Source organism: Streptococcus sp. Marseille-P7375 (genome assembly GCF_902460365.1).
Classification (GTDB): domain Bacteria; phylum Bacillota; class Bacilli; order Lactobacillales; family Streptococcaceae; genus Streptococcus; species Streptococcus cristatus_I.
In genome coordinates this window covers 1-922,746 of record NZ_CABPTR010000001.1, presented here as the reverse complement: position 1 = coordinate 922,746, position 922,746 = coordinate 1, and the positions used below count along the sequence as shown (strand labels likewise).

The following is a 922,746-nucleotide window of genomic DNA, read 5'->3' as shown; positions in this document are numbered from 1 at the left end:
ATCTTTTTAAATTATTTCCATAAATATCCTTTAGGATTCTTTAGCTAATGGAGTAAAACTTCTCTTTTTCTTTTTCATCTCGTAAATATTTGAAAAAGTATACTAATCGTGTTAAAATATAGGGAGTAATCTTGGAATTGAGGTAATAAAGTGGCTTTTGGAGATAACGGACAACGTAAAAAAACTGGATTTGAAAAATTGACAATGCTGGTCGTGGTAATCATGTTACTTGTAACGATTGGTGCAATTTTTGCACAAGCTATTGGCGTAATCTTCTAATCCTAAACGCTGCAAGGCGTTTTTTTAGAGTAAAAAAGAAGCGAGAATTTATATGAGTATGTTTTTAGATACAGCCAAGATTCAGGTCAAGGCTGGCAAAGGCGGCGATGGCATGGTAGCCTTTCGTCGAGAAAAATATGTACCCAATGGCGGACCTTGGGGCGGCGATGGCGGTCGTGGCGGCGATGTGATTTTTGTCGTGGACGAAGGACTGCGCACCTTGATGGATTTCCGTTACAACCGTCATTTCAAGGCTCAATCAGGTGAAAAAGGAATGACCAAGGGAATGCATGGTCGAGGAGCGGAGGATTTGATTGTCCGTGTGCCGCAGGGGACGACCGTTCGTGATGCTGAAACTGGCAAGGTCATTACGGATTTGATTGAACACGGTCAACAATTCATCGTAGCGCATGGCGGTCGTGGTGGTCGTGGGAATATTCGCTTTGCTACACCTAAAAATCCTGCTCCGGAAATTTCTGAAAATGGGGAGCCTGGTCAGGAAAGAGAACTACTGCTGGAGCTAAAAGTGCTGGCCGATGTTGGTTTGGTTGGTTTTCCTTCGGTTGGGAAATCAACCCTACTAAGTGTGATTACATCAGCTAAGCCGAAAATCGGAGCCTATCATTTTACTACGATTGTCCCTAATCTGGGCATGGTTCGGACTCAGTCTGGGGAATCTTTTGCTGTAGCCGATCTGCCAGGGTTGATCGAAGGAGCCAGTCAGGGAGTGGGCCTAGGTACCCAGTTTCTTCGTCATATCGAGCGGACACGGGTCATTTTGCACGTTATTGATATGTCTGCCAGTGAGAGACGCGATCCTTATGAGGATTACCTTGCAATCAATAAAGAGCTGGAATCCTATAATTTGCGCTTGATGGAACGGCCACAGATCATTGTAGCCAACAAGATGGATATGCCTGATAGTTCAGAAAATTTGAAAGAATTCAAGAAAAAACTGGCTGCCAATTATGACGAATTTGAAGAGTTGCCGCAGATTTTCCCTATTTCTAGCCTGACCAAGCAGGGACTTGCCACGCTCTTGGATGCGACAGCTGAGCTGCTAGATAAGACACCTGAGTTTCTTCTTTATGAAGAATCCGATATGGAAGACGAGGCTTATTATGGCTTTGATGAAGAAGCACCAGCCTTCGAAATCTCCCGTGATGATGATGCTACATGGGTACTTTCAGGTGATAAACTAGAAAAACTCTTTACAATGACCAACTTTGACCGCGATGAGTCCATCATGAAATTCTCTCGTCAGTTGCGCGGTATGGGCGTTGACGAAGCGCTTCGGGCGCGTGGTGCCAAGGACGGAGATTTGGTGCGCATCGGTAAGTTTGAGTTTGAATTTGTTGACTAAGGAGATATGTAATGGGTGATAAACCAATATCTTTTCGAGACGAAAATGGCAACTTTGTCTCAGCAGCAGATGTTTGGAATGCAAAAAAGCTGGAAGAACTCTTTAACCGGCTAAATCCGAATCGCAAACTTCGCCTTGAGCGAGAAAAATTGAAAGAAAATCAATAATTGAAACCAATCCTTTGAGATGAAGGAATGAGTGACAGTAGTCATGCTGCCTCATTCTACATTTCGAAGGATTTTTTATTGGAAAAAATAAAAAAGCCAAATCCGATTTCTCGGAAATGGCTTTGTATCAACATTTGTTTTAATGTCAATACGGTTCTTATTTGAGACCGTATTTTTTGTTGAAACGATCCACACGTCCATCTGCTTGAGTGAACTTTTGACGTCCAGTGTAGAATGGGTGTGAGTCTGATGAAATTTCTACACGGATCAATGGGTAAGTTTCCCCTTCGAATTCAACTGTTTCGTTTGAACGCTTAGTTGAACCACTAAGGAACTGGTAGCCGGTAGAAGTGTCCATGAAGACAACTGGGCGGTATTCTGGGTGAATGTCTTTTCTCATTTTAAAAATTCCTTTCTGCCATGGTCTCTTTGCGAGCCATAGATTCGTTACTTTGATAGTTTATCAAATTCTAACTAATTTGACAAGTCTTTTGGGTGATTTTCTTACTTTTTTGCTCTTTCTTTTAATTTTTGATAAATTAAGTCAACCTCATCTTTGGAATAAGCATTAGCACCGCTGGCAAGTGGATGGCCGCCGCCATTGTGTTGCTTGGCAATTTCATTGATTGGAGTAAATTTACTGCGCATCCGCACGCGATAATGGCCGTCAGGTTGTTCGACAAAGATGGCCCACATCTGGACATCTTCGATCCGTCCGGGGGCAGCTACAATAGCTGAAGTATCAGCATCTGTCAGATGATTTTCTTTCAATAATTGCTGAGATAGGATAACGCGCGCAGCACCATTCTCATCAATTTCTAGATTATCGTAAACATAACCTTGCAGTTTGGCCACTTGATGCGTGATGGAGTCCATTTTTCGAGAAAGCTCTGAAAAATTAAAAGCGTATTGGCGAAGTTTGCCAGCTACCTCAAATGTGCGTGCAGTAGTCGCTGGATAGAGGAAGCGCCCGGTATCCCCAACAATGCCAGCATAGAGAAGTTTAGCGATATAGTCATTTGCTTCTAAGTGATTCTCGAAAGCAAAAAGAGCGATAATTTCGCTTGTACTACTAGCATCTGTATCAACCAGCAGCAAATCTCCGTAGGCATCATCGTTGGGATGATGGTCGATTTTAATCAAAAAGTCGCCCATGCTATAGCGCTGATCATCAATGCGGGGAGTGTTGGCTGTATCGCACACGATTACCAAGGCCTGCTCATAGTCCGCATCTGTCACCTCATCCATCTTTGCTAGCCAAGTAAGACTAGGCTCGTCGTAACCTGTTACTTTGATGGATTTTTCAGGAAAGTTGAGCTGGAGAAGTTTTTGTAAGCCGACTTGACTGCCAATTGCATCTGGGTCGGGGCGCATGTGGCGGTGGATGATAATTTTATCGTATTCCTTAATTTTTTTCAGAATTTTACTATAGATACTCATTGTAAACCTCTTAAACTTTCTCTAGTTATTGTAGCACAAGAATTTTTATTTTTAAAATAAAAAAGATGTGTTATAATGAATGAAGATTATAATTTGGAGGGAACTATGACCTTAGCGAAAATTGTATTTGCCAGTATGACTGGAAACACCGAGGAAATTGCCGATATTGTGGCGGATAAGCTAAGAGAACTAGATGTAGAAGTTGAAGTGGACGAGTGTACCACTGTCGATGCAGAAGATTTCTTGGAAGCGGATATTACGATTGTAGCGACCTATACCTACGGTGACGGTGAGCTACCTGATGAAATGATGGACTTCTACGAAGACTTATCTGGATTGGACTTGTCTGGCAAGGTCTATGGGGTAGTCGGTTCAGGCGATACTTTTTATGATGAATTCTGCAAGGCTGTTGATGACTTTGATGCTGTTTTTGCGGCTACAGGAGCAGTGAAAGGTTCAGAATGTGTCAAAGTAGATCTTTCTGCAGAAGAAGATGACATTGAGCGCTTGGAAGCATTTGCGGAAGAGTTGGTAAGTAAAGTTTAAAATGACAAAATGGAAAACGGCTGTGGCCGTTTTTCTTTTGTTAAAGTATTATTTTCTGACAATTCTCATGATTAGGAGTATAATATAGGTAAGCGTTATCCCTTAGATAAAGGAGGAGTTCCTATGAAAGAACGCGACTATGCCTTTGGCTTCCATGATGATGTCAAGCCACTCTTTTCAACTGGTAAGGGTCTGACTGAAGAAGTTGTTCGAGAAATCTCAGAAATAAAAAATGAGCCCCAGTGGATGTTGGACTATCGTCTGCGCTCTTTGGAACTTTTTCATAAGTTACCCATGCCCGACTTTGGACCAGATTTATCTGGTATCCGCTTTGATGATATTATCTACTATCAGAAACTAAGCGGAGATCGGGCTCGCAGTTGGGATGAAGTCCCAGAGGAGATTAAGAAAACCTTTGATCGCCTGGGAATTCCAGAAGCTGAGAAGCAGTTTCTATCTGGAGCTGTTGCACAGTATGAATCGGAAGTGGTTTATTATAATATGAAGGAAGAGTTTGCCAAGCTGGGGATTATCTTCACCGATACGGATACGGCTGTCCAGGAATATCCGGACTTGGTCAAGCAGTATTTTGGTACTGTGATTTCAAATGCTGAGCATAAATTTTCTGCGCTTAATAGTGCGGTTTGGTCCGGCGGAACTTTTATCTATGTGCCCAAGAACGTCCAGTGCCAAGTCCCTGTTCAGACCTATTTCCGTATTAACGGAGAAAATGCCGGTCAGTTTGAGCGCTCCTTGATGATTATCGAGGAGGGCGGCTCTATCCAGTACATCGAGGGCTGTACAGCACCGACTTATACGACTAATAGTCTTCATGCTGCAAATGTTGAGATCATTGTCAAAAAGGATGCCTTTTTCCGCTATACGACCATTCAAAACTGGTCGGACAATGTGTATAACCTCGTAACGGAGCGGGGGATTGTTGAAGAAGGCGGCACCTTAGAGTGGATTGATGGGAACTTAGGCAGCAAAGTCAATATGAAATACCCCTGCAGTATTCTCAACGGCCGAAATGCCAGAACCTCTGTCCTCTCTATGTCCTTTGCCAACTATGGCCAGCACTTGGATGCGGGTTGCAAGGTCTTTCATAATGCGCCCAAGACTTCCAGTACCTTGATTTCTAAATCAGTTGCCAAGGATGGTGGTAAGACCGACTATCGTGGTCAGGTTCGCTTTGGTAAGAATAGTGCTGGTTCCAAATCTCATATTGAGTGCGATACCATTCTGATGGATGGTGAGTCCAGTTCTGACACTATTCCTTTTAATGAAATCCATAATTCAAATGTCGCGCTAGAGCATGAAGCCAAGGTTTCCAAAGTATCTGAGGACCAGCTCTACTACCTGATGAGTCGAGGAATCAGCGAAGAAGAAGCCACAGCTATGATTATCAACGGATTTATGGAACCCATTACCAAAGAACTACCAATGGAATATGCCGTTGAACTCAACCAACTCATCAACATGAGTATGGAAGGCTCAGTTGGTTAAAAATGTCCAGGGGACCTTTTTAATCTGCGGATAAAAACTCGCCTTTGCGAGTTTTCTTTTAATTTAAGGTCCAGTGGCCCTTTTTTATTTAGGATAAAACTAGAACATTTTACTATTTTTTGATATGATAGATAGAATATGAGGAGGAATGAGATGACGTTAGAAGAAATCAGACAGGAAATTGACCAAGTAGATGACGCACTCGTTGCCTTACTAGAGCAGCGTATGAATCTGGTTGGCCAAGTTGTGGCTTTTAAACAATCGAATGGGAAGGCCGTCGCAGATCCTAAGCGAGAAGAAAGGATCTTTGCTAGAGTTGCGAGCAAGATTGAAAATAAGGACTATCAAGAAACGATTCTTGCGACCTTTGCGGACATCCTAAAGCATTCACGTGCTTTTCAGGAGAAGCAAATAAGATGAGTGAAGTAAAAAATTCTTTAGCAATCTTCTTGGGAGCTATGCTAGGCGGTTTACTTCGTTATCAATGCTCATCCTTTTTCACATTTACGGGATATTTCCCTCTTGCAACACTTTTAGTCAACTATCTAGGAACTTTCTTGCTCATCTATTTAGTTAAAGGCTATCTCAGTCGCAAGCAAGTTTCTAAGCGTTTGTTATTGGCTTTGTCGACGGGATTTTGTGGCGGCTTGACGACTTTTTCTAGTCTTCTATTAGATTCGCTCAAATTGCTGGATTTGGGTCGTTATCCAGAATTGCTCCTATATCTTGCCTTGAGTATCGGCGGCAGCCTTTGCATTGCCTTATGGGCTGGAAGGAAGGTGACCGCATGATTTGGGTTTTGCTCATTGCTTGCGGTCTAGGAGCTCTCGTCCGTTACTTTTTTTCTAAGGTTAATAGCAGAGCTACTTTGCCAATAGGCACCTTGATGGCTAATGTACTGGGAACCTTTTTGATTGGATATTTTTATAATCATATCCAAGATAAACAGCTGTATAGCATTCTGGCAACAGGCTTCTGTGGCGGTTTAACAACTCTTTCCACGTTTAATGCTGAATTAGCAGAGCTGTTCTCAGATAGGAAGAAGTTTAGTCTCTATTTAATGCTGACCTACTTTATAGGATTTTTAGCCATTCTTTTAGGAATTTTTATCTAAAAATCTTTACTTTTGCTAGAATTTTGATATAATATATTTTGTGCATAAATGGATGCACTAAAAAAAGGCTAATCCGCTGTCGTCTAGAACTACAAGATTAGCAAGATAGGAGAAAAAATGAATCCATTAATTCAAAGCTTGACTGAAGGTCAACTTCGCTCAGATATCCCTGCATTCCGTCCTGGTGACACTGTCCGCGTTCACGCGAAAGTTGTCGAAGGAACTCGCGAACGTATCCAGATCTTTGAAGGTGTCGTTATCGCTCGTAAAGGTGCTGGTATCTCAGAAAACTACACAGTTCGTAAAATCTCTAACGGTGTAGGTGTTGAACGTACTTTCCCAATCCACACTCCACGTGTTGACAAGATTGAAGTCGTTCGTTACGGTAAAGTTCGTCGTGCTAAATTGTACTACCTTCGTGCATTGCAAGGTAAGGCAGCGCGTATCAAAGAAATCCGTCGTTAATATCAGAAATGACTCTGTCACTTGGCAGAGTTTTTCTCTAGTCCCCTTAGTTCAATGGATATAACAACTCCCTCCTAAGGAGTAGTTGCTGGTTCGATTCCGGCAGGGGACATAAATATTAAAACTACGTTCAAATGAACGTAGTTTTTTTAGTGAATTTGTTGAAAACGCTTTGAATTTCGTTGCCTTTTTATAGAAATAAGAGTAAAATATAGTTATTATAGTAAATAAAAAGCACCGAATCGGTGCGCACTTTTTCAAGTTGTGTACGGACAAAAGCCTTATTTTAACTTGCTGTGTTGTTTCGAATGGTTCCAAAACGTAGGCCAATGCAGCTTCTGCAAACTTCTTGTTTTAGAGCTGTGTTGTTTCGAATGGTTCCAAAACATGAAGTTGTCCACAACATGGTCATTATCTGTTTTAGAGCTGTGTTGTTTCGAATGGTTCCAAAACTATTTCTCATAACTATTTCATCAAGACCCAGTTTTAGAGCTGTGTTGTTTCGAATGGTTCCAAAATCGCTCCAAAAAGCCTTACATAGTCCAATAAATCCGATTCTTGAAAGGAGAGTCGGATTTTAATTTTATTCGACTTCGATTTTTGTGCTATAACTTTTTTGTAATATCTGCTTGTATTTTCTTGATATTCTGCTATAATGGTAAAATATTTATTTAGGAGGAAGAGAATGAGCTATATTTTGGAAATTTTACCTAGTCTTCTAAGTGGAGCAGCAACTACCTTGCAAGTGTTTGCTTTGGTCTTGGTTTTTTCGATTCCTTTGGGAATTATGCTGGCTTTTTCGATGCAAATTCGCTTGAAGCCCCTGCAATGGCTGCTTCATATTTATATTTGGATTATGCGTGGGACGCCGCTTTTATTGCAGTTAATCTTTATTTACTATGTGTTGCCAAGTATAGGGGTTCGGCTGGATCGGATTCCTGCAGCAATTATTGCCTTCACATTAAATTATGCGGCTTATTTTGCGGAGATCTTCCGCGGAGGCATTTCTTCCATTCCGACTGGACAGTACGAAGCTGCGAAGGTTTTAAAATTCACTCCTGTTCAGACGATTCGCCTGATTATTTTGCCGCAAGTCGTAAAAATTGTGCTACCTAGTGTCTTTAATGAAGTTATGACTTTGGTGAAAGACACCTCTTTGGTTTATGCTTTAGGCATTTCAGATTTGATTTTGGCCAGTCGTACAGCGGCCAACCGAGATGCCAGTCTGGCACCGATGTTTGTTGCAGGCTTGATTTACTTACTCTTAATCGGTTTGGCCACCTTGATTGCTAAGCAGGTCGAAAAGAAATTTAGTTATTATAAGTAGGTGCTATTATGTTAGAATTACGAAATATTAGTAAAAAATTTGGTGATAAGCAGATTCTAAAGGATTTTAATTTGATTGTGCCTGAAAAGCAAGTATTGGCCATTGTTGGACCATCGGGCGGAGGGAAGACGACCCTTCTGCGAATGCTGGCAGGCTTGGAGACAATTGATTCGGGACAAGTGATTTATAATGGAGAGATTTTGGATGTCGCAGAGCTTGAAAAGCGCAATCTTCTAGGCTTCGTCTTTCAAGATTTTCAGCTCTTTCCTCATTTATCTGTCTTGGAAAACTTGACCTTATCACCAATATATACAATGAACATTTCCAAAGAAGAAGCTGAAGAGAAGGCGCAGGCCTTATTGGCCCGCTTAGGCTTGTCCGAGCATGCCAAGGCCTATCCTTATTCGCTGTCAGGCGGGCAAAAACAGCGGGTCGCTTTGGCTCGTGCTATGATGATCAACCCAGAAATTATAGGCTATGATGAGCCGACTTCTGCCTTGGACCCTGCCTTACGCTTGGAAGTAGAAAAACTCATCCTCCAAAATCGGGAAATGGGGATGACACAGATTGTAGTCACACATGATTTGCAGTTTGCGGAAAACATTGCGGATTCTATTCTCAAAGTCACACCAAAATAAGGGAGGCCCAGATGAAACTAAAGAATATTCTTTTGGCCTGTTTGACCTTGATCCTAACTTTTCTGCTCGGTGCTTGTAGTTCCAATGTCAGCGATCCCAGCTTGGATAACTGGAGCAAGTATGAGGAGAAAAAACAGATTACAATTGGTTTTGATAATACCTTTGTCCCTATGGGATTTGAGTAAAAAGATGGCACTTATGCAGGCTTTGACATTGATTTGGCCAATGCTGTTTTTGAGGAATATGGAATTAAGGTGAAATGGCAGCCGATTGATTGGGATATGAAGGAAACAGAGTTGACCAACGGCACGATTGACCTTATATGGAATGGCTACTCCGCGACGGATGAGAGAAGGGAAAAGGTGCAATTTACCATTCCTTATATGAAAAATGAGCAGGTTTTGGTCAGCAAAAAGTCCTCTCATATTTCACAGGCCAGTGATATGGCAGGAAAAGTATTGGGTGCACAAGCAGGATCTTCTGGCTACGTAGCTTTTGAAAGCAGTCCTGAAATTTTGAAAACCATTGTCAAAAATCATACAGCGACCCAGTACCAAAGCTTCAACGAGGCGTTGATTGACTTGCAAAACGATCGGATTGATGGTCTCTTGATTGACCGTGTTTATGCCAATTATTATCTGACAGAAGAAGGCATTTTAGATCAATATTCAGTTTTTTCAGTTGGATTTGAGAGCGAGGACTTTGCGGTCGGGGCTAGAAAGGCGGACCGTACTTTAGTTGAAAAAGTAAATACTGCTTTTGGAAAATTATACCAAGAGGGAAAATTCCAGAAAATCGCTGAAAAGTGGTTTGGAGAGGATATTGCGACAGACCAAGTGAAAGCATATAAAAACAACTAGCAGAAAACTAGTTGTTTTTTCGTGTTTCTTGGTGAAAGATATTTTGCCAGACTTCGTGGCGGCGCCAGAGGCTAGTATGGATGACATCGCCGATTTGATAGCGAATCAGCTTGGTCTTTTGGCTGACGGATGTAATTTCTAAATTTTTGATGGGAGAAGTTTGGGCTCTCTCTAGTTGAAATTCCTCTTTGTTTAGCTGGCGACCGTCTTGGGAAATGTAGACAAAATCGGAAGATAAGAGTGCCTCCAATTGACTGCCTTGGTCGACTAATTGCTCACGCATCAGGAGTTTTTGATAGACATTATCCAGAATCTCATCTTCAGGAATAGGGGCTGGCTCAATATGAATATCAATGTCGAAGACGCCGAAGCGTTCTTTAAGCATGTCCTCCACCTGATCAGCTATTTCATGGCTTTCAAAGACGGAGAGGTCAGGGTTCATTTCCAGTATAATATCCAGATAGATATTGCTACCATAGGTCCGGCCACGCTGGGACTTGACGCGTGTGATTTTGGGAATTTGCAGAATGGCACGCTTGTAATCGTCTAAAAGATCTTGATCAAAGCCGTCTGATAGGCTGAAGGAGGATTCCATGAAAATATCATAGGCCGTTTTCAGAATGAAAAAAGTAATAATGATGGCTGCTAGCCTATCAACGATGGGAAACTTCAGGGAGCTGGCAATAATAGCAACCGATGTGCCCAGAGAAGTGATGGCGTCCGAGAGATTGTCCTTGGCAGCCGCATCCAGAGCTTTGGATTTTACCCTTTTGGCTAGGTTTTTATTGTAAAGATAAACGCCAAACATGATGATGGCTGATACAATCCCGACGATGGCTCCCACAGGATCAATCAAGGTTTCTTCCTTGTTAATGATTTTTTGAGCCGTATCAATGAGGACATTGAAACCGACAAAAAACATGATGAAAGAAGTAATTAAGCTGGCCAGATCTTCAATCTTCCAATGGCCAAAGCGGTGGTCCTTATCTGCTGGTTTTCGTGCCATACGAAGGCCGATTAAAACTGCTAGATTGGCAACGATATCGGAGACGTTGTTGAAACCATCCGCCGTCAAACTTGAGGATGTCAGTGCCGCACCTGCAATGATTTTTGTAACGGATAGGCCTATGTAGGTGGCAATTGCTAGGAGGGCGCCTCGTTCGGCAAGTTTGAGATTGTCACTTGGATGATTGTTCATGGCTGCTCCTTTCTAGACTACTATTATAGCTTTTTCACACTCGAATTTCAATTGAAGACAGTTGCCTTTTCGATAACAAATTCACTCGAATTTTGATATAATGGAAGCATTGATTTTCAGTTTGATGTTATATTGAAAGGATAGAAGATGAATCCCTTATTAAACGGTATGAATGACCGTCAGGCCGAAGCGGTCCAGACGACAGAAGGCCCCTTGTTGATTATGGCAGGGGCTGGTTCAGGAAAGACTCGTGTCTTGACCCACCGCATCGCCTATTTGATTGATGAAAAGATGGTCAATCCTTGGAATATCCTAGCCATTACCTTTACCAATAAGGCGGCGCGGGAGATGAAAGAACGAGCAGCAGCGCTCAATCCAGCCACCCAAGATTGCTTAATCGCCACCTTCCACTCCATGTGTGTACGTATCCTGCGGCGAGAAGCAGATCATATCGGCTACAATCGCAACTTCACCATCGTTGATCCAGGCGAGCAGCGGACCCTGATGAAGCGGATTCTCAAAAATCTCAATCTGGATCCTAAAAAGTGGAATGAGCGCGCCATTCTAGGGACCATTTCCAATGCCAAGAATGACCTGATTGATGAGGTGGCCTATACAAATATGGCTGGTGATATGTACACAGAGATTGTAGCTAAGTGCTACACGGCCTACCAAAAGGAATTGCGCCAGTCTGAGGCCATGGATTTTGACGATTTGATCATGCTGACTTTGCGCCTTTTTGACCAAAATCCTGATGTCCTGACCTACTACCAACAACGTTACCAGTACATCCATGTGGACGAGTATCAAGATACCAACCACGCCCAGTACCAGCTGGTCAAGCTCTTAGCTTCTCGCTTTAAGAATATCTGTGTGGTCGGAGATGCTGACCAGTCTATCTATGGCTGGCGGGGAGCCGATATGCAGAATATCCTAGACTTTGAAAAGGATTATCCAGAAGCCAAAGTTGTTTTGCTTGAAGAAAACTATCGCTCTACTAAAACCATCCTTCAGGCGGCTAATGAAGTGATCCGAAACAATCGCAAACGTCGTCCTAAAAATCTCTGGACTCAGAATGAAGACGGTGAGGAAATAGTCTACTATCGGGCTAATGACGAGCAGGACGAGGCTCTCTTTGTCGCCCGAACTATTGATCGGCTGAGCCGAGAAGGCTACAGTCATAAGGATTTTGCGGTCCTTTACCGGACCAATGCCCAGTCACGGACGGTGGAGGAAGCCCTGCTCAAAGCCAATATTCCCTACACCATGGTTGGGGGTACCAAGTTCTACAGCCGTAAGGAAATCCGCGATGTCATTTCTTATCTCAACCTCATCGCCAATCCTAGCGACAATATCAGCTATGAGCGCGTGGTCAATGAGCCCAAGCGGGGTGTCGGTCCAGGAACGGTAGACAAGATTCGGGATTTTGCGGCTAGTCAAGAAATCTCTTTGCTGGAGGCGTCAGCTAATATCATGCTGTCACCGGTCAAGGGCAAGGCGGCTCAGGCAGTTTATGAGTTTGCCAATCTGATACTCGATTTGCGGGATCGTTTGGATGACTATAGTGTGACTGAATTAGTAGAGCTTGTTCTGAAAAAGACAGGTTACTCAGCAGCTTTGGCAGCTCAGGCAACCTTGGAGAGCCAAGCTCGGATTGAAAATATCGAAGAATTCCTATCTGTAACCAAGAGCTTTGATGAAAATCCAGACAATCCAGCTGATGAGACGGGACTTGATAAGCTCAGCCGATTTCTTAATGACTTGGCCTTGATTGCAGACACAGACGATGGAGAGCAGGAGAGTTCTGAAGTGACTTTGATGACCCTTCACGCAGCCAAGGGATTGGAATTTCCAGTCGTCTTTCTGGTTGGTATGGAGGAAAATGTCTTTCCTCTGAGCCGGGCATCTGAAGATGAGGATGAGCTGGAAGAGGAGCGGCGTCTGGCCTATGTCGGTATCACCCGAGCAGAGAAGATTCTCTATCTGACCAATGCCAATTCCCGTCTGCTTTATGGTCGTACCAACTACAATCAGCCGACTCGCTTCTTGAGAGAAATCAGTTCAGACTTGCTAAACTATCAGGGACTGGCTCGACCAGCCAACAGCTCCTTTAAGGTTAGTTATACCAACAGCGATACTAGCAAATTCGGTCAGGGCATGAGTCTGGCCCAGGCTCTACAAGAGCGGAAACGTCAGGCAGCACCAAGTTCGATTTCTACAGGCAGCCTGCCTTTTGGCAAGAGCGGTCAGAACCAGCTATCTAAGCCGGAAGTTGCTTGGGCTATTGGAGATATTGCCCACCACAAGAAATGGGGCGATGGGACTGTTCTGGCAGTCTCTGGTAGCGGAAACAGTCAAGAGCTCAAGATTAATTTCCCAGAAGTTGGTCTGAAGAAAGTGCTGGCCAGCATAGCACCGATTGAGAAAAAATCATGATGAGGCGGTCGATTGAAGCCTGGATCTACCATCCAGAGGAACGAGAAATCTTGCTCTTGAAAGTTGAGGATGAGACAGTTTCCTTTTGGCAGCCCATTACTGGTGGGATTGAGAGTGGTGAGAGTCCAGAAGAAGCCTGTCTTCGTGAAATAAAGGAAGAGACCGGCTTGCTCTTAGATTGTTCAAATCTGACTAGTCTTGGAGATTTTACGGTAAAGATTGATGAAAATCTGACCATCCACAAAAATCTTTTTCTAGTTCTAACTGAACAGAAGGCAATCCAGATTTCTGATGAGCATGTGGGAGCTCAGTGGGTAGCTTTAGACAAAGTTTCGTCACAGCTGTACTGGCCCAGCAATCAGGCGACTTTTGAGATTATATCTGAGAAGCTATAAGATATAGCTTCTCTTTATTTCTTTTGATAAGGAAATTCTATTAGTCAAGCGAGGCGTTTAGTGGTAGACTTATCACATAACTATAGTGAGGTGACCTTATGACACGTGAATTTAAATTTGAAACTCTGCAGCTTCATGCTGGACAAATAGTGGACCCGACAACTAAGTCGCGGGCTCTGCCTATTTACCAGACAACTTCCTACGTGTTTGACGATACTCAGGAGGGAGAAGATCTTTTTGCCCTGCGTAAACCGGGTAATATCTACACTCGGATTACCAATCCGACCCTGTCTGCTTTTGAGGAGCGCATTGCGGCTTTGGAAGGTGGAGTCGGAGCTCTAGCAACAGCTTCTGGTATGGCAGCTGTTACCTACACCATTCTAGCTTTGGCCCATGCTGGCGACCACGTAGTAGCAGCCTCTACCATCTACGGTGGTACCTTTAATCTGCTCAAAGAAACCCTGCCTCGCTATGGCATTACCACGACTTTTGTTGATATTGAAAATCTGGCTGAAGTAGAAGCAGCCATTCAGGACAATACCAAGTTGGTTCTGATTGAGAGCTTGGGCAATCCGCTGATTAATATCCCTGACTTTGATGCTTTGGCCGAGCTGGTTCATGCCCATAAAATTCCGCTGATTTCCGACAATACCTTTGCCACGCCTTATCTGATCAATGTCTTTTCTCATGGAGTGGACATCGCGGTACATTCTGCGACCAAGTTTATCGGCGGTCACGGAACCAGCATCGGTGGTGTGATTGTGGACAGCGGTTGTTTTGACTGGGAAGCTTCTGGCAAGTTTCCGCAGTTTGTTGATCCGGACCCAAGCTATCATGATATCAGTTATACGCGCGATGTCGGAGCAGCAGCTTTTGTCACCGCCGTCCGGACTCAGCTCTTGCGCGATACGGGCGCAGCCATGTCTCCCTTCAATGCCTTTCTCTTCCTGCAGGGGTTGGAAACTCTCTCTTTGCGTGTAGAGCGCCATGTGTCCAATGCTGAGAAGATTGTGGAATTCTTAGCAGGGCATCCTAAGGTCGAGCAGGTCAATTATCCCAAGCTTGCTGAGAGTCCATATCATGCTTTGGCAGAAAAATATTTCCCTAAAGGCGTAGGCTCTATCTTCACCTTTAATGTCAAAGGCGGAGAGAAAGAAGCTCGTAAGGTTATTGACAGCCTAGAGATTTTCTCTGACTTGGCCAATGTAGCAGATGCTAAGTCCTTGGTCGTCCATCCAGCCACGACAACTCATGGTCAGATGTCACCAGATGCTCAGCTGGCAGCAGGCATTACACCAAATCAAATCCGTCTCTCTATCGGCTTGGAAAATGTGGATGACTTGATTGAAGATTTGAGAATAGCTTTGGAAACTATCTAACAAATAATAGCTATGATTTAGAATATTTAGAAATTGAATTTTTAAATATTCTAATTTTTTTTTGAACATAATGAATTTTTGTGAGATAATGTCAGTATATTTTAATTAGTTAAGGTTAATTTAAATGAGACATAAAATTTTAGTTACAGGTGGGGCAGGTTTTATAGGTACTCATACTGTTATTGAACTAGTTAATGCTGGTCATGAAGTAGTAGTAGTTGATAATTTAATCAATAGCAACAAAAAAAGCATTGAAATTGTTGAAAAAATTGTTGGGCAAAACATTCCATTTTATATAGCAGATGTCTGTGATGAGGAAAAGTTGCTCGAAATTTTTATGAAAGAGAAACCTACAGGAGTTATTCATTTTGCTGCATTAAAGGCGGTAGGAGAGTCTATGGAAATACCTCTTGCATATTATAAGAATAATATCACAGGTGTTTTAACGCTTTTAAAAGTGATGGAAGAGGTTAATTGTAAAAATATTATTTTTAGTTCTTCAGCGACGGTGTATGGGGACCCTCACACAGTTCCAATTTTAGAAGATTTTCCACTTTCAGTTACAAACCCATATGGCCGAACAAAATTAATGACAGAAGAAATTTTGACAGATATTTATAAAGCCGATATGAGTTGGAATGTGGTGATTCTTCGTTATTTTAACCCTATTGGTGCACATGAAAGCGGAGATTTAGGGGAAAATCCGAATGGAATCCCGAATAATCTTCTTCCTTATGTAACTCAGGTTGCAGTAGGGAAACTGCCATCAGTACGAGTATTCGGCAATGACTATCCTACAGTTGATGGGACAGGGGTTAGAGATTATATTCATGTTGTAGATTTGGCAAGAGGGCATGTTGCTGCGCTTCAGAAGCTAGAGGGAAAGGCTGGACTAAATATTTATAATCTCGGGACAGGAAAAGGCTATTCTGTTCTAGAAATTATAAAAAATATGGAAAAAGCAGTTGGAAAGAAAATTCCGTATGAGATTACAGAACGGCGTGCAGGAGATATAGCTTCTTGTTATGCAGATTCCAAAAAAGCTAAAGATGAACTAGGATGGGAAGCCAAGTTTGATATTGAGCGAATGTGCCAAGACGCTTGGCGTTGGCAGAGTAAGCATCCGAATGGTTTTGATGATTAGGGGGGTTCAAGTGAAAATCTAGTTTCTTCTATATTGATAGATAAATGCGAACAAATTCTCGAAATTAGTGTATACTAATCTGAGTTTGTTCGTATTTTTGTCTTATTTAGGATTATAAAGTTAGATATAAAGAAATCTTAGTCTTTGAATATTCTAAATTGGTTTATGATTGAGCCTACTATAATCATTTACACAGTAGAAAATGAGGCATATATATTGTATAATAGGTGTAAACTATTTTAAGGAGAGATCAAATCAGTGAAATCTTCAGATTTATTAATTATTATTCCGGCCTATAATGAAGAAGCATCAATTGTTAGTGTTGTAGATAATATTATTCAAAATTATTCTCAGTATGACTATGTTATTATTAATGACGGTTCGAAAGATCAAACATCAGCAATTTCTCATGCTAAAGGCTATAATATTGTTGATTTACCAGTAAATTTGGGGTTGGCAGGCGCTTTTCAGACGGGACTTCGATATGCTTATGAAAAAGGATATAAAAAAGCAGTGCAGTTTGATGCCGATGGCCAACACTTACCTGAATATATATCTATTTTAGAAGAAATGATTGATTCGGGATATGAAATGGTGATTGGTTCTCGTTTTGTTACAGAAAAACGAGAAAATTCTCTCAGAATGTTAGGGAATACATTGATTAGTGGAGCAATTAAATTAACAACAGGCAAAACGATTAATGATCCTACATCAGGGATGCGGATGTTTTCTGAGAATTTGATTAAAGAATTTGCACTTAATATCAATTATGGACCAGAACCAGATACAGTTTCCTACTTAATTCGTCATGGGGTAAAGGTCGCAGAAGCTCAGGTACGGATGGAAGAACGTCAAGCAGGTGAAAGTTATCTGACGCTTTCGCGTTCTATTCAGTATATGACACATATGTTTGCATCTATTTTGATTATCCAAAACTTTAGAAAGAGAGGTTAAAATTATGACAATTTGGTTTCAAGTTGTATTAACTATTGTATCTATTTTGACATGTGGTTTCATTTTACGTAGTATTAGAAAATCCCAAGTTCAAATTAATGATGCCTTATTTTGGATATTTTTCTCAATAGTTTTATTAGTTTTCAGTATTTTTCCAAAATTAGCAGAAAAAATTGCAAATGCCTTAGGAATAGTTTCAGCCGTTAACTTTATCTTTTTATTCATTATTTTTTTATTGTTGATTAATCAGTTTCAATTAACTTTAAAGTTATCAAAGCTGGATACAAAATTTAAAAATCTAGTACAGATAATTGCATTGAGGAACAAAGATGAAGATACGAACTAATCCCTCGGATAAAGAAATATATTTTTGGAATTTGTTGGGAAATTTAGCAGCATCTGGGGTATCTGTATTATATCTTTTAATTATCACAAGATTGAGTTCTGCTAAAGTAGCAGATCAATTTAGCTTGGCTAATTCCATCGGAACACTGTGGATAGTTATCGGTTTATTTCAAGTTCGGAATTATCAAGGCACGGATGTAAAGCAGCGGCATAGTTTTATAGGTTATTTTCAGACGCGTATCCTCACAATTACGATAATGATACTTACCTTGTTTCCATATTTATATATAATTGGTGAAGGCCGTTATTCATTAGAGACTCTTCTATTGACCTTTCTTATGATTCTTTATCGCATGTGGGATGCAGTATCAGATCTATTTCAAGGATTGTTTCAGCAAAGAGAGCGTATGGACATTGCTGGAAAAACAATGTTTATTCGATATTCTACGAGTGTTCTAGTATTACTAATAACATTACTACTATCTGAGTCTGTTGTGCTTGCTTTGCTTTCTTTAGTTATGTGGAATGGGCTACTCATTTTTTTCTACGAGATGCGTTTTGTAGCTTATTTCGAAAAAATTCAAGTCCGAGAATTGTTGTCTACTCGCTATAAAAAAGATATAAAGGATATATTGTTAGCCTGTTGGCCGCTATTTGTAAATGGATTTATTTTGTTATATATATTAAATGAGCCTAAAATAATCATTGAAAAAGGTCTTAATCAGGGCTTTTTACAAACTGGAATGCAACGTGATTTTAATATTCTGTTTATGCCTGTGTTCTTTATGAGTCTTATTATTTTAATTGTTAGACCCCTTATTACAAAATTAGCCATTTTATGGAATAAAAAAGAATATAAAGAATTCTCATTAATTATAAAAAGATTATTAGGATTTCTATCTTTAGGCGGTTTGTTTGTCACATTTATAGCTTATTTATTCGGTGTGCCTGCACTTAGTTTAATATTTGGTGTGGATTTGAACAAGTATGTACTTCCTTTTACTATTCTGATATTCTCGGGAGTTTTATATGCTTTAGCAATTGTTTTTGAGAATATTTTAACGATTATACGGAAACAGCATCTTTTAGTTGGCCTGTATATTGTTCTTTTGATACTTACTAAATTGATCACAGAACCATTTATTTATCAAAAAGGTATGCTTGGTGCCGCGATTAGTTTTTTTATTGTTATGTTAGTTTATTTATTTGGAATTGCAAGCATTTATTTTTTAGCAAGTAGAGATAAAGGAAGTAAAAATGAAATATGATTTAACGGTGATCATTCCTGTTTATAACACTGGAAAATATTTGAGAAGGTGTTTAGATAGTATTGTCCATCAGGAGGAAATAGAAAAGTGTTCATTGCGAGTACTCTGTATCAATGATGGTAGTACCGATAATTCAGAAAATATTATTAGAGAATATGTTGAAAAATATACATTTATTGAATTGTTTTCAAAAGAGAACGGGGGAGTATCAGATGCTAGAAACTATGGCATTGAACAGACAAAATATAGTGACTACATAGCATTTATTGATCCAGATGATAGTATCTATAAAAGCTATTTAAAGGAGTTTATGCTTGCCAAAGGAAAGGATGTTATTTATTTTGATATTGATCTGTTTGATAATGCTGAAAAAACAATAAAACATTTAAAAGTTAATCCTTTCTATGATTCTACCGCTACTACAAATAATATTCGTCTTTTTATGCTTACTAAGCATGCATCGTGGACTAGAATTTACAAAAGCTCACTTATAGAATCGTATCGTTTTCCAAAGGGAAAGATTTATGAAGACATCGCTCTTATGCCTTTTGTTACTTCAAAATGTTCGGATGTTTCATATATACAAAAATATTTATATAAATATACAGTGAATACTTCTAATTCCATCATGAATTCAAGTAAGTCTAATATTTTTGATATTTATGATGCCTTAGAATATCTTTTCTCTTTATTTGGTGATGAATTTGAAATGTATAGAGAAGAATTACAATATCTAGCCTTGGAGCATTTATGTGTAGGGCATACTTATCGGTTATTAAAATACCCTAAGGCAACGAAACAAGATTTTAAAGACATCATTTTATTTATGGAAAAATATTTTGGAAAAAATTGGGAAAGAAATAAATACATTAAACAAGGAATTCAAAAAGTAAATATAAATTCTGCATTAGCATATGTGGTTCCATTATTTTTGAAAATTTTGAAATATAGATGTTTCAGTTTATTACTGGTTATGAAACATAAAGTCAGTTAAATATAAAAGGATGAGTGGATATATGTTTGATGGATATTTTAAACACTTCCTTCATTTTGCACAACAATATTGCTTAGCAATAACTGTTAATGTAAAAAAAAGATGGAAATATTTGTTGCTATTATGGCTCATGGTTTTAGCTATATATGTTTATCTAGGTGGCTCGATTATTTTTATACCTAAAACATTATTAATCATAACGGGGCTAATTGGCAGTTTAGCTGTTTGTGTAGATGGGAAAATACATAATAAAGTATGTACAATGATTATCTTGATGGGAAGCATCTTTGCTTTCATAACTCCAGTTTTGGACGCTCCAGATGAGAATGCTCACTATTCGCGGGCTTTGTATATATCTGAGGGACATCTTTATTTACCTAGTAAACCAAAGGAATTTCAGGTTTCTAAAGATGTGGTTATAGCGGATAAAGTTATGAAAACACCTCTAATAAAATCGGGATTAGATAAGGTACGAACATCATCAGATAAAGCCTATTATCCGCAATTTGTTGCAACGAATGCTTCCTCTTTTGTTCCATACTTACCGCAAGTAGTAGGTATTTTAATAGCAAAAATTCTGGGACTAAGTGTATTTGCATCTATACTCTTGGGAAGACTCTCTAACTTAATTGTGTATTCATTATTGGTGAGATTGGCTATAAAAAAATCTAACGGAAAAGAATTATTATTCTCTACAATTGCCATGATACCGATGGCGGTTTATTTAGCTTCGTCTTTTAGTACTGATGGAATGGCGAATGGTTTAACTTTCTTACTGTTGGGAACATTTTGTAGTTTGGTAGGTCAGAATAAAGTGGATATGAAAGATATTTGTATTTTTGCATCTCTATGTTTATTAATGGCAACTATAAAACTTCCTTATGTTTTGCTTGTTGGTTTATTATTATTCATTCCTAAAAATAAATTTAAAAGCCGTCACACATACTTGTATATAATTACTGCAATCGTTTTTGTTGCAATAATTAGTTTCCTATGGTTACGTTTATCTAGTGGAATTAATATAACTCAGGTAAATGATGTTGCGAATCCAGTTGAAAAATTAAAGTACACTTTCGCCCACTTAAAAACATTTTCGCTATTTTCTTTCAAAGAGCTAATTAATTTAATTCCAAATTTACTCCCGTCCCTATTTACATTTGGTTGGTTAAGTTATGGTTTAGGAAATCTTATGTGGTTTTATCTTCCTTTTATTGCTTGTATCATATTTATGATTCCGCAATATAATCCATTACCTACTTTTAGTAAGTTTGGAACATTGTTAGTAGGTTTCGGTATAACATTAGGAATTTTGATGACAGCCTATCTGATGTGGGGAAAAGTAACGGAAATGAGTTTTAATGGCATTCAAGGACGATATTTTATTGGAGTCATACTTTCAATGGGATTAGCACTAAATGTTTCGCACTTCTATGTTCCTGCACCTGTCGTCTTGACTAATGAGGAAGAAGAGAGGAGGGATAGTCTCGTATTATTTATTGCGTTGTTATTTATTATTATGTCAATAGTATTGACAATTTTAGAATATTATGGTGTCAAAGCCTAGTTAAGGAGTTATAAATGAAGAAAGTTTATATTTTTATTGCTGTATTGCTATCTATGGTGTTTATAAACGTTTTGTCAGTAAGTGCAAACGATGGTGGAGTAGAAATGTATAGAATGTATAATCCAAATAGTGGAGAACATTTTTATACAGCAAGTTGGGATGAAAAAGAGATGTTAGTAGGTGTAGGGTGGCACTACGAGGGAATCGGTTGGATTGCTCCTCTGGAAGGTCAAGATGTTTACAGAATGTACAATCCAAATGCGGGTGATCATCACTATACTCTGAATGCAAATGAACGAGATTTCTTAATACGAGCTGGTTGGAGATATGAAGGAGTTTCATGGAAATCTTCAGGTCAGCATCCGTTGTATAGATTATATAATCCTAATGCAAAAGCTGGTAGTCATCATTATACTTTATCTGAAGGAGAGAAGGACTATTTGGTTCAAGTGGGATGGCGTTATGAAGGGATAAGTTGGAATGCTATCGGGCTGGGCAAACCAGTTTCTCATTCATCTAATAACTCTTCTGTAGAAAATCACTCAGGTACAATATCTGAAAGTGGAATTTATCCTAATTGTGAAGCTGCTAGGAGAGCAGGAGTTACCCCTATTTATCGTGGGCAACCGGGTTATAGTAGCAAGTTAGATAAAGATGGAGATGGAGTAGCGTGCGAAAAATGAGATAATCTATTGTCTATGTGTATAGGAAAGGAATAATATGACAATTTCGGTGATTGTTCCGTGTTTTAATGAAGAAGAGTCTATTCCTTTGTTTCATGAAGCTATGAAAGCGGTGAAATATCAAATCCGTGACCAGTTCGAATATATTTTTGTCAATGACGGATCGACAGATCAAACCTTGGCTGTTTTGCGTGAGCTCAGCAGTCGCTGTCCAGATGTGCACTATCTGTCCTTTTCTCGTAATTTCGGAAAAGAAGCGGCCCTCTATGCTGGTTTGCAAGAGGCGAGCGGGGATTTTGTGACGGTCATGGATGTGGATTTGCAGGATCCGCCCGAGCTCCTGATTGAGATGAAAGCCATGCTGGACTCGAATCCTGAGCTGGACTGTGTGGGGACTCGTCGCACTACTCGAGAGGGCGAGCCGCCAATCCGAAGCTTTTTCGCCAATTTGTTCTATAAGCTGATTAACAAGATTAGTCAGGTAGAGATGGTAGATGGTGCGCGGGACTTCCGCCTGATGCGCCGCCCAATGGTAGACGCTATTCTGGAAGTTTCAGAGTACAATCGCTTCTCCAAGGGGATTTTTGCCTGGGTGGGCTTCAATACCGAATACTTGGCATACAAAAATGTTGAACGAGTGGCTGGCAAGACCTCTTGGAATTTCTGGTCTCTTTTCAACTATTCTCTGGAAGGTATTGTCAATTTCTCTGATGCGCCGCTCAACATCGCCTTTTTAGGAGGTATCCTGTCTTGGATTTTAGCCTTCATCCTGATGGTAGTAATTATTATCCGTACCTTGGTTTTTGGTGACCCGACATCGGGCTGGCCGTCCCTTATGACCGTCATTCTCCTTATTGGAGGCTTCCAGCTGCTAACCATCGGTATATTGGGCAAGTACATAGGCAAAATCTTCATGGAAACCAAGAAACGCCCGATTTATGTGATTAAGGAGAAGAGTAAGTAAAGAAGCAGATTTTTTCTGCTTTTTTTGATATAATAAAATCATCGAATTTTTATGATCTGAAAGGACAAACAAATGATTTTAATCACAGGTGCGAATGGACAGCTGGGAACAGAGCTCCGCTATCTTTTGGATGAGCGCAATGAAGAGTATGTGGCTGTTGATGTAGCTGAAATGGATATTACCAATGCCCAAATGGTGGACAAGGTCTTTGCGGAAGTCAAGCCAAGCTTGGTCTATCACTGCGCAGCCTATACTGCAGTTGATGCAGCTGAAGATGAAGGTAAAGAGCTGGACTATGCCATCAATGTGACCGGTACTGAAAATGTCGTAAAAGCAGCAGAAGCACATGGAGCGACCTTGGTCTACATCTCAACAGACTATGTCTTTGACGGCCAAAAGCCTGTCGGTGAGGAGTGGGAAGTAGATGATCGGCCAGATCCACAGACGGAGTATGGCCGTACCAAGCGCATGGGTGAAGAGCTGGTTGAAAAATATTCTAGCCGTTTCTACATTATCCGTACTGCTTGGGTCTTTGGTAACTACGGCAAAAACTTTGTCTTTACCATGCAAAATCTTGCTAAGACACATAAAACTCTGACAGTAGTCAATGACCAACATGGCCGTCCAACTTGGACTCGTACGCTGGCTGAATTTATGACCTATCTGGCTGAAAATCAAAAGGAATTTGGTTATTACCATCTGTCTAATGATGCGGCTGAGGACACCACTTGGTATGACTTTGCAGTGGAAATTCTCAAAGATACGGATGTGGAAGTCCAGCCGGTGGATTCTAGCAAGTTCCCAGCTAAGGCTAAGCGACCTTTCAACTCAACTATGAGCCTGGCCAAGGCCAAGGATACAGGCTTTGTCATTCCAACTTGGCAGGATGCTTTGAAAGAGTTTTACAAGCAGGAAGTGAGAAAATAAGGCGTTGATAGACTAGTTCGCTATGAACTAGTCTATTTTATGGGTTAAACAACTTAATGAACCTTGTTGAAAGTTCCACAAATCACCAAGAAAATGATATAATAGACTAGATTGTAAATCTTTGAATTGAGGAAAAGCATGAGACATGTCTTCATCATCGGGAGTCGAGGACTTCCTGCTAAATATGGCGGATTTGAAACCTTTGTTGAAAAATTAGTAGAAAATAAGGTTTCTTCCAAAATCCAGTATCATGTAGCTTGTTTGTCGGATGATGAAGCTTTTCATCATTTTGATTACAAGGGAGTGGATTGCTTCACCATTAAGGCTCCTAAATTAGGGCCGGCTCGGGTGATTGCCTATGATATGATGGCCATCAATTATTCTTTAAAGCTAGTGCAAGAGCAGCAGATTGAGCGTCCAATTTTTTATATTTTGGGTAATACGATCGGAGCCTTTGTGGCGCCTTTTGCACATAAAATTCATAAAGCAGGCGGGACTTTCTTTATTAATCCAGATGGTCTGGAATGGAAGCGGGCCAAGTGGCCTAAGCCAGTTCAAGCCTATCTTAAATATTCTGAGAAGGTGATGACCAAGCATGCTGATCTGGTCATTGCGGACAACCAAGGTATTGAAAGTTATATAAAAGAATTCTATCCTTGGTCCAAGACGGCTTTCATTTCTTATGGGACAGATCTCCAGCTATCTTCTCTTGACTCTCAGGATGCTTGCGTGCGTGATTTTTTTGAGAAATGGCAGAGCAGAGAAAAGGAATATTATTTGATTGTTGGACGTTTTGTGCCAGAAAACAACTACGAGACCATCATTCGGGAATTTATGAAATCCAAAACCCAATATGACTTGCTGATTATTTGCAATCATGAGGGAAATCCTTATTATGAAGAGCTTAAGCAAAAAACGGGTTTTGATAAGGATTCTCGGATTAAGTTTGTCGGGACTGTTTATAATCAAGAATTGCTCAAATACATCCGCAATCAAGCCTTTGCCTACTTGCATGGCCACGAAGTCGGTGGAACTAATCCTGGGCTTCTGGAAGCTCTGGCTCAGACTGATGCCAATTTGGTTTTGGACGTGGACTTCAACCATCAAGTAGCCCAAGAAACAGCTTTTTATTGGCAAAAAGAAGAGGGGCAGTTGGCCCAGCTGATTGACAAAGTGGATGGTCAGCTTGATTTTTCTGAGCTAGGTCAGGCAGCCAAAGAAAATATGAAAGAAAACTACACCTGGGAAAAAATTGTAGGTGAATACGAGGAGCTATTTTTATCATGAAAGTGACTATTCTTCTGTCTACCTATAATGGAGAGCAGTTTCTGGCAGAACAGATTGAAAGTATTCAAGCCCAAACCTATAGGGATTGGCAGCTCTTGATTCGAGATGACGGATCTAGTGATGGAACGCGAGCGATTATTGAGGATTTTTGCCGTCAGGATGACCGAATTTTCTTTATCAATCCGGAAGAAGTTCAAAATTTGGGTGTCATTAAGAGTTTTCATAGCTTGCTTAAGTATCAGGATTCGGATGTTTACTTTTTTAGCGATCAGGATGATGTCTGGTTGCCGGATAAGTTGGCGATTCAGTTGGCGGCATCAGAAAACTATGATGATTCCGTACCTTTGTTGGTTTATATGGATTTAAAAGTGGTGGATCAGGAGCTAAATGTTGTTCATGAAAGTATGATTCGAACGCAGTCTGATCATGCCAATACAAAATTGATTCAGGAACTGACGGAAAATACGGTGACAGGTGGCGTTTCGATGATCAACCGCGCTCTGGCTGATTTGTGGACAGGGCAGGAGGAGCATGAACTGCTCATGCACGATTGGTATCTGGGCTTGTTGGCTTCGGCTTTTGGGCAACTCGTTTATCTGGATCAGCCAGGTGAGCTCTATCGCCAGCATTCGAATAATGTATTGGGAGCTCGAACCTTACGCAAGCGGATGAAGAACTGGATTCATCCTAGCCGTCTATTTGCTAAATATTGGAAATTGATAAAAGACAGTCAGACTCAGGCTCGCAACCTTCTCAGCCAGCCTCTGACAACTGAAAATAGAGAAATTATTGAAAATTTTGTGACAATCATGGAAGCCCCTTTTGTAGAGCGACTGCGACGGATTCGAAAGTATGGCTACAGAAAAAATCGTGCCTTTCATACTTTGGTTTTCACGACGCTCATTCTCACAAAATTTGCTTATAAGGAGTAATATGCATGCTAGATTATTTTAGCCAAAAAAACTGGATTCTCTTGAGAGAGATGATTAAAACAGATTTTAAATTACGTTATCAAGGCTCTCTTATTGGCCACTTATGGTCTATTTTGAAACCTCTACTACTATTTACGGTCATGTATTTAGTTTTTGTACGTTTTTTACGTTTCGATGATGGTACCCCTCATTACGCAGTATCGCTTCTCTTAGGAATGGTGACGTGGAACTTTTTCTCAGAAGCAACTAATATGGGCATGATGTCTATTGTGTCTAGAGGGGACTTGTTACGAAAGTTGAATTTCTCTAAGTCGATTATTGTCTATTCTGCTATTGCAGGTGCGGCAATAAACTATGCAATTAATCTATTGGTGGTTTTTGTTTTTGCGTTGATTAATGGTGTCTCATTTAGTTTTGGATGGTTAGTCATCATTCCTTTGTTTTTAGAGCTGGTTTTAATGTCGGCTGGTTTTGCCTTTATGCTCTCTACTCTCTTTGTAAAATATCGCGATATTGGTCCAATTTGGGAAGTAGTGCTGCAGGCAGGCTTATATGCGACACCAATCATTTATTCACTGACTTTTATTCTTCAGAGAGGACAAGTTACTTTTGCAAAATTAATGATGCTAAATCCAATTGCACAAATTATTCAAGATTTACGCCACTTTGCAATTTATTCAGGGAGCATGCGAGGATGGGATTTGATTGAAAATCCATGGATTGCTCTGATTCCTTATTTGTTGCCAGTAGTGATATTTGGACTTGGATATTATATCTTTAATAAAAATGCTAAGAGATTTGCGGAGATTCTATAATGTCAAATAATATTGCAGTAAAAGTTGACCATGTCAGTAAGTTTTTTAAACTGCCAACAGAGTCAACACAAAGTTTAAGAACAAGCCTAGTTAACCGATTTCGAGGAATCAAAGGTTACAAAGAACAACATGTCCTAAAGGATATTTCCTTTGAAGTGGAAAAGGGAGATTTTTTTGGAATTGTCGGCCGTAATGGTTCAGGAAAATCAACCCTTTTGAAAATCATTTCAGAGATTTATATTCCCGAAAAGGGAACAGTGACCATTGATGGCAAGTTGGTTTCCTTTATCGAGCTAGGTGTCGGCTTCAATCCAGAGCTAACCGGCCGCGAAAATGTCTATATGAATGGTGCCATGCTGGGCTTCTCAACTGAAGAAGTAGATGCCATGTATGATGACATTGTTGAATTTGCTGAGCTGGGTGAATTTATGAATCAAAAACTCAAAAATTATTCTAGCGGGATGCAGGTTCGCTTGGCTTTCTCTGTGGCAATCAAGGCTCAAGGGGACATTCTGATTTTGGATGAGGTTCTGGCTGTGGGGGACGAAGCCTTTCAGCGCAAGTGTAATGATTATTTCTTAGAAAGAAAGAATTCTGGGAAAACAACTATTCTGGTTACCCATGATATGGGAGCTGTCAAGAAATATTGTAATAAGGCTATTTTAATTGAAGATGGCTACATTAAAGCCAAAGGTGAGCCTAGAGATGTTGCCAATCAATATAGCTTTGACAATACAGAACAAGTAATCACTTCAGATCAACCGGGAATTGAAAGAAGTGGTTCAGTTGTTGAAAATTTGAAGTTATCACTATTGTCTTCTAAAAGAGCTGCACCAAATGAACCAATTTCATTTGATTTGACGTATACCTTACTAGAAGCTGTGCCGACTTATATTGCTATCTCATTTACAGATATTGATCGTAATATTTGGATTTATAATGATAATACGATGGATAATTTAACAAGTGGCAAGGGTGATGTTAAGGTAAACTATCAGTGTTCACTAGCAGGACTAAACGATATTAAGTTAAAACTTGAAATTACTGTGAGGGATGAGAATAATCAAGTTTTAGCCTTTCTTCCGACTGATGAGATTCCAGTTATTGTTCTAAATAGGGACGATATTGATGAAGATGATGAGTCAGCTAAAGATTCTGCAACTGGTATTATTCAAAGAAATGGGAAGTGGAGTTTTTCTTAAGAGAAAAAGGGAAGTTTGAATGAAAGTATCGATTATTTGTACCAATTATAATAAGGGGGATTGGGTACGAGAGGCTATAGATAGCTTTCTCAATCAGAAAACAAATTTTGATTTCGAGATTATTATCATTGATGATGCTTCAACAGATCATTCGTATGAGATTATTCAAGAATATCAAAATAAGTTTCCTGAAAAAGTTAGAACTTCTCGTAATGAAGTGAACCTTGGCATTACTAAAACTTGGAAAAAAATTTGCCGAGAAGCTAAAGGTCAATATATCGCAAGATGTGATAGTGATGATTTTTGGATTGACCCATTAAAACTTCAAAAGCAAGTTGATTTGTTGGATGCTTCAATTGATTCACTTTGGTCAAATACTGAATTTGATATGGTAGACTTAGACGGGAATCTTATCCAAAAAAATGCCTTTGCTAATAAGGCGCTTCCTTTGATTGATTCCTATGAAGAGATGCTTGTTATGAAAGGTATGACGATGGCTTCAACCTGGTTGGTTGATACCGCACTTATGCAAGATGTATCTGCTCAAATTAGCGATACAGCCGCAGACGATACATTTGAGTTACAACTTGAATTATTCAAACGCACTAAAATTTCTTTTTTGAGTGATTCTACCACTGTGTATCGTATGAATTTAGGGTCCGATTCAAAACCTATGGCATTGGAGACTGCTGAAAAGCGGTTCACAGGTATCTTGGATTCTCAAATTAAATATCTCAACAAGTATCCAGATCAGGATATTCAAAGAATCTCACACTTAGCGCTTGTTAAGGATCGTGATTTGGATGTCTTAGTTTTTAAAAAAGATCGTCAGATAGAAGACTTAGATTTAAGACTGAATCAGGTGTCGCGAATTTCTCATGACCAAAATGAGTATATTGAAGTTTTGAAGAAAGAGAGTCAAGAGTTTCAAAATGAGTTGAATCGTTTACAGATTTTATATCATGACTTACAAAACCAATATAACAGTGTTGTTACTTCGAGAAGATGGACAATACCAACTAAAATTATTAATTTCTTTAGGAGAAGTAAATGAAACGTCTATTGCTTTATGTTCATTTTAATAAATATGATCATATTAGTCGGCATGTATTTTATCAACTTGAACATATGAGACCATTGTTTGATAAATTAGTTTTTATTTCAAATAGTCGTCTTAGTGAAAGTGAAGTACAAAAACTTCGTGATAAACACCTGATTGATGATTTTATCCAACGTGAGAATAAAGGTTACGATTTTGCTGCTTGGCATGATGGTATGAAATTTGTTGGATTTGATAACTTGAAACAGTATGATTCTGTCACTGTTATGAATGACACTTGTTTTGGTCCACTCTGGGACATGGCACCGATCTATGATAACTATGAATCAAACCCAAATGTAGATTTTTGGGGTATGACTAATCATCAAGGAATTAAAGCCGGTGATATTTATATTCATGAACATTTGCAATCTTACTTTATTTCATTTAAAAAACACTTAGTTGAATCTAGTGTTTTCCAAAAGTTCTGGAAATCAGTTGAGAGTTTCGAAGATGTTCAAAAGGTAATTGATAATTATGAAACTCTTTATACCAAGAAATTCATGGATGCTGGATTTAACTATGAATCTATTCTCAATACGATTCCATTAAATGACAAGTTTTTCCATAGCAATTTCACTATTCATTATCCCCATGTTTTGCTTGATGCAGGAGTGCCGTTCATCAAGGTTAAAACATTTGATTTAACTCAGCATCTAGCTCCTTATTTGCTTAAGGAAATCGAGAAAAGAACGAACTATCCAGTAGAATTTATCTTATCTCACATGTCAGATATGAGTTTACCAACTCCACCTTATTTACTTGATCGCAAAGTTATTGAGGAAAGTTCACAGACATATTCAGACACTAAAAAAATTGCTGTACATCTTCATACCTACTATGTTGACTTACTAGAAGACTTTTTAAAGCAATTTGAAAATTTCCACTTTACTTATGACCTCTTCCTAACTACGGATTCAGAAAAGAAAAAATTAGAAATTGAAGCTGTTTTATTAAAACGTAATCAACCAGGGAAGATATATATTACTGGAAACAAAGGTCGAGATATTATCCCAATGCTGAAATTGCGGGAAGAATTGAGTACCTATGATTATATCGGGCATTTCCATACTAAAAAATCTCCAGAATATCCATATTGGGTAGGAGATTCATGGAGAAATGAGCTATTTGATATGTTACTAAAACCGGCTGATTTAATTATGGCTAAGTTGGAAAATGATGATCGTTTGGGATTAGTAATTGCAGATATCCCGACTTTTTTCCGATATACTAAGATTGTGGATCCCTGGAATGAAAATAAATTTGCTGACGATATGAATATTCTTTGGGAGAGAATGAACATTAATCGTTCTATTGACTTTAATAAATTAAATACCTTTATTATGAGTTATGGAACATTCATTTGGTTCAAGTATGATGCCTTGAAACCACTCTTTGATTTAAATCTACAAGATGGGGATATTCCTTCGGAGCCTCTTCCGCAACATACTATTTTACATTCTATCGAGAGAATTCTTGTTTATTTAGCTTGGTCACAAAGGTTTGACTATGCTATTTCTAAAAATGATATTTATATCACACCATTTGTAGATAACACTGTTTTAAATATCCGTCCAGATACTTTACCTAATACTTATATTAATTTTGATAATATCGGGGGGATCAAAGGCGCCTTAAAATATATTTATCGAGGGCCAGGTAGTGCGATAAAGTATATTATAAAAAAAATATTAATAAAGATAAATGGGACAAGAAATAGTTTATCAGATAAAGAGGGAAGAAGTTAGTTGAAAAAAGAACTGAAATTTTTAGGTGACTATTATGAACAGATTTGTTTTATTTTAATTAGTTGTTTAATCTTAGATGTGACAGCTGTTAATATTAATGTCTCCACAGCTTTTAGAATATTTACTATCAATTCCCCGTTCCAAATTTTTGCAATGATTATTAGTGGAATTGCATGCTGGTTGCTAGGACGCTATATTTCAAAATTTCTACGAAAAGAAACATTTATCGCTATTGTAGTTGTCTTTTTTATTTACATACTATTTTCTTATCTGTTAGAAATCACAAGAAACTTGAATGATTTTTCTTATAAAATATGGGATATTGACAAGAATCATTTATGGCAAACTAATAGTTTATATTTAATAATTCCCATACTAGTTTTTGGAATTATTAACAAATATATTCTGAAAAAAGGTAAGCAGGAACCATTTAAAACTTTTAATATTAATTACCAGAACTTAAGTTTTATGGAGACCTTAGTTGTTTCCCAGTTATTTATTATAATGTGTTTAACAGATTCTAAATTGCCAGCGGTAATGGATAAACTTTCATTATTTTTAGAATTTACGAATACAAATAGTGAGCAATATATTTTTCGATTAATTGGTTTTGTTATCTACATTGTGCTAGTCTCTACAATTCCAAGCTTCGTACTTGTGAAGGGTATGAGAGATGTTATTAACAATCGTTCTAGTTTTTCAGTAGCATTTACATTTAGTGCACTTTTTGCGCTTATCTTCAATTACACAATTCAGGATAGTCTCAAGGCTGATGTAATCATATTAGATGTACGCTTATTTACAGGAGCAACACTTTTTCAGATTATTATCTTTTTTGCTTTATTTTTATTAATTTATTTAATTTGTAATAGTTTTTTATTCCCGACAATCATTTGTATATTTTTGGGAGTTGTTACAACTATTGCAAATAGTTTGAAATTTCAATTTAGGCAGGAGCCAATTCTTCCTAGTGACTTAGCTTGGTTGAAGACACCGAGAACCTTGCTAAGCTATGCAGATGGACATTATGGAATGTATATTTTACTTAGCGTTTCTATAGTAACAATATTCTATCTTGCTGTTAGAAAATATATTTTACCAAATAAATTAATCCAGAATTTCAAACATAGACTAGCTTTAATTTTACTAATCTGCAGTTTTTTTGCTACAGTTACAGGAATCTTTTCGTCTAAAAAAGATGGAAGAATTGCAGAAAATATCCCTGTGATTTCTATTTTGAATAATTACCATGATCTAACTTGGTATGGCAATACGATTAATTCTCAATTACGATCATTGTCATTCGTATGGTTCTCGCAGATGTCAGAAACTGTGATGACACAGCCGAATGGTTATAGTCAGTCTAAGATTCGTTCTTTGGAAGAAAAGTATAGACAATTAGCAGATTCAATAAATACTACTAGATCAAACCTAATAAGCGAACAAACTGTAGTTTATGTTTTGAGTGAAAGTTTTTCTGATCCTGAAAGGCTTTCAGGTATATCAATTACTACAACTCCGATACCAAATATTCGTGATATCAAATCACGAACGACAAGTGGTTTGATGCAATCAGACGGTTATGGTGGCGGAACTGCGAATATGGAGTTTCAAACAATTTCAGGACTTCCATACTATAATCTTTCACCAAGTATATCGGTTCTCTATACAGAAATTGTTCCTAGAATGAATGCATTTCCTGCAATTAGTGATCAATTTGAATCGAAGAATCGTATTGCCATACATTTAGCTGCTCCAACGAATTACTCTAGAGATATTATTTATAAGACATTAGGATATGATAAATTTATTTCTTTAGGAACTAGTGGATTATCTGTTTATAGACAAGGAGAGAATTATAGCGATGCTTCTACTTATCAACTAGTGATAGATAACTTAAAGAAAGAGCAAAATCAGTTTTTTTCAGTCATAACAATGCAGAATCATGCACCCTGGTCAGAAAGCGAGCCCTCAAATCTTATGGCACAAGGGGAGGGCTTTACAGCCAATGAAAATAACAAGTTAATAAACTATACTCGCTTGCTCTACCACACAGACAATGCGACCAAGGAGTTTCTAGATAAGCTTTCTAAAATTGATAAAAAGATAACAGTAGTCTTTTACGGTGATCACTTGCCAGGTCTGTACCCTCAGTCAGCTTTTAAGGATCATCCCGAAAATCAATATCTGACCGATTACTTTATCTGGAGCAATTATGAGACACCTAAGTTGAACTATCCTTTGGTCAATTCTAGTGATTTTTCAGCCTTGCTACTTGAGCAGACCAATTCGAAAGTATCTCCTTACTACGCTTTATTGACGGAGGTTCTCCATAAAGCCAGTGTGGACAAGAAAGCACTGGATTCATCAGCTCAGGAAATTGCAGATGATTTGAAATTGATCGAGTATGATATGGTTGGTGGGAAAGGATATCTTTCGAAGGATTTCTTTGCTGTACCAGCAAAATAAAAAATAGAATAGGTTTACCAATTCTATTTTTTATTATTTTATGCTAAACTAGTAGTAAGGGGGTGAAGATATGATAAAGATTTTTGGGAAAGTACGCTATCATTGGCAACCAGAAATGTCAGTGTTAGTGATTTATTGGTCTTTGTCAGTCATTCCGATTTTTATAGGACTGGCCTTGATGTACGAAAGCTCCAGTGTTCCGACTCTTGTCCTCTTTTCATTCTTTTTGTTTATGGTCTTACTGGCTATCGGTGTGCATAGATATTTTACGATTTATGATGACGGTATTTTGCGTATTATTACGGCAAATCCTTTCACGCCAATCAAGATTGATATTTCAACGATTGAGAAGCTAGAAGTTACAAAAACGTCTATCACCCTTCATTTTACAGGGAAGAGTCGTAGCAGGACCTTCTGTATGCGGAAGTGGCCAAAAAAATATTTTGTCAACGCCCTAGCTTTAAATGAGCATTTTAAAGGCGAAGTGGAATTAGTAGACAATCTGACTCTTCTAGATTATTTCGAGGTCTACTATGGTGACCAGGCCAATAAACATTAGTCTTTTAGCAGAGCTCGGGTTGGACAGTTTTTAATAGCCTCGAGAATCTCAGGCTGACTCTCAACCTCTTTCTCTAAGAGCTGGTCGTCTTGATAAAATTTGACAATGCCATTATCATGATAATCAAAGAGATCTGAGTAGGTCTGGCAGAGTCCGCAAGCAATGCAACGTTCGGGAATGAGTGTAACTTTCATACTCATATTGTAATAAGATTTTTAGAAAAACTCAAGGAGGAAGTCATGGAAAAAGAACCATGGGAAGCAGATGTATATGATAATGGAGCAGAGAAATTGAATCGCAGAAAGAAAAGTCAGGCGAGTCGAGTTGATCGCTGGCTGACCATATTAGCGGCTATTTTTCTAGTGATGGTCATTGCTATGGCACTCTTTTTCGCCTATCTATCTACTGGTGGAAGTAATAAAAAGACTGTTATGGATGGATTTTATGGCACTTCTAATGCAGCTGCATCTTCAAGTAGCAGCGCGGAACAACCAGCTCCATCAGAACAACCAAGTGAATCAGAAGAAAAGCCAACTCAGTCTTCAGAAGGTACCTTGACTGTTCAGCCTGGTGAAGGAGAGGCTGCGATTGCAGCGCGTGCAGGTATCTCTATTGCAAAATTGGAGCAATTGAATCCGTCGCACATGTCTACTGGTTCTTGGTATGCCAACCCAGGTGATATTGTTAAGATTCAGTAGGAGCGGGTTATGAAACAGATTCAGATTGCGATTGATGGACCTGCGTCAAGTGGAAAATCCACTGTTGCAAAGATTATTGCCAAAGATTTTAATTATACCTATTTGGATACGGGTGCCATGTACCGTGCAGCCACTTACCTAGCTTTACAAAATCATTTGACTGAAAGTGATGCAGATGAGATTGTAGCTTTGCTCGAGACTTATTCGATTAGTTTTGGTCGTTCTGAGAATGGTGAGCAGTTAGTGTTTGTAGGAGATGTCGATGTTACTCATCCGATTCGAGAAAATGAAGTAACCAATAATGCGTCGTGGGTATCAGCTATTCCAGAAGTGCGTGAAAAATTGGTTCATTTGCAGCAGTTGATTGCCGCACAAGGCGGTATCGTCATGGATGGCCGTGATATTGGGACAGTAGTCTTGCCAGATGCAGAATTGAAAATTTTTCTAGTTGCTTCAGTTGAGGAAAGAGCAGAACGCCGTTACAAAGAGAATCTCGAAAAGGGGATTCCAGCTGATTTGGAAACTCTCAAAAAGGAAATAGCGGAGCGGGACTACAAGGATAGTCATCGCGAAGTATCACCTTTGAAACCAGCGGCTGACTCCATTCATTTTGATACGACTGGCATTGGAATTGCTGAAGTTGTCAAATTTATTGAAGAAAAAGCGAAGAAAATTATTGACAAATAAAAAGAAACTTGGTATGATAGTAGAGTTGAGAAAAGCAGAAGTGAGAACTTCTCGCCTTGCGACTAACGTTGTCTGGCTCTACAGGATTCAGTTTCAGTGATGAAATACTATCATGTAGTGCGGGTTTGCGTTAGCAGGTCCGCACTTGTTTTTCTCGAAAAATAAAAAAAGAGGTGAAAACCATAGCAAAACAAGACTTATTCATCAATGATGAAATTCGTGTGCGTGAAGTTCGGTTGATCGGTCTTGACGGCGAACAATTAGGTATTAAACCGCTTAGCGAAGCGCAATCTCTTGCGGATGAAGCAAATGTCGATTTAGTCCTGATTCAGCCACAAGCTAAACCACCTGTTGCGAAAATTATGGACTATGGTAAGTTCAAGTTTGAGTATCAGAAAAAGCAGAAAGAACAACGTAAAAAACAAAGCGTTGTCACTGTGAAAGAAGTACGTCTCAGTCCTACCATTGATAAAGGGGACTTTGATACAAAACTTCGTAACGCACGCAAGTTCCTTGAAAAAGGAAATAAAGTTAAGGTATCCATTCGCTTTAAAGGCCGGATGATTACCCACAAAGAAATCGGGGCTAAGGTCTTGGCAGACTTTGCTGAAGCAACTCAAGATGTTGCAATCATTGAGCAAAAGCCTAAGATGGATGGACGTCAAATGTTCATGCAAATGGCACCGATTAGTGACAAAAAATAAACTGTCAAAAAGTTAGAAAAAGGAGATTTTATCATGCCAAAACAAAAAACACACCGCGCATCAGCTAAACGTTTCAAACGTACAGGTTCTGGTGGCTTGAAGCGTTTCCGTGCTTACACTTCTCACCGTTTCCACGGAAAAACTAAGAAACAACGTCGTCATCTTCGTAAAGCATCTATGGTGCATGCAGGAGATTTCAAACGTATCAAAGCAATGCTTACAGGTCTTAAATAAGAGATTTTGTAACAATTATCTAGGAAATATTGGAGGAAATAAAACATGGCACGTGTTAAAGGTGGCGTTGTATCACGCAAACGTCGTAAACGTATTTTAAAATTAGCTAAAGGTTACTATGGAGCAAAACATATCTTGTTCCGTACTGCAAAAGAGCAAGTAATGAACTCTTACTACTATGCATACCGTGACCGTCGTCAGAAAAAACGTGACTTCCGTAAATTGTGGATCACTCGTATCAATGCGGCAGCTCGTTTGAACGGACTTTCATACTCACAATTGATGCATGGTTTGAAATTGGCTGAGATCGAAGTAAACCGTAAAATGCTTGCTGACTTAGCTGTTAACGATGCAGCAGCTTTCACAGCTCTTGCAGATGCAGCTAAGGCTAAACTTGCTAAATAAGAATACAAAAAGTTGAAACATTGTTTCAACTTTTTTCTTGTCAGGATGACAATCGCCAAGTGTTTTAGTATAATATAGTGAGAATGGATGGAGGACTGAATAATGATGTCAAATCGGTTAGCTTGGGATGAATACTTTGCAGCACAGGCACTTTTGATTGCCAATCGTTCGACCTGTAAGCGCGCCAAGGTCGGTGCGGTCTTAGTCAAGGATAATAAGGTCATATCGACCGGCTACAATGGCTCTGTTTCAGGAACAGAGCACTGTATTGATCATGAGTGTTTGGTCATCGATGGTCATTGCGTGCGAACTTTGCATGCAGAGGTCAATGCTATCTTGCAGGGAGCTGAGAGGGGTGTTCCTAAGGGATTTACGGCTTATGTGACTCATTTTCCTTGTTTAAACTGTACCAAGCAACTGCTTCAGGTTGGCTGCAAGCGCGTGGTCTACATCAACCAATATCGGATAGATGATTATGCTCAGTACCTTTACAAGGAAAAAGAAGTGGAACTGGTGCATTTGCCACTGGATGATGTCAAGAAGGCCATTGCTCAGACGGAGTTGGTATAGTTTGCTTGAAATGTTTAGCACTAATAATCCGCTTAGATCGAATAAATCTAAATGATAAAGTTATAGTTTTGAACTATAGCTTTTCTTTTGAAAATGATTCAGCATAATTCTAAAAATCATGATATAATGGAGAGGTTATATAGTCCCGATAAGATGGTAGGAAACTTCTATCAGTACTTTGTAACTCGCAAACAATGACGGCTCCAAAGTCACTCGTCATTCAATGGTTGCCGCTATATTGCGGTCACCCTATGCGCCTTACTAGCTTCAGAAATAAAAAGGTATCGTTTTTATTTCTTTTGCGTTGTAACTCGTGGGCGAGATGATTTTAAATCATTTTGGAGTTTGTTTACTTGTTTAATATTTTTTAAGGGGGGACATTTCTATGTCAGAACGTAAACTTTTCACGTCTGAATCTGTATCGGAGGGACATCCCGATAAGATTGCAGACCAAATTTCCGATGCTATTTTGGATGCTATTTTGGCTCAGGATCCAGAGGCTCATGTTGCAGCTGAAACCGCTGTTTATACAGGCTCCGTCCATGTTTTTGGAGAAATTTCCACTACAGCCTATGTAGATATCAATCGGGTGGTTCGTGATACCATCGCAGAGATTGGCTACACCAATACAGAGTATGGCTTTTCTGCAGAGACAGTTGGTGTCCATCCATCTTTGGTGGAGCAGTCACCAGATATTGCTCAAGGGGTCAATGAAGCATTTGAGGTTCGAGGAAATGCTCAAAAGGATCCGCTGGATTTGATTGGGGCTGGTGACCAAGGTCTCATGTTTGGCTTTGCTGTGGATGAAACACCAGAGCTCATGCCATTGCCTATTTCTCTCAGTCACAAACTGGTGCGTCGTTTGGCAGAACTGCGCAAATCAGGTGAATTATCTTATCTGCGACCAGATGCCAAGTCTCAGGTTACGGTCGAATACGATGAAAATGATCGCCCAATTCGTGTAGATACGGTAGTTATTTCTACCCAGCATGATCCTGAAGTCAGCAATGAACAGATTCATCAGGATGTTATCCAAAAGGTCATTGCTCAAGTGATTCCAAGCGAATATTTGGATGGTCAGACCAAGGTCTTTATCAATCCTACTGGCCGCTTTGTTATCGGTGGCCCGCAAGGGGACTCTGGCTTGACAGGACGTAAGATTATTGTGGATACCTATGGTGGCTATTCTCGCCACGGCGGTGGTGCCTTCTCTGGTAAGGATGCAACTAAGGTCGATCGCTCTGCGTCTTACGCGGCTCGTTATATCGCTAAAAATATCGTAGCTGCTGGTTTGGCTAAAAAAGTAGAAGTGCAGTTGGCCTATGCCATTGGGGTTGCTCAGCCCGTTTCAGTCCGCATTGATACTTTTGGAACAGGCGTAGTTTCTGAAAGCAGACTTCAGAATGCTGTCCGCCAAATCTTTGATTTGCGTCCGGCAGGTATTATCCAAATGTTGGATTTGAAACGCCCAATCTATCGCCAAACAGCTGCTTATGGCCATATGGGTCGGACAGACATCGATCTTCCTTGGGAACGCACAGACAAGGTAGCTGCGCTCCAAGCAGCTTTGCAATAAAATAGTAGCTCTCAGTTTAAACTGAGGGCTTTTTTGTCTAGGAAAATAGACAGAACTATGATATAATAAAGAGTAATACCGTGAAAGAGCTAAATTTTAAAACATGAAAAAAATTGTAATTAATGGTGGTCGCCCTTTAAAAGGAGAGGTGACTATTAATGGTGCCAAAAATAGTGTTGTGGCCCTTATCCCAGCTATTATTTTAGCTGATAATGTTGTTACTTTAGATGGTGTACCGGCGATTTCGGATGTTGATAGCCTCATCGAAATCATGGAAATCATGGGAGCGACTGTCAAGCGGTCTGGCGATTGCTTGGAGGTTGATCCTAGAAACATCAAGAATATGCCGATGCCATCTGGTAAAATCAATAGTCTACGGGCTTCTTATTATTTTTATGGAAGTTTGCTAGGGCGTTTTGGAGAAGCGACAGTTGGGCTTCCTGGAGGCTGTGACCTTGGTCCTCGTCCGATTGATCTCCATCTCAAGGCTTTTGAAGCGATGGGCGCTCACATGACCATGGAAGGCAATTATATGAAATTGTCAACGGGCGGCAAACGCTTGGCTGGAGCTAGTATTTACATGGATACCGTTAGTGTCGGTGCCACGATAAATACGATGTTGGCAGCAGTTAAGGCTGAGGGGCGTACGGTGATTGAAAATGCGGCACGTGAGCCAGAAATCATCGATGTAGCTACGCTGCTTAACAATATGGGAGCTCATATTCGTGGGGCTGGGACTGATATTATCACGATTGAAGGTGTAGATAGCCTTCATGGAACGCGCCATCAAGTGATTCCGGATCGGATTGAAGCTGGGACCTATATTTCTTTGGCGGCAGCAATTGGACAAGGTGTCCAGATCAATAATGTCCTTTATGAACATTTGGAAAGTTTCATTGCTAAGCTAGAAGAAATGGGTGTGCGTATGACCATTTCAGAAGACAGCATCTTTGTAGAAGGGCAGAAGGAATTAAAAGCTATTAACATCAAGACTTCGCCTTATCCTGGCTTTGCTACGGATTTGCAGCAGCCAATCACTCCGCTTTTGCTGACAGCTCATGGCCATGGAAAAATCGTTGATACCATCTATGAGAAACGGGTCAACCATGTCGCTGAATTGGCAAAAATGACTGGTAAAATCTCAACCGCTAGCAATCAAATCGTCTATGAAGGACCAAATCAGCTGCAAGGTGCTTCTGTGAAAGCAACGGATTTGCGTGCGGGTGCAGCCTTGGTGATTGCTGGTCTGATGGCTCAGGGCCGAACAGAGATTACCAATATTGAATTTATTTTACGCGGTTATTCCAATATTATTGAAAAATTAAGAAGTCTGGGTGCGGACATCCAGCTCATCGAAGAATAAGCGTTTATCGCTTATTTTTTATAGGGGAAGCCTATGAATTTGTGGACACAGTTAGCAGCTTTTTCTTTTATTGAAACGGAGCATTCATTTTTACGCCCGATTCTTTTTGGAGATGCAGAATCCCTTTATAAAATTGCTTCCAATCCGGATAATACCGAGTTTATTTTTCCGACTGAAAGTAGCTTGCAAGAAAGTGAATATGTTATCGCCAATTATTTTATGAAAAATCCCTTGGGAATCTGGGCAATTTGTGATAAGGAAACGAATGAAATGATTGGTTCCATTAAATTTGAAAAAATGGACGAAATAAAAAAAGAAGCTGAACTAGGATATTTTTTGAGGAAAGACTACTGGGGACAGGGCTTGATGACCGAAGTTGTCTGTGAATTGGTTTTTCTTTCCTTTACGAAATTCGATTTTAAGCGTCTGACTATCATTACGCATGAAGAGAATATTGCTAGTCAGAAAGTTGCACTGAAAGCTGGTTTTAAGCTCTTCCGTCAGTTTAAGGGGAGCGACCGCTATACGAGAAAGATGAGAGATTACACCGAATATCGCTACGAAAAAGGAGATTTCAATGAGTAAACACCAGGAAATTTTGGCTTATCTTGAAAATCTTCCAATTGGCAAGCGAGTCAGTGTTCGGAGTATTTCAAATTACTTGGGGGTCAGCGACGGAACTGCCTACCGAGCGATCAAGGAAGCTGAAAATAGAGGAATTGTCGAAACCAGACCCAGAAGTGGGACTATCCGCGTGAAGTCAAAAAAAGTCGTCTTAGAACATCTGACCTACAAGGAAATTGCGGATATTACTGGTTCAGAGGTTCTTGCCGGTGAAAAAGGACTGGAAAAAGAATTTAACAAGTTCTCCATCGGAGCTATGACCGAGCAAAATATTCTACGCTACTTAAACGAAGGCGGTCTTCTTATTGTCGGGGATCGGACGCAGATTCAGATTTTGGCTCTTGAAAATGAGAATGCCGTGCTAGTAACGGGAGGATTTGAAGTTGATCCAGAGGTTTTAAAACTGGCCAATCGTATTGAAATTCCCGTCCTAAGAACCAAGCACGATACCTATACCGTGGCGACCATGATTAACCGTGCCCTATCCAATATCCAGATTAAAACTGATATTTTGACGGTAGAACAGGTTTATAGAGCTAGTCACGAATATGGTTTCTTGCATGACACAGATACCGTTCGTGACTATCTGGACTTGGTTCGTCGTAATCGCACTAGTCGTTTTCCAGTCGTTAATCAGCATCAAATGCTGGTTGGTGTCGTGACGATGCGGGATGCGGGAGATAAATCACCTTTGACTACCTTGGATAAGGTTATGACCCGAAAAATCTTCATGACTGGTCTTTCAGCAAATATTGCCAATGTCAGTCAGCGCATGATTGCAGAGGATTTTGAGATGATTCCGGTAGTGCGTGGCAATCAGACTCTCCTTGGAGTGATTACACGTCGGGATATTATGGAAAAAATGAGCCGCTCACAGATTTCCAGTCTACCGACCTTCAGTGAGCAGGTGGGCCAGAAGCTTCATCGCCAAGAGGATATTTTTTCTTTCACTGTCGAGCCTTTCATGCTGGAGCAAAATAGAGTCTTGGCTAATGGCGTCCTGACGGAAATTATCACTCGGATTACGCAGCAGTTGATGACGACGAATAGTCAGAGCTTAATCGTCGATCAGATGATGATTCATTTCTTTCAGGCTGTTCAGATAGATGATGTCCTGCAGATTCGGCCACGTATTATTCATCAGACGCGGCGGACAGCAGTGATTGACTATGATATCTACTTAGATTCGCTCATCGTTGCCAAAGCAACGATTACTGTAAAAATTACTTAGTAAAGAGGTTAATAATGATTACTATAAAATCACAACGTGAAATTGATTTAATGGACAAGAGTGGAGATTTCTTAGCTTCTGTTCATATCGGCTTGAGAGATTTGATCAAGCCAGGTATTGACATGTGGGACATCGAAGAATATGTCCGCAAGCGCTGTAAAGAAGCTAATGCCTTGCCCCTTCAGATTGGCGTAGAGGGCAGTATCATGGATTATCCTTATGCGACTTGTTGTTCTCTTAATGACGAGGTGGCTCACGCCTTTCCTCGCCATCAAAAATTGGTAGAAGGCGATATCATCTGTGTGGACATGGTTGTTGGCTTAGTCGACAAGGCTGAGCTGGATGTATCTAAGCTGGACTTTAACAACGTAGAGCAGATGAAGCAATATACAGAAAGCTTCCGTGGCGGTGTCGCAGACTCTTGCTGGGCTTATGCTGTTGGACAGATTAGTCCAGAAGCGCAGCAGCTCATGGCTGTGACTAAGGAATGTCTCTACCGAGGAATTGCAGCCGCACAAGTTGGCAATCGTATCGGAGACATTGGTGCAGCCATTCAAGAATACGCTGAGAGTCATGGATACGGAGTAGTTCGTGATTTGGTTGGTCACGGGGTTGGTCCAACCATGCATGAGGAGCCAATGGTGCCGCATTACGGCCGTGCGGGACGTGGCCTGCGTTTGCGGGAGGGAATGGTTCTGACTGTCGAGCCCATGATCAATACAGGTACTTGGGAAATTGACACAGACTTTGAGACCGGTTGGGCGCATAAAACCCTAGATGGCGGTCTTTCTTGCCAATATGAGCATCAATTTGTCATTACCAAAGATGGTCCTGTGATTCTAACCAGCCAGGGCGAAGAAGGGACTTATTAAGTAGAGGGCTGGGCTTGTCCCAGTCTTTTTGAATAGGAGAGAGATGTGACAGGATTCATCAAAAAGATAAGAGAAAATGAATTTCTCAGAGCGTTTTTCCATTTTTATCAGGCGTCGGAGGCAGATATTACCAGTATTGCTGTGGCCTATTATTTTCTGATTTCGATTTTTCCCTTGCTATTGATTGCGGCAAATATTCTGCCCTATTTTCAAATTCGGCCAGATGAGCTCTTGGTTGCGCTGAAAGACTTACTGCCAGAGTCATTGTATCTGACGATCGCCAAGGTTGTCCGCGATGTGCTAACCAAGCCTTCGACAGGTTTGCTGAGTATTTCTATCCTATCTGCCCTGTGGACTTTTTCCCAGAGTATGACTTTTCTGCAAAAGGCTTTTAATAAATGCTATGGTACGAAGCAAGGGCGGGGTCTTATCTGGGAGCGGATCTTTGCTTTTATCATGAGTCTAGGCTTGCAAGTCTTGCTAGGCTTGTCGCTTGTTTTGACCATATTCGGTCGAATGCTGGTTGGGATTCTTTATAATTTCTGGCACTTTGACCGTGGTCTCTACCAGCAGTTGCTGACCATGACAGAGCCTACGATTTATCTGATGCTCTTTCTTTCGCTGATTCTGCTTTATTTTTCTTTACCCAATGTGAAGATTCCCAAAATCCGCTATGTGCTACCAGGTGCGACCTTGGTTCTGGTTATTATTTATAGTCTCATGAACCTTTTTACTGTTTATATCGAAGCTTACCTAGATCGCTTTTTAGATGTGCGTTTTGTCGGCTCAGTGGTGGTTGTGATTATCATGTTTTGGTTTATCCTGATTGCCAAGGTGCTTATCGTCGGTGCTGTCCTCAATGCGAGCATCCAAAGTCGCTTCGTATCGCACTTTGAAAGCCGTAGTGGTGAGCTTATTCTGAGATTTGATGAAGAAGGAAAAGCGGATAAGGATACAGATGTATAATAGGTGAAATATGAAACAAACAATTTTTAATGCCTCGTTAGAGGAAAGTATGAATTTAGTGACAGATCAGTATATCAAAACTTCATTTGAGGATTTCAATGAAAAAGGTTATGAGGGAAAGCTTTTAGGAATTATTACAATGCAATTTATCCTATTCCTAATCTTTCTTTTTAGTATTTGGGTTGATTCTCAAAATCTGCAGTTTTTATTTATGAAAGTAGGCCTTATAAATGGTGCGTTTTTTGGATTAGGATTTGTAGGGTTTGTTGGTTATATAATTGATCTAACCAAAATAAAAAATCAGTCAATCCTATCCTATTATTACTTTAATAAATGGGTTAATTTTATGATTTTTCTTCTTGGTTTGCAGTGTATAGTAATAGGTATAGCTGGAGCAGGAACGATAATAGGAATGATTTTATCTGGCGCATTATATACGGTTGCTTTTATTTTGTACTTTATTAGACTATTTCAAAATTTTCAGAAGAATACGCTCGAAATTTTGTATCAAGAGTCTACTTACTCAAATAGAGGAGCGGATTTTCTCGATCGTTTTGTTGTATTTGCAAAAAGGTACGGAGGGCTTATCCTGTTCCTAATAGTCATTTTCCGTATCTTTTTCCCAAACTCGGATCTTATTCAGCAAAATGGTACCCTTCATTCAATTTTTATAGCCATTAATCCAATATTATTTGTCCCCTTCCTTTACTTTCTGTATGTTTTAAGTGTGAACAATTCTCAAGGCTACTATCTCAAAAAATATTTGGAAGATTACCGCCAGTTATCTGACTACTCCATCGAAGAGTGGTATGGGAAAGAGTCGAAAAGATACAAAGAATCGTTGGATCAGGAAGTTTAGTCAATGCTGGCTTACCCACTCGATTTTTATGGTGATGGTAGCCCATTTTACAATGGAACCTGAATCAAATAGGAGAAAATAAATGGATAAGATACAAAAAGATATTAATGATGCACTAGAAACAACGCGACGATGGAATATATTAGTAATGATTTTCGTAATACCATTATTTCTTGGTCTATGTATACTTGCTCCATGGCTTGCGATTGGTTTAGGAACATATATGAGTAAGAATAGTATAACTTTTTTGCAGCCACTTACTGAGTTAGAGTATCAACTAATTATCCCAGAAAAGGTTTTTGGTATTTTATTTTTAGTTTATTGGGCGATGTATATGATTATTTATATCATTTCAAAAAGAAATAGAATTTATGCTTATATACTCAATTTACTCGTCTTATTCACTCTTATTCATTTAAGCATTTTTGGACTATGTTTAGGCTTGCAATTCTTTGTTCCTTTTTTAATCATTCGGATTATTTATTGGCTAGCTTATTCTGTAGCAGTTATCTATATTTTTTATAGTCTCATAACAAAGTCATATACTAGAGTTTTTGATATTGACAAGGAGAAAATAAAGAAATATACAAATGTTATCTTGGCTTTATGGTTTATAAATTTTATTGCGGGTATCCTTATTTCAGGGTTTAAAAATTTACTTGCTCATTTACTTTTGGCTTTATTACCCATCGCTCCAATATTTCTCATTATTATCTTAATATCATTGAGTAAATCAACATTCTCTACATTATTTAATCTTAATGAAGTCAATAAAAATCAAGAGAAATACCGTGAAGAGTATGGCTATACTATCGAAGAGTGGTATGGAAAGAAGTCAAAAATGTATAAGCAATATGTTAAGAAAAAACGAGGCATTAGTAAATAAATATCTATCCGAAAATTTCCACCTGATTTGACTCCAGGTGGTTTTTCTATGCTCTTCTCAAGCTGATTTGATATTGTAGTATTACATGATGTGAGTAATAAGGCCACACTAATGGATTTTAAAGGTGAAGATTACACTCTAGAGAATTTAGCTAGTGATTGTACTGACCTTTATCAAAACATATCAAGAGATTACTTAACAAGCAGTCAGCTAACCTTCCCAGCATCTATTTCTAACAGAAAGTGAGGCTAAGACTTTTTCCTAGCCTCTTTTTTGATGGTCTGGATAAGGGAAAGGCGGAAGAGTTCTGTGCGGAGGTTTAGTTCTATATAGAATTTTTCTAAGATAAGTATTTTTAAACATTTTTATTGCATTTGCAACAAAAATCTGTTATACTATCTTCAGAAGGAGGAGGTATGTCAATTTTACGTGAGATTGGAATAATTGCTCGGGCTTTGGATTCCATTGCTAATATTGAGTTTCGTGACATAGATTTGGCGCGGGGGCAGTATCTCTATCTGGTGCGGATTGCGGAGAATCCTGGGATTATCCAGGAGGAGCTGTCAGACTTGCTCAAGGTGGATCGCTCAACGGTAGCTCGTTCAGTCAAGAAGCTTGAAAGCAAAGGCTTACTGGAACAGCGGCCAGCTGCCAATAACCGCAAGAACAAGGAATGGTTTGTCACCGAAAAGGGGGCGGCCCTCTATCCTCTTATCTTAGCGGAAAACGAATATTCGGAACAGGTGGCGTTGGAAAAATTTTCAGAAACTGAGCGAAAAGAGTTAGAAAAGTTGCTGGTTCGCGTCCGAGAGAATATTACAAAGGATTGGGAGCTGGTCAAAAAAGGTCAGAAAAGAAATTATTGAGGTAGAACATGAAAATTACAGTTGAAAATGAATTTTGGGCTTTGTTTCCAGAAGCGCAGATTAGTGTCTTAGTGGTCAAGGGGCTGGATAATAGAGTTGATGAAAGTAAGGACCCATATTTCAAATCCCTGCTGGATAAGGGCGCAAAGCGAGCAGCAGACTTTATTCCAGATGAGAATTTCACTCAGAATGATGTTATTCAGGAGTGGCGGCAGGCTTTCAGCCAATTTAAGACCAAAAAAGGAGCGCGTTCCTCTATCGAAGCCCTACTCAAGCGGGTCAGTCAAGGACGGGAATTCAACCCCATCAATCCCTTAGTAGATATTTATAATAGTGTTTCCCTCTCTTATGCGGTTCCATGTGGCGGAGAGGATTTGGACAAGATTATCGGTGGTCTTTATTTGGGTAAGGCTAAGGGTGGCGAAGCATTCTTTCCACTGGGAGCTGAGACTGATGCACCAGCTTTGGCAGAAGAAATCATCTACTATGATGAAGAGGGAGCGGTCTGCCGTTGCCTTAACTGGCGAGAAGCGCAGCGGACCATGCTGACGGAAGATACCAAGTATGCCATTTTGGTTATCGAGGCCATCAACGAAGAGCAGGCGGCGCGTGCTCAAGCAGCTATGACTGAACTCCAGACTCTGATTGAGGACTATTTTGGTGTCAAGGGTGATATTACCCACTTGACAGCTGAAAATCCCAGTTTGGAAGTCTAAAAATAAAAACAAATCTGGATCAGAATTATCTGGTCCAGATTTGTTTTTATAGGAGAAATAAGCCGAGCTATTTTTATTTTGCCTTGTTTTTAAAGACAAAAATTTTGCTGAAGACATAGTTGAGAACGATAATCAGCACTTGAGCTATCAGAGTTTCAATGGTGTTGACCATCTTAATATCGTTGTGGACGAATTGACCAATAATCTGCGGGAAGCTAGTGACAAAGATAAAGGTTAGCAGCAAATTCAAGGCCATAGTTGCCAGTCGGGCTGTGAAAAATTTGACCAATCGTAGTGGCCAGCCTTTTCTTTTCTGCTTGAAAACGATGGTATCGTTGGTCACAAAGGCAAAGAGAATACCTAAAATATCACCGATTATCGTAGCCAGTAATTCGTTTCCTGTCAATTCATAGCAGAGCATCCGACTGACAACGGAGACAAGAGTGGTTGCCACACCAAAGAAAAGATAGGATAGAACCTCATTGTCAAAGAATTTTTTAATCAAAGTTTTCATAAGCATAGTCTATCACATTTCTAGGATTTATGCTATACTAGTGAAGTTGTCGATTTTGAGGAGATAATTTTCCCGTCTGACGCAACCCTTGGCGCTTAGCTTCTTTCGCCAAGCATATTACACGCGCTCATGCGCTAAAGGAGAAAACATGAAACAAGAAAACTTATCAGTCCGTGATTTGATTCAGATTGCCATTGTTGCTGCTATTTATGTAGCCCTTACGATTACGCCCCCTTTAAATGCTATCAGCTATGGTGCTTACCAGTTCAGAATTTCTGAAATGATGAACTTTATGGCCTTTTATAATCGTAAATACATCATGGGAGTGACCATCGGCTGTATGATTGCCAATCTCTATAGCTTTGGAATCATTGACGTCTTTGTCGGCGGTTGGTCAACTTTAGTCTTCCTATCACTAGGTGTCTATCTTTTCAGTCGTTATAAGAATCAATACCTGATCAAAGATTTGCTTCGTTTGGATCATTTCTATTTTGCTATTTTCTTCTCTATTTCGATGGTGACAATCGCTGCAGAGTTACATCTCTTGCAAGGCTTGCCATTCTTCCTGACTTGGTTCACAACGGCTATTGGAGAATTTGCTTCCTTGATAGTTGGAGCTATCCTTATTAACCAGATTGCAAAAAGGATTGATTTAACAAAATAAGACAGCAGAGAGCGGAATTTCTGCTCTTTTTCTGTCCTCTTTTTTAGTGAGAATTCGGGACAAATAGAGGAAGATTTTGTGTATTTGTGATAAAATAGAAGTATGAAAGAAAGAATGTCAGAATTAGTCAAATTGCTTAACCGATACGCTCATGAGTATTATACGGCAGATAGGCCAAGTGTATCGGACAGTGAGTATGACAGACTCTATCGTGAGTTAGTGGAGTTAGAAGAAAAGTACCCAACTGATATCCTACCTGATAGCCCGACCCATCGGGTGGGTGGGAAGATTTTAGAAGGATTTGAAAAATATCCACACCGGTATCCTCTCTTTAGTTTGCAGGATGCTTTTTCACGTGAAGAATTAATGGCTTTTGACCAGCGGATTCGCAAGGAATTTCCTCAGGTTTCCTATATTTGTGAGCTCAAGATTGACGGGCTTTCTATTTCCCTGACTTATGAAAAGGGAATCTTGGTAGCAGGAGCGACTCGGGGAGATGGTTCTGTTGGTGAAAATATCACTGAAAACCTCAAGCGGGTCAAGGATATTCCCCTGACCTTGAAAGAACCGCTAGACATTACGGTTCGCGGAGAGTGCTACATGCCCAAGGCTTCCTTTGATGCGGTCAATCAGCTGCGGCAGGAGAACGGTGAGCCTGAGTTTGCCAATCCTCGAAATGCGGCAGCAGGAACCTTACGCCAGTTGGATACAGCAGTTGTGGCCAAGCGTAATCTAGCAACCTTCCTCTACCAAGAAGCCAGTCCGACTGAGGCTGGCAGCCAAGAAGCAGTTTTGAACAAGCTAGCTTCTTTGGACTTCTCAGTTAATCCGATTCATTTTCTAGCAAATTCTATCGATGCCGTTTGGGAGTTTATCGAAAAGATTGCCAAAGAGAGGGACAGTCTGCCTTATGAGATCGACGGTATTGTCATCAAGGTCAATGACTTGGCGGTGCAAGAGGAGCTTGGCTTTACTGTCAAGGCACCTAAGTGGGCCATCGCCTATAAGTTTCCAGCTGAGGAAAAGGTAGCACAGCTTTTGTCTGTTGACTGGACAGTCGGTCGGACAGGAGTTGTGACTCCGACAGCCAATCTGACGCCAGTGCAGCTAGCGGGAACGACTGTCAGCCGAGCAACTTTGCACAATGTGGACTATATTGCAGAGAAGGATATTCGTCAGAAAGACACCGTTATCGTCTATAAGGCAGGAGATATTATTCCTGCTGTATTGCGAGTGGTGGAGTCCAAGCGGGTCTCAGAGGAGGCTTTGAAAATACCAAGTCACTGTCCGAGCTGTGAGAGTGAGCTGGTGCATTTCGAGGACGAAGTGGCTCTGCGCTGCATCAATCCCCTCTGTCCAGCCCAGATCAAGGAAGGCTTGATTCACTTTGCCAGCCGGGATGCTATGAATATTACTGGCCTTGGTCCAGCAGTGGTCGAAAAGGTCTTTGATAAGAACTTGGTCAAGGATGTGGCTGGAATTTATCGACTTTCTGTAGAAGATTTGCTGACCTTGGACGGCTTTAAGGAAAAATCAGCGAATAAATTGTATAATGCCATTCAAGCTTCTAAGGAAAATTCAGCAGAGAAATTGCTCTTTGGTCTGGGAATCCGTCACGTGGGAAGCAAGGCTAGTCGGATTTTGATGGAGAAATTCCACGATATGATCAAGTTGTCACAGGCCAGTCAAGAGGAAATATCTTCCATTGACAGCTTGGGGACAGTTATCGCTCAGAGTCTGCATTCTTACTTTGAGCAGGAAGGCAGTCAGCTTCTGCTGCAAGAATTACAAGAAGCTGGCGTTAACCTAGACTATCTGGGGGAGAAAGTGGCAGCCGATGCCGCTCTCGCTGGCAAAACAGTCGTATTGACCGGAAAATTACAAAAATTAACACGGAATCAAGCTAAAGAAAAATTGCTGAGCTTGGGCGCAAATGTTGCTGGAAGTGTGTCTAAAAAGACAGATTTGGTGGTGGCAGGTAGCGATGCCGGCAGCAAATTGACCAAAGCTCAAGAACTTGGGATCGAGATTCGAGATGAGGACTGGCTAGATAGCTTATGAGGCTGAGTATGGAACATAAAATAAAAAAAGCAAGATTAATTTATAACCCAACTTCTGGGCAGGAAATTATCAAAAAAAATATTGCCGAAGTCTTGGATGTCTTGGAAGATGTTGGCTATGAGACCAGTGCCTATCAGACGACTCCAGAGCCTTTCTCTGCTCAGCGAGAAGCTGAAAGAGCAGCAAGAGCAGGTTTTGATTTAGTTATAGCAGCTGGTGGAGATGGGACCATCAATGAAGTAGTGAATGGGGTTGCGGGCCTAGATGTGCGCCCCAAGCTGGCTTTCATTCCAACTGGTACGACCAATGATTATGCGCGTGCCTTGAAAATTCCCATGGGAGATCCAGTGGCTGCAGCTCGAATTATCGAGAAAAATCAGACGATTCAGATGGATATCGGTCGGGCTTATGGCAGCAAATACTTTATCAACATTGCGGCGGCGGGTACGCTGACAGAGCTGACTTACAGTGTCCCTAGTGAAGTCAAGACCCGTCTAGGCTATCTGGCTTATGTAGCCGAAGGAGCCAAAATGCTGCCACGCTCCAAATCCCGTAAGGTACGGATTGAGCATGACCATGGTGTTTTTGAGGGCAAGATTTCGCTTGTCTTTGCAGCCTTGACCAATTCTATCGGAGGCTTTGAAAAACTAGCGCCAGATACCAAACTGGACGATGGAAATTTCACCTTGATTCTTGTAAAAACGGCTAAGTTGTTTGATATGCTTAGTCTCATCATACAAGCAATTAATGGTGGCCAACATGTGACGGATGCTAATGTTGAATATCTGAAAACCAGCAAATTGAAGCTAAAAGTATTGGATAAAAAAGCACCCTTTATGTTGAATCTGGACGGTGAGTACGGAGGAGATACACCAGTAGAATTGGAAGTTTTGCACAATCATCTGGAGTTTTTCGCCAATATAGATGAAATCGATGAGAGCGCTCTTTCCTTAGAAAAATTAGAATGAAGAGATAAATGAAAATGATAGACTATAAAGTCATTGTTCATTACCACAATCCCAAGGGAGATTACTTTTCTTATGATTTGTGGCAGTGGCAGACGGATCAGTGGGGAAAAGAAGCACCTTTTTCTAAACTAGATTATTTTGGTATCCAGGGAGAACTATCTTTTGAAAGTTGGGAACCTCTCAGTCAGGCTCATGTGATTGTCAAGCGTTCAGACTGGTCCAGCCAATCTTGCGACTACCACATTGATTTATTGCCAGTTCATTTGCCCACAGAGGTTTGGTTGATTGAAGGAGATCATCAGGTCTACTATTCCTTGCAAGCGGCGACGACGAGCCACCAATATTCGCGGCGACGTCCCCATAATTTCGATGTGGCTATGCGGTCGGATTATTTTGACGAATGCTGGGGCTACCAAGGTTGGCTTGGGCATCGTCTGCAGGGGCAAGTAAATGAGTTTAAAGTTTGGGCTCCGACAGCCAAAAAGGTTGAATTGCTAGTCTATGGAACTTCCGATAATCAAGCAGCTGTTTATAAAGAATTCCCTATGGAAAAGGGCGAAATTTACTCGCACGATCATGCTAAAAATACAATCGGAGTTTGGTCGGTGGAAGTGCCAGAAGATTTAGCTGGCAAGGCCTACCAGTATCATGTTCATTTTGAAAACCAGCATTTTTTGACGCGCGATCCTTATACAATCGCTACCAGTCCAGATGGCAAGCGCTCAGCTATTGTTGCCGAACAGGACAAGACTGTTGCTGGTTTTAAGGTATGTCAAGGCAAGGAGGCAACCTGGCGTTTAGATAACCCAAATCAGGCGGTCATCTATGAGATGCATATCCGAGATATTAGCAAATCGCCTAGTTCAGGGGTCGCAGAGCATTTGCGAGGGACTTTTTTAGGTGCTTGTCAACGTGGCACTAGAAATAGTCAGGGAGACCAGACTACTTTTGATTACATTCGCAATCTAGGTATCAATGTCGTGCAGCTCCAGCCGGTTTCTGACCGCCATAAGGACTATGATGAAAATGGCCAAGTTACCTATAACTGGGGCTATGATCCACAGAACTACAATGCACCAGAAACCAGTTTTTCTTCTAATCCAGATGATCCAGGTCAGGCCATTAGAGATTTGAAAACCATGATTCAGGCTTACCACGATGCAGGGATTTCTGTGACCTTGGATGTGGTTTACAATCATATTTATTCGACCTTTGACTCAGCCTTTCAGTCAACGGTTCCCGATTATTACTACCGAATGAATCCAAACGGTTCTTTCCAAAATGGTACAGGTGTCGGCAGTGAGACGGCCAGTGAGCATGAAATGTTCCGCAAATTCATGATTGATTCCCTTCGTTATTGGGTAGAAGAATTCAATGTGGATGGCTTCCGTTTTGATCTGATGGGAATCCATGATGTCACCACCATGAATATCATCCGAGAAGAAATGGATAAAATTGATCCACGGATTTTGCTTTATGGTGAAGGTTGGGATATGGGAACAGGCCTGATGCCAGAGGACAAGGCTAAGAAAGACAATGCTTATCAACTGCCGCGAATTGGCTTTTTCAATGATACCCAGCGCGATGCGATAAAGGGTGCTGAAGTCTACGGTGGTCTGAAAGCTGGTTATGTGAGCGGACAAGCGACTGAAGATATCATAGCCAAAGCCATTCTGGGCAGCAGTGAGTTAGGCTCCTATTTGACACCAACTCAGGTTCTGAATTATGTGGAGGCGCATGATAATTTCAACCTGCATGATTTGCTGGTTGACTTGCACCCAGATGATGATGAGGTCACTCGGACCAAAAGAATTGAGCTGGCAACAGCTATGAACTTGCTCATGCAGGGAATGGCATTTATGGAATTGGGCCAAGAATTTTCCCGCACAAAACTAGTAGGAACAGGCGAAGAGGGCCAAGTCCTGCCTAGCGACCGTGACAGAGCCATGAATAGCTATAATGCTCCCGATGCTGTCAACCAAGTGAATTGGGAATTGATTAGCCAACATCAGGAGAGTATTGACTATATCAAGCAGATCATTCACTTAAAGACAAGTCAGAAGGAAATTTCTTATCAAACCTATGAAGAGATTTACAAACATGTCTTTGTAAGAGAAGCCTTTGCTGGCAGTGGTATCGTCATTTTTGAGATTAAAGATGAAAAACATTATGAAATCATTTTTAATGCAAGTGGCCTGCCCTATTACCTTGAGAATGCGGATCATCTACGTTTATTGATCGGAAATAGTCGTCATAAGAGACCCTTCTATGTGGAGAATCTGACCGCTTCCGTTTTTGAAGTGATTGCATAATATGAATAAAAATAAGAAAAGATTGAAGACGGCTTTGCAGCTTAAGTCTTCAATTTTTTTGTGCTTCAAAAATAAAAACTCTCCCCAAAACATTTTCAATGTTTTAGGAAGAGTTGAGTAGCCTCATAGATTAGGGACTGGCACTTGAACTGGAGGAGCTAGAAGAGCTGGAGGACTCTCCGCTAGTTCCCTATTCGCTGCTAGTGCTAGAGTGAAATTGTTCTGGGTGAAGTGCTCGATAACTTGGTGAATTAAAGAGATCCACAGAGGATACACCGCCACGTTTTGAATAAAGGCTAGTTGATTGGTCGCCTTTTTCTTTCTCAATGGCCTTGAGGGCTTTCAACGAGTTGATGTAGTTGTAATCATCAGGATTGACTTTTCCTAGGTTATTGCCCGTGTAAAAGCGGAATAGGTCCCCTGTCTGAATAGCATCGCTCATCTTCAGCTGTGTATTTGCGGCTGTTCGGATAGCTTCTAGTTCAGCTGTTGTTGACTCGTCTGGCAGAGTGATCTCCTCCCCAGTTTGTGTGTTGTAAATGCGGCCGCTATAACTTGTGTATTTTGGTGTTACAAAGTTATTGGTTGAGCGGAAAGCCACGATTTGCTGGTGCTGAGATGAGAGGAGGTCTTGCCCGACTTGAAGGTAATTTTTAGAGTCAATTCCCAATAAATGCTCCAAGGTTGGCAGCATATCGATTTGTCCGCCAAAGGTATCAATGATTTTTCCCTTTTCCATTCCAGGTATCACGACCATGTATGGCACTCTCTGTAACATAGCGTTGTCATAACTAGACCAAGTCTCAGAGTTTTTATTGATCAAAGGTGCCAGAGCTGGATTACGAGAATTAGAAATTCCATAGTGGTCGCCGTAGAGGACGATAATTGAATTTTCATAGAGTCCAGATTCTTTCAGGTAGTCAAAGAAGGCTTTGACAGCGGAGTCGAGGTAGTTTGCTGTTGCAAAATAGCCATTGATGGTTTCGTCTTTGGTATCTGCCAGTGGGAAACCAATCTCATCGCCAATCAAGCTGGTCGTATAAGGATAGTGATTAGAGACGGTGATGTATTTGGCATAGAAAGGCTGCTGTAAATGTTCCAGATATTTGATGGAATCTTTGAACATAATTTTATCGTTCAAGCCATACTGGAAGGAGTTGGTCTCGTCTTGCTTGGTAAAGTAGGACGCATCGAAGAAATAATTATAGCCCCATTGTTTGTAGGCGGTGTTGCGGTTCCAGAAACTACCTGTATTTCCATGGAAAACAGCAGATGTGTAGTCTCCATTTTTTGATAGAATAAAAGGTGCTGCTTGCTGGGTATTGGTACCGCCGTAGTTTACCATGAAGGAGCCTTGGTTAAGACCAAAGAGACCTGTTTCAATCATGGTCTCAGCATCGGAAGTCTTTCCAGCCTTGACCTGGTTAAAGATGTTTGAAAAGGCTAAAGTAGAGTTGGAGTGGTAAAGGGAGTTAAGGAAAGGCGTAACTTCGTATTCCTTGCCCTCCATCTGTAGTTTATAATCAATCAGAAACTGCTGGAAGCTCTCTAGATGGACATAGATAACATTGCGACCTTTGGCAATGCCGTAGTATTCAGAGTTTGGCTCAGCATAATGGGATTGGATATATTGTTGAACGGGTTCTAGATCCTTGGCAGAGGCTTTGGAACGCTCTTTATTAGCAGCATAGGTTTGATTGGCACTGTAGCCCAGGAAGGCAGGAAGACCAAGGGCGCGAACGACATAGTAATTTGAAAATCCGCGTGTCAGGAGCTCAGGACGATCAATTTCTGCTAGGAAAAGATTGGCCGAAAAGAGCATCGCTGATAGGGACGTTACAGCAAAGCTGGCGCGGAAATTAAACCTACGATGATCCAAGCGGATATACTTTTTATAAAAAAGCCAGCCCAGAATTGGAAAATCAATGATATAGATAGCATCCCAAGGGCGGAAGAGTTCCATGGCTGCGGCTCCGAGCCCTGCAGACACCTTGCTAGAGGCCAACATGGTATTGACTGTCACAAAGTCGGTAAACTCACGGTAGTAGATGGAGTTTGAGACCAACCAGACAAAGAGCATGATGTAGATAGCCGTGCTGACACAATAAAAAAGCTTAGTCGGCTTGATATAAAGGGCAAGTCCAATCAGTAAAAGTCCAATTGGGAAAGGGTTAATCAGAGCCAGAAAAATTTGATAGGCTCCTTGAATATCTAAATTAAAATCAACGGTATAAGCCCACATGGTTTTTAACCAATAAATCGTGAGCAAGCTCAAGACGAAACCGAGCCTTGTACTCATAAAATTGAGTAAATTCTTGGTTATTTTTTTCACAGAAAGATACTTCCTTGTCTTATTTCCTAAAAATTCTCTTCTTCTAAGTATATCACAATTTTTCAAGTTGAGGAAAAATTGTGGTGATTTAGTGCTTAGTTTATTTTATTTATAAAGTAATTTAGAATAAGGGCAATTATTTCCTAGCTTCAAGATTGTTCGTAAACATACCTAAGGTTAAACAGGCTTTGCACCATGATAGATAGTGGAAAGTAGAAGTAGGGGAGCTTGCTTGAAAGTCCGCCTGATAAAACAAATATTTAATATATAAAATGTTGAAAATTTCTTCTACTAAAACAAGATTATGTGAAAATAATAAATATGCTTTGAGAATTTTCACAATATTTGGTATAATAATGCTTATGAAGAAACTTACTGTTAATAAACAGACAGAGGAAAAGTTGAGAAAAGGGATTTTAGTTCTAGATAAGAATGATTTTCCAACTCTTTCATTCACCGATCAATGTGTGGAATTGCATAGTCAGCAGGGGAAGTTCTTGGGAACAGCTTATCTCTCCTTACAAAATAAGGGACTTGGCTGGCTGATTTCCTATGCTAAGGTAGAGCTGAACTCAGCTTTCTTTCAGCATTTGTTTGAAAAAGCTAAAGACAAGCGTTTCTATTACCGTCATGCGGAGGATACGACAGCCTATCGCCTGTTTAACCAAGAAGGTGACGGTTTTGGCGGTTTTACGGTTGACATCTACGAGAACTATGCCGTTTTCTCTTGGTACAATTCCTTTGTTTTTTCAATCAAGGACCAGATAGTGGCTGCTTTCCAGCAGGTCTTTCCTGAGGTCACTGGAGCTTACGAGAAGATTCGCTTCAAGGGCTTGGACTATGAGTCTGCCCATCTCTACGGAGCAGAAGCGCCAGCCTATTTTACGGTTTTGGAGAATGGCGTGCGCTATCAAGTCTTCATGAATGATGGCCTGATGACTGGGATTTTTCTGGACCAGCACGAGGTGCGGGGGAGTTTGGTTGACGGCTTAGCTAGCGGAAAAAGTCTGCTCAATATGTTTTCTTATACAGCAGCTTTCTCGGTGGCAGCTGCTATGGGCGGTGCCAGTCAAACAACTTCGGTGGATTTGGCCAAACGTAGCCGCGAGCTTTCCCAAGCGCATTTTGAAGCCAATGGTTTGGATTTAGAGCCGCATCGTTTCGTGGTCATGGATGTTTTTGATTATTTCAAATACGCCAAGCGTCACGAGTTGAAATATGATGTGATTGTCCTTGATCCGCCGAGCTTTGCTCGCAATAAAAAGCAGACCTTCTCTGTTGCGAAAGATTATCATCGTTTGGTGGCTCAGGCCTTGGAAATCTTGAGTCCAAAAGGAACATTGATTCTTTCGACCAACGCAGCTAATGTTTCTAAAAGTAAGTTTAAAAAAGAAATTGAAAAAGGATTTGCAGGAGTTCCTCATCGCTATCTAGCGGAATATGGCCTACCAGCAGACTTTGTATACAATAAGAAAGATGAGAATAGTAACTACCTCAAGGTATTTACAATTAAGGTGGACAAATGAAATTAGTCGTTTCAATCATGCCCAGAAGTTTAGAAGAGGCTAAAGCAATTGATGTGAGTCGTTATGATGATGCTGACATTATCGAATGGCGCGCGGACTTTTTGCCGAAAGAGAGCATTCTCAACGTTGCTCCTGCTATTTTCGAGAAATTTGCTGGCCGTGAATTGCTCTTCACGCTGCGAAGTCGCGGAGAAGGTGGCGAAATTGATCTGTCAGATGATGAATATGTTGCTCTTATCAAGGAAGTAACCAATTTTTATTCGCCAGACTATGTTGATTTTGAATACTATTCGCATAAAGATAAATTTGAAGAAATGCTCGAGTTTCCTAATTTAGTTCTCAGTTATCATAATTTCGAGGAAACACCTGAAAATATGATGGAAATTTTGTCAGAATTGACAAGTTTGGCACCAAAAGTGGTCAAAGTTTCTGTTATGGCGCATAATGAGCAGGATGTCTTGGATCTGATGAACTATACTCGTGGATTTAAGATTTTGAACCCTGAACAAGAGTATGTGACGATTTCTATGGGAAAAGTCGGAAAGATTTCTCGCTTAGCCGCGGATTTGACGGGTTCGAGCTGGTCTTTTGCCAGTGTTGAACAGCCGAGTGCACCAGGTCAGGTTTCCCTAGCAAACATGAAGGTTGTGCGGGAGATTTTAAATGAAAATTGATGGCCATACTCGTCTAGCAGCAGTGGTTGCTAAGCCGATTAAGCATAGCATTTCACCATTTATTCATAATACAGCCTTTGAGAAGACTGCTGTCAATGGTGTCTACCTTGCTTTGGAAATTGGAGCAGAGGATTTAGAGGCGACCGTTGCTAATATCCGAAGGTATAATATGTTTGGGATAAATTTGTCAATGCCCTACAAGCAGGAAGTCATCCAATATCTTGATGAATTGGCTCCCAGCGCTCGTCTTATCGGGGCTGTGAATACAGTGGTGAATAAAAATGGTACATTGATAGGATATAATACGGATGGCAAGGGATTTTTTAAGAGCTTGCCGTCTTTTGCTATTCAGGGCAAAAAAATGACCATTTTAGGTGCTGGAGGAGCCGCGACAGCTATTATCGCTCAAGCTGCTTTGGATCAGGCAGAAGAAATCTTTGTCTTTACTCGGCAGTCTTCTTATGATAAGACTGTCAGCAAGATGGCAGTTATCAGCCGCCAGACTGAGAGTAGGATTCATGTATTGAATTTAGAAGACTTGGCTATCTTGCAGGATAAAATCAACCAGTCAGACCTTTTGGTCAATGGAACAAGTGTGGGTATGGATGGAAAAACTTTGCCATTAGCTGAAAGTATTCAGCTGCCGAGCCAGATTTTAGTCGCGGATGTGATTTATAAACCTTTTGAAACACCTTTTTTAAAGTGGGCTCGAAGTCAGAAAGTAGTGGCAGTGAATGGTCTGGGTATGTTGCTTTATCAGGCCGCAGAAGCTTTTGAGCTTTGGACAGGACAACCCATGCCTTCTCAGGAAATTTGGCAGCAGCTGGAAGCTCTGTATAAATAGTTACTCGTACTCAACTGCTCTATGGTTGGATCAGGAAAAACAAGGAGGCGCTTATGAAATTGAATGTAAATCTCCCCCATCATCCCTATGATATTCTCATCGAAAAAGGAGCCTTATCTCAGGCTGGAAACTGGCTGAGTCAGCTTTGGCAGCCTCAGAAAGTGGTCATCATCACGGACAATAGAGTCGCTCGACTCTATGCGGAAAAGGTCAAGCTGAGCTTAGAAGCAGCTGGGTTTGAGACTTTTGTCTTTGACTTTTTGGAGGGCGAAGCCAGCAAGAACTTAAAGACGGTCAACAAAGCCTATGAGTTTTTGGTCAAGGTTGGTCTGACCCGTAGTGATGGTATCGTGGCCTTGGGTGGCGGCGTTGTTGGTGATTTGGTAGGGTTTGTTGCTTCGACCTACATGCGGGGGATTCATTTCGTTCAGATTCCGACCAGTCTGACAGCTCAAGTGGACTCTTCTATCGGTGGTAAGACAGGTGTCAATACGCCTTGGGCCAAGAATATGGTTGGCACTTTTACTCAGCCTGATGGTGTCCTGATTGACCCTGAAGTCTTGCAGACCTTGGGCCAGCGGGAACTGATCGAAGGTATGGGCGAAGTGGTCAAGTACGGCTTGATTGAGGATAAGGAACTCTGGGATGAGCTGTCAGAAATGGATGGCAGCCCAGAGTCGATTTTGGAGCATGCGGAGAGTATCATCTACCATTCCTGCGATGTCAAGCGTAAGATTGTGGTCGAGGACGAGCTGGATAATGGCGTCCGCCTCTATCTGAATTTCGGCCATACCATTGGGCACGCTATTGAAGCGACAGCGGGCTATGGAAAAGTCATGCACGGTGAAGCTGTGGCGATTGGCATGGTACAGATTTCTCGTGTCGCTGAGAAGAAAGGCCTTATGCCAGCCGGAATCACAGAAGACATCATCCGTATGTGTCATAAGTTTGGCTTGCCGGTGGATTACCAGCCATGGAATGAGGCTGCTCTCTATCAGGCTTTGACCCATGATAAGAAGGCTAGAGGGAATTCTATTAAACTAGTACTGGTTCCTGAGTTGGGTTCGGCTAGTATTCACCAGATTCCGTTGGAAGAGATGAAAGAATTTCTGAAGAAATAAGTGCCAGATGGAGTTTAAGACGATTGGACAGTTTGGATAAAAATAGACAGGGTATCCATATCTTTCCATCCCAGAAATAGGAGAAAATGTATGAGATACTTAACAGCAGGAGAATCCCACGGACCACGCCTGACAGCTATTATTGAGGGTGTGCCAGCTGGTCTTCCTCTGACCGCTGACTATATCAATGCTGAGCTCAAGCGCCGTCAGGGTGGGTATGGCCGTGGAGCCCGTATGAAGATTGAAAGCGACCAAGTCGAGATTACGTCTGGAGTTCGGCATGGCTTGACCATGGGCGGTCCGATTACCCTCAATGTCACAAATCTCGATCATCAGAAATGGCTGGAGATTATGAGTGCGGCGGATGTAGATGAAAAGAAAAAAGGGCTGCGCAAGATTACCAAACCACGCCCTGGCCATGCGGACTTGGTCGGAGGTATGAAATACCGTTTTGACGATTTGCGAAATTCCCTTGAGCGCTCTTCAGCCCGCGAAACGACCATGCGTGTAGCAGTCGGAGCGGTAGCCAAGCGCTTGCTGGAAGAAATCGGTGTAGAGGTAGCCAGCCATATCGTGACCTTTGGTGGCATTGATATTGATGTGCCGGATGACCTGACTGTAGCAGAAATCAAGGAAAGAGCTGCCCAGTCAGAGGTTTCCATTGTCAGTCCCGATCGCGAAGAAGAGATCAAGGCCTATATTGATCAGATTAAGAAAGACGGGGATACCATCGGTGGTGTCATTGAGACGGTTGTTGGCGGTGTGCCGGTCGGTCTGGGCTCCTATGTTCAATGGGATAAGAAGCTGGATGCCAAGATTGCTCAGGGAGTCGTGTCCATCAATGCCTTCAAGGGAGTTGAGTTTGGTGTGGGCTTTGAAGCAGGCCGTCTCAAGGGCAGTCAAGTCATGGATGAAATCCTTTGGTCTGAGGAAGATGGCTTCACTCGCAGGACTAATAATCTAGGCGGCTTTGAGGGGGGGATGACCAATGGTCAGCCAATCGTGGTGCGCGGTGTTATGAAGCCCATTCCCACTCTATACAAGCCACTTATGAGCGTGGATATTGAGACCCACGAGCCTTATAAGGCGACAGTGGAGCGGAGCGATCCTACGGCTCTGCCAGCGGCGGGTGTTGTCATGGAAAGCGTGGTGGCAACAGTTTTAGCTACCGAAGTTCTGGAGAAGTTCTCTTCGGACAATCTGGAAGAACTAAAGGATGCGGTAGCCCGCCACCGGGAATTTGTTAAGAACTTTTAGAAGTAAGGAGAGGGTATGGAGAGAAAAACGGTCTATATCGCTGGTCTGGGATTGATTGGAGCATCTTTGGCTTTGGGCATCAGGCGCGCTCATCCTGAGATTGAGATTCTTGGCTATAATCGCAGCGAAGAATCGCGCAGAGTCGCCTTGGAACGTGGAATGGTAGACCGAGTGACGGCTGATTTTGCCGCCTTTGCTCCATTGGCTGATGTGATTATTCTGGCTGTGCCTATCAAGCAAACCATAGCATTTATCAAGGATCTAGCGGAGCTGAACCTGAAGGAAAATGTTATCATCTCAGATGCTGGCTCAACCAAGGCTGAGATTGTGGCAGCTGCAGAAAATTATTTGCAACATAAGCCCGTCCGCTTTGTCGGTGCTCATCCCATGGCTGGAAGTCACAAGACCGGAGCCAAGGCAGCCCATGTCACCCTCTTTGAAAATGCCTATTATATCTTCACCCCCTCTAATCTGACTAAGCCAGGTACTCTTGAGGAAATGCAAGATTTGCTGAGTGGTCTTCATGCCCGCTTTATTCAGGTAGATCCTGTAGAGCACGACCGAGTGACCAGTCAAATCAGTCATTTTCCGCATATCCTAGCCTCCAGTCTGATGGAGCAAGCGGCAGCTTATAGCCAAGAGCATGAGCTGACCCAGTCTTTTGCAGCCGGTGGTTTTCGAGATATGACGCGGATTGCGGAGAGTGAGCCGGGTATGTGGACCTCTATCCTCTTGACCAATCCTGAAGCTATCTTGGAGCGGCTGGAAGATTTTAAAGATCAGTTAGACAAGGTGGCCGCAGCGATTGAGGCTAAGGATGAGTCAGCAATCTGGGAATTTTTTGACCGAGGACGGCAAAGCCGCAAACAAATGGAAATTCATAAGCGTGCAGGTGTGGACAGCTTTTATGACCTCTTTATTGAAGTTCCTGACGAAGAAGATGCGATATTGGGTATTTTGGAGCTTCTGCGCGGAATTTCGGTCGTCAATATTCGTATCAACGAGGAAAATCGAGAAGATACCCACGGTATTCTGCAAATCACCTTTAAAAATCGCCAAGATTTGGAAAAATCTGCTAAAATAGTAAAAGAAAATACGGATTACCAAGTGTCCGTAGATTAATATAGAATGGAGAACTCTATGTCAAATATTTATGATTTAGCCAATGAACTCAGCCGTGGACTTCGCGAAATGCCAGAGTACAAAGCTGTGGTAGAAAGCAAGCAGGCTATCAATGCGGATAGTGAAGCCAAGGCTATTTTTGATGACTACCTAGCTTTCCAGAAAGAGCTGCAGCAACTGGCTCAAACAGGTCAAATGCCGACTCCAGACATTCAAGAAAAGATGCAGAGTTTTGGAGATAAAATCCAAGGCAATGATTTATTATCAGCCTTCTTTAACAAGCAACAACAGCTCTCTATTTACTTGTCTGATATTGAACGGATTATTTTTGAACCAATTCAGGAACTATTCTAATAGAAGAAGTTATAAAATTAGATGAAACCAAGAAGCCAGATCGGGCTTTCTTGGTTTTTTTATGCTTTAGAAGGGCTATTAAGGATGAAAATGAGTATTTTTAATTCAAGAAAGAGGTAGAAAACTTATAAAATCAGATTATAGCAACAATTAAAATATATTGACTCTGTTTTCTATTTACTATTGCCCCAAAGGCTGATATACTAATCAAAAAGCGCTTACAAGAAAATTTGAAAGGAACTGGTATGACTTTAGAAACAAGAAAGTTTGCGATTCAAGATTCATATGGCGACCGATTTCAACATTGCTGGGGCTGCGGCCCTAAGAATGATCTAGGCCTGCATTTAAAGACTTATCCTAGCTTAGATGGGAAGGAATGTGTCACTAGAATACGACCAGAATCTCACTATACTGGTGGTGTGCCGGCCAATCTTTTTGGTGGCATGATTGCTATGATTTTTGATTGCCATGGAACGGCTTCAGCGGCTTGGTTTGCCCATCAAGAAAAAGGCTTGGACTTGACTCAAGATACAGTCATTGGACGCTTTATCACAGCCCGCTTAGAAGTTGATTACCAGAGCCCGACGCCTATTGATCAGGAAATCATCGTCACTTCGCAGCTTGAGGAGTTGGGAGCAAGGAAAGCTATTATCGTGATGGAGATGTCAGTAGCAGGACAGCCAAGAGCCAAGGCTAGAATGGTAGCAGTTGCAGTGAAAGATCATATGTAGTCAAATTCCCTTGGTGCATTATATCAAGGGAATTTTAGTATCTTTGGAGTAATTTTATCTTGATTTTTGCAATTAGGACATTATTTTGGTATAATAGTTAGTTGTCTTGGGGTCGTTACGGATTCGACAGGCATTATGCGGCACATTTTGCGACTCATCTAGCGGATGTAAAACGCCAGTTAAATATAACTGCAAAAAATAACAATTCTTACGCTTTAGCTGCCTAAAAACCAGCCAGCGTGACCTGATTCGGATTGCTTGTGTCTGATGACCGGTCTTATTATGAGCAAGCTACGGTAAAATCAAGTCTAGGGATTTTACAAGAGATTGATAGACTCGCTTAGCTTGGGCTTGAGCCATGTGTCAAAGCTGAGTTAATTGAAGACATGGCCTATGGTCGTAGACAAATGTGTTGGCAGGTGTTTGGACGTGGGTTCGACTCCCACCGGCTCCATAGGGATATGTAAATGAGGTTTTTGATGATATGAGTTTTTTTGGAAAAATCTTAGGGACAAGTCAAGACAGTCATCTACCCATTGAGGAAGTTTCTGCTGATTTAGAGAATCTTCCGAATGAATGGGGCTCTTTTTCGACTATGATTGACGAGCGAATGGCTAGTATCCGTCTAAATTTAGCCTTGGATTCTGTCGCTCCCTATCCATCTTATACTTATGCACTACGTTTGAAAATCGCTATTTTGAATGTTGATCCAGAAACAGGGTTTCCAGATTATGACGAATTTTCTAATTTGAACCTCATCGAAGATCGTCTTTCAGAAGCGATGAAGCGCATTGCGGCTATCTATGTCGGAGTAGTCATCACAGATGGTCATATAGAGTTTTATTACTATTTGAAAGATAGAGAGCGGCACATGCCGATTATTGCTCAAGTAATGGAGCAATTTTCGAAATATCAATATAGTTCAGCTACTCTGGTGGATCCTGAATGGAAACAATACTTTGACTTCTTGTATCCAAATGAATATGAGTACCAATCTATCTTAAACCAGCGTATCTGGTATCGCTTAGAAAAAGACGGGGATGACCACAGTCAACTAAGGGAAATGACTCATAAGTTTAGTTTTGAGACTTACGATGATCGTGTTTCCTTTATGGGGGATGCCTCTGCTCTTGATTATGATATTTCTTCTAGGAAAAAAGAAGAAGGCGATCCTCGACCTTACAAACTAGAAATATCCCGATTTGATACCACAGAGCTCCCTAGCATCAACCAACATGTTTGGGAATTAATAGAAATTTCGAAAAAATATAACGGAAAGTATAGCGGCTGGAGCTGCAATGTGGTATAATGGATAAAGTTTTGAGAAAGCAGGTCTTTCTCTTTTATGGAAGATTACTCAAGAGGCTTAAGAGGCTGTGTTGGAAACGCAGTAGGCGTGTAAAAGCGTGCGTGGGTTCGAATCCCATGTCTTCCGTTGTATTTCAAGAAGCGCCTAAAGGCGTTTTTTTGATAGCAGGACGAAGAACGACAATCACTTTGTTTAATGCTAGACTCCGAGAATATAGAAGTAAGGATAGTATGCAAGCAATCAGATGGATTCGTTTCCATCTTTTTTATTTGAGAAAAACCTTGAAATTTTTCTGAAAAAGAGTAAACTGTACATAGAAAGTTTTGGAGGTTCTGAATGAAGTTATATGTCCAGTTGATGATTATTTTCTCGATTTCCATCATTGGAGAGGGGATATCAAGTGTCTTCCATCTTCCCATTCCAGGTAGTATTATCGGCTTAATCTTGCTATTTCTTGCTTTGCAGTTTAAGTTATTGAGACTCCGCCATGTCAGTATGGTCGGCAACTTCCTGTTAGCCAATATGACCATTCTTTTTCTGCCGCCGGCAGTTGGTATTATGGATAAATTTCATGTGATTGCTCCTTATCTACTGCCAATTATTCTGATTATCCTTGGTGCCATTGTTTTAAATGTGATCGTCATTGCCCTTGTCGTACAGTTCATCAAGCAGCATTTTGAAGGCGATTATGAGGAAGGAGGGATGGATCATGTCTAATCTTTGGAGCAATCCGCTATTTGGCCTCGCCTTGTCCATTTTGGCCTACCTCATTGGGATGCTGATTTTCCGTAGATTTCCTCATCCTCTGACAACGCCTCTCCTTTTAGCAGCGATTTTGGTCATTGCTTTCTTGGAATTAACGGGAATTTCCTATAAGGACTACTATGTCGGTGGGGCTTATTTGAACAATTTAATCGTACCGTCTACGGTTGCTTTAGGAATTCCGCTTTATAAAACCTTCCACCTGATGAAACACCATGCTCGCAGTATCCTACTAGGCACCTTTGTCGCTGTAGTGGTCAATACGACTTTCACGGCTCTGCTTGCGAAATTCTTTGGGATGGACTTCTTTTTAGCGATTTCCCTATTCCCAAAATCTGTCACAACAGCGATGGCAGTAGGAATTACTGATAAAATGCAGGGCTTGACAACTGTTACCTTGGTGGTTGTTGTAGCGACAGGTATTTTGACAAGTGTCATGGGACCGACTATTCTTAAACTGCTAAAAATTAAGGATCCAGTAGCGGTTGGCTTGGCCTTAGGTGGCACGGGGCATGCAGTTGGTACCGGAACGGCTTTCAAATATGGACATGTTGCTGGAGCTATGGCAGGTCTTGCAATCGGAGTGACAGGGATCATGTATGTAATTGTCAGTCCAATCGTCGCAGCCATTATCTTAAAATAAAAAAACATGAAGCAGTATTTCTGAGAAATATTGCTTCATGTTTTTCATTTATCTTAGTTGATAGCTGCTAGGAGGGCATCTGCTTGAGCAGAAAGCTCAGCAAGCTTGTCTTCTGAAAGGACTAATTGGCCAGTTCCCCAAGCTTCTGGGTTGATACCGACACCAGTAAATTGATCAACCACATTCATACGAATGAATGGAAGGAGGCTACGGTAGTGCTTGAAGACCTCATCAGGTGAAGTGCCGTTAGCAACAGATGAAACAGTTACCACTTTGGCGTTGAGAGCAGAAGGACCGCTAGGGTCTGACAGATCAAGTGCGCGTGAAGTCCAGTCGAGCAAGTTTTTCACAACGCCTGGGATGGCCCAGTTGTAGACAGGTGAGAAGATCCAGATAGCATCAGCTGCAAGGATTTCTTCACGAACCTTGGCAACAGCAGCTGGAGCTGGACTTTCGATATCTTGGTTAAAGAATGGTACATCCTTGTAGTCCAGATAGGAAACCTCAGCTTTACCAGCCAGAGCCTTTTCTGCTTGAGCTGCCAACTGATGATTGAATGAACCTTGACGAAGTGAGCCAACAATAAATAGTACTTTAGACATAAATGTGTCCTCCATTTTATCTTTATTTAAGAGGTGTCCCTCTTGTTACTAACTATGTTACAACAATTGTCACTAATTAGCAATAATTTAGCTCAGCCTTTTGAAAGTTTTTAAAATCCGCACCAAATCTTCCTTGTCTTTTTGGGAGAGGAATGCAGTCATATGGCGGATATTGGCGATGTGCTCTGGCAAGACAGCCTCGATCTTTTTCTGGCCTTGGTCGGTTAGTTGGATGAGAAAGGAGCGGCGGTCATTGGGATCGCAGCTGCGACTTATCCAGCCATCTCTTTCCATGTTTTTGATAACGACCGTCATATTTCCCGATGTAGCCAGCATGCTGTCAATCAAATCTTGAATCCGCAGTTCTCCTTTACTATATAAGGTTTCCAAAACGGAAAATTGGGTTGGCGTCAAATTATGCTTTTTAAAAATTTGAGCTTCGAGATTACGAATGGTGCGCTCCGCCTTATGGAGAACGATAATTGTCTTGAGGTCAAGTAGAGTATCCTTGTCTAGGTTTTCAGTTATTTTCATAGCAACATTTTATCAATAAGTAGTAATAAATGCAAATGTAATAAAAGTCCTAGAAAAATCAGGCTATTTGTAGTATAATGATTCAGTGAAACATAAAATTAAAGAAAGGGCTAAATTTCCTATAAGGCACTATGCCATTGGGCTTTTCCTCGTCCTCACGGCGCTTGTTTTTTCATTTTTTACGATATTGCACCTTGCTATCGAGCCTTGGCAGTCAGCCAAGGAAGGTTCTCAACAAATCGCTAAGAAATATGCAGATTTGGAAAGTCTGACGAGCTTTGCGATTTACAATGGCGAAGAGTCCTACTATAGCTTGATTGGGAAAACTAGTAAAAAAGAGGAAGAAGCTGTTCTGATTTCAAAAAATTCCAACAAGATCCATGTCTATCGCTTGCAAGATGGGATGAGTCAGGCAGAGGCAGAGCAGCTGGCCAAGGAAAATGGAGCGATCTCTATTGATAAGACTACTTTTGGTTATTTAGACGGTCAGCCTGTTTGGGAAATTAAGTCTGGAAGCACTTATTACAATATCGGATTTGAAAGCAAGACATTGCTCAGCAAGGAGGGGCTATGAAATTATCCAATCGTGTTTTAAATATGGAAGAAAGTGTGACTCTGGCGGCGGCAGCCAGAGCGAAAGCTTTGAAGGCGGAAGGCAGGGATATCCTTTCTTTGACCTTGGGAGAGCCAGATTTTCCGACGCCTAAGAATATTCAGAAAGCAGCGATGGCAGCGATTGAAGATGGCAGAGCTAGTTTTTATACGGTAACAAGTGGTCTGCCTGAGCTAAAAGCAGCGGTTGTAGACTATTTCGCCAAGTACTATGGCTATGAGATTCAGTCTAATCAAGTGATAGTGGCAACAGGTGCTAAGTTTTCTCTTTACACCTTCTTTATGAGCGTGATTGATCCTGGAGATGAAGTCATTATTCCGACGCCTTATTGGGTCAGCTATGCCGACCAGATCTTGATGGCCGAAGGAAAGCCTGTTTTTGTTCAAGCAACAGAGGAAAATAACTTTAAGGTGACGGTGGCCCAGTTGGAGGCTGCCCGTACTGAGAAGACCAAGGTCTTGGTTCTGAACTCGCCATCCAATCCGACTGGTATGATTTATACAGCAGAAGAGCTGCTGGCTATCGGGAACTGGGCTGTTGAGCATGATATCCTGATCTTAGCCGATGATATTTATGGCCGCTTGGTCTATAATGGCAATAAATTCACGCCGATTTCTAGTCTGTCAGAGGAAATTCGTAAGCAAACAGTCGTCATCAACGGTGTTTCCAAGAGCTACTCTATGACGGGCTGGCGGATTGGCTATGCTGTAGGTGAGCCTGAGATTATCTCAGCGATGAGCAAGGTTGCAGGGCAAACGACTTCTAATCCGACAGCGGTGGCGCAATATGCAGCCATTGAAGCCTTGACAGGTAGTCAGGATACGGTCGAAAATATGAGATTGGCCTTTGAAGAACGCCTGAATATTATTTATCCTTTGCTGGCTCAAGTGCCTGGCTTTGAAGTTGTCAAACCTCAGGGAGCCTTCTACCTCTTCCCAAATGTTAAAAAAGCGATGGAAATGAAAGGCTATACAGATGTGACGGCCTTTACCACAGCGATTTTAGAAGAAGTAGGAGTTGCTTTGGTGACAGGGGATGGATTTGGTGCGCCAGAAAATGTCCGCCTCAGCTATGCGACTGACATGGATACACTAAAAGAAGCGGTTCAACGCCTCAAGGATTTCATGGAGAAGTAAGAATGATTGATCATTTTGAGATTAAAGTAAAGGATTTAGAAATTTCAAAAGACTTTTATACAAGCTTTCTTGCTCCTCTTGGCTACGAATTAGATTTTAGAACTGACTCTCTACTCAGTTTTGTTGCCCCCAATAGTCCTCATCCTGGTGGAGATTTTTGGCTAGGAAAGGGAGAGCAGTCTCCTATTCACTTTGCTTTTTTTGCAGAAAACCACGAGCAGGTTAGAGCTTGCTACGAGGCGGGTTTGAAGGCAGGTGGAAAAGATAATGGTGCACCTGATTATCGGAGTGATCATCTACCTTACTATGCAGCCTTTGTCCTAGACCCAGATGGAAATAATGTCGAAGTAGTCTGCCACAAAGAATAAAAAATAGAAAAGAGAAAAAAACGTGTCGAAGAAAAATGTAACAATTATTGATGTAAAAAATCATGTTGGTGAAGAAGTAACGATTGGTGCTTGGGTGGCCAACAAGTCAGGAAAAGGGAAAATCGCTTTCTTGCAGTTGCGTGATGGTTCTGCCTTTTTCCAAGGTGTAGCTTTCAAGCCTAACTTTATTGAGAAATTTGGCGAAGAAGTAGGACTTGAGAAGTTTGATACGATCAAACGCTTGAGCCAAGAAACATCTGTCTATGTGACAGGGATCGTCAAAGAAGACGAGCGTTCAAAATTTGGCTACGAGCTTGACATTACTGACATCGAAGTCATCGGCGAGTCAAATGACTATCCAATCACGCCAAAAGAACACGGAACAGACTTCCTCATGGACAACCGTCACTTGTGGCTACGTTCTCGTAAGCAAGTTGCCATGATGCAGATCCGTAATGCCATCATCTATGCTACCTATGAATTCTTTGACAAGAATGGCTTTATCAAGTTTGACAGCCCGATCTTGTCAGGAAATGCAGCAGAGGATTCGACTGAGCTCTTTGAAACAGACTACTTCGGAACTCCAGCATACTTGAGCCAATCTGGTCAGCTGTACCTTGAAGCAGGAGCCATGGCATTGGGCCGTGTTTATGACTTTGGTCCTGTATTCCGTGCAGAAAAATCAAAAACTCGCCGTCATTTGACAGAGTTCTGGATGATGGATGCGGAGTATAATTTTGTTACTCACGATGAGTCACTCGACTTGCAGGAAGCTTATGTCAAAGCCTTGATTCAAGGTGTTCTTGACCGTGCTCCTCAAGCTTTGGAAACATTGGAACGTGATGTAGAACTCTTGAAGCGCTACGTTGCTGAGCCATTCAAGCGCGTTACCTATGATGAAGCGATTGACCTCTTGCAAGCCCATGAAAATGATGAAGATGCAGATTATGAGCATTTGGAACATGGTGATGACTTCGGTTCACCGCATGAAACATGGATTTCAAACCACTTTGGTGTACCAACTTTTGTGGTGAACTACCCAGCAGCTATCAAGGCTTTCTACATGAAGCCTGTTCCTGGAAATCCAGACCGTGTCCTTTGTGCAGACTTGCTTGCACCAGAAGGCTATGGCGAAATCATCGGTGGTTCTATGCGTGAGGAGGACTACGATGCCCTCGTTGCTAAAATGAATGACCTTGGTATGGATACGACAGAATATGAATTCTACCTGGATCTTCGTAAGTATGGATCTGTTCCACACGGTGGATTTGGTATCGGTATCGAGCGTATGGTTACCTTTGTAGCAGGTACCAAGCATATCCGTGAAGCTATTCCATTCCCACGTATGTTGCACCGTATTAAACCGTAAAACGAATTAAACGCCCATGTGGCGTTTTTTCAACAATGAACTATGAAATAATCCAAATATAGAATTTTAGAGAAAGAAGAGGTAGGAGTCATGTAAACAGCGGATTAACAAGTGATAAAGGATAGAAATGAAAAAACACTTGTTAAAGGAGAAAATATGTTTAAAAGAAGTTATCGGAAAAATATCGGTCTTATGGCCGGAGTTGAATTTTTTGCCTTTCTAGGCATTACTAGTTTTTGGATTTTATTTCTAAGTCAAAACGGCATGTCACTTTGGCAGATTGGGCTTTTGGAAAGTATCTTTCACGCTACCAGCGTCATTTGTGAAATTCCGTCTGGGATGTTGGCAGATCGATTTTCTTATAAGACCAATCTTTATCTGAGCCGAATAGCCGGGATTGTCTCTTCGATTCTTATGTTGGCGGGGCAGGGGAACTTTTGGGTTTATGCACTGGCTATGATGATCAGTGCTTGGTCCTATAATTTTGATTCGGGGACAAGCGCAGCTATGGTCTATGATTCGTCCGTAGAGGCGGGACTCAAGGAACGTTATCTGTCCATCTCCAGTTTCATGTCTGGAGTGGCTGAAGCGACCCGGTCTTTGGGAACGGTCTGGGCTGGATTTTTTGTCCATGGGCAGTTGCATCTGACCTACTATATCATGATTGGCACCTCTGTCATCGTTCTTTTCTTGACTTGGATGCTGAAGGAGCCAAGTGTCAAAGCAGAGAAAGCGGAATGCCTGACCATGAAAAAGATTATCTGGGCTGTCAAAGAGGAGTTGCAGAGAAATCCCAGCCTTTTCATCTGGATGATTCTGTCCCAAATCATCGGAACACTGATGTGCATGTTTTATTTTTACTACCAAAATCAATTGCCTGACTTAAAAGATTGGCAGATTTCGGCGGTCATGCTAATTGGTAGTGTCTTGAATATCTTGGCAGTCTATCTGGCCAGCAAGGTTGGAAAGAAGTATTCTGCCTTGAAACTCTTTCCTTCAGTAGTTCTTCTAACTGGAGCAAGCTACCTGCTGTCCTACTTTGGAACGCCGATCATTTATATTTTGGTTTATCTAATCAGCAACGCCTTGTATGCTCTTTTCCAGCCGATTTTTGACAATGATTTACAAAAGCAGCTGCCAAGTGAAGTACGGGCGACCATGCTTAGTGTCTATTCTATGATGTTCAGCCTGAGTATGATTGTCATCTTCCCTGTGACAGGCTGGTTGATTGATAATCTTGGCTTCGACTGGACTTTTATAGCTTTGGGTGGCTTCTTATTAACCGTAACGCCACTTTTGCATATAGGTTTAAAGAAAATAAGCCAGAGCTTACAAGAAGTCTAATATTAATGTTCTCTTTCTGCTGGTCAGAAGGAGAATATTTTTTACCCTTTGAAAATTATGGTAAAATAAATACAGTTTAATGGAGAAGTAGACAGTATGAAAGATTTATTGAAATATTTCAAGGGCTATATTAGGGAGTCTTTGCTGGGGCCCTTGTTCAAGCTTTTGGAAGCCAGTTTTGAACTCTTAGTTCCGATTTTGATTGCGGGGATTGTGGATGAGACCATTCCTAGACACGACAGCTCCCATCTCTACTGGATGGTTTTTCTTTTGATGGGCTTGGCTGCGCTGGGCGTGGTGGTAGCAGTGATAGCCCAGTATTATTCGTCAAAGGCGGCAGTGGGCTTTACTCGTCAGATGACAAGAGACCTCTATCAAAAAATCCTGCGCTTGCCCAAGGCTAGTCGGGATGAGTTGACGACTTCTAGCTTGGTTACTCGGCTGACGAGTGACACCTATCAGATTCAGACGGGCATCAATCAATTTCTTCGTCTCTTTCTGCGGGCGCCCATCATTGTTTTTGGCTCTATCATCATGGCCTTTACTATCAGTCCGGTCATTACCTTGTGGTTCTTGCTCATGGTGGCAATTTTAACGGCTATTATCGTTTTCATGTCTCGTCTCATGAATCCTCTCTATGCTAAGATTCGCCAGCTGACTGACCAGTTGGTCAATTTGACTCGTGAGCAGCTACAGGGCATGCGGGTTATAAGAGCTTTCGGTCAGACCCAGTGCGAGGTACAGACCTTTCGAAATCGTAACGAGCTCTATAAAACCTGGCAAATTAGGACGGGAGCTCTGGCTAGTCTGATTAGCCCTCTGACCTTTCTTACGGTCAATGCTACCCTGATTGCTGTTATTTGGCAGGGAAATGCTTTTATCGGCAAGGGCTTACTGACTCAGGGGATGCTAGTGGCCTTGGTCAATTATTTATTGCAGATTTTGGTGGAATTGCTCAAGCTGGCTATGCTGGTCAACTCACTCAATCAAAGCTATATCAGTGCGGGGCGCATCAGTCAAGTCTTCGAGCAAACAGAAGAAGATGTCCTGCAGGAATTAGTGCAGGAAACAGCTCTGCTAGATCAAGCCATTAAAGTCCAGCAGGTTAGTTTTTCTTATCCAAATGCAGCTAGTCCAGCCTTGACTGGTCTGACTTTTGATTTGAAAAGAGGTCAGACTTTAGGTGTTATTGGCGGAACAGGCTCAGGTAAGTCTACTCTGGTTCAGCTGCTGGCTCATCTCTATCCTGTGGCTGCTGGTCAGTTGACCATCTTTTCCCAAGGACGCAGTCCTAAAAATCTCAGCGAATGGCGGTCTTGGATTAGTCTGGTGCCTCAGAAGGCGGAGCTTTTTCAAGGAACTGTTCGCTCCAATCTGACTTTAGGACTGTCAACCAAGCCAACAGATGCGGACTTGTGGCAGGCTTTGGAGATTGCTCAAGCGGCGGACTTTGTCTCTCAGAAGGAAGGTGGCTTGGATGCGACTGTAGAGGCTTTTGGCCGAAATTTTTCTGGCGGTCAGCGTCAGCGTTTAACCATTGCCAGAGCTGTCTTGCGGAGGGCCACTTTCTTGGTTTTAGATGATGCGACTTCAGCTCTGGACTATCTGACAGAGGCTAGACTCTTGCAGGCTATTAAGAATGAATTGACAGAGACCAGTCTAGTATTGATCTCTCAGCGGACCAATAGCTTGCGCTCAGCGGATCAAATTTTAGTGCTGGATAAGGGAGAACAGGTGGCTCTTGGCCGCCATGAGGAACTCTTAGTCAGCTCTGCCATTTACCGAGAAATCCATCACTCACAGCATAGTCAAGGAGAGGAGGACAAGCATGAAGCATAAGAAATCATCTAGCAGCTTGAGGCGTTTGAGTCGAGATTTGCTGCAGGCGCGCTGGCTCTTTCTCCTAGCTAGTCTGGGAACGGTGGCTCAAGTGGCTCTGACTGTTCTTCTTCCAGTTTTAATTGGAAATGCGATTGATAGCGTTCTTCTTCCTCAAGCGGACCAACATTTGATGCCGATTTTGGGCCAGATGTCGTTGGTTATCTTAGCCAATACGCTGATTCAGTGGCTCAATCCCTTGCTCTATAATCAGCTGGTTTATCGCTATAGCCAGCAGCTCCGACAGGGTGTTATCAAGAAAGTTCATTATTTGCCTTTGGCTTATCTGGACCGGCAGGGAACTGGCGACTTGGTTAGTCGGGTGACGACGGACTTGGAGCAGCTCAGCAATGGCCTGCTTATGGTTTTTAATCAATTTTTTGTGGGTTTGCTAACCATCTTAGTCACTATCATTAGCATGGCCAGATTGGACTTTTTCCTCCTGCTTTTGGTCTTGCTTTTGACGCCCCTTTCTCTCTTCTTAGCTCGCTTTATTGCTAGAAAGAGTTTTAGCTTTTTCCAACGTCAGACGCAGGCTAGGGGAGCGCAGACCCAGCTGATTGAGGAAAGTCTGACCCAGGAAAGTCTGATACAGGCTTTTAATGCTCAGGAGCAGTTTGATACAGCTTTTACTCGCAGTAATCAAATCTATGCAGACTATTCGCAGGCGGCCATTTTCTATTCTTCAACGGTCAATCCTTCGACTCGTTTTATCAATGCCCTGATCTATGCTTTGATTGTAGGCTTTGGGGCTGTCCGAATCATTCAGGGAACAGGCTTTACGGTTGGGCAACTGGTAACCTTTCTCAACTATGTCAACCAGTACACCAAGCCTTTCAATGATATATCGTCAGTCATGTCGGAATTGCAGAGCGCTTTGGCTTGCGCGGAGCGGATTTACAGCATTTTAGACCAAGAGGAAATAGCAGAGTCTGGTCAGGAAATCCTCCAGTCGGAAGATGTCAAAGGACAGATTAGCTTTGAGCATGTGGCTTTTGGCTATGAGCCTGGAAAAGAGTTGATTCAGGATTTGAATATAAGGATTCCAGCAGCTAGCAAGGTCGCAATTGTCGGGCCAACTGGTGCGGGCAAGTCTACTTTAATCAATCTCCTCATGCGCTTTTACAATGTTGATAGTGGCCTTATTTCTTTAGACGGTACTCCCATCACGCATTACACCAGAGCCTCTTATCGTCAGCAGTTCGGTATGGTACTGCAAGAGACTTGGCTCAAGACGGCGACCATTCATGACAACATAGCTTTTGGCCGGCCAGATGCCAGCCGAGAAGAGGTTATTGCAGCTGCCAAGGCGGCCAATGCTCATTTCTTTATCCAGCAGCTGCCTCAGGGGTACGACACCTACCTAGCGGATGCTGGGGACTCTCTTTCTCAAGGTCAGCGGCAGCTCTTGACCATTGCCCGTGTCTTCCTTTCCGTTCCAAAAATCCTAATCTTGGACGAGGCGACTTCCTCCATTGATACCCGGACAGAAGTCTTGATTCAGGAGGCTTTCAGCAAGCTCATGGTGGGTCGTACTAGCTTCATCATTGCCCATCGCCTGTCCACTATTCAAAATGCTGACATCATCCTCGTCATGGTAGATGGTGATATCGTCGAGCATGGTAATCACCAGGAGCTCATGGATGCCAGAGGTGTTTATTACCAAATGCAGACAGCGCAGGAGTAGAAGGAAGAGCTTTATTTAAGTTCATAGATTGATACTAAACAAAACGAAAAGAGTTGGAAATTCCAACTCTTTTTGCTTATAGTTCAACTTCCTCCAACCCTGTCTCTGTCAGTTTATAAATCTTCTGGCAGACTTCTTTGAGAAAGATGCGGTCGTGGGAAACAGCGATGATAGCGCCGGGATAGGTCGTCAATAGCTGGCGAACTTGAGGCTGAGAGGTGGGAGAGAAGTTGCGGGTTGGCTCGTCCAGAAGGAGGACATTGGGACGGTCTAAGACTAGTTTGAGCAGGAGGAGCTTGGCTTTTTGACCTCCGGAAAGCTGCCCAATCGGGTGGCGGGCCTCGTCGCGCGTGAACTGGAGACTAGCTAGATGGGTCAGAATTTTCTCCTCCTGAGCCTTGTCGCCAGAGGGAGCCAGAAAGACCAAAGGAGAGCTTTCGTCATCCAGCAAGTCGCCATAATGCTGGGGCATGTAGCCCACTCGCATGTCTGTCCGCCCACGCAGTATCTTCCATATTTCCTTCAGCAGAGTAGATTTGCCTGCACCATTAGCACCAATCAGTCCGATTTTTTCCTGGCCACAGACCTCCAGAGTCAGGTTCTTCGCCAGTTGTCGTCCGTCTACTTCCAGTTTTATGCCTTCTAATTTTAGGATTCTTTTGGTCAATGGCAGAGCTTCTATGTCTGAGAAGTGAAGGCTGATAGCATCTTCCTGTGTTGGGATTTCGGTCATTTCAGCGCCTACCTTTTCAAATCGTTTGCCCTGTGAGAGGACGTTTTTCATCTTCTTGGCTAATAGTCGGCCTTGGACATCATTTTTGGTATTTCTCAAGGCATTCTCAACATTTTGTTTAACCCGTCGGTGTTTTTCCATAGTCTTGGCATGTTCTTCCCGCTCTTTCCGTGCCAATTGACCTTGTTTTTCAAAAGCCTCCTGACGCTGATGGCGGTAATTTTCATAGTTCAGACTCTTGACGCTGGTTCTGGCCTCCTGTTTCTTTTTGATTCGCTCCAGATGAGCAATCTTGGTCGCAGCTTGAGCGAGAAAGTGCTCGTCGTGAGAGACGAAAAGGACAGTTTGCTGGCTATGGCTGATAAAGTTTTCCAGCCAAGTCAGAGTTTCAAGATCGAGGTCATTGGAGGGCTCGTCAAGAAAGAGAATATCCCAATCACTGGCTAGTTTCTTGATGAGCTGAACTTTAAGTTTTTCTCCTCCAGATAGGCTAGAGAGCTGCTGCTGACTGGCAAAACGCTGGCTGTCAAAGTTGAGCTCTCCAGCATAGCGATAGAGCTTGGCATAGTCCAGCTCTGTCTCAAAATCAGCAAAGAAATAGTCATTGAGCGTCAGTTGGGCATCCTCTGAAGGCAACTGCTGGGGCAGGTAGACAGCAGCAGTATAGGACTTGTCAATCTGTCCGCTGTAGCTGACATAGGAGCTGACCAGTCGCTCGTCTAGCAAGAGCTTGAGTAGGGTGGACTTACCATTGCCCTCCTCACCGATAATAGCGACCTTGTCTCCTTGATTGACAGTCAGTGACAAATCTTTGACTAACTCCTTCAGGTCTTTTAGGTGGGTAATGGTTAGATTTCTTATTTGCAGCATAGATGTCTCCTTCGTTTTATAATACAAAATACAGCCCTGCTTTATTTAGCAGAGCCGTTGAGATTGCACAAAGAAGACACAGGAGTGTCCAAATAGGGTCATTCGTTTGTAGGTTTCCAGCTGGAACTGTCATAGGAGCGACAGGATTAATCTAAAGATAAGCAAATAGATGCTTGAAAGCACAAAAAATGAACATCCCGCGGATATGCAGAAACATGACAAAATCTACTAAATAAAGTTTCCTTTAAAAAATAGACTTAATTTTTCATGTCTCCGTGTACCTCCGAAATCATTCTACCCTTAGTCTAGCAAAAAGGGCAGCATAAGTCAATAAAAATCCTGAAAGATTACTTTCAGGATTCGTCATATTTATACGTTGAGCACCTTGTCCAAGAAGTCCTTGAGGCGTGGATGCTGAGGGTTGTCGAAGATTTGGTCTGGTTTGCCGTCTTCTAGGAATTCACCGTCAGCAGTGAAGATGACGCGATTAGCAACCTGACGAGCAAAGCCCATTTCATGAGTCACGATCAGCATGGTCATGCCCTGCTGAGCCAGATCTTTCATAACGTTGAGAACGTCACCAACCATTTCAGGGTCAAGGGCAGAAGTCGGTTCGTCAAAGAGCATGATATCTGGGTTCATAGCCAATCCTCGAGCGATCGCTACCCGCTGCTTTTGTCCTCCTGACAGGCTGTCTGGTTTGGCATCGGCCTTGTCTGCCAGCCCAACCTTCTCCAAGAGCTCCATACCAAGCTTGTCTGCATCAGCTTGGCTCATTCGCTTATGCTCAACTGGTGCAAAGGTGATATTTTGCAGGACAGTCATGTGTGGGAAGAGGTTGAAGTGCTGGAAGACCATTCCGATATCTTCACGAACATGGTCCACATTGGTAGCCTTGTCTGTCAAATCATAACCGTTGACAGTAATGGTCCCACTAGTTACTTCTTCAAGCAGGTTTAGGCTGCGTAGGAAAGTTGATTTACCTGATCCAGAAGGACCGATGATACAAACAACATCTCCCTCATAAAACTTAGCACTAATCCCTTTTAGGACTTCATTCTCACCATAGTATTTATGTAAATCATTAACATCAATTTTTAATTTAGCCATTAGTGAATCCTCTTTTCTAAGCGTTTAGCCAATCTTGTTAAGAGTGTGATGATGACCAAGTAAAGCACTGCTAGGATAGCATACATCTTGAAGCTCTGATAGTTACGGGCAATGATGATTTTACCTGTTTGGAAGAGCTCAACAAGTCCGATAGCTGATACGATAGTTGTATCCTTGAGAGCGATGACGAACTGGTTGACAAAGTTTGGTAGCATGATTTTGGTTGCTTGAGGCAGGATAATCTTGCGCATGGTCTTTCCATACGAGATCCCCAGACTTCGGCTAGCTTCCATCTGTCCGACTGGAACGGCTTGAATCCCTCCGCGAACAATCTCAGCGATATATGCACCAGCATTGAGTGACAGAGCAATTGTTCCTGCAACGAAGTCGTTGATCGGACTTTGCTGACCAGTCATAGATTCAATGAGGTTTGGAATTCCCCAGAAGATGAAGGCAGCCAGAATCATAAGTGGAATACCACGAATAACGTCAACAAAAATTTCTGAAATGATGCGAAGCGCTTTGATAGGGCTGACGCTGAACATCCCAAAGATAATCCCGATCACCATGGCAATCGCAAAGGAGATCAGTGCTAAAGCAATGGTAATTCCAAGGCCGCTCAAAAGTTGTTTGTAGTTGTTTTGGAGAAGTCCCCAGATAGTTGTTTCATCAACGGTTGTGGAATTATCCTTCTCAGCTGAGAGATATTTATCAAGGATTTCTTGATATTTACCATTCGCTTTTAGATTAGCCAAACCATTATTGAACATCTCGATGAGTTCAGGGTTGGTGCCTGCTTTTACTGCAAAAGCAACTTCACCACTAGGGGTTCCCTCGATTGGTGTTTTCATTTTTTTGCCTTGATTGATGGCATATTTGACAACTGGCTCATCGTCCATAATAGCAGCGACAGAGCCAGAGTTCAGACTATCATACATCGAAGAACCGTCTGAAAAAGTTTTGATTTTGTAACCGTATTTGCTTTGATTTTCGACGAGGAAGGTTTGAGAGGCCGTACCGTTCTTGACTCCGACGGTCTTTCCTTTCAAGTCTTCATAGGAGCTAATAGTGCTTGATTCTGTCACCGCAAGGATAGAGTTAGCAGTGTAGTATGGTTCAGAGAAATTAAAGGTTTCTTTGCGGGCCTCTGTCACAGACATCCCCGCAATCATTCCGTCAGCTTGTCCAGATTGAACAGCATTGATGGCAGCGTCAAAACCAGGGTTAGAGATTTCCAGTGTAAAACCTTGGTCTTCGGCAATGGCTTTGATCAAGTCCATGTCAATACCAGTATATTGGTTGCTATCATTTTGGAAAACGAAAGGAGCAAAAGATGAGTCGCTGGCAATCGTATATTTAGCTTTGACTGGAGTGGCTTTTTGTCCAGATTTGGTTGTCGTCTCTGGTACTGCTGAGTTGGTTGAAGTGCCAGAAGCGGCAGTCCACTTGGTGATGATGTCCTTCAAGGTACCATCTTTTTTCATCTGAGTTAATGCTTCGTTAAACTCAGTCACCAGATATTCGTATTTGCTGCCTTTTTTGACACCAAATGCGAAGCTACCAACGGCCTCACCTTTCATTGAGATTTTCAAATCTTGTCCTTGGCTGATTGCGTACTCGATAACAGGTTGGTCATCCATAGCTGCATCAACGGCTCCAGCTGTTAGGCTGTTATACATAAGGTCGCCTGTATCAAATGTTTTGATAGTAAAGCCGTATTTGTCCTTGATCTTTTCAAGGAAACGTTGTGCGGCTGTACCATTTTTGACTCCGACTGTCTTTCCTTTAAGTTGATCGTAAGATTTTACTGTATTAGCCTTGGTCGTTGCGATGACAACTTTTGTGTCATAATATGTATCAGACATGGTAAAGACTTTTTCGCGTTCAGCAGTCTTGGTCATACCTGCCATAATGGCATCGGCCTGTCCTGCTTGAACGGCATTGACAGCAGCGTCAAAGCCAGGGAAGGACATTTCATATGCCCAGCCTTTGATTTCAGCAACTTTATTGATAATATCTACATCAATCCCTTTATAGGTTTGATCGGAATCTTTAAATTCAAATGGGGCATAAGCCGTGTCAGATACGATTTTGATGGTATCTGCATGAGTAGTTGTCCCTAGTGCAAAGATAGGGAATAACACTAGCAGAAAAGCTATGATTTTTTTCTTCATATTTTCTCTCCTTTAGTTGAATATTTTTTGATTATATCAGAAAAATTTAAGAAAGGCAAATATTTTCTGTTTTGATGTTATATTTTCTGACATAACGATAAATGTTGCCTCTTATACTATTATGATAAAATTTGTTATAATAAATAAATGATGAAAGGAGATTTCTATGTTTAAATCACGCATGTTAGATAATGTGAAGCTGTCGCGCTACATTCCTCCTATTTGGTTAGCAGTTCTGATCTCCATTGGCTTTATCCACGTAGGAGAAATCTTTGCAGGGATCATCATTGGAACTGTGCTTGCCATGGTAAATCCGATAGATGACAGGGCTACACTTATGGAAGTGTTCGGGCATTATTATATCTTTTTTCAGCTAGGTAGTTTTTTCTTTATGGCCTTACTTGTTTTTCTGTGGGTCAAGTTTCGAGAAAAGAGAGCTTTCTCCAGCCTGGGTTTCTTTAAGGAAGGATGGCTGAAAGAACTGGGCAGAGGCTTCCTGATTGGAGCCGTTCAGTTTTCACTGGTTGTTGTCTTGCTCTTGGTAACGGGGACAGGCGGTCTGAAATTTGGTCAGGTGAATTTGCAGTCTTTGATTTTTGTCCTAGCTATCATTCCTTTCTGGATTCTCCAAGGTGGGACAGAAGAGCTAGTGACGCGTGGTTGGCTCTTTCCAGCAGTTAGCGCTAAGTCAAATATCTTCATTGGTATCTTGATTTCTAGTGCTCTATTCGGGGCTCTGCACCTCTTTAACCCTGGTGTGACCGTTCTTTCTATTGTCAATATCATACTAAACGGTATCTTTGCTTGTTTCCTTATGCTCAAGTATGACAATATGTGGGTACTGGCTGGTATGCACGGCGCTTGGAATTTTGTGCAAGGAAATATCTATGGTATTCAGGTCAGTGGCCAAGGAGCATCTACCTCAATCTTGAACTATAGCTCACAATCTTCTGTGGATTTGCTGTCCGGCGGAGCCTTTGGAGCTGAAGGATCTATCTTTGCCACTATCGTTCTGATTGGCTGTACTGCCTATCTTTACTGGTCGCTCAAAAAAGAAAATCGCTTGCCTCAGGCATTGATGTTTAAGAAATAAAGACATCGCTCAGCTTAGCTGGGCGATTTTTGATGCGAATGAATGATCAGAATGCAAGACTAGCCGTTCTTAGAGATGTAGCTACTAAATCAGAGCCAAAGACAGAGAAAATGAAGCAAATATGGTAAAATGATAGAAGCACAATTTGAGGAATAAAAGATGATTAACAGAATTACAGATAATAAATTTGAATTGGTTTCCAAGTATGAGCCTTCAGGAGATCAGCCCCAGGCTATCGAGCAGCTGGTGGATAATATAGAGGGGGGCGAGAAAGCCCAGATTCTCATGGGAGCGACTGGTACTGGTAAGACCTATACCATGAGTCAGGTTATCGCTCAGGTCAACAAGCCAACTCTGGTTATTGCCCATAATAAAACACTGGCTGGCCAGCTTTATGGTGAGTTCAAGGAGTTCTTCCCCAATAACGCAGTAGAATACTTCGTTTCCTACTATGATTACTACCAACCAGAGGCTTATGTGCCTTCCAGCGATACTTATATCGAAAAAGATAGCTCGGTCAATGACGAGATTGATAAGCTTCGTCACTCAGCGACATCGGCTCTCTTGGAGCGCAATGACGTAATTGTCGTGGCTTCGGTCTCGTGTATCTATGGTCTGGGATCGCCTAAGGAATACTCCGATAGTGTGGTTAGCCTGCGTCCTGGACTAGAGATTTCCCGCGATAAGTTGCTCAATGATCTGGTAGATATCCAGTTTGAGCGCAATGATATTGATTTTCAGCGTGGGAAATTCCGCGTTCGTGGTGATGTGGTGGAGATTTTCCCAGCTTCTCGTGATGAGCATGCCTTTCGGGTGGAGTTTTTCGGAGATGAGATTGACCGGATTCGTGAGGTTGAAGCCTTGACAGGTCGAGTCTTGGGCGAGGTGGACCATTTGGCCGTCTTCCCAGCCACTCACTTCGTGACCAATGAAGACCACATGGAAGTAGCCATTGCCAAAATTCAGGCTGAGCTGGAGGAGCAGCTTGCTACCTTTGAGAAGGAAGGCAAACTGCTGGAAGCTCAGCGCTTGAAGCAACGTACGGAGTATGATATCGAAATGCTGCGCGAGATGGGCTATACAAATGGCGTTGAGAACTATTCCCGCCATATGGATGGTCGGAGCGAAGGAGAGCCGCCTTATACCCTTCTGGACTTTTTCCCTGATGATTTCTTGATTATGATTGATGAGAGTCACATGACCATGGGACAGATTCGAGGCATGTATAATGGTGACCGCTCTCGTAAGGAGATGCTGGTTAATTATGGCTTCCGCCTGCCATCTGCCTTGGACAACCGCCCGTTGCGTCGGGAGGAGTTTGAAAGCCATGTTCACCAGATTGTCTATGTATCGGCTACGCCGGGCGACTATGAGAAAGAGCAGACGGATACGGTTATTGAGCAGATTATCCGGCCGACAGGGCTTCTGGATCCAGAAGTGGAAGTCCGTCCAACCATGGGGCAGATTGATGATCTTTTGGGTGAAATCAATGCCCGTGTTGAAAAGAATGAGCGGACCTTTATCACAACCCTGACCAAGAAGATGGCGGAAGACTTGACGGACTACTTCAAGGAAATGGGTGTCAAGGTCAAATACATGCACTCAGATATCAAGACCTTGGAACGGACCGAGATTATCCGAGATTTGCGCTTGGGTGTCTTTGACGTTTTGGTCGGGATTAATCTATTACGCGAGGGAATTGACGTACCTGAGGTTAGTCTGGTAGCAATTCTTGATGCAGACAAGGAAGGTTTCCTCCGCAACGAACGTGGCCTTATCCAGACTATTGGACGGGCAGCCCGAAACAGTGAGGGGCATGTGATTATGTATGCCGACACTATGACCCAGTCCATGCAGCGAGCTATCGATGAAACTGCCCGCCGTCGGGCAATCCAGATGGCTTATAATGAAAAACACGGCATTGTACCTCAGACTATCAAGAAAGAAATCCGCGATCTAATCAGTGTGACCAAGGCTGCCCTGCCAGACAAGGAAGAAACAGTCGAAATCGAAAGCCTCAATAAGCAAGAGCGCAAGGAGATGATTAAGAAACTAGAAGGACAGATGCAAGAAGCTGCCGGACTCCTCGACTTCGAACTAGCCGCGCAGATTCGCGATATGATTCTGGAAATAAAGGCGATGGATTGAGGGATATCAAGGAGAAAAACAAATGGTCATCACTATCAAAACAATGGAAACAGCTGAGGAGATAGAAGGGAAATCCAGAGTTCATTGGCAGACATGGCGAGAAGCTTATGATGAGATTTTGCCTGCGGAATTTCAAGAGCAAATGACCTTGGATAAGTGCCGATTTTATAGTCAAAAGTATCCTGAAAATACCTTGATCGCCTTGGATGATGCTAAAGTGGTCGGTTTTGTTAGCTACGGTGATTTTCGAGATCCAGCTACGATAGCGGGTGAAATTATCGCTTTGTATGTCTTAAAAGATTATTATGGCAAGGGTGTAGGACATCAGCTCATGCAGGCTGCATTTGCCGCCTTGGATAGTTATCCAGAGATTTTACTATGGGTGTTAGAAGATAACAAACGTGCCATCGCTTTCTATGGAAAAATGGGTTTTGTTTTTGACGGCGAGGAAAAGATCATTGACCTGGGAAAAGCCGTGAGAGAAAAAAGGATGATTTATATCAGAAACTCGAACAGTTAGCTTGAAAACAATAGATATATTTGTAAGGAGCACATATGCGTTATGCACTTTTACTCCGCGGCATCAATGTCGGCGGGAAAAACAAGGTCGTTATGGCTGATTTGAAGAAAGATTTGGCTGGGTTGGATTTTGAAAATCCAGTTTCCTACATCAACAGCGGAAATCTTTTCTTTGATAGCGAGGAGCAGGAGGAGAGGATTCGGGAGATCTTGTCGGCTTATTTCAGTCAGTCTTACAATTTTCCTTTGCCTTTTGTCCTTGTCAGCTCTGCCATGCTTCAAAAAGAAATAGCCAATCTTCCTACTTGGTGGCAGGATGAAACTGCCTTTCGGCGCGATGTTCTCTTTTATCTGCCAGAGGTAGACAGGGAGAGTGTTCAAGAGCTGGCAGGCAGTTGGGCGAATGACAAGGAGCAGCTGCATTTTGGGCAGACGGCTTTCTTTTATAGCAATGCTGACCAAGCGGACTATCTCAAGTCCAACTACCATAAAAAACTGCTCAAATCTAGTTTTTACAAGCAACTGACCATTCGAAATGGCAAGACTTTCCAGAAGATTGTGGAGTTGGTTGGAAATGGGTGAGCTACATTTGGAAGATACAAGGGAAGAAAAAGCGAAGCGCTGGAAGTTTTCTAAAGTTATTTGGCTAGTGCTCTATATCTTGTTGTTTATCTTTGTCTTGCTGCATTCTAGCTTGAGTCCGTTTGGCTTGGCCTTTACGCCCCTGCTGTGGAACAATTGGCTTTTTCTTCTATCAGTGGTCGTATTTTGTCACTTATGGTTTCTCTTCTTGAAAAAGAGAGAGTTTCGCTGGTTCCATCTCATCTGGGGGATCCTGAGTGTACCTCTTGCATTGTTTATATGGTTTGCAATTTTCTTTCATTTCTCTATAGCCAAATCAGAAAATTCTGTCCCGATCAATATGGATTACGGGATAGAGGGGAATGAAGTTATTTTACGAAAAGGCTTTTTATTTGGGGAATATGATGAATACCATGATTTAGTCAATACCTATATCATGAAAACCAAGGTCAATCGTGTTCGCTATATTGATTGATGCAGGTCTTGTCAATGAATCTAGCTCAAAAGCCCGTTCAAACAAGCTAGTAGAGGGAGGTATATGGATGTGAATAAAAATAGGAATGAGTGGATGTGGCTGGATAAAGTGAATATATGGCTCAAGCGCCATGGTTTTCTAGCTTGGTTATTGGATTTCTCCGTCCTTATTCTTTTTGCAATGATTACGGGCATCCTAGTTTTTCAAATCCCCTTCCTCCCTACATATTTAAAGGGTAATTATGTTTTTCCTTTGTTTATAAATATTCTTGTTTTACTGTACTATGCCTATAGTTCTATCCTACGTGAAAATAGTGCAAGGAGGGTCACTTCTTTGAAAGACTTAGTCAAACCTCTCCTTTATATAAATCCTATGGCTCTTTTGTTTCATTACTTTGGAGTGAAGAGCCGCCGTCATAGAACTATTTTATTACCATTGCCTACTTTGGATCATCGCTATGTCTGGTTTCCAATTGCTACTTATCTTACTTTCTTTCTGATAGCAGTGATCATCATGATTGCAAGCAAAGGAAGTAAGAAAAAATAGAAAAGCCGCTTTATGTATTAAAGTGGCTTTTGTGCTTGTTCTGATAAATCTAAGGGCATAAAGGCAGCCATGACACGGCCGATGACCTTGGGTTCTTCTTGATGCGGGATAAATTTATCGCTGTATTTTTTATTGAGAGAGATGAGGCGGATGCCAGTTGGATCGTTGAAAACTCTTTTCAAAATGGTTTGACCGTCGTAATCAATGGCATAGATAGCACCTGCAAATTCAAAGTGTGTATTCTTGATGAGTGCCACAGAACCTTGCGGATACTTGGGTTCCAGCGAATCTGTCCGAATCCAGAGGGCAATATCATAGTCAAGCTCTTTGTCTAACCAGACGATGTCAGCTTGTTCGGGCTTGTTTAAGAAAGTCTGGAAGCTTTCATAGACCTTGTAAGGAAAATAATCATCTTTTAATCTTTCCTCAGTCGTTTGATTTTCCAGCTCTTTTTTAGCAAAGTCTGTCACAGCTTGCTTGCGGCTTTGGTCTAGAGATTGGAAAATATCCGTGAACTCTAGCGAAAATGGTGTAGGGCTATGAACAGATAAATAGCGAGGATCCAGTTCTTGAACATCCATATCAAAGAAGTCTGCAATTTTTTGCATATTGTCTAGGACAGGCAGGGAATTTCCTTTGATATAGCCAGTAAGAGTGCTGGCTGGGATTCCTGTTCCTCGGGAAAGTTCAATTTGTTTGATTTGCTTTTGCTTCAATAAAGTTTTGATTTTTTTAGAAATGAGCCGCATTGCCTCCTTATCCTGGGGGCTAGCGACACCGCGTCCTCTGGCCATGATATTCACTCCTTTTCTTTCTTCTATTTTAACGAATTAAATCGAAAAAGTAAAGAGCTGAATACGGATATTCAGCTCAAAAGGAGAGGATTAAATTTCGTAGCCCATCAAGAGGCCGCCTTCTTCTGCGTAAAAGCTGCAAAGTCCAGAAGTTGGCAGGAATGAAATGTCGGCAGCTGGGAATTTTTCCTTGATAACTTCCGAAAATTGCTGGCAAAATTTCTCGTTATTGCGATGCGCAATGATAATGCGGCCGCCCTTATATCCAGCTTTCAGAACTTCATCGACAGCAGCAGTCAGAGCTTTTTTAGCGCCTCTAGCTTTTTGGAGAAGCTCCAGAGTACCAGTATCGCTGGCTTCGCCCACCATACGAATATTGAGGAGACCGACAACCGCACCGATTAGCTTGCTGAGTCGGCCGTTTTTGACCAGATTATCTACCTTAGCCAGTACAAAGAGAAGCTTCGTATTTTCTTGGTAGTGGGTAATGGCTTCCACGACTTGCTCGAAAGAAAGCCCTTCTTTGATGAGGTCGTTCAATTTTTTGACGATCAGATCGACCTCGCCACCAGCCGAAAGACTGTCAATAATATGGATATTTGCTGTTGGATGTTCTTCTAAGAAGAGTTTTTTGGCTAATTGGGCGCTATTGTGGCTACCAGAAAGAGAGCCTGTAATCGTCACGACAAAGATATTTTCAGCCCCTTCAAAGCTTTTAAGGTAGTCATCAGGGCTTGGGCAGGCCGATTTTGAAGCACTTGAAGTAGCATATATTTTTTCCATCATGTCATCAATATTGAGATGAGCGTTATCTACAAAAATCTCATGATCAATCTGAATGGTCAGCGGCACACTCTCAAACCTTGTCTGGTTGGCCAGATCTGTGATCTCACGGTAGTCACAGCCAGAATCGGCAACAATTTTCCAAGTCATTTAGTTTCTCCTGCTCTATCAGTTCTCTACATTGACAAAAAACATGTCTTTTCTTACAATTATAACATGAAGATGCTTTGATATAAAGCCTTAATTCTCAGCTGATACAGGAAGAAAGAAATTGTTATGGCGGAAAAGAAAATATCAGAAAAATCCCTTGCAAATTTAAAAACTTATAATCAAGAATCTAATCGAATCACAAAGGAATCCTTGGAAATTTCTCTAATGCAACTGTTAGAGAAGAAAGATTTGAAAAAGATTACCATCTCTGAATTAGTCGAGCGAGCTGGGGTTTCGCGCGCAGCCTTTTATCGGAACTATAGCTCTAAAGAAGAAATTCTAGAGGGTATTTTCAAAAATACGGTTCAGGGAATTGTCGACAAGCTGGAGCAGTTTAATTTCAAGACAGAAATGTACCAGATTTGGCTTTTTCTTTTTAAGGAAGCCAAGAAGGAAGCGCGTGTTATTAGTCTGGCTATTGACTATAATTTTGAAAAGTTGCTGACGCAGGCGGTCTTTGATTTCCTTGAAAAGCGTAGCAAAGGTGGGAAGAAGACAGCCAATTCCTATATGAATTCATTCTGGAGTTCTGCGGTTGTTTCGGTGCTTTCCAAATGGATCAAAGAAGGCATGAAGGTTCCAGCTGAAAAGATTGCTGCATTGGGCATGCCCCTTTTCCCACAGAAAAAGAAAAAATAAGAGTTTATACAAATGTTTGGCACCAATACATCAGACTGAAATAATAGATCGTAAAAACTTACCTAACAAGTAAGTTTTTACTTAGTGCTTCTTGGACCATTTAAGACTTCTCAGCTACCATTTAGGATTTGGGAGTCATTTGCGATGCTACCTGTGCTATGCTAGAGCAAAGGAGGTAGACAAATGGCTACTATCATAATTAAAGACGGCAGCACCCTTCGAAAGCTGGATCTTTCAACAATTTACTATGTCCAGTCCCATCCTCAAAAGCCGCACATTGTTCTCATCGTGACTGGACAAGGCAACCACAACCTTAGGGCTTCTCTGGCTGAGCTGGCTAAGCTCTATCCTGATGAGCTGGTTCACTGTAATCGTCAAACACTGGTCAATTTAGCCAAGGTTCAAGGATTTGACAGGGAGAGTAAAAGTTTGTTTTTTGAGCAGTCTGACTTAGGAGATATTGTCTGCTCAAGGCGTCATTTAACCAGTCTCATCAAGCGCTGGTCTCAGGAAGGAAGAAAATAAGATGAAAATTTTTGTATTAGAAGACGATCTTAAGCAACAAGCTTATATGGAGTCAACCATTCAGGGGATTCTGGAAAAGAACGGCTGGGAATGCCATTTTTTAGAAATCTATGGTAAGCCGGACATGCTGATTGATGCAGTAAGGGAACGGGGGAGTCATCAGATTTTCTTTTTGGATATTGAAATTAAGCAAGAGACACAGAAGGGACTAGAGGTAGCCGGAAAGATTCGCAAGTTGGATCCCTATGCTCTGATTGTATTTGTGACGACTCACTCAGAATTTATGCCCTTGACTTTTCGTTATCAGGTATCAGCTTTTGACTTTATTGACAAAGGTTTGCCTGAGGAGGATTTTATCAAGCAGATTGAGCAGGACTTGGCCTATCTTTACGAGAGAAAGGACAGCTTTCAAGCTGAGGAAACTTTTCTCTTTGAGAATTCCAAGTCGGATTTTCAGGTGCCTTTTAATGAAATCTATTATTTTGAGACATCAGAAGTGCCTCATAGACTAGTTCTCTATACCAAGAAAGAACGCATCGAATTTTACGGTCAGCTTTCTGAGATTACAAAGCAGGACAAGCGTCTCTATCGCTGCCATCGCTCTTATGTGGTCAATCCAGCGAATATCTCTCAGTTGGATAAGATAGAAAACATAGCCTATTTTCCTAATGGCGCTAGTTGCTATGTATCACGCCTCAAGATGAAAGGATTACGGACAGCTTTAAGGCAGTAGGGAAGTAATATGATAGAAGTGGGAGAGGAATTATGCCAAGAATAATACAAGTTGTTTTACTTGTTTTCGAAATGATAGCTCTGTCTTTCTTATTTTCACGTATCAGTGGAGTTAAGTTGACATGGATTAAGTACGTCTTAATACCTTTTATTTATATATTTTTTAATATTCTACTTTTTGTTTTATTTAGTGAAACTTTTTTAACTTACTTAGATCTTCCAGTTTATTTTTTAACTTTTTCTTTATTATTAACTAGACAGAATTCTATTCCTATAACGTTATCTATCTTTTATGGTCTTTTCCCAGTTGTTCTTTGGAATCTTCTATATCGTATATTAACTTTTTTTGTTATTCCTATTTTCGGTTTGGAATATAACCAACTAATAAATGAAGAACAGCTTATTTTAAATATTACGGCTTTTGTAGCTAGTTTACTATCGTTATGGATCCCAAGTTTACTACATTATAAATTTAAGCGGTTAAGAGAATTTAGATTAAATGAGGCTGATAAACACCTAGTCATTTTCCTTAATATATCCATGATTTTTTATATTGTATTTGTACAATTTTTCTCTTATTTAGAAATAACTCATAATGCAGTTAATTTGCCATATAGAAAATTAATTGTGATAGTTTATATCATTCTCTTTCTCAGTTCGATAAATATCCTAGACCGTAATTTGCGAGAGCGAATTCAACAGCAGTTAAGTGAACAAAGAGAGTTGCAGTTGAGAAATATGTCCGATTACAGTCAGCATATCGAAGAACTTTATAATGAGTTGCGAAGTTTCCGGCATGATTACATCAATATTTTAAGGAGTCTGAAGTTGGGAATTGATACGCATGATTTACCAGCCATCGAGCAGATTTATAACCAAGTCCTTAAAGACTCAGGTCAAGCGCTCAACCAATCTAAATATGATTTGGGTCGTCTGTCCAATATCCACAATGATGCTCTCAAGAGCGTCTTGTCAGCAAAATTTCTAGAAGCTCAGAGCAAGGGAATAGAAATTGGCTTGGAAGTTCCGCAGGAAATCAAACCTCAAGGAATGGAGTTGCTTGATTTTATCACGATTGTTTCCATATTGGCTGATAATGCTATGGAAGCAGCAGTGGAGACTAGTCCTCCAGTGGTTTCTTTTGCCTTTTTGGAGCAGGAAGGTAGGCAGATTTTTATTGTTGAGAATACAATAAAAGAGTTTTCTATCCATTCCGATACTATTTTTAAAAAGGGCTTTAGCACTAAAGGAGAAAATAGAGGGCTTGGTCTCTCCAATGTTCAAAATATTATCAGCCACTATCCCAATGTTTCTCTGAGAACCACTAGTCATGATCACTCTTTTAGACAAGAGTTGGAGATAAAATGAATTTATTAGATTGCGAATGATTAGATTTGCCACTTGATTTAACTCAATGAGAGTAACAAGAACTGTTTATGAGTAAAAAAAGACAATTTAAGATTTTTTATGCCACACCTGTTTAAAAGTGCTATAATTAATATAGGGTTTAAGAATACGAAGGCACTAAGAGAAATGCCTTGTTTAGAGACAAATATAATTTAAATTCAAACTGTTGTCTGGTTTTTTGTTATTTAATTGTGAGGAGTGACAAGAAATGAAGAAATTATATAGCAATACATATCTAATGCGATTTTTAACTGCCCAGCTTCCTAGTCTGGCTCTATTCATTATGATTTTAAGCAACCAGGTCTTAAGAAAGCTCGTAAAGCATCACAATTCTCAAAACGTTAATCAATACGATTATATCAACGTTTCAAAGCACTTTGCAAAGATTTTGCAAAGTGCTTTTTTGTCGATTTTTGAGCTAGAATAGCTTTGTGATAACCTTCTGATAACCTCTTCAAAATTTTAAAAATCATAATTCTATTTTGCTTTATTGAGATAATCTGCAAATTTGTCAATAGAGTTTTTCTCACCAGTTTTTGTGGTGTGAGTATAGACATCTAATGTCATCTGACTGCTTGCATGACCGAGACGTTTTGATGTATTAGAAGGATCGATTCCAATTTCAGACATAAGTGTTGCATGTGTATGTCTAAACCCATGTGGGCTAATTGGTTTTAATTTATGCTTTTTAATAATTCGATTCAGTACGTTATTAATGTAATCAGCATGCAAAGGTTCAATTTTGTCATTACTTGATATGTAAGAGAACATATATTCGTTACTAATATTCAGCTTTGTAAGAGGAAAGTGAGATTGTTCTTTCAGATAGAAATTTCTCCATTGCTTAATAATATCGATTGTCTTATCATCAAGATAGATTGTACGAACTGAAGATTCATTCTTTGTGCTCTTTTCAATCGCTTTACCGTCAATTCTTCCTAGACTTTTATCTATGTTCAATAGATTGCTGTCAAAGTTAATATCAGCCCATTTTAAAGCATATAACTCCCCTTTTCGTAGTCCACTAAATGCAAGCAGTCTAAATAAAGCAAAATGTTTAAATGGCTCAGTTTCTTTCACTATATCAAGGAAATGATGTAATTCCTCCAGAGACCAAAAATTATCTAATCTAGTTTTTTTGATTTTAGGCATGATAACATTCTTCATTGGATTTCGATCAATGTAGTTCATGTTGATTGCAAAATCAAAAATTTTTGAGGTATAGGATTTTATCTGTTTGATATTTTTGAAAGTCTGAGATTTTTGTGTAATAAAGTTTTGACAGTCTAAAGGACTGATTTGGTCAATAAATTTATCGCCAAATATTGGTAGAATATGTATTCGATAGATATTCTTAGTTTGGGAAGAAGTTGTTTCTTCAACGGTACCAACATAGGCCTTAAACCATTCTTGATAAAGTTCTTTATAAGTGACTTTGGGGTTAGGTTTGTCGGTATTTACTGTGGGGGCAACGACACCAGCTTCTAAACGAGCTTCGTACAATTTTGCCTCTTTTTTGGTTTTGAACCCTCTCTTTAAGTGCCTTTTTTTCTTTCCATAAGCATCTAAGCCAATGTAAAAGCTGACATAGTATAGGATTCCTTTTTTTGTTTTGTATTTGTGTATAGACATTTTTTCTCCGTATCTAAGTTTTCGGAGCTTATGTAGTTGAGAAATGAGTGTCTATCTATTTTTTCTATCTTCTTGGCGGATAGCGTATTCGTCTGTTTTAATCCAGCTCTGCCAAACTTTAGAATCTTTATTTTGGTGATTCATATAGTCTATAAACTCAGACATAAAACGTTTATTTTTCTCAGCTAGGTATTCTGAGAATATATGACGAAATTCATCTGAAAAACTATCATCAAGTGGTAGTGTTAATGCCCTTTCGCCAAATTCGATACTTTTCTTTAACTTCTCCATATCGCTTTTAAAAGGTGTCACAGAACCAATTTTAGATGTTTTGAAACTATCTGTAACAATTTTAAGATTTGATGGAGCGTGTGGGTTGCTATCAAGTCCCATAATGTAAGCGACGGAAACATTAAAGTATTTTGCCAATTTTTCAGCATTATCTTTTTTAGGTTTGCGGATTCCTTGATTGTATCCAGAAAGTGTAGGATAGGCTATATTTGTAGCTTCGCTAATTTCTGTCAATTTTTTTCCGCTATTTTCTATCAGTTTAGTAATATGATTCGTCATAAGAACCTCCTTTTTATCATTATAACACATTTTATTCTTTTTGAATAAAAAAGCTTGACAAAAATTCAAAAAGGATATATAATTCAAAATGAATAACAAATTAAATGGTTTCGGAGCTTATTTAATTTAGAAATGAGGTGTTAATTTATGTCGGAAACTACTTTAGTTGTCCAGCTTCCTAAAGAATTAGAGAAGCAATTACGTGCTCACTATGATGAGATGATTTCAAATGCTGTAGTAAGAGTATTTGAAGATAAAGAACTTTATAAACCCATGGTTCGTATGTCAGGTTTGTCTAGGTGGTTAGATGTATCTACGACAACAATCCAAAAATGGACGAAAGAAGGAATGCCAACCATGGTGATTGATGGAGTGACTTTATACGATAAAAGAGCAGTAACACGATGGTTGAAGCAATATGAAAGATAGGTACTAGTATGAATGGTGTTCAGTGGATCAAGATAACAACAGATATATTTGATGATGAAAAAATTCAGCTAATAGAATCAATGCCAGAAGGAGATACTCTTATTGTAATATGGTTTAAAATTCTGGTGCTTGCAGGAAAGCAAAATAATAGTGGCATATTAAGTCTAGGGAACAAGGTTTATTATACAGAAGAGATGCTTTCAACAGTGTTTAGACGAAAGGCTACATCTGTAAAATTAGCTCTCAGTATGTTTGAAGAATTTGGCATGATAGAAATCATAGATGGCGCTATTACCATTCCAAAATGGGAGAAACATCAGAATATAGATGGACTAGAAAAGATTAGGAAACAAACTAGGGAACGTGTTGCTCGTCATAGACAAAAACAAAAAGCACTAATTACAGGCGAGCCACAACTCGTTTTAGACTGTAACGTTACAGTAACGGATGAAAATGATAATGTAACGCAAGAGATTAAGAACAAGAGTAAGAATAAGAAAGAGATTGAGAATATACTGGATAATAGTTCTAGAAAGCCTGAAACTTATATTCCACCCAAATATTATTCTTTGTTAGAATCCATTTCTTATAAGTACAATGATAGATTTTTGTATCCTAACAATTACACTTTAACACATGCTCAGAAGATGAAGATAGGCGAGTATTTGGCTAGTGGGTATGTAACTAGTGATGAAGTTATTAGCATGATTGAACGGATTCCTGAGGATGCGACTTCTCCTTTAGCGTATTTATTTAAGTCTATGGAGAATTTAAAGCAGGAACGTATGCTGGAGTGCAAAGCTATTGCCCATGAAAATGCCCGAAAGAAGTATATGATAAATGAGTAGATATAGGACTGTTCTAAAGAAATGTTATATCACTGAAGAGCAGAATGAAATAGTGAATAACTTGATTGAAATGACAAATCATCTAAATTTTTCTTCTTATGCTAGGAAAATGTTGTTTAAGAGTTCGCCTATTTATCTTCAATTTGATTTTGAATCTTATCATGACTTTATATTTCAAGTTAGAAGAATTATCAATAACTTACGTCAGTTAGAAAGAATAGCAGAACAAAGTGAAGATTTGGATAATGTAAGGATATTTCACTACTGTGTTGAGTTGATGATAGAATATGAAAAGAAGACAAGTAAACAAGTGAAAGAACTTGTAAAACGACTAAATAAGAAAACGAGGTGATAGGACCATGAGAATAAAATCTGTGTTGAAACAGGTGTTTTTGACGGAAGAAGAAAATAAAAAATTAAATGATTGTATGAGGAAGGAAAATATTCGTAATTTTTCTGAGTTTGCTAGACAAAAATTAATACGAACAGATTTGAACATCCAAAAAGTCTCTTTTGAAGGTTTAGTTCCTTTAACAGAAGAGTTGGAACAAGTCGGAAAGAATATCAATTCTATAGCCCGTCTTGCAACTGTAGTTGGGAGAATAAGCTATGAAAACAAAATGGATATGTCTATTTTGATGCAAAAAATAGTTGATGTGATGGAGGAAAAAGATGTTTATTTTCAAAAGTAATATGGATAAGGATTTTGATCAGATATGCGAATACATATTGAAATTAAAGCGAGCAGAATTATTTCTTCATGGAATTAAACAACAAGATAAGACGAAGGCTCGTTTGTATTATGCGATGCTAGAATACTATGATGCTAACCATAAAAAAGAAAGACATATGAGAATTTTAAAATAAGGAAACGCTGTTAAATTTTGCAGCGTTTTTTATATATCTTCCTAAAATATTTGTACACACAAAGTACAGCTAAAGTGATTTTTTTGATTATTTTATCGAGAAGGAAAGATTTATCATAATATGACTTTGCGAGCTCAGAGTCTGTATACACACACTTCTAAAATCACCCCCAAAATTTGTATACACACAGTGTATGTACTTTTTGGGTGATTTGAATTTTGGGGAATCCCCAAACCCCTGGTGAATTATACGAGCAAAAAAATTTGGGAGTAAGTTTTAGAAAGAACTATTCTACAGTATTTAAAATATGACTTTAAGTAAATTTTTTATTATGTGACTATTAGCCTGTCTCACTCCGCTAGGTGCGAGACAAAAAAATACCCGCTATGCGGGTGTGTACTGACCCCAAAAAGTTAGACAGAAAAAATCTAACTTTTGGGGTCAGTACAAAAGCGTTTTTATTGTATAAAGAATATCAAATAGTTTGAGGGTTTTACTTGTCGCTGTATTTCTTCACTATCCTTTTTGTAATACTCCTGCTTTGTTCTTGAAATATCTACAGTGAATACGTCATCCTTGAAGGTATAATTCTCTTTTCGTTTTATGATATTAGAGCCAGTCAGTTCGATTGTTGAACTGTCTTTATCAATTGTAAAGGTGTCGGCCTCTCCTTTGTTGCTATTTCCTTTGTTACCTGAAATGGTAAAGGCAACTTCATTTCTACTCTCGTTTATTCAACGGTATTCGCCATCTAAAGAATTGCTTGATTGGTTAGAACATGCAATTAATAAAATTGTAGATAGAGACACTAAAAGTAATGTGATAAATCTTTTCATTTACATACTTTTTATTTCTATATTATATTAAAGAAACATTACATAAGTAAGACAGTAATTTTTTAGGTTGATCTATTTCTTTCGGGAAAATCATTATTTTTCGGAAAGTTAGTAAATGTTTTTTATCAAATACTTTATCATCAAATTGTTCAGCTAGTATAGTTGCTGAGTGATAAAGTTCCTTTGCTTTATTTTTATCATTTTCAAAATAAAGATAGCTCTTAGCTTCAAATACTGAAATTCCAGGTTTATAGACTTGCAACATTGTTACTGATAAAATTTCATTCATCTTTTTTACTAGAGATATCATATGCTTATAGTCATTACGAACAACATAAACACCCGCTATGGCACAAAGAACTGATAGTAGCTCTACATTATACATTTCATCACTAACTAATTGCTGTTTCAACAACTTAATCCGAAAATCATCTAATGCTCTCTTCTATAAATCAAGTCTTGACATTGCATAGCAAAATAATCAATTAATAGTAAATCATTGAATGTGTAAACTTGCTTTAGTGTTACTTGCTTAAAATAATCATCAAAAATATCTTCAGCGAAACTACCTGTCCCTGTTCTTATCAAGCCTAATATTCTTTCAATCAAGTCTAGACTCAGCAACTCTTCTTCAGGAAGGATGTCACCGTAACAATTATAAACTTCCTCAATTAAAGTTAGTTTTTCCGTAATACGCTTGGAATCTCCATATACTATACTGGAGACTTCATGATACGGTACTTTATCTTAAAGTATTCCTCAGGAAGAGCTAGTTCTTTATTTTCAAGAAAAGTATCTATCGGAACTTCTAATCGCTTAGATAAATATTGTAACTTAGTAATTGTTGGCAAGGATTGCCCAAGCTCAGTACGCATCAGCTGTTTGATTATTAAGTCAGCTTCTGTCCACAGATCTCTTCTCTCGTCAATTTGTGACGTTCACGTTCCTGTCTTACTCTATGACCAATTTCAGTTTTAATATCTGTTGTCATTCTTACCTCTTAACCACAATCCATAAATTAACAATAATTCTTTTTCAAATCCGTCATATTATTTTCCAAAACTTGGATGTCTTGGCTGACTTTGAGAATGACAATGCTGCCTTGAATACTGGAGATGACTTGACGGGCCTGCAACTGCGACCGTTCTTCTGACCAGTCAGCATGCAGGTCTTGCAAGAGGCTGGCTAACTTCTCTGTCCACTGGGTCATAAAATCATTGAGAGGACAGCGGAAGTTCTCATCTTCTGTGGACAATTCCACAATCAGATTACCAATTGGGCAACCATAAAAGACTGTCTGACTTTCATGAAATTGACAAACCCAGTCAATCATATCCGAAAACTTGTCACTGTAAGACTTGTCTGCTTCAAAAATATCTTCAAAAAGCTCTTTTCGCCACTTTGCTAAAATATCTTGAATGACCGTCAAACCAATTTCCTTCTTAGATTTGAAATAATAATAAAGCTGCCCCTTGCCAACATCAGCCACCTCCATGATGTCACTGATGGAGGTGGCATCATAACCCTTCTGATAAATCAATTCCTCAGCACTTTGTAAAATACGCTCTTTAACGCTCATCTGCTCACCTCTCTTTTTTCCTATTATAGCAGATTCAGAGTCTGAGACCAAACAATTGAAACCACCTCCTTTTGCCACTGTTTTATCATTAAAATTTTTGTTCTGAGCAAATTGATTTACAAATTCGATTTTAGATGTTATTATAATTGTACCGAACGGTCAGTATATAACTGAAACTACCATTTGGAAAATCGTCCTATTTCGATAGGCAAAATTGTTACTAACAGTCTAAATTCCTATAGGCTGTTAATCAAATCATATTAGGAGGAACCTCATGTTCAATAAGAAAAATGTCGCATTTGTTATCACAGACCCACAAGTTGAATTCCTAAAACATCCTGGTAAAGGATTCGGAGCAACTAAAGACGTTCTTGAAAAAGTTAATACTATTGAAAATCTGACAAAGCTTTTCGCTTTTGCTAAAGAGCGTGGCTACAAGCGTTTTATCTCACCGCACTACTTCTATCCACACGATCACAAGTGGCAATTTAAAGCTGCTGGTGAAACGATGATGATTGAAAACGAAATGTTTTGGCGTGATAACCAGTATTCGGCAATTCCAGAAGGCTCTGGAGCAGATATGATTGAAGAGATTAAACCATTTTTGGATGAAGATACTATTGTTGTCAACGGACATAAAATCTTTGGCCCAGAAAGCAACGACCTTAACCTTCAACTCCGCAAAAATGGTATCGACACCGTCATCTTGGCTGGTATGAATGCTAATCTCTGCGTGGATTCACACATGCGTGAACTCATAGAATTAGGCTACAATGTCATTGTTGTTAACGATGCTGTCGGTGCTCCAGGTGAAGAAGCCTACCAAGCTGCCCTGACAAACTACGGCTACATTGCCAACCAAGTTTTGACAACTGAGGAAGTTATCGCTCAACTTTAGTATAAAACTTTGGCATAAAGAAAGGACTTCAAATAGATAAAAAAAGAGAGTTTTACTCTCTTTTTTTACTTTTGACTTGTATCCAAGAATGGTTATCGATTGCTCGATCTTTTTAGAGACATTAATATTAGAAAAAGAAAGGAAAAAACGCCATGTCTTTATTAAAGTGATATATGAGAAAATACAGTTCGAAAAATAAATGAAGTTGTAAAGTATGACAAATGTAATACAGGAAAAAGATGAGCATATTTTAGATCTCAAAGGTCAGATAGATGATGACAAGAAGCAGATTAATCAACTGCATACGATTATCTTAGCGACTCAAAAAGATAATCAATTGCTGATGGAGCAGAAGACTAAGAGATGGTGGAAGTTCTGGAAGTGAGGATTTGGTTTTGATAAATTTGGGTCTTCGGAATATATAGTGGAATTACTTTCTTAATAGTTTAAAAACAACTGGTGTTTAAATCGGATTTTCTGGTGGGATGTTAGGATAATCAATAGTATTATATAAAAGTATCAATCACATACGAGTGATACTTTGGGAAAAAAATAAAATAGTCCAATTTACTTGACCGTGTACTATGGTACATGGTTTATAATATTCAGGGGGTGAAATAAGATGATTTATCGCATTAGTGAGTTTGCAGATAAATGTGGAGTTAATAAAGAAACGATCAGATATTACGAGCGAAAAAATTTATTACAAGAACCTCACCGAACGGAAGCTGGTTATCGGATATATTCATATGATGACGTTAAGCGTGTTGGGTTTATTAAACGAATACAGGAACTTGGTTTCTCTTTAAGCGAGATTTATAAATTACTTGGTGTTGTAGATAAAGATGAAGTTCGTTGTCAAGATATGTTCGAATTTGTTTCTAAAAAACAAAAGGAAGTGCAAAAACAAATAGAGGATTTAAAACGAATTGAAACTATGTTAGACGACTTAAAACAACGATGTCCAGATGAAAAGCAATTACATTCGTGTCCAATAATAGAAACATTAACATGAGAGATTAATTAACGAAAGGAGCTTTTTTATGAATAAATTTAAGGTAAACATTTCAGGAATGACTTGTACGGGTTGTGAAAAACACGTAGAATCAGCACTTGAAAAGATAGGTGCTAAAAATATTGAGTCTAGTTATCGTCGTGGTGAAGCAGTATTTGAACTGTCCGATGATATTGAGGTTGAAAGTGCAATAAAGGCGATTGCTGACGCAAATTATCACCCGGGCGAAGCAGAAGAAATACAAGTGCAATCGGAAAAAAGGACAGATGTAAGTTTAAATGATGAAGGTAACTATGATTATGATTACATCATCATCGGTTCTGGTGGAGCTGCCTTTTCATCTGCCATTGAAGCCGTTACTTTGAACGCAAAAGTGGCTATGATTGAGCGTGGAACGGTGGGTGGAACTTGCGTTAATGTCGGATGCGTTCCTTCTAAGACCTTATTAAGAGCAGGGGAAATCAATCATCTAGCAAAAAATAATCCATTTGTGGGATTACACACTTCGGCTTCAAATGTTGATTTAGCGCCATTAGTAAAACAAAAGAATGATTTAGTAACCGAGATGCGAAATGAAAAATATGTGAATTTAATTGATGATTATGGTTTTGAATTAATAAAAGGTGAAGCAAAATTCGTAAATGAAAATACAGTTGAAGTAAATGGCAATCAAATCACAGCCAAAAGATTTTTAATAGCTACAGGTGCTTCTTCAACTGCACCTAATATTCCCGGATTAGATGAAGTAGATTATTTAACAAGCACTAGCTTATTGGAATTAAAGAAGGTTCCAAATCGTCTTACCGTAATTGGTTCAGGATATATCGGCATGGAATTAGGACAACTATTTCATAACCTCGGGTCAGAAGTCACTTTGATTCAAAGAAGCGAGCGTCTATTAAAAGAATACGATCCTGAAATTTCAGAAGCCATTACTAAGGCCTTAACAGAACAGGGAATTAATTTAGTAACAGGTGCAACCTATGAACGAGTTGAGCAAGATGGAGACATTAAAAAAGTTCATGTTGAGATAAATGGTAAAAAGCGAATTATTGAAGCAGAACAATTGCTAATTGCCACTGGAAGAAAACCAAATACAGAATCATTAAACTTACATGCAGCAGGCGTTGAAGTTGGTTTCCGTGGTGAAATTGTCATTGATGATTATCTTAAAACGACCAATTCCCGAATTTATTCAGCTGGAGATGTCACTCTCGGTCCTCAATTTGTTTATGTAGCTGCTTATGAAGGTGGACTTGCTGCTCGTAATGCAATCGGAGGACTAAATCAAAAGGTCAATTTAGAAGTGGTTCCAGGCGTTACGTTTACTTCTCCATCGATTGCAACGGTTGGTTTAACGGAGCAACAGGCAAAAGAAAAAGGATATGAAGTGAAAACATCGGTATTGCCGTTGGATGCTGTTCCAAGAGCGCTCGTTAATCGGGAAACAACAGGTGTTTTCAAATTAGTGGCAGACGCGAAAACATTGAAAGTGTTAGGGGCGCATGTAGTGGCAGAAAACGCAGGAGACGTAATTTATGCAGCAACATTAGCTGTGAAATTCGGTTTAACTGTTGGAGATCTGAGAGAAACGATGGCTCCATATCTAACAATGGCAGAAGGATTGAAGCTGGCTGTCCTAACTTTTGATAAAGATGTTTCGAAATTATCTTGCTGTGCAGGCTAAGGGAACTTTTTTACAACTCCCTATTCAAGTGAACCAGCTAATGCTTTAAGGGATTTTCTAAGTGCATTTGTGGTCACAAAAATAATTTAACACTGATGATTTCGACATTACAGACAACTTAGGTGTCGATTTTTCCACACTTATTAAGAATTTGGAGAAGGGTGATTTATAAGCCCTTTTCCACCATAAAATCCGAATACCCTAAATTTAAAAGAACAGAAGAAAAATGCCCAGGTGTTTATTAAACGTTGGGAAAATCGTAGACGGGAAGAAAACTTGGTTAAAAGAAAGTGAAACAGTAGCAAGATTATTTGAGATGTATGAAGAGTTAACAAAATAGACCTCAATGAGGTCTATTTTTTGTATAATCGACTTCGATTTGCGGGATTTTATACAAAAACTCTGCATTTTTGATGCTGACATGATGATTCTGAGAGCTTTTCAGTTTTTTTCGTGAGCAACTGATCATCTAGACTCTTAGAGCCCCAAGGACTTACGAGAAACCCTTAATCAAACTTTCCAAAAAAGATTAATTTTTCGGAAAGTTGATTTATAGTCTCTTTTAAATATAAAATTAAAAAGATGTGCAGGTTGTAATTAACTTGTGCATTTTTTTGTTTAAGGTGAATTCAAAGTATCCTAATATACCATATAGCTGAGAAATAAATCAAAATAGGGAAAAGAAGATATTGACAGAATTCCAGGGTTTGGTATAACAGTCAACTAGATAGTTACAATGATCAACAGGAGATATTCCTGAAGGTGTAATGTAAGATATTAGTGAAAAGATCGGAGAACATACATGGAATATAGTAAACTAGGCTGGGAAGAAGTTAGTAAGTTTGAGGAAATAAAAGGTTATGGACAACATATTTGGCGACATCATGAGAAATATTTTTTTGTTACAGATGAATGGGGAATAGTTGAACAGAGGGTAGTCTATGAATTACTATATAGAACTATTTCAATCACCCTACCAAGTTTTTCTGAGTTACTTGAAAAGTCTAACTTAATTTGACAATTTAGGCAATAAAGAAATTCTAGACAAGCTTTTGAGCTATTCAGAAGACTTGAAACACCACTATCATCTCTATCAGCTCTTACTTTTTCACTTTCAGAATAAGGAACCAGAAAAATTTTTCGGACTCATTGAGGACAATCTAAAGCAGATTCATCCTCTTTTTCAGACTGTCTTTAAAACCTTTCTAAAGGACAAAGAGAAAATCGTCAACGCCCTTCAACTACCCTATTCCAACGCCAAATTGGAAGCAACCAATAATCTCATCAAACTTATCAAGCGCAATGCCTTTGGTTTTCGGAACTTTGAAAACTTCAAGAAGCGAATTTTCATCGCTCTGAATATCAAAAAAGAAAGGACGAAATGTGTCCTTTCTCGAGCTTAGCTTTTCTTCAACCCACTACAGTTGACAAAGAGCCGTAGATTTTAGGTATTTACCTTGTCTACTTAAGAGGTATCATATCATCGAGATAAAGGTGATTTGTTTGTTCCTAAGAATTAGGTTTTAGGTTTGACTTGTGGTAACTTCTGGAAAAAGCTTGTCTAGGATTTTTGGAGTGATAGCTTGTCCAGGACCTTCAGCACAGTAGGTGTGAATATACATAGAGGGATTGAAGTTGAGCTCGATACAAGTGCAATGAGGTTTTTCCTTGCTAGCAGGCTGAGTTCTATCTGGAATGATGAGGTCAACCCCGCAAGCCCAGGCCCCCATGCTAGTTGCCATAGCTGCTGCCAATTCTTGGTAAGAGGAATCTATTGTCTCAGTGACATCAATAGAGTCACCACCCGTAGAGATGTTGGAGTTACGGCGGAGATTGACCTTTTTCCCTTCTGGGAGAATATCATCAGGTGCATAACCTTGCTGAGTCAACATCAATTGTTCGATGTCTCCTAGCTTAATGATTTCCAGAGGTGAGCGGTGGTCACGGCCTCGCAATGGATTGGCATTTTTCTGAGCGACTAATTCACGAATGGTGTGTTTGCCATCACCGACAACATTAGCAGCGACACGAAGGAGGACAGCCTCACAACGCCCGTCCAGAATGAAGAAACGGTATTCGGTTCCTGGGATAAATTCTTCAACAAGAACAGCTGTATCTTCTGCAAAGGCAATCTCGAGAGCTTTCTTATAGTTATCAAGGCTGGCAGGCTCTTGGAAAATGGAAATGCCCAGACCGAAGTTGGTTGATTTTGGTTTAACCACAATTTGTTTGCCCTTGATAAGAGGATAGTAGGCTAGACCTTGTTCTAGACTGGTAAATTCGTCGCCGGCAGGGACAGGGAAGCCAGCATCAGCCAGGATTTTTTTGGTCACGGTTTTATTAGCCATGGCAAGAGGAACTACATAGTTGTCTTTTGAGGTCATGTTACCATTTTTGACGTACTCAACATGATCTTTATGCCAGAGTTTAAGGAATTGATCCTGCTCATCTAGGATTTCAAAATGAAGCCCTTTTTGAATGGCATCAAAGAGCAGCATCTGGGTAGAAAGTTCCATCTCCTCATAACCCTTAAGGGCATAGTGGGCAGTCCAGTCGTAATCATGATAGGCAAGCGCCTTGTCAAGGGCAAAGTCAGAAAGGGACTTGTCTTTGATATGAGGAAGAAGTTGAGCAGCTAGTGTCTGACTGGAATCTGAAAAGGCATCTTTAACTTGTTTGACCAGACCTCGATGATAGTCACCAAGCCCAAAATGTTGCACCAGTTGGTCTAGAGCTGTCGTAATGTTCTGAGTTTCAGCTTCAGAAGGTAGAGGTTCTAAAGGATGAGAGAGGGCAATTTTTTCATTCAGCGCGTGACCTTGAGCCAGAGCCTGATCAACATTTTCAGGGGTATCCAGCCAGAGGAAGGCTAGAAGGAGTAGGTGTACGGTATCCATGGTAGTTTGGCTAATACCGATACGCTCAAAGGGGTTGAGGTCGAAGTTACGGAATTCTAGGTAGGTGATTCCCTTGTCAAGGAAGGAGCGATTAACCTTTTGTCCACGGAAACGAACAGCCGAGTAAAATTCCTTTTCCGCAATCAAATCACCTTGTTCGATATAGTTTTCGATGGCAGAGACATAGTCTTCTAGGCTTGCAAAAGATACTTGTATTTCTTCCTTATTGACATAACCATGGTCGCTGTTTCGGAAGGAACGCACGAGTTCTGGCACTTCTTGGTCGAAGAAGCCTTGCTCAGCAACAGGTGCAGCACCAAAGAGATAGGTAATCACCCAACGATAGCGCAAATAGTTCTGAGCCAGCTTGAGATAGAGGGCGTTTTTGAAAGCAATTATATCAATCTGGTCACTTTCTTGGAATAGGGCTTCAACCAAATCTTTCCCTAGTTCCATATTATAGTGGATACCTGAGATAGCTTGTAGTTTAGTTCCGTATTTTTCGGCTAGGTAGTTACGATAATGGCGTTCAAATTCATTTTCCAGTTGGGCAACTTGGATTTCTTGGGCGTTGATACGAGGAGGCATGGACAAGGGCCAGAGAAGTTCATCTTTACTGATGGAACGTCCAGCTACATCGGTAATGGCTCCAAGAAATCGACGAGCCTCAGTGGTAGATTTAGCAACTGGTGTGATGAGTTCCATCTGAAACTCACAAAAATCTGTTTGAATATAAGGGTGGAAACTTCGAGCTCCTAGGCAGGAAGGGTGAGGCGTATGTGCTAATTTTCCCTGTCTATCGACACGAAGACTTTCGCGTTCAATTCCAAAGTTAGCTTGAAGGATAGGGCTAGTAGGCTCCAGCTTTTGAAGCAGTTGATTTATAGTCATAGAGTCACCTTTTCATCTAATGTAAGTAATAGTATATTATAATAGGGCAAAGAAAACAATTTTCCGCTACGGTTAAGGGGAATTTTCGAATGTTTTAGATAAGAATTCTTAAAACCAGTTGCTTTTTAGCTCTATTATATGCAAAAATTGTAAAATACCCACCGATTTTTATGTAAAATGTTATTTCTCTTGCAATTTAAATCAAATTAGCCTATACTAATGACGTATATATGAGAACGAAAGAATCCCTAGGGTCGGCACTGCACCCATAAAATGAGACACAAGAAAACACTCCTGTTGTGGTAAACTAGAAACAGGGGTGTTTTGTTATGGTCAAAAAGCATATTCAGTAGAAACTAAGCTAGCCTGTATCGAAATGAAGAAGGCAGGCAAATCAAATAAAGTTATCATGGATACCCTCAGCATCAAAAATGCTAGTCAGGCCAAGACCTGGTAGCGATGGTATCAGAATGATGAATTGTACCGTTTCCACCAACCCGTGGGGAAACAATATACTTATGGTAATGGGATGAAACAGTTATCTGAAGTGGAACAGTTACGATTGCAGGTAGAATTACTAAAAAAGTATCAGAGCTTGATAAGAGAATCGACAAAGTAAGTCTTATCAAGCTAGTAGAAGAGTATAAGAAAACGTTCCCTGTATCTATTATTTTAGAATGTTTCGGCGTCAAACGCTCCACCTTTTATCGCTGGAAACAGGAGTGTAAGAATTCTCAGAAAAGAGGCGAAATAGCAGATAAAATCGAACAACTCTGTATAGAAAATCACTTTATTTACGGCTATCGAACCATCACTCGCTTACTAAAGAAAGTTTATAACCTCGTCGTTAATCGCAAGAAGGTCTATCGTATCATGAAGGAAAAGGGCTACCTTTGCCGTGCCCGTCCCAAGAAGGAACCTAAATTAGGGAAGCCTTACCATGTAACAGACAATAAGCTGGATCGTGATTTTCAAGCAGACAAGCCTATGGAGAAGCTTGTCACAGATATTACTTATTTATACTTAGGTAAATGTAAGCTATACTTGTCCTCCATCATGGATCTTTATAATCGTGAGATTGTGGCTTATACCATCTCAGATTGTCAGGATACGGACTTTGTGTTGGACACGCTCCATCAATTGGAATTACCTCAAGGAGCGATCTTACACAGTGATCAGGGATCGGTTTACACCTCAAAAGCTTACTATCAGGCTTGTGTAGAAAAAGGCATCACCCGCTCCATGTCCCGTAAGGGAACACCAGCAGATAATGCCTGTATCGAATGGTTTCATTCCGTCCTAAAGTCTGAAACCTTCTATCTCCATAAGTGAAGAAACATAACTGGAGATAGTATAACAGATATTGTCAAAAATTACATCATATTTTATAATGAAACTAGAATTCAACAAAAATTGAATGACCAGTCCCCTGTAGAGTACAGAGAATTGGTCGTAGAAGGGGTCCAGCAACCGAAGGGCGCTAGCCTTCAAATTTTCCTCCCAAAATGTGTCCAAAATATTGATAGAATTCCAGTTTTTGATAAGTCCGTTTAAAAAGACGAATCATCTTCTATTATATATTATTTTCTAAGTCAAAAATGATATAATAAAATGCAGAAACGGTTATATGAGGACTTTGTCAAGATTTTTTGGAAAATCCAGATGTTGTTTTTTTCTCTACCTATTTTTCTAAAACTGGGGAAAATCTGATATAATAAGCTTTGTAGGTGTATTATATTAATACTTACAGAACCGAACTATTCCCCTATTTAAGAAATATTGATTCAAATTTTATGAAATCAATCAGTAAATATCGTTCATAAAAACCTTGATATTACGCTATTTTTAGTCCAACTGAAACTCATACTTTCCAAACCAGGTCTTAAGAAAGCTCGTAAAGCATCACAATTCTCAAAACGTTAAGAACCAGCTACAATACAGCATTTACAACACTTCATGGTTCACACCATTACTTTTTAAGATTGCGATAAGCAATCTCTCCAACAGCCATTGGAATGACATTTGAAGTGTTGACATAAATTTGAGTTGTGCCTGTCTCACTATGTGTTAGAGCCTCAGAAATAGCTTCAATAGATGTTCCAGCCGTTGCCCCTGTATGTCGTAATTTATGAGGTGTAGCGTGTGCTAACTCTTTGTGACGTTTTCGAATGCTTTTCATTTTGTTATTTAGGTAATCAGAGTGGAGAGGTTTGTTTATGTTTTCCTTTGTATCTATATAGGTAAAGACAAATTGTTCTGGATTGCTGATGATACCGAACTGTGCTAGTTCGTATTTTTGTTGTTTTTTCCAAGAGGTATGAAGTTGAAGTAAGTCATTAAAAATAGAGAAAATAGGATAGCAAAAACTCTATTTGCGGAGAAAATGAAGCAAATATTTCCATAATAAAACGCATAATATCAAGGATTGAATGAACAACCTTGATATTATGCGTTTTTCTGATTTTAAAGCCTGATTGCTCAGTCTCTTTATAGTCTGTTTGATTATTAAATCGTTATTAAAATTCAATGGAGATTCGTCATTATGAGTAATAATAGTTCTTCCAGAAGTTATAGATTCCACTTTATCCCATTAGATAGTGTGTTCTAAATTCACTATATCTTGTTAGGTTTTAGGGAGAATCATTGATAACAGACTGTTGCAAATCTAGTTAGCTATATGATTTATACTTATTTACTTTTCTAGTAACCAATCTATGATATTTTTTTTCTCAATTCCGTTGTAATTTGCTGTTGGCTGAATTGTATCCATTGTTAATAGATATTTTGGGAATTGATCTTTAATGGCTTCTAGTGGTCTAAGTTCTCTTTCTAGTGTTTCTGGAGCAAGTGTTGTTTCACTGACCTGATAATAAGCGTAGTGACCAAGATCAGTTACAACAACAAAATCAACCTCATATTTATCTAAATTACCAACATATACTTGTGAATATCTACGTCTCAATTCCAAATAAACAATATTTTCCAAGATATGACCAATATCTTCTTTGTGGTCTGGCAATAAGAGGTGTCGTAAACCTAAATCAACGGGATAATATTTTTCTAAGCGTTGTAATAATGCTCTGCCTTTTACATCAAAACGTGGAACGGAATAAAAAAGTAAACTGTCTGTCAAAGTCGTCAAATAATTTTCCAAAGTATTGTGGGATATTGAAACATTTTGGCTGACAAGGGTATTGCGAATCTTATTTGTTGATATTAAGCTACCTGTACTACTGAGAAGGGTTCGTACAATGCGCTCAATAATAGTAGGATTTGGATTTCCCAATCTAGTGACAATATCATTTAACAGTATTGAGTTATATATTCCTCTGAGATAATCAATTTTTTCAGCGTAAGATGATGTTTGCAATAAGTAAGGGAAAGCACTAAAGAGATAATTGTTAAAAATTTCTGTTGTATTCAGATTCTCTGAGAGAGATTGACCTGATAGGTATTCTTCAAATGACAAAGGAAGAACCTCTATCTCAACATACCGACCAGTCAAGTTTGTAGCTAATTGGCTACTCATAAAGTAGGCGTTTGATCCAGTCAAATAGAGGTCAACATTTGGCAAGATGAATAGACTATCTGCTACCAGTTCAAATTTTTCAACATGTTGAATTTCATCTAAAAAGATATAGTATGTTTTTTCCTCAACTAATCTTTCTTTTATATAAGCGAATAATGTTTGAAAATCTCGCAGGTCATAATAACTCAGATCTTCAAAATTGATGGATATGATTTGATCCTCGTCTACTCCAGTTGCTAGTAACTCCTCTTTATAGAGTTGAAAGAGAACAGATTTACCAGCTCGTCTAACTCCACTCACAACTTTGATGATTGGCCGATCACGATGTCTTCTTAAAAAGTCTAAATAATGTGGTCTTTTAATATAGTTCATAATAGTTACCTCAAAGATAGTATAATATAAATAGTAATTATTTTCAAATATTTAGAAATAATCTGCTATTTGTTTTGTTATTTTTAAATATCTAGAAATAATATCTTCAGAATAGAAAAAGAAATTGTCCAGGAATGAAGAAACTGTACATTTGTTGTTAAACTGTACATCATCTTTGTGATACAGTAGTTCGTCTTTCTTAATTACATAAGCTCCGAAAACTAAAAAAGTGATAACCCTTTGATAACCTCTCGATTTTTAAAAGGGTTATATATGTAAGGATTGAGGATTTATCTCTCAAAAGAACTTGAGTTTAGTGATAATTTACCATAAATATCATGATGTAGAAAAAACCAGGTCTTAAGAAAGCTCGTAAAGCATCACAATTATCAAAACGTTAATCAACACGCTTATATCAACGTTTACAGACATTTAAGAAATTTCTCTTGGATGTCTTTTTTTGTCTAGCTAAATTTTACAAATTGGGCAATTTAGGTTACTCAATAATATAAAAAAGATAAAAATTTAAAGTTCGAATTTTAATTTTAAAAAAAGTAATTATTATTGAATATCTGTTCAAACATTTTTTCTTTTCTAAGGTTAATATAAGTATATATACTTTAAAAAAGGAAGTCAAACATCTTGCTCATAGATTTTTGCATTTTTAAAAAATACATTTTGTCATATAATAATGTGGAAAATTGACGGATTCCTTAAATAATCATATAATATGAATATGTAAACCCTTACATACTATTCTACTTATACTTGATAAAATGCAAGTTCTTGAGGATCTATAAATATATAGACACTCTTCTATTTATAAAGTGAAATAAAGAATCACGGAGAAAGTTTATGGATATTAAAGAGACATTCAACCAGCTAGACAATACAAAATTTAATGATTTCAATAATCGCCTTGAAGGTTTTGAGAAACTTTTTAAAGACAAATATTATTTTACCCATCCCGAAGATTTTAGCTCAATCTTTAGCATTTTGGTAAAGTATGGAAAAAGTACAAGTAAATATATTTTATCGAAAGGAGAGATATATGAGTGAAATAGTTATTAATGCTCAGAATTTATCTAAAAATTTTTATAATTTTGATTCAAGACTCCCATTTATCAAGAGATTTTTGAAACGTAATCAAATAACGATTCGAGCTGTTCAAGATATTAGTTTTACGATTAAGAGAGGGAGTATAGTTGGCTTTATTGGGAGTAATGGAGCTGGTAAATCCACAACGATTAAAATGTTGACTGGGACTCTTTATCCTAGTTCCGGAAAATTAGAAGTGAATGGAGAAATTCCATTTAAAAGAAGTATAAATTTTAGAAAAAAAATTTCAATAGTAGTAGGAAATAAATTACAGTTATTTCAAGATGTTTCGGCTATGGATTATTTTCAATTGATTGGTACTTTATATGAGGTAGAACCGGCGATTTTACAAGAACGAATTCAGGAATTAAGCAATTTGTTGAATGTAAAAGATCAGCTTTACCAGCAGGTCCGGACCCTCTCTCTTGGACAAAAAATGAAAATGGAGTTTATCGCGGCATCTTTAACAAGTCCGGAAATATTATTTTTAGACGAGCCTACTATAGGGTTAGATATACAGTCTAAAAAAGATATCAGAACATTTTTAAAGAAAATGAATGAAGAATGTCATACTACTATTATTTTAACGAGTCATGATATGGATGATATTTCGTCTGTTTGTGACGAATTAATCGTCATTGACAAAGGAAAAATTATTTTGCAGGAGTCAATGGATGTTATTTTATCTAAATTTTCTGATTTTAAATATTTAAAGATAAAAATGACATTAGATTTGGTACCAGAGTTATGCTCTGTTAAAGGAGTAGTAGTCATTTCTCAAACAAAATCGGAATGTATACTAAAAATACCTAGAGATTTTGTCTTTGAGACATTAGAATCAATCAATAAGCTTGTAGATATAGAAGATTTTGAAATATCAAATCTTTCTTTAGAAGAAATTATTTTACAAAACTATTTTACAAAAAAGGAGCACAATTGAAAAAAGAAATGTCTATTATTCTGATATCATTTCGATCTATTTTGAACTATAAATCAAGTGTACTATTGTTAATGTTACAGGCAAGTATACAAATTATGATATCAGTATTTTTATGGACGTATATATATCAGAGTAACCAGATAAATATAGCAGGATATGATTTTACCTCAATGGTTCAATACTATTTGGGGACTATAATTTTTTCATATTTTGTTTTTTATCCAGTTGATTGGGAAATCAATGACGATGTTCATTCAGGAAATTTTTTTAGCATATTAATAAAACCTGTTACTTTTTATAAGTATTATTTTTGTAAAATGCTTGGAGATAGGCTTGCTCATTTATTATTTATCATCATTCCTGTCATTTTATTCTCCAGTGTTTATTACAAGAATGAGTTATTAACCATTGAAATTCTTATTTTAGGAAGTATTGCAATTATTCTATCTATGGTTCTATGGTTTTTAATATCATGTTGTGTAGGTATGCTTTCTTTTTGGTTAGAAAATATATTTTTTGTCCTTACTGTTAAAGAAATAGTAATTCAGTTTTTATCAGGAATATTATTGCCTTTAAGTTTTTTTTCAAATAATTTTCGTCTGTTTTTAGATGTATTACCTTTTAAATACTTAGTATATGAACCGCTTCAGATGTTTAGTAATGATACATATAAATTAATAGACTATTTGAGAATTATTTGTATTCAATTGATTTGGTGCATCATTTTTTATATTATATCAAGATTCATATTGAGAAAAGGAGTGGAGCACTTCTCAAATGTGGGAGGATAAAATGTTTAGAATAAAAGTAATTTTTAGGCTACTTCATTTTGGTTTTAAATCTGATATGAATTTTCATTTTGACTTCTTTTGTGGTCTATTTTCGTCGATACTGTGGATTGGTTTACCTATTGTATTTTTTAGATTGATTTTCTTAAACATAGACTCTTTTAATGGTTGGGACTATTATCAAATTTTATTTTTGGTAGGTTCCTACACTATTGTAGATGGAGTTATGATGGGATTGTTAATTAGAAGTATGGGAATTTTAGAATCAGATATTTTGAGTGGTAACTTGGATCAAATTTTATTGAGGCCGTTTGATACTCAGTTGTTCTATATTTTTAGATCATTTAATTTAGTTCAATTCGTGAATACTTTTTTTGGTCTTGCGATCATTTTTATAAGTTATGGAAATTTAAATGTACATTTAAATTCATTAAAAATATTATTTTATATCCTTTCTTTAATGTGTGGTTGTATTATATATTATTCAATTTGGTTTCTAATAACGATTAGTTCATTTTGGTTCCCAACTAAATTTTCAAAAGTAGATGTATTTTTGAATTATATTGGAATTTCTAAGTATCCATATAATATATTTACAGGTATTAACAGATTGATCACTATGTTATTTGTTCCCAATTTATTAATTGCCAATCCTGCAGTATTAATATTTTTAGGGAAAGATACATTGAACCTATTTTTCTATCAAATAGTTTTTACAGTTTTTTTGATTATTATCAGTCGTACAATTTTTAGAAAAGGATTGAAAAAATATGAAAGTGCAGGAAGATAAACAATGTTGTTCAGTTATATGTTTGACTAAAGGAAGTGATTCGCTGTACTTTGTTTTGTGGTCATTGAAACATCAGATAATTATAAACTATAATTTAAAGAATAGTATTATTAACTTATAGGTGCTAAGAAAAAATTTAAAGAAATTCCCTCATTCAATCAAACTTATTCATATTTTTTAAAATAAGAAAATAGTTGGATTTTGATGATGGTTGATATAAAGCTAAACTGAAAGTACCTGAAATCCAACTGTGTCAAACCAGGTTTTTAAAGCATCGCTTCTAGTCCAGATTTGTTTTTATTTTATACTTGTGAGCAATCTTGTATTAAATCTTTATTTTATGAACCAAATAAAAAAAGAAAGTAGTTCCGACATCTTATCAAACCAAATTTTCTTTACTATTTTGACTTTGGCTCTGTTTATATTTAGTTCTTACAGACTGATAACGATTAGTGATGACTTTCAAAAATTAATTGCTCTGATATCCACTATTTTATTATTTATCTTACTTATTCTACTTATTTGGGGAATAAAATATGCCAAGGTAGCTAGTAGAAAACATAAAACAAATTAAATTTGCTAAAATTGAGCGGTATATCGCTATACTCTCTCTGTCTTACTTTTTCGTGATGTTTTCTAAGAATATTTCTTATAGCATTTTTTCAAGAAGACGATATGGAATATCCTGCTGGTCAATTCTTTCTTATGCTCTTTGTAATTTTATAGTTTTGACTTTATTTTTTCAGTAAAACCAGCATTTGCTCCCAGTAAGTGCTGTGTTTTTTTCTTCAAATGACCATTTAGGATGAAATACAGACTGTTTATGATTTTCGGCTTGTTATTTGAAGAAAGTGCGCTATAATCTAAGCAGGTTAAGATTGACTTTACAAATGGTTGAAGTCTGTTAAGACAAAAAACTTTTAATCAAAAATTTATGTTATAATAACAGTATAATAATGTTTGTGATTTTTGGAAAAAGGTGATTTGCTATCTCTAATGGCACTTTTTGGAATGGAGGGCATCTATGAAGTTAGAAATGATAGGCATTAGCAAGAGCTATGGCTCTAAGTCTGTTCTTAAAGATATTTCCTGTGAATTTACTGAGGGAGTTTATGGTTTGCTTGGGGCAAATGGTACAGGTAAGACGACCTTGATGAATATCATTTGTGATCTCATAAAGCCGAGCCAAGGAAGGATAAAGTTTGACGGCGCCTCGCATGTAGAAGAGTATATCCAGTATCTCGGATTCTTGCCTCAAGATTTTTCTTATTATCATAACTTTACTGGGCTCGATTTCCTTTTATATATGGCCGCTCTTAAGGGAATGACAAAGAAACAAGCCAGAGTAGAGAGTGATAAGTTTTTGAAGCTTACTGGTTTATATGATGTTCGGAAAAAGAAGATTGCTTCCTATTCGGGTGGTATGAAGCAAAGACTCGGTATTGCGCAGGCACTTCTCAACAATCCCAAAATATTGATTTTAGATGAGCCGACTGTGGGACTGGATCCCAAGGAAAGGGTGAAATTCAGAAATATTATCAGTGAGCTATCGGCTAATAAAATCATCCTCTTATCTACTCATATCGTATCGGACGTAGAAGCGATAGCCAAGGAAATCCTAATCTTAAAAGATGGAAATTTTGTGGAAAGAGGTAGTGCTAAGGAACTTCTTTCACTTATCGAGGGGCAAGTTTGGGAATTTCGTGTTTCCGAACGTGAGTGGCAGCGTTTTGCAAAGGATTATGTAATTGTGAATGAGCGGATAGAACCAGGCGGTATCGTCTTGCGGGTTATTAGCGATGATAGTCCTTTCGAAGGGGCGCAACGGATAGTGCCAAGTCTGGAAGATTTGTATATTTATTACTTTAGAGAGGAGGTAAATGTATGATAGCATTAGTTCCTTTTGAATTGAAAAAATTATTAAAAAAGAAGTCAGTTTTAGGTGCAGTACTGGCTATTATGTTGGTTTTAGCTGGATTGTTTTATGCAAATTTTTTTAATGATGGACAGATTAGCGGATCTTCAGCTGATCGAATACATGGAAGACAAGCAGTTGTGATCAAACAAAAGATTGCTGAAGAGCATACTGGTTATTTATCTGATGAGTTAATGGACAAAATCGTTAATGACTATGCAGCCAATATGCCCTATTTCAAACAGAATGATTTGTATGATATGTTTTCCTGGTATGCTATTGATCGTCTCGTCTCAAATTCTCAAGAAATTTTAACAGATACCTATAAATCTGATAATGTCTTACATTATGATCAGATCAGTCTCAAGTCACAAGAAGAGCTGCAATCCTATTTTCCTTTAAAAACCTTAAAGTTAGGAAATTTTGCTCCTTGGCATAAGTTGTTTAATACCTTAAATGCTGCTTTTAGTTTAATGGTGGTATTTGTGATCTATATTTGCTGCTCTGTTTTCTCAGGTGACCGAGCAAGAAAGATGGATTCATTACTTTTGACAACTAAATATGGTCGCAATCAGTTAACGATTGCAAAAATCTTATCTGTTTTTGGGATTGCTACTGTAACATTTGTCCTTATTAATAGCCTTGTTTTGCTGGTGTTTGGGACTTATTTCGGTTGGAGTGGTTGGGATACCAGTGTCCAGATGAATTTGGAATGGATTTCGACTATTTATAATATTTTGCAATTTCCTGTCCAGATGAACCTCTTAGAATTGTTGATTCGCCTTATTCTATTCCAGTTTGTTGGTTTACTCTTTATTCTTGGGGTGATGGTTCTCATATCTAGTTTGACAAAGTCGCCGCTGGCAACATTTGCAAGTTCTGTAGGAATGTTCTTAGCTCCAGACTTTTTGATGAATATTTTCAGAGATGGTTTGATAAATAAGATACTAACTATTTTTTCAATTTCAACGGATGGAACGGAAGGAATCTTATTGAAACTTTCCAATAGCAAAGGATTTTTCTTCAATGATTTTACTGCAAATAGTGTCAGCGTAATCATTATCCGGCTCTCTCTCATGCTCCTCTGCTGTCTGATGACTTATCGGATCATTCGAAAAAGAGGACTTTAAACTAACTGTTGTCTATTTTAGAAAAGCAGTTCCGCTTTTCTGATGGAATATACAAGGAAAAAAGAGGTCACTAATATGGAAAAAAATTGTTTTATAAAATTTCTCTGCTTATATCTTTTGTGTTAACGGCAGGAGGTCTATTATTAACACTCTGTAATTATTTATTTTTTAATTATCCGTTTTTAAACCAAACTACGGTAGGTCTAATTGTCTCGTTTTTAATTGTTTTGCTTATATTTTTTAGTTCTCATCATAGAAATAAGAATTGATTTTTTGATTACTTGAGAATAAAAAGAAAAACTGCTAAAGGCATTCTTTGCAATTATCTTTTAAGGGAGTTGATTTTATGACTAATACTAGGCGAGCAGTAGTTGCTACGAGCTTAGGTTTCATCTTATTGTTAGCAGTGGGGATTCTACTGCGGATTCGCTTTGGGAGAATGGTCTTTTTGTTAAGTCTATTCTGTTATGCGGAAGCATTTATCATCTGGTACGCGAAAAGTAAGTCTAAGTCGCAGATCAGTGGCAGTCGGAGTATTGAACTCTTTTGTCTCTATATCAAGCAGTTGAAAATCTTTTATGTCACAATTTTGTGTCTTTCGATTCCTTTCGTTTCCCTGTCTTCTGATCCCACTTATAATTTGTTTTTTGTGTTTGGCTTGTTAGTATTCTTGCTCTTAAGCAATTATATCTTTAGCTCTCATGGCATTCGGCCATCTAAGAATAAGAGTAATGTAAAAGATTAATTGTTTTATCTTCAGCAGTTATCCTGATTGCTGTTTTCTACAAAAGAAAAGAGGCTGGGACAAAAGTCCTAGCCTCTCAATTGTCTTTGGAATGTCGAGCAAGACGCAGTGGTTGAGTGGACTCTACTACGCTGATTTCATCAGCTTTTACAGCCCTACTCAACTGTGCGGAGGTGGAACAACGAAATCGAATTCTAACGAATTACCGATTTCTGTCCCACTCTCTTTTGTAAAATGTGCACGCTTAGTGTGCTACACGTTTACGAGCGGCTTTCTTACGATTTTCTTCGATGAAAGCTGCTTTTTGTTCCTCAGGTTCGATGACTTTTTTCTTAAAGGCATAGACTGCACCAGCAAGAGCAGCAACAGTACCTGCTACACCTGTAAGAACGCCTTTTCCAAATCCTTTAGCCATGTGATTTCTCCTTTTCTGAACTTTTATTATTTATGTTATAATTAATAGTAACGAAAAATCAAAATTTTTTCAAGGAAAAAAGATGAAAACCAAAATAATTGTGATAGTGGGGCCGACGGCGGTCGGAAAAACGGCTCTGAGTATCGAGGTAGCCAAGCGCTTCAATGGCCAAATCATCAGCGGTGATAGCCAGCAGGTTTATCGTAGCTTGGATATTGGCACGGCTAAGATTCGTCCTGAGGAGCAGGAGGGCATTCCCCACCATCTGCTGGATGTGCGGGAGGTCGGCGAGAGTTATTCGGCCTATGATTTTGTGACCGAAGCGGCTCAGGCCATTCGTGAGATAGAGTCTCAAGGTCAGCTTCCCATCATTTGCGGTGGTACGGGGCTCTATATCCAGAGCTTGCTCGAGGGCTATCATCTGGGCGGATCTGTCCCTCACGAGGAGATTCTGGCCTATCGCGCGCAGCTGGAAACTTGGTCAGATGAGACTTTGTTTGGGAAGATAGCAGAACTGGGTATCGAGATTCCTCAGATAAATCGACGCAGAGCTATGAGAGCGCTGGAGATTGCTCAGTTAGGCGGTCAACTAGAAAACAATCAACCAGACTATGAAGCCCTGCTGATTTGCCTAGATGATGAACGAGAAAAACTTTATAAGCGAATCAATCTACGAGTGGATATGATGGTGGAAGACGGACTTTTAGAAGAAGCTCGCTGGCTGTTTGAGAAAGCTCCGACCAGTCAAGCCAGCAAGGGGATTGGCTACAAGGAACTTTTCCCCTACTTTGAAGGTCAGATAAGCCTAGAGGAAGCGGTGGACAAGCTCAAGCAGAACACCCGCCGTTTCGCCAAACGGCAACTGACCTGGTTTCGCAACCGGATGTCTGTGACCTTTTATCAGGTGGGAAATCCAGACTACAAAGAGCAGGTTATTGAAGACATCAAGAATTTTTTGGACAAATAGCTGGCTGACCAAGTCTTAGTAAGGATATGAAATGATAGAAACAGAGAAAAAAACAGAGCGTGTCTTTTTGGTCGGTGTGGAACTACCAGACACGGAGAATTTTGACCTATCCATGGAGGAATTGCAAAGTCTAGCTAAGACTGCAGGAGCTGAGGTAGTGGGTTCCTATAGCCAGAAGCGGGAAAAGTATGATAGCAAGACCTTTGTCGGATCTGGCAAGTTAGAAGAAATCCGGCAGATGGTTGATGCCGAAGAGATTTCGACCGTCATTGTCAATAACCGTCTGACACCTCGCCAAAATGTCAATCTGGAGGAAAGCTTGGGAGTCAAGGTCATTGACCGTATGCAGCTGATTTTGGATATTTTTGCCATGAGGGCTAGGAGTCATGAGGGCAAGCTGCAAGTGCATCTGGCCCAGCTCAAATACCTGCTGCCTCGCTTGGTTGGGCAGGGTATTATGCTTAGCCGTCAGGCAGGTGGCATTGGCTCTCGTGGGCCTGGTGAGAGCCAGCTGGAGCTCAATCGACGCAGTGTCCGCAATCAGATTCATGATATTGAGCGCCAGCTCAAGGCTGTCGAGAAAAATCGGGCTACCGTTCGTGAAAAACGGCTGGAATCCAGTATTTTCAAAATCGGTCTCATCGGTTATACCAATGCTGGAAAATCTACGATCATGAACTGCTTGACCAGCAAGAGCCAGTATGAGGCAGACGAACTCTTTGCGACGCTGGATGCTACGACCAAGAACATCAACCTCAGTGGCCAGCTCAATGTCACGCTGACGGACACGGTTGGCTTCATTCAGGATTTGCCGACAGAGCTGGTATCCAGCTTTAAATCCACTCTGGAAGAGAGTAAAAATGTCGATTTGCTAGTCCATGTTATTGACGCCAGCGACCCTCATCATGAGGAGCACGAAAAGACTGTCCTCGACATCATGAAGGAGCTGGATATGCTGGATATTCCCCGGCTGACTCTCTATAACAAAGCAGACAAGGCAGAGGATTTCACCCCGACCCTGACTCCTTATTCTTTGATTTCGGCTAAGGCGGACAATAGCAGAGCTCTTTTGCAGCAAGTCCTGCTGGAGCGGATGAAAGAGTTATTTTTGCCTTTTACCATCAAGGTAGCTCCAGCTAAGGCCTACAAGATTCATGATTTAGAGAAAGTCGCAATTATCGGACATCGAGAATACATAGACGATGTCGAAGCTATTTCAGGCTGGATTGCCGAGAAAAACAAATGGAAACTGGAAGAATTTTATGACTGATTATATAGATTTGGCCCTCAAATACGGCGGTTTTACTAGCCTAGATAGGGTCTACTTAGAGCAATTATTGGCTGGCCTGACAGAGGAGCAGAAGCGTAGCTTTATCACACCGCCGCCCAGCGTTATCAATGCTTACTTCGCTGAGCTTTATCAAAAGAAAAGTCCGGAAGCCGCAACAGCCTATTTTCTAGAAATTACGCAAGCGCTGGACTTGTGGAATCCTGAGCCCAACTTTCTAGAAACTAAACCTTTTGTCCGACTCAATCTTTCTGGCAAGTCCTATGGATTTTGCTATGAGAGCGAGAAAGTCGGCTTGGTATTCCCTGAAAAGCCAGAGCCGGTAACAGCTGACCTGCTCTTTGAAATCGCGCAAGTCTTTCCACAGTACTTGGTCTACGAAGAAGATGAGAGAATAAAAATGGTACCTCTCAAAGCTGAGTCTCAAGTTGTGGACAGTCAGGCGCTGACTGCTTTGACTGATTGGCAGCAGCTGGCGGATGGCAGCCAGAGAGTTCTGGGCTACAATCAAGATGAAGTCAGTCAGCTGGCTCAGTCCTATGCTGGCAGAAAATACTATCACTCGCAGAATCGCTCTGCCATGATTTATATCATTTAGAAAGAAAAACATGCAATTACAATTTTTAGGAACTGGAGCCGGTCAGCCGTCCAAGGCTCGCAATGTGTCTAGTCTTGTCCTCAAGCTTTTGGAGGAAATCAATGAGGTCTGGATGTTTGACTGCGGTGAAGGCACCCAGAATCAAATCTTGGAAACTACCATCAAACCTCGTAAGATTTCAAAGATTTTCATCACGCACCTGCACGGCGACCACATTTTCGGTTTGCCGGGTTTCCTCTCTAGCCGAGCTTTTCAGGCTAATGAAGAGCAGACGGATTTGGAAATTTATGGACCAGTCGGTATCAAAAGCTTTGTGATGACAAGCTTGCGCGTGTCTGGTTCTCGCCTGCCTTATCGGATTGATTTTCATGAGTTTGATGAAAACAGTCTGGGTAAGATTCTGGAGACGGACAAGTTCACTGTTTATGCGGATAAGCTAGATCATACGATTTTCTGCGTGGGTTATCGGGTGATGCAGAAAGATCTGGAAGGAACGCTGGATGCGGACAAGCTGCGTGAGGCGGGCGTTCCTTTTGGTCCTCTCTTTGGAAAAGTCAAGAATGGTCAGGACATCGTCCTAGAAGATGGTACCAAAATCATCGCAGCCGATTATATCTCAGCTCCTCGTCCGGGTAAGACCATTACCATTTTGGGTGACACTAGAAAGACTGACTCAAGTGTTCGCTTGGCTGTGGCAGCAGATGTGCTGGTTCATGAAGCGACCTATGGCAAGGGAGATGAAAAGATGGCCCGCAAGCATGGTCATTCTACCAATATGCAGGCTGCGGAAGTGGCTAAGGAAGCCGGTGTCAAACACCTCCTGCTCAATCATGTCAGCGCTCGCTTCTTATCGAAAGACATTAGCCAAATGCGTCGTGATGCCAGTGCTGTCTTTGAAAATGTCCATGTAGTCAAGGACCTGGAAGAAGTTGAGTTATAATTTTTCATTTTTAGGACAGTTTCGTTGAGAGGAAAATAGGATGGCAGTTGAAAATCGTTTATTCGATAAAGCTGATTGGTATTTTGAGGATGCATTAACCAACTATCTTTATAGCTACCAATTACAAAATGAGGAATTGACACAAGATGATTACCGAGAGATTCATCGTTAGGCTGCGAATCATATTGGCTTTTTCGTTACTTGGCTCATCCAGTATGATGCAAAGGAAATGATGAGTCCTGATGAAGAAACATCACTCTAGAGTGTCAAAGACGAGCAAACTTTGGGAGTCGATTATGTTCTAGACTGGTGTGATGGAAAATTGGGAACAATGGATGTCAAAAAGGACTTTCAGGCTTTTGTGAACAATTATTATGAACATCAGTACATGAAGGATTATTCCGAATTTGTAGTCAATGACTTGTACGACCTACCTTTGGAATTTTTAGGTAGCTGGGAGGATTATCATCTTTTTGCTCCGGTCATTGATCAAGCTTATGCTGACTATTTAGCTGGAAAAAGATTTCATTAAATTAACAACACGAAAGGCAGAACAATGCGCACCATCATCATCACAGGGGCCAGCGGTGGGCTGGCTCAGGAAATGGTTCGGCTCTTGCCCCATGACCGACTGATTTTGGTCGGACGGAGCAAGGCTAAGCTGGAAAAACTATATGGAGAAAAAGAAAATCTTGATCTAGTAGAGCTGGATATCACAGATAGCTCAGCTTTGGAAAGCTTTGCTGAGCGGATTGACAACCAATACGGCCAAGTCGATGTCCTAGTTAATAACGCTGGCTATGGAATTTTTGAAGAATTTGACAAAATCAGCTCAAATGATATCGAGGCCATGTTTGAGGTCAATACCTTTGCCCTGATGAACCTGTCCCGTATCTTTGGGGCTCGCATGAAGCGGGCAGGCCGAGGCCATATCGTTAATATCGTTAGTATGGCCGGTCTCATTGCCAGTAGCAAGTCTAGTCTTTACTCAGCAACCAAGTTTGCTGCTATAGGTTTTTCCAACGCCCTGCGTTTGGAGCTTCTGCCTTTTGGAGTCTATGTTACGACAGTTAATCCAGGGCCTATCAAAACAGCATTTTTCGATCAGGCAGATCCTGGTGGTTCCTATGTGAAAGCAGTGGACAAATATATGCTTGAGCCTGACTTCGTAGCAGGCAAAATTGTCAAATCTTTTGGCAAAAAGAAGCGGGAAATGAATTTACCTGGGATTCTCAATCTTGCCCACAAGCTCTATACCCTTTTTCCAAGAATTGCTGACAAGATGGCAGCCAATATGTTTAACTATAAGTGAGGTTTTATGACAGCTAATCTACAAGCCTACAAAGCTCATCTGCAAGCGCCTTGGGGTAAGCTTCAGTATGATATTGTTTTTGCCTTTCTTGAGTCGCTGAAGAGCCAGAAAATTCTTGATTTTGGTAGCGGTTTTGGACTTGTGGCTGATTTTTTAGCAGAAAAGAACCAAGTGACCGCCATCGAGCCGAACTCAGAAATGATTGCTGAGCGCAAGCAGGACTTTTATTATGAGCAATTGCAAGGCAGCTTGGACCTTCTGCAAAAATTGTCAGACCAGTCTTTTGATGTCATCATCTGCCATAATGTTTTAGAGTATGTGTCTGAGCCAGCTCTTTATTTTGCAGAATTTTCCCGTCTCTTAAAAAAGGACGGCAAAATTTCTCTGGTTAAGCATCACGAGGTCGGGCGTATTATGCATACGGTGGTTTTTGAAAATGACCCAGAGAAGGCTCAGCAGCTTTTGGCGGGTCAGGAATATCAAACCCACAGTATGGGAGCTGCAAGGATCTATCAGGTTCAGGAAGTGATTTCAGATTTGCCATTAGAAGTTGAGGATTATCAAGGAGTACGGATTTTTTACGGCTTACAGGCTAATGAATATAAAACTGCCCCTGACTGGGCTGAAAAGATGCTTGAAATGGAGCTAGCAGTCTGCAACCAATCTCCTTACCGGGATATCGCTGCCTTTCAGCATGTTTGGCTGAGCAAGCACTAAATCTATCTATTAAGCACATCTTCCTAGGGAGAGTATTTATGGCAGAAAGAAATGTAAGAGAGTCAGAGCAGCCGGTCAACTATGCCATGCTCAGTTTATTTCAGTATCTGGCTTCAATTTTGGTAATTTTGGTGCATTGTCAGCGACTTTTTGAAAATGAAGTCTTACATTTTACTCAGAAAAGCATGTTTGGTCGCATGGCAGTGCCCTTTTTTCTGATTTCATCAGCTTTTATGCTAAAATCCAGCTTGGCTAAGAAGCAGGATATGAAGCTGTACGTTAAACGTATTTTGAAGCAGTATCTTTTGTGGAGCGGGATTTATGTTCCTTATGCTTTGGCCTATTTTTGGACCTTGCCAGTTCAAAAACATTACGCTCCATTAGCCTTATTGGCTGGGCTTTTGTATATCGGCTTATGTTATCAACTTTGGTACATTCCCGCCTTTCTCTTGGGCCTTTTACTTGTTCACTATGTTTATAGAAAATGGGGTGCTAGAAAGACGGGGATTTTTTTGCTCCTGCTTTATGTAATGGGCTCGATCGAGACATACTACGCTTATTTCTCAAATAGCTGGTTTACCCAGTCATTTGATGTCTATGCTAAAGTTTTCTTCACCACCCGAAACGGTATTTTCTATACTCCCATTTTTATTTATTTGGGCTATCTTCTTTATGATTATCAGCAGTCTAGCATTTTTAGGAAAGATTATGGGAAAAAGCTATTTTTATCCGGTCTTCTATTGTTGCTAGATGGGTGGATTGTTTTTATCCATCAGGGGATTGACAAAAACTTCTTCTTGGCTTTGCCTCTCTTTGCTTTATTTCTGGTGAATTGGATTTTGCGTACAAGAATTGGTCAAAACTGGCATCTGTATCACCTTAAAGAATTGAGCGTTTTATATTTCTTTTTGCATCCGATTTTTATAGAATCCTCTTTTTATCTGCTCCAGAAGACCGATTTTGCCAAATGGCAGCAGGGAAGAATTGTCTTTTTGCTAACCTTGCTCTTGACCCATCTAAGTGCAGAAGTCATTTTATTAGCTCGGAAGCGCTTGTTCTTGAAGCAAAGACTGACAAAGGGAATGGGATGACGAATGAGAGCTAGTAAGTCGGATCTGCCGATCGGAGAAGCCCTAGCTGGTAAGCAAAAATCCAGTAAAATTGCCCTTGCTCAAATTTTAATCGAGTGAGGAAGTAAAACATAAAGTGATGGAACAGAAGAAATATTCCGTGTCTTTTTCTTCTGTTCTGTCGCTTTTTCATGTTATAATATTCAGACAAGATTGAACGGAGAAAGTGTTTCACTCATCATGATTAGCTCAAAATACGACTGGCAGTTTGCCACAAATTTTACAGACGAAAAATTTTTAAAAAAGGCTAAGAAAGCTGGGCTAGAACCCGCAGCTGCCAGTCTTCTTTATCAAAGAGGTGTGCAGACTGAAGAGGCCTTACAGAAATTTTTGGAGCCTAGTTTAGACCAGCTTCACGACCCTTATGATCTGCATGATATGGAGCGGGCAGTGGAGCGCATTCGTGCAGCGATTGAGAATTATGAGCAGATTCTGATCTATGGTGATTATGACGCTGATGGCATGACCTCGGCATCTATTGTCAAGGAAGCCTTGGAGCAGCTGGGGGCTGAGTGTCAGGTCTATCTGCCCAATCGCTTTACGGACGGCTATGGTCCTAATAGCAGTGTTTACAAGTATTTTATTGAAAATCAAGGCATCTCGCTCATTATTACAGTGGATAATGGAGTGGCGGGCCTTGAAGCTATCGAACTGGCCCAGTCTCTGGGCGTAGATGTCATCGTGACGGATCACCACTCTATGCCTGAGGAGCTGCCAAACGCCTATGCAATCGTCCATCCGGAACATAGCGGAGCGGATTACCCTTTCAAGCATCTAGCTGGTTGTGGGGTGGCTTTTAAGCTGGCAACAGCCTTGCTGGAAGAAGTCCAAGTCGAACTTTTGGACTTAGTAGCCATTGGCACCATTGCCGATATGGTCAGTCTGACGGGGGAGAATCGGAACTTGGTCAAATACGGCCTTTCCGTCCTCAAAAACACCCAGCGGGTGGGTCTTCAGGAACTCTTTAAAATCGCTGGTATTCAGCCAGATGAATTGGACGAAGAAACGGTTGGCTTCCAGCTTGCCCCCCGACTCAATGCACTGGGACGGCTGGATGATCCAAATCCAGCAGTTGAGCTTTTGACAGGCTTTGACGATGAAGAAGCTCGTGACATTGCGCTCATGATCAACCAGAAAAATGACGAGCGCAAGGAAATCGTCCAGCAGATTTATGACGAAGCCAAAACCATGCTGGACGCTAGCAGACCAGTGCAGGTGCTAGCCAAGGAAGGTTGGAACCCTGGTGTGCTAGGAATTGTCGCTGGGCGCTTGCTGGAAGAGCTGCACCAGCCAGTCATAGTGCTTAATATCGAGGATGGCATCGCTAAGGGCAGCGCTCGCAGTATTGAAGCGGTCAATATTTTTGAGGCCTTGGACAGCCACCGTGATCTCTTTGTAGCTTTTGGCGGCCATGCTGGAGCAGCTGGAATGACTCTCGAAGCAGACAAGCTGGCGGAGCTTGCTGATATCCTGACAGCCTACATCTTAGACAATGATTTGGATTTGACTGGCAAAACAGCCCTGTATTTAGATGAGGAGCTACATCTGCCAGAACTGACCCTTGATACACTCAAAAGCTTCGAAAAACTGGCGCCTTTTGGTATGGACAATAAGAAGCCGCTTTTTTACCTCAAGGATTTTAAAGTGGACAATGCTCGGACTATGGGGGCTGGCAATGGCCATCTCAAGCTGAAAATTTCTCAGAAAGATGCATCTTTTGAAGTAGTAGCTTTTGGGCAAGGAAACCTGGCAACAGAGTTTGCCCAAACCAAGAATCTGGAGCTAGCTGTCAGCCTCTCTGTCAATAAATGGAACGGCCAGACCAGTCTCCAGCTTATGCTGGTAGATGCCCGTGTGGACGGCATTCAGCTTTTCAATATTCGTGGCAAAAATGCGACACTGCCTGACAAAGTTCCAGTCTTGCGTTTTACAGAGGAGTTGCCAGATTTGACAAATAGCAGAGCAGTTGTGGTTTATGACCTGCCCGATGACTTGCAGGTCTTGAAGAAGATTCTTCAGTCTCAAGATTTCGAAGCGATTTACTTTAAGAATGAGATTACCAAACCTTACTATCTGACCGGTTATGGTACTCGTGAGCAATTTGCTAAACTCTACAAGACCATCTACCAGTTCCCTGAGTTTGACGTTCGCTATAAACTTAAAGAGTTGGCGGCTTACCTGAAAATCGACCCGATTCTCTTGGTCAAAATGATTCAGATTTTTGAAGAGCTGGGCTTTGTCAGCATCACCGAAGGCGTCATGACGGTCAATAAGGAAGCTGAAAAGAAAGAAATTGATAGCAGTCACATTTACCAAGACCTCAAGCGTCTAGTCAAAGAGCAAGAACTCATGGCACTGGGCACTGTGCAGGAGATTTATGATTATTTGATGGACAAATAAGGGAAAACCCTCTATTTTCTAAACATTTCATATCTAAAAAAATTTGAAAGACTGATAGAGCCTTTTTAAATAAAACATGGTATAATAGAGAGTAAAAAATTTTTTGAAAGAAAGAATATTATGAATTTAAAAGATTATATTGCAACTATTGAAAACTACCCAACGGAAGGGATTCTCTTCCGCGATATCAGCCCTTTGATGGCTGATGGGAATGCCTATAGCTACGCTGTACGTGAAATTGTACAGTATGCGACTGACAAGGAAATCGACATGATCGTCGGTCCAGAAGCGCGTGGCTTTATCGTAGGCTGTCCAGTTGCCTTTGAATTAGGAGTTGGTTTTGCTCCTGTCCGTAAGCCAGGAAAGCTTCCACGTGAAGTTATCTCAGCAGACTATGAAAAAGAGTATGGTGTAGATACTTTGACCATGCATGCGGATGCAATCAAACCTGGTCAACGCGTTCTGATTGTCGATGACCTTCTTGCGACTGGTGGAACTGTTAAGGCAACCATTGAGATGATTGAGCGCCTTGGCGGAGTTGTTGCTGGTTGTGCCTTCCTCATCGAGTTGGATGAGCTCAAAGGTCGCGAAGCAATCGGCGATTATGACTACAAAGTATTGATGCACTACTAAAGATATAGCTTATTACTATATCTAGTTAGAGAAAAAGTATAATTGAAACTATATCTCCTTTGAGTATAATAGGTATATTAAACAAAAGGAGATATTTTTATGCCTATCAAGATTGATAAGAAGCTTCCCGCAGTTGAAATTTTAAGCTCTGAGAATATCTTTGTCATGGATGATGACCGGGCAGATCATCAGGATATCCGCCCCTTGAATATCTTGATACTCAATCTTATGCCCCAGAAAATGGTGACGGAAACTCAGATTTTACGTCATTTGGCCAACACGCCCTTGCAGCTGACCATTGAGTTTCTTTATATGACTTCTCATACGTCAAAGACTACTCAAGTGGAACATATGCGGACCTTTTACAAGACTTTTGATGAGGTCAAACATCGTTTCTTTGATGGCTTGATTATCACAGGAGCGCCAGTAGAGCATCTGCCCTTTGAGGCAGTAGACTATTGGGAGGAATTCCAGCAGGTGATTGAATGGTCCAAGACTCATGTCTTTTCGACTTTACATATCTGTTGGGGAGCACAGGCTGGCCTTTATGCCCGCTATGGCGTAGATAAGCACCAGATGGAAGAGAAACTTTCGGGTGTTTACGAGCAGTCGGCTCCAAGCAATAATCTACTTTTTAGAGGTTTTGATGATGAATTTATCACGCCTCATTCAAGGCATACTGAGGTACTGAAAGAAGATATTCTGAATCTGACCAATCTAGAAATTCTCTCTGAGGGAGAAAAGACTGGCTTGTCTGTTTTGGCGAGCCGAGACTTGCGAGAGGTGTATAGCTTCGGTCATATGGAGTACGACCGTGATACCCTTGCCAAGGAGTATTTCCGTGACTTGGAAGCGGGCAAGGATCCTCATATTCCTGAGAATTACTTCAAGAATGATGATGTAAATACGACTCCTTGTCTGCGCTGGAGTTTGGCGGCAGCTCTCTTTTTCAGTAATTGGGTCAATTATGCAGTCTATCAAGAAACGCCATTTGATTGGCAAAGTCCAGAGAATGATGCATCCTTCTTTGCTTATTTATAAAGAGGTACTATGACTTATTTAGCAGCTTACAAAAATGGCAACTTGGTTCTTCCAAGTGCCCTCTTTTTGCATTTTAAAGACATTTTTGATTCCAGTGATGATTTTTTGGTCTGGCAGTTTTTCTATCTGCAAAATACCACCTCATTGGAGGAGTTTGCGCCTAGTCAGATTGCGGAGCATATTGGCAAGACCTTGTCCGAGGTCAATCGTTCCATGTCCCATCTGACGGAAAAAGGCTTGCTCCAGTACAGAACCATCGAACTGAATGGGGAAATTGAAGCGATTTTTGATGCTTCGCCAGCCTTAGAAAAGCTAGACGAGATTCTAGGCACTTCCAGTCCTACAGGGGCAAGGCCAGCGTCTGATGGCAATCTTCTCAAGGAACTGGTTGAAACCTTCCAGCAAGAGCTGGGTCGTCTTTTGACTCCATTTGAAATTGAGGATTTGACCAAGACCATTAAGGACGATCAAACCAATCCAGACCTGGTCAAGGCTGCTTTACGCGAAGCGGTTTTCAATGGCAAGACCAATTGGAAATATATTCAGGCTATCTTGCGTAATTGGCGGCGGGAAGGCATTACAACCCAAGCTCAGGTAGAAGCCAAACGGGCGGAGCGTGAAGCAAGTAATCCACAGAATGTAACGGTTTCGGATGATTTCCTCAAGGCCATGAATTTGTGGAAGGACTGAATTTACTAGATTAACAGTGGCCTGTTAGATACGACAGGCCCTTGGTTTTATAAAAAAAGGAGAAAAGTATGACCTATCAATTACCAAAAGTCTGGTCCGCTGCGGACAGCGACCAAGGAAAATTTTCAGGTATCAATCAGCCTACTGCGGGCGCGCGTTTTGAACAAAACCTTCCTGTCGGTAAAGAGCCCTTTCAGCTTTATTCACTTGGGACTCCAAATGGCGTTAAGGTGACGATTATGCTAGAGGAACTGCTGGCAGCAGGGGTGACAGAGGCGGCCTATAACCTCTATAAGATCAGCATCATGGATGGCGACCAGTTTGGCTCAGATTTTGTGAAAATCAATCCCAACTCTAAGATTCCGGCCTTGTTAGATCAGTCAGCTGATAAGCCTATTCGTGTCTTCGAGTCAGCCAATATCCTACTTTATCTAGCAGAGAAGTTCGGAAAGCTGATTCCGTCAGACTTGGCTGGTCGAACTGAGGTGCTCAACTGGCTCTTCTGGCAGACAGGTGCGGCGCCTTTCTTGGGTGGCGGATTTGGTCATTTCTTTAACTATGCTCCAGAAAAGCTAGAATACCCGATCAACCGCTTTACGATGGAAGCCAAGCGACAGCTGGATTTACTGGACAAAGAATTAGCCAAGAAAGCTTATATCGCTGGAGATGACTACAGTATTGCTGATATTGCTATCTGGTCTTGGTATGGTCAGTTGGTGCAAGATAAGATCTATACTGGAGCAGCGGAGTTCTTGGATGTTGCATCTTACAAACATCTAGTTGCCTGGGCGGAGAAGATTGCGGCTCGTCCGGCAGTCCAGCGTGGTTTAGCTGCCGAGTATCAAGAAATCAAATAAAAAGTGACAAGTGGCGAAACAGAATCAGTTTATTAACAGGCTGATTTTTCCTCCGCTGCTTTTTTTATACCCTTAAAAATGATATACTGAATAGAAGAATGTATAGAAAAGAGTAAGCAATGCAAAAAAAGACGATTTCCCAACGCTTGGAGCGAGTGGCTGCTTTTGTACCAAATGGAGCAAAGCTGCTGGATGTCGGGAGCGATCATGCCTATCTGCCTATTTACCTGATTCAGGAGGGACGGATTGAGAAGGCTTTGGCCGGAGAAGTGGTAGAGGGGCCTTTTCGGTCTGCCCAGAAAAATGTGGCAGAGCATGGGCTGACGGAGCAGATTGAGGTTCGCTTGGCCAATGGTTTGGCGGCTTTTGAAGCGGAAGATCAGATTGACACCATCGTCATCGCTGGCATGGGTGGTCGCTTGATTTCAGAGATTTTGGAAAATGGCAGAGCTAAGCTTGCGTCTATTTCCTACTTGATTTTGCAGCCCAATAACCGAGAGGATGAGCTCCGCAGCTGGCTGGTATCCAACGGCTTTCGTTTGCTGGCTGAGGATATCTTAGAAGAGGCTGGAAAGTTTTATGAAATCCTAGTGGCAGAAGCCGGCCAGCAAACATTGACAGAGCAAGAAAACCGCTTTGGTCCTTTCCTGTTAGAGCAGCAATCGCTAGTTTTTCGGAAAAAATGGCAGAAAGAACTGAAGAAATTCGAAGAAGCTCTAGCCCACATCCCAGAAAAGAATGAGCTAGAACGCTCTGCTATGTCCCAAAAAATCGAAAGTATCAAGGAGGTACTCCATGTTAGCAAGTGAAATCATCGCCCGTTATGAAGCCTATTGCCCGCAAGAACTGTCCATGGAGGGCGACATTTCAGGCCTGCAAATCGGTACTTTGGACAAAGAAGTGGACAAGGTTCTAGTGGCACTGGATATTCGCGAGCAGACGGTGGCGGAGGTTATTGAGGCTGGTGCTGGACTGATTATCGTTAAGCATGCGCCTATTTTTCGCCCGCTCAAGGACCTAGTGGCGGATAAGGCGCAAAATCAAATGATTTTAGACCTCATCAAGCATGATATTGCTGTCTATGTCAGCCATACCAATATTGATGTTGTAGAGGACGGGCTCAATGACTGGTTCTGCCAGTTTTTAGAGATTGAGGAGACAAGTTTTCTCAGTCAGACGGGGCCAGAACATGGTATTGGCCGCGTGGGGAAGATTGCTCCTCAGACCTTTGGGGACTTTGCGTCTAAGGTCAAGGAAACTTTTGGCCTAGATAGTTTGCGTCTGGTCGCTTATGAAGAAGCGGATCTCGAACGCGTGATTGAGCGTGTGGCTATCTGTGGCGGCAGCGGTCAGTCCTTTTATCCGGAGGCTATTGCCAAGGGAGCGCAGGTCTACATAACTGGTGATATTTACTATCACACTGCTCAGGAAATGCTGACAGAAGGGCTTTTGGCGCTGGATCCTGGACACCATATCGAGGTTCTTTTTACGGAAAAATTGAAAGAAAAGCTTGATACTTGGAAGGCAGAAGAAGGATGGGAGATTGAGATTCTGGCTAGTCAGGCTTCGACCAATCCTTTCCGACATATTTGAGAGGGAGCGACATGAAAAAAGTAGCAGTGATTGGAGCTGGGATTGTTGGCTCAACAGCCGCTTACTATCTGTCCAAATACCCAGATGTGGAAGTGACTGTCTTTGATGACGGCAAGGGGCAGGCAACCAAGGCAGCAGCTGGTATTATCAGTCCTTGGTTTTCCAAGCGTCGCAATAAGGCTTGGTACAGGATGGCGCGTCTGGGCGCTGATTTTTATCAGCACTTGATTGAGGATTTGAAAGCGGCTGGAATCCAGACAGACTTTTACCAACAGACAGGTGTTTATATGCTGAAAAAGGATGAAAGCAAGCTGCAGGAACTTTATGATTTAGCTGCTAATCGTCGGGAAGAGTCGCCCTTAATAGGGGACTTGAGTCTTCTCAGCCGTCAGGAAGCTCAGGAGAAATTTCCAGACTTGCAAGGCTTTGAGCGGCTTCTCTATGCTTCCGGCGGGGCTCGTGTGGAGGGAGCACTCTTGACGGAGACGCTTCTGAAAGCTAGCAAGGCTGAGTTGGTTGAGAAAAAGGTAAGTCTGGCAGTAGATGGGGAGCAAGTTCTTGTGGACGGACGCAGCTTTAACTGTGTTATCTTAGCTGTGGGGGCTTGGCTGGGAGAAATCTTGCAGCCGCTAGGCTATGTGACAGATGTTCGGCCGCAAAAGGGACAGCTACGTGATTTTAAGCTGGCTGAAAAGACAGATGACTACCCTGTTATGATGCCTGAGGGCGAGCTGGATATCATTCCTTTTCTAGCAGGTAAGGTCAGCGTCGGTGCTAGCCATGAAAATGATCAGGGCTTTGATTTGACGGTCGATAAGATGGTGCTGGATCAGTTGCAGCAAGAAGCGGAAACTTATTTGCCAAGGCTGTCTAAAGCGGAGATTTTAGGCGAGCGCGTGGGAACGCGGGCATATACCAGCGACTTTTCTCCTTTCTTTGGCGCTGTGCCAGACTTGCCGCATGTTTACGCTGCCAGTGGATTAGGTTCTTCTGGTCTGACAACTGGCCCACTCATCGGACGCCAATTAGCTCAGATAGCTTTAGGAGAAGCAGGACTGCTAGATCAATCTGACTATCCTATTGGACGGTACGTGGAGAAGAAGATACTTAAGGAAAACAAATGATTATAATATTCCTCATTTTACTTTTACTAGTAATATCAATATCAATTTCAATCCCACTTATTCTATTTACTAGACACAAAAGTCGTTCTCAACATCCTCTTATTGCTCAAAATAATGGAGGAAATCAGGAACTAGCAAAGAATACAAAAAAGAAAATAGGCTTTGGTGTTTTGGGCTGTTTCCTATCTAGTGTGGCGATCGTTTTTCTCATGGCTCTTGTCTCTATGTTTCTGAATTTCATAGATATATGGGGAGTTTTTGTACGAGTGCCGAAATATGAAATGGTACAAGCTGTTCAGCGCTCTTATGAGAAGAGCGGTTTTGAAGGAACGGTCAGAGTTTTAGATGCTAATAAAAACTATACCTCTTTTGCTGGTTATTTAATCAGTGCTGAGTATTCTGAGGAAATTGAGGGGAAAACGGTTAAGATCGGTGACCGAATTGAGTATTACACCTCTCGGGATGAGAAATATGGAAAAACGGATATTGACCTACAGCTTGAAAAGGGAGATGCGATTTATCAAGTTTTTCCTAGTATCGCTTATACGGGACTTGAGCTGAGTCCGGGTTTTAGTGAAACTTTACAGACTGTAAAAGATAGCTTTACAAGGGCGGATAAGAAGAAACTATATCTAGAATCCCTTGATTTTATGATAGATAAGGATGCGCCACATATTGATGTATACGAGGCTCTTATAAAAAAGAATCGGGCAGAAGGCCAGCCTTTGCAGGGCTTATATCCAATTCCTATTTCTGACATGTTGGAAAAAGAGGCTCTTGCCATTGAAATGAAGGTAATTTTGAACGTGGAGCAAGATGATGGATCTATCATTAGTATTGGCCAAGACCAGAAGAATGATGATAAAATCAAGCAGATTTTACAAGAGCAGCTAGATTTCACGAAGCTACCGAATGCACGCTATCTTATGGTCATTAGTGTCGGGAAACATAGTAAGTCTTCTGGATTTGGTAAATACGAGGTCATTGTTCAAAATCATCAGATCGTTCGATTTTCTATCCAAAATAAACACTATTAGCTTGGAATAAATTTTTTAGGAGCTTGTTTTCATTACAGCTTGTTGTTGTGCAAGCGTCATGATTGCGCTTTTCTTAAAGTTACTAGTTCCATGTGGAGAAGGTTTGATATGACAGAAACTATTTTGAATTGGGTCAATGTTTGTGTAAAAAAAGATGATGAAATTTTACTGCTTAATCGCCAGCATGATAACTTTAAAGGGTGGATACAACCAGGCGGGAAGGTGGAGTTTCCAGAATCTTTTTTCGAAGCTGCAAGGCGCGAATTAAAAGAAGAAACGGGGCTGACTGCTCTAAACTTGGAATTGAAGGGAATTTCAGGTTTCACTAATCCGAGTAAAAAAGAACGGTATGTGTATTACGATTTTCTTTGTACTGCCTTTAAGGGGCAAGTCAGGGGAAACGATCATGAAGGGGAGCCAAAATGGTGGAAGATTTCGGAACTTGAACAAATAGATATGCAGGACGACATACGTGAACGTTTGCCTCTCTACTGGCGGAAAGGCTCTTTCGAGCGGATTCATTACTGGAATGAGGAAAAACACTGTATCGGCGAAACCAAGACGATTTTGTATGATTGATTTCAGAGGATAAGGAGAAGTTATGGACTGGTTACGATCGCAGCCTCTGGTTATGCAGGCATTCTTGGCTAGGCTTTTTACATGGGGATGTACCATTGTGGGCTCGGCTGTTGTATTTTTCTTTAAAAAGGTCAGTCGTAAGTTGCTGGATATTATGATGGGCTTTGCGGCAGGAGCTATGATTTTCGTGGTGGTAGAGGAGCTGATACCGGATTCGCAGACCAATGGCAATACTGATCTGGCGACTTTAGGTCTCATGGTGGGCTTTGTTCTCATGATGGTCTTAGATGTGGCTTTGGGTTGATATCGACTTGGAATCAAAGAGCGGAAGAAAGCGGAATTTCCGCTCTTTTTCTTTTATTTAAGAGTAGTGAAAAGGATGACATCCGCTTTCAAAAATGGTAGAATAAGGAGAACACATTAAGAGAGGAAACTCATATGAAAGGTATTATTCTTGCAGGTGGTTCTGGTACACGTTTGTATCCATTGACCCGCGCTGCGTCAAAACAGCTCATGCCGGTTTATGACAAACCCATGATTTATTATCCACTGTCAACTCTTATGCTGGCTGGTATCAAGGACATCTTGATTATCTCCACTCCGACGGATCTGCCTCGTTTTGAGGATTTGCTGGGTGATGGCTCTGAGTTTGGCATCAAGCTCTCTTATGCTGAGCAGCCAAGTCCGGACGGGCTGGCACAAGCCTTTATCATTGGGGCTGATTTCGTTGGAGATGACCGCGTGGCGCTGATTCTTGGGGATAATATTTACCATGGACCAGGTCTGAGTAAAATGCTCCAAAATGCTGCTGCTAAGGAAAAAGGAGCAACTGTTTTTGGCTACCATGTCAAGGACCCAGAACGTTTTGGTGTTGTAGAATTTGATGAAGATATGAATGCTATCTCCATCGAAGAAAAACCAGAACAGCCGCGCTCTAACTATGCAGTGACAGGACTCTATTTCTACGATAACGATGTCGTAGAAATTGCCAAGAACATCAAACCAAGCCCTCGCGGGGAGTTAGAAATTACAGATGTTAACAAGGCTTACTTGGATCGTGGTGACTTGTCTGTTGAGCTTATGGGACGTGGTTTTGCCTGGTTGGATACAGGAACTCACGAAAGTCTCTTAGAAGCAGCACAATATATTGAAACGGTTCAGCGTATGCAGAACGTGCAAGTGGCAAATCTGGAAGAAATTGCCTACCGCATGGGTTATATCACTAAAGAGCAAGTGCATGAATTGGCGCAGCCGTTGAAGAAGAATGAATACGGACAATACTTGCTCCGTTTGATTGGAGAAGCATAAGAAGATGACAGAACAATTTTTTGATAAGGAATTAGCAGCGCGTGAGGTTCCCGGAATTCCTGGAATGTTAGAATTTGATATTCCTGTTCGCGGGGACAACCGAGGCTGGTTTAAGGAAAATTTCCAAAAGGAAAAAATGCTGCCGCTAGGCTTCCCTGAAAGCTTCTTTGCAGAAGGAAAACTACAAAATAATGTCAGCTTTTCTCGTAAAAATGTCCTGCGTGGCCTTCATGCTGAGCCTTGGGACAAGTACATCTCAGTTGCAGATGACGGCAAGGTGCTGGGATCTTGGGTAGACCTGCGTGAAGGTGAGACCTTTGGCAATACCTACCAGACAGTAATTGATGCCAGCAAGGGGATTTTTGTGCCACGTGGCGTCGCCAACGGTTTCCAAGTCCTTTCTGACACGGTTTCCTATAGCTATCTTGTGAATGACTATTGGGCTTTGGAACTCAAACCTAAGTATGCCTTTGTCAACTATGCAGACCCAGCTTTAGGCATCCAGTGGGAAAATCTAGAAGCAGCAGAAGTCTCAGAAGCAGACAAGAACCATCCATTACTCAAGGATGTCAAACCTTTAAGAAAAGAAGATTTGTAAAAAAGAATTCTTTTCTGATTCATTAATTGATACTGAAATATATGATTTAGCCAGCTCTAATCCGAGCGAAGCGAATTAAAGAAATGATTGCCGCTGTGGTGTAAGTCATGTAACAAATTGTTTAGTTTGTTACATGACAGGGGATTTTTGAGACATTAGGCTCAAAAATAAGCAATGAAACCGGAGGTTTGCTTGCGTCCCCACCACTTAAGGCAATTATAAAAAAGTTTAAGGAATAAAAATGACTGAATATAAAAAAATTATCGTGACAGGTGGAGCTGGTTTTATCGGTTCTAACTTTGTCCACTATGTTTACAATAACTTTCCAGATGTTCATGTGACAGTGCTGGACAAGCTGACTTACGCGGGTAATCGCGCCAATATTGAAGAAATTTTAGGCGACCGCGTTGAGTTGGTTGTTGGAGATATTGCTGATGCAGCCTTGGTAGATAAGTTGGCAGCTGAAGCTGATGCTATCGTTCACTATGCGGCAGAAAGCCACAATGATAACTCGCTCAATGACCCGAGTCCATTTATCCATACCAACTTCATCGGAACTTACACACTCTTGGAAGCTGCTCGTAAATACGACATTCGTTTCCACCATGTGTCAACTGACGAAGTCTATGGGGACCTGCCTCTGCGTGAAGATTTACCAGGTCATGGAGAAGGTCCAGGTGAGAAATTTACGGCTGAAACCAAGTACAATCCAAGTTCGCCTTATTCATCAACCAAGGCAGCTTCAGATTTGATTGTCAAAGCTTGGGTGCGCTCTTTTGGTGTCAAAGCGACGATTTCTAACTGTTCAAACAACTATGGTCCTTACCAGCACATCGAGAAGTTCATTCCGCGCCAAATCACCAATATCCTGAGTGGTATCAAACCAAAACTTTACGGTGAAGGTAAAAACGTACGTGACTGGATTCATACCAATGACCATTCATCAGGCGTTTGGACGATTCTGACTAAGGGTCAAATCGGTGAAACTTACTTGATTGGTGCTGATGGTGAGAAGAATAATAAGGAAGTGCTGGAGCTGATTCTCAAGGAAATGGGACAGCCGGCTGATGCTTATGACCATGTGACAGACCGTGCAGGCCACGACCTCCGCTATGCTATTGATGCTAGCAAGCTCCGCGATGAGCTAGGTTGGAAGCCAGAGTTTACCAACTTTGAAGCGGGTCTCAAAGAGACCATCAAGTGGTACACAGACAATCAAGACTGGTGGAAATCAGAAAAAGAAGCAGTCGAAGCTAACTATGCTAAGACGCAACAAGTGATTAAGTAAGAATAGAATATTTATGCTAAGCCCTGTTATACAGGCGATATGAGACGAAGAGACTGGGATTATTTGTCCCAGCCTTTTTCATAGGATTGTTAGTCTTTTAATCTCTTTGTTACAGAAAATGATGTAAAAATAGTGTAAAATGGGATAAATCCTTTCTGTGTTTTCAGCTAAGGAGATTTCTCAAAGTAAAGGAAGACAGATATGAAATTGATCAAAAGATTGGTGGGAATTGTCTTGGTGCTGTTGCTTGCAGCAGTGCTATTTCTGGTTCCTTCTTCTATCAATCCGAATGAACAACTAAAAAATGTTCAAGCGAATACTTCGTGGGAAAGTATGATTGAGCCGACTTTGAACAATGCTAATGCAACAGCTCAGGGAGTCAGCACTGAGGTCTCTCTCAATAGTGTCCAGCTTAATCAGCTTCTCAAGTCTTCGCTGACTGATAGCGAGAATCAGGAGCTGCTGAACAGTGCTTACAGCATTGAAGGCAATAAGCTGCGCATCCAGTATCCGGTTAAGCTGTTTTTTATTGATAGTAAGCTAGATCTAGAGGTAGATGTGACGGTGAAGGGGAGTGCCTTATACATCACAATCGATGATGCTAAGCTAGGCATCCTTCCTATCCCTAAATCTTGGGTGACTGGCATGCTGAAGCAGCAACTGCAGACCTCTAATTCGACTATCACGACGGAGGGAGATAGTTTCCTTCTACCTCTGCCACAGAGTCCGTTCAGCATTGACAAAATCAGCCTGCAGAATGGAGTTGCTAAAATCCAGATCAGTATGGTTTATGGAATTCAATGATTTTGAAATCTAATTCATAACAAATTTCTAGATTGAAGAAAAGACCTATTTTAGGTGACGTTCTTCAATCTTTTTATATTTAAGAAATTAATTGAACAGAGCATGATGAAAATACCATATTTTATAACTTTGTAGGTAGTAATTAGGAATATTAAAAAATTCAGACAATTCTTCGGAATTATGCTAAAATGAAGAAAAGGAGGGAAAACGATGAAATTTTACTCAATAGATCCAAATGTTGATGTGGTTGAAACTCCGGTCGAAGAGCAAGGACGTCTCATCCGACATTTGCACCTTGCTAAAGGAAAACAAATCCCTGAACATAGCGCAGATGCTCTTGTTACAGTTGTCTGTCTAGAAGGGAAGGTGGATTTTACTGCCTTGGGAGAAACTGTACAATTGATACCGGGAAGTTTTCTGACAATGGAGCCTAATGAACTTCATAGTTTATATGGTGTGGAAGAGAGCCATGTTTTAGTGATTCAGCAGTTGCTTTATCCGTGATCTACTCGAACAGAAGCTCTTTCAACATTAACTCAAGGAATTTTTCTATTTCTTGAGTTTTTTTATTCTATTTTCCAAGGGGGCTTTGTCGCTAATTTTATGCTATAATAAATACTATGCAAACTAAACCAACTTCTGCCTATGTGCATATTCCTTTTTGTACTCAGATTTGTTATTATTGCGATTTTTCCAAGGTTTTTATCAAAAATCAGCCGGTAGATAGTTATCTGGAGCATTTGATTGAGGAGTATGATTCTTACGACATCAAAAAGCTCCGTACCCTCTATATCGGTGGTGGGACTCCGACGGCTCTATCAGCACCTCAGTTGGCTTTTTTGCTGGAAAAGCTGACGGACAAGCTGGACTTGTCTTATCTTGAGGAGCTGACCATTGAAGCCAATCCTGGAGATTTGGATGAGGAGAAGATTGCTGTACTTAAAGACTCGCCTGTCAATCGGGTTTCTCTGGGTGTACAGACTTTCAACGACCGCATGCTCAAGCAGATTGGCCGCAGTCACTTGGAAAAGGACATCTATGAGAACATTGCCAATCTCAAAAAAGCAGGTTTTGACAATATCTCGATTGACCTGATTTATGCCCTGCCCAAGCAGACCATGGAGGATGTGAAAACCAATGTAGCCAAGGCCATTGCCTTGGACATTCCTCACATGAGTTTGTACAGCTTGATTTTGGAGAATCATACGGTCTTCATGAATCGGATGAGGAGAGGGAAGTTGCCTCTGCCCAAGGAAGACTTGGAAGCGGAAATGTTTGAATACATTATAGCTGAGTTGGAAAAGGCAGGCTTTGAGCATTACGAGATTTCTAACTTTTCCAAGCCAGGCTTTGAGAGCCGTCACAACCTCATGTACTGGGACAATGCGGAGTATTATGGTATCGGTGCGGGAGCGTCTGGCTATGTCGATGGTGTTCGCTATAAAAACCACGGTCCCATTCGTCATTATCTGCAGGCGGTGGAAGCGGGCAATGCTCGTGTGCAAGAAGAGGTGCTGACGCTGCATGAAAAGATGGAAGAAGAGATGTTTCTGGGGCTTCGAAAGAAGTCGGGTGTTTCTAAAAAACGTTTTGAGGAAAAATTCGGTCTTTCCTTTGAAGACCAGTACGGTGCTGTCGTGTCTGAGCTAACTGAGCAGGGTTTGCTAGTGCCAGACAAAGACATCGTACGCATGACTAAAAAAGGCCTCTTTTTGGGCGATACAGTTGCTGAGAAATTTATATTGGAGTAAATCATGGGCTTAACTTATCAAATGAAAATGAAAATTCCTTTTGATATGGCTGATATGAATGGCCATATCAAGCTGCCAGATGTTATCCTGCTGTCCTTACAGGTGTCGGGCATGCAGTCGATTGAGCTTGGCGTCAGTGACAAGGACATATTGGAGCAGTACAATCTGGTCTGGATTATCACGGACTATGATATTGATGTGGTTCGTCTGCCTCGTTTCGCAGAGGAGATTACCATTGAGACAGAGGCCCTGACTTACAATCGACTCTTTTGCTACCGTCGCTTCACGATTTTTGATGAAGCGGGCGAGGCTATTATCCAGATGATGGCGACTTTTGTCCTTATGGATCGGGATAGCCGCAAGGTTCATGCCGTTGAACCGGAGATTGTAGCACCATATCAATCAGAGTTTTCCAAGAAATTGCTGCGTGGCCCCAAGTATCCAGCTTTGGAAAATTCTATCAGCAAGGACTACCATGTGCGCTTTTACGACTTGGATATGAACGGGCATGTCAACAATAGCAAGTATCTGGACTGGATCTTTGAGGTCATGGGCGCAGACTTTCTTACCCGGCATATTCCTCAGAAAATTAACCTGAAGTATGTTAAGGAAGTTCGACCAGGCGGCATGATTGCTTCTAGCTATGAACTAGATGGCCTGCAGAGTAATCACCAGATTTCCAGTGACGGTGAAGTCAATGCCCAGGCTATGATCACTTGGCAAGAGATAAAAGAGATTAGAAAGTAATGTATGACTTATAAAGGATATTTGATTGATTTAGACGGGACGATTTATAAGGGAAAGAGCCGAATTCCTGCTGGCGAAGCCTTTGTGCATGAGCTACAGAAGCGCAAGATTCCCTATCTTTTCGTGACCAATAACACCACGCGTACGCCAGAAATGGTTCAAACCATGCTAGCTGAGAATTTCAATATTGAGACGCCACTTGAAACCATTTACACAGCGACTCTGGCTACTATTGACTACATGCAGGAGAAAAATCTGGGCAAGAAAGTCTACGTTATTGGTGATGTCGGACTGAAACATGCCATTGAAGAAGCTGGATATATAGAGGACGCAGAAAATCCAGACTATGTAGTAGTGGGGCTGGACTGGGAAGTGGACTATGAGAAGCTGACAGTAGCGACTTTGGCTATTCAAAAGGGTGCCCACTTTATCGGGACCAACCCTGATCTCAATATTCCGACCGAGCGAGGTCTGCAGCCGGGAGCGGGTGCTATTAACGCCCTCTTGGAAGCAGCTACTCGGGTTAAGCCGACCTTTATCGGCAAGCCCAATGCCATCATCATGGAAAAAGCGATAGAGCATTTAGGGCTGGCGCGTGAGGACGTGGTCATGGTCGGAGATAACTACCTGACAGATATTCGAGCGGGAATTGATAATGGCATTCCGACTCTCTTGGTTACGACAGGCTTTACCCTGCCAGAAGAGGTGCCCAGTCTGCCTATCCAACCGACACATGTCTTGTCCAGTCTAGCGGAGTGGGACTTTGATGCGTGATAAGTTAAGATTTTCAGCCAGCGTTTTGTGCTTGCTGGCAGCAGCTATCTTGCTGACTATTTATCTGGCTTGGCTGTTTTATCCGCTGGAAATTTCCTATTTCGCTTTGCCCGATAAGGTTCATTTGAAAGCAGAGACCATCCAGTTTAATTTCAACATTTTGCTGAATTACTTGACCAATCCTTTTAGTCAGAAGTTGGCGATGCCTGATTTTCACTCGTCGGCAGCCGGCCTGCATCATTTTCAGGCAGTCAAGTATCTCTTCCACTTGGCGCAGGCTGTCTTTCTGCTAACCTTTCCGTCTTTGATTTTCTTTATCAAAAAAGTGGTCAAAAAAGAAGTTCTAGCTCTTTATCAAAGAAATTTGTTTATCTTGAGCGTATTGCCCTTTGTCATGATTTGCTTGGCTGGTTTGATTGGTTTTAACAATTTTTTTACGCTCTTTCATCAAGTGCTTTTTGTGGGAGATAATACATGGTTGTTTGATCCAGCCAAGGATCCAGTCATCTGGATTTTGCCAGAAGAATTTTTCATGCACGCCTTTATTCTTTTTGCTCTTCTTTATGAAGGAATCTTTTTAAGTTTGTATTTTTTAAGTAGAAAGACTCGTAGCTAATAATAACAAAGGAGATTTTATGAATACGTTACCTGAGCCTTTAAATCCCAAGAAAGATCTGGGGAGATTTTCAGCAAGCTGCTTCACTTATTCTATCGTGATGCTAGTGGTTGTAATACTTTATACTGTCTTTTCCTATTTCTTTGTTCTTTTTCAGCAGGGCTTTGATATAGGTAAGACTGAGGAATTTGTGAAAAGTTTTATGGATAAAGATGGCGGTTCCTACATTATCGCTTCTTGTGTGGGAGTGCTTATTTTCACGATTTTCAGGGGCAAGCAGCTTTTCACGCGAGATTTGCGCAAGAAAAGTAAGAAAATGACTCCTAAGGTCTTCTTCTTCATGATTTGCTTCTTGTTTTTCTCTCAGCTGTTTAGTACTGTGACAAGTCAAATCATGAATGCTATTTTGTCTCTCTTTGGTTTGGATCTTTCTGAGATTTTATCACAGGATTTTAGCTCTCATTCCATCACCATGTTTATCTATACCACCATCATGGCACCGATTACGGAGGAGATTATTTTTCGGGGAGCAGGCTTGCGGGCTTTGGAAAAACACGGAAAAGTTTTTGCCATTGTCATGACGGCTCTTCTTTTCGGACTGTTTCATGAAAATCTCTATCAGGTGTATTTTGCAGCTCTGATTGGTCTGGGATTTGGTTACATCGCTTTTGAATATTCTATTTTCTGGGTGATCTTCTTCCATATTTTCAATAATTTGGTCATCGCAGAGGGGCTTGATTTCCTGACCAACTATATTCCAGAAAGTATCGTGAATCTCATAAATTATGGATTGATGACTGCAGGAACAACCGTAGTATTGATTGTACTTATCCTAAATAGGTCAAAAATTAAAGCTTATATTGCTGAAAATAGATCTCAGCCGGGAACATATAAGCAAGCTCTTAAATCAGTTTGGTTCTGGGTATTTTCAATCTTATGTGTGCTTGCTGCCTTTTTACCGATCCTTCTTGTCTATATCACTACAAGATAATAAAGGAATTGAGAGTGGGACAGAAACCGGTAATTCGTTAGAATTCGATTTCGTCGTCCCACCTCCGCACAGTTGAGTAGGGCTGTAAAAGCTGATGAAATCAGCGTAGTAGAGTCCACTCAACCACTGCGTCTTGCTCGACAATCCAAAGACAATTGAGAGGCTAGGACTTTTCTCCCAGCCTCTTCTATATTCAAACAAATGATTTGTTTTGATAGAAAATGATAGAAAATGCTTGACTTTGGAATTTAATCTTGTATAATAGAACTGTAATCGATTGCAGAGGAGGTATTCTATGCTGAAGTCGAAAAGAAAGCAGCTGATTCTCGAGAAAGTTATGAAAGATAAATTTGTTTCTTTAGAGTATCTAGTAAAAGCTTTAGACACTTCAGAATCAACTGTTAGAAGAGATTTAGATGAGCTTGAAAGTGAGCGGAAGTTGAGGCGTGTACATGGTGGTGCAGAGAGTCTTCACTTTTTGCAGGAGGAAGAAAGCAATCAAGAAAAATCTATCAAAAACATTCAAGAAAAAACCAGGATCGCTCAAAAAGCAGCCAGCTTGATTCAAGAATACGATGTCATTTTTATTGATGCAGGGACGACCAATGAACTCTTAGTCAATGAATTGCATGATCCAAGCGTGACGGTGGTGACCAACTCTATCCATCATGCGACTAAGCTGGTGGAGCGTAATATTCCCACTGTGATCATTGGTGGTGTCGTGAAACGGTCGACAGATGCTAGTATTGGTGGTGTAGCTCTAAATCAAATCGGACAGCTGAATTTTGACAAGGCTTTTATCGGAATGAATGGAATTGACGATGGATTTTTCACGACTCCGGACATGGAAGAAGGAGCAGTGAAACGCGCTATTCTCGAAAATGCTAAGAGAACTTATGTTTTGGCTGATGCTTCAAAGTTGGGTAATACATCTTTTTCAAAAGTGGCACCAATATCGCGCGCAAGGCTTATTACAAACCAAACTGAATCTGAAGTGATTCAAAAGATTAAAGAAAAAACGGAGGTAATAGAAGCATGATTTATACAGTCACACTCAATCCATCCATTGACTATATCGTTCGCTTGGACCAGGTTCAAGTCGGTAGTATCAATCGTATGGACAGTGATGATAAGTTTGCTGGTGGGAAAGGAATCAATGTCAGTCGTGTCTTGAAACGTTTGGATATTCCAAATACAGCGACTGGATTTATCGGTGGCTTTACTGGTAAATTTATCACAGATACTTTGGCAGAAGAAGAAATCGAAACTCGTTTTGTCCAAGTGGCGGAAGATACGCGTATCAATGTTAAAATCAAAGCAGACCAAGAAACAGAAATCAATGGAACGGGTCCAAATGTTGAACCAGCTCAGCTAGAAGAATTGAAAGCTATTTTATCTAGTTTGACAGCAGAAGATACGGTTGTATTTGCGGGTTCAAGTGCTAAGAACTTGGGAAATGTCATCTACAAGGAGCTGATTGCCTTGACGCGTCAGACTGGTGCGCAAGTGGTTTGTGACTTTGAAGGACAGACCTTGATTGATAGTTTGGACTACCAGCCACTTTTGGTCAAACCAAATAATCATGAACTTGGAGCTATCTTTGGAGTGAAACTGGAAAGCCTAGACGAAATCGAGAAATATGCTCGGGAATTGCTGACTAAAGGTGCTCAAAACGTCATTATCTCTATGGCTGGCGACGGTGCCCTTCTTGTCACATCTGAAGGAGCATACTTCGCCAAACCTATCAAGGGAACTGTGAAAAATTCAGTGGGAGCTGGTGACTCTATGGTTGCTGGATTTACCGGTGAATTTTTCAAATCAAAAGATGCAGTAGAAGCCTTCAAATGGGGAGTGGCTTGCGGAACGGCAACTACCTTCTCGGATGACTTGGCAACAGCGGAATTTATTAAAGAAACATATGAAAAAGTTGAGGTAGAAAAACGATGAAAATTCAAGACCTATTGAGAAAAGATGTCATGTTGCTGGATTTGCAAGCAACTGAAAAAACAGCTGTCATCGAAGAGATGATTAAAAGTTTGGTCGATCACGGTTATGTGACGGATTTTGAAACATTTAAGGAAGGAATCTTAGCGCGTGAAGCTCTAACTTCCACTGGTTTGGGTGACGGAATTGCTATGCCTCACAGCAAGAACTCTGCTGTCAAAGAAGCAACGGTTCTCTTTGCTAAGTCAAACAAGGGTGTTGACTATGAAAGTTTGGATGGTCAACCAACCGATCTCTTCTTCATGATTGCAGCTCCAGAAGGTGCTAACGATACTCACTTGGCTGCCTTGGCAGAATTGTCTCAATACTTGATGAAAGACGGTTTTGCTGACAAATTGCGTAAAGTATCTTCGCCAGATGAAGTTATTGCTCTCTTTGACCAAGCTTCAGAAAAAGCAGAAGAGCCTGCAACTGTTGCTCCTGCCAACGAATCTGGCGACTTCCTCGTAGCCGTTACAGCTTGTACGACAGGAATCGCCCACACTTATATGGCTCAAGAAGCCCTTCAAAAAGTGGCTGCTGAAATGGGTGTCGGCATCAAGGTTGAAACCAATGGTGCCAGCGGTGTTGGCAACAAACTGACAGCAGAAGACATCAAGAAAGCGAAAGCAGTCATCATCGCAGCAGACAAGGCTGTTGAAATGGATCGTTTTGATGGCAAACCTTTAATCAGCCGCCCAGTTGCAGACGGTATCCGCAAGACTGAAGAACTCATCAATTTAGCTCTTTCTGGCAATGCTGAAGTTTATAAGGCTGCTAATGGTGGCGCTGCAGTAGCTAGCAGCAATGAAAAACTGAGTCTAGGCGGAGCATTTTACAAGCATTTGATGAGCGGTGTTTCCCAAATGTTGCCATTCGTTATTGGTGGCGGGATTATGATTGCCATTGCCTTCTTGCTGGATCAGATCTTAGGCGTGCCAAAGGATCAGCTTTCTAATCTGGGAAGCTATCATGAGATTGCAGCTCAATTTAAGGCAATTGGTGGTGCAGCCTTTGGCTTCATGTTGCCAGTATTGGCTGGTTATATCGCTTACTCAATCGCTGAAAAACCAGGTTTGGTTTCTGGCTTCGTAGCCGGTGCAATTGCTAGCAGCGGTGCATCATTTGGTGGTGTTGCCTATGCTGCAGGTGGTGAGAAGACACTCTCTCTAGCGGGTGTATCATCTGGTTTCCTTGGAGCTCTGGTCGGTGGTTTCTTAGCTGGTGGTGTGATTTTAGTCCTTCGCAAATTACTTGCAGCTCTGCCTCGCTCACTTGAAGGTATTCGCTCCATCTTACTCTTGCCACTTCTTGGTGTTCTTGTGACTGGCTTCCTTATGCTGGCAGTCAATATCCCTATGTCAGCAATCAATACAGCCCTCAACGATTTCCTTGCTAGTCTGAGCGGAAGCTCTGCGGTTCTTCTCGGTCTCTTAGTTGGTGGTATGATGGCTGTCGATATGGGTGGACCAGTCAACAAAGCAGCTTATGTATTTGGTACAAGTACGCTGGCAAGTACTGTTTCAACTGGTGGTTCTCCAGTCATGGCAGCGGTTATGGCAGCCGGTATGGTTCCACCGCTTGCGGTATTTGTTGCAACTCTACTTTTCAAAGATAAATTTACTACTGAAGAACGTGATTCTGGCTTGACAAATATCGTCATGGGACTTTCTTTCATCACAGAAGGTGCGATTCCATTTGGAGCTGCTGACCCAGCCCGTGCAATTCCAAGTTTTATCGTCGGTTCAGCTCTTACAGGTGCACTTGTCGGTCTATCTGGTATCAAACTCATGGCTCCTCACGGAGGAATCTTCGTCATCGGTTTGACTAACAACCCAATCCTTTACCTTGTCTATGTCTTGATTGGTGCAGTTGTCAGCGGTATTCTTTTCGGATATTTGCGTAAACCACTTGAAAAATAAAACATATGCGAAAGAATCTTGATGGTTTGTCAAGGTTCTTTTTGCCATAATTTGAATAGATGGGATAAGATCATGAAAACATATACAGATAAGTTAGTTGTGAATATGAAAGCAGAAGTTGCTTGGGAAGCATTGAAAATGATGGATAAATGGCTTCCTAATTTATCAACAAACCAAGCCATTTACTTTGAAGGCGGAGAAGACTTTTTCTACGAAGGAAGAAAATACGATATTGTGACAAAAGAAGGAATAAAAATATCTTGCGAAATAAGCGAGGTCAATGAGGAAGCCTTTTTGATTGAGATACATGCGAGACACTCTCTCTTGCATTCGATTTTAAATTGTCAAGTGATTCCTTTGACTTCTTCTACCTGCCAATTGGTAAGAACACAATCTTATCCGGGCTTTGTTGGATTTTTATTTAATCTATTCTTTAAGCGTAGAGAAGCAGGCGAGACGAGCGAGTATTTGGAAGTATGGAAAAATTACGCCCAGAATCAGTTTCAGACTTTGTGAGAATTCGTCACCATCTCCTAGTGAATAAAGTTATGAATATAATTATCGCTAGAAAGATACATCAAATTATGTTATAATGGACTATCGTATATTTTTAGGAGAATAGTAATGGAATTACAACGTGAACAAGAATTTGTCAGCCAGTATCATTTTGATGCACGCAATTTTGAATGGGAAAAAGAAAATGGAACACCTGAAACAAAAGTTGACGTGAATTTTCAGCTGATTGAAAGAAATGAAGAAAAGAATTCAACATCCATGATTGTGATTTTGACTTTCATGATTGTGTTTGATCGTTTTGTGATTAGTGGAACGATTACGCAGACAAATCATATTCAAGGACGTTTGGTGCAGGAACCTAGTGAGTTTGAGCATGAAGAAGTGGAAGAATTGGCGCGTCCTTGCTTGACTATGCTCAATCGCTTGACGTATGAAGTGACTGAAATTGCGCTAGATTTACCAGGTATTAATTTGGAGTTCTAATGATGAAATTAGCGGTTATAACGGATTCGTCCGCTTTTTTACCGGATAGCCTTCGTGGAAATGACCATCTTTTTGTGCTTGATATTCCAGTAGTGATTGCTGGAGAGACTTATGTGGAAGGAAAAAATCTGACGGCCAGTGAGTTTTATGAGAAAATGGCTGCTGCAGATGAATTGCCAAAGACAAGTCAGCCTAGTGTGGCAGAATTGGAGGAGACGTTGACGCGTCTTGCCAGTGAGGATTACACGCATGTACTAGGGCTCTTTTTATCCAGTGGAATTTCAGGATTTTATCAAAATATCCAGTATCTCAAGGACGAGTTTCCTGATTTGAAAATCGCCTTTCCTGATTCAAAAATCACCAGTGCTCCGCTGGGGCTCATGGTTAAAAATGCTTTGACTTGGGCTGCTGAGGGGCAGGATTTTGAAGAGATTTTGATTAAGATTCAACGACAAATCGATGGAACCAGCGCCTTTATCATGGTTGATGACCTCAATCATCTGGTTAAGGGGGGTCGCTTGTCCAATGGCGCAGCTATTTTGGGAAATCTCCTAAGTATCAAGCCGATTCTGTATTTTAACAATGCAGGTGTCATCGAAGTCTTTGAAAAGATTCGGACAGAAAAGAAAGCGATTAAGAGATTGATTGAAGTGGTGGAGGAAAAAACTGCCTCTGCTTCTTATCAGATCATAGTGATTCATGGGAATGCTGAAGAGAAGGCGGAAAGCTTACGCCAGCAGCTGATAGAGGCTGGCATAGCGGACGATATTTCTCTTGCTACCTTCGGTAGTGTAATTGGAACTCACTTGGGCGAGGGTAGTGTCGCTTTGGCCTACATTCCGCTGGTCTAGAGTTTGCCAGAGCGGTTAGTCAAGAATAGAGAGAGGTTCTAGATGAGTATAAAAGTCATTATTGCTGGTTTCAAGGGAAAGATGGGACAAGCAGCCTATAAAATGGTAACAGAAGATCCTGAGTTGGTATTGGCCGGTCTACTAGATCCCTTTACAGATGAAAAGGAAGTAGCGGGAGTTCCAGTTTTCAATACTAAAGAAGAACTTGCCGGTCTTCAGGCAGATGTCTGGATTGACTTTACGACTCCCAAAGTGGCTTATGAAAATACTCGCTTTGCCCTTGAGAATGGATTTGCTCCAGTGGTCGGAACGACAGGTTTTACGCCTGAGCAGATTGAAGAATTGACTGAACTATCGCGTCAAAAGAATCTTGGCGGTTTGATTGCCCCGAATTTTGCTCTGGGGGCTGTTTTGCTTATGCAATTTGCAGCCCAAGCAGCCAAGTATTTTCCAGATGTGGAGATTATCGAGCTGCATCATGACAACAAAAAAGATGCACCGAGTGGCACGGCTATCAAAACAGCTGAATTAATCAGTCAAGTTCGGATGAGTAAGCAGCAGGGAGCGGCCGACGAAGAAGAATCGTTGGCTGGCGCCCGTGGAGCTGCCTATGACGGCATGCGGATTCACTCAGTGCGTTTGCCGGGCTTAGTGGCCCATCAGGAAGTTATCTTTGGTAGTCAAGGAGAAGGGCTGACTTTGCGGCATGACTCCTATGACCGGGTTTCCTTTATGACTGGGGTAAATCTGGGTATCAAAGAGGTAGTGAAGCGCTCTGAATTGGTCTATGGATTGGAACATTTACTATGAGATTAGAGAAGATGCCTTCTGAGTTTCAGGAGGCTTTGCCAGTATTAGAGAAGATTAAAGAGGCTGGTTTTGAGGCTTATTTTGTCGGTGGTTCTGTACGAGATGCTCTGCTGAATCGGCCGATTCACGATGTAGATATTGCCAGCTCGGCCTATCCCGAGGAAATCAAAACAATCTTTCCTCGGACGGTTGATGTCGGCATTGAGCATGGAACGGTTCTGGTCTTGGAAGGCCAGGGGGAATACGAGATAACGACCTTTCGGACTGAGGATGTCTATGTGGACTACCGCAGGCCTAGTCAGGTCTCTTTTGTGCGCTCTTTGGAAGAAGACTTGAAGCGCAGGGATTTTACAATCAATGCTCTTGCTTTAAACCAAGAGGGCGAGATTGTAGACCTTTTTGATGGTTTGGCAGATATGAAAAATCGTACTCTGCGGGCAGTTGGAGTGGCTGCAGAGCGGTTCAATGAAGATGCTCTCCGCATCATGCGGGGCTTCCGTTTTCAGGCTGGTTTAGACTTTGATTTGGAAGACTTGACTTTTCAGGCTATGGCAGATTGCGCGCCGCTTCTAGAGAAAATATCGGTAGAGCGGATTTTTATCGAGTTTGACAAGCTCCTAATGGCACCTTTCTGGCGAAAAGGTCTGGAGAGCCTGATCAAAGCTGCTGCCTACGACTTTCTTCCTGATATGAAAGATTCAGCAGAGGCTTTGCAGGAACTACTAGACGGTTTAGAAGAAGATTTTCAATTTTCTAGTTCCGAGCAGGCTTGGGCAGCACTTTTACTGGCTTTAAAGGTAAAAGATGTTCGGAAGTTCTTGAAGCATTGGAAAACGTCCAATGATTTTCAAAAGCGAGTGAACCAGTTGGTAGCTGTTTATGAGATTCGGCAGGAACGGAGCCTCTCTAAGCGCGATTGCTATCAGTATGATTTGGGTTTGATTCTGCAAGCTGAAAGTTTGAGACAGGCAGCAGGCTTGCCAGTTGAGTTTGAGGCTATTGAAGCGACACATGCTGCTCTGACCATTCATGACAAACATGAGATTGTGATGACGGGCAGTCATTTGATCCGAGATTATGGCTTTAAACCAGGGCCAGAATTGGGACAAATCCTGACTAAAATTGAATGGGCCATTGTCGACGGAGAATTGGCAAATAGCAAGGAAGAAATTATGAACTTTATTAAGGAGCAAGTTGGATGAGTGACTTTATCGTTGAAAAGCTGACCAAGTCTGTCGGGGATAAGACAGTCTTTCAAGAGATTTCTTTTATCATTCACGACTTGGATCGGATTGGACTGATTGGGGTCAATGGGACAGGAAAAACCACTCTTTTGGATGTCTTGTCTGGCAAGTCAGGCTTTGATGGTGATGTATATCCCTTTTCAGCAAAATCTGACTATAAAATCTCCTATTTGACTCAGGAACCAGACTTCGATGAAGAGAAGACGGTCTTGGATACTGTTTTGTCCAGTGATTTGCGAGAAATGCAGCTCATTCGGGAATATGAACTGCTCATGGCAGCTTATGATGAAGCCAAGCAAGCTCGTCTGGACAAGGTCATGACAGAAATGGATTCGCTGCATGCTTGGGAGATTGAAAGTCAGGTAAAAACCGTCCTATCCAAGCTTGGTATCTCGGATTTGGCAGCAAAAATCAGCCAGCTTTCTGGTGGTTTACGCCGGCGGGTGCAGTTGGCGCAGGTCCTACTTTCAGAAGCGGACTTGCTGTTGTTGGATGAGCCGACCAACCATCTGGATATTGATACGATTGAGTGGCTGACAAATTTCCTGAAAAATTCAAAGAAGACAGTCCTCTTTATTACTCATGACCGCTATTTTTTGGATAATATTTCCACGCGGATTTTTGAATTGGACGGCGGGAGCTTGATTGAGTATCAGGGCAACTATCAGGATTATGTCCGACTCAAGGCTGAGCAAGATGAGCGCGATGCTGCCCTGCTACACAAGAAACAGCAGCTTTACAAGCAGGAGTTATCTTGGATGCGCCGTCAGCCTCAGGCGCGGGCGACCAAGCAGCAGGCACGTATCAATCGTTTCCATGACCTTAAAAGTGATTTGGCTGGTCAGACTAATCAGACAGACTTAGAGATGAACTTTGAAACCAGCCGTATTGGAAAGAAGGTTATTGAGTTTCAGGATGTGGATTTTGCATACGGAGACAAGCAGATTTTGTCGCATTTCAATCTCTTGCTGCAAAACAAAGATCGACTGGGCATTGTCGGAGATAATGGAGTGGGCAAGTCTACTTTGCTTAACCTAATTGCTGGTCAGTTGGAGCCTCAATCTGGTCAGGTCATAATCGGCGAGACAGTCCGAGTGGCTTATTTTTCTCAGCAGATTGAAGGGCTGGATGAGTCTAAGCGGGTCATCAATTACTTGCAGGAAGTGGCGGAAGAAGTTAAGAGTGGTAGCGGGACGACATCCATTGCTGAGATCTTGGAGCAATTTCTCTTCCCTCGCTCAAGCCACGGCACTTTGATTGAGAAGTTGTCTGGTGGAGAAAAGAAGCGGCTTTACTTGCTCAAGCTTTTACTAGAAAAGCCCAATGTCCTGCTTCTGGACGAGCCGACCAATGATTTGGATATCGCAACCTTGACAGTTCTAGAAAATTTCCTGCAGGGCTTTGCAGGGCCGGTGATCACAGTTAGCCACGATCGGTATTTCCTCGATAAGGTAGCCAGCAAGATTTTAGCTTTTGAGAATGGCGAGGTCAGAGAGTTCTTTGGCAACTACACGGACTATCTGGATGAGAAGGCTTTTAGACAATCCAGCGCAGCTATTTCCCAAAAGAAAGAAAAGGAAAAGCCCGTCAAGGCGCGGGAGCAGAAGAAGCGGATGAGCTACTTTGAAAAGCAAGAGTGGGAGACCATCGAGGCGGATATCGAGAAGCTGGAAGCACGCATCGCCACCATTGAGACGGAGATGGAGCAGAACGGTTCGGACTTTACCAAGTTATCGGAACTTCAGAAGGAGCTGGATGACAAGAATGAGCAGCTTCTTGAAAAGTATGAGCGCTATGAGTATCTGAGTGAGTTGGAGTAGGACAGTACGTAGTACATTAGTTGTGGATACAAGTTTGTGAGGGAGAATGATGGAAATACAGATTTATAGCAAGCCCAGTCAGGAAATCAAGGATCAGCTCTTTGAGCTGGTTCAAAACTGCCACGTTACAGATGGGACTTATCGTCTTCCTTATCTGGATAATGCCTATAATTTTGATGGGAATATACCAGCCTTTTTTCTGGCCAATCTAGATCACCAAATGGTCGGTTTTTTATCGGTTTATGCGGATGAGCCGGGTCAAGCAGAGGTATCTGTCTACGTATTACCTGAATATCGCAGACAGGGCATAGCGAGCGCTCTTTTACAGGAATTTTCCAAAATTGCAGAGAAATACGATTTATCTCAAATCGAATACATCAGCGAAGTCAAGTTTTTAACAGACCATCCGACCTTTGCTGAGAAGTTTGACTATGATTTGAAAGAAACGGAAATCTGGCTGGAGCAGGCAGCGGGGACTTTCCCTGAAGAAGAAAAAGAAGTCGTGGAAGTTTTACTGGGTAGAAAGGAAATGGTTGCGGAGATTGCAGCGTTTCAGTCGCAGATTTTTGAAATGCCGATGGATACTACACTTCACTATGCCAGTCAAGCGCTGGAGAGCCCAGATAGCCTGCTCTATGTCCTGAAAAAAGATGGTCAAATCGTGGCGTCCTGCTCGGTGGATACAAGTTTTGGTAGCGATTATCTGTTTGCCTTAGCTGTGGATCAGACCTTTCAAGGACAGGGCTTAGGGAGTCACCTAGTCAGGTCTATCCTGAATGACCTTGCTAGCCGAAATGGACAAGTCTGCCAAATTGTAGTAGAAGCTCAAAATACAGGTGCCCTGAGGCTATATGAAAGATTGGGCTTTAAACGAAAATCGGAAACAGTTTATTTAAAGAGAAAATAAAAAGATTAACCTCAGAGTAAAGGGCTATGGAGGTCAGGAGATCTGTTTATGATAAAGAGAAAAGAGCCGCTCTTAGTACAGGCTGGCTTGGTGCTAGGCTTACTAGCCTTGGGAAATTTAGTCGGTGATGTCAGTCAGTTCCTACGTTATCTTTTAGCAAGTCTGGCATTCTTGTTTTTCCTTCATCTAATGGTGGGAATGCTGACGCATACCAAGCAAGTCAAAGAGCAACTAGGGCAAGCACTAGTGGCCTCGGTCTTCCCGACTTTTTTCATGCAGGGAATGGTGGCTTCTACCTATCTAGCGAGCTGGACTTTTTTGGGAAATTTTGCCCGAATTAGTGCGCAAGTGCTGTGGTGGCTAAGCTTTGGCGGGTTGGTTTTCTTGATGGTCTATTATATCCTGACCTTTGTCTTCCCTTTCAAGTGGGAGAATGTTTTTCCTGCTTGGACGGTCTTATTTGTCGGGATTGGTGTCGCTCCTCTGACAATTGCAATTCCTCAGCAGTTAGCTTTGGGCCAGCTGGTCTTTTGGTATGGCCTTTTAGCGACACTCTTGGTCTTGCCAATCGTCCTTTATAAGACCTATAAAATCGGCTTAGCAGAGAATGTTCGCCCGAATACAACAACGATTTGTGCGCCTATTTCCTTGATGACAGCGGCTTATATGGCTAGTTTTGCTCAGCCAAATCCTGTCTTGTTGAGCTTACTCTTAATTTCAGGTCAATGCTTTTATGCCTTTATTTTGTGGCAACTGCCTCGATTGATCAATCGGCCTTTTTCAGCAGGATTTTCGGCCTTTACTTTCCCTTTGGTTATTTCAGCTGTGTCCTTGAAGCAATCTTTAAATATATTAAATTTCGGTCTAGCTGGGCAAATTCTGCTTGCTTTTGAAGTCTTAATAGCCCTGCTCGTCGTTCTTTATGTTACCTTCTTGTATGCAAAGGATATTTTGGGCAAATGAGGAAGATTTCAGAGATGTATTTCCAAGAGGAAAGTCACTGCCTTCCTTTGAGGAAGGCTGATTTTGTGGTATAATTAAGAGTATTTGTAAAAGGAAAAAGATATGAATATTCAACAATTGCGTTATGTAGTGGCCATTGCCAACAGCGGAACCTTCCGTGAAGCAGCAGAAAAGATGTATGTCAGCCAGCCCAGTCTATCTATCGCGGTGCGAGATTTGGAAAAGGAGCTAGGATTTAAGATTTTCCGCCGGACGAGTAGCGGAACCTTTCTGACTCGGCGGGGCATGGAATTTTACGAGAGAGCTCAGGAATTGGTCAAAGGATTTGATGTTTTTCAAAATCAGTATGCTAATCCTGAAGAGGAAAAGGATGAATTTTCCATTGCCAGTCAGCATTATGACTTTTTGCCACCTTTGATAACAGAGTTTTCTCAGCGCTATCCTGACTACAAGAATTTCCGGATTTTCGAGTCGACAACCGTGCAGATTTTGGATGAAGTAGCCCAAGGCCACAGTGAGATTGGGATTATTTATCTCAATAATCAGAATACTAAGGGTATCATGCAGCGGGTGGAGAAGCTCGGCTTGGAGGTTATTAAGCTAATTCCTTTCCAGACCCACATTTATCTGCGGGAAGATCATCCTCTGACTCAAAAGGAGGAACTGGTTATGGAGGATTTGGCTACCTTGCCAACCGTTCGCTTCACACAGGAAAAGGATGAGTACCTCTATTATTCTGAGAATTTTGTCGATACCAGCGCTAGCTCCCAGATGTTTAATGTGACGGATCGAGCTACGCTGAATGGGATTTTGGAGCGGACGGATGCTTATGCGACTGGATCTGGCTTTTTGGATAGCAACAGTGTAAATGGCATCACTGTCATCAAACTACGAGACAATTTAGACAATCACATGGTTTATGTCAAGAGGGAAGATGTAGAGCTGAGTCAGGTCGGAGAAGCCTTTGTAGCTGTTATGAAAGAATATTTTGCACAGAAAAGAGAAGTATGAAACGAAAGATTACCATTCCTTTTTTAGTTGTTCTTTTGATTGCTCTTGATCAAGCGGTCAAGTATTATATTGTTTCCAATTTTTCTTTGGGGCAGGTCAGAAAGTTTATTCCTAAGATTGTCAGTTTGACCTACTTGCGAAATACTGGTGCAGCCTTTTCTATCTTGGAAAATCAGCAGTGGTTTTTCGCTCTGATAACTTGTATCGTGATTGGAGTTGCCGTTTGGTATTTGATTAAAAATATCCAAGCTTCTAAGTGGATGCTGACGGGACTCATTCTAATTATTGCTGGTGGCTTGGGCAATTTCATTGATCGGATCCAGCAAGGATTTGTAGTGGATATGTTCCAGCTAGATTTTGTCAATTTTGCTATTTTTAACGTAGCGGATATGTACCTGACTGTTGGAGTAGCGATTTTATTACTGGTGATGTTGAAGGAAGAAACAAATGGAATTGAAAATTGATGCAGTAGCCGCAGGCCTGCGTTTGGATAAGGCAGTGGCGGACCTGACTGAGCTATCCCGTGGTTTAGCCAATGAACAGATAAAAAATGGCCAGATTTTGGTTAATGGAGAGGCAAAAAAAGCCAAGTATGCTGTCAAAGAGGGCGATGTCATTTCCTATGAAGTACCTGAGCCAGAGGTAGTTGAGTATGTGGCAGAGGATCTTCCGATAGAAATCGTCTATCAGGATGAAGATGTGGCTGTCGTCAACAAGCCACAAGGTATGGTGGTTCATCCTTCAGCTGGCCATACCAGCGGTACTCTGGTTAATGCTCTCATGTATCACATCAAAGACTTGTCTGGCATCAACGGAGTTCTCCGACCGGGAATTGTCCATCGGATTGATAAGGACACTTCTGGCCTTTTGATGATTGCCAAGAATGACCAGGCCCATCTGGCACTTGCAGAAGAGCTCAAGGATAAGAAATCCCTGCGTAAATATTGGGCGATTGTCCATGGCAATCTGCCTAATGATCGAGGAGTGATTGAGGCGCCTATTGGACGTAGTGAAAAAGACCGCAAGAAGCAGGCGGTTACAGCCAAGGGGAAACCCGCTCTGACACGTTTCCAAGTCTTGGAACGTTTTGGGGACTATACCTTGGTTGAGCTGCAGCTGGAGACGGGGCGGACGCATCAAATCCGTGTTCACATGGCTTATATCGGCCATCCAGTCGCTGGAGATGAGGTTTATGGACCACGTAAGACCCTGAAGGGCCATGGTCAATTTTTGCACGCACGAACACTGGGCTTCACCCATCCTCGGACTGGTGAAGTGCTGGAATTTACAGCTGAAGCGCCAGCTATTTTCCTAGAAACTCTTGAAAAACTCAGAAAAGTCCATGACTAATCGTCTCCGTATTTATGAGACTTTAGATAAATGGAAAATTAAGTCGACTGTCTTGGTTACAGTCGTTTTTATTTTCGAAAAATCATGATATAATAAATAGAATACCCTAAAAGGAAGAGAAAAATGAAGTTAGAAGATTTGAAAAAACGTCAGGAGAAGATCCGTAATTTCTCCATCATTGCCCACATTGACCATGGGAAATCAACCTTGGCTGACCGGATTTTGGAGGCGACTGAGACGGTTTCCAGCCGGGAAATGCAGGCCCAACTCTTGGACAGCATGGACTTGGAGCGGGAGCGCGGCATCACCATTAAGCTTAATGCTATCGAGCTCAATTATACTGCTAATGACGGAGAAACCTATATCTTCCACTTGATTGATACACCAGGACACGTGGACTTTACCTATGAGGTGTCACGGTCATTGGCGGCCTGTGAAGGCGCCATTCTGGTTGTGGATGCTGCTCAGGGGATTGAAGCTCAGACTCTTGCTAATGTTTATCTAGCGCTGGACAATGACTTGGAAATCCTGCCAGTTATCAATAAGATTGACCTGCCAGCTGCGGATCCAGAGCGGGTGCGGGCAGAGATTGAAGATGTGATTGGTTTGGATGCTAGCGAAGCCGTATTGGCTTCTGCCAAGGCTGGTATCGGAATTGAAGAAATTTTAGAGCAGATTGTGGAAAAAGTTCCAGCTCCGACTGGAAATGTTGAAGCACCGCTCAAAGCCTTGATTTTTGACTCGGTCTATGATGCCTATCGTGGGGTAATTTTGCAAGTACGGGTGATGGACGGCGTGGTTAAGCCAGGCGATACCATTCAGCTCATGAGCAATGGTAAGACCTTTGATGTAACTGAGGTCGGCATCTTTACACCTAAGGCCGTTGGACGTGATTTCTTAGCGACAGGGGATGTTGGTTATATTGCAGCTTCTATCAAGACGGTACAGGATACTCGGGTCGGAGATACAGTGACCTTGGCGAACAATCCAGCATCTGAGCCCCTGGACGGCTACAAGCAGATGAATCCGATGGTATTTGCGGGTCTCTATCCGATTGAGTCCAATAAATACAATGACCTGCGTGAGGCGCTTGAAAAGCTCCAGCTAAACGATGCTAGTCTGCAGTTTGAACCAGAAACATCTCAGGCATTGGGATTTGGATTCCGCTGTGGATTCCTTGGACTTCTTCATATGGATGTCATTCAGGAGCGCTTGGAGCGGGAATTCAATATTGACTTGATTATGACGGCTCCGTCTGTTATCTATAAGGTTAATCTGACAGATGGTGAAGCTATTGATGTCTCTAATCCGAGTGAGTTTCCGGATCCGACCAAGATTGACTCCATTGAGGAGCCTTATGTCAAGGCGCAGATTATGGTGCCGCAGGAATTTGTCGGAGCGGTGATGGAGTTGGCTCAGCGCAAGCGTGGTGACTTTGTGACCATGGACTATATCGACGATAATCGAGTCAATGTTATCTATCAGATCCCACTTGCTGAAATCGTCTTTGACTTCTTTGATAAGCTCAAGTCCTCTACTCGTGGCTATGCTAGTTTTGACTACGAAATCTCTGAGTATCGCTCGTCCAAGCTGGTTAAGATGGATATTCTCCTCAATGGCGACAAGGTTGATGCCCTTAGCTTTATCGTTCACAAGGAATTTGCTTATGAGCGCGGTAAGCTGATTGTTGATAAGCTCAAGAAAATCATTCCTCGTCAACAATTTGAAGTACCCATTCAGGCTGCTATCGGTCATAAGATTGTGGCTCGTACTGATATCAAGGCTCTTCGTAAAAACGTACTTGCCAAGTGTTATGGTGGTGACGTTTCTCGGAAGCGCAAACTTCTAGAAAAACAAAAAGCCGGTAAAAAACGAATGAAAGCTATCGGATCTGTCGAAGTCCCACAAGAGGCCTTCCTCAGCGTCCTGAGTATGGATGAGGAATAAAGTCCGGTGGACTTTAATCGCCTGATTCCTGGAGTATAAAGGCGAAGGAAATTTCAGTCGATATTATTAACCCGAGCTAGGAAATAGGAGAGAGGTAAATCTTGGATAAACCGATTATTTTGATAATAGATACATGTTTCTTTTTTGGCCTTACAAATTTAGTCTTATACCTATTCTATCGACGGGAGAAGAATATTCAGAAAAAATGTACTGCTAAAATTTCAGGTATAGTGGTTGATTATGATAACCGTAATGAAATGGTTATCCCTTTGCCTATTGTAGAATATCTCGTGAATGGGGAAACATACAGAAAAAAATTTGAATATGCTTATTATGTAGAAACTCCTAGGAAGAAAGAGCAAAAAGATGTCTTTGACAGGAAATATATTCTTAGCGCTGGAAAGAATCTACAGTTAAGAGAAATATTCCCAAAAGGCTCAGCCATGACGGTTTATTATAATCCTGAAAAGCCTGAAAAAGCCTTTGTAGAACGTTATGCAGGCCTTGATAGAATCTTTAGGTTGCTAATAATAATCTTTTCCATTATTGGTTTTGTTTTAATTGCGGTAATACTAGGAATTTCTTTATTGAAATAATAGCTACTTGAAATTTTTTGATGAAATAAAAATTGCTCTGTTGGTATCAGGAAGAGAGGCTTACTTACTCCACTATCTTCCCTTTTCTCCCCCCCACAGTAAAGATTTTTAGTAATCTAAAAAATGTGGTAGAATATAAATATCATTCAATCTACCCTGTAAAAGGAGTTTCGCCATGAAAAAGAAGTACTTTCTGCTCTCCCTGACTATCTTAGCCGGTCTGTCTCTGGCTTCTTGTGGTCTTATTAAAAATTATGGTAATCGGAAATCGTCTACTTCTAGTAGTACAACTAGTCAAGTTTCTCAAAAAGATAGCAGCAAATCTGATAAAGCTAGTGACAAAGATGTTTCTACTACGACTGAGACTAAACGCATTGGCTCGGCTGATTACGGCTATATCGATATTCCAAGTAATTGGATCAAGTTCACCGACTTAGATGGTGGCGACAGCGTTCAGTTCACAGATGGCTCAGCTTATAATATCGTTACCATGAATGGCTATACTAGAGAAAAAGCTCATGTCCAAGATGGGGAAACTTTCAATGCTGAGTTAATTGCCCAGCGACTGGCCTATAGTTGGAATGATAATAAAGATGTAGAAAAAATGTGGGGAGCAAAATCCGCTGTTTCTGGCAATGAAGCTTTCCAACTGAATGTAATTATGAAATCAGGGCAGTTAGTTGTTTCTTGGGTTTTCCAAAAAGACGACAAGGTCTATTTAATCTCTTTTGAAGGCGACCGAGAAACTTTGGCTTCTGTTATTTCCTACATAGAAGAAACATGGAGCCTTGATGAAAAAAGGGCCAACTAACAATCTTTAAAACAAAGTAAATGAGAGTGGGACAGAAATCGGTAATTCGTTAGAATTCGATTTCGTCGTCTCACCTCCGCACAGTTGAGTAGGGCTGTAAAAACTGATGAAATCAGCGTAGTAGAGCCCACTCAACCACTGCGTCTTGCTCGATAATCCAAAGACAATTGAGAGGCTAGGACTTTTGTCCTAGTCTCATTTTTTTGAGATTTATGATATAATGCTAACGAAAATCAACTGATTAGAAAGTAGTTTATGACCCAAGAAATCGACCTTGAAAAGTACCATCAGTTAGCTCTGCAAAAGCAGAAAGAGCATCGAAAATTTTTAGCCAGTCTCAAGAAAAAGCCACCAAAAAACCTCGATAAGATTGCCCAGCAGATTCATGATGAGGTCTTTGAGGAGATTGACTGTACAGCCTGTGCCAATTGCTGCAAGACTTTAGGACCAGACTTTAAGGAAGCCGATATTGTCCGTATTGCCAAGTATTTCAAGATGAAGCTGCCGGCTTTTGAAGAGGAATTTCTGCAGGTGGACGAAGACGGTGACAAGATCTTCAAGGCCATGCCTTGTCCTTTTTTAGGTGGAGACAATCTCTGCTCGATCTACGATGTTCGTCCCAAGGCCTGCCGCGAGTTTCCCCATACAGACCGCAAGAAGATTCATCAGATTAATCATCTGACAATCAAAAATACACTGACCTGTCCAGCGGCCTATCTCTTTGTGGAGAAGTTACGGGATAGGTTGTAGAAATCCCCTAAATCTTGTACAAAAATTCTAGGGTGGAAGTATCTGAGATCTGTTAGACTATAGTCAAGAGGTGAAAAAGAATATGATGCATCAATTCAATCGAACCATGGAATATCTGGAAAGTAAGTTGGACGCAGAAGTGGATTTGCAGAAATTCCAGCAGCTATCAGGCTATTCTTATGCTCTCTTTAGTAGGCTCTTTTCCATCCTAGCAGATATGACTTTAGCAGAATACTTGCGCAATCGCAGGCTGTCAGAAGCTGTGACGGACTTGCGGGAAAGCTCTGAGAAAGTCATTGACATAGCGATGAAATACGGCTATGAGTCTGCGGATGCCTTCAGCGCAGCCTTTAAGAAATTCCATGGTGCAACCCCCTCAGAAGTTCGAAATGGAAAACCTTATCGGGTCTTTCCTAGACTTCAATTATCCTTAAAGATTACAGGAGGAAAGAATATGGATATCAAGATTCAAAAGAAACCTGCTTTTACCGTGGCAGGCGTCCTATTGGAAGCTATTGACAATAGCCAGTGCCCGTCTGTATGGGAGCAGCTCTATGCCAATCACAGCTTTGAAAGCCTGGAAAGTCTGGGCAGTGGCCAATCCTTTGGCATCTGCTCGGATGTCAAAGAAGGCGAAATCATCAACTATATGGCCGCTTATGATGTCGCGGATAAAGCGAAAGCAGAAGCCCTAGGCCTTTCTATCAAGGAAATCCCAGCAGCTGAATATGCAATCGTACCAGTCAAGGGGGCTATACCTGCCAGCATCCACCATGCTTGGAAATATGTCTTGGAAGTCTTCTTCCCAGAAACAGGTTATCGCCACTCAGGAGCACCAGACTTTGAAGTTTACACCGAGGGAGACATGTCCTCGCCAGACTATCAAATGGAACTCTGGATACCTGTGGTGAAATAGATTAGAAATCAGCCGTTCATTTTTGAGCGGTTGATTTTTTGTGCATTGTGGTATAATGTCCACATTTTACTTAGCAGTCCTAATTTTATATATAGATTGAGTCTCAGATCGCTCTTTTAAATATCAGCAATACATATAACTTTGAATAACTCGCTTCAACTCATTGTTTTATGAGTAATTTAAAAAATATATTTTTCGATGATTGTTTCATGCCTAATTAGGTAAATTAGCCATTCTTCGCGCGGTCGTATTTATATTTTCATCGTTTGAGGGAAGATCTTACCGTTTGCAAATTGATGCTTAAGTCGATATATTCTTCCTTCTCAAATATTTTCTAAATCATTTAATCTTTTTAAAGATAAGAACCGCTTTCTAATTAATCAAAGACTACTTTAAATTTTTCAACTCTTGATAACATGAGAAAACCTCCGTAAAATGATTCAATTTATTATAGCAAAAATAGACAATCTATAGAGTTAGGATTAAATGAAATTGACATTTGAAAGCGCTAAATGTATAATTTTTGTTAAACAAGAAAGAATGAGGTAACGATATGAATAAAACAGAATTACTGTTACAAAGACTAGATGAGATTGGTCAGTCTCTAAAAGATTCGAACCAAGCACTAGCTTTGCTGGCACTTGGTTCTTGCGGAGCAGAAAGAGAACGATTGGATCAGTACTCAGATTTAGACTTCTTTGTTATTGTAAAAGATGGCTACAAGCAGGCCTATATCCGGGACCTAACCTGGTTAAGTAAGCTAGAACCAATTGCATTTCACTACCAAAATACAGTGGACGGACATAAAGTTCTATTTGAAGATGATGTTTTTTGTGAATTTGCTGTCTTTGAAGCTCATGAACTAGTAAACATTCCCTTCGCTGAAGGCAAGATTATCTGGAAGGAGGTCGGTTTTGATGGAACAATCTGCCAGCCACAAAGATTGCCATCAAAAGAAAATAGAGACCGTGAATGGCTGTTGGGAGAAATTTTATGTAATCTATATATAGGACTAGGTCGTTATCAACGAGGCGAAAAATTGGCTGCTTATGATTTCATCCAAAACAGATCTGTCAAGCTCTGGACTGAACTAATCAATTTGGAAAAAACTTCTAAATCTAATTTTATAGATATTTTTAACAGCAACAGACGATTTGAAAAAGGTTATCCAAATGATGCCAAACAATTACCCTACTTTTTGCAAGGTTACGAACGAATTTCTGAATCTGCTCAGGCACTCCTAGAATATCTTGACAAACACTATCCTCTTAACACATTTATAAAAGAAAAAATTCGTAATTTATTATAAAAGAGACTTTCCAAAAAATAATCTAAATCCCAAAAGTTAGGTATCTTTGTCAACTATAATGGATTAATGAAATTTTAAAACCTGTAGAAGGTAATTGACGTCCTCTCCTTTCTTATGTTCAGAGTGAGAAAGATTTATTTCTTAAAGTTACCAAAGTTATCAAATCCAAAGGTATTGTATTTGATTGGTTTAATCAGAGCCTAAAAAGCGCCTTTGAGGTTACTTTTTTAGTTGAGCTTAGCGTTTACTTTAGCTATTGGACTGCTGGGTACAGTCTGGGTACAGTATGATATAATAAATCTACTACAATTGCAGAAAGGATTTCGATTTTGTCATACAAATTTCTACTTTTCGACCTTGATCATACGTTGCTGGATTTTGATACGGCAGAAGACATCGCGCTGACGCATTTTTTGGAGGAGCAGGGCGTAACGGAGATCCAGACCTACAAAGACTATTATATTCCCATGAACAAGGGGCTTTGGCGGGATTTGGAGCAGGGGAAAATCACCAAGCCAGAGCTGGTCAATACGCGCTTTTCTCGTCTTTTTGCTCATTTTGGCATTGAGAAAGATGGCGCCGAGTTAGCCCTTCTCTATCAGCAGCACATTGCTCAGCAAGGACAAACCTACGCTGGTGCTAGCGAGCTTTTGGACAGTCTGACAGCAGCTGATTATGAGATTTACGGAGCGACCAATGGTATCACAGCTATTCAGACCGGTCGCATGGCTCATTCTGATATTGTGCCCTATTTTAATCACATTTTCATTTCGGAAAAGATGGGAACTCAGAAGCCTGAGGCTTTGTTTTATGAAAAAATAGCAGAGCAGATACCGGATTTTGATCTGTCTCAGGCTTTGATGATTGGGGACTCCTTGACAGCAGATATTGCAGGAGCTAATAATGCAGGCATGGACTCTCTCTGGTACAATCCTAAGAAGCTGATTAACAATAGCAGTGCGCAGCCGACTTATACGGTATCTTCTTATGAAGAAATTAAAAAATTACTGCTTTGAAAAAAATTTGTAAGTCTGTCAAGAAAAAAACTTGACACCTGTTTTTAATCTGCTATAATAGAACATGTGCTAAATAGCTCAGCTATTTCACCGAAATAAAAAATAAGAAAAGAGAAATTTTAAAAATGGCAGTAAAAATCCGTTTGACTCGTATGGGTTCTAAGAAAAAACCTTTCTACCGTATCAACGTTGCAGACTCACGTTCACCACGTGACGGACGTTTCATCGAAACAGTTGGAACTTACAACCCACTTGTTGAAGAAAACCAAGTGACTTTGAAAGAAGATCGCGTTCTTGCATGGTTGGCTGATGGAGCTCAACCTTCAGATACAGTTCGCAACATCCTTTCAAAAGCAGGTGTTTTGAAGAAATTCCACGATTCAAAATACTCTAAATAATAGAAGTGCAGGTTGATATATGGACACGATTGAAAATCTCATTATTGCGATAGTGAAACCTTTGATTTCACAGCCAGATGCCTTAACTATCAAGATTGAAGATACGCCTGAGTTTTTAGAGTATCATCTTGATCTTGATCCAAGCGATGTTGGACGTGTGATCGGTCGTAAAGGTCGTACTATCTCCGCTATAAGGACGATTGTTTACTCTGTCCCAACCGAGTACAAAAAAGTTCGCATCGTCATTGATGAGAAATAAGAAGCAGCGGGGCCATGTGTCCCGTTTTTCTATGGCCCTTAATGAAACAAGCCGTTAGGCGCAGTTGAATTTAGGGCCATTGATGCAGTTCGAGCTCCGCGAGAACTACGTTCCTTATTATCCTTAATAAAACAAGCCGTTAGGCGTAGTTGAATTTAGGGCCATTGATGCAGTTCGAGCTTCGCGAGAACTACATTCCTTATTATCCTTAATGAAACAAGCCGTTAGGCGCAGTTGAATTTAGGGCCATTGATGCAGATCTAGTTCCGCGAGAACTACATTCCTTATTATCCTTAATGAAACAAGCCGTTAGGTGTAGTTGAATTTAGGGCCATTGATGCAGTTCAAGCTTCGCGAGAACTAGGTACTTCATTTAAGATAAAAACGAAATGCAGGGGCGAGTTTAGAGAAATTCGAAACCGGAGGACATATGAAGTCAGAAGATTATGCTTGGAACGCTCATGAGCGCAAGTCTTATGAGAATGATCAAGTGATTTTACCGAGCCCTTATAAGCTAAAAATTCTGGATGATAGTGAGAAGAGATTTGAATTGGAGCTTGTTTTGGAGGAATTTCCTCAGGGGCAACTGGCTCGATGGGCTATGAAAATGGCGTCAAGCTTTATAGCCCTGATTGATGCGGAAGATGAGTCTGAAAAGCAGAAGATTTTGACTCAGGTAAGAGAGGTTTTTCAGGCTCGACTTGATAGGAGGGCATCTGCCTATGAACTAAGGCAGGCTGGTTTCTTGGCTAACAAACTGTCGCAGCAAGCCCAATCACAAATCGGTAAATATGCTGCGCGTGTCTTTGCCCAAGCAATCGCAACAGGCCACATGCGGGGCCATGCTATTGTCGCAGCGGATTATGCCATCAAAGTCAGAAACTTGCAGAGTCCAGATGATATGCAGCAGGCTGTCAAGGAAAGAGAAAGACAGATAGAGGTGGCCTCTGCTTTTATTAGATCAGGAAAGGAAACTTTATGAAGCATTTATTTTCACGTTTGTCACCAGCGCAAAAGATTATCTTGTCTTTTATTCTGGTGATATTCTGTGGCTCCTTGCTACTCAGTCTGCCTTGGGTGCAGACGGCTAGTTCCCAAGCGGGCTATCTGGATCATCTTTTTACAGCTGTCTCGATGGTCTGTGTGACAGGGCTTTTTACACGATCGGTTGTGGATACATACAATGTCTGGGGACAGCTCCTTTGTATGCTGCTGATTCAGATTGGTGGTTTGGGAATCCTGACTTTTATCGGATTTTTCACCATGGAAAGTCGGAAGAAGCTCAGCCTCAAGGATCGCCGCATTCTGCGGGATAGTTTTAGTTATGGGCACAATCGTACCTTGGGTCAATTTGTCCGCTCGATTTTTATCACGACTTTTACTATTGAAGGACTGGGCGCTCTCCTTCTTATGATTCGCTTCATTCCTAAGTTTGGCTTGGGAAAAGGGATTTTTAATTCTATCTTTTTAGCTGTTTCTGCATTTTGTAATGCAGGATTTGATAATTTTGGCAATGATAGCCTACTAGGCTTGCAGACAGATGTTTTGGTCAATATCACCTTGGCTCTCCTCATTATTACTGGAGGACTTGGCTTTATGGTCTGGTTTGACTTGGCGACTAAATTGGGAGGAAAACAGAAGGGGCTTCACTTTCATACCAAGGTAGTCTTGCTGCTGACTGCTGGTCTCCTCGTCTTTGGGACGGTCACGAGTCTCTGGACGGAGTATAATAATCCTGGAACGATTGGCAATCTTTCCTTTGGTGATAAGCTACTGGTCAGCTTTTTCCAGACAGTCAGCATGAGGACAGCTGGCTTTGCTTCCATCGATTATACGGCTGCTCGTCCAGTAACCCTATTTATCTATCTGCTCCAGATGTTTTTAGGAGGGGCTCCGGGTGGTACAGCGGGCGGTCTGAAAATTACCACCTTCTTAGTTCTTTTGCTTTTCGCTCGTAAGGAGATTTTGAGCTTGCCACATACCAATCTTGGTCGGAGAACGCTGGCTCCTCAACTAGTGCAGAAGGCTTTTGGTGTGACAGTGATTTTTCAGCTGACATTTCTGCTTGGTCTTTTGGCTCTTGGGCTAGTGACCGATAGCAGTCATCGTTTTATTTACCTGATATTTGAGACTGTGTCGGCACTGGCTACAGTTGGTGTGACAGCCAATATCACTACCAGCCTCAATACAGCTGGTATGGTTGTGATTATGTTGCTGATGTTTATTGGACGGGTGGGGCCGCTGACTCTTATGGTCAGTCTTAACCATTATCAACCGAAGAAGGCGACTACCTTGCACTACAGCAAGGCGGACATTATGATTGGATAGGAGAAAAGAAATGGCAAATCAAACAGTTGGAATTCTCGGCTTGGGGATTTTTGGACAGAGTATCATTGAGGCCTTGATTTCTCAGGATGTAGAAATCATTGCAATTGATAATCACGAAGAGACAATCAATCAGTATGAAGACATGATTGCCGTCGGTGTGATCGGGGACATTACTGATATGGAACTTTTGGAGGCGGCAGACGTTGGTTCCTGTGATACGGTCGTCGTGGCGACTGGAGAAAGTCTGGAATCCAGTGTTCTAGCGGTCATGCACTGTAAGGCATTGGGCGTTAAAAATGTCATTGCCAAAGTCAAGGATGAAGTAACCCAGCAGGTACTGGAAAAGGTGGGAGCTGATTTGGTTATCCTGCCTGAAGTGGAGGCTGGTATTTCATTGGCTAAGACCATTCTCTTTAACCATTCGATTGAGGTTTTCCAGCTGGATGACGATGTAGTGGTGGCTGAGTTTGAGTTGCCTGCTAGCTGGGTCGGGAAAATGGTCCGTGAAGTAGATGCTCGTAGGCTGTATCATCTCAATATTATCGGCTACCGTCTGACAAAAGATCAGCCTTTGGAAAGCCAGTTTACTCCAGACTTTGTCTGGCCAGCAGGCGTCAGCATTATGGCTGTGACTGATAACCAGCATTTGGATAATTTACGTGAAATAGTGAAGTAGCAGCTGGGAGTCCAATCGGGACCAACTGTCGGTAGTTCTTAGGAACTCGGCACCTTACCATCATTTCATAAAAAATAGATACATAAGAGCTCTTTTAGGGCTCTTTTTTGAAACCAGTTGTAAAATTTGTTATACTATCACTAGAAAAGGAGTGATTTTATGAGCTTAACTAGCCAGATCATTACAGCAGATTTTCCAGATTTGGATAAGGTAGAAGCCTTGAATAATGAAGCTTTCCCAGAAGAGGAAAGGATACCGCTCAGTGAATTTTTACGATATGAGGAACAGGAAGATGCTAATTTTTTCGCCTTTTATCATGAAAAGGAGTTTGTTGGTTTTGCCTTTGCCATTTCCAACGCGCAAGCCTTTTATGTTAGTTTCTTTGCGATTATGCCTCACCTGCGCAGCCATGGCTATGGCGGTGAAATCATTGAAAAGCTGGTCAATTTCTATCAGCGAACCATGATTTTAGAAATCGAGCGTCTAGATGAGCCATGTGACAATCTTGAACAGCGTCAAGCTCGCTGGGATTTTTATCAGAGCAAGGGCTTCCGGTCAGCCAATGCCTTTCTGGAATATGAGGATCTTAGCTTTGAAATTCTGTATCGAGGGGATTCTTTTGACGAAGAAGCCTATCGGGACATTTTCCACCGACTTCAGGAAGAGAATTATTTTGACTTTGAAATCAAACATAGACGTTTCAGCGATTATTAAAAGGATGTTCTCTGGAGCTCAATGGCGATTTGGAGCAATAAAAGATTGCTTTGTTTTTACTAAATGGAGGTTAAAATGAGACTCTGGCATCAAGCATTGATTCCCAATCTTCCCCGTCCGCAGCTGCTTGGCCAGCATCGGGAATGCTGCGCCCTTCGTGGTAATGGCTGGGGCAAGAAACATGCGACCGTTGACTATGTTTTTACCTACTCTCCTTACTTGCTTTATCGCTACCATGAGCTGATTATGGAGGAGATGAGCAAGCGAGGTTATCGTGTGTCCCCAGAGTGGCTGGAGCGGGACTATCGTGGCAAGACTTGTCCGGCTTATGTGCATCTGGAAGAAGTGGCTCTGGCGAGTCCTATTTACGCCGAGCATGATGCGGCTTACTATGAGGAATGCCTGCAAAATCTCAAAGAAAAAGGCATTGACTTATAAGCTTTTCCGCTGTCTGAGCCAGCGGCCTGCCTTGAGAAAAAGCCAGCAAAATGATACAATAAAACGAATAGTAAAAAGATTAACTGGAGTAAAAATGAATTATTTTAATGTTGGTAAAATCGTCAATACCCAAGGTTTGCAAGGCGAGATGCGGGTTTTGTCAGTGACAGATTTTGCGGAAGAGCGTTTTAAAAAAGGCAATAAACTGGCCCTTTTCGATAAGAAAGACCAGTTTGTCATGAATGTGGAGATTGCCAGCCACCGCAAGGCCAAGAATTTTGATATTATCAAGTTTAAGGGTATGTATCATATCAATGACATCGAGAAATTTCGTGACTTTAGTCTGAAAGTAGCCGAAGAAGACTTGGCTGATTTGGAAGATGGGGAATTTTACTACCATGAGATTATCGGCCTTGAAGTCTATGAAAATGATCTTCTGCTAGGTACGATTAAGGAGATTCTCCAGCCAGGAGCCAATGATGTCTGGGTGGTCAAACGTAAGGGCAAGCGCGACTTGCTGCTACCTTACATTCCGCCAGTGGTGCTAGGCATTAACATCGAGAAAGGTCGGGTTGATGTAGAGATACCGGAAGGACTGGACGATGAAGATTGATATTTTGACTCTCTTTCCGGAGATGTTTGCGCCCTTGGAGCACTCGATTGTTGGCAAGGCGCGAGAAAAAGGCCTCTTGGAAATCAATTATCACAATTTCCGAGAAAATGCGGAAAAATCCCGGCATGTGGATGACGAGCCTTATGGTGGCGGTCAGGGCATGCTGCTGCGGGCTCAGCCAATTTTTGATGCCTATGATGCCATTGAAAAGAAGCAGCCGCGCGTGATTTTGCTGGATCCTGCTGGGCGAACCTTTGATCAAGCATATGCTGAGGAGCTGGCTCAGGAAGAGGAATTGATCTTCATCTGCGGTCACTATGAGGGGTATGATGAGCGGATCAAGACCTTGGTGACGGACGAGATTTCGCTGGGTGATTATGTCCTGACCGGAGGAGAATTGGCGGCTATGACCATGATTGATGCGACAGTTCGCCTGATTCCAGAGGTTATTGGCAAGGAAGTCAGTCACACGGATGACAGCTTTTCGTCTGGACTCTTGGAGTATCCTCAGTACACTCGTCCTTATGACTATCGGGGCATGGTTGTTCCAGAAGTACTCATGAGTGGACACCACGAAAATATCCGCAAGTGGCGTCTTTATGAAAGTCTGAAAAAAACCTATGAGCGTCGTCCGGATTTGCTGGAAAACTATGAATGTACAGCTGAAGAAGCCAAAATGTTGGAAGAAATTCGAGCCAATAGTAGGGATAGTGAACACTAGTCCTTTCTATAAAATAGCAAAAATTAGATATCGATTTCTCAAAGCCACATTTGTGGCTTTTTTATTTGGATGAATAGTTGGAAAATTTTTGAAAAAATTCAAACTTCCTTCTTGACAGAAAAAATAAAAAGGAGTATTATCTTAACTAGTTAATAAACCAGTTAACAAAAGAAGCTATTTTTTAAAGCAATTCTTAGCAAAGAATGTTTTGAAAATAGTTATTTCTTTGAATGATTGCTAAACTGGTTAAGGAGTTGAAATGAAAATCAAAAAAGTTTTGATAGCTTTAAGTCTAGTCTTGCTGGGGCTTGGCCTTGCCGCTTGTAGTAAAAAGGAAGCAAGCGGTGCTGGCAGCAAACGCGGGCTTAATATTGTCACGAGTTTTTACCCGATTTATTCGATGGTCAAAGAAGTCTCAGGAGATTTGAATGATGTACGGATGATTCAGTCGGGTGCAGGAATTCATGAATTTGAGCCGTCAGCCAGTGATGTAGCGGCTATTTATGAAGCAGATGTCTTTGTGTACCATTCTCGGACTTTGGAGTCTTGGGCCGGTAGTCTGGATCCTAGCATACAAAAGTCCAAAGTAGAGGTCGTAGAAGCCAGCAACGGGATGCAGTTGGACAAGGTGGCCGGCCTAGAAGAAGTGTCTGCTGAGGAAGGGATTGATGAAAAGACCCTCTATGATCCACATACTTGGCTAGATCCTGAAAAAGTGGCAGAAGAAGCGCAGCTCATTGCTCAAGAGTTGTCCAAGCTAGATAGTAAAAATGCGGATACCTATCAGAAAAATGCTCAAAAATTTGCAGAGAAGGCAAAGGCCCTGAGCCAAAAATATCAAGGAGTCTTTAACGGTCTAGATGAAAAAACTTTCGTGACCCAGCATACAGCTTTCTCTTATCTAGCCAAGCGTTTCGGTCTCAAGCAACTAGGGATTTCAGGGATTTCGCCAGACCAAGAGCCTAGTCCAAGGCAGTTGACCGAGATACAAGACTTTATCAAGACCTATAAAGTCAAGACGATTTTTGTCGAGAGCAATGCTTCTTCTAAGTTGGCTGAAACCTTAAAGAAGGCGACAGGAGTCAACCTAAAGGTGCTAAATCCTCTCGAAGTAGATCCTGAAAATGATAAGACCTATCTTGAAAATTTAGAAGATAATTTAGAAATTTTAGCCAAAGAATTAAAACATTGAGGTGGTATATGAAAAAGAAATATATTATTAGTTCAGTTGCGGTACTAGCTACACTAGGTGTGTGCGGTTATGCGATCATGCAGTATCAAGCAGATAAGCCACAAGAACAAGCAACAAATCGAGTGGCTTATGTAGAAAAGAAATCTACAAATAAGCAGGACAATAAATCTCAAAAAGCCGAGAAATTGACACCTGAGCAAATTCAGGCCAAAGAAGGCATTACTGCTGAGCAAATCGTTGTCAAGATTACGGACCAAGGCTATGTGACTTCACATGGTGATCACTATCATTACTATAATGGCAAGGTTCCCTTTAATGCAATTCTGAGTGAAGAGTTGATTATGCGGGATCCAAATTATCAATTGCAAGAATCAGATATTGTCAACCAAGTGAAAGATGGCTATATTATCAAGGTTGCAGGAAAATATTATCTCTATCTGACCAATGCCAAAGAAACTAGCAATGTTCGTTCAGTTGATGAAATCGCACGGCAAAGACAAATTCATCCTAGCAAGGAAGAAGGCGAAGGCGGTTCAGAAGCTAAATCGACCCAAACTGTTAGCAGAAAAACGCAAGACTTCAGTCGTCCAAGTGCCGCTTATGCTGCAGGAAAGAGGACCTATCAAGCAGAAGGCACTGCATCGAGTCGGAGCAATGGCGCCTATACAACAGATGACGGCTATGTTTTCAGTCCATCTGATGTGATTTCGGATACAGGAGATGGCTTCCTTGTGCCACATGGCGGTCATATACATTATATTCCTAAAAGTGATCTGTCGCCAGGTGAATTAGCGGCTGCCCAAGCCTACTGGGATTCCTTGCAGCGAGGCAAGCAAGCAGCTAGTCCAGCTGAAAATCCTAATACAGGAGGAGAGGCTTCTGCTCCTACAGGTAAGGCATCAGAAAATCAACATGCAGGAACTGTGACTAAGCCAGCGCATCAAGCTGACAAGGGACAGACTGCTAAGCCAGCTCAAGCGTCCAAACCTGCCCAATCAGATGCTGGGCACGGAGTTAAACCATCTGAAAAAGCAGAAGATGCACCATCAAGTTACCAAACCTTACTTGAGAAACTCTATCGTACTCCAAAAGAAAAACGCTATGTTGAAAAAGATGGTCTTGTCTTTGATCCAAGTAAAATTGTTAGACGGACCGCAGAAGGAGTGGCCATTCCACACGGAAATCACTACCACTTTATCCCTTACAACAAACTGTCTGCCCTAGAAGAAGAAATAGCTCGGAACATTCCTGTTGCTGGTCAGAAGACTTATCCTAAGGCTACTGTAAGTACACCAAGCCAGCCTAGTCAACCAGCAAATCCAAGTCAGCCAGCCAAACCAGCTGATAAAGATGAGCACGATCATGGTTTCCATGCTGAACATGTCATCTCAAAAGATGAGGAAGGTTACGTTGTCCAACACGGCGGGCATGCACATTATTTCTTCAAAAAAGATTTGACCAAAGATCAGATTGCAGCAGCAGAAGCGAACCTGGCTAAGCACAAAGATTCAAGTCAATCCAGTCAAGTCAGCACAGAATATGACCGTTTTTCTCGTGACGCAAGTGACGAAGAGAAAATCGCTTATATTTCCAAGACTTATGGCGTACCGCGTGAAGCAATTAAGATTTCAAAAGGCTTCTTTGTCTTTAATAATCCGGATCAAGACTACGATCCGACCCATATCCACCCCTATGCTGTTCGAAAAGAGCATGTTCGGATTCCTCTAGAAACTGGAAATCCAGAGCTGGACTTCCTAAACGAGCTTTATACAACAGCCCTGCGTTCAGGTCTGTCTCCATACAGTATTCAGGTTGAAAATGGTCAGTTTGTCATTCCGCATGGAGATCACAACCACTACATCCGTGTCCAATCCAAAGGATTGAATCTAGGCTTGAAGAATAAAATTCCAGCCTTGCAATCAGCTTATCAAGCAGGAGCTTATGATCAAAAGGCCGTTCTTGAAAAGGTGGATGCCCTCTTAGAAGCTAGCCGAACCATTTATGCTAAAGACTTGCTTATGCAACGTCGAATCGAGCTAGCCCTCGGTAATTTTGTAGAAACCATGAAGCAATTGCCAAGCAACTCAACAGAGGGATATTTGGCCAGCTTAGATCAATTTGATAAGCACTACATTCATGTTGATGAAAAAGCGAAAACGGAAGAGCTGACCGAAGTTGATAAAAAATATCAAGAATTGGTTGACAAGATCAAACGTTTGGAAACGGATAGCTACAATGTGAATAAAACCAGCTTGCTCAGTGAATTGCAGACGGCTAAGGTAGAAAAAAATGAAGCTAAGATGGCTGAGATTGAGCAGCTATTGGCAAGTCTGCAAGATTATCAAGACCGGACAGGAGTGACCTCCGTCGAGTATCTCAAAGCTTTCTATCTTGCGGTTGATGATGCTCGTTTGCAGCCAGAACTTCGGAAGAAAGTTGCTGATTTGACACTCAAGCTTTATAAATCTCAGGCCTTTATTGAAGCGGTAGACCTGAAAGCTCTTTTCTTGGAACTCTATCAAACCAAGCTCGAAGTTGATAAGGCTCTGGCAAGTGGCGAGGCAGCTTCAGCCAAGGATAAAACGGTTCTGGATACCGAAAAGCTGGACGATCACAGTTATAAGACGGCTATCTATGGTTTCTTAAAAGAATTGTACGGAGAATTTGCACCGCAGCCTACAGAGGAAATCTCAGAAGAAACTCTCCAAGCTCTCTTCCAAAAAGGTCAAGAACTTTTGGAAAAAGTAACGGATTCGACTCTGCAAGAAAATTATCAAAAGCAACTCGCAGCACTTCGAACTGATTTGCAAGAAGCACGCAAAGATAGAGAAACAATCTTAGCAGAAACGAAAACGCTCTTGGCTCAAATCGTTGAAACCTTAAAAGAACAGCAAGCATCTGCAGCGCTCAAGGATAAAGAGACCTATCTTAAAATTTACAATTTGCTGATGTCCGCCCACAAGATGCTTGAGGAACAACAGGGGACAGATGAGCAATTTGCCAAGGTAGATGCTCTATTGGATAAATTATCTGATCCTAATGAGGACAAAGCAGCTCTGCTAACCGAAACAGAAGCGTTCTTTAATCAGCTTCAAGCCAACAAGCAAGCTCCTACTGAGGCTAAAACTGAGACGGAGGCTAGTCCGGCTGAGGAGACTAAGGAAGAAAAAACTAGTGAGTCTCCTGAAGAATCAGTGGAAGAGTCAAGCTCATCAGCCACTCCTGAAGTAGAAAAATCAAATTCAGCAGCTCCTTCAGAAAAAGAGGCTGAAAGTCAAGTGACACCAGCAGAAAATAAGCAGTAAAGATTTTTTCGAAATAAATGGAATAAGGAGCGGAAGAAGCTAGAAAACGCTTTAAATCCGCTCTATTTCCACTTTATTAGGATGAAGCGTTCGATTTTTGTCATAGAATTGTAATAAAATTTCTATTTAAATGATATGGTTTTGACTGGTTTAACCAGTCATTTTATGTTAGTATTATAGCGTAGGACTAAAATATGAAATGATACATGTGCTATTAGAAGGAGATGTCTATGGACAAGAAAATTGGTAAATCCGTTGTAGCAACTGGCATTGCAGCGACAACGATTATTTCTGGTGCGCTTAGCCATCAGGTAAAAGCGGATGAACTCGTTGAGTCAACGGCTACGAAACCAAAGGCAACAGCAGTTACCGAGAAACCAATTACGACAGCGGATGTAGCAGAAGCAAAGGAAAAAGCAGATGCTGCCAAGAAAAATGTAAATCAGCAACAAGAGCAAACTAAGAAAGCTGAAGCAGACCTTGAAGGAGCCAAAACTGCAGTTTCAGAGGCTCAAGAGAAAGTAGCTACAGCTACTGAAAATGAAAAAGCAGCAACTGAAGAAAACATTTCTCAAGCAGAGACCAGTGTTAAAAAAGCTGAAGAAGAAGTAACAGCAAAATCAGAAACTGTCAAAGAAGCAGAAACTGCAGTTCAGGAAGCAAGTCAAGCAGTTAAAGACCAAGAAAATACAATTGCTGGTCAACAATCATTGGTGGATGTGGCAGAATCTGAACTAAACAAAGCCAAAGAACCAGTTCATGCAGAAACTGCAGCTGTGGAAACTGCTAAAAATCAGGAAAATCAAGCTCAGACAGCTGTGGAGCATGCTAAAAATGAACTAGCAAAAGCAGAACAAGCAGCAAATGCTGCGCCACAAAATCAAGCAGAAATCCAAAACAAAATCAATCAAACTCAGGCTAAGTTAGAGCAGACTAAGCAATTGATTGCTGCAACAAATACAGAGTTGGTGCATGAACAGAAAAATGCAAGTACAGCACCGGTTGATTTACGGAATACGACCTATTCGCAATTCTTAGAGAATCTTCGAGATAATTCGAACAACGAAGCTGTAAGAAATGCTGCAGCTGATGCTTTAGCTCTTTACAAACGTGGTCAGAATGAATTCAACATCACGGTTGGTTCAGATCCATCTAGCCCAGCCAGCTTGGAAAATAACTTGCAGGCTTTGGAATTGGTTAAGGCTATCAATGCTTACCGTCGTAATGCGGGTCTCCCAGAGCTTTTGGTGGATCCATATGCTAATGTTGCCAGCCAAATTCAGACCTTGTACTTTGAGAAGGCTAACTGGCACATGGGCAAGCTGATCGGCAATGAAAACGTGGCCATCAGCTTCAATCCTCAAGGTGCGGTTAATTTCTGGCATAGTGAAAAAGCCTTGTATCAAAAGATTGCTGCTCAATACGGCCTGCCAACTGATGAAAGACAACTGGATGCCAATGCCATTTATATGAAGGTAGGGCCTAACGTCTTTGCGCAAATCGGTCACTATGTCCAAATGATGGATAACAAGGCCAATGCTATTTCTGCTGCTTATGACACTCATCCAAATCAGTTTGGAACTCCATACGGAACTTCAGAAGTTGGATTCCATAATGTTCGGAATTTCAATCAAAGAGTTAATAATGGCACATTGCTAACTGTTGAGGCGATGGAGAAACTTCTTCGCAGCGGCGGCAGTCGTGGGGCTGCTTCAAGTGCCAATGTGACAGCCTTGAAGAATCGCTTGGCAGAGTTACAAGCGCAAAAGGTTAGTCAAGAGTCTAGCCTGAATCTTTTAAACAATCAGTTGACAGATTCATACAAGGCACAGAAAGATCGTGCGGCTGCTGTTGTAAAAGCTAAACAGAATCTTGAAGCTGCTGAGAAAGCCTTAGCTCTGACTCAACAAAACTTGTCAGATAAAAAAGCTGCTTTGAAGTCAGCAACAGCAAGAATCGCGTCTGCCCTTTCTCCATATCAGGCTAAATTGCAAAAAGCTCAGGCAACCTTAGTAGAGGCTAAGAATCAGCTCGCAGCTTTGAAGACGGCTGAGGAGAACAAGAATAAGGCCTTAGAAGCAGCCAAAGCTGAATTGGTCGCTGCTCAAAATCGTGTAGCAGCGGCTCAGAAGAAAGTTGTAGATCTGAAAACAGCTCCACAACAATTGGAAAAAGCTAAGCAAGACTTGGTTACAGCAGAGGCTGACCTGAAGGCTAAACAAGCTGTTGCTGAGACTGAGAATGCAAAATTAATGGATTTGCAAACAGTCTACAATGAGTTGCTAGCAAATTACAATTATTTGCTAGACCTTCTTCCAAAAGAAGAGCGTCAAGCCCTAGTATCTGCCACTACAACTACCTATCAAGCAAATGGTGGACTTAATTTTGCTGCAGCAGGTGCAGGTAATCAAACGGTTCTGACTTCGAATGCAAATTCAGCTTCTCAAGATGAGAAGGATGCATCGGTTGAAACATTGGCTAACGTAGCTACTCAAGCTCAGCCAAAAACTGATAATAATACTAATGCTCCAGCGACTCCTAAAGCTTCGCCTAACCAGTCAGTTGTCCTTCCTAATACAGGAACGGAAGCGGAGCAATTAGCCTTCCTTGGAATGACTCTGGGTGCAGCTCTTCTCGCAGGTGCAGTGAAACATCGCCGCAGAAAAACTTTATAGTATATAATAGTGAAGTGAGTGTTACATCTCACTTCATTTTTTATTGGCTAATTAGTTTGATTGAATCAAATTTAGGAAGAAAAGTTTTTGATACTCAAATAATTCTTAAATTTGGTTAGAAAACATTCCTTTTATCTGCTTTTCAAGGGATATCATGTTATAATAGCAGAGGATTTTATACAAAAAGAGGAACTTATGACTAAAAAAGCTATTCTAATGATGACCTTTGGATCGCCAGAGGGCTATACTTTTGAGGATATTGCAGAATTTTTCACGAATATCCGTCGTGGCGTGCGGCCTACTGATCAGGAGATTCAGCACCTTCATGATAATTATCAGCGTATTGGTGGCAGTCCCCTGCAACGCATCACGCGGGCAGAAGTTGAGCTGGTGAAAGAAGCTTTAAAGGGAGAGTATGCTGTCTATTTTGCTAATAAATTTTCCCGCCCCTTTATTCCAGATGTTATTAAGCAGATGGAGGATGACGGGATTGAGGAATGTATCTGCTTGATTTTAGAACCGCATTATTCTTTTTATTCTGTTATGGGGTATGAAAAATTTATTACGAGCCAGACAATTAAATTCCATATTATCAAAGAATGGTATCAGGCTGAGGACTTGCTTGGCTTTTGGGAGGAAGAAATCAGGAAAATCTTGCAAACAAAAGTCAAAGATGAAAGTTTTAAGGTCATTTTCTCAGCTCACAGTGTGCCAGTTTTAGCACTTGATTTTGAAGATCCATATATTGATCAGATTATTGAAAACTCACAGTTGATTGCACATCGGCTGGGCCTTGCTCCATCTGACTATACCAATACTTGGCAGAGCGAAAGCGATATTGGCTTGCCGTGGATCAAGCCAGATGTTTTAGAATATCTCCGAGATCAAACGAACCATCCGCAACATTATATCTTTGTCCCAATTAGTTTCATCAGCGAACATATCGAGGTACTGTTTGATAATGATGTGGAGTGTCAGGAATTGTGCCAAGAACTCGGTGTGGTTTATCATCGTCCACCAATGCCTAACACAGACTCCCGTTTGATTGATGCATTATTAGCAACTATTCGTCAGCATGAAACAGAAGAGCTTCGATACATGCATCCAGAAGAAACAACCTTTGACGAATTGGCCCCTTCAGAAGAAAGTAATCAAATCTTAAGCGAAACAGAAGAACTTCAGATGCCTGAATTTGTCAAAAAGTTAATAGAGAAAAAGGGCAGAGAAAATGTCAAAATGCCTTATTTCATAAAGAAAATGTTAGAAAAAAGGGCGCAAGAATCAAAGTAAGTCTAGCCTAGAAATAAACATTTGTAACAGTGCATGTTCTAGGAAATGAAAAATTTCTATTGAAAAGATAGGGTTTTGGGAAAATATGTCTACAAACAAGCTAATTCAATCCAAGCTGGAACTGTTGCCGACCAGTCCCGGCTGTTACATTCACAAGGACAAAAACGGTACCATTATCTATGTCGGCAAGGCTAAAAATCTGCGTAATCGGGTCCGTTCTTATTTCCGTGGCAGCCACGATACCAAGACGGAGGCTCTGGTTTCCGAGATTGAGGATTTTGAGTTTATCGTTACGGAGTCTAATATCGAGGCCTTGCTCCTAGAAATAAATCTAATCAAGGAAAATAAGCCCAAGTACAATATCATGCTCAAGGACGATAAGTCCTATCCTTTTATTAAGATTACCAACGAGATTTATCCTCGTCTGATTATCACGCGCCAAGTCAAAAAGGATGGCGGTCTTTATTTTGGGCCTTATCCGGATGTCGGTGCAGCCAATGAAATCAAGCGCCTGCTCGATCGCATTTTTACGTTCAAAAAATGTACTAATCCACCTGCGAAAGCCTGCTTTTATTATCACTTAGGGCAATGTGAAGCCCATACGATTTGCAAGCGGGATAGCCAGTATTTCAAGAATATGGCTCAGGAAGTGTCGGATTTTCTCAAGGGACAGGACGATAAGATTATCGATGAGCTCCGTGAGAAGATGAATAAAACAGCTGCAGCCATGGAGTTTGAGCGAGCGGCCGAATACCGTGACCTGATTCAGGCGATTGGAACACTTCGGACCAAGCAGAGGGTCATGGCTAAAGATTTGCAGAATCGTGATGTCTTTGGCTATTATGTGGACAAGGGCTGGATGTGTGTGCAGGTCTTCTTTGTGCGCCAAGGTAAGCTGATTGAGCGTGATGTCAATCTTTTCCCCTATTACAATGATCCCGACGAAGATTTCCTGACCTATATTGGCCAGTTTTACCAAGAAAAGTCCCACCTCAAGCCCAATGAAATCTTGATTCCAGCAGACATTGATGAAGAAGCTGTCCGGGCCGTGGTGGATACCAAAGTAGTCAAGCCTCAGCGAGGCGAGAAGAAACAGCTGGTTAATCTAGCTATTAAGAATGCTCGGGTCAGCCTCCAGCAGAAATTTGATCTTTTGGAGAAATCTGTTGAGAAAACGCAGGGCGCTATCGAAAATCTAGGGAAGCTCCTTAACATTCCGACGCCCGTTCGGATTGAGTCTTTCGATAACTCTAACATCATGGGGACCAGTCCTGTATCGGCTATGGTGGTCTTTGTCAATGGTAAGCCTAGCAAGAAGGATTACCGCAAATACAAGATCAAGACCGTGGTAGGGCCGGACGACTACGCCAGTATGCGAGAGGTTATCAAGCGCCGCTATAGTCGGGTGATACGTGACGGGCTGACGCCACCAGATCTGATTGTCATTGACGGTGGACAAGGTCAAGTCAATATTGCTAAAGAAGTTATCCAGAACCAGTTGGGGCTTGATATTCCTATCGCTGGACTTCAAAAAAATGACAAGCACCAGACCCATGAATTGCTCTTTGGAGATCCTCTTCGAGTTGTAGAACTGTCCCGTAATTCTCAGGAATTTTTCCTCCTCCAGCGCATTCAAGATGAAGTACACCGCTTTGCCATTACCTTCCACCGCCAGCTCCGGTCTAAGAATTCCTTCTCATCGCAACTCGATGGCATCGAAGGCTTGGGACCAAAACGCAAGCAAAATCTCATGAAGCATTTCAAATCTCTGACCAAGATTAAAGAAGCCAGTGTCGATGAAATCGTCGAAGTGGGCGTACCGCGAGCGGTGGCAGAAGCTGTGCAGGCAAAACTCAATCAAATAGAGCCATCCCGACCCTTGTTAGAAGTTGCGGAACCGATTGTAGGCATAGATTGAAAGAAAAATTTATCTGATTTTAGAGAGATTCAGATACAGCTTTCAAATACTGAATGATATTGCTCAACCAGATTGATGGAGGATATTGTTGGTGCCAGTAGTGAAAAGAGGTAGATATGTTAAGAATTTTCCCATTTAAAACCGATGGTGTCATAACTGAAATAGAACAATTGGAGAAAAATTATTCTATTTCCTTGCCTGAAAAATATAAAGAATTTTTATTAAAGTATAATGGCGGAGATACGATTGATACAAGATTTAAAATTGAGAAAATTCGTTCAGATATCCACTCGTTTTATGGTTTCTCATTGGCTAACCATTTTAGTAATTTTAACTATCTAGTCGAAAAAGGCTTTTTAGAAGATTTTATTGAAAATCATTATCTACCCATAGCTAAAGATAGTTTTGGTAATAATATTTTACTTGGTGTCGGTGCTAGTAATTATAATAAAATAGGATTTTATGATCATGAAAAGCAAACGTATATTTCATTTACTATCGATTTTGCTGAATTTCTAAAAAAAACAAAAAGTCCTGTTGTTCATATTCCATCCATTGAGGAACGAATGAAAGAAATGGAAGAAATTGGAAGTTCTGTTGTAGTTGATGATGAGTTAAAAGCTTTATGGCAAGAAGAAATCGATGAATTTGTAGGCCGAGAGCAAGTGATTGTTAGGTTGTAATGCTATTTTATACTGGCTTTTTTGGTCTTTGACTTTCTGACTTGCCTCTGCTCTTGCGAAAGATGGGCAAGATGGTTTCCAAAATCAAGTACCTTAAGTAAAATAGCTCTTCAAATGGAATATATGCAACAAAGATTACAAGCCAGAAATTAAAAAGAAGAGGAAAATAAGATGAGCTTAATGATCCGTGCACTAGGTCATACCAGTGATGAGGATATAAAAGATTTGGAAGAGAAATACAACCTAACTCTTCCAGAAGATTATAAAAACTTTTTGAAAGAAAACAATGGTGGACACTGTCCTTCCTATGAGTTTGAAAATTCTATTGAGATACAGAACATCAATGAAGAAATTAATATTGATGTTTTATATGGGATTAAGACTGGCGTAAAAAACTTTGATATAGAAGATTGGACTGATGAATACTTGGATGATCTTTTTTCTAATTCAATCATTATAGGTGATTCCTTGCAACATGGTTTTCTAGTTTTCTGGTTGAGTGGTGATGAGGATGAAGGTATTTATTACTATGATGATACATATAATCTAGAAGCTTCAAGTGATGAAAATAATGCCTATTTTCTAGCTCGCACTTTTACCGAATTTCTAGAATTAGTCCAAAATTAATGGTAAAATGGGAGGGATTAGAATGTGAGAATGTGTAGTCCCTCTTTTATTTAGTACTTATTTTTAAAAAATAGTGGATTGATTGAATTGAAACTTTACAGGATAGTAAAAAATTTGGAGTTAGAAATGTTAAGAATATTTCCTTACGATACAGAAGGTGTAGATCAGGCTATAGCGGATTTTGAAGGTAAGTTTACAATTAAGCTCCCAGAAAAATATAAAGAATTTCTGATTAAATACAATGGCGGGAATAGCTTGCAAACTAGTTTTAGTATAAATCGTAAAACTTCAGACATACGAGCATTTTATGGTTTTAATAAAGCGAGTCAATACAATAATTTCCAATATTTGATTGAGAGTGGTTTTTTAGAAGAGTTTTTAGAAAGAGGCTTCATTCCCATAGCCAAGGATAGTTTTGGGAATTCTATTCTTCTTGGTGTTATAGAAAAAAATTTCAATCAGCTAGCTTTTTTTGATCATGAAGGCCAGCTTGTGCGGCCTTTAGAAATCAATTTTGAAGACTGGGTGGCTAAACTTAAAAGCAAAAAGAAAAAGATTCGCACGATTGAAGAAAGAATCGCCGATATGAGAGCCGTAGGCAGCAAAAAAGAAATTACTCCTAGATTAAAGGAAATCTGGCAAGAAGAAATTGATAAGTATGCTGGTCGTGAGCAAGTGATTGTTAAGTTGTAGTCTTATTTTGTTTCATGTGATAACCTGACGTTATCACATTTTTATTTTTTGGAGAGTTTCTGTTATACTAGATTTGTTCATCATTGACTTTCTAAGTTACTTTCCTGAAGGAACAGGCTCTGTAATCTATCTCAGTCAAAGATGGATAATTTATCGGAACGTATTTCTAACATGAAAGAAGAATAAAATGACAATTGAGAAAGAGTTAAATAAAATAGCAGAAAGCATTTCATTGATTCAAACGAGTCAAGCTGAGGTGCCGTTTTCAGAAGATGTTCTAGAAGATTTCACAGACTATTTAAGGGACTACATTCCAAATCATGTAGGTTGGATACAAAAGGGAAATGAAAAGCTGGTTCAGTCTCTTACAAAAGACAATCAGTTGGACAGAGAAGCAATTTCACAGATGATAATAGGTCTACGCAATCTATCTTTGGATTTTGAGGAATTATGTGACATATTGCTTAAACTTTCCGATGAAATAGATAGAAATAGCTGAAATTCAAGTATACTGGCTATTCAAGAACAAAAAAGGAGAAAAAATGTTAAGAATTTTTCCATTTGATAAAACAGGTGTTTCAGAGGCAGTGGCTCAATTTGAAGAAAATCATGACATTTTGTTGCCGGAAGAATATAGAACCTTTTTAATAAACTATAATGGTGGAAATACCTTACAGACAAGCTTTAAAATAAAGAAAGAGAGTTCTGATATTCGAGCCTTTTATGGCTTTGAAAATGCTGATTACGAATACAATTTCCAGTATTTCCTTGACCATGATTTTCTATCCGAGCATATTCAAGCTGGCTACCTACCGATTGCAGAGGATAGTTTTGGTAATTATATTCTGTTGGGAATTTCTAAACAAAATTATAATCTCATAGCATTTTTTGATCATGAAAAACAGAAGATTATTCCCTTCAATCTTTCGTTTAAAGAATTTCTGGCCACTATAAAAAGTAAGGTATGTAAGATTAAATCTATTGACGAAAGAATTCAAAAAATGAAAGAGGTAAATAGTCCAGTCATTGTTGATGATGAATTGATAGCAATCTGGCAAGAAGAAATCGATAGGTATGCTGGTCGTGACCAAGTGATTGTTAAGCTATAGTCTTATTTCGTTTAATGTGATAACCTGATGTTATCACATTTTCATTTTTCCTAGAGTTTTTGTTATACTAGTTTTATTGAACATTGATTTTTAACAACCTGCCTATTTTGCGAGAGGAAGATATTGTTTTGAAGTCAAATACTTTCCTGAATAGAATGAACTAAAGGACACTTATGAAACAATTATTGCAAGAATTAACAAGCGTTTATTCAAAGTTAAATTCCCATTATAATGAGCATTTAATAAATCCAGAAAAGATATCGGATGTTTGTGATGACATTCGTGAAGATTTCCAAGAAGACTTCGATAATCTTGCCAGAGGGATTGCTAGAATGGAAAATTTAGACTTAGAATCAATACATGATACTGCTAATCAAGCCTATCTAAATGGGATGTATGATATCTATTCTTCATTGCTAAATATTGAAAATTATGTAGCCGATTTAAGGGAGATTCACATTCAAATTTCAAAGAAGATTAGAGAAATCAATGGCGAAATTGTTGATGAAGATGTGATTGGCAGAAAGCAAGAAAATAGGTTTACTCGGTGAATGGATAGATTTTAAAAAGGAGCAGCCATGCATAAATTTATTGCTAAAATAAAGTCAGATAATAGCGATACGAGATTTTTGAAAATAATTAGAGATTTCAGTCATGAACCAATCGGAGCAATCAAGGAAAAAATGACTCATCATATGCCTGTGCTTGAAACAGAATATCTGAATTTAGAGCGCCTAAAGAGCTTTAAAAAGACAGTAGAAGAGATAACCGAATTGGGCGGGGAGCTTCAATTATTTCTTGATGATGAAAAGGTAACCATGCAATTTTTGAGTCATGTCATTGAGTCACAAGAAGATACCAAAAATCAAATTGAGGAAGACGATTTCTATATGCTCGATGATGCGAAGTAATGGTTCCGACTTTCCAATATAGAAATAATGCGGAATTGTTCCCTCTCAGTCAAGATTGTGGTCTTTGAAGATAGAAGTAGATGATAAATATATAAGGAAAGTAGAAAGTGAAAGAAGTACTAGAAAATTTGCATCAGGTATGCTCAACACTTAATGATAAATTTAATGGAAAACTGCTGGATCAGGAGAAGTTAGATGATTTTCTGGAGGACATTCGTGATGACTGGGATTCAAGTTTCGAACAGTTAAAAGGTGGTCTTCAGATCTTGGAAAGTCAGGTTGAATCAATTGAATCTTCAAGAAACAGGGTCTATACAAAAGGGATTCTTGAAATTTTTTGGGGACTGAGACGACTAGAGGTTTTATTGGATGATGCGGATGACTTGCTGGTAGCCTTGAATAAGAAATTGATGTTTGAAAGCGGAGAAATATACGAGGAAGAATTCCTGGATGATGGAATCCTAAATGTTAAATATCTGGATGAAGATAATGACTCAGATTGAATCACTTTTCTCGCATAACTACAGATGGGGTGACCGAGTGAATAAAGGAGTGCTTAATGGAAGATATTTATAGAGGAGCGAATGGTGTCAATAATCTACGCAAAGATCAAAATGTCAGATAATATCTTACAGGCATGTAAAATAATTAGGAAACATAACACTTTGCCAATTGGTGAAATCAAGACAAGAATAGAGAGAAATGAGACTTTGTTAGAAAGTGATTATCTGGATCTAGACCAGTTAATAGTGATGCAAGAAATTCTCGCTAGTCTCATAGATTTAGGTGCAGAAATTAACTTGTACAAAGGACAAGCTGAAGTGGATATGGGATTTCTAAATAATACCATTGAAACCTATAAAAATATTGCGATTGACAGAGAAAAACTAGATGGACTAATGCTCGATAGTGAGGGATAAAAGCTATAAGTTCTAGCATCAGTAGCATTTTTAGAATGAACCTAGAATTTTTAATAGCACAATTTCAGGATTTCAGTATAAATAGAGGTGAGAATATGGAGACTGAAAATACAGTATCAATTTGGGTTGGAAATTTTGCAAGTAGGGAAGAGCTAGATACCTATATCGACTTAAGGTATGATGATGACGGAGAAATCGTCAGTTCCAAGTTTTATGATGCTTTTCAAATTGATATCGATGATATTGACGAATACCTAATCGAAAAAGAATATCTTGATTCAAGATTTTTAAATGTATATGAACATCTAATCGGAGCCTCATATGCAGATGTTGTCATAGATAATTTAAAGAAGATTGAAGATGACTTAGCCATACCTGAAAGCAATTCCATTATTTTGCTTTACAATTATAAATATTGTGGACAAGTCAAAGAACAGCCCAATATCAAATTTATTGCGACAGTCAATTATAGATAGGTAGAGGAAAATGAATGAGCTAGTAACGAGGTATATCAACTTTTGTGAGAACTTAAATCAGAACTTCAATGGAAATCTTTTAAGTGATGAGAAATTAGATGATTTAAAAAGCTGTGAAAAAGCTATAAATGAATGCTTGAATCAATTAAATAGCGGGCTTGGCTTGTTAGAAAAAAAGAAAAATGAAATTTCATCATCTCAAGATCCCTCTTATACATCTGGATTTGTAGATATCTTTTTAGCTCTAGACGGTCTGGAGGATGCATTTTCTGAAATAAAACACCTTTCAATAGCAATGAATAAACACTTTATGTATGAAAGTGGAGAAATATCCGAGGAAGAATTCCTGGATAATGGTATTTTAAATGTAGAAATAGTGGATACAGGAGATGAAAAATGAAGCTAGATGCTAGAATTAAACAGGCTTTACTAGAAATCAACTTTGTAGAGAGATATGAAGCATTGTCCCATACATTTGGTAGGAGTAGAACTCCTAAAGAAGAAGCTTTGGATTATTATGACGGTGATTTTTTGATGGGAATAATCAATTCCTTAGGTTATGAAGTGAAATTTAGCAAAAAAGAGTATTTTTTCTCGCTAAAAAAGGAAAAAAATGGTCAATATGAATTCGGCTTTAAATTTTCTTTGGAATATGGAATGGTAGAACTCATCTGGGATTTAAAAGATTCAAACCAAAATGTCTTGCTAGGGACTAATTTGTTTACCATTATAAGATTGCTAACTTCAGCTGACAATAAGATAATGGATCCCATTGTTTCTGACTACGTTGATTTTCGATACGTCATGAAAGTCGCTTTTGAAATGTACGAGGATTTCAAACAGGCCTTTTTGAAGGCCAATGCAGGAGATGAAGAATGAAGCTAGATGCTAGAGTTGAAAAAGCCTTAATAGAAATCAATTTCGTAGAACGATATGAAAATATTTCTAAAAAATACAATAGGGAGAGAACTTCAAAAGGCCAAGAATTGGATTACTTTGACGGTGATTTTCTGATGGAAATTGTGGAATTATTAGGCTACAAAGCTCAATATGATAAACGAGAGCGTTTTTTCCATATTGATTTGGAGGAAATCGGAAATTTTCGTTTTGGCTTTCATTTTGCTCTTGAGTATGGTCGATTAGAATTGATTTGGGTTGTTTATGAAGGAGATAAAGTTGTCCTTGGTTCTCCTTGGACTAGGTATCCTAGGTTGATGATTGCGCGTGATTATATTATCAAACAGCCCATTATTTCCGACTATGTAGATTTTCGTGACGTCATGAAAATCGCCTTTGAAATGTATGAGGATTTCAAGCAAGCCTTTTTGAAAGCAGCTGCAGGGGATGAAGAATGAAGCTAGACACTAGAATTAAACAGGCCTTAATAGAAATTAACTTTGTAGAGAGATATGAAAAATTATCAGCGTATTATAGTCAGAAAAGAACCCCAAAGGGTCAAGAGCTTGATCATTTTGACGGTGATTTTCTGATGGAAATTGTTGAATTATTAGGCTACAAAGTTCAGTATGATAAGCGAGAACGCTTTTTCCATATTAAACTGGAGGAAATCGGACCTTTTCGCTTTGGCTTTCATTTTGCCTTTGAACGCGGTCGATTGGAATTGATCTGGGTCATCTATGAGGGAAATAAAGCCATTATGGGCAGCCCCTTTGCATCTTACGCTAAATGGTTAATCTCAAGAGATTATATTATACTGAAGCCTGTAATTTCCAGTTATGATGAATTTGAAAAGGTCATGAAAATCGCTTTCGAAATGTATGAGGACTTCAAACAAGCATTTTTGAAGGCTGCTGCAGGAGATGAAGAATGAAGCTAGATACTAGAGTTGAACAAGCTTTACTAGAAATCAACTTTGTAGAGAGATATGAAAAATTATCGACATATTATAGCCAGAAAAGAACTCCGAAAGGTCAAGAATTAGATTATTTTGATGGTGATTTTCTGATGGAGATCGTGGAATTATTAGGTTACAAAGCTCAATATGATAAACGAGAACGTTTTTTCCATATTGACTTGGAGGAAATCGGAAATTTTCGCTTCGGCTTCCATTTTGCTTTTGAACGCGGTCGATTGGAATTGATTTGGGTCATCTATGAGGGAAATAAAGCCATCATGGGTAGCCCCTTTGCATCTTATGCCAAATGGCTAATCTCAAGAGACTATATCATTTTGGATCCCGTAATTTCTGATTACGTTGATTATAGAGACGTCATGAAAATCGCCTTTGAAATGTATGAGGATTTTAAGCAAGCATTTTTGAAGGCTGATGAAGGAGATGAAGAATGAAATTAGATACTAGCTTGATGCAAATCAATTTTCTAGAGCTATGATAGCTTTTGCAGCGTCCTAGGTTCAGAAAGGAATCAAAATGGAATTTACTCTTAACCCCCCTCTTTTGCAATTTATGCAAAAATTAACGGAACTGCTAGAAACATATATAGGCAACTCGGATTATAAGGAATATGTGCGTGAAACGTTAGACATTGCGGGCCGATTTATTGATAGGCTTAGTGAGTCCGCCCCAGACTTGCTGTATGGTAGACTGGAAAATTTAGACGAGGAAGACATCTTAACCTATTCGGAGCTGGATAAAAGTACCGATTCAGCTGTGTGGATATGTATTGATTCTTTCCTTGCGTTAGTAGTTTATCAGTCATACAAAGCCGTTGGACAGCGGTACTTGCCCCAAACTATAGAGTGTGTGGATGAAGATACGCTCGAAGATTATTTTATTCATTATAAGCAACTGGTTAAAAGGTATAGTGACATTGCAAGGAGAACGAAATGGCTTGAGGAGGAAGCCTATGTCTCAGCCCCCTCTGTTATCCCTTACTTAGAATTTTTATTTGAGGAGTAACTGCGAGAATATGAATAGCAATCAACTTTATCTCATGCTGGTCTACTCAGAAGTCATCCTAAGTCATATGGAAACAGAATATAAGCCACAAATTCGAGTTGCCTTGGACGCTTGCTGGAGTTATTTGGAAAATAAAAACCAAACGGGCAAGGAGCTTTATAGTCTGCTAGATGATGGAACGGATTTTAAGGGAATTTTCATCTACATGCAATTAGACGAGAATGAGGATAATATTCCATCGTGGGACAATCTTAGCTATGTAATCGGTGCAACTGCTAGGGAAGCCTACCTACTGGACAATCAGCAGCAACTGCCTTCTCCTTTGGAAAATATTGATTCAAGCTTAGTAGACTTATTTATTGAAAATTTAAAAGAAATCAATATGAATTTTTATAATTATCTTGAAGAAATTAAGGGCTTTGTGAAGAATAATTGTCCTCCTTCAAAAAATACTGCCTTGCAAACATTGGAAAGCTTAGGATTATATCAGGAGGGAGTTGAGGTTTTAAATGGATAATCGACAAATTCAGCCAATAGCTGATATTTTGTACGCTGAAAGCAATGCTAAAGCTGTGGCGTGCCTTAAGCAGCTTCAAACTGAAGATGAGCTGTTTGTCTTGCTGGACAATTTTAACTGGAATAATGGATTTGAAGTGCCAAAAGCAGTGCTTAACCATTCCAAGTGTAGTCTTTCAGTCGCTTTATTAGCTTTTTATCGTGCAGATGGCATCAGGTATTTACTTGAGGGAGAGGCAGCTTTTGAAAATCCGCTATCAGAGGAGTGGGAAGGTTTTGTAAAAGATGTCTATACTAAAATTCTTGGAGAACAATTTCCAAGTGGGACCATCTCTTTTCAGCCCGAAATAACGAAGGTTCAAAAATTTAAACTAAAAAAATTAAAACCAGAAATTGATGAAGTATTTCTTGAAGGTATTTCGGGCAAAGATTTGAATGTAGTCATCTAATGAAATAAATGACAGAACCATCCAAAGGACTAGGGATGGTTTTTACGTTTTTTGAGATATTTTGTTATACTAGATTCAAACTTAGCAATCGTTGATGAAGGAGTAAGGATGAAACATAGAATTGCGATTCTATCTGATATACATGGGAATATCACGGCCTTGAAGGCTGTTCTGTCAGATGCTAAAAGACAGGAAGCGACAGAGTATTGGCTTTTGGGGGACATTTTTCTCCCTGGTCCTGGAGAAAATGATTTGCTAGCCTTGTTAAAAGGCCTTCCTATCACAGTGACTGTCCGCGGAAACTGGGATGATTGTGTCCTAGAGGCCTTAGATGGTCAATATGGATTAGAAGACCCAGAGGAAGTCCAGCTCTTGCGTATGACGCAGTATTTGATGGAGCGAATGGATCCTGATCAGATCACTTGGCTGCGGAGTCTGCCTATGGTTGCGAAGAAAGAAATTGATGGCCTGCGTTTTTCGCTCTCGCATAATTTGCCTGCCAAAAACTATGGGAGTGACCTACTGGTTGACAATGATACGGACAAATTTGACCAGCTACTGGATGAGGAGACAGATGTGGCAGTTTACGGTCATGTCCACAAGCAGTTGCTTCGCTATGGTAGCCAAGGGCAACAAATTATCAATCCCGGTTCGATTGGCATGCCCTATTTTGATTGGCTGGCATTGAAAAATCACCGTGCCCAGTATGCCTTGTTAGAAGTTGAAGAAGGGGAACTGGTAAATATCCAATTCCGAAAAGTCGCCTATGATTACGAGGCAGAGTTAGAATTAGCCCAAGATAAAGAGCTTCCTTTCATCGAAATGTATGAAGAATTACGACGTGAAGATAATTACCAAGGGCACAACCGAGAACTATTGGCTGACTTGAATGATAAGTATGGTTACGTAGAGGATGTTAGGCAATTTTTTCAGATAAGTGAACCAAAAGAAAATAAAAGTTGAAGAGAGATAGCATTGAGTTTTGAAGGAAGGGCTTAGATGTTTGAGAAGATTAAATTAGATCCTTTGAACCAGTTTTATCCAGTGAATCTAGATAAGATTAGGGATAGTGAATCAAAGCTGGGCATTCAAATCCCTGAGATCCTACAAGAATTTTATGCAGAAGTCGGATATGGCTTTCTAAAAAGCAAGGTGGATAATATAAACCGTTTCATGGATCCAGAGTCAGTATTAGACTTTAGATTGAGGCAACATGATTTTGACTTTTATCCAGATATTGAAATCTACAAGCAATTTGAGGATGATAAATTAGTTTTCTTTGAAGGCAATGAAGTAGCGCTTCTATCTATCGGATTTGCTGCTGAAAATGAGGGGAAAATCTATTATTATGATAAGGAAATTGCTCCTAATCTAGTAGAGCTTCTAGACAGGCTTATGGAAGATGACACCTTCTATTATGACTTGATATAGCTGGATTTTTTTGGCTAACAGAAATAAATACCGATTTTTATAATCGTGTTAAAGAAGTCGAACGCTTTATCAATAGTAACCAACTAGCTTCAAAAGCTAAAAGAATTAGATAGGATGATGACGATGACACAATTTGAAGATAAATTTATGGAAGTTCAGGCTAGTATGATTTCACTAGCAATGGAATATGTCCAAGATCAGGCAGATAAAATATACATTTATGCAATAGCAGATAGTTTATATAGTTTTAATTTGTTTTATGAAATAAAAGGGAACGTTGTACATAAACACTTGGTAAATAATTTCTTACCAGATGATTCTCAAGTTGATATCAGTCTACAATCAATCTTACTGAGAGAAGGTATCAAGGATGTAGAAAACATGATTAGAATTTGCCAAGAATACGGTCGTGAACATCCAACTGAAATGTGGTTAATTTATGATGCTCAGAAAAATAGTCTTGACAGTCGTTATAGCTATGAAGGCCGTTATGACAAGGATGAAGAGTTGCTTCCAAATCTAGAGTTTGAAAAATGGTTTGAGGAAGTACAAGGCCAATAACTGTTTTCGACAACGAAATTACATTAAATTGATGAAGCAGCGCAAAAAGACTGCATAGAAGGTAAGAAAGATTTTTGCGTTCACTTAGTTGACGAACTTGGAGAATAAAGAAAACAATGAAATTGAATCATCAAATTTTCGGCAGCATAGAATTTAATAATGGCTGGACAAGATCTATGCCTATAACGATTTTCGGTAAGCAGCATGTTTTAGAGATAAATATTGATGCAGATGAAGACGCAGAATTTGAAGTCAACCAAGAAAAAGCCTATACATTTTTTCAAGAGCATTTAGATGAAATTGTAACAGAGGTTAATGCTGCTATTTTATCGTACTATAATCGTGAAATATCAAATATTGTTTCCAGTTTTACAAATTTAGCTGAAAAACAATCTTTTTTAAATAAAATTGGAGATGATCAGCAAATTTATTCTCTGTTACAGCCTAAGCAAATCATGTTTCCTCTAACCTTTGATGAAAGTGTTGAAGAATTTGGTTTTTTATGTGATTGTGATTGGGATAAAGAAAATGGCATAGGAATAAAATTTACCAATGGCCTTTTGTCTGAAATTGGCTATCAAGATATACTTCTATAAGTATATAATTCATAAATCTGTCTATTTTTTATCAAATGCTTTCAGCTTCAACCGTCCTATGTAAAGATTTTAGAAAAATCCAAAGTTTAATAGGAGCTAGAGCTGTTTAGAGGATTGGAAGAAAGGAAATCAAGTACGAATATGAAGTGGTTAAATTATAAGGGAATTTCTAAGGATATCATAAAAAGTGTGGAGCATAGATTGCAGATTACTCTACCAGATGATTATAAGCAAATTGTCTTGAAATATGATGGTGGTTATCCTAATCCCAATCATTTTAAGGTAGACGGAAAGCTAGAAATTTTCAATAATTTAATCAGCCTAGATGAAAATGAAGACAATAATATATATGAAATTCTTGAAGATCTACAAGATCGACTCGGCGACCAATTGATTCCCTTTGCGGAAGATGGTTTTGGAAATGTATTATGTTTTGATTATTCAGCTGATAAAAGCATCGTTTTTTGGAATCATGAAAAGAATTACGATGATTTTAAAGAAGCGACCTTTGTTTGTTCCAGTTTTTCTAGTATAATTGAGACCCTTTTTTAAGAAATATAGACTTTCTATGTGCTCCTTCTTAGTAAATGATATCAACGCGCCAATAGTGAGATTTTAAGGATGATGGGAAAAGGATTGGATTGATACCATAGATGAGTAGATACATGCTCTAGCTAGGAAGATGGAACTAGGACAATTACCAACCACCTATCTAAATGAACGCTTAACTGCTTAAACAAGGAGTATATATGTTAAATGGTTTTACAAGAGTGGCAGCCATGCCTCAAGAAGTAATTGAAAAGTACAGGGATCAAATTCCGTCAGAACTGGTTCAAATCTGGGAGGAAGACGGTCTGGGGACCTTTTTAGACGGTTATCTGAAGGTGATTAATCCAGATGATTATCTTGAACTAGTTCAGGAGACCTATTTCAGAGGGGACATTTCCATTCCCATTTTTGCGACAGCTTTTGGGGATATTATTGTTTGCGAAGAAAAACAATATTTAAGAATGGTCAAATATAAAGATGGTTCTTTTGATATTTTTTTAGAAGATTTATCGTTTTTTATCAAGTTCTTACCTGATGAAAGTTTTACAGATGATTATTTTGACTTACCGCTTTATTATGCAGCGGTAGAGAGATACGGCTCGCTTGATTACACACAGTGCTTTGGTTTTGTGCCACTTTTGGCTTTAGGTGGATTTAAAGATGTGAAACACTTAGATAAGGTAAAAATGTACGAACATATTTTACTGATTACTCAATTAATCGGTCCAATCGGAGATTAAAGTAGTCATAGTTTCGATCAGTTAATAGATGATCGCTTGAAATATTTGGAGTATTTTCCCTATGATTTGTTGGTGCAGGGAGATTAAGCTAAGAAAAGGAGTTAATACATGATAAGAGATAAACACAAAGATCAAGCGTATTTTGAAAAATGGATAGCTTTTGTTCAAAAACGATTAGAGAAGAATATTAAGATAACGGATGAGATTGCGGAGGAGTATTTGTTGTTCCATTATCAAGATTTGGTTTTGAATAATGAAGAACTAGTGAAACTTTCCTATTCTATAGGTGCTTCGAAAGAGGAAATTTTCCCCTATTATCAAGGAATTCTTTCTAATTTGAAGCTCATTGCCTCAGAGGGAGTTCCATTTGACTTGGCGGTTAACATCTTTGCCTTGGGCGTTCTTTATAGTGAGCGCAAGGAAGAGTTTCTGGATGATTTGAAGGCTATTTATGAGCAGATGGATCACACAGATGGCTTGATTGAGTACTACATGGTTTATCTATTCCATGATAAGATAGTACCTTTTCATTCGATTTTAGAATATCAAAATATGATTGAGGATACTTATGAGAGTGTAGCCAAAGCGCAGGGGTTCTGGTATTATAGTCATTCTGATGAACCTTGGTATGGAACACATAAGTATGAAAATAGAGGTTATGATGGATACTGGAGTTTTGACACCGCCGCAACCTGCAAGATCAAAGGAATCTATGACGAGCGTTTGAAGGATTTAGAGTATTTTCCCTATGATTTGTTGGTGCAGGGAGAATAGAAAACGAAGCTTTTTATCTGAAAGAATAGCTTGGTTCTAGAAAGGGGATAAAGATGAAGATCCATTCAGATGTGATAAATGAATTAATAAGTATAGACTTTTTGAAGGAAGAAAGAGAAACAAGTCTACCGATTACTCAGTTAAAGTCTGTAAAAGAAGCGGAGAAGAATATTAATAGTTTAAAATGGGAGAATTTTGTCTTAGATAAACGTGGAGATTTTACTGTTTATCTTTTTAAAAATCATAGTGACATTTATAAGCACTGGAATGAACTGGCAAATAATGCAAAAGAGGAAATCATTCCTCAAATTGAAAAAAGTTTAGATAGACTAATTGCGGATAGTAAACTTCTTGCATCAATGAAGAGTCAGATTGAATTTGATATCATTGGCTTGGCCATCTACTTGACCATCAAAAAAGAGCTTTCCCAAGCTGAGTCAACATTTTTCGATGATTTGTATGCTTTATACCAACAGGCTACATTCCTTGTGGTTTTGCCAAGGGATGCTATAAGGTTTTATAAGGATAGTTTCTTTCATAGAAGATAAAATGTTCAAGAATGAAATGAATCTTTTGAGAGAAAAAAGATATAAAAGTGAGGATTTTTAGGAATATGTGGAGTCCTTAGAAATGAGCGAACAATACTTACCAATAAGAGATAGTTTAGGTTATCAGAATGTCAAGCAAGTTTTGGAGAAAATTTTTTCGATTGATCTTGATACGATTGCGATTAATGAAGGAGAAGATGAAAATTTTAATTTTCCGTTCGTGTATAACGGTTATCATATGACGATAGGTATTTCATCAACAGGTAAAAATACGCAATTGGAAGCAGGAGAGGGTGGATTATTTAACATTTGGTTTACTCAAACTGATGAAGAGAAATTTTCAGTCACCTTTTTATCCAAGCTTATTGATGATAAGAGTATAAGAAGAGTGTATGGTGGTAATAAAGATTCTATTGAACATACTTTGAATATACTGAAAGATTTTCTAAACTCAGACAAAGCGGAAGTTTTATTGAAAATATAAAAGGAATGTAACGATGACACAATTTGAAGATAAATTTATGGAAGTTCAGGCTAGCATGATTGCATTAGCTATGGAATATGTCCAAAATCAGGCAGAGAAAGTATATATTTATTGCATTTCGGAGGAAGCATTGCAATCGTATAAAGTTTTTTATAAGATTAATGGCATTGTAATTGAAATGGACAAAGTTAATGAAGTTGCGACAAAAAAAATAGATGATTCCGATAATATGGCATTCCCTCTATTGGGATATGGAGCTGAAGATATACAAAAATTGATTGATGTTTGTAAAGAATATGACCGCGAACACCCAACTGAAATGTGGCTGATTTATGACGCTCAGAAAAACAGCCTTGACAGTCGCTATAGCTATGAAGGTCGTTATGACAAGGACGAAGAATTGCTTCCACGTTTAGAGTTTGAAAAATGGTTTGAGGAAGTAAAAAGCAAGCAATTGTAGGAGAATAAGATGACACAATTTGAAGATAAATTTATGAAAATCCAGATTGACATGGTTTCATTGGCAATGGAATATGTCCAAAATCAAGCAGATAAAATTTTTATTTATTGCGTTGCGGATGGTTTCTATAGCTTTGATGTATTTTTTAAAACTAATAATCATTATCTGGATAGAGATGAGATTGCGAGTTACCTTCCTAATGAAATAGATAGTTCAGATGAAATTCAGTTTAGTCTATTAACAATAGGGGCACAAGATATAGAAAGAATGGTTAAGCTGTGCCAAGAATACAATCGTGAACACCCAACTGAAATGTGGCTGATTTATGATGCTCAGACAAATAGTCTTGACAGTCGCTATAGCTATGAAGGGCGTTATGACAAGGATGAAGAATTGCTTCCACGTCTAGAGTTTGAAAAATGGTTTGAGGAAGTGAAGAAAAGCACTCAAGCTTAATGCTTACGACAATCTCAAGCTGAATGATAGAAAAGCAGAGGCAAAATGCTTTCCATGCGACCAAGTGTGTGATGGGGCTGTTTTGAAAAGTAAAACAAAAAGAAAGTTGAAGACAGATGGGGCTGAATTTTGACAAGCATAAAGAACATTTGGAGAAGGATATTCGTGCAGAGCTCCAGAAAAAATTTGGAACTGCTTTTGAAATAGAAGGAATTTATGATATTGTCTTGAGTTCATATTGTCCGACTTTTCTCTTTAAAATCAATCTAGAAAATTATAAAGAAAAATTGGATATTTTAGTAGACGGCAGCGATTTACACTTGAAGTGGGGTGAAAAGCCTACATACGGGATACAATACAAGTATCTGCCAGAAACCTTGGAGGAAGGATTGGGAAGAATAAAAACCTACCTAGATCAGCCAGAACAGATTTTTCTGGAACCTCTTACTCCCGAAAATGATTATCTGAAGATACGAGCTATTGAAGCGATGATTGAAAATATTTTCGATGGGAAAACGAAAACGGATAAGTGGGAGAAACCTGTCGAAAAGGGCGAAGATTATCGAGTCATTATTACAAGTATATTACCTAGCTACAGAGCTTCTTTTACTCTGGAGCTGCTAGAACAAGATTTCATTGTGAGAGATATTGTCCCCCTAGATGCTGGTGTAGGAAGTCAAGAATTGCTACTTGATTGTCCAGTCCAGTTAAATTCTTCTAATTTATCCTCTTTTCTGAGCAAGTGTAAGACTTATTTAAAAGAACATTTAGAAAAAGACAAAACTGGCATGAGTCTTTCTGTGGCTTCTATGTCTGATTTAGAGCTGATTTTAAAGGCTCCTCTAAGTCTGGATACGGTTGATACAAAGGTTTTAGAAATACAGAAGATTATAGAAGAGCTGTTTTTAGGTAAGATTGAATTTGACAAAACGACAAAGGAAATGGAAGGCGACTACCTTTATAGGGCCTATTTCTTTGTAAGATCTAGATTTTATCGAGTTTCTTTCATGATTACGTTGATTGGACAGCACTTTTACATCATGGTGTCACTTCCAGATCATCCAGAACTGAGAGAGAAATGGCCCTTACGCGGGTATCCCTACAAACTAACCAAAGAAAATCTGAGGCTAATCTTAAAAGAAGTGGTGGCGTATGGTCTAAAACATAAGCCACAGACTGAAAATGAGGTGGTTCAGGAGATTCAAGCAAGTCAAGAAGTAACTGAACCTACAGCAAAAATTCAGACTCAAGAGAGAGAAGCTAAAGACGGTGGCAAAGAGCAGGCAGATAAACGGGCTTACTTAGGATTGAGAAAGCTCTGGAAACTGCAGGTCTTTATTTTCTTTATCTTGATGATTATAGCTTTTGGCTTAGAGGTTTATATGGCTAGGTCAAGCTATAAAGCCTTCAAAATGAGGATTCAGTTTAGTTGGGTATCTATGCATAGTTTTTCGTTTCTCTTTCTTACCATTTTTGGTTTTTTGACACTCTATCCCAATGGGATGAAGATAAATGAATTTTTGCATCAGTATCCTCGTTGGAAAGGTTTCCCAACCAAAGGAGTCCCTCTTCCAGAAAAAGAGACTTTGTGGACGATATTTGTCTTGTTGCTGGTTCTACTGTTTGGAGCTATTGATTATTCTGTGCGGAAACCTGAACCAAAAGTTGAAATTCCTAAGATAGATCAAAATTTAAACAAAGTTTTTGAGCAAGAAAGAAGCTCTAGTTACAGTGATTTAATAAAGGGCTTGAGAGATTCAAGTAGCCAGAATGGAGAAAACGAAACTCCTACAAGGGAATAATCTTATCAAGTGGCAAGGACAGACAGCTTTACTTGATAGAGAATGAAAAAATCCTTTGTGAAAAACCTCTGCAAGCTCTTTCAATTTGTGGTAAAATAAGAGTAACAGAAATTAGAAAAGGAAATCAATTATGAAATTTCTTGAATTAAACAAAAAGCGTCATGCGACTAAGCATTTCAATGATAAATCGGTAGATCCTAGAGATGTCCGCACAGCTATTGAGATTGCGACCTTGGCGCCGAGCGCTCACAATAGTCAGCCTTGGAAGTTCGTGGTGGTGCGTGAGCGAAATGCAGCTCTAGTGGGCATTGCTTTTGGCTCTAACCAAGATCAAATCAAGGAAGCTCCAGTGACAATTGCCCTCTTTACAGATACAGATTTGGCTAAGCGGGCGCGCAAGATCGCGCGTGTCGCTGGGGTAAAAAATTTTTCTGATGAGCAGCTGCAATTTTACATGCAGAATTTACCAGCTGAGTTTGCTCGCTACAATGACCAGCAAAAGAGTGATTACTTGGCCCTTAACGCTGGCTTGGTAGCTATGAACCTTGTTTTAGCCTTGACTGACCAAGGGATTGGCTCCAATATCATCTTAGGATTTGATAAATCAAAAGTCAACCAAGTTTTGGAGATTGATGAGCGCTTCCGTCCGGAACTCTTAATTACTGTTGGTTATACAGACGACAAGTTAGAGCCTAGCTATCGATTACCAGTTGACGAGATTATCGAAAAGCGTTAATAAAGAAAAAAACAGAAATCGCGATTTAATTCAGATATTTTAAATCGAAGTGTTTTATAGAGGTGAGAAAATGACAATTGATTTTAAAGCAGAAGTTGAAAAACGTAGGGAAGCTCTGTTGGCGGACTTGTTCAGCCTTTTAGAAATTAATTCAGAGCGGGATGATTCAAAGGCGGACAAGGAGCATCCTTTTGGACCGGGTCCTGTAAAGGCCTTGCATAAGTTCTTGGAAATTGCTGAACGTGATGGTTACCCGACTCAAAATGTGGATAATTATGCTGGTCACTTTACTTTTGGTCAAGGAGAAGAAGAGCTGGGAATCTTTGCCCATATGGATGTGGTGCCTGCTGGAAGCGGTTGGGACACAGATCCTTATACGCCGACGATTAAGGATGGCCGTCTATATGCCCGTGGTTCTAGTGATGACAAGGGACCAACTATGGCATGTTACTACGGCTTGAAAATCATCAAAGACTTGGGCTTGCCGGTTTCTAAGCGCGTGCGCTTTGTGGTGGGGACAGATGAAGAGTCTGGTTGGAAAGACATGGAGTATTACTTTGCTCATGTAGGCCTGCCTGAGCCTGATTTCGGCTTCTCGCCAGATGCTGAGTTTCCGATTATCAATGGTGAAAAAGGAAATATCACAGAGTACCTGCATTTTGCTGGTGAAAATGCTGGCGCAGCACGCCTGCATAGCTTTACTGGTGGCTTGCGGGAGAACATGGTACCTGAGTCTGGGACAGCCATCGTATCAGGTCAATTACCAAATCTAGTTGATAAATTGGAGCAGTTCGCTAAGGAAAATGGGCTAGACTTTACTTATGAAGAACTAGCTGGTGGCCAAGTCACTGTGACCATTATCGGTAAGTCTGCTCATGGTGCTTCTCCTCAGTCTGGTGTCAATGGTGCAACTTATTTAGCCAAATTCCTAACACAATTTGACTTTGCGGGTCCTGCTAAGGATTATCTAGATGTGGCTGGAAATATTCTTCTAAATGACCATGAGGGTAAGAACTTGAAGATTGCTCATGTGGATGAGAAGATGGGAGCTCTGTCAATGAATGCTGGCGTTTTCCGTTTTGACGAAAACAAGGCTGACAATACAATTGCCCTCAATATTCGCTATCCGAAGGGAACCAGTCCAGAAGCTATTCAGAATGTTTTAGAGCAGTTGCCAGTTACCAAAGTGACCTTGTCTGAGCATGGTCATACTCCTCACTATGTGCCGATGGAAGATCCGCTGGTACAGACCTTGCTGGCTGTTTATGAAAAACAAACTGGACTGAAAGGTCATGAGCAAGTTATCGGTGGTGGTACCTTTGGACGCCTCTTGAAACGTGGTGTTGCTTATGGCGCGATGTTCCCAGACTATATCGATACTATGCACCAAGCCAATGAATTTATCGATGTGGAAGATCTCTTTCGCGCGGCTGCAATTTATGCGGAAGCTATCTACGAATTGATCAAATAAAATAAGAACTCATTTGGCTATGCCAGGTGAGTTTCTTTTCAAGGAAGGAAATATGATGCGGACAATAGAAGATATTACCAAGGCCATTATAGCTGACCCACAGAATAAAGCTTTCACAGAACAGGGAATCAAGCCACTTTTTGCAGCGCCTAAGAATGCTCGGATTAATATTGTCGGTCAAGCGCCGGGACTGAAAACCCAGCAGGCAGGGCTTTACTGGAAGGACAAGAGTGGTGATCGCTTGAGAGAATGGTTGGGTGTTGATGAGGAAACTTTCTATCAGTCTGGCTATTTTGCGGTTCTGCCCATGGATTTTTATTTTCCGGGACATGGCAAGTCTGGAGATTTACCGCCTCGTAAGGGCTTTGCGGACAAATGGCATCAGCCGATTTTAGAGCTCCTACCAGATATTGAGTTGACTATCTTGATTGGTCAGTATGCACAGAAATATTATCTGCATCAAAAAGGTACGGTCAAGCTGACCGAGACGGTCCAGCATTATCAAGACTACCTACCCGACTTTTTTCCCTTGGTTCATCCATCGCCCCGCAACCAAATTTGGATGGCGAAAAATCCTTGGTTTGAGGCAGAAGTAGTGCCAGAATTGCAAGTATTGGTACAAAAGATTATTCATCAATAAAGGAGGAAAACTATGGATGCTTATCAACAAGTAGCTAACAAGTTGCAAGAGTTGGGGATCCCCTTTGATGTGGTGGAGCACCCACCTGCATTTACGACAGAGCAAGCCGACTCCTATATCGAAGGAATCGAGGGCGTTCGGACTAAGACCATGTTTTTGACCAACAAGAAGAAAACTCAATATTATCTTCTGATTATGGATGACCAAAAGAGTCTAGATATGGACTTGTTTAAAGACTTGGTCTCAGCCAACCGCATTCGTATGGCTTCGTCGGATTCTCTTTTTGAAAAAATGCAGCTGCCACCAGGAACGGTATCGCCTTTTGGTTTGTTAAATAATGAAGAAAAAGATATTCAAGTTTATTTTGATAAGGACATTGTATCAGAGGATATCATGACTTTTCATCCCAATACCAATGAAAAGACGATTTTTGTCGCAACCCAAGATCTTTTTAAGTTCTTGACTCATCTTGGTTATGATTATCAAATTTTGGAACTTTGATTTCTGGAAAAACTGTGGGTTTTCTTGACCTCACAGTTTTTTTGGCTCCAAAAATTAGAGAAAGGCCAAGAATTTTTCTCAAATAGTAAAAGAAGGCTGGCAATGAAAAAAGCCTGAGTGACATTCAGGCTTTCTTGGATAGATTGGATAAGGGGCACTCTTTCAGATGTTCCTAGTTGGATGCTTGAGTGCTGGACTCTGTTGTTGTATGCTGGTCTTGGCTTGTCGAACTGCTGTCAGTGGAAGTAGTTGTATGGCTCGTATTCGCTTCTGCGCTTGAGGAGCTTGATGATGTTTCGGTCTCAGTAGCAGCAGAAGTTTCTGTTGGAGTCGAGCTAACAGATGCAGACTCTTTTTCTACCTCTTTGATGATGGTAGTAGTTGTTGTCGAGTTGCCTGTATCAGTTTTTGATTTTGAGTCATTGTTGTCCATAAGGTTCATGATGGTAAAGCAAGCAATGACGATTGAGAGAAGACTGGCAATTGTAGCAATAGTCTTTTGTAGGGCAGAAAAGCCAGTTTTGATATGCTGACTAGCTGGTTTTCGATTTGAAGTGCTGTTATTTTTTTCTTTGCGAGAATAGTTTTCCATGTAAAAGTCGCTCCTTTTCGTTCTTAATTTATTATACGTCTTTTATTTAGAAAAGTCTTCCAAAAATCTGAATTTTTTAAATGAAAACGCACACAAAAGAATGAAGAACAACAGCTCTAAAAGGCGGAGAGATAAGCCTCTTAGAGCTGTTTGTTTTATCAAAATGTTAGAGCTACTTTGGAGTTGTTTCAGAGTTAAGGGCAGTTTGGGCTACAGCTAGCCGAGCTGCTGGGACTCGATAAGGGGAGCAGGAGACATAAGTGACTCCGATTTCTTGTAAGAAAGGAATGGAAGTTGGATCACCACCAACTTCGCCACAAACTCCGATGGACAAGGTTGGATCTACTTGGCGAGCTTTTTCAATCGCCAATTTCATCAATTGACCGACACCTTCCTGGTCAAGGCTTTGGAAGGGATCCTGGGTGAGCAACTTTTTCTCTTTATAATCATTGAGGAATTTTCCGATATCGTCTCTTGAAAAACCAAAAGTCATCTGGGTTAAGTCATTGGTTCCAAAGCTGAAGAAGTCCGCTTCCTGAGCCAACTGATCAGCAATGAAGCAGGCTCTCGGAAGTTCGATCATGGTACCAATGTCATATGGGAATGGAGGGCATTGATACTTTTTGAAAATCGATTCGATATGCTTGATGAGCAGCTCTTTGAGATAGACAAGCTCTGATTTCGCAGTAATCAACGGAATCATAATTTTAGGATGAACTGGATTTCCTTCTTGCTGCAGTCGAATGGCGCTGCTAAAGATAGCTTCTATTTGCATCTTATAGATATCCGGCAAGGTGATTCCTAGACGACAGCCGCGATGGCCAAGCATAGGATTTGTTTCTTGCAATTGCGTGATTTTTCTTTCTAGTTGACTAGCTTTTTTATTGAGTTTTTCAGCCAGCAGGGCAATTTCCAGCTGGTCTTTAGGGAGAAATTCGTGCATTGGAGGATCCAATAGGCGGACAATCATAGGCTTTTCGCCAACAGTCTGGAACATCTGATAGAAGTCTTCTGCTTGGTAATCAAGGAGATGGGCAAGTGCTTCCCGTCTTTCTATTTCATTTTCGGCCAGAATTAATTTCCTCATTTGCAGGATTCTTTCCTCACCGAAAAACATATGCTCGGTTCGTGCTAGTCCAATGCCTTGCGCTTCGAAGCTAATAGCGGTTTGCAAATCTTGGATTGTTTCTGCATTGGCGCGGACTGTAAGTTTAGCTACTTCATCAGCCCAAGTCAGCAAGAGCTGCAGATCCTGATCATTTTCTACAGAGACAGTCGGGATTTGCCCCATATAAAGAAAACCAGTCCGACCATCTACGGATAGAATATCTCCTTCATTGAGCAAGATATCTCCGCACTGGATGGTCTTGCTGTCCTCTTGGACAAGTAGATCTCCACATCCTGCTACACAGCAGGTTCCCATTCCTCGGGCGACAACTGCCGCGTGTGAGGTCATTCCACCTTGGCTAGTGACGATTGCTTGGCTGACAATCATTCCTTCTATGTCTTCGGGAGAAGTTTCTTGGCGGACTAGCACAACTTTTTCACCAGCTTCATGTAGTTCTTTGGCTCGCTTGGCAGTAAAGACAATTTTTCCTGTTGCAGCACCGGGACTGGCTGGCAATCCTTGCGCTAAAATTGTCGCTTGCTGGAGCTTATTTTCATCAAAGACTGGGTGAATCAGCTGATTGATATGAGTCGGGCTAATCCGACGAATGGCCTCGCACTTGTCTATCTTGCCTTCTTCTACTAATTGCAGAGCGATTTTCAAAGCAGCCTTGACTGTTCGCTTACCATTACGGGTTTGCAGGATATAGAGCTTGCCCTTTTCGATTGTAAATTCGATATCCTGCATATCTTTGTAGTGATCTTCAAGTATGTGGGCATATTCTTGAAAAGCAGCATAGGCTTCTGGCATCTTTTCTTGCAGATGTTGAATGGGCTCGGGCGTGCGAATACCGGCCACGACATCCTCTCCTTGGGCATTTAAAAGAAATTCGCCAAAGAGTCCCTTTTGACCTGTTGCTGGATTTCGAGTGAAGACGACTCCAGTTCCGCTTTCTTGATCAAAGTTGCCAAAGACCATGACTTGAATATTAACGGCGGTTCCTAAATCTTCTGGAATCTGATTGAGCTTGCGATAGACTTGGGCGCGTGGGTTATTCCAAGAGCGGAAAACGGCTTTAATAGCAGCGAAGAGTTGTTCCTTAGGATTTTGAGGAAAAGTCTGATAATGCTCGCGATACAGTTGCTTGTACTGATCAATGAGAGCTTGGTGCTCTTCCAAACTAAAGTCGTTGGCAATCTTACCAGCATTCTTCTCAAAATAGGAGAGCAACTGATCGAAGTCCTCTTTTGGAATTTGGAAAACGACATCTGCATACATCTGGAGCAGCCTGCGATAGCAGTTGTATGCAAAAGCCATATTGGTTTTGGAAGCCAAAGTTTGGGTTCGTAGGTCATTTAATCCTAAGTTTAAAATCGTATCCATCATACCAGGCATAGAAAACTTGGCGCCGCTGCGAACAGAGACTAGCAGTTGCTCCTCTTCATTTCCTGAGAAGCATTGGCCGTTTTTTTGCTCCAGTTCAGAAATAGCCTGCAAAACATTCTCTCTTAATGTTTCTTCAAAAAAGGAGGGCTTATTTAAAAAATGCATACAGGCTTCCGTCGTAATGGTGAATCCTGGCGGAACTGGTAATCCTAAATTGGTCATTTCAGCTAAATTAGCACCTTTGCCACCCAAAAGAGCATTTTGCTCGGCTCGTCCTTCCTCAAAGGAATAAATCCATTTCGTCATATCTTACCTCCAAATAGACAAAAATGTGTCATATATATCTTGTTTATATTCTAATATACATCACATATATTTGTCAATGGAAAAGATCGTTATATTTCATTGATATAAGATAAAAATATGATATAATATGACAGAAAAAGATGAAAAATAGAGTATTATATCTCTAAAAAGGAGACATATTGTATTGGAATTATCAGCACGTCAAAAGCAGATTGTTGACATTGTCAAGAAAGAGCAGCCCGTCAGCGGGGAAAAGATTTCGGAACTGATGGAGATTTCTAGAGCAACTTTACGCTCAGACCTGTCCTTTTTGACGCTGGTTGGCATTTTAAAAGCGACGCCAAAGGTTGGCTATACTTATTCAGGGAATGATTTAGAAACCTTGTTTTTCTTTGATACTTTTCGCAAGAAAGCGGAAGATATTATGGTTTCTCCCGTTTTGGTGTCTCAAGACACTTTCATTCAGGATGCAGTGATAAGGCTCTTTATGTATGACGCGGATGTTCTTTATGTCATTGATGAAAAGAAGCTACTCTTAGGAATTGTCTCGCGAAAGGATTTGCTACGAGCGGCTTTATCCAGTAGTATCGGAACAACGCCTATTGCAGTTTGTATGACGCGGATGCCTCATCTTAGAACCTGCCATAAGGATATGAATATACTAGAGGTGGCCGCTCTTTTGCAGGATTTTGCCATTGACTCCATGCCGGTGGTAGAGAAAGATAATGAGCGCAAGATTTTAGGAACGGTGACCAAGACAGCCCTGCTAGACTATATCATTCAGGAAGCGCGCCAAGCGGAAGTAAAGAGACAGGAGTAGTGACAATGAAGAAAGAAATTATTGTATATAGCATTTCGGATTCTTTAGGAGGAACCTCGCAGCGACTCTTGTCAGCTGTAAGTGCGCAGTATCCAGATTTGACATTTAATAATAGCTACCGTTTTCCTTTTATAGACAAGGAGCAAGAATTGCTGGAAATTTTGCAAGATGCTTTAAAAGATGATGCCTTGGTCATCAGTACCTTGGTAAATGGAGAATTAGCTAGACTAGCTAGAGAATTTAGCCAAAACCACAAGCTAGCCTACATTGATCTCATGCACCCTTTCTTTGAAATCATAGGAGAAAAGACTGGGATTAGCCCGATTGAGATACCAGGAACCTTGCACCGTTTGGATACGGAATATTTTAATAAAATATCAGCGATTGAGTTTGCTGTAAAGCATGATGATGGCAAATCTCCGCAGGGATTTTTGGAGTCGGATCTAGTTCTACTGGGAGTTTCACGGACTTCAAAAACTCCTCTCAGCATTTTTTTGGCCAATAAGGGCTACAAAGTTTCCAATTTACCTTTGATTCCAGAAGTTCCGCTTCCTCAAGTTTTAGACAAGGTGGACAAGCGTAGGATCATCGGTCTGGTCTGTGAGCCAGAAAAATTAGTCAAAATTCGTAGCAACCGCCTCAATTCGCTGGGGCTGTCCCACTCGACCAGTTACACAGATTTGGAGAAGATTTATCAGGAATTAGACTATTCCAAAGAAGTCTTTAGAAAATATCAAACGGAGGTCATCAATATTACGGATAAATCAATTGAAGAGACAGCCTTCTTGATTGAAGATTATTTAAAAAAATTAGATATGATTGGCGAGGCGAAGTAATCGTGTTCAGGGCCGGTTCCTAAATTTATCAGGTAGGGACTGCGCCCTTGTCTTGTCCCTAGGCTCGTTTCGTGTTACAATAGGAGTATTGATTTTTACTGATAAATACAGAGGAAAAAGATGATTTATTTAGATAATTCAGCGACAACCAAGCCTTATCCAGAGGCGCTGGCCACCTACACAGAAGTGGCTTCTAAAATCTGGGGCAATCCTTCTAGCCTGCATAGTTTGGGCAGCCAGGCTACCCGTCTCTTAGAAGCCTCTCGTCGGCAAATAGCAGAGCTTTTAGGCAAGTCTTCATCGGAGATTTTTTTTACGTCTGGAGGAACAGAAGGGGACAACTGGGTGCTTAAAGGAGTTGCTTTTGAAAAAGTTCCCTTTGGAAAACACATCATCGTATCCAACATTGAACATCCTGCGGTTAAAGAATCAGCCCTCTGGTTGCAGAGTCAGGGATTTGAAGTCGATTTTGCTCCAGTTGATAAGGCAGGTTTTGTTGAGGTAGACAAGCTAGCGGAGCTGATTCGACCAGACACCACTCTGGTTTCGGTCATGGCTGTCAATAATGAAATCGGCAGCATTCAGCCTATTCAGAAAATATCTGAACTGCTAGCAGACAAACCGACTATTTCCTTTCATGTGGATGCTGTACAGGCTGTTACGAAGATTCCAACAGCTGCTTATCTGACGGACCGTGTGGACTTTGCGACTTTCTCCAGTCACAAATTTCACGGTGTCCGAGGCGTAGGATTTGTCTATATCAAGTCTGGCAAGAAAATCAGTCCTCTCTTGACTGGTGGTGGCCAGGAGTCGGACAAGCGCTCCACAACAGAAAATTTAGCTGGCATTGCAGCGACGGCAAAGGCTCTGAGGCTGTCTATGGAAAAGCAAGAAGTATTTGCCCAGCGGACGGTTCAGATGAAGAAGATTATCCTTGAAGAACTGCAGAAGTATCCAGATGTGCTGGTCTTCTCAGGCTTGGAAGATTTTGCGCCCCATATCCTGACCTTTGGTATCAAGGGAGTGCGGGGTGAAGTCGTCGTCCATGCGTTTGAAGACTACGAGATTTACATATCGACTACCAGCGCTTGCTCTTCCAAGGCTGGAAAGCCAGCAGGTACGCTGATTGCTATGGGAGTCGAAAAATCTCTAGCTCAAACCGCTGTCCGTATCAGTTTGGATCTTGATAATGATATGAGCCAGATGGAGCAGTTTTTGACAACTTTTAAAATTATTTACGAAAAAACCAGAAAAGTAAGGTAAACAATGCAATATTCAGAAATTATGGTGCGCTACGGCGAGCTTTCTACCAAGGGCAAGAACCGCATGCGCTTTATCAACAAACTCAAACGAAATATCCAGGCTGTTTTGTCAGTCTATCCGCAGGTCCATGTCAAGGCTGACCGTGACCGGACCCATGTCTATCTGCACGGAACAGACTATCAGCCTGTCGCTGAGTCACTCAAGCAGATTTTTGGGATTCAGAATTTTTCGCCATCTTATAAAATCGAAAAGTCTGTACCAGCCCTAATCGAAGCTGTCCAAACCATCATGAAGGAAGTTTATCAAGAAGGTATGACTTTTAAGATTTCCAGCAAGCGCAGTGACCACAGCTTTGAATTGGATAGCCGCGAGCTCAATCAGACATTGGGGGATGCTGTTTTTGAGGCCATTCCAAATGTTCAGGTCAAGATGAAAGCGCCAGATATTGACCTGCGTGTCGAAATTCGTGAAGAAGCGGCTTATATCTCTTATGAGACGATTCGTGGTGCTGGGGGACTACCAGTCGGCACTTCAGGAAAAGGCATGCTTATGCTGTCTGGTGGGATTGACTCACCGGTGGCTGGCTATCTGGCTCTCAAGCGCGGTGTGGATATCGAGGCGGTTCACTTTGCTAGTCCGCCTTACACTAGCCCAGGTGCTTTGAAAAAAGCTCAGGATTTGACTAGGAAGTTGACTAAGTTTGGCGGCAACATCCAGTTTATCGAAGTGCCTTTTACTGAGATTCAAGAGGAAATCAAGGCTAAGGCTCCAGAAGCATATCTGATGACACTGACTCGTCGCTTTATGATGCGGATTACAGACCGGATTCGAGAGGAGCGGGGCGGTCAAGTCATTATCAATGGAGAAAGTCTAGGTCAGGTGGCCAGTCAAACTATCGAGAGTATGCAGGCTATTAATGCCGTGACCAATACACCGGTTATCCGTCCTGTTGTGACTATGGATAAGCTGGAAATCATCGATATTGCAGAAAAAATCGATACTTTCCAAATCTCTATCCAGCCATTTGAAGACTGCTGTACTATTTTTGCTCCAGATCGGCCTAAAACAAATCCGAAAATTAAAAACGTAGAGCAGTATGAAGCTCGCCTAGACGTTGAAGGATTGGTAGAACGTGCCGTTGCAGGCATCATGATTACAGAAATCAGACCACAAGCAGAGACTGATGAAGTTGATGAGCTGATTGAGGACTTGTTATAAGAGTTTAAGGAGTATCTTTCTGCTAAAAGAATCTGGAAGCTATTTTCATTGATACTGAAGATAAAAGGGGATATTTATGAACGAGTGGGATTACTTCTTGAGTGGGCTCATGCGAGCATTGTCTTGGAAAGATGGACAAGATAATGCTTTGCTGTTTGGAATACCCAATTGGACTTATTTTATTGGTCTCTTAGTTCATTTCCAGATTTTCCTAAGCTTGTATGCTCTCTTATTTTGGGGATATCATAAAGATATTAAGGAAGCTGGCTCTGTCAAGAAGGCCATGAGAAATAAATGGAATACCATACGTCAAAGCCAAAAAAGTACGGGCAGAGCTATTTTTGTCACAATAATTGGCGTTCTTCTTATGCTTTTTATCTTTCCTGCTTATGAAGGCTATCGAATGACCAATGGTATTTGGCGCTATCATTATTTTACTAATCAGATAACCGAGCTAAAAACGGCTTTAGTGACTGGTGTTGATACCGAGATCGGGGGAAGTAAGTCTACCTATTCTCGTATTACCTTTACTATTAACGTTGATGGAAAAGAGCGAGAGGTCAATGTTTCAGATAGTAATAAAAGTCTTGCCAGATCAGCAAAAAAACATTTGAAGCCTCCGAAAGCTATTGAGGTTTATGTCAATCAAGAAGGGCAGATTGTATATTTTAAATAAATGGAAGTACAGAATGAGGCTATTTAGTGGAAAATCCGTTTTCATTAAATAAAATTACTTGCAAAAGGTTAGTAGAAGTGCTATACTAAGAATGTTGACTATGCACGGCCTGTGCAACCGCTCGAACATCGTTGCTCACATAGTGAGTATAAAGTGGTTCGTCCCACGATGCTAGGCGAGTCTTCACAAAAATACGGGGAAACCCCAATAAATCATAGGAGGTGCATAATGAGCACATACGCAATCATTAAAACTGGCGGAAAACAAGTTAAAGTTGAAGTTGGTCAAGCTATCTACGTTGAAAAATTGGATGTTGAAGCTGGTCAAGAAGTGACATTTAACGAAGTTGTTCTTGTTGGTGGTGATAAAACTGTTGTCGGAACTCCACTTGTTTCTGGAGCTACTGTAGTTGGAACTGTTGAAAAACAAGGAAAACAAAAGAAAGTCGTTACTTTCAAGTACAAACCTAAAAAAGGTAGCCACCGCAAACAAGGTCACCGTCAACCTTACACTAAAGTTGTCATCAACGCAATCAACGCTTAATTTACAGGAGAACACATGATACAGGCAGTCTTTGAGAAAGCCGAAGATGGCGAGCTGAGGAGTGCGGAAATTACTGGACACGCCGGAAGTGGCGAATACGGCTTTGATGTCGTGTGTGCATCGGTTTCTACGCTTGCCATAAATTTCATCAATTCAATTGAAAAATTTGCAGGCTATGAACCAATCCTAGAATTAAACGAAGAAGAAGGCGGATATTTACGAGTAGAAATCCCTATGGATATTCCGCCGCATCAGAGAGAAATGACTCAGCTTTTCTTTGAATCATTTTTCTTGGGAATGGCAAACTTATCGGAGAACTCTTCTGAGTTCGTCCAAACCAGAGTTATCACAGAAAACTAACACGGAGGAAAAACACTATGTTAAAAATGAATCTTGCAAGCTTGCAACTTTTCGCCCACAAAAAAGGTGGAGGTTCAACGTCAAACGGACGTGATTCACAAGCAAAACGTCTTGGAGCTAAAGCAGCTGACGGACAAACTGTAACTGGAGGATCTATCCTTTACCGTCAACGCGGTACACACATCTACCCAGGTGTTAACGTTGGCCGCGGTGGAGACGATACATTGTTCGCAAAAGTTGAAGGCGTAGTACGCTTTGAACGCAAAGGTCGCGATAAGAAACAAGTATCAGTTTACCCAATTGCGAAATAATTCATTATTGATAAAAATCCCCGTCTCAAGATAGGGATTTTTATTTTTGGAGAAAATGAAATCGTTTCCTTGACATTTTCCATTCTTAATGTTTTAATATAGGCTACAGGGATGTAAAGGAGAATATATGTTTCATTTTTTTACAAGAATAGACAGCATTTCGACGGATGAATTGGAGAAGCGGTTGAAGTCTAATATCCAACTAATTGATGTACGGATGCCGACTGAATTTCGTAGAGGGCATATCAAAGAGGCGAAGAATGTTCCTTTAAGTCAAATCGGTCAGTTCTCACCAGCTAATAAGGAGACGATTTACGTTATTTGTCACTCAGGCATGCGGAGCAAGCTTGCGGCTAAAAAGCTGAAGAAAAAGGGCTATGATGTCGTTAATGTGCGCGGCGGTATGAGCGCTTGGACAGGGAAAATATCCAAGTAGAATCTATTAAGCTAATCTTGCCTCCTAGCTAGCAATTTACTTTGAAGAAAATGGTAAGAGTGATGCTCTAGAAATAAAGCAAAATTAGCTTCAGCTATATGGCTTCTTTCTGTCAGAGTTTATATTGGAATACCTTGTATATAATTATTAAAACCAGAAGGAGTAGAAAAATGAAAACTATATCAGCAGCTGACTTAGAAAAGCAGTATCAATCTGAAAAATTGGCTATCGTAGATGTGCGCGAAAGGCATGAATTTCAAGCGGGTCATATCCCAAATGCTGGAAATCTTCCGCTCAGTGAGTTGGAAACTGGCTATAAAAAGCTGGATCCTGACTACAAATACTATGTCATTTGCCAAGGAGGTGCACGTTCAGCGACTGCTTGCCAATTTCTTGCCATGCAGGGCTTCGATGTGACCAACGTATCAGGTGGCATGAACGCTTGGTCTGGAGAGACGGAATAAAAGATAAAAAGGATTCAAGTCGTTGCTTGAATCCTTTTTTCCTCTTCTTCTTATTTTCGATTTACCAGAAAATGAATAGCTTTCTCTATTCTTTCCCTTTGCTTTTTCGGATCATCAGATGGATTTTCTAGGCAATCCGTTAAATTCTCAGTAATAACCATCTCAATAACACGGTCAACGCTGGAGCGGACGGCTAATAACTGTGTGAGAATATCTGAACATTCCCTGTCCTCTTCAATCATTTGTTGAATGCCTCTTAACTGTCCCTCGGAGCGCTTGAGGCGGGTAATATAATTAGAATTCACGGTGATTTCCTCGTTTGTTTACATTGAGTTTATTATATGCTTAATCTGTATATTTGCCAATTGGACTGGTTGGAGGTAGTTTTCAGAAATTTTCCATAATTACTCTCTGATTCCTCTATTTACTTTTTAACAGAATTCTGGTATAATAGCTTATGTTATAAAATATAACATAGAAATTGAACTAAGAGAATACTAAATAAAATAAGGGCCTATCTTTGTTTCAGATTCTCTTATTCTGAGACTTCTCTCATTTTTGGAGGTGTATTTATGAAAGTATCAAAAATGCTTTTAGCTACTGGGGTGGTACTCAGTGCAGGAGTACTCTTGTCAGCTTGTGGCAAATCTTCATCCAGCACAACCACATATTCTTATGTTTATGCCAGCGATCCAGATAGCTTGAACTACCTGACCACTAACCGTGCAACTACATCAGACGTTATTACAAACCTTGTGGATGGTCTTTTGGAAAATGATGAATATGGAAATCTAGTTCCTTCTCTTGCAGAATCATGGACAGTTTCTCAAGATGGCTTGACTTACACATATAAGCTTCGTAAGGATGCTAAGTGGTTCAATGTTGATGGCGAAGAAGTTGCAAGTGTGAAAGCTCAAGACTTTGTGACTGGACTTAAATATGTGGCTGACCAGAAGTCTGAGGCCCTTTACCTGATTCAGGACTCGATTAGCGGCTTGGATGCCTATGTCAAAGGCGACGAAAAAGACTTCTCCAAAGTTGGAGTAAAGGCAGTGGATGATTATACGGTTCAATATACACTGACACGCTCAGAGCCTTATTGGAACTCTAAAACGACGAATAATATCTTGTTCCCTGTCAATGAAGAATTTTTGAAGTCTAAAGGAAAAGATTTTGGTTCTGTTGATCCATCAAGTATTCTTTACAACGGTCCTTTCCTTTTGAAATCTTTGACTTCTAAATCGTCTATGGAATTTGTTAAAAATCCAAATTATTACGATAAAGACAAGGTCAGTCTAGAACATGTTAAATTAACCTACTATGATGGATCAGACCAAGAATCTTTAATTCGCAACTTCAGTGATGGTGCTTATAGTGGTGCCCGTCTCTATCCGAATACTTCAGGATTTGCGGCAGTTAAGAAGAAATATGAGGACAATATCCTTTATAGCCCACAGGATGCGACCTCATATTACTTTAATTTCAACTTCAACCGTCAATCATACAATCACACTTCCAAAACAAGTGATGATCAAAAGAATGCAACAAAAGAAGCGGTTTTAAATAAGGACTTCCGTCAGGCCGTCAATTTTGCCCTTGACCGGACTTCTTATGGTGCGCAAAGTAATGGTAAAGATGGAGCTACCAAGCTGTTGAGAAATACGCTTGTTCCTCCAACATTTGTTCAAATTGGCGATCAAACTTTTGGCCAAGTTGTTGCTTCTAAATTAGTGAATTATGGTACAGAATGGGCGAATATCGATCTGACAGATGCTCAAGATGCTTATTATAATCCAGAAAAAGCCAAGGCAAGATTTGCCAAGGCTAAGGAAGCTTTAGAGTCTAAGGGAGTTCAATTCCCAATCCATTTAGACCTTCCTGTAGACCAGGCTGACAAGGTGGGCATCCAATGGGCAAGTTCAGTAAAACAATCAATTGAATCAACCTTGGGTGCAGAAAATGTAGTGATTGACCTGCAGAAGATTAGTGTGGATGATTTGAACAACATCACCTATTTTGCAAATACTGCGGCTCAAAAGGACTATGACTTCTATACAGGGGGCTGGTCAGCTGACTATCAAGACCCATCTACCTACTTAGATACTCTAAATGTAAATAATGGCGCTAGCTTGCAAAACTTTGGCTTTGATCCAGGCCAAGATATGGACAAGATGAAAGAGCTGGGCTTGGATACTTATACTAAGATGTTAGAAGAGGCAAATGCTGAAACAACAGATGTGAAAGTTCGCTATGAAAAATATGCGGATGCACAAGCTTGGTTGCTTGATAGTGGAATTATCATGCCGACTATTTCAGGAGGCGGTAGTCCTTCTGTAAGTAAGTCCAAACCTTTCAGTCGTGCCTATTCACTCGTTGGAATCAAGGGATCTCCCTTCAACTTTAAATATACAAAACTCAGAAGTGAAATTGTAACGAGCAAAGAATATGAAGAAGCTAAGAAGAAATGGCAAGAAAAAACGTTGGAATCTAACAAAAAAGCCCAAGAAGAACTAGCGGATCATATTGAAAAGAAATAAGAGATTAAAAGATTAACTTTCTTTGAGAGTTAATCTTTTTGATTTGACATAGATTAGAAATTTTGTAAAAGGAGCCATTTAGACTTGTTTTTTTGTGAAAAATTGGTTATAATAAATAAGTTGCCACCCTTAGTGTAATGGATATCACGTAAGATTCCGGTTCTTGAGATGGGAGTTCGATTCTCTCAGGGTGGATGACTGAAGCTTGGACTCGAGAGAGTCCTTTTTTGTTTTCTAAGAGAGGAGACAGCTATGGTGGTGAAGTTAATCGCTCATACCTTGATTGAGAAAGACGGAAAGTATTTGCTGATCAAACGCTCAAAAATAAAGCGTGGGCTTCCTAATGTTTATCCATCTTATTGGGATATTCCTGGCGGAAGCGTAGAAGAGAACGAACTACCTAGAGAAGCAGCTCTACGCGAGGCTATAGAAGAGGTTAATCAAAAGATTCGGATTGATAAGATTATCCATGAAGATAGTCAGTTTGACACAAGTAAAAATACTGTTTTTACACGCTTGGTTTATGAGGCTAGGATTATAGATCAGTGCGATATCCTATTGGATCCAGAAGAGCATACAGACTTTATTTGGCTTTCTTCTTTGGAGGACTTAGAGGGAGAGCTGATTGTTCCTTATTTAATTGATATTTTTTCTGATAGATTCCACATAAAACAACAAAAAAACATCCCCTTTTATCAGGAGATGTTTTTTCTGATTAGTTTTTAGATGCTTCTTGGAATTCTGGATTCTTCCATGCTTCATCAATGATAGCTTGCAATTCTTTAGCAGATGCTTGCATTTTTTGAGTTTCTGCATCGTTCAATGGGATATTTACTGGACGAACGATACCGTGTGCACCAACAACTGCTGGTTGACCGATGAAGACATCTTTCACACCGTATTGGCCTTCTTGGAAGACTGAAAGTGGAAGTACAGCATTTTCATCGTCAAGGATAGCTTTTGTGATACGAGCAAGAGCTACAGCAATACCGTAGTATGTAGCGCCTTTCTTGTTGATGATTGTGTAAGCAGCATCACGAACGCCTTCGAACAATTCGATCAATTCAGACTCTTGAACATTTTGAGTATCTTTAAGGAATTCTTCAAGGTTTACACCTGCGATGTTTGCATGTGACCAAACAGCGAATTCTGAATCGCCATGCTCACCCATGATGTAGGCGTGAACTGAACGAGCATCAACATCCAATTTTTCAGCAAGTGCTTGACGGAAACGAGCTGAGTCAAGTGAAGTACCTGAACCGATAACGCGTTCTTTAGGGAAGCCTGAGAATTTCCAAGTTGAATAAGTCAAAACGTCAACTGGGTTAGCAGCAACAAGGAAGATACCATCGAAACCTGATTCAACAACTTGTGTTACGATTGATTTGTTGATGGCAAGGTTCTTACCAACGAGGTCAAGACGAGTTTCACCTGGTTTTTGAGGTGCACCCGCAGTGATAACAACAAGGTCAGCGTCCGCACAGTCAGAGTATTGAGCTGCGTAGATCTTTTTAGGTGAAGTGAAGGCAAGGGCGTGGCTAAGGTCAAGCGCATCACCTACAGCTTTTTCGTGTAATTGTGGAATTTCGATAATTCCAAGCTCTTGTGCAATTCCTTGGTTAACAAGCGCGAAAGCGTAAGATGAACCTACGGCACCGTCACCAACAAGGATGACTTTTTTATGTTGTTTAGTAGCAGTCATTTCTAAACATCTCCTTATTATTTTTGGGGTTTTCCCCATACAATTACATTCTACCACTTTTGATACAGTTTGTCACGGCTCACCGTGGTATTTTGACCCCTAAAAGGCTATGTAAACGTTTTTATATTCGGTTTTAAATACTGAAAATATAGCTAAAATGTGGTATAATGAGATAGTGATTTAATATTGAAATGAGGCATTTTTTAATGCAAGATAGAAACTTAGTAGATGTCAATTTGACCAGCGAAATGAAGACCAGTTTCATCGATTATGCAATGAGTGTTATCGTGGCTCGGGCTCTTCCAGATGTTCGCGATGGTCTTAAGCCGGTTCATCGCCGGATTCTTTATGGCATGAATGAGCTAGGCGTTACGCCTGATAAGCCTCACAAGAAATCAGCTCGTATCACAGGGGATGTCATGGGTAAGTATCACCCACATGGTGACTCTTCTATTTATGAAGCGATGGTGCGGATGGCTCAATGGTGGAGCTATCGCTACATGCTGGTAGACGGCCATGGAAACTTCGGTTCGATGGACGGAGACGGTGCCGCTGCCCAGCGTTATACAGAAGCACGTATGAGCAAGATTGCTCTGGAGATGCTTCGTGATATTAATAAAAACACTGTTGACTATATTGACAACTATGATGCCAGCGAGAGAGAGCCGATGGTTCTTCCTGCTCGCTTCCCTAACTTGCTCGTCAATGGAGCGACAGGGATTGCCGTTGGGATGGCGACTAATATCCCACCTCATAATCTTGGTGAGTCTATTGATGCTGTTAAGCTGGTTATGGACAATCCAGAAGCAACGACTCGTGACATCATGGAAGTCCTGCCTGGACCAGATTTTCCAACAGGTGCACTGGTTATGGGTAAGTCTGGTATTCACCGGGCTTATGAAACAGGGAAGGGTTCAATTGTTCTTCGTTCTCGCACTGAAATCGAAGAGATGAAAAATGGCCGAGAGCGAATTGTCGTAACCGAGTTTCCATACATGGTTAATAAGACTAAGGTCCATGAGCACATCGTTCGTCTGGTGCAGGAAAAACGCATTGACGGTATCACAGCTGTTCGTGATGAGTCCAACCGTGAAGGGGTCCGTTTTGTCATTGAGGTTCGTCGTGATGCCTCTGCTCATGTCATTCTAAATAACCTTTTCAAGTTGACTCAGATGCAGACCAATTTCAGCTTCAATATGCTGGCTATTCAAAATGGAGTGCCGAAGATTCTGTCTCTGCGTGAGATTTTGTTGGCCTACATTGAGCACCAAAAGGAAGTGGTGACTCGACGGACAGCCTTCGATAAAGAAAAGGCGGAAGCTCGAGCACACATCTTAGCTGGTTTGCTGATTGCGCTGGATCATATTGATGAAGTGATCCGCATTATCCGTAATAGCGAGACGGATGCAGAAGCTCAGGCTGAATTGATGGCTAAGTTTGAACTTTCTGAGCGCCAGAGTCAGGCTATCCTTGACATGCGTCTGCGTCGTCTGACTGGTTTGGAACGAGATAAGATTCAGTCAGAGTATGACGAACTGATTGCTTTGATTGCGGACTTGGCTGATATCTTGGCTAAGCCAGAGCGCGTTGTCGCAATTATCAAGGAAGAGCTAGATGAGGTCAAACGTAAATTTGCTGATGACCGCCGAACTGAGCTGATGGTGGGAGAAGTTCTTTCTCTTGAAGATGAAGATTTGATCGAGGAAGCGGATGTTTTGATTACCTTGTCTAATAAAGGCTATATTAAACGTCTGAATCAGGCAGAATTCACTGCTCAGAAACGTGGTGGCCGAGGTGTTCAAGGAACTGGTGTCAAAGATGATGACTTCGTCAAAGAGCTGGTTTCAACAAGTACCCACGATAGACTGCTCTTCTTTACTAACAAAGGCCGAGTTTATCGTCTCAAAGGATATGAAATCCCTGAGTATGGCCGTACAGCTAAGGGCTTGCCAGTGGTCAATCTCTTGAAACTGGATGAAGGAGAGACCATTCAGACCATTATTAATGTCCAGCAAGACAGTAGCGATCATTCCTATCTCTTCTTTACGACCCGTCTAGGTGTGGTTAAACGAACCAGCGTGACAGAATTTGCTAATATCCGTCAGAACGGTCTCAAGGCCCTGAATTTGAAAGATGAAGACGAGCTTATCAATGTCTTTCTGACGGACGGTGCTGCAGACGTTATCATTGGTACTAAGTTTGGTTATTCTGTCCGCTTCAATGAGACAGCTGTCCGAAGCATGAGCCGTATAGCGACTGGTGTTCGTGGGGTCAATCTGCGTGACGGCGACCAAGTCGTTGGAGCAGGTGTGATTACTGAGGGTGACGAAGTGCTTGTCATCACCGAAAAAGGCTATGGTAAGCGAACTCTTGCTAGTGAGTATCCAACCAAGGGCCGTGGTGGTAAAGGGATTAAAACAGTCAATATCACAGATAAAAATGGACCTCTGGCAGGTTTGATGACTGTTACTGGCGAAGAAGATTTGATGATCATCACTAATACAGGCGTCATCATTCGGACCAGTGTGGCTAATATTTCTCAGACAGGCCGCTCAACTATGGGAGTGAAGGTTATGCGTCTGGACCAAAATGCTCAGATTGTCACCTTTACAACGGTTGCGCCTGATGAAAAAGACGATGAGGAAGAAGTAGAATAAGAGGAGGATGAATGTGAAGAAATCTAAGAAGAAATTCAAGCTCAGAAATTTCATCATTAACTGTGCAGTTTTGCTTTTATTTCTAGTTGCCCTAGCTCTGATTTTCAACTCGTCTATCCGAAATATGATCATGGTTTGGCACACAAATCAATACCAGGTTAGCAAAGTTTCTAAGGAAGAAATCAAGCAAAATAAGGCAGTCGAGTCGACTTTTGAGTTTAGCGAAGTCCAATCTCTTTCGACAGAAGCGGTGATCAATGCTCAGTGGCAGGCTCAAAAACTACCAGTTATCGGTGGCATTTCGATTCCTGAAGTGTCGATGAATCTGCCAATTTTCAAAGGTTTGGATAATGTTGGACTCTACTATGGTGCTGGCACTATGAAAGAAGATCAACAGATGGGACAAGGAAATTATGCCTTGGCCAGCCACCATGTCTTTGGAATTACTGGAGCTAGTGATATGCTCTTTTCGCCTCTAGATCGTGCCAAAATAGGGATGAAAATCTATATCACGGATAAGGATAAGATCTATACCTATACGATTTCTAGTATAGAAAGTGTCGCGCCAGAGCGCGTGGATGTCATCAATGACACAGAGGGAGTTGCTGAAATCACTTTAGTTACATGTGAGGATGCGGCAGCAACCAGTCGAACCATTGTTAAAGGAACGCTTGAAAGTACGATTGATTATGACAAGGCACCAAAAGATATTTTAGATGCTTTCAGTCGATCTTATAATCAAATGCAGCTATAATAAGAAATATTGTAAAACGAAGTAACAAGAGTTACTTCGTTTTTTGGTTGAAGATATCTATAATAATACTTGAAAGACAAAATTTAAGGAGAGAGCGAGTAAGCACTTTATTCATGGGAAAATTATCAAAGGAAAATTATCAAACTAACTGTCTTATATATCAAGATGAGACGGGTTTCGATTGTGTTAGTAAAATTGGTTCATGCTCGTATCCAAGGGGCTATCGTTCTCATGTAGCCGGTCAGCATATTCGTAAGTTTCGCTATTATTATGGAATTGTGGATATCCAAACCTTGAATATCTCTGAAAATATAGAATTTACCTCCATTCCACCTTAGATACCTGAATGAACCCTATTGAGCAAGTCTGGGTTGAGATTTTAAAACGTGGGTTTAAGAAAGAAGTATATAGAAAATTGAATGAGAACATTAATAAATTCAAGAGAGTATTTAAATCTCATCTTCTTGTCAACTTAAATTGATTGTATGTAGAGAATGGACTTCAGCCATTCTTGATTATTTTGAGTATGATTTCAAACTTAATTTTAAAATTTAAGCAATTTATATTAAAAAGACCGTTTCTACGGTCTTAGCTTGTAATTGATTATAATTAAAAATGAACATCTACTCTTTAATTTCAGAAAACTCAGCGTCAATTATTTCGCTGTCATTTAAGCTATCTTTGAATTCTGGATTTAACTCATCTTCAATACCAAGATCTAGTTTATATTCTCCCTTTAACATTTTTTCAAATGTGTCAGCAAGTCTTGTTCCCATCGGCTTAAATGTAAAGTAAGTAATTCCTCCTGAAGCTAATCCTCCTAGAATTGGAACTGTCTTTGTAATTATAGAACCAACTGATTTTTTTGTAATGTTTACGCCAATAATTGTTCCGACTTTTTTCACAAGAGGATACCAAGCTGTTTTAGTTAATGCTTGTTTAGCTACCATTTTCCCAAGATTCTTTCCTGCTGTCTTAGAAACATTTGCAATCAATGCAGTTGCTCCACTTGCACCGAACATTATTCCAAGGTAAGAGATGATTCGTATTTGTACTTCTTCAGGTAATTCCTTATAGTTTCCTTTATATAAGTCGTCTTCTCCAAATAAATAAGCAATTTGTTGAGCTAAATTTAGAGCAAAGCCCATATATTGAACAATATCTGCTCCACCAGCAACTACAGCAGTAACTGGATTTGAAGGTAATCCAGCAACAAAAGAAGTGAAAGAGGTTTTGGCGGTGCTATCTTTGATTATTTTTTCAGCCCTTTTTCTCAATGCCTCTGGTGTGAAAACTATTTGAGGACCATGTTCCAAAATACTATCAAGGTATCTACTATCTTTAAATTGATTACGAAGGAATTCTTCTCTATCTACCTTCACGACTGGAAGTTGGCTAGCCGCATTGATTGTCTGTATAACTACAGAATAAGCATCATTTTGCTTCATAAAAATTCTCCTTTTAAATAGTATCTATATTATATATATATAATGTCAAGTATTTTGTTCTGATTTATTATTGAGTTTCTTTAATAATTTTGTACAGAAAATTGTTGCCTTTTCAATATTTAGTAATTAAGAATAAAATAACCTAAATAAGTGAGCTACCTCAATTGATAAATATATTATCAAACGTTTGGTATGTAGTTCATTTATTTAGGTTCTTTTTTTTACTTAATAGCGAATTAATAAGTAAGGAGGTTGATATGTATCGTATTTCATTGCAGGATGACATAAGTATGATGCCGCGTGAACGGCTGATAAGAGAAGGAGCGGATAAACTTAGTAATCAGGAATTGCTATCTATATTTTTGCGAACAGGCAGCAAAAAAGAAACTGTTTTTCAAGTTTCTCAAAGGATATTATCATCGATTTCTAGTTTGAATGATTTGAAATATTTGACTTTACAGGAATTACAGACAATTTCAGGAATTGGCCCTGTGAAGGCTGTTGAGTTGCAGGCCATTATTGAGCTTGGCTGTCGTATCAACAAAGCTGAAGTGCTGGAGAGGGAGCAAATTCTTGGCAGTCAAAAACTAGCTCGCAAAATGCAGGTCGAATTGGGAGATAAAAAGCAGGAATGTTTGGTTGCTATTTATCTCAATAGTCAAAACCAGATCATCCATCAGCAGACAATCTTTGTAGGAACGGTAACTAGAAGTATGGCTGAACCGCGCGAGATTTTGCATTATGCTCTCAAACACTTGGCGACATCTATTATACTTGTGCACAATCATCCTTCTGGAGTGACTTTACCAAGTAAGAATGACGATGAGGTCACCAAACACATGAAAGAAGCTTGTGAGCTAATGGGGTTGGTTCTTTTAGATCATTTAATTGTTTCCAAAAATAATTATTATAGCTATCGTGAAAAAACGGATTTGATCTAAAGTTTGTTAACCACATAATCAAACAAGGCTAAATCCCCCGTTCTTGTGGGAAATAGAAATTCTGGATGCCACTGCACACCAAGAAATGGACTTCCATCAGTCGAGGTAACAGCCTCAATGACCTTATCCCGAGGATCGTAGGCTATAACTTCTAGATGTTTCGCTAGATCCTTGATACTTTGGTGATGGAATGAGTTGATTTGGCAAGTAGGTCCGTATAATTCATGGAGGATGGAGCCATTTTTAGTGACCATAGTCTGTGTAGTGTATTGAGCAGTGCTATCTTGCCAGTGATTCTCGATGTCTTGGTGAAGTGTGCCACCCATAGCAACATTGTAAAGCTGAGTACCACGACAGACGCCAAAAATAGGCTTGTTTTGCTTCCGTGCTTCTCGGATGAGAGATAGTTCAAATAGATCCCTTTGAAGCAGATAATCATCACTTTCGATAGTCTGTTCTTCTCCGTAGAAATGAGGCTGGACATTTTGTCCACCGGTAAGGATCAGTTTATCGATCATAGTGATATAGGTGTGAGCTAAGGCTTCATCACCAATTGGTAAGATAATTGGGATTCCTCCAACTTTATTGACTCCCTCGATAAAGCCAGTTGAAGTATAACTGATATGGATAAATTGATCGTTGGGAATATCCCTTTGGTTTCCTGTTATACCGATAATCGGTTTTTTCATAAAGTGTCTGTTTCCTTTCTTACCTTACTCATCATCTTTTCTCATAAAGTAGAGTAAGGTTTGGAGTTCGCTGGTTAGGTCCACATATTGCACAACCACATCTTTGGGGACAGATAGGTGCACTGGGGAGAAGCAAAGAATTCCCTTGATACCAGCATCAACCAAGACGGATGCGACTTCTTGTGCCTTAACGCTCGGCACTGTCAGAATGGCTGTCTTTACGTTTCCTTCCTGGACCTTTTCTTTAATTTGAGAAATTCCATAAATAGGAATTCCATCATTTGTGGTGGTTCCGACGTCAGAATAATCATCTGTATCAAAGGCCATTACAATCTTCATTTTATTCCGTTCATGAAAGCGGTAGTGTAAAAGGGCACGGCCCATATTTCCGACACCAACAATCATGACATTTGTAATAGAGTTGTCATTGAGAAGATTGGCAAAGAAATTCATTAGTTTCTTGACATCGTAGCCAAAACCTCTACGACCTAACTCACCGAAGTAAGAAAAGTCACGCCGAACAGTCGCAGAGTCGATTCCAATCGCCTCTGCGATTTGTTTTGAATTGGCCTTTTCAATATTTTCTGCATTAAATCGTTTGAAAATCCGGTAGTAGAGGGAGAGCCGTTTAGCAGTAGCACGTGGAATAGAATTGCTTTTTTCAGTTTTCACAAAATCACGACCTTTCTATCTTCTATTCTATAGAAAGCTTGTGAAAAAATCAACTAATTTGATGAACAAAATATTATTATACTAATAAAGATAGATAAAATAATAGAAATAAGCAAAATTCTTAGAATTTCGCTTATTGGGGTGTTTTTTCAAAAATATCTCTTTCAACTAAACTATCCATCAGGAAATAGAATTTTTGCTGAATAATATGGTGTTTTTCTGATTTGAAGATATTAACCAATCTTAAACCAGACTTGTCCGTAATATTGATTTTAACTCCGCTTAGATCTTTATTGATGATAATCTTAAGCAAGAATCCATCGCCACTATTAGGGACAGCTTCAAGTAAGCGAGAAAGCTCGTAATTACCAACTTTTGTTTCAGCAAATGTATTGTCCCGCAAGGTAAATTTCTTAACATTTGGATGGAGTGAGTAGGTGAAGTCGCAGTTTGCTAAGCTAACAGATGTTTGAAAAGCCATCTTATCCTCCTAGTATTTCTTTTAGTTTTTGACTGAATAGTTTGATTTCTTGGATGCTAGTTTGGTCTGATACACTGATACGAATGGATTCTTTTAGGCGCTCAGAGTTTGGGCCATATAAGGCTTGAAGGACATGACTGGGCTGAACAGCACCAGCTGTACAAGCAGAGCCAGTCGAGATTGAAAAGCCATTAAGATCCATTTGAAGCAAGATAAGATCATTCTTTTGGTTTGGAAATCCAATATTGACAACATAAGGCAGGCTAGGCTGACTTTCGTTTAGGTAATAGTCTATATCCGCTAGGTTGTTCAGTAAAGTATCTTTTAACTGCTGGGCATGCTCAAGATTTTCCTCTAAGTGGGCAACATTTTCAGAAAGGGCAGTTGCCATTCCGACAATGGAAACGAGGTTTTCTGTACCCGCTCGATGCTTGTTTTCTTGATCGCCGCCATGCATGAAATTATCAAAATCCATCTGGTCAGCATAGAGAAATCCAACCCCTTTCGGACCGTGGAATTTATGAGCTGATGCACTCAGGAAATTGATTCCCCATTCTTCAGGATAGATGGGGAGCTTGCCGACGGCTTGGACCGCATCAACGTGAAAGGCAGCAGGATGATCCTTTAGTAATTCACCAATTTCTTGAATCGGCAAAATATAGCCTGTTTCATTGTTGACAGCCATGACTGAGACAAGGATAGTATCTGATCTGAGAGCATTCTTGATATCTTCCGTTCGGATTTGCCCATCTACTGGCTGAATAATAGTGACTTCAAAACCAAAGTGCTCCACCAAGTATTCAACGGGCTCTAAAACAGCATGGTGTTCAATGGCCGTAGTGATAATATGCTTGCCTTGATTCTGATGGCGCAGGGCATAGCCCTTAATAGCAGTGTTATTGCTTTCAGTACCACCTGAGGTTAAGAGGATATTTTTGCTTTGTGTGTGTAGAACTTTAGCAATATCTTCGCGAGCTTGTCGGAGCAGTTTTTTAGCTTCTCGCCCGTGGCTGTGGGTACTGGATGGATTACCGAAGACTGTCATTGCCTGAGTCATAGACTCAATTGCAGCAGGTGACAAGGCAGTCGTAGCAGCATTATCTAAATAAATCATAAATTTATCCCTTATTTCTTTTGAAAAGCAAAAAGTGGGCTGACTGGTTTTCTTTCTTGAATACGCACGATAGCATCACCAATCAACTCGCTGGCTGTGATATAGTGAACATTCTTCGGAGTCTTTTCTTTGGTATCAACAGAGTCAGTCACCAAGATTTCTCGGATAGGAACACTGTCTAGTACGTCTGCAGCTTCATCTGCAAATAAACCATGACTTGAGACAGCATAGATCTCGACAGCACCTTCACGTTCAACGATTTTAGCAGCTTCTGAGAAGGTACGACCGGTATTCAAGATATCGTCAATCAAAATAGCTTTTTTACCTTCAACTTCACCGATGATATAGCCTTCAGAGCGTCCTGCTTCATCTTCACCGTAGTCGATGATGGCGATTGGAGCATCGAGATATTCTGCCAAGCTACGAGCGCGTTTCACGCCAGAATTTTTCGGGCTAACGACGACAACATCCTCGCCAGTTAATCCCATATTGCAATAATGTTCGGCAAACAATGGAATGGTGAAGAGATTGTCAACAGGAATATCAAAGAATCCTTGTACTTGGACAGCGTGAAGGTCAAGTGAGATGACTCTATCTACGCCAGCTCCAACGAGCATGTTGGCCACGAGTTTTGCAGTGATTGGCTCGCGAGGAGCGGCCGTCCGATCTTGGCGGGCATAACCAAAATAGGGCATAACCACAGTTACGGTATTGGCACTTGCTCGTTTACAGGCATCAACCATAATCAATAATTCCATCAAGTGATTATTGACTGGGAAGCTGGTAGACTGGATGATATAGATATCATAGCCACGAACACTCTCCTCGATGTTGATCTGAATCTCGCCATCAGAAAATTGGCGGGAAGAAAGCTTGCCTAAAGGTACTCCGGCAGCTTCAGCAATCTTCTCAGCAATTGAGTGATTGGAATTGAGGGAGAAAAGCTTCATATTTTTTTTGTCTGACATTAGAATGACCATCCTCTTTTTGTCTCTTTAGATTTATAAATATTATTTTACCAAAAAAATGAGATTATTTCAGCATTTTTACAAGTTTTCGGCAAATCTGGCAATCTTACTTTTACCAGGCTTGTATTGGATTTGATTTTCGTTTAAAAAGTCTTTGAACTTTTGCTCCCCCTCTTCAATATCATTGATTTCTAATTCTAGTTCGAAATCTTTTTTGCCAAAGTAACGGCTTTCGTCTAAGGCAAAAAGTCCGAGTGCATCTTGTTTTTCGTATCGAATATTTTCAAGGGTTCCAAGTATTGTTAGTTTGTCAACTGGGATTCCTTTTTCTTGGAGTTTATCTAAGATTTCTCCCTGAGGAAATTGCAAATTTTCTGTAATTTCCTTAAATTCATCTTCGGACAAGGCTTGGTTGTATTCGAAATTTCCAAGTTTTTGAGGAATTTTTAGAGTAAACTCAGCAGCGTCAGGAGTGGTTCGGACTCGCAGAGCCATACGAGCTTCACGAAGAGCAAAGTCAGCCGAATCAATATAATAGTTGACTTGGAAAATTGGCTGGACATGATCAAATAAGGTCAGAAGTCGTTTATGTTCGTCTTCTGTTAGCATTGTTTTGTATTCAATTTCTAAATGGTTCATTTTTAAATCCTTTTCTTTATTTGAAAGCGATTTTATGTTATAATAACAACTGTGTTTATTTTATACAAAAAACGAATAGATGACAAGGTATGTATATGACAATAGATTGGGAAGATTTTCTGGATCCATATATTCAGGCGGTTGGTGAGTTGAAAATAAAGCTTCGTGGCATTCGCAAACAGTATCGCAAACAGCAACGCCATTCACCGATCGAGTTTGTAACCGGTCGCGTAAAACATATTGAAAGCATCAAGGAAAAAATGGAACTTCGCGGGATTACTGAGGAAAACTTAGCCCAAGAGATGCAGGATATTGCTGGTTTGCGTGTCATGGTTCAATTTGTAGACGATGTGGATGAAGTTTTAGAAGTTTTGCGAAATCGGACCGATATGCGTATCGTTCAGGAGCGTGATTACATCAAGAACAAGAAAGACAGTGGTTACCGTAGCTACCATGCCATTGTTGAATATCCAGTAGATACGATTAATGGAAATAAAGTTATCTTAGCAGAGATTCAGATTCGTACCTTGTCCATGAACTTTTGGGCAACGATTGAGCACTCTTTAAACTATAAGTATAAAGGAGAATTTCCAGAGGAGATCAAGAAACGCTTGGAGATAACGGCCAATCTGGCCTACCAGCTAGACGAAGAGATGGGAGCCATTCGTGATGCCATCCAAGAAGCACAGGCGCTCTTTGATCCTCTGCACCGTAAGCTAAATGACGGTGTTGGAAATAGTGACGATACAGATGAAGAATACAGGTAAAAAAATTGCGATTATCCGCAATCGCAAAAGGCAGAGTGAGGAAGTATTTCAAGCTCTGATGCAAAAATTGCGGAAAGCAGGCTTTATCCTGACACCCAAAAATCCAGATATCGTGATTTCTGTCGGTGGTGATGGGATGCTGCTATCAGCCTTTCACAAGTATGAAGAGCAGCTGGATAAGGTGCGCTTTGTCGGTGTCCATACCGGACATTTGGGTTTTTATACAGATTACCGAGACTTTGAAATCGATAAATTAGTGGAAAATCTGAAATTAGACACAGGTGCCAAGGTCTCTTATCCGATTTTAAATGTCAAGCTGACCTTTGAAAATGGGGAAACTCGGACGATTCGTGCGCTCAATGAAGCAACGATTAAACGTTCCGACAGAACCATGGTAGTTGATGTGGTCATCAATAATGTCCATTTTGAGCGTTTTAGAGGCGATGGGATTTCTGTCTCAACGCCTACTGGAAGCACAGCCTACAATAAATCATTGGGAGGAGCTGTTCTACATCCAACGATTGAAGCCTTGCAGATGACAGAGATTGCTAGCCTCAACAATCGTGTTTATCGTACTTTAGGTTCCTCAGTTATCGTTCCTAAAAAAGATAAGATTGAGCTCTTACCGACTCGTAATGATTACTATACCATAGCGGTCGATAATCAAACGTTTTCTTATAAAAATATTGTCCGTATTGAGTACCAAATCGATAATCATAAGATTAACTTTGTAGCTTCGCCTAGCCATACCAGCTTTTGGAATCGCGTGAGAGACTCCTTTATCGAGGAGTGCCAAGAATGAGATTTGAATTTATTGCTGATGAGCATGTCAAAGTCAAAACATTTTTGAAAAAGCATGAAATTTCGAAAGGGCTTTTGGCCAAAGTGAAGTTTGCAGGGGGGAATATTCTTGTCAATAATCAGCCTCAAAACGCTATTTACTTGCTGGATATTGGCGATAAGGTGACAGTAGATATCCCTTCTGAGAAAGGTTTTGAAAGCCTAGAAGCTGTGGATCGTGATTTATCGATCGTGTATGAAGATGAGCACTTTCTAGTTTTAGATAAACCTGCCGGAGTAGCTAGTATTCCTAGTGTCAACCATTCGAATACGATGGCAAACTTTGTCAAGGCTTACTATATTCGGCAAGATTATGAAAATCAGCAGGTTCACATTGTGACGAGATTGGATCGCGATACTAGTGGACTCATGCTCTTTGCAAAACATGGCTATGCTCATGCAAGACTGGATAAGCAACTGCAGAAAAAAATGATTGAAAAGCGCTATTACGCACTCGTTCAGGGGAGCGGTGAGCTTAAACCGGAGGGAGATATAATTGCGCCAATCGGGCGCGATCCTGACAGCATTATTACTAGATGTGTGACAAAGGATGGCAAGTATGCCCATACCAGCTACAAGGTTGTGGAGCAGTTTGGCGATATCTATCTGGTAGATATTCGCTTGCACACTGGACGAACCCATCAAATTCGTGTGCACTTCGCCCATCTTGGATTTCCTCTCCTTGGAGATGATCTCTATGGCGGGACTTTGGAAGCGGGAATTACACGTCAGGCCTTGCATTGCCACTCTTTATCTTTTTATAATCCATTTTTGGAAAAGCAGCTCCAATTGGAATCCCAGTTGCCGATTGATTTCCAAAATACTATTACATCGTTAACAAAAAATATTTAAATTTTAAAGGAGAAACTCATGGAAGTTTTTGAAAGTCTAAGAGACTCAGTTGTTGGGAAAAATGTTCGTATTGTATTGCCGGAAGGGCAAGAACCGCGTATCCTTCAAGCAGTTAAACGCATAGTCAAAGAATCCGAAGTTACACCAGTTCTTTTGGGAGATCCAGATAAAATCCGTATTTACTTGGAGATCGAAAATATTACGGAAGGCTATGAAGTCATAGATCCTAAAAATTATGACAGATTGGAAGAGATGGTGGCGGCTCTTGTAGAGCGTCGTAAGGGCAAAGTCAGTGAAGAAGAAGCTCTTGAGCTTTTAAAAACAGACGTTAACTATTTTGGGGTGATGCTGGTTTACCTCGGTATTGTAGATGGTATGGTTTCTGGCTCTATCCACTCTACAGCTGCTACAGTCCGTCCAGCCTTGCAAATCATTAAAACACGGCCAAATGTAACAAGAACTTCAGGTGCCTTCCTCATGGTGCGTGGTTCAGAACGTTATCTTTTCAGTGACTGTGCCATTAACATCAATCCTGACTCAGAAGCCTTGGCAGAAATCGCGATTAACTCAGCAGTGACAGCCAAAATGTTTGGCATTGATCCTAAGATTGCTATGCTGAGCTATTCAACTAAAGGTTCTGGCTTTGGAGAAAGCGTTGATAAAGTGGTACAAGCGACTAAGTTGGTCCATGACTTGCGCCCAGACTTGGAAGTTGACGGGGAATTGCAATTTGATGCTGCATTTGTACCAAGCACAGCAGCCTTGAAAGCTCCAGGAAGCAAGGTTGCAGGTAAAGCGACTGTTTTTGTCTTCCCAAGCATTGAAGCAGGAAATATCGGCTATAAAATGGCAGAGCGTTTAGGCGGATTTTCAGCTGTCGGTCCAGTTCTTCAAGGATTGAACAAGCCAGTAAATGACCTTTCACGCGGATGTAATTCAGATGACGTTTATAACTTAACACTGATTACAGCTGCACAAAGTGTTGACCAATAAAATAACTAAAAAAGATGAATTATTCATCTTTTTTAGTCTGTTTAAGTATGAGAGAAATGGTAGATTTAAAAAAATTTGGAATTGAAATGTGGGAAGAGGAAAAGATTGCCTCTTTTCGCGAGAAATTATTAACTTGGTATGATGCAAACAAACGTGACCTGCCATGGCGCAGAACAAACAATCCTTATCATATCTGGGTTTCTGAAATTATGCTGCAACAGACTCGGGTGGATACTGTGATTCCTTACTATGAGCGCTTTCTTGACTGGTTTCCGACTGTTGCCGACTTAGCGCAAGCGCCAGAGGAGAGACTGCTCAAAGCTTGGGAAGGGTTGGGCTATTATTCGCGGGTGCGAAATATGCAAAAGGCAGCCCAGCAGATAATGACGGATTTTGCAGGAAAATTTCCTGATAGCTATGAAGGAATTGCTAGCCTCAAAGGGATTGGGCCTTATACGGCTGGTGCCATTGCTAGTATTGCCTTTGGACTAGCTGAGCCTGCGGTAGATGGCAATGTCATGCGGGTGCTGAGTCGATTATTTGAAGTGGATTTAGATATTGGTCAACCAAGCAATCGCAAGGTCTTTCAGGCTATGATGGAGATTTTGATTGATCCAGACAGACCCGGAGATTTCAATCAGGCGTTGATGGATTTGGGATCGGATATTGAAGCTCCTGTTAATCCCCATCCAGAAGACAGTCCTGTAAAGGATTTCAGCGCAGCTTATTTGCACGGAACAATGGATAAATACCCGATTAAAGCACCGAAAAAGAAGCCGGTTCCAGTTTATCTGCAAGGCTTGATTATCGAAAATGAGCAAGGACAATTCTTGCTTGAAAAGAATGAGGCTGCTGGCTTGTTATCTGGTTTTTGGCATTTTCCCTTGATTGAAGTCGAGGAATTTCAAACTGAAAATCAGATCTCTCTATTTGAAGTGGCTGAAAATCATCCCAGTCTGGACTTGTCTCCTCAAGAAAGCTTTGAGCAGGATTATGATTTGATTGTCGATTGGAAGCAACAGTCCTTTCCGAAGGTGCAGCATGTTTTCAGTCATCGCAAGTGGCATATCCGGCTAGCTTATGGACGAGTCAAAGATAGTCAGCACGAAGCTGAGGGAGAAGTCTTGTGGCTACATCCAGAGAAATTTGAGAAGTACCCTGTTGCCAAGCCCCAGCAGAAGATGTGGGAGGCATTTAATAAATGAACGTTTATTTCAATTTAGAGCATAGGTTTATGAAGAAAGAATAGGATTATGTAACTTATATGGATTATAGACCAGATTATTCAGATAAAAATTTTATAGGAGCTCGTAGTATATTTGCTAGTATTCTCTATTTTATATTAGCATGTTTCAATTATTTTTTGGCTTTTGCATATTTTGCTTTTATTCGCGAATTATATTCTAATCATGCAAAAATCAGTTCTATCTTAATTTGTTGTTTTATTTGTTACAATTTATTTTTCTTAATTCGTGAGTTAAATTTTAAAATCCTTCATTGGTGTGGCTATCATGCCTTACCTGAGTTAGTCAAGTTCGGGAGCGGACGCTATTCCTTTCACTTGCCTGTCTTCGAAAGACATACCGAAAACTATAAAGTTTATTACAGTAACAGATCAAAGAAACATCAATTTCTCTTCTTTGTGAGCTATATTTTATATGTGAATTTAATTTTAGGAGTTCTTTTGCTCTTCTCATGTGTATACTGGGCTATGTTTATTGAAAGTTCCTCGAAATTTCAAGATTGGCACGCTTTTCTATTTATTTTTTCACTAATCATCCTGTATCTCTGTATTGAAGCTTTATTTAAAAAATATAAACATTGGTTTAAAAATTATTTTAAACTAGATGATAGAATAGTAGAACACGGCTTTCCAATATATACTTTGAAAGAAAAATAAAAGACAAACAATATAGTTTGTCTTTTTTGTTTTTAAAATAACTTATAGTCCTTCTCGCTCTGTAAGGCGTGAGACAAATAAACTACCCTTTAAATGGGAACTTGTGCTTAAATCCCAGCAAAAGCTTTAATTTCATCTGCAGTCATAGAAGAATCACAACGAACAGATACTTGGCCGTCTTGAACATGAACAAAACCAGGAACCGTCGGAATGCTGTATTCAGAGCGGAAGGCTTGCAGTTTCTCTAATTCGCTGGCTTCTTCGCTGTTAATGAAGTAGATATGGGCTTTAGTTTCAGCCACAACACCAGCCAATGTTCCAGCAAATTTACGGCAGTAAGGGCAAGTTTTGCGACCAACAAAGAAAGTTGCGGTCTCTTTGTCAGCAATCGCTTGACGAGCTCGGTCAACAGTTGTGACTTCTAGGTCTTTAATATTTTGAGCAAATTGTTCCATAAATGATCCTCATTTCTTTTGATAAAACTAGTATGCCATAAAGTTTCTAAAATTGCTTAGATTTGATACGAAAAAAAGATGAGATTGGTTCGTCTCATCTTTTATAATTGCTTATTTTACAAAAGCATTGATTTCCGCTTCAATATTTGCAATCTTAGCTTGAGAATCCTCATTGCTATCACCGACAACGGCAATGTAGAACTTGATTTTTGGCTCTGTACCTGAAGGGCGGACAGCAATCCATGAACCATCAGCCAAGGTGTATTTCAAGACGTCGCTTGGAGGAGTTGTCAAGTTTGTAACAGTACCATCTGCAGCAGTAGCAGTTTGAGCCTTAAAGTCTTCTACGACAGTAATAGCTGTTTGGTTCCATTCTTTTGGAGCATTATTACGGAACTTAGCCATGATAGCCTTGATTTGTTCTGCACCATCGACACCAGAAAGAGTAACAGAGATAGTCTTTTCAGCGTAGTAGCCGTATTCTTTGTAGATTTCTTCGATACCGTCAGCTAGAGTCAAACCACGTGAGCGGTAGTAGGCAGCAAGCTCAGCAACGACAAGAACGGCTTGGATAGCGTCTTTATCACGTACGAATGGTTTAATCAAGTAACCGAAGCTTTCTTCAAATCCCATCATGTAGGTGTGGTTGTGCTTTTCTTCGAATTCTTGAATCTTTTCAGCGATAAATTTGAAACCAGTCAAGACATTGAACATGGTTGCGCCATAGCTTTCAGCAATCTTAGTCACTAAGTCAGTAGAAACGATAGACTTACAGAGAGCTGCGTTAGCTGGCAGAGTTCCTGCACTCTTGTGAGCCTCTAAGATGTACTTAGCCATGATAGCCCCGATTTGGTTACCTGAAAGGTTGAGGTAGCTTCCGTCTTTTTGAAGAACTTCCACACCGACACGGTCAGCATCTGGGTCAGTTGCGACCAGGACATCTGCACCAACTTTACGGCCTAATTCCTCAGCTAAAGCAAAGGCTGCTTGGCTTTCAGGGTTTGGAGACTTAACAGTAGAGAAGTCTGGATCAGCTACAGCTTGAGCTTCAACGACTTGCACAGAGTCAAATCCTGCTTGAGCCAAAGCGCGACGAGCCAGCATTTCACCAGTACCGTGAAGAGGAGTATAGACAATCTTCATGTCCTTGCCGTATTCATCAATCAGTTTTTGGTTGATATTGACATCTTTAACTTCTTTGAGGTATTCAGCATCAACAGTATCGCCAATCACTTCAATCAAGCCAGAAGCTTTTTCAGCTTCAACATCAGCAACTTCAATAGCAAAAGGATTTTCAATCGCACGGATATAGTCGGTCAATGCATCTGCATCATGTGGAGGCATTTGTCCGCCATCTTCACCATAGACCTTGTAGCCGTTAAATGGAGCAGGGTTGTGGCTGGCTGTAATCATAATACCAGCAAAAGTTCCTAAGTGACGTACCGCAAATGAAAGTTCTGGAGTTGGGCGCAGGCTTTCAAAGACATAAGACTTGATGCCGTGCTTAGCCAAAACTGCAGCAGATTCAAAGGAAAATTCTGGTGAGAAATGACGAGAGTCGTAAGCGATCGCAACACCGCGTTTTTTGAACTCATCTCCTTTTTCTTCAATCAAGCGAGCCAAACCCTCAGTTGCCTGACGGACCACATAGATATTGATACGGTTGGTACCAGCGCCAATTAAACCACGCATACCAGCAGTACCAAACTCAAGATTGGTGTAAAAGGCATCTTCCTTAGTTTTTTCGTCCATACCTTCTAACTCTTTCCGAAGATAGTCAGGAAGTTCAGCGAAATCAAGCCATTTTTTGAAGTTTTCTTGATAGGTCATAGATGGAGTCTCCTTTATATTTAAAATAGAAAATCGCCGCGTCTTTAAGGATAAGCCGCAAGATTTTCTTGTTTGTTTAATCGCTTTCATTGTAACATATTTTCATAATTTTTGAAAGTGCTGACCTAAAAAATAATGAAATCCTTTGAAAAAGTGAACAAAAATAGAGTAAAAAAATAATCACTTAAGTGATTATTTTTTTAGTTTTTCAAGTGCTGGAACGATTGCAACTGTAAGGATAGCAGAAATAACCATTTCTGAAATTGCATTAGCTGAAAAAATCAATGCAAGCATGGCTTTGATATCTCCATTGTAAACAGATGAAAATAGAATGAAAATTCCTCCGAGAACGAAGATGGTGTTAGTCATTGAGCCCACGGCACCAGCTAAAACTAAACCTGGCTTGTTTTTCATCCATTTGTAAACAAAATACGGAGTGATTCCAATTAGAATACGTGGAACCATAGCAATTATCAATGAATTGATACTACCGTTTTCTACAAAAGGACTGAAGAGGTAGCTAGTTGGTAGCAGGACAACGGTGTTGGTCACCACACTGATTACCCCCATCAGAGCGCCAAGAACAGCTCCAATTCGCGGTCCATAGATAATGCTAGCAATAATGACTGGAATATGAATAATGGTTGGTTTAATCGGAACCGGTAGTAGGTTGAAAATAACAGAGCTCAGCAGATGGAGCACTAACATAATAGCAAAAAAGATAGCAATTTGCGCGATACTAGACTGTTTTCTCATTTAGAATTTCCTTTACTTTTTCTATAATAGTATTGACATCAGCTAGAGCGCCAGTCCCATGATCTCCGCAAGCTAGAATAGCTTCACGCGGTTCGATAATCTCCCAGCCAAATTTTTTTAATCTTTCCAAATTGTGCTGAGTCAGTGGATTTTCATACATCTTGGTATTCATGGCTGGCGCGATGGCTTTTTTGACATGAGATGGGAGAGCAAGAGCTGTAGCGGTTACCATATTGTCTGCCAGACCATTAGCCAGTTTGGCGATGGTATTGGCTGTAGCAGGAGCGACTAAGAAAAGATTTGTTTCTTTGCCGATTTCAATATGGTTGACCTTGTCTGGCCTCGGCTCGTCCATAAGGTCAAGGGAAACAGGATTCTTTGATAAAACCTGTAAGGTCAGCGGGGTGATAAAGTGACTGGCAGCTTCCGTCATGAGAACAGATACACCATAGCCTAGCTTACCCAGCTGGCTCGTAATATCTGCTGCCTTATAGGCTGAAATACTGCCTGTAACAGCAAGAGTAACATGGGTCATGAACTGTCTCCTTTCTGGATATGGCTTAACAATTGTTCAGCAATTTCTTCCTTGGAGAAAGCTTCTGTGACAGTGTCTGCTCCTAGGAGATAGGCGTGGTGTTGCCCGCTAGAAATTTCAGTCAAATCGTTGGCTACAATTAATTCAGCTTGATTTTTTTCATGGCTGGCTCTAGCAGTAGCCAGTAACTCTTCTTTAGAAACGCCAACTAAGAGCTTGAAGCCAATCAATCGAATATTGGGATTCCATTCCTTGACCTTGCTGATAATTTTAGGATTTTTCTTGAGGAAAAGTACCTGATAGTCATCAGCAGATGAAATCTTACTTTCAGAATTACTTTTTTCCAGAAACTCTGTCAAATCTGAACTGGCAAGAACCTCCTCAAATCCTGCCATATACACTGGTTTATAGTCAGAAACAGCCATCGAATGAATGAGTACATCATGAGCTGGCACCAGCTCTTCCATAGCTGTCAGGAGCTGTTCCGTATCTTCAATGATCTTAATCGTTAGGTTTTCATGCAGGTCAGGTTTGACAGCTTTTGGCGTTGTCAGCAGAGTCACCGAAGCACCCTCTACCAAACAATGCTCTGCTATCGTTTTTCCAAGTTGACCCGTCGAATGATTAGTGATAGAGCGGACTTGGTCGATTTTTTCACTCGTTCCGCCAGAGGTAATCAATATATTCATAGCTTTATTCTACAAGAAAAAATGAATTTAGTAAAATAAAATTAACTTAAGGTTCAATTTAGTCAAACTTATTTTTTTACTAGAAAAGATGCATCATGCAAAAATATTTAAAGTAATTACCGAACATTATGTTGCTATTGGAGTTTAAATGTGCAGTTTTGTATCATATTTGTTATAATAGTTTTATCAAATTAGAGGAGTTCCTTAATGAAAACAGATATCGAAATTGCTCAGAGTGTTGAATTACAGCCCATTGTGGATGTGGTAAAAAAGATTGGCATTGATTATGACGATTTGGAGCTGTACGGAAAGTACAAGGCCAAACTCAGTTTTGACAAAATTCGTGAGGTAGCGAAAAATCCTGTCGGTAAGCTGATCTTGGTAACAGCAATCAATCCAACGCCAGCAGGAGAAGGTAAGTCTACCATTACCATTGGATTAGCTGATGCACTCAACAAAATTGGCAAGAAAACGATGATTGCCATTCGCGAACCGTCCTTGGGACCAGTGATGGGGATCAAAGGAGGAGCAGCTGGTGGCGGTCACGCGCAAGTCCTACCGATGGAAGATATTAACTTACATTTTACTGGTGACATGCACGCCATTACGACTGCTAATAATGCTCTGTCTGCTCTCATTGACAATCATCTGCATCAGGGAAATGCTCTGGGAATTGATCAACGTCGCATTATCTGGAAACGGGTGGTTGACCTGAATGACCGGGCCCTTCGCCATGTAACGATTGGATTAGGAAGTCCAGTTAACGGTATTCCACGCGAAGATGGTTTTGATATCACGGTTGCTTCTGAAATCATGGCGATTCTTTGCTTGGCAACAGATATTGAAGATTTGAAAAATCGCTTGGCAAACATTGTTATCGGTTATCGTTATGACCGCACACCAGTCTATGTTCGTGACCTTGAGGTAGAAGGAGCCTTGGCATTAGTCTTGAAAGATGCGATTAAGCCAAATCTGGTACAGACTATTTACGGAACACCAGCCTTTGTCCACGGTGGACCGTTTGCCAATATCGCCCACGGCTGTAACTCTGTTTTGGCGACTAGCACAGCGCTGCGCTTGGCTGATTATACAGTGACTGAAGCTGGCTTCGGTGCAGACCTTGGCGCTGAGAAATTCCTCGATATCAAGACTCCGAACTTACCAACTTCTCCAGATGCAGTGGTAATTGTTGCAACACTTCGTGCTCTTAAGATGAATGGTGGCGTTGCTAAGGATGCACTTACAGAAGAAAATGTAGAAGCAGTTCGCGCAGGTTTTGCTAACTTGAAACGCCACGTTGAAAATATCCGTAAGTTCGGTATTCCAGCGGTCGTAGCCATCAATGAATTTGTCTCTGATACAGAAGCTGAAATTGCGACTCTTAAGGAATTCTGTGCAGAAATCGGGGTACCAGTTGAGCTTGCCAGTGTCTGGGCTGATGGCGCTGAAGGCGGTGTGGCTCTAGCTGAAACTGTAGTCAAAACCATTGACGAAAAACCAGCACACTACACTCGTCTTTATGACAATGATTCAACTATCGAAGAGAAGATCGAGAAAATTGTCACTGAAATCTATCGCGGTTCAAAAGTAAACTTTGAGAAAAAAGCGCAGACTCAGATTCGTGAAATTGTCAAGAATGGCTGGGACAAGATGCCAATCTGTATGGCTAAAACTCAGTACAGTTTTTCTGACAATCCAAATGCACTTGGAGCACCCGAAAACTTTGAAATTACCATTCGTGAATTGGTACCAAAACTTGGGGCAGGCTTTATCGTGGCTTTGACAGGAGATGTCATGACCATGCCAGGTCTACCAAAACGCCCTGCTGCACTCAATATGGATGTGGCGGCAGACGGTACAGCGATTGGTTTGTTCTAATTGAATTTAAGATATAAGAAGAGGTTGGGCTAAATAGCGCTGGGCCTCTCTTTTTTAGACTTAAATTCCAGATATTTTGATATAATAAAGCCATATTCCCATCACCTAGTTTTTGCTCATAGGAGGATGAACATTGAAAAAAAGAAGTCTCAAACAGGAATTAATTTATCTGGCCTCAGGGGAATCGATAAGTGTTGTATTATTTTGCATCGTGTATGCCCTGTATACGAAACCAGAGACCCGATTTGCCACATCTAGTGCGGTCCTTTATTTCCCACTGTTAATTCTTAATCTGATATTGGTTCAAGGTTCCATCTATTGGCTTAACTGTTTGAAACGAATCCAAAAGAAGAAGGCCTTGGAAACTCAACTACTTGCACCTCTTTATAAAGGATTAAAAGTGCTAGATTTTATGATGCTGCTTGCATATATACCGATTTGGATCTGGTCTTTTAGAGTGAGTAGTAGCAGTAATATCATTATTGGAGTTTTACTTTGGTTGTTTTCCATCATTGAATTTGTAAATTATTTTTACTATCGCCTGTCTTACTATGCAATGGATGGCCTAGGACTGCAAGTGATGAGGCCTCTCAAGTTATTATTGACGGGAAAAGCAGCCAAATCACAAATTGCAAAAGAAATTTCCTTATACGAAAAAAATATGGAGCATAAATAATGAAAAAGAAATACCTATTAATATCTCTTTTGAGTATTGGTCTTTTGACCTTGACAGGTTGTCAGGCCGTTGAAAATTGGTTCAAAAATGCCAAGGAGGAATGGCTGGGGCTGGAGATGACGGTTCGCACCTATGATGAGAATTCCCAACTCATAGACCAGATGTCAGGGAAGTCCTTATCCATCTCGCGTAACGAGGAGTTTGATTCAGTTGATGCGGAAGGGAATTCCAAAGAAGACTCATCTGTGCTCAAAATAACCTTGGGTAAGTATGAGATTGATCATGTGGGTTCTTCCTTGATTGCAGAAGAAAAAGGCTTGAAAGATGTCTTTGCTCAATATCAAAAGACTGCAGATGTTGAGGAGAATAGCCATTCTGCCCCTGTTCTAAATCGCATGATTTCAGCCTTTAAAAACGACTTTAACGGCAAGAAGAAGGTCATTCTGATTCGCTCTCAAAATGGCACTCCACTGGCAGCTTATGCTGGGGATCGTGTCTCTCTTGATAAATCTGATGCTCCCAAAACCTCTGAGTTGCTGATTGACGGCAAGCGCCTCGTGATTTACCGCTGTGACTACACTATTTACGACCGTGAATTGCTGGAGTAAGCTATGAATGTAGAGGAATTGGTAAAAGAGTTAAAAGCGGTAGCTAGCCCTGACGATGCGGCGGCTATGAAAGCCTATATGAAAAATAAATTTGAGTTTCTAGGAGTCAAGACTCCAGCTAGACGGAAGCTCGCAAAGACTTTTTTTAAACAACAGACAGACTCCGTCATTGATTGGGTTTTTATAAATGAATCTTGGGACAATCCCTATCGAGAATTGCAGTATGCCGCGCTAGATTATCTGGAAATTCGCAAGAAACTATTGACACCATCTGACTTGCCACGTTTGAAGAAACTAGCTCAAACTAAGTCTTGGTGGGATACCATTGACTTTTTGGACCGCTTGGTCGGATCTATCATTGCCCGATTTCCAGAAACAAAAGAGATTATTTTATCATGGAGTTGCGATAAAGATTTTTGGTTGCGGCGATTAGCCATTGATCATCAGCTATTGCGAAAAGAAGAAACAGACACGGAGCTGTTGGAGAAAATTTTAGTAAATAATCTTGGTCAAACAGAATTCTTTATTAACAAGGCCATCGGCTGGGCGCTGAGAGACTATTCAAAAACCAATCCAGACTGGGTCAGAGATTTTATTGAGCGGCATCAGACAGAAATGGCTGCGCTTAGTATCCGAGAGGGGAGTAAGTATTTATGAAAGATATTTATTTAAAATATCTGTAAGAGAAGGATTACTTAGTTTGGCTGGAAGGATTTTCAAATAGACTACCATCCCAATCACCATTTGATGATGGACTTTTAGATATGACAATTTGTACAGAAAGTTGGTTTTCGGATTTGGTGGCTAAACACCGCGATTTTCTAGAGAAAGACCAGCAGTATATTTGGGGAATTTATGATGCAAAAAGAGGAAAACATGTAGGTATGGCTAATTTATTTGTGCTAGCTAGAGATGATTTTCAATGGGCAGAAATAGGTTATACGATACATAATCAATTTTGGCGTCAGGGCTACGCCAGAGCTATGCTAGAAGAACTCAAGAAAGTCAGTTGCGAACTAGGATTTCATCGTTTAGAAGCACATGTTGATCTACAGAATATCCCTTCGCAAAAATTACTAGAACAAGCTGATTTCTATCTTGAAGGAGTACGGAAACAATTCCAAAAAGAAGGCCAAGAGTGGAAATATAGGCAAGTTTTTGTTTATACTTTAGAGTAAATACCTTGACAAAACGGAAAAAAATAAGGTAAACTATATTTCGTGCGATGAGTCGATATGCAGTTTTTCTGCAAATTGAAGCATGGGAGGTCATAACGCAGGAGCGGACCTTGATCAGTTGTGTGAACCTGCTGATCACACGAAAGTGCCCTTATCCCCAGTCTACGGATTGGGGATTTTCTATTGCTCTTGACGAAGTTAAGTCTTAGAGCAATGGATGCAGTTTTGTTCGTGAGAACAAAATCTGTAAACCTTGAAACTTATCTTATAGAGGCAAGACAGTTAGTCGCAGCCGAGCTTAGAGGCATTGATACTGAGACGATTAGCGTCGTGAGTGCTATTGTTCTTGATGAAACAACTTCGTAGAAGGCAGTTGAATCTTAGAGCAGTGGATGCAGTTTTGTCCGTATGGACAAAATCTGTAAACCTTGGTAGTTCTCTTAGAGAGGCAAGACCGCTGGTCGAAGCTGATCTTAGAGAGATTGATATTGAGAAGAACAGCATCGTGAGCGGCTGAGTATTGTAACAAAATAAGTCCATAATTCTTTAGAAATATTTGCATTTTTCCTTAAAAATAGTATAATACTAGAATATACAAAATTTTTAGAAAATTCAGAGGTGGATTGTATGGGATATACAGTTGCTGTAGTCGGCGCGACAGGTGCTGTTGGCGCTCAAATGATTAAAATGCTGGAAGAATCAACACTTCCAATTGATAAGATCCGTTATTTGGCTTCTGCTCGTTCAGCTGGTAAGGTTCTTCAGTTCAAAGGACAAGATGTCACCATCGAAGAAACAACAGAAATTGCCTTTGAAGGCGTAGACATCGCTCTTTTCTCAGCTGGTGGCTCTACTTCAGCAAAATATGCTCCATATGCAGTCAAAGCTGGTGCAGTCGTAGTAGACAATACTTCATATTTCCGCCAAAATCCTGATGTGCCTCTGGTTGTTCCAGAAGTAAACGCTCATGCACTAGATCAGCATAAAGGGATTATCGCCTGCCCTAACTGTTCAACAATCCAAATGATGGTGGCTCTTGAGCCTGTCCGTCAGCAATGGGGCTTGGACCGTATCATTGTTTCAACTTACCAGGCAGTCTCTGGTGCTGGTATGGGAGCCATTCTCGAAACGCAACGTGAACTTCGTGAAGTGTTGAATGATGGTGTTGCCCCACGTGATTTGCATGCGGAAATCTTGCCTTCAGGTGGTGATAAGAAACATTATCCTATCGCCTTTAACGCTCTTCCACAAATCGATGTCTTCACTGACAATGATTACACATACGAAGAGATGAAGATGACTAAGGAAACTAAGAAAATCATGGAAGATGACAGCATTGCAGTATCTGCCACCTGTGTACGTATTCCAGTCCTGTCAGCTCACTCTGAGTCTGTTTACATCGAAACGAAAGAAGTGGCTCCGATTGAAGAAGTCAAAGCAGCCATTGCAGCTTTCCCAGGTGCCGTTCTTGAGGATGATGTAGCTCACCAAATCTATCCTCAAGCAATTAACGCAGTTGGTTCACGCGATACTTTTGTAGGTCGTATTCGTAAAGACTTGGATGCAGAAAAAGGAATCCATATGTGGGTCGTTTCAGACAACCTTCTTAAAGGAGCGGCATGGAATTCTGTCCAAATCGCTGAAACTCTTCATGAGCGTGGCTTGGTTCGTCCAACAGAAGAAGTCGTTTTTGAATTAAAATAAGCTGTCTAAAAATACGTGACAGGTCGAGGATTGAATATCTGTCATTCAATCCTCTTTTCATACAAAGGGAGGTAAGTCTATGGCATACGCAGATTTGAAGAATTGTAAAATCATCACAGCTTTCATTACGCCTTTTCATGAAGATGGCTCCATCAATTTTGAGGCCATTCCAGATTTGATTGAGCACCTTTTGGCTCATCATACAGATGGGATTTTGCTAGCTGGAACGACTGCAGAGAGTCCAACCCTGACCCACGATGAAGAATTGGAGCTTTTTGCGGCTGTTCAAAATGTTGTCAAGGGGCGCGTTCCTTTGATAGCTGGTGTCGGTACCAACGAAACGCGCGACTCCATTGAATTTGTCAAAGAAGTAGATGCCTTTGGTGGTTTTGCGGCTGGTTTGGCTATTGTTCCCTATTACAATAAACCGTCTCAAGAAGGCATGTATCAGCACTTTAAAGCCATTGCGGATGCTTCAAACCTGCCGATCATTATCTACAATATCCCAGGACGGGTAGTGGTTGAAATGACGCCTGAGACCATGTTAAGACTGGCAGAACACCCAAATATTATCGGTGTGAAGGAATGTACGAGTCTGGCGAATATGGCTTATTTGATCGAACATCGTCCAGAGGAATTTCTGATTTATACCGGTGAGGATGGCGATGCCTTTCATGCTATGAATCTGGGGGCTGATGGGGTTATTTCTGTTGCTTCTCACACAAACGGTGATGAAATGTTTGAAATGCTGGATGCTATTGAACACAATGACATCAAAAAAGCAGCAGCTATCCAACGGAAGTTCATCCCTAAGGTCAATGCCCTGTTCTCTTATCCAAGTCCAGCACCAGTCAAGGCTGTACTTAATTACATGGGCTTTGCAGCTGGTCCAACCCGCTTACCGCTCGTTCCAGCTCCTGAGGAAGATGCTAAGCGAATTATTAAGGTCGTAGTTGATGGCGACTATGAAGCGACTAAAGAGACTGTTAAAGGGGTCTTGAGACCAGATTATTGATCGGCAAATTTGCTTTAGATTTTATATAGAGTAAGTAAGGTGTGATGAAATAATATGACAGAAAAGCATAGTCAACGAATCGAGGAGTATAAGGCAAAGCGTAGTCTGGAAAAGCTTGAGGGGAAGAGAGTTTACGACAAGCCAATTATTCGAACTGGTGATAAGGCAAGTTTTTATGGTGCAGGTCTAATTTTGTTAGGGTTTGGTTTGGGGGCTCTTTATCTACTTCTTAACCTTATAACAGACTGGGATTTAAAACTTTTCTCTCTTATCTGGGAAACACTTGCTGGATTAGGGATTGTTGTCAGTCTTTTCAGGGCTTTTAAAATTGGTCGGTTAGAGTTACATACTGTGTCAATGATAGCAGACAAAGAGAAGAATTTTGACATTAAAAGGGCTTTCAATCTGTATAATGTCATCGACAAACCGACAAAGAAAGTTTTACTTCAATACGATAGTGAGGATGATAGTTTAATTTCTCTAAACGCTGGGGGTGATTTATTAGTTGAGCTCCTAAGGAAAGTTGAGGAAGAGAAATTGCCTTTTAATAAGATTAACAAAACTCTGAAATTAGAAGAAGTATCTGAAAATCATTGGAAAATGCAATATCGTTACAAGAAACAAGACATTGTATTAGAGTAAAGTGATATATAGTATATGTATTATTAGCTTGAACTAAAAGGACTAATATTTATAGTTCTCTGAAATTATTTTCAAAAGGATTGCAGTTGATGGCGCCTCGAAAGTTAGATAGAATTCTAAGAACAGAGGTTCGGTTCATTTCTGCAGTCCTTTTTCTAAATGTTTCATTCTTTTTGAAAAAAATAAGAAAAAATTGTATAATGATAGGGTAAGTTATCTCTTGAGAGGTGATGATAATGCAGGTTCGTAAGGCAAGCAAGGCTGATTGGCAACTAATCCAAAAAATATGTAGAGAAACTTGGTTGACTACCTATAAAAATATTTATTCTTCTTCCTACATAGAGCGAGTCTTTGACATTTTCTATAGCCAAGAACGTTTGCTGAAGGACTTGACTGAACTTTCTCCTGAATGGAATGGTTATTGGCTGGCAGAAATGAATGGGCAGGTGCTTGGTTGTATTGGTGGTGGAATGAGTGAGGACGGCAGAGCCAATGTTTATGTTCTCTACGTCTTGCCGCAGGCTCAACGTTTGGGAATCGGCCATGCATTACTGGAGATCTTGACAAGTTACCAAAAATCACAATATCAGGCTAGAGAGCAAGCCGTTACAGTAACTGAAGGAAATGTTATCGGTCTTCCATTTTATGAAAAAGAAGGTTTTGTCTTTGAGTTTTCCACTGAAAATTGGATTGATAGCAGTCAAGCCAGAGATTTACACTATATCAGAAATATATAAATAAAGGAGTATCTTATGAAAGTTATTAAACGCAGTGGGGAAGTCGTTGACTTTGACCCAGATAAAATCTATCAAGCGGTATTAAAAGCAGCTCAAACTGTTTATGTCTTGACAGACGACCTCCGTCAAAATCTAGCCTTGGTCACAAAAAAAGTCGTGTTAGATTTGGAAGAAGCCAAGGTTGAGCGTGCCACTATCAGTATGATTCAGTCTATGGTTGAAAACCGTCTCTTGGGAGCAGGCTATATCACTATTGCTGAGCATTATATTTCCTACCGCTTGCAGCGTGATTTGGAACGCAGTGGTTACGGTGACCATATCGCTGTCCATCTGCATTTTGAGCAAATCCGATAATAATGCTGAAAAGCCCAGATGGGCTTTTTCTTTTTCAAAACTCAATATAAAAATTCAGTTCAAAGTAGATTTCTCTTCAAAAATTGTAACCGTATTCAAAGATTTTTTCCTAGTTTTTAGTAGAAAAAGACCTTTCAAAGCCAGTTAAATCAATATGTATAATCTGGACTTATGCTCTTCTTAATCTTTCTTAAGTAGACACTAGGACATATTAGATATAAAATGAAAGCGTCAACAAATACTGAGCTATAAAAATGAAAGCGCTCTTATACAAATAAAAACTATACAAAAGGAGTCAATAAAATGGCAACTAAAGAAGAAATTTTACGTGAACTATACCCTGAGGATCTTTTCCACTATGCCGATGGCTTGACATTGGGAGAAGCGGAAGTATTACAAGAAACTCGTCGTTTGATTGAAAAGCATCTTCGTCCAGTCATTAATGAATATTGGGAAGCGCCTGATTTCCCATTTGAAGAATTCTATGCAGTTGCTAAAGGCGCTCAAATCATGAACAACCCTAAATTGTTCGAAGGTCGCGAAGGCAACTACAAACCATCAGAACTTTACATCGCATTCTTGTATTTGGAATTAGGCCGTTTCGATGCGTCTATAGCGACTTTCTTCACAGTTCATGGTGGACTTTGCTACAACACAGTCTTGCTTGGTGGTGACGAGCGTCAACAAAAAGAATTCCTTCCTAAATTAGCTGCATTTGACTGGCAAGGATGTTTCGCTTTGACTGAGCCGTTGTCAGGTTCTGACATTGCTGGAGGTCTTGCGACAACAGCTGAGCGTGTTGGCGATAAATGGATTTTGAACGGAGAAAAACGTTGGATCGGTGGATCAGATACAGCTGATGTGGTTCCAGTATTTGCTCGCGACGTTGAAGATGGAAAAGTGAAATGTTTCATCGTTCGTAAAGGTGCTCCTGGATATCATGCAGAACCAATCCCTCACAAGACCGCCCTTAGATGCGTACGTAATGGTCACATTACTATGAAGAATGTGGAAGTTCCAGATTCAGACCGTTTGGTAAACATCAATGGATTTGGCGATGTAGCTCGCATCTTGACATTCACTCGTGCTGACGTTGCTCACATTGCAACTGCTATCACTTGTGGTTCATACGTAGCAGCTCTTAAATATGCTAAAGATCGTCAACAATTCAAACGTCCAATTGCTGCATTCCAAATCGTACAAGAAAAATTGGCTAGAATGCAAGCTAACGCAGTGGCAGTACTTTCATATTCAGCTCGTATTGCAGAAATGCAAGAAGCAGGTAACGAATTGATGCTGAACTCTGCACTTGCTAAGATGCACAACTCATTAGTAATGCGTGAAACAGTTGCACTTGCTCGTGAAACATGTGGTGGTAACGGAATCACTCTTGAAACTGATGTAGCTCGCTTCTTTGCAGATGCTGAAGCAATCTACACATATGAAGGTTCTCATGAAGTGAATGCTTTGATTGTAGGCCGTGAAATCACTGGTATTGGAGCATTTGTATAATAATGAATTTGGAACGATTGCTCAGCATTTGCTAGTAATCGTTCCGATTCTTTCTTTTTGAAGTTTATATTTTGATAGTAAATAGGAGAAAAAAATGAGTATTTCAAAAGTGATGATCATCGGATCAGGTCAAATGGGAAGCGGTATTGCACAAGTCTTTGCTCAATCAGGTTTCACAGTTTATCTCAATGATATCAAGGAAGAGTTTGTTAAAAGAGGGCTGGATGGTATTACTAAGCAATTGTCTCGTTCTGTTGAAAAAGGTCGTTTGTCAGAAGAAGATAAAAACAGCATTTTGGCAAATCTGATTCCTTCTACATCTTATGAAGATGCTAAACATGTTCAATTGGTTATTGAAGCGGCTACTGAAAATCGCGACATCAAATTGAGCATTTTTAAACAGTTGGATGAGTTGACTGATCCTCAAACTATTTTGGCTTCAAACACTTCATCTCTATCTATTACTGATATTGCAGCTGCGACAGTTCATCAAGAACGCGTTATTGGTATGCACTTCTTCAACCCAGCACCAGTTATGAAATTGGTTGAAGTTATTCGTGCGCTTCAAACATCAGATGAAGTTGTGAAAGCTGTTCGTGAATTGACTGAAAAAATCGGTAAAACAGCTGTAGACGTGAAAGATTCTTATGGTTTTGTTGTGAACCGCGTCTTGATTCCAATGATCAATGAGGCTATTTTCATCTTAGGTGAAGGTGTTGCTTCAGCTGAAGAAATTGACGAAGCAATGAAACTAGGTGCTAATCACCCAATTGGCCCATTGGCATTGGCTGACTTGATCGGTCTTGATGTCTGCTTGGCTATCATGGGAGTGTTAAACAATGGATTTGGAGATCCTAAGTATCGTCCTGCTCCACTTCTGAAGAAGATGGTTGAAGCTGGTAAGCTTGGTCGTAAGACTAAAGAAGGATTCTTTAAATATTAAGATATAAGGAGCAAGAAATGAAAGAAGCAGTTATTGTAGCAGCAGTCCGCACACCTTTGGGTTCTTTTGGTGGAACTTTAAAAAATGTTTCGGCTGTTGATCTAGGTAGTTTGGTTATTAAAAGTGCTATTGAACGAGCAAATTTGAAACCAGAACAAGTTGATGAAGTTATCATGGGTAACGTTCTGGGTGCAGGTCTTGGTCAAAACGTAGCTCGTCAAATGAGTGTTAACGCAGGTGTCCCAGTAGCTTCTCCAGCTTTTACTATTAACAAAGTTTGTGGCTCTGGTTTGAAAGCAGTTCAATTGGCGGCTCAAGCTGTATTGTGTGGAGATGCTGATATCGTTGTAGCCGGTGGGGCTGAAAACATGAGCCAAGCTCCTTATGTCCTTCAAAACCAACGTTGGGGCGCCCGTATGGGAGACTCTCAAGTAGTAGACACTATGCTCCGCGATGGCTTGACAGATGCCTTTGAATCCTTCCATATGGGAATTACAGCTGAAAACGTTGCTGAACAATATGGCATTACACGTGAAGACCAAGATAACTTTGCTGTGCAATCTCAAAAACGTGCAGTTGCAGCTATCGAAGCTGGTCGTTTCAAAGAAGAAATTGTTCCTGTTGAAATTCCGCAACGTAAGGGTGATCCTATCGTATTTGATACAGATGAATTCCCAAGAAAAGATGCTTCTCTTGAAGGATTGGGAAAATTGCGTCCAGTGTTCAAGAAAGATGGTACTGTGACTGCTGGTAATGCCTCAGGTATTAACGACGGTGCGGCAGCAGTAGTTGTTATGAGTGCTGATAAGGCTAAAGAATTGGGCGTTCCAGTTTTGGCAACGATCAAATCTTACGCAAGCGCTGGACTAGATCCAAAAATTATGGGTTGTGGCCCGATTTACGCATCTCGCAAAGCCCTTGAAAAAGGCGGATTTACAGTGGAAGATTTAGATTTGGTTGAATCCAATGAAGCATTTGCAGCGCAAGCATGTGCCGTTGGTAAAGAACTGAATCTTGATCCTGAAAAAGTCAATGTAAATGGTGGTGCGATTGCTCTTGGTCACCCAATCGGTGCTTCAGGCTGCCGTATTTTGGTAACACTTTTGCACGAAATGCAAAAACGTGATGTTAAACGTGGCCTTGCTACCCTTTGTATCGGTGGCGGTATGGGTACAGCGGTCATCGTAGAACGCTAGAATCTAGTTCATTTTTGAAGTTTTCCATTTGCTTCTGCTATATAAACAAGTCCTATCGATGAGCTGTTTTTTGCAAGCAAGCCTTGATAGGGCTTGTTTTATTTTTCGAAAAATTAATTTGAATATCAAAACTATAAGCTTAGCTTATCGATGTATAAATGATGATTAAGTAGACGAAGTGTGAGAAATGGTATATCATAAGAATGTAAGCTCTTACATTTGTAGTTTAAGTATTTGTTGACAGCATACTTAGTCATTCAATTTTATAAGTAGGAGCATAAAAATGAGTAAAACTGTTTTATTAGAAGTTAAAAATGGGATTGGATATATCACTATCAACCGTCCTGAAGCTTTGAACGCCTTGAGTTCTCAAGTTTTGGCTGATTTGAATGAAGTTCTTGATCAAGTTGAGAAAAGCGAGGAAATTCGCGTTGTCATCGTAACTGGAGCAGGAGAAAAAGCATTCGTCGCCGGAGCAGACATCAAGGAAATGGATTTGATGTCACCTATTCAAGCCTTTGAATACATGACATTTGCAAATGATACATTTACTCGCCTTTCAGATTTACGCCAACCAACGATTGCAGTCCTCAATGGTTATGCACTCGGTGGTGGTATGGAGCTAGCACTTTCAACAGATATCCGTATTGGATTTGAAAAAACAGTGGTTGGCTTCCCAGAAGTTGGCTTGGGTATTATTCCAGGATTTGCTGGTACTCAACGGATGTCTCGCTTGATTGGAACTAGCCGTGCCAAAGAACTTATCTTCACTGCTCGTACAGTGAAAGGTCAAGAAGCCTATGACTTAGGTATTCTTAACAAACTGGTTCCTGCTGAAGAATTGTTGTCTTCAGCTGAAGAATTAGCCGCAGCCATCATGAAGAATGCACCGTTAGCTGTTGAAAAAGCAAAACATGTCATTCAAGTTGGTGCGGAACTTCCTCTTAAAAATGCAATCCGTCTGGAAACAGAAGCAGAAGCCTTGCTCTTCTCTACAGAAGACAAACTAGAAGGAATGCGTGCTTTTGTTGAAAAACGCAAAGCTGTTTTCAATCGTAAGTAAAAGAGGAGGTATCAGCATGAAATCAGTTGTATCATTATCAGACGCTATTTCTAAGGTCAAATCGGGTGATATCGTTGGAATTTCTGGATTCCTCGGTGTCGGTGAACCTTTTGAATTGATTGAAGAATTAGTAAAACAAAACCAGCAAGACTTGACTTTGGTATCGGTGGTAACATCTCATCCTGGTAAAGAAGTTGGGGTTGGACGACTTTGTGAAAATCACCAAGTGAAAAAATATATTGCAGCCCACATAGGAACATCTGCAGCAGCTCAACGTGAGTATTTTGAAAAGACGATGGAAGTCGAATTTACACCGATGGGAACTGTTGTCGAGCGTCTCCATGCAGCTGGAGCTGGCTTAGGAGCTGTCTTGACCCCGACAGGAGTCGGAACAATCTTAGAAAAAGATTATGAAAAAGTAGAGCGTAATGGCCGTGAATACTTGGTCTATGATCCACTTAAAATTGATGTTGCCTTAATCAAAGCGACTAAAGCTGACAAATACGGCAACTTGTATATCGATGGCACTACGAAAAACATTTCCTTGCAATTAGCACTCGCAGCAGATACTGTTATCGTTGAAGCGAATGAAATTGTTGAAGCTGGCGAAATTCATCCGAATGATATTTATGTTCCGGGCATCCTTGTTGACTATGTCGTCCAAAGCTTGACTCCAGAAGAACACCATAAGATGATGGGTGATCTTTGGACAGAGACTAAAAAATTGGCGGGGGTGAACTAATATGAAAGCAAAAGAAATTATTGCAAGACGTGTTGCACAAGAATTTAAAGATGGAGATGTTGTCAATCTAGGATTTGGTATTCCAAACGCATCTGCTGACTATATTCCTGAGGGAGTAAACGTTATTCTTCAGGCTGAAAATGGAGCGCTTCGCTTTGGTGAAACACCAACGAAAGATACTTACAATCCAAACCTGGCAAACTCTGGTGGAGCGCCAATCACTCTCTTGCCTGGAGCAGCATTATTTGACTTACAGACTTCCTTCGCGATCATCCGTGGTGGACACGTTGATGCGACCGTGCTAGGAGCTTTGGAAGTCAGTCAAGATGGTAGTATTGCTAACTGGATTATTCCAGGTAAGTTTGCCCCAGGAATGGGTGGAGCGATGGACTTGTTGGTTGGAGCGAAGCGTGTTATCGGTGCAATCCAGCATACTACTGCTGATGGCCAATCTAAACTTCTGCCAGAGTGTACTTTGCCACTTTCTGCCAAAGGAGTTCTTGATTTAGTCATTACAGAGTTGGCTGTCTTTGGTTTCCAAGATGGTAAGTTCCTCTTGAAAGAGCTTGCTCCCGGCGTTACCCTAGAGGAAGTTCTTGAAAAGACAGCAGGAGAAGTAATTGTTTCAGAAGACTTGAAAACGATGTCAATCTAATAAGGTTAGTAAGCAATTAATCTCCTCTTTCTCTGAAAGTGTGTTACTATGTGTTTATAACAACTTGAGCGATGATTAGTTTTTAATCAGAATACTAGCAACTGGTCATCATGGTTTCGAGGGCCAGTTGTTGTTTTATTTATGGCAAATTACCTCGTGAAATTTGAAAGATGGGAGACGAAAAGTGGATATAATTCAAATGACTTACTTTATCAATATCGTCGAATGTGGATGCAATCTTTCTATCGCAGCTAAGAAAATTCATATCAGCCAGTCAGCCTTGAGTCAGTTTGTCACAAATTTTGAATCAACGGAAGGAGTCCAGCTCTTCAATCGCAGAAATGGAAGATTAGAGAGTCTGACGGAAGCTGGTGGTAAGATTTACCGCTTTGCCACAGAGATTGTCAACCGGCATGAAGAGATGCAATCAATGATTCATATGGAAGCTCTTAAACAAAAAGGTACCTTTAACTTGGGCATTCCGTCATTGATTTTACGTGTATATTTTTCTAGTATTTTACCAAAGTTTTTACAGGACAATCCGCAAGTCAACATTCAGGTTACTGAGGATGGAAGTAATGAATTACGTCAAAAGCTGGTTGCGGGGGATCTGAATTTTGCAGTACTAATCGAACCTACCAATCTGGATCCTAAAAAATATGAACAGTATATCATTCAAGTTGATGAATACGTGGCCTATATGGACAAGAATCATCCCTTGGCAAACAAAGAATTGTTGAAATGGAAAGATATAGCTCAGTACGGTTTAGCAACCTTTAATAAATCATTTACAACCTACGATTTAATCACTGAAAAATTAAAGAGTAAAAAGATAAAAGCAAATTTTGCCTATTTATCATCGACATGGGATTTCTTGATAGAGTCAACTTATCAAAACGATATGATTGCACTGTTACCTCGTCCTTTAGAGTATTTTGTCGATAAGAATAAATTCAAGGTTGTGCGCTTTAAGGATCCGGTGCCTTTCAATATTTGGTTCTGCCGGCCTTATAAAGCAAGCTACAATGAGGTAGAAGCATACGTATATGAAGAGCTTTTAAAAGGTTATTATCAGCCTCTTTCTGAGCCACATCCATAGGGGGGAGAATTGATGATGAAGTCCAGTACCAAAACAGCAGCATTGAGTTCATATGTAAATACAGCCATTAGAGACTACATGAAAAATCATGATGAGTCAGTCGACTTTCCTCAGGAGATTTGGGAAGTAATGACGACGGATTTGGATATTTTTTCACCGATTTTGTCAGAAGGCGATCAGGCTTTGGCTTCTGATTTTATCAGCTCTATTCGAATGATTTCGAATGAATTTCCAGCTCTTTCAACTATATTGCTGACCCAAGGTTGTTATGGTGTTTATCCTATTTTGAAATTTGGTACGGGGCAACAGAAAGAGCGTTATCTGGATAAGTTGGTAAAGGGAACTTGTAAAGCAGGTCTTGGATTTTCTGAGTCTAAGCATCTAAATAGTTTGGCAGATTTGGAGACCTATGCGATCAAGACAGAGACAGGTTGGCAACTTTCGGGAGAAAAAGCCAAAGTGTCAAATAGCAGCATTGCGGACATTCTCTTGGTCTTAGCCAAAGTAAAGGAGGATGGAAAGCCTGATTCTTACGGCTTCTTCATTGTGGAGACGAATGCCTCGGGTGTGCTCATTGGTGAGCAGATAGAAAAGCAAGGTTTACTAGGACTTCCACTAAGTTCTGTTACCTTAGATAATGTACACCTGCCGGAAACTGCCTTATTAGGCGGAGTCTTGGCTGGAAATGAGCAATTTAATGATATCATAAAGAATATGCAACTTGGCTTGAGTGCGGTTGCTTTAGGAGTTGCCGAAGGTGCTTTTCATAAGGGTCTTGAGTTTGCACGTGTAAAAAGAGGATTCGGCAAGCGACTGATGGATGTTGAGTTGCATCAGTACAAGTTCGCAGATCTGTACAATAAAATTTGTGCTGCAGATGCTTATTTCTCATCCTATCCTAATCAAATAGAAGAAGATTCCAAGTTTGTTGCACGGATAAAGCTATATATGACTAAGGTAGCGCTAGAGGTTACAGATGAAATTCTCCGTCTTATCGGGCCTCTACAAAAATTTGATCATGTGAATATCAAACGCTATTTTAAAGATGCTGAAATTATTGAGAATTATGGACGGTCAGGAAACTCGATCAGAAAAGAAATCGCAGAGAGATGGTTAAAGGAGTAAAAGATGACAGAACTCAAATTACAAGAGTATCAGTTTGGGGAAATGAAGCTGACTTGGTTGCGTGGAGCGGATAAGCTCACAGATGCAGGCACCTTGTTTGGCCCGGTACCAAAGGTTGTTTGGTCACGTTATTATCCAACAACAGACGAAAATATGATGGCTGAACTAACAGATCCGATTTTGATTCAATACAAGGGGCAGAATTATTTAATTGATGCAAGTTTTGATACGGCTAAGCTTTCTGATAAACAACGTCGCAATCTCGGTATTCTTTCTGAGAGCCGTGTTGAAGAAAGCTTGGCACTCTTGGGATTAAAGCCAGAAGATATTTCCCATATTTTAATGACGCACATGCACCATGATCACTCTGGCGGTCTGACTAGATTAGATGAGAACAATCAGCTTGTTTCAAAATTCCCAAATGCAAAGATTTTTGTAAATGAGATAGAATGGTACGAAATGCGAAATCCCAATAGTCGGACAAGGGGAACTTATCTGAAGGAAAATTGGGAGCCAATCCAAGATCAGGTTGAAACCTTTACCGAATATCTGAATGTCATTCCAGAAATTCAAATGGTTCATACAGGCGGTCACAGTAACGGTCACAGCATCATCTTACTGAAACAGGGCGAGGAAACCATGATTCATATGGCTGATTTGGTGCTGACTCATGCTCATCGGAAACCTCTGTGGGTTGCTGCAGTAGATGATTATCCGATGCGCTCAATTGTTGCCAAAGACAAATGGCTCAAAGAAGCTTTTGAAAACCATTATAAGTTTTTCTTTTACCATGATCAATTTTTCGCAGTTGCTGAGTTTGATCAGACTGGCGAGGAATTTGTTGATTATGTGACTAGGATTCGTGAACCGCGAGTTCCATTCACAGATAAGCAGGATCGCAAACCGTCATTTTTATAAGAATAGAGAATCGCTTCTGACAGTTTGAGGGAGCGATTTTACTATTTTATTCTCTATTTTTTTGGTATAATGAGATACTAGAATATTGTAAGAAAGAGGTTTTTAATGGCAACGATTCAATGGTTTCCGGGGCACATGTCCAAGGCTCGGAGACAGGTTCAAGAAAGTATTAAATTTGTAGATTTTGTGACGATTTTGGTGGATGCGAGGTTGCCCTTGTCCAGTCAAAATCCCATGCTGACCAAAATTGTTGGAGATAAGCCTAAGTTGTTGATTTTAAATAAGGCAGACTTAGCGGATCCAAACTTAACCAAGGAATGGCAGGCCTATTTTGAAAGTCAGGGAATCAAAACCTTGGCCATTAACTCTAAGGAGCAATCTGCAGTCAAAAAAGTGACCGAAGCAGCTAAGAAATTGATGGCTGATAAGCTCGCTCGCCAGCGAGAAAGAGGAATTCAAATCGAGACTCTGCGGACCATGATTATTGGGATTCCCAATGCTGGAAAGTCAACGCTTATGAACCGACTGGCTGGTAAGAAAATCGCGATAGTCGGCAATAAACCAGGGGTCACCAAAGGTCAGCAGTGGCTCAAGTCCAATAAGGATTTGGAAATTCTAGATACACCGGGGATTCTTTGGCCAAAATTTGAAGATGAAATGGTGGCTTTGAAACTCGCTTTGACGGGTGCTATCAAGGATAATTTGCTGCCTATGGATGAGGTCACGATTTTCGGACTCAATTATTTCAAAGAGCATTATCCCAAGGCATTGCAGGAGCGCTTTAAGCAGTTGGATTTAGAGCTGGAAGCGCCAGACATGATTATGGATATGACCCAGAAATTGGGCTTTAGAGAGGACTACGATCGTTTTTACAGTCTCTTTGTCAAGGAAGTGCGTGATGGTCGCTTAGGTCGCTATACACTGGATACATTGGAGGAATTGGATGGCCACGATTAAGGTAATCCAAGAGAAGTTGGCTCAAGTATCTGACTTGCAGGATCCGCTTTTTCAAGCTTTAAAGCAGGATGAGCGGAGCGGTGTTCAAAAACTACTACTCAAGCGCCAAAAAGAAATTCAGGCAGAGCTAGATGAAGACTTACGCCTAGAGTACATGCTGCGCTATGAAAAAGAACTCTATAGTCAAGGATTTCAGGCGATTGCTGGCATTGATGAGGTCGGACGAGGTCCCTTAGCTGGTCCAGTAGTCGCGGCAGCAGTCATTCTGCCTCCTAACTGCAAAATAAAAGGGCTGAATGACAGTAAAAAGATTCCTAAGAAAAAGCATGAGGAAATTTATCAAGCGGTGCTAGATCGGGCTTTAGCTGTTGGCTTAGGCATTATGGACAATCAAACGATTGACCGAGTCAATATCTATGAAGCGACCAAGCTAGCTATGACAGAAGCGGTAGCTCAGCTCAAGATAAAGCCGGATTACCTTTTGATTGACGCGATGAAGTTAGACTTGCCCTTGCCCCAGCAGTCCATTATCAAGGGTGATGCGAATTCCCTATCCATCGCTGCAGCTTCTATCGTAGCCAAGGTGACGAGGGACAAGATGATGGCGGAATTTGATCAGATTTATCCGGGCTATGACTTTGCCCAAAATGCCGGCTATGGCACCAAGCTACATCTGGAAGGACTGGAAAAATATGGTGTCACATCAATTCACCGCAGAAGCTTTGAACCGATCAAATCTATGATAAATTTATAAGAAATCCTAATCGTTATGAGGAGACAAGTGTGACTAGCGAATACCAAAAAATGATTGCAGGAGAGAACTACAGCCCTCAAGATCCTGAATTGAGAGCATTGGCTGCTCGCTCGCGAGATTTTCAGTATCGTTTTAACCAAGAACGAGATGTTGAAAAACGCAGTGCTATTGCCAAGGAGTGGTTTGGCAGTACAGGGGAGAATCTGTGGTTGCATCCAGATTTGGTCTGTGATTATGGAGTTAACATTCACTTGGGGGAGAATTTTTATTCCAACTGGAATTTGACCATGCTGGATGTCTGTCCTATTACCATTGGAAAGAATGCCATGCTGGGGCCCAATTGCCAGTTTCTGACGCCGTTGCATCCGCTTGACCCAGTGGAAAGAAATTCCGGTATTGAATACGGGGCGCCGATTAAGATTGGTGACAATTTCTGGGCTGGTGGTGGCGTAACGATTCTGCCAGGCGTGACGCTAGGAGATAATGTCGTAGTTGGAGCTGGTGCAGTGGTGACTAAATCATTCGGCGATAATGTAGTCTTAGCCGGCAATCCTGCTAAGATTATTAAGGAAATTCCTGTTCATGAAGAATAGAAGAACTCAACTATTTTCTCAAGCATTAATCGAATAAGAAACAAGGAACTGTATTGCAGTTCTTTTTTTGAACTTTTTACGAATAAGAAAGTGAGGTGATAAAAATGAATAATTTTGAAATTTATAAAATGAAAAAAGCTGGCTTAACCAATCAACAGGTCTTAAATATCTTGAGATATGCAGAAAATAAAGAGGGAGAGCTATCTTTGCGAGACAAGGCCGTCGTCTCTGAGTGTCGCAATCCCGCACTCTTTATGGAAAAATACAAGCGACTTGATTTACCAGCCTTGAAAGAAGAATTTGAACGTTTTCCGTCCTTTTCAATCTTGGATGATGTGTATCCTTGGGATCTATGCGAGATTTACGATGCACCGACTTTGCTATTTTATCAAGGAAATCTAAACTTGCTAGAAATGCCCAAGATAGCGGTTGTTGGCAGTCGAGACAGCAGTAAGCAGGGCAATGCTGCTGTGCAGAAAATCATCAAGGAGTTGAATAATGAACTGGTTATCGTCAGCGGACTGGCACGCGGAATTGATACCGTGGCCCACATGGCTGCCCTGCAAAATGGTGGCCAAACTATTGCTGTCATTGGGACGGGGGTAGATGTTTTCTATCCCAAGGCCAATCAAAAGCTGCAGGCTTATATTGGCATAAATCATTTATTGCTGACGGAGTATGGGCCAGGTGAGCAACCCTTGAAATTCCATTTTCCAGAGCGAAATCGCATCATAGCTGGCCTTTGTCGTGGCGTTATCGTGGCAGAAGCCAAGATGCGCTCAGGCAGTCTGATTACTTGTGAGCGGGCAATGGAAGAGGGGCGGGATGTTTTTGCTATTCCAGGGTCTATTTTGGATGGAAAATCTGACGGTTGTCATCATTTGATTCAAGAGGGCGCAAAGTGCATCACATCAGGCTCTGACGTACTATCTGAGTTCCAATTCTAAAACAAGTTTTCCTATAGAGAATGTTGTGAGTTGACATCTATCAAAAAATAGTTTACACTCTATGAGATTTATTTCTTATAGAAGGTGTCTAATTTGGTAACAAAAACAAAGAAAAAGTCTACGACCAAGAAAAATCTTGTCATCGTAGAGTCGCCTGCTAAGGCAAAAACAATAGAAAAATATCTGGGGCGAAACTATAAGGTTCTGGCCAGTGTAGGGCATATTCGTGACCTGAAAAAGTCCACCATGTCCATCGATTTTGAGAACAACTACGAGCCACAGTACATCAATATTCGTGGTAAAGGTCCTTTGATTAATGACCTGAAAAAGGAAGCTAAGAAAGCCAAGCAAGTCTTTCTGGCAAGTGACCCGGACCGCGAAGGAGAAGCTATTTCTTGGCATCTGGCCCACATTCTTAATCTGGATGAGAAAGAGAAAAACCGCGTCGTCTTCAATGAAATCACCAAGGATGCGGTCAAGAACGCTTTTAAAGAGCCGCGTCAGATTGATATGGATTTGGTAAATGCCCAGCAAGCTCGTCGGGTCCTGGACCGTTTGGTTGGTTATTCCATTTCTCCAATTCTTTGGAAGAAAGTCAAAAAAGGCCTGTCAGCTGGTCGGGTGCAGTCTGTTGCTCTCAAGCTGATTATCGATCGGGAAAATGAAATCAATGCCTTCAAACCAGAAGAATACTGGACAATTGACGGAACCTTCAAGAAAGGGACTCGTCAGTTCCAGGCAAGCTTCTATGGCATGAATGGCAAGAAGATGAAGCTGACCAACAACGAGGATGTCAAAGAAGTCTTGTCTCATCTTAAGGGTGATGACTTTACTGTCGACAGCGTCGAAAAGAAAGAGCGTCGACGCAATGCTCCGCTGCCCTACACGACTTCCTCTATGCAGCAGGATGCCGCTAATAAGATTAATTTCCGGACTCGTAAGACCATGATGGTAGCTCAGCAGCTCTATGAAGGTATTAATATCGGCTCTGGCGTGCAAGGTCTGATTACGTATATGCGTACCGACTCGACTCGGATCAGCCCAGTAGCGCAGAATGAGGCGGCTAGCTTTATTACGGATAAATTTGGTGCGAAATATTCTAAACATGGCAGTAAGGTGAAAAATGCTTCAGGAGCTCAAGATGCCCACGAGGCCATTCGTCCTTCCAGTGTTTTCAATACACCAGAAAGCATTGCAAAATATCTGGATAAGGATCAGCTTAAGCTATATACGCTAATCTGGAATCGCTTTGTAGCCAGCCAAATGACAGCAGCGGTCTTTGATACAATGAATGTTAAGCTGGGGCAAAATGGTGTCCAATTTGCTGCCAACGGCAGTCAGGTTAAGTTTGATGGATATCTGGCTATCTATAATGACTCTGACAAGAATAAAATGCTGCCGGACATGGAAAAGGGTGATACCGTCAAACGTGTCAATACCAATCCGGAACAGCACTTTACCCAGCCGCCAGCTCGCTATTCTGAAGCGACTCTCATCAAAACTTTGGAAGAAAATGGTGTTGGTCGTCCATCCACCTATGCACCGACCATTGAGACCATTCAGAAACGTTATTATGTCAAATTGGTTTCCAAGCGCTTTGAGCCGACAGAATTGGGTGAAATAGTCAATGCGCTAATTGTCGAATTCTTCCCAGGCATCGTAAATGTGAAATTTACAGCCGAAATGGAAGCAAAACTGGATGATGTAGAAGTCGGAAAAGAACAGTGGCAGAAGATCATTGACGAGTTTTACAAGCCTTTTGAAAAGGAAGTCGCTAAAGCTGAGTCTGAAATGGAAAAAATCCAAATCAAGGATGAGCCAGCCGGTTTTGATTGTGAGGTCTGTGGCAGTCCCATGGTCATCAAGTTGGGTCGATTTGGCAAGTTCTATGCCTGCAGCAATTTCCCAGACTGTCGTCATACCCAAGCTATTGTCAAGGAAATCGGCGTGACTTGCCCACAGTGCCAAAAAGGTCAAGTTATCGAGCGTAAGACTAAGCGAAATCGCATTTTCTATGGCTGTGATCGTTATCCAGACTGTGATTTCACATCTTGGGACAAGCCGGTCGGACGTAACTGTCCAAAATGCGGCCACTATCTAGTTGAAAAGAAAGTACGTGGTGGCGGTAAGCAGGTGGTCTGCAGCAATGGAGATTATCAAGAAGAAAAAGTGAAATAGTTAGTTCAGTAAATTTTTTATAAAAGGTAGGTACCTTTATGACAGATAAATTTGCAGAATTTCTAAAAATCGCGTCTCAACTGAACAAGATGGGAATCGTTCCACTGCTGATGGGTTCTCTAGGTCTGGAGCAGGTTACTGGTCAGGACTGGCAGGCGCGTGATATCGACATTCATGTTCATGGTGATGAGCGTGGCTGGGAAGCGCCAGATGAAGAGCGTATTTACGATATGGATAAGATTGAACCAATGATGGACCGCTTGGGCTATCGTTTAGTCGATTTGCACGAGCATGAATTTCAAAAAGAAGATTTGTCTATTGAATTTGGGGTCATGGAAACCTTAGAGGCATTTTCAGGTGTGCCGTTAGAGAAGCTGACTCGAAAAGAAGATGAAGGTGTCAAGTTTTTGCTGCCAACTGCAGAGCAATTTTTAGCTATCTACCGAGCTTCTTCACAAGATTCTTACCGAAATGAAAATAACAATCATAAGGATTTTGCTAAGATTGCTTATTTGGAAAAAACGATAGAATGAGAGACATTCAGGAATTCTCCTGTCTGTCTTTTTTACTGTCTTTTTGTTATAATGGTCAGAGTGAAAATCTAGAAATATCCAAGGGAGAGTATCATGTCATCATTCTATATTAATGTTATCGGAGCTGGTCTTGCTGGTAGTGAAGCGGCTTATCAGATTGCTAAGCGTGGAATTCCCGTCAAACTTTATGAAATGCGAGGTGTCAAGTCGACGCCTCAACACAAAACTTCGGACTTTGCAGAATTGGTCTGCTCTAACTCTCTAAGAGGAGATGCCTTGACCAATGCAGTTGGCCTGCTCAAGGAAGAAATGCGGCGGTTGGACTCAGTCATCTTAAAGTCAGCAGAAGCGACTCGAGTGCCGGCTGGTGGCGCTCTAGCGGTTGATAGAGAAGGCTTTTCTCAGATGGTGACTGAGCTAGTATCCAATCATCCACTGATTGAAGTCATTCGTGAAGAAATCACCGAAATTCCAGAAGATGCCATTACAGTCATTGCGACAGGTCCGCTGACTAGCGATGCTTTGGCAGAAAAAATCCACGCGCTCAACGGTGGCAACGGCTTTTATTTCTACGATGCGGCAGCGCCAATCATCGATGTCAATACCATCGATATGACCAAGGTCTATCTCAAATCCCGCTATGACAAGGGCGAAGCGGCCTATCTCAACGCTCCTATGACCAAGCAAGAATTTATGGATTTCCATGAGGCTTTGGTCAATGCGGAGGAAGCACCGCTTAATTCCTTTGAGAAGGAAAAATACTTTGAAGGCTGCATGCCTATTGAAGTTATGGCTAAGCGAGGCATTAAAACCATGCTTTATGGACCGATGAAGCCGGTTGGCTTGGAATACCCAGATGATTACCAAGGTCCTCGGGATGGTGAATATAAGACTCCATACGCTGTGGTGCAGCTTCGTCAGGACAATGCAGCGGGCAGTCTTTACAATATTGTCGGTTTCCAAACTCATCTCAAATGGGGCGAGCAAAAGCGGGTCTTTCAAATGATTCCTGGCCTTGAAAATGCAGAATTTGTCCGCTACGGTGTCATGCATCGCAACTCTTATATGGACTCTCCAAATCTGCTAGAGCAGACTTTCCGCTCTAAGAAACAGCCCAATCTTTTCTTTGCTGGTCAAATGACAGGCGTTGAAGGCTATGTCGAATCAGCAGCTTCTGGTCTAGTTGCTGGTATCAATGCAGCTCGACTCTTCAAGGGAGAAGAAGCACTTGTTTTTCCAGAAACAACAGCAATCGGCAGTCTGCCGCATTATATCACTCATGCTGATAGCAAGCACTTCCAACCGATGAATGTCAATTTCGGTATTATCAAAGAGCTAGATGGCCCTCGGATTCGTGATAAGAAAGAGCGTTATGAGAAGATTGCTGAGCGTGCTTTGCAGGATTTACAGCCTTATTTGGATAAATAATCTATTTTCTATCATTATCTAATAAAAATCATTAAAAAGTTAGGAAATTCCTAACTTTTTTGCTTAATTTGTGATATAATAAATAAAAATTTTGAAAATAGAAAGTTTTCTGAAAATGAATAAATCCTATTTCTATCTTGATATGAAAACTCATGAGTTGGTGGTTCCTTACACCAAACAAAAGCGGCGCGTGCGAGTGCTGCTCCCTAAAAATTATGAACAAGATACTAAAAAGACCTATCCTGTCGTCTATTTTCACGATGGACAAAATGTCCTCTATAGCAAGGAGTCTTTCAGTGGGCATTCTTGGAAAGTGATTCCGACAATCAAGCGTAATCCCGATATTGAAAAAATGATAGTTGTGGCTATTGACAATGATGGACCGCGACGGATGGATGAGTATTCCGCTTGGAAGTTTCAGGAGTCTAATATTCCTGGTGTCCAGTTTGGCGGCAAGGGCACAGAGTACGCAGAGTTTGTCATGGACGTCGTCAAACCTTTTATTGACGAAAACTATCGTACTAAGCCTGACCGCCAGCATACAGCTATGATTGGTTCTTCATTGGGGGGTAATATTACCCAATTTATCGGCATTGAATATCAAGATCAGGTCGGCTGTCTAGGTGTTTTTTCATCGGCCAACTGGCTCCACCAAGAAGCTTTTGACCGCTACATAGAGCGTCAGAAGTTACATCCAGACCAGCGAGTTTTCATCTATGTTGGAACAGAGGAAGCTGATGATACAGATAAGACTCTCATGGCAGGCAATATCAAGCAAGCCTATATTGATTCTTCGCTCAGTTATTACCGCCAGCTGATCGCTGCTGGTGTGGAGCTGGACAATCTGCACATCAAAATCCAATCTGGAGCGATTCACAATGAAGTGGATTGGGCGGAAAATCTACCTGACTGTTTCCGCTTTATCAGTGAAAAGTGGTAGAAAAAGAAGCTAAAAGGAGAAAACAAATGCATGTAGAATTTTTAAGTCATTGGAGCGGTCATTTGAACCGTGAAATGTATGTCAATCGTTACGGTCATGCTGGTATTCCAGTGGTAGTATTTGCCTCGTCAGGCGGTTCTCACAATGAATATGCTGATTTTGGCATGATTGAGGCCTGCTCTTGGTTCATCGAGACAGGGAAGGTGCAATTTTTTACCTTGAGCAGCGTAGATAGCGAAAGCTGGCTGGCGGACTGGAAACATCCCCATGACCGCGCTGAAATGCACCGTGCTTATGAGCGTTATGTTATTGAAGAGGCGATTCCTTTTATCAAACACAAGACAGGCTGGTTTGATCCAATGATGACGACAGGCTGCTCTATGGGCGCTTATCATGCAGTCAATTTCTTCCTCCAACATCCAGATGTTTTCAATAAAGTAATCGCCCTCAGTGGTGTCTATGATGCACGTTTCTTTGTTGGTGACAATTTGAACGACGAAGTCATTTATCAAAACTCACCAGCTGACTATATCTGGAATCAAAATGATGGTTGGTTTATTGACCGCTATCGACAGGCTGATATTATTGTTTGTACCGGTTTGGGCGACTGGGAGCAGGATGGCCTTCCTTCATTTTACACACTGAAAGAAGCCTGCGAGCACAAAAATATTCCAGCTTGGTTTGCTGAATGGGGTCACGATGTGTCTCATGATTGGATTTGGTGGCGCAAGCAGATGCCTTATTTCTTGAGCCAGTTAAATCTCTAAAATGTTAAGTAGAAAGGAAGTCTTACTATGAATTATATTGTTATTTCACCTTATTATCCAGAAAATTTCCAGCAGTTTACGATTGAGCTGGCTAACAAAGGTATTACAGTGCTTGGTATCGGACAGGAGCCTTATGAGCAGTTAGGCCTAGGTCTTCAGCATGCCTTGACTGAGTATTTTCGTGTCGACAATTTGGAAAATCTGGATGAAGTTAAACGTGCGGTAGCTTTCCTTTTCTACAAACATGGACCGATTGACCGCATTGAATCCCATAATGAATACTGGCTGGAGCAAGATGCCCAGTTGCGGGAACAATTTAACGTTTTTGGAGCCAAGCCAAATGACCTGAAAAAGACCAAATTTAAGTCTGAAATGAAGAAGCTCTTCAAGAAAGCTGGTGTGCCAGTCGTTCCAGGTCAGGTTGTCAAAAAACTATCGGATGTGGATCAGGCTGTCAAAAAAATCGGTCTGCCTCTGATTGCCAAGCCAGATAATGGAGTGGGAGCAGCAGCCACGTTTAAGATTGAGACAGCTGCGGATGTCGAGCATTTTAAAGAAGAATGGGATCAGGAGATTATCTATTTCTTTGAAAAATTTGTAACTTCTAGCGAGATATGTACGTTTGATGGTCTGATTGATTCCGAAGGAAATATAGTCTTTTCAACCACTTTTGACTACGCCTACACACCGCTAGACCTCATGCTTTATAAAATGGATAATTCTTACTATGTCCTCAAGGAGATGGATCCAAAACTTCGTGCTTATGGCGAGGCCATCGTCCAAGCATTTGGCATGAAAGAGCGCTTTTTCCATATCGAATTTTTCCGCAAAGACGATGATTACATAGCTATCGAATACAATAATCGTCCAGCAGGTGGTTTCACCATCGATGTTTATAATTATGCTCATTCGATTGATCTCTATCGTGGATACGCGAATATTGTTTCGGGTGAGCCTTTCCCTGAATCAGACATGGAGCCGTTATTCTGCTTGGCAACGTCCCGTCGCGCAAGCTCACATTATGCCTATTCAGAGGCGGAGTTGTTAGAGAAGTATCGGGATAACTTTAAAGTCAAAAAAGATATGCCAGCGGCCTTTGCTGAGTTGCAAGGAGACTACCTCTACATACTGACCACTCCAAGTCGGGAACAGATGGAAGAGATGATTGCGGACTTTGGAAAGAAAGCAGAATGATCTTTTATAGTAAATAGTTTCCTTACAGCGGTGAACATCCACTCAGCATATATAATAGTGTTGCGGAAATAGAATGAAAATCTAGTTTTGAATCTATTGAACCATTCAAAAAATCTAAGAATGATAGTTTGTGAAATATTTATTTTTGTTTTATCAATCAGCCTATCCATGCGATATGCTGATTTTTCTTTGTGAAAAAATTTGAGCAAAAACTTTGACAGTGCTTACAATATTCGTTAGAATAGAAGGGAAATAAATAATGCTTATACCCTGTATCATTCGGAATGATAGGACAGCTAGAGCGCTTGGAATATTCATGTGTCCTAGTTCAACTTAAACAGTTGCAGCTGCCCGTACGTACGATTGAATGGGGTTTTAGAAAGGCAAAGAAATGGCAACTTTAGATAAATCTCTCTTATTAGAGATGTTTCGTAAGATGGAAGAAATCCGTCGTATGGACTTAAAAATTGCACAACTTGTAAAAAAAGGGAAAGTTCCAGGCATGACTCACTTTTCAGTGGGTGAGGAAGCGGCCAACGTTGGTGCAATGTTAGCTTTGAATCCGGATGATTTAATCACTTCTAATCACCGTGGACATGGTCAAGCCATTGCCAAAGGCATTGACCTAAATGGTATGATGGCCGAGATCCTTGGTAAGTACAATGGTACTTGTAAAGGGAAAGGCGGCTCTATGCATATTGCCGATCTGGATGCTGGGAACCTTGGTGCTAATGGTATCGTAGGTGGCGGTATGGGAATCGCTGTTGGTGCGGCTCTTACTCAGCAAATGCAGAAGACTGGCAAGATTGTCGTCTGCTTCTTTGGTGACGGTGCGACCAACGAAGGCGTTTTCCACGAAGCAGTGAACATGGCTTCTATCTGGAACCTTCCAGTTATTTTCTACTGCATTAACAATGGTTATGGAATCTCTGCGGATATCAAGAAAATGACCAATGTGGAACACATCCACGAGCGCAGCGCAGCATATGGAATCCCAGGCATGTTCATCGAAGATGGAAATAATGTTCTGGATGTCTATGAAGGCTTCCAAAAGGCTGTCGAGCATGTTCGTAGTGGTAAAGGACCAGTCTTGATCGAAAGTGTAACCTATCGCTGGCTTGGCCACTCGTCTTCTGATCCGGGTAAATACCGTACTCGTGAAGAAGTAGACGAATGGAAGAAAAAAGATCCAATTGAAAATCTTCGAAACTACTTGCTGGAAAACAAGATTGCAAGCGAGGAGGAGCTAGAAGCTATCCAAGCTAGTGTCAAAGAAGCAGTAGAAGCATCTGTCAAGTTTGCAGAAGAGAGCCCATTCCCACCACTTGAATCCGCATTTGAAGATATTTACGCAGACTAAAGAGAGGAGAAAAAAGAAAATGGAAACTAAAACTATGTCATTTCGTGACACCATTATCCTCGCTATGTCTGAGGAAATGCGTCGCGATGAAAATGTACTCTTGATGGGAGAGGATGTCGGAGTCTTTGGTGGAGATTTCGGAACATCTGTTGGTATGCTGGAAGAATTTGGACCTGAGCGTGTACGCGACTGTCCGATTTCAGAAGCAGCGATTTCTGGAGCAGCAGCAGGAGCAGCCATGACAGGACTTCGCCCGATTGTTGATATGACCTTCATGGACTTCGCTGTAATTGCTATGGATAATATCGTCAACCAAGCGGCTAAAACACGTTATATGTTTGGTGGTAAAGGGCAAGTTCCGATGACCATTCGATGTGCGGCTGGTAATGGAGTAGGTTCTGCAGCTCAGCACTCACAATCTCTAGAGTCTTGGTTTACGCATATTCCAGGGCTTAAGGTGGTAGCTCCGGGCACGCCTGCCGATATGAAAGGCCTCCTCAAAGCTTCCATCCGAGACAATAACCCAGTTATTATCCTGGAATATAAGTCTGAATTTAACCAAAAAGGTGAAGTACCAGTCGATCCTGAGTATGTTATTCCGCTTGGGGTTGGTGAAATCAAACGTGAAGGAACGGATGTAACAGTCGTTACTTACGGAAAAATGCTGCGTCGTGTGGTTCAAGCTGCTGAAGAATTAGCTGAAGAAGGAATTTCAGTTGAAATTGTGGACCCACGTACGCTTGTTCCTCTTGATAAAGATATCATCATTAATTCAGTGAAGAAGACTGGTAAGGTGGTGCTTGTCAACGATGCCCACAAAACAAGTGGTTATATCGGAGAGATTTCAGCGATTATTTCTGAATCAGAAGCATTTGATTATCTAGACGCACCAATCCGCCGTTGTGCTGGAGAAGATGTACCAATGCCATATGCACAAAACTTGGAAAATGCAATGATTCCGACTGTTGAAAGCATCAAAGACGCTATTCGGAAGACATATCATAAAGAATAAGGTATAATAAAGAAAAGGCTTTCTCATAGATTAGATTACATAGATTATTTTATGTAATCTAATCTTGTGTAGAGGTCCTAATAAGTACTTTTAATATTTATATTTAGTGTGGGCTAAGAGCTCAGAAAAAAGATAATTTACCTTGGTTTCATCGAAGCCAGTGTCGATTTCCTATTTTTCAATCGCTTTTAACGCCCTTTGTATCATGTAATTGAATTTGGACGGAGGTCTGCGAAAAAAAGATAGATTTCCTTGTGTTCATCGAACACATCGTCAATCTCCTATTTTTTCCTTGCCCTCTTCGTCCTTAATATCTTAGTATAGAATTGGAGAGGTCATGGCTGATGACAAGCTAAGAGCGACTCCTGCGGCTAGAAAGTTAGCGGATGATCTAGGGATCAACCTCTACGACGTTTCTGGCTCAGGTGCAAACGGTCGTGTCCACAAAGAAGACGTGGAAACTTATAAAGACACAAATGTGGTTCGCATTTCGCCACTTGCAAAACGAATTGCCCTCGAACATAATATTGCTTGGCAGGAAATCCAAGGAACAGGTCATCGTGGTAAGATTATGAAGAAGGATGTTTTGGCCTTCCTTCCTGAAAATATCGAAAACGACACCATCAAGTCTCCTGCTCAAATCGAAAAAGTGGAAGAAGTTCCAGACAATATCACTCCTTATGGTGAAATTGAGCGTATTCCAATGACACCAATGCGTAAGGTTATCGCCCAACGTATGGTTGAATCCTACCTAACTGCGCCAACCTTCACGCTCAACTACGATGTCGATATGTCTGAGATGCTGGCTCTTCGTAAGAAAGTTCTTGAGCCAATCATGGAAGCAACTGGCAAGAAAATTACGGTTACAGACTTGCTTTCTCTCGCTGTTGTGAGAACATTGATGAAACACCCTTACATCAACGCTTCGTTGACCGAAGACGGCAAGACCATTATCACTCACAACTATGTCAACCTTGCTATGGCTGTGGGAATGGATAATGGCTTGATGACACCTGTTGTTTACAATGCTGAAAAAATGAGCTTGTCAGAGTTAGTTGTAGCCTTTAAGGATGTGATTGGCCGTACCTTGGATGGCAAATTGGCTCCAAGTGAACTGCAAAATTCAACCTTCACAATCAGTAACTTGGGAATGTTTGGTGTTCAGTCCTTCGGTCCTATCATTAACCAACCTAACTCAGCAATCCTCGGGGTTAGCTCAACAGTTGAGAAACCTGTAGCTGTAAATGGCGAGATTGTGATTCGTCCAATCATGAGTTTAGGATTAACCATTGACCACCGTGTCGTAGATGGGATGGCTGGTGCTAAGTTTATGAAAGACTTGAAAGCCTTGATTGAGAACCCAATCTCAATGTTGGTTTAAAAAATACAGTATTTATTTTTAGAGATATAGATAAAGGAAGTAAGACATGGCCTTAGAAGTAATTATGCCAAAAGCCGGCGTGGATATGACAGAAGGACAAATCGTCCAATGGAATAAAAAAGTCGGAGAATTTGTAAAAGAAGGAGAAATCCTTTTGGAAATCATGACCGACAAAGTCAGCATGGAATTGGAAGCCGAAGAAGATGGATACTTGATTGCCATCCTCAAAGGAGATGGTGAAACTGTCCCTGTAACGGAAGTCATTGGCTACCTTGGTGAAGAAGGGGAGAACATCCCAACAGCTGGAGCGGCTGCTCCAGAAGCTAGCCCAGCGCCTGCAGTTAGTGCCTCAAACGATGACGGCAAGAGCGATGATGCCTTTGATATCGTTGTGATTGGTGGAGGTCCTGCTGGATATGTAGCAGCCATTAAAGCTGCCCAACTCGGTGGTAAGGTTGCCCTTGTTGAGAAATCTGAACTCGGTGGAACGTGCTTGAACCGTGGCTGTATCCCAACTAAGACCTACCTTCACAACGCTGAAATCATCGAAAACATCGGTCATGCAGCAAACCGTGGTATCGTGATCGAAAATCCTAACTTCACCGTTGATATGGATAAACTCCTTGAAACCAAGTCTAAGGTTGTCAATACCTTGGTAGGTGGTGTTGCTGGTCTCCTTCGTAGCTACGGAGTTGCTGTTCATAAGGGAATTGGTACAATCACTAAAGACAAGAATGTCTTGGTTAATGGTTCAGAATTGCTTGAAACTAAGAAAATTATCCTTGCTGGTGGTTCAAAAGTCAGCAAGATCAACGTTCCTGGCATGGAATCTCCACTTGTGATGACCAGTGATGACATTCTTGAAATGAACGAAGTTCCAGAAAGCCTCGTAATCATTGGTGGTGGCGTTGTCGGTATCGAACTCGGTCAAGCCTTCATGACATTTGGTTCAAAAGTGACTGTTATCGAAATGATGGATCGTATTGTACCAGCTATGGATGCTGAAGTTTCCAAGAATCTTCGCTTGATTCTTGAGCGTAAAGGAATGACCATCTTGACAGGTACTAAACTGCAAGAAATCATCGAAGAAAATGGTCAACTTCGTATCAAGGTTGAAGGAAAAGACGATATCATCGCAAGCAAAGCTCTTCTTTCAATCGGTCGTGTTCCAGATCTTGAAGGAATTGGCGATGTTGAGTTTGAATTGGATCGTGGACGTATCAAGGTCAACGAATACATGGAAACTTCTGTTCCAGGCATCTACGCACCAGGTGATATCAACGGTACCAAGATGTTAGCCCACGCAGCCTTCCGTATGGGTGAAGTTGCAGCTGAAAATGCCCTCAAAGGAAATCATGCTGTTGCCAAATTGAACTTGACTCCAGCAGCTATCTACACTCTTCCTGAAGTAGCAGCAGTAGGTCTCACAGAAGAACAAGCTCGTGAAAAATACGATGTAGCCATTGGTAAATTCAATTTTGCAGCTAACGGTCGTGCCATTGCATCTGATGCTGCTCAAGGTTTTGTAAAAGTCATCGCTGATAAGAAATACGGAGAAATCCTTGGGGTGCACATCATTGGTCCTTCAGCTGCAGAATTGATCAACGAGGCATCAAGCATTATCGAAATGGAAATTACTGTTGAAGAAATGCTCAAGACCATCCACGGACACCCAACCTACTCTGAAGTGATGTACGAAGCATTTGCAGATGTTTTAGGAATGGCCATCCATTCACCTAAGAAAAAATAAAACGAATATAGACTAGACTGGAAGATTATTTCCAGTCTCTATCGTATAAAGGGATATCATGAAATATATTATCAATCATTCAAACGACACTGCATTTAATATCGCCTTGGAAGAATATGCCTTTAAACACCTTTTGGATGAGGACCAAATCTTCCTACTTTGGATCAATAAACCATCTATCATTGTCGGGCGTCATCAAAATACTATTGAGGAAATTAATCGCGACTATGTCCGAGAACATGGTATTGAAGTAGTTCGCCGTATCAGTGGTGGTGGAGCTGTTTACCACGATTTAAACAACCTCAACTACACGATCATCTCAAAAGAAGATGAAAACAAGGCCTTTGACTTCAAGAGCTTCTCAACTCCAGTAATCAATACCTTGGCTCAACTCGGTGTGAAAGCTGAGTTCACAGGCCGTAACGACCTTGAGATTGATGGCAAGAAATTCTGTGGAAATGCCCAAGCTTATATCAACGGCCGTATCATGCACCACGGTTGCTTGCTCTTTGACGTTGATTTGTCAGTCCTTGCTAACGCACTCAAGGTTTCAAAGGATAAGTTTGAATCAAAAGGCGTAAAATCCGTCCGTGCTCGTGTCACCAATATTATCAATGAATTACCAGAAAAAATCACTGTTGAAGAATTCCGTGATTTACTACTGGAATACATGAAAAAAGAGTATCCAGAAATGGCTGAATACGTCTTTTCAGAAGAAGAATTGACCGAAATCAATCGCATCAAGGATACTAAATTTGGTACGTGGGACTGGAACTACGGCAAATCACCTGAATTTAACGTTCGTCGAGGAACAAAATTCACTAGTGGTAAGGTTGAAGTTTTTGCCAATGTCATTGAATCAAAAATTCAAGACATTAAGATTTACGGTGACTTCTTTGGTATCGAAGATGTTGCAGCGGTAGAAGATGTTCTTCGTGGAGTGAAATACGAACGTGAAGATGTCCTTAAGGCGCTAGAAACTATTGATATTACACGCTACTTTGCTGGCATTAGCCGTGAAGAAATCGCTGAAGCAGTAGTGGGATAAAGACATGAGAGATTCGCTTTTGCGGATCTCTTTTTTGAACTCAGTTTTACCTATAAATAGTTTCTAATATATTGCTTTTATGGTATTATATAGATGGATAAAGTCATTTGAAAAGCTTGAAGTATCTCTCTTCAATCTCTCTTTAGAAAGTGTGATCTTATGAAACGAGTCTTTATTATCTTTTCTAATCTTTGTGTCACCAGCTTTCTTCTTTGGATTGCCTTTATTTCACCAAATACGGTCATCCACCGAAGTCTCCCTGTGGTAGGAGTTCTTAAGCAAGAAAGAACTGTCACCTATGAGGAGCTTTCGGCCAACTTAGATCAGTTAGCAAGGGAAAGCAATAGTGTAATTGCTCGCCAGATTCAACAAACGGATTCGCAAGGTCAGGTCAAGTTCTCCTATGATATCTACGGAGAGGGAGAGCTTCCAAAGGGCATCAAAAAAGCAGAGAAAGAACTCGCTTCAAAGGAGAGTTTACTTACCAATTACTATATCCTATCAGGGAAGTTACCACTCGAAAAGTTGGATCAAAAACTACACGAACTTGGTTTCTCAAAGACTTTCATGAATAAGCCTAATCTCTTGCAGAATTTTATGGCATTTTTTGGTTCCGGTTCCCAATCCTTAGCCTTGGTTATTTTTATTCTTAGCTTTAGTGCATTGGCCATTATTCAAAAAACACTTGAATTGAGGAGTGCAGGGATTCGTTATATTGCAGGGATGAGACGGTACCAACTCTTTGGACGTTCTCTCATGGAAGACAGCAGAGAGCTGCTTTTAGGATGTATTGGAGCCAGTGCCTTAGGATCCATTTTGATTTATTGCTTACAATTAACCCCTTTTGCCTATTCCTTCATTATTTCAAGTAGTATCATTTATAATACGCTCTTGCTCATCGTATCTGCTCTCCTGTCCTTTATATTTGCATTCAGCATCCAGACGGTGCACTTGGTTAGCCTTTTAAAAGGGAAAATTCCAGTAAAAAGGATTTTAGTTTTTCTCTTTACCTGTCAATTTCTCGCTGTTGCTCTCATTGGCCTTGCTATCCATCGGGTCAGTATCTATGGTTCTGTCTGGCAGACTTACCAAGAGGGGAAAGTGGCTTGGTCTAAAGAGACGAATTGGGTTCAAATTGGTGTAAATCGGGAGGATTTTTCACAGAATACAAACAAAGAGACGCAAATTGAGAACAGAGCAAAATAGTCTAAGTTGATCGAGTCCGGCATCGAAAAAGGTGGTCTCTTGGTCTATCATCAGCTCGTATCTTTTAATTCAAAAGGCTTCATGAACGATCCTAGAACAGGGAGAAATCTTTCAATCACAGATTACGATCCTCTTGCCAATACTCTGTATGTCACTCCAAATTATCTCGATATCCAAAGGATCTCAGTTTCCCCTGAGGAAAAAGAGCGCTTGAATCACTTGCAAGCTGGAGAATTTGGACTCTTGCTCCCTGAAAAGTTGAAAGGTCAAGAAGAGGAGTTGGAAAAACGCTATGAAGATTATCTGACTCCTAGAGATGATCAAGGAAAGAGCCAGTTGCCCATGAAAGCACGGGTGATCTATCTTCCTAACAACCAAAAACGCTTTATTTATAACAATACACCTATGAACTATCAGCAATTCTTGACCGATCCGATTTTGGTTGTTGTTCGACCTAAAAGCTTTGGTGGCTACGACAATCCTTATTTCCCTCAACTCAATTCTTATCTGTATTTTGATGGACTCGAAAAAAGCAAGAAGCTAGTAGCTGAGCATGGGCTCGAAAAAAATGTGAGTCAATACGACTATGCAGCAGCTGTCTATCAGCAGATGATGCAATCCATTCAATTAGAGAACCTCATGGCCATTGCTGGCGGTATCTTCGGAATGGCGACCTCCATTCTACTCTTTAACACCATGAATTTCCTCTATTTTGAAGAGTTTAGAAGACCGATATTCCTGAAGAAGATTGCGGGTATGGACTTTTTGAAAATTCACCGAAGCATGCTCATATCAGAGATTGTCATGCTGCTATTAGGTAGTGTCCTGATTTTCTTTCTCACACAGGAATGGTGGATCGCTCTTGTCGCGCTCTTATTATTTGCGACCAATGCATGGCTGATTCTCCTTTACAGGTCGCATAAAGAAGAGCATTTCTTGCCCATTATTCTGAAAGGAGCCTAATATGATCAAAATAGAACACCTGACAAAATCATTTGGAGAACGGACTGTCTTTCAGGATATCAATCTGCAATTTGCAGCAGGGAAGGTCTATGCCCTAATCGGAAATAGCGGTTGCGGCAAAACAACCCTACTCAATATTCTGGCTAAGCTAGAACCTTATGATAAGGGAAGCATCAGCTATCGAGGGCAGGAGCTTAAGCAAATCAAATCTCATCACTTTTTCAAAAATGAATTAGGCTATCTCTTTCAAAATTTTGGTCTTCTTGAAAACGAGACCGTAGCTGCCAATTTAGAACTTGGATTGATCGGTCAAAAATGGACCAAACAAGAGAAGAAGCAGCGAGAAGAAGTCTTAGAAAAGGTCGGATTGGATTATCTTGCACTCGATCAAAAAATCTATGAATTATCAGGCGGAGAAGCGCAACGTGTCGCCTTGGCCAAAGTTATCCTCAAGGACCCTCCCTTGATTTTGGCAGATGAATTGACTGCAGCACTCGATCCAGAAACTTCGGAAGAAATTATGAACTTACTGTTATCATTGAAAAAGCCCGACCGTTTTATGATTATTGCAACGCATAACCCAACGATTTGGGAAAAGGCCGATGAAGTGATGCGGTTAAATACTATTTAAGTTAAGTAAAAATGCTCTATGAACAAAACATCATAGAGCATTTACTGTTGCATGTGTCATAATTTTAGTTCTGTAAACTAGAGCTTATCCAGAGCATTCTTTTGCTCATCATTGACAATATGGGTATAGAGGTCAGTGACTTGTGTACTGGCGTGACCTAGCTGGTGACTGACGAGAACTTGAGATTTGGTTGCATCGTATAAACGTGTAGCAAGCGTGTGGCGGAGTTTGTGAGGTGTCACTCGCACCTTGAAGTCCTCGGAATACTTGGCCACCATTTTTTCGACACTGGAAGCATCGATTCGATTAGGAGTGCCGCGGTATTCAGTCAAAAAGAAGGCTAGATCTGTCTTTTCGGCCTTGTATCGCTTACTCCGAATGCTCAAATACTCTTCTAAATAGGGCTTGGCAAAAGCAGCGACATTGACAGAGTCCCTTTTCCCACCCTTCCTTGTCACTTCAATGACCATCATTTTGAGATTGATGTCTTTCAGGTCAAGATTGACAGCTTCAGACAGACGAACACCAGAGGCTAACAGCAAGGCAATGATGGCTAAATCTCGTTCTTTGTTCTTGTTGAAGGAGGATAGCGCACGGTTAGAGAGCTTCTTGGGGTATTCCCTATCAATATACTGGAGAAATTCCTCCGTCTCATCCCCTAAAAAGAGCTTCTGTTTAATATTCTCAGCACGAGCAGCCAGAGTTTCTTTTTTCTTCTTAGTAGCAACCTTCTTCATCACATTTCGATAGAAGTAGGGCTCACCCTGCTCGTTTTCCACTTCCTCAGTCAAATATTTATAGAGGCTGGACAAAGCCGAAAGAGTCCGATTGATGGTTGTCTGGGAAACACCGTTTTGGGTCGTATTAGCATTGAGGAGCGGCCGCTCCCGTAAGTATAGAATGAAGGATTCCATATCTTTCTTAGTCATATTTTCCAAGACAGAGAGAGGGATCTCAGCAATCTCTGAAGCGTCAGAAATATCGGAGTCTAAAACCCAGCGAAAAAATCGATCGTATTCTTTGAGATATTCATACAAGGTCGTAAAGCTATAAGGTACCGCCAGCTTGGATTGGTAGTATTCTAGAACGTACCAGGGCATGGTAGCCTTGAGCTTATCGATTCTTTCCAATAAGATTTCGCGTTTCATTCCATCTTCCTCGTGATTTTTCTATAAAAGAAGTATAGCATATCTAGCTATATTTTTCAAGAAAATTATAGTTTTTCGGAAATATGTCAGAGGGATATCTACGGAATAACGACTAGTTATTAGACCTTTTCTTATTTAGAACCACAAAAAAACAAGTTTAAAACGACTTGTTTTTTTGTTTTAATTTTTTCCTTTTGAAGAATTAGACGCACCATCCATGAGAACAAGATCCATTTTATTGTACAATCCCTTAAAATCATAGAATAGCTTTTCTAAGTCGATCTCATTTTCTTCAATAAGATACTCATCGATTAATTTTTTATATTTTGTAAGGGTGCGACCTGTAATACCTTCCCCCGACTTTTCCAAAATCTTTTTGACTATATCACTAAGCTTATGAAGTTCAGGACAATGATGGTTTAATGTTAAATCATGTAGTGGGGTTTTATGATCTATTGTGACTTCTCTAATGCGTGAAGCTTTCATTTCTTGTTTCCCTGACTTGGTGTCAGTATACAAGAAATGACGCAAGCCGTCTTTTGTTGTAAGAATAATCTCATTTTTTTCAGTAAGTTCTAATTGCTCTACATCTCTATGCCTTATATTTATATTCTCATCTTTTATAAGATACTGAATGTTATCTATTTGTGTATCCAGAAAGTCTTCATAAGTTTTTCCAAATTCCTTTCTGAATAATGTATTAATAACTCCTAAAGGTAGTACTAAGTGTTTATACACACGATCCTGAGTTGTAAGTCGTTTTTTAAAAATACTTTTGAGATCTTTATTTGAGTAAACAACTTGATAACGGAGCTGTTGTTTATCTTTACATTTTTTAAGATCTTTATCAGACATATTTCGATCAAAAACATATCCTTGACTTTCCATGAAAATTAAGAATTTTCTAAACCCTGAAATAGAGTTTCTGACTGTTTTATTTTTACTTTGTTTAGCTAGCAACGCTTCATAATAGATAACAACATTGTTGTAGTCGTCGTCTGTTGTTTTCTGACTTTTCTTAAAATTATGCGTTTTCACAACTTCCTTTCCATTAGGAATCTGTTCTTCTAAGAGATAGGCAAAAGCTTTACGAATATAATCGGCATAACTGTTAGCAGAATTTTTAGTAAGGGTATCTTCTTCTATTGACCATATTTTAAATTCACAAATTAGTTCTTCTAAGGAATAATATTTTGTTTCTTTTACCATTTATAAATTCTCCTTGAGTACATAAACAATTATCAATAACTTAATTGTTTAGCAGTATTGTATCACAGATAAAATAAAAGTAAACCTTTTTTAGTAAACTTTTTGCTATTGGTTCAGAGACATTGTCTGAACTTTTGGATTGCTCAATAGATTGGTAATTTATTTTATTCATATCTGCATCGATACCAACGTAATTTAAATTATGTTACATATAATACAAATTTATTCCAACAAAAACTCCCTAATTAAATCAATGACTTGATCATTTTGCGGCAGTGCTGAATGATGGGCAGCCTTACCTGTCACGATAGCCTCTCTGTATGAAGCAATTCTGCCTTTGTAAATCAGACGCCCAGCTTCTACACTGCTTCTATGGACAATGCCATCGCCATCTCGGAAAAATATTCCTAAAATCGATAAATGCTGCAGCTTCTTAGGTAGTTTTTCCTGATTGGCTACAAAGTCATCTAACATTGGGACTCGATGATTAAGATTTTTCTTGTTTAGATTATAAGGACTGCCAATAGTCAGGAGCTTTTCCATCTCCAACCCAGAATGGTTTGCCAGATATTGCTGCAGGAAAGCTGTGTATACTAGGCCTCCGTTAGAATGTCCCAGCCCTTTAAAGCTAGTAAAAGAGTACTTATCTCGTAAAACAGTTATGGCAGCGTTGAACATAGCAGCCTGGTTCTTGATATTTTTGTAACCATCGCGATTATTCTGAAAACCAACCACAAAAATGGGATTTCTATCCTTGCGCTTCAAATGCCCTCGGTAAGTTATATGCCCGTCATTCCAGACTTTAATACGAATTAAACTATGATGCGGATGCTGATTGCAGTTGAGCTTTTTAACCATTCGATTAAAACGGTTCTCTGTCGCCGAACTACCTGGGATCATGATGATTGGCTGAATATCAACTTTGCTCAAGGGCAGATGGCTGATGGGGTGGGAAGTGAGTTTCGCTTGTATGTCGTTATAAAGCCGAATCAGATACTTAATAAACTTTTTCATTTCTTTTTTCCTAAGTGTACAAAACAAGTTACATAAAATAAATTATGTAACTTGTTTGCGATTACTTCCGTTTTTTCTTGTTTTTCTTCATTTGCTTGGCCATTTTATTCATGCTGCGGCGCATGAGGAATTCTCCTGCTTTACCTTTGAGGCCACCGCCAAAAAGTTGACTCATATCTGGCATACCTGCTCCGCCTAAAGCAGATAAATCAGGCATACCGCCTTGGCCCATCATGCCTTCTAAAGCTGACATATCCGGCATGCCACCCGGCATATTTTTAGGCAGATTGTTAGGATTGAGCCCCATCTGTTTCATCATTTTGTTCATATCTCCAGATAAGACGCCCTGCATCATCTGTTTGGCTTGGTTAAAGTCTTTGATAAACTTATTGACTTCGACAAAGCTATTACCAGAACCAGCTGCAATCCGACGACGACGGCTTGGGTTAAGCAGGTCTGGATTTTCCCGCTCGGCTGGTGTCATAGAGGATACGATGGCACGTTTACGGGCAATTTCTTTTTCATCTACTTTGATGTTTTTAAGAGCAGGATTATTGGCCATACCTGGCAGCATCTTGAGCAATTCTTCCATAGGACCCATGTTCTGCACTTGGTCCAGCTGGTCGATGAAATCGTTGAAATCAAAGGTGTTTTCTCGCATTTTTTCAGCCATTTCAAGAGATTTCTTCTCATCGTACTCTTGAGCGGCCTTTTCAATCAGGGTCAGCATATCCCCCATACCGAGGATACGGCCAGACATACGGTCTGGGTGGAAGGTTTCGATATCAGTAATCTTTTCACCGGTACCAGTGAACTTGATTGGTTTGCCAGTAATCTGACGGACTGACAGAGCTGCACCACCACGGGTATCCCCATCAATCTTGGTCAGGATAACCCCGGTCACTTCGAGTTGATTGTTAAATTCACGGGCTACATTTGCTGCTTCCTGACCGATCATAGCATCGACAACCAGCAGAATTTCATTTGGCTGTGCTAAAGCCTTGACATCAGCCAGCTCCTGCATGAGTTTCTCGTCAATTTGTAGGCGACCAGCCGTATCAATCAAGACATAGTCATTGTGATTAGCCTTGGCTTGCTCTAAACCTTGACGGACAATCTCTACTGCTGGAAACTCAGTACCCAAGGCAAAGACTGGCACATCAATCTGTTGCCCTAGTGTTTTCAGCTGATCAATAGCCGCTGGACGGTAAATGTCCGCCGCAATCATCAAAGGACGAGCATTTTCTTCTTTCTTGAGTTTATTGGCCAATTTACCTGCAAAGGTTGTTTTACCAGCCCCTTGCAAACCGACCATCATAATAACAGTCGGAATCTTTGGTGACTTGATAATCTCGGCAGTATCAGAACCCAGAATGGCTGTTAGCTCTTCATCTACGATTTTGATGATTTGTTGAGCTGGATTGAGCGTGTCAATAACTTCGTGTCCAATAGCTCGCTCACGAATCTTTTTAATAAAGTCTTTAACAACAGGCAGGGCAACGTCAGCCTCCAAAAGAGCAAGACGGATCTCCTTGGTCGCTTCCTGAATATCACTCTCAGAAATTTTTCCCTTTCTGCGTAGGTTTTTAAAGACATTCTGTAAGCGTTCAGTTAAATTTTCAAAAGCCATAAATGTTTCTCCTCTTAATTATCAAATGATGGAAATAGACTGTTTTCTATCCGTTTTATTCTCGGTTATCAATGCTGGACAAAACCGCAAGCTGCTCCTGCAAATAGGGATCATCAGGGTATTTCTCCATAATCTGATCGAAAATCTGACTTCGGACGATATAGTCAGAGTACATGTGCAGTTTCATTTCGTAGTCTTCCAGAATTTTCTCCGTCCGCTTGATATTGTCATAGACAGCTTGGCGGCTCACATTAAACTCCTCGGCAATCTCAGCAAGGCTGTAGTCATCCGCATAGTAGAGCTCAATATAGTTCATCTGCTTGTCGGTCAGCAAAGCCGCATAAAACTCAAACAGAGCGTTCATTCGATTTGTTTTTTCAATTTCCATAAAGAATATTATATCAAATAATCCATTTAAACTCCACTCTTTCGGTAGGTTTGAAAATGGAGAATTATAAAAAAACTGCCGATTGACAGTTTTTATAACGTAATTTAAATTATGTAATTATTTGTTTTCCAAATAAAATTCAAAGCGTTCGCCGACATACTGGCTTTTTACGTACTCAAAGGCCGTTCCATCATCAAAATAAGAAACTTGTGTCAAGCCTAAAATGGCATGACCACGGGGGATTCCTAGGTATTTAGCGATTTTCTCCTTGGCCAAACGGGCGTAAATGGTCTGTTGGGACTTGCCAATTTTATAGCCGTGCTCTTGTAGAGTTTGAAAGAAATGACTAGTCACTTCTTCTTTTTTGAAATTCTTTATAAATTTCTCTGGAATTGAGGCAACTTCATAGACCACGGGGATATCGTCAGCGTAGCGAACCCGTTCCATGCGGATGATGTTCTCCGTCTTATGGATGCCCAACTTCTCGACTTCTCGCTCGCTAGGCAGGGTCCGACGGTAGGAAATCAGCTGGCTGGACGGTATTTTTCCTTGAGACTTCATAATTTCTGTAAAGCTAGTGGTACCACGCATCTTTTCTTGCACGCGTGTGCTAGCGACATAAGTCCCGCTACCGACTCGACGCTCTAGCACTCCTTCCTCCACCAGAAGCGTAATAGCTTGGCGCAGGGTCATTCTGCTGACCTCGAAAGTTTCAGCAAGATCACGTTCACTTGGTAAACGCTCGCCAATCTCCCAAATACCTTCGTCAATATCTTTTTTTATTTGATCATGTATTTTCACATAAGCAGGTAACATCAATAGCCCTCTTTTCTGATTTTAAGCAGCTTTTTTATACATTTATTGTATTATCAATTAGTTTAAAAGTCAAACTAAATATCAATCAATGTAGGGAAATCCTATTTGTTTATCATTTTTTAGAACAGATGTTTTAATTTCTCAGTTATTTTACTTGCAGCTGGCTTTATTACCTTGGAAAAATTCGATTTTTGTGATAGAATGAGGGGAAAAGATTACTTCTTTTAAGAAAGGGAAAAGATGACAACTATAACTGAATTGCAAGATGTTGAAAAAATCATCGTGCTTGATTACGGCAGCCAGTACAACCAGCTGATTTCGCGTCGTATCCGTGAAATTGGTGTATTTTCTGAACTCAAGAGCCACAATATCACAGCGGATGAAGTCCGTGCTATCCGTCCTGTTGGGATTATCCTTTCAGGTGGGCCTAACTCAGTTTATGAAGAAGGTTCATTTGATATTGATCCAGAAATCTTTGAGTTGGGGATTCCAATTTTGGGAATCTGCTATGGTATGCAACTTTTAACTCATAAACTTGGAGGAAAAGTTGTTCCTGCAGGTGATGCTGGTAACCGAGAGTATGGCCAATCACCACTTACTCATACCACTTCTGCCCTCTTTGAAGGGACTCCTGAAGAACAGATTGTTTTGATGAGCCACGGTGATGCGGTGACAGAGATTCCTGCAGACTTTGTTCGTACGGGCACTTCTGCTGACTGTCCTTTTGCATCTATTGAAAATTCTGACAAGAAAATCTACGGAATCCAGTTCCACCCTGAGGTTCGTCATTCTGAGTACGGTTACGATATTTTGCGCAATTTCGCTCTCAATATCTGTGGTGCTAAGGGCGACTGGTCTATGGATAATTTCATCGAGATGCAGATTCAAAAAATCCGTGAAACAGTCGGTGACAAACGTGTCCTGCTCGGCCTATCAGGTGGTGTTGACTCTTCTGTCGTAGGTGTCCTCTTGCAGAAAGCTATCGGCGATCAATTGATCTGTATCTTTGTAGATCATGGTCTTTTGCGTAAAGGCGAAGCTGATCAAGTTATGGAGATGTTGGGTGGCAAGTTTGGTCTTAATATCGTTAAAGCGGACGCAGCGAAGCGTTTCCTTGACAAACTTGCTGGTGTATCTGATCCAGAGCAAAAACGTAAAATCATCGGAAACGAGTTTGTCTACGTCTTTGACGATGAAGCCAGCAAACTGAAAGATGTGAAATTCTTGGCTCAAGGAACGCTCTATACAGACGTTATCGAATCTGGTACCGATACTGCTCAGACCATCAAGTCTCACCATAACGTTGGCGGACTGCCAGAAGATATGCAGTTTGAGCTGATTGAACCACTGAATACACTCTATAAGGATGAAGTGCGCGCTTTGGGTACAGAGCTTGGTATGCCTGATGAAATTGTCTGGCGTCAGCCATTCCCAGGTCCTGGCCTTGCTATCCGTGTCATGGGTGAAATCACAGAGGAGAAATTGGAAACCGTCCGCGAATCAGACGCTATTCTCCGCGAAGAAATCGCCAAGGCTGGTCTTGACCGCGATATCTGGCAATACTTCACTGTCAACACTGGCGTTCGTTCAGTAGGTGTCATGGGCGATGGCCGGACTTACGACTACACGATTGCCATTCGTGCTATCACTTCTATCGATGGGATGACAGCTGACTTTGCCAAGATTCCTTGGGATGTTCTGCAAAAAATCTCTGTTCGTATCGTCAATGAAGTTGATCATGTTAACCGTATCGTCTACGATATTACCAGCAAACCACCTGCAACCGTTGAGTGGGAATAAGTATACCTCTGTCCTAACCTTTTTTCAATTGATTTTATAAGGATTTATCAATAAGTTACCCCACTTATCGCAACTTTTAGTTAACTTATTCCCTGCCTCTCTCCCTGCTTTTAACCCCCAACGCTAACCTTTGTGCGTTGGGGGTTATTTGTTTATTTTTTCTTTATACTTTGATTTCCTTTAAACTTCACCTTACTTTCTATACTATGCTTAATAGTAATGTCATCCTCTATAGCCTGTGCTACACTTTCGTCATTTCTAGACCATAGGTGAGCGTAATGTTTTAGCGTTATCTCAGGACTTGAGTGTCCCAATCTTCTAGAAATCACTAAGACATCAATGTTATGCTCATTAATGAGATAGCTTGCATGACTATGCCTTAGCCCCTTTGCCTGTATTGGGTGGACACCACTAATATCGGCATGGCGTTTGATAATTCTATTAATTGTTGAACGGTGTAGCGGTGTTTTTGAATAACTGAGGATGAAAGGAGCTATGTGCTGTTTTTCCTGTCTCTGTCTCCATTTCGTCAACAGTTGGACAGTTGTATCATCTAAAGAGATAATACGTTGACTACTTATGGTCTTCGTATAGTTCTTTACTTCATATTCTGCTCTTCCTCTTCTCTCCAAAGTACCGTGTATCCGCAACTTTTTATTTTCTAAGTCTATATCCGTCCACTTTAGTGCTAACCCTTCAGAAACTCTTATTCCAGTCATGTAGTATAACCAAACTGCAATAAAAGACATGTGTTCATAGAGGTCATCAATATAGAAGCTTGTCAGTACCTTTTCAAATTCTTCCTTAGTCCAATAAGCTACAGTTACTCTTCCTTTAGAAATTGCATCCGTTTGTTTGGATACATTCACCTCAAGGTATTGTATCTTGACTGCATAATCCAAAGTTTTTCTAAATGCTCCATAAATCATGGAAGAGTAGTTTTGAGAATATTGGTCATGAGTCAAGAGATAGACTCTAAATTTCTCGCAGTCTGTTAGCGTGATGTCCCGTAGCCTAATTTTTCCAAACCTCTGAACTAGCAATTTTAATGCAGGCTGTTTAGAAATCCATGTCCCTCTTTCAACACTTTTCTCATACATTGGCAAATAGTGTTCTTCCATAAATCGTTCATAGGTTATATCATAATCGCTGTAATTTTTCACTTTATGATATTCTAATTTGATTTTGGTAACTTCCTCGTAAGCTTCTTTGGCTGTACGAAACGGATTCCCTTTTTTCGATTTAGAAGATTTTTTCTGAATTCGTTTTCCAGTTATCCTATCTACGCCTAATTCAACACTGTAGTAGTAGAACCCGGTTTTATCATTTTTGAATACACAAGGATATTTTGTCTTACTCATTATAACTCACCTCTCTATTTTAATTCCTATTATTTTTTCTACAGCGTAGGCTGGAACAATACCGCAACGTTTATTTAGATAAAATTCATATCCATTTTCAACGAGCCAGCATTTAGCTTGTCTAATGATATTTTTGGCTGTATGCTGTTTATACCCCAATTTAATGAGCGCAGTGTAATCTATTGTCTCCATTATTAATACCCCTTTATTATCTCTGCCTCTATTGCAAAATTTCTCCAGTGAATTGGTAACTCTAAGCAATACATTGCGATTTTATGATTTTCATAGGTTACATATTTTACATTTCGCCTCTTATCCGCTATCCATTTATTCTGACTTATTAACAGTTGGATAGCTTTTTCAACATTAGAAATAGAGAATTCTTTTTTTAACATCTTGACGAACTCCTCTCTGAAGAAATAGACTCTATACATTCCTTTCTGAGCTTTAATCATTCCTATTTTCTTTCCTCCTGTCGAGTATCCATCCTTGATGTTAAATAGTCCAGCGTGAGATAAAGTATAATCCACTATCTTATCATATAAATCAGAAGGGATTTCACCTCTTTTATCTAAGGTTTCTATCTCTGTCTTTACTAAAAACTCGCAAACTCTCTTTTTGTCGATATCTATGTCTAGCAGTTCCTTAACCAGAATTGCAGAACTATAAATAACGGCATATAGTGTGCATATTCGTGTCTTAAAGTTACTTTCTGGAAGTTTCTCTAGTAGTTCAGTATAGGCTATTTGATACACTTTTTTTATGTATCCAGTTCCCTGTTCATGTTTAAAAATTTTTTCCATGAATGCATCACTGGCCACTCCATAGTGCTGAGAACACCTTAGTTTGATATTATCAGCAATGGCTCCATTTTTTGTCCAAGCTTCCTCAGAAGAAAGTTCTATATATCTCATATGCAATCCCTGATTTGAATTAAGGTAGCTTGCCATAGGCACCTCCGAGGTTGTAGCGATTACAGTATTGAACCGTAGCTGTTCAGATAGCGTAGAAGAGGAACTCAGCCGTAAACGACTTCGACCTTGTCCAATTTGATACAATAGTTCCGATAGATCTGTACTTCTTGAAGCTGATAACTCGTCAATTGTAGTCACTACTCCTCTGTTTTCATTCAAAATGGCAAGTAAAGCATTCTGAGTAGCACTGAATGAATACATGTTATTTACTGGACTAGAGTAAATACTATTAATTAGATGCAGAGCTGTTGTCTTCCCGCTCGTTGATTGCCCGTAGAAATTGACGATTAAACTTCCAATATCAGGTTTATCAGTGATTGCTAGGTATCCTAGTACGATTGAACTGAAACCCACACATAATGCAATCTCCATATTGCTATCAAGTACATTATCAAGGACCATTTGTCTCCATTCTTCAAATGTTCCTCGTGACGACAAATTAAAGAGAGAGTTATCTACTAGTATACTTACTTCTGTATCTCCGTAATTTCTATCCAACCTGAAAGTTAATGTGTCTGAATCGTTTGTTTTCCACCCTACATATGAATGTATGTTCTGAATAGGGACTGTTTTTATCTGATAATTCAAATATTCAATTATTTTTTGTGGCGCCGATGCCAACATAATTCCATATTTTGTCAAATCAGATATTTTATAAGGTGATAGAATACTAGCTGATATTTTCTGAGTACCCTTCCTATCTTGATTGAGATACTGTAATTCATATTGAAAGTGGTTTGTGTCAATATTGAAGAAGCTATTAGAAATAAAGAATGGAGTGGATGATATGATTTCATTCTTTTTATCAGATAATTTATATATACCAGATTTACTAACTTCGTAATCTCCAAAGTTGTATTTCTTCCCATTTATTAGATCCTCTAGTGTTGATATCTCTTTCCTACTTGTCGAAGATTCTTTTAATAAGAATTCCTCGGGGCATGGATATTTAGATATGAAATCATTAATAGTTTTACTTGAGCAACTAGCATGGAGACACTTAAACCTACATCTTCCATATTTGGTTATGGTGAAACATGCTCCACTATCAGTATTTGAATGCTCTTTCATTGGGCAAGTTTTGAATGGATATAATTTAGTGCCATGTTCATCTTCTTTATATGAATGAAACTCTAAATTATAATGTTTTAGCCATTCTTCTCCTTTTGCTAGGATATACGGATTCACATCACTCACTTCGTTTTTTTGCTTGACAGATTCATCTGCATAATTTACAATTGCTGTCTGTAACTGCGTAATGAGTGAGTTTAGATTTTCTTCTTTCAAACCAGTTACTTTCTCAATTGGTACATATAGAAGTCTGCTTTGACGGTATGGTCGCTCAGGAGTATTTACCCCTTTACAGTTCAATGTACCATATAATCGAGTTATTCGACTTGGATTGAAAACTGTGACATCAATTTTAGCCTGCTGATTGGAAAATTTCTTATCTAGCAAGCCTAAGATTTCTTTGATTTTACCTTTTGTTGTATTGGCTGGCAGAAAGTCTAAAGGTACTAGGAAATGGATACCATTTCCTGAATCAGCAATAATTACTCTGTCTTTGTTTAATATCTCATAGGTAATGAACCAGTCTAGTATGTCATCAGCCAACGAAACTGCAGATTGTTTTTCTGCTTCTGTAGCACAAGTCCCACTTGGACGCTCAGGGTCAATATCTATTAGCATAAAGCGGTAGGCAGAGACGTCGCTATCTTTTATCGCATGCTTGCCTAATTCACAATCATTGCTAATCCTGTTAAATGTGGTATAGTAAGCATATTCAGCATTGTTAGACACATGGGTAGCTACATCAAGACACTCAATTTGAGACACTAAGTTTTTAGTTGCTTGTTTCCCTAAGGAGCGTAAATTGATTTTCTGAATCCCATAATCCTTTAAAACAGCTAGTGTTTGATCTACCTCAGAAACAATAGTTTCAGTAGAAATCTTGTTTTGAGACATTTGAGACACTAAGTTATTTATATAGTTATTACTCATAGTAATACCCCTCATAATTTTCTTGTATTATTTCTTTTGCAAAAGATTATAGCCAAAAAGATTAACCATAAGACTGTGAACTAAAAAATACGAGACCGTACCTTAGTACAGAAAAGACCATGGTTCGCTAGTCTTATTAGTTACTCATTGACTATGGCATTATTATAAGGTGTATTAAACAAAAAGTAACCCCCACTCGCTGACGATTGGGGTTGACATTTTCGGTGGTTTATGATAAGGACCTATTCAGGAGAGAAGGGAAGTGGGAACGGAGATAAAACTCTATCAGATACCACGTCTTTTAAAGACAATAGGATTGAAGGATTAATATAGTGATAGTGCTTGTTTTCTAGTTCGAATTTTTGATACTCTTCTAAATCTCTTGATGAAGTAAAGAGGTAAATTAGAGCCCGATCAATAGAAATGTCATCATTTCTTATTTGATTTCTGAGAATTGAATCGTTATGTTTTTCATTCACTAACTCTGGTGAGACTGTTAATGCAAATAAGCTCAATATTATTCGCTTAGTCCTTTGAATTTCTTCGGAGCCCATATCTTTAATATAATCAAAAAAACGATTATCATTTAATACTATTTGTTGTTCAATAGCAAGCTCTGCACTTAGTTCTTTCTTAAACTTATCTTTAACAGGAAGTTCTGACTCAGTTATTGTCTTTAAATAATAATCTTTATATTTATGATAGGTCTTTATTAAGTTGTCAAAATAATCCTTTGACGATTTCGATTTTTGTTGTATATCAATTAAATTATCTAACCCAAAAAGAAGTATAGAAAATAGAAAATCATCTTTTATGATACTTTCCCATGTTTGTTCACTAAATTGTTCTTTTTCATAGATCAGCTTACGACCAAAAATATAATAAAAATCATCCAACAAATCATTCAAGTGAAAAAATGAAGATAACATGTAGACGAGGTATCCGATACATCTATCAGGAACTTCCTTCCTACTAATACGTACTTTAAATTTTGCGAATTTATTTACATGTTTAGGTGTAATCTGTTTTTTTTCCCTGATTCTTATAGAAATCAAACCAGTTTAGCACTTCTTCGTAATGAGTCGTAAATTCCCGTGAAAAAGATAAAATTACAACACTGGAAAGAAGGCGGTTTCGAATAGCAGTAATTTTATTATCAGAATTATTGTTATCAATAACCACTCTTCTCGTATTCGTCTGTTCATTGAAACTCTTATGTACATAAAAAAGATTATCTATAATATCTTGAAATGTTATATTCATCGTTTAGATACCTCTTAAAAATTGTAATTAGTTATATTATAATTATAACAAAATTTTGATTAAGAAAAATAGTTTAGCATCTTAAAATCCAACTTTTTCTTACCTTACTAGCTAATGGATGGAAATTTATTTCTTGGTGCCTGTCTGTCAAATATCTTATCTTTTGATTTAGTTGATTATCTTCTAATATTTGATTAATTTTATACAATCTTTTAGCAACTTGTTTATTTTTAAAAGGTAACGAACCGCAAGCAAATATTACCTCACTAGAATTTTTCACACATTCTACTATATGGTAATCATTATCAACATTAGTTGCTTTCAAATAGTTCTTCTTATCAATATTGTATTTAGAAAATAAGTTAACACTATAGAATCCACCATATCCTAACTTATAGACATTTTGAGTGATCAACATCATGGTCATATCATCTCCGACTAAGTTGCTAGAACTAGGATATAAAGTTAGGACTGTAACCATAGGTTTATCATTCCATTGTTTGCTAAGAACGTATCGATGCTGTTTATTACTTGACTCCACAATTTCAATTTTGATGTTAACGCTTAAATGTTTTTTTGCCATTATATGCCTTCTTTTTCTCATTTCTATCTTGCTGAAATTCATTAAGGTATGAGGTTGCTACCAATTATAATAATATCTAGTACATTTCTTTGCCAAAACATACTTACTTCTCCTAATCTATAATATATACTTGTAATTCTATTATTGACTAATAATCCAGTTATAATCGGTATATCCTTTTTTTTGCGATTTCTATCCCGTAACGATCAATCAATTTAATCATGTACTGAAGATTAGAAATGTTTATCCCAAATTGATTTGAAAAGCCGTCTAAAGCTCTCTCCTTGCTTTCTCAATTCATATATTTGAACTTTGTTTTCATAACTTAATTTCATAAAAATAACACCCCAAAAGTTAGATTTTTTCTGTCTAACCTTTGGGGTGCAGTTCACTTTTCAAAAAGAGGACTGTGTCTTTTTATTGTTAGAATTATGTACTGCTATTTCTGATTAATAAAATCGAAGAATATACTCCAATCTTTCGGTAATTGCTCTCCATATTTCTCTTTTCTATAGTATAGATAGTTCGCCTTACGTCCAATTAAGAAACAAAAAACTAGAGCAACTAGGACTCCAACAAGGGGAAAGAAATAAATGACAGAAACTATTAACACTAGTTGCCACATACCTTTTGTAAGTAACCAAATTGGTGTGAACAAAAATGCCAACCAATTAAACTTTCCTTGATATTCTTCATTACTTCTTTCTATAGCAGAAAATTCATTTTGATAGTATTCGGAGTATGATCCATATGAGAAACTTCCCATAGTAGAGCCAAATGATTCTCTACTTCTTGCTCTACTATTAACTCTCATACCGCTAACTCTTACACCACATGAAGTACAAATTTCTTGTTCAGCTTTGGTTGGAGCTCCACAATTTTGACAATAATTATGACCATTTAATGGATTAATACCACAAGTCATACATATCTCAGCTTTCTCATTAACTTTATTTCCACAACTTTTGCAGAAAGCTTTAGAGCTTTCTGCACTGTTGTAACCATTTGATGCATTCCTTTGTTCAAGATTGACTCCGCATGCTAAACAAACAACTTGTTCTGGATTTGTATTTACTCCACAGTTATGACAGTGAGCATTGCCGCTCTGTGGATTTACTCCACAGTTTAAACAAAATTCTGCATTTTGATTTACTTCTTTTCCGCATGTTCTACAATACATTTATTAATCTCCTTAACTTATTTAATGTGATTTTTTTCTTGTGCAACTCTATTAATATGTCTAACTGAATAGCCATATTTTTTTGCAATTTCTCCTGAATTATTTCCGTTAAATTCTGCACACACTATTCTCTGTAATCCCTCCTTTGATAATAACCTCATGGGGAAATTAATATATGCTCCTCTATAATGGGTGTACAAAAGCATAGCATTTTCTTTTCCTATCAATGTAGCTAACTCCATATAAATCTTATTCCAATCACTAGGTTGTGTTTGTTCTAACGCCATTATTAATATTCTCCTCTACAATAAATTTAACTATCCTTTTCAGGACAAATCAACTGTCAAATGACCTAGACAAAATCAGAGAACCAGTCTGGACTTCACAATTCGGAAGCATTCTGTCATTTAAGCCTTTTCCGGATAATATATACCGTCTGTCTAGAGATCCCGTTTTCCTTGGCAATTTGTGTAACTGGAAGGTGTTCTTCAAGCATTCGTTTAACATTGTGATAGATTAATCTGTCTTTAGCATTTTTAGCGTGTTCATGATACTGTATAGGACGCCCTTTATAAACACCACGCTGCTTAGCTAACTTAATACCTTGGCTCTGTCTTTCTAAGATTTTTTCACGTTCATTTTGCGCTATATAACCTAACAATGATAGAAACATATCAAACATAGCAGTGTCCAGTGTATTGTTTCCTGTATTAAAATTTAAAAAAGGCGCATCAATTATAGTTAGCTTGATGCACCTTTGTTGTAATTGTCTCACAATCTCTTTTATATCTTGATAGTCTCTACCTAATCTATCGAGAGAAGATACTATAATTTCATCTCCTTCCCTTGCAAACTTTAACAGAGCTTTTAGTTCTTTACGGTTCATATCTTTACCGCTTACTTTTTCACTGAATACCTTATTAACGCCCTCTTGTTTCATCATTTCAATCTGCCTAGCTAGGTTTTGATCTTTAGTTGATGCTCTAATGTATCCTATTTTCATCGCTTACCTCTTTTTTTGTCATGTATTTTTTACAACGCAGATAAATAACTCATCCTACTTGTCATAGTCAATTATAGATACACCTATTTTAGACAGATTACTTTTTTCTCTTTAACTCATTCGAAACAGATTTAGCTACTAAAGCTATTACTTCTAAAACTAAGATTAAACCAAACATTTTACTTACCTTTCTTTAAGAAATTTATACTCTAACAACTGGCGCTCCTTTGCCACTCCCAGTAAACTTCCTATTTGAGGAGAATCTAGTAAACTTATGAAGTAAATATATACTGTATCATACATGTAGATATCTACTTTGACTATGTTTCCTTCAAAGACTTTTTGATACTCACTAGGAAGTAGTTCTTCATCTAATTCTATATAGTCGAAAACATTGCTCTCGTAACTGATATTGTCAAATTCAATGTTCTCTTCAACATGCTTAGATAGATAATCTATCGCTATTAATTTTTGATTCATGAAGCACTTGTCCTCTTTTAAAATTCCCTGCCAAATTCCCTGCTATACTCTGCATTACTTATTAGTAAATCAACCACACGGAACGTCTTTATAATTATCGAGTGGGAATAAGAAATACGCAAAAACCAGCTAGAATCTAGCTGGTTTTTAGTTACATTTTTAAAGACAGTCTTATTGACCTAGTAACCCCTTAAAGAAATTGACGATTGCATTCCAGATATTGCTGAAGAAATTACCGCCATCTTCAAGAAGTCCGTTTGCATCAAAGTTAAGATTGATATTATTGAAGGTATCACCAGCCTTTGAGACAATGCTGTTTTTCAAGTCGGTGAGCGTCTTTGTGAAATCAGAATTTGTGATGACCCCGCTATTTGAAAGATTGACAGCAAAGTTAATAATCAGATTGATTTGGTCAGCTGTGACGGAACTGCTAAGACCGTAGTTTTTCAGTGTTTCTTCAACGATTTTACGGACATCAGCTTCTGTCAAATTGCTATTATTCTTTTTAGCATTAGCAACTGCTGTTTTTATATCTGTCAAAGCCACATTCAATTTATCAGCATCGTAACCTTCCTTGCCCTGGTTCTCGGTGTTGATATTTGAAAGTGCGGATAATTCTTCCTGAGCCAGATCTTTATTTTCTTGAGGAACGCTCGCTCCATTTTCCTCCAGTGAGTAATAGATACCAGCCAGGGCGCTTTCTCCAGTTACAGGGATAGGTGCTGCTACTGTGATTTCTGCATGCTGTACGCCCAAGGTGACTGCCGCATTGCGATACATATCCTCTGTAACCTTGGTGATGTTTTGCGGCGTAACAATCTTAACTTGAAGTGGCTTCTTGTTGCCCAACTTCTTAATCTTAACAGAAGAATATAGCTGCAAACTAGGATCATTTGCCACATTCATAATTTTTGAATAGACATCAGGTGTCATTGTTTTCAAAGGTTTAGAATCGCTCGATGCATTGTAGCCTAAGAGCTGAAGCGTTTGCTCTTTTTGACTATCATCCAAGGAATAGCCCAAGACATACTCAGGCTGAACATAGGTTTCGTCAATGACTTTTTGAACGTTTGTGTCAGCAGTTACTGTGGATACGGTAAAGAGCGTAGCTAGAAAAGCTCCTGCCGTTAGTAATGTTTTCTTAAATTTCATTTTACTCCTCAATCTATCTCTAAACAATAAGGTTTTAGAGAAGTTTCGATTATAATCAGCGGATTGCGCTGTCATACTAAATTAGGAAAGGAAAACTTTCCATAGAACAAAATAGTATAAAATGCTTAAAGTTTTCTTATAGACAAAGAATAGCCTGCATTTCTTAAAATTATTTGCCCCAAAGAAAGTCAATCAATAATCTATCTACTTCTGGATTTTCATGCAGCTGGCTATGCTGAGCCAGGGGGCCAGTCACTCGTTTTTCCTGATAGGACTTTGCATTGTCAATTACAAGATACTTGAGACTACGAGAAGAAACGTTTAAGACGGAACCATCTGATTGATTTTTAAAATCTCCATAGATATTAAGCACATCCACTTGATCTTGCGGATAAATTTCGCGCAAGCCCAGAAGTTTTTGATAGCTATCACTCATGGCGCTAGGTTGCCCTGTTTTGGAATCTAGAATGGTCAAATTATCTGGTAGATCCATGCCCTCCAAACCATTGACATGATTGGCAATATTTACCTGCTTTTGTAACTGTGGAAGTTCTTCATTTTGAGCGTGCTCCAATAGGTAAAATAAAATAGACATATTTCCCATAGAATGTGCAACAAAATTCATCTTTTTAAAGCCATATCTTGCTTGCAACTCTCTGACAACTGCTGCCGCATACTCTCCATCCTGAGCATAGTCGGCATTTCGATTGTCTTTGAACTCAACCATGACAATTGGATTAACAGCATTTTTCGGAATATCACCTTTAAGAGTTACTTGAGCATGACTGTCAACTGTGGCTGTGATGATGGTTTGAGTAACTCCAGCTTGTCTGGCGGCCTCTACCATATGCTTTTCAGCATTAGCACTTGAGCCATAACCATGGAAAAATAAGGTCGGAGTCCTTGACTGAATATAGTCACTACTATTTAATTCTTTGGTTTGCCGATTGTAGATTAGAAATAAGCTAACAAGAGCAATGAACAGAAAAGATGATAGTGCTATGATAGACCGCTTTTCCATTTTCCACCTCCTATCTTGTATGGATTAGTATTATAACATATATAATAACCTTAAACAACTAAAGAAGACAGTGTTCTATTTAAAAAGAATTCAAAGGAACCTAATTTGTATTAAATCGGATATGTTTTGTTTTTATTCGTATTAACTTGAATAAAAAATCATCGCACCGAGAACTATCATGTTATTCAATTTTATCGTCATACCTTCTCTTATAAAGCTTTTTAGCTTTTTGCGTGTACCGTCTGATGAAGTCAGTTTTAGCTTCTGTGTAAGCATCACGATTGTACTCATACTTTTTCCATAAGATTAATTTTAACTGCTCGTAGTCTTTAGCGACAGCTGGATGATCTTTCAGATAGTCTCGGAAATAGAGTTCATCATGGTCTCCATAGTAGCGCAAATGCAAGTGAAAAATACGCTCCGCAAAACCTTGCAGTGTATAGCCCTTGTTAAAAGACATGCGACCTTCTGACTCTGACATAAGCAGGTAGCCATGCTCTAGCAATTCTCTCTTGATGCTCCCCATATCTTCACTTCGAGGAACTTCTAAAAGAAGGTCTATAATCGGCTTAGCCCATATCCCCTCAATAGATGTGGAACCAATATGATGCATCTTATACAATTGATTTTCTGGCAAAAGATTTACTATTCTTCTGCTTTCCTCTACATACCAAGCTGCCCAATCCTTATTGTGCTCCTCTAAGAAAATCGGGAACAACTGCCATAATTCTTCTAAAGACATATCTTCTAGGGCCTTTGCCATGTGACTTCTCCTTACCTTGTATCAAATGAGAATTAGAGTAAAGACCGGGAATCCTATCCCAGTCTCAGTTTTTATTACCAATAAAGCAAGCCATAAGTCAGTAAAACGCTGATCATGCTAAATAGTGAGCCAATCAAATAGTATTCTGCAAAGGATTGGCTTTCAGAAATTTTATTATAGCGAGCGATAGATTTGGCCGTGAAGACCAATCCAATCGCTGTAAACTGCCCAAAAATAAGGGAAAGCCCCATAATCAATCGTTCCAAAATCCCAATCATAGCACCAGCCCCCGCAATAGTCTCCCCGCTGTCTTCTCCTGCCTGGTACTTGCTGAAGAAGAGTTTAAAGAGAATATTGACCGGCTTACCAGTAAGGGCGAAGAAAAAGAGAGCCTGCAACATGAGGTAACGTTCAGACAGCCAATTAGGAGCTGGAATTTGCTGCTGCCCTAAGAGAAAATAAAGAGCAAAAATACTAATTAAATGCAAGATCTGATCCAGTATAAAGGCAAACTTTTGAGCATGCTGCTGGACAATCAATGAATTCAGCCTATTCTTTAAGAAGTCAATAAGCACATGACTGAGCCAGACCAAGCTGAAATATAGCAGATACTTAGGTAGGACTAGCCCTAAGAGCAACAAGGGCAAGAGAACAATTCCCAAGTGGAGAATCAAAAAATTTAACCGCCGGCTTTTTAGGTCGGCCATTTTCTGACTTTGAAGCTGAAAATCAGCTAGCACATGGGCCAGCAAAGTCAATACAAGAATCGGATTCTGCATGAAAAATTCTGAAAATCCCATAAAATTTGTCATTCTTCAGCCTCCTTTGCTGCCTGTAGAATCATTCTCATAGCTAAACGGCGATTTCTTAGATAAACCTTTAAACCAGACGACTTGAGCCGCTTACTAAGCGCACTGGGACTAATCTGCAGCAGCTCTGCTATTTCCCCGTGAGAAAAATTCTCATCATAGATGTATTCTGTGAGCATCCGCTCGAGCACCTCTCTCTGGCTAGCATTCCACTTGCTCTGGATAAAGGACGCAGCCGCCAGCACCGTATTGACCGCCTGACTGAGCTCTTCATCTCCTAAGGATACAGCTATGCGACTGCTGCCATAATCATTTTTTTCGTGGACTGCGTTAATAGCTGCGCGTGCCCTCCAGTAGGCTGGACCGTCCGCACCAATACTCTGCTCTCGATTGATGTCCGTCACAATCTCCCCCAGACCAAGCCCAAAGCGAATCGGGTGAGGAAAGCCTAAGGCAATCTGATCAATGAGCCGCATGATCTCAGGATTAGGCCGCAGCAAAGCCTGAAACTCGTCTCCAGTCGTTACTGTAAAAGGCGACACCAGATAATCTCGATAATCCTGATTTAGCACCGCCATCAATTCCTGCAACTCTTGCTGCGCCTGCTTGCGGTTTTTTAGCTGTTTGGACTCAATCAAATCTCCAATAAGAGCAATATAAAGCATAGCTGATCAAACCTCCTTTAAGTCCATTATAAAGGAAAAATTTTAAAATGTCTATTACAACGGAAAATTTTAGAAATATCCATTAGAACAGAAAGACTATTTTTTATTTTTAGGTGCTGGCAAGGCAGGATAGGCAGCTTCAATCAAATTACAGAGAAAGGCAGCATCTTCTACTTCTTTTATATGAAGCATTGACTTTGCACCGGGATAAGGAGTTTCATAGACTAGATTCTCTAAGAGAGTCAGAGCAGGCTGGACTGACTTGAGCAGCAAGCGATTGTCATAAATCCCGCCAAATAAGCGACCTCGATAATAGAGCAAATATTCCCCCATCATCTTGCGAAAGCTAATTTCTTGGCCTAAGCCCTGCAGCTGCTTCAGAATAAAATCCAAATATTCTTGACTAGATGCCATCGGAACACCTCCATGAATTGATACTTTATTATACCAAAAATGGGTGAAGATTTCCTGACCAAGAGATTAACTCATCTCCTTCAATCCGTAGTCTGTCTATCCTCGGGTAAGCAAAAAAGCTAGACCTAACAAGTCTAACTCTTTTACTTCTTATTTTTTTAAAAGTCCTTCCTTGACCAGATAATCACGCGCAACAGCTTCGGCTTTTTTTCCTTCAATGCCAACTTGATAATTCATCTGACTCATCTGGCTTTCCGTAATTTTACCAGCCAGCTTATTGAGAACACCTTCCAATTCAGGGTGTTTTTCTAGCAATTCAGCCTTCAGGAGAGGCGCCCCTTGATAAGGAGGGAAAAGATGTTTATCGTCTTCTAAAATCTGAAGTTGATAGCGCTCAATTTCAGGGTCAGTTGAATAGACTTCCATAATCTGAATATCACCTGATTGAATCGCATCATAGCGAAGGGCTGGCTCCATAGTTGATACATTGAGATTTAGTCCATAGACAGACTGCAAGCCCTTATTCCCATCCTCACGGTCGTTAAATTCCAAGGTAAACCCTGCCTTAAGCTTATCTTGGACTGCTTTAAGATCAGAGATGGTTTTAAGATTGTATTCTTTGGCGACACTCTTAGGTACTGCGATGGCATATGTATTTTGATAAGCCATGTGATTGAGCAAGACTAGATTGTCCTGTTTCTTAATGCCATCACGCGCCACTTCAAAGACTTCTTCAGCATCATTGCTGACCTTTGGAGCAGGTTGCAAGAGGGTTCCAGTAATCGTACCGGTAAACTCAGGATAGATATCAATATCACCTTTTTTCAGTGCTTGATAAAGGAAGTCAGTCTTACCAAAGTTTGGTTTGACTGTCACAGTCATATCCGTATTTTCCTCGATGAGTAGTTTATACATATTCATGAGAATTTCTGGTTCTGGACCCAATTTCCCAGCAATAACCAGATTATCCTTGCTTTGTTTTGGTAGCAAGCTTGGCATGTAAGAAGCGCCTAGTCCGAGGATTAAGACCGTAAAAGCTGTAAATACCGTCCGAAGCTTGGCCTTTTCCATCCATTTAAGAAGACTGTTGAAAAGAATTGCCAAAACTGCAGATGAAATTGCTCCAATCAAGATCAGACTAGCATTGCGACGGTCAATTCCTAGAAGGATAAAAGAACCTAGTCCACCAGCTCCGACAAGGGCTGCCAGAGTTGCTGTTCCGATAATCATTACCGTTGCCGTCCGAACTCCTGACACGATGACGGGCATTGCTAGAGGCAGTTCAAACTTTTTGAGTCGCTCCCACTTGGTCATCCCAAAGGCGATTCCAGCTTCCTCTAAACTAGGATCAATCCCATTCAAAGCCGTGACAGTATTTTCTAAAATCGGGAAAATAGCGTAAATCACCAGAGCAGTCAGTGCCGGCAGTGTGCCAATCCCCATGAGGGGGATAAAAAGTCCCAGCAAGGCCATTGAAGGAATGGTTTGAAAGATTCCTGCAATTTGCAGTACCCAATTAGCTGCTTTTTTGTGACTATTGAGATAAATAGCGAGTGGAATGGTCAGGAAGATGGCCACTAGTAAGGTCAGAAGAGACAGCTGGAGGTGCTGACCAAGGGCTGCTACCCAATCACCAAAGCGCTCTTGAAAGGTAGAAATTAAATTAGCCATGTTGAACACCTCCAAATAAATCTGCTACGAAGCTGGTTGCAGGTGCAGATAAGATTTCCTCAGGTGTTGCCACTTGACAAATCTCCCCGTCCTGCAAAACAGCAATCCGATTCCCCAACTTTAAAGCCTCGTCCGTATCATGGGTTACAAAGATTGTTGTCATCCCAAACTGGTCATGGATACTCTTGGTCAAGCTCTGCAATTGCTTACGCGAGATAGCATCAAGAGCTGAAAAAGGTTCATCCATCAGCAGGATTTTGGGTTGGGCGATAATTGCACGGACAATGCCCACCCGCTGCTGCTCACCACCAGACAGCTCACTCGGCATACGCTGAGCATAGTCTTCAGCAGGCAAGCCTACTAGCTCCAGCAATTCATCAGTCTTCTGCTGAATATCTGCTTTGCTCCATCCTTTCATCTCAGGAATGAGAGCAATATTTTCAGCCACAGTTAGGTTTGGGAAGAGGGCAATCGCCTGTAAGACATAGCCTGTAGAAAGGCGCAGCTCACGCTCATCATAGTCTTTGATGCGCTTGCCATCCATGTAAATATTTCCATCAGTTGGTTCCAAGAGACGGTTAATCATCTTAATCATGGTCGTCTTACCTGACCCAGATGGCCCAACTAAAACCATGAACTCCCCATTCTCAATCCTTAAATTGACATCTCTCAAGACATCTTTTTCTGTATAGCGTAGCGCTACATTTTTATATTCAATCATTTCTTCTCCTTATTTATTACGATAACCTTGCCAAAAGACTGGCTACTTTCCAGATAAGCATGAGCGTCCTGGATTTGTTCAATAGAAAATACTTTTTCAGGTCGCACATCCACCTGATACCGCTCTACAAAGTCCACCAAAGCTTGAAGCTTGTCTTGAGACACATTACCAGAAGCAAAGGTAGTCAAGTAGAGATTGCGGTAAAGCATTTCAATAGGGTCAAAGTCTGGAATAGTCCACTGACCGCCCAGCAAGCCACAAGAACAGATCATAACACCATCTGCCATACGAGCAAATGTATCGAGAATAGCACTCGGACCGACAAGATCCAAGACCTTGTCAAACTGCTCTTCTGTTTGCAAAACGCCATCCTTATCCAAAATCACCTGGTCAAATCCTGCCTCTTTTAGTTGCTCTTCCTTGCCCAGACTACGGCTACTTCCCGCTAAATAGACATTTGGAAATTGCCCCTTGAGAAGTTTTGCAAAAGCAATCCCAACACCACTAGTCGCAGCCCGAACCAGAACTCGGTCTCCCTCCTCAATCTTGAGATTGAGATAAGAGCCAAATGCCGTGTAGTAGGTTTCAGGCAGAGCGATTAAACTTTCCAAAGCAAGCTCTGTCCTCACAGGATAAACCTGTTCATCTGGTAGCAAAACATACTCAGCATAACCACCATCAAAAGCACGCCCCATTTCTCCCATGATGGAGATGACCTGCTGCCCGATCTGCAAATCGGGACGATTGGTTTCCTCTACAATTCCCACACATTCAATTCCTAAAATCCGTGGAAATTGAACGGAGGGCGATAGTCCTTGACGAGTAAAAATCTCACTATGGTTGATTCCAAATCCTTGTACCTTGACCAAGGTCCAACCTTCTTTAACAGTCGGTTTTGGAACTTCCACAACCTGCAGAACTTCTGGTCCTCCAGCTTCCTTGACAAGCACAGCTTTCATCTTAGTATCTCCTTTTAAAACTTCCCTCTATTGGTCAAGTCTTCTACCTTAGGCATGACTTCTTTGTTGTCCCAATGCTCCACGATACGTCCATTCTCATCAGAACGGAAAGTATCTGTCGTCACCCATTGCGCTTCCCCGCCATTGAGAAATTGATGGACATGGACAAAGACTAGATTACCATCCTCAATGGTGCGAACAATTTTCATCTCACGCTTGGGATGGCGTTCAAAGAAATTTGCAAAGAAAGTCGCAAACCCTTCTTTGCCATCTGGCACACCTGTCGAGTGTTGAATGTAGGTATCCCCTACAGACTGAGCCTCAGCCTCAGCAACACACCCATCTTGAATGGCATGAATGTATAAATCTTGTGCATTTTCAACTTGTTTTGACATGATTTATGCCTCATTTGCTTTCTCTTTCAGATTGGCTAAAATACGTTCCTGATAATTTTCAAACTGGCGAATTTCTTCCTCTAAGAAGCCTTTATAAAAAATAGCATCCAGTTTTTGACTGACACGATGACCAATTTCTTTCTGTGCCCAACCTTGCTCTGTCAACTTGACATATTTTTTTCGCTTGTCTAAACCACACTGACTAAAGGTCACCAAATCCTGCTCTTCCAACTTTTTCAGCATAGTTGTCAGCGTATTATTGGCCAATCCCGTCACCAGTGCAATATCTGTCGCCGTAGCGCAACCCGTTTCGCTATTCCATAAAACGGTGAGAATCTTCCCCTGCTCACTGCGATAAAGGGCTTCAGGATCCTGACTCAGTAACTTTTGAAAAATCCTCCCATTCAACAAACGAATATGGTGGGCAACTAAATGACTATCTTTCATACTTCCTCCCAATCTATTTCTATATCGATATTTTTTAATAATTGTAACACCAATCATTACACTTGTCAAGAATCTTATTCTATTTCGAAATAATTTAAAATTGGATAAAGATCTTTAAACTCAAAGTTCAAAACAAAAAGCCCAGTGTAAAGAGGAAATCCCTCTCCCACACTGAGCTTATTTTTATCTTAGTAATATTCACCCTGACGGTAATCCCATGAGTTAAAGGTATCAGACAGGTGCATCATGATTTTGTCGATGTCCAAGCCTTTGCGGATGACCACTGGTGCTGGTGAGATGGAACGTTGCCCACCTTGTTCTGGAATCAGTTTTCCATCCTTGTCCACCATAGAGACCATAACACCTTGCTCGTAGCGAGTTTCAATGGTCTTATCTGGCTGGATAGAGGCTACATAGTCATCTGCTTCAATGACGAGGTCAACAGCGTTTTCGATGCGCTCGCCAATTCCTTCGACCTTGCCGCGGTTTCCTTTACCGGATGGGTTGGCTGAGGATGCATAAACCATCTTGCCTTCTTCCCAAAGCTTAGCTGCCAGCTGCTCGCCCGCCTTACCGAACTTAATAACAAAACAGCTCGTGCCACGAACATCTGTCATCAGCTCTTCCCGACCGTCGCCATAGGCTTTGAGCTTTTCAAAAGCTTCTGGCTTCCATGGAAGGATACAACCCAAGAGGATGTCTTCATCCCAATGCTTTTGATAAAAAGCTTCAATTTCCGGATTTAGCTGCGCCAAAGCACGAAGCTCATCCATACTGCCACAGAGGACAACACCTGGCTTATTACGGTTACGAGCCTTAGCTTCGAACTTACGCTCCAAGCCTGCCTTATCGCTAGTCATAATGATGTAACCCACCTTTGTCGGGCAAACGATACAGCCGCCATCGCCTTTCAGGATGTCATAACCTTCTTGTGAAAGAGTTCCGTTCCATTGAATGTGTTTTGTCATAAGTTTCTTCCTTTTCTATTAAATTAAGATTTATTTTACCATATATTTTTATAGGAGACAAGATGTTTTCAGAATTTTCTTAATATATCGAAAACAATTTTACTGCCAATAAGAGGGACGATTTTTTTCATATTCTGCAATCAAATCCTCATACTGCAGGGTAATACCGATGTCATCCAGACCGTTGAGGAGCTTGTGCTTCCATTCTCCATCGATGTCAAAGGAGAATTCTCCCACCGGTGAAAAAATCTTCTGCTGCTCCAAATCCACCGTCACTTCATCCGTCGGCTTCAGATTAGCCAAAGCTTGCCGGACTTCGAGCGGCTGAACGATAGGCAACATTCCGTTATTCAGCTCGTTATTGTAATGAATATCCCCGAAAGATCCGGCAATAACTACCTTAAAGCCATAGTCAGCCAAGGCCCAGGCAGCGTGCTCCCGAGAGGAACCAGCCCCGAAATTATCCCCTGAAATTAGAATAGTTGCCTTGCGGTACTCCGGTCTATTAAAGACGAAATCAGGATCTTCGGTGTACTGATTGTCCAGATAGCGCCATGCGTACATGAGGTACTTACCAAAGCCTTTTTTATCAATCAACTTGAGAAACTGCTTGGGTAAAATTTGGTCTGTATCGATATTATCGTTCATGAGGGGAACCGTTGTCCCCGTATAGATTGTAAATTTTTCCATAAAACTTCCTTACCTTACTGGACCTCCGGTAGCTGGCGGACGTCTACGAAGTGCCCGGCAATAGCTGCCGCTGCGGCCATAGCAGGACTGCAAAGATGGGTTTTAGCGCCAAATCCCTGACGATCCTCAAAGTTCCGATTGCTGGTTGAGGCACAGTGGACTCCGTCTGGCACCTTGTCTGGATTCATTCCCAGACACATGGAGCAACCCGGATCGCGCCACTCAAAGCCTGCATCCACGAAAATTTTATCCAGTCCCATCTTTTCAGCAGCCCGCTTGACCGGACGAGAGCCTGGCACGACGATAGCTGTTAGATTGGGAGCGATATGCTTACCAGCGACAAACTTAGCTGCCAGCTGCAAATCGCTGAGCCTGGCATTGGTGCAGGATCCGATAAAGATATAACCTAGGTCAATATCTTCTGCTTTCTTACCCGGTGAGAGGTCCATGTAATTGTAGGCCCGCTCGTCGTTCATATCGCGAATTTCAGGGAAAGCCGAGCCGAACTCTACTCCCATAGAAGGATTGGTTCCCCAAGTCACCATAGGTGCCAACTGGGAAACATCCATCTCAATGACCTTATCATAGACAGCATCAGGATCACTGACCAGAGTCTTCCAATCAGCCACTGCCGCCTCAAAGTTCTTAGGTGCTCCCGGCCGACCTTGAACGTAATCATAGGTCTTCTGGTCCGGATTCATAATGCCCATCTTAGAGCCAAACTCAATGGACATATTGCAGATGGTCATGCGCTCTTCCATGGTCAAATGATCAATCGCATCACCAGCATACTCGACCACATAGCCAACACCGGCAGCTACACCGTATTTGGCAATCAGAGCGAGGATGAAGTCCTTGGAATAAACACCTTTAGGTGGCACTCCGGTAAATTTGACCAGCATTTTCTTAGGCTTGACTTGCCAAATGGTCTGCGTTGCAAAGACGTGCTCTACCTCTGAAGTACCGATTCCAAAAGCGATAGCTCCAAAAGCTCCGTGAGTGGCCGTGTGACTGTCACCGCAGACGATAAATTTCCCTGGCTGCGTCTTGCCCGTTTCGGGTCCAACCATATGGACAATCCCCTGCAGTTCTGATCCGTGAGCCGCATGCTCGATGCCAAAATCCTTGACATTTTCAGAAAGCTTATCAATCTGAGCCTTGGAAATCACATCCCGGATATCATAGATATTGACCGTAGGAACATTATGGTCAAAAGTTCCAAAGGTCAAGTCCGGCCGTCTAACTTTGCGCCCTGCATCTCGAAGGCCTTGAAAAGCCTGAGGGCTGGTTACTTCATGAATATAATGCTGATCCACATACATAAGCTGGGGTTGACCTTCTTGGCCTGTTATTACGTGTCTTTCCCAAATCTTATCAAAAATTGATTTTCCAGCCATACTAGCTTCTCCATATGTAATATAAAATTCCGATTTCCACTATAATTCCGCAAATCCAAGCCAACCAGAAATACCATTTTCTGGTCTTGTGATGAAAGAGGCGACCACCTAATAAAGCGCCCAAACCTCCGGTTACTAATGCTGACAAGAGCAAGGTCTTCTCTGGAATGCGGTAGTGATTTTTCTTAGCCTTTCGCTTATCCCAACCATAAAGCAGGAAAACGATAAGGTTCCATAGCAGGCAAATACCCGTTAATATCCATTTCATAAGTTATTGATAATGGCCTCCGTCATTTGAGTTGTTGTCGCCTGACCGCCCAGATCTCGCGTTAAAATCCCTTGAGCCAAGGTCTTTTCAACCGCTGCTTCAATCGCTTCTGCAGCTTCTAGCTCGGCAAAACTATCCCGCAGCATCATGGCTACAGAAAGGATCATGCTGATAGGATTGGCAATGCCCTGCCCTGCAATATCTGGAGCCGAACCATGGATAGGCTCGTAAAGACTTGGCCCAGCAGTCGAATGACTGGCTGATGGCATAACTCCCAGCGTCCCTGACAAGACACTGGACTCGTCTGATAGAATATCCCCAAAGAGATTTTCTGTTACTACAACATCAAACTTAGCAGGATTGGTAATCATGAGCATAGCAGCGCTGTCCACCAGTTGGTGCTCCAAGGTCACATCTGGATAATCCTTGGCCACCTCATCTGCTACTCTACGCCAGAGTTTGGATGTCGCTAGCACATTTTGCTTGTCAATACTGGTCACGCGCTTTCTGCGACCACGCGCAATGTCAAAGGCCTTACGGACAATCCGCTCTACCTCTTCATAGCTGTAGTCGTTAATATCACGCGCGGTTCTATTCTCCAAAATATGCTCACCAAAGTAAATCCCACCCGTCAGCTCGCGCACGACCACGAAATCCACACCAGCAATTCGCTCCGCCTTCAAAGGCGACAAATGCTTAAGAGCATCGAAAATCTTAACTGGGCGGATATTGGCATAAAGTTCAAGCTCCTTGCGCAGAGCGAGCAAGCCTTGCTCTGGTCGAACTGGGGCATTATCATACTGGGGACTGCCGATAGCTGCTAGGAGAATAGCATCCGCCTCCTTAGCCACTTCTAGAGTTGACTGAGGCAGAGGATGACCTTCTGCATCAATACCAGCACCCCCAAAAGCTTTCTCCGTGATATGATAAGTAAAACCGAACTTGTCCGCAACAGCAGCAAGTACTTGGAGACCAGCCTCCATGATTTCTGGGCCGATACCGTCACCCGCCAGAGCTACAATTTCTTTTGTCATAGTCGCTTCCTTCTAATTATTTGCAGGCAGATCGCGGTAAGATACCTGATGGCCGATTTCACCAGCATTTTCCTTTTGCACAAAGGTATTGGCATGGACATAGGCAATGGCGCTGGCCTTAAGAACATCGAAATCAATACCAGAAGAGTTGAAAATCGTATCAGTATCGGTGTTTTCAACCGCTACCAAAACACGAGCCTGAGAGTCAATCCCGTCCGTCACGGCCTCAATATTATAGGCCAAAAGTTGAACTGACTGGTTAAAGAATTGGTCAATGGCATTAAAGATGGCTTCAACACTTCCCTTTCCTTCTGCTACACAGTTGACCGTTTCGCCGTCGCCATTAACCAACTGCACATCTGCTGTGATGGTATGATCGTCATTGGTCGTCAACTGCAGATCATTAAAGTGGAAGCCTTCTGGATTTTCAACTGTCGTTCCAGCAATCAGAGCCCGAATGTCAGCGTCCGTGACTTCGTTTTTCTTATCCGCCAAGACCTTAAACTTAGCAAAGAGCTCATTAATTTCAGATTCTTCAAAGTCCAGAGACAGTTCTTTGAGCTTTTCAACAAAGGCGTGGCGACCAGACAGCTTGCCGAGCGGCAGTGAATTGCTCTTGACTCCAACTAGCTCTGGTGTGATAATTTCATAGGTCAGTGGATTCTTAAGAACACCATCCTGATGGATACCAGATTCATGAGAGAAGGCATTGCCACCAACAACCGCCTTGTTCTTAGGCACTGGAATACCTGAGAAACGGGACACCAACTCAGAAGTGTTGATGGTTTCATTAAGGACAATATCTGTTTCAACTTGATAATAATCCTTGCGAATTTCCAAAGCAACTGCTACTTCTTCCAGTGCAGCATTACCAGCACGCTCGCCAATACCATTGATTGTGCCTTCCACCCGTCTAGCTCCGTATTTGACTGCGGACAGGCTGTTGGCTACCGCCATTCCCAAATCATCGTGACAGTGAGGACTATAGATAATCTCACGATCTGTTTGGACATTGTCAATCAGATGCTTAAAGATATTGCCAAACTCTTCCGGCGTGGTAAAGCCCACTGTGTCAGGAATGTTAATGTAGCTAGCCCCCGCATCAACTGCTGTCTGAACAACTTGGAGCAGAAAATCCAGCTCGGTTCGTGTTGCGTCCTCAGGTGAAAACTCGACAATCTCAAACTTGGAGCGAGCATAGGAAACGTGCTCCTTAATGGCTTCTAAAATCTCTTCCTTGGACTTTTTCAGCTTGAACTCTCTGTGTATGGGACTGGTCGCAATGAAAACGTGAATCTGCGGATGTTTGGCATCCTTGAGTGCCTCGTAGCAAGCATCGATGTCAGACTTAACCGAACGCGCCAAGCCAGTGACAGAAGCTTTAGTAATGACTTTAGCAATCTCTTGCACTGCCGCAAATGAATCTGGACTAGCAGCTGGGAAACCAGCTTCAATAGCAGAAATTCCCCATTTTTCTAGTTGCTTAGCAATGGCAACCTTTTCCTTAATAGAAAAATTCACTCCCGGTGTCTGCTCACCATCCCGAAGGCTGGTATCAAGAAACTCAACTTTTTGCATAGACTTTCCTCTTTCTTTATCGTTTAAAATAGCTATAAAAATCAATGAGAGATACAACAATGAAATGAACTTTTAGTTCGCTTTTCTCAGTATATCCTAGCAAAGATTTTCGTGAAGAATAAAATAAAAACATCTCGCTGGAAGCCAAGCGAGATGTTGATTTACTCCCGCTTGGTAAGCCAAACAGGACTAATGCTTTCGCACTAGCCCGAGTAACGCAACAACAAAGCAAAGTTTGAAAATTGAGTTGACTTCATGTTTGACTGACTCCTTTTGAAATGTTATTGATTAGTATTTTAGCACAGTATCATTCGGCTGTCAACAGATAATTCGATATTTTCAGAAAATTTTTAATATGCTGGATTATTTTGTGGCCTTATTACTATAAATGCGAGAAAGAAAAAGAAGCAGACCAGCTCCTCCTTCTTCTAGTATTATATTGATTATAAAGTTAAACTTTACATTCTTACCCATTAGAAGAGAATCATACGCGGCAAATCTCTATAATACTTATAAAATTTTTTAAATTACGTTTACTCAAAAAACTAATCTGCCAATCTTATACCATTTCTGATCCCCATGCTTTCCAAATCAACTTTTCCATCTTTGATTTCTATATTACTTTTCTTTTTCTAATACTTTCAAATATTTAGTTTTTTTAAATTGCCCAGATAGGAGCAAGAGCAAGAAACAATACCATGTCACAATCGTCAAAAATAAAAGTAGGAAACTACCAAATAGAAGATAAAACCAAGAGAAAAGAGCTGAAATCAAGGCAAAGAGGAAAATGAGAGCATAGGTTTTAAGACCGTTGGATTTTTGGGTGGCAAAATAGTCTATAGGCATCTCATAAGGCACTACTTCAACTACTGATTTCTCCCTTCTATTTTTAAACTGGTAAATAGCCAGTAAAAGCATGAATATGAAAGAAAAAAGTAAAGGGAAGAAACCTCGTACAGTCAGATTCTCCGTTAATACATACAAGCCATAAGAAAAACCAGCACTTGGTAGAAAAATCATTGGAAAAGGCACACTTTTCCCTACAAAAAGCTCATTTCGCTTAATATCATAAAACACAGTCCTTTTGACATTTCCTTGGTCTGCTCCAAATTCGATAAAATCAGACAACTTCCTAGTAACTGCCAATGCTGACTTGGATTCTTCATGCACTTCATCTTCAATGACCTCCAACTGACTAAAAGCGTTCAGTCTCCACGAATCTTCCTTAGGCAGATGTGGTATTTTCCCTTCAAGATGTTCTTGAATAAATTGCTGGAATTGACGGTTCTTCCGCTTACTTCCAATTAACTTCAGCGTTACTTTTTGACTGCTGCCATTTTGGGTCAACGCTTCCCCTACAATAAATAAAGGCCATTCATAACTGCCACGATAAGCGTGTCTATTCTTTCCGAAGTAAAATGTCACTGAAGAAAGTGGAAAGCGATAGCATTTGAAATTTCGGAAAACAAGCAAGTATTTGCCATCAAGCCGTATTTTTCCCATAGAAGCAAAGGCCATCCAACCTACTGTGAGCAATAGAGAAACTGATACTAAGAAATAGAAAAGATTTGCTGACCGATTATCTTCTAGGAAAATATTAAAAAAACTGGTCACCACCATTAAACTAAATAGACTAAGTAGTCCCAGTGCTGATCTTTTATAGATAACTATCGATGGCTTTTTTATCAATTCGCATCCTCCTCTCATTCCTCTTCCTTAAAAATCACTTTCCCCTGTTCATACTTCCGTACAGCTAAGAGCCAGCGGATAGGGTTGTTTTGGAACAGAGAAATCACGACCACAGCTGGAAGCACCCCTGCCAATGGTGAAAATAATAATGAAAGATCGAACCACCCATGTTCATAATAAGGAATAAGCATTCCTGGTATTCCAAACATACCTACAATCCCCACACAAAATAGAAGAATCAATATAATAAACAAGAAAAAGGAAATTTTACCAAATGTGGCTTTCTTATCGGAAAAACCTTCCCAAATTAAGCTGCTATTCACTGCAGCTTTAAATTGTTCCTCGTTTGCCAAAACTGTGGATCGAACATTTTTATACAAGGCCTTTTCCAACATATAAGTACTGCCAACAAAAACTAAAAATATGGCTAGTAAAATGACTGGAATCATCTTCTCATTTAGTCTAAATGGACTAGTAATGGAAAAAATAGCAACCCCTGTACCTCCACCAAATAATTCAAAAAACAACATCAAAGGTATAATGGCCTTATTGGTCTCCCTAGCCCCTTCCGTATTTAATAATACACTCTTATCGGCTACCAGAGCCTCTTTTGTTCGTGTGTTATAGTAGACAGCCTCATCGCCGCTCTGTCCAATAAAAATTATTTTTCTCATATTCAATCACCAATTCCACACCAGTTGCTATGATCAAAATCCTATTTTTCATTATTTTCTTCTTCTATTTTTATTATATATTGACAGTTTTCACTATAGCTTAGATCACCTGCTAACAGCGTAGACATTAGTAATATAAGACTATGAAACATCAGAAAGACTAAAGTTCCCCAATTTAAAATGAAAAAGCTAAACAAAAGGATTAGGAGGTTGAGAATCAGAACGCCCTTAAACTGCTTTTTCATCCAAGGAGCCAATTTAGCTATTCTTATTTTTCCCTTCTCTTTTTTGTAAAGACTAAAATCAAATTTCTTTTCTAAAGACCGAGATGATAAAAAATGGATTAGATTTGCAAGTATTACTGCTAGTATAAAAGCAAGAAACCAATAAATCCATCTTTCAGTAAATGAAAAGCGAGGTGAATTAAGGTAAGCATATAAGCTGTCACTAGTTCGCATCCGCCCTGCCCATACTGAAACAGCTAAAAATATCGGTGCTGGAATTAGAAGGGTCTCCAACCAATGTTTTTTACGCATTCGGATTTCCCAAAATTGCGTCTCTGTCAATCGGTAAAGCGTTCGATTGCTAAACCAATTCAGATAAGGTAAAAAATAACCCCACAATGTCGGTAGCTTATCCAATAGAAAGAATTCCTTACCATCCTCCAATAATATATAACGAAAATTTACATGATGCGCTCGCATAATTAGCTCCTCAAAAGTTTTTTATACCGCTCCCTTAGCCATTTTTTATTCTTATCCAATAATTACTTATCGGTCGCATGAAAAACATATTCCCTATAAATAACCAAAATGTCAAAAATATTAACAATCCAATATGACCAATATAATTATCCATTATGTTCGTTAAAAAAGCAGCAATAATCATTACTGTAAACAACACCGACATAATATACGCAAAAATACTAAAAAGTAATTCTTTAACAAAGCGAGGATAAACGTATATCTTATGATAGCCCCTATTTTTTAATCCACTAGGGACTTCATAAGCCACTGTAAGCCATAAACGCAAACCAAAAACCAATAATACAATTAGAATAGCCAAAAAATTGCTAATTCTACTTGAATCAAATTTCAAAAATTGATTGATATCAAATACTCTCGATAGAAGCATGGCACCTACGCCAGTTCCTAAGCTATAGCCAAGACCATGTTTTTCAAAAGCCTCTTTTAACCGAACAGTCTTCTCCTCTGATTGGGACAATAGCTCATATTCTTCCTTACTCATCTCATAACATCTATGAGGCACAAAGTAAATCAACAAGGGCAAGAAGTAGACAATCAAAAAAGGGCGTTCTACATCCAGAAGATAATAGTCATCCTCTGTTTTTAGTATGCGATATCGAAGATTTCTTTTAGCCAAGGGCTCCATTTCAGCCTTTTTGAACATTTATATAATACCTTTTTAATAATTTACTAATCAGGCTTCTTCTTTCCTAAGCCACTTCGTCTTTATCTTCGTACATACTGAACCAAGCGGAACATCATGAAGGCAAATAGAATTCCTGCAACGATCCAAATGGTTCGCAAGGCGTAAAATTGGAGCAGGTAGGTCGAAATAATGGCTCCGATGACAAAGCTTCCTAATAAAGCAACAAAGAAAATACCCTCTTTCAAGTATGGTTTTTCCTGCGTTCGCACAAAATTTCCAAAAGCCACCATCGTTTTCTTGATATTTCCTGTCATAAAGGAATTATTGTAGACTATGCCATCTACTTCGCCAAAAGCTGTCGCAACGACTCCCATACAGAAAGCAATCGGAGGAACGATCAGCATATTAGGCACGGTACTTGGCATAAAGCCTACCAGAGTACAGATGAGCACCATTGGTGAAATGCTACTTACTCGCCATATTGACTGCTCAAAAAAGGGGCGGAAAACTGTTATCAGAAAAATTCCCAGCATAAAAGCCAGCATGGTAGCCAGTTTGACTTCAATCTCTCCAGTCTTGTGATGAATCAGCTCAACGGACAAAAAGACGACGTTTCCTGTCTGGCCAGCAACCAATGTACCCCCGCGTTCCATAAAAGTGTAAGCATCCACAAAACCTGCGCAAAAGGTCAGCAAACAGGCAAAAAACTTTGATCGAGAATGGAATTCCCTTTTGACGAACTTTCTCATAATTTACCCAAAAAGTCCAGTGTAACACCAGACTTCCTTTCTATCCTTCTCTAGCTTCCTCCAAAATCTTTTCAATCTTGGTGGTAATCAAATCAATCGCAACTTTATTAGAAGCGCCCTCTGGAATGATGACATCCGCATAGCGCTTGGTCGGCTCGATAAACTGATGGTACATAGGCTTTACGACACCCAGATACTGCTCAATGACACTATCCAAACTGCGTCCACGTTCTTCCATATCCCGCTTAATCCGACGAATGATCCGCACATCATCATCAGTATCGACGAAAATCTTGATGTCCATCAAATCGCGGAGGCGTTGATCTTCCAAGACCAAAATTCCCTCTACAATGAAGACATCCTGCGGTTCCTGACGATAGGTTTTATTGCTGCGTGTGTGCTCCGTATAATCATAGGTCGGGATGTCCACTGGACGGCCAGCCAAAAGCTCCTTGATCTGCTCAATCATGAGGTCTGTATCAAAAGCAAAAGGATGGTCATAGTTGGTCTTAACCCGCTCCTCAAAAGTCAAATGAGACTGATCCTTGTAGTATGAATCATGCTCAATCATGGAAATCTTTTCATTAGGAAAATGATCTAAAATAGCCCGAGATACACTGGTTTTTCCCCCACCAGATCCACCTGTAACACCGATAATAATAGGTCTGTTTTGCATTGTTTTCTCCATTACTTGTTATCTTATCTATTTTACCTTAATTCATGATATAATGAAAGGGTGAATCAAGAAAAATTAAGGAAAATCATTTTAAAGGAGAAAGTATGTTACAACTCGGAATCATCGGTACGGGATCCATTTCCCATGAGTTTATCAAGGCAGCCCAACTGAGTGGTGAATATCAGTTAACCGCTGTTTACTCGCGCACCTTGAGTTCTGCGGAGCGTTTTGCGCAAACTTATCAAAACATCGCACTCTACACCGATATGGTTGAATTCTTATCTGCCGACCTAGATGTAATTTATATCGCCAGTCCCAATAGCCTCCATTTCAACCATGCCAAGGTAGCCATTTTGGCTCGAAAACATGTTATCGTTGAAAAGCCAGCTGTATCAAGGCCTGAAGAATGGCAAGAATTAGTCAAGCTGGCAGCTGAGCATCAGGTTTATATCTTTGAGGCAGCCAGAAACTACCACGAAGCAGCTTTTACAGTCATTCAGAACTTTCTAAAGGACAAGAAAATCTGGGGAGCTAATTTCACCTATGCTAAATATTCCTCAAAGATGGAAGCCCTGCTGAGTGGACAAGAACCCAATGTTTTTTCTGCTAAATTCTCAGGCGGTGCTCTAATGGATCTGGGAATTTATACGCTTTATGCAGCTGTCCGACTGTTTGGTGCCCCACAAAGCGTCTGCTATACAGCTCAACAACTGCCAAATAGCGTTGACCTCAACGGTTCAGGCAGTCTGATTTATCCTGATTTTCAGGTTCGTATCCAAGCTGGAAAAAACATTCATAGCCAGCTGCCAGCTGAAATCTACACGGACCAAGGCACTCTGACCTTAGATGGTATCGAGTTTATCCACTCTGCCATTTTCCAAAAGCTGACTGGAGAGACGGAAAGTCTAGCTATCCACCAAGCAGAGCATCAAATGCTGGAAGAGGCTCAGGCTTTTGCTCGTGTGCTTAAAGGCGGCCAAGAAGAGCTTTATAGCGACTACCTGCAGGCTGCTACTGCTGTGCATGAGTGTCTGTTTGCCATGAGAAAAGATGCTGGCATTAGATTTGAGGTTGATCATGATTAAAGAAACATTTCCAACAGTCTGGCAGGAACAGCTAAATCAGCTCGGTTTTGCTGAACTGACTGCCATCCAAGAAAAAATATTCCAGCCTATTTCTCAGGGAGAGTCGGTGCTAGGCATCAGTCTGACCGGTACGGGCAAGACATTGGCCTATCTCTTTCCTAGCTTATTGAAATTAAAGCCTAAAAAAGCGCAGCAACTTTTGATTTTAGCTCCAAATACAGAGCTGGCGGGACAGATTTTTGATGTTTGTAAATCTTGGGCAGAGCCTTTGGACTTGAGCAGTCAACTCCTCCTCTCTGGTAATAGCCAGAAAAGGCAGATTGAGCGGCTCAAGAAAGGGCCTGAGATACTGATTGGTACACCGGGTCGGATTTTTGAGCTGATCAAGCTCAAGAAAATCAAGATGATGAATGTTGACACTATTATCCTAGATGAATTTGATCAACTTCTCAGTGATTCCCAGTATGCGTTTGTTGATAAGATTCTGCATTATGCACCGCGTGACCACCAGCTGATTTACATGAGTGCTACAGCTAAGTTCGACCAAGAGAAGATCGCCGAAAATACTCTACGCATCAGCATTGACGACCAGACTTTGGACAATATCCAGCACTTCTATATGCAGGTGGAGAAACGTGACAAGGTCGAACTCTTGCGCAAACTATCCAATGTAGAAGAATTTCGTGGGCTAATCTTTTTCAACAGCTTGTCAGATTTGGGCAGCGCCGAAGAAAAGCTTCAGTACCGAGGAGCTAGTGCAGTCTCCCTTGCCAGCGATGTCAATGTAAAATTCCGCAAGGTCATTCTTGAGAAATTTAAAGATTACGATATCACACTCTTACTAGCGACTGACATAGTTGCGCGTGGCATTGATATTGATTCCCTAGAGTGCGTAGTCAACTACGAAGTGCCACGCGATCTGGAAACTTATACTCATCGTTCTGGCCGAACAGGTCGCATGGGTAAGGAAGGCTATGTCATCACCTTCATCAGCCACCCAGAAGAACTAAAAACTCTCAAAAAATATGCCTCTGTCCGCGAAATCATCTTGAAAAAACAAGAACTGTATGTGTGTCCTTAAGCGAGAATTACGGTAATCAATATTCTTATTTGATGATGGCAAAGCAAAAAGCATTGGAAATATTAAATTTCCAATGCTTTTTTTAATTTCTGCTGTAATAAATCTGATGTGGTTGAAGCTGATTTTCTAATAGTTCATCAACTGTCACCAAAGTATAGCCGTTGTTCTTCAGATAGTCAAGAACGCTTGGCAGAGCATCGATGGACGTCTGATGGATATCGTGCATGAGGATAATAGATCCCGGCTGGGTCTTCACGATCTCCTGCATAATAGCCTTTGTATTACGTGTTTTCCAATCGAGACTGTCCACGCTCCACATAATAAAGGACTGATCTACAGCATTTTGAACCGTAGAGTTGATGGCTCCGTAAGGCGGTCTTGTGATCAAAGGTCGGATACCAGTCGCCTTATAAATGGCTTCCTGAGTGTCTAAGATTTCCTTTTTGGATTGATTCAGAGGTAATTTGGTCAAATCTGTATGGCTCCATGTATGGATGCCGAGCTGATGGCCTTCATCAAGGACACGTTTAGCCAGTTCTGGATTGGCAGCAACATTTTGCCCCACCATAAAGAAGGTCGCTTTAGCATTGTAGCGTTTCAGAATTTCCAAGGCCTGAGGAGTCGTTTTACTGTCAGGACCGTCATCAAAGGTCAGGGCAACCATTTTCTCATGCCGCTTGGTTTCATACTGCTGGTAAGCTTCCAAATCAGCTCCCTGCAAATATTCTGGACGGATTAGGTCATAAAAACTAGACAGAGGCACTGTCACGCTCGACACACCGTTGATTTCTTTGGGCAGACGAATGGAAAATAAACTATCCTCGTAATGAAAATTCCACTGGCTCAGTTCTATTTCTCGGAGGTCATTTAAAGCTGCTGTTTGCTGACTTTCCTCCACCTGTCTAAAGGTTAGCTGACTGGTCAACTCCTTCAGGAAAATTTCCTTAGCAGCTTCTGGATTTTGAAACAGCTTGTCCAAAGTCACCGCTGCACCTTCTTGATTGATATAAGTTGAGGCTACCTCTCTTGCCTCCTCAGACTTGATGTCTCTTTTTGAGATGCTGTAATCTTTTCGCTGAATGACTACTTCCTTGGTATTGGCCAGACTAGTTGACTTTTCTTCTGTATAGTAAAAGGTCAAAGCAGTCAAGTTTTCCTTCTGCTTTTTGTCATCTGAAATGCTCTGACTGTCCTGCAACATTTTATCTTTGACACTTTGAAGAGGCTGCCCATTCATCAGAGGATAAAAAGCTGCCACATAATGGCTGCCAATCCTACCAGACTGCTTTTCGGCATTGCCAGCATGATCTTGCTCTTCCTTGGCAATCACTTCTGTAATCTTTTTCTGGAATTCCTGCTCCTGAAACATTTCATAGATTCGTAGTCCGCCAAAAATAAGAAGTCCTAAAAGAAGCAGATTCAGAAGACTGAGAATTAGTCTATATTTTCGTCTACGCTTCCTTTTATGTTGTCTTTTCATCTATTATCCCCTAAGCTATTGTCCTAAAATAATTTTAATGTTAAAAAACTTGTATCTTACAAGTGCTAAAATACAAGTTTCTCCTATTTTTAAAGACTTTTTTCTCGAATCACTTCGACCTTGTAGCCATCAGGATCTTTGATGAAATAATAATTTGGTGGATTTCCAGGCAGCCCTTTTGGCTCAGTCACTTCATAGCCCTTAGCAGCATGCTCAGCGTGCAAACCTTCCAAATCAGGCGTGCTAAGAGCAATATGAGCAAAGCCATCACCGATTACATAAGGTCCGTGGTCATAATTATAAGTCAATTCAAGCTCATAATCATCGCCATCCAAACCAAGATAAACAATGGTAAAAGCATGCTCTGGAAAGTCCTTGCGGCGCAATTCCTTAAAACCAAACGCGTCTTCATAAAAGGCAATCGAAGCCTCTAAATTTTCCACTCGTAAACAAGTATGCAACATTTTTGATGTCATAGTTGTACCTCTTTCATCTCTTTCTTTTATTATACCGCAAAAGCAGTCAAATTTGAAATAATATGAAAAATTTTTCAGCTTTTGCTGATTCGTTTTCTAATATCTGACCTAAGGGGAACTTTGATTTCAAAAATAGTTCCACGCGGTTTGTTGTCTTTGACTGTGATGGTTCCTTTTAAGGCGTCCACGATTTGTTTCGCCAAGGATAGGCCTAGTCCAAATCCACCTTTTTGACGAGTCCGTGCCTTGTCCACCCGATAAAAACGATCGAAGACTTTTTTCTTGTCATCGCCCGCAATCCCTGGACCATTGTCAGAAATCCGCAAGGTCAAGCTCCGATCATTGGCGGAAGCCACGAAATAGATCTCTCCATCTTCTTCAGTGTATTTGATAGCATTATCAAAAAGGATGGTCATAACCTGCTTGAGCAAGACCTTGTCTGTCGTGATTGATTTTGAAACCAGATTTTTGAAATCAAAGACCTTGTCGCTTTCCTCCGCAATAATAGCATAGTTAGAGAAAGCTGTCGTGAAGAAGTCTGGGGTGACTTCACCGTATTCTGGCTTGATACCGTCATCGCGCCGAGCTAGGTTAAGTAAGTTGGTCGTCAACAGACGCATATTTCGCACTTCCTCTAAACTAGATGCGATGCTCTCACTAGACTCCATAATCGTGGCCTCAGGCTTACGGAAGAGAGATTCCAGACGATTTTGCAGCACGGCCAAGGGCGTTCTCAATTCATGGCTGGCATTCTCAACAAAGGACTTCTGCTTCTGCATGCTGTCCAAGAGAGGCTTGACACTCATCCGCGCCAGATAGATACTGGCAATCAAAGAAATACCCCAGAAGCTAATCATGACAATGGCAATCAGCTTTTCATGCTTTTCGCTAGTCTGCTCCAGCTGGCTGATACTGGTCATGACAACTGCGTATTTGACATTTTCAATTTCATCATTTGGATCAATATCAAACATATAGGCCCGATAACTCTCGACCTGTCCATAGCTATTGGTCAGCTGAATTTGCTTGATTTGATTAAGAAAGCGTTTATTAAATTTAATCGCATCAAAGTTCAAAAAGCTATTTTTTGCAGATACATTCTGATAATCATCATTCAAAAGAATGGCTGAGGTATTGGCACTGACATTGACCCTGCCCGGTTCCTCAATCTTGATATCATGAGCTTGCACAGACTCTGAATCTTTGTGCTCTGAATCCTTGTTCTCTGGCTCTTGGTATTGCCGGCCCGTCGTCCGATAGGCTAGATTGGCTACCCAGGCGGGATTTTGACTGAGACTTTTGAGATTATCGTCAACGGTCGTGTAAAGGCTGGAGCGCATGACTTGGATAATAATGAGCGTCATGGCCGAGAAAATCAGGGTGAATACACCAAAATAGCGAATGAAATAAGAAAAATCATCCGCATATAAGGCTTTTTTGAGTTTATTCAGCATTCTTTAAAATGTAACCGACACTGCGAAGGGTTTGAAGATTATTCGCAAAAGCCGTTCCTTTCAATTTTTTCCGAATCTTAGATACATAGACTTCCACCACAGAAATCGTCGTATCGCTGTCAAAGCCCCACAAACGATCGAAGATCTGAGTCTTGGGCAAAATAACATTCTGATTCTGAAGGAAGTAGACCAACAAATCAAACTCTTTACCCAGTAGCTCGACTTCTTTTCCATCTACCAAGGTCGAATTGGTCGAAAGATTAACCGTCACATCGCCATAGGAAAGGGTATTTTCATTGAACTTACCAGAACGTTTGAGCAAGGCCTGAATCCGCATTTTCAGCTCTTCCAGATAAAATGGCTTGGTCAGGTAATCGTCAGCACCGAGTTCAAAACCATGGCCTTTATCATCGATACTTTCCTTGGCAGTCATGATGAGGACAGGAGTGCTCACCCCTTTTTCACGCAATTCTTTGAGTACTTGGAAGCCGTCCTTTTCAGGAAGCATCAAGTCCAGTAGAATCAGGTCATACACGCCGCTTTCTGCTTCGTATAAACCTTCTTCGCCATCAAAGACCTGCATAACATCTGCAAAATCATCTAAAAAATCAAATACTGAATTTGACAGACCGAGGTCATCCTCCACTAATAGAATCTTAATCATCCTGTTCCTCCCTTTCTAGAAAAAGCTTATGCTGTGTAGTTTAAATAAAGACATGGCAAACACTTCTCATTCTATCTTCACTTATCTTTTTCTATTATATCATGACTTGTCGAAAATGCTTTAAGAATTTGTTGTTTTCGAGTTATTTTCGCTATTCTTACCATCTTTTGTTGTGCCGTCAGCGTTTGATGGCTTCTTTTTTGATTGATTTCCTTCTTGGTGTCCTCCTGGTTGACCATTTCCTTGTGGTGGCTGACCTCCACCTCCAGGACCGCCTTGACCATCTTGACCGTTTTGTCCCCCCATCCGTGGTGGCATACCATTTTCATTTCCCTGCCCCTGACCTTGAGGAGGTTGAGCACCTTGACCTGGCATCCTGCCATCTAGCTTGTTTTGCTGAGGCATAGTGGCTTGAACTGAGCCCTGCTGCGGACTTTTCTGTGTCAAGGCACCAATTCCATAGCCACCAATTGCTCCGACAGCTAAGGAGGCACTGGCTACTGCTGTCATCCACCATTTTGTACTCTTTTTAATTACAATCATTTTTTCCATATCCATTTAAAGTTTTCCTCTTTCTAAATTTTGTATTTCATGGATTTTAACACTATGAAGCAATATAAATGTTGATTACACAAGTTCACATCTTTTCATGTGCTAGAGTTATTATAGGGAGTTTTGCTTAAACGGGACTGAATTTTTTCTTAAAGAAGACTGAAATTATGGGATTCTAAACAACAAAAAAGACCAGATGTTATAATCTGATCTTTTCATGAGGCTAAACTGATGCCTTGATTGCATTTTCCACCGCTGCTTTTTCACGAGCAATCAAGTCAACACGCGCTGCTATTTCTTTGATTCCCATGCTGATGTTACGGCTGATAGCCATATCATCCAACTGCGGTTCAAAGAAGGCCTTGTATTCTGCTAGTCTTTCTGCTGTTTTGAAGGCATTAGCTGGATAAATAACAAATTTATCAAAGCTCATGTCGCCACCCAAAGCCGCTTTAATCCAATCCCAATTCTCACGCGCCCAAGTCCAAGAAGTAGCTTGAGTAAATTGGTGATTCAAGAGAGGGAAATACCAACTCATGGCCAAATCTTGTGGTTTTACAATATCTTTATTCTTCAAAGATTCCAAGATACGAGCAAGTGTCTCTGCGTCCTTAGTGTAAGCCAAAGCAGATGCCAGTTGGCGTTTGAAGCTACCGTCAACTGTTGAAACATAATCATTCAAGTATTGGTCGGCCAATTCTTTGCTCTCAAAATGCTTGATTTGGTTGATGAGAATATGCAAGCGAATAGCTGCAGGCAATTTCTCTAAATCATCTTCATGAGTAGCAAAAATGCGACTTGCTTCTTGACTTGCTGCTTGATCGTCAGCTGCAATCAGACTGCCTACAACAATCTGACGAACCAACTCATCTTCATCACTTTCGCCTTCTTTTGCTTCAAAGCCAAGGCGATCAAAGTTGAATTTGCTAAGTTTAACTACCAATTCATGATAGGCTTTCTCGCACTCGCTTCCTTCGTCCACAAACAGCTTGAGACCATTCAGAACGGCTTTGACTCCTGAGACAACCAAATAAGAGGTTTCTTCTGTTAGTTTTTCAATAACTGGAACCAAATCAGCAAATGAAATGCTGCCTGCTTCAGCCAAAAGACGGCGCTCTTGCACCACTTGAAGCTTGCTGGTGCTATCCAAATCTGTAATAGTATCTAAAATCTGCTCAAGCAAGACACCTTGATAGTCCGTGATATAGTGGGCTGTATTTTCAGTATTAAAGCGCAGAGCACCTTGATTTTGAGCAGCCAAGGCAGAGTAATTTGGAATTTCTAGTGTTTCTGTTTCCAGCGTATCTGGCAAACCTTTCCAGTTGCTATTTAAAGGCAAGACCCAAGTGCGTTTCTTATCTTCGTGCTCCCCGATAAAGAATTGTTTTTGAGAGAGTTTCAAGGTATCGTTTTCTACTGTAGCTGTCAAGACAGGGTAGCCTGGCTGTTCCAACCAAGAATCCATAAAGGCTGCTACATCGCGACCAGAAGCAGCTCCCAAGGCATTCCACAGATCACGACCGATGGTATTCCCATACTGGTGTTTAGCAAAGTAAGCATTCAATCCTTTAGCAAAGGCCTCATCACCCAACCAACGACGAAGCATGTGCATAAGGCGGCTTCCCTTAGCGTAAACGATAGCTGGATCAAACAAAGTATTGATTTCGTCAGGGTGCTTCACTTCCACATGGACCGACTGAACCCCGTCTGTCGCATCCCGCTTAAGCGCCAAAGGCACACCTGTTGTTTGGAAATTCTCAAAGATATTCCAGCTTGGTTCAATCGCATTGACACAGACATATTCCATCATGTTGGCAAAGCTTTCGTTGAGCCAAAGGTCATCCCACCACTTCATAGTGACCAAGTTTCCAAACCATTGGTGAGCCAACTCATGAGCAACGACAAGTGCTACATCTTGACGGCTGGATACCGTAGAATTTTCATCTACTAAGAGATAAATCTCACGGTAGGTCACCAGACCCCAGTTTTCCATAGCACCAGATGAAAAGTCCGGCAGGGCAACATGCAGCGACTGAGGAATCGGATATTTGACACCGTAATATTCTTCGTAAAATTCAATAGAGCGAACCGCAATGTCCAAAGCAAATTCTAAGTTGCTAGCTGGGTGAGCCTTGGTTGCATAAACACCGACCAAAGTGCCGTTTTTAGTTCTAGCAGTAATGCCTTGCATATCGCCTGCAGCAAAAGCCAAGAGATAGGAAGACATACGTGGAGTCGTTTCAAACTTCCAAATGCCAGTCGCTTTCCGGTTTTCAACGTCGATTTCAGGCATATTAGACAAGGCAAGTTCTCCTTCTGCTTGGTCAAATTTCAATGCCAAATCAAAAGTTGCCTTAGCTTCTGGCTCATCTACACTTGGAAAGGCTTCGCGGGCAAAATGGCTCTCAAACTGCGTGGAAATGATCTCTTTTTTCACTCCATCCACAGTATAGTAAGATGGGTAAATCCCCGTCATATTGTCTGTAATCTTACCTGTATAGGTCAAGGTCACTTCCACAGGACCTGCTGATGCCAATTCAACATAAAGAGCTTCATTATCATTGTCAAGAGTGAAGGGACGAGCTTGTCCAGCCACTTCTACGGCCTCAATCGTCAAATCCTTTTGGTGTAAGGAAATTTTCTCAGCTTTAGCTTCACCGGTAATGGTAACTTTCCCTGAGAAAGTCTTATCCGCACGATTTAAATCCAAAAAGAGATCATAGTGCTCTGGAACAAAAGTATCAATAAAATGTGCAACTGCTTGCATGTTTTTCTCCTCATCTAATTGAAGGGGCTGGTAATAAACCAACCTCCATTCAAGATTCATCTCTTACTATTCTACCATATTTAGTGACTTTATACTCATTCCAACTGACCCAAAATTGATTTTTACTTTCAAACATAAAGTAATCATTTTAAAGCCATCCTGTCATTAGCTTTTCTCCTCCTCAAAGCAAAAAAGACAAGCTTAGCCTGTCTCTTTAACATTTATTATAATTCGATAATTTTACCCGTTTCAAAGTAAACTACCCATTCGCAGATGTTTTTGGCATAATCGCCGATACGTTCTAAGAAAGAAATAACCTGGAAGTAATCACGGCCTGTAACGATGGCTTCAGGATTTTTCTTGATTTCTTCCGTAGCCAGGTCACGAATGCTATCAAAATAATGGTTGATTTTTTCATCCATAGCTGCTACTTCATAGGCCTGATCTACAGAACCATTCAGGTAGAGATCAAGGGCAGCTTCAACGAAATTTTTCACATCGCGGCCCATCTTTTTAATTTCGTCCTCGACAGCTGGAATACGCTGTTCCCCCTTCATACGAATAGCCGCTTTTGCAATGGATACTGCATGGTCTCCCATACGCTCTAAGTCTGAAACAGCCTTGAGAACGGTCAAGACGGTACGAAGGTCTTGAGAAACAGGTTGTTGGAGGGCAATCATTTCAAATGATTTCTTTTCCAATTTCACTTCATATTCATTTACTTCTGCATCATCTTCGATGACTTCCTTTGCCAAGTCACGGTCATGTGTGACAAAAGCACGCACCGTGCGGTTAATTTGCGAGAGCACTTCTTGTCCCATTGCGTAGAACTGATTGTGCAATTTCTCCAAATCTTCTTCAAATTGAGATCGTAACATCATTCAACTCCTTATCCAAATTTTCCTGTAATATAATCTTCTGTTTCCTTATTTTGTGGGTTGAGGAACATCTCCTTAGTATCATTAAACTCCATCAAATCGCCACCCAAGAAGAAGCCTGTTTTATCCGAAAGCCGAGAAGCCTGCTGCATGGAGCGCGTCACCAAAAGCATGGTATAGGTGTCTTTAAGTCCATAGAGAGTTTCCTCAATTTTACCCGCAGAGATTGGATCTAGCGCTGACGTTGGCTCATCCAAGAGGATAATTTTCGGACTGGTAGCCAAAACGCGTGCTACACAAATCCGCTGCTGTTGACCACCAGAGAGACCAATAGCGGAATCATGTAAACGGTCTTTCACTTCGTTCCAGATAGAAGCCCCAATCAAGGATCGCTCTACCGCTTCATCTAAAACCTGTTTATCCTTGACACCGTTGATGCGCAGTCCATAGACAACATTTTCATAAATGGTCATGGGGAACGGATTAGGTTGCTGGAACACCATGCCAATCTCTTTGCGCAACTCCACCGTATCTGTCCGAGGACTGTAGATATTGTGGCCGTTATAGATGACTGTGCCTGTCGTAGTGACTTCTGGATTCAAATCTCCCATACGGTTGATAGCCTTGAGCAAGGTAGATTTCCCTGAACCTGACGGTCCAATCAAGGCAGTGATTTCATTAGGCATAAAGTCCAAGGAGACACTATTGAGTGCTTTCTTTTTATTATAATAAACCGACAAGTCCTTGACTTGCAAAATAGGTTCTGTCATAAATTCATTCCTTTAGTTTCTTCACCTCTAACCAAAATGACCAGAAACATAGTCATTGGTCGACTGCAGTTTGGCATTTTGGAAGATATTGGCGGTCTTGTCGTACTCAATCAAATCTCCCAGGTAAAAGAAGCCGGTGTAGTCACTGGCCCGGGCAGCCTGCTGCATATTGTGAGTCACGATGATGATCGTATAGTCCTTTTTGAGCTCAAACATGGTTTCTTCTAGCTGCATGGTCGCAATCGGATCCAGCGCAGAAGCCGGCTCGTCCATAAGCAAGATATCTGGCTTGACCGAAATAGCTCGGGCAATACAGAGCCGTTGCTGCTGGCCGCCTGACAAGGTCAAGGCTGATTTATGAAGATCATCCTTTACTTGGTCCCAAAGCGCGGCTTGCTTGAGCGAAGTTTCAACAAGCTCATCCAAAATCTTTTTATCTTTTACACCAGCACGTTCATGGGCAAAGGTAATGTTGCGATAAATAGACTTAGCAAATGGATTAGGCCGTTGAAAGACCATGCCGATGTGCTTACGCATCTCGTAAACGTTGATATCAGGACGATTGACGTCTATTCCTTGGTAAAGAATTTGCCCTGTTACTTTGGCAATATCAATCGTGTCATTCATACGGTTGAGGCTGCGAAGATAGGTCGATTTCCCTGAGCCAGACGGACCAATCAAAGCTGTGATTTTATTCTTTTCAAACTGCATATCAATGCCCTTGATTGATTCCTTTTTACCGTAGTAAACATGCAAATCCTTGGTCGAAAGGGCTACCTTTTCTTCAGGAAAAGTAATGATATGTTTTTCATTCCAATTATATTCTGTCATTTCTTCTCCTTTAAGCAGAGGTTAATTTCTTGTGCAAGTAGGAACCGAGTTTGCGGGCTCCAAAGTTGAAAATTAAGATAAAAATCAGAAGCACCGCTGCTGATCCTGCTGACACCACATTGCCATCAGGAATGGTTCCTTCACTATTGACCTTCCAGATATGGACAGCAAGTGTCTCCGCCTGCCGAAAAATCGAAATCGGGCTGGTAATGCTGAAAATGTTCCAGTTAGACCAATCCAGAGCCGGCGCAGATTGCCCCGCAGTATAGATCAAGGCAGCTGCTTCACCAAAAATCCGACCAGAAGCAAGGACAATCCCTGTCACAATCCCTGGCAGAGCCTCTGGAATGACCACATGAAGCACTGTTTCCCAGCGGGAAATTCCGAGAGCCAATCCTGCTTCACGTTGTGTATGGTGAACGTGACGTAAGCTGTCTTCGACATTGCGAGTCATCTGAGGCAGATTGAAGACAGTCAGCGCCAAGGCACCAGAGATGATAGAAAAGCCATATTCAAACTGGACAACAAAGATCAAATAGCCAAAGAGTCCGACTACCACGGATGGCAGCGAGGACAGGATTTCAATACAGGTACGGACAAAGTTGGTCACTGGTCCCTTCTTAGCATACTCTGACAGATAAACCCCAGCCCCCATAGAGAGAGGAACAGAGATAATCAAAGTAATCACCAATAGGAAGAAGGAATTGTAGAGCTGAATCCCAATACCACCGCCAGCCTGATAGGAAGAAGATTTTCCAGTCAGGAAAGACCAAGAAATGTGCGGTAATCCTCTTACCAGAATATAAAGAATCAGAGAGGCAAGGATAGCAACAATGATACCAGCTATCGTGTAGAGGATACCAGTCGCCAATTTATCTAATTTCTTAGCGTGCATAGTTTTTCTTACCTCTTTCTTTTGTAATCAGTTTAATGACACTGTTAAAGGCCAGGCTCATCATCAAGAGCACCAGAGCCAGAGACCAGAGAACGTTATTGTCCACTGTTCCCATAACCGTGTTTCCGATTCCCATAGTCAAAACGGAAGTCAATGTAGCTGCCGGTGTTGTCAAAGAGGTTGGAATCACCGCAGAGTTACCGACAACCATTTGAATGGCCAAGGCTTCACCGAAGGCACGTGCCATTCCAAAGACCACAGCTGTAAAGATACCAGAGCGAGCAGCCTTGAGAGTCACCCGCCAAATAGTTTGCCAGCGCGTAGCCCCCATAGCCAGACTCGCTTCACGGTAGTGGCGTGGTACAGCACGTAGACTGTCCGTCGTCATAAAGGTAACGGTCGGCAAAATCATGACAAAAAGTACGAAAATACCAGACAAAATCCCAAATCCGGTACCGCCAAAAACAGTCCGAACAAAGGGAACCACAACCTGCAAGCCGATAAATCCGTACACAACAGACGGAATCCCAACCAAGAGTTCGATCGCAGGCTGAAGAATCTTGGCTCCTTTAGGCGACACTTCAGTCATAAAGACAGCCGCTCCAATAGCAAAGGGAGTTGCGATGAGGGCTGATAAAATCGTTACAATAAAGGAACCCAAGATCATGGGCAGAGCACCGAATTCCTTACCTGACGGATTCCAAGTGGAGCCAAATAAAAATTCAAACACATTGACTCCGTTGACAAAGAAGGTCGACAGCCCTTTTTGTGCTACGAAGATTAAAATCATGGCTACAATCAGAACGATTAAAGCCAGACAAGCAAAGGTGATATATTTCCCAAATTTTTCCAGACGAGAGTTTTTCGAAGGGGATAGTAATTTTTTTGCTAATTCTTCATTTCTCATTTGCTATCTCCTTTTAATGTCGTAACATTTCCATCAGCATCCTTGCTGACCTGCATTTCTTTGATGGAAATATAGCCCATTCCTGAGACGATTCCATCTTGAACTTCATCTGACAGCATGTAGTCCAGAAACTCTGCTGCCAAGCCCTTAGGTTGACCAAGTGTGTACATGTGTTCATAAGACCAGAGGGGCCAAGCATTGGTCGCAACATTCTTAGCCGTAGGCTCGTAGCCATTGAGCTTCAAAGTCTTGACAGAATCATCCACATAAGCAAAGGCCAGATAAGAAATGGCTCCCGGTGTTTGAGAAACAATGGACTTAACCATCCCATTTGAATCCTGCTCCTGACTTTGAACGGCTGATTTACCATTCATGATGACACTGTCAAACGTAGCTCGAGAACCAGAGCTTGCCGCACGGTTGATGATGGAAATCTCTAGATTTTTCCCACCCAGCTGCTTCCAGTTGGTCACTTCACCAGTAAAAATCTTCTGCAGCTGCTCCGCCGTTAAATTATCGACAGATACTTCTTTATTGACAATCACGGCAATTCCAGCAACTGCTACTTTGTGGTCAACAAGGGCTGAAGCGTCAATCCCTTCTTTTTCCTCAGCAAACACATCTGAGTTGCCAATTTCAACCGCACCAGACTGAACCTGAGACAAGCCCGTACCTGATCCGCCACCTTGAACATTGACCGTTTTTCCAATATTGGCCGAACCAAACTCATCCGCTGCTGCTTCAACGAGCGGCTGAAGGGCTGTCGAACCAACGGCAGTCATGGACTCTCCTCGGTCAATCCAGCTGGAGCAAGCAGAGAGGCTAACCGCAACTAGAACTAGAACCGCTGACAAAATCAGCTTATATTTTTTCTTTACCATTTTTCTCCTCGAAATCTTGAGAATAATAGTGGGCTGTCTATCGTAAGAATCTGAAAATCCCACTATATCCACTATAACATAGAAAGAGGGCTTTGCCTAGTCTTTTGAACGAAAGCGAAGCCCCTTTGGGAAATAATTTTTTAAGGTATTTCCAGTAACTTTTGCAAACCCCAGACCGTTGCCTTGGGCAAGCACTTGATACCAGCCATTTGGATAGTTTTGTGAGAGTTGAACCGTCTCGCCTGCTACATATTTGCTAAATGCCTCATCATCAATCTCAAGGACTGAGACAACTTCACTAGGCCTCAAAGCTAGGCCTAAGGCAAAGCTCGGTTCAAAGCGATTTTTCTTAAATTCTCCCAGATGCAGGCCATTGCGAGCAATTTTCAGTTTGGAGATATCTGGCAGTCCAGCTGGCAGCAGATATAGATTGTCCCCAAAAGTATCTAAATGTCCCTCTAGCTCAATTTTCAGATGCTTTTTCTGGAAATCTTGCCAGAGTTTTCTCTGCTCTGCTGTCAATTTATTTTTGGTCGCCTTGATTTTTTTAGCAGACTGACTGCCTGTAAAACGAAATTTGGCTACAAATTGCCCTTCACCTTTGAAATGGTGGGGATACATACGAGCTGTCTCTGGGAAATCAATCCCTGCTACCATGCCATTGATTTTTGGTATTTCCAGCAATTCCAAAGGAAAATTTTCTGAAAGCCAAGCGACAATTTCTTCATTTTCTTCTGGTGCCCAAGTGCAGGTCGAATAGACCAGCTGACCGCCTGTCGCCAACATCTTGACAGCGTCCTCTAGAATTTCTCGCTGGAGACGCGCACACTGGGCAGGATATTCCGGACTCCAATACTGAGTAGCATCTGGCTGCTTGCGGAACATCCCTTCGCCAGAGCAAGGAGCATCCAGAACAATGAGATCAAAATAGCCCTGAAAGACCTTAGCCAATCGATCCGCAGATTCATTGGTGACAAGGACATTTCGCGCTCCAAAACGCTCAATATTTTCCACCAAAATTTTACTGCGTTTGGCATTGATTTCGTTAGAAACCAGCACACCTGTATTATCTAGATAAGAGAGTATATGAGTAGATTTTCCTCCTGGTGCGGCGGCCAAGTCCAGAACTTTCATGCCCTTTTGCGGTGCTGCAACTTGGGCAACCATTTGTGCTGCCGGCTCCTGAGAATAAACCAGCCCCGTGACATGTTCTACCGACCTACCAGACACTTTTCCATAATGTCCCCAGTCTGTATTTGGAATCGCATCTGCAAATTTTTTCTGATTTTCTTTTAAAGGATTGCTGCGAAAGGCTGAAATCGGATCTTGATCAAAAGTCGCAAAAAAAGCCTCTGCTTCCTGTCCCAAGAGCTTTTCATACTTTTCCTTAAAACCTGCTGGAAAGTCCATACTAGCCTTTTCCCTTTCGTAAATACTCTTGTAATTCGTCTAACTTACACTTTGGTGCAATCATAATCGGCTCCTGAGTCTGAAAATTCGGCTGTTCGCCATCAAGAGTCTGAATGACGAAGCCTAGTTTGTCAGCCATCACATAGGCCGCCGCATAGTCCCAAGGCCAATTATAAGAGAAATAGGCAACTAAACCACCAGCCAAGGTCTTAGCAAAACTAATCCCAGCACTGCCATAGACACGCACTCCCAAGCAATCACGAGCCAAGTCAGCTAGTCCCCAGTGATTATGCTCCAGCATACTAGCATTTGAAGCCATAAGATATTGCTGCAGGGGCTTGTCGATAAAAGCAGTCAACTTTCTGTCATTGCAGTACACATCAAAAGCCCCGCCTCCGTGAAAAAGCTGGTCTCTTGTCACATCGTAGATCAATCCGAACTTGCCCTGCCCATTTTCGAAATAAGCTAACATAATAGCAAAATCAGCCCGCTGGGTAATGAAATTATTGGTGCCATCAATGGGATCAATCACCCAGACATTACCATCCGCAATGTCGTGTCGCAGGTCATTTTCCTCAGCCAAAATCGCGTCGTCAGGATACTGAGCTAAAATTTTCCCAACCAAGTCATCCTGGATGAAGCGGTCCATTTGAGTCACCAAGTCAGTCGGGCTGCTCTTTTGTACGACATCCAAGTCATCATAGAGATGGTCTCTTAAAAAAGCACCTGCCTGATAAACTATTTCTTTCGCAAAATGAAATTTATTTTCCAAGAGAAATCATTCCTTTCCCTTTCCTTTTTGCCTCCTGAACAGCCCGATAAAGAGAATAGCCACTGACCGTCTCAAACTCACGGCCGAGTCGCTTCTCTTCTCCCTTGCTGGGAACAACTTTCTTGAAGACTGCATAAGACTGGAGCAGTTTCTCCGCTTGAATCTTCTGTTCATAGGCTTGCTCTACATCATTAAAAAAAGAAAGCACTGAAGCAAGCTCTTCAGTGCTCCACGATAAGTCTAGTGGGTAACTATAATTTTTTTCCATATTTTAAATATCAGCACGCATAGTTGCGGCTCTCAGTTCTTCTTTCCGATATCCTCTAGGCAAGAAAGCACGGATTTCATCTTCATTGAAGCCGATTTGCATTCGTTTACCATCGAGGATAATTGGGCGACGCAAAAGACTAGGATTTTCCTCAATCAGCTTAATGAGCGTTGAAATCGATAAATCCTCTACATCTAAATCTAGTTTTTGAAAAATTTTTGAGCGGGTTGAGATGATGTCATCAGTGCCATTTTCTGTCAATGAAAGAATGTGTTGCAATTCTGGAGCAGACAGAGGGCTCGTCATGATATTATGCTCCGTAAATGGAACTTCATGACCAATCAACCAAGCACGCGCCTTGCGACAGGAAGTGCAGCTAGGCGATAAAAATAATGTAATCATGCTGTTCTCTTCTTATTTTTATATAGTAACTAACTCTATTATACTAAATTTTATCTCTCTTGACTAGATGTTTTTAAGAATCAGCTTGAAATACTAAGAAAAATATCAAGAACTGACATTTATTCCGAACGTTCCCAATTTCTTGCCACTTCTTCATCACTCTTTAATTGAGCAACCAGTTCTTCAATACCATCAAATTTGACCATATCACGAATCTTATCCAGCCAGATAATCCGAATCGTATCGCCATAGATTTCCTCCGCAAAGTCAAATAGATTGGCTTCAAAACGAAGCTCATCTCCTTCAAAGGTCACATTTTTGCCAACGCTAGCCATGCCTCGATAAAACTTGCCATTGTGCTCAACATCTACCACATAGACACCATCTGCTGGCAAAATCACGCGATCCAATGGTGCTAGATTGGCCGTTGGATAGCCAATGGTACGCCCTCTAGCATTGCCATGAACCACAATGCCACGAGTAGAGAGAGGATAGCCTAATAGCTGATGCGCCTTGGCAACATCACCATTTTGAATGGTCTCTCTAATCCGAGTAGAAGAGATTTTTTCCTCATCTTGATTGACCGATGAGACGATGACAATCCGACCATCGAAATAGTCTGCAAGTTCCTCTGCCTTTCTCTTGTCAGATCCAAAATGGTAATCAAAACCTGCCACAACTGCCTTTGCTTTAAGCGCAGAAACGTACTTATCAAAAAATTCTCGGGCTGTATTTTTAGAAAAATGACTAGTAAAGTCAATCAAGTAAAGGTAGTCCACACCCAAATTTTCTAAGTGAGCGGCGCGTTCCTCTGGATGATTTAAATGCAGCATCAAGTCTGGCTGATAGCGGACAAAAGCCAATTTAGGCGACTCAGGAAAGGTCAGTACCGCAATCTTCAGCCCTTGCTCATCCGCTATCTTCCTAGCTTCCTTAAAAAGTGTCTGATGTCCCTTATGCAGGCCGTCAAAATAGCCCAGAACCAAGACTGTATCTTCTTCCTGGTTTATCTCTAATTCATTATTTATTCGTCTTATTTTCATCATTTTTCTATTTTACTATGTATCCGCTTTTTTTACAACAAATTAAATCCCATGAAAAGAACTTCTATCACTCCAAGAAAACACCTTGCTATCTCTAACAAAGTGTCTCTGTAAATATTTGAAACTCCACTGATTACTGGCGATCATCATAGCCATTTGGATGACTGGAATGCCATTTCCAAGCAGTTTCGATAATGGTTTCGATATTGTCAAATTTCGGCTGCCAGCCCAGAACATTTCTTGCCTTCTCAGAGGAAGCAATCAGCGTATCCGGATCCCCCAGGCGCCGCTCCGCTATTTCCAAAGGAATAGGATGTCCGGTCACCTTTCGGGCCGCTTCTACAATCTGCAGGTTGGAAAAACCAGTCGAAGAGCCAAGGTTAAAGGCATCTGAAGGATGTCCAGCACGCAGATGCTCAACAGCCAGAATATGGGCTTCAGCCAAGTCAAAAGGATGGACATAGTCTCGGACATTGGTGCCGTCCGGAGTATCGTAATCGTCTCCAAAGACGGCAATCTTCTCACGTTTGCCCTGAGCCACCTGAAGCACGATCGGTAGGAGATGAGTTTCTGGTCCGTGGTCCTCACCAATCGAGCCGTCGGGCTTGGCACCCGCCACATTGAAATAACGCAGAGCTACAAACTTGATGCCATAGGCCTGGTCTGCCCAGCGCATAATGGTCTCCATCATAAGCTTGCTCTCACCATAAGGATTGATCGGCTTTTGCGGAGTCGTTTCCAGAATCGGCACTTCCTCAGGAATACCATAAGTCGCCGCAGTCGAAGAAAAGACAATGTTTTTAACGCCGCATTCCTGCATGACCTCCAAAAGAGAAACCATGCCGGCTGTGTTATTATCAAAATACTTGAGCGGATCAACCATAGACTCTGCGACCAGTGAAAAGGCAGCAAAGTGAATAACTGCATCGATGGATGGATGTTTGGCAAAAACGCCACGCATAAAGTCCTTGTCTGCCAAATCCCCCTCATAAAAGACTGCCTGAGGATGAACCGCTGCGCGATGACCAGTCACCAAATTATCAACGACGACTACCTCTTCCTTGCCTGCTGCTACCAAACGGTCTACCATGTGCGAGCCGATATAGCCAGCTCCGCCTAATACTAAAATTGCCATGTTTCTCTCTTTCTTGTCTTGATTTTTATTCAACTATTCTATCAAAAATAGGGACAAATGAAAACTCTCCTGCAATTATTCCTCTTTCAAACCAACAGATTGGACAAAACGCATGAAAGCTGACTGCCCCTCCTCTGTTCGCTTGTAAACTCCCGCGTCTTCCAACACACGGCTGAAAATTTGTCCAACCGATGCCTGAACGACTCCTTCCACCGTCTCAGCGCTAACATTCGGATTCTGGTCTTTGAGTTGCTTGGCCCACTCCTGATGATAGGCAGCAACCTGACAGTCTTCTCCCAGCAAGAAAAGTTTCACCTGCTTGAGTTCTTCCTTGAGCCGAGGCGGCAGAATAGCCAGCCCCATAACCTCAATCAGACCGATATTTTCTTTCTTAATATGCTGCACATCCCTATGAGGATGATAAATGCCGTCTGGATGTTCTGGGGAAGTTTGATTGTCCCGCAAGACCAAGTCTAGCTCAAAACGTCCATCTTTCCTGCGGGCAATCGGTGTGATAGTATGATGCGGCTCACCCTCAGACTCTGCCAACACCTGCACACTGGGATCAGAATAAGTCCGCCAAGCTTGCAAAATCTTGCCAGCCAACTCAATCAAGTGTTCCTTCTTCTCAGATTTCAGACGAATGACAGACATAGGCCACTTGACAATACCTGCTTCCACCTCTTCAAATCCGCTAAAAGTAAAGCTGCAATCCAGCTCTGCCATTTCCATAGGAAAAGTATGCCGTCCACCCTGATAGTGGTCGTGGGTCAGGATGGAGCCACCGACAATAGGCAGGTCGGCGTTAGATCCTGCAAAATAGCCTGGAAAAGTCTCGACGATGTCCAGCAGACGCTCAAAGGTCAGACGGCTGATAGCCATAGGAAGGTGCTGGCTGTGCAGAAAGATGCAATGCTCATTAAAGTAGGCATAGGGCGAATACTGGAAGCCCCATTCCTGTCCGGCCAAATCGAATCGAATAATCCGATGGTTAGCGCGGGCAGGGTGATCCAAGCGGCCTTGGTAGCCTTCATTTTCCATGCAGAGCTGGCAGGCTGGATAATGGCTGTTCTTAGCCTTTTTAGCTGCCGCAATTTCCTTGGGATCCTTTTCTGGCTTAGAGAGATTGATGGTGATTTCCAAATCTCCGTATTCAGTTGGCGCTTTGAAAGCAATGTTTTTAGCAATGGCCTTGAGTTTGATGTAGTCGTTCTTTTTACTAAGCTGGTAAAAATCAGCCACAGCTTGCTCGGGATTGGAAGCATAGGTCGTCCAGAAATCCCGATTGAGCTGACTAGGGGCTGGTGTGATGAAGTTCATAAGCTCAGCACCAAGGATTTCACGCGCAGTCTGACTATCCTCAATCGTCTCTAATCTAACTGCCTCCTCAACCAGCTGGTCCTTGAGGTCAATCAAGTCATCCAACTCAGTCTCAGCTTCTAAAACACCATCTCCCACTCGTGCCAAAACACGATTGGTCAGGTAGATTCGATCCATTTCCTCAAATGAACTTTCAGAAATGACTTCTGTGATAAATGCATCTAGAACTCCCTGACTCATTGATTCTCCTTCTTACATTCTAAATAGTCTCTGACAGCGTCTAAATCCTGAAAAACTTGTTCTGTTTTATTTAAGAAAGACTGCGCTGGTATTTTTAAGTCTGGAATACAAATGATTGGTATCCCAGCCCTATACGCTGCTTCAATCCCTGCTTCACTATCCTCTAGTACTAAGCAATTCTCTGGTAAAACGTTCAAATCTCTACAGGCCTTTAAAAATATATCAGGGTAAGGTTTGCTTCTCTTTACATCTTTTGCAAAAACTAGATGGTCAAATAGGGACAGTATACCATTGCTATCCAAGATCATTCTCGCTCGAGATTCAACACTTGAAGTTGCTAAGGCGATTGGAATACCCTCTCTTTGCAAAAAAGCAAGCAAATTTTTAGCACCTTTTTTTAAATTTACACCTTTGGCTAATATTCGAGCTTCCAGTTCATAAACTTTTTCCAAGGTTTGGTCAAAGTTCCAAGGTAAATCATAGGTATCCAAAAATCGTTGAACATTCTCCTCTTCCCTATGTCCACTGTATTCTCTAGAATATGTTTCTTCTGTGAAAGGAATTCCAAAATCTTTAAGCAATTCTTGATAAACTTTTAGAGAAATGATCTCAGTATCAGCTAATAAGCCATCTAAATCAAATATTACAGCGTCCATTTACTTCTCTCCTAGTCTAAAACGCGAGTGCCACCTGCAACTTCAGCGATATAGAAGCTAGGGGCGTAACCGACGACTTCTTGATACTTGCGGCCGACATTTTCTTTGAAAGTTTCCACCGCATCCTTACCAACTAAAGCAATGGCACAGCCACCGAAGCCAGCTCCAGTCATACGAGCCCCCAGAACACCTTTTTGCTCCCAGGCTGTGTGAACCAAGGTATCCAGCTCTAGACCAGTCACTTCATAGTCATGTTCTAAAGAAATATGAGACGCATTCATGAGACGGCCAAACTTTTCAAGATTGCCTGCTTGCAAAGCTGCCCGCGCTTGCAAAGTACGTTGATTTTCTAAAACAGCATGGCGAGCCCGTTTGAGACGATTTTCGTCCTCTATCAGATAGCTATACTCATCAAAGGCCCACTCGTCCAACTCACCCAAGGTAGCGATAGACAGCTTGCAGTTCAGTTCTTCAACAGCTTTTTCACACTCCGCCCGACGCTCATTGTACTTAGAATCCGCCAACTCACGACGCTTGTTGGTATTCATAATCACTACGACATTGTCCTTGAGATCAAGCGGTACCAAATCATACTCAAGAGTATTGGTGTCTAAGTAAATAGCTCGCTGGTCAGCACCCATTCCGATAGCAAACTGGTCCATAATGCCAGAATTAACCCCGATAAATTCATTCTCAGTTAATTTACCAATTTTCACTAGATCCAGACGTTCTAACTGCAAGTCAAAGAGTTTCTCAGCAATGACACCCGTCAAAAGCTCTAGCGATGCAGAAGAAGACAAGCCCGAGCCGTTGGGAATATTTCCATAAACATAGACATCCATGCCTCGGTCAATCTTATGGCCTGCCTCCTGCATAAAATGCAGGACTCCTTTCGGATAGTTGGTCCAGTTATGCTCAGGCTCAAAGTGCAGGTTTTCCAGCGGCACTTCAATAATCCCTTTTTCTTCAAAATTTCCTGAGAAGAATCTCAAGAGCTGATCGTCCCGCTTACGAGCCGCTCCATAAGTTCCTAGAGAAATGGCTGCAGGAAAGACATGGCCGCCGTTATAGTCCGTATGCTCGCCGATCAGATTGATCCGACCGGGTGAAAAGAAAGTGTGGTCCGCCTCTACTCCAAAAACTTTGGCAAAATCTGCGCGGACTTGCTCCGCTGAAATTACATTTGTCATAAACTAAACTCCTTTAAAATGAATAATCGATATTGTAATCGTTTTCTTGATTTTATTATAACTGTTTCCGAGTAAAACTTCAATAATTTTAGTAAAATTTTACTAATTTCATAGATATTTTTTGTAAAAATCCAAACAGTAATCTGTCTGGATTATTTTATAAGGAGCAATAGATTAGAAAATATTGTCTTCAGTCTCAACATCAAAGTAATGCGCCTTGTTTAGGTCGAAGCCAAGTTTAATACTGCTTCCGGTATTCATATGATCGCGTGCATCAACTTTGGCAACAAACTCACTGCCACCAACCGCACAGTAGAGGTGAGACTCCGCTCCAAGCAACTCAGAAACAGAAATCTTCGCAGTTAGAACCGACTCAGGGAAGGTTTCCAGAAAGGCTGGTTCCATGTTGATATCTTCCGGACGAATACCCAGAATAACTTTCTTGCCTTGATAGCCTTTTTCTTTGAGCCCCTTAAGGCTGCCTTCTGGTACCTTGAGGCTAAAGTCACCGTTCAGTCCGACCAGACGATCGCCTTCTACAGTTACTTCGAAGAAGTTCATCGCTGGGCTACCAATGAAGCCAGCAACAAACTTATTTGCCGGATGTTTGTAGACTTCCTGCGGCGTACCAATCTGCTCCACCCGTCCAATCGTTCCAGTCCCAGCAGGGTTCTTGGTCGCTGACATGATAACGATACGATCCGCCAAGGTCATAGCTTCAGTCTGGTCGTGGGTAACATAGATAGTTGTTGCACCGATACGGCGGTGAATCTTGGCAATCTCCGCCCGCATAGAAACACGCAGCTTCGCATCCAAGTTAGACAAAGGCTCATCCATAAGGAAAACCTTTGCATCCCGAACAATAGCGCGTCCCATTGCTACCCGCTGACGCTGACCACCAGATAGATCAGCTGGCTTACGTTGCAAGAATTCCTTCAAGCCTAGGATTTCTGCTGCTTCGTTGACCCGTTTTTCAATATCTTCCTTGCTGTACTTGCGCAGCTTGAGGCCAAAAGCCATGTTGTCGTAGACAGTCATGTGCGGATAAAGGGCATAGTTCTGGAAGACCATGGCGATGTCCCGGTCTTTTGGAGCTACATCATTGACCACCGTACCGTCAATAGAGGCAGTTCCTTCAGTGATATCTTCAAGACCCGCAATCATACGCAGCGTAGTTGATTTTCCGCAACCGGACGGACCGACAAAGACGATAAATTCCTTGTCCTTAATATCAAGATTGAAGTCTTCCACTGAGTAGTGGTCGCTGTTGGGATATTTTTTATAGATATTTTTCAGATTTAATTCTACCATTCTTCTTCTCTTCTCTTTTCTTATCTCTATTCAAAAGTGATAGCTTGGCCATTTTCACTAGCGCTATATGTCAATTCTTTGAGGTTAATAACTACTTGAGCAGTGACTGACTTATCTGCATTGCTACGGACAATCCGGAGGCTATTTTCATCCAATAGATTCACTTCAATAATGCCATCTAGGTCAAAGGCAGCAGACTGGTTGCGGTAACTGAAAAGCTTGAGCAAGGCTTGCACAACTGGACGCTTGACTTCTTCAGCAATCTCCTCATTACTGTAATAATGACGGTTGATATTGCGGCCTTCCTTAGTGTTTTCTAGCAGTTCAAGGTCATTTTTCCCAGCTAAGAAACCAACATAATAGACCTGTGGAATCCCTGGAGCAAAAGCCTGAATCAGACGGCTAATGAAGTACTTCTTGTCGTCATCGCCCAAGGCTGAGTAGTAAGTCGAGTTAATCTGGTAAATGTCCAGATTATTGTACTCAGCTGAGGAATACTTACGCTTGACATTAGCCCCAACCTTATATAGTTCATTGGTTGCAAAGTCAATTTCCTCATCAGTCAAAATATCCTTAACATCAACGACCCCAATACCATCGTGGGTGTCCAGTGTTGTGAATTGCTTCATAGGACTCATTTCAAGCCACTTGACTAGACGCTCTGCTTTGCCACTGTATAGAGAATAAAGAGTTACCATCGGCAGTGCAAAATCATAAACAAAGTAGCCATGCTCTGCAATCTTGAACTGGATAGAATAATGCTCATGAATTTCTGGTAAAATATCCGTCCCAAACTCAGCCGCTTGCTGCTGGACTTTTTCTAATAGATCCCAGATTTCTGGCTCAACAAAGAAATCATTGGTATCTAACTTTTTGACTGCATAGGCAAATGCATCTAAACGAATCAGATCACAGCCATGCTCTGACAGTTGACGCAATGTTTTTTTGATGAAATCATTAGTTACCTGACTGCGAACATCTAGATCAATCTGCTCTTCACCAAAGGTGTTCCACAAATACTCGGTGCTTCCATCTGCAAAGACGATTTCCTGCTTAGGTGCCCGATCCTTACGCTTATAAATCAAATCAACATCAGCTTGCGTCGGACGATTTTCTGGCCAAAACTTATCCCAGCTGAGAAAGAGGTCACGATACTCACTCTGATCCTTCTTTTCCTGAAAATCCTTATAATACTTGGACTGGCGTGAGATGTGGTTGATCATAAAGTCAAACATGAGATAATATTTCTCGCCCAGCTTTTCTACATCTTCCCAGTCACCAAAGGCTGGATCAACCTCTTCATAGTCTACTGGGGCAAACCCCCGGTCACCAGTTGATGGGAAGAAAGGAAGCAAATGCACTCCTCCAACCGCATCCCCAAAATGCTTTTCTAAATTGTCATATAAATCTTTTAAATTCTCCCCCAGGCTGTCTGAGTAAGTAATCAGCATGGTCTTATTTTGAATAGCCATAGTTTTCTCCTCTAAAATCTTGTCTTATATACTCTTTCCCGTGCGCTGAATAGAACACGCCCTAAGCTCTGTGCGAAAAAGATGAATCTTCCACAGCCGTTACTAATTCAGTAGTTTACAGATGTGGTTGCCTTTGCATGCACTGTGAGCTTTTTACGGTCTTTGTATCTTGAGCTTACTTCACTGCCCCATTGCTCATTCCAGCAATAATATTGCGCTGGAAGATGAGATAGACGATAGTAATGGTAATAATCCCAACAACATAAGAAGCAAAGCTCGGTCCATAATCATTAAAGTATTGACCTGTGTAGTTATATTGGAAGAGTGGCAGAGTCCACATCTTGGAGTCTTTATTGAGTACCAAGAGAGGAAGCATGAAATCATTCCAGAACCAGAGGGCATTGATAATCATGGTTGTCGCATGCATGGGTTTCATCATAGGAAAGATAATCCTGAAATAGGTTGTAAACTTTCCAGCACCGTCAATTTCTGCTGCTTCATCCAGACTGTCTGGAATGGAAATCTTAATGTAGCCTACATAGAGAAAGAGAGTCTGTGGAACAGCGTAAGCCAGATAGAGGATAATTAATCCCCAAGTGTTAGCTAGTCCTAGCTTACTCATCATAACTGTAATAGGAATCATGATAACTTGAAAAGGAACGAAAATCCCTAAAATCAAAAGCGTATACATAATACCAAAAGCTTTTCTCTTAGACATATTACGAGCGATAGAGTAAGCAGCCATGGGAATAAAAATCATGACAACAGCCAAAGATAGAACCGTGATTACGATTGAATTCCAATAGTAGCCTCCGATACCATCAGCCAAAAGGCGTTGGAAATTTTCTAAGGTCGGTTGAGTCGGAAATCCGAAAAAATTATTAACGATGTCTTTGGTAGACTTAAAGGAACTGAATATCGTTGCTAAGAGTGGAATTAAAATGATAATAGATCCCAGTGTTAGCAAGATATATTTACTAAAATTAGCTTTTCTTTCTGCATTTTTCATCGGGCTTCTCCTCTTAGATTTCAAATTTCTTAGATACTCTCAACTGGACAATAGAAATAACCGCAATCAAGAGAAACAAGATAACAGCAATGGCATTGGCATAACCAAATTGATTGCTCTTAAAGGCATAGTTGTATACCAGAAGTCCTAGAGAGGTGGTCGCATTATTCGGACCGCCACCTGTCATGGCAAAGACCTGGTCAAATGCTGTCAAACCACCTTATAGAGCCAAGATAAAGACCATGGAAACGCTTGGTAGGAGATAAGGAAGTTCCACCTTCCAAAAGATTTGTTTGCTGCTAGCTCCATCAATTCGAGCTGCTTCTGTAATCTCAGTCGGGATAGACTGAAGACCAGCTAAGAAGATGATAATAGGCATGGCTACCCCTTGCCAAAGCAAGACGAAGATTGCTGCAAAGATTGCACCGCCATTTGTTCCTAGAAGGCTGGTTTTAAGAAATTCAATTTCTAAGGCATTCCCTAAAGCTGGCAATCCGTAGTTGAAAAGTTGCTTAAAGATAAGAGCCACGGTCAATCCAGATAGAACAGCAGGGAAGAAAAACCAAGCTCGGAAGAAAGTTTTCCCCTTTATCTTCGAGTTGAGAGCTCGTGCTATCCAGATCCCCAGCATAATCTCACCAACAACCATACAAATAGTAATGATCAATGTAAATCCTATCGCGTTCATAAACTTAGGATCGCTCATGAGGAGCATAAAGTTATTGAGTCCGACAAACTTATAATTATAGGTCAAGCCAGTCCAGTTTGTCAGGCTGTAGAAGGCACCTTGAAACATGGGCACATAGAAGAATACAGCCTGTAGTACAAGGGGAACAAGGACAAAGAGCCAACCCCAATATTTCTCAATCAATTTTTTCATAGTAGATCTACTCCTACTCTACGTCTGCTTTCATCGGATTGAAGAAGGCATTTAGTGCTTTCGTCATATCCTCTTTGTTTCCAGTTGTAATATAGTTCCCAGTCAAGGTATAAAAATCACTTTCACTGGTCCAGTCTTGAGCTAGCCAAACGAGATGTCGGTCTGTAAATGCTAATTCAGCAAGACCAGCTAGCGGTGCATCTGAACCTGCTTCCTTGACACCTTCAATAGCTGTTGGTGAGCCGTCCACATCATAATATTTCTGCATAACTTCTGGACGTGACATATATTCAACAAAAGCATTGGCTTCTTTCTTGTGCTTACTACTTGATGAGATAGACCAAGCTAGGTCTCCTGCTCCAATGGTCAAGCTTTGTCCTTTTTGCTTTCCAGGGAAAGAGAACGTTCCAACATTAAACTTAGGATCTTGCGCATTGATTGCTGTGATAGCCCAAGAGCCATTTGGAGTCATCAGGGCATCGCCTCTAGCAAAGGCACCGACAACATCAGTATAGCCTGCTCCCTGCCAGTTGGTCTGCATGGCACCTTTTTTGCGGAATAAATCTAACAACCTGAAATCATCTTTAAGCACTGAATCTGAAGACTTGATGGCATTTGGCTTGGAAAAACGTAGGTAATCATTCGCTTCCTTACCGCCACCTGTAGAAGTGGCAAGAGCCAACTGATGATAACCATTCAAGGTCCAAGTATCTGCTCCTGCAATGGCAAAAGGCGTTTCCCCTTTTGCTATAATCGTATCAACTAATTCCTCAAATTCCTCCCAAGTCTCTGGAACTTTCAATCCCAGTTCTTTAAATTTATCCTTGTTGTAATAGATACCATAAGCATTAGCAGTATAAGGGATATTGTAAATCTTTCCATCTATCGCATATTTATCTGCATAATGATTCTTAACTCGCTTGAGATAATCTTTATTAGATAAATCTTCAAAGTACCCAGCTTTAGCCCATTCTTGCAATTCAATAGACTGGGGATAGATATTGACAACATCAGGAACATCTCCAGCCAGAACTCGAGTTTTGAGTACTTCCCCAGCGTTAGGGACATTCACCACTTTCACATGCACATTCGGATTTTCTTTTTCAAAGTCTTTTGCAATCTCACGAAGGGTATCAACCATTTCACCCTTCTGATTGAAATACTCAATCGTTACCTTACCATCTGTTGACTCCCCTTGGCTGCTGCAAGCTGACAGCCCCAAAATGGACAGTCCTGTAATAGCAGCTAAGCTCATCTTTTTATACCATTTCATGCTCTAGCCTCCTTATTTTTTAATAAAATGCAACTGTCTGCTAAGATAATCTCCTTGCGGAAGATTCATAGTGATACCAGCATACATGAGTTCTGCACCTGAGTAAACTGCGCCATTTTCCTGCAGCTCATAAAGTCCTTCTTCCTCTAAGTCTTTTAGTTTCAAGGTTGTTTCCATCGTTTCCACAACTGATAAGACTCGGACATAGGTTACAATCGTTTGATTTCCATAGTTAAATTGAACTGCTGCTTCATTGGAGCCAACATCTGGATTGATTAGCCTATACTGACGCCCTAACTGGACCACTGGCCGTAATTCTTTATACAACTTCACCTGGTCAGCAATCGCAGCTTTCTCTTCATCTGATAGACTAGTCAAATCAAGCTCATACCCCAGATTTCCCATCATAGCCACATGACCACGTGTTGCTAGTGGAGTAATTCGTCCCATCTGATGATTAGGCACTGCCGACACATGGGCACCCATTGAAATAGTCGGATAAAGATAAGAAGACCCATATTGGATTGGCAAACGAGCTATGGCATCGGTATTGTCACTAGCCCAGACTTGAGGGAAATACCTCATCATACCAAGATCATTTCGTCCACCACCACCTGAGCAGGACTCAAATAAAATGTTCTCATATTTCTCTGTCAAATATTTTACAATTTCATAAAGCCCCAAGATATACTCATGCGACTGCATTTTGGTCGCCAGATAGTTAGTGCCATTCCCAAGATTGGTAATATTACGATTCATATCCCATTTTATGTAGTCAATATCATGCTGACTTAACAGCTGATCCAGTGTTTCTTTGATATAGGCTACCACATCTGGATTAGCATAATCCAATACGAGTTGATTGCGAGAGTAGGTATGATCCCGATCAGGTACTTGAATAGCCCAGTCTGGATGTGCCCTATACAGCTGGCTGTCTACGGAAATCATTTCTGGCTCAACCCATAAACCAAATTGCAATCCTCTGCTATGAACTTCTGCTATGAGCTCTGTCAAACTGCCACCTAGCTTATCTTCATTGACAAACCAGTCGCCCAGAGCCCGATTGTCATCAAAACGGTTGCCAAACCAGCCATCATCAAGAACAAAGAGCTCAATACCAACTTTCTTCGCTTCATCTGCTAACTCTAGCAACTTCTCTTTTTTGAAATCAAAGTAAGTTGCTTCCCAGTTATTGATTAAAATTGGCCGCTCTCGCTTCGCAAAAGCTTTAGGAATGATATGCTCTTGAACAAAAGCTTGGCTCTCATGACTAAGACCAGTCAAACCATGAGCCGAATAATTCAACAGAGCAACAGGACTATAGAAAGTCTGCCCTGCTTCCAGTTTCCAAGCAAAGTTATCTTCATTGATACCGATACCTAGCCGAACTTCATTCAACTGATTTTGCTGAATCCAAGCTTCAAAGTTTCCGCTATAAAGGAGCTGAATTGCCCAAACTTGACCAGCCTCTTCCGTCGTTTCACTATCACAAAGGATAAGGCTTGGAGTCTGCGCGTGACCAGAAGCTCCTCGGTTAGAAGCTATTTTGAAAATTCCTTGTTCTAACTTGTGACGACGAACTGTTTTCTCCCTAGCATAAGCTCCCTGTAAACTAATCACATCATAAGTCCCTGCTGGCAAATCTGCCATTAAGCTCAAGTTCTTATGTATGATTGTTGTCTCTCTACCGATATTTTCCAGCTTAGTAAAGGTTGCAATAGTATTGCTATCTTCAAAAGCTGTGTAATAGAGAGTGAGGCGTAAGTGAGCTACTGCATCCTCTAAAATAAAGGCCAGTGTTTCTGCATCTTCTGTACTGTGAGGGCTAGGAAGTCCTGGAACTTCCAAACCTCCCTTAATCAGCTGACTCTCAACAAACCTAAAATCTGTTACTTCATTATTAGCATGTTGGACTTGCAGAGAAGGTTGCCGAAAGTCTCCTAAACCATGCTGACCCAAAACCTGCCGCTGGGTATCTAAGCTAAAACTCCGCTCATTCGACCTCGGATTACCAGAAAAAGCATGATCTCGCTCAAATACTGTATTGGAAAAATGATAGGATTCGATTTTTCTGCCTAAGTGTTTAAGCAAAAGGTAGCCATCCCTTTCCTCAATGATAAGACTGGAATTTTTTGTATTGATGTAGAATAGATGCTTGTCTATTTTGATTGTCATTTTTGAACCTCCATATTTACTAATATTTTACCTTTTGAAATCGCTTCCTAAAATAGAATTATGTTAGGGAAATATGGTAAAATGTTAGGTAACAATAAAAATTACAATATTATTTCTAAAGTATGGAGATGTAAAAAGTATGCTTATATTTTCAGAATACCAGACGGGAACAATTGATTTATTATTAGACTTTTACGGCTATGAGGATTGCCAGCCAAACTATTCTTTCGGGCCTGCTATTCGTGACGGATTCGTCCTTCATTTTATTACAAAAGGCAAAGGAGTCTTTCACTATAAAGGGGAACAAATTTTCCTGAAAGCTGGAGATTTATTCCTACTAAAACCAAACGAACTAACTTACTATAAGGCAGATTCTGAAGATCCTTGGTCCTATTATTGGCTCGGAATTAGTGGAACAAAGGTTTCAGATTATTTTAACTTATCAGAAATTGGCAAAACAGGTTTTCTAAGAAATTCAAGTACTACTCCTACTGATAGTTTAGGAAAGTTTATTATAGATATTATTCAAGAGGCTGAACATTCCCAATCTACCATGCTAAGCCATTTACAACTTCTCGCCATGCTCTATGAACTACTATTTGAATTGGGGAAGCTCGCACTAAACCAACAGCTCCTAAAACAACAAAATTCCACTTATCAGTTGTATTTAGATACTAAACATATTCTAGAAACTCGCTATCCGCTTGAACAACTGAGCATCCAAGGTATTGCTAATGAACTAAATGTCAATCGCAGCTATTTGACAACCATTTTTAAAGAATACAATGGACTCTCTCCCAAAGAGTATCTGCATTATATACGTATGCATCGAGGAAAACAACTTCTAGAAACTACTACTCAACCAATTAAATTTATTGCCTATTCGGTTGGTTTTTCTGATCCGCTTTATTTTTCGAAAACTTTCAAAAAATATTTCAACTGTTCACCAAGCCAAATACGAAATATTTACTAAATTCCTCTTTGTTATTTACTTGTTTTTGAGGTATAATAGCCCATATAAGACAATAGGAGAAAAAAATGGCTACGATTAAGGATATTGCCCAAGCTGCTGGAGTCTCTCCCGCTACAGTTTCTCGCGTACTCAACTACGACCCAGCCATGTCGGTCAGTGATGGCACTCGTAAAAAGATTTTTGATATCGCCGAGCAGCTGAACTATAAAAAATCAAGAAAAAGTAAGCCAAGCAAGACTCAGGCCTACCGTATCGGGCTCATTGAATGGTACACTGAGCATGAAGAGCTCGATGACCTTTACTACTACTCCATTCGTTTGGGTATTGAAAAAAAAGCCCAAGAATTGGGCTATGAGATTCTCAGAGTCTTTCAAAATGATTCTCTTGAGCAATTGAAAGACATTGATGGCTTGATTGCCATCGGTAAATTCAGCCCAGCTCAAATCCAGCAGCTGGAGCAGTACAGCAACCACTTAGTTTTTGTCGACAGTGATACGCTTAATGCAGGCCACAGCTGTGTGACGGTTGATTTTGAGAATGCTGTACAGAAGGTTCTTGAGCACTTCATGAACGCTGGTTTTGACCAGATTGGCATGATTACTGGCCAAGAAAGAACTTCTGACCAGGCTAGCCTCATCAGCGATCCTCGCCTAGCAAGCTTTCAGCAATATCTATCTGCCAAAGGAATCTTTCAAGCTGACTTGGTTAAGGTAGGCAGCTTTTCTTCGGAATCAGGCTATCAAATGATGTCAGAAATTATCAATAAACACAAAGACCAGCTCCCGCCCGCCTTCTTCATCTCTAGCGATGCTTTGGCTATCGGTGCCTTGCGGGCTCTGCAAGAACACGGAATCCAAGTTCCCCAAGATGTCAGCATTATTTCATTTAATGATACGTCTATTGCTAAGTACATCTATCCCAGTCTCAGTACGGTCACCGTTTTTACAGAAGAAATGGGCAAGCAGGCTCTGCACATTCTGAATCAAATTTTAACATCCGAAGAGGACTCCATTCCCTATATGGTCAAACTTTCTACCAAGCTGACCATTCGAGAAAGCAGTATTTAACAGAGAAAGAACGAATGAAAACCTACGAACAATTATTTACCATTCTCAGCCAAGCTGACGATTATGCCAATGGAGAAAGTCTGGCCCAGACATTGGGTATTTCCAGAACTTCCATTTGGAAGGCCATTCAGCGCTTGGAAAGAGAAGGAATCCAGATTGATTCCGTTAAAAATCGGGGCTATAAGCTCAAAGCGGGGGATTTACTAATCCCAGAAATCATTGAAAAAGAGGCACCCATCAAAGTTTCCTTCAACCCCAACTGTCAATCTACTCAAATAGATGCCAAAGCAGGTCTGGAAGCGAGCGGCGAAGCAAATACCCTTTATCTAGCTGCCGCTCAATCCGCTGGTCGCGGTCGCTTCGGCCGAAACTTTTTCTCTCCAAAACAAGGCGGCTTTTACATGTCCCTCCATCTCAAGCCCAACCTATCTTTTGATCAAATCCCTGCCTATACCCTCCTGACAGCTGGAGCCATCTATCAGGCTGTAAAAAATCTAACCCTGATAGACATAGATATCAAGTGGGTCAACGATATTTACTACAAGGATAAAAAAATCGCAGGCATTTTAACCGAGGCCATTACTTCAGTCGAGACAGACTTAGTCACAGATATTATTATCGGGGTCGGGTTTAATTTTTGCGTTAATGATTTTCCAGAAGAATTGCAATCTAAGGCTGGATCACTCTTTACAGAGCGAGCTCCTATCAGCAGAAATGAGCTGATTGCTGAAATCTGGAGATGTTTCTACGAAAGCGATCCCCAAGACCTGCTCTATCTTTACAAAAAGCACTCTCTAGTCCTCGGTCGCCAAGTGAGCTTCCAGCAAAATAATCAAACCTATAAGGGAATTGCTAGCGATATCTCGGACAGTGGCCAACTTCTAGTCCAGTTGGAGAACGGCCAAAATATCTGGCTCAACAGCGGGGAAATTTCACTAACTAGCTGGTAGTTTGTACAAAATTACATTCAAAAAGCACTTGATGTTCCATTCAAGCGCTTTTCTGTATAGTCTTTCTTCCAGTGTGATGTCGCTATTTAATCCCTAATGCAATTCGAGCATAACGACTCATCTTTTCCACTGTCCAAGCGGGATACCAAACCAATTTGACTTCTGTCTTAGTAACCTCTGGAACATCTGACATGGCGTCATAAATCTGGTCAGTCAGAAGATCCGCCAGAGGGCATCCCATAGTGGTCAAGGTCATATCGATTTCCGTTTCCCCATTGGTCTCGTCAAAACGGATTTCATAGATTAAACCTAGATTGACAATATCAATCCCCAGCTCTGGGTCAATGACCTGCTCCAAGCTCTCCAAAATACGCGTTTTAATCTTTTCAACTTCTTCAGGGCTGTATTTTTTTTCTGACATGCATATCCTCCTTATAGATATAGCAGAAATTTCAAGTTAGCTCGAGGGGACCTTTGTTTTCAGCAAGGATCGCCGACTTGACACTTCCTACTGAAAGATTTCTGCCCCTTCTTGCTTTTCAGTTCTTAATCTTCGATAAAGTCTCTGAGTGGTTTACTGCGGCTTGGGTGGCGAAGTTTACGCAGTGCCTTGGCTTCAATCTGGCGAATCCGCTCACGGGTGACATTGAAAACCTTGCCGACATCTTCCAGCGTCCGCATTTTTCCATCGTCCAGACCAAAGCGCAGACGCAAGACGTTTTCCTCACGATCTGTCAAAGTATCCAAGACCTCATCCAACTGCTCACGAAGAACGACACGAGTTGTGTAATCAACTGGATTTTCAATCACTTCGTCTTCGATAAAGTCTCCCAGATGGCTGTCATCTTCCTCACCGATTGGCGTCTCTAGAGAAACCGGCTCTTGAGCAATCTTGAGAATCTCACGAACCTTGTCAGGTGTCATATCCATCCGCTCAGCGATTTGCTCAGGCGTAGGATCTTGACCTAATTCCTGCAATAGATTACGTTGCTCACGGACTAGCTTGTTAATGGTTTCCACCATATGGACCGGAATCCGAATAGTCCGAGCTTGGTCAGCAATCGCACGGGTAATAGCCTGACGAATCCACCAAGTCGCATAAGTTGAAAACTTAAATCCTTTGGTGTAGTCAAACTTATCAACAGCCTTCATCAGTCCCATGTTTCCTTCTTGAATCAAGTCAAGGAACTGCATACCACGGCCGACATAGCGCTTGGCAATGGAAACAACCAGACGAAGATTGGCCTCAGCCAGACGCTGCTTGGCTTCCAAGTCTCCCTGCTCTACCAAAATCGCCAGCTCTTGTTCTTCTTCATTGCTAAGAAGCGGCACAACCCCGATTTCTTTCAGATACATGCGGACTGGGTCATTGACCTTGGCTGAATTGCTACCCAAGAGCTCTTCATCGGTCAGTTCTACTTCTTCCTCTTCAGTATTCAAGACACGCGCGCTGGGATTTCCTTCCTTATCCGTGATAGAAATGCCCGCATCCTGAATGCGTTGCAGCAAATCCTCAATCCCATCAGCGTCCAAAGTGAAAGGAATGACCAGCTGGTCATTGATTTCATCGTCTGTCGCTACACCTGTCTGCTTGTGATTGCGGATGAATTCTGCAATTTGAACGTCTAATGTTGTTACTTCTTTTTGTTTTGTAGCCATACCTACTCCATTCTTCTTTTTTGTGCGATTAAGCGCTCCACTTCTAATATAGCGGCATTCTCATCTCCAGTATGCAAAGCTTCTCGAATCTTTTTGCTAATCAGCTGATTATTCTTACGAAGCAATTCACGTTCCCTAGTCAACTCAACTTCTGCTAACTCTCCGTCTTCCATCTCCTCTGGCAAATCTTCCTCCAACATCCGATACCAAAGTTGCTGGACTCTTTCCGGTAAGCTGGATAAATCCTGCGAAGTCACTTCACCATTGGCCAGTAAAAGCTCGTATAACTCCTGCAGTTCCGCCGTATCAAAGGCAAAATCTGTACGAAGCCGATAGCTATTTAAAACCAGCGGATTGTGTACCATACGATAAAGGATATGGATTTCTGCTTTTATCAACCGTGAAAGCTGTTTAGACAGTGGAAGATCTACCAGTACAGGTCTTCTTAGAGATTCCGACTGCTGTCCGCTTCGGCTACTTCGCTCAGCCAAACGACTGTTGTTAACCGTATTCTCTACCTGCTGGTAATCAAAATCTGGCAGCAACTCAGCCAACATATAAATATAGGAATTCTGAGCTGTAATAGACTGCGTTTGAGCAATGATTGGCGCCATTCGCTCCACGAATTCAATCTGAGCCTGCAAATTTTCAATATTATCCGGCTTGAGATAGCGTAAAAGGAACTCTACATCACTAATTCGCGTTTTAGTCAGAAATTGTCGCAATTCCTCGGCAGAATTTTTAGCAATAAATTCGTCTGGATCCATATTGTCAGGAAAGGACACAATCTCTACCGACATATCCCGCAGCTCTTCTAAAGCCTTGGCTATCGCAGCCTGACCAGCCCTGTCTCCATCATAAGTCAGAATGATTTTCTTGCAATACTTACGCAGGTGCTGGACATGCTCAGGCGTCAGAGCTGTTCCCATAGATGCGACTGCATTTTCAACTCCAGCCCGATAAGCCGCGATCACGTCCATAAAGCCTTCCATCAGATAAACTTCATGGCTCTTCTTGATAACCGGCTTGGCCTTATCCAGATGATAAAGCTCATAGCTTTTATTAAAAATAGGGGTGCTGCGACTATTCTTATACTTGGCAGTCTGTGAAACAGCCTCCGAATCTTGCCAGATTCGACCAGAAAAGGCGACAACCTGCCCCTTGTCATTGGTCAAGGGAAACATAATCCGGTTCTGAAAAGCATCATAGACCAGATTATTCTCTGCCAGATTAAAAAGACCCGAGTTCATGATAGTGAACTCATCAAACTTACCAGCCATACTCTTATGAAGATAGTTGCCTTCATTAGGAGCCAAGCCGATTTGAAAATGCTTAATGACCTCATCTGTCAGCCCACGATTGTAGAGATAAGCGCGTGCTTCTTCTCCTATTTTGGTCGTCATCAGAACCGCATGGTAAAACTTCGCTGCCTCTGTATGAATATCGTAGAGCGCCTGATGCGGATGAGCCTGTCTCGGTCGATCTGCGCCAGCTCTCTCCATCCCTAAGGAAATGCCCGCTCTGTCTGCGACAATCTGAACAGCATCCATGAAGGATACGCCTCGGTAGTCCTCAATAAACTTGAAAACATCCCCCGACTTGCCACAGCCAAAACAGTGATAAAACTGCTTGTTCTCTACAACGTTGAAAGAGGGCGTCTTTTCGCCATGAAAGGGACAAAGTCCCAGAAAGTTTCTGCCAGCCTTGGTTAAGGCTACCGTTTCTCCTATGACATCGACGATATTGACACTATTTTTTATTTCAGAAATCATTTCTTTATCCAATAGACAATACCTCCAATTCATCACAGAATATCACTCTATATTTTATAATAATTTGACGCAAATGTAAAACATTTGATAGGCAAATGACTTGAAATAATTGCTTCTTTAAGCTATAATATAATATCAAATATTAAATTATTTTTTGAAAGGAAAAGAAAATGTTAAAGGATCTTAAAGAATTTTTGCTACGCGGTAACGTGATTGACTTAGCAGTCGGGGTTATCATTGCGAATGCTTTCGGAGCAATCGTTAACTCATTGATTACTGACGTTATCACTCCCCTCTTCCTCAACCCAATTTTGAAAGCTGCACAATTAGAGCAAATTTCTCAATTGAAATGGAACGGAGTAGCTTATGGTAACTTCTTGAGCGCTGTGATCAACTTCTTGGTAGTCGGTACTGTTCTCTTCTTCATCGTTAAGTCTGCTGAAAAAGCACAAAGCCTTGCTAAAAAGAACGAAGAAGCTGCTGAAGAAACACCAGCTGGACCAACAGAACTTGAAGTTCTACAAGAAATCAAGAGCTTGCTTGAAAAACAAAACTAATATCAAAACAGAGGCTGGGACAAAAGTCCTAGCCTCTCAATTGTCTTTGGATTGTCGAGCAAGACGCAGTGGTTGAGTGGGCTCTACTACGCTGATTTCATCAGCTTTTACAGCCCTACTCAACTGTGCGGAGGTGGGACGACGAAATCGAATTCTAACGAATTACCGATTTCTGTCCCACTCTCTGTTTTATTATACGCTTTCCATCCAAAAGAAAAAAACAGCCAAATCGACTGTTTTCTCATTCTAGTTATTAGAATTTTTTACGTTTACGAGCTGCTTCTGATTTGCGTTTGCGTTTTACAGAAGGTTTTTCATAGAATTCACGTTTGCGTGTTTCTTGAAGAGTACCAGCTTTAGTAACCGCACGTTTGAAACGACGAAGAGCATCGTCAAGAGATTCATTCTTACGTACTACTGTTTTTGACATTTTTTTCACTCCCTTCAAGTCCAAGATCTATTCTATTCTACACGCAAAATGGATAAATGTCAAGAAAAAAACTGCCATAGTATGTGTCTGGATTTTTGAGATTTCAAAAAAACATATTGAAGATGAGTAGAATAAAATAAGGCTAAACAATTTTACTTGCTCAGCCTTGACATCTACTAAAATTTCTGATAGTATTAATCTTACTGATAAACAAGCCCAAATTGTTTATCTTTATGAGAGGTACGTTGCTGCGTGCCTCTTTTTAACTATAAGAGTATTATACATCAATCACTCTTAAAAGTCAAGAAATTAAGCTGTTTTTAAGCTTTTTTTCTAATTATTTTTTTACTTTTTTATTAAGAAATCGATCCCGTTCTCTATGCCTATGACCCTTCCATGAAGCATCAACCATCAGACCTAGACTCCGAGGAACTTTATTCATTTTTTCTTTTATCTTTGCACCGCTCATTCCTTCTGAGCGGTATTTTTCATACTCTTTTCTCCAATTCCCGAAAAACAGATCTCTTATCTGCTTATCTGATAACAATATGATATGCGACATCGTATCCGCATGTTCAATAGACCAATACATTCCTCGATTTTTCATTCGATAGCTAATTTTCCGGTGCTGACTCTCCATAATCCCTAAGCTGTCTATTTCTATATTTCTTTGTTTAGGGCTTTGAGTGTATTGAAAATTTAGTAAGATCCTTTTCTTAAAACTTATAAAACTTTCAAACTTCTTCTCATCCTGGGTATTCAAAACTAGTGCTTCTAGAGTATCAAGAGCACTTTTAAGCATTTTTTTACTGCTATTCTTTATTGCTTCCAAAAAACAATCATAAAGCTCACTTGAATAAGAATAAACTGACTTTTTTATTTCCATATTCAAATGAAATCGATCCCAAAAATGCTCATGATTCTTTATTTTTAATCCTTTTGCTATTTCTTGGAAAATATAAGGTGTATAGCCATGTCCCATATCCGAATTTGTCACCAGCAAAGTGTCTTGATTAATTTCAAAATGATTATAAATATAATCAATAACTTTCTCTCTAGCAATTCGATTATTTTGAGATACAATTTCAACCTTATTTTTTAATATAGTCCTTTTACCTTTTCGTTCAGATCCGGTGTGAATGACAAAATGCGCTATGTCTTTGTTTCTTCGTTCTTTTTCTTGCTCAGTGACCTTTAGCCATAAGCCATCTCCTTCAAGATAAATGACAGGTACCTCGATTTTTTTAAGCATCTTGCCCTCTTTGTAAAATCGATAATCTTCCTTTTCCGCTAAAAGCTCATCCGAAAATTTAATAGCTTTTAAGACGGTGTCTTTTGTGATATAAATCTGGTACATCAGCTCAATCACTTCCACAACTTTCCGGTAGGGCATCATCGTAGCAAGTCTCGTAATTTGATAAAGTAACTCTTTTGAGTAAGCAGCTCGCTTCTCTAATCCCAGCTTTTCATCCACTGGAATTCGACACTTCCCTTTTTTATACCACCTTTTTCTAGCAAAAGTGACTTGGCCAAAAGTGAAGGTCACTGTTCTTTCAGCATAATTTACAAACTTATATCCTCTAGCACGCATAATCGGAGAGATATAGTTGTCATAATCACTTACAAATTTATGAAAGCCTTCTAAGTTTTTCTCTTTAAATTTCTCAACAAAATCTCTTTCATCAATAATCTTCGTATCCAAACTAAAAATACTCCTGGACTAAAATAATCATACTAAGAAATTATAATTATTTTGGTCCAAGAGTTCAAATTTTCTATTTCAGAGTAAAATAAAAGCCTGGTATAAAACCAGACTCAAGGTGGTTGTTAGGGTTATCACCTCACAACTAGTATAGCATATTTTGCAATAAAAAGAATGAAGATTCTTTTGCGATTATAGTTATATTTATAACTATATTTATAAATATAAACCTTTCTCTTCTTTCAGATGGCTATTTTGAGGCTGATCTTCTTCTGACTTTTGCTTAAACTGAGCTAATTTCTCTGAGAATTTATCTGACTTTTTTATAAAGTCACCAGCTTTCTCATCATTGATAGCCCCTTCAAATCCTTTATTTTTGAGATAATTCGTATAAAAATGCTGCTCCGATTGAAAATAATCAAATAACGGCTGTCTGTTGTCTTGAACCTGAAACGCTTCAAGTGCTGAATAGTAAGTTGCCTTATTAAGATCGTCTACAATTAGGGGTGTAAGACCTTCTTTCAAACACTGTTTATACAAAAGCAACCGACCAATTCGACCATTGCCATCTGCGAAAGGATGGATTCTTTCAAACTGTGCATGAAAGCTTGTTAAGTAATTCAAATCTTTCTGTTCTTTTAAGTCATAACCAGTCAGCAAAGAAAGCATCTCATCTTCAGTTTGTTCGACAGAAGCTGTCGCAATTTTTCCCACCTCATTTTGTAAAACTTTATAACGACCAACTGGAGCTATCGGGTTATGCTCAGAACTTGTTCCACTTTTTAGAATCCGATGCAGTGCTTTAATATAGTCCTCTGTCAGCGGCTCGTTAACGGTATCTAAGATATAATCAAAGCACTTGAAATGATTATTCATTTCTACCAGATCATCAATTTTGATTCCTTTAGCATCAATATTTGCGATCGTCTTTGTCTCATAAATTAAGCTAGTTTGTTCTTCTGTCAGACGACTCCCTTCGATTCGGTTAGAATTATAAGCAAAGCGTTTCTGTGTGATGTCATAAATACCACCATGTACTTTTCCTTCTCTCTCTGCCAAGAGTCTCGTGATTAAATCCATAATTTCTCCTTATCACAATCAGATATAATTATATTTATAAGTATAATTATATCTGATTTTTTGATTATAAACTCTCCAACCATTTATCAAGATAATCTGAAGCCGACTTTGCACCAGCTGCTTTAGCCACTTTATCCAGTTTCTCTCGATTGCTAGGTTTCAGAGTGAATTGAAACTGCTTCTTGCGCTCAAAGCTTTCAAACTCAACCGCAACTCCATTTGGAGTCCGATCAGGTTGGCTGCTCGCTTCAATGATCTGTGATATTTCTTTTTCCTTAGGGGTAAATGCCATAACGATCTCCTTCTAATTATATTTATAATTGTATTTGTGTTTATAAATATAATTATATTGTATCATAAATTTTTGAAAAAGTCTGCTCCAGCTCAGTGAAAAACTTTTTGTGTTTTTGATAAAGCTCAGGATTGTCCTCCATATCTGCAATAGAGATTTTATCAATCGTGGAATGATTGAATAACTCTTTTGCTGGTACAATCCCTAGAAGGTTATCTGTTCCCTTTTCTTTAGCTTCAAGTCCCAGGGCTTCCAGTAATTCTCTTGATGATCCATAGTTTGGTCGGATCATATTTGCTAAGAAATATAACTCAGCAGTAATGTATGATTCTCTTGTACGATAGTCAATCACATCCTTTCTGAATGCTTCTAACCGAGTTGATAGATTGAATTTGGCATTATAACCAAACTCTGAAGGAGTCAAGGGACTAATAATAGCGTGACTGACCGCAACAGCATTTTTAGTAGCTGTCGCAAAGTCTGGCCTACAATCAATCAAGATATAGTCAAACTGATCCAAGTTCTTCTTTTCGTAGTTATCCTCTAGCCAAAGATAAAGTAACATATTTTTCTTATCGCTGTTCTCCAGATCTCGTTCCACTGAGTCCAGCTGAACTGAACCTGGAATTAGACAGATATTTTCCTTGACTTGCTTAATATCCACATCGCCTCCTTTAAAAGCATTGGCAATTGTATTCTTGCTCTCGTACATATTGTAACACTGAGTCAAATTACACTGATGATCTAGATCAATCAAAAGCACTTTATGACCTTTCTTGGAAAGCCATTCAGCATAATTAAAAGTTAAAGTTGTTTTCCCAACACCGCCCTTAATAGCGGCAAATGTAATAATTTTCATTTGATATCCTCCTGAAACTGATACTCAACAATCTTATTTTTCGAGCTTTCAATCAAAGCTATTTTTTTCCACTCATTTTTAGTATGTTTTACTTTCCATAGCGGAATAAATCCAAATAACAATAACCTACCGACATAGAGCGTATTGTCTTAGGTACCTTCTAGCCAATGATATAACAGGTCACTTTTAACGTTAGCTACAATCTCACAAGAAATACATTCAGTAGGCGAGAAATATTCTGCAATAAGTAAACTTAAAATTCTATACCATAGTTCTTCATAATTTTCAAAGACATATTTCCAAAAATAGTCGCCTTTTAGACGATCTCCTATCCAGCCCCAAAATCGTATTTTCTTTTCCATAAGTCGAACCTCGATTGCCATTGTGCGACTTTTTGAAAATTCAAAAACGATTCTGTTCTCATTACCTTTCTCTAGGCTACCATCAAAATAAACAATCCCTAATAATTTCAAGGATTCCTTAAGATTCCCCTCTTTGGCTACATTCTCAACTTGGTTTTGAAAACCATAAACGTCAGAAATATCCATCGTCTTCCTCCTGTTTTTCTATACTTCTATTATACCACTATAATTATATTTGTAAATATGTTTATAATTATATTTATATTTATTTTTTTCACAATGAAGTTTCTCTATCCTTACGCTGCTCCACATTTTTCTCAATGTCTTGATGTAGCTTACAATCTTTTGTAATTGCTTCTACTCGTTGATACAAAGCCTGGCGTTCAAAGGTAGCCTCTTTAACAAGTTTATCAATCTCAGCTTTGCGAGTGCTAGGATCTACTCTCAAGTCTTTCAGAATAGAAACAGCTAGTTTCACTTCCTGAGGATTGCTTGATTCCAATGCAAGAAATGCAGACTGAATTTTATTAAGCTCACCCAAGCGTTGATCTAATTTATCAAGCAAGTTATCTACTTCTTCTAGTTCTTCTTCAAAACGATTTAACAATTCATCAAATTGCTGTCCTTCTGTCACTCCATGAGCAGATAGATAATTATATTCACGAACAAGCTGATCCAAACTGGAGATTTTCGGATTTTTCCGGACAATCATTTCTCCGTTATCATACGACAACTGAGAAGCGACTGTTTCTCCCTTCATGTAACGATTCTTATCAGCGTGTTCAGGATTAACAAAATAGTAGAAGTCATTTTTTCTGATAAAAATTTCATAAGAGCCATCTTCTGCTTTTTCAATCTGATGAGCTGGAATAAGAATGGTTCCCTTATTTCTAATCCCAAATTCCATTTCAAGATAGATCCCATTTTTTGTTTCTTCTAACACCTGCCATTCTTCAACTGTGATTTTCATTTCAAAATCATCTTCTCGCTCCGCCACCATCTTTTCATATTCAGATTTTATTTCATCGACAGAGAAAGTCACTTCGTTAGTAAGAACTCTCTCAGAGATTTTATCCAAAGAATAATTTCCTTTTTTTGACAAAGTACGATCACGGACATTTCTAGTTTGATCTCGATCAGCCAACCGGTACTTTACTTCTTTGCCTGTCGTATCAAGAGTAAGATCTAAAGCCTGGGCTTTGAGTTTAAAATCCTCAAGGGAAGTTGATTGTTGCAAAAGAAAATCCAATCGAGATTTAATCTCATAACGAAAAGAATTTTTCTTTCGATAAGCATGATAGGATTTTCGATTAGTCCACAATCGCTCTTTTAAAATTTTAGCTCCAGCAAGATCTGCATACTTGTTTGAAATATTGAATAAGCTTCTAGCAGTATTTTTCTGCCAGCGAAATTTATTTAAGGTTACAGAATTAGTAGAATTGAAAATGATGTGGTTATGAATATGACCTTTGTCCATGTGGGTCGCTATGACAAATTCATGTTGACCGCCAGTCAATTCTAAAATTGTTTTCCGGCCAATCTCATGAATTTCTTGTGGACTCAAATCGTCTTCAGGAGAAAATGATTGGATGATATGATGAGCCAAGACACGATTCGGATTTTGAATATCGGATAATTCTTTTGTCCCCATTCGCTGAGCCGCATTCTTTTTTGTCAAAAGAAATTCTTCTGTCGCTGTTCTAGCATCTGTGATGCCATAAGTAGAAACAAGCTGCTTGACCACCCGTCCATCTTTGACGACTGCTGGAAATTCTAGATGATCATCTTGTTCTAAGAGACTCGTTTTCGATGGATTCTCAATATAGCGTAAAGCATTAGTTAGACTTTTTGTATCGGTCAGTTCAACTGTCTTGGCTTCATCCTCAATATATTTTGTCGAGCGGCCCAAGGAAGCCACTCCTTTTATCTGCAGGACTTTTGTTACAACCATCGCTCTTGTTCCTTTGTTTGATTTTCCTGTTTTTGGATAAATTGATTGACTGTATCTTTCAAATATTTTTGTAGTTCAAGAATCTGACTCAACTCATTTAGACTAACCTGGTCATCTTCGTTTACCTTTTTTGCAATCTGATTGACATTGACTCCAATCCGATTTATTTCCTTACGTAGCTCTCTCAATTCTTCAAAATTTAAGATTTTGACCTCGCCCATAATCAACATAATTCGGGCAAAGGAATTAAAATTCGTCATTCCAGATTCTAAAACTTTGGTCGAAATAAACCGAGCCTCTTCTTCTGTCAATCGGATTTTTTTCTGGATCATCCGTTTTCGTTTCTCTTCACTTTTCAAAAATAGCCACCTCCGTTCTGGCATTTTTCGCTTGAGGCCCTCGGTCCCTTTTCTTCTGGCAAGATTAGCACTTGGGTACCCAAATGCTGTTTTTAAAAAGGTCAGAGATGGTCAGCTTCTAAAACTGACCATTCTTGACTTTTTAAATTTTTGGGGAAATCCCCAATCCCCTAATCCCTGCAGGCAGGAATTTTTTCTATCACGAGGGAAAAGTTTGATTAAACTTTTAGATATTCCAACAGAAGATCTAGTGTATCAACGAGTTTCATTTTAAGCATTTCATCTCTTAGTTGTTCGAATCTTTCATCACTCATTCCCTCAATTTCTTGAAGTGCAACTAGATATATTTTTACTTCCTCTAGTTCATAGTTTGATTTGATCCGCATATCTCTACGAACAATGTAGATACATTCTTTGCGAGAAATGTGCTGGTTCACCTCATCAATTTTTGGTGAATCTGTCTCGCTATTCTCAAAGAATATATCCATCAAAATATCAAAGGTTTCTTGTTTTAGATTTTCAATCATCTTCCGTTTCTCCTTTTTTGTTTTTCTTCCGACGAATCAGCGCCTCCATTAGCGAGGGCTGCTCAGGGACTTTTTTTCCTCCACCTGCTTTACAGCCTCGACCTTTTGATTACTCAGCTTCTCAGATTGTTCTTTTGCCTGCTGGAGTTTATCTGCAAATTTATCTTTTACAACTGTTTTATTTTTCACCAATTCCAACTTTGCATCCATTCGATCAATCAAACTTTTTGCTTCTTTTTGGACAACCTGCAGTTGCTCTACCATATCTTCGAAGCCATTTTTATCTTTAGACCAAATGGCCAAATATCCAAAACTGTAGCTCCTAGTATCAAAACCAAAATGACTGGCTACAACATAGGCGACACTCTCCGCTTGCAATTCTTGCTTGCGGTATTGGTCATCACCATATTGTGCATTGGTTCCTTTGTGTAAATCGGCATGAGCCATTTCATGGAAAATTGTTTTTAGAATATGCTCTTCCCCCTTCAATTTTTTTGAAATGACAATTCGGTTTTCGTTTGGAGAGTAATAGCCACGAGTATTCTCTCTTTTAATTTCTTCAAAACTGATGGGAACCTGATTATCCATAGAAACAGCTTTAGCAGCTCGATACAAATCTTCATAATCTTTGACACTTCCGGTCAATTCATGAATGGCTTTTGGTAATTCTTTTCCTTCTGTTTGGGAAACATCAAAGACATTTCCTAATTTAAAGCGAGTAACAGTGATCTCCTTCTGATCCATTTCATTTTCAGATGGTGAAAAATTCAACTCTTTTTGATTTTCAGGAATTTTTGTTTTCACTTGATAAGGCACCCAAATTTTCAGAGCTTTAGCTCCCTTTTTGACCGTTCTATCAAAATCAGTTTTCCATTTATTGAAACTCGCAACTTGAGTCACATTTGAATTTTGCATCTTAAGCAAATGAATATTATTGAGTGAGTAATTGTGAAACTTGCTCATCGTATCTAAGAAAGATTTAAACTGATCTGAATCCAGATAGTTCTTCATTCCTTCTTTCAAGTGTTCAGCTAGAGCCTTTGTATCTTTTTCTGCAACCATTTGAGATATGCTTCGTTCCGAATTTTTAGTGGCGACAGCTTCTGTAATAATAGCTCCAGCTGCTACCTCAGCATCTATTCGCCTTTCTCGCTCTTCTTGCTTTTTATGAAGATTAGAAGCAGCATTATAAGGATCTGTCCCCTGCAGCATCTCATCAGAATTTGAAATGCCATCTCCGTCCAAGTCTCGATCCATCTCATCCTTCCGATTATGCTGGTGAATTTTTTCTTCAGAGCTTGGAAGAGTTCGTTCAGGGTTATCTTGAATCATTTCCTCTTTAGAATTTGTTTCTTCAAATTCTCGTCTTTGTAAATTTTCCATCATTTCCTTGCCGCCATCAGCAATCAGCGCTTCATTGATTGATAGCTGCTCTATGTGCCCATCCCGTTCTCGGTAAACACCAAGAATAGGGATTCTATCCACTGTCTCCAGTTCTTTGACCAGCTTTGTCCTGGACTGAAAGACTGACACTGGGATATAATTATCCTCTTCCAGCTCTTTAAACAGCAAAATAATATCTTTATCATCAGACTTGATGAGGCTGTCAAAACGGCCATTATAACGCCGAAGATCAGTTAAATCATCAAAATAGAAGGATGTGCTTTCTGTTGCGACTGAAAGATCTGATAACACTTTGAGCTTGTCAAAAGCTGCATCATTGTTGGCCAAAAGAATATTATCAAAGCGTCCGTTTCCTTCTGCAAAGTCACGCAAGGTTTTTTCCGGTGTCTGCCCTGGTCCGATGGGCTTAATCCCTGTTAAGTGCATGAAGTGTTTTTCTTCAAAATTCACTTGAACAGTCTTATCAGGAGTGACATAATAAACCTTAGAATTAGCCAATTCATCCAAATAATACTGCGCTGCATTCTGTATAGTTTGACTACGAATTGGACGATTCAATTTAGCTAATTCATGCGAGGAAATAGAATGATAGTGGCCATCATTAGTTGACTGAAACTCTTCATTTATGCTAAAATATAATAAATGAGAGGATAACGTAGGGCGACTGGTAACAGAGCGTTCAAAGGTACCAACTTCTGGTACGGGTGTGGGACTGCCTTCAGCCTTGGGCTGTAAAGACCCCTGACTACCATTGGTCCTCTCATTTTTTTGATACTCTGAATTCACATTTTGCTCTTGAGACTTCCCAAGAGCTTTTTCTATGCTCTGATTTTCTTCCAGTGCTCTACTAGAATCTCCAAGAGGATTGGAAGGTTTTTCAAAGGTTACTGTTTTATCTGAATCAATAACCATCTGTTTTTTAGGCTCTACTGAAAAGCTGATATTATCCCAGTTCTGCTTCAGCCATTCCGCATCTTCTGGAGATAGATTGCTAGTATCTGGAGTCAAGGATGATTTTTGAGTCTCATTCTCACGTTTCTCCTGATTGGACAACAACTTGTTTACTACCTCTTTTTCTTCATCCGTATTAGGGCGATATTTAGGAGATAGTTCAAATCTCCCTTCCTCCGTCAATTCTAAAGCAACTCGACGTAGCCCTTTTACGAAGTAGATATTTGGCTGCTTAGCCCACCGCTTGACCTCTCCAGAATCAATTAGAGCCTGTGTTTCCGGTTGAATCACTAATCTATCAACTTTATCTTGAATAGCTTCTAGGCGTTCTGATTTATACTCAGCCCTAGCTTCGTGTACTTCCGACATACTATTTCCCCTTTCTTTCTCTTGATCGATGATTCTTGTATATTCCTGATGGACTTCTTCCTTTGTCAGTTGCTTAGCTGAGACAAAGGCTTTTACATCATCTGCAGTTAGCTCTTGCGCTTTTGCGAGAGCTATTTCTTTTGAAAAATAGCCCTTGTAATGCCAGGACTCTTCGTCTGCGCTGTAAACATGCACCAGCTCATTAGGAGATTCATTGCCTCGCTTCAGGAAATCATTCCAATCCTCCTTTTCCTGATCAGCCTGTAGGATTGGAGGAATGGCAATTTGGACTGGAATCCCTTTTTCCTGCAGGCGAGTAATAAAATTCTGCCCTGCAGCATCATTATCTACAGCCAGCGTAATCATATCCTGATGCTGGCCGTCTTTGAAATAATCCGTTGTGTTGACGACAGTTTCTAGAGCTTTTCCAGTATTCTGATCTACTTGGTAGGCTTTACCGTTCATCTCCGCATATAGCTCCATAAAGCGCCTACTAATAATCCCTTCTTTAACACCATCCATAGCAACTAGTCGGACATCTTGAAGCTTATCTTTATGAAGTTCATAGTAGCTCATTAGATCAATTGGAGCTTCCGCAAAGACCAAACGCTCAGGTTTCCCAATATCCACTGAAAAGCCCAGTTGCCCGTCTGAGTTTCTCATAATTTGTTTCAGACGGCCACGTTCCGGATAATGAACCCGGTTTTCCACCACTCCCTGAAGACTAGCTCCAGCTAAAAAGCCCGTGTTATCCTTATACTTAAAGACAATCACGGGCTCAAAATAATCTCCCTTTTTCCGAGTAGCTTCCGTCATGCTACCCTGACTTAAAAAGAAATCAATCGTATCATCTGAAAGACCTCTCTGGTCCCTCAGATAGCTTCTGGAAGCCTTGAAATCTGGATGCTCATATCTTTCTAAGCTATAGCGAAAAGGCTCTTTGGGACCTATCTGAGCAGCCAAATCCACCTTCTTAAATTCTCCTGTTTCCAAGAAGTGCATCGCTTCCTTGTAAGTAACCCCCTGGATAGTTTGAACTAGCTGAATGACATCCCCAAATTCTGATCGAGAATTCCAATGAAAGTCATTCTTCCTTACATCGATGACAAATGAATCGTGTTCTTTCCATGTATAGCTATAGTTCCCCGTGCGCTTTAACTCCATTCCCAGCTGTTCCGCAACAGAAAGGATAGATAGATTTTTAGCCGCTTCTTTCGTTAATGGCATCTGTTACCTCCTTACAATGAAAATTCTGCCACTTCTTTTTCCTCTGCTAAGTCCTGAGTTTGGTTAAGTTGTTTCTCAACTTCTCCTGCTTCTACGAAACGCTCTAAATCAGAAATAAGGTGCTGAACTTGTTTGAGTTTATCTTGGATTAACAAGTTATCATCAATGTGATAGACAGCTTCCTGCTGGCCATTGAAGCCCTTCTCCAGATCAATATCCTCAAATCGGATAACAACTAATTCTGTTAAACTCCCCTTATACCAAGCCCCTATTTCATTTTCAAGATAGAACCGAACTTCTTCTCGATCTTCAGCCTTTGTATCTCGCAAATAAGCTAGATCCCAGCTTTCACCTTGCGAATAGCCATTTACCTTTTGAATGATTATTTCCTGATTCTTGGCACCTAAAACCTGGTTAATATCATCTAATCGAGGTTCTAAAATATCCCGAGCCAGAGATACAGCTTCTGACCGATAGTCGAATAATTCGTATCGTTCCCTATCTTCTACATAGTTCATAACAAAGTCTGAATAGCTAGGGAAATGTTCCTGAAAAAGAGGTGACGTCGATCCATAAACATAGGCTTGATTCAACGTTTCAAACTGTGCGCTATGGTAAAAAGATGAATCGAGTTGGGCTTCCTGATTCAACATTTCCTTGATACCTTCTGAAAATTGTATCGGATCAGATTCTGGCCAAGTTCGTTTAGAATAGTTGATCACTTCTTCATAAAGAATGGTGTCAATATCCGGATTATTCATTTCAAACAAAGCCTCCACAATCTGGCCGTATTCCGGAAGGGCAGAGCGATAATCAGTAATCAAACCATCCTTGCGAACCTCCCATTCTTCAACCTGAGCATTTTCAGGAGTCCGTAATAATAATGCCTCCTCAGCATCCAGGTCAAGACCAATAACTTGGTCACCATTTGGCAGCCGGTCTGTTTCCAATTCCTGAATTTTGGCATCCAGCCTATCATGCACCTGCACCAGATCTTGTTTCAAGTGAAACAGCTCTTCTGCATTAGCTTTTAACTCCTCAAAATATTCCCTGGAGATCTCTACTGGTCGAACCAATAAATCCTTCTCCCGTTGCTCTCTAGGGTAGGAAAATAAGTAGGGAGCAACTTCTTTGAAGTCCTGGTAATTCATCCGTTTTATGGATTCAGTAACAAGCATATTTTGAACATCAACTATAGCTGTCTGAGGTGTAATCCAGTCAGTTAATGCCAGTTCTTTTACTGCTTCTGATAATGGATAAGAAGGAATATGTTCTAAAATCCCTTCAAAATAGCCAACGCCTCGTGCAGTTTCTTCCTCAACTTCACGCTTCATTCGTTTGAATTGTTTTTGTGGCAATGTATTCATTCTATTTCCTTTCCTTTCTTTCCATTATCTGGGCCGTAAAAGGTATCTACGATCCCTGCGGAACGTAAAGCAGATTCCAATGCAGATCTCGCTAGCTCAGAAGCTGCAATACCTCTTACCTTCAATTCCCATAACTCTTCTTCTTTTTCCTTAATTAAATTATCCATCCAAACATTATCTTGCACAAGCTCATCTCGCCGTTGCTTGAGTTCTTCTAAATTCATATTTTATCCTTTCCATCAAAAAAACAGCTCTGTTTTTAGAACTGTTTTATACCTGATATTTACTATTTATTGAAAAGTCTTTGCCAGAACGAACGTCTTCGTAAAGACTTTGTCTCTTTTTGCGCTGCATCTCTCTGTCTCCGCAGATGTCGCGATTCACTTGTTAGACGTTGATTTTCAGAGATAATCTCTCCTTTTTCTTGTTTCAGTTTTTGATTATCATTTTCCAGCTTCTGATTATCCTTTTCTAACTTCTTGTAATACTCCTCCTCTTCGTGATACTTTCTCAAGCGTGTTTCGGCTTGCTTGATTTCTTTTCTCAGCTGGTTGACTTTCTCAGCTTTTTGATCGAAGTTCTCTTCCAACTTTTTAATTTTTGCCTGCAATTCCTGGCACTGTTCCTCGTAAGTTTTCAAAGTTTGGTACTTCCTTTCATTATCATCTAAAAAGACAAATGCTTCTAAATGGTATTTATCAAAATTCCCATACAGTTTATATTTTCTTTCCTGATAAACTTCCCTCACTTTATCTGCAACCCTTTTAACCTGTTCAGGTGATGTAAATTCTTTAGGTACATAAATCTCAGTAGACTTAGGGAAATGAGCTTTGGCTTCAAACAAGGGAATGCCTTCTTTAGCTAATTTTATCCGTTTAACAGGTTCTGGTCTACTCGTTTTATAAAATTCAATACCTAGTTGACCATTTAAACGGTAGTATTCAGAATAAGGATAAGTCTCATCGATATCAATCAAGAGCTTTAGAATAACAAAGTCTTCATCTTCAAATACGATCCGTTTCATCAGAGAAATAGCTTTAGGAAAAATATAAGCCGTATGATTGCCATATTTAATCTGAAATTTCTCAATCGTCCTAAAAGCTTCGATAAAAGCATTCAGCTCAGAGGAATATTCAAAGCTACCTTTTTGATTTGCCAATGGACTCTCTTCGCCTGGATAGTAACTAAAGAATGGTTGCCCTTTATTATTTTTACCATTATTGGGATTAACTTTCAGATCTGTTTCCAAATCAAAAAGAGTCGCTTGTGCTTTCGGTGTCGTGACAATCTGTGCACGTCCTTTTAGTTCAAGTGCTTGAAAAGCATTCACAATCTCTTCTTCTCCGTTTGCCTTGCGCCATACCGCATAAAACTTTGAAACAGCCATACCATCCCTCCTTCAATATTCTCCATTTATTATACCATAAGAATATTAAGATATCCTTTCTTTCCTAACCTACTTTAAGAGGAGCAACCATCACTTCCTCAATCCCAAGGCGGATCACATTCTCTTCCCCAACCTGGTCTTTCCACTCATCAATATCACTCAGATAGCGCTTGTAGCGATACCAGTTTTCATCGTCTGGGCCATTACTTAAGAGATAGGCTCTCGGATGCGTATCCAGGTTAAATTTTTGATCCCTAAAAACATTTTGTTTGGATAGGAAGAGTAGAGCTTCCGTTGTTCCAATTGTGGCAACCTCATGCGGCGTCAACAATTCCCGACCAATTTTAGAGTTCTGCTTGGAACTGCTGCCATTTCTTCCCCTGCTCTCGCTATAGTTCTGATCATTCAAGGTCTGCTTACCAGATCGTTCAGATAAATACTTGAGCGTATCTAAGTCATTAGACCCCAAATAGAGAATAGCTCCACAGTTATTGATAATCGTTTTCGTATTCTCTTTACCGTACAACACTTCGATCTGACTTTGAGACTGAACCATCATTTTAATAGAGATTTCCCGTGACCGAATAACAGAGATGATGGGTGGTAAGTTAGGAATCTTCCCAATCTGGCCAAACTCATCCGCCCATACCTGGACATGTAATAAGTCTTTCTTAGTCTTTGTTGGATGCTCACCTAACAAGATGGCATCTGCAGTCTTCATCATCACATCAAAGAGTGTACTAAATAGCAACGCTGACAAGAACTGATAGGCTGGATCGACTTCTGGAATATGAATGAAAACAGCAGTCTTTTCTATATTCCATTTTTCAATCTCCAGCGTGTCTTTTTCAATAATCTTTCTCAGCTGTTCATGATCAAATACCGAGAAAGTGGTCGCAAAAATAGCATAGACGGAAGCCCGTGTCTGGCCGTCAAAGTTTTTATTAAATAAAGCCCATTGTCTGCTGGCATAATTCCCCGGACATCTTTTTTCCAAATCTTCAAACATCAATTCAACCGGACTCTCTGCATCCGGATGATTCCGTCTCAACTCTCGAATCATATCCGTTACCTGACCTAGGTTTGGCATATAGTGATCGAGCTGACTATCAAAATAGAGATAACCGATTAAAGAACGCATCAGAAGCTTATTAGCCGCCGGCCAGAAAGGATCGCTTTCATGACCATTTCTGTTTAGCGACTCTGTAATGGCCTCTGATACTCGGTCTATATCCATTTCATTATGGATATATTTGAATACATTAAAGCCGTCTGAATTCAGGAAAGTAATCAAATCAAAGATTTTTATCTTATATCCTTTTTCCACCAGAGATTTCCCAGTCTCGTGAATGAGAAGTCCCTTGGTATCTGTCGTCACAAAGCTAGAGTTTGCTTGTAAAATATTCGGCTTAACAGCACTTCGAGTCTTTGAATCCCCCGTACCTCCATAACCCAAGACATTCTTATTAATCTGATTTTCATAGCTCAATCGGCTATTAAATAGTCCCATCTGGCTATTCTGTGTAAAGATCATATTCTTTTCAGGCTCTGCGTCTCGGAAGCGCAGCAATTCATCTTTCGTCGCAAAACGTGCCGACCCATGCTCCTCCCCATACCTGTACGTACCTGTATCCGATACTCTCAAATACAGAAGAAAAGCAATCAAAAAACCGCCTAGACCAGCCAACAAAGAAGCTGGAGTGAATTGAAAATCAAACCAGGCTTTATCTCCTAAATGATCGCTCATCCAGTTAATCTTTCCCAATCCAAATATATCCTTTACTGGATCTGTAGCTGGAGCTAATAGCCAAAGCTTAAAGAGCCAATGAAAAAGATAGAATAAGCCAAATCCTAATAACAAATACGGTCTAAATCGCCGTTTCTTTTTTTCTGTAATCACTTCACTTTTCCTCCAATATGGGGTTCAATGTTTTCTGGAAGGACAAATTCCTTAGTATGAATCTTCACCTGCAGAGAACGAATTTTCTCTTGTTCCACCGCTTTAAAATGCTTCATTTTCTCTTCAAATGAGCTGGTTTTTCCGTTTTTAAGGTTCCGCTCATTGAATCCTTTAGGATCTCTTGTGATGCCTTCTAGGACATCCTTAAAGGCTTGCTCTACAACCCCCTTATCTTTAGCGTTGAAAGCGAGAGTTGTCTTACCGTCCGGGTGGGTATAAAAAGAAAAGCCAATCCCGTATTGGCCGAGTTCTTTCCGAACCGCCTCGAGATTGACTTCATTTTGTAGTAATTGCTGGACTTCTTTGGTATCTGCTGTTGCCATGAATTTATTCCAGTCTGCCTCACCGGTAAAGTGGGTGTTTTCACCTTTGAACTGGTAGATCTCCACTGCTTTAGAGCATACCAGGAAGAGACCCTTTAAAAGCACCTCTCCTGTCACAAGAGTTGCCCGTCCTAGCTGGGCCACCACTTGTTCTTGTTCCATTTTAGCTCACCTCATCAATTTTGAAATAAAGATCCTTCAATTTAGCAGCTTGTTCTTCCTTAGCAAGAATCTGTTGCTGCAGTTCATTGATCCTATTTTGACACGCTACAATCTCCTCATTAGCATCCTTGATATAGTTTTCATTAGACTGGATCTGCTGTTTGATTGATTGCTTATAGGCGATCGTCTGTACTTCAAAACTATCGACAACCTCAGAAGTGAGATCAACTGCAGTAACATGAGAAACTTCATAATTTGGCTCAAATGAGTGTTTTTCTTCTTTTCTATCAAGAATTTCTGATACTTCTTCTTGAGCAGGCTTTTTAACAACTGGAACGATTTCTTGTTCAGGTACTGATTCAGAAACTTCAGCCTGTCCTTGTAGATGTTCCTCCTCTTCAGCATCCAATCGACTGAAAAGTTCCGTAGTCCATTCAGAGGGAGTTTCTGAATCTTCACTTTTCGTTTCAGGCTTTCCAAGTTCCGAATTGCCTGTCACCAACTTGGCAATCCGATCACGTTCAAGATCCGCTTCTTGTGCTGTTACATTATTATCATCCTCTGGATCTAAGTATTGCTTAGACTTAGAGGACTTGTTTTTATGCCTCGCCAAAAAATCAAGTAGCCCTTTCTTTTTCTTCCTATCACTTGTGCCAAAATTTTCCAGCAACTGATCAATGATCTCAACAAACGGCATATCTAGGGTAAGTTCCTGTAAGATTTCACCTTCTGTAGTAAGAGAATAGAGCTGATAACTTCCATTGATTCTATTGCTCTTCATCCGCTCATTGATGATTTCAAGTTTAGAAAGAAGATCATCTCGATTCTCAAAGTCTTCTTCTTGCTTAGTCAGTTGATTGATAATTTTATACATGATTTTCTCCTTGATTAGTTGATTGTACTGGAAGGATTAGTTCCTTCATTTCCTGATAGGATAAGCCGCTTTCTTCTGACAGAGCAACGAATAGCTGAGCTTCTACATCCTTTTCCTGAGCTAGACAGCTCTTTATTTTATTTTCCGCTTCTTCTTTTTGTTGCTGTGCTTTGGCTTTATCTTTTCTGATTTTGTCAAGCTTATTTTCTAGCTGAGTTATTTTCTTATTCATCTAATTCTCCTTATTGACTACTGGACGAACTTGTTTTCTCAGAAAAGGTAACTTGAGTGGAGCTAGAACTGCTAGTATCTGTATAGGTTCCAATCCCCTGCCCCCTGGCTTCAGTCAATACGATTGACTCAATATTATTGATTAAAAGCTTCCCGTCTTGTTCTACATAGGTCAGCCGAATAGTGACTTTAGTTGTTCCGGTAAGCCCTTTAGAATCTCGGTTATCTTTTTCCGTTAAAGTTGTACTAGTGTACTGTACTTGAGCCAAAGCCACCTTGTGCTCGACATCAATATAGATAGAGGCAGATTCGAAAGCCTGATCGACGACATAGCCTTTATATGTCTGATTGACGGGCTTATCTTCTTCTTGGACTGCCTCCTGATACATTGAATCAGTCATAAAAGGCTTATATCGTGGACGGTTCTCTTCCAAATCCTTTTTAGTGTAGTAAGCGATTAGAAAATCTTTGACTTGTTTTTCAGAAAGAGAAGCTTGCTTCTGCTCCTTTTCTTTTTTATGTTGTTTTATCTGTTCCTGCTTCTGGCCATTATGGGTGAAATTCTGCTGCACCTGTGCAACAGAATAGCCCACTAAAATACAGAAAACGGCACAGGCTCCTATAAGGATGACCTTTGATATTTTGATTAACTTTTGATTATACATTCTTTTCCTTTCTTATTTTGGCGTAACGAAATAGATCCCTGATTGTGGTGTTAAGGTACGCCAATTCATAACATATAAACCACCATAGTTCATTTCTGAAACAAGGTAGCTACCATCGCTATTGACATATTCACAAAATGATACATGCCCATAGATTGGAGAAGCCCCTGCTACACCTGGCATAAAGACAACTGCAGAACCTGGCTTAGGGGTCGTTGAAATTTCATATCCTTGTGCTCGACCACTATCAACCCATTGGTTAGAATTACCAAGATAAGGATATAGTTGAACCCCAATCTGTGCGAAGCGATTATAGACGTACCATGTGCAGTTTCCTAGTGCATACGCATTGCCTGGATAACCTTGACCTGGTAAAATTGCTTGGTCAGAAGGTAGCCCATGAGGAAGTTTATCCTTATATTCTGCTGGGACTTGTTTACTAGAAACTCCTGTAGAACCTCCCTTATTTTTCAAGAAATTCAGCCATTGCCGTGCAGCAGACTGCCTTTCTAAGAGCTTGTTTCCTGGAACACCTAACCATGAACTCAAAAAGTCCTCTGTGAGGGCTTCTACAGAACCAGTCGAAGTAACAACTCTTCTAAATGCTGCTCTTCTTGTTGGATCATCACCTTCCAGCAAGAACTTGGTTTGAACCTCTGCAGACCAAATATCTCCATTCATAGCCTTGGCAAAGTTCCATAATGCCAGGGCACGTGGCCCTGTAAATTGACCGATCCCAATCCCGATATAGTGCAAACCATTGACCAGGTAGCCTCCTTCATTTAGAGGCAAAGTCGGGTACATTGCCTGAAAAGCTCCCCAGTTGCCAACCAGATTTTCAGCTGTTGGCTCTTTTGCCACCTTATCAAATTGGTTATTCGTCAAGTAATCCGTTTCATAGCGTTTAAAAGTGATGGAGCTTTCAATATCAAAGCCTCCCATCACGGCTGCAATACCTTCATCAGTTGCCTCAGGTATATTCTTTTTGATCAAATCCGCAAAGGCTCTAGCACGCTTCCCTTTGTCTCCAGATGTTTCAATATCACTAACAACCGACGTTGCTTGCGTATATTCTACATGCTGGAAGTAAAATCCGACATTGACATAAGTCCAGCTCTTCTTCACCTTTCCGTCTTTATCTTTCTGGTTAGCTCGATCAGGTTCTAGTTTTTGGTAGTAGACGGTTTGATTGCCTTTAGGAGATACTTTCCCAATAATATTACCAGTCTTGACTTGATCTCCTGTTTTATAACGAATCGTGTCTACATCCTTATACAGAAACTTGGAATCCTGATCGCTGATTTCTACATCGTTTCCCTTGACTTCCACTTTCCCATCTAAGACGGCAAGTAAGGTTTGTCCACCAGTTGCTTGCAAAACAGATCCATTAAAGACTTCCGTTTTATTTTTGTACCCAAAGCGCTCAATAATCTGAATAGGATTCTGTGCTTCAGGTTGATCATCCTTATAAAACGGATTCTCCAGTTCTTGGAGCAACATATATTTTCCGCTATCTCTTGCAATTTCTAAGAGTTGTTTATATTCTTCTAGCTCGTCCTTATTCAGTTTATAAAGATTATTCTTGGTATAAAGCTCTTCCATTGTTTTAAGATTGTCTTTATCTCCATTCAAATCCTTCCATAAGGCATCCAAATATGTTTTTCCTAGAGTGTTTTTCGAAAAATATTTATTGCCGTCTATCTGCAGCTTATCCGTAATCTCGTCATACTTATAATTCAGGTACAAGAGTGGATCGTCAATTTTTGTCCAATAATCAACCTTATCATTGGACTTTTCTCTGTCCAGCTTTGTAAAATACAGCCAGGTATCATTCATATCGAATTCATCCTGACGAGTGATGCCTGAACTTCCAATACCAAGTATGGCCAGAAACAAAAGCAGAGCAAAAGCAATCAAATAGGCCTTTAAGCTAAAGGGATTCTTAACGATTGCTTTAATTGGTTTAGAGCCTACACGATAGGCTTTCCTAGCCTTCCTTGCAGCTTTACCAGTTTTAGAACCAGCTAAGCGTTTCTTGTAAGCCTGAATACGACGAGCCAGCATGCCTTCCCAGGAAAATTCTTTTGGAGTACGAGTAAAGCCTCTCCCCCTCGTCTTATTGTAGAGTCTGTTTCCGAGACTATAGCTAGACTTAACTGTTTCTTGTACAAGCTTGTTGCTGTATTTACCAATCGTTTTAACTCGCCTGCTCTGAATCTGGATATCCTGGTACTGATGTTTAGCTCGTGCTATATCTGAGAGTGTATCATCCTGATGCGCTGCAGAGCTGGCTTGTTGACTAGCAGTACGTTCTACAGCCTGTTTAGCAGCTCGGAAAAGCTTCTTTTTCCGAGAACCACCATTAGCTTCTTGAGCAGCTTTAAAGGTTTTCTTAAAAGCTTTTTTCTCTAGCTTTGCCTGAGCCAGTTCTTGCTTGAGAAAATCCTGCTTCTTGGCATCCTCTGGACTAAGCGTCTTTCCTTCTTTGCCAAGCTCTTTTCCTTGTCTCTGGACATTCCTGTACTCTTTTTGGATTTTCTTGACCTTAGCCTTAGAAGCTCGGAATTGACTTCGACTTTTTTTTAGCAACTGGCGCTTAGAGCGGGTCTGAGATTGAAGATTGCTCATCTGCTTTTCGCTTTCTTTTGTCACAGTTCGATAATTCTTTCGGACTGTTTCCAGCTTCTGATCCAACCTACGACCGATTGTCTTTGGTCTGCCTTTTTCCTGATCCATAATCAGCCTCCTAAGCGTCCGTTGCGACTAAATCATAAAGTTTCGTATTCTTAGGAATTGGATTTTCAAAAGGAACAACAACTGGTCCTGCTACGATCAAACCAGTACCTTTAGCTTTTGGCCGAGCTAGATAGCGAATCTGTTTATCTGTCAGATTGACAATCTCCTTTAAGATAGCTAAATCCTGAGGCTTTTGCTTAAGCAAAATCATGAACTCACTGTTAGAGAGCAACTTCCGACCTTCTTCAACAGCAGCCAGCGTTTCCACGTTCTGAGTAATACCAGTTGGAATCGCACCGTATTTCCGAATCCGTGAATACAATGTAGTAAAGAAATCTGCTTGTGCCTTGTTTTTAAATAGAATCTGCATCTCATCAAAGTAAACCCATGTGGTACATTTCCCTTGATTTTCAACAATCTGATTCCAGATATAATCCTGAATGACCATCAAGGCGAATGGCTTTAGTTTATGTGACAACTTCTTCAAGTTAAAGATAACAAAGCGATGATTCAAATCCACATTAGTATGATGTGCAAAAATGTCTTGCGAACCATTCGTATAAGTTTCAACTGCCAAAGCCAAGTCCTGAGCTTCTTCCTCTGGTTGCTCCTTCAAGACCTGGTGCCACTCTTTTAAAGTTGGAGTGAAATCCTCTGTCATGTACCGCTCATAAGTCAGACCAGTTACCCGGTCAATAATCCCAATCTGGGCATCTGTCACTTCAGATAGAATGGATTCGAACAAACCCATTAACAAATTTGCCTTGTCGCCAATCGGATCATCATCTTCCTCAGCCAGCCGATCCAGATCCGGCAAATCCAAGAGATTGATATGAGTTTTAGATCCAATCGAAATATCCACCATCTGAGCGCCGAAAGCTCGTCCAATATCCGAGTATTCATCTTCTGGGTCTACGATGATGACTCGATCATCCGGATATTTTAACAAGGTTGGAATGACTTCTCCACCTTTGATTGTTGTGGATTTACCAGATCCAGAAGAACCTAATACAACACCAGAACCCGTGTTCAGATCACGTTTTCGATCCAGTGTAATGATATTGTTTGATAACTGATTTTGACCATAATAACGAGCCAGTGGACTATCGGACTTCAAGTCTACGTTAGTAAAGGGTACCTGAGTCGCAATGTTAGCCGTAGTCATTTTCCGCATGAAGTTTTTCTTCACGTTCAGGAAGCACTCGCCAATAGGCAAAATCGTATTCAAAGCCTCTTCCTGGTAATAATAGAGATCTTCAAACTCCACACCAAGTTTCCGGCCAGCTCGTTTGATCTTCTGCTCGTTACGTTCCAGCTCTTCTAAGCTATCTGCCTTGAAGTAAACTGCAATCAAGCCAGAGAAGATTTTCTGATCGTACTCAGTGATTTCATCTCTCCATTTCTTGGTAGCTTCAGAGATTTCTCGGTCAACTCCAGCTACCACCGCATCGTCAAAGATACCGGATTGAGCAGCTTTCCGCTTAGAGCGGAGTTTCCCAATTTCTGCATCTGTTTCCGCATCATCAATCTTGCCTAATATCTCTACGTTCTCGTAGGGTTCTGCATGGATAGTAATAGCTAATTCCAACCCCAGTGTCGTCAAATCACGAATTAGACGATCACTCATCCAATTTGGATAACGCTGCGCATAGAGTACTTTGACCCAACGGTCATCCATCATCATTCGTTTTTCCTGAAATTCAATTCTGTGCGGAGCGACAAAAGACTTACTTGATAAACCTGATAGAGCAATTTCTTTGTAGTCAAAATTGACATACGGATTATCTCGTAATAGTTCAGAAAAGACTTTCAGTCGATCTAGTCCGTCCATCTCTCCAAAACTAATATCCGACTCTTGAAACTGTGTCCCCAAAGCTACCCCAATATCTTGCAGCAAGAGCTGAGCTTGCTTACGATCATCTGCATTCGTTGAAATGGTCACATACTTATGCACCTCAAAATTATTTGCGTGCGTCGTAAACCGTTCCTTGATCATATCGTTCAGCTCTTCACGATACTCGTTAAAGTTATCGTCCGTTTCTTCAAACAAGATATTTTGTAAGGAATTGTCAGACACTCGGCGGTTAATGACTAAGAGTTGATAGTTACTGCCTTCATCCAATAAATTAAGAGCATCCATCGTTGTATCGATGATGCCTTCTTTTTCATCTTGTTGAGCTGTCGAGTAGGAGGCATCTCCCAGCTTAAAGCTGCGAGAATACTTCTCACGTGCAATGTGCATCAGTCCATCTTCATGCAGCGTAGTATAATTGAGCGTATTTTGCGTAGTCGGTTTCATTTGACGGCGTAAACGTTCAATTTTTTTCTTTTCTGCGATTTCTAGTTTTTCTCTTTTGCTTTTGAATAAACTCATCTTTTGTATAAATTCCTACCTTTCCAAAGTTAGTTTCGTAGTTTCGAGTCTGAATTCGGAAAAAGAAATTGATTTTTTCTTTAATCCGCATCCGCTTGGTCATTCCCATACCGTACATTGCCCCAGGAACCACAAATATAGCATCCCAAAGATATATGTACCAATCAGGTAAACCAAGAAAATATATAGCAACTGTTCCTGCGACAGCTATTGCTAAACACAAATAGAAGACCATCATTCTAGCGGTTAGACCGAATAGAATTGGTCTATCTTCTGTTTCAAATTCTCTTAAAAATTCTGAGCCAATTTTTTTCAACTATTTTCCTTTCCATCAAAAAAACAGTCCTTTTTAGAACTGTTAGTGCTATGCAATTCATTTATCAAAATCCTTCGCAATCATAGCTACAGCATTTACATAGCCAACATGTCCTACACGCCTAAAAGCTGCTTAGCTTTTCGGCCAGTCCCAACCATGACAAAGATATAGATCACTGCCTTAGCAATCGAAGCAAAAGCTGTCCCCCAAGTATCACTATCTGCAGTTGTTACTTTAAGAAGATCTGTTGCCACAATCGAATCATATACGACTGAAACAACGATTAGAATAACTCCAATAAAGGCAGATGCTGCAAAATACTTCAGGAAGTTAATCGTTATCGATCGTAAGGAATCCATCATAAAGAATGAGACCAGTAACGGCGCAAGAGCTTTGAGCTGGTAGAGATCTAAATATCGCAAGAATACAATGATCCCAAGCACAATATTGGCTACCTTACCAGCAATAAATCCAACAAATCCTATAATTTGTTTTTCAAACCATCCTTTTCCACCTGAAATATTAGAATCAATAGTTGTTTTGACTGTAGGTGATACATGGGCGATCACCTTAACTACAATATTAAGCAATTCTAAGATAGCATCACAAATCTGAGAAGAGGCTGAGATTAAGATAAAGGCAAATAGATATTTCATCAGTGCCTCTAACCAAATTTTTTGAGTAAGAGAACCACCTCTTGTCTTGACCATTTGAGACCAGGAAGCCATTTCAAACCAGAAAAAAAGACCTAAAAGGATATACCCAATAGGTCGGACAGCATCGGCCATTGCGGTTACAGCCTGATTGGTACCAGAACTATAACTGGAAAGAGAACTAGTTAGCTCTCTAATATCTAAATTCATAGGCTACTCCTAAAATTTAATCTGAGATAACGCTGCAACAATGGCAGCTGCAATCCCTGCAGAAGCAACGGCCAAGAATGTCCCATTCGTCATGGAATCGGATCCGTCGTCTTGACGCTGCTTGTCTTTGTTCTTTCTTCCTTGAACAAAGTCGACTGCACCATTCCAGATCCAAATAAGACCTGTAATTGTTCCGACTGTACCTAGACCAGTAATAATTTTTGTAATAATATCCATTTCTATTTTACCTCTTTAATTTCAATTTTTTAAAACAAAAAGCACTGCAGAAATTCTACAGTGCTTAGCACAATTCTTTTCTATTTTTACAGTTAATCAAATTCCTCACGATAAATCGTCCGAGCAGTGGCCACTATAAGAGTGAGTACAATCATAATTGGAACCTCAATTTGTGGATATGGAAAGAAACTAGCTGCCCCTTTAGGAGCTTCAAATATCTGTCCAGCAGTCATCCATGGCTCAGTAGACCAACCCATAATATTAGGATAGTACCAACCAAGAACTCCAGCTAAAAATTTTTCGCTAGATTCTTTAAACAGATAGTGAATACCACCTAATAACGCAAGTAATACAAGTGTCACACATATCTTTGCGATAATCCAGAAAATAAACATTCCGATAGCAGATTTCACAACATTGATACACCAAAGAACCAAGTAGAAGGGAGCCGTAAATATTCTAATGATGGCTACCCACAACCAAGAAAAATCACTCCCAAATTTCATTATGCTTCTCCTTCACGATTTACCGTTATTGTACCATAAAAATAGTTTAATTTAAAGGGGCTTAAAGCTTTCTAAGCCTCTTTTTTCTTGCGTTTGCCATAGACTAAGCCTGCAGCACCAGCCATTGCCAAACCAGCCAGCAGCAATTCTGAAGAAGCGTGATCTCCTGTCTCCGGCAATGTAGCAACTGAATCCACTTTCTGAACTTCTTGAATTGGAGTTTTTGGCTCAGGTTTTGGTTGTGGTTTAGGATCTGGCTTCGGCTCAGGTTTAGGCTCAGGTTTAGGATCTGGCTTCGGTTCAGGCTTCGGTTCAGGTTTTGGCACCTGGTTAACTACAGTTGGTGTTTCATACAACTGACCAAAGTCAATTTGATAAGCTGTATTCTTATACTCACCACCTTTTTCCGCAAACTCTTTCTTGATCTTCATTGGAACACGTAAGGTAATGACCTTTCCAGTCTTAACATAGGATTCAAAGAAAGCTTCCGGATCATCTGCGCTAAAGACTTGAATGGCTCCCTTTGGCTCCTTATTTTTAGCATTGAAAGCTTCTCGAACAGATTCTGGCGCTTCTTTTAAGTTTGAGTAGATCTTCGATGAAAGACCCTTAACTTCTTTTCCGTCCTCATCTAGCATCTGAATACCAGACTGATCAATATCCAAGGCCTCCTCTGGGTAGTCATCTACCCCAAAGAAACCTTTTTTGATAAAGGCCTTATCTGGCTCAATTCCCTTATATTTAGAATAGTCCAGCTTCACTTCATAGTAGTTGACAGTATCTGGAGTCAAGGTCTTGCCATTGATCACCACACCAGCCTTATCCTTATTAACCTTGTCTGGTTTTGGAATAGAAACATGGTTCTTCACGATATTCGAATAGTAACCATTTCCGAACTGGATCTGATGCACTTGGTTTTTGTACTCACCAGTAAAGCCAGCCTTGTTTTTCATAGGAGTATGGAAGTAAAGATCCATCCCTTTCTGAACATAAGCCTGATAGAATTCTTCTGGCTTCTCAGCTACCCACATATAGAAAGCTCCTGTTGGAGAAATCCCAGAATCTTCCACCATCTTCTTCAGAGAACCAGTCAAAGAATCTTTAGAAAGCACATGGTACATCTTGAGTCCATTGACTTCCTTGCCTTCGGCATCCCGAACTTTGAATTGGCTTTCCAGTGGATTTACCGCCTCGTCCGGATAATCCTCAATGAAACCAAAGCCACGTTGAATCGCTTCCTTAGCTGACTGATCTCCCTTGTATGGAAGGTTAGTCATTTTAGAGACATAGTGATTGGTTGCTTCAGGAGCCATAGCCTTTCCATCTACGATTTTACCTTCGGCATTATAGTTATGCTTTTCAGGTTGAATTGCGGTACGGTTTGGATCCTCAGGGGTATTTGGCTTAGTCGGATCTGGATTCTTCGGATCGTTTGGATTATTAGGGTCTGGATTCTTTTTCCCTGGAGTTGAGATTTTCACGATATTACTCTTGCGAGTATAACCGCCCTTATCCTTGCCGCCATTTACTACCAGCTCAAAGCCATTCACGTAATCCGCTGCATCGTTTTGCGGACGTCCCCAGTAAACGAATGGGGCGATCTTATAAGCCTTGCTTAGATCACCATTAACCGCCTTCAGCAGAGATTCTGTTGCTTTAAGCGTCAATTTATTGTTTTGATAAAAAGCAATATCCCAATTTGGATTGTCCTTCTTGATCAGATCGACTTCAGGTTTAAAGCCACTTGGAGTCGGATCAACTGCCATCAGACTAGTCGTCTGAGGGCGGCCAGCAGGAAGTGCTTCTACATTGAGAATCCATTTATTCAGACTATTTTTAGCCACATATTTCCCATCAACATCCACACCATCCGCATTCTGGACAGATTTTTTAATCTGTGGTTGAGCTGACAACTTGTAGTCGTTGTAATGTACCGTTGGTGGCTGTGGCTTTCCTGGAACCTTTTCTTCTGGTTTAGGTTGTGGCTTAGGAGGCAAAGCAACCGTCTGCAAACTCAACTCAGAAGGTTTTGGAGTTTCCGGAGTAAATGGCTTCAGTGGTTTAACCTTATTTGGGCTTGGAGGAGTAACTGAAGGCGCTGCCAGTTCACTTGTTACTGTGAACCAGATTGATGGAGTCCATCTTCCTTCACCTTTTCTATCTCCAAGTTTATCCCAACTCGTAATTCGCAAGGTATATTCAGGGTTAGCTCCTTTCAAAGCAAGCGCACCAGACACATACCAAAAATAAGGGCTATTTTTATCATCAAGAATATTATGTTTGTTCAATCCAAAATGATTCCCATTTGAATTATCCTTCTCATTAGAATAAACATAACCATTATGATGTTTTACAATAGAAGAGCCAGAAATCGGAATGAAGCGAGCAGAATCTGAAGGTTTGAGCGCCTCAACATGATTTTTATAGGAATTTAAGCTTGACAAAGCTAGTAACCCCTTTGCCTGACCAGAAGAATTTTGGTTATCTTCAAAAACTATCTGCTTACCATTTTCATCATAAAAACGTGGTTTTACAGAAAGATTCAAATCATAATCCTGGTTACTGTCCTTATGCAAAGTTGCGACTTCAATTCCATAAGTAGGATTCTGATGAATACCGTACACAACATCTGACTTGATATTTCCAGAATCAGAAAGAACGGTCAAATCTAGCTCCATCCGAGAAATCGGTTTACCCTTAAAAGTGGAATTTTGCAAACCAGAGTATGTCACTGTTACAGTTTGACCGACTTTAGCTGTCACAGCACCAAGTTTTGAACCTTTACCAGCATAGTTGAAAGTTCCCTTTGTTTCATAGAACTCAAACTCAGAGGAGTAGCGGTCAGATTTCTGACTTAAATCATGAGACACCCCAGGAAAAGAGTAATAAGTAACATACTCTTGTAACTGATCCCCTAGCCCCATAGTTCGAGTGATATCCTTAAAAGACTCACCCAAACCTTGAGCACTGATATAATTCGTTACTCCTTTAACATCAACTTTGGCATTTGGCTCGTTTTTATAAACAAGAGCTTGAGTTGCAACTTCTGAAAGCCAGCCATCTTTCGTCTTGTTTTTCTCAGCTTCAGCTAATTCCTTTTCATAGCGTTTCTGGTCATCTATGATTTTTTTATTTTCCGCTGCAATCACTTTGTTTTCCGCATCCACTTTATCTTTTGCTTCCTGGTTGCGTTCGGCAAGTTCCTGGGCATCCTTCTTCGCCTTAGCAGCATGGTCTGCAACAGCTTGTTGATTTGCATTTTGGACAGCGGCCACGGCCTGCTTATATTGATCATAAGAAGCCTTGGAATTTGGATCTACCGTAATGTTTTTCGTTGTTTCGGTGATTTTAGCATCTGGGAATTCCTTCTTCACCGCTTCCTTGCTCTTCTTTAACTCTTCCTGAGTCTTTTCAGCTGCATCATTCGCTTGCTCATAGGCAGCCTGAAGTGCTTGGTTCTCAGCTCTGATTACCTTATTGTTAGCAATAGCTGTATCAGCTACCTGTTTTTGTTCCTTTTTTTGACTCACATAGGCGGAAGTCGTTTGCTCAATTTGTTTCTGTTGTTCATTTTGAGCTGCCGCAATTTCAGATTGAGCTTGCTGAGTCGCTTCAAGATTCGTTGTTACCCCTTTGTCCACCGTGGCATCTTTTACCACATTGACACCTTCTGCTTGAGCTTTAGCTACTGCCCCCTCAAGAGTTTCTGTGTTGTTAGATAAAGAAACAGAGCCGTCTGCTTGATTTGCTTGCTTGATAGCAGCTTGATTTTCAGCTGTTGGCGCTGGCTGAGTATCTTTCAAGTTAGAAGCGGTGTTGGCGGCTACTGGTGTTGCATCCGTCGCCTCATCCGCCTGCGCAATCTGAGCCGTTCCCATCAGGGCTGCTAGGCCAAGAATCACACCACAGGTTCCCCAACGTTTTGTTTTTCTGATAGACCCGAAGGCCTTTGTATCAAGATTTGATTTCATTCATTCTCCTTTTCTATTTTGCAATGGAAGAGGCCTTCACTGCACTTGTTTTAGGCAATGTCTTAGGCTCTTCTTTCTTCGGTTCATCTGGTTTTTCTTCTGGTTTCTTTGGATCAGTAGGCTTCTCTTTTTCTTTATAGATAAACTTGAGTGTCTGTTTATCAGAAGAAACCTTTCCTTCCAATTTTTCTGGAACTGCCTTCAAGACATAGGTCGTATCTTTAACAGTAAGTTCTGTCTCAATATCAGAAGTAAATGTCCAATCTTTACCTACGAGGGCACCAGATTTAGAAACAATATCAGACTTCTTAACTTCCTCACCTTTTTCATTGACGAAGATAGCTTTGACTTCCTCTCCCTTTTCATGAGCCAAGTAAGTCAGCAAAAGGTCATTTTCTGCAAACTTCCCTTTCTCTTCGCCTTCTTTAAGAGTAACCTCAAATCCATCAACAGTTGGAGGCTTAATTTCATAAACATCTCCTGAGAATCCCTTAGTCACAAGAATATCCTGATCAATCTGTTCATTCGTTAAAGCATTCAGAACTTTGAATTTTAAAGAATAAACCTTTTTATCACCTGGCTTTTTCTCATAGACATAGTGCAGTGTCACCGTATCTTTTGTGACTTTACCAGCCTCTGCTTCTGGTTTTCCAGTGAGAATATAAGTATCTCCGTCTACCGTCAGCTCCTTCTGAGCCTCAGGAGCTTGCCAATCATTGCCAATTTCCTTTCCCGCTTCGGAAATTGTGACATTACTTTTTCCAGGGATATCTTTCCCATCTACTGTTCGGAAATCGGCTGTAACAGCTCCACCCTCATTTTTGAGAGAGTCCATTTTCTTAGCTGCTTCTTTCCCATCCAGTGAGACAGAAGCAGTGACTGTGCCTACACCAGTAAAATTGTATGAAATTTCATAGTCCCCATCAGGTAGTTTTTCTGTAAACTCAATTTTACCGTCTTTAATCGGTAAATCCTTACTTACATTTTTACCTTTCAAAGAAGCCTTTATGACTTCGATCCCTGCACCACCAATAGTAATCTTAGCTGTTTGATCTTCTCCTTTGGTTACTTTCACCTTTTCAGTGGCAGTTTCCATAAACTGCTTCAGCACTTCTGCATCCACAACCTTTGGATCTTTCCCTGTGGCATCATAAATATTCGGATGCCCAAGTTTTTTCATTTGGTTAATAGATTCAAGACTGTTAGTGTCTTTATCTGTAACCTTATTACGATTTACCACCGTCATAAAGGTTTTCGCCCTACCTTTAGCCCAGTTGGCAAAAGTAGGATCCATTTCCTCACGACCTTCGCCCCAGCCATCTGTGTATTGAATGACGCTGATGGTGTCTGTAGGTTTGGTAAGTTTAGTAACAATGTCTTCAAACGGAACTTTTGTTCCTGGAGTATCAGTCTTATAACCAAGCTCTCCAAAGGCTTTGGCTATAGCAATGTAATAATCTCCCTCTTTTTGGAAAGGAGACCCTTTCTCTGAAGGATGCTTGATTGCCATTAGCTTGTCGATCAATCCGAGAGCCTGCTCTTTAGTCAAAAGCAAAGATGATACACCATAATTATTTTGTAAAGTATTGTCATCATTTACACCAACAGCTACATAGCTATCAGTGAAATTCACTGCATACGTTTGCAGAATATGTTTACTCTGAGGATTAGTATTCGCCTCAATGATTTTTCGGCTCTGCAACAAAGAAGCTTTCAGCTTTCCAGCATACGACACAGACGTATCATAGATATGCGTCGTTGTCAATGGTTCGATTTCGTTTGTTTTGCTAGTATTTGTAGGCGCTTGAGCTTTAAAATTCAGCTCGTTGCTCCCTGTTTTATCTACTCCATTTTCTACTGTATTCTCAGTAGTTTTTATTTCTGGAGTAAATTCCTTTTGTTTGGGATCCGTAGCATCTGGATTAGGATTTTTGATCTTAGGAGCGTCTTTCTTGACTTTCTCGATTTCGATTTTAGTCTTTTCCAAATCCTTGAATTTATCAGACTTATTTAGCTCTGGCTTTCGATCATCAGACTTCGAGGATTCGGTACTCTTCTGATCACTTTATGCGGTCACAGCTGACTTATCCGAAGAATTATTTTTAGATTCATCTGCTTTAACCATTCCCAAACCAACTGTCGCAATTACAATTAGTCCTAGTGCTACAGAGCATAGATTTTTACCATACTTTCTATAGCTGAATGTATTTTTCATAGTGTCACCTTTCTATTGATTAAATTCTAGTTTTAGCATCTTTCGACATATCATTAAGGAGCTCTTGCTCTAAAGCATACAATTTTCATTTCTTCCTCTTTCCAATTAAAAATTTCAATCGCTTTTCCATCTTTATCTGATCCTGATACTTGTCCGCTTTAACAAACACACCATCAGACTTTTTCAATAAATTCTTTAAAAACAATCTGACACCTCCAATTAAAAAGCCACCAAGAAACCTTGATGACTTTAGCCAAATTAATTTACTTCAGATTTTCGTTTGATTCGCAACAAAGTTAAAAGTGAAATAGTTACTACACCAAACAGCCCAAGGCTTGAAAGTTCTTCACCTGTTTTAGGCAAGCCAGTTGATCCAGACACAGCAGGAGCTTGATAAACCGGATTAGTAACTTTCGTTGTCTGATTATTTGCTTGTCTTTGCACATACTTCACAATCTTGCCATTTTGAACCACTGCAACCGGATTTCCTCCAGCTTGCTCAATACGTGCCTTTTGGGCAGCTAGTTTTTCTTGATGCTCCGCTTCTAGCTTTGCCTCCAGATATGTACGATAAGCAGATACCAACTCTTTGTGAGCTGCAACTACTTTGCTTTGAACTGCTTTTGCACCTTCTAGTTTGGCTTGTGCTACTTCAAGCGCTGATTTCTTTTCATTCAGTACTTCTTGAGCACTCGCAAGGGCTGTTTTTGCCTTTTCTAAAATTTCAGGTGCATTCTGCAAGATTTCTACCCGTTCTTTTGATGCTTTCAAGTCCTTTTGAGCTTTTTCAAGTGCTTTTTGATGATTAGTAACGACTTCTTTCGTTCTAACAAGCTCAGCTTGTTTCCTTGCCAATACTGTTTTTTCAGCCATTAGAGCTTCATTCAATGTTTCCCGTTCAGCTTGTTTTTCGGCCAACTTTTCTTTTGCTGCCTCAAGTAATTTCCGTTTAGTCTGAACATCCGCATTCAGTTGAGCCAACGCTGCTTGAGCATTCTTATTTTCTGAGTCAGCTTTTGCCAGTTCTACTTCTGCCTGAGCTAATTTTAATTCCGCTTCAGGTGTTTTTAAGGCTGTGTTTTGAATAGCATCACGCTGAGCCGCTGCTTTTTCAGCAGAAGATTTTGCCTCTTCGTAGGTTGTCTGGGCTTGTGCCTTTTTAGCTTGTGTTGCCTCATTAGCACCCTTTGCAGCAGTAAAGCTTGTCTGTGCTTGTGCTAGAGACTTTTGAGCAGCTTTAATTTGATCCTCGATGCTAGGCACGTTGTTCTTAGTGTCAACTTTAACATCCTGATGCAGACGATTTTTCAGCAAATCAATCGTTTTGGCATCGGTACCCACATAGTGCATAGCCACTAACCCACGATCTAGCTTCCGGGTTGCTACACCGATATACTGCAACACTACTGACTCACGATCCAGACCTGCAAAGTTTAGGGCATGACCCCAATCAGCATGCTTATCGTAAAACATCATCATAACCAGATGATTGTAAGCTTGTTGTTTCATATCAGCTAGTGTCACTTCATCACTTGTGCTTTGATACCCAATATTCTCCGAGAGCAAGCCTTGGTTCCCTTGAACCAGTCCGACTTCTTTAGCGGCAGTATTTAAAGCATCCTGATCATGTCCGTATTGATTAGTAGACAGCTGAGTCGCTTTCTGAGCAACCTTTTGCATATCTCGATTGACCAGGACTGGAATATCATCCGTCCCCATCAACCGACGGAAATCATTGATCAGTTGTGCATTAAATGCAGCCAATGCTTCTTGAATCTCAGATGATAAATTATTGACATCGGGAATCATCACCTTCTTATCAGCTTCGCTTGGTTTAAATGGAGAAGCTGGATTGCTATAATAAGTCTTACCGCCATCAGGCGAGCTAAAGCCAGCAGCAATCATGCCTTTCTTGGCGATTTCTTGCAGTTTATTTGAGTTTCCTTCTGTGGGATTGTTGAAATAAGCTTTTAAAGCTTCAGCATATCCATCAGGATAGGTGATAGAGCCGGTTTTCAAGCTATCCAGCAGACTTTGAGCCTTGGATAGCTTCTCTTTAGCAGCTTGATACTGAGCTTCGGTTTGATCCGCCTGTGCAGTTACCTGAGCTAATGTCTGTTCTTTCGTCAGCTTATCTGCTTCTGTAGCTCTCACCTCGCTTTCAGCCCGTTTCAATTCGGAAGCACGTCGAGCATCAGCTTTTTTAGCAACCGTTAATTCTGTTTGAGCCTGTGAAACCGCCTCTTTGCTGGCTTCTAAGTTGTTTTTGGCAGTTTCTGCTTTGGCAACAACGTCTGCAACTCCTGTTCCGTCAAGAATAGCCTGCTTTTCAGCTACGACCTGCTCTGCAGCTGTCACTTCTTCCTCTTTATCGGCCAGCTTGCTTGTAGCTTCGGTAACTTTCGCTTCCTGATCAGTCACGCTTTCTTCAGCTTGCTTTTGTGTAGCTTTCGCAGCTTTCAAATCATCTTGAGCTTGCTTCTGAGCACCCTCTTTTGCAGCTACACTAGCTTTTGCCTGCTGGATATTTTCAGGAGTAGCTTCCCTAACGGCTTCCTCTGCCTGAGTAACCGCTTCTTTGATTTCCTTGACTGTGTTTTCAGCAGAAGTCACCTCTGCCTGAGCTGCATTTGTGATTCCCTCTTGGAATTTAACAACTGAGTCCGCCTTATCAACTTGCGCTTGTGAGATAGCCACATCAGTAGCAGTTACTTCGGAATGTTTTTCAACTGCCTTCTGTTCACTACCTGATATTGGCTCTAAAGGTTTCACCTCTTCCGCAAGGGCTTGATTAGCTACACTAACAGCTCCTGTTAAAATTGCACCAGCTAACACGACTTTCTTAACTTCATTGATGATTTCCATTTTGTTCTCCTTTTTGATAATTACTTAAAATATTGCTTGTGTGAATAGTCTTCTAGTTCTCTTGAAATATCACCGGACACTCGCATCAATGCAAAAGTCACATAGACCAGAATAACCGATACTAGAAGAATAACTGAAAATATTAGTTGGACAATACTCATTTCTTCTCCTTTTCATAACATCACCTATCTGCTTTCAGCAACAAAGAAAGATTTCCTTGCTCCCTAAAACAGATAGATGAGGACTCTATCTGTTAAGTTTTAACGATAGGTCGATGATAGCCTTTACCAGTTAGCTGCAAGATTGTCTTATTTCCCTGTTTGATTCGTCTAGCAACTAAAACATCACCACGTTTGATTGTGCGTATTTCTCTGTATATTTTCGAGTATTCCGCAACCATTTCAACTGGTTGAAGTTTTCCTGCCACATAACCTTTTTTAGGAATTAAACCATGCTTACTGGTTAACTTAACTTCTTCACCACTTACGAGGCGTGCAGTTGCATCGCCTTGCAAACCTAGTCGTCTTAAGTCAGTGAGTGTGACCTCACTAGTTGATTTTATTTGATCCATCTTGTCCTCCTTTATTTGAATCAAAGGCTGATCTACAGCCATGCCGAGTTGATGCCGTAGCATCTCTACTGTGTTTTTTACGCACGATTTATAGTTTAGGAATCGCAAACTCTTTCGTCTTACGGGACAAGTCAACCGTGACTTTACATGATGCAGTCAGCACTAGATATACTTTCTAGCTACACACCGCCCCTATTCTTCTTTTTATGCCTAGACTGCGCTAATCGGGACAGTGGTTGTATTCAATTTTCAAAGAACATAAGCAGTTTAACGACTTGCTGAGGTCGATAACTAAAACTAACTATCGGCTTAATAATTTTTCCAAAATTGCAAATAACAGCAACAAGAATAGAGAAGTTAGAATAAAGCAATCAAAGCGATCATATCTCTCTTGATTTTTATCATTTCTTGTCTTCTCCTCTTCAGCAGCGTTTTTTACATTGTCTCTTTCCAGTATGTTCCTGCTTTTCATATCAAATGTCCCTTACGATCTTTTCGCTTTTTCAAACAACTTCTAAACTAGGAACAAAGCCTTATACCAAATGCTTTCTAGTATTGCTATTATAGACAGCCACTAGGCCATTATAGACGTATTCAGCAACCATTTCAGATGAATGCGCAAAGCGCATGTTCTCTAGAGCATACTTGTAACGCTCCTCAAATGCCAGCATGATGACACTAATTACTGTTTCTGAGTAGTCATCTTCCAAAAGCTGAGCATAGATCAAATCACAGATATAATCTTTATCATACTTGGTAGCTTTATCAACTTTACGAGATAAACCGTCTTTATTTTTATTCTCAGAATTTTCAGCAGCTTTCTCCTCGTCCTCCTCTAAAATAAGTAATTCAGTCTCATTATTATTAGTATCACTGTATTCAGTATCGTTAGGGGCTAAATTTGACACCAGCCCCGTGTCAATCTGACACCCCCCCGGTGTTTTTTTGACACCCCCCTGGTCTAAATTTGACACCCCCCTAGTGTCAGATTTGGAACTTGTTGATTTATCAACGTTTCTAGAAGTTGCATCATCTTGTAGCAGGCCAAGATAAATCCGGTTGGCAAGATTTCCTGATTTACTGGTAGATTGTTGAATTTCATGAATTAAACCATATTCTGCAAGTTGCTTCTTAATTCTTAAAAGGGTAGATTTTGAACAGTTCAGAATTTTCATCAAGTTAGGGTTAGAATAAACCAGATAGATATTCCCATCTTCATCAATCCAGTTATTCTTAAAAGAAAGGTCTAATCTGTCTTTAAGCATGGCATAAGCGACTTTTGCATCTAACCTCATATCCTCATAGATAGGGTTTTCAAACAAGACTTTTGGTAACGCATAAAATCGCTCTGATGTTTGATAGTGGCTGGCACTAATAAACTGAATTTGGCTCATCAATTACACCTCTTTCAGTCTAAAGTCACCATTTGAATTAAATCCAATCAATCCAAAAGCTTCCAATTCTTTAATACTAGCAACTGTTTCTTTGCGTGATAATCCATTCTCTCGCATCAAGAACTGAATTATTACTTCTCTGGTTCTCTTTTCTTGTCTACTCATATAAGACCTCATTTCTTAATTTAATTTGGGTATGTATAGATTAACATTCAGAAACTCAAATCATTTTTGTCATAAAATCTATTCATCTTTTTTGCAATAGCATGAAGAATTGTGTTGTATTATTCAATCTCTAGGGATAAACAAAATCTTTGCGTTAAAGCGACAAATCATTTCCGATTCATGCCTGAAGCAATTCTTCAGACATCAATTTTGTTTCTTTTGCATGTTTTAGACCAACAATATAGGCCTCACAATCAACATCAACTTTGACGTTAATGGTTCTACTCTTTAAACTTCCCATTCGACGACGTTGCTCTTCCAAGACTTCTGCTGGAACCTGCACCATCAGGGAGAATTCCTCCGATGATTGAGATTGCTCTTTGAAACGTTGGTCAATACCTTCTAAAAATCCAAGCAAATAAGACTTTTTATAATTTTTCCAATACGCTCTAGGAACGGTAGGGAGAAGCCGTTTTAATCTATACTTTAAATATAAGATTGCCCCTTCATACACTTTACTGCAAAGTTCAGCATCAGAATGATAACCGAAGAATATCATTTGAGTGACCCCCTCTTTTCGATACCGCCTCCTAATCGTTTGACATCTGAAATTCGGCCCTAAAATAGCCGCTAATTTTTCTTGCCACCAAGGGAGCCTATATTCCCTTGTGCCTAATGTCTCGCCTATATTGTTTTTAGGTTTAGCAGCTGCAAGGTCTCTCATAGATAGATTGTGCTTGACCATTAGCTTTTGAGCCATAAGAAGAGCAGTCTGCCCTTCCTCATCATTTGGGGCATCATAAGATAACTCTAAAAGATTTTGTATTTTATCGATAATTTTACTATCCATATCAATCCTCAGTTCTATACTTTCTCGGCAAGCAGCTAGCGTAATGTTCTGATTCATTCACCGCTGCATTGTGAAAAATCATGTTGTTAGCAATAATCTCTTGCCATTTAGGTATTTCATCACGATAAATACGATCAAGTCCATAAAATTTTCTTGCAATGAATCGAACTGCTCCAATGTGGTCGCCTAAACCAACTACACACAACACATCATGTTCTATATCATAGACCCAGTGGCTTTTTAGATTTGCCAATGTTTCCCAAGCAAATTCTGTATCTCTTTCAAGAAAGTCATGACCTGGTCTATAGTAAACTTTCGTCTGATAAGGTTCATCATTAAATCCATAAAAACAATGACTACACAGTGTCCTATTTTTATCCATCCACCAGCACACGCCACAAACATCATCAAGGCATGGCGTAATCCAATTACAACCACACCTCCTACAAATACCAGTTTCCATTCCTTGAACCTTCCTACACATAACTCATCAGCTCTGGATTAAACTCTAGAGTCAACCACAAGGCTTCATCCTGAGTCAATTGACTAGATTGGCCCCAAGTTCTATCTCTTGCTGTTCTGGAGTATGAATAAGTGCCATGTTTATTTCTAGGCTTTAGTTGATGAATGACATCATCTTTTGTAACCTCCCAGATAACACTAGAAGGTTTATAATAATAGCCATTTCCAAGCCAAACTCTATCAAGGTAATCATAAGGAGACACGTTCACATCAGAATTTTCTTCAGGAATACAATCTACTATATCTTCGCTCTTATCAAGATCTATAACATCAAAAATTTCTAACGTATCAATATCCATAACAATTTCAATATTATCTGACACATGTACCTCCTAAAATACAAAAAAGGTTGATGAATTACTCATCAACCTTTTGTTTATTATGTACCTCAAAACTCTAGACACTTACACTGCCATAAACTTATATTATCTTCACTTTCTTTTTTAAAAGCAACAAATTGTTAGAATGAACATCATAATAGCAAAAAGAAATTTATTTTAAGTCTGTTCAGAAACGACTTCTCTTTCTTCACCATTTACAATTACGGCTTGGGAATTGTTTATTAGCATTAAACTGAACTGATTTTTATAGGTTTCAAAGGTCTTTTTGCTACTATCAGTAAAAGGCTCCTCACCATAATGTGGAAGGATGTAAAAATCCACTTCATCCAATCCTGCTGTATCAGATAACTCTGTCGCTACGGTCTTATCGTCCATGAGTTTATTGTAGTCAATATCCTTAGCTGTAATGATAGCCCCTGCTGATTCTCCCACATAGACCAACCCATCTCTTATTTGTTCTTTGATAAGAGATAGGAGTTGTTTTTTCTTTAATTCTTGTAATAAATAAAATGTATTCCCGCCAGAGATATAAAGAATTTTGCTTTGGAAAATCTTTGCCTGTGCAGTTTCTCGATCACAAGAAGCAATATCTAGAACCTCTATCTCAAATCCTAAATCTCTGAATGTTTGCTGAGCCTCATCAATATAGGCAGTATAGTCCTCTTTGTTCCCAGCGGTAGGAATAAATAAAACCTTATTTTCTAGATTCTTTTCCTTTGCATAATCTCTAAAAAGCTTTTTGACACCAGCAAAGTATGAACATAAAAATAATTGTTTCATGATTGTGCCTCCATTAATGTTTGACAATTTTATAAAGGATCCACGATCCCTTTCTTTGACTAGTTACGAGCTCAAAGCCTACTGATAACAAAAATCGTCTAAATGCTTCTTCGCTTTGGACCTCTGGTAAAAAGTAAGACAACTTGTTATATTCACAAGCCAGTAAGAGCATCCCATCTGATTTGAGTATCCTTCGAAGCTCTATAAAAGAAGCATCTAGGTCTTGCCAATGAAAATGCGTTTGAAAAGCTGTAATCAAATCAAAACTTTCATCAGAAAATCCTGTCTCCCTAACGTCTCTTCGTTCAAAATTTAGATTGACCATCCCTATCTGTTTGGCTTGAGCTATTGCAATGTCTGAAATATCGATTCCAGTTATAGTACTTTGCGGAAAGGTTTCTTTCAGTAGGATGGTTGAACGGCCGTTCCCAACTCCTACATCTAAGATTACAGGGTAAAATGTCCTATCCAGATGACGAATTGCCCATACAAACATGGGGATATAGGCTCGATTCCACAATTTCATCATTCGTTTTCCTAGAAAGCCCGAAGGATTCTTTGATTGCTGAATCAAAGAATGAAACATGAGTAATAAAAGTATGATAGAAATGATGATTATTATATGAAGCACTCTTCAATCCTCCACTTCTGGATAACTACATTATAGCATTTTAGAGAGATTACAGCTATATTGATCAACAAAACACTTGCATCCCAAAAGATAACTTTTGGGATGCAAGTCATTCAAAACGACTGTCTTTTACCTTACAAGGTTTTTCGTTTTTTGGCTTCTTTCGAGAAGGAAATATTCTTAATCTTCTCATAGCGTAAGAAGCGTTGAATGAGGTGCTGGTCGCTTACATCTGGTTTCAAATCAACCACGTAGTCCAACTTGATAAACTTATTGTCAACTGACTGGACCGAGGTCAACTCAAAACTTTTGCAGGCTGTTTCAAAGATTGCTTCAAAATTGACCTCAATTTATGAGTTAAAGACTAGATTATACCAAAAATAAAGATAAAAAAATTCTACCAATCGCTGCTTCTATCAAGAAATCTTGATTGGTAGAATCTTTTATCTAATCGTCATCATCGTCGTCGTCATCGTCTTTTTCATCATCACGATCTTTATCCTTACTCTTTGAGGAGCTAGTTTGAGCAGGAGGTTGGACAGGTGCTGTACTAGTGTTTGTATTTGAATTTGTCACAGTATTGGTCGCAGGAGGCGGCGCGCTAACACTTCCCGTATGACCTGCATTCCCATTCCCACTTCCACTATCAGCTGGAGTCGCTGCAGAAGACGAAGATGGCGGAACTTCTTTTTCAACTGTCACTGTCTTTTCGACAATTGTATGCTGCTTGGATTGGACGACTTTTCCAGTCTTGGCATTGACAAGCATCTCATGCGCCGTCTGTCCATGTGAAAAGAGAATCTTATAATTGCCTTTCTCACGTGAAATCTTCACATCCTTAACGTCCTTTTCAGCCAAAGATAGTTCTTTCAAAACTGTTTCTAAAGCCTGACGCTGACTAAGTCCTTCCGCTTTTTTAGACTCTAAGACAAGTTTACTATCTTGTGCGACTGGATTTTCTAAGGCAAAGACCGAGCTAGTCAAGAGCAAAAGTAGAGGAACTGCTACTACGAAGGAAGCAGACAGAAACTTTTTCGGCAGGCGGCTGTCCATGATACCAATAATCCGTCGCTTAAGATTAAACTTATCCGAGTAAAAACAAGTTGTCAAAGCAATCGGAGTCTTCTTACTACGGTCAATCATCGTCAGAATGATCTCACCATAAAAAGTGCGATATGCTGTGTCTTTTCTACTCAAAACATCGTAGTCGCAGTACATTTCTCCTGCTTCCTGAGTTTCCCGACAAGCAAAACGAACCACTGGATTAAACCAATGCAGGCTCTTGGCAAGAATCGCGAAAAGATTAATCAAGACATCATAGTGCTGATAATGGGTCAACTCATGCTGGAAAATCAGCTGCAGCTCCTCCTCCGTATAGTCCAGCTCCGGTAGCACAATCAAAACATCCCTGAAACCGAGCAACATTGGACTCTGTGTCATAGGATAGTGGAGCAGACGAATCTTGCTTTTAACGCCCATCCTTTCTTTGATCAAATGCAACTGGAACAAAGTCTCTTCATCCTCAACATCTGTCCCCCAACGTTGCAACATCTTTTTGAAACGGATATAAGAATAGGCATATTTGCCTAGATTAAATGCACAACCAAGCAGCCAAATGGTAAAGAATATTTCAAACCAAGGTAGACCTAGAAAAGTCTCCCAGAGATTTACCTGGCTAGCTTTTTCAGCTACTTGAGAAACAGCCTGCCCTCCACTTGTCTGGCCAGCTCTAACAGCTGTCTGAACAGTCGCCCCAGTACTCAGCCGAATCAAACCAGAGCCAAATTGAGGACGGATTGGGAATAGAAAGCTCAGCAAAATTAAAAACCAGATAAAATACTTGACCTTGACTGAAATCTTGCTCTTAAGGATTGCAAAAAGAAGGCTCAAAAACAGAACCAAGATCGAGGTTGAGAAACTGGTTAAGAGGAAAGACAAAAGGAACTGTTTCATGGATACTACCTCATCTTACTCTTTCTGATTCAGTAAATTACGCAACTCATCCAGTTCATTTTCTGAAAAGGAATTGGATGAAAAGAGAGTCTTGACAAAGCCTCCCATGGAATGTCCGCTGTAGCGCTTCAAAAAGTCTGACGTCTCTACTTCTAAATATTCCTCTTCCGAAATTAAGGCCGTATACTGCCTTTCACGTCCCTTGCGAACACTTTCTAAAAAGCCCTTTTCCGTCAAGCGAGCTAAGACTGTCAATAAGGTTTGAGGCTTCCAATGGTTATCTTCACCCAGCTTTTCCATGATTTGGGCAGAGGTCGTTGGATTTGGCAGGTGCCAAATAATCTTTAAGATGGCAAATTCACCATCTGGTAAACGTTTAATTGAATGATTCATTGTATTTCCATACTTTCTAAAGTTTTCTTCTAGTTTTATTCTACACATGTCTAATAAAAAAGTCAATCATTATGTAAAAAAGAGCTGGAAATCGCTATTTCCGCTCCTTTTTAGAAAAATAAACTCAGCAAAGTCAACATTGCCAAACCACCCTGCTTGAACAAAATTTTCGGATCGCTAGTCACTGCACCGTAAGCAGCTACCAAGATGATATAAACCATAAAAATCCCCAGCCAAACTGGACTAGGCTGCACAAAAGCCGCAATCAAGACCAAAACAGCTATCAGCCCGTTGTAAACTCCTTGGTTTTTGAAAAGTGTATTGACCGACTGCTGCTCCAACTCCTCTTGAGGCATACCAAAGACCCGTGCTGTCGTAGCTGAGGTCGTTGCGATGGTCTCTAGGTACATAATATAGAAAAATTCCAAGGCAACCAAGCTTGCCAAAATCAGTGTAAAAACAGACATTTTCTTCTCCTTATAGTAATTTATGATGAAAAAAAGTATAACATATAGCAAGAAAAAGCGCTAAAATTTAGTTCCAATAAAATGGACAAAGTGTATTAAAATGTTTTATGATACTTTTTTAAAATAGGCGTAGCAAAACTCAGCATTTTCTGATTAGATGTGATACAATCTTTTTGAAAAATGGAGGTAAATTATGTTAACCTATGATTTAATTGTCATCGGCTTTGGTAAGGCCGGTAAAACATTGGCGGCCAAAATGGCGGCCCAAGGAAAAAAAGTTGCTTTGATTGAGCGAAGCAAGGCTATGTACGGGGGAACCTGTATCAATATCGCCTGCATCCCAACCAAGACCCTGCTTGTTGCAGCTGAAAAAGGTCTGGCTTTTGACCAAGTTATGGCTGAAAAGAATGCTGTGACCAGCCGTCTCAACGGGAAGAACTACGCAGCAGTCAGTGGCGCTGGTGTCGACATCATTGATGCGGAAGCTCATTTCCTTTCCAATAAGGTCATCGAAATCACAGCTGGCGATGAGAAAGAGGAACTGACTGCTGAGACTATTGTCATCAATACTGGTGCTGTTTCCAATGTCCTGCCGATTCCAGGACTGACTGAGACCGAGCATGTCTATGACTCAACTGGCATCCAAAATCTGAAAGAACTTCCTAAACGCTTGGGAGTTCTGGGTGGCGGTAACATCGGCCTAGAGTTTGCTGGGCTCTACAACAAATTGGGCAGCCAGGTGACTGTGCTAGATGCTGCTCCTGTCTTTCTCCCTCGAGTAGAGCCTTCTATCGCTGCTCTAGCTAAGCAATACATGGAAGAAGACGGAATCCAACTCCTGCAAAATGTACGTACCACACAGGTTAAAAATGATGGTGCTGAAGTTGTCGTTGTGACAGAGGATGGAGAATTCCGCTTTGATGCCCTGCTCTATGCTACTGGCCGCAAGCCTAATGTTGAAGCACTACAGTTGGAAAATACTGACATTGAGCTGACAGAGCGCGGAGCTATCAAGGTTGATAAACACTTGGAAACATCTGTACCCGGCGTTTTTGCAGCGGGCGATGTCAATGGCGGTCTGCAGTTCACTTATATCTCACTGGATGACTTCCGCATCCTTTATAGCTATCTGGCTGGCGACGGCAGCTACACACTGGAAGACCGTAAGAACGTACCTACCAGCATGTTCATCACACCGCCTTTAGCTCAAATCGGATTGACTGAAAAGGAAGCCCTAGAGCAAGGACTGCCGATTGCAGTTAAGGAGATTCCAGTCGCAGCAATGCCTCGTGGTCATGTCAATGCTGACTTGCGTGGTGCTTTCAAGGCTGTTGTCAACACTGAGACCAAGGAAATCGTCGGAGCGACTATCTTCGCAGCTGGGGCTCAGGAAATTATCAATATCCTGACTGTAGTCATGGATAATAAGATTCCTTACACCTACTTGAGCAAGCAAATCTTCACTCACCCGACTTTGGCTGAAAACCTCAATGATTTATTTGCTATTTAATGTTAAGCCCCTGATGGGGCTTTTACAATCCCTACAAAAATTCAACTACATTTCAACCTCTTTTTGTGGTACAATAATGCTAGTTTATTTTAAAAAGATTGAGGAAAATTATGTCTGAACTGTATGATATTACGATTGTCGGCGGCGGTCCAGTTGGCCTATTCGCTGCATTTTACGCTCACTTGCGCCAAGCCAAGGTTAAAATCATTGATTCCCTGCCTCAGCTGGGTGGTCAGCCAGCCATTCTCTATCCAGAGAAGAAGATTCTGGATGTGCCGGGCTTTACTAATTTGACTGGCGAAGAGTTGACTCAGCGTCTGATTGAGCAGCTGGAGACTTTCCAGACTGAAATCTGCCTCAACGAAACGGTTCTGGATATCGTTAAATCTGATGATGGCTTCATCATCACGACTTCTCAAGCCCAGCATCAGACCAAAACCATTATCATCGCCATGGGAGGTGGCGCCTTCAAACCGAGAGCTTTGGAGCTAGATGATGCTGAAGCCTACAGCAACCTCCACTATCACGTTTCAAACATCAGCCAGTACGCTGGTAAAAAAGTTGTTGTTCTTGGAGGCGGTGACTCGGCTGTTGACTGGGCACTAGCTTTTGAAAAAATCGCAGAAACCAGCCTGATTCACCGTCGGGATAACTTCCGGGCTTTAGAGCATAGTGTGGAAGAACTCAAGGCTTCTAGTGTTGAGATTAAGACACCATTTGTACCTAGTCGATTGGTCGGTGAAAATGGCAAGATTACCCACTTGGAAATCAGCCAAGTCAAAGGAGAGGATAGTCAGCTTTTGCCTCTGGATCATCTCTTTGTCAACTACGGTTTTAAATCCTCTGTCGGTAATCTCAAAGATTGGGGCTTGGAGCTCAACCGTCACAAGATTTTGGTCAATAGCAAGCAAGAAACTTCCGTGCTAGGAATCTATGCAGCCGGCGACTGCTGCAGCTACGAGGGGAAGATTGACCTGATTGCAACTGGGCTGGGTGAGGCACCTACTGCTGTCAACAATGCTATTAACCATATCTATCCTGAGCAAAAAGTCCAACCCAAACATTCTACAAGCCTATAAAAAAACAGCTGCCGAGCTTAAGCTCAGCAGCTTTTATAATTCATCTGCGATTTTATTGATTTTTCTCAAGCGATGATTGACACCGCTCTTAGTTAGAGGCCGGCTCAAACTATCAGCTAGCTGCTGGATGGAGTAGTCCGGATGCTGGATACGAAGTTGAGCCACCTCCTGTAGGTCTACAGGTAAACTCTCAATGCCGATATTATCGCTGATTTTGGCAATATTGTTGATGGTTTTCATACTGGCTGTGACCGTACGAGCGATGTTCGCTGTCTCCGCATTATTGGCACGATTGAGGTCGTTGCGCGCTTCCCGCATGAGCTTAAGAGACTCGAACTCAGCCATGGCCTCCATAGCACCGATGACAATGAGAAAATCCATAATATCCTCAGCCCGCTGCAGATAGGTGACAGCTCCCTTCTTGCGCTCAATGGTCTTGGCATCCAGCAGAAAACGCTGCATCAAGGCAGCTAAATCCTCAGCATGATCCAGATAAACGGACAGAATTTCCAGCTGGTACTTACCTGAGTCTGGCTCTCGCATGCTACCATTTGAGAGGAAGGCTCCCCGTAGGTAGGCTCGGCTGGCTTCGTCATCTGATAAAATGGCCTGGTCAATCCCTGCCTCAATACCAAAAAAGGAGTCAGCCAAGTGCAGGTCAGAAAGGATTTCTTCCACTTTCTGATCCAGAAATACTGTATAAACGCGATTCTTGCGCAGATTAGTCTTCTGATGATGGCGGATTTCTGACTTGACCTGATAAAGGTCCGACAGCAGCTCATAGAGATGGCGAGCAATCTTAGCATTTTCTGTTGAAATGGATAAGGTAAGGCCGGTCGAAGAAATTCCCAAACTACCAGCCATCTTAATGATGGCAGCCAACTCGTTTTTGTCTTTTACAGATAAGCTTAAAAGCTCTTCTTTTACTTTTACTGTAAAGCTCATTTGCGCACCTGTATAATCTTCATCAATTCATCAACAAGTAACTCTCCGTCATGGAAAGCCCCGCCATTTTCCAAACGAAGGAAATTCGATGAAATAACACGCGGAACTTGCTCCTGCAGCCCTCGAAAATTATGCTCAACCTGAACCAGATATTCATCAAATTTATTGCTGTTCATATACTCACGCGGAACTGGCTCGATATTGACCAAGACGGTATCAATGAACTTTTTGCCCAGATGACGATGCAATACTTGAACGTGGTCGCTATCTGAAAAGTGCTCGGTTTCGCCGCGCTGGGTCATAATGTTGCAGACATAGGCTACTTCTGCTTTAGTATCTAAAATGGCTTGGCCAATTTCTTCGATTACGAGGTTTGGCAAGATGGAGGTAAAGAGAGAACCCGGTCCCAGCACCACCATATCGCTATCCAAAATACTCTGGACTACCTTTCTACTCGCAACAGGCTTTTCATCATCATAGGTATTGGTCACATAGACCCGCTCTATCATGCCAGCCTTACTGGCCAGATTACTCTCACCGACAACTTCCGTTCCATCTGTAAACACAGCATGCAGAGTCAGTGGTGTGTCGCTCGAAGGGTAGATTTTACCTGTCGTATGGAAAAACTTAGTCAGAAGCTGCATAGCGTTATAAGTAGAGCCCTGCATTTCGGAAATGCCAGCAATAATCAGATTCCCCAAGGGATGACCTGCTAGAACGCCGTCTCCTTTGGCAAAGCGATACTGGAAGACCTTCTCATAAAACTTTGGCATATCAGACATAGCCACCAAAACATTTCGCAAGTCACCCGGCGGCGTCAGCTGCTGGATGTTTTTCCGCAGCTCACCAGAACTACCGCCATCATCTGCAACTGTGACAATAGCTGTGATCTCTACATCCTTTTTCCGCAGGCTGTTTAAAATAACTGAAATTCCTGTACCGCCGCCGATAACTGTGATTCTTGGTTTTCTCATGAGCGGTTCACCGTTTCCTTCCGACGATTTTTGTCGCGATGACTGGCATTGACTGGCCAATTTTTCGCTAAATCATCAGCCAAACGCTGTGCAAAGGCTACACTACGGTGTTGTCCGCCCGTGCAGCCAACTGCGATAGTCAGCACAGACTTTCCTTCCTTTTGATAGCCGGGCAAAATCGGCTCAATCAAGCCCAGCAGATGCTTGTAAAATTCTTCTGACTCCGCATGGTTCATGACATAGTCAAATACATCCTTATCCAATCCTGTCTGATTGCGCAGCTCAGGTTTATAGTAGGGATTAGGCAGAAAACGCACATCAAAAACCAAGTCTGCATCCAGAGGCAAACCATATTTAAAACCAAAACTCATAACCTCTATGCGGAAACTGTGCAGATCAGCCTGATTTGAAAATTGTTCAGAGATGGTCTTTCTTAGCTCCCGTGGTGTCAGTTCCGTCGTATCTACAACATTTTGACTGAGATTTTTCAGAGGGGCTAAGAGTTCACGCTCCAGTTTGATACCATCTAAAATTCGCCCGTCAGCTGCCAAAGGGTGACTGCGTCTAGTTTCCTTATAGCGAGCCACCAACTCCTTGTCAGCCGCATCTAAAAATAAAATTTTAAAATCGATTTCCGTGCTTCTTTCTAGCTCATCCAAAATATCCTGAATCTCCAAAAAGAAGGAGCGACTCCGCATATCAACAACCAGAGCCAACTTATCATTGTCCTTTGTCCCTTCGACCAACTGCAAAAACTTTGGTACTAGGGTCGGCGGCATGTTATCAATGGTAAAATAGCCCAAATCCTCAAAAGACTGGATAGCGACAGTCTTTCCGGCACCGCTCATTCCTGTCACAATCACTAATTGAATCTTGTGTTCAGCCATTCTTTCTCCCTTCGTCTAACATTTTATTACTAAAAAAGGACGGGAAACTTCTCCCGGTCCCAATCATTTATTCTACAATCTCAGCAATGACTTCGATTTCGATTTTTACATCACGAGGCAAGCGAGCCACTTCTACTGCCGAACGAGCTGGAAACTCGCTCTTAAAAGCTGTTTTGTAGACTTCATTAAATGGCACAAAATCATTGATATCACTTAGGAAGCAGGTTGCCTTGATCACATGGTCGAAATCTGTTCCAGCCGCTTCCAAAATGGCTCCTACATTTTTTAAAACTTGCTGGGTCTGCTCTTCAATCGTTGCACCTACAATTTCTCCTGTCTCTGGTGATAAAGGAATCTGACCACTTGCAAATAAAAGGTTGCCTACGATTTTTCCTTGAACATATGGTCCGATTGCTGCCGGTGCTTTATCTGTTTGTACTATTTTTGCCATTGTATTCTCCTCATTTCTTTTATCTTACTTATTATATCATAAAGTCAAAAGCCTGACTATTCTTGTCCTCCTTCCCATTGACTTTTAGGAAATTTTTCTTTATGATAGTAAATGCATAATTCAAAACACTTGTTTTGGACTGGTTCGCAAACTTCCCAGTATAAAAAACTAAGTACCCTTATATTCTAAAGTAATGTAATTGCGCATAGTTTTTTTCTGGTGTCCTGCCACTTTGGCAGAACTAACTGAGAGGTTGAGACTGAGGTTTCAGCCTTATTTTATTTCTCAAAAGGAGGACCTATGAAAAGAAAAGTCATTATTGACTGCGACCCCGGCATAGACGACAGCCTAGCCCTACTCTATGCCCTGCAACACCCTGACTTAGAGGTCGTCGCTTTGACCATAGTCGCTGGAAATGTCCCACTGGAACTTGGTCTTGAAAATGCCTTTAAAATCCTAGAAAGGCTCAATCGGCTAGATATTCCAGTCTATGCAGGAGCCGATAAGCCCTTGGTTCGTGACTTCGTCTCCGCTCAGGATACCCACGGCATGGATGGATTGGGGGAAAGCGGAATAGCAAGAAGCAGTTCCACCCAAGCCCAGCAACAAGCAGCTTATGACTATCTGGCAGACTATTTCCAGAAAAATAAAGATACTTCTATCATTGCACTGGGGCCTTTGACCAATATTGCCTTGGCTCTTAGGAAAAATTCTAACCTTGGGCAACATCTAGACCGATTTGTCAGTATGGGCGGCAGCTACAAATCGCACGGCAACTGTTCACCCGTAGCGGAGTACAACTACTGGTGCGATCCGCATGCAGCCCAAGAAACCTACGAAAAACTTGGAAGAAAGATTGAAATGGTCGGTCTAGATGTCACGCGAAAGATTGTCTTGACGCCTAATCTCTTGGAATATATGCGTTTTATCAACCCTGAAGTCGCTGACTTTATCGGAAAAATCACGCGTTTTTACTGGGATTTTCATTGGGAGTATGAACATATTATCGGCTGTGTCATCAACGATCCATTAGCCGTTGCCTATTTTCTGCATAAGGACCTTTGTCAAGGATTTGACTCCTTCGTCGATCTCGCAACGGAAGGCATTGCCATGGGACAAACGCTGGTTGATGCCTATCATTTTTATGGTAAGCAAGCCAATGCTAAGGTGCTGACCCAAGTAAACACCCACCTCTTCTTTCAGGATTTTCTCTCCGTGATACTCAACACTTCAAAGGAAATCATCTACCAAGATCTAGAAACTTTAAATTTAGGATAAGATTATGAAAAAAATAACACCATTTACCATTACATTTACAGCTATCTGCATCGCTCTAAACTATATCGGTGCCAACATCGCCCTTTTTCTAAAACTTCCTGTTTATTTGGATACTTTTGGAACGATATTAGCCAGCCTCATTTTAGGACCTATTTTCGGAGTAGGAACTGCGATTGCCAGTGCTCTTATTAGCGCCTTTACAACAGACATTTCTGCTATTTATTTCTCTCCAGTAGCCATTCTTTTGGCTCTTCTTGTCTCGGTCTTTTTCACTTCTGATTCAAAACCAAGACTAAACCTCCTCTGGAAAACGGTTCTAGTCTCTCTGCCAGCTACTGCTTTGGCCTCTCTGATAACCGTCATTGTCTTCAAAGGGATCACTCCGAGCGGCTCTAGTATTATCGTTCAAGGTTTACACGGTTTAGGCCTAGATCTGATCACCAGCACCATCATCGTCCAAGCGCTAACCGACTATGCAGACCGCCTCATCGTTATTGGGGTCAGCCTCGTCTTCATCCCACAACTCAAAAAAGTCATCCCAAGAATCTTTGCAAAATCCAGCAATGCATAAATCAAAAGAACTACTCAGAAACCATGATTTCGAGTAGTTCTTTTGATTTTAACATTTGTTTTTTTATAAGTTTTTAAGGTTAAGTTTAAGTTTAAAAAAGGAGTAGGCAGACTCTTCTTGAGTCCAAGCCTACTCACAAGCTACAATCTGAGATTAATTGCGTCCCTTGAGAACAGCCTCAATGATTGCCATTCTGACAAAGACGCCATTTGTCATTTGTTCTACAATTCGAGATTTTGGAGCCTCAACCAAATGGTCTGCAATTTCTACATCGCGATTGACAGGCGCTGGGTGCATCAGGATTGCAGTATCCTTCATACGATCGTAGCGCTCTTGCGTCAAACCGTGGAGTTTATGATAATTTTCCTTAGAGAAAATGGAGTTGTAGTCATGTCGTTCGTGCTGTACGCGCAGGAACATCATGACATCCACTTGGTCAATAACTTCGTCAATCGTTACGAACTTACCATAGTCAGCAAATTCCGCACTTCTCCACTCATCTGGACCAGCAAAGAAAAGCTCAGCACCGAGACGTTTCAAGATTTGCATATTAGACTTGGCTACACGTGAGTGATCAAGGTCACCAGCGATAGCTACTTTCAAACCATCAAAATGACCGAATTCTTGGTAAATTGTCATCAAGTCAAGTAAACTTTGGCTTGGGTGCTGACCAGAACCATCACCACCATTTACGATAGAAGTTGTAATCGTTGGGCTTTCGATCAATTCTTTATAGTAGTCCACCTCAGGGTGACGGATGACACAGACATCTACACCGAGAGCTGACATAGTCAAAATCGTGTCGTACAAGGTTTCTCCCTTGTTAACTGAGCTTGTCTTGACATCAAAGTCAAGCAGGTCGCATCCAAGTTTTAATTCTGCTACTTCAAAAGCCTTGTGAGTCCGAGTTGAAGATTCAAAGAAGAGATTTGCAACGATATGCTGCTCATCATAATGAACCTTTGCGCCGTTTTTAAATTCAATCCCGCGCTTGATCAAAGCCATTACTTCTTCGTTCGTAAGGTGTTCCATAGATACAAGATTTTTAAGTGCGATTTGATTTGATGACATGATGTTATACTCCTTTTTTATTAAAAACTTTGGACAAATGTAGCAATCTCGTCAGCCTAATTTTTAGGTTCTGGCAGGATGAGGTAGAGGGCAATTCCGAGAACAGTTGACAAGGCAACTCCTGAAACTTGCAGACCTGATAGTTGCAGGGTCAGACCACCGATACCAGATACCAGAACGACACTGGCAATCAGCAGGTTCTTTTTGTTGTCAAAATTGGTTTGGGCTTCAATCAGAATTTTCAAACCGCTGGAAGCAATTACCCCGAAGAGGGCGATGGAAATGCCACCCAAAACTGGACTTGGAATTGATTGGAGCAGGGCGGATACTTTCCCGACAAAGCTCATGACAATAGCCAATACAGCAGCACCAGCAATCACATAAACACTGTAAATTTTATTGAGCGCCATCACCCCGATATTTTCACCGTAGCTGGTCACTGGCGGAGCACCAAAGATACCCGCGATAACCTGAGCCAGACCATCTCCAGCTAAAGTCTTATCCAAACCAGGCTCTTTAAAGAAATCTTTGCCTGTCAAGCTATTCAGAACCATAACATGCCCAAAGTGCTCTGTCATCGTTACAAAGGCGATCGGCGCCATTGTTAGGATTGCACTTGGATACAATTTAAAATCATAATCTATAAACGGAAGATTCATTGGCGGAACGTGGAACCAAGAAGCTTTTGTCACGTTAGCAAAAGAGATAATCTCCTGACCTGTCACCGCTCCGACAATCAGAGCGAAGATATAGCCAACAATCAAGCCCAGCAGAACTGGAATAATACCAACGATTTTCTTACCGTAGATGTTAAAGAGAATGACACAGAGAAGAGTTACCATCCCGATAGCAAAGTAGGTGATATCGTAAACCTTCTGGTCTCCAACAGTCTTATACATCACATCGCCAACAGCTGTACCCGCTAGACTCAGACCAATCACCATGATGATAGGCCCTACCACTACCGGTGGCAAAATCTTATCAATCCAGGCGTTACCTGCGAATTTCACGATGAGGGCCACGATAAAATAGACCAGACCACCCGTGATAGCACCTTGCGCAACCGCAGCAATCCCATCTGTCTTCATTAAGATTTGCATGGCAGCGATATAAGCAAAGCTGGAGCCCATATAAGCAGGGATTTTGTACTTGGTCACTGTCAAGTGGGCCAGCGTTCCCAAACCACTTGAAAACAGGGCTACTGCTGGGTCAATTCCCACCAGAATCGGAACCAACACTGTCGCCCCAAACATAGCGAATAAATGTTGGAATGAAAGTCCTAAGAGTAAGCCAGGTTTTGGCATATCATGGACATCGTATTTAACTTCTTGACTCATCTTGTCTCCTCCTCTACAATCAGAACTCGGTCGTGACCATCTTTTTCAGTCATTTCAACAATAATCTCTTCAAGGTGGCTCGTTGGAATATTTTTGCCAACATAGTCTGCCCGAATCGGCAACTCACGGTGCCCGCGGTCCACTAGAACGGCGAGGCTGACGCGTGATGGCCGCCCATTGCTGACAAGATTATCAATGGCTGCGCGGATAGTTCGGCCTGTATAAAGCACATCGTCGACGATAATCACTTCGCGATCAGTAATATCAACTGGAATTACTGTCGTGTCTTCCTTGACCTTGATATCGTCTCGGAAGGGCTTTGTATCCACTTCGCAAATTGGAATTTCTATTTTCTCTAGCTGAGCCAGTCGTTGCTGGATCCGCTTGGCAATGAAAACCCCTCTGGTCTTAATGCCTGCCAAAACGATTTGGCTTAAATCCTTGTTGCGCTCGATGATTTCATAGGTGATTCGCGTGATGGCACGATTCATGGTGATCTCATCGACAACTTCCTTTGTCTTCATCTAAACTAAACCTCCTAAAAACATTAAAAAAGCCTCCTTTTGCAAGGAGACCTCAGAAAATAGAGACAGGCTGAAACAAGACGCACTTGTCACACTCCACCCATCATTTTTACTTTGCTCCTTGCCTATCTCTCTGGATAGAATTAAAGGACTATTTAATTGTTTATAACTATACCACAATTTCAATTCCATTTCAAGAAAAAAATGAACTTTTTTCACGATAAATTGCTAATCCATTTCAACAAAATAAAAAACAGAGAACATCTGTTTTCTATTCCTATTATAAGACTCTAAGTTTTCTTCTTTGAAAATGAGATAGATTTGATTCCGTAAAAAATAAAACCAAAGACCAGATAGGCCACAAAGATAATCAAGCACATCTTGATAACATAAGGCCAACCGTGCTTATAGACATTCAGGAAAAAGTAGGGAAAGGGTTTATCCTTGGCATTCGGAATATCAATTTTCAAGAAAAAACCGTTAATAAGGGCAAAAATCATGTAAATCAGCGGAACACTTGTCCAAGAAATGGGATCAAACCAACGATACTGCCGAGTTTTATCAAATACAAGAGTATCAAAGAAAAACATGAGAGGCACAATGTAATGGCAAAGGAAATTTTCCAGCCGATAAAAATCTGTCGCAATCGGAGCTAGGAGCAAGTGATAGACCACGCAGGTAATCATGATACACATGGTTACACCGCCCTTCACGCGCAACAGCTTGGAACTCTCCCAGTTATTGTCCGTCCACATTCTAAAAATGAGATAAGCGGTAAATAACAGAACCAGAAGATTAGACAAGACAGTGTAGTACATCAGCATTCCCACGCCAAGTTTAGCAATTTCCAGATAGACCCCTACAAAAGCCAAAACCAAAAGAAGAAGGCGATAAGCAAGAATTATTTTTTTATTCATAGCGCTTCTCAGATTTTCTTGACAAATTCTGACTTAAGCTTCATAGCACCAAATCCATCAATCTTACAGTCAATATTGTGGTCACCTTCGACAATGCGGATATTTTTCACGCGCGTTCCTTGTTTGAGATCCTTGGGAGCACCTTTGACTTTCAAATCCTTGATTAAGGTAACTGTGTCGCCATCAGCCAACTGGTTTCCGTTCGCATCAATGGCTACTGGACCAGCTTCTCCTGCTGCAACTTCTGCAGGATCCCATTCATAGGCACATTCTGGACAAACCAAGAGGACACCATCTTCATAAACGTATTCTGAGTTACATTTTGGGCAATTTGGTAAATTATTCATTAAATCATTTCTCCTTATAAGTGGGCAGGCATTCAGAAAAAAATAAGAACCGAATGACAGCCATATTTTACCGTCTTATTATACGATATTTTATCTTATTTGACAAATGGGCAAAGAAAATCACTTGTTTTTAAAAAACTTTCTTGACTTTTGTGACAAAACAATGTACTATTCTAGTGTATATACAGTAACTAAAAGGAGTTTATTATGAAACCAACATCCAAAAATCAGTTTATGACACTGACCGCTTTCTTGACTGCCCTAGCCATCGTTATTCCGCTGGTTATGCCGATTAAGATTGTTATTCCGCCTGCTTCCTTCACTTTAGCTAGCCACGTTGCAATCTTTCTAGCCATGTTCATCTCACCACTCATGACAGTGATTGTCGTCCTCGGCTCTACCATCGGATTTTTCATGTCCGGTCTTCCCTTCATCATTACCCTGAGAGCCCTGTCTCACCTACTCTTCGGGACTATCGGCGCTCTTTACCTGCAAAAGCATCCTGGCATATTGGACAATCAGAAAACGACCTGGATCTTTAATTTCGTGCTGGCCTTGATTCATGCCTTTGGTGAGGTAGTGGTCTGCATTCTCTTTTATACGACAACTGCCTATCCGGCGAATGCCTTCTATATCCTCTTCGGCTTAGTGGGATTTGGAACAATCGTTCACAGTATGGTGGACTTTGTCATCGCCAAATTTGTCTATCAGGCTCTGAAAAAGATGCGCTAAACCTTGAATCTTCTAGAGATTTGATTTACAATGAAGATATGACAAAAAAACGAAGAAATGATGTATTAGAGCTTTTAAAAGAAGCTCGGCAACCTTTAAACGGACAATTTTTGGCGGAACAATTTCATGTCACTCGCCAGATTATCGTTCAGGATATTGCTCTGCTGCGGGCTGATGGTGCTCCGATTATCAGTACCAATAGGGGCTATCTCTATAAAGAAAGCAATGAACCCGCTCATTTTCACCGCCTTTTTAAACTCAAACACAAGGCGGACGATATCGAAGCCGAACTTTTGGCTATCGTTGATAATGGCGGACGGGTGCAAAATATCATGATTGAGCATCCTGTCTATGGGGAAATCCAGACCTATTTGAAATTGACTTGCCGTCGCGATGTGCAGCAATTTTTAGAGCAAGTCTCAGAGAGCGATTTTCGTGCCTTATCCGAGCTAACAAATGGAGTTCACTACCATCTAATCGAGGCAGATTCTCAGCAAGACCTAGACTATATTGAGGAAGCCTTAGCTGCACTGGGCTTTCTGCAAGAATAAGCACGAGGCAAATATTCTAGATTGAACCAGTTTTGAAGGGAATTCAAGGCTGGTTTTTATATTTTGAATGAACAAGAAATTTTGCCAGCTTCCTAGAAATAAGATAAGATAAGAGAAAGAAATCTGTAGGGGGACAGAATGGTAGCAAAAACAAAATATCAAGTCATCATGGATAAAATTATTAGGGACATTGACAAGGGAAGGCTTAGTACGGGGCAAAAGATTCCCTCCGTCCGCAAGCTGGCAGACCGCTACCATTGCAGCAAGGATACTGCTCAGAAGGCTCTGATTGAACTTCGTTATCAGAAGTACATCTATGCTGTGCCTAAGAGTGGCTACTATGTCTTGGAAAATGACCAAAACAAAAAGGAAGATATTGAGCTGGCTGTGACAGACGACCGCCATCAAGCCTATGAAGACTTCCGCCTTTGTGTCAATGAAACGCTGATTGGTCGAGAAAACTATCTTTTTAACTACTACTCCCAGCAAGAAGGGCTGGAGGATCTGCGACAGTCAGTCCAGCGCTTACTCTTGGACTCCGCAGTCTACACTTCTGCAGATAATCTGATTCTGACTTCCGGTACCCAACAAGCCCTTTATATTCTCTCTCAGATTGACTTCCCCAATGGTAAAGACACCATTCTGGTGGAGCAGCCTACCTATCATCGTATCAATGATTTACTGCTAAATCAGACACTACCTTATGAGACCATAAAGCGTAAACCGACTGGGATTGACCTGAAAGAATTGGAGCGGATTTTTCAAACAAGGCAAATCAAGTTTTTCTATACGATTCCCCGTTTCCACTATCCACTAGGACATTCCTACAGCCGTCAGGAAAAGGAAGAAATCCTTTCCCTCGCTGAGCGTTATGATGTCTATATCGTTGAAGACGACTATCTGGCCGACTTTGATAGTAAGCGAGAACTGCCGTTTTACTATCTAGATGAAAGCCAGCATGTCCTCTATATCAAGTCTTTTTCCACCAGCCTTTTTCCCGCCCTGCGCATTACAGCTTTGGCTCTGCCACCTCAGATTCGAGAAACCTTTCTTTCCTATAAAAAAGCGGTTGATTACGACAGCAACCTCATCATGCAAAAGGCTCTTTCCCTCTACATTGACAATCTGATGTTTGAAAAGAATCGTCTGGCATTATTGAACCAACTGGAAGTTGAAAAGAATAAGGCACAATTCCTCTTGGACGACCTTCATTTCCCTCTACCCCACCAGTTGACAACAGATGGCGTGATTTTTGACCTCCAATCCCTCCCCTCAGTCAGCTCCCTCAAACATAGCAAGCTTCCGCTGGACTTTTTTGAAAGTAGCTACATTCAGACCTGCCCCTACCACTATGCTAAGCTACGGTTTGATGATTTAAAGGAAAATCTGGAAAAATTGAAAGACTATCTAAAAAAGTTGTAGGCTTATTGTCCTACAACTTTTATTTGAATTTCTCCTTGTTTATCAGGCATCCATCATCCCAGCCTGCAGGCGATACATTTTCTTATAGGTCCCATTTTGTGCTAGAAGCTCTTCGTGGCTACCAGACTCAATAATGCGCCCTTTATCTAAAACGTAGATGCAATTGGCATCCTGAATCGTGGACAGCCGATGGGCGATGGCAATAGTGGTTCGACCCTGCCGCATTTTCCGAAGGGAATGCTGGATCAGCTCTTCGGTTTCCGAATCGATATTGGCAGTGGCCTCGTCTAAAATCAAGATTTTAGGCTTGGTTGCAATGGTTCTGGCAAAAGCCAAAAGCTGTCGTTGCCCACTAGAGAAGGTGGAGCCGCGCTCAGTAACCGGACTATCATATCCCTGAGCCAATTGGCTGATAAAGTCATGGGCATCAACAAAGCGAGCTGCTTCTTCGACCTCTGCTTGTGACAGACTCTCCTGATACATGCGGATATTGGAGGAAATGGTGCCGTGGTAGAGAAAGGGATCCTGCAAGACAAGACCGATATTGCGGCGTAACTCTGCTTGACTATAGTCTCTGATGTCTCTGCCATCGATACGAATCTTGCCTTTTTCAAATTCATAAAAGCGCAGGAAAAGATTGATAATAGAAGATTTTCCCGAACCCGTTGATCCGACAAAGGCAATTGTCTCGCCTTGCTTGACACTAAAGGAAATATCCTTTAGAATCTCCCGCTTTCCGTCATAGGAGAAGGTCACGTGCTGAAAGTCAATATTGCCCGCCTGAATCTCAGGTCCCTCTTCTGCTTGTTCAGGCTCAAAGTCTCGACGATCCATGAGTTCAAAAACGCGCTCCGCAGCCACCATTGACGTCTGAAGAACTGAGTAATTTTGCATGACATCAATCAAGGGATTAAAAAGCTGATTGACATACTGGATAAAAGCATACATGACACCCGCAGTTACTCCAGCTACTTGCCAACTCAAGCCAAAATAAGTCAAAATAAGGGCATAAGCTAAGATTTTCAGCAAGGACATAGCTGGACGCAGAAAGAGACTGTTCACATTCAGATAGCGGTTGCTAAAGTCTAGGTGTTCCCCATTGATTGCTTCAAATTCTTCGATTAGCCGTTTTTCTTGACCAAAAGCTTGGATGATCCGCATCCCTTCAATACTCTCAGAAAGTTTGACATTGAGGTCGCTCAGTCTGGCTCGGACTTGCTTGAGCAAGCGATTGGACAGCCGCTGATACAAGATAATCGAGCCAAGCATGATGGGCAAAAAGAGGACAATCAGCAGAGTCAGCCGCCAATTCAGAGCCAGCATGGTTGCAATTGTCACAACCAAGATAAGCATGGAGCTAAGGAAATTTGAAAAAATACTGCTAAACATATCAGCCACTGACTGGGTATCATTGGTCAAGCGAGAAACGATAGCCCCTGCTGCAGTCTGGTCAAAGTAAGCCATACGTAATTGCTGCATATTCGCAAAAGTTTCCTGCCGAAGATCACGGACAATGCTATAAGCCACTCGTGCAAAAGCATACTGCCCCAGAAAAGTAAGGAACACCCGCAAAAGAAAGAGACCGTAGTAAATCCCCAGCAGATACAGCCCATTTGTGGCTGCCTCTCGGCTGACAAACTGGTCAATATAAGAACGAGCCAAAAGTGGCAAGGCCGTTGTCACTAGAGTCGTTGCAAAAATAAAGGCTAGAGCCAGCAGACTAATCCATTTGTAGCGCCACATATAGCCTAGGAGGCGTCTAAAAGTTGATTGTGTTGTCATTTTGCAGACTCCTCCTCAAAGCGTTCATATAATTGTTGATTTTGATAGGTTTGGGCATACCAGCCCTGTGCTGCCAGCAGCTCTTGGTGGCTACCTTGCTCCTTAATACGGCCATTCTCCAAAACTAGAATCAAATCCGCATGGACAATGGCTGACAGACGATGGGCAGTGATAATGGTCGTCTTGTCAGCTCGTTCCTGCTTGAGATTTTCTAAAATCACATGCTCAGTCTTGGCATCCACTGCTGACAAGGAATCATCCAAAATCAAAATTTCTGGATTGGTGATGAGGGCTCTGCTCATAGCCAAACGCTGCTTTTGACCACCAGAAAGCGAGACTCCCCGCTCACCAAGCAGCGTATCCAAACCATCTGGCATAGCCTTAATATCCTCATAAACACCACAAAGCTGGGCTGCTCGGATGACTTGCTCATCTGACAGTTCTGGATTGGCAAAGCGGATATTGTCCCGAATGGACAGGGCAAAGAGTATCTGATCCTGGGGCACATAACCAATTAGACCGCGCAGATCCTTAAGAGCATACTCTCGGATATCGTGGCCATTCAGATAAATTGCTCCTTCTTGAATATCCTGCTCCCGAAGCAAGAGGCGTAGCAAGGTGGTCTTCCCAGATCCAGTCGGCCCTACGATCCCCAAGGTCTGCCCTTTTTCTATTGTAAAGTGAATATCCTTCAAAGTCACTTCGTTCTCATAAGCAAAGTAATCTATCTCATAGTCTAGTCGGCCATTTTGAATACTAGCAAGTGGCTGCTGGGCTTCCTCTACATCTGACTCCTCAGCCAGCAAGTTCTCAATCCGTTCATAGGAAACAGCTCCCCGCTGGCTGATATTCACTAGGTACCCCATCGCTTGCAGCGGCCAAACTAGCATATCCAGATAAGTCATAAAGGTAACCAGTTCACCGACTGTAAATTGACCTTTAGAGATAAATATTCCTCCGAAAATCAAAGTCAGAACGTAGGATAAGCCGACAAAAATCAGCACCATCGGGTCAAACAGGGAATTGTACTTGGCAGCCAAGATGTTCTTGCGGTAGACCTCTTGGTTGATGGATGCAAAGGACTGAGTCTCTGCATTCTGATAGCCAAAAGACTTGGTCACTTTAATCCCCGCTACGCTCTCCTGAACCTTATTGTTGAGATCAGAAAAAGCCTCCTGAGCCGCTTTAAAGCTCTCGTGATTCTTCCGACCAATCAAACTAGTCCCCCAAGACAGAAAGGGCAGAGGGAGAATAGCAATCAGGGTCAGCCGCCAGTCCAAGACCAAAAACATGGTGACGAGGGTCACCAAGGCCGTAATAGAAGCATCTACCGCTGACATGACACCACCGCCAGCCACGCTGACTACCGCATTGATATCATTGGTCGCATGAGCCATGAGGTCACCCGTTCGGTACTTGTGATAAAAACTTGGCGACATCCGCGTAAAATGCTCAAAAAGCCGAAAGCGTAAGATGCGTCCCAGATTATTGGCCGTACCAAATATATAGAGCCGCCAGACATACCGCAAACCATACATGATAAAAGCAGACAAAATCAAAAGAAGAAGATTATAAATAAGTTCTCCAGTAGTCAGACTCTGCCTAGCAATTCTATCTATGACCTGCCCAATGACTCGTGGCGGAATCAGATTAAATACACTGACCAGAGACAAGGCCAAAATGCCGATCATATAGCGCCGTTTCTCCAGTTTAAAAAACCAGTCCAGTTTTCTGATAAGATTCATTTTGTTTCCTCATTCCAAACAAAGGACGGACAGCCCTTAATCCGACTGTCCGTTTCTCACTATCTCTATTATACGCTATTTCATCTAAAAATGAAACTCAGGCAAACTATGCTCATCTTTTCTTAGTCAGGACAAAGCTGGTGTCCAACAAATCAAAAAGTTGCTGGTCGGGCAAAGTTCCATCTAAGGGCAGGCTGAGCCAGTATTTTTTATTCATATGAAAGGCGGGATAAATTCCCTTTTGCTGAATAAGTTCCGCAACTCGGTCACTCTTGACATTGAGAACCTCGATCGCACCATTGCACTCCTTTTCAAACTTAGACCAATCGGTCGTCAAAAAAGCTCCGTACCATTTCTTGCTATCCTGATGGCGAAACACAGCGGCTCTATTAGTGCTTTTACGAGAAGAATTTTCCCAAAGATACTCCAACTGCCCCTGATAAGTAGTCGCCACATAGCTACTCAGTCGCTGACTTTGCTCATAAAGAAAACCTACTTCCTCAAAGCAATGCTGCCGAATATCCAGCAAAACCTCCTGACAGGCCGCCCTGACTTGTCCGACAAATTCTCCTGCCATACTATCCATCTTGACTTGTCGATATTCATCACCTGTATCCAAGTCAAGCACCTGAAAATCCAGCTTTCCATCAGAAATCAGCACATTTATCTGGAAGTCGCCAGCCATGATCTCAGTCGAATAGCTGTATTCTGCACCAGCCCTGACAAAGCCATAATCCAGCAAACTTTCTTCCTTCAGCCTGTATTTTTCAAATAAATCCAGCATGGGCTTTCCTACTAAAATACTACTTTGGTGCCGTGCAATTGATCAACACCCAAAGTGTCAGCAATCTCGGCACGATTTTCTAGATTAATCCCACCACCAGGTAAAATTTCTATCCGCCCTGCCGCATGCTCAATCAATTCATCCAGCCAAGCCAAATGCTCTAGAATGGACTCTGACGCTGGCCCGCCATGAGTCAAAATCCGCTTAACTCCATGTTCAACCAGCCAGTCTAGCTCTCCGAACTGATATTCAGCAGGAATAGCGTCAAAAGCCATATGGAAGACCACATCCAGCCCCTTAGCCCCTTCAAGCAGTCGCTCCATCTTAGGATAATCAATCTCATTATTTTCCGTTAAAACACCAAAAACGAGGCCATGGCTCCCTGCCTCACGTGCCTTCTGAATGTCCGAAAGCATTATCTCGATTTCCAAATCTGAATAGACAAAATTCCCACCGCGAGGACGAATCATGGTCATCACAGTCGCATCATAAGGCTTGACCATTCGTACCGCAGCCTCAATGACACCGTAACTAGGCGTTGTTCCACCAACTGTTAGATTATCACACAGCTCAACCCGCTTCGCTCCGGCCTCTAAAGCCTTGTCTAGCAAAGTAACATTCTCTGCACAAAATTCATAAATCATGGCACTACCTCTTATTTACTATATTGATTTTCTACTTTTTATTATATCACAAAATTTCCTTTAACATGAACCTCTAGCATATTTGCTACTGCTTTTCCCAATCATTTTATATTCATAGTCTCGCAAAAAATCCTATCCTTCAATCTTACAAGCCTGATTTTCACCTATTTCCATTGCTCTCATCTTCCAAGACTTTTCAACTAGAGAAATGTTGACTTTCGGATGTCTTTTGTTCAAGATTGTGCTAAAATAGACTTAACCTATGAAAACAAGGAGCTTTTATGAAATACCCTAATCTTTTAGATCGTTTCCTGACCTATGTCAAAGTTAACACACGCTCAGACGAGACATCTACTACTACACCCAGTACCCAAAGTCAGGTGGACTTTGCTAACAATGTCCTCATTCCTGAAATGAAGCGAGTTGGCTTGGAAAATGTCTACTACCTACCAAATGGCTTTGCGATTGGAACTCTGCCAGCTAATGACCCTAGCTTTACCCGCAAAATTGGCTTTATTTCACACATGGATACAGCGGACTTCAACGCAGAAAACATCCAGCCACAGGTCATTGAGAATTATGACGGCGGTGTGATTCCGCTCGGAGAATCTGGCTTTAACTTAGATCCTGCTGACTTCGCTAGTCTCCATAAATACAAGGGCCAAACCCTGATTACGACTGATGGCACAACCCTTTTAGGAGCAGATGACAAGTCCGGTATTGCTGAAATCATGACAGCTATCGAATACTTGTCTGCCCATCCAGAAATCAAGCACGGGGAAATCCGAGTTGGCTTTGGACCAGACGAGGAAATCGGTATCGGTGCTGATAAGTTTGACGCTGAGGACTTCGATGTCGATTTTGCCTATACAGTAGACGGCGGACCTTTAGGCGAGCTCCAGTACGAAACCTTTAGTGCCGCTGGAGCAGAACTGACCTTCCAAGGCCGCAATGTCCATCCGGGGACTGCTAAGGACCAGATGGTCAATGCTCTCCAGCTGGCTATTGATTTCCACAACCAGCTGCCAGAAGCCGACCGACCAGAGAAGACCGAGGGCTACCAAGGCTTCTACCACCTGATGAACCTGACCGGAACTGTCGAAGAAGCTCAAGCTAGCTACATTGTCCGTGACTTTGAGACAGAGACTTTTGAAAATCGCAAGGCTGCTATGCAGGCTATTGCTGAAAAGATGAACCAAGAGCTGGGTAGCGAGCGCGTTATCCTGACTCTCAAAGACCAGTATTACAACATGAAGCAGGTCATTGAAAAGGACATGACACCGATCAATATCGCCAAAGCAGTCATGGAAAGCCTGGACATCCAGCCTGTCATCGAGCCTATCCGTGGCGGAACTGACGGCTCAAAAATTTCCTTTATGGGTATTCCGACACCGAACCTCTTCGCCGGTGGTGAAAATATGCACGGACGATTTGAGTATGTCAGCCTAGAAACCATGGAACGCGCCGTCGATACCATCATTGGCATTGTTTCCTATCAAGATTAAAAACGAAACCACAGAAATTTACGAGGAATTTCTGTGGTTTTTTCTCACTCCGGCAATTCTACCTTCAAGCTCATATCCGTCGGTTGTAATACCTTCTGAACAGCCGCGAGAAAGGCTAGTCCATTATCTGATGGAGCATATTGGAAAGTGATATGGATGACTTTTTTGTCAAAGCTATCGCCATATCGCTCTACATATTGCTTGCTTTCGAGGAAGTAGATGTAGTTGTTAATTTTTTCCTGCAGAATTTCAAGATGTACTACTTCTATCTCTTCCTGCCAGCCGACTGGATCAACAAGGAGTAACTCTAAATGATTATCAACTATACCAATAGCGTCAAGTTCGCTAGGTTCTAGTTCTGAAACAATGGCTTGGGTGACAATTTGTCTAAATTCCTCTGCTGTAAAAAGACAACGGCTATTTTCAGGATTTTTCAAAATAAAGGAAGGATGATCTTCGATGAAGAGCTTATCGGATTCATCTTGTGTATATTGTTTTTTGGATTTCCAAAAACCATATTGCGCATAATTCATCAACTCTTTGCCAGTATGTTCTCCCGACATATAGCTCTCGGCAGCTTCTTTGGGGATTTCTTGGACTACTTCTGGCATGGTAATATTAAAAGTTGGATAACGCAAGAAATACTTATCCCCATCTTGACAGATTTCCAACATATCTTTTTTGCTTAAATAAATTGTTTCCATTCCATCACCTTCACTAATTGATACCTATCTACTAATCATTTATTAATGTTATCAAAACATTTGATCTCATATCAACTTATTGTTTTTGACTGCAAATATTCCTTAGTAAAATTACCTATCAAATATCTCTTTATTTACTTAAGGGCCAGCGCCCTGTTTCAGCATAAATCATGACTTCATATGCTCCCCTAGAAGATTCAAATGCTTTATCCATCAGTTCCTTATTGATAGGATAGCAAACTTCTGGACCCATGGCTCCTCCAATTTCTTTAAAGAAGCTAATTTCGTAATAACCATTTGTCTCATATACAACAAATCCATCGCCTTTATGTACAATCGTATCTGAATGATTATAATCATCTAACTCATCTGCCTTTGGCCAACGATGGTGTTCACAATAAAACATTACTTCTAAAGAATCTTTTTCTGATTTTGAAACACGTTCTGCTAATTCTTGGCTAATGGGATAGTTAAGCACTTCTTTCCCTCTACTCCAAAGGATCTGATAATCATTGTTGTCTTTTAATATCGTACAATTTTTGTATTGTTGAATTTCTATTGTCATACAAACACCCATTTAAATTCGTTTATTTTTAGTTAAATTAAAATACCCTAGACTTCTGCGCCTTCAGCAACCAAACCATTTGAAGATAGCCAGAATTGCTATGCCAAACTGGAAGCAGACTGTTGACAAAGTTAATATATTCATCCTTAAAATCTTCAAGAGGATATCTCAAGCCGTAATCTGAATCATATTCTTCTACGGCCTTTTTAAGGTCTATGCGTTTTTCAACGAAATTTTTTTACGTAAATCATAAGTGATAATATCAAATTTTACGAGTTTACCGGATGGTAAGGTATTCTTTTTTGCATAAAAGTGCTCATAAGTTATAAATGTTGAGACTACGTAGTTACGACTCATCCTTAAATCATTGGATTGCCAATTTACATCTTTAGGACTAACTAAGACATAGCGCCCATCTTTTGTTAGAGTGATATCTTTCAGCGAAGAATCATATACAATCGTTTCCTTTCTAGACTCTTCCTTTGGCTTGGAAGGAGAAAAGAATTGTTTTTTTAGATAAACAAAGCTACAGAAAGCTACTAATAAGACAGCTATCACTAAAATAAATTGTTTTCTTTTAGTCATTTATTGTCCTCTTCCTCTTGTCCAATTGACGAAGCCTCAGATTGAGTATCTCCTTGACTGTCTCCAGTGCTCGCTGAACTATCTGATTTTGGAAAATCTAAACTATACTCAGTTTCTGTACTAATCGTCGGAAGATCAATATCTACTATCTCCTGATTTTGAACAGGATGATAAGAAGCGAAAAAGGCCCAAACCATATAAACAAGAATGGCTGGATATACAATCAGATGTTTTCCCCAAAAATTCCCAGAAACCTCAGCACCTCTTGTAGACATTCCTTTCAATTCTGGATACTGATTCTCGTATTGTTTCTTTTTTGTCCAATACGGCCTTGATATAACAATACCTGCAAACACAACTAAGCCAATTGAAACATTTTCAAAGATTAGATTCCTAGATCCTGAATGAATCAAAATAAAGGATAGAATAGCTCCTGTAACGGCCGTTAGCAAGAATATAAGGCGGCTATAAATAGCTTCTTTTTTTACTCTAAGATATTCTTTGATAGGTAGTTCTTTTTCTGTCATGATGGCAATCCTTTCATCTATCAGTCTCTGTTTATTTTAACACAATATCAATCAAATAAGTATAGGGTTGTGAAAATAAAAAACGAATGATGGTCTTAGACTTGGCTTGGTCTTCATCATTCGTTTTATTCTTGTTTTACATCAAAATGTAAGCTTAGTTAATCTGAACAGTTTTCACTTGGCCATCTGCTCCAGTAAAGCTAATGCTTCTGCTTGCTGGATTATATCCGAAAGTATCTGGGCTGACACCATAGAGCTGAGAATGAGACTCGTTTGTTTCCTTAGGATGGACGAGTTTTTTGATTGGTGTCGTAAGCAGGCTGTTTTGCCAGGGTCAAAATTAGGCACTGCTTTGGAGTATAGCCTCAAATACGAAAGTACCTTCCGAACAGTTCTCTCGGACGGTAACTTAGTTCTTTCCAACAATCTAGCTGAGAGGGCGATAAAGACCTTTGTCATAGGAAGAAAAAATTGGCTTTTTTCTCAGAGCTTTGAGGGCGCCAAGTCGACAGCTATTATTTTGAGCCTTTTGGAAACGGCCAAGCGACATGGACTTGATTCAGAGAAATACATGACTTATCTTCTAGACCATCTACCTAACGAGGAGAGACTCGCAAAAAGGGAGATTCTAGAAGCTTATTTACCATGGGCTGAAACTATTCAGGAAAAGTGCAAATAGAAAACGTTCCAGAGTCAAATCAACTTTGGAACGTTTTTTTCAATATACCTTGTTATTGGGCGGTTACAATTAGGATAATAACAACTTCTCTAAAACAAAAGAGGCTGGGACAAAAGTCCTAGCCTCTCAATTGTCTTTGGATTGTCGAGCAAGACGCAGTGGTTGAGTGGGCTCTACTAGGCTGATTTCATCAGCTTTTACAGCCCTACTCAACTGTGCGGAGGTGGGACGACGAAATCGAATTCTAACGAATTACCGATTTCTGTTCCACTCTCAAAGTTTAGGCTGTATCAAGCAATATAATTGACAAAAGTCTATCTAGCATTGCTGCTCTTAAGCTTCTGGACCGTTGATTACCTCTATAATCTTCTCAATAATCTCATTATCTAGATACTGTTCGAACTGAGGCAAGTATTCATAATAGTTCTTATAAGTATCGGCCTGACCTGCCAGAATTAAAGCTCTGAAGCCTTGGTAGGCAACTTCAAAATTCCCTATTTTGACACCATTTTCTAACAATTCAAATGGAATCCAATAGTCATAAACCCTATTCCAGCTGAAAAGGCTATCCGGATTTAATTCTAAATCCTTAGCCATATAAGCATAAGCAAAAGCAATGTGATGCTGCCCTGCCTCTCTATATAATTTAGCTAATTGAGACCATGCTTCAGCGCGATTAGGGTTAATCTGGATGGCTTTTTCCAAATACTCCCGTCCTTCAAGAGCTTTCCCTTCATTTTCATAAATTTGCGCTATTTCTAGACAAGAATAATAAGCTTCCTCTGACCATCCATCCGTCATAACTGCACGTTTTTTGAACCAAGACAAGGCCTCCTGGTATAAACCTGCATCACGATAAGATCTCGCACAATAAAAGGTATATCTAGGCTCTAAATCAGGGTCTTGATTATTATAAACAGCATTTGCAAGTACAGTTGCATCATGATAATATTTATCATCATCTAGACTTCGTGCACCTCTTGTTCTTGCAATGACTGAATAAGGTCCTACAAGATTTCCATAACTGGCACCTTCAGGCAATTCAATAAATTCATGCACAACTCCTCGCCAATAAATTTCTGGATTATTTTTAACAAGAGCTACACGACGAAATGAAAGAACTCCACTCTCATCTGAAAAATTGAGATAATAGGCATCTGCTTCAAGATCAGTAGAAATTTTTAAACTACCTTCAACGAAATCGTCTGCATCAAAGATTAGAATATAGTCTCCCTTTCCTCTTGCATAATTTAGGGCTAAATTTCTATTATGTGCAAAGTTTTGCCATTCATCTTTGTGCAATTCTCCTGGAATCCCCACCTCACTAAAAAAGTTCAAGATAAGGTTTTCCGTTCCATCTGTGGAGCCAGTGTCAGAAATGACCCAGTAGTCAAATGTGATTGAATTGACCAAATTTTGGAGTGTTTCCAAAATTATATGGGCTTCATTTTTTACAATCATATTCAATACAATTGATGACATTCAATTCCTCCAAAACATTAATACAACAAAACTAGAGGCTAGTAGAATTTTAATAATCCTAATAGCCTCTGTTTTACTCTAAACTTGATATTGCTTAAATTTTATAAATAGAATATCTTAGAGTTCTTCTTCTTTTCGCTTAGAAACACCTAAGGCAGCTAGAAGTGCAGCTGATAGAAGTCCTGCGCCTACCACACCTACTTCATGGTTGCTATTGTCACCAGTCTTAGGAAGGGTTCCTGACTTAGCTACTACTTTGGTTGTTCCTGCAGGTTTTGTTGGCTTAGCTGGAACTGTTGGAGCTGTTGGAACTACTGGTTTTATTGGATTAGTAGGGCCAGTTGGGCCTGTAGGACCGGTTGGACCAGTTGGGCCTGTAGGACCGGTTGGACCGGTTGGACCTGTAGGGCCGGTTGGACCAGTTGGACCTGTAGGACCGGTTGGACCGGTTGGACCAGTTGGGCCTGTAGGACCGGTTGGACCGGTTGGACCAGTTGGGCCTGTAGGGCCGGTTGGACCAGTTGGACCTGTAGGACCGGTTGGACCTGTAGGACCAGTTGGGCCTGTAGGACCGGTTGGACCAGTTGGGCCTGTAGGGCCGGTTGGACCAGTTGGGCCAGTTACACCCTTGCCATCTTTACCGTCCTTACCATCTTTTCCATCTTTACCATCTTTTCCGTCCTTACCATCTTTACCATTTCTGATAATTGTAGAAGATGTTACTTCATCAGAATCAACCTTACCATTGTTATTCTTATCAATTCCAACAAGAATAGTAACACTACCATCTTCATTTTCAACAAGAGTTACAAGTGAGCTTTGACCATCTTTTCCGTCTTTGCCATCCTTGCCATCTTTACCGTCTTTTCCATCTTTAACGATTGTAGCAGAGGTTACTTCATCTGGATCAAGCTTACCATTACCATTTGTATCAAAACCAATCTTAATGGTGTGTGTTCCATTTTGGTTGTCAACTACTTCTGCTAATGGTGTCTTACCATCTTTACCGTCTTTCACGATAGTTGTTGAAGTTACTTCGCTTGGATCAAGCTTACCATCACCATTCTTATCAAGACCAACTTTAACAGTATGCGTACCATCGTTGTTGTTAACTACTTCAGTTAATGATGATTTACCATCTTCACCCTTAGCTCCGGTGGCGCCAGTTGCTCCTGCTTTGCCATCCTTACCATCTTTGACGATGGTTGAAGATGTTACTTCATCTGAATCCAACTGACCGTTGCCATTCTTATCAAGACCAACTTTAACAGTATGAGTACCGTCGTTGTTGTTAACTACTTCAGTTAATGATGATTTACCATCTTCACCTTTATCGCCCTTAGCTCCGGTCGCACCTGTAGCACCAGTTGCGCCGTCTTTAACGATAGTCGTTGACGTTACTTCACTTGGATCAAGCTTACCATCACCATTCTTATCAAGACCAACTTTAACAGTATGAGTACCGTCATTGTTGTTAACTACTTCAGTTAATGATGATTTACCATCTTCACCCTTGGCTCCGGTCGCACCTGTAGCACCAGTTGCGCCGTCTTTAACGATAGTCGTTGACGTTACTTCACTTGGATCAAGCTTACCATCACCATTCTTATCAAGACCAACTTTAACAGTATGAGTACCGTCATTGTTGTTAACTACTTCAGCTAATGGAGATTTACCATCTTCACCCTTAGCTCCAGTTGCTCCTGTAGCTCCAGTTTCACCTTTATCGCCTTTGGCTCCGGTCGCGCCTGTAGCACCGGTTGCACCAGCTTTGCCATCTTTAATGACTGTAGAAGATGTCACTTCATCTGGATCCAATTGGCCATTGCCATTCTTATCAAGACCGACTTGAATAATGTGAGTGCCATCGTTATTGTCTACAACTTTAGCCAATGATGGTTTACCATCCGCTCCAGTTGCACCGTCTTTCACGATAGTCGTTGACGTTACTTCACTTGGATCAAGTTTACCATCACCATTCTTATCCAGACCGACCTTAACAGTATGCGTACCGTCGTTGTTGTTAACTACTTCAGTTAATGAGGATTTACCATCTTCACCTTTATCGCCCTTAGCTCCGGTCGCACCTGTAGCACCAGTGGCACCGGCTTTGCCATCCTTTCCGTCTTTGACGATAGTAGATGAGGTTACTTCATCTGGATCCAATTGGCCATTGCCGTTCTTATCCAGACCAACTTTAACAGTGTGCGTGCCGTTGTTATTATCGACAACTTGGGCTAATGATGGCTTGCCATCTTCTCCTTTGGCTCCAGTTGCACCTGTTGCGCCTGTTTCACCTTTATCGCCTTTAGCTCCAGTGGCTCCAGTTGCGCCTGTAGCTCCAGTTTCACCTTTATCGCCTTTGGCTCCGGTCGCGCCTGTAGCACCAGTGGCACCTGTTGCGCCAGCTTTTCCATCCTTTCCATCTTTGACGATAGTTGAAGATGTTACTTCATCTGGATCCAACTGGCCGTTATTATTCTTATCGAGTCCGACTTGAACTGTGTGTGTGCCATTGTTATTGTCGACAACTTTAGCTAGTGGAGATTTTCCATCCTTACCGTCTTTAACGATGGTAGATGAAGTTACTTCATCTGGATCCAACTGGCCGTTGCCGTTCTTATCAAGACCAACTTTAACAGTGTGCGTGCCGTCGTTGTTGTCTACGACTTGCGCCAATGATGGCTTGCCATCTTCTCCTTTAGCTCCAGTCGCACCTGTTTCACCTTTGTCGCCTTTAGCTCCAGTGGCTCCAGTTGCACCTTTATCACCCTTAGCTCCAGTTGCACCAGTAGCACCAGTAGCACCTGTTTCACCTTTATCACCTTTGGCTCCAGTCGCACCTGTTGCGCCTGTAGCTCCAGTTGCGCCAGCTTTTCCATCCTTACCATCTTTGATGATTGTAGATGATGTTACTTCGTCTGGTTCAAGCTGACCGTTGTTGTTCTTATCGAGTCCGACTTGAACTGTGTGTGTGCCATTGTTATTATCGACAACCTTAGCTAGCGGAGATTTTCCATCCTTACCATCTTTAACAATGGTAGATGAGGTTACTTCGTCTGGATCCAATTGGCCATTGCCGTTCTTATCCAGACCAACTTTAACAGTGTGAGTGCCGTTGTTATTATCGACAACTTGGGCTAATGATGGCTTACCATCTTCTCCTTTGGCTCCAGTTGCACCTGTTGCGCCTGTTTCACCTTTATCGCCTTTGGCTCCGGTCGCGCCTGTAGCACCAGCTTTTCCATCCTTACCATCTTTGATGATTGTAGATGATGTTACTTCATCTGGATCCAACTGGCCGTTATTGTTCTTATCGAGTCCGACTTGAACAGTGTGAGTGCCATTATTGTTATCGACAACTTTAGCTAACGGAGATTTACCGTCCTTACCGTCTTTGACGATTGTTGAAGATGTTACTTCGTCTGGATCCAACTGACCATTGCCATTCTTATCAAGACCAACTTTAACAGTATGAGTACCATCGTTGTTGTCTACGACTTGCGCCAATGATGGCTTGCCATCTTCTCCTTTAGCTCCAGTGGCACCTGTGGTGCCGGTTTCACCTTTATCGCCTTTAGCTCCGGTGGCACCTGTGGCGCCAGTTTCACCTTTATCACCCTTAGCTCCTGTTGCACCGGTAGCACCGGTAGCTCCAGTTGCACCAGCTTTTCCATCTTTAATGACTGTAGAAGATGTCACTTCATCTGGATCCAATTGGCCATTGCCATTCTTATCCAAACCGACTTGAACAGTATGGGTGCCGTTGTTGTTGTCAACAACCTTAGCTAGTGGAGATTTGCCATCCTTACCGTCTTTGACGATTGTTGAAGAGGTTACTTCGTCTGGATCCAACTGACCATTGCCATTCTTATCAAGACCAACTTTAACAGTATGAGTACCATCGTTGTTGTCTACGACTTGCGCCAATGATGGCTTACCATCTTCACCTTTTGCTCCTGTAGCTCCAGTTTCACCTTTATCGCCTTTAGCTCCGGTCGCGCCTGTAGCTCCAGTTGCACCAGCTTTTCCATCTTTAATGACTGTAGAAGATGTCACTTCATCTGGATCCAACTGGCCGTTATTGTTCTTATCGAGTCCGACTTGAACAGTATGGGTGCCGTTGTTGTTATCAACAACCTTAGCTAGTGGAGATTTTCCATCCTTACCGTCTTTAACAATGGTTGATGAGGTTACTTCATCTGGATCCAACTGACCATTGCCGTTCTTATCCAGACCAACTTTAACTGTGTGTGTACCGTTATTATTGTCCACAACTTGAGCTAATGATGGTTTTCCATCTTCTCCTTTAGCTCCAGTTGCACCGGTTGCGCCAGTTGCACCTTTATCGCCTTTGGCTCCGGTCGCGCCTGTTGCACCAGTGGCACCGGTTGCACCAGCTTTTCCATCCTTACCATCTTTGATGATTGTAGATGATGTTACTTCATCTGGATCCAACTGACCATTGCCGTTCTTATCCAGACCAACTTTAACTGTGTGCGTGCCGTTGTTATTATCGACAACTTGGGCTAATGATGGCTTACCATCTTCTCCTTTAACGCCAGTCGCACCTGTTGCACCTTTATCTCCTTTAGCTCCGGTTGCACCGGTTGCTCCTGTAGCACCTGTTTCACCAGCTTTTCCATCTTTAATGACTGTAGAAGATGTCACTTCATCTGGATCCAATTGGCCATTGCCATTCTTATCCAAACCGACTTGAACAGTATGGGTGCCGTTGTTGTTATCAACAACCTTAGCTAGTGGAGATTTTCCATCCTTACCATCTTTAACAATGGTAGATGAGGTTACTTCATCTGGATCCAATTGGCCATTGCCGTTCTTATCCAGACCAACTTTAACAGTGTGAGTGCCGTTGTTATTATCGACAACTTGGGCTAATGATGGCTTGCCATCTTCTCCTTTGGCTCCAGTTGCACCTGTTGCGCCTGTTTCACCTTTATCACCCTTAGCACCAGTTGCACCGGTAGCACCTGTTTCACCTTTATCACCTTTAGCTCCGGTCGCGCCTGTAGCTCCAGTTGCGCCAGCTTTTCCATCCTTACCATCTTTGATGATTGTAGATGATGTTACTTCGTCTGGGTCAAGCTGACCGTTGTTGTTCTTATCGAGTCCGACTTGAACTGTGTGTGTGCCATTGTTATTATCGACAACCTTAGCTAGCGGAGATTTACCGTCCTTACCGTCTTTAACGATGGTAGATGAGGTTACTTCATCTGGATCCAATTGGCCATTGCCGTTCTTATCCAGACCAACTTTAACAGTGTGAGTGCCGTTGTTATTATCGACAACTTGGGCTAATGATGGCTTGCCATCTTCTCCTTTGGCTCCAGTTGCACCTGTTGCGCCTGTTTCACCTTTATCACCCTTAGCACCAGTTGCACCGGTAGCACCGGTTGCACCAGCTTTTCCATCCTTACCATCTTTGATGATTGTAGATGATGTTACTTCGTCTGGGTCAAGCTGACCGTTGTTGTTCTTATCGAGTCCGACTTGAACTGTGTGTGTGCCATTGTTATTATCGACAACCTTAGCTAGCGGAGATTTTCCATCCTTACCATCTTTAACAATGGTAGATGAGGTTACTTCGTCTGGATCCAATTGGCCATTGCCGTTCTTATCCAGACCAACTTTAACAGTGTGAGTGCCGTTGTTATTATCGACAACTTGGGCTAATGATGGCTTACCATCTTCTCCTTTGGCTCCAGTTGCACCTGTTGCGCCTGTTTCACCTTTATCGCCTTTAGCTCCGGTGGCACCTGTGGCGCCAGTTTCACCTTTATCACCCTTAGCTCCTGTTGCACCGGTAGCACCGGTAGCTCCAGTTTCACCTTTATCGCCTTTAGCTCCGGTCGCTCCTGTAGCTCCAGTTGCACCAGCTTTTCCATCTTTAATGACTGTAGAAGATGTCACTTCATCTGGATCCAACTGGCCGTTATTGTTCTTATCGAGTCCGACTTGAACAGTATGGGTGCCGTTGTTGTTATCAACAACCTTAGCTAGTGGAGATTTTCCATCCTTACCGTCTTTAACAATGGTTGATGAGGTTACTTCATCTGGATCCAACTGACCATTGCCGTTCTTATCCAGACCAACTTTAACTGTGTGTGTACCGTTATTATTGTCCACAACTTGAGCTAATGATGGTTTTCCATCTTCTCCTTTAGCTCCAGTTGCACCGGTTGCGCCAGTTGCACCTTTATCGCCTTTGGCTCCGGTCGCGCCTGTTGCACCAGTGGCACCGGTTGCACCAGCTTTTCCATCCTTACCATCTTTGATGATTGTAGATGATGTTACTTCATCTGGATCCAACTGGCCGTTATTGTTCTTATCGAGTCCGACTTGAACAGTATGGGTGCCGTTGTTGTTATCAACAACCTTAGCTAGTGGAGATTTTCCATCCTTACCATCTTTGATGATTGTAGATGATGTTACTTCATCTGGATCCAACTGACCATTGCCGTTCTTATCCAGACCAACTTTAACTGTGTGCGTGCCGTTGTTATTATCGACAACTTGGGCTAATGATGGCTTACCATCTTCTCCTTTAACGCCAGTCGCACCTGTTGCACCTTTATCTCCTTTAGCTCCGGTTGCACCGGTTGCTCCTGTAGCACCTGTTTCACCAGCTTTTCCATCTTTAATGACTGTAGAAGATGTCACTTCATCTGGATCCAATTGGCCATTGCCATTCTTATCCAAACCGACTTGAACAGTATGGGTGCCGTTGTTGTTATCAACAACCTTAGCTAGTGGAGATTTTCCATCCTTACCATCTTTAACAATGGTAGATGAGGTTACTTCGTCTGGATCCAATTGGCCATTGCCGTTCTTATCCAGACCAACTTTAACAGTGTGCGTGCCGTTGTTATTATCGACAACTTGGGCTAATGATGGCTTGCCATCTTCTCCTTTAGCTCCAGTTGCACCTGTTGCGCCTGTTTCACCTTTATCACCCTTAGCTCCAGTTGCACCGGTAGCACCTGTTTCACCTTTATCACCTTTAGCTCCGGTCGCGCCTGTAGCTCCAGTTGCGCCAGCTTTTCCATCCTTACCATCTTTGATGATTGTAGATGATGTCACTTCGTCTGGATCAAGCTCACCATTTCCGTTCTTATCCAGACCGACTTGAACAGTATGAGTGCCATTGTTATTATCGACTACTTTAGCCAATGGAGACTTACCATCCTTACCGTCTTTGACGATGGTTGATGAGGTTACTTCATCTGGATCCAATTGGCCATTGCCGTTCTTATCCAGACCAACTTTAACAGTGTGCGTACCGTTGTTATTATCGACAACTTGGGCTAATGATGGCTTGCCATCTTCTCCTTTGGCTCCAGTTGCACCTGTTGCGCCTGTTTCACCTTTATCGCCCTTAGCTCCGGTTGCGCCTGTTGCACCAGTGGCACCGGTTGCACCAGCTTTTCCATCCTTACCATCTTTGATGATTGTAGATGATGTTACTTCGTCTGGGTCAAGCTGACCGTTGTTGTTCTTATCGAGTCCGACTTGAACTGTGTGTGTGCCATTGTTATTATCGACAACCTTAGCTAGCGGAGATTTACCGTCCTTACCGTCTTTAACGATGGTAGATGAGGTTACTTCATCTGGATCCAATTGGCCATTGCCGTTCTTATCCAGACCAACTTTAACAGTGTGCGTGCCGTTGTTATTATCGACAACTTGGGCTAATGATGGCTTACCATCTTCTCCTTTAGCGCCTTTAGCTCCAGTGGCTCCAGTTTCACCTTTATCGCCTTTTGGTCCTGCTGCACCTGTGGCTCCGGTTGCGCCAGTAGCGCCCTTATCACCTTTTGGTCCTGCTGCGCCTGTGGCTCCAGTTGCACCAGTTGCGCCTTTATCGCCTTTTGGTCCTGCTGCACCAGTGGCGCCGGTTGCTCCAGTTGCACCTTTATCGCCTTTTGGTCCTGCTGCGCCTGTGGCGCCGGTTGCACCCTTATCACCTTTTGGTCCTGCTGCGCCTGTGGCTCCGGTTGCGCCAGTCGCACCTTTATCACCCTTAGGTCCAGTTGGTCCCGCATTACGTTTGACAACCATGATGGTATCTACAGGATCAACGTAATTGTGTCCCTTAAATCCTCTTACAGTTCCACCATTTTTAAGTGTCTCAAGTTCTTGAGCTGTAAACTTAGGATTCGGTACGTCATTTAAGTTTTCTGGTTTTGGTCCTACAACAATAACCTGTCCGTCTTTACCTTGTTGGTAAACAATTTGAGAACCAGTTTGATTGTCGAAGGCGCGTTTTTGATCTGGAGTGGCATTCTCATAATCTACGACCCTGACATTATGTGGAATATCCATAACAAATCTGTCATAAGATTTTTCTGGTTCTGGTGCTGGAACTTCATTGACATATGCTGCAGGAGTATAAGACAAATTAGGGTTAGTTACGACGTTATTCGCTTTTACATTGGTATTAAATGAGAACCATTGGCGAATTGGGCGTGGCCAGTACCGACCAGGGTTAGTGGTAGCAATATCAAAGCTCAATGATGTACCACTTGTAACTTTTGCAGCACCCGCTCCCCAGAATTCATTTGGATTACCTTGTTGGTCCCATTGATATTCAGTTTGGCCTTTATAAGAGTTGTTCTTACCATTTGCATAGTACCAACCATTTGCCTGTGGAACGATAGAAGAACCTACAATTTGTACATTCTGCATATTTGAGCTCAAATTACCATAAATTTCAGCGTAAATATCGTCCCCGTGGTGGTTACGTGAAGCGAAAGAAACAACACCAGGTGTTTTACCGAAGTCTACCTTAGTACCGTCCGCATAATAGAATTCCCATTCCATATGCAACTGGTTACCAGTTCCTTTACGATCATAGCTGGATCCATTCCAAACTGTCATAGTTGGGTCTTTATGGATAGCCATTACCATACTATCATCATAAGCAGAACTCTTCTTAGGCGTATATCGAGCAATAGCTTTCGTAATAGGTCGACCACCAACAGAAGAATTCTTCAACGTGTACTCTACTGTTGTAGTTCTACCAACTTGCGTATGAACCATGTAGTAACCATCTGTTTGGTCCTTGATGATTCGCTCAGCTGCTGGCTGACTCGTATCGGCTCTAGTGATGACTGCATTTGGTTGGGTGGTTGTGCCGTCTCGCCACTCACTGTAACTTCGACTATCCAAAGCTTCACGAACATATTGATTTCGTGATGTGAGCGTACTGTCTTTGACGAACCAGTCTCCTTGTGCCAGCTTAATCTTAGCCGTTGCATTTGGCTCATCGGTAAATACGAAGTTCTGTGGTGCAAGCTGTTGCAAGCTTCCTTCTTTACCGGTTAATTGTTGAGCTCTTTGTTTGGCCACTAAGTAATCAGAGATTTTTTTATTCATTGCCTGAGCTTCAGTATTTTGAAGATCCGCTGCTTGACGTTCTAATCTGCGTCTTTCTTCGTCAGTTGTTGCGGTTCCAAAATTTCTAAGCTGGTTCGGTGTAACTGGCAAGTTCTCTGATGCTGCTCTATCCAACTGAGTTTTCAAGGCATTCGCTTGAACTGTAGCTAGATTACCATCTTGAGTAACAGTATAGTCAGATCCTTGGCGGGTAGCACCAGTATTTCGGAATCCTGATGTACCACTAACACTTCTGAATCCTGATGAGCCTGAACGCTTAGGTTGTGCGGCTGCATTAGTTTCAGAACTTGCTGTTTTTGGCTCAGCCTTTTCTTCTGCTTTAGCTTCTTTCGGAGCGCTTGTTTCTTCTGACTTTTCGTCTTTTGAAACAGCAGCTTCTTCTGCTTTAACTACATCTTCAGTGCTAGGTGCTGCTTGTTCCTTAGCTTCAGTTGCTTGAACATCTGCACTTACTGACGCAGCATTCTTTTCAGGTTCGGCTTGTGCTTCAGTTGCCGGTTTCTCAGACTCTTTTTCATCTGAAACTCTAGTAGCTTCTGCTACTTGAGCTGCTTGGTCTTGTGCAGAAGGACTAACTTCTTGCGCACTTGCAACTCCCCCTCCTAGAAAGAAAATACTTGATCCTAGAAAAACTGAACATGCGCCCCATGCTCTCGTCTTACGAATTGTAAAACGTTGCCTTTCTATTTTCTTCCAGTCTTGTCCCATGTATTGGAACCCTCCTTATTATTCTAAAATTGTCACTCCCTTAAGTGTACCATATAAGTAACATTTAAGCAATTTTATAGCCCTTTTATTACTTAATCATTTTTAGCAAAACTGTCCAATTTTCGAGTATTACTATTTTAAAAATTCACAGTAAATTTTAGAAGCGATTCTGATCTATTCGGACAGTATATTTATACATTTTTTAGTTTATAGATTTGGTTAATTATTCTAGGCATAAAAAAATCCTGAAAATAAATTTCAGGACTCTGATATTTTCAATATGATTAAAGAAAAACTTTTTTAGGTTTATAAGATTCTTCCCTTTTTTCTAAGATGGCGATAAGCTTACCTTTATGAAAACCAGCCAAGATTGTTGCCGCATTTTCAATGAAAATAAAGCGACCAAAGCGGACTTCCTCTAACTGCTCTATCGTTAGTTCAATCTTGGGTAGATCACCTGTCCCCAACTCCAGAGGCTGAAGAAATGTAAAATCCTCCACTGCTACTCGCTCCGCTATTTCATCCAAGGTCAAAGCATCTTCTAAGCTCATACCTGCTGAAGAAGTCCTTGTCAACTGGGACATGTGACTGGCAAAGCCCAGCTTGGCTCCCAAATCAACAGACAGGGTTCGGACATAGGTCCCCTTGCTGCACTTGACTCGAAAACGAAAACGAGCTTGCTCATCTTCATAGGAAATCGGACTGGTACGCTCAAAACTATAGATGGTCACCTGCCGCTCGGGACGTTCCACTTCTTGACCTGCACGCGCATACTCATAAAGCTTGCGGCCATTGACCTTGACAGCAGAGTACATGGGCGGAATCTGGCGAATCTCACCAGTCATAGACTCCATCGCTTCATCGATAAGGGCTTCTTCTAAAAGCTCTGTCACTGGTGTCCGCTCAAGAATGTCTCCGCTGGCATCCTCTGTCGTCGTTGAGCAGCCCAGAGTAATCTCCCCCTCGTAGATCTTTCCTTCCTCCTGCATGAACTCGACCAAACGTGTCGCCTTGCCTACAGCAATCGGAAGTACCCCGACTACATCTGGATCCAAGGTGCCCCCGTGACCAATTTTCTTCGTTCCTAAAATCTTGCGTAGCTTAAAGACCGCGTCATGCGAAGTCATTCCCGCTTCTTTTCTTAAGTTGATAATTCCGTTCATTGTCTTGTTTTCTTACTTCTCCTTTAAAGCTTCAAACTTCGCTTTCATAGTAGGATTTTTGCGTGTCAATTTTTTGACAGAGACGTCGTCCAGTTTATTATTAGCCAAGCGCAGCTGGTTTTCAGAGGTCGTCAGGAATTTCTTGATTTCTTCCATCCGACGGATGGCCTTGTCAATCTCCTCGATGGCCTTGCCGAAATTGGTCGAAGCAGACTGATAGTTCTTGGCGAAAGCTACTTTAAAGGCATCCAAATCTTCCTCAAAATGAGTAATATCAATGTTCTGCTCCCGCACCAAGGCTAGTTCCTGCTTGTACTGGAGCGAGTTGAGGGCAGCATTACGCAAGAGGGTAATCATAGGCAGAAAGAACTGAGGTCGGATAACATACATCTTCTCATAGGCATAGGACACATCGACAATACCCGAATTGTAGAGCTCGCTGTCAGCCTCCAGAAGTGTCACCAGAATAGCATACTCACAGCCTTTCTCCCGCCGATCCTTATCCAGCTCTTTGAAAAAATGCTCGTTTTTCTTCTTGGTCGCCGTCTCGTCACCTTCATTTTTCATCTCAAACATGATGGAGAGGATTTCTACACCATTTTCATCCACCTCACGGTAAATGTAGTCGCCCTTGCTGCCTGTTCTGGCATCATTGTCCTTGCCAAACTCCGCTCGAGGAAACATGGCCATACGGTTCTTGTTAAACTCATACTCGCAGTGCTGTTCCAAACTCTCACCAATCATCTTAGTAGACTGCTTAGCTTTGAAATCCTTGTAGAATTCGATCGTTTCATCTTTCTGCCGCAGCTCTACTTCATAGCGTTCTTTGAGCGAGGTCTGAGCCAGCGCTGCTTCCTTTTCTTGCAAGACTAGCTGGTTCTTAACCTCGTCTCGCTCTTTTTCCAGCGCAGATAAGGTCTTTTGCAGTTGATTTTCATGCTCCAAACGCAGAGTTGTCAGCTGACTTTCCAATTGCTGAACTTCCTTGTCCTTCTCCTGCAATTGAAGACTAGCTGCCTGCTCCACCTCTTTCTTTGCCAATTCCTGCTGGGTCTCAAACTGAGCAATTTGATTTTGAAGATTGCTAATTTCCTGCTCTTTCTGCGATAGCAGAGCTTGTTGGGCATTCTGGGATTTTTGCTCTGCTAAAGCCAGCTCCTGCTCAATCCGAGCATGAATCTCCTTGTCAAACTCTGCTGTCCGAACCTGCGACAAAAGCTCACTGTACTGGCTCTCATTGACAGTAAAAACCTCCCCGCAGTTGGGGCATTTGATTTCGTTCATGGCTACCTCATTCAAGATTTTTCTCTACTTCATTATACCATTCTTCCCTTTAAATGAAAAACAGCAAGCCACTTGGCTTGCTGTTTCAATTTATCACTCCTCCATCTCAATCCGCCAGCTGGCAGCTGTTTTTCTTTCTTGGATAAATTTACTGTAAATGCCTTGTTTGGCCAGTAAGTCTTGGTGTTTGCCTTGCTCGACAATGCGGCCTTGATCCAGCACCAAAATCTGGTCTGCATGCTCAACCGTCTTGAGTCGGTGGGCAATCATGATAATGGTCTTATCGCGAGTCAGAGCCTGAATAGCCTGCATGAGGGCTTCTTCGTTTTCTGGATCAACATTGGCTGTTGCTTCATCCAGAATGATAATAGGCGCATCCTTGATAATAGCTCGCGCAATGGAAATGCGCTGACGCTCACCTCCAGAAAGACTGGCACCTCCTTCACCAATCTTGGTATCATAGCCATCAGGCAGTGAGAGAATAAAGTCATGACAGGCGGCTTTCTTGGCAGCCTCTATTACTTCTTCCTGACTGGCCTCCGGCTTGCCAAAACGAATGTTATTGGCAATGGTATCCTCAAAGAGATAGACGCTTTGAAAGACAAAGCTGAAATTACGAATCAGGCTGTCATAGCTGTATTCCCTAACATCATGCCCGTCTAGACTAATACTTCCCTGGTCCACATCCCAGAAGCGGGCAATGAGGTTGCAGAGCGTTGTTTTGCCTGATCCAGAAGGTCCGACCAGGGCAGTTGTCGTCTTTTCGGGAATGGTGAAGGAAACCTGGTCAATGATTTTCTTATTTCCATAAGAGAAGCTAACATCTCTCAGCTTAATCTGGCTGCTCTTAGGCTCAATATCCTGACCGCTGATGTCCATCGGCTGGATAGCCAAGACTTGATTGACCATATCAACCGACAAATCAACAATGCGCAGGAGAGAAGAGAAAGAGCCAACGCCGTCTAGATTTTCATAAATCATAAAACCACTGACAATCATCATAATGGTTACCAGCAGTTCCATACTGCCATTGAGATAAAAGTAGATAGAGAAAAGCCCCATAAAGAGACCGGTCAGCTTGGTCACCATACCCTGGAGGGCGATGTAAGGTGAGGTCACGAGTGTCATTTTGGTATCTAGCTGACTCTTGCCTTCAATAGCCTTGGACAGCTTCTTGGCAGAACGGTTGACCAGATTGTAGTTCTTAACTTCAGCAATACCTTGGCTGTACTCCAAAACAACGGCTACCAGGTCCATATCCGCCTGATACTTGTCATCAGAAACCTTGCCAACTTGCCAACGCATGAGAGTATTGGGCAGGAGAAAGAGGACGAGACCCACCAAGAGAACCAGTCCAACCCGCCAGTCATAGAGAAAGACCAAAATAGTGATGAGACCAGTCGTCAGAAAGCCCTGCACAGTCATCATAACCACTCGCGTAGCTACATCAGATAACCCTTCCAGCGTATTAGTCGTAACACTGGTAATCTTGCCCAAGCTATTTTGATTAAAGTAACCCATAGGCAGATAGCGCATGTGCTCGGCAATTTCAATCCGCTTCTGAGCACAGGTATGATAGCCTGCTTCCGTCTGCAACATGGTGATTTTCAGGGTGATCCAGACGTTTATCACTGTGGATACCAGCATGATGCCCAGAGCCAGCCAGAAAGTCTGCATAGAGAGATTCTTCTCAATCAGTCCCATAACGACTAGGCCGATTGCTGGAATACGCAGAGCGATGATAAAGGACTTGATGATGCCCAGATAAATAGATTGATAAAATTTCCTACGGTCCTCTGCCGTACAGAAATCAAAGAATTTCTTCAGTACATTAAGCATGAGTCACCCCTCCTTCCATCTCATCACTATCCCTAGTAGCTATATGGGCTTGCCACATGGAAGCATAAAGTGGACTGGCTGCCAGCAATTCTTCATGTCGTCCTCTAACTTCAATCCGACCATTATTGACCAGGACTATCTGGTCTGCACTCATAATCGTAGACAGCCTGTGAGCAATGACAATCAAGGTCCGTCCCTCGATTAGACGAGCTAGACTGGACTGAATCCGTGCTTCATTTTCCGGATCTGTATAAGCAGTCGCTTCATCCAAAATAAGAATCGGTGCATCCTTAAGCATGGCACGGGCGATGGCAATCCGCTGACGCTCCCCACCAGATAGATGACTGCCGCCAGAGCCTACTTGAGTTCCAAAGCCGTCTTCTAAGTTCATGATAAAGTCATAACAGCCGCAGCGACGAGCAATTTCGATGACCTCTTCGTCAGATGCTGCTGGATTTCCCATCCGGATATTTTCCATAATAGTCTCATCAAAGAGATAGTTATCCTGAGTCACGTAAGCAATCTGCCGACTGTAATAATCTAGCGGAAGTTGGCGAATGTCCAAGCCACCATAGGTAATCTGACCAGAACTGACATCCCAGAAAGAAGCTAGAAGTTTGGCAATTGTAGACTTACCTGAGCCTGATGGCCCAACTAAAGCATTGATACTGCCAGCCTTAATATCTAGCGAAATGTCGTGCAGTACTTCCTCTTCATCTGTATAGCCAAAGCTGACATCTGTCATGACCAGATCCCTTCCTTTTGGAAGTTCTTTCAGATCCTGAGGCCTTTTCAAATCAGGCTTTTCCAGAATATCAATGACTTGGCCAAAAATAGTTCCGATTTTCCGTAAATCGTCCATGTAACTAGCCACTAAAATCAGAGGAGTCAGAAGACTGAGCGAAAGAATAATCATCAGAATGAAATTTCCAGCAGTCAAGCTGCCTTGCAGATAGAAATAACAGCCAGCCGGTAGCAGAAAGAGCAAGCCTGATGGTAGAAAAGCAGTCACAATGCCCATCTCTAGATTGAACTTGCGCATCCACTCAATAAAGCAGTCTGCTCCTTCTCTAGCAGCTGTCACAAACTTATCGTATGAAAATTTTTCCTTGCCAAAGACCTTGATGACCTCAATCCCATTAATGTATTCCACCGCTGTATCATTGAGTTTTTTGGTCTTGACCAGAGTATTTTGATAGTCCGCTTCGCTATTGACAGCCATCCGCATATAGGCCAGCGCCACGATGGGAATAGTCAGGAGAGACAGCAAGGTCAGCCGCCAATCGATGACTAGCATGGCAAAGAGAACAATAATCGGACCAAAAATCCCAGCGGTAAACTCTGGAATCAGGTGAGCCAAGGTCGTTTCGGTCGCATCCACCCGCTCAACGATAATGTTTTTATAACTGCCTGATGACTGACTAAGCACTGTACCTAGAGGCAGCCTAGCCAGCTTGTCTGTCAGGCGGTGCCGCATTTCCGCTAAAATCTTAAAAGTAGCCGTATGCGACAGCATGGTGGAAATACCGTGGAATCCCCAGTAGCCAATCCAGGCCATACCCGCCCACGCTGATTGCTGCAGGTAAAAATCCCAGTTTTTATTGCCAGCCAAGAGTTTATTAATCATCCCGCCAATAAAGAAATAAGGCAGAAATCCTGAAATCACAGAGGCAAAGGCAAAGATCAGACTGAGCACAAAATATATCTTATGAAGGGAAACAAAGTCCCAGATCCAAGCAAGAACAGATTTTTTCTTCATAGAATTTCCTTCTTTCTATCAAAAACCTAGCAAACCTCCCCAGTCAAACAAGTCCATGATGGAATGGCAAAATTCCAGCGCCTGCTCTTGGGGCCAGTCTTGAGCCAAGGGCTCAAATACAGCTGTGTAATAAGCTGTCATGCACGATCGCAGAAACTCGTGTTTGACCAAATGATTGATTTTTCCCTCTTTGTAAGCCAGCTCCAAATAGCGATAAGTCTCGTCTGCAGCCAAATGAGGCAGACGCATCCTGAAGTCCGCTTGCGAAGAACCCTGAGATTTAAAGAGCAAGAGCTGCATAATATCCTTATGCTCATAGAGAATCCGCATCAGAGACTGGAGATCCTCTAAGCGATGTGCCCACATGTCAGATAGGTGTCCCTCTTCTAGGAAAGCATAGTCACGTCGCTTCTGCTCTTGTCCATACTGGTCTAAGGCTATCAGAGTAGGCTCAAGCAGGGCAGTAAAGAGACTGTCCTTACTCTCATATCGCTTATAAAGAGCCCCAGTCGTCAAGCCAGCCGCGCGACAAATTCTCCGCAGTGAAGCATCCTGATAGCCATAAGCCAAGAACTCACTCCTCGCGCTTTCCAAGATTTTTTCGTTTAACTCATCTGTTTCTTTTTTCATGCTTTCAACTCGATAACACTGTTATCACCTTTCTTCTTTTATTATAAATTCTGACAATTTAACTGTCAAGGAAAAACAAAAGAAAAATGGGATAAGCTGTTGATTTTAACATCCACTTCTTCTTAGAGCAAAGTATCCATACATGCCATCCACAGGTTTACTTTCACTCGACCTAGCATGGATAGCTTTTTGAAAAACAAAAGGCACTCGTGCGGACTTTAAACAATCCATCTACGAGTGTCTCTCTGCATTACTTATATGATGATGTATCATATCGCTTTACGATTCTATTTTTTCTTCAAAAAAGGCAAAATGACAATTATTCTACTTACCAAGTTCTTGTGTCCTTTGATAGGCAGCTTGAACGGCAGCCATGACCGTTCCTCGAAAGGCATTTTCTTCCAGACTGGCTACCCCAGCGATGGTCGAACCAGCTGGACTGCAGACTTGATCTTTGAGCTGGGCCGGATGTTGGCCACTGATCTGCCTTAGTTTAGCAGCGCCTAGAAGGGTTTGATTGGCCAGTTCAAGCGATATGTCGCGACTAAGTCCAGCTCGGACACCTGCATCCGCTAAAGCTTCTATAAAGAGATAAACGAAGGCTGGTCCACAGCCAGCAAGAGCTGTCGCCGCATCCAACTGCTTTTCCTCTAGTTTGACCAAAAGGCCAGCCGAAGACAGAAGCTCACGCAACAAATCTTCGTCTACTTGATTCGCCTGCTGGGATAAGGCATAAGTAATAACCCCCTCGCCAACAGCTACCGGTGTATTAGGCATAATCCGAATCCAACGATGGTGGCTAGGTGTCAATTTTTCTAATAGCTCCAAGCTCAGACCAGCAGCCATCGAAACTAGGATAAGAGAATCCCGTTCTTCTAGAACTTCGTGATATTCAGCCAGCAAGTCAGCAAATTGAGCTGGTTTGATCCCCAGAAAAATCACTTCTGCCTGAGCAAAAATCTCTTCATTACTGACCGGCTGCCCACCAACTTCCGCAGCAATCTTTTCAGCCTTGTCACGACTGCGATTAGCCAGTAGCAATTCGCTTCTATATCTTTCATCTTGGGCAACTAGGCGAGCGAGACTCCCCCCCATATTTCCCAAACCGATAAATCCAATTTTCATCTTTATTTCCTCACTTGACCATCCCCTTGAATGACATACTTATAGCTGGTCAACTCTTTCAGTCCCATAGGACCTCTGGCGTGCAGTTTCTGAGTAGAAATCCCCATTTCGCAGCCGAGTCCAAATTGACCACCGTCTGTAAAGCGGGTTGAGGCATTGACATAAACGGCCGCACTATCGACCTGCTCTGAGAAGTAAGTTGACGCTGCATCGTTCTCCGTCACAATAGCATCCGAGTGGTGGGTGCTGTGAGCTTCAATATGCTCCACCGCTTCTTCCAGCGAGGAAACCAGCTTGACCGCTAAGATATAGTCCAAAAATTCGGTATCAAAATCTTCTGGTTTAGCTTGCGAGCCCGAGATATACTGAGCCGCTTTCTCATCCAAACGTAATTCAACTGAATTTTCTTGCGCAGCATCTCGATCTGTCACCAACATCTTCTGCAAACGTGGTAAAAATGCTGCTGCAATCGCTTCATGAACCAGCAGTACCTCCATGGCATTGCAGACAGAAGGGCGACTGGTCTTGGCATTCTCAATAATCGCCAAAGCCTTGTCCTGATCAGCATCCTTATCTACATAGACATGGACAATTCCAGTACCTGTCTCAATAACCGGCACAGTCGCATTTTCCACGACTGCCTGAATCAATCCCGCGCCACCACGAGGAATGAGCAAATCCAGATAGCCCTTGGCCTTCATCATAGCCTGGGCGGAAGCCCGACTGGTATCAGAAACCAACTGGATACAATCCGGCGAAATCTTGGTCTGAGTCAAGCCTTTTTTCAGAGCTGTGACAATAGCTAGCGCTGTCTGATAGGCATCCTTGCCACTTCTGAGAACGACAGCACTGCCACTCTTTAGCGCCAGAGCCGCAGCGTCTGAAGTGACATTAGGCCGGCTTTCATAGATAATCCCAATCACGCCCATAGCCACCCGCTTTTTACTGATGACAAGGCCGTTATCAAGCTCAGTCTTTTCCAAGACTTGCCCCACAGGATCCTCCAAGTCAATCAGCTGACGAATGCCCTCTGCCATGCCAGCAATGCGATCCTCATCCAGATAGAGGCGGTCCAGCATGACATCTGAAATCTTACCTTTAGCAGCGTTCATATCCAATTCATTGGCTGCTAAAATGTCCGCACGAGAGAGCCAGAGCTGCTTTGCCATTTCTTCCAAAGCATGGTTTTTCTCAGCAGTTGTAGCTGTGTTGATTGATTTTTTTGACTTTTTTACAATTTCAAATAATTCTTGTGTTGAGGTCATAGCGCCTCCTTTCGTAAGATACAATAATTTCTTTTTACAATTGATAGAGATCTTGGAGAGTTCGGGTAAAGGAAATAAGTAAGCCCCTATTTCCTCTTAAAATTCAGAAAAGAGCAATTGGAGCTCTGGAGTAATAGAAATCCAATCGTCACGATGAATCACGACTCCCTTTGGCTTGCTAGAACGCAGCATATCCTTGAGGGCAGATTTACCAAATCGCACGCGCCCCTTTCCTAAAATCGCACCAGTCTCTTCTTCGTACACCGTCACCGTATCCTGGTAGGAAAAATGCCCCTCTAAATTAACAATTCCTGATGCCAGAAGGCTTTTACCATCGTAGTGCAGAGCCTGTGCCGCTCCCTGATCTACATAGATAGCGCCTTGACTCTTGGCATAGAAGGCTAGCCACTGCTTTTGCGTCTTCAAGCCCTTATCCTGCGCTGAGAAAAGGCTCCCGTCTCGAGTCTGGCTCGCCGCCTCCAATAAAGCATTGCTTTTAAGCGACGAACAAATATAAACTGGTACACCAGACATGGTCGCCAAAGTTGCTGCTTTGATCTTAGTCAGCATGCCACCAGTGCCATTGCTGGAGCCTGCCCCGCCTGCCATGTCAATCAAATCGCTAGAGATTGTCTCAATTCTTTCAAGACGTTGGGCGGTTGGATCTGAAGCTGGGTTAGCAGTGTAAAGCCCATCAACATCTGTCAAAAGTACCAAAAGATCCGCCTGAACCATGGCTGCCACCTGAGCACTGAGCGTATCATTGTCTCCCACCTTTAGCTCCTCGATAGAAACTGTGTCATTTTCATTGATAATGGGAATGGCACCCCGATTAAGGAGGACTGACAGAGCTTGGTGGGCATTTTTGTAACGTCGCTTATCCGCAAAATCATCCTGCGTCAGCAAGATCTGGGCGGACACAATCTTCTTCAGAAGCAGATTGGTGGTGTACTCCTCTAGGAGAAGGCCCTGACCAACAGCTGCCGAAGCCTGTTTATCGGCTACTTTGGTTGGGCGTTTTTTAAAGCCCAGAGAAGAAAAACCTGCCGCAATGGCTCCAGACGATACCAAAATCAACTCGTGCCCTGCTTCATGCAAGACCGATAATTGATGCGTGATTTCCCGCACCTTTGCCCGCGACAAGCTGCCGTCAGGATTTGTCAATGAGCTCGTTCCAACTTTAAATACAATACGCTTTGCTTTCATAGCTTCTCTTTTCCTTACTAGATTTTCTTATTATACCATAAGGACAGGAAAATTAAAAAAACAATCTTCCCCCATTTCTGATCTCCTAGCAATAGAAAATATGCTATAATATTCACAAATACTATTGGAGAAAGACTATGATTAAACTAATTGCCCTTGATATGGACGGAACCTTGCTGACTGAGGAAAAAAAGATTCCTCAAGCTCATATTGATGCTATCCACCAGACTATCCAAGCTGGAGTCAAGCTAGTTCTCTGTACAGGCAGACCGCTCGTGGGGGTCAAGCCTTACTTTCAGGAGCTAGGCTTGGAGAATGAAAATGAATATGTCATCGTAGACAATGGCTGCGCTATCCATCAGACTAGCGATTGGCAGGTCGTTGACTGGCAAGAATTAAAGCCCGATGACATTCGCTACCTTTACAGTTTGGCCGAGCAGAGCCAAGTACAGTTGACCTTGTTTGATGAAGAGCATTACTTCGTCGTAGGAGAGAAAGCCAGCAAAATTGTGACAGATGATGCGGCTCTTGTCTTTACGACTCCTACTGAAATCAGCCTTGAAGAAGCTTGCAGCGGCCAGCATCGAATGTTTCAAGCTATGTTTCTAGGAAATCCTGAGCAGGTGGATGATTTTGAGACCAAGTTCGCTCAAGAACTCTGCCAACGATTCAGTGGCGTCCGTTCCCAGCCTGTCATCTACGAGGCGATGCCAAAAGGTGTCACCAAAGCCTTTGCCCTAGAGCGGCTGTCACAACGTCTAGAGATCAAACCTGAGGAAATCATGGCACTGGGCGATGCTAATAACGATATTGAAATGCTGCAGTTTGCTGGCTTGGGCGTTGCCATGGGAAATGCTAGCCAGCATGTCAAAGACTTGGCCGACTATGTAACAGAGAGCAATGAAGAAAATGGCGTCGCCACAGCTATTGCTAAGTTTATTTTAGAGCACTAATCCTGTACGACCATCCCATTTCCATAAATTAAAAAGACAGTTGTAGGAGAGAGAGCAACTGTCTTTTTTTGATATAAATCAACTAAGTTTAGAGGGAGAGCCTTTCTCCTTTGGCTTAAAACAATTCTTTATATAAAGCAATGGTTTCTTCCAAAGTCGGCATGAAAGGATTGCCAGGTGCGCAAGCATCAATCAAGGCATTCTTAGAAAGGTATTCAAAGTCAAAGTCCTTTTCTTCAATACCAAGCTCGGTCAATTTCTTAGGAATACCGACCGTTTCGGACAAGGTTTCGATTTCCGAAATGGCATATGCTGCACATTCTTCATCAGTCTTGCCTTCGGTATGCAAGCCTAAAGCTCTAGCTACATTTCTAAAGGCTGCTGGTACACGTTTGGCATTTTCACGCTCAACTACTGGTAGGAGCATAGCGCAGCAAACGCCATGAGGTAGATGATAGACCGCACCAAGCTGGTGAGCCATAGAATGCACGTAGCCCAGACCTGCATTGTTAAAGGACATGCCCCCAAGGAAAATAGCATTGACCATAGCTTCACGCGCTTCTATATCATGACCATTAGCAACTGCTCGCGGTAAATATTCCTTAATCAACTCAATGGCGCCAATAGACAACTTCTTGGTCACGCCATAAGCGCCAGGAGTTACCAAGGCCTCAACAGCATGGGTCAAAGCATCCATCCCAGTCGCTGCTGTTAAATTAGCTGGTTTGGAAACCATGAGCTCTGGGTCATTGACAGAGATGAGAGCCAAGCTATTTTTATCAACCATCACCATCTTAACCTTACGTTCTTCATCCGTGATAACATAGTTGATAGTGATTTCAGCAGAAGTCCCTGCCGTGGTGTTGATGGCTACAACTGACAGACCCTTTTCTTTAGACTTGTGGAGCCCTTCATAATCTTGCGGCTTACCACCATTTGTCGCCATGATGGAAATACAGCTAGCAGCATCCTGAGGTGAGCCACCGCCGACACTGATGATAAAATCACAGTCATTTTCCTGAAGAGTAGCTAAGCCATCGTAGACATTCTTACAAGATGGATTTGGGTCTACATCTTCAAAAACCACATATTCAATGCCTTCTGCTTCTAGCGGCTTGACGACTTTTGGTAAAATGTCACTGGATGCAATGTAGTGGTCTGTAACGATGAGAGCTTTCTTAAAGCCCAGCTCTTTGACATGACCGCCAAATTCATTGATGACACCCTTACCAATCAAATTGACTGATGGAACGTAGAAAACTGACATAATGATTTCCTCCTTAATTGAGCACAAGGCTCTATTGCATATGTTAATATAATTTTACTACTTTCTCTACTGCTTTTCAAATAATTATACAAGTCAAAATAGAAAAAAGAGAGTGGGACAGAAATCGGTAATTCGTTAGAATTCGATTTCGTCGTCCCACCTCCGCACAGTTGAGTAGGGTTGTAAAAGCTGATGAAATCAGCGTAGTAGAGCCCACTCAACCCCTGCGCCTTGCTCGACAATCCAAAGACAATTGAGAGGCTAGGACTTTTGTCCCAGCCTCTTCTTTGGCTACTTGCGATACATTTTGACTTGAAGATAGAGGTCGTTGTAGGTTCCAAGCCATTTTGGACCTAATTGCTGATAGACTTCCAGATGCTTCATGGTTTCTTCGGTTGGATAGAAAGCCTCGTCTTCCTGCACTTCTTCTGGCAGCATAGCCTTGGCAGGAAGGTTTGGCGTTGAGTAGCCAACATAAAGGGCATTTTTATAAGCATTTTCTGGTCTCAGCATGAAATTAATAAACTGATAGGCAGCTTTTTTATTTTTGACCGTCTTTGGAATAACGATATTGTCAAACCAAAGGTTGCTGGCTTCTGTCGGAACGACATAGCGCAGATCTTCATTGGCTTCCAGCATTTGACGAGCTTCACCAGAGAAGGTAACACCGATAGCCGCGTTATTCTGAATCATGTAGCCCTTCATCTCATCAGCAACGATGGCTTTGATATTGGGCGTCAGAGTGTAAAGTTTATCGACAGCCTCCTGCAGCTGGTCAGCATCTTTGGAGTTAAGACTATGACCATTCGAGTTTAGACCAATCCCCATGACTTCACGGGCTCCGTCAATCATCATGATGGAGTTTCTGTATTCTGGCTTCCAGAGATCGTTCCAATGCTCAGGTGCGTGCTCGACCATTTTAGTATTGTAAACAATTCCCAGCGTTCCCCAGAAATAAGGAATGGAATACTGGTTTCCTGGATCAAATGGCTGATCCAAAAAGTCTGAACCAATATTTTCCAAGCCTTTGATCTGGCTATGGTCCAATTTCTCCACCAAGTTTTCCTTCATCATTTTGGCAATCATGTACTCACTTGGGATTGCGATATCGTAGGTTGTACCACCTTGCTTAATTTTTGTGTACATGGCTTCGTTAGAGTCGAAGGTTTCGTACTGCACCTGCACGCCTGTTTCCTTGGTAAACTCAGTCAGTAATTCCGGATCAATGTAATCTCCCCAGTTATAGACAACCAATTTATCACTGCCCTTGCTATTGGCTTTACTCTCAATCCGATAGCTAATTCCCCACAAGATCAGGATAATCGCAAGAATCCCTGCTAGAAACGAATAGAGTTTTTTCATGCTGCTTCCTCCTTCTCACGCGTGATAAAGTAATAGCCAATGACTAAAACGATACTAAAGAGAAAGACCAGAGCAGACAGGGCATTGATTTCCAAGGAAATTCCTTGCCGTGCACGGGAATAAATTTCTACGGAAAGAGTCGAGAAGCCATTTCCTGTTACAAAGAAGGTCACAGCAAAGTCATCTAGTGAGTAGGTGAAAGCCATAAAATAACCGGCAATGATCGCTGGTGTCAGATAAGGCAGCATGATTTCCTTGAGCATCTGTACTTGACTGGCTCCCAAGTCATAAGCAGCCTTAATCATGTCGTCATTCATTTCTTTCAGCCTTGGCAAAATCATCAGCACAACGATGGGAATTGAAAAAGCAACGTGGCTGGCCAAAACGGACACAAAGCCCAGCTGGAATTTAGCCGTGGTAAAGAGAATCAGGAAGCTAGCCCCAATCATAACGTCAGGCGCCACCATCAAAATATTATTGATGGATAAGAAAGCATCCTGATATTTTTTGCGGGCTTGGTAAATATAAATCGCACCGAAAGTTCCGATAATCGTGGCAATGAGGGAAGAAAGAAAGGCTAAGAAGAAGGTCTGCGCCAAAATCAAAATCAAGCGCGAATCTTCAAACAGCTTTTGAAAATGAACCAGATCAAAGCCCGTAAATTTGTTCATGTCATCACCAGCATTGAAAGCATAGGCAATCAAGTAAAAGATCGGAAGATAAAGGATTAGAAACACAATCGCTAAATAGAGATTAGCAAATTTTTTCATCGTTCTCTCCTTTCCTTGGTTGCCCACATGGTAAAGAGCATGGCAATAATCAGAACCACTCCGATGGTTGAGCCCATTCCCCAGTTTTGCGTTGTCAAGAAATGCTGTTCAATGGCTGTTCCCAGCGTAATAACACGGTTCCCACCGATCAAACGCGTCAGCATGAAGAGGCTGAGACTGGGAATGAAGATGGACTGCACGCCACTTCTCACACCATTCATTGAAAGCGGAAAGACGATATTGCGGAAAGTCTGCCAACGATTGGCACCCAAGTCATAGCTGGCATTGATAAGGTTGGGATCCAAATCATCCAAGACGTTGAAAATCGGTAGAATCATAAAGGGCAGCTCAATGTAGCTAGCAACAAAAATAAAAGAAAAATCAGTGAAAAGAATCTGCTTGGGACCGATACCGATAAAGGTCAAAAATTCATTTACCGAGCCGTTTTGCCCAAAAATACCGATAAAGGCATAGGCCTTAAGCAAAAGATTGATCCAAGTCGGCAGGACAATTAGCATCAGCCAAAGCTGGCGATGCTTGAGCTGGGTCAAAAAATAAGCAGTCGGATAAGAAATGAGCAAGGTCACCAAGGTGATGATGCCTGCGTAAAATACCGAGTTAAAGCTCATTTTCAGATAGGTCAAATTCTGCGACGTGAAATAAATCCGATAGTTTTCCAGCGTGAACTGCCCTTCGATATTAAAGAATGATTTCCAGACAATCATTATCACTGGAGCTAGGACAAAAAGCAGAATCCAAAGAAAATATGGAAGCATAAAAAGGTTAGAGGTTGTTTTCTTCATCTCTTTCCTCCTCAATGGCATTGATCAGCCCTGCTTCTTGCTCTTCGATTTCTACGTATTCTTCAATCCGAGCATCGAATTCTTCTTCGGTTTCATTGAGGCGCATGATATGGATATCCTCTGGCTCAAAGTCCAGACCGATTTCTTCTCCGACGATGGCCTTGCGGGTCGAGTGGATCATCCATTCATTACCAAGCTCATCGTAGGCGATAATTTCATAATGAACCCCGCGGAAAAGCTGGGTATCCACTTTAACCTGCAGTTTTCCTTCTTCAGGCAAGGTAATGCGCAAATCTTCTGGACGAATCACTACTTCAACGGATTCGTTTGGTCGCATTCCTCCGTCAACTGCTTCAAAACGCTTACCATTGAACTCGACCAAGTAGTCTTCGATCATCTTACCTGGCAAGATATTAGATTCTCCGATAAAGGTCGCAACAAAGTGGTTAATCGGCTCATCATAGATATCCACTGGCGTTCCTGACTGGACAATCTCCCCTTCATTCATGACAAAAATCCAGTCACTCATAGCTAGGGCTTCTTCCTGGTCGTGGGTAACAAAGACAAAAGTGATCCCAAGGCGCTGTTGGAGTTCACGGAGCTCATATTGCATATCCGTCCGCAACTTCAAATCCAGCGCAGAAAGTGGCTCATCTAGTAGGACAACCCGTGGCCGATTGATGATAGCACGGGCAATGGCTACCCGCTGACGTTGACCACCTGAAAGTTTCCGAATAGAGCGACGTTCATAGCCTTCCAGCTGAACCATCTTCAAAACTTCAGCAACCCGCTCTTCAATTTCTTTTTTGTCCACCTTCCGCAAACGCAACGGAAAGGCTACATTCTCAAAGACATTCATATGCGGGAAAAGGGCATAAGACTGAAATACGGTGTGAACATCCCGTTTATTGGTAGGAATGTCATTGATGCGGACACCATCCAAAAAGATGTCTCCCGTAGTCGCATCCAAAAGTCCTGCAATAATATTAAGGATGGTTGACTTCCCAGAGCCAGAAGCCCCTAGAAGCGTATAAAATTTTCCTTCTTCTAATTCAAAGTTGATATCTTTGAGAACGACGGTGTTACTGTCTTCAAAAACCTTCGAAACGTTTTTGAACTCAATAATTGGTTTTTTCAATTGGCATAAATTCCTTCTTTTCCATGTATTAACAGATTTTTGGCTCTGTCAGACCAAAAAAACCTCTCGAGGGCTACTATGGCCCTGCATACTTGCGATATCGATAGGCTTTCACCCCCTTTACTAATGACACATGGATATTGGCTATCCCAAATACTGGACAAACTTAGAAACTAGAAATTATCAGAAAGCAGTCAGACACTTACATATCAGACTCTTATTCTTCTCCAATAATTCGAACTTCTCTTTCCAGAGTGACACCTGAATGCTCTTTGACGGTTTTAATGACATGAGCAATCAACTTTTCATAATCGCTAGCTGTACCATGATCGACGTTAATCATGAAACCAGCATGCTTTTCTGAAACCTCTACACCACCGATTCGATAGCCTTTTAAACCGGCCTCACTGATGAGCTGACCAGCAAAATGTCCCAGAGGACGCTTAAAGACAGACCCACATGATGGGTATTCCAAAGGCTGCTTGAGTTCACGCAGATAGGTCAGACGTTCCATTTCCTGATGAATGTTTTGGTGGACACCTGGTGCCAGACCAAACTTAGCTGAAATAACAATGTCACCTGTTTCTTGAATGAGTGAATGACGATAGCCAAAGCGCATATCACGCGCATCCAAGGTCTTTATTTCTCCTTTAGGTGTCAAGACCTTGCAGGAAACGAGCACATGAGCAATTTCTCCGCCATAAGCGCCAGCATTCATAAAGACAGCACCGCCGACACTACCCGGGATGCCACAGGCAAATTCAAAGCCAGTCAAACTATGATGCAGGGCAATACGAGTAGTCTGAGTTAGATTGGCACCGGCTTCTGCCTCAATTGTATAGCCATCTACTGCTACGTTATTTAGCTTGTCAAACATGATGACAAAGCCTCGAATACCGCCATCTCGAACAATAATGTTACTTGAATTCCCAAGCACCAACCAAGGAATATTTTCACGATTGGCCAATTTGACAACCCGCGCCAACTCATAACGGTTGCGTGGAAAAACTAAGAAATCGGCAGCTCCGCCCACCTTTGTGTAAGTGTATTGACTCAAAGGTTCATTGAAACGGATGTCGATTCCTTCTAATTCCGCAGAAAATTTTTCTAGGTTTTGCATGACTCACTCTCTTTTTTACAAATTACACTCTATTATATCAAAATTAAATGATATTTACGATAGACTGAGGGAAATAAAGATTCTTTTTCAAAACAAAAAGAAAGAGGAGAACGAAGATTGTAGACCAACACTGCGTCCACAAGTTCGTCATCCTCAAACTCTCTTCTATTTTTCTACACGTACACCCTGAGTATCGACTTGCAACTGGAAGACTTGTCCATCAAGGCCTTGTTCCTTAATTTGCTGATAAATCTGCTCAGCCTTGTCTTTCGGAGATAAAACCATGACAGTCGGACCAGCTCCAGAGATATAAGTCGCAAAAGCGCCCTGTTTTCTGGCTAAGAATTTAATATCAGAAAATTCTTTGATAAGCGGCTGACGATATCTCTCATGGAAACGATCGGATTCGATAGCACGACCAGCTGTTTTCATATCGCCTTTTAAGAGCGCTGCAACAGCGACATTGGCTACGGAGCTTGCTGCAACAGCGACATTGTATGAAAGGCGATTAGGCAAGACACGGCGGCTTTCAACTGTTCTCAACTCATAATCGGGAATAAAAGCGATAAAGCTGACCTCTGGGAAATCTGACACGACAGCTGAAACTTGATTTTGGAAAGAGCTTGCAATCACTAGATTTCCATAAATTGCTGGTGCCACATTGTCAGGATGCCCTTCGATTTTTGTCGCAATTTTTAGCTTTTCATGATCCGATAAGTTCAGATTTGCTAACTGATTAGCCAGTTCAATCCCTGCAACGATAACAGAGCTGGAAGAGCCAAGACCGCGCGCCAAAGGAACATCGCTGGTCATTTTTAAGCGATGAGGCTGAAGGTCTGGAGCCAATTGCAGGGCAATCTTGATTAGTAAATTCCGTTTATCCGTTGGAATTCGAGGATTGAGATCATGCTCAATAACCCACTCCTGACTTTCTTCCAAGACTTCGATTTCTAGATATTTGGAGACTGCGACACCAACTGAGTCAAAACCAGGTCCGATATTGGCACTGGTTGCTGGTACAATAATTTTCATCTTATTCTCCTAATACTTTAAAGGTATTGAGCAATTCGAACTCTGGTACCTCACGGAGCTTGGCAACGACATTTTCTAGCTGTGTCTTGCTGACAGCATGTGTGATGATGACTACACGAGCAGTTTCACCATCTGTACCTTCTTGCAGAATTTGCTTGAAGGAAACTTCTTCAGCATTGAAGATTTCAGCCAAATGCAAGACTTGACCTTTGGCATCTGGAGCCAAGATAGAGAAATAATAGTTGCTCTTAACATCCTCAGGTTTAGCCAAAACAAGCTCGCGACTAAATTCATTGAAGGCTTTGCCAATCGTGCCTTCATTTAGGCGACGGACGATGCGGACGATATCTGCAACGACACTGGTCGCAGTTGGTTTTTGGCCTGCCCCTGGACCGTAATACATGGATTCTCCAATACCGATTGACTCGACAAAGACCGCATTCATTACGCCGTTTACGCTAGCTAGCGGATGCGCTTTTGGCAAGAAAGTCGGTGTTACTTCCGCAGCGATTCCTGATGGTGTTTCCTCAATTGAACCAACTAATTTCACTACATAGCCCAAATCTTGAGCAACAGCGACATCTTCTGGCGTGATGTTGCGAATACCTTGGTGACTGACATCTTCAAACTTGATGTTCATACCGAAAGCAAATTGGCTGAGAATGACCATTTTATAGGCTGCGTCAATTCCATCAACGTCGTTAGTCGGATCGCTTTCAGCAAATCCTAAACGTTGCGCTTCCGCAAGAGCATCCTCGTAAGACCAACCTTCTTCTACCATCTTGGTCATCATGAAGTTAGATGTTCCATTGACCACACCCAAAACGCGAGTAATCTTGTCAGATGCCAATGAATTAACCAAGGTGCGCAAAATTGGGATACCGCCTGCAACAGCTGCTTCATAGTAGAGAGCAACGCCATTTTTCTTAGCAATGTCTAACAATTCAGAACCATGAACTGCCAGCAAGTCTTTGTTAGCTGTCACCACATGCTTACCTGCTTCAAGTGCACGTGTGATAAAGGTTTTAGCTGGTTCAATCCGTCCCATCAGCTCCACTACAATCGCAATTTCGCCGTCATTTAAGATTTCATCTACATTAGTTACAAAATTGTAATCATTTCCAGCTGCCAAAAGACGCTCTTTTTCAGCATCATCCTTGACCAAAACTTTAGCAACTTCAATCTCAGAATGAGCAGCCTGAACAATCTTTTCTCCATTTTCTTTCAACAAGAAAGGAACACCACTAGCAACTGTTCCAAAACCAAGTAAAGCAATTTTAATAGACATGAGGAACTCCTTGAATATTTCTTATATAAAAAACATTATAACAAAAATATATAGAAATGCCTACAAATCTATTTGTATATTTGTTATAATGTAAGTAAAAATTTTAAACTCATGAGATTAGAAGGAGATACCATGACCGATAAACACATTGGAAGACGCATGCAAAGACATAAAGCTAAGAAAAAGGCATTCCTTTTTTCTATTATCAATCTTTTCTTGCTCCTTGCCCTAATCGTAGGCGGAATTTATCTTTGGAAGACTCAGTTCTCTCCTAGCAAACAATCCTCTGCAGGCAACCAAACTGTGCAATCCACCTCCAAGCCAGACTCTACCTCAACAAATGAAGAAGCTTCAAAAATAAAGTGGGTAAAACAGGACGAACCTGTTAAGATTCCAATTTTAATGTACCATGCGATCCATGTAATGGATCCCTCTGAGGCAGCCAATGCTGGTTTGATTGTAGATCCAACTACTTTTGAAAGCCATTTGCAGGCTCTGAAAGAAGCTGGTTACTATACATTAACCCCAGATGAAGCTTACAAAGCTTTGACAGAGAATGTCCTACCTGAAAATAAAAAAGTAGTCTGGCTGACCTTTGATGATAGTTTGAAAGACTTTTATACCAATGCCTTCCCGCTACTTCAAAAGTACCAGATGAAGGCAACCAACAATGTCATTACTGGATTTGTCCAAGCTGGCCGTGAAGATATGCTGACGCTGGATGAGATCAAAGAAATGAAGGAAAAGGGTATGTCCTTTGAAGACCATACCGTCAACCACCCTGATCTATCAACTGCTACTGCTGATCAACAAACCCTTGAACTACGTGATTCTAAAGCCTTTTTAGACGACAATCTCTCACAAACAACCACGACTGTTGCTTATCCATCAGGCCGCTATAGTGATGCGACCTTGCAGATTGCTGAAAGTCTGGGCTATAAGATGGGATTGACGACCAATAACGGTTTAGCTTCTCTATCCAACGGTTTACTCTCACTCAATCGTGTTCGAGTGAACCCAACTACTACTGCAGAAGATTTATTAAACGAAATCGCTACAAATTAATCTTAGAAAGCTTGCTTCAGATAAAGCAGGCTTTTTCTATTTCCGATAGCAACTTTTTCCAATCACAAAAAAACCAGTTCCAAAGAACTGGTGTAAAAAATTATTTAGACTTGATATAGTTGATACCGTCTGCTTTCGGAGCAACAGCTTTACCAAAGAAGACTGCAAGAACCACAATCGTCAAGACATATGGCGCAATCTGTAGATAAACCGTTGGCACTTTTGAAAGAAGAGGCAACTGGTTTCCGATAACGGCCAAACTTTGAGAAGCTCCAAAGAAGAGACTTGCCAACATAGCACCGATAGGGCTCCATTTACCAAAGATCATAGCTGCCAAGGCGATAAATCCTGGACCTATGATAGTTGTCACAGCAAAGTTAACGGAGATCGACTGAGCATAGATAGCCCCACCAATACCACCAAGCAGACCAGAAATCATAACACCGCAATAGCGCATGAGATAAACATTGATTCCTAGTGTATCTGCTGCCTGCGGATGTTCTCCAACTGAGCGAAGACGCAATCCAAATTTTGTCTTAAACATGATAAACCAAGCAAGGAAAGAGAAGGTAATGGCCAAATATCCCATCAGACTTGTATGTTTGAAGAATATATCTCCTATAACCGGAATATCAGACAAAATAGGAAAATTAAATTTACCAAATGAACGCTGAATATTGTCTGTTTGCCCCTTGTTGTAGATAGCTTTAACAAGGAAGACTGCCAAGGCTGGTGCTAATAAGTTTAGAACCGTACCACTAACAACGTGGTCTGCACGGAAGTTAATGGTTGCTACAGCATGGATAAGTGAGAAGAGCACTCCGACTAAACCAGCAGCAATCAAGGAGAGCCACGGAGTCAAGCTGCCAAAACTACTTTCGAAAGTCAGGTTAAAGAGAACGCCTGTAAATGCCCCCATTACCATGATCCCTTCCAAACCGACATTGACGACTCCAGCATGCTCCGAATAAGCTCCACCGATACTTGTGAAAATCAAGGGAGCCGCATAAATCAGCATAGATGATACTAATAAACCTAATATCGTTACAATACTCATCCTAGTTTCCCCCTTTCACTTTACCAGCTTCTTGCTTACGGTTTTTAAATAATTCAAAGACTGTCTTACCAGTCAGACGCTCAATCAGGTAATGGGCGCTGACAAAGAAGATAATCGAAGCTGTTACAATATTGACCAATTCTGTCGGAATCTGAGCCACGTTCATACCTGGCGCACCGACACTTAAAACTGCAAAGAGGAAAGCCGCAAAAAGGATACCAACTGGAGAATTGGCTGCTAAAAGGCTAACCGCCATACCATTAAAACCAACGCTCAATGAACTTCCTTGCACAAAGACATTCTGATAAGTACCCAATCCTTCTACGACTCCTCCAAGTCCTGCAAGGGCTCCAGAAATAATCATAGACAAAATAATGGTCCGTTTAGAAGACATCCCTGCGTATTCAGATGCATTCGGGTTCAGCCCTACAGCGCGGATTTCAAAGCCAAGCGTTGTTTTCTTCAGCATATACCAGATCAGCACAACTGCAATCAAAGCAAAGAAAATACCAATATTCATACGAGAGTTAGCTGTCAAACTTCTCAGCCATTCTGTTTGATAGATAGCATTAGCACCAACACGCTTACTAGAGTCAACACTCTGCATCACAGATTTTGGAAAGCTGCGGATAAAAGCATTTCCAACGAAGAGGACGATATAGTTCATCATAATCGTAACGATGACTTCACTCGTTCCTAAATAGGCACGCAGAACCCCTGGAATAGCACCAATGATCCCACCAGCCACTGCAGCAATGACTACAGTTGCTAGCAACATCAGAGGGCGAGGTAGGTCAGGGAAGGAAAGGGCAAACCAACCAGCTAGAATCCAACCAGCCAAGGCTTGGCCCGGAAGTCCGACATTGAAAAATCCAGCCCGACTAGCAACGGCAAAACCCAGACCAATGAGAACTAGAGGTCCCATCGCCCGAGAAATTTCACCCAAACTTCTCAAAGAACCGAATGCCGTTTTAAAGAGGGATTCATATCCCCAGATGGCATCATAGCCAAAGATAGCCATGACAATCGCTCCCAATAAAATCCCTAAAAGAACTGAGATTAAGGGAACTGCGATCTGCTGTGTTTTTTTAGACATTTGAATCTCCCTTCTAAATCTTACCACCAGCCATAAGAATACCAAGTTCTTGCTTATTAGTCTTCTCTGGAGTCACAATTCCTTGAATCTTGCCATCATGGATAACGGCGATTCTGTCAGAAAGATTGAGTATTTCATCTAGCTCAAAGCTGACAACAAGAACTGCCTTACCTTGAGTACGCTCCTCAATCAAGCGTTTATGGATATACTCAATTGCTCCGACATCAAGACCGCGGGTTGGCTGACTGACGATCAACAAATCAGGATCACGATCCACTTCCCGAGCAATGATAGCCTTCTGCTGGTTTCCTCCTGAGAGGGCTGAAGCAGGTACATACTCGCTAGCTGCCCGCACATCAAACTCTTTCATCAAATTGCACGCGTAAGAATAAATATTATTGTAGTTCAAGATGCCGTTTTTGCTGAGTGGTTCCTTGTAGTAAGTCTGCAAAGCAATATTTTCAGAAATGGACATCTGCAGCACCAAACCATCGCGATGGCGGTCTTCAGGTACGTGGCTGACCTTCATCTCTGTAATCTGACGTGGTTTCTTACCAATCACGGACTGATTCTTGATCAAAATATCGCCCGAGCTTGCTTTTCTAAGTCCTGTGATAGCTTGAATCAACTCTGTCTGACCATTACCGTCAATTCCTGCAATCCCAACAATCTCACCAGCACGAACATCCAGTGAAAGTCCCTTAACAGCTGGAACGCCGCGATTTTCTTCAACGACAAGATTCTTGATTGAAAGAACCGTCTCTTGCGGATTAGAAGGTTTCTTCTCAGTCTTGAAGGAAACAGCCCGTCCCACCATCATTTCCGCCAAATCTTGGTTGGTTGCACCAGCAATTTCAACTGTTTCGATCGATTTTCCTCGACGAATAACGGTCACTCGGTCAGAAACTGCACGAATCTCATCCAACTTATGGGTAATAAGAATGATAGACTTACCTTCCTTGACTAAGTTTTTCATGATTTTCATCAATTCATCAATCTCAGATGGTGTCAAAACAGCTGTTGGTTCGTCGAAGATGAGGATATCTGCACCACGGTAAAGGGTCTTCAGAATTTCAACCCGTTGTTGTGCTCCGACGGAAATGTCTTCAATCTTGGCAGATGGATCGACCGACAAACCATATTTCTTAGACAAACGCTTAATTTCTTGCGTAGCGCGTTTCAAGTCTAAGATACCATTTTTTGTAATCTCACTTCCAAGAATAATATTTTCAGCAACAGTGAAGGCTTCCACAAGCATAAAGTGCTGATGCACCATCCCGATACCAAGTGAGGCCGCCTTTGATGGAGAGTCCAGCTTAACTGGCTTTCCGTTTACTACAATCTCACCACTAGTCGGCTCAAGTAGGCCGGCCAACATATTCATCAAGGTTGACTTCCCGGCACCATTTTCTCCTAAAAGAGCGTGAATCTCACCTTTTCGGAGTTCCAAATTGATTTTATCATTGGCCACAAATTCACCAAAAATCTTGGTAATTTCTCGCATTTCAATGACATTTTCATGTGTCATGGCTCTTTCCTTTCCAGAATTTCATTTTATGTCGATATAACCTCCTCGGACTCCTATCCTAGTAGGCTTAACCAATGCAAAGGCGTCAGAATTTAAAAATGAGCGACCCTAGTAGGTCGGATCGCTCAACATTCAATTATTTATCAGGAACTGTAATGCTACCGTCAAGGATTTTAGCTTTCGCTTCTTCAACAGCTTTTTTAGCATCTTCAGAAAGGTTGGTTGTTGTCAAATCAACACCGCCGTCTTTCAAACCAAAGGTTGTAGTTTTACCACCTGGGAATTTACCTTTAGCTGTTTGGTTAGCAATGTCTTGGACAGTCTTACCAACTTGTTTCAAGCTTGATGCCAAAACAAAGTTAGATTCTTTACCATCTTTAGATTTGTATTTACCTTCTTCAGTTTGGTCACGGTCAACACCGAGTACCCAAACTTTTTCATTTTCATTTCTTGTTTCGTTGATTGACTTAGCTTCGTTAAATACTCCAGCACCAGTACCACCAGCTACTTGGTAAACAACATCCGCACCACCAGCATAGTGAGCAGCAGCAATTGTTTTACCTTTAGCTGCATCGCCGAATGAACCAGCATAGTCCACTTTAATCTTGATAGATGGATCAACTGATTTCACACCAGCTTCGAAACCTTTTTCAAAACGTGTGATAACTGTTCCTTCTATACCACCAATGAAACCAACTTGTTTTGTCTTAGTAGTTTTTGCAGCTGCAACACCAGCGAGGTAAGCTGCCTCATTATCTGCAAAGACTGCTGAAGCAACATTCTTTTGACCTTCAATCACATCGTCAATAATAACGTAGTTAATACTTGAATTATCTTTAGCAGCAGATTCAACGGCATCACGAAGGGCAAAACCGATACCAAATACTAAGTTGTAACCATCCGTAGCAGCTTGGTTTAGGTTGTTCGCGTATTGTGACTCGTCTGTTGACTGGAAGTAAGTATAGCCGTTATCTTTTGAAAGGCCATTTTCTTTCCCCCAAGCTTGCAAACCTTCCCATGCAGATTGGTTAAATGACTTATCATCAACACCACCTGTATCGGTTACGATAGCAGCTTTTAAATCAGTTTTAGCGTTAGAGCTATCTGATTTAGACGCACGATTCCCACATGCAGCAAGTCCGATTGCTGCGACAGACACTAGACCAAGACCTAGCCATTGTTTCTTGTTCATTTCTGAACCTCCTATATAAGATGTGCAACTTAGTTGCAAGTTTAATTTTGGTCAGTTGACCAGCAACAGACTCAAGTTAAGTCTGTAAAAGAGTATGGAAGTAACTCCTTGACCGTCATCACGACCGTCGATTTATCTTTAGCGACCAAGGTCACTGGTAAATCCTGATTAAAAAACTCTGCCATTACTTGGCGGCAGGCACCACACGGAGAGATCGGTTTTTCCGTTTCTCCGTAAACAATTAATTCCTCAAAGTCTAAAAAGCCTTCAGAAACAGCTTTAAAAATGGCTGTTCGCTCTGCACAATTGGTCAAGCCGAAACTAGCATTTTCGACATTGACACCTGTGAAAACTTGTCCATTTTTAGCTACTAAAACAGCTCCGACAGGGAAATGAGAGTATGGAACATAGGCATTCTTCGTGGTTTCTACAACTAAATCAATCAAATCAGTAGTCGCCATTAGCCACGTCTCCCTCCATAATCGCTACACCAGAGGATGCTCCAATGCGAGTCGCACCAGCTTTGATAAAGGCAAGTGCATCTTCGTAAGAACGGGCACCGCCAGAAGCCTTGACTCCCATATCTGGCCCAACTGTCTTACGCATCAAAGCTACATCCTCAACGGTTGCACCACCAGTTGAGAAACCAGTGGATGTCTTGACAAAATCCGCACCAGCTTTCTGAGCAATTTGACAAGCTTTCACTTTCTCATCATCTGTCAAGAGACAGGTCTCAATAATGACCTTGACCAAGGTTCCTTTGGCAGCTTCCACAACAGCTCGAATGTCTCTTTCAACTAAATCAAAGTTTCGAGACTTTAGAGCACCGATATTGATGACCATGTCGATTTCATTCGCTCCGTTTTGGATGGCATCACTCGTTTCAAAAGCCTTGAGCTCCGGAGTATTTGCTCCCAGAGGAAAACCAATGACCGTACAGACTTTAACATCTGTAGCTTTTAGTGCTTGCGCAGCAAAATTCACCCAAGTCGGATTGACACAGACGCTCGCAAAGTCGTATTTCTTTGCTTCCTCAATTAAGGTTTCAATCTGCTCCTGACTTGCATCAGCTTTCAAAAGCGTATGGTCAATGTATTTGTTTAATTTCATGTTGGATTCTCCTAAAATTAAGCGATCACTTCGACAATCTCGCTTACTGCAACGCTTTCACTACCTATTCTAACATTTTTTTGGAATTCTGTAACTAGTTCTTGAGAAATTTTTTCATTTGCGTAAATTTTTGCGACAATTTCCCCAATTTCGACTGTTTCTCCAACCTTCTTTTCGAACACAATTCCAGTTTCATAATCTAGTTTATCAGATTTGACTGCTCGGCCTGCTCCCAACCTCATCGCAAACAAACCAAATTCCATAGCTGGAAGCTCTGTAACAAAGCCAGATTGCTCTGCTCTCACTTCAGCCACATAAGCCGCCTGGGATGGTCGATACAAGTCCTCTAGATTTCCACCTTGAGCCGCGATCATCTCTTCAAATTTTTTCAAAGCCGCTCCATTTGTCAAATGCTCTCTAATTTCAGAAACTGACTTCTCAACATTAGCCAAATCAAGCATAATCCGAGCGAGCTCGCAGATGAACTCCGTAATATCTTCGCGTCCTTGTCCTTGAAGGATTTCCAGTGCTTCCAGGATTTCCAAACGATTACCAATGCTAGTTCCTAAAGGTTGACTCATATCGGTAATAACTGCAACTATTCTGCGTCCGACAGCCTTACCTAAATCTACCATGGTACGGGCTAGGACACGGGCATCCTCTAGATTTTTCATAAAGGCACCTTCACCGACGGTTACATCCAGCAAGATGCTGTCCGCACCAGCGGCGATTTTCTTGCTCATAACCGAACTGGCAATCAAAGGAATCGTATCAACTGTAGCGGTCACATCACGTAGAGCATAGAGAAGCTTGTCTGCCTTGACCAGCTGGTCTGACTGACCGATGACGGATACACCAATATCCTGAACCTGCTTGATGAAATCTTCCTGATTGCGCTCTACCTGATAACCCTTGACAGACTCGAGCTTGTCTATGGTACCGCCCGTGTGGCCTAAGCCTCGACCGCTCATCTTAGCAACGGGCACGCCAAAGCTGGCTACTAGGGGAGCCAAGATTAAGGTAACCTTATCTCCCACTCCACCAGTCGAATGCTTATCGACCTTAATCCCTGAAATAGCTGACAGGTCGAACTGCTGGCCTGTACCTACCATGGCCATGGTCAAATCAGAAATTTCCCGAGTAGTCATTCCTTTAAAGTAAACAGCCATGGCAAAGGCTGACATCTGGTAATCTGGCACTGTTCCGGCTACATACCCCTCAATCAGCCATTCGATCTCTTGATTGGACAATTCTAGTCCATCTCGTTTTTTTTGAATAATATCAACTGCCCGCATCTTTATTTCACACTCCTTAGGATATAATAACCTTTGTCCTTCTTGAGAGTCTCGCAGTTGCCAAACACTTCTTCCATCTTGGCTTTAGCACTAGGAGCTCCTTGTTTCTTTTGGATAACAATCGTCAAATCTCCATCCGCTAGTAAGTGATCATAGCTACCTGAAATAACCTCGTGCACCACCTGCTTACCGGCGCGAATCGGTGGATTGCTGATAATATGATGGAATTGTCTGGTCACCTGTTCGTAAACATTGGACTGGAAAATATCCGCAGATACTTGGTTCACATCTGCATTTTTTCTAGCCAAGTCTAACGCTCGCTGATTGATATCCACGAGAGTGACTTCTAGCTCTTGCGCTTTAGCTAGGGTCAAGCCCAGCGTCCCATAACCGCAGCCGACATCCAGCAGCCTTTCTTTTTTGTTAAATTCCAAGGCAGACAACAACACTCGACTGCCATAGTCGATCATTTTTTTGCTAAAGACACCAGCATCTGTTAAAAAGGTCATCTGTTGTCCTAATAGTTCCACTTTTAATTCATGAATGTCATGTTTGGCATCCGGATTTTCTGCAAAATACATTTTAGTCATAAAACCATTTTATCATAAATTTTCTAGATTTGTAAATCGTTTTCATTTCTCCAAAAGTATGTTATACTAAAATCCATCATATAGGAGTAACTTATGACTAACGAATTTCTTCATTTTGAAAAAATCAGCCGCCAAACTTGGCAGAATTTGCATCGAAAGAAAAATCCACCGCTCACTGAGTCCGAGCTCAATTCTATCAAAAGTTTCAATGACAAAATCAGTCTACAGGATGTAACAGATGTTTATCTACCTCTGACAAATCTCATTCAGATTTACAAACGTTCCAAAGAAGATCTCGCCTTTTCAAAAGGTATTTTTCTACAAAAGGAGAGTAAAAGACAGCCCTTTATCATCGGAGTATCTGGCAGTGTCGCCGTTGGAAAATCAACGATTAGCCGCCTATTACAAATCCTCCTGTCACGGACTTTTACAAATGCCACTGTTGAATTAGTGACGACAGATGGCTTTCTCTATCCTAATCAAACTTTGATTGAAACAGGTATCTTAAATCGCAAAGGCTTCCCTGAAAGCTATAATATGGAACTATTGCTGGACTTTTTAGACCGCATTAAAAATGGTCAAAACTATGAAATTCCCGTCTACTCACACGAAATTTATGATATTGTCCCGAATGAAAAACAGGAAATCAAGGCAGCTGACTTTGTCATCGTAGAAGGTATCAACGTTTTCCAAAATCCGCAAAATGAACGCCTTTACATGACTGACTTTTTCGATTTCTCTATCTACGTAGATGCCGAAGTCGAAAATATCGAGTCTTGGTATCTGGATCGTTTTAAAAAATTATTGGCACTAGCCAAGCATGACACGAATAACTACTACCATCGCTTTACGACCCAGCCTGAAGAAGAAGTCATGGCGCTGGCCCATAATATCTGGGAAACAATCAATCTGGTGAACCTATTAGACTATATTGAGCCAACTCGTAATAGGGCCGAAGTGATTTTGCACAAGGCTAAAAATCATGAAATTGACGAAATCTATCTAAAAAAATAATTTAGGCTTGTCAAATCACAACTTTTCATATATAATTAGATAGTTAGTATTTTCAATGGAGGTGAATAACTTGGCAAACATTAAGTCAGCTATCAAACGCGCTGAATTGAACGTTAAACAAAACGAAAAAAACTCAGCTCAAAAATCAGCTATGCGTACTGCAATCAAAGCATTTGAAGCAAACCCGTCTGAAGAACTTTTCCGTGCTGCTAGTTCAGCTATCGATAAAGCGGAAACAAAAGGTTTGATCCACAAAAACAAAGCAAGCCGCGATAAAGCACGTCTTTCAGCTAAACTTGCTAAATAATGCATCGCGCATACAAAGGAGCTCCACGGAGCTTTTTTTGTTGCTCACTATAATTAGGAGAATGTATATGAAGATTGCTATCATCGGCTACTCAGGCTCTGGCAAGTCAACCTTAGCCCAGCAGTTAGGCCACTTTCACCATATTCCTGTGCTTCATCTGGACACGATTCAGTTTGGAGAAAACTGGCGGACTCGTAGCCATGACCAAGTCAAGGCTGATTTAGCAGATTTCCTCAAGCGAGAACAATCCTGGGTCATCGATGGCAACTACTCTTGGTGTTTTTATGAAAGACGGATGAAAGAGGCTGACCAAATCATCTTTATGAACTTTTCTCGCTGGAACTGCCTCTATCGCGCCTTCAAACGCTACCTCAAATACCGAAATCAGGTGCGAGAGAGTATGGCTTCTGGCTGTACTGAAAAACTGGATTGGGAATTCATCCGCTGGATCCTTTGGGATGGCAGGACAAGAGAGACTAAAAATCTCTATCAAAAGGTTCGTCAGACCTATCCTGAAAAATTTATCGAATTGCAGAATCAAAAGCAATTATCAGACTATGTAAAAGAATCTGGGACAAAAGTCTAACCTTAAATATAAAAAGCGAACAAAACGGAGTTATCTGACACTCAGAATTCTGTCTTGTTCACTTTTTTGTCTAGTCTATCAATTTTAAAAATTTATAATAAAGAATCCCTAAAATCAAAATCTTTTTGTCCCAGCCTCGTTCAGTCTTATTTGTCAAGAAAAATCAGAAGTATTCATCAATGAGGTAAAAAGGTGAAATTCCAACTTACAAAATTGTAAGAAAAATGAGAGAAATGTAAGCTAAAGAAATGGAAAGAAGAAACTCTTTCTTGTATCATAGGAAAGGAAAAAGGAGAATCCTATGAAAAAAATGATTGACAATAGCAGTTTGAAACTGCTTGCTATGCTTGCAATGCTGATTGACCATATCGCCTGGGTATCTTTTCCACTTGCTACCAATATGAATATTCTCTCTACTAACTGGCTGGCCAATAGTATGCACATAATAGGCCGCCTGGCTTTTCCAGTCTTTGCCTTTTGTATTGTAGAAGGCTATCGGCACAGTCATGATGTGAGCAAGTATATGAGACGATTGGGGCTGCTAGCTCTTATCAGTATCATCCCTTTCTCTCTGATGGGCTGGGTTACTGGTCTTGGCTTTATCATGCAAAATACGGTTGTTACTCTCTTTTTGGGGCTCTGTGCTCTTTATTACAGTGATCAGCAAACAGCAACCTGGAGAAAAGTTCTAATTATTCTACTCTGTTTTACTCTGTCCATTATCGCTGACGGCGGACTGGCGGGAGGAGTTTTTGGTATCTATTCCTTTGCAAAGATTAAAGACCCAATCTTCCGAAAAATTGGCGGTGTCTTGGCACTGAACAGTGTGCAAATCCTAATTTTGGCCTTCAATTTCTCCTATGATGGTCTGGCTGATCTGGCTGCCACCTGTCTTCTGTTTCTCCTCGTGACCTCTTTCTACAACGGTCAAAAAGGAGCCAATATTGGAAAAGTATTTTACTGGTTTTATCCCCTTCATTTGCTCGCCCTGTCTCTGTTTCGAATTGCCTTTTTCTTATTTCTAATGTAGTTAATGAATGTATTAAAAGTTGCAGTAGAATACCTGTTAAGTTAATTTTTCTTTTGGTAAATCTAAATAATAGAGTAAAAGAGTTTGGGACAAAAATATTTCATTTTTAAAAATCTTAATTATTAAGCCCTTCAAATCTACAATTAAATGCGAAAAGCGAACAAAGCAGAATTCTGATTACCAGAAAACTAGTTTTGTTCGCTTTCTATATTTGAGGTCGGACTTTTGTCCCAGCCTCCTTTTCTTATTCTTCTTTTACAAAAGCCAATTCTTTAGCATCTGAAAGATCTGCTCGATAAGCAAAACCTGCAAAAGAGAGCTGTTTTATTTGCTCAAGAGTATCGACCTGCGCTTCCATCAAAGCAGTCAAAAACTGCCCACGCGCTTTTTTAGAAATAGTAGAATGACTTTTGAGTTTGCCAGATTTTTCTTCTAAAAACTTGAACCGAAGCATCTTCTCTCTGACTGATTTATCAAAAACATCCTCAAATTCACTAGACAAGAGAGAAAGCAGCATATCTTCATCCACTACCGCTTTTGTATACTCTTCCCGCCAAAATTTTTTCAGCGTTTGACCATTGGGCTTTAGCCCCACCAAAAAGTCCAGCCGGTGAGGAGCAATCGGGCTCGAGGCAGGAATGACCCCATATAGACTAGAAGTTAAAAGCAAATGGTCTTGAATGTAGGATTTCTCCTCTTGTGTCCAATCTTTTCGCTTGATATTGCGATACATAAGCCCATCAAATAAGTGCAAGGCTGGATAAGTCTCCGCTTCATTCTTGCTCAGATTTTGAATTCGCTGGTATTCTATTTCAGCCATTTGCGGACTGATTTTGTATAATTTTTCCAGCTCCGTGGCTGAGAATTGCAACAACTCTTCTATTATAGTTTTGCTTTTAGGTGTCAACTGGGAGCGCCCCAGCGAGCTCTGATTTTCATTCATTTCTTTGGCGGTCGGAATTAAAATCTTCATATTTTCCCTTTCTCATCTTGGATTCAGAGTCCATTTTCCTGTTTTCCTTACTCATGATTATAGCAAATTTTGGACTAATTGGATTTATTCTTGACTTTAATTTTCAAAAATGATAATATCTAGTTATCAAAACTAGATATTAGAAAGTTTGAAATTTGGAAACGAAAAATCTGTTCCCGAGATGGGATGAATTACCTGTTCTTGACCTGTATCTGGACCAAGTCCTGCTCTACGTCAACAAGGTCTGTAAGCCAGCTTTTACTGCATCTGACAAAGGTTTGACGGCATCTATGATCAATAATTATGTCAAGCATGCCTACCTTGAAAAACCTCTAAAGAAAAAATACAATCGCCAGCAAGTTGCCCGCTTGATTGCCATTACAAGCTTGAAAACTGTTTTTTCTATTCAAGATATTGCTGCTACTTTAGATATGCTCAATGCTGAGACCCAGTCTGAAAAGCTCTACAATGACTTTGTGGATTATATGAACGGACGGAAGCTTGAAGTGACTCCGATCATTGCCAGTGCCTGTCAGACCTTAAAACTCTACCAGCAAACCCTCGCCTTTATCCAAGTACCCGAAAAGGAGGCCGATAACGATGAACTACGCGCTTAAACTCAGTAAACAACTCTCTTTTGGAGAGGAAATTGCCAACGCTGTCACCCATGCCGTCGGAGCTGTTTTAATGCTGATTCTCCTGCCCATCTCTGCTATTTACAGTTATGAAGGGCATGGCCTCGTTTCTGCTGTTGGCACTTCTATCTTTGTCATTAGCCTTTTCCTCATGTTTCTTTCTTCTACCATTTACCACTCCATGTCCTATGGCTCTACCCACAAATACATCCTACGGATTATTGACCACTCCATGATCTATATCGCTATCGCGGGCAGCTATACGCCTGTCGTCCTTTCACTCATGAATGACTGGCGGGGCTATCTGATTATTGCGATTCAGTGGGGCACGACCATCTTCGGTATTCTCTACAAAATCTTTGCCAAAAAGGTCAATGAGAAATTTAGTCTAGCCCTCTATCTAATTATGGGCTGGCTGGTGATATTTATCATCCCGCAAATTATCGGACAAACTGGACCAGTGTTTTGGGGACTTATGCTAGCTGGCGGGCTTTGTTACACAGTCGGTGCTGGTTTTTATGCCAAAAAGAAGCCCTACTTCCACATGATTTGGCACCTCTTCATCCTTGCTGCCTCTGCCCTCCAGTACCTAGCGATTGTTTATTTCATGTGAGAGTGGGACAGAAATCGGTAATTCATTAGAATTCGATTTCGTCGTCCCACCTCCGCACAGTTGAATAGGGCTGTAAAAGCTGATGAAATCAGCGTAGTAGAGCCCACTCAACCATTGCGTCTTGCTCAACAATCCAAAGACAATTGAGAGGCTAGGACTTTTGTCCCAGCCTCTTCTCTATGATATAATGCAGCTCTTCAACTAAGCCTACAACTGATCTGCAAAATCTCCTCTCAAAAGCAGCAACTTTGAAAATAATAAAAATTTAAGCTTTTTCTGCTAAGATAAAGATAGAAAAGATGATCTCTGGAAAATGAAACTGCTAGTTATGGAAGGAAAACGAATGACTATTTTATCAAAAATCCGCCCATCACAGCCTCTGAAAGAGCTGAAATGGTTTGACATTCTTGTGATTACTCTGATCATGTTTGGTCAGTTCATCTACCGATCAACTGAGCTTTACCTAGCTAGCTTTGCACCAGCTTCTAGCGTAGGAGCGACCGAAATGGTGGCCAATACAGCTAGCGAAGGCGCAGCATTCTCAAGCAATTTCAGTCTTCAGCTCCTGATGCTGGTCTTGACCATTCTCTATCTTCTGTTGCGGCGCTTTGACTTTAAGCAGCTTCCCATCCGTCTGACCTGGTCGGTTCTCCTCTGGACTCCTCTTATTTTTGCCGCAGTAGGATTCTTTGGCGACATTGTGACGACACTGAGCGGCGAGTATAATTACTTTGATCCAACCCTCTGGTCCTATATAGATTTACTGGAAATCTTCCGGAAATTTGCTGAACTGACACCTATGGCCATCCTCTACGGACTTCTCAATGGTTTCTATGAGGAATTCTTCTTTCTGGGTCTTATGACCTCAGTCAAGGATAAGTATAAGTGGTGGGCACTGGCCTACTCTACCATCATTCGGATTTCTTTCCATACTTATCAAGGAATGCTCTGGGCCTTGGTTATCGGAGTGGTCTATGGTCTCTTCTACTATTTTCTTTACAAGTACAAGGTCAAGAACCTCCTGCCTTTCTTTCTCATGCACGCCTTGGCGGATATGTTTGGCTCCAGCTTGATGTATGTCTTGATTAACTGGCGTTCTTAAAAGGATAAAAATCAGCTGACATACAGTTTATGTCAGAAAACCATAAAATAATAGCAACTAAAAAGCTTAGAAGTAGGTAATCAAATCACCGTGCTGCTAAGCTTTTTATTATGGTCAATTAGCAATTAAAACTAGCAATTTCGCTATCAAGTTTTTTCATATAGTAGCGATAGATCAGATAAGAAACAAGTCCACAAATCAAAATCAGCAGAACAGAAAGGAGATAGAGAACCGTGAGAGATAGGTAGTATGAAATCGCATAGAGAACGCCAATCACGATCATCACTCCAATGGTAAAGGCTAGTGCCAATAGGGTCTTACCCATACTATTATCTCGAGTCATCAGCTCGTTGACATTGGACCAGTTGGTCACCAAATGCTTATAATCTCGATGATAGCCCCAAGCACTCCAAGCTAGACTGGCCATAAACCAAACCAGCAACATAACGAGAAACGTCACCAAATGAACATGGAAGATAAGACTAGTCACCAAAAGAAGAATCACTGGTAAAATGGACTGAATGGCAAAGAGATACCAAAATTTGAGACGAACGTATTTTCTGAGCTCAAAAGGCAAAACCTTCAGATAATCAAAATTTTCCCGCTCCAAGGATATACCAATAGAGGTCAGATTATTCCCGCCCGAATTGAGGGTGGCGATAAACATAGATAGGAAGCTAAGCGGAAGTAAAAATCGTGGAATCAAGAACGGGCTAACATCCAGATCTGCATTGATTGCTCCCATGGCCATACTAAAAATGATGATGTAAGGGATCAGTGCCGACATGAAGAGAGCCTGCAAGATGACCGAACCTTCACTCAGCAGTCGAATGTGGTAGCGCCAGACGAACTTCTTGAAATTCTTGGCCTCGTCCATATTGATATCGTGCACCCGCTCACGTTTGCCACTTGCTGCACCTGTCATCAAGGCTGCTTCATAAAATTCTGGTATGACCTTGAACTTAACCATCAAGAAGAGCAGAGCCGCCACGGCAAGCCAAGCTAGAATTCCTAAAATTGCAGACAAGCTAAAAGGATTGATGATAAAGTCGTAAAAGGCTACAACTGGCGGGAAATAAGGTGTGGCTATTGTATTGCTGGCGATACTACGACTGTTCATTTGATTGATAAAGATATAGAGTCCTACCGAGCCAAGGGAAACCAGACCCAGAATCACATTGGATAGGATGGTCTTATACTTTCTAAAGAAAGCTGTCTTGGTGATAAAATGCACCAAAATCAAAATGACAAAAGTTATAACCGAGCTTAAAATGACAATCGAAATCAAGGCCATAGGCAAGCCGACTAAAGGATTTCCGCCTTGAAGACCTAGAACGATGAAATAGCTATACATGGGCAGAATTGCAATCAAGAGAGTCAGGACAACAGAGATGCTCTTTCCGACAATAATTTCTGACTCACTAAAGGCATAGGGCCGATAGGACTGCAAATCCTTGCTTTCATAAAAGACATTATAGAAAACGAGGAAGCCCTGCGACATAGAAAATACAGCAAATATGGAGACCATATTGGCAAAATGTCCTGGATTGCCCACCATGTGATTGAAAGCACTCATGATACCAAAGAAGAACAGGTAGACCAAACCCAAAATCAAATACATTCGAATAGCCTGCAGGGAGACATTGACTTTTACCTCTGGATTTTTTTCTTGCTTCTTGCGGTATTGTTGCAACTGCGATGCTTGAATCGCATAAAGAATATTGATATCAACTAATTTTTTAATCGCTTTAAGGCGCATCTGGACTCACCTCTTCTCTGCGACCAGCCAGACCTAGATAGATGGTTTCGAGGGACTGGTCTGGATGCTGGGCTTTCAGGTCTTCAACCGTTCCGTAGAATATCAGCTCTCCTTTTTTGAGAATAGCAATCTTATCACATAGCTGTTCAGCCACTTCTAATACATGAGTTGAAAACAGAACTGTATTTCCCTTATCAGCATGCTCACGCATCATCTGTTTAAGATCAAAGGCTGCCTGAGGATCCAAGCCCGTCAAAGGCTCATCTAAGACCCAGATATCTGGATCAGACAAAAGGGCACCAATGACAAAGACCTTCTGCCGCATACCGTGTGAAAACGACTCAATTACTTCATAGCGATGGCTAGCAAAGTCAAAGATAGCCAGCAGTTCACCCAAACGAGCTTCTACTTCTGCCGTGGTCATATCGTAGGAAGTCGCCACCAGCTCCCAAAATTCATTGGCTGTTAGGCGCAAGAAAAGGTCAGGAGAATCAGCTACATAGCCGATTTTTTTCTTGATTTCTAGACGATTACTGGATAGTTCCTTGCCGTCCACAAAAATTTGTCCCTGTGTCGGATTGATGACACTGACCAAAGATTTAATGGTCGTTGACTTACCCGCTCCATTATGACCGATGAGACCGACAATCTCACCGCTTTCCAAGGTTAGATTCAGGTGGTTAAGCGCCAGCTTGCCATCATAGTCTTTTGTAACATCTCTAAATTCAATCATGAGAAACTCCTTTACTATGTTTTAAGCTTATTATACTATCTTAAAAGTTATTTGTCTTAAAATGAGCGAAAAAGTTCGGATTTTGTTTTAAAACAAGCCAGAACCATCCTTTAGACCTTGAAAGCTTGAGCATTTTCCAGCAGATAGAGCAAGAAATTGGGAATGGTTTCCAGCATGTCCTGCTCATAAACACGCTCAGTCAGCTGATGCAAGTCCTTGCCCCATGGACCGAGATTGATACCGGGGATATGATTGGCCGCAATTTCTGGGAAATCCAGATGATAGAGATTCTCAGGAACAGGCATACTGGCAATCAGGTCTTGGTATTCAGCGGCAGGCTTCTCCAAGGCACAGTAACTAAGGTCACAGATTCCCATGAAGAATTCATCCACTTGGAGCTGACAACCAGCTTCCTTGTCCAGATAATCTCGATAGAGTTGAATGACCTTGTCAATCCTAATCGGACTGTCTGACAAGCGGCGACAATTCATAGATGGATAGTATGGCGGCGCGATCGCTAAGACAACCAAAGCTTCCTTACGGTCGTAGAAATCTAAAACCTTCTGGATATTTTGAATGCTGATTTCTTGATAGGAGGCACCCTCTTGCAGAGCCTGCTGTGCTTCTTCATAAATTTTCTTCAAGGTACCTTCAAAACCGACTTTTTCTTGGCATTCTTGCAGTAATTCCTGATAGGTCAGCACGCGCGGTTTCGCTACAAGCTTGCTTTCTTGATAGACTTTCTGAAGCTGACAGTAGTTTTGATAAAAGCCATCCACTGCTTCCTGACTGAGATTCTTTATGGTCGCCAGTAGCTCTGTCGGGCTCTTTTCTAGATAGAGGACGCTGAAATAACCTGCAGCACGCAGCACAGTTGACACATCATAATTTTCCTTCAAATCACGTAGATAAGACCAAGATGGCAGGGGCGAGCGTTCGCCGTAGGCCATGTCGGATAGAGCCGGATTAAGGTCAATTTTTTCAGCAACTTTAGCCAGCAAGGATAGAGCATTGACCCCCTTGAGTGGTTCTTTCATATGAGAAAGGATGCCTTGAGTCACGACTACTGGCATCAACTTGCCGACTGTTCCTATGTGAAGCACCTTTTCCTCCGCTGACTGGCTTTCAAAAGGCTCAGAATCCACCGCCAGAAGGTAATGAAGATTGAAGCGCTCCTTCAATTCAGCAAGCAAGGCTGTTGCTGCCCGCATGCCTTGGGAATAGGACTCCTCATCTCCGACCGAAAGATAAAGCAAATTGACCTGACCAGACTGTATCTGGCTGTATCTTTCCACCACTCCCAGCTGCAAGGCCAGAGCCGCTTTCATGTCGCAAGATCCCCGACCGAACTGCCACTTGTCTGACGCAATATCTGCTAAAAGATCTGAATCTGAAGAAATGGAGGGTAATTTTTCTTTGAGGTACTGATTATCAAAAGCCCAGTCTTTGAGACTGCCAAAGTCCTCAATATCCACTGTATCATGATGATGAAAAAGAATAACGGTGTCAGCCGTATCTCGCTTGACCAGAGCCCAGTTAACACTACGATTATAAAAATCATTTGGAATCTGATAGCAGCCAAACTGTTCTGAATGCTCCTGAAAATAAGGAATCTCCCCTATCCGCTCCTGAAGAAAGGCTTCAATCTTCCGCTCAGAATTAGTATGGGTGAAACTTTCAATCGCCATACTTTGGTCAAAAATATCTTGAATATACTGTTTCATTCTTTCTACCTCTCTGTTTGCTGGCACTTCTGACTTGCAGGCCATGGCCAGCTGAAAGACGATAAGGCAAAAGCAGCCAATCTTTACCTAGTCAGGAATGTTTGGCTGCTTTTATCTTGTAATGACTAACGACGAGAATATTTTTTAACAAGGCCAGACATGCCGAATGTGCTGACAAGAAGCACCAAGCCTAGATAGAACATTCCTTTTTCTGAGTGGCTACCAGTTTTTGGCAAGGAAGCTGCGGCTTGTTGAGCTTGTTGAACAGCTGCCTGCTCCACTTGAGACGCTTCTGGTTGACTAGCCAATTGCTGCACCTGAGGCACCACTTTCTGACTGCCTAATTGCTGCACATGGTCAGCCGTTTCTTCCTGCTCTTCTTTACGTCCAACCCTCGAATCGACTGACGGAGCTTCTTGTTGCGGCTCCTGTCTATCAAAGATATATTCTGGAACTTCTCTGATTTCTGGTGCAACTAGCTTTTCACCAATAATTTCAGGTAAGTTGGCATATTCCGTATCAAGAGCATTTGCTACATAATCAGCTTTTTGTGACCGACTAGCTTCCACGGTCGGTACTAGCGCACTAATAGAATCCGTCTTGAAAGTCACCGCATACTGACGCTTAATCGTCAAGTCGCTAGGATCATAAGTATTGAAGACCAAAGCTAGCTTGTGGCCTTTTTTCACCGTGTAAAGATTCGGCTGCAAATACATGGTATAATCATGGAATTGGCCGACTTTTGGCTTAATACTCTTTTCTGAACTAGACGGTGTATAGCCTGATTCTGGATTGGCTAAGTTTAGCCAGCCCTTGGCAATGACCTTGTATTTAGTTTTGGTTGTTGCAAAATTTTTAACATCCAGATTGCTAAGATTGCTACCCATCCAGAAGTCACCAGCCTTACTGTCATCACTAGCAGAACCATTTCCAACAACATCAAACTCTTGGTCTGATACATCTACCAAGAGTGCATTGACCTGTAAGTTTTTGCCACTTCCCTTGGCTAAAGCGGCCTTGAAGTGAACTGGAATATGGCCTTTGATCGTCGTGTCTTCTTTGACTTCTGTCATAAAGGTCATGTTGGCCTTAGAAGAAGCTTGACTGACTGCCTCATCTCGCTTACTAATGTCAATCCCAGCAGCCGCATAGTCACTGGAGATGGTCTCTTCTAGACGTTTGGACTTAGCTGTCAAAATCAAACGATTGGTGCTTTTCCAATTGTCATAGCTCGTCCATTTATTTGGATCGTAGTTATTTTGTGCCAAGACAGCAGGAAGCTTGCTAACATCGTTCTTGACATCGTAAAGATAATGAGAGAACCAAATATTGAGCAAGTCGTAGAAATCTTGATTGTTGGCTTTGATACCATAACCTCGAGAGATAGCTGCTGGATGGACATGGTCTCCTTGGTGGAGGTAGAGTTTTACGTTTTGTCCCGCTTTTTTCAAGACATCATACATAAGCTCAAACTGTTTGGTTTTGACATTGTCATCATTTAAACCATGTACCAGCAGGGCGCTAGTCTTTATCTTTCCTGAATTCAGGGTATAATCGCGTTCCCGCCAAACTTGGCTATAATTGCGACCGTGAGCTTTTTGGTCCTTGTTTAGCTGATTGATGTAGTCAGCATACTTGTTCCAGATTGAAGCCCAATCGTCTTGATCAAGCATTCGAGTAGAAACATAGAGTGATAGCCAAGACAGATCACTGTATGGCGGATTGCTGTAGGCTGTTCCTTGACTATTGAAATAATCATACCAGCTAGCAATTCCTGCGGCTGGAACGATGGTTCTCAGACCTTCTACACCCGTTGTTGCCACACCGAAAGTTGTCGTACCGGCCCAAGATAGGCCAGTCATGCCGACCTTACCATTGGCCCAGTCAGCCTTGATTTCAATATTGCTAGTTCTGTCCGTGTAGGCTGTCCGTTTACCGTTGACCCATTCGACAATATTTTTAAAAGCTTCTACTTCCAAATCAGATCCAGTTGTATTGAAGCCTTCTGAACCCTTAGTACCCAGACCAGCACTGGAAACAAAGGCATAGCCGCGCACTAGGAAGTAATCATACCAGTTCAAATTCTCGTAATCATGAATCCCTTCATAAGGGCTATAATAGTACCAATCTGACGCCTTGGCCTTTTTCGCCGCATCAATACTGCTCATGCTGGAAATGGGTTGGCGCTTAGCAGGCTTATTATGCAAACTCTTCATATCATAAGAACCGTTTGTCGGCAGATTGAGACTTTCCAAGGTCACATAGTTTTCATCCAAAGTCCCTGCGACGTAAGGACGCGCTTCTAAAATTGTCGAAGCCTTAAAATCGCCTTGGGCTACTGCTTTCGGAAGTTGTACGATAGCCTTGACGAGGTCACGCTTTCCGTCTCCATCCGTATCATGATCTGTTTCAACATAGACAGGAAAACGGACGATGTCGCTTTTCTCATACGAATAGTCTTTATCTTCCTTAGCTCCACTGCTGTATGGGAAAATTGGCTGCGCCCGACCATTCAAAAAGAGCGGTGCTTTCTTTTTAGCACGATAGGCATCATGCAGCCGCTTGGCAACAGCATACATAGTCTGTAGATTGCTCCCTTGTACGCGGGCCGTCAAATCAGCCTCCTTGTCAATCATTCCCATGCTCTTAGCTAGATTCACCCTATCTTGGGCACTGGTACCTAACTGAGATTCATTGACAGCTGCCCATTTCAGTAGTTCATCGACTGCTTCCTGCAGGGTTAATTCCTTATCAGCCAAGGCTGGATTTGAAAGGCTTCCAGTATAAGCAGACAGATCTTGGCCTTTAGCAGTAACAGGCACAACAGAAGGCACTAAGCTAGCATCTTGAGCCAAAGCTAAAGGTGGCGAGTCCAATGATGAAGGAGCTTTTCCAGAGTCCACAACTGGTTTTTCAGCAGTGACCGATTCCTCTTCTTGCTTTTCTGGTCTTGCAGTATCCGACGATTCCTTGCTTTCAACCTCTAAAACTGCTGGCTGCTGGACTGAAGACACCGGTTCAAATGGCTTTGCGACAGCTTCTGTTTGAAGAATTTCCTTGCTTTCGACATTCGCCTGGCTCGCCTCATCGGCTTGGACAACCTGGCCTAGGGCCAAAGGTGCAAATAGCGAGACTGATAAGAGTAACCTAACTAGTCCTTTCTTTCTCATAAAGAACCCCTTTCCTTTTTTAAGTTTATTACCTGTCCATTATACTATGTAAACGTTTCAAATTCAATGCTAGTTTTAGCTTATCATCAAAAAATATAAAATTAACTTGTATAAACGTTTGTATCATCATTCTTCTTTTGGTAAAATAGACCCATCCCAAGAATGTGAGGTATCTCGTATGGAAAATCAAACATTAATGCAATATTTTGAATGGTACTTACCAAATGATGGACAACATTGGAATCGCTTGGCGGAGGATGCTCCTCATCTAGCATCAAAAGGCATCCGCAAGATTTGGATGCCGCCAGCTTTCAAAGCAACAGGCTCAAATGATGTCGGCTATGGAGTTTATGATCTCTTCGACCTAGGCGAGTTTGACCAAAAAGGAACTGTCCGCACCAAATATGGTTTTAAGGAAGACTACCTAAATGCTATCCAAACTCTCAAAGCCAATGGCATTGAACCCATGGCTGATGTAGTTCTTAATCACAAGGCAGCTGCAGACTACAAGGAGCGTTTTACTGTCGTCGAAGTAGACCCCAACGACCGAACAAGGGTTTTGTCAGAACCTTTCGAAATCAAAGGCTGGACTAAGTTTGTCTTCCCAGGCCGCAATAAAACCTACAATGACTTTGAATGGCATTGGTACCACTTTACCGGTACGGACTATGATGCCAAAAACAACAAGTCAGGTATTTTCCTTATCCAAGGAGACAATAAAGGCTGGGCAGATGATGAGCTTGTGGATAATGAAAACGGCAACTATGACTATCTCATGTATGCTGATATTGACTTCAAGCATCCAGAGGTTATTCAAAACCTCTACGACTGGGTTTACTGGTTTATCGAAACAACAGGCGTTCAAGGATTTCGTTTAGATGCTGTTAAGCACATTGACTCCTTCTTTATGAGAAATTTTATCCGCGATATAACTGCAAAATACGGTGAGGATTTCTATGTCTTTGGGGAATTTTGGAATAGCGATGAGACGGCTAATAACGACTATCTAAAAAATATTGAATACCGTTTTGATCTTGTTGACGTCAAGCTCCACCATAATTTCTTTGACGCCAGCATAGCTGGGGCAGACTTTGACCTACGGACGATTTTTGATCAGACGCTTGCCAAGAATCATCCTGAATCAGCCGTGACCTTCGTGGACAATCACGACACCCAGCGAGGTCAAGCTCTGGAGTCCACCGTCGAAGAATGGTTCAAGCCAGCAGCCTATGCTCTCATCCTGCTACGAGAAGAAGGGCTGCCTTGCGTCTTTTATGGCGACTACTATGGTATTAGTGGAGAATTTGCCCAGGACAGCTTCCAAGACGTACTGGACAAGCTTTTGGATATTCGCCTCAACCTAGCTTACGGTGAGCAGACTGACTACTTTGACGATGCCAACTGTATCGGCTGGACTCGTCAAGGAAAGGACGGTGGGCAGCCAATCGCTGTCCTTGTCAGCAATGACCAAGCCAGCAGCAAACGTATGCTGGTCGGTTTAGAATGGGCTGGAAAAGAATTCAGCGATTATCTGGGCAAGAGCTCTCAAATCGTAACGATTGACGAAGAAGGCTGGGGAGAATTTCCAGTTGAGGAAAAGTCAGTCAGTGTCTGGTCTATCAAATAATCTGTATATTCAAAAAGGAGAGGGAATCTTTCCCTCTCCTTTTTTAGTATTTCAAGCTTATATAAAACCTACTATTTTAAAAACTGCTTTATTTTTTCTGCCAACTCATCACTAGCGTAATCATGCACATAATGAGGGCAGTCCAGTAGAATCAGCTCTGTCTGTGGATGCTGCGCTGGAAAATCCTTCTGGAAGCTCTGCCATTCTTCCTTACTGTAGCCAGTCCCTCGGCCATTTGAAGAAAATAGCAAGATCGGTCGTTCAGGAAGCTTTTCCTTCGAAACTAGCTCAGCATTTTGCTTGACCTGAGTGACCTCTTCATAAACAGAATTTGCCAATGGACGACGATAGAAAAGAGCCTTGTATACTTGCTTTTCTTCTGCTGTCAAATCCCCCACCGCAAGAGCGGGAACTTGCTTGTCAACATCATAAAATACCCGACTTAAGCCTAAATTAGCAGCCATTTGTAAGCCTTTATAAGCCAAGGGATAGAGGCTTAGGTCGGTGTAAGAACTTGGCAAGGCCATATCCAGTCCGATAATGCCTTGGACTTCTTCTGGATATTTTGCAACCCAATGAAGCGCTTCTAGTCCGGCCATAGAGTGTGCTACCAAAGTATATGGGCCAGTGATTTCAGCCTTTCTTAAAGCCTGCCTCGTCTGGGCAAGTACCGTGTTAATGTCTCTACTATCCCCTTGAATGTCATCGCTGAAGCCGTAACCTAACCGTTCGACCACAACTATGCGATAATCTTTTTCCAATCTGGAATAGAGAGCCTTAAAGTCAAGAATGGGGGACGTTGTACCACCACCTGCCAAAAAGATCAGCGTCTGCTCTCCCTGACCAGTTACATAGACATTCATTTTCTTGCCATCTACTTGAACCAGCCGACCTGAGGGATTATCAAGCAACTTTTGCTCTTTAGTCAAGCAGATTTGATGATAAGTAAAGATTAAGACCAGAGCACTGATGATTGTAAAAAGCAAACACAGAAAGAATTTCTTCAAATACCTGAACATCATAACTTTCCAAATATCTTTAAGCATCTACGAAGACTTAACCAATTGAACAAGAACAGCCATTCTGCTTCCCACAGGATACTCAAATTTCTGCCTTTTATTCAAAGCTAAATGTCCTACTCTTACTCCACCAAGGCACTTCTCAGATAAGCATCCACCATACGCTCTGTCGCGACTACTGAATCAATATGGGTACGCTCATAAGAGTGGCTGGATTCGATGCCTGCACCTAGCAGGGCGTGCTTGACTTCTGCTCCTGCGCTCATAGCTGCAGAGGCGTCTGACCCGTAAAATGGATAGATGTCCAGTTTGTAAGGAATGTCCTGCTTCTTGGCTAAATTTACCAAATGCTGGCGGAAAGCATAGTGATAAGGTCCTGAAGCGTCCTTGACACAGATGGAAACTGTGTACTCATCTGTCTGCTGGTCGTCACCCATAGCCCCCATATCAACCGCCAAATACTCTACAGCTTGCGCTGGCAGGCTGGAGTTAGCTCCGTGGCCGACTTCCTCAAAGACGCTAAAAGCAAAATGAGTCGTCACTGGCAGCTGAATCTTTTCCTCTTTATAAACGCGCAAAAGATTGAGCAAAATAGCTGCGCTGACCTTGTCATCTAGAAAGCGGGACTTGATGAAGCCTGTCTCAGTAACCGTGGTACGAGGATCAAAGGAAATAAAATCACCTACTTCAATTCCTAAATCCCGCGTTTCTTTCTCACTTATCACCTTTTCATCCAAACGAACTTCCATATTGTCCTGAGTTCGCTCAACCGTCCCAGCGTCCTTATAGACATGGCAGGAAGTCTGGTGAACTAGGATAGTACCGCTGATAGTCTTGCCACTGCTGGCCACATGGACTAGACAGTTTTCTCCTTCAATCATGTTCCAAGGAAAACCGCCAATCCGATCCAGCTTTAGGCGACCATCTGGCTTAACCGCACGCACAATAGCTCCCAGAGTATCCACATGGGCCGTCACGACCCGATGTTGAGCATCATTTTCTCCCTTAACCACGACATGAACGCCGCCTTTATTGGTCCGAACAGGCTCATAGCCCAATCCTTCTAATGTCTTCACCAGATAGTCCGCAACCTCAGCCGTAAAGCCTGTTGGAGAAGGGATAGCCGTTAATTCTTGTAAATATTGAACAGTTTGATTCATCATAACTCCTTTAGATCATTTATACTGTCAATTATAGCATAAATCCGCTGTCAAATATCGTCCTGACTGGCTCTTTTCTCCTGATTTTAGATTGTTTTAGCAAAGTCCTCGATGAAATTTGAAAATCTATACAAAAATCCTCTTCTCCAAGCATGTATCAATCTTAGAGAAGAGGATGCTTTATTTTATTCTAAAATAGGGAGAAGACTACTACTGCAAGGACAGCACCAATGATTGGTCCGACAACTGGAATCCAAGCATAACTCCAATCGCCATTTCCTTTGTTTGGAATCGGAAGGAGGCTGTGCATGATGCGAGGTCCTAAGTCACGAGCTGGGTTGAGGGCATAACCAGTCGTTCCACCAAGTGAGAGACCAATCCCGACAATCAAGGTTCCAACTGCAAATGTGCCAAGTCCTGCTTGCAACTCATAAAGTCCTAGAGCGAAGATAGTCAGTACAAGGACAAAAGTTCCAAGGATTTCGCTAATCAGATTTGAGAAGGTATCTTTGATAGCTGGTCCAGTGCTGAATGTCCCAAGAATATTAGCTGGATTTTCTTCAGCCAGATAGTGAGGCTTGAACTGTAGGAAGACAAGGAACTGTCCGACCATAGCACCTGCAAACTGAGCAAGGATGTAAGGAAGAACAGATGCCCAAGGCAAATCACCTTTCAGAGCTACTCCGATGGTTAGGGCTGGGTTCAGATGGGCTGGGCCAAGGTTGCCAGATACAAAAGCAGCGATGGCAACAGCAATCCCCCATCCCATGGTGATCACAATCCAACCTGAATTGTGGCTCTTAGTTTTGGGAAGAACTACACCTGCAACTACGCCATTTCCCAAAAGAAGCAAGAGCAGTGTTCCTAAAAATTCGCCGAATATTTCTTTCATCATTTATGTTACTCCATATAAAAGAAGGGGAGGCAGACAGTTGTTTTGCCTACCGCCTCTTCTCGTATTTTCTATTTTTTTAATTCTTCTAAATCGTTATTTGCAAGGGCAGCTTCTAGGTCATTTCGATAATCTGCTTTTTCTTCTTCTGTCCAGTCGTAGAATCGTCCCATTTCATCCAGAACAGGCTCTACAATAGCATCTAAGCTATCCCGCATAAAGAGCATGTGGTTTGTTCGGCGAAGCAAAAAGTCAACTGGGCTGAGTGCTAATTCATTACGCATAGCGTAATGTAGTGACAAGGTATCCGCTAGGCTGAGACCTGGCGCTTGCTCGATGCTGTGAGCGAGGGCAAAGACTTTAGGAACATTGGAGCCGTAAAGGTTTGCAAGATAGAAGGCTTCTTTGCTGTCTAAACCGCGTGATACACCAAGTTGCGCAAAAGCTTCGATTTCGGAATCCACATTTGCTGGGTTGAGCTCTCCACCTGAAACAGGGTAGGTCTTAGAATTGATAAGCTTGAAGCTACGGTCGAATTCTGCTTTGAGGATTTCAACGACACGCTCCATAGCGCCTTCAGCCATCTTACGATAGTCCGTAATCTTGCCGCCAGCAAGAGTCAAGAGGCCATTGTTATCACGATCTAAACTAGAGCCACGAGATACGGCAGATGGATCTAAGTGTTTTTCAGATGTACTACTTTCAAGCTTAGTAACAGCCGCTTCCACATCCTCACGAGATTTTTCTTTAGCCAGATAGCTCTCAACAGTCGCAATCAGGGCATTGAAACTTTCGTCGCTAATGGTACCGTTGTTTCCGCCATTGTAGTCAGACGCGCTGTTTCCTGTAATCAGAGGACGAAGACCAGCCCAGCTGCTTTCGATATCATCAATGGTAATATTTGCTTCTGGGAAGCGATTATTGACAATTCCCAAGAGGTAATCCACATCTTCTTGTGTTACTTTTGGATGCTCTAGGTCGCCAGTGTAGTCAGTGTCAGTCGTACCAAAGTAGGTTTTATTTTCACGTGGAAGAACAAAGACCATCCGGCCGTCTCCCAAGCCTGTATCAAAGTAGACTGGCTGAGAAACCTTGATCTTGCTAGAGTCAACTACCAAGTGGACACCCTTGGTTGGACGCATTTGTGAGTATTGCTCACCGTTATTTGACAGATTGCGCACCTTGTCGCTCCAAGGTCCAGTTGTGTTGATGACCAGGCGAGCCTTGATTTCAAAGACTTCATCTGTCAAGAGATCACGCGCAACGACTCCTGTAATCTTTCCAGCTTCATCAAAGAGGAAGCCTTCTGCCTTGACATGGTTGGCAATGAGGGCACCGTCTTGGTTGGCGCGTTTAATGTTTTCAATCACGAGGCGTGCGTCGTTGTTGCGGAAGTCAAGATAGACACCGCCGCCGACCAGGCCTTCCTCCTTGAGTTCAGGTTCCCGTTCTAGCACTTCTTCCTTACTCAAGACCTTGTTAGCAGCAGGAGTGTTGTTGACACCGGCCAAGAGGTCGTAGAGGTCCATAGCCACTTTGAGACGGAAGAGGCTGAAGGTAGCACCCTCTTCTTCGTAGACAGGCAGCAGCATAGGATCTGGTTTTGGAATATGAGGGGCAATTTGCTGTACCACGGCACGCTCAGAAACTGTATCTGAGACCACCTCTACGTCGAATTGCTTGAGGTAACGAAGGCCACCATGGACCAATTTGGTAGAGCGGCTAGAAGTCCCTTCGGCAAAGTCCTGCATTTCAATCAGACCGGTCTCCAGGCCACTTGCAGCTGCTTGCAAGGCTACTCCAGCACCGGTAATCCCACCACCAATAATCAGGAGGTCCAAGGTGCGTTCCTGCATCTTTTTAATCGATAATTCACGTGTTTTCTTTGAAAATTCCATATTTATACACTTTCTAACTTAGTCATTTCATGCTTCTACTGACTTGATTATCAAAATCAGTCGTCGATTTCTGCAAAGACTTGGGTTGCCTTAACGGCTTTCTTCCATCCTTTGTAGAGTTGTTCCTTGCGGGATTCATTCATAGACGGCTCAAAGAGTTCTCCAGTTTCATTGAGAGTGCGGAGTTCGTCTAAGTCTTTCCAGTAGCCTACTGACAGTCCTGCCAAGAAGGCTGCACCGAGAGCAGTTGTTTCTAAGTTTTTAGCACGGGCAATATCGATTCCCAAAATGTCGGCCTGGAACTGCATGAGGAAGTTGTTCATAGCAGCACCGCCGTCGACTTTGAGGACTTGAATAGCTGTCTTAGCGTCCACCTGCATAGTATCGATGATGTCACGTACTTGGTAAGCGATGGATTGCAGAGTAGCCTTGATAAAGTCTTCCTTGCTGGTTCCGCGGGTCAAGCCAAAGACAGATCCACGGGCATTCTGATCCCAGTAGGGAGCGCCCAGGCCTGTAAAGGCAGGTACGACATAGACTTCGTCATTGTTGTGAGAATTGAGAGCATATTTTTCAGATTCTGGTGAATTTTCAACCATTCGAAGACCATCGCGCAGCCATTGAATAGCACTTCCGGCAATAAAGATAGAACCTTCTAAAGCATAGTAAACTTTGCCATTAATTCCATAGCCAATGGTTGTCAAGAGGTTGTTTTCAGATAGTTGCATCTCTTCACCAGTATTCATGATGATGAAGGAACCAGTTCCGTAAGTATTCTTGACCATGCCAGGCTCAAAAGCTAACTGTCCAAAGAGAGCTGCTTGCTGGTCACCAGCCATACCAGAGATTGGAACTTCTCCACCGTAGAAATGGAATGGAGCAGTCTTACCATAAATTTCTGAGTTAGAACGAACTTCTGGAAGCATAGCCTTTGGAATGTTGAGGATTTCCAAAATCTCATCATCCCATTTGAGTTCCTTGATGTTATAGAGCATGGTACGGGCTGCATTTGAGTAGTCGGTCACGTGAGCCGCGCCGTCAGTCAATTTCCAAACCAGCCAAGTATCAATAGTACCAAAGAGCAATTCGCCCTTTTCAGCTCTTTCTTGCGCTCCCTCTACATGGTCCAAAATCCAGCGAACCTTGGTAGCAGAGAAGTAAGCGTCAATGATCAAACCAGTCTTTTCATGGAATTTTTCCACATAGCCTTGGCTTTTCAGCTGTTCAGCCAGAGGAGCTGTCTGACGAGATTGCCAAACTATAGCATTGTAGATAGGAAGACCAGTATTCTTATCCCAGACGACAGTTGTTTCACGTTGGTTGGTAATTCCGATAGCTTCGATTTGACTTGGTTTCACGCCACTTTCGATAAAGGCTCCAGCGATTACTGACTGAACAGAGTTCCAAATTTCATTGGCATTGTGCTCAACCCAACCAGCTTGAGGGAAAATCTGAGTGAACTCTTTTTGGCTAGAGCTGACCTTCTCTCCCTTTTTGTTAAAGATGATAGCACGGGAACTAGTTGTTCCTTGGTCGATGGCCATGATGTATTTTTCTTGTGACATGTACTGTCCTCCTGGTAAAAATCTTGAGGAGATTTCCTCTTTACAGTAACTAGTATATAAAATAAAGCGCTTTCTTGTTCATCAATTTTTTTAAAATTTTAAAAAAATTTGAGGAGATTGTGTGAAAATCACAAAGAAACCTAGATTTCTCCAGGTTTCTTAATGAAATATCATGTGACGGATTTGAGCCAAATCTTCCAAATCCAAGTCATTTTTTAAATAATAGACGGGAATCTGCTGGGTCTGATGAATGGGATTATTGGTGATGATGAGGTCATAGTTTTTGGCTGGATCGTAGGCTTCAATACTAATAAAGCGATTGTACTCTAAATATCGTCTTAAAATAGCCGTCATTCTAGAAACAACGATAAAGCTATCCGTCAAGTCCATGCCTATCTTGATGACTTGACCGTCATTTTCAGCAATGTACTCCATCAGATGGAGCCATTCCCACAAAACCTTTTTATCCAGAGATGTTCCCTGCTGGAAAATAGGCAGTTTGCTAAAAATAGTGTCTGCCACTTGTCGATAATCGTCTTCGCTCCATAAGTAAGGATGGTGCAATTCCAGATCGTGCTTGTATTTATCCTGCAAGAGATAGCCTCGGAAAAGAAAGACGCGGGCGCAGAGCTGGCTTAGTTCGTAGGTCACTTGGTCTTCGATGTAGTCACCAAGCAAGTCCTGACTCTTCATTTCTTGAATCAGTTGCGTAATCAGACTGGCAATTTCACCACCAAAGCCCAGTATATACTCCATGGTGTGCAGGGGCAGAATCCGATGGGAAAGCAGAAATGAAAAGAAAATCATCATTTCGCCATCTTCGAGACTCAGGGTGATGTGCTGTCCGGCAAAGAAATCATTTGTCCTGCGATGCAAGCGCTGGTAGAAGATATTTTCAAAATAGCCCTGCATTTTCTGTTCAATATTTTGGAATTGACAGGCATTGACTCTTAGGCGCTGTTGGGTAATATGCGCCCAAAGGGCCAAGTCTAGCTTCTGCCCTTGAGAGAGTTGGGCTCCGCAAAGTTCTTCTAAGACGGTAACTTCCTGCCTTCTTTCTGATTTTTGAAGTTCCTTTTCCCAATCTTGGCTGGACCAGACCTTGCGAAGGAGGCAAAAATAAAAATAGCGGATCTGGTGCTCAGGACCTTTCAAGCGACCATTTTGGATAGATAGCTCAAACTCTGATAAAATCTGATTTAGAGCAGCTATATGGCGGCCGAGGGTCGCTTCGCTAATCATCAGTTCCTGTGCCAATTGATGGGCTAAAAACTGCTGATGATAGAGCAGGTAGTCTAAAATCTGGTATTTGACAGCATTGTCCAAAAAAAGTCTGCGAATGTCCCGTCCCTTGGTGTCAGATCCAATAGACAGACTGAGCGTTTCGTCCTGAAGCTGGATAGATAAGGCCGCATGATGGTCCGCGGCCTTGTCGTTAATCAAGCTAATATACTTGGTCAAGGTTGCTTTCGAGAAGCCGGTTTCAGATATAACGTCCTTCAAACTGGATGTAGAATGTTGCTGTAAATAGGACAGGACAATAAACTGCCCCGCTTCACTCTTTTCCATTAAGTCTGCTAGATACATCGGAAAAACCTTTCAGTTTGCTAATCTTAGCTTAACACAAAAAGAAAAAAAGACGAAGCAATCTGCTTCATCTGCTGCATCCTTTTAAGTATGAACGAAAAAAGGACACCTGAACCAACGTAAGAACAGCTAGACTATCAATCAACATATAAGTGAGGATACAAGAAGAGGGAGCCCCGTACTCTTCCCTTCTGGGAAAAGCCATAGAATACCTTGTCTTACTAAAAGAGCAGCAAGGAGGGCAATCAATGCATACCAGATAGCGACTGATTATTTTGAAATAAATTTTGTCATTTTTCCTCCCTTACATACTTCTTTCTTGCAATGATGATGGCTAAACTGACAATAAGTAATTTACTGACTACAGAAAGCCATATATCTTCATTCACTAAAATCTGAGACAAGGAATTGATCCAAGCATGAGTCATGACACAAATCCATAAGTTTTGTGTTTTATGATATAAAGCCGATAAGATAAAACAGTTGGTTAGTAGACCTACTAGAAAAGGGAGTAACTGAATGACACCTAAAGAACCTTCAATGTAGAAGTAAAAAAGATGCCAGCTAGACCATGCTAAAAAGGTAATAAGAGTAGCTGATAGATAGGGTATTTTTTCCTGCAAGGTCGGCTGAAAGAAATAACGCCAACCAATTTCCTCAACCCCACCAAAAAGAAGAGCTTTGAAAAAGAGTACCACTGGCAAGAACCAAGATTGCATAATAATCTTACCATCAAAGATAAATGGCATAAACTCTAGGGACAGGAAAACAAGCACCAAACTATAATTAGCTAGACTATCTTTGACTTGAAAAAAATCTTTTAAAAGTTTTTTGAAACTAGATTGATGGTAACCAATACTGGCAAGACTGCCCCAACAAGCAGATGATAAGCCACCTAAAACAATAGCAATTATTCCAATTGTTGACGTAAAATCAACTTTCATTCTTCCTGCCCTTAAAAACCAAACTAGGAGACTCACTAGCAATAGTTGAGCAAAGGTACCTAGCAAATAAATAGACAGTGCTTGCTTTCTATTCATATCATAATTCCTTTAAAGGTTTCATTCATCCATAGTGTTCAGAACCTTCAATATCTCTGTATTGGAATTCTAAATCCAAAATTAATTTTTCGCCATATTCCAATAATTGAGCTTTAGTGAGAGAATTTACATTCTTGTCGGAGAAAGGGAGCCTTTCCTTCAAATCAATTCGACAACTTCCAATAAGACTCGCTTGGATATAGGCTGTATAGTCATTTCTAGCAGACGCCCAGCCCATTAGTTGAAAGTCCATTTCAAAGCGAATGAACAATTCCCTACCATTCTGCTGCAAGTCTACAATAGTAAGGCTGTCGTTATCATGGATTTCGGATGAATCAACCATATCTAGCTTTTCTCTATTAAGATAGTTCAAATTCTCAGATAAGGCTTTGAAGACGGACAATTCCTCTACTTTATGAGCAATAAATTCCCATAAAATAATTTCTAAATCTTTTATTCGTGAGTACTGCTCTTTAATCATGATGCCTCTTAGTCTTTGCTAATAAGATGATGACACCTAGTAAAATAAGAATTCCAATTACAAAAACAGCTATTTCTAATTCTTTTAATCCTTCAATATAGGGTATGATATAGATACTTGATTCCACAAGTAGAAAACCGATAAGAGTAAGGGCAATCGAAAAATATGTCTGTTTTTTATCCATTTTTATGTCCTTCCCTTAACTAGAGTTTACATAAAACTTAACTAGCTCGAAATTCTATTTCCCCTCTACCCACTTATCATTGTCCATGATAAAGGGCTTGGCCAAACCTTCCCCTGTGTAGTCTTTATATTTTGTCTGCAAGTATTTGTAGACATCTTCCTTGGTCTCAAACTTGATGGCCTGGTATGGCTCTTCAAAGGTCAGCTTTTCGACAAATAAATATCCGTCTTTATCTGGAACCAAGACGCCGACATGCCCTACAAAGAGAGAATCACCGTCAAGATTGTCGTGGACGATGACGGAGAGCATCCTCGCCTTTTCGCTAAACTTGAACTGCTTGAAGTATTCCTCCATCTTCTTAGCATGGACTTTTACATCTTGAGTCGCTTCAGTCTTGACTCTTGAAAACAGGATATTAAAATCTTCCTTATCCTTGGCATCAAAGAGCTTGCCCTTGTCAATGGCATCATTATCTATGAACAAGAGTTCGTCGTCCTTTGCAATTTGAGGGATTTCGATGCTATTTTTTAGCAGAGTATAAGTATTGATCCGACAATTTGTCCCGATAAAATCGCCCTTTTTTGCCTGCCAGAGAGGATTGATTTTTTCTACATCATATTCGGTTTTGGTAAACTTAGTGAAATCGCCCCTTAATCCAGTAGAGCCGACAAGTCCATTGTAGTCATTGACTAGATTGACAAAGCTATCGACACTGTCTTTATCCAAGTTAGCAGCCAGTAAATTCTTAACTTCTTCGACACTTTTTTGACTATTTAGATTTGAATAAGTCGCCTTCCATGGATATTTTTCCGAGCTAGTCTGACCAACTGTCGGAATTTCTTGACCCCCGTTCGCTTGCTTTTGTGTCTTCCCACATGCAGCTAAGCCAAGAATGGCCAATGTGCAGGCACTTATCAAGATAATCTTTTTTACTTTCTTCATTCTTTCGTCCTTTTTACATTTTTCCTATATTCATCTTCAAATAATTCCTCTTATTATTATATCAAGAAATACTGGAAAACAGAAAGAAAAGATCTATCTTGGATAGAAACTTCCTTAAGCCATAATAAATGACTACAGTTGATAAAATGCAGTCACTTTGATTTATGAATAGAGGAATAATGTAGAGTAGCCAACTTAAAGAATGGACTCGCTATAAACTGGTAAGTCTACTTAATCTTGTGCTTGTTCATCTTTTCTTCGAAGATAGCTGTCATGAGGGCGCGCAATTCCTCACGCTCCTTTTCAGGAAGCTCTCCTGCTTGCTTGGCCACAGCGTAAAGTTCTGGGTATTGCTTGGCAACTCGCTCAACCGTCTTGGTCGTTGCATGCCCTCTCACAAGGAAGGGAATTCGCTTAAGCCATTCTTGTGGCACCAGCGCCAAAATCTTTTTAGCTGCTTCCTTATCGCTAATGACAGCTGTGCTAAGCCCCTCTTTGATCTGCTCCTGCTCTTTTTCGGTAAAATCTTTTAGTTCCATTCTGAACTCCTCTTTTCTAATAAGATACTTGCTCTTCTTAAATAGACTGCTCTTAGATTGGTTTTTTGAAATTCGAGTAACTCTGACAAAATACTTAAGTCCGATTTTCAAAAATTAATTTGCAGCAGTTTCCAAAACTTCCTCAAAGATTACGAAGCCTTTTGGTAAGATATGAAGCTGCCCGTCCGAAATTTGGCAATGACTTGCTAAAGTTGCAGAATCACTCTCTACAAGATAATTTTCTCCTGATTGGTTAAAAATTGCTCGCACCTTTTGACCATCATAATCCCATGCCAGAGATACCACATCTGGTTTGATTTCTTCTAGACTATATTTTCCATGCTGGATAATGTCTGAAACACTCTTGCGAAGCTGAATCAATTTCTTCATGAAATCGAGCATCTCATTGCTATCGGAAACGCGTTCCCAAGGCATCACACGACGACAATCTGGGTCTGGTCCTCCGTCTAATTCTAGCTCGGTGCCATAGTAGAAACACGGTGTTCCCCTTTGTAAAAAGAGGCAGGCAAGGGCAGATTTAACGAGTTGGACATTTCCCTTGGCAGTAGCTAGAATACGCTCCGTATCATGCGAATCCAGAAGATTAAACATCACTTCCGAAATCTGCTGTCGATAATACATGGACTGACCATTGATCTCATCAATGAATTGACTGGTTTTCTTAACCCCACGCAAGAAATAATTCTTGATACTATCAGAGAGAGGATAGTTCATGACCGCGTGGAACTCATCGCCATTTAGCCAAGGCTGAGAAGTGTGCCAGACCTCGCCTAAGATATAAAGATCAGGCTTTTTAGCCAAGACAGCCTTACGGAAATCTCGCCAAAATTGATGGTCGACTTCATTTGCCACATCCAAGCGCCAAGCATCGATATTAAACTCTTCAATCCAGTAGGTCGCAACGCTCAACAAATAGTCCCTCACTTGAGGATTTGCTGTATTTAACTTTGGCATATAACTCTCAAAGGCAAAGGTATGGTAAGGGAGCTTTCTTGGATTTGCAAGCTTATCCTTTGTCACTGGGAATTCTTGAACGTGGAACCAGTCTTTGTAAACAGAATCTTCACCATGTTTGAGAACATCCTGCCACTGTGGAGATTGGTCTCCGATATGATTAAACACAGCGTCCAGCATGATTTTCATGCCACGTTGATGGGCCTGCCCCACCAGTTTACGGAAGGTTTCCTTGTCTCCAAAATGACGGTCAATTTCGAAATAATCCGTCGTATTGTACTTGTGATTGCTCGGGGATTCAAAGATAGGACAGAGATAAAGGCCTGTAATGCCCAAGTCTTGCAAGTAATCTAGATGGTCAATAATTCCCTGTAAATCTCCTCCAAAGAAATCCTCACTTTTAGGCGTGATTGACGAGTCCCAAGCTAGGGCTCCTTCTGGTGAAATCTCAGGCTTTCCATTGGCAAATCTTTCTGGAAAAATCTGATACCAGACCGTCTTTGAAACCCAGTCAGGAACATGACAAGCATCAATTTCATGAATATAAGGAAGCTTAAAGCCATTCCCCTCGTAATGAAGGTTTTCAAGCGTGTTTTCAACACACCCCTTATCGCCATACAAGACACTCTGGCCTTTCTTATCCTTAATCTCAAAGAGATACTGAATTCGCGCATAGCCGACTGAAACCTCCACCTGCCAATAATCAAACAAAGCATCGGAGGTGACTTTGACCATTTCCTTGCTGTCCTCATAATGATCCTCCATAAAGATAAAAGGATCTCCATAGTGCAAGGCTATACTTTCGATATCTCCCCTTTTCGTCCGAATGCGAATGTGCATTGTCTTATCTTTATAAAGATAAGCATACTCCGACTCTGGTCTGTGGTAAATAGCTGACAATTCCATATTTTTTCTCCTAGATTTGTCTTTATAGACTCATCGCAATTTTGTGCAAACGATTTCATAATTCTAGTATACTACTTTAAAATTTTATTTGCAAGGCTTGTCCATAGTTTCAAGTGGTTTGTTTTTAAAAATAAAAAAGCAGCAATTCTTACGACTTACTTCTTTCCAATTCTGACTAATTTATCAAATCTTTATTCAATTTTTCGAACACTTTCAAATATTTCATTTCCAATTCAACACTACTTTCGATAATACTGCAGACATTTCAACCAGACGGTTGCTTTTTTCAATTTCGTTCATAAACTCCCCCCTATTGTTTAAATATTGTTAAATCTAGCTGAACTGTCTTAGTCTTCGAATTCAATTGGATTGTAATCCCATAAATCGAGCTACTAGAGTACCTTACTCTGATTCTACAGGTTGTATCCTCTGGTAAATCGTACTTGCTTTTGAGTTTTTTGAAGAACTCAGAGTAATTTTCAGACCGGTAGATAATATCGCTCAATTCAGTTTCAGCACTCTTAAAGGTTTCTTTTATATTCAAGGAAGCGAAATAATCTCTTTGTACTATCAAATTAAGAATTTCTTCGTCAAACAAAGGTTCTAACTTCGATTCGTACTGTAATCTCCCATTATAGTAAGTAACAGGAACTGTTTCTTTATTATCCCCGATTTTTATTGTATAGTCACCCTTAATGTCAGATTGGCTAGTATCTAAGGATACTTCATAATCCTTTACTGCGTTTCCACTCTCTATATAAATACTATTTTTGTAAAGCTTTAATCCAGTAAACTCCTTCTTGTCTTGCTCTAAAAATTTAAACATAGGTTCAAACGTTTTTTCAAATTCGTACTGTTCCTTTGTTCTGTTTTTAGGAATTGTTTCACTACTCAAACTACAGCCATTCAATGATAATAGTGATATCAGTGTGATGACCAAGCCAGAAAGCCATAATAAATGCTTATATTTTTTCATTTATATCTCCAAAATCACGAAACTTAAGTCTATTATAGCATGAACATACTGGAAATGACTTTCTATAACCATTTAGATTCATTCATAAAGTTCATTTAAAGACATTCGACCTATTGATAGGAAAATTTAATGGTTTAAAACCTTCAACCTTACTCTTATACAAAAAAAGACATTCAAGAAAATCTTAAATGTCTGTATAAATACGGTATCAAAGATATCGTTTGTTGAACTCTATCAATCTCATTTCCTAATCAGAATCGACATTAAGAAATCTTACTGTATAGCCATTGTCGGTATATAGAAACTCTAATTGCAATCTCATATCTACTAGTTCAGAATTTGAAGTCAAATCATAATCAACAGCAAACCCAGTCTGGTCATCATAATCATAAATCTCCAATTGAGAATACTCATAAGGCGGATTGAAATGACATTCCACACCATACTCATCAATCGTGTCAAAATCATTCAATTCTAATGTCTTTTCAACATAACCAAAGAATTCGTTTAAATCGTCAATCTCTGATTCATCGAAATAATTCATAATGTCTTCGTATTTTTTCAGGTGAATAGCTTTTAAAATATTTGTGATAACGTCTATAACTTTTTCTTTTTTATACTTATCAAGTAATTCCATAGGTGACACCTTTCTATTCAACTAAACAATCATTTTCCTGCTATGTAAAGCTCCCATCGACCAATTACATCCTTTAACGATTCATCTAGATAGGAATGGGCCTTTTCCTTGATCCAATCAGGAATACCATATGCTGCCTCGGCTATGCTCCCAGTTATCGCAGCAAGTGTATCACTATCGCCACCAAGGGAAATGGCGTTTCTTATAGCATCTTCGAAGTCTCTACTTTCCAGAAAGGCAATGATAGCCTGAGGTACGGTATCCTGACATGCTTCATTGAAACGATAGTTAGGACGAATTTCATCTAGAGTTTGAGATAGATTGTAGCCGTATTCCTGCTCAATATAATCCTTGATCCGTCTTTTGCACTCTGTAGGATTGTGATTGATTGGTTGCTCATAATCCCCACAATAACCTCCTAAGTAATAACGACTCAGAAAGATAGCATCAGTTATCGCCATAGCTCCCTTGATACCTTCGGGATGATTATGAGTCACTTCTGCAGAAAGTCGTGCAAGCTCTCTAGTTGATGGCGTCATACCAGTTCTCGCACAAAAGCCACAGTCCATAAGCCAAGCACAGGGAGAAACACGCATCGCAGAACCATTTCCAAAACTATAATAAGGTTCACGATTGTCACTATTGATCCACCTACTAAACCGATCTCCGTAGCCCGCATCGGGATACATCTTGCCGTATTTCTTCATGGCGTCAATAAAGTCATCCTTCCGACCACCATTCATAATAGCCTCAGCAACAGCACAGGTCATGACCGTATCATCCGTGAAAAAACAATCCTCACAAAATAAAGGAAAATCCTTCGTTTTGATATTGTTCCATTCGTAAACTGAACCTACAATATCTCCAATAATTGCTCCTAGCATGGTATTCCTCCTTATGGCATATCAGATTCGTTACACATTTCTAATGAGTCACTCTTTAAAAATGGCACCACCAAATCAATCCACTCATAAGGCAGGTAAGCTGATAAATAGCCGTGGTTATAGCCCTTTGCTTCATACAAAATTGTATTTGAATGTAGCTGATGAAATAATTTCGCTGATTCTTTCACGCAGTTCAATTCTTTTTCACCATAAATATACAGAACCTGAGCCTTGCTAGCAGAAATCATATCTTTCAGCATGTAACATCCCATATAGTTTTTGTAAATGGTCACCAATGTTTTGACAGTCGTCCTTGGCAAATCCTCTAAATAATAAGCTTTTATTTCCTCTGGATAAGCCAGTTTAGGATAGACTTTGTTCATCATGCTTAACTGAAGTTTGCAAGAGAATTTATTGAACATCAGTTTACCAAATAGAGACACTAGAAAGATGCTGATTTTAGCTAACCTTGGTTGAGGAATACAGAGGCTTCCATCTATGATGGCCTTCTCAGCAATTTCACTGTCTAAAGACAAAAGCTCCATGGCAATTTGACCACCAAGTGAAACACCACCGATTGCAAACAATTTCCCACCACAGTTTGCTCTGATATAGTCTAGAATCTCCAAAGCAGAATTTTCAGTAGAAACATAATCAAGTTGATATTCCTCGCCGTGGCCATTCAAAGTGGGTAGAATAATACGGTATTCTTTTGACAAGATTCGTGCTTGACGAAGATAATTCCACCAAGAACTGCCACCACCATGTATCAGTAAAATAGGAGGCAAATTCTTATCACCAAATTCATGGAATTTCATGTTTAAACTCCTTACTGTAGGACTTTCACTAGCTACATCCTTGTTTAATCAGTTTGGACAAGCAGTGATGCCTCATCAAATAGAAAAGTCTCTAACATTGATTATCTAGAATGACCACACATTAATTTCAATAATGGATATCCTGATCTAAATTTTAAAATGTTGTTTCCTTACTAATTATATTACTCGCCAATATAGTATAAATTAAATAAGCAATAAAAATAACATTAATTTTTAACACAAAATAGAGATTTAACAAATTTGCGAACGCATGAAATAAGATGCAGTAGCCCACAGATTTGGTTTGACGATAAAGAAGCCCTAAAACAAAACTTAAAAATAATGTATAGATAAAAAATAAAATAAAAGGAAATCCTTGATGACTTTCTCCAACGATAAACCATAATGGCAGATGCCAAATCCCCCAAATTGATCCTACGATCAAATTAGATTGCCAATAACTATATTTTTTATCAAGTATCGGTTGTAATACACCTCACCATCCTAATTCTTCATGTCCACCACCAAAAAAGAGTAATTGAATAAAGAATAGTGGCATCAGATAAAGAGATACTCCGTTTAATTCTAAGGAAGATAGCGAAAATAGTATCAAAATTGCTAACATATGAATAATGAAATAAATCCTACTATTTTCTTTCTTATTAAATACAAAATGTTTAAATTTTATATGATTACTTTTCAAATAAAATCACTTGGGTAGTGTAAAATAAGTTGTGTAAACACTCAAGTACTTCATGAAGTCGTTTGAATTAGTCATATTTATACCTTTGCAAAAATCAGTCACATACGATCCCTCGAAGTGAGTTTGATAAGTTGCTTCTCGCATGCGGAAATCCCAAGATTTTTTAGGGTCCGCAGAGTGAAATTGACTCCAATCTTTCGAAATAACATCATGCCCCTCTGAAGCATTAAGCCCTATAAAAACAAAGTTGTTATGAAGTACACTTAAGATTTCATCGCTCTCCAATCTAGACAAGTCATCACAATTTTTTCTCACATTATTGTAAGGAGGTGACCAAATAGCCCAGGATGAGTATGTAGCAAACTTCATTTTTAGTGTTTCAAATACTTCTTTAGAAATCATAATTGCTCTCCTTTATTTTGATAGACGTAAAAAGAAGAACAGCTCAAGCCCACATTCGCTTTTCTATAAGTTTAGTATATCATTTTTAAAGAAATAATGACTACGAAAAAAGCATCACCAAATACTCGGCAATGCTCGTAAGTTTTAAACTTAATTATTCTCTAATTGTGCTTGCAACTCTTTAATGCTATCTAAAGCACTCTGCAAATTATCGATGATATCTCCTGCCAATTCATCTGGTGACGGAAGATTATCTAGATCAGCTAGAGACTTATCTTTAATCCAGAAGATATCCAAGCTTGTCTTGTCGCGAGACATAATTTCATCTAAGCTAAATCGCCTGAAACGGCCATCAGGGTTACTTTCTGACCAAGTTTCAGTCCGATTATGACGATTAGAGGGATTATAGCACTGGATAAAATCTTGCAAATCAGCATCAGTCATTGGATTTTTTTTAAGTGTAAAATGTACATTCGTTCTCAAATCATATACCCAAACCTCTTTCGTTTGAGCTTCTGGACTTGCTGGTTTCTTATCAAAAAACAGAACATTCGCCTTTACACCAGGACGGTAAAAGATACCTGTTGGCAATCTCAAAATCGTATGTAAATCAGTTGTTTCAAGCAACTTTTTACGGATAATTTCACCTGCTCCACCCTCAAACAATACATTATCAGGTAAGACAACTGCTGCTTTACCGGTTGACTTCAGAATCGTGTTGATATGCTGAATAAAGTTCAGCTGTTTATTGGAACTTGTCGTCCAAAAATCTTGACGATTATAAATAAGTTCTTCTTCTTGCTCTCCGTCTTCATTCGTGAAAGTAAGTGAAGATTTTTTACCAAATGGTGGGTTAGTAAGGACATAATCTACACGATAACCTGGATCGAGTAACAAAGCATCTCCTAAGGTTACTGGCGCTTCTGTATAGATGTCACCAATATTATGGAGATATAGATTCATCAAGGCTGTCTTAAAAGTTGCTCCTACAATCTCATTTCCATAGAATGTCTTATCTTTCAAAAATTCTTTCTGTTCTCGATCAAGCGTATAATTACTTGGGTCAGAAATATAGGATTGTGAAGCAAGGAAAAATCCACCACTACCACAACATGGGTCTGCAATAGTTTTCATTGGCTCTGGTGCTACACATTGGACCATCGCATTGATAACAGGACGTGGTGTAAAGTATTGACCTGCACCACTCTTTTGGTCTTCCGCATTTCGTTGCAAGAGTCCTTCATATATCTCACCTTTTACATCACTCGACATAGCTACCCAAGTTTCATTATCAATCATCTGAACGATGCGATAAAGGATAGCTGCATTTGTGATTTTATTGGTGGCTCCCTTGAATATTTGACCGAGCATGCCTGGCTTCTCACCAAGTTCTTCCAAGGTACTCTTATACTGTGTCTCTAACTCTGCTCCCTTTTCATTTTTAAGCTCTTTCCAAGTATAACCAGCTGGTACTCCAGTATCTCGGTTATATGGTGGATTTGAATACTCATCAGCCATCTTCAAAAAAAGCAGATAAGTTAATTGTTCCAAATAATCCCCGTGAGTTACTCCGTCATCTCGAAGGGGATTGCACATCGCCCAAACTTTAGAAATAATTGAGCTTGAATTTCCAGTTGCCATTATTAGAGTCTCCCTTCAAAGGCTTGTTTTAATATACTTTGACGCATAGCAGATGCTTGTTGTAAGGCATCATTTACAGTCTTTTCAATATTTTCATATGCCGATAATCTTGAATCAATTGCATAGATTATTTGATCTTGTATTTCCTTTTTGAAGTATGGTACTTTTATTTTCTTTATTTCTTGTGCATTAACGTTGTTTACACCACTAGTTGACTTAGAAACATTTTCAATATATCTCCTAGCGTCATAGGAAGATAAGTACCTTAACAAATATTTAGGCGACAATTTTTCGTGGTCACTAATACGAATTCGTATTAAATATCCAGCAAATAATCCTGATACATCCTGTTCTCGTACCATTGCGGCTGTTCCAACTATAGAGGGACTGCCATTAGAACGAATAATTAGAATATCACCGTATTTTAACGATAATTTTTCAATTTCATCCTCGTCAAATTTCGCATATTTCAAGTCTGATCTATCTAATGTTCCTGTGGATGCATCTATATTAGGTATTCTATAAACCTCTGTATAAGCTTCAATATCATTTTGATAATCGCATTTTTTTGAAGTTCCATATCTTGGATGTTCAATAAAAGAAGCTAGTTCTTTAATTTCAGGATCACCATTATTGGTTAGTTTTCCGTCAAATGCATTCTTTAATACAGCTTGTTTATACACTTCTAGCTGTGCTTTTGTCGCGTTCAAAGTCTCCACAGCATTATCAAGATCAGAGAATAGTTCCTCAATTTTTGCAACAATGCGTTCTTGTTCTTCTATAGAAGGGTAGGAAATCTCATAATTTGTGAAATTAGACATCCTAACATATTTAACTGTTGATCCAAATTTTTTCTGATCATTAAAATTACGCCAGTATAATTGCATATGATAAAACAAGTACTTTGGTAAGATCGTTATATCATTCAAAACGTATGTACGTTGATATGCATCAAACTCACCATCATAATAGAAAACTAATCCAATATCTCCATTTCCAGGAACTATAACAGATTCTCCTGTAAATGAATATGTATCACACATTGAATATTGATTAGAACATGTATAGAATCGATACTTTCCTTCTTTATTAGCGTGATTTGCATCGTGTTTACCTGTTTTTATTGTGCATATATCTGGTAATTTAGCTTTTGTATATTTCATATTTTTTACCATTCTTACGCCACCAATTCTAAATTCATTTCATATAATATATTTTTATAGTTATCACCAAATGCCTCATAGAAACCAATTAATCCACCTTTTCGATCGAATGGAGTGTAATCAAAGTCTTCTTCTAAAATACTTAAAGAAGAAATAATGTGTTCCTTAATCAAACGCAACCATTCCATCTGGTCTTCGGTAAATTGAGAGTATCCGGCATTCTTTTTAAAGGTCCAGTCCTTAAAGTTTTGGTTCACACAGTCTGCAAAGGGCGACAATTCAGTTACTACTCCCATTTCATAACGAATTAATGAAATCAGATCCGTGATTTGTGCCATTGTGCTACGTTTTTTCACTTTTTCAACATCTTTAGTCGCGTACGCTTCCCAAACTCGATCCACAGTTAAGTTTTTATGTTGTAATGTCTCATACAAAGCTTTCAATTGCTGGATAACCATTGGTCTATCTTTATAGGATTTGTTGTAAATGATGCGCAATGCAATAATCTCATCCTTATTCTCCTCAATAAATTCACGGAAAGTAAGAATGGTTTTACTGACATTTTCATCTTTTTGTGAATCATATCCAGCAAACAAGACTGAATCAATATTCACACTATCAATTATTTGCGTATGGTTCTTATGGACATTCACAATAAAATCTCGAGCATCTGGGTTAAAGAATGGATCAGTCGCTTCTCTCAGCAAAGATTTTTGAGCTTTTTTGATTTCTTTTTCATTTGGTATGTCCGAACTAGCCAACTCTTGTGCTCGTTCAAAAATAGTATCTTCATCATGAGCGTGTAATAAATTGTAAGCTATATCACGCGCTGAAGCACCCACGATTACAACAAAATCTTTCTGCTCCTTCTTGGTCAATCTCTTATCCAGTCTTGTAATTCGTTCTGCCAGTGAATTCAACGTGTCTTCACTATTATCGCCTAAAGCAACATTCAGCATCAACTCTTTAAGAGAAATACCCAATTTTCGCTCAAATGACTTTGTTTCTATTTTATTAGAATTCGTAACACCTACCGCATCTACAATAACAAAGTGATCCTTGCTTTCAGTAGCTGACGGAGAAACTTTTTTTAAGTCTTCCAAGCTCAGTGTACGTGTGCCACGACCAACCATTTGTTCATAGAAGTTTTTACTTCTTACGTCACGCATGAAAATCAAACACTCAAGTGGTTTGATATCTGTTCCTGTAGCAATCATATTCACTGTGACTGCAATACGAGGATAGAAGTCATTTCGAAATGAGGTCAATACCGTATCCGCATCCTTGGCAGCATGGGTAATTTTCTTACAGAATTCATTCCCTTCTCCGAATTCTTCACGAACAATATTGATAATATCATCTGCATGACTATCCGTCTTAGCAAAAATTAGAGTTTTAGGAACTTCTTTTCGATACGGAAAAAGTTCAGTCTCTAACTTTTCCTTAAATGTTCTAATGACTGTTCGAATTTGACTTGGATTTACGACACTTTTATCTAACGTACTTTTATCATACTCGATGTCTTCATCCATCTCCGCCCAGCGTTTTTTCCGACTCTTACGTTCACGATACTCAATATATCTCTTCAGAATCTGACCACCTTTTTGAGTAACCTCTGTATCAATATGGTAAATGTCCTCCCCAACATTGACACCATCAATAATGGCTTGTTCACGTCTGTACTCACTGACTAGATTTTCATTAAAGAAAGCAAAAGTTCTTTTATCTGGTGTAGCAGTCAAACCAATCAAAAAGGCATCGAAATAAGTTAAAACCTGTTGCCAAACATTATAAATCGAGCGATGGCACTCATCAATAATGATACAATCGAAAAACTCTGGAGGGTATTTTTCATTATAAACAACCTCTTTAGGTGTTTTACTATCTGCGGTAACATACGTTTCCAATGACTCTTCTTCATCAGCATCATCCAAATCTTCTTCTTTTAGAATGGAATACATCCGCTGTACCGTACTAATACATACTTGGACATCATTTGGTATGTAAGAACTTGATAGACGCCTAACACCGTATAATTGAGAGAAACTTCTTGGATCATCATTTGGTTTATAGGCAAGAAATTCTGATTCAGCTTGCTCGCCTAGACTTTTAGTATCCACAAGAAAAAGGATACGTTTCATTTTTCCATATTTCAAAAGACGGTAGGCTTGTGTAATTGCAGTAAAAGTTTTACCTGCTCCTGTTGCCATTTGAACCAAAGCACGAGGTTTGTTTTCTGCAAAAGATTGGTTTAGATTAGTAATCGCAGTAACCTGACAATCACGAAAACCTGTCTCATCAAACTCTGGGACCCTTTTCAAGTTATTCCGTACGGTATCATCTTGTTCTAGCAACTCTTCCAAAAATTCAGGTCTATGAAAAGAAAATACTTCACGAGAGCGATATTTCTCATCTTTATAATCCGTAAAACGAATTAGTAAATCTGTTGCTTCATAGGCAAAACGAATCTCAGGTGATTTTTTGATTCTCTTAAATTCACTCTCTGCATAGCGCTTAGATTGATTTTCAACAACAGTAATATTTTCGCCTTCATCTGTAGGTTTTGCTTCTACTACCCCAACAGCTTCACCATCAATAAAAAGGACATAATCTACTAGTCCTGTATCCGTTGCAAATTCTCGAACGGCAACTCCCAATGAAGCCCGCGGATTTAATTCCTCCATTTTTTGAAGTGTCCATCCAGCTTCTTCTAATTTTTTATCAATAATAATTCTAGCTTCTTGTTCTGGTGTCATTTCTCATTCTCCTAAAGCTCAAAAAGAGCTTTCATTCAAAATTGTTGAAGGACTAATAGGATTCCTTTATGGTGAAAGCATAAAGGAAGGGTACCCTTCCTTTATGGTGAAAGCATAAAGGAAGGGTACCCTTCGCAATTTTTTATTTAAGTATATTATATCATTTCAAAACTATTTTTCCTATTAAGCCGACATCGGATAAAGCAATAACACAGCTGATTTTTAGAGACTAATAATCAATTAAAACATCATCAAATTCTAATAACAATCCATCCGAAATAAATAATAAGGTATTGAATACTTTTAAAAATTGTAATTCTGAAATTTCCTTATCCCAGCGACCATGTTCAATCATATGTCGATTAGGTTCATCAAGTGTAAACATTTCCGTATATTGAAAAAAATTATATAGCCATTTAAATAAACCAAAATAGGTCAAGGAATGTTTTTCTATTTTATCCTCTATCCCCTTTACAGCTCTATAACCGACTATATTTCTCTTTCTGTTTGTGCCATCTTCTATGCTTAACTCTTCAGCTATTCTGTTTACAGCACCGTCGATAGCTAATGTAGCAAGAGTATAAGCTGCGTAATAATTTTTGCACTTGTAACAGTCATACATTGAATCAATCAGATAAGAAGAATACCAATGGCACTTACTTAGTTTCTCAATTGTATCCTTGTTATCTAAGTCCCTTTTAAGTAATTCTACCCACTCGTTTTCAATTTCAGATATATCAGCAGATTTCAAACGCTCGAATGTATTACCTACAAAGTAACATACAACCCATCCCTTATCTGCTGTTTTTTCAATATGAAATTTTATATCTTCATATTCTTCATCTGTATAAGGTTTTGGAATTTTTTGGACTATTTCACCTAACCCAGAAATAATATCAGCATAATTTATCTGAGTAGTTTCGACAATCCTTTTAGCAGATTCAGAAATTGCTTGGATTGATTTTAAAGTTTGAGGTGAGATATCTTTATTGTAAACAACCGAGGCTTTACTCAATGATTCACCTAAAACAATTGCCATTTTAGACAATTGTGAATTGTAGTGAGAAGAAATTTTAGCAATATCTTTATAAGCAGATAACTCCTTAAGTGTCTTAACACTATTTGCAACACCTTCTACTTGAGGAGTTAATGATATAGTTGGATTTTCAAGCATTACCTCTTCAATTTTTTTATCTTCAATAACTTCGTCTTGATTAACTTCTTTATTTTTATCCATAAATCAATTATATCATCTGATAATAAAAAATCCCCACTAAGAAAATACTTAACTGTCGTTTCACTTGTGCAATGTAGAGACTAGAAACCTTAAAACCATATTTCTTCAAAACATAGTCTTTGATTTCTGGATAAGTCGCATCCTTTTTGATAGAAAGTGACTCAATATCTTCTTCATCTATTTCGAGTTTGATATGGTTGTCGACATCTAGTTTGGACAATAGTGCCACTGTCTCGACATGTAGTGCTAGCAAACTTCTATATTATATAACATAAGTCATAGAGTTGTTGTTTATAATTAAACTTTAGAATGAAAATATTTTATTGTTACCATTTTTCCAACTTTATAGCTGATAATTATCACTTAATAAATTTACTTGCTAACTTGTAAACTTGTTGAATCTCTTTACTCTTAACGTCCCAACTATCAAGTTCTTCTTTAATCAACTCTGGAAATTTTTTGCTAATATCCCTTAAAGCATTACCAACTGATTTTCTAACATATTCACTAGAATCTTCTTTTAATGTTGCGATTCGTTTAATAGCTTCATCTGGATTGTCCTTGAAATATGGTCTGCTCGTCCATATTCTTAGTCCCTCTGTAACTGCTCTTCTAACGTTTGGATTAGTGTTTTGTAACCATTCGTCAATAATCGAAAGGGATTTTTCATAGCCTGATTGCTTACAAAACTCATCAAAAGCTTTTGCTAATACTTCTTGAACTCTCCAATTATCATCTTTTGAAACCTCATCTCTCATAAAAATCAAAATTTCTTCATCCTATGATAAATGGCCAAAGAGAAAAACACTGTACATTCTAACTTGATATACATTGGATTTAAAAGCTAAAAATGCTAATTCTTTGGTATACGCATTATCGTTTGATTGATAGTCAGCAAGAGCTCTTTTCTCTTCCTCTTTGAATCCATTTTCTATCAAAGAAAATTCTTTTTCTAAATTTACAACATATTCTTTCATGTAACTTGACCCCTAAATATCATTCCAATTTTCAAGATAATTCTCGATAGGTATCAATAAAGAATTGAATGCGTTATAATCTGAGCAAATAATCTTGACATTTTCTCAAATTGATATTTCAACGTTTATATTTCTTATTTAAGTACCAACTAGGAATGATTTGCTTCAAATCATCATACCATTCTAAAATTTCCTTAGCTTGATGTTGCATTACTGATATTTCTTCAACTCCGTAAGGAACAGACCATGGCAGAGCACCAACTATGTTATTTAGAATATAGATAGCGAGAAGCTTCCAAAATAAATCCGGAACCTTATGATCAAAATATCCATCTATCATACCAGACGCAAAAGAAGGCGAGACTTGAGCAGACCATACAATACGATTGAACTCCTCCCAAGGATCTCCGACGTCAAAGCGATCAAAGTCAATGACATAAATTTCGCCATCATCACCAATCATGAAATTCCCGATATGATAATCTCCATGTTGGAAAACCTGGGGTCCATCTTTTAACAATTCTCGATTTGCATTTAAAAAATCAATAAAAATCTGACCATTTTCATATTGAACGGGACATTCTTTGTATTTGGAGATTTTGTCATCAATTTTTTGATTAAAAAAACCTCCCAATCTTCACGAACTTCTGTAACAGGGAGTGAATGAATTATTCGAAGGATGCTTCCTGCTTCTACTCCATAAATGTATTGTTGTTCTCTTGAAACAGTTAAAATGATTTCACTTGCATCTTTTCCGTCAATCCATTCGTGTAAAGAATATACTTCGTCATCGCAGAGTTCTATGCTAATCGGTTTACACATCGGAACTCCAAGAGAAGCTACTTTCTCCATCATATCAAATTCAAGTTTTTTAGAATCTAACTTCTCCTTATCAGAAACACGCAAGAAATATTTTTTCTGTTTTTGATCTGCCACACAATATTTTTTATCATCTGACCAGCCTTTATTTATGGCTATCTTACTACTAAAATCCATCAAGCGCTCTCCGATTCATTTTACAACACTTTTTGCAATTTTCACTAGTAACCCATCCAGTTCGTCTACATTTTAGGATCCTAGATCCAGAATTACATAATGAAAACTAGTCAATTTTCTCTATAATGTTCCCAGATTTATCCAATACAAGACAGGAATGATCGTTAAGTGGAATTATGGGAACATCAACAAGTTCTTCAGCACTAGCCTTATTAGCTTTATCATTCCATGAATCATAATGGACACTAATTAAAAACTGACTAAAGAGTCCTAATCCATTTTTTATCTTTATCTGATGATCTGAATTATCATTAGGTGAAACATAGACTTTTTCTCCTAATAATAGGGCTCCTGCAGAAAATCCTATAACTTTCGTCCCTTTATTCAGCATACGTTCGATATAATTTTTGAACTCCTGATTTACATAAGTAGCTATATATTTTTCTGTATTTCCACCACCGATGATGATGACATCAGCATCTAGATAGCTATCAAAATCAATCTGCTCAGTGTCCAAGAGCAAGTAATCAATGTTTAGGTTAGGAAAATGGCTTTGGAAAACTTCCGTGTACTTTTTCATATACGGTTCCCAATTTTCGCGATAAATTGTAAAAATGACAATTCTTTCGATCTTCCTTGATGACACAATTTTATTAACAATCGTATGGTTCTTTATCGGCGGATTTCCACCCATCAAAAAAATTTGTTCGTCCAATCTTTCACACTTTCTAAAGATACATAAATTTTGACCACGTTCTGAAATTATAATTTCTTCTTAAAATGAATAATTCTATTTGCCTCCTGAAATCCAATATTGAGATGAAATCTTATAGAATCCGTATTCGTTAAAGTACAGTCACTTGCAAATTCCTTACATCCTTTATTTTTCGCCCATTCCTCACATTTTGTACAGAGATTTTTAGCAATATCCTTTAAACGATATTCCTCGTCGACAATAATCCCTTCTAAGAATCCAACAGGACTATATTTACAACCTTCAACATAATCAAATCTGAGTGAACATAGTGCTAGACCTACAATTGTGTCACCTTCAACTTCAGTAAAGATTGCAGTATTTTTGCCATTCGTATATCTTTTTACTTCATCAATAGCTTCTTTATCGGTCAATTGGGGCCATAATTGTTTCATTAGTTTAGCCATTTTTATAAAATCTTTTGTTATTCCATCCATATTGATGTTCCTCCGCAAATTACAAGCAAATGTTTCGAATCATGCTGTAACTTTGTTACTCATTGATTGATACCAATACCATCTCCTTCTACTTTTCGACTATCTCAGATCGGACGAGCAGAGCTACACACTCAGCGGTTCGGACTTACCGTATCATTTCGTCGGTTTCCCTCCTCATTCTACGAGTCCTATCCTATGGGCGTAGCATCTACTTCTACTTCGCTGATGCCTCAGCTCGTACAAGCAGTGATACCGCCTCAACATGTGTTGTCTGTTACTTGAGAATACAATTTTTTATCCTCGTCACTGTTTTGAGGACACAATTTATCTGATTCTAGTTTAGCATTTTTACGTTTACTTTTGAATTGTTTGCCATCCTTATTTTGAGTTTCTCCTGTTTTGAAAATTATGGTTAACATTGCAGGGTCTATTTCCCCATCACTATTAACACCTCCTACAATAATTTTATCAACAATACTCTCAAAAACCGTACGATCAAACTCGGTGAGTAATTTCTGTGAAGATAGTAACTGTTTAAACTCAGTTAGTCTTTTCTTTACATCAATTTCTGACTTCAAAGTTGTTTCAACATTTACTTTTTCTTCTGAAAGATACTCTTTTTCTGAAGAAATTTCAGTGTATTTTTCATTATAAATGGAATCACTAATCTTCCCTTCTAGTCTTAAATTTACAAGATTCTCCTCTTTTTTTAGTAAGGTTCGAAGTTTGTTTGTAATCCTTTTTAGTTCCTTGTTAAGGCTATTGTCATTCAATTCAGATTCTATCGTTTCAAGTAAGTCTGACACTATATTTTCATTCGAATGATAGAGCTGTCTGTAAGCTTCCATGAAAGCTCCCTCAATAGCGAGCTCTTCTAATCCTTTACTATGCTTACAAAATTTCTTTCCTTTCTTTATCGATGTAACACAGTGCCATACAACTTTGCGATAATCTGAACGGCAGTGCCAACTTCTTCTAGATAATATTGAACCACAAAAGCCACATTCCAACATACTACTGAAAGCATACATTTTTGAATAGCGTTCACGTTTTCCATTTACATTTGCAGCTGTCTTTTTATTTCCTGCCCTACGCAACCTAATCTCCTGAGCTTTCTCAAAGTCCTCTTTAGATACTATAGGTTCATGATTATCTTTGATATAGTACTTATCTTCTTCACCAAAATTACTCAAACGCCTCTTGCTTATTGGGTCAACTGTAAAAGTTTTGCCCATTAGAATATCGCCCTTATATTTTTCATTCTTTATGATTCCTAAGACTGTTGTATCATTCCAATGATCTAATCCTCTCGGAGATTTGTAACCTAGTTCATCAAGTTCCCTTGCTATAACTTTCCCTCCAATACCTTCTAAGTACCTTGCAAAGATATAACGAACTATTTTTGCTTCTTTTTTATTGATAGAAAGTTGCTTGGTTTCTACATCATAGTCATACCCCAAGCACCCTTGAAACCCTATCAGTTCACCACGTTGCATCTTCATTTTTAATCCCTTTTTCACATGTGCAGATGTATTTTCTACTTCTTGCTGTGCAACAGAGCTAAGAATGGTTAGAAGTAGTTCTCCATCCATAGTAAGGGTATCTATGTTCTCTTCCTCAAAATAAACTCCAATTTGCATATCCTTTAACATTCTGACATACTTCAAAGTATCTAAGGTGTTTCTTGCAAATCTGGCAATTGCTTTTGTTACAATATAATCAATTTCTCCATTTACACAATCATTGATTAAGCGTTGAAAATCTTGTCTCTTTCCTACTTGAGTTCCTGAAATCCCCTCATCTGCATAAATTTCTACTAATTCCCAATCCGAACGCTGAGAAATGTAATCCTTATAATGTCTCACTTGAGATTCATAACTGTTCTTCTGATCATCGCTATCAGAACTAACTCGGCAATAAGCAGCAACCCTTTTTAAATGTCTTTCTACATTGACACCTCTACGTCGAACTAAAGAATCAGCTTTTATTATTTCAACATTATTTTTTTTCATACTGAAATTCCTCCTTTTGATTCTATATTACCGCATTCAAATAAAAAGGTCAGCTATTTTGTGTACTTAATACGCAGTCTGTTTCTGATTTTCTCATATTCACTTTTAGACAACAATTCTTTAGAGTATAAAAAATTAAGCATTGATAACTGCAGACTATATTTTACGACTGTTTGTTCCAAAAATTTTCCTCCTGATAATGTGCTACTCTATTGTTTCCTCCGTGGGTATGACTGGTTAAATCACTCATGGGCGTCTCACCCGCTGTCCTTTTACGATGGCAGCCTGAACGGTCAGAAGTATCATTGTCCTTATTTATGGTCATGGCAGATAGAGAACCACTCTATTTTATAGCTAATAATTATCGCTCATATCACCGCGTATCTCACTAAATTGCTCGACAAATAAGAAAGTCCCACCTTGGTCTATTCAGTTTTCAATGAACTAGGATCTATTAATGACTAAATCTATCCATTTCTAAAATATAATCAGTAGTTACCTGATATAATTTTGCTAATTGTTTCAAAAATGGGGTAGGAATATCTTGCTTGCCACTTTCTATTCTAGAATAAGCAGACTGTGAACAATGAAGATATTCCGCAATCTGATTTTGTGACAAATCTTTGTCCTCTCTTAAATTTTTCAATCTGATATACATTAACAATCCTCTTACTATTATTGTAATTCGGTGATAATAAAAATCAGAATTTTATGCGAAATATGCATAAATTAATTTAAAATTCTATAGAACGATAAACATAAACAAGACCACTAACTACGTCTTCTTAATTAAAAATTCAACAATATCTATAAAAATCACAAATTTTACGGTAAAACTAAATCTTTTCATTTATGTCAAACATATGAACAAATATAACTTTCAGACGGCGAAGCGTTATGTAAAAAGATTTTTTATCGAAAATATATGCTATATCTCTGATACTAGAAAAGAGTAGCACAAATTGTGAGTAAATATAATTCGTTCCATCCATAATTCTATCCCAGCCAAACTTCTAGCCAGAGAATGTTCTATATCAAACACAGTACAGAGGAGTGAAAATCGTGTTTCAGTTATCCATCTAGCTTTCAATAGTTCCCACTTATTGTGTTTTCTCGCATTTGCCATATTCTTACTGGGAAGGGAGCTCAGAACTAATCTCCCTTTCTTGCCAAAGCATCTCTTAGCTCTTCCACAATATTGTCCGACATGATGACTAACATGTGAGCTTTAAAACCATAGTAATAATTCTTTTGCGAGGAATTCCAAATAATATCTGCCTGCCTACCGATATTACGCCCACCCTTATTCTTCTTGGGAAAGTAGCACAAACAAGAACTACAATAAAATCATCCATCGTTGCTCGTCAAAAGGCACAAGAAAAACGACTTCTAAACAAGTCGCGTTCATTGAAAACTGGATAAACAACGGCACTGCACCCCACTAATGGGACAGAAGAAAAACACTTTTTATACGACCCGTTTTCTGTAATCTACAGGGGATTGGTCGTTGAATCTCCGTTGAATTCTATTTTCATTATAAAATATGATTTAAGATTAACAATATCTGTTATACTATCTTTGGTTAAGTTTCTCCAGTTATGGAGATAGAAGGTTCCAGACTTTAGTACGGAATGGAACCATTCAATACAGGCATTATCCGCTGGGGTTCCCTTACGGGACATGGAGCGGGTGATGCCTTTTTCTGTACAAGCCTGATAGTATACCTTAGAAGTGTAACCGATTCACCTGATCGCTGTGTAAGATTGCTCCTTGAAGTAATTCCAGCTGATTGAGCGCGTCCAGTACAAAGTCTGTATCCTGACAATCTGAAATGGTATAAGCCACAATCTCGCGATTGTAGAGATTCATGATAGAGGACAGGTAAAGTTTACATTTCCCAAAGTATAGATAAGTAATGTCTGCAATAAGCTTCTCCAATGGCTTGTCTGCTTGAAAATCGCGACCTAACTTATTTTTCGTCACATAGTAAGGTTTCCCTAAATTTGGGACTTTCTTAGGCCGTGTCCGACAGATCCAGCCATTCTCCTTCATGATACGATAAACTTTCTTACGATTGACGACAAGACTATGAATTTTCTTGAGTAGTCAGCTGATAGTACGATAGCCGTAGATAAACTGATTTTCCATACAGAGTTGTTCTATTTTCTCTACAACCTCGTCTCTTTCCTCAGATTGCTCTCCTCTTGCTTTCCAACGGTAGAAAGTGGAGCGTTTGACACCGAAACAGTTCCACAATGACAGATACGGGATAGAATTCTCTATCTTCTTCCACAAGCTTGAGAAGACTCACTTTGTCGATTGTCTTACCTAGCTCCGACACTTTTTTAGCAGTTCTACCTGCAAACGTAACTGTTCTACTTCAGATAACTGTTTCATCCCTTTGCCGTAGGTGTATTGTTTCCCTACAGGTTAGTGGAAACAATGTAGCTCATCATTCCGATACCAACACCACCAAGTCTTTACTTGACTGACATTTTTGATACCTAAGGCCTCCATGATGACCTTGTTGGACTTCCCTGCCTTCTTCATTTCGATGCAGGCCAACTTAATTTCTACCGAATACACTTTTTTAACCATAACAAAACACTCCTGTTTCTAGTGTACTAGATTTCAACAGGAGTGTTTTTCTTGTGTCTCATTTTTAGGGGTTAGTGTCTTACGGTCAATTCCTGGCATCGCAGAAATCACAGCGACATCTATCATTGGAGAATTGGGAAATATTCGTCACTTTCAGTCTTCCAATCAAATCAACACTTTTATTGGCATTGACCTGAGACACTATGAATCTGGGAACTTTCTCGCCAAGGAACACATCACTAAACGAGGTAATCCCTATGCCAGAAAAATCTTGTTCAAGTGCAATCACAACATCGCTTCAGCTAGTCATACCAATCCCTGCCATATCACTGACTTTTATGAGAAACAAAAAAGACAATCGACAATAGCTTCAACTAAGCCACATGCGATTGCCTCTATACATCGTCTCATTCGAACAATGTATTACCTCATTACGCATAAAAAAATTTACGATTACTCTTTGACCCAAAATCGATAGGGCTGTCTATGCCGTACTATTGGAACACCTTGTTTCAAAAAATTCCAGATGAGGTGTTTTTTTAGTATGCCCTTTTATGGATCAAAAAGTATTAGAAATAAGACAGTAACCTCAGAATAGCTACAGTCTTATTGAATCGGTTACACTAAACTAGACAGATTTTATAAAGTGTTCTACACTAAAGAAAAGAGGAGAACAATATGTCTAGAAAAGCTCGCCGTCACTTCACAGATGACTTCAAACAACAAATCGTTGATCTTCATAATGCTGGTATGAAACGAANGTTTTTTTAGTATGCCCTTTTATGGATCAAAAAGTATTAGAAATAAGACAGTAACCTCAGAATAGCTACAGTCTTATTGAATCGGTTACACTAAACTAGACAGATTTTATAAAGTGTTCTACACTAAAGAAAAGAGGAGAACAATATGTCTAGAAAAGCTCGCCGTCACTTCACAGATGACTTCAAACAACAAATCGTTGATCTTCATAATGCTGGTATGAAACGAAGTGAGCTTATCGAAGAATATGATTTAACACCCTCTACCTTTGATAAGTGGGTCAAACAGGCAAGAACGACCGGTTCCTTTAAGTCTGTTGATAATCTCACCGATGAACAACGTGAGCTCATTGCTCTTAGGAAGCGAAATAAAGAGCTTGAAATGCAATTAGATATCTTAAAGCAAGCGGCAGTGATTATGGCACAAAAAGGGAAGTAATCACTGCTAATAAGGATAAATATTGCATTTCAGCCATGTGTCGTTGCTTGAACATTCCTCGTGCTAGCTATTACTACAAAGCCATAGAACCAAAGTCTAAGGCAGAGCTTGAAGAAATGATTAAAACCATTTTCCGTGAGAGCAAGTCTAGATATGGTGCTAGAAAACTCAAGAAATGTCTGGAAAACGAAGGGATTATCTTATCTCGTCGGCGGATTCGTCGCATCATGAAGCGATTGTATCTCGTATCCGTCTACCAGAAGGCTACCTTCAAATCAAATTCTAGAGGGAAAAATGAAGCACCTATTCCAAACTTATTGGCTCGACAATTTGACTATGACAACGCCGTGTCTGAAAGTACTTACCGTGCCTTCAAACTCGAGTTTGTCAACCAAGAAAACTTCCATTCGCTGAAAGAACTAATCCTTAAAACAAAACTGGTGGAATCATCATCGCATTCACAGCAGTCTTAACTACTTAACCCCAATCGCTAAGCGAATCAGCACTTAACAAAAAAAACTTTATAAATTTTGTATAGAAAAGCGTTGTCTTTTCATATAATAATATCTTAATGCTAACATTAGTGACGTTAAAATTGCCAATGTTCCTACAAAAGATACCGATGTTTGCTCACCATCATTTGTTTTTGGAAGAACTTTAGCGTCTACTAGTTTGTCAGCCTTTGGTAGCCTTTGACCTGTTTGAGCGATCAGTTCCTTCTGAACCGTTGACATCGGCTGTGGTTGAACAGTTGACAAAGATTTCTCTTTCGTGCCCTCTTTGGTTAGTTCTGTCGGACGGACAGTTTCAGTTTGAGGTTGAAGTTCAGAGATGGTTGGTTGCTCTTGATTCAAAGTCATAAATCGTGGACTTGAACTGGCTAAATGGTCGTAAACTGTTTGGACAGGTCCACCACCAACCCAGCCTGATAATAATTGACCATTCTCCAAATAGAGTAGTGTCGGTGTTCCTGGAATACCAATATCACCAAACACATAGTTTCTGTCAAAATCCTTACGATCTGTATCATAATATTCTAAACGTCCATCCATCAGTTGATTTAAGACCTTCAACTCGGGTGAAAATTGACGGCAATAATAACAAGTGCCACGTCCAAAATAAATGGCATGGGCTCGTCCATCCTCAGTGAAAGCATTACGCACATCATCTAAGCTTATCTTAGGTAAATCTGCAACATTGGTCTCGTATTCCTCACGAGAGACCTCAGGAATATCATCTGCGGTCTCCTCCTCGGACTCAGCTAAGGCTACCGATTCAATGGCAGGTAATGTCTGATTATCCTCAGGTTTTGACTGCTCCTGACTATCTGATGCTTGTTCTACTGGGGTAGGTGCTGTTGCTTCAACTTTTGGTGAGCTATCAACTCCCGTTTCTTTCACCTCATCAGCTAAAGCTGAACCAACTGATAAGCTCAGTAATATAGATGTACTCATCAACCAAAGCGTTAATGCACGTTTTTTCATCATAAACTCCTTTCGATTACTTAGTCTAGTTTAGCAATTTATAACTCTCATAGAAGCAAGTGTCCCAAAAAGCGCCTATACGTCCCAAATGGTAAGAATATAAAAATCCCACTATCACCTGAAAGTTCAGGTAATAAAGGGACTTTTAAAATTCTTATCAAATAAGAACCTTAATTTCAAGTTCTTACATAATAGCACAGATAGGTAAATAAACCATCGGATAGGCTTCACCGCTTCGATATCTAGGTGGTGATACCCAACCGTCTTTGAGAGGGTCCCCCTCTTTGTTATTCACATTTGGCATACGACAAACAGCGCCACCTTGGGTTACTTCAAGGTCGTTATATGTTATTTCTGTAATAAATATCATCATCAACAGAGTCAATATCCGTAGCGAATGCTTAGTAATTTTCTTAACTCAGCCATACGCTCCTCAACATAGGGAGTCAATATTAACTTGTCTTTCCTAAGAATTGTTGATATCTCTATCGACATTCTACTTAGAATATAAGGAGCTGAAGATTCGGATTTTGCAAGCTCACCTCTATAGGATAATAAAGCTTGTTTCAATCCGTTAAAACGTAAGTCATCTCCAAAATCATTAATGATTTCATCAATTAAATTGACTGCTTCCTCACGCCTTTCTTTTCCTCCAGAGAACCATCGAAGTGCTACCATTAAAGAATACCACCTGAATTCCATCCAGCATTTCCACCAGTCAGCCAATTCATTGTAGAATTCGTTATAATAGTATTAACTGTTTGTGACCAATCTACCCAACAACCACGATTTGAATCACAGTATAGGCCATTACCGTAATAAACGACTTTCCCTCCTTCAACACTTACAAGCGTTTCGAAGTCAAGGGTCTTAAAGTTTTCAATTGTTTGAGTTGCCATGGCAACTACCCCCTAAAATTTTATCGTGTGATCTCTCAATCACATCTTTAGTATAGCATTCAAGTCTTTCTATCAGAGCTAGCGTCCCAAAAAGTGGCTATACGTCCCGAATGGTAATTTTTAATATATTCAACTCAGAAAAAATTCTAATTTTACTCTCATAAAAATTGAAAACCTCTTTCCTTTATGTTACAATTTTTCAGTAAACAGTATGCGTCATGAAAGGTGGGACTAAACCATGAAGATTTACTTATTAGAAGATAATCCTATTCAGATGGGACGTTTAGAAGATGCTCTAGCTCAGGAACTTAAAACCTTCGGAAAAGATCTATCGTGTGTTCACTCTTTTGACAAGCCAGGTCAACTACTATCTGCTATCACCTCAAATATAAGCGATCAGGTTTTCTTTCTTGATATTGAAATTAAAGGAGAGAATAAGAAAGGGCTCGATATCTCTAAAATCATACGTCAAAGCAATCCCTATGCCATCATTGCCTTCGTCACAACACACATAGAGTTCATGCCTCAAGCTTTTGGCGTCACAGCCTATAAATACATAGATAAAACCTTAGATGAAGCTAGCTTTAGAAAAGAAATAGGCGATACCATTGCTCAAGTCAATCCTATTAACATCACTACCACTGACGAGTTTTTTTACTACCAAACAGAGACTCAGTTAATAAACCTACCAATAGATCAAATCCTTTACCTAGTTACATCAGATATCAAACACCATGTTCACCTCCAGACTATCCATACCCTAATGGATATCCGAGCAAATCTAGCAGATTTTAAAAAGATACATAAAAAACTCTACCCATGCCATCGTTCCTATATCGTCAATACAGATATGATCATCTCTGTCAACAAGACCAATTATGAAGCTACCTTAATTAATGGTCAAGTCCTACCAGTATCCCGTATGAAGATAGGAAAGATTGCACAAATTGTTGAGGAAAGAGGCAGAGGATGTTAACAACGTTATGTCTACTTTTTCTCACCCTTTTAAGTGCAGGCCTAGAAATTATTCTTTTCCTTTATTTAATGGGACAGAAGATTCGTCTGAGGTATTTTTTCCTACTCCTTATTTTTAATTTAGCCTTTAATTTTATTTATAACCACTCTTCTTGGTTTATCATTAAATTCTGGGGTGAAGATATCTATTATCTTCTTATCTCCTTCCTTTTATCCACTAAGACTAAGAGACCATTAAAAATAAAGATTTTCAATGGTCTCTTACCTGATATCCTCAACAACCTTAGTTTAAGATTGATTACTTTCTTTATCTTTCCTTTTTTTAATATTAGTATCACCGATTATCAAAGCTCTCTATTAATATCCATCCCTTCATCTATTGCATCTCTTTGTCTATCATTTCTCTTTATTAAATTATTCAAGGAGAGTTTTACCATACTTCAAAAGCAGAAATCAAATTCTCCGATTCAACATATTATTATAGTTGCTGACTTTTTTATGTTTGGGTACACCCTACTGTTACAGACCCTCATGTATCTTGAAAACACTACTCACTCTTCAACTTTGGAGCTTCGAAAACTCTGTGTTGTTATTTCACTTGTCCTCTTCTTCATTATGATTGTTTTTTTAGACAGAAACATTCGTGAAATGATTCAAGGACAATTGGACTCACAGAAAAATCTCCAGCTAGAAAATCTCAACACCTACAATAAACATATTGAAGGTCTCTACAATTCTGTTCGTGGTTTTAGACACGATTATAGTAATCTCTTAGTCACATTACGATTGGGGATAGAAAAAGACGATATGGATATTGTCAAAGAAGTCTATGATAGTGTGCTTCAAGAATCCGATAAACGATTAAATACAAGAAACTTTGACTTAGCTAGACTCGTTAATATTCAGGATAATACTTTGAAAAGCCTTCTGTTCGCAAAAGTTTTACAAGCAGCAGAAGAAGGTATTGAAGCTCAGATTAGCATCCCAGAACCCATCCACTTGATTGGGATGGAGATTCTGGACTTCATTATCGTCACTTCTATTTTTTTAGATAACGCTATTGAAGGTGCCATTCAAACTCAAAAACCTAAAATTACTATTAGCTTTTGGGAAGATCATCGTTCACAGCTATTATCTATTAGCAATACCATAAGTGAAGAAAAAACAGAAACCAAAACCATATTTGAAAGAGGTGTCTCCAACAAGGGACGAGAGCGAGGCATTGGCCTTGCTAATGTCACAGAAATCTTAGACAACTATATCAATGTAAACTTAGAAACACGGAGTAACAATTTCTCATTCACACAACAATTAACAATAACTAAAAAGGCCTAACAGCCTTTTTTCTATACCTAAGCTTGAGGAATGTTATAGTCTTGTGCTGGGAGCGTTCTTTGCCCTCCAAATCCTTTTAGGAAACCATTTATATAATCCATCCACCCACTTCCACCTACGACTTGTTCAAGAGCGTGGTTATCAAGTGTTTTAAAGTTATTAATCGTATTGTTAGCCATCAGTAATCTCTTTCTATTGGTCTTGCAAGTTTAGTAACTTGTCTTTAAAGTAATTGAAGTAGGTCTTTTGGTCAATAACGCTTGTCACACGACCTTCTAGACCGTAACGTAGATTTTGAGCTTCTTTTTCTGTGAATCGGTTACACTAAACTAGACAGATTTTATAAAGTGTTCTACACTAAAGAAAAGAGGAGAACAATATGTCTAGAAAAGCTCGCCGTCACTTCACAGATGACTTCAAACAACAAATCGTTGATCTTCATAATGCCGGTATGAAACGAAGTGAGCTTATCGAAGAATATGATTTAACACCCTCTACCTTTGATAAGTGGGTCAAACAGGCAAGAACGACCGGTTCCTTTAAGTCTGTTGATAATCTCACCGATGAACAACGTGAGCTCATTGCTCTTAGGAAGCGAAATAAAGAGCTTGAAATGCAATTAGATATCTTAAAGCAAGCGGCAGTGATTATGGCACAAAAAGGGAAGTAATCACTGCTAATAAGGATAAATATTGCATTTCAGCCATGTGTCGTTGCTTGAACATCCCTCGTGCTAGCTATTACTACAAAGCCATAGAACCAAAGTCTGAGGCAGAGCTTGAAGAAATGATTAAAACCATTCTCCGTGAGAGCAAGTCTAGACATGGTGCTAGAAAACTCAAGAAATGTCTGGAAAACGAAGGGATTATCTTATCTCGTCGGCGGATTCGTCGCATCATGAAGCGATTGTATCTCGTATCCGTCTACCAGAAGGCTACCTTCAAATCAAATTCTAAAGGGAAAAATGAAGCACCTATTCCAAACTTATTGGCTCGACAATTTGACTATGACAACGCCGTGTCTGAAAGTACTTACCGTGCCTTCAAACTCGAGTTTGTCAACCAAGAAAACTTCCATTCGCTGAAAGAACTAACCTTTAAAACAAAGGACTACGTTTACTGGTGGAATCATCACCGCATTCACAGCAGTCTGAACTACCAAACCCCAATCGCTAAGCGAATCAGCGCTTTAAAAAAACACTTTATAAATTTTGTATAGAAAAGTGTTGCCTTTTCATATCTCATTTTTTTACTTAAAGCCTTGACAGACTTGACAAATGGTAGAAAAGAGCCTAAAAAGGCAGAGTCCTGATAAGTTCTACCTCAATTTTCGTTATGAAACAAGTTTATTTCTTTCTAACGTCCTCAAGAACCTCATCGCCTTTCAACTCAAAGACTCTGTGATTCTATTATTTGTAAAACTTCTTTCATATTTTCAACTTTCCATTGCGCTTTGTCATTAAAAAATGGTAATCGGCTATCATAATAACCAATAGTTGCAATTCCGGCGCTAGTTGAAGATTCAATTCCAGAGTATGAATCTTCAATTGCAATACATTGTTCTGCTTGCAATTCTAACTTGTGTAGCGTTGTTAAATAGATAGACTGATTTGGCTTACTTTCTACAAAATTCTCTCCGCTAACGATGACATCAAAATATTTTTTTATGTCACACCTTTCTAAAACTTCATTAATATGCTCATATTTTGATGATGATGCTACAGCTAATTTGATTCCGTTTTTCAATGCATAGTCAATAATTTTTAGAATTTCTTTTCTAAAAAGTAAAGAATAATCAATTTTTTCATATCTCTCATCACTAAAAGAAGCATATTCTTTTTCTATAGTTTTTATATCATATTGTTTCTCAATAAATTGCTGTAAAAGCCTATAAAGATTAAAATATGATTTACCAACTAATACCAATAGCTCAGAATCTTCGTAACTAGATTTTGGATTAAGGTGTTTGATAAAATCTTTCTGTATTAGAAAATCTTGGTACTCTGTATCAACTATAACTCCATCCATATCGAAGATTATACCTTTCAAATTCATAAATCCTCCTTTAAAATCAAAATCTATCATATATATAATACCCGTGTTGCTAGTTGATAAAAAATCCTAAATTATAGACCAAAATAGCCCGTTCGATCTCTAATTGCAAACCTGCTAAAGAGCGAGCAAGCGGATGTTCAATGTTAAACGATGCATTTAGGACAGAGATCCGAGTTTCGATGGTCCTTCGGATTGCCAGGATAGCAGGATTGTTGTGCTCAGCTGCTCCTTTCATATTTTTACGAATCGGCGTCAAAAAGTCTATTCCCTTGGCTTCCAATCGTTTTTTCAGTTCCTTACCCAAGTAGCCCAAATCCGCTAAAACAGGAGAATAGGGGATGGCATCCAGCAACTCTTCTGCCACCTGTATATCTTGGACCGATTCTATATTGTCTTGTTGATATAATAATTGTCCCAAAAACAACATCATTAGATTTAATCAATCATATTCATGATGTATTTATAAAACAATTATTTTAACTAAGAAATAAATGTTGTAAGCCTTTTCTTTTCCCTATATTATAGATAATAAAATTTACTTTGTCAAACATTAATACAAGAAAGAAATCGGGAGATTCAAATATACAGATACTTAAAAATTCAAAATATTAAAATATCTATCCACATCCTGTAGAAACTACCTATCACAATTTATTCAAGCCTAATATTAAGGAAAAAGAAAACTATTCAAAAAAGAGAATTAACAGAACTGAAGTCATAACCACCCGTGAAAATGGGTGGCTTTTACATCGGCTATAAGCCGTTTCCCTCCAGCGACGTCTAAAGACGTTCGCTGAACTTCGTACAGGTTAATGCTATGATTACTTGACTAATGAGTCTGAGTCTGGGACAATAGTCCCTTTGCTACAAAAAAGCAACGGATTTGCCGTTGCTTTTTGCATGGTTGCGATAGTCTTGCTAAACATGTCGAAAATATTGATTCACCCTATTGATCTCAGAGATTTTCAGTAAACCAATTAGGGTTTACTGAAAAGAATCATCTAAAGCTTAATTCTATTAATTTGCTGGCTTTTACGCTCCTTACCACGCGTTCCCCAAATGAACAAACTCTGGTAAAACAGGGGGGACTATAGGCATATTTACCATAACACTAACAGTACAGAAACACTATTTTTAATAATCGAGTAGAAACTATTTTTGGTCACTAACACCACCTTATGTACCGTTCGGAATACAACAGTTCAACTAAAGTTTCGTTAGAACAGTTCGAATTTCCACATCTACCTATGCATGATTTCATTTCTCTTATGCCGTCCAATATTTGTGAAGAGCATATTTCAACATACATTCTGTGAGAAGCATCTTTACATACAAGAATTATTGCGAATAGAATGTTATAGGTAGATTATCATTTAATTCTTCAATCCTTAGCCTCACTTCGACTACAGAAATTTCTTCACTACTATGCTGTCTGCTGACTTCTTATGATTCGTTCTTACTACATCTTTAACGATATCGTTTATGAGATCTCATGGGGTATGTTGTACCAAATGCAATCCTGGGTATAATCTTTAAATCGCAACAGAAAACCAATTTGTTCTTCATTATGATATTTTTCCAAATCAGGCGGATACTAACACACTTTTGCCATTACTCGAAACTTACCCACATGACTTAAAGATTGTTGTTGCAGATGCAAGATACGGAAGTGAAGAGAACCTTCTTCGTTCGGATGAAAGTAATGTGAACCATTTGATTAAGTATGTCATGTTTGATAAAGAACAGAAGAAAGCGTACAAACAGCTGGCTAGAAACTTGTCAAACTGGCACTATCACGATCAACGTCGTAGCTGTGTTGTTGTCCAAGAATTCCTCGGTGATTATAATAGATTTGTCTATTATGATATATGGAGCGCCTATAGACAATTACCCAATGTCAAATTGGTCAGTTGCTGGGCTCATAGTAGCCAGAAGTTTTTTGAAGCTACTCCAAAGGAAGCTGATCCATCGTCACTGGGGTTAAGTGTGATGCGATGTTTCGTATTGAGAAGCTTTGGGAAGTCTTAACACCAGATGAGCAGCTTCAAAAACAGCAAGAATAACTGAAACCTCTAATGAAGGAATTCTTTGATTGGTATCGCCAGCAAGTTATCTTGTCTGGTTCTAAAATCGGAAAAGCCTTTGCATACCATCTCCAGTATGAAGAAACTTTCAATATAGTTTTAAAAGATGGCTGCTTAGTTCTTTTCAATAATTTAGCAGAGATAGCCATCAAGTCTTTGGTTATGGGACGTAAAAATTGTCTATTCTCCCAAAGTTACGAGGGATCCAAGGCGACAGTTGTCTTCATGAGCCTATTTCAGACCACTAAACGACATCACTTGAATACCAAAATAATATAAGCTATCTTCTAGAACATATTCCTAATGAGGAGAGTCTCGCAAAAAGAGAGACGCTAGAAGCTTATTTACCATGGTCACAAACCATACAAAAAATTGTCGCTAAAAAAATCCAGAACGCCCCCTAGATAACAGGGAACAATTCTGGATTTTTTCTAGATACTTAGTTATGGGACGCTTACAATACAACTTGCTTACTTAAGCGTAAGAAACCAGAATCGTAAAATCAATTACCTTGAAATCATGACTCACGTTGTATTGTTTCATTGTTAATCGTATTCAATTATTTAATTTTCGAGCAACATTTAAACTAGATTTTGTCCTTTTAATTTGATTAGTTTAGGAAGAAGGGAAAATTCAAATCCCATAATCCAGATACAAACTAATAATTTAATACCTAAGCTTGTAGTTGACTGAATTGCTGTATAATAGTAAGTTACAGGTATAAGTATATTCCAATCACTCTGAAACGTGGTTAAAACAATAAGTATCAGCAAAATATTAGGTAAGACCTTAGCTAAAATGGAATCAAATCTTATACAACAAATTTGTATAAAAATAGCTATAGGTAAAAATAAAAGAAATGACATTATATTGGGAAATATTATATTGGTTAATAACATATTAGTTCCCATACTACCTAATTGAACTAAACAAAAAATTGTATAAACAAAATAACAAATAAAGCATCTAGCGATATTTATCGTTACTTTTATATAGATGATTTTCGCAAGGTTATTAGTATTAATCGCCATGATATTCCAACCATTATTATTATCTTCAATCAATGCCTCTCTTAGATTTTGATATAAAATTTGTATCGGAAAAATCATTAGCATATATATTGTGGTATGTAAAACATACCAATACTTATTATAAGTAAGCCCTGAGTATGGTGCCGAAATATCCAAAATATATGTTTTTATAGCTAGAATGACTAGAATCTGAATACAGATATCAACAGTAATAAATAACAATATTTTACTCTTAATCAATTCATTTTTAAGTAACTTCATTTTTATTACCTATTAAAGTTTCATCTCAAAACTTCTTTTATTCAATTTACGAATTAATATACAAGAAAGCACGATGATTATTATATTGGATAGTAAAATCATATAAAATTGATTTTCAGTCACTCTAAAAGCATGAGAAAGATAAGTAAATGGTAAGTAAATCTTAAAATTATAATTGTTGTAGTATATGCTAATTGTTAAAATTAGCATTGTAATACCAATTGGTATTATTAAAGAAATTTTCCTTATAAGTAATAAAGTTAGAAAATATAATAATATTATCATTAACGAGGAAAATAATTGAATGGTAAATGTTTTAAAAAAGAAAATCAAACTAATCTCTAAACTATTATCAATAGCCTTCCCAATAACGTATAAACTAATATAATCAGACAGCCAAAAAACAAATGTGTAAGCCACTGTAATGAGTAATTTAGAATTTATTGTGTACTTGTTTCTAAATGGCAATGAAATTACGGTTAGCCATGCATCATTTTTAAATTCTACTGCAAACACTTCGTAAATTATTAAAGACAGAACTACATAAAATAGTTCAGAAAAATAAAATATTGTCTGCTCTTTAAAAATTAACTGCCAATTAGATAAAGCAAGTTCATTTTGATGCACCAATAAATAGGCTTGATACCTAAAAGTTAAGTCTATATATAACAAAACATTCAGAAGTATTGGGAAAATAAGAACAAACCACAAGACGCTTTTTCTCTGCTTAAGAAATTCCACTTTAATCATATCCACCTCCAGCTAAACAAGCTAAGTAGGCTTCTTCCAGATTTTGACAATTATACTTTTGTAAAAGGTATTGGCAAGAACCAAAAAATTCAACTTTCCCATAATTTATAATTATAACATCAGATATCACTTTATCCAGTTCACTAAGAATATGACTTGATATAAAAAATGTAATACCCTTTTTCTCCTGAAGAAAACGAATTAAACTTCTAATTTCAATTACACCCTGTGGATCAAGTCCATTGATTGGTTCATCCCAAATTAATATTTCTGGACTACCTAACAATGATGCAGCTATACTTAGTCGTTGTTTCATGCCCATTGAAAAATTTTTTACTTTTTTCTTTTTAACATCTTTTAATCCTACCATTGATAGATATTCATTAAGTTTTTCAATATCTAAATTAAGGCCCTTCATATTTGCTATTAACTTCAAATTTTTATAAGCATCAAGATGACCATAAAATGAAGGTCCCAAAACTAATCCTATCCTAGATAATATATTTTCAGAATTCTGTTCTACGGTTTGATTAAAAATAGTTATTTCCCCAGAATCTGGTTTTAAAATCCCTAGAATCATTTTGATAATTGTAGTTTTTCCAGCTCCATTTGGTCCGACAAAACCATATACTTTTCCCTTCTTTAAATAAAATGAAGTGTTATGAATAACTTCAGTATCTTTAAAGCTTTTTGTTACATTAATAATTTCAACTATAGCCATCTCTACTCCTTAGTTTACAGCAAGAAATTATGCTTAATTCTTATCGTTTTTTGTAAAAAATCAGCGAACCCAATAATATTCCATTCAACAAGCCTAAAGAAATACCATATTCAACTGGAAAATCTAAAGAAATTGCAAACACTATTCCAATCATCACCCCTAGTGAGGCTGCTGTTGAAATCACATCTTCATTTTCTTTCTTCATTTTCTTTACACCTCATTTCCTTTTTGTATATAAATTGTAGTACTCTCCACCAATAGCCATTAAGTACTTATGATTTCCTGACTCAACAATCTTACCATCTTTCATTACAAAAATAATATCCGCATCCTTAATTGTTGACAATCTATGGGCTACAATTATTTGAGTACAGCCCTGACTTTGTATATACTTTGTTATTCTCTCCTCATTAATAGTGTCTAATGCACTAGTTGCTTCATCTAAAATTACAATACTAGGATTATTTATTAATGCACGTGCCAGTGCTATCCGTTGTCTTTGACCACCTGAAATATTTGACCCCATCTCTGAGATGATAGTATTAAATTTCATCGGCATAGCCATGATTTCATCATAGATTTGAACTGCTTTGCAAACTTCCTCTATCTTTTGTGAAGTAACTTCATGCTTTAAAGTTATATTATCAAGAATACTTCTGTTCAACAAAAAAGAATCCTGTGGAACCACTCCTAAATTTTGACTTAATACTTTTTTATCTATTTGATTAATATTTACACCATCAAATAAAACTTTTCCTGTATCAATCTTATATAATCCTGATAATATTTTTGATAATGTACTTTTTCCTGACCCCGATTGACCGACTAGTGCAATTCTCTGTCCTGGCTCAATAGTCAAATTTAAATTTTCTATTACAGGAGCTGAATCTTTGGAATAAGAGAAAGATAGATTCTCAATATCTATTCTCCCCTCTAAAGAACGCTTTTTAAGACCATTTTCAACATTCTCTTCATTTTCAAGCCAGATATCATTCACTCTATTTAAGTATCCTGCTGCCAAAATATACTGCGTATAAGCATTAAAAATTGAGATTTCTGAACTAAATAAAATTGATGCCATTGTTTGAAATGCGACGACCTCACCCAATAAAATTTTTCCATTTAAAACATTATTAAGTCCAAAAATCAATATAATTATAGGAGCGAACAATTGAAACACATTTGTAGCTGAATTGTATAAAATATGCACAATGCTTCGTTCTTTATACTTGGTCAATACGTTTTTTAAACGCTTAGACCAATTTTCATATATTTCATCTTCTAATCCCGATATTTTTATTGAAGAAATAGTATTTAATGCTTCTGTTTCTACTGAGTAAATCAATGATTGTTCTTGTAATTCTCTATTAACCGTATCGTACATTATTTTTTTAGTACTAAACAGAAACAAAAAGTTGATTAAACTCAATATAAGAGCTATAAATGTTAATGTTTTTGAACTAAAAAACATATATATTACAACACTTAGAATAGTCCCAATATCTACTATTCCCCCAACAACTTGGTTAGTAAATAGCTCCCTAAAACCACTAAGACTAGAGATTCTGTATAAAATATCTCCTTTTGCCCTAAGTTCAAAAAAACTATACGGTAGTTTAAGCAAATGCTTAAACGTAAAACTTTCAATATCTCTACTAAAAAATATATTAGAAAATAGAATTCCCATACTCCTAGCCAAGATAGAAATAAGGTACAAACAAAGTAGGGAAAATAATATAAAAAACGAGGTTTGAAAAGAAAATGCATTACCTAATGCAGAATTAATAAACTTTGAAGTCATTACTGGTACGCAAAGTATTATTAGGTAACTTATTATAGAAAATAGTAACGTCAAAATTAATCGACCTTTTACCTTCGAAAAACTAGAGAATACTCTTATCCATGGCGAAGGAAACTGTGACTTCAAAGGTCGATAATTTTCGTTAGGAAATGATAGCAGTACTATATTACTAAAATGTCTTGAAAATTCCTTAAACTCATAATTTACATATCCTTTAGAAGGATCCATTATATAAAACTTGTTCTTTTTTATTTTGTAAATAACTACATAATGTTGATTATCCCAAAATGCTATTAATGGTAACGGAAGTTCACCAATTTTATTTACATCTTTAACTTGATATGAACCAGTATCAAAATTTCGTTTATTCAATAACTGTTTTAAGTCAGCTATACTATAACCGTCTCTCCCTTTTTCTATATCACGTCTCAAATCTAGTAATGTCTCTTTGCTTTTATAGAAATGTAGTATGGACAAGCAACAACATAATCCACATTCTATTTGAGACATTTGCTCAATATTAGGTACTTTTCTAGTCATCATGTCCTCTTTAACTCTAATAATAAAACATTCAATAATCTATCATCTTGTTTTCGACATATTTCATAAGCAACTCCAGATACTCCTAGCATAAAAGAAAATGTATTCATAGTATTCAAATCTATATTTAATTCTGGCTTGATAACCTGAGAAACGACATTATCGAAATACAAATTTATAGATTCTTTTATCAATAGGTTTTCTTCATCTTTCAATATCGCATCAAGACAACTGATAGTACCTACAGAACCATGACATAAATTCAATTCTCTTATTTTTTCTAAATTAGTTAATACATTTTCAATTATTGATAAATCATTATTCCCAATATTAGTTTTGTCGAAAATTTCTTTTCTAGCCAATAAAATGCCCGGAGCTCCGTAACACCAAAAATTAGGAAAGGAATCATCATGATTTCTTCTTATATCTTTCCAATTTTTTAATATACTATTGAAACATTCATCTTCTTTATGTAGTAGTTTCTCTATACATTTTAATATATCTGTACAAGGATTGATTTCATAATAATATGATAATGACATTGCTACTCCAGAGTAACCATGTGCTAAACCTGTTGCTGTTATATTATCTAATTGTGAAATACAATAGTTAATACACTTTTTTAATAGCGCAAAAAGTTTTGAGCTATGTTCTATCTTATAAATATTACACAATAAAATAATTAAACTGGATATTCCTAAAAAATCAATTGGTTGATCTGACGGAATATCTTGTTTTGCTAGCATTGTTAAGTAAAACTTATATTTTTCATGATAGTCTGGTTCCGATGTTAGTATAAAAAGGCAATAATATAGATATATTACTGATCCAATGCCGTTAAACGCAGAAAAGTTTCGAATTGTTTCAATTTCAATCATCGACTCGAACCCCTTTAGTAAACCATCCGCAACTATCTTGTACTTTTCTTCTTTAAATTTTAAATATAGATAATATAATAGTAAAACTACTCCGCCACCATCATACAGGCAATAAGATACCGGTAAAATAACTTTCTTATCATCAATCAGACTAACAGAAGGAAGTATGCAAAACTCATTATTATTATTCCAAACGACTTGATGATTAACATAGTCACCGACCTTTAATACTAAAGAATTTTCGTCATTAACAGGAATAATAAAATCGTGTAATGGGCTTTGATTTATTTCAGAGATGGTCGTATCTTTAACTGTCGATAAAGATAGAAAAATCACATGCAACTGCTTTAACATATCCTTATTTCCAAGTTTTTGAAATCTTTCAAGTAGTTTACTTTGGATAGATGTAGCATAAAAATTACAAATTTCATTTTCCATAGAATAAATGCTCAAACTATTAAAGTTTGTATAAAAATACGGTACATCTCCTTTCATTAAACTCTTAATTTCAATTTCTACTTGCTTTCCTAAAGTACTGTCTAATTTAAATGACGAGCTATTAAGTTTCTGAAATAGCTTTCTCTGATTTTTGATATCTGTAAGGTAATCTGGGTGGGTTGAAGCCTCTAAAAACTTAACATATACCATTGTTGGCCTTAGAACCTGTCTCAGATATAGAGGATATTTTTCTGACAATGATTTTATTTCTTCAATAAAATAATTTTTACTATTTTCAAGTATAGTATAACATGCTTTGAATCCATCAATTATCTTACCATAAAATTTATTAGTTTCTTTTTTGACATTACTACTCGGAAGTACTACATGTACTTCTTTTAGACGAATATTATATGAAAAATCATTTTCTATTATAAACCTAGTAATGTTTTCAGATAATTGTTGATAATAAGTCAGCGGACTTAAATCAAAATCAAATAAAGTACTTTGAAAATTATTTGGTAACAATAATGTGTCTAAAACCGAATCTTTGATAAACTTTTGAAATAAATCATGTACAGTTTCAGGGTTTTGAATAGTTGAATTCCTGTTACAGCTTAAGTCTGGATTTGTAAATAAAGTCTCAGAATCAATAACAATCGGATAATTCTTACTCATTATTATGTTTTCTTTATGAAGGTCCGTCATTTGCAGTGCATAAGCTATTGCAAGAAGTTCACCGTATCTATAAAAGTAATCTTCGTAATCATTATCAAGATTACATTCTTGAAACTCTATAAATTCCTGCCATCCATAATTTTTTTTTGAAATTGATTTAGGATGGTATAATTTTAAAGGTAAACTTCTATTAATTAAACTAAAAAAATTCTCCAAAAATACATCATTATTTAATGAATGAGGCTTATATAAAATTTTATCATCATTATTATTTTTAAATATAACTGCAGTCTTGCCTCCGTTATGTCTATCACCAGTAGAAAGTACAATTTCTTTGATTCCATCATCAAAATTGAATCCTATATGTTCCTTAATTTCATCTTTATCTCTGATGATTGATAACATTGCTTCTTCTATTAAATTAATCGTGTGTTGATGCAAATGAAAAATTTTAATAAATAAGACTGGGTATGCTTTCTTAATTTTTTTAAAAAAAGGAACCGTCCCCAATGTTAAACAGTATCTCTGATATCTTTCTTCTTTCGGTACACTCTCATTAACTCTTTGCCAATTGTAAAAATCATCAATAAGAGTACGAATTGTCAAATAATATATCTCAGAATAAAATTGTTTTTCTAGTATCTCTATAGAATCTTCTGAAAGATAGCACCGTATATCTTTCGATAAAGAGTTAATAAAGTACTTTGAAAATTGATTATTAAAAGTATAAAATGTACTTTCATAATTTTCCTCTATAGTACCTGAAGTAATTGATTTTTCAATTTTATTTAAATAACTTTCAACTGTCATAATTATCTCCTATTCAAAAGCATTATACTGGGCTATATTGTTGAAAAATGTTGTTACTTAATTATTTATTGCAACTCTTTGTACATCCGGAAGTTGGACATGCACCAGCATTTAATGTTACGGTAATTGTAACACCCACAAAAGAAATTGTAGCGGGAATAATAGTAGGGCTGATTCCACCTACAACTTGATTATCTCCAACTAATTGTTCGAGTTCTAATTCATTAATTTTTCCTGTAAATTTATTATTCATGATTTTTCTCCTCTAAATATTATTATCTACAATTATTTTGACATTCAATTGTACCTGTGCAAACTGCACCTTTATTTCCAAGAGCGTTACTGATAGGACTAAGCCTAGCCCATCCCCATCCCCCTCCCGCTCCAACTGCACTGTTATCACTAATCTCTTCTAATAATTGACTGTTAATTTTTTTGGAAAAATCTTTTTGTGTCATCTAACTATTCTCTCCTAACTAATTTTAATTTATATAGCCCAGAATAATACTTTTGAAAAGAGATACGTATCAATCTAACCATAGAAAGTTATTCAAAGAGTGATCCGTATAATTTGATAACATGGAGTAACCCCACCCCGATAAACCAACCATTAAACCGTATGTATTCGAAGATTTTAAATTTTTTTTATTCCATTCTTTAACCAAAACAGTATCAAACAGCTCTTGATATATACTTGTACATAAATTATTTAAATTCTCTTTATAAAGTAGTTTAGAAGCATAATTTAATATTTCTAAATTTCCTAAATCACCGTGACAATATGTAGGATTATTCCCAAATCCGTAAGCTTTAGTGTTCTCAATACTTAGTCCAATGTCATTATCTAAATTATCAAAATTATATCCTGAAGAAAGCAACAATAATTTACTTAAAAGTATCCCAGGTGAGCCATGACACCAAGTATAAGATATTTGTTTTTCATCTTTAGATCTATACCAATCATTTTTTTGAGAAGAGAAGCATTTTTTTTCATAGCTCAATGATTCTTGCAAAATCTCTTCTGCACGACTATCTCCCAAATATTTCATTGCCTTAAATAAATAAGAATGTATACCTGCATTTCCGTGAGAAAAACCAACATAATTTCTATTTGGCATACATTCCCAAAACCTTAGTCCGTCTACAAACTTTGATTCATGTAATAATTTTTGAATTATTTTTGCAATAACACATTTAATATCAGGTGTGTTGTAATATGAATCTGAATTAACAAGTTTTAAAATTACAGCCAATAGCCCTGTATTCCCACTAATTAAATCATTTGAGGTATCCCTTAAAATTAGTTCATCTATACTTAATATAGTTTTTTTGATAAAGCTTTTATTTTTTATATCCCCAGTGAGATGAGCAAATTCAGCAAGTGAATATATCATCCCTCCTAAACCTGTAAAAGCCCCTACTAAATGATTGGAGTGAATGTACTTATTTCCCAATAATACCTTTGAGGTTTCAACAGATTTCTTGGCATACTCTAAAAATCTTTTCTTACCTGTTATGTTCCATAAATTGATTAAAAATAGCGAAATTCCTGCATTCCCACTATACAAATCATTTGTTAAAACAGAAGGTAACCAAACATCCTCTTCGAAACCCTGCATTGTTACACTAATCCAAGCCAAATCTTTTCGACCGTACTCATTAACTCCTTCAATTGAATTATCAATAAGCAAATCTCCAATTTTAGTAGCAGTAGACAACCATAATTCTGGTTTCAATTTATTATAATATGTTTGAAATTTAATATCATTGCTGTCTGATTGATTTTTTCTACTTATGAAAGAATCCTTGATATATCCAATTTGTTCTTTTAAATCTTCATCACAAAAAGAAGAAATCTTACTATTAAAATCTTCTTTAAAATTGGTTAAATTTACACCTTTTACTTCTACCCCTTTAGAATCAAATATTTTATTATCACCAATAATAAATGAAAAATAAGGAATATCTGATTCTAGTAAATCTTTAAATTCTGAATCAATCAACATTGTCTCAGAATCTTCGCTTCCTATGTATAATCTTAAAAGCAACATCTTTCTCTCATAATGCTTTTGGGTAAATTCTGGGCTTAGTGATATCCTTAATAATTGTGAATAGTATAGAGTCGCCCTTGGTATAAATCTTCCAACTGTGTTACTAAAAAGCTCATATATTTTTTCAGTATATATCTTCCTATTATTCATAATCCATTTATATATACCTTGAAATCCTTTTATAATTTCAAAAAGATAGTCTTTGGCATCTACAATCTCACCATTGATCATAGGATTGTTGCTTTTAGGAGAAATGACATAATACTCTCTCTCAATATGAATATTATCGCTGTTAGTATCCTTGATATAGTCAGTTTTAAAGGTTGAAATTTGCTCACTATTCATACTAACACCACCAACTTCATTTCCTTTTAAAAAAATGGGTAAAAGCCCTGTAGTTATTACTGAGCTTTCAAATTTTTTAGAAGCTTTATTGAATGCTGATAAATTATTATTTCTATCCACTATCTGAGGATGGATTAGTGTTTCTAAATCAATTGGAATTGGATAAGCTCCTTTCGCAATAATGTTTTCATAATGAAAATCTACAGAATTCAAAGAATAAAGTATTCCCAACAATTCTCCTATTCTGTGATAAAAACCCTTTACATCCAAATCATTCATGCATTCTTCTGTATCTATATATTCACAAAATCCGTATTTTTCAGTTGAAATAATATTAGGTAGTTTGTAATCTAAAATCGCATTTTGATCTCGTAAAAATTCCATCATTTTTTCAAACGATTTTTCAATATTAAGCGAGCGAGGCTTATATATTATAGTATATCCGCTTGATAAAATAATTTTACTGACACTCTTATTTTTTCTATGTGAATCACCATTTCCCAATTCTATTTTAGAAATCAGTACTTTAGAACTCGTTTTACACTGAAATAGTTCAATAATTTTCGCATATTGCTCTTGAAAATGTTGAATAATTTCTAAATAAAATTCAAAAGTGTTTTTTACTACATAGGAAGTTAAACGTGTTAACTCGGAAAATTTTGCATAGAAATCTACCAAATTTTTCTCTTCTTTTATATATTTATTCTTGTAATACTCCATTCTGTTGACAGAAGTTTTTCCCTGAAGAACACCTCTAGCTTTTAGAGTAGAGATATCTCCAATAATTGAACGATAAAGCAAAGTGTTGATTCTATCTGCAACATCCAATACAGAGTAAGTTAAAAATTCATCCGAATCCTCAATGCTCTTATTTCGGTAAATGGTATAAGAAAACTCAGAAAAATATTTGCTAATAAACGGTATTATAATTGAAGAAAATAAATATTTTTCTTCAATTATTTCTTTAAATTGTTTTGGAATAGCCTCTAAATTTAAACTAACGTTCTTAAATACAATGTTTACATCCACAGACTCGTAATCTTTATATAAATTTAAAAGTTTCTCGATATAATTCTCTCCTAAATGCTTTGTTAATTCCTTTTCAAACGTTTCTAAACTATACTCTGGAAAATAATTTAACCAATAATTAACTACACTATCTTTCATGGTATCCTCCAACCAGTATTAAGTCTTTAGATATCATCTAAAGACTTAGGTGTACACCTAAACATTTTACCAATTGACAATAACAATAATATCCATTACCAACAATAAAATTAGGGAACTTTTTAGAATTTTATTCATATTTAGACTTCCTTTCAGTTTTTATTTATTGTACAATAAATAAAGATCAATTACTTTTTTTGTTGGGAAAATGGGAAAATTATGAAATCAAAACTTGGCATCACACTCAGAAAAGTTCGTAAAGGAAAACAGATCAGTTTATCTTCCGTTGCTGACGAGCATCTTTCTAAATCTCAAATATCTCGATTCGAACGTGGAGAATCAGAAATATCTTGTATTAGGCTTATCAATATTTTAGACAAGTTGCACATTACCCTAGAAGAGTTTCTTATTTTACACGATGAAGACTACACCAAGATTGGATCATTTGCTAACCTAGTTCAATATATTCGTAAACAATACTCATCACAAAGTATCGATAATATAACGTGCCTACTATCTGACACTACAAATTACACTCTAGATCCTTTAGAGAAAACTATGATAAAATCCATTCTACACACAATGGATTCGAGTATCAGTCCATCAGATGAAGAATTACTTCAATTAATAGACTATCTTTTTAAAGTCGAAAAATGGGGTTACTATGAGATCGTTCTATTTGGTAACTGTGTACGAACAATTAACTACAATTCCTACTTCTTATTGACAAAGGAACTGCTAAAGAATTATCTCTACTCTTCTCTGAATAAAACCAATAAACGAATGGTCGCTCAACTTGCTATAAATTGTTTAATTCTTAGTATAGATGAGGAAAAATTTTCTAATTGTTGCTATTTAATTAGTGAGATAAAAACATTATTAGATAATGAATTGAACTTCTATGAACAGACAGTTTTTCTCTATGCAACTGGCTACTATGAATTTAAACGCCAATTAAGTAGTGGAATTGAAAAAATGAAACAGGCCATACAAGTATTCGATATTTTAAGAGAAGACAAGTTAAAATTACACTATACTGACCATTTTAATAAACTAGTAAACAAAAAATAAATGAAATCATTCTCTATCTTTTAACGAATTCGTCATAAGTAATATTATTCTAGTGAGACATTATCTTGGAATTTTAGGCCTGTAAGTTTATTGGTATTAATAATTTTGACAAACGACTCCAGTCTTCTAGCTACCTCCTCATATTCGTTAATTTCATTACCAAGTTCCTGTTGTAATTTTAAAATATCTGTATTGAGTCGATCTAACGTTATTGATTCCGTCATGTTCATTTGAGCAAAATCATACTTAGCTAATTTTCTAGTCTCATGATCACTACTCTTCAGATTTATAAGCACTTCCGCCATCTTGTTTAAGGTGGCGATTTTTTCTTGTGTTTTTTCCAGTTTCATATCAAGCTCTGCAATTTCTAATACGAACTCATCTTTAATTTCTTGGTAGTGTTTGTTTGTGTTAGACAGTTCAATCATGAGATTAATTTCAGAAATCTTCTCTTGAAGGCTTTTTAAAGTTGGTCGTCTGTATGGGAGTTTTTGGCTATCGGTAGTCAATTGCCTGATTAACGTTCTCCCTTTAACAAAACAATTATTATCCGAATTTTCTTTATTATAGACAAAGTAGGAGGACGTTTCTCGAATATAAACTTTATATTTTTTCTGATTTTCTTCTTCAAGGGTATCCAACTGATAGTTGGGAATAAGGATGAGTCCACTTTGTTTGATACCAAACGAAACCCGGATATAGATACCATCATCAACCAACTTCTCAATCTGATTATCCGTAAGTTCAACTTCAAACTCATGGACAGCATCGCATTTTTCCTTATATTTTTTGAAGGCTTCCTCAATTTCTTCTTCGGAGACTTTCTTCTTATCCTGTTCCTCTCGAAAAGTCTGATAATCTTCCTGAAGATTTTCTAATGTTTGAATATCTCTAACCTCTCTATCTTTAAAATAACGATTAAAAAATTGAACATCATACAATTTCTTATCGCTAATTTTTTTATGACCTAAACTTATCTTTTCACCATTATCCTCTATGGTAAAAATCACATTTTTTTGTTTTAAGTCAATGGTTAGATTTAACACTTTCGATTTTGTTAGTAACTCTTCTAAAGAATTGACACGGTTCAACAGAAAATCTAATCGACTTTCAATCTCTTGCTTGGCAAAATGCGTTCTAAAAAAATCTTCATCATATAAATCTCTTTTACTGAGCTGACGTCCTCGAATTGGTTTTGTCATTGCCCGATCCGTCATCATGAATCGACTATGCTTCTGATTAAAATCAATATGAACATGTAATTGCTCTGCTTTTTCTAAAAAATCATCAAAGGACTTTGACTGCTGCATCAAAAAATAAAGACGTTGCTTCAATTCAAATTTATGACTAATTTTCCTATATTTTTGATAGTCACGGTAGGAGAAACGTTTTTTAATAATTTTTGCTCCAGCAATCTTAGAAATGCGGTCTGAAATCATACGAAGGTTTCGTTCCAAGGCATAATTCCATATCAACTTTTTATCTGAATTACGGTCAATGGCGTTGATTAGGATGTGATTATGAACATGATTTTTATCTGTATGAGTTGCCACGATAAAACGAAAATGGCCTCCTGTTAGTTCCATCATAGTCTCGTAACCAATGCGGTTAATTTCTTCAGGTGTCAGATTATCTTCAGGAGAAAATGATTGAATGAGGTGATGGGCATGGATATTTTGTTGATGTTTTTCTTGTCGGTCATTTCTGGATTCGTACAGCTTATCATTGTTGGTGAAATTGACATTGTACATCTCAACCATTTCTTCATAGCTAGGAAAATCTAAGTAATTACTCATACCAAAATCAGATACCAATTTCAAATTGTCCGTTTTATCGGGATTGAGGATATACTTAATCAAACGCCTGCGATATTTTTTTCCGTGCGTCGCAAAATGTTTAGTGACTACCATGAAACTCCTTCAATCTTTTCAATTCCACTTGAAATTCTTTCTCTACTCCAGTAATTAATTCACTAACTCCTTTACTTAATTCTTGTAACTGTTCCTGGGAAATCAGATGGCTTTGATTGATCGCACGCGCAATTTGATTGATGTTATTTCCAATCCGTCTCAATTCAAAAACTAACTGGTCATAAGTTTCAGTGTTAATTGTGACAAAAGACATATTGGGATTAAGCAAAACTTTTCTGGCATAGACCGAGAAATTTTGACAGTGACTCTTAGCAATTCGTTCATTCAATTGATGTAACTCTGAATCTGTTAAAAATACTTTTTTGAGATTGGTACGATAACGATAAACCATAGTAGCCTCCTATCTCATGTATTTTTCACGAAACCCACGACTGAGTGGCTGTACTTGATTGACTTCCGCAATCAATTCTTGAACGCAGGTCAATAAGATTGAAACGTGCTCTTGAGTCACTTGGTGATTTTCTCTTGCGACAATCAAAACTTCATATACATCTCGACTAATCTGTTCAAACTTTTGAGACTTCCAAATGGAAAACCAACTTTCAAAAATTCTATCCTGATAATTCTTTTTCAACAAATTTTGACGAAGAAATTCTGAGAAACTATCCAGTTTTTGTTCCCTCATCATTTCTTTTATCTGTTTTTCTTCTTGTCTCGTGATTCTAAATTGCTTACGAATCAACTTAATTTCTTGTCCCATCCTACTACCCTTTCAATATTATACTTGTCTGACAGTGTCAGGCTGCCTCACATTGTCAGTACGCTTCCTAAAGACCTCACTCTCTTCTTGTTCGGTCTTTGCGAGCTCAGACATTGTGGTCACAATACCCAAAAAATCATATCGCCAGCCGATCAAAACCTTCCAGTTTTGACAGCTAACGATAAGATAACTTGGTGGCTACGCCCCCAAACCCCCAGTGAAAAATCAAGACTTGATTTTCTTAGGAATGATATTAGGATAACAAGGATGATTTGAAAAATTTATCACAAAAATTGGTATAATGTTAGTATAAAATTACTTATTCAAGAGGTTATTCATGGTTAAATCATCTAAGCAAATTGAAGAAGATGCCGTCGATTATTTGAAATTGGCATTAAAAAAATCTAAACATATTAACAGAGAAATTTCCGAAGGAGATAGAGAACCCATCTGGGACGGTCATATCTATTTTTATAAAAACATAAAAAAGCAAAATATTGATTTAGTTGAGAGAATTCCAGTTCAAGTAAAAGGTAAGGATGAATATTATGAAGAAAATGTTGGATACTCAATAAAACGGAACAATTTAGAGCATTATCTTACAGAAGGTGGTGTACTCTACTTTGTAGTGTATTTAAAAGATGATATCCCTACCGTCACTTATGCTTCACTAACCCCAAAGGTCATTAAGAAAGTTTTATTAGCCAGCGACAAGAAAAAGAAAAAGATTAAGAATATTTCGATTCATATGAAACCTCTCCCTAACAATGAAGATGATTTAAACTTTGTATTTCTTAATTTTATTCAAAAACGCAAATATCAGAAAGGATTTGCTCATATTGATTGGAGAAGCCAAGAATCTCTCTTTGAAAATTTGGAATCATTTGACGGAGACTTAGAGTTTAAATTTATTGGCAAGGATTATCTAGACATTCTTGATTATGCAATATCTGGTGAGTTAGATCTTTATTACAAACCTAAAGAAGCTATGATACCTGAACCTCTAATAGACGATATTGCTAATTTAAAAATATTTGAAGAAAAAGAAATGTTAGTTCAAATTCAGGGAAAAGAGCGTGTATATAAGACAACTTTTGCTTATGAAACCAAGAATGACTTCACTATAGATTTTCATAATGGCTGTTCGATAAAAATACAAAAAAAAACTGATTTAGTAACACTAACTCTTAATTACTCACTTTCAAATATTCTCTCAAAAAGACTAGATGGATTAGAGTTTATTATAGAGCTTCAAAAAAATAAAGGAATTATTTTAAACAGAAAAAGACTAGAGTTTAGTGATGAAAATATAGCTAAAATTGATTTAAATTTTCTGAAAAAAGCTTTTAATGCGAACATACGTTTAAAAGAATTAGTAGATAAACTTAAAATTTCTACTGACCTTGACAGCACAGGTTGGTCACAAAAAGATGCTAGAACAATTGAATTATTGTATGATGGTATCGTAAATGAACAAGTGGTAACTCTAGATCGTGTAGACTATAATCCTACTCAAGTCATTCAATTTGCTAATGTACATGTATTACTATTTTTAATTCCAGAAAACGAAGGAACTAAAAGCTATAGACTATCTAACTTTAGTGATTACGATATGGTACTAATCAACGAAAATAAGCAGTTATTTTCAAAATATGAAACTGTTGAATTAGAGCAGTTACTACTTATTGATAATTTTAACGTCTCTGATTATCTTTCATCATACTTGTCAAGTGAAAGTAAAATTGAAAATATGGATCTTGGTCTATTAAAACTAATAAACTACGCTGATTCTAAACACGACCAAAATACCTTGCAGTCCTGTTTAGAATTTGCTCAAAAGCTTGTAGATATGGATAAATCTGAAAATAGCGTCCTAAATCTACTACAAATTAAAAAGCGTTTAAATAATTTAACACAAAAAGACAGTTCCTATCTCCATTCTTTAATAAATCACAACTCAGTAGAAATTAGATTTGCTACAAATTGTATTTTAGGCTACAAAGATCAAGCAATCTACTCATTCGAAAATGAATTTTCCGATGAGCAAAGGGAACGTTTTATTGAATATCCTATATACAATCTCTTAAATCTTTGATTACAATAGAATATATCCTAAAAACAGAGGAAGTGTATCTCTGTTTTTGTTGTTTCAAATAAAATAGTACTACTAAATATTTGCTAAATATTTAGTGTCCTAAATTGTCAAATTAAGCTAAACTTTTCAAGTAACTCAGAAAAACTTGGTAGGGTGATTGATAATTCAATGATTTCCTAGGAATTCTATTACTTTTATCAGCTATAACTGATAAATAATTTTGAGAAATAGTAGTAAAATCCATTTGTTTCGGTAATTTATTTCGTCTTAATAAGCCATTAGAATGCTCATTGAGACCTCTTTGACCAGGACAGCCTGGATCCGCAAAGAAAATATCAATGTCATGCGCATTCGAAATAGACTTCCAGTTAGAAAATTCTTTCCCACAATCAAAAGTTATTGACTTAAAGAGCTGCCGCTGACCTTGAGACAACCATTGATTGATGGAGGCCTCAATATCACTTGCTTTGCGTCCATTGGTTTTCAGTGTGATGATGGCTTTTGAGAGGCGTTCTACTAAGGTAATGACTGCACTTTTGTGTTTTTCTCCCACAATTGTATCCCCTTCTAGATGACCGAATTCCGTCTTAAAATTAGGATAACTGTCTGCTCTCTCACGTAAATCTCTGCGCAACGCTTGTTTTCCTCGTTTTTCGCTATGACCATTTGGTTTTCTTTTGCCTTTCCAAGGGAGATCCTCTTTCTTTAGAATACCACGGTCTGCTAGTCGATAGAGAGTTCTCATAGAACAAGAAACCCTATCTGGATAAGTTCCTTTAATGACATCAAGGCTCCAATTTTTTTCTAACTGAGTTTGGATAAAATCTTTTTCTGATTGCGTAAGACTGGTTTTATTCCTGCCACAGCGTTTCTTATTGATTTTATATCGGTTATAGTAATCATAAGCAGAGTGCCCCTCTTTCAGATAGTTGATGACATTGTAGATTGTCTGTTTTGATCTGCCAAGTGAAGTCACAATATCTGAAACTTTTATGTTTTCTTGATAGTAAGCCTCTATCATTACAAGCTCGTTTGTGGTAAGATGAATATAGGTCATTTATGTTAGTTCCTTTCAGACAAATGTGGTGTTTATCTGAGCCTAACATGGATGGCTTTTTCTGTCTAGCATAATTTTACAAATTGGGTGTTAAAAAACTCTACTACTTGCATCTTAAAAAATTTTTGATATAATTGTTGCATAATAAAGCAACAGGAGTTTTGATTTATGTTTTCTGGTAACCGTCTTAAAGAATGTAGAATGGAAAAGCAATATTCTCAATCTGAGCTAGCTAATCTGTTAAAAATCAATAGAGCTTCATATAATAAATGGGAGGCTGGTAAATCCGTTCCTAATCAAAAGAATCTTGCTACTCTTGCAAGAATACTTGATGTTCCAACAACCTATTTTGAATCAGAATACAAGATTGTGAACACCTACCTCCAACTCTCCTCGGAAAATCAAGATAAGGTGGATGAGTATGCCGAAGGATTGCTTCAAACACAACAATCAATTGATAAGATTGTGCCACTATTTGCGGTGGAAGTGTTATCTGATGTTTCTCTTTCTGCTGGTCTTGGGGAATCACTATTTGATGAATATGGAACAGAAACCGTCTATGCCGAAGAAGAACAATATGGTTATGATATTGCTGCTTGGATTACAGGAGATTCCATGGAACCTATCTATCTTGATGGTGAAGTAGCTCTAATCCGTGCTAGCGGTTTTGATTATGATGGTGCCGTCTACGCCCTATCCTGGAATGACTCCGTCTATATCAAAAAACTCTATCGAGAAGAAAATGGTTATAGAATGGTATCACTCAACGATAGCTACCCTGATAAATGGATTCCTTATGAAGATAATCCTCGAATTGTAGGACTTGTCGTGAGTCACTTTATGCCTGTTATAGGAGCGTAAACATGTCAGTAACTGCTAAAGAAATGATTTATCTTAAAAACAATCGTATTTATTTTACGCCTTATCTCAAAGAATATGATATTACCGATCATATTCAAGAACTGATAGAACAGTTAGAAAATCTAAAAAGGAACTAAAGACATGGGCTATATTGATTACACAAAAGAGCCGCATTCAGATATAGCTTTCATTGACATGAAATCCTTTTATGCTTCTGTAGAGTGTGTAGACAGAGGATTAAACCCTTTACATACTTCTCTCTGTGTTATGAGCCGAGCTGACAACGCTGGTGGATTGATTTTGGCCTCTTCTCCCATGTTCAAAAAAGTTTTTGGAAAAAATAATGTCGGCCGTGCCTACGATTTACCCTTTGACATCACTACAAGAAAATTTGACTACTATAATGTCAAGCGTCAAGGCTTAGACATATCCCCACGTTATGTTTCTTATATTGAACATTGGGCTAAGCGAACGCTTATTGTCCCACCACGTATGGATCGCTATATCAAAAAGAATATTGACATTCAGCACATTTTCCAAGATTATGCTGCTCCTGAAGATATTCTCCCCTACTCCATTGATGAAGGATTTATTGATTTAACCTCCTCACTCAATTACTTTGTGAGTGATAAACAGATGGATAGAAAAGCGAAATTAGACGTCGTCTCTGCTAAGTTACAACATGACATTTGGAAAAAGACGGGTATCTATTCTACCATCGGTATGAGTAATGCTAACCCATTATTGGCCAAACTCGCTCTAGACAATGAAGCCAAACGAACACCAACCATGCGTGCCAATTGGTCCTACGAAGATGTGGAAACAAAAGTCTGGTCAATCCCTAAACTATCTGATTTTTGGGGTATTGGTTCTAGAACAGAAAAACGCCTTCACAAACTAGGAATTACCTCTATCAAGGAACTAGCCAATAGCAACCCTGATTTATTGAAAAAAGAATTTGGAAAGGTTGGGGTTCAGTTATGGTTTCATGCTAACGGAGTTGATGAAAGTAATGTCCATCAACCCTATAAACCAAAATCACACGGACTTGGAAACTCTCAGGTTCTACCTCGTGACTACGTTAAGCAGCGTGATATTGAGGTTGTCCTGAGTGAAATGGCTGAACAGGTGGCTATCCGAATGAGACGAGAACATCGGAAAGCGACTATTGTTTCCGTTTTTGTGACCTATTCTAAAACGGAAATGAAACAGCCAATCAACACTCAAATGAAGATAGAACCTACTAACCAAACACGTCTGCTTACAGATACCGTGCTAACGCTTTTTCGTAAAAAGTACACTTCAGGAGCTGTTCGGGGGATTGCAGTCAATTACTCAGGGTTTGTTGATGAAAGCTATGCCTTAATCTCCTTATTTGATGATGTCGAAGCAACAGAGAAAGAAGAAAACTTACAGCGAACTATTGATCATATTAGAGACCAATTCGGTTTTTTAGCGGTTCAAAAAGGAACTGCCCTTTTAGACAGTTCCAGGAACATTGCAAGAAGTAAACTAATAGGAGGCCACTCAGTAGGTGGCTTGGAGGGATTACAATGATTGACCGATCATACTTACCATTTCAATCCGCAAGAGACTATCAAGATGTTAAAATGCAAAAATGGATGGGGTTCTTTTTATCTGAACACACCTCTGCTTTATCAGATGACGATAAGCAAATCAACTATCTTTCTGACCTATCGCTAAATCAAAAGTTGTTGTTACTCAGTCAAAGTTACGCCAATCAATTAACGATACAGGTGACTAGAATACAGAAAAATGACTATCAAACTATTATCGGAACCGTTCCGACACTATCAACGGATGAGGTCATTCTAAAAACCAGTGACGGACATATCACTATCGCTTTAGAAGATATTATAACTATCACATTAGTTGAGGAGGTCTACCATGAATCAGCTTGATTTTTATAAAAATGAATTACAGATGGACTACTTCAGCGAACATTACCGAAAATTTGAAAGTGACTTCTATCGCTACTCAGCACTAGATACTCCACTGACTTTTCTAACAGATGATATTATGTTGGCAATGGCGAAATCAGCTAAAAACTATTTCAAACTCAATAAAGAAAATGCCAAAGACAATCGTGAACATTATTTTATCTTTGACATAGAAAATCTAAATGATAGTAAATTGACAAGAAAGTATGTTTATCAGCGAACAACAAGTATTAGACAAAAAGATTAGGCCAACATTAACGCCTAATTTTTTTACTCATTTTTAGGTTTCTTCGCCTGCCTAAACTGCTCTATCCGTTTTTCAAGTTGCTCAGTCTTCAGCTTATTCTTAGCTTCAGTAATGGTCTCATCTAGGGTCGGCTCCTTTTGTACATCTTGAGGAGCTTTTTTTACGTCACTGGTCGATTGACTGGTCGAATCAAAAACAACATCTAATAATTGGTTGACCTTATATAAGTCAGCTTCAGACATTCCTGATAAGCGATGAATGAGCCGTTTAAAACTATCTTGGTTGTGTCTTTGCTTTTTGAATAACCTCATCTTCTCTCCTTTTAAAAAGCAGCCCTTGTAAGGGCTGCTCGTACTTACAAGTCATCAATAGCTTCTGAAATGGCTTGTAGTTTTTTATTGTGCTTATTCTTATCATCAATCAACTGGTGCAACTCTTCGATTTTCTTCTGACCTTGAAGAATGTCCTCATTATTTTGAGCCATGACATTGGCTAAATGTTGCTTGTAGTCGCTGGTAATGGTAGGTGATGGAACTTGTCTTGGCTCTATTTTCTCCTGTGGCTTTGGTTGTGAAACAGACTGATCTTTAGCCTTTTGTTGTTCCATCTCAAAGGCTGCTACATAATCTACATCTTCAATTTCTTGATGTTTTTCCTGATGAAATAGTGCCGCAATCTTCGCACGTTCTTCTGATGAAGACGTTGGTATTTTATCATCTAGGGGTTGGTCAAAGGTCCAATTTTTTGTCATGTGTTATTCCTCGTTTCTATTATCGGATAGTGTTGGTTGTTCTTCTTGGCCAAAGGCCTGCGTCAATGCTTCATCAAAAGTCCAGGGACTATTTTGTTGGCGTTTGATAAAGGCTTGATACATCGCTGTTTGTAATTGATTGCGATAGGTCTCTAGTTTTTCCGTCTCCTTCGCAACTTTGTCCTCTTGCCTAGCTACTCTTTCAGCTAAGCGTTCAATCACACTCATAGGGTGTCCTCCTTATTCCTTTCTAGCTTATGATAAGAAACTTGATTTTGTTATCACAAGTCTAAAACCATATTTCGCTTAGGTGAAGGATTACTTCTGACAATCTGTAACTTAGCCGATTGGATCACATCCTTTAGAGAAAGATCTCTCTGAAATTTCACGACATCGTTCCAATCAGCTTTAGTTTCCAGTTCCTGTAATGGTGGTAGGTCTGTTTCAATGGGAAGTCCTTTCTCAGATAACTTCTGACAAAAATCACGCCCTGCTTCGTCATAATCAACAGCCAAAGTCAATAAACCTGAGTGTGTCTGAAAAAAAGTAGTCGTCTCCTGAATGGTCTGAAGGTAATGCGTTAATCGACTTGGTTTGACAGTATCTAAAAACTCAAGTTTACCTTGTTCCTCAGCGGCTAGTCGTAGGCTCTGATAAGCAATCACAGACAGTTTTAAGCCTTCCATAGAAACCAAACGAACATCTGATAACTGCTTCTCATGAAGTTGATAATAGCTCATCATATCAACCACCGATTCGCAAAAGATAAGGCGTTTAGGTTTTCCTATGTCAAAGCTCATCCCTATATAACCATGAGAAGCTTTCATGATTTTCTTGAGGTATCCTCGATCATGTCTCTCATTATTTTTGACAAGCCCTTGCAGGCTTGCCCCTTCTAACTGCCCCTGATGATTATAACTCTTAAAGACAAGTACAGATTCCTGAAAGGGCTTTGTCTGATAATGAGCCTGTGCTAACAGCCCTTGTCTGCCAAAAGCATTGATGGTCTCATCACTCAAACCACGGATCTGCTTCAAATAAGTTCGTGCTTGGTCAAATGGTTCTTCTCTTAGATAATAACGAAAGGGTTGATAGGTCTCTTCGACCATCTTAGCCTGTTCAAAGTCTCCAGTTTCAAGGTAAGACAGGGCTTCTTTAAAAGACACCCCTGCCATTAACTGAACGAAATCAATCACATCTCCTTGCATATCACGTGAAAACCATTTAAAGGTATTGGTATCCGCAAAAATTTTAAAGGAATCGTGTTCTGGATGTTCATAGACTTGTCCTGATAATCTTCTAAAAGAATAGCCTAGACTTCCTGCCACGTCTAAAATCGCCTTGTGTTTCACTGCTTCAATTCTTGTCATCTCATCTCCCTATCAAAAAAAGCAGAAGAGTAACTCCTGCTAGTTGGTCTCACTTGTAGTAGTGCCTTGAATCTTTGGAATGCTTGAGTTAACTCCATCAGAAGTTTCTTTTAAATCCTCTAGTTTCCCATTCCAAATGGTTACCTGATTGACAAGGAGTTTATCTGACATTTTGGCATAAGAGAGTTTAAGAGTTCTTGTTTCTGTCTGTATACTTTTCTGAGCCTTATCGCTGATATCTGACACATAAACAACTTGATAAGCAACCTCTGCAAGGGCTTCATTGTCTTCTGTATTGACATAGATTTGAGCAGATTCGAAGCGATAATCCAACATATAATCCTTATAGACTTGGTTGATGGATTCTTCTTGACGAGCAACTTCTTCCTTATAAGCAGAATCTGTCATATAGGGCTTAATACGGTTGTTGTTCTCGCCCAGCTTTTCCTTGGTGTAGTATTGCGTGAGAAATTCTTTGACCAATTCATCAGAAAGGACATTTCCTTTTTCCTTTTCTTTCTCTTTGGTCAACAGTTTATGAGCCTCAGTCTGAATTTGTTTCTGTGTATGATTGGTAACAGACTGAGAACCAATGGTGTAACCCATCATCACCATAAAGCTGGTGACTGCTAGACCACCGAAGCCAATTAGCAACCGAGCCTTCATTTTGTTTAACATCACTAGCGCTACCTCCTTTTTTCATAAGATAGCACCATCATAACAAGATGGACTTGAAAAAGTTATCACAAGAAAAATATATTTAATAGTAATTTGTGGTATACTAGTGATAATAAATTGTTATCGGTAGGAATTTTAATTATGTCTCAATGGAATCAGTTTTTAACAGAGATTGCTAATTCAATTATTCAAGCTCACACAGATCAAAAGTCACTTTCTCTCTACGTCCCCTTTGAAGATTCTTTATCAAAATCTTTAGCATTTGATAAAATCTCTCAAGAGCTATCAAAAATAGGAATTAATGGAAATGGAACAGAATTATATAGTGATTTTGGAGATAACGACATTACAGACGAGTATAAACTTTCCTTTGCAGAAAAATTTTTCAAACCTATTTCAATGTCTATTAATAACTCTATACCAGGATTTGGAACAGCTGGTATATCATTAAAATATGATTCAATTGAGATAGAGAGGAAAATATTAAATAACAATAACAACTACAGATTAATATTTCTAATCCAACATTGGGAGTGGCTGGGGAATGAACTAAAATTATTTTTTATACGCCTTATTAATAATATCTCCTATTATGAAAAGAAATATAATAAATCAATTATTGTTGTAGTGGGAGGCATGGACTTAAAAAATAGCGACATTAACTTTTCAAAAAACTTTGATATTCATCATTTTGAATTAAATGATTTAAAAAATACTCTAGGTAATATTTTACAGACTTTAAATATATCTGATGATTTAGTAGATACACTGTATCCTCTAACCAAAGGAAATCTAGAAAAAATTTATAATTTTATTTCACTATCACATAATAATTCTAAGATTGAAAAGTTATTAGATGATTTGTTAAATACGATTGAGACGGACTTTAGAGAGAATAAAATTGATATTGATTTCATTTATCAGCTATCTGTCCTTCCTGAATATTTCAACCCATATGATGCTGAAGAATATTTCAATTTAAAAACATTTCAAATTGAAAAAGCTATTGATATCTTAAAAAAATTACTAGTCCTAATCCCTGTAAAAAATAGAACAAATTTTTATAGTTTGATATTAATTATGAAAGATAAGCTTCTTTTAACGGTTGAAAAAGGACAAAAAGAAATTTATAGGCGATACTATCAGTATTTATGTGGGAAAGAACCCTTTAATTACAGATTAAAAATAGAAATTGTGGCAAAACTTAAAGAGAGTCAAGAATATTTGTTATCACTATATTTGCTTTGGCATGAACATTTATCGAATCAAAATGAGATACTCGAAAGCGAAAAGAAGAGTTTATATAAACTTGAATTTCTCACTGAAGAGACTAAATCAATATTTTTTAAATGTATCAAATATAAATATACAGATGGCACTAACTCTCTTTATAAAAAAATTTTACCCAAAAATTCGTTATTATCTTCGATATTATTAAAGAATGATATTAACTTTCAAGGAAATACATCACAAGATTTTTCTTTTCATTCACTTTGTGATACACTTTACGAAAATATATTAGTCGAAAGCGCCAAAGATGTTATTGTTGAGCCTATTCACTATCTTTCATGTATTTACATGCTATTACCTCATTTAATAGATAAACTTAATGAAATTGATAAATTTCAAGTTTTAAATGAAAATATTGTCAAAAAATTTTATACAACAAAAGATATTAAGCAAAGTGCACAATATCTTAAGAATATCTATCTAAGGAAAAGTTTTCTGTATAAAGATAATGATAGATCAATCAATGATGCAAATATAGCATTAAAATTTTTTAGAGATATTGACGATACAATTGAACAGTATTATACTCTTGGTAGCCTTCTAGGCTTATTACTTATTTCTTCCGACTATGAGCAAGCAAATCAGGTGAGAAAAGAAATAGAATCATTATCAGATAAATATGATCTCCCAATATATTGGAAATCTAAAAATAATTTTATTTTATTGGACTTTCTTTCTGGATTAGAAGGAGAATTTGATTACTGGAAATCTCAATTTGAAAATATTCTTGCTGAATATAATTTAAATGATGTGAGTAAGCACTTAATCTATACAAATCTATGTTCAATCTCTTTATATTTTTCTAAAATAGAAAACTACAAATGCTATAAAATAAAACTTGAAGAGTTAATGGAAGTTGATGATTTATCTGACATCAATGATATTTCAATAGATGACTTTTACCGCTATTTTTTTGGGTGGTTTGAATTTTGTAAATTATTGCTAGAAAACAGTCAACAACTTGCTAAAAATAAATATATGCAATTGCAGAATTTTTATCCAATAATCTTTGAATCAGAGAAAAAAATGCTTCTTGAAAAGCATCGTCGATATGGAAAAATTTTGGAATCTAGTATCAAGACAGGAAAGGAATTTTCTGAATTTCTATCACAATCCAAGTTCTCTTCAAAAGAATGGGCTTACTTTCGAAGGGGGCTTATGCTAACTGATATACAGTATACTAGTGCATTATAAACTACTTAATATTACTAGTTTGTGAACATCAGTCAGTGTAAGTCCATATTGTTCGAAGTTATAATTAAATGAACTATGTTTCGTAGTGTAAGGCATTGTTGCAACATCAAAAACGAAAAAACTTCTATCTGATTTTATCCTAAAGTCAACTCGCCCATAGGTAGTTATACCTAAATATTGAGCGAGTTTTTGTGTTGCTGCTTTTAATTTCTCACACAAAAAACTATCTTCTAAACTTTCAAAGATATAGTCATTATTATCTGACAATTCACTTGTCAAAATTTCAGAGTGAGTTGATATTTTAATTGGATCTAATATAATATAGTCTCCTCTAATATTAAAAAATGGAACTTCAACCTCAATGCCTTCAATAAATTCTTGAAGAAGAAAATCTTGAGTACCAACATTTTCCCAATCAAAATCATCTATAATGGAATCTTCCGACAAGTTGATACTTGCTGATTCCGAAATCTCTTTGCGAATATATTTTGAGGATTCAAACACCTCTCCAAGTACCTTACCATTTTCTATACAAACCATTTTAGGTGTTGCAATATTAAACTCATTTGCAACAGCACCCCAAATAAATTTATTACGACACAGAGATACTGTTAAAGCATTTGAACCAGTATAATCAAGATCGAAATAATCACAAAATGACGGAATTAAAGATTTTTTTCCTTCTTTCCTGCCATCTCTAGCTAAATTATAGACTAATAAATCCTCCTTTGATAATTGAGGATAGTGTTTTAAAATATATTCTATGAAGTCTATTTCAGTATAAAAAATATTCATGCACAATCCCGTTTTTAATAGTGCTGAAGTAATCTCTTCAAATTCAGACAACGAAAAAAACTCACTATCAGAAGCATGCTCAATTGTATAATAAGACATCCTTTTAGTTTGTTTTTGTAGATTAGCAACTAAAAATAAATTGCTTTTGGAGCACACTTTATCAAAATTATTCAAATAAGATTGTAACAGTTGCTTCATACCATTCTCCTACCGATAACAATTTATTATCACTATACAAAATGACTAAATCAGTTTATAATAGCGTAATTATTGATAAAGGAGACATTCATGGATTACATTATTATTTCTACATACTTAGATTATTGCAAAACTCATAAACGTTTAAGCTCGCATACACTTCGTGCTTACAAAAATGATCTTATGCAGTTTTGCCATTCAGACCATGATAGTGTTGTAAATTATATTGAATATTTGACAGATTCAACTATTAAAACCAATACTTTACGGCGAAAAATTGCAAGTCTAAAAGTCTTTTATAGCTACCTAATGACACAGAATCTCATCACTGAAAATCCATTTAATCAGTTACGTTTTCAATATCGAACAGAAAAAACACTACCTAAAATAATTCCTCATAATATTTTAAAAAATCTTTATGTCTATCTTAAGCAAAGAGTCATCACCTCTAAAACTAATTTTCAACGACAAAAGGCTGAAAGGAATCTCTTAATAGTTTCTTTGTTGCTTTCCACTGGCATTCGAATTTCCGAGCTTTGTCACATTCAAATAAAAAACATCAATCTTCAAAATCAAACACTCCACATTCTAGGAAAAGGGAAAAAAGAACGTATTATTTTTTTAGGCGATGAAACAACTGTTTTACTACTAAAAACATATCTAACAAACTATTGCAAGCAATCAGATAAATATCTTTTTCCAGGAAAAATCTCTCAAAAGCCTCTGACAGAACAAAGCGTTCGTCTCGTCTTAAAAACAGTACGAGAACAAATGAATCTTGCTAATTCCATCACTCCTCATATGTTTAGGCATAGTTTTGCAACAATGCTGTTAGATAACGATGTGGATATTCGATATATTCAGCAGATACTTGGACATAGTTCTATCTCCATAACTCAAATTTATACTCATGTATCACAATCTAAACAAAAGGAAATATTGACTTCTTGTAACCCTATTGCTTCTATTCATACCTAAAACTAAATTGTAGTTAAATCAAAATATTAATTTCAGTGCTAATTTTCGAAAAATGAGTACTCTAAAAAGGCATATACTCACGTGTTATCAAAACACTGAATGTATGCCTTTTACTGCTTTATAAGTTTTTCCTTAACTCAATATGTTTTATGCCAACCGATTTCTAATAACCTTTGCCACAAGTCCAAGGACAAGTAAAAGATTAAAAATGATATAGAAGGTGGTAAAACTCAAAATACCATTGGCCGCTAAATCTTCCACATAGAGGGTTCTTTCTGTAAAAAAGAGGTAAATCCCATAGACTTCTGTGAAAGCTAAAAATCCGATTAATCCAATGATAAATAATCTTCCAAGCATCTTCGCAATCTGGTAGAGAACAATCAAAATCAGTCCTATTGCTACAATGATGAAAAGGCTTTGAATGATTTGTTCTATCATGTCTTACACCTCTTTCTACACTAATTGCTTGCGATAGTAGTCAGCCTGTCCCTTGTCTAGGTTATCAAGTTGAGCAACCAGATCAAGATAGCCTTCTTTTGTCACCTCATCTAAATCTGGAAAATCATTCTCACGAGTGGTAATGATAATGTCTAATTGACCAATGATTTCTCGCTTTGAAAAGCTGTAATCAAGGGTTTCATCTTCGTATTGTTCCTTTAAGGCTTGGTAGTTAGCTCGGTCTTCAGGTGTTGTAAAGCCTTGTGCTAGCCATTCTTCTAGTTGATAACGCATCGCTTCTACTGTTTGGGTCATGAGTTTGTTCTCCTTTGGTGATTTCTTGACTTCATTTTACCGCGTTCACTATTTTTTGTCAGCCTTTTTCTTAAAAATCAAGAGAAAGTTGTTGGTCGTGTTGCGGTTGGATCGTTTCATTGAACTTAGCTAGTGCTACATCTATTTCCTCAACCTCTGCTTCTTGTTCTACCAATGGGACAAGGATGTCATATTTGGCTTTAACCATCTGATAATCCTCTTCTTTAGGAAAGACCTTTTCCACTTCAACCCTTGCAACTGTTAATTTATCTTTGAGGTTATTGGCCATTTCTTCTGTCTTTTCTTGATCCTCTAGGATATGGTCAATGGCATTAGTAATGCGTTGGATGGTTCCCACATCTGATTTCAAGTCTAAAGAGACAGAATACTGGTTGCTGCCTGAAATGGTTAAGGACACGATATCAGGCAAAGGCTCACTAGGGCTTCTGGTTGCCATTTTAAGCTCAAATCCTCTAAAGGTCGCAAGTGTTCTGACTTCTTTGGTTTCAGAACGGTTATAGGTAATGAGTTTGCGTAGATAGTCTCCGGCTTCTGCACGGTTATTCATTGTCTGATTGTCAAATCCCATGACAAAATCCAGGGATTTAGTTGCCAAGGATTGAGCAATATCACGGTCATACTGACTGAGACGTTTCTCTAAGATAGGGAGGTTCTGTTCACAGTAAGCAATGGTATGACGATACTCGTCTTTGGTGCGATGAAAGGCACGCTTTTGATTGCCTAAAACGGTCAACTCATTTTCTAGCTCCATTTTCAGTTTGAGATAAGGATTACCTGTTGCCAAAGCCTTAAAGTCTGAAGCAGTCATGGTCTGTTCATCAATGTCTTCTGCCGACCGTACGGGGTCTTTAGAGGTCATGATTTGCGTGATGTATTTGAGCTTATTCTCCTGAGTTTGCCAGAGGTAGTTGTCGAAGCTCCCTTTGGTAATGTAATGGTAAATATCTACCTCTTGGTTCATATTACCCTGACGAATCAACCTACCGTTGCGTTGGACAATATCGCTTGGTCTCCAGGGAACGTCCAAATGATGGACAGCTTTCATACGTGATTGGACGTTTAAGCCTGTTCCACCTTTTTCCGTAGAGGCCATGAGAATTCGCACCTCTCCACTATTGACCTTACGAGACAGAGAGTTTTTCTTCTCATCGGTATTAGCGTCATGGACAAAGGCAATTTCTTCTTTGGGAATCCCTCTATCCACTAAGAGGTTCTTCAGTTCATTGTAAACGTCAAACCCTTCTTCCTTACTTTTAGGGGTTCCAATATCTGAGAAAATCATCTGTGTAGCCTTATCTCCATTACCCTCACGGTAAATCCGTTCCACGTTATCCACCACTTGCATAATCTTCTGATTGTCAGATAAGGTATAGGCTGGGTCAATGAGACGCATATCAATGGCTAATTTTCTAGCTTCCCCAGTAATCTTTAACATGTTATCCTCACTAGGGTCAACGTTGCCTGACTTGATGGCGTCTGAACGGTCAACCAACTCTTCAAGGTAGTATTTCTGAGCTTTAGTGAGTTCGCTCTCCACCGCAATGACTTTGGATTCAGGTATAGGTAAATCCAACATATCTGACGTTTGAATATCTGTTGTTTCCTTATAAATCCGCATGAGTTCAGGAAGGTTCACAAACTTCTTAAAGCGTTTCTTGGGTTGGTATTTATCCCCTGTAGGGGCAAGTTCCATAGAATTCTCAATATTCCCAAAAGCTCCCACCCACGAGTCAAAGTTTGAGACTTGATACCGTTCTAAGACATCTGGTTGAATATAGCTCATCATGGTATAGAGTTCGCTAATAGAGTTTGAAACAGGAGTTCCTGTCGCAAAAACCACGTTACGATAATCATGTTCTCCTTGAACCTGTCTGACCTTCATTTCCATATCCACGTTCTTTTTAGAAGTTGTGTTGGTAATTCCCGCCACATTCCCAAGGCCTGTAATGGGTCTGATATTCTTAAAATGGTGAGCCTCGTCCACAAAGAGAAAGTCAATGCCTAGATTTTCAAATTCAATAAAGGTATCACGTTCCAATTTTTGGAGTTCTTCTAGTTGATACTCCAATCCCTTAATAGAACGCTCTGCTTCTTTAACCGTATAATCACTATCACTGCCTTGTTTGATTTCTCGCAATTGGTCTAGCTTATCTTGGATATAGGTGACCTGTTTTTCCTGACTCATGGGTATTTTTTCAAATTGGGAATCCCCAATGACAATGGCATCGTAGTCCCCTGTGATAATGCGTGACACAAATTGTTTGCGTTTGGCTTTCGCAAAATCTTTCTTGGTCGTTACGTAAACCTTCTTGGTTGGGAAGAACTTCATGATTTCTTGACCAAACTGAGCGGTTAAACTAGACGGCACCACATATAAAGGTTTATGTACCATACCGAGTTCTTTCAGCTTGAAGCCTGCCCCAAGCATGGTTAAGGTCTTACCTGAACCGACTTCATGGGCAAGTAGGGCTCGTTTTTCTTCCACAATCCGTTGAATAGCGTTCTTTTGGTGAGGGCGTAAGGAAATGTTCTGAGCAAGGCCATCAATGGTTAAATGACCACCATCATAGACTTTTGAGACCGTACGGTTATAGAGGCTATTATAGGTTTCTTCAATCATCTGTTGCACGTCGGGGTAACTGGCCACAAAATCTTGAAAGAGGTCTTGAAGTTGCGTTTCCTTAGCACGAAGAACAGTTGTCTTATCGACATCCGTCACATTCTTTTTCTTATCCCCATCTTCCACTTGTTTCGTGATAGTTGGTTGATTGGAATTAAGCAGGTTTTCAAAGATTTTTCGGCCACTATCATAGCGTGAACCAGACACACCTAGACTTCTATCCGTTGCGGTAGAATACCTGAAGGCAAACTTGGATTGGTAGGAAAGAGTGCCATCAATTGGACTGACTTCAAGAACAGTTGATACTTCTTGGTCAGTCAGGTCAAAAGTTTGTCCCATAAAGGTTTCTTGGGCAAATTTCCCATAAACGGCTAGAGGAATCCAACGTGAGCCAATCCGATAATCAATATCAGCTAGGGTGACACGTGGTGGCTTCACGTCTTCTAAGAAGTTTTGATAGTGCTGCCATGGAAAATCTGAATTATTTTCTTTGATAAGCAAATCCACAACCTCTAACTTGGTGATTACATCACCTGATAAGAAATCCTGACGAGAAACATAAACCACTTCTCTATCTTTTAAATAGCGTTCTGGGTCTGGAATAATGGTATCTCCTAATTCTTCAATCAAAGTCGCTTTTGAGTCTATCTGATAAATAGACATCATGTAATCTAAATCTACTCCACGCCCATCCGCAAGACTAGAATTGAGTGCATCAAGAGCAGATGCTACTGCCGTCACTTCCTTTTCAGGACGAACTAGGGCTTTTTCAAAGGCAAGGGACTTAGTATAGATAACTGTTTTACCAGCTGGGTCAAGACTTTCATCCTCTAAACTTGCAAGCAGTGAATACTTATCATCACTATCAAAGAGGTTACGGTTCACAGCACTATTCACATATCCAAAGCGTTTGACAAAGCTATCATAGGTTCGGTTGAGTTTTCCTAGCAAGTGATTAAAGTCTTCTCTGTCGTAATCATAGTAGCGCTGAATGGCAATAACATCTTGGTAAGCATTACGAATATCGACCATGCCTTTAATCCGTGCCACTTCTTTCTCAGATAAGGGAGCTTCATAGAAAACCGTCTTTTTGAAATAGCCCTTAAACTGCCCACGTTTGGTGGCTTCCTCAGTCACATAAACATCAAGAGCGGTGCTATCTGTGACTTTGAGGTCATTAAAGCGGTCAATCTGCTTTTGCGAATGCTTGGTATCCCAAGCCTGAAAGTTCCCCTCTTCATCCACATAATAGCTGATCTCCTCTGTCTTAGTCCCAACACGGATTCCCTTACTATCTCGGTAGTAAATCGTCGAATCCTTATAACCAAAGCTATAACGGTCTAAGGTTTCTCTGATATCAGACGGAATCGAGGTATCAATGTTTTGTCTTGCCAGTACATCTGGATTGATGAAGATATCAGAAAGGTCAACTTTCCTAGAAGGTTTAACCTGTTCAAGAGCAGTTTGAACATCTCCTATTAAGCTATCAGAATTGCCTTTCACAGAAAGTGTCCCGCCGTTAAAGTTTCTAACCTCATAGCTTCCAAGAACCTGAGGATTATACTCCCCATCAAAGTAAGGATTGAGCCAAATACGGTCATCCTTGTCATAACGAATGGCACCTGAAAAAGCAATGTCATTTGCTTGATAGCCCTTGTCCATATGTTTCTGGAAGAACAACATATCCGTTGTGACACTCGTTCCTGCAATAGCCTTAAAGGCAGTATCTGGTAAACGGACGCCACCAAGAAAATCAGTTGTTTCACGAATATCTTGGAGAATGTTTTCTGTCCGTTTGTCCATGGTTCCTGTGGAGGAAATTATAGCGACTTGCCCACCATCATGCACCAAATCTAATGATTTTTTGACAAAGTAATCATGAATCATATAGGGTTTATCATAGCGATTATCCGCAATACGGATATTGGCAAAGGGTACATTTGAAAGAACCAAGTCAAAACTATTCTCATTAAAATTGACTGCTTCAAAGCCTCTCACCTCAATGTGGCTATTCGGATGAAGGTGTTTGGCAATAGCTCCTGTAATCGTGTCTAATTCAACACCATACAACTCACTATTTTTTCTCAAGTGTTCGGGCATTGCCGCAAAAAAATTCCCAGTCCCCATAGAAGGGTCTAGCACTCTTCCACCTGTAAAGCCATCACACTCTAGTTTATTCCACATCTCACGAATTAAGAGTGGGTCTGTGTAGTAGGCAGTTAAAGAGGACTGTTTCATGTCTGAGTATTCTTTATCTGTGACTAGCGTCTTTAATTCCTCACGTTCCTTAGAAAACTTAGGATTATACTCATCAAAGACCTCATTGGCTAGTCCTCCCCAGCCCACGTATTTGGCAAGGAGTTCTTGTTCACTTGGGGTTGCTTTGCGTTGTTCAACTTCAAGAGCTTTTACCAAACGAATGGCAGCCACGTTCGTTTCAACCTTATCTCTAATTGTCTTAGGGTAAAAGTTTGTCAGATCTTCTGGAAAGTGAAAATCAGTGGTTGGTGTTATCTCAATGACTTCAGAAAGCTCTGAATCAATCTCTTCTTCAAGAGTTTCAGATTTTTCCACTTCCCTTTCTATGACTGGTTCTTGAAAAACGTCTTCTTGGTTCTCATCATCTTCCATAAAGGAAAAGAGGTCTAATTCTTGGCTAGGTTGTTCCACTTCTTCTTTTTCTTCGACAGAAGGAAGATGGAGAGCCTGAGTGATCTCCTCTAATGTCCGTAGGAAAAGAACTGGATTTTGTTCAATCAGATTCGTGAAATCATTTCGTAGTTCAATCCGAATCAGGTTATTAACACCTGACTCTTCTATGGCAATCACCTTAAAGTCCTGTCCTTTGTAAGTCACCATGGAGTCAATTGGATAGCGTTTAAGGACTTCTTCTACAATAGGATTTTGAGGTGTTTCTTGAGGCATGATGATTTCAGATTCTGTTTTTGTTAACCGCTCTCTCCAGTCTCTAAAGGATACGTCTGGTTGGGACTGTTTGTCCCTTTCAAAGGTTCTAGCTTCTTCAAGAGTGAGTTCTTCATGTAAGAAGGCGTAGGCAATGGGTCTTGCTTCTTCTAAGTCTAGTTGACTGGTCAAGAAAAACTCTGCCTTATCATGCGGTAGTCCCATTTGAAGCAATTCTGTCACAAGGGCTAATTGAGTGACGGTTGCTTTGGGATAGCCACCCAATAAGGCGAGGTCTGCATTCTTCAAATGGAAACGCCCTGCTGCATCTATCAACACCCTACGTTGATGTTCTTCAAAATGAGCAAAATCTATCCCTAAACTGGTCAATTTTTCAGTATTTTCTGCTAAAATCGCTTGACCCATTTCAGTTAAGAACACTTCTTCTTGAGGTGTTAGGGGACGTTGTAGGTCATAGACCGTCCCATCTGATTCTAAATAGGTTAATAGTTCATCGTTCTCATAGATTGGGGTCATTTCCATTTCATGGTCAAATTCCCCACGTCTCAGGTTTGGCAGATTTGGACGACTATTTCGCACTTGGTCAAAATGATTCAGTATCTCAAACTTCTGAGCTAAGTTCAAATTCTGATAGGCTGGTAGATGTTTGGTTTGCCCTGTCCGCAAATCTAGTTGTGATAACTCTTCCTCAAGATTTGCAATGATGATACCCTCTTCTTCACGAAAGGCGATGTCCTGATAAGGTTCTGGAATGACTATTTCTTCAATAGACTCCTCTTTTTCCTCAACATGGTCCTGAGTGCTTATTATTTCAGGGTTATAGGTGAGGAGAAATTGTTCAATGTCACGGCTAATACGGTCAGACAAATTATTGGCGACTCGGTAGACATTGACTAAGTTAGCAGCATTGCCTTTATCCAAAAGAGAAGCTACTGAAATGGACTGATAGGCTCCTTCTTGGTCTAAGAGCTGAAAGCGAGTGGCTAGGTTAAAGAGGGCGACTTCAATCACCAAGGCTTTTTCCTCATCCGTTAATTGAGTAAGTTTTTTGAGACCAGCTTGTCCAAAGGTCTGGGTGTACGTTATTAAATCACTCATTTCCTCAGAGGTACTGGCTTGTACAAAAGCAGAAACTTCAGTTTCAAAAATTACCACCTGAACAGGCGATTGTCGCTTGTCCTTTTGAGTCATAAAGTTAAGGAGTAAATTATCCCATGGTTCATCAAAGTGTTCCGACTGATAGCGTAAGAATGTTTCTAATAGATTGTTGTCACGAGGAATGGTCGCTCGCAACATCTGTAATAAGTATTCTTGATTCATTGTTTCCTCCAAACAAAAAAGGGCTGAGAAAAGTTCTCAGCCCACTGCTTTAGTCTAGGACCAAGGTACTTTGGTCTTTTCCTTGTGGCAACTTATCCATTAAAGTCGTCACATACTGGTGTAAGAAATGGCTTTTCTGGTCTAACAAATCTTTCTGCAAGGCAAGGTAGGTCACATCTCCAAAATAATCTTGACTCGTTAAAGACAGATCCTTTTGAATAATGTCTTGCATGGTTTCTAAGGTGAGAGACGAATAGTCGTCCTCATCCAACACCTCATATTGAGTAAGGGTGTCCAAAATGTTGTTGGACGCTATCACTTCCATAATGAAACTAGTTCCCTCCCCTGTTCGGTAGAGTTTATCTAACAAGTCTGTCAGTTCTTCTTGAAGCTGTTCCTGATAACCATCTGCTCTTAGGCGTAAGTCATCACTGACTAAAGACAAGTCATCAATGGCCATAAAGTCTTGATAGAGCGTATCAAGGAGTGACTTATTTTTAATACTTAATTCCATGGATAGAAAGGCTTTGACCATGTCTTCATAGTTTTCTCGTGACATCTCAGACAGTAGGTTTGAGATGGTCTCATAGGTCCAAGTCATAACTGCTTTCCTTCCGTTGATGTTGACATGGTTCCAAGCCTCGTTGGACTTCTTCAAGGTCTGTTAGTCCATCGCTATCACTATCGCTACTAAAAGGGTTAATCCCTAGTGCTAACTCTTGAGCATCCGTTAAACCATCCTGGTCTGAGTCTCTCGTATATATGCTTTTTGGTTCCATCTAGTTGTCCTCCATTTTGCGTTTAGCAAGGCCGTAAGCTAAGCCTAAAAGAAGGCCTCCACCGACAAGCGCCAAAAGAGATTGACTCTCTCCTGTATTTGGTAAGACACTTGCTGGAACTGGTGGTTCTTGTGTTGGAATAGGTGGTTGGGGTGGTGTTGGTTGATTTGGAGTTGGTGGCTCTGGTTCAGGAGTAGTTGTTTTAACCGTGTTTGAACTGATGGTGTAGCCATTGACGGTATGTAGTACCGTATTTTCTACTTCACCTGAAGCGATTCGTTTCATCTGCAAGTAAACATCTGCCTGAAACTCGGATTCTTCTGCTAGTTTTTCTAGGAATTCCTTGTCAAAACTGATGGTAACCGTTCCTTTTGACGTGTCGACATGTTGTAGCGTGTACTTAGTCACTTCTGTCCCTTTTGGTAAAACCGTCCCATCTTTTAGAGTGACATCTACCACAGTATAAGCCTTGTAAACACCATTATAGTCGTCATGGCTTTCATCGTAATCATCGTCAAAGCGGTATTCGATGAGTGGTGTCGCACGATTACCAGGAATAAGTGCTCCCACCAAGCGGTAGTTAAAGACCTGATTCAAGGCAACTTCTTTTCCATCAAGACTGTTCTCCTTTTGTGACAAATCAATCACCACATCTTTTTGTGGGTCTAGTTTTGGCACATTATTGACCACTGTTTCTGTCACATAAGCCAAACCAAAGTCAATCTGATAAGCGGTGTTTTCATACTTCCCACCAGTCTTTGTCAGCTCATTCTTAATCGTCATTGGAAGGGTCACCACTAAGGTTTGACCAGTTTTAACATAGGTTTCGTAAAAGGCTTGTGGATCATCAACGCTTAGAACTTGAATGGCTCCTTTTGGTATGAACTGACGTTTGGCCATAGCATCTTGAACCACTTTAGGCGCTTCTGACAATGAGGCATAGGCTTTCACCGAAATCCCTTTGACAAGAGTTCCTGCCTTATCCATCACTTGAACACCATCTGCATTTAGGCTAAGTGCCTCTTCAGGATAGTCATCTACCATGTAAAAACCTTTGGCAAGGGTATCCTCCGTCACTACCAAGTCCTTGTACTGACTATAATCCAGAACAATCTTATAGTAATTTACGGTATTAGGAAGAACGGTTTTGCCATCAATAGACACTCCCTCTTTATTGGTATTGGTCTTATGAGGATTTACCTTTGGCACGTGATTGGTCACCGTATTGGTTTCATAGGCTTGCCCAAAGTCTACTTGGTAAGCCACGTTATCATAAGACTTCCCTGAATTAAGCATCTCCTCACGAACTGTCATCGGTGTAACGATGGTAATGTTTTGGCCTTTGGTCACATAAGAATCATAAAAGGCTTGTGGATCTTCTGCCACAAAGACTTGGAAAGCTCCTTTAGGCGCAATCTTGCGTTTCTCAAAGGCTGCTTGTAGGGGTTTAGGGGCTTCTGATAAACTTGTGTAGTTTTTTACCGTAACACCTATGACAGCCTTGCCGTTAGATGTCGTTAGTTGAATAGCTGTGTCATCTGGTAGCACAGCTTCTTCAGGATAGTCATCCACAAAGTAGAAGCCTTTTGCGATTTGAGCTTTATCAGCTTTAATGCCACGGTATTGGTCTAAATCCCATGACAAGGTATAGTAGTTTTGTGAACCCACTACCATCGGTTTTCCATTGATGTCCACTTTATCCTTATTAAGGTTTTGTTTCTTAGGTGTGGGGCTGACAAGGGTATTGGTCACCTCATTTGTTTTATAGCCATTCCCAAAATCAACTTGGTAGGCTTTGTTTCGATAAGTCTTAGTTTGACCATAAAGGCTGTCTTTGACTGTCATTTTGGTGAGAAAGTTCAAAGAGGTTCCTGTTTTAACGTACTGGTCATAGAAAGCCTGATTGTCGTTAGGTTGGAAGATTTGGAAAGCTCCTTTAGGAGAAATCTTGGCATGAGCGAGTTTATCTTGAAGGTCTTTAGGAGCTTCTGACAGCGACGCATAGGCCTTAACAGTGATCCCTGATACGGCTTTACCATCAAGAGTGGTGATACTTGTTCCTTTATCCACCAAATCCAAGACTTCTTCTGGGTAATCATCCACAAAGAAGAAACCACGAGCAATCGTTTCTTTAGAAGAGGTATCACCTTTATATTGATCTAAATCCCAGGTCAAACGGTAATGGTTAGTCGTTCCTAAAGCCACCACCGTATCGTTAATGACCACACCGTCTTCATTCTCATTGCGTTTTTGAGGAGTAATACGGCTAGTGATTTTCCCATCACCAGGTGTACGAACGGTCACCACGTTAGAGGTCACTGTATAGGCATTTGACGTTCCCTTATTGATGAGGAGCTTATAACTATTGGAATAGGTAGCCCCATCATTTTGAAGGCTGCCATAAAGTTTAGGAGCTACCAGTTGATAAGACTTAGTGAGATCTTGATTGACCTCTTGAAGCAAGGCTTCTTTGGCAGTCAGGGTCACAAAGTTCTTAGCTTCATCAAAGGTAAGCGTATAATTCTCATTTTCTGCTTGTGTTTTTTCTTTATCAAAGGCATAGCCTGCTGGAAGGTAATCTTCAAACGTAAGGGTAGTTGCTTTGGCACGATTTGAAGAAAAAACGTCAACTATTAAAGGATAAATAACTGTCGAATACTTGGCGATAGTTTTGTCATGAAGATTGTCTTGGTCGGTATTGACCACTTTTTTCATGATTTCAGGGGTCGTTGTCAGACGATAGTCGTGATAATGAACCGTTGGCACTTGTGGTGCTTTTGGTAACGGTTCTGGCGTAGGGTCTTTAGGCAAGGTGACCTTGGTAAGTGTTAGGCTAGGCTGAGTGACTTTCTCTAATGGTTTTTCCTTAAAGCTCACAGGTGGCTCTGGGGTAAAAGTCTTTGGCGTAAAGGTTTTCGGCACAACCTTAATCGGCTCTGGGACTGGGTCTAGTTTTGGGGTCACATGTGGTTTCGGACTATAAGGTTTGACGGTTCGTGCAACAGGTAAGGTGTTTAAGGCAAACCAATAGGTCAGTCCTGCATTTTGGGGCATATCGCCTTGTCCAAAAGTCACGGTGTAGGTATTGCCTGATGTGACGGTTGAGACAATCGCTCCCTTGTAAGCATACTTGCTAAAAGAGGTGTCCCATTCTTCTGGGAGGTTCAAATCACTAGCACGGTTTGAAGAAAGTGAACGTGCTAGGCCTTCATCTGTCACTTGAATGGTTGAGCCATTGATAGGTACAAACTTGCCTGATGTGTCTTTGACATACTCTAAGCCAATGTCATTGTGATTAAGTGAGGAATGGGTAAAGACACCTGGTTTTTCCTTGGTAAAGCTGACTTGCGAGCCATCCTCTAAGAAATACTTGGCTTTGACACGAAACTCCATTTTATCGGTTCGCCAATTCCCTGTCCCATCATTACGATAGGCAATAAAGCCTTCTGTTGGGTCATTAGGCACAACTAATTGTACAGAATCCGTCCCAGTTGGAGACACTAGGTTTGTGATGTCATAAGCGACTTTGGTAATCTTTTTACCATCAAAACTCGCATTTTGAAGGTTTTGATAAGTGAATGAAAGGGTTTCTCCAGTTTTAAAGGTATCATAGACGAAGAAACCAGTAGAATCTAGGATTTTAGAATACCCACCAAGCATGGCGTCACCCTTAGCAATGATGCGATTAGGGTTTCTCGTGTCAGCTGAATGGCGGGCTTGCGGTTCCCCATTGTTCAAGTTGAGAGCCTGAGCAAGAGCTTGTGAGATGTAACCTTCCTCTCCTTTTGAGATGTCAGCTAAGTCACGTTTGTATCGGTTCATTTCTTTGGCATTGTAGGCATCAATGGCTTCATTTTCTTTCTTAGCAGCTTCTTCTTTCTCCTTATTGCGTTTTATAATAGCAGCAATCTCAGCTTCACGGTCTGTCACCAATTTTTGTTGGTTATTATTGTAGGTATCCACAGCAGCTTGACCTGCTTTATTTTCATCATCAATCGCTTTTTGTCCAGCTTGATTGCGTTTAGTAATCGCTTCATTCTCTGCCTTTGCATTCGCAAGACCTGCTTCATTTTCCTTTTGAACAGCTAGGTTCTTTGCGGTAATGGCATCTGCGGCTTGTTTTTTCGTGATATAGTCCGCAAGACTAGCCTTGTTTTGTTTATCAATAGCAGCTACCGCAGATATGTAGTCCTGATAACCTGAAACAGTTGATCCCTCTCCTGACGGAACGGTTTGAGTTGTAATAGTCACGTTCGCAGACTTGTCCTGAGTCTTCACTTCTGAAGCCGTGGTATCTACTGAACTATTCAAGGCCTTTCCTGCTTTAGTAGCTTCTTTATGACTAGCAACCAACGCAGCATTTCCTTTTTCGACACGAGTTTTATCTTGTTCATAAGCGGCTTTGTCAGCTTTATAGGTATTTGTCACCCGAGTGATGTCCTCAGCCTGTTTCGCAGCGTCTGCTTCTGCCTTATCCAATTGCTTACTGGTCTCACTCGCAGAAGTTGTGTTTCCCAAATCCATAGGCTTATCCTGAATGGTCGTAACCCCTTCAGCAGTAGCTTGATTGACCGCCTTTGTCACAACATCATGAGGAACAGTAACTGTGATAGCGCCTTCTGATTGACCAGTTGAGGCAAGACTAGCGGTCTGTTCAGCAACTGGTGTGGGTTGAGCTTCGGGTAAATTAGTCGCAGGATTTTCCGTTAACTGAACGGTTTTATCTAGCGAAGGTGTTACCACTTCGTCAGCTTGTGCTACTTGGCCACCCCAAGCGACAACAGCTGTCACCATGGTTCCAAGAGCTACCGAACAAAGTGTCCGATACTTCTTACTTTTACGGAAGACATGCTTTTCTGCCTTTTCCTGATTGACTAAAAAGTGATGATGACATTGTTTGGTCATAAAAAAGTCCTTCTTTTCTTTTGATAAGTAGTAACAATCTGTCACTCTCTCCCCATCATAAAAAAGACGGCTTGATTTTGGTATCACATCAAAAAAAGGACAAAGAAAAAAGCTATCGGTAGCACTACCGATAACCTCTGAAAATTGCTTATAAATAAAAAATGGGAGGACTGACGCATCAGACCCTCCCAGACATGACTAGCACGCCCCAATTCGATAATATCATACTACCACTAAATTCATTTTTTGTCAATAAATTTACTTAATTGTTGAATCGACGTTTTTCTATTTGTACTGATAATTTTAAAGAAAATATCACGATTATCTAGGGATTTATCGAATCTTTCAACAATCTCATTAAATTGATTGATGTATTCAATAAGAATCCCTGAATCAAATTTTAGAAGGTTCAAAATCCAAATAAGTAAAATAAAATAATCCTCAATAAATACACAAGTGAATGTTGATAACACTAAATCTTGTTTTATCTGTCTTTTTAGTGCTCTAGATACACCACTTGAGAAATTGGCATCAAAAATGGCACTATTGTGCATAGTAGCATTCCTTAATTCAATCAGAGAATTAACAACTAACTCAAGTGAATTCGACCTTTTAGGGATAATCGTAAAATCTTGATTCAATTTTTCACGACTTGATTTGACTAAACATCCTAAAAATCTACTAAATTGTCCTAAAGTAATAACTTCAAAATACGCCCAAAGAGGAATTTGATAGTCACTATCTAAATAATGTTTTATTACTTCATTTTTGTCTGAGTAATATTCAATTGTATCCAGTATATTTTGCTTTGTTTCATTATACTGTAGGAATTTCTTAGCATATTTCTCAGTGTCACCAGAATAATCTATGTAGCAAGCTAATTGATTATCTAATACATCTTCTATCCCACTACTAGATTCTGCAACTAATGAATCAATCGTTCTATTTTTTAATGCTGTTTCAACTAGCATTACAATAGGATAAAATAGGCCTTTTAGCTCCATATCAAACTGATAGATTGCTACAATTTCCTTAAATGAAGTAATTGATAGCTTACCACCTGAATTAGCTTTCTTAACAAATCTATATCGCTTATATCCATGATAATAGCCCATATTTAAGAGTGAGATAGAGTCGACATCATGAATATCTATTTTATGATTTTTCAAAATATGGTCAACTAAACCCGAAGAAGTCAAACCAGTTTTTGACTCTTTTTTAATTTTTTCAACATTTGTTTCCATTTGATAATCTTCAGTCACCTTTCACAATTATTATACCATATCGCTAAGCGTATATTTAAAATTGAAAGATAGAATTTTTATCACAATATTTATAAAACAGAATAAGCTAACAAAAATATACTTGTTAACTTATTCTTTCTATTTTGTCGTATAGGCAAAGCTAATCGTGCTATCCACTCCTGATAATTTACGGAAGGTATAGTTGGGATTGCCATTGTAGTTGGTCTCTGAGACAAGGAAAGAGCCATCTGGGTAAACCTTCTCGACAAACGACACGTGACCATAAGCGGCAGGTGTTCCATGAGCACCTCCCGCAAAGGAAACAATCGCTCCTGCTTTTGGTACCTTGCCTGTTTCACCACCAAGGCGTGCTGCTGTGGCTACCCAGTCTTGACCATTACCCATGGTACTGATGATTGGGATTTTCTCACCATTTCTGCCTTTGAGTTTCAAGCCCAGTTGGTTGATACGTGCTGCCACTCCCCACGTACATTGCCCATAAGCATACCCCATTCCATCACCACCACCTGGGATAGAGTTGTCATAAAGGTCTCCTCGAACAGTTGCCAAAGCTTTTGGATCACTTTGGGCGGTTCCACCACTGGGGTCGCTAAAGCCTTTCTCAATCTGATAATACCACTCGGTGGCTCTTGTTTGACGTTCTAAGAGTTTATCCCCACTATTGCCCTCCCAGTAAATGAGAAAGAGTTGAGCGAGGTTGGCTGGGCTTCCTGAATTTTTGAAAAAGTCTTTTAACCAGTTGGTATAGTAAGGATTATCCCCATGGAGCATAAAATCCAGTTGTAAGCCTAAGTCATACCACTTCTGATTCTTTTGTTTGGCATATGCTAATAATAAGGTGTGTCTGCGTGACCCATCTGCTGTATCTGTCCACTGCCCTAAGCCTAAGCCACGTCTTAGGATATTGGGGTATCGTCCATTATAGATAGCTGGTCCATTAAGGGATAGCCACCCCTCGTCATCCCAAGAGCTAGCACTCGCTCCAACAGGAGGAGTCAAATAGTCGCCTTCTGCTCGTTTCGGGTTGATGGACGATTCTACCGACCAGTTCCCTAAAATAGCCGCAATAGCTTGATTGGTCGCTCCTTGACTCTTCAAATACTCATAGATGACTTTAGCCCTCGCAAACTCGTCTCCACCAAATTGACCGATAGTAGGGAGAATTGTCGTTTGCAGTTGAATGACCTTTGGGAAGTAAAAGGCTGGATTGACGTAAACCAGTTTCTCTGAATCATCGTCAACCTTTTGATAGGTCACTTTAAGACCAGCACCATCCTTAGTTTGCCCAATAACATCTCCTACTTGAACTTTCTGACCATCTGTCACTCGACCGGTATGGACATTAAATAAGGTCAGTTGAGATTTGTTTAGACCTTTACCTGATGTCAGAATAATGTTCTCTCCATCTAGGGAAACCTTGCCATCCATGGGAGCTACAATCACTTGATTTACTTTAGCTTCTAAAATGATATGGTGATGAAGCGTGGGCTTGTCATCAATCACCTCATAGCCATAGCGAACCGTCATGGTAAGCGTATCATTTTCAGTCTGGCCTTGAAATGGGTTATCTAATTCTTGGAGGGCAAGATAGGTGCCTTCTTCACTTAATTCTTTTAAATCTTCCCTATCGTCATCAGAGAGTTTATAGGTAGGTTCTTTGGTCAACTCAAGCATGGCTTTCAAAGACTCCCCACCGTTTAAGTCCTGCCAAAGCTGACTGAGATAGGCTTCATAGGTCTTATTCCCCTCTTCCATGACTTCTTCCAAAGCATAATCCTGATACTTAAGGTTCATAAAGGCCATGACCTCATCAATCTTCGTGTAGTAGGTAATGCCAGTGGCGTTGGTCCGAGTATTTTCCGCATCTTCCCACGTCATGTGTGCATAAGCTTTTGTCAGCTCACTCTCGTCCTGTTGAATAAGAGTAGTTCCTGAGATTCCTATGACAAAACTCATCATCAGAAGAAAGACAAACAAGAGACCAGACACTACCCAAGTCATAGGATTAAGAACAATCGTTGAAAAGAAATTCAAGCTACTCTTAATCGCTTGAATAAGCCCCTTTAGTCCCGACACACTGTGTTTTCTAGCTCGTTTAATAAAAGTGTGGTAACGTCTTCTTGGTTTTAGGGGTTTCTGACGAGTGAAGCCCTTCCCCTTTTTGAAGTTCTGATACCGTTCCTTCCCATGGGAGATTTTAGCCTTTGTGAAACGCACACCAGTCTGTCCACTATTCACCAGCAGTTTTCCCGACTGATAAGTAAATCTTCCGTAACGTCTGCTTTTTATGCTCAAATCCTTGACAGTTCGGATACCCTCTAAGTCATCATCTTGAGCAACTAAATCCAGTGATTCCGAAGCAACATAGTGTAACCCTCGTTTGACCTTGGTTGAGGGTTTCTTGGCCTGATAGGCTCTTTTCAGTTGCTTCACGTCACGTTTAGCTGATCTAACCTCTTTTTCTGCCTGAAGGTCTTCAAGAGATTTCTCTTTCTGAAATTGGAAACGTGATGTTTTTGGTTCTCCTGGCTCTTTCTGATAGGTAAACTTAGAAGTGGCTTTCTCCTCTTTTTCTGCCACCTTGACTTCAGCCAAGTGTTTTCTCGCGACTGCTAGACGCTGTCTGGCTTGAGGAAGTCGATGCTTCTTGATTTCCTTACGTTTTAGCCATCTGGGAGACACATAGGAAATGTCTTCCTTAAAGGTATCTGTCGCTAGGTCTTTCTCCTCTTGGTAGGTCTGTTTTAAGGCCTGTCGTTTCTCTCTAGTTTCAGCTTTTTCAGCTCGGCGCATGATAAAGCGTCGTTTAGGAAGGAAGCGTTTCAACCCCTTCTTCTCCCTACGGTAATGGATACGGCTAACTTTTAAACTACTCTGAAAGGTTTTACGGGCTTCCTTGACATTCTGTTGTTCTCGTGTCATTGTTCAACCCTCATTTTTTCTGGATCGGTACTCATGATGTCAAAGAGTTTGGTGTGATGTGGGATTTTGTTCCTAAATGGAACAACGGTTGATCCTGCCTTAATCAGCCCAGCACCCTTTTCAGGATTGACCAAGTATTTCTCAAGCTCTTTAGATAAGCCCAAAAGATGAACCAATTCTTCTCGGTCACTTTTAGCTTGTTTTAGAAGAATCATGAACTCGCTATTAGCAATAATGCGTCTACCATTGGCATCAAGAAGTAAGGTTTCCACGTTCTGAGTAATCCCTGTTGGGGTTGCCCCATACTTACGGACACGGCTCCAAAGCTTAAAGAAGAAGTCAGAAGCGTACTTATCCAACAACAGAAGCTGCATTTCATCAAAGTAAATCCAAGTTTTCTTGCCACGTTTTTGGTTTTTAACTACACGATTCCAAATCTGGTCAAAGATGACCATAAGGGCAATTTGCTTTAATTCATCTCCCAATTTTTTGACATTGTAAATGAGAAAATGGCTATCGACTTTGATGTTGGTGCGGTGTGAAAAGATGTCTAGTGACCCTTCCACATAGAGTTCCATATCAAGAGCCAAATCCTTGGCTTCCTGTTCAGGTTGTTTAGAAAGGACAAAGACCCATTCCACCAAGGACGGTGTGTCAAAATGCTTATAGGTGAGCCGTGTTACACGGTCAATAAGCGATTTCTCTCGACCATCCATTTTTCGGTCCAAGAGCTTCCCAATCCAAGAGAGAAGAAATTCAGATTTGACCTTAATAGGGTCTTCATCCATGTTGTCATCGGATAAGTCTAAGACATTTAAGAAGGTAGTAGAGTCAGGCGCAATGTCAATGCTTTCCCCACCAAAGGCTTGGCCAATAATGCTGTATTCATTTTCAGGATCGACAATGATGATTTCAGTATCACTCTCTGCTTCTTTTAACTTGGTTGAGATGATTTCATGCTTCGTCGCCATCCCCTTACCAGCACCTGATGTCCCTAAAATAAGACCTGATGGGGTATTGAGTTTGCCTCGATCAATCGTGATAATATTACTTGAAATTTGGTTAATGCCATAAAACTTCCCACCCTTATCTTGCAGGTCAACAGAGGTCCATGGGGAATTCACGGCAATGTTTGAGGTCAAGAGAGACCGAGATACCCCCTCAAGATAGTTCTTTCCAAGTGGCAACAAGCTATTAAAGGCGGCTTCTTGCATGTAGGAAAGATTGTCAATAACGAGGTCATTAGAACCTGCCACCTGTTTGATGATGTCAAGCGAGTGCTTCAACTGGTCTTCGTTATCCGCAAAGACCCCAATCAAAAAGAGGGTATCAAAGAGCTTGTCCCCTGTTTGGGTCATGGTTTTAATCAGCTCATCGGCTTCATCAATGTTGCTTTCTATAACCTGACTAACCTTTTCAAGATAAACACCAGATCGTGCCATCTTTTGTTGCTCCCCAATTTTTTGCGATTCCATTAAGGTCTTCTTGGTACGGAGCTTGGTCATGGCTTCTGACTTGAGTGATCCTTTGGCATGAAGGCTAATCATCACTTCCAAATCCGACTGCATGAGTTCACGTAGGAACTTATCCCCCAATTCCATTCCATAATCACGGACATAAACAATCTGTAATAAGTGATCATCGATTTCGATATGATTTTTGTGTTTGAAGGATAGACTGCTTGGGGCAATAAAGTGCTTGCTCGTTTGTCCTGAACGCACCAGGTCTTGATAAGTAAAGTGCAAATGATTTTCCCCTCGCAACATATCCGCCAAATGATTCACACGGTGTTCACCACTTAGTAAGCTAAAGCCGGCGTCTATTTCTGAAAACCCACTCTTGAAGTATTCGCCAATTTGAGAAAGAGAACGATAAGCCAATTTAGGATTCTGCTCTGATTTCCCAAAAGAGATTAGCTTAACAGCTGAAAAATTATTTTCTCCAGCTTCTAAGTTATTCTCCATGATACGGTTCAGTTCCTCTCGGTAGGTATCGTATCCATCTTCATGTAAGGGATATAAGACGCTTTTTCTAAATTTATCTAAGTTGACCCTTTGGTTAAAAATGGTGAGTTGGAAATTGGTCTTATCATCCAAACTGTTAATCAAGTCCGAATAAGTTTCCATAATAGCACCCTTATCTTCAAGTCCCACCGTTTGGTAATTGACATCTCCTAAAAGATAAGACTGGGAAAAATAATCAGGGGTGATTTGCATGAGACCATTGGGAAAAAGGCCTTGGTAGCGAAGGGTATTGGCGGTTGTTGGCAAGACCTCTGCTTTTGATTTACTTGACTTCTTATCCTTAGAAGAGGTCTTTGGTTTCATTGAGTGGTTTGTTTTTCTCACGGTGTACTCCTTTCTGTCCTGTTAGTGTACGGTCTGGGATAGTCATTTCGTAATGCCATCGGTAGTTAAGATACGTTTCAAAAGGTAAGTCATTGGGACGATATACCCCAAATAACATGAGGGGAATGGTAAAGGTGAAAATAAGCCCATAGACAAACCAATCCCCAAATTGCCAGTAAAAGAGGTTTAATCCTAGAATAAGGATGGTAATAGCAATAGCTGGCAAGACAAAGATGACTTGTCGGGTGGTAAAGCCCAACCAAGCCCTATGTTGGACTTTTGTGATGTCCTTAAAAACACGTGTATTCATAAGACTCCAATCTAATATGAGTATGAAAAAAGATTGGGAGGAACGTCCTTCCCAATCCTCCTTACATGCCTAGGATACTTCTCGCAGTCCGTTGACTGCCTACCAAGGCAATGATTAACAAAATAGCCTGGACTAAGCCAGCAAAGGCAGTCGCTAGGATTTCCATCACTCCTGCTCCATTTGAGAGAGCTAGTTTCCCAGCTGATTCAAAGAGGGGGACAAGGGAGATTATTAAGAAAATCAAGACCCCTTGGAGAGCATAGACCATGATATTTTTCAGGTAGCCAATCCCCACACTTCGCCAGTCATCGCTGAGGAAGGTCGGAATCGTTAGGGGCGCAAATGGAATCATGAGGTAAAGTTGGATAAAACGAATGGTAATGAGGAGATTTACCACCATGACACTCACCAATCGCACCAACCATATCAAAATGGCAAAGAAGCCGACAATGAGTTTTCCAATAATTCCTGAGCCTTTTAGCCCTGAAATGGTCTCATAAGCCGTTCCCCCTTTGGAAACGACTCCTGCCACCCCTTCAATGATATGAGAAGCAACAGCTAAGATGGCTTCCACAATCACGGTGGTGTTGGTAATTACCACAGCCACCATAATATAAGAGACGATCATAGGGGCAATGGCTTCAAAAGTCATGGCTCCACCTGAGTTGGCGATTTTCTTAGCCATCTTAGAAAACTCAAGAATGAGAACGACTGCTAAAATAGCCACTCCCAAGGGCTGCATGATACCCTTTGTGATGGCTGACATATAAGACCACACCGTAGGGTTATAATCCGCAAGGGATTTAACCAAGTTAGCGGTCGATTCCAAGTCCACGTTAAAGCCTTCAAAAAGACTATCGCTTGAAATTTTCTCCGAGGCTAGAAAGACAAGAGCTGAAGGTAATGTGTTGATCATGTCATACCTAGCCCTCCTAAATGGTAATTTGGGTGATGAAGGCACCCGCGGCACCTACCATGACACCACCCACAATTTCTAAGATGGCATTGCGGACACCTGGTCCACCATCTTTGATATTGGTCGACAAGTTAATAATGCCCATCACAACAAGAAATGCTCCTGTCGCGATCATTCCTTTTTGTAAAAGTGCCATGGCTTGGGCAAACATGGAACTAGCGTCCACGCCATAAACAAGGCCTGTTAGTTTTTGATTCATATGATTCCTCATTTCTATTAGTATAGTGTGCTTTCTGTGTTTAAATCCCTAACCTTATGTTCTGATGGTTCAAACGGAGGCTCTTGTATTTCTAGTGGGTCAATCTGATAATTCCACCAACGCTCATCTGTTTCCTTGTCCGCAAGGTATTTCCAGTTCTTATGTTTCAATGGGAAATACTTCTTCTCCTTAAAGACTGGAACACCTGCAATTCTCACCAAGCACTCATCTCGTTTCATGTTTCCCACTTCGTCAGGGGTCATGAGATCCCTTGCGATTTTTTGATGGGAGGTTGAGCCAGACCCTGTCTGGCCATACGACCGACTCGTGTTTCTCACATCAATGGTTTGTTTGCCTAGGAGACCACTCATGAACTTGAAGGTCTCTTCATCGTTGCCACCAAGATAAAGCAAACTGTCACAGTTCCCAAGAATAGTTTTCCATGCGTCCTTCTCCTTATAGAGCCCTTGAAGTTGGGCGATATTTTGAAGAATAGGAACGAGGCTCATGTTCCGTGAACGAACTGTTGAGGTTTGTTCCGCAAAGTCTGGGATTTCGCCGACATTCGCAAACTCATCTAGGTAACTTCTGACATGGATAGGCAGTTGTCCCTTAAAGTCCACGTCAGCTTGTCTGGTTAAGGTTGAAAAGACCGTAGAGAAAAAGAGGGCTGAGAGAAACCTAAAGGTAGTGTCATTATCTGGAATAACGAGATAGACCATGGTTTTCTGCGTCCCCCATGTTTTTAAGTCCAAAGTGTCACGTTTGGTTAAATCAATGACAGATTGGATATTAAAGAGGGTGAATTTAGCAGTCGTCACAGCAATGACCGAATCTAAAGTCTTGTCCTTGTAGTTCTGAAAATCTGCCCAGTTACGCATGGTAAAATTTTCTGTCCCATATGTCTTAGCATAGTTCTCAAACATAACCTCTAAGACACTCTTATCTTGATCATCCCCTTTGGATAAAAGCTTGATCAGTTTTCCAATTTCTGAAAAAGCTGGGTAACGGCCACGCTTGTGGCGTCTGTCTGTTTCTTCCTTGGTGCTACCTGGAGGATTATAAAAGTCCACCAAGTAAGAGGAAATCGCTCTGACTAAGGTCATAGAAGCTTCATCCCAAAAAGGGTCACTGCGGCTACCATTGCCCCTAGTGTTATTGAAATAGACCGTAAGCATACGGTTCAAATCATTCTCCGTTTCCACATAGCGAAAGGGGTTAAAGCCATCAGAGTTAGTCATGTTTACAAGGTCTAAGACCTTAACCTGATAGCCATTCTCTAAAAAGAGCTTCCCTGTCTTTTCTGCTAAATGGTCTTTAGGGTCAACAACAATATTGGAACAGTTTAGCTGAATCAGGTTGGGTTTTACAAAACGAAAAGTCTTTCCTGCCCCTGACCCACCAATAACCACAAGGTTCTTGTTTCGGTCAAATTGTGGGGCTTTCTTTTCTAACAGGGTTAGCCTAACGTTTCGTGACAAGATGGTATCGTTAAAAGGATTCTTACTGATAAAGGCTTTACGCTCATGGCTATTGCCAAAGCGAGCAGAGCCATACTCAGTTCCCTCCCGGTAAACCTTTTGACCAGTTGAAACGTAAAGATAAACAAACCCCATAGTCACAAACCCAAAACAAAAGCCCAAAACCGATCTTCCAGTGAAGTTGCCATTCCACAGGGGATTTAAGACCTGATTCTGCCCTTCTCCTAAGAGATAGGTAAAGCGTTCTAAGGGCGGTTGATTGGGGAGACTGTCATAAAGCAAGACTAGACGATGACAGAAATAGCCTAAAGCAAGCCCTAGGACGCCAAAACTAATGGCTTTTTTCCCAGAGTACATTAGAGGGTCACCTCCTTGGCCTTAACGGCAGACGCCTCTAGCATCACAATCTGTTCCTTGGCTTTAGCGATTTCCTCATCAAGCGTTTTATCAAGGGTTAAGCCTTGCAGTTTTTCTGGATTGGAAACCAATTTCTGAAGCAACACCTCTAAGTGCTTGTCTAACAAGGATTTATCCTTGGCATAGAAATGGAGGTAATCGCCCTGCCAACTAATAGCAATCGGAAGGTTTTCTGATTCCACTAACTCCTTAAATTTCGCCACATCAACGGGTTTATCCAAGATGTCTTTAGCAATATTAAGCGACTCAATAGCATAGGGACTTTGAAGGAGTTCTTCTAACTTTTGAACCCCAATCTTATAAGCTGAGTCTTGTGCTAGAGCATGTCTAGCAGACCACTCTAAGAGTTTGAGAAGAACCTTTACCGTAAACATGGTACTACGCTCAGCGTATTGAACGGCCTGGCGTTCCTGTTGTTCGGATGACATAATTCCCTCCTTTATGTGATTCCCCATAAAAACAATAGGGTGCTTTTATGATACGAAAGAACCCTTGATTTTGGTATCACACCAAAGACAAGATAAAGACAATGCCATTCCAGAATAGATGAACAAGAGTAGACGTTACACAATCTGTTTGCCATCTAACCAAGCCTAATACCAAGCCTAAACTCCCATAAAGCCCCCAAGTGAATAGGCTAGATGGGTGATGAGCCAAAGCAAAGAGGAAACTCGTTAACACAACTTGAGTTATTGGTTTAGACAAGACTCCCCACAAAAGTTCACGATAGAAAACCTCTTCCACCACACTGGCGTTAAGGAGAAAGAGGATAAAAGGTAACATTGGTACTTGATTTTGAACAGTCACTAACATTTCCTGATTCGTCTCATTCTCTGAAAATATAGCACTCATGACAAGAGCAATACTTAACATCACAGCAAGACCTCCAATAATCCAAAGCACCCGCTCTTTCAAGGATAGGTTTCTTTCAGGTATCTTAAACCTTTTCCAACTCCACAATAACAAGGCTAAAAACGTCACTTGTAAAACCGTTAACCATGCCCCATTTAGCCAACCAACTAGGTACAAACTCACTAGGAGTACATTGACATGAATGGCTCCGTACATGACTACTAAACGTTTCATCTCTACCTCCTAAACAAATCTTCATAGTCAATCTCTAAAACACTCACTATTTTCTCCACCCATTTCACTTGTGGCATCAGGCGATGAGATTTGTAGTGACGAAAGGTTTGGTAGAGACGGTTAAACTCACTAGGGTAGACGTATTGTCCCTTAAACATCTTTCGAGCAAGGTCAGCCCATGTCATACCCTTTTCCAAAACAAGGCTTTCTAAATTTTCCCAAAAGCGTTCGTTCATAGCTCCTCCTTACTCCTCTAGTTGCTTATAGAGGCATTCTCGGAAAGACACCACCTTATGCGTTCTTGGTAGAAAGGTTCTCGCTTCGTCTAGTGTGATATCAGGGTAGACTTTCTGATGAGAAACTACGAGAGGTAATCGCAAGTTCTGGTCTGGTTTCCGTAGAACTAACGTGATCAATTCACTCAATGTCATTTCCCTGTGGCGCTTAAAGCGTTGAAAGGACGGAACTAGTAACTCAAAACAATCACTGCTTTTAGTAAACAACCCCAATAATTCTTCACGTGACAAATGACTTACTGCTTTACATGTGTAGGAGATACCATGTGAGTCACAGAAAGACTGGAGCTTCTGATTCCGACTGGTGTTTCGGCTTAAATAGATCTCTAACATCGCTCCCCTCCTACATGGATAAATCCTTCTGTAATGCTTGAGTTGGTGGGGTAAAGACCTTACTCATATCAATGGCTGACCTACCTTCACCAAAACATGTCACAGTCACTAGAGCCGTTAAGACACCACCACACTCCTGATAGGTGTAGCTTTGACCATAGGCTTTAAAGGCAAGGTCGTTCTCTTCAGTTACAAAGACATCCACTCCATTTTTAAGGTCTTCATTTTGGAGTAACTCTTCTACACGATGTAGGTTAGACTCTAAAAAGTAAGGCGACCAATGATTTTTATGATAGTCGTCAATATAGGTTATTGAAAGCTCACAGTCATAATCTGGTAACGCAAAAACTAAATTCATGATGTTATCCACTTCTGCTTGATGAATGGCTTCTTCCAGTTCTGTGCACTCCCTAATACTCTTCGTGTGTAATAAATTCATGTTCTTCTTCCTCTTCAATCTTTCTAAATTCTCTAGCAATAGCTTCAATAACGGTGACGGTCACGCTATTTCCGGCCTGTTTGTATAACTGACTTTTACTGGATACAGTCTCTGCCCTTTCATAAGCCCAATCAGGAAATCCTTGAAGCCTAAAACACTCTCTAGGTGTTAGGCGTCTGATTCTCAAACGATAAAGTTTTCCGTCTAAGACAAGCCCAGCCACTTCATACCACTTGTCCTTACGGTACTCTAAAGCAGCTACGATCACTCCCATGTTATCAGAGGTGGACAAGGTATTTGATATTCCCTTTCCTACTCGCCCTCTACGTTTGGTAGACTCTGTGTAAGTAAGGTTGACAGAATCTCCAATGGTTGCCTTGGCATAGCCTAGTTTGGTGGCTTCCCTAATTTTTAAATGCGGTGCTTCTTCACGATAAAGAATCTTAGGAACTTTATCACCTCCCTGCATGGTAGTCAGTGTTGGAGAAATCCCTGAAAGGTCATAGACTCGTCCAGTTTGCACAAAAGACGTTGGTAAGGTTCCTGCGACGACCACTCCATGTCTATCTTGGCTAGTTAAGGTAAACATAGGCTCTTGATTGTCCTTAAAGCGTCTGCCATGTTGGCGTTTTTCTAACCTATCTGGGGTTAATACTGGAATGGCAATTTTAGTCCCTTCTCCTTTTCCTCTTGTTAGGGTTGGTGCTAAACCGCTGGTTAGATAAACCTCCCCATTCATGCCTTTTCCTGACGGATTGATATTACCTAATCGCTCAAGACCAGTTGAGCTACTTTCTCTTCTGAGAGGAAATAAGAATCGGGAACGGTATCTTCTAGAATGTCCGATAATAAAAATTCTTTCACGGTTTTGTGGCACTTGGAAATCTTTACTGTTAAGCACCTGCCATTCGACATCATACCCCAACTCATCCAATGTGGTGAGGATTGTTCGAAATGTCTCTCCCTTGTCGTGACTGAGTAAGCCTTTGACGTTTTCCAAAAATAGAAAACGTGGTTGGATCTGTTTGGCCGCTCGAGCAATCTCAAAGAACAGAGTTCCTCTAGTATCCTCAAATCCCAATCGTCTGCCTGCGAGTGAAAATGCTTGGCAAGGGAAGCCCCCACAGATGATGTCCACTTGCCCTCTAAGTTGTCTAAAGTCTTGGTCTGTAACTTGTCTAATATCATGAAATTCTATTTCTCCTTCGGTCTTATAGATGGCCTTGTAAGATTTCCACGCAAACTTGTCAATTTCACAAAAGCCTATACACTCATGGCCCTGATTAGTTAAACCCAATCGAAAGCCTCCAATTCCTGCAAACAAATCTAAAAACTTCATGTCTCTCATTCCTTTCTGGCAAAAATAAAAGGACATTACTTCTTCTGTAAGGCCCTTGCTTAATAATGATCTTCCATTTCTGGGGCAGTGATGACCTCAATAATGAGCCAAATCATTCCTAGTCCCAAAATCCCTAATAAAATCCACCAAAACATCTACTCACCTCCTTTTAGTTCGTTTAAGCGTTGTCCCTTGGTCCACTCGGCTAATATGCCATTAAAAACGTATTCCGCTATCGTTTCTGCCCTAGCCGCAAACCTCATGTGTTCCAAAGCATATTTGTAGCGGTGGTCAAAATGATTCATGGCATAGTCACTAGCTGCCTGTGATAATCCAACTTGTCTCAACTGGTCATGAACCAGTCCCCAAATGTAATCTCTGTCATATCTTGTGACTTGCTCCACCTTACGATGAAAATGTTCATTTTCGCTTTTCTTACTTGTTAGATTTTCTGTCTCCTCCTCGTCCTCAATGACAGACTCACTCCCTTTAGTTTCACTATTATTAGTCTCACTAACTTCAGTCTCACTAGTGGCTGAATTTAAGACCGGCCCCGGCTGATTTTGACACCCCCCTAGTGTTTTTTGAACACTACCCCCGTCTGAATTTAAGACGGGGGTAGGTTCATGTTCTAGCTCCCCTAAGTAAATCTTATTAGCCAAGCGTCCTTTTTCACTGGAAGACTGTTGGACTTCATCTATCAAGCCATACTCACGTAATGTTTTCTTTATCGTCAGCAACTTTGACTTGGAACAACCAAGAAGTATCATAAGTTTTGAGTTGGAATAAACCAAATAGATAGCCCCATCCTCATCTATCCAACCTCTACTCAAAGATAACTCCAAACGGTCTTTTAAGACAGCATAAGCTACTTTAACTTCAAGTTTCATGTCCTTATATCGGTCACTTTCAAATAAGAGTTTTGGGAGCTTATAGTAACGCTCTGATGTTTGGTAATGATTTGCGTTGATACGTTTCATGATTGTCCCTCCAACACTAATAAACCAACATTTCCTAACTCATCAAATTGAATTAGCCCTGACTCTTCCATTTCAGCAATTAACTGAGTTGCTTTCTCAATATTTATTCCCATGACAGCCATGAGATGGCACATCACGATTTGCCGTGATGACTGTTCTTCCTTTTGCATGCTTTTCCTCCTGAAAATAAAAAGGCGAGAACACTTATTAAAATGTTCTCGTTGAGCTAATTTATTACTGACGTATCTCTTTTTTGTCTACGCAGTCGACATCCAAACAGACGTTCACATCAATATACTTTTTTTGCACCTTTTTTATGTCAAAATCACTCTTTTCAATAAAGACAAAATGCTTGAAAAAGTGCTTAAAATAAAGGATTTTTACCCTTTTCTTCGTTGTAGCAACACTACGCACTCCACGTGATGCGTTTGCGGAAAAAGATCCACTGGCTGGACTTTCTTCAGTTCATAGCCCAGCTCTTGATAGAGTTTGATATCACGCGCCATGGTGGCAGGATTGCAGGAGATATAGACAATCCGCTGTGGCTCCATGCTGACACTGGAAGTGATAAAGCTCTCTGTCAAGCCCTTGCGTGGCGGATCAACTAGGATGACATCTGCCTTAATTCCCTGTTCCAACCAAGTTTGGATGGCTCTTTCTGCAGGGGCGCAAACATAGCTGGCATTGGCGATGCCGTTAAGCTCTGCGTTTCGCTGACTATTTTCCACAGCCTCAGGAATGACCTCGACTCCATAGACCTGCTGGACTCGATCAGCCAGCGACAGGCCAATGGTGCCAATACCTGAGTAAGCATCCAGCACAATATCCTCTTTTTTAAAATCAGCAAAGTCAAAGGCCGTCTGATAAAGCTTTTCTGCCATCTCAGTATTAACTTGGTAAAAGGCTGGCGCAGCAATCTGGAATTGCTTGCCCAGCATGCTGTCAGTGATAAAGTCTTGTCCGTAGAGTGCCCGAAACTCCCGACCAAAAATAGCATTGCCCTGCTGATCGTTGATATTTTGCATGATAGACTTGATAGCTGGGAAAGCCTCTGTCAAGCGCTCAATTAGCTGTTCCACTCGAAAAATCTTAGGTCGGCTGGTCACCAAAATCACCATGATTTCACCCGAATAATGGCCACGGCGAACAACCAGATTGCGAATCAGACCAGTACCTTCCTTCTCATCGTAAGGCTTGAGGTCAAATCGGCGCAGCAAGTCGCGTACAAAAACGATGACTTGGTCAATAACTGGATCCTGAATATAAAAATCCTCAATCGGCAGGAGGTCATGGGAATTTTTACGAAAAAAGCCCGTTTCCAGCTGGCCATTGACACGACGAACTGGCACTTGAGCTTTATTACGGTAGGCCAGTGGATGATCCATGCCCAGTGTCTCCAGCACTTCCACATCCGAAATACCAGCGATTTTATAAAGACAGTCCTGCACTTGCTTGCCTTTAAAAGCTAGCTGGGCTGGGTAGGACAAGTGCCCCAAATCAGCAATTCCAGTCCGCAGATAAGCCAAATTGACATGCTCATTGCGCTGATCAGACTTCTTCACAAATTCCTCAACACGGCCAAAGCCGATTTTTTTATTGACCTTGAGGACGCGCATACGAATCACTTCACTCGGCAGGGCATTTTCAATGAAAAAAACGCGGCCGTCTACCTTGGCCACACCCGCTCCCTCATGACTGAGATCTACAATTTCTACTTCAATAATATCGTTCTTTTTTAACATTTCTTTACTTTCTAATCCATCCTGCGCTCAACTGCAATTATACTAAAGCAGGGAATCACAGGATTTTCTACTGTTTATTTCTTTCTTCCTATTGGAAAATATGGTCACATTTCTGCTCTGCTATTTTCCCAAAAAGAAAGGGAAGAGACAAAATCTGCCACTTCCCATTATATCATAAGAGCCCTATCTTAAGCCCATTTGTTTCAATCTTTCTTTATAGGCTTCAAAATCAATCAAGAGTCCTTGTCCACCATACATATCATAGGTATCCGTCCAGTCGCCTAGTTCTGGTATAGTGAGGCGCTCTATCCCATTGCGTGAATCAAGCACCAAGGATAAGCCTTGTGACCAGATAAAACTCTGAGGTACATTAGTCGAGGTCAAGGCAAAGACTTTTCCTAATGCTTCAGATCCTGTAAAAAGCTTCGTAGGGTCTTTTATCTGCTGCATGATAGCAGTCAAGACTTCTTGCTGGCGGCGTGTACGTCCAAAGTCACCCTCGTCGTCCTTACGGAAGCGGGCATAGTTTAAGAGCGTCCGACCGTCCATGTGCTGACGACCAACCTTGATGGTTTGAGTAGGAACCACTCCATCCTTCATGTTCAAATCATCTGGAACTTCCACTTCTGTGACTTTTTCGCCATCAATAGTCGAAAATTTAGCATCCATGAATACACCATTTGGAAAGAGGGTGTCAATTGCAGTCGCAAAGGTGTTAAAGTCCACTAGAGCATAGTACTTAATGTCAATATCGAAGTTATCTTTCAAAGCTTGACGAACTGCCTCAGCTCCACGATGATTGTCTTGTTCACCAAAAGTATAGGCGGAGTTCAATTTTTGATCATAATAATCATCATCTGTTGGCTCCGTGTAGGAATTGCTGACGCCGTCAATATGAATCAAGGTATCACGCATAAAGCTAACCAACTTCATTTTATGGTCTTTATTGCCAACGTTCAAGACCATAATTGAATCAGTCCGAGTCTCCGTTGAATTTTCTCCAATTCGGCCATCCGTCCCTAAAACAAGAATGTTGATCCCATCTCGAGCATCATGGCCATCAAAGTACTCAACATCAGCTGCTTTAAGATTTCCTGGTCTCGCTGTATTTAAGCCTTTGAAAAACATAAAGAGCATGCCAGAAACAACCAAAAGCACAAAAATAAGGAGCCACATCAGCACGCGCTTCGGACGAATTTTTTTGTATGTTCTCGGAGTTTTCTGAGTTGATTTTTTCGCTTCTTGCTTTAAAGAAGTGCGGGAATTCTTTTGACTTCTGCTGAGAGAACCTTTACCCGGGTATTTGGGTAACAAACCGGATGAATCCGTCTTCGGATCTTCTGACGAAGCCTGCACAGTCCGCTTGGCAGCCGTTTTTTGCGCAGCATCTGACCGTCCTTTCGACTTTTGGCGGAGGTAATTATACTCCTCTTTTTCATGTTCGTTAAGATAGTAATAGTTTGTATGGAGATAATCCAGCCTTAACTGCTCGTGTCGACTCAGATTTTCTGTTTCTCTCATCTCTGCTCCAATCTATAATCCTGAATTTGAAAAACGGGATAACTGCCTAGAATTTTAAAGGTGATACCAAGTGTAGCAAGCTCTTGGTAAGCGAAATCCACTAATTCTTTCCGTTCATTATCAATATCAATAATAAAGAAATATTCCCCTAGGGCTGTTTTAAGAGGGCGACTTTCAATCTTTGTCAGGTCAATGCCACGCCAAGCAAAAGTTGATAGTGCCTTATACAAGGCACCGGGCAGATTATCCGGTAAGGTCAGAGCCAAACTCTGCTTTTCCTCTTGCTTTACAAGCTTAAGAGTAGGGGTGGTTTGTCCCAAAATCCAGAAACGAGTGAAATTTTCCTCCATTTCCTGAATATCCTGAGCCACCACTTGCAGACCATACTCGACTGCTGCAGTCCGCGGTGCAATAGCGGCAAAAGGTTGGTCAGGATGCTCAGCCACAAAGCGAGCCGCATAAGCTGTACTGGCTGTAATTTCAATTGCTGCTTCTGGATAATGCTGGCGAATATAGCCTTTTCCCTGAGCAAGCGCCTGAGGATGAGAAAAAACTTTCTCAATAGACTTGTCCAAACTGGTCGCCAATAACTGCTGCTTAATGGGCTGAACAATCTCTGCTACCGCTTGAATCTCAGCTTGATGGAAAAGATAATCCAAGGTCTCATGGACACTTCCTTCAATCGAATTTTCCACGGGAACAACTGAATAATCCACCTCTTTCCCTTCATAAGCCTTCATCACTTCTGTAATGTTTTGATAAGGCACCAAGTCTGCTTGGGGAAAGGCTTCTTGGGCAACATGGTGGGAAAAAGATCCCTTGGGTCCTAAAAAAGCTACTTTCATTGAATTTCCTCAATAATTTCTTGTGGCGTTTTTCCTACCACGTCAATTGTTTGTGTCGCGACCGCCTCATAGAGAGCCTGCCTTTGTTCAAAAATCTCCTGCAAATCTGCCTTGCTCTTGGTCAGATACAAGGGGCGCTGATTTTCCTGATCTTGCTCAATCCGACGAAAGAGGGTCTCAAAGTCAGCCTTCAGATAAATATTTTGGGGATTTTGAGCCAATAATTCACGGTTTTGAGGACTCAAGACGACACCGCCTCCCGTAGAAAGCACAACATCCTGCTGGATACACTCAGCCAAGACTTTAGCTTCAATTTTTCGAAAGGCTGGTTCACCATATTGAGCAAAATACTCTTGGATGGACATGCCGATTTTTTGGACAATCAGCTCGTCCATATCCAGAAAATCTGCTGACAAGGCTCTCGCAATCGTTGATTTTCCCGCTCCCATAAAGCCAAGTAAAATCTTAGCCATTCACCAAGCCCTCCAAGTCTGAAAAGAAGCTTGGATAGCTGGTATTGATAGCCTCTGCCCGCTCCAGCTCCACCTCTCCATCCGAAACTAATAGAGCCGCAATGGCTGCCATCATTCCAATACGATGATCACCGAACGTATTGATGGTTGCACCATGAAGAGGCGTTTTTCCATCGATAATCATGCCATCTGCTGTAGGGGTAACGGCTGCTCCCATGCTATTTAAGGCATCTGCGACAACCTGAATCCGATCGGTTTCTTTGACCTTTAACTCCTCGGCATCTCGGATCACCGTTCTGCCCTCAGCTTGGGTAGCTAAAAGGGCAATTATCGGAAGCTCGTCTATCAAGCGCGGAATAATTTCTCCGCTAATCTCCGTTCCCTTCAGCTCAGAAGTCTCAACGGTAATCGTAGCGGATTTGGCCACCTCATCTATATTGGAAAGGGTCATCTTACCGCCCATGGCCTTGATAACATCAAGAATCCCCGTCCGGGTTTCATTGATTCCTACATTTTCAAGGACGATTTTAGAATGGGGCAGAATCAAGCCTGCAACCAGCCAGAAGGCTGCGCTGGAAATATCACCAGGCACTCTCACTTCTTGCCCTGTAAAGGTCTGACCACCCTGCACACGGATTTCTTTATCCTTGACCTCAATTTGACCACCAAATTGGACAATCATATCTTCTGTATGGTTACGGGTAATTTCCTTTTCAATAATGACTGACTCACCTTGAGCCTGTAAAGCTGCAAAAATCAAGGCTGATTTGACTTGAGCGGAAGCTACTGGCAGCTGATAATGGATAGGCTTTAAATCTTTTCGGCCATGGATGTGAAGTGGCGGTAAATCTCGTTCTGTCTGACCCCAAATATCCACACCCATCTGACTAAGAGGCAGGGTTACCCGATCCATCGGACGCTTGGACAAACTATCATCCCCAAACATCTCTGCTGCAAAATCCTGACCTGCCAAGACACCCGAAATCAAGCGGATAGAGGTTCCTGAATTTCCCATGTCTAATTTATTGTGTGGCGCCTTGAGACCATCAAACCCAACACCATGGATCTTGATAGTCTTTCCATCATCCTCTATCTTGACGCCTAAATCGCGAAAGACCTGCATCGTAGAAAGGACATCCTCACCTCTCAAAATATCGTGAACCACTGTAAGGCCCTTGGCCAAGCTCCCGAACATAATCGAACGGTGACTGATTGATTTGTCGCCTGGCACACGGATGCGACCATTCAGGCCTTTGGCCTTTGTTCTTAACTTCATAGATGCCCCTTTCAATTGCTACTAACTTCTATTTTATCATAAAAATAGCAATTTTCTAAAAAATTCTTGTATTCAATCCGACTTCTTCCTTCTTTCTACTTTTCTACATGATAAAAGAGGCTGCGACAATCGTCTCTCAGCCTCCCTTTATTCCTTGTCAAAACCACGAGAGTGCCAGATTCTTGCTCTAGCCATTCTCTGATTTAGCCATTATTTGTGTCCTAAATGCTTATCAATCTCATCCATAATCCGCCCCATCACATAGCTAATCTGCAGATTGCGACCAATCAAGATAGCCCAGAAAATAGCCATCAGATAGTCTTCATACATGATTGCTTTATTAAAAAAGTACGTTTCTAAGGCTGTAAAAGCCGCCATTACAATAAATTGTCGTCTATTCATTCTTCCATTATAGCATGAAAAATCATAAAAATCTAAATTCAATCATCTTGCACGGTGATTTTTTCCGCTAGAAAATCAAAGCCTTCTGGTATCAAACTTTCTTCCTGCTTTTCAGCTACTTCTGCTTTATTGCTGCGATTTCTAGCTGAAAATTCTGCCCGAATCTGAGTCCAGTCCTCGAGAGAAATCGCCAGAATATCTGGTGAAAAGCCAGCAGCATTGCTCAGCAGATTTCCAAACATGGTATTGAGATTTTCTCTTTTCATGGTCTGCTCAGCATTGAAATGAGACTCAAAAGCTAAAATAGCATGGTTTTCGTTGGCTGCGACTGGCTGCGAACCAATGAGCAGCGCCTTATCCGCTCCTGCCAGACTCTCGATGATTTCACCCCAAGCATTTTGCAGCTTGGTCAAATTGCTGCGAGCCAATTCAGGATTTTCCACCGCTTCTTTCAAGATGGCATTGACCTTATTGCGGTCTACGCGATAGGACTTAGATTTTTGAGGTCGTGCCTCTGATTTCTTAGCTGCTGGAGCTGGCTGACTGCCGACATTGGCTAATTGCTGCTTAAGCTCTTGGATTTCCTGCTTGAGATTAGATAGTTCTTCTGCCAAGTTGTCAGGAATCTGATCCAAGCTTGCTTTTTCCTCAGCCAGTCGAATCGTCATCATTTCTGTATAAATCTTAGGTTGCAGGCTATTCTTGATATCTGCCAAACTCCTAGTCGCCATATCAATCATGGCAAAAAGAGTGTCCTGCGGTGTATTGAGATTTTCCAGAAAGAGCTCGCTGGCATGAGTATTCTCCCCGCCAGTTTTGACAATAATCAGATCACGCAGATATTGCAGGAGGTCCGTCACAAAACGGGCCATGTTTTTGCCACTGTCAAAAATCAGATTGAGATTATCCAAGGCTGTGACTGCATCATGAGCAATCAAGGCTGCTACGTAGGCATCCAAGGCTCCCAAACTGATAGAGCCAGTGATTTCTTCAGCTATGTCTGTGGTCAAACGATTTTCCTGAGTCAAGCTAAGAGCCTGATCGAGAATCGACAGGGCATCCCGCATACCACCTTCCGCTCGACGGGCAATAATCTGCACACCTTCTTGCTCAAAATCAATGCCTTCCTGCTCCAAAATCCACTCAATATGACCAATAATGTCCTGCGTCTTGATAGACTTAAACTCAAAACGCTGGACACGGGAAAGAATGGTCGCTGGAATCTTATGCAGCTCTGTCGTTGCTAGGATAAAAACCACATTTTCTGTCGGTTCTTCCAAGGTCTTAAGCAAGGCATTAAAAGCTCCCGTTGAGAGCATGTGCACTTCGTCAATGATATAGACCTTGTGCTTGGCTAGACTGGGCGCATAAGTGGACTTGTCCCGAATATCACGAATCTCATCTACCCCATTATTAGAAGCCGCGTCTATTTCGATGACGTCTTCAAGACTCCCCTCAGTGATAGCCTGACAGATATAGCAGTTATTGCAGGGCTCGCCGTCCTTTTGATTCGGACAGTTCATAGCCTTGGCAAAAATCTTGGCAACACTGGTCTTCCCTGTCCCACGTGGACCAGAGAAAAGATAAGCGTGGCTGATTTTTCCTTGCTCCACAGCCTGCCGTAGAGTAGTGGCCACTACCTGCTGCCCCACCAGCTGACCAAAGGTCTGACTGCGGTATTTTCGATATAAAGCTTGATACATTAGGCTTTTTCTCCAAACATTTCAAAATTCCAAGTCGTTTTTTCAAGCAAAATCTGGACAAATCTTTCCAGATATTCCTGATCTACCTTATCATAATCACTCGTCAAGGCTGAGTCCAAATCCAACACTCCAAGCAGTCGGCCATCTTTTACCATAGGTACCACAATTTCGCTCTTTGCCCGGCTATCACAGGAGATATAGTTGGCATGCTGGGTCACATCATCCACGATAATCGTCTGCTTTTTCTCCGCAGATTCACCACAGACACCCTTGCCTAGCGCAATATGGACACAGGAAACACCACCCTGAAAAGGCCCCAAAATCAGCTCGCTCCCATCAAAAAGATAGAAACCAGTAAAAACAGAATTAGACAAGGCTTGATTAAGCAGGGCGCTAGCATTGGAAAGATTGGCCAAAGCATTAGTCTCACCCTCCAACAAGGCTTCCAACTGAGCCAGTAAAAGTTGATAATTTGAAATTTTTTCCTTTTTATTCATACTTTCTATTATATCAAAAAGCCCGTCCTACAGAAGAAAAAATAAAATTTTTTTAGCTTCTTTTCTAGTCCGAGCTTCAAGTTGGAAAATATCTTCTTATTCTAACCACTACAAAAGAGAGACCTAATCCTTATTTTTCCTTCTCAAAAAATAAGAGACTGAGATTATCAATCCCAGCCCCTGATGCCATAGAGACGCAAGTCATGCTCAGCTCATCTTTTTACAGCCATCCCATAAAGCGGATAAGGTACATATTTAGTCGTACCTGACGCGAATAGTAGTAATTTCCACCATTAATATAAAGCTTGGGTCCGTAAAAAATGGAAAGTACATTATAGTATGAATAGGTTTTTCCAGTCACATTGCCAAGACTCGGAGCAACCACTTCTTTTGAGTATTTTTTTGCAAGCTCGAGCGTATTCTCGCCGCCATTTTGCGCAACATAGTCGATATAAGCCTGACCAAAATTGTAGGCCTGAACTGCCGTCCAGACATCCACCTTTTTCTCGCTGGCCAGCTCTAGATTATCCGATAAAGTCTGAATCCCTTGCCGGACACTTTCTTTATTGTCTGTAATCGAATTGATTTCGCCTGTTGCACTCTCACTAGACTGCATGAGGTCGTTGTTTCTTCCCTTGGTTTCCGTGTAGATCATGGCCAGAACTAGCTCTTCATTAGCTGCTGTGTCCTGCTCGTCTAGCACTTCTCTAACCAAGCTTTGATAGGTCATAACCTGCTTAACATCACGATGGACCTGATAGCCTTTTATCGCGATGGCAGCCAGAATAATGAGCAAAATCAATCTTCTGATAAATTTAAACATTATTTACTTTGTATATCCTCGATATTTTTGATGAGAATAGAATAGGTCCCGTTGTCGTTCTGGATAAATTCCACGGATTCAGCATCCTGATAGACATTATTGGGAACGATCAGCTCTATTCCATTAGAGAGGGATAATTTCTGATTTTCGAACTTCTTTTTCTGGCGACTGCTGTCAATCTCATCAAACTTGATTGGCTCTGGCACGGTTTCCTTGACCTGGTCGATAAAGGTCAGTCTGGCTGTCAGATTGCTGTCAAACAGCTCGTCTGCCAGCTTTTCAGGAGATAATTCATCATTTTCTTCCAGATTTTTGAAAATGCTGGATTTGACCTTAGACTGGAACTGAAAGTCGTCTGTGTTAAAGCTTTCAGCAATCTTTTGAGCTGTTTTTTCCAGAGCTTTGATAGATTTTTTTGGTGAAATCTTGGGACTGACCTGCAAGAGATTATCCGAAAAATAGTTGAGAAAGGCACCATTGTACTTGATACGTTTTTCAATCAGATGGTACTTGCGAGACTGGAGATTGATGACCAAAGCCTCGTCCGCCCCCGTACCAAAGCCAGGCAGATTGTTCTGCGTCAGCTTGATAGGATTGTCTACCTCGCCACCCAGGTGAGTTAGGGTTTCCCGCAGGGCAATCCGCAGAAAAGCAAAGTGCTCCACGCCTTCCTTGTCAAACTGGACGAAAATCAAATCATTGATTTTCTGGTTTTCACTGACAGAAAACTCCTCTTGCCAAAGTTTGGCCACTGTCACGGATGTTTCCAATAAGTCGTCCGAAAGCTGAGCCAAAAAGACATTATCAGGTTCGAAAATGCCTGTTTTAGCCTCGTCTGAATAGACACGCTCGATTTTCTTACGCAAGTATTCCTCAATCTTGGGAGTGATATTGAGAAACTTATCCGCCAGCAGCAGTTCAGTATCAGCTGGACTGAATTGATGAATGATGGCCTTTTTTACGTAAATGTCCATCTTAGTTCAAACCTTCATAGAGCGGAAAAGCATCCGTCAGTTCACGAACTTCAGCCCGAACTTGATTGAGTACCGCTTCGTTTTCAGCATTTTCCAGAGCCTTGATAATAAGCTCAGCTACCTTGATACTTTCTGTTACACCGAAGCCTCGAGCTGCAATGGCTGCTGTACCGATACGAATGCCGCTGGTTTTAAATGGTGACAAAGTCTCGTAAGGGATGGAGTTTTTATTAAGGGTAATATTGACTTCATCCAAGAGATTTTGAGCGACTTTCCCATTTTCTACAACCTTAGTAACATCGACTAAGAAAAGGTGATTTTCAGTACCATCAGAAATCACGCGGAACTTATCATGCTGACGGAAGACTTGCGCCATGGCTTGGGCATTATCCAAAATCTGCTGGGCATAAACCTTGAAAGCTGGATCAAGCACTTCTTTAAAAGCCACAGCCTTAGCTGCAATGACATGCTCCAATGGTCCGCCTTGAATACCCGGGAAGATAGCTGAATTGATTTTCTTAGCTAGGTCTTCATCATTCGTCAAAATCAATCCACCGCGAGGGCCGCGCAAAGTCTTGTGGGTTGTTGTGGTTGTGATATCCGCATAAGGCACAGGGCTTGGATGGAGACCTGCAGCAACCAAACCAGCAATATGAGCCATATCGACCATCAGCTTAGCGCCTACTGCATCAGCGATTTCACGGAATTTTGAAAAGTCGATGATGTGAGAATAGGCTGAAGCACCCGCCACAATCAGCTTAGGCTGTACTTCCTTGGCTTGTTTGAGGATGGCATCAAAGTCCAGTAATTCTGTTTCTGGGTCAACGCTATAAGATACAAAATTGTAGGTTTGGCCAGAGAAACTGACTGGAGCACCGTGAGTCAAGTGACCACCAGCAGACAAATCCATGCCCATCACAGTGTCGCCCGGCTCAATCAAAGCCATATAAGCTGCACAATTGGCCTGACTGCCTGAGTGAGGTTGCACATTGGCGAATTTGGCACCAAAAATTTCCTTAGCGCGCTCAATAGCCAAGCTCTCCACAACATCCACTACGTCTGTTCCACCATAATAACGGCGACCTGGGTAGCCTTCAGCGTATTTATTGGTCAAAATAGAACCTTGAGCCGCCATAACAGCTTTAGAAACGACATTTTCTGAAGCGATCAGCTCGATATTATGTTGCTGACGCTCTTCCTCATTGGCAATGGCATCCCAGAGTTCTTTGTCAAATGCTTTGTAGTCTTCTTGGTCAAAAATCATAAGGTGTCTCCTTTTTTTGAGAAAATAGGACGCTAGGATCCTAATAGTTAAAATGTTATATCATTTACTTGGGCGAGAATGTCCTCGCGGGTAATGGCTCCTTGGCGCAAAATACGTGCCTTTTCTCCAGACAAGTCCAAAATAGTTGAATCCTGACCTGTCAGAGCAGTATCATCTTCTACTCCCGAGACTTGCTCTTGGAAATCCAGTATAATCTGCTGGAAATCAGTGCCACTGGCTTTTCCAGAAAGATTGGCGGATGGACCAATCAAGGGTCCGTACTTGCGAATCAAGTCCAGCGTAACTGGATGCTTAGGAATCCGAAAGCCCACAGTTTCCATACCAGAGTTAATCCAAGATGGCACACGGTCATTGGCCTGGAGGATAATAGTCAGTGGCCCAGGTAGGAAGGCTTGATAGAGTTTTTTTAGATAACTGGGCTGGTTCTTAGAAAAACGGTAAACTTCTTCCAAGCTAGCCACATTGAGATTGAGAGCCTTGTCACGCGGTCTTCTTTTTAATTCATAGACTCGCTCAACTGCCTCTTCGTTCAAGGCTTGGGCAAAGAGGCCATAAACAGTTTCGGTGGGCAGGACAACTGCTCCGCCTGCTGCCAGAGTCTTTTCTATCTTATCCATTGTCCACTGCCACCATTCTATCTTTGCCAAATTGATCCTGCAAGACTCGGATTCGTTTTTGCGGGAAAGATTTTTTGAATAACTCCGCAACGCCATCCCCTTGCTTGTAGCCAATTTCCAGATAAATTTTTCCTTTTTCTGTGAGATAGTCTCCTGCCTGCTCCGCTATTTTCCGATAGACGGCATAGCCATCCTCCTCTGCGAAAAGGGCCATGTGAGGTTCTGAGGTCAGAACGTTAAGTCCAACTTCATCCTTATCCGCTTCTGAAATATAGGGCGGATTGGAAACGATGATGTCAAAGCTCCCAATGATTGCTTCAAAGCAATCGGATTGGACAAAAGTAGGATTGAGGCCGCAGGACTGAGCATTTTCCGCCGCCAAGGCAAGAGCATCGTTTGATAGATCAGAAGCAGTAATATGCCAGTCTGGGCGACTGCTTGCCAGTGCCAGAGCGATGGCCCCACTACCCGTTCCGATATCCAAGACAGACAGAGAACCTTCGAGATTTTCTGACAAAATCAGTTCCACCAGTTCCTCTGTCTCAGGCCTTGGAATCAGAACTCGCTCGTCCATCTTGAGAGTCAAGCCGTGAAAGTCACTGCTCCCAATGATATACTGGGCCGGCTTATGAGCAAGCAGTTGCTTTTGAATTGCTTTTAGCTGCTCACGTTCTTCCTGTCTAACTGCTGTCTGAAGCTTGAGAACAAAGTCGGTAAAAGAGAGGTCATTGAGTGCCCGATAAACGAAAGACAGGCTTTCCGCTTCTTCTCCCGCTACTACCAGTTCCTGCTCTAACTCAGCTAAATATTGAGCTAGGGTCATTATTTATTCAGCTCTTCTAGTTTTTGCGTTTGGTCATAGAGAACCAAGGCGTCGACGACTTCATCCAGTTTGCCAGCTAAAATCGTATCAAGCTTTTGCAAAGTCAAACCAATACGGTGGTCTGTGACACGGTTTTGTGGGAAGTTATAAGTACGAATCCGTTCTGAACGGTCACCAGTACCAATCGTTGACTTACGTTCAGCGTCTTGCTCATCCTGAGCAATCTGCGCAAAGTGGTCAGCCACACGCGCACGGATAATCTTCATGGCCTTTTCACGGTTCTTCTGTTGGGTCCGTTCTTCCTGCATTTCAACCTTGATATTGGTTGGCAAGTGAACAATACGAACGGCTGTCGCAACCTTGTTGACGTTCTGTCCACCAGCACCTGATGCGTGGTAGATGTCGACACGAAGGTCTTTTGGATCAATATCGTATTCTACTTCTTCGATTTCTGGCATGACCAGAACTGTGGCTGTTGAAGTATGAACACGACCTTGGCTTTCTGTCACAGGGACCCGTTGTACACGGTGGGCACCTGATTCATACTTAAGTTTAGAGTAAACGGATTGCCCTGAAACCATAGCCACTACTTCTTTGAAACCACCGACACCGTTCATTGAGGCTTCCATGACTTCAAAACGCCAGCCTTGGGCTTCCGCATACTTTTGGTACATTGTTAGCAAATCCCCAGCGAAGAGCGCTGCCTCGTCTCCACCAGCTGCTCCACGGATTTCAAGGATGATGTTCTTATCATCGTTTGGATCCTTTGGAAGGAGCAAGATTTTCAGTTTTTCTTCGTACTCTTCTTTTTCAGCCTTAGCATCTTTGAGCTCTTGCTTGGCCATTTCTTCCAAGTCTGCATCTCCGCCTGATTCTTTAATCATCTCTTCGGCATCAACGATGTTTTGAAGAACTTGTTTGTACTCACGGTAGGCTGTTACCGTATCACGAGTTGAAGCCTCTTCTTTTGAAAGCTCCATGAAACGCTTGGTGTCTGAGACCACATCTGGGTCACTCAGTAATTCTCCAAGCTCTTCATAGCGGTCTTCCACTGCCTGTAACTGGTCATAAATATTCATCTTTGTAATCTATCTCCTTGATTTTCTAATTGATTCTATTTAATGGGTGGATTGAAATAATGCTTGCGGCAAACAGAAATATAGGTCTCATGGCCACCGATTTTGATCTGTTCGCCATCATAGACGGGTTTCCCGTTATCCGTCCGCAAAACCATGGTTGCTTTTTTAGAGCAATATTGGCAAATGGTTTTGATTTCGTCAATCTTATCAGCCAAGAGCAAGAGGTGCTTGGAGCCTTCAAAGAGTTCATTACGAAAATCATTTTTCAGACCAAAAGCCATGACTGGAACATCCAGCTCATCCACTACTCTAGCCAAATCATAGACATGGTGACGTTTCAAAAACTGAGCCTCATCAATCAAAACGCAGTAAGGCTTTTCAGGCAGACTTTGAATATAGCCAAAAATATCCGTTTGATCCTCGATTGCCATAGCAGATCGCTTCATGCCGATACGGCTGGAAACAACGCCAAAGCCATCTCGTGTATCGACAGCCGAGGTCATGATTACCACGCTTTTGCCCTGCTCTTCGTAGTTGTGGGCCACTTTCAAAATTTCAATGGTCTTGCCCGAATTCATTGTGCCATATTTATAATATAACTGAGCCATTTTATTCTTACATTCTCTCTAAGTATTGTCTTTCTAGGACTTTCAGCACTGTCCATAAACTCTGCTGGAAAGACCGACCATACTTCCTATTATTTTACCATAATTCACTATTCTTTAAAACCTAATTTGTGATAAAATAAGATTAGCAAAAGAAAAGGAGAAATCATATGCCATTTGTCAGAATTGATTTATTTGAAGGCCGCAGCTTGGAACAAAAGAAAGCTTTGGCTAAGGAAGTCACCGAAGCCGTTGTCAGAAATACTGGCGCACCTCAGTCTGCTGTCCATGTCATCATCAACGACATGCCAGAAGGCACTTACTTCCCTCAAGGTGAAATGCGAACAAAATAAAATCAAAAAGGCTGAGATAATAACTCAGCCTTTTGATTTTATGATAAAAACGCTCAGCGTCGCTTCTTTTGGATATAATTCAATCGCAGTTGGTAGAGGATTGCACTCACGACCAAACTCGCAATCAGTCCAAGCCAATACCCATAAGGTCCCAAGTCCGTAGCCTGATCTAAAAACAAGCCCAGAGGCAAGGAAACGCCCCAGTAAGCCAGTAAACCCAAGTAAAATGGAGCTTTCGTATCCTTGTAGCCTCGCAAAATTCCTTGCAAAGGAGCGGCAATCGTATCAGCCAATTGGAAAAAGAGGCTAAAGGTCAGAAAGATTGAGGTCAGACGTATGAAATCTGGATCTGAGCCATAAAGGCTGGCAACCTTATCTCGGAAAATATAGAGAAAAATCAAGGTAAAGACCGCAAACCCAGATGCGACAATTCTACCCAAAATGCAATACTTTTTCACATCGTCAAGTCTTTCAGCTCCCAGCTCATAAGAGACGATAATGGCCATAGCTGTGGAAATACTCATAGGAAAAGCGTACATTAAGTTTGAAAAATTCATAGCAGCCTGATGGCTAGCAATAATCAAAGAAGAAAATTTTGACATCACTAGTCCGACGATTGAAAAGATGACAACTTCGGCAAAGACTGTCCCTCCTATTGGCAAGCCTAAGCGAAAACCTTCAGCCAAACCAGTTTTGCTCAAGGGACGAATTTTCCAGAGTTGGTACTGGCGGACTTTAGGATGTTTGATGACCAATAATAGTGATATGATTAATAAAACCCAATAAGCCAAAGAAGTGCCTAGTCCCGCACCAGCTCCGCCCATTTCGGGAAAGCCAAAAGCTCCATAAATCAACACATAATTAAAGCTAGCATTCAAAGGTAGGAGCAAAAGCATCAAATACATAGAAAGCCGAGTTAACCCCAAAGCATCCAAGAGAGAGCGAATAACGCTAAAGAGCAAGAAGGGAATAATACCGATGGACAAGTACCAAAGATAATGCTGGGCCACATCTTTTACTAAAGGGTCTAAGCCTAGACGCTGCAAAACCAAAGGGGCACCTAAAAATACCAGCGCAAATAAAATCAGCGATAGAGCCAAAGAAAGATAGATGAACTGATAAAAATCAGAGGCTATTTTTTCATCTTTCCCCTGTCCTAAATGATGACCGATGATCGGAACCAAAGCAGACACAATCCCTGTTAGAAAAGAGAAAAATGAACCCCACAGACTGGTCGCCATAGAGACACCTGCCAGATGCAAGGTATCGTATTGGCCCGTCATGGTCGTGTCAACAAAGGAAGCCGAGAAATTTGCCAGCTGGTAAATCAAGATGGGAAGAAAAATTGAGACAAACAAGCTTAGGCGTTGTTTCAAATGATAAGTCTGATACATGTTGAAGTCCTTTTTTTAATCTTCTTTAACTATACTACAAGCCAGCTCAATAGTCAAAAGAGGCTGGGACAAAAGTCCTAGCCTCTCAATTGTCTTTGGATTGTCGAGCAAGACGCAGTGGTTGAGTGGGCTCTACTACGCTGATTTCATCAGCTTTTACAGCCCTACTCAACTGTGCGGAGGTGGGACGACGAAATCGAATTTTAACGAATTACCTATTTCTGTCCCACTCTCTTTCTTATTTATTTTTGCGATTTAGGATAGCGTTTAGAACAATGGCAATCAGACTGGCCATGACAATTCCGTTTGAGAAGAACATCTGAAGGCTGGTCGGTAGGCTGTTGAAAAGGCTGCTACCATTGAGTCCGACACCTGCTGAGATAGAAATTGCTGCAATGAGGAAATTATGTTCACTGTGCTCAAAGTCAACACGCGCTAAGATTTGCATCCCCTGAACAGACACAAAACCAAACATGACCAGCATGGCACCACCAAGAACTGGACTTGGGATAATTTGTGCCAAGGCTCCGAATTTTGGCAAAAGGCCGAGGAGAATCAGGAAACCAGCCGCATAGTAAATCGGCAACCGCGTTTTGATACCGGATAATTTGACCAAGCCAACATTCTGAGAAAACCCTGTGTAAGGGAAAGTATTGAAGACACCACCCAGCAGGACCGCAAGTCCTTCTGCTCGATAACCATTTCGTAAGCGGGTGCTGTCAATTTTATCTTTGGTAATGTCAGAAAGCGCTAAGTATACACCTGTTGACTCCACTAGAGAAACCGTTGCAATGATACACATCATTACGATAGAAGAAAATTCAAACTTTGGTGCTCCGAAATAGAAAGGGGTTGGCACATGGACCAGCGGAGCCTGTGCGACGGGCGTTAAATCTACCAAGCCCATGGCTCCAGCAATGCCCGTACCGACAATCAACCCAATCAAAATAGAGATGGATTTGATAAAACCTTTGGTAAAAATGTTAATCAAAAGGATAATCAGCACCGTCACAGCTGCTAGAATCAGACTTTGGGCGGTCGGCTTGTCTACATTATTTCCCATATTGCCAATGGCAACTGGAATCAAGGTCAACCCAATGGTCGTAATGACCGAGCCAGTCACAACTGATGGAAATAGATTAGCGATTTTTGAGAAAATCCCAGCGATCAGAACCACATAAATCCCTGATGCAATCAAGGCACCAAACATAGCGCCACTACCGTGACTCTGCCCAATGATAATCAAGGGAGCAACGGACTGGAAGGCCACGCCCAGCACGACTGGCAGACCGATACCAAAATATTTATTTAATTGAAGCTGCAAAAGAGTTGCAACACCACACATAAAAATATCAGTCGAAATCAGATAAGTCAGCTGCTCGGCCGAGTATCCTAAAGCCCCAGCAATCATAATTGGAACCAGAATGGATCCGGAATACATAGCCAACAAATGCTGCAAACCTAAAATGGCTGCCTGTGAATGTTTTTCTTCATTAAAGTTCATCTTATAGATCTGCCTCTCTAAATACAACTTTCCCATTTTCAAATCGGTCAATTCGAGCCAGCGAAAGAACTGTTTGTCCTTGAGCCTCTAGCAAGCTTCGACCATCTTGGAAGGATTTCTCAATCACGATTCCAACGGCTGCCACCTCAGCGCCTGCTTCTTCAATGATTTTAATCAAGCCCTTGGCTGCCTGACCATTTGCCAAGAAATCATCAACGACCAAAACCTTATCACTTGACTCCAAAAACTTGCCAGCGATGGAGACAGTCGAAGTGACCTGCTTGGTAAAGGAATATACTTCCGCCGTTAAAATTCCTTCAGTCATGGTGATGTTCTTAGACTTTTTAGCAAAAATCATTGGAACACCCAAGGCTTCCGCCGTATAGACAGCCGGTACAATCCCTGAAGCCTCAATCGTCACAACTTTTGTAATGCCTGCATTCCTGAAATGCTCGGCAAATACTTGTCCGATTTCTTTCATAAGCGAAAAATCAACCTGATGAGTCAGGAAAGAGTCAACTTTGAGAATATTTTCTCCTAAAACGTTGCCGTCTTGCAGAATTCTCTCTTCTAATTTTTTCATGTATCTCCTCTTAACATATCTTTCTTCAACGATTAAAGGACCTGCCACGATAAGCAAGTCCTTTCTTTCCATGACAAATAGCCTGACACTAAAAGTACCAGAAAGTCATTAGACTCACTTATTGTTAGATGTTTGGCATCTTGTAGAGACCTTGCCCCAATCATTAGCAAGATAAATAAGTTATTCTATTTCATTAATGAGCATCGCCATTCCAGATGGAGTTTTTGACGATGACATAGTCCACACGGGTCAGGCTATGCAAGTCACGACCACCAGCATAAGAAATGGAACTCTGCAAATCCTGCTCCATTTCAGTTAATGTGTCTTGCAAGTGGCCCTTAGCCGGCAGCAAAATCTTCTTGCCTTCGACATTTTTATAAGCACCTTTTTGATACTCGGATGCAGAACCATAGTATTCTTTAAACTTATCACCATCTACCTCGATGGTTTCACCTGGGCTTTCAATGTGACCAGCAAAGAGCGAACCAACCATGACCATGCTGGCCCCAAAGCGGATCGATTTGGCAATATCACCATGCGTCCGAATCCCTCCGTCCGCAATAATAGGCTTACGGGCAACCTTTGAACACCAACGAAGAGCAGATAACTGCCAGCCGCCTGTACCAAATCCAGTCTTGACTTTGGTAATGCAGACTTTTCCTGGGCCAATGCCGACTTTAGTTGCATCTGCGCCAGCATTTTCCAGCTCCCGCACAGCTTCTGGAGTTCCAACATTTCCAGCAATGACAAAGGTCTCTGGCAATTCTTTCTTGATGTGTTGAATCATTTGAATCACGCTGTCTGAGTGCCCGTGTGCAATATCAATGGTAATGTATTCAGGCGCATCATCTTTGAGGCTGCTAACGAAGTCATACTCATAGTCTTTCACACCGACGGAGATCGATGCAATCAGGCCTTGCTCATGCATTCGTTTGACGAATGGTTTGCGACCTTCCTCGTCAAAACGGTGCATAATGTAAAAATAGCCTCCTCGAGCAAGCTCTTCAGCGACAGATTCGTCAATAATCGTCTGCATATTGGACGGAACGACTGGCATCCGAAACGTATGTTTACCAAATTTCACACTGGTGTCAGCCTCTGAGCGACTTTTCACAATACATTTCGCTGGAATTAGTTGAATATCTTCATAGTCAAAAACCTGAAAATCATTGAGCATGGAAAACTCCTTATCAATACTTAAAAATGACCTACCTATGCTCTTCAGCATCGCTACATCTATCCAGACGTTTCCAAAAAAAGTATATCACAAAGTACAGGTTTTGTAAAATATTTCAAGTATATTATTGATAACGTTCGGAAATTAAGAAAACACGGTCGCCCGTGTTTTAATCTTTCTTATCTTTTTCTGAGTCGGAGTCTTCTGCTCCTCCATCAACTGCCTTTTTAAACTCTGAAAACATTTTTCCAATAGACTGCCCTAGCTCTGGCAGACGTTTTGGTCCAAAAATCAGTAAGGCACCTAGGACGATAACGATAAGCCCTGGTAGTCCGATGTCTTTTAAAATTCCCATTACGATGTTCTCCTTTTCTCAATCATTTTACTCAATAAGATACTGACTTCATACAGCAAAATCAGTGGCACTGTCATTGACAAGTCACTGATGAAATCAGCCGGCGTCAAGATTACTGCTAATACCAATAAAACGAAATAAGCATAGCGTCTATATTTTATCAAAAATTGCGGTTTGAGCAAACCGATTGATGTCAGAAAGGCCACAATGACAGGCAATTCAAACAAGCAAGCAATCGGAATGGTCGTGTGAAACAGAAAGGACAGATAGTTCTGCGCTGTCATCTGGACGGCAAACAAACCATCTCCTAAAGAGAGCAAAACTTGTAAAATAGCAGGGCTGACAAAGTAAAAACCAAAGGCCAAGCCCAAGACAAAGCCGAAAAATGTGGCTGGTATGTAAGCAAAAATCGCCTTGGCCTCACTATTTCTAAGAGCAGGGCGGATAAATTCCCAAATCTGATAGACCATAAAAGGCAGGGTTAGTGAGAAAGCCACAAGACTAGCCAAGCTAATATAAATCCAAAGGATGTCGTCTGGTCCCAATACAATCAGCTTCTGCTCAAAAGAAGCGGTCAGCCATTTGTAAATATCCGCTGCAAAAAGCAGACTGAGCAGAAAAATCAAACCGAACCAGATTAAGACAGCTATGAAACGCCATCTAAATTCCGCCAAGTGCTCAACAACTGTCTGTTCCTTACTAGGCATCTGCTCGCTCCTTTTGTCGATTTTTAAAGGTCACATAAAGAACAACGACAAGAAAGATGGCTTGACTGAGTACTACTTCTAAGCTCGGATAAATTCCCAGCCAATCAATGGTTGGAAGATGAGACAGCAAGTGACTAGGAAAAATAGCTGTTAATTGCAGGGCATGAATGCTGACACCTAACATTTTAAAGGCCAAGGCATAAATCAGCCAAGTCAGACCAAAGAAAATCCGATGAGGCCGAATGAGACTGCTGGCCTTGGTCATTAGAATTGCGAGCAAAACTAAAACCAAGATAGCAAGTCCCAGTCCTAAAAAGAAATCTAGAGCAGTAATGCGCGGTAAAATTCCTGCGTAGAACAAGATGGTTTCTGCTCCTTCACGGAAGACAGCGAGAAAGCTCAGGGCAAACATGGAAATAAAGCTACCACTGGCTGTCACTGCCTGCATCTGACTTTCCATGAAGTCATTCCATTTCTTGACAGAGGACTTACTGTGAAGCCAAATGCCGACCAAAATCATCATAACAACCGCAAAAATCCCTACTGCTCCCTCAATGATTTCACGATTGGAGCCAGAGGCGACGGCTGGAAAAATAGTTTGCAGCAAAATAGCAATGGCTGCACTGGCTAGTACGCCCAAGCCAGCACCAGTATAGACCCATTTGAGGCCTTTTTTCATCTTGGAGGCTTTGAGCGTCGTAACAAGTGCCATCACAATCAAAAGAACCTCAACGCCCTCGCGCAACAAAATCAGCATGGCATCAAAGAAAGTATAAGACCCGCTGGTGTCAATCTGTTCTAATTCACTGATTAAGGACGCGAGCTGGTCTTGATAGTCCTTATCCTTGCCCTTCACCATGATGACAGGCGACTGGCTTTCTACTTTGGTATAGAGGGAGGGATTTTTAGTGCTGACATCTCCTTCAACGCTTGGCCAAATCGTGATAAATTTCTTCATCACAGCCTTGCCCTGCTTCTCGTCTCCTTTTTGGAAAGCAAGCAGAGCTTTTTTTAGCAGGCCAATACCATCTGCCAGTGTAAGATTTTCACTGCTAGCAGACGCTTCCTCTCCCTTGACAAAGCTATCAATCGCTGCCGTCAGGTCATCATAGGAAGTTTGAATAGCTTCAAAATCCGTTGGCTCTGTCTCGATGGCACTCCGTAAAAATGAAATGGCCGTCTCCACCTTGCCATAATGAGCCGTGCTATGATCCCGCACCACTCCTTCATTGGCGGTCCAAGTCGAATTCATTTTTTTATAGGCTTCACGAATCTTTTCAAGATCCTTGCTCTTAATCGCTGTCTGAAGAGCTTGAAATTTTGATTCTAATTTATTGACCAGCTTGTTTTTTTCCGCCTCAAGATCAACAGGATTCTGCTCCTTTTCAAAAGCCAAAAGAGCAGCTGAAACCTTGGTCAGCTTATCCTCTGTCACATCGCCTGAGATAGTCAATGCCTTGCTGACTTCTTTCCCTGCAGCTGAGTCATGGTTGCTTAAAGCCGCAAATTCAGTCTGGATTTCTTTCAGCAACTCTTTGGCACTGGCTTGGTCGCCCTTTTGAACGGCGGTACTGGCATCCGTAATCTTGATAAAGAGACTACTATAAGAATCCTCAGCCGATACAGGCTGAGCTAGGAGTACGAGCGCCAAAAGTAAAAACAGGATCTTATTCAAATAATTTCTGACCAAGATATTCTCCTTCTTTGACACCGCCGAAGCAAGCAAACAAGCCACTGCCCACATGGGTGATATATTCATTCATCTTATCCTGTGCTCCAAGATTGGTCTGCACTTTGATAAAACTGTCGGGATCCTTTTGGAAAGAGATAAAAAGGAGACCTGTATCAAATTGACCGGTTGTTTCGTCAATACCATCCGAATAAGAATAGGAACGACGATAGAGAGGCTTGTCGACTTCTTTGGCCAGCCGTACATGTGCATCAACTGGAAGCAAGTCCAAGTCTACCTCGTCAAATTCATTCTTCTTGCCAAAGGGCGCTCCGCTCTCCTTATAACGGCCAAAGGTATTTTCTTGCTCTTGCAAATTGGTCCGATCCCAAGTCTCAAGAAACATTTGGATCCGACGGACAGCCATGTAGGAGCCACCCTTCATCCAGTCCTTGCTATCACACCAAACCACCTTATCAAAGTCTTTTTCCTTGGTGACATTGGCCGTGCCGTCTTTAAAACCAAATAGATTGCGGGGAGTAGACATACGATCGCCTATAGCAGCAAAGCCAGCTTGGCTCCATTTCATAGTAACAGCATTTCGCGCTTTACGAACTAGATTACGAACGGCATGAAAAGTCACCTGCTCATCATCCGCACAAGCTTGAATGACAATATCCCCACCAGTATATTTCTCTTTTAGTTGTTCCTTAGGGAAAGGAGGCAGATCGCGAAATTCCTTGGGCTTTTTATTCTCCAAGCCCATTTTTTTCAGGAAAGAGGCGGAGGCGCCAAAGGTCAAGGTCAGTCGGTAAGGGTTGAGTCCGACCGTTTCTCCAGTATCCGTAGGTGGCAAGAGGGCATTAGAACCATCTTTTTTGACTAGCTCCCCATTGACCAACTTTTCACTGTAAGCGGTCCAGTCCTTGAACATCTGGATAATGGTCTCTTTATCCGTCGTATGCAAGTCCAGAATGACAAAATAGATATTCTTTTGCATGGCTGTTGTGATGCCAGCTTGATGCTCACCGTAAAAACTGATTTCTTCATCACCGTCAGCCAATTTTTTGTCTTCCTTCGCTTGATTAGCGAAAAAAGCAGATGCACTGGAGACACCAAGTGCTAAGCCTGCGCCTCCAATCCCTGCTTTTTTAAGAAATTCCCGACGATCCATTTTTTTATTAAACCATTTTTCGTCCTTGGTCATCTTCTTACTTCCCATCTAGGATGATACCCATTTGCGAGAGAGGCTCGCCTAGTTTTGTGACAGCTTCTCCTAACTCTTTAGTATCTTCCTTGCTCAATTCGGTATAAAGTTTATAATTCTTAGAATCCGTCATGTGCTTGTCTAACAAACTATTAACATTCTTGAACTCAGTTTCTATACTTTTTACCAGTTTTTCATCTTTCTTCTCAATCAAAGGTTTAAAGAGTTCGAAAATCTTTTCTGCCCCTTGAATATTGGCACGGAAATCATACAAATCCGTATGTGAAAAGATTTCTTCTTCACCGGTAATCTTGCTGGTCGCCACTTCGTTAAGGAGATCGACTGCACCAGTCAGCATAATGTCTGGTGTAACCTCAACAGTCGCGATTTTAGCCTTTAATTCTTTGATGTCATTGACCAACTGGTCTGCATATTTCTCTGTAGCAGTCGTTGTATTACTTTCCCACAGAATTTTTTCAATCCGGTGGAAGCCTGACCAGCCTTCTTCGGTCTTATTTTCATCCACATAGTCAGCTAAGCGGAAGTCAATTTTCACATCAGACTCTCCGAAGCTTTCGGCAATCGGCTCTGAACGCTCGTAACTCATGCGAATTAGTGGATACATTTTCTTGGCTTCATCAAGCTTGCCTTCTTTGAGCGTATCTCTGAATTTCTCCGTATCCGTCAATAATTGGTCGATTTCTTTCTGTACAAAAGCCTTATACTCTGTTGTTGCCTTATCCAAAGCTTTCTGGTCAGAGGCCGATAGACTTGTTTTAGCTTCCGAACTGCTGGCACTTGTATTCGATTTTTGATTAGCAGCACAGCCAGTCAGTAAAATAGCTGTTGACAATAAGACAATTCCAAGTTTTTTCATCTTGACTCCTTTATTTTCCCTAAAAGGGGCGAATTCATATAAATTATAACAATTTATTTCTCATATTTCAATAAATTGTCAGATAATTATAATAAAACTATTTTTTCTGAGTCAAGAAACAAGTATTTTAAAGCAAGATATCTTTAATTTTACCAATTTCTGACTTCTTAACGACAACATAAATCGTATCTCCTAGGTAGAGACGACTGGCTCCGTTGACCGTCTGAGTCTTACCCTTATGGATATTCATGGTGATCAAAACGCCATGCGGTAGCTCCAATTCATGCACCTGCCGACCCGCAATCTTTTCTGAAACAGGAATTTCAATCAGGGTTGTCTCACCGTCATCTTCAATCCGATGAGGCAGCATTTTTTCAAGCATAGCTTCATAAACAGGCGCTCCCTTTAGCAGATCCATGGCAATATAGGCCATCAGAGTGACCAAGCCCAGTGGCATAAGGTTACGAATATCTCCCACCATCTCCGTCACGAGAATCATAGCCGTTAGTGGAGCCTTAGAAATAGCGCCAAAATACCCACTCATTCCCAAAATGATAAAGATTGGAAATTGTTCCTGCGTAATGAACCCAGCTTCTACACAAAGGACTCCAATTGCTGCGCCCAATAGAGATCCCAAGGCTAGAATCGGCAGAAAAATACCGCCTGGTAGACCACTACCATAACTGATCATACTCCATGCAAAACGAAGCAAGAAAAAGATAAGCAGGGTTCCGACTGTATAATGAGCACTCGTCAGAGACAGAATCAGCTGATTCCCACCGCCCAGCAAATGAGGCAGAAAATAGCCAATCGGAACGATTAAAACAAAGGAAAAAATTGGATAATAATTTTTCGGTAGCCTAAAAATTTTTCCCAGAGCTTCATAAACCAGATGAATATTGAGGACCGCTTTTTCATAGAGAAAACCAGCCAATCCTAAAAACAGGCCCATTAAGATATAGATCCAGTACTGATTCAGACCCATGAAAGGAATATTATCCGGCATATCCAAAACGGGGGTCAGGCCAAATATAGACAGGGAAATGAAATTTGCCACCAAACTTGCGGCCAAGGTTGAAACCCAAAAGAAGCGGGAGAAATGATGGTACACTTCCTCAACGACAAAAAGCAAACCTGCAATTGGCGCATTAAAAGCCGCAGCCAAGCCCGCAGCTGCACCACTAGCAATCAAGGTCCGCTCCTCTACCGGACTCAAGTTCAGCCACTTAGATATGCCTTTCCCGCTCATCGCTCCTAGCTGAATACTCGGTCCCTCGCGTCCCAGCATCAAGCCACTGGAAATCGCTAAAATACCAACTAAGAATTTTTTCCAGAGGATGCTCCACCAAGAAAGTGACATCAAGCCTTTCAACTCGGCCTCAACCTGTGGAATCCCTGAACCCTTTATATCCTTTTCTGTAGCTACCAATCTAGCATTGATAAAGACAATAAAAGCATAGAAGAAAAGCAAGGCTACTAGCCAAAACCACTCACTTCTACCCCTCACATAGGCCGCCTGAATCAAGTGGAAACTTTTCTCAATCAAAAAACGAAATGCCCCCACTACTAGTCCAGCAAAAATACCTACCAGAATCCCCCTAGATACTTGGGAAATAATAGAGCTGGATATAAAATTAAATTCTTTTTTCGTATCAGAAATTTGTTCTTTTTGTTTGATCATCATTTCTCTCCCAAAGACCTTATAGCAACATTTTAGCACAAAATATGGGCCAGAAACAAGGCGATAGCCATGAACATTTTACTTTTGAATGTAAAACTTTTAATATCAACTCCCTCAGAGTTAAAAGAATGCCAAAAATGCAGTTTGGACATCAAAAAAAACGACCCTGAAGGTCGTTTCGCTTTTAGATTGATAAATCTTCTTGATCAATCTTGTGTGCTGTTCGATAAGCTTGGTAGAAAATGAAGACAGCCACAGCAGTCATGACGGGAACGATAACTGGGATATCCGTTTCAATAGAAGTCAATGGAGAGTTCCAGAAGAAGTGGAGAACAAAAGCTGATAAGAAGTAAAATAGACCAGCTTTAAAATAGATTTTTTGAGTCTTAGCAAATCGGAACATCAGAGCTAATCCGATAGTGGTCAAAGCAGTGTAGAGCCAGTGAGAAGCTACCCCGCCTGTGATACGGCCTAAAATACCAGAGATCGTGAAGGAAAATCCTTCAGGTAGGTCGGAAAGGATATAAGAAAAGTCCTCACTAATCTGAAAACCTATGCCAGCTGTAATTCCCAATAGTAAAAAACCTTTAAGTTTTTTGACTGGCACTAGATAGACAGCGAAAGCAACTGCCAAAAGCTTAAGCGGCTCTTCAACCAGCGGAGCTGCGAGGGCATTCTCTAGATAACTAATCACTGTATTTGGAAAGCTCGTGCTAACCCACTCGTGGATATAAGTATTAGCTAATCCAGACGTCCAACCAGAAATGAATAACCCACCTAGCAGAGCAATCCCAAGGCTAAATGCTGGCGTCTGCCATTTTTTACCCAAACTGCGAATCAAAAGCAGAGCTGGGATGATATAAAGTAGTGCCAAGAGGGCTGACAGTCCGACAATTCCATAACCAGAACCTGACATACTGCCAGTGGTATAAGCTTGTGTCTCGTATTCCAAGCCAATCGCGCTCAGAAGGAGAAAAGTAAAAAGAACAATATTTTTCTTCATATAGCAACTTTCTAAAATTTTATTTTCATCTTAGTATAACAAAAAAATCTAAAATAGAAGTAATTTTAAGACTCATTAGAATGATTATTAATTATTGTACTAGTTGGCAAACCTATAATATGCTTGTCTTGTTTTCATTCTCGTCTTTTCAGCGATACTTCTCGTTCTATATTGTCTTGACAATTGGACTTGATAAAGCGAGCAACAAAAAAAGTCCCTCATCGGGACTTTCATTGATTATTTTTCAGCTGTTAGTGCAGCCATAGTGATGTAATTGTATGGTTTATTGAAGTGTGGCAGGAAGAATAGGTCTGTCAAAGCCAACTTGTCAATTGTTACATGCTCTTGGATAGCAAGTGAGAACATGTGGATTCCCATGCTGATTGCAGAATCACGAGACACCATTTGTGCACCAAGGATTTCACGACTGTCTTTATCAAATACAATCTTGATGGCAACTTCGTGGTTGTCATGCTTCATAAATTCTGGTTTTTGAAGATCGTTAAAGCCTGTTTCAGTTGCGTTGTAACCAGCAGCTTTAGCCTTTTCAAGAGTCAAACCAGTTGAAACCATGTGAAGACCGTAGATTGAGATACCGTTTGATCCTTGTACACCGATTCCTTCCAGTTCATGTCCACAAGCATTGTAAGCACCAACGATACCGGTACGAACAGCGTTTGAAGCAAGTGCGATGTAGCTAGTGTCTTTACGAGCGTTGTCATAAACAGTCGCACAGTCACCTACTGCGTAAACGCCTGGGATTGATGTTTCTTGTTTCTTGTCTACAAGGAAGGCACCGTTGCGGAAGAGTTCAATCTTACCATCAGCTAGAGCTGTGTTTGGACGGAAACCAACAGCAAGAACAACCATATCCACATCAAATGTTTCTTTGTCTGTTACCAAGCGTTCAACTTTGCCATCACCTTGGATTGCTTTAACTGTTTGACCAAGAGCTAAGCGGATGTTATGGTCTTCCAAGTTCTTCGCCATCATTTGAGTGAAGTCTTTATCGTAGTAGCCGTTCAACACAGTGTCTACGATGTCAACAAGGACAACTTCTTTTCCAAGACGTTCAAAGGCTTCAGCAAGCTCAACACCGATGTAACCACCACCAACAACAGCGATACGCTCAAGGTGTTTGCTCTTGTCAGCAAGTTTGTTGATAACTTCTTCAGCATTTTGGTACAATTTAACGAATTGGACGTTTTCAAGAGTCGCTTTAAATTCGCGGTTCCCCTTAACGATTTCAACGCCTTCAATTGGAGGCAAGATTGGAGTTGAACCAGTTGCAAAGATCAGTTTATCGTAAGACTCTTTGTGTTCTCGACCTTCAACTTCTGCAGTCACAACTTTATTGTCATAGTCGATTGAAAGAACAGGTGAGTTCATGTAAACCTTAGCACCCTTAGCTTCCAATTTTTCTTTATCAGAATAGAAGAGACCTTCTGGGCCATCGATCTGCTCACCGATCCAAAGTGCCATTCCACAACCAAGGAATGAAATATTTGAGTTTTGGTCAAATACAACAATTTCATTTTCATGACCAAAGTTGTCCAACATCGTATTAATACAAGCTGTACCAGCGTGGTTAGCACCAACTACAATGATTTTACTCATAGAATAATCCACCTTTAAATTTAATTTACCAAACTAGTATACCATGTATCTGTTAGCGTTTACAAGATATATGCTCAGAATTTTTTTAAATTTGGCAAATAACTTTTATTTTAGACAAAAAATTTCAATCTTTCTGAAAATATTATATATTTACAATTGTGAAAACGGTATCTTTCTGTTATACTAATAGAGAAGATTAAGAAATTTAATAGGGAAGGTTGTGATAAAAGTGGATCTTATTTCTAGATCCATCCATTTAATGGGATCGACTATCACTATTTCGATTCTCCATGAAAAGGCCGACAGTCTTTTAGACCAGGTATTTTCTCTCCTAAGATTGTATGAAAAGCGCTTTAGTGCAAATGATGACAGCTCTGAGCTCATGCAAATCAATCACGCTGCAGGTAAACATCCTGTTTGTGTCCATCCTGATTTGTTTGAGTTGATTGAGTTGGGAAAAAAACATAGTCTCGCTCCGGACAGTCATCTCAATATTACCTTGGGACCCTTGATTCAAACTTGGCGAATTGGCTTTGCAGATGCAAAAGTTCCCAGTCCAGAAGAAATCAAGCAAGCGCTGTCACTCACTGACCCTGAGTGTATCGAGTTAGATGCCATTGCCTCCAGTGTTTTTCTGACAATGGAAGGCATGAAAATCGACTTAGGCGCCCTTGCCAAAGGTTATATTGCGGATAAAATCGCTGCGTTCCTACGGGGACAAGGTGTCACCTCCGCCCTCATCAATCTTGGTGGAAATATCTTAACCATCGGTCTAAATGAAAAGAATAATCGTTGCTGGCGGATTGGCATTCAAAATCCAATCTTGCCACGTGGAAACAACCTAGCTCTTCTGTCCGTTCAGAATCAGTCTGTCGTGACTTCAGGGATATATGAAAGAAAACTGCAGGTAGATGGCAGGGTTTATCATCATATTTTTGACCGTACCACAGGCTACCCAATCGACAATCAACTAGCTAGTCTCACGATTGTTTCATCAAAGTCCGTCGATGGTGAAATATGGACGACCCGTTTATTCGGGGAAAGCCCTACTTCCATCTTAGAGAAAGTCGAACAAGAAAATGGAATCGAAGCCTTCGTTATTACAGAAAATCATCAAATTTTTTATTCATCTGGTCTCAGCCCAGAAATCTTATCCTAAATCCAGAAAGGAACCTACTATGTTAAAATTTATCGGTCTAGTTGGTACAAACTCAAAGAAATCAACCAACCGCCAACTTCTTCAGTACATGCAAAAGCATTTCGCTGATAAAGCAGAAATCGAGTTGATTGAAATTAAAGATATTCCTATTTTCAACAAACCATCTGATATGCAAGTTCCAGAGATTGTTAAAGAAATCGCTGCGAAAATCGAAGCTGCTGATGGTGTTATCATCGGAACGCCTGAATATGACCACTCTATTCCTGCTGTTCTTATGAGTGCCTTGGCTTGGTTGTCTTACGGTATCTATCCACTACTTGGTAAACCTGTGATGATTACAGGAGCCTCTTATGGAACTCTGGGGTCATCTCGTGCCCAGCTACAACTCCGTCAAATTTTGGATTCGCCAGAACTCAAGGCTTCTGTTATGCCAGGTTCTGAATTCCTACTTTCTCACTCACTTCAAGCCTTTGATAAAAATGGTGACTTGATTGACCTCGAAACCATTCAAAAATTAGACGCTCTTTTTGATGACTTCCGTTTATTTGTTAAAATTACAGAAAAGTTATCAAGTGCCCAAGCACTTCTTCATCAAGAAGCTGAAAACTTTGACTGGGAAAAATTGTAAGAACTAGAAGGGAAAGAATCACATGAAATTTGTTGGACTTGTCGGCTCAAATGCAGACCAATCATACAACCGTAAATTACTAGAATTCATCAGAAAACAATTTAAACTGAAATTTGAATTAGAAGTTTTGGAAATTGATGAAGTTCCACTCTTTAATCAAGATGAAAAATGGGACGAATCCTTCCAGCTGCGCCTTTTGTACAACCGTATCACACGCGCTGACGGTGTCATCATTGCCACTCCTGAGCACAACCACACCATTACAGCAGCTCTCAAGAGCGTCCTTGAATGGCTCTCTTATGAAGTTCACCCATTTGAAAGCAAGCCTGTCATGATTGTGGGAGCTTCCTACTACGACCAAGGAACGTCTCGTGCCCAAGTGCATTTGCGTAAAATCTTGGATGCTCCAGGTGTCAATGCTTATACGTTACCAGGAAATGAATTCCTTCTTGGTAAAGCGAAAGAAGCCTTTGATAATGAAGGCAACATCACAAACGAAGGAACTGTTAAATTCCTTGAATCTTGCTTAGATAACTTTGTTAAATATGTTGAGGTAGTCTCAAAATTGAAAAAACCTAAACCAATTGCTCCTGAAGACTTAGATGTCACGAACCCAATCGCAACAACCATCACAGAAGTTGACCCTGACGATCCAGAATGGGTAGAAAAAGCTGCAAAAGCTGTTGGTGCTGTTTCTGGCGATACCTATGTCAAGCTTGACCATGGTATCCTGACTGTTAACCAAATCGACATGTTCTTAAAGGCTATGCCGTTTGAATTGACTTACGCAGATAATAACAACCAGTTCCTTTACTATAACAACGCTCATCAAGATCCGGACACTATGTTTGCCAAACGTGTACCATCCCAATCTGGTGGCCGTCTCTCAACTCTACACAACTCTCTTCCTGCTGCTCGCATGAAGAACGTGGAATGGGTAGTTGGTGTTCTTCGTAATGGTGATCAAGAGTACGTTCGTACGATCGTTCCTGGTTCACCAGCAGGTGTCATCAATACCCACAACTACCAAGCAATGTACTATCCTGACGGATCCTACGCTGGTATCAACGAAATCGTCTTCAACTTCCAACCTTGGCTAGATTGGTATCTAAAAACAACTGGTCAACGCTTGGTTGGAGGAAGCGGTCCTTTTGCTCCTGCAGCTGCAGCAGCCGATGCCACTTCTGGTGCTTCAGATACCGGCGGTGGTCACGGCGGTGGAGATGCCGATGCAACATCTGGCGCTAGTGCTTAATCAGAACAAAATGAAAAGAATGGATTTTTATATCCATTCTTTTTTATTTTATTTCATCTCCTTGAAGGCCTTTTCTGCTTCTTCGTTGCTGATTGCTCCAAATTGAATCTTCCCAATTTTTCCTTGACTATCAATGAGGATTTCTGTTGGAATACTGCGAACCTGATAGGCTTGGAAGATTGCACCAGACGTGTCAAATAGAACGGGCACATCCTTATATCCTTGTTCTTGATACCATTTTGGGAAGTCCTCAACAGACTTCTCTCCTTGGAGACCCGGTGCTACAATAGACAATATTTCAAAATCACGGTCTTTTTTACCAGCTAACTCAACCAATTCTGGCATGCTTCGCTTACAAGGTCCGCACCAAGAAGCCCAGAACTTCAGATAGACTTTTTTTCCACGGTAATCAGAAAGCTTGACAGTTTTTCCATCCATTGACTGAAGAGTGAAGTCCGGTGCCTCCTGGCCAACTGCAACCAGCGATTGGACACTTGTACTGGACTGGCTTTGACTATCCATCCCCTTTTCGTCAGATGAACAAGCTGATAGTGTCAGAAAAGCTATCGAAGCAACAACTAGCGAAAGAATTTTTTTCATCCTTTTCTCCTTTTATCCAAAAATTCCTGATAAAGCATTTAACTGCCCGAGCATGAGAAGGATTCCCATAAAAATGATTAAGGCTCCTCCAATTTTTTTCATTAGCCCCATATAGGGTTTGATTTTCGAAAAATACCGCATAACGAAGCTAGAAGCTAGAGCTAAGATGAGAAATGGTAAGGCCATTCCCAAAGTATAAACCAGTGTCAAAAGCGCTCCTTGGATAGCTCCATTTCCTCCAGAGGCAGCTAGAGCCAGAACCGAACTAAGGACAGGTCCAATGCAAGGTGTCCAACCAAAACTGAAACTAATACCAAGCAAAAAGGCTGACAGAAAATCATTCCGACGACTGTTCTTCTTAAATTCCACATTTTTCTGAAATTGTAACTGCCTGATATTAATCAGCTCCATCTGGTGAATTCCGAGCAGAATGATGATGATCCCCATCAGATAACGGAATTTCTCATCGTAAATCACTCTGCCTAGGAATCCTGCACCGAAGCCTAGTAGAAAGAAAACTAAGGAAATTCCAGCAATGAAGCACAAGGTCTTGATTAGACCAGTCCAAGCAATCTTTCTGTCCAAAAACCTGACTTCTCTAGGCTCTTCTTCATCCAGCAATATCCCTATGTAGACTGGCAGCAAAGGAAAGATGCAGGGCGAGAAAAACGAGAGAATTCCAGCCAAAAAGACCGAAACAAAAAATAAACCAGACTCCATCCCAACCTCCTTTAAGATGTGTTTTCAATATTATTATAACAAACGATTTAAATTTTTCCACATTTTGCTACACTATCCTCATTTTTGTATTATTTATCGGTGAAGCCGTCTGTAAAAGGCCTATTTCGTTCCTAAACAGCAAAAAAGCCGGAAAGTTTCCGGCTTGAATATTGAATGATAGCGAACTTAAGCATCTGTTACTAGCGGCAAATAAAGGCTAATCTGGGTAAATGTATCTGGTTCGGACTGGATTTCCATATGGTAGTCGTCTCCGAACTGCAATCTTAAGCGTTGATCGACATTTTTCAGACCGACACCACCTAAGCGAAGGAGAGTCTGATCCTCTGAATTTTGGAGATCAAAACCGCGGCCGTTATCATAGATAGACAGTATCAGTTGCCCCTCTTCTGCTTTCGACGTCACCCGAATCATGCCTTGTCGGTCGATTTCCTTAATGCCATGATAGATGGCATTTTCAACCAAAGGCTGAAGTACCAGCTTGGGCAATTTATAATCAGCTAGAGATTCATCCTCTTCAATCTCATATTGGAGCTTGTCGCCATAGCGCTGCTTCTGGATAAAAAGATACTGACGAACGTGATCGATCTCGTCTTTGAGGGCAATCTGTTCGTGTCCTTGATTAAGCGCCAAACGGAAATACTGAGCGAGTGATTTTGTTACCTCAACAACACGCTTGCTGTCATTAAACTCGGCCATCCAGACAATCGTATCTAAGGTATTATAAAGGAAATGGGGATTGATTTGAGCTGAGAGAGCTCGGAGCTCATAGCGGCGGACATTTTGTTCTTCTGTCTTGACAGCTTCCATCAGCTGTTCGATTTGATCCAGCATTTTATTGAACTGCTGAGCCAAGTCAACCAACTCTGGAGAACCTTTTTCTTCTGCCCGTAAATTTGAATCACCTGCCCCAATTTTCAGAATGACTGCTTGTAGATTCTGGAGAGGCTTAATCCACAAACGCAGGACAAACCAAATACCAGTCAAGCACAGCAGGAGTGCTAAAATGCCCATTCCCACAAAAGAATAAAGCATCTGTGACTGAAGCATCTGTAATTGCTCTAATGAGGCAACGCCAATTAGAGTCCAGTCACTATCTGGAATGTCAATCTGATAGACAAATGCCTGCTTCTGGTCTGCATAACCATCCTTGACCGAGATATAGGACTGCATAGCTTTCATTTCCTGACTGGATGAATAAACACTCTTCTTGGGATGATAGACAAATTCATGCTGGCTATTAACAATAAAACTAAAGCCCTTCTTCCCTAGCTGAAGCCGATCCAAATAGGCTTTGAGACTATTGTAGCCGATATCCAGACGCAAAACACCGAGATTCTGTCCTGCTTCATCCACTACTTCCTGAGTGACGGAAACAACCCACTTCTCCTTCTCAGATGACAGAGACTCCTTGCGAGCAGGAGTCAAGACAGGCATGGCTTTGGTATGAACAGCTTCCTGGTACCATTTTTCATTCATCATATCAGAAGATGTCTGCATGCTGATTTGAGAATCTGTCGAGACCACGCGCCCGTCCTTGGTAACCAATACTGCCGACACCAAATCTGGATCAGTCTCAATGATGGTTTTCATCAAAGTCTGAACTGACTTTTCGCTGCTTTCTTGATTCTGAGCAAACTTCCGAATCGTTTCTTCCTTGCTCAGTGTAGAGGTGGTTTGTTTTAATTTTTGCAAATAGGAAGCAATAAACTGCCCGCTTTGCTCCATGCTATTGCGCGTCGTCCGCTCTGTCAGCTGCCGAATAGTCTGCGAGCTAGTCTGATAGTAAAGACTTCCAACAACCCCAAAGAGTAAAAGAACCAGAAGAAAGATATAAACAATCAACTGGATAAGAAGCGGATAGCGTTTCATTTCTCCTCTCCTTTTTTAAACTGCCGAGGCGTCAGCCCGACCACCTGCTTGAAGCGCTGAGAAAAATAGTTCATATCGTCAAAACCTACCTGCTCTGCTATTTCATAAATCTTCAAATCTGTAGTCAGGAGTAAGAGTTTTGCTTTTTTCATCCGCTCTTGAATCAGATAATCTTGAAAGGGCAAGCCTAGTTCTTTTTTGATAAGAACACTTAGGTAGGACGGACTAAACCCCAATTGGAAAGCCAAACTTTTAAGGCTTAATTCTGAATCAGCTAGACGATTGTGAATAGCCTCTTCCAACTCAGAGCGCTGTCCCTGATCGACCAAGTTTTGAATCTGGGCTTTTTTACGTTCCTTATCAAGCTTGGTCTGCACCTTGGCCAACATTTCCTCAACATCATCCTTGGAAAATGGCTTGAGAAGATAGTCATCTGCACCTAGCTTAATGGCCGTCCGAGCATAGTCAAAATCATCATAGCCCGTCAGAAAAACGATATGGCACTTAGGAGCCTGCTCTCTAACTAGCTTGGCCAGTTCGAGACCGTTCATCTGTGGCATATTGATATCGGTCAGCAGGATATCAGCAGGATTTTCCTGAAATTTCTGCCAAGCTTCTATTCCATTTTCAGCCTGGGCAATAACTTGCATGCCAAACTGTTCATAGTCTACCAAGGACGCAATTCCCTGTCTTACCAGATACTCATCCTCTACAATCATAATTGAATACACAAGATTCAACTCCTTATTTTTACTGGATTTATTATAGCAAATTTTCAATCAAAATGCTCTTAAACATAATCCAACAGATAGCCGTAGCCCTTCTCCTCCATCTCAGCTTTGGGAATGAACTTGATTGACAGACTATTGATACAATAGCGCAAGCCTCCCTTATCCTTAGGACCGTCTGTGAAAACATGGCCCAGATGGGAATTCCCAACCCGACTGCGAACTTCCGTTCGAGTCATGTTGAAACTCTTGTCTTCTTTGTAAGTCGCAACATCAGGACTGATAGGGCGTGTGAAACTCGGCCAACCGCAGCCTGAATCAAATTTATCCTTTGATGAAAAGAGAGGCTCGCCTGTCACCACATCCACGTAGATACCAGCATCGAACTTATCCCAATAGCGATTAGAAAAGGCCCGCTCAGTGTCATTCTTTTGTGTGACTGCATATTCTTCTGGCGAGAGCTTAGCCTTAATCTCTTCATCGCTAGGCTTAGGATAGCGACTAGCTTCGATAACAGGATAAGCAGCTTGATTGACTTCGATATGGCAATATCCATTAGGATTCTTTTTTAGGTAATCCTGATGGTAATCTTCTGCTTTGATAAAGTTTTTTAGAGGTTCTTTTTCAACAGCCAAAGGCTTATCATATTTCTTAGCAACTTCATCAAAAACTTGATTGATGGTATTCAAATCTGCTTCGTCCTTATAATAAACACCTGTTCGATACTGGGTACCTTGGTCGTTTCCTTGTTTGTTTTTGGAAGTCGGATCAATAATGCGGAAATAATGAAGCAAGATTTCTTTGAGAGATATCTTTTTTACGTTATAGGTAATTTTTACCGTCTCAGCATGACCAGTTTGGGAGACCAGTTCATACTTGGTCGTGTCGCTCTTGCCATTTGCATAGCCAGACTCAGCATCAATGACACCTGGTACTCTAGAGAAATACTCTTCTACTCCCCAGAAACAGCCGCCAGCCAGATAGATCTCCCGCTTGTCCTCTTCCTTGACGTCTTCTTGCTTTTGTTTAGTCACTTCTGTCTTGCTCATAGAGGCTTTCTTGATTTGTTCAGGAGATGATTGCTTACCATTCCCTGCAATCACATAGACCAGTCCAAAGCAGACAAGCAAGCCAATTAAAACCAGAAAAATCTTCCATTTACCTTCCATTTTCTTTACTCCTTTCTACTTGATTTCTTTCAGTGTTTTCTCAATATCTTCCTTGCTCATGTAGCCAATATGTGTCTTGGCAAGTGAACCATCGCTGCCAACAAAAAGAGCAGATGGATAAGAGCGAATACCGTATTCTTTCAGTAATTCTCCCCTAGTATCCATAAGAACTGGCATGCTCTTGTAATCCAAAGACTTGTACCATTTCTTAAAATCATCTGCTGACTTTTCTCCATTAAAGGTCGGAGATACCACTGATAAGACGACATAGTCCTTCCCTTCCTGCTCCTTAGCCAAATCATTGGTATCTCCAAGAGTGGATAGACAGATAGAGCACCAAGATGCCCAAAACTTTAGATAGACTTTCTTGCCTTTGAAATCAGACAGCTTGTAGGTCTTGCCGTCCACTCCTTGCAGACTAAAGTCCTTGGCCATCTTTGTAGCTTGATTAGAATTTGCCTTACTAGTCATGGAACTTTTATCATTTTTAGAAGCTTCCGAATTCATTTGCTGATTTGAGCAAGCTCCCAATAAACCGACACAAAGCAGACTAGCAGTCAAAATCGATAGTTTCTTCATCATTTTCTTTCCTTTCAAAATAAGGAGAAAGCCGACAAAACTGACGACTTTCTTTCCTATGGTGGAATTCTTATTTATCAGATGACATTTCGGATGAATCTTTCATGTCATCCTTCATGCTTGAGTCGCTTGATTTCATATCAGCTTTCATGTCAGACTTGCTGTCGGACATCATAGAAGAGTCCTTCATATCATCCTTTTTCATTTTATCATCAGACATGCTGGAGTCTTTCATATCCTCCTTCTTCATGTCGTCTTTTTTCATATCCTCTTTCTTCATCATGCTGCTGTCATCCATCTTTTTCATGTCTGAATTTGACTTTTGACTGGAGCAAGCAGCTAAGGCAAAGATACTAAGAGTAGCCATTGTAAGGGTAGCGATTTTTTTCATGATATTTCTCCTTTAATTATATAATATTTATCCAAATAGCGATGCTAAAGCGTTTAGATTTCCGAGCATAAGTAGAATTCCCATAAGAATGATGAGAGCTCCGCCAACTTTCTTAAGCGTTCCCATATAAGGTTTGAGTTTTGCAAAGTGCTGTAATACCCAGCCAGAAGCCAAAGCCATGGCTAGAAAAGGAAGTGCTAATCCAAGTGTATAAACCAACATAAGCAAGCCTCCCTGAAGAGCGCCGTTTCCGCCAGAAGCAGCAATCGCTAAAACAGAACTCAGAACAGGTCCCACACAGGGCGTCCAACCAAAGCTAAAGGTGATACCCAAGAGAAAAGCGTTAAGAAAATCACTTCTTTTACTATTCTTTTTAAGTTGGATGCTCTTTTGCTTTTGCAGTTGCTGGATATTAATGATTCCCATCTGGTGAATTCCCAGTAGAATGACAATACCGCCCAGAACGTAGCGAAACCAAGGGGCATAGAGGACTTGTCCTAGAGCGCCAGCTCCATAGCCCAAAACTAAGAATACAGTTGATAAGCCAGCTATAAAGCAGAGCGTCTTAGCTAGACCATACCAGGAAATGTCTTTTCCCATAAACCGAACCGTTTTCTGCTGATCCGAATCCAGCAGAATTCCTACATAAACCGGCATAAGCGGTAAGATACAAGGGGAGAAAAAGGAAAGAATCCCCGCCAGAAAAACAGAAATAAAGAACAAAAAACTTGTTGCCATTTCAAAAACCTCTCTATCAATTTCTGACTCTAGTATAAAATAAAAATCTCCCTAAAAATAGGGAGATCGATTTGGAAAAACTTGAATTTGGTTTTATCTTTGCTAAACCAAGAATTGAAAACGTTTACCAATTGCTGTGGATTTATGTTAGGTTGAGAGTAAATGTAAAAGTGCTTCCTAGACCATACTGGCTTTCGACCGTTATTTCCCCACCCAGCTGATGAGCCAATTCACGCGCAATAGCAAGACCCAGACCATGCCCGCCTGTCTTCATATTACGAGATGTTTCCACACGATAAAGGCGTTTGAAAATCTTATCCAAATCCTCAGGAGCAATACCCTGTCCTTCATCCTTCACACTTATTGTCAAGATTTGCTCAGTTAATTGAGCCACGACCTCAATTTTAGTTCCAGGGTCTGAATACTTAAAGGCATTATTTAGCAAGTTGACCAAGATACGGGAAAGTTTATCGTAATGGCTCTTAATTTTCGCTGGCTCAGGAGACACTTGAATGTAAATGTCTCGCTCCTCCTGCTCAATCAATAGTTGAAATTCACTCATGACCTCAATCAATAGCTGGTCTAGAAAGACTATTTCAGCTTCTCCATCTGATTCTATTCGAGGCTGGGCATTAAGAGTCAAAACATCCAATTCTTCCACCAGTTTATTCAAACGCTCTGTCTGACGGCTAATCGTGGTCAAGTAATGAATCTGCTCCTCTTCTTCGATCACTCCATCTAAAATCCCCTCCACAGTCGCCTGAATAGAGGTAATGGGAGTTTTAATATCGTGAGAAAGCTGGGCAATCATCATTCCTTTTTCTCGTTCACTTTCATCAAGCGACTCAAACGTTTCTTGCAAATTATGCGACATATCGTTAAAAGCCTGACCCAACTCTTGAAATTCAATAGGGCCCTTGGCGTCAATCTCTGTACTAAAATCCTTGTCAGCTATATTCTGAGCCTGTTTTTTCAGATGCTGAAGGGAAGAAAATACTGGCGATAAAAGAAAGAGACTGACTGCCGCTCCTATGAAACTAGCAATCAAGGTCATTCCAACTAGGAAATCAATCTCGCTTTTTACAATCAACATTCGCTGGACTGCCCAGAAAACAAGCAAAATCGTTAATAGGCTAGAAATCAGATACCCCACCAGAATGTAACTTTTTAATTTCATTTTATACCTCGTGCTCCTTCCATTTTATACCCCAGACCCCAGACAGTTTTGACGGCAGGAGTGTCTGAACTGGCATACTTGGTCAATTCCTGTCTCAGAGCATGTATATGAACATTAAGGGTATTGGTATCATCTACGAAGTCTTCCTGCCACACCTTTTCGTAAAGCTCCGTCTTTGAAAAAACTCTCTCAGGATTACTAGCTAAAATCCAGAGCAGTTCAAAGGATTTCACTGTTAATTCCAAAAAATGCTCTCCGATGCGAGCCTCATGAACCGCATGATTCATCACCAAATCACCGAGCTCAATTTGTTCGATCTCGCCTCCACGATGCAGTCGGCGCAAGATATTATTGACCCTTAGAACTAGCTCACGCGGACTAAAAGGTTTGGCTATAAAATCATCTGCTCCTAAGCTCAAACCGTAAATTTTGTCTTGATCGCTAGTCTTAGCCGTTGTAAAAAGAAAAGGCTGATCAGGTGCTATATACTGAACCTCACTGATAAAGTCATAACCGTCCATATTCGGCATCATGATGTCCGTGATGATCAGGTCAACAGATTTCTTTCTGAAAAGATCTAACCCCTCCACGCCATCTCGAGCCACTAAAACATGGTAGCCTTCCTGCATAAGATAGCGCTTTTGAATATCTAGAATATCCATCTCATCATCAACGAGTAAAATTGTCTTTCCCATTTGCCAATCTCCTGATAAAAACAGTGTTATACTGGCTTTAGTATAACACTATTTTTAGTAATTTTTAAATGATTTGAACCTTAATCTTTTTGTTTTTCTTTCAAACCTAGAAGGCTAAGAATTCCTGCCAAAGCTAGTCCTAAGAAACCAATGGTAGCTGTAGCTGTTTGAGCCTCACCAGTTTTTGGTAACGTAGGCTTATCATTTTTTTTCATCGTATCTGCCATCGGCTTAGAAGTTGGGTGTTCCCCCTTCACATCAGTCATGCGATGATCTACTTCCTTCGTACCCTCAGCTGTACTCATAGAATCTGTTGCAGAAGGCTTCTTATTCATCTGACCTTCTTGAGATGGTGTTGTAGAAGGTTTCATATTCATTTGACCTTCTTGAGATGGTATTGTAGCCATTTCTTTTCCACGAAGCTGAATCGTTACTTGACGAGTCGCGATAAGATTTGTCAAATCTGCTTTGCCATCTTTGGCACCATAGACCTTGACAGTAGCTTGGTAAGTGTGAGTTCCGTTAACACGAAGTTGGTCAAGAAGGGCTTGTCCGTCTTTACCTGTAGTATTGCCGTTCAAATCCACTTCGTATAAGTATTGACCTTTCGCCAAGCCTTCAAGTGGCAAGAGAGCTGGATTTTTAGCTGTGCCGTTGTCTGACCAAGGAGCCTTGTCAGAAGATTTGAGCAAGAGACGCGTCAACATACCATCTCCACCGAAAGCTTCATACGGGATGACTTGGTTAACACCCGCCAAGAATGGACCAGGAACATTTGCTTTTTCTAGGTAGCTAGCTGGAACGTCGATATGGTCTTTAATATTTTTAGTGACTGAATCTTTGACTGCTTCTTTTGAAATAAGACCATTCATGTCAACCGTCACATTTTTTGTCGCAACAAGATTGCTTAAATCTGCTTTTCCATCTTTAGCACCATAGACTTTAACAGTCGCTTGGTAAGCATATGTTCCATTAGCGCGAAGTTGGTCGAGAAGAGCTTGCCCGTCTTTACCTGTCGTGTTGCCGTTCAAATCCACTTCGTAGAAGTATTGACCTTTGGCCAAGCCTTCAAGTGGCAAGAGGGCTGGATTGTTAGCTGAACCATTATCTGACCAAGGTGCCTTATCAGAAGATTTGAGCAAGAGACGCGTCAACATGCCGTCGCCACCGAAAGCTTCATACGGAATAACTTGATTAACACCCGCCAAGAATGGACCGGGAACATTTGCTTTTTCTAAATAGCTGGCTGGGACATCAATATGGTCTTTAATATTTTTGGTGACTGAATCTTTGACTGCTTCTTTTGAAACAAGGCCGTTCAAGTTAACAGTTACATTTTTTGTAGCTACGAGATTGGTCAAATCTGCTTTTCCATCTTTGGCACCATAGACCTTGACAGTAGCTTGGTAAGTGTGAGTTCCGTTAGCACGAAGTTGGTCGAGAAGGGCTTGCCCGTCTTTACCTGTAGTATTGCCGTTCAAATCCACTTCGTAGAAGTATTGACCCTTCGCCAAGCCTTCAAGTGGCAAGAGAGCTGGATTTTTGGCTGTTCCATTATCTGACCAAGGTGCCTTATCAGAAGATTTGAGCAAGAGGCGCGTCAACATACCATCTCCACCGAAAGCTTCATACGGAATGACTTGATTGACACCAGTCAAGAATGGACCAGGAACGTTCGCTTTTTCTAAATAGCTGGCTGGGACGTCTACTGAGTCCTTAGTATTTTCTTCAACTCCTTTTTTAACTTCATCTGGAGTCGTTACTGATTGAGAAATAGCCGCTTCACGAGCTTGGTTTGAAACTACATCAGGAGTTGCCACTGGCTTAGCTTCTTCTTTCTGATTGGTAACTTCTGTAATATTCTGTTCTTCTTTGGTTTTTGTTACTTCTTCCTTTGGAGTTGGGTTAGTCTTATCTAAAGAAATAGTTTCATCAACTACTTCCTTTGGAGCTGACTGATTTTCAGGAAGAGTTGAATCCACTCCTTCTTTTAAAACTGTCTCTGGTAACTCATTCTTTTCTAGTGATGATGAATCTGTTTGAAGAACTTCAGTCGGAGTCGTAGTGAGAACATCTGCATGTACAGTGTTTGGTTGACCAACTAGCAAAAAGAAACCACTGGCAACTACGACGGAAGCCACACCCACGCTTAAACGACGGATTGACCAGCGAGTATACTTTTGATTTGGATTGAATTTCATAGGATTCTCCTTTAGCTTTTTTTGATGAATCTAGTATAATCTCCTAAGATTAAATAGGGATAAGAAAGAGTTAAAATTTCTCTTAAATCTATCTTATAAAATCCTTATATTGTCTTATTATTCATAAGAAACAACTTGAGTTTCTTCACCGAACATTCCCAGTCTTAAACTTAAATCACCTACTACAATTGACAATGAGTCAAAAAAATCCACCACACTGTGGTGAATTTTCTTTATTATGCTTCAAATTCAAATGCTTCACTTTTTTGCTTGTTTGGCAAAAAGAGCGAGAGCAAGATTCCAACCAGAGCCGGCAGCAACCAAGGTAGAGAAGCTTGAGCAAATGGCAGTGCATTAACCAGATTGAGAATGACAGTTAGCTTGAATTGTCGTCCCAAAATGCTAGCAAAAGCAATCAGGGTCACCACTGCGATGGTCAACTGCATCCCTGGTTTAGAAAGTAGCAAAAAGCGATTGACCATGACAATCATCACAATCGTAATGGTAATCGGATAAAGAATTTCCAGAACTGGGACCGAATACTGGATAATAGCATTTAAACCAAGATTTGCAATAGCGAAACCAACTAGAGTAAAAATGGTCGCATACACCTTATAAGATACTTTCGGGAAGGTATTATGGAAAAATTCGCCAGTTGAGACGATAAGTCCAGCTGTTGTTGTAAAACAGGTCACCGTTACCATAATCGCTAGGAAAATCTGAGCCATCGGACCAAAGATGGCTTGAGTTGCAGAAGACAAAACAGAAGCCCCTACGTTTGCACCTTTCGGCAAATTCGCTAGATTAAGTGGGAAGTGATTTCCAAGGAAGGCCAAACCGATATAAAGAACGCTAAAGCCTAGCGCCACAAGAATGCCAACGACCCAAATAGTAGAAATATATTCCTTTTTATTCTTGAAACCGAGCTGGTTGAGTGTTGTCACGGCAACCACACTAAAGGCAACTGAAGCTAAGGCATCCAGAGTATTGTAACCTTGAAGAAATCCTGCTCCGAAAGCTGAAGCAGCATATTCCGCTGTTGCTCCTTGAGGAGCAGTGGAACCATATTTGGCAGCTCCTAATACAACTAAAACTACAATCAATAAGGCAAAGATTGGCGTTAAATAACGACCAATACTATCAAGGATTTTCGATGGATTAAGTGCAATCAGATAGGCAAAGGCAAAATAAACCAGCGTAAACCCAAAAAGCCAAATGGCATGAGAACCTGCAGGCAACATGGGCTCAATCCCGACAGAAAATGCAGTGGTCGCCGTCCGAGGAATGGCAAAGAAGGGACCAATTGCAAGATAAAGGGCTACCAAGTAAACTACCGCAAACCAAGGGGCAATCTTTTTCGAGATTTCATCAATATAACCCTTGGGATTTAAAGTACCTATAATCAAGGTTAAAATAGCAATACCGACGCCCGATAGGACAAAGCCTCCAATAGCTGGCCAGAAATTTTGACCAGATTCCAAACCCAATTGAGGTGGAAAAATCAGGTTACCGGCTCCGAAAAACATTCCAAATAAAAGCAAACCGGTCAAGGATCCTTTTTTTATCATCGTCATCTCCAGTCTTTTTAAGATTTTTCCATTATACCGATAAACACCACTCATTGCAAGGATTTTGAAATAAAAATCGCCTTTTCTCAACCTTAAGAAATTCACGAAACACAATACGATTTATTACGAATTATCTTTGTTTGTTTTCGATTTATATCATATATGCAATTCCTTCTTTATTAGATAGACTTATGCTATACTAGTTATAAGTTCAATTGCGAGGTTTTAATATGTTACTTCATCTAGTCTGGCTCATCCCTGCTGCTATCTTTACTCTTTTAGTCTATCGGGAACCTAGAAGTTTATTCAATGCTTATCTCCTGACCTTCACTCTTATGATGATGGGCATTGTTTTAGCCGGGCTTACGATTGTTAGTCTTGAGCGATTTATTGGTTATAAACCAGCTATGATTAGCTTTTATATCCTGCTTTTAGCAGTCCCCTTTAGTATTTTTGCTTCTACTGCTTATTTGATTTTTAATGGTCGCCAAATGCTACAGCTAGAGGGGCTCAGACTAGCCAATCTACTATCGCTTCTCTACGGCCTAGCGATCGTAGGACTTGGTTTACTGCATTTTTTCGCTCCTCGGTCATTTCTTGCAATTTTGATTTCCCTCGCTGATTTGCTACTATTTTACGGAACCTTTCTCTATCTTTCCTATATCATCTACGCATTCTTTTTAAATATTTTTCCAGTCAAGAAAGAGCCTCAGACTATTATTATCCTCGGTGCAGGATTGTTTGGAGATAAGGTGCCTCCTCTGCTGGCTCAACGCTTAGATAAAGGGATAGCAATCTATGAAAAATTTAATCGGAAGCCAGTCATCATTGTCTCTGGCGGTCAGGGAGACGACGAGTGGATTTCCGAAGCAGAGGCTATGGCAGGTTATTTGATGGAAAAAGAAGTCCCAGCTGACAGTATTTTCCTCGAAAATAAATCTTGTACTACGCTTGAAAATCTCATATTCAGTAAAGAGCTCATGCTCGCACATGGATTGGAGCAAGATCGAGTTCTCCTAGTCACAAATTCTTTCCACGCGCTACGTGCTGGCATCTATATGAAACAAGTTGGTCTCAAAGGCCGCAGTATTGGTTCTCGCACGGCCTTCTATTTTCTTCCTTCTGCATGGATCCGAGAAACCGCTGGCTTAATCCGTATCTACTGGAAATGGCATGCGTTTATCATCGGAATTCTGCTACTTCCCTTCCTTTTCTCCTTATTCCACACATATTTTTCATTGTAAAAAGCCCTAGAAAAAGGTATAATGATGGTAAGAACAAAATGGAGGTCCGTCTAAGATGAAATTTACCATTGATAAAAGTTTAGCAGAACTGGGCATCACAAGCGTCGTCCTTGCCATTGCTAGAAACGTCGATCCCCAAGCACCTTTATCAGAAGCCTTTCTCCAAAAGCAGAAGGAAGCAGAAAACTGGGCCTTGAACTGCAATCTAGCAGAAATCACTGACCAACCGACTATCCAAGGCTACTGTGATCTGCTGCAGAAAGTGGGACGCAGTGTTAAAAAGAACCCGCCAACAGTACCAGCTTTGATCCGCAATATCCAACACCGCGGCTCCATTCCAAGGATTAACAGCGTTATTGATATTTATAATGTAGAATCCTTGCATTCTCTCCTAGCTATCGGTGGGCATGACCTTGATAAAATCGGTGATGAGATTGAGTTTACAGTCAGTCAGAAGGATGATATTTTCCTCCCTATCTTATCCAAGGAAAAGCGCGTAGCTCCGACCGACTATGTCTATCGAGATGAAAAAGGCATCCTTGCTTGGCTTGATGTCCGTGACAGTGACCTTTATAAATTTGATGATAGCACCAAAAATGCCATTTTCATTATCCAAGGAAATGCCCATACATCTGTCCAAATGCGACTAGAAGCCCTTGAACGCATTCAACAGGATTTAGCAGCAGCCATGCCAGATCTCGAATTCGAGACGCATGTCGTCCAAGCAGAAAGTCTTTAAGCAACCTTTCTCCCGACAAGCTTTTGAGGTAAAACTTCATCAAATTATAAATCAAAAAGGAAACTCAAGCGAGCTTCCTTTTTTATATGTCTAGGCTTCTTTCTTATCCGAAAATTGGCTCATATACAAGTCATGATAGAATCCCTTGTCGACCAGCAGCGACTCGTGATTGCCCTGCTCAATGATTTGTCCATCCTTGAGCACCAAAATCTTGTCTGCTTCTTGGATAGTAGACAAACGGTGTGCAATGACAAAGCTCGTCCGCCCCTGCATCAGAGTTTTCATGGCCTTCTGAATCAACAGCTCCAAACGAGTGTCAACTGAGGAAGTCGCCTCGTCCAAAATCAGAATCTTAGGATTGGCCAAGAGCGCCCGTGCAATCGTCAGGAGCTGCTTTTGTCCCAGCGAAATATTGCTAGATTCCTGATTCATTTCCATGTTGTAGCCACCCGGTAAGGTCCGGATAAAGTGGTCCACGTTGGCTGATTTAGCTGCTTCCACAATCTCCTCATCCGTGGCATCAAGGTTACCAAAGCGGAGATTTTCCTTGATAGTCCCTTCATAAAGCCAAGCATCCTGCAGAACCATACCAAATTGCTTACGATAGTCTTGGCGGGATAGCTGGCGGATATCGTGGCCATCCACGCTGATAGAGCCCTTGGTCACATCGTAGAAACGCATGAGAAGATTGATCAAGGTCGTCTTACCAGCTCCAGTCGGCCCAACAATAGCCACCATTTCACCTGGCTGAACTTCCAGATTAAAGTTGCGAATCAGCGGCTTATCTGCCACATATTGGAAGTCTACATCTTTGAAGCTGACTTGACCAGTCAAGTCCTTGTCTAGCTGGACGGTATTATCCATGACTTCATCTGGCTCATCCAAAATCTGGAAAATCCGATCCAGCGAAGACTTAGCGCTCTGGAGCTGACCTGCCAGCTGGGTGAGGTTTTGAATAGGCTGATTGACCTGCCAGACGTACTGGACAAAGGCCTGCATATTCCCGATGGTCAGCTGACCAGCAATAACCTGTAAACCACCCAAGAGAGCAACGATAAGATAGGTTAAATCCGAAATCGCATTAAGAACGGGCATCATGAGTCCTGAGATAAAGCTGGCTTTAAAACCGACTTCTTGCAAATTTTGAGTAATGGCTCGAAAATCCTCAGCCGAAGTCTCTTCCCGACCATAAAGTTTGAGGACATTGAAACCTGACAGATTTTCCTGAACGAAGCCATTCATAGTGCCCAAAACATCCGCCTGCTGCTTAAAGTAAGGCTGAGATTTTTTAAGGATGAATCTAGCTCCAAAATAAGTCAGAGGAATGCTGACGATAACAATCAAGGCCAGCTGGATATTCAGATAAAGAACCATCCCAATGACCAAAATAAGGGTCATGACGGCATTGACCACCTGCAAAAAACTTTGTTGAAGTGCATTTGAGACGGTCTCCACATCACTGGTGAAGCGCCCAATCAGATCACCGAACTGGTGCTTGTCAAAGTAGGAAACAGGAATTCGATTGATTTTACGACTGAGCTCATTGCGCATATCGCGAACGGTGCTCTGCACAGCATTGGTCATAAAATAGTTAGAGAAATAGGCACCAATCTCATAAAAGAGGGCACGAATAAAGTAAAGCAGCATAATCCAAGCCACATAGCTGCTATTGATGGCTGCACCGGGTACTCCCTTGGCCATATCCAGCAGATTTTGTGTCAGCTCTGTGATGGCAAGTCCTAGGACAAAAGGCTCTAGGACACTCATGACCACGCTGACAATCTTGAGGAAGACTGCAAGAAGCACGGCGGCTTTATAGACTTTTAGATAGCCCCATAAGCGGACAAAACTATTTTCTTTCATCTCTTCCTCCTATTCTTCTGTTAGTGATTGGCTGTTGAGCTGGGAATTGGCAATTTCGCGATAGATGGCATTATTTTCCATCAATTCCTCATGTCGACCGCGACCCACGATTTCACCCTTGTCTAGGACAATAATCTGATCCGCATCCATAATGGTTCCAACCCGCTGAGCCACGATGAGAACCGTTGCATCCTGCGTCACTTCCTTGAGTCGGCGGCGCAAAGTCGCATCTGTCTTGTAGTCCAGAGCCGAGAAGGAATCATCAAAAATATAAATGTCTGGCTCTTTAACAACCGCACGCGCAATGGACAGACGTTGCTTTTGACCACCGGATAGATTGCTGCCGCCTTCAGCCAAATGCGTCTCGAAGCGCTCTTCTCTGCTCTCGATAAAGTCGCGAGCCTGAGCCACATCCGCTGCTTGATTGAGCTCCTCAGAGCTAGCATCTTCCTTACCATAGCGGATATTTTCAGCGATCGTCCCGGTAAATAGCAAAGCTTTCTGCGGGATAAAGCCAATCTTCTGACGGAGAGCCTTGAGATTATAGGCGCGGACATCCACACCATCCACCAAAATCTTGCCCAAGGTCACATCATAGAAACGCGGAATCAGCTGAACCAAGGAAGATTTACCAGAACCTGTTGAGCCGATAAAGGCGATCGTTTCCCCCGGTTTGGCCTTGAAAGAAATATTATGCAGAACAGGATTTTCCGTCTCACCTGGATAGGCAAAGGTTACATTGTCAAATTCCAGATAGCCATGAGTCGCAGTTTCCGTGATCCCATTCTCATTTGGATCGATGGAAATCGGCATATCCATGACTTCCTTCAGCCGCTCACTAGAGACCGCCGTACGTGGATACATGGTAAAGAGACTGGACAGGAGCAGGAAGGACAGAAGGGCATGGAAACTGTACTCGATAAAGGCAACTAAATCCCCGATTTTCAACTCGCCGCTGCCTAGTGGTTTCAGGGCAAACCAGACAATGGCCACAATCATGGCAATGATAATCTGCACAAAGAGAGGCTCCGTCAAACCTGTCAATTTGAAGAGACGGTTGGAATTCTCCGCATAGATTTCATTTTCATTGGCGAAGCGCTCTTCCTGAAATTCCTCACGGGCAAAGGCTCGAATGACCCGCAGACCGGTCAGATTTTCCCGAGCATACTGGTTGATCTTGTCCAGTGTCTTCTGCTGCTTTTCAGACAGGGGACGCGTCTTGACCGCCACATACCAGACTACGATTGCCAAAAAAGGCACTGAAATCGCCACAATCCAAGCCATGGACGGACTGGTCAGGAAAATCATGAGGATGGACGACAGCATCATGATAGGCGTGATAGCTCCCATCTTGAGCGTTTGCTCCGCAAACTGCATAAGGACAAAGGCATCACTGGTAATCCGCGTCACTAGCGAAGAAACGCCAATCTGCTCGTACTCATGATGGGAATACTCCTGCAGCTTGTCATAGAGATCATTCCGCATATCCCGCACCATGCTGGTCGTTAGTTTCCCAGCGGCATAGGAAAGGACGATCCGCCCCAAAATCCCAAGGATAATAACCAGCAGCATGATAAAGCCCCAGAAATACAGGCGTTCCTGATCGCCTTGGTTAATCCCTTCGTCAATCATGCGTGCCAAAACCGTTGGCAGCCCTAGATTGACCACTACAAAAAAGATGGCCGACACAAAATCCAGCACCAACCACTTGGGGTAGCGTTTCAAATAAGACCAAATGTAAAGCATAATCCCTCCAATTTCTATAATAATAAAAAAGCACTGAAGAGTACTTTTAGACAGAAAAGAGCGCGCTAACGCACGCCTTATTAAGAATATTATAGCAGAAATATGAAAAATCGTAAAGAGTTACCAGCATATCTTTTCTTTCGAGTTTGTACTATATTTTAAGAATGAATGCTTACTCTGAGCTTTTCCTGAGGGTTATATTCATCACATAAGATTGTTCCCAACTCTCGCTCAATGTAACCTTTTCCCCACTGCTCGTACTGAAGAAATTTTTCTTCCCAATCTTGTAGACTATCTCCAGAGGTAGTCTTTAAAAATTCATCTAACTGCTCATCATCTTCGATATTATTAAATAAACTTAACCATTTTTCAGATACCATAGACATAATGATTTCCTCCTTAATTACTAATAGATTATCAAATTTACCGTTTATTAGAATGAGTAATATGTGCAATTTTTGTAAATAAATTAAAAAAGCTGCATCTTCTGCAACTTTTTAATCTGGTGGAAAATAGCCCAACTGCTCAGCGATGTGAATCGCCTCCTGCCTGTTAGTCACTCCCAATTTTGAAAAGATATTGGCCAAGTGATTGGAAACTGTACGTTTACTCACATAAATCCTTTCACAGATATCATCAATAGCCAAGCCATTTCTAACCAGTTCTAGCATCTCGATTTCTCGTGGTGTTAGCACCTCTACCATCACTTCATCTGAAAAGACCTTGCCACCTAGATAAATCTTTTCCAGCTTTTTCACCAACTCATCTGGGTTCATGCTTTTATCCAGAAAGCCATAAGCACCCATAGCTTTAGCTCGGTGTTCATACATCTTTTTGCTGTATCCCGTCAAAATTACAATCTTACTAGAACAACCATTGTCGATAATCTCTTGTGCCAAGGTCAGCCCATCAGCTTGATACAGACTCGTCAGGTTGATGTCAATCAAAATAATGTCGTAGTCATTAAAAGCAATCTCCGAGATAGTCGAAAAATTATCCACCAACTGGACCTTTTTAATGTTTTCCGATAACTCTAAAATCATCTTGATACTTTGGCTAAATAATTTATGATCATCAATTAACAAAATTTTCATAACACAACTCCTTATCAATCGGGAGAATAATTTCTACACGAAATCTCTTATTATTTTCAAAAATCTGCATTTGACCACCTAAAACACTAATTTTATTAGACATATTTTTCAAGCCATAACCTAAGGATTTTTCTGTTTGAAGGCAGTCATTTTCAGAAATGATAAAAATAGCGTCATCATGCACATCAATCTTCAAAAAAATTGTTCCACCACTAGCGTACTTAACGGCATTGGTCGCCAATTCCTCAACCAGACGATAGGCAATTTTATCGTAAGGAGATAAAAGCCTAAAGTGGACAGGAAACTGTGTGACGACTTCATTTTCTGCGTGATAGCGCTTGACAATCCGATTAATCAGCCCTTGATACTGGATGTCTAACTGCTCGTCTGTTTCTACCATTGGCTGATAATAATCCATCCGCTCACGAATCCGCTGAACCAACTCTTCTGTCACCAGATTGATCTGTTCACCAAAAGCTTGATTGCTACTATATTTATTGAAATTTTTTATTGCCATCACATTTTGCAGGATTTCATTGTGAAGAAATTCGGAGAACTGTTGTTCTGTGTCTTCATTTGCCAGCAGACTTTTTACCATACGGTTACGCTTTAAAAAGAGAACTTTTACATAATCCCTAGCATCTAGCATTTCAGCAGAACGAAAGAGACGAATCAATTCTTCCGAACAAATCCCGAACAATAGTAACATGATATTCAAGACCAAAAAGCTCGTGTTTAAATCTAGACGAAAGATGATGAAAATACCTACTAACAAAAACATAACTAGTAAAAATAAGTGTGAAAAAGCTTTTATATAGGATAATTTTAACTCTGATACCTTTTTTTGAAGAGAGCTGATAATAGTTTTGAAGTGTAAAAAAACTAAGATGCCAACAATTTCCAGATACCAGACTAGGTTCATCACTTCTGAGCTCGTCGTATTGATATACAAAAAGAAATAAGAAAGAGGCAATATTAGAGCTAATATCCACAAATTTCGTCTCTGATACCTGAGTTTACTTTTCAACTCTTCATGATATAAAATAAATAAAATCAAGGGAACAAGGTTTAAAAAGAAAGACGCAAACAAGGACAGAAAGAGAAAAATTGAAGGACTTAACAGATACGAACTAACGGTGATTAGTGTCAACACAAAGGACACACTCAACAGTTCTTCTCCTATTTTCTCTCCCAGAAAGAGAATAGACAGAGAACTATACACTAATAAAAAAGAGTTGAGCGGATGAAGAATATCAAAAAAGTGCAACAGGGTGCTCGTAACTCCTTGATTAAATATGGATTGCCAGCTAATGAGAAACATCATCAGGAGCAACCAGAGTTTCAACTCACTATAACGAAAGGTCACAATATTACAAATATAACTAAATGCAATTAAAGCAATAATCAGCAATAAAACCATCTGTAAGGAAAAATCTGTCGAAAAGTCCAGAGGAACCCTATAATAAATATAAATCATCAAAGTTAGATGATTAAAAATCGTCAACCACCACAATAAAAGTGAGTTTTTCGAGATCAATTTGACAAACTGTTTCATATGTATCCACTTCCTGAACTACTTTAATATCATTATAACACAATACCAGAATTGTCGGATAGGCAACTCTGGTATTTGACTTAATTTTCAATAATTTGCCAACTTACTCTGTAAGTCACTAGCAGGTAAAGGACGAAGAGTAAAACCGCTACTCCCAGATAGGTGATATCAATAGAAATGCTGGTATTAGCGAAATTCTCAAAATAGCCCAAAAGAGCTGTACTCAAGGCAAGTGCTAGCGGACCTGCGATAACCAGCGGAACCAAGAAATAACTTAGAATCTGTTGCAAAAGAATAAAACGATTTTGCTTTCTCTTGTTACCAAGAAGGTACAAGATTTGATAATCATTGACACTATCCAAAGCACTTGTAGAAGTTTGAAGAGACAAGATACTGAGGGAAATAATGATGAAAATGACACTGACAAAAATCATGACAAAAACAATGACACCCATAAAGCCAAGATAAATCTCAAAAATTCTTCCTTTGGTTTGATAGGTGAACGGATTCAACTCTGTACCATCACGAGTGAAGTAGTATTTTTCAATCCACTGACTCAAGAATGTTTCTACTTTCCGCTTGTCAATATTTTCTTTGAAATTGGCAACATAGGTCATGTGGTCTTCCGTCAATCCAACTGCTACCTTATCTGGTACAATCAAGGTTCCTGTGTCATTTGTACCTACTGAAGATAAAAAGTAAACTGTTTCAAGTGGCTTGGAAGACGCAAGATTAAGAGAATAACCGTTAATCATGAGGGTTTTTGTCGTTAATAGAAAGTCCTGAATCTGCTTGGCAGTTCCTTTATAGTTAGCATTGACCAGAAATTGGTTATCTGCCAAGTCAACCGCTTTTTTCCCTTGCAGTTTGCGGAGATGATTATAGGCAGAAATTCCTAAAATCGGTACTTTTGATTCAGGAAGTTCCTTATCATGCGCCCAAAGATTGCTAGTATCAATCAAATCTTTATAGGTTAAATCACTAGAATAGATAGGATAGCTGTACTCCTCTTTGATGAGGTTAAAGTCAAATCCATCTACTTTCAATCTGTCTTTGACAGATTCCTGAGAAAACTGGAACTCTTGACCACGATAAAGATTGACAGATACGTCATAAGGTGAGTATTTGTTCAGCTCTCGGTTCATAGTCGTATAGGCACTACCACTAAAAACTAGTAAGCTGAGAGCCAGTGTCAAGGTCAAGGATAAGACAGCCAACGTGACCGAATTACTATCAGCTTGTTTTGAAAATTGATGAATTTTAAAACTGTTTAGTCTGTTATAGTAGGTCTGAGGCAGTTTTCTAAGGGAAACCAAGATAAAATGGCTCAAGGTATTGTAAAATAAAATCACAAAAATCACGAAGACAGATACAAGTAAGATACCCCAGCTTTTCAAGAGTGATAGATGGTGATAGTCTGAAAAATAGAGAGCACCAAAACCGATAACAGCTGTCGAAAGAATAAAGAGAAGTGCTTGAAGAACTGGCTTGCCTTTTGCCAAGACAGATTTCTTGACCCCATTTTCTTGAATGAGTGCAATGATATTTTGCTTTCTAAAGGTAAGAATGTCCATGACACCAACAATAAAACTGGTTACCAAATAGGAATAAACTAGTAAGATGACAGACTTGCTATCAAAGAAAAGCAGACTACCAAAGTAATTGGCCATAAAAAACTCAGATGCAATCTTAGCTAGAATGACCAGTAAGATCACTCCAAGCAAGAAACCTAGAATCAAGGAAAAGATATTGACCAGCATGGTTTCAAAGAACAGGGTACGGATAATCTGCTTCTTCTTCATTCCCAGCGTTGCATAAAGTCCCAGCTCTTTCTTGCGCCGTCCTAGGACAAAGTTTGTGGAATAAACGACGAGAAAGGCAATCGCCGATAGAATCAGATAGGAAAGCAAGCCCATGTACTGGCTCATCACCATCGTTAACATTTCCTTTGCTCCTGATAAACTTTGCATCACTGGATGGCTTGGTAAAGCATTAAAAGCGTAGAGCAAGCTATAAATCAAGGTCAGACTGAAAAAATAGATGGTATAGGTCTGTAAATTTCGAAATACATTTCGTAAAATCAATTTTAGATACATACTCTCCTCCTCCTATCTGGTACGGCTGTAAATCTCTTGCAAATACTGTTCATTAGATAAGCTGTTACGTTCCAAATCATACATAATCTTTCCATCGCTAAGTAGCACCATCCGTGAAGAATACTTGGCTGCGGCAGGGGCATGCGTAACCAGTAAAATGGTAATACCAAAACTTTTATTGATTTCCTGCAAAAGCGCCATCAGTTTTTCAGAATTGGCAGAGTCCAAGGCTCCCGTCGGCTCATCTGCGATAATCAGTTTAGAATCATCAATCAAGGCTCTAGCAGTTGCCACACGTTGTCGCTGGCCACCTGATAACTGATTAGGAAACTTATCTTTTAAGTTTTGGATGGCCAACTTATCCAAAATTTCCTCAATCTTATCCTGATGTTTTTTGATATTTTTCCCCTGTATCTGGAGAGGTAGAACAATATTTTCATAAACTGTCAAGGTTTCCACCAAGTTGTAAGCTTGGAAAATATAGGAAATGTTTTTAGCACGATAGTCAGCTAGTTCATTTTCCTTGGCATGGATGATGTCAAAATCTTCAAATCGAATCTCACCTGATGTTGGTTTATCAATCGTTGAAATACAGTTGAGAAGTGTTGTTTTTCCACTACCACTAGCCCCCATAATTGCCAGAAATTCACCTTTTTCAACGGACAAGTTCACATCTAATAAAGCATGAACGATATTATCCCCTTGACCAAATGTTTTCGTTAATCCTGTCACAATAAGCTGTTTCATCATTTCATTCCTCCGTTTCTTTTTTACACTCTCATTATACGGTTTCTTTCAAGGTTTGCCATGAGTATTTTGTGCAATATATTTATGCTATAAAAAAAGCCGATACTTTTTTAGGTATCGGTCGATATTGATTATTTTCGATTGTTTCTTTTTTTCATAAAGTAAACAATCCCTATGACAATAACTCCTAAGACCAGTACAGGTGCATAGAAATCTAGTGTCCCAATAATTCCTTCCATTTTATCCTCCTGTCAAAAAATAGAGAGTTTTATCCACAGCGCACGTTTGGCGAAAAAGAATATGTAAACCACCAACCACAGCGCTCCTGTACTGTTAATCTAACAGCCGTACGCCACCCAGCAGCAGATTTACCATCCAATTCTTGGATATTAATTTCCATAATCCAAAGAATTAATCTCAAAGTTGTCTTGTTTTATTTGTATTTCTCCCCGTAAATATAACACCAAATCAAAATGTTGTCAATGTTTTGTAATAAAACACTATAATTTTCCTTTTGTTTTATCTAACGCGAATATTATTTGTCGTACACTCATAGGAACAGGTGAAACACAATCCACATAGACCAACTACTGTCATTTTAAAAGCTGTGTACCACTAGCTTCTGATTTCCCGGAAAGTTCTTGGTTTTCAACCTCGAAACTTAGAGAATCAATCTCTGGACGACTTGTATTTTTAGCCATAAGGTGCCTCCTTCCTTCTTTTAGATGATCATCTTTACAGTAACTAGTATAAACTCTAGTATTGACTAAGTAATGAGTAAATCGTGCAAGTTTCTTATTTTCGAGAAAAATTTTTATAGTGCCCAATTAGAAAGTAGCCGAACAATCTCTTGCTCAGCTACTTTTTAATCTTCTTGTCCAACTAATGATTTTCAAAACACCACATACAAGCAAGGCTAGATTAAATACCGCATAAAATCCTGTAAAACTGTTCAGACCATTCTGGGATAAATCTTCCATATAAAGAGTCGGTTCAGTAAAGAACAAATAAATTCCATAGCCCTCCACGAAAATAAGAAAACTGACAAAACCAATCAGGAAAAGTCCACTGGCAATAAGGAAGATTCTCCATAAAAGAATGAGAATTCCTCCTACTGCTAAAAAAATTACTGGGATAAGGAGTAAATCATTCATGACTTTCTCCTTTCTAGTCAATCAACTGACGGTAATGGGTGGCAAGAGAGGAATCAAATTCCTCTAGCTTTTGAACTAAGTCCAAATACTCCTCTTTTTCATGTTCTTCAAAGTCCACACCTCGATGATTCTGAAGAGCGATTTCCAATTGGCTAGTGAGTTCTCGTATAGAAAAGCTGTAATCGCCTGTCACTTCCTCATAATGTTCCTTTAACTCCTTGTAGGCTTGGTATTCTTCAGATGTTTGAAATCCCTGTACCAAGGCCTCTTCTAATTGATAATAGGTATCTTCCATCATAATTGTTACCTCGTTTCTTTCTATCTTTATTCTACCGCGCTTTTCTTTTCTTGTCCGCTATTTTTATATATTTTTTAATCTAATTCAAAAGAAAGTTGTTCTTGCTTTTCTTTTCCTTTTTCGTGGAATTGTCTTAAGGCCTGATCAATAATATCTAAATCCGTTTCTGTTTCAATCAATGGCGCGAGTACATCGTATTCGGCCTTTTTAGTTTGATAATCCTCTTCCTTTGGAAAATTTTTCTCAATTTCTACTTTAGCAGTAGTCCATTTATCCTTTAATTCATCCAATAAGTTCTGTGTTTTTACTTGGTCCTCTTTAATGTGATCAATCGTATGCTGAAGCCTTTGAATTGTCCCCAAAGGAGAATACAAATCTAAACTGACAGAATACTGATTTTCTCCTACAATCTTAACAGAGAAGGTTTCAGGAAGAGGTTGATTTGTTGGAAGACTAAGCATTTTAATGTCAAATCCTCGATAGCTTGCTAGGGTTCGGAATTCTTTGCTGTCAGCTTGATTATGACGGATAAGACGGTGTAGGGATTCCCCTGCTTCAGCTCGTTGATCAAAAGCTTGCTTACCTACCGTCATAGAAAATGCCTGGTCTTTCGATATTTCAGACTGTTGAATATCGCCTTCATACTTGCTTAATCGTTTCTCTAGAATGGGTATATTTTCTTCACAGTAGGAGATTGTATGACGATAGTGATCCTTGCTGCGTTGAAAGGCGCGTCTTTGATTTTCTAATAGGGTTAAATCATTCTCTAGTTCCATCTTATATTTGAGATAAGGATTACCTGTTGCTAGTGCCTTAAAATCAGAAGCTGTCATGGTCTGTTCATCAATGTCTTCTGCAGCACGAATCGGCTCCTTAGAAGTCATAATCTGCTTAATGTAACGGAGTTTGTTCTCCTGAGTTGCCCAAAGATAATTATCAAACGAACCTTTAGTAATGTAGTGGTAAATATCCACTTCCTTATTTTCATTTCCTTGTCGGATAATCCGTCCATTGCGTTGCTGAATGTCACTTGGTCTCCAAGGGACATCCAGATGATGAACTGCTTTCATCTTGCTCTGAACATTTAAACCTGTTCCTCCTTTTTCGGTTGAGGCAAGGAGAATCCGCACCTCTCCTGCATTGACCTTTCGAGATAAGCTATTCTTCTTTTCATCACTATTGGCATCATGTACAAAGGCAATCTCCTTACTAGGGATTCCTCTATCAACTAATAAAGCCTTAATCTCAGAATAAACATCAAAGCCATTGTCCTTTTTCTTAGGTGTGCCAATATCTGAAAAGATCATCTGAGTAGCCTTATTTTCCATTCCTTCACGATAAATTCTTTCAACATTATCCACTACCTGAAGCAGTTTATGATTGTCTGCTAGACTATAACTACAGTCCAATAAACGCATATCAATTGCTAGTTTTCGTGCCTCACCCGTAATTTTTAACATGTTATCCTGACTCGGATCAACTGTTCCACATTTAACCGCATCTGAACGCATAACCAATTCTTCTAGATAGAGTTTTTGGTTCTCAGTTAACTCACTCTCTATAGGGATAATATGGGCTTCTGGAACAGGTAAATCCAACATATCTTGTGTTTGAATGTCGGCTGTTTCTTTATAGATTTTCATCAACTCAGGAAGATTAACAAATTTTTTAAATCGCTTCTTAGGTTGGTACTTATCCCCTGTAGGAGCTAATTCCATAGAGTTTTGAATTTCTCCAAAAGCACCTACCCAAGAGTCAAAATAATCAACTTGATAGCGTTTTAAGATATCTGGTTGAATATAGTTCATCATAGTATATAACTCACTAATAGAATTGGAAACAGGTGTTCCTGTCGCAAAGACAATATTTTTAAAATCATGTTCTTCCTGAATCTGTCGAACCTTCATTTCCATATCCACATTCTTCTTAGACGTTGTATTGGTAATCCCTGCTACATTTCCAAGTCCAGTAATCGGACGAATATTTTTAAAGTGATGTGCTTCATCCACAAAGAGAAAATCAATTCCTAAGTTCTCAAAATCAATAAAACTATCACGATTAAAGCGTTGGAGTTCTTCCAATTGTTTCTCTAGACCACTTATTGATTGCTCTGCTTCTTTAACGGTGTACTTATTTTCAGAATGTGTTTTAATCTCTCGTAGTTCATTGAGTTTATCCTCGATATAATTCATCTGTCTTTCCTTACTGACAGGGATTTTTTCAAATTGAGAATCCCCAATGACAATGGCATCGTAATCTCCTGTAATAATACGAGAAACAAATTGTTTTCTTCTCGCCTTCACAAAATCTTTCTTAGTGGTCACAAAGACCTTTTTAGTAGGGAAAAATTTCATGATTTCTTGGCCAAACTGAGCAGACAAACTAGAGGGCACTACATACAAGGGCTTATGAACCATCCCCAACTCCTTTAATTTAAACCCAGCCCCAAGCATGGTCAAGGTCTTTCCTGAACCTACCTCATGAGCTAATAAGGCTCTTTTTTCTTCTACGATTCTTTGAATAGCATTCTCTTGGTGAGGACGAAGACTGATGTTTTGTGCCAAGCCATCAATGACTAGATGGCTACCGTCATACTCTCGACTAACCGTTCGATTATAAAGGCGATTATAGCTTTCCTCAATGACTTGTTGGACTTCTGGATACCGTGAGACAAATTCTTGAAATAGCTCTTGTAAATGCTGCTCTTTTGCTCTTAGAACAGAGGTTTTTTCCAAATCTGTGATGGTCTTTTTCTTTTCTCCTTCCGTAACAGTCATAGTAATCGTCGGTTGGTTTGAATTTAGTAAATTCTCAAAAATCTTTCTTCCTGTATCATAACGTGAGCCACTGACTCCAAGACTACTATCTTTGGCACTTGGATAGCGATAAGCAAATGATGTCCTTAAATGAACCTGCCCATCGACAGGATTCACTTCAATGACTTGTTCAACATCTGGCGAAGACAATTCAAATTCACGATTGGTAAAACATTCAAAGGCAAATTTACCATAAACGGATTGAGGAATCCAACGTGACCCTATTTTGAACTCAATATCTGCTAGATGAATCCGTGGAGGGCGAACAGATTCTAACAAATCTAAAGCATGAGACCAATCACATTCTTGGTTGTTTTCCTCTACTAACAGTTGAACTACTTCTATCTTGTTGAGAATATCTCCTGACAAAAACTGGTTCTTAGAAAGATATTTTCTTTCCCCTCTTAAATAGCTTTCTGGATCCATTAAAATCTGGTCACCTAACTCATCTAAAATAGCAGCTTGGCTATGTTCGGGATAAATTGATACCATATAGTCTAAATCAACCCCTCTACCATCCGATAAACTGGAGTTTAAGGCATCTAGAGCTGTTGAAACTCTTGTAATCACCCTCTCCGGCCTAACCAATGCTTTCTCAAAAGCTAAAGATTTTTTATATTTTACTTTCTGACTTTTAGAATCAATGTATTCATCTTCTAAACTTGCTAGTAAGGAATACTTATCGTCACTATCAAATAAGTTCCGATTGACTGAGGCATTCAAGTATCCAAATTGACTTACAAAGCGGTCATAACCACGATTGAGTTTACTAAGTAATACCTGAAAATCTGTCCGACTATAATCTGGATGACGTTGAATTTCAATTAAGGATTGATAGGTCTCTCTCAAATCAACCATGCCCTTAATGCGACTAATATCCTTATCCGATAAAGGACTTTCATAAAAGACAGTTTTTTTGAACAGTCCCTTATATTTCCCTCTTTTACTCGCTTCTTCTGACTTGTAAACATCTAGTGCTTCCTCATCTGTCAAATGAAGTTTCACAAATCGGTCTATTTTATGTTCAGACAAAGAACTGTCCCAAGCTTTAAACTCTCCCTTCTCGTCTACATAATAACTAATTTCGTCTACTTTTGAACTTTTCCGAATGCCATGCGTATCTCGATAATAAATTTGATCCCCCTCATATCCAAAAGAATAGAGCGCTAAGTTCTCACGTATACGACTTGGGATAGAATTATCCACTTCTTCTTGGATAAAAACAGGTGCTTTCAAAGAATTGTCAATTTGTTTAGGTGCTTCCACATTCTCTAATGCTTTCATTATGTCAGTAGCTAATGTTTCTGATACCCCCTTAACATTGAGAGTTCCTCCATTAAAATTACGTACCTCATATTCACCTAAAACTTGTGTATTGTATTTCCCATCAAAATAAGGATTGATCCAAACACGCTTATCCTCCTCAAAGGGAATAGAACCACTAAAAACAAGTTCTTCCTCATTAAGATTCTTTGCTTGATCCTTTTGAAAGAAGAGAAGATCTGTAGTCACTCGAGTACCTGCAATGCTTTTAAAAGCCGTATCCGGCAACCGAACTCCCCCTAAAAAATGAGTGTTGGATTTAATCTCTTGTAAGACATTATCTGTCCGCTTATCCATTGTTCCAATAGATGATATAATCGAAACTTGCCCTCCATCTCTTACTAAATCTAGTGAGTGTTTGACAAAGTAATCATGTATCATATAAGGTTTATCATAGTTTTTATCTGCAATGCGAAAATTTCCAAAAGGAACATTCGTTAAGACTAAATCAAAACTATTATTTTGATAGGGAACCTCTTCAAATCCTCGCACTTCAATGTGGACATTTGGATGAAGTTGCCTAGCGATTGCGCCTGTCACACTGTCTAATTCAACCCCATAGAGTTCTGATTTATCTCGTATACTTCTAGGCATAGCCGCAAAGAAGTTCCCAGTCCCCATAGATGGATCTAATATCCTTCCTCCCTCAAAACCATCATCCAGTAACTTTTGCCAAATCTGGCGAATAATCATTGGGTCTGTATAATAGGCTGTGAGAGAACTTTGTTTCATGGTGGAGTATTCTGATTTACTTACTAAGCTCTTAAGAGTTAAACGTTCTGTTTCATACTTTGGATTGAGTTCATCAAAAAATTCATTGGCAAGACCACCCCAGCCGACATACTTGGCTAGTAGTTCTTGTTCTTCTAGATTCGCTTGTCGTCCCTCTTTTTCTAATCTTTTAACAAGATCAATTGCGGCGATATTCGTTTCAATTTTTTCTCGATTTGTCTTAGGATAAAAGTCCTCTAAATCATCTGGAAAATCAAAATCTTGAACAGGGACATCCGTCTCTTCTATACCTACAATAAGCGTTTCTGTTTCCTTATCCTTATCTTTTTCCTTTCCATTTTCTTCATCCAGATAGGAAAACAAATCTATTTCCTGACTTTCACTTGATGAATCAATCTCAATCTCTGAATCTTTTTTTTCAAGTTCTACAAGAGACAATACTTGTTCAATCTCTTCCAAACTGTTCAAGTATAAAATAGGATTCTCTTCAAATAACTGGTTAGAATCATTGAATAGCTCTAGGCGAACTAAGTCATTTAACTGTGCATTTTCAATCGAAACCAACTGAAATACTTGTCCTTTATAACTTACTTGAGAACCGATTGGATATTCCCTCAAACCTTCTTCTACAATTTTATCGACATTAGAAAAAGAGTTAGTTTCTTCCATTTCCTGTTCAATATCACTTGAAGGAGATAAAGATTCCTCTACTTGCTTAGACTTTTCTCTTATGGCCTTTACTTCATCAAAATGAGTAATAATCTTCAGCTTTTGTGTCAGTGGGAGTTGTTTGTAGTTTTCTTCATGATGGACAAGATCCGTAACAGTATCTAAAGTAGCCATCAATTCTGAACCCAAATAGGCTAGAACATCTCCCTCTTTTTCTTCAAAATGAATCTCAATAACCTCTTTTTTTAGTTCTTTGGAATCAACCATTAGAAGAAACTCCTCTATATCTCTACTAATGCGGTCAGATAGATTATTCGCAACCCGATAGACATTGACTAAATTGACATCCTGATTCTGATGACATACAAGTTCACTTAATGGTTCTAACTTCTCTTTTTCAGATTGGATGTAAAATCGAGTGGAAAGGTTATATGTTGCGACTTCTAGCACCAAGTTTTTCTCAAAATTACTTAATTGAGATAATTTACTTAGACCTGCTTTTCCAAAATTTCTTGTGTAACTTTCTAAATCTTGGTCATTATTTTCAGAACTAGCATCTAAGAAAGAAACAATATCTTGATGAAACGAATACACATGAGGAATCTCATCTAGCTTGCCCTCTTCAGTCAAAAAACTCTCTACCAAGTCCTGCCATTTCTCATCAAAATGTTGCGCTTGATAACGAAGAAATAGGTCCATTTTCTCTCTATCTTTTGGAATTGTTCCACGAAACATAGCCAATAATTGCATTACTTCCATACTCTCTCCTTTCATCTATACGAAAATAGGAGAATCACATGATTCCCCTACAACTCCATCTCCATTTCAACCTCTTGAGGACTGGTTTCTAAATCACTAGACAAAAGAGGAACGGCATCTGTTCTCATGTAGTAAGTATATAAGTCTTCTAGATCTTGTTGGTTTTCAATCCCTGTTTCAATACTAATCAGAGCCTGTATAAATTCCTTGTAGTGACTCTCCATCATATCTGAAATCTTTTGTTTCATTTCCATAAATACTGAAGACGGTTCAGTTATACTTGTTTGGTCTATGTCTTGTAAATCCTTTTCTAAGGGATCGCTTCCTTCTTCTACTTCCACTAAATCTGAACGATCATCACCATCAGAATCTGCGCTAAGAGGATTGGTTCCTAGCGCCAATTCTTGAGCATCAGTTAATCCATCTTGATCCGAATCACGTTGATAAATGGCTTCCATATACTTCCTTCTTTCCTAGTTAATCTTTTTTCACTCCAATCCTACCAAATATTCCTTGAAAGAAGTATCACAACAAAAAAGAGAACGAGCCAAAACTACGTTCTCCTGAAAATGATAAAACATTATTATCAAAGTAAAAAGATGACTTACAGAATCTGTAAGTCACCTAGTCAATCGGTTTATTCTGGTGTCTGCCACCGCTTGGCCCTTACGTCCAAGATTGCTATCGGATTTCGTTCTGGTGTCCGCCACCGCTTGGCCCTTATGTCCAAGATTACTATCAGATTGACCATGAGCCAACCACTCATCTACACCATTATTCTAACGAATATGAGCTACAAATGCAAGAGAAAAACTTATTTTGGATTTATACACTATAGAAAACATACACTATCTTCAGATTGAACTTTTGTTCAAAATAAGCTATAATGAATTTAAGTAGAAACAGGAGGTAGAACAAATGGCTACAATCAGTTTAACACGTGATATAAAACTAACAAACGAAGATGCTCTAAAAATTCTTAATCATAAACCATCTAAAAAGCTACAAGCAGTCTTGAAATCTATTGAATCACAGGACGCTACCGCTCCAACGAAAAATAAACTCATTTCAAAGTATCTGTAAGATGACAATTCAAGTGACACCACTTAAGCAATATCTTGAAAATATTCAAGTGCTGGCTCCTGATAAAACTGAGAAACAAGTTCAGGAGCTATTTAAAACTATCATTTTAGAAAATGTTGATTTCAACGGTAATGAAGAGATGTTGACTTATCTATCTGATAAAGCTCCCAATTTTGAAAAACAACATCGTTCTCGTAATTTTATCGTTGAAGAAACTGAAACAAATAACATCATAGGATTCTTTAGTTTATCTCTCAAAGTTGTTGATATTTCTGATTTAGAGAAATCCTTAAAAAAGAAACTCGTCCTAAAAGGGAAAAGTCCCAAAAATATTGATTACCTCCCTGTGTTACTTATCGGTCAATTCGGCAAAAACACAAAGCTAAATAAACTATCAGGACAAGAGTTATTTGAAATTGTAATTCAAAAAATTGAAGAATTTCGAGCAATTGTAGGAACTCAGATGGTATTTTTAGATAGTATCAATCATCCTAAAGTCATTCAATTTTATGAACAGTTCGGATTTGTTGCTTACAGTCAATTGATTAAAGACGATCATCAAGTAAGTTATCAGCCTATGGCATTAAATATGTCACTCTATAAAAAATAAGAATCATGTCACCTAAACTGATGACATGATTCTTTTATTTCACCGTATAAGCAAAACTGATGGCACTATCTGCTTGCGAGATTTTTCTAAAGGTATAGTTAGGGTTGCCACCATAGTTTGTCTCAGACACGAGGAAAGAACCATCATCATAGACCTTCTCTACAAAAGCTACATGACCATAGTCTGCTGGTGTGCCATGTGTACCTCCCACAAAAGAAACAATAGCACCTGCTCTTGGTGTAGAGCCAGTTTCCCCACCAAGACTTGAAGCTGTCGCAACCCAGTCCTGACCATTTCCCATGGTATTAATGATTGGAATCTTCTCTCCATTGCTTCCTTTTAATTTCAAGCCTAATTGATTCATACGAGCCGCAACACCCCATGTACATTGTCCATAGGCATAGGCCATACCATCTCCACCACCAGGAACAGAATGATCATATAAGTCCCCACGAACCCCTTCAAGGGATTGCGGATCACTCTTTGCCTGTCCTCCATTTGTTTGGCTGAAACCTTTTTCAATTTGGTAATACCATTCTGTTGCTCTGGTTTGTCTTTCCAGTAGTTTGTCACCAGAATTTCCCTCCCAATAGGTCAGAAAGAGTTGAGCGAGATTGGCTGCACTGCCCGTATTTCCAAAGAAATCCTTTAACCAACTTTGATAGTAAGGGCTATCCCCATGAAGCATAAAATCAAGTTGTAGGTCTAAATCATACCATTTCTTATTTTGGGTGCGTGCATAATTTAACAAGGCAGTATGACGTGTTGACCCATCTGCGGTATCCGTCCATTGACCTAACCCCAAACCTCTATGAAGAATATTAGGATAAGCACCACTATAAATGTCTGGACCTCCAATTGCCAACCAGCTTTCATCATCCCATGAGGAATCGGTAGCGCCAACAGGAGGAGATAAATAATCCCCTTCAGCTCGTTTAGGATTAATAGAAGATTCTACCGACCAATTTCCTAAAATTGCCGCAATGGCTTGGGGACTTGCCCCTTGAGATTTCAAAAACTCATAAATATGTTTCGCTCGTTCAAACTCATCCCCACCAAACTGACCAATGGCAGGTAAGATAGTAGTCTGAAGTTGAATGACTTTGGGAAAATAAAATTGAGGATTGACATACACCAATTCTTCTTTCTTGTTCTTAAACTTTTGATAGGAAACTTTCAAACCTGTATCGTCTGGTGTTTCACCAATAATATCACCCGTTAGGACTCTTGTCCCCTCAATCGCACGGCCATTATGAATAGAGTACAAGGTTAATCGACTCTCATTCTCTCCTTTTCCGTTAGTGAGAATAACATTGTCACCATCTAGAGATACAACTCCATCCATTGGTGCGACAATCGTTTGGTGAGCCTTTGCTTCTAGTAGAATGTACTCCTGAAGAGTAGGTTTCCCATCTAAATCATAGTATCCATAACGATAAGTCATGGTTAAACTATCTTCGTTACTTTTCCCTTCAAATGGATTGTCCAATTCCTGCATGGAAGCATACACACCCTCTTCTTTTAGTTCCTTTATTTCCTCTTGATCGTCTTTCGATAGTTTATACTTAGGAGTTTCATAGAGGTCTTGCATGGATTTCAAATCATCCTCATCGTTTAAATCATGCCACAAAGTAGACAGATAATCCTTGTAAGTTTCTGAACTAAATAAGTGAACTGGTTTGTTTAACTCATAGTCATGGAATTTAAAGTTCATATACCCCATCACATCATCAACTTTTGTGTAATAAGTAATTCCTTTGTCATTTGTGCGAGTATGTTCTGCATCTTCCCAAGTTAAGTGGGTATAAGCTTTTGTTAATTGAAATTCATCTTGTTGAATTAAACTAGCAGATGAAAATCCTAAAAAGAAGCTCATCATAAGTAAAAGAAGAAAGACTATTCCTCCAACTATCCAGGTTACAGGATTTCCAGCCGCAAATGTAAAGAAGGAAAGGGCTGCTTTTAGATTTTGATAGATATTTCGGACACTTGTAAGACCTTGTTTCTTTAATTTTCGAAACCGATTTTTAAAGGAACTTGGGTTATCTTTCGCTAGTTTCCATCCTTTTCCGGCCTTAAAATGATGATATCGCTCTTTTGTGTTGGTCAGTCTTTTTTTGGTAAAACGACCTGTTGCTTGTCCTGTTTTGACACTAGCTTTCCCAATGTTATAAGAAAGCCGACTGTAGCGTTTTCCTTTTCTGATAGTCTCTTGAAGCGTGCGATAGCCTTCTAAATCTTCATTTTCTGAAGCTAACTCTCCCCCTTCACGTCCAAGGACATAAAGGAACGTTTTAGCTTTCCTACTGACTTTTTTGGACTTATAAGCTTGTTTAGTAGATTTTAGATTCTCTTTTGCGACCTTGACTTCTTTCTTGGCTTTTAATTCTTCTAAACTCTTCCCTTGAAAGAAAAAATTAGATTTTTGTTTCGATTCCTGACCATAAAGAAATTTTTGATTGGTTTTTCTTTCTTTACGACTCTCTTTTCTTTCTTCTTTTGCTTGTACCTTGGCTTCTCTAAATTGCTCCTTGGCTATTTTCAATCGTTTCCTAGCATGAGGCAATCGTCTGTCTCTTAATTCTTTTCGATTCAACAGAGATGGAGGACTATTTTGAAGAATATGATTGTAGTCTTCATTTGCTTGTTTTACTCTAGCCTTTGAAGCTTCTCTCATCTCCTCTAGCTTTTGCTTTATCTCTTTTTTCCATGCTTTTTCATCCAGTACAGAGGAATCTTTTTTCTGTCTCCTCACCTCCTTCTTTCCTTGTTTCAAGAATTTCTTCTCATCTTTTAGACTTCTTCTAAATGCCTTTCGGGCACGTATGATTTCTCTTTTATCCTTCATTTACCTTCCCCTTAGTTAGAAGCCATTTTATCAGGATCCGTGCTCATGATATCAAACAATTGAGTACCTTGAGGAATCTTATTTTTAAAGGGTACGACAACTGAACCAGCTTTTATCAGTCCTGCCCCTTTTTCTGGATTGACAAGGTATTTTTCGAGTTCTTTTGACAAGCCTAAGAGTTGAACCAGCTCTTCCCGGTCATTTTTCGCTTGCTTGAGGAGAATCATAAATTCACTATTGGCAATAATCCGTCTACCATTTGGATCTAACAATAAGGTTTCTACATTTTGAGTTATTCCAGTCGGACTGGCTCCATATTTTCTGACACGACTCCACAATTTAAAGAAGAAATCACTGGCATATTTATCTAATAAGAGAAGCTGCATTTCATCAAAATAAATCCAGGTCTTCTTCCCTAATTTTTGGTTCCGAACAACACGATTCCATATCTGATCAAACACTACCATAAGGGCGATTTGTTTCAGCTCATCTCCTAACTTTTTAACATTATAAATCAAGAAATTAGATCCTGTCTGAATATTGGTCTTATGAGAAAAAATATCAAGAGAACCTTCGACATACAGTTCCATATCAAGTGCTAAATTCTGCGCTTCTTCTTCTGGTTGTTGGCTCAAGACAAAGACCCATTCTTCCAAAGAAGGCTCTTTAAATGACTGATAGGTGAGTCTGGTAACTCTGTCGATAATCGATTTTTCTCTTCCATCCATTTTTCTATCCAGTAGCTTGCCGATAAAGGATAAAAGAAATTCTGATTTCACCTTTACAGGATCTTCATCCATATTTTCCTCAGACAGGTCAAGTACATTAAGATAAGTCTGGGAGTCAGGCGCAATATCAATCATTTCTCCACCAAAAGCCCGTCCAATGACACTGTATTCTGCTTCTGGATCCACGATGATAATTTCTGTATTTTCACCAGATTCCTTGATTTTGGTCGTGATAATCTCATGCTTGGTTGCCATCCCTTTCCCAGCTCCAGATGTTCCTAAAATCAGACCAGACGGTGTATTTAATAGGCTGCGATCAATGGTAATAATATTACTTGATATTTGATTGATACCGTAATATTTCCCACTACGGTCTTGTAAGTCTACTGAAGTCCAAGGAGAATTAACTGCTACATTAGATGTTAATAAACTACGTGATACTCCCTCTAAAAAATCACAACCAAATGGCAGCAAGCTATTAAAGGCTGCTTCTTGCATATATGGAAGTTTATCAATCATTAGGTCATTTGAGCCGGCCACTTGTTGGATAGTGTCTAGGGCTTGTTTGAGTTCTTCTTCATCCTGACCAAAGACCCCAATCAAGAAGACCGTTTGAAATAGTTTATCTCCTGTCTCGGTCATGGTTTTTAAGAGTTCCTCAGCTTCATCGATATTGCTTTCTAATACATGACCTACTTTTTCCAAATAGATACCTGTACGAGCTAGTTTTTGTTGTTCCCCAATCTTTTGGGATTCCATTAAGGTTTTCTTTGTTCGTAGTTTCTTCATGGCATCTGCCTTGGTCGAACTTTGAGCATGAAGGCTTACAATCAATTCCAGATCTCCTTGCATGAGGTCTCGGATAAACTGATCCCCTAATTCCATACCGTAGTCTCTCACATAGACAATCTGTAATAAGCGGTCATTGATTTGTAGGTAATTCTTGTTTTTAAAATCCAAGAGATTAGGTGCTATGAAGTGACGAGTTGTCTGGCCAGATCTCGTTAAATCACGATAAGAAAAAGGAAGATGGTGTTCTCCTCTAAGCATATCTGCCAACAAGTTCACCCGTTCTTCTCCAGTCAAGGATCCAAATCGAGCATCAATTTCTGAGAAACCACTCTTGAAATATTCGCCTATTTGAGACAAGGAACGATAGGCTTGTTTGGGATTAGAATCCTTTCTACCAAAACTAATCAGTTTCACAGCCGAAAAGTTATTTTCACCACTATCTAAATTTTGATTCATCATCCGATTCAATTCTTTACGATAGCTATCGTACCCATCTTCTTTTTCCTCATACAAAACACTGTGTCTGAATTTTTCTAAATTCAATCTTTTATTAAAAATGGTCAATTGGAAGTTGGTTTGGTCATCTAAAGAGTTAATCAAATCAGAATACTTCTCAATGATTGCGCTCTTATCTTCTAAACCAACGGTCTGGTAATTGACATCACCAAGTAAATAGCTTTGTGAAAAATATTCTTCTTTTACCTGCATCAGACCATTTTGATACAAGGCTTGATAGGAAAGAGTATTAGCCGTTGATGGTAACACTTCCTCTTTTTTATCTTTAACTTCTTCCTTTTTATTAGTCGTTGAAGTTTTTTGTTTCTTTAATGTATTTAATTTTCTTTTCATGTTCAAGTCCTTTCTTTCCTGTAATTGTGCGTAGGGGAACCGTTAGTTCAAAATGAAGACGGTATTTCAAATAATGTTCAAAATATAAATCATTGGGTTTATAGACTCCAAAAAGCAAGAGGGGGATGGTAAAAGCAAACACAAAACCGTAAACAAACCAATCTCCAAATTGCCAGAAAAAGAGATTCAAGCCCAAAACAATAATTGTGACAATAAAGGCTGGTATAACAAAGATGATTTGTCTTGTGGTGAAACCTAACCAAGCCCTGTGTTGGTATTTTGAGATGTCTTTAAAGACACGTGTATTCATGACTTTCCTTTCTAAAAAGGCTAAGAAGCAACCACTTCCTAGCCTTTATCTAATTACATACCTAAGATTGAGCGAGCCGTACGTTGAGAACCAACGAGGGCAATAATCAGTAAGATAGCTTGTACCAAACTACCAAACATAATCGCAAGTGATTGCAGGACTCCTGCACCATTTGAAACAGCTATTTTACCAGCAGATTCAAACAAAGGAACAAGAGAAACAATCAGAAAAATAAGAACCCCTTGTACCGCATAGACCATAATATTTTTTAAATAGCCTATACCAATAGACTTCCATTCATCACTTAAAAATGTTGGAATCGTAAGAGGGGCAAATGGGATCATAAGGTAGAGTTGAATAAATCGAATAGATACCAAAAGATTAACCATGGCTGCACTTACTATCCGAACAAGCCAAATGAGGAGGGCGAAAAAGCCCACAATCATCCGGCCAATAAATCCTGACCCTTTTAATCCAGAGATGGTATCATACTTTGACCCACCGTGAGCCACAATGGAAGCCACTTGTTCAATGGCGTGACTCGCAATCCCGATGATAGCTTCTACAATAACGGTAGTGTTGGTAATTACAACTGCGACCATAATATAACTAATCAACATCGGTGCTAATGCTTCAAAGGTCATCGCTCCTCCTGAGTTAGCAATTTTCTTTGCCATCTTCGAAAATTCTAAGATGAGAACAACTGATAAAATCGCAACTCCAAGGGGCTGCATGACACTTTTAGTAATACTAGACATATAAGTCCAAACTGTTGGATTGTAGCTAGATAGTGATTTAATCAGATCTACCGTAGATTGTAAATCCACATTAAATCCTTCAAATAAATTTTCAGCTGATATTTTTTCAGATGCAAGGTAAACAAAGGGTGAGACTAAACTAAGATTCATGTCATTGTTTATCCTCCTAAATTGAAATCTGGGTTACAAAGGCTCCAGCAGCCCCGACCATAACACCACCGACAATTTCAAGAATGGCATTCCGAACACCTGGTCCACCGTCTTTAATGTTGGTTGCAAGATTGACAATCCCAACAACAACGAGAAAGGCACCAACCGCAATCAATCCCTTCTGTAACAAAGACATAGCTTGTGCAAACATAGCACTTGCGTCTACTCCATAAACAAAACCTTTAAAATGCGTAATCATCTATTTCCTCTTTTCTATTTTTATTTTAAACTAGATTCAAAAGTTAAATCACGAATTCTAAGGCCTTCAAGATGATTTTCCTGACTTTGATTCAAAGGATTGATCTGATAGTTCCACCACCGTTCATCGTTTTCTTGATTGGCAAGGTACTTCCAGTTTGGATGCTTAGTTGAATTGTACTTTTTGCTTTTAAAGACAGGCATATTGGCAATTCGAACTAAGCATTCATGCCGTTTCATATTTCCGACTTCATCAGGTGTCATTAAATCACGAGCAATCTTTTGATGAGAAAGGGATCCTGAACCTGTTTGGCCAAAGGAACGACTAGTATTTCGAACATCAATGGTTTGTTTACCGAGTAACCCACTCATAAATTTAAAAGTATCTTCATCATTACCACCTAAGTAGACTAAGCTATCACAGTTCCCAAGAATAGTTTTCCAAGCTTCTTTTTCTTTATAGAGTCCTTGAAGTTGAGCAATATTTTGCAGAATAGGAACGAGACTCATATTCCGAGAACGGACTGTTGAGGTTTGTTCAGCAAAATCTGGGATTTCTCCGATATTTGCGAATTCATCTAAGTAGACTCTCACATGAAGAGGTAATTGCCCCTTAAAATCAATATCTGCTTGTCTTGTTAGAGTTTGAAATACTGTTGAAAAAAAGAGGGCTGAAAGAAAGCGAAAGGTACTATCGTTATCTGGGATAACTAAGTAAACCATTGATTTTTCCTTGCCCCATGTCTTCATATCAAGGGTATCTCTTTTGGTCAAATCCATGACACTTTGAATATTGAAGAGGGCAAATTTAGCAGTGGTTACAGCTATAACAGAATCCAGAGTCTTATCCTTATAATTTTGAAAATCTGCCCAATTTCGCATGGTAAAATTTTCAGTTCCATACTTTTTAGCATAATTTTCAAATAGAATTTCTAAGACACTTTTTTCTTGGTTTTCACCCTTGGATAAGTGTTTAATGAGTTTTGAGATTTCAGCAAAACTTGGATAACGCCCTCGTTTTTTTCGCTCTTCCACTTCTTTTTTTTGACGTTTCAACAAGTTTTGGTATTCCTTTTGACTTAAACGACTTTCTTCTATGAGCTGTTCTCTTGTTTTAGGTGGGTTATAGAAATCGACCAAGTAAGAGGCTAAAGCTCGTACCAAAGTCATAGAAGCTTCATCCCAAAATGGATCACTACGGGAGCCAGAGCCTTTGGTGTTATTGAAATAAACCGTCAGCATGCGATTCAAATCATTTTCTGTCTCTATATAGCGAAAAGGATTGAAGCCATCTGAGTTCTTCATATTGACTAAATCTAACACCTTTACTTGGTAGCCATGTTCTAAAAAGAGTTTGCCTGTTTTTTCGGCCAAGTGATCTTTTGGATCAACTACAATATTAGAACTATTCATCTGAATAAGATTGGGTTTCACAAAGCGAAATGTCTTCCCACTTCCTGAACCTCCAATCACCGCAATATTCTTATTCCTATCATATTGGGCTGGTTTTTTATCTAATAATGTCAGACGAACATCTTGTGCTAAGATCGTATCATGAGAAAATTCCTTACCGTAAAAGAGCTTCTTTTCTTTTAGAGTTCCAAAACGGGCGCTCCCGTATTCTACCCCTTCTCGGTATTGTTTTTTTCCAGTCTCTAAATAGAGATAAACCAGCAGCATCATCACAAAGCCTAGTAGAAAAAAAGCACTTGATTTTCCAGTAAAAGAAATATTCCATGGCGACTGAAGAACTTCATCTTGACCCTCCATCAGAAGATGAGTCCATTTATTTAAGCTATTTCCAGTATAGGAATCATACAAAAGCGTCAAACGATGAAAAAGATAGCCTAGTAAGATGCCTAACAGTGAGAATAGTAGGAATTTCTTTCCACTGTACATCATCTCACCATCTCTTTCTGTTTGACGGCCCCTTCTTGTCTAAAGGTAATTTGGGATTTCGCCTCATCAATTGCATCGTCTAATGACTTATCCATAGTAAAATCAGCTAATTTCTCCGGATCATTAACCATTTTTTCTAGCAGATGGTCTAAATGATTGTCTAGAATCGAACGGTCTTTCGTATAGAAATGTAGAGAATCCCCTTGCCAAGCGATGGCTAAAGGAATCTCTTCTTTTTCTAAAAAAGCTTTAAATTTCTCTATATCAATTGGTTTGTCTAAAAAATCTTTTTTCAGATTAATCGTGTCAATCGAATAAGGAGATTGTAGCAATTCTTCTAATTTCTGCACCCCTATCTTATAGGCGGAATCCTGTGCTAAAGCCTGACGTCTAGACCATTCTAGAATCTTTAAGAGACTTCTTACAGTAAATAAAAGACTACGCTCTGCATATTGAACTGCCATTCGTTCCTGTTGTTCAGAGGACATCTGAGGCCTCCTTCTTCACAAATAGCAGCTTTCCTTCTTTATAACGATAAGCTATCAATTTCTGACGTTGCTTAATCGACTTGACAACCTGCAGTAGATCTCTCGAATAAGGTTCTCGAAGAGTAACTTCTACTGCTTTTCCATCAAAGATACCAACACGTTTAAATTCAATGTAGTCTTTTTTGAGATGTCCTAAGCCCATACCAAAAGGAAAGTGATGAATCAATTGGATGGTACAACCACCTTTATTTCCCATTTGTTTCAAATCATACAAGTTTACTACCTTCATGATTAACTCCTTTATCTAGTTTGTCGCATCGTTTAAGTCTGGTAACGATAAACTCCGTGTCTGTTAGAAAATTCTCACACACGTCTTGTGCCAGTTGCCCTTCACAGGGAAATACTCTCAGTCCCTACTTACACAGGCACGCTAATCAAGACGGAGTGAATTCAATTTTCAAAGAACAGGTAGCTTTATTATAGATAAGAGTAGTTGAAATTTTTATCACATTTTTTATTTTCCTGTAGAGCTAAATTCATACTAAACAAAGATTTTGAAATAAAAGACTAACATTGTTACATAACGTTAGCATTTCATTTCCCTAAAATAAGCTAATTTTTATATAAAAATAGCATAAAAATCTAGTTATCCGCATAAAAACTGGACTTATCACACTTTATCAAGGTCAAAACCACTCAATTTACTACTAATTTACTACTTATGAATGAGCTTTGATACGACGATTTATCCTTGAAAAGTGAAGATATAAAGATACTTCCAATAAAATTTGAATATTTAATAGGTAGACACTTCAAAAAATGAGGTGTCTATTTTTTTACCCGATTTTGAAAGGAAGTGAACTTATGAAAACAAAAAATCAAGAATCAAAAGGTCGTTCCCCACTCTTTAAGACCATCAAACATTCATTCAGCCAATAAAAAAGAAAGGATAGGTAAAAATATGGAACTTAAATTTGTGATTCCCAACATGGAAAAAACATTCGGCAATTTAGAATTTGCTGGCGAGGATAAAGTCGTTCAGCGAAGAATCAACGGACGGCTAACTGTCTTATCAAGAAGCTATAATCTCTATTCTGATGTTCAAAGAGCAGATGATATTGTGGTGGTGCTTCCTGCTGAAGCTGGCGAAAAACATTTCGGCTTTGAGGAACGTGTGAAGTTAGTCAATCCACGTATTACCGCAGAGGGCTACAAAATCGGCACTCGTGGTTTTACAAATTACCTTTTACATGCTGACGACATGATAAAAGAATAAAGAAAGAGAGGAAAAATGATGAGATTAGCAAATGGCATTGTATTAGATAAAGACACGACTTTTGGAGAATTGAAATTCTCTGCTCTACGTCGTGAAGTGAGAATCCAAAATGAAGACGGGTCGGTTTCAGATGAAATCAAGGAACGTACCTATGACTTAAAATCCAAAGGACAAGGACGCATGATTCAAGTAAGTATTCCTGCCAGCTTGCCTTTGAAAGAGTTTGATTATAACGCACGGGTGGAACTTATCAATCCCATTGCGGACACCGTTGCTACTGCCACCTATCAAGGAGCAGATGTTGACTGGTATATCAAGGCAGACGATATTGTGCTGACAAAGGATTCTAGTTCATTCAAAGCTCAACCACAAGCAAAGAAAGAACCGACACAAGACAAATAGTCGCTAGGTAGAAAGGAGACTTTTTCGCATGAAACAGCGTGGTAAAAGGATTCGCCCATCTGGTAAAGATTTAGTCTTTCATTTTACGATAGCGTCACTCCTGCCTGTTTTCCTGCTGGTTGTCGGACTGTTTCATGTGAAGACAATCCAGCAGATCAACTGGCAGGATTTTAACCTATCACAAGCAGATAAGATTGACATTCCCTATTTAATTATCAGTTTCAGTGTCGCAATTCTTATCTGCTTGCTGGTAGCGTTTGTATTCAAACGGGTTCGCTATGATACGGTTAAACAACTTTACCACCGTCAAAAACTGGCAAAGATGATACTTGAAAACAAGTGGTATGAATCTGAACAGGTCAAAACAGAGGGTTTCTTTAAAGATAGTGCTGGTCGTACAAAGGAAAAGATAACCTACTTCCCTAAAATGTATTATCGACTTAAAAATGGCTTGATACAGATACGGGTGGAAATCACGCTGGGAAAATATCAAGACCAACTCTTACACTTGGAAAAGAAATTAGAGAGTGGCTTGTACTGTGAGCTGACGGATAAAGAGTTAAAGGATTCCTATGTGGAATATACTTTGCTCTATGACACCATAGCCAGTCGTATTTCTATTGATGAAGTAGAAGCTAAAGATGGTAAACTTCGCTTAATGAAAAACGTATGGTGGGAATATGATAAGCTCCCTCATATGTTGATTGCTGGTGGTACAGGTGGCGGTAAAACTTACTTTATACTGACACTGATTGAAGCCTTGCTTCATACAGATTCAAAACTGTATATTCTTGACCCGAAAAATGCTGACCTTGCGGACTTAGGTTCTGTGATGGCAAATGTCTACTATAGAAAAGAAGACTTGCTTTCTTGCATTGAAACATTCTATGAAGAAATGATGAAACGTAGTGAGGAAATGAAGCAGATGAAGAACTATAAGACTGGCAAAAATTATGCTTACTTAGGTCTCCCGGCACACTTCTTAATCTTTGATGAATACGTCGCTTTCATGGAAATGCTGGGAACAAAAGAAAACACCGCAGTTATGAATAAGCTGAAACAGATTGTCATGTTAGGTCGTCAAGCTGGCTTCTTTCTAATACTGGCTTGTCAACGTCCAGACGCAAAATATTTAGGCGACGGAATCCGTGATCAGTTTAATTTCAGAGTGGCTTTAGGTCGTATGTCTGAAATGGGCTATGGCATGATGTTTGGCAGTGACGTACAAAAGGATTTCTTCTTAAAGCGAATCAAAGGTCGTGGCTATGTTGATGTAGGAACAAGTGTCATATCAGAGTTTTATACTCCCCTTGTACCAAAAGGATATGATTTCTTGGAGGAAATTAAAAAGTTATCCAACAGCAGACAGTCCACGCAGGCGACGTGCGAAGCGGAAGTCGCAGGTGTGGACTGATCTTGCTGGCTGGTGTGGCAATAGCCACGCCAGCACTTAACCCCCCGTATCTAACAGGGGGGTACAAATCGACAGGAAACAGTCAAAAAAACATTAGAAAATCCTTTGGTTACAAGGGATTTACAAAATTTCAGCGTATGTCAAATGGGCTTTAAAAGTTGACATACGCCTTTTTGATTGGAGGGATTTTTACTGAATGAACAAACTTGGTTACAGCATTTAAAAGAAAAACGCTTGGCTTATGGACTATCTCAAAACCGTTTAGCTGTTGCGACTGGTATTACAAGGCAGTATCTAAGCGATATTGAAACAGGAAAAGTCAAGCCATCAGAGGATTTACAGCAGTCCCTTTGGGAAGCTCTGGAACGCTTCAATCCCGACGCTCCCCTTGAAATGCTGTTTGATTATGTAAGGATTCGCTTTCCGACAACAGACGTACAGCAGGTGGTCGAAAACATCTTACAACTGAAACTGTCCTATTTTCTTCATGAGGACTATGGTTTCTATTCTTATTCAGAGCATTATGCTTTAGGCGACATATTCGTCCTTTGCTCCCATGAACTGGACAAAGGAGTTCTGGTGGAATTGAAAGGTCGTGGGTGCAGACAATTTGAAAGCTATCTTCTGGCACAACAAAGAAGCTGGTATGAGTTCTTTATGGACGTTTTGGTGGCTGGCGGTGTGATGAAACGCCTTGACCTTGCCATTAACGATAAGACAGGGATTTTGAATATCCCTGTACTCACTGAAAAGTGCCAACAGGAAGAATGTATCTCCGTCTTCCGCAGTTTTAAAAGCTATCGCAGTGGCGAACTGGTACGCAAAGAGGAAAAGGAATGTATGGGAAACACCCTCTATATCGGTTCATTACAAAGTGAAGTTTATTTCTGTATCTATGAAAAGGACTACGAGCAGTACAAGAAAAATGATATTCCCATTGAAGACGCAGAAGTAAAAAACCGTTTTGAGATTCGATTGAAAAATGAGCGTGCCTATTATGCAGTCCGTGATTTACTCGTCTATGACAATCCAGAGCATACCGCCTTTAAAATTATCAATCGGTATATCCGTTTTGTAGATAAAGACGATTCCAAACCTCGTTCTGATTGGAAACTGAATGAAGAATGGGCTTGGTTTATTGGGAACAATCGTGAACGATTAAAACTAACCACAAAACCAGAGCCTTACTCCTTCCAAAGGACGCTGAACTGGCTATCTCATCAAGTTGCCCCGACCTTAAAGGTTGCGATTAAACTTGATGAAATCAACCAGACGCAGGTTGTAAAAGACATTCTCGACCATGCGAAACTGACAGACCGACACAAGCAGATTTTGAAGCAACAGTCAGTAAAAGAACAGGACGTGATAACAACAAAAAAAGGATATAATGGGAGATAAGACGGTTCGTGTTCGTGCTGACTTGCACCATATCATAAAAATCGAAACAGCAAAGAATGGCGGAAACGTAAAAGAAGTTATGGAAATAAGACTTAGAAGCAAACTTAAGAGTGTGTTGATAGTGCATTATCTTAAAATTTTGTATAATAGGAATTGAAGTTAAATTAGATGCTAAAAATTTGTAATTAAGAAGGAGGGATTCGTCATGTTGGTATTCCAAATGCGTAATGTAGATAAAACATCTACTGTTTTGAAACAGACTAAAAACAGTGATTACGCAGATAAATAAATACGTTAGATTAATTCCTACCAGTGACTAATCTTATGACTTTTTAAACAGATAACTAAAATTACAAACAAATCGTTTAACTTCTGTATTTGTTTATAGATGTAATCACTTCAGGAGAGATTACATGAACAAAAATATAAAATATTCTCAAAACTTTTTAACGAGTGAAAAAGTACTCAACCAAATAATAAAACAATTGAATTTAAAAGAAACCGATACCGTTTACGAAATTGGAACAGGTAAAGGGCATTTAACGACGAAACTGGCTAAAATAAGTAAACAGGTAACGTCTATTGAATTAGACAGTCATCTATTCAACTTATCGTCAGAAAAATTAAAACTGAATACTCGTGTCACTTTAATTCACCAAGATATTCTACAGTTTCAATTCCCTAACAAACAGAGGTATAAAATTGTTGGGAATATTCCTTACCATTTAAGCACACAAATTATTAAAAAAGTGGTTTTTGAAAGCCGTGCGTCTGACATCTATCTGATTGTTGAAGAAGGATTCTACAAGCGTACCTTGGATATTCACCGAACACTAGGGTTGCTCTTGCACACTCAAGTCTCGATTCAGCAATTGCTTAAGCTGCCAGCGGAATGCTTTCATCCTAAACCAAAAGTAAACAGTGTCTTAATAAAACTTACCCGCCATACCACAGATGTTCCAGATAAATATTGGAAGCTATATACGTACTTTGTTTCAAAATGGGTCAATCGAGAATATCGTCAACTGTTTACTAAAAATCAGTTTCATCAAGCAATGAAACACGCCAAAGTAAACAATTTAAGTACCATTACTTATGAGCAAGTATTGTCTATTTTTAATAGTTATCTATTATTTAACGGGAGGAAATAATTCTATGAGTCGCTTTTTTAAATTTGGAAAGTTACACGTTACTAAAGGGAATGGAGATAAATTATTAGATATACTACTGACAGCTTCCAAGAAGCTAAAGAGGTCCCTAGCGCCTACGGGGAATTTGTATCGATAAGGGGTACAAATTCCCACTAAGCGCTCGGGACCCCTTGTAGGAAAATGTCCTAAGTGGGATATCTGTCAACTGGTATGGTTGACTAAAAATACTTCCTACGAAAATGTAGGGGGTATTTTTTTACGAAAAAATACAATCGATTCTTAAAAAGAAAAATTTTTGATTGGCAAAACCATAACAAGTTCGTTTTAGGGTTTTGATTTTGCGATTGATGCCTTCTAAAGGACCATTAGAGTATTCAAATTTAGCGCTATTTAAGACATATTTTCTGTTTTGACGAAGGGTTTGAATAGCAGTATCCATTTCTGTATTGGTTTTTTGGTAGTCTAAGATGGTTGACTCTAGTAATTCACTATTGCGCTCGTTTAGGGCTTTCGTGATATCTTGGTAAGTTTGGTATACTTCAGCGAACTTGGAAAATTTACTAGTAATGAGATCAACAGCATTTTGGCGAGTCATATATTGTTTAACGCCGCGAAGAAAAACTACTTCTTCAGGGTGAAGATCTTCAGCTTTTTTATGGAATAGCTTCCAATGTGACTTCATAATTTTATATTCTTGGCTCTGTTTATCAAGTTGCTTTAGGATAGAGATACGACAATTGTCCAAAGCGCGACCAGCTAATTGTACAAGGTGGAAGCGATCAATAATGATATTGGCATTAGGGAAAAGGCGATAGATAAAACTTTGATATTGAGCATTTAAATCAATTACAACTGATTGAACGCATTCGCGTTCGGCTTTTGAATAACGACTTTCAAAATAATCAACAATGGTAGGTGATAGACGATCCTGTAACTTTGTGACAATTTGGTGGGTTTCAGCGTCACAACAGATAAAGGACATCACAGACTTAATTGAACGAAACTCGTCAAAACATAGATGCTTAGGCAACTTAGCCACACGATAGTGTGGTTCCATGCGCTCTAAGATTGTTCGACGAACACTGCTAGGAGAGCAGTGACACATTTCAGCAATAAGCTGACCAGATAAGCCTTTACGAGCTAAAAGCATGATTTGATTTTTGAGATCACTGGATAAGGTTTGATTTTCTTTGGTTAAATTAGTAATAGCACCAAAAGTAGTATGGCATGATTTACATTTATAGCGTTGTTTACGAAGCTCTAGTTCATATCTTCTCCCATTTAAACTTGCCAGTCGTACATGAGTTTTGCGAAAGCCATCCTTATTAACTGTGGGAAAGCCACAGTTACGACAACGATTAATCGGATAAGAAAGAGTAGCTGTTATTAGCGTTATATACTCTTTAACAGAATCGTTGTTGTGTTCAGCTTCTTCAACAGAAATAATTTTAATATTTTTATCTTTAATTCCAAGAATATTTAGGATAGAATCATTATGGGACATTTGTTTAACCTTCTTTCATGATTTTTGTGGTGAATTGATTGTATAACGAGGGGACAGCAAATGTCCTCTTTTTTGTATAAAAAAATCTGGCATGGAATCTCTATCCATACCAGAAAGTGTATACCCCAAAAAAATAACTCAAATACAAATTCATTGAATATAGAGAGGAGAACATTTTTATGAATTTTGGACAAAACCTTTATAACTGGTTTCTATCAAACGCTCAATCACTGGTGCTTTTAGCAATCGTTGTGATTGGCTTGTATCTTGGCTTCAAGCGTGAGTTTAGCAAACTGATTGGCTTTTTAATTATTGCGATTATTGCGGTTGGCTTAGTCTTCAACGCTGCTGGAGTAAAAGACATTTTACTAGAGCTATTCAATCGCATTATTGGTGCTTAAATAAAACCGTTCTTTTGTGGAATATAAGTGGTTTTCTTATGTTCCGCAAAGGAATGGTACACCAAACGAAGTGCGGTAGGGATTTTTGAATCTCTACAAAGAAAGGACGTGAATATATGGACGATATGCAAGTCTATATTGCGAATTTAGGCAAATACAATGAGGGCGAATTGGTCGGTGCGTGGTTTACCTTTCCCATTGACTTTGAGGAAGTCAAAGAGAAAATCGGCTTGAATGATGAATATGAGGAATACGCCATTCATGACTACGAGTTACCCTTTACGGTTGACGAATACACTTCCATTGGCGAACTCAATCGACTATGGGAAATGGTATCGGAATTACCCGAAGAATTACAATCGGAGCTATCTGCTCTGCTCACTCATTTTTCAAGCATTGAAGAACTAAGCGAACATCAAGAGGATATTATCATTCATTCCGATTGTGATGATATGTATGACGTGGCACGCTACTACATTGAAGAAACGGGTGCTTTAGGCGAAGTACCAGCTAGTCTTCAAAACTATATTGATTATCAAGCCTATGGTCGGGATTTAGACCTTTCAGGAACGTTTATCTCAACCAATCATGGGATTTTTGAAATCGTCTATTAAATCTGTCGGTACATTACTACTGGCAGATTTTCTATTTTACGGGGTGGCTCAATCAGCTACCCCTATTTTTTATGAAAGGATTGATTACATGAAGAAAATACGAAGCTATACCAGTATCTGGTCTGTGGAAAAGGTACTGTATTCTATCAATGATTTTAGACTTCCGTTTCCCATAACCTTTACGCAAATGACATGGTTTGTCGTGTCACTCTTTGCAGTGATGATACTTGGCAACTTGCCCCCTCTTTCCATGATAGAGGGAGCATTTCTCAAATACTTTGGGATTCCTGTGGCTTTCACATGGTTTATGTCTACAAAAACTTTTGATGGTAAAAAGCCTTATGGATTTTTGAAGTCTGTCATTGCTTATGCACTGCGACCAAAGCTGACCTATGCAGGAAAAAAAGTAACGCTTGGCAGAAACCAGCCACAAGAAGCCATTACAGCAGTTAGGAGTGAATTTTATGGCATATCCAATTAAATACATTGAAAACAATCTCGTCTGGAATAAAGACGGGGAATGTTATGCTTACTATGAGCTTGTTCCTTACAATTACTCATTTCTAAGTCCAGAACAGAAAATACAAGTGCATGATTCTTTCAGACAGCTTATCGCACAAAATCGTGATGGCAAAATTCATGCTTTACAAATCAGTACAGAATCCAGCATACGTTCTGCACAAGAGCGTTCCAAAAATGAAGTCACTGGCAAGCTCAAAGCGGTTGCCTATGACAAAATCGACCAACAGACAGACGCTTTAATATCCATGATTGGCGAAAATCAAGTGAACTACCGTTTCTTTATCGGCTTTAAGTTGCTTCTCAACGATCAGGAGTTTTCTATGAAAAGTCTTACCGTTGAAGCAAAAAATGCTTTGTCTGATTTTGTCTATGATGTGAACCATAAGCTGATGGGCGATTTTGTTAGTATGAGTAATGATGAAATCCTGCGTTTTCAGAAGATGGAAAAGCTCTTAGAAAATAAAATCTCTCGTCGTTTCAAAATCCGCAGGTTAGATAAGGACGACTTCGGCTATCTGATTGAACACCTTTACGGACAGACAGGCACTGCCTATGAAGAGTATGAGTACCATCTATCAAAGAAAAAGCTGGATAATGAAACGCTGATTAAATACTATGACTTGATTAAGCCTACTCGCTGTTTGGTGGAAGAAAAACAGCGATATTTGAAAATCCAGCAGGAAGATGAAACCGTCTATGTAGCTTACTTTACCATTAACAGCATTGTCGGAGAACTGGACTTCCCGTCCTCTGAAATCTTCTACTACCAGCAACAGCAATTTACATTCCCGATTGATACGTCAATGAATGTGGAAATTGTAGCGAATCGTAAAGCCCTATCTACTGTCCGCAATAAAAAGAAAGAACTGAAAGACTTGGATAACCACGCTTGGCAAAGTGATAATGAAACCAGCTCCAATGTGGCGGAAGCTCTGGAAAGTGTGAATGAGCTGGAAACCAATTTAGACCAAAGCAAGGAATCTATGTACAAGCTGTCTTATGTGGTAAGGGTATCAGCAAATGATCTTGACGAACTCAAACGTCGTTGTAATGAAGTGAAAGATTTTTATGACGATTTAAGCGTAAAACTGGTACGACCATTTGGGGATATGCTCGGCTTACATGAAGAATTTTTACCTGCCAGCAAGCGTTATATGAATGATTATATTCAATACGTGACCTCTGATTTCCTCGCTGGTTTAGGTTTTGGTGCTACTCAAATGCTGGGGGAAAATGAGGGGATTTATGTTGGCTACAGCTTAGATACTGGACGCAATGTCTATCTGAAACCTGCTCTTGCCAGTCAAGGGGTTAAGGGTTCAGTAACCAATGCGTTAGCGTCGGCTTTTGTTGGTTCGCTGGGTGGTGGTAAATCCTTTGCGAATAACCTTATCGTCTATTATGCGGTGCTTTATGGGGCACAAGCAGTGATTGTAGACCCAAAAGCAGAACGTGGCAGATGGAAAGAAACCTTGCCAGAGATTTCCCATGAAATCAATATCGTCACTCTGACTTCTGATGAGAAAAACAAAGGCTTACTTGACCCTTATGTGATTATGAAAAATCCCAAAGATTCTGAATCACTGGCTATTGATATTCTGACATTCCTTACGGGGATTTCCTCTCGTGATGGGGAACGCTTCCCAATCCTTAGAAAAGCCATTCGTGCAGTAACCAATAGTGAAGTACGAGGGTTGATGAAAGTGATTGAGGAATTACGGGTTGAGAATACGCCACTAAGTACCAGTATAGCCGACCATATCGAAAGTTTTACAGACTATGACTTTGCACATTTATTATTCAGTAATGGTTATGTGGAGCAGTCTATCAGCTTAGAAAAACAACTGAACATTATACAGGTTGCGGACTTGGTACTTCCCGACAAGGAAACTTCCTTTGAGGAATATACCACTATGGAGCTTTTATCCGTTGCTATGCTGATTGTCATTAGTACCTTTGCTTTAGACTTTATCCATACAGACCGAAGCATTTTCAAGATTGTAGATTTAGACGAAGCATGGAGCTTTTTACAGGTAGCACAAGGAAAAACACTATCTATGAAGCTGGTTCGGGCTGGTCGTGCTATGAACGCTGGGGTATATTTCGTGACCCAAAATACAGACGACCTCTTAGATGAAAAACTGAAAAATAATCTCGGCTTAAAATTTGCATTTCGTTCCACTGACCTTAACGAGATTAAAAAGACCTTAGCCTTTTTTGGTGTAGACCCAGAGGACGAAAACAATCAGAAGCGATTGCGTGATTTGGAAAACGGGCAATGCCTTATCAGTGATTTATATGGTCGTGTCGGTGTGATACAGTTCCACCCTGTATTTGAAGAACTGCTCCATGCCTTTGATACCAGACCACCTGTGCGAAAAGAGGTGTAAATGTGAAACCATCAATAGTAAACAGAATAAAATCAAACTGGACGCTGAAACGTCTAGGTAAAGTGGCAATGACAGTGGCTTTCACACTTGTGATTGCCATTTTTCTTTTAGCCATGCTGGGAACGGTGGTTCAAGCTGCGGGCTTGGTAGATGATACGGTCAATGTGGCAAATGAATACAGCCGATACCCACTTGAAAACTATCAACTGGATTTTTATGTGGATAATAGCTGGGGCTGGCTTCCGTGGAACTGGTCGGACGGGATTGGAAAACAGGTCATGTATGGACTATATGCCATTACCAATTTTATTTGGACAATCAGTTTGTATGTTTCCAATGCGACAGGTTACTTAGTACAGGAAGCCTATTCCTTAGACTTCATTTCCGCTACAGCAGATTCCATTGGTAAGAATATGCAGACCTTAGCTGGTGTGAGTGCAAACGGATTTTCAACAGAGGGTTTCTATGTTGGATTCCTCTTACTCTTGATTTTGGTTCTTGGGGTTTATGTTGCCTATACGGGACTGATAAAGAGAGAAACCACAAAGGCAATTCATGCCATTATGAATTTTGTGCTGGTGTTTATCCTATCGGCTTCCTTTATTGCCTACGCTCCCGACTACATTAAAAAAATCAATGACTTTTCATCAGACATCAGTAATGCCAGTTTATCACTTGGCACGAAGATTGTCATGCCCCATTCCGATAGTCAAGGCAAGGACAGCGTGGACTTAATCAGAGATAGCCTGTTTTCCATACAGGTTCAGCAACCGTGGCTACTGCTTCAATACAACAGTTCAGACATTGAAAGTATCGGTATTGACCGTGTGGAAAGCCTGCTCTCCACCAGCCCAGATTCCAACAATGGCGAAGACAGAGAAAAAATTGTTGCGGAAGAAATTGAAGACAGAAGCAATACCAATCTAACCATTACAAAGACCATTAACCGTTTAGGTACAGTCTTCTTCCTATTTGTCTTCAATATTGGGATTTCCATATTTGTATTCCTATTAACAGGAATCATGATTTTCTCGCAGGTACTTTTTATCATCTATGCTATGTTTCTGCCTGTGAGCTTTATTTTAAGCATGATTCCATCATTTGATGGTATGTCAAAACGAGCCATAACAAAGCTCTTTAATACCATTTTGACACGAGCTGGAATCACATTGATTATTACGACAGCATTTAGTATTTCAACCATGCTCTATACCTTATCGGCTGGTTATCCGTTCTTTTTGATTGCTTTTCTACAGATTGTGACCTTTGCAGGAATCTACTTCAAGCTGGGCGATTTAATGAGTATGTTTTCTCTACAGAGTAACGATTCTCAAAGTGTGGGAAGTCGTGTGATGAGAAAACCTCGTATGCTTATGCACGCTCACATGCACCGTCTACAGCGGAAACTTGGACGTTCCATGACTACTCTAGGGGCTGGGTCTGCCATTGTTACAGGTAAAAAAGGACAGTCGGGTTCGGGGAGTTCTGCAAGGACACAAGCAGATCACTCCCGACCAGACGGAAAGGAAAAATCAACACTTGGAAAACGTATCGGTCAAACCATCGGTACAGTAGCTGATACCAAAGACAGAATGGTAGACACTGCTAGTGGTTTGAAAGAACAGGTTAAAGATTTGCCGACCAATGCAAGATATGCAGTATATCAAGGAAAATCCAAAGTAAAAGAGAATGTCCGTGATTTAACCAGTAGTATTTCTCAAACCAAAGCGGACAGAGCCAGTGGACGCAAGGAACAGCAGGAACAAAGGCGAAAAACCATTGCGAAGCGTCGCTCTGAAATGGAACAGGTCAAACAGAAAAAACAGCCTGCTTCTTCTGTTCATGAAAGACCGACTACAAGACAAGAACAATATCATGATGAACAGACCTCAAAACAGTCTAATATTCAGACTTCATATAAGGAATCTCAACAAGCCAAACAAGAGCGTCCAGCAGTTAAGTCCGATTTTTCAAGTCCAAAAGTGGAACGCCAAGGCAATACCGTTCAAGAAAAAACCGTTCAAAAGCCAGCAACTTCAACCACTACAGCAGATAGAACTTCACAACGTCCAATCACAAAAGAACGTCCGTCTACTGTTCAAAGAGTACCACTACAAAATACAAGAAGTAGACCACCAATCAAAACCGCCACCATTAAGAAAGTCGGTAAGAAACCATGAAGTTGAAAACTTTAGTGATTGGTGGTTCTGGATTATTCTTGATGGTCTTCTCACTGCTTCTGTTTGTTGCCATTTTATTTTCAGATGAACAGGACAGCGGAATTTCCAATATTCATTATGGAGGTGTGAATGTTTCCGCAGAAGTGCTGGCTCATAAGCCTATGGTAGAAAAATATGCCAAAGAATATGGCGTTGAAGAATATGTCAACATACTTCTTGCGATTATACAGGTGGAATCGGGCGGTACTGCGGAAGATGTTATGCAGTCCTCGGAATCCCTCGGTCTTCCACCTAATTCATTGAGTACAGAAGAATCCATTAAGCAAGGTGTGAAGTATTTCAGTGAATTATTAGCCAGTAGCGAAAGGCTCAGTGTAGATTTAGAATCGGTTATCCAGTCCTACAATTATGGTGGTGGTTTCTTAGGGTATGTGGCTAATCGTGGAAATAAATATACCTTTGAACTGGCTCAAAGTTTCTCAAAAGAGTATTCAGGTGGCGAAAAAGTGTCTTACCCCAATCCCATAGCCATACCTATCAATGGGGGCTGGCGATACAACTATGGCAATATGTTTTATGTGCAACTGGTAACGCAGTATCTTGTCACAACAGAGTTTGATGATGATACGGTACAAGCCATCATGGACGAAGCACTGAAATATGAGGGCTGGCGATACGTTTACGGTGGAGCTTCCCCGACTACTTCTTTTGATTGTAGCGGACTGACACAATGGACGTATGGAAAAGCTGGAATTAACTTACCACGAACCGCACAACAGCAATATGATGTGACCCAGCATATCCCACTATCGGAAGCACAAGCTGGCGATTTGGTTTTCTTTCATTCTACCTATAACGCTGGCTCTTATATTACTCATGTTGGGATATACCTTGGCAATAACCGTATGTTTCATGCAGGCGACCCAATCGGTTATGCCGACTTAACAAGCCCCTACTGGCAACAGCATTTAGTGGGAGCAGGACGAATCAAACAATGAGAAAGGAAGATTTAATGATGAAATTTAGAAAAAATCAGAATAAAGAAAAACAGATACCAAAGGAAAAGAAACCTCGTGTCTATAAGGTCAATCCTCATAAAAAGGTTGTGATTGCCTTGTGGGTACTTTTAGGGCTTAGTTTCAGCTTTGCGATATTCAAGCACTTTACAGCTATAGATACTCATACTATTCACGAAACAACTATCATAGAAAAGGAATACGTTGATACTCATCATGTAGAAAATTTTGTAGAGAACTTTGCGAAAGTCTACTATTCATGGGAGCAATCCGATAAGTCCATTGATAATCGAATGGAAAGTCTAAAAGGCTATCTGACAGATGAACTTCAAGCTCTCAATGTTGATACAGTACGCAAAGATATTCCTGTATCGTCTTCTGTAAGAGGATTTCAGATATGGACGGTAGAGCCAACTGGCGACAATGAGTTTAATGTAACCTACAGTGTAGACCAGCTCATTACAGAGGGAGAAAATACAAAGACCGTCCACTCTGCTTATATAGTGAGTGTCTATGTAGATGGTTCTGGAAATATGGTACTGGTTAAGAATCCGACCATTACCAACATACCTAAGAAATCAAGTTATAAACCAAAAGCCATTGAAAGTGAGGGGACGGTTGATTCCATTACAACCAATGAAATCAATGAGTTTTTAACGACGTTCTTCAAGCTCTATCCTACAGCGACAGCCAGTGAACTTTCCTACTATGTGAATGACGGGATATTAAAACCAATCGGAAAAGAGTACATCTTTCAAGAACTGGTAAATCCTATTCACAATCGTAAGGATAATCAAGTCACGGTATCGCTGACAGTGGAGTATATCGACCAGCAGACCAAAGCAACGCAGGTATCTCAATTTGATTTGGTACTTGAAAAGAACGGGAGTAATTGGAAGATTATAGAATAACAAATATTGGTACATTATTACAGCTATTTTGTAATCACGTACTCTCTTTGATAAAAAATTGGAGATTCCTTTACAAATATGCTCTTATGTGCTATTATTTAAGTATCTATTTAAAAGGAGTTAATAAATATGCGGCAAGGTATTCTTAAATAAACTGTCAATTTGATAGTGGGAACAAATAATTGGATGTCCTTTTTTAGGAGGGCTTAGTTTTTTGTACCCAGTTTAAGAATACCTTTATCATGTGATTCTAAAGTATCCGGAGAATATCTGTATGCTTTGTATGCCTATGGTTATGCATAAAAATCCCAGTGATAAAAGTATTTATCACTGGGATTTTTATGCCCTTTTGGGTTTTTGAATGGAGGAAAATCACATGAAAATTATTAATATTGGAGTTTTAGCTCATGTTGATGCAGGAAAAACTACCTTAACAGAAAGCTTATTATATAACAGTGGAGCGATTACAGAATTAGGAAGCGTGGACAAAGGTACAACGAGGACGGATAATACGCTTTTAGAACGTCAGAGAGGAATTACAATTCAGACAGGAATAACCTCTTTTCAGTGGGAAAATACGAAGGTGAACATCATAGACACGCCAGGACATATGGATTTCTTAGCAGAAGTATATCGTTCATTATCAGTTTTAGATGGGGCAATTCTACTGATTTCTGCAAAAGATGGCGTACAAGCACAAACTCGTATATTATTTCATGCACTTAGGAAAATGGGGATTCCCACAATCTTTTTTATCAATAAGATTGACCAAAATGGAATTGATTTATCAACGGTTTATCAGGATATTAAAGAGAAACTTTCTGCCGAAATTGTAATCAAACAGAAGGTAGAACTGTATCCTAATATGTGTGTGACGAACTTTACCGAATCTGAACAATGGGATACGGTAATAGAGGGAAACGATGACCTTTTAGAGAAATATATGTCCGGTAAATCATTAGAAGCATTGGAACTCGAACAAGAGGAAAGCATAAGATTTCAGAATTGTTCTCTGTTCCCTGTTTATCACGGAAGTGCAAAAAACAATATAGGGATTGATAACCTTATAGAAGTGATTACGAATAAATTTTATTCATCAACACATCGAGGTCAGTCTGAACTTTGCGGAAAAGTTTTCAAAATTGAGTATTCGGAAAAAAGACAGCGTCTTGCATATATACGTCTTTATAGTGGCGTACTGCATTTGCGAGATTCGGTTAGAATATCGGAAAAGGAAAAAATAAAAATTACAGAAATGTATACTTCAATAAATGGTGAATTATGTAAAATCGATAAGGCTTATTCCGGGGAAATTGTTATTTTGCAGAATGAGTTTTTGAAGTTAAATAGTGTTCTTGGAGATACAAAGCTATTGCCACAGAGAGAGAGAATTGAAAATCCCCTCCCTCTGCTGCAAACGACTGTTGAACCGAGCAAACCTCAACAAAGGGAAATGTTACTTGATGCACTTTTAGAAATCTCCGACAGTGACCCGCTTCTGCGATATTATGTGGATTCTGCGACACATGAAATCATACTTTCTTTCTTAGGGAAAGTACAAATGGAAGTGACTTGTGCTCTGCTGCAAGAAAAGTATCATGTGGAGATAGAAATAAAAGAGCCTACAGTCATTTATATGGAAAGACCGTTAAAAAAAGCAGAGTATACCATTCACATCGAAGTTCCACCGAATCCTTTCTGGGCTTCCATTGGTCTATCTGTAGCACAGCTTCCATTAGGGAGCGGAGTACAGTATGAGAGCTCGGTTTCTCTTGGATACTTAAATCAATCGTTTCAAAATGCAGTTATGGAGGGGATACGCTATGGCTGTGAACAAGGATTGTATGGTTGGAATGTGACGGACTGTAAAATCTGTTTTAAGTATGGCTTATACTATAGCCCTGTTAGTACCCCAGCAGATTTTCGGATGCTTGCTCCTATTGTATTGGAACAAGTCTTAAAAAAAGCTGGAACAGAATTGTTAGAGCCATATCTTAGTTTTAAAATTTATGCGCCACAGGAATATCTTTCACGAGCATACAACGATGCTCCTAAATATTGTGCGAACATCGTAGACACTCAATTGAAAAATAATGAGGTCATTCTTAGTGGAGAAATCCCTGCTCGGTGTATTCAAGAATATCGTAGTGATTTAACTTTCTTTACAAATGGACGTAGTGTTTGTTTAACAGAGTTAAAAGGGTACCATGTTACTACCGGTGAACCTGTTTGCCAGCCCCGTCGTCCAAATAGTCGGATAGATAAAGTACGATATATGTTCAATAAAATAACTTAGTGTATTTTATGTTGTTATATAAATATGGTTTCTTGTTAAATAAGATGAAATATTTTTTAATAAAGATTTGAATTAAAGTGTAAAGGAGGAGATAGTTATTATAAACTACAAGTGGATATTGTGTCCTGTATGTGGAAATAAAACACGATTAAAGATAAGGGAAGATACTGAATTAAAAAAATTCCCCCTCTATTGTCCGAAATGCAGACAAGAAAATTTAATTGAAATAAAGCAGTTCAAAGTAACTGTGATTACAGAGCCAGACGCAAAGACGCAGAGCCGATAAAATGAGATTAATACAATCTCATTTTATCGGCTCTTTCCGTTATGTATGGATTCTTTTAATTAGTCTTCGATGTTTCTTGCTTCGTTGATACCGCTGGCTAAAGATTCCATTAAGGATAGTTCTTTGTCTGTAAAGCTATCCATGTATTTCTCTATCTGTAATCGTCGGGTGCTTTTTACCAAGTTATTAGCAGGTAAGAAAAATTCATCAACGGAAACATGAAGTAACGATACAAGGTCATAAAGAACTTGTATGCTGGGGTGTTGCCCTTTATTTTCAATATTAGTTAAGTACCGTGGGTCAATTTCAATCAATGCTCCCACTTGTTCACGAGTTAAACCTCGTTTCAATCGAGCTTCTTTAATGGCTAAACCAAAGGCTCTAAAATCATATTTATCTTCTTTTTTACGCATAGTAGACCACCTCTATACATTTTATTGTTCCTACTGAATTAAAAACAGGTATAGAAAAACGTGTTATATGGTTTATAGGTTTATATTTAATAAAAAGCACTACTAAACGCCAATAAAAAAACCGTTATATGGTAGTGCTATTTACGCTGTTAAAATATTGTATATTACTTCCAAATGGCGGTTTGTTGGAGGTCAACGTCGCCATGAAGTACATCATATACAATAAATTTCCTTACATTGGGTTCTTGTCAAAAAAAGTCGTCTATCTGCAATAGATAAGTACGTCCACCAATGTGGTTTTATAAATCATATAGATAGAATAACAGAAGCATGTAAACAGAGAAATAAATCTGTTTATATGCTTTTTTGGCTATTCAGAACTTTTTTACAAAGTTTATTTATCAGTAATGCAACAAATCCCCCTTTCACATTGGGACTAAGAGTGAAAGGAGATAAACGAGCAAGGCTCACTTCCTTTCCTAGACAGAAAGGGGGTGAGAAACATGAAACCATCTTCTTTTCAGACCACAATAGAAAATCAGTTTGACTATATCTGTAAACGTGCTATGGAAGACGAGCGAAAGAATTATATGCTTTATCTTTCAAGGATTGCAAAGCGTGAGGTGTCCTTTTCGGATGTTGGCGATTATCTTGTTAGCCAGTTTGCGACAACAGATAACTATTCAACTGACTTTCAGATTTTTACACTCAATGGGTTATCAGTAGGCGTTGAAAATGATTTGTTGAGTGAAGCATTACGTGAGTTGCCAGACAAGAAACGTGAAATTCTACTGCTGTTTTACTTTATGGACATGAGCGATTCAGAAATTGCAGACCTGTTGAAATTGAACCGTTCTACTGTCTATCGGCATAGAACCAGTGGACTAGCCTTAATTAAAAAGTTTATGGAGGAATTTGAAGAATGAAAACACAATATCCTATGATTCCCTTTCCTCTCATTGTAAAGGCAACAGATGGCGATACCGAAGCGATTAACCAGATTCTACATCATTACAGAGGGTACATAACGAAGCGTTCCCTACGACTTATGAAAGATGAATATGGCAATCAAAGTATGGTCGTTGATGAAGTCTTACGTGGAAGAATGGAAACCAGACTGATTACAAAGATTTTGTCATTTGAAATTAAGTAATATCCTCTCTCCTTTCGTGGAAGCGTGCTAAACCATTCCACGCTTCCCGAACAGGGAGGTTTGTTATTCCACCAAAGCATATTGAGCTTTCAATGTGTTTTGATAGGCTAACGAGCCATTGTTCTTTGAAAACTGAATAAAAGTAATCGAATACGTTTCGATAAGAAAAGAGCCAACGGAACTAACCGCCATGACCTATCTTATAAAGATAGCGAGCGATTCATGTTAGTGATCCGAGAAGCAATCTTTAGCAGGATTGCCTGCAACGACATTCTTATCGTGATAATGATACTCCCATACAGTCAATAGTCCGAGCGTGATAAAACCGTCGCAGGCAATGAGTATGGCTACATGAGAACCATGCAGGGGTGGAACTCCCGTGAGCTTTGCTAAAGCTGTTCGATTGCTGGTAAAACAACTTTTATGAAATCCAAATAAGTGATTTGGAAAGGAGGATTTTATGAAGCAGACTGACATTCCTATTTGGGAACGTTATACCCTAACCATTGAAGAAGCGTCAAAATATTTTCGTATTGGCGAAAACAAGCTACGACGCTTGGCAGAGGAAAATAAAAATGCAAATTGGCTGATTATGAATGGCAATCGTATTCAGATTAAACGAAAACAATTTGAAAAAATTATAGATACATTGGACGCAATCTAGCGTCGCCAAAGGGTCTTGTATATGATAAAATAGTATTAAGTCGTATCAAGGCTCTTTCCATAAAGGAAAGGAGCAAATGCCATGTCAGAAAAAAGACGTGACAATAAAGGTCGAATCTTAAAGACTGGAGAGAGCCAACGAAAAGACGGAAGATACTTATACAAATATATAGATTCATTTGGAGAACCGCAATTTGTTTACTCGTGGAAACTTGTGGCTACAGACCGAGTACCAGCAGGAAAGCGTGATTGTATCTCACTTAGAGAGAAAATCGCAGAGTTACAGAAAGACATTCATGATGGTATTGATGTTGTAGGAAAGAAAATGACACTCTGCCAGCTTTACGCAAAACAGAACGCTCAAAGACCAAAGGTTAGAAAAAACACTGAAACTGGACGCAAATATCTTATGGATATTTTGAAGAAAGACAAGTTAGGTGTAAGAAGTATTGACAGTATTAAGCCATCAGACGCTAAAGAATGGGCTATTAGAATGAGTGAAAATGGTTATGCTTATCAAACCATCAATAACTACAAACGTTCTTTAAAGGCTTCATTCTATATTGCTATACAAGATGATTGTGTTCGGAAGAATCCATTTGACTTTCAACTGAAAGCAGTTCTTGATGATGATACTGTCCCTAAGACCGTACTAACAGAAGAACAGGAAGAAAAACTGTTAGCCTTTGCAAAAGCTGATAAAACCTACAGCAAAAATTATGATGAAATTCTGATACTCTTAAAAACAGGTCTTCGTATTTCAGAGTTTGGTGGTTTGACACTTCCAGATTTAGATTTTGAGAATCGTCTTGTCAATATAGACCATCAGCTATTGAGAGATACTGAAATTGGGTACTACATTGAAACACCAAAGACCAAAAGTGGCGAACGTCAAGTTCCTATGGTTGAAGAAGCCTATCAAGCATTTAAGCGAGTGTTAGCGAATCGAAAGAATGATAAGCGTGTTGAGATTGATGGATATAGTGATTTCCTCTTTCTTAATAGAAAGAACTATCCAAAAGTGGCAAGTGATTACAACGGCATGATGAAAGGTCTTGTTAAGAAATACAATAAGTATAACGAGGATAAATTGCCACACATCACTCCACATAGTTTGCGACATACATTCTGTACCAACTATGCAAATGCAGGAATGAATCCAAAGGCATTACAGTACATTATGGGACATGCTAATATAGCCATGACGCTGAACTATTACGCACATGCAACATTCGATTCTGCAATGGCAGAAATGAAACGCTTGAATAAAGAGAAGCAACAGGAGCGTCTTGTTGCTTAGTAGTACAAATGAATTTACTACTTATTTACCACTTCTGACAGCTAAGACATGAGGAAATATGCAAAGAAACGTGAAGTATCTTCCTACAGTAAAAATACTCGAAAGCACATAGAATAAGGCTTTACGAGCATTTAAGAAAATATAAAAAGATAATTAGAAATTTATACTTTGTTTTATATAAAAAGCAGCAAACTATAAACTAGTAGGTTCCACACCAAATGTAGACCCATACTTCCCCATAAGTCCGATTTATAGCGCACCATCCCTAAAAAGATCCCAAGTGAAACATATAAACACCAAGCTAGAATGGTTCCTGGATGATGTACTAAGGCAAATAAAACACTTGTCAAAGCAACTCGAATATCTAATTTTCTGACCAGGTTCCATAAAATTTCTCGATACAGAAATTCTTCAACCATACTCGCATTGATTAAGAACAATAAAAATGAAAACCAAGGAACCTGATGTTGAAGGCCAATTAAGTTTGCTTGATTCGTGGTTCCTTGAGCATGAATCAGACTAAAACATAGGCTTATAATCAGTAGGCTAACGAATCCAATACCAAGCCATTTCATCCTAGTTTTCATATTGACCTTGACCACTTGTTTTCGTTGGCCATACATCCATAAAAAAGAAATGAGCGACGCACAATAGAGAATCTGTAGTATGGTTAACTCACCAATACAAAGCAATTTCAGTAAGTATAGGGATACCAATAAGACATTTACTTGTTGGAATATATAAACTGGAATTATTCTTTTCATAGTTACCTCCGAAATAAATCTTCATAATCTAAATCTAATACCTGCACAATCCTTTCTACCCATGGACTTTGAGGCATTCGTTGTTCCATCTTGTAGTGGCGTATTTTTTGATACAAACGATTCAATTCACTTGGATAGTGAAACTCTCCCGCAAACATTTTTCTGGTTAACTCAATCCAGCTAATATTTCTTTCAGCCAAAATAATGGACAAGTTCTCCCAAAATCGTTCAGCCATATTGCTTCTCCTTTAACTAGATAAATAATGTGTTTGTGCCATGTAAATCAATTGTTTCGTATCTCTTGGCAATAGAGCTCTAGCCTCTTCCAAATTCAGATTTGGATAAACTATCTTATTTGAAACCGCAAGAGGAAGCCTGATGCATAGTTCAGGATTTTTTAATATCATTTCAATGAAATCCGTTAATCTTAGATTGTCACGGTTCTTAAATCGTAATAAATTGGGAGATAGAAACTCAAAACAATCTGAAGAATAGCTCATCATCTCAATTAATTTATCCTTTGTCATTTCAGAAATCGAATGACAAGACACCTCGATGCCATACTTTTGAAAGAAATCCAAAAGAAGTTGATTTCTTTGGCTATTTTTACTTAGATAGAGATCAATCATGGGAGACCTCCCAAAGATTCGGTTCCATTTGATATTCTGAGACGATTAAGGAATCTAATGAATTTGAGAAGTTAATCGATTTCTTGTCTTCATCATAAGCTTTTACAGTTACTTGGGTTGTAAGTATTCCTTCTTTTCCCTCGGCTCGATAGCCTTGTCCATATAAAACAAAAACAAGATTCTGATTATCATCTACAAAGGCATCAACCCCATTCTTTATGTCTTGACTTTCAAGGAATTCCATAACGTTTTGAAGATAGGACTCGTAAAATAGTGGGTAGTTGTGTTTTTTATGGTAATCATCTAAAAATGTTACTTCAAACTCACATGGATAATTGGGCATCAAAAATAATTGTTCATCCAGCTGTTTGATTTCTGCATCATGTAATTCTGTTTCTAATTCATCACAATCTAGTATTGATTCTTTATTTAATGCTTTCATCTTTTTCCTCTATTTCTTTTAATTTCTTTGCGATCGCGGCAATCACAGGAACGGTTACACTATTACCAGCTTGTTTATAGAGCTGACTATTACTAGAGACTTTTCTCGCAGCTTCAAAAGCCCAATCAGGAAAGCCCTGCAAGCGAAAACACTCTTTAGGAGTGATTCGTCGTATCCTCAGATGGTAAAATTGTCCATCTATCAAGACACCAGCTACATGATAAACTTGTTTATCTTCTCCTTCATAGCTACCCACTACTACTCCCATTTGACCACTAGTTGTTAACGTATTCGCTATACCTTTTCCAACTCTACCACGCCGATACTGAGAACTTGGTCTTTCCAAATTGATTGAATCTCCAATCTCTGCTTGAGCGTATCCTTTTTTAGTTGCTTCCCTGACTTTTAAAAATTGGATTGGTTCTGGAATCAGTATTTTGGGAATTTTATCTCCTCCTTGCATCGTAGTCAGTGTTGGAGATAAGCCCTCACTTCCATAGACGCGACCGGTCTCCTTAAAGCTAGTGGGTAAATCTCCAACAACGACAATGCCATGACGATCCTGAGTATTTAAAGTAAACATCGGCTCTTGATTTTCCTTAAAGCGTCTACCATTTTGTCTCTTGTCTAATCTGTCTGGTGTCATACAAGGAATCGCAATCTTAAATCCTTCTCCTTTCCCACGAACTAAGGTTGGCGCAAGACCTTCTGAATAATAAACTTTACCGCTCATTCCACTTTTTGATGGATTCAAATTTCCTAATGTTTTTAAAATCTCAGAGTTAGTTGCTTGACCTTCTCGTCTGAAAGGAAATAAGAGTCTGGTACCTTTCTTTCTAGAATGTCCGATAATAAACACCCTCTCTCTGTTTTGGGGAACGCCAAAATCCTTACTGTTAAGCACCTGCCACTCAACATCAAACCCCAACTCATCAAGTGTGGTAAGGATTGTGGTGAACGTCCGTCCATTATCGTGATTGAGTAGGCCTTTAACATTTTCAAGAAAAAGAAAACGTGGTTGGATTTGTTTGGCCGCCCGAGCAATTTCAAAGAACAAAGTTCCTCTAGTATCTTCAAATCCCAATCGTCTTCCTGCGATTGAAAATGCTTGACAAGGGAATCCCCCACAGATGATATCGACTTTCCCTCTAAGTTTTTTAAATTCATCATCTGAAACATTTCGTATGTCATGAAATTCTATTTCTCCTTCCGTTTGAAAAATGGATTTATAAGATTCTCTAGCAAATTTATCAATCTCACAAAATCCAATACACTCGTGTCCGACACTTTCCATTCCTAGTCGAAAACCACCGATACCTGAAAATAAATCAATAAATTTCATTTCTTGATTACCCCTTTCTGATCGACTATTAATGTCCAAAGAGTCAAACCACTTGAAATGAAAATGAGCATAACTAATATCCACTCGATTGGCGACATTTAACCACCTCCTTTTCTAACACGGTTATTCCAAACAGAATACAAGCCGTTAAACACAAATTCAGCAAGCACTTCCGCACGTCTAACAAAGCGGACATTATCTAGAGCATACTGATAGATTTTCTCAAAATCAGTCATAGCAATTTCACTGGCTGTTTCAGAAAAACCTTCGCGTCTAAATTGATCTTGTACCAATCCCCAAATATAATCTCGATCATATTTTGTGACCTTTTCTACTTTTCTTTTCAAGATAGGTTGAGTATTCCTATCCTCCTCATCCTCAATAAATAAAGAATCAGTCTCACTATATTTAGTCTCACTAACTTCAGTCTCACTAGGGGCTGAATGTGAGACGGGGGCCGTTTGATTTTCAACCTGCCCTAGTCTTTTTTTAACACTAGGCCTGTTTGAATTACCTACTGGGGTAGAAGATAATTCCCCTAAATAAATCTTATTAGCTAGTCTTCCTTTCTCACTTGAAGACTGTTGAACTTCATCAATTAAGTCATATTCTTTAAGAGTTTTTTTGATGGACAGTAATTTTGACTTCGAACAACCTAACAGCCTCATCAGTTTAGAATTAGAAAATACTAAATAGACCGCGCCTTCTTCATCTATCCAACCACGACTGAGAGATAATTCTAAACGATCTTTTAAAATAGAATAAGCCACCTTTACTTCTAGTTTCATATCCATATATTTCTCATCCTCAAAAAGAATTTTAGGTAATTTATAATACCGTTCTGAAGTTTGGTATTGATTTGCGGTAATTCGTTTCATAGCTCTCCTCCAAGTTCTTTGAGTATTAAATCGCCATTTGATTCCAAGCGAACCAAGCCACTTTTTTCTAATTCAGCCATAAGAGAGATGGCTTCAACAATGTCAATTCCCATTTCACGTACTAAAAATGAAATGACGATATAGCGTGATGATTGTAATTCTTTTGTCATTTTCCCTCCAGAAAATAAAAAAAGGAGAACAATATTCAACTGTTCTCCAAAATATTTTTATTAAAAAGAAAAACCCTGCCAAATTAATTTTTGGTAGGGTTTTTGGCAGGAAACTAAATTAATTTATCAGTTTCTAAAATGTGTTCACGATTCTAAAAGGCTGATACTATAGTATTCCGAATTCTAATTGGTATATGCCTCTTATTTAAGAGTAACTGAAGCTCCAGCTTCTTCCAATTTAGCTTTGATTTCTTCAGCTTCTGCAGTTGGAACGCCTTCTTTGATGACACCTGGTGCACCATCAACAAGTTCTTTAGCTTCTTTAAGTCCAAGACCTGTGATTTCACGTACAACTTTGATAACGCCAACTTTTTTGTCACCAGCAGCTGTCAATTCAACGTCAAATGAATCTTTAGCAGCACCAGCGTCAGCAGCACCAGCTGCAGCAACAGCTACAGGAGCAGCTGCAGTTACACCAAATTCTTCTTCGATAGCTTTTACAAGGTCGTTCAATTCAAGGATTGAAGCTTCTTTAATTTCAGCAATAATGTTTTCAATGTTCAATGCCATTGTTATTTCCTCCAAATAAGTTTTTATTTTTATAATAATTTTTTTGTAGCTAGGCTACGCTGCGTAGCTTAAGATTAAGCTGCGTCTTCTTTGTTGTCTGCAACTGCTTTGACAGCAAGTGCAACGTTGCGAACTGGCGCTTGAAGTACAGAAAGGAGCATAGAAAGAAGCCCTTCGCGGTTTGGAAGAGTTGCAAGTGCAAGAATCTCTTCTTTTGATGCGACAGCGCCTTCAATAGCACCACCTTTGATTTCAAGTGCTTCTGCATTCTTAGCAAAATCGTTCAAGATTTTCGCTGGTGCGATAACATCTTCGTTAGAAAATGCTACTGCAGATGGTCCAACAAATACTGATGCAAGATCTTCAAGACCAGCTTTTTCAGCTGCACGACGTAAGATTGAGTTTTTAATTACTTTGTACTCAACTTCGCTTCCACGAAGCTCACGACGAAGAACAGTATCTTGCTCAACTGTCAAACCACGAGCGTCCACAACAACGATTGATGCAGCAGCTTTCATTTTCTCAGCTACTACGTCAACTAATTCTGCTTTTTTAGCAATAATTGCTTCACTCATTTAGTGTTTCACCTCCGTAATTATTTTGCTTGGGGAATCTTTCTAAAAGAAAAACGCGCCCAAACCTAGACACGAAAGTACAATACGCTTCTTTTACATGATACGTTTTGTCCTCGGTAGGATTTTTATGAGTCGAGCTCCCCTACTGTCTTAGGCAGTTTTTTCAAACCATGGATAATTATAGCAAAAGAAAAAAAAGATTGCAAGCTTTTTGTGCAATCTTTTTACTTTTTTATGCATTTTTAGAAAAAGTCTTGTCAAGCAAGGCTTTACTAGCATCGTCAGCAGGCACCCAGCCATCAGTGAAAACTCGGTCTTTTATCCAAAGACGATTATAGAAAAAGGCCCAAAACAAGTTGTAGGCAGTTCCTACAGGTCTCAAGAAATCATCTGGGATAAGAAGCGTTGCAATCACAGCAAATACAAACAGTGATCCAAGCATGATCCCAAAGTATTTCCAGTCTTTACGAAAGAGCGGAACGAAAAAGTTAAATAGCAAGGTTGTAATAGAGTACATTGGTGACAAAGTTTTAACATTGCTACCATCTGGTGCTTGAATAGTAAGTTTATTCATCAAGATCTCCTTAAATATAAAAATATTAATAAAGTTTAACAAAATTTTATATGTTTGTCAATTTAGGCAGATCTAGACGGAAATCAGAGCGTCACTTCTTCAAAAAAATGTAGCCCTAGGGCTACATTTTAATCCACATAATGTTCTTCTTTTTTATTGAACCAAGCGTATGGCAGACCGATCAGGAGACCACCACCAATCAAGTTCCCTACGAAGGTCACAGCCCAGTGGCGCAGGATATTTCCAATACCAAAATTTGCCACCTCTGATGCAGCTGAGCTAAACTTAACGATAGCAAAAGAAGCAAAGTTGGCTGCCAAGTGTTCGTTGGTTAAGAAGACAAACATATAAATGGCTGAAATAACCAAGAAAAGCTTGGCTGTACTATCTTTCACCAAGACGAAGGAAAGAATCGCAATATTAACAAATACATTGGCGAGTATTCCCTCAAGTAAAATAAGTTCATTTGAACGGGCAAGCTTCATCTGCACAACACCAGCAATGAAACTTTCCTTGCTAAGTCCCGCATAAGCCGCCGAATTAGCAAAGAGCCACCCAGCAATCAGAGCCCCAATCAAGTTAAAGAAAGTACAATAGAACAAAATAATCAATGCTTTTTTCCAGTCAATCTTCTTCAAGAAAGTGCCAGCTGTCAAAAACATCATGTTGGAAGTCACCAGCTCAGCATTCAGAAAGACGATGTAGGCCAATCCCCAAGCAAAGATAAAAGGGAAGAGAAAACGACCCGTTCCTGGGACAATCTTATTTGTCAGGTCTGCCGCAATGGCTCCTGCTCCTGTACTGAAAGTCAGAAAGGCCCCCGCAAAGATAGAGCGAACAGCATACTTCCCTTTACTTGTGTCGAACAAGCCTTCTTTCTTACGGCAAGCTGCTTCTATTTTTGGAATAAATGTCGATTCGACCATAATAATTCTCCTCTAAGTTAAACTATGTACAGTATATCACAAACTTTTATTTTTCGAAAGCGTTTTCTGTAAGTTTTTTTCTAAATTTGAACTTGGAATGCTATATTCAAGTTCTTAATTCGCCTGCTAGCTGCCTTATATCTTCTGGCCGAGTTCGACAGCAACCGCCAAAAAGCTGAACGCCCTGCTTCTTCCAAAGCTGACTGTAATCAGTTAAACAGAGCTGCTGCTCAGGATTGTCCTGCCAAGTATTTGTCGCCACATTATAGACCTCTCCAGAATTTGGATAGGCTAGTAAGGGCTTATCGCACACCTGTTTTAACTTTTCTAATAAAGGAGCAATCAAATGTGGAGCTGTGCAGTTAAAACCGACAGCCAATACTTGTGGACTCGACTGAGCCAAGCGCCCAACTTCTTCTATTAAGGTTCCGTCCGAAATTGCTGATGCCGTTTGAGCAGTAAAAGATAAATAGGCTTCCACCTGCGGAAATTCTTCTGATAGTAAATGAACAAGCGCCTCGGTTTCTGCTCCGTTAGGAATCGTTTCAAGTGCCAATAAATCACAACCCGCATCCAGCAAGGCTTGTATCCGCGGACGATGAAAGTCTTTAAATTCCTCCTCACTCAAGTGATAGGCTCCTGTATACTCCGAACCATCAGCCAGATAAGCAGCATATGGCCCGACCGATCCAGCTGTCAAAGGATAAGAGCGCTGCTTCTGCTCATCTAGCGATAATACCTGCCAGACATTTTTAACAGCTGCCTGTGCTAAAAAGACCGTCTCTTTGAAGATTTCATGAGCCTTATCTAAACTCAATCCTTCTTCGACAAAAGCTGGAATGCTGGCCTGGTAACTGGAAGTGGTGATGATGTAACTTCCAGCCCGAACATAGTCCTCATGCAGGTCTTGGATAATCTGAGGATTCTCAAGCAAGTACTTGGCTGACCAAAGCCGACCAGAAACATCATACCCCCGCCTCTCCAACTCTGTCCCCAAAGCACCATCTAGAATTATTATGTCTTGCTTTTCAAGTAAGTCTTTAAATGCTCCCATTCTTGCTCCTCAAGCTTTTTCTAAAATAACAGCTTAGTCAGTTTTGCTAAAGATAAATAAGTCTGCTTATTTGAAATGATCGTCTATTTCATTAGTAAAACGCAAAAAAGAGATTATTACAATCTCTTTTTTCTTATCTAGTTATGTGATGCCCATGCTTGGTCTGTTTCCAGAACATCTTGAGTCGTGTACTGTCCACGGTAAGGATTGTAAACCATATTAGACGCTCCTGTCTGATAGCTAGGCGAATCAAACTGAGTCAGATTGTATGCTTCAATCAGATAGTTCAATTTTGCATAGTAATGACTATCCGTTGCATATACACCTGTCAAGGCAGCTGTCGCATCTTGATAAGTCGGTGCATTGCTCTTCCAAGCCCCCGCAAAGTGACTTTGTCTTAATACGTAGACATAATCCTGAAGTGACTCAACATAACTTGAGTAAGAGCGGAATTGATCATTGATTGCGTAAGTATTGCCCTGACCATCTTCTTCCAAGGTCTCCATCGTCGCTGACTGACCAGCATAAGCTCCTTTAATCCCGAACAAATTATAGTGAGGATAGCCTGATAGACCAGACTGGCCAGAACCACTCTCTAAAATAGCTTGTGCAATCATCACAGAAGCATATAGATCATTATCCTGAGCCAACTGGCGAGCCGGCTCACTGATTTGTGAAATGAAATATTCTGTTTGGTTCAATGGTTGCTGAACAGCATCATTTGCACTTGCTGGCTTGATTTGCTTTGACAAAGCCAGACCAAAGACAATGGTTGAGGCCATTACTGCCAAACCTATCAAAAGTTTTTTTCTTTCTTTTGAAATTCTCTTCTTCACAGTCTTTCTCCTAAATACAATATTTGTTCTACTATTGTAACATACTAAAAGCAAAATAACATTAGCAATAAATTACAAGTATATGACATTTTTTAGATCTTCCACAAATATAAGTTTCACAAGCCACGATTGTTCCATTCAAACCTGCCTCGTTCGACTTGCATAATGAGCCTTATCATAAAGATATACAGGCTGAACTGACAATGAAAATAACCTGACTCCAACCCATACGGAATCAGGCTATGATCTTAAACTCTGAAAGTTCAACTATCATTCCGATAAAATCTAACATCTAGATCTTGCCTAAAATCGCATCCCAGGCTTGATCAAGACCAGTTTTATCAGCTGAAGAAAAGATGATAAAATCATCAGTTTTGTCAAAGTCCAGCTTTTTCTTAATGGCACTTTCATGCTTATTCCACTTACCGCGTGGAATTTTATCAGCCTTGGTAGCCACAACAATAACTGGAATTTCATAGTATTTGAGGAATTCATACATCTGCACATCATCCGCACTAGGATCATGGCGTAAGTCTACTAAACTCACGACCGCTCGCAGATTGTCCCGACTGGTCAAGTATTCCTCAATCATTTTGCCCCATTTAGCTCGCTCTGTTTTCGAAACCTTGGCATAACCATAGCCAGGAACGTCCACAAAACGGAGCTTGTCATCGATATTGAAAAAATTCAACAGTTGCGTTTTACCAGGCTTGCCTGAAGTTCGTGCTAGATTTTTACGATTGAGCAGAGTATTGATAAAACTAGATTTACCAACATTGGAGCGACCCGCCAAGGCGATTTCTGGGATATCATCCTGCGGGTAATGCGATTTATTGGCTGCGCTCAGTAAAATCTCAGCATTATGTGTATTGATTTCCATAAGCTTCCCCTAGGCAGTTTCTAAGATTGGCTTGTCTGTGCCATCCACTGCTTCCTTCGTGATACGAACCAGCTTAACATTTTCCTGACTTGGCACTTCAAACATGACATCCATCATGGTTTCTTCAATAATTGAGCGAAGTCCACGCGCACCTGTCTTACGTTCGATGGCTTTTCTCGCAATGGCTTGCAGGGCTTCCTCGTCAAATTCAAGCTCAACATCATCATAAGAAAGCAAGGTTTGGTATTGCTTCACTAGTGCATTTCTCGGTTCACTCAAAATGCGAACCAAGTCATCAACTGTCAACTGTTCTAGAGCTGCAAAAACTGGCAAACGACCAATCAACTCAGGAATAATTCCAAATTTTTGAATATCGTCAGCGACAATGGCCTGCATATAAGATGCACCCTCGTCAATTGCCTTATTATTTTGACCGAAACCGATAATCTTCTCACCAAGACGTTGCTTGACAATCTCTTCAATACCGTCAAAAGCACCACCAACGATAAAGAGAATGTTCTTGGTATCAACCTGAATCATTTCTTGCTGTGGATGCTTACGACCACCTTGAGGAGGCACGCTGGCAACTGTTCCTTCAATAATCTTCAGCAAGGCTTGCTGAACACCCTCACCTGAAACATCACGTGTGATAGAAACATTTTCGCTCTTCTTAGCAATCTTGTCAATTTCATCCACATAAATGATGCCGCGTTCTGCCCGTTCAATATTAAAGTCTGCTGCCTGTAAAAGCTTGAGCAGGATATTTTCTACATCTTCACCAACATAGCCAGCCTCAGTCAAAGCAGTAGCATCTGCGATAGCAAAAGGAACATTGAGGCTGCGCGCCAAAGTCTGAGCCAGGAATGTTTTCCCAGATCCAGTTGGACCAATCATGAGGATGTTGGATTTTTGTAGCTCCACATCATCCTCTTCGCGACTGTCATGAAAATTAATCCGCTTATAGTGATTGTAGACGGCAACTGCCAAAGCCCGCTTAGCCCGATCTTGACCAATCACATAGTGGTTCAAAATATTAAGCAATTCTTGCGGTTTTGGTACTTCAGAAAGATCAGCTAAAACTTCCTCAGCTAATTCTTCTCGGATAATCTCCTGCGCCAACTCGACACATTCATTACAGATAAAGGCATTGTTGCCCGCAATAATTTTTTGGACTTCGTCCTGATTCTTTCCACAGAAAGAACAATATACCATCATCTCATTATTACGATTTGTAGGCATTGTTTACTCCCATTCTAAATTTCTAATTCAATTTTTATTTACATTTTAAAAGAGGGTCATATAAAAAGCATGGATGGAATTAACAAGATTTGTAAAAGCATTTAACAAAAATAAAATAGCCAATCCATAACGTTTTTTACGAAAAGTCTGAAGCGAACAGATCAAACAAATTGCACATAAAAAGGCCGTAAAAAAACCAAAAACACTTCTTTCCATTCCTATGAACCCTTTCTTTTGAGGATTTTTACGGTGAAATCATACTCATTTTTTTCATCTTTTGGACGAAAGCGACTGCTTACTTCCTCGAACTGTGTCAAATCAAAGTCTGCTGGGAAATAAGTATCACCTTCTAAGCTAGCATGGATTTCTGTCTTAATCACCTCATCCAATTCATGCTCAAATAAAGAAAAGATTTGGCCGCCACCGATAATATAGAGATTCTTCTCTTGCTCTTGGTACCATTTCAACACCGCTGAAAGATCATGAAATACCAAAACACGCTCATCCTCAATCTGATAATCCCTATCGCGTGTCAAAATCAGAGTTTTTCTATTTGGCAACACGCGTCGATGCATGCCATCAAAAGTCACCCGCCCCATTAGAATTGCATGTCCAGTCGTGATTTCTTTGAAATGCTTCAACTCTGCTGGTAAATGCCATGGCAAGCTTTGGTCTTTGCCAATCAAACCATTTTGATCCTGTGCCCAAATCGCCGCAATCTTTTTTGTCATTTCTCTATCCTTCGCATTGATATTTCTATTCTATCAAAATTTATTAAAAAAGACTTGTTTGGACTATCACTTCTATCTATTATTTTTGCCAGCTGATTCAGATAAAAAATCGATAACCAAAAAGATTATCGACTATTCGTTTGCTAGGTAAATCACCCTTTCTTCATCTTTTTGACAAAGACAAATCCTACAACAGCAGCTACAAGGCCAATCAGGGAGACATTCAAGAGCGTTGAGTCTGCCTTCTTAGGCTCAGCAGTGGCAGCCTCTTTTTTATCCGCTAAGGGATCAATATCGCACCCCTCTCTTTTGACTGACTTGCCTTCAGTTGAATCCTCAGTATTGCTTTGCTCGGTCCCTTTGTTTTTAGGGCCTTTTCCATGACAAAGCAAATCAATCGTATAGGATTTCTTTCCCTGATTTGCCCCATCCGAACCTTGGTCTACAAGCTGCAGAAAGTCATCTTCTTCCACTGAAGAATCTGCTATTTGCTCAAGTTGGGACTCTGCCTGCTGGACTTCATCCGCACCCACAATAGCCATCGGTGTCACAGAAACCGATAAGCCAAGCAAAAATGAACAAATGCTCAGACTAAAGAGTTTTCTCCTGCTTCTATGTGTTAAAAAAATTGCTTCCATATCAATACCTCCGAGATAGGCACTAGCGAAACACATATATCTATTGTCATTATAGCACTTACAAAATATATTTCAATCATTTGCTCTTGAAAATTAAAAAACCTACTGACTATCATTCAGTAGGAAAAATACAATCAAATCGCCAAATCAAACTTGAGTTGAGGTTTGACCGGATCATAATCTAATAACTCAAAATCTTCTGCTTTGATATCAAAGAAATTGGTCCCATCTGGCACATTTAAAAGGAGCCGAGGTTGACAGTCGCTAGGTTCTCGGCGTAAGAGTTCCTCTGCCTGCTCGAACTGATTGTCATAGATGTGCAAGTTATTGATAAAGTAAAAGAACTTGCCGACCTTCCAGCCGAAATGCTTGGCAATCATCATCTGCAGAGCCACATATTGCATAGCATTGATATGGTGAGCCACCAGCATATCATTTGAGCGCTGGGTCAGAGTCGCATCCAGATAAATCTCCCCATCCACACGACGAACGTCAAACATGGTTTGAAAAGCACATGGAAGCAAGCCATCTGTTTCTTCAAAAGCTTCATAATCCCAGAGAGAGATGATATTGCGACGGTTCCAAGGATTGGCTTCCAGCTGTTGGAGAATTTTATGGATAATATCATGCTTCTTGACAACAGCTCCGTAGCGCTGGCCAATAGTACCCGTATCGCCAACTTCCCAATCATTCCAGTAGTGAACATGATACTTGTCGTTGAGCAATTCCAAGCTATTAGACTGGTCTTGATAGATCCAAAGAACTTCCTTGATAGCGGACTTGATGGCAATAGGGCGCAGAGTCGTTATTGGGAACTCGCCCTTGCTCAAATCGTATTCTGCGAAAGAACCAGTGATATATTTAGAGTTGGCCACATTTCCATCCTTGTAGCGCGGACGGGCATTCTCAGAAAAAACACCTTGCTCCATAATTTTTTTAATATTCTCTTTGAAAATCGTATCTGCTAACGTCATGATTTCTCCTTCGTTCAGTAAGCTTTTTCTAGTATAGCAAATTTTCCATAAAAATTCTCCTGCCAAGTTTAGCAGGAGAAAACTTTATTTGACCCATTCATCTGGATGATTGAGCTTATTCGCATCCTTTTCTGATAATCTCAAGGTAATATCTGACACAGCAGGAATATTTGAAAGAGTGACATAGGGGTAGTTTTTGTAGGTCGTAAATTTGACACCACTTTCTCCCTTTCTCCCACTAATATCGTAGATATAATTAACCTCTGCATCATCAGGTAAATCAACCCAGGCATCTTCATTATCTTCCTCAGATTCGACCTTATCCAGAATGTCTGCAAATTCATCCAAAGTTTTGGTATTATTTGTCTGATAAACTTGCTGATTCTGACTATCCAATATGGTCAGAAAACCCTCTGTCTTTGATTTGCAAGCGGATAAGATCAAAAGAAAAATGGGAAATAATATTAGAAAATATGCAACTTTTCTCTTCATTTTTAGCCCTCCTTATAGCTATGCTAAGAGAGGAAGTAGTTAGAACTATTGAAGTACCAGCGAAGCTGCTCCAATTACGCCAGCATCATTTCCAAGTGTAGCCAGCGCCAATTTAGTTGAGGTGCGTACTTGTGGGAAAGTATTCTCTTCATAAACTTTACGAACACCCTCAAGTAGGAACTCTCCTGCTGCTGACACTCCACCACCAATAACGATCGTTGATGGATTAAGAGTTGAACCGATATTGGCACAAGCAATTCCCAAGTAACGTGAGAAGTTACGGTAAACAATCAAAGCAAGGTCGTCGCCTTCTTTTGCCAAATCAAATACAGTTTTAGCAGTTACTTCTTCTCCGTCATCAATCAAGCGTTTCAAAGTTGCGTCGCCTTCATATTCATCAGCGTAACGACGAGTCAAGTTGACAATCCCTGTTGCTGAGGCAACTGTCTCAAGACAGCCTTTTTTACCACAAGTACATGCGATTGGTTGATCGAAATCAACAGTAATGTGGCCCAGCTCGCCTGCCGCACCTGCCACACCGTGGAGCAGCTTACCTTCCGCAACGATACCGCCACCAACACCTGTACCAAGCGTCATAAAGACAACGTCTGGTTGGTTTTCACCAGCACCCATCCAACGCTCACCAAGCGCAGCTACGTTGGCATCATTATCAATGAAGAATGGAATGCCTGTCGCTTTTTCGATTTTCTCTTTTACCGGTTGAAGGGTCTTCCAGTTCAGGTTATAAGCACCGATAACAGTCCCTTTCTCACGGTCAACCACACCCGGTGATCCCATGCCAATTCCGACAAAGTCCTCAGCTGATAGATTTAGGAGCCCCAATCGATGCTGGATAGACTCAATCATATCGTCTACAATATGGCTTCCTTCATCCAAAATATTAGTTTTAATAGACCATTTTTCTTGGATTTCACCCTCTTGCGTTAAAATTGCAAATTTGATAGATGTACCACCAAGGTCAATCCCAATAATTTTTTTTGACATGATATTCTCCTCTGTATTCGTTCTCCCTCTTATTATAGCAGATTTTTTTAACGGTGAAAAGGTTTGCACGGTATTTTTTGCTTTTAGTTTATGCTCATTTCAATACAAAGCAAAATCGGCACCTCTTAAGGCGCCGGGAAGTCTATTGAAGACATGAAAGCCAGCTTAGCTGCTGACTTCAAATAAATCATATTATGTGAACCACATTTATCTAAGGGTCACTTTGCCAGTACGATAATCAAGGACAATTCCTGACTGGACATTTGGGACAAAAACATTGAATTCCAAACTTCCATCGCTGGACTTGGCTTCTAAATGCGAGCCAGATGGCACCAGATCATTTTCCGAAGCATAGATCAAAGTGACACGATAACGGACTCGCTTATTCTGATCCAAGGCACGACGAATCTGAGTTTCATAGTAATTCTGCCCCGTCGAGTTGTCTTTATTGGCCTGATTGGCCCAAGCTGTCTGGACTGCGATATTGGCTGGATTGCTAGTAGAGGCGTCGAATCCCTTTAAACCACCAATCAGCGAGTAAGCCAAGAGATGCCCGCGATCCACTGCATGGTTGTAGTCACCTGATAGATGTTTTACTTGGTGCCAACCAGCAGGAACCCAAGAAGTGGAACCATTTCCCGTTTCTTCCCGTGATTTATACTGGCGGGTCGATTTGGCAAGCAAGGCATTGGCGACTGTTGGAACCGTCTGCCCCTGAACAATCTTCGTTTTATTATCTGCATAAGGCGCACTCGACACTTTGGTATTTAAGTTCGTTTTATTCCCATCGATGATGAAAGCTCCAGCTCCATTCCACTCGATTTTTCCACCAAGTTGTGAACGCACTGAATCAGTGAGAACACTCTCAGCCAGTGTTTGATCAGGTGTACTGGTATCCCTATTTTGACTAATGACTGACGATGTATTTACTGCTGGTGACTGAGTGCCATTTCCAAAAAAGTAGGCTCCCAGTGATAAAGTCAGAGCAACCAGAAGCCCAGCTATAGTCTGAGTAGATTTAGTGCTCTTTTTTTGTAATTTCTTTCTTTTTGGCATATTTCCCTATCCATTTAAAAGGACTGTGCAAATATTCTGCACAGTCGGTAAATTAACGAACACTCTCGGCAGATCATTGACCAGTAAACTTAGAAATAAGCTCTTTCCAGGTATTTGGTGATAAGATAGACCAAGGATTATCTGCATTTCCAATCACACCATATCCGATGACCAGACCAAGACAAAAAATGATAAAAGCAACTATCAGCACCAAGGCAACGATGCCTAGCTGTCTAGATAAGTATTTCCAATTTTCACTCATCATCTTCTTCCTTTACGCGTTTGACGTTGGCACCAAGAGCTGCCAGCTTTTCATGAAATTTATAGTAGCCACGATCCAAATGAACTAACTTGCTAACCTTTGTTTCCCCTTCAGCAATCAAGCCCATCAAAATCAAGGTCGCACTAGCCCGAAGATCTGTCGACATGACTTCTGCTCCTTGCAGGCTACTACCACCCCAAATCCGAGCGGTATCCCGCATAATGTCGGAATGAAGGCCCATCCGTCGCATCTCTTCTAAGTGCTGGAAGCGGTTTTCAAAGACCGTCTCAACCATGACAGACTCTCCTTGAGCTATCGCCATCAAGGCAGTAAACTGAGCCTGCATATCGGTTGGGAAACCTGGATAAGGCAAGGTTTTGACAGAAACAGCTTTTAACTTTGAAACATCTGAGCGGACGCGAATTCCTTCGTCTTCTTCAGTCACTTCCACCCCCATTTCTTGCATTTTTGATAAAAGCGGACGATTGTGTTCCCAAATCGCATCCTCAATCAGCAAATCACCACCCGTCATGGCAGCGGCAACCATAAATGTACCAGCTTCGATACGGTCTTGCACGACATTATGCTCAGCTCCATGAAGTTTTTCAACACCGATGATTGTTATATTCTCCGTTCCTGCCCCTCTGACCTTAGCACCCATTTTATTTAATAGTAAGGCTAAGTCGACAATTTCAGGTTCTCGAGCAGCATTTTCAATAACAGTGGTACCTTGAGCTAAAGTCGCTGCCATCATAATATTCTGTGTCGCACCAACACTTGGGAAGTCCATGTAAATATGCGCCCCCATCAAGCGGTCTGCCTTGGCTTCGATGTATCCTGCAGTCTGCGTAATCTGAGCACCCATTGCCTCCAAACCCTTCAAATGAAGGTCGATAGGTCGGCTACCAATCGTACAACCGCCCGGCATGGATACTTTAGCATGCCCATTTCGAGCAAGAATGGGACCCAATACAACAATCGAAGCCCGCATCTTGCTGACATACTTATAAGGAGCCTCTTCGGTTAATGGTTTAGTCGCATCTACAACTACAGTATTTTCATCTTGATCAAAGTCTACCTGCGTATTCAAGCCGCGAACAACATTGTTCATGGTAAAAACATCGGAAAGAACTGGCACATTTTTAAGAGTTGTTTTTCCTTCACTGGCTAAGACAGTTGCTGCCAACAGCGGCAGTACCGCATTTTTAGCTCCTTCAATCCTAACTCTGCCAACCAGACGGTTATTTCCACCCTGAATAATAATTTTTTCCATACTAACTAGTTACTCCAAATCTTAAAAATTCATCCTTACTATCATATCATAAAATCAACAATCTGACCTTATAAAGCTCCATTAAAAATTGCCCGACTCATGTCATAAATACCGATAAAAAATAGGCTAGCCATGTAGCCCAAGGCAATACTTAGCAATAAAATCAAAAAACGAATTTTGATGGCATTATCAGCATTTACTTTTAAAAATTTTTCCCAACTGACCACTGTCGCTAAAAGGTGAAAAGACATAAAGATAAAGAGCAGATGACTGCATAATCGAAACATTAATTCTATCATAGATTTTATTATACCATAAGAAGAGCTATTCCGAGCGGAAAGGAGTATGGGACAATAAAAAAGAATGGAAATTCCATTCTTTTTTCATTACATTCTTGTTCCAACGTTAATACGGTTGATGGCACGCTGGAGGGCGATTTTAGCTCGTCGCTCTTGGTCAATCAAATGCTTGTCTTGGGCTTCTTCGATCTCTTTCTCAGCGCGTAGCTTAGCTCGCTCGGCACGGCTGATATCAATATCACGCTCACGCTCAGCTGAGTCCGCGATAATGGTAATCACATTATCAGCGATTTCTATGATGCCACCGTTGACCGCAATCCAGTCAATATGCTTGTCATCATCGATTCTGCGTACCTTGACTTGATCCACTTCCAAAACAGCAATTGTATTGATATGGCGAGGCAAAATCCCCATTTCTCCGTCAATCGTTTTTACGGAAACAAATGCAGCACGGTGGTCATAAATCAGACCATCCGGTGTAACGATTTGTACTGTCATTTGAGCCATCATTCACCTCTTAGAATCCCATTTTTTCCGCTTTAGCAATGACATCCTCAATCGAACCGACACCACGGAAGGCATCTTCTGGTAACTTATCGTACTTGCCTTCGAGGATCTCTTTAAAGCCACGAACCGTCTCAGCTACAGGCACATAAGATCCCGGCTGGCCAGTAAACTGCTCCGCAACGTTGAAGTTTTGAGACAGGAAGAATTGAATCCGACGCGCACGCGCAACCAAAGTCTTTTCTTCATCTGACAACTCATCCATACCTAGGATAGCAATGATATCCTGCAATTCATGATAACGTTGCAATACGCGTTTCACTTCGGCAGCTACTGCATAGTGCTCTTCACCAACAATCTCAGGAGAAAGAGCTCGAGAGCTTGAAGCAAGTGGATCCACGGCTGGATAAATCCCCAATTGAACCAATTTACGTTCCAAGTTGGTTGTAGAGTCCAAGTGGGCGAAAGCCGTTGCTGGAGCTGGGTCAGTATAGTCATCGGCTGGCACGTAGATGGCCTGAATAGAGGTTACAGAACCCTTCTTAGTCGATGTGATACGCTCTTGCAATTGCCCCATTTCTGTCGCAAGTGTTGGTTGGTAACCAACGGCTGATGGCATCCGACCCAAAAGGGCAGAGACTTCAGAACCTGCCTGCGTGAAACGGAAGATGTTGTCAATGAAGAGCAAGACATCTTGACCTTCCACATCACGGAAGTATTCTGCAATCGTCAAACCAGTCAAAGCAACTCGCATACGTGCTCCTGGTGGTTCATTCATCTGACCGAAGACCATGGCTGTTTTCTCGATAACACCAGACTCTTTCATTTCCCAATAAAGGTCATTCCCTTCACGGGTACGTTCCCCAACACCGGTAAATACGGAAATACCACCATGCTCTTGGGCAATGTTATGGATCAATTCTTGAATCAGGACGGTCTTACCAACTCCGGCACCACCGAAGAGTCCGACTTTACCACCTTTAAGATAAGGTGCTAAAAGGTCGATAACCTTGATACCTGTTTCTAAGATCTCTGATGAAGTAGACAACTCATCAAAGGTTGGAGCTTTCTTATGGATTGGCTGGCGCTCTGCATCATCCGCAAAAGGAGCATCCAAGTCAATGGTATCTCCCAAAACGTTAAAGACGCGACCAAGTGTTTCTTTGCCGACTGGCACAGAAATTGGACGGCCAGTATCTAGCACTTCCATGCCACGAGTCAACCCATCCGTTGATTCCATAGCGATGGTCCGAACCACTCCATCACCAAGCTCAAGAGCTACTTCAAGGACGATTTTTGATTTATTTTCGTCATTTTTATAGACTACAAGTGCATTATTGATCTCAGGTAGCTTGTCGCCAGCTGCAAACGCTACGTCTACAACCGGTCCGATAACCTGAGTAATTTTGCCTGAGCTCATTCTTTTCTCCTCTTTATACTATTTATTTTCTGTGACACTATTCCAGTGCACTTGCACCCGCCACAATTTCAGTAATTTCCTGCGTGATAGATGCTTGTCTAGCACGGTTATACTGAATGGTCAAATCATTGATAACTTTTTTAGCGTTATCTGTTGCTGTTTGCATGGCTGTCATACCAGCAGCATTTTCAGCAGTTTTTGCGTCAATAATGGCCCCGTAAATCATACTTTCAGCAAACTGAGGCAAGAGCTGATCTAAAATCGCGTTTCGGCTGGATTCTAATTCTAGATTGAGGATATAGTTCTCATCCGCTTCACTAGGATCCAAGTCGACGATTGGCAACATCTGCTCTACCCGCATCTGACTGGTCAAACTGTTGACATGGTGGTTATAACACACATAAAGTTCATCAAAAAGCTCATTCTGATACATTTCAATGGTCTTGGAAATGATTTTCCGAACTTCATCAAAACTCGGATGATTGGCTAAACCGCGCAATTCATAAATCGGTTGAATACCTCGTGCGCGGAAGAAATCCGCTCCCATTCCTCCGATCGAAATAATGACATAGTCATCTTTTTCGTGGTATTCCGAAATCAATTCCATCATGGATTTGAGGATGGTTGCGTTGTAGCCACCGACCAAACCACGATCAGACGTAATGACGATATAAGCCGTTTTCTGAACTGGTCTGCTCTTTAGCAGTGGATGATGGCTAACATTCTCTTCCTCATGACCATGCAAAAGGTCGGTCAAGAGTTTTCGAACCTTAGAAGCATAAACCTGAAAGTTTTTTGCTGCTTCTTCGGACTTTCCCAACTTAGATGCAGAAACCATCTGCATCGCATTAGTGATTTGACTGGTGTTTTTTGTGGATGCAATTTTATTTTTGATATCATTTAATGAAACTGCCATCTGACACCTCTATTCTTATTTGAAGTTAGACTGATTAATAAATTCAGTAATAGCGGCATCCAGCACTTCTTCGCTCGGCAAATCTTTTGTCTGACGAATGGTTTCATAAATGTCTTCATGATGAGCATCAAAGTAAGCGAAAATCTCTGCTTCAAACTGAAGAATCTCATCCACTGGTACTGTATCTAGGAAACCATGGGTCAGTGCATAAAGGATCACAACTTGTTTTTCAACTGGCAGTGGCTCATGAACTGGCTGTTTCAATACTTCTACCGTACGGCGTCCACGGTTCAACTTAGCCTGAGTTGCTGCATCGAGGTCACTACCGAACTTGGTAAAGGCTTCCAACTCACGATATGAAGCAAGGTCAATACGCAGGGTTCCTGCAACCTTCTTCATGGCCTTGATTTGTGCAGATCCACCTACCCGAGATACAGAAGAACCGGCGTCAATAGCTGGACGAATACCTGCATTAAAGAGACCATCTCCAAGGAAGATTTGTCCATCCGTAATTGAAATCACGTTGGTCGCGATATAGGCTGAGATATCTCCTGCTTGTGTCTCGATAAATGGTAGGGCTGTGATTGAACCACCACCCAGCTCATCAGAAACCTTAGCTGAACGCTCAAGCAGACGGCTGTGAAGGTAGAAAACATCCCCTGGGAAGGCTTCACGACCTGGTGGACGACGAAGCAAGAGGGAAAGCTCACGATAAGCTACCGCTTGTTTAGACAAGTCATCATAAACGATGAGGACGTGCTTGCCATTGTACATAAATTCTTCAGCCATCGCTACACCGGCATAAGGAGCCAAGAAGAGCAAAGGAGAAGGCTGTGAAGCAGAGGCTGTTACCACGATAGTATAATCCAAGGCCCCATACTGGCGAAGAGTTTCCACCTGTGTACGGACAGTAGATTCCTTTTGACCAATGGCAACATAGATACAGATCATATCCTGGCCTTTTTGGTTGAGGATCGCATCGATGGCAATACTAGTTTTACCAGTCTGACGGTCACCGATAATCAATTCCCGCTGACCACGACCAATCGGTACAAGGGCATCAATAGCTTTCAAACCTGTTTGCAATGGTTCTGATACAGACTTCCGTTGCATAACTCCTGGAGCTGGTGCTTCTACAGGGCGTGTTTTAGTTGTAGCAAGCTCACCCAAGCCGTCAACAGGACGACCGAGCGGATCTACGACACGACCAATCAAAGCATCTCCGACAGGAACTTCCATGATTTTACCCGTACGACGAATCGTATCGCCCTCACGAATATCTGTAAAATCACCCAAGATAATGATTCCGACATCGGTTGACTCCAAGTTTTGGGCCATACCATAAGAACCATTTTCAAAAATCAAGAGCTCACCACTCATAGCATTATCAAGGCCATGGGCACGAGCGATTCCATCACCAATATAAGTGACGACCCCAGTTTCTGTGACGTCAAAATTTGGCTGGAAATTTTCAATTTGTTGCTTAATTAAAGCGCTGATTTCTTGTGCGTTAATCGCCAAAATTCACACCACTTTCTATTTCAAATTTTCTTTTACGAGTTGTAATTGACGTTTTATACTTGCATCAATTGTCTTATTATTGGCTGAAATGACGAAGCCACCAATCAGGCTATCATCTAATTCCTGCTTGAGCGAGCGAACCTTGAGGCCCATTTTTTGCTCGATCATTGGTTTCAATCTGTCTTTTTGACTGTCTGTCAATGCTTGAACAGATTTAACCGTCACTTCAAATTCATTGCTTTGTTTCTCAATCTGATGCTGAATTTCTACCAACATATCGTAGAACAAATCTGCTCGATGATTGAGAATAACGACTTCGATAAAGTTATCAATCAGCTGTGAATCTGAGTTTTGAAAAAGTCGAAAGGCCTTCTCCTTTTCTCCTTCATCAACGCCAATATGTGATAAAAAGTCAGCAAGATTTGTTTCCTCAAACACGGCCCTAATTTGGCTTAGTTTTTCAAAAACATCTTGTTGCTGACCTTTTTCAAATACTAATTGAACAAAAGGCAAGGTATATTTTTCAATTACCGCATAGTGCTTTTTGTCCATTAAGCATCTCCTAATTTATCAATATAACGATCAATAAGCTCACTGTGTGCTTTTGTATCAAGCTGCTGGCTCAAGATCTTACTTGCAAGACTTACTGTTAGGTCAGCCACATCGTCTTTAATGCTATTCAAGGCTTCTGCCTTGCTTTGAGCAATTTCCTGATTGGCTTTTGCTTTCAAACGTCCAGCTTCTTCAGCTGCATCCGCTAAAATTCCAGCCTTATTTTTTTCAGCTGTTTCCTTAGCATGTTCGATAATCGTCGTTGCTTCCTGACGACTTCCTGCTAATTCATTCTCACGTTTTTGCGCAAGTTCCTCAGCCTTTTTGCGGGCTGACTCAGCCCCGTCAATATCATCCGTAATCTTTTTAGAACGTTCTTCTAAGATACTGGTAATATTGCCCCAGGCAAACTTCTTTACTAAAAAAATTAATAAAAGGAAGGAACCAGCGATGAGAATAAAGTCACCAATAATGGCACCGATAGTTACGTGCATTCCTTTTCTTCCTTTCTACTTACTATTCTTCACCGTTTATTTTCTTACCGATATACATCGAAGACAGCATGGTAAAGACATAGGCCTGGATACATGAAATAAATATCGAGAAGGCTGTCCATAACATACTACCTAGGAAAGCAGCTGGATACCAATAAAATGCTTGTTGTGACAAGGTAAGCAACAAGCCAGCCAAAACTTCCCCTGCAAAGATATTTCCGAAAATCCGCAGAGCCAGAGAAGCAAAATTGGTAAATTCTTCCAAGATATTCATTGGAGTCATAAATCCAGGTGTTGCAAAAGCTTTTAAGTAATCTTTAAAACCACGACGACGGATTCCTTCAACATGACTAATCAATGTAATGATAAAGGATAAGGCTAGGTCATAGCCCAAATTTGCCGTCGGTGAGGTCCAGAGATTGTAGCCATTGGTGGTTTGAATTTTAGCCATCAAACCGATATTATTGGCAACTGCAATAAAAAGAAACAAGGCAAACATAAACAAAGAATAATCTTTGATGTAGTGTTCCCCAATATTTTCTTTAGTAAAGCCAATGACAAAATCATAGACATATTCTAATAAGTTTTGCTTTCCTTGAGGTCGGATGGACATTTTTCTACTGCCCCAGTAGATAAAGCCAAAGACCATCAAAACGGTCACAAGTGACATAGCAAGCAGGGTCAAATCAAAGGATATTGGGCCTAGCTGAATAGTCGGATTAAGACTTTCTTCCAAGGTTTGACACCCCCTTTTCTAAAATAGAAAAAACTATTTGATAATGAAGGACATAACCAAGGTAACGAAGAAAGTACCTTCAACAAAAGCGACACCCATGATGAGCAAGCTTCTTAATTGATCGACCATTTCTGGCTGACGAGAAACTGCTTTAAACAGATTACTCATAATCAAACCTTCAGCTAATGAGACGCCAAAGCAGGCAAAACAAAGTCCAAAAAACGTTAAATTCATGATGAATTCTCCTTTTATATTTTTAAATGTACTTCATTAGTTTACTCCTAATAAAGTTAATAGTCAATTGTTTTGTTATATTGTAAGCGTTTTTCATACTTTTCTTTTAAATTAAGAACATTCCCCAGATAAATAGCCTTTATTAACATTTATCCTATAGAAATCCAAGCAAAAATGAGATTGGGACAGAAATCGGTAATTCGTTAGAATTCGATTTCGTCGTCCCACCTCCGCACAGTTGAGTAGGGCTGTAAAAGCTGATGAAATAAGCGTAATAGAGCCCACTCAACCACTGCGTCTTGCTCGACAATCCAAAGACAATTAAGAGGCTAGGACTTTTGTCCCAGCCTCATATCTGTTCCATTTGAGGTAAAAAAATCGTGAAGCGCATCCACTTATTCTCAACAGCTTCAAATCTATAAGTGAGATGGTGCTTTTCTAAAATTTGCTGCACGATGAAGAGCCCCAGTCCCGTACCACCATCCTTGCGATTACGACTATAGTCTGGTCGATAAAATGGCTGGAAAATCTGCTGGATCTGTGAGTCATCCAGCACTCGCTCAGCTTCATTTTCTACAATTAATACTCCATCTTCTAAACGAACCAAGATTTCTCCACCTTCTACTGTATAATGGAAGGCATTGTCAATCAGATTTTTTATAGCTTTCAGTAAATAGGTCTTATTTCCTCGAACTTTTGTTTCTGTAAGTTGGACATTAAATTGATAATGCTTGAGGTCAGCCAGAACCTTGTAGGTACTGACATTTGCTTCAAGCAGCTCTTTGAGAGAGAAGATTTCTCGCTCTGTCTCCATGGTCATTTCTAGTTTTGAAATGGCTAGGATAGACTGAACTAGACCTGATTGTTCTTCCAATATTTCGCGGCACTTCTGTAGGTATTTGTCCCGATCTTTAAAATCACCCACTCCATAAATCATCCCGTCAATCATTCCCATCATGCTGGTGATGGGTGTCTTGAGTTCGTGGGAAGTCATTCGGAGAAATTCTGCCTTTTCGCGCTCGCTTTCTGCGACTTTCTCATTTTCTAATCGCAGAGCTTCCATACTTGCTAGGAGGTTAGCATATAAGTGATTGATATCTTGAGCCAGATCAGCAATCTCGTCATGCCCTTTCACCTGACAGGAAACGTCTGGAAGAAGACTTGTCATTTGCCGAGTGCTAGAGGAGATATCCTTAATTCGCTGACTAGAGGTCCGACTATAGAGATAGGCGGCAAGCCCACCCAGACTCAGCGACAAGAATAATACAAAAGGATAGAGATTGAGCAAGATCCGACTGGCATCCGAAACGGGCTGCAGAGAATACTCGCCTCGCAGGACTACTTCTTTGCCGTCCGACGTCCGAAAACTTTCTGACAGAGTCTTGCTTTCATAGTTACTATTGGCAATGGTCGGAACAATCGTCAGCTGGAGAGAGCTTTCTCCATTCGTTTCAAGTGCTGGGTAAAGAATCGTATTGTCTTTAGCTAACAAGGTGAACCAGATCTGATTGCTTTTTTTGCTATAATTGCTCAAGAGCTCACTGATTTCTTGGCTAGACTTTCCCTTGACCTGCTTGGCTACCTGAGCAAACTCACGCTGGGCTTCTCCTCCCTTGACCTGCTGGTAATAAACCGGCATGGCAAAATAGAGAGTGGATAGAACAATCGTCACAACGACAAAGATGATGAAAGTCGTCAAGAGGAAGTTCTTTTTGACAATCTTCACGTGTCTTCTCCTCCAAGCTGATAGCCCATGCCTGTGATGGTTTTCAGAGGGATACCTGGGATTTTCTTACGAATGTTCTTGATGTGATTATCCAACACCCGGCTATCTAGCTCGCTGTAGCCCCAGATAGTATTCATGAGCTGATCGCGGGTTACTAAATGATCCTTTCTCTTGGCCAGAGCCTGCAAGATCTCATACTCTTTCTTGGTCAGAGGCATCTTTTCTTCCTGCCAGTAAACGGTACAATCATCGATAGAGACAGTCAAATCACCAACAGTTATCTCTGACGCAACCGTATTTCGTCGCAGAATATTCTCAATCCGTTTAACTAAGATTAGTGGTGAGAAAGGCTTGGTCACATAGTCGCTGATGAGGTGGTTAAAGCTGACTAGCTGAGTGTACTCATCATCTAGCGCTGTCAGGATCATGACTGGAATCTGAGAAGTCTTGCGAATTTCCTTGAGGACATCCAGTCCACTCATGGTTGGCAACATCATGTCCAAAATAACTAAGTCAAAAGACTCTGCTTCAAATTGAAGCAAAGCCTCGCCTCCATCAAAGACTGGTGTAACTGCATAGTTACTTTCTTTTAAAAATTCACAAATGACTTGATTGATCGTAGTATCGTCTTCCACTACTAAAATCTTGTGCATATATGCTTGATTCTCCTTTATTTATTCAAATCGCAGGGCTTCAATTGGATCCAGCTTGGATGCTTTCACAGCCGGCAAGAGCCCAAATACTACTCCTATTATACAACAAAAGAGCAAACTTACAAAGACAGAAAACAGAGATAAAATATATGGATAGGCCAAAGACTGGGTAATAGCAAAACCAGAGGCGATACCTGCTACTACGCCAATAATACCACCCATTAGAGTCAGGATAACTGCCTCAATCAGGAACTGCTTGAGAATAATCTTCCGCCGAGCTCCCAGAGCCTTTTTAATCCCGATTTCACGAGTCCGCTCTGTCACTGAAACCAGCATGATATTCATAACACCGATACCTCCGACTAATAGGGAGATGCTGGCAATACCTGCTAGCAAGACAAAGTTAGACTGGTTAAGGTTATCCAATTGACGCTCAAATTCTTGCAGATTTAGCACACCAAACATATAGTCTGACTGGGGCATCTGCTGATTGAGGTAATCACTAACTTTCTTGGCTACCTTCTTCAAATCATCGGCTTTGTGGGTCTGAACGGTGACTTCTGGGCTGACATTGATGGTATCAAAAATCCGATGCCATTGTTGCAGAGGAATATAGGCCACCTTTTCCGAACCAGAGGTCAGGCCACTCTGCTCAGTAGACTCAAAGACGCCGATAACTTTAAAAGGATTGCCCTTGACTTCTACATACTTACCGATACCGTCTCCCTTAGGAAAGAGGGTATCATAAAGAGACTTTTCTAGATAGGTTACTTGCTCTTGATTTTTGAAGGCTTCAGAGTCAAAGCCCTCCCCTTCCAACAGCCGTTGCTGCTTGATATCAGCTACCGACTGGGAAACTGCCTGAACCTTGCTAGATGACTTTTGACTGAGATAGTAAATCTTTTCGTCCGCCCCATAGGTCATCAAAGCATTTTTAACTCCAGGAATTTCCTTGATTTTGGATAAGACATCCTCTCCCATAAAAGGAATGTAGGAAGGCTTCTGAGCTTGGGATTTTTCTGGAATAGAGGGATCGATGGCGCTTTTCTTATCGTAGACAACTTTGATAGTATTATTGCTACCACCGATCAGCTGACGCTTGGTATTTTCTGTATTTCCTTCAATGATGGAAAAGATAGCAATAATAGCGCCAATCCCGATGATAATCCCCAGCATGGTCAGTATAGAGCGCATTTTGTGGGACAGGATGGAGTTTAGAGCTACAAAAATATCTTCCATATAGCCCCCTTCTATCCTAATGCCCGAGTCTCTATATTACCGTCCCGCAAGACAACCGTTTGCTTGCAAAGCTGAGCCACTTCCGGCTCGTGGGTAATGATGACAATAGTTTTGCCTTGTTCGTTAAACTGCTTGAACAACTCCATGATCTGAACACTGGTCTTGGTATCCAGCGCTCCAGTCGGCTCGTCTCCCAGAATAAAGCTGGGATTGGTTACCAAGGCACGCGCAATGGCTACCCGTTGCTTTTGACCACCGGACAACTCCATAGGCTTGAAGTCGCTTCTCTCTTCCAGACCGACCAATCGTAGCATTTCCAAGGCGCGTTCGCGTCTCTCTTTTTTAGGAACTTTCATGTAAGTCAGAGGCAGTTCAACATTTTGACAGGCTGTCAGCTTAGGCATGAGGTTGAAATTCTGGAAAACAAAGCCAATCTTCTGATTACGCAAATCAGATAGTTGGTTGTCGGACAGGTCAGAGACGTCAGTCCCTTCGATATGATAAGAACCTGCGCTAGCCTTGTCCAAACAGCCGATAATATTCATCAAAGTGGACTTACCTGATCCAGACGGCCCCATAATCGCTAGAAAATCCCCCTCTTTCACATGCAAATCAATTCCTTTCAAAATCGGAAATTCCTGACTGCCTTGTTGATAAGATTTGTGGATGTTCTTAAGCTTTAACATTCTGTCCTACCTCCATTCCGTCTTTCATGCCTTCTCTAGGCGTCGAAATGGTATCCTTCATTGTCAGACCTTCTGTAATCTCTACCAAACGGTCAGAGACTTTCTTGGTCTTAACTTCCTTCATTTTTACCTTTTTACCCTCTACCTTCCAGACATAGGTCTTACCATTTTTACTGAAAGTATAGGCCTTGTTGACGACTATCTTACCGGCCTCAGGAGCATTTTCTACGACATTGACATAAGAATGGGAGCCTACAAGCGGCATTTCACCGCCTTGATCCAGCTCGACAGTATAAGGATACTTGCCTTGGTTGGGATTTTCCTGTTGTTTATTTCCACCATTGCTATTTCCGGTATTTGCAGTTGTCAAGGTGCCGACTTGCGTCACGGTACCACTCCAACGTTTCTTAGGATCCTTGCGGTCCACAACATCTACTCTCTGACCCACACTCAGCTTCTCACGGTCAAATTCACTAACGCTCCCTTTGATCAAAGTTTTGGACTTGTCCATGATTTCGATAAAGGTTTCTTCTTCCTTTTTAGCCTTGGACTGAGTCGGTAAGTCTTCGTTCATCGAGGTAATAGTTCCCGCTGTATCCGCCGTCACGGTATCATATTTCATACGGTCTGATTCCGTCTGAGCTGTCACCTGAGCTTTTTCAGCCTCAATCTGAGCATTCGTTACTTCATTATCAGCAGTCTTAGCGTCACTTAGCGCTTGAGCCAGTTCATCTTCAGCAGATTTTATCTGATCTAACAAAGACTCATCCTTACTAGAATTGTATTTATTCTTAAGAGTATTGAGATTAGCTAGCTTTCGGTTATACGTTTCCCATTTGATAGATGCGCTAGTTTGAGCAGCCGTAATGCTATTGGCCTTAGCTTGAGCATCATACTGAGCAGACTGGGCTGTCAATTCCTGAGAGGTCACATAGGAAAAGAGGGGCTGGCCTTGTGTAACAGTATCGCCATTTTTAACGAATACTTCCTTAACTTCACCTTTTGATGGGTCAATTTTGACCTTACTGCTATTGTTAGCAACTACTTCTCCAGATAAAACTAGGCTTGTTTTTTTACTGTTATTAACAGCATCTTGGACCGTCAGTGAATCAATCTTATTATCGACCATTTTCATGGCTTGTTGTTGATTAACCTGATGAAGAAGTACATAGCCTCCCAGCCCTGCACAAGCAAGAATGACCGTGCTTCCCAATAGAATGGTTTTACGATTCATTTTTTTTATTTGAAACATATTGCCTCCAACCTACAAGTTCTAACTTTTATTTATCAGTTGATTCAGATTCATCTGTTGGTAATTCTTCTCCATCCGCTGGGATTTGAATCACGTTTCCGTCCGGCATGGTATACTCTGTCACTTCCTTGCCGTCTACTGTTTTCGTTTTTTGATCAACAGCATCTTTCTTAAAATCTACTTTTTTCCCATCACTAATTTCTTTATTGTCAGCATTCTTAGAACCGCATGCAGCTAGGAAAAAGACGGACATTCCGATAAGAGTTACAAGCATAGCGAATTTTTTTACGTTCATTTGATTTCTCCTTTGTTTTAGAAAACAGGAATTTTGAGCTTTCCTGATCGTATTTGTTTTTTTGAACAATTCCATTCTATCAAAGTGGTCTATCCCCTTCCTACCCACCATCTGTTTTTTATCTATTTTTTGATAAAATTTGGAATTCTCCTCTAGATACAGGACTTTTCCTATCCAAACAGCTTCTTAAGTCGTTTTATGGTATAATAGATTGATTTTAAAAGAATGAGGTGGAAACATGACTCAAACAGTTTATTTTGGAACATACACCCGACGAGTTTCCCAAGGGATTTATAAGGCAGATTTTGACACTGAAAAGGGACAACTCTCAGACTTAGAATTAGTAGCCGAAGAACCAAGCCCCACTTATCTAGCCTTTGATCAAGCTGGTCATCTGTACACCGTTGGTGCAAAAGACGGACAAGGTGGGATTGCGGCCTATGACCAAAAGAGACAACTTCTCAATCATGTGGTTGAAGAAGGCGCTCCGCTTTGCTATGTTGCTGTAGATAATGAAAGAGGTCTTGTCTACGGAGCTAACTACCACAAGGGACAAGTGCTGGTCTACAAGCAGCAAGAAGATGGCAGCCTAAAACTAGCTGATTCAGACACTCATGTCGGGCAAGGACCTCATGCCAATCAAGCATCTGCCCATGTCCACTATACTGACTTGACTCCCGATCAATATCTGATTACTTGTGACCTCGGAACAGATCAAGTCACTACCTACGATGTGACGGAAGACGGACAACTGAACAAACTGGGCACCTACACATGTGCTGCTGGAGCTGGGGCACGCCACCTTGTCTTTCATAACCATTATAAAATTGCTTACCTTATCTGCGAACTAAATTCTACCATCGAAGTATTGATTTATGATGGCGTTGGTCAGTTTGAACACCTGCAGACCATCTCAACTCTCCCAGAAGGATTTGAAGATTTTAACGGCACTGCAGCCATTCGTCTCTCTGCTGATGGAAAATTCCTCTATGGCTCTAACCGTGGCCATGACTCAATAGCTGTTTATCAAATTCTAGCTGATGGAAGTCTACAGCTCATTGAAATCACGCCAACAAAGGGCAAAAATCCACGCGATTTCAATATCACACCTGACCAAAACTACCTCATCGCTGTCCACCAAGATTCGGACAATGCAACTGTCTTCAAACGCAATCCTAAAACAGGTCGATTAACAGAAATTTCTCATGATTTCTATGTGCCAGAAGCTGTCTGCGTGACCTTCTAATAATCAAAAAAAATTATCAAAGGAGCATTCAAGATGAATCCAGTAGAATTGTTTAATCAAGTAAAAGAATTGATCGAAAAGAAAGACTTTGAGGCAGCTAAGAAGTTTGTCGAAAATCACAAAGATGAGCTAGGCGAATACTTAGATAAGGCTAAAGATTTAGTAGCAAATTCAAAAGGCCTCAACGACGTCATCAACAAAGTTAAGTCTATTTTCTAAAATCTTATTTAAAAAAGCTGTTGGATAAAATTCCAACAGCTTTTATATTTGATCGAGCCTTATTAGTCTATTTCCGATTCATAAAATCATGTAATTCTTCCAGTCGTTCCCTTGTCAAGGGTTGAGCAAGAAAAATGTCCTTATCGACATCTTTGTCCTTATTAAAATCATGTAAGTCAACCTTTTCATAAACCATCTTATTGGCAAGAGGGAGTTGACCATTTACATAGGTCGTGATTTCTATATCACTTTCACTAAAAAATGCTCCATAATAATCTTCCCGAACCACTACTGTCTGCCCTTTTTCCTCAAGATAGGCATAATGAGTCACTGGAACATAAACCGTGAAAAGATAGCCAATTATAGGAGAAACTGCCAATAGCAACAAGCCTAAAGCAAGAGCGGGATAAAGAACCCACCTATATCTTTTTGCCAATAAATAGAAAACAAGAAATAAAAAGGGAAAAGCAAACCATGGGCTGAACTGAGGATACCAGAATATACTGGTGATTGTAAGAAATAAAAGAACTGCCAAAAGCGCCAGAGAGCTTGATTTGCGTTTATAAGCCAAAAAGAGGCCTATAAATAAAACAGTAAGAGCTGGCCACTCTCTGCTTAGGATATACAAAATGAAATAAAACATCCTAAAAGTCTCCCCTTATTTATTAAAAATCCCTTGAGTCAGCCTCAAGGGATTTGCTTCATTCCATTAGGATGAATTATTTTTTCAAGTTGTAGAATGATTTCAATCCACGGTATTCAGCAACTTCACCAAGTTGATCTTCGATACGAAGCAATTGGTTGTATTTAGCAATACGGTCTGTACGTGAAAGTGAACCAGTCTTGATTTGTCCTGCGTTAGTTGCAACTGCGATGTCAGCGATTGTTGAATCTTCAGTTTCACCTGAACGGTGTGATACAACGGCAGTGTAACCAGCTTCTTTCGCCATTTCAATAGCGTCGAATGTTTCAGTAAGAGTACCGATTTGGTTAACTTTGATAAGGATTGAGTTAGCAGCACCTTCTGCAATACCTTTTTCAAGGTAAGAAGTGTTTGTTACGAAGAAGTCGTCACCAACCAATTGAACTTTACCACCAAGACGTTCAGTAAGAGCTTTCCAACCGTCCCAGTCGTTTTCGTCCATACCATCTTCGATAGTGATGATTGGGTATTTGTTTACCAACTCTTCAAGGTAGTCGATTTGTTCTGCAGCAGTACGTACAGCAGCTCCTTCACCTTCGAATTTAGTGTAGTCGTAAACTTTACGTTCTTTATCGTAGAATTCTGATGATGCACAGTCAAATCCGATAAATACGTCTTTACCTGGAACATAACCAGCAGCTTCGATAGCAGCAATGATAGTTTCTACGCCATCTTCAGTTCCTTCGAAACGAGGAGCAAATCCACCTTCGTCACCAACAGCAGTTTCCAAACCACGTGATTTAAGGATTTTCTTAAGAGCGTGGAAGATTTCAGCACCCCAACGAAGAGCTTCTTTGAATGATGGTGCACCAGCAGGTACGATCATGAATTCTTGGAAAGCGATTGGAGCGTCTGAGTGAGAACCACCATTGATGATGTTCATCATTGGAGTTGGAAGAACTTTAGTGTTGAATCCACCAAGGTAGCTGTAAAGTGGGATTTCAAGGTAGTCAGCAGCAGCACGAGCTACAGCGATAGACACACCAAGGATTGCGTTCGCACCCAATTTACCTTTGTTTGGAGTACCGTCCAAAGCGATCATTGCACGGTCGATAGCTTGTTGGTCACGTACATCGTAACCGATAATAGCTTCAGCGATAACATTGTTCACGTTATCAACTGCTTTTTGTGTACCAAGACCGCCGTAACGAGATTTGTCACCATCACGAAGTTCAACTGCTTCGTGTTCACCAGTAGAAGCTCCTGAAGGAACCATACCACGTCCGAAAGCACCTGATTCAGTATAAACTTCTACTTCAAGTGTTGGGTTACCGCGTGAGTCGAGGACTTCGCGAGCGTAAACATCAGTAATAATTGACATTTTGACTCTCCTTATTGTTTAAAATTATTTACTAGTCTATGATACCTCAAAAGCGCTTTTTTTTCAAGGAAAAACAGCAGCTTTGCTTGAAAAATCACAATTTTTGAAATGCAATCGGTTACATCCTATCTTTTTCTTAATGGTTTGAAAATCAGAAATCCTTTATTTATGATATACTAGAAATATGACAGATCTAAATAATATTATCATGGAAAAATCTCAGGGAAATGCTAAGCTCAATCCTGATGAACAACGCAAATTTCTGGAAACTTTTGAAGAGCGGGTGATTGCTTACTGCTCTATTTCGGATGCCAATTCTACTCTTCTAAAGCAGCATTTTAAAGAAATAGTTGAGAAGATCACTGAAAGCTACCAGCCCGTCACAGTCAAAATATCGCCTGAAGTCATATCCAGCCAGCAGGTTTTCTACCTAAAAACCGCCAAAGACTTAGGCTGTGAGGCCACCATTGTCTCCGCTTTTTGCCAATCCTCTCCTTTTGGCTTGGTAATCCATAGCGATCATCCTGTGACCATAGAAGAAAAGGACTTGAGCAAGCAATTTGCCGACGTCCTCCACCCAGCAGATAGTAAACCATCTCCCCTCAAGAAGACCTCCCTTTGGAAAAAAATGTTTCATAAATGACAAATTTAGAGAAATTATTTATCTTTTTCGAAGCAGAAAATCAGCGTGACTGGGATATTTATCAAACTTTTTTAGACGAGCATATCGTCTGGGAGCTGCATGGAGAATCCCCAGAAATCATTCAAGGTAAAGAAGCCTACCTCCACAGGATACAGGAGGCCTATCAGAACAGTTCCGCACAGTTTACTTGCCAATACTGTCACAGCAATTCTGAGCAAAGTCGGATTTTAACAATTTTGGTCAATGACCATGGTGATTTATCTTGTAATCTATTTGAATTTGCAAACGGCTTAATCGTCAAAGAAATCGAATATTTACTGAAAAAGAGGCTGGGACAAAAGTCCTAGCCTCTTAATTGTCTTTGGATTGTCGAGCAAGACGCAGTGGTTGAGGGGGCTCTACTACGCTGATTTCATCAGCTTTTACAGCCCTGCTCAACTGTGCGGAGGTGGGACGACGAAATCGAATTCTAACCAATTACCGATTTCTGTCCCACTCTCTTTTTTTGATGGCTAATAGGTTGCCAATATTGCGAGCTGTACGAACCAGATTTTCCCTCGCTTGAGCTAAGGTTACGTCCAAATCTGCCACTTGCGAGATAATGGGAAAAGCTGCATGGATATTCTCCCTAGGAAATGGAGGCAAATCATCAGCTAAACTGCCACAAATCGCAAGAACAGGAATCTCTTTTGGCGTCCGCCTTGCGATTCCAACTGGGGCCTTTCCCGCCAAAGACTGCTTATCCATGCGCCCCTCACCGACAACAACCAAGTCCGCTTCTTTAACCCTGCGGTCAAAATCCAACAAATCCAGACAGGTATCAATTCCTGACACGACTTTCCCCTTGGCAAATGTGACCAGCCCTGCTGCCATGCCTCCTCCGGCACCAGCACCAGCTTGGGTGAAAATCTGCGGATTGGCCAGTTCATAGAAGTTCCTTATTTCCTGATCGACAGATGAAAGAAGCCATTCAGACAAGCCTTTCTGTCGTCCAAATACCTGAGTCGCTCCCTGCTGCCCACATAAAGGATTGGACACATCTGTCAAAATTTCGATTTCTATATCATTCAGGAAAGTTGGAACACGTTCCGCAGAAATTCGGGCAACTCTCCCTAGAGAGGAACCGATAGGTCGCAGTCGATGATTGTTTTCATCAAAAAATTCATAGCCCAGACCGGCTGCCATACCGATGCCTCCATCATTCGTCGCCGAGCCTCCAACACCGACTAAAATCTTTTTGACTCCATGTTCGACCAAATGAAGGATCAGCTCCCCCAGACCTCTGGTTTCTAAACTTAAGGGATTACGTTTTTCCTTAGGAATTAAAGCCAGTCCCACTAAATCTGCCATTTCAAAAAGCGCTAGCTGCTCTTGTCTTGCATATTTCATTTCGACTGGCTGGCCGAAAGGTCCGATTACCCAATGGCGAAACTCTTTTAGCTTCATAGCAGAAATCAAGGCAGCTACAGTTCCCTCGCCGCCATCTCCAATAGGCAGCAAGTCAAAATTCGCCTCTGGCAAGGCTTGGGAAAAGCCTTCTTTCAAGGCTTCTGCTACTTGAACAGCAGACAAACTTTCCTTAAAAGAATCTGGTGCTAACAAGATATGCATCGTGCCTCCTATTTTTCTTTCCCATCTAAAATATCCATTACTTGATAGAGATCATAAACATTGATTTGATAGGGCGCTTGCTCTCTTACAATTGGCTTGGCGTTAAAAGCAATTCCAATGCCGGCTGTTTGAATCATAGGCAAATCATTGGCGCCATCCCCCATAGCAATGGTTTGATTTAATTCCAAATTGTTTTCTTGAGCCCATTCTTTCAGCATCTGAACTTTAGTATCTTTGCTAACAATCTCTCCCAACACATGACCTGTAAGCAAGCCATTCTTGATTTCTAAGCGATTGGCCTTTACATAGTCAATTCCTAGCTCTTCAGCCAGTCTATCCACCGTTTCATGAAAACCACCTGAAACCAAGCCAACCTTGTAGCCACGCGCATGCAGCTCATCTACTAATTTTTTAGCACCAGGCGTGAAATGAATCTTATCAGCTATTTGAGAAAAGATAGTTTCCGGAAGTCCCGCCAAAAGTGAAACCCTCTCCCGTAAGGCAGCCTCGAAATCCAATTCTCCGCGCATGGCTCGCTCAGTGATAGCAGCGACTTGCTGCCCAACTCCAGCTTCCTCGCCTAGCAAATCAATGCCCTCTTCCATAATAAGAGTGCTATCTACATCCATAACCAATAAACCTTTGACCTGACTCATCTACTCACCTCATATTTTATGTGATTTGTTGTATTATACAGGATTTTTAATAGCAAAACAAGCAAGATCGCAAAGAAAAAAGTTCCCGAAGGAACTTTCTTAGAAGCGAATATTTTCGCGTGTTTTTTCATATGAATTGATAAAACGAGCTGAAACTCCAGGCTCAACAACATCCAAGGCTTTTGAAATAATTTCCAAAGATTTTGCGTAATCAAATTCAACTTCAAAAGCATGAAGGGATTCATTGAAGGCTGCCTGCACATTATCATCGAAGGAACGATAACGGTTAGAGTATTGTAGCAACTGCTCTGTTAAGGTAGAATTTCGAACAATTCGATATGTCTCTTCTTCCAATTCATTCATTGTATTTGCCAGAATCTCTAACCAGCGGTTAACAGATTCGATATTCACACGAGTTGCCTCCAACTCTCTTGCCAGCTCCTCAATATAGTCGCTTGCTCCAAAGAAAATTGTTAAGAAGGACTCTGGAATACCCGGTAAATTACGTTTTTCCATAAATCGCTTAATCGTATGCAATTTATTGGCGTAAATCGTAACTTTTTGACGGGCATTGACATCGTCTTTTTCAATTTTTTCTAGTTGCTCACCAAGTTCAATCTGTTCATCTTCGATTTCTTTCAATCGGTCTTGAATAGCTTCCAACTCTTCTCTAACCAATGAGAAAGGTTTCTTCATTTCAGCTGTATCTTCAAGTGAAGAGTGAACGACTGCTTCTTGAGCAGATAATTCCGATTTCAAATCTTTGATATGATTTATTTCAGGTTCTGGTAGCAAGAAGGAATGTGATAAACGTTCCATTTCGCTTTGAAGCTGTTGGTTATTCTCTTTAGTGTGTTCTAAGTAGTCAGGAAGGTAGTTCACCAACTTCTCAACGACTTTATGAGCCTCAATTTCTCGAGTAAAGATGGCATACAGAGCATCGATTTCCTCTTGAATTTGTTCATTCTCATACAAGGCATTATCCAACTCCAAAGCCGCAAGATTTTCTTCATTTCGTTTCAAACTAGCACGAAGTTGTTGGAAACGCGCCTCTAAGTCAGTCTCAATAAAATGATAATTGGTTTCCAATAATTTACGGTAGCCAGACTCCAAATCTTCTAATTGATCTGGTAATTTCTCAGTCAAGTCTTCTACAATTGCTGGAACTTTTTCGACGATCTGTGTCAATGCTAAGATACGATCTTCTGTTTTGTCTAAGATTTCTGCCGCTTCCACAGGATCCCCTGAAGAATTGAGAGTTACAAATTGAGAGAAATCAGACTCAATATTTTCCATTTGCTTCTGAATTTCTGCAAGAGCTCGTCCATAAGCGTCAGGATTGCTAGCCACAGTATGCTGCAAATTTTCAAATAGATCTAGGGCGTGTAAAACTCGTCCGCTATTTTTAGATTCTTGTTTTTTAAGATCTTCTAAAGCTTGACGAATCGCATGAATATCTTCACTGATTAAATCAATTTGGCTTTCAATGTTTTCGATCGCATGCTTGGCTTTGAGGAAACGGAAAGAATTATTGTAGCCCTCTGCCTCAAAGAGATTGTTCTCAATATCAGCAAATGAATTTAAAGAGAGATCTACCCATTTTTGATTCCATTCACGGAAAGTCACTTGACTTTGCCCAATCAAATGTAAATTTTTAACTTCTTCCACTTCATCATTCACGGGAAGATTGTAAAGTTCCTCTTTTTTCTCCTCCAAACTTCGAAGCTTCGCTTCATTTCGTTTTCTCATATAGATAGCAGTAAAATAGCCTAAAATTAATAGTGCTGCTACTACAATAATGAGAATAATCAGTCCATTAGACATATAAAACTCCTTCATTCTTTTACTAAAAAGCAAACATATTGATTATATCACAAATTCATTTGTAATGGTTGTTTTTTCTAACTTTTTAGACATCAAGTGTGCTATATACTGCATTTTTTTCGATAAAGTCACGACGAGGCTCTACACGATCTCCCATCAGCATATCAAAAATCTTATCAGCTTCTGCTGCGTCATCGACAGAAACTCGCGCCATTAGACGGTGTTCTGGATTCATGGTCGTTTCCCACAACTGATGGTCATCCATTTCTCCCAAACCTTTGTAGCGCTGAATCGTCGGTTTAGAGCGACCTTCGCTATAGCGCTCGAGAGCAGCTTGCAGTTCTTCTTCTTGATTTGCACCTGGCTGGATGTATTCTTTTACCTCGCTACCGACCTTGACACCATAGATTGGTGGTTGGGCGATGTAGACATAGCCTGCTTCCAGAACCGGCTTCATGTAGCGGTAAATCAAAGTTAGGAGCAAAGTCCGAATGTGAGCTCCATCCACATCCGCATCAGTCATGATGACTAATTTATGATAGCGAGCCTTGCTAACATCAAAGTCAGCTCCAAAACCAGTTCCCATAGCAGTAAAGAGGCTGCGGATTTCTTCATTAGACAGAATCTTATCCATGCTGGCTTTTTCAACGTTGAGAATTTTACCGCGAATCGGCAAAATAGCCTGAAATTCACGGTTACGGCCAGACTTAGCTGAACCACCCGCTGAGTCTCCCTCCACGATAAAGAGTTCTGTTTCCTGTGGGTTGTTGGACGAGCAATCAGCCAATTTCCCTGGCAGATTAGAGATTTCCAAACCAGACTTCTTGCGGGTTACTTCCCGAGCTCGCTTAGCAGCAATTCTGGCCTTAGAAGCCAAAATTCCCTTTTCAACGATTTTTCGAGCCACCGCAGGATTTTCCAAAAGAAAATCTGAGAAAGCTTCACTGAAGAGGCGATTAGTAATCTTGACTACTTCGCTATTACCCAGCTTGGTCTTGGTTTGACCTTCAAACTGAGGGTTGGGGTGCTTGACAGAGATGACTGCTGTCAGTCCCTCACGCACATCTTCCCCAGTCAGATTATCCTCATTTTCTTTGAGAAGTTTGTTTTTCTTGGCATAGTCATTGATGACCCGTGTCAGGGCTGTCCGGAAACCTTGCTCATGCGTTCCACCCTCGTGGGTATGGATATTATTGGCAAAGCTCATAACTGTTTCATGGTAGCCAGTCGTGTACTGCATAGCGACTTCAACCGTAATGTCGTCCATTTCGCCGTCAGTATAAATCGGCGTTTCAAAGATTACATCCTTGTTTTCATTGATGTATTGGACATAGCTGGCAATCCCACCCTCATAGTGGTAATCCTTGACCTGCTCCATTCCATCTCGCTTATCTGTGATGGAAATTCTGAGACCACGATTAAGGAAAGCTAATTCCTGCACCCGTTTATTAAGCTTCTCAAAGTCAAATTCTACTGTTTCAGTGAAAATCTCTGGATCCGGTGTAAAGTGAACGGTCGTACCTGTACGATCTGTCTCGCCAATGACTTCTAAGTCCGCGACTACATGACCACGACGGTATTCTTGGTAATGAATCTGGCCGTTTTTATAAACACGGACATCCAGCTGAGTGGATAGGGCATTTACAACGGAAGAACCCACACCGTGCAGACCTCCCGATACCTTGTATCCGCCACCGCCGAATTTTCCTCCTGCGTGAAGGACAGTAAAGACGGTTTCTACAGCCGGACGGCCTGTTTTCTCCTGAATGTCAACGGGAATGCCTCGACCATCGTCAACAACTGTAATCGAATTATCTTTTTCAATAAAAACTTGAATGTGACTGGCAAAACCAGCCAAGGCCTCATCAATCGAGTTGTCAACAATTTCCCATACTAAGTGGTGCAGACCTTCCTTGGAGGTCGAACCGATATACATACCAGGGCGCATCCGAACGGCTTCTAAGCCCTCCAAGACCTGAATCTGACTGGCGTCATATTCTTGCGCTTGTATGTCTTGTTGCTTTTCTTCTGTCATGTTATTCCTTTTCTAGTTCAATATCTACAAATTCTTCAAGATTTCTCATATTATCAAAGAGATAGCAGCTAAAGCCTGCCGCCTGACCAGCTTCGACATCAATCGGTCGATCTCCTATAACCAGACCAGACTCAATCTGGTATTTATCTTTTAAATACAGCATAGACTCAGGATCTGGCTTGCGTTTAAAACCATTAGCAGCCGTCACTACTTCTGTAAAATAACCACTGATCTGCGTCTTCTGCAAAATCTCTAACACCTGATCATCTCGGTGAGAAATTAAAAAGTTTCTGCCACCCTGCTGGATAATTTGTGCTAATAATTCTGAAGCTCCCTCAAACAAAATCGGATGTTCTAATTCCTTAGCCTCATTTGCCTTATAAGCCTTTAAAAATTCCTTATTTACAGGGGCAAACTGGCGGACCGCATAATCTGTCGAGACCTTGAGAGCCTTATACACTTCATCATGACTCGCAGTCAAACCAAAGTCCTGCAAGGTATGGACAAAAGCTGCGGTTGAAGTCTCATAATTATCCAAGAGAGTCCCACCCAAATCCCAGATGTAATCTTGATAATTCATACCCTTTATTATATCATATTTTTTGAAAAAAAGGGCTTTTATTTATGATGAAATAGCATATTTTCATCGATTTTTCATCCAACTTAGACAGAAAAAATTCACTCGAAAATCGAGTGAATTTTTTACTTCTCAAAAACATCTTTAAAAAGCATAGAACTTGCCAATTGATCCGCATCTCCGCCTAGCTGGTGAACCAACTCATAGGCAAAAGGTAGGGCTGTAGATGGGCCACGGCTGGTGATTAACTTTCCATCTACGACAACGGTCTGCTTCTGATAGCTACCGTTCTCAATGTTGGCTTCCACTCCATCGTAGCAAGTAAAGTTCTTGCCATTTAGCAGACCTGCGCGGTCAAGGGCAATCGGAGCCGCACAAATCGCTGCGACAAATTTATCTTCTGCTTGAAATTCCTGTAGAACTTCCATCAAGCGGTCATCATCTCGCAGATTTGTTGATCCTGGCATACCGCCTGGAAGAACGACCATATCATAAGCAGATAGATTCCCATTCCAGACTTGATCGGCTTTGACAGTAATCTGGTGAGAGCCTGTCACAGACTTCTCAAAACCAATCATATCACAGATAAAGCCTGCGCGACGCAAGACATCGACAACGGCGAGGGCTTCAATTTCTTCAAAGCCATTGGCTAACATGAGAGCTACTTTTTTCATGTACAACACCTTTCTAGGATACAAGGTATCCACTTCTTATTTTATTTTTCTAAGTACAATTTTTTTACGAACAGGCGGAGTCACCGCATGCTTCTCCTCTTCTAAGCTATTTTGATAAGAGACAGACAGTAGGAGACCGATTCCGATGAGATTGCTGACGATGGAGGAGCCACCTTGAGAAATGAAAGGAAGCGGAATCCCTGTCAAAGGCAAAATCCCTGTCACAGCACCAATATTTTCAAAAATATGAAAGAGCAGCATCATAATGAGACCGGTCGAGATATAGGTGTAGAACTGATTGTTGGACTTAATAGTAATCTGAAGCATACGATGAATCAAGAACAGATAAATAACAATCACCAAACTCGAACCAAGAAAACCAAAATCCTCCGCAATCACGGTGAAAATCATATCACTTTCACGGACAGGTACTAGAAGATTTGAGACATTAAATCCTTGACCTAGCAAACCACCACTTCCAATAGCAATCTGTCCCTGTGCCTGCTGATAAGTCACTGTCTGAGCATATTCAAAAGGATGGAGCCAGGCTGAGATTCGATTGATCTGGTAAGTCGGCATCCCTAAACCATGTAGAAAAGCACGCCCACCATTTGAAATAAAGATCAACATAAAAACAGTAAAAAGAAGGGATACTGTCAAGAAAACCGGTAGAATAATCTTCCACGAAACACCAGATAAGAGAACAAGGCCGCAGTAAATCGCAGCAAATACTAGAGCTGTCCCCAAATCACTCTGCAAGGCCAAAAGCAACAAAACAGGTAAGGTATATAATGCTAATTTTACAATCAAAAAGAGATCTAAAGCAATGGTCCGCTCATAGTTCTTATTTTGCTGCAGAAACTTCACTACAACTCGCGACAGCATCAAAATATATGAAATTTTCATAAATTCAGATGGCTGAAAGAGGGTAACACCGCGAATAGATACCCAGTTTTTCGCCCCTGTAGAAGCCACTAAGCTTTCACTATAAAATACAAGTGGAAGAATCATAAGTCCTAAGCCTAAAACATACAGAAAAGGTGTCATCTTCCAAAGAAACTTAGTGTTAAAAAACATAACGATAAAGCTAATCAGAAAGCCTAATAAAATCCAAACTACTTGCTGACCAACAATCTGCAAGACATTATTTGGATAATCATGGCTAACCGCTATATAAATAGCCGTAACTCCGATTGATAGTAAGAGCAAGACAGGTAAAAGCAAGCTGTAATCAATCCGAGACTCAAATGTTCTTTGCTGTGAAGGCATAATTTTCCTTTCTTACAAAAAATATTGGATAATCAAGCTAGAAACTGCGACGCAGAACCAAGCAAAAGCTCCGGTTAATAATGGTCCCGCTCCAGCTTCCTTGAACTGTTTGAATGAAACCTTGGCTCCAATTCCGGCTAAGGCCATAGCCATCAGCCATTGGGACAACAGCTTCGTGTAAGGAACTAGATTTGATGGGAAAATTCCCAAACTACTCACTACAGAAGCCAAGACAAACCACAAAATAAACCAAGGAAAAATTTTCTTCAAGTCTACTTTTTGAGCTGACCGCTTATCTCGGACATATCGATAACCTGCAAAGATGAGACAGGCGGGTACAATCATCAAGGCTCGGCTCAGTTTGACAATGGTTGCCAAATCTCCCGCCGCTTGACTGTAAGTATAACCTGCCGCAACGACTGACGAAGTATCATTGATAGCCGTTCCTGCCCAAGTTCCAAAATATCCATCGGACATTTGCATGAGATGCCCTAAAAAAGGAAAGATAAAAACAGCTAAAATATTGAAAAAGAAGATGGTTGAAATGGAAAGAGCAATCTCCTCTTCTTCTGCTTCTAAAATAGGCGAAGCTGCTGCAATAGCTGAACCACCACAGATTGCCGTTCCAAAGCCAATCAAAATGGTTAAAACACGTCTCATCTTGAAGAACTTCCCAGCTGCATAGGCCGCCAAGAAAGCAATTAAAATAGTTAAAATACTAATCTTCAGAGAGGACAAGCCCGTTGCAGAGACCTTGCCGATAGACATGGAAAAACCTAAAAAGATAATAGAATATTGAAGTAGTTTCTTTCCTGCATAGGTCAAGCCCGGCTGAAAAGCATCTGGAAGTTTCCATAAATTACTGAGCAAAATTCCTAAAACGATGGCAAACACACTGGATCCAATCAGCGGAAACCAATTTCCTAAACAAATGGAAATAGCTGCTATCGCAAACGATAGAGCAATTCCTGGTAGATTCTTTTTCACGTCATAACCTTCTTCCTATTCTTTTCATTATAGCAGATTTTTGGCATCAGTAGCCTAGAAAATTTGCAATCATTTAGAAAAACAGCCAGATAAAATTGACTGTTTTCAAGCAGTTTTAGTCGAAAAATTCTTTTAATTCCTTTACAATATCCTGCTGCGACAGCATTTCTAGAGATGCCAGCTGATTTAGATTTTGCTGGATTTGCCGACCGTAGCGCTTAGTTGAAATACGATTGTCCAGAAGAATAACCGCCGACTTCTGATGTTCATTGCGACGGGTTCGCCCCATGGCCTGCTTCAATCGTAAAATAGCCGACGGCAACTGATAATCGTAAAAAGGATTTTTGCCTTCTGCCTTCAGATGATGATTGATTTTTTGCACAAAGAAATCTTTGGGATTATCAAAAGGAATCCTCGTGATGAGCTGAATGATTCGCTCTTGCTGAGCAAAATCCGCTCCTTCCCAGAAACTGCCTGCTCCTAGCAAGATGGGCGCCTCTCCCTTGTCAAAGCGCCGCTTGATATTGGCTGGCTCGCCGTTCTTATACTGGGCCAAATGTGGCAAGGTCAGCTGGTCTGAAGTGACCAGCAATAAATCCTTGGAGGTAAATAGAACCACCATCGGCAGATTTAGTGGAGCTAAGCTCTCCAAACTTGCGACAATCCTCTCAGCATATTCCTGCGTTGATAAATCCACCACATCTGGAAAATCCAGATCTAAGAAAAGTTTCTGCAGGGGCTTCTTTTGCTGAGGAAGTTTATAAAAATGATAATCCTCAAAACCTAGTAATTGAGGCAAATTTACCTTGGAACTAATCTCCAAAGTAGAGGAGACTAAGATAACCTTGACGGTATCAGGCAGGAAATCCTTAAATCTCATGAGTTCTGAGCGCCCAGCATGAAGCCTTGTCACCCGATGATCTGCAAATTGTTCTTCCGTTAGCCAGTAGTATTGGTACTTGGTTGAAAACAATTCCCTGAGCTCTGGCAATAAGCTCTCATCCAGCTCAGACACATCCTGACGCAGCTTGGCTATCTTCTTGGAATCCAATTCACTGGTCTTACCCCGCTGCTTTTCAGCAGCATCTGCCAGTTCAAATTGGATGCTTTGCAAGAGTCTTTCTTGTAAAATCCGTTTTTCTGTCTGCATAGCTTGGCTGATAGTTTGCAATTGCTTGGTCAAATTGATACTGGCCTGCGAAAAACTTTCCAAGGCAAAAAACATTTTCTGAGCCTCGTCCACCACCAGCATCCGATTGTCCAGCAAAGACTGGTCATCTTCAAGGCGCGTCAAAAGATAAGCATGATTGGTAATCACGACACGACTGCTAGCTGCCTTGACCTGCCCCAGACGCCAAAAATCCTCTTCATAAAAGAGCGAATGTTTACTTAATTTCCCATCATGGCGTATCTGGCTAAAGTAAGACTCGAAACGATAAGCCTGACCGATTTCATTTAAATCACCCGTCTCCGTCTCTGTCAGCCAAACCAAAAGCTGCATTTTGCAACGATTAACAAGTCGATTATCATCCAAAACCGATAGACTTTGATAAAAATGATCTAATTTCAGATAATTTTCGGGACTTTTGAGATTATGGAAGGAGATATGAAAGACCTCTTCCAAAAGCCGACCTTCCTTTTGCATCAGCTGGTCTTGTAAAATCTTCGTCGGAACGGTCACCAAGACCCTTTCCTGACCATGAGCCAAAATAGGTAATAAATAGCCAAAAGTCTTGCCAAGCCCTGTCTGAGCCTCCAAAAAGCTAGCCGCAGTCTGACTAAGCGCCTCAGTCACATATTGCGCAAATCTCAGCTGGTCAGGGCGCTCGTCCAGCCCCAGCAGATAAAGGTTGGTCAGAAAGTCCTGTGAAAGTTTCTTCTCAGGCGGCAAGATTTTCGGCCTTTTCAAAAAGATGTCATGCGTCTCCTGCAAAGCCTGACCAGAATAGTCTAGCATCGACTGAAAAATCTCTTCGATCGCTAGCCGTGACTCATAGATGAGACTATCAGAAAATTCCAGAACCTTCTCTAGCAAAGCCTTTGGCAGTCCTGCCATCTTTTCCTGGATTTTTAGAAATAGCTGAGCTGTCGCCTGAGCATCTGCCAAAGCTGTGTGAGCATTTTCCAGAGGAATTTCCAAAAGCTCGCACAGATTTCCCAAGGCATATTTATCAAAGGTCGGGTAAAAAACCTGAGCTAGTTCCACCGTATCTACTCTTGGAGTCAGCAGGTCAAAGCCTTCCCAAAAGAGAGCTTCCGCCAAAAGATTGGCATCAAACTTGACATTATGGGCGACAAAAATCGCATCCTCAATCAGCTCGTAAACTTCACGGGCAACCTGTGAGAAATCCGGAGCTTGACGCAAGCGCTGATCATCCAATCCTGTCAGCTGTTTAATATGCTCATCCAGATCCTCATGCGGATTCACATCTGTTTCATACGTTTGGCAAATCACCCCGTTTTCAATGATGACAATGCCGATTTGAATAATTTTTGCATTGCTGTTCGCACTTGTAGCCTCCAAGTCGATGACAGCATATTTATAGTTCGATTGTGTCATACTGCTATGATTATATCACAAATGCTAGCCTGAGACATCTGAAAATAAGCTGAGCCCCAAAATTAATTTTGTGCAAAATTTCTGCTTTTTTGTTACACTCTTTATTGAGAAAACATACGCAGAGGAAGCCCAATGAAAGTTCACAAAATTGTCAATCTCATCGCTTTTGAAAATACTTATATCCTTGAAAATGACCGTCATGTCATCGTAGTTGATCCCGGCAGCGACTGGCGAAAAATCCAATGCAAGCTAGAAGAAATCGCTAAGCCCATCACTGCTATTTTGCTGACTCATACGCATTACGATCATATCATGAGTCTGGATAAGGTCCGAGATAACTTTGCCAATCCACCCGTCTATGTAGCTGAGAGCGAAGCAAGCTGGCTCTATACTCCGACAGATAATCTATCTGGTCTTGACCGCCATTCAGATTTAGAAGACGTCATTCTCAGACCTGCCGAACATTATTTCGCCTATCACCAAGACTACCAACTAGACGACTTTCATTTCTATGCTGTGCAGACACCTGGTCATTCTATTGGAGGAGTTTCCATTATTTTCCCAGAAGAGCAGGTCGTCCTGACTGGTGATGCCCTCTTCCGTGAGACCATCGGCAGAACAGATCTACCGACTGGTAATATGGACCAGCTCCTTGCTGGCATCCGCGAAGAGTTATTTGTCTTGCCCAAAGACTATCGTGTCTATCCCGGCCATGGAAATGACACAACGATTGGTCACGAAAAGAATTTCAATCCATTTTTCTAATAAACTAATAACGAGGCAGAAATCAAGACTGCCTCATTTTTTTATCTAGTAAATAACTATTTCTACATCTGCAGATGAAATTAGAATGAAAAGTCAGGAAATTGCCTCTATGACTCCCATGTCTTTTCGCTTTTTGCTTATTATGATATACTTAGTTCATAGAAAACAAAGGATGGTCTTCATGATGGATAAAAGAAAAATTTTGTTAATTCTGCTGGCTATTTCAGCTATGATAACTCTCCTTGGATTAGGTTTTTCTGCTTATAATTTTTATGTTTTTGACAAGCCTTTTCTAAACAGTACCACAAAAGGCCTCCTGTCTGCATTCTTTTTTACCCTCATTATAATCAGCCTCGGCCTATCGAAAACAAGGCGATAACAATAATTTATATTTTTAATGCAATAAAAAAACAAACACCAAATGATGTTTGTTTTCAATCCGAACAGCCTTTGTAGGCTGTTTTTTTATTAAATCTTCAAGAAGCGTCTCATAGAAATGGATGAACCAAGTGAACCGATAAAGATTCCCAAGACTGATACAGCCCCAATCATAGCAGGGACAAACAGGTTTGGCTCAATCATGGAAAGATTTTGCGCAACGAGATTTTTATTCATGGTTTGATAGGCCATATTATAACCAAAATAAACTAAAACTACTGGCAAAACTGAACCTAGCAAACCGATCCAAGCGCCTTCAAATAGGAAGGGACCGCGGATATAGCTATTTTTTGCACCCACTAAGCGCATAATCTGAATCTCACGACTCCGTGAAATAATAGTAATCCGAATCGTATTGGAAATCAGGAAGACTGCAATAAAGATGAGCAAGCCTGCCCCTACCAGTCCCCATACTCGGATAAAATCAGATAAGGCAAACAGTTTTTGCGTATTAGCTCCACCATCCTGCACTTCCGAAACGCCTTCCAGCTTCTTGGCTTCTGCCGCAACAGAATCTACGTATTTATGCTCTGTCGTGTCGACAATGTAAGCATCATAAAGTGGGTTTGAATCTCCCTCAAAGACCTTCCATTCACTTCCCATTGTCTCTGTCAGCTTTTCATACTGTTCTTCTTTACTTGAATAAGTAACCTTTGAGACATGATCCATCGAAGTTAGGGCGTCATAAATCTTATGGTAATCATTATTTTTAACGGTCTGACCTTCTTTAACGATTGTTTTGCTGTTGTCAGCGATGTCTTTACGCATATAGACAACAATACGAACGTTGTTTGAAATATCAGACGCTAGCTTTGCGGTATTTAAAATAACAGAGGCAAAGATAGCAACTAAACTGAGAGTAATCGTAACTGAACTCACAGCTGCGACTGTCATCCAACCATTCCGCTTAAGGCTCTTAAGCGATTCAATCAAATGACGGAAAAACCTTCTAATCATCGTATCCGTATTCTCCTTCCGCTTCATCACGTACCACACGGCCATTTTCAATAGCAATAACGCGGTGACGCAGAGTATTTACAATCTGGCTATTGTGAGTCGCCATCAGGACTGTAGTTCCTTGCAAGTTAATGCGCTCCAGCAAATTCATGATTTCCCATGAATTATCTGGATCCAAGTTACCAGTCGGCTCGTCAGCAATCAAGACCTGAGGGTTGTTAACAATGGCACGCGCAATCGCAATCCGCTGCTGTTCTCCCCCTGATAACTCATTCGGGAAGGAGCGAACCTTGTGCTTAAGGCCAACCAGATCCAAAACTTCCATGACGCGTTTCTTGATATTTCTACGACGCTCACCGATAACTTCCATAGCATAGGCAATATTCTCATAAACGGTCTTTTTAGGAAGTAATTTATAGTCTTGGAAAACCACACCAACTCTACGGCGCAGCATTGGGATATCCCGTTTCTTGATTTTCCCCAAGTTAAACCCTGCTACAGCGAGGTTTCCTTTATCGATTTTAATTTCACGATAGAGGAGTCGAATAAAGGTTGATTTTCCTGCTCCTGATGGACCTACAATATAGGCAAATTCACCTGGTTCGATACGTATAGATACACCACGTAGAGCAGTTGTCCCGTTGTCATACTTTTTAACAACGTCTTTCATTTCAATCATTGACATGAATTAGTACAATTCCTTTCATCAGAGTTTTTATCTAGCGATTTCACTCTGTTTTTAGTTGAGTCTCCATTTTAAATAGGCATCAATAAAGCCGTCTAAATCTCCGTCCATAACCTTATCCACCTGAGCTACCTCATAGCTGGTTCGATGGTCTTTGACCATTGTGTATGGAGTAAAGACATAAGAACGAATCTGACTGCCCCAAGAGATTTCTTTCTTATCTCCCTTAAGCGAGTCGACTTCTGCTGCTTTTTTCTCTTGCTCCAACTGATAGAGCTTAGCCTGCAGCATTTTCATAGCCCGGTCACGGTTGCCATACTGGGTCCGGTCAACGGTAGACTGTACGACAATTCCTGTCGGAATATGGGTCAATCGCACACCAGTTGATACCTTATTGACGTTTTGTCCGCCGGCTCCGCCTGAACGGAAAGTATCCATCTTAATGTCATCATCACGGACTTCTACTTCAATAGTATCGTCCAACTCTGGCATAACCTCTACTGAGGTAAAGGAAGTATGACGACGTTTCGCTGAATCAAATGGCGAAATCCGAACCAAGCGATGAACGCCCATCTCTGACTTGAGTAGACCATAAGCATGCGGCCCTTCAAATGAAAGGGTTACTGACTTAATCCCAGCCTCATCACCAGCCTGATAGTCCAAGACTTCTACTTTGAAGCCCTTGGCATTGCCGAAGCGCGTGTACATTCGCAGCAGCATATCGCCCCAATCCTGAGCCTCTGTTCCACCAGAACCTGGGTGAATTTCAAGAATGGCGTTGTTATTATCATAAGGCTCTGACAGCAAGAGAGTCATCTCATAGCTAGTCATCATCTTCTCAAGCTCGGTCAACTTTTCTTCCAGCTCTTCCTGAACCGAGTCGTCCTCAGCCAGAAAATCAAGCAAGATTTCCGATTCATCAAAAAGCTCGGTCATCTGATGGAAATTTTCATAGGTTTGCTTGAGTTCATTGAGCTCTTGAGATGTCTTCTGGGCTGCAATGTTATCGTCCCAAAAGTCAGGTTCTGTCATCTTATTTTCTAAGATGGCAATTTCTTCTTCCAGACCTTCTAAGTCAAAGAGACCCCCTGAAAGAAGCTAATTTTTCACGATTTGCGTCAATCTTTTGACGAATTTCTGAAATGTCCATAAATACCTCTTTTCATATATCGTTTTATTATAACACATTTTCAGACATTTGCCTAATCAGATAATGAAGCACCTTCATTTTATACAATTTTTAGTAGATAGGCAAGAATGGGAGCTGCTTGTTACGGAATTGTTAAAAAAGTAATATAATGACATGGGTTGCTAGGATTATTTCAAGACTTCCCAGCCTTTATCCACGAAAATGAGCTGGTTTCTGGTCAGCTCCAAAGCCGTGTTATCGACGACTTCCGCTGGGCTACATCCGTGAATGGGAACTGACTCGAAACTTTTTTAATGACTTTCCTCAGTATCAGATTCCCCAGATGTACCGCCTGCACAAGCGTTATAATGCTGTTAAAGATTTAGTCGAATTTCGAGACTATAAGAAAAAACACCTGGCAGACGAACTGCGAGATGCTTTAATAGTAATTGAAGTTCAGTAATGGAAATGTTGAATAGCAGTTCTCAGCTCATCTGAGAGCTGTTTTTTGCTGTCCAACTGCACATAGACTTCTAATAAACAGGAGCGAAAATTGGAAAAAGCTATGAAGTCTTGCTTGCTTTCCAAGGGAAAATTCTGTGATTGAAGCCACAGTCTCAATTCATGCTGCGACAGTTTTTCCTTTAAAACAGCTTGATAGAGCACCTGGGCTAAGCGCCAGTCCTCATCATTTCCGAAACGGACTGGAACTCTTTTAAAAACTTGATGAAGAACCTCTAAAACCTCTGGCATCCTACTGGAGGGAAAGGCCGGATGACAAGCCACTTCTGTCAATAAGTCTGCTCCATGAGCGAAGGCATGAACCCAACCGTATTTCCTAGAGTAACCCCTTGTGTCTCTTTCGACTGACAAGTAGGTTAGCCCCTTATCTAGTAAATATTTTCTTTCATGCACTGATAAAGCCTAAGAATACGAAGAGTCTGGATTACCATCGCAGTTTAAGAGATTAGCATAAAGTAAAGCCGTGAAGGAACGTGTTAAGGTGGCTTGACCATTTTCGTCACTCTTGTAAAAAAGTCCTTGTCTTTTGACTGCTTCTTGAGCCAAGAAACGAAACTGTTCAACTGAAAATAGGTCAGTCTGAAGTCCCCTTGCCAAGGACGAAAAGACTAACTCATCACGGATTGTCGCTTCTGGATGACCAATATGATCCAGCAACCATAAGATTTCTTCCTCATAATACAAAGGAGAAGCTTCTTCCAACTTCTTTCGTAAATTTTGATACATACTTTCACCGTCCTTTCGAGTTGCTTTCTTTGAACTTGATTATACCGCCTTGTACGCAAAAAAGCCATCCGCAGATGGCTTTTTGTTGTTAAATAGCATTTTTATCCATACCCAATTTACGTTGGATGAACTTCACAATTTCAACAATGATAATCATAGAGAAACTGCCGATCAGGACAACAGCCCATTGAGTCACATCTAACTTGGTCACATGGAAAATCTTTTCCAACGGATCAATCACAATGGTTGAAACCAGTAGAATGAAAGAAACCAGAATAGACCAGTTAAAGGTCTTAGACTTGAATGGTCCAACTGTAAAGATAGATTGATAAACAGATTTCACATTGTAAGCATGGAAGAGCTGAATAAGTCCAAGGGTCGCAAAGGCCATTGTCAGAGCATCCGCATGGATCGCTTTTACATCACCAATATGTACAGGATTAGCAATAGCATAGCCATAAACTGCTAACACCAGAGCACCTTGCAGCAGTCCTTGATAGATGATGGAACTCATGACACCACCAGAGAAGAAGCTAGACTTACGGCCACGAGGCTTGTGAGTCATGACACCTGGCTCAGCAGGTTCAACCCCCAAGGCGATAGCTGGGAAGGTATCCGTTACTAGGTTTATCCAAAGCAGATGAACGGGCTGCAGCACATCCCATCCAAAGAGGGTTGCCAAGAAAATAGTCAACACTTCAGCTGTATTAGCTGAAAGGAGATACTGGATGGTCTTTTGAATGTTTGAGAAGACCTTCCGTCCTTCTTCAACTGCGACGATGATGGTAGCAAAGTTATCATCTGCGAGAATCATGTCAGATGCTCCCTTAGAAACCTCTGTACCAGTGATTCCCATACCGATACCGATATCGGCTGTCTTCAAAGCTGGTGCGTCATTGACACCATCACCTGTCATGGCAACGACCTTACCTTGGTTTTGCCAAGCTTTGACAATCCGTACCTTATGCTCAGGAGAAACTCGGGCATAGACAGAGTATTGGCCAACCACTTTTTCAAATTCTTCGTCTGAAAGTTCATTGAGTTCAGCACCAGTCAAAACATGGTCTTCCGTATCTCCAGCTTCAATGATTCCCAAGCGCTTAGCAATCGCTTCTGCTGTGTCTTGATGATCACCGGTAATCATAATCGGACGGATACCAGCTTCCTTAGCAACGCGAACCGCTTCTGCTGCTTCTGCACGTTCTGGGTCAATCATACCGATTAAACCAGTAAAGATTAAATCATTTTCTAGATTTTCAGACGTCAGGTCAGTCGGAACTGCATCAATAATCTTGTAAGCACCAGCCAAGACACGCAGAGCTTGGTGAGCCATTTCTGAGTTATTAAACTTGATCAACTGTGAAGTAGCGTCATCAATCGCTGCAACATCTCCAGCCTTATCACGCGCAACACAACGTTTCAAGAGTTGGTCAGGAGCTCCCTTGACTGCCACGAGGAATTTCCCGTCTGGTAATGGGTGAACGGTAGACATGAGCTTACGGTCTGAGTCAAATGGTAGCTCAGCCACACGAGGATATTTCTCTAAAAATCCTTTAACATCATAGCCCTTGTCCAAAGCATACTGGATAAAGGCTGTTTCCGTTGGGTCACCAATTAGCTTCCCTTCTTGGTCAATCTTGGTATCATTGGCTAAGACAACCGAACGTAAGAGCGGCAGCTCCAAGCCAAGTTCAATATCTTGCCCAGCTTCATTCAGGACTCCGTCGTAAAAGACTTTTTCAACCGTCATCTTATTCATGGTCAGAGTACCGGTCTTATCTGAAGCGATAATTTCAGTTGAACCAAGTGTTTCTACTGCTGGCAATTTACGGACAATCGAATTCCGTTTAGCCAAAACCTGTGTTCCCAAAGCTAGAACGATGGTAACGATAGCTGGCAGACCTTCTGGAATAGCCGCAACTGCCAAGGCTACAGATGTCATCAGTTCACCAAGCGGATCTTTTCCTTGAATGAAAACACCAACTACAAAAGTTACCGCAGCAATCACCAAGATCGCATAGGTCAGAACCTTAGACAGGCTATTGAGATTTTGCTTGAGCGGTGTGTCAGTCTCATCTGCATCTTGCAACATGCCTGCGATATGACCGACTTCTGTGTACATCCCGGTATTGACAACAACCCCTACTCCACGACCATAAGTGACATTGGAGTTTTGGAAGGCCATATTGACCCGGTCGCCAATACCAGCATCTGCAGCTACGTAGACAGTCAAATCTTTCTCAACTGGCACAGACTCACCTGTCAGAGCGGCTTCTTCAATTTTCAGGGAATTAGCTTCCAAAAGTCGCATATCTGCTGGGACAACATCACCGGCTTCCAGTCTGACGATATCGCCAGGCACCAAATCCTTAGAATCAACCTCTGTGACATGGCCATCACGCAGGACACGCGCAGCTGGACTGGACATAGATTTGAGAGCCGCAATGGCTTCTTCAGCCTTACCTTCTTGGTAGACACCAAAGATAGCATTGATGATGACAACAGCTAAGATAATCACAGCATCCGCAATATCCTCACCACCTGACGTCACAACAGACAAGATAGCCGCTACCAACAAGATGATAATCATCAAATCCTTGAACTGCTCAATAAATTTCATCAAGAGAGTCTTTTTCTCTCCTTCTTCCAATTCATTACGGCCATAATCAGCTAAACGCTTGGTTGCTTCTTGGCTGGTCAATCCTTGTTCGGAAGCTTCCATTGCTTGCAAAACTTCCTCAGGACTTTGCGTATAAAAAGCTTGGCGCTTTTGTTCTTTTGACAAAATGTCTCCTCCTTTTGATGGGCCTCTTTAAAAATAAACAAAAAAGAGACCTGTTGATTAACAAGTCTCGCTATTTCATACAAGGCCGGAAATTTCTTTCGTATTGACGACCTTGTAACGGTAAAACCGTTAGCTACTCCCTTGAGTGTATTTATTATACCAAAATTTTTGTATTTTTCAAGGCAAAGCTGTTATTTTTCAATCTTTTCTTCCTTCCATTCGATTTTCATCTGATAGGAAGCAAAAATCTGATCGTCGTTGGCTCTTTTCAAATCATAGTGAAGTTCCAAAGCCTGATTTTCTGCATCTAAGTGATAGTGCTGAGTATCCGTCACAAACTGTTGAACCCCCAGCGGAGTCGGGATAGAAACTAAATGCTGACCATTCTTGATAAAATGAAGAATGGTTTTCGGCTCAGAAAAGCGGGTCATAGTCAGCTTATCCCCATTAAACTTGAGAACAACCTTTTCCTGCTCCTCACTCTGATAAACTAAATAGTGATAGTCCCCTTTTCGTGTCCATTCTACATCATAGACCTGGTCAATCAACTCCATTTGCTCATCTAACTTGATTTGATTTCTCATTCTAATTTTCATGATTTTCTCACATTCCTTGTTTCTTTCCTCTATTTTACCAAAAATTTCTTGAGAATTCTTCCTTTCTACTTCAGGCTTTGAATTTCGTCCACTGAGCATTTATGATATAATAGGACTATGATTGAAAAAGTATTTCGAGATCCCGTCCATAATTATGTGCATGTGGATCATCAGGTCATTTATGATTTAATCAATACCAAAGAATTTCAACGGCTGCGCCGCATCAAACAGCTGGGTACTTCTGGCTATACTTTTCACGGCGGGGAGCACAGCCGTTTTTCGCATTGCCTGGGTGCTTACGAGATTGCCCGGCGCATCACCAAGATTTTCAATGAAAAATATAGCGATGTCTGGGATAGTCACGAAAGTCTGCTGACCATGACGGCTGCTCTTCTGCATGACTTGGGACATGGCGCTTATTCACATACTTTTGAGCGCCTCTTTGATACCGATCATGAGGACATTACGCGGCAAATCATCACCAGTCCTGAAACAGAGATTCATCAGGCCTTGGTGCAGGTTTCGCCAGATTTTCCAGAAAAGGTAGCTAGTGTTATTAACCATACCTATCCCAATAAGCAGGTGGTCCAGCTGATTTCCAGCCAAATTGATGTGGATCGGATGGATTATCTCTTGCGGGATTCCTTCTTTACTGGTGCTTCCTATGGGCAATTTGACTTAACCAGAATTTTACGAGTGATTTGTCCAGTAGAAAATGGCATCGCCTTCAAGCGCAATGGCATGCATGCGGTAGAAGATTACGTTGTCAGCCGCTACCAGATGTACATGCAGGTTTATTTCCACCCGGCCAGCAGGGCTATGGAAGTTTTGCTGCAAAATCTGCTCAAGCGGGCCAAGTTTCTCTATCCGGCCCAGAAGGATTATTTTGCCCTGTCATCACCCAACCTCATTCCATTCTTTGAAAACAGGGTGACCCTGCAGGATTATCTGGCCTTGGATGATGGTGTCATGAATACCTATTTCCAAGTTTGGATGACTAGTCCAGACAAGATTTTATCTGACTTAGCTCAGCGTTTTATCAACCGCAAGGTCTTTAAGTCTATCGTCTTCTCTCAGGAAAACGAAGGGCATTTGGATATCATGCGAGACCTAGTTGGACAGGTTGGTTTTGACCCTGATTACTATACTGCTATCCATCGTAATTTTGATTTGCCTTATGATTTCTACCGGCCTGACGTTGAAAAACCCCGGACCCAGATAGAAATCCTGCAAAAAGATGGCAGCTTAGCAGAACTGTCCAGCCTGTCTCCTATCGTCCACTCGCTAGCAGGGACCAGACAGGGCGATAATCGCTTCTACTTCCCCAAGGAAATGCTGGCAGATACAGGACTGTTCAGTGAGAAGAACCAGACCTTTATGCACTATATCAAAAACGACCAATTTACCTACGGAGAATAAATATGTCTATCAAATTAGTTGCCGTTGACATTGACGGTACTCTCTTAAACAACCAAAAAGAAATCACGCCTGAAGTCTTCAGCGCTGTTCAGGATGCCAAGGCTGCTGGTGTCAAAATCGTTATTGCAACCGGCCGTCCTATTGCAGGAGTTCAAAAACTCCTAGAGGAGCTAGAGCTCAACCAGCCAGACAACTATGTCGTGACCTTCAACGGCGGACTGGTGCAGGATACGGTCACAGGTCAAGAATTAATCAAAGAAACACTGACCTATGACGACTATCTGGATATCGAACTGCTCGGGCGAAAATTAGGTGTCCACATGCATGCCATCACCAAGGACGGCATTTATACAGCCAATCGCAACATCGGCAAGTACACTGTTTACGAGTCCAATCTGGTCAGCATGCCTATCTTCTACCGCACACCTGAAGAAATGGCCAATAAAGAAATCGTTAAGTGCATGTATATTGATGAACCAGAAATTCTGGATGCGGCCATTGCTAAGCTGCCACCGGAATTGGCCGAAAAATATACACTGGTTAAATCCGCTCCCTTCTATCTAGAAATTGTCAAAAAAACTGTCAATAAAGGAGCTGCTATCCTCCATCTAGCTGAAAAACTTGGCTTGAGCAAGGAGCAGACCATGGCTATCGGTGATGAAGAAAACGACCGCGCCATGCTAGAAGCAGTCGGCTCTCCTGTTGTCATGGAAAACGGCAGAGAGGAACTCAAGAAAATCGCCAAATACATCACCAAGTCGAACGAAGAATCTGGCGTAGCACACGCTATTAGAGAGTGGGTTTTAAAATAATGTTTAGCTACAAAATTGGAATTTCAGCTCAGGAACACGATGATTTTGTCACAGCTCATCCGCAGGCCAATCTCCTTCAGAGTGCAGCCTGGGCTCAAATCAAGGACAACTGGGGAAATGAGCGCTTGGGCTTCTACAAAGATGGCCACTTGGTTGCTGCAGCCAGTGTCCTGATCAAACCACTGCCCTTGGGGATGACCATGCTTTATATCCCGCGCGGTCCTATCATGGACTATAGTGACAAGGAGCTGCTGACCTTTGTTTTGGCGTCGCTCAAGAAATTTGCCAAGGAGAAAAAAGCTCTTTTTGTCAAATTTGACCCTAGCCTCTTTCTGGCAGAAAGCAAGATGGGTGGCGAATTGCAAGACAAAGCCGAGACGGTTGAGCTGATTCAACAGTTACAGGAAGCAGGAGCTGTCTGGGTTGGACGGACTGAGTCTCTGGACGAAACCATCCAGCCTCGCTTGCAGGCCAATATACATAAAGAAGATTTCAGCGAGGAGCTGCTTTCTAAGAGTACTCGCCAAGCCATTCGTACAGCCCGTAACAAAGGCATTCAAATCCAATTTGGCGGAGCAGAACTATTGGATGACTTTTCAGCCCTGATGAAGAAAACGGAAAATAGAAAAAACATCCACCTGCGTGGCAAAGACTATTACCAAAAACTATTGGATACTTATCCTGAGCACTCCTACATCACCTTGTCTAGCATTGATCTAAAGGCACGCTTGGAAGACTTGCAGACTCAGCTGACCAAGACACTCAAGGAAGCAGAGAAATTTACCGAGAAAACCAAGCCCGGCAAGATTGAGAATAACCAGCAAGAACAGAAACGCCTCCAAGAAGAGATTGACTTTCTGCAGGACAAAATCAGCCAAGGGGCTGCTGTCGTTTCCCTGTCTGGCACACTGGTCTTGGAATACGGCAAAACCTCTGAAAATATCTATGCCGGGATGGACGAGGAGTACCGCCGTTACCAGCCAGCCATCATCACTTGGTACGAAACAGCCAAACATGCTTTTGAGCGCGGAGCTGATTGGCAAAATATGGGCGGAATCGAAAACGACCTCAAGGGTGGTCTCTATAGCTTTAAATCCAAGTTCAATCCGACCATTGAGGAATTTGCTGGTGAGTTTAACCTTCCGACCAATCCCCTCTACCATCTTTCCAATTTCGCTTACACCTTCAGAAAGAAACTGCGCAGCAAGCATTAACAGAAAGGAAGCCTATGACCTTTAAACTTCTCAACCAAGAAGAATTCATCCAGCATACCTCAGCTAGCTCCCAACGCTCTTTTATGCAGACCGTGGAAATGGCAGAGCTGCTGAGTAAGCGGGGCTTCAGTACCCAGTATGTCGGCTACACCGACCCGCAGGGACAGGTCGTGGTGTCTGCTGTCCTTTACAGTATGCCGATGACTGGCGGCCTCCATATGGAAATCAACTGCGGCCCTGTTTCTACCGATGCTCAATACCTGACTCCCTTCTATCAAGCTTTGCAGGCTTACACTAAAAAAGAAGGCGCCCTGGAGCTCATCATCAAGCCCTACGAGACTTATCAGACCTTTGACAGCAATGGCCAGCCCACATCTGATGAAAAAGTCGAGCTTATCCAGCAACTGACTGATTTGGGCTTTGACTTTGACGGCTTACAGACAGGCTATCCAGGCGGGGAGCCTGATTGGCATTATGTCAAAAACTTAGCTGGTCTGACGAAGAAAGACTTGCTCAAGTCCTTCAGTAAAAACGGTAAGGCGACAGTCAAAAAGGCTAATACCTTTGGTATCAAGCTAAAAAGACTAGAACGTGACCAACTTAGCGTTTTCAAAGACATCACAGCTGCCACTTCTGATCGGCGGGAATATGATGACAAGCCATTAGACTACTATCAAGATTTTTATGATAGCTTTGGTCAGCAGGCGGACTTTATGGTAGCCAGCCTTAACTTCAAGGATTATCTTCAGAACTTACAAAAAGACCAAGAGAAACTGGGCCAGAAAATTCAGAAACTGCAGGCTGACTTGGAAAAAAATCCTCAATCTGAAAAGAAGCAAAACCAGCTGCGAGAGCTTTCCAGCCAGTTTGATAGCTTTGAAACCCGCAAAGCAGAGGCCCAAGAGCTGATTGACAAGTACGGCGACCAAGACCAGATCCTGGCTGCCAGCCTCTTTATCTACACCCCCCAGGAAGCAACCTATCTCTTCAGCGGCTCCTATCCTGAGTTTAATAAATTCTACGCTCCAGCCCTGCTGCAGGAATACGTTATGACCGAAAGCATCAAGAGAGGCATTCCATTTTATAATTTCCTCGGTATTATGGGAATTTTCGACGGTTCTGACGGTGTTCTGCGCTTCAAACAGAACTTCAACGGCTTCATCGTCCGAAAAATCGGGACTTTCCGTTATTATCCTAACCCACTCAAGTTTAAGCTGCTTCAGCTCATAAAGAAAATGCTAAGACGTTAAAAAACCAAGGTTTCCCTTGGTTTTTTTGTGTTTATCTATAACGAGGTGACGCGAAACCACGGATATTTCCATGACCAATACGATAAGTATTACGTTTAACTTCGTCGTTACTGTTACCTTCAATCGTATGAATGATACCATTTTCAACTTTTTCGACAATACCGATATGATCAGCCCAGCCATCATTTTGCTGGGTATCTTTATCCCAGTTAAAGGTGATAATATCGCCCGCTTTAGGTGTAGAATTACCATCTTCATTCCAGATACCTAGACGTTTAAAGATATGAATATGGCGCTCAACACCACATTCGCGACCGATGAGATCGCTCAGGCCTTCTCTTTGGAAAATAACTGTTGTGAAAATGTCGCACCAGTCATCTGAATTCTTTACAGCATAACCGACTGGTAGCGGTCTAACGCTATTATAGTCATTGACCAAACGGTGGTGCTCAGCACTGCCTCCCTTGACGCCAACCATCGCTGCTGCTGCTGCAAGAACACGATCACGCTGATTGCTAGGCGATTGAGGATATTTGATAGAAACCGTGGTCTTCTCTCCACCAGCTCCTTGCAGCTGATTGCGATTGTTCAAGTAATATAGGTGAACATTGTACTCGCCTTGGCTATTTTTATGGTCTCTTGCATAAACATGCTTGCGATAAGTACCATCAGCTTGGCGTTCCGCCGTATACCATTGAATATCATCTTGTCCATTTTGACTGGACCAAGTTGGCAAATAGACAGTTTTGACACCTTCTGGAGCTACAACACCAGAAACGACGATATCAAATTCACCAGTTTCATTGTTTTTATTTTGAATACTGATTTTTCCCTGTGGTTTCTCCCCTGTCGCAATGGAAACCTTAGTTGTTGTGCCACCAACACCGACCATCTTACCGTCGTTTTGGACATAGTACAAGTGGACACTGTAGTCGCCAACAGAATTTTTATGATCGCTGGAACGGACAGTAAATTTATAAGTACCGTCTGACTGTTTCTGTGCCTTGTGCCAGATGATGTCATCTTGACCATTCTCATTTGACCAAGTCGGAAGCAAGACTTCACGAAGGCCTTGCGGGCTGGAAACCTCGGACACAATCACATCGAATGTACTGGTCTTTGGATTGTTGTTAGCAATAGTCAGCTTGCCTTCTGGTTTAGCAACCGAAACCTTAGTCGTCGTGCCACCGACACCGACCATCTTGCCGTCATTTTGGACATAGTACAAGTGGACACTGTAGTCGCCGACAGAATTCTTGTGCTCACTAGCATGAACCGTGAATTTATAAGTACCGTCTGACTGTTTCTGCGCCTTGTGCCAAATGATGTCATCCTGACCTTGATCATTTGACCAAGTTGGAAGTAAGACTTCACGAACGCCTTGTGGGCTAGAAACCTCGGACACGATCACATCGAATGTACCGATCTTGGGATTGTTGTTGGCAATAGTCAGTTTACCTTCTGGTTTAGCAACTGAAACCTTGGTCGTCGTGCCACCGACACCGACCATCTTGCCATCGTTTTGGACATAATACAAGTGAACACTGTAGTCGCCGACAGAATTCTTATGCTCGCTAGAATGGACGGTGAATTTATATGTACCGTCTGACTGTCTTTGTGCCTTGTGCCAGATGATGTCATCCTGACCATTCTCATTTGACCAAGTTGGAAGCAAGACTTCACGAACCCCTTGTGGGCTAGAAACTTCTGACACGATCACATCGAATGTACCAGCCTTAGGATCGTTATTGGCAATAGTTAACTTGCCTTCTGGCTTAACAACTGAAGCTCGAGTGACTTTAGTCGTTGTACCGCCAACACCAACCATCTTGCCGTCGTTTTGGATATAGTACAAGTGGACACTGTAGTCGCCTACAGAATTTTTGTGATCGCTGGAACGGACAGTAAATTTATAAGTACCGTCTGACTGTTTCTGTGCCTTGTGCCAAATCAAATCATCCTGACCTTGTTCATTTGACCAAGTCGGAAGCAAGACTTCACGAACACCTTGCGGACTAGAAACCTCGGACACGATCACATCGAATGTACCGGTCTTTGGATCGTTGTTAGCAATAGTCAGCTTGCCTTCTGGTTTAGCAACCGAAACCTTAGTCGTTGTACCACCAACGCCGACCATCTTGCCGTCGTTTTGGATATAGTACAAGTGGACACTGTAGTCGCCTACAGAATTCTTATGCTCGCTGGAACGGACGGTGAATTTATATGTACCGTCTGACTGTTTCTGTGCCTTGTGCCAAATCAAATCATCCTGACCTTGTTCATTTGACCAAGTCGGAAGCAAGACTTCACGAACGCCTTGCGGACTAGAAACCTCGGACACGATCACATCGAATGTACCGGTCTTTGGATCGTTGTTAGCAATAGTCAGCTTGCCTTCTGGTTTAGCAACCGAAACCTTAGTCGTTGTACCACCAACGCCGACTAACTTACCATCACCTTGAACGTAGTACAAGTGGACACTGTAGTCGCCGACAGAGTTCTTATGCTCGCTAGAACGAACTGTGAATTTATATGTACCGTCTGACTGTTTCTGTGCCTTGTGCCAGATGATGTCATCCTGACCTTGCTCATGTGACCAAGTTGGAAGTAAGACTTCACGAACCCCTTGTGGGCTAGAGACATCAGACACGATCACATCGAATGTACCAGTCTTAGGATTGTTGTTGGCAATAGTCAGCTTGCCTTCTGGTTTAGCAACTGAAACCTTAGTCGTTGTACCACCGACGTTTACCAACTTTCCGTCACCTTGAACGTAATACAAATGAACATTGTATTCGCCCGTAGAACCTTTATGGTTGGCAGCATTAACTGTCAGCTTATAAGTTCCGTTGGCTTGCTTCGTTGCAGTGTACCAAACAATATCATCTTGCCCACGCTCACTGGACCAAGTCGGAAGTTTAACTTCCTGAACTCCATATGGTGCGGAAACTTCGGAAACAACGACATCAAATGTGCCAGTTTTTGGATTATTATTTTGAATACTAATCTTACCTGTCAGCGGTTGTTTGACCAAAGTAGCTCTAGCTGTAAATCTACCAGAGTAGTCAATACTTTGATCGAAAACATGCTTACCAGAAAGCAGCTGCGCTTGAGAAGTAAATTGCCAAGCTCCTGCTCTGCTATTGTACTTCAAATTTTTAGCATCATTTGCACTTAGCTTCGGTGCTGGATACTGAGCAATCCAAAAATTATCAAGGCCAAAGAGAGATGTATTGATTGAACCTTTGTGGCGTAGGTTGTTCTGGTCAACCCAGCTAGCACTTGTGTAATACATCAGATTTGCATATCCCTGCTTGCGCATTTCATCCGCCCAAGCCTGAGTATGCTGGTTGATCCCCGTTTGCATTTTAGGATCTTCCATGTCATTGACCATGACTGTATTTTTAGGCAAGGACAGTTTATTAGCAAAAGCAGCATAGTAACGGGCTTCTGCTCTCGCTTCTGCATCATTTGTATAATGCGAGAAAGCATAGGTTGATACTTGCAAACCAGCTGCTTGCGCATTTCGAACCTGAGACTCAGCATAAGGATTAGTATAGTGGGTTCCTTCTGTCAGTTTGACAACGACACCGCCAACACCTTTGGATGCTAATTGGCGATAGTCTTCTACGCTGATATGGCCGTTATGACTACTCACATCCACAAAGGTAGAGCCCTTGATTTCTGCTTGTGAATTGCCACGCGCTGTTTGTCCTGCTGAAGAAGCCGCATTATAAAAAGAAGTACTACCTTTTTTGGATGCAGGACTGGTGCTGATCGCTGGGGAAGTCTGCTCAGCCTTTACTGGATTCTGAATCGCTTCAGAAGTAGCTATCTTTGCTTGTTCACTAGTAGCTATCTTTGCTTGTTCACTCGCTTTATTTTCTGGTACATTTTCCTTGACCAGACTAGCAGCAGGTGCCAGATTTTCTGGTGCCTTGTATACTGGACTAGCTTCCGCATTTGCGGCCGAGCTTTCTTGTTTGACTTGACGGTCAGTAGACACCGCTTCTGGTAAGGCTACCTGCTGAGGTTGATGATCTTTTTCTACTTGAAGTTCTGCCTTAGCTACTTCAGGGTCTGTGGTTGTCGGCGCATTTTCTTCTGCCTGTACTACGTTAGCCGTTGCTGCTAGCAATATAGCTGTACTGGCTAAATAGATAAGTTCCTTTGATTTCACCTTTTATCTCCAAACTTTTAAAAAGCTTGCCACCTTTAAGGCAACAAGCCATTTATTGTTATTCTTATTTCACAAAATCAAGAAGAGCTAGGAAGCTTTCAGCTTCAAGTGACGCTCCACCAACAAGGGCACCATCAACGTCTTGGCAAGCCATGTATGAAGCAACGTTTTCAGGTTTAACTGAACCACCGTATTGAACGCGAACTTTATCAGCAACTTCTTGACCAAAGTCAGCCGCTACAACGTCACGAACAACCTTACACATTTTTTGTGCGTCGTCTTGTGAAGCTGATTTACCAGTACCGATAGCCCAGATTGGCTCATAAGCGATAACTGATGCAGCAACTTGTTCAGCTGTCAATCCAGCCAAAGCAGCAGATACTTGAGCACCTACGAATTCAGCCGCTTTACCAGCTTCGTAAGTTTCAAGGCTTTCACCACAACAAATGATTGGAAGCATACCATTTGCAAAGATTGCTTTAGCTTTTTTGTTGATATCTTCGTCAGTTTCATGGAAGTAGTCACGGCGTTCTGAGTGACCGATAACAACGTAGTCAGTACCGATTTCTTTCAAAACTTGTGGGCTTGTTTCACCAGTGAAAGCACCTGCATTTTCAAAGTAGCAGTTTTGAGCAGCAACTTTAAGGTTTGAACCTTTTGCAGCAGCAAGAACAGTTGTCAAATCAACTGCAGGAGCTGCGATACCTGCTTCAACAAGGTCTGATGAAGGAAGTTTTGATGCAACTGCTTCAACGAATGCTTTTGCTTCTTCTGGATTTTTATTCATTTTCCAGTTACCGGCAATAAATGGTTTACGTGACATTTCACATACCTCTTCTATTTTTATTTATATGGGCTATTATATCATAAGCAAGCAAATTAATAAAGGTTATCCACAATTTTTCATCAAATCGTAATGTTTCTCTAAGTTATCCACAGTTTTGGCTGTGAATAAACCATTCAAAGACCTCGCGACATCCTTTACTTCCTATTTTCCAGCAGTTCTTCTATATCTGTAATGACTCTGGCCTGCATTTTATTGAGCTTGTTTATCTCTGCATCCGAGTATGGGAATGTGTTCAGCAAGACTCCATCAATCCCAACAGCTTGAGCAATAGCCATATCCGTAGAAAAATCATTGCCAACCATCACCGTATCTTCTGGATTGAGCTGATTCTCTTCCAACACAAGCTCTAGCCATTCTGCTTGCGGTTTTTTGATCTGATAGTCAGAAGAAATATAAATTTTATCCAGATAGGGAGCACAACCCGTCAATTCAATTTCTGGCATTGTAAAAGCCCTTTGAGCATTGGATAGCAATATAATATCGCCACCCTGGTCCTTAATGGCCTTTAAAACTTTGAGGGTATTCGGATAGGCATGGAGCTGACGACGGGACAAACTCCGAAAAGTCACGGCCAGCTGCTCTCCCCAAGCCTGCAAATCAGGAAGCGGAGTCTGGGTTTCATGCTTAGTTGGAGCTTCCTGCAAAAGCTGAATGAAAACCGCCACCAAATCAACCTCTGGATAGGCAACGCTTTTCTCTTGAGCTATCTTATTTTCCTGCTCTACTACTAATTGTCCATACTTCTTTTTCAAGTCTTCTGGCTGATAATCTGCTCCATATGCTGCATAGATGCGGGAAAGATACAACCATAAAGTCGGATCATCTTCGTCAGTCCGGATATCTACTAGTGTTCCGTAAAAGTCAAAAAGATAATGTTTATATTCTAACTTGTGCATTTTCGCCCCTTTCGCCAGTGACAAACATGGTAAAGGTCCCCTTGCAGACATTCTTTCCATCTTGGTTGACAATATCCACATCCACCACTCTAGTTGTCCGGCCTGCATGGATACAGTTCCCCTCAATGCTCAGAGTATCGCCTAGTTTGGCCGCTTTTAGATAATTGATAGAAGATTGCAAGGTCACAGCGTCAGCTCCTTGTGAAATGACAACCAAACCACTTATCTGATCGCACAAGGTGAACAAGTAACCTCCGTGTGCATTTCCATAATAGTTTAGAGAAGAGGGGACGACCTCTGTGGTTACTAAAACATGGCCATCTTTGGCCTCCTCAATTTTATAGTTTTCAAATGCTGAAATCGCATCAAAATGAAAATCTTTCATTCCTCACTCCATTAATTTTGCTTATACTTCATCATACTACTTTTACTAGCAGGGAACAATGATTATATGTACATTCCAATGGAAAAAATTTTTCTACCAGCTATTCAAACACCTCGCACTACTAATTTATCAGCCGATTTAGGCTAGTAGCTTGGAAATAAAGTTCTAAGCCAAATTAGGCTAGTAATGAATTTAAAAATTCTCAGCTGAAGATTTGCAAGACAAAACATTAAACTAGATTGGAAATCACTCCAACCTAGTTTTTTTCTACTTTCTTTTGATAAAGGTAGGAAATCAAAGCCAATCCCATCACTCCTAGACCAAGTAGGAGAAAGGTGGCTGTGCGGACACTCGGCAGAAGCGTCATCAGGAAAGTCGCAGGAGGCATGAAAAGAATTGCCAGCGTGTAGATCGTTGAGAAAACGCGGCCGAGATACTGCTTGTCTACCTTGGTCTGAACCTGGCTGAAGAAATGAATATTGAAAACAGTCATAAAGAGCTCACAGATAAGATTACCAGAATAAGAAAAATAGGGATGAACTGGTAGCAAGGCAGAGATGCCCATGACTGCGACTCCGACACCAGTCAATAGCAGAGCTAGGAGTAGATTTCCCATACTGGCCTTAACCTTGCTGGCTAGAATGGCTCCAATGATTGAGCCAATAGCGCCTAAACTCAGAATAGTCGCATAAGAGCCAGTCTTGCCGTAGAGCTGATTGGTAAAAGGCAATAGATAATTAAAGGCCGCAAAGAAGAAGTTAACTGCAGAAGCTACTAAAAGCAGAAAGAAAATTTCTTTTTGCCGCCGGATATAAACTAAACCTTCCTTGATGTCTCTCAGGATATTGCCAAAATTAATGGGAGACTTCTGCTTGATTGGCTCATGATTAGGTAGAAAATAAACCAAGGCAAAAGCCAGAAAGAAACTAAGAGCATCCAGCTGAAGGGTCACGCGCAAATTTGCATACTGCATCACGATAAAAGACAAAACTGGAGCTGAAACACTGATAACCTGCAAGGCTAATTCCAGATGAGAATTGTAGGCCACGATGTCTTCCTTGTCCACAATCTCTGTAATGTAGGATTTATTAGCTGGCCGAGAAAAGGCAAAGGCTATAGCCTGAACCACATTGGCAAAAATCAGTGCTCCAATCATGAGTCGGTCACTAGAGATAAAGGAAATCAGCAGACAAAGCCCGGCACAAATCAAGTCCGTTACCATCAGCACCTTACGTCTGGAAAAGCGGTCCGTAATGGCTCCTCCAAAAGGATTGAATAAGATAGAAGTGACTAGCTCTGATATCTGGTAAATGCCCAAGACCGTCTGTCCCAGAGCTCCCAAAGAAGCAAGCCAGATGCTATTCCCATAGTCATAGAGCATATTTCCAATTTTATTAATAGCAGCCCGTGTAATCAGCTGTGCTGCCTGTCGATTCATAAAAATACCTCCTTCCATTTCTGAAACTATTGTATCAGGAATGGAGGGAGGTTCTTTATTTTTCCCATATTTGGGAAATTATGCTTTTACAAACTTATGGAAATGCTCTTGATAATAGGCGACCTGCTCAGGTAGTTCCAGCACTTCAAATATGTGCATGGCTTCCTGCATTTGCGTGATGCCCTGCTTCTTCTGCTCCTTCTGATAAGCCGCAAAACCCTTGAGATAGAGGAACACATTGCGTTCATAGAGTTTAATGCCCTTGCCAATGATTTTCTCTACGTAAGCCTCAAAATAACTAGCCTTATCAAAAGAACGACCTTCCAAACAATGCTGGTAACAATTGAGCGCTAAAATCAAGACCAATTTCTTATGGCGGCCGATTTCTTTATAGTAGTCCTCCCGCTCCATGACTTCCTTGCCCAGACGGTAGACGTAGTCCACATCATAAAAGCTATAGAGATTTCCAAAGAGAATCAGCTCATACATAGTCCATTCTTCCACTTGGAAAAGATAATCAGCCACCTTATCTAAATCCTCTTGCCTCATACGAAACTGGCTGTCTCGCTGACAAATCAAGCCCTGCATCAAAATCCAATTCAGCTCATAGTAAAGAGGCGCACTGCTGGCCTTGGCCTTTTCCAACTGCTCCGCTTGCAAGTCTTGAAATCCCTTGATGTCATTTGAGTAGTAAAGAGGGATAATCTTACCCATCATGGCCACATGCTCATGCTGCTGGAAATTCCGGGCCTTGTCCATAAAATTTTCAAGGGTCACATGTATATTATCTAAAAGATCTAAAAATTTCGAGAGAGTCATATCCGACTCACCCAGCTCAAAACGAGATAGCTGAGAGGTAGAGCAAACCTGACCAGCCGCTTCCTTCAAAGAATAATGTCCATTCAAACGAAAATCACGAAAAACTTTGCCTAAATCTTCCATTTGTTTACCACTTTAATTTCTTTAATTGCTGTTCTGCTAAAAACTCTATTCACTTATCTCTGTTGCCCACACCAATCGTTCTTTTTACCTATTTTGCAATAACTCCTTGTGTTTCTTTAAATACTTTTTCCCATACCATTCTTCCACAGTTTTCCCTTCCCACTCGCGGTATTCTTCAGGATATTTCCATTTATAGTAGCCTTCTAAAAGGAAAGGAAACTCCATAAATACAATTATGGCTATTAAACCAATATTGCCCACGATCCAACATATAAAGAGGCCAAAAACAGTTATAGAAGATGAAAAATTAATAGAAAAAGCTTTGAAAATATAATTAACAATCACAGCCAAGCCCAATATACCGGCTCCATAAATAGCAATACCTTTAGCAATTTTATCTTGTAAGGTAGGTGACTTAATTTCTCCATACATTCGTTTTTTCAAACTTCTAAGCTCCGTTCTTAACATTACATAAGCCAAGAATACTAGAAGTCCAAAAAATACCAAGATCCCCCATATTGTTAATATAGGTAAACTCATTGTTATGGCCATCAAATTAAATTCAAACATAAGCCATATCATAAAAGTTATAAAATGAAAGCGATAACGATAAGGGAGGATAAACGTCCGTTTAAAAAATTTACCCATTAATACCAATAACAACCAAATTAACAAGCAAATTAAATAAAGCTCGACTGTTAGCAAAGGATACTGAGAAACTGGTAACGTTAAATCTTTAGGATCAGAATTTTGCAATGATAGGGTAAAAGCAAGGAACATGAAATTTAAACCTATCGGAAACAACAGACTAAGAATAAAAGTTTTAATACCAAACCAAAAGGAAGGTCTCCCTTTCTTAAAGGCTTTCCCAAGTTTATTATAATAATCTTGTTTCTGATACTGTAAAAACCCATCATCTTCCAAATTTAAACTCTCTTCAAAACTTGCTTTAAAAATTGATTTCTTCATACTTTTCACCCAAATCCTATTTTAATAACTCCTTGTGTTTTTTTAAATATTTTTTTCCATACCATTCCTCTACAGTCTTACCTTCCCACTGACGATATTCTTCTGGGTATTTCCATTTGTAGAATGCTTGTAAATAACTAGGAAATTCGATGTAAATTAGCATAGCAATCACAGCAATATTTAGGATAATCCATGTTATCAAAAGACCTAATCCTTCCAATGAAGTTGAAAATTTTATGGAAAAACTTTTTATAATAAAGTTTATAATTACTCCAATTCCCAAAAAACTCATTCCATAAATCGCTATCTTATTGGCAATTTTGTTGCGAAGAGAAGAGCCACTTCCATTACCATACATCAGTTTTTTAAGACTTTCAATTTCAAGGCTAAACATAAAATAGGCTAATATAGTAATAAAAACAAAAATAGCAGCAACCATCCAAATAGATAAAGTTGGTAATGACATATCAATCGCTAACAGATTAAATTCAAGACTAAGCCAAATTAGAAATGTGATGACATGAAAATGATTACGATAAGGCAGTATAAAAGCTTTTCTAAAAACTTTACCAATCAATATGATAAATACCCAAATTAAGAAACAGACTAGATATACCTCAGCTGTTAGTAATGGATGTTGATAGATAGGCAATCTTAAATCTTTAGGATCAGAGTCGTGCAAGGACAGCTAGAAAACAAGAATCATAAAGTTTATAATGACAGGACCGATAAGAGTGAAAACAATATTCTGAATATGAAGAACTAGTTTAGACTTTCCTTCCCTATAATATGTTTCTAACTTAGAGAAAACATTTCCTTTCTGATACTGTAAAAAACCATCATCTTCCAAATTCAAACTCTCTTCAAAACTGGCCTTAAAAATCGATTTCTTTTTCATTTTTAATCTCCAAACCCAGATGTCATAGATTTCCACCCGCTCGAGACAGCCTTAACAGCGTCTCCTAAAAGGGACTCAGCACGCATGAGAGAGTTTAAAACTTACTCTAGGCGAGATGAGTCTTTAGTAAAAATCAAATTTTTTTCTACAAAAACGAAAGATGTAGCCGAAGTCGAGCAAACCTGACCTGCCGCTTCCTTCAAAGAATACTGTCCATTTAAACGAAAATCGCGAAAAACTTTGCCTATATCTTCCATTTGTTTACCACTTAAATTCCTTTAAGTACCTTTCTAACTCTTGCAAGTACCCTTCGTCGAATCCTTGATCTTCTTTCACGGAAAAATCTAATTGTCTTAAGTAGGAAATCAGCCAATCAACCAATAGATCATACTGATGAAGAGGTAGGCGTTTCATCTGCTCTTCAACAAAAGAAATGGCCTCTGCAAAGCGCTACTCTTGTAAGACTTGCTGAAGATAGCGAGCCCCGTTGATGAGTCTTCCTTCCTCATCCTCATACTGCCCCAAATCTAAATTCTGAATCTGTAGGCGCAAAGTTGTACCAATCATGTCGGCTACACCTTTAATCTGCTTCATAAACCAATCATTTTCAGTCGCCATCATGTTCTCCTTATTCAAATTAGAAAACTACACCTTCTCCGCCAGTTCCTCCCATTCTAGCATGGCTTCTTCTTGGGCAGCGGTCAGCTGGTCGATTTGCTGCTGGCTCTCCATGAGTTCGCCAGCGTCATTGGTTGCCTGCATGGCTTCCTGAAGCTGACTGATCTGGCTGTCCAAGTCCTCGATTTGCGCTTCCAGTTGTTCTAGGCGACGGGCCAGACGGCGCTGTTCTTTCTGGTTTTCCTTTTGAAGCTGATAGTCATTGGCAGGGGCAGGCTTGTCAGGACTGGTCTGCTCCGTCTCCTCACGCAAGGCTTCCTGCTCTGCCTTTTTCTCCAGATAGTAGTCATAATCACCCAGATAAAGGGTGGAGCCTGTTTCAGAAAGCTCGATAATCTGAGTGGCTACGCGGTTGATAAAGTAGCGGTCATGGCTTACAAAGAGCAGGGTTCCGTCAAAGTCAATCAGGGCATTTTCCAGCACTTCCTTGCTGTCAATGTCCAGGTGGTTGGTCGGCTCGTCTAGGATGAGAAAGTTGTTGTTTTCCATAGACAGCTTGGCTAGGAGTAGGCGTGCTCGCTCTCCACCTGATAGCATGCCGACAGACTTCTTGACATCGTCTCCCGAGAAGAGAAAAGCGCCTAAGCGATTGCGAATCTCGACCTCTGGCGTCAGCTTGAAGTCATTCCATAGCTCATCAAGAACCGTATTGCTGGCAGTCAGTTTACTCTGGGTCTGGTCATAGTAGCCCACTTCCACATTAGCCCCCAGCTGCTCCTTGCCTCTGATGAAGGGCACTTGCCCGATTAGTGATTTAATCAAGGTCGTCTTTCCAATCCCATTTGGCCCGACAATAGCTACCGCATTAAACTTGCGAATGTCAAGGTTAATCGGCTCCGACAGGACTTCCTCACCGTAGCCAATAGCTGCATCTTCCAAGGTCAGCACAACATTGCCCGAAACTTTATCAGATTTGAATGTCATATTAGCCGATCGACTGCCGGTCTCCGGCCTGTCCAAACGCTCCATCTTTTCCAGCTGTTTACGGCGGGACTGAGCCCGCTTGGTTGTGGAAGCCCGAACCAGATTGCGATTGACAAAGTCCTCCAGCGCAGCGATTTCTTTCTGTTGCTTTTCATAGTTCTTGGCTTCAGTGGCCAGCTTCTGCTCCTTTTGGACCACAAAGCTAGAGTAATTGCCCACATAGCGATCCAAGGAATGCTTGGTCAAATCCAACGTTATAGTCGCAACCTTATCTAGAAAATAGCGGTCGTGGCTGACGATGATTAGGGCACCGCTGTAGTTAATCAAGTAAGTCTCCAGCCAGGCAATGGTCTCGATATCCAAGTGATTGGTCGGCTCGTCCAACACCAGCAGCTCTGGCTTCTCCAAAAGCATCTTGGCCAGAGCCAGACGGGTGTTCTGCCCGCCCGAAAGCTCAGAGATCTTCATCTGCCACATGGACTGGTCAAACTTGAAACCATTCAAAATAGCTCGAATATCAGCCTCATAGGTAAAACCACCTTTCTGGCGAAAGTCCTCTGACAGCTGGTCATACTGGGTCATGAGAGCAGTCAGCTCTCCCCCTGACAATTCTCCCATTTGCAGCTCCATCTGCCGCAAGCGCTTCTCTTGCTGACGCAGACTATCAAAGACCAGCAGCATCTCGTCGAAGATAGTATTCTCCGACTCAAAGCGACTGTCCTGAGCCAGATAGGACAGGGATAAGTCTCGTTTTTTATTGATTTGACCAGACGTCGGCTCTTCCTCGCCCACCAAAATCTTGAGCAGGGTTGACTTCCCAGCTCCATTTTTACCGACGAGGGCAATACGGTCACTCTCATCCACCTGCAGGTTGATATTATCAAAAAGTAGCTCCCCTGCAAAAGAGCGTTCAATCTTGTTTGCTTGTAAAATAATCATAAGACCATTATAGCAGATTTCCAAGTACAGGGCCATTGGCTGTCATAAAAAATGCAATCCAAACTATCTGTCTCTCAAGCCAATTCAAAGAAAAATTTTAAATTTTTTCGCAAGTACTCCGACCAGAATATCCTGTCTAGTGATTGAGCACCAAGCTTTCCCTACCATCAAATCAGACTTTAAATATATTGGCATGCCCAATAAAGCCGATAGAGTTCAATTCTATCGGCTTTATTTCCTATTCAATCATTTGCGTTTCGGCTAGTTTCTTATACCAGTGAGCGGATTTCTTCGGATAGCGTTTCTGCGTTTCGAAATCTACGTAGAATAAGCCGTAGCGTTTTTCATAACCGTTAGACCAAGAAAAGACATCCATCAGAGACCAGATAAAGTAGCCCTTGACATTAGCCCCATCCGCAATCGCATCGGATAAAACTTCCAAATGCTGCTTGACATAGTCAATCCGAGCATCGTCGTAAACTGTATTGTCCACAAATTCATCTTTATAACCCAGACCATTTTCTGTGATATAAATCTTCTTGTAGTTTGGATAATCCTTCTTAATCCGCATGATTTGATCATAAAGACCTTGCGGATAGATAATCCAATCCCAATCGGTTTTTGGTATATGGGTCGGCGATTCTCTGCGACCTACCCCCTTAATCTGGTACTTGGAGCTTCCCTTTTCGCCTTTTCCGTTATGGATAATTTCAGTTTCACCGTCAAAGTCGCGCATCCAGTCACTCATATAGTAGTTGATGCCAAGGAAGTCATTGAGGTCTTTGGCTGCTTCTAAAGACACAAAGTCTTCATCACGTAAGTCGAGCTGGCCACCATTGACCTTAAGGATATGATTAACTCCTGCCAGAGTTACATCTGAATAGTGCCCCAGATAAGTCGCATCTAGGATAAATTTGTTATGAATAATATCTTCCAACTCTGCCGCTCTGACATCTGCTGGATTTTCTGGATCGTAAGGATATTTTGTTGGAAGTGCATGAACAACACCAATTTCACCCTTGTAGCCCTTGTCCTTATAGAGCTTAACAGCACGGGCATGAGAAACCATCATGTTATGATGGGATTGGAAAACCTTGGCCAAGTCATACTGAATACCCGGAGGAAATTTTCCGACTAAGTACTGACCATCACCAATGGGACCAATTTCATTGAAAGTTGTCCAATAGCGAACTTCTGGAAATTCTTCAAAACAGAAAGCTGCATAGTCCACAAAGTGCTCAATATTTTCCCGATTGAGGAAATCTCCATTTGAATGAAGAGCCTCTGGTGTATCAAAGTGGTGAAGGGTCACAAAAGGTTCTACATGACGCTTGTGACATTCTGCGAAAAGATTATGATAAAATTCCACACCTTTTGGATTGACCTCGCCATAGCCTGTCGGGAAAATCCGTGACCAAGCAATGGAGATCCGAATCCCATTGACGCCATACTCTTCAGCCAATTTCAGATCCACAGGGTATTTGTGGTAAAAGTCACTGGCAGGTTCTGCCGTGTACCAGTAGTTATCCTCTAGGTACTTATCCCAGGCAACAGGTCCTTTTCCATCTGTGTGGGTTGCTCCCTCAGCTTGATAGGCCGCTGTTGCACCACCGAAAATAAAATCTTTAGGTAAGCTTTTTGTCATCTTATTTTCCTTTCAATAACATTTGGAGAGTGGGACAGAAATCGGTAATTCGTTAGAATTCGATTTCGTCGTCCCACCTCCGCACAGTTGAGTAGGGCTATAAAAGCTGATGAAATCAGCGTAGTAGAGCCCACTCAACCACTGCGTCTTGCTCGACAATCCAAAGACAATTGAGAGGCTAGGACTTTTGTCCCAAACTCTATCAAGTTGCTTCATCTCACATAAACAGATTTAGTTCTTGAATTGCTCCTGAACGAAGGCCAGTGCTCCTTTGCCATCACGGGTTAGTTTGATGTATTGGGCGCCTTCGGTCTTAGCTAGCTTGATACCCAATTTATCCGTTTCAGCCTTCATGTCTTCAAAGTTGGAGGCAACTTGAGGAGCCAGGATAACTAGGTCAAACTCAGGCAGCATTTCACGGTGAGCACCGTAGCCACCCGCTGCTGCTTTGACAGGAACATTGTATTCAGCTGCTGCTTTATTCAAAGCGTTGGCCAGCAACCCACTAGTACCACCACCCGCACAGAGCACCAGAACATTGGTTTCTTCGCTAATATTGTTTTGAGCTGGAGCTTCTGCATCTACTCCTGCTTTTTCAAGGATAGCATCCGCTTTAGCAGTATTAAAGTTAGCTGCTACTTTTTCTTTAAGAGCATCGTTCGCTTTGCCAGAACGTTCTTCTTCTAGGATTTGTTCGTCATAAACCTTGACAAATGGATAGTAAATAATCACATCCACTACGACAAGAAGGGCCGCTAGTACAAAGGACAGAAGCTGGAAGTTGGTCCCCAGCACAATTCCCAGAGGTCCAGGTGTCACCCAAGGAAGGTTGGCTGAGAAGGAGTTCATGTTTAAAGTATCAACAAAGAATTTGAAAATCCATACGTTTGCGATAGGTGCAAAGATAAATGGAATGAAGAAAATCGGATTCAGTACGATTGGAGCACCAAAAAGAATCGGCTCATTAACACCAAAGAAGGTTGGGACAACAGATGCCCGTCCAATCGCACGGTTGCGCTCAGACTTACAGATCCACATGAAGAGGAATGGAACAATCAAGGTCGCACCAGTACCACCCATGGTCACGATGAACATTTGAGTACCAGAAGTGATGACCTTATCCGCATGCTGACCAGCTTGAAGCAAGGCCAAGTTAGCATCGATATTGGCATAAGTAATGGCAGCAATGGCAGGCTCAACGATAGACGGACCGTGAATTCCCACGAACCAGAAGAAAGCATAAGCACCAAAGATAAGCGTGATTCCCAGATAGCCATCTGCCGCTGAGAAAAGCGGAGCAAGAAGTGTTCCAATGGATTCAGCAACGGTTACTCCCAGACTTGCTTTAACAAGCAGTTCCAGACCGTAGAGCAGAACGACTGAAACAGTAAATGGAATCAAGTCTTTAAATACTTGCGAGATATTTGGTGGAACTTCTTCAGGCATGCGGATGGTGACATTATTTTTCACACAAACTTTGTAGACATTAACTGTAACAAAGGCTGCGATGAAAGCTGTCAAAAGACCTTTTGTTCCCATAAAGGCTGTCAGGAAACCACCATCCTTGGCAGGCTCAGCGGCCATGAGGAGGAAGCCGACCATAGAAGCCAGCATAGTAGATAAGAAGTTAATCTGGTTTGTAGCAGGCAGGCTGCGATTGACAGAGTCCGTCAAAGCCTTTGCAGTGGTCCCGCCCACAAAGAAAGCCAGAATCCCCATTGAATAGCTATAAGGGGTCATTAAGAAAGTTTCAATATCCTTAGACCAGTGGAAACCCCAAGCATTTGGCACATAGGCAATCAAGATAAAGATAGATGAGAAGAGGATAACTGGCATACCAGCGATAAAGCCATCCCGAATAGCACGGAGATAGATATTCCGAGAAATCTTCTCAAAGAAAGGCTTCCCTTTCTCAATAAGTCCGATGAGTTTGTTCATTATTTTACTCCTCTTTTGTATAGTTCAATCATGTGTTTCATCAAATCCTTAAGCAACAAGGTTGTCATCAAGTGGTCTTGGCCGTGCATCATCGTCACGCTATAAGCCAAGTCCTCACCAGCAGCTTCTTTGGTCAAAAGGCTGGTCTGAGCATGGTGCGCTTCGACAATACAAGCATTGGCTTCTTCCACCAAACTTTCTGCGCGGTCAAATTCTCCAGCCTGAGCTGCATTTAGTGCTTCCAGCAACTTGGAGCGAGCGTCACCTGCGTAGGCTACGATTTCAAAACCAAGTAATGTTACTTCTTCTCTATTCATGATAGATCCTCCTTTTAATGTTCCTTATAATAATCGTTGAATATGCAAGACCAGATAAACTCGCTCACTATGATACAAGTCTATTCCAGTTTTCTGGGCAATAATCTCATAAAGACTACTTCCGATTTGATAAGCTTTGGGATAGGTCAGTTTAATCTGACTTTCCATTTCTAACAGTGAAACGTTGTCATCTCGGCTTCTGTCTAAGTAATCTAAGAAGTAATTGAGATGAATCATAAATCGGTCATAGAAGTTGCTATTCTCCGATGTTCTTTTAATTCCCTGCTTTCTCAGCTCTTCTTCTACAGCGGCTAGAATTTCCTTCCGCTGATCTAAATGACTCTGCCCTGCTGGACTGGAGACCCCTTCTGCATTGATAAAGTGATAGGCGATTCTGTTTATTTCATCGTCTGGAAATGCTTCTAAGAGTCGTTCCCGATAAATAGCCACTGCTTCTTGCGCGATTTGATAAGGAGTGGGATATTTATCTGAAGCATCTGGTAGGTCACTCTCCTTGTACCGCCCCTGCTGAAGTGCTTGATAAGAACAGTAGATATGGTCCGTCAGTGTGACATAGATATACTCCTGGACTGGGTAATGGTATTTCTTGGAAAGCGTGTCAATCACATCATAGGTCACTGTGATAAAGTCCAGCGGAACATCTTTGAGCAAGGCCACAAAGTTTTCCTTGGACTCTTCCGTTCTCATACGAAAGACTTTCTCAATCTTACTTTCCAGAACAGGATCACCCTTTTTCTTATTGAATGCTATACCACTACCAATCAGAACAACCTCTTCACCATTTTCATGTTTGGCTAGAGCAACATTGTTATTCATAGGAAGTATGATTCGATACATAGTTCCCTCCTTATCATTTTCTTGGGTTTTCGTGAAATAAAAATGACCGCAAATAAACGGAAAATACAAGAGCACTTGCCTCTTCCAATTCATTTGCGGTCACGCCTAATCCAACTTAGTAACGCTCACCCTATTCAATTTATGGTTTCATTATAGCACATCAAAATGTGAATGTAAACCCTTTCTTTTGCTTTTTTTAAAAATATTTTTTAGAAGCCTTTTTTTACTAAGCATGACCAACGCTCATCAAGCTTTTCAAACTTGAATCCTCGACTTTAGATAAAAGTAGGAGCCAAGAGCAGAAAGTGCAAGACTTCATAAAAACTTCTTGGAAAGCTTGCACTGAACTTGCCATGAAAAACTTGCTCTCGCTCAATTAAGTCTCTTCATGTCAAAAGTTTTTTCTTCTATAAATTACTTGTAGTTTACAGAAAACTAGCTAAAACTTCTTGATTTTGCATAACCAAGTAAATACCCAGCAAAATAATCAAAACAAAAAGACTTAGTTTTATCATCCCCTTGACAAAACGAACAATCCATAGAATAATCATGGAACCAATCAGCCACATAATGGCTGAATGCTGGAAAAATCCTTGAACTGTCTCAACATTCTCGCCAAAGAAGGCCTGAATGGGCGCTGGAACATGACTTTCCCAAGCTGCTGTCACGCCTAGCTGGTTAGCAATGTCGCTGCCGCTTTTCCACAGCCAAGCAAAAATGCCTGAGTTAAAAAGAAAAAGGAAAACTTGCTCTGGGAAGCGTCTAATAATATTAAAAATCGATCTTAGCATACCTTTATGATTGATACAAGTCTTTTACAGCCTGGATATCTATCGGCTGAATGCTATAAAATGAGCCTGCCGACTGCATCACTGATTCCTCCTCATTATGGTCTAATCCGATAGCATGGCCCAATTCGTGAGCTGCTGTATTGACAATCCGCTCATGAGAATAACCATAGCGTCTGTCCAGCAAGTAGTAACTATTAAGACGAACAGTCACATGAGTAAATCGTTTGGTGAGGAGATTGGTCTGCGACTCAGCCTCACCAGCTGCACTGACATTACCGTCATTCATCTCCGTCGCAACAATGTCCGCCTTGTCTTTATCATTGATGATTTGAAAGGTGAAGGCACCTGTCTGATTCCAAGCATCGATGGCCTCCTGATAGGCTGAACGAAAAGTTTCATTAGCGGTATCGATATATACCGTAGCACTAGCCTGCGCCCAACGAGCTCCCGTCCCTGTATGCTCATCTGTCAGCTGATGGGACTGCATTCCTTCACTAGTCTGAAGGCCAGTGGAAAGTCCTTGATGCGTTAAGAATTGATCCACTTGAGTAACAGTAGTTCGAAGAGCCTGCGATAATCCCTCTGCCCCCGTCTCTGTCGAAGTAGTAAAATAAAAAACACCTACAAGAACAAGGAAACTGAGTGCCACAGACCAAATAAGCCCCCAGATGAGCCGCCAAGCCAAGCGAACTATAAATCTAATAGAATTGAAAATAAACTTCACGGCAGGCTCCTTTCTCATAGAATGCACGAGAGATTTAGTCTAGCATCTTTCGCTTAAATAAAACTGAACATGCATAAAGAGCAAGTATCGCAATAAATGACTCGGATACAAAGTCCCACTTGAAAAGACGAAAAAAGAAGCTGAAAAACTCAGCCTCTTCTTAAGTAAATTACAATTCGATATCACCGAAAAGATCAGCCATTGAGAAACCAGTTTGAGTTTCTGGAAGCTCGAAGTCACGTTTTTCTTGACGACGTGGACGAGATTGACGTTTTTCTTCTTTTTGGCCTTCTTCTTGAGCTGGACGCTCTTCAAGAGCCTTGATAGAAAGTGATACACGCTCAGCAGCAGCATTCACTTCAAGAACTTTAACAGTTACTTCTTGACCAACTTTAAGAGCATCTTTTGGATTTTCAACACGTTTGTGTGAAATTTGTGAGATGTGAACAAGTCCGTCGATACCTGGCAATACTTCAACGAAAGCACCGAAGTCAGTCAAACGTTTTACTGTACCTTCAACTACATCGCCAGCAGCAAGTTTTTGTTCAACACCATCCCATGGTCCAGGAGTTGTAGCTTTAAGTGAAAGAGACACGCGGCCTTCTTCTTCGTTCAAATCAAGAACTTTTACTTCGATTTCGTCACCAACTGAAACAACAGATTTTGGTGAAACGTTGCGCTCGTGAGAAAGTTCAGTCAAGTGAACCAAACCATCAACACCACCAAGGTCAATGAAAGCACCGAAGCTTGTGATGCGCGCAACTTTACCAGTTACAACATCACCAACATTCAATTTACCAAATACTTCTGCACGCGCTGCTGCAGCTTCTGCTTCTACAACTTCACGACGTGAAAGGATGAAGCGGTTTTCTTTTGGATCTACTTCTTTGATCTTAGCATCAAATTCTTGACCTACAAAACGTTCAGTGTTGCGAACGAAACGAGTATCGAGCATTGAAGCTGGAATAAATCCACGAAGTCCTTCAAACTCAACAGAAAGTCCACCTTTAACAGCACGAGTGCCCTTAACAGTAACAACTTCTTCTTCACGACCAACCAATTTGTCCCATGCTTTGCGAGCTTCTAAACGTTTTTTAGATACTAGGTAAGTAACTGTATCTGTATCTTTACCTACTACTTGACGAAGAACAAGCAATTCAAGTGTGTCACCTGGTTTTACAAAGTCATTGATGTCAGCATCACGATCATTTGTCAACTCACGCAGAGTCAAAACCCCTTCAACACCAGTACCAGCAATGGCAACATTAGCTTGGTTAGCATCCACTGTCAATACTTCAGCAGTAACGACATCACCTGGCTCGACTTGGCTAACACTGTTTAGCAAATCTTCAAATTCATTCATCTAAAAAAATCCTCCAACAATCAAGTATACTACTTGACATACTTATAATTATTTTCCTAAGCACCCGCAAACGACATTGATTTATCTTTTACCGTTTTTCACCCTATAAAGAAATAAAATATCCGACGATATTTTATCCTTTATCTGATATATTACCTAAGAACTGGGGTAGCTGGATTCGAACCAACGCATGAGGGAGTCAAAGTCCCTTGCCTTACCGCTTGGCTATACCCCAATGATGAAATGGAGAGAGAGGGATTCGAACCCCCGAACCCGAAGGAGCGGATTTACAGTCCGCCGCGTTTAGCCTCTTCGCTATCTCTCCGACAATCAACGATATCAATTATATCATTAATCTAATAAAAGCGCAAGCCCTTATTTTCCTAAATTGTAGGTTTCAATCAAAGTTTCCACCGCTTTTTCAAGCTTTTTATATAAACTTTCAACATTTCCATTCTTGATAATAGCAAATTGGCCGTCAAACTCGGCAATCTCCCCAATGACCTTTTTCCCAATAGAAAGGGTGTAGCCATCAAATTGGTCAGCGCCAAGTGTCACCTTACTATCCGCAATCTGAATCTCAATTTTTTTATCTTTTTTACTCATTCTTCTACCTCTTTCAAGTTTCTATTTTACACAAAAATAGCAAAGCTGGCAAGTGATTTCCTCAATAAAAAGAGCCTCGAAAGGCTCTTAAAGTTATTCGTCTACTTTTACAATCCAACCTTCTGGAGCTTCTACATCACCAAATTGGATACCAGTCAGCTCATCGTAGAGTTTGCGGGTCACTGGGCCGACTTCTGTTTCACTGTAAAAAACATGGAAGTCATCACCGTGCTGGATTCCTCCAATTGGTGAGATAACAGCCGCAGTACCACAGGCTCCTGCTTCGACAAAGCGATCCAAATTGTCAATTGGAACGTCGCCTTCAATTGGCGTCAATCCTAAGCGGTGTTCTGCCAAGTAAAGCAAGGAATATTTGGTAATGGACGGCAGAATGGACGGGCTCAGCGGAGTCACAAATTCATTGTCCTTGGTGATTCCAAAGAAATTGGCTGATCCGACTTCTTCAATTTTGGTATGAGTTGACGGATCTAGGTAGATAACGTCAGAAAAGTTGCGAGACTTAGCCATCTTACCTGGTAGAAGACTAGCTGCGTAGTTACCACCTACCTTGGCCGCACCCGTACCATGTGGAGCTGCACGGTCATATTCATCTTGGATCAAGAAGTTGGTTGGAACCAAACCACCCTTGAAGTAGTTTCCAACTGGCATAGCAAAAATCGTAAAAATATACTCCTCTGCTGGTTTTACACCGATGATATCTCCGATACCAATCAAAAGGGGACGAAGGTAGAGAGTTCCTCCCGTTCCATATGGCGGTACATATTCTTCATTGGCGCGGACAACAGCCTTACACGCTTCCACAAACATTTCAGTTGAAACTTGTGGCATCAAGAGACGATCGCAAGTGCGTTGCAGGCGCTTAGCATTCTCATCTGGACGGAAAAGCTGGACACTGCCGTCCTTAGTCCGATAAGCCTTTAGACCTTCGAAAGCCTGCTGACCATAGTGAAGACTTGGTGAAGACTCAGAAATATGCAGGGTCGCATCTTCTGTCAGCTTGCCTTCCTCCCACTGACCATTCCGATAATAAGCGATATAGCGATAGGGCAATTTCATATATGAAAAACCAAGATTTTCCCAATCAAGATTTACTGTCATAGTCTTTTTCCTCTTTTCCTTATCTTTCAATTTATAGATACTCCCTATTGTACACCTTTTTCTGAAAAATTCAATCATTATTTTCAATTTTCTGAAAATTTATTTTTTAAAAAACCAGTTCGTATGAACTGGCTTGTTGATTACTTGATATAAGCTGAGAAGACTTCTTCGTCTGAAATAGAATCAGAAATGAAGCTACCGTTGCTGGTGCGCTCAGACAGGCTGAGGTCGGCCAGATTGATTTCATAGGCCGTTCCTTTATTAGAAAGCACCTGCAAAATCTGCTCTTCAATGGCTTCAGCTTCTGTTGTAAAGAGGTCGAAGTCCACTGCTTCGCCATAGACTGGTCCAGCCACAAAGACACGATGCGGCTTGGTCTTAAGCTCTCTCAAAACTTGGAGACCGCGATTTACCCGACTAGTAACAGGAATATCTGCGACTGCCATACGCTTGAGCGAACCGCGCTGCGTCAGGATGTAAAGTGAGTCTGTGTTGGCGATAAAGGCTGCCGCTAGGAGGTCGTCTTTCTTGAGATTGATGGCTTTAACCCCTGCCGCCTTAGCTCCGATTACAGGAACTTCCTCAATATTGAATCGAAGGGCGTAGCCATTCCTAGTCACGAGCATAACATCATCCAGCTTAATCGGCGCCAGAGCAATGACCTGGTCGTCTTCATTTTTCAGCTTGGCAAACTTAAGCGACTTGGACTTGTAGGTCCGCCAAGGACTGAACTCCTTGCGCTCCACTCTCTTGATTTGTCCCAGTTTGGTCGCTGCAAAGTAGGTCCCCTCCTCAAAGTTGTCCAGCAACTCTGCATAGATAACTTCTTCTTTGGTATCGAAGTTATTGATGGTCTGGCTGAGGTGTTCTCCGATTTCTTTCCAGCGGATATCTGACAGTTCATGAACAGGCCGGTAAATAACATTTCCAAGACTGGTGAAAATCAATAAATGCTGAGTCGTCTTGGCTGGACTGACGAAAATCAATCGGTCATCATCACGCTTGCCCATCTCCTCTAGGGTAGAAGCTGAGAAGGAACGCGGACTAGTCCGCTTGATGTATCCAGAACGTGTCACGCTGACATAGGTCTCTTCCTCAACAATGAGACTAGCTGTATCAATCTCGATGGCGTTTGCCGTATCCTGCAGCTCACTGAGACGCGGATTGCCAAACTTCTTCTTGACATCGCGGAGCTCACGCTTCATAAGATTATACATGGTGCGCTCATCGCCGATAATGGCTGCCAGCATGGCAATCTTCTCGCGCAGCTCTGCTTCTTCCTCTTCCAGAACCACTACGTCTGTATTGGTCAAACGGTAGAGTTGGAGAGTGACGATAGCCTCAGCCTGCTCCTCAGTAAAATCATAGCTGACCTTAAGATTTTCCTTGGCGTCTGCTTTGTTTTCAGAAGCACGAATCAGGGCAATCACCTCGTCCAAGATGGAAATAACCCGAATCAGTCCTTCCACGATATGAAGTCGTTTTTCAGCCTTGGCCTTGTCAAAACGGCTGCGAGCCAGAATAATCTCCTTGCGGTGGGCAATATAACTGGTTAAGATTGGCACAATCCCCACCAAACGCGGCGTGAAATTGTCAATAGCCACCATGTTGAAGTTGTAATTGACTTGCAAATCAGTGTATTTGAAAAGATAGTTGAGAATCAGCTCGGTATTAGCGTCTTTCTTGAGCTCAATGGCAATGCGAAGACCGTCACGGTCGGACTCGTCCCGCACCTCAGCAATGCCGGCCACCTTATTATTGACCCGCACATCGTCGATTTTCTTGACCAAGACCGCTTTATTAATCTCGTAAGGAATCTCGGTGATGACGATTTGCTCTTTTCCGCCCTTCAGCTTTTCAATCTCAGTTCTGGAGCGCACCACGACGCGACCTTTGCCAGTCTCGTAGGCTTTCTTAATCTCATCTCGACCTTGGACAATAGCTCCTGTCGGGAAGTCTGGGCCAGGCAGAAACTCCATAAGTTTGTCCACCTTGGCAGACGGATGGTCAATCATATAGATAACCGCGTCAATGACTTCGGCTAGATTATGAGGTGGAATATCCGTCGCATAACCAGCAGAAATCCCAGTTGCTCCATTAACCAAAAGATTAGGAAAGGCTGCCGGCAGAACAGTCGGCTCCTTCTCGGTATCGTCAAAGTTCCAAGCAAAAGGAACGGTATCTTTCTCGATATCCTGCAAAAGATAGCCAGCCATCTCAGACAAGCGTGCCTCAGTATAACGCATAGCCGCCGGCGGATCACCGTCCATGGAACCATTGTTACCGTGCATCTCAACGAGAATCTCACGGTTTTTCCAATCCTGAGACATACGAACCATGGCATCGTAGATGGAGCTGTCACCGTGGGGGTGGAAATTCCCCATGATGTTCCCGACAGACTTAGCAGACTTACGGTAGCCCTTGTCAAAGGTATTGCCGTCCTTGTTCATCGAATAAAGAATACGACGCTGAACAGGCTTCAAGCCATCGCGAATGTCTGGCAAGGCCCGCTCTTGAATAATGTATTTGGAGTAGCGACCAAAGCGCTCTCCCATGATGTCCTCAAGGGACATGTTTTGAATGTTACTCATATAGGATACAGAGCCCGTAAAATACAAAGTGAAAATAGGAAATTCTTGCAGTGAGCAATGCTCACAAGAGAATTTATCTTTTTCGCACAGTATTTAGGGCGTGTTCAACTCCTTTCAAAGAATGTAGAGTAGTTTTTTATAAAATAAAGGATATTTTACGGAAATTAGTCCCGTGTTCAGTTACTATAAGTAACCAAACTATCCTTTCTGTAGTTTAAATACGTTGTTAAATGGTGGGGAAGGAGTTTTCACGCATCATTTAGGGCGTGTTCTACTCCTTTCAAAGAATGTAGAGTAGATTTTTACATTAAAATTGATACTTAATAAAAATATTTTTAGGTACTATTTAAGTCATTCGAAAACACTTGTTTAGATTAACCAAAAGCAACTATTACCTATGGATTGTTCTTTCTTCTTTGAAGTATGTACAAATATAGACAAGGTAAATAAGAAATTATAGCAGTTAATATCAGCAAGATATTAAATACAAACTTTTGCCCTCGAAATAGCTCCTCCCAATGCATTGTATTAAGATAATGAAAAATTAAACCGAATAAATAACAGATACTTATAGGGAAGACTCTCCACTTGATTGATTTGTATAAATAATATAAGCGTATTGAGTGATAGATTGTGGAAGAAATAAGCATAGGTAAACAAAAATCAATTAGAAAAAAATAAAACCTTAAAGCATCTTGAAACATATCTGTCCGATCTATGGAAAACAACCAAATATTACATATGGTGATAATTACAGGAAAAAATAAACCATAAAATCTTTTGCCAAGTTTATTATTTTGTAAGGCAATATATATTGATAAGATTATGGACACAATCGGAAGAAATGGGAATAACATAGCAAATATTCCAAACATAAGATCCAACATACTATTTCACCTCAATAACTATTATCAACCAAAGTTTTGTTTATCTTGCAAGTGTCTCTGAAACTATTTCAACTTCTCCTCAGCATACTCAATCATCGTCTCTGCGGTTTCTTTGTCATAGTGGAAGCCAGCTTTGAGAGAGAAAGCTTGTGCTTCTTTGTGGAAAAAGTCCATGGTAGTTAAGAGAGACTTGGTGAGGCTTTTCTGGTCAGAAAAGTCAAGCAAGGCCGTAAATTCTTTCTCTTTCTCAGCAGGCAAATACTGAAAGAGGTACTTGTAGTTCTTGCCAACATCAACCGTCCCCTTATCTGCTGCCACTTGCCAAGCTAAAAGCTTGAGCAATTCTTGCTGGCAGATTCCATACAAATGATCCGTCGCATAGATCAGGTGATTTCGACGAATGCCCTTGACTACATAGGCTGACACCCACCAAAATTCATTGCAAGATTTATCAAAATCAATCGCGCTGGCTGGTGCCGTCCAATAGCGCCTAGTCGTCGGTGCATAAGGGGCAAAAAGCCCCTGCGGGTCATCCAGCACCGTGAAATCCGCTTCGCTATCCACCCACTCTTTGATGTGCTCTTTGGAGCAGAGGGTCAAATCGATCCGATTGCCATCTTCAAAAAGCATGAGATAGAGGCGGCGATGGCCTACTAGGACCTGCTGCTCAATCATGCGCTTGCCAAACCCTTCCAACCAAGCAAGGTCAGCCACCAGACCATCCAAATCCTCCACTATGTAGACCACATCGTAGTCTTGGAACTCATCCTTGGGGGCTTTTGGATTTGTCCGCGAGACGGACATGGCGACAGCGTTGACTTGTAGCACTTTTGCAGTTTGCAAAATTAAATCTAGCATTTCGGGTTCAGTTCTCATGGGAATCACACCTTTCACGAAAACACTTAAATTATATAAGTTATGAAACATTAGTAATTAAATGCTAATGAATTCAGAAAATAGTATATAGGGATAGAGTATTACTAAAACGCCGTGGTTTCTTCCAAAGTAAACTTGACATTATCCTCAATCCACTTGCGGCGTGGTTCGACCTTGTCGCCCATGAGGACATTGACACGGCGTTCGGCTCGGGCCAGGTCTTCGATGGTGACACGTATGAGGGTGCGGGTATCGGGATTCATGGTCGTCTCCCAGAGCTGGTCGGCGTTCATTTCACCGAGCCCTTTGTAGCGCTGAAGCATGGCCCCCTTGCCAAACTTGCGGCGCAGGTCATCCAGCTCGCCATCGGTCCAGGCATACTCGACGACTTCGCTCTTGCCCTTGCCCTTGGACATCTTGTAGAGAGGCGGCAGAGCGATATAGACTCGGCCAGCCTCAACCAGTGGGCGCATGTAGCGATAGAAAAAGGTCAGCAGCAAGGTCTGGATATGGGCACCGTCGGTGTCCGCATCGGTCATGATGATGATCTTGTCATAGTTGGCATCCTCAAGGGTAAAGTCTGACCCAACACCCGCTCCAATTGTGTAGATCATGGTGTTGATTTCTTCGTTCTTGAGAATATCAGCCATCTTAGCCTTAGCAGTATTGATAACCTTACCACGCAGAGGCAGGATGGCTTGGAACTTACGGTCACGGCCTTGCTTAGCAGAGCCACCGGCAGAGTCTCCCTCGACCAGATAGAGTTCGTTCTTGGCTGGATTCTTGGACTGAGCCGGAGTCAGCTTACCAGAGAGCAAGCCCTTGTCTTTTTTATTCTTCTTGCCATTTCGGCTTTCGTCACGCGCCTTTCGGGCTGCTTCTCTAGCATCTCTGGCCTTGATAGCCTTGCGGATGAGATTGGAAGCCAGCTCACCATTTTCCAAGAGGAAGAAGGTCAGCTTGTCAGAGACGATGGAGTCCACGGCTGGACGAGCCAAAGGGCTGCCCAGCTTGTCCTTGGTCTGGCCTTCAAACTGGAGGTGTTCTTCTGGGACGAGGATGGACAAGACAGCAGCCAGACCCTCACGATAGTCTGAGCCTTCCAGATTCTTGTCCTTTTCCTTGAGCAAGCCCGTCTTTCTGGCATAGTCGTTCATGGCCTTGGTAATTGCGGTCTTGAGTCCCGTCTCATGGGTACCACCGTCCTTGGTGCGGACGTTATTGACAAAGGACAGGATATTGTCAGAGTAGCCGTCGTTGTACTGGAGAGCCACCTGGACTTGGAAGCCACTCTCCTCGCCCTCGAAATATAGGACAGGAGTCAGGGTTTCCTTGTCTTCGTTGAGGTAGCTGACAAAGTCTTCAACGCCATTCTCATAGTGAAACTCTACTTCTTCGCCAGTCCGCTCATCGGTCAGCGACAGGCGGACATTCTTGAGCAGGAAGGCTGATTCCTTAAGTCGCTCTGCAATGGTGTTGTACTTAAAGTCCGTCGTTGAAAAAATCGTATCATCCGGCATAAAGGTCACTTTGGTCCCAGACTTGGACTTAGGAGCCGTACCGATTTTCTTGAGCGTAGTGACAGGTTTTCCACCATTTTCAAAACGCTGCTTGTAAACAGCCCCGTCGCGCGTTATTTCCACTTCCAGCCAACTAGATAGGGCATTGACTACAGAGGATCCTACACCGTGGAGTCCACCCGAGGTCTTATAACCACCTTGACCAAACTTCCCTCCAGCATGGAGAACGGTGAAGATGACCTCAACCGTAGGAATGCCCATAGCGTGCATGCCGACCGGCATCCCGCGTCCGTGGTCAGCAACGGTTAGACTGCCGTCCTTGTTGATGGTCACATCGATCCGGTCACCAAAGCCTGACAGGGCTTCATCGACTGCATTGTCCACAATCTCCCAGACCAGATGGTGGAGTCCTGCTCCGTCGGTCGATCCGATATACATCCCCGGACGTTTACGGACCGCATCCAACCCTTCTAATACCTGAATGGCATCGTCATTATAATTGTTAATATTGATTTCCTTTTTTGCCACAAGGAACCTCCTGCATGATAGTCATCCTTATTATCTTACAAGTTTTTGGTAAATTTTGCAAAGCTTTTTTCTACAAAATACCCTTTAAAGACCGATAGAATCTGGATTTTAAGTGATTTTGGAGAAAGGCAGCCTAGCTGCAAGCGTCAGACTAGACAATTCACTTAAAATATTCTTATCATAGTCCTTTGTCCAAGTTCCAAATCATGGTATAATAAAATCATGATGAACACGATAATTGGATTATTACTAGCATATTTACTGGGCTCCATTCCGACAGGTCTGTGGATTGGACAGATTTTCTTTAAAAAGAACCTCCGCGAATACGGTAGTGGCAATACCGGCACGACCAATACTTTCCGGATTTTGGGTAAGACGGCCGGCACTGCCACCTTTACCATTGACTTTTTCAAAGGTACACTGGCAACGCTGCTGCCGCTTTTCCTACATATTGAAGGGATTTCACCACTGATTTTTGGCCTCTTGGCTGTGATTGGACATACCTTCCCAATCTTTGCTGGCTTTAAGGGTGGCAAAGCCGTAGCGACTAGTGCAGGAGCTGTTCTGGGCTTCTCACCCGCTTTCTTTGTCTATCTGATATTGGTCTTTGTGACAACCCTCTATCTGGGAAGTATGATTTCCCTCGCCAGTGTGATTTCTGCAAGCGTGGCTATCCTGTCTGTCTTGATTTTTCCTGCTTTAGGCTTTATCCTACCTAGCTATGATTTCCTCTTTACCCTGATTATCATTCTCTTAGCAGCTATTATCATCCTTCGCCATCGGGACAATATCCAGCGAATTCGAAATAAAACTGAAAACCTAATCCCTTGGGGCATCAACCTGACCAAGCAAAATCCAAAAAAATGAGAGTGGGACAGAAATCGATAATTCGTTAGAATTCGATTTCGTCGTCTCACCTCCGCACAGTTGAGTAGGGCTGTAAATGCTGATGAAATCAGCGTAGTATAGCCCACTCAACCACTGCGTCTTGCTCGACAATCCAAAAAAACAATTGAGAGGCTAGGACTTTTGTCCCAGCCTCATTTTTTTAATCTTTTTGAGTTTTTTTCAGACCTGCTGCACCCAGCATTCCGAATACCAAGCCAAACATAGAAAGAAGGAAAGGATTCTTGCTTCCTGTTTTCGGAAGAGTTCCTTGTTTGCTTGCTAGTTCTGTCGGACGAACCTGTGCTGGAGCTTGATAAGTTGCCTTATTTGCTGCTGGCTGAGCTGTATTTGGCTTCTCAACAGAAGGTTGTTCTTGTGGTTTTGTCTCAGGCACAACTGGATGATTAGGTTGGCTTGGAACCACTGGATTGATTGGATTTGTTGGATTTGTCGGATTAGTTGGGTTTGTTGGATTGGTAGGATTTGCTGGGTTGCTTTGTCCAGGCTTAGAAGCGGCATCTTTTGGATCAGTGCCCTGCTGGATTTCCTCGATATCTGTGTAACCATCTCCATCTGTATCCTTGCTAGCAGACATAGAAATCGTGCGAGAATTTGGATTAATTGCTGCATAGGCTGTCAAATCTGCACTTTCCAGATATTCTGCAAAGGCCACGTCCATAGATGGACCTTCCTCACGCGCACCACCTAGCATGGTATAACCATCACCACCTGCTGCTAGGAAGTCATTGGTTGTCAGGTAATAGGTCTTAGCCAAGTCAAGGGCTTCATAAGCACCTGTTTCTTTGTTTTTGATTTCAATGCGAAGGATCCGTTTCTCTGCTGGCAGAGTTGTGTCATAGTAAACTTTGGCACCAGAGACTTGCAAGAAACCGCCGCTTGGCTCTAGCAATGGTTGGCCGTTTTCATCCAAGACAGGTTTTCCATCTTTTTCTTGCAGAATGGAACCCAAAGATTTGGCAAACATATCTGCGATATTCTGACCAGTTACCTTGATTTGAGAAATGGTATTTCCAAAAGGCAATACAGCGATGACACTTCCCTTTGTGATTGGCTTGTCTTTGGCAATGGTTTCCCGTAGGCCGCCACCGTTGGTCACAGCCAAGTCTGTTTTATTGGCAAAGCCTGTCTGTCCGTATTTGTAAAGGGCATCTGCTACCACATTCCCCAGATTGGTTTCTCGAACGCGGACATTTTCACGGTCCCCGTTAAGCTCAACAGGGCTATTAGCTACGATTACCTTGGCATTTTCTGCATCGTATTTTTCCTTGATCTTCTTGACCATCTCTGCTACAACTGGGTCTGGACTAGCTTTTTTAGCTGTTGCAGCTGGGATTTGCTGAGGATTGCCCAGAAGTTGGTTGGCCTTGAAAGTAACTTTACCGATATTATGCAAATAACTACCAGTCTGGTTGTAGGTTACATTTTCACCATAAGTAGTGGACTCTACTGTGTGAGAATGGCCGTCAATCACTGTTACGCGCTTGCCCTTCAGCTTGGCATTTTTAGAAAGAGCTTCAGCCAAGGTAGAACCGCGCCATTCAACTGGTGTCGTAGTATCCACACCCAAGTGAGCCAGAACGACATAGTTTTTGTAAGTCTTGCCTTCAGCTGCTGCACGCGCTTCAACTTCGTCAATCACCCGATTAACCTCTGTAATTGGATCCGCGAAAGTCACACCTTGAATATTTTTTGGGTGAGTTTTTGTAGCCGTCTCAGGAGTGGTCACCCCGATCACAACAAATTCATCACCTTCTACATTCTTATCTTTGTCCACAATGGTTGATGCTTGGAACACACGGGCATTGTTGGCATAGGTATTAGCACTGAGAAGTGGGAAATTAAGGATTTCTTTATATTTTTTAGCTTCATCCAAACCGAAGTCAAATTCATGGTTGCCGACCGCCATAGCGTCATAGCCGATTTCATTGAGGATCTTCGCGCGCTCTTCCCCTTTGGAGCTGTTAGAAATTGGCAGACCTTGGAAAGCATCTCCTGCATCTACGACCAGCGTTTGAGGATTTTTCGCACGTTCTTCCTTGATAACTGTTGCAAGTTTGGCATCTCCGATAACACCTTTTTCTTCGACGATACGACCGTGCACATCGTTTGTATGAAGAATGGTAGCTTCAGGCAAGCTTGCGTCGGACGCTCCTGATACATCTTGAGCATTAGCTGCGATGGCCGCATTAACACTAGCTTCATCGGCAGAAACTCCACCTGCTTGCGCCAAATCCGTTTCAACCGATTTTTGAGCTGGTTCGTTCACATTTGCCACAGCAGTTGCTGGCTGAACCTCATCCGCAGCAACTTGATGGTCCAAAAAGGCAGGTGCCAACAGAACCGTAGACAAAACAGGTAAAATAAGATGCTTCTTTTTCATAAATAAAAGCTCCAGTCTATGTTTTTTCTACTATTATACTGTTTTTATTGTAAAAAGGGAATGCCTTTTCAAAGAATCCTTCTTCTTAATACGAAAAACGTTCCAAAATGACATGGAACGTTGACTTTCTATGAATATCTACTAGTCTTGGAAGACGATTTCTCCATCGCAGATGGTATATTTGACTTGGCCTTTCAGCTCTTCTCCAACAAAAGGTGAATTGGCTGCCTTGGAGGCAAAATGGTCGGAAACCAGACGGTCAGCTTTAGGATCAAAAATAGTGATATCCGCTGGGCCTTCTTCGGCTAGAAAGCCAGCATTAAAATCATAGAGACTAGCTGGATTGACCGTCATCTTTTCTAAGAGCTCCATGAGGCTAAGATGACCTGCTTCTACCAGATAGGTTAGCCCTAGAGAAAGCGAGGTCTCAAGACCAGTCATACCAGAAGGCGCTTTAGTGATGTCTTCAATATTTTTCTCGTCAGCATGATGTGGAGCATGGTCCGTTGCAATGACAGAAATAACACCAGATTTGAGCCCCTCGATAACCGCCAAGCGGTCCGATTCTAAGCGCAGAGGCGGATTCATCTTAGCATTGCTGCCCTTGGTCAATAGCAGAGCTTCTGTCTTAGAGAAGTGCTGAGGTGCTGCTTCAGCGGTGACTTGAGCACCTAGCTTCTGAGTGAATTCCACTACCTTTACACTCTCAGCCTTGGACAAGTGCTGGATATGCACATGAGCCTTGGCATCATAAGCAATCATAACATCACGGGCAATCATACTGTATTCTGCCACACCTGTCGCGCCACAGATATGAAAATGCTCTTTGGCAATATGCTCATTGAAACCAAGGATGCCGTTGAGATTTGGGTCTTCCTCGTGTAAGCTGATAAAAGTATCATTTTTGCGTGCTTCTATCAGGGCTTGGCGGACAATGCCAGCGTTGGTCAGCGGAATACCGTCATCAGAAAAACCTACTGCACCAGCTGCCAAAAGACCTTGGAAATCTGTCAGATGCTGCCCATCAAAATTCTCTGTAATTGTTGCAACCGACTTGATATGGATATTTTCCCGACTGGCTGACTCCAGCACTTCCTGCAGGGTTTCAACTGTAGAAATGGTCGGATTGGTATTGGCCATCATAACAACCGTTGTAAAACCGCCCGCTGCCGCTGCCAAAGCCCCCGTATGAATATCTTCCTTATGAGTCTGGCCTGGCTCCCGGAAATGAACGTGAATGTCGACCAAACCGGGGGCAACGACCAAACCACTGGCATCTAGGACTTGGGCATCAGCCGCTTCCAGATTTAGGCCAATTTTGACAATTTTCTTGCCCTCCACCAGCACATCGCACACTTGATCCAGACCAGACTTAGGATCCATTACACGGCCATTCTTGATTAGTAGCATTTTGTATCTCCTTTATTTGTAAAAATCGACCTGCGTGTCGAGCAGTTTATCCCCGTCATAAACAAACTTTGCAGAAAAGAAAGGCTTATCTTCTAAAAGCCACTCAACAAAGGTATGATCTCCTTCCCAAGTCGGCTTTGAAAGCACCTGATCGTAAGGCACCCATTCCAGCGTCCCTTCATTGCAATCAATCAACTCTCCTTCAAACTCCGTTACCTTGAAAACATAGGTGTACCAATCCAAGTCGGGAGTGAATTCTGGAAAAGTAATAACACCTTTTAGGACAGGCTTGGCCTTTAGACCTGTTTCCTCTAGAATTTCACGTGCCGCGCATTCCTGCGGGGTTTCTCCTCGCTCTAACTTACCACCGACTCCAATCCATTTCCCTGCATGGACATCGTTGGGCTTTTTGTTGCGGTGCAGCATGAGAAACTCCCGCCCATTATCGATATAACAAATCGTTGCTAACTGAACCATATTACCTCCTAAGCTAACCAATCGATTGGCTCCAAGCTCTTAGTCACCAAGAAATCATTGGTCCGTGAAAAGGGTTTGCTGCCAAAGAAGCCACGGTAGGCAGACAGCGGACTTGGGTGAGCCGACTCGATAATCAAATGTTGGGAATTGCTAATCAGGGCTTTTTTCTTGCGGGCGTAAGACCCCCATAGTATAAAGACAACTGGATCTGACTTTGCATTGACAACCTTGATAATCGCATCTGTAAAAGGCTCCCAGATTAAACCTGCATGCGCATTGGCCTGACCAGCAGGCACAGTCAGCCCAGCATTGAGCAAGAGAACACCTTGCTGAGCCCAGGAAGTCAAATCATGCGACTCTTTCACTCCGATATCATCAGCCAGTTCTTTGAGAATATTTTGCAAAGAAGGCGGAGCTGGAATATCATCAGGTACTGAAAAACTCAAGCCCTGTGCCTGTCTTGGTCCGTGGTAGGGATCCTGCCCCAAAATAACCACCTTAACATCCGCTAAATCCGTCGTCTGAATCGCATTAAACACCTTTTCCCGAGGTGGGTAAATGGTCCCTGAAGCATACACTTCGTCTAAAAAATGATTGATTTTTGCAAAATAACCTTCCGGCAGCTGCTCCTTAATCAAAGCGTGCCAAGCTGAATGCTGCATATCTGTCTCCTTACGTCTCGATTTCACGAACTTGTTCATCTAGCTCTATGGCCGGATAATGGTCAGCTAGATAAGTTCTAAAGCGACTCCAATTTTTCTCTTTGTACTTAAGTGGCATAAACTGTTCCCTATAGTCTTGATTTCTGACAATAAGGAAGAACTTCGGCGGCAAAAGAGACTTGCTTTTCTTGCCCTTGTATCGACTATATTTCTGATATTTATTCAAGAAAATCTGCCAAATTTGAGAATCCATCTTCCTAAAACAGAAATAGTTATGATAAGTAATGAGGCAATTCTTATAAATCAAAAGCTTTAATTCTTTGTCATGAAAGTCAGCCTCCTCTTCTATTGTTTCAAAATCAGGAGTTGGAGATAATTCCTCCGTCATTCTTTTAAGATATTTTCTATGCCTGCTGATATGCTCAGTTAATTCAAGAAATCGAACAAAAGCGTAACCAGAAATAATAATTCCACAAACAACCTCTACAAAAGCACTTTTTCTCTCGCTCTTACTTGCTTCTTCCCATACAAATCCACTTCCTATATAATTCAAATAGGAAAAAGCAAAAACAGTCAGCAAGATCAAAAGTAATAGAAAGAAAATTTTATATATAAAATTTAAAAATAAACTTCTCTTTATCATAATATTTTAGAGATAACCTCCTTGGAACAAAGCAATAAGCATTTTCTTTTTTTATCTAATCCACCTAAGTGCTCTTCTTAGTTTAGTTCTGTGGTGCCATTTTCTAGAAAACAAGAACCATGGGCTAGGATGATTTTTTCTGGTTGCCAAGCCAGCATTCGCTTCAAACACTCCTTAGCTTCTTTTTGATGACCGATAAAGGTCATACGGTAGTCAATAGGCGTCTGGCCATCCGGAGCTGCAACACGAACTAACTTATAAACCTTGCTGCGAAAAGGATTTGGAAAATGCTCTGTTTCAAAATTCTCAATCAAATCTGTCAAAATCAAGGTTTGACTGCCCTTGTGAAAAAAGACAACTTCCTCAATATAAGCACTTCCCTTGAAAACCAACTGATCTATCTGGTCTGCCCAAGCTTCAGGAGCCTCATTCGTCAGCTTTTCATCAAAAGAGACTGGAATTTTCTGCTTGGCCGCTCTCTCCTCAACTCCTGGGCTAGACCAAGCAATTGCCTCAGGATAACGCTTCTTCCAATCAGCTATATAAGCATAGTGAATCTTATTAGGTGAAACGAGGTGTGCGACCGGTCCCAAAGCGTCCAACTGGTCAAACAAGGCTTGATTTGGCTGAATTGGTGAATGGCACCAGAGCTGGCCATTTGCTAACTTGATGACAGTCATGCGGGTAGAAAAAGGCAATTTTGTCAGCACCGCATCCATCTCAATCAAATCACCGTCGACAATCCAGATATTCTCGGCAATAGGCTTCAAGCTATAAAGCGGTTCATAGATAGGAACAGGTCTTTTCATTCTAAAGACTCCTTCTTTCTAGTCCAAAAGCGGAACTTCCCTAGAGCTTGTGGATACTGGGCTAATCCTAGGGCTGACAGAATCAAAATCTGTGGCAAAAACTGAATCAGATAACGCGTCTTGCCTCCTTCGAAAATTTGCAGAAAGAGGAGACCACCGAAAACTGCCAAGATCAAGAAATTCAAGGAATCATTTGGTCGGTATTTCCAAAGGGCAAAGACAAGACCCAAAGCCATAATAATCCAAACTGCCTGCTTAAGCAGCGAATAAAATAGAAAACTATCCTTATCAGAATTGAGGAAAAAGTCACGGATAAACTGGGCGAATGCATTGTCTTTTGTGAACTCATAAAGCGGTGAAATATATGGCGTCTTTTCATTTTCAACACTGCGATAGAGCCAGCCCAAGTTTCCTTCAGCAACTGTCAAAGAGTGTTTATAATACAGGTGTTGTAGAAAGGTCAGCGGAGTGTATTCTTTCAGACGACGCTTGATTTCTTTGATGACATTTTCCTTGGCAAACATGCCGTTATTGTAGTCAGCCCGTTTGTCGGGTTCCACGTATTGCAAGAGCCCTTCCTTCATGTCTTCCTGATCGTGACCGATATTGGTTAGGCCTAGATTGATGAAAAGCAGTGGCCCTTTGGCCAGTCCTTCGCCTTGGATGATAGGCTCTTCTGTCTGGTGGGCTAGGCCATAATGAAGCGGAAGATAGCCTGCCGAAAAGCTTAGAGCAAAGGCCGCCACAGTCAAGAAAAATTTTTTCCAGTTTTGTCTCAAGAACAGAACCCCAAAAACAGCAATCAGCAGAATCATCACTGTCGGACGAATCAAAAAGGCAAGACTGGTCAGAATCCCTAATAAAAGGCTTCTAGAAATGATTTGGCGACTATTCCCCTTATTTTCCAACAGACTCAGAGCCAGAAAAATCTGTAGACTAATCAAAGGCAAGGGAGGAATGTCCGTGTACATAGACATGTAGTAAGGCGAAAATCCGACCAAGGTCACATAAAGACTAAAAACCGCATCGGCTGTAGCCTGCGAAAAGTACCGCTGACAGCCTTTGTAGAGGATCCAAGATGCAATATTGACGTAAAAAAGATTGAGTCCCTGCATAATCCAGAGCGCTGCTTCACCAAAAAGATTAAAGAAGAAACGCTCATAGAGAAAGAGGGGCAGATTATTGGGATTGCGCGTCAGATAGCTGGAAATAGAGGACTCCTTCAGGTACTTGAAAGCCCCTGTGAAAACCACCGCTGCATCCCGTCGAATCAAAAGCTCAGCCGATAGGAGCATGATGAGCTGAAAAAGGAGAGATGCTAAAGCAATGGCAAGCTTGTGCCTCATGAGAAAATGATAAGACTTTTTAAGCTGAAACCGATAGCGATTCTCTAAGATCGCCAAGACTCCAAACAAAATCAGAGCCAAGCTACTCAACTGCGACACATGAAAAATAGCTGTAAACAGCCAATGAAGACTCAATACCAGCATGATTTTTTGCAGAATCAAAAAAGTGATATGATAAATCTTAGACATGGCTTTATTATAACAAAATCAGGCACTTTTTGCTATTTTAAAAAGTGAGCATAGGCCAAGTAAATCCTAAAAAGGAGACAGGAATATGCTAGTCCCGCCTCCTCGTACCTTCTTAATTTTGCCAGTTTTCTTGATCGTCTTTAAACTTCTTCAGCAAAGTCAATCCTTCTGCATTGATGTAGCCTTCTTGCTCAGCCAAGTGGATAAGTTCTGTGTAGTTTGATAAAGTCACCAACTTCACGCCTGCATCCGCAAAGTTCTTATCCGCCTTTGGCAATTCGTAGGTGAAGATAGCTGCAGCACCGATTACATCTGCTCCTTCACGCTTAGCTGCCTCAATAGCATCCAAGACAGAACCACCAGTGGAAATCAAATCTTCAATCACGACCATCTTTTGACCAGGAGCCACTCGGCCTTCAATCTGATTGCCCGCCCCGTGATCTTTGGGTTTGCTACGGATATAGGCAAAAGGCAGATTCATCTTGTCGGCAATGATAGCTCCGTGAGGAATGCCCGCAGTTGCCGTGCCCGCAATCACTTCCACATTAGGAAATTCAGCACGAATTTTTTCGACAAAGCCATTTTCGATCAAGGTCCGAGTTTCTGGGTAGGCCAAAGTCACTCGGTTATCTGTGTAAATCGGTGATTTAATCCCAGAAGCCCAAGTAAAAGGCTCCTCTGGTTTCAAGTAAACCGCTTTGATTTTCAACAAGTCGCGTGCAATATCGTTGGCTAAAGTCATTTTTTACTCCTTATACATCTGTTATTCGTTTCATTTGAAATTCTTACTTAGCTGTTCCACTGTTTCTTAATTTCGTGATAAGCATCCCAAGGATTTTCAGCCTGAATAATCGGACGACCAACTACAATATAATTGCTACCAATTTGGTGGGCTTCCTGCGGTGTCATGACCCGCTTTTGGTCACCGATTTCAGCACCTGCTGGCCGAATACCCGGTGTCACGCAAAGAAAATCGTCCGCCGTAGCTGCCTTGATGAGCTCAACTTCCAAGGCCGAGCAAACAACCCCATCCAGCCCAGCTTCCTTGGCTTTGCGGGCATAATTAACAACCGACTCCTGCACAGTTGTTTGGATATTTTGGCAGTCGCGCATATCTTCTTCACTGGTCGAAGTCAACTGGGTCACCGCTACTAGCTTCGCATTGTCACCGAGAACTTTTTTGGCCTCCCGCATCATCTCAACGCCACCAGCCGCATGAACCGTCACCATATCAACCCCAAATGTTCCCAAAACAGACATAGCTGAACGCACGGTATTAGGGATGTCGTGCAATTTCAAATCGAGGAAAATACTATGTCCCAAACCTTTCAGATAATGCACAATTTCTGGACCAATGGCATAAAAGAATTCCATGCCGATCTTGACGTACAGTTTTTCATCTTCAGGAAAATGCTCCAGAAAGTTTTTGACATCATCAAAAGATGGAAAGTCTAGGGCGATAATAGGACGTTCTTCACGCATACGGTTCTTCTCCTTACTTTTTACTTACTATAATCGTAGAAAAAACCTTGCCCGAGAGCAAGGTTACACGAAAATGTGGCAGAATCTGCCATTTTAAACGTATGCGCCTTAGAGCCTCTCTGGACTTCTTTAAAGGTTTTATCTTAAACATTCTATAATTTACTGGGAAGTTTGTCAAGAGAAAATCGAGCTTAAAGCAAATTTTCTCTGACTTCTTTTCTCAAATTTTCTAGGCTTTCAATGCCATATTTATCCATGACTTGCGGCAAGTTTTCTATAATGTTAGGGCAGGCATAAGGGTCAGTAAAATTCGCTGTTCCGACACCGATAGCTGATGAACCAGCGATAAACATCTCCAGCGCTGCCTCTGCCGAGTCAACTCCGCCCATACCAATGATTGGCAGTTTGGTGAATTGCGCAACCTGACGAATCAGCTTGAGAGCCACAGGAAAGACAGCTGGACCAGACATACCACCCGTTCCATTAGCAATGATTGGCCGCTTCGTTTTCAGATCGAAACGCATTCCCACCAAGGTATTGATCATGGTCAGTCCGCTCGCACCCGCATCTTCTGCCGCCTTGGCCACTTGGGTAATGTCTGCTACACTAGGAGTCAATTTGACATAGACTGGAACTTGAGAGGCAGCAACTGCTGCTTTTACCGCTTCATAGGCTAGCTCAGGGACTTGTCCGATTAAAAGCCCCGCATTGCCATGGTCCACATTGGGGCAGGAAATATTGAGCTCAATGGCCTTGACATTGGGAGCTTGAGAGATTTTTCCAGATACATAAGCATATTCTTCATTGGAGAAACCAGCCACATTGGCAATAATCGGCAAGTCTGGATAGTGCTGAGCCAGCCAAGGAAGTTTTTCAGCCAAAACTGCATCGACACCTGGATTTTGGAGGCCGATAGCATTGAGCATGCCGGCTGGCGTCTCAGCCACACGGGGCGTTGGATTGCCAAAGCGGGGATGTTGCGTCGTCGCCTTGATCATGATAGAACCCAGTAGATCCAAGTCATAGTATTTGGCATACTCTTGACCGAAGCCAAAACAGCCTGAAGCTGGAATGATTGGATTTTTCAGCTCTAAGCCTGGCAGAGAAATTTTCAAACGATTCTCAGTCATTTCCTTATCCTCCTAAAGCACGATGGTCCCAGTCTCAAAAACTGGACCGTCTTCGCAAACCCGCTTATTGACTGCTTCATCCTGGCCTGCTACATGAACGACGCAGGCATAGCAGGCACCCATGCCACAAGCCATGCGAGACTCCATGGAGAGATAAGCATGCGGATGGTCCTGAAACTTACGATCCACATACTGGAGCATACCGGGCGCCCCACAAGAATAGACCGCAGCAAACTCTTCTGTCAGCTCATCGACAATCGTTGATACATAGCCTTTTTGACCATAAGTCCCATCATCTGTAGTGATAAACAACTGACTACACTCACGAAACTCTTCTTCCAAAATAACCGCAGATTGATTGGCAAAGCCTAATACTGCTGTAACGTGGGCCCCCTTAGCATGCAGTTCTTTGGCTGTTTGCAAGAGAGGAGGCACACCGATACCACCACCAATAATCAAGACTTTGTCGCCCTTTTCTACCGGAGACAAATCAAAACCATTTCCCTGAGGTCCCATGACATCAAGATAGCTACCGACAGGAAGCTGAGAGAAAATGGCCGTCCCGCCACCTTCGACCCGATAGATAATCCGGCAGATATTTTTCTCCCGATCAATCTCCGATATGGAAATCGGCCGCCGCAGCAGCTTGCTATCATCTGGCACTCGGATATGCAGGAATTGCCCAACCTGCATCTGACTCACCATCTGACCTCTCAGGCGCATCGAAAAAATCTGAGGCGCAATTTCTACTTGCTCCAGCAGCTCCATCTGCTCCAGCATAATCTTGCCAAATCTCTTTTTACAACTGTCACTAACCATGACAACCTCACTTTCTACAAGAAAAAACCTCGCCGCAGCAAGGTTTTGCAAAAAACGAGGCAGTCAAATTGCCCCTTATACCGTTTTTCCTACCTTGCAGCCTCACTGGACTTGATTAAAGGTTAAATTGTAAACATTATATCGTTAGAGACGAGGAATGTCAAGGCATAAAAATATTATAATTTTCATGTCTCCGACTCACCACAGCCTTACCAGCTCTTGTCAAATTCACTTCTTACATCTGCCAAACAAAAACTGCCATCCTCCTGCCGTTTGAAAATCAAAGACACCCTATCACTTTTTCTTTCTGTATTTGAACGACGAATATTAATATAATTCACTTGCAATGTTAACGGACTATAATCTGTATCGCTTCCCGAAATATTTGTATGTGAAGGCAATCCAAAACGCTCAACAACCTCTTGGTAAGTCATCCCGCCTTTGCCATGCTGGCTATCACCTATTTTTAATGTATCCATATCTTCTGGCTTCCACTTAAAGACAAATTCGTCTTTCGTCGCTGAAGGATAGCTACTGTCATCTAAATATACTGCACTTTTACTTATCAGATAATAGTTCTTCCCATTCGAATCTGGGTCATAAAAAACCAAATTGATTTCCTGAGGATGTCCCGATGAGCCATATCTCGGAATATCTATAATTCTTGTCTTATAAGTTAGTGTCAATCCTTTTGTACCAAAACTCACATTTGAACCCTTACCATATTTCGCAATAACTTCTTCTAAAGTTGGACTATTAGTCCCCCCATTTTCCACCTTGAGCTCTACAAAATTATCCAATGTCCAATTAAAAGCAAACTTATCTTCATCTTCCTCAACAATTTTCTGTTTCAGTTCCTTTTGTTCTTGGGTCAATTTTGATTCATCATCATCTTGCAGACTAGCCGAGCTGTCTCCACTAACTGATGAGGATTTATCGTCATATTTGTACTTCAACTCAGCTTTATTAGGAACCTGTTGCGATAAATAATAGAAGCCAAAGAACAAAGCAAAAGAGATTGCCAAACAAAGAAGGGTAAAAGCCAAGCTAATTCTTTTTTTCTCCTCCTTCATCGTCATCACTCTGAGCTCTTCTCGTTTTAGCTTTTGTTGACGATAAAGGTCTCTTTTGATCTCTCTAAACGAATGAAGATCACGTTTTTTCTTGCTACTTCTCCTCATTTTCCTCCTCTTTCTTATCGATTTAGTTTACTCACTTTCTTTAGACACCAAACGCCATCTTCCATCTCCTTGCTTGTAGAATTCTAAATGAACTCTTTTCAATTGTTCTGGATTTTGCCAAGAATCTGGATTAACATAATCAACCCGCATCTTCAGTTGATTGTCGTCTCCAGAAATCGTCTGATAGAGAGGTAAGCCGACTTTTAAAACAATCTCATCATATGGTGTACCTTTAGCTGTTCCTTCTCTAGCACCAATAACAAGACTATCGATGTATGCTTGCGTCCATAAAAAGGATCTTTTAGGATTGTTATCCACCTGAATTTTATCACTTGAAAGACTAAAATGGTATTTTGAAATAACCTTATAGACACCATCAAATTCAGCAAAGGTTAAAGATACATAGCCCATACTACCATTTTTCGATTCCCAGATAAGGCGAATATGTTTTTGAACTTTATGATTTGGCAAAAAATCAATCCAGGCCCCACCTTGAACTGGTTTCCCAAATTCCTTTAAAACATCTTCCAAGACGGCTCCACCCTTGTATTTGTTCATGGGAAGCGCGACTGCCTTTTCAACTGTCCAAAGAAAGGGACCGCTTTTTTCTGGAGAAACAATAAGACTTTTAGCGAATTGTTCTGCTTCAGCTTTCTCATCTTCCAAACTATTTGATGACGAACTAATCTGGCTAGACGGAGTTGGCGTCTGCTTGGCTTTGCTTTTTTCTGACAGAGAAAGTGTTAAAAAAACTGTTCCAATGATAGAAAATACAACAATAGCTACTACCATGACTGGTAAAAACTTGGACTTATAGGTTTGCTTTTCTAACTCAAAAGCAATATCTTCAAACGAATCTTCTTGTCTCTTCATCACTACTCCTTATCAGTCTAAAAATTCATCATATCACGAATAGATCGAGATTGCAAAATGTACTTCAGTCTGTTTATATAGAGGAAAGCCCAAATTCCCCGTCTTTTCTGCTTGCTTTGGCTGCCTAAGGAGACCATCAATCTCCCTATCTTTCTCTTCTATCGATATGACTAGTAACTGTCGTCAACCGAAAGACGCCATCTTCTTGACGATGAAAGATTAAATGAACCCATTCATTATTATATCTTTCATCTGAAGTTAAGTATTGGAGTTCCAAGCCAATCTGCTGGCTATCTGCCGCGTCCAAGCGCGAAATAAAAACTTCAGATTCTCTCGGTAGACCAAATATTTGGATGATTTCTTCGTAGGACATACCAGGATTGCCTGTACTCTCGTCACGAACTTGTAAACCTGCAATTTCATCCTTTGTCCAGAGATGGGGACTATCTCCCTGAGGCAAAGTTTGATAGGCCTCATCAAGAATATTCGCTCTCTTCCCAATGAGATGATAACCTGCTCCATCTTTTTCAAATGTTAAACTTAGATGACTATGATGGCCTTGAGTAATCTCACTTGTATAGTTTAATTCAATATTTCCATTGCTCTCAGTATAAAAAAAGCTTGAAGCCTTGCCATGCTTTTCAAGGATTTGATCCAGAGAAGCTCCGTTTTGACCAGCAGCGGTATCCTTTATTTGCAGATTGATGATTTCATCAGTTGTCCATTTAAAACGATGGTTTTCTCTCTCTAAAACTTTCTCTTCTAGCTTAAGCTCCTCTGGTGACTTTTGATAGACAGACGAGGACATACTCTTTCGCTCCAAATCCTTATAAACAGCTTGACCTCCCCACATGATCATCACCTTCCCAAGTGGAATCATTAAGCAAATTGTCAAAAATACTATAAAAATAGTAATGGGTAGTCCTACCGAACGATTTTTATAGTCATCCTCTTTGGCCATATCGCCCTCCTTATTTCCTTCATTTTAGCATAGGAAACTTTAGCAAGCAAACATTTTCTAAACTTCTGATTTATCAGGAAAAAATCCCCAGTTTGTGATAAAATAGACCTATGAGAATTCAACAATTACACTACATTATCAAAATCGTCGAGACCGGCAGCATGAACGAAGCTGCCAAGCAACTTTTTATCACCCAGCCTAGTTTGTCCAACGCTGTACGGGATTTGGAAAATGAAATGGGCATCGAGATTTTCATTCGCAATCCCAAAGGAATCACCTTGACCAAAGACGGCATGGAGTTTCTTTCCTATGCTCGCCAAGTGGTGGAGCAGACTCAGCTTTTAGAAGAGCGATACAAAAATCCTGTCGCCCACCGCGAGCTTTTTAGCGTCTCTGCTCAGCACTATGCCTTTGTGGTCAATGCCTTTGTTTCATTGCTCAAAAAAAGCGACATGGAGAAATACGAGCTCTTTCTACGGGAAACTCGGACTTGGGAGATCATTGACGACGTAAAAAACTTCCGCAGCGAAATTGGCGTCCTCTTTCTCAATAGCTACAACCGCGATGTTCTATCCAAGATGCTGGATGACAATCACCTGATTGCTACTCATCTCTTTACAGCTCAGCCCCATATCTTTGTCAGCAAGTCCAATCCGCTGGCCAAGAAAAAGCTGGTCCAATTATCCGACTTAGAAAACTTCCCCTACCTAAGCTACGACCAAGGGACTCACAACTCCTTCTACTTTTCTGAGGAAATTCTCTCTCAGGAACACCATAAAAAGTCCATCGTCGTCAGCGACCGTGCAACACTGTTTAACCTTTTGATCGGTCTGGATGGCTACACGATTGCGACCGGTATTCTCAACAGCAACCTCAACGGAGATAATATCGTCTCCATTCCACTGGACATTGATGATCCGATCGAGCTGGTCTATATCCAGCACGAAAAAGCCAGCCTGTCCAAGATGGGCGAGCGCTTTATCGAGTATCTGATTGAGGAAGTACAGTTTGATAAATAAAGCAAAACACCTGAAACAAGCATCTAATGCTCACACCAGGTGTTCTTTTTATTGTCGTAATTTGCCCAAAACTTCCCCAATCTTTCCTTCGATGACGAGGTCAGCTTGCTTGTCCTGTGGAATACTGGTCTTGTTGATAACGACCAGATGCTTACCTGTAAAGTACTGAATAAGGCTAGCAGCGGGATAAACCACCAAGGAAGTGCCCCCGATGATCAGCAGATCCGCTTGATGAATGGCCTGCGCGGCTTGTTGGAAAGTCTCCATATCCAAGGGCTCTTCATAGAGGGTCACATCAGGCTTGATCATACCGCCGCAGTCAAGGCAGTGAGGAATGGTACCGTCCAGAGCCAGAAAGCCGTCCAAATCATAAAATTGCTGACAGTTTAGACAGAAATTTCTATCCGCACTACCGTGCAATTTGAGGACATTTTTTGAACCAGCTATTTCGTGCAGGCTATCAATATTTTGCGTCACTACAGCCTTGAGCTTGCCGGTCTTCTCCAGATGAGCCAGATAGGCGTGAGCCGCATTGGGCTTGGCATCTGGATAGAGCAGGTATTTCTTGTAAAAGTCGAAAAACTCCTGCGGATAGCGCTCAAACATAGTATGCGAAACCAGCTGCTCTGCCGTAAAATGCCGACCCAGCTTGACACTATAAATCCCATCCGAACTGCGAAAGTCAGGGATATTAGACTCGGTCGAGACACCCGCCCCGCCGAAAAAGACGATATTCTGACTTTGGTCAATCATGTCTTGCAACTGCTGTGTTTTATCCATTTTCCTCTCCTGTCAATAAAGCTCTAACCAAGCGATTTGCCTCATCAAAATAAAAATGTTCCCGATCGTAGACAATCCCTGTGAAACGTGCCAAGTCCACCAAAATCTCCATAAAATGCTGGGATGAAAAACCGGTTGTCCGATATAATTCTGCCTCATCAAAGGGCTTAATCAGATGAGCCAGCGGATTTCGAACTGACTTTTCCAACTCCCGCAGCTGTCTGACCTCTTCCTTGACAGACTCAGGCAAATCCAAATGCAAAATCAACTCTGTCAGACTGGATGAATTGACCGTGCTTTCTGCATGAAAGACCTGTAAGGCAGCATAATCCGACTCCCGCATCCGTTCAAACTTCCAACGGTCATAGCTGGCTTCACGAGAATTATGGATAAAGTGCTCAATATCAGGAATTTCCAGCTTGATCAAGCGCATGAAAATCCGATAAATCGCCGGGCTAACCGCTCGAACGAAATCAATAATCTGCTCATTGCGCAGCTTGGCTTCCAAATCATAGAGATAGTTGGCCAGCTGCTCATCAGCCAAATCGGTATGACAAAAAAGCTGAAAACCGCTTTGCGTCTGCAAGGCAGTCTTCAACTCTTCATCCATGGCTGACAGAATATTGAGCTCTCTTCGCTCTGCCAGAATGGCCAATAGGCTGGTTACAATCGAGGAACTTCCCATCAACTTCTGCGCCAGTTTATAGGCATAAGCATAGTCATAACGGGAAATCGCAAAGAGAATTTCCTCTTTTAAATCTAGATCCATGCTTAATCAATCAATGTTTCCAAACCAACCTTCATCATATCGGTGAAGGTATTTTGGCGTTCCTCTGCTGTCGTATCTTCGTCAGGATTGACCAAGCTATCAGAAATAGTCATGATAGCTAGAGCCTCTACTTGGTGCTGAGCAGCCAGATAGTAAAGTGCCGCAGCTTCCATCTCAACAGCTTTCACGCCCCATTTGCCCAGCTCGATATTTTTCTCAAAATAGTTCGAATAGAAAACGTCTGACGACAAGACATTTCCGACATGGGTCGTCATGCCCAAGTCTTTAGCAATATGATAAGCCTTGTCCAGCAGGTCAAAGCTGGCAATCTGAGGAAAATCATACTGAGGCCAGTCATTGCGGATAATGTTTGAGTTGGTCGCAGCCGCTTGAGCCAGAACCAATTCACGAACGTGCACATCGGCATTGAGCGAACCAGCCGTTCCCACACGGATCAATTTTTTCGCACCGTAGTCCACAATCAACTCACGCGCATAAATCGAAATCGATGGCATTCCCATCCCAGTTCCCATGACAGAAACCCGCTGACCATTGTAAGTACCAGTGTAGCCAAACATGTTCCGCACTTCGTTAAAGCAAACAGCATCTTCTAGGAAATTCTCCGCAATAAACTTGGCACGAAGAGGATCACCCGGCAAGAGAATTTTATCAGCAATCTCACCTTGTTTAGCAGCAATATGGATAGACATAATTTATGATACAAAGAGCGACAAGAAAACGACTGAAAATTAGGAATTTGACGAGAAATCCTGATTTCTCAGTCAGATTATCTATTTTCCGAGTTTTCCGCTCGTGTTCAAATCTGAACGCTTCGCTCTACCTTTCCTTCGTTTAATATTTTATTTCCTTACAATTCAGCAAGAATGGCTTTAAGTAGTCGTTTGAAATCACCTTTGACACGCTCTGTTACTTCAACCACTTCCTCGTGATTAAGCTCTTCTTGGAAACCAGCAGCAAAGTTTGTAATGCATGAAATTCCAAGGACTTTCAAACCAGAATGTGCTGCTACAATCACTTCTGGAACAGTAGACATGCCAACTGCATCCGCTCCAAGCGTCTTATAAGCACGGATTTCTGCTGGTGTTTCATAAGTCGGTCCAGTGACACCGATATAGACACCCTCATCCAGCTTGATGCCAAGCTTATCAGCAACTTGATGAGCAGTTGCACGATATTCTGGTGTATAAGATTTAGACATATCAGGGAAACGTGGGCCAAATTCATCCAAGTTTTCACCGATCAAAGGATTTTGACCAGTCATATTGATGTGGTCAGTAATGACCATAAGCGTACCAGGACCATAGCCGATACCACCGGCAGCATTGGTCACAATAACACCTGTCGCACCGAGAGCCTTCATCACACGCACTGGGAAAGTAACGACTTCCAGAGGATTTCCTTCGTAGAAATGGAAACGACCTTGCAGTGCCAAGACTTTGCGGCCTGCCAAGTCTCCATAGACTAATTTTCCAGCATGACCAACGACAGTTGAGCGACCCCAGTTTGGAATGTCCGCATAGTCAAGACTAACAGCATTTTCAATTTCAGAAGCCAATTCTCCCAAACCAGATCCCAAAATCAAGCCAAACTCAGGTTCTGTCATGCCTTTTTCTTTCAGAAAGGCGGCCGTTGCTTTGATTTTCTCAGATAATGTTGTCATTAAATATTTTCCTCACTCTCTTATGCTTATACCAATTTGTCCAAGAAGCTTTCACCAATCATGGCCTTGTCGACACCGAAGTTGTCAGCGATGGTTGCTGAAATGTCCGCAAAGTGTCCGACAGGCAAGTGACCATTCCCCTTGAGGGATTTACCAAAAACCAAGAGCGGAATGTACTCACGAGTGTGATCTGTTCCGGCATAAGTCGGGTCATTACCGTGGTCAGCAGTAATCATGAGCAAATCATCTTCACGCATGTTTTCAATGATTTCTGGCAAGCGAGCATCAAATTCCTGCAGACAATCACGATAGCCATGCGGATCACGACGGTGACCATAAAGAGCATCGAAGTCTACCAAGTTGGTAAATGAGAAGCCATACTTGAAGTCCTCAGACTGGATAGCCTTAACCAAATTGTCTACGCCATGATTATTGGACTGGTTATGCCCCATGTCGTGGTTGATCCCAGCACCGTTGAAAATATCGTTAATCTTACCAACTGAATAAGTATCAATACCAGCTTCATTGAGCTTGTCCAAAACAGTTGGCTCAAATGGAGAAACTGCATAGTCATGGCGATTGGCTGTACGAGTGAAGTTACCTGGCTCACCCACATAAGGGCGAGCGATGATCCGTCCCAGAAGCGCAGGGCGTTCCAAGGTGATAGAGCGAGCGTATTCGCAGATACGATAGAGCTCATCTAAAGGAATAATCTCCTCATGAGCCGCGATTTGAAGCACTGGATCTGCAGAAGTATAGATAATCAATTCGCCAGTTTCCATCTGACGAGGCCCGAAGTCGTCAATAACTGCCGTGCCAGAATAAGGTTTGTTCGCCTCACGAATAACTTTGCGGCCAGAAAATTCTTCAATTTTAGTCAAAATTTCCTCTGGGAAGCCGTTCCAGAAAGTATCAAAAGGCTCGGTAATGTTCAGGCCCATGATTTCCCAGTGGCCTGTCATCGTATCTTTACCTAAAGAAACTTCTTCTAATTTAGTATAGTAACCACTTGGATTTTCCTCAGCTGGTACAGTTTTCAAGGCTTGCTCACGCTCGATATTGCCCAAGCCCAGCTTAGCCATATTTGGCACATCTAGACCGACTGCTTTGGAAATATGTCCCAGCGTATCAGAAGCTCCATCTGGCACCCCTGCATTAACAAAATTGTTAGCATCTGGTGCTGCCCCAATGCCGACTGAGTCCATAACGACTAAGTGAATACGATTAAATTTTGACATAAAAACCTCTTTTCTAGTTATTTGCTTCTAAAATGTTTACGCCACCTTGACCAGCGACGATCACCTTGTTGACCATTTTGGTGAAAAGGCCGTGCTCAACAACGCCCACGATATGATCTAATTTTCGGCCAAATTCGACTGGATTTTCGATTACACCTAAATCTAGATCAATAATGAAGTTCTGCATATCCGTGATAAAACGTTGGCCATTTTTTTCACGGAAACTTGGCTTGTAGCCTGCCTTAGCAAAGCGACGGAAAACTTGTTCCGCACCATACTGCACTACTTCGACTGGCAACTTAAAAGCACCTAGCTTTTGAACCAATTTGCTTTCATCAACCACCCAGATGTAGTCCTTGGTAGGTGTCGCGACAACTTTCTCCATCAGCAAGGCTCCGCCTCCGCCTTTGATGCCGTTGAACTGAGGATCTACTTCATCAGCTCCATCAACGGTCACATCGACCTGATCCACTTCATCGATGGATTTCAGCGGAATGCCCAAGCCTTCTGCTTGCTTGCTAGTAACGCTAGAGGTGGTGACTGCAGTAATCTGCAAGCCTTCCTCTTTGATACGTCGACCAATTTCCTCGACAAAATAGTAAGCAGTCGAACCTGTTCCCAGACCGACCACCATCCCGTCTTCGACAAATTCAGCAGCCTTGATGCCTGCTAGTTTCTTTAGAGTTTCCATAGCACCTCCTCAAATCAACTATGTTTAGTATATCACAATTCTTTGAAATTTGAAAGTGTTTTCAGCTCTTTAAACGGTTCATCGCATTTTAACAGTGCTCCATTTCACGAAAATCTCCTTAAAATCTTGCTCCTAGTTCTATTTTACGTTACAATGAAGATAGGTAAATTACTAAAAGAAATACATATTTAAAGTAGTAAACTATAGAAAATCTGAGGAGGTTGTTATGATGCAACAAGAAAATAAAGTTTTAGGTATTTTAGCCATTGTCTTTGGAGCAATCGCTTTACTTGGCTCCTGGATACCAATCATCAATTATCTATCTTTTTTTATCGGTACTATCGCTCTTATCCTGGCTATTATCGGTCTCATTATTAACCAAAAGAAACCGAGAACTTTGGCCATTATTGGTTCTGTCATTTCCTTTTTCTCCTTAATCATCGCACTGGTCACTCAATCATTCTATTCCCGTATGTTCAATGAAATGGGAAAAAGATTTGATACTCTTTCGAGCTCTTATCGTTCCTATATTGATTCGTCAGAAAGAGAAGAAGAAAAGGAAAAGGAAAAAGAAGAAAGTACGACGTTTACATGGACAAAAGCAGAATTTGATGCACTCAAAGAGGGCGATATTTTGAAAAAGGGTGCAGGCGGAACAAAATACGATGACGTCATTCGCGACCACGGCAAACCAACTGACGAAACTACTTCCACTGTCAGCGGCTCTGAAATAAAAACCATCACCTACTTACCAGGAGGAAGCAAATATCAAGCCGTCATCCTGACTTTTTCAAAAAACGAAGACGGTTCTTTCCTACTGACTAGCAAGATAGGAACAGGTTTAGAATAACATAAATTTCCTACCCGACAGCTGTTTTTCTTTTATGAATATTTGTAAAATTAAGGAAGAAACTCTAGCCGTCAGTCGCATTTTACTAAGGCACAAGGATTTAACTACCGCTTTCCCATTATACCTATTAATTGATGCAAAGCAAGGACAAAATGATGCACAAATCTCAAAAACTTTTTGGATGAATTTGAGACAGATGTTTGCAAAATAGATTTTCAGAAAGGATATACATGATAACACGAGAATTTGATACCATCGCTGCGATTTCTACCCCTCTTGGGGAAGGAGCCATCGGTATCGTCAGACTAAGCGGGACGGACAGCTTTGCTATTGCAAAAAAAATCTTTAAAGGCAAGGATTTAAGCAAAGTGGCCAGCCACACACTCAACTACGGGCATATCGTTGACCCTCAAAATCAGGAGATTCTAGATGAGGTCATGGTCGGCGCTATGCGCTCTCCCAAGACCTTCACGCGCGAGGATATCATCGAGATCAACACCCACGGCGGAATTGCGGTTACCAATGAAATCCTGCAGCTGGCTATCCGCGAGGGGGCTAGACTGGCAGAACCTGGTGAGTTTACCAAGCGGGCCTTTCTCAATGGGCGTGTGGATTTGACTCAGGCCGAGGCCGTCATGGACATCATCCGGGCCAAGACAGATAAAGCTATGAACAATGCTGTCAAACAGCTGGACGGCTCTCTCTCCGACCTTATCAATAGCACCCGCCAGGAAATCCTCAACACACTGGCTCAGGTCGAGGTCAACATCGACTATCCTGAGTACGACGATGTTGAGGAAGCAACGACAGAAATCATTCGTGAAAAAACACTTGAATTCGAGCAACTTCTGACCCATCTCCTCAAAACTGCTCGACGCGGCAAGATTCTTCGCGAAGGGATTTCGACTGCTATCATCGGTCGACCTAATGTCGGCAAATCCAGCCTGCTCAACAATCTTCTGCGCGAGGACAAGGCTATTGTGACCGATATCGAGGGGACAACTCGTGATGTGATCGAGGAGTATGTCAATATCAACGGCGTACCGCTTAAGCTCATTGATACTGCAGGGATTCGGGAAACGGATGATCTTGTTGAGCAGATTGGCGTGGAGCGCTCTAAAAAAGCCTTACAGGAAGCTGACTTGGTTCTCTTGGTTCTCAATGCCAGCGAGCCTCTGACTAACCAAGACCGCCAATTACTTGAAATCAGCCAAGACAGCAATCGCATCGTCCTACTGAACAAGACCGACCTTGAAGAAAAGATTGAGCTAGACCAGCTGCCGACTGATGCTATCAAGATATCCGTTCTTCACAATCAAAATATTGATAAAATCGAGGATCGCATCAATCAGCTCTTCTTTGAGAATGCTGGAATTGTCGAGCAAGACGCCACCTACCTGTCCAATGCCCGTCACATCTCTCTCATCGAAAAGGCTGTCGAAAGCCTGCAAGCCGTCAATCAGGGACTGGAACTAGGCATGCCTGTGGATCTCCTCCAAGTCGATTTGACCCGCACTTGGGAAATCCTTGGTGAAATCACTGGTGACGCCGCACCAGACGAACTCATCACCCAACTCTTCAGCCAATTCTGCCTAGGAAAATAATATGGGAATCACAGAGTTTATCAAAGCAAAAAATCTAGGCGAATACTTAGAAAGTCGAAAGAACGGGCAAGTCAGAGAGCGCATCCGAAAACGTAGCTGGCTGGAGGTTCTCCTCCACAAAGCCCGTACTACCAAAATAAATCCTGAAAATCATCAAAAAATGAAGAATACGAAACACGGTTCTTGAAAAACAGAACCGTGTTTGTTTGTCTATTCAATCTAACTGAATATTTGCCTAATCATGAAGCGAGGCACTCTCCTTGTCCCAAACTATTTTTTTGTTTGGCTACATCTTCATCGGACTTGAGTCAGCACTCCGTCTTGCATTTCATAGACCTTGTCAACCTCGTCCAGTAGGCGGGTATCATGGGTAATCATGACCACACTCTTGTTGAATTTTTGAGTCACTTCTTTAAGTAGATGGACCACGCGCTTAGCCCGCTCTGTATCCAGACTAGCTGTCGGCTCATCAGCCAAGATAATATCTGGGCTATTGTAAAGCGCTCTAGCGATAGCAGCTCTCTGCCGTTCTCCGCCGGACAATTCTTTGGGATACTGCTTGAGCGTGTCTTTTAGATCTAGCAGCTCAATCAAACTGTCCAGATCTGTCCTTTCCTTTTTAGATAAGCGGTCAATCAACTGGAACTGGTCTTCGATTTTCAAAAAAGGTATGAGATTGGAAGCCTGCAAAATAAAGCCGAAATCATTGAAACGCAGGGCTGCCCTTTCCTTTTCCTTAAGCTGGGAGGTATCTTTCCCACGTAGGAGAATCTGTCCTTTTGAAGGAGTTTGCAAATGCCCTAGCAAGGTCAGAAAAGTTGTTTTACCCGAGCCTGATGGCCCAATAATAGCTACAAACTGCCCTGCTTCCAGTTGGAAATCAGTTGGTTTCAGGGCTTGGACCAGCGTATGCCCCTGGCCATATTCTTTTGTAACTCCTTTTAGTTCTATGATTGACATTTACTCACCTCCGATCGCTGTGATAGGGTCAATTTTCAGAACCCGGTGAATGGACAAGAGCCCGCCGGCCAGCGACATGAAAACAATCAGGACAATCAAGCCAGCATAAGCTCTCCAATCACTGTAAAAAGGCATAGAAGCCGGCAAGACTAGCTGGGTTCCCAAGAGAGCCAAGACAGCTAAGCTGATTCCCAGAGTGGATAGGATGAAAATCTGCCAGAAAATAGAAGCAATAATCTTCCCACTGGCAATCCCTTGGGCACGCATAATACCGTAAAGTTGGGTCTTCTGAATGGTGATAATGTACATGAAAATCCCCAATACTAAAAAGGTAATCAGAACCATGGCCCCAATCATAAAGGAAAAAGTCAGAACCTGAGGCTGATAACCAGGGATATTTTCTATAAAATCACTCATAGAAAGCTGACTGAGCCCTGTTTCTTCAATTTTTTGACTATCTTTGACCACAAGTGCACTGATATTCTTAACCTGACTAGAGCCGTACTTTAATTCCCTGAAATCATCTAGATCCATAAAAATTACAGGTTGCGTAAAGAAGCTATTATCCTCTGTGAAACCAACAACCTGATAGAGGCGCTCACTGCCATTGAGCTGAAGCTGGTCGCCTAGTTTCACACCTTTTTGCTGGAGGCGCTTATCCGCAATGACTTCATAAGCAGTCTCAGCAGGACGTCCCTCAATAATGTCAGGCGCTAGAAAACTATCCCAAGAGAGACCAAAAACCTGAGCATTGATTTTATCAGTGCCATCTTCATAATTGGCCACTGCTGACGTTTGTCCCAAAGCAGCGATTAAGTCCCCTTGAAGCAGGCGGCTGTACTCCTCTTCCTTGAGAGTAGAAGCGATTAGATTCTTATTGGCGTACTCCGACAAGACGATCGACTCAGCCTGCCATTGGTCCAGAGCCAAGCGATTGAGCCTAGCCAAACCGACGGAAAGACTAGATAAAAAGAAAACCATATAGGTAATGAGAAAGACCACAGCAACCACTAAACGATAGCGTCCACGGCTGTAGACAATCTCTTTAAAAGCTAAAAACAAAGCTGTCCTCCTTTGAGATATTAAAGATCATTATATCATAAAGAAGCAAGCTAGAAAAACATATGAGACTAATAATGACTAGATTCAGGCGAAAATCACTAAGTCGTATAGCGATTCCCTAAATAAGAAACATTCCTTGAAAGAAATTCATAAAATAAAAAGAAACAAGGGCTTCAGTTCATATACTGAAACCGTTCTTGTTTCTTTTTCTTTACGCTTCGTACACTCTTTTTCTGAGCAGATTGAGAATCGGCTTATTGCTTGCTAAAGGTCAGAGTGTCTGGATCATCATCTAGTTCATCCACAATCAGCTGATTGCCATTTTGTCGGTAACTTTTGACATCGTCACCGACAATTAGTCTCTGCTTCGCTGCATCTACTTGTACCTGTTTGATTTCCTTACTGCCATCGACCTCGGTCTCAGTCCAAGTACCAGTCGAACCATTGATTTCTAGGACATGCTGGTCTCCATCATGGTCAGTTGCTTGGTAGCGTCCGTTTAGATTGCTGGTCTGACCTGCATTGGATGAAGAAGTCTGTTCTTGCGTAGGCTGTGATGTTTGGCTTTGGGTATTTTGTGATGAGTTAGCATTTCCTCCCTGATTAGCATTGCCTGAACAAGCAGTCAATAAAACTGCGACTGTTAATGATAAGATTCCAGTAAAGGCTTTTTTCGAAATAGTCATAGTGTTTCCTCCTTTTTTCTACATTTGTAGTTTATAATTATATTCTACAATTGTCTGTTTTTTGTCAAGAAAAAGCAGTTTTTATTATAAGGAAAATACATATAAAGGAAATGACGCACTCTGATTGACATTTGCTATTTAGATGCTACTTGTTCTCTTAGTCTTTCCGAGCTCGCTTGACAAAATAGTTCCCTGTCGTATAATGATTCTATGAACGATAAAAGTAGAAAATTATGCCAATCAGAAAAGCCCAAGTCAGAGATATTCCTGCACTCCAAGAACTCCTTCAGCAAATCCTGCTTGTCCACCATCAGGCTCGTCCAGACATTTTCAAGGCCAAGGGAAGCAAGTTTAGCAATGAAGAATTAGAGAAGATTCTGGAGCAAGAGTCCACCCCTATTTTCGTCTTTGAAAATGAAGCTGGAGAAATCCTCGGTCACCTCTTTTGCTCCATCAAGGAACCTGTCAGTCCTATACTCAATCCCATCAAGACACTTTTTATCGAGGACTTATGTGTAGATGGGAAAGCCAGAGGGCAAAAGGTTGGCGAACAGCTTTATCGCTTTGCGGAAAACTATGCTCGGGAAATCGGTTGCTATAATCTGACTCTCAATGCTTGGAACGACAATGTCGGAGCCCTACGATTCTATGAGCGGTTAGGGCTTCAGCCTCAGGAAACAGTGATGGAGAAGATACTTTGATTTTGAAAGACAAATTCCAGGAAGCGCTAGCAATAGTTTTCGACTATACCCTACCAGCAGAATTAACTATTTTATTTGCCGAGGGATTTTCGATACAATAGACCATAATCCCTAATGAAAGTGAGAAATCTTATGACAAAATCAAAATTTCAACTGGTTGGATCACTTCTGCGCCCAGAAAATCTGCGCCAGTATAAGACAGAAATTGAGCATCGCGATGATATTCAATACCCATTCTACGACAGCTTCCCAGGCTACCATGAGACGGAGACTGCAGACATCAAGGAGATTATCGCTGAGCAAAAGGCTAAGGGAATTGACATCCTGACGGATGGAGAATACTCCAAGTCCATGTGGCATCTGGACTTTGTTTGGGGACTTAAGGGAATCGAGCGCTACATTGCTGACCACGGCTATACCTTTAAGGACCACGACGGCGGGCAATATGAGACTCGGAAAGATATTGGTATCCGCATCACAGCACCACTCTCTGGTAAAAACCATCACTTTATCGAGATTTATAAGCTAGTCAAGGAAGAGGCTGCTGGTGACGATACCAAGCTGACTGTCTGGGGACCTGCCCATGCTTATACTGAGTTAGCTGTCTTTGACCGCTTGGCAGGACCGGGACAAGTTTATGAGTCCAATGAAGACTTGAAAAAAGGCTTGATTCAAGCCTACAAAGAGTTTTTGGACGACTATAAGGCTGCTGGCGGACAGATTATCCAGTTTGACGACTGCCTCTGGGAACTCTTTGACGAGTCCAATCCTGCTAGCTTCTTTGCGGAGGGCAATGCTAGTCTTGCTGACCTGGCAGACGAGTTTGTTGCTATTAATAACGAAGTCATAGACTACGCTCATGAGCTAGGATTGACTGTATGGACCCACAACTGCCGTGGTAACTACGAAAGCCGCTCTGCTGCCGAGGGTACCTACGAAGCTATCGCGGAAAAATTCCTGCGCGACCAACACTATGATCGCTACTTCCTAGAGTGGGACAGCGATGTAGCTGGTGATGTATCAGCCCTAGCAGCTTTGAAGGACAAGAATGCGGAAGTCGTTTTAGGACTGCTCTCTAGTAAGACGAAAGGCTTGGATGATGAAAAGCGTGTCCTAGACCTCCTCGAGAAAGCAGCAACCGTTCTACCCAAAGATCGTCTCCTGCTCTCCCACCAATGCGGCTTCGCCTCTTGTGACTCTGGAAACGAACTCACCATTGAGCAACAATGGGCCAAAATTAAACAAGGCCAAGAAATCGCCCAGAAATTCTGGGGATAATAAGCAAAAAAAGCGGTGTGACCGCTTTTTTCTATGATTTTAAGATCAATTTTAGGCTGAATTAGATTTCTTTGATGAACTCCAGTTTCATCTGCATCTGTTCAACATATTAAATCTTGTAGTATCAGGAAAGTTCAATTCGCTTGAGCCAATTTTCGACCAAGGCCGTAAAGAGAGCCTCTTGATCTATCTGTGCATTGTGGCCAGCAAGATCCATTACAGCATGAGTTGCCCTTGGATAATAGTGAGACAGCTGGGCTAACTGCTGGAAGCCCACGACTTGGTCCTGCTTTCCTGCTATAAAAAGGCTGGGCTTGTCATAGCTCTTTTCCTGTATCCCTTGATCCACTTCAAACGAAAAAGCATAGTTTTCTTGCAGCTTTTGGACAAAGGGAGCATTCATCATCTGAAGCCCTGCTAGGATTTCTTTTGCAAACCGTTGATAAGTTTCTTTAGTCTGTAAAATCGCTAAATCAACGAAATCTTCGCTTTTGCCTGCTATATCAAAACCTGCCTCACTAATTAGCAGGCTGTCTTTTGGCAGAATTCTTTCTTGCGGATTGGGTATAACTACTGGACAAATAAGCAGCAAACCATCAATCTCCGACCTTTTCTTAGCCAAAATTCCTCTAGCAAGATAGCCACCATAAGACTCTCCAGCTAAGAGAAAGGAGTGTCCGCTGATTACAGTCTCTATAAAGTTCAAGAGCATCTCTAAAATCGCATCTGCACTTGCAAAAGCAGGATTGGCATCAGACCTACCCATGCCAGGCAAATCTAAATAAATCCTTTTATAGTCAGCATGTTTCTCAAAAATAGGTTCCAAACATCCTTCCATCAATTCAGATGAACAGCCCAAACCATGAATTGCCAAGACTGGCTTTCCTTGACCAATCACTTTATAATATAATTTATTTCCCTGATAAGTAAAAAACATTATTTCTCCAATCATACCTTAAAGACACGTTTTGCTTGAGGTGGAGCCTTTATCGAAACCAGTCAAAATAATATTGTTTATGAGACTAACAAATTATTCTTATCATCTACACCCCTCAAAGCTACTAGACGAGCAAGCTTACTCTTTCACCTTGATTTCAGAGCTTCATGTCTCATCCCCAAATAACAAAGTCGATTTTTGCAGATATGGATTGGGATACTTGACTAGCAAGTCACTTACAGCTCTTACCAAGTCTTTTTTCTCAGCCTGTCCGGATTGGTAACGAAGCAAAAGTAGCATAAAATCTTCTTTTTCAGCTGGGCTGGCTTTTTTCTTAAAATAGCCCCAAACATGCTGAAAGGCATTGCAGACCTGACCTCGGTTTTCTGGTAGGGCTACCGCTTGGTCAATTAAGTCTTGAACATGTGCTGCTTCCACCGAGTCGCTTTTCAGATATTGGCGGATTTCCAGATAGATCTTACTGGAATGACTGAGCACCTGATATTTATTTCTAGCCCAAAGAGTCTGACATTGGGATATTTGGTTTGAATTTTCCATGATTAATATTCCTACAATCTTTCCTTTTATTCCGGAAAAATCCATTCAATATGCGGAGCTCGTTTACTGATTTCTTTATAAATGGTATTGAAATCAGCATCAACAAGATCATTCAAGTCAATCTCTTCCAATGTTTTTCCTTCTTCGTCTTTAAAATAAAGTATACGATAAGTTGATCTCGAATTTTTAGAATAAGCACGTCTAATTTCATACTCGATTTGCTTAATATTTGTTAAATCAATGTGATTTATATCTTGGAAAACAGAGGGTTTAACATCAATCTTATCATCAGAAATGGTAAAAGCTGCAGGCTCATGAGCCTTCTTATAAGCCGAAACACCTAAAATAGTAACTATAACACCTGCACCAATTAGAATTGGGCCCACATATTCATTATTTTGATTGAGAATTTCTTGCTCAGATTCCTTTTCTCTTCGGATAGAATCCTGTTCGGACTTTAATTGTTTATTATAGGTCTCTACAAAAGCTTGCAGTCTTTTTTGCTCTTCTTCTGGTGTTTCATTCTCAGGTGCAAAATCCGAATTAACCAAGTTTTTGGCTTTTTCAATAGTCATTGGGCTTTCATTCAACCTTGCTTCTTTTCGTTTAGATTCTAGCTGTTCTAAGCTATCACTGTGGTTCCCACCACTACTATTTGGTGATTGCATTACCCCAATGAATATGAAGGTTCCAATAATAACAATAATAATAGCTACAATTTCAGCTGCATAACTTCTTTTATATTCCATTAAAATATTCTTTCTGTAAAATCTTTATTGGGACTAGAATACCATAAATTAGGCATTTTATAAAGTATCATTTTATTAAAGAAGCAGCCCTTAAGGACTGCTTCTCTTTGTATATACTAGCGCACTTCTGCTCCAACATTTTCTTCCAAGGATTTTTGGATTTTTTCCATGTATTTAGCCACTTCATCATCGGTTAGGCTGTCTTCTGGATTTTGGAAGGTCAGTGTGTAGGCCATAGACTTGAGGCCAACACCTAATTTTTCACCAGAGAAGATATCGAAGAGCTTGATATCCGTCAAACGTTTCACTCCGGCAGCTTGAATCGCTTCCACCACCTGTCTATGGCTGATCTCTGCTTTGAGCAACAGGGCCACATCGCGAGTAACAGCTGGGAATTTGGTGATTTCTACAAAAGGCTGTTCTGGCTCAAGACTCGCCTCAATAGCCGTCAGATTAAGCTCTGCCACATAGGTTTCTGGGATATCATAAGCCTTGGCCGTCACTGGATGAACCTGCCCCACATAGCCCACTGACTGACCCTTGATCGAAATCAGCGCTGTCCGACCTGGATGCAGACTCTTAAGCTGGTTAGTTGCTTGATAATCAGCTGCTAATCCTAGACGGTCAAAGAGCGCTTCAACCACACCCTTAGCGTAGAAGAAGTCCACAGGAGTCGCTGGCGTTTGGAAATCTTTTTCACTTACCAAGCCAGTTAGGGCAAAGGCAAAGCTATTGATTTCATTAGGCAATTCTTCCTTCGGATTGCCTGTTTGTTCAAAGATTTTCCCAATTTCATACAGGGCCAAGTCCTTATTTTTACGAGCAACATTGTAGCTGACAGTATCCAGCATGCCTGAGAGCATATTTTGGCGGAGAACACTGCGCTCCCTTGTCATAGGCCACATAAGCTCCGTCAGATTTGTAGGATTAAGCGTAAATTCGACAGCTTTTTCTGGCGTGGTCAAGGCATAGGAAATAATCTCTGTCAGCCCTGCTCCTTCAGCCACCGTCCGAACCTTGCGACGTAGCTTCTGAGTGGCCGTCAATTCGCCAGCCGTTCCAGCATCTTGAGGCAGGGAAACTGGCAAGCGGTCATAGCCATAAATACGAGCAATTTCCTCGTAAAGATCTGCTGGAATACTGATATCCCAGCGACGAGCAGGCACGCTGACTGTGAAGAAGTCCGCAGAACCACTGAGGCCAAAGCCTAGTCGACGGAAAATATCTTCAATATCTGCATAAGTCAAATCTGTTCCCAGAACTCGGTTGACATCTGAAAGGCTAGTCGAAACTTGCTTGTCAGTTGTATCTAACTGTCCTGCTTGGACAATACCAGCATGAACAGTTGCACCTGCCAAGTCAGCAATCATGCTAGCAGCAGCATCTAGAGCTTCGGTTACTGTTGCAAGGTTAATCCCTTTTTCAAAGCGTGAAGAAGACTCAGAACGCAAGCCCAGACGACTGCTTGTCTTACGGATTGACTTGCCATCAAAGACAGCTGCTTCCAGAACGACACGGGTAGAGCTACTAGAGATTTCAGTTGCCGCTCCGCCCATGACACCTGCAAGAGCTACTGGCTTATCTGCCACAGTGATGACTAAATCGCCGACTTCTAGTTCACGCTCTTCGCCGTCCAGCGTCACTAGTTTTTCACCAGCACGCGCTTCTCGGACGACAATCTGGTCGCCCTCAAATGTATCCAAATCAAAGGCATGCATGGGCTGACCAAAGTAGAGCAGGATGTAGTTAGTCACGTCCACTACATTGTTAATCGGACGAATTCCTTCGTTCATGAGGAGATTTTGCAACCACTGAGGACTCGGAGCAATGGTCACATTGTCCAAAATGCGAGCTGCATAAAACGGTGCTTTTTCGCTTTCAATGGCAACAGACAAGCTAGCCGCAGCCTCTTTATCCCCTTCAGTCAAAGGAAATTCTTTGAACTGTACTGACTTGTCATAGATGGCAGCCACTTCGTGCGCCACCCCACGCATAGACAAAGCGTCAGCCCGGTTTGGCGTGATGGAAAGCTCGATAATCTCATCATCCAAGTCCAGATAAGAGAAGACTTCCTCACCTGGCACTGCTTCTTCAGGCAGGATTTGAATTCCATCCGCAAATTCCTTTGGCACAACAGAATCCGAAATGCCCAGCTCACCGAGAGAGCAAATCATGCCCAGTGACTCCAAGCCACGGATTTTTCCTTTTTTAATCTTATAATTATCTGCAATGCGAGCGCCTGGTACAGCCACCATAACTTTGATCCCAGCGCGAACATTCGGTGCACCACAGACAATCTGACGAGGCTCGTCTTCACCAACATTGACTTGACAGAGGTGCAGGTGGGTATCTGGAACATCCTCGCAGCTCAGAACTTCTCCGACAACAATTTTCGAAAGACCTTCAGCTGTCGAGCTGACTCCTTCTACTTCAATACCAGTTGTGGACATTTTCTCCGCCAGCTCGGCGCTTGTCACATCCAAATCAACCAGCTCTTTTAACCATTTATAACTAACTAACATATTTATGATTTTACGACCGAGCGGCGCTAGCTTTGATTTCATAGACAAAGCCAGTCCATTCAATTTTCGGTCGTATTTGATTCCTCTCTATAAATTTTCTGTTTCCACTAAAAGCCTAATAAGTAGCGATACTATCGTCTTTTTAGTTTAATTTCTTCCTTAAAAGCCAGTCAATATCGACTGTGTCACCAGTGATATATTCATGCTGGCTAAACCTTTCAAAGCCATATTTAAAGTAAAAATTCTGCGCCTTAAAATTTCTTTCCCAAACACCTAGCCAAGCCCAGCTAAAACCACGTTTTTGGGCTTTTTCTAAGGCAAATTCAAACATTTCCTTGCCCAAGCCGAGGCCCTGATGGGAGGCAAGTACATAAATTCGTTGAATTTCAAAGGAAGCTTCCAACTCCTGCTCTGTCTGAGCCTGACCCCAGTTACACTTGAGAAAACCAGCAATCTTTTGCTCCTCGTCCAGTACAAAATAATGCTCAGACTCAGGATTGGCCAGCTCCTGCTCCAGCCTTTCATGCGCCAGCTCATGGGCAAAATAATGCTCCAAGTCTGCCTGCTTGATGAAAGGACCAAAAGTTTCTTGGTAGGTCTGCACTTCCAAGTCCCGCAAAATATCCAGATCCTCTGGCCGAACTCTAACTAACATAGGGCACTCCTTTCTCAGAAGCGGCTGAGAGCAAGATTCCCAGCTAAAATGGCCTTATAAACAACTAGACTGATGAACACCATTTCCACGCATTTCAAGCTCGCAAATATTGCTAATCAGACTTGTCGTGGTGGAATTGTTCAAATCAAGTCTATTCTACTTCCCTCTTACTTAAATTGCTCTGAAAAGCGCACATCGCCTTGGTAGAAGCCACGAATATCATTGATACCGTAGCGAAGCATAGCCACCCGCTCTTGACCAAGCCCAAAGGCAAAGCCAGAATATTTCTCTGAATCAATGCCACTCATTTTCAAGACACTTGGGTGCACCATTCCAGCTCCCATGATTTCGATCCAGCCAGTCTTCTTGCAGACATTACAGCCAGCACCACCACACTTAAAGCAAGAGACGTCCACTTCGACAGATGGCTCTGTGAATGGGAAGTAAGATGGACGCAAACGAATCTTACGATCCGCACCAAACATTTTTTGAATAATCAGTTGCAAGGTTCCTTGCAAGTCAGCCATAGAGATATTTTCCCCTACGACCAGACCTTCAATTTGGTGAAACTGGTGAGAGTGAGTCGCATCGTCTGTATCACGACGGAAAACACGTCCCGGAGAGATCATCTTGAGTGGCCCTTGGCTAAAGTCATGGGCATCCATCGCACGAGCCTGAACAGGAGAGGTGTGCGTACGCAAGAGAATCTCTTCTGTGATGTAGAAGGTATCCTGCATATCTCGCGCAGGATGGTCTTTAGGCAGGTTCATCCGTTCAAAGTTGTAGTAGTCTGACTCAACCTCGAAACCATCCACGACCTGATAACCCATACCGATAAAGATATCTTCGATTTCCTCACTTGTTTGGGTCAAAATATGGCGATTTCCAGCTGGAATCTTACGACCTGGTAGGGTCACATCCAAGGCGTCATTGGCCAGCTGGGCTGCTACTTTCTGTTCTTCCAAGATTTGAGCTGCTTCTTCAAAGGCTGCATTCAGCACATCGCGCGCTTCATTGACGTGCTTCCCGATAATAGGGCGCATCTCAGCTGAAACATCCTTCATCCCTTTGAGAATCTCAGTAAGACTCCCTTTTTTCCCTAGGACAGATACTTTCAGCTCCTGCATATCCTTAGCGTTTTCCAGAGTAATGGTCTGCAACTGGGCTAAAGTTTCCTCACGCAGACTCTGCAATCGTTCTTCAATTTTTGACATAGTTCCTCCAAAATAAAAACCGCGGTCTCACTCACACCGAAGCGGAGCGTTGACACGCGGTACCATCCGTTTTTTATCTGGCAAGCCAGACCTTAATTACCAATCCCAAAGCAAGTGAATTCGCCTAGCTTTCATCTAGAGAGCTCTCAGTCGCTGGCTCCCCTCCCTGTCAAACTTCCCCTAGGTTACTGGTCTTGCGGATTGCTATTCAATTATAATTCATTCTAACAGATTTCTAAACATTTCGCAAGCTAATCCAGCTGATTTCTACATTGAACTAAACCTCTACCCTTTCATCCTCTTTTTGAAAATCCAGATAGAAGGGATAAAGAATAGGAAAGCATAGAGCAAAACCCAGAACAGATGAGGCAAAAGTGAATTCAAATCTTGAGCCAATGCCAACTGAACAGCCTTTGCTGCATGGGCAAATGGCAAGGCATTGCAAAATACTTCAAAACCACCTCCTATCATCTCAATCGGAAGCACTGCTCCACTGAGAAAAACCGTGGCATTGACAAGAATAGTTCCAAAACCACTGACTGCATTACTGCTAGAGAAAGCTGATCCTAAAAGCAAGCCCAACGAAATAAAGAGCAGAGCTACTGGAATCAAAACCAAGAGGGCGTAAAAAGTTCCCAGATTTAAGGATAAGCCAAAAATCATTGCAGTTGCAAAACTAGCTATGCCCTGTAAAAGAGCCAGAGGCAGAACTGGAATCGAATACCCTAAGATATAATCCACGCTTCTAAGCGGTGTAGATAGCAGCCGCATGAGAAAAGAGCTATTGCGATCCGTGGCCATTAAACTGCCAACAAAAATAGTTAGCCAGGAAGCACCAAACACCATCATACTTGGGGCAAAATTTTCAATAGAAAATATAGCTGGCATACCTTTGAGGCTCTGTTTCATAAGGGACAGGACGATAATCAGAAAGACAGGAAAACCAATTCCCATCAGACTGCTGACATAATCACGCATGATTTCTTTGAAATTACGCTTTGCAAAAATGAAGGCTCTCATGCTAATTCCCCTCCTTCCGTATAGGACAAAAAGGCTTCTTCAAAATCCTTCTTACCAGAAGCTTGGATAATTTCCTCTGCTGTCCCCAAGATCTGCACCACTCCCTTATCCATAATGCAAAGTCGGTCGGCCAAAGCCTCGGCTTCTTCTAGATAATGGGTGGTCAGAATCACTGTAACTTTTCCCTTTAGTTGCTCAATATTCTTCCATAAGTCCCTTCTAGCCCGTACATCCAGCCCCAAGGTCGGTTCGTCCAGAAACAAAATCTTGGGCTGACTGATTAGAGCCATTGCAATACTGAGCTTGCGCTGCCAGCCACCTGACAGGGACTTGGCCCGTTCATGCTGCCTATCCGTCAGTTTAAATGTCTCCATCAGATGCTCTGTCTTTTGCACAGCTTCTTCCTTAGAAAATCCATATAAACGAGCCATCATCTCCAGATTTTCCCTAACTGTCAGCTTGGGAGCAACAGCTGTTTCCTGAGGCGAAACATTAATCATTTCCTTGACAGCACCTTCCTCCTTGCGAACGCTATGACCTAGCATCAGGGCATCTCCTGCTGTCGGTTCAACTAGACAGGACAACATCTTAATCGTTGTTGTCTTCCCCGCACCATTAGAGCCCAGCATGGCAAAGAATTCCCCCTCTTCAATTTTTAGATTCAAACCATCAACAACCGTCTTTGAGCCGTATTGCTTGGTCAAATCCTGCATCTCAACTGCATACATAAGTACATCTCCTTTCATCAGATATGAGAAACTAAAAAACTAAATGTTATTTAAAGATATGATTTTGACATCTAAAGCTAGTCACAACTTATTCATTTAGCTAAAAACAGAGCTATTTTAACTCAATCTCGAAAGACTTTTGTATAATTTGTATAACTCCTTATACTTATTATACGCCTATTCATTAGTAGTAGCAAGTAAAAGCAAAAGAAAAAATCTGCTTAAGCAGATTCCGATTTTATAAATCACTTTTTGAACTTTTGTCTCCATTGAAGGTCTGATTAAATAGATCTTCATAGAGCTCGTAACGCTGGATGGCAATGCCTTGCTGGGCATCTGCAAAGAGGACCAGAGCATCCCCTGGTTGAATTTCAAACATATCTCTCACTTCTTTTGGAATGACAATCTGCCCCTTGGGGCCAACCTTGACCGATCCCATATAGCGGTTTTTTTGAATATCTTCTTCCATTCTTTCTTGACTAACTCCCTTTCCGCTTCTATCTCTTCGTAAAATCCACTGGAGCAAACTGCACTTCATTTGCTCTTCCCATTCACTTGAGTCAATTCTATTATACAACTGCGATAAAGGTTTTACAAGAAGAGACTATCGAGAAAAAGAAGCCTGTCAAGCAACAGACTTCCTTTCTTTCTATTTAATCACTTGTCCCGCTTCTTTGAGGGCATCTTCTGGTACAGTGATACCGAGTTCTTTGGCATTTTTAGTATTGATAACAGATTTACCTTTATCAAAAATATCTACTGCAGTATCAGCAGGCTTGGCACCTTTAAGGACTTTAGCAGCCATTTTACCTGTCGCAACACCGAGGTCATACTGATCTACAACGACAGAGGCAAGACCGCCTTCTTCTACCATGGCCGTCGCACTTGGATAAATCGGTTTCTTAGCTTCTTTATTGCTGGATACAACTGTCGCAAAAGCTGACGCAATGGTATTGTCAATTGGAATCCAGATGGCATCAACCTTGCCAGTCATGACATTCATGGTTGAAGCAATTTCATTGGTTGAAGGAACAGAGTATTCCTCTACCTTAAAGCCTGCCTCTTCAGCCAATTTTTTGAACTCTTCTACCTGAGCTTTAGAGTTGTCTTCACTGCTAGAATAAAGGGCACCGATTGTTTTCACATTTGGCGTCAATTTTTTAATCAGCTCTAGCTGTTGCTTGGCTGGATTGTGGTCAGAAACACCTGTGATATTACCACCTGGCTTTTTCAGATTTTTCACTAGATTTGCTCCGACTGGATCTGTGATAGCTCCCATGACGATAGGCTTGTCCTTAGTAGCCGCAGCTAGTCCTTGCGCAGATGGAGTGGCAATCCCAATCAGCACATCATTGTCATTGGACACCAGCTGCTTACTCATGGTAGAAACCTTGCTCTGATCTCCCTCGGCATTCATAAAGTCAATCTTGATCTTATCGCCCTTGTAGCCTTCCTCAGCTAGACCATCTTGAATTCCCTTGTAAATCAAATCAAGCGAAGGGTGGCTGACATACTGCAAGACACCAACCTTGACTGTTTTACTATCGTCGTCAGTCTTAGATCCGTTGCTCTTTCCACTCAAGCTGGAATAAGCCATTCCACCGATTACCAAAATAGCCAAGAGGCCCAAAATAGTCATTAAACGTTTATTTTTCATATTTTTTCTCCATTTCTTTATTTCATTTTTTCTATTCAATCTCTAGGGACGCCATCGTTTAAACATAGGCAATTCTCCTTGTTTTTTTATAATAAGTAACAAAAAACCTCACACAGGTATTCTGTGTGAGGGCGTAAATCGCGGTGCCACCTCAATTATGGAAATAGATAGTATTCTCCATATCTCTGTCTTGTCATCAAACAAGCTGCACTGTAAGGTGTGCCTACCGAATTCTTATTGTTTCAAATTCATTTTATCCATTAGCCCAATTTCGTAAAGATTTGCTGCTCGTTTCCACCAACCACAAGCTCGCTAAAAACAAATGCATCTACTACTTTTCTAATTTCCTATATTGTAAATTTTTCCTGAAGGGATGTCAAGGCTTTTTTGAAATTTTTTATAAAATGTTCGGTTTTTATTTATATTGATAATCATTGACAAAAAATAAATTTCTTTTTGATGAGACTTTAGAAGCTTTTAGCTTGGTTTTTTGTTATAATCTTCTTTAGCAACTTTCAAGGAGAAAAGCATGTCTTTCGACGGATTTTTTTTACACCACATGACAGAGGAGCTCCGCCGCGAATTGCTGGGCGGCCGCATCCAAAAGATTAATCAACCTTTTGAACAGGAGCTGGTTTTACAGATTCGCAGCAATCGAAAAAGCCACAAACTGCTCCTGTCAGCTCACTCGGTCTTTGGGCGCGTCCAGCTGACAGAGACTACGTTTGAAAATCCTGCTGTTCCCAATACCTTTATCATGGTCATGCGCAAATATCTGCAGGGCGCTGTTATTGAAGCGATCCAGCAGGTGGACAATGACCGGATTTTGGAAATCAGTGTCTCCAATAAGAACGAAATCGGCGATAGCGTGGCTGTGACTTTGGTTATCGAAATCATGGGCAAGCACAGCAATATCATTCTCTTGGACAAGACTAGCGGTAAAATTATTGAAGCCATCAAACACGTCGGATTTTCTCAGAATAGCTATCGAACTATCCTGCCGGGCTCAACTTATGTCGCACCGCCTCAGACTGGCAGTCTCAACCCTTTCACTGTGGGTGATGAAAAGCTCTTCCAAATCCTACAGGCAGAGGACTTAGAGCCCAAACGTCTGCAGCAAGTGTTTCAAGGATTGGGTCGGGATACGGCTACTGAACTCAGCGGTCGTCTGACATCTGACAAGCTCAAAACCTTCCGATCCTTCTTTGCCAGTCCGACTCAGCCAAGCCTGACCGAAAAATCCTTCTCTGCTCTGCTATTTTCTGACAGCAAGACCCAAATGTCCACGTTATCCGAGCTTTTGGATACTTTCTATAAGGATAAGGCTGAGCGCGATCGGGTCAACCAGCAGGCCAGCGAGCTCATCCGCCGAGTAGAAAATGAGTTGGAAAAGAACCGGAAAAAGTTGGGCAAGCAAGAGGAAGAGCTCCTAGCAACGGAGAATGCAGAAGAATTCCGCCAAAAAGGGGAACTCTTGACCACCTTTCTCCATCAAGTGCCCAACGATCAGGATCAGGTAGAGCTGGACAATTACTACACAGGTGAGAAGATTATCATCGCACTTGATAAGGCCCTGACTCCCAACCAAAATGCCCAGCGCTATTTCAAACGCTACCAGAAGCTCAAGGAAGCTGTCAAACATCTGATCAGTTTGATTGAGGAGACTCGGGCTACGATTCTCTACCTAGAGAGCGTGGAAACTGCCCTGACTCAGGCCAGCCTGACTGAAATTGCGGAAATTCGGGAGGAACTAATCCAGACCGGCTTTATCCGACGACGCCAGAGAGAGAAAATCCAGAAAAGGCAGAAACCGGAGAAATATTTGGCAACTGACGGTCAAACCATTATCCTAGTTGGTCGCAACAACCTACAAAATGATGAGCTGACGTTTAAGATGGCTAAGAAGGACGAGCTTTGGTTCCACGCCAAGGATATTCCAGGCAGTCATGTGGTCATCACAGGCAATCTTCAGCCCAGCGATGAAGTCAAGACAGACGCTGCCGAGCTAGCAGCCTACTTCTCCAAGGCCAGACTCTCCAATCTGGTCCAAGTGGACATGATTGAAGTCAGAAAACTCAACAAACCAACTGGTGGCAAGCCGGGATTTGTCACCTATACGGGCCAGAAAACCCTGCGCGTCACACCAGATGAAGAAAAGATTAAAAGCATGAAAATGTAAACTAATCCGTTTCTAAAATATCGATTTGGCGGATATTGAAAAATAAAAGAGGAGCCTCGGCTCCTCAAACTTACTGAATTTAAAAATCTAGTTATCTTTCAGAGGTTGGGACAGCAGAGTCCTAGCCTCTTTTTTTATCAGAAGTAGACAATTGTCACAGTAATTGACTACTCAACCTTGTCCATGTCCGATCTTACTTCATCGACATTGAATTTTGCAAAGAGGAACTTACGGTCTTGAACTGGGAAACGTTGATCTAGCTGATCGACAGCACCTAGCTCCACAATCCCTTCCTTGATAACAAAGTCCATAACGTGACCACCAAAGGTATGGTCGTCTGAAATAAAGTGAAGATGATAGCCGGCTACACTGACACCGTGGAAAATTTCGGGTGTCCAAAAACCAACAATGGTGCCGGAGACATTATCAGCATAGTACTCAGGCTGACTTACGGCTACTTCAGCAAACTTTTTCTCTGAGGTTGATTTTGGAATCATTCGCACATGCATGTGGGAAAATTCTCCATGAATCTTGATGGAGCGAAATAGATTTTCCCCATCGTAATAAGATTCAATTCGCTTTTCCAGCTCTTCATCTGTCATTTCGAAGCGTTGGCGGAAAATGACCTCCGCTTGGTGGGGAACAACTGCAGCGTAGGGCACTGTTACATCATCTGAAACTTCTACAACTTCAGGCACATTGCCAGATCCCTTAGCCTGATAGGCCTTACCATCAAGAACAATCAACTCCCCATCAATGGAATCCAGTGTACCAATCCCCAAATTGCCGTATTTCAGGAGCTCCCCAATCGTCATGCTCCCACCATAAAGTCCAGCCATCAAGGCTCCTAGGGTGTTATACTGAAATAATTTCACTGGCTCTGCCATTTTTTCTCCTATATCAATAAACTTCTGTATTTTCTAAGATAATTAAGTATATCATATTCTGGTCGAAATTCAAAAAAATCGTTTAATAGAAGTTTGAAAAAACGCACGGTAGCCTTAAATCAACTGACTTTCCTCAATACCGGCATTAGCGAGGATTTGAGCCACACGGTCAAACTTAAGTCGAAAATGTTCTAGTTTGTGACCATCGGAGCCAACTGAAAAGCGCTGACCACCCAGCTCCTTGACCAGACCAAGAGCGTAGATATAGAGATCTTCATGACCGTAGAGATACATAGACTTGCAGTTGAGTTCAAAAGCCAGACAATGATCAATCATCTTTTGAAAAAGCTGTCGCAGCTGCGGTTCAAAAGTTTTTAACTCCTCCACGGTAAGGTCGAATTTCCGAAAGCCATAGTCAAAGTGGGCTAGGACATCCGCCGGAACAGCCTCGATGGCCTCTTCTAATTCTCTCAGGTAGCGGGGAATTAACTCCATCTTGTCCAGCTGCAAGACAGGCTCTTCCAGATAGTCAAAACTGCCATTGTGGTGGACAGACAGGAGCTTGAGGTCGTATTCCTTGTCGGCTAAGAAAGCTAAAATATCATCCTTACGCGGAGCGTAATAGCCAATTTCAATCCCCTTTTTGATGCGGTTGCCATATTGCTGGTTCAGCTCTGCAATTTTTGCTGAATAAGCCGCATAGTCAGGTACATCATCATGGGGCGAGGCAGCTTGGTAAGGGTAGGGATTGGACAAATCATAGTGCTCGGTGGTGACAATCTCGCCCTCGTAATGGTCCAGATAGTCAGAAAAATCCGCCTCAGAATCATAGGAAAAATAGGTATGAAGATGATTGTCGCGCATGCTCATCCGCCTTTCTGCAAATCTTGTGTTCCTTTAATAATGTCAACGGTTGGTCGGCCTTTGTTTTAGATTTTCCACATTTCCGATTCTTTCGTTGACGTTATCCATGCTTTATCTTTTCGACAGCAGTCATTTTATTTCACGAATCTTCCTAGGCTGCTACCTTTCTTTCAACATGGCACTGGATAGGTCTAGCAGCTGCAACGCTGTCTCAAAGTGCTCTCCCATGAGGTCATAAACAGCATCTTCGCTCAAAACGCCACGGGCCACATCCTCAGGAAAGTCTGGTTGATTGGAAAATTCCAAATCGTCAAAGAAAACTTGGCTGGTGTAATAATCTCGGAGCTGGATATAATTCTTCTGGCTGGCCTCCAGCTCAGCCAAAGCAGATTGAGCTGCAGCCAGCATCTGAGCGTATTTATTCAAATGCTCTTCCATTTCTTGGATTCGTTTCAATTGGGACAATATCTCTACTCCTTCTTTAATCAAACTATCGTGTCAGCAAAAACAAGCCTCTTCCTAATATAATCGAAAACTAGCAAGGCAAGAGATTTTTCAAGAGAACTTTACAAACTTTCGTACAAATCTGCCATAGCAGTGTCATCTGGAACCAAACGCAGATATTTGCCAGCCTGTATTTTTGCTTCTTCCACACGCCCTAATTCACGCAATAAATAAACATATTCTTCCAAAAATTCAGGATTTTCCTGCAAGTCAACTGCCAGTTCCTGATACAGCTCCCCAGCTTTCTCCAGATTTTCCAAGGCTTGATAAGCACGCGCCAGATTCCAGCGAGTCAAGACATTGTCTACATCCTGATCCTCAAAAGCTAAGACCTCATCGTAGCGTTCCTGCTCCAGATAGAGATTGGTCAGGCGTAGAGCAATTTCCTCTAAATCATCTGCATTTTCCTGAGCTGCCAGCAAGTAGTTCTCAGATTTTTCCACATCATGCAGCTCGTAAGATAGTTGGGAAGCGAGGAGCAAAAGACGAGTTTCGAAAGGATTCTTGGTCAAGCCTTGCTCTGCCATCGACAAAGCTTCCTCAGTCTTATGCTCCGCATGGAGAGACTGCGCGTAGGCATACTCATAGCCTTCAAAATCTGGCGAAATCGTATCCAGCTGCTTGAAGTACAAATTAGCTTTTTGGTACTCCTCTTGTCCGTACAAGATAGCTGCTAATTCATAGACCGTCTCTTCGTCGTACTCCAGCTCAACAGCTTTTTCCAAAAATTCAATGGCTGCTTCGATTTTCCCCAGACTGGCATAGCAAAGGCCAATACGCTGGTAGGTGGACACGCCTGTCTGCTCGTAGATAGAGCGATTATCTAGCTGGGCATATTCCTTGATGGCCTGGGCAAAATTTTCCAATTCAAACTCAATTTCTGCTAAACCAAATGTCACCAAAGGTTCATCCGACAGTTTGGCAGCTTCCAGCAATTTCTCCCGCGCCACATCAGGCAATCCCTCTAGCTGATAAAGGTCAGCCTTGGCCAAGAGAGCGGCCACATACCATTCACCTTCCGAGTCAATTTCCTCTAAATAGGTAAAAGCCTCTTCCAAGTCACCATCGTCAGCAGCAATCGTTGCCAGACTGATATAGGATTCAGGGAAAAGCAGAGCCAATTTTTCATAAATTCGTTTGGCTTGAGGGAAAAAGCCGATACTTTCTAAGTAATCGGCTAATTCTAATAACTCTTGATCAGTATCTTGGCTCAAAGCATCTTCAAAATACTTCTCAGCCTGCGCTAAATCATGATTTTGCAGGGCTGTTAACATTCGTTCACTCTTATTCACTGCCTTCTCCTAATTCTTGAACACTTTCTTCATACAAACCGCTAACCTTCTTGTACCACTTAAAGAGCGCTGTGATGGCAACCTTGGCTGATGCATAAGCTGGAATTCCCAGCAAGACGCCCCAGATACCAAACATGGTTCCTGAAGTCAGCAAAACAAATAAAATCGTAATCGGATGGATGCTTAATTGGCTTCCCAAAATCAGCGGAGACACGAAGCGCCCCTCAATGGTCTGCTCCACGATAAAGACAATAATGACTTTCAACAGCATGATCGGACCAGCAATCAAGCCAAGAACCAAAGCCGGCAACATAGCAAGGAAGCTTCCCAAATAAGGCACCAAGTTCAAAACTCCTGCCACAACCGCTAGAGTCACACCGTACCGCAAGCCGATGATCTTGAAAAAAATCATAAACATAAAGGCCACAATAATCGCTACGGTCACCTGACCACGAACATAATTGGCCAACTGGGTATTCACATCTGTCATGACCTGACCAAATGACTCGCGGAATTTCGTTGGCAAGAACTGAACCACATAGCCTTTGAGATTTTTCCCATCGCGCAGTAAATAGAAAAGAATAAAAGGCATGATGATAATAGCCACAATGATTTGTGAAGCCGTACTAATCAAATTGCTAGCCCAATTGACTGCCTTTGATGAAAAATTACTAGCCCATGAAGTGATCTGAGTCGAAAGCTTATTCGTAACTTGCTCAATTTGTGGCTTCAAATCATCTGAAATATGATTGGTCAAAACATCATCAATCATCTTATTGGCTTGCTTGAGATAGGCGGGAACATTTTTTGAAAAACTCACTATCTGATGCTGCAAGTTAGGAATAGCAACCGCCAAGCCCCACACAATCAAAACACCAATCAAGACAAAGACAATTGTAATTCCAGCCACACGGTTAATCTTACGCTTTTCCATCCAGTCGACAATGGGATTGAGCAGATAGTAAAGCAGCCCAGCCAAAATCACTGGCAACATGATGGCACCAATAAACTCAATCACTGGTGTAAAAATAAAACTAATTTTGCTAAGAATAAAAATGTTCAAACCGATGAGTAAGGTCACCAAAAATACGGTAATGGCCTTATTATCCAAGAACCATCTAAAAAACCAGGACAAACTAAAATCTTTTTCTTTGTGTTCCATATTCAACTCCTTTGGATATTCCTTTTCATTGTACCATTTTTCAAAAAAAATATCTTCAAGCAACCATGACGAAATGCCTCATTTATCGGACTTTTTCACTGATTGAAGTTAAAGTCCTGTTTTCTCTATTCATTCTTCGAAAATAAAGAAAAATGAGGCTGGGACAAAAGTCCTAGCCTCTCAATTGTCTTTGGATTGTCGAGCAAGACGCAGTGGTTGAGTGGGCTCTACTACGCTGATTTCATCAGCTTTCACAGCCCTACTCAACTGTGCGGAGGTGGGACGACGAAATCGAATTCTAACGAATTACCGATTTCTGTCCCACTCTCATTTGTTTTTTCACTATGGATGGCTGACAATCAGTTGTAAGTCGCCAGACAAGGTCCACTCTGTGACATCGCTCGGCAGGATGAAATGAGAGCCTTTTTTGATAGGATATACTAGTCCATCCACTGTCAACTCGCCAGCACCTTCCAAAACGCTGAACAGGCTGTAATCTGCAGTCTTTTTAAATTCAACAGAACCAGCAATGTCCCACTTGTAAACAGCAAAGAAGTCATTGGCCACCAAAAGAGTAGAAGTCAAATCATCTGCCTGAATGGTAACGGGACGGCTATTAGCAGGCTCTCCGATAGTCAAAACATCAATCGATTGCTCCAAATGCAACTCACGAAGATTGCCAGCATCGTCCTTACGATCAAAGTCATAGACACGGTAGGTCGTGTCACTGGACTGCTGAGTTTCCAAAATCAGAATCCCTGAGCCAATAGCATGCATGGTGCCACTTGGGACATAGAAAAAGTCACCAGCCTTGACTGGAATTTTGGTCAAAAGATGATCCCAGTCCTTGCTCTCAATCTGCTGACGCAATTCTTCTTTGCTCTTGGCATTGTGACCGTAGATAATCTCTGCTCCTTCGTCTGCAGCGATAACATACCAGCATTCAGTTTTGCCAAGCTCTCCTTCGTGCTCTAGTCCATAGGCATCATCTGGATGGACCTGAACGCTGAGCCAGTCATTGGCATCCAAAATCTTCGTCAAAAGTGGAAAGACAGGCTCTGGACGATTGCCAAAAAGCTCACGGTGTTCAGCATAGAGAACATCTAGCTTCTGACCTGCAAAACGGCCATTCTTGACGGTTGAGACACCGTTCGGATGAGCCGAAATTGCCCAATACTCTCCCACACGGTCGCTGGGGATTTCATAGCCAAAGACATCGTGCAGCTTGGTGCCACCCCAAATCTTCTCCTGCATCACAGACTCTAGAAATAACGGTTCTGACATAATAGTCTCCTTACATATTTTTCATCATCCAAAATCAGGCAATCCTTGATGATAAAAGTTTGGTACTGCTTACATTATAATATAGACTTAGGCACTTTGTCTACTCCTCAACTTACTTTACAAAGAAAAATCTGGCTCTGGCCAGACCTTTATAATAAAAAGAGAAGACTTCCCCAGCAAATGCCGCAAAGGTATCCTATCACTACATCCTTTGGATAGTGCACTCCGCCAATCACGCGCACTAGAGCCAGCCCTGCAGAAAGCAAGAGGCAGATAAGCCCTGTCAGCCAGAAAAAGTAGAGCAGGCACATGGAAATCACTGTCGCCGAAAAGACATGGCGACTGGGCATGGACTTGCCTGATGTATCCTTGGCCAGCAAGGGTTGAATAGACCATTTTTCGTAAGGCCGTGCTTGATTCAGCCATTTACGAATCGCTGACAAGAGACCAAATCCAATAGCTGGAAGGAGAAAAAAAGCAAGTAGCCCCTTCCAACTCTCCATCAGAAAGGCATCAATCAAGACCAATCCATACACCAGAGGCATAAAAACAGTCATCCCTCTATTAAAATATGCCATCCCTTTCACTATCCTAGGACGACTGCGAAAGGGATCCGTTAATTGTTGATAAAAAATCGTGTAGTCTTTCATACTTGCTTATCCTGCTTTTTAAAAAATTGAATTCTCATACTTTCTCTACTATAGCATATTTCTAGACAAGATGGTAGATGGATAGCAAAAGAGACTGAGACCCAAGCCCCAATCTCTTATTGTCCATGTTTTCTCAGGAGTGTTATTTCTCCAAGTTCCAGATTTCCTTGGCATATTGCTCAATGGTATCATCTGAGGTGAACTTGTCAGATGTAGCGATATTAATCAAGCTCATGCGGGCCCATTTTTCTTTGTCACGATAGAGAGTATCAATCTTCTCTTGAGCTTCTACATAGGCATGAAAGTCTTCCAAGAGGAAGTATTCATCATTGTGGGTGATGAGGGCTTCGTAGATTTCAGATCCTTCTTCACGAACATTTGGAATGGTGCCATTGACAAAGGTGTCGACCACTCGGCGAATGTCTGGATTGCTTTCATAGACTCCGCGTGAGTAGTAATCATGGCGGGCATAGTGCTCGTAAACTTGGTCCTTGTCCATCCCGAAGATGACAATGTTGTCGTCACCGACCTCGTCCTTGATTTCGATATTGGCTCCGTCCAGAGTAGCTAGGGTAATGGCACCTGTCATCATAAACTTCATATTGGAAGTACCAGAAGCCTCCTTGGAAGCTAGGGAAATCTGCTCAGATACATCTGCTGCTGGAATGATGAGCTCAGCCAAGCTGACCCGGTAATTTTCTAGGAAAACAACCTTGAGCTTGCCTTGCAGACTTTCATCCTTGTTGACCAGATTAGCTACTTCATTGATTAGCTTGATGACCGACTTAGCAAAGTGGTAGCCTGGAGCAGCCTTGGCACCGAAGATAAAGACGCGCGGTACCATGTCCTTGTCAGGATTGTCCTTGAGGTCCCAGTAGAGCTTGATGATATGAAGCAGGTTAAGAAGCTGACGCTTGTAGGCGTGGAGCCGTTTCACCTGCACATCAAAGATAGCTTCTGTAGAAACTTCTACTCCTGTTGATTCCTTGATGAAGTCAGCCAGACGAGCCTTGGCTTCTTGCTTCACTCGGTAGAAATCAGCCAGTACTTGCTGATCGTCTTGAAATTCCAAAAGCTTGCGCAGCTCGTGAATATCACTTCTCCAGCCCTTACCAATCAACTTATCAATCTCAGCTGATAAAGGTTCATCCGCAATCTGCAGCCAGCGGCGCTGGATAATGCCATTGGTCTTGTTATTAAACTTCTCTGGGTAAATACTGTAGAAATCACGCAAGGTGTCTTCTTTGAGCAGTTCTGTGTGGAGTTTAGCAACACCATTGATTGAATGCCCACCGATGATAGCCAAGTGGGCCATGTGGACTTGATTGTCCTTGACAATCCGAGTGTTTTCGATGACTTGCGGATCAAGTCCACGTCCAGCCATTTCAGCCACATAGCGATTGTCGATTTCTAGGATGATTTGATAAACCCGTGGCAGGACATTCTTGAAGAGCTCCGCATCCCATTTTTCCAAGGCTTCTGACAAAATGGTGTGGTTAGTGTAGCTCATGGTCTTGACCGTCGCATTCCAAGCATCTGCCCACTCGAGACCATAATCATCCAGCAAAAGGCGCATAAACTCAGCTGGCGCAACTGCTGGGTGGGTATCGTTGATATGGACGGAAACCTTCTCATGAATATTCTTGAGCGGTCGACCTTGCTTGAGATAAGATTTGATAATGGTTTGCAGCCCTGCGCTGGTCATGAAGTATTCCTGAATCAGGCGCAGTTCTTTTCCTTTGTAACTAGAATCGTCTGGATAGAGAATGGCTGTGATATCCTGTACCCGTCGACGGGCTTCAATTGTTGGATAGTCCAATTCATATTCTTCTGGGATTTCAACATCCCAAAGACGGAGATTGTTGATATTGTCATTGCCAAAGCCAATCTGAGGCACGTCATAAGGAACGGCCCGCAAGGTTTTAGAATGCTCATAAACCGGCACAATTCGGCCTTCTTCATTGGCACGGAGGTAAACATTGCCAAAGATTTTGACATCCACAATGCCGTGATCCTTACGAGTTTCCCAGACATTGCCCAGACTGCCAAACCAATCGTCTGGAATTTCCACCTGATAGCCATCTACGATTCTCTGCTTGAAAAGACCGTAGCGATAGCGAATTCCATTTCCAAATCCTGGATAGCCTGTTGTAGCTAGCGAGTCCATGAAGGCTGCGGCCAAGCGGCCAAGGCCTCCATTTCCCAGCGCCATATCGTGCTCAGCATTTTTTACATCCTCAAAGTCAACTCCTAACTCAGCAAAGCTTTCCTTGACCGTATCAAGAATGCCCAAATTGAGTAGGTTAGTTTCCAGCATACGTCCCGGCAGAAACTCAATCGAGAAATAATAGGCTGTTTTTTGCTGCTGTTCCACAAGCTTATTGCGGCGCTCCAGCCACAGTGGCGTAATATATTTACGAATGGTGCTAGCGAGGGCTTGAAAAAGCTCGGCAGGTGTAGCATCCGCAATCTTAATCAGCTGTCTTTCGTGCAAAGTATCCTTGAAATCTCGGATAAACTGTTCTTTATTTAATTCCATTTTTACCAATCAACTTCCTTTCTTTTAGGGAAAAGCATCCGTCTGGATAAGATGTCAACATGAGAAAGACCACTTACCCGACAAATCCTCTCTTGTTAGAAACAAGAGAGGATTGCTGTTCTAATGCAATATTCTAGAGCAGTGACTCATATAAATCACTATATGCTCGACTGGCTGTATCCCAAGAGAAATCTCTCTCCATAGCCTGAGTTTGCAGACTGCGCCAAGCTTCTCGGTCATGCCAGTAAAGATTTAGGGCTTCTTTGAAAGTCCATGTTAGCCAATAACCAGAGAAGTTATTGAAGCTAAAGCCTGTTCCCTGTCCACTATAGACATTGAAAGGTTCAACCGTATCTCGCAGGCCACCAACCTCGTGAACCAGTGGCAGTGTACCGTAACGCATGGACATCATCTGAGACAGACCGCAAGGTTCAAAGCGGCTCGGCATGAGGAAAATATCACTAGCCGCATAGATTTCCTGAGCCAAAGTAACATCAAAAAGAATGTTAGCGGATAGTTTCTCAGGATAAGCCTGGCCAAACCAAGCGAAGGCCCGTTCAAAAGCAGGGTCACCTGTTCCAAGTAGCACAATTTGCACATCTTCCTGAAGCAGATTATGCAGCTCTTCCACCACCAAATCAAAACCTTTTTGACGAGTCAAACGAGAGACGATACCAACGACAGGAACATCATCTCGAACTGGCAAGCCTACTTTTGCTTGAAGAGCTCGTTTATTTTCCAATTTCCCAGTCAAATCATCTTTGTTAAAGTGGTAAGCCAGCAATTTATCTGTTTCTGGATTGTAGATATCTGTATCGATACCATTGACAATACCGACCAGCTTGCCTGACTCCATCCGAAGAATCTGATCCAGACCGCAGCCAAACTCAGCTGTCCGAATTTCGTTGGCATAGCTCGGTGAAACAGTTGTCACGCGATCCGCATAGAGAATGCCCGCTTTCATCCAGTTGAGGCAGTCATTCCAACGGAGAGTGCCGTCTGCATAACGTTCATAGCCGACACCAAAGAGTTCCCAAAGCATGCTATCCGGAAATTGTCCCTGAAACTCTAAGTTGTGAATAGTCAGCACTGTCTTGATGTTGTTATAGGCCTGAATCCAGCGGTATTTTTCCTTGACCAAGAAAGGAATCATGGCCGTATGGTAGTCGTGCGCATGGAGAACATCTGGAATAAAGTCAATGCGCTCCATCAGTTCGATTGCTGCTAATTGGAAATAAGCAAAGCGTTCACCGTCATCAAAATCACCATAGACATGTCCACGGAAGAAATAATGCTGATTATCGATAAAGTAGAAGTTCACACCTTCCAACTCAATCTTTTTGACACCGACATACTCCCGACGCCAGCCGACACTGACTTCAAAGGAGAAGAGGTCTTCAACTTGATCACCAAATTTAGCATCCGTCATGTCATAATATGGCAGAATAACCCCAACTTCATGACCAGCTTTGACCAAGGATTTGGGGAGGGCGCCGATAACGTCCCCCAAACCACCCGTCTTTGAAAAAGGTGCCCCTTCTGCTGCTATAAATAAAATTTTCATGAAACGATGTCCTCTGTAATTTTTTGACCTTTCTTCAGTACAACTGGGTGTTCAGCTGTCCCTCGAACGACAACTCCTTCAGCAATCTCAACGCCCTTGTCCACAATTGCATATTCTACCACTGCATTTTTTCCAACGACAACGCGTGGAAAGAGGAGACTGTCTTTGACACTGCTACCCGCTAAAATTCTTGTATTCCGCGAGATAACAGAGTTTACAACTTCACCTTCTACAATACTACCTGAGGCAAACTGAGAACGATTTACTTTTGATCCTGTTGCATAGTAAGTCGGCTCTTCATTTTTCACCTTTGTATAAATCTTGTGATTTGGTGAGAAGAGAGAGTAAAATTTCTGCCGATCAAGCATATCTTTATTGGCCTTATAGTATGATTCAACAGAGTAAATATTTGCCAGATAGCCTGTGTACTCGTAAGCAAAAGCTCCAACTTCAGCTGCCAAGTCCCGAAGAACATAGCGCAGTTTTTGTGGGAATTCTTTTTGGGCTTCTTCTTCCAATTTTTCAATCAACCAAGGCGTATCTACTACAAAAATATCTGTAGACATATTGAAGAGCTCGCCCTCGTCTCTATCACTATGCAGCTTGTGTCCTAGGACATGGTCTGTTTCACTGATTTGTAGCACTGCATTGACATCTGAAATATCTTTAGATGGCAATTTCTTGTAAACCACTGTCATCGGTTGCTGGGTTGTGTTATGTAAGTGGAAGACCTGATTTAGGTCAATGTTGATCAACACATCACAGTTCAGGGCTACAGTTTGGTTAGAGCCTGAGCGCTTCAGATAAGTCAGTAACTGTTCATAATATTCCTTACCAACTGTGCTACTTTCTACACGAGTATTGTAAATGCCTAGATAGTAGTGACTCAAAAGTGTAGACAAGCCCCACTCACGACCTGAACGAATATGGTCAAAGACAGAGCTGATATTGTCTTGCTGGAAGATACCAAAGACGCTACGAACACCAGCATTAGCAAGACTAGACAGTGGGAAGTCAATCAAACGGTATTTCCCACCAAATGGCAAACTAGCAACTGGACGATGTTCTGTTAAGGTTGACATGTCGTGGAAACCGACCGTATTTCCTAAAATCGCTGAATATTTATCAATCTTCATCTGTTGGTACCCCCACTTTTTCATTATATCCGACTACTTGCACTTCATCTGTTCCGTCAATCTCTACACCATCAGAAATAACAGCACCCTCACCAATGATCGCACGTTTAATCTTAGCCCCTTGGCCAATGATAGCGCCGCTCATAATGACAGAATCAGTGACTTCTGCACCTTCACGAACTTGAGCGCCTGTTGAAAGAATAGAATGCTTAACGGTTCCATCTACAAGACAGCCATCAACTACCAAAGAATCTTCAACATGAGCATTTGCACCAAGGTAGTTTGGTGGTGAAATCAAGTTACGTGAGTAAATTTTCCACTGACGATCACGACTGTCTAAAGCATTTTCTGGACTAATGTATTCCATATTAGCTTCCCAAAGTGACTCAATCGTACCAACGTCTTTCCAGTAGCCGTTAAATTCATAAGCATAAACACTTTCGCCAGATTCAAGATAATTAGGGATAACATTTTTACCAAAGTCGGACATATCTACATTGCTCTTTTCAGCAGCAATCAGCATATTGCGGAGACGTTGCCAGTCAAAGATATAGATTCCCATAGAAGCCTTGGTAGATTTAGGATTTTCTGGTTTTTCTTCAAATTCAACGATCCGATTGTTAGCATCGGTATTCATGATACCAAAACGGCTGGCCTCCTTGAGAGGCACATCCAAGACAGCAACCGTCAAACTAGCGCTGTTATCCTTGTGGGATTGGAGCATATCATCATAGTCCATCTTGTAGATATGGTCTCCAGATAGGATTAAAACATATTCAGGATTGATACTATCGATATAGTCAATGTTTTGGAAAATAGCGTGGCTTGTTCCCTCAAACCAACGATTTCCTTCACTGGCAGAGTATGGCTGAAGAATGGATACACCTGTATTGATACCATCCAAGCCCCAGCTTGAACCGTTCCCGATGTGACTGTTCAAAGCAAGTGGTTGGTACTGGGTAATCACACCGACATTGTTAATCCCAGAGTTGGCACAGTTTGAAAGGGCGAAATCAATAATACGATAACGACCACCAAACTGCACTGCTGGTTTTGCAATACTTTGTGTGAGCTTTCCAAGACGAGTTCCTTGCCCACCGGCAAGAATCAAAGCTAGCATTTCATTCTTCATATCCTACTCCTTTGTGGAATCTTTTTTAGCATTTTTACGAACATTCACACGACGCTTGATTTTCCAAATACTTGCTCCCAAAGCTGGTAGCGTAAAGGTCAAGGTCTGCGGATAATCTTTCCATAGTCCCTCTTGAGACTGAACTGTTTCGTTGTGTTCTTTCCAAACACCTCCCCATTTCTCTAATTCAGTATTCCATACTTCTTCATAAATGGCTTCCACTGGCACACCAATGGTAAAGTTTTTGCGCTCTACTGGCACCATGTTGAATACACAGACCAGCATATCTCCTTTTTCCGTCTTACGAATAAAGGAAAGGACGCTCTGATCAGTATTGTCGGCATCAATGATTTCGATACCATCATAGCTCAAATCGATCTCCCAAAGCGGACGATTATCTCGATAAAAGGCGTTGAGGGCCGAAGTGAAGCTCTGCATCTGCTTGTTCATCTGATCGTCCAGATTTGACCATTCCAGCTGCTCTTCTGACTTCCACTCTAGGAATTGACCAAATTCTGAACCCATAAAGAGTAATTTCTTGCCTGGATGGCAGATTTGATAGGTCAAGAGGTTGCGGAGACCAGCAAATTGATTGTAGCGGTCACCCCACATCTTATGCATCATGCTCTTCTTGCCGTGAACGACTTCGTCGTGAGAGAAAGGCAAGAGGAAATTTTCAGAAAAAACATACATAAAGCTGAAGGTCACCAGATTAAAGTCGTACTTGCGATAAATCGGGTCTTCTTCATAGAAACGCAGAATATCGTTCATCCAGCCCATATTCCACTTGAAGTCAAAGCCCAAACCGCCCATCTCTCTCATGCCTGTAATCTTGGTTTCGGACGAGCTCTCTTCAGCAATCATCATGACATCTGGATGAGCCAGCTTAATAACTGTATTCAAACGCTGCAAGAAATAATAGCCTTCATAGTTACGATTACCGCCATCCTTGTTTGGCTGCCAAGGACCACTATCATAGTCTAGATAGAGCATGTTGCTAACTGCATCCACACGAACCCCATCTAAATGGTAGAAATCAATCCAGAACTTGATACTAGAAATCAAGAAAGATTGCACTTCATTTTTTCCTAGGTCAAAATTCAAAGCACCCCAGCCATAGTTGTGAGCTCGGTCATGATCCTGGTACTCAAAGGTTGGTGTTCCATCATAGTAGGCCAAGGCATCGTCATTGATGGTAAAGTGACCCGGAACCCAGTCCACAATGACACCAATATTATTCAAGTGACATTCTTCGACAAAGTCCTGAAATTCCTCTGGCGTTCCATAAGTATGTTCAAAGGCAAAGTAACCCATGAGCTGGTAGCCCCAGCTGAGTCCCAAAGGATGGGCCATGAGCGGCATGAACTCAACGTGCGTGTAGTTCATTTCGACCAGATAAGGAATCAACTCCTCCTTAAGCTGAGCCATAGAATATGGACTGCCGTCAGGATTGCGTTTCCAAGAGCCAGCGTGTACTTCATAGATATTGACCGGTCTTGAGAAAAAGCCCCAACGCTTTCTCCGAGCCAGCCAAAGTCCATCTTGCCACTTCTTTTCTGGAATAGTCCGAACAATAGCTCCCGTACCTGGGCGCTCTTCCAAATAGATAGCCAGCGGATCAATTTTCAAGATTTCCTGACCACTACTGCGTTTGATATTGTACTTGTAAATATCTCCTTCCTTAGGCAAATCCGTGAAGACTTCCCAGACACCGCCTTCATTGCGAGTCATAGGAATCTGCTCTCCATACCAATTGGTGAAATCTCCAATCAGATGCACATTCTGCGCATTTGGAGCCCAAACTCTAAAAGTGTAGCCAGCCTTGCCATTCACCACATCCTGATGCACTCCCAAATAATGCTGCAAATGAAAGTTTTCACCTGTTGTAAAGGTCCTTAATGCTTCTTTTTTATCCATTTAGTCACCTTTCTATTTGTAAGCGTTTTCTATATTTCTATTTTACCCCATTTTCTTATATTTTTCAAGTAAATTTCCAAAAACTATCTCAAAAATTTCAAAAGCCCAATTTCTTTACAAGAATGAGTTGCTATATCAATAGATCGTTGAAGAAGATCTCATAAAATATTGATTCTACAGGCTTTTACTTGAATTATTTGATATAAAAATCAATCGAATTATAGATAAAATAGCTAAAAATTGTATAGACCAATATGTAAATTTACATTTTAAAATGATAAGTAATCAAAAATATAAACGCTTGCTTATTTTTATATTGTTCGAACACTTGTTAGATTTACAAGTTCATCAAGGTAAGAAAAAATGCCGCACAAAGCCGCCTTTCTCATTATTTCACATCAAACACGATGGATTTCACTTGTGTCATCGCTTCGATACTGTAACGAATCCCTTGCACTCCGGCTCCAGATCCCTTAACACCAAGGAATGGGAAGTTATCTGGACCACGTTGGGTCTTATTATTGATGTGTACAGTACCCACTTCCAGTTTCTCAGCAATTTCAAATGCTTTAGGAAAATCATTTGTAAAGACTGAAGATTGAAGACCAAATTCTGACTGGTTACAGATCTGAATAGCCTCTTCAACGGAAGTCACACGAATAATCGGAAGAACAGGACCAAATGGCTCTTCCCAAGCTAATTTCATATCTAGTGTCACATGATCAAACAAGGCAGGCCAGATGAGATTTGCTTCACGTTTGATTTCTGTCAAGGCTGACGCTCCCTTTTCTTGAGCATCTTCAATCAAGCCCCAGATGAAATCTGCTGATGCGTTATCAATGACTGGTGTGATATCCGCATTATCAAAAGGATCACCAACCGTCAGTTTCTCTACCTCTGCCTTAATCAGCGCCGCTAATTTATCTGCCACGCTCTCCATGACAATGACACGTTTAATAGCCGTACAGCGCTGACCGGAATAACTGTATGCCCCGCCAACAATCTGCTTAGCTGCATGCTCCAAGTCAGCATCTTCCAGCACGACTGCAGCATCCTTACCACCCAATTCGAGCATAATTGGACGCATGCCGGCCAGCTTGCCGATGCGTTCACCGATTGGAGTCGAGCCAGTAAAGTTAATGTAGTTTACTTCCTTATGCTCAATGATGTAGTCTCCGATTTCTGAACCACGTCCTGTGATGGTATTGAAAACACCAGCAGGCAGACCAGCCTCAGCAAAAGCCTGAGCCAAGAGCAGACCAGAAATTGAACCTTGTGTAGGTGGCTTAAACATCACGACATTTCCGCCGATAAGGGCAGGAGCAATCTTAGAACCAGACAGGTTGACTGGGTAGTTAAATGGCGCAATGGCTAGTACAACTCCTACAGGCTCACGACGGACCATAGCCAGTTTTTTCTTGCTGGCAGCTTCAAAGCCGCCGCCTTCCATAACCTGACCGTGAATACGAATGCCCTCTTCAGCCGCATAGCGAATCAAGTCTGCTGTCCGAACAACTTCTCCAATCGCCGCTTTAATACCCTTGGCAACTTCTTTTGCAAGGATTTCGCCAATCTTCTCCTGATCGCGCTCCAAAATATCCGCGGCCTTATGCAGATAAGCTGCACGTTCGACTGCTGAAAGAGCGCGCCAAGCTGGCAAAGCCGCACGAGCGCTCGCCATCGCATAATCAACCTCTGCCTGACTCATGGCAGGCACAGTTCCTAAAACCTCATTATTGATAGGAGATGAGATGGTGATTTCATTTTCAGAAGCTCTCCACTCTCCATTTATATAGTTCTTATATTGTGTCACGTGTCCCCTCCAAAATGTTATTAAGTATCATTTTATCAAATTTTCTGAAAATTTCAACTAAATTTTATAAATTTAAAGAAATTTTTCACAAATTTCATGAATCATCTTCTTTTGTTCATATGAACTCGCTATATTTCTCGATTTTTCATCGAGTCTCACTTTCTACACTAGGTCTACTATGACGCTGAAGAAAACTAAAAAAGACCAGGAAAATTTTCCTGATCTTAATTTTCAGATTAATTGAAGTCAAGATATTCTTTTTCAAGTTCAAGAACTTCTTCCATCGTTGCACATTCAGTCAATGCGCGTTGTGCAAGTTCTTCCATCTTCTTCGTATCCAATTTCTTCATGAGGCTACGAGTCCGAAGGACAGAAGTGGCACTCATAGAGAACTCATCCAAGCCCATACCTACAAGGAGTGGCACAGCTGTTTGGTCACCGGCCATTTCTCCACACATACCTGCCCATTTTCCTTCAGCATGAGCTGCCTTGATAACATTGTTGATCAAGCGAAGGATTGATGGGTTGTATGGTTGGTAGAGGTATGAAACTTGTTCGTTCATGCGGTCAGCAGCCATTGTGTATTGGATCAAGTCGTTGGTACCGATAGAGAAGAAATCAACTTCTTTGGCAAATTGATCAGCTAGCATTGCTGCTGCTGGAATTTCAATCATGATACCCACTTGGATATTGTCCGCTACAGCAACGCCTTCAGCTTGCAATTTCGCTTTTTCTTCTTCGTAAACTGCTTTAGCTTTACGGAATTCTGTCAAGAGAGCAACCATTGGAAACATGATACGCAATTGTCCATGTACAGAAGCACGCAAGAGAGCGCGGATTTGTGTACGGAACATAGCGTCACCAGTTTCAGAGATAGAGATACGCAATGCACGGAAACCAAGGAATGGGTTCATTTCATGCGGCATATCGAAGTAAGGAAGTTCCTTATCTCCACCGATGTCCATGGTACGGACAACCACTGGTTTTCCATTCATGCCTTCCAAGACAGCCTTGTAGGCTTCGTATTGCTCGTCTTCTGTTGGGAAGTCTTGTGAATCCATGTAAAGGAATTCTGTACGGTAAAGACCTACGGCTTCAGCACCATTTGCATTGACACCTTCAACGTCTTTTGGTGTACCGATATTAGCAGCGAGTTCAAAGTGTTTGCCATCGGCAGTCACTGTTTGAGCATCTTTCAAGAGAGCCCATTCAGCTTTTTGCTTCGCATAAGCTTCACCAGCTGCTTTGAATTCCGCTGCTTGCTCTTCAGTTGGGTTAATGATAACTTCACCAGTGATACCATTTGCTGCAATGATATCACCGTCTTTAACGAGTTCAGTAATATTATTGGTTCCCAATACCGCTGCGATTTCAAGCGTACGAGCCATGATTGCAGAGTGGCTTGTTCGTCCACCGATATTGGTTACAAACGCCTTAACAAATTTCTTGTCTAATTGAGCTGTATCAGAAGGAGTCAAGTCATGTGCAATAACAACTGATTCTTCATTGATAGAAGCTGGATTTGGTAATTTCTTGCCCAAAAGGTTTGCCAAAACACGTTTCGTCACGTCACGAATGTCTGCCGCACGTTCTTGCATGTATGGATTGTCTTCCATACCTTCAAAAATAGCGATAAACATGTCTGTAACTTCTTTCAGACCAGCTTCCGCATTTACTTTCTTAGTACGGATCGTTTCTTTGATTTGACCAACCATTTCAGGGTCAGCGAGTACCATTAAGTGAGCGTCAAATACTTGAGCCGCTTCTTCACCAAGGCTATCTACTGCTTTCTCACGGATAACAGAAAGCTCGTTCTGTGAAGCTTCAAGAGCTGCATCCAAACGAGCCTCTTCTGCATTCGTATCATCGACTGAAACAGTCTCAAATGACAAATCCGGTTGAACTAATAGATATGCCTTAGCAACAGCAACACCATCAGATGCCGCAATTCCTTTAAGCATTTCTGTCATTTTCTTATGCCAATCCTTCTTTTTCCATTGTTTCTGAGATAGCAGCGATAGCATCATCCGCGTCTGCACCTTCAGCTGAGATTGTAACGTCAGCACCTTGGCCAACACCAAGACTCATAACACCCATGATTGATTTAAGGTTTACTGATTTACCTTTGTACTCAAGAGTGATATCTGAAGCAAATTTGCTAGCTGTTTGTACCAACAATGTTGCTGGACGCGCGTGAATACCTGTTTCTGCCACAATGTGGAAATCTTTAGAAGCCATAGTTAGACTCTCCTTTAAAATAATTCTTTTTGAGTTAAAGTGATAACCCTTACAAGTTGGTATTATATCACTTTTTGAAATCTTTTTCAAGAATTTTATAGCCCGCTTACAAAATATTTCGTTAGAGTTTGAAAATGAATTCTGTTTTAAAATAGTAAATTAAATCGTCAGCTCCCTCTCTTTTCTAAATAGTTCCAAGGCTTTCTTCCTTATAATGAATTCTTCTTGGTCTAGCTTCTCTAAAAGTACAGTAAGCGCTGTTACTTCTTGTGGTTATTTCTCTTTATTTTGATATTTTACACACTATATATTGTATCTCTATAGTTGCTATAAGAAAATATCATACAATATTTAGTTCAAAACTGTTGACATCGAATTCGCTTTTAGATATACTAGTTTCAGATTAAAATTTAAGAAAATGAAAGTATAGAGGAATCATCTAATGGTAACTATTTACTCTAAAAACGATTGTGTTCAATGCAAGATGACCAAGCGTTTTCTTGATACCAACAATGTGGAATATCGCGAAATCAACCTTGATGAGCAACCAGAATACATCGACCATGTTAAAAGCCTCGGTTTCAATGCAGCGCCTGTTATTCAAACACCAACTGAAGCATTTTCTGGTTTCCAGCCTGGTAAACTTAAAAAATTATCATAATCTCACCAGTATTTAGAGCTTTGTTGCCGCTCCTATCATTCGTAGGAGCCGTTTATTTTGTAAAAGCAAAAGACATTTTAGAAAAAGGAAAATTATGGGACTCAAACACTTAGAAGATGTGACTTACTTCCGTCTAAATAACGAAATCAACCGTCCAGTCAATGGGCAAATCATGCTTCACAAAGACAAAGAAGCCTTGGAAGCCTTCTTTAAAGAAAATGTTGAACCAAACACGATGAAGTTTGCTTCTATTACTGAAAAAATTCAATATTTAATCGAAGAAAACTACTTGGAAAAAGAATTTATCCAACTCTATTCTCCTGAATATATTGAAGAGTTGTCTGCTTTTATCCATGCTCAAGATTTCAAGTTCAAATCTTTCATGGCAGCCTATAAATTCTATAACCAGTATGCACTGAAAACCAATGATGGTGAATATTATCTCGAAGGCATGGAAGATCGGGTGCTCTTTAATGCCCTCTACTTTGCCAACGGAGATGAAGCCATTGCCAAGGATATTGCAAATGAAATCATCCACCAGCGCTATCAACCGGCTACACCAAGCTTCCTCAACGCTGGCCGGGCTCGTCGCGGTGAATTGGTTTCCTGCTTCCTCATCCAAGTAACAGATGACATGAACTCAATCGGCCGCTCCATCAACTCCGCCCTGCAGCTCTCTCGTATCGGAGGCGGGGTCGGTATTTCTCTCAGCAATCTGCGGGAGGCTGGAGCGCCTATCAAGGGCTATGAGGGAGCTGCATCTGGCGTTGTGCCTGTTATGAAACTCTTTGAGGACAGCTTCTCCTACTCTAACCAGCTAGGCCAACGTCAGGGAGCTGGGGTTGTTTACCTCAATGTCTTCCACCCAGATATCATCGCTTTCCTTTCTACCAAAAAAGAAAATGCTGACGAAAAAGTTCGGGTTAAAACCCTCTCACTCGGTGTTGTCATTCCAGATAAATTCTACGAATTAGCACGTAAAAATGAAGATATGTACCTCTTCAGCCCCTACTCAATCGAACGTGAATACGGTGTACCATTTGCCTATATCGATATCACAGAGAAATACGATGAGTTGGTCGCTAATCCAAATATCACTAAGACCAAGATCAAGGCCCGTGATTTGGAAACAGAAATTTCTAAACTCCAACAAGAATCTGGCTATCCTTATGTCGTAAACATAGATACAGCCAACCGTTCAAATCCAATTGACGGTAAAATCATCATGAGTAACCTTTGCTCAGAAATCCTGCAAGTTCAGGAGCCTAGCCTCTTGAATGATGCACAAGAGTATCTCCACTTGGGAACAGATGTATCATGTAACTTGGGTTCTACTAACGTCGTCAACATGATGACTTCGCCAGACTTCGGAAAATCCATCCGAACTATGACACGCGCTTTGACCTTTGTTACAGACAGCTCACACATTACAGCCGTTCCTTCAATTGACCACGGTAATAGTTTAGCCCATACCTTTGGTCTAGGAGCTATGGGATTGCACAGCTATTTGGCTCAGCAGTTGATCGATTATGGATCAGCGGAAGCTGTCGAGTTCACCAGCATCTACTTTATGCTCATGAACTACTGGACTTTAGTTGAGTCTAACAATATCGCTCGCGAGCGCGGTGTGACCTTCCATAACTTTGAAAAATCTGACTATGCTAACGGAACTTACTTTGACAAGTACCTGACGGGTGAATTTGTACCTAAGTCTGACCGTGTTAAAGAACTCTTCGCAGGCATCTTTATCCCATCTGCAGAGGATTGGGCAGAGTTGCGCGATAAAATCAAGGCTGATGGTCTCTACCATCAAAACCGCCTGGCCGTTGCACCAAACGGCTCTATCAGCTACATCAATGACGTTTCTGCTTCAATTCATCCAATTACTCAACGGATCGAAGAACGTCAGGAAAAGAAAATCGGTAAGATCTACTATCCTGCTGCTGGTCTGTCAACTGAGACCATCCCTTACTATACTAGCGCCTACGACATGGACATGCGCAAGGTGATCGATGTCTATGCAGCTGCAACTGAACACGTGGATCAAGGACTTTCACTGACACTCTTCATGCGCAGCGATATTCCTAAAGGCCTCTACGAATGGAAAAAAGAAAGCAAGCAGACAACTCGCGACCTTTCTATCCTGCGTAACTACGCCTTCAATAAGGGCATCAAGTCCATCTACTACGTCCGCACCTTCACTGATGATGGCGGTGAAGTAGGCGCTAACCAATGTGAAAGCTGTGTGATCTAGCAAGTAACAATTTACAATTACATCATTTAAATTCAACAAAATAAAGTATAAAAAACACTTATCGCAATGTCGCCAAGGAAATCATTCCATTGGCGACATAAGCAAGTATTAGAAGTTTAAAGCGAGATTATCATGGAAACATACTATAAAGCCATAAACTGGAATGCTATCGAAGATGTCATCGACAAATCAACTTGGGAAAAGCTGACGGAGCAATTCTGGCTCGATACACGGATTCCCTTGTCTAATGACCTCGATGACTGGAGAAAATTGTCCCACAAGGAAAAAGACTTGGTCGGCAAGGTCTTCGGTGGCCTGACCCTGCTGGATACCCTCCAGTCTGAATCTGGTGTAGATGCCCTACGCAAGGACGTCCGTACTGCCCACGAAGAAGCCGTCTTCAATAATATCCAATTCATGGAATCCGTCCACGCAAAATCTTACTCTTCTATCTTTTCTACCTTGAATACCAAGGCTGAGATTGAAGAAATCTTTGAATGGACCAACACTAACCCATACCTACAAAGAAAAGCAGAAATTATCAATGAAATCTACCTTAATGGTAGCCCCCTTGAAAAGAAGATTGCCAGCGTTTTCCTTGAAACCTTCCTCTTCTACTCTGGTTTCTTTACACCCCTCTACTATCTTGGTAACAACAAACTAGCTAACGTTGCGGAAATCATCAAACTAATCATCCGTGATGAGTCTGTTCACGGAACTTACATTGGTTACAAATTCCAACTTGGTTTCAATGAATTGCCTGAAGAAGAGCAAGAAAAGCTCAAAGAATGGATGTACGACCTCCTCTACACCCTCTATGAGAATGAAGAAGGCTATACAGAAAGCCTCTATGACGGTGTGGGTTGGACCGAAGAAGTCAAAACCTTCCTTCGTTACAATGCCAATAAAGCCCTTATGAACCTAGGACAAGATCCACTCTTCCCAGATTCAGCAGATGATGTCAATCCTATCGTAATGAACGGGATCTCAACAGGAACGTCCAACCACGACTTCTTCTCTCAAGTCGGAAATGGTTACCTTCTTGGTGAAGTTGAAGCCATGCAAGATGATGACTATAATTACGGTTTAACCAAATAATTTTCAGACACTAGAAAACGACTAACTTACTCACCAAGTTAGTCGTTTTTTATCATTTATCATCAGCTAGTGCTTTCGTCCTCAGCTATTTCACGATCCTCTTTCTTAGGAGCCGGCGGTTCATAGGCACGGATAATCTGCGCCACCACTGGATGGCGAACCACATCCTTGGCTGAGAAATGAACAAAATCAATCTGGGAGATGTTCTTTAATTTCTCCTGAGCATCAATGAGGCCGGACTTAACATTCCGAGGTAGGTCAATCTGACTGATGTCCCCATTGACAATCATCTTTGACTGAAAGCCAAGACGTGTCAGGAACATCTTCATCTGCATGATGGTGGTATTCTGCGCTTCATCCAGAATGACAAAAGCATCATCCAGCGTCCGCCCCCGCATATAGGCTAGGGGAGCAATCTCAATGATTTCTCGCTCCATAAGGCGCGTTGTCTGGTCCTTGCCCAAAATCTGATACAAGGCATCATAGACCGGACGCAGATAAGGATCCACCTTTTCCTTAAGATCACCAGGCAGAAATCCCAAACTCTCACCAGCTTCTACCGCTGGCCTTGTCAGGATGATTCGCTTGACCTGCCCACGCTTGAGAGCAGTCACGGCCAAGGTCACCGCCAGAAAGGTCTTCCCTGTCCCGGCTGGCCCGATCCCAAAGACGATATCATGATTTTTAACGCTGTCCACATAGATTTTTTGGCCAAGTGTCTTGACCCGAATCGGCTTGCCATAGCTGTCCTTGATAATCTCTTCTTCGTAAAGAGCTACAAACTTATCAATTTCATCATTTTTGACCATGGTGATGGCTGTCACAACATCGGGAGTACCGATGGTCATGCCACGATTGACCAAGACCAACAGAGCCTGAATGACCTGTCTGGTCTCTTCACAGGCAGCCTTCGTACCTAAAATCTGCACAATCTCGGTTCGGGCATGAATAGTTACCTTCAATTCCTGCTCCATCAGGCGCAGATGGCGTTCATTAGAACCAAAAAGATGAAAGGCATCATCTGGATGGCCCAGTTTCAATTCTACTGAATGTTCCTGCAAACAAAGAACCTCTCTATTTTATTTTTTTGAATGAATTATCTTTATTATATCAAAGCAAGCAGAAAATGACTATCCCTAGCCACTATCTACTTAATGGGCCTGATACTCTTCCCAAATAGCATCGAACTCGCCCAAGTTAAAGGAAAAATTTGCATGCTCCTCCAGAAAACGACTGACCTCATCAAAATCATCCGTATGCTTAGGAAAGGCCGTGTCCTGAAAAGCCAAATCCGCCAAAATTGCTTTGGGCTTATTACTTTTAGGATTGCGCTCCGTCATCAGCCAACTGTAAAAAGATTTTCTCATTTAAATCAACTCCGTTCCAGTCGGATCTTGCTTGATTTTACCAGCTTTCATGAGACCGCCCAGGGCTTTTTTAAACTGGCCTTTGGAAATGCCAAAAGTGGCCTTGATGTCGTCTGGTGAAGATTTATCGTTCAAAGTCATGAAGCCACCGTTGCTCTCCAGATAGGTCAGAATCATCTGGGCATCGTTTTCCAGCATTTCAAAGGAACGAGGCTTGAGGGAGAGGTTAAGGGTGCGGTCTACTTCACGGAAGCCAATTACCCGTGCGTCCAAGACCTGCCCCAGACGTGGCTCTGCATAGCGCTCGCTCGGATGGATAAAGCCCAGCATATTATTCTCTGGCAGATAGACGAAGGTGCCAGAAAGCTTGAGCCGATAAACGATGGCTGGCCAATTTTGGTTCTGCATGTTATTGTAGGCAGGACGAGCCAAGCGCTGGAAGTCCTCCTGATAGGCCAGCTGTCCCCAGATGCGGTCTTTCTTGTCCACACTGAGACGAATATAGAGGCGGTCGCCCTTCTTAGGCCAAAGTTCCTTGATTTCTGGCAAGATGTCCAGTGACACCACGATTTGCTTATCTGGCAGACCCGTATCGACAAAGACGCCCAGATCCTTGCGAACCTCCGTCACTGTTCCCCAGCCAAACTGCTCTTGGGTCGCTGTGACCTCAAGAGTTGTCAGGCGAAGTTTCTGCTTCATATCGCTGTAGGCAAAGCCCTTGACAGACTGACCGAGCTCATGCGGTCCCTCTTCTTTAGAAAGGGCATAAGTTTGTCCATCCTTCTGGACAAAGTAAAAACGATCGTTTTCATCCGTGATAATCCCCACGATGAAGCTAGCAAGATTTGTGTTCATATAGTCCTACTTCTACCTTGCCTCTTCTAATCGCAAGGATTTTTATGTTAAAACAACTCAGCCAGCCTAGGCCAACTGAGTTTTGATTCTGCTAAAATATTAAACTTCTAAAAGTTCTTTTTCCTTAGTCGCTGTCATATCATCGATATGCTTCACTGCATCATCAGTGACTTTTTGGATATCCTTTTCCAGAACTTTCAATTCATCTTCAGTGATTTCTTTAGACTTTTCCTGTTTCTTAGCTTCGTCCATCGCATCGCGGCGGATGTTACGAATCGCAATCTTAGCATTTTCACCGACTTTTTTCACTTCCTTAGCCAATTCACGACGAGTTTCCTCTGTCAGAGCTGGAATGACCAAACGAATGACAGATCCATCGCTAGATGGTGTGATACCTAAGTCAGAGGCATTGATGGCACGCTCGATATCCTTGATAGAAGACTTATCAAAAGGTGTCACCAAAAGAACACGCGCTTCTGGAATCGTGATAGAAGAGAGTTGGTTAAGTGGTGTCTCTACTCCATAGTATTCCACATGGATACGATCCAAAAGGCTAGCATTAGCGCGGCCTGCACGGATGCTACCAAATTCACGCGCCAAACTTTGGTGCGAATGGGTCATTCTTTCTTTTGCTTTTTCTACAATTGCATTTGCCATTTTCTTTTCTCCCTGATTTTTATAAATTATTTGAGACAGTTGTCCCGATTTGCTCGCCAAAGACGACTCGTTTGATATTGCCAGGTTCATTCATATTAAAGACGACTAGGTCAATGTCATTGTCCATAGAAAGGGTAGAAGCAGTCGAGTCCATGATGCGCAAGCCTTTATTAATAACGTCACGGTGGGTCAATTCATCAAACTTCACAGCCGTTTTATCCTTGTTTGGATCGGCATTGTAGACCCCATCCACACCATTTTTAGCCATGAGGATAGCATCTGCCTCAATTTCCGCAGCCCGTAGAGCAGCTGTCGTATCTGTTGAGAAATATGGTGAACCAATACCAGCACCGAAAATAACGATCCGACCTTTTTCTAGGTGACGAAGAGCACGTCCACGAATATAAGGCTCAGCTACCTGCTGCATGGCAATTGCTGTTTGAACGCGGGTGTCAACGCCCACTTGTTGCAAGGAATCTGCCATTACAAGTGCATTCATGACGGTTCCCAACATGCCAGTATAGTCCGCTTGAACGCGATCCATGCCTGCTTCTGCTGCTGGCTCGCCTCGCCAAAGATTACCACCACCGATAACCAAGGCAATTTGAATGCCCAGTTCATGGACTTCCTTGATTTCTTCAGCCATCTTTTGAACAGTGGCGATGTTGATCCCTACACCTTTTTCGCCAGCCAAAGCTTCTCCAGATAGTTTAATCAAAATACGCTTATATTTAGGTTCTACCATTTTTCCACTCCTTGTTTTATCTGTACTATTTTACCATAAATTCCACTTTTTACCTAGCCCTATTATTCAAAATATTAAATTAAAATACAAAAAGAAAACTTCACCAGATGACTCCAGTGAAGTTGTGATTTATTTATATTTTAAAGCACGTTTGAAGGTCTTCCAAGCTCCCAAATCATCCGTCTGCAGGACAAGGCTGGAGTAGATTCGTGCAATGAAAACGGTCATCATCACCGCGAAAGCAGCTGTAATTCCTAGAGAAAGCCAAGCTTCCAAGCTGGTCGCATAACCATTGATAGCTCGGAAAGGCATGAAAAAGGTTGAGATGAAAGGAAGATAAGAACCAACCTTCAAAATCACATTATCTCCTGCTGCCCCCAAAGCTGAAACTCCCATGAAGCCGACTAAAATCAGCATGATAACTGGCGAAAGGACTTTTCCTGTATCTTCTGCTCGAGCCACCATGGAGCCAAGAAAGGCCGACAAGACGACATACATAAAGATGCTAACAGCTACAAAAGCTAGAGTATTCAAAGACACAGCTTCTCCGATATACTGTTGAATGGCTGGATTGCTCTTCAAAACTTGAGATACAAGAGGAATGCTGTCCGCAAAGAGAAAGGCTGCCAGTCCACCAAGCACATAAATACCCAGATGGCTAAGAATCACTGCAAAAATCCCAATCATACGGGCATAGAAATAATCGGTCGCCTTAATGCTGGAGAAGATGACTTCCATGATTTTTGTGCCCTTTTCACTGGCCACATCTTGGGCGGTAACGCTGGCATAAGTAATTAGAATCATATAAAGCAGTAAGCCCAGTCCCATTGCAGCAAAGGTCTGAACCATCTTCTTGCCTTCTTTATTTTCATCAATTTTCTCTTCAAACTGGACTGTCCGCGCAAGAATCTGACTCTGCTCATCTGATAATTCGGCCTGAGCCAAGTTTAAAGCCTGCTGAACCTGGATAAGGGAATTGGACAGAGCCATTTTAGTGGCAACATTCATGCTGGTTTCTGCATAGTAGGTGGCAGAGAGCTGCCCGCCTCTTTCCTCAATCGTCAGATAGCCCGCGATTTTCTTATCTTTTACAGCCTGCTTGGCTGCTGCTTCATCTTTGTACTGAAAGCTCAGCTGATCTTCAGCTCTTAATACTTCTCGGACAGAATCAAGCTGGGTCAGTACTGCTACCTTTTTAGAGGAGGCCATAGAGCTTCCTTGCAGATAACCAATCCCCAAGCTCAACCCAAGAAAGAGAAAAGGAGACAAGACCATAAAGACAAAACTCCAAGACTTGACATGACGCAGGTAGGTTTCTTTGATTACGATTAACATTTGTTTCATACTTCCACCCCTGATTCTAATTTGAAAATTTCATCAATTGTCGGTGCCTGCTGGTCAAAAGTCGCCACATAGCTTCCCTGAGTCAATCGATCAAACAATTCAGGACCAGCTGTTTCGTCGTCTAAAATCAATTTCCAGATGCCTTGCTTGGTCTGCGTCGCCTTGACAACATGGGGCAGGGCTTCTAATTCAACCTGTGACAAGTCACTTGAAACGAAAAGACGAGTCTTGCCATATTGGTTGCGGACTGCCTGTACATCGCCATTGAGAACCACTTGCCCGTCACGAATCATCAGGACATCATCGCACAACTCTTCCACATTTGTCATGACATGATCCGAGAAGATAATCGTTGCTCCACGCTTTTTCTCTTCAATAATGACTTCTTTCAGGATTTCAGTATTGACAGGGTCCAGACCGCTGAAAGGCTCATCTAAGATAATCAAGTCCGGCTCATGCAAGAGCGTGATAATCAGCTGAACCTTTTGCTGGTTCCCCTTAGACAAACTCTTGATTTTGTCGGTTAATTTACCCTTGACTTGGAGCTTTTCCATCCACTGGGGCAGTTTTTCTTTGACAACAGCTGTCGACACACCCTTTAGATTTGCCAGATAGCGCACTTGCTCAAAGACCGTCAGCTTGGGCATCAGGCTTCTTTCCTCTGGCAGATAGCCAATCCTGCTATAGGTCTCCTGCTTAATCGCCTGCCCTTCGAAACGGATCTCTCCAGTATAGTCTAGGAAACGCAAAATACTGTGAAAAATCGTTGTTTTCCCAGCACCGTTTTTCCCAATCAAACCAAGGATATGTCCCGTCTGGGCTTCAAAATCAATACCGAACAAGACTTGCTTTTGCCCAAAACTTTTTTCTAGTTTTTCTACATGCAGCATATGAAACCTCCTATTATGATACTAAGATTATTATACTACTTTGAAAGCAGTTTTTCATCTTTTTGTCCTACTATACAAGAAATTTTATCTCTATTTTTCATAAATAGAATATGAAACTCGCTCCAGCTAGCACCACAAATAAATGAGGCTCGAAAGCCTCATTCATTTAATATATTTTATTCATCGCTCTTTATTGACCACCCACTTGAGGAGGTTGGTCAGAAGAACCCAAAGAACAAGACTGATGGTGACAATGTAAAGCCAGGCATTCTTGTCCGTTGCCCAAGGTAGGGGCACATTCATACCAAAGAAGCCGGTGATAACGGCTAGAACTGCTAGAAGGACCGAAATAATGGTCAAGACAGTCAAATTATCATTCAGATTGTTGTTCAGGATGTTATTGTAGGAGCCCGAAAGCTGGCTAAGAACCTGAGCAATCAAATCCGTCATTGAAACTAGCTGACGTGCCTCAATCATGGCATCTTCAAACTGCTCGGTTTCTAGTTCATCAAAGCCACGATAAACAGCATGACTCTTGATGTGCTCTAGCAGTATGTTATTTTGCTTGGATGCCGCCACCAGATAGACCATGGAAGTTTCCAAGTCCGAGAGAGCAAACAAGTGCTTTTTAGTAGTTTTCTGACGCAAAAGTCGGTTAAGCTCATCCTTGCGCTTATCCATCTGCTCAATGACCGGATAGTAGGAATTGGAAATCAACTCCAGACTAGCAAAAAGAAACTTGTAGACCGACACAGGTTCATGATGCTCCGTGTAGGCCTTCATGATATCGACCACATAGGCATTGTCTTGATTGCTGATCGTGATGAGACGATCCTGCTGTACCACGAAAGTCATCGGAATGGTCTCATAGTAGTCCTTTTCTGTCGCCAAATTCAGCACATTATAGATGAAAAGAACCGTTCCATTCTCGCGATTGTAGTCCATGTGAGCCCGCTCGTTCTTATCCAGCGCATACTCGATAGTTTCAAGATCGATATTATAATCCTGATAAATCTGTCCATTCTTTTTAACATCATCTGAGTCAATGTTGATCCAGACAGATTGGTCTTTTAGTTTTCTTTCCAGAATCATAGAACTCCTTTCTGGGATCTAGAATGATTGTTTAATAGCTCACGCCTAACGTCCACACTTAGCCTCATAGCCAAAGCTCCTATGTCCTGACAATAACCAAGCAAATCGGTTTCATTTGCCAAACGTAGTTAGGTAGCCTGACTGGTTTTACGAATCGATACTATTCGTAAAACTTTACTAGTGAAGCGTTTAGGTAAGCCGCCATAGCGGTTACCGATTGTTAGATTACGACACTGAGTTTTACAAATCGATTTCATTTGTAAAACTCAGTTAGTGAGGCAGTTAAGCAAGTCTAATAGGACTTGCCGTAGTCTACTTAGATTGCTATGCAATCCAATAGACTTACTGAATTACATCTTCTCTTCTAACTCTACATCTGGATACTTGTCCGCAAACCAGCGGAGGGCAAAGTCATTTTCAAATAGGAAAACTGGTTGGTCAAAACGGTCTTTAGCTAAGATATTGCGGCTTGATGACATCCGTTCATCCAAGTCCTCTGGCTTGATCCAACGAACTGTCTTTTTACCCATTGGACTCATGACCACTTCTGCATTGTACTCGCCTTCCATGCGGTGTTTAAAGACTTCAAACTGGAGTTGGCCGACGGCGCCCAGCATGTACTCGCCTGTTTGGTAATTCTTATAAAGCTGAATGGCTCCCTCTTGCACTAATTGTTCAATCCCCTTGTGGAAGGATTTTTGCTTCATGACGTTCTTAGCAGAAACTTTCATGAAAATCTCAGGGGTAAAGGTTGGCAGTGGTTCAAATTCAAACTTGTTTTTTCCAACTGTCAAGGTGTCTCCAACCTGATAAGTACCAGTATCGTAAACACCGATGATATCTCCTGCAACAGCATTTGTCACATTTTCACGACTTTCCGCCATAAACTGAGTGACATTAGAAAGCTTGGCAGTCTTCCCAGTACGAGGTAGATTGACACTCATCCCACTCTCAAATTCACCCGATACGATACGGACAAAGGCGATACGGTCTCGGTGATGAGGATCCATGTTGGCTTGGATTTTAAAGACAAATCCTGAGAAATCCTTATCATAAGGATCCACAATTTCCCCGTCTGTCTTCTTGTGTCCATGAGGTTCTGGAGCAAACTTGAGGAAGGTCTCAAGGAAGGTTTGCACCCCAAAGTTAGTCAGGGCTGAACCGAAGAAGACAGGTGTCAATTCTCCAGCTAAAATAGCTTCCTCTGAAAACTCATTCCCCGCTTCATTTAGAAGTTCGATATCATCCTTGACTTGCTCGTAGAAAGGATTGCTGGCAAAAAGCTTGTCCCCATCTTCCAGGCTAGCAAAACGCTCATCCCCTTTATAGAGCTCCAAACGTTGGTTATAAAGGTCATACAAGCCTTCAAAAGCTTTCCCCATACCGATTGGCCAGTTCATCGGATAGCTAGCGATCCCCAAGACTTCTTCCAATTCTTGCAAGAGGTCCAGTGGCTCACGTCCATCACGGTCCAGCTTGTTCATAAAGGTAAAGACGGGAATCCCACGGTGTTTGACAACCTCAAACAATTTCTTAGTTTGGGCCTCGATACCCTTGGCAGAGTCCACGACCATGACCGCAGCATCCACCGCCATCAAGGTCCGATAGGTATCTTCTGAGAAGTCCTCGTGCCCTGGTGTGTCAAGGATGTTGACGCGTTTTCCGTCGTAGTCAAACTGCATAACAGATGAGGTTACCGAAATTCCACGTTGTTTCTCGATATCCATCCAGTCAGACTTGGCAAAGTTACCAGTCTTTTTCCCCTTGACTGTTCCAGCCTCACGAATCTCACCCCCAAAGTAGAGTAACTGCTCAGTGATGGTTGTTTTCCCCGCGTCCGGGTGGGAAATAATGGCAAAGGTGCGGCGTTTCTTAATTTCTTCTTGTAAAGTCATCTTCTTCTCTTTCTTTCATTTTAGGATAATGGTGAATGTCAGTATTTTTTTATTTTACATTGGAATATTCTAATCCTTTCAACCTACCTATTATAGCGGATTTAGCGCTTTTTTTCAATTATCTGAAGAATATAAAAATCGCTCTTTCCAGCGGTTCTATTCTTTACATTTTGCTAATTTGTCTTAAAATTGACAATGACACTGCTAAAGAGAAAATTGCAAAGATTAAGATTAAAATCAGATTTAAGAAAACCCCTGCCAACTAAACTTGACAGGAGCTATAAAATGCAATATTAAACAATTTCTAGCTGCTTTTTCCACCGTTTCTTAAATATTTCATCAAAAAGAAGCAAGGTAGCGGACAAAATAATTGACACAGCTAGATATTTTACTAAAATATTATACTGACTGATAAAAGGCGGGCTTTTTAGCAGACCGTAATTCCCACCCGTCACTTGATTGACACCGACAAGAAAGGCATCGAGCACAAAAGTATAGAGCACAATCATGTATTTCTTGAGTTGGGTCTTATCGTAGTGATTCATCAGATAAATCAGGGAATTGACCAAGAGGGCATAGTGACCAATCAGGAAAGAAAAGCTGGTAATATGCGGGAAATCATAAGGATCAAAGACTGGATAGCCAAGGGCAAAGACTGCTCCGCTGGCTCCTAGAAGAGCAAAATACTGCTTGCTGGGCCATTTATCTGGCAGAAAGACCACCGCAAACATGGCCAAACGGCAATGGTACAAAGGCAGACTATTTGCCAGAGGGAGCTGAAAACCCACATACCAGCTATAAAGAATTGCCAGTTGGCACAATTGAAGAATTTTCATGCTTTTGATAAAGCTAGGATTCTTATGGTATTTTATCGATGCGTAGACAGACAGCAAAAGCAATGCCATCATCAAAGAGTAGGCCAAAGCTGAAACAAAGGGTGGTTCAGTTTGGTTGGTAGTCAAAAAATGATGCATCCAGTTTCCTTTCTACTTTTAAAATCTGTAAGTTCAAACTCGCAGTTAGATTGAAGATCTAGTCAGAATTTCCCTAGTTGCTAGAGAAATCAACTTCTCTTCCAATCTTTATTGGATCAATCGCTCTGCCTGTCTTTCCTTCATTTCTTTGAACAAGTAAGAAAATAGAAACAAGGCAGCCGCTAAGACCATCGACACGATCATATAATTCCCAAGCATACCATGATCTCCTACCAGAGGCGGATCCTTTAAGAAACCGTAGTTTCCTCCGAATGCAATATTTCCAAGCAAGATGAGGAAGTCTAAGCCAAAGGTAATTTCTACGATACGGCGATAGGACAGATTGAGTCTATCATAATGCTTCATCAGGTAGATAATCGAATTGCCTAACAAAGCCAAATGACCGATGAAAAACGAAAATAGGGTTATATGCGGAAATGGATAGGGATCCAAAATCGGATAGACAATAGCGCAAATCGGTCCAAATACTCCCAATAAGGCGAAATATTGCTTATAGGCTACTTTATCTGGCAGTAGCAAGACAGCAAACATAGCCACTCGACAATGGTACAAGGGGAGACTCTCTGACAAAGGCTCCTGAATAGCCAAGTACCAGCCATACAGAGAGACTAATTGCACAATTTGGGCAACTCTAAAAAAAGTCTGCACTTTCTTTTGCTCAAAATAACGACTAGCAACATAGATGACGGACACTAGGCTCATCATGAGCAGAATATAAGCAAAAGGCGTTATCACAGGCGGTTCTGTTTTGTGACTAGTAAAAAAATCTAGTAAATTCATATTTCAAATTTTCATCCTAATAAATAATTTTTAAGGACACTGGGCTTGCTCTTCCTAGTAAAGTCCTTAATTTTTTTCAAAAAGTTTTTCAACTTTCTAGAGTAATAGCTTCTGGCCCTTATAACTCTGGACAGATTGAGCTAGATTATCTGGGCTACTAGATATAAGCATCCAGTCAGCATCAACTTCAATCTAGTCTATATATTGTTCTTGCTGATTCTGATAAATATTCCATAGAAGCTGCATCTGCTCTTTTGTTATCCTTTTCTCGGATAAAAGGGGCAAATCCTGTGGGGCAAAGAAACTCAGCTCGGCAATTTCTAAATTGGGCTGAAAATCTCCCTCTTTCAGCTGACACTCAAACACGAGTTTGACGTACTGCTTACTTTGTGGCTGAAATTTATTGCTATCAAAGACAGCCAGCAAGCGTACTACGCTAGCTTGAAATCCCGTTTCTTCCTGAATTTCTTTTACTATATTTTCTTTGGGAGATAAGCCTACTTCGCAGAAACCACCCGGCAGAGCCCATGTCTCCTCTTGCTGTCCTCGTACTAGACAAATCTTGCCCTGCTGAACGATAAAAGCTCGGACATCAACCAAAGGAGTCGCATAAAAATCTGTCGGACGAAGCAAGTCAGACAGCTCATCCGGTTCCAGATGACTGGTCTCGCTGAGCAGCTGATTCAGATTGTCTCTGATATTCGCATAGCGTTCTCGATCAAAGTCACTGGCAGCAAAAGACAAACCTGTATCCGTTATAGCCAGCAGTCGTTGCAAAATTAAAGCTATATCACTTGTCCCCATGCTCCAAGGCCTCCACTAGTTTATCCAACTTCATCGAATTACTGCCCTTGAGCAAGATTTGGTCGGAGGATTGCAACCAAGTCTTAACGGTCTTGGTCAAATCTTCAAACTGATCTTTGTCAGCATTTTTGACAAAATAATGTACCCGATTTGGTGGGTAGATTTCCCGAGCATAGACGTAGAGGGCTTCCATATCCTCTCCATAGAGGAAAAGATCGGTAATAATCTCTGGATTGAGACTGGTAATCATGGCTCCGTGCATTAGCTTGGAGTCAGCACCCAGCTCTTTCATATCCGCTAAGACTGCAGCCTTGCGGCCACCCTGACTAGCTGGAATCGCTGAGAAGGTTTCAAGAATCAAGCGCATGGCTGTTGGATTGGCATTGTAAACATCTGACAGGATATCGGCCCCATTAGCCGCCTTCTTCCACTCGGTTCGATTGCGGGTCAATTCCAGCTGGGCAAAAGCCTGACGGATCGCCGACTCACTGACACCCTCTTGCAAGGCCACGTAAGAGGCGATCATGGCGTTGGTCGCATTGTATTTGCCAGTCACGGGCAAGTCAATCGCCTGCTCCAGAAAATTCGCTTCAAAGGTCAAGCTGTCCTTGCGCTCTTCCAGACGAGTCAGACAAATATCTGCATCGGGACCAAAGCGAACCACTTTTTGCTGGTCTGGCAGAAAATCATTGACAATCTTATCAGCTGGAGCCAAGAGCAAGCCGCCTTTCTTCATGCCATCTGCAATTTGCATCTTTCCTTTAGCAATCTCCGTACGGCTTCCGAAAAATTCTAAGTGAGCTTCGCCAACCAAGGTCACAATGCCCGTTTTAGGCTTGGCAATTTCAGATAGAAGATGGATATCTCCTAAGTGATCTTGCCCCATTTCCAAAACCAGCTTTTCTGTGTCGTCCGGCATGTGGAGCACCGTGTAGGGCAAACCGATTTCATTATTATAGTTACCTTGGGTCTTATAGGTTTTGTAGCTAGTAGCCAGCAGCTGAGCCAGCATATCCTTGGTTGTAGTCTTCCCATTGGAGCCTGTCACAGCGAGCACATCTACGCCTGTCTTTTCCAGATAGTATTGAGCCAAAGCTTGAAAGGCCGCTAGCACATCATCGACCAAGACATAAGGTCCTTCTGCTACTGGACGCTCAGACAAGGTAGCTGCAGCTCCCTGAGCGAAGGCTCTCGCGATAAAGTCATGGCCATCACGCGCGCCCTTAAGCGGGATAAAAAGATCTCCCGCCTCAATCAAACGGCTGTCAAATTCAGCATTTCTAAAAGTCACATTTTCAAACTGACTGACATCATTTTTCGCAGCCAAGACTTCTGCTATTTCATATAAATCTAATTTCATGTTTTTAACTCATTTTTCCGCTTTTTCCCAAAAAAGAAGGGAGTGAGGCCAAACTAAATACTAAACATTCAGTCTGTCATCTCAGTCCCTCTATTATATCATATTTATAAAAGATGCGCTTCTCTCTGAGCAAAGGCCTCTTCAGCTAGATTTACCAATTTCTCAATCAACTCGGAATAAGGCAGTCCCATATTTTCCCAAAGCAAGGGATACATAGACCATTGGGTAAAGCCAGGCATGGTGTTGAGCTCATTGAGGAAAATGTCCCCCTCTTCGGTGTAGAAGAAATCACAGCGAGCCAATCCCTGTCCGCCCAAGGCACGAAAGGCTGTTTCAGCATTCGTACGCATGATTGAAATAGCCTCGTCCGAAATTTTTGCAGGAATATCCATGGTAATCTTATTGTCAATATACTTGGCTTCATAATCGTAGAAAGCCACATCTTTTACCACTTCGCCCGGCAAAGTACTCTTAACGTCATAATTTCCTAAGAGACCAACCTCAATCTCACGCGCATTGACTCCCTGCTCAACCAAGACACGGCTGTCGTACTTGAAGGCCAAATTCAACGCTGTCCGCAGCTCCTCTTGATTCTCAGACTTAGAAATACCCACACTAGAACCCATATTAGACGGTTTGGTAAAAATCGGATAAGTTAATTTTTCTTCGATTTCGGCAATTTTTTCTTCCAGATTTTCACCTTCAATCACTGCTACATAAGGCACCTGTGGAATTCCAGCAGACTCCAGAATACGTTTGGTGGTGATTTTGTCCATGGCAACACTTGAAGACAAGATATTGCAGCCCACATAAGGAAGGCGCAGCACTTCAAGGAAGCCTTGGATAGAGCCATCCTCGCCCATAGGTCCATGAAGAACAGGAAAGACAACTGCATTTTCCTCATAAATATCACTCGGTTTGACTTGCTGTGAAAGATCAACCGTTTCATTGGTCATGAGCTTTTCATCTGCAGACGGCTTTTCTGTAAATTCCTGCGTTTTGATAAAATCGCCAGCTTTTGTGATGAAATAAGTCTTGACAGAAAATTTGTCATAGTTGATAGCTCGCATGACACTCTCAGCCGACAAGACTGAAACTTCTCGCTCAGCACTACGGCCACCATATAGTAAAATCAAGGTTTGTTTGACCATTATCTTATCCTAACATTTCTAGCTATAAGTTCATTTTGGGTTGCCCCATCCTCTTTTTAGACTGTTTCAGTATACCATATTTCCCTGCATTTTTGAATAGAAAAAAGACTTCCAAAGCTGTTTTTCAGCAAGAAATCTTTCTTTCATCTTACAATTCTGTCCGATTTTCAATAGCTCGGAGCAAGGTTACTTCGTCTGCATATTCGATATCAGCGCCAACAGCCAGTCCACGGGCCAGGCGAGTCACCTTGATACCTGCAGGCTTGAGGACCCGCGAAATATACATAGAAGTCGCTTCTCCGTCAGCCGTTGCATTGGTAGCCACAATCACTTCCGTCACTTGGCTGTCCATCAAGCGAGTTAAGAGACTCTTGAGGTTGATATCATCTGGTCCTACACCGTTCATGGGGGAGATGAGGCCGTGGAGAACATGATAAAGGCCGTGGTATTCTTGGATATTTTCCATAGCAGATACATCGCGGCTATCCTCAACGATGAGGATCACAGTCTGATCGCGCGTTTGATCCGTACAGATAGCACAGGGATCATCGTCCGTCAGATTGCCACAGATAGAGCAGTAGGTCAGCTCGCGCTTGGCAGCTAGTAGATTTTTGGCAAATTCATTGACATCATCGTCACTCATCCCGATGGTATAAAAGGCCAGACGAGTAGCTGTCTTGATGCCGATACCCGGCAGCTTGGAAAAGCTATCAATCAATTTGGCGATAGGGGTTGGATAAAGCATTATAGTAATCGTTGAGCAGTAAAATCTCGATCCGATTCTACTGCCTTTCCTTTCTAATTCATAGGGTGCTGTTGGTTATAAAGATTGATAATATCACGAGTGATACTGTGGCTGACTGTTGAAGAGAGGTCAGTATTGTGCGGAAATACCACAGCTACAGCTATTTTAGGATTATCGCTTGGGGCATAGGATACAACATTGGTATTGATAGCAGATGTACCACCGTTGACAAAGGTTTCGGCAGTCCCTGTTTTGGCACTGATCGAAACCATAGCGCCCTGGGCAATCGTCCGTCCAGTTGTAAAGCCACTCCATCCATTGACCACCTGGTAGAAACCTTGTTTTATCAGAGCCATATTTTCCTCAGAAATATTGACCTGATTTAATTCTTTTGTTTCCTTCTTTTCAATCAAGTCTCCCAGTCCACCTTGGTCGTTGTTGGCATAAATGCCTTCAACCAGATGCGGAGCTACCCGTTTGCCGTTATTGGCTACCGTCGACGCATATTGAGCCAACTGAAGTGGTGTGTAGTTATCAAACTGCCCAAAAGCATCCGTAATATAATTGCTGACTGTGAATTTTTTGGGAATGTAGCCTGTAGATTCCGTCGGTAAATCAATCCCTGTCTCAGTCCCTAGACCATATTCTGCAAAAGTCGAACGGAGTTTTTTCATTGAAGCATCGACATTGTTGGTTCCTAAGGCCATATTTGGGCTATACGGAGTCCCCAGCATATTTAGGGCCACCTGAACCATATAGGTATTAGACGAGTATTCCAGAGCCTCCACCGCTGTAATAGAACGTGAGCCATAGGCCGTAAACCAAGAATTGATGGGAGCAGAACCCGCGAAAAGAATCGGTTGATCAACCAAGGATTGATTTCCTGAAATGGCTCCGTACTGCCAACCAGCGGTTAAGGTAGCCGCCTTGACGACAGAACCTGGAACGAAAACATTGGTAATGGTACCCAGCGCATCCGCCGAGATTTCACCTGTTTCCAGATCATGCTTAACACCAGCCAGGGCCAAGATTGACCCCGTATTGGGATCCATAGCCACGGCATAGACACCTTCTGAATAGGTAGCATTGCCCTTGGCTAGCTCCATATTAAAGGCATTTCTGAGAACATCCTCAACTCCCTGCTGGAAGGTCAGATCTACGGTTAGCTTCAGGTTGTTCCCTTTGCTTCCCTCGGAAATGGTCTCAACACTCTCCATATTGCCATTTTTGTCCAGCCGAATTTCTTTTTCTGCTCGTTTTCCTTGTAAAACAGACTCATACTCTTTTTCCAGATAAGAAATTCCCACTCGGTCATTCAGAGAATACCCCTTCTTGACATAGTCATCCGCTTCCTCAGCTGGCAGACCTGTTTTTTCGGTTGAAATTTGACCAACAATCGAAGCCAGCGATGTTTCCAAAACCTTCCGGTTCCAGCTGGTTGAAATACTAATACCCGGAAGCTCTTTGCCGATGGACGCAATCGTAGCGACCTGCTCCGTCGTCAAATCATCCGTCTGAATCGTCCCTGTTGAAAAGTTTGGCACTGCATTCATCTGGCTAAACAGTGCGATGACCTTCTTTTCCTCATCTGTATAGCCTAGCTGGCTTGGATCAATACTCTCCGCTGCTGCCTTATAGATCTTGGCTTCAGGTAAACGATTGCCATCTGTATCAAATTTTTCTTCCTTGGGTAATTTTTCAACCACTTCTCGGTAAACTTTATTATCCGCCAGATAATAATCAACCTCTTGGCGCTCGGTCACCTTTAGATCAGACACTGACACATACTGCAGTAACTTTTGTGCTGTTTCACGGATTTCTTCTGCTGTCAGTTTATTATCTCGCGTAAAGGTCACCACTTGCTTAGTTGTGTTCTCCACCAAGGGCTTACCTGAAGCGTCATAGATCTGCCCACGAACCGAACTCGATTTAATCTTTGTTTTACTTGCTTTGGCTAGTTTATCTGTATAAAATTCTTGATTGACGACCTGCATATAGCCCAGACGAGCGATCAGCACCAAAAATAAGGCTCCGACAATTCCAAATAGAAGGTAGAGTCGGCCTGTGATAGAATGGCTATCAAATTTTCTCTTAGACATTTCTTCTCTCATCCTCGTAAAAATCTATCTTTTATTTTACCACATTTCCCCAGCAATGAAGCATGGAAATCTAAAAGGATCGAAAAAGAATTTTTCTCCAATAATGAGAAAAAGCCCTGCTAGGCAGAGCTTCATCATCAATTATTTTCCAAGGTAATATTCAGCAACTACGTTCAATTTTTCGTCGAATTCGAATACCAATGGTGGGAAGTTAGGGATTTCCACGTCCATGATTTCGTCATCTGACAATTGTTTGATGTGTTTTACAAGGGCACGGATTGAGTTACCGTGAGCTCCTACGAATACATTTTTACCATCTTTAAGTGCTGGAGCGATTTTATCTTCCCAGAATGGAAGGGCACGTTCCAAAGTTACTTTCAAGTTTTCAGCATCTGGGATAACTGAGTCGTCAAGTGAAGCGTAACGACGGTCAGTGTGAGCTGAGTGCTCATCATCACGATCCATGTTTGGAGGCAATACATCGTATGAACGACGCCAGATGTGAACTTGCTCATCACCAAATTGTTCAGCAGCTTCAGCCTTGTTTTTACCAGTCAAACCACCGTAGTGACGTTCGTTCAAGCGCCATGATTTTTCAACTGGAACCCAGAGTTGGTCAGCAGCTTCAAGCGCCAAGTTTGTTGTTTTAATCGCACGTTTCAATACTGAAGTGTAAGCTTGGTCAAATTCGATACCAGCTTCTTTGATTAATTTACCAGCGTCGATTGCTTGTTGTGTACCTTTTTCAGAAAGATCTACATCAGCCCAACCAGTGAAGAGGTTAGCTTTATTCCATTCAGACTCACCATGGCGAGCAAAAACCAATTTTACCATTAGATGGATTCTCCTTTTATTTTCCGGGGTTTGCCCCGTTTATCTATTCTATTTTACAAAATTTTCTCTCAAAAATCTAGTCTCAGTGAGATATTTGTGAAATTTTCCACTTGCTTAGCCTTTTGAAAAAATTAATTCTCACTCAAGACTTCTAGCTAGCCGCTTGTTTCTGCTGGGCGCACTCTGGACAAATACCATAAACGACCATCTGGCTCTTGGTGATTTGATAACCAGTCTGCTCTGCTGCTTCCTGCTGAACATCTGGCAAATCCAAGTCCATATCTGCAATCCGACCACATTTTTCACAAATGACATTGAGGTGCTGATGCCCCATAAAATCATAATAGGTCGTCGTGTCATTTCGGACTTTGAGCTCAGATACAAAGCCTTCATCAATCAACACTTTTAGGTTGTTATAAACAGTCGCCAAGCTCATATTGGGAAATTCAGGCAAGAGGGCTTGGTAAATCATCTCTGCACTAGGATGGTCATGACTGCTGATGATAAAAGCAATCACAGCCTTTCTCGTCTCTGTGATTCGAACACCTTTCAGCCTTAGATGTTCAATTACTTCATGGTAATTCTTTTCATACTCTTCATGCATCTTCTCTATACTCCATCTACATTCATTTCTAGCTTATTTCCATTATATCATGACAAACATAGATTTTCTATTAAGAATGATTGTAAATAAGAAAAAATATTAAGCCATCTAATAGACTTATTCATTTTAATTAAGTAGATTTTTGCCTCAAAGCACGATATGATAGAGATGTTAACAAATATGTAAGCGCTTAATTTTAATATATCGGTTTTATAGTAAGAAATTCTGTAGCCAAACTTCTGCTATTCTATCTGCCGTGCAGAAAAGATGCGGAAGAACATTTGGATACGGCTGGTTTTCTATCCCTTTTTAGAAAAAATATATAAATGAGGATATCATTATGAAAAAAACACCAAATCGCTGGTTCATTTTAGCAGCAGCTATCTTAACCAACCTTTCTTTAGGTGCTGGATACGCCTGGTCTGTTTTTCAAAAAGCGCTGCTGGAAGCCAATGCTAGCCAAGGATGGGTGCAAGCTCAAACCTCTCTAGCCTTCAGTATCTCTTTTGCAATGGTGCCAATCGGCATGATTCTTTTCGGACCTAAAGTCGATTCATTAGGCCCTAAGAAATTTGTCTTTCTAGGAGGCATTCTCTTTGGTGCGGGTATGTTTGCTACAGGATTTGCAACTTCTCTTCCTGTACTCTACTTGACCTACGGGGTTGTCCTTGGTCTCGGTATCGGTTCAGCCTATGGCGCTTCAACTTCTGTCGCTACCAAATGGTTCCCTGATAAAAAAGGGCTCGCGGGTGGTTTAACCGCTGCTGGCTTTGGACTTGGACCACTAATCATCGGACCACTTGCCAAAACTCTCATCGCTTCAATGGGCGTTTATTCTACATTTAAAGTTCTAGGAATTGCCCTACTTGTCGTTATCTGCTGCTCTTCTCTTGTCATGGAAAAAGCTCCAGTAGCTGCTCCAGCAGCAGGAAGTTCTGCACCGACAGGAAAAACTCACAAAGAAATGCTACGCGAAGGCAACTTCTGGTTGCTGTGGCTCATCTACATTTTAGGTGCTACTGGTGGTATGATGATTATCGGCTCAGCAGCGTCTATCTCCGACCAATATAAACTAGTTGGAGAAGCAACTCTATTCGTTATGCTGGTTTCTATTGCCAATACTTTTGGACGAATCTTCTGGGGAGCTGTATCGGACAAAATCGGCCGCTACCCTACTGTAATCGCCATGTTTGGCGCTGTTGCTGGTGGCTTGGCGCTGACCGCTCTCTTTAAAGGGGAGGGAAGCATCCTTGCAATCTTAGGCGTCATGCTTGTCGCCTTGTCCTTCGGTGGCTTCCTTGGATCTTTCCCAGGTATTACAGCCGAAAATTGGGGCGTGGCCAATGTCGGTACAAACTACGGCTGGATGTTCACGGCCTATGGTGTTGCAGCTATTGCCGGACCACAGTTGGGTGCTCGAATTGCTCAAGCAAACAAGGGAGACTATTCAATGGCTTTCTACATCGTTATTGGTATGGCACTCCTTGGTATCGTCCTACAATTATTCTATATTTCTAAATTAAAGAAAGCTTAAAATTAATTCTAACTCTGGGGTAACCCAGAGTTTTTCTTTGACAAAGAAACTATTAGCCAGCAAAAATTGAAAAGAGCTCCCTTGACCAACATAAAAGCCGAGACAAACTCGGCTTTTCTTTTTAATTGAATGATTCTAGATCAACTGTCAGTACCTGACCATCTCGAACGACCTGCTGCCCTGCAATGTAGACATCCTGAACATCACTGCCTCTGACCGCGTACACTAGGTGCGACAGCATATTTTCCAAAGGATAGAGATGAAGTCGTCCCTTAGGCTGAATGGCAATGAAATCGGCTTGCTTGCCCGCTTCCAGACTACCGATTTTCTTCTCTAAGCCCAGTGCTTTGGCTCCTTCAATGGTCAAAGCCTTCAAGGCCTGCTCAATCGGAAACTGAGTCGCATCTCCTGCTCGCATCTTCTGAAGGAGGGCTGCTGTCCGACCTTCTTCAAACATGTCCAGATTATTATTAGAAGCAACAGAGTCTGTTGCCAGGCCAACGGTCACACCAGCGGCTACTAAGTCTGTCACCGGAGCTACTCCAGAAGCCAGCTTGAGGTTGCTGATAGGATTATGGGCGATGCTGACTGGAGATGCTGCTAAATCTGCAATCTCTGACGGATTGAGCTCAACTCCATGTGCAAAAATGGCTGGCTGCTCCAAGTAGCCCAAACCCTTTAAGAAAGCCAGAGGACGTTTACCATAGCGTTCCAGGATAATTTTATTTTCTTCCTGAGTCTCCGCCACATGGATATGAAGCTTCAAGTCCAGCTCACGCGCTAGCTCAAGACTGCCCTTGAGCAGTTCTTCGTCACAGGCATAAGGCGAATGAGGCGCCACCATGACCTGAAAATCTTCATCATTATAGGAAAGGATTTTCTCAATAATGGCACGAGTACGTGCCAGAGTCTCTTCTGCTGTTTCCGCCTCTGAGCTAAAGAGGGTTGGTGAGAAATAGCAGCGCATACCAGACTGCCGCACAGCCTGATAAATCCGGTCAATCTCCACTCCCTGAGGATTATACATGTCGTTAAAAGTCGTTGTTCCCGACTGGAGCATTTCAGCTAGAGCCAGCTGGACAGCTTTGGTTGTTAGATCCGATGTGAATTGACTTTCTGCCGGCCATATATAGTCCTCCAGCCATTCATGCAGATTGCTATCGTCACGAATCCCACGCAGCAAGGTCATGGCTGAGTGCGTATGGCAGTTGACCAGCCCTGGCATAATCCAAGCTCCTTCATAATCCACCAACTCGCTGCACTGTTCTAGCCAGGCCTCGTCATAGGGACCACAATAGGCAATGCGTTCATCTTCCACAACCAGCAAGCCTTCCCGATAAACATGAAATGCGCTGTCACAGGTCACCAGATTGACATTTGTATAAGCTTTCATCCTTGCTCCTTCTCATTTCGTTTTAGCTATTATAGCAATCCTAGTAAACTAGCGCAAGAATTTTCTAAGATTATTTAAAATAAAGATAATCAGGATTGGGAGTCATATAGTACAACTCTCCTTTAGAGAAAATCAGATTAATTTTATGTTGCTTATAGCTATATAAAATATAGTCACTCTCCAACTGATAGTCTTGGTTCAAGCTAGCTGCCTGTGCAATATCCACTGCTGTTACATAGAAAGCCTTTGCCTGCTCTTCTGTCACACGCTGACCTTGATAGAGCTCTCTTATATTTTCTAACTCCTGAGCTTTAAAAGTGTCCTTAATATAATTCGGATCCTTTATGACGGCCTCTGGCTCGCCAAGAACCTTTTTGACTTGCTCCTCTGTATAGCCTTTGAAATCAGGCGTTTGAGCACTAAATCCTCCTTCAAAAGAACGATAATACACCTTGGCATTGCCTGTTGCATAGATCTTGTCTCTATTGGCAGACTGTGCATCTTGAGGCAAGCCATCCGTTACTTCATCTGGCGAACTTGTCGCCTTACTCTCAGAAGCCGGAGCACTAGATGATGAAGTCTGGCTACTCTTTGATTTTTCTTGCTGACTGGAGCCTGTAGCTTTCGTCGATTCTGATTTCTTTGGTATTTTCCCCTTTCGCACAGAAGAGGATTCAGACCTAGGAACTCTTTTCCTTGGATAATAGCAAGCTGTCAAAGCCATGATAGCTGCAAGCATGGTTAAAAAGGTTATTACTTTTTTAAAATACATAGTTACCTCCATTTCTTAGCTACATTATATCATATTTTAAGTTGGGCAAGAGAAGCATCCTGAATTTTGCTGCCTTCTCTAATAAACAAATACTGTATCTTCTAGAAGCTTAGGAAAAATGATTGATGTTATGCCAAAACATAAGAAAAAACCTACTGCACAAGCTAGGAAGCTGATACAGTAGGCTTTTGATTTTTGTCTTATTTTACAGCGTCTTTAAGAGCTTTACCTGCTTTGAAAGCTGGAACTTTAGAAGCTGCGATTGTGATTTCTTTACCAGTTTGTGGGTTGCGACCTTTACGTGCTGCACGCTCACGAACTTCAAAGTTACCAAAACCGATCAATTGAACTTTTTCACCTTTTGAAAGGTATTCTGTAACTGCTGCAAATACAGCGTCAACTGCTGCTGCTGAATCTTTTTTAGTCAATTCTGTAGCTTCTGCCACTTTTGCGATCAAATCTTGTTTGTTAGCCATTTAACAAATCCTCCAATTTTTTTCTGGGTTAATAACCCTAACAGATATTATCATATCTAAAAAAAGCGTCTAGGTCAAGTCTTAAGCAGACATTTTACAAATAATTTACTCTATTTATAGCGAACTAGAACGGCCCATGCATTTTCTCCAGTGTGAGTTTGGATGATGGAACCTGTTTCTAAGACAGGGATTGGTTTTTCAACAAATTCTTGTAACTCTTCCTTCATTTGATTAGCAAATTCTGGTCCACCCGCATAGGAAATTCCGATTTCTTCAATTTCCTTCTCTTTCAGAGACTCTTTCAAGTCATCCAGCCATTTCTTGAAGGTTTTAGCGCCCCTTCCTTTGACAATAGGAGTCAAGGTATGATTTGTCATCTGCATGACGACACGAATATTTAAAAGCGAGCTAATCAAACCAGTCACACGGCCGATACGGCCACCTTTGACCAAATTTTCTAAGGTTGATACACCGATGTAGAGTTCTGTCTTGGCTTTGACTTCCTCAAGTTTTTCTAAAATCTCCTCCAAAGTCGCTCCAGCTTTTGCCATCTTAGCAGCCTCAACGACTTGGAATTTCATCGCTTGGTCCGTGAAAGAACTATCGACAACCGTTACATCAGCCTTGGCCAAGGTAGCACCCTGACGAGCTGCCTCTACGGTGCCAGATAAAGCATGAGACATGTGAATCGAGATAATTTGGACATCTTCCGCTGACAAATCTTCAAAAACCTCTGCAAATACTCCAACCGGTGGCTGGCTGGTCTTAGGTAGATTTTTACTAGACTTCATCAACTGAAGGAACTCTCCCTCCTTCAAATTGGAATCCGAATAGACTACACCGTCAATCATGACCGTCAAAGGAACTATTGTAATATTCAAATCTTTTGCTAGTTCAGGCTCAATCGTAATCGAAGAGTCTGTCACAATTTTAATTTTTGTCATATTTTCCCTACTTTTATCCTGTTATTGAGTCTATTATACCAAAAAATCCTAAGTTTTTGTGAATCAATCTTAGCTTAATCTATAAATCTCAGAAAAATAAGAGCCTTCTAAGTCAGACACTACTTAGAAGACTCTTAATGATTTGATTGAGGCACTAGCTAAAGATCACATCAAGGAGATACCCTTTTAAGCCTCATCATCTTTGCGCTTGCGACCAAGAATCATGAATCCTAGGCTCGCAAGAATAGCACTGGTCGTTGCTCCCACGATTGAAACTGGAGCAGTGCTACCTGTATTTGGTAAGGTCGCTTGTTTAGTCTTATCTCCTGCTGGAGTTGGAACAGCTGGCTTATCATTTGAAACAGGTCTGCTTTCAGGCTTCACTAGCTGATCCGTTTGAGCTTTATTAGCTGAATCAGTCTCTTGATCTGGCTTCACTTCTGGAGTCACTGGTGGAACCGGACTTGGCTGTGGTTGTGGCTTCGGAACTGGTTGCGGCTGCGGCGCTGGTTCCGGTTGTGGTGCTGGTTCCGGTTGCGGTTGCGGTGCTGGTTCCGGCTGCGGTGCTGGTTCCGGCTGCGGTGCTGGTTCCGGCTGCGGTGCTGGTTCCGGCTGCGGCGCTGGTTCCGGTTGTGGTGCTGGTTCCGGCTGCGGTGCTGGTTCCGGCTGCGGTGCTGGTTCCGGTTGCGGCTGCGGACTAGGAGCTTGCTTAACTTCAAAGGTCCATTTACCTACAAATTCAACATTAGCCTTGTTAACAACGGCGCTAGCTGCGTTGTAACCCTTAAACGTCCATGTACCGTCATTCGCTTCGTCTGTGTAAGTGGTTTGAGATGGTTGCTGAGCTGAAACAGAGTCACCATTCTCATATATTGCACTGTCGCTTGGAGTCAAGGATGTGATAGCCGCTGGAAGAACTTTGCCGGCAGTCGCACTTTCAAAGCGGTAACTTGCTTGATACTTATTAGCTTCAAAGGCCCATTTCCCTACAAACTCTACATTTGCCTTGTTCACGACTGCATTGGCTGCGTCATAGCCCTTGAAGGTCCATGTACCGTCGTTCACTGTGTCTGTGTATGTCGTTTGAGCGGGTTGTTTAGCTGCAACTGCTGTACCATTCACATAAGTTGCACTATCGCTTGGAGTCAATGCTGCGATGGCTGATGGAAGAGCCTTACCTGCCGTCTCACTCTCGAAGCGGTAACTTGCTTGGTACTTCTTAGCTTCAAAGGCCCATTTCCCTACAAACTCAACATTTGCCTTGTTGACAACGGCGCTAGCTGAGTCGTAACCCTTAAATATCCAGGTACCGTCGTTCACTGCGTCTGTATAAGTCGTTTGAGATGGTTGTTGAGCGGAAACAGAGGCACCATTCACATACGAATCACTGTCGCTTGGGGTCAATGCGGCGATGGCTGATGGAAGAGCTTTACCTGCTGTCTCGCTCTCGAAGCGGTAACTTGCTTGGTACTTATTGGCTCTAAATTCCCACTGACCAACAAAGGTAACATCTGCCTTATTGACCACAGCACCAGCTGGAATATACCTCTTAAAGGTCCAGATACCATCATTCACTATGTCTGTGTAGGTCGTTTGGATTGGCTGCTTAGCAGAAACTGCAACACCATTCAAATAAGCCTCACTGTCGCTTGGAGTCAAGGATGTGATAGCTGCTGGAAGATTTTTCCCAGCGGTCGCACTTTCGAATCGGTATCCTGCTCGATACTGGTTTTCCTTAAATTCCCATTTGCCTACAAAATCCACATTAACCTTGTTGACAACGGCGCTAGCTGCGTCGTAACCCTTAAACGTCCATGTACCGTCGTTCACAGTGTCTGTGTATGTCGTTTGAGCTGGTTGTTTGGCTGAAACTGCTGCGCCATTCACATAAGTTGTACTATCATTTGGAGATAAGGCCGTGATAGCTGCTGGAAGATCTTTCCCAGCGGTCGCACTTTCGAATCGGTAAGCGGCTTGATACTGATTCGCCTTAAACTCCCACTTACCAATGAAAGCTAAATCAGCCTTTTTCACAATCTTACTTTTGGCATCGTAACCAACAAAAGTCCAGATACCATCATTCACATCATCTGTGTAAGTCGTTGTAGTCAACTCCTCTGGTAGAACTTTTTGTGTATTGTAGTAAGTTGAGGTGTCTTTTGGTGTTTTCTTCTGGATAAAGTCAGGTAAAGAAAGTCCAGTCGTCCCACTCTCAAAACGATAGCTTACATGGTGGGGTCTAGGCGTTACTTCCCATATACCAGTGTATATCACGCGCTTGCCATCATAAGTCGCATTCTTGTGATCATATCCCTTGAAGGTCCATATGTAATCTTTTTCAACTTCTTCTACTGATTCTTTAGCCGGTTGTTTGGCTACAATTGTGTCACCAATCTTGTAAGAGGCCTCATCTTTCGGAAGCATGTCCAAGATACTTTGTGGCAATGGGACACCTGCTTTAGATGATTTGAATACATATTCTGGATTAGGAGTGGGGGCCCATCTTCCAACAAAAGTCCGTCTTCCTACTCCAATAATGACTTTTTCTTTATCGTATCCTTCGAATTTCCAAGTCACCTTATTTGCTGCATCAACATAAGTCGTTTCACTTGGTTGCTCAGCATCTACTTCTGTAAGAAACAGGCCGCCCATCTTATAATCAGTTGGATTTTTCGGAGTCAGCTTGGTAATGTATGCTGGCAATGCAATATCAGGATTGGTTGACTGGAACTCATAGTCGACACCATTTGGCTCAAAGCTCCACGTTCCAGTTATGGTTTTGACTTTCTTTCCTGCAATAGCTTTTCCATATTTAGCTGTATCAAAACCATGAAAAGTCCAAGTACCAGTTGGAACACTTACTGTAGTTGTCTCAAGTTGAATCACATCTTTGTAATCGTCCGCTTGAGCTACAAATTCACTAGCAGCTGGAAGCATTGAGCGAATCTTATTGGGTAGAGGATAGATCGGAGTTGAGTTCTTAAATTTGTATTCTACTCTGTAGGTAGTATCAGTCTGTTTTGCAGAATCCTCAGGTAATTTTCCTTTAGAGGAAGTGTCTCCAGACTCTGCTTCTTTTGAAGGAATCTTATCCTTTCCCAAGATGACTTTCGAATTCCTATTACGAAGTCCCGAATTAACGAAGGTTACCAGATTTCGGTAAACTTTATCAATTTCTTCTTGCTTTGTCGCAGTTTGAAGCACGCTATCAGCCGCTGTCATCAAATCATTAAGGATTTCTACACTCTCATCTGTTTTCCTTGAAAAATCCTTATTGCGCAACTCTTTGAGATAGTTTTCTAAAGCACTCTTCTTCAGACTAACGTTTGCAGAGGGCAGCTGGGCAGCTCCTTCTGTGGATGGCTGAACCGTTTCAGCAGCTGGTTGAGAATTTCTAAGAGCAGTTGAATCTGTCACTTGACTTGTCTCTGTCGCAGTAGGGGTAGCAGATTTTAAGATGGCCTGATTGTCTTCTTTAGTCTCTGCTTGTACTGACGCAGAAGCCATTGTTGAAGTTGTCTCTTGATTCTCTATTTTTGTTGCTTCAGACGTTCCTTCTGAGGCTTGATTATCTGACTTATTTCCCACTTGTGCCGTAGATTCGAGCTCATCGGCGTGGACTGTTTGGTCCACTCCAATCGCAGTGGGTGCAAACAAAAATCCAATCGCAAGGGACACAGTAGCAACTGATAATTTGCGGATCGAATATTTTATCTTTCTATCCTGAAAAGACATCCTTTCCTCCTCTTTTACTTTCTTGGCAACTATTATAGCATAAATAGCGATAATTGCATATTAGGAGAGCCTATTCTTCGCGTTTTTGGTTTCCATGGAATATATAATCATCATAAGTAAAAATAGGTATTGACTATACTTCTATCTCCTAGGTACGAAAAAAGATTGAAAAAGCATTAAAAGGGCTTCTTCAATCTTCTTGATTTCTTTATCGAGACGCTAGCAGTCAAATATTCTATTCGTCCTCCGCTGCAAAACCATCATTTTTGATGGCATACTGCTCTATGATGCCATTATGGCCAAAGAGAACTCCGTGGAGGACTCCGCCATAAACAGCTCCGCCATCCATGCCAATCTTGCCATCCTCAGTCATCCATAGCTGATCAGTTCCCGGTGCCTTATGCAAGAGGTAAAATGTCGGTGTATGGCCAAAGACAATCGTTTTGGCAGTCTGATTGCTGCCTTCATGAAATGGCGCGCGAATCCAAACCTTTTTATAATCACTGGTCTCTCGCCAGTCTTTCAGCTCCAAATCTAGGCCGGCATGGACAAAAATGTACTGCTCTGTCTCCAATAGGAAAGGCATCTGACGAATAAAATCTATTAAATCGGCCGCCTCCGTCTTGACGCGTTCCGTGTCCGCTACCCCGTCTACAGGAGCATTGAGAGGTCGGCCTAAAAGCGAATTAATCGTCGTATCTCCGCCGTTCCGTCGGTAGTGGTCATAAGACTTTTCAGGATTGTCCAGCCAGGTCAGAAACATATACTCATGATTGCCAGAAAGACAGATGGCTCCTTTCTGATCCACTAAATCCTTGACCCGCTCCAAAACGGCTCGGCTGTCTTCGCCTCGATCGATCAAGTCCCCTAGAAAAACTAGTTGGCTGCGACCGTCCCAGTGCTGGAGCAACTCATCAATCATGCCTGCCTTACCATGGACATCACCGATTGCAAAATATTCTGTCATATGCGCCCCTCCTAAAGGAGACCGAAACACTAGTGTCTCAGCCTCGCTTGTTTATTTTTTTAATAATTCTCTAGCTTGAGTCAAAGCAGCCTCTGTCACATCTTCGCCAGCCAGCATCTTAGCGACTTCCTGAACACGCTCGTCAGCCGTCAGCAGCCGCACCGTCGAGACGGTCGAATTCTCATCCGAAATCTTCTCAATAAAGAACTGATAATCGGCAATCGCAATGACCTGAGGCAGATGGGAAATTGCCAAGACTTGACCGTTGGAGCCAATCTTGTAAATCTTCTGAGCGATGGCTTGAGCCACACGGCCAGAAACGCCCGTATCCACTTCGTCAAAGACAATGCTGGTCTTGCCTTCCTTACGAGAAAAGGCCGATTTGATCGCCAACATGAGACGGGAGAGCTCCCCACCAGACGCAACCTTCACCAAAGGTTTGAAATCCTCGCCCGGATTGGCTGAGATGTAAAACTCTACTTGCTCATTTCCTTCACGGTTAAACTTGCCCTTAGTGAACTGTACTTTAAAGCGCGCCTTTTCCATATAGAGGTCCTGCAGCTCCTGCTTGATTTCCGCTTCCAGCTGGGCTGCTAGACCATGACGAGCCTGACTCAGCTCCTGGGCCAGCTCTACCAGCTCTCTCTCCAAGGCCTTCAGCTCTCGGTCCATATCCTCTGAGGACAAGTTACTTCCAGTTAAAAGGCTGTATTCTTTGGAAATTTGAGCAAAGTATTCCAGCACATCATCTACTTGGCCGCCGTATTTACGGGTGATGCTGTTAATCAAGTCTAAGCGACTCTCCACTTGCAGCAGCCGATCTCCGTCAAAGTCCAGTCCATCCAAAATATCCTCTAGGCGCTTGCTGACATCTTCCAAGACATAATAAGTCTCTGACAAGCTACCAGACAGTTCCTTGTAGGCTGGATCGTAATCCTCGATAGACTCAAGGTCATTCATAGCTGAGCGGACATTGGTCAAACTGGAAAAGTCTTCATTATCCAGCATAGTATAGGCGTTGGTCAGCGTATCGGCAATTAGCTTGTGGTTGAGCAAACGATCTCGCTCCTGATGCAGGGCAGTATCTTCACCGCTTTTTAGGGCTGCACTTTCGATCTCCGCCATCTGGAACTCCAGCATCTCAATTCTGGCCTTATGCTCCTGCTGATTTTTCTGCAGAGTCAGGACTTGCTTACGCAGGCTTCGATAGCGGTCAAAGGTTTCCTGATAGCGGCCTTTGAGATGCAAAAAGTCTGCTGAGCCAAACTCATCTAGCATGGCAATATGAAGCTGGGGTCTCATCAGCTCTTCCTGATCATGCTGACCATGGATATCCACCAAGTGCTGGCCGACAGCCTTTAGAACAGATAAATTAACCATCTGGCCATTGATACGGCTGACACTGCGGCCGTTTTGCAGAATTTCCCGACGGATAATCAGCTCATCGGTCAGCTCCCAGCCCTGCTCCTCAAAAATCTCTCGCAAAGCTCGGCTATTTTCCAGCGAAAAAAGTCCTTCTATCTCAGCTTTGGGCGCTCCATGACGAATCACATCCGTCGTAGCACGGCTGCCCAGCATCATGTTCATGGCGTCAATAATAATAGACTTGCCGGCTCCGGTTTCCCCGGTCAAAACCGTCATGCCTTGCTCAAAATTAAGGGAAATCTCCTCAATAATGGCAAAATTTTTAATCGAAATTTCTAATAACATAGACTTTCCTACCAATTATTGATTTCAGCCGTGACTTTTCGGGCTGCACTTTCACTTACTGCAACGATTAGGATACTGTCGTTATCCGCAATGATGCTGAAAATTTCCTCAGCAAATTCTTTGCTTAGATGACGCTTGACTACCGCCGCACTTCCTGGTACTAGGTTAAGATTGAGCATATTTCCTAGATTTCGACAGGCTAAAATATTATTTTCTGCCAGCTTCAGACTATTGGTCGCTGTTTTGGGAAGCTCATAGATATAGGTATTATCTTTAAAAGGGATTTTTACAATTCCTAGCTCTTTGATGTCTCGTGAAACCGTTGCCTGTGTCGCTGTGATACCAGACTCCCTGAGATGTTCTACAATTTCCTCTTGGGTGCCAATCTCAAACTCGCTGACAAATCGTCTGATTTTCTCTAATCTATCCTTCTTCTTCATCTTTAAATTCCTTGTGAGCTGCCTCTACGACAGCAACTAAGTCTTGCTCCAAGTCATTTTTCGGCTGTTCACTTTTCTCTAAAAAGGCTAGAAACTCAACATTTCCATGCCCACCCTGAATCGGAGAAAAATCCAAATCTTTGACTGAAAAACCTGCTTCCAGCATAAAGGCTGTCACAGTTTCCAGCACCGCCAAATGAACTTTCTTGTCCTTGATAATCCCCTTCTTGCCAATCTGCTCGCGGCCAGCCTCAAACTGAGGCTTGATCAAAGCCACGACCTGACCGCTCTCTTCTAAAATCTGATAGAGGGCCGGCAAAATCAAGCTGAGCGAGATAAAGCTAACATCAATACTGGCAAAGCTGGGCTGAAAGTCAAAATCAGCTGGCTCCGCATAACGAAAATTGAACTGCTCCATGCTGATAACCCGTTCATCTTGGCGGAGTTTCCAGGCCAACTGGTTAGTCCCAACATCAACCGCATAGACCAGCTTAGCTCCATTCTGCAACATAACATCGGTAAAGCCACCGGTCGAAGCTCCGATATCCAAGGCCACTCGGTCTGCCACCGAAAGGCCAAACACTTGCAAAGCCTTTTCTAATTTTAGGCCGCCCCGACTGACATACTTAAGTTTTTCTCCCTTGAGCTTGAGCTCTGTTCCATCATCGATTTTTTCACCCGGCTTATCAAAGCGCTCTCCATTCGCAAGTGACACAACCAGACCAGCCATTACTCCACGCTTGGCCTGTTCTCGAGTCTCAAAGAGGCCTTGTCGATAAGCCAGTACATCCACTCTTTCCTTAGCCATCCAGTCTCAAACTTTCTATTATTTTTTGAATTTCTTCCGCTGAAAAATCACTTTCTGCTTCTAGTTGCTCCAATAGACTTTTCGCTTGTTCCAGTGTTTCATCGAAAAAGTCTCTGGCTCCATCCAAACCTAGTAAAGCTGGATAGGTTGATTTCTCAGCCGCCAGATCCTTCTGCGGTGTCTTACCGATCTGCTCAAAACTAGCCGTCACATCTAAAATATCATCCCGTACCTGAAAAGCCAAACCCAAGAGCTCTCCCGCCTGACGAAGCTTCCCTAGGACTGATTGACTAGTCTGAGCTATGATCCCCGCTGCTACAAAAGGATAGGCCAAGAGCTTACCTGTCTTATTGGCATGGATGGTCTGGAGCTGGTCCATGGTCAACTTGCGACCTTCTCCCTGCATATCCAAAACCTGCCCAGCCACCATACCAAAGGAACCAGCCGCCAAAGACAGCTCTGCTATCAGCTCCACCTTGACCTGACTAGGGAGCTCTGCCATTGCCACCAAACCATAAGGATCCAAAAAGAGAGAATCTCCCGCCAAAATGGCCATATCCTCCCCGAATTTCTTGTGGCTAGTCAGACGGCCTCGGCGGTAGTCATCATTATCCATCGCTGGCAAATCATCATGGATCAGGCTACCGGTGTGAATCATCTCTAGAGCTGCTGCCACCTGAAAATGAGCAGGAGTTAATTCCAGACCAAAACCCTCCAGCAATTCCAAAAGCAAGAGAGGGCGGATCCGCTTGCCACCAGCCTCGACAGAATAGAGAATGGTCTCAGTCAAATCCGCTGACACTTCCTTGTTTTGATAAAAATCTTGAATCGTCAGGCCAATTTGCCTGATTTTATGCTCTCTTGTCATTCCATATCCGTTTCCGTGCCATCCGCCTGCATGACCTTGACCAAGGTCTTCTCTGCCTGATCCAGCGTCTTTTGCAAGTCTTTAGACAGCTGCATGCCCTTCTGGAATTCAGCGATGGCCTCTTCCAAGGCCACATCCCCATTTTCCAGCTTCTGGACAATGGCTTCCAAATCAGCTAAGTTTTCTTCAAATTTTTTATCTTTTGACATCTTTTACCTCAACTTGGACCTGACCATCCCGCATAAGAATGGTCAGCTGGTCCTTCTTCTTGATATCCTGACTGGACTCGATTACTGTTTCATTTTTTTGAATAATAGCATAGCCCCGCGCCACAATACGACTGGTGTCCAGCATGAGTAGCGCATCTGACAGCCGTTTGGCTTCAGCCACCTTATGATCATAAATCACTGCCATATTGCTACGCAACAAGCGCTCCTGCTGGTGCACCTGCTCCTGATAGCGCTGCACCTGCCGCAGAGGTGACAGAGATTCCAAGCGATGCTGGAGAATCTTGACCTGCTGGACTTCTTCACTATAATATTCGCGAATTTTTTGCTTTAACCGTAGATTGAGCTGATCTAACTTTTGCAGATAGCCATCATAAAGCCGTTCTGGCTGACGAAAAATAACAGATGAAGCCAGCTTATGCAAGCGTTCCCGCTGGTAAGCCAGACGATTGGAAGCTGCATTAGACAGACGATTTTGCTGCTGATTCAAATGCCCCAGAAGATCAAGCTTGGTGACTGGCGTTGCCAATTCCGCTGCTGCTGTGGGAGTTGCTGCTCGTCGGTCTGCCACAAAGTCAGCCAGCGTCGTGTCCGTTTCATGCCCCACGCTGGAAATGATCGGAATCTGGGACTCAAATATAGCTCGCACGACGATTTCCTCATTAAAAGCCCAAAGATCCTCGATGGATCCGCCGCCTCGACCAATAATCAAAACATCCAAATCTTCTCGCTCATTGGCTCGACGGATATTAGCCGCTACCTCGGCAGCAGCTCCTTCGCCCTGAACCTTGGTCGGATAAAGCAGGATGTCCACACCAGGAAAACGGCGGCTGACTGTCGTGATGATATCTCGGATGACAGCTCCACTAGGACTGGTCACCACCCCAATTTTCTTAGGAAATTGAGGCAAGGCTTGTTTAAATTTATCTTGAAAAAGACCTTCTTCTCCCAGTTTTTTCTTGAGCTGCTCAAACTGAACAGCCAAGGCGCCAATGCCGTCTGGCTCAGCCTTTTCAATGACAATCGAATAGGATCCACTTGGCTCATAGAGCTGCACACGGCCAATGACATTGACTTTCATGCCCTCTTCTAGTTCAAAACCAAGCTTTTTATAAACACCTGACCAGATAGTCGCCTGAATAACTGCCTTCTCATCCTTGAGGGAGAAATACTGGTGATTGGGACGCTTGCGAAAATTGGAGACCTGACCTGTCAGATAAACCCGTTCCAAATAAGGATCTCGGTCAAACTTCATCTTCAGATAACGGGTCAAGGTCGAAACCGATAAATAATCTGGCATGTCGCTCCCTTTCTATTTTCTAGTATTTGCGTAACCTTTATTATACCAAAAAATGGAAGAAGGCGGTGCTTCCAAGTTCCCAATTTTCAGGATAAAAATCACTAAGATTTTGTACTTTCCTTGATAATTTGATACATTTCAATGCGCAACTGTTGCGCAATGAATTCTAAGGTTAGTAAACTAGGAATCGAATCGCCTGCCTCAATACGAGCCAGCTGTCTGACTGTCAAACGAGTCTCATCCTCACACAACAATTCCCTTGTCATTTTACGTTGTTCCCGCAGTTCTCGAATTTTTTTCCCAATTGCTACTTTTAGCTCTGACATGGCACTTTCCGCACTTATCCTTTTCTACTAGATTTTATACTTTTAACTCTCATACTTTATTTTTATTATAGCACAAAAAAAGTTTTCTATCGTATTAACTTTTTTCTATAAATTAAAAAAGTAATCATGTGAGAAAGTTCATGAATCCTAGACTTTTCCTAACTAAGACAAGATTTCCTAATCCACAAAAAGAGACTCGGATTTTTCCAAGCCTCCTAAGATTTATTGACTAAAATTTTTCATCCAAGTTGAAATTTGTCGACTCAGTTCTGTCGGTAATACTACATAAGCCTCTTTGGCTAATTCATCCGCAATGGCTGAATGCAAGTAGGTCGCAGCTGTCACTCTTTCAAAAAGTGAAACCTGCTCAAATTGACCTGCAAAACCAGCAATCATCCCTGCCAAGGTATCTCCCATACCGCCGGTGGCTTGATAGGGACCCCCAACCTGCAGCTGATAAATATCCTTTTCCCCACTCTGAAAAACTCGTGTCCCATTCCTTTTCTGTACAACTAGAGTTCCCTTAGGAAATTGGTCAACAGCCTTTTGGCTAGATTTTTCGTCCTGCGACTCGATGGGCAAGCCAGACAAACTTTCCCATTCTTTCTGGTGAGGGGTAAAAATTGTCTGGGAGTTTGGAAAAGGCAGAGCTTGCTTGGCAAAAAGTGAGATAGCGCCCCCATCCATGATCAAGATTTGTTGCTTGTTTACAAGCTGTAAAACCAGCTGTAGCACTGATTTCTCTAAAGAATTTTCAGACAAACCCGGTCCGATTAAAATAACAGTAGCCTTGCGGATCTGATTCATCAGTCGCTCTTGCTCCCACAAATCAAAGGCCATAGCCTCTGGCAAATGGGCATGGAGGGCGGAAATATTGTCCCGTTCAGTTGCAACTGTCACCAAACCAGCTCCGCTCCTTACCGCAGCCAAAGCAGCCATGATAATAGCCCCTCCGTAGGGATAGGTCCCGCCAATCAATAGCAAACGACCATAGTTACCTTTATGACTGTCTGGCGATCGATTTATAATAACCTTTTTCAAAAGCCTGGCACTGACTAGTTTCATCTTTCATCCTCTATAATCATTTAAATGTTTTCAAAAACCAATATTACTCGCTCGAGCAAACCAAGCAAAGAAATTCGACTGCCATTTTCTATCCCTGATAAGCATATCTTTATTGAGTTCTAGTTGCGTAAGAGAAAGGTGCCGAACCAAACAAAAAGCATTATCTTTTTTCACTTCAAAATCAAAAGCTAAGATTACTCTCCATCTCGCCAGTTACCACCAATAAGCAAATCCTATACTTTGACAATTTTTTCCGAAATTTCCAATCTTTATTTCGACCCGAGCAATTTTTCTTCTCCCATATTTTACCATATTTTCGCTCGATACTTAAAATGAAGAAACCGATTCAGAGAAAGGGCCGTTTGAAACTATTACATCACTTACTACCACAGTACCTAAAAAATCGAGACTTTCATCAAAGAAAACTCTACCACGAAACCCTAGCCTCATCTAAAAAGGGCCCAGCGGATTTTTAAAAACATGCAGTTGCCAATACAACTCTTTGCTTGTAACCAAAAACAGCTATCGGCTTATCCAAACAAATAAATTTATCTTGAAAACAAAAAAGGTCCATTGGAGCCTAATAAGCGGAAACTCGCTGCCACGAGTTCCCATCTGCAATCTGAAACAATCCACTGGACATTTTGACGAAAACCTCGTTTTCTTGATCCGCAACTTAAAAAGGTCCATTGGACCTTTTCTAAATGTTAAGTTACTATCATAACTTTCTATCAACAACCTAAAAATGTCTCCCAGACATTTTGAAGAAAACTCTGTTTTCTTTATCTGCAACTTAAAAAGGTCCACTGGACCTTTTTAACCACCTAGATATGCTTTGCGGACTTCGTCAGAAGCGAGAAGCTCTTGACCTGTTCCGGACAGAACGATTTTTCCTGTTTCAAGGACATAACCGCGATTGGCAATAGAGAGAGCCTTATTGGCATTTTGCTCAATCAAAAGAACAGTTGTACCCTGCTTTTGGATATCTTGAATGATATCAAAGATTTCTTGAATGAAGATTGGCGCTAGCCCCATTGATGGCTCATCCAAGAGCAAGAGCTTAGGAGTAGACATGAGCGCTCGACCCATAGCCAACATCTGCTGCTCACCACCCGAAAGGGTTGCAGCATCTTGGTTTTTACGCTCTTCCAAGCGTGGGAAACGAGAGAAGACCTTTTTGAGATTGGCTTGATTTTCTTCACGATTTTTCTTAAGAAAAGCTCCCATTTCAAGGTTCTCCAAGACAGTCAAACCAGGGAAAATATGGCGCCCTTCTGGAACCTGTGAAAGCCCCGCAGCCACAATCTTTTGAGCAGGCACTTTTTGAATTTCATTACCTAAAAATTCAATCTTCCCAGCACTTGGGCGAACCAAACCAGAGATCGTGCGAAGGATAGTCGTTTTACCAGCACCATTGGCACCGATAAGGGAAACAACCTCTCCTTCGTTGACTTCAAAGCTGACGTCACGGACAGCCTGAATCATGCCATAGTGGACAGATAGGTTTTCAACTTTGAGCATGGACATTAGGCTTCACCTCCTAGATAAGCTTCAATAACGCGTTTGTCATTCTTAATCTCATCTGGTGTGCCGTGGGCAATCAAGCGACCGTACTCTAGTACGTAGATGCGCTCAGTTACTTCCATAACCAGACTCATATCATGCTCAATCAGCATGATGGTAATGTTAAATTCATTTTTAATCCGACGAATCAGGGCAGTCAGCTCAGCAGTTTCCTGTGGATTCATCCCAGCAGCTGGCTCATCCAAGAAGAGAATCTTAGGCTCTGTGGCAAGCGCTCGGACAATCTCCAGACGACGCTGTTGACCATAAGCCAAATTTTTAGCCAAGGTTTCTGCTTCCTTATCCAAGTCAAAGATAGCCAGCAATTCCAGAGCTTTTGCTTTCAATTCCTCTTCATTTTTATAAAATGCTGGAAGGCGGAAGAAAGAAGCCAGCACATGAGGTTTATGGTGATTACCAAAAGCAATCAACACATTGTCCAAGACTGTCAAATCTTTAAAAAGACGGATATTTTGGAAAGTCCGGCTGAGACCCAGTGTTGCAATTTTGTAAGGTGTTTTGCCATTCAGCAAATGACCATCCAAAGTAACCGTTCCCTCACTCGGTTCATAAACACCTGTCAAAAGGTTGAAAAGAGTTGTTTTCCCAGCACCGTTAGGCCCGATAAGACCGACCAGTTCCCCTTCGTTTAATTCCAGAGTTACGTCACTAACAGCTGTTAGTCCTCCAAAATTTTTGGTTAATTTTTTTACATCAAGAAGTGCCATTATTCTTTGACCTCCTTATTCTTTTTAAAGAGCTTAGCCAAGCTAAATTCCCAAGTACCAAGCAAGCCGCCTGGACGGAAAATCATCACCAAGATTAGGGCAAGCGAATAAACAATCATCCGAACACTTGAGATATCTTGTAAAAGCATATTGAGGATACCCAATACCACTGCCGCAACGATTGCTCCAGTCATTGAGCCAAGACCGCCAAAAACGACGATAATCAAGACATTGATTGTATTGATAAAGGAATAGTCTTTTGGTACAACAGAACCGACAAATCCAGCCTGCAAAGAACCTGCAATAGAAGCTGTAATGGCACCAAAAACGAAAGCAATGACTTTAATTTTTGTTGTATTGACACCGACAGACTCTGCCGCAATCTCGTCCTCGCGAACAGACAAGGTGCTACGTCCGATAGGACTGCGGAGGAAGTTAAGAGTCAAAATAGTTGTAATTACGACAAAGACATAAACCAACTGCCAAGAGGTAAAGTTAGGAATGGATAGGATACCTGCCGCACCATTAGTTAGATCGCCTCCATTGACAATCAAAATCCGGATAATTTCAGAAACACCCAGCGTCGCAATTGCCAAATAGTCTCCCTTTAAGCGCAGGGTCGGAATACCAACAAGCAGAGCTACTGCACCTGCAATCACAGCGCCAACCAACATAGCAATAAAGAAAGTGCCATAGTTTGGAGATTTAGAGCCCATGATAGCTACTGCATAGGCACCAATGGCCATAAAGCCAGCATGCCCAAGCGAGAATTGCCCAGAAAAACCAACGATAAGATTGAGGCCAACAGCCAAGATAATATTAATCCCAATCTGCTCAAAGATTTGCAGATAGAAAGGATTGAGAATACCTGTGCTAGCAAGCACTGTCATCAATAGATAGCCAAAGAGGATCAGAGCAAGCCATAACGCATTTACTTTTAAATTATTTTTCATACATTACACCTTCTCTTTCACGTTTTTACCTAGAATACCAGCTGGACGAACCAATAGAATGATAATCAAGATCGCATACACAATCGCATCACGGAAATCTGACAGTCCAACTGCTGTTGCAAAAGTTTCCAAGAGGCCGATTACAAAACCACCCAAAGCTGCCCCAGGGATGATACCAATTCCTCCCAAAACTGCCGCAACGAAGGACTTGATACCTGGTGTCATTCCCATCAGTGGCTCAAGTGAGTTGTAGTAAAGAGCAATCAGCACCCCTGCTGCTCCTGCCAAGGCTGAACCCAAGGCAAAAGTAAAGCTGATCGTACGATTGACATTAATCCCCATCAGCTGGGCAGCATCGCTATCCACGGAAACAGCTCGCATGGCTTTACCCATTTTCGTCTTTTGCACAATAAACTGCAAACCAACCATGAGTAAAATAGAAATTCCCAAAATCATCAATTGAATATTGGAAATCGAAATTGGCCCAAGTGTATAACGTACTGTTTTAATCACTTGAGGGAAGGAGCGAGTATTGGCACCTACAAAAAAGACCATCCCGTACTCCAAAAGGAAAGAAACCCCAATTGCTGTGATCAAGGCTGCAATCCGCGTTGAATTGCGTAAAGGACGATAGGCTAAGAACTCAATCACTACACCAAGGATCGCTGTTCCAACCATAGATAAAATAAGGGCTACAAAGAAGTTTAGGTGAAGGGTGTTAATCAGGTAATATCCCATAAAAGCACCAATCATATAAATGTCTCCATGCGCGAAATTAATCAGTTTGATAATTCCATAAACCATGGTATAACCCAAGGCCAGAAGCGCATAAACACTCCCCAAAATCAATCCATTAGCCAATTGCTGAAGAAATTGTTCGAGCATTCCACACCACTCTTTCTAATATAAAATAAGAGCAGAAACAACAATCTCAGACGAAGCCTTGTCTTGCCGTCTCTACTCAAACATCATAAGCAAGTAATAAACAAGCCAAAGACTGGGAATGCTCCCAGCCTCAGACCCTTTATTCAGGTTTAACTGTCTCAACAGTTTCTACTTTACCATCTTTCAAACCAATCATCAAGGCTGTCTTCACAGGATTGTGATCTTTATCGATGGTAATAGATCCAGTAACTCCTTCAAAGTCTTTTAACTTAGCAAGGTTATCTTTAATATCTACAGATGTTTTTGCACCCTTAGATGCTTCTGCTGCCATATAAACTGCGTCATATGAAAGGGCTGCAAACATTGAAGGTTCTTCGTTATATTTAGCTTTGTAAGCCGCAACGAATTTCTTCGCTTTATCTGTCATGTCACCTGAAGTTGAGAAACCAGATACATAATAAACATTAGTTGCTGCTGCTGGAGTTGCTTGCTCAACGAATTTGGCATCGCTAAATCCATCAGGTCCAACGATTGTTTGGTTGATTCCCAAACCACGCGCTTGGTTCACCAACTTACCAGCTTCTGTGTAATAACCTGGCACAATCAATGCATCAAAGTCTTTACCTTTGATTTTTGTCAAAGCAGCTTGGAAGTCTGAGTCACCAGAAGCGAAAGTTTCTGTCGCAACGATTTCACCCTTGTATTCTTTCTTGAAAGCTTCTGCCATTCCTTTTGCATAATCGCTTGAATTATCATAGTAAAGAACGACTTTTTTAGCTTTCAAAGTATCTGTTACATATTTAGAAATGATTTTACCTTGGTAACCATCAGTAAAGGTTGCACGATACAAATAATCTTGTTTATTTGTCAAATCATCTTGTGTTGCACTTGGTGTTACCAAAGGAACTCCTGCTTTACCAGCATTTGCAATTGCGGCAGCTACGGCACCTGAAGTTGCAGGACCAATGATTGTATTAACTTTGTCTTGAGTTACCAAGCTTGTAGTAATAGTTGCAGCTTCTGCAGTTTCTGATTTGTTGTCTTTATCAGTTACTTCGATTTTCTTGCCGTCTACACCACCAGCTGCGTTGATTTCATCAACAGCAAGTTGAGCACCGTGTTGTTCTGCAGTACCGTAAGCTGCTACAGCGCCAGTTTCTTCAAAGTTGAAACCGAACTTAAGTGTTTTACCGATTTCTGTTCCAGTAGCAGATGAGTTGTTTGTAGAAACTTCTCCACAGGCTGCTAGAAGCGCAGCACTAGCAAAAGCTACAAGCGAAAGTGCAAATTTTTTCTTCATGAATAATCTCCTCTATTTTGTTTTTTGCTATGTTTGCAAATGATATAGTAAGAATATACCGAATTATCTGACAATTGTCAACCCAAAGAAGCCATTTTTTTAAATAATAGCGTTTTCTTGGTTTCTAAATAAACTTCCAACAAAATTCGTATCCAGATTTTGGATCTTGCAAGTCTGGATTTTTTTGATATAGGACTCTTTTGACAGGCTCTCCTTCAGAGAATCCGCCTGATCTTTTGCCACATAAAGCTGCAAATAACGGTGTTTCTTAGAATGATAAATAATATCTCCAACATGCGCCAGCTTCTTTGCATCTCGATTATAGTATAGATGAATGATGAAGCCCATTCGTTCCTCTTTTTTAAACATGACAATCCTTTCTGGTCATTTGTACTCTATTGATTATATCAAAAAAAGCCCGCAAATGGGGGCATTTTCGTAGTTATAAATGAAAACTAGCTAAGATTATTATTAGCCATGATTTCATCGATGAAACCATATTCTAAGGTTTCTTGAGCACTCATCCAGTAATCACGTTCTGCATCTGCGTGAATTTGCTCAACCGATTTACCAGAATTATCAGCAAGAATTTGCTCCAAGGTCTTACGAGTCTTGAGCAAATGCTCTGCTGCAATGGCCATATCTGTTTGCTGAGTACCGCCACCAGTACCACCCATTGGCTGGTGAATCATATACTCTGCATTTGGAAGCATGAATCGTTTGCCCTTAGCACCACTAGAAGCAATGATAGTTCCCATGCTGGCTGCCATTCCCATGACAATCGTCTGCACATCAGACTTAATAAAGTTCATGGTATCTACAATCGCCAATCCCGCTGACACAGAGCCACCCGGAGTATTAACATAAAGATAGATGTCCTTGGTGCTGTCCTGTGCATCTAGGAAAAGCAATTGCGCAATAACAGAATTAGCCATATTGTCCTCAACAGGACCTGTCAGCATGATAATACGGTCTTTTAAAAGGCGTGAGTAAATGTCATAAGAACGCTCACCACGGCTGGTTTGTTCAATAACTACAGGAATCATGAATATTTTCTCCTTCATTCGATCTATTCATTATTATAGCCTTTTGGTCAAAAAAGGTCAAATATTTGCTTTATCTATCAGATGACAGAAAGCAGCGCTGAGATTATCTTTGGATTGGAAAGTACAAATCCACCGGTTTGGCAGAACTTTCCTTTTGAAACTTCTAGCTATTATTTTGTACCAAAGAGGCGGTCACCAGCATCTCCGAGACCTGGAACGATGTAGCCATTTTCATTAAGATGATCATCGAGGGCAGCGGTGAAAATATCAACATCAGGGTGAGCATCTTGCAAGGCTTTGACACCTTCTGGAGCAGACACCAAGCAGACAAATGTGATATTGCTTGCGCCACGTTTCTTCAGAGAATCCACAGCCAAGATAGCAGAACCACCTGTAGCCAACATTGGATCGACAACAAAGATTTGACGTTGGTCAATGTCTTCTGGCAATTTTACCAAATACTCAACTGGCTTCAAGGTTTCTTCATCACGGTACATTCCGATGTGGCCGACTTTAGCAGCAGGAACCAAGCTCAGGAGACCATCCACCATACCGATACCAGCCCGCAAGATTGGGACGATCGCCAATTTTTTCCCTGCAATCTGCTTTTGAACTGTTTTCGTTATTGGTGTTTCAATTTCTACATCTTCAAGTGGTAAATCGCGCAAAACTTCGTATCCCATCAGCATTGCGATTTCATCTACCAATTCACGAAAAGCTTTAGTAGAGGTATCTGTACGACGCAAGATAGACAATTTATGCTGAATGAGTGGATGAGCGATAACTTCAAGTTTTCCCATGATTGGATTTCCTTCTTTCATTTTATTCTTCTTATTATATCAAAAAAGAAGAAAAAAGGCTTGCAACAAGCAAACCTTTTCATCCGTTTTAATTACTTTTTGATAGAAGAGTTTGATTTCAATTTAGGCTTTATTGATAGACTATTACACCAAACCTTCTAAGAGGCCTCTCATAAAGTTCTCAGAATTAAACTCGCCGATATCGTCAATTTTCTCGCCAAAACCAATCAGCTTCACTGGAATATCCAATTCCTGACGAATGGCAAGAACAACACCACCGCGCGCAGTTCCGTCAATCTTAGTCAGGACAATACCTGTCACAGGCGTAATTTTTGAAAATTCTTTGGCCTGAACCAGTGCATTTTGACCAGTGGAGGCATCCAAGGCCAAGAAAGTTTCATGTGGCGCTGCTGGATCTACCCGCTTGATAATGCGACCGATTTTTTCCAGCTCTGCCATGAGATTGTCCTTATTTTGCAAGCGACCAGCTGTATCAATCATGAGAATATCAACATTTTCAGCCTTGGCTCTTTCCAAACCGTCAAACACGACACTGGCAGGATCGCTCTTTTCTGGGCCAGTCACGACAGGCACATCGACTCGACGCCCCCACTCAGCCAACTGGGCAACGGCTCCAGCTCGGAAGGTATCTGCTGCCACCAGCATCACTTTTTTACCTTCTTGCTTGTATTTATAGGCCAATTTACCGATTGAGGTCGTCTTCCCTACGCCATTTACACCGACAAAGAGCATGACAGTCAAACCGTTTTGGAAATTGATTTTTTCATTAAAGCGGCCATCTTTCTCATAGATATCGACCAATTTTTCAATGATTAGTTGGCGCAAGGCTTCTGGTTTCTTAGCATTTTCCAGACGAGCTTCATAGCGCAGATCTTCAGTTAGATTGGAAGCTACCTGTACACCGACATCACTAGTAATCAGCAATTCTTCTAAGTCTTCAAAGAAATCTTCGTCAACTGAGCGGAAATTAGCAAAAAAGGCATTAAGGCGAGCACCAAAGCCAGTCCGCGTCTTTTTGAGACTGCGGTCATACTTGTCTTGAACACTCTCTTCTTGGTATTCAGTAGAATTCTCAGATGTTTCTGCGGGAGTCTGTTCTTCCTCTGCCTCTCCTCCATACTCGGTCGAGTCTACTTGTGTGGAAGTGCTTGCTTCCTGCTCACTAGATACTTCTTGCTCTGGTTCGTGGTTGATTTGCTCTCTCGCTGCAGCCAAACGCTCCTGCAATTCTTGGTAATAATCTCTGCTTTCAGTCGTCGCTTCTGATTCGCTACTACTTTCCAAAGCTTGATTTTCTGAAGTTTCAGACTGCTCTTCTACCTCAGCCAAAACTTGTTCAGAACTTTCCTCGTCTTCAAGCACTGGTTCAGATAAGTCAGCTTGTTGGGCAGTTGGGGCAAATTCCTGCTCAGAAGTTGCTGAATCTGAGGACTCTATTTTCTCTTCTGACACAGATTCTACTTCCTGAGTTTCCGCTGTTTCTTCATTAGAAGCAGCAAGGGGCTGGAAGTCTGTCTCAGATGGAACTTCAATCTCTGTAGTCTGATAACTCTCCTCTGCCTGCTCCTCTATCTGGGGCTTTTCTTCAAGTTCCTCTTTTTTACGTCCAAAAAGACGGTCAAATAATCCCATTCTTTAGTTCTCCTTCAATACATATTTCCGAATGGCCCAAGCAACTGCATCTTCATCATTGGTCATCGGAGTGACAACTTCTGCGACTTCCTTGACTTCTGGTACGGCATTTTGCATGACAACGCCCAGACCAGCCCAAGCAATCATTGACAAATCATTTGCTTCGTCACCGCAGGCCATGACTTGGCTTTTATCAATTCCCAAGTGGGCAATCAGTTTCTCCAAACCAGTCGCCTTGTGGACATTTTTCGGTGACCATTCAAGCAACATTTCCCGTGATTTGAAAATTTCATACTGGTCAAACAGTTCGGGCGAAATGTGAGGAATGGCTGCGTCCAAGGGTTCCTGAGCAAAGGCTGTGACGCATTTATTGTAGGTAATCTGGCTAGAAAGGTCTTCAAAAGCAATAGATTCAAAGTTCAGAGCTGGATTAAACTCTGCATAGAGCGATGCTTGGTCTGATTGAATCTGATAAACCAAGCCACCATCAATCGCATCCAGAGGCAGACCCAATTTCTCAGTTTCTTCATAAATTCTAGCTACATCATCGTAGGCAAATACCGTTTTATCTAAAATTTCTCCCGTATTGCGCTGAACCAAACCACCATTAAAGGTAATGGTGTATTCATCTACCTGACCATCGGTGCCCAGCTCATGCAGGAAAAATTCCATAGCCTTAAGCGGACGCCCTGTGGTCAATACAACTTTGACCCCCTGCTGCTGAGCCGCTTTGAGCGCTGCCAGATTCCCTTCAGAAATCTTTTTATCCGTGGTTAAAAGCGTCCCGTCCAAGTCCAAAGCAATCAATTTAATATCAGCCATTATAAGCCCTCCATGTAGGTCATAACAGATTGGGCCGCATGGTGGCCAATCACTTCTTTCGCAACTGCCAAAATTTCCGGTCGCGCATTTTCCGGTGCAATCGGATGGCCCACCACCTGCATCATATATAGGTCATTGAGATTATCACCAAAAGCCATGACCTGATCCATCTCTAGGCCTAGCTTCTTAGCTAGCTCGACAAGAGCCACGCCTTTATCCACATAATCCAGCACGATATCAATCGACTTATAGCCCGTTGTCATCGCCTTGACACCTGCGACATTTTCATTGACCCAAGCTTCGCCGTCGGCCACTGTTTCTTCGCTGAAATTGGTCGTGAATTTAAAGATCTCGTCTGTAATCTCACTAAAATCAGCAACTTTTTGGATATTTTCATTATAATTAGCGCTGAAAGAAAGATAGGTCGGATCTACTGTATCTAGGACATAACAGCCTTTTTTCCCTGTCAGGAGCAACTCGTTGATATTGACAAAAGGCGACTCCTTAAGCTTGTCAAATACCTTTAGATAAAATTCTCTTGGCATGGTTGCTTCGTATAGATCTTTTCCTTGAAACTCTACTAGGCTACCATTTTCTGCGATAAAGATAATATCATCCCGAACTTCATGAAAGAGCTTCTCAAGAGAGAGAATCCCTCGACCACTGGCAACAGCAAAGTAGATGCCCTTTTCTCTAAACTGAGCTAGCAGGTGCTTGAGCCGCTCCATATCAAACTGACCCTTGTCATCTAAAAAAGTCCCGTCCATATCTGTGGCAATGAGTCTTATCATACAATTATCTCCTTTTTTGAATTAGGGGTGTGCAAAGGGCATTTAGGGTATGCATCTTTTAAGGATTTAGGCAACCCCCATCATTTCTCATCTCTGTTAATCCTTTATATTATATCATAAAACTAACACTTCATTCCACAGATGAAAAACAGTCAGATCATATTTCTATGACCTGACCGTTTTTGATATTGTTTATACTATATCTATTTACTTTTTTATTTTATAAAATAACATCACATAAACTTTTTATATATTTAGTTATCCTAAATTCAATTTATGTTTTGCTATTTGGCAAATACGTTCTGGCGAAGCGTGGTCTACAAACTGACTTAGCAGTCTTCGAGTCGCCAGCTTCCAAGGTGTTGGTTTGCCTGGCGAATGGCTTTGATTTCGGCGTGCAGCGTGGCGTCTTGTTCCTTTTCACGTAAGTTATGACCACGCCCAATAATTTCACCATTCAAGACCACGACAGCCCCGATTGGCACTTCCGCTTGGTCATAGGCTTTCTGCGCTTCCTTCAACGCTTCCCTCATAAAGAATTCTTTTTCATGAAGTTCCATGTTCTTACTGATAGACGCGCTTCGTCACGACTAGACTATGCGGTCTCTCAAACTCCTTATCTAAGTAATCTTGGTACGTTCCTGGTGAAATAAATCCTCGGGCGCTTAAAATATCGGTGCCTGCTGTCCCGACAATCGTATCGGCTAGCAATACACAGTTGGTACTCATCACAAAATACGTCTTGAATTTTGAAGAGGTAAATTTATACAAGAGTGCATCTGCTTCTTGTTTGAGCTTGTAGGCATACATTGGTTCTTCTTTGTCGATTCCAGGATGCTTAGGTTTCACCATTTTCGGTGGATCCCAAGGCACTGTCAGCGACATCAATTTGGCGATTTCCTTATCGATGGCCGCGAGTTGTTCTGGAGACAAGGCAAGACCATATCCCAGTAGGGTCTTATGATTTTCGCGTTTACAAAATTCGATGTATTTTTCACGGTCGGCACTGAAAAGTACCCCGTCCCCCATCGTTCCAAAGAGGCGCTCCGAATTCGTATCGTAGTTTCCGAATGAAATAATGCGGCCCTTATAACACAGGTCGACATGCCCGATGGCTCCAAACCCGTCTTTTGTGACATGAATAAACATCTCTAAGTTTGGTTCTGCATTTTCTTTGGCACGGTCGTAAATTTCTGAAGCCGTTTCGCCTTCTCCAAGTTCCAACGCATCATTAATTTTTTGTAAGGTTACTCGAGGAATCAGTGCAGCAAATACAAGCGGCATCCCACGACGCAAGCGTCTGCGAAGGACTTTCTTTCCAACTTCGGCCTCGAAGAACCAGCCGTCCCGAATATTGCTAATCCCATACCCGATAAAATAGAGCGAAAGGAAGAACATTTGCAAATTGCCGTCGCCCCCAAGAGAAATTAAAGTGGCTACCCCGACAACTGAAAGCCAAATGGTATCAAAGAGCAAGCGAAATCGCGGGCGAATATCATCTTTGACATAAATATAGTATGTCACACCACTAATTCCCGCCTTCATCACTTCATTGAGTCCCATCAAGATGCTTACAATCGCAATCGGCAATGACAGGAAGAATTGATTTCCTGCTAAAAATCCGTAAAGGGAAAATTTCCCTATATTCAGCCATAACGGGTCTTTAGATGCCGCTTTACTAAACCAACGGAATAAGAAATTCCATAGTTCACGGGCCCATAAGAATGTTAAAAACAGACGTAACATCAATTCTGGGAAGCTTGGTCCGAATATAAGGAGCAATATCCCAGCAACAAGGAACGCAATCCCTTCAAAGAGGAGCTTTTTCCCCGTAATCCCTAAGTCGCTAATTTTCTTCATCAATAATACCTCCTACAGCTACCACTGGAGCAGCTTGTTCATGTTTCTCCATCCATTCTTTCACGAGACGGTAAATCACGGCAAAGATTGGTGTGAAGAAAATCATTCCTACTAAACCAAAGAGATTTCCACCGATTAACGTAGTAGCAAGGGTTAGAGCCGTTGGCAACCCTACGGAACTGCCGACAACCCTAGGATAGACGACATTGCCTTCCACTGTTTGAACGACCATAAAGACGACAACCGAAATGAGTGCTTGAATTGGGCTTTCTGTAAAGATGAAGAGCATTACGATTCCGCACGCCATAAACGGCCCGATATTCGGAATGAACGAGAATACTCCGGCCAGCACCCCAACAAGTCCTGCATATGGCAACCCTACAAGAGAGTATGCGGCAAAAATCATAACCCCAACAATTCCCGCCTCGATGATTTGACTCATCAAGAAACGGTCATACGTATCCACGATGACTTCCCCGACATAAGAATGTGCTCAATTTTGTCTTTTAGCAACACCACATTGAGAATGCGAAGCGTTAAACGTGCGAGTATTTCCTTACTTACGAGAATATTAATCATGAAGAAAATCCCCATAATCACAGAGAACACATTTGAGAAGAGCCTATAATATTCGTTGTAAATCCGCCAAGGAATGTAATGACAGACGATATACGCTTTTGTATTATCTATAACCTAGTTTATTTCCATCAACATACCTGTGCCTTCAAATTATTTTTTATTTATTATCCTCATTATACCAAGAATTCTCACAATTTACTATAACTCCTACTTTCTATTGACGAAAGAAATGTTATTATGCAGTTATACTGCCTCAAGATGATTGACTTTCGAAACATGCAATTTAACGTTTAACAAATCAAGGGTGTCTCCATAGAATCAAAGTATTTCTGATACCCATTTCCTTCTATCTATAGACAGTAAAAAGCCTTGAAACAACTTATTCAAAGGCTTTCTTAGTATTCTATTGTATCAATTACCTTATTCCGATTTCTGTTGCTACTAATTTTATACTCATACTATAAACTTTCTAAATCTTTTAACTTGACCGACACAATCTTGGAAACTCCTGACTCCTGCATGGTCACTCCATAGATAGAGTCTGCTGCAGACATGGTTCCCTTGCGGTGGGTCACAACGATAAACTGGCTTTCTTTGTCAAAGCGGTTAAGATAATCTCCAAAGCGCTTAACATTGGCCTCATCCAGAGCTGCCTCAACTTCATCCAAGATGACAAACGGAATGGTCTTGACGCGGATGATGGAGAAGAGAAGGGCCAAGGCTGACAGGGCTTTTTCTCCACCACTCATAAGATTGAGAGATTGGATTTTCTTGCCTGGAGGCTGAACCGAAATCTCTACCCCAGCTGTCAGCAGATCGCCTTCTGTCAAGATCAGGTCAGCTGAACCGCCGCCAAACATCTGGCTAAAGGTCAGCTTGAAGCTTTCACGAATGGCTTCAAAAGTTGTTTGGAAACGTTCCTTGACCTCGTCATTCATCTCTTCAATGGTTTCCAAGAGGAGATTTTTGGCCGAGAGTACGTCATTCCGCTGACTATTGAGGAAATTCAGTCGGTTGCTGACTTCTTCAAACTGCTCTACTGCATCCAAATTGACCGGTCCCAAAGCACGAATATCCTTTTCTAAGTCTTTGACTTGAGCTTCCGCAGCTGCAAGATTTTCCAAAGAACGGGCTCTTTGATCAGCCTCTTCAAAGCTGATCTGGTAATTATCCGTCAGATTAGTCAGCAGACGACGCAAGGCATCTGAAAATTTCTCTTTTTCTGCCTCTGCCTTGGCCTGACGGCGAATCAGACTTTCGTTCTGCTGACGAGCTTGGTCTAAATGCCCTAGAATATCCTCAGACTGCCCCTCTAAGTCGTCCAGCTCAAATTTGAGTCGGATGAGGTTCTGATCCAAGTCTGTCTTCTTTTCTTGGGCAGTTTTAAGCTGCTCTTCCAAGACGGAAATATCCACCTTCTGGCTGACCGCTTCTTCTTTTTGCTCTATCAAAAGCTGCAAAGTAGCGACTTCCTTGTCCAAGGCAGCTTTCTCCTCTAGCAAACGCGACAAATCATTCTTCTCAAAGCGCTGGTTAGAAGTCAGCTCTGTGTTCTTCAATTTCAGATCTGACAAGTTAGCCGATAGCTGATCGAAGCGATCCTGAACAGCATTTTTATTCGACTTGACTTGCTCAATTTCAGCAGTAATAGCTGTTTTTGCAGCCTCAATAGCCGACAGCCGCTCTTCCATTTTTTTCTTTTCAGCCAGGTCTGCTGCCTCAGTCTGACTAGTCAAGTCCTGCTCCTGTAGTTGCTCCAGCTGTCTGAGTTCCGCAACCCGCTCTGCAATCTGTTCGTAGGCCAACTTGACTCTTTGCTCCGTCAAGCGAGCTTGCTCACCCTCAGACTTGATGGCTTCCAAGGCTTGCTTGGCCTCTGATAGCTGAGACTGCAAACTTTCGACTTGTTGCTCCTGAACTTTCAGCTTTTGGGACTGCTGTTCCATTTCTCCGAGCAGGCTGTCCAGTTCCGGCTTGATAAAGATCGTGTTATTATTGCGATTGGCTCCTCCGGCGTAAGAACCGCCTGTGCGCAGTTCCGTGCCGTCCAGCGTTACAATTCTGACTTGGTAACGAACCTGACGGGCAGCCGCACGCGCATGCTCAATCGTATCAAAGATTGCGGTTGTTCCCAGCAGGTTTTGGAAAATATTGTCCAAACCTGGCTCATAGGTCACCAGCTCTGAAGCCAAACCTAGGAAGCCCGGACTGGCCTCAATTCGAGATTGATTTTGCTCGGGGAGTTGACGGGCCTTGATGGTCGTCAGAGGCAGGAAAGTAGCCCGACCAGCCCGATTTTTCTTAAGAAAATCGATGGCTCTTGTCGCTGCCCCCTCGTCCTCAACGATGATATGCTGACTACTTGCCCCCAGCGCAATTTCCAAAGCGGTCTGGTAATGAGGATCGAAGCTCAATTTCTCGCTGACTGCCCCGACAATACCACCCAGACGATCAGCCTCCTGCAGAACGCTTTTTACACCTGCATAAAAATTGCTGTGATTTTTAAGGATAGCTTCTAAACTGGCTGCACGAGCTTTTTTATTTTTCAAATCATCCAGCAGGGCAAACATACTGGTCTGCTCATTTTGATAAGCAGTCGCCAACTTCTCGACCTGCCCCTGCTGCTCCTGATACTGATCTAGCAAGGCTCTGAGGGCAGTCTGAGCTTCTTCTAATTCTGCCTGTCGAGCCGCTTCTTCTGCTCTACCGATTTTTAAATCAGCCTGTAACTTGCTAAACTCAGCCTGTTTGCTGGCTGCTTGACTCCGCTCATTCTCCAGACGATTTTCGAGCGAGGTCAAGTCATTGGACAAGTCCGCTTCTTCTTGCATGAGCTTGACGTAACGATCCCGCAGATTTTCAATCAACTGATCTGGGTCATCTGAAAAGTCCGCCAATTCTGCTTCCAACTGGCTCATGGCTTCTTGATTTTCTGTCAACTGGCCTGCTAAATCAGCTAGATGAGCTTCCTTGGAGGAAATATCAGCCGTCAACTGCTGGCTTTTTTCTCTCAGTCCAGCCAAACGTTCTTCATTTTCCAAACGGCTGCTAGCCGCCTGACTCGATTCCAATTTGGCTAGGTCTATCTGGCGTTCCAAATCACTTATCAAACGCGTCAACTCTAAAAGACTGGCCTGATCATCAGACAGTTTTTGATTCACTTCTTGACGTTTGACCTTGATTTCTTGGTTTTCACGCTCCAATTCGTCCCGTTTCGTATAATAGGCCGCTAGTTCCTGCTTGATACTCTCCAAATCAGCTTCTGCCGCCGTCAAATCACTTTTATTCGCCTTAATCTGAGCCACCAAGACATCTAGATAAAGTTCCTGACGCTCATAGTCCAGTTCTAAAAAGCGCTTGGCTGTCTCAGCCTGCTTTTCCAGTGGCTTGACTTGACTATCCAGCTCGTAGATAATATCTTCCAAGCGATCCAGATTGTCTTGAGTCTGCGCTAACTTGCTTTCTGTTTCCTTGCGGCGGGTCTTGTATTTGAGCACTCCGGCCGCTTCTTCAAAGATTGCTCGGCGCTCTTCTGGTTTGCTATTAAAGATTTCCTCTACCTTACCTTGGGAAATAATGGAGAAAGAATCCCGTCCTAGCCCTGTATCCATGAAAAGGTCATGGACATCGCGGAGACGGACCTTTTTACCGTCAATCTTGTACTCGCTATCACCACTGCGATAGATATGTCGCTCGACACGGATTTCCTTGCCTGCTTGCTTGATAAACTGGTCCTGATTATCCAAAACCACAACGACCGAAGCATAGTTGAGTGGCTTGCGGTTCTCCGTCCCTGCAAAAATGACATCGGGCATCTTACCGCCCCGCAAACTCTTGACACTTGACTCACCCAGAGCCCAGCGCAGGCTCTCTGTAATGTTGGACTTACCAGAGCCATTGGGACCAACAACAGCAGTCACACCTTGATCAAAAACCACCTTGGTCTTATCTGCAAATGACTTGAAGCCCTGAATTTCAATTTCCTTTAAAAACATTAGTGACTTTCCTTTTCAAATGCATCCTTGGCAGCTTCCTGCTCAGCCAATTTTTTAGAACGGCCCTGTCCCTGACCCGCTTTTTGACCATTGATCAACACAGCCACAGCAAAGTTCTTAGCATGGGCTGGCCCCGTCTCATCTGTAACCTGATAGACAATCTCCACATCCCCATTAACCTGTAGGAGTTCTTGCAGCTTAGTCTTATAGTCAGTCACCTGCTCAAAGTCACCTGCTTCTACCTTAGGAATCATGACTTGGTAAATAAAGTCTTTGACAGTCTCCACATCCTTATCCAAAAGAAGGGCACCCAAAAAGGCCTCAAATAAGTCACCCAGAATGGTATCGCGATTGCGACCTCCTGACTTTTCCTCACCGCGACCTAGCTTGATAAACTGATCAAACTGACAGTCCCGTGCAAAGCCAGCCAAACTCTCCTCCCGAACAATCATGGAGCGTAGTTTTGACAAATCTCCTTCTGGTTTTTTGGGATATTTTTTATATAAATACTCAGAAATAATCAGCTGCAGAACAGCGTCTCCTAAAAATTCCAGGCGTTCATTGTGTGAAATTTTTAAGAGGCGGTGCTCATTGGCATAGCTGGTGTGAGTAAAAGCGGTCTCTAGCAGACTGCTGTCTTCAAACACCAGTCCAAACTGCTCCAGCAGTGCATCTTTTAAATGTTCCATAGTTTCTTTTTCATGCTAGGCCAAGGCAGAGCATGAGTCTAATCCATCCTTTCTAAAATGATGTTCTTTGTGAACTATCTACCATTATACCAAAAAACAAGTGCCAACGCACTTGTTTACTTGTCTTCTTAGCGTAATTCGCAGTCTATTCCTTATCTGGGATGACCTTGAAAAGATAATAGGTAATAAAGATTGTCAGGGCGAACAAGAAAATTTTCACCCAAATTATCGGGGCTAACGCAATAGAAATTCCCAGCAAGATATAGATGGACACGATAATCTTTTTCTTACGTTCTTTGGCAATCGAGCCTGTCTCCCGAAAATCTGCGACATAGGTCTGATATATCTTGGTGTGATAAAGCCAATTCTCAATCCGCTTGGAACTGCGTGAAAAGCAAGCAATAGACAAAAGTAAAAAAGGAGTCGTAGGAAGAAGGGGCAGAAAAATTCCCAGCACTCCTAAGGCCAAAGATAGACAGGCAATCACAAAATAAATCAGGCGCATTTGGTTTCCTCACGTAGATTTTCATAGTCATTCTTCATTTCAATTCTTTAGCTCCCTTTCCAGTATAAAAAACAGGCTAAAAAACATAGAACTAGTTTCCCATAAAAAACAATCCTTGTCAATCCTAAAAAAGAGGCTGGGACAAAAATCCCAGACTCTCAATTGTCTTTGGATTGTTGAGCAAGACGCAGTGGTTGAGTGGGCTCTACCACGCTGATTTCATCAGCTTTTACAGCCCTACTCAACTGTGCGGAGGTGGGACGACGAAATCGAATTCTAACGAATTACCGATTTCTGTCCCACTCTCTTTCTGAGCGACTGATGATTAGATATTTACCAAAGGCGTTGCAGTATCAGGAGAAGTATCAAAGACTTGGAAATCATGCCCCACTGGCAAGTCAGCTTGAGCCAGTTGATTGACCATAGTCATATGAGCCAGCTCCTTGATATTATTTTCCTTGCTCAGATGCCCCAGATAGATGCGCTTGGTGCGATTGCCAAGTGTGCGAATCATGGTTTCCGCACCATCTTCATTGGATAAGTGTCCCAAGTCAGACAGGATGCGCTGTTTCAGGCTCCACGGGTAGGCACCGCTCCGAAGAATCTCGATATCATGATTGCTCTCAATCAAATAAGCATCTGCATTCTCAATGACTCCAGCCATGCGGTCACTGACATAGCCCGTATCCGTCAGCATGACAAAGCTCTTGTCATCCTTCATAAAGCGGTAAAACTGAGGAGCAGCCGCATCGTGGCTCACTCCAAAACTTTCGACATCTAAATCACCAAAGGTTTTCATCTTACCCATTTCAAAGATATGCTTCTGACTGGCATCCAGCTTGCCCAAGTCCTTTTCCATCGCTCGCCAGGTTGCTTCGTTGGCATAAATGTCTAGATTGTATTTACGCGCCAAAACCCCTACACCATGGATGTGATCCTTGTGCTCATGGGTGACCAAAATAGCATCTAAATCCTCTGGTTTGCGATCAATTTCACTCAAAAGGCTCGTAATCTTTTTCCCTGATAAACCAGCATCGACGAGCAGGCGTTTCTGGTCTGTTTCCAAATAAAAGCAATTACCACTCGAGCCTGATGCTAGAATACTATATTGAAATCCCTTAGTCATGTTCACTTTCTACATTCTCTTCATTTTCCCAATCATCTACACGGACAGCATCGTTATCATATGGAAGTACAATGGTAAAAGTAGATCCTTTGCCATACTCACTCTTGGCCCAGATAAAGCCATGATGCTGCTTGATAATTTCTTTAGCAATAGCCAGACCCAAGCCCGTTCCTCCCTGAGCTCGACTACGGGCCTTATCCACCCGATAGAAACGATCAAAAATCTTTGGCAGATCCTGCTTGGGAATGCCCAGACCTTCATCCGAAATCGAGAGAATCAACTGAACATCTGTTGTTCTCACAGAAACCGTAATCGTCCCACCATCAGGCGAATACTTGATGGCATTGTTCATGATATTATCAATCACCTGGGTCATCTTGTCCGTATCAATCTCTACCCAAATCGGCGTAATTGAATAATCCCTGATAATCTCATATTTTTTGGTCTCATCCTGATTTTTAATCTTATCAAAACGGTTGAGGATATAGGTGATAAAGGCTGTAAAATTGGTCAGCTCAACGTCCAGATGGCTGGTATTATTATCAATCCGCGATAAGCTAAGTAAGTCCGTCACCATCCGCATCATCCGGTTTGTCTCGGTTAGTGAAACCTTGACAAATTCCGGTGCAACAGGCTCTGACAGAGCGCCATCATCCAAGGCTTCCAGATAGGATTTCACACTGGTTAGAGGCGTCCGCAATTCATGGCTAACATTGGAAACGAAAAGCCGACGCTCCCGCTCTTCCTTGTCCTGCTCTGTTGTATCATGCAGCACTGCTACCAACCCTGATATAAAACCTGACTCCCGTCTGATCAAGGCAAATCGAACACGCAGGCTTACATATTCACCATTTTCATCTTGAGAATCAATGGTCAATTCTGGAACCTTGGTAATCAATTCGCGTAGATCGTACTCATCAGCAATATCCAGCAAATCTAAAATACTGGTGTTAAGGACATCATCACGTTTGACGCCCAATTGCTTGGTTGCCATGTCATTGATGGTAATAATCTGCCCTCGACGATTGGTCGCAAGCACCCCATCCGTCATATAAGACAAGATGCTGGATAGACGCTTGGTTTCTTGCTCCAAATTTTCATGTGTCAGGCGGATGACTTCAGAGAGATCATTGATGGAATTGGTCATGTCTGTGATTTCAGGACTGCCCTGCATATCTAAAACTTCTGAATAATCTCCTGCAATCAATCCTTTGATCTTTTGATTTAACTGCACTAGCTTTTGAGTATCTCGTCGATTTTCCAGCAGCAAAAGAGCCACGACGATGATAAAGCCGACAACAATCAGTGAAAAGACAAAGTCAGGAGAAAGCACAAATTCTTTTAGCGTTTCAATCATTATTTCTTATGTAATAACCGACACCGCGGCGAGTCAGGATATACTCCGGACGGCTTGGAGTATCTTCGATTTTTTCGCGCAGACGGCGAATAGTCACATCGACTGTCCGCACATCTCCAAAGTAATCATAGCCCCAGACGGTTTCCAGCAAGTGCTCACGCGTCATGACCTGACCAACATGGGTCGCCAAATGGTGCAAAAGTTCAAATTCACGATGGGTTAATTCCAATTCTTTCCCATGTTTTTTCACCACAAAAGCATCTGGAAGAATCTGCAAATCCCCAATAAACAGTTCCTTTGGACTGCTCTCGTCCACGTGACTATCTGGGATTAGTTCAGAACGGCGCAACAAGGCCTTGACCCGAGCCAGCAATTCACGATTTGAAAAGGGCTTGGTCACATAGTCATCGGCACCGATCTCCAGACCGATTACCTTATCGAACTCGCTATCTTTGGCCGAAAGTACAATAATCGGCACATTGCTGGTCTTACGGATGGTCCGAGCAACATCCAGTCCATCCACTTCTGGCAACATCAAATCCAGAATCAAGATATCCGGTTGCTCTGCTTCAAACATTTCTAGAGCTTCCTTACCATCAAAGGCTGTCAGTACTTCATAGCCTTCCTTAGCCATGTTAAACTTTATAATGTCCGAGATTGGTTTCTCGTCATCTACAACTAATATTTTTTTCATTTCTTACCTTCATATCTATACAATTTTTAAGCTTAGACATCTATTGTTTTTGTATCTGTCCTACCGCTCCATAAGCACTATTATATCAAATTTTCCTTAAAAAATACTATTTTCGTACACTATATTCCAACATTCTTATAGAAATTTCAATTCAACTCTCTTTCTCCCAAAAATCTCAGTCAAGGATGAGGAATCCTCACTAAAACCCTTGATTTTTTTCACTTTTTCTGCAAAAATAGAGGCATAGAAAGAAGGTTGAACTATGACAAAAATCAATCAAATCATCACTTATCTTGAAAATGAAAAGCAGGATGTGGCTGTAATCTCCGATCCTGTAACCATTCATTACCTGACAGGCTTTTACAGCGATCCACATGAACGCCAAATGTTCCTAATCGTCTACACTGACCATGAGCCACTCCTTTTCGTACCAGCACTGGAAGTTGAGCGTGCTTCTTCTACCGTAGACTTTCAGGTTGTAGGCTATGTCGATTCTGAAAACCCTTGGGAAAAAATCAAGGCTTCTCTACCATCTCAAACCTTCAAGCAAGTAGCGGTCGAGTTTGATAATCTGATTTTAACTAAGTATCACGGCCTGCGTACTGTTTTTGACGGGGCTGAATTTGTCAATCTGACCCCTTATATTAACCGCTTGCGCTTGATCAAGTCAGCCGATGAAATCCAGAAAATGCTAGTAGCCGGCCAATATGCTGACAAGGCTGTTAATATCGGTTTTGACAATATTTCACTGGATAATACCGAAACGGATATCATCGCTCAGATTGACTTTGCCATCAAACGCGAAGGCTATGAGATGAGCTTTGAAACTATGGTCCTGACGGGAAATAATGCAGCTAATCCGCACGGCATTCCCGGTGCCAATAAAGTTGAAAATAACTCCCTCCTGCTCTTTGACCTTGGCTGCATGGTCAATGGCTATGCCAGTGATATGACAAGGACCGTTGCTGTCGGCCAGCCTGACCAGTTTAAAAAAGATATCTACCATCTGACACTGGAAGCCCAACAAGCTGCTCTTGACTTTATCAAGCCAGGCGTCACAGCTCATGAAGTAGACCGCGCCGCTCGGCAAGTCATCGAAAAAGCGGGCTATGGTGAGTATTTCAATCACCGCCTCGGCCATGGTATCGGTATGGATGTTCACGAATTTCCATCAATTATGGAAGGCAACGACATGGTCATCGAAGAAGGCATGTGCTTCTCTGTTGAGCCTGGTATTTACATCCCTGGCAAAGTCGGTGTCCGCATCGAGGACTGCGGCTATGTCACTAAGAATGGTTTTGAACTTTTCACTGAGACTAGCAAGGACTTACTGTATTTTGACTAAGAAACTAGAAAAAGCACCGATTGGTGCTTTTTTAGCTTATCAATAGTTTTATTTATCCTGTTGTCTTCTCCCCCGCCTCTAGTTTCAACAGGAAGGCTTTTTTATCAAGGCCACCGGCATAGCCGGTCAATCTTCCGTCGCTTCCGACAATCCGATGGCAGGGAATCAGAAGGGAAATGGGATTATGGCCGATGGCACCACCGACTGCTCTAGCCGAGCCAATCTTACCGTACTCAGCTTGTAATTCTCGTAGAATGTCTGAATAGGTAGCCGTTTGTCCATAAGGAATCTTCTGCAGCACTGTCAGAACCTTGCTTCTGAACTCAGTTACTTGAGGTGCCAATGGAATTTCATCTGTCGCAGGATTTTCTCCCTTGAAATAAGCATCCAACCAAGCAGCAACACGCTGGCTGACTTCTGTCTCTTCCTGTTGCGCTTGCTCCAAATCATAGCCTGCCCCAAAATATTTCTGATTCTCCAGCCAAAGCCCCAACAAGGCATTTGCGTCTGTCAAGATGAAAATCTGGCCAATCGGTGATGCATAATAAGTCTTGTACATATTTTTTCTTTCTTTTAACTTCTTGATATGCCTTATTATACCACTCTTGTCTTAACTTTTGCCACAATCCCATCTGGGTCTGTAACTTCTAGCTCTTGGGAGCTAATCCATCGGACTGGCGCCTGCAAGTCCAGAGCATTTTCATAAATAGCTATTAGGTCTTCTTTTCCTTCTACTTGCGCTTCAAAATAGGCTAGTCCTAGTTGCTTCGGTTGGCGATGATTCAAGTGAGAACCACCCCATTCATTAACCGCTAAATGATGATGGTAGTTTCCGGATGCCAGCCAGCTAGCAGAAGGTACAGAAAATTTATCCTCCAAGTCTAGAAGCTTTTGGTAAAAATGACTGGCTGCTCTGCTATTTTTCACAGACAGATGGACATGGCCCATACGAGTTCCTTCAGCAATACTAAACGGCTGGACTTCCTGTCCTAGTTCATAGATTTCTTGAGCCGCTAGCGCTTCCGTCACTCCGATAATGCGGCCATCTTCTCGAATATCCCAATCAGCCTGAGGCTTGTCCCGATAAAGCTCAATGCCATTGCCTTCTGGATCCTCCAGATAAATGGCTTCACTATAACCATGGTCCGCCCCTCCAACCATAGGAACTTTATTTTCTGATAAATGCTTCAGGATATCCGCCAAAGCCTGACGGTTTGGAAGCGAAAGCGCCAGATGATAAAGACCATAAGCCGACTTGACTAACTGCCAGTCACTGGTTGCTAAAAGCCTCACCAGCACTTGTCCGTCCCGGCCCAAAGCCACCTGCCCATCCTGCTCTTCCAAAAGATCCAAGCCTAAAACGAGCTGATAAAAATCCCTTTGTCTTGCTAGATCAGCTACATAAAGTGCCACCTCTCCTAGATAAATCTTGCTTTGATATTCAAAAGTCATGTACTTTCTCCTCTCTTTAATTTTAAATTTCAGCAGTGCCCCTGCTCCATCTTTTTTATTTCTCCAAAACAGAGATAGGTTCCTTGATATGGTTTTCCACATCTCTATTTGCTCCGAAAGATTATCTTAAGTTGTAATTGTTTATGTTACATTTATTAGTATACTACATCTTAATGTAATGTCAATGATTACATCTCGGAAAATTTTTAAGTAAAAAAACAACCTGCTCACTAGGAAACAGATTGTTCTTTAATTTCTTTTTCGGTTGCTGCGACGACTTCGTCAAGGCTGGTCTGAGCCAACTCAGCTTCCATGGCTGCCTGAATAGCCGCCAAGCGGTCGTCTAAGACATTGTGAATGTTCTTCCCGATAGGACAGTCTGGATTGGGCTTGTCATGAAAACTAAATAGCTGGCCGCTCTTGCCCAGACATTCAACTGCGCTATAGACGTCCAACAGGCTAATGTCTTTCAAATCTTTGGCAATCTCTGCTCCTCCAGTTCCACGAGCAACGGTAATCATTCCGGCATTCTTGAGCTGGGACAGGGTCTTGCGGATAATAACTGGATTGACGCCGACACTGCCAGCAAGGATATCACTTGTCAGTTTTTGTTTTTTTCCCTCCAAAGCCAGAACAATCAGCATATGAGTGGCAATGGTAAAACGGCTAGAAATCTGCATTTTTTCTCCTCCCTCATCATTTTCTCTCACTATTATATCTCAAAAATGGTGTAACTTCAAGAGTTACGACTGGACTTTAAGAAAGCTGCAATCTCATCCGCATAGCCTTCCCGCTCACTGATTTCCCGCAGCAGGTCATGATTGTGAGTATGGTGGATACCATTTACCAAACTCTCCCGATAAATCTCATAATAAGGCAAGTGGAGCTCTCGAGCCAATCGTAGTTCCTGTTCCACATCGTAGGCCACGCGCCGAAGGTCGACATCAGCCAGACCTGTCTCATCAATCTCTAAAATGGCATACTGGGCTCGCAAGTCCTGACGCAGAGCTGAATCTAGAAAGAACGGCTGACCAATAGAGCCGGGATTGATAATCAGCTGTCCAGTGGTCCCGTAGCGGAGAAACTGCTGGTGAATATGACCATAAACAGCGACAGCGCAGTCATTTCCTTCAAAAAGGCGGTCGAAATTTTTCTGCTCGCCAATATGAATCAGCTCCCGTCCCCAATTCTTATCTGGCAGATGGTGGCTGACCGCAATCTTCAATCCCTCTACTTCTGTCAAGACCTGCAGAGGAAGTTCTTGCATGCGGTCAATCTCTTCAGGACGGATTTCCTCTAGGACAAAATGGCAGAGCCGGGTCAGATAGAGATGGCTGGGACGATCCAAATCCAGCTTTTGATGCAGGGCATGCCAGAGGCTGTCTTCCCAATTCCCCCTGACCTGGAGACTGATGGGCAGCTGCTCCATCCTATCTAGGATATTTCTGCGACCGGTTCCTGGCAGGAGCAAATCCCCCAAAAACCAATAGTCTGTCACCTGCTGGCTTTCCGCATCCGCCAGTACTGCTTCCAAGGCTGTGCTATTTCCATGCACATCGGATAATAAGGCAATTTTTCGTGTCATCGTGTATCTTTCTCTTTCTTTACAAGGAATATTATATCAAAGTTCAAAAAAACTTCCACCCATCAAGTGAGTGAAAGTTTTGAAACGTTTTTTTATCAATCGACAGACTTGAGTGCTTCCAGCATATCCACCCGTCTGAGGCGGTAGTTGACAAAGAAGCCAAGCAAGGTCAGGATAAGAGTCACTGCTGTTAGAGGAAACAGATAGACTGAAGGACTTACTTGAGGGGTTAAGCTGATAATGCTAGGCGCAACCTTCTCAATCAAAAAACGATGCAGGAAGAAACCACCTAGAAGCCCAACTGCCATCCCAATCACTGAAAGAATAATAGTCTCTCGATAGATATAGAGGGTCACTTCCTTATTATGGAAGCCCAAAACCTTGATGGTGGACAGCTCGCGAATCCGCTCGGCCACATTGATATTTGTCAAATTGTAGAGAATGACGACTGCTAAAAGAATGGAAATCAGCACTAAAATCATCATCGTATTATTAAGAGAATCAGCTAGGACGTTGAACTGCTTCACCATGCTTGCGTTTTGGGAAACACTCTTGACAGATTTGAGGCTCATAAATTCATTGGCCTTGTCCACAATATTTTTGCTGGAAGAATCCTTGAGCCGCACTAGATAAGCATTTTTCTCGGGCTTTTTTCCGTAAATCTTCTGGTAGTCAGTTGCCTTCATAAAGGCAAAATGGCCAAAATGATTCTCATTGACTGATGCGAGCTTGACAGGCTTGCCACCCAGCTCTATACTGCCACCAGGGCTAACTCTAGCTATGCGGGCCAATTTATCCGAAACAACTATACCGTCCTTGAGAGTCAACTTTTGCTGGTTGTCAGGACTTTCTAACGAGATGAAAGGTTCAAAATTTTCCTTGTCCGTAACCATTAAAGTGACTGACTCTGTTTCTTTTTTTCCTTTGTATTTCTCCGTCAAGGTTTCACTATGGATTTCCTGATAGGCTGCAATCGAGTCATCTGCCAACATCTTTTTCAGCTTGTCTTGCTCAGCTTGATTCTCCCCAGGATTGGCAGCGACAATCAAGTCGTATCGCAGAATCTCTTCAAACTGACGTTTGGGAATACCACCAATAGAAGACTGAAGTCCTAGGCCGGCAAAGAGCAGGGCAACCGAACCCGCCACACCAAAGATAGTCATAAACATCCGCTGCTTATAGCGAAAGATATTGCGAGCTGTGACCTTCTGAGTAAAGCTAAGACGTCGCCAGATAAAGGGCAGTCTTTCCAAGAAAATCTTGGAGCCCTTGACCGGTGGCTTGGGCAAAAGCAAGTGAGCTGCTTCTTCTGTTAGCTCCCGTCTCGCCACCAAATAGGCAGGGAGAACGCTGGAAAGAAGGGAAAGCCCAAGGGCCAGTAAACTATAGGAAATATAAAAATATGCATGAGGGGCAGAAAGCACCATCCCTCTGGTAATAATAGAAGAAATCACTCCAGACAAGAAATAATGCCCCAGCAGAATCCCTATGAGGGTACCTAGACTCCCCGCCACCAAACCGTAAAGGGCAAACTTGCGAATGATATCTCGGCTATGATAGCCTAGAGCCTTGAAGACGCCTGCATTTGTTCGCTCCTCATCGACAAAGCGAGTCATGGTGGTAAAGGTCACTATAGCTGCCACCAAATAGAGCACCACTGGGAAAATATTACCAATCAACGCAATACTATTCATGGAGTTTTTATACATATGATAGCCATTCCCACCTGGCAGAGACTTGCGGTCATAGCTATGATAGGCCGGCTCTTTCAAACGACTAAGGTTTGCCTTAGCGTCAGCTAGCTTGTCCTTGCTAGCTGATAAGTCTTTTTCCGCCTGAGCTAGCTCTGCTTTTTTCTGATTGAGCTGGGATTCAGCTTCCTGAATCTGCTGCTGGCTCTGGCTGAGCTGAGCAGGAGCTAGGATAGAAACAGCTTGGGCTGCATCTAGCTGGGTTTTTTGCTGGTCTAGCTGACTCTGAGCTTGCTCTAATTGTTTTTTACCTTGGGTCAGTTCGCTCTCAGCCTGAGCAATCTTATCTTGGCCCTTCTGAATGGTGCTTTTGGCATCTGCCTCTAATCGCTTAAAGCGAGCCGCTCCGTTATCTTCCAGGCTCTTGTCCAAAGCAGTCTGGTGCTGCTCCAAACGCTCCTGATAGCTTTCAGAGAAGGGAGCCAGCTTTTCTAAATCATGATAGCGCAGGCGAGCAATACTGTAAACATCTGTATCAAAGGCCTTGGGGCTAACTACAGCATAGGCTGATAAAGCCCCACTACCACTAGTCGCATTGCCTAGATTTCTATCAGACCAGATCTCTGCCGAGTTGACAAATCCTGCGACCTTATAGGTCTTGTTTTTTAGAACTGACCGACTGCCTGCTTTTTCGGTCAGATGAATCTCCTGACCAAGCTTATATTTTTTTGACCAAAAGCTAGCCAGAGCAATTTCTTGATCAGTCTTGGGAAGACGGCCTGAGACCACTTGAAAGTTTGAAATATCCTTGGTATCTGAGAATATTCGGAGAGCCTCCTCATCTACGGTGACATCTGTCAGATAGCCAAACTCGACATCAGCTCCCTTGATAGCTTCCAGCTCTTTCTGATCCGCCTTATCCAAACCATAGTCCGCCATAACGGCCAAGTCCATGGTTCGCTGCTCTTTCAAGTAATCTGTTGCTGTTCTGCGCATATTGGGTGGAGCGACCTTGATCCCCACAAGAGCTAAAGAGCCCAGCATCATGAGGATTAAAATAGATAGGAAACGTCCTTTAGAGCTAGTGAAGGAGCGCAGAATATCTTTCCAATAAATCTTTCTATTCATATCAATACTCCAATGTACTTATATCCTGAGGCTCTTCATTGACTGTAACACTTTTGACTCTCGCGTCATGCATGCGAATAACCCGGTCAGCAATGGGAGCCAAGGCAGCATTGTGGGTCACGATAATCACCGTCGCCCCTTGATTGCGGGACATATCCTGTAAAATTTGCAGCACTTGCTTGCCGGTATTGTAGTCCAAAGCCCCTGTCGGCTCATCGCAGAGCAAAATCTTAGGATTTTTTGCCACAGCCCGAGCAATAGAGACCCGCTGCTGCTCCCCACCTGACAACTGCGCTGGAAAATTATTGAGGCGATTTTCCATACCAACTGCGGTTAGAACGGCCACTGGATCTTGAGCATCCTTGACAATCTCCGAAGCCAATTCGACATTTTCCTTGGCCGTCAGATTAGGCACCAAATTGTAAAACTGAAAGACGAAGCCCACATCATTGCGACGATAGTCCGTCAGCTGGTGGGAATTGTAGTCAGCAATATTCTGACCGTCTATCAGAATGTCTCCCTCATCATTGGTATCCATACCGCCGAGAATATTGAGCACTGTTGACTTACCGGCACCAGAAGCACCCAGGATAATGACCAGTTCCCCCTTTTCAATCTCAAAAGAAATATCATGATTGGCGACAATTTCCGTGTCACCTACCTGATAACGTTTAAAGCTATGTTTCATTTCAATATAAGCCATGTCATTTTCTCTCCTTTTCAAACCCCATCTTCTTAAATAGACAAGGTGTTGATTCTAAATCACAGATATTATATAATGAGCTTAGACAAAAAGCAATAATCAAAAATCAACAAAGTGTTGATTTAAGTAAAAAGGAAGAAAAATGGTCCAGAAACGAAAAACTAGCACCAAGGAAGACATCAAAGAAGCCTTGATTCAGCTACTATCTGAGGAAAGGTTTGATAATATCTCCATCAGCAAACTCTGCAAGCGGGCTGGGATTAACCGCGGCACCTTCTACCTCCACTACCAAGATAAGTATCAGATGATTGATAGCCTCAAAAGCGACATCATTTCTCAACTTTATAGTTATAGTCTTTTTGAAGAAGAAGGCGAATATTCCAAACAGTTCATGATAGCCAAATTTCATATACTGCGTGCTAATGAACGTCTGATCAATGCCCTGACTAGAAGCCATTATATTGACTTTCGCGGAGCTATTCGGGAATTCATAACCAGTATCATTCTGAGCGACAAGCAAAAAGCTGCTACCCAGCGTTTTTTAGAGGAGAGCTTTCACATCCCTCAGAAATACGCCTTGGAAATCTTCCTATCCAGTGTTGAGGGGATTATTTCTCTTTGGATAGCCGGCGGAGCTCAGGAAGAGCCTGAAGAAATTACTCAAATGATCCTAGCCACCTACAATTATGATTATTGGAAATCATAACCAGCACTCCACTTTTATAGATGAGAACTCAAAAAGGCACAGAGTAATCTGTGCCTTTTCTTAAAACATTTCTGGTGAGCAAATAGTTTTTTGGTGATGCCCACTTAGATAAAGGCAACAAAATCCTGTCCTATTTCACCATGTCTGGATCGTAATCATAAAATCCTGTATCGAGGAAACGATTCTTCGGATGCAATTTGTGAAGTAGCTCATCTAGTAAGAAAGCTTGGTCATGGCTAAATTCACCTTTTTCAATCAGATCTCTTGCCTGAACAAAGAGCTTAGCAATCTCAACAAAATTCTGACCAGGAGTATAGAGACCTTCCAATTTCCAATGAGTAAAGCCGTGGTCAACCAATTCTGTCAACTTGGTCATCAAGTCCAAGTCATTATTGGCAAAAATGTGAGTCCCATGCTTGTCCTCAAAGATCGAATAATGGCTCTGAGGATCGCTCGGTTCCGCAAGAAAGAGATCCCTCTCTCTTGATTTCGCATCATCGATATGTGTAAAGTTATAATAATTTTGCAAAAGCGGACGTTTAGAGTGGTGGATAACGCTCGCACCATAAACTAAGACTTCTGCTGGAATCTCAAGAATTTCTGGCATTTTAAAGAGTTCTGCCGATGGAATTTCCCGCGCCAAAACAGCTTCTGACACCCCAGCATTCTTGCCCCAAAAATTAATCTGGCGGCTGCTGGTAACCATGGTTGAAGCATCATAAATCGTTTTCAACTTATAACCATCCCGCTGCAAGACGTAGAATACACCTGCATCCCCAACGGTGATATAGTCCACTTCAATTTCCTGAAGAAAATCCAAGTAAGGTTTGATCTGGTCCATCATGTCCTGATGCATCAAAGCATTGACGGCAACGGTCATTTCTTTTCCTGCCTGATGAACCATTTGAGAAATACAATTTAATTCGTCATAAGTGAAGTTATGCGGTAAACGAAGACCGTAGTTTTCCTCACCGACATAAATACGATCTACTCCTGCTTCCAATAAGGCTTGAACTTGTTCTATACTTTCAGCTGTTGCTGTTATGATTATCTTTTTCATATCATTATTATACCAAAAAAATAGGATTTATGATTTCTTAATTCGGTTTTATTCGTTTTGTAACTATCTTGTAATATATCTAATCATAGAAACATGATAGAATGATAAGGTACTACTAGGAGAGAGACAATGGCTGTAAGAGATTTTAAACAGTTTGAATCAGCGCCACTGCATGATTCGACAGAACAAACTAAGGAAATATCCTATCAAGAATACCTGCCCCAAGCAGAATCAGCATCACAATTACGTGAGCTATTTTTCTTTATAAATATCGCTTTATTCTGTATTTTGACAGTCTTTTTTAGCTTTATTTTTTTGTCTGCAAAAATGAGTACCTTTCTATCTTTCTCACTTGCTATTGTCCTAAGTCTTATGATTATTCAAGGATATCGCACTGTTCGAAGAAAGTGACATTAATTATCTACGAATTAAATCAAACGAGATCAAAAGATCTCGTTTTTTTCTTTACCAAGCGTAATTTGGTTCCTGACAAGCACACATAGCTGCCAATAATTCTTCCGGAGTTACCTTTTTCAGCCCTCCATAGACTGGATCCTGAACGGTGTAGGACGGATCGATGTAATAAACTGCAAGGACATCACTGCCATCTGCTGATAATTCATAGCCCGTCCCCACAACATTGTGTTCACCCTTGTGGCCTGGGTAGATGGAGGCATTATCAATCGTATAGTAGAGAGGATAGCCATCATCAATATTCTTGCGCAGGCGCTCCTTAAAAAGACGCATATCTTCAGAATTCGGGGCGCTACTAGTCACTGTAGCAAGATGGTAGCCCGCTTGACCTACTGGCACTTCCTTATAACCAAATAAATATTGATTTAAGACACGGATTGCATTGACATTATGGGTGCCGAAAGTCTCATCGGTGCCCATCTCTCGTGCCAATTCTTCCTGACTAGCCTGAACGCCCCTGTAAGCTAGAATCATACTGACAGAGGTCGGTGCACAAGTATTCCAAGCTCGCTGGATCTGCATGGGAACTTCCAGGCGTTTTCGGATTGGAGAAGGCGTTTCTTTACTAGAAGTCTGCGTCTCCTCCTCTCTGACCTTTTCACCGGTTTGACTAGAGCTTTCCGACTCCGCAGAAGTCGAACTCTGACTAGGGCTGAATTGATTAGCACTAGATTGACTACTGCTAGCTGTTTTCGAGTGGGCTTGACTCGTGCTCGAAGCCTTAGAAGAAGAGTCAGAGCTTCCAGACTTAGGGGACTCTGAAGCTTTCTGCCGAGAACAGGCTAGTAAGCAGCAGCCTAAACCAAGCAAGGCAAGTACTTTTAAATTTTTCATAGCAACACCCCCTTTTATTTATATGATAACGCTTTCTTTTCCAAAAATCAAGTTGGCCGAGGAGAAACTAAATAGTAGTAATTTTTGCTTCCTATACCACTACAGCAAAGCTCCAATTCGAACAAAAAATGAGGCTTGAACTCTTTTGTCCCAGCCTCATCTTGTATATCTAGTTTGAATTTACTTATCTTCTAAATCAATGATAATTTCTTCTGAAGGGGCTTTTTCTCCTTCTTCCACCACGATATCAGAAATTTCTTCTTCAAGAATTTCCTCTTCTTTTTCAAACTTTTCTTTGATTTCTTGGAATTTATCCTGCGAATAGTCTACTACTGACTTGGTCGTATCCTTCACAGACTCCAATACTGTTTCTGCTGTAATTTCGCCATTTTCAACCTTTTCCTTGGTTTGGTTGATGGCTTTGACAGCCTGATCTGAAAAGTCCTTTACTGATTGGACAACTGCTTCGTGAGTCTTGTCTGGATCTTCACGATAGTCGACAACAAAGTCTTGAACTTTTTCAGTAATTTCTTTGCCTTTTTTACTGGTTAGAAAGTACGCTGCAGCTGCACCAGACACAGCACCTAATAAAAGTGATGAAATTTTTCCCATAATAAACCTACTTTCTTATTTTTTAAATAATTTGCCAACAAAACGAAGGGCCGTTAGACCTGCTGTTGTTTTGGCTGTCGTGCTTCCTGCTGCGACTGCTTTTTTTCCTAAAACACGCGCCTGATCGTTTAAATCAGAGACTGATTCCGATAGGTCTGCCACCGCATTGAAAAGTGGATCAATCGTTGCTACTTTGTGGTTGATATCATCTGTCAACACATTGACTTTGGCAATCAAATCATTGGTTTGATGCAGGGTGACATTGACATCAGAAGTTAACACTTTGATCGTATTTTCTGTCTCATCCAGCATTTTTGCAGCCTTATCACCGAGAGTTTTGACGGTGAGGGTCATGTAGATTAGAAAGACAATCAAAGCGACAGCAACAAAAGTATAAGCAATTTCAAGCATAATATTCTCCTCTCATTCTTGATAATAGGGGGCTTGTTTTTTTCTTTGGTAAATCATAATGCCGATGCCGAGTAAAATCAGTGCTGCAGACAGCCACTGAGATACACGCACACCCAAGAACATGAGACTGTCAGTCCGCATCCCCTCGATAATCATCCTGCCAAAGCCGTACCAAATTAGGTAAAAGGCTGCCAATTCTCCCTGACGGAAGAATTTAGACCGGCGTCGTAAGATTAGCAATAGGGCAAAGCCAAGTAAATTCCAAAGGGATTCGTACAAAAAGGTTGGTTGGCGATAAGCACCATCTATGTACATATTGTTGCGGATAAAGGACGGTAGATAATTAAGATTTTTGACCACCGCTCCATAGGCTTCTTGGTTAAAGAAATTGCCCCAACGGCCGATACTCTGAGCGATCAAGACGCTAGGCGCTGCAATATCCAAGAAATCAACAGGATTGATTAGCCTTCTCTGAGAAAAGAAATAAAGGACAAGGGCACCAGTGATCAAACCGCCGTAAATAGCTAAACCACCATTCCAAATCTGAAAAATCTCAATCAGAGAATGCTTGCCATAATAAGACCATTCAAAAATCACATAGTAAAGTCGCGCTCCAAGGATAGCCAAGGGAAAGGCAATCAAAATGAAATCAAGAATATCATCTGGAATCATCTTCTTGCGTGGCGCTTCCTTCATAGCCAAGTAGACAGCTAAAATCAAGCCAGTGACAATGCAAATCGCATACCAACGAATACTAAAGGGACCGACTGAAAAAGCTACTGGATCAAGCATCTTTCACCTCATTCTGGCTAATCAGATTAGTCAGTCGTTCTTCAAAAATCTTGGTGGCATCAAAGCCCATCTCCTTAGCCCGATAGTTCATAGCTGCGGCTTCGATTACCACAGAGATGTTGCGTCCTGTCTTAACTGGGATGCGGATCCGAGGAATTCTGACACCGGAAACTTCCAGTTCTTCTGCATTATTGCCCAGACGGTCAAAGGTCTTATTGGTATCATAATTTTCCAGATAGACGGCAATCTGTACCTGTGAAGAATCCTTAACCGCACTAGCTCCGTAAAGGCTCATCACATCAATAATGCCGACACCGCGAATTTCCAAGAGATGACGAAGAATCTCAGCAGGCTCTCCCCAGAGGGTCATTTCATCCTTGGCAAAGATATCGACACGGTCATCCGCCACTAAACGATGGCCACGCTTGACTAACTCAAGGCCAGTTTCACTTTTACCAATACCGCTGTCCCCTTGAATCAGCACTCCCATTCCGTAGATGTCCATCAATACGCCATGAACACTGGTTCTGACCGCCAAACGTGAATCAAGGAAACTAGAAATTTCCCCTGATAGACGGCTGGTTGATGTGCGGCTGGTGAGAATCGCGATTTGCTTTTCTTCAGCTGCTCGCCGCATTTCTTCAGGAATCTCCAAATTGCGCGCCACAATGACAACTGGCGTTTCTGGCTGAAACATTTTCAGAAGGACTTGATGACGGTTGTGAGACGTCATCTTCATCAGATAAGACCACTCCTTCATCCCAATCAGCTGAATCCGTTCTGGCGTATAGTAGTCAAAATAACCGGTCATTTCAAGGCCCGGCCGCGAAATATCCGATGTCGAAATCTCCTTTTCTAAGAGGTCATCACTGCCGTAAACGATGCGTAAACGGACTTTTTCAATCAAATCTTTGACCTTTACAGACATTCCCTGCTCCCTTCAAATTTATCTTTCTCTATTATAGCAAATTTTTACCCTAAAAGAGTTTTTAAGATTGGAAATTAAGCAGGATTTTTCCCTAGATGCTTGTGAAAACATCTGCCAGCCAGCAAAAAGGCCAGTCAAAATAACTAGCCAATCCATCTTTGGAGAATTTTTTTCTGATTTTGAAAGCAAGGATGGCTCTCGATAAAAGCTGGTATTTCTCCTAGAGGCAGCCAGAGATGGGCATCGGTTTCGCCTGCCTGATAGCGAACTTGGCTCTTGTCCCCAGACACCACCGCTTCATAGAAATCAAAGTGGCACTGGTCTTCGACAGAGCACACCTGCTCCAACAGTCTGATACTGTCGGGAACCAGGCCTGTTTCTTCTTCCAATTCCCGCAAGGCAGCTGTCTGGCTATCTTCTCCAGCCAGCACACTACCTCCCGCTCCAAACTCATAGTAGCCAGGATAGAGACTTTTATTTGCTGACCGCCGCATAAAGAGAATATCGCCATCCTGATGGCGAACCAAGACATTGACACAGAGATGAAACTGCCCTTCAGGAATGTTTTCTCCTCGAACTAGGAGATGCGGGAGCTGATTTCGATTCAAGTCATAGGCATTCCAAACCTCTGTCATATTTCCTCCTTGGATAAGTCATTCATCTTTCGGCAATAGCTTCCAGATTCAGTCAGCTACGCTTCCCTAGATTCTCTCTTTTCGTTTCCTCTACATCCAGCAAAAATTCGGGAACACTCCCGAATTTTATATTTGTTATTTTACCAAAACCAACCGTCATTGTCATTGATTGGCTCAGCATCTTTCATTTTACGAGGCCCAGTCCCATACATTTCCGCTTCCACATCTTCCTTGTAAGGCATCACGACAGCCAACAAAATATAAATCAAAATGCCCAAACCAAAATTGAAAACTGTAAAGATGATGAATAAAAAGCGTAACAAACCAAGATCAAAGTTGAATTTATCTGCCAGTCCAGACAAAACCCCTGAAATCACTCGGTTTCTTCTTAATTTATAAAATTTAGTTTTCATGATGATGACCTCAACTCTCATTCTTTCCTTCATTTTATCATAGCGGGAGAACAAAAAAATCAGCCCCAAGGCTGATTCTACCTCTATCGGTTTTGGTTGGCTTAGCCCCTGTTTGTCTCCTCTTTGAAGAATGCCAATTTCCCTCTGCAACGACCACAACGGTATTTTTGAAGATTAACTCTGCGTCTGCGACGGATAAGTGCTCCGCAGCTCAGGCATTCATAGATGAGAAAGGCTTGGAAGTGTGAAAGAGAGGGAGCATAGCGCAGGCCATCCACCTGCTTGAGCAATTCTTTAAAGTCTCTATCTCCATGGCGGTAACCTTTGCCTTGATAATAGAGGTGATAGTGGACTAACTCATGGCGGACAATTTTTCGGAAAATCTCCAAACCAAAAGTTTCAAAGATTTTTGGGTTGAAATCCAAATGACCATCTTTAGGAAAGAAGCGTCCCCCTGTAGTACGGAGACGCTTGTTCCAATAAGCTTGGTGGCGGAATTCCCAGCCAAAATCCTCAAGCGAAACCCGCTTGACATAGTTAGTTAGATTCATTTGGTGCTATCAGAGAGAGGTTAACCTTCTCCCGCTCCACATCTAGCTTATCCACCCAGACAGTGACCAAGTCACCAACAGATAGGACCTGACTAGGATGCTTGATATAGTCTGTGCTCAGCTTAGAGATATGAATAAGACCGTCTTCGTGGATACCGATATCCACAAAGGCTCCGAAATCGACGACATTCCGGACGACTCCTTCTAGCTTTTGACCGATGCGCAGATCCTTGATATCCAAGACATCCTGCCGCAGAACTGGCGCGTCAAAGGAATCACGCAAATCCCGGCCAGGCTTGAGCAAATCAGCAATAATATCTTTGAGGGTTTCTTCTCCCAATCCTAGCTCTGCAGCCAAACTAGCAGTCTGAACAGCTTTTAACTTAGCTTGGGCGGCTTCATCCAAACTGCTGATTTCCAGACGCTTAAAGAGCTCCTCCACAGCCTTATAAGACTCTGGGTGAACGCCTGTATTGTCTAGCAGGTTATCACTTTCAGGAATACGCAGGAAGCCGGCCGCCTGTTCAAAAGCCTTTGCGCCTAGACGCGGCACTTTCTTGATGGCTTCGCGAGACCGAATCAAACCTTCCGTTTCCCGGTACTTAACAATATTTTCTAAAATAGTCTTATTGAGACCAGCTACATGGGCCAGCAGGGCAGGACTGGCGGTGTTGATATTGACTCCGACTTGGTTAACCACGGTATCAACGACAAAGTCCAGACTTTCAGACAGCTTTTTCTGGCTGACATCATGCTGGTACTGACCAACCCCGATAGACTTAGGATCAATCTTGACCAGCTCAGCTAAAGGATCTTGCAGACGGCGGGCAATGGAAATAGCTGAGCGCTTTTCAACAGTCAACTCTGGAAACTCATGACGAGCCAGTTCACTAGCAGAGTAGACAGATGCTCCGCTTTCATTGACGATAACATAGCTGACATTTGGATGAGATTTCAAAACTTCCGCTACAAAGGCTTCGCTTTCTCGGCTGGCAGTGCCGTTTCCGATGGCAATGATTTCCACGCCAAACTGCTCAATCAGCTCTGACAACTCTTTCTTAGAAGCTTCAATCTGAGCTGGCTTTGCTGGTGGAACTGGATAGATGACATGAGTCGTCAGCATCTTACCTGTTGGATCCACAACAGCCAACTTGGCTCCTGTCCGAAAGGCTGGGTCAAAGCCCAGTACTACGCGGCCTTTGAGAGGGGCAATCAGGAGGAGATTGCGGAGATTTTCTGAGAAGAGCTGAATCGCACCATCTTCGGCGGCCTCGGTCAGCTCGGTCCGAATACGGCGCTCCATAGCTGGAATGATTTTCTTTTTAACTGCTTGCTGAACTGCTTCAATAATATAGGTGTTTTTCACCTTGAAACGTACTTCAAAGAAGCGCAGGACTTTCTCGAGATTGTGTTCAAAACCAACCTTGAGAATACCTAGCTTCTCACCACGGTTAAGAGCCAGAGTACGGTAGCCTTGCATGGTCGCTACTTTTTCAGAAAAATCATAATAAATCTGGAAGACTTGCTTTTCATCCAAATCACCATCTTTGAGACTGGATACGATAGAAGAATTGGTCTGCATCTCGTGATAGGTCCAAGCCCGCAGCTTGGTGTCTTCGGAAATCGCCTCGGTCAGAATATCCACTGCTCCAGCTAGAGCAGCTTCTGCTGTTGGAAAGGCTTCACTAGTCAGTTTCTCAGCTTCTTCCTGCAAGTTAGCCGCATCCTGTAGGATAAAGCGAGCCAAAGGAAAGAGACCTGCTTCACGCGCAATGGTAGCCTTAGTACGGCGCTTCTCCTTGTAGGGCAGATACAATTCTTCCACATCAGCCAGTTTTTCAGCAGCCTCAATCTCAGAGCGAAGCGCATCCGTTAGTTTACCCTGCTCCTCAATCTTAGCTAAGACCGTCGCTTTACGCTCTGCCAAGGCAGTCATGCTCTTATCTAAGTCAATGATTTCCTTAATCTCGACCTCATCTAGATTTCCTGTCATTTCCTTACGGTAACGAGCAATAAAAGGAATCGTATTTCCCTCAGCGGTCAAATCTAGGACCTGTGATACTTGGCTTTCTTTAAGGCCCAATTTCTGGGCAATTTTTTCAATATTTATATTTTCCATAACGCTTCTATTATATCATAATATGAAGCTGAAAAATCTATAAAGACTAGTTTAATCCATCTTTTTCTTTCTAGGATGAGTCCACTGTCTCTAATCCATCATGGCTGAAAATATCATTTTTTTTCGTTTGGTAGTATAATAGAATTATTATTTTAGAAATGAGGTGGCCCTATGGCTGTGAAATTTACCAAAACAGATGATTTAGACAAGATGTTCGAGGAGTTTGCCACTCTGCCCAAGCTTGAAAAAGTAGAATTTCCAGATGACAAAAGGAAAAAAGAAGCGCAAGAAAAGGCTAAAAAAGCATGAGTTTCTTTTCTAACCTTCCTTCCAGCGTCTTACAGGCTGGCACTATCTTTCTCTCCATCATCATTGAGGCCCTGCCTTTTGTCTTGATTGGGAGTATTATTTCTGGCTTTATCGAGGTGTATGTCACGCCAGACAAGGTTTATCGTTTCCTGCCCAAGAACAAATGGGCTCGGATTTTCTTTGGAAGCTTGATCGGCATAGTCTTCCCTTCTTGCGAGTGCGGAATTGTTCCCATAATTAACCGCTTCTTGGAAAAGAAAGTGCCCAGCTACACTGCTGTTCCTTTTCTAGTGACAGCACCTGTTATCAACCCCATCGTGCTCTTTGCGACTTACTCAGCCTTTGGAAATTCCTTCCGAATGGCTCTGCTTCGTGCTTTAGGTTCTATGGTCGTGGCTATTCTTTTAGGGATCTTTCTGGGCTTCTTTGCAGACAGCAATATCCAAAAAGAAAATCGCAAGGCTGTTCATGAGCATGACTTTTCGCATCTTAGCAAGGGACAAAAGCTTTTTCAGGTCTTTGTTCAGGCCATTGATGAATTTTTCGATACAGGTCGCTATTTGGTCTTTGGCTGTCTCTTCGCCAGCCTGGTACAAGTCTATGTGCCAACCAGAATCCTGACCTCTATCAGCTCGACACCAGCTGTTGCTATTCTCCTGCTCATGCTGCTGTCCTTCCTGCTCTCACTTTGCAGCGAAGCTGATGCTTTCATCGGAAGCTCTTTGATTGCTAGCTTCGGCCTATCGCCTGTCTTAGCTTTCTTGGTCATTGGGCCTATGCTAGATGTCAAGAATCTGCTGATGATGAAAAACTACTTTAAGACACGCTTTATCTGGCAATTTATTAGCCTAGTTACCGTCGTCGTCTTTCTTTACTCTTGGCTTGTGGGGGTAGTGCTATGATTCGATTTTTAATCTTAGTCGGCTACTTTGAGATTACTATGTATCTGCAGCTGACAGGCAAGCTCAACCAATACATCAATCTCCACTATTCCTATCTGGCATACTTGTCTATGATTCTGTCTTTTGTCTTGGCTGTCGTGCAGCTCATCATCTGGATGAAGAAGATGGAGGTCCACAGTCATTTAAGTACTCGCTGGGCCAAGTTAGGCAGCGTGCTGCTCCTTGTCATTCCGCTTTTTGTGGGAATTTTCTTTCCAACTGTCACCTTGGATTCGACAACAGTTTCGGCTAAAGGATTTCATTTTCCGCTGGCTGAGGGAACTTCTGCAGCCGTCCAGCAGGACGAAGGCACAACCAGCCAATACCTGAAACCAGACACCAGCACCTACTTTACCAAAGGGGCTTACGAAAAAGAAATGCGGGCAGCCGCCAAGAAATATCTCAACAAAAGTACCATTCAGGTCACAACTGAAAACTACATGGAGGTCATGGAAGTTATCTATGATTATCCCGACGAGTTTGCGGACAAGACGCTGGAATTCACCGGATTTGTCTACAATGACCCCAGCGACCAAAAGAGCCAATTTCTCTTTCGCTTCGGTATTATCCATTGTATCGCCGACTCAGGTGTCTATGGACTCTTGACGACTGGAAATACCCAGCATTTCGAGAATAATACCTGGATTCATGCCAAGGGAAAAATTACTATGCACTACCATAAAAGTCTGGGACAAAGCCTGCCAACTCTAGAAGTTGAAAGCTTTGATAAAGTAGAAAAACCGGACAATCCTTACGTTTATCGAGTCTTTTAGAGCCAAGCACCTATGAAAGTCAATTTTCATGGGTGTTTCTTTTCTATGCCATTCTCTACCCTTTACTCAGTTGCTCTGACCGACTTTTAGAAATTAGAAGAGACTTGATGAAGCTCGCTCTTTAGTTTTTTCTCTCTTATCTTGAAAAATCATGCTACAATAATACTATCTCATTTGAAAAGGAGCTCTTTTTATGAATCAAGAAAAAGTAAGGAAACGAGATTTGCTTTCTATTCTGGCTGTGGCTTTAGTCGCCTTTGCTGGAATTCTTTCAGAGACTAGTATGAATGTGACCTTTCCCCACCTCAGCAAGGTCTTTGGTCTGAGCCTTGGAGTGCTGCAATGGATTACGACTGGCTATCTGCTGGCCGTCGCCATCACTATAACTTTAGGTGCAACTCTAGCCCACAATTGGACGGAGCGTCGCATCCTCTTTGCCTCACTTTCCATCTTTACCCTTGGTAATCTGATTGCTATGATTGCCCCAGACTTTACTTTCCTTATGCTGGGACGGATCCTTCAGGGGGGAGCGACTGGGATTGCCATTCCACTTATGTTTAACCTCATCGTGGAGCGGATTCCTCGGCAGAAAATCGGATTTTATATGGGACTGAGTGGTCTAGTTATCAGTCTGGCACCAGCCATCGGCCCGACCTACGGAGGCTTCATGATTGGCTCCTTCGACTGGCACATGATCTACAGCTTTATCATGCCAGTTCCCATCCTCTCTTTTTTGCTGGCTTATGTTAACTTGGAAAATTCAGCAGGAAAAAGCAAGCGTCCCTTTGATGTGCTAGGCTTTCTCTCGCTCGCAACGGCTCTTTCCTTTTCTCTGATGACCATCTCCAGTTTGGAAGGTGGCGATAGTATCAATTGGCTCTATCTAGCTATTTTTCTCCTTTCCTTTGCCTTTTTCATCTGGCGGAGTCTGACTGTTCAACATCCATTTCTGGACATCCGTATCTTGAAAGAACCAACGATTTTCTTTGGAATTCTACCCTTTTTAATTTTCCAATTCTCCAATCTATCCAGCAACTTTCTCATTCCCAACTTTCTCGTACTGGTTAAAAATGTCTCTACTGCCCAGGCTGGATTTTCACTGCTTCCCGGAACCATGATCGGAGCTTTCATGTCGCCTTTTCTGGGAAAATTGTACGATAGCAAAGGTCCAAAGCTGTCTCTACTAGGCGGCAATTCCCTAGTCTTTCTAGTCATGATTGTCTTTAGCTTCTTTACAAGCTGGCTCAATCTGCCTTTAATCTTAGGATTTTATATCCTCTTTACTCTGGGCCGCAACATGGCCTTCAACAATACTATGGCTTTATCGGCTTCTCAAGTCAGCAGAGAAAAGACAGCGGATGTAACTGCCCTCTTTCAACTAGCACAAACCTTTGCTGGTGCCTTGGGAACGGCAATTGCAGCCGTCCTGCTCAACCAAGCACCCGATACGACAAGCGGCGTCCACAATGTCTTTAGCCTACTACTCCTTCTCGCAATAGGCAACTTTATTTTCTACTATTTTCTGTTTCGAGCGATTCATCAGAAGAAAGAAGCCTAATTTTCTATCCCGACTTCCCCTCGGGATATTTTCTTTGGTCAAATCCAGATTTTTCAAATACAATTTTTCTGAAAATTGTGATAAAATAGAGACAATCACATTTAGATAGGTAATAAATATCATGTCTTCAAAAGTTATTATTACAATTTTCGGTGCCAGCGGAGACTTGGCTCAAAGAAAACTTTATCCTTCCCTCTTTCGACTTTATAAATCTGGCAATCTTTCGAAACATTTTGCCGTTATCGGAACTGCCCGTAGACCTTGGAGCAAGGAATATTTCGAGTCGGTCGTTGTCGAGTCAATCTCAGACCTAGCCGACAGTGCCGAGCAGGCTCAAGAGTTCGCTAGCCACTTTTATTATCAAAGCCATGATGTGCAAGATACCGAGCATTATATCGAATTGCGCAAGCTGCAAAACAAGCTTAACGAGCAATATCAGGCAGAAAATAATAAACTCTTCTTCCTTTCTATGGCGCCACAATTTTTCGGAACCATTGCTAAACATCTCAAGTCTGAGCAAATCGTTGATGGAAAAGGATTTGAGCGCCTAATTGTTGAAAAACCCTTTGGGACAGATTTGGCAACTGCCAGCAAGCTTAACGAAGACTTACTGGCAACCTTTGACGAAGAACAGATTTTCCGTATCGACCACTATCTGGGCAAGGAAATGATCCAAAACATCTTCGCGATTCGTTTTGCTAATCTGCTGTTTGAAAATGTCTGGAACCGCCAATACATTGATAATGTGCAGATTACCTTTGCTGAAAAGCTAGGCGTTGAAGAGCGCGGTGGCTACTATGATGAGTCTGGTGCCCTCCGCGATATGGTGCAAAACCACACCTTACAACTTCTCTCCTTATTAGCCATGGATAAGCCAAAAAGCTTTACCAAAGACCATATCCGTGCAGAAAAGGTCAAGGTCTTTGAGCGCCTTGTTCAGCCGAGCGAAGAAGATTTGAAACGCTTCTTCATTCGTGGCCAGTACAAGTCTGGCAAAATCAATGGCAAAAAATACATTTCCTACCGTAGTGAGCCCAATGTCAACCCTGAGTCTACGACCGAAACCTTTGCCTCTGGTGCTTTCTTCATTGATAGCGACCGCTTCCGTGACGTTCCTTTCTTCTTCCGAACAGGGAAGCGCCTCACCAAAAAAGGCACCCATGTCAGTATCGTCTTCAAGCAAATGGACTCTATCTTTGGTGAGCCTCTCAAACCAAATGTCCTAACCATCTATATCCAGCCAACTGAGGGGATTTCACTCAGCCTCAATGGCAAGAAAGTTGGGGAACTCTTTAATCTAGCTCCCATCTCATTAGATTATCGGACAGATGCCACAGCGTCAGGAGCCTCTCCAGACCCTTATGAAAAACTGATTTTTGATGTCCTTAATAACGACTCAACTAATTTCAGTCATTGGGACGAAGTAAAAGCCAGCTGGGAGCTCATCGATCGCATCGAAGAACTCTGGAGTCAAAATCAAGTGCCACTCCATGAATATCCTGTCGGATCTATGGGACCAGAAGCCTCCTTCGAGTTACTCGCCCAATTTGGAGCAAGCTGGCAATGGCAACCTGATAAAGAATAATACATACAAAAAAGATTGGAAAATTTTCCAATCTTTTTTATAATTCTTAAACATCTGCTAGCCCTTCTATTACAGCCATTCCTTGTAACGCTTGATATAAAGGCCTTTCACAAGGGTTACGCTAACCATATAAAGCACGATAATCAAGAAAAGGCAAAGGAAATAGGTGCCATTCAGCGGAGCTGTCTTCAGAACTGACGCAAAGAGGCTATATGGCAAGGAAGTGACAAAGAGCGCTGCCGCCATGGTCGTCACAATGACAGACAAAGCAGGACGACTTTGCACAAAAGGCAATTTAGGTGAGCGTAGCATGTAGATAACCATGGTCTGGGTCCACATAGACTCAATAAACCAGCCTGTTTGGAAAAGAGTGATAAAGGTCACTGCCTGTTCAGTACCAGCTTGATAGCTGCCTCCTGTGATCATAGGCACGATAATAAAGTAAAGCACCAGATAGGTCAAAACATCAAAAACAGATGAGATTGGCCCAATCCAAGCCATAAAACGGGTAATGGAGCTAGCTGACCAAATATGAGGCTTCTTGAGAAATTCACTATCTACATTATCAAATGGCAGAGCGATACAAGACAAGTCATAAACCAGATTGAGGACAATCAAATGAACTGGTGCCATGGGCAGAAATGGCAAAAAGATACTGGCAAAAAGAAGAGAAAAGATATTCCCAAAGTTGGAACTGACCGTCATCTTGATATACTTGGTCATGTTGGCATAGACCTTGCGACCTTCTACCAGCCCTTTCTCCAGAACCATGAGATCCTTGTCCAGCAAAATGACATCTGCCGTTTCCTTGGCAATGTCGACAGCCGTATCAACAGAAATACCAACATCTGCTACTTTCATAGAAGGCGCATCATTGATACCATCACCCATGTAGCCAACCTTGTGGCCATTGGCCTTGAGCTGGAGGATGATCCGAGCTTTTTGGTCTGGTGAGAGCTTGGCAAAGACTGTTGTATTCTCCACCGCCTGACTCAATTCCTCATTAGATAGAGCATCTACCTCTACACCTAGCAAGATATTATCTACATCTAAGCCAACCTTTTCACAGACTGCTTGGGTTACCTTATCATTATCACCTGTCAAAATCTTAGTGGCAACACCGTATTCGGCCAAAGTTTCAATAGCTGGAGCCGCAGATGACTTAGGTGGATCTAGAAAGGCTAGATAGCCCGTCAAAATCATATCGGACTCATCCTTCACTTCATACTCATAATCTTCTTCTAAGTCTGACTTGTAGCTAACACCAAGCACGCGCAACCCCTGCTCATTGAGTTGAGCCACTTCCGCAAGGATTTCCTGACGAATCTCCTCAGTCAGTTCTGTAATACGATTTTTATATTCTACATAGCTAGAGATGGCCAGCATTTCCTCCAAGGCCCCCTTGGTTACCATGCTGATGACATCCTCATCATCCTTGACAATGACGCTCATACGACGACGCTCAAAGTCAAAGGGCAGTTCATCAATTTTCTTAAAGGTTTGGTCTAGATTACGAACAATCTCATGCTTTTCGGCTTCTTTCTCTGTTCGGTTGATAATGGCCCGATCCATGAGGTTTTTAAGGCCTGTTTGATAGTAGGAATTGAGAAAGGCCCGACGGAGCACTGCCAAGTCCAAATCACCATGAATATCCAGTGGGTATTCCAAGACAATCTCGTCTTGGGTCAGTGTGCCCGTCTTATCCGTACAAAGGATATCAATAGCTCCTAGGTCCTGAATAGCGTTCAGCTTCTTAATCACGACCTTTTCCTGAGCCATAATAATGGAACCTTTAGCCAAGCTCGCTGTGATAATCATAGGCAGCATTTCTGGCGTCAGGCCGACTCCAACGCTGAGGGCAAAGACACCTGCTTCCAACCAGTCACCGTCTGTCAAACCGTTGATGAAGAACACGACCGGAACCATGACAAGCATCAGACGAATCAAGAGCCAGGAAATGCTATTCATCTCGCGCTCAAAAGAGGTCGGTTCATCGTAGGTGTTCAGCGTCTGCTCAATGGCTCCCATCATGGTCTCATCACCAACCACCAGCACCAGAGCTGTAGCTCTTCCGGAAATAACGTTGGTTCCCATAAAAGCCAGCGACTCTGTTTCTAAAAGGCTATCAAGATTTTGACCATCTGCCTTGGTCAAACAGATCTTTTCTACTGCATCACTTTCCCCTGTCAGGCCGGACTGCTGAACAAAGAAATCACGCGAGTCCAGCAGCAGCACATCTGCAGGAATCATGTCTCCAGCACTAAGTTTGATGATATCCCCTACAACAAGCTCATCAATGGGCAGTTCCTGCTCTGCTCCTTCACGGATAACCGTAGCCGTGTTGACAATCAAACGAGACAGATTGCTAGCAGCGCGGTCACTCCGCAGTTCCTGAATAAAACGAATGCCGCCGGAAATCAGCACCAGAACGACAATAATGATGGAAGTCGTCGGATCTTCCTCACCGGGCTTGGCCAGCCAGACATTTGTCACTAAGGACACCAGAGCAATCACCAGTAAGATGACTGTAAAGGGGTTAATGATGGACTCGTAAATTTTCTTTAGGATAGAGTCTTCCTGACCCTTTGTGATGATATTTTCACCATAGAGGTCACGATTTTCTTCGACCTGCTCTTCTGTCAGACCACGAAAGGAACTCTTGTAAAATGCCAGAGTTTCTTGCACAGGAAGCTGCAGAGCAGCAACTAATCTTTCTTTTACTGTTTTCATTGGTTTCTCCTTTATGTATGATTGATAATTTTCATACACAGGGACCAATCACTTTATAAGGACAGAACGACACAAATCAGCGATTGGCTGTGTATGTGCGGTTCCGGATGATCGTCAATTTGCATCGTACTTCTCCTTTCTTAGTTTATAAATGTAGTTAATAATCCCAAGATGCCTGCAAGACATCAAAAGTAGCATTCATCTTCTGGGTCCATTCTTGCAAGTCGGGAAAATTTTCTTTCAAAGAAAATCCAATGACTTCTTCACGTAAATTCCACCAATCTACAAGAGCAACTACTTGGATTGTTGCAATATTCAAAGAAAGTCCTTGCTCAGTAGCAAGTTTCTCTAATAAAGCCAAACTCCGGACATTTCTCTCTTCAATTTGCTGATGTCTGTCTTTCCACCAATGCTCTTTTTCATGGAAAATTTTTTCCGCAACCATCGGCATTGTGTTTTCCAAAATTCCTTCAGCAACGGACAGTATGTTTAAAACGTGCCACTTCTCTATCCCATTAGGAAAAAGCGGAGTTTCCTGACCTAGCTCGTCTAAATATTGGGAAATTAAATCACTACCATACAACCATTCTCCATTGGAAGCTTGAAAAGCAGGAATTCTACCCAAAGGATTATCTTGGTTATGCGGTGAATTTTTGTCGAAAGCCACCTGAACTTTCTGAATATCCACTTGCTCCTCTAAATGATGGTGTAAAATTGTAGCATAGACTTTACGCGCAAAAGGACTGGTACTAGAATACCATAATTTCATTACTATTCCTCCTTCTTTTTCTTAAGAGGCAGGCAATCAACTATTTGTACTCTTGAAATATTTTTAGCAAAAAAGAAGACCCTGCCAATTCTAGGCAGGGTTGTTTGCATGTCAGGTTGTTCGCTTCATTGTTTTAAACATAGATAAAACAAGCATTCACCGTTCAAGCTTTAACTCCATAAGGCGATGAAATGAGCTTAGTCTTGACCTTTGCGATCAGGACTGTTGACCAACGAGTAGTGTCTCCACTGCTTTGCGGTAGTCATCCGTATCCTTATGGTAGCCTCACCTACCGATTGACACTATTACTATACTCCTCTTTAGAAAGATTGTCAATAAAGAGAGCTATTTTTATTTTATTTTGGTAAAACTTCCGCAATCCTTCGACAAATCTCTTTGATCATAGTCTTTGGCGCAGCTGTATTGAGACGAGCATGTCCTTTGCCTTCTTGGCCAAAATCACTTCCCCGATTCAGGACAACCTTAGCCTCTTCTCGAAGCAAGTGGAAGAGCTGATCATCTGTCAGTCCATAATCTGAAAAGTCCAGCCAAACCAGATAAGTTCCTTGAGGCTTCATGACCCGCAGACGTGGTGCTTCCTTAGCAAAATAATCGACTGCAAAATCAATATTTTCCTCTAAGACAACCTTGAGCTCCGTCAACCAAGGCTTGCCATGACGATAGGCAGCTTCTGTCGCTAGAAAACCAAGACCCGAAATTTCATGCTGGTTATTGGCCAGTTGGCGCTTTTGAAACTTTTGCCGCAAGCTAGGATTCTCAATCACTGCATAGGAATTTTTTGTCCCAGCGATATTAAATGTCTTGGTCGCACTAGCTAAAATCAAGCTAAAGTCCTTAAAGTCAGGTGAAACAGTATTGAAAGACTGGTGTTTATGTCCAAACAGCGTCAAATCTTGGTGAATCTCATCTGAAACCACGAGAACGCCGTACTTTTGGCAGAGACGACCAATCCTCTCTAACACTTCCCGTTCCCAAACTCGACCTCCAGGATTGTGCGGATTACAAAGCACGTAAATCTTAACTTCATTGTCTACGATGTCCTGCTCCAGCTGCTCAAAGTCAATCTGAAAGAGACCGTCCTGTTCTATCAAGGAATTAGTAATCAACCGACGATGATTAAGCTTGACACTGCGAGCAAAAGGCGGGTAAACAGGAGTATTGATCAGAACGGCATCGCCTTCCTTCGTGAAGGTCTGAATAGCCGTCGAAATAGCAGGAACAACTCCCTCGATAAAGACCAAGGCTTCCTTGTCAAAGGTATAGCCATGCTCATCCCGCTCCCAAGATAAAACGGCATTGATCAACTCCTCACTAGCATAGGTATAGCCATAGACTAACTGATCAGCGTAATCATGCACAGTTTGCTTGATTTCAGGCAGGACTTCAAAATCCATGTCCGCAATCCAGGCTGGCAGGACTTGACTGTCTTTCTCCGCCTCTTTCCATTTATAAGTATGCTGGCCAATACGATTGGGTGCTGTTTCAAAGTTATAACTTCCCATATTAGTCCTCCAAGGCTGCTCGTAAATCGTCTACCAAATCTCGACTATCTTCGATCCCAATCGACAGACGCAGCAAATCATCAGTCAAGCCATAGGAATGACGCACTTCAGCAGGAATGTCTGCATGAGTCTGGGTTGTCGGATAGGTAATCAAACTCTCTACTCCACCTAAACTTTCTGCAAAGGTAAAGACTTTCAAGCTATTTAAGAGATGAGGAATCTTCCCTTTGTCCACAACTTTAAAGGAAATCATACCACCCTTACCTGGATAGAGAACTTCTTTTACTGCAGGAGACGACTTCAGAAATGCAACTACTTCTTGCGCATTCTGAGTAGAGCGCTCCATGCGGAGAGCCAAGGTCTTGAGACCACGCAAAAGCAGATAGCTGTCAAAAGGAGACAGGACTGCTCCAGTTGTATTGAGATTATAGAACAGCTTGTCATAAATGGCAGTATCATTGGTCATGATAGCTCCAGCCAAGACATCATTGTGTCCACCCAGATACTTGGTCGCAGAGTGTAGAACAATATCTGCTCCGTCCTCCAGTGGTCTTTGGTAAATCGGACTGTAGAAGGTATTGTCCACAATGACAGCTGCTCCTCGCTCATGAGCCGCTTGGGAAATGCGAGCAATGTCAAACTCTACCATAAGAGGATTGGTCGGTGTCTCGATATAGACAATATCTATATCCTCTGTTAGCTTGTTCAGGAGTTCTTCTTCCGTATTAGCATAGGTAAAGCTAAAGCGTCCTTCCGCTTCGACCTGAGCAAACCAGCGGAAAGAGCCACCATAGAGATCTCGAACAGCCAAAACCTTACTGCCGACTGGAAAGGCGCTAAAGGCCAGCACAATAGCCGACATACCAGAGCTAGTCGCTAGGGCATAATCTGCACTTTCGATAGCAGCTAGAGTCTCTTCCAAGCTAGCCCGTGTAGGGTTCTTGGTTCGAGTATAGTCATATCCTGTGGACTGGCCAAACTCTGGATGCTGGTAAGTCGTTGAAAAATGCAAAGGGGTTGTTAAGGCACCCGTTGTTGTGTCTGTTTTCACTCCCGCTTGAGCCAACAAGGTATTTAATTTCCGTTCTCTCTCCATTTAACCGTTCCTCTTTTTTAAAATATTCTACCTTTCTATTGTAACATCTTAAGAAAGTCTTGAGCTTTTTTCTTTTCAAGAGCTAGCTATAGTCTGAAACTATAGAGTAACAATCCAAAAAAAGAGTCGCTGAACGACTCTTCGTTTCTTATTTCATTCTTAATCGTTGGCGCAAACTATCTGCCTTTTGTCCGATAAAACGGTCTATGAGCCGAACTTTGAGAGACAGTACGATATAGACGAGCATTCCGACTCCTCCAACGGCAGCGACATAGATAAAGCTGTACATCCGATTAGTTGGTTGGAAGATGAAGCTTAGTAGATACTCGACAAGCAGAACCAAGATCGCCATGACAATTGTGAGAATCATACTCAACAGCAGACGCTTCAAGAGGTTCTTAGGATTCAAACCAACAACCTTGCGAATTTCTCTAAACATGAAGAAGATTGGCAGTAAAAGACCGACGGTCGTTGAAATCAAGGGACCATAAGCATGGAAGAGATTGATCATCGGCACCTGCAGACTGAGCTTGACAAGAACCCCATAAAAGAAGTAGAGAATGGCTTTCTTGTTTTGGAACAGAGCCTGAATCATCGGAGCAAGAACTGTATAGGTGCTGAGAATGATGGTCTGCAGCATAGCGCAGATGAAGAGCCCCAGTGCTAGACTATCTGGCTTACCATAGAAAACGGTATAGAGCGGACTAGCCACCAGAACTGCTCCCACTGTTGACGGAAAGATAAAGAAGAGCAACATACTAAGATTATCTTGCACTAGGCGGGCAGCCGAGCGAAAGTCACCCTTGACATAATTCTCGGTCAAGAGAGGAATACCGACACCACCGATAGAAGTTGCCACCGCAATTAAAATCATGGTGATTTTATTCGGATTAGCTGAGAAGTAAGCGAATTGCACCAAGAGCTCTGATTTCGTGTAGTCGCTAATCTGGGTCATGATATTGATAAAGGTCGCCTGGTCAATGATCTGGAAAAGCTGAATAGCTGAGCCTGTAATGATAAAGGGAATGGCTTCTCGTATCGTATCCCAGAGGAGGGAGCGGCCACTAATTCCCGCGGACTTTTTAGGCTTTCTTATGATAGAGCGTAGCATACCCGTTTTTGCTAGATAGAAAAGCAAAACGAGCATGCTAGCAAGCATCCCGACAAAGGCGGCAAAGGTAGACTGGGTCACAGCTTCAACATAGTCACCTGAACCGATTTTCATAATGAAATAAGCCGTCAGTAGCATCCAGATAACCCGAATCACCTGCTCCGAAATCTGGCTGATGGCATACGGTTTCAGATTGTTAAACCCTTGGAAGAAGCCCCGAATGACACTCATAGACGGAAAAATGAGCACAGCCCAAGACAAACTTTGCATGACTGGAATCAAGTCAGCCCCGCCACCAGACATTGAGGCAAAAACCGGTGCCATCAAGTACATGATGACTGCAAAGATCAGTCCCAATCCCAGCATGAACTTGAGGAACTCTCGAATGAGAGCAAAGCTGTGTTCTTCCTTGTCAATCGTATTATACTTAGCAACTTGCTTGGCAACAGCTACCGGTACTCCTGCTGTGGAAACCAAAAGGAACCAAGCATAGATATTGTACCCCATAGTAAAGAGACCGTTCGCTTCCGCCCCATGCTGTCCCATCCAGATGTACCAAGGAATGATATAAACAGCCCCAAGAAGGCGGCTGATAAAATTACTAGCAGTCAGCCAGGCAGTCCCTCTTAGCATTTTCTGCTGCTGGCTTGTTGTTTCTTGGCTCATAGAAAACCTCTTCCATTTGTTCTTCTTTTATTATAAACTTTTCCTTGCCTCTTGTAAAACATAGCCTTTCGGTTTACAATAGAGATATGATAAAAATTGAAACAATACTAGATATTTTAAAAAAAGACCAAAATTTTCGTGAAATCATCGCTGATGGAGACTACTACTTCAACTATCAGGGCTTAACCTTTGATAAGATTAGCTATGATAGTCGTCAAGCTGACAGCAGAACCCTCTTTTTTGTCAAGGGCGAGCACTTCAAGCGGGAATTTTTAGAAAAGGCTGTAGCAGCTGGGCTAGGTTTTTACCTAAGTGAAACTGACTTCGAGGTCGGAATTCCAGTGCTCTTGGTCAATGATATTAAACGAGCTATGAGTCTCATTGCTATGAAATTTTACGGTCACCCAGAGCAAAAACTCAAACTTTTGGCTTTCACTGGTACCAAGGGCAAGACCACATCGGCTTATTTCGCTTATAATATTTTAAAACAAAGCCACAAACCAGCCCTGCTTTCTACTATGAATACCACTCTGGACGGTGAAACTTTCTTTAAATCAACCCTGACCACTCCTGAAAGTTTAGACCTCTTTGAGATGATGGCTCAAGCTGTAGTCAATGGTCGAACCCATCTCATCATGGAAGTCTCCAGCCAAGCCTATCTTAAAAAGCGGGTCTACGGCCTGACCTTTGATGTGGGGGTCTTCCTCAATATCAGCCCTGACCATATCGGTCCGATTGAGCATCCGACTTTTGAAGACTACTTCTACCACAAGCGACTCTTGATGGACAATAGCCGAGCTGTTGTCGTCAATAGTGGCATGGATCATTTTCAAGTTTTGGCTGAGCAAGTGGCCAACTATGACCACGACTTCTATGGACCAGACTCCGCCAATAGCATCCAGCAATCGCAAGCCTTCTCCTTTGAAGCACAAGGAAAGTTGGCTGGTGCCTACGATATCCAGCTGATTGGTCGCTTCAATCAAGAAAATGCCATTGCTGCTGGTCTAGCCTGCCTACGACTCGGAGCTTCATTGGAAGATATTCAAGCTGGTATTGCTCAGACACGAGTGCCGGGGCGCATGGAGGTCTTGACCCAGTCAAACGGTGCCAAGGTCTTCGTGGACTATGCCCACAATGGCGACAGTTTGGCTAAGTTGCTATCCGTCGTTCAAGAACATCAAAAAGGACAGACTGTACTTGTACTAGGAGCTACTGGCAATAAGGGAGAAAGTCGACGTAAGGACTTTGGCCTCCTACTCAATCAGCATCCTGGAATCAAAGTGATTCTAACCGCAGATGATCCAAATCGTGAAGATCCGATTGCTATCGCAAAAGAAATTGCTAGCTACATATCCTTTGAGGTGGATATGATTGCTGACCGAGAGGAAGCTATCAAAAAAGCCCTCAGCCTAACCAATGCTAAAGGCGATGCAGTCATTCTAGCTGGCAAGGGAGCAGATGCCTACCAAATCATCAATGACCAAAAGGTTCCCTATCCTGGTGACTATGCACTGGCAGAAAAATACATATAAAAAGGACTTTCGAGTCCTTTTTATTATCCATTCCACATCACTAAGACATAGAGCAGGCTGCTACCCACCATATCCGCAAAGGCATGTGCCAAAAAGAAAGGCAGCAAGTTTTTAACCTTGTATTTATAAAAGAAATAATAGAACAGACCGAAGACGACGCCAATCAGAAAAGCAGAGACTAGCCCCTGATAGGTATGGACAGAAAAGCGAACCAGCGTTGAAAAGCCTAAAACCCACCATTTGCTCTCTTCTTTTACTGATGTTAGCAAGCCTAAGAAAAAGAATTCCTCATAGACACCATTGAAGAGAGAATAAAGAATGACGACAGGTCCTAGCGCAGCTAGTTTGCGAAAAACTTCGACAAAGGTCCAGTCGATGTGCTGCAAGATTTCTAAGTCAAAATAATTATAGGAACCGACTAAAGCTGCTATCACATCAGAAGTCAGACCGACAACTGCAAAAATCAAGGGCGCCCAAAGAATAGACCAAGACAAGCGTAGTTTCAGCTGTTTGAAATTATAATGACGGATGCCTAGATAGAGCAGAGCCAGCACCAGCAGGAAAACTTGCAATTTCAAATTACTCAGCAAGGCAAAATTTTCATCCTCTGGTCTGGGCACGATTGCTTGTCCTACAGAGCTGGACATCGTCAGCCAATTTATTGTTGAGGAGTAAATAAATTGACCAAACATAATAATTGCTAAAATCAACATATCGAACCACCTAAGGTTCTCTAGTGGTTGCTCGGGATAGATTTTTTTCAACATTGTCATTCTAATTCCTTTCCCAAATTCTATATACTACTATAGCACAGAATATGGCAAAATGACAGGTGGGGCTGTCTAATTTTTCCCTCATTCTAAAAACTATCAGTCCAATTGGAACACTAGGCGTTCCTTGTCAAAGCTAGCCTTCAACTCATACTTGCCAGCCTCATTCTGACGAATGTAACCTAGAATCACCAGACTATCGACAAAAATGTCTCGACGCTTCTGCAGGAGCTCATCCTTACGGACATACTTGAGGAGGAAAGTCGTCATATACTTGAGGGCATACTCTGGATTCACATCTCCCAAAATAGCATAAAGGGGCTTCTGCTCCTCAGACAGCGGATACTGTCGCTGCATTTTATAAAAATAATTAGACAAGGTCAGTTTATCTCTCTGAAAATCGGTCTTTTCCAGCAGAATAGCCGCATTAGTCTGATTAGCAAGCTGAGTCTCAAAGCTCAAATTCAACAATTCCTGATAGATCGGACTATCATCTCGAATAAAGATTTCCTGATCCAAAGATAGATTTTCAAGATTATCCAAAAGCGGAACCTGCTGATAATAGCGCTTATTCTCCCGCCGGATATAGCCCGCCTTGATACATTCCTCCATAAAGCGATCTAGATTGGGAAAGCCCGCAAATTCACGTTTGATTTCTCTTAAAATCACATCATCCTGCTGATCCAGATAATTGATTAGTTTTTCAAATAAGGGCTGTCGTGTCAGCCGAGTCGGATTTATAATTTTAATCATGAAGCTCTCCTTTAAAAATGAGCTTGGCTGACTGAGCCAACTGACTGGGATTGGTTCCAGGCTTCCCTAATGGCACGACCACGCCCAAGTCCTCATAGTAAGCCTGCCAAAACGCAGAAACCACATTTTCACCATCAGCAAACTGCATGGGAATGGTCTCAAAAATTGGCAAAATCTGAGCAATATACTCCGAACAGTAAAATCCCTCGCTCTCAGCACAAAAACTAGCATTATAAGGCTTTCCAAGATGGGACTTGGCTTCTTTAAAGACGCTGGCCGCATCTATCTCAGGATAAGCAAAGACATGATACATGTCCCCTTCCTCCAAAAGCTGGCTCAAGGGCTGATGGGCCACTCCCTTTTCCAGCGTTGCATGGTAAATCTCACCATCAAAAAAGATACCCACATGGCTATAGGAGCCCGTTGCTGTCCGAATCGCTGCTGCCATCTCGGATTGACCGACTGTGAACAGCAGGTCACCATTTTGTAAATCTTGAATCTTCATTTCTCTCGTCTATCAAAAAAGGAGCCGAAACTCCTTTACATGTGTGGAAAACCAGTGTTTCCTATCTTTTAGTTGTCATTTAAACTATTAAGCATTAAAGCTTTCAGTCAACTGAGGCACGACTTGTTTCTTACGTGAAACAGCACCTGGAAGGAAAGCGTGGTTGTTTTCAAGTTTGAAGTTAAAGGCTGCTTCGACCTTGTCCATGTTTGCGCCAATTGCAAGGATTTCTGAGTTTGAGTTCACGATATCTGTAATCATCAAAACAAAGTCAGAATAGCCATTTGCTGCAATAGCCGCTTGCATTGCTGCCTCGATTTCTGCTTGGCGTTCTAAAACTTCAGCAATATCTACAGTGTTGACTTGTGCTACACGGACATTGTTTCCGTTCAATTCAAAAGTCTTAGCATCAATGTCAATCAATTCTTCAGCAGATTTGCTTGCCAAGTTTGTACCAGCCTTCAGCATAGCGAGACCGTATTCTTCCAAGTTCACACCTGCTAAATCAGCCAACTCAGGAGCAATATCCTTATCACTTGGGTGTGTCGTTGGAGATTTCAAGAGAAGTGTATCTGAAATCAAACCAGATAACATCAAACCAGCAAGCTCTTTAGGAACTGCCACACCGTGTTCTTTAAACATACGATAAACGATAGAAGACGCTGACCCAACAGGTTCCAAACGCATGTAAAGTGGGCTTGCAGTTTCAAAGTTAGCTACACGGTGGTGGTCCACCACGCCATAAATTTCCACTTCAGCAATATCTGAAACAGACTGTTGGAATTCGTTGTGGTCAGTCAAGATAACTTGCTCTGCACCTTCCGCTTTAGCAGATGTGATGACGCGTGGTGCTTCTACACCAAAATAGTTCAATACAAAGGCTGTTTCTTCATTTGGAGTCCCAAGAGCTACTGCTTCTGTATCCAAACCGTAAGCTGTTTTTGCAAGATAAGCAAAGGCTACAGATGACCCGATGGCATCTGAGTCTGGATTTTGGTGACCAAATACTAGAATCTTAGACATGATAATACCTCTTTGTTTTTAATAATATTTATTCCACTTATTTTACCACAATTATGGGTATTTCACAAAAGGAGAAGGATATTTTCTTGAGAAAAATTGTAGCTTTGCGATAGAGGGCTGAGCTGAACCTTCAAAATAATCATCCAACCTTAACCGTCGATACAAGCACCATCTCTGATGAAAGTCCCCCAGAAGAAACGCTTGCTTTATCATTTTTATTTCCTGTGAAAGGATTTTTTCCTAAAAAAAGCCCTATCATAAGATAGGGCTGAAAAATTTATCAATTTAGCGATAGAGGCGATCGTCACTACTATTTAAGTGACTGTCTCTTCTCCCGTTTAGCCAAAAGTGGCAAGATGACACCTAAACTAATCAAGACAATCGGTGTCAAGATATTTGTCATCAGAGAGAAGCGCCAACCAGCTGGATCAACCGCATAATCTACTTTGGGAACCATACCTAAAATACAAGCAAAAGCTGTGAAAAGGAAGCACCAAGCTCCGATGATAAAGCCAAATTTCGGATTTTTAGTAAGTTTGTATTCCGCATCCTTGTATTTCTTCCAAGCTTTATTGAGCAACATATAAGCCACGAATACCCAAAGATAACGCATCGGCATAACAATAGAGTTAAGATTAGTCATCCATTTAACCAGACCATCAATTTCCTTGATTCCAAAGATTGGTAGGACAATCAGGAAGCTTACCAAAATCCCTGTCAGAATATAACCGTTAATCAATACACCTTTTGATGTCCGCTTACGTAGCCAGCTTGGAACAAATTCTTCATCTGCATTATTTAGCAAGATTTGTAGAGGCGCGTCAATTGAGAAGGCCAAGGCCGCAATCTGTCCCACCATATTGGTCAGGGCATAGATAACTACCAGTACATTACCCACGCCCCAGTAGTTACCCAGCATTTGGAAGGCTTGATAAGCACCGTTACGCATCAAATCTTCAGGAATATTGCTACCGTCAAAGAGCATACCCATGGCCAGAGAACCTAAAATCGCAGAGGCTCCAACCATGATGGCCATGATGATCATCCCTTTTGGAAATTCCTTAGCGGGATTGCGTGTTTGGTTAACGTAAGGCGAAATCTTCTCAGCCCCACCTACCGCAAAGACCAAAAGCGAGATAGTCGTAAAGTATGAAAAATCAAAATTAGGAATGTAAGTGCTGAGCTTGTCCATATTAGCCGTTGCAAACTGCATATCCGGCTTGATAAAAGGCGCACCAACCGCTAATAGAACAAAAAGGAAGGACATAATCAGCATCGCACTTCCAGCTAGACCGCCAATGACCTTGAGCGTGGATAGACCCTTGGTAGACAAGTAGAGAAAGGCACCGAAAATCAGCAAACTAAGAATAACAATCCAGTGAATATCAAGACTGCTCAAAAAATCGCCATTTCCTTGGATAGCCCATCCTAAAGGAATCAGAACTCCCTGTGGCTTTTGTGCCAAGTAGGGAATATGCACCACCCAGTAAGTCCAAGCCGCAAAATAAGCCAAGCGCTTGGTAGAGGTCTTCTCCACCCAGTCGCTGACACCACCTCCGCTCTCCTTGAAGGTCGAGCCTAGCTGCCCCACGATGAGGGCATAGGGAATAAAGTAAATGGCCAGGATAAGAATCCAAGAAACAACGACCGAAATCCCTTGTTGGGAGTAGTTGTTGACCACATTTCCCAGACCCCAAACCATATTAAAGGCAATCAGGGACACCATCAGCCAAGTCAGCTGGTTCTGATCTTTTTTCATCATTCATCTCCTTTGAATATAAAATAAATAGTTCCATAAAATTATACCATGTTTTTACATTTTTTGTAACCGTCTTCAGCATGTTTTGTCCAAAAAAAAAGAGCTACCCGTAGGTAGCTCAAATTCAATTCTTAAAGTGAGTTCACGTCAACCTTGATACCAACACCTTGAGTAGTAGTGATTGTCAAGTTTGTTACGTAAGTTCCTTTAGCTGTAGCTGGTTTTGCTTTTTGGATTGTTTCGTTGAACGCTTTGAAGTTTTCAACCAATTTTTCAGCTTCAAATGATACTTTACCGATGATTGCTTGAACGTTACCTGCACGGTCAGCACGGTAAGTGATCTTACCACCTTTAGACTCTTCAACTGCTTTAGCAACATCCATTGTTACAGTACCAGTTTTAGGGTTTGGCATCAAGTTACGTGGTCCAAGGACACGTCCAAGACGTCCAACAAGAGCCATCATGTCAGGTGTAGCGATAACTACATCGAAGTCCAACCAACCGTCGTTAATTTTCGCAACGAGGTCATCTTCACCAACGAAGTCTGCACCTGCAGCTTTTGCTTCTTCAGCTTTTGCACCACGTGCGAAAACAAGAACGCGTGAAGTTTTACCAGTACCGTTTGGCAATACCATTGCGCCACGGATTTGTTGGTCAGCTTTTTTAACGTCGATGTTCAAGTTGTAAGCAACTTCTACAGTTGCGTCAAATTTTGCAAAGTTAGTTTCTTTTGCAAGTGCTACAGCTTCTTCTACACTGTATGCTTTTGTGCTGTCGATTTTCTCAAGAGCAGCACGAAGTTGTTTGCTTTTTTTAGCCATTTTCTATTCTCCTTGTAAGTGGTTCAATCGATTTTCATCTCCCACGTCACTTCTCGAAATGATGAAGTCTTGCGGGTTATCAGTCTATTATTTTTCTTTTCCTACTTCGTTAAGTTCCTTTGCTGTACCTAAGTACAAGCCTCAGTCACTTGCCTAGTATGAAAAGTAACTAATAGACTGCTGTGAGATTTTCTACTGTGTTATTGATTAGTCAACAACAGTGAATCCCATAGAACGAGCAGTACCTTCGATCATACGCATTGCAGACTCAATGTTTGCTGCGTTCAAATCTGGCATCTTAGTTTCTGCAATTTCTTGTACTTGTGCACGAGTAACTGTAGCAACTTTCGTTTTGTTAGGTGTACCTGATCCTTTTTCAACACCTGCAGCTTTTTTCAAAAGAACAGCAGCTGGTGGTGTCTTTGTAACGAAAGTAAATGATTTGTCTTCGTATACTGAGATAACAACTGGAATGATCATACCAGCTTGGTCAGCTGTACGAGCGTTGAACTCTTTTGTGAATCCCATGATGTTGATACCAGCTTGACCAAGAGCAGGTCCAACTGGTGGAGCTGGAGTAGCTTTACCAGCAGGGATTTGCAATTTTACAAGTTTTTCGACTTTTTTAGCCATTTTTAAATCCTCCTTTGTGGTTTTGGCGGTAATTAAAGATTTTTACCTCCCACAAGTATGCTTTTTGCATACTTTTCTATTATACACTAATCTTTTCAAAATGCAAGAAAAATTCTTATATTTTCTCATTTTTATGGTAAAATGGTTACATGGTATTATTAAAAATTGCTTCTGTATTATTTATCTTTTTAACACTTATCTTATCGATTATCGCAGTGAAGGTCTTCAGGCTAAGAAAATTTGGCTTGAATTTTGCAGATTTGGCTTTCCCTTTTTTTGCTATAGAGCTGTATATCATTTCAGGCAAGGCCTTCTATCACAGTCTGTTACCCCACCTATTATTAGTATTGTCTGGCCTAGCTATCGCCATCACAGCTTATTTTCTTAGGAAAAAACGGACTTTCTACTATCCCAAGTTCTTTAAATTTTTCTGGCGGGCTGGTTTTATCTTGACCTTCTTTATGTACCTAGCCATGGTCATCGCTCTCTTTTTATAAATGTAAAACAAAACCCATCGGGCAAAGCCGATGGGTTTTCATATGCAAATCTTATGAGTCATTCTTCTGTTGAGAAACAAAGCCCCTCCGATTCTCTTTCTTTTATTCATAAATCTCTAGAGGCAAGCCATCTGGATCAAAGAAGAAAGCCATCTTACGGCCGTCAAAGTCATCATAGCGCAGCTCGGTATGGGGAATCTCCAATCGGTCAAATTCCTCTAGCATTTCTTCGACATCTGTCACTCGGAAAGCCAGATGCCGCAGGCCAGTATGCTCTGGAGCTGGCAAGGCTGGCCGCTTGGGAGCCTCTTCCTTGATGAAAATTTCCAGTGTCAAATTCCCTTTGCGGACATTAAAGAGAATGTCCTGCTTGTCGGGCCGATGGTGCTCATCCAGCATGTCAAAGCCCAGCTTATCCACATAAAAATCCTTAGTCTTAGCATAATCATGACCAATAATTGCAATATGGTGAATGCTATCTAGTTTCATAACTTTTTCCTTTCATTCTTCCGTAGAGAAAATCTGCCGGCTAACTGCTGGCAGATTTGTATTTACAGGACATTATTCTTGTTAACCAATTGCTCGGGAAAATGTTTAACTTGTCTGCAATACTTTTCTCGGCTTGGTTCCCTCAGCTGGTCCGATAACGCCTGCCGCTTCAAGTTCTTCCATAAGACGAGTGGCCCGGTTAAAACCGACCGAGAGTCGCCGCTGAATCATAGAAGCGCTAGCTTTCTGAGTCTCGATGACCAAGGCCTTGGCTTCTTCAAAGAGAGGATCGCCTTCATCGTCGCCCCCGCCAGTATCCAAATCACTTTCAGATACTTCACCGGGGTCAAAGCTATCGTCATAATCAGCTTCAGCTTGATTCTTGACAAAGGCTACGATTCGCTCTACATCTTCATCTGAGATAAAGGAGCCCTGCAAACGAACCGGGTGGTTTTCATCAATAGGCTTAAAGAGCATATCCCCACGACCCAAGAGCTTTTCTGCTCCATTTTCATCCAGAATGGTCCGACTGTCTGTCCCACTGGATACAGCAAAGGCAATCCGAGAGGGTACATTGGCCTTAATCAGACCGGAGATAACATCTACTGATGGACGCTGGGTGGCCAGAATCATGTGAATCCCAGCCGCACGCGCTTTTTGCCCTAAACGAATAATGGCGTCTTCTACTTCCTTGCTGGCCACCATCATAAGGTCAGCCAGCTCATCCACGATAACGACGATTAAAGGCAGGGGCACTTGCTTGTACTCTGATTGGGCATTGTACTCGGTTACTTTAGCATTGTAGCCAGCAATGTTACGGGCACCGACCTTGGAGAAGAGTTCATAGCGGTTTTCCATCTCATCTACAACCTTCTGGAGTGCACGGCTAGCCTTGCGAGGATTGGTCACAACAGGGATAAGCAAGTGGGGAATGTCATTATAAACGGACAACTCCACCATTTTAGGATCCACCATCATAAACTTGACTTCATCCGGTCTGGCTTTCATAAGAATGCTGGCGATAATACCGTTGACAGCCACAGATTTACCAGAGCCAGTAGAGCCAGCCACCAAGAGATGGGGCATCTTAGCCAAGTCAAAGGAGCGGACAGAGCCGTTGACAGCCTTCCCAAGTGGGATTTCTAGGAGCTTGCTGGCATCCGTTTTCGACTGTTCCCAAAGTTCTCGGAAAGTCACGGTCGCAACTTCAGAGTTGGGTACTTCAATCCCGACTAGGGATTTCCCAGGAATTGGTGCCTCAATCCGTACATCCTTGGCAGCTAGGGCAAGAGCCAAGTCATCAGCCAGATTGGAAATCCGATTGACCCGAACACCGACAGCTGGCTTGACCTCGTACTTAGTGACGGAAGGTCCGATTTCTGCCCGCTCAACAGCAGCCTTGATCCCAAAACTAGCAAAGGTCTCTTCCAAAATCTTAATATTGTCGCGAACAATTCGCTTTTCTTTAGACTGATTCTTAGGCTTGTCGGGCGCAAAGAGGTTGATGGTCGGCAGCTTGTAGTCCAGACTTTCCTTGGCAGTAAAGTCCATTTCAACGTCTACATCTGCCTCCTCCGTCTCTTCTTCGCGACCAAAGTCCAGAGGCTCATGAGGATCATACTCTCCCACTTCCTCATAGTCTGCCTCATCAAAGTCCACAGCTGTATCTGACAAGTCCTCGTCATCTAAAATCTCTCCTGTTTCAGGATCAACCTCGGCTTCTTCCTGCTCTACTTCAATAGCTTGCATAGCTGCCTGTGCAGCTTTTTCCTCCTGCTCAAGAAAACGAAGCTGACGTTTTTCTTCCTCTTTTTCTCTCCAGTTTTGAAAAGCCATGCTAAATTTCTCAGCAAGATCGTAAAGCGACCATGGACTCATGAGCAAGACCCCCAGAAAAATCAGGAGTAGTCCGATAAAATAAGAGCCGATATTTGAAAAAAGAAAAGAAATCGGAGCATAAAGAGCCGCCCCAATCAGCCCACCACCAGCAAATGAGGACACTTTAAAGGCCAACAAATCTGTCAAGACTCGCGTAAGCGTCGTGGATAAAACCTGCCCTTTCAAATGCAAAACATGAACAAAATAGGCTTGAAAAATCAAGCTGAGTCCTAAGAAAAAGCTGATGAAGCCTGAAATCTTCCCCTCATGTTTGTGCAGCCACTTAAAGAAAAAGAGATAAAACAAGGCAGCTAGAATCGCCACATAAGCCAGACTCCCTACCAGAACCCGAATTAAGTTATAAATGGTGACGCCAAAAGCCCCCAGCTTCAAAGCAGCAAACAACAAAGCGATAGCCAAAACAAAGGTGACTATCATCCGTCGAATCGCTTTTTGTCTTTCTAATTCCGCTTTTGTCGGCCGTCTCGTAGTCCGACTGTTTTTTGTATTTTTCTTATTTGCCATAAATTTCATTATACCATATTTTAAGATCTTCTAAAGAGAAAACTAGCTGCCTTTTGCAACTAGTTTCTGCTTTATTCTTCTGGCAAAATCAACCAGAAAATGAGGTAGGGAAGAAGTCCAATCCCATAAGCAAAGAATCAGACTCCCCAGATGACACGGATGATGACCGGATCTATATTAAAATACCGAGCTAGCCCGGAGCAAACTCCCGCAATGATTCTATCATCAGCACTTCTTGTTAAACGTCTTACCATAATCAAACTCCCTTCAAACGAACGATAAATTTTTATCAAACGAAACCAATGATTTTTATCTTATTTTACCATAATTTTTCCTCAAATAATTGTTGGAACTTCACTATCGCCCTCAAAATCTTCGACTTTTTCTTAATTCGGGAAAGATTTCTGGATACGCCCTAGTATAAAAGACGAGAATGAGCCAACCAGGAGAAAGTTAAAGGAAACAGCCATTACAAGATTTGTTCCCCGAGCTCCCAAATAGCTTTCCATTGACAAGGACACACCCTAATATTTTTTCAGCGCTTATGTTGATCTTTCAAAAAACGAAAGAGCAGATCTTTGACCAATGGTCCCACTAAAAGAACATCTATTAGAAATGCTACTATAAAACCAGATGAGCAAGATAGCTTCCTTAAAATTTATAGGCACAAGTGCTCCATTTCTGATGTATAACATTCAATCTAGCATCTATATTTTTTCGTAATCAGAAATTTCAAGAAAGTGTTTCTATAGCTCAGATTGGTAATCTTTAGCTATTTTTGCTAGACTATTTAGAAGAAAATATCGGAAAGGAGAATAGTATGCGAGCAGGTGTGATTGTCTACAATCCTTTCTTGGACAAGATTTTGCTCATTCACCGCTGGAAGAATGGGCAAGAGTATTTCGTGATTCCCGGTGGAACTATCGAACTTGGAGAAGGACCTTTAGAAGCCGCCTTACGGGAAATGAAAGAAGAAGTCAATCTTAGCTTTTCTGCTGACCAGCTGCACACAGCTTTTTCCTTTAACAATCAGGGAAAAGAGGAGTATTATTTCTACACCAGTCTAAGTACGGCCGAGACTTCCCTCATGCAGGGCGAGGAAGCCCGGCGCAGTGGTCCCCAAAACATTTACCAGCTCGAATGGGTCAGCTTGCAAGAACTTTACAACCACAATCTGCGTCCAGAAAGCCTCAAATCCCTGCTCTTGGAATTTCTGACGCAGGAAAGTTTGAAAAACTAAAGCACTTATAGTAAAATAGCAATAGTTCATAAACTTACGCATAGAAAGGTTATTTATGAAAAAAATCATTCTTTTTAGTCTTTTATCTGCACTTGCTCTGACAGGCTGCTCCACTAAAGAAGATTCTACTACCAAGTCCTCCAGTGCTCCTAAGCAGTCTTCTGCTACCGATACCAGTTCTGAGGCAGCTGAAGCTCAAAAACTCCGTGAACAGTACAAGGATGCCATGACCAATGAAAATGCCAACTTCCCACAACTATCTACAGAAGTTGCCGAAGATGAGGCTGAAGTCAAGATCATCACAACACAAGGAGACATTCGCCTCAAGCTGTTTCCTAAATACGCTCCTTTAGCTGTCAAAAATTTTCTGACACATGCAAAGGAAGGCTATTATGATGGGGTCATTTTCCACCGCGTTATCAATGATTTCATGATTCAGACCGGCGATCCTAAAGGAGATGGCACGGGTGGCGAATCTATTTGGAAAGGCAAGAATAAGTCTATTGACTCAGGAAATGGCTTCAAGAATGAATATTCTCCTTACCTCTATAACTTGCGCGGTGCACTAGCCATGGCCAATGCTGGAAAAGACACCAACGGCAGTCAATTTTTCATCAACCAAAGCAAGAAAGACTTATCCAAACAATTACCGACCGACACCTTCCCAGCTAAAATCATTGAAGCTTACAAGAACGGCGGAAATCCAAGCCTTGACGGCGGCTATACTGTCTTTGGCCAAGTCATTGAAGGCATGGACGTAGTAGACAAAATCGCTGCCACAGAAACTGGCGATAAAGATAAACCCAAAACAGATATTAAAATCGAAAAGATTGAAATTATAAAAGAATAGGAAAAAGTCAACTCGAGCTCTGCTCATCTTATGAGTTAGGTCTTAGTGTCAACAAAACAAAAAACCAGTCCCCAAAAGAGGACTGGTTTTACTATGTATTTTTCTAATCATACAGCAGTTCAACTCCACTTTTAAAGTGAGATATGTAGCTTCTAACTTTTGAGAATAAGGTAGATGCTGAGTCTGCAATTAGATTTTACTGGGCATAATTACCACCTGTAAAATGATAATACTCTTCCAGTGTGAGGCCAGATTCGGAAATTTCCTTGGCCTCTTTTCCTACATAGCGTAGATGCCAACTTTCAGGCACATAGCCAGTAGACCCCTCCTTGCCAACAGGATAGCGTACTACAAAACCATATTTATAGGCATTGTCCAAGAGCCACTGACTAGCTCCCGCTTCTTCAACCAGATTGCCGCTACTATCAATCAGATCAAATGCTAAACCAGTTTGGTGCTCGCTGTAGCCTGGTCTTGCCGAATAACGATCAGCCGCAGCTTGTCCATCTTGATTCACATAACTTTGATAAAGGCCGACCTGAGTTTGATAGCTACGAAAACCGCTATATTGGTTGCTGATAGGATAACCTTTGGACTGCATATCTGCGATTAACTTAAGTAATTCTGCTTTAGCAGTCGGATTCTCACCTGGATTGTAATCAGCTGATAATGGATAGTGTTTATTGGCGATGACTATTTCGTCATATTTACCTTGAACGCTATAATAGCTTCCGTTGTAAGAAACATTTTTATCAACAGTTACGTCCTGTTTCTGCTCCTTCTTAGACTCCGCACTATCCGATTCACTCCCTGTATCTTGGCTAGATGACCGGTCTTTTTCAGCCTCTTTTTTTTCAACAGATACCTTTGAGCTACTTGCCTGCTTGTTTGTACTACTTTCAGTCTTGTCTTTAGCTGCTGAGCAAGCACTTAAAAGCAAGACTGACATTGCTAGAAAAATAAGTTTATTATATTTCATTGTATTCCACTAACTTTCTGAAACTTCAATATTGTAGATTGCAAAGGAATTTCCAGTCGGCTTCAAATAGTAAGTTTTATTTTTTCGATTGACACTATTTGGAGTACTATCAATATAGTGAACTGTATAGTCCTCATAAGTCGTCACAATATAGGAGCCGTTCTCCTCTCTCACTTCACGGATATCCAAAGCTCCTGGATCGTAATAATCAATTTTCGCCTTCTTGACACCACCACCTGTAGTCCACTCAACCATCTCTTTGTATGATGGACTAGAAGTGTCATAATATTGAGCATAATAATTAGAACGATTAGAGACCGATCTGAAAACAGCCGTGCGATATTCGCTAAGGAAATTGGTGATTTTTACCTTGTTAGCTTCTAGCTTTTTAGCTTCTTCGTCCTTTTCTTTGATCTTATCTGTCACTTCTTTTGGTAAAGATAATACAAGATCAAGCGTGTCTCCTTTGACAACAATACTTTCCTTGCTGGTAACACTTTTGTAACCAACAAGGAAAGTATTGTTGGTTACAAAAGTGTTACCAGCAACAACAAACTTAGCATAGACTTCCAGTTCTTGATGTGGTACAACTTGAATATCTGTTTCCAAGCTACTACCAATTTCCTTGCCATTTACAACAATTTTAAGGTCTGTTGCATTTGAAGCTTCTGCTGGCATAGTAACCTTCAATCGTTTCTTTTCAGACTTAAGATCCAATTTAATTTCATTATTCTTAGCAGTGGCTAAATCAAGCTGAATCTTACTCTCAATTTCTCCGACTTCCGTCTTACCTTTCAGGGTAAATTCCTGCTTGATAAAATGATATTTGCCAATATTCGTCTCAGCATTCTTACTCAAAGGAAGGCTTTTCTTATCTCCTGCTTTGATGCTCGCATTGTCTAAGTTCGTGTTAACCTTCACCTCTACTGGATAGGCCACTATTTGATATTCCTGAAAAATCCCAAATTTCTTGCTCTTTTCAGTCACACCTAAAAGTTTATTCTGATTGTCATCAATATAAGCTGATTTGCCCTTTGATTTAGCAATGTTGTCCAACTCGGTCTCAATATTGATTTCTTGACTCTCTAAGTGCTCGACCAAAGCCCTCGCGTCTGCACGTGTCCACTTATCTGAGTTAGAAGAAAGTAGGTTTGCGATTCCATCATAATCCTTTTTAGTAACCGCTTTTGCAAAATCATCCGTAACAACTTTAACACCTGTCACTGAGCTCAAATAAAGAAAGGCTGCCACCAAAAAAGAAAGTAGAATAAGAGGAAAAGCAATCAGCATGACTTTCTTCTTCGACATTCTTTTTTCTGCTTTTTTTATTGCTTTCTGTGGTAATTCCGAATCCAGTAATTCAGAGCGAATAGGCAAATTAGCAAAACCTTGATTTCGTGCTTCTAAAAATTCCTCTTTAGTCGGCTTTCTACCAATATTCGTCTCGAAAGCTTGTAGCCAATTCTCCCGTTGCTCTTGGTATTGATCCGATTCTGAAAGCACTTGCTTTTCTTCTTTAGGAGAAGCTTCAACAAATTCTTCTTTGAGAAACTCTACAGCTGGCTCCTCTTGCCCCAAATTTTCTTCCTGAGTCACCGAGCTTTGCTTCTCTTCAGCTGGCCCATCGTTACTTTGTCCTGCTGGAGCCGCAATAGAAATAATCTTTCTGGGATCAAAATCAGAACGTTTTCCTTCTAAAAACTCATCTGCGGTTGGCTTTCTACCAATCACTTGCTCAAAAAGCTCAACCCACTTTTCTTTCGTTGCCATAAATCACCTCCAAGAACCTTACATCATCATAAGACTCATTAGCAATGAGAAAGCGATGAAAGTAAAGATAAATGTAATCACACCATTGACAATAATTGCCAGTAAATATTTATAAAAAGGATCCATAGACGTGCTAGATTTTGAATAAATCAAAGCAAAGGTTGCTCCGACCCCAATTAACACTAAGCCAATCCATGCTAGGAAGAGGGATACAGACATAATCCCAAGTAAACTAAATAAAGCAGAAAGAGCCACAAAAGGTAAGACAATCGCATAGAGTCTACCATACCAGTCAAATGCCTTATTAAAGCTGAAGCTTCCATCCTTATAGACCATGCGTTTTACAGCAAAGCCTCCTAAAATAATGGAGAAAAGAACGAGGGTTGCCGCTATCAGTGAGACCAAGAAAAGTCTAAAATCAAAAGTCGGACCACTGTAAAAGCCAAAACTCACCGAATGAATAAGATTATAAAAATTATAATTCACCACAATAGCTGCAAAGAAAACAGTCAAGCCTAGAGAAAGATATCCATTTAATTTATTACTTTCAACTTCTGAAGTTGGCGACTTCCAAGCAGAAATAAGCCAGGCCCAGAAACCTTTCATCGTTTTAGAAAATTCACTTGGTTGCGCCGGCTGTTGCTGACTGTAGTAGGCCTGTGGTCCTTGCTGGAAATTCTGCGCATTGAACTGGCCTTGCGGATTGTTTTGATAAGCTTGCTGATTGAAGCCTTGCGGACCAGAAGATTGAGGCTGACCAACGAACTGGTTAGGTTGCCCACCATTTGGCTGTTGATAAGGATATCACTGTTGAGCAAATGATTGTGTTTGATTAGCAAAATGATTTTGGTTAGGCCGTTGCTGAGGAAGCTCTTGATATTGCTGCCCAGTTGGCTGAGTGAACAATGCTTGCCCATTCTGTTCCTGAAAAGCATTTTGCAGCTGAGCATAGTATTCACCGTTTGAAGCTCCTCCTTGTGCTCGAACAGAGTCTGATATGATTGAGCCAGTTTCACTTCCAACTTGCTTGGTTCGTACTTGTCACCTCAGATTCCACAAATTCACCAGCCAGCAAAGCTTGAGTAATTTCCGCATCCGTTGCTGAACGGCCATTCACAGCTTCAAAATATTCGAGCCAATCTTGCTTTAACATATAAAAATCTCCCATCAATAAATGATTATCCTAATATTAGTATACAAAAAATCAGGTAAAAATTCAATCAAGGCAATAGGCACGCATAAATAGCAAAAAATATGAAGTAAGCCAAATACTTTAATCAAAAAGTAAAAAGACCACATCCTATATGGATACTATCTAATTTACGAAAACTTATAAATTATAGAGACATTATAGAAAAGCAAAAAACCAGAACCCATAAAATATAAAAAACAACAGCAAATAGCCGTTGTCTTTTATGAATTAGCGTATCGGGAAGACAGGATTCGAACCTGCGACACCTTGGTCCCAAACCAAGTACTCTACCAAGCTGAGCTACTTCCCGATCATAAGTAAAAACAGAGTCATAGGAGCTCTTTTCCCTTCATGCACCCTAGAGGAGTCGAACCTCTAACCGCCTGATTCGTAGTCAGGTACTCTATCCAGTTGAGCTAAGGGTGCCCTGTCGCATATCCGCTATGCCGAGGACCGGAATCGAACCGGTACGATCGTTACCAATCGCAGGATTTTAAGTCCTGTGCGTCTGCCAGTTCCGCCACCCCGGCCTCAAAGCGAACGACGGGATTCGAACCCGCGACCCCCACCTTGGCAAGGTGGTGTTCTACCACTGAACTACGTTCGCATCTCTATCCAAAAAAAATGCCGGCTACATGACTTGAACACGCGACCCTCTGATTACAAATCAGATGCTCTACCAACTGAGCTAAGCCGGCTCATTTATATTTCTATGCGGGTTAAGGGACTTGAACCCCCACGCCCTAAAGCGCCAGATCCTAAATCTGGTGCGTCTGCCAATTCCGCCAAACCCGCGCTTATGACCCGTACTGGGCTCGAACCAGTGACCCTTTGATTAAAAGTCAAATGCTCTACCAACTGAGCTAACGAGTCTTTCTTCTTGAAACTGTCTAACAATTTCAACGGTCCCGACGGGAATCGAACCCGCGATCTTCGCCGTGACAGGGCGACGTGATAACCGCTACACTACGGGACCTATATGGGAGTTAACGGGATCGAACCGCTGACCCTCTGCTTGTAAGGCAGATGCTCTCCCAGCTGAGCTAAACTCCCAAAAAGGAAGTACTCCGACTTCCTATCCTGCTAAGCGACTACCATATCTCACAGGGGGCAACCCCCAACTACTTCCGGCGTTCTAGGGCTTAACTTCTGTGTTCGGCATGGGTACAGGTGTATCTCCTAGGCTATCGTCACTTAACTAGCTGAATT

Annotated in this window: 877 protein-coding genes, 14 tRNA genes, 1 rRNA gene, 1 other RNA gene, 33 pseudogenes, 4 riboswitches and 4 other annotated features; of the genes and pseudogenes, 364 read left to right on the top strand and 562 right to left on the bottom strand. The window is 41.1% G+C overall.

Translation table 11 applies throughout. The annotated features are described in order from the left end of the window. The first annotated feature begins 150 nt into the window (after positions 1-150). The 3 genes from FZ954_RS04810 to FZ954_RS04800 are packed head-to-tail and all read left to right on the top strand — an operon-like array spanning position 151 to position 1,809. Entirely contained in the window at positions 151-279 is a 129-nt protein-coding gene (locus FZ954_RS04810; RefSeq protein ID WP_065426516.1) for a DUF4044 domain-containing protein, read from the top strand. A 52-nt stretch (positions 280-331) separates the two neighbouring features. Beyond that, entirely contained in the window at positions 332-1,642 is a 1,311-nt protein-coding gene (gene obgE / locus FZ954_RS04805; protein ID WP_148877490.1) for a GTPase ObgE, read from the top strand. A gap of 11 nt (positions 1,643-1,653) precedes the next feature. Next, entirely contained in the window at positions 1,654-1,809 is a 156-nt protein-coding gene (locus FZ954_RS04800; RefSeq protein ID WP_045499399.1) for a hypothetical protein, read from the top strand. A 157-nt stretch (positions 1,810-1,966) separates the two neighbouring features. On the opposite strand, the gene FZ954_RS04795 is transcribed toward FZ954_RS04800, so the two are convergent. Both FZ954_RS04795 and FZ954_RS04790 read right to left on the bottom strand, forming a co-directional pair. After that, the gene (locus tag FZ954_RS04795) at positions 1,967-2,209 is read right to left on the bottom strand and encodes a type B 50S ribosomal protein L31 (RefSeq protein ID WP_002895374.1); all 243 of its coding nucleotides are present in this window, start codon (positions 2,207-2,209) and stop codon (positions 1,967-1,969) included. Between the two features lie 104 nt (positions 2,210-2,313). Beyond that, positions 2,314-3,249 (bottom strand): bifunctional oligoribonuclease/PAP phosphatase NrnA, encoded by a 936-nt coding sequence (locus tag FZ954_RS04790; RefSeq protein WP_005590634.1) that lies wholly within the window; start codon positions 3,247-3,249, stop codon positions 2,314-2,316. Between the two features lie 105 nt (positions 3,250-3,354). Between FZ954_RS04790 and FZ954_RS04785 the strand changes: the two genes are divergently transcribed. The 10 genes and pseudogenes from FZ954_RS04785 to FZ954_RS04740 all read left to right on the top strand — a co-directional run bounded on the left by FZ954_RS04785 (position 3,355) and on the right by FZ954_RS04740 (position 9,705). After that, positions 3,355-3,795: a flavodoxin gene (locus tag FZ954_RS04785; RefSeq protein ID WP_037586414.1), complete on the top strand. Its 441-nt coding sequence runs from the start codon at positions 3,355-3,357 to the stop codon at positions 3,793-3,795. Positions 3,796-3,918: 123 nt separating this feature from the next. Next, positions 3,919-5,301, top strand: a complete 1,383-nt coding sequence (gene sufB / locus FZ954_RS04780) for a Fe-S cluster assembly protein SufB (protein WP_148877488.1) — start codon at positions 3,919-3,921, stop codon at positions 5,299-5,301. A 153-nt stretch (positions 5,302-5,454) separates the two neighbouring features. After that, positions 5,455-5,721 (top strand): chorismate mutase, encoded by a 267-nt coding sequence (locus FZ954_RS04775; protein ID WP_005592492.1) that lies wholly within the window; start codon positions 5,455-5,457, stop codon positions 5,719-5,721. After that, a complete protein-coding gene (gene crcB / locus FZ954_RS04770) occupies positions 5,718-6,092 on the top strand; it encodes a fluoride efflux transporter CrcB (RefSeq protein WP_005590630.1) in 375 nt (124 codons plus the stop codon). Before FZ954_RS04775 ends, crcB (FZ954_RS04770) begins: the two co-directional genes overlap by 4 nt. Next, positions 6,089-6,415, top strand: coding sequence for a fluoride efflux transporter CrcB (gene crcB, locus FZ954_RS04765; protein WP_005590629.1), 327 nt, complete (start codon positions 6,089-6,091; stop codon positions 6,413-6,415). Before crcB (FZ954_RS04770) ends, crcB (FZ954_RS04765) begins: the two co-directional genes overlap by 4 nt. Before the next feature lie 117 nt (positions 6,416-6,532). Beyond that, positions 6,533-6,880, top strand: a complete 348-nt coding sequence (gene rplS / locus FZ954_RS04760; protein WP_005590628.1) for a 50S ribosomal protein L19 — start codon at positions 6,533-6,535, stop codon at positions 6,878-6,880. Positions 6,881-6,920: 40 nt separating this feature from the next. Further along, positions 6,921-6,992 (top strand) — tRNA-Arg (locus FZ954_RS04755). A 573-nt stretch (positions 6,993-7,565) separates the two neighbouring features. Beyond that, positions 7,566-8,207: an amino acid ABC transporter permease gene (locus FZ954_RS04750; RefSeq protein WP_125370595.1), complete on the top strand. Its 642-nt coding sequence runs from the start codon at positions 7,566-7,568 to the stop codon at positions 8,205-8,207. Positions 8,208-8,215: 8 nt separating this feature from the next. Further along, positions 8,216-8,845: an amino acid ABC transporter ATP-binding protein gene (locus FZ954_RS04745; protein ID WP_045499432.1), complete on the top strand. Its 630-nt coding sequence runs from the start codon at positions 8,216-8,218 to the stop codon at positions 8,843-8,845. Between the two features lie 11 nt (positions 8,846-8,856). Then, positions 8,857-9,705: pseudogene (locus FZ954_RS04740) on the top strand (amino acid ABC transporter substrate-binding protein). A gap of 7 nt (positions 9,706-9,712) precedes the next feature. On the opposite strand, the gene FZ954_RS04735 reads toward FZ954_RS04740, so the two are convergent. After that, positions 9,713-10,903, bottom strand: coding sequence for a cation diffusion facilitator family transporter (locus FZ954_RS04735; protein WP_125382563.1), 1,191 nt, complete (start codon positions 10,901-10,903; stop codon positions 9,713-9,715). A gap of 147 nt (positions 10,904-11,050) precedes the next feature. Between FZ954_RS04735 and pcrA the strand changes: the two genes are divergently transcribed. The 20 genes from pcrA to FZ954_RS04635 all read left to right on the top strand — a co-directional run bounded on the left by pcrA (position 11,051) and on the right by FZ954_RS04635 (position 34,067). Beyond that, the gene (pcrA, locus tag FZ954_RS04730; protein ID WP_148877485.1) at positions 11,051-13,339 is read left to right on the top strand and encodes a DNA helicase PcrA; all 2,289 of its coding nucleotides are present in this window, start codon (positions 11,051-11,053) and stop codon (positions 13,337-13,339) included. Then, positions 13,336-13,734, top strand: a complete 399-nt coding sequence (locus tag FZ954_RS04725; RefSeq protein WP_148877483.1) for an NUDIX pyrophosphatase — start codon at positions 13,336-13,338, stop codon at positions 13,732-13,734. The genes pcrA and FZ954_RS04725 overlap by 4 nt, the downstream gene beginning before the upstream one ends. 98 nt (positions 13,735-13,832) lie before the next feature. Further along, positions 13,833-15,113: an O-acetylhomoserine aminocarboxypropyltransferase/cysteine synthase family protein gene (locus FZ954_RS04720; protein ID WP_148877481.1), complete on the top strand. Its 1,281-nt coding sequence runs from the start codon at positions 13,833-13,835 to the stop codon at positions 15,111-15,113. A 124-nt stretch (positions 15,114-15,237) separates the two neighbouring features. Then, entirely contained in the window at positions 15,238-16,257 is a 1,020-nt protein-coding gene (gene galE, locus FZ954_RS04715) for a UDP-glucose 4-epimerase GalE (protein WP_148877479.1), read from the top strand. A 258-nt stretch (positions 16,258-16,515) separates the two neighbouring features. Continuing rightward, positions 16,516-17,211 (top strand): glycosyltransferase family 2 protein, encoded by a 696-nt coding sequence (locus tag FZ954_RS04710; RefSeq protein ID WP_148877477.1) that lies wholly within the window; start codon positions 16,516-16,518, stop codon positions 17,209-17,211. A 4-nt stretch (positions 17,212-17,215) separates the two neighbouring features. Then, complete coding sequence (locus FZ954_RS04705) at positions 17,216-17,557, top strand: DUF2304 domain-containing protein (RefSeq protein ID WP_148877475.1); 342 nt, start codon at positions 17,216-17,218, stop codon at positions 17,555-17,557. Next, positions 17,541-18,824 (top strand): lipopolysaccharide biosynthesis protein, encoded by a 1,284-nt coding sequence (locus FZ954_RS04700; RefSeq protein WP_148877472.1) that lies wholly within the window; start codon positions 17,541-17,543, stop codon positions 18,822-18,824. Before FZ954_RS04705 ends, FZ954_RS04700 begins: the two co-directional genes overlap by 17 nt. Beyond that, a complete protein-coding gene (locus FZ954_RS04695; protein ID WP_148877469.1) occupies positions 18,814-19,818 on the top strand; it encodes a glycosyltransferase in 1,005 nt (334 codons plus the stop codon). Before FZ954_RS04700 ends, FZ954_RS04695 begins: the two co-directional genes overlap by 11 nt. A 22-nt stretch (positions 19,819-19,840) precedes the next feature. After that, positions 19,841-21,382: a DUF2142 domain-containing protein gene (locus tag FZ954_RS04690; RefSeq protein WP_262366223.1), complete on the top strand. Its 1,542-nt coding sequence runs from the start codon at positions 19,841-19,843 to the stop codon at positions 21,380-21,382. A gap of 14 nt (positions 21,383-21,396) precedes the next feature. Continuing rightward, on the top strand, positions 21,397-22,065 hold the full coding sequence (locus FZ954_RS04685; protein WP_148877465.1) for an excalibur calcium-binding domain-containing protein: 669 nt from the start codon (positions 21,397-21,399) through the stop codon (positions 22,063-22,065). 37 nt (positions 22,066-22,102) lie between these two features. Next, positions 22,103-23,029, top strand: coding sequence for a glycosyltransferase family 2 protein (locus tag FZ954_RS04680; protein ID WP_148877462.1), 927 nt, complete (start codon positions 22,103-22,105; stop codon positions 23,027-23,029). A gap of 72 nt (positions 23,030-23,101) precedes the next feature. Then, a complete protein-coding gene (gene rfbD, locus FZ954_RS04675; protein WP_148877459.1) occupies positions 23,102-23,956 on the top strand; it encodes a dTDP-4-dehydrorhamnose reductase in 855 nt (284 codons plus the stop codon). A gap of 138 nt (positions 23,957-24,094) precedes the next feature. Further along, entirely contained in the window at positions 24,095-25,243 is a 1,149-nt protein-coding gene (cps2T, locus tag FZ954_RS04670; RefSeq protein WP_148877457.1) for a beta 1-4 rhamnosyltransferase Cps2T, read from the top strand. Beyond that, positions 25,240-26,175, top strand: coding sequence for a glycosyltransferase family 2 protein (locus FZ954_RS04665; RefSeq protein WP_148877455.1), 936 nt, complete (start codon positions 25,240-25,242; stop codon positions 26,173-26,175). The genes cps2T and FZ954_RS04665 overlap by 4 nt, the downstream gene beginning before the upstream one ends. A 5-nt stretch (positions 26,176-26,180) precedes the next feature. Continuing rightward, positions 26,181-26,990, top strand: a complete 810-nt coding sequence (locus FZ954_RS04660; protein ID WP_005590601.1) for an ABC transporter permease — start codon at positions 26,181-26,183, stop codon at positions 26,988-26,990. After that, positions 26,990-28,192, top strand: coding sequence for an ABC transporter ATP-binding protein (locus FZ954_RS04655; RefSeq protein ID WP_005590600.1), 1,203 nt, complete (start codon positions 26,990-26,992; stop codon positions 28,190-28,192). Before FZ954_RS04660 ends, FZ954_RS04655 begins: the two co-directional genes overlap by 1 nt. Positions 28,193-28,211: 19 nt before the next feature. Then, the gene (locus FZ954_RS04650; RefSeq protein WP_148877452.1) at positions 28,212-29,246 is read left to right on the top strand and encodes a glycosyltransferase; all 1,035 of its coding nucleotides are present in this window, start codon (positions 28,212-28,214) and stop codon (positions 29,244-29,246) included. Beyond that, a complete protein-coding gene (locus FZ954_RS04645; RefSeq protein WP_148877450.1) occupies positions 29,243-31,039 on the top strand; it encodes a rhamnan synthesis F family protein in 1,797 nt (598 codons plus the stop codon). The genes FZ954_RS04650 and FZ954_RS04645 overlap by 4 nt, the downstream gene beginning before the upstream one ends. Before the next feature lie 12 nt (positions 31,040-31,051). Next, entirely contained in the window at positions 31,052-33,508 is a 2,457-nt protein-coding gene (locus FZ954_RS04640) for an LTA synthase family protein (protein ID WP_187423328.1), read from the top strand. Between the two features lie 70 nt (positions 33,509-33,578). Next, positions 33,579-34,067, top strand: a complete 489-nt coding sequence (locus tag FZ954_RS04635; protein ID WP_148877445.1) for an EbsA family protein — start codon at positions 33,579-33,581, stop codon at positions 34,065-34,067. Here FZ954_RS04635 and FZ954_RS04630 read toward each other — a convergent pair. Continuing rightward, the gene (locus FZ954_RS04630; protein WP_306452468.1) at positions 34,064-34,261 is read right to left on the bottom strand and encodes a ferredoxin; all 198 of its coding nucleotides are present in this window, start codon (positions 34,259-34,261) and stop codon (positions 34,064-34,066) included. The two genes, FZ954_RS04635 and FZ954_RS04630, sit on opposite strands and share 4 nt — an antisense overlap. Before the next feature lie 45 nt (positions 34,262-34,306). Between FZ954_RS04630 and FZ954_RS04625 the strand changes: the two genes are divergently transcribed. From FZ954_RS04625 to FZ954_RS04545, 16 genes are all read left to right on the top strand, one after another. Further along, a complete protein-coding gene (locus FZ954_RS04625) occupies positions 34,307-34,765 on the top strand; it encodes an SAG1386/EF1546 family surface-associated protein (protein ID WP_045499497.1) in 459 nt (152 codons plus the stop codon). 9 nt (positions 34,766-34,774) lie between these two features. After that, complete coding sequence (cmk, locus tag FZ954_RS04620) at positions 34,775-35,452, top strand: (d)CMP kinase (RefSeq protein WP_148877443.1); 678 nt, start codon at positions 34,775-34,777, stop codon at positions 35,450-35,452. Between the two features lie 26 nt (positions 35,453-35,478). Beyond that, positions 35,479-35,609, top strand: a sequence feature (ribosomal protein L20 leader region). A gap of 16 nt (positions 35,610-35,625) precedes the next feature. Further along, positions 35,626-36,156 (top strand): translation initiation factor IF-3, encoded by a 531-nt coding sequence (gene infC / locus FZ954_RS04615; RefSeq protein WP_015604487.1) that lies wholly within the window; start codon positions 35,626-35,628, stop codon positions 36,154-36,156. 33 nt (positions 36,157-36,189) lie between these two features. Beyond that, positions 36,190-36,390, top strand: a complete 201-nt coding sequence (gene rpmI / locus FZ954_RS04610; RefSeq protein ID WP_005590589.1) for a 50S ribosomal protein L35 — start codon at positions 36,190-36,192, stop codon at positions 36,388-36,390. Between the two features lie 45 nt (positions 36,391-36,435). After that, positions 36,436-36,795: a 50S ribosomal protein L20 gene (gene rplT / locus FZ954_RS04605; protein WP_005590588.1), complete on the top strand. Its 360-nt coding sequence runs from the start codon at positions 36,436-36,438 to the stop codon at positions 36,793-36,795. Positions 36,796-36,897: 102 nt separating this feature from the next. Beyond that, positions 36,898-37,365: a cytidine/deoxycytidylate deaminase family protein gene (locus FZ954_RS04600; RefSeq protein ID WP_125370707.1), complete on the top strand. Its 468-nt coding sequence runs from the start codon at positions 36,898-36,900 to the stop codon at positions 37,363-37,365. Positions 37,366-37,750: 385 nt separating this feature from the next. Beyond that, positions 37,751-38,941 carry a methionine adenosyltransferase gene (gene metK / locus FZ954_RS04590; protein ID WP_062005864.1) on the top strand — a complete coding sequence of 397 codons (1,191 nt, stop codon included), beginning with the start codon at positions 37,751-37,753 and terminating at the stop codon, positions 38,939-38,941. 103 nt (positions 38,942-39,044) lie between these two features. Beyond that, positions 39,045-40,304, top strand: a complete 1,260-nt coding sequence (locus FZ954_RS04585; RefSeq protein WP_125390568.1) for a UDP-N-acetylglucosamine 1-carboxyvinyltransferase — start codon at positions 39,045-39,047, stop codon at positions 40,302-40,304. A 33-nt stretch (positions 40,305-40,337) separates the two neighbouring features. Next, positions 40,338-40,889: a GNAT family N-acetyltransferase gene (locus FZ954_RS04580; protein WP_125390567.1), complete on the top strand. Its 552-nt coding sequence runs from the start codon at positions 40,338-40,340 to the stop codon at positions 40,887-40,889. Beyond that, positions 40,882-42,159 carry a CBS-HotDog domain-containing transcription factor SpxR gene (gene spxR, locus FZ954_RS04575; protein ID WP_148877440.1) on the top strand — a complete coding sequence of 426 codons (1,278 nt, stop codon included), beginning with the start codon at positions 40,882-40,884 and terminating at the stop codon, positions 42,157-42,159. The genes FZ954_RS04580 and spxR overlap by 8 nt, the downstream gene beginning before the upstream one ends. 14 nt (positions 42,160-42,173) lie before the next feature. Beyond that, on the top strand, positions 42,174-43,031 hold the full coding sequence (locus tag FZ954_RS04570; protein ID WP_148877438.1) for a methionyl aminopeptidase: 858 nt from the start codon (positions 42,174-42,176) through the stop codon (positions 43,029-43,031). Positions 43,032-43,076: 45 nt separating this feature from the next. Beyond that, on the top strand, positions 43,077-43,997 hold the full coding sequence (locus FZ954_RS04565) for a YihY/virulence factor BrkB family protein (protein WP_148877437.1): 921 nt from the start codon (positions 43,077-43,079) through the stop codon (positions 43,995-43,997). A gap of 10 nt (positions 43,998-44,007) precedes the next feature. Further along, positions 44,008-44,856, top strand: a complete 849-nt coding sequence (locus FZ954_RS04560; protein ID WP_148877434.1) for a hypothetical protein — start codon at positions 44,008-44,010, stop codon at positions 44,854-44,856. Positions 44,857-44,938: 82 nt separating this feature from the next. Then, positions 44,939-45,742: a hypothetical protein gene (locus tag FZ954_RS04555; RefSeq protein WP_148877432.1), complete on the top strand. Its 804-nt coding sequence runs from the start codon at positions 44,939-44,941 to the stop codon at positions 45,740-45,742. A 416-nt stretch (positions 45,743-46,158) separates the two neighbouring features. Next, the gene (locus FZ954_RS04550; RefSeq protein ID WP_045499527.1) at positions 46,159-46,608 is read left to right on the top strand and encodes a MarR family winged helix-turn-helix transcriptional regulator; all 450 of its coding nucleotides are present in this window, start codon (positions 46,159-46,161) and stop codon (positions 46,606-46,608) included. Positions 46,609-46,616: 8 nt separating this feature from the next. Then, positions 46,617-47,324 (top strand): B3/4 domain-containing protein, encoded by a 708-nt coding sequence (locus tag FZ954_RS04545; protein ID WP_125390564.1) that lies wholly within the window; start codon positions 46,617-46,619, stop codon positions 47,322-47,324. A 73-nt stretch (positions 47,325-47,397) separates the two neighbouring features. Here the strand turns inward: FZ954_RS04545 and FZ954_RS04540 are convergent, their stop codons facing one another. Beyond that, positions 47,398-47,838, bottom strand: coding sequence for a GtrA family protein (locus FZ954_RS04540; RefSeq protein WP_125390563.1), 441 nt, complete (start codon positions 47,836-47,838; stop codon positions 47,398-47,400). Positions 47,839-47,866: 28 nt separating this feature from the next. Further along, a riboswitch (PreQ1 riboswitch) is annotated at positions 47,867-47,989 on the top strand. Here FZ954_RS04540 and FZ954_RS04535 point away from each other — a divergent pair. The 4 genes from FZ954_RS04535 (at position 47,987) to pulA (ending at position 53,843) form a co-directional block, all read left to right on the top strand. After that, positions 47,987-48,502 (top strand): QueT transporter family protein, encoded by a 516-nt coding sequence (locus tag FZ954_RS04535; RefSeq protein WP_148877429.1) that lies wholly within the window; start codon positions 47,987-47,989, stop codon positions 48,500-48,502. (Overlaps the previous riboswitch by 3 nt.) A 102-nt stretch (positions 48,503-48,604) precedes the next feature. Then, positions 48,605-50,563 (top strand): NAD-dependent DNA ligase LigA, encoded by a 1,959-nt coding sequence (ligA, locus tag FZ954_RS04530; protein ID WP_148877427.1) that lies wholly within the window; start codon positions 48,605-48,607, stop codon positions 50,561-50,563. An 8-nt stretch (positions 50,564-50,571) separates the two neighbouring features. Beyond that, the gene (locus FZ954_RS04525) at positions 50,572-51,531 is read left to right on the top strand and encodes a diacylglycerol kinase family lipid kinase (protein ID WP_148877424.1); all 960 of its coding nucleotides are present in this window, start codon (positions 50,572-50,574) and stop codon (positions 51,529-51,531) included. 14 nt (positions 51,532-51,545) lie between these two features. Beyond that, positions 51,546-53,843 carry a type I pullulanase gene (gene pulA / locus FZ954_RS04520; protein WP_148877641.1) on the top strand — a complete coding sequence of 766 codons (2,298 nt, stop codon included), beginning with the start codon at positions 51,546-51,548 and terminating at the stop codon, positions 53,841-53,843. A gap of 190 nt (positions 53,844-54,033) precedes the next feature. Here pulA and FZ954_RS04515 read toward each other — a convergent pair whose 3' ends face one another. Beyond that, a complete protein-coding gene (locus FZ954_RS04515; RefSeq protein WP_148877422.1) occupies positions 54,034-56,175 on the bottom strand; it encodes an LTA synthase family protein in 2,142 nt (713 codons plus the stop codon). Between the two features lie 362 nt (positions 56,176-56,537). Between FZ954_RS04515 and FZ954_RS04510 the strand changes: the two genes are divergently transcribed. The 13 genes from FZ954_RS04510 (at position 56,538) to FZ954_RS04450 (ending at position 66,518) form a co-directional block, all read left to right on the top strand. Further along, a complete protein-coding gene (locus tag FZ954_RS04510; RefSeq protein ID WP_148877420.1) occupies positions 56,538-57,701 on the top strand; it encodes a class I SAM-dependent rRNA methyltransferase in 1,164 nt (387 codons plus the stop codon). Next, positions 57,698-58,375: a type I 3-dehydroquinate dehydratase gene (gene aroD / locus FZ954_RS04505; protein ID WP_148877418.1), complete on the top strand. Its 678-nt coding sequence runs from the start codon at positions 57,698-57,700 to the stop codon at positions 58,373-58,375. The genes FZ954_RS04510 and aroD overlap by 4 nt, the downstream gene beginning before the upstream one ends. Beyond that, complete coding sequence (locus tag FZ954_RS04500) at positions 58,365-59,219, top strand: shikimate dehydrogenase (RefSeq protein WP_148877415.1); 855 nt, start codon at positions 58,365-58,367, stop codon at positions 59,217-59,219. The genes aroD and FZ954_RS04500 overlap by 11 nt, the downstream gene beginning before the upstream one ends. Positions 59,220-59,272: 53 nt before the next feature. Next, a complete protein-coding gene (aroB, locus tag FZ954_RS04495) occupies positions 59,273-60,340 on the top strand; it encodes a 3-dehydroquinate synthase (RefSeq protein ID WP_148877413.1) in 1,068 nt (355 codons plus the stop codon). Between the two features lie 90 nt (positions 60,341-60,430). Then, on the top strand, positions 60,431-61,597 hold the full coding sequence (aroC, locus tag FZ954_RS04490; RefSeq protein WP_148877411.1) for a chorismate synthase: 1,167 nt from the start codon (positions 60,431-60,433) through the stop codon (positions 61,595-61,597). Positions 61,598-61,612: 15 nt separating this feature from the next. Then, entirely contained in the window at positions 61,613-62,719 is a 1,107-nt protein-coding gene (locus tag FZ954_RS04485) for a prephenate dehydrogenase (protein WP_148877409.1), read from the top strand. Between the two features lie 18 nt (positions 62,720-62,737). Continuing rightward, complete coding sequence (locus tag FZ954_RS04480; protein ID WP_048765128.1) at positions 62,738-63,073, top strand: YlbF/YmcA family competence regulator; 336 nt, start codon at positions 62,738-62,740, stop codon at positions 63,071-63,073. A 245-nt stretch (positions 63,074-63,318) separates the two neighbouring features. Then, complete coding sequence (locus FZ954_RS04475) at positions 63,319-63,804, top strand: thioesterase family protein (RefSeq protein WP_148877406.1); 486 nt, start codon at positions 63,319-63,321, stop codon at positions 63,802-63,804. Positions 63,805-63,912: 108 nt separating this feature from the next. Beyond that, positions 63,913-64,261: a transfer-messenger RNA gene (gene ssrA, locus FZ954_RS04470) on the top strand. A gap of 27 nt (positions 64,262-64,288) precedes the next feature. Then, positions 64,289-65,113 (top strand): DUF695 domain-containing protein, encoded by an 825-nt coding sequence (locus FZ954_RS04465; protein ID WP_148877404.1) that lies wholly within the window; start codon positions 64,289-64,291, stop codon positions 65,111-65,113. Between the two features lie 38 nt (positions 65,114-65,151). Continuing rightward, positions 65,152-65,239: transfer RNA gene (locus FZ954_RS04460), tRNA-Ser, on the top strand. A gap of 210 nt (positions 65,240-65,449) precedes the next feature. Continuing rightward, positions 65,450-65,830: a CidA/LrgA family protein gene (locus FZ954_RS04455; RefSeq protein WP_005590547.1), complete on the top strand. Its 381-nt coding sequence runs from the start codon at positions 65,450-65,452 to the stop codon at positions 65,828-65,830. After that, entirely contained in the window at positions 65,823-66,518 is a 696-nt protein-coding gene (locus FZ954_RS04450; protein WP_148877402.1) for an LrgB family protein, read from the top strand. The genes FZ954_RS04455 and FZ954_RS04450 overlap by 8 nt, the downstream gene beginning before the upstream one ends. Before the next feature lie 53 nt (positions 66,519-66,571). Here the strand turns inward: FZ954_RS04450 and FZ954_RS04445 are convergent, their stop codons facing one another. Beyond that, complete coding sequence (locus tag FZ954_RS04445) at positions 66,572-67,120, bottom strand: NADPH-dependent FMN reductase (RefSeq protein WP_061422693.1); 549 nt, start codon at positions 67,118-67,120, stop codon at positions 66,572-66,574. 87 nt (positions 67,121-67,207) lie between these two features. Continuing rightward, positions 67,208-67,654, bottom strand: a complete 447-nt coding sequence (locus FZ954_RS04440) for a MarR family winged helix-turn-helix transcriptional regulator (protein ID WP_148877400.1) — start codon at positions 67,652-67,654, stop codon at positions 67,208-67,210. 85 nt (positions 67,655-67,739) lie between these two features. Between FZ954_RS04440 and FZ954_RS04435 the strand changes: the two genes are divergently transcribed. The 7 genes from FZ954_RS04435 to FZ954_RS04405 all read left to right on the top strand — a co-directional run bounded on the left by FZ954_RS04435 (position 67,740) and on the right by FZ954_RS04405 (position 76,049). Continuing rightward, entirely contained in the window at positions 67,740-68,228 is a 489-nt protein-coding gene (locus FZ954_RS04435) for a DUF5590 domain-containing protein (protein WP_148877398.1), read from the top strand. Continuing rightward, positions 68,225-69,403 (top strand): pyridoxal phosphate-dependent aminotransferase, encoded by a 1,179-nt coding sequence (locus FZ954_RS04430; protein ID WP_148877396.1) that lies wholly within the window; start codon positions 68,225-68,227, stop codon positions 69,401-69,403. The genes FZ954_RS04435 and FZ954_RS04430 overlap by 4 nt, the downstream gene beginning before the upstream one ends. 2 nt (positions 69,404-69,405) lie before the next feature. Then, positions 69,406-69,771: a VOC family protein gene (locus FZ954_RS04425; protein ID WP_125405558.1), complete on the top strand. Its 366-nt coding sequence runs from the start codon at positions 69,406-69,408 to the stop codon at positions 69,769-69,771. 22 nt (positions 69,772-69,793) lie between these two features. Further along, positions 69,794-71,140, top strand: a complete 1,347-nt coding sequence (asnS, locus tag FZ954_RS04420) for an asparagine--tRNA ligase (protein WP_148877394.1) — start codon at positions 69,794-69,796, stop codon at positions 71,138-71,140. Between the two features lie 156 nt (positions 71,141-71,296). Further along, positions 71,297-72,484 carry an MFS transporter gene (locus FZ954_RS04415; protein ID WP_148877392.1) on the top strand — a complete coding sequence of 396 codons (1,188 nt, stop codon included), beginning with the start codon at positions 71,297-71,299 and terminating at the stop codon, positions 72,482-72,484. A gap of 96 nt (positions 72,485-72,580) precedes the next feature. Next, positions 72,581-74,323, top strand: coding sequence for an ABC transporter ATP-binding protein (locus tag FZ954_RS04410; RefSeq protein WP_148877389.1), 1,743 nt, complete (start codon positions 72,581-72,583; stop codon positions 74,321-74,323). Then, positions 74,313-76,049 (top strand): ABC transporter ATP-binding protein, encoded by a 1,737-nt coding sequence (locus FZ954_RS04405; protein ID WP_148877387.1) that lies wholly within the window; start codon positions 74,313-74,315, stop codon positions 76,047-76,049. The genes FZ954_RS04410 and FZ954_RS04405 overlap by 11 nt, the downstream gene beginning before the upstream one ends. A 76-nt stretch (positions 76,050-76,125) precedes the next feature. On the opposite strand, the gene FZ954_RS04400 is transcribed toward FZ954_RS04405, so the two are convergent. The 3 genes from FZ954_RS04400 to FZ954_RS04390 form a co-directional block, all read right to left on the bottom strand. Beyond that, positions 76,126-77,652: an ATP-binding cassette domain-containing protein gene (locus tag FZ954_RS04400; RefSeq protein ID WP_148877385.1), complete on the bottom strand. Its 1,527-nt coding sequence runs from the start codon at positions 77,650-77,652 to the stop codon at positions 76,126-76,128. Positions 77,653-78,021: 369 nt separating this feature from the next. Then, positions 78,022-78,762 carry an amino acid ABC transporter ATP-binding protein gene (locus tag FZ954_RS04395; RefSeq protein WP_005590533.1) on the bottom strand — a complete coding sequence of 247 codons (741 nt, stop codon included), beginning with the start codon at positions 78,760-78,762 and terminating at the stop codon, positions 78,022-78,024. Further along, positions 78,762-80,936 carry an ABC transporter substrate-binding protein/permease gene (locus tag FZ954_RS04390; protein ID WP_148877383.1) on the bottom strand — a complete coding sequence of 725 codons (2,175 nt, stop codon included), beginning with the start codon at positions 80,934-80,936 and terminating at the stop codon, positions 78,762-78,764. Before FZ954_RS04390 ends, FZ954_RS04395 begins: the two co-directional genes overlap by 1 nt. Before the next feature lie 166 nt (positions 80,937-81,102). On the opposite strand from FZ954_RS04390, the gene FZ954_RS04385 reads away from it, so the two are divergent. The 6 genes from FZ954_RS04385 to FZ954_RS04360 all read left to right on the top strand — a co-directional run bounded on the left by FZ954_RS04385 (position 81,103) and on the right by FZ954_RS04360 (position 86,299). Continuing rightward, positions 81,103-82,029, top strand: coding sequence for a CPBP family intramembrane glutamic endopeptidase (locus FZ954_RS04385; protein WP_148877381.1), 927 nt, complete (start codon positions 81,103-81,105; stop codon positions 82,027-82,029). Positions 82,030-82,188: 159 nt separating this feature from the next. After that, positions 82,189-84,177 carry an excinuclease ABC subunit UvrB gene (uvrB, locus tag FZ954_RS04380; RefSeq protein WP_148877379.1) on the top strand — a complete coding sequence of 663 codons (1,989 nt, stop codon included), beginning with the start codon at positions 82,189-82,191 and terminating at the stop codon, positions 84,175-84,177. A gap of 22 nt (positions 84,178-84,199) precedes the next feature. Next, positions 84,200-84,697, top strand: coding sequence for a GNAT family N-acetyltransferase (locus FZ954_RS04375; RefSeq protein WP_148877376.1), 498 nt, complete (start codon positions 84,200-84,202; stop codon positions 84,695-84,697). Positions 84,698-84,732: 35 nt separating this feature from the next. Next, positions 84,733-85,278, top strand: coding sequence for a DUF1697 domain-containing protein (locus tag FZ954_RS04370; RefSeq protein ID WP_148877374.1), 546 nt, complete (start codon positions 84,733-84,735; stop codon positions 85,276-85,278). Continuing rightward, on the top strand, positions 85,271-85,753 hold the full coding sequence (locus FZ954_RS04365; protein ID WP_148877372.1) for a hypothetical protein: 483 nt from the start codon (positions 85,271-85,273) through the stop codon (positions 85,751-85,753). Before FZ954_RS04370 ends, FZ954_RS04365 begins: the two co-directional genes overlap by 8 nt. A 63-nt stretch (positions 85,754-85,816) precedes the next feature. Next, positions 85,817-86,299 (top strand): hypothetical protein, encoded by a 483-nt coding sequence (locus FZ954_RS04360; protein ID WP_148877370.1) that lies wholly within the window; start codon positions 85,817-85,819, stop codon positions 86,297-86,299. Between the two features lie 17 nt (positions 86,300-86,316). On the opposite strand, the gene FZ954_RS04355 is transcribed toward FZ954_RS04360, so the two are convergent. Beyond that, complete coding sequence (locus FZ954_RS04355) at positions 86,317-87,093, bottom strand: XRE family transcriptional regulator (protein ID WP_148877367.1); 777 nt, start codon at positions 87,091-87,093, stop codon at positions 86,317-86,319. A 90-nt stretch (positions 87,094-87,183) separates the two neighbouring features. After that, entirely contained in the window at positions 87,184-88,026 is an 843-nt protein-coding gene (locus FZ954_RS04350) for a DegV family protein (RefSeq protein WP_148877365.1), read from the bottom strand. Positions 88,027-88,152: 126 nt separating this feature from the next. On the opposite strand from FZ954_RS04350, the gene FZ954_RS04345 reads away from it, so the two are divergent. The 4 genes from FZ954_RS04345 to FZ954_RS04330 all read left to right on the top strand — a co-directional run bounded on the left by FZ954_RS04345 (position 88,153) and on the right by FZ954_RS04330 (position 91,350). Further along, positions 88,153-88,725, top strand: coding sequence for a TetR/AcrR family transcriptional regulator (locus tag FZ954_RS04345; RefSeq protein WP_015605159.1), 573 nt, complete (start codon positions 88,153-88,155; stop codon positions 88,723-88,725). Between the two features lie 183 nt (positions 88,726-88,908). Beyond that, a complete protein-coding gene (locus FZ954_RS04340) occupies positions 88,909-89,250 on the top strand; it encodes a LytTR family DNA-binding domain-containing protein (protein WP_148877363.1) in 342 nt (113 codons plus the stop codon). Position 89,251: 1 nt separating this feature from the next. Next, positions 89,252-89,983, top strand: a complete 732-nt coding sequence (locus tag FZ954_RS04335; protein WP_045499622.1) for a response regulator transcription factor — start codon at positions 89,252-89,254, stop codon at positions 89,981-89,983. Between the two features lie 32 nt (positions 89,984-90,015). Next, positions 90,016-91,350, top strand: a complete 1,335-nt coding sequence (locus tag FZ954_RS04330) for a sensor histidine kinase (RefSeq protein WP_148877361.1) — start codon at positions 90,016-90,018, stop codon at positions 91,348-91,350. Between the two features lie 516 nt (positions 91,351-91,866). Here FZ954_RS04330 and FZ954_RS04320 read toward each other — a convergent pair. Beyond that, positions 91,867-93,021 (bottom strand): site-specific integrase, encoded by a 1,155-nt coding sequence (locus FZ954_RS04320; RefSeq protein ID WP_148877359.1) that lies wholly within the window; start codon positions 93,019-93,021, stop codon positions 91,867-91,869. 51 nt (positions 93,022-93,072) lie between these two features. Next, the gene (locus FZ954_RS04315; RefSeq protein WP_000181350.1) at positions 93,073-93,591 is read right to left on the bottom strand and encodes a helix-turn-helix transcriptional regulator; all 519 of its coding nucleotides are present in this window, start codon (positions 93,589-93,591) and stop codon (positions 93,073-93,075) included. Between the two features lie 147 nt (positions 93,592-93,738). On the opposite strand from FZ954_RS04315, the gene FZ954_RS04310 reads away from it, so the two are divergent. The 4 genes from FZ954_RS04310 (at position 93,739) to FZ954_RS04290 (ending at position 95,735) form a co-directional block, all read left to right on the top strand. Beyond that, the gene (locus tag FZ954_RS04310; protein ID WP_000005473.1) at positions 93,739-94,020 is read left to right on the top strand and encodes a hypothetical protein; all 282 of its coding nucleotides are present in this window, start codon (positions 93,739-93,741) and stop codon (positions 94,018-94,020) included. An 8-nt stretch (positions 94,021-94,028) separates the two neighbouring features. Further along, positions 94,029-94,868 carry a phage replisome organizer N-terminal domain-containing protein gene (locus FZ954_RS04305; protein WP_001014727.1) on the top strand — a complete coding sequence of 280 codons (840 nt, stop codon included), beginning with the start codon at positions 94,029-94,031 and terminating at the stop codon, positions 94,866-94,868. 359 nt (positions 94,869-95,227) lie between these two features. Next, positions 95,228-95,560: a hypothetical protein gene (locus FZ954_RS04295; protein ID WP_001220782.1), complete on the top strand. Its 333-nt coding sequence runs from the start codon at positions 95,228-95,230 to the stop codon at positions 95,558-95,560. Continuing rightward, positions 95,541-95,735 carry a hypothetical protein gene (locus FZ954_RS04290; protein ID WP_084911763.1) on the top strand — a complete coding sequence of 65 codons (195 nt, stop codon included), beginning with the start codon at positions 95,541-95,543 and terminating at the stop codon, positions 95,733-95,735. The genes FZ954_RS04295 and FZ954_RS04290 overlap by 20 nt, the downstream gene beginning before the upstream one ends. Positions 95,736-96,193: 458 nt before the next feature. On the opposite strand, the pseudogene FZ954_RS12160 reads toward FZ954_RS04290, so the two are convergent. The 4 genes and pseudogenes from FZ954_RS12160 to FZ954_RS04270 all read right to left on the bottom strand — a co-directional run bounded on the left by FZ954_RS12160 (position 96,194) and on the right by FZ954_RS04270 (position 98,150). Next, positions 96,194-96,571 (bottom strand): annotated as a pseudogene (locus FZ954_RS12160) (hypothetical protein). Positions 96,572-96,593: 22 nt separating this feature from the next. Next, positions 96,594-96,998 (bottom strand): annotated as a pseudogene (locus tag FZ954_RS11740) (hypothetical protein); the annotation flags it as partial. Positions 96,999-97,003: 5 nt separating this feature from the next. Further along, positions 97,004-97,243, bottom strand: a complete 240-nt coding sequence (locus FZ954_RS11735; protein ID WP_230529161.1) for a hypothetical protein — start codon at positions 97,241-97,243, stop codon at positions 97,004-97,006. A 346-nt stretch (positions 97,244-97,589) separates the two neighbouring features. Beyond that, positions 97,590-98,150 carry a TetR/AcrR family transcriptional regulator gene (locus FZ954_RS04270; RefSeq protein ID WP_061600461.1) on the bottom strand — a complete coding sequence of 187 codons (561 nt, stop codon included), beginning with the start codon at positions 98,148-98,150 and terminating at the stop codon, positions 97,590-97,592. 274 nt (positions 98,151-98,424) lie between these two features. On the opposite strand from FZ954_RS04270, the gene FZ954_RS04265 reads away from it, so the two are divergent. The 6 genes and pseudogenes from FZ954_RS04265 to FZ954_RS04245 all read left to right on the top strand — a co-directional run. Beyond that, the gene (locus tag FZ954_RS04265) at positions 98,425-99,048 is read left to right on the top strand and encodes a cysteine hydrolase (RefSeq protein ID WP_061600463.1); all 624 of its coding nucleotides are present in this window, start codon (positions 98,425-98,427) and stop codon (positions 99,046-99,048) included. Positions 99,049-99,262: 214 nt separating this feature from the next. Then, positions 99,263-99,433 carry a hypothetical protein gene (locus FZ954_RS11730; RefSeq protein ID WP_187423332.1) on the top strand — a complete coding sequence of 57 codons (171 nt, stop codon included), beginning with the start codon at positions 99,263-99,265 and terminating at the stop codon, positions 99,431-99,433. Positions 99,434-99,670: 237 nt separating this feature from the next. Further along, positions 99,671-100,063 carry an Hg(II)-responsive transcriptional regulator gene (gene merR, locus FZ954_RS04260; RefSeq protein WP_001863748.1) on the top strand — a complete coding sequence of 131 codons (393 nt, stop codon included), beginning with the start codon at positions 99,671-99,673 and terminating at the stop codon, positions 100,061-100,063. A 28-nt stretch (positions 100,064-100,091) separates the two neighbouring features. Next, complete coding sequence (merA, locus tag FZ954_RS04255) at positions 100,092-101,750, top strand: mercury(II) reductase (RefSeq protein WP_148877357.1); 1,659 nt, start codon at positions 100,092-100,094, stop codon at positions 101,748-101,750. Between the two features lie 802 nt (positions 101,751-102,552). After that, positions 102,553-102,768: a hypothetical protein gene (locus FZ954_RS04250; protein WP_000456789.1), complete on the top strand. Its 216-nt coding sequence runs from the start codon at positions 102,553-102,555 to the stop codon at positions 102,766-102,768. A 1-nt stretch (position 102,769) separates the two neighbouring features. Continuing rightward, positions 102,770-103,153, top strand: a pseudogene (locus tag FZ954_RS04245) (transposase); the annotation flags it as partial. Between the two features lie 120 nt (positions 103,154-103,273). Here FZ954_RS04245 and gshAB read toward each other — a convergent pair. After that, positions 103,274-105,538, bottom strand: coding sequence for a bifunctional glutamate--cysteine ligase GshA/glutathione synthetase GshB (gene gshAB / locus FZ954_RS04240; RefSeq protein WP_049531677.1), 2,265 nt, complete (start codon positions 105,536-105,538; stop codon positions 103,274-103,276). Positions 105,539-105,914: 376 nt separating this feature from the next. Here gshAB and FZ954_RS04235 point away from each other — a divergent pair. Further along, positions 105,915-106,984, top strand: a pseudogene (locus tag FZ954_RS04235) (IS3 family transposase); the annotation flags it as partial. A 523-nt stretch (positions 106,985-107,507) separates the two neighbouring features. Here the strand turns inward: FZ954_RS04235 and FZ954_RS04225 are convergent. After that, positions 107,508-107,891: a tyrosine-type recombinase/integrase gene (locus FZ954_RS04225; RefSeq protein ID WP_148877355.1), complete on the bottom strand. Its 384-nt coding sequence runs from the start codon at positions 107,889-107,891 to the stop codon at positions 107,508-107,510. 339 nt (positions 107,892-108,230) lie between these two features. Further along, entirely contained in the window at positions 108,231-109,439 is a 1,209-nt protein-coding gene (locus tag FZ954_RS04220; protein ID WP_084911765.1) for an ATP-binding protein, read from the bottom strand. Positions 109,440-110,294: 855 nt separating this feature from the next. Here FZ954_RS04220 and FZ954_RS04215 point away from each other — a divergent pair. The 7 genes from FZ954_RS04215 (at position 110,295) to FZ954_RS11910 (ending at position 116,845) form a co-directional block, all read left to right on the top strand. Further along, complete coding sequence (locus FZ954_RS04215; RefSeq protein ID WP_003010127.1) at positions 110,295-110,498, top strand: hypothetical protein; 204 nt, start codon at positions 110,295-110,297, stop codon at positions 110,496-110,498. Further along, complete coding sequence (locus FZ954_RS04210; RefSeq protein ID WP_003010129.1) at positions 110,491-111,477, top strand: ATP-binding cassette domain-containing protein; 987 nt, start codon at positions 110,491-110,493, stop codon at positions 111,475-111,477. The genes FZ954_RS04215 and FZ954_RS04210 overlap by 8 nt, the downstream gene beginning before the upstream one ends. Beyond that, positions 111,474-112,268, top strand: coding sequence for an ABC-2 family transporter protein (locus FZ954_RS04205; RefSeq protein WP_003013825.1), 795 nt, complete (start codon positions 111,474-111,476; stop codon positions 112,266-112,268). The genes FZ954_RS04210 and FZ954_RS04205 overlap by 4 nt, the downstream gene beginning before the upstream one ends. Before the next feature lies 1 nt (position 112,269). Next, a complete protein-coding gene (locus FZ954_RS04200) occupies positions 112,270-113,055 on the top strand; it encodes an ABC transporter permease (RefSeq protein ID WP_003013947.1) in 786 nt (261 codons plus the stop codon). 1,024 nt (positions 113,056-114,079) lie between these two features. Continuing rightward, positions 114,080-114,943, top strand: a complete 864-nt coding sequence (locus FZ954_RS04190) for an ABC transporter ATP-binding protein (protein ID WP_148877353.1) — start codon at positions 114,080-114,082, stop codon at positions 114,941-114,943. Beyond that, entirely contained in the window at positions 114,940-116,100 is a 1,161-nt protein-coding gene (locus FZ954_RS04185; protein WP_148877351.1) for an ABC transporter permease subunit, read from the top strand. The genes FZ954_RS04190 and FZ954_RS04185 overlap by 4 nt, the downstream gene beginning before the upstream one ends. A gap of 346 nt (positions 116,101-116,446) precedes the next feature. Then, the gene (locus tag FZ954_RS11910; RefSeq protein WP_148877349.1) at positions 116,447-116,845 is read left to right on the top strand and encodes a hypothetical protein; all 399 of its coding nucleotides are present in this window, start codon (positions 116,447-116,449) and stop codon (positions 116,843-116,845) included. A 244-nt stretch (positions 116,846-117,089) separates the two neighbouring features. Here FZ954_RS11910 and FZ954_RS04165 read toward each other — a convergent pair whose 3' ends face one another. Next, positions 117,090-117,260, bottom strand: a complete 171-nt coding sequence (locus FZ954_RS04165; RefSeq protein WP_005590510.1) for a DUF3042 family protein — start codon at positions 117,258-117,260, stop codon at positions 117,090-117,092. A gap of 82 nt (positions 117,261-117,342) precedes the next feature. On the opposite strand from FZ954_RS04165, the gene miaA reads away from it, so the two are divergent. The 99 genes and pseudogenes from miaA to FZ954_RS03665 all read left to right on the top strand — a co-directional run bounded on the left by miaA (position 117,343) and on the right by FZ954_RS03665 (position 201,786). Then, positions 117,343-118,227 carry a tRNA (adenosine(37)-N6)-dimethylallyltransferase MiaA gene (miaA, locus tag FZ954_RS04160; protein WP_148877347.1) on the top strand — a complete coding sequence of 295 codons (885 nt, stop codon included), beginning with the start codon at positions 117,343-117,345 and terminating at the stop codon, positions 118,225-118,227. 31 nt (positions 118,228-118,258) lie between these two features. Next, complete coding sequence (hflX, locus tag FZ954_RS04155; protein ID WP_148877344.1) at positions 118,259-119,497, top strand: GTPase HflX; 1,239 nt, start codon at positions 118,259-118,261, stop codon at positions 119,495-119,497. Then, entirely contained in the window at positions 119,490-120,113 is a 624-nt protein-coding gene (locus FZ954_RS04150) for a cystathionine beta-lyase (protein WP_187423322.1), read from the top strand. Before hflX ends, FZ954_RS04150 begins: the two co-directional genes overlap by 8 nt. Before the next feature lie 10 nt (positions 120,114-120,123). After that, positions 120,124-121,053: a ribonuclease Z gene (gene rnz, locus FZ954_RS04145; protein WP_148877340.1), complete on the top strand. Its 930-nt coding sequence runs from the start codon at positions 120,124-120,126 to the stop codon at positions 121,051-121,053. A gap of 40 nt (positions 121,054-121,093) precedes the next feature. Beyond that, positions 121,094-121,225: a hypothetical protein gene (locus FZ954_RS11905; protein ID WP_262366222.1), complete on the top strand. Its 132-nt coding sequence runs from the start codon at positions 121,094-121,096 to the stop codon at positions 121,223-121,225. Between the two features lie 111 nt (positions 121,226-121,336). Next, entirely contained in the window at positions 121,337-121,585 is a 249-nt protein-coding gene (locus FZ954_RS11900) for a 7,8-dihydro-8-oxoguanine-triphosphatase (protein WP_262366221.1), read from the top strand. Positions 121,586-121,609: 24 nt separating this feature from the next. Beyond that, the gene (locus FZ954_RS04135; protein WP_148877338.1) at positions 121,610-122,365 is read left to right on the top strand and encodes an SDR family oxidoreductase; all 756 of its coding nucleotides are present in this window, start codon (positions 121,610-121,612) and stop codon (positions 122,363-122,365) included. A gap of 6 nt (positions 122,366-122,371) precedes the next feature. Then, positions 122,372-123,082, top strand: coding sequence for a class I SAM-dependent methyltransferase (locus FZ954_RS04130; RefSeq protein WP_148877336.1), 711 nt, complete (start codon positions 122,372-122,374; stop codon positions 123,080-123,082). Positions 123,083-123,120: 38 nt separating this feature from the next. Further along, positions 123,121-124,173 carry an acyltransferase gene (locus FZ954_RS04125; protein WP_148877333.1) on the top strand — a complete coding sequence of 351 codons (1,053 nt, stop codon included), beginning with the start codon at positions 123,121-123,123 and terminating at the stop codon, positions 124,171-124,173. Positions 124,174-124,392: 219 nt separating this feature from the next. Then, positions 124,393-126,612: a single-stranded-DNA-specific exonuclease RecJ gene (gene recJ / locus FZ954_RS04120; RefSeq protein ID WP_148877331.1), complete on the top strand. Its 2,220-nt coding sequence runs from the start codon at positions 124,393-124,395 to the stop codon at positions 126,610-126,612. A gap of 120 nt (positions 126,613-126,732) precedes the next feature. Continuing rightward, positions 126,733-127,245 carry an adenine phosphoribosyltransferase gene (locus FZ954_RS04115; protein ID WP_005590499.1) on the top strand — a complete coding sequence of 171 codons (513 nt, stop codon included), beginning with the start codon at positions 126,733-126,735 and terminating at the stop codon, positions 127,243-127,245. Between the two features lie 99 nt (positions 127,246-127,344). Further along, on the top strand, positions 127,345-128,286 hold the full coding sequence (gene metA / locus FZ954_RS04110) for a homoserine O-succinyltransferase (RefSeq protein ID WP_148877329.1): 942 nt from the start codon (positions 127,345-127,347) through the stop codon (positions 128,284-128,286). A gap of 9 nt (positions 128,287-128,295) precedes the next feature. After that, entirely contained in the window at positions 128,296-128,976 is a 681-nt protein-coding gene (locus FZ954_RS04105) for a DnaD domain-containing protein (protein WP_148877327.1), read from the top strand. A 68-nt stretch (positions 128,977-129,044) separates the two neighbouring features. Beyond that, on the top strand, positions 129,045-129,833 hold the full coding sequence (yghU, locus tag FZ954_RS04100) for a glutathione-dependent disulfide-bond oxidoreductase (RefSeq protein WP_148877325.1): 789 nt from the start codon (positions 129,045-129,047) through the stop codon (positions 129,831-129,833). Positions 129,834-129,952: 119 nt separating this feature from the next. Next, positions 129,953-130,642, top strand: a complete 690-nt coding sequence (locus FZ954_RS04095; RefSeq protein WP_148877323.1) for a tRNA (adenine(22)-N(1))-methyltransferase TrmK — start codon at positions 129,953-129,955, stop codon at positions 130,640-130,642. Beyond that, on the top strand, positions 130,629-131,426 hold the full coding sequence (locus tag FZ954_RS04090; RefSeq protein WP_148877320.1) for a Nif3-like dinuclear metal center hexameric protein: 798 nt from the start codon (positions 130,629-130,631) through the stop codon (positions 131,424-131,426). Before FZ954_RS04095 ends, FZ954_RS04090 begins: the two co-directional genes overlap by 14 nt. 11 nt (positions 131,427-131,437) lie before the next feature. Then, the gene (locus FZ954_RS04085; RefSeq protein ID WP_148877318.1) at positions 131,438-132,550 is read left to right on the top strand and encodes an FAD-binding oxidoreductase; all 1,113 of its coding nucleotides are present in this window, start codon (positions 131,438-131,440) and stop codon (positions 132,548-132,550) included. Continuing rightward, positions 132,547-133,587: a hypothetical protein gene (locus tag FZ954_RS04080; protein WP_148877316.1), complete on the top strand. Its 1,041-nt coding sequence runs from the start codon at positions 132,547-132,549 to the stop codon at positions 133,585-133,587. Before FZ954_RS04085 ends, FZ954_RS04080 begins: the two co-directional genes overlap by 4 nt. A gap of 108 nt (positions 133,588-133,695) precedes the next feature. Further along, entirely contained in the window at positions 133,696-134,166 is a 471-nt protein-coding gene (locus FZ954_RS04075) for an 8-oxo-dGTP diphosphatase (RefSeq protein WP_148877314.1), read from the top strand. A gap of 22 nt (positions 134,167-134,188) precedes the next feature. Then, positions 134,189-134,351: pseudogene (locus FZ954_RS12155) on the top strand (ZIP family metal transporter); the annotation flags it as partial. Positions 134,352-134,604: 253 nt separating this feature from the next. After that, positions 134,605-135,474 (top strand): glucose-1-phosphate thymidylyltransferase RfbA, encoded by an 870-nt coding sequence (gene rfbA / locus FZ954_RS04060; protein ID WP_045499704.1) that lies wholly within the window; start codon positions 134,605-134,607, stop codon positions 135,472-135,474. Between the two features lie 4 nt (positions 135,475-135,478). Beyond that, positions 135,479-136,072 carry a dTDP-4-dehydrorhamnose 3,5-epimerase family protein gene (locus FZ954_RS04055; protein ID WP_015605114.1) on the top strand — a complete coding sequence of 198 codons (594 nt, stop codon included), beginning with the start codon at positions 135,479-135,481 and terminating at the stop codon, positions 136,070-136,072. 241 nt (positions 136,073-136,313) lie between these two features. Then, positions 136,314-137,360 carry a dTDP-glucose 4,6-dehydratase gene (gene rfbB, locus FZ954_RS04050; RefSeq protein ID WP_062004974.1) on the top strand — a complete coding sequence of 349 codons (1,047 nt, stop codon included), beginning with the start codon at positions 136,314-136,316 and terminating at the stop codon, positions 137,358-137,360. A 201-nt stretch (positions 137,361-137,561) separates the two neighbouring features. Beyond that, a complete protein-coding gene (locus FZ954_RS04045; RefSeq protein ID WP_148877309.1) occupies positions 137,562-138,164 on the top strand; it encodes a hypothetical protein in 603 nt (200 codons plus the stop codon). A 210-nt stretch (positions 138,165-138,374) separates the two neighbouring features. After that, positions 138,375-138,668 (top strand): cupin domain-containing protein, encoded by a 294-nt coding sequence (locus tag FZ954_RS04040; RefSeq protein WP_125383712.1) that lies wholly within the window; start codon positions 138,375-138,377, stop codon positions 138,666-138,668. 116 nt (positions 138,669-138,784) lie between these two features. Then, a complete protein-coding gene (gene hemW, locus FZ954_RS04035; RefSeq protein ID WP_148877306.1) occupies positions 138,785-139,915 on the top strand; it encodes a radical SAM family heme chaperone HemW in 1,131 nt (376 codons plus the stop codon). A 3-nt stretch (positions 139,916-139,918) separates the two neighbouring features. Next, on the top strand, positions 139,919-140,662 hold the full coding sequence (locus FZ954_RS04030) for an acyl-[acyl-carrier-protein] thioesterase (RefSeq protein WP_148877304.1): 744 nt from the start codon (positions 139,919-139,921) through the stop codon (positions 140,660-140,662). Positions 140,663-140,665: 3 nt separating this feature from the next. Beyond that, positions 140,666-141,436, top strand: a complete 771-nt coding sequence (locus FZ954_RS04025; protein ID WP_148877301.1) for a TIGR01457 family HAD-type hydrolase — start codon at positions 140,666-140,668, stop codon at positions 141,434-141,436. Continuing rightward, positions 141,429-142,052, top strand: a complete 624-nt coding sequence (locus FZ954_RS04020) for a TIGR01906 family membrane protein (protein ID WP_062004986.1) — start codon at positions 141,429-141,431, stop codon at positions 142,050-142,052. Before FZ954_RS04025 ends, FZ954_RS04020 begins: the two co-directional genes overlap by 8 nt. Positions 142,053-142,071: 19 nt before the next feature. Beyond that, the gene (locus FZ954_RS04015; RefSeq protein WP_062004987.1) at positions 142,072-143,043 is read left to right on the top strand and encodes a CPBP family intramembrane glutamic endopeptidase; all 972 of its coding nucleotides are present in this window, start codon (positions 142,072-142,074) and stop codon (positions 143,041-143,043) included. Between the two features lie 295 nt (positions 143,044-143,338). After that, complete coding sequence (locus FZ954_RS04005) at positions 143,339-144,082, top strand: DeoR/GlpR family DNA-binding transcription regulator (protein WP_148877298.1); 744 nt, start codon at positions 143,339-143,341, stop codon at positions 144,080-144,082. Then, positions 144,079-144,990 (top strand): 1-phosphofructokinase, encoded by a 912-nt coding sequence (gene pfkB, locus FZ954_RS04000; RefSeq protein ID WP_148877296.1) that lies wholly within the window; start codon positions 144,079-144,081, stop codon positions 144,988-144,990. The genes FZ954_RS04005 and pfkB overlap by 4 nt, the downstream gene beginning before the upstream one ends. After that, positions 144,987-146,948: a fructose-specific PTS transporter subunit EIIC gene (locus tag FZ954_RS03995; RefSeq protein WP_062006088.1), complete on the top strand. Its 1,962-nt coding sequence runs from the start codon at positions 144,987-144,989 to the stop codon at positions 146,946-146,948. The genes pfkB and FZ954_RS03995 overlap by 4 nt, the downstream gene beginning before the upstream one ends. A gap of 72 nt (positions 146,949-147,020) precedes the next feature. Next, positions 147,021-147,464, top strand: coding sequence for a hypothetical protein (locus FZ954_RS03990; protein WP_262366220.1), 444 nt, complete (start codon positions 147,021-147,023; stop codon positions 147,462-147,464). Between the two features lie 108 nt (positions 147,465-147,572). After that, entirely contained in the window at positions 147,573-147,947 is a 375-nt protein-coding gene (locus tag FZ954_RS03985; protein WP_005590470.1) for a DUF1149 family protein, read from the top strand. A gap of 2 nt (positions 147,948-147,949) precedes the next feature. Continuing rightward, a complete protein-coding gene (locus tag FZ954_RS03980; protein WP_148877639.1) occupies positions 147,950-148,798 on the top strand; it encodes a DegV family protein in 849 nt (282 codons plus the stop codon). 42 nt (positions 148,799-148,840) lie between these two features. Further along, positions 148,841-149,608, top strand: a complete 768-nt coding sequence (gene dapB / locus FZ954_RS03975) for a 4-hydroxy-tetrahydrodipicolinate reductase (RefSeq protein ID WP_148877291.1) — start codon at positions 148,841-148,843, stop codon at positions 149,606-149,608. Continuing rightward, a complete protein-coding gene (locus tag FZ954_RS03970; protein ID WP_148877289.1) occupies positions 149,605-150,810 on the top strand; it encodes a CCA tRNA nucleotidyltransferase in 1,206 nt (401 codons plus the stop codon). Before dapB ends, FZ954_RS03970 begins: the two co-directional genes overlap by 4 nt. Further along, positions 150,807-152,672 carry an ABC-F family ATP-binding cassette domain-containing protein gene (locus tag FZ954_RS03965; protein ID WP_148877286.1) on the top strand — a complete coding sequence of 622 codons (1,866 nt, stop codon included), beginning with the start codon at positions 150,807-150,809 and terminating at the stop codon, positions 152,670-152,672. The genes FZ954_RS03970 and FZ954_RS03965 overlap by 4 nt, the downstream gene beginning before the upstream one ends. A gap of 49 nt (positions 152,673-152,721) precedes the next feature. Further along, positions 152,722-153,579: a GNAT family N-acetyltransferase gene (locus tag FZ954_RS03960; RefSeq protein ID WP_148877638.1), complete on the top strand. Its 858-nt coding sequence runs from the start codon at positions 152,722-152,724 to the stop codon at positions 153,577-153,579. A gap of 48 nt (positions 153,580-153,627) precedes the next feature. Next, positions 153,628-154,542 (top strand): TDT family transporter, encoded by a 915-nt coding sequence (locus FZ954_RS03955; RefSeq protein WP_148877284.1) that lies wholly within the window; start codon positions 153,628-153,630, stop codon positions 154,540-154,542. Between the two features lie 102 nt (positions 154,543-154,644). Beyond that, positions 154,645-155,553, top strand: coding sequence for a LysR family transcriptional regulator (locus FZ954_RS03950; protein WP_148877282.1), 909 nt, complete (start codon positions 154,645-154,647; stop codon positions 155,551-155,553). Continuing rightward, complete coding sequence (gene lspA / locus FZ954_RS03945) at positions 155,550-156,017, top strand: signal peptidase II (RefSeq protein ID WP_125387769.1); 468 nt, start codon at positions 155,550-155,552, stop codon at positions 156,015-156,017. Before FZ954_RS03950 ends, lspA begins: the two co-directional genes overlap by 4 nt. Continuing rightward, a complete protein-coding gene (locus FZ954_RS03940) occupies positions 156,001-156,903 on the top strand; it encodes an RluA family pseudouridine synthase (protein ID WP_148877279.1) in 903 nt (300 codons plus the stop codon). Before lspA ends, FZ954_RS03940 begins: the two co-directional genes overlap by 17 nt. A gap of 123 nt (positions 156,904-157,026) precedes the next feature. After that, positions 157,027-158,850, top strand: a complete 1,824-nt coding sequence (gene lepA, locus FZ954_RS03935; protein ID WP_148877277.1) for a translation elongation factor 4 — start codon at positions 157,027-157,029, stop codon at positions 158,848-158,850. Positions 158,851-158,951: 101 nt separating this feature from the next. Continuing rightward, positions 158,952-159,446, top strand: coding sequence for a DUF3592 domain-containing protein (locus FZ954_RS03930; protein ID WP_187423321.1), 495 nt, complete (start codon positions 158,952-158,954; stop codon positions 159,444-159,446). A gap of 175 nt (positions 159,447-159,621) precedes the next feature. Continuing rightward, positions 159,622-160,257 carry a hypothetical protein gene (locus FZ954_RS03925; protein WP_148877274.1) on the top strand — a complete coding sequence of 212 codons (636 nt, stop codon included), beginning with the start codon at positions 159,622-159,624 and terminating at the stop codon, positions 160,255-160,257. 255 nt (positions 160,258-160,512) lie between these two features. Beyond that, on the top strand, positions 160,513-161,007 hold the full coding sequence (locus FZ954_RS03920; protein ID WP_148877272.1) for a YkgJ family cysteine cluster protein: 495 nt from the start codon (positions 160,513-160,515) through the stop codon (positions 161,005-161,007). A gap of 82 nt (positions 161,008-161,089) precedes the next feature. Beyond that, positions 161,090-161,923 (top strand): AraC family transcriptional regulator, encoded by an 834-nt coding sequence (locus tag FZ954_RS03915; RefSeq protein ID WP_148877270.1) that lies wholly within the window; start codon positions 161,090-161,092, stop codon positions 161,921-161,923. 553 nt (positions 161,924-162,476) lie between these two features. Continuing rightward, positions 162,477-163,232, top strand: coding sequence for a hypothetical protein (locus FZ954_RS03910; RefSeq protein WP_148877267.1), 756 nt, complete (start codon positions 162,477-162,479; stop codon positions 163,230-163,232). Positions 163,233-163,561: 329 nt separating this feature from the next. Then, positions 163,562-164,248: a YjjG family noncanonical pyrimidine nucleotidase gene (locus FZ954_RS03905; RefSeq protein WP_148877265.1), complete on the top strand. Its 687-nt coding sequence runs from the start codon at positions 163,562-163,564 to the stop codon at positions 164,246-164,248. 125 nt (positions 164,249-164,373) lie between these two features. Continuing rightward, on the top strand, positions 164,374-164,646 hold the full coding sequence (rpsP, locus tag FZ954_RS03900; protein ID WP_005590447.1) for a 30S ribosomal protein S16: 273 nt from the start codon (positions 164,374-164,376) through the stop codon (positions 164,644-164,646). Positions 164,647-164,665: 19 nt separating this feature from the next. After that, positions 164,666-164,905, top strand: coding sequence for an RNA-binding protein KphA (gene kphA, locus FZ954_RS03895; RefSeq protein WP_005590445.1), 240 nt, complete (start codon positions 164,666-164,668; stop codon positions 164,903-164,905). A 430-nt stretch (positions 164,906-165,335) separates the two neighbouring features. Next, on the top strand, positions 165,336-165,887 hold the full coding sequence (locus FZ954_RS03890) for a putative immunity protein (protein WP_148877263.1): 552 nt from the start codon (positions 165,336-165,338) through the stop codon (positions 165,885-165,887). Then, positions 165,884-167,233, top strand: a complete 1,350-nt coding sequence (locus FZ954_RS03885; RefSeq protein ID WP_148877261.1) for a TrkH family potassium uptake protein — start codon at positions 165,884-165,886, stop codon at positions 167,231-167,233. The genes FZ954_RS03890 and FZ954_RS03885 overlap by 4 nt, the downstream gene beginning before the upstream one ends. Positions 167,234-167,243: 10 nt before the next feature. Next, entirely contained in the window at positions 167,244-167,909 is a 666-nt protein-coding gene (locus FZ954_RS03880; RefSeq protein WP_148877258.1) for a TrkA family potassium uptake protein, read from the top strand. Between the two features lie 159 nt (positions 167,910-168,068). Continuing rightward, entirely contained in the window at positions 168,069-168,623 is a 555-nt protein-coding gene (locus FZ954_RS03875) for a GNAT family N-acetyltransferase (protein WP_148877256.1), read from the top strand. A 75-nt stretch (positions 168,624-168,698) separates the two neighbouring features. After that, a complete protein-coding gene (locus tag FZ954_RS03870; protein WP_148877254.1) occupies positions 168,699-169,061 on the top strand; it encodes a TIGR02328 family protein in 363 nt (120 codons plus the stop codon). A 94-nt stretch (positions 169,062-169,155) separates the two neighbouring features. Continuing rightward, positions 169,156-169,674 (top strand): ribosome maturation factor RimM, encoded by a 519-nt coding sequence (gene rimM, locus FZ954_RS03865; protein WP_148877251.1) that lies wholly within the window; start codon positions 169,156-169,158, stop codon positions 169,672-169,674. After that, the gene (trmD, locus tag FZ954_RS03860; RefSeq protein WP_045497615.1) at positions 169,664-170,395 is read left to right on the top strand and encodes a tRNA (guanosine(37)-N1)-methyltransferase TrmD; all 732 of its coding nucleotides are present in this window, start codon (positions 169,664-169,666) and stop codon (positions 170,393-170,395) included. The genes rimM and trmD overlap by 11 nt, the downstream gene beginning before the upstream one ends. A 259-nt stretch (positions 170,396-170,654) precedes the next feature. Beyond that, positions 170,655-171,587: a metal ABC transporter solute-binding protein, Zn/Mn family gene (locus FZ954_RS03855; RefSeq protein ID WP_148877249.1), complete on the top strand. Its 933-nt coding sequence runs from the start codon at positions 170,655-170,657 to the stop codon at positions 171,585-171,587. Between the two features lie 8 nt (positions 171,588-171,595). Beyond that, a complete protein-coding gene (locus FZ954_RS03850; RefSeq protein ID WP_148877247.1) occupies positions 171,596-174,892 on the top strand; it encodes a pneumococcal-type histidine triad protein in 3,297 nt (1,098 codons plus the stop codon). A gap of 230 nt (positions 174,893-175,122) precedes the next feature. Then, on the top strand, positions 175,123-177,567 hold the full coding sequence (locus tag FZ954_RS03845) for a CAP domain-containing protein (RefSeq protein WP_148877245.1): 2,445 nt from the start codon (positions 175,123-175,125) through the stop codon (positions 177,565-177,567). Between the two features lie 195 nt (positions 177,568-177,762). Then, a complete protein-coding gene (gene hemH, locus FZ954_RS03840; protein WP_148877241.1) occupies positions 177,763-178,857 on the top strand; it encodes a ferrochelatase in 1,095 nt (364 codons plus the stop codon). A gap of 85 nt (positions 178,858-178,942) precedes the next feature. Next, on the top strand, positions 178,943-180,775 hold the full coding sequence (uvrC, locus tag FZ954_RS03835) for an excinuclease ABC subunit UvrC (RefSeq protein ID WP_148877239.1): 1,833 nt from the start codon (positions 178,943-178,945) through the stop codon (positions 180,773-180,775). Between the two features lie 116 nt (positions 180,776-180,891). Then, positions 180,892-181,458 (top strand): SMI1/KNR4 family protein, encoded by a 567-nt coding sequence (locus tag FZ954_RS03830; protein WP_148877237.1) that lies wholly within the window; start codon positions 180,892-180,894, stop codon positions 181,456-181,458. A gap of 171 nt (positions 181,459-181,629) precedes the next feature. Further along, on the top strand, positions 181,630-182,085 hold the full coding sequence (locus FZ954_RS03825; RefSeq protein ID WP_125372751.1) for an SMI1/KNR4 family protein: 456 nt from the start codon (positions 181,630-181,632) through the stop codon (positions 182,083-182,085). A gap of 126 nt (positions 182,086-182,211) precedes the next feature. Continuing rightward, a complete protein-coding gene (locus tag FZ954_RS03820) occupies positions 182,212-182,778 on the top strand; it encodes an SMI1/KNR4 family protein (RefSeq protein ID WP_048792009.1) in 567 nt (188 codons plus the stop codon). 187 nt (positions 182,779-182,965) lie between these two features. Then, the gene (locus tag FZ954_RS03815; RefSeq protein ID WP_148877235.1) at positions 182,966-183,277 is read left to right on the top strand and encodes a hypothetical protein; all 312 of its coding nucleotides are present in this window, start codon (positions 182,966-182,968) and stop codon (positions 183,275-183,277) included. Positions 183,278-183,320: 43 nt separating this feature from the next. After that, the gene (locus tag FZ954_RS03810) at positions 183,321-183,887 is read left to right on the top strand and encodes an SMI1/KNR4 family protein (protein ID WP_148877232.1); all 567 of its coding nucleotides are present in this window, start codon (positions 183,321-183,323) and stop codon (positions 183,885-183,887) included. 173 nt (positions 183,888-184,060) lie between these two features. Then, positions 184,061-184,438 carry a hypothetical protein gene (locus tag FZ954_RS03805; RefSeq protein WP_048792012.1) on the top strand — a complete coding sequence of 126 codons (378 nt, stop codon included), beginning with the start codon at positions 184,061-184,063 and terminating at the stop codon, positions 184,436-184,438. Positions 184,439-184,465: 27 nt separating this feature from the next. Continuing rightward, positions 184,466-184,798, top strand: a complete 333-nt coding sequence (locus FZ954_RS03800; RefSeq protein WP_148877229.1) for a hypothetical protein — start codon at positions 184,466-184,468, stop codon at positions 184,796-184,798. Between the two features lie 107 nt (positions 184,799-184,905). Beyond that, positions 184,906-185,301 carry a hypothetical protein gene (locus FZ954_RS03795; protein ID WP_148877227.1) on the top strand — a complete coding sequence of 132 codons (396 nt, stop codon included), beginning with the start codon at positions 184,906-184,908 and terminating at the stop codon, positions 185,299-185,301. A gap of 162 nt (positions 185,302-185,463) precedes the next feature. Continuing rightward, positions 185,464-185,718 (top strand): hypothetical protein, encoded by a 255-nt coding sequence (locus FZ954_RS03790; RefSeq protein ID WP_262366219.1) that lies wholly within the window; start codon positions 185,464-185,466, stop codon positions 185,716-185,718. Between the two features lie 95 nt (positions 185,719-185,813). Then, positions 185,814-186,194 carry an immunity 22 family protein gene (locus tag FZ954_RS03785; RefSeq protein WP_148877222.1) on the top strand — a complete coding sequence of 127 codons (381 nt, stop codon included), beginning with the start codon at positions 185,814-185,816 and terminating at the stop codon, positions 186,192-186,194. Between the two features lie 10 nt (positions 186,195-186,204). Then, positions 186,205-186,594 carry a hypothetical protein gene (locus FZ954_RS03780; RefSeq protein WP_148877219.1) on the top strand — a complete coding sequence of 130 codons (390 nt, stop codon included), beginning with the start codon at positions 186,205-186,207 and terminating at the stop codon, positions 186,592-186,594. Beyond that, positions 186,591-187,073, top strand: coding sequence for a hypothetical protein (locus tag FZ954_RS03775; RefSeq protein WP_148877217.1), 483 nt, complete (start codon positions 186,591-186,593; stop codon positions 187,071-187,073). Before FZ954_RS03780 ends, FZ954_RS03775 begins: the two co-directional genes overlap by 4 nt. Beyond that, positions 187,070-187,549 (top strand): hypothetical protein, encoded by a 480-nt coding sequence (locus tag FZ954_RS03770; RefSeq protein WP_148877215.1) that lies wholly within the window; start codon positions 187,070-187,072, stop codon positions 187,547-187,549. Before FZ954_RS03775 ends, FZ954_RS03770 begins: the two co-directional genes overlap by 4 nt. Next, entirely contained in the window at positions 187,546-188,025 is a 480-nt protein-coding gene (locus FZ954_RS03765; RefSeq protein ID WP_148877213.1) for a hypothetical protein, read from the top strand. Before FZ954_RS03770 ends, FZ954_RS03765 begins: the two co-directional genes overlap by 4 nt. Continuing rightward, positions 188,022-188,501, top strand: a complete 480-nt coding sequence (locus FZ954_RS03760; RefSeq protein ID WP_148877211.1) for a hypothetical protein — start codon at positions 188,022-188,024, stop codon at positions 188,499-188,501. The genes FZ954_RS03765 and FZ954_RS03760 overlap by 4 nt, the downstream gene beginning before the upstream one ends. Before the next feature lie 82 nt (positions 188,502-188,583). After that, a complete protein-coding gene (locus FZ954_RS03755) occupies positions 188,584-189,072 on the top strand; it encodes an Imm6 family immunity protein (RefSeq protein WP_148877209.1) in 489 nt (162 codons plus the stop codon). Between the two features lie 10 nt (positions 189,073-189,082). Then, positions 189,083-189,589 (top strand): Imm6 family immunity protein, encoded by a 507-nt coding sequence (locus FZ954_RS03750; RefSeq protein WP_148877207.1) that lies wholly within the window; start codon positions 189,083-189,085, stop codon positions 189,587-189,589. After that, on the top strand, positions 189,582-190,037 hold the full coding sequence (locus FZ954_RS03745) for a DUF4274 domain-containing protein (RefSeq protein ID WP_148877205.1): 456 nt from the start codon (positions 189,582-189,584) through the stop codon (positions 190,035-190,037). Before FZ954_RS03750 ends, FZ954_RS03745 begins: the two co-directional genes overlap by 8 nt. Positions 190,038-190,145: 108 nt before the next feature. Continuing rightward, positions 190,146-191,000 carry a metallophosphoesterase gene (locus FZ954_RS03740; protein ID WP_148877203.1) on the top strand — a complete coding sequence of 285 codons (855 nt, stop codon included), beginning with the start codon at positions 190,146-190,148 and terminating at the stop codon, positions 190,998-191,000. A gap of 36 nt (positions 191,001-191,036) precedes the next feature. Further along, on the top strand, positions 191,037-191,468 hold the full coding sequence (locus FZ954_RS03735) for an SMI1/KNR4 family protein (protein WP_148877201.1): 432 nt from the start codon (positions 191,037-191,039) through the stop codon (positions 191,466-191,468). A 123-nt stretch (positions 191,469-191,591) separates the two neighbouring features. After that, complete coding sequence (locus FZ954_RS03730) at positions 191,592-192,029, top strand: hypothetical protein (protein WP_148877198.1); 438 nt, start codon at positions 191,592-191,594, stop codon at positions 192,027-192,029. 116 nt (positions 192,030-192,145) lie between these two features. Further along, complete coding sequence (locus FZ954_RS03725) at positions 192,146-192,625, top strand: DUF6985 domain-containing protein (RefSeq protein WP_148877196.1); 480 nt, start codon at positions 192,146-192,148, stop codon at positions 192,623-192,625. 141 nt (positions 192,626-192,766) lie between these two features. Then, a complete protein-coding gene (locus tag FZ954_RS03720) occupies positions 192,767-193,177 on the top strand; it encodes an SMI1/KNR4 family protein (protein WP_148877194.1) in 411 nt (136 codons plus the stop codon). A gap of 197 nt (positions 193,178-193,374) precedes the next feature. After that, positions 193,375-193,914: a T6SS immunity protein Tdi1 domain-containing protein gene (locus FZ954_RS03715; RefSeq protein ID WP_148877192.1), complete on the top strand. Its 540-nt coding sequence runs from the start codon at positions 193,375-193,377 to the stop codon at positions 193,912-193,914. Positions 193,915-194,022: 108 nt separating this feature from the next. Next, complete coding sequence (locus tag FZ954_RS03710) at positions 194,023-194,688, top strand: PoNe immunity protein domain-containing protein (RefSeq protein ID WP_148877189.1); 666 nt, start codon at positions 194,023-194,025, stop codon at positions 194,686-194,688. Between the two features lie 53 nt (positions 194,689-194,741). Then, positions 194,742-195,236 (top strand): hypothetical protein, encoded by a 495-nt coding sequence (locus FZ954_RS03705; protein ID WP_262366218.1) that lies wholly within the window; start codon positions 194,742-194,744, stop codon positions 195,234-195,236. Between the two features lie 82 nt (positions 195,237-195,318). Then, positions 195,319-195,720: a hypothetical protein gene (locus tag FZ954_RS03700; RefSeq protein WP_148877187.1), complete on the top strand. Its 402-nt coding sequence runs from the start codon at positions 195,319-195,321 to the stop codon at positions 195,718-195,720. Positions 195,721-195,733: 13 nt separating this feature from the next. Beyond that, on the top strand, positions 195,734-196,180 hold the full coding sequence (locus FZ954_RS03695) for a hypothetical protein (protein WP_148877185.1): 447 nt from the start codon (positions 195,734-195,736) through the stop codon (positions 196,178-196,180). Positions 196,181-196,189: 9 nt separating this feature from the next. Then, entirely contained in the window at positions 196,190-196,636 is a 447-nt protein-coding gene (locus tag FZ954_RS03690) for a hypothetical protein (RefSeq protein WP_148877182.1), read from the top strand. 116 nt (positions 196,637-196,752) lie between these two features. Beyond that, positions 196,753-198,438, top strand: coding sequence for a hypothetical protein (locus FZ954_RS03685; protein WP_148877179.1), 1,686 nt, complete (start codon positions 196,753-196,755; stop codon positions 198,436-198,438). Between the two features lie 130 nt (positions 198,439-198,568). Continuing rightward, positions 198,569-199,174, top strand: coding sequence for a nitroreductase family protein (locus FZ954_RS03680; RefSeq protein WP_148877176.1), 606 nt, complete (start codon positions 198,569-198,571; stop codon positions 199,172-199,174). Positions 199,175-199,244: 70 nt separating this feature from the next. Next, complete coding sequence (gene pepV, locus FZ954_RS03675) at positions 199,245-200,645, top strand: dipeptidase PepV (RefSeq protein WP_148877174.1); 1,401 nt, start codon at positions 199,245-199,247, stop codon at positions 200,643-200,645. Between the two features lie 55 nt (positions 200,646-200,700). Beyond that, the gene (locus FZ954_RS03670; RefSeq protein WP_148877636.1) at positions 200,701-201,285 is read left to right on the top strand and encodes a uracil-DNA glycosylase family protein; all 585 of its coding nucleotides are present in this window, start codon (positions 200,701-200,703) and stop codon (positions 201,283-201,285) included. Between the two features lie 12 nt (positions 201,286-201,297). Beyond that, positions 201,298-201,786: a prolyl-tRNA synthetase associated domain-containing protein gene (locus FZ954_RS03665; RefSeq protein WP_148877172.1), complete on the top strand. Its 489-nt coding sequence runs from the start codon at positions 201,298-201,300 to the stop codon at positions 201,784-201,786. A 172-nt stretch (positions 201,787-201,958) separates the two neighbouring features. Here the strand turns inward: FZ954_RS03665 and FZ954_RS03660 are convergent, their stop codons facing one another. Both FZ954_RS03660 and ppdK read right to left on the bottom strand, forming a co-directional pair. Continuing rightward, the gene (locus tag FZ954_RS03660) at positions 201,959-202,378 is read right to left on the bottom strand and encodes a DUF6556 family protein (protein ID WP_148877170.1); all 420 of its coding nucleotides are present in this window, start codon (positions 202,376-202,378) and stop codon (positions 201,959-201,961) included. A gap of 172 nt (positions 202,379-202,550) precedes the next feature. After that, entirely contained in the window at positions 202,551-205,178 is a 2,628-nt protein-coding gene (gene ppdK / locus FZ954_RS03655; protein ID WP_148877168.1) for a pyruvate, phosphate dikinase, read from the bottom strand. 184 nt (positions 205,179-205,362) lie between these two features. Here ppdK and FZ954_RS03650 point away from each other — a divergent pair, with 184 nt between their 5' ends. The 10 genes from FZ954_RS03650 (at position 205,363) to FZ954_RS03605 (ending at position 212,105) form a co-directional block, all read left to right on the top strand. Continuing rightward, complete coding sequence (locus FZ954_RS03650; protein WP_048763156.1) at positions 205,363-205,998, top strand: CBS domain-containing protein; 636 nt, start codon at positions 205,363-205,365, stop codon at positions 205,996-205,998. 5 nt (positions 205,999-206,003) lie between these two features. Continuing rightward, positions 206,004-206,834: a pyruvate, water dikinase regulatory protein gene (locus tag FZ954_RS03645; RefSeq protein WP_187423320.1), complete on the top strand. Its 831-nt coding sequence runs from the start codon at positions 206,004-206,006 to the stop codon at positions 206,832-206,834. Between the two features lie 120 nt (positions 206,835-206,954). Further along, on the top strand, positions 206,955-208,097 hold the full coding sequence (locus tag FZ954_RS03640; protein WP_148877163.1) for a cysteine desulfurase family protein: 1,143 nt from the start codon (positions 206,955-206,957) through the stop codon (positions 208,095-208,097). Between the two features lie 3 nt (positions 208,098-208,100). Next, positions 208,101-209,315 (top strand): tRNA uracil 4-sulfurtransferase ThiI, encoded by a 1,215-nt coding sequence (thiI, locus tag FZ954_RS03635; protein ID WP_148877161.1) that lies wholly within the window; start codon positions 208,101-208,103, stop codon positions 209,313-209,315. A gap of 76 nt (positions 209,316-209,391) precedes the next feature. After that, positions 209,392-209,991 (top strand): hypothetical protein, encoded by a 600-nt coding sequence (locus tag FZ954_RS03630; RefSeq protein ID WP_148877159.1) that lies wholly within the window; start codon positions 209,392-209,394, stop codon positions 209,989-209,991. A 105-nt stretch (positions 209,992-210,096) separates the two neighbouring features. Next, positions 210,097-210,184, top strand: a sequence feature (ribosomal protein L21 leader region). A gap of 35 nt (positions 210,185-210,219) precedes the next feature. Further along, complete coding sequence (gene rplU / locus FZ954_RS03625) at positions 210,220-210,534, top strand: 50S ribosomal protein L21 (RefSeq protein ID WP_005591928.1); 315 nt, start codon at positions 210,220-210,222, stop codon at positions 210,532-210,534. Between the two features lie 15 nt (positions 210,535-210,549). Next, positions 210,550-210,894 (top strand): ribosomal-processing cysteine protease Prp, encoded by a 345-nt coding sequence (locus FZ954_RS03620; protein ID WP_005590407.1) that lies wholly within the window; start codon positions 210,550-210,552, stop codon positions 210,892-210,894. A 17-nt stretch (positions 210,895-210,911) separates the two neighbouring features. After that, entirely contained in the window at positions 210,912-211,205 is a 294-nt protein-coding gene (rpmA, locus tag FZ954_RS03615; protein ID WP_005590406.1) for a 50S ribosomal protein L27, read from the top strand. A 127-nt stretch (positions 211,206-211,332) separates the two neighbouring features. Beyond that, a complete protein-coding gene (locus FZ954_RS03610; RefSeq protein WP_148877157.1) occupies positions 211,333-211,641 on the top strand; it encodes a rhodanese-like domain-containing protein in 309 nt (102 codons plus the stop codon). 170 nt (positions 211,642-211,811) lie between these two features. After that, positions 211,812-212,105, top strand: a complete 294-nt coding sequence (locus FZ954_RS03605; protein ID WP_148877155.1) for a rhodanese-like domain-containing protein — start codon at positions 211,812-211,814, stop codon at positions 212,103-212,105. A gap of 50 nt (positions 212,106-212,155) precedes the next feature. On the opposite strand, the gene FZ954_RS03600 is transcribed toward FZ954_RS03605, so the two are convergent. Further along, positions 212,156-212,410 (bottom strand): metal-sensitive transcriptional regulator, encoded by a 255-nt coding sequence (locus FZ954_RS03600; protein WP_148877153.1) that lies wholly within the window; start codon positions 212,408-212,410, stop codon positions 212,156-212,158. Positions 212,411-212,677: 267 nt separating this feature from the next. On the opposite strand from FZ954_RS03600, the gene FZ954_RS03595 reads away from it, so the two are divergent. The 3 genes and pseudogenes from FZ954_RS03595 to FZ954_RS03585 form a co-directional block, all read left to right on the top strand. Then, positions 212,678-214,642 (top strand): peptide ABC transporter substrate-binding protein, encoded by a 1,965-nt coding sequence (locus FZ954_RS03595; protein ID WP_148877150.1) that lies wholly within the window; start codon positions 212,678-212,680, stop codon positions 214,640-214,642. A 123-nt stretch (positions 214,643-214,765) separates the two neighbouring features. Next, positions 214,766-214,837, top strand: a tRNA-Arg gene (locus FZ954_RS03590). A gap of 57 nt (positions 214,838-214,894) precedes the next feature. Then, positions 214,895-215,302 (top strand): annotated as a pseudogene (locus FZ954_RS03585) (NUDIX hydrolase); the annotation flags it as partial. A gap of 55 nt (positions 215,303-215,357) precedes the next feature. Here FZ954_RS03585 and FZ954_RS03580 read toward each other — a convergent pair. After that, entirely contained in the window at positions 215,358-216,344 is a 987-nt protein-coding gene (locus FZ954_RS03580) for an L-lactate dehydrogenase (RefSeq protein WP_005591942.1), read from the bottom strand. Positions 216,345-216,550: 206 nt separating this feature from the next. On the opposite strand from FZ954_RS03580, the gene gyrA reads away from it, so the two are divergent. Together gyrA and FZ954_RS03570 are read left to right on the top strand one after the other, a co-directional pair. Beyond that, positions 216,551-219,001, top strand: coding sequence for a DNA gyrase subunit A (gene gyrA / locus FZ954_RS03575; protein WP_222861944.1), 2,451 nt, complete (start codon positions 216,551-216,553; stop codon positions 218,999-219,001). A gap of 7 nt (positions 219,002-219,008) precedes the next feature. After that, a complete protein-coding gene (locus tag FZ954_RS03570) occupies positions 219,009-219,755 on the top strand; it encodes a class A sortase (RefSeq protein ID WP_148877146.1) in 747 nt (248 codons plus the stop codon). Between the two features lie 623 nt (positions 219,756-220,378). Here FZ954_RS03570 and FZ954_RS03565 read toward each other — a convergent pair. Next, the gene (locus FZ954_RS03565) at positions 220,379-221,203 is read right to left on the bottom strand and encodes a hypothetical protein (protein ID WP_048764345.1); all 825 of its coding nucleotides are present in this window, start codon (positions 221,201-221,203) and stop codon (positions 220,379-220,381) included. 257 nt (positions 221,204-221,460) lie between these two features. On the opposite strand from FZ954_RS03565, the gene radC reads away from it, so the two are divergent. Beyond that, positions 221,461-222,144: a DNA repair protein RadC gene (gene radC / locus FZ954_RS03560; protein WP_148877144.1), complete on the top strand. Its 684-nt coding sequence runs from the start codon at positions 221,461-221,463 to the stop codon at positions 222,142-222,144. Here the strand turns inward: radC and FZ954_RS03555 are convergent. The 6 genes from FZ954_RS03555 to FZ954_RS03530 all read right to left on the bottom strand — a co-directional run bounded on the left by FZ954_RS03555 (position 222,141) and on the right by FZ954_RS03530 (position 226,707). Beyond that, positions 222,141-222,833, bottom strand: a complete 693-nt coding sequence (locus FZ954_RS03555) for a gamma-glutamyl-gamma-aminobutyrate hydrolase family protein (protein WP_148877142.1) — start codon at positions 222,831-222,833, stop codon at positions 222,141-222,143. The two genes, radC and FZ954_RS03555, sit on opposite strands and share 4 nt — an antisense overlap. A 24-nt stretch (positions 222,834-222,857) precedes the next feature. Continuing rightward, positions 222,858-223,505: a redox-sensing transcriptional repressor Rex gene (locus FZ954_RS03550; protein WP_005590387.1), complete on the bottom strand. Its 648-nt coding sequence runs from the start codon at positions 223,503-223,505 to the stop codon at positions 222,858-222,860. 133 nt (positions 223,506-223,638) lie between these two features. After that, positions 223,639-223,986 (bottom strand): DUF1831 domain-containing protein, encoded by a 348-nt coding sequence (locus FZ954_RS03545; RefSeq protein WP_125371928.1) that lies wholly within the window; start codon positions 223,984-223,986, stop codon positions 223,639-223,641. A gap of 1 nt (position 223,987) precedes the next feature. Beyond that, positions 223,988-225,100, bottom strand: coding sequence for a cysteine desulfurase family protein (locus tag FZ954_RS03540; protein ID WP_148877140.1), 1,113 nt, complete (start codon positions 225,098-225,100; stop codon positions 223,988-223,990). Between the two features lie 11 nt (positions 225,101-225,111). Then, positions 225,112-226,068 (bottom strand): ribose-phosphate diphosphokinase, encoded by a 957-nt coding sequence (locus FZ954_RS03535; protein WP_148877138.1) that lies wholly within the window; start codon positions 226,066-226,068, stop codon positions 225,112-225,114. Between the two features lie 78 nt (positions 226,069-226,146). After that, positions 226,147-226,707: a CYTH domain-containing protein gene (locus FZ954_RS03530; RefSeq protein ID WP_148877136.1), complete on the bottom strand. Its 561-nt coding sequence runs from the start codon at positions 226,705-226,707 to the stop codon at positions 226,147-226,149. A 95-nt stretch (positions 226,708-226,802) separates the two neighbouring features. On the opposite strand from FZ954_RS03530, the gene FZ954_RS03525 reads away from it, so the two are divergent. Genes FZ954_RS03525 through mutY form a run of 5 tightly spaced genes read left to right on the top strand, consistent with a single transcriptional unit; the run spans position 226,803 to position 231,364 of the window. Then, positions 226,803-227,474 (top strand): GTP pyrophosphokinase family protein, encoded by a 672-nt coding sequence (locus FZ954_RS03525; protein WP_048764356.1) that lies wholly within the window; start codon positions 226,803-226,805, stop codon positions 227,472-227,474. Further along, positions 227,458-228,276: an NAD kinase gene (locus FZ954_RS03520; protein ID WP_187423319.1), complete on the top strand. Its 819-nt coding sequence runs from the start codon at positions 227,458-227,460 to the stop codon at positions 228,274-228,276. Before FZ954_RS03525 ends, FZ954_RS03520 begins: the two co-directional genes overlap by 17 nt. Beyond that, positions 228,273-229,166 carry an RluA family pseudouridine synthase gene (locus tag FZ954_RS03515; RefSeq protein WP_148877131.1) on the top strand — a complete coding sequence of 298 codons (894 nt, stop codon included), beginning with the start codon at positions 228,273-228,275 and terminating at the stop codon, positions 229,164-229,166. Before FZ954_RS03520 ends, FZ954_RS03515 begins: the two co-directional genes overlap by 4 nt. 18 nt (positions 229,167-229,184) lie before the next feature. Then, positions 229,185-230,159 carry a phosphate acetyltransferase gene (gene pta / locus FZ954_RS03510; protein ID WP_148877129.1) on the top strand — a complete coding sequence of 325 codons (975 nt, stop codon included), beginning with the start codon at positions 229,185-229,187 and terminating at the stop codon, positions 230,157-230,159. A gap of 56 nt (positions 230,160-230,215) precedes the next feature. Continuing rightward, a complete protein-coding gene (gene mutY, locus FZ954_RS03505) occupies positions 230,216-231,364 on the top strand; it encodes an A/G-specific adenine glycosylase (protein WP_148877127.1) in 1,149 nt (382 codons plus the stop codon). Positions 231,365-232,166: 802 nt separating this feature from the next. Here the strand turns inward: mutY and FZ954_RS03495 are convergent. The 5 genes from FZ954_RS03495 to FZ954_RS03475 all read right to left on the bottom strand — a co-directional run bounded on the left by FZ954_RS03495 (position 232,167) and on the right by FZ954_RS03475 (position 236,324). Further along, positions 232,167-232,514: a PedC/BrcD family bacteriocin maturation disulfide isomerase gene (locus FZ954_RS03495; RefSeq protein ID WP_148877123.1), complete on the bottom strand. Its 348-nt coding sequence runs from the start codon at positions 232,512-232,514 to the stop codon at positions 232,167-232,169. A 111-nt stretch (positions 232,515-232,625) separates the two neighbouring features. Then, positions 232,626-234,344, bottom strand: coding sequence for a phospho-sugar mutase (locus FZ954_RS03490; protein ID WP_148877121.1), 1,719 nt, complete (start codon positions 234,342-234,344; stop codon positions 232,626-232,628). Positions 234,345-234,536: 192 nt separating this feature from the next. Next, positions 234,537-235,100 carry an ECF transporter S component gene (locus FZ954_RS03485; protein ID WP_148877119.1) on the bottom strand — a complete coding sequence of 188 codons (564 nt, stop codon included), beginning with the start codon at positions 235,098-235,100 and terminating at the stop codon, positions 234,537-234,539. Continuing rightward, positions 235,084-235,635, bottom strand: a complete 552-nt coding sequence (coaC, locus tag FZ954_RS03480; RefSeq protein WP_148877117.1) for a phosphopantothenoylcysteine decarboxylase — start codon at positions 235,633-235,635, stop codon at positions 235,084-235,086. The genes FZ954_RS03485 and coaC overlap by 17 nt, the downstream gene beginning before the upstream one ends. Beyond that, on the bottom strand, positions 235,632-236,324 hold the full coding sequence (locus FZ954_RS03475; protein WP_148877115.1) for a phosphopantothenate--cysteine ligase: 693 nt from the start codon (positions 236,322-236,324) through the stop codon (positions 235,632-235,634). The genes coaC and FZ954_RS03475 overlap by 4 nt, the downstream gene beginning before the upstream one ends. A 207-nt stretch (positions 236,325-236,531) precedes the next feature. On the opposite strand from FZ954_RS03475, the gene FZ954_RS03470 reads away from it, so the two are divergent. From FZ954_RS03470 to FZ954_RS03290, 36 genes and pseudogenes are all read left to right on the top strand, one after another. Then, positions 236,532-238,202: a formate--tetrahydrofolate ligase gene (locus tag FZ954_RS03470; protein WP_148877113.1), complete on the top strand. Its 1,671-nt coding sequence runs from the start codon at positions 236,532-236,534 to the stop codon at positions 238,200-238,202. Between the two features lie 133 nt (positions 238,203-238,335). Further along, positions 238,336-238,878, top strand: a complete 543-nt coding sequence (locus tag FZ954_RS03465) for a hypothetical protein (RefSeq protein WP_148877111.1) — start codon at positions 238,336-238,338, stop codon at positions 238,876-238,878. Beyond that, a complete protein-coding gene (locus tag FZ954_RS03460; protein WP_148877108.1) occupies positions 238,875-239,486 on the top strand; it encodes a DUF5052 family protein in 612 nt (203 codons plus the stop codon). The genes FZ954_RS03465 and FZ954_RS03460 overlap by 4 nt, the downstream gene beginning before the upstream one ends. Before the next feature lie 3 nt (positions 239,487-239,489). Then, positions 239,490-240,143, top strand: a complete 654-nt coding sequence (locus FZ954_RS03455; RefSeq protein ID WP_148877105.1) for a DNA alkylation repair protein — start codon at positions 239,490-239,492, stop codon at positions 240,141-240,143. A gap of 47 nt (positions 240,144-240,190) precedes the next feature. Continuing rightward, positions 240,191-240,664 (top strand): GNAT family N-acetyltransferase, encoded by a 474-nt coding sequence (locus FZ954_RS03450; protein ID WP_235285260.1) that lies wholly within the window; start codon positions 240,191-240,193, stop codon positions 240,662-240,664. Between the two features lie 627 nt (positions 240,665-241,291). Beyond that, positions 241,292-242,368: an aspartate-semialdehyde dehydrogenase gene (locus tag FZ954_RS03440; protein ID WP_045497424.1), complete on the top strand. Its 1,077-nt coding sequence runs from the start codon at positions 241,292-241,294 to the stop codon at positions 242,366-242,368. 79 nt (positions 242,369-242,447) lie between these two features. Beyond that, complete coding sequence (gene dapA, locus FZ954_RS03435) at positions 242,448-243,383, top strand: 4-hydroxy-tetrahydrodipicolinate synthase (RefSeq protein ID WP_148877103.1); 936 nt, start codon at positions 242,448-242,450, stop codon at positions 243,381-243,383. A gap of 54 nt (positions 243,384-243,437) precedes the next feature. Then, positions 243,438-244,025 (top strand): hypothetical protein, encoded by a 588-nt coding sequence (locus tag FZ954_RS03430; protein ID WP_045497420.1) that lies wholly within the window; start codon positions 243,438-243,440, stop codon positions 244,023-244,025. Positions 244,026-244,261: 236 nt separating this feature from the next. Then, on the top strand, positions 244,262-244,762 hold the full coding sequence (locus FZ954_RS03425) for a GNAT family N-acetyltransferase (protein WP_045497417.1): 501 nt from the start codon (positions 244,262-244,264) through the stop codon (positions 244,760-244,762). 15 nt (positions 244,763-244,777) lie between these two features. Next, positions 244,778-245,116: an ATP cone domain-containing protein gene (locus FZ954_RS03420; RefSeq protein ID WP_015604984.1), complete on the top strand. Its 339-nt coding sequence runs from the start codon at positions 244,778-244,780 to the stop codon at positions 245,114-245,116. A gap of 303 nt (positions 245,117-245,419) precedes the next feature. Beyond that, positions 245,420-246,628, top strand: a complete 1,209-nt coding sequence (locus FZ954_RS03415) for an acyl-CoA dehydrogenase family protein (protein ID WP_005590354.1) — start codon at positions 245,420-245,422, stop codon at positions 246,626-246,628. A gap of 94 nt (positions 246,629-246,722) precedes the next feature. After that, the gene (locus tag FZ954_RS03410; protein ID WP_148877100.1) at positions 246,723-247,571 is read left to right on the top strand and encodes a 3-hydroxybutyryl-CoA dehydrogenase; all 849 of its coding nucleotides are present in this window, start codon (positions 246,723-246,725) and stop codon (positions 247,569-247,571) included. A gap of 17 nt (positions 247,572-247,588) precedes the next feature. Then, complete coding sequence (locus FZ954_RS03405) at positions 247,589-248,767, top strand: acetyl-CoA C-acetyltransferase (RefSeq protein WP_125372814.1); 1,179 nt, start codon at positions 247,589-247,591, stop codon at positions 248,765-248,767. A 283-nt stretch (positions 248,768-249,050) separates the two neighbouring features. After that, positions 249,051-249,830, top strand: coding sequence for an enoyl-CoA hydratase/isomerase family protein (locus FZ954_RS03400; protein WP_015604980.1), 780 nt, complete (start codon positions 249,051-249,053; stop codon positions 249,828-249,830). Between the two features lie 16 nt (positions 249,831-249,846). Then, positions 249,847-250,572 carry a CoA transferase subunit A gene (locus FZ954_RS03395; protein WP_148877098.1) on the top strand — a complete coding sequence of 242 codons (726 nt, stop codon included), beginning with the start codon at positions 249,847-249,849 and terminating at the stop codon, positions 250,570-250,572. A gap of 1 nt (position 250,573) precedes the next feature. Further along, a complete protein-coding gene (locus tag FZ954_RS03390) occupies positions 250,574-251,227 on the top strand; it encodes a 3-oxoacid CoA-transferase subunit B (protein ID WP_005590348.1) in 654 nt (217 codons plus the stop codon). A gap of 184 nt (positions 251,228-251,411) precedes the next feature. Next, positions 251,412-252,326 carry a LysR family transcriptional regulator gene (locus FZ954_RS03385; RefSeq protein WP_179856417.1) on the top strand — a complete coding sequence of 305 codons (915 nt, stop codon included), beginning with the start codon at positions 251,412-251,414 and terminating at the stop codon, positions 252,324-252,326. 12 nt (positions 252,327-252,338) lie between these two features. Continuing rightward, entirely contained in the window at positions 252,339-253,451 is a 1,113-nt protein-coding gene (locus FZ954_RS03380) for an acyl-CoA dehydrogenase family protein (RefSeq protein WP_148877096.1), read from the top strand. A 3-nt stretch (positions 253,452-253,454) separates the two neighbouring features. Then, positions 253,455-254,369: an MBL fold metallo-hydrolase gene (locus FZ954_RS03375; protein WP_148877093.1), complete on the top strand. Its 915-nt coding sequence runs from the start codon at positions 253,455-253,457 to the stop codon at positions 254,367-254,369. A gap of 105 nt (positions 254,370-254,474) precedes the next feature. Then, the gene (ylqF, locus tag FZ954_RS03370; protein ID WP_045497395.1) at positions 254,475-255,326 is read left to right on the top strand and encodes a ribosome biogenesis GTPase YlqF; all 852 of its coding nucleotides are present in this window, start codon (positions 254,475-254,477) and stop codon (positions 255,324-255,326) included. After that, the gene (locus FZ954_RS03365) at positions 255,313-256,080 is read left to right on the top strand and encodes a ribonuclease HII (RefSeq protein WP_148877091.1); all 768 of its coding nucleotides are present in this window, start codon (positions 255,313-255,315) and stop codon (positions 256,078-256,080) included. Before ylqF ends, FZ954_RS03365 begins: the two co-directional genes overlap by 14 nt. Positions 256,081-256,109: 29 nt before the next feature. After that, positions 256,110-256,673, top strand: coding sequence for a sugar O-acetyltransferase (locus tag FZ954_RS03360; RefSeq protein WP_148877088.1), 564 nt, complete (start codon positions 256,110-256,112; stop codon positions 256,671-256,673). 104 nt (positions 256,674-256,777) lie between these two features. Beyond that, on the top strand, positions 256,778-257,620 hold the full coding sequence (dprA, locus tag FZ954_RS03355) for a DNA-processing protein DprA (protein WP_148877085.1): 843 nt from the start codon (positions 256,778-256,780) through the stop codon (positions 257,618-257,620). Between the two features lie 84 nt (positions 257,621-257,704). Then, on the top strand, positions 257,705-259,798 hold the full coding sequence (gene topA / locus FZ954_RS03350) for a type I DNA topoisomerase (protein WP_148877083.1): 2,094 nt from the start codon (positions 257,705-257,707) through the stop codon (positions 259,796-259,798). 38 nt (positions 259,799-259,836) lie between these two features. Then, entirely contained in the window at positions 259,837-260,331 is a 495-nt protein-coding gene (locus FZ954_RS03345) for a phosphoribosylanthranilate isomerase (protein WP_148877080.1), read from the top strand. A gap of 93 nt (positions 260,332-260,424) precedes the next feature. Then, complete coding sequence (gene trmFO / locus FZ954_RS03340) at positions 260,425-261,759, top strand: methylenetetrahydrofolate--tRNA-(uracil(54)-C(5))-methyltransferase (FADH(2)-oxidizing) TrmFO (protein ID WP_148877076.1); 1,335 nt, start codon at positions 260,425-260,427, stop codon at positions 261,757-261,759. Positions 261,760-261,874: 115 nt separating this feature from the next. Further along, positions 261,875-262,699 carry an alpha/beta hydrolase gene (locus FZ954_RS03335; RefSeq protein ID WP_148877074.1) on the top strand — a complete coding sequence of 275 codons (825 nt, stop codon included), beginning with the start codon at positions 261,875-261,877 and terminating at the stop codon, positions 262,697-262,699. Between the two features lie 26 nt (positions 262,700-262,725). Next, a complete protein-coding gene (locus FZ954_RS03330) occupies positions 262,726-263,466 on the top strand; it encodes an esterase family protein (protein WP_005591929.1) in 741 nt (246 codons plus the stop codon). A 27-nt stretch (positions 263,467-263,493) separates the two neighbouring features. Continuing rightward, positions 263,494-264,660: an acetyl-CoA carboxylase biotin carboxylase subunit family protein gene (locus FZ954_RS03325; protein ID WP_148877071.1), complete on the top strand. Its 1,167-nt coding sequence runs from the start codon at positions 263,494-263,496 to the stop codon at positions 264,658-264,660. A gap of 391 nt (positions 264,661-265,051) precedes the next feature. After that, on the top strand, positions 265,052-266,020 hold the full coding sequence (locus FZ954_RS03320; protein WP_148877068.1) for a thiamine pyrophosphate-dependent dehydrogenase E1 component subunit alpha: 969 nt from the start codon (positions 265,052-265,054) through the stop codon (positions 266,018-266,020). A 19-nt stretch (positions 266,021-266,039) separates the two neighbouring features. Next, positions 266,040-267,032 (top strand): alpha-ketoacid dehydrogenase subunit beta, encoded by a 993-nt coding sequence (locus FZ954_RS03315; protein WP_148877065.1) that lies wholly within the window; start codon positions 266,040-266,042, stop codon positions 267,030-267,032. A 337-nt stretch (positions 267,033-267,369) separates the two neighbouring features. After that, positions 267,370-268,413 carry a dihydrolipoamide acetyltransferase gene (locus tag FZ954_RS03310; RefSeq protein ID WP_148877062.1) on the top strand — a complete coding sequence of 348 codons (1,044 nt, stop codon included), beginning with the start codon at positions 267,370-267,372 and terminating at the stop codon, positions 268,411-268,413. Between the two features lie 46 nt (positions 268,414-268,459). After that, the gene (lpdA, locus tag FZ954_RS03305; RefSeq protein WP_148877059.1) at positions 268,460-270,163 is read left to right on the top strand and encodes a dihydrolipoyl dehydrogenase; all 1,704 of its coding nucleotides are present in this window, start codon (positions 268,460-268,462) and stop codon (positions 270,161-270,163) included. Positions 270,164-270,221: 58 nt separating this feature from the next. Beyond that, positions 270,222-271,211 carry a lipoate--protein ligase gene (locus FZ954_RS03300; RefSeq protein WP_148877056.1) on the top strand — a complete coding sequence of 330 codons (990 nt, stop codon included), beginning with the start codon at positions 270,222-270,224 and terminating at the stop codon, positions 271,209-271,211. Between the two features lie 159 nt (positions 271,212-271,370). After that, a pseudogene (locus FZ954_RS12060) lies at positions 271,371-273,380 on the top strand (DUF1430 domain-containing protein). Between the two features lies 1 nt (position 273,381). After that, entirely contained in the window at positions 273,382-274,011 is a 630-nt protein-coding gene (locus FZ954_RS03290) for an ABC transporter ATP-binding protein (RefSeq protein WP_148877053.1), read from the top strand. 77 nt (positions 274,012-274,088) lie between these two features. Here FZ954_RS03290 and xerS read toward each other — a convergent pair whose 3' ends face one another. From xerS to FZ954_RS03260, 6 genes are all read right to left on the bottom strand, one after another. Then, positions 274,089-275,159, bottom strand: coding sequence for a tyrosine recombinase XerS (gene xerS, locus FZ954_RS03285; protein WP_148877050.1), 1,071 nt, complete (start codon positions 275,157-275,159; stop codon positions 274,089-274,091). A gap of 180 nt (positions 275,160-275,339) precedes the next feature. After that, complete coding sequence (locus tag FZ954_RS03280) at positions 275,340-276,368, bottom strand: hypothetical protein (protein WP_148877047.1); 1,029 nt, start codon at positions 276,366-276,368, stop codon at positions 275,340-275,342. Between the two features lie 222 nt (positions 276,369-276,590). Further along, positions 276,591-277,382, bottom strand: coding sequence for an alpha/beta hydrolase (locus FZ954_RS03275; protein WP_148877044.1), 792 nt, complete (start codon positions 277,380-277,382; stop codon positions 276,591-276,593). 61 nt (positions 277,383-277,443) lie between these two features. After that, entirely contained in the window at positions 277,444-279,012 is a 1,569-nt protein-coding gene (gene ffh / locus FZ954_RS03270; RefSeq protein WP_125446558.1) for a signal recognition particle protein, read from the bottom strand. 55 nt (positions 279,013-279,067) lie between these two features. Next, positions 279,068-279,400, bottom strand: a complete 333-nt coding sequence (locus FZ954_RS03265; RefSeq protein ID WP_005590307.1) for a putative DNA-binding protein — start codon at positions 279,398-279,400, stop codon at positions 279,068-279,070. 117 nt (positions 279,401-279,517) lie between these two features. Continuing rightward, the gene (locus tag FZ954_RS03260; RefSeq protein ID WP_045497347.1) at positions 279,518-280,216 is read right to left on the bottom strand and encodes a GntR family transcriptional regulator; all 699 of its coding nucleotides are present in this window, start codon (positions 280,214-280,216) and stop codon (positions 279,518-279,520) included. A gap of 240 nt (positions 280,217-280,456) precedes the next feature. On the opposite strand from FZ954_RS03260, the gene guaA reads away from it, so the two are divergent. Next, positions 280,457-282,016: a glutamine-hydrolyzing GMP synthase gene (gene guaA, locus FZ954_RS03255; RefSeq protein ID WP_148877041.1), complete on the top strand. Its 1,560-nt coding sequence runs from the start codon at positions 280,457-280,459 to the stop codon at positions 282,014-282,016. Positions 282,017-282,168: 152 nt separating this feature from the next. Here guaA and FZ954_RS03250 read toward each other — a convergent pair whose 3' ends face one another. The 34 genes and pseudogenes from FZ954_RS03250 to udk form a co-directional block, all read right to left on the bottom strand. Further along, entirely contained in the window at positions 282,169-283,377 is a 1,209-nt protein-coding gene (locus FZ954_RS03250; protein ID WP_148877038.1) for a site-specific integrase, read from the bottom strand. 6 nt (positions 283,378-283,383) lie between these two features. After that, positions 283,384-283,569 carry a DUF3173 family protein gene (locus FZ954_RS03245; RefSeq protein ID WP_148877035.1) on the bottom strand — a complete coding sequence of 62 codons (186 nt, stop codon included), beginning with the start codon at positions 283,567-283,569 and terminating at the stop codon, positions 283,384-283,386. 2 nt (positions 283,570-283,571) lie between these two features. Beyond that, on the bottom strand, positions 283,572-286,352 hold the full coding sequence (locus FZ954_RS03240) for a DUF927 domain-containing protein (protein ID WP_187423317.1): 2,781 nt from the start codon (positions 286,350-286,352) through the stop codon (positions 283,572-283,574). Positions 286,353-286,594: 242 nt separating this feature from the next. Continuing rightward, complete coding sequence (locus FZ954_RS03235) at positions 286,595-287,281, bottom strand: hypothetical protein (protein ID WP_222861943.1); 687 nt, start codon at positions 287,279-287,281, stop codon at positions 286,595-286,597. Between the two features lie 82 nt (positions 287,282-287,363). Next, the gene (locus FZ954_RS03230; RefSeq protein ID WP_148877029.1) at positions 287,364-287,615 is read right to left on the bottom strand and encodes a hypothetical protein; all 252 of its coding nucleotides are present in this window, start codon (positions 287,613-287,615) and stop codon (positions 287,364-287,366) included. Positions 287,616-287,688: 73 nt separating this feature from the next. After that, entirely contained in the window at positions 287,689-288,198 is a 510-nt protein-coding gene (locus tag FZ954_RS03225; RefSeq protein WP_148877027.1) for a DUF1643 domain-containing protein, read from the bottom strand. Positions 288,199-288,376: 178 nt separating this feature from the next. Next, positions 288,377-288,533 (bottom strand): annotated as a pseudogene (locus FZ954_RS11725) (IS3 family transposase); the annotation flags it as partial. 104 nt (positions 288,534-288,637) lie between these two features. After that, positions 288,638-289,378 carry a DUF2628 domain-containing protein gene (locus tag FZ954_RS03220; protein WP_148877023.1) on the bottom strand — a complete coding sequence of 247 codons (741 nt, stop codon included), beginning with the start codon at positions 289,376-289,378 and terminating at the stop codon, positions 288,638-288,640. A 17-nt stretch (positions 289,379-289,395) separates the two neighbouring features. Further along, positions 289,396-289,665 (bottom strand): Mor transcription activator family protein, encoded by a 270-nt coding sequence (locus tag FZ954_RS03215; protein ID WP_125404363.1) that lies wholly within the window; start codon positions 289,663-289,665, stop codon positions 289,396-289,398. A gap of 116 nt (positions 289,666-289,781) precedes the next feature. Next, complete coding sequence (locus tag FZ954_RS03210; protein WP_148877021.1) at positions 289,782-290,381, bottom strand: recombinase family protein; 600 nt, start codon at positions 290,379-290,381, stop codon at positions 289,782-289,784. Positions 290,382-290,564: 183 nt separating this feature from the next. After that, a complete protein-coding gene (locus FZ954_RS03205; protein WP_148877019.1) occupies positions 290,565-290,861 on the bottom strand; it encodes a hypothetical protein in 297 nt (98 codons plus the stop codon). Positions 290,862-291,032: 171 nt separating this feature from the next. Next, complete coding sequence (locus tag FZ954_RS03200) at positions 291,033-292,013, bottom strand: DUF1002 domain-containing protein (protein WP_148877017.1); 981 nt, start codon at positions 292,011-292,013, stop codon at positions 291,033-291,035. A gap of 169 nt (positions 292,014-292,182) precedes the next feature. Continuing rightward, a complete protein-coding gene (locus FZ954_RS03195) occupies positions 292,183-293,034 on the bottom strand; it encodes an alpha/beta hydrolase (RefSeq protein WP_148877015.1) in 852 nt (283 codons plus the stop codon). A 181-nt stretch (positions 293,035-293,215) separates the two neighbouring features. Continuing rightward, positions 293,216-293,797, bottom strand: a complete 582-nt coding sequence (locus FZ954_RS03190; RefSeq protein WP_148877012.1) for a GrpB family protein — start codon at positions 293,795-293,797, stop codon at positions 293,216-293,218. A gap of 74 nt (positions 293,798-293,871) precedes the next feature. Further along, positions 293,872-294,609 carry a DUF3307 domain-containing protein gene (locus FZ954_RS03185; RefSeq protein WP_148877010.1) on the bottom strand — a complete coding sequence of 246 codons (738 nt, stop codon included), beginning with the start codon at positions 294,607-294,609 and terminating at the stop codon, positions 293,872-293,874. Further along, complete coding sequence (locus FZ954_RS03180; RefSeq protein WP_148877008.1) at positions 294,606-295,271, bottom strand: SatD family protein; 666 nt, start codon at positions 295,269-295,271, stop codon at positions 294,606-294,608. The genes FZ954_RS03185 and FZ954_RS03180 overlap by 4 nt, the downstream gene beginning before the upstream one ends. A gap of 96 nt (positions 295,272-295,367) precedes the next feature. Continuing rightward, positions 295,368-295,685, bottom strand: coding sequence for a TfoX/Sxy family protein (locus FZ954_RS03175; protein WP_148877005.1), 318 nt, complete (start codon positions 295,683-295,685; stop codon positions 295,368-295,370). 150 nt (positions 295,686-295,835) lie between these two features. Beyond that, the gene (locus FZ954_RS03170) at positions 295,836-297,356 is read right to left on the bottom strand and encodes an ABC transporter permease/substrate-binding protein (RefSeq protein WP_148877002.1); all 1,521 of its coding nucleotides are present in this window, start codon (positions 297,354-297,356) and stop codon (positions 295,836-295,838) included. Continuing rightward, positions 297,349-298,077 carry an ABC transporter ATP-binding protein gene (locus FZ954_RS03165; protein ID WP_148876999.1) on the bottom strand — a complete coding sequence of 243 codons (729 nt, stop codon included), beginning with the start codon at positions 298,075-298,077 and terminating at the stop codon, positions 297,349-297,351. The genes FZ954_RS03170 and FZ954_RS03165 overlap by 8 nt, the downstream gene beginning before the upstream one ends. Then, positions 298,074-299,036, bottom strand: a complete 963-nt coding sequence (locus tag FZ954_RS03160; RefSeq protein ID WP_148876997.1) for a zinc-binding dehydrogenase — start codon at positions 299,034-299,036, stop codon at positions 298,074-298,076. Before FZ954_RS03160 ends, FZ954_RS03165 begins: the two co-directional genes overlap by 4 nt. Before the next feature lie 68 nt (positions 299,037-299,104). Then, positions 299,105-299,431: pseudogene (locus FZ954_RS03155) on the bottom strand (nuclear transport factor 2 family protein); the annotation flags it as partial. A gap of 3 nt (positions 299,432-299,434) precedes the next feature. Next, on the bottom strand, positions 299,435-299,878 hold the full coding sequence (locus FZ954_RS03150) for a MarR family winged helix-turn-helix transcriptional regulator (protein WP_148876992.1): 444 nt from the start codon (positions 299,876-299,878) through the stop codon (positions 299,435-299,437). Between the two features lie 188 nt (positions 299,879-300,066). Further along, positions 300,067-300,846, bottom strand: coding sequence for an L-threonylcarbamoyladenylate synthase (locus tag FZ954_RS03145; RefSeq protein WP_005590290.1), 780 nt, complete (start codon positions 300,844-300,846; stop codon positions 300,067-300,069). Positions 300,847-300,945: 99 nt separating this feature from the next. Further along, positions 300,946-301,536 carry a 3-isopropylmalate dehydratase small subunit gene (gene leuD, locus FZ954_RS03140; protein ID WP_148876990.1) on the bottom strand — a complete coding sequence of 197 codons (591 nt, stop codon included), beginning with the start codon at positions 301,534-301,536 and terminating at the stop codon, positions 300,946-300,948. A 14-nt stretch (positions 301,537-301,550) separates the two neighbouring features. Beyond that, a complete protein-coding gene (leuC, locus tag FZ954_RS03135; RefSeq protein ID WP_148876988.1) occupies positions 301,551-302,933 on the bottom strand; it encodes a 3-isopropylmalate dehydratase large subunit in 1,383 nt (460 codons plus the stop codon). A 1-nt stretch (position 302,934) separates the two neighbouring features. Then, on the bottom strand, positions 302,935-303,201 hold the full coding sequence (locus tag FZ954_RS03130; RefSeq protein ID WP_148876985.1) for a DUF1294 domain-containing protein: 267 nt from the start codon (positions 303,199-303,201) through the stop codon (positions 302,935-302,937). Then, positions 303,198-304,235, bottom strand: coding sequence for a 3-isopropylmalate dehydrogenase (gene leuB, locus FZ954_RS03125; protein WP_148876982.1), 1,038 nt, complete (start codon positions 304,233-304,235; stop codon positions 303,198-303,200). Before leuB ends, FZ954_RS03130 begins: the two co-directional genes overlap by 4 nt. A 12-nt stretch (positions 304,236-304,247) precedes the next feature. After that, on the bottom strand, positions 304,248-305,813 hold the full coding sequence (locus FZ954_RS03120; protein ID WP_148876979.1) for a 2-isopropylmalate synthase: 1,566 nt from the start codon (positions 305,811-305,813) through the stop codon (positions 304,248-304,250). Between the two features lie 618 nt (positions 305,814-306,431). Beyond that, on the bottom strand, positions 306,432-307,433 hold the full coding sequence (locus FZ954_RS03115) for a hypothetical protein (RefSeq protein ID WP_148877633.1): 1,002 nt from the start codon (positions 307,431-307,433) through the stop codon (positions 306,432-306,434). Positions 307,434-307,516: 83 nt separating this feature from the next. Next, positions 307,517-308,176, bottom strand: coding sequence for a hypothetical protein (locus FZ954_RS03110; RefSeq protein WP_148876976.1), 660 nt, complete (start codon positions 308,174-308,176; stop codon positions 307,517-307,519). Between the two features lie 41 nt (positions 308,177-308,217). After that, the gene (locus tag FZ954_RS03105; protein ID WP_148876973.1) at positions 308,218-308,880 is read right to left on the bottom strand and encodes a DUF443 family protein; all 663 of its coding nucleotides are present in this window, start codon (positions 308,878-308,880) and stop codon (positions 308,218-308,220) included. A 34-nt stretch (positions 308,881-308,914) separates the two neighbouring features. Continuing rightward, on the bottom strand, positions 308,915-309,586 hold the full coding sequence (locus FZ954_RS03100) for a DUF443 family protein (protein ID WP_148876971.1): 672 nt from the start codon (positions 309,584-309,586) through the stop codon (positions 308,915-308,917). Between the two features lie 62 nt (positions 309,587-309,648). After that, the gene (locus tag FZ954_RS03095) at positions 309,649-310,317 is read right to left on the bottom strand and encodes a YoaK family protein (RefSeq protein WP_005590272.1); all 669 of its coding nucleotides are present in this window, start codon (positions 310,315-310,317) and stop codon (positions 309,649-309,651) included. 40 nt (positions 310,318-310,357) lie between these two features. Then, positions 310,358-310,993, bottom strand: coding sequence for a uridine kinase (udk, locus tag FZ954_RS03090; RefSeq protein WP_005591973.1), 636 nt, complete (start codon positions 310,991-310,993; stop codon positions 310,358-310,360). A gap of 104 nt (positions 310,994-311,097) precedes the next feature. On the opposite strand from udk, the gene FZ954_RS03085 reads away from it, so the two are divergent. Continuing rightward, complete coding sequence (locus tag FZ954_RS03085) at positions 311,098-312,078, top strand: Gfo/Idh/MocA family protein (RefSeq protein ID WP_148876968.1); 981 nt, start codon at positions 311,098-311,100, stop codon at positions 312,076-312,078. Further along, positions 312,068-313,159 (top strand): DEAD/DEAH box helicase, encoded by a 1,092-nt coding sequence (locus tag FZ954_RS03080; RefSeq protein ID WP_187423326.1) that lies wholly within the window; start codon positions 312,068-312,070, stop codon positions 313,157-313,159. The genes FZ954_RS03085 and FZ954_RS03080 overlap by 11 nt, the downstream gene beginning before the upstream one ends. A gap of 82 nt (positions 313,160-313,241) precedes the next feature. Here the strand turns inward: FZ954_RS03080 and FZ954_RS03075 are convergent, their stop codons facing one another. The 27 genes and pseudogenes from FZ954_RS03075 to FZ954_RS02945 form a co-directional block, all read right to left on the bottom strand. Then, the gene (locus tag FZ954_RS03075; RefSeq protein ID WP_148876964.1) at positions 313,242-314,639 is read right to left on the bottom strand and encodes a polysaccharide deacetylase family protein; all 1,398 of its coding nucleotides are present in this window, start codon (positions 314,637-314,639) and stop codon (positions 313,242-313,244) included. A gap of 89 nt (positions 314,640-314,728) precedes the next feature. Further along, positions 314,729-315,115: a VOC family protein gene (locus tag FZ954_RS03070; protein WP_005590267.1), complete on the bottom strand. Its 387-nt coding sequence runs from the start codon at positions 315,113-315,115 to the stop codon at positions 314,729-314,731. Positions 315,116-315,189: 74 nt separating this feature from the next. Further along, the gene (locus FZ954_RS03065) at positions 315,190-316,569 is read right to left on the bottom strand and encodes a sensor histidine kinase KdpD (RefSeq protein ID WP_148876961.1); all 1,380 of its coding nucleotides are present in this window, start codon (positions 316,567-316,569) and stop codon (positions 315,190-315,192) included. Continuing rightward, a complete protein-coding gene (locus FZ954_RS03060; RefSeq protein ID WP_045497279.1) occupies positions 316,559-317,233 on the bottom strand; it encodes a response regulator transcription factor in 675 nt (224 codons plus the stop codon). The genes FZ954_RS03065 and FZ954_RS03060 overlap by 11 nt, the downstream gene beginning before the upstream one ends. A 120-nt stretch (positions 317,234-317,353) precedes the next feature. Further along, positions 317,354-317,791 (bottom strand): hypothetical protein, encoded by a 438-nt coding sequence (locus tag FZ954_RS03055; RefSeq protein WP_148876958.1) that lies wholly within the window; start codon positions 317,789-317,791, stop codon positions 317,354-317,356. 217 nt (positions 317,792-318,008) lie between these two features. Continuing rightward, positions 318,009-320,552: a M1 family metallopeptidase gene (locus tag FZ954_RS03050; RefSeq protein WP_148876955.1), complete on the bottom strand. Its 2,544-nt coding sequence runs from the start codon at positions 320,550-320,552 to the stop codon at positions 318,009-318,011. Between the two features lie 224 nt (positions 320,553-320,776). Beyond that, complete coding sequence (phoU, locus tag FZ954_RS03045) at positions 320,777-321,430, bottom strand: phosphate signaling complex protein PhoU (protein ID WP_005591940.1); 654 nt, start codon at positions 321,428-321,430, stop codon at positions 320,777-320,779. Positions 321,431-321,441: 11 nt separating this feature from the next. Then, on the bottom strand, positions 321,442-322,200 hold the full coding sequence (gene pstB / locus FZ954_RS03040) for a phosphate ABC transporter ATP-binding protein PstB (RefSeq protein WP_048763927.1): 759 nt from the start codon (positions 322,198-322,200) through the stop codon (positions 321,442-321,444). 27 nt (positions 322,201-322,227) lie between these two features. Beyond that, the gene (pstB, locus tag FZ954_RS03035) at positions 322,228-323,031 is read right to left on the bottom strand and encodes a phosphate ABC transporter ATP-binding protein PstB (RefSeq protein WP_061909075.1); all 804 of its coding nucleotides are present in this window, start codon (positions 323,029-323,031) and stop codon (positions 322,228-322,230) included. Positions 323,032-323,041: 10 nt separating this feature from the next. Next, positions 323,042-323,926 carry a phosphate ABC transporter permease PstA gene (gene pstA / locus FZ954_RS03030; protein WP_148876952.1) on the bottom strand — a complete coding sequence of 295 codons (885 nt, stop codon included), beginning with the start codon at positions 323,924-323,926 and terminating at the stop codon, positions 323,042-323,044. Then, positions 323,916-324,833 carry a phosphate ABC transporter permease subunit PstC gene (gene pstC, locus FZ954_RS03025; RefSeq protein ID WP_125372861.1) on the bottom strand — a complete coding sequence of 306 codons (918 nt, stop codon included), beginning with the start codon at positions 324,831-324,833 and terminating at the stop codon, positions 323,916-323,918. Before pstC ends, pstA begins: the two co-directional genes overlap by 11 nt. Further along, positions 324,830-325,714 carry a phosphate ABC transporter substrate-binding protein PstS family protein gene (locus FZ954_RS03020; protein ID WP_148876949.1) on the bottom strand — a complete coding sequence of 295 codons (885 nt, stop codon included), beginning with the start codon at positions 325,712-325,714 and terminating at the stop codon, positions 324,830-324,832. The genes pstC and FZ954_RS03020 overlap by 4 nt, the downstream gene beginning before the upstream one ends. 96 nt (positions 325,715-325,810) lie before the next feature. Next, the gene (locus tag FZ954_RS03015) at positions 325,811-327,124 is read right to left on the bottom strand and encodes an RsmF rRNA methyltransferase first C-terminal domain-containing protein (RefSeq protein ID WP_148876946.1); all 1,314 of its coding nucleotides are present in this window, start codon (positions 327,122-327,124) and stop codon (positions 325,811-325,813) included. A gap of 1 nt (position 327,125) precedes the next feature. Beyond that, the gene (locus tag FZ954_RS03010; protein ID WP_148876943.1) at positions 327,126-327,896 is read right to left on the bottom strand and encodes an inositol monophosphatase family protein; all 771 of its coding nucleotides are present in this window, start codon (positions 327,894-327,896) and stop codon (positions 327,126-327,128) included. Continuing rightward, positions 327,886-328,164, bottom strand: coding sequence for a UPF0223 family protein (locus FZ954_RS03005; protein ID WP_005590249.1), 279 nt, complete (start codon positions 328,162-328,164; stop codon positions 327,886-327,888). Before FZ954_RS03005 ends, FZ954_RS03010 begins: the two co-directional genes overlap by 11 nt. 3 nt (positions 328,165-328,167) lie before the next feature. Beyond that, positions 328,168-328,566, bottom strand: coding sequence for a Spx/MgsR family RNA polymerase-binding regulatory protein (locus FZ954_RS03000; RefSeq protein ID WP_005590248.1), 399 nt, complete (start codon positions 328,564-328,566; stop codon positions 328,168-328,170). Between the two features lie 119 nt (positions 328,567-328,685). Next, the gene (locus tag FZ954_RS02995) at positions 328,686-329,609 is read right to left on the bottom strand and encodes a bifunctional riboflavin kinase/FAD synthetase (RefSeq protein ID WP_316246106.1); all 924 of its coding nucleotides are present in this window, start codon (positions 329,607-329,609) and stop codon (positions 328,686-328,688) included. A gap of 133 nt (positions 329,610-329,742) precedes the next feature. Next, positions 329,743-330,744: a UDP-glucose 4-epimerase GalE gene (gene galE, locus FZ954_RS02990; RefSeq protein ID WP_148876939.1), complete on the bottom strand. Its 1,002-nt coding sequence runs from the start codon at positions 330,742-330,744 to the stop codon at positions 329,743-329,745. Between the two features lie 75 nt (positions 330,745-330,819). Then, the gene (gene galT, locus FZ954_RS02985; protein WP_148876936.1) at positions 330,820-332,304 is read right to left on the bottom strand and encodes a UDP-glucose--hexose-1-phosphate uridylyltransferase; all 1,485 of its coding nucleotides are present in this window, start codon (positions 332,302-332,304) and stop codon (positions 330,820-330,822) included. Continuing rightward, positions 332,301-332,960, bottom strand: a complete 660-nt coding sequence (locus tag FZ954_RS02980; RefSeq protein ID WP_005590244.1) for an HAD family phosphatase — start codon at positions 332,958-332,960, stop codon at positions 332,301-332,303. Before FZ954_RS02980 ends, galT begins: the two co-directional genes overlap by 4 nt. Positions 332,961-332,971: 11 nt before the next feature. Then, positions 332,972-334,150 carry a galactokinase gene (locus tag FZ954_RS02975; RefSeq protein ID WP_148876933.1) on the bottom strand — a complete coding sequence of 393 codons (1,179 nt, stop codon included), beginning with the start codon at positions 334,148-334,150 and terminating at the stop codon, positions 332,972-332,974. 174 nt (positions 334,151-334,324) lie between these two features. After that, positions 334,325-335,461 (bottom strand): ABC transporter ATP-binding protein, encoded by a 1,137-nt coding sequence (locus FZ954_RS02970; protein WP_148876931.1) that lies wholly within the window; start codon positions 335,459-335,461, stop codon positions 334,325-334,327. A gap of 26 nt (positions 335,462-335,487) precedes the next feature. Further along, positions 335,488-336,933 carry a sucrose phosphorylase gene (gene gtfA / locus FZ954_RS02965; RefSeq protein WP_148876928.1) on the bottom strand — a complete coding sequence of 482 codons (1,446 nt, stop codon included), beginning with the start codon at positions 336,931-336,933 and terminating at the stop codon, positions 335,488-335,490. Positions 336,934-337,108: 175 nt separating this feature from the next. After that, entirely contained in the window at positions 337,109-337,942 is an 834-nt protein-coding gene (locus tag FZ954_RS02960) for a carbohydrate ABC transporter permease (RefSeq protein ID WP_148876925.1), read from the bottom strand. A gap of 13 nt (positions 337,943-337,955) precedes the next feature. Further along, positions 337,956-338,822 (bottom strand): annotated as a pseudogene (locus tag FZ954_RS02955) (carbohydrate ABC transporter permease). A gap of 13 nt (positions 338,823-338,835) precedes the next feature. Then, entirely contained in the window at positions 338,836-340,095 is a 1,260-nt protein-coding gene (locus FZ954_RS02950) for an extracellular solute-binding protein (RefSeq protein WP_148876923.1), read from the bottom strand. 12 nt (positions 340,096-340,107) lie between these two features. Next, a complete protein-coding gene (locus FZ954_RS02945) occupies positions 340,108-342,270 on the bottom strand; it encodes an alpha-galactosidase (protein WP_148876920.1) in 2,163 nt (720 codons plus the stop codon). A 139-nt stretch (positions 342,271-342,409) separates the two neighbouring features. Between FZ954_RS02945 and FZ954_RS02940 the strand changes: the two genes are divergently transcribed. From FZ954_RS02940 to birA, 3 genes are all read left to right on the top strand, one after another. Beyond that, positions 342,410-343,243, top strand: a complete 834-nt coding sequence (locus tag FZ954_RS02940) for an AraC family ligand binding domain-containing protein (protein WP_148876917.1) — start codon at positions 342,410-342,412, stop codon at positions 343,241-343,243. Between the two features lie 65 nt (positions 343,244-343,308). Beyond that, the gene (locus FZ954_RS02935; protein ID WP_125390714.1) at positions 343,309-344,310 is read left to right on the top strand and encodes a LacI family DNA-binding transcriptional regulator; all 1,002 of its coding nucleotides are present in this window, start codon (positions 343,309-343,311) and stop codon (positions 344,308-344,310) included. A 14-nt stretch (positions 344,311-344,324) separates the two neighbouring features. After that, a complete protein-coding gene (birA, locus tag FZ954_RS02930; RefSeq protein WP_125381819.1) occupies positions 344,325-345,260 on the top strand; it encodes a bifunctional biotin--[acetyl-CoA-carboxylase] ligase/biotin operon repressor BirA in 936 nt (311 codons plus the stop codon). A gap of 82 nt (positions 345,261-345,342) precedes the next feature. Here the strand turns inward: birA and FZ954_RS02925 are convergent, their stop codons facing one another. The 3 genes from FZ954_RS02925 to dnaG form a co-directional block, all read right to left on the bottom strand. Beyond that, positions 345,343-345,681 (bottom strand): metal-sulfur cluster assembly factor, encoded by a 339-nt coding sequence (locus FZ954_RS02925; protein ID WP_125381817.1) that lies wholly within the window; start codon positions 345,679-345,681, stop codon positions 345,343-345,345. Between the two features lie 125 nt (positions 345,682-345,806). After that, positions 345,807-346,919, bottom strand: a complete 1,113-nt coding sequence (rpoD, locus tag FZ954_RS02920) for an RNA polymerase sigma factor RpoD (protein WP_005590235.1) — start codon at positions 346,917-346,919, stop codon at positions 345,807-345,809. Positions 346,920-346,921: 2 nt separating this feature from the next. After that, positions 346,922-348,724 (bottom strand): DNA primase, encoded by a 1,803-nt coding sequence (dnaG, locus tag FZ954_RS02915; protein WP_312023925.1) that lies wholly within the window; start codon positions 348,722-348,724, stop codon positions 346,922-346,924. 137 nt (positions 348,725-348,861) lie between these two features. Between dnaG and mscL the strand changes: the two genes are divergently transcribed. Further along, entirely contained in the window at positions 348,862-349,248 is a 387-nt protein-coding gene (gene mscL, locus FZ954_RS02910; protein WP_125381811.1) for a large conductance mechanosensitive channel protein MscL, read from the top strand. A gap of 253 nt (positions 349,249-349,501) precedes the next feature. On the opposite strand, the gene rpsU is transcribed toward mscL, so the two are convergent. The 41 genes and pseudogenes from rpsU to FZ954_RS02715 all read right to left on the bottom strand — a co-directional run bounded on the left by rpsU (position 349,502) and on the right by FZ954_RS02715 (position 391,880). Beyond that, entirely contained in the window at positions 349,502-349,678 is a 177-nt protein-coding gene (gene rpsU / locus FZ954_RS02900) for a 30S ribosomal protein S21 (RefSeq protein WP_000048054.1), read from the bottom strand. A 337-nt stretch (positions 349,679-350,015) separates the two neighbouring features. Next, positions 350,016-351,380, bottom strand: a complete 1,365-nt coding sequence (locus FZ954_RS02895; protein WP_148876914.1) for an ISLre2 family transposase — start codon at positions 351,378-351,380, stop codon at positions 350,016-350,018. 216 nt (positions 351,381-351,596) lie between these two features. Next, positions 351,597-352,460: a Fic family protein gene (locus tag FZ954_RS02890; protein ID WP_148876912.1), complete on the bottom strand. Its 864-nt coding sequence runs from the start codon at positions 352,458-352,460 to the stop codon at positions 351,597-351,599. Between the two features lie 64 nt (positions 352,461-352,524). After that, complete coding sequence (locus FZ954_RS02885; RefSeq protein ID WP_148876909.1) at positions 352,525-352,752, bottom strand: hypothetical protein; 228 nt, start codon at positions 352,750-352,752, stop codon at positions 352,525-352,527. 52 nt (positions 352,753-352,804) lie between these two features. Further along, on the bottom strand, positions 352,805-353,611 hold the full coding sequence (locus FZ954_RS02880; RefSeq protein WP_148876907.1) for a ParA family protein: 807 nt from the start codon (positions 353,609-353,611) through the stop codon (positions 352,805-352,807). A 149-nt stretch (positions 353,612-353,760) separates the two neighbouring features. After that, entirely contained in the window at positions 353,761-354,159 is a 399-nt protein-coding gene (locus FZ954_RS02875; RefSeq protein ID WP_148876904.1) for a hypothetical protein, read from the bottom strand. An 88-nt stretch (positions 354,160-354,247) separates the two neighbouring features. Continuing rightward, positions 354,248-355,924 (bottom strand): helical hairpin domain-containing protein, encoded by a 1,677-nt coding sequence (locus FZ954_RS02870; RefSeq protein ID WP_148876900.1) that lies wholly within the window; start codon positions 355,922-355,924, stop codon positions 354,248-354,250. Next, positions 355,915-356,283: a plasmid mobilization protein gene (locus FZ954_RS02865; RefSeq protein WP_148876897.1), complete on the bottom strand. Its 369-nt coding sequence runs from the start codon at positions 356,281-356,283 to the stop codon at positions 355,915-355,917. Before FZ954_RS02865 ends, FZ954_RS02870 begins: the two co-directional genes overlap by 10 nt. A 218-nt stretch (positions 356,284-356,501) precedes the next feature. Further along, positions 356,502-356,810: a hypothetical protein gene (locus FZ954_RS02860; protein WP_148876894.1), complete on the bottom strand. Its 309-nt coding sequence runs from the start codon at positions 356,808-356,810 to the stop codon at positions 356,502-356,504. 48 nt (positions 356,811-356,858) lie between these two features. Beyond that, positions 356,859-360,761, bottom strand: coding sequence for a PBECR4 domain-containing protein (locus FZ954_RS02855; protein WP_148876891.1), 3,903 nt, complete (start codon positions 360,759-360,761; stop codon positions 356,859-356,861). An 11-nt stretch (positions 360,762-360,772) separates the two neighbouring features. Continuing rightward, the gene (locus FZ954_RS02850) at positions 360,773-362,128 is read right to left on the bottom strand and encodes a hypothetical protein (protein WP_148876889.1); all 1,356 of its coding nucleotides are present in this window, start codon (positions 362,126-362,128) and stop codon (positions 360,773-360,775) included. Continuing rightward, positions 362,125-362,352, bottom strand: a complete 228-nt coding sequence (locus FZ954_RS02845; RefSeq protein ID WP_148876886.1) for a hypothetical protein — start codon at positions 362,350-362,352, stop codon at positions 362,125-362,127. The genes FZ954_RS02850 and FZ954_RS02845 overlap by 4 nt, the downstream gene beginning before the upstream one ends. Before the next feature lie 62 nt (positions 362,353-362,414). Next, positions 362,415-363,515 carry a hypothetical protein gene (locus FZ954_RS02840; RefSeq protein ID WP_148876884.1) on the bottom strand — a complete coding sequence of 367 codons (1,101 nt, stop codon included), beginning with the start codon at positions 363,513-363,515 and terminating at the stop codon, positions 362,415-362,417. 64 nt (positions 363,516-363,579) lie between these two features. Then, positions 363,580-365,415: a VirD4-like conjugal transfer protein, CD1115 family gene (locus tag FZ954_RS02835; RefSeq protein ID WP_148876881.1), complete on the bottom strand. Its 1,836-nt coding sequence runs from the start codon at positions 365,413-365,415 to the stop codon at positions 363,580-363,582. Continuing rightward, complete coding sequence (locus tag FZ954_RS02830) at positions 365,412-365,960, bottom strand: DUF3801 domain-containing protein (protein WP_015604850.1); 549 nt, start codon at positions 365,958-365,960, stop codon at positions 365,412-365,414. Before FZ954_RS02830 ends, FZ954_RS02835 begins: the two co-directional genes overlap by 4 nt. A gap of 1 nt (position 365,961) precedes the next feature. Then, entirely contained in the window at positions 365,962-366,834 is an 873-nt protein-coding gene (locus tag FZ954_RS02825; protein ID WP_148876878.1) for a hypothetical protein, read from the bottom strand. Next, the gene (locus FZ954_RS02820; RefSeq protein WP_148876875.1) at positions 366,827-367,066 is read right to left on the bottom strand and encodes a hypothetical protein; all 240 of its coding nucleotides are present in this window, start codon (positions 367,064-367,066) and stop codon (positions 366,827-366,829) included. The genes FZ954_RS02825 and FZ954_RS02820 overlap by 8 nt, the downstream gene beginning before the upstream one ends. Before the next feature lie 10 nt (positions 367,067-367,076). Beyond that, the gene (locus FZ954_RS02815; RefSeq protein ID WP_148876873.1) at positions 367,077-367,730 is read right to left on the bottom strand and encodes a hypothetical protein; all 654 of its coding nucleotides are present in this window, start codon (positions 367,728-367,730) and stop codon (positions 367,077-367,079) included. A gap of 12 nt (positions 367,731-367,742) precedes the next feature. Beyond that, positions 367,743-370,466 carry a phage tail tip lysozyme gene (locus tag FZ954_RS02810; RefSeq protein ID WP_148876870.1) on the bottom strand — a complete coding sequence of 908 codons (2,724 nt, stop codon included), beginning with the start codon at positions 370,464-370,466 and terminating at the stop codon, positions 367,743-367,745. A 10-nt stretch (positions 370,467-370,476) separates the two neighbouring features. Then, the gene (locus FZ954_RS02805; RefSeq protein WP_148876867.1) at positions 370,477-372,840 is read right to left on the bottom strand and encodes a VirB4-like conjugal transfer ATPase, CD1110 family; all 2,364 of its coding nucleotides are present in this window, start codon (positions 372,838-372,840) and stop codon (positions 370,477-370,479) included. Then, entirely contained in the window at positions 372,782-373,156 is a 375-nt protein-coding gene (locus FZ954_RS02800) for a hypothetical protein (protein WP_125383486.1), read from the bottom strand. Before FZ954_RS02800 ends, FZ954_RS02805 begins: the two co-directional genes overlap by 59 nt. A gap of 113 nt (positions 373,157-373,269) precedes the next feature. Continuing rightward, complete coding sequence (locus tag FZ954_RS02795) at positions 373,270-374,019, bottom strand: conjugal transfer protein TrbL (protein WP_148876864.1); 750 nt, start codon at positions 374,017-374,019, stop codon at positions 373,270-373,272. A gap of 9 nt (positions 374,020-374,028) precedes the next feature. Further along, a complete protein-coding gene (locus FZ954_RS02790; RefSeq protein WP_148876862.1) occupies positions 374,029-374,256 on the bottom strand; it encodes a hypothetical protein in 228 nt (75 codons plus the stop codon). Positions 374,257-374,348: 92 nt separating this feature from the next. Continuing rightward, entirely contained in the window at positions 374,349-374,762 is a 414-nt protein-coding gene (locus FZ954_RS02785) for a hypothetical protein (protein ID WP_125383489.1), read from the bottom strand. Between the two features lie 71 nt (positions 374,763-374,833). Continuing rightward, on the bottom strand, positions 374,834-378,733 hold the full coding sequence (locus FZ954_RS02780) for an SspB-related isopeptide-forming adhesin (RefSeq protein WP_148876858.1): 3,900 nt from the start codon (positions 378,731-378,733) through the stop codon (positions 374,834-374,836). A 13-nt stretch (positions 378,734-378,746) separates the two neighbouring features. Beyond that, positions 378,747-380,720 (bottom strand): MucBP domain-containing protein, encoded by a 1,974-nt coding sequence (locus tag FZ954_RS02775; protein WP_148876855.1) that lies wholly within the window; start codon positions 380,718-380,720, stop codon positions 378,747-378,749. A 78-nt stretch (positions 380,721-380,798) separates the two neighbouring features. Further along, positions 380,799-380,948 carry a hypothetical protein gene (locus FZ954_RS11720; protein ID WP_187423316.1) on the bottom strand — a complete coding sequence of 50 codons (150 nt, stop codon included), beginning with the start codon at positions 380,946-380,948 and terminating at the stop codon, positions 380,799-380,801. A gap of 258 nt (positions 380,949-381,206) precedes the next feature. Continuing rightward, positions 381,207-383,813: an SEC10/PgrA surface exclusion domain-containing protein gene (locus FZ954_RS02770; RefSeq protein WP_148876853.1), complete on the bottom strand. Its 2,607-nt coding sequence runs from the start codon at positions 383,811-383,813 to the stop codon at positions 381,207-381,209. A gap of 20 nt (positions 383,814-383,833) precedes the next feature. Further along, positions 383,834-383,974, bottom strand: a complete 141-nt coding sequence (locus tag FZ954_RS11715; protein ID WP_187423315.1) for a hypothetical protein — start codon at positions 383,972-383,974, stop codon at positions 383,834-383,836. A gap of 92 nt (positions 383,975-384,066) precedes the next feature. Next, on the bottom strand, positions 384,067-384,384 hold the full coding sequence (locus FZ954_RS02765; RefSeq protein ID WP_148877632.1) for a hypothetical protein: 318 nt from the start codon (positions 384,382-384,384) through the stop codon (positions 384,067-384,069). Between the two features lie 533 nt (positions 384,385-384,917). Further along, on the bottom strand, positions 384,918-385,778 hold the full coding sequence (locus FZ954_RS02760; RefSeq protein WP_148876850.1) for a replication initiator protein A: 861 nt from the start codon (positions 385,776-385,778) through the stop codon (positions 384,918-384,920). A 3-nt stretch (positions 385,779-385,781) separates the two neighbouring features. After that, a complete protein-coding gene (locus tag FZ954_RS11710; protein WP_187423314.1) occupies positions 385,782-385,943 on the bottom strand; it encodes a hypothetical protein in 162 nt (53 codons plus the stop codon). A gap of 178 nt (positions 385,944-386,121) precedes the next feature. Next, positions 386,122-386,793, bottom strand: a complete 672-nt coding sequence (locus FZ954_RS02755) for a DUF2786 domain-containing protein (RefSeq protein WP_148876847.1) — start codon at positions 386,791-386,793, stop codon at positions 386,122-386,124. Position 386,794: 1 nt separating this feature from the next. Beyond that, positions 386,795-387,256 (bottom strand): hypothetical protein, encoded by a 462-nt coding sequence (locus FZ954_RS02750; protein WP_187423313.1) that lies wholly within the window; start codon positions 387,254-387,256, stop codon positions 386,795-386,797. A 13-nt stretch (positions 387,257-387,269) separates the two neighbouring features. After that, positions 387,270-387,638, bottom strand: coding sequence for a hypothetical protein (locus tag FZ954_RS02745; RefSeq protein WP_148876845.1), 369 nt, complete (start codon positions 387,636-387,638; stop codon positions 387,270-387,272). Positions 387,639-387,812: 174 nt separating this feature from the next. Further along, entirely contained in the window at positions 387,813-388,436 is a 624-nt protein-coding gene (locus FZ954_RS02740; RefSeq protein ID WP_125381808.1) for a Type 1 glutamine amidotransferase-like domain-containing protein, read from the bottom strand. 13 nt (positions 388,437-388,449) lie between these two features. Then, entirely contained in the window at positions 388,450-389,022 is a 573-nt protein-coding gene (locus FZ954_RS02735) for a class I SAM-dependent methyltransferase (RefSeq protein ID WP_282188046.1), read from the bottom strand. Between the two features lie 179 nt (positions 389,023-389,201). Beyond that, a pseudogene (locus tag FZ954_RS11880) lies at positions 389,202-389,414 on the bottom strand (DUF4956 domain-containing protein); the annotation flags it as partial. 100 nt (positions 389,415-389,514) lie between these two features. After that, a complete protein-coding gene (locus tag FZ954_RS02725; protein ID WP_125390711.1) occupies positions 389,515-391,020 on the bottom strand; it encodes a M56 family metallopeptidase in 1,506 nt (501 codons plus the stop codon). Between the two features lie 15 nt (positions 391,021-391,035). Then, positions 391,036-391,413: a BlaI/MecI/CopY family transcriptional regulator gene (locus tag FZ954_RS02720; RefSeq protein ID WP_005592027.1), complete on the bottom strand. Its 378-nt coding sequence runs from the start codon at positions 391,411-391,413 to the stop codon at positions 391,036-391,038. 110 nt (positions 391,414-391,523) lie between these two features. Continuing rightward, a complete protein-coding gene (locus FZ954_RS02715) occupies positions 391,524-391,880 on the bottom strand; it encodes a DUF1304 domain-containing protein (protein WP_061422917.1) in 357 nt (118 codons plus the stop codon). Between the two features lie 193 nt (positions 391,881-392,073). On the opposite strand from FZ954_RS02715, the gene FZ954_RS02710 reads away from it, so the two are divergent. Beyond that, positions 392,074-393,390, top strand: coding sequence for an FAD-containing oxidoreductase (locus tag FZ954_RS02710; protein ID WP_125390710.1), 1,317 nt, complete (start codon positions 392,074-392,076; stop codon positions 393,388-393,390). 110 nt (positions 393,391-393,500) lie between these two features. After that, complete coding sequence (locus tag FZ954_RS02705; RefSeq protein ID WP_148876842.1) at positions 393,501-394,469, top strand: NAD(P)/FAD-dependent oxidoreductase; 969 nt, start codon at positions 393,501-393,503, stop codon at positions 394,467-394,469. Between the two features lie 33 nt (positions 394,470-394,502). Here the strand turns inward: FZ954_RS02705 and whiA are convergent, their stop codons facing one another. From whiA to FZ954_RS02685, 4 genes are all read right to left on the bottom strand, one after another. Continuing rightward, positions 394,503-395,414, bottom strand: a complete 912-nt coding sequence (whiA, locus tag FZ954_RS02700) for a DNA-binding protein WhiA (protein ID WP_148876840.1) — start codon at positions 395,412-395,414, stop codon at positions 394,503-394,505. Beyond that, positions 395,411-396,388, bottom strand: coding sequence for a YvcK family protein (locus FZ954_RS02695; RefSeq protein ID WP_148876837.1), 978 nt, complete (start codon positions 396,386-396,388; stop codon positions 395,411-395,413). Before FZ954_RS02695 ends, whiA begins: the two co-directional genes overlap by 4 nt. After that, positions 396,385-397,275: an RNase adapter RapZ gene (gene rapZ, locus FZ954_RS02690; RefSeq protein WP_148876834.1), complete on the bottom strand. Its 891-nt coding sequence runs from the start codon at positions 397,273-397,275 to the stop codon at positions 396,385-396,387. Before rapZ ends, FZ954_RS02695 begins: the two co-directional genes overlap by 4 nt. A 67-nt stretch (positions 397,276-397,342) precedes the next feature. Beyond that, positions 397,343-397,726, bottom strand: a complete 384-nt coding sequence (locus tag FZ954_RS02685) for a RidA family protein (RefSeq protein ID WP_005590207.1) — start codon at positions 397,724-397,726, stop codon at positions 397,343-397,345. 133 nt (positions 397,727-397,859) lie between these two features. Further along, a riboswitch (PreQ1 riboswitch) is annotated at positions 397,860-397,904 on the top strand. A gap of 122 nt (positions 397,905-398,026) precedes the next feature. Between FZ954_RS02685 and FZ954_RS02680 the strand changes: the two genes are divergently transcribed. After that, positions 398,027-399,004, top strand: a complete 978-nt coding sequence (locus FZ954_RS02680; RefSeq protein ID WP_148876832.1) for a nucleoside hydrolase — start codon at positions 398,027-398,029, stop codon at positions 399,002-399,004. A 4-nt stretch (positions 399,005-399,008) separates the two neighbouring features. Beyond that, the gene (locus FZ954_RS02675; protein ID WP_148876829.1) at positions 399,009-399,575 is read left to right on the top strand and encodes a LytS/YhcK type 5TM receptor domain-containing protein; all 567 of its coding nucleotides are present in this window, start codon (positions 399,009-399,011) and stop codon (positions 399,573-399,575) included. 153 nt (positions 399,576-399,728) lie between these two features. Here the strand turns inward: FZ954_RS02675 and FZ954_RS02670 are convergent, their stop codons facing one another. From FZ954_RS02670 to FZ954_RS02650, 5 genes are all read right to left on the bottom strand, one after another. Next, on the bottom strand, positions 399,729-400,646 hold the full coding sequence (locus FZ954_RS02670) for an aspartate carbamoyltransferase catalytic subunit (protein ID WP_045497159.1): 918 nt from the start codon (positions 400,644-400,646) through the stop codon (positions 399,729-399,731). Positions 400,647-400,702: 56 nt separating this feature from the next. Further along, positions 400,703-401,983 (bottom strand): uracil-xanthine permease family protein, encoded by a 1,281-nt coding sequence (locus FZ954_RS02665; protein ID WP_045497156.1) that lies wholly within the window; start codon positions 401,981-401,983, stop codon positions 400,703-400,705. Next, positions 401,980-402,507, bottom strand: coding sequence for a bifunctional pyr operon transcriptional regulator/uracil phosphoribosyltransferase PyrR (pyrR, locus tag FZ954_RS02660; protein WP_148876825.1), 528 nt, complete (start codon positions 402,505-402,507; stop codon positions 401,980-401,982). The genes FZ954_RS02665 and pyrR overlap by 4 nt, the downstream gene beginning before the upstream one ends. A 290-nt stretch (positions 402,508-402,797) precedes the next feature. Beyond that, entirely contained in the window at positions 402,798-403,424 is a 627-nt protein-coding gene (locus tag FZ954_RS02655) for a Pr6Pr family membrane protein (protein ID WP_148876823.1), read from the bottom strand. 8 nt (positions 403,425-403,432) lie between these two features. Continuing rightward, positions 403,433-403,771, bottom strand: a complete 339-nt coding sequence (locus tag FZ954_RS02650; RefSeq protein WP_005590197.1) for a zinc ribbon domain-containing protein YjdM — start codon at positions 403,769-403,771, stop codon at positions 403,433-403,435. A gap of 207 nt (positions 403,772-403,978) precedes the next feature. Here FZ954_RS02650 and FZ954_RS02645 point away from each other — a divergent pair, with 207 nt between their 5' ends. The 3 genes from FZ954_RS02645 to FZ954_RS02635 all read left to right on the top strand — a co-directional run bounded on the left by FZ954_RS02645 (position 403,979) and on the right by FZ954_RS02635 (position 406,476). Further along, positions 403,979-404,503 (top strand): ECF transporter S component, encoded by a 525-nt coding sequence (locus FZ954_RS02645; RefSeq protein WP_148876820.1) that lies wholly within the window; start codon positions 403,979-403,981, stop codon positions 404,501-404,503. A 38-nt stretch (positions 404,504-404,541) separates the two neighbouring features. Continuing rightward, positions 404,542-405,054 carry a transcription repressor NadR gene (locus tag FZ954_RS02640; protein WP_148876817.1) on the top strand — a complete coding sequence of 171 codons (513 nt, stop codon included), beginning with the start codon at positions 404,542-404,544 and terminating at the stop codon, positions 405,052-405,054. A gap of 138 nt (positions 405,055-405,192) precedes the next feature. Beyond that, positions 405,193-406,476 carry a PLP-dependent aminotransferase family protein gene (locus FZ954_RS02635; RefSeq protein ID WP_148876814.1) on the top strand — a complete coding sequence of 428 codons (1,284 nt, stop codon included), beginning with the start codon at positions 405,193-405,195 and terminating at the stop codon, positions 406,474-406,476. A gap of 42 nt (positions 406,477-406,518) precedes the next feature. Here the strand turns inward: FZ954_RS02635 and FZ954_RS02630 are convergent, their stop codons facing one another. The 4 genes from FZ954_RS02630 to FZ954_RS02615 all read right to left on the bottom strand — a co-directional run bounded on the left by FZ954_RS02630 (position 406,519) and on the right by FZ954_RS02615 (position 411,431). Beyond that, positions 406,519-408,258, bottom strand: a complete 1,740-nt coding sequence (locus tag FZ954_RS02630) for an ABC transporter ATP-binding protein (RefSeq protein WP_148876811.1) — start codon at positions 408,256-408,258, stop codon at positions 406,519-406,521. After that, positions 408,255-410,003: an ABC transporter ATP-binding protein gene (locus FZ954_RS02625; protein ID WP_148876808.1), complete on the bottom strand. Its 1,749-nt coding sequence runs from the start codon at positions 410,001-410,003 to the stop codon at positions 408,255-408,257. Before FZ954_RS02625 ends, FZ954_RS02630 begins: the two co-directional genes overlap by 4 nt. 112 nt (positions 410,004-410,115) lie before the next feature. Beyond that, positions 410,116-410,787 carry an MmcQ/YjbR family DNA-binding protein gene (locus FZ954_RS02620; protein ID WP_148876805.1) on the bottom strand — a complete coding sequence of 224 codons (672 nt, stop codon included), beginning with the start codon at positions 410,785-410,787 and terminating at the stop codon, positions 410,116-410,118. Between the two features lie 11 nt (positions 410,788-410,798). Continuing rightward, positions 410,799-411,431, bottom strand: a complete 633-nt coding sequence (locus FZ954_RS02615; protein WP_148876802.1) for a copper homeostasis protein CutC — start codon at positions 411,429-411,431, stop codon at positions 410,799-410,801. 281 nt (positions 411,432-411,712) lie between these two features. On the opposite strand from FZ954_RS02615, the gene pepT reads away from it, so the two are divergent. Next, positions 411,713-412,936 (top strand): peptidase T, encoded by a 1,224-nt coding sequence (pepT, locus tag FZ954_RS02610; RefSeq protein ID WP_148876800.1) that lies wholly within the window; start codon positions 411,713-411,715, stop codon positions 412,934-412,936. 44 nt (positions 412,937-412,980) lie between these two features. On the opposite strand, the gene FZ954_RS02605 is transcribed toward pepT, so the two are convergent. The 4 genes from FZ954_RS02605 to FZ954_RS02590 all read right to left on the bottom strand — a co-directional run bounded on the left by FZ954_RS02605 (position 412,981) and on the right by FZ954_RS02590 (position 415,317). After that, a complete protein-coding gene (locus FZ954_RS02605) occupies positions 412,981-413,640 on the bottom strand; it encodes a DUF6572 domain-containing protein (RefSeq protein WP_148876798.1) in 660 nt (219 codons plus the stop codon). A 130-nt stretch (positions 413,641-413,770) separates the two neighbouring features. Further along, positions 413,771-414,205, bottom strand: a complete 435-nt coding sequence (locus tag FZ954_RS02600; RefSeq protein ID WP_148876794.1) for a hypothetical protein — start codon at positions 414,203-414,205, stop codon at positions 413,771-413,773. A gap of 213 nt (positions 414,206-414,418) precedes the next feature. Further along, entirely contained in the window at positions 414,419-414,790 is a 372-nt protein-coding gene (locus tag FZ954_RS02595) for a hypothetical protein (RefSeq protein WP_148876791.1), read from the bottom strand. Beyond that, positions 414,787-415,317 carry a hypothetical protein gene (locus FZ954_RS02590; RefSeq protein ID WP_148876789.1) on the bottom strand — a complete coding sequence of 177 codons (531 nt, stop codon included), beginning with the start codon at positions 415,315-415,317 and terminating at the stop codon, positions 414,787-414,789. Before FZ954_RS02590 ends, FZ954_RS02595 begins: the two co-directional genes overlap by 4 nt. A 286-nt stretch (positions 415,318-415,603) precedes the next feature. Between FZ954_RS02590 and FZ954_RS02585 the strand changes: the two are divergent. Then, positions 415,604-415,996, top strand: a pseudogene (locus tag FZ954_RS02585) (transposase); the annotation flags it as partial. Between the two features lie 333 nt (positions 415,997-416,329). Here FZ954_RS02585 and FZ954_RS02575 read toward each other — a convergent pair. The 10 genes from FZ954_RS02575 to proB all read right to left on the bottom strand — a co-directional run bounded on the left by FZ954_RS02575 (position 416,330) and on the right by proB (position 437,874). Continuing rightward, positions 416,330-417,478, bottom strand: coding sequence for a glycosyltransferase (locus FZ954_RS02575; protein WP_148876786.1), 1,149 nt, complete (start codon positions 417,476-417,478; stop codon positions 416,330-416,332). 117 nt (positions 417,479-417,595) lie between these two features. Further along, positions 417,596-427,603, bottom strand: a complete 10,008-nt coding sequence (locus FZ954_RS11705; protein WP_187423312.1) for an LPXTG cell wall anchor domain-containing protein — start codon at positions 427,601-427,603, stop codon at positions 417,596-417,598. 284 nt (positions 427,604-427,887) lie between these two features. Next, positions 427,888-428,766, bottom strand: coding sequence for a tRNA pseudouridine(55) synthase TruB (truB, locus tag FZ954_RS02525; RefSeq protein WP_148876783.1), 879 nt, complete (start codon positions 428,764-428,766; stop codon positions 427,888-427,890). 12 nt (positions 428,767-428,778) lie between these two features. After that, the gene (locus tag FZ954_RS02520) at positions 428,779-430,050 is read right to left on the bottom strand and encodes a DUF2130 domain-containing protein (RefSeq protein ID WP_048764578.1); all 1,272 of its coding nucleotides are present in this window, start codon (positions 430,048-430,050) and stop codon (positions 428,779-428,781) included. 93 nt (positions 430,051-430,143) lie between these two features. Next, positions 430,144-431,889 carry an ABC transporter ATP-binding protein gene (locus FZ954_RS02515; protein WP_148876780.1) on the bottom strand — a complete coding sequence of 582 codons (1,746 nt, stop codon included), beginning with the start codon at positions 431,887-431,889 and terminating at the stop codon, positions 430,144-430,146. After that, positions 431,882-433,648, bottom strand: coding sequence for an ABC transporter ATP-binding protein (locus FZ954_RS02510; RefSeq protein WP_148876777.1), 1,767 nt, complete (start codon positions 433,646-433,648; stop codon positions 431,882-431,884). Before FZ954_RS02510 ends, FZ954_RS02515 begins: the two co-directional genes overlap by 8 nt. 18 nt (positions 433,649-433,666) lie before the next feature. Further along, entirely contained in the window at positions 433,667-434,278 is a 612-nt protein-coding gene (locus tag FZ954_RS02505) for a TetR/AcrR family transcriptional regulator (protein ID WP_148876774.1), read from the bottom strand. Positions 434,279-434,602: 324 nt separating this feature from the next. Beyond that, positions 434,603-435,403, bottom strand: a complete 801-nt coding sequence (gene proC, locus FZ954_RS02500; protein ID WP_148876771.1) for a pyrroline-5-carboxylate reductase — start codon at positions 435,401-435,403, stop codon at positions 434,603-434,605. Positions 435,404-435,405: 2 nt separating this feature from the next. Next, positions 435,406-436,668 carry a glutamate-5-semialdehyde dehydrogenase gene (locus tag FZ954_RS02495; RefSeq protein ID WP_148876767.1) on the bottom strand — a complete coding sequence of 421 codons (1,263 nt, stop codon included), beginning with the start codon at positions 436,666-436,668 and terminating at the stop codon, positions 435,406-435,408. A gap of 96 nt (positions 436,669-436,764) precedes the next feature. Further along, positions 436,765-437,874, bottom strand: a complete 1,110-nt coding sequence (gene proB, locus FZ954_RS02490) for a glutamate 5-kinase (RefSeq protein WP_148876764.1) — start codon at positions 437,872-437,874, stop codon at positions 436,765-436,767. A 137-nt stretch (positions 437,875-438,011) separates the two neighbouring features. Between proB and FZ954_RS02485 the strand changes: the two genes are divergently transcribed. Beyond that, a complete protein-coding gene (locus tag FZ954_RS02485) occupies positions 438,012-438,827 on the top strand; it encodes a Cof-type HAD-IIB family hydrolase (protein ID WP_148876760.1) in 816 nt (271 codons plus the stop codon). Positions 438,828-438,942: 115 nt separating this feature from the next. On the opposite strand, the gene FZ954_RS02480 is transcribed toward FZ954_RS02485, so the two are convergent. The 8 genes from FZ954_RS02480 to FZ954_RS02440 all read right to left on the bottom strand — a co-directional run bounded on the left by FZ954_RS02480 (position 438,943) and on the right by FZ954_RS02440 (position 447,607). Further along, positions 438,943-440,094: an iron-containing alcohol dehydrogenase gene (locus tag FZ954_RS02480; RefSeq protein ID WP_148876757.1), complete on the bottom strand. Its 1,152-nt coding sequence runs from the start codon at positions 440,092-440,094 to the stop codon at positions 438,943-438,945. Between the two features lie 291 nt (positions 440,095-440,385). Then, positions 440,386-441,456: an ABC transporter substrate-binding protein gene (locus tag FZ954_RS02470; RefSeq protein WP_005590161.1), complete on the bottom strand. Its 1,071-nt coding sequence runs from the start codon at positions 441,454-441,456 to the stop codon at positions 440,386-440,388. Continuing rightward, a complete protein-coding gene (locus FZ954_RS02465; RefSeq protein WP_005590157.1) occupies positions 441,453-442,226 on the bottom strand; it encodes an ABC transporter permease in 774 nt (257 codons plus the stop codon). The genes FZ954_RS02470 and FZ954_RS02465 overlap by 4 nt, the downstream gene beginning before the upstream one ends. Continuing rightward, entirely contained in the window at positions 442,223-443,029 is an 807-nt protein-coding gene (locus FZ954_RS02460; RefSeq protein ID WP_148876753.1) for an ABC transporter permease, read from the bottom strand. The genes FZ954_RS02465 and FZ954_RS02460 overlap by 4 nt, the downstream gene beginning before the upstream one ends. After that, positions 443,010-444,167, bottom strand: coding sequence for an ABC transporter ATP-binding protein (locus tag FZ954_RS02455; RefSeq protein WP_005590153.1), 1,158 nt, complete (start codon positions 444,165-444,167; stop codon positions 443,010-443,012). Before FZ954_RS02455 ends, FZ954_RS02460 begins: the two co-directional genes overlap by 20 nt. Before the next feature lie 217 nt (positions 444,168-444,384). Beyond that, positions 444,385-445,287 carry a UDP-N-acetylmuramate dehydrogenase gene (gene murB, locus FZ954_RS02450; protein WP_148876750.1) on the bottom strand — a complete coding sequence of 301 codons (903 nt, stop codon included), beginning with the start codon at positions 445,285-445,287 and terminating at the stop codon, positions 444,385-444,387. Between the two features lie 165 nt (positions 445,288-445,452). Further along, complete coding sequence (gene thrB / locus FZ954_RS02445) at positions 445,453-446,319, bottom strand: homoserine kinase (RefSeq protein ID WP_148876747.1); 867 nt, start codon at positions 446,317-446,319, stop codon at positions 445,453-445,455. Between the two features lies 1 nt (position 446,320). Next, positions 446,321-447,607 (bottom strand): homoserine dehydrogenase, encoded by a 1,287-nt coding sequence (locus FZ954_RS02440; RefSeq protein ID WP_125390584.1) that lies wholly within the window; start codon positions 447,605-447,607, stop codon positions 446,321-446,323. A gap of 132 nt (positions 447,608-447,739) precedes the next feature. On the opposite strand from FZ954_RS02440, the gene FZ954_RS02435 reads away from it, so the two are divergent. Further along, positions 447,740-448,672 (top strand): polysaccharide deacetylase family protein, encoded by a 933-nt coding sequence (locus tag FZ954_RS02435; RefSeq protein ID WP_125373024.1) that lies wholly within the window; start codon positions 447,740-447,742, stop codon positions 448,670-448,672. 100 nt (positions 448,673-448,772) lie between these two features. On the opposite strand, the gene FZ954_RS02430 is transcribed toward FZ954_RS02435, so the two are convergent. The 8 genes from FZ954_RS02430 to FZ954_RS02395 all read right to left on the bottom strand — a co-directional run bounded on the left by FZ954_RS02430 (position 448,773) and on the right by FZ954_RS02395 (position 456,540). Next, entirely contained in the window at positions 448,773-449,729 is a 957-nt protein-coding gene (locus FZ954_RS02430) for an ABC transporter permease (protein WP_148876743.1), read from the bottom strand. Position 449,730: 1 nt separating this feature from the next. Further along, entirely contained in the window at positions 449,731-450,825 is a 1,095-nt protein-coding gene (locus FZ954_RS02425) for an ABC transporter permease (RefSeq protein WP_061422956.1), read from the bottom strand. A gap of 13 nt (positions 450,826-450,838) precedes the next feature. Beyond that, positions 450,839-452,353, bottom strand: coding sequence for an ABC transporter ATP-binding protein (locus tag FZ954_RS02420; protein ID WP_125404493.1), 1,515 nt, complete (start codon positions 452,351-452,353; stop codon positions 450,839-450,841). A 136-nt stretch (positions 452,354-452,489) separates the two neighbouring features. Then, entirely contained in the window at positions 452,490-453,545 is a 1,056-nt protein-coding gene (locus FZ954_RS02415; protein WP_005590144.1) for a BMP family protein, read from the bottom strand. Between the two features lie 71 nt (positions 453,546-453,616). After that, entirely contained in the window at positions 453,617-454,006 is a 390-nt protein-coding gene (locus FZ954_RS02410; protein ID WP_015604783.1) for a cytidine deaminase, read from the bottom strand. Continuing rightward, positions 453,993-454,655: a deoxyribose-phosphate aldolase gene (gene deoC, locus FZ954_RS02405; RefSeq protein WP_148876740.1), complete on the bottom strand. Its 663-nt coding sequence runs from the start codon at positions 454,653-454,655 to the stop codon at positions 453,993-453,995. Before deoC ends, FZ954_RS02410 begins: the two co-directional genes overlap by 14 nt. Before the next feature lie 17 nt (positions 454,656-454,672). Further along, complete coding sequence (locus tag FZ954_RS02400) at positions 454,673-455,950, bottom strand: pyrimidine-nucleoside phosphorylase (RefSeq protein ID WP_148876738.1); 1,278 nt, start codon at positions 455,948-455,950, stop codon at positions 454,673-454,675. Positions 455,951-455,952: 2 nt separating this feature from the next. Then, entirely contained in the window at positions 455,953-456,540 is a 588-nt protein-coding gene (locus FZ954_RS02395; RefSeq protein WP_148876735.1) for a class I SAM-dependent methyltransferase, read from the bottom strand. Positions 456,541-456,633: 93 nt separating this feature from the next. On the opposite strand from FZ954_RS02395, the gene coaA reads away from it, so the two are divergent. From coaA to FZ954_RS02375, 4 genes are all read left to right on the top strand, one after another. Further along, positions 456,634-457,554, top strand: a complete 921-nt coding sequence (gene coaA, locus FZ954_RS02390) for a type I pantothenate kinase (RefSeq protein ID WP_148876731.1) — start codon at positions 456,634-456,636, stop codon at positions 457,552-457,554. A 70-nt stretch (positions 457,555-457,624) separates the two neighbouring features. Further along, positions 457,625-457,861 (top strand): 30S ribosomal protein S20, encoded by a 237-nt coding sequence (gene rpsT / locus FZ954_RS02385; protein ID WP_001274000.1) that lies wholly within the window; start codon positions 457,625-457,627, stop codon positions 457,859-457,861. Between the two features lie 67 nt (positions 457,862-457,928). Further along, the gene (locus FZ954_RS02380; RefSeq protein ID WP_148876728.1) at positions 457,929-458,447 is read left to right on the top strand and encodes a DNA topology modulation protein; all 519 of its coding nucleotides are present in this window, start codon (positions 457,929-457,931) and stop codon (positions 458,445-458,447) included. Positions 458,448-458,748: 301 nt separating this feature from the next. Next, positions 458,749-459,477 carry a TraX family protein gene (locus FZ954_RS02375; RefSeq protein ID WP_148876724.1) on the top strand — a complete coding sequence of 243 codons (729 nt, stop codon included), beginning with the start codon at positions 458,749-458,751 and terminating at the stop codon, positions 459,475-459,477. Between the two features lie 244 nt (positions 459,478-459,721). Here FZ954_RS02375 and yaaA read toward each other — a convergent pair whose 3' ends face one another. Continuing rightward, positions 459,722-460,450, bottom strand: coding sequence for a peroxide stress protein YaaA (gene yaaA / locus FZ954_RS02370; protein WP_148876722.1), 729 nt, complete (start codon positions 460,448-460,450; stop codon positions 459,722-459,724). Positions 460,451-460,605: 155 nt separating this feature from the next. Between yaaA and FZ954_RS02365 the strand changes: the two genes are divergently transcribed. The 3 genes from FZ954_RS02365 to FZ954_RS02350 all read left to right on the top strand — a co-directional run bounded on the left by FZ954_RS02365 (position 460,606) and on the right by FZ954_RS02350 (position 462,800). Next, positions 460,606-461,067 (top strand): DUF1836 domain-containing protein, encoded by a 462-nt coding sequence (locus tag FZ954_RS02365; protein WP_187423311.1) that lies wholly within the window; start codon positions 460,606-460,608, stop codon positions 461,065-461,067. Beyond that, positions 461,051-461,698 (top strand): hemolysin III family protein, encoded by a 648-nt coding sequence (locus FZ954_RS02360; RefSeq protein ID WP_048791816.1) that lies wholly within the window; start codon positions 461,051-461,053, stop codon positions 461,696-461,698. The genes FZ954_RS02365 and FZ954_RS02360 overlap by 17 nt, the downstream gene beginning before the upstream one ends. Before the next feature lie 343 nt (positions 461,699-462,041). Then, positions 462,042-462,800: a CPBP family intramembrane glutamic endopeptidase gene (locus tag FZ954_RS02350; protein ID WP_222861942.1), complete on the top strand. Its 759-nt coding sequence runs from the start codon at positions 462,042-462,044 to the stop codon at positions 462,798-462,800. A 118-nt stretch (positions 462,801-462,918) separates the two neighbouring features. Here the strand turns inward: FZ954_RS02350 and FZ954_RS02345 are convergent, their stop codons facing one another. The 4 genes from FZ954_RS02345 to FZ954_RS02330 form a co-directional block, all read right to left on the bottom strand. Next, positions 462,919-464,559, bottom strand: coding sequence for a hypothetical protein (locus tag FZ954_RS02345; protein WP_148876717.1), 1,641 nt, complete (start codon positions 464,557-464,559; stop codon positions 462,919-462,921). Next, positions 464,549-465,292 carry an ABC transporter ATP-binding protein gene (locus FZ954_RS02340; protein ID WP_148876715.1) on the bottom strand — a complete coding sequence of 248 codons (744 nt, stop codon included), beginning with the start codon at positions 465,290-465,292 and terminating at the stop codon, positions 464,549-464,551. Before FZ954_RS02340 ends, FZ954_RS02345 begins: the two co-directional genes overlap by 11 nt. A gap of 110 nt (positions 465,293-465,402) precedes the next feature. Then, positions 465,403-467,016 (bottom strand): M20/M25/M40 family metallo-hydrolase, encoded by a 1,614-nt coding sequence (locus FZ954_RS02335; RefSeq protein WP_148876713.1) that lies wholly within the window; start codon positions 467,014-467,016, stop codon positions 465,403-465,405. A 125-nt stretch (positions 467,017-467,141) separates the two neighbouring features. After that, positions 467,142-470,186 (bottom strand): CocE/NonD family hydrolase, encoded by a 3,045-nt coding sequence (locus FZ954_RS02330; RefSeq protein ID WP_148876711.1) that lies wholly within the window; start codon positions 470,184-470,186, stop codon positions 467,142-467,144. A gap of 178 nt (positions 470,187-470,364) precedes the next feature. On the opposite strand from FZ954_RS02330, the gene FZ954_RS02325 reads away from it, so the two are divergent. After that, entirely contained in the window at positions 470,365-471,813 is a 1,449-nt protein-coding gene (locus FZ954_RS02325) for an alpha-amylase (RefSeq protein WP_148876710.1), read from the top strand. A 71-nt stretch (positions 471,814-471,884) separates the two neighbouring features. Here the strand turns inward: FZ954_RS02325 and FZ954_RS02320 are convergent, their stop codons facing one another. The 31 genes and pseudogenes from FZ954_RS02320 to FZ954_RS12150 all read right to left on the bottom strand — a co-directional run. After that, a complete protein-coding gene (locus tag FZ954_RS02320; protein WP_262366215.1) occupies positions 471,885-472,835 on the bottom strand; it encodes an alpha/beta fold hydrolase in 951 nt (316 codons plus the stop codon). Positions 472,836-472,954: 119 nt separating this feature from the next. Further along, positions 472,955-473,992, bottom strand: a complete 1,038-nt coding sequence (locus FZ954_RS02315) for a M42 family metallopeptidase (protein ID WP_148876705.1) — start codon at positions 473,990-473,992, stop codon at positions 472,955-472,957. A gap of 190 nt (positions 473,993-474,182) precedes the next feature. Next, positions 474,183-474,887: an MIP/aquaporin family protein gene (locus FZ954_RS02310; protein ID WP_148876703.1), complete on the bottom strand. Its 705-nt coding sequence runs from the start codon at positions 474,885-474,887 to the stop codon at positions 474,183-474,185. A gap of 68 nt (positions 474,888-474,955) precedes the next feature. Continuing rightward, on the bottom strand, positions 474,956-476,782 hold the full coding sequence (gene glpO, locus FZ954_RS02305; protein WP_148876701.1) for a type 1 glycerol-3-phosphate oxidase: 1,827 nt from the start codon (positions 476,780-476,782) through the stop codon (positions 474,956-474,958). A gap of 56 nt (positions 476,783-476,838) precedes the next feature. Next, positions 476,839-478,347 (bottom strand): glycerol kinase GlpK, encoded by a 1,509-nt coding sequence (gene glpK, locus FZ954_RS02300; protein ID WP_005590120.1) that lies wholly within the window; start codon positions 478,345-478,347, stop codon positions 476,839-476,841. A 159-nt stretch (positions 478,348-478,506) separates the two neighbouring features. Then, positions 478,507-479,934: a helix-turn-helix domain-containing protein gene (locus tag FZ954_RS02295; RefSeq protein ID WP_148876699.1), complete on the bottom strand. Its 1,428-nt coding sequence runs from the start codon at positions 479,932-479,934 to the stop codon at positions 478,507-478,509. A gap of 290 nt (positions 479,935-480,224) precedes the next feature. Beyond that, on the bottom strand, positions 480,225-480,974 hold the full coding sequence (locus tag FZ954_RS02285) for a CPBP family intramembrane glutamic endopeptidase (RefSeq protein WP_148876697.1): 750 nt from the start codon (positions 480,972-480,974) through the stop codon (positions 480,225-480,227). Positions 480,975-480,999: 25 nt separating this feature from the next. Beyond that, positions 481,000-481,455 carry a hypothetical protein gene (locus FZ954_RS02280; RefSeq protein ID WP_148876695.1) on the bottom strand — a complete coding sequence of 152 codons (456 nt, stop codon included), beginning with the start codon at positions 481,453-481,455 and terminating at the stop codon, positions 481,000-481,002. Next, a complete protein-coding gene (locus FZ954_RS02275) occupies positions 481,448-481,639 on the bottom strand; it encodes a hypothetical protein (protein ID WP_148876693.1) in 192 nt (63 codons plus the stop codon). Before FZ954_RS02275 ends, FZ954_RS02280 begins: the two co-directional genes overlap by 8 nt. Positions 481,640-481,693: 54 nt before the next feature. Continuing rightward, positions 481,694-482,581 carry a DUF4300 family protein gene (locus tag FZ954_RS02270; RefSeq protein WP_148876691.1) on the bottom strand — a complete coding sequence of 296 codons (888 nt, stop codon included), beginning with the start codon at positions 482,579-482,581 and terminating at the stop codon, positions 481,694-481,696. Positions 482,582-482,808: 227 nt separating this feature from the next. After that, the gene (locus FZ954_RS02265; protein ID WP_148876689.1) at positions 482,809-483,120 is read right to left on the bottom strand and encodes a hypothetical protein; all 312 of its coding nucleotides are present in this window, start codon (positions 483,118-483,120) and stop codon (positions 482,809-482,811) included. Between the two features lie 114 nt (positions 483,121-483,234). Beyond that, a complete protein-coding gene (locus FZ954_RS02260; RefSeq protein WP_148876687.1) occupies positions 483,235-485,001 on the bottom strand; it encodes a glycoside hydrolase family 13 protein in 1,767 nt (588 codons plus the stop codon). Between the two features lie 310 nt (positions 485,002-485,311). After that, positions 485,312-485,977: a hypothetical protein gene (locus tag FZ954_RS02255; protein ID WP_148876685.1), complete on the bottom strand. Its 666-nt coding sequence runs from the start codon at positions 485,975-485,977 to the stop codon at positions 485,312-485,314. A 247-nt stretch (positions 485,978-486,224) separates the two neighbouring features. Continuing rightward, entirely contained in the window at positions 486,225-486,614 is a 390-nt protein-coding gene (locus tag FZ954_RS02250; protein WP_148876683.1) for a hypothetical protein, read from the bottom strand. A 29-nt stretch (positions 486,615-486,643) separates the two neighbouring features. Beyond that, on the bottom strand, positions 486,644-487,498 hold the full coding sequence (locus FZ954_RS02245; protein ID WP_148876681.1) for an ADP-ribosylglycohydrolase family protein: 855 nt from the start codon (positions 487,496-487,498) through the stop codon (positions 486,644-486,646). A gap of 11 nt (positions 487,499-487,509) precedes the next feature. Beyond that, positions 487,510-488,316, bottom strand: a complete 807-nt coding sequence (locus FZ954_RS02240) for an alpha/beta hydrolase (protein ID WP_148876679.1) — start codon at positions 488,314-488,316, stop codon at positions 487,510-487,512. Between the two features lie 154 nt (positions 488,317-488,470). Beyond that, positions 488,471-489,025: pseudogene (locus FZ954_RS02235) on the bottom strand (lysostaphin resistance A-like protein); the annotation flags it as partial. Next, positions 489,026-489,421 carry a hypothetical protein gene (locus FZ954_RS02230; protein ID WP_148876677.1) on the bottom strand — a complete coding sequence of 132 codons (396 nt, stop codon included), beginning with the start codon at positions 489,419-489,421 and terminating at the stop codon, positions 489,026-489,028. 150 nt (positions 489,422-489,571) lie between these two features. Beyond that, positions 489,572-491,062 (bottom strand): class I SAM-dependent DNA methyltransferase, encoded by a 1,491-nt coding sequence (locus FZ954_RS02225; protein WP_148876674.1) that lies wholly within the window; start codon positions 491,060-491,062, stop codon positions 489,572-489,574. Between the two features lie 2 nt (positions 491,063-491,064). Further along, positions 491,065-492,237 carry a restriction endonuclease subunit S gene (locus FZ954_RS02220; RefSeq protein WP_148876672.1) on the bottom strand — a complete coding sequence of 391 codons (1,173 nt, stop codon included), beginning with the start codon at positions 492,235-492,237 and terminating at the stop codon, positions 491,065-491,067. A gap of 2 nt (positions 492,238-492,239) precedes the next feature. Next, positions 492,240-494,981, bottom strand: coding sequence for a DEAD/DEAH box helicase family protein (locus FZ954_RS02215; RefSeq protein WP_148876670.1), 2,742 nt, complete (start codon positions 494,979-494,981; stop codon positions 492,240-492,242). Positions 494,982-495,210: 229 nt separating this feature from the next. Continuing rightward, positions 495,211-496,218, bottom strand: coding sequence for a hypothetical protein (locus tag FZ954_RS02210; protein WP_148876668.1), 1,008 nt, complete (start codon positions 496,216-496,218; stop codon positions 495,211-495,213). 7 nt (positions 496,219-496,225) lie between these two features. Next, positions 496,226-496,471 (bottom strand): hypothetical protein, encoded by a 246-nt coding sequence (locus tag FZ954_RS02205; RefSeq protein ID WP_187423310.1) that lies wholly within the window; start codon positions 496,469-496,471, stop codon positions 496,226-496,228. A 106-nt stretch (positions 496,472-496,577) separates the two neighbouring features. Continuing rightward, positions 496,578-497,195: pseudogene (locus FZ954_RS02200) on the bottom strand (DNA alkylation repair protein). Between the two features lie 118 nt (positions 497,196-497,313). Then, positions 497,314-498,191 (bottom strand): annotated as a pseudogene (locus FZ954_RS02195) (aminoglycoside phosphotransferase family protein). Positions 498,192-498,297: 106 nt separating this feature from the next. After that, positions 498,298-498,906: a Type 1 glutamine amidotransferase-like domain-containing protein gene (locus tag FZ954_RS02190; RefSeq protein ID WP_148876665.1), complete on the bottom strand. Its 609-nt coding sequence runs from the start codon at positions 498,904-498,906 to the stop codon at positions 498,298-498,300. Positions 498,907-498,953: 47 nt separating this feature from the next. Further along, positions 498,954-499,382 (bottom strand): aminoglycoside 6'-N-acetyltransferase, encoded by a 429-nt coding sequence (gene aac(6') / locus FZ954_RS02185; protein WP_148876663.1) that lies wholly within the window; start codon positions 499,380-499,382, stop codon positions 498,954-498,956. Positions 499,383-499,639: 257 nt separating this feature from the next. Then, positions 499,640-501,394, bottom strand: coding sequence for a recombinase family protein (locus tag FZ954_RS02175; protein ID WP_148876659.1), 1,755 nt, complete (start codon positions 501,392-501,394; stop codon positions 499,640-499,642). Positions 501,395-501,557: 163 nt separating this feature from the next. Then, a complete protein-coding gene (locus FZ954_RS11700) occupies positions 501,558-501,719 on the bottom strand; it encodes a hypothetical protein (protein ID WP_185952503.1) in 162 nt (53 codons plus the stop codon). Between the two features lie 129 nt (positions 501,720-501,848). Beyond that, complete coding sequence (locus FZ954_RS02170) at positions 501,849-502,052, bottom strand: helix-turn-helix domain-containing protein (RefSeq protein WP_143877629.1); 204 nt, start codon at positions 502,050-502,052, stop codon at positions 501,849-501,851. Between the two features lie 270 nt (positions 502,053-502,322). Next, positions 502,323-502,526: pseudogene (locus tag FZ954_RS12150) on the bottom strand (transposase); the annotation flags it as partial. A 157-nt stretch (positions 502,527-502,683) separates the two neighbouring features. Between FZ954_RS12150 and FZ954_RS12145 the strand changes: the two are divergent. Continuing rightward, a pseudogene (locus FZ954_RS12145) lies at positions 502,684-502,839 on the top strand (IS30 family transposase); the annotation flags it as partial. A gap of 22 nt (positions 502,840-502,861) precedes the next feature. Here the strand turns inward: FZ954_RS12145 and FZ954_RS02160 are convergent. Next, positions 502,862-503,992, bottom strand: a pseudogene (locus FZ954_RS02160) (IS3 family transposase). Positions 503,993-504,068: 76 nt separating this feature from the next. On the opposite strand from FZ954_RS02160, the pseudogene FZ954_RS02155 reads away from it, so the two are divergent. Both FZ954_RS02155 and FZ954_RS02150 read left to right on the top strand, forming a co-directional pair. Next, a pseudogene (locus FZ954_RS02155) lies at positions 504,069-504,470 on the top strand (transposase); the annotation flags it as partial. Positions 504,471-504,898: 428 nt separating this feature from the next. Further along, positions 504,899-505,699 (top strand): annotated as a pseudogene (locus FZ954_RS02150) (IS3 family transposase). Positions 505,700-505,710: 11 nt separating this feature from the next. On the opposite strand, the gene FZ954_RS02145 reads toward FZ954_RS02150, so the two are convergent. The 3 genes from FZ954_RS02145 to FZ954_RS02130 all read right to left on the bottom strand — a co-directional run bounded on the left by FZ954_RS02145 (position 505,711) and on the right by FZ954_RS02130 (position 507,572). Then, the gene (locus FZ954_RS02145; RefSeq protein ID WP_148876657.1) at positions 505,711-506,673 is read right to left on the bottom strand and encodes a thioredoxin family protein; all 963 of its coding nucleotides are present in this window, start codon (positions 506,671-506,673) and stop codon (positions 505,711-505,713) included. Positions 506,674-507,054: 381 nt separating this feature from the next. Then, positions 507,055-507,351, bottom strand: coding sequence for a bacteriocin immunity protein (locus FZ954_RS02135; protein ID WP_148876654.1), 297 nt, complete (start codon positions 507,349-507,351; stop codon positions 507,055-507,057). Next, positions 507,351-507,572: a leucocin A/sakacin P family class II bacteriocin gene (locus FZ954_RS02130; protein ID WP_148876652.1), complete on the bottom strand. Its 222-nt coding sequence runs from the start codon at positions 507,570-507,572 to the stop codon at positions 507,351-507,353. The genes FZ954_RS02135 and FZ954_RS02130 overlap by 1 nt, the downstream gene beginning before the upstream one ends. A 238-nt stretch (positions 507,573-507,810) precedes the next feature. Between FZ954_RS02130 and FZ954_RS02125 the strand changes: the two genes are divergently transcribed. Both FZ954_RS02125 and FZ954_RS02120 read left to right on the top strand, forming a co-directional pair. After that, on the top strand, positions 507,811-508,548 hold the full coding sequence (locus FZ954_RS02125; protein WP_148876649.1) for a LytTR family DNA-binding domain-containing protein: 738 nt from the start codon (positions 507,811-507,813) through the stop codon (positions 508,546-508,548). Next, positions 508,542-509,882 (top strand): sensor histidine kinase, encoded by a 1,341-nt coding sequence (locus FZ954_RS02120; protein ID WP_148876647.1) that lies wholly within the window; start codon positions 508,542-508,544, stop codon positions 509,880-509,882. The genes FZ954_RS02125 and FZ954_RS02120 overlap by 7 nt, the downstream gene beginning before the upstream one ends. Before the next feature lie 17 nt (positions 509,883-509,899). Here FZ954_RS02120 and FZ954_RS02115 read toward each other — a convergent pair whose 3' ends face one another. Next, positions 509,900-510,061 carry a ComC/BlpC family leader-containing pheromone/bacteriocin gene (locus FZ954_RS02115; protein WP_148876645.1) on the bottom strand — a complete coding sequence of 54 codons (162 nt, stop codon included), beginning with the start codon at positions 510,059-510,061 and terminating at the stop codon, positions 509,900-509,902. Between the two features lie 200 nt (positions 510,062-510,261). Here FZ954_RS02115 and FZ954_RS02105 point away from each other — a divergent pair. Then, positions 510,262-511,100, top strand: a pseudogene (locus FZ954_RS02105) (IS3 family transposase). A gap of 170 nt (positions 511,101-511,270) precedes the next feature. Here the strand turns inward: FZ954_RS02105 and FZ954_RS02100 are convergent. Together FZ954_RS02100 and FZ954_RS02095 are read right to left on the bottom strand one after the other, a co-directional pair. After that, entirely contained in the window at positions 511,271-511,936 is a 666-nt protein-coding gene (locus tag FZ954_RS02100) for an HAD family phosphatase (RefSeq protein ID WP_148876643.1), read from the bottom strand. Positions 511,937-511,985: 49 nt separating this feature from the next. Beyond that, positions 511,986-512,354, bottom strand: a complete 369-nt coding sequence (locus FZ954_RS02095; RefSeq protein WP_181951204.1) for a transposase — start codon at positions 512,352-512,354, stop codon at positions 511,986-511,988. A gap of 1,118 nt (positions 512,355-513,472) precedes the next feature. Here FZ954_RS02095 and FZ954_RS02090 point away from each other — a divergent pair. Both FZ954_RS02090 and FZ954_RS12140 read left to right on the top strand, forming a co-directional pair. Beyond that, on the top strand, positions 513,473-513,964 hold the full coding sequence (locus tag FZ954_RS02090) for a transposase (protein ID WP_374756238.1): 492 nt from the start codon (positions 513,473-513,475) through the stop codon (positions 513,962-513,964). Positions 513,965-514,011: 47 nt separating this feature from the next. Next, a complete protein-coding gene (locus tag FZ954_RS12140) occupies positions 514,012-514,299 on the top strand; it encodes a transposase (protein ID WP_148876636.1) in 288 nt (95 codons plus the stop codon). 302 nt (positions 514,300-514,601) lie between these two features. Here the strand turns inward: FZ954_RS12140 and FZ954_RS02080 are convergent, their stop codons facing one another. From FZ954_RS02080 to FZ954_RS02040, 9 genes are all read right to left on the bottom strand, one after another. Then, positions 514,602-515,312: a hypothetical protein gene (locus FZ954_RS02080; protein ID WP_148876634.1), complete on the bottom strand. Its 711-nt coding sequence runs from the start codon at positions 515,310-515,312 to the stop codon at positions 514,602-514,604. 12 nt (positions 515,313-515,324) lie between these two features. Then, positions 515,325-516,062 carry an ABC transporter permease gene (locus FZ954_RS02075; RefSeq protein WP_125386936.1) on the bottom strand — a complete coding sequence of 246 codons (738 nt, stop codon included), beginning with the start codon at positions 516,060-516,062 and terminating at the stop codon, positions 515,325-515,327. Continuing rightward, positions 516,055-516,783: an ABC transporter ATP-binding protein gene (locus tag FZ954_RS02070; protein WP_148876632.1), complete on the bottom strand. Its 729-nt coding sequence runs from the start codon at positions 516,781-516,783 to the stop codon at positions 516,055-516,057. Before FZ954_RS02070 ends, FZ954_RS02075 begins: the two co-directional genes overlap by 8 nt. 40 nt (positions 516,784-516,823) lie before the next feature. Next, positions 516,824-516,988 (bottom strand): hypothetical protein, encoded by a 165-nt coding sequence (locus FZ954_RS02065; protein ID WP_125372391.1) that lies wholly within the window; start codon positions 516,986-516,988, stop codon positions 516,824-516,826. A 12-nt stretch (positions 516,989-517,000) separates the two neighbouring features. Continuing rightward, the gene (locus tag FZ954_RS02060; RefSeq protein ID WP_148876629.1) at positions 517,001-519,124 is read right to left on the bottom strand and encodes a peptidase domain-containing ABC transporter; all 2,124 of its coding nucleotides are present in this window, start codon (positions 519,122-519,124) and stop codon (positions 517,001-517,003) included. Further along, positions 519,124-521,928 carry a type 2 lanthipeptide synthetase LanM gene (gene lanM / locus FZ954_RS02055; protein ID WP_148876627.1) on the bottom strand — a complete coding sequence of 935 codons (2,805 nt, stop codon included), beginning with the start codon at positions 521,926-521,928 and terminating at the stop codon, positions 519,124-519,126. The genes FZ954_RS02060 and lanM overlap by 1 nt, the downstream gene beginning before the upstream one ends. A 61-nt stretch (positions 521,929-521,989) precedes the next feature. Further along, positions 521,990-522,181 (bottom strand): class II lanthipeptide, LchA2/BrtA2 family, encoded by a 192-nt coding sequence (locus tag FZ954_RS02050; RefSeq protein ID WP_125372388.1) that lies wholly within the window; start codon positions 522,179-522,181, stop codon positions 521,990-521,992. A 22-nt stretch (positions 522,182-522,203) separates the two neighbouring features. Next, a complete protein-coding gene (locus tag FZ954_RS02045; protein WP_148876624.1) occupies positions 522,204-522,386 on the bottom strand; it encodes a plantaricin C family lantibiotic in 183 nt (60 codons plus the stop codon). Positions 522,387-522,455: 69 nt separating this feature from the next. Then, positions 522,456-525,491 (bottom strand): type 2 lanthipeptide synthetase LanM family protein, encoded by a 3,036-nt coding sequence (locus FZ954_RS02040; RefSeq protein WP_148876622.1) that lies wholly within the window; start codon positions 525,489-525,491, stop codon positions 522,456-522,458. 219 nt (positions 525,492-525,710) lie between these two features. Here FZ954_RS02040 and FZ954_RS02035 point away from each other — a divergent pair, with 219 nt between their 5' ends. Then, positions 525,711-526,562 (top strand): helix-turn-helix domain-containing protein, encoded by an 852-nt coding sequence (locus FZ954_RS02035; protein ID WP_148876620.1) that lies wholly within the window; start codon positions 525,711-525,713, stop codon positions 526,560-526,562. Positions 526,563-526,606: 44 nt separating this feature from the next. On the opposite strand, the gene FZ954_RS02030 is transcribed toward FZ954_RS02035, so the two are convergent. Genes FZ954_RS02030 through FZ954_RS02020 form a run of 3 tightly spaced genes read right to left on the bottom strand, consistent with a single transcriptional unit; the run spans position 526,607 to position 529,193 of the window. Next, on the bottom strand, positions 526,607-528,472 hold the full coding sequence (locus tag FZ954_RS02030) for an SAG1250 family conjugative relaxase (protein ID WP_125383913.1): 1,866 nt from the start codon (positions 528,470-528,472) through the stop codon (positions 526,607-526,609). Then, complete coding sequence (locus FZ954_RS02025) at positions 528,459-528,824, bottom strand: MobC family plasmid mobilization relaxosome protein (protein WP_125371692.1); 366 nt, start codon at positions 528,822-528,824, stop codon at positions 528,459-528,461. The genes FZ954_RS02030 and FZ954_RS02025 overlap by 14 nt, the downstream gene beginning before the upstream one ends. A 9-nt stretch (positions 528,825-528,833) precedes the next feature. Then, a complete protein-coding gene (locus FZ954_RS02020; RefSeq protein ID WP_148876618.1) occupies positions 528,834-529,193 on the bottom strand; it encodes an SAG1252 family conjugative relaxosome accessory protein in 360 nt (119 codons plus the stop codon). 337 nt (positions 529,194-529,530) lie between these two features. Between FZ954_RS02020 and FZ954_RS02010 the strand changes: the two genes are divergently transcribed. Further along, positions 529,531-531,288, top strand: a complete 1,758-nt coding sequence (locus tag FZ954_RS02010) for a DUF4365 domain-containing protein (protein ID WP_148876615.1) — start codon at positions 529,531-529,533, stop codon at positions 531,286-531,288. Between the two features lie 112 nt (positions 531,289-531,400). On the opposite strand, the gene FZ954_RS02005 is transcribed toward FZ954_RS02010, so the two are convergent. Next, complete coding sequence (locus FZ954_RS02005; protein ID WP_148876613.1) at positions 531,401-532,345, bottom strand: IS30 family transposase; 945 nt, start codon at positions 532,343-532,345, stop codon at positions 531,401-531,403. A gap of 168 nt (positions 532,346-532,513) precedes the next feature. Between FZ954_RS02005 and FZ954_RS02000 the strand changes: the two genes are divergently transcribed. The 5 genes from FZ954_RS02000 to FZ954_RS01985 are packed head-to-tail and all read left to right on the top strand — an operon-like array spanning position 532,514 to position 535,414. After that, a complete protein-coding gene (locus FZ954_RS02000; RefSeq protein WP_148876610.1) occupies positions 532,514-533,206 on the top strand; it encodes an XRE family transcriptional regulator in 693 nt (230 codons plus the stop codon). Positions 533,207-533,208: 2 nt separating this feature from the next. Continuing rightward, complete coding sequence (locus FZ954_RS11875; RefSeq protein ID WP_259273733.1) at positions 533,209-533,343, top strand: hypothetical protein; 135 nt, start codon at positions 533,209-533,211, stop codon at positions 533,341-533,343. A gap of 4 nt (positions 533,344-533,347) precedes the next feature. Then, the gene (locus FZ954_RS01995; RefSeq protein ID WP_148876608.1) at positions 533,348-534,763 is read left to right on the top strand and encodes a Y-family DNA polymerase; all 1,416 of its coding nucleotides are present in this window, start codon (positions 533,348-533,350) and stop codon (positions 534,761-534,763) included. Next, a complete protein-coding gene (locus FZ954_RS01990) occupies positions 534,760-535,128 on the top strand; it encodes a hypothetical protein (RefSeq protein WP_084825933.1) in 369 nt (122 codons plus the stop codon). Before FZ954_RS01995 ends, FZ954_RS01990 begins: the two co-directional genes overlap by 4 nt. After that, complete coding sequence (locus tag FZ954_RS01985) at positions 535,115-535,414, top strand: DUF5960 family protein (RefSeq protein WP_148876606.1); 300 nt, start codon at positions 535,115-535,117, stop codon at positions 535,412-535,414. The genes FZ954_RS01990 and FZ954_RS01985 overlap by 14 nt, the downstream gene beginning before the upstream one ends. Positions 535,415-535,437: 23 nt before the next feature. Here FZ954_RS01985 and FZ954_RS01980 read toward each other — a convergent pair whose 3' ends face one another. Genes FZ954_RS01980 through FZ954_RS01960 form a run of 5 tightly spaced genes read right to left on the bottom strand, consistent with a single transcriptional unit; the run spans position 535,438 to position 538,213 of the window. Continuing rightward, positions 535,438-535,725, bottom strand: coding sequence for a hypothetical protein (locus FZ954_RS01980; RefSeq protein ID WP_148876604.1), 288 nt, complete (start codon positions 535,723-535,725; stop codon positions 535,438-535,440). A 44-nt stretch (positions 535,726-535,769) separates the two neighbouring features. Next, positions 535,770-536,165 carry a DUF5945 family protein gene (locus FZ954_RS01975; protein WP_148876602.1) on the bottom strand — a complete coding sequence of 132 codons (396 nt, stop codon included), beginning with the start codon at positions 536,163-536,165 and terminating at the stop codon, positions 535,770-535,772. A gap of 3 nt (positions 536,166-536,168) precedes the next feature. Further along, a complete protein-coding gene (locus FZ954_RS01970; protein WP_148876600.1) occupies positions 536,169-536,393 on the bottom strand; it encodes a DUF5965 family protein in 225 nt (74 codons plus the stop codon). Positions 536,394-536,446: 53 nt separating this feature from the next. Beyond that, the gene (locus FZ954_RS01965; RefSeq protein ID WP_148876598.1) at positions 536,447-537,535 is read right to left on the bottom strand and encodes a toprim domain-containing protein; all 1,089 of its coding nucleotides are present in this window, start codon (positions 537,533-537,535) and stop codon (positions 536,447-536,449) included. A gap of 39 nt (positions 537,536-537,574) precedes the next feature. Beyond that, complete coding sequence (locus FZ954_RS01960) at positions 537,575-538,213, bottom strand: peptidylprolyl isomerase (protein ID WP_148876596.1); 639 nt, start codon at positions 538,211-538,213, stop codon at positions 537,575-537,577. A gap of 141 nt (positions 538,214-538,354) precedes the next feature. On the opposite strand from FZ954_RS01960, the gene FZ954_RS01955 reads away from it, so the two are divergent. Further along, positions 538,355-540,697 (top strand): DNA repair protein, encoded by a 2,343-nt coding sequence (locus FZ954_RS01955; protein WP_148876594.1) that lies wholly within the window; start codon positions 538,355-538,357, stop codon positions 540,695-540,697. Here the strand turns inward: FZ954_RS01955 and FZ954_RS01950 are convergent. Continuing rightward, positions 540,692-541,690 (bottom strand): D-alanine--D-alanine ligase, encoded by a 999-nt coding sequence (locus FZ954_RS01950; RefSeq protein ID WP_148876591.1) that lies wholly within the window; start codon positions 541,688-541,690, stop codon positions 540,692-540,694. The two genes, FZ954_RS01955 and FZ954_RS01950, sit on opposite strands and share 6 nt — an antisense overlap. A 90-nt stretch (positions 541,691-541,780) precedes the next feature. Here FZ954_RS01950 and FZ954_RS01945 point away from each other — a divergent pair, with 90 nt between their 5' ends. Beyond that, positions 541,781-542,668, top strand: coding sequence for a tyrosine-type recombinase/integrase (locus FZ954_RS01945; RefSeq protein WP_148876589.1), 888 nt, complete (start codon positions 541,781-541,783; stop codon positions 542,666-542,668). Positions 542,669-542,815: 147 nt separating this feature from the next. On the opposite strand, the gene FZ954_RS01940 is transcribed toward FZ954_RS01945, so the two are convergent. The 36 genes from FZ954_RS01940 to FZ954_RS01760 form a co-directional block, all read right to left on the bottom strand. Further along, positions 542,816-543,106, bottom strand: a complete 291-nt coding sequence (locus FZ954_RS01940) for a DUF5966 family protein (RefSeq protein WP_148876587.1) — start codon at positions 543,104-543,106, stop codon at positions 542,816-542,818. A gap of 15 nt (positions 543,107-543,121) precedes the next feature. Further along, entirely contained in the window at positions 543,122-543,421 is a 300-nt protein-coding gene (locus FZ954_RS01935; RefSeq protein ID WP_003094641.1) for a DUF5962 family protein, read from the bottom strand. Positions 543,422-543,491: 70 nt separating this feature from the next. Further along, entirely contained in the window at positions 543,492-550,307 is a 6,816-nt protein-coding gene (locus tag FZ954_RS01930; RefSeq protein WP_148876585.1) for a DEAD/DEAH box helicase family protein, read from the bottom strand. A gap of 49 nt (positions 550,308-550,356) precedes the next feature. Continuing rightward, positions 550,357-550,908: a hypothetical protein gene (locus FZ954_RS01925; protein ID WP_148876582.1), complete on the bottom strand. Its 552-nt coding sequence runs from the start codon at positions 550,906-550,908 to the stop codon at positions 550,357-550,359. Beyond that, a complete protein-coding gene (locus FZ954_RS01920) occupies positions 550,892-551,086 on the bottom strand; it encodes a calcium-binding protein (protein ID WP_125371708.1) in 195 nt (64 codons plus the stop codon). Before FZ954_RS01920 ends, FZ954_RS01925 begins: the two co-directional genes overlap by 17 nt. After that, positions 551,087-555,991, bottom strand: coding sequence for an SspB-related isopeptide-forming adhesin (locus tag FZ954_RS01915; RefSeq protein ID WP_148876580.1), 4,905 nt, complete (start codon positions 555,989-555,991; stop codon positions 551,087-551,089). A 239-nt stretch (positions 555,992-556,230) separates the two neighbouring features. Continuing rightward, a complete protein-coding gene (locus tag FZ954_RS01910) occupies positions 556,231-557,235 on the bottom strand; it encodes an Abi family protein (RefSeq protein ID WP_148877627.1) in 1,005 nt (334 codons plus the stop codon). Between the two features lie 138 nt (positions 557,236-557,373). Beyond that, on the bottom strand, positions 557,374-560,178 hold the full coding sequence (locus FZ954_RS01905; RefSeq protein WP_148876578.1) for a phage tail tip lysozyme: 2,805 nt from the start codon (positions 560,176-560,178) through the stop codon (positions 557,374-557,376). After that, complete coding sequence (locus tag FZ954_RS01900; RefSeq protein ID WP_148876576.1) at positions 560,175-562,526, bottom strand: VirB4-like conjugal transfer ATPase, CD1110 family; 2,352 nt, start codon at positions 562,524-562,526, stop codon at positions 560,175-560,177. Before FZ954_RS01900 ends, FZ954_RS01905 begins: the two co-directional genes overlap by 4 nt. Then, positions 562,483-562,836: a PrgI family protein gene (locus FZ954_RS01895; RefSeq protein WP_148876574.1), complete on the bottom strand. Its 354-nt coding sequence runs from the start codon at positions 562,834-562,836 to the stop codon at positions 562,483-562,485. Before FZ954_RS01895 ends, FZ954_RS01900 begins: the two co-directional genes overlap by 44 nt. Positions 562,837-562,897: 61 nt before the next feature. After that, complete coding sequence (locus FZ954_RS01890; protein ID WP_148876572.1) at positions 562,898-563,752, bottom strand: type IV secretion system protein; 855 nt, start codon at positions 563,750-563,752, stop codon at positions 562,898-562,900. A gap of 16 nt (positions 563,753-563,768) precedes the next feature. Further along, complete coding sequence (locus tag FZ954_RS01885) at positions 563,769-564,011, bottom strand: hypothetical protein (RefSeq protein WP_148876569.1); 243 nt, start codon at positions 564,009-564,011, stop codon at positions 563,769-563,771. Between the two features lie 17 nt (positions 564,012-564,028). Continuing rightward, complete coding sequence (locus FZ954_RS01880) at positions 564,029-565,849, bottom strand: VirD4-like conjugal transfer protein, CD1115 family (RefSeq protein WP_148876567.1); 1,821 nt, start codon at positions 565,847-565,849, stop codon at positions 564,029-564,031. Beyond that, positions 565,849-566,337, bottom strand: coding sequence for a hypothetical protein (locus FZ954_RS01875; protein WP_143877666.1), 489 nt, complete (start codon positions 566,335-566,337; stop codon positions 565,849-565,851). Before FZ954_RS01875 ends, FZ954_RS01880 begins: the two co-directional genes overlap by 1 nt. Before the next feature lie 76 nt (positions 566,338-566,413). Further along, positions 566,414-566,995, bottom strand: coding sequence for a CPBP family intramembrane glutamic endopeptidase (locus FZ954_RS01870; protein WP_148876564.1), 582 nt, complete (start codon positions 566,993-566,995; stop codon positions 566,414-566,416). A gap of 2 nt (positions 566,996-566,997) precedes the next feature. Then, entirely contained in the window at positions 566,998-567,231 is a 234-nt protein-coding gene (locus FZ954_RS01865) for a helix-turn-helix transcriptional regulator (protein ID WP_125371716.1), read from the bottom strand. 9 nt (positions 567,232-567,240) lie between these two features. Next, complete coding sequence (locus FZ954_RS01860) at positions 567,241-567,624, bottom strand: hypothetical protein (RefSeq protein ID WP_148876562.1); 384 nt, start codon at positions 567,622-567,624, stop codon at positions 567,241-567,243. A 10-nt stretch (positions 567,625-567,634) separates the two neighbouring features. Then, positions 567,635-568,063 carry a hypothetical protein gene (locus FZ954_RS01855; RefSeq protein ID WP_148876560.1) on the bottom strand — a complete coding sequence of 143 codons (429 nt, stop codon included), beginning with the start codon at positions 568,061-568,063 and terminating at the stop codon, positions 567,635-567,637. Further along, complete coding sequence (gene dcm, locus FZ954_RS01850; RefSeq protein WP_148876558.1) at positions 568,035-569,402, bottom strand: DNA (cytosine-5-)-methyltransferase; 1,368 nt, start codon at positions 569,400-569,402, stop codon at positions 568,035-568,037. Before dcm (FZ954_RS01850) ends, FZ954_RS01855 begins: the two co-directional genes overlap by 29 nt. Before the next feature lie 155 nt (positions 569,403-569,557). Then, the gene (locus FZ954_RS01845; protein WP_148876556.1) at positions 569,558-570,382 is read right to left on the bottom strand and encodes a replication initiator protein A; all 825 of its coding nucleotides are present in this window, start codon (positions 570,380-570,382) and stop codon (positions 569,558-569,560) included. Further along, positions 570,379-570,552 carry a hypothetical protein gene (locus FZ954_RS01840; protein WP_125373568.1) on the bottom strand — a complete coding sequence of 58 codons (174 nt, stop codon included), beginning with the start codon at positions 570,550-570,552 and terminating at the stop codon, positions 570,379-570,381. The genes FZ954_RS01845 and FZ954_RS01840 overlap by 4 nt, the downstream gene beginning before the upstream one ends. 210 nt (positions 570,553-570,762) lie before the next feature. Further along, positions 570,763-572,124 carry a 23S rRNA (uracil(1939)-C(5))-methyltransferase RlmD gene (gene rlmD, locus FZ954_RS01830; RefSeq protein WP_148876552.1) on the bottom strand — a complete coding sequence of 454 codons (1,362 nt, stop codon included), beginning with the start codon at positions 572,122-572,124 and terminating at the stop codon, positions 570,763-570,765. A gap of 183 nt (positions 572,125-572,307) precedes the next feature. Continuing rightward, a complete protein-coding gene (locus tag FZ954_RS01825) occupies positions 572,308-573,645 on the bottom strand; it encodes an LCP family protein (protein WP_148876550.1) in 1,338 nt (445 codons plus the stop codon). Beyond that, entirely contained in the window at positions 573,642-574,490 is an 849-nt protein-coding gene (gene pheA / locus FZ954_RS01820) for a prephenate dehydratase (protein WP_148876548.1), read from the bottom strand. The genes FZ954_RS01825 and pheA overlap by 4 nt, the downstream gene beginning before the upstream one ends. After that, entirely contained in the window at positions 574,487-574,963 is a 477-nt protein-coding gene (locus FZ954_RS01815; RefSeq protein ID WP_148876546.1) for a shikimate kinase, read from the bottom strand. Before FZ954_RS01815 ends, pheA begins: the two co-directional genes overlap by 4 nt. Next, positions 574,956-576,239 (bottom strand): 3-phosphoshikimate 1-carboxyvinyltransferase, encoded by a 1,284-nt coding sequence (gene aroA / locus FZ954_RS01810; protein ID WP_148876543.1) that lies wholly within the window; start codon positions 576,237-576,239, stop codon positions 574,956-574,958. The genes FZ954_RS01815 and aroA overlap by 8 nt, the downstream gene beginning before the upstream one ends. Before the next feature lie 210 nt (positions 576,240-576,449). After that, positions 576,450-576,641, bottom strand: a complete 192-nt coding sequence (locus FZ954_RS01805; protein ID WP_048764279.1) for a DUF3272 family protein — start codon at positions 576,639-576,641, stop codon at positions 576,450-576,452. A 38-nt stretch (positions 576,642-576,679) separates the two neighbouring features. After that, complete coding sequence (gene dnaX / locus FZ954_RS01800; RefSeq protein WP_148876541.1) at positions 576,680-578,344, bottom strand: DNA polymerase III subunit gamma/tau; 1,665 nt, start codon at positions 578,342-578,344, stop codon at positions 576,680-576,682. Beyond that, the gene (locus FZ954_RS01795) at positions 578,344-578,841 is read right to left on the bottom strand and encodes a GAF domain-containing protein (RefSeq protein ID WP_148876538.1); all 498 of its coding nucleotides are present in this window, start codon (positions 578,839-578,841) and stop codon (positions 578,344-578,346) included. Before FZ954_RS01795 ends, dnaX begins: the two co-directional genes overlap by 1 nt. Before the next feature lie 220 nt (positions 578,842-579,061). Then, positions 579,062-579,664, bottom strand: a complete 603-nt coding sequence (locus FZ954_RS01790) for a lysozyme family protein (RefSeq protein ID WP_045496933.1) — start codon at positions 579,662-579,664, stop codon at positions 579,062-579,064. Next, positions 579,664-580,638 carry a nucleoid-associated protein gene (locus FZ954_RS01785; protein WP_148876536.1) on the bottom strand — a complete coding sequence of 325 codons (975 nt, stop codon included), beginning with the start codon at positions 580,636-580,638 and terminating at the stop codon, positions 579,664-579,666. Before FZ954_RS01785 ends, FZ954_RS01790 begins: the two co-directional genes overlap by 1 nt. A 1-nt stretch (position 580,639) precedes the next feature. Next, positions 580,640-581,902: a serine hydroxymethyltransferase gene (gene glyA / locus FZ954_RS01780; protein WP_148876533.1), complete on the bottom strand. Its 1,263-nt coding sequence runs from the start codon at positions 581,900-581,902 to the stop codon at positions 580,640-580,642. 47 nt (positions 581,903-581,949) lie between these two features. Next, positions 581,950-582,540: an L-threonylcarbamoyladenylate synthase gene (locus FZ954_RS01775; RefSeq protein ID WP_148876531.1), complete on the bottom strand. Its 591-nt coding sequence runs from the start codon at positions 582,538-582,540 to the stop codon at positions 581,950-581,952. Continuing rightward, positions 582,533-583,363: a peptide chain release factor N(5)-glutamine methyltransferase gene (prmC, locus tag FZ954_RS01770; protein WP_148876529.1), complete on the bottom strand. Its 831-nt coding sequence runs from the start codon at positions 583,361-583,363 to the stop codon at positions 582,533-582,535. The genes FZ954_RS01775 and prmC overlap by 8 nt, the downstream gene beginning before the upstream one ends. Beyond that, positions 583,363-584,442 carry a peptide chain release factor 1 gene (gene prfA / locus FZ954_RS01765; RefSeq protein WP_016465888.1) on the bottom strand — a complete coding sequence of 360 codons (1,080 nt, stop codon included), beginning with the start codon at positions 584,440-584,442 and terminating at the stop codon, positions 583,363-583,365. The genes prmC and prfA overlap by 1 nt, the downstream gene beginning before the upstream one ends. Before the next feature lie 35 nt (positions 584,443-584,477). Continuing rightward, positions 584,478-585,050 (bottom strand): thymidine kinase, encoded by a 573-nt coding sequence (locus FZ954_RS01760; protein WP_062123192.1) that lies wholly within the window; start codon positions 585,048-585,050, stop codon positions 584,478-584,480. 161 nt (positions 585,051-585,211) lie between these two features. Here FZ954_RS01760 and FZ954_RS01755 point away from each other — a divergent pair. Further along, positions 585,212-585,400 (top strand): annotated as a pseudogene (locus FZ954_RS01755) (4-oxalocrotonate tautomerase); the annotation flags it as partial. A gap of 53 nt (positions 585,401-585,453) precedes the next feature. On the opposite strand, the gene FZ954_RS01750 reads toward FZ954_RS01755, so the two are convergent. The 12 genes from FZ954_RS01750 to nox all read right to left on the bottom strand — a co-directional run bounded on the left by FZ954_RS01750 (position 585,454) and on the right by nox (position 599,174). Next, positions 585,454-586,794, bottom strand: coding sequence for an MATE family efflux transporter (locus FZ954_RS01750; protein WP_148876527.1), 1,341 nt, complete (start codon positions 586,792-586,794; stop codon positions 585,454-585,456). A 238-nt stretch (positions 586,795-587,032) separates the two neighbouring features. Continuing rightward, the gene (locus FZ954_RS01740; RefSeq protein WP_048791807.1) at positions 587,033-588,298 is read right to left on the bottom strand and encodes a nucleobase:cation symporter-2 family protein; all 1,266 of its coding nucleotides are present in this window, start codon (positions 588,296-588,298) and stop codon (positions 587,033-587,035) included. Between the two features lies 1 nt (position 588,299). After that, a complete protein-coding gene (locus FZ954_RS01735; RefSeq protein WP_148876525.1) occupies positions 588,300-588,881 on the bottom strand; it encodes a xanthine phosphoribosyltransferase in 582 nt (193 codons plus the stop codon). A gap of 101 nt (positions 588,882-588,982) precedes the next feature. Continuing rightward, positions 588,983-589,080, bottom strand: a riboswitch (purine riboswitch). Then, positions 589,075-590,058, bottom strand: a complete 984-nt coding sequence (guaC, locus tag FZ954_RS01730; protein WP_148876523.1) for a GMP reductase — start codon at positions 590,056-590,058, stop codon at positions 589,075-589,077. (Overlaps the previous riboswitch by 6 nt.) Before the next feature lie 169 nt (positions 590,059-590,227). After that, positions 590,228-590,413, bottom strand: coding sequence for a twin-arginine translocase TatA/TatE family subunit (locus FZ954_RS01725; protein WP_125388235.1), 186 nt, complete (start codon positions 590,411-590,413; stop codon positions 590,228-590,230). Continuing rightward, positions 590,413-591,120: a twin-arginine translocase subunit TatC gene (gene tatC / locus FZ954_RS01720; RefSeq protein ID WP_148876520.1), complete on the bottom strand. Its 708-nt coding sequence runs from the start codon at positions 591,118-591,120 to the stop codon at positions 590,413-590,415. Before tatC ends, FZ954_RS01725 begins: the two co-directional genes overlap by 1 nt. Next, the gene (locus FZ954_RS01715) at positions 591,113-592,810 is read right to left on the bottom strand and encodes an FTR1 family protein (protein ID WP_148876518.1); all 1,698 of its coding nucleotides are present in this window, start codon (positions 592,808-592,810) and stop codon (positions 591,113-591,115) included. Before FZ954_RS01715 ends, tatC begins: the two co-directional genes overlap by 8 nt. Next, complete coding sequence (gene efeB / locus FZ954_RS01710) at positions 592,788-593,996, bottom strand: iron uptake transporter deferrochelatase/peroxidase subunit (RefSeq protein WP_148876515.1); 1,209 nt, start codon at positions 593,994-593,996, stop codon at positions 592,788-592,790. The genes FZ954_RS01715 and efeB overlap by 23 nt, the downstream gene beginning before the upstream one ends. Positions 593,997-594,000: 4 nt before the next feature. Next, positions 594,001-594,873 (bottom strand): iron uptake system protein EfeO, encoded by an 873-nt coding sequence (gene efeO, locus FZ954_RS01705; protein ID WP_148876512.1) that lies wholly within the window; start codon positions 594,871-594,873, stop codon positions 594,001-594,003. Positions 594,874-595,000: 127 nt separating this feature from the next. Continuing rightward, positions 595,001-596,554, bottom strand: a complete 1,554-nt coding sequence (locus FZ954_RS01700; protein WP_148877626.1) for a chloride channel protein — start codon at positions 596,552-596,554, stop codon at positions 595,001-595,003. Between the two features lie 184 nt (positions 596,555-596,738). Next, positions 596,739-597,557, bottom strand: coding sequence for a PrsW family intramembrane metalloprotease (locus FZ954_RS01695; RefSeq protein WP_148876509.1), 819 nt, complete (start codon positions 597,555-597,557; stop codon positions 596,739-596,741). A 237-nt stretch (positions 597,558-597,794) separates the two neighbouring features. After that, on the bottom strand, positions 597,795-599,174 hold the full coding sequence (nox, locus tag FZ954_RS01690) for a H2O-forming NADH oxidase (protein WP_148876506.1): 1,380 nt from the start codon (positions 599,172-599,174) through the stop codon (positions 597,795-597,797). Positions 599,175-599,403: 229 nt separating this feature from the next. Here nox and FZ954_RS01685 point away from each other — a divergent pair, with 229 nt between their 5' ends. The 3 genes from FZ954_RS01685 to FZ954_RS01675 are packed head-to-tail and all read left to right on the top strand — an operon-like array spanning position 599,404 to position 602,216. Beyond that, positions 599,404-600,333, top strand: coding sequence for an FAD:protein FMN transferase (locus FZ954_RS01685; RefSeq protein ID WP_316246105.1), 930 nt, complete (start codon positions 599,404-599,406; stop codon positions 600,331-600,333). 19 nt (positions 600,334-600,352) lie between these two features. Continuing rightward, positions 600,353-600,961, top strand: a complete 609-nt coding sequence (locus FZ954_RS01680) for an NADPH-dependent FMN reductase (RefSeq protein WP_005589803.1) — start codon at positions 600,353-600,355, stop codon at positions 600,959-600,961. A 22-nt stretch (positions 600,962-600,983) separates the two neighbouring features. Continuing rightward, positions 600,984-602,216 carry an NAD(P)H-dependent oxidoreductase gene (locus FZ954_RS01675; protein ID WP_148876502.1) on the top strand — a complete coding sequence of 411 codons (1,233 nt, stop codon included), beginning with the start codon at positions 600,984-600,986 and terminating at the stop codon, positions 602,214-602,216. Between the two features lie 48 nt (positions 602,217-602,264). Here FZ954_RS01675 and sdbB read toward each other — a convergent pair whose 3' ends face one another. From sdbB to brnQ, 12 genes are all read right to left on the bottom strand, one after another. Further along, positions 602,265-602,816 carry a thiol-disulfide oxidoreductase-associated lipoprotein SdbB gene (gene sdbB / locus FZ954_RS01670; RefSeq protein WP_148876499.1) on the bottom strand — a complete coding sequence of 184 codons (552 nt, stop codon included), beginning with the start codon at positions 602,814-602,816 and terminating at the stop codon, positions 602,265-602,267. A 12-nt stretch (positions 602,817-602,828) separates the two neighbouring features. Further along, on the bottom strand, positions 602,829-603,536 hold the full coding sequence (ccdA2, locus tag FZ954_RS01665; RefSeq protein WP_148876497.1) for a thiol-disulfide oxidoreductase-associated membrane protein CcdA2: 708 nt from the start codon (positions 603,534-603,536) through the stop codon (positions 602,829-602,831). A 186-nt stretch (positions 603,537-603,722) separates the two neighbouring features. Beyond that, positions 603,723-605,426 carry a sensor histidine kinase gene (locus FZ954_RS01660; RefSeq protein ID WP_148876495.1) on the bottom strand — a complete coding sequence of 568 codons (1,704 nt, stop codon included), beginning with the start codon at positions 605,424-605,426 and terminating at the stop codon, positions 603,723-603,725. Then, positions 605,423-606,157: a response regulator gene (locus FZ954_RS01655; protein ID WP_148876492.1), complete on the bottom strand. Its 735-nt coding sequence runs from the start codon at positions 606,155-606,157 to the stop codon at positions 605,423-605,425. Before FZ954_RS01655 ends, FZ954_RS01660 begins: the two co-directional genes overlap by 4 nt. Before the next feature lie 59 nt (positions 606,158-606,216). Further along, complete coding sequence (gene msrB / locus FZ954_RS01650; protein ID WP_148876490.1) at positions 606,217-607,323, bottom strand: peptide-methionine (R)-S-oxide reductase MsrB; 1,107 nt, start codon at positions 607,321-607,323, stop codon at positions 606,217-606,219. Positions 607,324-607,338: 15 nt separating this feature from the next. Further along, positions 607,339-607,902 (bottom strand): redoxin family protein, encoded by a 564-nt coding sequence (locus tag FZ954_RS01645; RefSeq protein WP_148877625.1) that lies wholly within the window; start codon positions 607,900-607,902, stop codon positions 607,339-607,341. A 70-nt stretch (positions 607,903-607,972) separates the two neighbouring features. Further along, positions 607,973-608,293 (bottom strand): hypothetical protein, encoded by a 321-nt coding sequence (locus FZ954_RS01640; protein ID WP_148876487.1) that lies wholly within the window; start codon positions 608,291-608,293, stop codon positions 607,973-607,975. Positions 608,294-608,320: 27 nt separating this feature from the next. Next, positions 608,321-609,031 (bottom strand): thiol-disulfide oxidoreductase-associated membrane protein CcdA2, encoded by a 711-nt coding sequence (gene ccdA2, locus FZ954_RS01635; protein WP_148876485.1) that lies wholly within the window; start codon positions 609,029-609,031, stop codon positions 608,321-608,323. A gap of 142 nt (positions 609,032-609,173) precedes the next feature. Further along, positions 609,174-610,208, bottom strand: a complete 1,035-nt coding sequence (locus tag FZ954_RS01630; RefSeq protein ID WP_148876482.1) for a cell wall metabolism sensor histidine kinase WalK — start codon at positions 610,206-610,208, stop codon at positions 609,174-609,176. Next, positions 610,205-610,903 carry a response regulator transcription factor gene (locus tag FZ954_RS01625; RefSeq protein ID WP_125371751.1) on the bottom strand — a complete coding sequence of 233 codons (699 nt, stop codon included), beginning with the start codon at positions 610,901-610,903 and terminating at the stop codon, positions 610,205-610,207. Before FZ954_RS01625 ends, FZ954_RS01630 begins: the two co-directional genes overlap by 4 nt. An 80-nt stretch (positions 610,904-610,983) precedes the next feature. Then, the gene (locus FZ954_RS01620) at positions 610,984-613,104 is read right to left on the bottom strand and encodes an SSURE domain-containing protein (protein ID WP_148876479.1); all 2,121 of its coding nucleotides are present in this window, start codon (positions 613,102-613,104) and stop codon (positions 610,984-610,986) included. A 236-nt stretch (positions 613,105-613,340) separates the two neighbouring features. Continuing rightward, entirely contained in the window at positions 613,341-614,672 is a 1,332-nt protein-coding gene (gene brnQ / locus FZ954_RS01615) for a branched-chain amino acid transport system II carrier protein (RefSeq protein WP_148876476.1), read from the bottom strand. A 230-nt stretch (positions 614,673-614,902) separates the two neighbouring features. Between brnQ and FZ954_RS01610 the strand changes: the two genes are divergently transcribed. Together FZ954_RS01610 and FZ954_RS01605 are read left to right on the top strand one after the other, a co-directional pair. Beyond that, the gene (locus tag FZ954_RS01610) at positions 614,903-615,916 is read left to right on the top strand and encodes a YdcF family protein (protein ID WP_148876474.1); all 1,014 of its coding nucleotides are present in this window, start codon (positions 614,903-614,905) and stop codon (positions 615,914-615,916) included. Positions 615,917-615,971: 55 nt separating this feature from the next. Further along, entirely contained in the window at positions 615,972-616,655 is a 684-nt protein-coding gene (locus FZ954_RS01605) for a B3/4 domain-containing protein (RefSeq protein ID WP_148876472.1), read from the top strand. 90 nt (positions 616,656-616,745) lie between these two features. On the opposite strand, the gene FZ954_RS01600 is transcribed toward FZ954_RS01605, so the two are convergent. The 12 genes from FZ954_RS01600 to FZ954_RS01540 form a co-directional block, all read right to left on the bottom strand. Continuing rightward, positions 616,746-618,518: an ABC transporter ATP-binding protein gene (locus tag FZ954_RS01600; protein ID WP_148876470.1), complete on the bottom strand. Its 1,773-nt coding sequence runs from the start codon at positions 618,516-618,518 to the stop codon at positions 616,746-616,748. Between the two features lie 9 nt (positions 618,519-618,527). Continuing rightward, positions 618,528-620,264 carry an ABC transporter ATP-binding protein gene (locus tag FZ954_RS01595; RefSeq protein ID WP_148876467.1) on the bottom strand — a complete coding sequence of 579 codons (1,737 nt, stop codon included), beginning with the start codon at positions 620,262-620,264 and terminating at the stop codon, positions 618,528-618,530. Positions 620,265-620,422: 158 nt separating this feature from the next. Beyond that, positions 620,423-620,650: a hypothetical protein gene (locus FZ954_RS01590; RefSeq protein ID WP_187423309.1), complete on the bottom strand. Its 228-nt coding sequence runs from the start codon at positions 620,648-620,650 to the stop codon at positions 620,423-620,425. Between the two features lie 111 nt (positions 620,651-620,761). After that, positions 620,762-621,358 (bottom strand): response regulator transcription factor, encoded by a 597-nt coding sequence (locus FZ954_RS01585; RefSeq protein ID WP_148876465.1) that lies wholly within the window; start codon positions 621,356-621,358, stop codon positions 620,762-620,764. Next, entirely contained in the window at positions 621,339-622,067 is a 729-nt protein-coding gene (locus FZ954_RS11870) for an ATP-binding protein (protein WP_262366226.1), read from the bottom strand. Before FZ954_RS11870 ends, FZ954_RS01585 begins: the two co-directional genes overlap by 20 nt. A gap of 926 nt (positions 622,068-622,993) precedes the next feature. After that, positions 622,994-625,009, bottom strand: coding sequence for an FtsX-like permease family protein (locus FZ954_RS01575; protein ID WP_148876459.1), 2,016 nt, complete (start codon positions 625,007-625,009; stop codon positions 622,994-622,996). Positions 625,010-625,021: 12 nt separating this feature from the next. Continuing rightward, entirely contained in the window at positions 625,022-625,756 is a 735-nt protein-coding gene (locus FZ954_RS01570) for an ABC transporter ATP-binding protein (RefSeq protein WP_148877624.1), read from the bottom strand. A 268-nt stretch (positions 625,757-626,024) separates the two neighbouring features. Beyond that, positions 626,025-626,156 (bottom strand): salivaricin M family lantibiotic, encoded by a 132-nt coding sequence (slmA, locus tag FZ954_RS11865; protein ID WP_148876456.1) that lies wholly within the window; start codon positions 626,154-626,156, stop codon positions 626,025-626,027. A gap of 454 nt (positions 626,157-626,610) precedes the next feature. Then, on the bottom strand, positions 626,611-626,931 hold the full coding sequence (locus FZ954_RS01555) for a DUF5966 family protein (RefSeq protein ID WP_148876453.1): 321 nt from the start codon (positions 626,929-626,931) through the stop codon (positions 626,611-626,613). Beyond that, positions 626,924-627,208, bottom strand: coding sequence for a DUF5962 family protein (locus FZ954_RS01550; RefSeq protein WP_148876451.1), 285 nt, complete (start codon positions 627,206-627,208; stop codon positions 626,924-626,926). The genes FZ954_RS01555 and FZ954_RS01550 overlap by 8 nt, the downstream gene beginning before the upstream one ends. 74 nt (positions 627,209-627,282) lie before the next feature. After that, a complete protein-coding gene (locus FZ954_RS01545; protein WP_187423308.1) occupies positions 627,283-633,507 on the bottom strand; it encodes a DEAD/DEAH box helicase family protein in 6,225 nt (2,074 codons plus the stop codon). A gap of 47 nt (positions 633,508-633,554) precedes the next feature. Then, a complete protein-coding gene (locus tag FZ954_RS01540; RefSeq protein WP_148876445.1) occupies positions 633,555-633,965 on the bottom strand; it encodes a thrombospondin type 3 repeat-containing protein in 411 nt (136 codons plus the stop codon). Between the two features lie 460 nt (positions 633,966-634,425). Between FZ954_RS01540 and FZ954_RS11695 the strand changes: the two genes are divergently transcribed. Next, positions 634,426-634,590: a hypothetical protein gene (locus FZ954_RS11695; RefSeq protein WP_000201399.1), complete on the top strand. Its 165-nt coding sequence runs from the start codon at positions 634,426-634,428 to the stop codon at positions 634,588-634,590. A 1-nt stretch (position 634,591) separates the two neighbouring features. After that, the gene (locus tag FZ954_RS01535; RefSeq protein WP_033680332.1) at positions 634,592-635,200 is read left to right on the top strand and encodes a hypothetical protein; all 609 of its coding nucleotides are present in this window, start codon (positions 634,592-634,594) and stop codon (positions 635,198-635,200) included. 34 nt (positions 635,201-635,234) lie between these two features. Here the strand turns inward: FZ954_RS01535 and FZ954_RS01530 are convergent, their stop codons facing one another. From FZ954_RS01530 to FZ954_RS01495, 8 genes are read right to left on the bottom strand one after another with little or no spacing between them, the layout of a single operon-like run. Further along, positions 635,235-638,048: a phage tail tip lysozyme gene (locus FZ954_RS01530; RefSeq protein ID WP_148876442.1), complete on the bottom strand. Its 2,814-nt coding sequence runs from the start codon at positions 638,046-638,048 to the stop codon at positions 635,235-635,237. Between the two features lie 11 nt (positions 638,049-638,059). Beyond that, complete coding sequence (locus FZ954_RS01525; RefSeq protein WP_125328474.1) at positions 638,060-640,417, bottom strand: VirB4-like conjugal transfer ATPase, CD1110 family; 2,358 nt, start codon at positions 640,415-640,417, stop codon at positions 638,060-638,062. Continuing rightward, the gene (locus tag FZ954_RS01520; protein ID WP_001097584.1) at positions 640,368-640,727 is read right to left on the bottom strand and encodes a PrgI family protein; all 360 of its coding nucleotides are present in this window, start codon (positions 640,725-640,727) and stop codon (positions 640,368-640,370) included. The genes FZ954_RS01525 and FZ954_RS01520 overlap by 50 nt, the downstream gene beginning before the upstream one ends. Before the next feature lie 53 nt (positions 640,728-640,780). Beyond that, positions 640,781-641,635, bottom strand: coding sequence for a conjugal transfer protein TrbL (locus tag FZ954_RS01515; protein ID WP_033585696.1), 855 nt, complete (start codon positions 641,633-641,635; stop codon positions 640,781-640,783). 16 nt (positions 641,636-641,651) lie between these two features. Then, positions 641,652-641,894: a hypothetical protein gene (locus FZ954_RS01510; RefSeq protein ID WP_000627865.1), complete on the bottom strand. Its 243-nt coding sequence runs from the start codon at positions 641,892-641,894 to the stop codon at positions 641,652-641,654. Between the two features lie 20 nt (positions 641,895-641,914). Continuing rightward, a complete protein-coding gene (locus tag FZ954_RS01505) occupies positions 641,915-643,792 on the bottom strand; it encodes a VirD4-like conjugal transfer protein, CD1115 family (protein WP_025170820.1) in 1,878 nt (625 codons plus the stop codon). Then, positions 643,792-644,280, bottom strand: a complete 489-nt coding sequence (locus FZ954_RS01500; RefSeq protein WP_000093687.1) for a hypothetical protein — start codon at positions 644,278-644,280, stop codon at positions 643,792-643,794. The genes FZ954_RS01505 and FZ954_RS01500 overlap by 1 nt, the downstream gene beginning before the upstream one ends. Beyond that, a complete protein-coding gene (locus FZ954_RS01495; protein WP_000869753.1) occupies positions 644,270-644,569 on the bottom strand; it encodes a hypothetical protein in 300 nt (99 codons plus the stop codon). The genes FZ954_RS01500 and FZ954_RS01495 overlap by 11 nt, the downstream gene beginning before the upstream one ends. Before the next feature lie 672 nt (positions 644,570-645,241). Between FZ954_RS01495 and FZ954_RS01485 the strand changes: the two genes are divergently transcribed. The 8 genes from FZ954_RS01485 to erm(B) all read left to right on the top strand — a co-directional run bounded on the left by FZ954_RS01485 (position 645,242) and on the right by erm(B) (position 649,921). Next, the gene (locus tag FZ954_RS01485) at positions 645,242-645,556 is read left to right on the top strand and encodes a YdcP family protein (RefSeq protein WP_000420682.1); all 315 of its coding nucleotides are present in this window, start codon (positions 645,242-645,244) and stop codon (positions 645,554-645,556) included. Positions 645,557-645,571: 15 nt separating this feature from the next. Beyond that, complete coding sequence (locus FZ954_RS01480) at positions 645,572-645,958, top strand: YdcP family protein (protein WP_148876440.1); 387 nt, start codon at positions 645,572-645,574, stop codon at positions 645,956-645,958. 28 nt (positions 645,959-645,986) lie between these two features. Further along, positions 645,987-647,372, top strand: coding sequence for an FtsK/SpoIIIE domain-containing protein (locus FZ954_RS01475; protein WP_000813488.1), 1,386 nt, complete (start codon positions 645,987-645,989; stop codon positions 647,370-647,372). A 2-nt stretch (positions 647,373-647,374) separates the two neighbouring features. Further along, the gene (locus tag FZ954_RS01470) at positions 647,375-647,527 is read left to right on the top strand and encodes a hypothetical protein (protein ID WP_000879507.1); all 153 of its coding nucleotides are present in this window, start codon (positions 647,375-647,377) and stop codon (positions 647,525-647,527) included. A gap of 22 nt (positions 647,528-647,549) precedes the next feature. Further along, on the top strand, positions 647,550-648,770 hold the full coding sequence (gene mobT, locus FZ954_RS01465) for a MobT family relaxase (RefSeq protein ID WP_000398285.1): 1,221 nt from the start codon (positions 647,550-647,552) through the stop codon (positions 648,768-648,770). Continuing rightward, positions 648,760-648,927, top strand: a complete 168-nt coding sequence (locus tag FZ954_RS01460; RefSeq protein WP_000502600.1) for an MLS leader peptide — start codon at positions 648,760-648,762, stop codon at positions 648,925-648,927. Before mobT ends, FZ954_RS01460 begins: the two co-directional genes overlap by 11 nt. Positions 648,928-648,975: 48 nt before the next feature. Then, a complete protein-coding gene (locus FZ954_RS01455; RefSeq protein WP_001814874.1) occupies positions 648,976-649,059 on the top strand; it encodes a 23S rRNA methyltransferase attenuation leader peptide in 84 nt (27 codons plus the stop codon). Positions 649,060-649,183: 124 nt separating this feature from the next. Beyond that, positions 649,184-649,921: a 23S rRNA (adenine(2058)-N(6))-methyltransferase Erm(B) gene (erm(B), locus tag FZ954_RS01450; RefSeq protein WP_001038795.1), complete on the top strand. Its 738-nt coding sequence runs from the start codon at positions 649,184-649,186 to the stop codon at positions 649,919-649,921. 256 nt (positions 649,922-650,177) lie between these two features. Here the strand turns inward: erm(B) and FZ954_RS01440 are convergent, their stop codons facing one another. Continuing rightward, positions 650,178-651,425, bottom strand: a complete 1,248-nt coding sequence (locus FZ954_RS01440) for an ISL3 family transposase (RefSeq protein WP_000019067.1) — start codon at positions 651,423-651,425, stop codon at positions 650,178-650,180. Positions 651,426-651,604: 179 nt separating this feature from the next. On the opposite strand from FZ954_RS01440, the gene FZ954_RS01435 reads away from it, so the two are divergent. The 10 genes and pseudogenes from FZ954_RS01435 (at position 651,605) to FZ954_RS01390 (ending at position 662,041) form a co-directional block, all read left to right on the top strand. Further along, entirely contained in the window at positions 651,605-651,826 is a 222-nt protein-coding gene (locus FZ954_RS01435; RefSeq protein ID WP_001009056.1) for a hypothetical protein, read from the top strand. A gap of 116 nt (positions 651,827-651,942) precedes the next feature. Further along, on the top strand, positions 651,943-652,440 hold the full coding sequence (locus tag FZ954_RS01430; protein ID WP_000342539.1) for an antirestriction protein ArdA: 498 nt from the start codon (positions 651,943-651,945) through the stop codon (positions 652,438-652,440). 88 nt (positions 652,441-652,528) lie between these two features. Continuing rightward, complete coding sequence (locus FZ954_RS01425) at positions 652,529-652,921, top strand: conjugal transfer protein (RefSeq protein ID WP_000723888.1); 393 nt, start codon at positions 652,529-652,531, stop codon at positions 652,919-652,921. After that, on the top strand, positions 652,905-655,352 hold the full coding sequence (locus tag FZ954_RS01420) for an ATP-binding protein (RefSeq protein WP_000331160.1): 2,448 nt from the start codon (positions 652,905-652,907) through the stop codon (positions 655,350-655,352). Before FZ954_RS01425 ends, FZ954_RS01420 begins: the two co-directional genes overlap by 17 nt. 2 nt (positions 655,353-655,354) lie before the next feature. Beyond that, a complete protein-coding gene (locus FZ954_RS01415; RefSeq protein ID WP_000804748.1) occupies positions 655,355-657,532 on the top strand; it encodes a CD3337/EF1877 family mobilome membrane protein in 2,178 nt (725 codons plus the stop codon). Further along, complete coding sequence (locus FZ954_RS01410) at positions 657,529-658,530, top strand: lysozyme family protein (protein ID WP_000769868.1); 1,002 nt, start codon at positions 657,529-657,531, stop codon at positions 658,528-658,530. Before FZ954_RS01415 ends, FZ954_RS01410 begins: the two co-directional genes overlap by 4 nt. Then, positions 658,527-659,459 carry a conjugal transfer protein gene (locus tag FZ954_RS01405; protein ID WP_001224318.1) on the top strand — a complete coding sequence of 311 codons (933 nt, stop codon included), beginning with the start codon at positions 658,527-658,529 and terminating at the stop codon, positions 659,457-659,459. Before FZ954_RS01410 ends, FZ954_RS01405 begins: the two co-directional genes overlap by 4 nt. Positions 659,460-659,772: 313 nt before the next feature. After that, positions 659,773-659,820, top strand: a pseudogene (locus FZ954_RS12135) (hypothetical protein); the annotation flags it as partial. 15 nt (positions 659,821-659,835) lie between these two features. After that, positions 659,836-661,755, top strand: coding sequence for a tetracycline resistance ribosomal protection protein Tet(M) (tet(M), locus tag FZ954_RS01395; protein ID WP_000691743.1), 1,920 nt, complete (start codon positions 659,836-659,838; stop codon positions 661,753-661,755). Positions 661,756-661,873: 118 nt separating this feature from the next. Further along, positions 661,874-662,041: a cysteine-rich KTR domain-containing protein gene (locus FZ954_RS01390; RefSeq protein WP_000336323.1), complete on the top strand. Its 168-nt coding sequence runs from the start codon at positions 661,874-661,876 to the stop codon at positions 662,039-662,041. A 59-nt stretch (positions 662,042-662,100) separates the two neighbouring features. Here FZ954_RS01390 and FZ954_RS01385 read toward each other — a convergent pair whose 3' ends face one another. Beyond that, complete coding sequence (locus FZ954_RS01385; RefSeq protein WP_001227347.1) at positions 662,101-662,454, bottom strand: helix-turn-helix transcriptional regulator; 354 nt, start codon at positions 662,452-662,454, stop codon at positions 662,101-662,103. 503 nt (positions 662,455-662,957) lie between these two features. Here FZ954_RS01385 and FZ954_RS01375 point away from each other — a divergent pair. Both FZ954_RS01375 and FZ954_RS01370 read left to right on the top strand, forming a co-directional pair. Further along, positions 662,958-663,380 carry a sigma-70 family RNA polymerase sigma factor gene (locus FZ954_RS01375; protein WP_000804885.1) on the top strand — a complete coding sequence of 141 codons (423 nt, stop codon included), beginning with the start codon at positions 662,958-662,960 and terminating at the stop codon, positions 663,378-663,380. Then, a complete protein-coding gene (locus FZ954_RS01370; RefSeq protein ID WP_000857133.1) occupies positions 663,377-663,607 on the top strand; it encodes a helix-turn-helix domain-containing protein in 231 nt (76 codons plus the stop codon). The genes FZ954_RS01375 and FZ954_RS01370 overlap by 4 nt, the downstream gene beginning before the upstream one ends. A 225-nt stretch (positions 663,608-663,832) precedes the next feature. On the opposite strand, the gene FZ954_RS11860 is transcribed toward FZ954_RS01370, so the two are convergent. Further along, on the bottom strand, positions 663,833-664,084 hold the full coding sequence (locus FZ954_RS11860; RefSeq protein ID WP_001845478.1) for a hypothetical protein: 252 nt from the start codon (positions 664,082-664,084) through the stop codon (positions 663,833-663,835). Between FZ954_RS11860 and FZ954_RS01360 the strand changes: the two genes are divergently transcribed. Both FZ954_RS01360 and FZ954_RS01355 read left to right on the top strand, forming a co-directional pair. Further along, on the top strand, positions 664,068-664,271 hold the full coding sequence (locus FZ954_RS01360) for an excisionase (RefSeq protein WP_000814511.1): 204 nt from the start codon (positions 664,068-664,070) through the stop codon (positions 664,269-664,271). The two genes, FZ954_RS11860 and FZ954_RS01360, sit on opposite strands and share 17 nt — an antisense overlap. Before the next feature lie 81 nt (positions 664,272-664,352). Continuing rightward, the gene (locus FZ954_RS01355; protein ID WP_001291561.1) at positions 664,353-665,570 is read left to right on the top strand and encodes a tyrosine-type recombinase/integrase; all 1,218 of its coding nucleotides are present in this window, start codon (positions 664,353-664,355) and stop codon (positions 665,568-665,570) included. 173 nt (positions 665,571-665,743) lie between these two features. On the opposite strand, the gene FZ954_RS01350 is transcribed toward FZ954_RS01355, so the two are convergent. The 38 genes from FZ954_RS01350 to FZ954_RS01150 all read right to left on the bottom strand — a co-directional run bounded on the left by FZ954_RS01350 (position 665,744) and on the right by FZ954_RS01150 (position 695,407). Further along, positions 665,744-666,334, bottom strand: a complete 591-nt coding sequence (locus FZ954_RS01350; RefSeq protein ID WP_042768178.1) for a CPBP family intramembrane glutamic endopeptidase — start codon at positions 666,332-666,334, stop codon at positions 665,744-665,746. Positions 666,335-666,336: 2 nt separating this feature from the next. Next, positions 666,337-666,570, bottom strand: a complete 234-nt coding sequence (locus tag FZ954_RS01345; protein ID WP_000840776.1) for a hypothetical protein — start codon at positions 666,568-666,570, stop codon at positions 666,337-666,339. A 12-nt stretch (positions 666,571-666,582) separates the two neighbouring features. Continuing rightward, positions 666,583-666,963 carry a hypothetical protein gene (locus FZ954_RS01340; protein ID WP_125413674.1) on the bottom strand — a complete coding sequence of 127 codons (381 nt, stop codon included), beginning with the start codon at positions 666,961-666,963 and terminating at the stop codon, positions 666,583-666,585. Then, complete coding sequence (locus FZ954_RS01335; protein ID WP_000645892.1) at positions 666,956-667,405, bottom strand: hypothetical protein; 450 nt, start codon at positions 667,403-667,405, stop codon at positions 666,956-666,958. The genes FZ954_RS01340 and FZ954_RS01335 overlap by 8 nt, the downstream gene beginning before the upstream one ends. After that, positions 667,389-668,747, bottom strand: a complete 1,359-nt coding sequence (dcm, locus tag FZ954_RS01330) for a DNA (cytosine-5-)-methyltransferase (protein WP_042768177.1) — start codon at positions 668,745-668,747, stop codon at positions 667,389-667,391. The genes FZ954_RS01335 and dcm (FZ954_RS01330) overlap by 17 nt, the downstream gene beginning before the upstream one ends. A gap of 98 nt (positions 668,748-668,845) precedes the next feature. Further along, the gene (locus FZ954_RS01325) at positions 668,846-669,625 is read right to left on the bottom strand and encodes a replication initiator protein A (protein ID WP_000822774.1); all 780 of its coding nucleotides are present in this window, start codon (positions 669,623-669,625) and stop codon (positions 668,846-668,848) included. Next, positions 669,622-669,795: a hypothetical protein gene (locus tag FZ954_RS01320; protein ID WP_000159606.1), complete on the bottom strand. Its 174-nt coding sequence runs from the start codon at positions 669,793-669,795 to the stop codon at positions 669,622-669,624. Before FZ954_RS01320 ends, FZ954_RS01325 begins: the two co-directional genes overlap by 4 nt. A gap of 201 nt (positions 669,796-669,996) precedes the next feature. Further along, complete coding sequence (gene rplL, locus FZ954_RS01315) at positions 669,997-670,365, bottom strand: 50S ribosomal protein L7/L12 (protein ID WP_001196964.1); 369 nt, start codon at positions 670,363-670,365, stop codon at positions 669,997-669,999. A 74-nt stretch (positions 670,366-670,439) separates the two neighbouring features. Beyond that, on the bottom strand, positions 670,440-670,940 hold the full coding sequence (rplJ, locus tag FZ954_RS01310; protein WP_001287273.1) for a 50S ribosomal protein L10: 501 nt from the start codon (positions 670,938-670,940) through the stop codon (positions 670,440-670,442). 38 nt (positions 670,941-670,978) lie between these two features. After that, positions 670,979-671,113 (bottom strand) — a sequence feature (ribosomal protein L10 leader region). 59 nt (positions 671,114-671,172) lie between these two features. Continuing rightward, on the bottom strand, positions 671,173-671,514 hold the full coding sequence (locus FZ954_RS01300) for a hypothetical protein (protein WP_148876436.1): 342 nt from the start codon (positions 671,512-671,514) through the stop codon (positions 671,173-671,175). A 128-nt stretch (positions 671,515-671,642) separates the two neighbouring features. Further along, a complete protein-coding gene (locus FZ954_RS01295) occupies positions 671,643-672,440 on the bottom strand; it encodes a formate/nitrite transporter family protein (protein ID WP_015604704.1) in 798 nt (265 codons plus the stop codon). Positions 672,441-672,546: 106 nt separating this feature from the next. Then, positions 672,547-673,494 carry a homocysteine S-methyltransferase gene (mmuM, locus tag FZ954_RS01290; RefSeq protein ID WP_148876433.1) on the bottom strand — a complete coding sequence of 316 codons (948 nt, stop codon included), beginning with the start codon at positions 673,492-673,494 and terminating at the stop codon, positions 672,547-672,549. A 137-nt stretch (positions 673,495-673,631) separates the two neighbouring features. After that, positions 673,632-674,330, bottom strand: a complete 699-nt coding sequence (locus FZ954_RS01285) for a glucosaminidase domain-containing protein (protein ID WP_125404634.1) — start codon at positions 674,328-674,330, stop codon at positions 673,632-673,634. A 292-nt stretch (positions 674,331-674,622) separates the two neighbouring features. Continuing rightward, on the bottom strand, positions 674,623-675,210 hold the full coding sequence (gene yihA / locus FZ954_RS01280) for a ribosome biogenesis GTP-binding protein YihA/YsxC (protein ID WP_148876431.1): 588 nt from the start codon (positions 675,208-675,210) through the stop codon (positions 674,623-674,625). A gap of 9 nt (positions 675,211-675,219) precedes the next feature. Then, on the bottom strand, positions 675,220-676,449 hold the full coding sequence (gene clpX, locus FZ954_RS01275) for an ATP-dependent Clp protease ATP-binding subunit ClpX (RefSeq protein WP_005589758.1): 1,230 nt from the start codon (positions 676,447-676,449) through the stop codon (positions 675,220-675,222). Between the two features lie 218 nt (positions 676,450-676,667). Then, complete coding sequence (locus FZ954_RS01265; protein ID WP_148876428.1) at positions 676,668-677,180, bottom strand: dihydrofolate reductase; 513 nt, start codon at positions 677,178-677,180, stop codon at positions 676,668-676,670. A 152-nt stretch (positions 677,181-677,332) separates the two neighbouring features. Further along, complete coding sequence (locus tag FZ954_RS01260; protein ID WP_148876426.1) at positions 677,333-677,818, bottom strand: hypothetical protein; 486 nt, start codon at positions 677,816-677,818, stop codon at positions 677,333-677,335. A 134-nt stretch (positions 677,819-677,952) separates the two neighbouring features. Beyond that, positions 677,953-678,792, bottom strand: coding sequence for a thymidylate synthase (locus FZ954_RS01255; RefSeq protein WP_148876424.1), 840 nt, complete (start codon positions 678,790-678,792; stop codon positions 677,953-677,955). Between the two features lie 84 nt (positions 678,793-678,876). Then, on the bottom strand, positions 678,877-679,284 hold the full coding sequence (locus tag FZ954_RS01250) for a hypothetical protein (RefSeq protein WP_148876422.1): 408 nt from the start codon (positions 679,282-679,284) through the stop codon (positions 678,877-678,879). Between the two features lie 45 nt (positions 679,285-679,329). Next, complete coding sequence (locus FZ954_RS01245; RefSeq protein ID WP_148876420.1) at positions 679,330-680,289, bottom strand: ROK family glucokinase; 960 nt, start codon at positions 680,287-680,289, stop codon at positions 679,330-679,332. 207 nt (positions 680,290-680,496) lie between these two features. Then, on the bottom strand, positions 680,497-681,345 hold the full coding sequence (locus FZ954_RS01240; RefSeq protein WP_148876417.1) for a DNA/RNA non-specific endonuclease: 849 nt from the start codon (positions 681,343-681,345) through the stop codon (positions 680,497-680,499). Positions 681,346-681,418: 73 nt separating this feature from the next. Then, positions 681,419-681,607 (bottom strand): DNA-directed RNA polymerase subunit beta, encoded by a 189-nt coding sequence (locus FZ954_RS01235; RefSeq protein WP_148876414.1) that lies wholly within the window; start codon positions 681,605-681,607, stop codon positions 681,419-681,421. Next, positions 681,600-682,880: a UDP-N-acetylglucosamine 1-carboxyvinyltransferase gene (gene murA, locus FZ954_RS01230; protein WP_061423045.1), complete on the bottom strand. Its 1,281-nt coding sequence runs from the start codon at positions 682,878-682,880 to the stop codon at positions 681,600-681,602. Before murA ends, FZ954_RS01235 begins: the two co-directional genes overlap by 8 nt. Before the next feature lie 68 nt (positions 682,881-682,948). Beyond that, positions 682,949-683,179 (bottom strand): DUF1146 family protein, encoded by a 231-nt coding sequence (locus FZ954_RS01225; protein WP_148876411.1) that lies wholly within the window; start codon positions 683,177-683,179, stop codon positions 682,949-682,951. A gap of 87 nt (positions 683,180-683,266) precedes the next feature. Then, positions 683,267-683,689 (bottom strand): F0F1 ATP synthase subunit epsilon, encoded by a 423-nt coding sequence (locus FZ954_RS01220; RefSeq protein ID WP_005589741.1) that lies wholly within the window; start codon positions 683,687-683,689, stop codon positions 683,267-683,269. A gap of 7 nt (positions 683,690-683,696) precedes the next feature. Continuing rightward, positions 683,697-685,103, bottom strand: coding sequence for a F0F1 ATP synthase subunit beta (gene atpD / locus FZ954_RS01215; RefSeq protein ID WP_061423047.1), 1,407 nt, complete (start codon positions 685,101-685,103; stop codon positions 683,697-683,699). Between the two features lie 37 nt (positions 685,104-685,140). Further along, a complete protein-coding gene (locus tag FZ954_RS01210) occupies positions 685,141-686,019 on the bottom strand; it encodes a F0F1 ATP synthase subunit gamma (protein ID WP_148876409.1) in 879 nt (292 codons plus the stop codon). Positions 686,020-686,034: 15 nt separating this feature from the next. Continuing rightward, on the bottom strand, positions 686,035-687,540 hold the full coding sequence (gene atpA / locus FZ954_RS01205) for a F0F1 ATP synthase subunit alpha (RefSeq protein ID WP_148876406.1): 1,506 nt from the start codon (positions 687,538-687,540) through the stop codon (positions 686,035-686,037). Between the two features lie 15 nt (positions 687,541-687,555). Continuing rightward, complete coding sequence (locus FZ954_RS01200; RefSeq protein WP_148876403.1) at positions 687,556-688,092, bottom strand: F0F1 ATP synthase subunit delta; 537 nt, start codon at positions 688,090-688,092, stop codon at positions 687,556-687,558. Beyond that, a complete protein-coding gene (gene atpF / locus FZ954_RS01195) occupies positions 688,092-688,586 on the bottom strand; it encodes a F0F1 ATP synthase subunit B (RefSeq protein WP_005589735.1) in 495 nt (164 codons plus the stop codon). Before atpF ends, FZ954_RS01200 begins: the two co-directional genes overlap by 1 nt. Before the next feature lie 22 nt (positions 688,587-688,608). After that, the gene (gene atpB, locus FZ954_RS01190) at positions 688,609-689,322 is read right to left on the bottom strand and encodes a F0F1 ATP synthase subunit A (protein ID WP_148876400.1); all 714 of its coding nucleotides are present in this window, start codon (positions 689,320-689,322) and stop codon (positions 688,609-688,611) included. Positions 689,323-689,355: 33 nt separating this feature from the next. After that, the gene (locus tag FZ954_RS01185; protein ID WP_061423052.1) at positions 689,356-689,556 is read right to left on the bottom strand and encodes a F0F1 ATP synthase subunit C; all 201 of its coding nucleotides are present in this window, start codon (positions 689,554-689,556) and stop codon (positions 689,356-689,358) included. Positions 689,557-689,905: 349 nt separating this feature from the next. Next, positions 689,906-691,282, bottom strand: a complete 1,377-nt coding sequence (locus FZ954_RS01175; protein ID WP_148876398.1) for a cell wall metabolism sensor histidine kinase WalK — start codon at positions 691,280-691,282, stop codon at positions 689,906-689,908. Further along, positions 691,279-691,935, bottom strand: coding sequence for a response regulator transcription factor (locus FZ954_RS01170; RefSeq protein ID WP_045496783.1), 657 nt, complete (start codon positions 691,933-691,935; stop codon positions 691,279-691,281). Before FZ954_RS01170 ends, FZ954_RS01175 begins: the two co-directional genes overlap by 4 nt. Positions 691,936-691,956: 21 nt before the next feature. Beyond that, a complete protein-coding gene (locus FZ954_RS01165) occupies positions 691,957-693,174 on the bottom strand; it encodes an ABC transporter permease (protein ID WP_148876395.1) in 1,218 nt (405 codons plus the stop codon). Positions 693,175-693,185: 11 nt separating this feature from the next. Then, a complete protein-coding gene (locus FZ954_RS01160) occupies positions 693,186-693,860 on the bottom strand; it encodes an ABC transporter ATP-binding protein (RefSeq protein ID WP_005589728.1) in 675 nt (224 codons plus the stop codon). Continuing rightward, a complete protein-coding gene (locus tag FZ954_RS01155; protein WP_148876392.1) occupies positions 693,847-695,112 on the bottom strand; it encodes an efflux RND transporter periplasmic adaptor subunit in 1,266 nt (421 codons plus the stop codon). Before FZ954_RS01155 ends, FZ954_RS01160 begins: the two co-directional genes overlap by 14 nt. A gap of 28 nt (positions 695,113-695,140) precedes the next feature. Continuing rightward, positions 695,141-695,407, bottom strand: coding sequence for a hypothetical protein (locus tag FZ954_RS01150; RefSeq protein WP_005592220.1), 267 nt, complete (start codon positions 695,405-695,407; stop codon positions 695,141-695,143). A gap of 238 nt (positions 695,408-695,645) precedes the next feature. On the opposite strand from FZ954_RS01150, the gene FZ954_RS01140 reads away from it, so the two are divergent. Both FZ954_RS01140 and FZ954_RS01135 read left to right on the top strand, forming a co-directional pair. After that, positions 695,646-696,653 carry a lactonase family protein gene (locus FZ954_RS01140; RefSeq protein ID WP_148876390.1) on the top strand — a complete coding sequence of 336 codons (1,008 nt, stop codon included), beginning with the start codon at positions 695,646-695,648 and terminating at the stop codon, positions 696,651-696,653. 33 nt (positions 696,654-696,686) lie between these two features. Then, the gene (locus tag FZ954_RS01135; RefSeq protein WP_148876387.1) at positions 696,687-696,872 is read left to right on the top strand and encodes a hypothetical protein; all 186 of its coding nucleotides are present in this window, start codon (positions 696,687-696,689) and stop codon (positions 696,870-696,872) included. A 67-nt stretch (positions 696,873-696,939) separates the two neighbouring features. Here the strand turns inward: FZ954_RS01135 and FZ954_RS01130 are convergent, their stop codons facing one another. After that, positions 696,940-697,515, bottom strand: coding sequence for a hypothetical protein (locus FZ954_RS01130; protein ID WP_148876384.1), 576 nt, complete (start codon positions 697,513-697,515; stop codon positions 696,940-696,942). 76 nt (positions 697,516-697,591) lie between these two features. Beyond that, entirely contained in the window at positions 697,592-698,896 is a 1,305-nt protein-coding gene (eno, locus tag FZ954_RS01125; protein ID WP_015604660.1) for a surface-displayed alpha-enolase, read from the bottom strand. Positions 698,897-699,080: 184 nt separating this feature from the next. Between eno and FZ954_RS01120 the strand changes: the two genes are divergently transcribed. Together FZ954_RS01120 and FZ954_RS01115 are read left to right on the top strand one after the other, a co-directional pair. Next, positions 699,081-699,539, top strand: a complete 459-nt coding sequence (locus tag FZ954_RS01120; RefSeq protein WP_148876381.1) for a DUF1694 domain-containing protein — start codon at positions 699,081-699,083, stop codon at positions 699,537-699,539. Beyond that, entirely contained in the window at positions 699,536-699,886 is a 351-nt protein-coding gene (locus FZ954_RS01115) for a nuclear transport factor 2 family protein (protein ID WP_148876378.1), read from the top strand. Before FZ954_RS01120 ends, FZ954_RS01115 begins: the two co-directional genes overlap by 4 nt. A 130-nt stretch (positions 699,887-700,016) precedes the next feature. On the opposite strand, the gene FZ954_RS01105 is transcribed toward FZ954_RS01115, so the two are convergent. The 9 genes from FZ954_RS01105 to FZ954_RS01065 form a co-directional block, all read right to left on the bottom strand. Further along, complete coding sequence (locus FZ954_RS01105; protein WP_148876376.1) at positions 700,017-701,150, bottom strand: glycerate kinase; 1,134 nt, start codon at positions 701,148-701,150, stop codon at positions 700,017-700,019. 8 nt (positions 701,151-701,158) lie between these two features. Further along, complete coding sequence (serB, locus tag FZ954_RS01100) at positions 701,159-701,806, bottom strand: phosphoserine phosphatase SerB (RefSeq protein WP_148876373.1); 648 nt, start codon at positions 701,804-701,806, stop codon at positions 701,159-701,161. Positions 701,807-701,905: 99 nt separating this feature from the next. Further along, on the bottom strand, positions 701,906-703,630 hold the full coding sequence (gene ezrA / locus FZ954_RS01095; RefSeq protein WP_061910405.1) for a septation ring formation regulator EzrA: 1,725 nt from the start codon (positions 703,628-703,630) through the stop codon (positions 701,906-701,908). Positions 703,631-703,715: 85 nt separating this feature from the next. Beyond that, positions 703,716-705,665, bottom strand: coding sequence for a DNA topoisomerase (ATP-hydrolyzing) subunit B (gene gyrB, locus FZ954_RS01090; RefSeq protein WP_148876371.1), 1,950 nt, complete (start codon positions 705,663-705,665; stop codon positions 703,716-703,718). Position 705,666: 1 nt separating this feature from the next. After that, positions 705,667-706,245: an HAD-IA family hydrolase gene (locus tag FZ954_RS01085; protein WP_187423307.1), complete on the bottom strand. Its 579-nt coding sequence runs from the start codon at positions 706,243-706,245 to the stop codon at positions 705,667-705,669. Between the two features lie 122 nt (positions 706,246-706,367). Continuing rightward, on the bottom strand, positions 706,368-706,916 hold the full coding sequence (locus tag FZ954_RS01080; RefSeq protein WP_148876364.1) for a DJ-1 family glyoxalase III: 549 nt from the start codon (positions 706,914-706,916) through the stop codon (positions 706,368-706,370). Between the two features lie 36 nt (positions 706,917-706,952). Next, positions 706,953-708,185, bottom strand: coding sequence for an FtsW/RodA/SpoVE family cell cycle protein (locus FZ954_RS01075; RefSeq protein ID WP_148876361.1), 1,233 nt, complete (start codon positions 708,183-708,185; stop codon positions 706,953-706,955). 12 nt (positions 708,186-708,197) lie between these two features. Then, entirely contained in the window at positions 708,198-709,172 is a 975-nt protein-coding gene (locus tag FZ954_RS01070) for a YeiH family protein (protein ID WP_148876359.1), read from the bottom strand. A gap of 115 nt (positions 709,173-709,287) precedes the next feature. Further along, positions 709,288-711,732: a bifunctional DnaQ family exonuclease/ATP-dependent helicase gene (locus FZ954_RS01065; protein ID WP_148876356.1), complete on the bottom strand. Its 2,445-nt coding sequence runs from the start codon at positions 711,730-711,732 to the stop codon at positions 709,288-709,290. 132 nt (positions 711,733-711,864) lie between these two features. Between FZ954_RS01065 and FZ954_RS01060 the strand changes: the two genes are divergently transcribed. Continuing rightward, positions 711,865-712,497 carry an MBL fold metallo-hydrolase gene (locus FZ954_RS01060; RefSeq protein WP_148876354.1) on the top strand — a complete coding sequence of 211 codons (633 nt, stop codon included), beginning with the start codon at positions 711,865-711,867 and terminating at the stop codon, positions 712,495-712,497. 468 nt (positions 712,498-712,965) lie between these two features. On the opposite strand, the gene ftsX is transcribed toward FZ954_RS01060, so the two are convergent. The 3 genes from ftsX to prfB form a co-directional block, all read right to left on the bottom strand. Continuing rightward, positions 712,966-713,892, bottom strand: coding sequence for a permease-like cell division protein FtsX (gene ftsX, locus FZ954_RS01050; RefSeq protein WP_148876348.1), 927 nt, complete (start codon positions 713,890-713,892; stop codon positions 712,966-712,968). Continuing rightward, positions 713,885-714,577 carry a cell division ATP-binding protein FtsE gene (gene ftsE, locus FZ954_RS01045; RefSeq protein ID WP_148876345.1) on the bottom strand — a complete coding sequence of 231 codons (693 nt, stop codon included), beginning with the start codon at positions 714,575-714,577 and terminating at the stop codon, positions 713,885-713,887. Before ftsE ends, ftsX begins: the two co-directional genes overlap by 8 nt. Before the next feature lie 54 nt (positions 714,578-714,631). Continuing rightward, positions 714,632-715,727 (bottom strand): peptide chain release factor 2 gene (gene prfB, locus FZ954_RS01040; protein WP_111705360.1). Its coding sequence is split into 2 segments (ribosomal slippage): positions 714,632-715,654 and positions 715,656-715,727, totalling 1,095 coding nucleotides; the frame shifts between segments, so codons are not numbered across the junction. A gap of 235 nt (positions 715,728-715,962) precedes the next feature. Between prfB and FZ954_RS01035 the strand changes: the two are divergent. Continuing rightward, positions 715,963-716,169, top strand: a pseudogene (locus tag FZ954_RS01035) (phosphoesterase); the annotation flags it as partial. On the opposite strand, the pseudogene FZ954_RS01030 reads toward FZ954_RS01035, so the two are convergent. The 3 genes and pseudogenes from FZ954_RS01030 to FZ954_RS01020 all read right to left on the bottom strand — a co-directional run bounded on the left by FZ954_RS01030 (position 716,163) and on the right by FZ954_RS01020 (position 720,335). Then, positions 716,163-716,954, bottom strand: a pseudogene (locus FZ954_RS01030) (DUF2785 domain-containing protein). The pseudogenes FZ954_RS01035 and FZ954_RS01030 sit on opposite strands and share 7 nt — an antisense overlap. A gap of 88 nt (positions 716,955-717,042) precedes the next feature. Then, entirely contained in the window at positions 717,043-719,739 is a 2,697-nt protein-coding gene (locus FZ954_RS01025; RefSeq protein WP_148876343.1) for a cation-translocating P-type ATPase, read from the bottom strand. Positions 719,740-719,930: 191 nt separating this feature from the next. Then, the gene (locus FZ954_RS01020) at positions 719,931-720,335 is read right to left on the bottom strand and encodes a DUF1934 domain-containing protein (protein WP_187423306.1); all 405 of its coding nucleotides are present in this window, start codon (positions 720,333-720,335) and stop codon (positions 719,931-719,933) included. A gap of 117 nt (positions 720,336-720,452) precedes the next feature. Between FZ954_RS01020 and FZ954_RS01015 the strand changes: the two genes are divergently transcribed. The 4 genes from FZ954_RS01015 to FZ954_RS01000 are packed head-to-tail and all read left to right on the top strand — an operon-like array spanning position 720,453 to position 725,030. Beyond that, the gene (locus FZ954_RS01015) at positions 720,453-721,754 is read left to right on the top strand and encodes an HD domain-containing protein (RefSeq protein ID WP_148876337.1); all 1,302 of its coding nucleotides are present in this window, start codon (positions 720,453-720,455) and stop codon (positions 721,752-721,754) included. 2 nt (positions 721,755-721,756) lie between these two features. Beyond that, entirely contained in the window at positions 721,757-722,566 is an 810-nt protein-coding gene (yidA, locus tag FZ954_RS01010; protein WP_148876334.1) for a sugar-phosphatase, read from the top strand. Then, complete coding sequence (locus FZ954_RS01005; protein ID WP_187423305.1) at positions 722,566-723,780, top strand: aminoacyltransferase; 1,215 nt, start codon at positions 722,566-722,568, stop codon at positions 723,778-723,780. Before yidA ends, FZ954_RS01005 begins: the two co-directional genes overlap by 1 nt. Positions 723,781-723,794: 14 nt before the next feature. Beyond that, positions 723,795-725,030, top strand: coding sequence for an aminoacyltransferase (locus FZ954_RS01000; RefSeq protein WP_148876329.1), 1,236 nt, complete (start codon positions 723,795-723,797; stop codon positions 725,028-725,030). A 31-nt stretch (positions 725,031-725,061) separates the two neighbouring features. On the opposite strand, the gene FZ954_RS00995 is transcribed toward FZ954_RS01000, so the two are convergent. The 25 genes and pseudogenes from FZ954_RS00995 to parE all read right to left on the bottom strand — a co-directional run bounded on the left by FZ954_RS00995 (position 725,062) and on the right by parE (position 753,889). Then, positions 725,062-729,210 (bottom strand): GBS Bsp-like repeat-containing protein, encoded by a 4,149-nt coding sequence (locus tag FZ954_RS00995; RefSeq protein WP_187423304.1) that lies wholly within the window; start codon positions 729,208-729,210, stop codon positions 725,062-725,064. A 64-nt stretch (positions 729,211-729,274) separates the two neighbouring features. Next, entirely contained in the window at positions 729,275-730,033 is a 759-nt protein-coding gene (gene tpiA, locus FZ954_RS00990; RefSeq protein ID WP_148876327.1) for a triose-phosphate isomerase, read from the bottom strand. A gap of 158 nt (positions 730,034-730,191) precedes the next feature. Next, complete coding sequence (locus FZ954_RS00985; RefSeq protein ID WP_148876324.1) at positions 730,192-730,953, bottom strand: HAD family hydrolase; 762 nt, start codon at positions 730,951-730,953, stop codon at positions 730,192-730,194. Further along, positions 730,934-731,338: a PaaI family thioesterase gene (locus tag FZ954_RS00980; protein WP_005589681.1), complete on the bottom strand. Its 405-nt coding sequence runs from the start codon at positions 731,336-731,338 to the stop codon at positions 730,934-730,936. Before FZ954_RS00980 ends, FZ954_RS00985 begins: the two co-directional genes overlap by 20 nt. Before the next feature lie 256 nt (positions 731,339-731,594). Beyond that, positions 731,595-732,776, bottom strand: a complete 1,182-nt coding sequence (locus FZ954_RS00975) for an MFS transporter (protein WP_148876320.1) — start codon at positions 732,774-732,776, stop codon at positions 731,595-731,597. A gap of 78 nt (positions 732,777-732,854) precedes the next feature. Next, positions 732,855-733,718, bottom strand: a complete 864-nt coding sequence (locus FZ954_RS00970) for a helix-turn-helix domain-containing protein (protein WP_148876317.1) — start codon at positions 733,716-733,718, stop codon at positions 732,855-732,857. Between the two features lie 84 nt (positions 733,719-733,802). Then, positions 733,803-734,687, bottom strand: coding sequence for a DUF2207 domain-containing protein (locus FZ954_RS00965; protein WP_148876315.1), 885 nt, complete (start codon positions 734,685-734,687; stop codon positions 733,803-733,805). A gap of 16 nt (positions 734,688-734,703) precedes the next feature. Further along, positions 734,704-735,585 (bottom strand): annotated as a pseudogene (locus FZ954_RS00960) (hypothetical protein). Positions 735,586-735,707: 122 nt separating this feature from the next. Beyond that, positions 735,708-735,842: pseudogene (locus FZ954_RS00955) on the bottom strand (MutR family transcriptional regulator); the annotation flags it as partial. A gap of 4 nt (positions 735,843-735,846) precedes the next feature. Beyond that, a pseudogene (locus FZ954_RS12045) lies at positions 735,847-736,203 on the bottom strand (hypothetical protein). Between the two features lie 27 nt (positions 736,204-736,230). Next, positions 736,231-738,126 carry an ABC-F family ATP-binding cassette domain-containing protein gene (locus FZ954_RS00945; protein WP_148876312.1) on the bottom strand — a complete coding sequence of 632 codons (1,896 nt, stop codon included), beginning with the start codon at positions 738,124-738,126 and terminating at the stop codon, positions 736,231-736,233. Between the two features lie 238 nt (positions 738,127-738,364). Beyond that, positions 738,365-739,771: a 6-phospho-beta-galactosidase gene (gene lacG / locus FZ954_RS00940; RefSeq protein WP_125371060.1), complete on the bottom strand. Its 1,407-nt coding sequence runs from the start codon at positions 739,769-739,771 to the stop codon at positions 738,365-738,367. A gap of 231 nt (positions 739,772-740,002) precedes the next feature. After that, on the bottom strand, positions 740,003-741,709 hold the full coding sequence (locus FZ954_RS00930) for a lactose-specific PTS transporter subunit EIIC (RefSeq protein ID WP_148876309.1): 1,707 nt from the start codon (positions 741,707-741,709) through the stop codon (positions 740,003-740,005). Then, entirely contained in the window at positions 741,709-742,026 is a 318-nt protein-coding gene (gene lacF, locus FZ954_RS00925) for a PTS lactose transporter subunit IIA (RefSeq protein ID WP_125371058.1), read from the bottom strand. Before lacF ends, FZ954_RS00930 begins: the two co-directional genes overlap by 1 nt. A gap of 24 nt (positions 742,027-742,050) precedes the next feature. Continuing rightward, the gene (locus tag FZ954_RS00920) at positions 742,051-742,884 is read right to left on the bottom strand and encodes a PRD domain-containing protein (protein ID WP_148876306.1); all 834 of its coding nucleotides are present in this window, start codon (positions 742,882-742,884) and stop codon (positions 742,051-742,053) included. Positions 742,885-743,309: 425 nt separating this feature from the next. Beyond that, complete coding sequence (locus tag FZ954_RS00915; RefSeq protein WP_125371056.1) at positions 743,310-743,675, bottom strand: hypothetical protein; 366 nt, start codon at positions 743,673-743,675, stop codon at positions 743,310-743,312. A 4-nt stretch (positions 743,676-743,679) separates the two neighbouring features. Further along, positions 743,680-744,417, bottom strand: coding sequence for a matrixin family metalloprotease (locus FZ954_RS00910; protein ID WP_187423302.1), 738 nt, complete (start codon positions 744,415-744,417; stop codon positions 743,680-743,682). Positions 744,418-744,568: 151 nt separating this feature from the next. Further along, entirely contained in the window at positions 744,569-745,762 is a 1,194-nt protein-coding gene (gene rpsA / locus FZ954_RS00905) for a 30S ribosomal protein S1 (RefSeq protein WP_148876301.1), read from the bottom strand. Between the two features lie 163 nt (positions 745,763-745,925). Beyond that, a tRNA-Gln gene (locus tag FZ954_RS00900) sits at positions 745,926-745,997 on the bottom strand. 9 nt (positions 745,998-746,006) lie between these two features. Beyond that, a tRNA-Tyr gene (locus FZ954_RS00895) sits at positions 746,007-746,087 on the bottom strand. 50 nt (positions 746,088-746,137) lie between these two features. Then, positions 746,138-746,368 carry a DUF2969 domain-containing protein gene (locus tag FZ954_RS00890; RefSeq protein WP_125388101.1) on the bottom strand — a complete coding sequence of 77 codons (231 nt, stop codon included), beginning with the start codon at positions 746,366-746,368 and terminating at the stop codon, positions 746,138-746,140. Positions 746,369-746,461: 93 nt separating this feature from the next. Continuing rightward, a complete protein-coding gene (locus FZ954_RS00885; RefSeq protein ID WP_148877622.1) occupies positions 746,462-747,565 on the bottom strand; it encodes a branched-chain amino acid aminotransferase in 1,104 nt (367 codons plus the stop codon). 62 nt (positions 747,566-747,627) lie between these two features. Further along, on the bottom strand, positions 747,628-750,078 hold the full coding sequence (gene parC, locus FZ954_RS00880) for a DNA topoisomerase IV subunit A (RefSeq protein ID WP_148876299.1): 2,451 nt from the start codon (positions 750,076-750,078) through the stop codon (positions 747,628-747,630). Positions 750,079-751,028: 950 nt separating this feature from the next. Further along, the gene (locus FZ954_RS00870; RefSeq protein ID WP_148876294.1) at positions 751,029-751,841 is read right to left on the bottom strand and encodes an aminoglycoside 6-adenylyltransferase; all 813 of its coding nucleotides are present in this window, start codon (positions 751,839-751,841) and stop codon (positions 751,029-751,031) included. A 104-nt stretch (positions 751,842-751,945) separates the two neighbouring features. Then, positions 751,946-753,889 carry a DNA topoisomerase IV subunit B gene (gene parE, locus FZ954_RS00865; protein ID WP_148876291.1) on the bottom strand — a complete coding sequence of 648 codons (1,944 nt, stop codon included), beginning with the start codon at positions 753,887-753,889 and terminating at the stop codon, positions 751,946-751,948. A gap of 222 nt (positions 753,890-754,111) precedes the next feature. Here parE and plsY point away from each other — a divergent pair, with 222 nt between their 5' ends. Further along, positions 754,112-754,756, top strand: coding sequence for a glycerol-3-phosphate 1-O-acyltransferase PlsY (plsY, locus tag FZ954_RS00860; RefSeq protein WP_125371047.1), 645 nt, complete (start codon positions 754,112-754,114; stop codon positions 754,754-754,756). Between the two features lie 181 nt (positions 754,757-754,937). Here plsY and nt5e read toward each other — a convergent pair whose 3' ends face one another. The 14 genes and pseudogenes from nt5e to FZ954_RS00785 form a co-directional block, all read right to left on the bottom strand. Further along, a complete protein-coding gene (gene nt5e / locus FZ954_RS00850) occupies positions 754,938-757,178 on the bottom strand; it encodes a cell surface ecto-5'-nucleotidase Nt5e (RefSeq protein ID WP_148876287.1) in 2,241 nt (746 codons plus the stop codon). Between the two features lie 141 nt (positions 757,179-757,319). Further along, positions 757,320-758,588: a dihydroorotase gene (locus tag FZ954_RS00845; RefSeq protein WP_148876285.1), complete on the bottom strand. Its 1,269-nt coding sequence runs from the start codon at positions 758,586-758,588 to the stop codon at positions 757,320-757,322. Between the two features lie 12 nt (positions 758,589-758,600). Continuing rightward, positions 758,601-759,065, bottom strand: a complete 465-nt coding sequence (locus FZ954_RS00840) for an 8-oxo-dGTP diphosphatase (protein WP_125373493.1) — start codon at positions 759,063-759,065, stop codon at positions 758,601-758,603. 8 nt (positions 759,066-759,073) lie between these two features. Then, the gene (locus FZ954_RS00835) at positions 759,074-759,727 is read right to left on the bottom strand and encodes a uracil-DNA glycosylase (RefSeq protein ID WP_148876283.1); all 654 of its coding nucleotides are present in this window, start codon (positions 759,725-759,727) and stop codon (positions 759,074-759,076) included. Between the two features lie 10 nt (positions 759,728-759,737). Then, positions 759,738-760,370, bottom strand: coding sequence for a hypothetical protein (locus FZ954_RS00830; RefSeq protein ID WP_125371043.1), 633 nt, complete (start codon positions 760,368-760,370; stop codon positions 759,738-759,740). Positions 760,371-760,421: 51 nt separating this feature from the next. Continuing rightward, positions 760,422-761,179: pseudogene (locus FZ954_RS00825) on the bottom strand (DUF4336 domain-containing protein). Continuing rightward, on the bottom strand, positions 761,176-762,714 hold the full coding sequence (locus FZ954_RS00820) for a glycosyltransferase family 39 protein (RefSeq protein ID WP_148876280.1): 1,539 nt from the start codon (positions 762,712-762,714) through the stop codon (positions 761,176-761,178). The pseudogene FZ954_RS00825 and the gene FZ954_RS00820 overlap by 4 nt, the downstream one beginning before the upstream one ends. A gap of 112 nt (positions 762,715-762,826) precedes the next feature. Continuing rightward, a complete protein-coding gene (gene pyrE, locus FZ954_RS00815) occupies positions 762,827-763,456 on the bottom strand; it encodes an orotate phosphoribosyltransferase (RefSeq protein ID WP_148876278.1) in 630 nt (209 codons plus the stop codon). Positions 763,457-763,503: 47 nt separating this feature from the next. Then, positions 763,504-764,196, bottom strand: coding sequence for an orotidine-5'-phosphate decarboxylase (gene pyrF, locus FZ954_RS00810; protein WP_062006014.1), 693 nt, complete (start codon positions 764,194-764,196; stop codon positions 763,504-763,506). Positions 764,197-764,387: 191 nt separating this feature from the next. Continuing rightward, the gene (locus FZ954_RS00805) at positions 764,388-765,326 is read right to left on the bottom strand and encodes a dihydroorotate dehydrogenase (protein ID WP_148876276.1); all 939 of its coding nucleotides are present in this window, start codon (positions 765,324-765,326) and stop codon (positions 764,388-764,390) included. 12 nt (positions 765,327-765,338) lie between these two features. Then, positions 765,339-766,145: a dihydroorotate dehydrogenase electron transfer subunit gene (locus FZ954_RS00800; RefSeq protein WP_125404742.1), complete on the bottom strand. Its 807-nt coding sequence runs from the start codon at positions 766,143-766,145 to the stop codon at positions 765,339-765,341. A 209-nt stretch (positions 766,146-766,354) separates the two neighbouring features. Then, positions 766,355-767,326 carry a hypothetical protein gene (locus tag FZ954_RS00795; RefSeq protein WP_148876273.1) on the bottom strand — a complete coding sequence of 324 codons (972 nt, stop codon included), beginning with the start codon at positions 767,324-767,326 and terminating at the stop codon, positions 766,355-766,357. Positions 767,327-767,353: 27 nt separating this feature from the next. Further along, positions 767,354-768,199 (bottom strand): hypothetical protein, encoded by an 846-nt coding sequence (locus tag FZ954_RS00790; protein ID WP_148876270.1) that lies wholly within the window; start codon positions 768,197-768,199, stop codon positions 767,354-767,356. 145 nt (positions 768,200-768,344) lie between these two features. Continuing rightward, a complete protein-coding gene (locus tag FZ954_RS00785; RefSeq protein ID WP_148876267.1) occupies positions 768,345-769,160 on the bottom strand; it encodes a hypothetical protein in 816 nt (271 codons plus the stop codon). A 110-nt stretch (positions 769,161-769,270) separates the two neighbouring features. Between FZ954_RS00785 and FZ954_RS00780 the strand changes: the two genes are divergently transcribed. Further along, positions 769,271-770,179, top strand: a complete 909-nt coding sequence (locus FZ954_RS00780; RefSeq protein WP_002895403.1) for a LysR family transcriptional regulator — start codon at positions 769,271-769,273, stop codon at positions 770,177-770,179. A 48-nt stretch (positions 770,180-770,227) separates the two neighbouring features. Here FZ954_RS00780 and FZ954_RS00775 read toward each other — a convergent pair whose 3' ends face one another. From FZ954_RS00775 to rpiA, 6 genes are all read right to left on the bottom strand, one after another. Next, entirely contained in the window at positions 770,228-770,959 is a 732-nt protein-coding gene (locus tag FZ954_RS00775) for an NAD-dependent protein deacylase (RefSeq protein WP_148876265.1), read from the bottom strand. Continuing rightward, positions 770,952-771,728: a hypothetical protein gene (locus FZ954_RS00770; protein WP_148876262.1), complete on the bottom strand. Its 777-nt coding sequence runs from the start codon at positions 771,726-771,728 to the stop codon at positions 770,952-770,954. Before FZ954_RS00770 ends, FZ954_RS00775 begins: the two co-directional genes overlap by 8 nt. Before the next feature lie 2 nt (positions 771,729-771,730). Then, positions 771,731-772,438 carry a purine-nucleoside phosphorylase gene (gene deoD, locus FZ954_RS00765; protein WP_148876259.1) on the bottom strand — a complete coding sequence of 236 codons (708 nt, stop codon included), beginning with the start codon at positions 772,436-772,438 and terminating at the stop codon, positions 771,731-771,733. Positions 772,439-772,596: 158 nt separating this feature from the next. Next, positions 772,597-773,409 carry a purine-nucleoside phosphorylase gene (locus FZ954_RS00760; RefSeq protein ID WP_148876255.1) on the bottom strand — a complete coding sequence of 271 codons (813 nt, stop codon included), beginning with the start codon at positions 773,407-773,409 and terminating at the stop codon, positions 772,597-772,599. 26 nt (positions 773,410-773,435) lie between these two features. Next, complete coding sequence (locus FZ954_RS00755) at positions 773,436-774,647, bottom strand: phosphopentomutase (protein WP_061423123.1); 1,212 nt, start codon at positions 774,645-774,647, stop codon at positions 773,436-773,438. A gap of 13 nt (positions 774,648-774,660) precedes the next feature. Continuing rightward, positions 774,661-775,338 carry a ribose-5-phosphate isomerase RpiA gene (rpiA, locus tag FZ954_RS00750; protein ID WP_148876253.1) on the bottom strand — a complete coding sequence of 226 codons (678 nt, stop codon included), beginning with the start codon at positions 775,336-775,338 and terminating at the stop codon, positions 774,661-774,663. A gap of 229 nt (positions 775,339-775,567) precedes the next feature. Here rpiA and FZ954_RS00745 point away from each other — a divergent pair, with 229 nt between their 5' ends. The 3 genes from FZ954_RS00745 to FZ954_RS00735 all read left to right on the top strand — a co-directional run bounded on the left by FZ954_RS00745 (position 775,568) and on the right by FZ954_RS00735 (position 777,979). Beyond that, on the top strand, positions 775,568-776,188 hold the full coding sequence (locus FZ954_RS00745; RefSeq protein ID WP_148877621.1) for a CD20-like domain-containing protein: 621 nt from the start codon (positions 775,568-775,570) through the stop codon (positions 776,186-776,188). A 230-nt stretch (positions 776,189-776,418) separates the two neighbouring features. Next, a complete protein-coding gene (gene mnmE / locus FZ954_RS00740; protein WP_148876249.1) occupies positions 776,419-777,792 on the top strand; it encodes a tRNA uridine-5-carboxymethylaminomethyl(34) synthesis GTPase MnmE in 1,374 nt (457 codons plus the stop codon). A 1-nt stretch (position 777,793) separates the two neighbouring features. Next, positions 777,794-777,979, top strand: coding sequence for a hypothetical protein (locus FZ954_RS00735; protein WP_148876247.1), 186 nt, complete (start codon positions 777,794-777,796; stop codon positions 777,977-777,979). Between the two features lie 107 nt (positions 777,980-778,086). On the opposite strand, the gene FZ954_RS00730 is transcribed toward FZ954_RS00735, so the two are convergent. The 3 genes from FZ954_RS00730 to FZ954_RS00720 form a co-directional block, all read right to left on the bottom strand. Then, a complete protein-coding gene (locus FZ954_RS00730) occupies positions 778,087-778,752 on the bottom strand; it encodes an ABC transporter ATP-binding protein (protein ID WP_125389835.1) in 666 nt (221 codons plus the stop codon). Next, positions 778,753-779,814 (bottom strand): ABC transporter permease, encoded by a 1,062-nt coding sequence (locus tag FZ954_RS00725; RefSeq protein ID WP_187423301.1) that lies wholly within the window; start codon positions 779,812-779,814, stop codon positions 778,753-778,755. A gap of 254 nt (positions 779,815-780,068) precedes the next feature. After that, entirely contained in the window at positions 780,069-780,500 is a 432-nt protein-coding gene (locus FZ954_RS00720) for an SP_0198 family lipoprotein (RefSeq protein WP_148876243.1), read from the bottom strand. A 233-nt stretch (positions 780,501-780,733) separates the two neighbouring features. On the opposite strand from FZ954_RS00720, the gene FZ954_RS00715 reads away from it, so the two are divergent. Both FZ954_RS00715 and FZ954_RS00710 read left to right on the top strand, forming a co-directional pair. Further along, complete coding sequence (locus FZ954_RS00715; RefSeq protein WP_148876241.1) at positions 780,734-781,201, top strand: GNAT family N-acetyltransferase; 468 nt, start codon at positions 780,734-780,736, stop codon at positions 781,199-781,201. Positions 781,202-781,333: 132 nt separating this feature from the next. Then, positions 781,334-782,479, top strand: a complete 1,146-nt coding sequence (locus FZ954_RS00710; RefSeq protein ID WP_187423300.1) for a cobalamin-independent methionine synthase II family protein — start codon at positions 781,334-781,336, stop codon at positions 782,477-782,479. Positions 782,480-782,603: 124 nt separating this feature from the next. Here FZ954_RS00710 and FZ954_RS00705 read toward each other — a convergent pair whose 3' ends face one another. From FZ954_RS00705 to trpX, 10 genes are all read right to left on the bottom strand, one after another. After that, on the bottom strand, positions 782,604-783,431 hold the full coding sequence (locus tag FZ954_RS00705; protein ID WP_148876235.1) for an alpha/beta fold hydrolase: 828 nt from the start codon (positions 783,429-783,431) through the stop codon (positions 782,604-782,606). 150 nt (positions 783,432-783,581) lie between these two features. Next, entirely contained in the window at positions 783,582-783,974 is a 393-nt protein-coding gene (locus tag FZ954_RS00700; RefSeq protein ID WP_148876232.1) for a YbgA family protein, read from the bottom strand. A gap of 26 nt (positions 783,975-784,000) precedes the next feature. Continuing rightward, positions 784,001-784,723: a hypothetical protein gene (locus tag FZ954_RS00695; RefSeq protein ID WP_148876229.1), complete on the bottom strand. Its 723-nt coding sequence runs from the start codon at positions 784,721-784,723 to the stop codon at positions 784,001-784,003. A 116-nt stretch (positions 784,724-784,839) separates the two neighbouring features. Then, on the bottom strand, positions 784,840-787,245 hold the full coding sequence (pheT, locus tag FZ954_RS00690; RefSeq protein WP_148877619.1) for a phenylalanine--tRNA ligase subunit beta: 2,406 nt from the start codon (positions 787,243-787,245) through the stop codon (positions 784,840-784,842). 142 nt (positions 787,246-787,387) lie between these two features. Continuing rightward, entirely contained in the window at positions 787,388-787,900 is a 513-nt protein-coding gene (locus FZ954_RS00685; RefSeq protein ID WP_148876226.1) for a GNAT family N-acetyltransferase, read from the bottom strand. 167 nt (positions 787,901-788,067) lie between these two features. Then, positions 788,068-789,114 (bottom strand): phenylalanine--tRNA ligase subunit alpha, encoded by a 1,047-nt coding sequence (gene pheS, locus FZ954_RS00680; RefSeq protein WP_148876224.1) that lies wholly within the window; start codon positions 789,112-789,114, stop codon positions 788,068-788,070. Positions 789,115-789,399: 285 nt separating this feature from the next. After that, positions 789,400-790,134, bottom strand: a complete 735-nt coding sequence (locus FZ954_RS00675; protein WP_187423299.1) for an ABC transporter permease — start codon at positions 790,132-790,134, stop codon at positions 789,400-789,402. Beyond that, positions 790,131-790,880: an ABC transporter ATP-binding protein gene (locus FZ954_RS00670; protein WP_187423298.1), complete on the bottom strand. Its 750-nt coding sequence runs from the start codon at positions 790,878-790,880 to the stop codon at positions 790,131-790,133. Before FZ954_RS00670 ends, FZ954_RS00675 begins: the two co-directional genes overlap by 4 nt. A 220-nt stretch (positions 790,881-791,100) precedes the next feature. Beyond that, complete coding sequence (locus FZ954_RS00665) at positions 791,101-791,400, bottom strand: AbrB/MazE/SpoVT family DNA-binding domain-containing protein (RefSeq protein ID WP_125332087.1); 300 nt, start codon at positions 791,398-791,400, stop codon at positions 791,101-791,103. 111 nt (positions 791,401-791,511) lie between these two features. Continuing rightward, a complete protein-coding gene (trpX, locus tag FZ954_RS00660) occupies positions 791,512-792,519 on the bottom strand; it encodes a tryptophan ABC transporter substrate-binding protein (protein ID WP_148876215.1) in 1,008 nt (335 codons plus the stop codon). A 124-nt stretch (positions 792,520-792,643) separates the two neighbouring features. Further along, positions 792,644-792,876: a binding site (T-box leader), on the bottom strand. Positions 792,877-793,048: 172 nt separating this feature from the next. Between trpX and fbpA the strand changes: the two genes are divergently transcribed. After that, positions 793,049-794,698, top strand: a complete 1,650-nt coding sequence (fbpA, locus tag FZ954_RS00655) for an Rqc2 family fibronectin-binding protein FbpA (RefSeq protein WP_148876213.1) — start codon at positions 793,049-793,051, stop codon at positions 794,696-794,698. Positions 794,699-794,865: 167 nt separating this feature from the next. Here fbpA and budA read toward each other — a convergent pair whose 3' ends face one another. From budA to FZ954_RS00575, 15 genes are all read right to left on the bottom strand, one after another. Beyond that, on the bottom strand, positions 794,866-795,585 hold the full coding sequence (gene budA / locus FZ954_RS00650; protein WP_148876209.1) for an acetolactate decarboxylase: 720 nt from the start codon (positions 795,583-795,585) through the stop codon (positions 794,866-794,868). Between the two features lie 114 nt (positions 795,586-795,699). Next, the gene (locus tag FZ954_RS00645) at positions 795,700-796,449 is read right to left on the bottom strand and encodes a PHP domain-containing protein (protein ID WP_148876206.1); all 750 of its coding nucleotides are present in this window, start codon (positions 796,447-796,449) and stop codon (positions 795,700-795,702) included. A gap of 159 nt (positions 796,450-796,608) precedes the next feature. Further along, positions 796,609-796,914, bottom strand: a complete 306-nt coding sequence (locus tag FZ954_RS00640) for a DUF4298 domain-containing protein (RefSeq protein WP_148876203.1) — start codon at positions 796,912-796,914, stop codon at positions 796,609-796,611. A 101-nt stretch (positions 796,915-797,015) separates the two neighbouring features. Beyond that, positions 797,016-798,245, bottom strand: a complete 1,230-nt coding sequence (locus FZ954_RS00635; protein WP_148876200.1) for a tetratricopeptide repeat protein — start codon at positions 798,243-798,245, stop codon at positions 797,016-797,018. Then, positions 798,238-799,407 carry an AI-2E family transporter gene (locus tag FZ954_RS00630; protein ID WP_048764586.1) on the bottom strand — a complete coding sequence of 390 codons (1,170 nt, stop codon included), beginning with the start codon at positions 799,405-799,407 and terminating at the stop codon, positions 798,238-798,240. The genes FZ954_RS00635 and FZ954_RS00630 overlap by 8 nt, the downstream gene beginning before the upstream one ends. Before the next feature lie 342 nt (positions 799,408-799,749). Continuing rightward, positions 799,750-800,691: a mannose-6-phosphate isomerase, class I gene (gene manA, locus FZ954_RS00620; protein ID WP_148876197.1), complete on the bottom strand. Its 942-nt coding sequence runs from the start codon at positions 800,689-800,691 to the stop codon at positions 799,750-799,752. Positions 800,692-800,840: 149 nt separating this feature from the next. Further along, positions 800,841-801,341, bottom strand: coding sequence for a phosphatase PAP2 family protein (locus FZ954_RS00615; RefSeq protein ID WP_148876193.1), 501 nt, complete (start codon positions 801,339-801,341; stop codon positions 800,841-800,843). Between the two features lie 142 nt (positions 801,342-801,483). Further along, the gene (locus FZ954_RS00610) at positions 801,484-803,880 is read right to left on the bottom strand and encodes a glycogen/starch/alpha-glucan phosphorylase (RefSeq protein ID WP_148876190.1); all 2,397 of its coding nucleotides are present in this window, start codon (positions 803,878-803,880) and stop codon (positions 801,484-801,486) included. Between the two features lie 133 nt (positions 803,881-804,013). Then, complete coding sequence (gene glgA, locus FZ954_RS00605; protein ID WP_148876187.1) at positions 804,014-805,444, bottom strand: glycogen synthase GlgA; 1,431 nt, start codon at positions 805,442-805,444, stop codon at positions 804,014-804,016. Beyond that, positions 805,441-806,580 (bottom strand): glucose-1-phosphate adenylyltransferase subunit GlgD, encoded by a 1,140-nt coding sequence (gene glgD, locus FZ954_RS00600; protein WP_148876184.1) that lies wholly within the window; start codon positions 806,578-806,580, stop codon positions 805,441-805,443. Before glgD ends, glgA begins: the two co-directional genes overlap by 4 nt. After that, positions 806,570-807,712 carry a glucose-1-phosphate adenylyltransferase gene (locus FZ954_RS00595; protein ID WP_148876181.1) on the bottom strand — a complete coding sequence of 381 codons (1,143 nt, stop codon included), beginning with the start codon at positions 807,710-807,712 and terminating at the stop codon, positions 806,570-806,572. Before FZ954_RS00595 ends, glgD begins: the two co-directional genes overlap by 11 nt. A gap of 3 nt (positions 807,713-807,715) precedes the next feature. Continuing rightward, the gene (glgB, locus tag FZ954_RS00590) at positions 807,716-809,629 is read right to left on the bottom strand and encodes a 1,4-alpha-glucan branching protein GlgB (RefSeq protein WP_148876178.1); all 1,914 of its coding nucleotides are present in this window, start codon (positions 809,627-809,629) and stop codon (positions 807,716-807,718) included. 388 nt (positions 809,630-810,017) lie between these two features. Continuing rightward, positions 810,018-811,442, bottom strand: coding sequence for an NADP-dependent glyceraldehyde-3-phosphate dehydrogenase (locus FZ954_RS00585; RefSeq protein WP_148876175.1), 1,425 nt, complete (start codon positions 811,440-811,442; stop codon positions 810,018-810,020). Positions 811,443-811,678: 236 nt separating this feature from the next. Beyond that, a complete protein-coding gene (gene ptsP / locus FZ954_RS00580) occupies positions 811,679-813,412 on the bottom strand; it encodes a phosphoenolpyruvate--protein phosphotransferase (RefSeq protein ID WP_148876171.1) in 1,734 nt (577 codons plus the stop codon). Positions 813,413-813,416: 4 nt separating this feature from the next. Next, positions 813,417-813,680, bottom strand: a complete 264-nt coding sequence (locus FZ954_RS00575) for a phosphocarrier protein HPr (protein WP_005589589.1) — start codon at positions 813,678-813,680, stop codon at positions 813,417-813,419. Between the two features lie 442 nt (positions 813,681-814,122). Between FZ954_RS00575 and nrdH the strand changes: the two genes are divergently transcribed. The 3 genes from nrdH to nrdF all read left to right on the top strand — a co-directional run bounded on the left by nrdH (position 814,123) and on the right by nrdF (position 817,693). Continuing rightward, entirely contained in the window at positions 814,123-814,341 is a 219-nt protein-coding gene (gene nrdH / locus FZ954_RS00570; RefSeq protein ID WP_005589588.1) for a glutaredoxin-like protein NrdH, read from the top strand. A 94-nt stretch (positions 814,342-814,435) separates the two neighbouring features. After that, positions 814,436-816,595: a class 1b ribonucleoside-diphosphate reductase subunit alpha gene (gene nrdE, locus FZ954_RS00565; RefSeq protein ID WP_148876168.1), complete on the top strand. Its 2,160-nt coding sequence runs from the start codon at positions 814,436-814,438 to the stop codon at positions 816,593-816,595. Between the two features lie 132 nt (positions 816,596-816,727). Beyond that, on the top strand, positions 816,728-817,693 hold the full coding sequence (gene nrdF, locus FZ954_RS00560; protein ID WP_148876165.1) for a class 1b ribonucleoside-diphosphate reductase subunit beta: 966 nt from the start codon (positions 816,728-816,730) through the stop codon (positions 817,691-817,693). Positions 817,694-817,755: 62 nt separating this feature from the next. On the opposite strand, the gene FZ954_RS00555 is transcribed toward nrdF, so the two are convergent. From FZ954_RS00555 to FZ954_RS00465, 18 genes are all read right to left on the bottom strand, one after another. Beyond that, positions 817,756-818,754 (bottom strand): PhoH family protein, encoded by a 999-nt coding sequence (locus FZ954_RS00555; RefSeq protein WP_148876161.1) that lies wholly within the window; start codon positions 818,752-818,754, stop codon positions 817,756-817,758. Between the two features lie 90 nt (positions 818,755-818,844). Continuing rightward, the gene (locus FZ954_RS00550) at positions 818,845-819,060 is read right to left on the bottom strand and encodes a YozE family protein (RefSeq protein ID WP_005589581.1); all 216 of its coding nucleotides are present in this window, start codon (positions 819,058-819,060) and stop codon (positions 818,845-818,847) included. After that, a complete protein-coding gene (gene cvfB, locus FZ954_RS00545) occupies positions 819,061-819,915 on the bottom strand; it encodes an RNA-binding virulence regulatory protein CvfB (protein WP_148876158.1) in 855 nt (284 codons plus the stop codon). A gap of 99 nt (positions 819,916-820,014) precedes the next feature. Beyond that, on the bottom strand, positions 820,015-820,572 hold the full coding sequence (gene frr / locus FZ954_RS00540) for a ribosome recycling factor (RefSeq protein ID WP_148876156.1): 558 nt from the start codon (positions 820,570-820,572) through the stop codon (positions 820,015-820,017). Positions 820,573-820,591: 19 nt separating this feature from the next. Then, positions 820,592-821,317, bottom strand: coding sequence for a UMP kinase (gene pyrH / locus FZ954_RS00535; protein ID WP_005589574.1), 726 nt, complete (start codon positions 821,315-821,317; stop codon positions 820,592-820,594). 129 nt (positions 821,318-821,446) lie between these two features. Further along, on the bottom strand, positions 821,447-822,661 hold the full coding sequence (locus FZ954_RS00530; RefSeq protein WP_148876153.1) for an ABC transporter permease: 1,215 nt from the start codon (positions 822,659-822,661) through the stop codon (positions 821,447-821,449). Further along, complete coding sequence (locus FZ954_RS00525) at positions 822,658-823,551, bottom strand: ABC transporter ATP-binding protein (RefSeq protein WP_148876151.1); 894 nt, start codon at positions 823,549-823,551, stop codon at positions 822,658-822,660. Before FZ954_RS00525 ends, FZ954_RS00530 begins: the two co-directional genes overlap by 4 nt. 180 nt (positions 823,552-823,731) lie before the next feature. Next, the gene (locus tag FZ954_RS00520) at positions 823,732-824,643 is read right to left on the bottom strand and encodes a magnesium transporter CorA family protein (protein ID WP_148876148.1); all 912 of its coding nucleotides are present in this window, start codon (positions 824,641-824,643) and stop codon (positions 823,732-823,734) included. Between the two features lie 350 nt (positions 824,644-824,993). Continuing rightward, complete coding sequence (locus tag FZ954_RS00515; RefSeq protein ID WP_148876145.1) at positions 824,994-826,538, bottom strand: peptide chain release factor 3; 1,545 nt, start codon at positions 826,536-826,538, stop codon at positions 824,994-824,996. 293 nt (positions 826,539-826,831) lie between these two features. Then, entirely contained in the window at positions 826,832-827,512 is a 681-nt protein-coding gene (locus FZ954_RS00505) for a TIGR02206 family membrane protein (RefSeq protein WP_148876138.1), read from the bottom strand. 108 nt (positions 827,513-827,620) lie between these two features. Beyond that, positions 827,621-828,313: a TIGR02206 family membrane protein gene (locus tag FZ954_RS00500; protein WP_148876136.1), complete on the bottom strand. Its 693-nt coding sequence runs from the start codon at positions 828,311-828,313 to the stop codon at positions 827,621-827,623. 192 nt (positions 828,314-828,505) lie between these two features. Continuing rightward, positions 828,506-829,117: an NUDIX hydrolase N-terminal domain-containing protein gene (locus FZ954_RS00495; protein WP_148876133.1), complete on the bottom strand. Its 612-nt coding sequence runs from the start codon at positions 829,115-829,117 to the stop codon at positions 828,506-828,508. Beyond that, positions 829,104-830,477: a UDP-N-acetylmuramoyl-tripeptide--D-alanyl-D-alanine ligase gene (murF, locus tag FZ954_RS00490; RefSeq protein WP_148876130.1), complete on the bottom strand. Its 1,374-nt coding sequence runs from the start codon at positions 830,475-830,477 to the stop codon at positions 829,104-829,106. The genes FZ954_RS00495 and murF overlap by 14 nt, the downstream gene beginning before the upstream one ends. 104 nt (positions 830,478-830,581) lie before the next feature. Continuing rightward, positions 830,582-831,628, bottom strand: a complete 1,047-nt coding sequence (locus FZ954_RS00485; RefSeq protein WP_148876127.1) for a D-alanine--D-alanine ligase — start codon at positions 831,626-831,628, stop codon at positions 830,582-830,584. A gap of 148 nt (positions 831,629-831,776) precedes the next feature. Further along, positions 831,777-832,373, bottom strand: coding sequence for a recombination mediator RecR (recR, locus tag FZ954_RS00480; RefSeq protein WP_045496451.1), 597 nt, complete (start codon positions 832,371-832,373; stop codon positions 831,777-831,779). A gap of 53 nt (positions 832,374-832,426) precedes the next feature. Further along, a complete protein-coding gene (pbp2b, locus tag FZ954_RS00475) occupies positions 832,427-834,484 on the bottom strand; it encodes a penicillin-binding protein PBP2B (RefSeq protein ID WP_148876124.1) in 2,058 nt (685 codons plus the stop codon). Positions 834,485-834,613: 129 nt separating this feature from the next. Continuing rightward, positions 834,614-835,306 carry a phosphoglycerate mutase gene (locus FZ954_RS00470; RefSeq protein WP_005589536.1) on the bottom strand — a complete coding sequence of 231 codons (693 nt, stop codon included), beginning with the start codon at positions 835,304-835,306 and terminating at the stop codon, positions 834,614-834,616. 151 nt (positions 835,307-835,457) lie between these two features. Further along, entirely contained in the window at positions 835,458-835,910 is a 453-nt protein-coding gene (locus FZ954_RS00465) for a Fur family transcriptional regulator (RefSeq protein WP_148876121.1), read from the bottom strand. Positions 835,911-836,250: 340 nt separating this feature from the next. Between FZ954_RS00465 and FZ954_RS00460 the strand changes: the two genes are divergently transcribed. Next, positions 836,251-837,444, top strand: a complete 1,194-nt coding sequence (locus tag FZ954_RS00460; protein ID WP_148876118.1) for an OFA family MFS transporter — start codon at positions 836,251-836,253, stop codon at positions 837,442-837,444. Positions 837,445-837,565: 121 nt separating this feature from the next. Here the strand turns inward: FZ954_RS00460 and FZ954_RS00455 are convergent, their stop codons facing one another. From FZ954_RS00455 to yycF, 34 genes and pseudogenes are all read right to left on the bottom strand, one after another. Continuing rightward, positions 837,566-838,837 carry a TRZ/ATZ family protein gene (locus FZ954_RS00455; protein WP_148876116.1) on the bottom strand — a complete coding sequence of 424 codons (1,272 nt, stop codon included), beginning with the start codon at positions 838,835-838,837 and terminating at the stop codon, positions 837,566-837,568. A gap of 70 nt (positions 838,838-838,907) precedes the next feature. Beyond that, positions 838,908-839,609, bottom strand: coding sequence for a DUF4947 domain-containing protein (locus tag FZ954_RS00450; protein WP_148876113.1), 702 nt, complete (start codon positions 839,607-839,609; stop codon positions 838,908-838,910). 200 nt (positions 839,610-839,809) lie between these two features. After that, positions 839,810-840,085: an HU family DNA-binding protein gene (locus tag FZ954_RS00445; protein ID WP_005589527.1), complete on the bottom strand. Its 276-nt coding sequence runs from the start codon at positions 840,083-840,085 to the stop codon at positions 839,810-839,812. Positions 840,086-840,195: 110 nt separating this feature from the next. Further along, complete coding sequence (locus FZ954_RS00440; protein WP_125380510.1) at positions 840,196-841,029, bottom strand: DegV family protein; 834 nt, start codon at positions 841,027-841,029, stop codon at positions 840,196-840,198. 186 nt (positions 841,030-841,215) lie between these two features. After that, positions 841,216-844,764 carry an SHIRT domain-containing protein gene (locus FZ954_RS00435; protein WP_148876110.1) on the bottom strand — a complete coding sequence of 1,183 codons (3,549 nt, stop codon included), beginning with the start codon at positions 844,762-844,764 and terminating at the stop codon, positions 841,216-841,218. A gap of 235 nt (positions 844,765-844,999) precedes the next feature. Beyond that, positions 845,000-845,731, bottom strand: coding sequence for a metallophosphoesterase (locus tag FZ954_RS00430; RefSeq protein WP_148876106.1), 732 nt, complete (start codon positions 845,729-845,731; stop codon positions 845,000-845,002). Between the two features lie 51 nt (positions 845,732-845,782). Next, positions 845,783-847,441: a DNA repair protein RecN gene (recN, locus tag FZ954_RS00425; RefSeq protein ID WP_148876104.1), complete on the bottom strand. Its 1,659-nt coding sequence runs from the start codon at positions 847,439-847,441 to the stop codon at positions 845,783-845,785. Between the two features lie 8 nt (positions 847,442-847,449). Then, on the bottom strand, positions 847,450-847,881 hold the full coding sequence (locus tag FZ954_RS00420) for an arginine repressor (protein WP_148876102.1): 432 nt from the start codon (positions 847,879-847,881) through the stop codon (positions 847,450-847,452). Then, positions 847,865-848,689 (bottom strand): TlyA family RNA methyltransferase, encoded by an 825-nt coding sequence (locus FZ954_RS00415; RefSeq protein WP_148876100.1) that lies wholly within the window; start codon positions 848,687-848,689, stop codon positions 847,865-847,867. Before FZ954_RS00415 ends, FZ954_RS00420 begins: the two co-directional genes overlap by 17 nt. Next, the gene (locus FZ954_RS00410; RefSeq protein ID WP_148876098.1) at positions 848,682-849,557 is read right to left on the bottom strand and encodes a polyprenyl synthetase family protein; all 876 of its coding nucleotides are present in this window, start codon (positions 849,555-849,557) and stop codon (positions 848,682-848,684) included. The genes FZ954_RS00415 and FZ954_RS00410 overlap by 8 nt, the downstream gene beginning before the upstream one ends. Further along, a complete protein-coding gene (locus FZ954_RS00405; RefSeq protein ID WP_005589516.1) occupies positions 849,554-849,766 on the bottom strand; it encodes an exodeoxyribonuclease VII small subunit in 213 nt (70 codons plus the stop codon). The genes FZ954_RS00410 and FZ954_RS00405 overlap by 4 nt, the downstream gene beginning before the upstream one ends. Continuing rightward, positions 849,753-851,084, bottom strand: a complete 1,332-nt coding sequence (xseA, locus tag FZ954_RS00400) for an exodeoxyribonuclease VII large subunit (protein ID WP_148876096.1) — start codon at positions 851,082-851,084, stop codon at positions 849,753-849,755. The genes FZ954_RS00405 and xseA overlap by 14 nt, the downstream gene beginning before the upstream one ends. 101 nt (positions 851,085-851,185) lie before the next feature. After that, complete coding sequence (locus FZ954_RS00395) at positions 851,186-851,410, bottom strand: helix-turn-helix domain-containing protein (RefSeq protein ID WP_005589514.1); 225 nt, start codon at positions 851,408-851,410, stop codon at positions 851,186-851,188. A 222-nt stretch (positions 851,411-851,632) separates the two neighbouring features. Continuing rightward, positions 851,633-852,475 carry an NAD(P)H-hydrate dehydratase gene (locus FZ954_RS00390; RefSeq protein WP_148876094.1) on the bottom strand — a complete coding sequence of 281 codons (843 nt, stop codon included), beginning with the start codon at positions 852,473-852,475 and terminating at the stop codon, positions 851,633-851,635. 816 nt (positions 852,476-853,291) lie between these two features. Then, the gene (locus FZ954_RS00385) at positions 853,292-854,002 is read right to left on the bottom strand and encodes an ABC transporter ATP-binding protein (protein ID WP_148876092.1); all 711 of its coding nucleotides are present in this window, start codon (positions 854,000-854,002) and stop codon (positions 853,292-853,294) included. Continuing rightward, entirely contained in the window at positions 854,002-854,766 is a 765-nt protein-coding gene (locus FZ954_RS00380; RefSeq protein WP_005589509.1) for an ABC transporter ATP-binding protein, read from the bottom strand. Before FZ954_RS00380 ends, FZ954_RS00385 begins: the two co-directional genes overlap by 1 nt. Continuing rightward, complete coding sequence (locus FZ954_RS00375) at positions 854,766-855,719, bottom strand: branched-chain amino acid ABC transporter permease (RefSeq protein ID WP_005589507.1); 954 nt, start codon at positions 855,717-855,719, stop codon at positions 854,766-854,768. Before FZ954_RS00375 ends, FZ954_RS00380 begins: the two co-directional genes overlap by 1 nt. A 3-nt stretch (positions 855,720-855,722) precedes the next feature. Beyond that, positions 855,723-856,604, bottom strand: a complete 882-nt coding sequence (locus FZ954_RS00370; RefSeq protein WP_005589506.1) for a branched-chain amino acid ABC transporter permease — start codon at positions 856,602-856,604, stop codon at positions 855,723-855,725. A 139-nt stretch (positions 856,605-856,743) separates the two neighbouring features. Beyond that, a complete protein-coding gene (locus FZ954_RS00365) occupies positions 856,744-857,904 on the bottom strand; it encodes an ABC transporter substrate-binding protein (RefSeq protein ID WP_061911462.1) in 1,161 nt (386 codons plus the stop codon). Between the two features lie 99 nt (positions 857,905-858,003). Beyond that, positions 858,004-858,273, bottom strand: a complete 270-nt coding sequence (locus tag FZ954_RS00360) for a DUF2129 domain-containing protein (protein ID WP_061423174.1) — start codon at positions 858,271-858,273, stop codon at positions 858,004-858,006. 86 nt (positions 858,274-858,359) lie between these two features. Further along, positions 858,360-858,950: an ATP-dependent Clp protease proteolytic subunit gene (locus FZ954_RS00355; RefSeq protein ID WP_015605185.1), complete on the bottom strand. Its 591-nt coding sequence runs from the start codon at positions 858,948-858,950 to the stop codon at positions 858,360-858,362. A gap of 170 nt (positions 858,951-859,120) precedes the next feature. Continuing rightward, entirely contained in the window at positions 859,121-859,750 is a 630-nt protein-coding gene (gene upp / locus FZ954_RS00350) for a uracil phosphoribosyltransferase (RefSeq protein ID WP_148876090.1), read from the bottom strand. A gap of 144 nt (positions 859,751-859,894) precedes the next feature. Next, positions 859,895-861,403 carry a signal recognition particle-docking protein FtsY gene (gene ftsY, locus FZ954_RS00345; RefSeq protein ID WP_148876087.1) on the bottom strand — a complete coding sequence of 503 codons (1,509 nt, stop codon included), beginning with the start codon at positions 861,401-861,403 and terminating at the stop codon, positions 859,895-859,897. A 3-nt stretch (positions 861,404-861,406) separates the two neighbouring features. Continuing rightward, positions 861,407-862,225, bottom strand: a complete 819-nt coding sequence (locus tag FZ954_RS00340; protein ID WP_148876085.1) for a Cof-type HAD-IIB family hydrolase — start codon at positions 862,223-862,225, stop codon at positions 861,407-861,409. Beyond that, positions 862,225-863,016, bottom strand: a complete 792-nt coding sequence (locus FZ954_RS00335) for a Cof-type HAD-IIB family hydrolase (RefSeq protein ID WP_148876083.1) — start codon at positions 863,014-863,016, stop codon at positions 862,225-862,227. Before FZ954_RS00335 ends, FZ954_RS00340 begins: the two co-directional genes overlap by 1 nt. Positions 863,017-863,348: 332 nt before the next feature. Continuing rightward, positions 863,349-863,576 (bottom strand): annotated as a pseudogene (locus FZ954_RS00330) (nucleoside deaminase); the annotation flags it as partial. 4 nt (positions 863,577-863,580) lie between these two features. Continuing rightward, on the bottom strand, positions 863,581-864,876 hold the full coding sequence (locus FZ954_RS00325) for a hypothetical protein (RefSeq protein ID WP_015605191.1): 1,296 nt from the start codon (positions 864,874-864,876) through the stop codon (positions 863,581-863,583). Then, positions 864,863-865,547, bottom strand: a pseudogene (locus FZ954_RS00320) (AI-2E family transporter); the annotation flags it as partial. The gene FZ954_RS00325 and the pseudogene FZ954_RS00320, both read right to left, overlap by 14 nt. A 366-nt stretch (positions 865,548-865,913) precedes the next feature. After that, complete coding sequence (gene smc, locus FZ954_RS00315; RefSeq protein ID WP_148876081.1) at positions 865,914-869,450, bottom strand: chromosome segregation protein SMC; 3,537 nt, start codon at positions 869,448-869,450, stop codon at positions 865,914-865,916. Next, positions 869,450-870,139: a ribonuclease III gene (gene rnc, locus FZ954_RS00310; protein WP_125373728.1), complete on the bottom strand. Its 690-nt coding sequence runs from the start codon at positions 870,137-870,139 to the stop codon at positions 869,450-869,452. The genes smc and rnc overlap by 1 nt, the downstream gene beginning before the upstream one ends. A 145-nt stretch (positions 870,140-870,284) precedes the next feature. Then, positions 870,285-870,644, bottom strand: a complete 360-nt coding sequence (locus FZ954_RS00305) for a YbaN family protein (protein WP_148876079.1) — start codon at positions 870,642-870,644, stop codon at positions 870,285-870,287. 325 nt (positions 870,645-870,969) lie between these two features. After that, entirely contained in the window at positions 870,970-871,770 is an 801-nt protein-coding gene (locus FZ954_RS00295; protein WP_125370973.1) for an MBL fold metallo-hydrolase, read from the bottom strand. Next, on the bottom strand, positions 871,763-873,127 hold the full coding sequence (vicK, locus tag FZ954_RS00290; RefSeq protein WP_005589490.1) for a cell wall metabolism sensor histidine kinase VicK: 1,365 nt from the start codon (positions 873,125-873,127) through the stop codon (positions 871,763-871,765). Before vicK ends, FZ954_RS00295 begins: the two co-directional genes overlap by 8 nt. Continuing rightward, entirely contained in the window at positions 873,120-873,821 is a 702-nt protein-coding gene (gene yycF / locus FZ954_RS00285) for a response regulator YycF (protein ID WP_005589489.1), read from the bottom strand. The genes vicK and yycF overlap by 8 nt, the downstream gene beginning before the upstream one ends. A 262-nt stretch (positions 873,822-874,083) precedes the next feature. Here yycF and FZ954_RS00280 point away from each other — a divergent pair, with 262 nt between their 5' ends. After that, on the top strand, positions 874,084-875,166 hold the full coding sequence (locus tag FZ954_RS00280) for a Xaa-Pro peptidase family protein (protein WP_148876077.1): 1,083 nt from the start codon (positions 874,084-874,086) through the stop codon (positions 875,164-875,166). A 52-nt stretch (positions 875,167-875,218) separates the two neighbouring features. On the opposite strand, the gene FZ954_RS00275 is transcribed toward FZ954_RS00280, so the two are convergent. The 6 genes from FZ954_RS00275 to FZ954_RS00250 form a co-directional block, all read right to left on the bottom strand. Continuing rightward, positions 875,219-875,725 (bottom strand): methylated-DNA--[protein]-cysteine S-methyltransferase, encoded by a 507-nt coding sequence (locus tag FZ954_RS00275; protein ID WP_148876075.1) that lies wholly within the window; start codon positions 875,723-875,725, stop codon positions 875,219-875,221. Between the two features lie 35 nt (positions 875,726-875,760). Continuing rightward, complete coding sequence (locus FZ954_RS00270; RefSeq protein ID WP_187423297.1) at positions 875,761-876,618, bottom strand: VOC family protein; 858 nt, start codon at positions 876,616-876,618, stop codon at positions 875,761-875,763. Positions 876,619-876,848: 230 nt separating this feature from the next. Further along, positions 876,849-877,298: an Rrf2 family transcriptional regulator gene (locus tag FZ954_RS00265; RefSeq protein WP_002912933.1), complete on the bottom strand. Its 450-nt coding sequence runs from the start codon at positions 877,296-877,298 to the stop codon at positions 876,849-876,851. Positions 877,299-877,354: 56 nt separating this feature from the next. Next, positions 877,355-878,203, bottom strand: coding sequence for a metallophosphoesterase (locus FZ954_RS00260; RefSeq protein ID WP_148876069.1), 849 nt, complete (start codon positions 878,201-878,203; stop codon positions 877,355-877,357). A 95-nt stretch (positions 878,204-878,298) separates the two neighbouring features. After that, positions 878,299-881,022, bottom strand: coding sequence for an FtsX-like permease family protein (locus FZ954_RS00255; RefSeq protein ID WP_148876067.1), 2,724 nt, complete (start codon positions 881,020-881,022; stop codon positions 878,299-878,301). A gap of 1 nt (position 881,023) precedes the next feature. Beyond that, entirely contained in the window at positions 881,024-881,725 is a 702-nt protein-coding gene (locus tag FZ954_RS00250) for an ABC transporter ATP-binding protein (protein WP_125340958.1), read from the bottom strand. 142 nt (positions 881,726-881,867) lie between these two features. On the opposite strand from FZ954_RS00250, the gene FZ954_RS00245 reads away from it, so the two are divergent. After that, positions 881,868-882,431 (top strand): TetR/AcrR family transcriptional regulator, encoded by a 564-nt coding sequence (locus FZ954_RS00245; RefSeq protein ID WP_148876065.1) that lies wholly within the window; start codon positions 881,868-881,870, stop codon positions 882,429-882,431. 130 nt (positions 882,432-882,561) lie between these two features. Here FZ954_RS00245 and FZ954_RS00240 read toward each other — a convergent pair whose 3' ends face one another. Continuing rightward, positions 882,562-883,491: a peptidase U32 family protein gene (locus tag FZ954_RS00240; protein ID WP_148876063.1), complete on the bottom strand. Its 930-nt coding sequence runs from the start codon at positions 883,489-883,491 to the stop codon at positions 882,562-882,564. Between the two features lie 129 nt (positions 883,492-883,620). Between FZ954_RS00240 and FZ954_RS00235 the strand changes: the two genes are divergently transcribed. After that, positions 883,621-883,902, top strand: a complete 282-nt coding sequence (locus FZ954_RS00235) for a DUF3270 family protein (protein WP_148876060.1) — start codon at positions 883,621-883,623, stop codon at positions 883,900-883,902. A gap of 54 nt (positions 883,903-883,956) precedes the next feature. On the opposite strand, the gene FZ954_RS00230 is transcribed toward FZ954_RS00235, so the two are convergent. The 9 genes from FZ954_RS00230 to FZ954_RS00190 all read right to left on the bottom strand — a co-directional run bounded on the left by FZ954_RS00230 (position 883,957) and on the right by FZ954_RS00190 (position 891,260). Next, a complete protein-coding gene (locus FZ954_RS00230) occupies positions 883,957-884,799 on the bottom strand; it encodes a C39 family peptidase (RefSeq protein ID WP_148876058.1) in 843 nt (280 codons plus the stop codon). Positions 884,800-884,979: 180 nt separating this feature from the next. Then, positions 884,980-885,411, bottom strand: coding sequence for a YtxH domain-containing protein (locus FZ954_RS00225; protein ID WP_005589465.1), 432 nt, complete (start codon positions 885,409-885,411; stop codon positions 884,980-884,982). Between the two features lie 15 nt (positions 885,412-885,426). After that, complete coding sequence (locus tag FZ954_RS00220; protein ID WP_187423296.1) at positions 885,427-885,822, bottom strand: DUF948 domain-containing protein; 396 nt, start codon at positions 885,820-885,822, stop codon at positions 885,427-885,429. 12 nt (positions 885,823-885,834) lie between these two features. Then, positions 885,835-886,614 (bottom strand): prolipoprotein diacylglyceryl transferase, encoded by a 780-nt coding sequence (lgt, locus tag FZ954_RS00215; RefSeq protein WP_148876053.1) that lies wholly within the window; start codon positions 886,612-886,614, stop codon positions 885,835-885,837. Then, positions 886,607-887,542: an HPr(Ser) kinase/phosphatase gene (gene hprK / locus FZ954_RS00210; protein WP_015605214.1), complete on the bottom strand. Its 936-nt coding sequence runs from the start codon at positions 887,540-887,542 to the stop codon at positions 886,607-886,609. The genes lgt and hprK overlap by 8 nt, the downstream gene beginning before the upstream one ends. Positions 887,543-887,685: 143 nt before the next feature. Then, positions 887,686-888,177: an NUDIX domain-containing protein gene (locus FZ954_RS00205; RefSeq protein WP_148876051.1), complete on the bottom strand. Its 492-nt coding sequence runs from the start codon at positions 888,175-888,177 to the stop codon at positions 887,686-887,688. Positions 888,178-888,317: 140 nt separating this feature from the next. Next, complete coding sequence (locus FZ954_RS00200; RefSeq protein WP_015605217.1) at positions 888,318-888,590, bottom strand: PspC domain-containing protein; 273 nt, start codon at positions 888,588-888,590, stop codon at positions 888,318-888,320. A 101-nt stretch (positions 888,591-888,691) separates the two neighbouring features. After that, complete coding sequence (locus FZ954_RS00195) at positions 888,692-889,141, bottom strand: SprT family protein (RefSeq protein WP_148876049.1); 450 nt, start codon at positions 889,139-889,141, stop codon at positions 888,692-888,694. Beyond that, on the bottom strand, positions 889,128-891,260 hold the full coding sequence (locus FZ954_RS00190; RefSeq protein ID WP_148876047.1) for a Tex family protein: 2,133 nt from the start codon (positions 891,258-891,260) through the stop codon (positions 889,128-889,130). The genes FZ954_RS00195 and FZ954_RS00190 overlap by 14 nt, the downstream gene beginning before the upstream one ends. A 171-nt stretch (positions 891,261-891,431) precedes the next feature. Between FZ954_RS00190 and FZ954_RS00185 the strand changes: the two genes are divergently transcribed. From FZ954_RS00185 to zwf, 5 genes are all read left to right on the top strand, one after another. Continuing rightward, a complete protein-coding gene (locus tag FZ954_RS00185) occupies positions 891,432-891,569 on the top strand; it encodes an SPJ_0845 family protein (protein WP_148876044.1) in 138 nt (45 codons plus the stop codon). Further along, complete coding sequence (locus tag FZ954_RS00180; RefSeq protein ID WP_148876042.1) at positions 891,566-892,471, top strand: permease; 906 nt, start codon at positions 891,566-891,568, stop codon at positions 892,469-892,471. Before FZ954_RS00185 ends, FZ954_RS00180 begins: the two co-directional genes overlap by 4 nt. Continuing rightward, positions 892,468-893,283, top strand: coding sequence for a TIGR03943 family putative permease subunit (locus FZ954_RS00175; protein WP_148876040.1), 816 nt, complete (start codon positions 892,468-892,470; stop codon positions 893,281-893,283). Before FZ954_RS00180 ends, FZ954_RS00175 begins: the two co-directional genes overlap by 4 nt. A gap of 193 nt (positions 893,284-893,476) precedes the next feature. Next, complete coding sequence (locus tag FZ954_RS00170; RefSeq protein WP_148876038.1) at positions 893,477-894,841, top strand: MFS transporter; 1,365 nt, start codon at positions 893,477-893,479, stop codon at positions 894,839-894,841. 121 nt (positions 894,842-894,962) lie between these two features. After that, entirely contained in the window at positions 894,963-896,426 is a 1,464-nt protein-coding gene (zwf, locus tag FZ954_RS00165) for a glucose-6-phosphate dehydrogenase (RefSeq protein ID WP_148876036.1), read from the top strand. 69 nt (positions 896,427-896,495) lie between these two features. Here zwf and mgtA read toward each other — a convergent pair whose 3' ends face one another. From mgtA to FZ954_RS00140, 5 genes are all read right to left on the bottom strand, one after another. Continuing rightward, entirely contained in the window at positions 896,496-899,156 is a 2,661-nt protein-coding gene (mgtA, locus tag FZ954_RS00160; protein WP_148876034.1) for a magnesium-translocating P-type ATPase, read from the bottom strand. Positions 899,157-899,313: 157 nt separating this feature from the next. Further along, positions 899,314-899,925, bottom strand: a complete 612-nt coding sequence (locus tag FZ954_RS00155) for a glutathione S-transferase family protein (RefSeq protein ID WP_148876032.1) — start codon at positions 899,923-899,925, stop codon at positions 899,314-899,316. Between the two features lie 148 nt (positions 899,926-900,073). Then, positions 900,074-900,229, bottom strand: a riboswitch (M-box (ykoK) riboswitch). A gap of 52 nt (positions 900,230-900,281) precedes the next feature. Then, on the bottom strand, positions 900,282-901,448 hold the full coding sequence (locus FZ954_RS00150) for a MalY/PatB family protein (protein ID WP_148876030.1): 1,167 nt from the start codon (positions 901,446-901,448) through the stop codon (positions 900,282-900,284). Position 901,449: 1 nt separating this feature from the next. Next, positions 901,450-902,544: a cystathionine gamma-synthase gene (locus FZ954_RS00145; RefSeq protein ID WP_148876028.1), complete on the bottom strand. Its 1,095-nt coding sequence runs from the start codon at positions 902,542-902,544 to the stop codon at positions 901,450-901,452. A 148-nt stretch (positions 902,545-902,692) separates the two neighbouring features. Next, a complete protein-coding gene (locus FZ954_RS00140) occupies positions 902,693-904,321 on the bottom strand; it encodes a polysaccharide biosynthesis protein (protein ID WP_148876026.1) in 1,629 nt (542 codons plus the stop codon). A gap of 86 nt (positions 904,322-904,407) precedes the next feature. Here FZ954_RS00140 and FZ954_RS00135 point away from each other — a divergent pair, with 86 nt between their 5' ends. Further along, positions 904,408-905,853 carry a UDP-N-acetylmuramoyl-L-alanyl-D-glutamate--L-lysine ligase gene (locus FZ954_RS00135; protein WP_148876024.1) on the top strand — a complete coding sequence of 482 codons (1,446 nt, stop codon included), beginning with the start codon at positions 904,408-904,410 and terminating at the stop codon, positions 905,851-905,853. 23 nt (positions 905,854-905,876) lie between these two features. Here FZ954_RS00135 and FZ954_RS00130 read toward each other — a convergent pair whose 3' ends face one another. The 7 genes from FZ954_RS00130 to rplK all read right to left on the bottom strand — a co-directional run bounded on the left by FZ954_RS00130 (position 905,877) and on the right by rplK (position 912,117). Continuing rightward, positions 905,877-906,626 carry a CPBP family intramembrane glutamic endopeptidase gene (locus tag FZ954_RS00130; protein WP_148876022.1) on the bottom strand — a complete coding sequence of 250 codons (750 nt, stop codon included), beginning with the start codon at positions 906,624-906,626 and terminating at the stop codon, positions 905,877-905,879. Between the two features lie 96 nt (positions 906,627-906,722). Then, entirely contained in the window at positions 906,723-907,376 is a 654-nt protein-coding gene (locus FZ954_RS00125) for a DUF1803 domain-containing protein (RefSeq protein WP_148876020.1), read from the bottom strand. Next, positions 907,369-907,881: a YiiX/YebB-like N1pC/P60 family cysteine hydrolase gene (locus FZ954_RS00120; protein ID WP_148876018.1), complete on the bottom strand. Its 513-nt coding sequence runs from the start codon at positions 907,879-907,881 to the stop codon at positions 907,369-907,371. The genes FZ954_RS00125 and FZ954_RS00120 overlap by 8 nt, the downstream gene beginning before the upstream one ends. Positions 907,882-907,968: 87 nt before the next feature. Further along, the gene (locus FZ954_RS00115; protein ID WP_148876017.1) at positions 907,969-908,904 is read right to left on the bottom strand and encodes a manganese-dependent inorganic pyrophosphatase; all 936 of its coding nucleotides are present in this window, start codon (positions 908,902-908,904) and stop codon (positions 907,969-907,971) included. Between the two features lie 310 nt (positions 908,905-909,214). Beyond that, positions 909,215-910,663 (bottom strand): APC family permease, encoded by a 1,449-nt coding sequence (locus FZ954_RS00110; protein WP_061910139.1) that lies wholly within the window; start codon positions 910,661-910,663, stop codon positions 909,215-909,217. A gap of 131 nt (positions 910,664-910,794) precedes the next feature. Then, entirely contained in the window at positions 910,795-911,484 is a 690-nt protein-coding gene (gene rplA / locus FZ954_RS00105) for a 50S ribosomal protein L1 (protein WP_001085675.1), read from the bottom strand. 207 nt (positions 911,485-911,691) lie between these two features. Then, positions 911,692-912,117, bottom strand: coding sequence for a 50S ribosomal protein L11 (rplK, locus tag FZ954_RS00100; RefSeq protein ID WP_001085808.1), 426 nt, complete (start codon positions 912,115-912,117; stop codon positions 911,692-911,694). Between the two features lie 149 nt (positions 912,118-912,266). Here rplK and FZ954_RS00095 point away from each other — a divergent pair, with 149 nt between their 5' ends. Beyond that, positions 912,267-912,614 carry a DUF3397 family protein gene (locus FZ954_RS00095; RefSeq protein WP_148876015.1) on the top strand — a complete coding sequence of 116 codons (348 nt, stop codon included), beginning with the start codon at positions 912,267-912,269 and terminating at the stop codon, positions 912,612-912,614. A gap of 102 nt (positions 912,615-912,716) precedes the next feature. On the opposite strand, the gene FZ954_RS00090 is transcribed toward FZ954_RS00095, so the two are convergent. From FZ954_RS00090 to FZ954_RS12130, 3 genes are all read right to left on the bottom strand, one after another. Continuing rightward, positions 912,717-913,103 carry a VOC family protein gene (locus FZ954_RS00090; protein ID WP_148876013.1) on the bottom strand — a complete coding sequence of 129 codons (387 nt, stop codon included), beginning with the start codon at positions 913,101-913,103 and terminating at the stop codon, positions 912,717-912,719. 105 nt (positions 913,104-913,208) lie between these two features. Continuing rightward, on the bottom strand, positions 913,209-915,506 hold the full coding sequence (locus FZ954_RS00085) for a DNA translocase FtsK (protein WP_148876011.1): 2,298 nt from the start codon (positions 915,504-915,506) through the stop codon (positions 913,209-913,211). A gap of 137 nt (positions 915,507-915,643) precedes the next feature. Then, positions 915,644-915,760: a PspC domain-containing protein gene (locus tag FZ954_RS12130; protein ID WP_398587631.1), complete on the bottom strand. Its 117-nt coding sequence runs from the start codon at positions 915,758-915,760 to the stop codon at positions 915,644-915,646. A 566-nt stretch (positions 915,761-916,326) separates the two neighbouring features. On the opposite strand from FZ954_RS12130, the gene FZ954_RS00075 reads away from it, so the two are divergent. Together FZ954_RS00075 and FZ954_RS00070 are read left to right on the top strand one after the other, a co-directional pair. Continuing rightward, the gene (locus tag FZ954_RS00075; RefSeq protein ID WP_148876009.1) at positions 916,327-916,746 is read left to right on the top strand and encodes an NUDIX domain-containing protein; all 420 of its coding nucleotides are present in this window, start codon (positions 916,327-916,329) and stop codon (positions 916,744-916,746) included. 55 nt (positions 916,747-916,801) lie between these two features. Further along, a complete protein-coding gene (locus tag FZ954_RS00070) occupies positions 916,802-917,596 on the top strand; it encodes a peptidylprolyl isomerase (RefSeq protein WP_148876007.1) in 795 nt (264 codons plus the stop codon). Between the two features lie 196 nt (positions 917,597-917,792). Here FZ954_RS00070 and ldcB read toward each other — a convergent pair whose 3' ends face one another. From ldcB to rrf, 13 genes and pseudogenes are all read right to left on the bottom strand, one after another. Continuing rightward, positions 917,793-918,575 carry an LD-carboxypeptidase LdcB/DacB gene (ldcB, locus tag FZ954_RS00065; protein ID WP_148876005.1) on the bottom strand — a complete coding sequence of 261 codons (783 nt, stop codon included), beginning with the start codon at positions 918,573-918,575 and terminating at the stop codon, positions 917,793-917,795. A gap of 9 nt (positions 918,576-918,584) precedes the next feature. After that, the gene (locus tag FZ954_RS00060) at positions 918,585-920,345 is read right to left on the bottom strand and encodes a TcaA second domain-containing protein (protein WP_148876003.1); all 1,761 of its coding nucleotides are present in this window, start codon (positions 920,343-920,345) and stop codon (positions 918,585-918,587) included. Positions 920,346-920,363: 18 nt separating this feature from the next. After that, positions 920,364-921,498, bottom strand: a pseudogene (locus FZ954_RS12125) (DUF6574 domain-containing protein). A 275-nt stretch (positions 921,499-921,773) separates the two neighbouring features. Next, positions 921,774-921,847: transfer RNA gene (locus FZ954_RS00050), tRNA-Pro, on the bottom strand. Positions 921,848-921,889: 42 nt separating this feature from the next. Next, a tRNA-Arg gene (locus tag FZ954_RS00045) sits at positions 921,890-921,963 on the bottom strand. Positions 921,964-921,981: 18 nt separating this feature from the next. After that, a tRNA-Leu gene (locus FZ954_RS00040) sits at positions 921,982-922,067 on the bottom strand. Between the two features lie 5 nt (positions 922,068-922,072). After that, positions 922,073-922,144: transfer RNA gene (locus FZ954_RS00035), tRNA-Gly, on the bottom strand. An 18-nt stretch (positions 922,145-922,162) separates the two neighbouring features. Then, positions 922,163-922,235: transfer RNA gene (locus FZ954_RS00030), tRNA-Thr, on the bottom strand. Positions 922,236-922,250: 15 nt separating this feature from the next. Then, positions 922,251-922,332, bottom strand: a tRNA-Leu gene (locus FZ954_RS00025). Between the two features lie 5 nt (positions 922,333-922,337). Further along, positions 922,338-922,410: transfer RNA gene (locus tag FZ954_RS00020), tRNA-Lys, on the bottom strand. 30 nt (positions 922,411-922,440) lie between these two features. Next, positions 922,441-922,513: transfer RNA gene (locus tag FZ954_RS00015), tRNA-Asp, on the bottom strand. A 4-nt stretch (positions 922,514-922,517) separates the two neighbouring features. After that, positions 922,518-922,590: transfer RNA gene (locus FZ954_RS00010), tRNA-Val, on the bottom strand. A 29-nt stretch (positions 922,591-922,619) separates the two neighbouring features. Next, positions 922,620-922,735 (bottom strand): 5S ribosomal RNA (rrf, locus tag FZ954_RS00005). Positions 922,736-922,746: the final 11 nt, after the last annotated feature.

What these genes read in the sequence shown, in the direction of transcription:
- FZ954_RS03130 (WP_148876985.1), bottom strand. Translation starts at nt 303,201, where the DNA reads ATGAAATGGATATTAACGGGTATTTGCCTGCTATGGAACCTTATCGTT.
- FZ954_RS04045 (WP_148877309.1), top strand. Translation starts at nt 137,562, where the DNA reads ATGAAATTGATCAAAAGATTGGTGGGAATTGTCTTGGTGCTGTTGCTT.
- FZ954_RS00525 (WP_148876151.1), bottom strand. Translation starts at nt 823,551, where the DNA reads ATGCTGCATGTAGAAAAACTAGAAAAAAGTTTTGGGCAAAAGCAAGTC.
- ccdA2 (WP_148876497.1), bottom strand. Translation starts at nt 603,536, where the DNA reads ATGGAGTCTGGTTTATTTTTTGTTTCGGTCTTTTTGGCTGGAATTCTC.
- FZ954_RS04125 (WP_148877333.1), top strand. Translation starts at nt 123,121, where the DNA reads ATGGCAGAAAGAAATGTAAGAGAGTCAGAGCAGCCGGTCAACTATGCC.
- FZ954_RS01080 (WP_148876364.1), bottom strand. Translation starts at nt 706,916, where the DNA reads ATGAAAAAAGTAGCTCTCATGTTAGCCAATGGCTTTGAAGAAATTGAA.
- FZ954_RS00755 (WP_061423123.1), bottom strand. Translation starts at nt 774,647, where the DNA reads ATGTCAAAATTTAATCGTATTCACTTAGTCGTTATGGACTCAGTCGGC.
- FZ954_RS02255 (WP_148876685.1), bottom strand. Translation starts at nt 485,977, where the DNA reads ATGAAAAAATATAAGCATTTATTATGGCTTTCTGGCTTGGTCATCACA.
- FZ954_RS04020 (WP_062004986.1), top strand. Translation starts at nt 141,429, where the DNA reads ATGCGTGATAAGTTAAGATTTTCAGCCAGCGTTTTGTGCTTGCTGGCA.
- FZ954_RS12140 (WP_148876636.1), top strand. Translation starts at nt 514,012, where the DNA reads ATGAAGGAATTCTTTGATTGGTATCGCCAGCAAGTTATCTTGTCTGGT.
- ccdA2 (WP_148876485.1), bottom strand. Translation starts at nt 609,031, where the DNA reads ATGGCAACAAGTTTTTTGTTCTTTATTTCTGTTTTTCTGGCGGGGATT.
- FZ954_RS00760 (WP_148876255.1), bottom strand. Translation starts at nt 773,409, where the DNA reads ATGACAACATTATCTGAGAAAATCAAAGCAACGGCCGCCTTTCTGAAA.
- FZ954_RS02025 (WP_125371692.1), bottom strand. Translation starts at nt 528,824, where the DNA reads ATGGTTTATCGTTATCGTACCAATCTCAAAAAAGTATTTTTAACAGAT.
- FZ954_RS04340 (WP_148877363.1), top strand. Translation starts at nt 88,909, where the DNA reads ATGGCTACTATCATAATTAAAGACGGCAGCACCCTTCGAAAGCTGGAT.
- cvfB (WP_148876158.1), bottom strand. Translation starts at nt 819,915, where the DNA reads ATGAACACAAATCTTGCTAGCTTCATCGTGGGGATTATCACGGATGAA.
- FZ954_RS02590 (WP_148876789.1), bottom strand. Translation starts at nt 415,317, where the DNA reads ATGACAGAAAAAGAACTACCTATCAAAGAATATCTTAGAGTAAAAAAA.
- dapA (WP_148877103.1), top strand. Translation starts at nt 242,448, where the DNA reads ATGGCATACGCAGATTTGAAGAATTGTAAAATCATCACAGCTTTCATT.
- FZ954_RS00785 (WP_148876267.1), bottom strand. Translation starts at nt 769,160, where the DNA reads ATGGCCAAAGAGGATGACTATAAAAATCGTTCGGTAGGACTACCCATT.
- FZ954_RS01170 (WP_045496783.1), bottom strand. Translation starts at nt 691,935, where the DNA reads ATGCACAAGATTTTAGTAGTGGAAGACGATACTACGATCAATCAAGTC.
- smc (WP_148876081.1), bottom strand. Translation starts at nt 869,450, where the DNA reads ATGTTTTTAAAGGAAATTGAAATTCAGGGCTTCAAGTCATTTGCAGAT.
- slmA (WP_148876456.1), bottom strand. Translation starts at nt 626,156, where the DNA reads ATGGAAATTAATATCCAAGAATTGGATGGTAAATCTGCTGCTGGGTGG.
- FZ954_RS04625 (WP_045499497.1), top strand. Translation starts at nt 34,307, where the DNA reads ATGGAAAAAGAACCATGGGAAGCAGATGTATATGATAATGGAGCAGAG.
- FZ954_RS04390 (WP_148877383.1), bottom strand. Translation starts at nt 80,936, where the DNA reads ATGAAGAAAAAAATCATAGCTTTTCTGCTAGTGTTATTCCCTATCTTT.
- rimM (WP_148877251.1), top strand. Translation starts at nt 169,156, where the DNA reads ATGAATTATTTTAATGTTGGTAAAATCGTCAATACCCAAGGTTTGCAA.
- FZ954_RS11705 (WP_187423312.1), bottom strand. Translation starts at nt 427,603, where the DNA reads ATGGGACAAGACTGGAAGAAAATAGAAAGGCAACGTTTTACAATTCGT.
- FZ954_RS01320 (WP_000159606.1), bottom strand. Translation starts at nt 669,795, where the DNA reads ATGACAAAAGAATTACAATCATCACGCTATATCGTCATTTCATTTTTA.
- FZ954_RS04645 (WP_148877450.1), top strand. Translation starts at nt 29,243, where the DNA reads ATGAAACGTCTATTGCTTTATGTTCATTTTAATAAATATGATCATATT.
- FZ954_RS03110 (WP_148876976.1), bottom strand. Translation starts at nt 308,176, where the DNA reads ATGAGAAAAATAATTTTTATTGGACAGAGCGGCGATGAGGCTGTCTAC.
- FZ954_RS01495 (WP_000869753.1), bottom strand. Translation starts at nt 644,569, where the DNA reads ATGAAGGTAGTAAACTTGTATGATTTGAAACAAATGGGAAATAAAGGT.
- FZ954_RS00450 (WP_148876113.1), bottom strand. Translation starts at nt 839,609, where the DNA reads ATGTATTTTAAAAAAGTAATAACCTTTTTAACCATGCTTGCAGCTATC.
- FZ954_RS02855 (WP_148876891.1), bottom strand. Translation starts at nt 360,761, where the DNA reads ATGCCATTAACGAAAGAAGCGGCTAAAAATCTATCTATCCTTTCTGTT.
- FZ954_RS03855 (WP_148877249.1), top strand. Translation starts at nt 170,655, where the DNA reads ATGAAAATCAAAAAAGTTTTGATAGCTTTAAGTCTAGTCTTGCTGGGG.
- FZ954_RS04650 (WP_148877452.1), top strand. Translation starts at nt 28,212, where the DNA reads ATGAAAGTATCGATTATTTGTACCAATTATAATAAGGGGGATTGGGTA.
- FZ954_RS02725 (WP_125390711.1), bottom strand. Translation starts at nt 391,020, where the DNA reads ATGAAACAGTTCCTTTTGTCTTTCCTCTTAACCAGTTTCTCAACCTCG.
- FZ954_RS00890 (WP_125388101.1), bottom strand. Translation starts at nt 746,368, where the DNA reads ATGAGTAAAAAAGATAAAAAAATTGAGATTCAGATTGCGGATAGTAAG.
- FZ954_RS01005 (WP_187423305.1), top strand. Translation starts at nt 722,566, where the DNA reads ATGTTTAGCTACAAAATTGGAATTTCAGCTCAGGAACACGATGATTTT.
- FZ954_RS00235 (WP_148876060.1), top strand. Translation starts at nt 883,621, where the DNA reads ATGGCTGTAAGAGATTTTAAACAGTTTGAATCAGCGCCACTGCATGAT.
- FZ954_RS04475 (WP_148877406.1), top strand. Translation starts at nt 63,319, where the DNA reads ATGACTTTAGAAACAAGAAAGTTTGCGATTCAAGATTCATATGGCGAC.
- FZ954_RS02670 (WP_045497159.1), bottom strand. Translation starts at nt 400,646, where the DNA reads ATGTCATCAAATCAAATCGCACTTAAAAATCTTGTATCTATGGAACAC.
- FZ954_RS03610 (WP_148877157.1), top strand. Translation starts at nt 211,333, where the DNA reads ATGTTTCATTTTTTTACAAGAATAGACAGCATTTCGACGGATGAATTG.
- FZ954_RS03555 (WP_148877142.1), bottom strand. Translation starts at nt 222,833, where the DNA reads ATGAAAAAACCGATTATCGGTATAACAGGAAACCAAAGGGATATTCCC.
- FZ954_RS01295 (WP_015604704.1), bottom strand. Translation starts at nt 672,440, where the DNA reads ATGGTCGAATCGACATTTATTCCAAAAATAGAAGCAGCTTGCCGTAAG.
- FZ954_RS03165 (WP_148876999.1), bottom strand. Translation starts at nt 298,077, where the DNA reads ATGATTGAATATAAAAATGTAGCGCTACGCTATACAGAAAAAGATGTC.
- trpX (WP_148876215.1), bottom strand. Translation starts at nt 792,519, where the DNA reads ATGAAAAATAAACGTTTAATGACTATTTTGGGCCTCTTGGCTATTTTG.
- FZ954_RS00390 (WP_148876094.1), bottom strand. Translation starts at nt 852,475, where the DNA reads ATGAAACTAGTCAGTGCCAGGCTTTTGAAAAAGGTTATTATAAATCGA.
- FZ954_RS03925 (WP_148877274.1), top strand. Translation starts at nt 159,622, where the DNA reads ATGAAAAAGAAGTACTTTCTGCTCTCCCTGACTATCTTAGCCGGTCTG.
- FZ954_RS00305 (WP_148876079.1), bottom strand. Translation starts at nt 870,644, where the DNA reads ATGCGCCTGATTTATTTTGTGATTGCCTGTCTATCTTTGGCCTTAGGA.
- FZ954_RS02975 (WP_148876933.1), bottom strand. Translation starts at nt 334,150, where the DNA reads ATGACAAATGTAATTTCAGCGGAGCAAGTCCGCGCAGATTTTGCCAAA.
- FZ954_RS03665 (WP_148877172.1), top strand. Translation starts at nt 201,298, where the DNA reads ATGGATGCTTATCAACAAGTAGCTAACAAGTTGCAAGAGTTGGGGATC.
- leuC (WP_148876988.1), bottom strand. Translation starts at nt 302,933, where the DNA reads ATGGCTGGAAAATCAATTTTTGATAAGATTTGGGAAAGACACGTAATA.
- manA (WP_148876197.1), bottom strand. Translation starts at nt 800,691, where the DNA reads ATGTCAGAACCGTTATTTCTAGAGTCTGTGATGCAGGAGAAGATTTGG.
- FZ954_RS00360 (WP_061423174.1), bottom strand. Translation starts at nt 858,273, where the DNA reads ATGTTTAAAAAAGAGGAACGAATGGGCTTCATCATTCATCTATACTAT.
- FZ954_RS02210 (WP_148876668.1), bottom strand. Translation starts at nt 496,218, where the DNA reads ATGGATAAAAATAAAGAAGTTAATCAAGACGAAGTTATTGAAGATAAA.
- mnmE (WP_148876249.1), top strand. Translation starts at nt 776,419, where the DNA reads ATGATAACACGAGAATTTGATACCATCGCTGCGATTTCTACCCCTCTT.
- FZ954_RS03805 (WP_048792012.1), top strand. Translation starts at nt 184,061, where the DNA reads ATGAAACAATTATTGCAAGAATTAACAAGCGTTTATTCAAAGTTAAAT.
- crcB (WP_005590630.1), top strand. Translation starts at nt 5,718, where the DNA reads ATGAGTGAAGTAAAAAATTCTTTAGCAATCTTCTTGGGAGCTATGCTA.
- FZ954_RS00340 (WP_148876085.1), bottom strand. Translation starts at nt 862,225, where the DNA reads ATGGCTGATATTAAATTGATTGCTTTGGACTTGGACGGGACGCTTTTA.
- rpoD (WP_005590235.1), bottom strand. Translation starts at nt 346,919, where the DNA reads ATGGCTACAAAACAAAAAGAAGTAACAACATTAGACGTTCAAATTGCA.
- FZ954_RS00795 (WP_148876273.1), bottom strand. Translation starts at nt 767,326, where the DNA reads ATGAGGAGAAGTAGCAAGAAAAAACGTGATCTTCATTCGTTTAGAGAG.
- FZ954_RS01875 (WP_143877666.1), bottom strand. Translation starts at nt 566,337, where the DNA reads ATGTCATCCGAACAACAGGAACGCCAGGCCGTTCAATACGCTGAGCGT.
- yihA (WP_148876431.1), bottom strand. Translation starts at nt 675,210, where the DNA reads ATGGAAATCAATACACATAATGCTGAGATTTTACTGAGCGCAGCCAAT.
- ldcB (WP_148876005.1), bottom strand. Translation starts at nt 918,575, where the DNA reads ATGAAATATAATAAACTTATTTTTCTAGCAATGTCAGTCTTGCTTTTA.
- FZ954_RS04510 (WP_148877420.1), top strand. Translation starts at nt 56,538, where the DNA reads ATGAAGAAACTTACTGTTAATAAACAGACAGAGGAAAAGTTGAGAAAA.
- FZ954_RS01105 (WP_148876376.1), bottom strand. Translation starts at nt 701,150, where the DNA reads ATGCATATCTTGTTAGCACCAGATTCTTTTAAGGAAAGTTTGTCTGCT.
- FZ954_RS02735 (WP_282188046.1), bottom strand. Translation starts at nt 389,022, where the DNA reads ATGTTTCATTCTTTGATTCAGCAATCAAAGAATCCTTCGGGCTTTCTA.
- FZ954_RS04005 (WP_148877298.1), top strand. Translation starts at nt 143,339, where the DNA reads ATGCTGAAGTCGAAAAGAAAGCAGCTGATTCTCGAGAAAGTTATGAAA.
- FZ954_RS04265 (WP_061600463.1), top strand. Translation starts at nt 98,425, where the DNA reads ATGTTCAATAAGAAAAATGTCGCATTTGTTATCACAGACCCACAAGTT.
- FZ954_RS01540 (WP_148876445.1), bottom strand. Translation starts at nt 633,965, where the DNA reads ATGGAAGCCATTTATCAACGTGATTCGGATCAAGATGGATTAACTGAT.
- FZ954_RS02435 (WP_125373024.1), top strand. Translation starts at nt 447,740, where the DNA reads ATGACCGATAAACACATTGGAAGACGCATGCAAAGACATAAAGCTAAG.
- FZ954_RS00220 (WP_187423296.1), bottom strand. Translation starts at nt 885,822, where the DNA reads ATGCTTGAAATTGCTTATACTTTTGTTGCTGTCGCTTTGATTGTCTTT.
- FZ954_RS02575 (WP_148876786.1), bottom strand. Translation starts at nt 417,478, where the DNA reads ATGTCATCAATTGTATTGAATATGATTGTAAAAAATGAAGCCCATATA.
- dapB (WP_148877291.1), top strand. Translation starts at nt 148,841, where the DNA reads ATGAGTATAAAAGTCATTATTGCTGGTTTCAAGGGAAAGATGGGACAA.
- FZ954_RS02860 (WP_148876894.1), bottom strand. Translation starts at nt 356,810, where the DNA reads ATGATTGAAAATCTAAAACAAGAAACCTTTGATATTTTGATGGATATA.
- FZ954_RS04445 (WP_061422693.1), bottom strand. Translation starts at nt 67,120, where the DNA reads ATGTCTAAAGTACTATTTATTGTTGGCTCACTTCGTCAAGGTTCATTC.
- kphA (WP_005590445.1), top strand. Translation starts at nt 164,666, where the DNA reads ATGGACACGATTGAAAATCTCATTATTGCGATAGTGAAACCTTTGATT.
- FZ954_RS03005 (WP_005590249.1), bottom strand. Translation starts at nt 328,164, where the DNA reads ATGGAAAAAAATTATAGTTACCCACTAGACTTATCGTGGAGCACTGAA.
- FZ954_RS04335 (WP_045499622.1), top strand. Translation starts at nt 89,252, where the DNA reads ATGAAAATTTTTGTATTAGAAGACGATCTTAAGCAACAAGCTTATATG.
- FZ954_RS02050 (WP_125372388.1), bottom strand. Translation starts at nt 522,181, where the DNA reads ATGAATAATAAATTTACAGGAAAAATTAATGAATTAGAACTCGAACAA.
- FZ954_RS00395 (WP_005589514.1), bottom strand. Translation starts at nt 851,410, where the DNA reads ATGTCAGAGCTAAAAGTAGCAATTGGGAAAAAAATTCGAGAACTGCGG.
- FZ954_RS02470 (WP_005590161.1), bottom strand. Translation starts at nt 441,456, where the DNA reads ATGAAAAAACTCTATTCGTTTCTAGCAGGGATTCTTGCGATTATCCTG.
- FZ954_RS01795 (WP_148876538.1), bottom strand. Translation starts at nt 578,841, where the DNA reads ATGAATAAAAAGGAAAAAATTTCAAATTATCAACTTTTACTGGCTCAG.
- xseA (WP_148876096.1), bottom strand. Translation starts at nt 851,084, where the DNA reads ATGCCAGATTATTTATCGGTTTCGACCTTGACCCGTTATCTGAAGATG.
- FZ954_RS11910 (WP_148877349.1), top strand. Translation starts at nt 116,447, where the DNA reads ATGACTAATACTAGGCGAGCAGTAGTTGCTACGAGCTTAGGTTTCATC.
- deoD (WP_148876259.1), bottom strand. Translation starts at nt 772,438, where the DNA reads ATGTCTATCCATATTGCTGCTAAACAAGGTGAGATTGCTGATAAAATT.
- FZ954_RS02410 (WP_015604783.1), bottom strand. Translation starts at nt 454,006, where the DNA reads ATGGCGACTACTGATTTGATTGATTTAGTTGTAGAAACCACGAAGAAT.
- deoC (WP_148876740.1), bottom strand. Translation starts at nt 454,655, where the DNA reads ATGAAATTAAACAAATACATTGACCATACGCTTTTGAAAGCTGATGCA.
- FZ954_RS04090 (WP_148877320.1), top strand. Translation starts at nt 130,629, where the DNA reads ATGTTAGCAAGTGAAATCATCGCCCGTTATGAAGCCTATTGCCCGCAA.
- FZ954_RS04080 (WP_148877316.1), top strand. Translation starts at nt 132,547, where the DNA reads ATGATTATAATATTCCTCATTTTACTTTTACTAGTAATATCAATATCA.
- FZ954_RS03890 (WP_148877263.1), top strand. Translation starts at nt 165,336, where the DNA reads ATGAAGTCAGAAGATTATGCTTGGAACGCTCATGAGCGCAAGTCTTAT.
- FZ954_RS01970 (WP_148876600.1), bottom strand. Translation starts at nt 536,393, where the DNA reads ATGAGTGTGATTGAACGCTTAGCTGAAAGAGTAGCTAGGCAAGAGGAC.
- rplS (WP_005590628.1), top strand. Translation starts at nt 6,533, where the DNA reads ATGAATCCATTAATTCAAAGCTTGACTGAAGGTCAACTTCGCTCAGAT.
- aroB (WP_148877413.1), top strand. Translation starts at nt 59,273, where the DNA reads ATGAAATTGAATGTAAATCTCCCCCATCATCCCTATGATATTCTCATC.
- FZ954_RS04040 (WP_125383712.1), top strand. Translation starts at nt 138,375, where the DNA reads ATGAAATTTTACTCAATAGATCCAAATGTTGATGTGGTTGAAACTCCG.
- FZ954_RS04330 (WP_148877361.1), top strand. Translation starts at nt 90,016, where the DNA reads ATGCCAAGAATAATACAAGTTGTTTTACTTGTTTTCGAAATGATAGCT.
- galT (WP_148876936.1), bottom strand. Translation starts at nt 332,304, where the DNA reads ATGAGTCAGGGAGTTCTAGATGCATTTATCACAGAAGTCATTTCTGAA.
- FZ954_RS01570 (WP_148877624.1), bottom strand. Translation starts at nt 625,756, where the DNA reads ATGAAACAGCTTATTGTGACAGGATTAACGAAAACATTTGGTCAAGGG.
- FZ954_RS03825 (WP_125372751.1), top strand. Translation starts at nt 181,630, where the DNA reads ATGAGCTTAATGATCCGTGCACTAGGTCATACCAGTGATGAGGATATA.
- FZ954_RS01000 (WP_148876329.1), top strand. Translation starts at nt 723,795, where the DNA reads ATGACCTTTAAACTTCTCAACCAAGAAGAATTCATCCAGCATACCTCA.
- FZ954_RS04355 (WP_148877367.1), bottom strand. Translation starts at nt 87,093, where the DNA reads ATGGCCAGAGGACGCGGTGTCGCTAGCCCCCAGGATAAGGAGGCAATG.
- FZ954_RS00460 (WP_148876118.1), top strand. Translation starts at nt 836,251, where the DNA reads ATGAAAAAAACACCAAATCGCTGGTTCATTTTAGCAGCAGCTATCTTA.
- FZ954_RS01225 (WP_148876411.1), bottom strand. Translation starts at nt 683,179, where the DNA reads ATGATAGAATTAATGTTTCGATTATGCAGTCATCTGCTCTTTATCTTT.
- FZ954_RS00060 (WP_148876003.1), bottom strand. Translation starts at nt 920,345, where the DNA reads ATGGCAACGAAAGAAAAGTGGGTTGAGCTTTTTGAGCAAGTGATTGGT.
- FZ954_RS04535 (WP_148877429.1), top strand. Translation starts at nt 47,987, where the DNA reads ATGAAACAAGAAAACTTATCAGTCCGTGATTTGATTCAGATTGCCATT.
- FZ954_RS02665 (WP_045497156.1), bottom strand. Translation starts at nt 401,983, where the DNA reads ATGAGTCAAGAAGTTAAATACGATGTCCATGATATGCCAAAACCTGGC.
- FZ954_RS01890 (WP_148876572.1), bottom strand. Translation starts at nt 563,752, where the DNA reads ATGATCAACACATTACCTTCAGCTCTTGTCTTTCTAGCCTCGGAGAAA.
- FZ954_RS03775 (WP_148877217.1), top strand. Translation starts at nt 186,591, where the DNA reads ATGAAGCTAGATGCTAGAATTAAACAGGCTTTACTAGAAATCAACTTT.
- FZ954_RS03785 (WP_148877222.1), top strand. Translation starts at nt 185,814, where the DNA reads ATGGAGACTGAAAATACAGTATCAATTTGGGTTGGAAATTTTGCAAGT.
- FZ954_RS03070 (WP_005590267.1), bottom strand. Translation starts at nt 315,115, where the DNA reads ATGACATCAAAAATGTTGCATACTTGTTTACGAGTGGAAAATTTAGAG.
- lepA (WP_148877277.1), top strand. Translation starts at nt 157,027, where the DNA reads ATGAAGTTAGAAGATTTGAAAAAACGTCAGGAGAAGATCCGTAATTTC.
- FZ954_RS04370 (WP_148877374.1), top strand. Translation starts at nt 84,733, where the DNA reads ATGCGTTATGCACTTTTACTCCGCGGCATCAATGTCGGCGGGAAAAAC.
- galE (WP_148877479.1), top strand. Translation starts at nt 15,238, where the DNA reads ATGAGACATAAAATTTTAGTTACAGGTGGGGCAGGTTTTATAGGTACT.
- FZ954_RS01775 (WP_148876531.1), bottom strand. Translation starts at nt 582,540, where the DNA reads ATGGATAAGATAGAAAAGACTCTGGCAGCAGGCGGAGCAGTTGTCCTG.
- glgD (WP_148876184.1), bottom strand. Translation starts at nt 806,580, where the DNA reads ATGAAGATTGATAAATATTCAGCGATTTTAGGAAATACGGTCGGTTTC.
- dnaX (WP_148876541.1), bottom strand. Translation starts at nt 578,344, where the DNA reads ATGTATCAAGCTTTATATCGAAAATACCGCAGTCAGACCTTTGGTCAG.
- FZ954_RS03965 (WP_148877286.1), top strand. Translation starts at nt 150,807, where the DNA reads ATGAGTGACTTTATCGTTGAAAAGCTGACCAAGTCTGTCGGGGATAAG.
- FZ954_RS00090 (WP_148876013.1), bottom strand. Translation starts at nt 913,103, where the DNA reads ATGAAACTAGATAGCATTCACCATATTGCAATTATTGGTCATGATTAT.
- FZ954_RS11860 (WP_001845478.1), bottom strand. Translation starts at nt 664,084, where the DNA reads ATGTCAGTCTGCTTCATAAAATCCTCCTTTCCAAATCACTTATTTGGA.
- plsY (WP_125371047.1), top strand. Translation starts at nt 754,112, where the DNA reads ATGATGAACACGATAATTGGATTATTACTAGCATATTTACTGGGCTCC.
- FZ954_RS02075 (WP_125386936.1), bottom strand. Translation starts at nt 516,062, where the DNA reads ATGATTAAAGTGGAATTTCTTAAGCAGAGAAAAAGCGTCTTGTGGTTT.
- FZ954_RS00355 (WP_015605185.1), bottom strand. Translation starts at nt 858,950, where the DNA reads ATGATTCCTGTAGTTATTGAACAAACCAGCCGTGGTGAGCGTTCTTAT.
- FZ954_RS02615 (WP_148876802.1), bottom strand. Translation starts at nt 411,431, where the DNA reads ATGATTTATGAATTTTGTGCAGAGAATGTTACTTTGCTAGACAAGGCT.
- FZ954_RS01525 (WP_125328474.1), bottom strand. Translation starts at nt 640,417, where the DNA reads ATGAAAAGAAAATTAAATACATTAAAGAAACAAAAAACTTCAACGACT.
- FZ954_RS11870 (WP_262366226.1), bottom strand. Translation starts at nt 622,067, where the DNA reads ATGTTACTATTGTTCGGGATTTGTTCGGAAGAATTGATTCGTCTCTTT.
- FZ954_RS01455 (WP_001814874.1), top strand. Translation starts at nt 648,976, where the DNA reads ATGTTGGTATTCCAAATGCGTAATGTAGATAAAACATCTACTGTTTTG.
- FZ954_RS02630 (WP_148876811.1), bottom strand. Translation starts at nt 408,258, where the DNA reads ATGACAACACAATCAACTTTTAGACGCCTCCTAGGCTATATGTGGCGC.
- FZ954_RS03815 (WP_148877235.1), top strand. Translation starts at nt 182,966, where the DNA reads ATGACAATTGAGAAAGAGTTAAATAAAATAGCAGAAAGCATTTCATTG.
- FZ954_RS01725 (WP_125388235.1), bottom strand. Translation starts at nt 590,413, where the DNA reads ATGGGAATTTTAAAAGACATCGGACTACCAGGGCTTATCGTTATCGTC.
- FZ954_RS01815 (WP_148876546.1), bottom strand. Translation starts at nt 574,963, where the DNA reads ATGGCTAAGATTTTACTTGGCTTTATGGGAGCGGGAAAATCAACGATT.
- birA (WP_125381819.1), top strand. Translation starts at nt 344,325, where the DNA reads ATGAAAACCTACGAACAATTATTTACCATTCTCAGCCAAGCTGACGAT.
- FZ954_RS03820 (WP_048792009.1), top strand. Translation starts at nt 182,212, where the DNA reads ATGTTAAGAATATTTCCTTACGATACAGAAGGTGTAGATCAGGCTATA.
- FZ954_RS00145 (WP_148876028.1), bottom strand. Translation starts at nt 902,544, where the DNA reads ATGGAGAGAGAACGGAAATTAAATACCTTGTTGGCTCAAGCGGGAGTG.
- FZ954_RS00265 (WP_002912933.1), bottom strand. Translation starts at nt 877,298, where the DNA reads ATGCAGATTTCTAGCCGTTTTACCATTGCCACTCATATGCTGATTGTT.
- FZ954_RS01430 (WP_000342539.1), top strand. Translation starts at nt 651,943, where the DNA reads ATGGACGATATGCAAGTCTATATTGCGAATTTAGGCAAATACAATGAG.
- FZ954_RS02070 (WP_148876632.1), bottom strand. Translation starts at nt 516,783, where the DNA reads ATGGCTATAGTTGAAATTATTAATGTAACAAAAAGCTTTAAAGATACT.
- FZ954_RS02325 (WP_148876710.1), top strand. Translation starts at nt 470,365, where the DNA reads ATGGAAAATCAAACATTAATGCAATATTTTGAATGGTACTTACCAAAT.
- FZ954_RS00155 (WP_148876032.1), bottom strand. Translation starts at nt 899,925, where the DNA reads ATGAAATTATGGTATTCTAGTACCAGTCCTTTTGCGCGTAAAGTCTAT.
- FZ954_RS02890 (WP_148876912.1), bottom strand. Translation starts at nt 352,460, where the DNA reads ATGGATTTAATCACGAGACTCTTGGCAGAGAGAGAAGGAAAAGTACAT.
- lpdA (WP_148877059.1), top strand. Translation starts at nt 268,460, where the DNA reads ATGGCCTTAGAAGTAATTATGCCAAAAGCCGGCGTGGATATGACAGAA.
- atpD (WP_061423047.1), bottom strand. Translation starts at nt 685,103, where the DNA reads ATGAGCTCAGGCAAAATTACTCAGGTTATCGGACCGGTTGTAGACGTA.
- FZ954_RS03105 (WP_148876973.1), bottom strand. Translation starts at nt 308,880, where the DNA reads ATGCGAGCGCATCATGTAAATTTTCGTTATATATTATTGGAGGATGGT.
- FZ954_RS03595 (WP_148877150.1), top strand. Translation starts at nt 212,678, where the DNA reads ATGAAAGTATCAAAAATGCTTTTAGCTACTGGGGTGGTACTCAGTGCA.
- FZ954_RS11710 (WP_187423314.1), bottom strand. Translation starts at nt 385,943, where the DNA reads ATGAGTAGACAAGAAAAGAGAACCAGAGAAGTAATAATTCAGTTCTTG.
- upp (WP_148876090.1), bottom strand. Translation starts at nt 859,750, where the DNA reads ATGGGAAAACTTGAAGTTATCGCTCATCCACTCATTCAGCATAAATTG.
- FZ954_RS02620 (WP_148876805.1), bottom strand. Translation starts at nt 410,787, where the DNA reads ATGCTGGATTTATTTGAAAAATACAGGCTGAAGGAAGAAAGTTTGCTG.
- FZ954_RS01955 (WP_148876594.1), top strand. Translation starts at nt 538,355, where the DNA reads ATGTCTCAATGGAATCAGTTTTTAACAGAGATTGCTAATTCAATTATT.
- FZ954_RS00775 (WP_148876265.1), bottom strand. Translation starts at nt 770,959, where the DNA reads ATGGATAAAACACAGCAGTTGCAAGACATGATTGACCAAAGTCAGAAT.
- FZ954_RS04800 (WP_045499399.1), top strand. Translation starts at nt 1,654, where the DNA reads ATGGGTGATAAACCAATATCTTTTCGAGACGAAAATGGCAACTTTGTC.
- FZ954_RS04410 (WP_148877389.1), top strand. Translation starts at nt 72,581, where the DNA reads ATGAAAGATTTATTGAAATATTTCAAGGGCTATATTAGGGAGTCTTTG.
- FZ954_RS00130 (WP_148876022.1), bottom strand. Translation starts at nt 906,626, where the DNA reads ATGACAATGTTGAAAAAAATCTATCCCGAGCAACCACTAGAGAACCTT.
- zwf (WP_148876036.1), top strand. Translation starts at nt 894,963, where the DNA reads ATGTCTTCAAAAGTTATTATTACAATTTTCGGTGCCAGCGGAGACTTG.
- FZ954_RS03320 (WP_148877068.1), top strand. Translation starts at nt 265,052, where the DNA reads ATGGCAACTTTAGATAAATCTCTCTTATTAGAGATGTTTCGTAAGATG.
- FZ954_RS03405 (WP_125372814.1), top strand. Translation starts at nt 247,589, where the DNA reads ATGAAAGAAGCAGTTATTGTAGCAGCAGTCCGCACACCTTTGGGTTCT.
- FZ954_RS02175 (WP_148876659.1), bottom strand. Translation starts at nt 501,394, where the DNA reads ATGAAAAAAAATAATGTTGAAATAATAAAAGCTGATTCTTTAGTTCGA.
- FZ954_RS03415 (WP_005590354.1), top strand. Translation starts at nt 245,420, where the DNA reads ATGGCAACTAAAGAAGAAATTTTACGTGAACTATACCCTGAGGATCTT.
- FZ954_RS04310 (WP_000005473.1), top strand. Translation starts at nt 93,739, where the DNA reads ATGTCGGAAACTACTTTAGTTGTCCAGCTTCCTAAAGAATTAGAGAAG.
- ylqF (WP_045497395.1), top strand. Translation starts at nt 254,475, where the DNA reads ATGGCAACGATTCAATGGTTTCCGGGGCACATGTCCAAGGCTCGGAGA.
- FZ954_RS03475 (WP_148877115.1), bottom strand. Translation starts at nt 236,324, where the DNA reads ATGAATATATTGATTACCTCTGGCGGAACGAGTGAAAAAATCGACCAA.
- ftsX (WP_148876348.1), bottom strand. Translation starts at nt 713,892, where the DNA reads ATGATTAGAAGGTTTTTCCGTCATTTGATTGAATCGCTTAAGAGCCTT.
- FZ954_RS04105 (WP_148877327.1), top strand. Translation starts at nt 128,296, where the DNA reads ATGACTTATTTAGCAGCTTACAAAAATGGCAACTTGGTTCTTCCAAGT.
- FZ954_RS01325 (WP_000822774.1), bottom strand. Translation starts at nt 669,625, where the DNA reads ATGAAACGAATTACCGCAAATCAATACCAAACTTCAGAACGGTATTAT.
- FZ954_RS03680 (WP_148877176.1), top strand. Translation starts at nt 198,569, where the DNA reads ATGAAATTTCTTGAATTAAACAAAAAGCGTCATGCGACTAAGCATTTC.
- FZ954_RS02005 (WP_148876613.1), bottom strand. Translation starts at nt 532,345, where the DNA reads ATGACCTATATTCATCTTACCACAAACGAGCTTGTAATGATAGAGGCT.
- FZ954_RS00125 (WP_148876020.1), bottom strand. Translation starts at nt 907,376, where the DNA reads ATGATTAAAATTATAAATCCGACTCGGCTGACACGACAGCCCTTATTT.
- merA (WP_148877357.1), top strand. Translation starts at nt 100,092, where the DNA reads ATGAATAAATTTAAGGTAAACATTTCAGGAATGACTTGTACGGGTTGT.
- FZ954_RS04130 (WP_148877336.1), top strand. Translation starts at nt 122,372, where the DNA reads ATGACAGCTAATCTACAAGCCTACAAAGCTCATCTGCAAGCGCCTTGG.
- FZ954_RS04210 (WP_003010129.1), top strand. Translation starts at nt 110,491, where the DNA reads ATGAGTGAAATAGTTATTAATGCTCAGAATTTATCTAAAAATTTTTAT.
- FZ954_RS03115 (WP_148877633.1), bottom strand. Translation starts at nt 307,433, where the DNA reads ATGGTGGTGACCAGTTTTTTTAATATTTTCCTAGAAGATAATCGGTCA.
- dprA (WP_148877085.1), top strand. Translation starts at nt 256,778, where the DNA reads ATGAATAATTTTGAAATTTATAAAATGAAAAAAGCTGGCTTAACCAAT.
- FZ954_RS01825 (WP_148876550.1), bottom strand. Translation starts at nt 573,645, where the DNA reads ATGAGAGAAACAGAAAATCTGAGTCGACACGAGCAGTTAAGGCTGGAT.
- FZ954_RS03095 (WP_005590272.1), bottom strand. Translation starts at nt 310,317, where the DNA reads ATGAGAAAGTTCGTCAAAAGGGAATTCCATTCTCGATCAAAGTTTTTT.
- FZ954_RS04115 (WP_005590499.1), top strand. Translation starts at nt 126,733, where the DNA reads ATGAATTTAAAAGATTATATTGCAACTATTGAAAACTACCCAACGGAA.
- glgB (WP_148876178.1), bottom strand. Translation starts at nt 809,629, where the DNA reads ATGGATAAAAAAGAAGCATTAAGGACCTTTACAACAGGTGAAAACTTT.
- whiA (WP_148876840.1), bottom strand. Translation starts at nt 395,414, where the DNA reads ATGAGCTTTACAGTAAAAGTAAAAGAAGAGCTTTTAAGCTTATCTGTA.
- FZ954_RS03390 (WP_005590348.1), top strand. Translation starts at nt 250,574, where the DNA reads ATGAAAGCAAAAGAAATTATTGCAAGACGTGTTGCACAAGAATTTAAA.
- FZ954_RS02020 (WP_148876618.1), bottom strand. Translation starts at nt 529,193, where the DNA reads ATGGGACAAGAAATTAAGTTGATTCGTAAGCAATTTAGAATCACGAGA.
- FZ954_RS02850 (WP_148876889.1), bottom strand. Translation starts at nt 362,128, where the DNA reads ATGAATACATTGCCACAAAAACAATTCAAACGAATGAAGCGTGAAGTT.
- FZ954_RS01265 (WP_148876428.1), bottom strand. Translation starts at nt 677,180, where the DNA reads ATGACAAAAAAGATTGCGGCGATTTGGGCACAGGATCAAAATGGTTTG.
- FZ954_RS01020 (WP_187423306.1), bottom strand. Translation starts at nt 720,335, where the DNA reads ATGAAAATTAGAATGAGAAATCAAATCAAGTTAGATGAGCAAATGGAG.
- FZ954_RS04705 (WP_148877475.1), top strand. Translation starts at nt 17,216, where the DNA reads ATGACAATTTGGTTTCAAGTTGTATTAACTATTGTATCTATTTTGACA.
- FZ954_RS00085 (WP_148876011.1), bottom strand. Translation starts at nt 915,506, where the DNA reads ATGGCAAATAAGAAAAATACAAAAAACAGTCGGACTACGAGACGGCCG.
- gtfA (WP_148876928.1), bottom strand. Translation starts at nt 336,933, where the DNA reads ATGGCTATTCAAAATAAGACCATGCTGATTACTTACTCAGACAGCCTG.
- FZ954_RS03830 (WP_148877237.1), top strand. Translation starts at nt 180,892, where the DNA reads ATGTTAAGAATTTTCCCATTTAAAACCGATGGTGTCATAACTGAAATA.
- FZ954_RS01405 (WP_001224318.1), top strand. Translation starts at nt 658,527, where the DNA reads ATGAGAAAGGAAGATTTAATGATGAAATTTAGAAAAAATCAGAATAAA.
- FZ954_RS02820 (WP_148876875.1), bottom strand. Translation starts at nt 367,066, where the DNA reads ATGAATAAGAAAATAACTCAGCTAGAAAATAAGCTTGACAAAATCAGA.
- gyrB (WP_148876371.1), bottom strand. Translation starts at nt 705,665, where the DNA reads ATGACAGAAGAAAAGCAACAAGACATACAAGCGCAAGAATATGACGCC.
- FZ954_RS03335 (WP_148877074.1), top strand. Translation starts at nt 261,875, where the DNA reads ATGAATAAATCCTATTTCTATCTTGATATGAAAACTCATGAGTTGGTG.
- FZ954_RS04430 (WP_148877396.1), top strand. Translation starts at nt 68,225, where the DNA reads ATGAAATTATCCAATCGTGTTTTAAATATGGAAGAAAGTGTGACTCTG.
- FZ954_RS02010 (WP_148876615.1), top strand. Translation starts at nt 529,531, where the DNA reads ATGGTTAAATCATCTAAGCAAATTGAAGAAGATGCCGTCGATTATTTG.
- FZ954_RS02710 (WP_125390710.1), top strand. Translation starts at nt 392,074, where the DNA reads ATGTTAACCTATGATTTAATTGTCATCGGCTTTGGTAAGGCCGGTAAA.
- FZ954_RS03015 (WP_148876946.1), bottom strand. Translation starts at nt 327,124, where the DNA reads ATGGACTTTCCAGCAGGTTTTAAGGAAAAGTATGAAAAGCTCTTGGGA.
- FZ954_RS01675 (WP_148876502.1), top strand. Translation starts at nt 600,984, where the DNA reads ATGAAATTTGTTGGACTTGTCGGCTCAAATGCAGACCAATCATACAAC.
- FZ954_RS01500 (WP_000093687.1), bottom strand. Translation starts at nt 644,280, where the DNA reads ATGTCCTCTGAACAACAGGAACGAATGGCAGTTCAATATGCAGAGCGT.
- brnQ (WP_148876476.1), bottom strand. Translation starts at nt 614,672, where the DNA reads ATGATAAAAAAAGGATCCTTGACCGGTTTGCTTTTATTTGGAATGTTT.
- mmuM (WP_148876433.1), bottom strand. Translation starts at nt 673,494, where the DNA reads ATGGGAGCATTTAAAGACTTACTTGAAAAGCAAGACATAATAATTCTA.
- FZ954_RS03730 (WP_148877198.1), top strand. Translation starts at nt 191,592, where the DNA reads ATGACACAATTTGAAGATAAATTTATGGAAGTTCAGGCTAGTATGATT.
- FZ954_RS03640 (WP_148877163.1), top strand. Translation starts at nt 206,955, where the DNA reads ATGATTTATTTAGATAATTCAGCGACAACCAAGCCTTATCCAGAGGCG.
- FZ954_RS03490 (WP_148877121.1), bottom strand. Translation starts at nt 234,344, where the DNA reads ATGACCTATCAAGAAAACTTCAAAAAATGGCTTGATTTCGCTGAACTT.
- FZ954_RS03980 (WP_148877639.1), top strand. Translation starts at nt 147,950, where the DNA reads ATGAAATTAGCGGTTATAACGGATTCGTCCGCTTTTTTACCGGATAGC.
- FZ954_RS00255 (WP_148876067.1), bottom strand. Translation starts at nt 881,022, where the DNA reads ATGAATAGAAAGATTTATTGGAAAGATATTCTGCGCTCCTTCACTAGC.
- FZ954_RS03725 (WP_148877196.1), top strand. Translation starts at nt 192,146, where the DNA reads ATGAAATTGAATCATCAAATTTTCGGCAGCATAGAATTTAATAATGGC.
- yycF (WP_005589489.1), bottom strand. Translation starts at nt 873,821, where the DNA reads ATGAAAAAAATATTAGTTGTAGATGACGAGAAACCAATCTCGGACATT.
- FZ954_RS04690 (WP_262366223.1), top strand. Translation starts at nt 19,841, where the DNA reads ATGTTTGATGGATATTTTAAACACTTCCTTCATTTTGCACAACAATAT.
- FZ954_RS02970 (WP_148876931.1), bottom strand. Translation starts at nt 335,461, where the DNA reads ATGGTAGAATTAAATCTGAAAAATATCTATAAAAAATATCCCAACAGC.
- FZ954_RS01260 (WP_148876426.1), bottom strand. Translation starts at nt 677,818, where the DNA reads ATGGAAGCAATTTTTTTAACACATAGAAGCAGGAGAAAACTCTTTAGT.
- FZ954_RS00805 (WP_148876276.1), bottom strand. Translation starts at nt 765,326, where the DNA reads ATGACTGAGAATCGTTTGAAAATTTCTCTGCCAGGCTTAGAGCTGAAA.
- FZ954_RS03380 (WP_148877096.1), top strand. Translation starts at nt 252,339, where the DNA reads ATGATGAAGTCCAGTACCAAAACAGCAGCATTGAGTTCATATGTAAAT.
- FZ954_RS00965 (WP_148876315.1), bottom strand. Translation starts at nt 734,687, where the DNA reads ATGAAGAAATCAATTTTTAAAGCAAGTTTTGAAGAGAGTTTAAATTTG.
- FZ954_RS00515 (WP_148876145.1), bottom strand. Translation starts at nt 826,538, where the DNA reads ATGACTTTACAAGAAGAAATTAAGAAACGCCGCACCTTTGCCATTATT.
- FZ954_RS01355 (WP_001291561.1), top strand. Translation starts at nt 664,353, where the DNA reads ATGTCAGAAAAAAGACGTGACAATAAAGGTCGAATCTTAAAGACTGGA.
- FZ954_RS01605 (WP_148876472.1), top strand. Translation starts at nt 615,972, where the DNA reads ATGAAATTTACCATTGATAAAAGTTTAGCAGAACTGGGCATCACAAGC.
- ezrA (WP_061910405.1), bottom strand. Translation starts at nt 703,630, where the DNA reads ATGTCTAATGGACTGATTATTCTCATTATTGTAGTAGCAGCACTATTA.
- yidA (WP_148876334.1), top strand. Translation starts at nt 721,757, where the DNA reads ATGTCTATCAAATTAGTTGCCGTTGACATTGACGGTACTCTCTTAAAC.
- FZ954_RS03810 (WP_148877232.1), top strand. Translation starts at nt 183,321, where the DNA reads ATGTTAAGAATTTTTCCATTTGATAAAACAGGTGTTTCAGAGGCAGTG.
- FZ954_RS03215 (WP_125404363.1), bottom strand. Translation starts at nt 289,665, where the DNA reads ATGGCGTTAGAACAAACACAACCTAGTGATTGGAATAAGATTTATATG.
- FZ954_RS03250 (WP_148877038.1), bottom strand. Translation starts at nt 283,377, where the DNA reads ATGAGTAAGACAAAATATCCTTGTGTATTCAAAAATGATAAAACCGGG.
- FZ954_RS02145 (WP_148876657.1), bottom strand. Translation starts at nt 506,673, where the DNA reads ATGAAAAAACGTGCATTAACGCTTTGGTTGATGAGTACATCTATATTA.
- FZ954_RS02420 (WP_125404493.1), bottom strand. Translation starts at nt 452,353, where the DNA reads ATGACACATGAAAATGTCATTGAAATGCGAGAAATTACCAAGATTTTT.
- FZ954_RS02720 (WP_005592027.1), bottom strand. Translation starts at nt 391,413, where the DNA reads ATGAATCATTCAATTAAACGTTTACCAGATGGTGAATTTGCCATCTTA.
- spxR (WP_148877440.1), top strand. Translation starts at nt 40,882, where the DNA reads ATGAGTAAACACCAGGAAATTTTGGCTTATCTTGAAAATCTTCCAATT.
- FZ954_RS04360 (WP_148877370.1), top strand. Translation starts at nt 85,817, where the DNA reads ATGGATGTGAATAAAAATAGGAATGAGTGGATGTGGCTGGATAAAGTG.
- FZ954_RS01840 (WP_125373568.1), bottom strand. Translation starts at nt 570,552, where the DNA reads ATGCAAAAGGAAGAACAGTCATCACGGCAAATCGTGATGTGCCATCTC.
- FZ954_RS04290 (WP_084911763.1), top strand. Translation starts at nt 95,541, where the DNA reads ATGTTTATTTTCAAAAGTAATATGGATAAGGATTTTGATCAGATATGC.
- FZ954_RS02935 (WP_125390714.1), top strand. Translation starts at nt 343,309, where the DNA reads ATGGCTACGATTAAGGATATTGCCCAAGCTGCTGGAGTCTCTCCCGCT.
- FZ954_RS03325 (WP_148877071.1), top strand. Translation starts at nt 263,494, where the DNA reads ATGAATTATATTGTTATTTCACCTTATTATCCAGAAAATTTCCAGCAG.
- FZ954_RS02310 (WP_148876703.1), bottom strand. Translation starts at nt 474,887, where the DNA reads ATGATGAAAGAAATATTCGGCGAATTTTTAGGAACACTGCTCTTGCTT.
- coaA (WP_148876731.1), top strand. Translation starts at nt 456,634, where the DNA reads ATGACTAACGAATTTCTTCATTTTGAAAAAATCAGCCGCCAAACTTGG.
- FZ954_RS11720 (WP_187423316.1), bottom strand. Translation starts at nt 380,948, where the DNA reads ATGAAAAATACATTCAGCTATAGAAAGTATGGTAAAAATCTATGCTCT.
- FZ954_RS03740 (WP_148877203.1), top strand. Translation starts at nt 190,146, where the DNA reads ATGAAACATAGAATTGCGATTCTATCTGATATACATGGGAATATCACG.
- FZ954_RS02810 (WP_148876870.1), bottom strand. Translation starts at nt 370,466, where the DNA reads ATGGATCAGGAAAAAGGCAGACCAAAGACAATCGGTCGTAGGTTGGAT.
- FZ954_RS00670 (WP_187423298.1), bottom strand. Translation starts at nt 790,880, where the DNA reads ATGAAAGGAGATGTACTTATGTATGCAGTTGAGATGCAGGATTTGACC.
- FZ954_RS02885 (WP_148876909.1), bottom strand. Translation starts at nt 352,752, where the DNA reads ATGGCATTTACCCCTAAGGAAAAAGAAATATCACAGATCATTGAAGCG.
- FZ954_RS04015 (WP_062004987.1), top strand. Translation starts at nt 142,072, where the DNA reads ATGAATACGTTACCTGAGCCTTTAAATCCCAAGAAAGATCTGGGGAGA.
- budA (WP_148876209.1), bottom strand. Translation starts at nt 795,585, where the DNA reads ATGGCAGAGCCAGTGAAATTATTTCAGTATAACACCCTAGGAGCCTTG.
- FZ954_RS04725 (WP_148877483.1), top strand. Translation starts at nt 13,336, where the DNA reads ATGATGAGGCGGTCGATTGAAGCCTGGATCTACCATCCAGAGGAACGA.
- ligA (WP_148877427.1), top strand. Translation starts at nt 48,605, where the DNA reads ATGAAAGAAAGAATGTCAGAATTAGTCAAATTGCTTAACCGATACGCT.
- murB (WP_148876750.1), bottom strand. Translation starts at nt 445,287, where the DNA reads ATGCAAAACCTAGAAAAATTTTCTGCGGAATTAGAAGGAATCGACATC.
- FZ954_RS03345 (WP_148877080.1), top strand. Translation starts at nt 259,837, where the DNA reads ATGACAGATAAATTTGCAGAATTTCTAAAAATCGCGTCTCAACTGAAC.
- FZ954_RS00075 (WP_148876009.1), top strand. Translation starts at nt 916,327, where the DNA reads ATGCGAGCAGGTGTGATTGTCTACAATCCTTTCTTGGACAAGATTTTG.
- FZ954_RS02245 (WP_148876681.1), bottom strand. Translation starts at nt 487,498, where the DNA reads ATGCTAGGAGCAATTATTGGAGATATTGTAGGTTCAGTTTACGAATGG.
- udk (WP_005591973.1), bottom strand. Translation starts at nt 310,993, where the DNA reads ATGCAAAACAGACCTATTATTATCGGTGTTACAGGTGGATCTGGTGGG.
- FZ954_RS11700 (WP_185952503.1), bottom strand. Translation starts at nt 501,719, where the DNA reads ATGACCATAAATAAGGACAATGATACTTCTGACCGTTCAGGCTGCCAT.
- ffh (WP_125446558.1), bottom strand. Translation starts at nt 279,012, where the DNA reads ATGGCTTTTGAAAATTTAACTGAACGCTTACAGAATGTCTTTAAAAAC.
- FZ954_RS03750 (WP_148877207.1), top strand. Translation starts at nt 189,083, where the DNA reads ATGAATAGCAATCAACTTTATCTCATGCTGGTCTACTCAGAAGTCATC.
- thiI (WP_148877161.1), top strand. Translation starts at nt 208,101, where the DNA reads ATGCAATATTCAGAAATTATGGTGCGCTACGGCGAGCTTTCTACCAAG.
- FZ954_RS03870 (WP_148877254.1), top strand. Translation starts at nt 168,699, where the DNA reads ATGAGACTCTGGCATCAAGCATTGATTCCCAATCTTCCCCGTCCGCAG.
- FZ954_RS03760 (WP_148877211.1), top strand. Translation starts at nt 188,022, where the DNA reads ATGAAGCTAGATACTAGAGTTGAACAAGCTTTACTAGAAATCAACTTT.
- rplL (WP_001196964.1), bottom strand. Translation starts at nt 670,365, where the DNA reads ATGGCATTGAACATTGAAAACATTATTGCTGAAATTAAAGAAGCTTCA.
- FZ954_RS02520 (WP_048764578.1), bottom strand. Translation starts at nt 430,050, where the DNA reads ATGAACGAAATCAAATGCCCCAACTGCGGGGAGGTTTTTACTGTCAAT.
- FZ954_RS02375 (WP_148876724.1), top strand. Translation starts at nt 458,749, where the DNA reads ATGAAAAAAATGATTGACAATAGCAGTTTGAAACTGCTTGCTATGCTT.
- FZ954_RS00910 (WP_187423302.1), bottom strand. Translation starts at nt 744,417, where the DNA reads ATGAGAAAGGAGCCTGCCGTGAAGTTTATTTTCAATTCTATTAGATTT.
- cps2T (WP_148877457.1), top strand. Translation starts at nt 24,095, where the DNA reads ATGAGACATGTCTTCATCATCGGGAGTCGAGGACTTCCTGCTAAATAT.
- FZ954_RS04555 (WP_148877432.1), top strand. Translation starts at nt 44,939, where the DNA reads ATGGATAAGATACAAAAAGATATTAATGATGCACTAGAAACAACGCGA.
- FZ954_RS01590 (WP_187423309.1), bottom strand. Translation starts at nt 620,650, where the DNA reads ATGTCTATGGTATCTGAAAAATGGTTAAGTTTATTTAATAATATCGAA.
- dcm (WP_042768177.1), bottom strand. Translation starts at nt 668,747, where the DNA reads ATGAAATTTATTGATTTATTTTCAGGTATCGGTGGTTTTCGACTAGGA.
- FZ954_RS04190 (WP_148877353.1), top strand. Translation starts at nt 114,080, where the DNA reads ATGAAGTTAGAAATGATAGGCATTAGCAAGAGCTATGGCTCTAAGTCT.
- pheS (WP_148876224.1), bottom strand. Translation starts at nt 789,114, where the DNA reads ATGTCAAAAATTGAAGAACGATTGCAGAGTCTGCGTGAGGAAACTTTA.
- FZ954_RS11715 (WP_187423315.1), bottom strand. Translation starts at nt 383,974, where the DNA reads ATGAGTATTGTCCAACTAATATTTTCAGTTATTCTTCTAGTATCGGTT.
- pstA (WP_148876952.1), bottom strand. Translation starts at nt 323,926, where the DNA reads ATGCACGCTAAGAAATTAGATAAATTGGCGACTGGTATCCTCTACACG.
- FZ954_RS01505 (WP_025170820.1), bottom strand. Translation starts at nt 643,792, where the DNA reads ATGTACAGTGGAAAGAAATTCCTACTATTCTCACTGTTAGGCATCTTA.
- dnaG (WP_312023925.1), bottom strand. Translation starts at nt 348,724, where the DNA reads ATGAATTGGAGGTATTGTCTATTGGATAAAGAAATGATTTCTGAAATA.
- pyrH (WP_005589574.1), bottom strand. Translation starts at nt 821,317, where the DNA reads ATGGTAGAACCTAAATATAAGCGTATTTTGATTAAACTATCTGGAGAA.
- FZ954_RS00800 (WP_125404742.1), bottom strand. Translation starts at nt 766,145, where the DNA reads ATGGTTAGTGACAGTTGTAAAAAGAGATTTGGCAAGATTATGCTGGAG.
- FZ954_RS02950 (WP_148876923.1), bottom strand. Translation starts at nt 340,095, where the DNA reads ATGAAATGGTATAAAAAGATGAGCTTAGCTGCTATTACAGGACTGTCC.
- FZ954_RS03300 (WP_148877056.1), top strand. Translation starts at nt 270,222, where the DNA reads ATGAAATATATTATCAATCATTCAAACGACACTGCATTTAATATCGCC.
- galE (WP_148876939.1), bottom strand. Translation starts at nt 330,744, where the DNA reads ATGGCAATTTTAGTATTAGGCGGAGCTGGCTATATCGGCTCGCACATG.
- FZ954_RS03545 (WP_125371928.1), bottom strand. Translation starts at nt 223,986, where the DNA reads ATGGCTTTTCAAACATCTGTTAGCTTAGCAAACTGCGACTTCACCTAC.
- FZ954_RS04200 (WP_003013947.1), top strand. Translation starts at nt 112,270, where the DNA reads ATGTTTAGAATAAAAGTAATTTTTAGGCTACTTCATTTTGGTTTTAAA.
- FZ954_RS00495 (WP_148876133.1), bottom strand. Translation starts at nt 829,117, where the DNA reads ATGGGGACAAGTGATATAGCTTTAATTTTGCAACGACTGCTGGCTATA.
- FZ954_RS01585 (WP_148876465.1), bottom strand. Translation starts at nt 621,358, where the DNA reads ATGAAAATTTTGTTAATTGATGATCATAAATTATTTAGCCAAAGTATC.
- FZ954_RS02875 (WP_148876904.1), bottom strand. Translation starts at nt 354,159, where the DNA reads ATGGATATTTCTGACGTTTATGGTTTTCAAAACCAAGTTGAGAATGTA.
- hprK (WP_015605214.1), bottom strand. Translation starts at nt 887,542, where the DNA reads ATGTCTGTAAAGGTCAAAGATTTGATTGAAAAAGTCCGTTTACGCATC.
- FZ954_RS00885 (WP_148877622.1), bottom strand. Translation starts at nt 747,565, where the DNA reads ATGATTGAATTTTTCAGAAAAAGGTGTACAATAGGGAGTATCTATAAA.
- FZ954_RS02280 (WP_148876695.1), bottom strand. Translation starts at nt 481,455, where the DNA reads ATGATTAAAGAGCAGTACTCACGAATAAAAGATTTAGAAATTATTTTA.
- FZ954_RS00485 (WP_148876127.1), bottom strand. Translation starts at nt 831,628, where the DNA reads ATGGTCAAACAAACCTTGATTTTACTATATGGTGGCCGTAGTGCTGAG.
- FZ954_RS00140 (WP_148876026.1), bottom strand. Translation starts at nt 904,321, where the DNA reads ATGAGCCAAGAAACAACAAGCCAGCAGCAGAAAATGCTAAGAGGGACT.
- FZ954_RS02125 (WP_148876649.1), top strand. Translation starts at nt 507,811, where the DNA reads ATGAAGATTTACTTATTAGAAGATAATCCTATTCAGATGGGACGTTTA.
- FZ954_RS03210 (WP_148877021.1), bottom strand. Translation starts at nt 290,381, where the DNA reads ATGAAAATAGGATACATTAGAGCATCAACTAAAGATCAAAACCTAGCT.
- FZ954_RS03800 (WP_148877229.1), top strand. Translation starts at nt 184,466, where the DNA reads ATGCATAAATTTATTGCTAAAATAAAGTCAGATAATAGCGATACGAGA.
- FZ954_RS00135 (WP_148876024.1), top strand. Translation starts at nt 904,408, where the DNA reads ATGATAAAAATTGAAACAATACTAGATATTTTAAAAAAAGACCAAAAT.
- FZ954_RS03195 (WP_148877015.1), bottom strand. Translation starts at nt 293,034, where the DNA reads ATGGAAAAGCGGTCTATCATAGCACTATCATCTTTTCTGTTCATTGCT.
- FZ954_RS00380 (WP_005589509.1), bottom strand. Translation starts at nt 854,766, where the DNA reads ATGGCACTTCTTGATGTAAAAAAATTAACCAAAAATTTTGGAGGACTA.
- FZ954_RS01485 (WP_000420682.1), top strand. Translation starts at nt 645,242, where the DNA reads ATGGAACTTAAATTTGTGATTCCCAACATGGAAAAAACATTCGGCAAT.
- FZ954_RS01995 (WP_148876608.1), top strand. Translation starts at nt 533,348, where the DNA reads ATGGGCTATATTGATTACACAAAAGAGCCGCATTCAGATATAGCTTTC.
- FZ954_RS04135 (WP_148877338.1), top strand. Translation starts at nt 121,610, where the DNA reads ATGCGCACCATCATCATCACAGGGGCCAGCGGTGGGCTGGCTCAGGAA.
- FZ954_RS00520 (WP_148876148.1), bottom strand. Translation starts at nt 824,643, where the DNA reads ATGATTCTGGAAAGAAAACTAAAAGACCAATCTGTCTGGATCAACATT.
- FZ954_RS00455 (WP_148876116.1), bottom strand. Translation starts at nt 838,837, where the DNA reads ATGAAAGCTTATACAAATGTCAATCTGGTGACCTGTGACAGCGCATTT.
- FZ954_RS02680 (WP_148876832.1), top strand. Translation starts at nt 398,027, where the DNA reads ATGAAAAGAAAAGTCATTATTGACTGCGACCCCGGCATAGACGACAGC.
- FZ954_RS00975 (WP_148876320.1), bottom strand. Translation starts at nt 732,776, where the DNA reads ATGAATCGACAGGCAGCACAGCTGATTACACGGGCTGCTATTAATAAA.
- FZ954_RS01160 (WP_005589728.1), bottom strand. Translation starts at nt 693,860, where the DNA reads ATGTTAAAGCTTAAGAACATCCACAAATCTTATCAACAAGGCAGTCAG.
- FZ954_RS01460 (WP_000502600.1), top strand. Translation starts at nt 648,760, where the DNA reads ATGGGAGATAAGACGGTTCGTGTTCGTGCTGACTTGCACCATATCATA.
- FZ954_RS02600 (WP_148876794.1), bottom strand. Translation starts at nt 414,205, where the DNA reads ATGACAATAGAAATTCAACAATACAAAAATTGTACGATATTAAAAGAC.
- FZ954_RS01860 (WP_148876562.1), bottom strand. Translation starts at nt 567,624, where the DNA reads ATGTTAGAGATCTATTTAAGCCGAAACACCAGTCGGAATCAGAAGCTC.
- FZ954_RS04600 (WP_125370707.1), top strand. Translation starts at nt 36,898, where the DNA reads ATGATGTCAAATCGGTTAGCTTGGGATGAATACTTTGCAGCACAGGCA.
- FZ954_RS03540 (WP_148877140.1), bottom strand. Translation starts at nt 225,100, where the DNA reads ATGATTTATTTAGATAATGCTGCTACGACTGCCTTGTCACCTGCTGCA.
- FZ954_RS01115 (WP_148876378.1), top strand. Translation starts at nt 699,536, where the DNA reads ATGACAAATTTAGAGAAATTATTTATCTTTTTCGAAGCAGAAAATCAG.
- FZ954_RS02040 (WP_148876622.1), bottom strand. Translation starts at nt 525,491, where the DNA reads ATGAAAGATAGTGTAGTTAATTATTGGTTAAATTATTTTCCAGAGTAT.
- FZ954_RS03150 (WP_148876992.1), bottom strand. Translation starts at nt 299,878, where the DNA reads ATGAAAGATAGTCATTTAGTTGCCCACCATATTCGTTTGTTGAATGGG.
- FZ954_RS01805 (WP_048764279.1), bottom strand. Translation starts at nt 576,641, where the DNA reads ATGAATAGACGACAATTTATTGTAATGGCGGCTTTTACAGCCTTAGAA.
- FZ954_RS03580 (WP_005591942.1), bottom strand. Translation starts at nt 216,344, where the DNA reads ATGACTGCTACTAAACAACATAAAAAAGTCATCCTTGTTGGTGACGGT.
- FZ954_RS02695 (WP_148876837.1), bottom strand. Translation starts at nt 396,388, where the DNA reads ATGAGAAAACCAAGAATCACAGTTATCGGCGGCGGTACAGGAATTTCA.
- guaC (WP_148876523.1), bottom strand. Translation starts at nt 590,058, where the DNA reads ATGCTCAATGATTTTCAGGTTTTTGACTATGAAGATATTCAACTAATT.
- FZ954_RS04025 (WP_148877301.1), top strand. Translation starts at nt 140,666, where the DNA reads ATGACTTATAAAGGATATTTGATTGATTTAGACGGGACGATTTATAAG.
- FZ954_RS03920 (WP_148877272.1), top strand. Translation starts at nt 160,513, where the DNA reads ATGACCCAAGAAATCGACCTTGAAAAGTACCATCAGTTAGCTCTGCAA.
- FZ954_RS04440 (WP_148877400.1), bottom strand. Translation starts at nt 67,654, where the DNA reads ATGAAAATAACTGAAAACCTAGACAAGGATACTCTACTTGACCTCAAG.
- FZ954_RS01990 (WP_084825933.1), top strand. Translation starts at nt 534,760, where the DNA reads ATGATTGACCGATCATACTTACCATTTCAATCCGCAAGAGACTATCAA.
- FZ954_RS01965 (WP_148876598.1), bottom strand. Translation starts at nt 537,535, where the DNA reads ATGACAAGAATTGAAGCAGTGAAACACAAGGCGATTTTAGACGTGGCA.
- sdbB (WP_148876499.1), bottom strand. Translation starts at nt 602,816, where the DNA reads ATGAAAAAAATTCTTTCGCTAGTTGTTGCTTCGATAGCTTTTCTGACA.
- miaA (WP_148877347.1), top strand. Translation starts at nt 117,343, where the DNA reads ATGAAAACCAAAATAATTGTGATAGTGGGGCCGACGGCGGTCGGAAAA.
- FZ954_RS01150 (WP_005592220.1), bottom strand. Translation starts at nt 695,407, where the DNA reads ATGAACGTAAAAAAATTCGCTATGCTTGTAACTCTTATCGGAATGTCC.
- FZ954_RS04150 (WP_187423322.1), top strand. Translation starts at nt 119,490, where the DNA reads ATGACTGATTATATAGATTTGGCCCTCAAATACGGCGGTTTTACTAGC.
- FZ954_RS00920 (WP_148876306.1), bottom strand. Translation starts at nt 742,884, where the DNA reads ATGTATCGAATCATACTTCCTATGAATAACAATGTTGCTCTAGCCAAA.
- FZ954_RS00730 (WP_125389835.1), bottom strand. Translation starts at nt 778,752, where the DNA reads ATGTCAATCATAGAACTAAAAGGAGTTACAAAAGAATATGGCCAGGGG.
- FZ954_RS02650 (WP_005590197.1), bottom strand. Translation starts at nt 403,771, where the DNA reads ATGAATAATTTACCAAATTGCCCAAAATGTAACTCAGAATACGTTTAT.
- FZ954_RS04405 (WP_148877387.1), top strand. Translation starts at nt 74,313, where the DNA reads ATGAAGCATAAGAAATCATCTAGCAGCTTGAGGCGTTTGAGTCGAGAT.
- murF (WP_148876130.1), bottom strand. Translation starts at nt 830,477, where the DNA reads ATGAAATTAGATTTATATGAAATAGCAGAAGTCTTGGCTGCGAAAAAT.
- radC (WP_148877144.1), top strand. Translation starts at nt 221,461, where the DNA reads ATGTATCGTATTTCATTGCAGGATGACATAAGTATGATGCCGCGTGAA.
- FZ954_RS00185 (WP_148876044.1), top strand. Translation starts at nt 891,432, where the DNA reads ATGGCTGTGAAATTTACCAAAACAGATGATTTAGACAAGATGTTCGAG.
- FZ954_RS04315 (WP_000181350.1), bottom strand. Translation starts at nt 93,591, where the DNA reads ATGACGAATCATATTACTAAACTGATAGAAAATAGCGGAAAAAAATTG.
- FZ954_RS02340 (WP_148876715.1), bottom strand. Translation starts at nt 465,292, where the DNA reads ATGATTGAATTTAGAGATGTTACAAAAGACTATGATGGCAAGCTGGCG.
- FZ954_RS01240 (WP_148876417.1), bottom strand. Translation starts at nt 681,345, where the DNA reads ATGCCAAAAAGAAAGAAATTACAAAAAAAGAGCACTAAATCTACTCAG.
- FZ954_RS04415 (WP_148877392.1), top strand. Translation starts at nt 71,297, where the DNA reads ATGTTTAAAAGAAGTTATCGGAAAAATATCGGTCTTATGGCCGGAGTT.
- lacG (WP_125371060.1), bottom strand. Translation starts at nt 739,771, where the DNA reads ATGACAAAAAGCTTACCTAAAGATTTTATTTTCGGTGGTGCAACAGCG.
- FZ954_RS00780 (WP_002895403.1), top strand. Translation starts at nt 769,271, where the DNA reads ATGAGAATTCAACAATTACACTACATTATCAAAATCGTCGAGACCGGC.
- fbpA (WP_148876213.1), top strand. Translation starts at nt 793,049, where the DNA reads ATGTCTTTCGACGGATTTTTTTTACACCACATGACAGAGGAGCTCCGC.
- glyA (WP_148876533.1), bottom strand. Translation starts at nt 581,902, where the DNA reads ATGATTTTTGACCAAGAAGACTACAAAGCATTTGACAAAGAACTCTGG.
- FZ954_RS02815 (WP_148876873.1), bottom strand. Translation starts at nt 367,730, where the DNA reads ATGTATAATCAAAAGTTAATCAAAATATCAAAGGTCATCCTTATAGGA.
- FZ954_RS00375 (WP_005589507.1), bottom strand. Translation starts at nt 855,719, where the DNA reads ATGAAAAATAATTTAAAAGTAAATGCGTTATGGCTTGCTCTGATCCTC.
- FZ954_RS02845 (WP_148876886.1), bottom strand. Translation starts at nt 362,352, where the DNA reads ATGAATTTAGAAGAACTCAAGCAACGGCGAGATGAGCTTGTGCAAGAT.
- FZ954_RS01610 (WP_148876474.1), top strand. Translation starts at nt 614,903, where the DNA reads ATGTTACTTCATCTAGTCTGGCTCATCCCTGCTGCTATCTTTACTCTT.
- FZ954_RS03235 (WP_222861943.1), bottom strand. Translation starts at nt 287,281, where the DNA reads ATGTTATCTTCATTTTTTCACTTGAATGATTTGTTGGATGATTTTTAT.
- FZ954_RS03770 (WP_148877215.1), top strand. Translation starts at nt 187,070, where the DNA reads ATGAAGCTAGATGCTAGAGTTGAAAAAGCCTTAATAGAAATCAATTTC.
- rapZ (WP_148876834.1), bottom strand. Translation starts at nt 397,275, where the DNA reads ATGGCTGAACACAAGATTCAATTAGTGATTGTGACAGGAATGAGCGGT.
- FZ954_RS03050 (WP_148876955.1), bottom strand. Translation starts at nt 320,552, where the DNA reads ATGCAAGCAGTTGCACATTTTATTGATACTTTTGTTCCAGAGCACTAT.
- FZ954_RS00245 (WP_148876065.1), top strand. Translation starts at nt 881,868, where the DNA reads ATGGTCCAGAAACGAAAAACTAGCACCAAGGAAGACATCAAAGAAGCC.
- pheA (WP_148876548.1), bottom strand. Translation starts at nt 574,490, where the DNA reads ATGAAAGTAGCTTTTTTAGGACCCAAGGGATCTTTTTCCCACCATGTT.
- glpO (WP_148876701.1), bottom strand. Translation starts at nt 476,782, where the DNA reads ATGGAATTTTCAAAGAAAACACGTGAATTATCGATTAAAAAGATGCAG.
- FZ954_RS04400 (WP_148877385.1), bottom strand. Translation starts at nt 77,652, where the DNA reads ATGCTGCAAATAAGAAATCTAACCATTACCCACCTAAAAGACCTGAAG.
- FZ954_RS02785 (WP_125383489.1), bottom strand. Translation starts at nt 374,762, where the DNA reads ATGAAATTTGGGAGTGATTTTTCTTGGTTGTGGGTAGCCATCATTAGA.
- FZ954_RS02065 (WP_125372391.1), bottom strand. Translation starts at nt 516,988, where the DNA reads ATGAAGAAAGAAAATGAAGATGTGATTTCAACAGCAGCCTCACTAGGG.
- FZ954_RS00195 (WP_148876049.1), bottom strand. Translation starts at nt 889,141, where the DNA reads ATGAATCTAACTAACTATGTCAAGCGGGTTTCGCTTGAGGATTTTGGC.
- FZ954_RS00175 (WP_148876040.1), top strand. Translation starts at nt 892,468, where the DNA reads ATGATTCGATTTTTAATCTTAGTCGGCTACTTTGAGATTACTATGTAT.
- FZ954_RS12130 (WP_398587631.1), bottom strand. Translation starts at nt 915,760, where the DNA reads ATGGTAAGACGTTTAACAAGAAGTGCTGATGATAGAATCATTGCGGGA.
- FZ954_RS03180 (WP_148877008.1), bottom strand. Translation starts at nt 295,271, where the DNA reads ATGCTTTATATTGCTCTTATTGGAGATTTGATTGAGTCCAAACAGCTA.
- FZ954_RS03970 (WP_148877289.1), top strand. Translation starts at nt 149,605, where the DNA reads ATGAGATTAGAGAAGATGCCTTCTGAGTTTCAGGAGGCTTTGCCAGTA.
- yghU (WP_148877325.1), top strand. Translation starts at nt 129,045, where the DNA reads ATGACCTATCAATTACCAAAAGTCTGGTCCGCTGCGGACAGCGACCAA.
- FZ954_RS03470 (WP_148877113.1), top strand. Translation starts at nt 236,532, where the DNA reads ATGAAAACAGATATCGAAATTGCTCAGAGTGTTGAATTACAGCCCATT.
- FZ954_RS00530 (WP_148876153.1), bottom strand. Translation starts at nt 822,661, where the DNA reads ATGAAACAAATGTTAATCGTAATCAAAGAAACCTACCTGCGTCATGTC.
- pfkB (WP_148877296.1), top strand. Translation starts at nt 144,079, where the DNA reads ATGATTTATACAGTCACACTCAATCCATCCATTGACTATATCGTTCGC.
- rnz (WP_148877340.1), top strand. Translation starts at nt 120,124, where the DNA reads ATGCAATTACAATTTTTAGGAACTGGAGCCGGTCAGCCGTCCAAGGCT.
- FZ954_RS01640 (WP_148876487.1), bottom strand. Translation starts at nt 608,293, where the DNA reads ATGAAAAAAATCGCTACCCTTACAATGGCTACTCTTAGTATCTTTGCC.
- mscL (WP_125381811.1), top strand. Translation starts at nt 348,862, where the DNA reads ATGTTAAAGGATCTTAAAGAATTTTTGCTACGCGGTAACGTGATTGAC.
- pstC (WP_125372861.1), bottom strand. Translation starts at nt 324,833, where the DNA reads ATGAGAAATGAAGAATTAGCAAAAAAATTACTATCCCCTTCGAAAAAC.
- FZ954_RS01880 (WP_148876567.1), bottom strand. Translation starts at nt 565,849, where the DNA reads ATGTACTCTGGGAAAAAAGCCATTAGTTTTGGCGTCCTAGGGCTTGCT.
- FZ954_RS00675 (WP_187423299.1), bottom strand. Translation starts at nt 790,134, where the DNA reads ATGAGAGCCTTCATTTTTGCAAAGCGTAATTTCAAAGAAATCATGCGT.
- FZ954_RS00170 (WP_148876038.1), top strand. Translation starts at nt 893,477, where the DNA reads ATGAATCAAGAAAAAGTAAGGAAACGAGATTTGCTTTCTATTCTGGCT.
- FZ954_RS02335 (WP_148876713.1), bottom strand. Translation starts at nt 467,016, where the DNA reads ATGAAACAGTATATTCAAGATATTTTTGACCAAAGTATGGCGATTGAA.
- crcB (WP_005590629.1), top strand. Translation starts at nt 6,089, where the DNA reads ATGATTTGGGTTTTGCTCATTGCTTGCGGTCTAGGAGCTCTCGTCCGT.
- FZ954_RS03735 (WP_148877201.1), top strand. Translation starts at nt 191,037, where the DNA reads ATGTTTGAGAAGATTAAATTAGATCCTTTGAACCAGTTTTATCCAGTG.
- FZ954_RS03160 (WP_148876997.1), bottom strand. Translation starts at nt 299,036, where the DNA reads ATGAAAGCTGTGCTTGTCAAGGAAGCTGGAGGACCAGAAGTTCTGCAG.
- FZ954_RS00715 (WP_148876241.1), top strand. Translation starts at nt 780,734, where the DNA reads ATGCCAATCAGAAAAGCCCAAGTCAGAGATATTCCTGCACTCCAAGAA.
- FZ954_RS02765 (WP_148877632.1), bottom strand. Translation starts at nt 384,384, where the DNA reads ATGGATCAAATAAAATCAACTAGTGAGGTCACACTCACTGACTTAAGA.
- FZ954_RS01210 (WP_148876409.1), bottom strand. Translation starts at nt 686,019, where the DNA reads ATGGCAGTTTCATTAAATGATATCAAAAATAAAATTGCATCCACAAAA.
- FZ954_RS03995 (WP_062006088.1), top strand. Translation starts at nt 144,987, where the DNA reads ATGAAAATTCAAGACCTATTGAGAAAAGATGTCATGTTGCTGGATTTG.
- leuD (WP_148876990.1), bottom strand. Translation starts at nt 301,536, where the DNA reads ATGGAAAAATTTACAATCTATACGGGGACAACGGTTCCCCTCATGAAC.
- FZ954_RS03950 (WP_148877282.1), top strand. Translation starts at nt 154,645, where the DNA reads ATGAATATTCAACAATTGCGTTATGTAGTGGCCATTGCCAACAGCGGA.
- FZ954_RS02315 (WP_148876705.1), bottom strand. Translation starts at nt 473,992, where the DNA reads ATGAATCAAACTGTTCAATATTTACAAGAATTAACGGCTATCCCTTCT.
- FZ954_RS02460 (WP_148876753.1), bottom strand. Translation starts at nt 443,029, where the DNA reads ATGAAGAAAACAACCTCTAACCTTTTTATGCTTCCATATTTTCTTTGG.
- FZ954_RS03845 (WP_148877245.1), top strand. Translation starts at nt 175,123, where the DNA reads ATGGACAAGAAAATTGGTAAATCCGTTGTAGCAACTGGCATTGCAGCG.
- guaA (WP_148877041.1), top strand. Translation starts at nt 280,457, where the DNA reads ATGACAACTATAACTGAATTGCAAGATGTTGAAAAAATCATCGTGCTT.
- gyrA (WP_222861944.1), top strand. Translation starts at nt 216,551, where the DNA reads ATGCAAGATAGAAACTTAGTAGATGTCAATTTGACCAGCGAAATGAAG.
- FZ954_RS03875 (WP_148877256.1), top strand. Translation starts at nt 168,069, where the DNA reads ATGAGCTTAACTAGCCAGATCATTACAGCAGATTTTCCAGATTTGGAT.
- prfA (WP_016465888.1), bottom strand. Translation starts at nt 584,442, where the DNA reads ATGAATATTTATGACCAGTTACAGGCAGTGGAAGACCGCTATGAAGAG.
- FZ954_RS04550 (WP_045499527.1), top strand. Translation starts at nt 46,159, where the DNA reads ATGTCAATTTTACGTGAGATTGGAATAATTGCTCGGGCTTTGGATTCC.
- rpiA (WP_148876253.1), bottom strand. Translation starts at nt 775,338, where the DNA reads ATGGAAACTCTAAAGAAACTAGCAGGCATCAAGGCTGCTGAATTTGTC.
- FZ954_RS01425 (WP_000723888.1), top strand. Translation starts at nt 652,529, where the DNA reads ATGAAGAAAATACGAAGCTATACCAGTATCTGGTCTGTGGAAAAGGTA.
- FZ954_RS04500 (WP_148877415.1), top strand. Translation starts at nt 58,365, where the DNA reads ATGAAAATTGATGGCCATACTCGTCTAGCAGCAGTGGTTGCTAAGCCG.
- FZ954_RS03915 (WP_148877270.1), top strand. Translation starts at nt 161,090, where the DNA reads ATGATGCATCAATTCAATCGAACCATGGAATATCTGGAAAGTAAGTTG.
- FZ954_RS03085 (WP_148876968.1), top strand. Translation starts at nt 311,098, where the DNA reads ATGTTACAACTCGGAATCATCGGTACGGGATCCATTTCCCATGAGTTT.
- FZ954_RS03430 (WP_045497420.1), top strand. Translation starts at nt 243,438, where the DNA reads ATGACAGAAAAGCATAGTCAACGAATCGAGGAGTATAAGGCAAAGCGT.
- FZ954_RS11875 (WP_259273733.1), top strand. Translation starts at nt 533,209, where the DNA reads ATGTCAGTAACTGCTAAAGAAATGATTTATCTTAAAAACAATCGTATT.
- FZ954_RS01865 (WP_125371716.1), bottom strand. Translation starts at nt 567,231, where the DNA reads ATGAACGAACGCTTTTGGGAAAATTTAGAAAGCCTTGTTTTGGAAAAG.
- FZ954_RS00430 (WP_148876106.1), bottom strand. Translation starts at nt 845,731, where the DNA reads ATGACAGAATATTTTGCAATCGGTGATGTCCATGGTAAGGCAGGCATG.
- FZ954_RS00695 (WP_148876229.1), bottom strand. Translation starts at nt 784,723, where the DNA reads ATGGAATATAAAAGAAGTTATGCAGCTGAAATTGTAGCTATTATTATT.
- FZ954_RS04250 (WP_000456789.1), top strand. Translation starts at nt 102,553, where the DNA reads ATGGAATATAGTAAACTAGGCTGGGAAGAAGTTAGTAAGTTTGAGGAA.
- FZ954_RS00790 (WP_148876270.1), bottom strand. Translation starts at nt 768,199, where the DNA reads ATGAAGAGACAAGAAGATTCGTTTGAAGATATTGCTTTTGAGTTAGAA.
- uvrC (WP_148877239.1), top strand. Translation starts at nt 178,943, where the DNA reads ATGTCTACAAACAAGCTAATTCAATCCAAGCTGGAACTGTTGCCGACC.
- FZ954_RS03670 (WP_148877636.1), top strand. Translation starts at nt 200,701, where the DNA reads ATGCGGACAATAGAAGATATTACCAAGGCCATTATAGCTGACCCACAG.
- FZ954_RS00095 (WP_148876015.1), top strand. Translation starts at nt 912,267, where the DNA reads ATGGTATTATTAAAAATTGCTTCTGTATTATTTATCTTTTTAACACTT.
- pcrA (WP_148877485.1), top strand. Translation starts at nt 11,051, where the DNA reads ATGAATCCCTTATTAAACGGTATGAATGACCGTCAGGCCGAAGCGGTC.
- FZ954_RS01625 (WP_125371751.1), bottom strand. Translation starts at nt 610,903, where the DNA reads ATGGGAAAGACAATTTTACTCGTTGATGATGAGATGGATATTCTAGAT.
- FZ954_RS00735 (WP_148876247.1), top strand. Translation starts at nt 777,794, where the DNA reads ATGGGAATCACAGAGTTTATCAAAGCAAAAAATCTAGGCGAATACTTA.
- FZ954_RS03565 (WP_048764345.1), bottom strand. Translation starts at nt 221,203, where the DNA reads ATGAAGCAAAATGATGCTTATTCTGTAGTTATACAGACAATCAATGCG.
- FZ954_RS03940 (WP_148877279.1), top strand. Translation starts at nt 156,001, where the DNA reads ATGGAATTGAAAATTGATGCAGTAGCCGCAGGCCTGCGTTTGGATAAG.
- FZ954_RS03535 (WP_148877138.1), bottom strand. Translation starts at nt 226,068, where the DNA reads ATGTCAGACAAAAAAAATATGAAGCTTTTCTCCCTCAATTCCAATCAC.
- FZ954_RS00280 (WP_148876077.1), top strand. Translation starts at nt 874,084, where the DNA reads ATGACAAAAATCAATCAAATCATCACTTATCTTGAAAATGAAAAGCAG.
- lspA (WP_125387769.1), top strand. Translation starts at nt 155,550, where the DNA reads ATGAAACGAAAGATTACCATTCCTTTTTTAGTTGTTCTTTTGATTGCT.
- FZ954_RS03055 (WP_148876958.1), bottom strand. Translation starts at nt 317,791, where the DNA reads ATGGATATGGAAAAAATGATTGTAATTAAAAAGAGTACAAAATGGTGG.
- FZ954_RS03520 (WP_187423319.1), top strand. Translation starts at nt 227,458, where the DNA reads ATGAAGAATACAGGTAAAAAAATTGCGATTATCCGCAATCGCAAAAGG.
- rpsU (WP_000048054.1), bottom strand. Translation starts at nt 349,678, where the DNA reads ATGTCAAAAACAGTAGTACGTAAGAATGAATCTCTTGACGATGCTCTT.
- nox (WP_148876506.1), bottom strand. Translation starts at nt 599,174, where the DNA reads ATGAGTAAAATCATTGTAGTTGGTGCTAACCACGCTGGTACAGCTTGT.
- FZ954_RS03260 (WP_045497347.1), bottom strand. Translation starts at nt 280,216, where the DNA reads ATGTTACCTGCTTATGTGAAAATACATGATCAAATAAAAAAAGATATT.
- FZ954_RS04055 (WP_015605114.1), top strand. Translation starts at nt 135,479, where the DNA reads ATGACAGAACAATTTTTTGATAAGGAATTAGCAGCGCGTGAGGTTCCC.
- FZ954_RS01660 (WP_148876495.1), bottom strand. Translation starts at nt 605,426, where the DNA reads ATGAAACGCTATCCGCTTCTTATCCAGTTGATTGTTTATATCTTTCTT.
- tpiA (WP_148876327.1), bottom strand. Translation starts at nt 730,033, where the DNA reads ATGTCACGTAAACCATTTATTGCCGGTAACTGGAAAATGAATAAAAAT.
- recN (WP_148876104.1), bottom strand. Translation starts at nt 847,441, where the DNA reads ATGTTATTAGAAATTTCGATTAAAAATTTTGCCATTATTGAGGAGATT.
- FZ954_RS01120 (WP_148876381.1), top strand. Translation starts at nt 699,081, where the DNA reads ATGACAGATCTAAATAATATTATCATGGAAAAATCTCAGGGAAATGCT.
- FZ954_RS03280 (WP_148877047.1), bottom strand. Translation starts at nt 276,368, where the DNA reads ATGGTAAAAGAAACAAAATATTATTCCTTAGAAGAACTAATTTGTGAA.
- FZ954_RS02760 (WP_148876850.1), bottom strand. Translation starts at nt 385,778, where the DNA reads ATGAGCCAAATTCAGTTTATTAGTGCCAGCCACTATCAAACATCAGAG.
- FZ954_RS01855 (WP_148876560.1), bottom strand. Translation starts at nt 568,063, where the DNA reads ATGAATTTATTACACACGAAGAGTATTAGGGAGTGCACAGAACTGGAA.
- FZ954_RS00615 (WP_148876193.1), bottom strand. Translation starts at nt 801,341, where the DNA reads ATGAAAGACTACACGATTTTTTATCAACAATTAACGGATCCCTTTCGC.
- FZ954_RS01245 (WP_148876420.1), bottom strand. Translation starts at nt 680,289, where the DNA reads ATGTCAAAAAAAATTATTGGGATTGACCTTGGTGGTACATCTATCAAA.
- FZ954_RS02035 (WP_148876620.1), top strand. Translation starts at nt 525,711, where the DNA reads ATGAAATCAAAACTTGGCATCACACTCAGAAAAGTTCGTAAAGGAAAA.
- FZ954_RS01845 (WP_148876556.1), bottom strand. Translation starts at nt 570,382, where the DNA reads ATGAAACGTATCAACGCAAATCATTACCAAACATCAGAGCGTTACTAT.
- FZ954_RS02790 (WP_148876862.1), bottom strand. Translation starts at nt 374,256, where the DNA reads ATGGATATTATTACAAAAATTATTACTGGTCTAGGTACAGTCGGAACA.
- FZ954_RS01910 (WP_148877627.1), bottom strand. Translation starts at nt 557,235, where the DNA reads ATGGAAACAAATGTTGAAAAAATTAAAAAAGAGTCAAAAACTGGTTTG.
- FZ954_RS02510 (WP_148876777.1), bottom strand. Translation starts at nt 433,648, where the DNA reads ATGAAGAAAAAATCTGTTCTTGCTTGGATCTGGGACTTTGTTTCCCTT.
- FZ954_RS00465 (WP_148876121.1), bottom strand. Translation starts at nt 835,910, where the DNA reads ATGCATGAAGAGTATGAAAAGAATTACCATGAAGTAATTGAACATCTA.
- FZ954_RS02605 (WP_148876798.1), bottom strand. Translation starts at nt 413,640, where the DNA reads ATGGAAACAATTTATTTAAGCAAAAAAGATATGTTGGAAATCTGTCAA.
- glpK (WP_005590120.1), bottom strand. Translation starts at nt 478,347, where the DNA reads ATGTCACAAGAAAAATACATCATGGCCATCGACCAAGGAACAACTAGT.
- FZ954_RS00440 (WP_125380510.1), bottom strand. Translation starts at nt 841,029, where the DNA reads ATGACAAAAATTAAAATTGTGACAGACTCTTCGATTACGATTGAGCCT.
- rplK (WP_001085808.1), bottom strand. Translation starts at nt 912,117, where the DNA reads ATGGCTAAAAAAGTCGAAAAACTTGTAAAATTGCAAATCCCTGCTGGT.
- FZ954_RS04525 (WP_148877424.1), top strand. Translation starts at nt 50,572, where the DNA reads ATGGAACATAAAATAAAAAAAGCAAGATTAATTTATAACCCAACTTCT.
- pbp2b (WP_148876124.1), bottom strand. Translation starts at nt 834,484, where the DNA reads ATGAGAGAAGAAATGTCTAAGAGAAAATTTGATAGCCATTCTATCACA.
- FZ954_RS01410 (WP_000769868.1), top strand. Translation starts at nt 657,529, where the DNA reads ATGAAGTTGAAAACTTTAGTGATTGGTGGTTCTGGATTATTCTTGATG.
- truB (WP_148876783.1), bottom strand. Translation starts at nt 428,766, where the DNA reads ATGAACGGAATTATCAACTTAAGAAAAGAAGCGGGAATGACTTCGCAT.
- FZ954_RS01575 (WP_148876459.1), bottom strand. Translation starts at nt 625,009, where the DNA reads ATGTATCTAAAATTGATTTTACGAAATGTATTTCGAAATTTACAGACC.
- FZ954_RS03075 (WP_148876964.1), bottom strand. Translation starts at nt 314,639, where the DNA reads ATGAAAAGACAACATAAAAGGAAGCGTAGACGAAAATATAGACTAATT.
- FZ954_RS01235 (WP_148876414.1), bottom strand. Translation starts at nt 681,607, where the DNA reads ATGAGTGAAAATTGGAAATACTTATCTAGACAGCTAGGCATCGTTGCC.
- FZ954_RS02960 (WP_148876925.1), bottom strand. Translation starts at nt 337,942, where the DNA reads ATGAAAAATGCAGAAAGAAAAGCTAATTTTAGTAAATATATCTTGCTA.
- FZ954_RS02780 (WP_148876858.1), bottom strand. Translation starts at nt 378,733, where the DNA reads ATGAAATCAAATCTTGATACAAAGGCCTTCGGGTCTATCAGAAAAACA.
- FZ954_RS03880 (WP_148877258.1), top strand. Translation starts at nt 167,244, where the DNA reads ATGGCAAATCAAACAGTTGGAATTCTCGGCTTGGGGATTTTTGGACAG.
- FZ954_RS00710 (WP_187423300.1), top strand. Translation starts at nt 781,334, where the DNA reads ATGACAAAATCAAAATTTCAACTGGTTGGATCACTTCTGCGCCCAGAA.
- FZ954_RS01695 (WP_148876509.1), bottom strand. Translation starts at nt 597,557, where the DNA reads ATGAAGAAAAATATTGTTCTTTTTACTTTTCTCCTTCTGAGCGCGATT.
- FZ954_RS03230 (WP_148877029.1), bottom strand. Translation starts at nt 287,615, where the DNA reads ATGAATATAACATTTCAAGATATTATAGATAATCTTTTTTATGTACAT.
- ppdK (WP_148877168.1), bottom strand. Translation starts at nt 205,178, where the DNA reads ATGACGAAATGGATTTATTCCTTTGAGGAAGGACGAGCCGAGCAAAAT.
- FZ954_RS01530 (WP_148876442.1), bottom strand. Translation starts at nt 638,048, where the DNA reads ATGAAGGATAAAAGAGAAATCATACGTGCCCGAAAGGCATTTAGAAGA.
- FZ954_RS03400 (WP_015604980.1), top strand. Translation starts at nt 249,051, where the DNA reads ATGAGTAAAACTGTTTTATTAGAAGTTAAAAATGGGATTGGATATATC.
- aroC (WP_148877411.1), top strand. Translation starts at nt 60,431, where the DNA reads ATGAGATACTTAACAGCAGGAGAATCCCACGGACCACGCCTGACAGCT.
- FZ954_RS00500 (WP_148876136.1), bottom strand. Translation starts at nt 828,313, where the DNA reads ATGAATTTACTAGATTTTTTTACTAGTCACAAAACAGAACCGCCTGTG.
- FZ954_RS01135 (WP_148876387.1), top strand. Translation starts at nt 696,687, where the DNA reads ATGAATCCAGTAGAATTGTTTAATCAAGTAAAAGAATTGATCGAAAAG.
- FZ954_RS03780 (WP_148877219.1), top strand. Translation starts at nt 186,205, where the DNA reads ATGAATGAGCTAGTAACGAGGTATATCAACTTTTGTGAGAACTTAAAT.
- FZ954_RS02045 (WP_148876624.1), bottom strand. Translation starts at nt 522,386, where the DNA reads ATGACACAAAAAGATTTTTCCAAAAAAATTAACAGTCAATTATTAGAA.
- sufB (WP_148877488.1), top strand. Translation starts at nt 3,919, where the DNA reads ATGAAAGAACGCGACTATGCCTTTGGCTTCCATGATGATGTCAAGCCA.
- FZ954_RS02395 (WP_148876735.1), bottom strand. Translation starts at nt 456,540, where the DNA reads ATGACTAAAATGTATTTTGCAGAAAATCCGGATGCCAAACATGACATT.
- cmk (WP_148877443.1), top strand. Translation starts at nt 34,775, where the DNA reads ATGAAACAGATTCAGATTGCGATTGATGGACCTGCGTCAAGTGGAAAA.
- FZ954_RS03620 (WP_005590407.1), top strand. Translation starts at nt 210,550, where the DNA reads ATGATACAGGCAGTCTTTGAGAAAGCCGAAGATGGCGAGCTGAGGAGT.
- FZ954_RS00550 (WP_005589581.1), bottom strand. Translation starts at nt 819,060, where the DNA reads ATGAGAAAATCTTTTTACAGTTGGCTGATGACGGAGCGCAATCCTAAA.
- FZ954_RS02295 (WP_148876699.1), bottom strand. Translation starts at nt 479,934, where the DNA reads ATGTATCTAGCAGACTTAATGGAAAAGAGTGAAGCGGGGCAGTTTATT.
- FZ954_RS03440 (WP_045497424.1), top strand. Translation starts at nt 241,292, where the DNA reads ATGGGATATACAGTTGCTGTAGTCGGCGCGACAGGTGCTGTTGGCGCT.
- FZ954_RS02795 (WP_148876864.1), bottom strand. Translation starts at nt 374,019, where the DNA reads ATGAATTTAGATATTAGAGAGCTAACTAGTTCTCTTTCCAGTTATAGT.
- FZ954_RS04660 (WP_005590601.1), top strand. Translation starts at nt 26,181, where the DNA reads ATGCTAGATTATTTTAGCCAAAAAAACTGGATTCTCTTGAGAGAGATG.
- FZ954_RS02655 (WP_148876823.1), bottom strand. Translation starts at nt 403,424, where the DNA reads ATGAATAAAAAAATAATTCTTGCTTATCGCCTTCTTCTTTTGGTTTTG.
- trmD (WP_045497615.1), top strand. Translation starts at nt 169,664, where the DNA reads ATGAAGATTGATATTTTGACTCTCTTTCCGGAGATGTTTGCGCCCTTG.
- FZ954_RS02170 (WP_143877629.1), bottom strand. Translation starts at nt 502,052, where the DNA reads ATGTATATCAGATTGAAAAATTTAAGAGAGGACAAAGATTTGTCACAA.
- nrdH (WP_005589588.1), top strand. Translation starts at nt 814,123, where the DNA reads ATGGTAACTATTTACTCTAAAAACGATTGTGTTCAATGCAAGATGACC.
- FZ954_RS01740 (WP_048791807.1), bottom strand. Translation starts at nt 588,298, where the DNA reads ATGAACTTTAATGAAGAAAAACATTCACAGGCAGCCATTTTAGGTTTG.
- FZ954_RS00840 (WP_125373493.1), bottom strand. Translation starts at nt 759,065, where the DNA reads ATGGTTCAGTTAGCAACGATTTGTTATATCGATAATGGGCGGGAGTTT.
- mgtA (WP_148876034.1), bottom strand. Translation starts at nt 899,156, where the DNA reads ATGAAAACAGTAAAAGAAAGATTAGTTGCTGCTCTGCAGCTTCCTGTG.
- FZ954_RS03720 (WP_148877194.1), top strand. Translation starts at nt 192,767, where the DNA reads ATGAAGTGGTTAAATTATAAGGGAATTTCTAAGGATATCATAAAAAGT.
- FZ954_RS03145 (WP_005590290.1), bottom strand. Translation starts at nt 300,846, where the DNA reads ATGACAAAACACATTCAATGGAACGGAACTCTTTCACAAGAAGGTTAT.
- FZ954_RS03745 (WP_148877205.1), top strand. Translation starts at nt 189,582, where the DNA reads ATGGATAATCGACAAATTCAGCCAATAGCTGATATTTTGTACGCTGAA.
- efeB (WP_148876515.1), bottom strand. Translation starts at nt 593,996, where the DNA reads ATGACCAAGGACGAAAAATGGTTTAATAAAAAAATGGATCGTCGGGAA.
- pta (WP_148877129.1), top strand. Translation starts at nt 229,185, where the DNA reads ATGGAAGTTTTTGAAAGTCTAAGAGACTCAGTTGTTGGGAAAAATGTT.
- FZ954_RS02000 (WP_148876610.1), top strand. Translation starts at nt 532,514, where the DNA reads ATGTTTTCTGGTAACCGTCTTAAAGAATGTAGAATGGAAAAGCAATAT.
- FZ954_RS04775 (WP_005592492.1), top strand. Translation starts at nt 5,455, where the DNA reads ATGACGTTAGAAGAAATCAGACAGGAAATTGACCAAGTAGATGACGCA.
- FZ954_RS02270 (WP_148876691.1), bottom strand. Translation starts at nt 482,581, where the DNA reads ATGAAGAAAGTAAAAAAGATTATCTTGATAAGTGCCTGCACATTGGCC.
- FZ954_RS00700 (WP_148876232.1), bottom strand. Translation starts at nt 783,974, where the DNA reads ATGGAAAATTCAAACCAAATATCCCAATGTCAGACTCTTTGGGCTAGA.
- FZ954_RS01350 (WP_042768178.1), bottom strand. Translation starts at nt 666,334, where the DNA reads ATGAAAAGAATAATTCCAGTTTATATATTCCAACAAGTAAATGTCTTA.
- FZ954_RS02485 (WP_148876760.1), top strand. Translation starts at nt 438,012, where the DNA reads ATGATTAAACTAATTGCCCTTGATATGGACGGAACCTTGCTGACTGAG.
- hemW (WP_148877306.1), top strand. Translation starts at nt 138,785, where the DNA reads ATGCAAACTAAACCAACTTCTGCCTATGTGCATATTCCTTTTTGTACT.
- merR (WP_001863748.1), top strand. Translation starts at nt 99,671, where the DNA reads ATGATTTATCGCATTAGTGAGTTTGCAGATAAATGTGGAGTTAATAAA.
- FZ954_RS01335 (WP_000645892.1), bottom strand. Translation starts at nt 667,405, where the DNA reads ATGAAAGCATTAAATAAAGAATCAATACTAGATTGTGATGAATTAGAA.
- FZ954_RS02705 (WP_148876842.1), top strand. Translation starts at nt 393,501, where the DNA reads ATGTCTGAACTGTATGATATTACGATTGTCGGCGGCGGTCCAGTTGGC.
- rplJ (WP_001287273.1), bottom strand. Translation starts at nt 670,940, where the DNA reads ATGAGTGAAGCAATTATTGCTAAAAAAGCAGAATTAGTTGACGTAGTA.
- FZ954_RS03960 (WP_148877638.1), top strand. Translation starts at nt 152,722, where the DNA reads ATGGAAATACAGATTTATAGCAAGCCCAGTCAGGAAATCAAGGATCAG.
- FZ954_RS03175 (WP_148877005.1), bottom strand. Translation starts at nt 295,685, where the DNA reads ATGGCATCTAGTCAAGAATATTTGGATTTTATTCTGAAGCAGCTGCAG.
- FZ954_RS02215 (WP_148876670.1), bottom strand. Translation starts at nt 494,981, where the DNA reads ATGACACCAGAACAAGAAGCTAGAATTATTATTGATAAAAAATTAGAA.
- FZ954_RS00830 (WP_125371043.1), bottom strand. Translation starts at nt 760,370, where the DNA reads ATGATAAAGAGAAGTTTATTTTTAAATTTTATATATAAAATTTTCTTT.
- rlmD (WP_148876552.1), bottom strand. Translation starts at nt 572,124, where the DNA reads ATGTTAAAAAAGAACGATATTATTGAAGTAGAAATTGTAGATCTCAGT.
- FZ954_RS04735 (WP_125382563.1), bottom strand. Translation starts at nt 10,903, where the DNA reads ATGAACAATCATCCAAGTGACAATCTCAAACTTGCCGAACGAGGCGCC.
- FZ954_RS03910 (WP_148877267.1), top strand. Translation starts at nt 162,477, where the DNA reads ATGAATAAAACAGAATTACTGTTACAAAGACTAGATGAGATTGGTCAG.
- FZ954_RS01545 (WP_187423308.1), bottom strand. Translation starts at nt 633,507, where the DNA reads ATGGAAGTAATGCAATTATTGGCTATGTTTCGTGGAACAATTCCAAAA.
- FZ954_RS00405 (WP_005589516.1), bottom strand. Translation starts at nt 849,766, where the DNA reads ATGTCAAAAGATAAAAAATTTGAAGAAAACTTAGCTGATTTGGAAGCC.
- FZ954_RS00335 (WP_148876083.1), bottom strand. Translation starts at nt 863,016, where the DNA reads ATGATAAGACTCATTGCCACAGATATGGACGGGACTTTTTTAGATGAC.
- FZ954_RS01935 (WP_003094641.1), bottom strand. Translation starts at nt 543,421, where the DNA reads ATGACCCAAACAGTAGAAGCGATGCGTTATCAACTAGAAGAATGGCTA.
- FZ954_RS00665 (WP_125332087.1), bottom strand. Translation starts at nt 791,400, where the DNA reads ATGAAGTGCAGTTTGCTCCAGTGGATTTTACGAAGAGATAGAAGCGGA.
- FZ954_RS00325 (WP_015605191.1), bottom strand. Translation starts at nt 864,876, where the DNA reads ATGAAGAAAATTAGCGACTTAGGGATTACGGGGAAAAAGCTCCTCTTT.
- rplT (WP_005590588.1), top strand. Translation starts at nt 36,436, where the DNA reads ATGGCACGTGTTAAAGGTGGCGTTGTATCACGCAAACGTCGTAAACGT.
- FZ954_RS02770 (WP_148876853.1), bottom strand. Translation starts at nt 383,813, where the DNA reads ATGGAAATCATCAATGAAGTTAAGAAAGTCGTGTTAGCTGGTGCAATT.
- FZ954_RS01750 (WP_148876527.1), bottom strand. Translation starts at nt 586,794, where the DNA reads ATGTATCAGACTTATCATTTGAAACAACGCCTAAGCTTGTTTGTCTCA.
- FZ954_RS02400 (WP_148876738.1), bottom strand. Translation starts at nt 455,950, where the DNA reads ATGCGGGCAGTTGATATTATTCAAAAAAAACGAGATGGACTAGAATTG.
- proC (WP_148876771.1), bottom strand. Translation starts at nt 435,403, where the DNA reads ATGAAAATTGGATTTATCGGTTTGGGAAATATGGGGGGGAGTCTCGCT.
- FZ954_RS03060 (WP_045497279.1), bottom strand. Translation starts at nt 317,233, where the DNA reads ATGATTAAGATTCTATTAGTGGAGGATGACCTCGGTCTGTCAAATTCA.
- FZ954_RS03225 (WP_148877027.1), bottom strand. Translation starts at nt 288,198, where the DNA reads ATGGCAAAAAAACATTTAAGCGTTAACATCAAAATTGAAATTGTGGAG.
- FZ954_RS02240 (WP_148876679.1), bottom strand. Translation starts at nt 488,316, where the DNA reads ATGAAATTCCATGAATTTGGTGATAAGAATTTGCCTCCTATTTTACTG.
- FZ954_RS02230 (WP_148876677.1), bottom strand. Translation starts at nt 489,421, where the DNA reads ATGATTTCTAAAGAAGTATTTGAAACACTAAAAATGAAGTTTGCTACA.
- rplA (WP_001085675.1), bottom strand. Translation starts at nt 911,484, where the DNA reads ATGGCTAAAAAAAGCAAACAACTTCGTGCTGCTCTTGAGAAAATCGAC.
- FZ954_RS02275 (WP_148876693.1), bottom strand. Translation starts at nt 481,639, where the DNA reads ATGGATAAAAAACAGACATATTTTTCGATTGCCCTTACTCTTATCGGT.
- FZ954_RS00435 (WP_148876110.1), bottom strand. Translation starts at nt 844,764, where the DNA reads ATGTCTTTTCAGGATAGAAAGATAAAATATTCGATCCGCAAATTATCA.
- ftsY (WP_148876087.1), bottom strand. Translation starts at nt 861,403, where the DNA reads ATGGGATTATTTGACCGTCTTTTTGGACGTAAAAAAGAGGAACTTGAA.
- ptsP (WP_148876171.1), bottom strand. Translation starts at nt 813,412, where the DNA reads ATGACAGAAATGCTTAAAGGAATTGCGGCATCTGATGGTGTTGCTGTT.
- FZ954_RS00835 (WP_148876283.1), bottom strand. Translation starts at nt 759,727, where the DNA reads ATGCAGCATTCAGCTTGGCACGCTTTGATTAAGGAGCAGCTGCCGGAA.
- FZ954_RS01015 (WP_148876337.1), top strand. Translation starts at nt 720,453, where the DNA reads ATGATTGAAAAAGTATTTCGAGATCCCGTCCATAATTATGTGCATGTG.
- FZ954_RS01550 (WP_148876451.1), bottom strand. Translation starts at nt 627,208, where the DNA reads ATGATGGAAGATACCTATTATCAATTAGAAGAGGCCTTGGTACAGGGA.
- FZ954_RS00980 (WP_005589681.1), bottom strand. Translation starts at nt 731,338, where the DNA reads ATGAAAGATTTTCATTTTGATGCGATTTCAGCATTTGAAAACTATAAA.
- glgA (WP_148876187.1), bottom strand. Translation starts at nt 805,444, where the DNA reads ATGAAAATTTTATTTATAGCAGCAGAAGGGGCACCTTTTTCAAAGACG.
- dcm (WP_148876558.1), bottom strand. Translation starts at nt 569,402, where the DNA reads ATGAAGTTTTTAGATTTGTTTGCAGGAATTGGAGGCTTTCGATTGGGT.
- parC (WP_148876299.1), bottom strand. Translation starts at nt 750,078, where the DNA reads ATGAGTAACATTCAAAACATGTCCCTTGAGGACATCATGGGAGAGCGC.
- FZ954_RS02805 (WP_148876867.1), bottom strand. Translation starts at nt 372,840, where the DNA reads ATGAGTTTATTCAAAAGCAAAAGAGAAAAACTAGAAATCGCAGAAAAG.
- FZ954_RS02120 (WP_148876647.1), top strand. Translation starts at nt 508,542, where the DNA reads ATGTTAACAACGTTATGTCTACTTTTTCTCACCCTTTTAAGTGCAGGC.
- FZ954_RS03310 (WP_148877062.1), top strand. Translation starts at nt 267,370, where the DNA reads ATGGCTGATGACAAGCTAAGAGCGACTCCTGCGGCTAGAAAGTTAGCG.
- FZ954_RS03330 (WP_005591929.1), top strand. Translation starts at nt 262,726, where the DNA reads ATGCATGTAGAATTTTTAAGTCATTGGAGCGGTCATTTGAACCGTGAA.
- FZ954_RS03705 (WP_262366218.1), top strand. Translation starts at nt 194,742, where the DNA reads ATGAAGATCCATTCAGATGTGATAAATGAATTAATAAGTATAGACTTT.
- FZ954_RS02715 (WP_061422917.1), bottom strand. Translation starts at nt 391,880, where the DNA reads ATGTCTGTTTTTACACTGATTTTGGCAAGCTTGGTTGCCTTGGAATTT.
- FZ954_RS01165 (WP_148876395.1), bottom strand. Translation starts at nt 693,174, where the DNA reads ATGGAAGATATTTTTGTAGCTCTAAACTCCATCCTGTCCCACAAAATG.
- FZ954_RS01060 (WP_148876354.1), top strand. Translation starts at nt 711,865, where the DNA reads ATGAAAGTTCACAAAATTGTCAATCTCATCGCTTTTGAAAATACTTAT.
- FZ954_RS00705 (WP_148876235.1), bottom strand. Translation starts at nt 783,431, where the DNA reads ATGATTGGAGAAATAATGTTTTTTACTTATCAGGGAAATAAATTATAT.
- FZ954_RS02130 (WP_148876652.1), bottom strand. Translation starts at nt 507,572, where the DNA reads ATGGCAACTCAAACAATTGAAAACTTTAAGACCCTTGACTTCGAAACG.
- FZ954_RS03120 (WP_148876979.1), bottom strand. Translation starts at nt 305,813, where the DNA reads ATGCAAAAAGTTGAGTTTCTTGATACCAGCCTTCGGGATGGTGAGCAG.
- clpX (WP_005589758.1), bottom strand. Translation starts at nt 676,449, where the DNA reads ATGCCTACAAATCGTAATAATGAGATGATGGTATATTGTTCTTTCTGT.
- FZ954_RS01515 (WP_033585696.1), bottom strand. Translation starts at nt 641,635, where the DNA reads ATGAATCTTAGTTTAGTCTCACCCTTTGTTTACCTTGCATCTGAAAAA.
- FZ954_RS03240 (WP_187423317.1), bottom strand. Translation starts at nt 286,352, where the DNA reads ATGAGTAATAACTATATAAATAACTTAGTGTCTCAAATGTCTCAAAAC.
- FZ954_RS11730 (WP_187423332.1), top strand. Translation starts at nt 99,263, where the DNA reads ATGACAAATGTAATACAGGAAAAAGATGAGCATATTTTAGATCTCAAA.
- pepV (WP_148877174.1), top strand. Translation starts at nt 199,245, where the DNA reads ATGACAATTGATTTTAAAGCAGAAGTTGAAAAACGTAGGGAAGCTCTG.
- metK (WP_062005864.1), top strand. Translation starts at nt 37,751, where the DNA reads ATGTCAGAACGTAAACTTTTCACGTCTGAATCTGTATCGGAGGGACAT.
- rplU (WP_005591928.1), top strand. Translation starts at nt 210,220, where the DNA reads ATGAGCACATACGCAATCATTAAAACTGGCGGAAAACAAGTTAAAGTT.
- FZ954_RS00820 (WP_148876280.1), bottom strand. Translation starts at nt 762,714, where the DNA reads ATGTCTAAGATTTATCATATCACTTTTTTGATTCTGCAAAAAATCATG.
- metA (WP_148877329.1), top strand. Translation starts at nt 127,345, where the DNA reads ATGCCTATCAAGATTGATAAGAAGCTTCCCGCAGTTGAAATTTTAAGC.
- FZ954_RS04630 (WP_306452468.1), bottom strand. Translation starts at nt 34,261, where the DNA reads ATGAAAGTTACACTCATTCCCGAACGTTGCATTGCTTGCGGACTCTGC.
- FZ954_RS00930 (WP_148876309.1), bottom strand. Translation starts at nt 741,709, where the DNA reads ATGAACAAACTCATCGGACTTATTGAGAAAGGGAAGCCTTTCTTTGAG.
- FZ954_RS01905 (WP_148876578.1), bottom strand. Translation starts at nt 560,178, where the DNA reads ATGACACGAGAACAACAGAATGTCAAGGAAGCCCGTAAAACCTTTCAG.
- FZ954_RS02415 (WP_005590144.1), bottom strand. Translation starts at nt 453,545, where the DNA reads ATGAACAAGAAACAATGGCTAGGTCTTGGTCTAGTGTCTGTCGCAGCA.
- FZ954_RS00745 (WP_148877621.1), top strand. Translation starts at nt 775,568, where the DNA reads ATGCAACAAGAAAATAAAGTTTTAGGTATTTTAGCCATTGTCTTTGGA.
- FZ954_RS04085 (WP_148877318.1), top strand. Translation starts at nt 131,438, where the DNA reads ATGAAAAAAGTAGCAGTGATTGGAGCTGGGATTGTTGGCTCAACAGCC.
- atpF (WP_005589735.1), bottom strand. Translation starts at nt 688,586, where the DNA reads ATGCACGTAACTATCGGTGCCATTATTGGTGACTTTATTCTCATCGCT.
- FZ954_RS03375 (WP_148877093.1), top strand. Translation starts at nt 253,455, where the DNA reads ATGACAGAACTCAAATTACAAGAGTATCAGTTTGGGGAAATGAAGCTG.
- FZ954_RS02265 (WP_148876689.1), bottom strand. Translation starts at nt 483,120, where the DNA reads ATGGAACTAAAAGATTTTACCGAAAAAGAGCAGGAGCAGATCAAAGAG.
- FZ954_RS01085 (WP_187423307.1), bottom strand. Translation starts at nt 706,245, where the DNA reads ATGAATTATCAAGATTACATCTGGGATTTGGGTGGGACTCTCTTGGAT.
- vicK (WP_005589490.1), bottom strand. Translation starts at nt 873,127, where the DNA reads ATGATTGAAACGCTAAAAGAATTTGTGCTTTCTCCTGACTTTGTCTTT.
- nrdF (WP_148876165.1), top strand. Translation starts at nt 816,728, where the DNA reads ATGGAAACATACTATAAAGCCATAAACTGGAATGCTATCGAAGATGTC.
- FZ954_RS03570 (WP_148877146.1), top strand. Translation starts at nt 219,009, where the DNA reads ATGAATGTGAAGAAATCTAAGAAGAAATTCAAGCTCAGAAATTTCATC.
- FZ954_RS03205 (WP_148877019.1), bottom strand. Translation starts at nt 290,861, where the DNA reads ATGAATCAAAAATTAATAGCGATAGATTATCTATCTAAGCATGTTGAA.
- FZ954_RS02330 (WP_148876711.1), bottom strand. Translation starts at nt 470,186, where the DNA reads ATGAGAAAGAAAGGACTAGTTAGGTTACTCTTATCAGTCTCGCTATTT.
- FZ954_RS01370 (WP_000857133.1), top strand. Translation starts at nt 663,377, where the DNA reads ATGAAAACACAATATCCTATGATTCCCTTTCCTCTCATTGTAAAGGCA.
- FZ954_RS01140 (WP_148876390.1), top strand. Translation starts at nt 695,646, where the DNA reads ATGACTCAAACAGTTTATTTTGGAACATACACCCGACGAGTTTCCCAA.
- FZ954_RS04570 (WP_148877438.1), top strand. Translation starts at nt 42,174, where the DNA reads ATGATTACTATAAAATCACAACGTGAAATTGATTTAATGGACAAGAGT.
- FZ954_RS01700 (WP_148877626.1), bottom strand. Translation starts at nt 596,554, where the DNA reads ATGATCAAACAAAAAGAACAAATTTCTGATACGAAAAAAGAATTTAAT.
- FZ954_RS01535 (WP_033680332.1), top strand. Translation starts at nt 634,592, where the DNA reads ATGACAATTCAAGTGACACCACTTAAGCAATATCTTGAAAATATTCAA.
- hemH (WP_148877241.1), top strand. Translation starts at nt 177,763, where the DNA reads ATGACTAAAAAAGCTATTCTAATGATGACCTTTGGATCGCCAGAGGGC.
- FZ954_RS01185 (WP_061423052.1), bottom strand. Translation starts at nt 689,556, where the DNA reads ATGAATTTAACGTTTTTTGGACTTTGTTTTGCCTGCTTTGGCGTCTCA.
- FZ954_RS04585 (WP_125390568.1), top strand. Translation starts at nt 39,045, where the DNA reads ATGAAAAAAATTGTAATTAATGGTGGTCGCCCTTTAAAAGGAGAGGTG.
- FZ954_RS01940 (WP_148876587.1), bottom strand. Translation starts at nt 543,106, where the DNA reads ATGATAGAACAAATCATTCAAAGCCTTTTCATCATTGTAGCAATAGGA.
- thrB (WP_148876747.1), bottom strand. Translation starts at nt 446,319, where the DNA reads ATGAAAATTATTGTACCAGCAACCAGTGCCAATATCGGACCTGGTTTT.
- FZ954_RS04270 (WP_061600461.1), bottom strand. Translation starts at nt 98,150, where the DNA reads ATGAGCGTTAAAGAGCGTATTTTACAAAGTGCTGAGGAATTGATTTAT.
- obgE (WP_148877490.1), top strand. Translation starts at nt 332, where the DNA reads ATGAGTATGTTTTTAGATACAGCCAAGATTCAGGTCAAGGCTGGCAAA.
- pheT (WP_148877619.1), bottom strand. Translation starts at nt 787,245, where the DNA reads ATGTTAGTTAGTTATAAATGGTTAAAAGAGCTGGTTGATTTGGATGTG.
- FZ954_RS03315 (WP_148877065.1), top strand. Translation starts at nt 266,040, where the DNA reads ATGGAAACTAAAACTATGTCATTTCGTGACACCATTATCCTCGCTATG.
- FZ954_RS04720 (WP_148877481.1), top strand. Translation starts at nt 13,833, where the DNA reads ATGACACGTGAATTTAAATTTGAAACTCTGCAGCTTCATGCTGGACAA.
- FZ954_RS02750 (WP_187423313.1), bottom strand. Translation starts at nt 387,256, where the DNA reads ATGGAAACTGGTATTTGTAGGAGGTGTGGTTGTAATTGGATTACGCCA.
- pyrE (WP_148876278.1), bottom strand. Translation starts at nt 763,456, where the DNA reads ATGACTTTAGCCAACGATATTGCACGCGACTTGTTGAAAATCAAAGCG.
- FZ954_RS02115 (WP_148876645.1), bottom strand. Translation starts at nt 510,061, where the DNA reads ATGGCTAACAATACGATTAATAACTTTAAAACACTTGATAACCACGCT.
- FZ954_RS03100 (WP_148876971.1), bottom strand. Translation starts at nt 309,586, where the DNA reads ATGTTCAAAAAGGCTGAAATGGAGCCCTTGGCTAAAAGAAATCTTCGA.
- FZ954_RS00845 (WP_148876285.1), bottom strand. Translation starts at nt 758,588, where the DNA reads ATGCTACTAATCAAGAATGGCCGTGTAATGGATCCTAAGTCTGGTCTG.
- FZ954_RS03425 (WP_045497417.1), top strand. Translation starts at nt 244,262, where the DNA reads ATGCAGGTTCGTAAGGCAAGCAAGGCTGATTGGCAACTAATCCAAAAA.
- FZ954_RS01375 (WP_000804885.1), top strand. Translation starts at nt 662,958, where the DNA reads ATGAAACCATCTTCTTTTCAGACCACAATAGAAAATCAGTTTGACTAT.
- FZ954_RS04465 (WP_148877404.1), top strand. Translation starts at nt 64,289, where the DNA reads ATGAGTTTTTTTGGAAAAATCTTAGGGACAAGTCAAGACAGTCATCTA.
- FZ954_RS04165 (WP_005590510.1), bottom strand. Translation starts at nt 117,260, where the DNA reads ATGGCTAAAGGATTTGGAAAAGGCGTTCTTACAGGTGTAGCAGGTACT.
- rnc (WP_125373728.1), bottom strand. Translation starts at nt 870,139, where the DNA reads ATGGAACATTTAAAAGATGCACTGCTGGAGCAGTTTGGACTGGTGTTT.
- FZ954_RS02755 (WP_148876847.1), bottom strand. Translation starts at nt 386,793, where the DNA reads ATGGATAGTAAAATTATCGATAAAATACAAAATCTTTTAGAGTTATCT.
- FZ954_RS03410 (WP_148877100.1), top strand. Translation starts at nt 246,723, where the DNA reads ATGAGTATTTCAAAAGTGATGATCATCGGATCAGGTCAAATGGGAAGC.
- rfbB (WP_062004974.1), top strand. Translation starts at nt 136,314, where the DNA reads ATGACTGAATATAAAAAAATTATCGTGACAGGTGGAGCTGGTTTTATC.
- pyrR (WP_148876825.1), bottom strand. Translation starts at nt 402,507, where the DNA reads ATGAAGACAAAGGAAGTTGTCGATGAGATCACCATGAATCGTGCCATC.
- FZ954_RS04450 (WP_148877402.1), top strand. Translation starts at nt 65,823, where the DNA reads ATGTCTAATCTTTGGAGCAATCCGCTATTTGGCCTCGCCTTGTCCATT.
- FZ954_RS01475 (WP_000813488.1), top strand. Translation starts at nt 645,987, where the DNA reads ATGAAACAGCGTGGTAAAAGGATTCGCCCATCTGGTAAAGATTTAGTC.
- FZ954_RS02515 (WP_148876780.1), bottom strand. Translation starts at nt 431,889, where the DNA reads ATGCTTAATGTACTGAAGAAATTCTTTGATTTCTGTACGGCAGAGGAC.
- FZ954_RS00445 (WP_005589527.1), bottom strand. Translation starts at nt 840,085, where the DNA reads ATGGCTAACAAACAAGATTTGATCGCAAAAGTGGCAGAAGCTACAGAA.
- FZ954_RS04785 (WP_037586414.1), top strand. Translation starts at nt 3,355, where the DNA reads ATGACCTTAGCGAAAATTGTATTTGCCAGTATGACTGGAAACACCGAG.
- FZ954_RS00260 (WP_148876069.1), bottom strand. Translation starts at nt 878,203, where the DNA reads ATGACACGAAAAATTGCCTTATTATCCGATGTGCATGGAAATAGCACA.
- FZ954_RS01950 (WP_148876591.1), bottom strand. Translation starts at nt 541,690, where the DNA reads ATGAAGCAACTGTTACAATCTTATTTGAATAATTTTGATAAAGTGTGC.
- FZ954_RS00970 (WP_148876317.1), bottom strand. Translation starts at nt 733,718, where the DNA reads ATGGAAGATTTAGGCAAAGTTTTTCGTGATTTTCGTTTGAATGGACAT.
- ftsE (WP_148876345.1), bottom strand. Translation starts at nt 714,577, where the DNA reads ATGTCAATGATTGAAATGAAAGACGTTGTTAAAAAGTATGACAACGGG.
- FZ954_RS04480 (WP_048765128.1), top strand. Translation starts at nt 62,738, where the DNA reads ATGTCAAATATTTATGATTTAGCCAATGAACTCAGCCGTGGACTTCGC.
- FZ954_RS00370 (WP_005589506.1), bottom strand. Translation starts at nt 856,604, where the DNA reads ATGCTCGAACAATTTCTTCAGCAATTGGCTAATGGATTGATTTTGGGG.
- FZ954_RS01925 (WP_148876582.1), bottom strand. Translation starts at nt 550,908, where the DNA reads ATGACTTGGACCTATGAGACCATCTCAAACCTACTGTCTGAGATGTCA.
- FZ954_RS03630 (WP_148877159.1), top strand. Translation starts at nt 209,392, where the DNA reads ATGAACGAGTGGGATTACTTCTTGAGTGGGCTCATGCGAGCATTGTCT.
- FZ954_RS01255 (WP_148876424.1), bottom strand. Translation starts at nt 678,792, where the DNA reads ATGACGTTAGCAGATACGATTTTCAAAGAGAATATTAAAAAAATTATG.
- FZ954_RS01600 (WP_148876470.1), bottom strand. Translation starts at nt 618,518, where the DNA reads ATGAAAGAAAATAGTTTTGTCCGCTTATGGGGCTATCTAAAAGTCTAT.
- FZ954_RS04320 (WP_148877359.1), bottom strand. Translation starts at nt 93,021, where the DNA reads ATGTCTATACACAAATACAAAACAAAAAAAGGAATCCTATACTATGTC.
- FZ954_RS02675 (WP_148876829.1), top strand. Translation starts at nt 399,009, where the DNA reads ATGAAAAAAATAACACCATTTACCATTACATTTACAGCTATCTGCATC.
- FZ954_RS02740 (WP_125381808.1), bottom strand. Translation starts at nt 388,436, where the DNA reads ATGAAACAATTATTTTTATGTTCATACTTTGCTGGTGTCAAAAAGCTT.
- recJ (WP_148877331.1), top strand. Translation starts at nt 124,393, where the DNA reads ATGATTAGCTCAAAATACGACTGGCAGTTTGCCACAAATTTTACAGAC.
- FZ954_RS04075 (WP_148877314.1), top strand. Translation starts at nt 133,696, where the DNA reads ATGACAGAAACTATTTTGAATTGGGTCAATGTTTGTGTAAAAAAAGAT.
- FZ954_RS04635 (WP_148877445.1), top strand. Translation starts at nt 33,579, where the DNA reads ATGATAAAGATTTTTGGGAAAGTACGCTATCATTGGCAACCAGAAATG.
- FZ954_RS02505 (WP_148876774.1), bottom strand. Translation starts at nt 434,278, where the DNA reads ATGAAAAAAGAAACAGATGAGTTAAACGAAAAAATCTTGGAAAGCGCG.
- aroA (WP_148876543.1), bottom strand. Translation starts at nt 576,239, where the DNA reads ATGAAGTTAAGAACAAAGGCCAAAGGCCTGAATGGTCGCATCCGTGTG.
- FZ954_RS02285 (WP_148876697.1), bottom strand. Translation starts at nt 480,974, where the DNA reads ATGAATAGAAAGCAAGCACTGTCTATTTATTTGCTAGGTACCTTTGCT.
- FZ954_RS01065 (WP_148876356.1), bottom strand. Translation starts at nt 711,732, where the DNA reads ATGACACAATCGAACTATAAATATGCTGTCATCGACTTGGAGGCTACA.
- FZ954_RS02645 (WP_148876820.1), top strand. Translation starts at nt 403,979, where the DNA reads ATGAAACCAACATCCAAAAATCAGTTTATGACACTGACCGCTTTCTTG.
- FZ954_RS00870 (WP_148876294.1), bottom strand. Translation starts at nt 751,841, where the DNA reads ATGAGAACTGAACCCGAAATGCTAGATTTAATTTTGCAAACTGCAAAA.
- FZ954_RS00150 (WP_148876030.1), bottom strand. Translation starts at nt 901,448, where the DNA reads ATGGGAAGTTATAACTTTGAAACAGCACCCAATCGTATTGGCCAGCAT.
- FZ954_RS00120 (WP_148876018.1), bottom strand. Translation starts at nt 907,881, where the DNA reads ATGAAGATTCAAGATTTACAAAATGGTGACCTGCTGTTCACAGTCGGT.
- FZ954_RS00595 (WP_148876181.1), bottom strand. Translation starts at nt 807,712, where the DNA reads ATGAAGAATGAAATGCTAGCTTTGATTCTTGCCGGTGGGCAAGGAACT.
- FZ954_RS01885 (WP_148876569.1), bottom strand. Translation starts at nt 564,011, where the DNA reads ATGAATCAAAAACTAACAGGCCTTGTTTATGGCGTGGACGCTAGTTCC.
- FZ954_RS00915 (WP_125371056.1), bottom strand. Translation starts at nt 743,675, where the DNA reads ATGCTAAGATCGATTTTTAATATTATTAGACGCTTCCCAGAGCAAGTT.
- FZ954_RS00985 (WP_148876324.1), bottom strand. Translation starts at nt 730,953, where the DNA reads ATGCACAAGTTAGAATATAAACATTATCTTTTTGACTTTTACGGAACA.
- rpsP (WP_005590447.1), top strand. Translation starts at nt 164,374, where the DNA reads ATGGCAGTAAAAATCCGTTTGACTCGTATGGGTTCTAAGAAAAAACCT.
- msrB (WP_148876490.1), bottom strand. Translation starts at nt 607,323, where the DNA reads ATGGAAGGTAAATGGAAGATTTTTCTGGTTTTAATTGGCTTGCTTGTC.
- FZ954_RS03715 (WP_148877192.1), top strand. Translation starts at nt 193,375, where the DNA reads ATGTTAAATGGTTTTACAAGAGTGGCAGCCATGCCTCAAGAAGTAATT.
- lacF (WP_125371058.1), bottom strand. Translation starts at nt 742,026, where the DNA reads ATGAATAGAGAAGAAGTAACATTACTTGGTTTTGAAATCGTAGCCTAC.
- FZ954_RS02250 (WP_148876683.1), bottom strand. Translation starts at nt 486,614, where the DNA reads ATGGAATTACTTGATAAGTATAAAAAAGAAAAAGTTATAGACGTTATC.
- FZ954_RS11695 (WP_000201399.1), top strand. Translation starts at nt 634,426, where the DNA reads ATGGCTACAATCAGTTTAACACGTGATATAAAACTAACAAACGAAGAT.
- FZ954_RS03515 (WP_148877131.1), top strand. Translation starts at nt 228,273, where the DNA reads ATGAGATTTGAATTTATTGCTGATGAGCATGTCAAAGTCAAAACATTT.
- FZ954_RS04295 (WP_001220782.1), top strand. Translation starts at nt 95,228, where the DNA reads ATGAGAATAAAATCTGTGTTGAAACAGGTGTTTTTGACGGAAGAAGAA.
- FZ954_RS01645 (WP_148877625.1), bottom strand. Translation starts at nt 607,902, where the DNA reads ATGAAGAAACTATCGATTTTGACTGCTAGTCTGCTTTGTGTCGGTTTA.
- FZ954_RS01985 (WP_148876606.1), top strand. Translation starts at nt 535,115, where the DNA reads ATGAATCAGCTTGATTTTTATAAAAATGAATTACAGATGGACTACTTC.
- FZ954_RS00115 (WP_148876017.1), bottom strand. Translation starts at nt 908,904, where the DNA reads ATGTCTAAGATTCTAGTATTTGGTCACCAAAATCCAGACTCAGATGCC.
- nt5e (WP_148876287.1), bottom strand. Translation starts at nt 757,178, where the DNA reads ATGAAAAAGAAGCATCTTATTTTACCTGTTTTGTCTACGGTTCTGTTG.
- FZ954_RS03275 (WP_148877044.1), bottom strand. Translation starts at nt 277,382, where the DNA reads ATGAAAAAGTTTATTAAGTATCTGATTCGGCTTTATAACGACATACAA.
- FZ954_RS02060 (WP_148876629.1), bottom strand. Translation starts at nt 519,124, where the DNA reads ATGACTAGAAAAGTACCTAATATTGAGCAAATGTCTCAAATAGAATGT.
- FZ954_RS03955 (WP_148877284.1), top strand. Translation starts at nt 153,628, where the DNA reads ATGATAAAGAGAAAAGAGCCGCTCTTAGTACAGGCTGGCTTGGTGCTA.
- FZ954_RS02830 (WP_015604850.1), bottom strand. Translation starts at nt 365,960, where the DNA reads ATGGAACAAGAACAAGTGGTGGCCCAGCTAGGACGGGCAACTCTTGTG.
- FZ954_RS03700 (WP_148877187.1), top strand. Translation starts at nt 195,319, where the DNA reads ATGAGCGAACAATACTTACCAATAAGAGATAGTTTAGGTTATCAGAAT.
- trmFO (WP_148877076.1), top strand. Translation starts at nt 260,425, where the DNA reads ATGTCATCATTCTATATTAATGTTATCGGAGCTGGTCTTGCTGGTAGT.
- rpmA (WP_005590406.1), top strand. Translation starts at nt 210,912, where the DNA reads ATGTTAAAAATGAATCTTGCAAGCTTGCAACTTTTCGCCCACAAAAAA.
- FZ954_RS02225 (WP_148876674.1), bottom strand. Translation starts at nt 491,062, where the DNA reads ATGGCAACTGGAAATTCAAGCTCAATTATTTCTAAAGTTTGGGCGATG.
- FZ954_RS01480 (WP_148876440.1), top strand. Translation starts at nt 645,572, where the DNA reads ATGATGAGATTAGCAAATGGCATTGTATTAGATAAAGACACGACTTTT.
- FZ954_RS01440 (WP_000019067.1), bottom strand. Translation starts at nt 651,425, where the DNA reads ATGTCCCATAATGATTCTATCCTAAATATTCTTGGAATTAAAGATAAA.
- FZ954_RS00295 (WP_125370973.1), bottom strand. Translation starts at nt 871,770, where the DNA reads ATGACTAAGGGATTTCAATATAGTATTCTAGCATCAGGCTCGAGTGGT.
- FZ954_RS00190 (WP_148876047.1), bottom strand. Translation starts at nt 891,260, where the DNA reads ATGGAAAATATAAATATTGAAAAAATTGCCCAGAAATTGGGCCTTAAA.
- FZ954_RS00685 (WP_148876226.1), bottom strand. Translation starts at nt 787,900, where the DNA reads ATGTTAGTTAGAGTTCGGCCAGAGGATCTGGATATTTTGCGGGACTTG.
- FZ954_RS02995 (WP_316246106.1), bottom strand. Translation starts at nt 329,609, where the DNA reads ATGAAAATAAGACGAATAAATAATGAATTAGAGATAAACCAGGAAGAA.
- FZ954_RS03290 (WP_148877053.1), top strand. Translation starts at nt 273,382, where the DNA reads ATGATCAAAATAGAACACCTGACAAAATCATTTGGAGAACGGACTGTC.
- proB (WP_148876764.1), bottom strand. Translation starts at nt 437,874, where the DNA reads ATGAAAGCAAAGCGTATTGTATTTAAAGTTGGAACGAGCTCATTGACA.
- FZ954_RS01595 (WP_148876467.1), bottom strand. Translation starts at nt 620,264, where the DNA reads ATGCTTTACATTTGGTCTTATTTGAAACGCTACCCCAAGTGGTTGGTG.
- rfbD (WP_148877459.1), top strand. Translation starts at nt 23,102, where the DNA reads ATGATTTTAATCACAGGTGCGAATGGACAGCTGGGAACAGAGCTCCGC.
- FZ954_RS03200 (WP_148877017.1), bottom strand. Translation starts at nt 292,013, where the DNA reads ATGAAATTTAAGAAAACATTACTAACGGCAGGAGCTTTTCTAGCTACG.
- FZ954_RS01915 (WP_148876580.1), bottom strand. Translation starts at nt 555,991, where the DNA reads ATGACCAAACAATGTCATCATCACTTTTTAGTCAATCAGGAAAAGGCA.
- rpmI (WP_005590589.1), top strand. Translation starts at nt 36,190, where the DNA reads ATGCCAAAACAAAAAACACACCGCGCATCAGCTAAACGTTTCAAACGT.
- FZ954_RS01300 (WP_148876436.1), bottom strand. Translation starts at nt 671,514, where the DNA reads ATGAATAAACTTACTATTCAAGCACCAGATGGTAGCAATGTTAAAACT.
- aroD (WP_148877418.1), top strand. Translation starts at nt 57,698, where the DNA reads ATGAAATTAGTCGTTTCAATCATGCCCAGAAGTTTAGAAGAGGCTAAA.
- FZ954_RS01930 (WP_148876585.1), bottom strand. Translation starts at nt 550,307, where the DNA reads ATGAATCAAGAATACTTATTACAGATGTTGCGAGCGACCATTCCTCGT.
- FZ954_RS03020 (WP_148876949.1), bottom strand. Translation starts at nt 325,714, where the DNA reads ATGGTAAAGAAAAAATATAAGCTGATTTTGTCAGCGGTTCTAGTTCTA.
- FZ954_RS01200 (WP_148876403.1), bottom strand. Translation starts at nt 688,092, where the DNA reads ATGGACAAAAAGCACTATGCGGTAATTGAAAAATATACCTTGCCTTTT.
- xerS (WP_148877050.1), bottom strand. Translation starts at nt 275,159, where the DNA reads ATGAAACGCGAAATCTTATTGGAAAGAATCGATAAGCTCAAGGCTACC.
- FZ954_RS04395 (WP_005590533.1), bottom strand. Translation starts at nt 78,762, where the DNA reads ATGGCTAAATTAAAAATTGATGTTAATGATTTACATAAATACTATGGT.
- FZ954_RS00070 (WP_148876007.1), top strand. Translation starts at nt 916,802, where the DNA reads ATGAAAAAAATCATTCTTTTTAGTCTTTTATCTGCACTTGCTCTGACA.
- FZ954_RS02320 (WP_262366215.1), bottom strand. Translation starts at nt 472,835, where the DNA reads ATGATGTTCAGGTATTTGAAGAAATTCTTTCTGTGTTTGCTTTTTACA.
- pulA (WP_148877641.1), top strand. Translation starts at nt 51,546, where the DNA reads ATGATAGACTATAAAGTCATTGTTCATTACCACAATCCCAAGGGAGAT.
- FZ954_RS02625 (WP_148876808.1), bottom strand. Translation starts at nt 410,003, where the DNA reads ATGAATCTTATCAGAAAACTGGACTGGTTTTTTAAACTGGAGAAACGG.
- FZ954_RS01130 (WP_148876384.1), bottom strand. Translation starts at nt 697,515, where the DNA reads ATGTTTTATTTCATTTTGTATATCCTAAGCAGAGAGTGGCCAGCTCTT.
- FZ954_RS01250 (WP_148876422.1), bottom strand. Translation starts at nt 679,284, where the DNA reads ATGAAGAGAAAAGTTGCATATTTTCTAATATTATTTCCCATTTTTCTT.
- FZ954_RS04790 (WP_005590634.1), bottom strand. Translation starts at nt 3,249, where the DNA reads ATGAGTATCTATAGTAAAATTCTGAAAAAAATTAAGGAATACGATAAA.
- rpsA (WP_148876301.1), bottom strand. Translation starts at nt 745,762, where the DNA reads ATGAATGAATTTGAAGATTTGCTAAACAGTGTTAGCCAAGTCGAGCCA.
- FZ954_RS04665 (WP_148877455.1), top strand. Translation starts at nt 25,240, where the DNA reads ATGAAAGTGACTATTCTTCTGTCTACCTATAATGGAGAGCAGTTTCTG.
- FZ954_RS00420 (WP_148876102.1), bottom strand. Translation starts at nt 847,881, where the DNA reads ATGAAGAAGAAGGATAGATTAGAGAAAATCAGACGATTTGTCAGCGAG.
- FZ954_RS02430 (WP_148876743.1), bottom strand. Translation starts at nt 449,729, where the DNA reads ATGAGTATTGTAACGATATTAGGTTTATTAGTATCATCTATGCTGATT.
- prmC (WP_148876529.1), bottom strand. Translation starts at nt 583,363, where the DNA reads ATGACCCTAGCTCAATATTTAGCTGAGTTAGAGCAGGAACTGGTAGTA.
- FZ954_RS03985 (WP_005590470.1), top strand. Translation starts at nt 147,573, where the DNA reads ATGGAATTACAACGTGAACAAGAATTTGTCAGCCAGTATCATTTTGAT.
- FZ954_RS03190 (WP_148877012.1), bottom strand. Translation starts at nt 293,797, where the DNA reads ATGGCAAAGGCCCTAGAAGATATGTCTTTAGAAGAATTATGGCAGTTG.
- FZ954_RS04365 (WP_148877372.1), top strand. Translation starts at nt 85,271, where the DNA reads ATGGGTGAGCTACATTTGGAAGATACAAGGGAAGAAAAAGCGAAGCGC.
- uvrB (WP_148877379.1), top strand. Translation starts at nt 82,189, where the DNA reads ATGATTAACAGAATTACAGATAATAAATTTGAATTGGTTTCCAAGTAT.
- FZ954_RS04305 (WP_001014727.1), top strand. Translation starts at nt 94,029, where the DNA reads ATGAATGGTGTTCAGTGGATCAAGATAACAACAGATATATTTGATGAT.
- FZ954_RS03660 (WP_148877170.1), bottom strand. Translation starts at nt 202,378, where the DNA reads ATGGAAAACTATTCTCGCAAAGAAAAAAATAACAGCACTTCAAATCGA.
- FZ954_RS04580 (WP_125390567.1), top strand. Translation starts at nt 40,338, where the DNA reads ATGAATTTGTGGACACAGTTAGCAGCTTTTTCTTTTATTGAAACGGAG.
- tatC (WP_148876520.1), bottom strand. Translation starts at nt 591,120, where the DNA reads ATGCCTAGTAAGGAACAGACAGTTGTTGAGCACTTGGCGGAATTTAGA.
- FZ954_RS00270 (WP_187423297.1), bottom strand. Translation starts at nt 876,618, where the DNA reads ATGACTTTTGAATATCAAAGCAAGATTTATCTAGGAGAGGTGGCACTT.
- FZ954_RS02825 (WP_148876878.1), bottom strand. Translation starts at nt 366,834, where the DNA reads ATGTATAAAATTATCAATCAACTGACTAAGCAAGAAGAAGACTTTGAG.
- serB (WP_148876373.1), bottom strand. Translation starts at nt 701,806, where the DNA reads ATGAGTCAGGTCAAAGGTTTATTGGTTATGGATGTAGATAGCACTCTT.
- FZ954_RS04545 (WP_125390564.1), top strand. Translation starts at nt 46,617, where the DNA reads ATGAAAATTACAGTTGAAAATGAATTTTGGGCTTTGTTTCCAGAAGCG.
- FZ954_RS03885 (WP_148877261.1), top strand. Translation starts at nt 165,884, where the DNA reads ATGAAGCATTTATTTTCACGTTTGTCACCAGCGCAAAAGATTATCTTG.
- FZ954_RS01420 (WP_000331160.1), top strand. Translation starts at nt 652,905, where the DNA reads ATGGCATATCCAATTAAATACATTGAAAACAATCTCGTCTGGAATAAA.
- pepT (WP_148876800.1), top strand. Translation starts at nt 411,713, where the DNA reads ATGAAATACCCTAATCTTTTAGATCGTTTCCTGACCTATGTCAAAGTT.
- FZ954_RS04375 (WP_148877376.1), top strand. Translation starts at nt 84,200, where the DNA reads ATGGTCATCACTATCAAAACAATGGAAACAGCTGAGGAGATAGAAGGG.
- FZ954_RS02465 (WP_005590157.1), bottom strand. Translation starts at nt 442,226, where the DNA reads ATGAAAAAATTTGCTAATCTCTATTTAGCGATTGTGTTTCTAATCCTT.
- pstB (WP_061909075.1), bottom strand. Translation starts at nt 323,031, where the DNA reads ATGACAGAATATAATTGGAATGAAAAACATATCATTACTTTTCCTGAA.
- FZ954_RS03755 (WP_148877209.1), top strand. Translation starts at nt 188,584, where the DNA reads ATGGAATTTACTCTTAACCCCCCTCTTTTGCAATTTATGCAAAAATTA.
- FZ954_RS00770 (WP_148876262.1), bottom strand. Translation starts at nt 771,728, where the DNA reads ATGGATCTAGATTTAAAAGAGGAAATTCTCTTTGCGATTTCCCGTTAT.
- FZ954_RS00240 (WP_148876063.1), bottom strand. Translation starts at nt 883,491, where the DNA reads ATGAAAAAGATAATCATAACAGCAACAGCTGAAAGTATAGAACAAGTT.
- FZ954_RS04485 (WP_148877409.1), top strand. Translation starts at nt 61,613, where the DNA reads ATGGAGAGAAAAACGGTCTATATCGCTGGTCTGGGATTGATTGGAGCA.
- FZ954_RS04745 (WP_045499432.1), top strand. Translation starts at nt 8,216, where the DNA reads ATGTTAGAATTACGAAATATTAGTAAAAAATTTGGTGATAAGCAGATT.
- FZ954_RS04750 (WP_125370595.1), top strand. Translation starts at nt 7,566, where the DNA reads ATGAGCTATATTTTGGAAATTTTACCTAGTCTTCTAAGTGGAGCAGCA.
- FZ954_RS02980 (WP_005590244.1), bottom strand. Translation starts at nt 332,960, where the DNA reads ATGGACGCTGTAATATTTGATTTAGATGGCTTATTAGCTGATACTGAG.
- FZ954_RS03485 (WP_148877119.1), bottom strand. Translation starts at nt 235,100, where the DNA reads ATGAGAAAACAGTCTAGTATCGCGCAAATTGCTATCTTTTTTGCTATT.
- FZ954_RS04695 (WP_148877469.1), top strand. Translation starts at nt 18,814, where the DNA reads ATGAAATATGATTTAACGGTGATCATTCCTGTTTATAACACTGGAAAA.
- FZ954_RS00410 (WP_148876098.1), bottom strand. Translation starts at nt 849,557, where the DNA reads ATGACAAGAGAGCATAAAATCAGGCAAATTGGCCTGACGATTCAAGAT.
- FZ954_RS01760 (WP_062123192.1), bottom strand. Translation starts at nt 585,050, where the DNA reads ATGGCTCAGTTATATTATAAATATGGCACAATGAATTCGGGCAAGACC.
- FZ954_RS01510 (WP_000627865.1), bottom strand. Translation starts at nt 641,894, where the DNA reads ATGATTACGCATTTTAAAGGTTTTGTTTATGGAGTAGACGCAAGTGCT.
- FZ954_RS00645 (WP_148876206.1), bottom strand. Translation starts at nt 796,449, where the DNA reads ATGCGCGACAATCATCTTCATACCTATTTTTCCTATGATTCTGAGGCG.
- FZ954_RS01790 (WP_045496933.1), bottom strand. Translation starts at nt 579,664, where the DNA reads ATGTTTAAATTTATCAGAAGATTGATTTTGCTCATTATTCTGGCTGCC.
- FZ954_RS01155 (WP_148876392.1), bottom strand. Translation starts at nt 695,112, where the DNA reads ATGTTTCAAATAAAAAAAATGAATCGTAAAACCATTCTATTGGGAAGC.
- FZ954_RS00505 (WP_148876138.1), bottom strand. Translation starts at nt 827,512, where the DNA reads ATGCATCATTTTTTGACTACCAACCAAACTGAACCACCCTTTGTTTCA.
- FZ954_RS00205 (WP_148876051.1), bottom strand. Translation starts at nt 888,177, where the DNA reads ATGACAGAGGTTTGGAATGCCTATGACTTGAATCGAAATCAGCTCCCG.
- FZ954_RS03645 (WP_187423320.1), top strand. Translation starts at nt 206,004, where the DNA reads ATGAAGAAAGAAATTATTGTATATAGCATTTCGGATTCTTTAGGAGGA.
- FZ954_RS00200 (WP_015605217.1), bottom strand. Translation starts at nt 888,590, where the DNA reads ATGAAAACTAAATTTTATAAATTAAGAAGAAACCGAGTGATTTCAGGG.
- coaC (WP_148877117.1), bottom strand. Translation starts at nt 235,635, where the DNA reads ATGACCCATGTTACTCTTGCTGTTACAGGCAGTATTTCAGCCTATAAG.
- FZ954_RS01735 (WP_148876525.1), bottom strand. Translation starts at nt 588,881, where the DNA reads ATGAAAAAATTAGAAGAGAGAATTCTGCAAGACGGCAACGTTTTAGGA.
- eno (WP_015604660.1), bottom strand. Translation starts at nt 698,896, where the DNA reads ATGTCAATTATTACTGATGTTTACGCTCGCGAAGTCCTCGACTCACGC.
- FZ954_RS02595 (WP_148876791.1), bottom strand. Translation starts at nt 414,790, where the DNA reads ATGACTAAAAGAAAACAATTTATTTTAGTGATAGCTGTCTTATTAGTA.
- FZ954_RS02495 (WP_148876767.1), bottom strand. Translation starts at nt 436,668, where the DNA reads ATGACCTCAACACAAGAATTATTTGAAATTGTAAAAAAGTCAAAAAAA.
- FZ954_RS03990 (WP_262366220.1), top strand. Translation starts at nt 147,021, where the DNA reads ATGAAAACATATACAGATAAGTTAGTTGTGAATATGAAAGCAGAAGTT.
- FZ954_RS02440 (WP_125390584.1), bottom strand. Translation starts at nt 447,607, where the DNA reads ATGTCTATTAAAATTGCTTTACTTGGTTTTGGAACAGTTGCTAGTGGT.
- FZ954_RS04700 (WP_148877472.1), top strand. Translation starts at nt 17,541, where the DNA reads ATGAAGATACGAACTAATCCCTCGGATAAAGAAATATATTTTTGGAAT.
- FZ954_RS04655 (WP_005590600.1), top strand. Translation starts at nt 26,990, where the DNA reads ATGTCAAATAATATTGCAGTAAAAGTTGACCATGTCAGTAAGTTTTTT.
- yaaA (WP_148876722.1), bottom strand. Translation starts at nt 460,450, where the DNA reads ATGAAGATTTTAATTCCGACCGCCAAAGAAATGAATGAAAATCAGAGC.
- FZ954_RS00630 (WP_048764586.1), bottom strand. Translation starts at nt 799,407, where the DNA reads ATGGAACACAAAGAAAAAGATTTTAGTTTGTCCTGGTTTTTTAGATGG.
- FZ954_RS03245 (WP_148877035.1), bottom strand. Translation starts at nt 283,569, where the DNA reads ATGGAGACAATAGATTACACTGCGCTCATTAAATTGGGGTATAAACAG.
- FZ954_RS03170 (WP_148877002.1), bottom strand. Translation starts at nt 297,356, where the DNA reads ATGGCTAATTTAATTTCTACCTTTCAAGAGCGCTTTGGTGATTGGGTA.
- FZ954_RS04685 (WP_148877465.1), top strand. Translation starts at nt 21,397, where the DNA reads ATGAAGAAAGTTTATATTTTTATTGCTGTATTGCTATCTATGGTGTTT.
- FZ954_RS04680 (WP_148877462.1), top strand. Translation starts at nt 22,103, where the DNA reads ATGACAATTTCGGTGATTGTTCCGTGTTTTAATGAAGAAGAGTCTATT.
- FZ954_RS02840 (WP_148876884.1), bottom strand. Translation starts at nt 363,515, where the DNA reads ATGGCTGTTTCAAAGTTTTATGCGGTATGGCGCAAGGCAAACGGAGAA.
- FZ954_RS00610 (WP_148876190.1), bottom strand. Translation starts at nt 803,880, where the DNA reads ATGGAATTAAATAAAGAACAGTTTATCCGAGATTTCAAGGATACTTTG.
- lanM (WP_148876627.1), bottom strand. Translation starts at nt 521,928, where the DNA reads ATGACAGTTGAAAGTTATTTAAATAAAATTGAAAAATCAATTACTTCA.
- FZ954_RS01520 (WP_001097584.1), bottom strand. Translation starts at nt 640,727, where the DNA reads ATGAATACACGTGTCTTTAAAGACATCTCAAAATACCAACACAGGGCT.
- FZ954_RS03185 (WP_148877010.1), bottom strand. Translation starts at nt 294,609, where the DNA reads ATGACAAATTTTATGGGATTTTCAGAATTTTTCATGCAGAATCCGATT.
- pyrF (WP_062006014.1), bottom strand. Translation starts at nt 764,196, where the DNA reads ATGCGTGAAGAACGTCCTATTATCGCCCTAGACTTTCCATCTTTTGAT.
- FZ954_RS01680 (WP_005589803.1), top strand. Translation starts at nt 600,353, where the DNA reads ATGTTAAAATTTATCGGTCTAGTTGGTACAAACTCAAAGAAATCAACC.
- frr (WP_148876156.1), bottom strand. Translation starts at nt 820,572, where the DNA reads ATGGCAAATGCAATTGTAGAAAAAGCAAAAGAAAGAATGACCCATTCG.
- FZ954_RS02030 (WP_125383913.1), bottom strand. Translation starts at nt 528,472, where the DNA reads ATGGTAGTCACTAAACATTTTGCGACGCACGGAAAAAAATATCGCAGG.
- FZ954_RS02925 (WP_125381817.1), bottom strand. Translation starts at nt 345,681, where the DNA reads ATGTCAGAAAAAAAATACAGCCCTGAAGAAGTTGAAAAGATTAAAACG.
- FZ954_RS01920 (WP_125371708.1), bottom strand. Translation starts at nt 551,086, where the DNA reads ATGGAACCAAAAAGCATATATACGAGAGACTCAGACCAGGATGGTTTA.
- FZ954_RS02880 (WP_148876907.1), bottom strand. Translation starts at nt 353,611, where the DNA reads ATGAAAATTATTACATTTGCCGCTATTAAGGGCGGTGTTGGGAAAACA.
- FZ954_RS01630 (WP_148876482.1), bottom strand. Translation starts at nt 610,208, where the DNA reads ATGAAATTAAAAAGTTACATTCTGGTGGGGTATCTGATTTCTAGCCTA.
- FZ954_RS03710 (WP_148877189.1), top strand. Translation starts at nt 194,023, where the DNA reads ATGATAAGAGATAAACACAAAGATCAAGCGTATTTTGAAAAATGGATA.
- FZ954_RS00110 (WP_061910139.1), bottom strand. Translation starts at nt 910,663, where the DNA reads ATGAAAAAAGATCAGAACCAGCTGACTTGGCTGATGGTGTCCCTGATT.
- murA (WP_061423045.1), bottom strand. Translation starts at nt 682,880, where the DNA reads ATGGAAAAAATTATTATTCAGGGTGGAAATAACCGTCTGGTTGGCAGA.
- FZ954_RS04425 (WP_125405558.1), top strand. Translation starts at nt 69,406, where the DNA reads ATGATTGATCATTTTGAGATTAAAGTAAAGGATTTAGAAATTTCAAAA.
- FZ954_RS02685 (WP_005590207.1), bottom strand. Translation starts at nt 397,726, where the DNA reads ATGGCAAAAATAGTACAAACAGATAAAGCACCGGCAGCAATCGGACCA.
- nrdE (WP_148876168.1), top strand. Translation starts at nt 814,436, where the DNA reads ATGGGACTCAAACACTTAGAAGATGTGACTTACTTCCGTCTAAATAAC.
- FZ954_RS02480 (WP_148876757.1), bottom strand. Translation starts at nt 440,094, where the DNA reads ATGTCAGTTTTCTACGTTCCATCAGTCAATTTGATTGGTAAGGGTGTC.
- FZ954_RS02100 (WP_148876643.1), bottom strand. Translation starts at nt 511,936, where the DNA reads ATGAATTTGAAAGGTATAATCTTCGATATGGATGGAGTTATAGTTGAT.
- FZ954_RS00225 (WP_005589465.1), bottom strand. Translation starts at nt 885,411, where the DNA reads ATGGGAAAAATTTCATCACTTTTATTAGGTGCTGTGTCTGGTGCAGCT.
- phoU (WP_005591940.1), bottom strand. Translation starts at nt 321,430, where the DNA reads ATGTTACGATCTCAATTTGAAGAAGATTTGGAGAAATTGCACAATCAG.
- FZ954_RS00470 (WP_005589536.1), bottom strand. Translation starts at nt 835,306, where the DNA reads ATGGTAAAATTGGTTTTTGCTCGCCATGGTGAGTCTGAATGGAATAAA.
- FZ954_RS00365 (WP_061911462.1), bottom strand. Translation starts at nt 857,904, where the DNA reads ATGAAGAAAAAATTTGCACTTTCGCTTGTAGCTTTTGCTAGTGCTGCG.
- FZ954_RS01435 (WP_001009056.1), top strand. Translation starts at nt 651,605, where the DNA reads ATGAATTTTGGACAAAACCTTTATAACTGGTTTCTATCAAACGCTCAA.
- FZ954_RS04560 (WP_148877434.1), top strand. Translation starts at nt 44,008, where the DNA reads ATGAAACAAACAATTTTTAATGCCTCGTTAGAGGAAAGTATGAATTTA.
- FZ954_RS04030 (WP_148877304.1), top strand. Translation starts at nt 139,919, where the DNA reads ATGGGCTTAACTTATCAAATGAAAATGAAAATTCCTTTTGATATGGCT.
- FZ954_RS02360 (WP_048791816.1), top strand. Translation starts at nt 461,051, where the DNA reads ATGAACTACGCGCTTAAACTCAGTAAACAACTCTCTTTTGGAGAGGAA.
- FZ954_RS01785 (WP_148876536.1), bottom strand. Translation starts at nt 580,638, where the DNA reads ATGGACATTTACGTAAAAAAGGCCATCATTCATCAATTCAGTCCAGCT.
- FZ954_RS02945 (WP_148876920.1), bottom strand. Translation starts at nt 342,270, where the DNA reads ATGACAATCAAAATAGACAAGCATCTATTCTACATCAATACAAAAAAT.
- recR (WP_045496451.1), bottom strand. Translation starts at nt 832,373, where the DNA reads ATGCTTTATCCAACCCCTATCGCCAAATTGATTGATAGCTTTTCCAAG.
- FZ954_RS04795 (WP_002895374.1), bottom strand. Translation starts at nt 2,209, where the DNA reads ATGAGAAAAGACATTCACCCAGAATACCGCCCAGTTGTCTTCATGGAC.
- FZ954_RS00230 (WP_148876058.1), bottom strand. Translation starts at nt 884,799, where the DNA reads ATGAAAAATTTAAAAGTACTTGCCTTGCTTGGTTTAGGCTGCTGCTTA.
- FZ954_RS02345 (WP_148876717.1), bottom strand. Translation starts at nt 464,559, where the DNA reads ATGCGCCTTAAAGCGATTAAAAAATTAGTTGATATCAATATTCTTTAT.
- FZ954_RS02380 (WP_148876728.1), top strand. Translation starts at nt 457,929, where the DNA reads ATGAAGATTGCTATCATCGGCTACTCAGGCTCTGGCAAGTCAACCTTA.
- FZ954_RS04215 (WP_003010127.1), top strand. Translation starts at nt 110,295, where the DNA reads ATGGATATTAAAGAGACATTCAACCAGCTAGACAATACAAAATTTAAT.
- FZ954_RS03530 (WP_148877136.1), bottom strand. Translation starts at nt 226,707, where the DNA reads ATGAACCATTTAGAAATTGAATACAAAACAATGCTAACAGAAGACGAA.
- FZ954_RS02260 (WP_148876687.1), bottom strand. Translation starts at nt 485,001, where the DNA reads ATGGAATTGTCAGCTATTTACCACAGACCAGAGTCGGAGTATGCTTAT.
- FZ954_RS01385 (WP_001227347.1), bottom strand. Translation starts at nt 662,454, where the DNA reads ATGCGTAAAAAAGAAGATAAATATGATTTTAGAGCCTTTGGTTTAGCC.
- FZ954_RS02135 (WP_148876654.1), bottom strand. Translation starts at nt 507,351, where the DNA reads ATGGTAGCACTTCGATGGTTCTCTGGAGGAAAAGAAAGGCGTGAGGAA.
- FZ954_RS03525 (WP_048764356.1), top strand. Translation starts at nt 226,803, where the DNA reads ATGACAATAGATTGGGAAGATTTTCTGGATCCATATATTCAGGCGGTT.
- FZ954_RS04220 (WP_084911765.1), bottom strand. Translation starts at nt 109,439, where the DNA reads ATGAACTATATTAAAAGACCACATTATTTAGACTTTTTAAGAAGACAT.
- FZ954_RS01075 (WP_148876361.1), bottom strand. Translation starts at nt 708,185, where the DNA reads ATGCCTTCACAGCAAAGAACATTTGAGTCTCGGATTGATTACAGCTTG.
- FZ954_RS03850 (WP_148877247.1), top strand. Translation starts at nt 171,596, where the DNA reads ATGAAAAAGAAATATATTATTAGTTCAGTTGCGGTACTAGCTACACTA.
- FZ954_RS02350 (WP_222861942.1), top strand. Translation starts at nt 462,042, where the DNA reads ATGACTATTTTATCAAAAATCCGCCCATCACAGCCTCTGAAAGAGCTG.
- FZ954_RS02870 (WP_148876900.1), bottom strand. Translation starts at nt 355,924, where the DNA reads ATGGTTGTAACAAAAGTCCTGCAGATAAAAGGAGTGGCTTCCTTGGGC.
- FZ954_RS01960 (WP_148876596.1), bottom strand. Translation starts at nt 538,213, where the DNA reads ATGTTAAACAAAATGAAGGCTCGGTTGCTAATTGGCTTCGGTGGTCTA.
- FZ954_RS02940 (WP_148876917.1), top strand. Translation starts at nt 342,410, where the DNA reads ATGCTTATATTTTCAGAATACCAGACGGGAACAATTGATTTATTATTA.
- FZ954_RS00180 (WP_148876042.1), top strand. Translation starts at nt 891,566, where the DNA reads ATGAGTTTCTTTTCTAACCTTCCTTCCAGCGTCTTACAGGCTGGCACT.
- rfbA (WP_045499704.1), top strand. Translation starts at nt 134,605, where the DNA reads ATGAAAGGTATTATTCTTGCAGGTGGTTCTGGTACACGTTTGTATCCA.
- FZ954_RS00945 (WP_148876312.1), bottom strand. Translation starts at nt 738,126, where the DNA reads ATGATTATTTTACAAGCAAACAAGATTGAACGCTCTTTTGCAGGGGAG.
- FZ954_RS04540 (WP_125390563.1), bottom strand. Translation starts at nt 47,838, where the DNA reads ATGAAAACTTTGATTAAAAAATTCTTTGACAATGAGGTTCTATCCTAT.
- FZ954_RS03690 (WP_148877182.1), top strand. Translation starts at nt 196,190, where the DNA reads ATGACACAATTTGAAGATAAATTTATGAAAATCCAGATTGACATGGTT.
- FZ954_RS11905 (WP_262366222.1), top strand. Translation starts at nt 121,094, where the DNA reads ATGGCAGTTGAAAATCGTTTATTCGATAAAGCTGATTGGTATTTTGAG.
- FZ954_RS04455 (WP_005590547.1), top strand. Translation starts at nt 65,450, where the DNA reads ATGAAGTTATATGTCCAGTTGATGATTATTTTCTCGATTTCCATCATT.
- pstB (WP_048763927.1), bottom strand. Translation starts at nt 322,200, where the DNA reads ATGACAGAACCTATTTTGCAAGTCAAGGACTTGTCGGTTTATTATAAT.
- FZ954_RS03000 (WP_005590248.1), bottom strand. Translation starts at nt 328,566, where the DNA reads ATGATTACATTATTTTTATCGCCTAGCTGCACTTCCTGTCGCAAGGCG.
- FZ954_RS03220 (WP_148877023.1), bottom strand. Translation starts at nt 289,378, where the DNA reads ATGTATTGTAGAACATGCGGAAAAGAAGTAAATCAAAATGCAGAATTT.
- FZ954_RS03455 (WP_148877105.1), top strand. Translation starts at nt 239,490, where the DNA reads ATGAATGTAGAGGAATTGGTAAAAGAGTTAAAAGCGGTAGCTAGCCCT.
- FZ954_RS01975 (WP_148876602.1), bottom strand. Translation starts at nt 536,165, where the DNA reads ATGACAAAAAATTGGACCTTTGACCAACCCCTAGATGATAAAATACCA.
- FZ954_RS01895 (WP_148876574.1), bottom strand. Translation starts at nt 562,836, where the DNA reads ATGAATACACGTGTTTTTAAGGACATCACAAAAGTCCAACATAGGGCT.
- FZ954_RS02635 (WP_148876814.1), top strand. Translation starts at nt 405,193, where the DNA reads ATGGTAGCAAAAACAAAATATCAAGTCATCATGGATAAAATTATTAGG.
- FZ954_RS02220 (WP_148876672.1), bottom strand. Translation starts at nt 492,237, where the DNA reads ATGGTAAAAAATATGAAATATACAAAAGCTAAATTACCAGATATATGC.
- FZ954_RS01945 (WP_148876589.1), top strand. Translation starts at nt 541,781, where the DNA reads ATGGATTACATTATTATTTCTACATACTTAGATTATTGCAAAACTCAT.
- FZ954_RS02640 (WP_148876817.1), top strand. Translation starts at nt 404,542, where the DNA reads ATGACAAAAAAACGAAGAAATGATGTATTAGAGCTTTTAAAAGAAGCT.
- FZ954_RS01220 (WP_005589741.1), bottom strand. Translation starts at nt 683,689, where the DNA reads ATGATGGCTCAAATGACAGTACAAATCGTTACACCGGATGGTCTGATT.
- FZ954_RS01360 (WP_000814511.1), top strand. Translation starts at nt 664,068, where the DNA reads ATGAAGCAGACTGACATTCCTATTTGGGAACGTTATACCCTAACCATT.
- efeO (WP_148876512.1), bottom strand. Translation starts at nt 594,873, where the DNA reads ATGAAAAAACTTGGAATTGTCTTATTGTCAACAGCTATTTTACTGACT.
- FZ954_RS03695 (WP_148877185.1), top strand. Translation starts at nt 195,734, where the DNA reads ATGACACAATTTGAAGATAAATTTATGGAAGTTCAGGCTAGCATGATT.
- FZ954_RS04185 (WP_148877351.1), top strand. Translation starts at nt 114,940, where the DNA reads ATGATAGCATTAGTTCCTTTTGAATTGAAAAAATTATTAAAAAAGAAG.
- FZ954_RS00720 (WP_148876243.1), bottom strand. Translation starts at nt 780,500, where the DNA reads ATGACTATTTCGAAAAAAGCCTTTACTGGAATCTTATCATTAACAGTC.
- gshAB (WP_049531677.1), bottom strand. Translation starts at nt 105,538, where the DNA reads ATGACTATAAATCAACTGCTTCAAAAGCTGGAGCCTACTAGCCCTATC.
- FZ954_RS01620 (WP_148876479.1), bottom strand. Translation starts at nt 613,104, where the DNA reads ATGAAATTCAATCCAAATCAAAAGTATACTCGCTGGTCAATCCGTCGT.
- FZ954_RS01980 (WP_148876604.1), bottom strand. Translation starts at nt 535,725, where the DNA reads ATGAGGTTATTCAAAAAGCAAAGACACAACCAAGATAGTTTTAAACGG.
- FZ954_RS01340 (WP_125413674.1), bottom strand. Translation starts at nt 666,963, where the DNA reads ATGATTGATCTCTATCTAAGTAAAAATAGCCAAAGAAATCAACTTCTT.
- FZ954_RS04385 (WP_148877381.1), top strand. Translation starts at nt 81,103, where the DNA reads ATGTTTAAATCACGCATGTTAGATAATGTGAAGCTGTCGCGCTACATT.
- lgt (WP_148876053.1), bottom strand. Translation starts at nt 886,614, where the DNA reads ATGCTTGATCCAGTAGCTTTTTCAGTCGGTCCCTTTAGTATTCGTTGG.
- FZ954_RS01870 (WP_148876564.1), bottom strand. Translation starts at nt 566,995, where the DNA reads ATGAAACGTTTAGTAGTCATGTACGGAGCCATTCATGTCAATGTACTC.
- FZ954_RS03420 (WP_015604984.1), top strand. Translation starts at nt 244,778, where the DNA reads ATGAAAGTTATTAAACGCAGTGGGGAAGTCGTTGACTTTGACCCAGAT.
- FZ954_RS03685 (WP_148877179.1), top strand. Translation starts at nt 196,753, where the DNA reads ATGGGGCTGAATTTTGACAAGCATAAAGAACATTTGGAGAAGGATATT.
- FZ954_RS03495 (WP_148877123.1), bottom strand. Translation starts at nt 232,514, where the DNA reads ATGGAACAATTTGCTCAAAATATTAAAGACCTAGAAGTCACAACTGTT.
- FZ954_RS02425 (WP_061422956.1), bottom strand. Translation starts at nt 450,825, where the DNA reads ATGTCTAAAAAAACACAGCAGATCGCAGTTCCCTTAATCTCAGTTCTT.
- FZ954_RS00275 (WP_148876075.1), bottom strand. Translation starts at nt 875,725, where the DNA reads ATGTACAAGACTTATTATGCATCACCGATTGGCCAGATTTTCATCTTG.
- FZ954_RS02080 (WP_148876634.1), bottom strand. Translation starts at nt 515,312, where the DNA reads ATGAAGTTACTTAAAAATGAATTGATTAAGAGTAAAATATTGTTATTT.
- FZ954_RS03605 (WP_148877155.1), top strand. Translation starts at nt 211,812, where the DNA reads ATGAAAACTATATCAGCAGCTGACTTAGAAAAGCAGTATCAATCTGAA.
- hflX (WP_148877344.1), top strand. Translation starts at nt 118,259, where the DNA reads ATGATAGAAACAGAGAAAAAAACAGAGCGTGTCTTTTTGGTCGGTGTG.
- FZ954_RS03765 (WP_148877213.1), top strand. Translation starts at nt 187,546, where the DNA reads ATGAAGCTAGACACTAGAATTAAACAGGCCTTAATAGAAATTAACTTT.
- FZ954_RS04095 (WP_148877323.1), top strand. Translation starts at nt 129,953, where the DNA reads ATGCAAAAAAAGACGATTTCCCAACGCTTGGAGCGAGTGGCTGCTTTT.
- FZ954_RS04350 (WP_148877365.1), bottom strand. Translation starts at nt 88,026, where the DNA reads ATGACTTGGAAAATTGTTGCCGATTCTGGCTGTGACTACCGTGAGATC.
- FZ954_RS03065 (WP_148876961.1), bottom strand. Translation starts at nt 316,569, where the DNA reads ATGCTGAATAAACTCAAAAAAGCCTTATATGCGGATGATTTTTCTTAT.
- FZ954_RS00250 (WP_125340958.1), bottom strand. Translation starts at nt 881,725, where the DNA reads ATGGCTTATATTGAAATGAAACATAGCTTTAAACGTTATCAGGTAGGT.
- FZ954_RS03365 (WP_148877091.1), top strand. Translation starts at nt 255,313, where the DNA reads ATGGCCACGATTAAGGTAATCCAAGAGAAGTTGGCTCAAGTATCTGAC.
- FZ954_RS00415 (WP_148876100.1), bottom strand. Translation starts at nt 848,689, where the DNA reads ATGGCTAAGGAAAGAGTGGATGTACTGGCTTATCGACAAGGCCTCTTT.
- mutY (WP_148877127.1), top strand. Translation starts at nt 230,216, where the DNA reads ATGGTAGATTTAAAAAAATTTGGAATTGAAATGTGGGAAGAGGAAAAG.
- FZ954_RS00385 (WP_148876092.1), bottom strand. Translation starts at nt 854,002, where the DNA reads ATGTCCATGCTCAAAGTTGAAAACCTATCTGTCCACTATGGCATGATT.
- FZ954_RS03265 (WP_005590307.1), bottom strand. Translation starts at nt 279,400, where the DNA reads ATGGAAATTGAAAAAACAAATCGAATGAACGCTCTGTTTGAGTTTTAT.
- FZ954_RS04345 (WP_015605159.1), top strand. Translation starts at nt 88,153, where the DNA reads ATGGCGGAAAAGAAAATATCAGAAAAATCCCTTGCAAATTTAAAAACT.
- leuB (WP_148876982.1), bottom strand. Translation starts at nt 304,235, where the DNA reads ATGACAAAAGAAATTGTAGCTCTGGCGGGTGACGGTATCGGCCCAGAA.
- FZ954_RS03395 (WP_148877098.1), top strand. Translation starts at nt 249,847, where the DNA reads ATGAAATCAGTTGTATCATTATCAGACGCTATTTCTAAGGTCAAATCG.
- FZ954_RS01345 (WP_000840776.1), bottom strand. Translation starts at nt 666,570, where the DNA reads ATGGCTGAACGATTTTGGGAGAACTTGTCCATTATTTTGGCTGAAAGA.
- FZ954_RS00575 (WP_005589589.1), bottom strand. Translation starts at nt 813,680, where the DNA reads ATGGCTTCTAAAGATTTCCACATTGTGGCAGAAACAGGTATTCACGCG.